At 68.3% G+C, this 896601-nt stretch carries 865 protein-coding genes, 15 tRNA genes, 9 pseudogenes and 1 riboswitch (2 of these 890 running past the window's edge); of the genes and pseudogenes, 515 read left to right on the top strand and 374 right to left on the bottom strand.

Features of this window, described 5'->3' with window-relative positions; genetic code table 11:
- Positions 1-401, top strand: partial view of an adenylosuccinate synthase gene (locus ACQPYM_RS39650; protein WP_433011715.1) — the 3' portion only. The gene continues 892 nt to the left of window position 1, outside the view; 401 of the gene's 1293 nt are visible here — the last part of the coding sequence; the start codon falls outside the window, past its left edge; its stop codon occupies positions 399-401.
- Positions 402-487: 86 nt separating this feature from the next.
- Here ACQPYM_RS39650 and ACQPYM_RS39645 read toward each other — a convergent pair whose 3' ends face one another.
- Complete coding sequence (locus tag ACQPYM_RS39645; protein ID WP_433011712.1) at positions 488-2497, bottom strand: serine/threonine-protein kinase; 2010 nt, start codon at positions 2495-2497, stop codon at positions 488-490.
- A gap of 136 nt (positions 2498-2633) precedes the next feature.
- Between ACQPYM_RS39645 and ACQPYM_RS39640 the strand changes: the two genes are divergently transcribed.
- Positions 2634-2954 carry a DUF1330 domain-containing protein gene (locus ACQPYM_RS39640; protein ID WP_433011709.1) on the top strand — a complete coding sequence of 107 codons (321 nt, stop codon included), beginning with the start codon at positions 2634-2636 and terminating at the stop codon, positions 2952-2954.
- A 57-nt stretch (positions 2955-3011) separates the two neighbouring features.
- Here the strand turns inward: ACQPYM_RS39640 and ACQPYM_RS39635 are convergent, their stop codons facing one another.
- On the bottom strand, positions 3012-5105 hold the full coding sequence (locus tag ACQPYM_RS39635) for a sialate O-acetylesterase (RefSeq protein WP_433011706.1): 2094 nt from the start codon (positions 5103-5105) through the stop codon (positions 3012-3014).
- A 212-nt stretch (positions 5106-5317) separates the two neighbouring features.
- Between ACQPYM_RS39635 and ACQPYM_RS39630 the strand changes: the two genes are divergently transcribed.
- Positions 5318-5908: a DJ-1/PfpI family protein gene (locus ACQPYM_RS39630; protein WP_433011703.1), complete on the top strand. Its 591-nt coding sequence runs from the start codon at positions 5318-5320 to the stop codon at positions 5906-5908.
- A gap of 4 nt (positions 5909-5912) precedes the next feature.
- On the opposite strand, the gene ACQPYM_RS39625 is transcribed toward ACQPYM_RS39630, so the two are convergent.
- Entirely contained in the window at positions 5913-6614 is a 702-nt protein-coding gene (locus ACQPYM_RS39625) for an SDR family oxidoreductase (RefSeq protein ID WP_433011700.1), read from the bottom strand.
- Between the two features lie 103 nt (positions 6615-6717).
- Here ACQPYM_RS39625 and ACQPYM_RS39620 point away from each other — a divergent pair, with 103 nt between their 5' ends.
- Together ACQPYM_RS39620 and ACQPYM_RS39615 are read left to right on the top strand one after the other, a co-directional pair.
- Complete coding sequence (locus tag ACQPYM_RS39620) at positions 6718-7308, top strand: TetR/AcrR family transcriptional regulator (RefSeq protein WP_433011697.1); 591 nt, start codon at positions 6718-6720, stop codon at positions 7306-7308.
- Between the two features lie 174 nt (positions 7309-7482).
- Positions 7483-8685 (top strand): alginate lyase family protein, encoded by a 1203-nt coding sequence (locus ACQPYM_RS39615; protein WP_433011694.1) that lies wholly within the window; start codon positions 7483-7485, stop codon positions 8683-8685.
- 66 nt (positions 8686-8751) lie between these two features.
- On the opposite strand, the gene ACQPYM_RS39610 is transcribed toward ACQPYM_RS39615, so the two are convergent.
- Entirely contained in the window at positions 8752-9588 is an 837-nt protein-coding gene (locus tag ACQPYM_RS39610; RefSeq protein WP_433011691.1) for a siderophore-interacting protein, read from the bottom strand.
- Positions 9589-9709: 121 nt separating this feature from the next.
- Here ACQPYM_RS39610 and ACQPYM_RS39605 point away from each other — a divergent pair, with 121 nt between their 5' ends.
- From ACQPYM_RS39605 to ACQPYM_RS39590, 4 genes are read left to right on the top strand one after another with little or no spacing between them, the layout of a single operon-like run.
- On the top strand, positions 9710-10792 hold the full coding sequence (locus ACQPYM_RS39605) for a FecCD family ABC transporter permease (protein WP_433011688.1): 1083 nt from the start codon (positions 9710-9712) through the stop codon (positions 10790-10792).
- Positions 10792-11844 carry a FecCD family ABC transporter permease gene (locus ACQPYM_RS39600; protein WP_433011685.1) on the top strand — a complete coding sequence of 351 codons (1053 nt, stop codon included), beginning with the start codon at positions 10792-10794 and terminating at the stop codon, positions 11842-11844. The genes ACQPYM_RS39605 and ACQPYM_RS39600 overlap by 1 nt, the downstream gene beginning before the upstream one ends.
- 26 nt (positions 11845-11870) lie before the next feature.
- Positions 11871-12758, top strand: coding sequence for an ABC transporter ATP-binding protein (locus ACQPYM_RS39595; RefSeq protein WP_433011682.1), 888 nt, complete (start codon positions 11871-11873; stop codon positions 12756-12758).
- Positions 12759-12800: 42 nt separating this feature from the next.
- A complete protein-coding gene (locus tag ACQPYM_RS39590) occupies positions 12801-13325 on the top strand; it encodes a putative immunity protein (protein WP_433011679.1) in 525 nt (174 codons plus the stop codon).
- Here the strand turns inward: ACQPYM_RS39590 and ACQPYM_RS39585 are convergent.
- The 3 genes from ACQPYM_RS39585 to ACQPYM_RS39575 form a co-directional block, all read right to left on the bottom strand.
- A complete protein-coding gene (locus ACQPYM_RS39585) occupies positions 13311-13934 on the bottom strand; it encodes a hypothetical protein (RefSeq protein ID WP_433011676.1) in 624 nt (207 codons plus the stop codon). The genes ACQPYM_RS39590 and ACQPYM_RS39585 overlap by 15 nt on opposite strands.
- Positions 13935-14047: 113 nt before the next feature.
- Entirely contained in the window at positions 14048-14419 is a 372-nt protein-coding gene (locus ACQPYM_RS39580) for an FKBP-type peptidyl-prolyl cis-trans isomerase (RefSeq protein WP_433011673.1), read from the bottom strand.
- Positions 14420-14577: 158 nt separating this feature from the next.
- Positions 14578-15441: an alpha/beta fold hydrolase gene (locus tag ACQPYM_RS39575; protein ID WP_433011670.1), complete on the bottom strand. Its 864-nt coding sequence runs from the start codon at positions 15439-15441 to the stop codon at positions 14578-14580.
- Between the two features lie 79 nt (positions 15442-15520).
- Here ACQPYM_RS39575 and ACQPYM_RS39570 point away from each other — a divergent pair, with 79 nt between their 5' ends.
- A complete protein-coding gene (locus ACQPYM_RS39570; protein ID WP_433011668.1) occupies positions 15521-16228 on the top strand; it encodes a hypothetical protein in 708 nt (235 codons plus the stop codon).
- Between the two features lie 203 nt (positions 16229-16431).
- Positions 16432-17721 carry a phosphoribosylamine--glycine ligase gene (purD, locus tag ACQPYM_RS39565; protein ID WP_433011665.1) on the top strand — a complete coding sequence of 430 codons (1290 nt, stop codon included), beginning with the start codon at positions 16432-16434 and terminating at the stop codon, positions 17719-17721.
- A gap of 92 nt (positions 17722-17813) precedes the next feature.
- On the opposite strand, the gene ACQPYM_RS39560 is transcribed toward purD, so the two are convergent.
- Positions 17814-18482, bottom strand: coding sequence for a TetR/AcrR family transcriptional regulator (locus ACQPYM_RS39560; protein WP_433011662.1), 669 nt, complete (start codon positions 18480-18482; stop codon positions 17814-17816).
- A 92-nt stretch (positions 18483-18574) separates the two neighbouring features.
- Between ACQPYM_RS39560 and ACQPYM_RS39555 the strand changes: the two genes are divergently transcribed.
- The 7 genes from ACQPYM_RS39555 (at position 18575) to ACQPYM_RS39525 (ending at position 23877) form a co-directional block, all read left to right on the top strand.
- Positions 18575-19555, top strand: coding sequence for an NAD(P)-dependent alcohol dehydrogenase (locus tag ACQPYM_RS39555; RefSeq protein ID WP_433011660.1), 981 nt, complete (start codon positions 18575-18577; stop codon positions 19553-19555).
- 70 nt (positions 19556-19625) lie between these two features.
- Positions 19626-20129: an RNA polymerase sigma factor gene (locus ACQPYM_RS39550; RefSeq protein ID WP_433011657.1), complete on the top strand. Its 504-nt coding sequence runs from the start codon at positions 19626-19628 to the stop codon at positions 20127-20129.
- Positions 20122-20700, top strand: coding sequence for a hypothetical protein (locus ACQPYM_RS39545; protein WP_433011654.1), 579 nt, complete (start codon positions 20122-20124; stop codon positions 20698-20700). Before ACQPYM_RS39550 ends, ACQPYM_RS39545 begins: the two co-directional genes overlap by 8 nt.
- A 12-nt stretch (positions 20701-20712) precedes the next feature.
- On the top strand, positions 20713-22158 hold the full coding sequence (purB, locus tag ACQPYM_RS39540; protein ID WP_433011652.1) for an adenylosuccinate lyase: 1446 nt from the start codon (positions 20713-20715) through the stop codon (positions 22156-22158).
- Between the two features lie 3 nt (positions 22159-22161).
- The gene (locus ACQPYM_RS39535) at positions 22162-22518 is read left to right on the top strand and encodes a hypothetical protein (RefSeq protein WP_433011649.1); all 357 of its coding nucleotides are present in this window, start codon (positions 22162-22164) and stop codon (positions 22516-22518) included.
- A gap of 1 nt (position 22519) precedes the next feature.
- Positions 22520-22918, top strand: coding sequence for a hypothetical protein (locus ACQPYM_RS39530; protein ID WP_433011647.1), 399 nt, complete (start codon positions 22520-22522; stop codon positions 22916-22918).
- Between the two features lie 701 nt (positions 22919-23619).
- Positions 23620-23877, top strand: coding sequence for a hypothetical protein (locus ACQPYM_RS39525; protein ID WP_433011644.1), 258 nt, complete (start codon positions 23620-23622; stop codon positions 23875-23877).
- A 3-nt stretch (positions 23878-23880) separates the two neighbouring features.
- Here ACQPYM_RS39525 and ACQPYM_RS39520 read toward each other — a convergent pair whose 3' ends face one another.
- Together ACQPYM_RS39520 and ACQPYM_RS39515 are read right to left on the bottom strand one after the other, a co-directional pair.
- The gene (locus ACQPYM_RS39520) at positions 23881-25278 is read right to left on the bottom strand and encodes an FAD-dependent oxidoreductase (RefSeq protein WP_433011641.1); all 1398 of its coding nucleotides are present in this window, start codon (positions 25276-25278) and stop codon (positions 23881-23883) included.
- A gap of 55 nt (positions 25279-25333) precedes the next feature.
- Complete coding sequence (locus ACQPYM_RS39515; protein ID WP_433011638.1) at positions 25334-25969, bottom strand: TetR/AcrR family transcriptional regulator; 636 nt, start codon at positions 25967-25969, stop codon at positions 25334-25336.
- A gap of 47 nt (positions 25970-26016) precedes the next feature.
- On the opposite strand from ACQPYM_RS39515, the gene ACQPYM_RS39510 reads away from it, so the two are divergent.
- Positions 26017-27117 carry an FAD-dependent monooxygenase gene (locus tag ACQPYM_RS39510; protein WP_433011635.1) on the top strand — a complete coding sequence of 367 codons (1101 nt, stop codon included), beginning with the start codon at positions 26017-26019 and terminating at the stop codon, positions 27115-27117.
- Positions 27114-27989, top strand: coding sequence for a phosphoribosylaminoimidazolesuccinocarboxamide synthase (locus ACQPYM_RS39505; protein ID WP_433011633.1), 876 nt, complete (start codon positions 27114-27116; stop codon positions 27987-27989). Before ACQPYM_RS39510 ends, ACQPYM_RS39505 begins: the two co-directional genes overlap by 4 nt.
- Before the next feature lie 117 nt (positions 27990-28106).
- Here ACQPYM_RS39505 and ACQPYM_RS39500 read toward each other — a convergent pair whose 3' ends face one another.
- The 4 genes from ACQPYM_RS39500 to ACQPYM_RS39485 all read right to left on the bottom strand — a co-directional run bounded on the left by ACQPYM_RS39500 (position 28107) and on the right by ACQPYM_RS39485 (position 31215).
- Positions 28107-28595: a hypothetical protein gene (locus tag ACQPYM_RS39500; RefSeq protein WP_433011630.1), complete on the bottom strand. Its 489-nt coding sequence runs from the start codon at positions 28593-28595 to the stop codon at positions 28107-28109.
- A 75-nt stretch (positions 28596-28670) separates the two neighbouring features.
- On the bottom strand, positions 28671-30014 hold the full coding sequence (locus ACQPYM_RS39495; RefSeq protein ID WP_433011628.1) for an FtsX-like permease family protein: 1344 nt from the start codon (positions 30012-30014) through the stop codon (positions 28671-28673).
- The gene (locus tag ACQPYM_RS39490; RefSeq protein WP_433011625.1) at positions 30011-30691 is read right to left on the bottom strand and encodes an ABC transporter ATP-binding protein; all 681 of its coding nucleotides are present in this window, start codon (positions 30689-30691) and stop codon (positions 30011-30013) included. Before ACQPYM_RS39490 ends, ACQPYM_RS39495 begins: the two co-directional genes overlap by 4 nt.
- Positions 30688-31215, bottom strand: coding sequence for a helix-turn-helix transcriptional regulator (locus ACQPYM_RS39485; RefSeq protein ID WP_433011622.1), 528 nt, complete (start codon positions 31213-31215; stop codon positions 30688-30690). The genes ACQPYM_RS39490 and ACQPYM_RS39485 overlap by 4 nt, the downstream gene beginning before the upstream one ends.
- A 114-nt stretch (positions 31216-31329) precedes the next feature.
- On the opposite strand from ACQPYM_RS39485, the gene purS reads away from it, so the two are divergent.
- The 6 genes from purS to ACQPYM_RS39455 are packed head-to-tail and all read left to right on the top strand — an operon-like array spanning position 31330 to position 37834.
- Entirely contained in the window at positions 31330-31581 is a 252-nt protein-coding gene (gene purS, locus ACQPYM_RS39480) for a phosphoribosylformylglycinamidine synthase subunit PurS (protein WP_360279653.1), read from the top strand.
- Positions 31578-32249, top strand: a complete 672-nt coding sequence (gene purQ / locus ACQPYM_RS39475; protein WP_433011618.1) for a phosphoribosylformylglycinamidine synthase subunit PurQ — start codon at positions 31578-31580, stop codon at positions 32247-32249. The genes purS and purQ overlap by 4 nt, the downstream gene beginning before the upstream one ends.
- A complete protein-coding gene (locus tag ACQPYM_RS39470; RefSeq protein ID WP_433011615.1) occupies positions 32249-34330 on the top strand; it encodes a hypothetical protein in 2082 nt (693 codons plus the stop codon). The genes purQ and ACQPYM_RS39470 overlap by 1 nt, the downstream gene beginning before the upstream one ends.
- Positions 34308-36569, top strand: a complete 2262-nt coding sequence (purL, locus tag ACQPYM_RS39465; protein ID WP_433011613.1) for a phosphoribosylformylglycinamidine synthase subunit PurL — start codon at positions 34308-34310, stop codon at positions 36567-36569. The genes ACQPYM_RS39470 and purL overlap by 23 nt, the downstream gene beginning before the upstream one ends.
- 1 nt (position 36570) lies before the next feature.
- A complete protein-coding gene (locus ACQPYM_RS39460; protein ID WP_433011610.1) occupies positions 36571-37278 on the top strand; it encodes a tyrosine-protein phosphatase in 708 nt (235 codons plus the stop codon).
- 58 nt (positions 37279-37336) lie between these two features.
- Entirely contained in the window at positions 37337-37834 is a 498-nt protein-coding gene (locus tag ACQPYM_RS39455) for a DUF1707 SHOCT-like domain-containing protein (protein WP_433011607.1), read from the top strand.
- Between the two features lie 22 nt (positions 37835-37856).
- On the opposite strand, the gene ACQPYM_RS39450 is transcribed toward ACQPYM_RS39455, so the two are convergent.
- Entirely contained in the window at positions 37857-38726 is an 870-nt protein-coding gene (locus ACQPYM_RS39450) for a hypothetical protein (RefSeq protein ID WP_433011604.1), read from the bottom strand.
- Entirely contained in the window at positions 38713-39330 is a 618-nt protein-coding gene (locus ACQPYM_RS39445; protein ID WP_433011601.1) for an RNA polymerase sigma factor, read from the bottom strand. Before ACQPYM_RS39445 ends, ACQPYM_RS39450 begins: the two co-directional genes overlap by 14 nt.
- Before the next feature lie 172 nt (positions 39331-39502).
- Here ACQPYM_RS39445 and ACQPYM_RS39440 point away from each other — a divergent pair, with 172 nt between their 5' ends.
- From ACQPYM_RS39440 to ACQPYM_RS39420, 5 genes are all read left to right on the top strand, one after another.
- On the top strand, positions 39503-40102 hold the full coding sequence (locus tag ACQPYM_RS39440) for a helix-turn-helix domain-containing protein (protein ID WP_433011598.1): 600 nt from the start codon (positions 39503-39505) through the stop codon (positions 40100-40102).
- A 138-nt stretch (positions 40103-40240) separates the two neighbouring features.
- Positions 40241-40573, top strand: a complete 333-nt coding sequence (locus ACQPYM_RS39435) for a YnfA family protein (protein ID WP_433011595.1) — start codon at positions 40241-40243, stop codon at positions 40571-40573.
- 118 nt (positions 40574-40691) lie between these two features.
- Entirely contained in the window at positions 40692-41390 is a 699-nt protein-coding gene (locus tag ACQPYM_RS39430; protein WP_433011592.1) for a hypothetical protein, read from the top strand.
- 9 nt (positions 41391-41399) lie between these two features.
- Positions 41400-41951 (top strand): GNAT family N-acetyltransferase, encoded by a 552-nt coding sequence (locus ACQPYM_RS39425; protein WP_433011589.1) that lies wholly within the window; start codon positions 41400-41402, stop codon positions 41949-41951.
- A complete protein-coding gene (locus ACQPYM_RS39420) occupies positions 41948-42586 on the top strand; it encodes a hypothetical protein (protein WP_433011587.1) in 639 nt (212 codons plus the stop codon). The genes ACQPYM_RS39425 and ACQPYM_RS39420 overlap by 4 nt, the downstream gene beginning before the upstream one ends.
- On the opposite strand, the gene ptsP is transcribed toward ACQPYM_RS39420, so the two are convergent.
- From ptsP to ACQPYM_RS39395, 5 genes and pseudogenes are all read right to left on the bottom strand, one after another.
- On the bottom strand, positions 42577-44508 hold the full coding sequence (gene ptsP, locus ACQPYM_RS39415; protein ID WP_433023480.1) for a phosphoenolpyruvate--protein phosphotransferase: 1932 nt from the start codon (positions 44506-44508) through the stop codon (positions 42577-42579). The two genes, ACQPYM_RS39420 and ptsP, sit on opposite strands and share 10 nt — an antisense overlap.
- A 96-nt stretch (positions 44509-44604) precedes the next feature.
- Positions 44605-45015, bottom strand: a pseudogene (gene dhaM / locus ACQPYM_RS39410) (dihydroxyacetone kinase phosphoryl donor subunit DhaM); the annotation flags it as partial.
- Between the two features lie 97 nt (positions 45016-45112).
- A complete protein-coding gene (gene dhaL, locus ACQPYM_RS39405) occupies positions 45113-45733 on the bottom strand; it encodes a dihydroxyacetone kinase subunit DhaL (RefSeq protein ID WP_433023478.1) in 621 nt (206 codons plus the stop codon).
- Between the two features lie 2 nt (positions 45734-45735).
- Positions 45736-46740, bottom strand: coding sequence for a dihydroxyacetone kinase subunit DhaK (dhaK, locus tag ACQPYM_RS39400; protein WP_433011584.1), 1005 nt, complete (start codon positions 46738-46740; stop codon positions 45736-45738).
- Positions 46741-46787: 47 nt separating this feature from the next.
- The gene (locus tag ACQPYM_RS39395; RefSeq protein WP_360279620.1) at positions 46788-47348 is read right to left on the bottom strand and encodes an RNA polymerase sigma factor; all 561 of its coding nucleotides are present in this window, start codon (positions 47346-47348) and stop codon (positions 46788-46790) included.
- 61 nt (positions 47349-47409) lie between these two features.
- On the opposite strand from ACQPYM_RS39395, the gene ACQPYM_RS39390 reads away from it, so the two are divergent.
- Positions 47410-49206: a serine/threonine-protein kinase gene (locus ACQPYM_RS39390; RefSeq protein ID WP_433011581.1), complete on the top strand. Its 1797-nt coding sequence runs from the start codon at positions 47410-47412 to the stop codon at positions 49204-49206.
- Between the two features lie 131 nt (positions 49207-49337).
- Here ACQPYM_RS39390 and ACQPYM_RS39385 read toward each other — a convergent pair whose 3' ends face one another.
- The 3 genes from ACQPYM_RS39385 to ACQPYM_RS39375 form a co-directional block, all read right to left on the bottom strand.
- A complete protein-coding gene (locus tag ACQPYM_RS39385; RefSeq protein WP_433011578.1) occupies positions 49338-50042 on the bottom strand; it encodes a hypothetical protein in 705 nt (234 codons plus the stop codon).
- 64 nt (positions 50043-50106) lie between these two features.
- Positions 50107-50820 carry a hypothetical protein gene (locus ACQPYM_RS39380; RefSeq protein WP_433011574.1) on the bottom strand — a complete coding sequence of 238 codons (714 nt, stop codon included), beginning with the start codon at positions 50818-50820 and terminating at the stop codon, positions 50107-50109.
- Entirely contained in the window at positions 50817-51428 is a 612-nt protein-coding gene (locus tag ACQPYM_RS39375) for a transcriptional regulator (RefSeq protein ID WP_433011571.1), read from the bottom strand. The genes ACQPYM_RS39380 and ACQPYM_RS39375 overlap by 4 nt, the downstream gene beginning before the upstream one ends.
- A gap of 195 nt (positions 51429-51623) precedes the next feature.
- Here ACQPYM_RS39375 and ACQPYM_RS39370 point away from each other — a divergent pair, with 195 nt between their 5' ends.
- Genes ACQPYM_RS39370 through ACQPYM_RS39350 form a run of 5 tightly spaced genes read left to right on the top strand, consistent with a single transcriptional unit; the run spans position 51624 to position 57120 of the window.
- Entirely contained in the window at positions 51624-52916 is a 1293-nt protein-coding gene (locus ACQPYM_RS39370; RefSeq protein WP_433011568.1) for an ABC transporter substrate-binding protein, read from the top strand.
- Entirely contained in the window at positions 52913-53854 is a 942-nt protein-coding gene (locus ACQPYM_RS39365; protein ID WP_433011565.1) for a carbohydrate ABC transporter permease, read from the top strand. Before ACQPYM_RS39370 ends, ACQPYM_RS39365 begins: the two co-directional genes overlap by 4 nt.
- Positions 53851-54678: a carbohydrate ABC transporter permease gene (locus ACQPYM_RS39360; protein WP_433011562.1), complete on the top strand. Its 828-nt coding sequence runs from the start codon at positions 53851-53853 to the stop codon at positions 54676-54678. The genes ACQPYM_RS39365 and ACQPYM_RS39360 overlap by 4 nt, the downstream gene beginning before the upstream one ends.
- A 4-nt stretch (positions 54679-54682) precedes the next feature.
- Positions 54683-56278 carry an alkaline phosphatase D family protein gene (locus ACQPYM_RS39355; protein WP_433011559.1) on the top strand — a complete coding sequence of 532 codons (1596 nt, stop codon included), beginning with the start codon at positions 54683-54685 and terminating at the stop codon, positions 56276-56278.
- Complete coding sequence (locus ACQPYM_RS39350) at positions 56275-57120, top strand: discoidin domain-containing protein (protein WP_433011556.1); 846 nt, start codon at positions 56275-56277, stop codon at positions 57118-57120. Before ACQPYM_RS39355 ends, ACQPYM_RS39350 begins: the two co-directional genes overlap by 4 nt.
- A 65-nt stretch (positions 57121-57185) precedes the next feature.
- On the opposite strand, the gene ACQPYM_RS39345 is transcribed toward ACQPYM_RS39350, so the two are convergent.
- Together ACQPYM_RS39345 and ACQPYM_RS39340 are read right to left on the bottom strand one after the other, a co-directional pair.
- Positions 57186-58061: a hypothetical protein gene (locus ACQPYM_RS39345; RefSeq protein ID WP_433011554.1), complete on the bottom strand. Its 876-nt coding sequence runs from the start codon at positions 58059-58061 to the stop codon at positions 57186-57188.
- 161 nt (positions 58062-58222) lie between these two features.
- Complete coding sequence (locus ACQPYM_RS39340) at positions 58223-59665, bottom strand: family 43 glycosylhydrolase (RefSeq protein ID WP_433011551.1); 1443 nt, start codon at positions 59663-59665, stop codon at positions 58223-58225.
- A gap of 109 nt (positions 59666-59774) precedes the next feature.
- Between ACQPYM_RS39340 and ACQPYM_RS39335 the strand changes: the two genes are divergently transcribed.
- Positions 59775-60032 carry a hypothetical protein gene (locus tag ACQPYM_RS39335; protein WP_360279580.1) on the top strand — a complete coding sequence of 86 codons (258 nt, stop codon included), beginning with the start codon at positions 59775-59777 and terminating at the stop codon, positions 60030-60032.
- Here ACQPYM_RS39335 and ACQPYM_RS39330 read toward each other — a convergent pair.
- Positions 59993-60703 carry a hypothetical protein gene (locus ACQPYM_RS39330; protein WP_433011548.1) on the bottom strand — a complete coding sequence of 237 codons (711 nt, stop codon included), beginning with the start codon at positions 60701-60703 and terminating at the stop codon, positions 59993-59995. The genes ACQPYM_RS39335 and ACQPYM_RS39330 overlap by 40 nt on opposite strands.
- 218 nt (positions 60704-60921) lie before the next feature.
- Between ACQPYM_RS39330 and ACQPYM_RS39325 the strand changes: the two genes are divergently transcribed.
- The 8 genes from ACQPYM_RS39325 (at position 60922) to ACQPYM_RS39290 (ending at position 68529) form a co-directional block, all read left to right on the top strand.
- A complete protein-coding gene (locus tag ACQPYM_RS39325; protein ID WP_433011546.1) occupies positions 60922-61155 on the top strand; it encodes a hypothetical protein in 234 nt (77 codons plus the stop codon).
- A gap of 116 nt (positions 61156-61271) precedes the next feature.
- On the top strand, positions 61272-62666 hold the full coding sequence (locus ACQPYM_RS39320) for an FGGY-family carbohydrate kinase (protein ID WP_433011543.1): 1395 nt from the start codon (positions 61272-61274) through the stop codon (positions 62664-62666).
- Positions 62663-63280 (top strand): histidine phosphatase family protein, encoded by a 618-nt coding sequence (locus ACQPYM_RS39315; protein WP_433011540.1) that lies wholly within the window; start codon positions 62663-62665, stop codon positions 63278-63280. Before ACQPYM_RS39320 ends, ACQPYM_RS39315 begins: the two co-directional genes overlap by 4 nt.
- The gene (locus ACQPYM_RS39310; protein WP_360279566.1) at positions 63277-64074 is read left to right on the top strand and encodes a DeoR/GlpR family DNA-binding transcription regulator; all 798 of its coding nucleotides are present in this window, start codon (positions 63277-63279) and stop codon (positions 64072-64074) included. The genes ACQPYM_RS39315 and ACQPYM_RS39310 overlap by 4 nt, the downstream gene beginning before the upstream one ends.
- Before the next feature lie 30 nt (positions 64075-64104).
- Positions 64105-65556: an FGGY family carbohydrate kinase gene (locus ACQPYM_RS39305; protein WP_433011537.1), complete on the top strand. Its 1452-nt coding sequence runs from the start codon at positions 64105-64107 to the stop codon at positions 65554-65556.
- Positions 65556-66593 (top strand): 2-hydroxyacid dehydrogenase, encoded by a 1038-nt coding sequence (locus ACQPYM_RS39300; RefSeq protein WP_433011534.1) that lies wholly within the window; start codon positions 65556-65558, stop codon positions 66591-66593. Before ACQPYM_RS39305 ends, ACQPYM_RS39300 begins: the two co-directional genes overlap by 1 nt.
- Positions 66590-67267: a glycerophosphodiester phosphodiesterase gene (locus tag ACQPYM_RS39295; RefSeq protein ID WP_433011531.1), complete on the top strand. Its 678-nt coding sequence runs from the start codon at positions 66590-66592 to the stop codon at positions 67265-67267. Before ACQPYM_RS39300 ends, ACQPYM_RS39295 begins: the two co-directional genes overlap by 4 nt.
- Before the next feature lie 65 nt (positions 67268-67332).
- Positions 67333-68529 carry a Gfo/Idh/MocA family protein gene (locus ACQPYM_RS39290; RefSeq protein WP_433011528.1) on the top strand — a complete coding sequence of 399 codons (1197 nt, stop codon included), beginning with the start codon at positions 67333-67335 and terminating at the stop codon, positions 68527-68529.
- Between the two features lie 418 nt (positions 68530-68947).
- Here ACQPYM_RS39290 and ACQPYM_RS39285 read toward each other — a convergent pair whose 3' ends face one another.
- Positions 68948-69628 carry a GntR family transcriptional regulator gene (locus ACQPYM_RS39285; RefSeq protein WP_433011525.1) on the bottom strand — a complete coding sequence of 227 codons (681 nt, stop codon included), beginning with the start codon at positions 69626-69628 and terminating at the stop codon, positions 68948-68950.
- Positions 69629-69709: 81 nt separating this feature from the next.
- Between ACQPYM_RS39285 and ACQPYM_RS39280 the strand changes: the two genes are divergently transcribed.
- The 7 genes from ACQPYM_RS39280 to ACQPYM_RS39250 are packed head-to-tail and all read left to right on the top strand — an operon-like array spanning position 69710 to position 80427.
- Positions 69710-72589 carry a UxaA family hydrolase gene (locus ACQPYM_RS39280; protein WP_433011523.1) on the top strand — a complete coding sequence of 960 codons (2880 nt, stop codon included), beginning with the start codon at positions 69710-69712 and terminating at the stop codon, positions 72587-72589.
- Positions 72590-72612: 23 nt separating this feature from the next.
- The gene (locus tag ACQPYM_RS39275; RefSeq protein ID WP_433011520.1) at positions 72613-73503 is read left to right on the top strand and encodes a fumarylacetoacetate hydrolase family protein; all 891 of its coding nucleotides are present in this window, start codon (positions 72613-72615) and stop codon (positions 73501-73503) included.
- Positions 73500-74954, top strand: a complete 1455-nt coding sequence (locus ACQPYM_RS39270) for an aldehyde dehydrogenase (NADP(+)) (RefSeq protein WP_433011517.1) — start codon at positions 73500-73502, stop codon at positions 74952-74954. The genes ACQPYM_RS39275 and ACQPYM_RS39270 overlap by 4 nt, the downstream gene beginning before the upstream one ends.
- 37 nt (positions 74955-74991) lie before the next feature.
- On the top strand, positions 74992-76866 hold the full coding sequence (locus ACQPYM_RS39265) for an IlvD/Edd family dehydratase (protein WP_433011514.1): 1875 nt from the start codon (positions 74992-74994) through the stop codon (positions 76864-76866).
- Positions 76866-78173 (top strand): DUF2088 domain-containing protein, encoded by a 1308-nt coding sequence (locus ACQPYM_RS39260; RefSeq protein WP_433011511.1) that lies wholly within the window; start codon positions 76866-76868, stop codon positions 78171-78173. Before ACQPYM_RS39265 ends, ACQPYM_RS39260 begins: the two co-directional genes overlap by 1 nt.
- Complete coding sequence (locus tag ACQPYM_RS39255) at positions 78170-79045, top strand: hypothetical protein (protein WP_433011508.1); 876 nt, start codon at positions 78170-78172, stop codon at positions 79043-79045. The genes ACQPYM_RS39260 and ACQPYM_RS39255 overlap by 4 nt, the downstream gene beginning before the upstream one ends.
- Positions 79042-80427: an FAD-binding oxidoreductase gene (locus tag ACQPYM_RS39250; protein ID WP_433011505.1), complete on the top strand. Its 1386-nt coding sequence runs from the start codon at positions 79042-79044 to the stop codon at positions 80425-80427. Before ACQPYM_RS39255 ends, ACQPYM_RS39250 begins: the two co-directional genes overlap by 4 nt.
- Before the next feature lie 161 nt (positions 80428-80588).
- On the opposite strand, the gene ACQPYM_RS39245 is transcribed toward ACQPYM_RS39250, so the two are convergent.
- From ACQPYM_RS39245 to ACQPYM_RS39230, 4 genes are all read right to left on the bottom strand, one after another.
- A complete protein-coding gene (locus tag ACQPYM_RS39245; protein WP_433011502.1) occupies positions 80589-80786 on the bottom strand; it encodes a hypothetical protein in 198 nt (65 codons plus the stop codon).
- Between the two features lie 36 nt (positions 80787-80822).
- Positions 80823-80905 (bottom strand) — tRNA-Tyr (locus ACQPYM_RS39240).
- Between the two features lie 12 nt (positions 80906-80917).
- A tRNA-Glu gene (locus ACQPYM_RS39235) sits at positions 80918-80993 on the bottom strand.
- A 12-nt stretch (positions 80994-81005) separates the two neighbouring features.
- Positions 81006-81078 (bottom strand) — tRNA-Glu (locus tag ACQPYM_RS39230).
- Positions 81079-81201: 123 nt separating this feature from the next.
- On the opposite strand from ACQPYM_RS39230, the gene ACQPYM_RS39225 reads away from it, so the two are divergent.
- A complete protein-coding gene (locus ACQPYM_RS39225; protein ID WP_433011499.1) occupies positions 81202-82008 on the top strand; it encodes an MBL fold metallo-hydrolase in 807 nt (268 codons plus the stop codon).
- 157 nt (positions 82009-82165) lie between these two features.
- Positions 82166-82714: a PH domain-containing protein gene (locus ACQPYM_RS39220; protein WP_433011496.1), complete on the top strand. Its 549-nt coding sequence runs from the start codon at positions 82166-82168 to the stop codon at positions 82712-82714.
- Positions 82715-82726: 12 nt separating this feature from the next.
- Here the strand turns inward: ACQPYM_RS39220 and ACQPYM_RS39215 are convergent.
- The 10 genes from ACQPYM_RS39215 to ACQPYM_RS39170 all read right to left on the bottom strand — a co-directional run bounded on the left by ACQPYM_RS39215 (position 82727) and on the right by ACQPYM_RS39170 (position 85758).
- Positions 82727-82816, bottom strand: a tRNA-Ser gene (locus tag ACQPYM_RS39215).
- A 118-nt stretch (positions 82817-82934) separates the two neighbouring features.
- Complete coding sequence (locus tag ACQPYM_RS39210; RefSeq protein ID WP_433011493.1) at positions 82935-84128, bottom strand: RtcB family protein; 1194 nt, start codon at positions 84126-84128, stop codon at positions 82935-82937.
- A gap of 27 nt (positions 84129-84155) precedes the next feature.
- Positions 84156-84248, bottom strand: a tRNA-Ser gene (locus tag ACQPYM_RS39205).
- A gap of 136 nt (positions 84249-84384) precedes the next feature.
- Positions 84385-84457: transfer RNA gene (locus tag ACQPYM_RS39200), tRNA-Gln, on the bottom strand.
- A 31-nt stretch (positions 84458-84488) separates the two neighbouring features.
- Positions 84489-84935, bottom strand: a complete 447-nt coding sequence (locus tag ACQPYM_RS39195) for an HNH endonuclease (protein WP_433011490.1) — start codon at positions 84933-84935, stop codon at positions 84489-84491.
- Positions 84936-84996: 61 nt separating this feature from the next.
- Positions 84997-85070: transfer RNA gene (locus ACQPYM_RS39190), tRNA-Leu, on the bottom strand.
- Between the two features lie 10 nt (positions 85071-85080).
- Positions 85081-85154 (bottom strand) — tRNA-Arg (locus ACQPYM_RS39185).
- 151 nt (positions 85155-85305) lie between these two features.
- Positions 85306-85381, bottom strand: a tRNA-Pro gene (locus ACQPYM_RS39180).
- Between the two features lie 91 nt (positions 85382-85472).
- Positions 85473-85541 (bottom strand) — tRNA-Trp (locus ACQPYM_RS39175).
- A gap of 73 nt (positions 85542-85614) precedes the next feature.
- Positions 85615-85758 carry a hypothetical protein gene (locus ACQPYM_RS39170; RefSeq protein WP_433011487.1) on the bottom strand — a complete coding sequence of 48 codons (144 nt, stop codon included), beginning with the start codon at positions 85756-85758 and terminating at the stop codon, positions 85615-85617.
- 178 nt (positions 85759-85936) lie between these two features.
- Here ACQPYM_RS39170 and ACQPYM_RS39165 point away from each other — a divergent pair, with 178 nt between their 5' ends.
- A complete protein-coding gene (locus ACQPYM_RS39165; RefSeq protein WP_433011484.1) occupies positions 85937-86332 on the top strand; it encodes an NUDIX hydrolase in 396 nt (131 codons plus the stop codon).
- A 114-nt stretch (positions 86333-86446) separates the two neighbouring features.
- Positions 86447-86522, top strand: a tRNA-Thr gene (locus ACQPYM_RS39160).
- 76 nt (positions 86523-86598) lie between these two features.
- Here ACQPYM_RS39160 and ACQPYM_RS39155 read toward each other — a convergent pair.
- From ACQPYM_RS39155 to ACQPYM_RS39140, 4 genes are all read right to left on the bottom strand, one after another.
- Positions 86599-86847 carry a helix-turn-helix domain-containing protein gene (locus ACQPYM_RS39155; RefSeq protein ID WP_433011481.1) on the bottom strand — a complete coding sequence of 83 codons (249 nt, stop codon included), beginning with the start codon at positions 86845-86847 and terminating at the stop codon, positions 86599-86601.
- Positions 86848-86862: 15 nt separating this feature from the next.
- A complete protein-coding gene (locus ACQPYM_RS39150; RefSeq protein ID WP_433011478.1) occupies positions 86863-87060 on the bottom strand; it encodes a hypothetical protein in 198 nt (65 codons plus the stop codon).
- Positions 87061-87222: 162 nt separating this feature from the next.
- Positions 87223-87399 (bottom strand): hypothetical protein, encoded by a 177-nt coding sequence (locus tag ACQPYM_RS39145; RefSeq protein ID WP_433011475.1) that lies wholly within the window; start codon positions 87397-87399, stop codon positions 87223-87225.
- 435 nt (positions 87400-87834) lie between these two features.
- Complete coding sequence (locus tag ACQPYM_RS39140; protein ID WP_433011472.1) at positions 87835-88314, bottom strand: SRPBCC domain-containing protein; 480 nt, start codon at positions 88312-88314, stop codon at positions 87835-87837.
- A 510-nt stretch (positions 88315-88824) separates the two neighbouring features.
- On the opposite strand from ACQPYM_RS39140, the gene ACQPYM_RS39135 reads away from it, so the two are divergent.
- Positions 88825-89439: a VOC family protein gene (locus ACQPYM_RS39135; protein ID WP_433011469.1), complete on the top strand. Its 615-nt coding sequence runs from the start codon at positions 88825-88827 to the stop codon at positions 89437-89439.
- Between the two features lie 61 nt (positions 89440-89500).
- On the opposite strand, the gene ACQPYM_RS39130 is transcribed toward ACQPYM_RS39135, so the two are convergent.
- A complete protein-coding gene (locus tag ACQPYM_RS39130) occupies positions 89501-90514 on the bottom strand; it encodes a DUF4037 domain-containing protein (RefSeq protein WP_433011466.1) in 1014 nt (337 codons plus the stop codon).
- 121 nt (positions 90515-90635) lie between these two features.
- Between ACQPYM_RS39130 and ACQPYM_RS39125 the strand changes: the two genes are divergently transcribed.
- A complete protein-coding gene (locus ACQPYM_RS39125) occupies positions 90636-91274 on the top strand; it encodes a hypothetical protein (protein WP_433011463.1) in 639 nt (212 codons plus the stop codon).
- A 199-nt stretch (positions 91275-91473) separates the two neighbouring features.
- Here the strand turns inward: ACQPYM_RS39125 and ACQPYM_RS39120 are convergent, their stop codons facing one another.
- The 4 genes from ACQPYM_RS39120 to ACQPYM_RS39105 form a co-directional block, all read right to left on the bottom strand.
- Positions 91474-91725, bottom strand: coding sequence for a hypothetical protein (locus tag ACQPYM_RS39120; RefSeq protein ID WP_433011460.1), 252 nt, complete (start codon positions 91723-91725; stop codon positions 91474-91476).
- Between the two features lie 151 nt (positions 91726-91876).
- The gene (locus tag ACQPYM_RS39115) at positions 91877-92509 is read right to left on the bottom strand and encodes a LysE family translocator (protein WP_433011457.1); all 633 of its coding nucleotides are present in this window, start codon (positions 92507-92509) and stop codon (positions 91877-91879) included.
- A 39-nt stretch (positions 92510-92548) separates the two neighbouring features.
- Positions 92549-93832, bottom strand: a complete 1284-nt coding sequence (gene eno, locus ACQPYM_RS39110; RefSeq protein ID WP_433011454.1) for a phosphopyruvate hydratase — start codon at positions 93830-93832, stop codon at positions 92549-92551.
- 55 nt (positions 93833-93887) lie between these two features.
- On the bottom strand, positions 93888-94118 hold the full coding sequence (locus ACQPYM_RS39105; protein ID WP_433011451.1) for a hypothetical protein: 231 nt from the start codon (positions 94116-94118) through the stop codon (positions 93888-93890).
- Positions 94119-94465: 347 nt separating this feature from the next.
- Between ACQPYM_RS39105 and ACQPYM_RS39100 the strand changes: the two genes are divergently transcribed.
- Positions 94466-94900 carry a VOC family protein gene (locus ACQPYM_RS39100; protein ID WP_433011448.1) on the top strand — a complete coding sequence of 145 codons (435 nt, stop codon included), beginning with the start codon at positions 94466-94468 and terminating at the stop codon, positions 94898-94900.
- 7 nt (positions 94901-94907) lie between these two features.
- Complete coding sequence (locus ACQPYM_RS39095; protein ID WP_433011445.1) at positions 94908-95195, top strand: CPCC family cysteine-rich protein; 288 nt, start codon at positions 94908-94910, stop codon at positions 95193-95195.
- A gap of 2 nt (positions 95196-95197) precedes the next feature.
- Here ACQPYM_RS39095 and ACQPYM_RS39090 read toward each other — a convergent pair whose 3' ends face one another.
- The 4 genes from ACQPYM_RS39090 to ACQPYM_RS39075 form a co-directional block, all read right to left on the bottom strand.
- Positions 95198-95659 carry an NUDIX hydrolase gene (locus ACQPYM_RS39090; protein WP_433011442.1) on the bottom strand — a complete coding sequence of 154 codons (462 nt, stop codon included), beginning with the start codon at positions 95657-95659 and terminating at the stop codon, positions 95198-95200.
- Between the two features lie 90 nt (positions 95660-95749).
- The gene (locus ACQPYM_RS39085) at positions 95750-98140 is read right to left on the bottom strand and encodes an ATP-binding cassette domain-containing protein (RefSeq protein ID WP_433011439.1); all 2391 of its coding nucleotides are present in this window, start codon (positions 98138-98140) and stop codon (positions 95750-95752) included.
- Positions 98141-98203: 63 nt separating this feature from the next.
- Positions 98204-98614, bottom strand: coding sequence for a VOC family protein (locus tag ACQPYM_RS39080; RefSeq protein WP_433011436.1), 411 nt, complete (start codon positions 98612-98614; stop codon positions 98204-98206).
- Positions 98615-98619: 5 nt separating this feature from the next.
- Positions 98620-99069, bottom strand: coding sequence for a helix-turn-helix transcriptional regulator (locus ACQPYM_RS39075; RefSeq protein WP_433011433.1), 450 nt, complete (start codon positions 99067-99069; stop codon positions 98620-98622).
- Between the two features lie 102 nt (positions 99070-99171).
- Between ACQPYM_RS39075 and ACQPYM_RS39070 the strand changes: the two genes are divergently transcribed.
- A complete protein-coding gene (locus tag ACQPYM_RS39070; protein ID WP_433011430.1) occupies positions 99172-100425 on the top strand; it encodes an MFS transporter in 1254 nt (417 codons plus the stop codon).
- A gap of 51 nt (positions 100426-100476) precedes the next feature.
- A complete protein-coding gene (locus ACQPYM_RS39065; protein ID WP_433011427.1) occupies positions 100477-102435 on the top strand; it encodes a heparinase II/III domain-containing protein in 1959 nt (652 codons plus the stop codon).
- An 8-nt stretch (positions 102436-102443) separates the two neighbouring features.
- Here ACQPYM_RS39065 and ACQPYM_RS39060 read toward each other — a convergent pair whose 3' ends face one another.
- On the bottom strand, positions 102444-102812 hold the full coding sequence (locus ACQPYM_RS39060) for a VOC family protein (protein ID WP_433011424.1): 369 nt from the start codon (positions 102810-102812) through the stop codon (positions 102444-102446).
- A gap of 129 nt (positions 102813-102941) precedes the next feature.
- Here ACQPYM_RS39060 and ACQPYM_RS39055 point away from each other — a divergent pair, with 129 nt between their 5' ends.
- Positions 102942-103352, top strand: a complete 411-nt coding sequence (locus tag ACQPYM_RS39055) for a VOC family protein (protein ID WP_433011421.1) — start codon at positions 102942-102944, stop codon at positions 103350-103352.
- A gap of 81 nt (positions 103353-103433) precedes the next feature.
- Here the strand turns inward: ACQPYM_RS39055 and ACQPYM_RS39050 are convergent, their stop codons facing one another.
- Positions 103434-104405 (bottom strand): 2-hydroxyacid dehydrogenase, encoded by a 972-nt coding sequence (locus tag ACQPYM_RS39050; RefSeq protein ID WP_433011418.1) that lies wholly within the window; start codon positions 104403-104405, stop codon positions 103434-103436.
- A 122-nt stretch (positions 104406-104527) separates the two neighbouring features.
- Here ACQPYM_RS39050 and ACQPYM_RS39045 point away from each other — a divergent pair, with 122 nt between their 5' ends.
- Both ACQPYM_RS39045 and uppS read left to right on the top strand, forming a co-directional pair.
- Positions 104528-104965, top strand: a complete 438-nt coding sequence (locus ACQPYM_RS39045; RefSeq protein WP_433011415.1) for a VOC family protein — start codon at positions 104528-104530, stop codon at positions 104963-104965.
- Between the two features lie 164 nt (positions 104966-105129).
- Complete coding sequence (uppS, locus tag ACQPYM_RS39040; RefSeq protein WP_433011412.1) at positions 105130-105906, top strand: polyprenyl diphosphate synthase; 777 nt, start codon at positions 105130-105132, stop codon at positions 105904-105906.
- 38 nt (positions 105907-105944) lie between these two features.
- Here the strand turns inward: uppS and ACQPYM_RS39035 are convergent, their stop codons facing one another.
- From ACQPYM_RS39035 to ACQPYM_RS39015, 5 genes are read right to left on the bottom strand one after another with little or no spacing between them, the layout of a single operon-like run.
- Positions 105945-106460, bottom strand: coding sequence for a hypothetical protein (locus ACQPYM_RS39035; protein WP_433011409.1), 516 nt, complete (start codon positions 106458-106460; stop codon positions 105945-105947).
- A 34-nt stretch (positions 106461-106494) separates the two neighbouring features.
- Positions 106495-107004 carry a hypothetical protein gene (locus tag ACQPYM_RS39030; protein ID WP_433011406.1) on the bottom strand — a complete coding sequence of 170 codons (510 nt, stop codon included), beginning with the start codon at positions 107002-107004 and terminating at the stop codon, positions 106495-106497.
- A 21-nt stretch (positions 107005-107025) separates the two neighbouring features.
- Positions 107026-107547: a hypothetical protein gene (locus tag ACQPYM_RS39025; protein ID WP_433011403.1), complete on the bottom strand. Its 522-nt coding sequence runs from the start codon at positions 107545-107547 to the stop codon at positions 107026-107028.
- Positions 107548-107573: 26 nt separating this feature from the next.
- The gene (locus tag ACQPYM_RS39020; RefSeq protein ID WP_433011400.1) at positions 107574-108125 is read right to left on the bottom strand and encodes a hypothetical protein; all 552 of its coding nucleotides are present in this window, start codon (positions 108123-108125) and stop codon (positions 107574-107576) included.
- A 39-nt stretch (positions 108126-108164) separates the two neighbouring features.
- Positions 108165-108653 carry an Lrp/AsnC family transcriptional regulator gene (locus ACQPYM_RS39015; protein WP_433011397.1) on the bottom strand — a complete coding sequence of 163 codons (489 nt, stop codon included), beginning with the start codon at positions 108651-108653 and terminating at the stop codon, positions 108165-108167.
- 198 nt (positions 108654-108851) lie between these two features.
- Here ACQPYM_RS39015 and ACQPYM_RS39010 point away from each other — a divergent pair, with 198 nt between their 5' ends.
- Genes ACQPYM_RS39010 through ACQPYM_RS39000 form a run of 3 tightly spaced genes read left to right on the top strand, consistent with a single transcriptional unit; the run spans position 108852 to position 112392 of the window.
- Positions 108852-109940 carry a thiamine pyrophosphate-dependent dehydrogenase E1 component subunit alpha gene (locus ACQPYM_RS39010; protein WP_433011394.1) on the top strand — a complete coding sequence of 363 codons (1089 nt, stop codon included), beginning with the start codon at positions 108852-108854 and terminating at the stop codon, positions 109938-109940.
- Between the two features lie 2 nt (positions 109941-109942).
- Positions 109943-110929 carry an alpha-ketoacid dehydrogenase subunit beta gene (locus tag ACQPYM_RS39005; RefSeq protein ID WP_360279419.1) on the top strand — a complete coding sequence of 329 codons (987 nt, stop codon included), beginning with the start codon at positions 109943-109945 and terminating at the stop codon, positions 110927-110929.
- Complete coding sequence (locus tag ACQPYM_RS39000; RefSeq protein ID WP_433011391.1) at positions 110926-112392, top strand: dihydrolipoamide acetyltransferase family protein; 1467 nt, start codon at positions 110926-110928, stop codon at positions 112390-112392. The genes ACQPYM_RS39005 and ACQPYM_RS39000 overlap by 4 nt, the downstream gene beginning before the upstream one ends.
- 49 nt (positions 112393-112441) lie before the next feature.
- Here ACQPYM_RS39000 and ACQPYM_RS38995 read toward each other — a convergent pair whose 3' ends face one another.
- On the bottom strand, positions 112442-113149 hold the full coding sequence (locus tag ACQPYM_RS38995) for a TetR/AcrR family transcriptional regulator (protein ID WP_433011388.1): 708 nt from the start codon (positions 113147-113149) through the stop codon (positions 112442-112444).
- Positions 113150-113551: 402 nt separating this feature from the next.
- On the opposite strand from ACQPYM_RS38995, the gene ACQPYM_RS38990 reads away from it, so the two are divergent.
- Positions 113552-114535 carry a hypothetical protein gene (locus ACQPYM_RS38990; protein WP_433011386.1) on the top strand — a complete coding sequence of 328 codons (984 nt, stop codon included), beginning with the start codon at positions 113552-113554 and terminating at the stop codon, positions 114533-114535.
- A complete protein-coding gene (locus tag ACQPYM_RS38985; protein WP_433011383.1) occupies positions 114519-115298 on the top strand; it encodes a sortase domain-containing protein in 780 nt (259 codons plus the stop codon). Before ACQPYM_RS38990 ends, ACQPYM_RS38985 begins: the two co-directional genes overlap by 17 nt.
- Positions 115299-115475: 177 nt before the next feature.
- On the opposite strand, the gene ACQPYM_RS38980 is transcribed toward ACQPYM_RS38985, so the two are convergent.
- Entirely contained in the window at positions 115476-116273 is a 798-nt protein-coding gene (locus ACQPYM_RS38980; RefSeq protein WP_433011380.1) for a S1 family peptidase, read from the bottom strand.
- Between the two features lie 549 nt (positions 116274-116822).
- Here ACQPYM_RS38980 and ACQPYM_RS38975 point away from each other — a divergent pair.
- Positions 116823-117749 (top strand): hypothetical protein, encoded by a 927-nt coding sequence (locus tag ACQPYM_RS38975; RefSeq protein ID WP_433011377.1) that lies wholly within the window; start codon positions 116823-116825, stop codon positions 117747-117749.
- On the opposite strand, the gene ACQPYM_RS38970 is transcribed toward ACQPYM_RS38975, so the two are convergent.
- Positions 117734-118924, bottom strand: a complete 1191-nt coding sequence (locus tag ACQPYM_RS38970; RefSeq protein ID WP_433011374.1) for an MFS transporter — start codon at positions 118922-118924, stop codon at positions 117734-117736. The two genes, ACQPYM_RS38975 and ACQPYM_RS38970, sit on opposite strands and share 16 nt — an antisense overlap.
- 133 nt (positions 118925-119057) lie before the next feature.
- On the opposite strand from ACQPYM_RS38970, the gene ACQPYM_RS38965 reads away from it, so the two are divergent.
- From ACQPYM_RS38965 to ACQPYM_RS38955, 3 genes are read left to right on the top strand one after another with little or no spacing between them, the layout of a single operon-like run.
- Positions 119058-119519 (top strand): MarR family winged helix-turn-helix transcriptional regulator, encoded by a 462-nt coding sequence (locus ACQPYM_RS38965; protein ID WP_433011371.1) that lies wholly within the window; start codon positions 119058-119060, stop codon positions 119517-119519.
- Between the two features lie 51 nt (positions 119520-119570).
- A complete protein-coding gene (locus tag ACQPYM_RS38960; RefSeq protein WP_433011368.1) occupies positions 119571-120080 on the top strand; it encodes an RNA polymerase sigma factor in 510 nt (169 codons plus the stop codon).
- A complete protein-coding gene (locus tag ACQPYM_RS38955) occupies positions 120077-121189 on the top strand; it encodes a hypothetical protein (RefSeq protein WP_433011365.1) in 1113 nt (370 codons plus the stop codon). Before ACQPYM_RS38960 ends, ACQPYM_RS38955 begins: the two co-directional genes overlap by 4 nt.
- A gap of 48 nt (positions 121190-121237) precedes the next feature.
- Here ACQPYM_RS38955 and ACQPYM_RS38950 read toward each other — a convergent pair whose 3' ends face one another.
- A complete protein-coding gene (locus tag ACQPYM_RS38950) occupies positions 121238-121399 on the bottom strand; it encodes a hypothetical protein (RefSeq protein ID WP_433011362.1) in 162 nt (53 codons plus the stop codon).
- A 6-nt stretch (positions 121400-121405) separates the two neighbouring features.
- A complete protein-coding gene (locus tag ACQPYM_RS38945) occupies positions 121406-122284 on the bottom strand; it encodes a LysR family transcriptional regulator (protein WP_433011359.1) in 879 nt (292 codons plus the stop codon).
- 71 nt (positions 122285-122355) lie between these two features.
- On the opposite strand from ACQPYM_RS38945, the gene ACQPYM_RS38940 reads away from it, so the two are divergent.
- The 6 genes from ACQPYM_RS38940 (at position 122356) to ACQPYM_RS38915 (ending at position 128979) form a co-directional block, all read left to right on the top strand.
- Positions 122356-123411, top strand: coding sequence for an SDR family oxidoreductase (locus ACQPYM_RS38940; RefSeq protein ID WP_433011356.1), 1056 nt, complete (start codon positions 122356-122358; stop codon positions 123409-123411).
- Positions 123412-123488: 77 nt separating this feature from the next.
- Positions 123489-124055, top strand: coding sequence for a helix-turn-helix domain-containing protein (locus tag ACQPYM_RS38935; RefSeq protein ID WP_433011353.1), 567 nt, complete (start codon positions 123489-123491; stop codon positions 124053-124055).
- A gap of 79 nt (positions 124056-124134) precedes the next feature.
- Positions 124135-125304, top strand: coding sequence for an NAD(P)/FAD-dependent oxidoreductase (locus tag ACQPYM_RS38930; RefSeq protein WP_433011351.1), 1170 nt, complete (start codon positions 124135-124137; stop codon positions 125302-125304).
- The gene (locus ACQPYM_RS38925) at positions 125301-127082 is read left to right on the top strand and encodes an FAD-dependent oxidoreductase (protein ID WP_433011348.1); all 1782 of its coding nucleotides are present in this window, start codon (positions 125301-125303) and stop codon (positions 127080-127082) included. The genes ACQPYM_RS38930 and ACQPYM_RS38925 overlap by 4 nt, the downstream gene beginning before the upstream one ends.
- A complete protein-coding gene (locus tag ACQPYM_RS38920) occupies positions 127079-127981 on the top strand; it encodes a dihydrodipicolinate synthase family protein (RefSeq protein WP_433011346.1) in 903 nt (300 codons plus the stop codon). The genes ACQPYM_RS38925 and ACQPYM_RS38920 overlap by 4 nt, the downstream gene beginning before the upstream one ends.
- Positions 127978-128979 carry a proline racemase family protein gene (locus ACQPYM_RS38915; RefSeq protein WP_433011343.1) on the top strand — a complete coding sequence of 334 codons (1002 nt, stop codon included), beginning with the start codon at positions 127978-127980 and terminating at the stop codon, positions 128977-128979. Before ACQPYM_RS38920 ends, ACQPYM_RS38915 begins: the two co-directional genes overlap by 4 nt.
- Before the next feature lie 337 nt (positions 128980-129316).
- Here ACQPYM_RS38915 and ACQPYM_RS38910 read toward each other — a convergent pair whose 3' ends face one another.
- From ACQPYM_RS38910 to ACQPYM_RS38895, 4 genes are read right to left on the bottom strand one after another with little or no spacing between them, the layout of a single operon-like run.
- On the bottom strand, positions 129317-130144 hold the full coding sequence (locus ACQPYM_RS38910; RefSeq protein ID WP_433011340.1) for a biotin-dependent carboxyltransferase family protein: 828 nt from the start codon (positions 130142-130144) through the stop codon (positions 129317-129319).
- A complete protein-coding gene (locus tag ACQPYM_RS38905) occupies positions 130141-130740 on the bottom strand; it encodes a 5-oxoprolinase subunit B family protein (RefSeq protein ID WP_433011337.1) in 600 nt (199 codons plus the stop codon). The genes ACQPYM_RS38910 and ACQPYM_RS38905 overlap by 4 nt, the downstream gene beginning before the upstream one ends.
- The gene (locus tag ACQPYM_RS38900) at positions 130740-131492 is read right to left on the bottom strand and encodes a LamB/YcsF family protein (protein ID WP_433011334.1); all 753 of its coding nucleotides are present in this window, start codon (positions 131490-131492) and stop codon (positions 130740-130742) included. The genes ACQPYM_RS38905 and ACQPYM_RS38900 overlap by 1 nt, the downstream gene beginning before the upstream one ends.
- Before the next feature lie 26 nt (positions 131493-131518).
- Positions 131519-132829 (bottom strand): NRAMP family divalent metal transporter, encoded by a 1311-nt coding sequence (locus tag ACQPYM_RS38895; protein ID WP_433011331.1) that lies wholly within the window; start codon positions 132827-132829, stop codon positions 131519-131521.
- Between the two features lie 168 nt (positions 132830-132997).
- On the opposite strand from ACQPYM_RS38895, the gene ACQPYM_RS38890 reads away from it, so the two are divergent.
- The 4 genes from ACQPYM_RS38890 (at position 132998) to ACQPYM_RS38875 (ending at position 136410) form a co-directional block, all read left to right on the top strand.
- Entirely contained in the window at positions 132998-133726 is a 729-nt protein-coding gene (locus tag ACQPYM_RS38890) for a GntR family transcriptional regulator (protein ID WP_433011328.1), read from the top strand.
- Positions 133727-133729: 3 nt separating this feature from the next.
- The gene (locus tag ACQPYM_RS38885) at positions 133730-134518 is read left to right on the top strand and encodes a putative hydro-lyase (protein ID WP_433011325.1); all 789 of its coding nucleotides are present in this window, start codon (positions 133730-133732) and stop codon (positions 134516-134518) included.
- Between the two features lie 10 nt (positions 134519-134528).
- Positions 134529-135953 (top strand): aminopeptidase P family protein, encoded by a 1425-nt coding sequence (locus tag ACQPYM_RS38880; RefSeq protein ID WP_433011322.1) that lies wholly within the window; start codon positions 134529-134531, stop codon positions 135951-135953.
- 220 nt (positions 135954-136173) lie between these two features.
- Positions 136174-136410, top strand: coding sequence for a hypothetical protein (locus tag ACQPYM_RS38875; RefSeq protein WP_433011320.1), 237 nt, complete (start codon positions 136174-136176; stop codon positions 136408-136410).
- Between the two features lie 5 nt (positions 136411-136415).
- Here the strand turns inward: ACQPYM_RS38875 and ACQPYM_RS38870 are convergent, their stop codons facing one another.
- A complete protein-coding gene (locus tag ACQPYM_RS38870) occupies positions 136416-137906 on the bottom strand; it encodes an alpha/beta hydrolase (RefSeq protein ID WP_433011317.1) in 1491 nt (496 codons plus the stop codon).
- A 97-nt stretch (positions 137907-138003) separates the two neighbouring features.
- Here ACQPYM_RS38870 and ACQPYM_RS38865 point away from each other — a divergent pair, with 97 nt between their 5' ends.
- Both ACQPYM_RS38865 and ACQPYM_RS38860 read left to right on the top strand, forming a co-directional pair.
- Positions 138004-138351 (top strand): DUF3817 domain-containing protein, encoded by a 348-nt coding sequence (locus ACQPYM_RS38865; RefSeq protein ID WP_433011314.1) that lies wholly within the window; start codon positions 138004-138006, stop codon positions 138349-138351.
- A 68-nt stretch (positions 138352-138419) separates the two neighbouring features.
- A riboswitch (glycine riboswitch) is annotated at positions 138420-138512 on the top strand.
- Positions 138513-138590: 78 nt separating this feature from the next.
- Positions 138591-139964, top strand: coding sequence for an L-serine ammonia-lyase (locus tag ACQPYM_RS38860; RefSeq protein WP_433011311.1), 1374 nt, complete (start codon positions 138591-138593; stop codon positions 139962-139964).
- Here ACQPYM_RS38860 and ACQPYM_RS38855 read toward each other — a convergent pair.
- Positions 139926-140618 (bottom strand): alpha/beta fold hydrolase, encoded by a 693-nt coding sequence (locus ACQPYM_RS38855; RefSeq protein ID WP_433011308.1) that lies wholly within the window; start codon positions 140616-140618, stop codon positions 139926-139928. The genes ACQPYM_RS38860 and ACQPYM_RS38855 overlap by 39 nt on opposite strands.
- 100 nt (positions 140619-140718) lie before the next feature.
- On the opposite strand from ACQPYM_RS38855, the gene ACQPYM_RS38850 reads away from it, so the two are divergent.
- Positions 140719-141306: a cell envelope integrity protein TolA gene (locus ACQPYM_RS38850; protein WP_433011305.1), complete on the top strand. Its 588-nt coding sequence runs from the start codon at positions 140719-140721 to the stop codon at positions 141304-141306.
- Positions 141307-141324: 18 nt separating this feature from the next.
- On the opposite strand, the gene ACQPYM_RS38845 is transcribed toward ACQPYM_RS38850, so the two are convergent.
- Both ACQPYM_RS38845 and lysX read right to left on the bottom strand, forming a co-directional pair.
- Positions 141325-142299 (bottom strand): hypothetical protein, encoded by a 975-nt coding sequence (locus tag ACQPYM_RS38845; RefSeq protein ID WP_433011301.1) that lies wholly within the window; start codon positions 142297-142299, stop codon positions 141325-141327.
- 302 nt (positions 142300-142601) lie between these two features.
- On the bottom strand, positions 142602-145955 hold the full coding sequence (gene lysX / locus ACQPYM_RS38840; RefSeq protein WP_433011298.1) for a bifunctional lysylphosphatidylglycerol synthetase/lysine--tRNA ligase LysX: 3354 nt from the start codon (positions 145953-145955) through the stop codon (positions 142602-142604).
- Positions 145956-146013: 58 nt separating this feature from the next.
- Here lysX and ACQPYM_RS38835 point away from each other — a divergent pair, with 58 nt between their 5' ends.
- From ACQPYM_RS38835 to ACQPYM_RS38820, 4 genes are all read left to right on the top strand, one after another.
- Entirely contained in the window at positions 146014-146700 is a 687-nt protein-coding gene (locus ACQPYM_RS38835) for a DUF998 domain-containing protein (RefSeq protein ID WP_433011295.1), read from the top strand.
- On the top strand, positions 146697-147440 hold the full coding sequence (locus ACQPYM_RS38830) for an alpha/beta fold hydrolase (RefSeq protein WP_433011292.1): 744 nt from the start codon (positions 146697-146699) through the stop codon (positions 147438-147440). Before ACQPYM_RS38835 ends, ACQPYM_RS38830 begins: the two co-directional genes overlap by 4 nt.
- A gap of 88 nt (positions 147441-147528) precedes the next feature.
- Positions 147529-147669 carry a hypothetical protein gene (locus ACQPYM_RS38825; RefSeq protein WP_433011289.1) on the top strand — a complete coding sequence of 47 codons (141 nt, stop codon included), beginning with the start codon at positions 147529-147531 and terminating at the stop codon, positions 147667-147669.
- A complete protein-coding gene (locus ACQPYM_RS38820; RefSeq protein WP_433011286.1) occupies positions 147666-147845 on the top strand; it encodes a hypothetical protein in 180 nt (59 codons plus the stop codon). Before ACQPYM_RS38825 ends, ACQPYM_RS38820 begins: the two co-directional genes overlap by 4 nt.
- A gap of 39 nt (positions 147846-147884) precedes the next feature.
- Here the strand turns inward: ACQPYM_RS38820 and ACQPYM_RS38815 are convergent, their stop codons facing one another.
- The 4 genes from ACQPYM_RS38815 to ACQPYM_RS38800 all read right to left on the bottom strand — a co-directional run bounded on the left by ACQPYM_RS38815 (position 147885) and on the right by ACQPYM_RS38800 (position 155472).
- Complete coding sequence (locus ACQPYM_RS38815) at positions 147885-149114, bottom strand: ROK family transcriptional regulator (protein WP_433011283.1); 1230 nt, start codon at positions 149112-149114, stop codon at positions 147885-147887.
- Positions 149115-149297: 183 nt separating this feature from the next.
- A complete protein-coding gene (locus ACQPYM_RS38810; RefSeq protein ID WP_433011280.1) occupies positions 149298-152219 on the bottom strand; it encodes a helix-turn-helix transcriptional regulator in 2922 nt (973 codons plus the stop codon).
- Positions 152220-152339: 120 nt separating this feature from the next.
- The gene (locus ACQPYM_RS38805) at positions 152340-152555 is read right to left on the bottom strand and encodes a hypothetical protein (protein WP_433011277.1); all 216 of its coding nucleotides are present in this window, start codon (positions 152553-152555) and stop codon (positions 152340-152342) included.
- Between the two features lie 34 nt (positions 152556-152589).
- Positions 152590-155472, bottom strand: a complete 2883-nt coding sequence (locus ACQPYM_RS38800) for a type 2 lanthipeptide synthetase LanM family protein (RefSeq protein WP_433011274.1) — start codon at positions 155470-155472, stop codon at positions 152590-152592.
- 385 nt (positions 155473-155857) lie between these two features.
- Between ACQPYM_RS38800 and ACQPYM_RS38795 the strand changes: the two genes are divergently transcribed.
- On the top strand, positions 155858-156931 hold the full coding sequence (locus ACQPYM_RS38795) for an MsnO8 family LLM class oxidoreductase (protein WP_433011271.1): 1074 nt from the start codon (positions 155858-155860) through the stop codon (positions 156929-156931).
- Positions 156932-156986: 55 nt separating this feature from the next.
- Complete coding sequence (locus ACQPYM_RS38790) at positions 156987-158447, top strand: NAD-dependent succinate-semialdehyde dehydrogenase (protein ID WP_433011268.1); 1461 nt, start codon at positions 156987-156989, stop codon at positions 158445-158447.
- Between the two features lie 6 nt (positions 158448-158453).
- On the opposite strand, the gene ACQPYM_RS38785 is transcribed toward ACQPYM_RS38790, so the two are convergent.
- From ACQPYM_RS38785 to ACQPYM_RS38760, 6 genes are all read right to left on the bottom strand, one after another.
- Positions 158454-159251 (bottom strand): hypothetical protein, encoded by a 798-nt coding sequence (locus ACQPYM_RS38785; RefSeq protein ID WP_433011265.1) that lies wholly within the window; start codon positions 159249-159251, stop codon positions 158454-158456.
- A 70-nt stretch (positions 159252-159321) separates the two neighbouring features.
- A complete protein-coding gene (locus ACQPYM_RS38780; RefSeq protein ID WP_433011262.1) occupies positions 159322-160548 on the bottom strand; it encodes a glutathionylspermidine synthase family protein in 1227 nt (408 codons plus the stop codon).
- Positions 160548-160976, bottom strand: a complete 429-nt coding sequence (locus ACQPYM_RS38775; RefSeq protein WP_433011259.1) for a hypothetical protein — start codon at positions 160974-160976, stop codon at positions 160548-160550. The genes ACQPYM_RS38780 and ACQPYM_RS38775 overlap by 1 nt, the downstream gene beginning before the upstream one ends.
- Positions 160973-162334 (bottom strand): APC family permease, encoded by a 1362-nt coding sequence (locus tag ACQPYM_RS38770; protein WP_433011256.1) that lies wholly within the window; start codon positions 162332-162334, stop codon positions 160973-160975. Before ACQPYM_RS38770 ends, ACQPYM_RS38775 begins: the two co-directional genes overlap by 4 nt.
- 52 nt (positions 162335-162386) lie before the next feature.
- A complete protein-coding gene (locus ACQPYM_RS38765) occupies positions 162387-163289 on the bottom strand; it encodes a polysaccharide deacetylase family protein (protein ID WP_433011253.1) in 903 nt (300 codons plus the stop codon).
- Between the two features lie 31 nt (positions 163290-163320).
- Positions 163321-163878: a GNAT family N-acetyltransferase gene (locus ACQPYM_RS38760; RefSeq protein ID WP_433011250.1), complete on the bottom strand. Its 558-nt coding sequence runs from the start codon at positions 163876-163878 to the stop codon at positions 163321-163323.
- 52 nt (positions 163879-163930) lie between these two features.
- Between ACQPYM_RS38760 and ACQPYM_RS38755 the strand changes: the two genes are divergently transcribed.
- Positions 163931-164635: a TetR/AcrR family transcriptional regulator gene (locus ACQPYM_RS38755; RefSeq protein ID WP_433011247.1), complete on the top strand. Its 705-nt coding sequence runs from the start codon at positions 163931-163933 to the stop codon at positions 164633-164635.
- Between the two features lie 146 nt (positions 164636-164781).
- Here the strand turns inward: ACQPYM_RS38755 and ACQPYM_RS38750 are convergent, their stop codons facing one another.
- The 4 genes from ACQPYM_RS38750 to ACQPYM_RS38735 form a co-directional block, all read right to left on the bottom strand.
- Complete coding sequence (locus tag ACQPYM_RS38750) at positions 164782-167205, bottom strand: glycoside hydrolase family 2 protein (RefSeq protein WP_433011244.1); 2424 nt, start codon at positions 167203-167205, stop codon at positions 164782-164784.
- Positions 167206-167683: 478 nt separating this feature from the next.
- Positions 167684-168292, bottom strand: coding sequence for an SGNH/GDSL hydrolase family protein (locus ACQPYM_RS38745; protein WP_433011241.1), 609 nt, complete (start codon positions 168290-168292; stop codon positions 167684-167686).
- Positions 168292-169389 (bottom strand): Gfo/Idh/MocA family protein, encoded by a 1098-nt coding sequence (locus tag ACQPYM_RS38740; protein ID WP_433011238.1) that lies wholly within the window; start codon positions 169387-169389, stop codon positions 168292-168294. Before ACQPYM_RS38740 ends, ACQPYM_RS38745 begins: the two co-directional genes overlap by 1 nt.
- 76 nt (positions 169390-169465) lie before the next feature.
- Entirely contained in the window at positions 169466-170212 is a 747-nt protein-coding gene (locus ACQPYM_RS38735; protein WP_433011235.1) for a sugar phosphate isomerase/epimerase family protein, read from the bottom strand.
- A gap of 351 nt (positions 170213-170563) precedes the next feature.
- Here ACQPYM_RS38735 and ACQPYM_RS38730 point away from each other — a divergent pair, with 351 nt between their 5' ends.
- On the top strand, positions 170564-171577 hold the full coding sequence (locus ACQPYM_RS38730) for a LacI family DNA-binding transcriptional regulator (protein ID WP_433011232.1): 1014 nt from the start codon (positions 170564-170566) through the stop codon (positions 171575-171577).
- Between the two features lie 116 nt (positions 171578-171693).
- Here the strand turns inward: ACQPYM_RS38730 and ACQPYM_RS38725 are convergent, their stop codons facing one another.
- The 3 genes from ACQPYM_RS38725 to ACQPYM_RS38715 all read right to left on the bottom strand — a co-directional run bounded on the left by ACQPYM_RS38725 (position 171694) and on the right by ACQPYM_RS38715 (position 175027).
- Positions 171694-173802 carry a molybdopterin-dependent oxidoreductase gene (locus ACQPYM_RS38725; protein WP_433011229.1) on the bottom strand — a complete coding sequence of 703 codons (2109 nt, stop codon included), beginning with the start codon at positions 173800-173802 and terminating at the stop codon, positions 171694-171696.
- Positions 173803-173834: 32 nt separating this feature from the next.
- Positions 173835-174353, bottom strand: coding sequence for an AAA family ATPase (locus ACQPYM_RS38720; RefSeq protein WP_360279261.1), 519 nt, complete (start codon positions 174351-174353; stop codon positions 173835-173837).
- Positions 174354-174427: 74 nt separating this feature from the next.
- Positions 174428-175027, bottom strand: coding sequence for a TetR/AcrR family transcriptional regulator (locus ACQPYM_RS38715; RefSeq protein ID WP_433011225.1), 600 nt, complete (start codon positions 175025-175027; stop codon positions 174428-174430).
- Between the two features lie 77 nt (positions 175028-175104).
- Here ACQPYM_RS38715 and ACQPYM_RS38710 point away from each other — a divergent pair, with 77 nt between their 5' ends.
- The 3 genes from ACQPYM_RS38710 to ACQPYM_RS38700 are packed head-to-tail and all read left to right on the top strand — an operon-like array spanning position 175105 to position 177012.
- Complete coding sequence (locus tag ACQPYM_RS38710; protein WP_433011222.1) at positions 175105-175668, top strand: 2TM domain-containing protein; 564 nt, start codon at positions 175105-175107, stop codon at positions 175666-175668.
- Between the two features lie 40 nt (positions 175669-175708).
- Positions 175709-176356 carry a Pr6Pr family membrane protein gene (locus ACQPYM_RS38705; protein WP_433011219.1) on the top strand — a complete coding sequence of 216 codons (648 nt, stop codon included), beginning with the start codon at positions 175709-175711 and terminating at the stop codon, positions 176354-176356.
- Positions 176356-177012 (top strand): class I SAM-dependent methyltransferase, encoded by a 657-nt coding sequence (locus ACQPYM_RS38700; protein ID WP_433011216.1) that lies wholly within the window; start codon positions 176356-176358, stop codon positions 177010-177012. Before ACQPYM_RS38705 ends, ACQPYM_RS38700 begins: the two co-directional genes overlap by 1 nt.
- Positions 177013-177081: 69 nt before the next feature.
- On the opposite strand, the gene ACQPYM_RS38695 is transcribed toward ACQPYM_RS38700, so the two are convergent.
- Positions 177082-177729, bottom strand: a complete 648-nt coding sequence (locus ACQPYM_RS38695) for a transglycosylase family protein (RefSeq protein ID WP_433011213.1) — start codon at positions 177727-177729, stop codon at positions 177082-177084.
- A 575-nt stretch (positions 177730-178304) separates the two neighbouring features.
- Here ACQPYM_RS38695 and ACQPYM_RS38690 point away from each other — a divergent pair.
- Positions 178305-178904 carry a response regulator transcription factor gene (locus ACQPYM_RS38690; protein WP_433011211.1) on the top strand — a complete coding sequence of 200 codons (600 nt, stop codon included), beginning with the start codon at positions 178305-178307 and terminating at the stop codon, positions 178902-178904.
- On the opposite strand, the gene ACQPYM_RS38685 is transcribed toward ACQPYM_RS38690, so the two are convergent.
- The 6 genes from ACQPYM_RS38685 to ACQPYM_RS38660 form a co-directional block, all read right to left on the bottom strand.
- A complete protein-coding gene (locus ACQPYM_RS38685) occupies positions 178883-180631 on the bottom strand; it encodes an ABC transporter ATP-binding protein (protein WP_433011208.1) in 1749 nt (582 codons plus the stop codon). The genes ACQPYM_RS38690 and ACQPYM_RS38685 overlap by 22 nt on opposite strands.
- Complete coding sequence (locus ACQPYM_RS38680; protein ID WP_433011205.1) at positions 180628-182316, bottom strand: ABC transporter ATP-binding protein; 1689 nt, start codon at positions 182314-182316, stop codon at positions 180628-180630. Before ACQPYM_RS38680 ends, ACQPYM_RS38685 begins: the two co-directional genes overlap by 4 nt.
- Before the next feature lie 31 nt (positions 182317-182347).
- Entirely contained in the window at positions 182348-184315 is a 1968-nt protein-coding gene (locus tag ACQPYM_RS38675) for a prolyl oligopeptidase family serine peptidase (protein ID WP_433011202.1), read from the bottom strand.
- Between the two features lie 133 nt (positions 184316-184448).
- On the bottom strand, positions 184449-184583 hold the full coding sequence (locus ACQPYM_RS38670) for a SapB/AmfS family lanthipeptide (protein ID WP_171673791.1): 135 nt from the start codon (positions 184581-184583) through the stop codon (positions 184449-184451).
- Between the two features lie 4 nt (positions 184584-184587).
- Positions 184588-187179, bottom strand: coding sequence for a class III lanthionine synthetase LanKC (gene lanKC / locus ACQPYM_RS38665; RefSeq protein WP_433011198.1), 2592 nt, complete (start codon positions 187177-187179; stop codon positions 184588-184590).
- A 324-nt stretch (positions 187180-187503) separates the two neighbouring features.
- Entirely contained in the window at positions 187504-188373 is an 870-nt protein-coding gene (locus tag ACQPYM_RS38660; protein WP_433011195.1) for a hypothetical protein, read from the bottom strand.
- Between the two features lie 648 nt (positions 188374-189021).
- On the opposite strand from ACQPYM_RS38660, the gene ACQPYM_RS38655 reads away from it, so the two are divergent.
- Together ACQPYM_RS38655 and ACQPYM_RS38650 are read left to right on the top strand one after the other, a co-directional pair.
- A complete protein-coding gene (locus ACQPYM_RS38655) occupies positions 189022-189654 on the top strand; it encodes a nucleotidyltransferase domain-containing protein (protein ID WP_433011192.1) in 633 nt (210 codons plus the stop codon).
- On the top strand, positions 189651-190073 hold the full coding sequence (locus ACQPYM_RS38650) for a hypothetical protein (protein WP_433011189.1): 423 nt from the start codon (positions 189651-189653) through the stop codon (positions 190071-190073). The genes ACQPYM_RS38655 and ACQPYM_RS38650 overlap by 4 nt, the downstream gene beginning before the upstream one ends.
- A gap of 342 nt (positions 190074-190415) precedes the next feature.
- On the opposite strand, the gene ACQPYM_RS38645 is transcribed toward ACQPYM_RS38650, so the two are convergent.
- The gene (locus tag ACQPYM_RS38645) at positions 190416-191888 is read right to left on the bottom strand and encodes a DHA2 family efflux MFS transporter permease subunit (protein ID WP_433011186.1); all 1473 of its coding nucleotides are present in this window, start codon (positions 191886-191888) and stop codon (positions 190416-190418) included.
- Between the two features lie 88 nt (positions 191889-191976).
- Here ACQPYM_RS38645 and ACQPYM_RS38640 point away from each other — a divergent pair, with 88 nt between their 5' ends.
- Positions 191977-192612 (top strand): TetR/AcrR family transcriptional regulator, encoded by a 636-nt coding sequence (locus tag ACQPYM_RS38640; RefSeq protein WP_433011183.1) that lies wholly within the window; start codon positions 191977-191979, stop codon positions 192610-192612.
- A gap of 86 nt (positions 192613-192698) precedes the next feature.
- Here the strand turns inward: ACQPYM_RS38640 and ACQPYM_RS38635 are convergent, their stop codons facing one another.
- From ACQPYM_RS38635 to ACQPYM_RS38620, 4 genes are read right to left on the bottom strand one after another with little or no spacing between them, the layout of a single operon-like run.
- On the bottom strand, positions 192699-193760 hold the full coding sequence (locus tag ACQPYM_RS38635) for an ABC transporter ATP-binding protein (protein WP_433011181.1): 1062 nt from the start codon (positions 193758-193760) through the stop codon (positions 192699-192701).
- Positions 193757-194566, bottom strand: a complete 810-nt coding sequence (gene modB, locus ACQPYM_RS38630; RefSeq protein WP_433011178.1) for a molybdate ABC transporter permease subunit — start codon at positions 194564-194566, stop codon at positions 193757-193759. Before modB ends, ACQPYM_RS38635 begins: the two co-directional genes overlap by 4 nt.
- The gene (modA, locus tag ACQPYM_RS38625; protein ID WP_433011175.1) at positions 194563-195312 is read right to left on the bottom strand and encodes a molybdate ABC transporter substrate-binding protein; all 750 of its coding nucleotides are present in this window, start codon (positions 195310-195312) and stop codon (positions 194563-194565) included. The genes modB and modA overlap by 4 nt, the downstream gene beginning before the upstream one ends.
- Positions 195312-195707 carry a TOBE domain-containing protein gene (locus ACQPYM_RS38620; RefSeq protein WP_433011172.1) on the bottom strand — a complete coding sequence of 132 codons (396 nt, stop codon included), beginning with the start codon at positions 195705-195707 and terminating at the stop codon, positions 195312-195314. The genes modA and ACQPYM_RS38620 overlap by 1 nt, the downstream gene beginning before the upstream one ends.
- Before the next feature lie 111 nt (positions 195708-195818).
- Between ACQPYM_RS38620 and ACQPYM_RS38615 the strand changes: the two genes are divergently transcribed.
- The 5 genes from ACQPYM_RS38615 to ACQPYM_RS38595 all read left to right on the top strand — a co-directional run bounded on the left by ACQPYM_RS38615 (position 195819) and on the right by ACQPYM_RS38595 (position 202463).
- Entirely contained in the window at positions 195819-197753 is a 1935-nt protein-coding gene (locus ACQPYM_RS38615; protein ID WP_433011170.1) for an acyl-CoA dehydrogenase family protein, read from the top strand.
- Positions 197746-198363 carry a hypothetical protein gene (locus tag ACQPYM_RS38610; protein WP_360279206.1) on the top strand — a complete coding sequence of 206 codons (618 nt, stop codon included), beginning with the start codon at positions 197746-197748 and terminating at the stop codon, positions 198361-198363. Before ACQPYM_RS38615 ends, ACQPYM_RS38610 begins: the two co-directional genes overlap by 8 nt.
- 113 nt (positions 198364-198476) lie before the next feature.
- The gene (locus ACQPYM_RS38605) at positions 198477-200618 is read left to right on the top strand and encodes an MMPL family transporter (RefSeq protein ID WP_433011166.1); all 2142 of its coding nucleotides are present in this window, start codon (positions 198477-198479) and stop codon (positions 200616-200618) included.
- A gap of 40 nt (positions 200619-200658) precedes the next feature.
- A complete protein-coding gene (locus tag ACQPYM_RS38600; RefSeq protein WP_433011163.1) occupies positions 200659-201804 on the top strand; it encodes a sensor histidine kinase in 1146 nt (381 codons plus the stop codon).
- Positions 201801-202463 carry a response regulator gene (locus tag ACQPYM_RS38595; protein WP_433011160.1) on the top strand — a complete coding sequence of 221 codons (663 nt, stop codon included), beginning with the start codon at positions 201801-201803 and terminating at the stop codon, positions 202461-202463. Before ACQPYM_RS38600 ends, ACQPYM_RS38595 begins: the two co-directional genes overlap by 4 nt.
- Before the next feature lie 468 nt (positions 202464-202931).
- Here the strand turns inward: ACQPYM_RS38595 and ACQPYM_RS38590 are convergent, their stop codons facing one another.
- The gene (locus tag ACQPYM_RS38590; protein ID WP_433011157.1) at positions 202932-205610 is read right to left on the bottom strand and encodes a bifunctional FO biosynthesis protein CofGH; all 2679 of its coding nucleotides are present in this window, start codon (positions 205608-205610) and stop codon (positions 202932-202934) included.
- 287 nt (positions 205611-205897) lie between these two features.
- Between ACQPYM_RS38590 and ACQPYM_RS38585 the strand changes: the two genes are divergently transcribed.
- Both ACQPYM_RS38585 and ACQPYM_RS38580 read left to right on the top strand, forming a co-directional pair.
- Complete coding sequence (locus tag ACQPYM_RS38585; RefSeq protein ID WP_433011154.1) at positions 205898-206437, top strand: TetR/AcrR family transcriptional regulator; 540 nt, start codon at positions 205898-205900, stop codon at positions 206435-206437.
- Between the two features lie 77 nt (positions 206438-206514).
- Positions 206515-208386, top strand: a complete 1872-nt coding sequence (locus ACQPYM_RS38580) for an FtsX-like permease family protein (protein WP_433011151.1) — start codon at positions 206515-206517, stop codon at positions 208384-208386.
- On the opposite strand, the gene ACQPYM_RS38575 is transcribed toward ACQPYM_RS38580, so the two are convergent.
- The 4 genes from ACQPYM_RS38575 to ACQPYM_RS38560 form a co-directional block, all read right to left on the bottom strand.
- On the bottom strand, positions 208361-208876 hold the full coding sequence (locus ACQPYM_RS38575) for a DUF2867 domain-containing protein (RefSeq protein ID WP_433011149.1): 516 nt from the start codon (positions 208874-208876) through the stop codon (positions 208361-208363). The genes ACQPYM_RS38580 and ACQPYM_RS38575 overlap by 26 nt on opposite strands.
- A gap of 13 nt (positions 208877-208889) precedes the next feature.
- Positions 208890-209441: a TetR/AcrR family transcriptional regulator gene (locus ACQPYM_RS38570; protein ID WP_433011146.1), complete on the bottom strand. Its 552-nt coding sequence runs from the start codon at positions 209439-209441 to the stop codon at positions 208890-208892.
- Positions 209442-209479: 38 nt separating this feature from the next.
- A complete protein-coding gene (locus ACQPYM_RS38565; protein ID WP_433011143.1) occupies positions 209480-211969 on the bottom strand; it encodes a GH116 family glycosyl-hydrolase in 2490 nt (829 codons plus the stop codon).
- A gap of 64 nt (positions 211970-212033) precedes the next feature.
- On the bottom strand, positions 212034-213293 hold the full coding sequence (locus tag ACQPYM_RS38560) for a glycosyltransferase (protein ID WP_433011140.1): 1260 nt from the start codon (positions 213291-213293) through the stop codon (positions 212034-212036).
- Positions 213294-213333: 40 nt separating this feature from the next.
- Here ACQPYM_RS38560 and ACQPYM_RS38555 point away from each other — a divergent pair, with 40 nt between their 5' ends.
- Both ACQPYM_RS38555 and ACQPYM_RS38550 read left to right on the top strand, forming a co-directional pair.
- Positions 213334-213813 carry a MarR family winged helix-turn-helix transcriptional regulator gene (locus ACQPYM_RS38555; protein WP_433011137.1) on the top strand — a complete coding sequence of 160 codons (480 nt, stop codon included), beginning with the start codon at positions 213334-213336 and terminating at the stop codon, positions 213811-213813.
- Between the two features lie 4 nt (positions 213814-213817).
- The gene (locus ACQPYM_RS38550; protein WP_433011134.1) at positions 213818-214267 is read left to right on the top strand and encodes a methyltransferase family protein; all 450 of its coding nucleotides are present in this window, start codon (positions 213818-213820) and stop codon (positions 214265-214267) included.
- On the opposite strand, the gene ACQPYM_RS38545 is transcribed toward ACQPYM_RS38550, so the two are convergent.
- A complete protein-coding gene (locus ACQPYM_RS38545; RefSeq protein ID WP_433011131.1) occupies positions 214251-214955 on the bottom strand; it encodes a transporter substrate-binding domain-containing protein in 705 nt (234 codons plus the stop codon). The two genes, ACQPYM_RS38550 and ACQPYM_RS38545, sit on opposite strands and share 17 nt — an antisense overlap.
- A gap of 23 nt (positions 214956-214978) precedes the next feature.
- Positions 214979-216610, bottom strand: coding sequence for a GMC oxidoreductase (locus ACQPYM_RS38540; protein ID WP_433011128.1), 1632 nt, complete (start codon positions 216608-216610; stop codon positions 214979-214981).
- 153 nt (positions 216611-216763) lie between these two features.
- Here ACQPYM_RS38540 and ACQPYM_RS38535 point away from each other — a divergent pair, with 153 nt between their 5' ends.
- From ACQPYM_RS38535 to ACQPYM_RS38525, 3 genes are read left to right on the top strand one after another with little or no spacing between them, the layout of a single operon-like run.
- Complete coding sequence (locus tag ACQPYM_RS38535; RefSeq protein WP_433011125.1) at positions 216764-217393, top strand: TetR family transcriptional regulator; 630 nt, start codon at positions 216764-216766, stop codon at positions 217391-217393.
- Complete coding sequence (locus ACQPYM_RS38530; protein ID WP_433011122.1) at positions 217393-218943, top strand: MDR family MFS transporter; 1551 nt, start codon at positions 217393-217395, stop codon at positions 218941-218943. Before ACQPYM_RS38535 ends, ACQPYM_RS38530 begins: the two co-directional genes overlap by 1 nt.
- The gene (locus tag ACQPYM_RS38525; RefSeq protein ID WP_433011119.1) at positions 218940-219236 is read left to right on the top strand and encodes a thiamine-binding protein; all 297 of its coding nucleotides are present in this window, start codon (positions 218940-218942) and stop codon (positions 219234-219236) included. The genes ACQPYM_RS38530 and ACQPYM_RS38525 overlap by 4 nt, the downstream gene beginning before the upstream one ends.
- Here ACQPYM_RS38525 and ACQPYM_RS38520 read toward each other — a convergent pair.
- Entirely contained in the window at positions 219233-219976 is a 744-nt protein-coding gene (locus ACQPYM_RS38520; protein ID WP_433011116.1) for an SDR family oxidoreductase, read from the bottom strand. The genes ACQPYM_RS38525 and ACQPYM_RS38520 overlap by 4 nt on opposite strands.
- A 99-nt stretch (positions 219977-220075) precedes the next feature.
- Between ACQPYM_RS38520 and ACQPYM_RS38515 the strand changes: the two genes are divergently transcribed.
- Positions 220076-220927 carry a helix-turn-helix transcriptional regulator gene (locus ACQPYM_RS38515; protein ID WP_433011113.1) on the top strand — a complete coding sequence of 284 codons (852 nt, stop codon included), beginning with the start codon at positions 220076-220078 and terminating at the stop codon, positions 220925-220927.
- 3 nt (positions 220928-220930) lie between these two features.
- On the opposite strand, the gene ACQPYM_RS38510 is transcribed toward ACQPYM_RS38515, so the two are convergent.
- Entirely contained in the window at positions 220931-221815 is an 885-nt protein-coding gene (locus tag ACQPYM_RS38510) for a bile acid:sodium symporter family protein (RefSeq protein ID WP_433011110.1), read from the bottom strand.
- 100 nt (positions 221816-221915) lie between these two features.
- Between ACQPYM_RS38510 and ACQPYM_RS38505 the strand changes: the two genes are divergently transcribed.
- The 3 genes from ACQPYM_RS38505 (at position 221916) to ACQPYM_RS38495 (ending at position 225726) form a co-directional block, all read left to right on the top strand.
- Positions 221916-222998, top strand: coding sequence for a WD40/YVTN/BNR-like repeat-containing protein (locus ACQPYM_RS38505; protein ID WP_433011107.1), 1083 nt, complete (start codon positions 221916-221918; stop codon positions 222996-222998).
- Positions 222999-223082: 84 nt separating this feature from the next.
- Complete coding sequence (locus ACQPYM_RS38500) at positions 223083-223916, top strand: endonuclease/exonuclease/phosphatase family protein (protein WP_433011104.1); 834 nt, start codon at positions 223083-223085, stop codon at positions 223914-223916.
- Positions 223917-224265: 349 nt separating this feature from the next.
- Positions 224266-225726, top strand: a complete 1461-nt coding sequence (locus tag ACQPYM_RS38495) for an NlpC/P60 family protein (protein WP_433011102.1) — start codon at positions 224266-224268, stop codon at positions 225724-225726.
- An 84-nt stretch (positions 225727-225810) separates the two neighbouring features.
- Here ACQPYM_RS38495 and ACQPYM_RS38490 read toward each other — a convergent pair whose 3' ends face one another.
- The 3 genes from ACQPYM_RS38490 to ACQPYM_RS38480 all read right to left on the bottom strand — a co-directional run bounded on the left by ACQPYM_RS38490 (position 225811) and on the right by ACQPYM_RS38480 (position 228313).
- Complete coding sequence (locus tag ACQPYM_RS38490) at positions 225811-226011, bottom strand: hypothetical protein (RefSeq protein ID WP_433011099.1); 201 nt, start codon at positions 226009-226011, stop codon at positions 225811-225813.
- A gap of 76 nt (positions 226012-226087) precedes the next feature.
- Entirely contained in the window at positions 226088-227710 is a 1623-nt protein-coding gene (locus ACQPYM_RS38485) for an alpha/beta hydrolase (RefSeq protein WP_433011096.1), read from the bottom strand.
- Positions 227711-227824: 114 nt separating this feature from the next.
- Positions 227825-228313, bottom strand: coding sequence for an inorganic diphosphatase (locus ACQPYM_RS38480; protein ID WP_360279115.1), 489 nt, complete (start codon positions 228311-228313; stop codon positions 227825-227827).
- Positions 228314-228363: 50 nt separating this feature from the next.
- Here ACQPYM_RS38480 and dacB point away from each other — a divergent pair, with 50 nt between their 5' ends.
- The 15 genes and pseudogenes from dacB (at position 228364) to ACQPYM_RS38405 (ending at position 243585) form a co-directional block, all read left to right on the top strand.
- The gene (gene dacB / locus ACQPYM_RS38475) at positions 228364-229722 is read left to right on the top strand and encodes a D-alanyl-D-alanine carboxypeptidase/D-alanyl-D-alanine endopeptidase (protein WP_433011092.1); all 1359 of its coding nucleotides are present in this window, start codon (positions 228364-228366) and stop codon (positions 229720-229722) included.
- A gap of 46 nt (positions 229723-229768) precedes the next feature.
- Positions 229769-230863, top strand: coding sequence for a zinc-dependent metalloprotease (locus tag ACQPYM_RS38470; RefSeq protein ID WP_433011089.1), 1095 nt, complete (start codon positions 229769-229771; stop codon positions 230861-230863).
- A complete protein-coding gene (gene tilS / locus ACQPYM_RS38465; RefSeq protein WP_433011086.1) occupies positions 230835-231875 on the top strand; it encodes a tRNA lysidine(34) synthetase TilS in 1041 nt (346 codons plus the stop codon). Before ACQPYM_RS38470 ends, tilS begins: the two co-directional genes overlap by 29 nt.
- A 4-nt stretch (positions 231876-231879) precedes the next feature.
- A complete protein-coding gene (gene hpt, locus ACQPYM_RS38460; protein ID WP_360279103.1) occupies positions 231880-232431 on the top strand; it encodes a hypoxanthine phosphoribosyltransferase in 552 nt (183 codons plus the stop codon).
- Positions 232432-232612: 181 nt separating this feature from the next.
- On the top strand, positions 232613-234643 hold the full coding sequence (ftsH, locus tag ACQPYM_RS38455) for an ATP-dependent zinc metalloprotease FtsH (protein ID WP_433011081.1): 2031 nt from the start codon (positions 232613-232615) through the stop codon (positions 234641-234643).
- Positions 234570-234836 (top strand): annotated as a pseudogene (locus ACQPYM_RS38450) (GTP cyclohydrolase I); the annotation flags it as partial. The gene ftsH and the pseudogene ACQPYM_RS38450, both read left to right, overlap by 74 nt.
- Before the next feature lie 1014 nt (positions 234837-235850).
- Positions 235851-236198: pseudogene (gene folE, locus ACQPYM_RS38445) on the top strand (GTP cyclohydrolase I); the annotation flags it as partial.
- A 161-nt stretch (positions 236199-236359) separates the two neighbouring features.
- The gene (locus ACQPYM_RS38440) at positions 236360-237493 is read left to right on the top strand and encodes a S1 family peptidase (RefSeq protein ID WP_433011078.1); all 1134 of its coding nucleotides are present in this window, start codon (positions 236360-236362) and stop codon (positions 237491-237493) included.
- A gap of 306 nt (positions 237494-237799) precedes the next feature.
- Positions 237800-238597 carry a dihydropteroate synthase gene (folP, locus tag ACQPYM_RS38435; protein WP_433023476.1) on the top strand — a complete coding sequence of 266 codons (798 nt, stop codon included), beginning with the start codon at positions 237800-237802 and terminating at the stop codon, positions 238595-238597.
- Entirely contained in the window at positions 238594-239058 is a 465-nt protein-coding gene (locus ACQPYM_RS38430) for a nuclear transport factor 2 family protein (protein ID WP_360279092.1), read from the top strand. Before folP ends, ACQPYM_RS38430 begins: the two co-directional genes overlap by 4 nt.
- Positions 239055-239459: a dihydroneopterin aldolase gene (folB, locus tag ACQPYM_RS38425; protein WP_433011075.1), complete on the top strand. Its 405-nt coding sequence runs from the start codon at positions 239055-239057 to the stop codon at positions 239457-239459. The genes ACQPYM_RS38430 and folB overlap by 4 nt, the downstream gene beginning before the upstream one ends.
- Positions 239456-240022: a 2-amino-4-hydroxy-6-hydroxymethyldihydropteridine diphosphokinase gene (gene folK / locus ACQPYM_RS38420; RefSeq protein WP_433011072.1), complete on the top strand. Its 567-nt coding sequence runs from the start codon at positions 239456-239458 to the stop codon at positions 240020-240022. Before folB ends, folK begins: the two co-directional genes overlap by 4 nt.
- Positions 240023-240024: 2 nt before the next feature.
- Positions 240025-240543 (top strand): DUF3180 domain-containing protein, encoded by a 519-nt coding sequence (locus ACQPYM_RS38415; protein WP_433011069.1) that lies wholly within the window; start codon positions 240025-240027, stop codon positions 240541-240543.
- Between the two features lie 56 nt (positions 240544-240599).
- Positions 240600-240995 (top strand): hypothetical protein, encoded by a 396-nt coding sequence (locus ACQPYM_RS38410; RefSeq protein WP_433011066.1) that lies wholly within the window; start codon positions 240600-240602, stop codon positions 240993-240995.
- A 49-nt stretch (positions 240996-241044) separates the two neighbouring features.
- Positions 241045-243585 (top strand): tetratricopeptide repeat protein, encoded by a 2541-nt coding sequence (locus ACQPYM_RS38405; RefSeq protein ID WP_433011063.1) that lies wholly within the window; start codon positions 241045-241047, stop codon positions 243583-243585.
- Between the two features lie 15 nt (positions 243586-243600).
- Here ACQPYM_RS38405 and ACQPYM_RS38400 read toward each other — a convergent pair whose 3' ends face one another.
- Positions 243601-244806: an NADH-quinone oxidoreductase subunit D gene (locus ACQPYM_RS38400; RefSeq protein ID WP_433011060.1), complete on the bottom strand. Its 1206-nt coding sequence runs from the start codon at positions 244804-244806 to the stop codon at positions 243601-243603.
- 26 nt (positions 244807-244832) lie between these two features.
- On the opposite strand from ACQPYM_RS38400, the gene ACQPYM_RS38395 reads away from it, so the two are divergent.
- Together ACQPYM_RS38395 and ACQPYM_RS38390 are read left to right on the top strand one after the other, a co-directional pair.
- Complete coding sequence (locus ACQPYM_RS38395; protein WP_433011057.1) at positions 244833-245321, top strand: PH domain-containing protein; 489 nt, start codon at positions 244833-244835, stop codon at positions 245319-245321.
- Positions 245318-246817: a PH domain-containing protein gene (locus tag ACQPYM_RS38390; protein ID WP_433011054.1), complete on the top strand. Its 1500-nt coding sequence runs from the start codon at positions 245318-245320 to the stop codon at positions 246815-246817. Before ACQPYM_RS38395 ends, ACQPYM_RS38390 begins: the two co-directional genes overlap by 4 nt.
- A gap of 146 nt (positions 246818-246963) precedes the next feature.
- On the opposite strand, the pseudogene ACQPYM_RS38385 reads toward ACQPYM_RS38390, so the two are convergent.
- Together ACQPYM_RS38385 and ACQPYM_RS38380 are read right to left on the bottom strand one after the other, a co-directional pair.
- Positions 246964-247260 (bottom strand): annotated as a pseudogene (locus tag ACQPYM_RS38385) (SAM-dependent methyltransferase); the annotation flags it as partial.
- Positions 247261-247586: 326 nt separating this feature from the next.
- Entirely contained in the window at positions 247587-248168 is a 582-nt protein-coding gene (locus tag ACQPYM_RS38380; RefSeq protein WP_433011051.1) for a 2'-5' RNA ligase family protein, read from the bottom strand.
- A 206-nt stretch (positions 248169-248374) separates the two neighbouring features.
- On the opposite strand from ACQPYM_RS38380, the gene ACQPYM_RS38375 reads away from it, so the two are divergent.
- From ACQPYM_RS38375 to ACQPYM_RS38355, 5 genes are all read left to right on the top strand, one after another.
- The gene (locus ACQPYM_RS38375; protein ID WP_433011049.1) at positions 248375-249232 is read left to right on the top strand and encodes a Rossmann-like and DUF2520 domain-containing protein; all 858 of its coding nucleotides are present in this window, start codon (positions 248375-248377) and stop codon (positions 249230-249232) included.
- Complete coding sequence (gene panC / locus ACQPYM_RS38370) at positions 249229-250056, top strand: pantoate--beta-alanine ligase (protein WP_360279063.1); 828 nt, start codon at positions 249229-249231, stop codon at positions 250054-250056. Before ACQPYM_RS38375 ends, panC begins: the two co-directional genes overlap by 4 nt.
- Positions 250057-250078: 22 nt before the next feature.
- Positions 250079-251737, top strand: coding sequence for an L-aspartate oxidase (locus ACQPYM_RS38365; protein WP_433011046.1), 1659 nt, complete (start codon positions 250079-250081; stop codon positions 251735-251737).
- A 2-nt stretch (positions 251738-251739) separates the two neighbouring features.
- Positions 251740-252585 carry a carboxylating nicotinate-nucleotide diphosphorylase gene (gene nadC / locus ACQPYM_RS38360; protein WP_433011043.1) on the top strand — a complete coding sequence of 282 codons (846 nt, stop codon included), beginning with the start codon at positions 251740-251742 and terminating at the stop codon, positions 252583-252585.
- A gap of 172 nt (positions 252586-252757) precedes the next feature.
- Positions 252758-253516, top strand: a complete 759-nt coding sequence (locus ACQPYM_RS38355; protein ID WP_433011040.1) for a type III pantothenate kinase — start codon at positions 252758-252760, stop codon at positions 253514-253516.
- A 3-nt stretch (positions 253517-253519) separates the two neighbouring features.
- Here ACQPYM_RS38355 and ACQPYM_RS38350 read toward each other — a convergent pair whose 3' ends face one another.
- Both ACQPYM_RS38350 and ACQPYM_RS38345 read right to left on the bottom strand, forming a co-directional pair.
- Positions 253520-254080, bottom strand: a complete 561-nt coding sequence (locus ACQPYM_RS38350; protein ID WP_433011037.1) for a carboxymuconolactone decarboxylase family protein — start codon at positions 254078-254080, stop codon at positions 253520-253522.
- Positions 254081-254143: 63 nt separating this feature from the next.
- Positions 254144-254572: a TIGR03668 family PPOX class F420-dependent oxidoreductase gene (locus tag ACQPYM_RS38345; protein WP_433011034.1), complete on the bottom strand. Its 429-nt coding sequence runs from the start codon at positions 254570-254572 to the stop codon at positions 254144-254146.
- An 85-nt stretch (positions 254573-254657) separates the two neighbouring features.
- On the opposite strand from ACQPYM_RS38345, the gene ACQPYM_RS38340 reads away from it, so the two are divergent.
- Entirely contained in the window at positions 254658-255962 is a 1305-nt protein-coding gene (locus ACQPYM_RS38340; protein WP_433011031.1) for a hypothetical protein, read from the top strand.
- Here the strand turns inward: ACQPYM_RS38340 and ACQPYM_RS38335 are convergent.
- Genes ACQPYM_RS38335 through ACQPYM_RS38325 form a run of 3 tightly spaced genes read right to left on the bottom strand, consistent with a single transcriptional unit; the run spans position 255948 to position 257987 of the window.
- The gene (locus ACQPYM_RS38335) at positions 255948-256652 is read right to left on the bottom strand and encodes a DedA family protein (RefSeq protein WP_433011028.1); all 705 of its coding nucleotides are present in this window, start codon (positions 256650-256652) and stop codon (positions 255948-255950) included. The genes ACQPYM_RS38340 and ACQPYM_RS38335 overlap by 15 nt on opposite strands.
- Positions 256653-256698: 46 nt before the next feature.
- Positions 256699-257553: an SPFH domain-containing protein gene (locus ACQPYM_RS38330; protein ID WP_433011025.1), complete on the bottom strand. Its 855-nt coding sequence runs from the start codon at positions 257551-257553 to the stop codon at positions 256699-256701.
- 2 nt (positions 257554-257555) lie between these two features.
- A complete protein-coding gene (locus ACQPYM_RS38325) occupies positions 257556-257987 on the bottom strand; it encodes an NfeD family protein (protein WP_433011022.1) in 432 nt (143 codons plus the stop codon).
- A gap of 146 nt (positions 257988-258133) precedes the next feature.
- Here ACQPYM_RS38325 and lysS point away from each other — a divergent pair, with 146 nt between their 5' ends.
- The 5 genes from lysS (at position 258134) to ACQPYM_RS38300 (ending at position 264991) form a co-directional block, all read left to right on the top strand.
- Entirely contained in the window at positions 258134-259654 is a 1521-nt protein-coding gene (gene lysS / locus ACQPYM_RS38320; RefSeq protein WP_433011019.1) for a lysine--tRNA ligase, read from the top strand.
- A 288-nt stretch (positions 259655-259942) separates the two neighbouring features.
- On the top strand, positions 259943-260272 hold the full coding sequence (locus ACQPYM_RS38315; RefSeq protein ID WP_360279026.1) for a histone-like nucleoid-structuring protein Lsr2: 330 nt from the start codon (positions 259943-259945) through the stop codon (positions 260270-260272).
- A 341-nt stretch (positions 260273-260613) separates the two neighbouring features.
- Complete coding sequence (locus tag ACQPYM_RS38310) at positions 260614-263160, top strand: ATP-dependent Clp protease ATP-binding subunit (RefSeq protein WP_433011015.1); 2547 nt, start codon at positions 260614-260616, stop codon at positions 263158-263160.
- Positions 263161-263360: 200 nt separating this feature from the next.
- Positions 263361-263882 carry a SigE family RNA polymerase sigma factor gene (locus ACQPYM_RS38305; RefSeq protein ID WP_433011012.1) on the top strand — a complete coding sequence of 174 codons (522 nt, stop codon included), beginning with the start codon at positions 263361-263363 and terminating at the stop codon, positions 263880-263882.
- Positions 263879-264991 carry a CU044_5270 family protein gene (locus ACQPYM_RS38300; RefSeq protein ID WP_433011009.1) on the top strand — a complete coding sequence of 371 codons (1113 nt, stop codon included), beginning with the start codon at positions 263879-263881 and terminating at the stop codon, positions 264989-264991. Before ACQPYM_RS38305 ends, ACQPYM_RS38300 begins: the two co-directional genes overlap by 4 nt.
- Here the strand turns inward: ACQPYM_RS38300 and ACQPYM_RS38295 are convergent.
- Positions 264984-266180, bottom strand: coding sequence for a hypothetical protein (locus tag ACQPYM_RS38295; protein WP_433011006.1), 1197 nt, complete (start codon positions 266178-266180; stop codon positions 264984-264986). The two genes, ACQPYM_RS38300 and ACQPYM_RS38295, sit on opposite strands and share 8 nt — an antisense overlap.
- A 321-nt stretch (positions 266181-266501) precedes the next feature.
- On the opposite strand from ACQPYM_RS38295, the gene ACQPYM_RS38290 reads away from it, so the two are divergent.
- Together ACQPYM_RS38290 and ACQPYM_RS38285 are read left to right on the top strand one after the other, a co-directional pair.
- Positions 266502-268550: a kinetoplast-associated-like protein gene (locus tag ACQPYM_RS38290; RefSeq protein WP_433011003.1), complete on the top strand. Its 2049-nt coding sequence runs from the start codon at positions 266502-266504 to the stop codon at positions 268548-268550.
- Positions 268551-268622: 72 nt separating this feature from the next.
- Complete coding sequence (locus ACQPYM_RS38285; protein WP_433011001.1) at positions 268623-269576, top strand: DivIVA domain-containing protein; 954 nt, start codon at positions 268623-268625, stop codon at positions 269574-269576.
- A gap of 60 nt (positions 269577-269636) precedes the next feature.
- Here the strand turns inward: ACQPYM_RS38285 and ACQPYM_RS38280 are convergent, their stop codons facing one another.
- A complete protein-coding gene (locus ACQPYM_RS38280) occupies positions 269637-270530 on the bottom strand; it encodes an A/G-specific adenine glycosylase (protein ID WP_433010997.1) in 894 nt (297 codons plus the stop codon).
- Between the two features lie 32 nt (positions 270531-270562).
- Between ACQPYM_RS38280 and ACQPYM_RS38275 the strand changes: the two genes are divergently transcribed.
- A complete protein-coding gene (locus tag ACQPYM_RS38275) occupies positions 270563-271216 on the top strand; it encodes a hypothetical protein (RefSeq protein ID WP_433010994.1) in 654 nt (217 codons plus the stop codon).
- 54 nt (positions 271217-271270) lie between these two features.
- Here the strand turns inward: ACQPYM_RS38275 and disA are convergent, their stop codons facing one another.
- The 9 genes from disA to ACQPYM_RS38230 all read right to left on the bottom strand — a co-directional run bounded on the left by disA (position 271271) and on the right by ACQPYM_RS38230 (position 282535).
- Positions 271271-272365 carry a DNA integrity scanning diadenylate cyclase DisA gene (disA, locus tag ACQPYM_RS38270; protein ID WP_433010991.1) on the bottom strand — a complete coding sequence of 365 codons (1095 nt, stop codon included), beginning with the start codon at positions 272363-272365 and terminating at the stop codon, positions 271271-271273.
- Positions 272366-273002: 637 nt separating this feature from the next.
- Complete coding sequence (locus ACQPYM_RS38265) at positions 273003-273941, bottom strand: beta-ketoacyl-ACP synthase III (RefSeq protein WP_433010988.1); 939 nt, start codon at positions 273939-273941, stop codon at positions 273003-273005.
- A 212-nt stretch (positions 273942-274153) separates the two neighbouring features.
- On the bottom strand, positions 274154-275566 hold the full coding sequence (gene radA, locus ACQPYM_RS38260) for a DNA repair protein RadA (protein ID WP_360278991.1): 1413 nt from the start codon (positions 275564-275566) through the stop codon (positions 274154-274156).
- A gap of 82 nt (positions 275567-275648) precedes the next feature.
- Positions 275649-276938: a hypothetical protein gene (locus tag ACQPYM_RS38255; RefSeq protein WP_433010984.1), complete on the bottom strand. Its 1290-nt coding sequence runs from the start codon at positions 276936-276938 to the stop codon at positions 275649-275651.
- Complete coding sequence (locus ACQPYM_RS38250; RefSeq protein ID WP_433010981.1) at positions 276935-278710, bottom strand: sugar ABC transporter permease; 1776 nt, start codon at positions 278708-278710, stop codon at positions 276935-276937. Before ACQPYM_RS38250 ends, ACQPYM_RS38255 begins: the two co-directional genes overlap by 4 nt.
- Positions 278710-279963: an ABC transporter substrate-binding protein gene (locus ACQPYM_RS38245; protein ID WP_433010978.1), complete on the bottom strand. Its 1254-nt coding sequence runs from the start codon at positions 279961-279963 to the stop codon at positions 278710-278712. The genes ACQPYM_RS38250 and ACQPYM_RS38245 overlap by 1 nt, the downstream gene beginning before the upstream one ends.
- Entirely contained in the window at positions 279953-280501 is a 549-nt protein-coding gene (locus ACQPYM_RS38240) for a hypothetical protein (protein ID WP_433010974.1), read from the bottom strand. The genes ACQPYM_RS38245 and ACQPYM_RS38240 overlap by 11 nt, the downstream gene beginning before the upstream one ends.
- Positions 280502-280594: 93 nt before the next feature.
- Positions 280595-281293 (bottom strand): class I SAM-dependent methyltransferase, encoded by a 699-nt coding sequence (locus tag ACQPYM_RS38235; RefSeq protein ID WP_433010970.1) that lies wholly within the window; start codon positions 281291-281293, stop codon positions 280595-280597.
- A 9-nt stretch (positions 281294-281302) separates the two neighbouring features.
- Positions 281303-282535, bottom strand: a complete 1233-nt coding sequence (locus ACQPYM_RS38230) for an MFS transporter (protein WP_433010968.1) — start codon at positions 282533-282535, stop codon at positions 281303-281305.
- 265 nt (positions 282536-282800) lie between these two features.
- Here ACQPYM_RS38230 and ACQPYM_RS38225 point away from each other — a divergent pair, with 265 nt between their 5' ends.
- Positions 282801-284225: a beta-N-acetylhexosaminidase gene (locus ACQPYM_RS38225; RefSeq protein WP_433010965.1), complete on the top strand. Its 1425-nt coding sequence runs from the start codon at positions 282801-282803 to the stop codon at positions 284223-284225.
- Between the two features lie 94 nt (positions 284226-284319).
- Positions 284320-285861 carry a WS/DGAT/MGAT family O-acyltransferase gene (locus tag ACQPYM_RS38220; RefSeq protein WP_433010962.1) on the top strand — a complete coding sequence of 514 codons (1542 nt, stop codon included), beginning with the start codon at positions 284320-284322 and terminating at the stop codon, positions 285859-285861.
- Here the strand turns inward: ACQPYM_RS38220 and ACQPYM_RS38215 are convergent.
- The 3 genes from ACQPYM_RS38215 to ACQPYM_RS38205 all read right to left on the bottom strand — a co-directional run bounded on the left by ACQPYM_RS38215 (position 285847) and on the right by ACQPYM_RS38205 (position 288029).
- A complete protein-coding gene (locus ACQPYM_RS38215; protein WP_433010959.1) occupies positions 285847-286557 on the bottom strand; it encodes a Type 1 glutamine amidotransferase-like domain-containing protein in 711 nt (236 codons plus the stop codon). The two genes, ACQPYM_RS38220 and ACQPYM_RS38215, sit on opposite strands and share 15 nt — an antisense overlap.
- Before the next feature lie 7 nt (positions 286558-286564).
- Positions 286565-287197: a VOC family protein gene (locus ACQPYM_RS38210; protein WP_433010956.1), complete on the bottom strand. Its 633-nt coding sequence runs from the start codon at positions 287195-287197 to the stop codon at positions 286565-286567.
- A gap of 79 nt (positions 287198-287276) precedes the next feature.
- A complete protein-coding gene (locus ACQPYM_RS38205) occupies positions 287277-288029 on the bottom strand; it encodes a hypothetical protein (protein ID WP_433010954.1) in 753 nt (250 codons plus the stop codon).
- Positions 288030-288095: 66 nt separating this feature from the next.
- Between ACQPYM_RS38205 and ACQPYM_RS38200 the strand changes: the two genes are divergently transcribed.
- Genes ACQPYM_RS38200 through ACQPYM_RS38175 form a run of 6 tightly spaced genes read left to right on the top strand, consistent with a single transcriptional unit; the run spans position 288096 to position 292682 of the window.
- Positions 288096-289028 (top strand): Ppx/GppA family phosphatase, encoded by a 933-nt coding sequence (locus ACQPYM_RS38200; protein ID WP_433010951.1) that lies wholly within the window; start codon positions 288096-288098, stop codon positions 289026-289028.
- A gap of 22 nt (positions 289029-289050) precedes the next feature.
- Entirely contained in the window at positions 289051-289914 is an 864-nt protein-coding gene (locus ACQPYM_RS38195; RefSeq protein WP_433010949.1) for a sugar phosphate isomerase/epimerase family protein, read from the top strand.
- Complete coding sequence (locus ACQPYM_RS38190; RefSeq protein ID WP_433010946.1) at positions 289911-290624, top strand: TetR/AcrR family transcriptional regulator; 714 nt, start codon at positions 289911-289913, stop codon at positions 290622-290624. Before ACQPYM_RS38195 ends, ACQPYM_RS38190 begins: the two co-directional genes overlap by 4 nt.
- Positions 290621-291172, top strand: a complete 552-nt coding sequence (locus ACQPYM_RS38185; RefSeq protein WP_433010943.1) for an HDIG domain-containing metalloprotein — start codon at positions 290621-290623, stop codon at positions 291170-291172. Before ACQPYM_RS38190 ends, ACQPYM_RS38185 begins: the two co-directional genes overlap by 4 nt.
- A gap of 47 nt (positions 291173-291219) precedes the next feature.
- Complete coding sequence (locus ACQPYM_RS38180; RefSeq protein ID WP_433010940.1) at positions 291220-291948, top strand: ABC transporter ATP-binding protein; 729 nt, start codon at positions 291220-291222, stop codon at positions 291946-291948.
- Entirely contained in the window at positions 291945-292682 is a 738-nt protein-coding gene (locus tag ACQPYM_RS38175) for an ABC transporter permease (RefSeq protein ID WP_433010937.1), read from the top strand. Before ACQPYM_RS38180 ends, ACQPYM_RS38175 begins: the two co-directional genes overlap by 4 nt.
- Before the next feature lie 3 nt (positions 292683-292685).
- Here the strand turns inward: ACQPYM_RS38175 and soxR are convergent, their stop codons facing one another.
- Complete coding sequence (soxR, locus tag ACQPYM_RS38170) at positions 292686-293150, bottom strand: redox-sensitive transcriptional activator SoxR (protein WP_433010934.1); 465 nt, start codon at positions 293148-293150, stop codon at positions 292686-292688.
- A 233-nt stretch (positions 293151-293383) separates the two neighbouring features.
- Between soxR and ACQPYM_RS38165 the strand changes: the two are divergent.
- Positions 293384-294553, top strand: a pseudogene (locus ACQPYM_RS38165) (MFS transporter); the annotation flags it as partial.
- 282 nt (positions 294554-294835) lie between these two features.
- On the opposite strand, the gene ACQPYM_RS38160 reads toward ACQPYM_RS38165, so the two are convergent.
- Entirely contained in the window at positions 294836-295171 is a 336-nt protein-coding gene (locus tag ACQPYM_RS38160; RefSeq protein WP_433023474.1) for a DUF695 domain-containing protein, read from the bottom strand.
- Positions 295172-296087: 916 nt separating this feature from the next.
- Here ACQPYM_RS38160 and ACQPYM_RS38155 point away from each other — a divergent pair.
- Positions 296088-297017: a proline dehydrogenase family protein gene (locus tag ACQPYM_RS38155; protein ID WP_433010931.1), complete on the top strand. Its 930-nt coding sequence runs from the start codon at positions 296088-296090 to the stop codon at positions 297015-297017.
- 280 nt (positions 297018-297297) lie between these two features.
- Here the strand turns inward: ACQPYM_RS38155 and ACQPYM_RS38150 are convergent, their stop codons facing one another.
- Positions 297298-297987 carry a TetR/AcrR family transcriptional regulator gene (locus ACQPYM_RS38150; protein WP_433010928.1) on the bottom strand — a complete coding sequence of 230 codons (690 nt, stop codon included), beginning with the start codon at positions 297985-297987 and terminating at the stop codon, positions 297298-297300.
- A gap of 65 nt (positions 297988-298052) precedes the next feature.
- Here ACQPYM_RS38150 and ACQPYM_RS38145 point away from each other — a divergent pair, with 65 nt between their 5' ends.
- Positions 298053-298487 carry an SRPBCC family protein gene (locus ACQPYM_RS38145; RefSeq protein ID WP_433010925.1) on the top strand — a complete coding sequence of 145 codons (435 nt, stop codon included), beginning with the start codon at positions 298053-298055 and terminating at the stop codon, positions 298485-298487.
- 168 nt (positions 298488-298655) lie between these two features.
- On the opposite strand, the gene ACQPYM_RS38140 is transcribed toward ACQPYM_RS38145, so the two are convergent.
- A complete protein-coding gene (locus ACQPYM_RS38140; protein WP_433010922.1) occupies positions 298656-299294 on the bottom strand; it encodes a maleylpyruvate isomerase family mycothiol-dependent enzyme in 639 nt (212 codons plus the stop codon).
- A gap of 118 nt (positions 299295-299412) precedes the next feature.
- Here ACQPYM_RS38140 and ACQPYM_RS38135 point away from each other — a divergent pair, with 118 nt between their 5' ends.
- Entirely contained in the window at positions 299413-300177 is a 765-nt protein-coding gene (locus tag ACQPYM_RS38135; RefSeq protein WP_433010919.1) for an inositol monophosphatase family protein, read from the top strand.
- Between the two features lie 92 nt (positions 300178-300269).
- Here ACQPYM_RS38135 and ACQPYM_RS38130 read toward each other — a convergent pair whose 3' ends face one another.
- Positions 300270-301034, bottom strand: coding sequence for an NAD(P)-binding domain-containing protein (locus ACQPYM_RS38130; protein ID WP_433010916.1), 765 nt, complete (start codon positions 301032-301034; stop codon positions 300270-300272).
- Positions 301031-302065 (bottom strand): threonine ammonia-lyase, encoded by a 1035-nt coding sequence (locus ACQPYM_RS38125; RefSeq protein WP_433010913.1) that lies wholly within the window; start codon positions 302063-302065, stop codon positions 301031-301033. The genes ACQPYM_RS38130 and ACQPYM_RS38125 overlap by 4 nt, the downstream gene beginning before the upstream one ends.
- Positions 302066-302229: 164 nt before the next feature.
- On the opposite strand from ACQPYM_RS38125, the gene ACQPYM_RS38120 reads away from it, so the two are divergent.
- The 4 genes from ACQPYM_RS38120 (at position 302230) to ACQPYM_RS38105 (ending at position 304426) form a co-directional block, all read left to right on the top strand.
- A complete protein-coding gene (locus ACQPYM_RS38120) occupies positions 302230-302697 on the top strand; it encodes an Lrp/AsnC family transcriptional regulator (protein WP_433010910.1) in 468 nt (155 codons plus the stop codon).
- A gap of 236 nt (positions 302698-302933) precedes the next feature.
- Positions 302934-303335 (top strand): RidA family protein, encoded by a 402-nt coding sequence (locus tag ACQPYM_RS38115; RefSeq protein WP_433010907.1) that lies wholly within the window; start codon positions 302934-302936, stop codon positions 303333-303335.
- Positions 303332-303859 (top strand): DUF488 domain-containing protein, encoded by a 528-nt coding sequence (locus ACQPYM_RS38110; RefSeq protein ID WP_433010904.1) that lies wholly within the window; start codon positions 303332-303334, stop codon positions 303857-303859. The genes ACQPYM_RS38115 and ACQPYM_RS38110 overlap by 4 nt, the downstream gene beginning before the upstream one ends.
- Positions 303860-303925: 66 nt before the next feature.
- Positions 303926-304426: a DinB family protein gene (locus ACQPYM_RS38105; RefSeq protein ID WP_433010901.1), complete on the top strand. Its 501-nt coding sequence runs from the start codon at positions 303926-303928 to the stop codon at positions 304424-304426.
- A gap of 5 nt (positions 304427-304431) precedes the next feature.
- Here the strand turns inward: ACQPYM_RS38105 and ACQPYM_RS38100 are convergent, their stop codons facing one another.
- Complete coding sequence (locus ACQPYM_RS38100; RefSeq protein ID WP_433010898.1) at positions 304432-305364, bottom strand: nucleotidyl transferase AbiEii/AbiGii toxin family protein; 933 nt, start codon at positions 305362-305364, stop codon at positions 304432-304434.
- Complete coding sequence (locus ACQPYM_RS38095; RefSeq protein WP_433010895.1) at positions 305361-306224, bottom strand: type IV toxin-antitoxin system AbiEi family antitoxin domain-containing protein; 864 nt, start codon at positions 306222-306224, stop codon at positions 305361-305363. The genes ACQPYM_RS38100 and ACQPYM_RS38095 overlap by 4 nt, the downstream gene beginning before the upstream one ends.
- Before the next feature lie 467 nt (positions 306225-306691).
- Between ACQPYM_RS38095 and ACQPYM_RS38090 the strand changes: the two genes are divergently transcribed.
- On the top strand, positions 306692-309091 hold the full coding sequence (locus tag ACQPYM_RS38090) for a tetratricopeptide repeat protein (RefSeq protein WP_433010892.1): 2400 nt from the start codon (positions 306692-306694) through the stop codon (positions 309089-309091).
- 72 nt (positions 309092-309163) lie between these two features.
- On the opposite strand, the gene ACQPYM_RS38085 is transcribed toward ACQPYM_RS38090, so the two are convergent.
- Entirely contained in the window at positions 309164-309640 is a 477-nt protein-coding gene (locus tag ACQPYM_RS38085; RefSeq protein WP_433010889.1) for a hypothetical protein, read from the bottom strand.
- Positions 309641-309747: 107 nt separating this feature from the next.
- Between ACQPYM_RS38085 and proC the strand changes: the two genes are divergently transcribed.
- Complete coding sequence (proC, locus tag ACQPYM_RS38080; protein WP_433010886.1) at positions 309748-310557, top strand: pyrroline-5-carboxylate reductase; 810 nt, start codon at positions 309748-309750, stop codon at positions 310555-310557.
- Positions 310558-310721: 164 nt separating this feature from the next.
- Positions 310722-311342: a hypothetical protein gene (locus ACQPYM_RS38075; RefSeq protein WP_433010883.1), complete on the top strand. Its 621-nt coding sequence runs from the start codon at positions 310722-310724 to the stop codon at positions 311340-311342.
- Between the two features lie 64 nt (positions 311343-311406).
- Here ACQPYM_RS38075 and ACQPYM_RS38070 read toward each other — a convergent pair whose 3' ends face one another.
- Positions 311407-311841 carry a TIGR03618 family F420-dependent PPOX class oxidoreductase gene (locus ACQPYM_RS38070; protein ID WP_433010880.1) on the bottom strand — a complete coding sequence of 145 codons (435 nt, stop codon included), beginning with the start codon at positions 311839-311841 and terminating at the stop codon, positions 311407-311409.
- Between the two features lie 238 nt (positions 311842-312079).
- Here ACQPYM_RS38070 and ACQPYM_RS38065 point away from each other — a divergent pair, with 238 nt between their 5' ends.
- On the top strand, positions 312080-312451 hold the full coding sequence (locus tag ACQPYM_RS38065) for a winged helix-turn-helix transcriptional regulator (protein WP_433010877.1): 372 nt from the start codon (positions 312080-312082) through the stop codon (positions 312449-312451).
- A 10-nt stretch (positions 312452-312461) separates the two neighbouring features.
- On the top strand, positions 312462-313364 hold the full coding sequence (locus ACQPYM_RS38060) for a TIGR03560 family F420-dependent LLM class oxidoreductase (RefSeq protein WP_433010874.1): 903 nt from the start codon (positions 312462-312464) through the stop codon (positions 313362-313364).
- On the opposite strand, the gene ACQPYM_RS38055 is transcribed toward ACQPYM_RS38060, so the two are convergent.
- Complete coding sequence (locus ACQPYM_RS38055) at positions 313361-314122, bottom strand: endonuclease/exonuclease/phosphatase family protein (protein WP_433010871.1); 762 nt, start codon at positions 314120-314122, stop codon at positions 313361-313363. The two genes, ACQPYM_RS38060 and ACQPYM_RS38055, sit on opposite strands and share 4 nt — an antisense overlap.
- Positions 314119-315087, bottom strand: a complete 969-nt coding sequence (gene trpS, locus ACQPYM_RS38050) for a tryptophan--tRNA ligase (protein ID WP_433010868.1) — start codon at positions 315085-315087, stop codon at positions 314119-314121. The genes ACQPYM_RS38055 and trpS overlap by 4 nt, the downstream gene beginning before the upstream one ends.
- A gap of 174 nt (positions 315088-315261) precedes the next feature.
- On the opposite strand from trpS, the gene ACQPYM_RS38045 reads away from it, so the two are divergent.
- Positions 315262-316437 (top strand): acetoin utilization protein AcuC, encoded by a 1176-nt coding sequence (locus ACQPYM_RS38045; RefSeq protein WP_433010865.1) that lies wholly within the window; start codon positions 315262-315264, stop codon positions 316435-316437.
- A gap of 156 nt (positions 316438-316593) precedes the next feature.
- Complete coding sequence (locus ACQPYM_RS38040; RefSeq protein WP_433010862.1) at positions 316594-316812, top strand: helix-turn-helix domain-containing protein; 219 nt, start codon at positions 316594-316596, stop codon at positions 316810-316812.
- A gap of 72 nt (positions 316813-316884) precedes the next feature.
- Here ACQPYM_RS38040 and ACQPYM_RS38035 read toward each other — a convergent pair whose 3' ends face one another.
- Positions 316885-317409: a MarR family winged helix-turn-helix transcriptional regulator gene (locus ACQPYM_RS38035; protein WP_433010859.1), complete on the bottom strand. Its 525-nt coding sequence runs from the start codon at positions 317407-317409 to the stop codon at positions 316885-316887.
- 63 nt (positions 317410-317472) lie between these two features.
- Here ACQPYM_RS38035 and ACQPYM_RS38030 point away from each other — a divergent pair, with 63 nt between their 5' ends.
- On the top strand, positions 317473-318720 hold the full coding sequence (locus ACQPYM_RS38030; RefSeq protein WP_433010856.1) for an amidohydrolase family protein: 1248 nt from the start codon (positions 317473-317475) through the stop codon (positions 318718-318720).
- A 100-nt stretch (positions 318721-318820) separates the two neighbouring features.
- Here ACQPYM_RS38030 and ACQPYM_RS38025 read toward each other — a convergent pair.
- Together ACQPYM_RS38025 and metG are read right to left on the bottom strand one after the other, a co-directional pair.
- A pseudogene (locus tag ACQPYM_RS38025) lies at positions 318821-319877 on the bottom strand (IS110 family transposase).
- A 252-nt stretch (positions 319878-320129) separates the two neighbouring features.
- Entirely contained in the window at positions 320130-321614 is a 1485-nt protein-coding gene (gene metG / locus ACQPYM_RS38020; RefSeq protein ID WP_433010853.1) for a methionine--tRNA ligase, read from the bottom strand.
- Between the two features lie 260 nt (positions 321615-321874).
- Between metG and dnaN the strand changes: the two genes are divergently transcribed.
- Positions 321875-323032, top strand: coding sequence for a DNA polymerase III subunit beta (gene dnaN, locus ACQPYM_RS38015; RefSeq protein ID WP_433010850.1), 1158 nt, complete (start codon positions 321875-321877; stop codon positions 323030-323032).
- A gap of 3 nt (positions 323033-323035) precedes the next feature.
- Here the strand turns inward: dnaN and crcB (ACQPYM_RS38010) are convergent, their stop codons facing one another.
- The 4 genes from crcB (ACQPYM_RS38010) to ACQPYM_RS37995 all read right to left on the bottom strand — a co-directional run bounded on the left by crcB (ACQPYM_RS38010) (position 323036) and on the right by ACQPYM_RS37995 (position 325182).
- The gene (gene crcB / locus ACQPYM_RS38010) at positions 323036-323410 is read right to left on the bottom strand and encodes a fluoride efflux transporter CrcB (RefSeq protein WP_433010848.1); all 375 of its coding nucleotides are present in this window, start codon (positions 323408-323410) and stop codon (positions 323036-323038) included.
- Positions 323407-323910 (bottom strand): fluoride efflux transporter CrcB, encoded by a 504-nt coding sequence (gene crcB / locus ACQPYM_RS38005; protein ID WP_433010845.1) that lies wholly within the window; start codon positions 323908-323910, stop codon positions 323407-323409. The genes crcB (ACQPYM_RS38010) and crcB (ACQPYM_RS38005) overlap by 4 nt, the downstream gene beginning before the upstream one ends.
- A gap of 113 nt (positions 323911-324023) precedes the next feature.
- Complete coding sequence (locus tag ACQPYM_RS38000) at positions 324024-324521, bottom strand: GNAT family N-acetyltransferase (protein WP_433010842.1); 498 nt, start codon at positions 324519-324521, stop codon at positions 324024-324026.
- A gap of 1 nt (position 324522) precedes the next feature.
- Positions 324523-325182, bottom strand: a complete 660-nt coding sequence (locus ACQPYM_RS37995) for a class I SAM-dependent methyltransferase (RefSeq protein WP_433010839.1) — start codon at positions 325180-325182, stop codon at positions 324523-324525.
- Between the two features lie 177 nt (positions 325183-325359).
- Here ACQPYM_RS37995 and ACQPYM_RS37990 point away from each other — a divergent pair, with 177 nt between their 5' ends.
- From ACQPYM_RS37990 to ACQPYM_RS37980, 3 genes are all read left to right on the top strand, one after another.
- Positions 325360-325461 carry a 30S ribosomal protein bS22 gene (locus tag ACQPYM_RS37990; RefSeq protein WP_008356322.1) on the top strand — a complete coding sequence of 34 codons (102 nt, stop codon included), beginning with the start codon at positions 325360-325362 and terminating at the stop codon, positions 325459-325461.
- Positions 325462-325540: 79 nt separating this feature from the next.
- Positions 325541-326533 carry an NAD-dependent epimerase/dehydratase family protein gene (locus tag ACQPYM_RS37985; RefSeq protein WP_433023472.1) on the top strand — a complete coding sequence of 331 codons (993 nt, stop codon included), beginning with the start codon at positions 325541-325543 and terminating at the stop codon, positions 326531-326533.
- Positions 326526-327944, top strand: a complete 1419-nt coding sequence (locus ACQPYM_RS37980; protein WP_433010836.1) for a 1-acyl-sn-glycerol-3-phosphate acyltransferase — start codon at positions 326526-326528, stop codon at positions 327942-327944. The genes ACQPYM_RS37985 and ACQPYM_RS37980 overlap by 8 nt, the downstream gene beginning before the upstream one ends.
- Positions 327945-328581: 637 nt before the next feature.
- On the opposite strand, the gene ACQPYM_RS37975 is transcribed toward ACQPYM_RS37980, so the two are convergent.
- The 3 genes from ACQPYM_RS37975 to ACQPYM_RS37965 form a co-directional block, all read right to left on the bottom strand.
- Positions 328582-329706 carry a DUF5667 domain-containing protein gene (locus tag ACQPYM_RS37975; protein WP_433010833.1) on the bottom strand — a complete coding sequence of 375 codons (1125 nt, stop codon included), beginning with the start codon at positions 329704-329706 and terminating at the stop codon, positions 328582-328584.
- Between the two features lie 208 nt (positions 329707-329914).
- Positions 329915-330457: a sigma-70 family RNA polymerase sigma factor gene (locus tag ACQPYM_RS37970; RefSeq protein WP_020388025.1), complete on the bottom strand. Its 543-nt coding sequence runs from the start codon at positions 330455-330457 to the stop codon at positions 329915-329917.
- Between the two features lie 43 nt (positions 330458-330500).
- Positions 330501-331385 carry an HAD family hydrolase gene (locus ACQPYM_RS37965; RefSeq protein ID WP_360278803.1) on the bottom strand — a complete coding sequence of 295 codons (885 nt, stop codon included), beginning with the start codon at positions 331383-331385 and terminating at the stop codon, positions 330501-330503.
- A 37-nt stretch (positions 331386-331422) separates the two neighbouring features.
- Between ACQPYM_RS37965 and ACQPYM_RS37960 the strand changes: the two genes are divergently transcribed.
- From ACQPYM_RS37960 to ACQPYM_RS37925, 8 genes are all read left to right on the top strand, one after another.
- Positions 331423-332871 (top strand): class I adenylate-forming enzyme family protein, encoded by a 1449-nt coding sequence (locus ACQPYM_RS37960; protein WP_433010829.1) that lies wholly within the window; start codon positions 331423-331425, stop codon positions 332869-332871.
- Positions 332868-333107, top strand: a complete 240-nt coding sequence (locus tag ACQPYM_RS37955; protein WP_433010826.1) for a glutaredoxin family protein — start codon at positions 332868-332870, stop codon at positions 333105-333107. The genes ACQPYM_RS37960 and ACQPYM_RS37955 overlap by 4 nt, the downstream gene beginning before the upstream one ends.
- Positions 333108-333222: 115 nt before the next feature.
- On the top strand, positions 333223-333981 hold the full coding sequence (locus ACQPYM_RS37950) for a redox-sensing transcriptional repressor Rex (RefSeq protein ID WP_433010824.1): 759 nt from the start codon (positions 333223-333225) through the stop codon (positions 333979-333981).
- Entirely contained in the window at positions 333978-335294 is a 1317-nt protein-coding gene (locus ACQPYM_RS37945; RefSeq protein WP_433010821.1) for a glutamyl-tRNA reductase, read from the top strand. Before ACQPYM_RS37950 ends, ACQPYM_RS37945 begins: the two co-directional genes overlap by 4 nt.
- Positions 335291-336172, top strand: a complete 882-nt coding sequence (hemC, locus tag ACQPYM_RS37940; protein ID WP_433010818.1) for a hydroxymethylbilane synthase — start codon at positions 335291-335293, stop codon at positions 336170-336172. The genes ACQPYM_RS37945 and hemC overlap by 4 nt, the downstream gene beginning before the upstream one ends.
- Positions 336169-337923 (top strand): uroporphyrinogen-III synthase, encoded by a 1755-nt coding sequence (locus ACQPYM_RS37935; RefSeq protein WP_433010815.1) that lies wholly within the window; start codon positions 336169-336171, stop codon positions 337921-337923. Before hemC ends, ACQPYM_RS37935 begins: the two co-directional genes overlap by 4 nt.
- Before the next feature lie 8 nt (positions 337924-337931).
- The gene (hemB, locus tag ACQPYM_RS37930) at positions 337932-338915 is read left to right on the top strand and encodes a porphobilinogen synthase (protein WP_433010812.1); all 984 of its coding nucleotides are present in this window, start codon (positions 337932-337934) and stop codon (positions 338913-338915) included.
- A 4-nt stretch (positions 338916-338919) separates the two neighbouring features.
- Positions 338920-339357, top strand: coding sequence for a hypothetical protein (locus ACQPYM_RS37925; RefSeq protein ID WP_433010809.1), 438 nt, complete (start codon positions 338920-338922; stop codon positions 339355-339357).
- Here ACQPYM_RS37925 and ACQPYM_RS37920 read toward each other — a convergent pair.
- Positions 339354-340298, bottom strand: a complete 945-nt coding sequence (locus ACQPYM_RS37920) for a lysostaphin resistance A-like protein (protein ID WP_433010806.1) — start codon at positions 340296-340298, stop codon at positions 339354-339356. The genes ACQPYM_RS37925 and ACQPYM_RS37920 overlap by 4 nt on opposite strands.
- 116 nt (positions 340299-340414) lie before the next feature.
- On the opposite strand from ACQPYM_RS37920, the gene ACQPYM_RS37915 reads away from it, so the two are divergent.
- Entirely contained in the window at positions 340415-342481 is a 2067-nt protein-coding gene (locus ACQPYM_RS37915; RefSeq protein WP_433010804.1) for a sensor histidine kinase, read from the top strand.
- Positions 342478-343134, top strand: a complete 657-nt coding sequence (locus tag ACQPYM_RS37910; RefSeq protein WP_433010801.1) for a response regulator — start codon at positions 342478-342480, stop codon at positions 343132-343134. The genes ACQPYM_RS37915 and ACQPYM_RS37910 overlap by 4 nt, the downstream gene beginning before the upstream one ends.
- Before the next feature lie 10 nt (positions 343135-343144).
- Here ACQPYM_RS37910 and ACQPYM_RS37905 read toward each other — a convergent pair whose 3' ends face one another.
- The 7 genes from ACQPYM_RS37905 to ACQPYM_RS37875 form a co-directional block, all read right to left on the bottom strand.
- Positions 343145-344404: an MFS transporter gene (locus ACQPYM_RS37905; RefSeq protein ID WP_433010798.1), complete on the bottom strand. Its 1260-nt coding sequence runs from the start codon at positions 344402-344404 to the stop codon at positions 343145-343147.
- A gap of 121 nt (positions 344405-344525) precedes the next feature.
- Positions 344526-345050 carry a dihydrofolate reductase family protein gene (locus ACQPYM_RS37900; RefSeq protein ID WP_433010795.1) on the bottom strand — a complete coding sequence of 175 codons (525 nt, stop codon included), beginning with the start codon at positions 345048-345050 and terminating at the stop codon, positions 344526-344528.
- Positions 345051-345099: 49 nt separating this feature from the next.
- Positions 345100-345930 carry a carbohydrate ABC transporter permease gene (locus ACQPYM_RS37895; RefSeq protein ID WP_433010792.1) on the bottom strand — a complete coding sequence of 277 codons (831 nt, stop codon included), beginning with the start codon at positions 345928-345930 and terminating at the stop codon, positions 345100-345102.
- Positions 345920-346858 (bottom strand): carbohydrate ABC transporter permease, encoded by a 939-nt coding sequence (locus tag ACQPYM_RS37890; protein ID WP_433010790.1) that lies wholly within the window; start codon positions 346856-346858, stop codon positions 345920-345922. The genes ACQPYM_RS37895 and ACQPYM_RS37890 overlap by 11 nt, the downstream gene beginning before the upstream one ends.
- Positions 346855-348108 (bottom strand): ABC transporter substrate-binding protein, encoded by a 1254-nt coding sequence (locus ACQPYM_RS37885; protein ID WP_433010787.1) that lies wholly within the window; start codon positions 348106-348108, stop codon positions 346855-346857. The genes ACQPYM_RS37890 and ACQPYM_RS37885 overlap by 4 nt, the downstream gene beginning before the upstream one ends.
- 30 nt (positions 348109-348138) lie before the next feature.
- Positions 348139-349734 carry an FAD-dependent oxidoreductase gene (locus ACQPYM_RS37880; protein ID WP_433010784.1) on the bottom strand — a complete coding sequence of 532 codons (1596 nt, stop codon included), beginning with the start codon at positions 349732-349734 and terminating at the stop codon, positions 348139-348141.
- A complete protein-coding gene (locus tag ACQPYM_RS37875; RefSeq protein ID WP_433010781.1) occupies positions 349735-350799 on the bottom strand; it encodes a LacI family DNA-binding transcriptional regulator in 1065 nt (354 codons plus the stop codon).
- Positions 350800-350980: 181 nt separating this feature from the next.
- Between ACQPYM_RS37875 and ACQPYM_RS37870 the strand changes: the two genes are divergently transcribed.
- Positions 350981-352858 carry a hypothetical protein gene (locus ACQPYM_RS37870; RefSeq protein ID WP_433010778.1) on the top strand — a complete coding sequence of 626 codons (1878 nt, stop codon included), beginning with the start codon at positions 350981-350983 and terminating at the stop codon, positions 352856-352858.
- Here ACQPYM_RS37870 and ACQPYM_RS37865 read toward each other — a convergent pair.
- A complete protein-coding gene (locus ACQPYM_RS37865) occupies positions 352855-354615 on the bottom strand; it encodes a hypothetical protein (protein WP_433010775.1) in 1761 nt (586 codons plus the stop codon). The two genes, ACQPYM_RS37870 and ACQPYM_RS37865, sit on opposite strands and share 4 nt — an antisense overlap.
- Positions 354616-354831: 216 nt before the next feature.
- Between ACQPYM_RS37865 and ACQPYM_RS37860 the strand changes: the two genes are divergently transcribed.
- The 5 genes from ACQPYM_RS37860 to ACQPYM_RS37840 all read left to right on the top strand — a co-directional run bounded on the left by ACQPYM_RS37860 (position 354832) and on the right by ACQPYM_RS37840 (position 360222).
- Positions 354832-355797: a carbohydrate ABC transporter permease gene (locus ACQPYM_RS37860; RefSeq protein ID WP_433010772.1), complete on the top strand. Its 966-nt coding sequence runs from the start codon at positions 354832-354834 to the stop codon at positions 355795-355797.
- Positions 355787-356671, top strand: a complete 885-nt coding sequence (locus ACQPYM_RS37855) for a carbohydrate ABC transporter permease (RefSeq protein WP_433010769.1) — start codon at positions 355787-355789, stop codon at positions 356669-356671. The genes ACQPYM_RS37860 and ACQPYM_RS37855 overlap by 11 nt, the downstream gene beginning before the upstream one ends.
- Positions 356672-356691: 20 nt before the next feature.
- The gene (locus ACQPYM_RS37850; protein ID WP_433010766.1) at positions 356692-358020 is read left to right on the top strand and encodes an ABC transporter substrate-binding protein; all 1329 of its coding nucleotides are present in this window, start codon (positions 356692-356694) and stop codon (positions 358018-358020) included.
- A gap of 90 nt (positions 358021-358110) precedes the next feature.
- Entirely contained in the window at positions 358111-359313 is a 1203-nt protein-coding gene (locus ACQPYM_RS37845) for a Gfo/Idh/MocA family protein (RefSeq protein ID WP_433010763.1), read from the top strand.
- Positions 359314-360222: a PmoA family protein gene (locus ACQPYM_RS37840; RefSeq protein ID WP_433010761.1), complete on the top strand. Its 909-nt coding sequence runs from the start codon at positions 359314-359316 to the stop codon at positions 360220-360222.
- 9 nt (positions 360223-360231) lie between these two features.
- Here the strand turns inward: ACQPYM_RS37840 and ACQPYM_RS37835 are convergent, their stop codons facing one another.
- The 3 genes from ACQPYM_RS37835 to ACQPYM_RS37825 form a co-directional block, all read right to left on the bottom strand.
- Entirely contained in the window at positions 360232-361110 is an 879-nt protein-coding gene (locus ACQPYM_RS37835; RefSeq protein ID WP_433010758.1) for a phosphotransferase enzyme family protein, read from the bottom strand.
- A 64-nt stretch (positions 361111-361174) separates the two neighbouring features.
- On the bottom strand, positions 361175-361426 hold the full coding sequence (locus ACQPYM_RS37830; protein ID WP_433010755.1) for a hypothetical protein: 252 nt from the start codon (positions 361424-361426) through the stop codon (positions 361175-361177).
- A gap of 99 nt (positions 361427-361525) precedes the next feature.
- Complete coding sequence (locus ACQPYM_RS37825) at positions 361526-361789, bottom strand: hypothetical protein (protein ID WP_433010752.1); 264 nt, start codon at positions 361787-361789, stop codon at positions 361526-361528.
- Positions 361790-362130: 341 nt separating this feature from the next.
- Between ACQPYM_RS37825 and ACQPYM_RS37820 the strand changes: the two genes are divergently transcribed.
- The gene (locus tag ACQPYM_RS37820; protein WP_433010750.1) at positions 362131-363798 is read left to right on the top strand and encodes a hypothetical protein; all 1668 of its coding nucleotides are present in this window, start codon (positions 362131-362133) and stop codon (positions 363796-363798) included.
- A 103-nt stretch (positions 363799-363901) separates the two neighbouring features.
- On the opposite strand, the gene ACQPYM_RS37815 is transcribed toward ACQPYM_RS37820, so the two are convergent.
- Together ACQPYM_RS37815 and ACQPYM_RS37810 are read right to left on the bottom strand one after the other, a co-directional pair.
- Positions 363902-365101: a cytochrome P450 gene (locus ACQPYM_RS37815; protein WP_433010747.1), complete on the bottom strand. Its 1200-nt coding sequence runs from the start codon at positions 365099-365101 to the stop codon at positions 363902-363904.
- 117 nt (positions 365102-365218) lie between these two features.
- Complete coding sequence (locus ACQPYM_RS37810) at positions 365219-365824, bottom strand: TetR/AcrR family transcriptional regulator (RefSeq protein ID WP_433010744.1); 606 nt, start codon at positions 365822-365824, stop codon at positions 365219-365221.
- 111 nt (positions 365825-365935) lie between these two features.
- Here ACQPYM_RS37810 and ACQPYM_RS37805 point away from each other — a divergent pair, with 111 nt between their 5' ends.
- Positions 365936-366718 carry an SDR family NAD(P)-dependent oxidoreductase gene (locus ACQPYM_RS37805; RefSeq protein WP_433010741.1) on the top strand — a complete coding sequence of 261 codons (783 nt, stop codon included), beginning with the start codon at positions 365936-365938 and terminating at the stop codon, positions 366716-366718.
- 2 nt (positions 366719-366720) lie between these two features.
- On the opposite strand, the gene ACQPYM_RS37800 is transcribed toward ACQPYM_RS37805, so the two are convergent.
- Positions 366721-367668: a GlxA family transcriptional regulator gene (locus tag ACQPYM_RS37800; RefSeq protein ID WP_433010738.1), complete on the bottom strand. Its 948-nt coding sequence runs from the start codon at positions 367666-367668 to the stop codon at positions 366721-366723.
- Between the two features lie 71 nt (positions 367669-367739).
- Between ACQPYM_RS37800 and ACQPYM_RS37795 the strand changes: the two genes are divergently transcribed.
- The gene (locus ACQPYM_RS37795) at positions 367740-368339 is read left to right on the top strand and encodes a DJ-1/PfpI family protein (RefSeq protein WP_433010735.1); all 600 of its coding nucleotides are present in this window, start codon (positions 367740-367742) and stop codon (positions 368337-368339) included.
- An 8-nt stretch (positions 368340-368347) separates the two neighbouring features.
- Here the strand turns inward: ACQPYM_RS37795 and ACQPYM_RS37790 are convergent, their stop codons facing one another.
- Positions 368348-369448 carry an aldose epimerase family protein gene (locus ACQPYM_RS37790; protein WP_433010732.1) on the bottom strand — a complete coding sequence of 367 codons (1101 nt, stop codon included), beginning with the start codon at positions 369446-369448 and terminating at the stop codon, positions 368348-368350.
- Positions 369449-370001: 553 nt separating this feature from the next.
- Between ACQPYM_RS37790 and ACQPYM_RS37785 the strand changes: the two genes are divergently transcribed.
- The 3 genes from ACQPYM_RS37785 to ACQPYM_RS37775 all read left to right on the top strand — a co-directional run bounded on the left by ACQPYM_RS37785 (position 370002) and on the right by ACQPYM_RS37775 (position 374260).
- Entirely contained in the window at positions 370002-370601 is a 600-nt protein-coding gene (locus ACQPYM_RS37785; RefSeq protein WP_433010729.1) for a cysteine hydrolase family protein, read from the top strand.
- A gap of 7 nt (positions 370602-370608) precedes the next feature.
- On the top strand, positions 370609-371526 hold the full coding sequence (locus ACQPYM_RS37780; protein WP_433010727.1) for a GlxA family transcriptional regulator: 918 nt from the start codon (positions 370609-370611) through the stop codon (positions 371524-371526).
- A gap of 592 nt (positions 371527-372118) precedes the next feature.
- Positions 372119-374260 (top strand): MMPL family transporter, encoded by a 2142-nt coding sequence (locus tag ACQPYM_RS37775; protein WP_433010725.1) that lies wholly within the window; start codon positions 372119-372121, stop codon positions 374258-374260.
- A gap of 48 nt (positions 374261-374308) precedes the next feature.
- Here the strand turns inward: ACQPYM_RS37775 and ACQPYM_RS37770 are convergent, their stop codons facing one another.
- The 5 genes from ACQPYM_RS37770 to ACQPYM_RS37750 all read right to left on the bottom strand — a co-directional run bounded on the left by ACQPYM_RS37770 (position 374309) and on the right by ACQPYM_RS37750 (position 386668).
- Positions 374309-377509 (bottom strand): glycoside hydrolase family 3 N-terminal domain-containing protein, encoded by a 3201-nt coding sequence (locus ACQPYM_RS37770; protein WP_433010722.1) that lies wholly within the window; start codon positions 377507-377509, stop codon positions 374309-374311.
- Positions 377510-377667: 158 nt separating this feature from the next.
- Positions 377668-378471, bottom strand: a complete 804-nt coding sequence (locus ACQPYM_RS37765) for a hypothetical protein (protein ID WP_433010719.1) — start codon at positions 378469-378471, stop codon at positions 377668-377670.
- A gap of 58 nt (positions 378472-378529) precedes the next feature.
- Positions 378530-379861: a PQQ-binding-like beta-propeller repeat protein gene (locus ACQPYM_RS37760; protein ID WP_433010716.1), complete on the bottom strand. Its 1332-nt coding sequence runs from the start codon at positions 379859-379861 to the stop codon at positions 378530-378532.
- Between the two features lie 320 nt (positions 379862-380181).
- Entirely contained in the window at positions 380182-383421 is a 3240-nt protein-coding gene (locus ACQPYM_RS37755) for an AfsR/SARP family transcriptional regulator (protein WP_433010713.1), read from the bottom strand.
- Entirely contained in the window at positions 383411-386668 is a 3258-nt protein-coding gene (locus tag ACQPYM_RS37750; RefSeq protein ID WP_433010710.1) for an AfsR/SARP family transcriptional regulator, read from the bottom strand. The genes ACQPYM_RS37755 and ACQPYM_RS37750 overlap by 11 nt, the downstream gene beginning before the upstream one ends.
- A gap of 171 nt (positions 386669-386839) precedes the next feature.
- Between ACQPYM_RS37750 and ACQPYM_RS37745 the strand changes: the two genes are divergently transcribed.
- Both ACQPYM_RS37745 and ACQPYM_RS37740 read left to right on the top strand, forming a co-directional pair.
- The gene (locus ACQPYM_RS37745) at positions 386840-388078 is read left to right on the top strand and encodes an MFS transporter (RefSeq protein ID WP_433010707.1); all 1239 of its coding nucleotides are present in this window, start codon (positions 386840-386842) and stop codon (positions 388076-388078) included.
- Positions 388023-398573, top strand: coding sequence for a MupA/Atu3671 family FMN-dependent luciferase-like monooxygenase (locus ACQPYM_RS37740; protein ID WP_433010704.1), 10551 nt, complete (start codon positions 388023-388025; stop codon positions 398571-398573). The genes ACQPYM_RS37745 and ACQPYM_RS37740 overlap by 56 nt, the downstream gene beginning before the upstream one ends.
- Here the strand turns inward: ACQPYM_RS37740 and ACQPYM_RS37735 are convergent.
- The gene (locus ACQPYM_RS37735) at positions 398540-399271 is read right to left on the bottom strand and encodes a hypothetical protein (RefSeq protein WP_433010701.1); all 732 of its coding nucleotides are present in this window, start codon (positions 399269-399271) and stop codon (positions 398540-398542) included. The genes ACQPYM_RS37740 and ACQPYM_RS37735 overlap by 34 nt on opposite strands.
- Before the next feature lie 108 nt (positions 399272-399379).
- Here ACQPYM_RS37735 and ACQPYM_RS37730 point away from each other — a divergent pair, with 108 nt between their 5' ends.
- Both ACQPYM_RS37730 and ACQPYM_RS37725 read left to right on the top strand, forming a co-directional pair.
- The gene (locus ACQPYM_RS37730) at positions 399380-400342 is read left to right on the top strand and encodes an LLM class F420-dependent oxidoreductase (RefSeq protein WP_433010698.1); all 963 of its coding nucleotides are present in this window, start codon (positions 399380-399382) and stop codon (positions 400340-400342) included.
- A gap of 239 nt (positions 400343-400581) precedes the next feature.
- A complete protein-coding gene (locus tag ACQPYM_RS37725) occupies positions 400582-404298 on the top strand; it encodes a S8 family serine peptidase (protein WP_433010695.1) in 3717 nt (1238 codons plus the stop codon).
- A 126-nt stretch (positions 404299-404424) separates the two neighbouring features.
- Here ACQPYM_RS37725 and ACQPYM_RS37720 read toward each other — a convergent pair whose 3' ends face one another.
- Positions 404425-405798 carry a lytic transglycosylase domain-containing protein gene (locus ACQPYM_RS37720; RefSeq protein ID WP_433010691.1) on the bottom strand — a complete coding sequence of 458 codons (1374 nt, stop codon included), beginning with the start codon at positions 405796-405798 and terminating at the stop codon, positions 404425-404427.
- A gap of 272 nt (positions 405799-406070) precedes the next feature.
- Here ACQPYM_RS37720 and hemL point away from each other — a divergent pair, with 272 nt between their 5' ends.
- The 12 genes from hemL (at position 406071) to ACQPYM_RS37660 (ending at position 418489) form a co-directional block, all read left to right on the top strand.
- A complete protein-coding gene (gene hemL, locus ACQPYM_RS37715) occupies positions 406071-407402 on the top strand; it encodes a glutamate-1-semialdehyde 2,1-aminomutase (protein WP_433010688.1) in 1332 nt (443 codons plus the stop codon).
- Between the two features lie 40 nt (positions 407403-407442).
- On the top strand, positions 407443-408066 hold the full coding sequence (locus ACQPYM_RS37710; protein ID WP_433023470.1) for a histidine phosphatase family protein: 624 nt from the start codon (positions 407443-407445) through the stop codon (positions 408064-408066).
- On the top strand, positions 408066-408680 hold the full coding sequence (locus tag ACQPYM_RS37705; RefSeq protein WP_433010685.1) for a TlpA family protein disulfide reductase: 615 nt from the start codon (positions 408066-408068) through the stop codon (positions 408678-408680). Before ACQPYM_RS37710 ends, ACQPYM_RS37705 begins: the two co-directional genes overlap by 1 nt.
- Before the next feature lie 17 nt (positions 408681-408697).
- Positions 408698-409441, top strand: a complete 744-nt coding sequence (locus tag ACQPYM_RS37700) for a cytochrome c biogenesis CcdA family protein (protein ID WP_433010682.1) — start codon at positions 408698-408700, stop codon at positions 409439-409441.
- A gap of 1 nt (position 409442) precedes the next feature.
- The gene (gene resB / locus ACQPYM_RS37695; protein WP_433010679.1) at positions 409443-411038 is read left to right on the top strand and encodes a cytochrome c biogenesis protein ResB; all 1596 of its coding nucleotides are present in this window, start codon (positions 409443-409445) and stop codon (positions 411036-411038) included.
- Positions 411039-411050: 12 nt separating this feature from the next.
- Positions 411051-412034: a c-type cytochrome biogenesis protein CcsB gene (gene ccsB, locus ACQPYM_RS37690; protein ID WP_433010676.1), complete on the top strand. Its 984-nt coding sequence runs from the start codon at positions 411051-411053 to the stop codon at positions 412032-412034.
- Positions 412035-412037: 3 nt separating this feature from the next.
- Positions 412038-412289 (top strand): DUF4229 domain-containing protein, encoded by a 252-nt coding sequence (locus tag ACQPYM_RS37685; RefSeq protein ID WP_433010674.1) that lies wholly within the window; start codon positions 412038-412040, stop codon positions 412287-412289.
- A gap of 35 nt (positions 412290-412324) precedes the next feature.
- Entirely contained in the window at positions 412325-413494 is a 1170-nt protein-coding gene (locus tag ACQPYM_RS37680) for a sensor histidine kinase (protein WP_433010671.1), read from the top strand.
- A 47-nt stretch (positions 413495-413541) separates the two neighbouring features.
- Positions 413542-414165 carry a response regulator gene (locus ACQPYM_RS37675; protein ID WP_433023468.1) on the top strand — a complete coding sequence of 208 codons (624 nt, stop codon included), beginning with the start codon at positions 413542-413544 and terminating at the stop codon, positions 414163-414165.
- An 80-nt stretch (positions 414166-414245) separates the two neighbouring features.
- Entirely contained in the window at positions 414246-414698 is a 453-nt protein-coding gene (locus tag ACQPYM_RS37670; RefSeq protein WP_433023466.1) for an LIC_13387 family protein, read from the top strand.
- A gap of 5 nt (positions 414699-414703) precedes the next feature.
- Positions 414704-415330, top strand: a complete 627-nt coding sequence (locus ACQPYM_RS37665; RefSeq protein ID WP_433010668.1) for a DUF2867 domain-containing protein — start codon at positions 414704-414706, stop codon at positions 415328-415330.
- A 36-nt stretch (positions 415331-415366) separates the two neighbouring features.
- Positions 415367-418489 (top strand): BTAD domain-containing putative transcriptional regulator, encoded by a 3123-nt coding sequence (locus ACQPYM_RS37660; protein WP_433010665.1) that lies wholly within the window; start codon positions 415367-415369, stop codon positions 418487-418489.
- A gap of 3 nt (positions 418490-418492) precedes the next feature.
- Here ACQPYM_RS37660 and ACQPYM_RS37655 read toward each other — a convergent pair whose 3' ends face one another.
- From ACQPYM_RS37655 to ACQPYM_RS37640, 4 genes are all read right to left on the bottom strand, one after another.
- The gene (locus ACQPYM_RS37655; RefSeq protein WP_433010662.1) at positions 418493-419326 is read right to left on the bottom strand and encodes a DUF4097 family beta strand repeat-containing protein; all 834 of its coding nucleotides are present in this window, start codon (positions 419324-419326) and stop codon (positions 418493-418495) included.
- A gap of 5 nt (positions 419327-419331) precedes the next feature.
- Positions 419332-420081, bottom strand: a complete 750-nt coding sequence (locus tag ACQPYM_RS37650; protein ID WP_433010659.1) for an ABC transporter permease — start codon at positions 420079-420081, stop codon at positions 419332-419334.
- Positions 420078-421019 (bottom strand): ATP-binding cassette domain-containing protein, encoded by a 942-nt coding sequence (locus tag ACQPYM_RS37645; RefSeq protein ID WP_433010656.1) that lies wholly within the window; start codon positions 421017-421019, stop codon positions 420078-420080. Before ACQPYM_RS37645 ends, ACQPYM_RS37650 begins: the two co-directional genes overlap by 4 nt.
- A gap of 87 nt (positions 421020-421106) precedes the next feature.
- On the bottom strand, positions 421107-422123 hold the full coding sequence (locus ACQPYM_RS37640) for an ArsR/SmtB family transcription factor (protein WP_433010653.1): 1017 nt from the start codon (positions 422121-422123) through the stop codon (positions 421107-421109).
- 220 nt (positions 422124-422343) lie between these two features.
- Between ACQPYM_RS37640 and ACQPYM_RS37635 the strand changes: the two genes are divergently transcribed.
- Together ACQPYM_RS37635 and ACQPYM_RS37630 are read left to right on the top strand one after the other, a co-directional pair.
- Positions 422344-422955 (top strand): TetR/AcrR family transcriptional regulator C-terminal ligand-binding domain-containing protein, encoded by a 612-nt coding sequence (locus tag ACQPYM_RS37635; protein WP_433010650.1) that lies wholly within the window; start codon positions 422344-422346, stop codon positions 422953-422955.
- A gap of 61 nt (positions 422956-423016) precedes the next feature.
- The gene (locus tag ACQPYM_RS37630) at positions 423017-424570 is read left to right on the top strand and encodes an MFS transporter (protein ID WP_433010647.1); all 1554 of its coding nucleotides are present in this window, start codon (positions 423017-423019) and stop codon (positions 424568-424570) included.
- A 50-nt stretch (positions 424571-424620) separates the two neighbouring features.
- Here the strand turns inward: ACQPYM_RS37630 and hemF are convergent, their stop codons facing one another.
- Genes hemF through ACQPYM_RS37610 form a run of 4 tightly spaced genes read right to left on the bottom strand, consistent with a single transcriptional unit; the run spans position 424621 to position 427681 of the window.
- Complete coding sequence (gene hemF, locus ACQPYM_RS37625) at positions 424621-425517, bottom strand: oxygen-dependent coproporphyrinogen oxidase (protein ID WP_433010644.1); 897 nt, start codon at positions 425515-425517, stop codon at positions 424621-424623.
- Positions 425518-425575: 58 nt separating this feature from the next.
- Positions 425576-426058, bottom strand: a complete 483-nt coding sequence (locus tag ACQPYM_RS37620; protein WP_433010641.1) for an N-acetyltransferase family protein — start codon at positions 426056-426058, stop codon at positions 425576-425578.
- A 12-nt stretch (positions 426059-426070) separates the two neighbouring features.
- Entirely contained in the window at positions 426071-426643 is a 573-nt protein-coding gene (locus tag ACQPYM_RS37615; RefSeq protein ID WP_433010638.1) for a hypothetical protein, read from the bottom strand.
- 21 nt (positions 426644-426664) lie between these two features.
- Positions 426665-427681 carry a M48 family metallopeptidase gene (locus tag ACQPYM_RS37610; RefSeq protein ID WP_433010635.1) on the bottom strand — a complete coding sequence of 339 codons (1017 nt, stop codon included), beginning with the start codon at positions 427679-427681 and terminating at the stop codon, positions 426665-426667.
- Positions 427682-427788: 107 nt separating this feature from the next.
- Here ACQPYM_RS37610 and ACQPYM_RS37605 point away from each other — a divergent pair, with 107 nt between their 5' ends.
- Positions 427789-428928: a PLP-dependent cysteine synthase family protein gene (locus tag ACQPYM_RS37605; protein WP_433010632.1), complete on the top strand. Its 1140-nt coding sequence runs from the start codon at positions 427789-427791 to the stop codon at positions 428926-428928.
- Here ACQPYM_RS37605 and ACQPYM_RS37600 read toward each other — a convergent pair.
- From ACQPYM_RS37600 to ACQPYM_RS37585, 4 genes are all read right to left on the bottom strand, one after another.
- Positions 428925-429569, bottom strand: a complete 645-nt coding sequence (locus ACQPYM_RS37600) for a DsbA family oxidoreductase (RefSeq protein ID WP_433010629.1) — start codon at positions 429567-429569, stop codon at positions 428925-428927. The genes ACQPYM_RS37605 and ACQPYM_RS37600 overlap by 4 nt on opposite strands.
- Positions 429566-430051, bottom strand: a complete 486-nt coding sequence (locus ACQPYM_RS37595) for a nucleoside deaminase (protein WP_433010626.1) — start codon at positions 430049-430051, stop codon at positions 429566-429568. The genes ACQPYM_RS37600 and ACQPYM_RS37595 overlap by 4 nt, the downstream gene beginning before the upstream one ends.
- Before the next feature lie 90 nt (positions 430052-430141).
- Entirely contained in the window at positions 430142-430543 is a 402-nt protein-coding gene (locus tag ACQPYM_RS37590) for a DMT family transporter (RefSeq protein ID WP_433010624.1), read from the bottom strand.
- A 42-nt stretch (positions 430544-430585) separates the two neighbouring features.
- Complete coding sequence (locus ACQPYM_RS37585) at positions 430586-430906, bottom strand: DMT family transporter (RefSeq protein WP_433010621.1); 321 nt, start codon at positions 430904-430906, stop codon at positions 430586-430588.
- A gap of 154 nt (positions 430907-431060) precedes the next feature.
- Here ACQPYM_RS37585 and ACQPYM_RS37580 point away from each other — a divergent pair, with 154 nt between their 5' ends.
- The 7 genes from ACQPYM_RS37580 to ACQPYM_RS37550 all read left to right on the top strand — a co-directional run bounded on the left by ACQPYM_RS37580 (position 431061) and on the right by ACQPYM_RS37550 (position 436558).
- Positions 431061-431510 carry a MarR family winged helix-turn-helix transcriptional regulator gene (locus ACQPYM_RS37580; protein ID WP_433010618.1) on the top strand — a complete coding sequence of 150 codons (450 nt, stop codon included), beginning with the start codon at positions 431061-431063 and terminating at the stop codon, positions 431508-431510.
- Positions 431511-431725: 215 nt separating this feature from the next.
- Positions 431726-433204 carry an AMP-binding protein gene (locus ACQPYM_RS37575; protein ID WP_433010615.1) on the top strand — a complete coding sequence of 493 codons (1479 nt, stop codon included), beginning with the start codon at positions 431726-431728 and terminating at the stop codon, positions 433202-433204.
- Positions 433201-433467 carry an acyl carrier protein gene (locus ACQPYM_RS37570; protein ID WP_433010612.1) on the top strand — a complete coding sequence of 89 codons (267 nt, stop codon included), beginning with the start codon at positions 433201-433203 and terminating at the stop codon, positions 433465-433467. The genes ACQPYM_RS37575 and ACQPYM_RS37570 overlap by 4 nt, the downstream gene beginning before the upstream one ends.
- Before the next feature lie 36 nt (positions 433468-433503).
- The gene (locus ACQPYM_RS37565) at positions 433504-433878 is read left to right on the top strand and encodes an ectoine synthase (RefSeq protein ID WP_433010610.1); all 375 of its coding nucleotides are present in this window, start codon (positions 433504-433506) and stop codon (positions 433876-433878) included.
- 70 nt (positions 433879-433948) lie between these two features.
- Positions 433949-435067, top strand: a complete 1119-nt coding sequence (locus ACQPYM_RS37560; RefSeq protein ID WP_433010608.1) for an acyl-CoA dehydrogenase family protein — start codon at positions 433949-433951, stop codon at positions 435065-435067.
- Between the two features lie 16 nt (positions 435068-435083).
- Positions 435084-435755: a transglutaminase-like domain-containing protein gene (locus tag ACQPYM_RS37555; RefSeq protein ID WP_433010606.1), complete on the top strand. Its 672-nt coding sequence runs from the start codon at positions 435084-435086 to the stop codon at positions 435753-435755.
- The gene (locus tag ACQPYM_RS37550) at positions 435752-436558 is read left to right on the top strand and encodes a maleate cis-trans isomerase family protein (protein WP_433010604.1); all 807 of its coding nucleotides are present in this window, start codon (positions 435752-435754) and stop codon (positions 436556-436558) included. Before ACQPYM_RS37555 ends, ACQPYM_RS37550 begins: the two co-directional genes overlap by 4 nt.
- Position 436559: 1 nt before the next feature.
- Here the strand turns inward: ACQPYM_RS37550 and ACQPYM_RS37545 are convergent, their stop codons facing one another.
- Positions 436560-437543 (bottom strand): IS701 family transposase, encoded by a 984-nt coding sequence (locus ACQPYM_RS37545; protein ID WP_433010602.1) that lies wholly within the window; start codon positions 437541-437543, stop codon positions 436560-436562.
- A 132-nt stretch (positions 437544-437675) separates the two neighbouring features.
- On the bottom strand, positions 437676-438548 hold the full coding sequence (locus ACQPYM_RS37540) for a 1,4-dihydroxy-2-naphthoate polyprenyltransferase (protein ID WP_433010598.1): 873 nt from the start codon (positions 438546-438548) through the stop codon (positions 437676-437678).
- Between the two features lie 89 nt (positions 438549-438637).
- On the opposite strand from ACQPYM_RS37540, the gene menE reads away from it, so the two are divergent.
- Genes menE through menD form a run of 3 tightly spaced genes read left to right on the top strand, consistent with a single transcriptional unit; the run spans position 438638 to position 442298 of the window.
- Positions 438638-439738, top strand: coding sequence for an o-succinylbenzoate--CoA ligase (menE, locus tag ACQPYM_RS37535; RefSeq protein WP_433010595.1), 1101 nt, complete (start codon positions 438638-438640; stop codon positions 439736-439738).
- A complete protein-coding gene (locus tag ACQPYM_RS37530) occupies positions 439735-440661 on the top strand; it encodes an o-succinylbenzoate synthase (RefSeq protein ID WP_433010593.1) in 927 nt (308 codons plus the stop codon). Before menE ends, ACQPYM_RS37530 begins: the two co-directional genes overlap by 4 nt.
- Entirely contained in the window at positions 440658-442298 is a 1641-nt protein-coding gene (menD, locus tag ACQPYM_RS37525; protein ID WP_433010591.1) for a 2-succinyl-5-enolpyruvyl-6-hydroxy-3-cyclohexene-1-carboxylic-acid synthase, read from the top strand. The genes ACQPYM_RS37530 and menD overlap by 4 nt, the downstream gene beginning before the upstream one ends.
- Here menD and mptB read toward each other — a convergent pair.
- The 4 genes from mptB to ACQPYM_RS37505 form a co-directional block, all read right to left on the bottom strand.
- Positions 442285-443703 (bottom strand): polyprenol phosphomannose-dependent alpha 1,6 mannosyltransferase MptB, encoded by a 1419-nt coding sequence (mptB, locus tag ACQPYM_RS37520; protein ID WP_433010589.1) that lies wholly within the window; start codon positions 443701-443703, stop codon positions 442285-442287. The two genes, menD and mptB, sit on opposite strands and share 14 nt — an antisense overlap.
- Positions 443704-443744: 41 nt before the next feature.
- Positions 443745-444506 carry an ABC transporter permease gene (locus ACQPYM_RS37515; RefSeq protein ID WP_433010587.1) on the bottom strand — a complete coding sequence of 254 codons (762 nt, stop codon included), beginning with the start codon at positions 444504-444506 and terminating at the stop codon, positions 443745-443747.
- Positions 444503-445489 carry an ATP-binding cassette domain-containing protein gene (locus tag ACQPYM_RS37510; RefSeq protein ID WP_433010585.1) on the bottom strand — a complete coding sequence of 329 codons (987 nt, stop codon included), beginning with the start codon at positions 445487-445489 and terminating at the stop codon, positions 444503-444505. Before ACQPYM_RS37510 ends, ACQPYM_RS37515 begins: the two co-directional genes overlap by 4 nt.
- A gap of 69 nt (positions 445490-445558) precedes the next feature.
- The gene (locus ACQPYM_RS37505) at positions 445559-446185 is read right to left on the bottom strand and encodes a PadR family transcriptional regulator (protein WP_433010583.1); all 627 of its coding nucleotides are present in this window, start codon (positions 446183-446185) and stop codon (positions 445559-445561) included.
- 47 nt (positions 446186-446232) lie between these two features.
- Here ACQPYM_RS37505 and ACQPYM_RS37500 point away from each other — a divergent pair, with 47 nt between their 5' ends.
- Both ACQPYM_RS37500 and ACQPYM_RS37495 read left to right on the top strand, forming a co-directional pair.
- The gene (locus ACQPYM_RS37500) at positions 446233-447063 is read left to right on the top strand and encodes a GNAT family N-acetyltransferase (protein WP_433010580.1); all 831 of its coding nucleotides are present in this window, start codon (positions 446233-446235) and stop codon (positions 447061-447063) included.
- Positions 447060-447923 carry a GNAT family N-acetyltransferase gene (locus ACQPYM_RS37495; RefSeq protein ID WP_433010578.1) on the top strand — a complete coding sequence of 288 codons (864 nt, stop codon included), beginning with the start codon at positions 447060-447062 and terminating at the stop codon, positions 447921-447923. Before ACQPYM_RS37500 ends, ACQPYM_RS37495 begins: the two co-directional genes overlap by 4 nt.
- On the opposite strand, the gene ACQPYM_RS37490 is transcribed toward ACQPYM_RS37495, so the two are convergent.
- The 6 genes from ACQPYM_RS37490 to ACQPYM_RS37465 form a co-directional block, all read right to left on the bottom strand.
- Positions 447888-448511 (bottom strand): response regulator transcription factor, encoded by a 624-nt coding sequence (locus ACQPYM_RS37490; protein ID WP_433010576.1) that lies wholly within the window; start codon positions 448509-448511, stop codon positions 447888-447890. The two genes, ACQPYM_RS37495 and ACQPYM_RS37490, sit on opposite strands and share 36 nt — an antisense overlap.
- Positions 448508-449686, bottom strand: coding sequence for a sensor histidine kinase (locus tag ACQPYM_RS37485; protein ID WP_433010574.1), 1179 nt, complete (start codon positions 449684-449686; stop codon positions 448508-448510). The genes ACQPYM_RS37490 and ACQPYM_RS37485 overlap by 4 nt, the downstream gene beginning before the upstream one ends.
- A gap of 22 nt (positions 449687-449708) precedes the next feature.
- Complete coding sequence (locus ACQPYM_RS37480; protein ID WP_433010571.1) at positions 449709-450476, bottom strand: ABC transporter permease; 768 nt, start codon at positions 450474-450476, stop codon at positions 449709-449711.
- On the bottom strand, positions 450473-451393 hold the full coding sequence (locus ACQPYM_RS37475; RefSeq protein ID WP_433010568.1) for an ABC transporter ATP-binding protein: 921 nt from the start codon (positions 451391-451393) through the stop codon (positions 450473-450475). The genes ACQPYM_RS37480 and ACQPYM_RS37475 overlap by 4 nt, the downstream gene beginning before the upstream one ends.
- Before the next feature lie 67 nt (positions 451394-451460).
- The gene (locus tag ACQPYM_RS37470; protein ID WP_433010565.1) at positions 451461-452081 is read right to left on the bottom strand and encodes an MBL fold metallo-hydrolase; all 621 of its coding nucleotides are present in this window, start codon (positions 452079-452081) and stop codon (positions 451461-451463) included.
- Between the two features lie 2 nt (positions 452082-452083).
- Entirely contained in the window at positions 452084-453367 is a 1284-nt protein-coding gene (locus tag ACQPYM_RS37465) for an isochorismate synthase (RefSeq protein ID WP_433010562.1), read from the bottom strand.
- 142 nt (positions 453368-453509) lie between these two features.
- On the opposite strand from ACQPYM_RS37465, the gene ACQPYM_RS37460 reads away from it, so the two are divergent.
- The 17 genes from ACQPYM_RS37460 to ACQPYM_RS37380 all read left to right on the top strand — a co-directional run bounded on the left by ACQPYM_RS37460 (position 453510) and on the right by ACQPYM_RS37380 (position 472384).
- Entirely contained in the window at positions 453510-454208 is a 699-nt protein-coding gene (locus ACQPYM_RS37460) for a demethylmenaquinone methyltransferase (protein ID WP_433010559.1), read from the top strand.
- Positions 454209-454357: 149 nt separating this feature from the next.
- Positions 454358-455671 (top strand): geranylgeranyl reductase family protein, encoded by a 1314-nt coding sequence (locus tag ACQPYM_RS37455; protein WP_433010557.1) that lies wholly within the window; start codon positions 454358-454360, stop codon positions 455669-455671.
- A 135-nt stretch (positions 455672-455806) separates the two neighbouring features.
- Positions 455807-456166, top strand: a complete 360-nt coding sequence (locus ACQPYM_RS37450) for an NADH-quinone oxidoreductase subunit A (protein ID WP_433010554.1) — start codon at positions 455807-455809, stop codon at positions 456164-456166.
- Between the two features lie 3 nt (positions 456167-456169).
- Positions 456170-456724, top strand: coding sequence for a NuoB/complex I 20 kDa subunit family protein (locus tag ACQPYM_RS37445; RefSeq protein WP_360278434.1), 555 nt, complete (start codon positions 456170-456172; stop codon positions 456722-456724).
- The gene (locus tag ACQPYM_RS37440; RefSeq protein WP_433010551.1) at positions 456721-457428 is read left to right on the top strand and encodes an NADH-quinone oxidoreductase subunit C; all 708 of its coding nucleotides are present in this window, start codon (positions 456721-456723) and stop codon (positions 457426-457428) included. Before ACQPYM_RS37445 ends, ACQPYM_RS37440 begins: the two co-directional genes overlap by 4 nt.
- Positions 457428-458765 carry an NADH-quinone oxidoreductase subunit D gene (locus ACQPYM_RS37435; protein ID WP_433010548.1) on the top strand — a complete coding sequence of 446 codons (1338 nt, stop codon included), beginning with the start codon at positions 457428-457430 and terminating at the stop codon, positions 458763-458765. The genes ACQPYM_RS37440 and ACQPYM_RS37435 overlap by 1 nt, the downstream gene beginning before the upstream one ends.
- The gene (nuoE, locus tag ACQPYM_RS37430; RefSeq protein ID WP_433010545.1) at positions 458766-459578 is read left to right on the top strand and encodes an NADH-quinone oxidoreductase subunit NuoE; all 813 of its coding nucleotides are present in this window, start codon (positions 458766-458768) and stop codon (positions 459576-459578) included.
- Between the two features lie 2 nt (positions 459579-459580).
- Entirely contained in the window at positions 459581-460882 is a 1302-nt protein-coding gene (nuoF, locus tag ACQPYM_RS37425) for an NADH-quinone oxidoreductase subunit NuoF (protein ID WP_433010542.1), read from the top strand.
- The gene (locus tag ACQPYM_RS37420; protein ID WP_433010539.1) at positions 460879-463308 is read left to right on the top strand and encodes an NADH-quinone oxidoreductase subunit G; all 2430 of its coding nucleotides are present in this window, start codon (positions 460879-460881) and stop codon (positions 463306-463308) included. The genes nuoF and ACQPYM_RS37420 overlap by 4 nt, the downstream gene beginning before the upstream one ends.
- On the top strand, positions 463305-464639 hold the full coding sequence (gene nuoH, locus ACQPYM_RS37415) for an NADH-quinone oxidoreductase subunit NuoH (RefSeq protein WP_433010536.1): 1335 nt from the start codon (positions 463305-463307) through the stop codon (positions 464637-464639). Before ACQPYM_RS37420 ends, nuoH begins: the two co-directional genes overlap by 4 nt.
- Complete coding sequence (gene nuoI / locus ACQPYM_RS37410; RefSeq protein WP_433010534.1) at positions 464608-465228, top strand: NADH-quinone oxidoreductase subunit NuoI; 621 nt, start codon at positions 464608-464610, stop codon at positions 465226-465228. The genes nuoH and nuoI overlap by 32 nt, the downstream gene beginning before the upstream one ends.
- Positions 465225-466070 (top strand): NADH-quinone oxidoreductase subunit J, encoded by an 846-nt coding sequence (locus ACQPYM_RS37405; protein WP_433010531.1) that lies wholly within the window; start codon positions 465225-465227, stop codon positions 466068-466070. Before nuoI ends, ACQPYM_RS37405 begins: the two co-directional genes overlap by 4 nt.
- Positions 466067-466366, top strand: coding sequence for an NADH-quinone oxidoreductase subunit NuoK (gene nuoK / locus ACQPYM_RS37400; protein ID WP_012923844.1), 300 nt, complete (start codon positions 466067-466069; stop codon positions 466364-466366). The genes ACQPYM_RS37405 and nuoK (ACQPYM_RS37400) overlap by 4 nt, the downstream gene beginning before the upstream one ends.
- A gap of 12 nt (positions 466367-466378) precedes the next feature.
- Positions 466379-468250, top strand: coding sequence for an NADH-quinone oxidoreductase subunit L (nuoL, locus tag ACQPYM_RS37395; protein WP_433010527.1), 1872 nt, complete (start codon positions 466379-466381; stop codon positions 468248-468250).
- Positions 468251-468306: 56 nt separating this feature from the next.
- A complete protein-coding gene (locus tag ACQPYM_RS37390) occupies positions 468307-469770 on the top strand; it encodes an NADH-quinone oxidoreductase subunit M (protein WP_433023464.1) in 1464 nt (487 codons plus the stop codon).
- Between the two features lie 11 nt (positions 469771-469781).
- A complete protein-coding gene (gene nuoN / locus ACQPYM_RS37385; protein ID WP_433023462.1) occupies positions 469782-471371 on the top strand; it encodes an NADH-quinone oxidoreductase subunit NuoN in 1590 nt (529 codons plus the stop codon).
- A complete protein-coding gene (locus tag ACQPYM_RS37380) occupies positions 471368-472384 on the top strand; it encodes a polyprenyl synthetase family protein (protein ID WP_433010524.1) in 1017 nt (338 codons plus the stop codon). Before nuoN ends, ACQPYM_RS37380 begins: the two co-directional genes overlap by 4 nt.
- On the opposite strand, the gene ACQPYM_RS37375 is transcribed toward ACQPYM_RS37380, so the two are convergent.
- The 3 genes from ACQPYM_RS37375 to ACQPYM_RS37365 all read right to left on the bottom strand — a co-directional run bounded on the left by ACQPYM_RS37375 (position 472381) and on the right by ACQPYM_RS37365 (position 474130).
- Entirely contained in the window at positions 472381-473013 is a 633-nt protein-coding gene (locus ACQPYM_RS37375) for an AAA family ATPase (protein WP_433010521.1), read from the bottom strand. The genes ACQPYM_RS37380 and ACQPYM_RS37375 overlap by 4 nt on opposite strands.
- Before the next feature lie 98 nt (positions 473014-473111).
- Positions 473112-473576 carry a cupin domain-containing protein gene (locus ACQPYM_RS37370; protein WP_433010518.1) on the bottom strand — a complete coding sequence of 155 codons (465 nt, stop codon included), beginning with the start codon at positions 473574-473576 and terminating at the stop codon, positions 473112-473114.
- A 71-nt stretch (positions 473577-473647) separates the two neighbouring features.
- Positions 473648-474130, bottom strand: a complete 483-nt coding sequence (locus ACQPYM_RS37365) for an RrF2 family transcriptional regulator (RefSeq protein ID WP_433010515.1) — start codon at positions 474128-474130, stop codon at positions 473648-473650.
- Positions 474131-474372: 242 nt separating this feature from the next.
- On the opposite strand from ACQPYM_RS37365, the gene ACQPYM_RS37360 reads away from it, so the two are divergent.
- Together ACQPYM_RS37360 and ACQPYM_RS37355 are read left to right on the top strand one after the other, a co-directional pair.
- Positions 474373-475350, top strand: coding sequence for a GNAT family N-acetyltransferase (locus ACQPYM_RS37360; protein ID WP_433010512.1), 978 nt, complete (start codon positions 474373-474375; stop codon positions 475348-475350).
- Positions 475351-475444: 94 nt separating this feature from the next.
- Positions 475445-476665, top strand: coding sequence for an MFS transporter (locus ACQPYM_RS37355; protein WP_433010510.1), 1221 nt, complete (start codon positions 475445-475447; stop codon positions 476663-476665).
- On the opposite strand, the gene ACQPYM_RS37350 is transcribed toward ACQPYM_RS37355, so the two are convergent.
- On the bottom strand, positions 476666-477580 hold the full coding sequence (locus ACQPYM_RS37350; protein ID WP_433010507.1) for an aminoglycoside phosphotransferase family protein: 915 nt from the start codon (positions 477578-477580) through the stop codon (positions 476666-476668). It lies immediately after the preceding gene.
- A gap of 193 nt (positions 477581-477773) precedes the next feature.
- Between ACQPYM_RS37350 and ACQPYM_RS37345 the strand changes: the two genes are divergently transcribed.
- Together ACQPYM_RS37345 and ACQPYM_RS37340 are read left to right on the top strand one after the other, a co-directional pair.
- The gene (locus ACQPYM_RS37345) at positions 477774-478799 is read left to right on the top strand and encodes a 1-aminocyclopropane-1-carboxylate deaminase (protein ID WP_433010504.1); all 1026 of its coding nucleotides are present in this window, start codon (positions 477774-477776) and stop codon (positions 478797-478799) included.
- A 44-nt stretch (positions 478800-478843) separates the two neighbouring features.
- Complete coding sequence (locus ACQPYM_RS37340; RefSeq protein WP_433010501.1) at positions 478844-479632, top strand: alpha/beta fold hydrolase; 789 nt, start codon at positions 478844-478846, stop codon at positions 479630-479632.
- 311 nt (positions 479633-479943) lie between these two features.
- Here the strand turns inward: ACQPYM_RS37340 and ACQPYM_RS37335 are convergent, their stop codons facing one another.
- Positions 479944-482007, bottom strand: coding sequence for a PhoX family protein (locus ACQPYM_RS37335; protein WP_433010498.1), 2064 nt, complete (start codon positions 482005-482007; stop codon positions 479944-479946).
- Positions 482008-482141: 134 nt separating this feature from the next.
- Positions 482142-483053 (bottom strand): EamA family transporter RarD, encoded by a 912-nt coding sequence (gene rarD, locus ACQPYM_RS37330; RefSeq protein WP_433010495.1) that lies wholly within the window; start codon positions 483051-483053, stop codon positions 482142-482144.
- A 134-nt stretch (positions 483054-483187) separates the two neighbouring features.
- Here rarD and ACQPYM_RS37325 point away from each other — a divergent pair, with 134 nt between their 5' ends.
- The gene (locus ACQPYM_RS37325; protein WP_433010492.1) at positions 483188-483913 is read left to right on the top strand and encodes a sugar phosphate isomerase/epimerase family protein; all 726 of its coding nucleotides are present in this window, start codon (positions 483188-483190) and stop codon (positions 483911-483913) included.
- 1 nt (position 483914) lies between these two features.
- Here ACQPYM_RS37325 and ACQPYM_RS37320 read toward each other — a convergent pair whose 3' ends face one another.
- From ACQPYM_RS37320 to ACQPYM_RS37305, 4 genes are all read right to left on the bottom strand, one after another.
- Positions 483915-485375 carry a hypothetical protein gene (locus ACQPYM_RS37320; protein ID WP_433010489.1) on the bottom strand — a complete coding sequence of 487 codons (1461 nt, stop codon included), beginning with the start codon at positions 485373-485375 and terminating at the stop codon, positions 483915-483917.
- On the bottom strand, positions 485372-485878 hold the full coding sequence (locus ACQPYM_RS37315) for a SigE family RNA polymerase sigma factor (protein WP_433010486.1): 507 nt from the start codon (positions 485876-485878) through the stop codon (positions 485372-485374). Before ACQPYM_RS37315 ends, ACQPYM_RS37320 begins: the two co-directional genes overlap by 4 nt.
- Positions 485879-485948: 70 nt before the next feature.
- Complete coding sequence (locus ACQPYM_RS37310) at positions 485949-488294, bottom strand: ABC transporter permease (RefSeq protein WP_433010483.1); 2346 nt, start codon at positions 488292-488294, stop codon at positions 485949-485951.
- On the bottom strand, positions 488291-488998 hold the full coding sequence (locus ACQPYM_RS37305) for an ABC transporter ATP-binding protein (RefSeq protein WP_433010480.1): 708 nt from the start codon (positions 488996-488998) through the stop codon (positions 488291-488293). The genes ACQPYM_RS37310 and ACQPYM_RS37305 overlap by 4 nt, the downstream gene beginning before the upstream one ends.
- A 138-nt stretch (positions 488999-489136) precedes the next feature.
- Here ACQPYM_RS37305 and ACQPYM_RS37300 point away from each other — a divergent pair, with 138 nt between their 5' ends.
- Together ACQPYM_RS37300 and ACQPYM_RS37295 are read left to right on the top strand one after the other, a co-directional pair.
- Positions 489137-489967, top strand: coding sequence for a sensor histidine kinase (locus ACQPYM_RS37300; protein ID WP_433010477.1), 831 nt, complete (start codon positions 489137-489139; stop codon positions 489965-489967).
- Positions 489964-490623 (top strand): response regulator, encoded by a 660-nt coding sequence (locus ACQPYM_RS37295; protein ID WP_433010474.1) that lies wholly within the window; start codon positions 489964-489966, stop codon positions 490621-490623. The genes ACQPYM_RS37300 and ACQPYM_RS37295 overlap by 4 nt, the downstream gene beginning before the upstream one ends.
- Positions 490624-490629: 6 nt before the next feature.
- Here ACQPYM_RS37295 and ACQPYM_RS37290 read toward each other — a convergent pair whose 3' ends face one another.
- Positions 490630-492030: a hypothetical protein gene (locus ACQPYM_RS37290; RefSeq protein WP_433010471.1), complete on the bottom strand. Its 1401-nt coding sequence runs from the start codon at positions 492028-492030 to the stop codon at positions 490630-490632.
- Positions 492027-492581, bottom strand: coding sequence for a SigE family RNA polymerase sigma factor (locus ACQPYM_RS37285; protein WP_433010468.1), 555 nt, complete (start codon positions 492579-492581; stop codon positions 492027-492029). The genes ACQPYM_RS37290 and ACQPYM_RS37285 overlap by 4 nt, the downstream gene beginning before the upstream one ends.
- Positions 492582-492800: 219 nt before the next feature.
- Between ACQPYM_RS37285 and ACQPYM_RS37280 the strand changes: the two genes are divergently transcribed.
- Complete coding sequence (locus tag ACQPYM_RS37280; RefSeq protein WP_433010465.1) at positions 492801-493538, top strand: D-Ala-D-Ala carboxypeptidase family metallohydrolase; 738 nt, start codon at positions 492801-492803, stop codon at positions 493536-493538.
- Here the strand turns inward: ACQPYM_RS37280 and ACQPYM_RS37275 are convergent, their stop codons facing one another.
- Both ACQPYM_RS37275 and ACQPYM_RS37270 read right to left on the bottom strand, forming a co-directional pair.
- Positions 493539-494195, bottom strand: a complete 657-nt coding sequence (locus tag ACQPYM_RS37275; RefSeq protein WP_433010462.1) for an HAD family hydrolase — start codon at positions 494193-494195, stop codon at positions 493539-493541.
- Complete coding sequence (locus ACQPYM_RS37270; RefSeq protein WP_433010459.1) at positions 494192-495343, bottom strand: alpha-hydroxy-acid oxidizing protein; 1152 nt, start codon at positions 495341-495343, stop codon at positions 494192-494194. The genes ACQPYM_RS37275 and ACQPYM_RS37270 overlap by 4 nt, the downstream gene beginning before the upstream one ends.
- Positions 495344-495453: 110 nt before the next feature.
- Here ACQPYM_RS37270 and ACQPYM_RS37265 point away from each other — a divergent pair, with 110 nt between their 5' ends.
- From ACQPYM_RS37265 to ACQPYM_RS37255, 3 genes are all read left to right on the top strand, one after another.
- Positions 495454-496665 carry an MFS transporter gene (locus ACQPYM_RS37265; protein ID WP_433010456.1) on the top strand — a complete coding sequence of 404 codons (1212 nt, stop codon included), beginning with the start codon at positions 495454-495456 and terminating at the stop codon, positions 496663-496665.
- 63 nt (positions 496666-496728) lie between these two features.
- A complete protein-coding gene (locus tag ACQPYM_RS37260; RefSeq protein WP_433010453.1) occupies positions 496729-497976 on the top strand; it encodes a DUF445 domain-containing protein in 1248 nt (415 codons plus the stop codon).
- A 108-nt stretch (positions 497977-498084) separates the two neighbouring features.
- Positions 498085-499416 carry a peptidase MA family metallohydrolase gene (locus tag ACQPYM_RS37255; protein ID WP_433010450.1) on the top strand — a complete coding sequence of 444 codons (1332 nt, stop codon included), beginning with the start codon at positions 498085-498087 and terminating at the stop codon, positions 499414-499416.
- 13 nt (positions 499417-499429) lie between these two features.
- Here ACQPYM_RS37255 and ACQPYM_RS37250 read toward each other — a convergent pair whose 3' ends face one another.
- Both ACQPYM_RS37250 and ACQPYM_RS37245 read right to left on the bottom strand, forming a co-directional pair.
- Positions 499430-500512, bottom strand: a complete 1083-nt coding sequence (locus ACQPYM_RS37250) for a 2-oxoacid:ferredoxin oxidoreductase subunit beta (RefSeq protein ID WP_433010447.1) — start codon at positions 500510-500512, stop codon at positions 499430-499432.
- The gene (locus ACQPYM_RS37245) at positions 500509-502488 is read right to left on the bottom strand and encodes a 2-oxoacid:acceptor oxidoreductase subunit alpha (RefSeq protein WP_433010444.1); all 1980 of its coding nucleotides are present in this window, start codon (positions 502486-502488) and stop codon (positions 500509-500511) included. Before ACQPYM_RS37245 ends, ACQPYM_RS37250 begins: the two co-directional genes overlap by 4 nt.
- 282 nt (positions 502489-502770) lie before the next feature.
- Here ACQPYM_RS37245 and ACQPYM_RS37240 point away from each other — a divergent pair, with 282 nt between their 5' ends.
- Entirely contained in the window at positions 502771-503586 is an 816-nt protein-coding gene (locus ACQPYM_RS37240; RefSeq protein ID WP_433010442.1) for a hypothetical protein, read from the top strand.
- A gap of 9 nt (positions 503587-503595) precedes the next feature.
- Positions 503596-503946, top strand: a complete 351-nt coding sequence (locus tag ACQPYM_RS37235) for an NADH-quinone oxidoreductase subunit A (RefSeq protein WP_433010439.1) — start codon at positions 503596-503598, stop codon at positions 503944-503946.
- Here ACQPYM_RS37235 and ACQPYM_RS37230 read toward each other — a convergent pair.
- The 10 genes from ACQPYM_RS37230 to ACQPYM_RS37185 all read right to left on the bottom strand — a co-directional run bounded on the left by ACQPYM_RS37230 (position 503916) and on the right by ACQPYM_RS37185 (position 515063).
- The gene (locus ACQPYM_RS37230) at positions 503916-504848 is read right to left on the bottom strand and encodes an ornithine cyclodeaminase family protein (RefSeq protein ID WP_433010436.1); all 933 of its coding nucleotides are present in this window, start codon (positions 504846-504848) and stop codon (positions 503916-503918) included. The genes ACQPYM_RS37235 and ACQPYM_RS37230 overlap by 31 nt on opposite strands.
- A gap of 667 nt (positions 504849-505515) precedes the next feature.
- A complete protein-coding gene (locus ACQPYM_RS37225) occupies positions 505516-506334 on the bottom strand; it encodes an NPP1 family protein (RefSeq protein WP_433010433.1) in 819 nt (272 codons plus the stop codon).
- 150 nt (positions 506335-506484) lie between these two features.
- Positions 506485-509400, bottom strand: coding sequence for a helix-turn-helix transcriptional regulator (locus ACQPYM_RS37220; protein WP_433010430.1), 2916 nt, complete (start codon positions 509398-509400; stop codon positions 506485-506487).
- 113 nt (positions 509401-509513) lie between these two features.
- The gene (locus tag ACQPYM_RS37215) at positions 509514-509675 is read right to left on the bottom strand and encodes a hypothetical protein (RefSeq protein ID WP_433010427.1); all 162 of its coding nucleotides are present in this window, start codon (positions 509673-509675) and stop codon (positions 509514-509516) included.
- A 13-nt stretch (positions 509676-509688) separates the two neighbouring features.
- Positions 509689-509820, bottom strand: a complete 132-nt coding sequence (locus tag ACQPYM_RS37210) for a hypothetical protein (protein WP_433010424.1) — start codon at positions 509818-509820, stop codon at positions 509689-509691.
- A 484-nt stretch (positions 509821-510304) separates the two neighbouring features.
- The gene (locus tag ACQPYM_RS37205; protein WP_433010421.1) at positions 510305-511216 is read right to left on the bottom strand and encodes a PfkB family carbohydrate kinase; all 912 of its coding nucleotides are present in this window, start codon (positions 511214-511216) and stop codon (positions 510305-510307) included.
- Complete coding sequence (locus ACQPYM_RS37200; protein ID WP_433010418.1) at positions 511213-512166, bottom strand: ADP-ribosylglycohydrolase family protein; 954 nt, start codon at positions 512164-512166, stop codon at positions 511213-511215. The genes ACQPYM_RS37205 and ACQPYM_RS37200 overlap by 4 nt, the downstream gene beginning before the upstream one ends.
- Before the next feature lie 178 nt (positions 512167-512344).
- Positions 512345-513064 (bottom strand): GntR family transcriptional regulator, encoded by a 720-nt coding sequence (locus ACQPYM_RS37195; RefSeq protein WP_433010416.1) that lies wholly within the window; start codon positions 513062-513064, stop codon positions 512345-512347.
- The gene (locus tag ACQPYM_RS37190) at positions 513061-513597 is read right to left on the bottom strand and encodes a cysteine hydrolase family protein (protein ID WP_433010413.1); all 537 of its coding nucleotides are present in this window, start codon (positions 513595-513597) and stop codon (positions 513061-513063) included. Before ACQPYM_RS37190 ends, ACQPYM_RS37195 begins: the two co-directional genes overlap by 4 nt.
- Positions 513597-515063 carry a purine-cytosine permease family protein gene (locus ACQPYM_RS37185; protein WP_433010410.1) on the bottom strand — a complete coding sequence of 489 codons (1467 nt, stop codon included), beginning with the start codon at positions 515061-515063 and terminating at the stop codon, positions 513597-513599. The genes ACQPYM_RS37190 and ACQPYM_RS37185 overlap by 1 nt, the downstream gene beginning before the upstream one ends.
- A gap of 143 nt (positions 515064-515206) precedes the next feature.
- Here ACQPYM_RS37185 and ACQPYM_RS37180 point away from each other — a divergent pair, with 143 nt between their 5' ends.
- The 4 genes from ACQPYM_RS37180 to ACQPYM_RS37165 all read left to right on the top strand — a co-directional run bounded on the left by ACQPYM_RS37180 (position 515207) and on the right by ACQPYM_RS37165 (position 517742).
- On the top strand, positions 515207-515968 hold the full coding sequence (locus ACQPYM_RS37180) for an SDR family NAD(P)-dependent oxidoreductase (protein WP_433010407.1): 762 nt from the start codon (positions 515207-515209) through the stop codon (positions 515966-515968).
- Positions 515969-516074: 106 nt separating this feature from the next.
- Positions 516075-516362 carry an alpha/beta fold hydrolase gene (locus ACQPYM_RS37175; protein WP_433010404.1) on the top strand — a complete coding sequence of 96 codons (288 nt, stop codon included), beginning with the start codon at positions 516075-516077 and terminating at the stop codon, positions 516360-516362.
- Between the two features lie 4 nt (positions 516363-516366).
- Positions 516367-516984 (top strand): NADH-quinone oxidoreductase subunit B, encoded by a 618-nt coding sequence (locus ACQPYM_RS37170; RefSeq protein ID WP_433010401.1) that lies wholly within the window; start codon positions 516367-516369, stop codon positions 516982-516984.
- On the top strand, positions 516981-517742 hold the full coding sequence (locus tag ACQPYM_RS37165) for an NADH-quinone oxidoreductase subunit C (protein WP_433010398.1): 762 nt from the start codon (positions 516981-516983) through the stop codon (positions 517740-517742). Before ACQPYM_RS37170 ends, ACQPYM_RS37165 begins: the two co-directional genes overlap by 4 nt.
- Positions 517743-517755: 13 nt before the next feature.
- Here ACQPYM_RS37165 and ACQPYM_RS37160 read toward each other — a convergent pair whose 3' ends face one another.
- From ACQPYM_RS37160 to ACQPYM_RS37150, 3 genes are read right to left on the bottom strand one after another with little or no spacing between them, the layout of a single operon-like run.
- Positions 517756-518181 (bottom strand): PIN domain nuclease, encoded by a 426-nt coding sequence (locus tag ACQPYM_RS37160; protein WP_433010395.1) that lies wholly within the window; start codon positions 518179-518181, stop codon positions 517756-517758.
- Entirely contained in the window at positions 518178-518399 is a 222-nt protein-coding gene (gene vapB / locus ACQPYM_RS37155; protein WP_433010392.1) for a type II toxin-antitoxin system VapB family antitoxin, read from the bottom strand. The genes ACQPYM_RS37160 and vapB overlap by 4 nt, the downstream gene beginning before the upstream one ends.
- Before the next feature lie 34 nt (positions 518400-518433).
- Entirely contained in the window at positions 518434-519636 is a 1203-nt protein-coding gene (locus ACQPYM_RS37150) for an NAD(P)H-binding protein (RefSeq protein ID WP_433010390.1), read from the bottom strand.
- Positions 519637-519724: 88 nt separating this feature from the next.
- On the opposite strand from ACQPYM_RS37150, the gene ACQPYM_RS37145 reads away from it, so the two are divergent.
- On the top strand, positions 519725-520675 hold the full coding sequence (locus ACQPYM_RS37145) for a complex I subunit 1/NuoH family protein (protein ID WP_433010387.1): 951 nt from the start codon (positions 519725-519727) through the stop codon (positions 520673-520675).
- 14 nt (positions 520676-520689) lie between these two features.
- On the opposite strand, the gene ACQPYM_RS37140 is transcribed toward ACQPYM_RS37145, so the two are convergent.
- Genes ACQPYM_RS37140 through ACQPYM_RS37125 form a run of 4 tightly spaced genes read right to left on the bottom strand, consistent with a single transcriptional unit; the run spans position 520690 to position 524175 of the window.
- Complete coding sequence (locus tag ACQPYM_RS37140) at positions 520690-521925, bottom strand: ABC transporter permease (RefSeq protein WP_433010384.1); 1236 nt, start codon at positions 521923-521925, stop codon at positions 520690-520692.
- A complete protein-coding gene (locus ACQPYM_RS37135) occupies positions 521925-522587 on the bottom strand; it encodes an ABC transporter ATP-binding protein (protein ID WP_433010381.1) in 663 nt (220 codons plus the stop codon). Before ACQPYM_RS37135 ends, ACQPYM_RS37140 begins: the two co-directional genes overlap by 1 nt.
- Complete coding sequence (locus ACQPYM_RS37130) at positions 522584-523642, bottom strand: efflux RND transporter periplasmic adaptor subunit (protein WP_433010379.1); 1059 nt, start codon at positions 523640-523642, stop codon at positions 522584-522586. Before ACQPYM_RS37130 ends, ACQPYM_RS37135 begins: the two co-directional genes overlap by 4 nt.
- Positions 523642-524175 (bottom strand): hypothetical protein, encoded by a 534-nt coding sequence (locus ACQPYM_RS37125; protein ID WP_433010376.1) that lies wholly within the window; start codon positions 524173-524175, stop codon positions 523642-523644. Before ACQPYM_RS37125 ends, ACQPYM_RS37130 begins: the two co-directional genes overlap by 1 nt.
- 140 nt (positions 524176-524315) lie before the next feature.
- Between ACQPYM_RS37125 and ACQPYM_RS37120 the strand changes: the two genes are divergently transcribed.
- From ACQPYM_RS37120 to ACQPYM_RS37070, 11 genes and pseudogenes are all read left to right on the top strand, one after another.
- Positions 524316-524972: a response regulator transcription factor gene (locus tag ACQPYM_RS37120; RefSeq protein ID WP_433010374.1), complete on the top strand. Its 657-nt coding sequence runs from the start codon at positions 524316-524318 to the stop codon at positions 524970-524972.
- On the top strand, positions 524969-526333 hold the full coding sequence (locus tag ACQPYM_RS37115; protein ID WP_433010371.1) for a sensor histidine kinase: 1365 nt from the start codon (positions 524969-524971) through the stop codon (positions 526331-526333). Before ACQPYM_RS37120 ends, ACQPYM_RS37115 begins: the two co-directional genes overlap by 4 nt.
- A gap of 30 nt (positions 526334-526363) precedes the next feature.
- Entirely contained in the window at positions 526364-526708 is a 345-nt protein-coding gene (locus ACQPYM_RS37110; protein WP_433010368.1) for a YciI family protein, read from the top strand.
- Positions 526705-527985, top strand: coding sequence for an RNA polymerase sigma factor (locus ACQPYM_RS37105; RefSeq protein ID WP_433010366.1), 1281 nt, complete (start codon positions 526705-526707; stop codon positions 527983-527985). Before ACQPYM_RS37110 ends, ACQPYM_RS37105 begins: the two co-directional genes overlap by 4 nt.
- A gap of 64 nt (positions 527986-528049) precedes the next feature.
- Complete coding sequence (locus ACQPYM_RS37100) at positions 528050-528811, top strand: methylenetetrahydrofolate reductase (protein WP_433010363.1); 762 nt, start codon at positions 528050-528052, stop codon at positions 528809-528811.
- A 208-nt stretch (positions 528812-529019) separates the two neighbouring features.
- Positions 529020-529235 (top strand): annotated as a pseudogene (locus tag ACQPYM_RS37095) (4Fe-4S binding protein); the annotation flags it as partial.
- 185 nt (positions 529236-529420) lie between these two features.
- Positions 529421-529924, top strand: coding sequence for an NADH-quinone oxidoreductase subunit J family protein (locus tag ACQPYM_RS37090; RefSeq protein WP_433010360.1), 504 nt, complete (start codon positions 529421-529423; stop codon positions 529922-529924).
- Positions 529924-530271 carry an NADH-quinone oxidoreductase subunit NuoK gene (nuoK, locus tag ACQPYM_RS37085; RefSeq protein ID WP_433010357.1) on the top strand — a complete coding sequence of 116 codons (348 nt, stop codon included), beginning with the start codon at positions 529924-529926 and terminating at the stop codon, positions 530269-530271. Before ACQPYM_RS37090 ends, nuoK (ACQPYM_RS37085) begins: the two co-directional genes overlap by 1 nt.
- Positions 530268-532034: an NADH-quinone oxidoreductase subunit 5 family protein gene (locus ACQPYM_RS37080; protein WP_433010354.1), complete on the top strand. Its 1767-nt coding sequence runs from the start codon at positions 530268-530270 to the stop codon at positions 532032-532034. Before nuoK (ACQPYM_RS37085) ends, ACQPYM_RS37080 begins: the two co-directional genes overlap by 4 nt.
- Positions 532031-533578 carry a complex I subunit 4 family protein gene (locus ACQPYM_RS37075; protein ID WP_433010351.1) on the top strand — a complete coding sequence of 516 codons (1548 nt, stop codon included), beginning with the start codon at positions 532031-532033 and terminating at the stop codon, positions 533576-533578. Before ACQPYM_RS37080 ends, ACQPYM_RS37075 begins: the two co-directional genes overlap by 4 nt.
- The gene (locus ACQPYM_RS37070) at positions 533575-535029 is read left to right on the top strand and encodes an NADH-quinone oxidoreductase subunit N (RefSeq protein ID WP_433010348.1); all 1455 of its coding nucleotides are present in this window, start codon (positions 533575-533577) and stop codon (positions 535027-535029) included. The genes ACQPYM_RS37075 and ACQPYM_RS37070 overlap by 4 nt, the downstream gene beginning before the upstream one ends.
- A 3-nt stretch (positions 535030-535032) precedes the next feature.
- On the opposite strand, the gene ACQPYM_RS37065 is transcribed toward ACQPYM_RS37070, so the two are convergent.
- The gene (locus ACQPYM_RS37065; protein WP_433010345.1) at positions 535033-536202 is read right to left on the bottom strand and encodes a hypothetical protein; all 1170 of its coding nucleotides are present in this window, start codon (positions 536200-536202) and stop codon (positions 535033-535035) included.
- Between the two features lie 106 nt (positions 536203-536308).
- Complete coding sequence (locus tag ACQPYM_RS37060; protein ID WP_433010342.1) at positions 536309-537700, bottom strand: MFS transporter; 1392 nt, start codon at positions 537698-537700, stop codon at positions 536309-536311.
- Positions 537701-537855: 155 nt separating this feature from the next.
- Here ACQPYM_RS37060 and ACQPYM_RS37055 point away from each other — a divergent pair, with 155 nt between their 5' ends.
- The 3 genes from ACQPYM_RS37055 (at position 537856) to ACQPYM_RS37045 (ending at position 540864) form a co-directional block, all read left to right on the top strand.
- Positions 537856-538842, top strand: coding sequence for an RNA polymerase subunit sigma-70 (locus ACQPYM_RS37055; RefSeq protein WP_433010339.1), 987 nt, complete (start codon positions 537856-537858; stop codon positions 538840-538842).
- Positions 538839-539438 (top strand): hypothetical protein, encoded by a 600-nt coding sequence (locus ACQPYM_RS37050; protein WP_433010336.1) that lies wholly within the window; start codon positions 538839-538841, stop codon positions 539436-539438. The genes ACQPYM_RS37055 and ACQPYM_RS37050 overlap by 4 nt, the downstream gene beginning before the upstream one ends.
- 874 nt (positions 539439-540312) lie before the next feature.
- Positions 540313-540864 carry a DUF4365 domain-containing protein gene (locus ACQPYM_RS37045; protein ID WP_433010334.1) on the top strand — a complete coding sequence of 184 codons (552 nt, stop codon included), beginning with the start codon at positions 540313-540315 and terminating at the stop codon, positions 540862-540864.
- Positions 540865-542157: 1293 nt separating this feature from the next.
- Here the strand turns inward: ACQPYM_RS37045 and ACQPYM_RS37040 are convergent.
- Both ACQPYM_RS37040 and ACQPYM_RS37035 read right to left on the bottom strand, forming a co-directional pair.
- A complete protein-coding gene (locus tag ACQPYM_RS37040) occupies positions 542158-543372 on the bottom strand; it encodes a helix-turn-helix domain-containing protein (protein WP_433010331.1) in 1215 nt (404 codons plus the stop codon).
- Positions 543365-543685 (bottom strand): putative quinol monooxygenase, encoded by a 321-nt coding sequence (locus ACQPYM_RS37035; RefSeq protein WP_433010329.1) that lies wholly within the window; start codon positions 543683-543685, stop codon positions 543365-543367. The genes ACQPYM_RS37040 and ACQPYM_RS37035 overlap by 8 nt, the downstream gene beginning before the upstream one ends.
- Positions 543686-543916: 231 nt before the next feature.
- On the opposite strand from ACQPYM_RS37035, the gene ACQPYM_RS37030 reads away from it, so the two are divergent.
- From ACQPYM_RS37030 to ACQPYM_RS36975, 12 genes are all read left to right on the top strand, one after another.
- Complete coding sequence (locus ACQPYM_RS37030; RefSeq protein WP_433010326.1) at positions 543917-544165, top strand: DUF6284 family protein; 249 nt, start codon at positions 543917-543919, stop codon at positions 544163-544165.
- Positions 544162-544524: a hypothetical protein gene (locus ACQPYM_RS37025; RefSeq protein WP_433010323.1), complete on the top strand. Its 363-nt coding sequence runs from the start codon at positions 544162-544164 to the stop codon at positions 544522-544524. Before ACQPYM_RS37030 ends, ACQPYM_RS37025 begins: the two co-directional genes overlap by 4 nt.
- Positions 544521-544775 carry a hypothetical protein gene (locus ACQPYM_RS37020; protein WP_433010320.1) on the top strand — a complete coding sequence of 85 codons (255 nt, stop codon included), beginning with the start codon at positions 544521-544523 and terminating at the stop codon, positions 544773-544775. Before ACQPYM_RS37025 ends, ACQPYM_RS37020 begins: the two co-directional genes overlap by 4 nt.
- Positions 544772-545743: a hypothetical protein gene (locus tag ACQPYM_RS37015; protein WP_433010317.1), complete on the top strand. Its 972-nt coding sequence runs from the start codon at positions 544772-544774 to the stop codon at positions 545741-545743. The genes ACQPYM_RS37020 and ACQPYM_RS37015 overlap by 4 nt, the downstream gene beginning before the upstream one ends.
- Before the next feature lie 19 nt (positions 545744-545762).
- Positions 545763-548018 (top strand): cell division protein FtsK, encoded by a 2256-nt coding sequence (locus ACQPYM_RS37010; RefSeq protein WP_433010315.1) that lies wholly within the window; start codon positions 545763-545765, stop codon positions 548016-548018.
- 247 nt (positions 548019-548265) lie between these two features.
- Positions 548266-548526, top strand: coding sequence for a hypothetical protein (locus tag ACQPYM_RS37005; RefSeq protein WP_433010312.1), 261 nt, complete (start codon positions 548266-548268; stop codon positions 548524-548526).
- A gap of 22 nt (positions 548527-548548) precedes the next feature.
- The gene (locus ACQPYM_RS37000) at positions 548549-548746 is read left to right on the top strand and encodes a hypothetical protein (protein WP_433010310.1); all 198 of its coding nucleotides are present in this window, start codon (positions 548549-548551) and stop codon (positions 548744-548746) included.
- Positions 548743-549165, top strand: coding sequence for an RRQRL motif-containing zinc-binding protein (locus ACQPYM_RS36995; protein ID WP_433010308.1), 423 nt, complete (start codon positions 548743-548745; stop codon positions 549163-549165). The genes ACQPYM_RS37000 and ACQPYM_RS36995 overlap by 4 nt, the downstream gene beginning before the upstream one ends.
- Before the next feature lie 30 nt (positions 549166-549195).
- On the top strand, positions 549196-550071 hold the full coding sequence (locus ACQPYM_RS36990) for a bifunctional DNA primase/polymerase (RefSeq protein WP_433010305.1): 876 nt from the start codon (positions 549196-549198) through the stop codon (positions 550069-550071).
- Positions 550068-551705, top strand: a complete 1638-nt coding sequence (locus ACQPYM_RS36985) for a YfjI family protein (protein WP_433010302.1) — start codon at positions 550068-550070, stop codon at positions 551703-551705. The genes ACQPYM_RS36990 and ACQPYM_RS36985 overlap by 4 nt, the downstream gene beginning before the upstream one ends.
- Positions 551706-551792: 87 nt before the next feature.
- Positions 551793-551993, top strand: a complete 201-nt coding sequence (locus tag ACQPYM_RS36980; RefSeq protein ID WP_433010300.1) for a helix-turn-helix transcriptional regulator — start codon at positions 551793-551795, stop codon at positions 551991-551993.
- Entirely contained in the window at positions 551990-553429 is a 1440-nt protein-coding gene (locus ACQPYM_RS36975; RefSeq protein ID WP_433010297.1) for a tyrosine-type recombinase/integrase, read from the top strand. The genes ACQPYM_RS36980 and ACQPYM_RS36975 overlap by 4 nt, the downstream gene beginning before the upstream one ends.
- A gap of 121 nt (positions 553430-553550) precedes the next feature.
- Here ACQPYM_RS36975 and ACQPYM_RS36970 read toward each other — a convergent pair.
- Positions 553551-553633, bottom strand: a tRNA-Tyr gene (locus ACQPYM_RS36970).
- Positions 553634-553732: 99 nt separating this feature from the next.
- On the opposite strand from ACQPYM_RS36970, the gene ACQPYM_RS36965 reads away from it, so the two are divergent.
- The gene (locus ACQPYM_RS36965) at positions 553733-554224 is read left to right on the top strand and encodes a YajQ family cyclic di-GMP-binding protein (RefSeq protein ID WP_433010294.1); all 492 of its coding nucleotides are present in this window, start codon (positions 553733-553735) and stop codon (positions 554222-554224) included.
- 51 nt (positions 554225-554275) lie between these two features.
- Positions 554276-555160 carry a phosphotransferase enzyme family protein gene (locus tag ACQPYM_RS36960; RefSeq protein WP_433010291.1) on the top strand — a complete coding sequence of 295 codons (885 nt, stop codon included), beginning with the start codon at positions 554276-554278 and terminating at the stop codon, positions 555158-555160.
- 62 nt (positions 555161-555222) lie between these two features.
- Here ACQPYM_RS36960 and ACQPYM_RS36955 read toward each other — a convergent pair whose 3' ends face one another.
- From ACQPYM_RS36955 to ACQPYM_RS36945, 3 genes are all read right to left on the bottom strand, one after another.
- On the bottom strand, positions 555223-555600 hold the full coding sequence (locus ACQPYM_RS36955) for a hypothetical protein (RefSeq protein WP_433010288.1): 378 nt from the start codon (positions 555598-555600) through the stop codon (positions 555223-555225).
- A gap of 113 nt (positions 555601-555713) precedes the next feature.
- The gene (locus ACQPYM_RS36950) at positions 555714-556448 is read right to left on the bottom strand and encodes a hypothetical protein (RefSeq protein WP_433010285.1); all 735 of its coding nucleotides are present in this window, start codon (positions 556446-556448) and stop codon (positions 555714-555716) included.
- 10 nt (positions 556449-556458) lie between these two features.
- Complete coding sequence (locus ACQPYM_RS36945) at positions 556459-557256, bottom strand: helix-turn-helix domain-containing protein (RefSeq protein WP_433010282.1); 798 nt, start codon at positions 557254-557256, stop codon at positions 556459-556461.
- Positions 557257-557360: 104 nt separating this feature from the next.
- On the opposite strand from ACQPYM_RS36945, the gene ACQPYM_RS36940 reads away from it, so the two are divergent.
- Entirely contained in the window at positions 557361-558224 is an 864-nt protein-coding gene (locus ACQPYM_RS36940; RefSeq protein WP_433010279.1) for a phytanoyl-CoA dioxygenase family protein, read from the top strand.
- Positions 558221-558544, top strand: coding sequence for a hypothetical protein (locus tag ACQPYM_RS36935; protein WP_433010276.1), 324 nt, complete (start codon positions 558221-558223; stop codon positions 558542-558544). The genes ACQPYM_RS36940 and ACQPYM_RS36935 overlap by 4 nt, the downstream gene beginning before the upstream one ends.
- Before the next feature lie 10 nt (positions 558545-558554).
- Here the strand turns inward: ACQPYM_RS36935 and ACQPYM_RS36930 are convergent, their stop codons facing one another.
- On the bottom strand, positions 558555-559574 hold the full coding sequence (locus ACQPYM_RS36930) for a lactonase family protein (RefSeq protein ID WP_433010274.1): 1020 nt from the start codon (positions 559572-559574) through the stop codon (positions 558555-558557).
- A 59-nt stretch (positions 559575-559633) separates the two neighbouring features.
- On the opposite strand from ACQPYM_RS36930, the gene ACQPYM_RS36925 reads away from it, so the two are divergent.
- Both ACQPYM_RS36925 and ACQPYM_RS36920 read left to right on the top strand, forming a co-directional pair.
- Positions 559634-560482: an arylamine N-acetyltransferase family protein gene (locus ACQPYM_RS36925; protein ID WP_433010271.1), complete on the top strand. Its 849-nt coding sequence runs from the start codon at positions 559634-559636 to the stop codon at positions 560480-560482.
- 117 nt (positions 560483-560599) lie between these two features.
- On the top strand, positions 560600-561592 hold the full coding sequence (locus ACQPYM_RS36920; protein WP_433010268.1) for an IS481 family transposase: 993 nt from the start codon (positions 560600-560602) through the stop codon (positions 561590-561592).
- On the opposite strand, the gene ACQPYM_RS36915 is transcribed toward ACQPYM_RS36920, so the two are convergent.
- A complete protein-coding gene (locus ACQPYM_RS36915) occupies positions 561589-562002 on the bottom strand; it encodes a MarR family winged helix-turn-helix transcriptional regulator (protein ID WP_433010264.1) in 414 nt (137 codons plus the stop codon). The two genes, ACQPYM_RS36920 and ACQPYM_RS36915, sit on opposite strands and share 4 nt — an antisense overlap.
- Positions 562003-562093: 91 nt before the next feature.
- Between ACQPYM_RS36915 and ACQPYM_RS36910 the strand changes: the two genes are divergently transcribed.
- Positions 562094-562978 carry an LLM class flavin-dependent oxidoreductase gene (locus ACQPYM_RS36910; protein ID WP_433010261.1) on the top strand — a complete coding sequence of 295 codons (885 nt, stop codon included), beginning with the start codon at positions 562094-562096 and terminating at the stop codon, positions 562976-562978.
- A 10-nt stretch (positions 562979-562988) separates the two neighbouring features.
- Here ACQPYM_RS36910 and ACQPYM_RS36905 read toward each other — a convergent pair whose 3' ends face one another.
- From ACQPYM_RS36905 to ACQPYM_RS36895, 3 genes are read right to left on the bottom strand one after another with little or no spacing between them, the layout of a single operon-like run.
- Complete coding sequence (locus tag ACQPYM_RS36905; protein WP_433010258.1) at positions 562989-563681, bottom strand: RraA family protein; 693 nt, start codon at positions 563679-563681, stop codon at positions 562989-562991.
- Positions 563682-563736: 55 nt separating this feature from the next.
- Positions 563737-564279 carry an AAA family ATPase gene (locus ACQPYM_RS36900; protein ID WP_433010255.1) on the bottom strand — a complete coding sequence of 181 codons (543 nt, stop codon included), beginning with the start codon at positions 564277-564279 and terminating at the stop codon, positions 563737-563739.
- 32 nt (positions 564280-564311) lie between these two features.
- Positions 564312-565118, bottom strand: coding sequence for an isocitrate lyase/PEP mutase family protein (locus ACQPYM_RS36895; RefSeq protein WP_433010252.1), 807 nt, complete (start codon positions 565116-565118; stop codon positions 564312-564314).
- A gap of 170 nt (positions 565119-565288) precedes the next feature.
- Between ACQPYM_RS36895 and ACQPYM_RS36890 the strand changes: the two genes are divergently transcribed.
- Positions 565289-566083 (top strand): class I SAM-dependent methyltransferase, encoded by a 795-nt coding sequence (locus tag ACQPYM_RS36890; RefSeq protein ID WP_433010250.1) that lies wholly within the window; start codon positions 565289-565291, stop codon positions 566081-566083.
- Between the two features lie 9 nt (positions 566084-566092).
- Here ACQPYM_RS36890 and ACQPYM_RS36885 read toward each other — a convergent pair whose 3' ends face one another.
- The 3 genes from ACQPYM_RS36885 to ACQPYM_RS36875 all read right to left on the bottom strand — a co-directional run bounded on the left by ACQPYM_RS36885 (position 566093) and on the right by ACQPYM_RS36875 (position 568262).
- Positions 566093-566473 carry a VOC family protein gene (locus ACQPYM_RS36885; protein ID WP_433010247.1) on the bottom strand — a complete coding sequence of 127 codons (381 nt, stop codon included), beginning with the start codon at positions 566471-566473 and terminating at the stop codon, positions 566093-566095.
- Between the two features lie 10 nt (positions 566474-566483).
- The gene (locus ACQPYM_RS36880) at positions 566484-567329 is read right to left on the bottom strand and encodes a TrmH family RNA methyltransferase (protein ID WP_433010244.1); all 846 of its coding nucleotides are present in this window, start codon (positions 567327-567329) and stop codon (positions 566484-566486) included.
- 63 nt (positions 567330-567392) lie between these two features.
- Positions 567393-568262 carry an alpha/beta fold hydrolase gene (locus tag ACQPYM_RS36875; protein WP_433010241.1) on the bottom strand — a complete coding sequence of 290 codons (870 nt, stop codon included), beginning with the start codon at positions 568260-568262 and terminating at the stop codon, positions 567393-567395.
- A 68-nt stretch (positions 568263-568330) separates the two neighbouring features.
- On the opposite strand from ACQPYM_RS36875, the gene ACQPYM_RS36870 reads away from it, so the two are divergent.
- Positions 568331-568813 carry a CGNR zinc finger domain-containing protein gene (locus ACQPYM_RS36870; protein ID WP_433010239.1) on the top strand — a complete coding sequence of 161 codons (483 nt, stop codon included), beginning with the start codon at positions 568331-568333 and terminating at the stop codon, positions 568811-568813.
- Positions 568814-568907: 94 nt separating this feature from the next.
- On the opposite strand, the gene ACQPYM_RS36865 is transcribed toward ACQPYM_RS36870, so the two are convergent.
- Both ACQPYM_RS36865 and ACQPYM_RS36860 read right to left on the bottom strand, forming a co-directional pair.
- Positions 568908-570098: a TerC family protein gene (locus ACQPYM_RS36865; RefSeq protein ID WP_433010236.1), complete on the bottom strand. Its 1191-nt coding sequence runs from the start codon at positions 570096-570098 to the stop codon at positions 568908-568910.
- A gap of 125 nt (positions 570099-570223) precedes the next feature.
- Positions 570224-570784 carry a helix-turn-helix domain-containing protein gene (locus tag ACQPYM_RS36860; RefSeq protein WP_433010233.1) on the bottom strand — a complete coding sequence of 187 codons (561 nt, stop codon included), beginning with the start codon at positions 570782-570784 and terminating at the stop codon, positions 570224-570226.
- A gap of 39 nt (positions 570785-570823) precedes the next feature.
- On the opposite strand from ACQPYM_RS36860, the gene ACQPYM_RS36855 reads away from it, so the two are divergent.
- Positions 570824-571348, top strand: a complete 525-nt coding sequence (locus ACQPYM_RS36855; RefSeq protein ID WP_433010230.1) for an N-acetyltransferase family protein — start codon at positions 570824-570826, stop codon at positions 571346-571348.
- Between the two features lie 213 nt (positions 571349-571561).
- Here ACQPYM_RS36855 and ACQPYM_RS36850 read toward each other — a convergent pair whose 3' ends face one another.
- Positions 571562-572221, bottom strand: coding sequence for a winged helix-turn-helix transcriptional regulator (locus ACQPYM_RS36850; protein ID WP_433010227.1), 660 nt, complete (start codon positions 572219-572221; stop codon positions 571562-571564).
- A 116-nt stretch (positions 572222-572337) separates the two neighbouring features.
- Between ACQPYM_RS36850 and ACQPYM_RS36845 the strand changes: the two genes are divergently transcribed.
- The 3 genes from ACQPYM_RS36845 to ACQPYM_RS36835 all read left to right on the top strand — a co-directional run bounded on the left by ACQPYM_RS36845 (position 572338) and on the right by ACQPYM_RS36835 (position 574348).
- Positions 572338-572778 carry a cupin domain-containing protein gene (locus tag ACQPYM_RS36845; RefSeq protein WP_433010224.1) on the top strand — a complete coding sequence of 147 codons (441 nt, stop codon included), beginning with the start codon at positions 572338-572340 and terminating at the stop codon, positions 572776-572778.
- Positions 572779-573144: 366 nt separating this feature from the next.
- A complete protein-coding gene (locus ACQPYM_RS36840; protein WP_433010221.1) occupies positions 573145-573723 on the top strand; it encodes a helix-turn-helix domain-containing protein in 579 nt (192 codons plus the stop codon).
- Positions 573724-573766: 43 nt separating this feature from the next.
- Positions 573767-574348, top strand: a complete 582-nt coding sequence (locus ACQPYM_RS36835; protein ID WP_433010218.1) for a dihydrofolate reductase family protein — start codon at positions 573767-573769, stop codon at positions 574346-574348.
- Positions 574349-574496: 148 nt separating this feature from the next.
- On the opposite strand, the gene ACQPYM_RS36830 is transcribed toward ACQPYM_RS36835, so the two are convergent.
- The gene (locus ACQPYM_RS36830) at positions 574497-575129 is read right to left on the bottom strand and encodes a M15 family metallopeptidase (protein WP_433010215.1); all 633 of its coding nucleotides are present in this window, start codon (positions 575127-575129) and stop codon (positions 574497-574499) included.
- A gap of 88 nt (positions 575130-575217) precedes the next feature.
- Here ACQPYM_RS36830 and ACQPYM_RS36825 point away from each other — a divergent pair, with 88 nt between their 5' ends.
- From ACQPYM_RS36825 to ACQPYM_RS36815, 3 genes are all read left to right on the top strand, one after another.
- The gene (locus ACQPYM_RS36825; RefSeq protein WP_433010212.1) at positions 575218-575880 is read left to right on the top strand and encodes a response regulator transcription factor; all 663 of its coding nucleotides are present in this window, start codon (positions 575218-575220) and stop codon (positions 575878-575880) included.
- Positions 575877-577085 carry a sensor histidine kinase gene (locus ACQPYM_RS36820; protein WP_433010209.1) on the top strand — a complete coding sequence of 403 codons (1209 nt, stop codon included), beginning with the start codon at positions 575877-575879 and terminating at the stop codon, positions 577083-577085. The genes ACQPYM_RS36825 and ACQPYM_RS36820 overlap by 4 nt, the downstream gene beginning before the upstream one ends.
- A gap of 148 nt (positions 577086-577233) precedes the next feature.
- The gene (locus ACQPYM_RS36815) at positions 577234-577725 is read left to right on the top strand and encodes an N-acetyltransferase family protein (RefSeq protein ID WP_433010207.1); all 492 of its coding nucleotides are present in this window, start codon (positions 577234-577236) and stop codon (positions 577723-577725) included.
- Between the two features lie 5 nt (positions 577726-577730).
- Here the strand turns inward: ACQPYM_RS36815 and ACQPYM_RS36810 are convergent, their stop codons facing one another.
- Both ACQPYM_RS36810 and ACQPYM_RS36805 read right to left on the bottom strand, forming a co-directional pair.
- The gene (locus tag ACQPYM_RS36810; protein ID WP_433010204.1) at positions 577731-578651 is read right to left on the bottom strand and encodes a M23 family metallopeptidase; all 921 of its coding nucleotides are present in this window, start codon (positions 578649-578651) and stop codon (positions 577731-577733) included.
- Between the two features lie 538 nt (positions 578652-579189).
- Positions 579190-579588, bottom strand: coding sequence for a hypothetical protein (locus tag ACQPYM_RS36805; RefSeq protein ID WP_433023523.1), 399 nt, complete (start codon positions 579586-579588; stop codon positions 579190-579192).
- Here ACQPYM_RS36805 and ACQPYM_RS36800 point away from each other — a divergent pair.
- The 6 genes and pseudogenes from ACQPYM_RS36800 to ACQPYM_RS36775 form a co-directional block, all read left to right on the top strand.
- Positions 579514-579852 (top strand): annotated as a pseudogene (locus ACQPYM_RS36800) (ATP-binding cassette domain-containing protein); the annotation flags it as partial. The gene ACQPYM_RS36805 and the pseudogene ACQPYM_RS36800 sit on opposite strands and share 75 nt — an antisense overlap.
- A gap of 19 nt (positions 579853-579871) precedes the next feature.
- Entirely contained in the window at positions 579872-580054 is a 183-nt protein-coding gene (locus ACQPYM_RS36795) for a DUF1684 domain-containing protein (protein ID WP_433010201.1), read from the top strand.
- A 122-nt stretch (positions 580055-580176) separates the two neighbouring features.
- A tRNA-Thr gene (locus tag ACQPYM_RS36790) sits at positions 580177-580249 on the top strand.
- A 50-nt stretch (positions 580250-580299) separates the two neighbouring features.
- Positions 580300-580373: transfer RNA gene (locus tag ACQPYM_RS36785), tRNA-Met, on the top strand.
- A 67-nt stretch (positions 580374-580440) separates the two neighbouring features.
- Positions 580441-580608: a 50S ribosomal protein L33 gene (gene rpmG / locus ACQPYM_RS36780; protein ID WP_020388160.1), complete on the top strand. Its 168-nt coding sequence runs from the start codon at positions 580441-580443 to the stop codon at positions 580606-580608.
- Between the two features lie 250 nt (positions 580609-580858).
- Positions 580859-581719, top strand: coding sequence for a phytanoyl-CoA dioxygenase family protein (locus ACQPYM_RS36775; protein ID WP_433010198.1), 861 nt, complete (start codon positions 580859-580861; stop codon positions 581717-581719).
- Between the two features lie 6 nt (positions 581720-581725).
- Here ACQPYM_RS36775 and ACQPYM_RS36770 read toward each other — a convergent pair whose 3' ends face one another.
- Positions 581726-582484: a hypothetical protein gene (locus ACQPYM_RS36770; RefSeq protein ID WP_433010197.1), complete on the bottom strand. Its 759-nt coding sequence runs from the start codon at positions 582482-582484 to the stop codon at positions 581726-581728.
- 77 nt (positions 582485-582561) lie between these two features.
- Here ACQPYM_RS36770 and ACQPYM_RS36765 point away from each other — a divergent pair, with 77 nt between their 5' ends.
- From ACQPYM_RS36765 to ACQPYM_RS36755, 3 genes are all read left to right on the top strand, one after another.
- Positions 582562-582984, top strand: a complete 423-nt coding sequence (locus tag ACQPYM_RS36765; RefSeq protein WP_433010194.1) for an FAS1-like dehydratase domain-containing protein — start codon at positions 582562-582564, stop codon at positions 582982-582984.
- A gap of 118 nt (positions 582985-583102) precedes the next feature.
- Positions 583103-583510 carry a MaoC/PaaZ C-terminal domain-containing protein gene (locus tag ACQPYM_RS36760; protein WP_433010191.1) on the top strand — a complete coding sequence of 136 codons (408 nt, stop codon included), beginning with the start codon at positions 583103-583105 and terminating at the stop codon, positions 583508-583510.
- A complete protein-coding gene (locus ACQPYM_RS36755; RefSeq protein ID WP_433010188.1) occupies positions 583507-584547 on the top strand; it encodes a UDP-N-acetylmuramate dehydrogenase in 1041 nt (346 codons plus the stop codon). The genes ACQPYM_RS36760 and ACQPYM_RS36755 overlap by 4 nt, the downstream gene beginning before the upstream one ends.
- Positions 584548-584572: 25 nt before the next feature.
- On the opposite strand, the gene ACQPYM_RS36750 is transcribed toward ACQPYM_RS36755, so the two are convergent.
- Positions 584573-585913 (bottom strand): hypothetical protein, encoded by a 1341-nt coding sequence (locus ACQPYM_RS36750; protein WP_433010185.1) that lies wholly within the window; start codon positions 585911-585913, stop codon positions 584573-584575.
- A 127-nt stretch (positions 585914-586040) separates the two neighbouring features.
- Between ACQPYM_RS36750 and ACQPYM_RS36745 the strand changes: the two genes are divergently transcribed.
- A complete protein-coding gene (locus ACQPYM_RS36745) occupies positions 586041-586541 on the top strand; it encodes a hypothetical protein (protein ID WP_433010182.1) in 501 nt (166 codons plus the stop codon).
- A gap of 41 nt (positions 586542-586582) precedes the next feature.
- On the opposite strand, the gene ACQPYM_RS36740 is transcribed toward ACQPYM_RS36745, so the two are convergent.
- The 3 genes from ACQPYM_RS36740 to ACQPYM_RS36730 form a co-directional block, all read right to left on the bottom strand.
- Positions 586583-587950: a TrpB-like pyridoxal phosphate-dependent enzyme gene (locus ACQPYM_RS36740; RefSeq protein ID WP_433010180.1), complete on the bottom strand. Its 1368-nt coding sequence runs from the start codon at positions 587948-587950 to the stop codon at positions 586583-586585.
- Positions 587951-588047: 97 nt separating this feature from the next.
- Positions 588048-589100: an adenosine deaminase gene (locus ACQPYM_RS36735; protein WP_433010177.1), complete on the bottom strand. Its 1053-nt coding sequence runs from the start codon at positions 589098-589100 to the stop codon at positions 588048-588050.
- A gap of 57 nt (positions 589101-589157) precedes the next feature.
- Positions 589158-590351 (bottom strand): pyridoxal phosphate-dependent aminotransferase, encoded by a 1194-nt coding sequence (locus tag ACQPYM_RS36730; RefSeq protein WP_433010174.1) that lies wholly within the window; start codon positions 590349-590351, stop codon positions 589158-589160.
- Positions 590352-590715: 364 nt separating this feature from the next.
- Between ACQPYM_RS36730 and ACQPYM_RS36725 the strand changes: the two genes are divergently transcribed.
- From ACQPYM_RS36725 to rplA, 5 genes are all read left to right on the top strand, one after another.
- Positions 590716-590788 (top strand) — tRNA-Trp (locus tag ACQPYM_RS36725).
- Between the two features lie 55 nt (positions 590789-590843).
- Positions 590844-591086: a preprotein translocase subunit SecE gene (gene secE / locus ACQPYM_RS36720; protein ID WP_020388149.1), complete on the top strand. Its 243-nt coding sequence runs from the start codon at positions 590844-590846 to the stop codon at positions 591084-591086.
- Positions 591087-591144: 58 nt separating this feature from the next.
- Entirely contained in the window at positions 591145-592257 is a 1113-nt protein-coding gene (gene nusG, locus ACQPYM_RS36715) for a transcription termination/antitermination protein NusG (RefSeq protein WP_433010171.1), read from the top strand.
- Between the two features lie 12 nt (positions 592258-592269).
- Positions 592270-592701 (top strand): 50S ribosomal protein L11, encoded by a 432-nt coding sequence (rplK, locus tag ACQPYM_RS36710; RefSeq protein ID WP_020388147.1) that lies wholly within the window; start codon positions 592270-592272, stop codon positions 592699-592701.
- A 111-nt stretch (positions 592702-592812) separates the two neighbouring features.
- Positions 592813-593535, top strand: coding sequence for a 50S ribosomal protein L1 (gene rplA / locus ACQPYM_RS36705; protein ID WP_433010168.1), 723 nt, complete (start codon positions 592813-592815; stop codon positions 593533-593535).
- A 405-nt stretch (positions 593536-593940) separates the two neighbouring features.
- On the opposite strand, the gene ACQPYM_RS36700 is transcribed toward rplA, so the two are convergent.
- On the bottom strand, positions 593941-594504 hold the full coding sequence (locus tag ACQPYM_RS36700; RefSeq protein WP_433010165.1) for an acyl-CoA thioester hydrolase/BAAT C-terminal domain-containing protein: 564 nt from the start codon (positions 594502-594504) through the stop codon (positions 593941-593943).
- Between the two features lie 437 nt (positions 594505-594941).
- Between ACQPYM_RS36700 and ACQPYM_RS36695 the strand changes: the two genes are divergently transcribed.
- On the top strand, positions 594942-595271 hold the full coding sequence (locus ACQPYM_RS36695) for a VOC family protein (protein ID WP_433010162.1): 330 nt from the start codon (positions 594942-594944) through the stop codon (positions 595269-595271).
- A gap of 167 nt (positions 595272-595438) precedes the next feature.
- Entirely contained in the window at positions 595439-598099 is a 2661-nt protein-coding gene (locus ACQPYM_RS36690; RefSeq protein ID WP_433010159.1) for an ATP-dependent RNA helicase, read from the top strand.
- Here the strand turns inward: ACQPYM_RS36690 and ACQPYM_RS36685 are convergent.
- On the bottom strand, positions 598083-599123 hold the full coding sequence (locus ACQPYM_RS36685) for an alpha-hydroxy acid oxidase (RefSeq protein ID WP_433010156.1): 1041 nt from the start codon (positions 599121-599123) through the stop codon (positions 598083-598085). The two genes, ACQPYM_RS36690 and ACQPYM_RS36685, sit on opposite strands and share 17 nt — an antisense overlap.
- A 223-nt stretch (positions 599124-599346) precedes the next feature.
- Between ACQPYM_RS36685 and ACQPYM_RS36680 the strand changes: the two genes are divergently transcribed.
- Positions 599347-600471: a hypothetical protein gene (locus ACQPYM_RS36680; protein ID WP_433010153.1), complete on the top strand. Its 1125-nt coding sequence runs from the start codon at positions 599347-599349 to the stop codon at positions 600469-600471.
- Here the strand turns inward: ACQPYM_RS36680 and ACQPYM_RS36675 are convergent.
- From ACQPYM_RS36675 to ACQPYM_RS36665, 3 genes are all read right to left on the bottom strand, one after another.
- Positions 600464-601093: a bifunctional 4-hydroxy-2-oxoglutarate aldolase/2-dehydro-3-deoxy-phosphogluconate aldolase gene (locus ACQPYM_RS36675; RefSeq protein ID WP_433010150.1), complete on the bottom strand. Its 630-nt coding sequence runs from the start codon at positions 601091-601093 to the stop codon at positions 600464-600466. The two genes, ACQPYM_RS36680 and ACQPYM_RS36675, sit on opposite strands and share 8 nt — an antisense overlap.
- Positions 601090-602706 carry an N-acyl-D-amino-acid deacylase family protein gene (locus ACQPYM_RS36670; protein ID WP_433010147.1) on the bottom strand — a complete coding sequence of 539 codons (1617 nt, stop codon included), beginning with the start codon at positions 602704-602706 and terminating at the stop codon, positions 601090-601092. Before ACQPYM_RS36670 ends, ACQPYM_RS36675 begins: the two co-directional genes overlap by 4 nt.
- Positions 602707-602767: 61 nt before the next feature.
- Positions 602768-604075 (bottom strand): amino acid deaminase, encoded by a 1308-nt coding sequence (locus ACQPYM_RS36665; RefSeq protein ID WP_433010145.1) that lies wholly within the window; start codon positions 604073-604075, stop codon positions 602768-602770.
- A 216-nt stretch (positions 604076-604291) separates the two neighbouring features.
- Between ACQPYM_RS36665 and ACQPYM_RS36660 the strand changes: the two genes are divergently transcribed.
- From ACQPYM_RS36660 to rplL, 6 genes are all read left to right on the top strand, one after another.
- Entirely contained in the window at positions 604292-605299 is a 1008-nt protein-coding gene (locus tag ACQPYM_RS36660) for a sugar kinase (RefSeq protein ID WP_433010142.1), read from the top strand.
- On the top strand, positions 605296-606033 hold the full coding sequence (locus tag ACQPYM_RS36655; protein WP_433010139.1) for an IclR family transcriptional regulator: 738 nt from the start codon (positions 605296-605298) through the stop codon (positions 606031-606033). Before ACQPYM_RS36660 ends, ACQPYM_RS36655 begins: the two co-directional genes overlap by 4 nt.
- Before the next feature lie 16 nt (positions 606034-606049).
- Positions 606050-606454: a RidA family protein gene (locus ACQPYM_RS36650; RefSeq protein WP_433010137.1), complete on the top strand. Its 405-nt coding sequence runs from the start codon at positions 606050-606052 to the stop codon at positions 606452-606454.
- A 51-nt stretch (positions 606455-606505) separates the two neighbouring features.
- On the top strand, positions 606506-607684 hold the full coding sequence (locus ACQPYM_RS36645) for an MFS transporter (RefSeq protein ID WP_433010135.1): 1179 nt from the start codon (positions 606506-606508) through the stop codon (positions 607682-607684).
- Positions 607685-607925: 241 nt separating this feature from the next.
- Entirely contained in the window at positions 607926-608546 is a 621-nt protein-coding gene (gene rplJ / locus ACQPYM_RS36640; protein WP_360278005.1) for a 50S ribosomal protein L10, read from the top strand.
- Between the two features lie 69 nt (positions 608547-608615).
- Positions 608616-609002, top strand: a complete 387-nt coding sequence (gene rplL, locus ACQPYM_RS36635) for a 50S ribosomal protein L7/L12 (RefSeq protein ID WP_433010133.1) — start codon at positions 608616-608618, stop codon at positions 609000-609002.
- A gap of 50 nt (positions 609003-609052) precedes the next feature.
- Here the strand turns inward: rplL and ACQPYM_RS36630 are convergent, their stop codons facing one another.
- Together ACQPYM_RS36630 and ACQPYM_RS36625 are read right to left on the bottom strand one after the other, a co-directional pair.
- Positions 609053-609625, bottom strand: coding sequence for a phosphatase PAP2 family protein (locus tag ACQPYM_RS36630; protein WP_433010131.1), 573 nt, complete (start codon positions 609623-609625; stop codon positions 609053-609055).
- A 34-nt stretch (positions 609626-609659) separates the two neighbouring features.
- Positions 609660-611123 (bottom strand): PhoX family protein, encoded by a 1464-nt coding sequence (locus ACQPYM_RS36625; RefSeq protein ID WP_433010129.1) that lies wholly within the window; start codon positions 611121-611123, stop codon positions 609660-609662.
- A gap of 438 nt (positions 611124-611561) precedes the next feature.
- Here ACQPYM_RS36625 and ACQPYM_RS36620 point away from each other — a divergent pair, with 438 nt between their 5' ends.
- The 15 genes from ACQPYM_RS36620 (at position 611562) to ACQPYM_RS36550 (ending at position 632339) form a co-directional block, all read left to right on the top strand.
- On the top strand, positions 611562-612509 hold the full coding sequence (locus ACQPYM_RS36620) for an ABC transporter ATP-binding protein (RefSeq protein WP_433010127.1): 948 nt from the start codon (positions 611562-611564) through the stop codon (positions 612507-612509).
- A 121-nt stretch (positions 612510-612630) separates the two neighbouring features.
- On the top strand, positions 612631-613398 hold the full coding sequence (locus ACQPYM_RS36615; protein WP_433010124.1) for an MlaE family ABC transporter permease: 768 nt from the start codon (positions 612631-612633) through the stop codon (positions 613396-613398).
- Between the two features lie 5 nt (positions 613399-613403).
- Positions 613404-614237 (top strand): MlaE family ABC transporter permease, encoded by an 834-nt coding sequence (locus ACQPYM_RS36610; protein WP_433010121.1) that lies wholly within the window; start codon positions 613404-613406, stop codon positions 614235-614237.
- A 4-nt stretch (positions 614238-614241) separates the two neighbouring features.
- Entirely contained in the window at positions 614242-615558 is a 1317-nt protein-coding gene (locus ACQPYM_RS36605) for an MCE family protein (RefSeq protein ID WP_433010118.1), read from the top strand.
- Positions 615555-616586 (top strand): MCE family protein, encoded by a 1032-nt coding sequence (locus ACQPYM_RS36600; protein WP_433010116.1) that lies wholly within the window; start codon positions 615555-615557, stop codon positions 616584-616586. Before ACQPYM_RS36605 ends, ACQPYM_RS36600 begins: the two co-directional genes overlap by 4 nt.
- Positions 616583-617599 (top strand): MCE family protein, encoded by a 1017-nt coding sequence (locus tag ACQPYM_RS36595; RefSeq protein ID WP_433010113.1) that lies wholly within the window; start codon positions 616583-616585, stop codon positions 617597-617599. Before ACQPYM_RS36600 ends, ACQPYM_RS36595 begins: the two co-directional genes overlap by 4 nt.
- Positions 617596-618783 (top strand): MCE family protein, encoded by a 1188-nt coding sequence (locus tag ACQPYM_RS36590; protein ID WP_433010110.1) that lies wholly within the window; start codon positions 617596-617598, stop codon positions 618781-618783. Before ACQPYM_RS36595 ends, ACQPYM_RS36590 begins: the two co-directional genes overlap by 4 nt.
- Positions 618780-620021, top strand: coding sequence for an MCE family protein (locus ACQPYM_RS36585; protein ID WP_433010107.1), 1242 nt, complete (start codon positions 618780-618782; stop codon positions 620019-620021). The genes ACQPYM_RS36590 and ACQPYM_RS36585 overlap by 4 nt, the downstream gene beginning before the upstream one ends.
- On the top strand, positions 620018-621310 hold the full coding sequence (locus ACQPYM_RS36580) for an MCE family protein (RefSeq protein WP_433010104.1): 1293 nt from the start codon (positions 620018-620020) through the stop codon (positions 621308-621310). Before ACQPYM_RS36585 ends, ACQPYM_RS36580 begins: the two co-directional genes overlap by 4 nt.
- A 23-nt stretch (positions 621311-621333) precedes the next feature.
- Entirely contained in the window at positions 621334-621804 is a 471-nt protein-coding gene (locus ACQPYM_RS36575; protein WP_433010101.1) for a hypothetical protein, read from the top strand.
- Between the two features lie 173 nt (positions 621805-621977).
- Positions 621978-622508 (top strand): hypothetical protein, encoded by a 531-nt coding sequence (locus ACQPYM_RS36570; protein WP_433010098.1) that lies wholly within the window; start codon positions 621978-621980, stop codon positions 622506-622508.
- 271 nt (positions 622509-622779) lie between these two features.
- Entirely contained in the window at positions 622780-626265 is a 3486-nt protein-coding gene (gene rpoB / locus ACQPYM_RS36565) for a DNA-directed RNA polymerase subunit beta (protein WP_433010095.1), read from the top strand.
- Between the two features lie 68 nt (positions 626266-626333).
- Entirely contained in the window at positions 626334-630194 is a 3861-nt protein-coding gene (locus ACQPYM_RS36560; RefSeq protein ID WP_433010093.1) for a DNA-directed RNA polymerase subunit beta', read from the top strand.
- Between the two features lie 77 nt (positions 630195-630271).
- Positions 630272-630679: a DUF1801 domain-containing protein gene (locus ACQPYM_RS36555; RefSeq protein ID WP_433010090.1), complete on the top strand. Its 408-nt coding sequence runs from the start codon at positions 630272-630274 to the stop codon at positions 630677-630679.
- A 193-nt stretch (positions 630680-630872) separates the two neighbouring features.
- Positions 630873-632339 (top strand): nuclear transport factor 2 family protein, encoded by a 1467-nt coding sequence (locus ACQPYM_RS36550; RefSeq protein ID WP_433010086.1) that lies wholly within the window; start codon positions 630873-630875, stop codon positions 632337-632339.
- Between the two features lie 261 nt (positions 632340-632600).
- Here ACQPYM_RS36550 and ACQPYM_RS36545 read toward each other — a convergent pair whose 3' ends face one another.
- Positions 632601-633956, bottom strand: a complete 1356-nt coding sequence (locus ACQPYM_RS36545; protein ID WP_433010083.1) for a DUF1501 domain-containing protein — start codon at positions 633954-633956, stop codon at positions 632601-632603.
- A 14-nt stretch (positions 633957-633970) separates the two neighbouring features.
- Complete coding sequence (locus ACQPYM_RS36540) at positions 633971-635716, bottom strand: DUF1800 domain-containing protein (RefSeq protein WP_433010080.1); 1746 nt, start codon at positions 635714-635716, stop codon at positions 633971-633973.
- 538 nt (positions 635717-636254) lie between these two features.
- On the opposite strand from ACQPYM_RS36540, the gene rpsL reads away from it, so the two are divergent.
- The 30 genes from rpsL to ACQPYM_RS36390 all read left to right on the top strand — a co-directional run bounded on the left by rpsL (position 636255) and on the right by ACQPYM_RS36390 (position 655028).
- On the top strand, positions 636255-636629 hold the full coding sequence (gene rpsL / locus ACQPYM_RS36535; protein ID WP_012923692.1) for a 30S ribosomal protein S12: 375 nt from the start codon (positions 636255-636257) through the stop codon (positions 636627-636629).
- A complete protein-coding gene (gene rpsG, locus ACQPYM_RS36530) occupies positions 636629-637099 on the top strand; it encodes a 30S ribosomal protein S7 (protein ID WP_012923691.1) in 471 nt (156 codons plus the stop codon). The genes rpsL and rpsG overlap by 1 nt, the downstream gene beginning before the upstream one ends.
- A 100-nt stretch (positions 637100-637199) precedes the next feature.
- Positions 637200-639281: an elongation factor G gene (gene fusA, locus ACQPYM_RS36525; protein WP_433023460.1), complete on the top strand. Its 2082-nt coding sequence runs from the start codon at positions 637200-637202 to the stop codon at positions 639279-639281.
- Between the two features lie 72 nt (positions 639282-639353).
- Positions 639354-640547 carry an elongation factor Tu gene (gene tuf, locus ACQPYM_RS36520; protein WP_433010077.1) on the top strand — a complete coding sequence of 398 codons (1194 nt, stop codon included), beginning with the start codon at positions 639354-639356 and terminating at the stop codon, positions 640545-640547.
- A 380-nt stretch (positions 640548-640927) separates the two neighbouring features.
- Entirely contained in the window at positions 640928-641236 is a 309-nt protein-coding gene (gene rpsJ / locus ACQPYM_RS36515; RefSeq protein ID WP_012923688.1) for a 30S ribosomal protein S10, read from the top strand.
- Between the two features lie 16 nt (positions 641237-641252).
- The gene (gene rplC / locus ACQPYM_RS36510; RefSeq protein WP_360277931.1) at positions 641253-641909 is read left to right on the top strand and encodes a 50S ribosomal protein L3; all 657 of its coding nucleotides are present in this window, start codon (positions 641253-641255) and stop codon (positions 641907-641909) included.
- Positions 641906-642601, top strand: a complete 696-nt coding sequence (rplD, locus tag ACQPYM_RS36505) for a 50S ribosomal protein L4 (protein ID WP_433010073.1) — start codon at positions 641906-641908, stop codon at positions 642599-642601. The genes rplC and rplD overlap by 4 nt, the downstream gene beginning before the upstream one ends.
- Positions 642598-642903, top strand: a complete 306-nt coding sequence (rplW, locus tag ACQPYM_RS36500; protein WP_112243217.1) for a 50S ribosomal protein L23 — start codon at positions 642598-642600, stop codon at positions 642901-642903. Before rplD ends, rplW begins: the two co-directional genes overlap by 4 nt.
- Positions 642903-643736: a 50S ribosomal protein L2 gene (gene rplB, locus ACQPYM_RS36495; RefSeq protein WP_433010070.1), complete on the top strand. Its 834-nt coding sequence runs from the start codon at positions 642903-642905 to the stop codon at positions 643734-643736. The genes rplW and rplB overlap by 1 nt, the downstream gene beginning before the upstream one ends.
- 15 nt (positions 643737-643751) lie before the next feature.
- Positions 643752-644033 carry a 30S ribosomal protein S19 gene (gene rpsS, locus ACQPYM_RS36490; protein ID WP_020388105.1) on the top strand — a complete coding sequence of 94 codons (282 nt, stop codon included), beginning with the start codon at positions 643752-643754 and terminating at the stop codon, positions 644031-644033.
- 51 nt (positions 644034-644084) lie between these two features.
- Positions 644085-644630, top strand: coding sequence for a 50S ribosomal protein L22 (gene rplV, locus ACQPYM_RS36485; protein WP_433010065.1), 546 nt, complete (start codon positions 644085-644087; stop codon positions 644628-644630).
- Positions 644630-645475, top strand: a complete 846-nt coding sequence (gene rpsC / locus ACQPYM_RS36480; RefSeq protein WP_433010062.1) for a 30S ribosomal protein S3 — start codon at positions 644630-644632, stop codon at positions 645473-645475. The genes rplV and rpsC overlap by 1 nt, the downstream gene beginning before the upstream one ends.
- A gap of 3 nt (positions 645476-645478) precedes the next feature.
- Positions 645479-645898: a 50S ribosomal protein L16 gene (rplP, locus tag ACQPYM_RS36475; protein ID WP_132190622.1), complete on the top strand. Its 420-nt coding sequence runs from the start codon at positions 645479-645481 to the stop codon at positions 645896-645898.
- Positions 645898-646197 carry a 50S ribosomal protein L29 gene (gene rpmC, locus ACQPYM_RS36470; RefSeq protein WP_433010059.1) on the top strand — a complete coding sequence of 100 codons (300 nt, stop codon included), beginning with the start codon at positions 645898-645900 and terminating at the stop codon, positions 646195-646197. Before rplP ends, rpmC begins: the two co-directional genes overlap by 1 nt.
- Positions 646194-646493, top strand: a complete 300-nt coding sequence (rpsQ, locus tag ACQPYM_RS36465; RefSeq protein ID WP_433010056.1) for a 30S ribosomal protein S17 — start codon at positions 646194-646196, stop codon at positions 646491-646493. Before rpmC ends, rpsQ begins: the two co-directional genes overlap by 4 nt.
- 91 nt (positions 646494-646584) lie before the next feature.
- Positions 646585-646953 (top strand): 50S ribosomal protein L14, encoded by a 369-nt coding sequence (rplN, locus tag ACQPYM_RS36460; RefSeq protein ID WP_077019238.1) that lies wholly within the window; start codon positions 646585-646587, stop codon positions 646951-646953.
- A gap of 1 nt (position 646954) precedes the next feature.
- Entirely contained in the window at positions 646955-647362 is a 408-nt protein-coding gene (gene rplX, locus ACQPYM_RS36455) for a 50S ribosomal protein L24 (RefSeq protein WP_343976436.1), read from the top strand.
- Positions 647362-647934: a 50S ribosomal protein L5 gene (gene rplE, locus ACQPYM_RS36450; RefSeq protein ID WP_360277907.1), complete on the top strand. Its 573-nt coding sequence runs from the start codon at positions 647362-647364 to the stop codon at positions 647932-647934. Before rplX ends, rplE begins: the two co-directional genes overlap by 1 nt.
- Before the next feature lies 1 nt (position 647935).
- Entirely contained in the window at positions 647936-648121 is a 186-nt protein-coding gene (locus ACQPYM_RS36445) for a type Z 30S ribosomal protein S14 (RefSeq protein WP_012923674.1), read from the top strand.
- 121 nt (positions 648122-648242) lie between these two features.
- Positions 648243-648650 carry a 30S ribosomal protein S8 gene (rpsH, locus tag ACQPYM_RS36440; RefSeq protein WP_020388096.1) on the top strand — a complete coding sequence of 136 codons (408 nt, stop codon included), beginning with the start codon at positions 648243-648245 and terminating at the stop codon, positions 648648-648650.
- A 27-nt stretch (positions 648651-648677) separates the two neighbouring features.
- Positions 648678-649220, top strand: a complete 543-nt coding sequence (gene rplF, locus ACQPYM_RS36435; protein WP_433010051.1) for a 50S ribosomal protein L6 — start codon at positions 648678-648680, stop codon at positions 649218-649220.
- A 2-nt stretch (positions 649221-649222) separates the two neighbouring features.
- Complete coding sequence (gene rplR / locus ACQPYM_RS36430; RefSeq protein ID WP_360277900.1) at positions 649223-649606, top strand: 50S ribosomal protein L18; 384 nt, start codon at positions 649223-649225, stop codon at positions 649604-649606.
- 33 nt (positions 649607-649639) lie between these two features.
- A complete protein-coding gene (gene rpsE / locus ACQPYM_RS36425) occupies positions 649640-650239 on the top strand; it encodes a 30S ribosomal protein S5 (RefSeq protein WP_360277897.1) in 600 nt (199 codons plus the stop codon).
- On the top strand, positions 650239-650421 hold the full coding sequence (gene rpmD, locus ACQPYM_RS36420) for a 50S ribosomal protein L30 (RefSeq protein ID WP_020388092.1): 183 nt from the start codon (positions 650239-650241) through the stop codon (positions 650419-650421). The genes rpsE and rpmD overlap by 1 nt, the downstream gene beginning before the upstream one ends.
- Before the next feature lies 1 nt (position 650422).
- Positions 650423-650863: a 50S ribosomal protein L15 gene (gene rplO, locus ACQPYM_RS36415; RefSeq protein ID WP_360277894.1), complete on the top strand. Its 441-nt coding sequence runs from the start codon at positions 650423-650425 to the stop codon at positions 650861-650863.
- A 134-nt stretch (positions 650864-650997) separates the two neighbouring features.
- The gene (secY, locus tag ACQPYM_RS36410) at positions 650998-652299 is read left to right on the top strand and encodes a preprotein translocase subunit SecY (RefSeq protein ID WP_433010047.1); all 1302 of its coding nucleotides are present in this window, start codon (positions 650998-651000) and stop codon (positions 652297-652299) included.
- Entirely contained in the window at positions 652299-652871 is a 573-nt protein-coding gene (locus tag ACQPYM_RS36405) for an adenylate kinase (RefSeq protein ID WP_360277888.1), read from the top strand. Before secY ends, ACQPYM_RS36405 begins: the two co-directional genes overlap by 1 nt.
- A 9-nt stretch (positions 652872-652880) precedes the next feature.
- A complete protein-coding gene (map, locus tag ACQPYM_RS36400) occupies positions 652881-653705 on the top strand; it encodes a type I methionyl aminopeptidase (RefSeq protein ID WP_433010043.1) in 825 nt (274 codons plus the stop codon).
- A gap of 58 nt (positions 653706-653763) precedes the next feature.
- The gene (locus ACQPYM_RS36395; protein ID WP_433010040.1) at positions 653764-654219 is read left to right on the top strand and encodes a DUF1707 SHOCT-like domain-containing protein; all 456 of its coding nucleotides are present in this window, start codon (positions 653764-653766) and stop codon (positions 654217-654219) included.
- Entirely contained in the window at positions 654216-655028 is an 813-nt protein-coding gene (locus tag ACQPYM_RS36390; RefSeq protein WP_433010037.1) for a hypothetical protein, read from the top strand. The genes ACQPYM_RS36395 and ACQPYM_RS36390 overlap by 4 nt, the downstream gene beginning before the upstream one ends.
- Here ACQPYM_RS36390 and ACQPYM_RS36385 read toward each other — a convergent pair.
- Positions 655025-655888, bottom strand: coding sequence for an NAD(P)-dependent oxidoreductase (locus tag ACQPYM_RS36385; protein WP_433010034.1), 864 nt, complete (start codon positions 655886-655888; stop codon positions 655025-655027). The two genes, ACQPYM_RS36390 and ACQPYM_RS36385, sit on opposite strands and share 4 nt — an antisense overlap.
- Before the next feature lie 82 nt (positions 655889-655970).
- On the opposite strand from ACQPYM_RS36385, the gene ACQPYM_RS36380 reads away from it, so the two are divergent.
- The 12 genes from ACQPYM_RS36380 (at position 655971) to ACQPYM_RS36325 (ending at position 663150) form a co-directional block, all read left to right on the top strand.
- Positions 655971-656309, top strand: a complete 339-nt coding sequence (locus ACQPYM_RS36380) for a winged helix-turn-helix transcriptional regulator (protein WP_433010031.1) — start codon at positions 655971-655973, stop codon at positions 656307-656309.
- Between the two features lie 145 nt (positions 656310-656454).
- On the top strand, positions 656455-656676 hold the full coding sequence (infA, locus tag ACQPYM_RS36375; RefSeq protein WP_012923661.1) for a translation initiation factor IF-1: 222 nt from the start codon (positions 656455-656457) through the stop codon (positions 656674-656676).
- A gap of 29 nt (positions 656677-656705) precedes the next feature.
- Positions 656706-656819: a 50S ribosomal protein L36 gene (gene rpmJ, locus ACQPYM_RS36370; RefSeq protein WP_008361054.1), complete on the top strand. Its 114-nt coding sequence runs from the start codon at positions 656706-656708 to the stop codon at positions 656817-656819.
- 186 nt (positions 656820-657005) lie between these two features.
- Complete coding sequence (gene rpsM / locus ACQPYM_RS36365) at positions 657006-657377, top strand: 30S ribosomal protein S13 (RefSeq protein ID WP_012923660.1); 372 nt, start codon at positions 657006-657008, stop codon at positions 657375-657377.
- A gap of 38 nt (positions 657378-657415) precedes the next feature.
- Entirely contained in the window at positions 657416-657823 is a 408-nt protein-coding gene (gene rpsK, locus ACQPYM_RS36360) for a 30S ribosomal protein S11 (RefSeq protein ID WP_270136203.1), read from the top strand.
- Positions 657824-657849: 26 nt separating this feature from the next.
- Complete coding sequence (gene rpsD, locus ACQPYM_RS36355) at positions 657850-658458, top strand: 30S ribosomal protein S4 (protein ID WP_020388082.1); 609 nt, start codon at positions 657850-657852, stop codon at positions 658456-658458.
- Between the two features lie 106 nt (positions 658459-658564).
- The gene (locus ACQPYM_RS36350; RefSeq protein WP_020388081.1) at positions 658565-659590 is read left to right on the top strand and encodes a DNA-directed RNA polymerase subunit alpha; all 1026 of its coding nucleotides are present in this window, start codon (positions 658565-658567) and stop codon (positions 659588-659590) included.
- A 60-nt stretch (positions 659591-659650) separates the two neighbouring features.
- Positions 659651-660355, top strand: a complete 705-nt coding sequence (gene rplQ / locus ACQPYM_RS36345) for a 50S ribosomal protein L17, sunset domain variant (protein WP_433010026.1) — start codon at positions 659651-659653, stop codon at positions 660353-660355.
- 83 nt (positions 660356-660438) lie between these two features.
- Positions 660439-661251: a tRNA pseudouridine(38-40) synthase TruA gene (gene truA / locus ACQPYM_RS36340; RefSeq protein ID WP_433010023.1), complete on the top strand. Its 813-nt coding sequence runs from the start codon at positions 660439-660441 to the stop codon at positions 661249-661251.
- On the top strand, positions 661244-661864 hold the full coding sequence (locus ACQPYM_RS36335) for a class I SAM-dependent methyltransferase (protein ID WP_433010020.1): 621 nt from the start codon (positions 661244-661246) through the stop codon (positions 661862-661864). Before truA ends, ACQPYM_RS36335 begins: the two co-directional genes overlap by 8 nt.
- Positions 661865-661868: 4 nt before the next feature.
- Complete coding sequence (locus ACQPYM_RS36330) at positions 661869-662402, top strand: SigE family RNA polymerase sigma factor (RefSeq protein WP_433010017.1); 534 nt, start codon at positions 661869-661871, stop codon at positions 662400-662402.
- Positions 662395-663150, top strand: coding sequence for a hypothetical protein (locus ACQPYM_RS36325; RefSeq protein ID WP_433010014.1), 756 nt, complete (start codon positions 662395-662397; stop codon positions 663148-663150). The genes ACQPYM_RS36330 and ACQPYM_RS36325 overlap by 8 nt, the downstream gene beginning before the upstream one ends.
- Here the strand turns inward: ACQPYM_RS36325 and ACQPYM_RS36320 are convergent, their stop codons facing one another.
- Positions 663151-664152, bottom strand: coding sequence for a hypothetical protein (locus tag ACQPYM_RS36320; RefSeq protein WP_433010011.1), 1002 nt, complete (start codon positions 664150-664152; stop codon positions 663151-663153).
- Entirely contained in the window at positions 664149-664565 is a 417-nt protein-coding gene (locus ACQPYM_RS36315) for a hypothetical protein (RefSeq protein ID WP_433010009.1), read from the bottom strand. The genes ACQPYM_RS36320 and ACQPYM_RS36315 overlap by 4 nt, the downstream gene beginning before the upstream one ends.
- 72 nt (positions 664566-664637) lie before the next feature.
- Between ACQPYM_RS36315 and ACQPYM_RS36310 the strand changes: the two genes are divergently transcribed.
- Positions 664638-666320, top strand: coding sequence for an ABC-F family ATP-binding cassette domain-containing protein (locus ACQPYM_RS36310; RefSeq protein ID WP_433010006.1), 1683 nt, complete (start codon positions 664638-664640; stop codon positions 666318-666320).
- On the opposite strand, the gene ACQPYM_RS36305 is transcribed toward ACQPYM_RS36310, so the two are convergent.
- Genes ACQPYM_RS36305 through ACQPYM_RS36290 form a run of 4 tightly spaced genes read right to left on the bottom strand, consistent with a single transcriptional unit; the run spans position 666266 to position 669075 of the window.
- On the bottom strand, positions 666266-666853 hold the full coding sequence (locus ACQPYM_RS36305; protein ID WP_433010003.1) for a GNAT family N-acetyltransferase: 588 nt from the start codon (positions 666851-666853) through the stop codon (positions 666266-666268). The two genes, ACQPYM_RS36310 and ACQPYM_RS36305, sit on opposite strands and share 55 nt — an antisense overlap.
- Positions 666854-666906: 53 nt before the next feature.
- Positions 666907-667467 (bottom strand): CGNR zinc finger domain-containing protein, encoded by a 561-nt coding sequence (locus tag ACQPYM_RS36300; protein ID WP_433010001.1) that lies wholly within the window; start codon positions 667465-667467, stop codon positions 666907-666909.
- Between the two features lie 34 nt (positions 667468-667501).
- Positions 667502-668524, bottom strand: coding sequence for a hypothetical protein (locus tag ACQPYM_RS36295; RefSeq protein ID WP_433009999.1), 1023 nt, complete (start codon positions 668522-668524; stop codon positions 667502-667504).
- Positions 668521-669075, bottom strand: coding sequence for a TetR/AcrR family transcriptional regulator (locus ACQPYM_RS36290; RefSeq protein ID WP_433009997.1), 555 nt, complete (start codon positions 669073-669075; stop codon positions 668521-668523). The genes ACQPYM_RS36295 and ACQPYM_RS36290 overlap by 4 nt, the downstream gene beginning before the upstream one ends.
- 131 nt (positions 669076-669206) lie before the next feature.
- Between ACQPYM_RS36290 and ACQPYM_RS36285 the strand changes: the two genes are divergently transcribed.
- Positions 669207-669662, top strand: a complete 456-nt coding sequence (locus ACQPYM_RS36285; RefSeq protein ID WP_433009994.1) for a nuclear transport factor 2 family protein — start codon at positions 669207-669209, stop codon at positions 669660-669662.
- Positions 669663-669728: 66 nt separating this feature from the next.
- Here ACQPYM_RS36285 and ACQPYM_RS36280 read toward each other — a convergent pair whose 3' ends face one another.
- Together ACQPYM_RS36280 and ACQPYM_RS36275 are read right to left on the bottom strand one after the other, a co-directional pair.
- Complete coding sequence (locus tag ACQPYM_RS36280; RefSeq protein ID WP_433009991.1) at positions 669729-670190, bottom strand: DoxX family membrane protein; 462 nt, start codon at positions 670188-670190, stop codon at positions 669729-669731.
- 230 nt (positions 670191-670420) lie between these two features.
- Positions 670421-671707, bottom strand: a complete 1287-nt coding sequence (locus ACQPYM_RS36275; RefSeq protein WP_433009988.1) for a citrate synthase — start codon at positions 671705-671707, stop codon at positions 670421-670423.
- A gap of 284 nt (positions 671708-671991) precedes the next feature.
- On the opposite strand from ACQPYM_RS36275, the gene rplM reads away from it, so the two are divergent.
- Genes rplM through glmM form a run of 3 tightly spaced genes read left to right on the top strand, consistent with a single transcriptional unit; the run spans position 671992 to position 674348 of the window.
- Positions 671992-672435, top strand: coding sequence for a 50S ribosomal protein L13 (rplM, locus tag ACQPYM_RS36270; protein ID WP_433009985.1), 444 nt, complete (start codon positions 671992-671994; stop codon positions 672433-672435).
- Between the two features lie 37 nt (positions 672436-672472).
- Positions 672473-672994 carry a 30S ribosomal protein S9 gene (gene rpsI / locus ACQPYM_RS36265; protein ID WP_433009982.1) on the top strand — a complete coding sequence of 174 codons (522 nt, stop codon included), beginning with the start codon at positions 672473-672475 and terminating at the stop codon, positions 672992-672994.
- 7 nt (positions 672995-673001) lie between these two features.
- Complete coding sequence (glmM, locus tag ACQPYM_RS36260; protein ID WP_433009979.1) at positions 673002-674348, top strand: phosphoglucosamine mutase; 1347 nt, start codon at positions 673002-673004, stop codon at positions 674346-674348.
- A 212-nt stretch (positions 674349-674560) separates the two neighbouring features.
- Here glmM and ACQPYM_RS36255 read toward each other — a convergent pair whose 3' ends face one another.
- The 3 genes from ACQPYM_RS36255 to ACQPYM_RS36245 form a co-directional block, all read right to left on the bottom strand.
- Positions 674561-674965, bottom strand: coding sequence for a VOC family protein (locus ACQPYM_RS36255; protein ID WP_433009976.1), 405 nt, complete (start codon positions 674963-674965; stop codon positions 674561-674563).
- A 14-nt stretch (positions 674966-674979) separates the two neighbouring features.
- Entirely contained in the window at positions 674980-675282 is a 303-nt protein-coding gene (locus ACQPYM_RS36250; protein ID WP_433009974.1) for a hypothetical protein, read from the bottom strand.
- Positions 675283-675347: 65 nt separating this feature from the next.
- Positions 675348-676364 (bottom strand): LacI family DNA-binding transcriptional regulator, encoded by a 1017-nt coding sequence (locus ACQPYM_RS36245; protein ID WP_433009971.1) that lies wholly within the window; start codon positions 676362-676364, stop codon positions 675348-675350.
- A 232-nt stretch (positions 676365-676596) separates the two neighbouring features.
- Between ACQPYM_RS36245 and ACQPYM_RS36240 the strand changes: the two genes are divergently transcribed.
- The 14 genes from ACQPYM_RS36240 to ACQPYM_RS36175 all read left to right on the top strand — a co-directional run bounded on the left by ACQPYM_RS36240 (position 676597) and on the right by ACQPYM_RS36175 (position 693519).
- On the top strand, positions 676597-677826 hold the full coding sequence (locus ACQPYM_RS36240; RefSeq protein ID WP_433009968.1) for a sugar ABC transporter substrate-binding protein: 1230 nt from the start codon (positions 676597-676599) through the stop codon (positions 677824-677826).
- A 5-nt stretch (positions 677827-677831) separates the two neighbouring features.
- Complete coding sequence (locus ACQPYM_RS36235; protein WP_433009965.1) at positions 677832-678791, top strand: carbohydrate ABC transporter permease; 960 nt, start codon at positions 677832-677834, stop codon at positions 678789-678791.
- A 132-nt stretch (positions 678792-678923) separates the two neighbouring features.
- A complete protein-coding gene (locus tag ACQPYM_RS36230; protein WP_433009962.1) occupies positions 678924-679739 on the top strand; it encodes a carbohydrate ABC transporter permease in 816 nt (271 codons plus the stop codon).
- 25 nt (positions 679740-679764) lie between these two features.
- Positions 679765-680550, top strand: a complete 786-nt coding sequence (locus ACQPYM_RS36225; protein ID WP_433009959.1) for a ThuA domain-containing protein — start codon at positions 679765-679767, stop codon at positions 680548-680550.
- The gene (locus ACQPYM_RS36220) at positions 680543-681646 is read left to right on the top strand and encodes a Gfo/Idh/MocA family protein (protein ID WP_433009956.1); all 1104 of its coding nucleotides are present in this window, start codon (positions 680543-680545) and stop codon (positions 681644-681646) included. The genes ACQPYM_RS36225 and ACQPYM_RS36220 overlap by 8 nt, the downstream gene beginning before the upstream one ends.
- A gap of 69 nt (positions 681647-681715) precedes the next feature.
- The gene (locus ACQPYM_RS36215; protein ID WP_433009953.1) at positions 681716-682093 is read left to right on the top strand and encodes a hypothetical protein; all 378 of its coding nucleotides are present in this window, start codon (positions 681716-681718) and stop codon (positions 682091-682093) included.
- Positions 682094-682228: 135 nt separating this feature from the next.
- Positions 682229-684031 carry a glycoside hydrolase family 3 protein gene (locus ACQPYM_RS36210; protein ID WP_433009950.1) on the top strand — a complete coding sequence of 601 codons (1803 nt, stop codon included), beginning with the start codon at positions 682229-682231 and terminating at the stop codon, positions 684029-684031.
- On the top strand, positions 684028-685821 hold the full coding sequence (locus ACQPYM_RS36205) for a glycoside hydrolase family 3 protein (RefSeq protein WP_433009947.1): 1794 nt from the start codon (positions 684028-684030) through the stop codon (positions 685819-685821). Before ACQPYM_RS36210 ends, ACQPYM_RS36205 begins: the two co-directional genes overlap by 4 nt.
- On the top strand, positions 685815-686696 hold the full coding sequence (locus ACQPYM_RS36200) for an endonuclease/exonuclease/phosphatase family protein (protein ID WP_433009944.1): 882 nt from the start codon (positions 685815-685817) through the stop codon (positions 686694-686696). Before ACQPYM_RS36205 ends, ACQPYM_RS36200 begins: the two co-directional genes overlap by 7 nt.
- Positions 686693-687997, top strand: coding sequence for an exo-beta-N-acetylmuramidase NamZ family protein (locus tag ACQPYM_RS36195; RefSeq protein ID WP_433009942.1), 1305 nt, complete (start codon positions 686693-686695; stop codon positions 687995-687997). The genes ACQPYM_RS36200 and ACQPYM_RS36195 overlap by 4 nt, the downstream gene beginning before the upstream one ends.
- Positions 687998-688032: 35 nt before the next feature.
- Complete coding sequence (locus ACQPYM_RS36190; RefSeq protein WP_433009939.1) at positions 688033-689724, top strand: serine hydrolase; 1692 nt, start codon at positions 688033-688035, stop codon at positions 689722-689724.
- Positions 689725-689759: 35 nt separating this feature from the next.
- Positions 689760-690662 (top strand): MurR/RpiR family transcriptional regulator, encoded by a 903-nt coding sequence (locus ACQPYM_RS36185; protein ID WP_026163658.1) that lies wholly within the window; start codon positions 689760-689762, stop codon positions 690660-690662.
- A 32-nt stretch (positions 690663-690694) separates the two neighbouring features.
- A complete protein-coding gene (murQ, locus tag ACQPYM_RS36180) occupies positions 690695-691588 on the top strand; it encodes an N-acetylmuramic acid 6-phosphate etherase (RefSeq protein ID WP_433009937.1) in 894 nt (297 codons plus the stop codon).
- Between the two features lie 530 nt (positions 691589-692118).
- On the top strand, positions 692119-693519 hold the full coding sequence (locus ACQPYM_RS36175) for a class I adenylate-forming enzyme family protein (protein ID WP_433009934.1): 1401 nt from the start codon (positions 692119-692121) through the stop codon (positions 693517-693519).
- On the opposite strand, the gene ACQPYM_RS36170 is transcribed toward ACQPYM_RS36175, so the two are convergent.
- Positions 693450-694079 (bottom strand): 4'-phosphopantetheinyl transferase family protein, encoded by a 630-nt coding sequence (locus ACQPYM_RS36170; RefSeq protein WP_433009932.1) that lies wholly within the window; start codon positions 694077-694079, stop codon positions 693450-693452. The two genes, ACQPYM_RS36175 and ACQPYM_RS36170, sit on opposite strands and share 70 nt — an antisense overlap.
- Positions 694080-694096: 17 nt before the next feature.
- Here ACQPYM_RS36170 and ACQPYM_RS36165 point away from each other — a divergent pair, with 17 nt between their 5' ends.
- The 14 genes from ACQPYM_RS36165 to ACQPYM_RS36100 are packed head-to-tail and all read left to right on the top strand — an operon-like array spanning position 694097 to position 707960.
- The gene (locus ACQPYM_RS36165) at positions 694097-694351 is read left to right on the top strand and encodes an acyl carrier protein (protein WP_433009929.1); all 255 of its coding nucleotides are present in this window, start codon (positions 694097-694099) and stop codon (positions 694349-694351) included.
- Entirely contained in the window at positions 694351-694584 is a 234-nt protein-coding gene (locus ACQPYM_RS36160; RefSeq protein WP_433009926.1) for an acyl carrier protein, read from the top strand. Before ACQPYM_RS36165 ends, ACQPYM_RS36160 begins: the two co-directional genes overlap by 1 nt.
- Positions 694577-695611, top strand: a complete 1035-nt coding sequence (locus ACQPYM_RS36155) for a beta-ketoacyl-[acyl-carrier-protein] synthase family protein (RefSeq protein WP_433009923.1) — start codon at positions 694577-694579, stop codon at positions 695609-695611. The genes ACQPYM_RS36160 and ACQPYM_RS36155 overlap by 8 nt, the downstream gene beginning before the upstream one ends.
- Positions 695608-696144 (top strand): beta-ketoacyl synthase chain length factor, encoded by a 537-nt coding sequence (locus ACQPYM_RS36150; protein ID WP_433009920.1) that lies wholly within the window; start codon positions 695608-695610, stop codon positions 696142-696144. The genes ACQPYM_RS36155 and ACQPYM_RS36150 overlap by 4 nt, the downstream gene beginning before the upstream one ends.
- Entirely contained in the window at positions 696141-697895 is a 1755-nt protein-coding gene (locus tag ACQPYM_RS36145) for a class I adenylate-forming enzyme family protein (protein ID WP_433009917.1), read from the top strand. Before ACQPYM_RS36150 ends, ACQPYM_RS36145 begins: the two co-directional genes overlap by 4 nt.
- On the top strand, positions 697892-699151 hold the full coding sequence (locus ACQPYM_RS36140) for a beta-ketoacyl-[acyl-carrier-protein] synthase family protein (RefSeq protein ID WP_433009914.1): 1260 nt from the start codon (positions 697892-697894) through the stop codon (positions 699149-699151). Before ACQPYM_RS36145 ends, ACQPYM_RS36140 begins: the two co-directional genes overlap by 4 nt.
- Positions 699151-700224: a 4-hydroxyphenylpyruvate dioxygenase gene (gene hppD / locus ACQPYM_RS36135; protein WP_433009911.1), complete on the top strand. Its 1074-nt coding sequence runs from the start codon at positions 699151-699153 to the stop codon at positions 700222-700224. Before ACQPYM_RS36140 ends, hppD begins: the two co-directional genes overlap by 1 nt.
- Positions 700224-701126, top strand: coding sequence for a phytanoyl-CoA dioxygenase family protein (locus tag ACQPYM_RS36130; RefSeq protein ID WP_433009908.1), 903 nt, complete (start codon positions 700224-700226; stop codon positions 701124-701126). The genes hppD and ACQPYM_RS36130 overlap by 1 nt, the downstream gene beginning before the upstream one ends.
- 15 nt (positions 701127-701141) lie before the next feature.
- A complete protein-coding gene (locus tag ACQPYM_RS36125; RefSeq protein ID WP_433009905.1) occupies positions 701142-701942 on the top strand; it encodes a DUF3050 domain-containing protein in 801 nt (266 codons plus the stop codon).
- 4 nt (positions 701943-701946) lie between these two features.
- Complete coding sequence (locus tag ACQPYM_RS36120) at positions 701947-702897, top strand: thiamine pyrophosphate-dependent dehydrogenase E1 component subunit alpha (RefSeq protein WP_433009902.1); 951 nt, start codon at positions 701947-701949, stop codon at positions 702895-702897.
- Positions 702897-703874, top strand: coding sequence for an alpha-ketoacid dehydrogenase subunit beta (locus ACQPYM_RS36115; RefSeq protein WP_433009899.1), 978 nt, complete (start codon positions 702897-702899; stop codon positions 703872-703874). The genes ACQPYM_RS36120 and ACQPYM_RS36115 overlap by 1 nt, the downstream gene beginning before the upstream one ends.
- Entirely contained in the window at positions 703871-705217 is a 1347-nt protein-coding gene (locus ACQPYM_RS36110) for a hypothetical protein (protein WP_433009896.1), read from the top strand. The genes ACQPYM_RS36115 and ACQPYM_RS36110 overlap by 4 nt, the downstream gene beginning before the upstream one ends.
- On the top strand, positions 705217-706590 hold the full coding sequence (locus tag ACQPYM_RS36105; protein WP_433009893.1) for a hypothetical protein: 1374 nt from the start codon (positions 705217-705219) through the stop codon (positions 706588-706590). Before ACQPYM_RS36110 ends, ACQPYM_RS36105 begins: the two co-directional genes overlap by 1 nt.
- Entirely contained in the window at positions 706587-707960 is a 1374-nt protein-coding gene (locus ACQPYM_RS36100) for a hypothetical protein (RefSeq protein WP_433009890.1), read from the top strand. Before ACQPYM_RS36105 ends, ACQPYM_RS36100 begins: the two co-directional genes overlap by 4 nt.
- A 2-nt stretch (positions 707961-707962) precedes the next feature.
- On the opposite strand, the gene ACQPYM_RS36095 is transcribed toward ACQPYM_RS36100, so the two are convergent.
- Together ACQPYM_RS36095 and ACQPYM_RS36090 are read right to left on the bottom strand one after the other, a co-directional pair.
- The gene (locus tag ACQPYM_RS36095) at positions 707963-708988 is read right to left on the bottom strand and encodes a methyltransferase (protein WP_433009888.1); all 1026 of its coding nucleotides are present in this window, start codon (positions 708986-708988) and stop codon (positions 707963-707965) included.
- Entirely contained in the window at positions 708985-710217 is a 1233-nt protein-coding gene (locus ACQPYM_RS36090; protein ID WP_433009885.1) for an MFS transporter, read from the bottom strand. The genes ACQPYM_RS36095 and ACQPYM_RS36090 overlap by 4 nt, the downstream gene beginning before the upstream one ends.
- Before the next feature lie 146 nt (positions 710218-710363).
- Between ACQPYM_RS36090 and ACQPYM_RS36085 the strand changes: the two genes are divergently transcribed.
- Positions 710364-711566: a cytochrome P450 gene (locus ACQPYM_RS36085; RefSeq protein WP_433009882.1), complete on the top strand. Its 1203-nt coding sequence runs from the start codon at positions 710364-710366 to the stop codon at positions 711564-711566.
- Positions 711567-711631: 65 nt separating this feature from the next.
- Here ACQPYM_RS36085 and ACQPYM_RS36080 read toward each other — a convergent pair whose 3' ends face one another.
- Positions 711632-712306: an SGNH/GDSL hydrolase family protein gene (locus ACQPYM_RS36080; RefSeq protein WP_433009879.1), complete on the bottom strand. Its 675-nt coding sequence runs from the start codon at positions 712304-712306 to the stop codon at positions 711632-711634.
- Positions 712296-713849, bottom strand: a complete 1554-nt coding sequence (locus ACQPYM_RS36075) for a class I adenylate-forming enzyme family protein (RefSeq protein ID WP_433009876.1) — start codon at positions 713847-713849, stop codon at positions 712296-712298. The genes ACQPYM_RS36080 and ACQPYM_RS36075 overlap by 11 nt, the downstream gene beginning before the upstream one ends.
- 194 nt (positions 713850-714043) lie before the next feature.
- Between ACQPYM_RS36075 and ACQPYM_RS36070 the strand changes: the two genes are divergently transcribed.
- The 6 genes from ACQPYM_RS36070 (at position 714044) to ACQPYM_RS36045 (ending at position 721005) form a co-directional block, all read left to right on the top strand.
- Positions 714044-715348, top strand: a complete 1305-nt coding sequence (locus ACQPYM_RS36070; protein WP_433009873.1) for an SGNH/GDSL hydrolase family protein — start codon at positions 714044-714046, stop codon at positions 715346-715348.
- A gap of 71 nt (positions 715349-715419) precedes the next feature.
- Complete coding sequence (locus ACQPYM_RS36065) at positions 715420-716346, top strand: alpha/beta hydrolase (RefSeq protein WP_433009870.1); 927 nt, start codon at positions 715420-715422, stop codon at positions 716344-716346.
- Entirely contained in the window at positions 716339-717397 is a 1059-nt protein-coding gene (locus ACQPYM_RS36060; protein WP_433009867.1) for an alpha-hydroxy acid oxidase, read from the top strand. Before ACQPYM_RS36065 ends, ACQPYM_RS36060 begins: the two co-directional genes overlap by 8 nt.
- Entirely contained in the window at positions 717397-718674 is a 1278-nt protein-coding gene (locus ACQPYM_RS36055; protein ID WP_433009864.1) for a PLP-dependent aminotransferase family protein, read from the top strand. Before ACQPYM_RS36060 ends, ACQPYM_RS36055 begins: the two co-directional genes overlap by 1 nt.
- A gap of 69 nt (positions 718675-718743) precedes the next feature.
- The gene (locus ACQPYM_RS36050; RefSeq protein ID WP_433009861.1) at positions 718744-719925 is read left to right on the top strand and encodes an MFS transporter; all 1182 of its coding nucleotides are present in this window, start codon (positions 718744-718746) and stop codon (positions 719923-719925) included.
- 135 nt (positions 719926-720060) lie between these two features.
- The gene (locus ACQPYM_RS36045; protein ID WP_433009858.1) at positions 720061-721005 is read left to right on the top strand and encodes a hypothetical protein; all 945 of its coding nucleotides are present in this window, start codon (positions 720061-720063) and stop codon (positions 721003-721005) included.
- Positions 721006-721961: 956 nt separating this feature from the next.
- Here the strand turns inward: ACQPYM_RS36045 and ACQPYM_RS36040 are convergent.
- The 3 genes from ACQPYM_RS36040 to coaA all read right to left on the bottom strand — a co-directional run bounded on the left by ACQPYM_RS36040 (position 721962) and on the right by coaA (position 726460).
- Positions 721962-723773, bottom strand: coding sequence for a DUF222 domain-containing protein (locus tag ACQPYM_RS36040; RefSeq protein ID WP_433009855.1), 1812 nt, complete (start codon positions 723771-723773; stop codon positions 721962-721964).
- 12 nt (positions 723774-723785) lie between these two features.
- Positions 723786-725021 carry an ISL3 family transposase gene (locus ACQPYM_RS36035; protein WP_433004723.1) on the bottom strand — a complete coding sequence of 412 codons (1236 nt, stop codon included), beginning with the start codon at positions 725019-725021 and terminating at the stop codon, positions 723786-723788.
- Between the two features lie 485 nt (positions 725022-725506).
- Positions 725507-726460: a type I pantothenate kinase gene (coaA, locus tag ACQPYM_RS36030; protein WP_433009852.1), complete on the bottom strand. Its 954-nt coding sequence runs from the start codon at positions 726458-726460 to the stop codon at positions 725507-725509.
- 93 nt (positions 726461-726553) lie between these two features.
- Between coaA and ACQPYM_RS36025 the strand changes: the two genes are divergently transcribed.
- Genes ACQPYM_RS36025 through ACQPYM_RS36015 form a run of 3 tightly spaced genes read left to right on the top strand, consistent with a single transcriptional unit; the run spans position 726554 to position 731365 of the window.
- On the top strand, positions 726554-726904 hold the full coding sequence (locus ACQPYM_RS36025; protein WP_433009849.1) for a holo-ACP synthase: 351 nt from the start codon (positions 726554-726556) through the stop codon (positions 726902-726904).
- A gap of 1 nt (position 726905) precedes the next feature.
- A complete protein-coding gene (locus tag ACQPYM_RS36020) occupies positions 726906-728330 on the top strand; it encodes an NAD(P)H-hydrate dehydratase (RefSeq protein WP_433009846.1) in 1425 nt (474 codons plus the stop codon).
- A gap of 41 nt (positions 728331-728371) precedes the next feature.
- Entirely contained in the window at positions 728372-731365 is a 2994-nt protein-coding gene (locus tag ACQPYM_RS36015) for a sugar-binding protein (RefSeq protein WP_433009843.1), read from the top strand.
- Here the strand turns inward: ACQPYM_RS36015 and ACQPYM_RS36010 are convergent.
- Complete coding sequence (locus ACQPYM_RS36010; protein ID WP_433009840.1) at positions 731352-732116, bottom strand: META domain-containing protein; 765 nt, start codon at positions 732114-732116, stop codon at positions 731352-731354. The two genes, ACQPYM_RS36015 and ACQPYM_RS36010, sit on opposite strands and share 14 nt — an antisense overlap.
- Before the next feature lie 44 nt (positions 732117-732160).
- Complete coding sequence (locus ACQPYM_RS36005) at positions 732161-733192, bottom strand: aminotransferase class V-fold PLP-dependent enzyme (RefSeq protein WP_433009837.1); 1032 nt, start codon at positions 733190-733192, stop codon at positions 732161-732163.
- 188 nt (positions 733193-733380) lie between these two features.
- On the opposite strand from ACQPYM_RS36005, the gene ACQPYM_RS36000 reads away from it, so the two are divergent.
- The 11 genes from ACQPYM_RS36000 to ACQPYM_RS35950 are packed head-to-tail and all read left to right on the top strand — an operon-like array spanning position 733381 to position 743972.
- Positions 733381-735831: a lamin tail domain-containing protein gene (locus ACQPYM_RS36000; protein ID WP_433009835.1), complete on the top strand. Its 2451-nt coding sequence runs from the start codon at positions 733381-733383 to the stop codon at positions 735829-735831.
- A gap of 2 nt (positions 735832-735833) precedes the next feature.
- Complete coding sequence (locus tag ACQPYM_RS35995; RefSeq protein ID WP_433009832.1) at positions 735834-736757, top strand: LysR family transcriptional regulator; 924 nt, start codon at positions 735834-735836, stop codon at positions 736755-736757.
- 10 nt (positions 736758-736767) lie between these two features.
- Positions 736768-737415, top strand: coding sequence for an HAD family hydrolase (locus ACQPYM_RS35990; protein ID WP_433009830.1), 648 nt, complete (start codon positions 736768-736770; stop codon positions 737413-737415).
- Positions 737416-737430: 15 nt separating this feature from the next.
- Positions 737431-738576, top strand: a complete 1146-nt coding sequence (gene alr, locus ACQPYM_RS35985; protein ID WP_433009827.1) for an alanine racemase — start codon at positions 737431-737433, stop codon at positions 738574-738576.
- Positions 738577-738581: 5 nt separating this feature from the next.
- A complete protein-coding gene (locus ACQPYM_RS35980) occupies positions 738582-739700 on the top strand; it encodes an alpha/beta fold hydrolase (protein ID WP_433009825.1) in 1119 nt (372 codons plus the stop codon).
- On the top strand, positions 739697-740623 hold the full coding sequence (gene tsaE / locus ACQPYM_RS35975) for a tRNA (adenosine(37)-N6)-threonylcarbamoyltransferase complex ATPase subunit type 1 TsaE (protein ID WP_433009822.1): 927 nt from the start codon (positions 739697-739699) through the stop codon (positions 740621-740623). Before ACQPYM_RS35980 ends, tsaE begins: the two co-directional genes overlap by 4 nt.
- A gap of 3 nt (positions 740624-740626) precedes the next feature.
- Complete coding sequence (gene tsaB, locus ACQPYM_RS35970) at positions 740627-741295, top strand: tRNA (adenosine(37)-N6)-threonylcarbamoyltransferase complex dimerization subunit type 1 TsaB (protein ID WP_433009819.1); 669 nt, start codon at positions 740627-740629, stop codon at positions 741293-741295.
- Positions 741292-741744, top strand: a complete 453-nt coding sequence (locus ACQPYM_RS35965) for a GNAT family N-acetyltransferase (RefSeq protein ID WP_433009817.1) — start codon at positions 741292-741294, stop codon at positions 741742-741744. Before tsaB ends, ACQPYM_RS35965 begins: the two co-directional genes overlap by 4 nt.
- Positions 741737-742789, top strand: coding sequence for a tRNA (adenosine(37)-N6)-threonylcarbamoyltransferase complex transferase subunit TsaD (gene tsaD / locus ACQPYM_RS35960; RefSeq protein WP_433009815.1), 1053 nt, complete (start codon positions 741737-741739; stop codon positions 742787-742789). Before ACQPYM_RS35965 ends, tsaD begins: the two co-directional genes overlap by 8 nt.
- Entirely contained in the window at positions 742789-743238 is a 450-nt protein-coding gene (locus ACQPYM_RS35955) for a GNAT family N-acetyltransferase (protein WP_433009813.1), read from the top strand. The genes tsaD and ACQPYM_RS35955 overlap by 1 nt, the downstream gene beginning before the upstream one ends.
- On the top strand, positions 743235-743972 hold the full coding sequence (locus ACQPYM_RS35950; RefSeq protein ID WP_433009810.1) for a dienelactone hydrolase family protein: 738 nt from the start codon (positions 743235-743237) through the stop codon (positions 743970-743972). Before ACQPYM_RS35955 ends, ACQPYM_RS35950 begins: the two co-directional genes overlap by 4 nt.
- 62 nt (positions 743973-744034) lie before the next feature.
- On the opposite strand, the gene ACQPYM_RS35945 is transcribed toward ACQPYM_RS35950, so the two are convergent.
- Together ACQPYM_RS35945 and ACQPYM_RS35940 are read right to left on the bottom strand one after the other, a co-directional pair.
- Positions 744035-745219, bottom strand: coding sequence for a THUMP-like domain-containing protein (locus ACQPYM_RS35945; RefSeq protein ID WP_433009807.1), 1185 nt, complete (start codon positions 745217-745219; stop codon positions 744035-744037).
- Positions 745220-745241: 22 nt separating this feature from the next.
- Positions 745242-745889: a peptidoglycan-binding domain-containing protein gene (locus ACQPYM_RS35940; RefSeq protein ID WP_433009805.1), complete on the bottom strand. Its 648-nt coding sequence runs from the start codon at positions 745887-745889 to the stop codon at positions 745242-745244.
- A gap of 314 nt (positions 745890-746203) precedes the next feature.
- Here ACQPYM_RS35940 and groES point away from each other — a divergent pair, with 314 nt between their 5' ends.
- From groES to ACQPYM_RS35905, 7 genes are all read left to right on the top strand, one after another.
- The gene (gene groES / locus ACQPYM_RS35935) at positions 746204-746500 is read left to right on the top strand and encodes a co-chaperone GroES (protein WP_328329211.1); all 297 of its coding nucleotides are present in this window, start codon (positions 746204-746206) and stop codon (positions 746498-746500) included.
- A 153-nt stretch (positions 746501-746653) separates the two neighbouring features.
- A complete protein-coding gene (gene groL, locus ACQPYM_RS35930; RefSeq protein WP_360277658.1) occupies positions 746654-748273 on the top strand; it encodes a chaperonin GroEL in 1620 nt (539 codons plus the stop codon).
- Positions 748274-748456: 183 nt separating this feature from the next.
- On the top strand, positions 748457-749077 hold the full coding sequence (gene shbA / locus ACQPYM_RS35925; protein WP_433009801.1) for an RNA polymerase sigma factor ShbA: 621 nt from the start codon (positions 748457-748459) through the stop codon (positions 749075-749077).
- Positions 749070-750623, top strand: coding sequence for a hypothetical protein (locus ACQPYM_RS35920; RefSeq protein ID WP_433009799.1), 1554 nt, complete (start codon positions 749070-749072; stop codon positions 750621-750623). The genes shbA and ACQPYM_RS35920 overlap by 8 nt, the downstream gene beginning before the upstream one ends.
- Before the next feature lie 137 nt (positions 750624-750760).
- Positions 750761-752272, top strand: coding sequence for an IMP dehydrogenase (gene guaB / locus ACQPYM_RS35915; RefSeq protein WP_433009796.1), 1512 nt, complete (start codon positions 750761-750763; stop codon positions 752270-752272).
- A gap of 180 nt (positions 752273-752452) precedes the next feature.
- The gene (locus ACQPYM_RS35910; RefSeq protein ID WP_433009794.1) at positions 752453-753559 is read left to right on the top strand and encodes a GuaB3 family IMP dehydrogenase-related protein; all 1107 of its coding nucleotides are present in this window, start codon (positions 752453-752455) and stop codon (positions 753557-753559) included.
- 18 nt (positions 753560-753577) lie between these two features.
- Entirely contained in the window at positions 753578-753976 is a 399-nt protein-coding gene (locus tag ACQPYM_RS35905) for a hypothetical protein (protein ID WP_433009791.1), read from the top strand.
- A 3-nt stretch (positions 753977-753979) separates the two neighbouring features.
- On the opposite strand, the gene ACQPYM_RS35900 is transcribed toward ACQPYM_RS35905, so the two are convergent.
- Positions 753980-755419 carry a hypothetical protein gene (locus ACQPYM_RS35900; protein WP_433009788.1) on the bottom strand — a complete coding sequence of 480 codons (1440 nt, stop codon included), beginning with the start codon at positions 755417-755419 and terminating at the stop codon, positions 753980-753982.
- A gap of 291 nt (positions 755420-755710) precedes the next feature.
- Here ACQPYM_RS35900 and ACQPYM_RS35895 point away from each other — a divergent pair, with 291 nt between their 5' ends.
- From ACQPYM_RS35895 to ACQPYM_RS35875, 5 genes are all read left to right on the top strand, one after another.
- Entirely contained in the window at positions 755711-757303 is a 1593-nt protein-coding gene (locus tag ACQPYM_RS35895; protein WP_433009786.1) for a succinic semialdehyde dehydrogenase, read from the top strand.
- Positions 757300-759012 (top strand): GMC oxidoreductase, encoded by a 1713-nt coding sequence (locus ACQPYM_RS35890; RefSeq protein ID WP_433009783.1) that lies wholly within the window; start codon positions 757300-757302, stop codon positions 759010-759012. The genes ACQPYM_RS35895 and ACQPYM_RS35890 overlap by 4 nt, the downstream gene beginning before the upstream one ends.
- A gap of 544 nt (positions 759013-759556) precedes the next feature.
- Positions 759557-760552 carry a biotin synthase BioB gene (gene bioB / locus ACQPYM_RS35885; protein WP_433009780.1) on the top strand — a complete coding sequence of 332 codons (996 nt, stop codon included), beginning with the start codon at positions 759557-759559 and terminating at the stop codon, positions 760550-760552.
- A gap of 4 nt (positions 760553-760556) precedes the next feature.
- Positions 760557-760769, top strand: a complete 213-nt coding sequence (locus tag ACQPYM_RS35880; RefSeq protein ID WP_433009778.1) for a hypothetical protein — start codon at positions 760557-760559, stop codon at positions 760767-760769.
- A 9-nt stretch (positions 760770-760778) separates the two neighbouring features.
- On the top strand, positions 760779-761906 hold the full coding sequence (locus ACQPYM_RS35875; protein WP_433009775.1) for a tRNA (adenosine(37)-N6)-dimethylallyltransferase: 1128 nt from the start codon (positions 760779-760781) through the stop codon (positions 761904-761906).
- A gap of 73 nt (positions 761907-761979) precedes the next feature.
- On the opposite strand, the gene ACQPYM_RS35870 is transcribed toward ACQPYM_RS35875, so the two are convergent.
- Together ACQPYM_RS35870 and ACQPYM_RS35865 are read right to left on the bottom strand one after the other, a co-directional pair.
- Positions 761980-762171 carry a hypothetical protein gene (locus ACQPYM_RS35870; protein ID WP_433009772.1) on the bottom strand — a complete coding sequence of 64 codons (192 nt, stop codon included), beginning with the start codon at positions 762169-762171 and terminating at the stop codon, positions 761980-761982.
- A 59-nt stretch (positions 762172-762230) separates the two neighbouring features.
- Positions 762231-762473, bottom strand: a complete 243-nt coding sequence (locus ACQPYM_RS35865; protein WP_433009769.1) for a hypothetical protein — start codon at positions 762471-762473, stop codon at positions 762231-762233.
- Between the two features lie 140 nt (positions 762474-762613).
- Here ACQPYM_RS35865 and ACQPYM_RS35860 point away from each other — a divergent pair, with 140 nt between their 5' ends.
- From ACQPYM_RS35860 to ACQPYM_RS35820, 9 genes are all read left to right on the top strand, one after another.
- Positions 762614-763021: a hypothetical protein gene (locus tag ACQPYM_RS35860; protein WP_433009767.1), complete on the top strand. Its 408-nt coding sequence runs from the start codon at positions 762614-762616 to the stop codon at positions 763019-763021.
- On the top strand, positions 763018-763944 hold the full coding sequence (locus ACQPYM_RS35855; protein ID WP_433009764.1) for a zeta toxin family protein: 927 nt from the start codon (positions 763018-763020) through the stop codon (positions 763942-763944). The genes ACQPYM_RS35860 and ACQPYM_RS35855 overlap by 4 nt, the downstream gene beginning before the upstream one ends.
- 103 nt (positions 763945-764047) lie before the next feature.
- The gene (gene bioA, locus ACQPYM_RS35850) at positions 764048-765394 is read left to right on the top strand and encodes an adenosylmethionine--8-amino-7-oxononanoate transaminase (protein WP_433009761.1); all 1347 of its coding nucleotides are present in this window, start codon (positions 764048-764050) and stop codon (positions 765392-765394) included.
- A complete protein-coding gene (locus ACQPYM_RS35845) occupies positions 765394-766515 on the top strand; it encodes an 8-amino-7-oxononanoate synthase (RefSeq protein ID WP_433009758.1) in 1122 nt (373 codons plus the stop codon). Before bioA ends, ACQPYM_RS35845 begins: the two co-directional genes overlap by 1 nt.
- Entirely contained in the window at positions 766512-767177 is a 666-nt protein-coding gene (bioD, locus tag ACQPYM_RS35840; RefSeq protein ID WP_433009756.1) for a dethiobiotin synthase, read from the top strand. Before ACQPYM_RS35845 ends, bioD begins: the two co-directional genes overlap by 4 nt.
- Positions 767174-768238, top strand: a complete 1065-nt coding sequence (locus ACQPYM_RS35835; RefSeq protein ID WP_433009753.1) for a hypothetical protein — start codon at positions 767174-767176, stop codon at positions 768236-768238. Before bioD ends, ACQPYM_RS35835 begins: the two co-directional genes overlap by 4 nt.
- Before the next feature lie 22 nt (positions 768239-768260).
- Positions 768261-769811: a glutamine-hydrolyzing GMP synthase gene (gene guaA / locus ACQPYM_RS35830; RefSeq protein ID WP_433009751.1), complete on the top strand. Its 1551-nt coding sequence runs from the start codon at positions 768261-768263 to the stop codon at positions 769809-769811.
- Positions 769812-769840: 29 nt separating this feature from the next.
- Positions 769841-770092: an amphi-Trp domain-containing protein gene (locus ACQPYM_RS35825; RefSeq protein ID WP_433009748.1), complete on the top strand. Its 252-nt coding sequence runs from the start codon at positions 769841-769843 to the stop codon at positions 770090-770092.
- A gap of 133 nt (positions 770093-770225) precedes the next feature.
- Positions 770226-770990: a hypothetical protein gene (locus tag ACQPYM_RS35820; protein ID WP_433009747.1), complete on the top strand. Its 765-nt coding sequence runs from the start codon at positions 770226-770228 to the stop codon at positions 770988-770990.
- Between the two features lie 391 nt (positions 770991-771381).
- On the opposite strand, the gene ACQPYM_RS35815 is transcribed toward ACQPYM_RS35820, so the two are convergent.
- The 3 genes from ACQPYM_RS35815 to ACQPYM_RS35805 are packed head-to-tail and all read right to left on the bottom strand — an operon-like array spanning position 771382 to position 776051.
- Positions 771382-771546, bottom strand: a complete 165-nt coding sequence (locus ACQPYM_RS35815) for a hypothetical protein (protein WP_433009745.1) — start codon at positions 771544-771546, stop codon at positions 771382-771384.
- 54 nt (positions 771547-771600) lie between these two features.
- Positions 771601-774285 (bottom strand): tetratricopeptide repeat protein, encoded by a 2685-nt coding sequence (locus ACQPYM_RS35810; RefSeq protein WP_433009742.1) that lies wholly within the window; start codon positions 774283-774285, stop codon positions 771601-771603.
- Complete coding sequence (locus ACQPYM_RS35805; protein ID WP_433009739.1) at positions 774282-776051, bottom strand: HSP90 family protein; 1770 nt, start codon at positions 776049-776051, stop codon at positions 774282-774284. The genes ACQPYM_RS35810 and ACQPYM_RS35805 overlap by 4 nt, the downstream gene beginning before the upstream one ends.
- Positions 776052-776115: 64 nt before the next feature.
- On the opposite strand from ACQPYM_RS35805, the gene ACQPYM_RS35800 reads away from it, so the two are divergent.
- Positions 776116-777078, top strand: coding sequence for an endonuclease/exonuclease/phosphatase family protein (locus ACQPYM_RS35800; RefSeq protein WP_433009736.1), 963 nt, complete (start codon positions 776116-776118; stop codon positions 777076-777078).
- 13 nt (positions 777079-777091) lie between these two features.
- The gene (locus ACQPYM_RS35795) at positions 777092-778747 is read left to right on the top strand and encodes a hypothetical protein (RefSeq protein ID WP_433009733.1); all 1656 of its coding nucleotides are present in this window, start codon (positions 777092-777094) and stop codon (positions 778745-778747) included.
- Here the strand turns inward: ACQPYM_RS35795 and ACQPYM_RS35790 are convergent.
- A complete protein-coding gene (locus tag ACQPYM_RS35790; protein ID WP_433009730.1) occupies positions 778731-779504 on the bottom strand; it encodes a TetR/AcrR family transcriptional regulator in 774 nt (257 codons plus the stop codon). The genes ACQPYM_RS35795 and ACQPYM_RS35790 overlap by 17 nt on opposite strands.
- A gap of 82 nt (positions 779505-779586) precedes the next feature.
- Between ACQPYM_RS35790 and ACQPYM_RS35785 the strand changes: the two genes are divergently transcribed.
- From ACQPYM_RS35785 to ACQPYM_RS35770, 4 genes are read left to right on the top strand one after another with little or no spacing between them, the layout of a single operon-like run.
- A complete protein-coding gene (locus ACQPYM_RS35785; protein WP_433009728.1) occupies positions 779587-780423 on the top strand; it encodes an NAD(P)H-binding protein in 837 nt (278 codons plus the stop codon).
- Between the two features lie 36 nt (positions 780424-780459).
- Complete coding sequence (locus ACQPYM_RS35780; protein WP_433009725.1) at positions 780460-781497, top strand: Rv2578c family radical SAM protein; 1038 nt, start codon at positions 780460-780462, stop codon at positions 781495-781497.
- Positions 781498-781534: 37 nt separating this feature from the next.
- Positions 781535-782152, top strand: coding sequence for a TetR/AcrR family transcriptional regulator (locus ACQPYM_RS35775; protein ID WP_433009722.1), 618 nt, complete (start codon positions 781535-781537; stop codon positions 782150-782152).
- Positions 782149-782853, top strand: coding sequence for a GAP family protein (locus ACQPYM_RS35770; RefSeq protein WP_433009720.1), 705 nt, complete (start codon positions 782149-782151; stop codon positions 782851-782853). The genes ACQPYM_RS35775 and ACQPYM_RS35770 overlap by 4 nt, the downstream gene beginning before the upstream one ends.
- Here ACQPYM_RS35770 and map (ACQPYM_RS35765) read toward each other — a convergent pair.
- On the bottom strand, positions 782850-783617 hold the full coding sequence (gene map, locus ACQPYM_RS35765) for a type I methionyl aminopeptidase (RefSeq protein WP_433009717.1): 768 nt from the start codon (positions 783615-783617) through the stop codon (positions 782850-782852). The two genes, ACQPYM_RS35770 and map (ACQPYM_RS35765), sit on opposite strands and share 4 nt — an antisense overlap.
- Before the next feature lie 135 nt (positions 783618-783752).
- Between map (ACQPYM_RS35765) and ACQPYM_RS35760 the strand changes: the two genes are divergently transcribed.
- Positions 783753-784313 carry an rRNA adenine N(6)-methyltransferase family protein gene (locus ACQPYM_RS35760; RefSeq protein WP_433009714.1) on the top strand — a complete coding sequence of 187 codons (561 nt, stop codon included), beginning with the start codon at positions 783753-783755 and terminating at the stop codon, positions 784311-784313.
- Between the two features lie 59 nt (positions 784314-784372).
- Here ACQPYM_RS35760 and ACQPYM_RS35755 read toward each other — a convergent pair whose 3' ends face one another.
- From ACQPYM_RS35755 to ACQPYM_RS35745, 3 genes are read right to left on the bottom strand one after another with little or no spacing between them, the layout of a single operon-like run.
- A complete protein-coding gene (locus ACQPYM_RS35755) occupies positions 784373-786112 on the bottom strand; it encodes an ABC transporter ATP-binding protein (RefSeq protein ID WP_433009711.1) in 1740 nt (579 codons plus the stop codon).
- A complete protein-coding gene (locus ACQPYM_RS35750) occupies positions 786109-787830 on the bottom strand; it encodes an ABC transporter ATP-binding protein (RefSeq protein WP_433009708.1) in 1722 nt (573 codons plus the stop codon). Before ACQPYM_RS35750 ends, ACQPYM_RS35755 begins: the two co-directional genes overlap by 4 nt.
- A gap of 54 nt (positions 787831-787884) precedes the next feature.
- Entirely contained in the window at positions 787885-789048 is a 1164-nt protein-coding gene (locus ACQPYM_RS35745) for a DUF418 domain-containing protein (protein ID WP_433009705.1), read from the bottom strand.
- A gap of 168 nt (positions 789049-789216) precedes the next feature.
- Here ACQPYM_RS35745 and ACQPYM_RS35740 point away from each other — a divergent pair, with 168 nt between their 5' ends.
- Positions 789217-790182, top strand: a complete 966-nt coding sequence (locus tag ACQPYM_RS35740; protein ID WP_433009702.1) for a glycerophosphodiester phosphodiesterase — start codon at positions 789217-789219, stop codon at positions 790180-790182.
- On the opposite strand, the gene ACQPYM_RS35735 is transcribed toward ACQPYM_RS35740, so the two are convergent.
- Positions 790179-791447, bottom strand: a complete 1269-nt coding sequence (locus ACQPYM_RS35735; RefSeq protein ID WP_433009699.1) for a M48 family metalloprotease — start codon at positions 791445-791447, stop codon at positions 790179-790181. The genes ACQPYM_RS35740 and ACQPYM_RS35735 overlap by 4 nt on opposite strands.
- 125 nt (positions 791448-791572) lie before the next feature.
- Positions 791573-791902 (bottom strand): PspC domain-containing protein, encoded by a 330-nt coding sequence (locus ACQPYM_RS35730; protein ID WP_433009696.1) that lies wholly within the window; start codon positions 791900-791902, stop codon positions 791573-791575.
- Positions 791903-792054: 152 nt separating this feature from the next.
- Between ACQPYM_RS35730 and ACQPYM_RS35725 the strand changes: the two genes are divergently transcribed.
- Positions 792055-792390: an MmcQ/YjbR family DNA-binding protein gene (locus ACQPYM_RS35725; RefSeq protein ID WP_433009694.1), complete on the top strand. Its 336-nt coding sequence runs from the start codon at positions 792055-792057 to the stop codon at positions 792388-792390.
- A gap of 2 nt (positions 792391-792392) precedes the next feature.
- Here the strand turns inward: ACQPYM_RS35725 and ACQPYM_RS35720 are convergent, their stop codons facing one another.
- Positions 792393-792962: a GNAT family N-acetyltransferase gene (locus tag ACQPYM_RS35720; protein ID WP_433009692.1), complete on the bottom strand. Its 570-nt coding sequence runs from the start codon at positions 792960-792962 to the stop codon at positions 792393-792395.
- Positions 792963-793198: 236 nt separating this feature from the next.
- Here ACQPYM_RS35720 and groL (ACQPYM_RS35715) point away from each other — a divergent pair, with 236 nt between their 5' ends.
- The gene (groL, locus tag ACQPYM_RS35715) at positions 793199-794827 is read left to right on the top strand and encodes a chaperonin GroEL (RefSeq protein WP_433009689.1); all 1629 of its coding nucleotides are present in this window, start codon (positions 793199-793201) and stop codon (positions 794825-794827) included.
- A gap of 74 nt (positions 794828-794901) precedes the next feature.
- Here groL (ACQPYM_RS35715) and ACQPYM_RS35710 read toward each other — a convergent pair whose 3' ends face one another.
- Both ACQPYM_RS35710 and ACQPYM_RS35705 read right to left on the bottom strand, forming a co-directional pair.
- Positions 794902-795903, bottom strand: coding sequence for a glycoside hydrolase family 6 protein (locus ACQPYM_RS35710; protein WP_433009686.1), 1002 nt, complete (start codon positions 795901-795903; stop codon positions 794902-794904).
- 105 nt (positions 795904-796008) lie between these two features.
- Positions 796009-796533 (bottom strand): DinB family protein, encoded by a 525-nt coding sequence (locus ACQPYM_RS35705; protein ID WP_433009683.1) that lies wholly within the window; start codon positions 796531-796533, stop codon positions 796009-796011.
- 199 nt (positions 796534-796732) lie between these two features.
- On the opposite strand from ACQPYM_RS35705, the gene ACQPYM_RS35700 reads away from it, so the two are divergent.
- Both ACQPYM_RS35700 and ACQPYM_RS35695 read left to right on the top strand, forming a co-directional pair.
- A complete protein-coding gene (locus ACQPYM_RS35700) occupies positions 796733-797656 on the top strand; it encodes a GNAT family N-acetyltransferase (protein ID WP_433009680.1) in 924 nt (307 codons plus the stop codon).
- A gap of 127 nt (positions 797657-797783) precedes the next feature.
- Positions 797784-798227, top strand: coding sequence for a hypothetical protein (locus tag ACQPYM_RS35695; RefSeq protein WP_433009678.1), 444 nt, complete (start codon positions 797784-797786; stop codon positions 798225-798227).
- Here ACQPYM_RS35695 and ACQPYM_RS35690 read toward each other — a convergent pair.
- The 13 genes from ACQPYM_RS35690 to ACQPYM_RS35630 form a co-directional block, all read right to left on the bottom strand.
- A complete protein-coding gene (locus ACQPYM_RS35690; protein ID WP_433009675.1) occupies positions 798199-799452 on the bottom strand; it encodes an epoxide hydrolase family protein in 1254 nt (417 codons plus the stop codon). The two genes, ACQPYM_RS35695 and ACQPYM_RS35690, sit on opposite strands and share 29 nt — an antisense overlap.
- Positions 799453-799533: 81 nt before the next feature.
- Positions 799534-800250, bottom strand: coding sequence for an FHA domain-containing protein (locus ACQPYM_RS35685; protein WP_433009672.1), 717 nt, complete (start codon positions 800248-800250; stop codon positions 799534-799536).
- The gene (locus tag ACQPYM_RS35680) at positions 800247-801524 is read right to left on the bottom strand and encodes a VWA domain-containing protein (RefSeq protein WP_433009669.1); all 1278 of its coding nucleotides are present in this window, start codon (positions 801522-801524) and stop codon (positions 800247-800249) included. The genes ACQPYM_RS35685 and ACQPYM_RS35680 overlap by 4 nt, the downstream gene beginning before the upstream one ends.
- Positions 801525-801550: 26 nt before the next feature.
- Positions 801551-802612, bottom strand: coding sequence for a protein phosphatase 2C domain-containing protein (locus tag ACQPYM_RS35675; RefSeq protein WP_433009666.1), 1062 nt, complete (start codon positions 802610-802612; stop codon positions 801551-801553).
- A complete protein-coding gene (locus tag ACQPYM_RS35670; RefSeq protein ID WP_433009663.1) occupies positions 802609-804987 on the bottom strand; it encodes a tetratricopeptide repeat protein in 2379 nt (792 codons plus the stop codon). The genes ACQPYM_RS35675 and ACQPYM_RS35670 overlap by 4 nt, the downstream gene beginning before the upstream one ends.
- Positions 804984-806108: a hypothetical protein gene (locus tag ACQPYM_RS35665; protein WP_433009660.1), complete on the bottom strand. Its 1125-nt coding sequence runs from the start codon at positions 806106-806108 to the stop codon at positions 804984-804986. The genes ACQPYM_RS35670 and ACQPYM_RS35665 overlap by 4 nt, the downstream gene beginning before the upstream one ends.
- Positions 806105-807109, bottom strand: a complete 1005-nt coding sequence (locus ACQPYM_RS35660; RefSeq protein ID WP_433009657.1) for a glutamate ABC transporter substrate-binding protein — start codon at positions 807107-807109, stop codon at positions 806105-806107. The genes ACQPYM_RS35665 and ACQPYM_RS35660 overlap by 4 nt, the downstream gene beginning before the upstream one ends.
- On the bottom strand, positions 807106-808431 hold the full coding sequence (locus tag ACQPYM_RS35655; protein ID WP_433009654.1) for a hypothetical protein: 1326 nt from the start codon (positions 808429-808431) through the stop codon (positions 807106-807108). Before ACQPYM_RS35655 ends, ACQPYM_RS35660 begins: the two co-directional genes overlap by 4 nt.
- A complete protein-coding gene (locus ACQPYM_RS35650; protein ID WP_433009651.1) occupies positions 808428-809930 on the bottom strand; it encodes an AAA family ATPase in 1503 nt (500 codons plus the stop codon). Before ACQPYM_RS35650 ends, ACQPYM_RS35655 begins: the two co-directional genes overlap by 4 nt.
- Positions 809927-810505, bottom strand: a complete 579-nt coding sequence (locus tag ACQPYM_RS35645) for a hypothetical protein (protein WP_433009649.1) — start codon at positions 810503-810505, stop codon at positions 809927-809929. The genes ACQPYM_RS35650 and ACQPYM_RS35645 overlap by 4 nt, the downstream gene beginning before the upstream one ends.
- A 93-nt stretch (positions 810506-810598) precedes the next feature.
- Entirely contained in the window at positions 810599-811876 is a 1278-nt protein-coding gene (locus ACQPYM_RS35640) for a toxic anion resistance protein (RefSeq protein WP_433009646.1), read from the bottom strand.
- Between the two features lie 145 nt (positions 811877-812021).
- On the bottom strand, positions 812022-812480 hold the full coding sequence (locus tag ACQPYM_RS35635) for a dihydrofolate reductase (RefSeq protein ID WP_433009643.1): 459 nt from the start codon (positions 812478-812480) through the stop codon (positions 812022-812024).
- The gene (locus tag ACQPYM_RS35630; protein WP_433009641.1) at positions 812477-813268 is read right to left on the bottom strand and encodes a thymidylate synthase; all 792 of its coding nucleotides are present in this window, start codon (positions 813266-813268) and stop codon (positions 812477-812479) included. The genes ACQPYM_RS35635 and ACQPYM_RS35630 overlap by 4 nt, the downstream gene beginning before the upstream one ends.
- A gap of 49 nt (positions 813269-813317) precedes the next feature.
- Here ACQPYM_RS35630 and ACQPYM_RS35625 point away from each other — a divergent pair, with 49 nt between their 5' ends.
- Complete coding sequence (locus ACQPYM_RS35625) at positions 813318-814004, top strand: peptidyl-tRNA hydrolase (RefSeq protein WP_433009638.1); 687 nt, start codon at positions 813318-813320, stop codon at positions 814002-814004.
- A 67-nt stretch (positions 814005-814071) separates the two neighbouring features.
- The gene (locus ACQPYM_RS35620; protein WP_433009635.1) at positions 814072-814395 is read left to right on the top strand and encodes a hypothetical protein; all 324 of its coding nucleotides are present in this window, start codon (positions 814072-814074) and stop codon (positions 814393-814395) included.
- Here the strand turns inward: ACQPYM_RS35620 and ACQPYM_RS35615 are convergent.
- The 4 genes from ACQPYM_RS35615 to ACQPYM_RS35600 are packed head-to-tail and all read right to left on the bottom strand — an operon-like array spanning position 814378 to position 816387.
- Entirely contained in the window at positions 814378-814974 is a 597-nt protein-coding gene (locus ACQPYM_RS35615; protein WP_433009632.1) for a dihydrofolate reductase family protein, read from the bottom strand. The two genes, ACQPYM_RS35620 and ACQPYM_RS35615, sit on opposite strands and share 18 nt — an antisense overlap.
- A complete protein-coding gene (locus ACQPYM_RS35610; protein ID WP_433009630.1) occupies positions 814971-815573 on the bottom strand; it encodes a dihydrofolate reductase family protein in 603 nt (200 codons plus the stop codon). Before ACQPYM_RS35610 ends, ACQPYM_RS35615 begins: the two co-directional genes overlap by 4 nt.
- Positions 815570-816052 carry an SRPBCC family protein gene (locus ACQPYM_RS35605; RefSeq protein ID WP_433009627.1) on the bottom strand — a complete coding sequence of 161 codons (483 nt, stop codon included), beginning with the start codon at positions 816050-816052 and terminating at the stop codon, positions 815570-815572. The genes ACQPYM_RS35610 and ACQPYM_RS35605 overlap by 4 nt, the downstream gene beginning before the upstream one ends.
- Positions 816049-816387, bottom strand: a complete 339-nt coding sequence (locus tag ACQPYM_RS35600) for an ArsR/SmtB family transcription factor (protein ID WP_433009624.1) — start codon at positions 816385-816387, stop codon at positions 816049-816051. Before ACQPYM_RS35600 ends, ACQPYM_RS35605 begins: the two co-directional genes overlap by 4 nt.
- Before the next feature lie 125 nt (positions 816388-816512).
- Between ACQPYM_RS35600 and ACQPYM_RS35595 the strand changes: the two genes are divergently transcribed.
- The 3 genes from ACQPYM_RS35595 to ACQPYM_RS35585 are packed head-to-tail and all read left to right on the top strand — an operon-like array spanning position 816513 to position 817851.
- A complete protein-coding gene (locus ACQPYM_RS35595) occupies positions 816513-816737 on the top strand; it encodes a hypothetical protein (RefSeq protein ID WP_433009621.1) in 225 nt (74 codons plus the stop codon).
- Positions 816737-817228, top strand: a complete 492-nt coding sequence (locus ACQPYM_RS35590; protein WP_433009618.1) for a Clp protease N-terminal domain-containing protein — start codon at positions 816737-816739, stop codon at positions 817226-817228. Before ACQPYM_RS35595 ends, ACQPYM_RS35590 begins: the two co-directional genes overlap by 1 nt.
- The gene (locus ACQPYM_RS35585) at positions 817228-817851 is read left to right on the top strand and encodes a DUF998 domain-containing protein (protein ID WP_433009615.1); all 624 of its coding nucleotides are present in this window, start codon (positions 817228-817230) and stop codon (positions 817849-817851) included. Before ACQPYM_RS35590 ends, ACQPYM_RS35585 begins: the two co-directional genes overlap by 1 nt.
- On the opposite strand, the gene ACQPYM_RS35580 is transcribed toward ACQPYM_RS35585, so the two are convergent.
- The 6 genes from ACQPYM_RS35580 to ACQPYM_RS35555 form a co-directional block, all read right to left on the bottom strand.
- On the bottom strand, positions 817848-819377 hold the full coding sequence (locus ACQPYM_RS35580; RefSeq protein ID WP_433009612.1) for a multicopper oxidase family protein: 1530 nt from the start codon (positions 819375-819377) through the stop codon (positions 817848-817850). The two genes, ACQPYM_RS35585 and ACQPYM_RS35580, sit on opposite strands and share 4 nt — an antisense overlap.
- Complete coding sequence (locus tag ACQPYM_RS35575) at positions 819374-819856, bottom strand: hypothetical protein (protein WP_433009610.1); 483 nt, start codon at positions 819854-819856, stop codon at positions 819374-819376. The genes ACQPYM_RS35580 and ACQPYM_RS35575 overlap by 4 nt, the downstream gene beginning before the upstream one ends.
- Positions 819853-820254, bottom strand: coding sequence for a hypothetical protein (locus tag ACQPYM_RS35570; protein ID WP_433009608.1), 402 nt, complete (start codon positions 820252-820254; stop codon positions 819853-819855). The genes ACQPYM_RS35575 and ACQPYM_RS35570 overlap by 4 nt, the downstream gene beginning before the upstream one ends.
- Before the next feature lie 60 nt (positions 820255-820314).
- On the bottom strand, positions 820315-820659 hold the full coding sequence (locus ACQPYM_RS35565; protein WP_360277441.1) for a hypothetical protein: 345 nt from the start codon (positions 820657-820659) through the stop codon (positions 820315-820317).
- Positions 820660-820745: 86 nt separating this feature from the next.
- Positions 820746-820970 carry a hypothetical protein gene (locus ACQPYM_RS35560; protein ID WP_433009606.1) on the bottom strand — a complete coding sequence of 75 codons (225 nt, stop codon included), beginning with the start codon at positions 820968-820970 and terminating at the stop codon, positions 820746-820748.
- Between the two features lie 77 nt (positions 820971-821047).
- Positions 821048-822085, bottom strand: coding sequence for a LacI family DNA-binding transcriptional regulator (locus tag ACQPYM_RS35555; RefSeq protein ID WP_433009604.1), 1038 nt, complete (start codon positions 822083-822085; stop codon positions 821048-821050).
- 135 nt (positions 822086-822220) lie between these two features.
- Here ACQPYM_RS35555 and ACQPYM_RS35550 point away from each other — a divergent pair, with 135 nt between their 5' ends.
- Genes ACQPYM_RS35550 through ACQPYM_RS35540 form a run of 3 tightly spaced genes read left to right on the top strand, consistent with a single transcriptional unit; the run spans position 822221 to position 824071 of the window.
- Positions 822221-822925 (top strand): copper homeostasis protein CutC, encoded by a 705-nt coding sequence (locus ACQPYM_RS35550; protein ID WP_433009602.1) that lies wholly within the window; start codon positions 822221-822223, stop codon positions 822923-822925.
- Positions 822922-823179 (top strand): DUF4031 domain-containing protein, encoded by a 258-nt coding sequence (locus ACQPYM_RS35545; protein ID WP_433009600.1) that lies wholly within the window; start codon positions 822922-822924, stop codon positions 823177-823179. The genes ACQPYM_RS35550 and ACQPYM_RS35545 overlap by 4 nt, the downstream gene beginning before the upstream one ends.
- 1 nt (position 823180) lies before the next feature.
- The gene (locus tag ACQPYM_RS35540; protein ID WP_433009599.1) at positions 823181-824071 is read left to right on the top strand and encodes a serine hydrolase domain-containing protein; all 891 of its coding nucleotides are present in this window, start codon (positions 823181-823183) and stop codon (positions 824069-824071) included.
- Positions 824072-824122: 51 nt separating this feature from the next.
- On the opposite strand, the gene tuf (ACQPYM_RS35535) is transcribed toward ACQPYM_RS35540, so the two are convergent.
- From tuf (ACQPYM_RS35535) to ACQPYM_RS35520, 4 genes are all read right to left on the bottom strand, one after another.
- The gene (tuf, locus tag ACQPYM_RS35535; RefSeq protein ID WP_433009597.1) at positions 824123-825310 is read right to left on the bottom strand and encodes an elongation factor Tu; all 1188 of its coding nucleotides are present in this window, start codon (positions 825308-825310) and stop codon (positions 824123-824125) included.
- Positions 825311-825604: 294 nt separating this feature from the next.
- Positions 825605-826267 (bottom strand): DNA alkylation repair protein, encoded by a 663-nt coding sequence (locus ACQPYM_RS35530; protein ID WP_433009595.1) that lies wholly within the window; start codon positions 826265-826267, stop codon positions 825605-825607.
- 10 nt (positions 826268-826277) lie between these two features.
- On the bottom strand, positions 826278-827231 hold the full coding sequence (gene bla / locus ACQPYM_RS35525; protein WP_433009593.1) for a class A beta-lactamase: 954 nt from the start codon (positions 827229-827231) through the stop codon (positions 826278-826280).
- 26 nt (positions 827232-827257) lie between these two features.
- Positions 827258-829639 (bottom strand): hypothetical protein, encoded by a 2382-nt coding sequence (locus ACQPYM_RS35520; RefSeq protein WP_433009591.1) that lies wholly within the window; start codon positions 829637-829639, stop codon positions 827258-827260.
- A gap of 125 nt (positions 829640-829764) precedes the next feature.
- Here ACQPYM_RS35520 and ACQPYM_RS35515 point away from each other — a divergent pair, with 125 nt between their 5' ends.
- On the top strand, positions 829765-830661 hold the full coding sequence (locus tag ACQPYM_RS35515; protein WP_433009589.1) for a Gfo/Idh/MocA family protein: 897 nt from the start codon (positions 829765-829767) through the stop codon (positions 830659-830661).
- On the opposite strand, the gene ACQPYM_RS35510 is transcribed toward ACQPYM_RS35515, so the two are convergent.
- From ACQPYM_RS35510 to ACQPYM_RS35485, 6 genes are all read right to left on the bottom strand, one after another.
- Positions 830645-832891 (bottom strand): PQQ-binding-like beta-propeller repeat protein, encoded by a 2247-nt coding sequence (locus ACQPYM_RS35510; RefSeq protein ID WP_433009587.1) that lies wholly within the window; start codon positions 832889-832891, stop codon positions 830645-830647. The genes ACQPYM_RS35515 and ACQPYM_RS35510 overlap by 17 nt on opposite strands.
- 100 nt (positions 832892-832991) lie before the next feature.
- On the bottom strand, positions 832992-834998 hold the full coding sequence (locus tag ACQPYM_RS35505; protein WP_433009585.1) for a HelD family protein: 2007 nt from the start codon (positions 834996-834998) through the stop codon (positions 832992-832994).
- A 47-nt stretch (positions 834999-835045) separates the two neighbouring features.
- Positions 835046-835768, bottom strand: coding sequence for a phosphatase PAP2 family protein (locus ACQPYM_RS35500; RefSeq protein ID WP_433009582.1), 723 nt, complete (start codon positions 835766-835768; stop codon positions 835046-835048).
- Positions 835769-835960: 192 nt separating this feature from the next.
- Positions 835961-836848 carry a carbohydrate ABC transporter permease gene (locus tag ACQPYM_RS35495; RefSeq protein ID WP_433009580.1) on the bottom strand — a complete coding sequence of 296 codons (888 nt, stop codon included), beginning with the start codon at positions 836846-836848 and terminating at the stop codon, positions 835961-835963.
- Complete coding sequence (locus ACQPYM_RS35490; protein WP_433009577.1) at positions 836845-837789, bottom strand: ABC transporter permease; 945 nt, start codon at positions 837787-837789, stop codon at positions 836845-836847. Before ACQPYM_RS35490 ends, ACQPYM_RS35495 begins: the two co-directional genes overlap by 4 nt.
- Positions 837790-839412 (bottom strand): extracellular solute-binding protein, encoded by a 1623-nt coding sequence (locus ACQPYM_RS35485; protein WP_433009573.1) that lies wholly within the window; start codon positions 839410-839412, stop codon positions 837790-837792. It lies immediately after the preceding gene.
- 59 nt (positions 839413-839471) lie between these two features.
- On the opposite strand from ACQPYM_RS35485, the gene ACQPYM_RS35480 reads away from it, so the two are divergent.
- From ACQPYM_RS35480 to ACQPYM_RS35470, 3 genes are read left to right on the top strand one after another with little or no spacing between them, the layout of a single operon-like run.
- Complete coding sequence (locus ACQPYM_RS35480; RefSeq protein WP_433009570.1) at positions 839472-840533, top strand: sialidase family protein; 1062 nt, start codon at positions 839472-839474, stop codon at positions 840531-840533.
- A 24-nt stretch (positions 840534-840557) separates the two neighbouring features.
- The gene (locus tag ACQPYM_RS35475; RefSeq protein WP_433009567.1) at positions 840558-841499 is read left to right on the top strand and encodes a dihydrodipicolinate synthase family protein; all 942 of its coding nucleotides are present in this window, start codon (positions 840558-840560) and stop codon (positions 841497-841499) included.
- 4 nt (positions 841500-841503) lie between these two features.
- The gene (locus ACQPYM_RS35470) at positions 841504-842178 is read left to right on the top strand and encodes a FadR/GntR family transcriptional regulator (protein ID WP_433009564.1); all 675 of its coding nucleotides are present in this window, start codon (positions 841504-841506) and stop codon (positions 842176-842178) included.
- Here ACQPYM_RS35470 and ACQPYM_RS35465 read toward each other — a convergent pair.
- Complete coding sequence (locus ACQPYM_RS35465) at positions 842175-843815, bottom strand: DNA repair helicase XPB (protein WP_433009561.1); 1641 nt, start codon at positions 843813-843815, stop codon at positions 842175-842177. The genes ACQPYM_RS35470 and ACQPYM_RS35465 overlap by 4 nt on opposite strands.
- Positions 843816-844001: 186 nt before the next feature.
- Between ACQPYM_RS35465 and ACQPYM_RS35460 the strand changes: the two genes are divergently transcribed.
- On the top strand, positions 844002-844193 hold the full coding sequence (locus ACQPYM_RS35460) for a hypothetical protein (RefSeq protein ID WP_433009558.1): 192 nt from the start codon (positions 844002-844004) through the stop codon (positions 844191-844193).
- Between the two features lie 13 nt (positions 844194-844206).
- Here the strand turns inward: ACQPYM_RS35460 and ACQPYM_RS35455 are convergent, their stop codons facing one another.
- Positions 844207-844965, bottom strand: a complete 759-nt coding sequence (locus ACQPYM_RS35455) for a carbonic anhydrase family protein (protein ID WP_433009555.1) — start codon at positions 844963-844965, stop codon at positions 844207-844209.
- 148 nt (positions 844966-845113) lie between these two features.
- On the opposite strand from ACQPYM_RS35455, the gene pepN reads away from it, so the two are divergent.
- Entirely contained in the window at positions 845114-847537 is a 2424-nt protein-coding gene (pepN, locus tag ACQPYM_RS35450; protein ID WP_433009552.1) for an aminopeptidase N, read from the top strand.
- Positions 847538-847575: 38 nt separating this feature from the next.
- Here pepN and ACQPYM_RS35445 read toward each other — a convergent pair whose 3' ends face one another.
- Positions 847576-849864 carry a helicase-associated domain-containing protein gene (locus tag ACQPYM_RS35445; RefSeq protein ID WP_433009549.1) on the bottom strand — a complete coding sequence of 763 codons (2289 nt, stop codon included), beginning with the start codon at positions 849862-849864 and terminating at the stop codon, positions 847576-847578.
- A 156-nt stretch (positions 849865-850020) separates the two neighbouring features.
- Here ACQPYM_RS35445 and ACQPYM_RS35440 point away from each other — a divergent pair, with 156 nt between their 5' ends.
- The gene (locus tag ACQPYM_RS35440) at positions 850021-850803 is read left to right on the top strand and encodes an alpha/beta fold hydrolase (protein ID WP_433009546.1); all 783 of its coding nucleotides are present in this window, start codon (positions 850021-850023) and stop codon (positions 850801-850803) included.
- Here ACQPYM_RS35440 and ACQPYM_RS35435 read toward each other — a convergent pair.
- Positions 850746-851369, bottom strand: coding sequence for a TetR/AcrR family transcriptional regulator (locus tag ACQPYM_RS35435; protein WP_433009543.1), 624 nt, complete (start codon positions 851367-851369; stop codon positions 850746-850748). The genes ACQPYM_RS35440 and ACQPYM_RS35435 overlap by 58 nt on opposite strands.
- A gap of 77 nt (positions 851370-851446) precedes the next feature.
- Here ACQPYM_RS35435 and ACQPYM_RS35430 point away from each other — a divergent pair, with 77 nt between their 5' ends.
- Positions 851447-852457, top strand: a complete 1011-nt coding sequence (locus ACQPYM_RS35430) for an aldo/keto reductase (RefSeq protein ID WP_433009540.1) — start codon at positions 851447-851449, stop codon at positions 852455-852457.
- Between the two features lie 88 nt (positions 852458-852545).
- On the opposite strand, the gene ACQPYM_RS35425 is transcribed toward ACQPYM_RS35430, so the two are convergent.
- The 4 genes from ACQPYM_RS35425 to ACQPYM_RS35410 all read right to left on the bottom strand — a co-directional run bounded on the left by ACQPYM_RS35425 (position 852546) and on the right by ACQPYM_RS35410 (position 855236).
- Positions 852546-852926, bottom strand: a complete 381-nt coding sequence (locus ACQPYM_RS35425) for a DUF427 domain-containing protein (RefSeq protein ID WP_433009538.1) — start codon at positions 852924-852926, stop codon at positions 852546-852548.
- 68 nt (positions 852927-852994) lie between these two features.
- Positions 852995-853786, bottom strand: coding sequence for a metallophosphoesterase (locus tag ACQPYM_RS35420; protein ID WP_433009535.1), 792 nt, complete (start codon positions 853784-853786; stop codon positions 852995-852997).
- A gap of 7 nt (positions 853787-853793) precedes the next feature.
- On the bottom strand, positions 853794-855029 hold the full coding sequence (locus tag ACQPYM_RS35415; RefSeq protein ID WP_433009532.1) for an Nramp family divalent metal transporter: 1236 nt from the start codon (positions 855027-855029) through the stop codon (positions 853794-853796).
- A gap of 63 nt (positions 855030-855092) precedes the next feature.
- Positions 855093-855236, bottom strand: a complete 144-nt coding sequence (locus tag ACQPYM_RS35410; RefSeq protein WP_433009530.1) for a hypothetical protein — start codon at positions 855234-855236, stop codon at positions 855093-855095.
- Between the two features lie 65 nt (positions 855237-855301).
- On the opposite strand from ACQPYM_RS35410, the gene ACQPYM_RS35405 reads away from it, so the two are divergent.
- Positions 855302-855466, top strand: coding sequence for a hypothetical protein (locus ACQPYM_RS35405; protein WP_433009527.1), 165 nt, complete (start codon positions 855302-855304; stop codon positions 855464-855466).
- Between the two features lie 322 nt (positions 855467-855788).
- Here the strand turns inward: ACQPYM_RS35405 and ACQPYM_RS35400 are convergent, their stop codons facing one another.
- Positions 855789-856409 carry an SIMPL domain-containing protein gene (locus ACQPYM_RS35400; protein ID WP_433009524.1) on the bottom strand — a complete coding sequence of 207 codons (621 nt, stop codon included), beginning with the start codon at positions 856407-856409 and terminating at the stop codon, positions 855789-855791.
- Between the two features lie 87 nt (positions 856410-856496).
- Between ACQPYM_RS35400 and ACQPYM_RS35395 the strand changes: the two genes are divergently transcribed.
- The 3 genes from ACQPYM_RS35395 to ACQPYM_RS35385 are packed head-to-tail and all read left to right on the top strand — an operon-like array spanning position 856497 to position 858865.
- On the top strand, positions 856497-856799 hold the full coding sequence (locus ACQPYM_RS35395; protein WP_433009521.1) for a hypothetical protein: 303 nt from the start codon (positions 856497-856499) through the stop codon (positions 856797-856799).
- A gap of 3 nt (positions 856800-856802) precedes the next feature.
- Entirely contained in the window at positions 856803-858203 is a 1401-nt protein-coding gene (locus ACQPYM_RS35390) for a sensor histidine kinase (RefSeq protein WP_433009518.1), read from the top strand.
- Positions 858200-858865, top strand: a complete 666-nt coding sequence (locus ACQPYM_RS35385) for a response regulator transcription factor (RefSeq protein WP_433009514.1) — start codon at positions 858200-858202, stop codon at positions 858863-858865. The genes ACQPYM_RS35390 and ACQPYM_RS35385 overlap by 4 nt, the downstream gene beginning before the upstream one ends.
- Before the next feature lie 11 nt (positions 858866-858876).
- Here ACQPYM_RS35385 and ACQPYM_RS35380 read toward each other — a convergent pair whose 3' ends face one another.
- Together ACQPYM_RS35380 and ACQPYM_RS35375 are read right to left on the bottom strand one after the other, a co-directional pair.
- A complete protein-coding gene (locus tag ACQPYM_RS35380; RefSeq protein WP_433009511.1) occupies positions 858877-859020 on the bottom strand; it encodes a hypothetical protein in 144 nt (47 codons plus the stop codon).
- 76 nt (positions 859021-859096) lie between these two features.
- Positions 859097-859726 (bottom strand): nucleotidyltransferase domain-containing protein, encoded by a 630-nt coding sequence (locus ACQPYM_RS35375; RefSeq protein ID WP_433009508.1) that lies wholly within the window; start codon positions 859724-859726, stop codon positions 859097-859099.
- A gap of 383 nt (positions 859727-860109) precedes the next feature.
- Between ACQPYM_RS35375 and ACQPYM_RS35370 the strand changes: the two genes are divergently transcribed.
- Complete coding sequence (locus ACQPYM_RS35370) at positions 860110-861732, top strand: AMP-binding protein (protein WP_433009505.1); 1623 nt, start codon at positions 860110-860112, stop codon at positions 861730-861732.
- Between the two features lie 163 nt (positions 861733-861895).
- Here ACQPYM_RS35370 and ACQPYM_RS35365 read toward each other — a convergent pair whose 3' ends face one another.
- Positions 861896-863101 carry an MFS transporter gene (locus tag ACQPYM_RS35365; RefSeq protein WP_433009502.1) on the bottom strand — a complete coding sequence of 402 codons (1206 nt, stop codon included), beginning with the start codon at positions 863099-863101 and terminating at the stop codon, positions 861896-861898.
- A 38-nt stretch (positions 863102-863139) separates the two neighbouring features.
- Here ACQPYM_RS35365 and ACQPYM_RS35360 point away from each other — a divergent pair, with 38 nt between their 5' ends.
- Entirely contained in the window at positions 863140-863577 is a 438-nt protein-coding gene (locus ACQPYM_RS35360) for a winged helix-turn-helix transcriptional regulator (protein ID WP_433009499.1), read from the top strand.
- Here the strand turns inward: ACQPYM_RS35360 and ACQPYM_RS35355 are convergent.
- Positions 863574-864527, bottom strand: a complete 954-nt coding sequence (locus tag ACQPYM_RS35355) for a R2-like ligand-binding oxidase (RefSeq protein ID WP_433009496.1) — start codon at positions 864525-864527, stop codon at positions 863574-863576. The two genes, ACQPYM_RS35360 and ACQPYM_RS35355, sit on opposite strands and share 4 nt — an antisense overlap.
- 2 nt (positions 864528-864529) lie before the next feature.
- The gene (locus ACQPYM_RS35350) at positions 864530-865111 is read right to left on the bottom strand and encodes a TetR/AcrR family transcriptional regulator (RefSeq protein ID WP_433009493.1); all 582 of its coding nucleotides are present in this window, start codon (positions 865109-865111) and stop codon (positions 864530-864532) included.
- 132 nt (positions 865112-865243) lie between these two features.
- Here ACQPYM_RS35350 and larE point away from each other — a divergent pair, with 132 nt between their 5' ends.
- Positions 865244-866725, top strand: coding sequence for an ATP-dependent sacrificial sulfur transferase LarE (larE, locus tag ACQPYM_RS35345; protein ID WP_433009490.1), 1482 nt, complete (start codon positions 865244-865246; stop codon positions 866723-866725).
- Between the two features lie 146 nt (positions 866726-866871).
- Positions 866872-867255 carry a cold-shock protein gene (locus ACQPYM_RS35340; protein WP_433009487.1) on the top strand — a complete coding sequence of 128 codons (384 nt, stop codon included), beginning with the start codon at positions 866872-866874 and terminating at the stop codon, positions 867253-867255.
- 81 nt (positions 867256-867336) lie between these two features.
- Here the strand turns inward: ACQPYM_RS35340 and ACQPYM_RS35335 are convergent, their stop codons facing one another.
- Complete coding sequence (locus tag ACQPYM_RS35335; RefSeq protein WP_433009485.1) at positions 867337-868068, bottom strand: TetR/AcrR family transcriptional regulator; 732 nt, start codon at positions 868066-868068, stop codon at positions 867337-867339.
- A 110-nt stretch (positions 868069-868178) separates the two neighbouring features.
- Here ACQPYM_RS35335 and ACQPYM_RS35330 point away from each other — a divergent pair, with 110 nt between their 5' ends.
- Positions 868179-869750 carry an MFS transporter gene (locus ACQPYM_RS35330; RefSeq protein WP_433009483.1) on the top strand — a complete coding sequence of 524 codons (1572 nt, stop codon included), beginning with the start codon at positions 868179-868181 and terminating at the stop codon, positions 869748-869750.
- A 384-nt stretch (positions 869751-870134) separates the two neighbouring features.
- Here the strand turns inward: ACQPYM_RS35330 and ACQPYM_RS35325 are convergent, their stop codons facing one another.
- Entirely contained in the window at positions 870135-871979 is a 1845-nt protein-coding gene (locus tag ACQPYM_RS35325; protein ID WP_433009480.1) for an MFS transporter, read from the bottom strand.
- Positions 871980-872277: 298 nt separating this feature from the next.
- On the opposite strand from ACQPYM_RS35325, the pseudogene ACQPYM_RS35320 reads away from it, so the two are divergent.
- Positions 872278-873033 (top strand): annotated as a pseudogene (locus ACQPYM_RS35320) (DUF3027 domain-containing protein); the annotation flags it as partial.
- A 316-nt stretch (positions 873034-873349) separates the two neighbouring features.
- Here the strand turns inward: ACQPYM_RS35320 and ACQPYM_RS35315 are convergent.
- Positions 873350-873667, bottom strand: a complete 318-nt coding sequence (locus ACQPYM_RS35315; protein WP_433009477.1) for a DUF2530 domain-containing protein — start codon at positions 873665-873667, stop codon at positions 873350-873352.
- Positions 873668-873754: 87 nt separating this feature from the next.
- Here ACQPYM_RS35315 and ACQPYM_RS35310 point away from each other — a divergent pair, with 87 nt between their 5' ends.
- Positions 873755-875227 (top strand): NCS2 family permease, encoded by a 1473-nt coding sequence (locus tag ACQPYM_RS35310; protein ID WP_433009474.1) that lies wholly within the window; start codon positions 873755-873757, stop codon positions 875225-875227.
- 78 nt (positions 875228-875305) lie between these two features.
- Positions 875306-877351, top strand: a complete 2046-nt coding sequence (locus ACQPYM_RS35305; protein ID WP_433009471.1) for an alpha/beta fold hydrolase — start codon at positions 875306-875308, stop codon at positions 877349-877351.
- Here ACQPYM_RS35305 and ACQPYM_RS35300 read toward each other — a convergent pair.
- A complete protein-coding gene (locus ACQPYM_RS35300) occupies positions 877313-878401 on the bottom strand; it encodes a hypothetical protein (RefSeq protein ID WP_433009468.1) in 1089 nt (362 codons plus the stop codon). The genes ACQPYM_RS35305 and ACQPYM_RS35300 overlap by 39 nt on opposite strands.
- Positions 878402-878495: 94 nt before the next feature.
- Here ACQPYM_RS35300 and ACQPYM_RS35295 point away from each other — a divergent pair, with 94 nt between their 5' ends.
- Positions 878496-878945, top strand: a complete 450-nt coding sequence (locus ACQPYM_RS35295; protein WP_433009465.1) for a MarR family winged helix-turn-helix transcriptional regulator — start codon at positions 878496-878498, stop codon at positions 878943-878945.
- Positions 878942-880255: an MFS transporter gene (locus ACQPYM_RS35290; protein WP_433009462.1), complete on the top strand. Its 1314-nt coding sequence runs from the start codon at positions 878942-878944 to the stop codon at positions 880253-880255. The genes ACQPYM_RS35295 and ACQPYM_RS35290 overlap by 4 nt, the downstream gene beginning before the upstream one ends.
- A 152-nt stretch (positions 880256-880407) precedes the next feature.
- Here ACQPYM_RS35290 and ACQPYM_RS35285 read toward each other — a convergent pair whose 3' ends face one another.
- A complete protein-coding gene (locus ACQPYM_RS35285) occupies positions 880408-880620 on the bottom strand; it encodes a hypothetical protein (protein ID WP_433009459.1) in 213 nt (70 codons plus the stop codon).
- A 14-nt stretch (positions 880621-880634) separates the two neighbouring features.
- Here ACQPYM_RS35285 and ACQPYM_RS35280 point away from each other — a divergent pair, with 14 nt between their 5' ends.
- On the top strand, positions 880635-882029 hold the full coding sequence (locus ACQPYM_RS35280) for a mycothione reductase (RefSeq protein ID WP_433009457.1): 1395 nt from the start codon (positions 880635-880637) through the stop codon (positions 882027-882029).
- Here ACQPYM_RS35280 and ACQPYM_RS35275 read toward each other — a convergent pair.
- The gene (locus tag ACQPYM_RS35275; RefSeq protein ID WP_433009454.1) at positions 882026-883501 is read right to left on the bottom strand and encodes an LLM class flavin-dependent oxidoreductase; all 1476 of its coding nucleotides are present in this window, start codon (positions 883499-883501) and stop codon (positions 882026-882028) included. The genes ACQPYM_RS35280 and ACQPYM_RS35275 overlap by 4 nt on opposite strands.
- 129 nt (positions 883502-883630) lie before the next feature.
- Here ACQPYM_RS35275 and ACQPYM_RS35270 point away from each other — a divergent pair, with 129 nt between their 5' ends.
- Together ACQPYM_RS35270 and thpR are read left to right on the top strand one after the other, a co-directional pair.
- A complete protein-coding gene (locus ACQPYM_RS35270) occupies positions 883631-884422 on the top strand; it encodes a polysaccharide deacetylase family protein (RefSeq protein ID WP_433009451.1) in 792 nt (263 codons plus the stop codon).
- 103 nt (positions 884423-884525) lie between these two features.
- Positions 884526-885107 carry an RNA 2',3'-cyclic phosphodiesterase gene (gene thpR, locus ACQPYM_RS35265; protein ID WP_433009448.1) on the top strand — a complete coding sequence of 194 codons (582 nt, stop codon included), beginning with the start codon at positions 884526-884528 and terminating at the stop codon, positions 885105-885107.
- 77 nt (positions 885108-885184) lie between these two features.
- On the opposite strand, the gene ACQPYM_RS35260 is transcribed toward thpR, so the two are convergent.
- Complete coding sequence (locus ACQPYM_RS35260; protein WP_433009446.1) at positions 885185-885544, bottom strand: hypothetical protein; 360 nt, start codon at positions 885542-885544, stop codon at positions 885185-885187.
- Positions 885545-885554: 10 nt separating this feature from the next.
- Between ACQPYM_RS35260 and ACQPYM_RS35255 the strand changes: the two genes are divergently transcribed.
- Positions 885555-886001 (top strand): hypothetical protein, encoded by a 447-nt coding sequence (locus tag ACQPYM_RS35255; RefSeq protein ID WP_433009444.1) that lies wholly within the window; start codon positions 885555-885557, stop codon positions 885999-886001.
- 44 nt (positions 886002-886045) lie between these two features.
- On the opposite strand, the gene ACQPYM_RS35250 is transcribed toward ACQPYM_RS35255, so the two are convergent.
- The 4 genes from ACQPYM_RS35250 to ACQPYM_RS35235 form a co-directional block, all read right to left on the bottom strand.
- Entirely contained in the window at positions 886046-886885 is an 840-nt protein-coding gene (locus ACQPYM_RS35250) for a carbohydrate ABC transporter permease (RefSeq protein ID WP_433009441.1), read from the bottom strand.
- Entirely contained in the window at positions 886878-887861 is a 984-nt protein-coding gene (locus ACQPYM_RS35245) for a carbohydrate ABC transporter permease (protein ID WP_433009438.1), read from the bottom strand. The genes ACQPYM_RS35250 and ACQPYM_RS35245 overlap by 8 nt, the downstream gene beginning before the upstream one ends.
- Positions 887862-887941: 80 nt before the next feature.
- On the bottom strand, positions 887942-889261 hold the full coding sequence (locus ACQPYM_RS35240) for an ABC transporter substrate-binding protein (protein ID WP_433009435.1): 1320 nt from the start codon (positions 889259-889261) through the stop codon (positions 887942-887944).
- A 150-nt stretch (positions 889262-889411) separates the two neighbouring features.
- Positions 889412-890488 (bottom strand): LacI family DNA-binding transcriptional regulator, encoded by a 1077-nt coding sequence (locus ACQPYM_RS35235; RefSeq protein WP_433009432.1) that lies wholly within the window; start codon positions 890486-890488, stop codon positions 889412-889414.
- 185 nt (positions 890489-890673) lie between these two features.
- On the opposite strand from ACQPYM_RS35235, the gene ACQPYM_RS35230 reads away from it, so the two are divergent.
- The 5 genes from ACQPYM_RS35230 to ACQPYM_RS35210 all read left to right on the top strand — a co-directional run.
- Entirely contained in the window at positions 890674-892413 is a 1740-nt protein-coding gene (locus tag ACQPYM_RS35230) for an acyltransferase (RefSeq protein ID WP_433009429.1), read from the top strand.
- A gap of 392 nt (positions 892414-892805) precedes the next feature.
- Entirely contained in the window at positions 892806-893921 is a 1116-nt protein-coding gene (locus ACQPYM_RS35225) for a hypothetical protein (protein WP_433009426.1), read from the top strand.
- A gap of 495 nt (positions 893922-894416) precedes the next feature.
- Complete coding sequence (locus ACQPYM_RS35220; protein ID WP_433009423.1) at positions 894417-894782, top strand: hypothetical protein; 366 nt, start codon at positions 894417-894419, stop codon at positions 894780-894782.
- 187 nt (positions 894783-894969) lie between these two features.
- Positions 894970-896523 carry a methyltransferase gene (locus ACQPYM_RS35215; protein WP_433009420.1) on the top strand — a complete coding sequence of 518 codons (1554 nt, stop codon included), beginning with the start codon at positions 894970-894972 and terminating at the stop codon, positions 896521-896523.
- On the top strand, positions 896520-896601 hold the 5' portion of the coding sequence (locus tag ACQPYM_RS35210) for a hypothetical protein (RefSeq protein ID WP_433009417.1). The gene runs 1025 nt beyond the window's last position; the window shows 82 of its 1107 coding nt (coding positions 1-82); its start codon is at positions 896520-896522; its stop codon lies off the right edge, out of view. The genes ACQPYM_RS35215 and ACQPYM_RS35210 overlap by 4 nt, the downstream gene beginning before the upstream one ends.

Below are 896601 nucleotides of genomic sequence, written 5' to 3'. Positions count from 1 at the left end.
AGTTCGGTACGACGACCGGTCGGCCGCGGCGCTGCGGCTGGTACGACGCGGTGATCGCCCGGTACGCCGCGCGGATCAACGGCGTCACCGACTTCGTGCTGACCAAGCTGGACACGCTCACCGGCCGGGAGAAGATCCCGGTCTGCGTCGCGTACGAGGTGAACGGCGTCCGGCACGACGAGATGCCGATGACGCAGACCGACTTCCACCATGCGTTGCCGGTCTACGAGGAGTTCGACGGCTGGAGCGACGACATCACCGGCTGCCGCACCTTCGAGGATCTGCCGAAGAACGCGCAGACCTATGTGAAGGCGGTCGAGGCGCTCAGCGGCGCGCCGATCTCCGCGGTCGGCGTCGGTCCGGAGCGCTCCCAGATGGTCATCCTGGACAACCGCTTCTGACCAGCCCCGAAGCCTGAGCTGCCGATCCACCGGCTGCTGACTCGCCGGCGGCTGCTTCGGTTGCCGCCGGCTCGGTTACTGCCGGTTCAGTTGCTGCCGATGATGGGCAGTTCGCTGATGATCGGCCAGTGCCGGATGTCCCCGAGGCCGGGGCGGTTCGGCAGTTCGGGCTTGCTGATCGGTTCGCGGGCCCAGTCGGCGCCGCCGCCGTTCGCCGCGCTGTAGAAGGCGAGGGCGGCGGCTGTCAGCAGGAGTGCCGCGACCAGCAGGCTCAGCCAGGACGGCCGGAAGATGTTGCGCAGGGTGATCTTGGTGCCGCGGCGCAAGGAAGTGCCGCCGGGACCCCACCAGGCGACGAAGAGGCCGACGGCACCGCCGACTCCGAAGCCGATCGCGGACAGCGGCGGCCAGTCGAGGCCGTTGGCGTTGGCGGCGCCGATGCTGACGAATCCGCCGACGACGAAGCCGACGATGACCGGCAGGATCAGGCAGAACAGCGTGATCAGGCTGGCGGCGATCAGGTGCATCGGGCTCGCAGCCACCGCTACCAGCCCATCGGACTTGCCGCGGCCGCCGCGGACCTGACGGCGGCGCATGATCGCCGTACTGCCGCGGTCGACCGTGCGGGCGAGGACGATCAGCAGTGCGGCGACGAGCATGCCCACGCCGGGCGTGTATGCCATCAGACCAGCCAGTGCGGCCAGCAGCCCGACCACAAGGAACGAACGCGCCGCCTGCTGGTCAGCCGAGGGCGCTGTGTTCGCCCGAGCCACCGGCTCATGACTCTGTCGCCGCGCCACCTCTTGCCCAGGCTGCTGCTGGTACTGCGGCTGCGGCTGGAACTGAGGTTGGTACTGCGGCTGGTACTGAGGCTCGGGCTGGTACTGCGGCTGCTGCATCGGCACCGGGTACTGCGGCTGATACCCGCCTTGCTGATACCCCTGATAGTTCAACGGCATAGCAGCCGGCGCAGCCGCACTAGGCACAGGACTGTAGGTCGCCGGATGCACTGCGACCGCCTTCTTCGCCTTCTGTTGGGCTGCTACGTCGCGGAGTTTGTCGCGGACCGGAGCGAAGGCGGACAGCGGTGGGATCACCGGCGGAACCAGCTGTGCGACCTCTGCAGGGTCATGCGCGTCAGCAGCGGCGGCTACTGGTTTGTCCTCCGGCATGACGCGGGTCATCACCGCGGTGGGTGGGTTGAGGAGAGCTGTTTGCGGGTGCTCCTCCTCGGGTGACGTCTGTGGGTTGGGGATGAGAGCGTCGCGGCCTTCCGCGTAGCGGTTGAGGCCGGCCATGATCTCTACCTGCGTCGGGCGGTCCCGCCGGTCAGGGGAGAGCGCTGCCGCGAGCAGCGGCTTCAACCGCGGGTCCAGGCCTTCCAGGTCCGCCTGCCCGGTGTGCACCCGATGAAGCACGACCTCGAACGGCCCCTTGCCGAACGGGCGTCGTCCAGTCGCCGCATACGCCACCGTCGCCGCCCAGCCCCACCAGTCGGCCGACTCGGAGACCATCTCGCCTTCGATGAGTTCCGGCGCGAGGTAGCCCGGCGTACCGATCACCAGGCCGGTCTGGGTGAGGCGGAGGTCGTCAGCTGCCTGGGCGATGCCGAAGTCGATCAGTACCGGCTTGCCGTTGAGCATCATCACGTTGCCGGGCTTCAGGTCGCGGTGCACCACACCCGCCTGGTGGATCGCCTGCAGCGACTCCGCCAGGCAGCCGGCCATCGGCAGCCAGCGCTGCGGCGTCAGCGGCCCGCGCTCGTCCACCTGCTCGTCCAGCGGCCGCCCCGGGACGAACCGGGTGACCAGGTACGGCCGGTCGCTGTGCAGGTCGTGGTCGAGGATGCCTGCCACACCAGGGTGGTTCACCTTCTGCAACGTCGTCGCCTCGCGCTGCAACCGGGCGCGGGCCGTCGGATCGTGGGCCACGTGCGGCCGCAGTACCTTGAGCGCTACCTCTTTGTGCTCGGGCCCTTCGGCCAGGTACACGACGCCCATGCCACCCTGCCCGAGCCGCCGGATCAACCGGTACGGCCCGACCCGCTCCTCCAGCACCTCGGTCGGTGCCGTAGGTCGTCCCCCTGTTGCTGACATGGCATCCACCGTACGTCGGGACCAGCCCACCCGCGGAGCCTCGACCCGAGTCCTTTCCCATGACCTCGGACGTAATCGTTCTTCCGCACGTTCCATCGCAAGCTTGGCTCATCCCAAGGAACGAGAGGCTCCCACCATGACGCACTACGCGATCGCCAACCTGCGCAACGTCCGCCTGAACGCCGGCATCGTCGAGTACCTCGAGCGGATCGACGCGACGCTGGCACCCTTCGACGGCCACTTCATCGTGCACGGCGGCGTACCGGAGTTCGTCGAGGGGGAGTGGGACGGCACCCTGATCGTGATCGAGTTCCCCAGTTACGAGCACGCCCGCGGCTGGTACGCCTCCCCGGAGTACCAGAAGATCCTGCCGTTGCGGACGGACAACTCCGACGGCGTCGCGATGCTGGTCGGCGGCGTCGGCCGGGACCACGTAGCGACCGACGTGCTCAAGTGAAGGTCAGTCGGGCGCGGCCGGTGCCTCGGGGCGGTGGGCGCCGGCCGCGCCTGGTACCTAGGTGGCCGGAGGACTGATCGGCACGGTGAAAGCCAGCAGACCCGTGCCGGTGGCATTGGTGATCCAGGGCCCTGCACCGAGGTGCCCGTGGTACGTCAGGGCGGTCGCACCCGTTGCAGGACCAGACAGAGTCAGCACGAGCCTGCCGCCTGCCTGGTAGGCCACAGACGACACCGTCACCGCCGCACCCTCCACCCGGAAGTCGGCAGCAGCCCCAGCATCAACAGTCAGCGCATCAGCCGACCGCAGCTGTACTACGAGCTGCGACCCACTAGCGCTCACACTGTCCGGGTTAGGCGGAGCCACACCGGCCGACGGCCCGCCGTACAGGTCTCGAGCCAGTACTGCGAACGCCTGGTCGCCCATGTCGCGATAGCCACCCAGGTAGCCGTAGTGGCAGCCGTCATGACCGGACAGCCCAGTGGTGGAGAGCAGCGTGACGCCTGCCGAGTCACCGAGCTGACGCTGGGCCTCCCGCAGACTCATGGCAGTCGTGTTGCCACAGGGCGCCGTACGGATCTGGAAGACGTAGTACCGGCTTCCACCCGGGATGTCGCGACCGAAGTCGGATCGCCAGTCCTGCAGCAACGAGGTGAAGCCGGCGATGTGTACGGGGGCGTTGTCGTTGTCGGACTCGCCTTGGTACCAGAGCACGCCCCGAACCTGGCTGATCACGCCGGCGGCCGTCAGGCGCTGCCGAAGCCGCCCGTAGTTGGTCTCGAGGTCGTCCGGGTTCGTGTCGTTGCGCTGGAAAAAGCTGATCGCCCGGCCGCCGTGCGCTCCGTTGAAGAGGGCCACCGGCACCTTGTGGGTCTCCACGATCCGCCGGCCCATCCGGATCGCCCACTGCCCGACAGAGCCGGACTGACTGGTGACGTCACCGGTGGCGTAGTGCCAGACCCGGTCGGCCCCGGAGATGGCGCCGTTGGGGTTCGGAGAGCCGAAGCTGCGCAAGTACGGCGACTCCTCCCCGCTAGCAGCACCGTTGTACTTCGCAGCCTCCGCGTTGGACTGCCCCTGGACGACATAGACGTCCCCGGAGACGACTCCGTCCCACGACGCCACTACTCGATCGAAACCGAGCCCTCTGGCCCGCAGCTCGAACGTGTACTCCTGCAGCCCGGCCTTGATCCGCGGGGTGAAGCGGAAGGACCGCGGTGACGACGTGTACGTGTCGGTCTTCCCGTTGCTGCTCACCCGCAACTGCACCCGGCGTACCCGGTTGTCGGTGATCCGCCCGGCCACCGGCACCGTGGAGCCGCCCGACGCGTCCCGGGGGAACAGTTGCCGGTCCTGGGGCGACTCGGTCAGCGCGATGACCGCAGTACGGACGTAGGCGGTGAATCGGCGTTGGGAGTAGCGGCTCGCGTTGTTGGCGAAGGTCCAGTCGGGCTGGCCGCTGAGGTTCGTACCGATCCCGAGTGACAGCGTGCTGGTCTCGGTCTCGGTGAACGTGTTGATCGCGAAGACCTGCTTGGCGGCCAGGGTCGACGGTCGGGCCGCGCCGATCTGGGCGACCTGGAACGAGCCGTACCCGAGCGGCGCGGTCGGACTGTCGTCGGCGTCGAACGTGATCGGCGAGGCGTTCGCGACCTGGCTCGATGCCCTCTCCTGGTACTGGTTCGGCCACATCTCGAGGTAGCCGGTCTGGCCGGGGCCAGTCGTCACGCCGGAGACGTTCGACCGCACCTCCAGATCGCCGACCCGTTGCCGGACGATCTCACCGGGCCGGGTCGGCAGGCCGATTCGCCTTGCGTCGTTAGTGAAGGGCTCCATCGCCGTCCACACCCACTGCGGCCCGTCGGGCCCATTCAGCTCCAGGCAGTAGCCGACCCGGTCGAAGTTCGGCCCGACCTCGGCGGTCCGGTCGAGGCTGTACGGCGGGGTCTCGTTCAGATAGTCGGCCTTGTCGGGCAGGTCGAGCTGAAGGACCGGCGTGAAGCCCGCGGACGCGGAGTCACAGCTGGTCGAGAGGGTCTGTCCGGAGGAGGTCGCGGTAGCCGGTTCCACTACTGCCTGCAGGGTCGCGGCGGTGGCGATCAACGTGGTGGCGATGGTGACGATCGAGCCGGCGTTGACACGTCGAGGCATGGCGGACCTCCGGAGGGCGGGATGTCTCAACCATGGGTAGCGGGTCGATCACCCTTCGTGCGACCTCTCTGCGCCCAGCGGTCAGAACCCTGCGCCCAGCGGTTGTTGCCTCACTCTAATCCCGGCCCGGCCGTCGGCTGGTGGCCGGAATCTAGCCAACAACGTCTATCGAGCCACTCCTGCGCCCGGCCGTGAGCGATGAGAGTGGTGCCATGCGAATCGAGATCCTGGTCTTCGACGGTGTGGACGAAATGGACGTGATGGGCCCGTTCGAGGTCTGGAGCCACGCGTCCCGGCGGCCGGAGTTCGAGCTGGCACTGGTCGGGCTCGACGGTCCGGTGGAGGTGACCGGCATGCACGGCCTGCAGTTCAAGGCACCCGAAGGCCTCGGTACGCCGGACGGCCTGTTCGTGCCCGGCGGCGGCTGGATGAACCGGGCCGAACGCGGCGCCTGGGCAGAGGCACGACGCGGTGTCCTGCCGGCCCGGATCGCCGAGGTCGCGCAGCACACTCAGTGGGTCGGGTCGGTCTGCACGGGCTCGATGTTGCTGGCCGAGGCCGGCCTGGTGAAGGGCCGGCCGGCCACCACGAACCGTGGCGCCTGGGACGAACTGGAGACCTTCGGTGCCGAGGTCAAGCACAACCGCGTCGTTGACGACGGCAACCTGGTGACGGCCGGCGGAATCACCGCCGGCATCGACCTCGCCCTGCACATCGTCGAGCGGGAACTCACCGCCGAGGTTGCCGACGGCATCGCGGCGGCGATGGAGTACGCCCGCGTGCGAGACGTCTACCGCCGCTGACCCTTCAGCTTTGGAGCTGCGGGTAGACGGCGCTCAGGTCGCCGGCCACCGCGGCCTTCGCCCACTTCGCCGTGTCATCAGCCAGTACTTCGTACGCGCCGGCCTCGATGCCGTCGAGCGCCGCCTTGGCGATGCTGGCCGGGTTCTCCTTGGCTGCCTCGACCGCGCGGACCATGTCGGTGTCGACGTAGCCCATGTGCAGGCCGGTCACGCCGATACCGCGGTCCAGCAGCTCGACCCGCAGCGCGTTGCTCTGCGACCAGAGCGCGGCCTTGGTGGCGGCGTACGCGCCGTGCCAGGAGACCCAGGTGAGGGCGGAGTGCGCGTTGAGGATGTGGCCGCCGCCGTTGCGCTCGATCACCGGGACGAACGCGCGGGTCAGGTTCAGCGGGCCGAAGAAGTTGATCTCGAAGACCTCCCGGATCGCCTCCAGCGGCACGTCCAGGTAGGTGTCCGGCGAGACGCTGCCGGCGTTGTTGATCAGCACGGTGACGTCGGGTGCCGCGGCGACGAGAGCCTCGATCGAGGCCGGGTCGGTGACCTCGAGCGGCAGCGTGACGACGCGGGGGTCGGTGCTCGGCTGCGGAGTACGGGCGGTGGCGTAGATCTTGCGGACGCCGCGGGTGAGCAGGTCGTCGACGATCGCCTTGCCGATACCGCGGTTGCCGCCGGTGACGAGGACGACGGCGCCTTCGAGGGTGGTCATTTCTGCTGACTCCTGGGTGAAGAGGTGGGGTGGAAACCGATCTGTTTCCACAGCTTAAACCGATCGGTTTCCAGAAGCAAGCCGAGCCGGTACGCTCGAACTCATGACCACCCAGGCGACACCCCGCGAGCGGCTGCTGGACGCGGCGGGCGAACTGTTCTACCGAGACGGCGTCAACATCGGCGTGGACGCCCTCTGCAAGGCGGCCGGCGTCTCGAAGAAGTCGATGTACCAGCTGTTCCGCTCCAAGGACGAGTTGATCGCCGAGAGCCTCGCCAGTGTGGGCCCGGGGTACCAGCAGGCGCTGGAGCCGGGGATCGACGACGGCTCTACCCCGCGCGAGCGGATCCTGGCGGTCTTCGTGAAGCTGGACCGGCTTTCCGGTGGTGGTGAGTTCTTCGGCTGCCCGTTCGTCAGCACCGCGTTCGAGCTGAAGAACCCCGAGCACCCGGGCAGCGTGGTCGCGCGGCACTTCAAGCAGCGGCTGACCGACTTCTTCCTGGGCGAGCTGATTGCGGCCGGAGTCGGCGACCCCGACCTGGTGGCCGTCCAGCTCACGATGGCCTTCGACGGCGCGAGCGCCCGGGCCGTCGTGCGGGCCCAACCGCTCAACGGTGTGGGCATCCGGATGGCTGAAGCTCTTCTTGACGCCGCCGGCGTGCGTGCGCCGGAGTTGGCCGCTCAAGCTCGCTAGCTCGGGTGCGTCTTCTGGGTGCGGGGATGGGACAAATCGGAGTTTTGTTCCAGCGTGAATTTAATGGTGTCGAGCTGTTGACGCCTTCACGCTGCGTCGTCAAACTTCCGAAAAGACTCTGCAGTAATCGGGGAGCTGCCGGGTCCACCGCCCCCGCACGCAAGGACTCCGCCCATGAGGAAGAAAGCAGTTCTACCCGCGCTCGCCGTCGCGTGTGCAGCCCTGCTGGCCGCACCGCTGACCAGTCCGGCAGTCGCCATGACGAAAGTTGAGGCCGCAGTGCAGGCGCCTTCGACGTTCACGCACCCTGGTGTCGGGGTGAGTCGCGCTCAGTTGGACTTCGTTCGCGCCAAGGTGCAGGCCGGTGCGCAGCCCTGGACGACCGCGTTCAACCAGGCCAAGAACAGCACCTACGGATCTTTGAGTCGTACGCCGAAACCCCGCGCGGTGGTCGAGTGCGGCTCGTACTCCAACCCCGACTACGGCTGCCGGGACGAGCGTGGCGATGCGATCGCGGCGTACACGGATGCGGTGCTCTGGTACATCACCCGCGACGATCGCTATGCGCAGAAGGCGATCCAGCTGATGGATGCCTGGTCCGCGACGATCCGCGACCACACCAACAGCAACGCGCCGCTGCAGACCGCTTGGGCCGGATCGTCATGGCCGAAAGCCGCCGAGATCATCAGGCATGTCTACGGCAACTGGCCGAACTCGGGCCGGTTCGGCACCATGCTGCGCAACGTCTACCTGCCCGAGATCATCAACGGCTCGAACTCCAACGGCAACTGGGAGTTGAGCATGACCGAGGCGATCCAGGGCATCGGCGTGTTCCTCGACGACCCGGCGGTCTACGACAAGGCGATCGCGCTGTACCGGGTCCGGGTGCCCGCCTTCGTCTACCTGGAGTCCGATGGTCCGCTGCCGAAGACCAAGCCGAGCCAGAACCTCAATACCCGCGAGAAGATCGTCGCCTACTGGCAAGGCCAGAGCACCTTCGTCAACGGCCTGACCCAGGAGACCTGCCGCGACTTCGTCCACACCGGCTACGGCATCTCGGCGATCAGCCACGTCCTCGAGACGTCCCGGATCCAGGGCGTCGACCTGTACCCCGAGTTCGGCGAGCGCCTCCGTCACGCCCTGGGCTTCCAGTCCCGCTGGGAACGCAACCTGGAGCCGGTCCCGTCCTGGCTCTGCAAGGGCACCCTCAAGCGCGGTCTGGGCCCGATCACCGAAGTCGGCTACAACGCCCTGCACACCCGCCAGGGCATCTCGATGACCAACACCCAAGCCCTCACCGAATCCCGCCGCCCAGCCGGTACCAACAACCTCTTCGTAGCCTGGGAAACCCTCACCCACGCAGAGAACCCGAGCTGACCAGCAGTACTCCGGAGAGCCTCGGCCGGCTCTTCGGAGTACGGGCCGGTTCTTCGGAGTACCGGCTCAGGCCTGGGGTTCGCCGCGTTTCCAGTAGCCCTGGAAGGAGATGGCGGGCTTGGGGAGGCAGACGGCGTTCACGAGGTGGCGGCGGACGTGCTTGATCATGCTGGACTCGCCGGCGACCCAGGCGTAGTCCACGTCGAAGGGCAGCTTCGCCGCTTTGAGGGCCTCGAGCAACGACTTCGGGCCGTCCGTGGGACCGCCGGTGTGCGGGATCCAGGTGATGTCCACCCGGCCCTCGCTCGGCAGCGCGCGGATGTCGCGGATGTCCGGTACCTCGACGAAAACAGTGGCCCGTACTGCGGCCGGCAGCTGCTCCAGGATCCCGGCGAGCGCGGGCAACGCGGTCTCGTCGGCGACCAGCACCCGGCTCACGCTCGTTGCCGGAGGCACGTAATCCACGCCGGACATCAGCAGGCCCTTGGTGCTCGTGGTGTCCACGGCGAACGGCAGGATGAGCCCGATCTCCGCGCCCAGCTGGACGTCGCTGACCCAGGCCGAGGCCGGTCCGTCGACGCCGTGCAGGACGAACTCGATGTCGAGCTCGGAGACCTCGGGCCGCAGCGCGCGAACGGTGTAGGTCCGCATGATGAACCGCTGCTCGACGGGCTCGGCGCACCAGGTGGCGTACCAGTCGTCGCCCGCGGGCAGGCGGAGCTCGCTGCCGTCGGGCGGGGAGAGCAGCACCTTGATGCGCTGGTCGGGGCCGGCCGTGACCACGTCGGCGATCCGCGGGGCCACAAAGGTCACCCGGCGCAGGTGCGGGCTGAGGTCGTCGACCGCCGCCACGGTGGCGTGCACCGCGGCGAAGTCGATCGGGCGCTCGAGCACTGTCGTCATGCCAGTGTCTCCGTCAGGGGAAAGTAGTGACAAAGCAGGGGTTCAGGTGCAGCCCGCCGCGCGAGCGGGTTATGGTGAAGCACCTAGAGGTTAGCCTTACCTAAGAGGATCCTAAAGTCCAATGCCACCGCCCTCCGTCACCGACACGGTTCCCGCCGGCCGTGCGGCACCTGGCTCCGCCCGCGACCAGCGGCGCCCGCGGACCCGGCGTACGACGTTGGTCGTGGGGCTGGTCGTCTGCGTCGCGCTGCTGGTGGGCGTGTCGTTGCTCAGTGTCGCGATCGGCTCGAAGCAGATCCCGCTGTCCACGGTGCTCGACGCGCTGCGCCACTACGACGAGGCGAACACCGACCACGTGATCGTCCGCTCCCTGCGGGTGCCCCGGACGGTGATCGGTCTGCTGGTCGGCGCGGCTCTCGGCCTGTCGGGCGCGTTGATGCAGGGCGTCACCCGCAACCCGCTCGCCGACCCGGGCATCCTCGGAGTCAACGGCGGTGCCGCGCTCTTCGTCGTCGCGGGCATCTACTGGTTCGGGCTGACCTCGCTGACGGCGTACGTCTGGCTGGCCTTCGCCGGTGCGGCCGCGGCCTCCGTGGCTGTCTACCTGCTCGGTTCGCTCGGCCGTGACGGCGCGACCCCGGTGAAACTCGCGCTGGCCGGCGCGGCGATGACGGCGATGCTCGGCTCGCTGACCACCGCGCTGCTGATCGGTGACGTGGACACCTTCGACTCGTTCCGGTTCTGGGCGGTCGGCTCGCTGGCCGGCCGTGGCTCGGACATCGCCACCCAGGTCGCACCGTTCATTGCCGTCGGCATCGTGCTCGCGCTGATCTCCGGCCGGGTCCTGAACGCGCTGTCGCTCGGCGACGACGTAGCCCGCTCCCTCGGTCAGCGGGTCGGCACAGCCCGGATCTTCACCGCGGTGACCGTCGTACTGCTCTGCGGCGCCGCCACCGCGGCCGCGGGACCGATCGGATTCATCGGCCTCACCATCCCGCACGTCGCCCGGCTGGTGACCGGTCCGGACTACCGCTGGATCCTGCCGTACTCGATGCTGCTGGCGCCGATCCTGCTGCTCGGCTCGGACGTGATCGGCCGGGTCGTGGCCCAGCCCGGTGAGCTCCAGGTCGGTATCGTCACCGCGGTGATCGGCGCGCCGTTCTTCATCGCGCTGGTACGCCGCCGGAAGCTGGCGGATCTGTGATGGCCGGTCTCGTCGCGGAGCACTCGCCCGCCCAGCTGATCGCCCGCGCCCGCACCGTCCGGCAAGCGCGCAACGTGGCGGTCGCCGCCGTCCTGGCCGTGATCGTGTTCGCCGTCTTCTGCGTCTCGCTGTCGCTCGGTGACTTCAAGATCCCGGTCCTCGACGTGGTGAAGACGCTGTTCGGCGGGGGCGACAAGGCGACCGAGTTCATCGTCAACCGGCTTCGGCTGCCCCGCGCCCTGACCGGCATCCTGGTCGGCGTCGCGCTCGGCATGTCCGGCGCGATCTTCCAGAGCGTCGCCCGCAACCCGCTCGCCAGCCCGGACATCATCGGCGTCACGTACGGCGCGAGCGCATTCGCCGTCCTCGCGATCATCACCCTCGGCCTGACCGGTACTGCGGTGTCCGCGATGGCCATCGCGGGTGCCCTGCTCACTGCTTTCACCATGTACTTGCTGGCCTGGCGTCGCGGCGTCTCCAGCTACCGGCTGATCCTGGTCGGCATCGGGATCGGTGCCATCGCGACCAGCCTCACGTCATACCTGCTGACCAAGGCGCGGGTCGAGGTGGCTCAACAGGCGCTGATCTGGCTGACCGGCAGTCTGAACGGGCGCGACTGGACACACGTCCGCTCGATGGCGGTGATGCTGGTGGTGCTCATCCCGGTGTCGGTGCTACTCGTGCACCGGTTGCGCGTGCTGCAGCTCGGCGACGAAACGGCGTACGGGCTGGGGTTGCGGGTGGAGAGCTCGCGGCTCGGGCTGATCGTGGTCGGCGTGCTGCTCGCCGCGGTCGCGACGGCGGCGGCCGGGCCGATCGGGTTCGTGGCATTCGTCGCGCCGCCGATCGCGCGACGGCTCACTCGTTCACCCGGGCCGGCGATGGTCGTGTCGGCCCTGATCGGCGCGCTCGTGGTGGCGCTGTCCGACCTGGTCGCGCAGCACGCGTTGGGTGACACGCAACTGCCGGTCGGTGTCGTCACCGGCGTGATCGGCGCGCCGTACCTGATGTTCCTCTTGGCCCGGACCAACCGGGTCGGAAGTGGTGGCTGACAGTGGAGTTGCAAAGGGAGGCGGAAGTGGACCACAGTCTGTCGGCCGAGAAGCTTGCCGTCGGCTACGACCAGCGCGAGATCATCCACGACCTGTCGGTGCGGATCCCGACCGGCCGGATCACGGTGATCGTGGGGGCGAACGCGTGCGGCAAGTCGACGCTGCTCAAGACACTGGCCCGGCTGCTCAAGCCGAGCCGCGGGACGGTGCTGCTGGACGGCAAGAGCATCCAGTCGATCCCGACCCGCGCGGTCGCGACCAAGCTCGGATTGTTGCCGCAGTCACCGACCGCGCCCGAGGGGATCACGGTCGCCGACCTGGTCGGCCGCGGCCGCTACCCGCGGCAGGGCTGGATCCGGCAATGGACCAAGGGCGACGACGAGGCGATCGCCGACGCGATGATCTCCACCGACGTGCTGGAGATCGCCGACCGGCCGATCGACGAGCTGTCCGGTGGCCAGCGGCAACGAGTCTGGATCGCGATGGCGCTCGCGCAGGAGACCGACATCCTGCTGCTCGACGAGCCGACCACGTTCCTGGATCTCACCCACCAGTTCGAAGTACTGGACCTGCTGGTCGACCTGAACAAGCGCGACCAGCGGACGATCGTGCTGGTGCTGCACGATCTCAACCAGGCCTGCCGGTTCGGCGACCACCTGATCGCGATGAAGGACGGCGCGATCGTTGCCGAGGGCAACCCTCGGCAGGTGATCACCGAGGAGGTCGTCCAGGACGTCTTCGGGCTGGCGGTCAAGGTCATCCCCGACCCGGTCGCCGGCACGCCGATGGTGGTCCCGATCGGCCGCCACACCACCCGCACCGACACGGTGACCCCGGCCGCGGAAAGCCCGGTCACCAAGGCGCTCGCCGCATCGGCCGCGGCGCAGGGCATTTGCCGCCCCACTGACCGCTGACCAAAGTCTCAACGAAGTGGTTCAACGATACGGTTGAACCTCGTGAGCGATGAACTGATCACCATGAACGACCGGCGTCAGCTCGGGCTGTGGGCCGCCGATTGTGTCGAGCGAGTGCTGCCTCTCTTCGAGTCAGCGGTTGCCGGGGACAGCCGTCCGCGCGAGGCGCTCGAGTCTGTCCGCAGCTTCGGCAACGGCGGTGAGCGGACGAAGCAGATCCGCACCGCCGCCTGGGCGGCCAACTCGGCTGCTCGTGAGACCAGTGACCCGGTGGCGGTGCTGGTTGCCCGCGCAGCCTTGTACGTGGCCGGAACGGCGTACATCCATTCCCTGGAGTCACCCCATCAGGTGAACCACGTGTTCGGTCCGGCCGTCGCCGCGGCCCAGGCCCGCGAGCTGGCGGCGGGTGGTGACACCCAGATCGGCGACGACGAGATCCGCTGGGCGATCTCGCACGCGCCGCCTGCTGTCCGGGGCATCGTTCAACGGTTGCCTGCGGGCAAGTTCGCCGCGTCCCGCCGCGGGGTGCTGAGCCGGCAACTCGACGAAGGGTTACGCGACGGTTGAGGCTTCTCGGCGTACCCGGTGGACGATCAGGCCGGCCAGGAGGGCGCCGAGGGTGCCGAGAGCCAGGTCGCCGAGGGTGTCGGTATAGGCGGTTTGGAGTTCGGCGGAGTGGCGGACGAAGGCGACGTACTCGCCGAGTTCCCAGATCACCGCGGCGGTCACGCCGAAGCCGAGGGCAACGAACGCGGTCAGGCCGCGGCTGAGCCCGCGGGGGAGGAACGCGGTCAGTGCGCCGGCGGTGAGGAAGCCCCACAGGACGAAGTGCATCGCGTCGTCCCACCAGGTGATGGTGTCGAACAGGTTGAGCCGGTTGCCGATCAGGTCGCCCAGCCACGGCAACGTCAGCAACAGGTCGGCATGCCACGGGAACGTCTTGTGCAGCTTGCTTTTCGCGCGTCCGTAGGCGAACCACCACAGCGGCAGGACCATCGCGCCGATCGGATAGACGACCAGCCGCGCGGTCGACGCCTTGCCCTTGATACCGCTCAGGTCCGGCCAGATGAATGCCGTCAGCAACAACACGAACAGCGCGACCTTCGCCAGCAGGGCGGCGTACTTCGTCCAGCCGGTCCGGCTCGCCACCGGGGTGGTCGTCACCATCGTCGTCATGCTCCCAAGTCAACCCGCTGGGGCGGCGGCGCGGATGCGTAGTACTACGGAAAAGCCCCCGGTCGCGTCATTGTGACGCAACCGGGGGCCGGTGCCCATTGGTTGGAGGGAGGTCAGCTGACGCTGAGCAGGTCGACGACGAAGATGAGCGTCTCGCCCGGCTTGATCGCGCCGCCGGCGCCCCGGTCGCCGTAGCCCAGGTGCGGCGGGATGACCAGCTTGCGCCGGCCGCCGACCTTCATGCCCTGGACGCCGGTGTCCCAGCCCTGGATGACCTGGCCGACGCCGAGCTGGAAGGCCAGCGGCGTGCCACGGTTGTAGGAGGCGTCGAACTCCTCGCCGGTGGAGTGCGCGACGCCCACGTAGTGGACGTTCACCCGCGAGCCGGCCTTGGCCTCGGCGCCGTCGCCCTCGGTGATGTCGGTGATCTCCAGATCCGCCGGCGGCGGGCCATCCGGAAAGTCGATCTCAGGCTTGTCAGTCATGTCTCCAGCTAACCAGATCGGCGGACGGCCGGCACTCACCAACCCCCGTTCGGGCCCTCCGGGCGCCAGGCCGCGAGCGTGCCGCCCGCGCCCTGGCGATGGTTTGTGAGTGGCGCACGTTCACTCGTTCGCGAGCACCTCACGGAGCGTCGCGACGATCAGCGGGCCAGCACGTCGCGCAGTTTCACCGCGAACTCGGCCGGCTTGCCGGGCATCCCGTACTCGTCGCCGAGGAACCCGCCGTGGTTGCTCGGGAACACCTCCGGCGTCAGCCCGAGCAGCTCGGCAATCGCCTTCCCACCCCGGGCGGCGAGCTGGTTGGCCGACTCCTCGCCGACGCCGACGACCACCTTGTCAGTCGACTTGGCCAGCGCATCGATGTCCGGCCGGTACGACGTACAGCCGCGCAGGTTCTGCCCGAGCAACGCGTCGTCGCGCGAACCGTCGTCCTCGGTCGGCAGCCCGAACATCGCCGGATCCGGCGCCGGCTGGTCGGTGTAGTCGGCCGGGATCTCGCCCTCGTAGCTGACGATCGCGATGAACTTGGCCATCCCCGCGCCCTGCCCGTCGCGCTGGTAGGTCTCGTAGATGTCCTCGCAGGCTTTGAGGGCAGCCTCGCTGTCGGGGACGAGCGCGGCCAGCGGCGGCTCATGCGCGACCAGCGTCTTGACCAGCTCGGGCCGCTGGGCGACGAGGGCCAGGGCGTTCACCGCACCGCCGCTGCTGGCGAACAGGTCAACCGGGCCGGCGTCGAGAGCCTCGATCAGGGCGGCCAGGTCGGCGGCGTGGTCGTCGGGCGTCAGCTCACCGGTGCCGTCAGTCCGATTGCTGCGCTCGACGCCGCGCGGGTCATAGGTCACCACGGTCCGGTCTTCGAAGTGCGACGCCAGCGTGGGGAAGCCGCTGGCACCCATCGGCGACCCGATCATCAGCAGCACCGGCTGATTGCTCAGCTCACCACGGACGTCGTAGGTCAGGACGGCACCAGGGACGTCCAGGGTGTGGGTGACAGGTTCCGGCATGGTGCGCTCCCTAGGATCAGCCTTTTTCTGGACCTTAAACCGGACCAGGGCCTACTGGACAGCACTACTCTCAGTGTTCATGCGGAAGAAAATCGCAGTACTGGTCGCCGCGGTTCTGCTCACCGTGGGTCAGCCCGCCGTGGCAGCGCCGACGGAGAACTACGGGCAGTACTCGCTGATGTTCGAAAAGTCAGCCGGCCAGTACTGGGCGGGTGGCGTGGCGGCGGGCCAATGGGCGTGGACCCCACTGAGCGACACCGAGTCGGACATCTCCTGGGGCGACCCGAAGACCTGGCCGCCGAAGTCGGCGGAGCGCTTCATCCGTGACGGCGACTGGATCCTCCTGGACGGCTACAACGACGGCGCCGGCCGCCCACTCACCCAGATCCAGCGAGTCACCTCAGAAAAGATCGGCAGCGCCACCTGCACCGGCATGCAACCCCTCCCGTCCGCGGGCGACCGCCAGCACTACGTGAAGTGGACCATCCCCACCACCGGCTACTGCCTGGAAGCCACCGGCACCCTCAAACCACCCACCGACACGACCACAGTCAACTTCCGCCACCTCCAGAAATGGACCCCACCCCACCCCTGCGCCAACCCGTACTTCACCAACCAAACCTGCATCACCCAGACCGAACAATGGTGGGACGACAACAAGCATCCGTACGCCCTCCAACTCTCCCGCACCGTCGAACTAGCCCGCGGCCTAGGCATGGCTTTCACCAACCACACAACGTTCCCCATCACCTGGAACGCCAACGCCCGCTACTACTGGCATTACTGAGCGACGCAGCTCGCCCCGGGGCGTCGGGCAGGCTGGAGCCCCAGCCCATCAATGGCTCCCGCTGCCCTCCAGTTCCCACGCTGAACCGATCACACCGAGCGCCGCATTGATGGCCTGGAACTCCGCGGGCGCCACGGGTGGGCTCCGGCGGAGCGGAAGTGCAGGGGCGCGTGGGGGACGACGGTGCACTAGGCTCGTGGCTCGTGAAGGTTTTAGTCATTGGTACCGGCGGTCGTGAGCACGCACTGGTCTGGGCGTTGAGCCGGGATCCTGAGGTCGAGCAGGTTGTCGCGGCGCCGGGGAATCCGGGGATCGCCGCGCTGCAGCCGGCGTACGACGGGCAAACGGTCGTTTGTCGGGACGTGGATGTCTCGGACCATGACGCGGTTGTCGCGCTGGCCACCGAGTTGGGTGCCGACCTGGTCGTGGTCGGGCCCGAGGCGCCGCTGGTCGCCGGGCTGGCCGATCCGCTGCGTGCGGCCGGGATCGCGGTCTTCGGGCCGTCGAAGGACGCGGCCCAGCTCGAGGGGTCGAAGGCCTTCGCCAAGGACGTGATGGCCGCCGCGAGCGTGCCGACCGGCCGGGCCTATGTCTGTACGACGCCGGAGGAAGCCGCCGAGGCGATCGACGCGTTCGGCCCTCCTTACGTGGTCAAGGACGACGGTCTCGCCGCAGGCAAAGGCGTGGTGGTCACCTCCGATCGTGTCGAGGCGCTCGAGCACGCGGCGGGCTGCGAGCAGGTGCTGATCGAGGAGTTCCTGGACGGCCCCGAGGTCTCGCTGTTCGCGATCACCGACGGCGTCACCGTGCTGCCGATGCAGCCGGCCCAGGACTTCAAACGCCTTGCGGACAACGACGAAGGCCCGAACACCGGCGGCATGGGCGCCTACACTCCGTTGCCCTGGGCCCCGGAAAATCTGGTCGAGGAGATCACCGAGAAGGTGCTCCAGCCGACCGTCGACGAGATGCGCCGGCGCGGCATCCCGTTCACCGGCCTCCTGTACGCCGGACTGGCGCTGACGTCCCGCGGCGTCCGGGTGATCGAGTTCAACTGCCGCTTCGGTGACCCCGAGACCCAGGCCCTGCTGCCGTTGCTGAAGACCCCACTCGGCGGTCTCCTGTACGCCGCCGCGACGGGCAAGCTCGCCGATGTGCAGCCGCTCAGCTGGAAGTCGGGCGCGTCCGTCGCCGTCGTGGTCGCCGCGAAGAAGTACCCGGCCAAGCCGCGCAGCGGTGACGTCATCACCGGGATCGACCAGGCCGAGGCCGGCGGAGTCCGCGTCTTCCACGCCGGTACGACGATCGAGGACGGCGAGGTCGTCACGGCCGGCGGCCGGGTGCTCGCGGTCAGTGCCACCGGCAAGGATCTCGACGAGGCCCGCCAGCGCGCCTATGCCGGCGTCGGGCAGATCCGCATCAAGGGCTCGCAGCACCGCACCGACATCGCCCTCAAGGCAGCCCGCGGCGAGATCGAGCTGCTGCCGGTCGGCTGACCGAAAGCCAGCCGGCCGACATTCGGCGGCCGACCTCCAGCCGATCAGCTACCTGAAGCAGCTAGCCCGGTCCGTTCGAGCCGGTCAGCGGATCAGCTGGTCGGCAGGGATCGGGCGAGTCCGTCCAGGATCAGGCCGAGGCCGAAGTCGAACTCGTTGCCGAAGTTGTACCCGGGCTGGAGGACGTGCTCGGTCGCCAGTTCGGTCAGGTGCGGGTACTGCCCCGACGTGAACTGCTCCATCATCCCCCCGGCCACCTCGGCCGCGCCGTCGGTGCCTTCGAACGGCAGCGACGTCTCCTGCAGCGCGAAGCCATAGACATACGCGTCGATCAGCGCATACGCGTGCGCGGTCATCGCCACCGAGAAGCCGGCCCCGCGCAGGGTCCCGATGTTCGCGTCGTGATGCCGCAACGTCGCCATCCCCGGGCTGGTCCGTGACTCCATCAACGCGATCGCCCACGGATGCCGCCGCAGCACCGCCCGCGCCGAGTGGGCGCGCTTGGTGATCTCCGCGCGCCACTCGCCGTCCGGTGACGGCAGGTCGATCTCGGCGAAGACCAGGTCGACGATGCCGTCGAGGATCTCGTTCTTGTTCGCGACGTAGTGGTAGACCGACATCGGCTTGACGTCCAGCTGGACCGCCAGCGACCGGATCGTCAGCCCGCCCAGGCCGCCGCCGTCAGCCACCGCGACGGCGGCCCGCAGTACGGCTTCGCGGCTGAGCTGGGTCCGGTCCGGAGCTTTCGCTGATCGTGGCATCGCTCGGACGATAGCAGTTTCGTACTAAGTACGGTACCGTTCGTACTTAGTACGGCGGGCCCCTCGCCCCGCCGGCCAGGGAGGGGATTGCGGTGGACGGCAAGATGCGTGCGGTCGTACGGGACAGCTACGGCTCGGCCGATGGGGTGCGGATGGCGGAGATCGAGCGGCCCACACCGGGTGAAGGCAAGGTCCTGATCCAGGTCGAGGCGGCAGGGCTCGATCGCGGCGTCTGGCACCTGATGACGGGCAAGCCCTACCTGCTCCGCCTGGTCTTCGGACTTCGGCGACCGCGCAACCCCGTGCTCGGCAGCGACCTCGCCGGCCGCGTCGTCGGCGTCGGACCCGGAGTGACCGGGTTCGTCGAAGGCGACGAGGTTTTCGGGATCGGCGAGGGCAGCTTCGCGGAGTACGCCGTCGCGCGGGCGGACAAGCTCGCCCTCAAACCGGCCGGCCTTGGCTTCACCGAGGCGGCCGTGCTGGGCATCTCCGGCCTCACGGCTCTGCAAGCGGTCCGCGACGCAGGCCGGATCCAGGCTGGTCAGAAGGTTCTGATCACCGGTGCATCAGGTGGCGTCGGCAGCTTCGCGGTGCAACTCGCCAAAGCGTTCGGCGCCGAAGTCACCGGCACCGCCAGTACTGCGAAACTCGCGCTGGTGCAGCGCCTCGGTGCCGACCATGTCATCGACTACACCCGGGACGATTTCGCGGACGGCACGCAGTACGACCTGATCATTGATCTCGCGGGCAATCCGTCGATCTCCCGCCTGCGTCGTGCCCTCACCAAGACCGGTACGGCGGTCATCGCGGGTGGCGAAGGCGGCGGCGCAATAGCAGGCGGGATCGATCGACAGCTTCGGGCGCAACTGCTGTCACCGTTCATCGGGCAGCGGCTGACCGGCCTGCTCTCGCAGGAGAAGGCCGCCGACCTGGAGGTCCTGAGGGAGCTGGTCGAAGCGGGCAAGGTGACGCCGAGCATCGATAGCGTCGTACCGCTGGAGAAGGTCCAGCAGGCACTGTGCGACCTGGAAGCCGGCCTGATCAGCGGCAAGCTCGCGGTCACCGTCTCCTGAGGCAGGCCTGTAGTTTCAGTGGTTCTCGCGGTGAGGGAACCGCAGGGACGAGTCGGGGGTGTAGGTCGGTATGAGGCTGACTGAAGCGGACGAGGCGGCGCTGCGCGAGTTCTACTCGGCACAGCAACCGCGGCTCGTCGGCGTGGTGGCGCTGCTGACCGGATCCCGGGCCGAGGCCGAGGACATCGTTCAGGAGGCCTTCGTCCGGCTGGTGCCGCGGTGGGCGAAAGTCTCCCGGTACGAGTCGCCCGAGGGCTGGCTGCGCCTGGTCGCGATCCGGCTGGCGGGCAACCGGCACCGCAACGCGACCCGCTTCGCCTCGCTCCTGCGCAGGGTGCCGGCGTCCGACGTCCGGGATCCGGCCGAGGGGCAGGAGGTCGACCTCGAGCGGGCGCTCGCGCAACTGCCGATGCCCGCCCGCCAAGCCGCCGTCCTGTACTACGTCTGCGACCTGCCCGTGCCCGAGATCGCGCGCACGCTCGGGATCGCCGAGGGCACCGTCAAGTCGCGGCTGTCCGGGGCCAGGACGGCACTGTCCCAGTCACCGACTCTCAGAGGCGCCGACCATGAATGACCTGAAAAACGACCTGCAGACCATCGCCGACCGGCACGCGAACCAGGCCGGCGGCGACTTCGACACCGTCCTCCGTACTGCGACCACCCGCGGCCGCCGTCGCGTCGCGGGCATCTCGGCCGTTGCGTGCGCAGTACTGGCTGTGGGAGCGATCGCCACGCTCTCGCCCTGGCAGAACGATGCCGAGGTGCCGGTCGCGACACCGACACCGACGCCGAAGCCGACCCTGGACCCGAAGTACCAGGGCACGATGACGATCACGCCTGCCACGGCCGCGCCCGGGAAGGAGATCGAACTCAGCTTCCCCGAGGAGTACTTGCGAGGTGTCGGTTTCACCATCGGCGACCCGGTCGGCGGAAGTGTGCAGTACTACCTGATCTCCGCGCGCAAAGGCGAGAAGCCGACCTGGTCGAGCGCGACCGATCCGAACGGTCCCCGCGCTGTCACCGACATCGGTGTCTACGGCCCTGCCCGGGTTGTCGTACCGGATACAGCCGCGGACGGCACCTATCTGCTCTGCACGGATAACGCCCGCCCCAAGGCTTGTGCCCTGCTGACCGTGGCTCGCTGAGGCTGGGAGAGAATGGGGTACGTGCCGACTCCCAGCAAGCCCCGGATCCCGAACGTTCTCGCCGCCCGCTACGCCAGCCCGTCGATGGCGCAGCTGTGGTCGCCGGAGTACAAGATCGTGCTCGAGCGGCAGCTCTGGCTTGCTGTCCTGGGGGCGCAGAAGGACTTCGGCGTCGACGTCCCGGACGGGGTGATCGAGGACTACCGCGCAGTGATCGACCAGGTCGACCTGGAGTCGATCGCGGCGCGGGAGCGGGTCACCCGGCACGACGTGAAGGCGCGGATCGAGGAGTTCAACGCGCTCGCCGGGCACGAGCACGTGCACAAGGGCATGACGAGCCGCGACCTGACCGAGAACGTCGAGCAGCTCCAGATCCGGGCCGGTCTGGAGCTGGTCCGCGATCGTGCGGTGGCGACCGTCGTCCAGCTCGGGCAGAAGGCGGCCGACCACGCCGCCCTGGTGATGACCGGCCGTTCGCACAACGTCGCGGCCCAGGCGACCACGCTCGGCAAGCGGTTCGCCTCGGCAGCCGACGAGCTGCTGGTCGCGATCGCCCGGCTGGAAGACCTGATCGAGCGGTACCCGCTGCGCGGCATCAAGGGCCCGGTCGGTACTTCGCAGGACATGCTCGACCTGTTCGGCGGCCAGGAGCGGCTACTGGCCGGGCTGGAGTCGGAGGTCGCGCAGCACCTGGGCTTCCGGCGGGTGCTGACCAGCGTCGGGCAGGTGTACCCCCGCTCGCTCGACTACGACGTCGTTTCGGCGCTGGTCCAGCTCGCGGCCGGGCCGTCCAGCCTGGCCACGACGATCCGCCTGATGGCCGGGCACGAGCTGGTTACCGAGGGCTTCAAGGAGGGCCAGGTCGGCTCGTCGGCGATGCCGCACAAGATGAACACCCGGTCCTGCGAGCGGGTCAACGGGCTCGCCGTCATCCTGCGCGGCTACGCGTCGATGACCGGCGAGCTGGCCGGCAACCAGTGGAACGAGGGCGACGTCTTCTGTTCCGTCGTACGCCGGGTTGCCCTGCCGGACGCGTTCTTCGCGCTGGACGGGTTGTTCGAGACGTTCCTGACCGTGCTGGACGAGTTCGGCGTGTACCCGGCGGTGGTGGCCCGCGAGCTGGAGCGGTACCTGCCGTTCCTGACCACCACCAAGGTGCTGATGGCCGCGGTCAAGAACGGGGTCGGCCGGGAGACCGCGCACGAGGTGATCAAGGAGCACGCGGTCGCGATGGCGCTCGACCTGCGCAAGGGCACGACGGAGAACGACCTGTTCCGCCGGCTCGGCACGGACGGCCGGCTCGGGCTGACCGAGGAGCAGATCGTCGGCATCGTCGGCGAGCCGCTGTCGTTCACCGGAGCGGCCGTCGCGCAGGTGAGCTCGGTGGTCGCGGAGATCGAGCAGCTGGCCAAGCGCTACCCCGAGGCCGCCGCCTACACGCCGGGTGACATTCTCTAGCTCGTGTTCGAACCGCTGACCTGGGCCCTGGTCGCCCTTTCGCTGGCTGCAACCGTCTTCGCGCTGGTCCTGGCAGGGCTGGACCGCCGGATCAACTGGTGGTTGCTCGGGCTGATCGGCGTGGTCGAGGTCGCGCTGGTGGCCCAGTTGGTGGTCGGCATCGTGCAGCTCGCCGGGACCGAGCGTGACGTCTCCGGGCCTTTCTTCATCGGCTACCTGATCGGGGCACTGCTGGTGTTGCCGATCGGTGCGCTGTGGGCACTCGCCGACAGCAGCCGGTGGGGTGCGGGCGCGCTGGCGATCGCGTGTGTCGTGATCCCGGTCGTCGAGCTGCGGCTGCACACTCTCTGGGTCGCCTGAGATGGCCGACGCGTCCGCCACCAAGCACGGGCCGGGGCGCATCCTGATCGCCGTCTACGGGGTCTTCGCGCTCGCGGCGACCGCGCGGGCCGCAGTACAGATCGCTACGCAGTTCTCGGTCGCGCCGATCGCCTATGTGTTGTCGGCCGTTGCCGCGGTCATCTACTGCGCGGCGACCTTCGCGTTGGCGAAGGCAACGATCTTCTCCCGGCGGGTGGCGACGGTGGCGATCGTCGTCGAACTCGTCGGCGTCCTCGCCATCGGCGCCTTCAGCTACACGGCGCCCGAGGACTTTCCCGACGCGACGGTCTGGTCCCACTTCGGCCAGGGCTATGGCTATGTCCCCTTGGTGCTGCCCGTTCTCGGCCTGCTCTGGCTGCGTCGTACCGCGAAGGACTGACTCCCAGGGAACTGCTGCGCGCGTCCCTGGACAATAGCGAGGCGGAGGTCCTTGCCGGGTGGTTCGGCGGCCGAAGCGGGAGGCGATCTCGCGGGGCTACAATCTGTTGCTCAGAGCAACTTTAGGGACCGGCTTCTCGGACGTGCAGTGCGTGGTGCGCGATGAGTTCGGCCGGCCTTCGATCGCCGATCCACGAACGGCTCTGGCGGCTCGGGTACTGCGCTTCGCGGGGGTCGGCGTGGGCAGCCGCTGGAGGCAGGCGGCCTGAGCCGCAGGGGTGGAGTGCTGGTGGGTGCGCTCGGCTGGCCGGCACGGCGCGAGGCTGTGGAAGTCCTTCGCCGTAACCGTTGGAGCCAGACCGCCTGAGCTGTAGGTGGGGGAGTGCTGGTGTGGTCCACCTGTCATCCCGGGGTGGGCTTAGAAGTCCTTCGTAGTAAACCGTTGGAGCCAGGCAGCCTGGGGTGGAGGGGTGGGGTGCTGGTGGTGAGAGATGGACTACACGGGGTTCGGGGTGGGGAGTTGGTGGGTATGGACTGGGCGTGGACTGGTCTGACGTCACCTGGTTCTTGACCGCGCTGGGCGCGGTTGTGGTGTTGCTGACGCATGTTCGGCTGGGTGGGGACAAGGCTGAGACGCGGCGGGCTAGTGGTGTGGCTAGCTTTTCGGGCTCGTTGGTGCGGGTTCATACGACTGTCGGTGTTGTGACGTTGGTCGCGTGGGTGGTTGCCCTTGTCACCGGTCGGCGGGAGGTCGCGTTGGGTGCGTTGACTGGCTGGTGGTTGCTGTCGGCCGTCGGATTGTTGCTGCTGGCCCGTTGGTTGCCGAGTGCGAGCAAACATGCCAAGGACAAGGCGACCGACGCGTGGGGCTCCGGTGCCGGGCTCTCCTTGCTCGGGCATGTTGGCATGGTCGTCGGCGTCGCCTACTTCACCTACGTCACCTTCACCGACCGCCTCTGATCCTTAGGAGGAAGGCAGCAACCTGCAGCGCAGCGCGCGCAGTACGGTCCGCGGCCGGGCCAGTGAGTTGGGATGCGCGAGCATCGTCGTCACCCGGTTGAACTGGTCGTTGAGCTGGGAGTCCACCGCCGCGCCCTGGAAGATCAGTCCGGAGAACCACTTCACCAGCCGATACCCGCGCGGGAACGGCCCGTTGACGTGTGGGAGTTCGAGGTCGGCGAAGGTCGAGACCTGCCAGGCCGCGTCGACGACCACCCGCACCTGCTCGAAGTACGCGCGAGCCGGCTCCTCGAGAGAAGCGCCGGAGCGCAGGTACGCCGACAGGCACGAGGCGTGCAGCGCGGCAGACGTCATGCCCTGGCCGTAGATCGGGTTGAACGACGCCACCGCGTCACCCGTCACGACCAGACCGGCCGGGAATCGTTCCAGTTCGTCGAAGTCGCGTCGCCGGCTGTCCGCCTGGTGGTACGTGAGGACGTCACCGATCAGCTCGGCCCGCTCGGCGACCTGCCCGAACACGGGCGGGAAGTCCTCCCGGCAACGCCGGCGGAAGTCTTCGATGTCGCGACTCGGCCGGTCGTCGCCGTAGCCGGCGACCAGCACCAGCCAGCGGTCGTCCTCGACGGCCAGGACGCCGCCCATCCGGGGTTTCTCCCCGCGGCCGGGCTGCTGCTGGACGACCGAGACCTGGACGTTGCTGACCTTCGGGTCGCGCCGGAACAGGGCGGTCGCGTAGTTGAGCTTGATCGGCATCCGGCGCAGCGGCGGCTGCGGCCAGCCGGCGGTCCCGAGCCAGTCGCTGAGCCGGCTCGACCGTCCCATCGCATCCACCACCAGCTCGGCCGGTTCGACCACGAGGTCGTCCGCATCGGCCGGCTGGTACCGGACCGCGCTGATCCGATCGCCGGTGAACTCGATCCCGTCGACCCGGCCGGGAACGAGCGTGAGGTTCGCGCGCTCCAGAGTCCGCCGCCGGACGTGGGACTCCAGGAAAGGCCGCGTGCTCACCAGCGAAGGGCCGAACAACTCCCGCGAGACCTTCGGCCGCAGTACGCCGTTCACGGCGTTGTCGATCTCCTCCGGCAGCGGATCCAGCGCTCCCGCGGCGATCGCCTCGGCCGTGAAACCAGGGAACCAGCGGTCGAGTTGCGCCTGCCCGCCCGGCAGCAGTGCGTGCACCTGAGTGCCCTGCGGTACGCCGGGCCGCGGCGAGGCCGATTCGCCGGTCGGGTCCCGCTCGACCACGAGCACCTCGTCGGCATGGTCGCTGAGCACCCGAGCGGCCAGCAGACCGGCCATGCTCGCGCCGAGCACGATGGCGCGCCCCATCAGGATCTTGGTGCCGGCCGGGCGCTCCGCAGTACAGATGCGGGCATAGCTTTGGGCAACTGACTCGGTCATCCGCGGCCCCCCAGGCTGCATCGACAGTGAGGCTCAACTCTAAGTGGCCAGCGACTCACTCGCTGTACTTCGCCTGTCGCAAACCGGTCAGCAACGCCGAAAGGCTCGTCCGTACTGCGTTTTCGAACGCGTCGTCCGACAGCGAGCTCCCCGCGCCGGCAACCCGGTCGTACATGAGGCCGTCCATCATCGCGGCGACCGGCCAAGCGGTTTTCTCCGGATCGGGAACGCCCAAAGCAGCAAGAACAGTTGCGAGGGTTTCGCGGAGCCTGCGGCCGCCCTCGATGATCGCGGTGTGAAGGTCGGGCCGGCGGCTCGCCTCCAGGGACAGTTCGTAGCGGGCGACCAGGTCGTCCGGGCGCTCGCGGACCAGTTGCAGCATCATGCCGACCAGGAACTCCTCCAGATCGAGGCCGGGCGGTGGTCCGGTGCCTGCGGAGCCGCGGGCGAGGTCTCGCTCGAGCATGCGGTTGACGCACGCGCTCAGCAGAGCGTCACGGGTCCGCAGGTAGTACGACGTGGAGCCCGGTGGCAGCCCAGCTTGTTCGTCGACCGCGCGATGGGTGAGCCCACGCAGGCCGCGAGTCGCCACCAGGTGGATGGCCGCGTCGGCGATGGCGGCCCGGCGGTCCTCGCCGAGCGGCGCCGCCGACCGCTGTGCCGCCGGTGCCGACCGGGCCTTTTTCGTCACAGCGCCTACTCTACCCACCGGGACTCTACAGGCGTAGAGTCCGAAGCATGAGAACGGCGATCGTGGTGGGGGCGGGGATCGGTGGGGTGACGGCGGCCGTCGCGCTGGAGCAGTGCGGCCGGCAGGTCACGGTGCTGGAGCGAGCACCGGAACTGGGCGAGATCGGTGCGGGCATCTCGGTCTGGCCGGGTGCCGTCGCCGTCCTGGAAGAACTCGGGATCAAGGGCGTCGAGCAAGTCGCGCGAGCCGGAGAGTCCGCCGGGATGCGGCGATGGGACGGCCGCTGGATCGTGGAGGCGGCCGACCTCGGTGTCGAGTTGCCGGTGATGATCCACCGCGCGCAGCTGCATGCGCTGATCACCGACCGTCTCGGTCCGTCGGCGACCATCCGCACCGGCACAACTGTCACCGGCCTCACGCAGGACGCCGACGGTGTCACCGTGCAGGCGGGCGATCAGGAGTACCGCGCGGACCTGGTGGTCGCCGCTGACGGACTCCGCAGTGTCATCCGCGGAGTGCTCTACCCGGAGTACGACGGACCGCGGTACTCCGGCTATACGGCGTACCGGGGGATCGCCGAGGCGGAGCTGACCGACGGCGGTGGCGAAACTTGGGGCCGAGGGCAACGATTCGGATTCGCGAAGCTGATCGACGGCCGCTACTACTGGTACGCGACCGCCAATCGCCCCGCGGACAGCCCTGAGGGCAATCCGGAGTACGACGTCCGGGAGCGGTTCGCCGGCTGGCACGAGCCGATCCCCGCACTGCTCGCGGCGACGTCCGGAGTACTGCAGAACGACATCTACGACCTGCGCACGCCGCTGGTCCCGTTCGTGCAAGGCCGCGTCGTCCTGCTCGGCGATGCCGCCCACGCGATGACGCCCAACATGGGTCGCGGTGCCTGCTCGGCGATCGAGGACGCCGGTGCGCTCGCCCGCGTACTACGGGAATCCCGCGACCTCGCCGCGTACGACGCCGAGCGCCGGCCCGCGACGACCAAGCTGGTCAAGCGGTCCAGAGCGATCGGCGTGATGGGCCAGCTGGACAACCCGGTCCTCTGCACAGCGCGTGACGGCCTGCTCGGGTTGGGTGGCAAAGCGGCCGGATTGCTCGCCCGGAGGCGCCGGGTGGAACAATCACGCGTGTGATCACACCTCCGCAGGCTGCCGAGATCCCTGGTGCGAAGCATCTCCACTCCGGCAAGGTCCGGGACCTGTACGAGCTGGAGTCGGGCGAGCTGCTGATGGTCGCCAGCGACCGGATGAGCGCGTTCGACTGGATTCTCGAGCCGCCGATCCCGGACAAGGGCAAGGTGCTGACCGCGATGAGCCTGTGGTGGTTCGAGCAGCTCGACGTACCGAACCACATCATCTCCACCGACGTACCGGCCGAGCTGGCCGGGCGCGCGGTCGTTTGCGAGCGGCTCGAGATGCTGCCGGTCGAGTGCGTCGCGCGCGGCTACCTGAGCGGCAGCGGCCTGGTGGACTACAACGCAACCGGCGAGGTCTGCGGCATCCCACTGCGCCCCGGACTGGTCGAGGGCTCCCGGCTGGACGAGCCGATCTTCACCCCCGCGACCAAAGCCGACCTCGGCGAGCACGACGAGAACGTCTCGTACGACGCTGTGGTGGCGACCGTCGGCGCGGAGACGGCCGAGGCGCTGCGGACCCTGACGCTGGACATCTACGCGCGGGCGCACGCGCTCGCCGAGCAGCACGGCATCATCCTGGCCGACACCAAGTTCGAGTTCGGCCGCCGCCCGGACGGCACGCTCGTGCTCGCCGACGAGGTGCTCACCCCCGACTCGAGCCGCTTCTGGCCGGCCGGCGAATGGTCGCCGGGCAAGCAGCAGCCGTCGTACGACAAGCAGATCGTGCGCGACTGGCTGCAGTTCGAGTCCGGCTGGGACCGCCACTCCGGCGACGCCCCGCCCGCGATGTCGGTCGAGGTGGTCGAGCGGACCCGCGCGGCGTACATCGACGCCTACGAAAGCCTCACCGGCCAGACCTTCACCAGCTGAACTCCGGCCCCGGACCGCCGCCACTCACAAACTTCGGCCGGCCGGTCCCGGCCAGGCGTGTGCGAGCGTGGCTCGGGCCGCGCGGAGCAGGTTAGTGAGTGGGGGCGGTCCGGGCTCTCAGAAGAGACTCACGCCCAGGGCGAGGGTGATGAAGCGGGCCAGGCGGCCGGCCAGGACGGACAGCGAGAAGGTGAGGATGCCCATCCGGCTCGCGCCCGCGATCAGGGCGACGCCGTACAGGGGTGGGATGCCGACCGAGGAGCTCAGCAGGGTGACCGGGATGCCCCAGCGGCGGTCGCTGAGGGCATCGAGCAGGCGCTTGCTGACGTCGCGGTTCCACTGGATAAAGCGGCCGCGCCTGGTGTCCAGGTTGACTGCCTTGGGCTCTTTGTCCTTCCTGGCGGCGTACCCGGGGCGGTAGCGGACCGCCAGGAACATGGCCACCTTGCCGATGGTCTGCCCGACCGACACCCCGATCGCCGCCACCACCGGGTCGAGCGCGCCGGACGCGCCGACGCCGAGCACATAGACCTCGGCGTTCAGCACCGGGATGACGGCGGACCCGATCCCGAATCCCACCGCCAGCACCAGCTCCCACGCCCACATGCTCTAGAGGCTATGCGGCGATCCCTGACAATTCAGGGAGGCCAGCACCACTTCCGGGGGAAGCCAGCCCTACCCCTAGGTGGACCGCAGGTTCTCCGCGGCCACCGCCTCGTGCACCTGCCGACGCAGCAGGTATGCCGCCGCGTTCGCGACCAGCCAGGTGATTCCAGCGCCGACTGCGACTGCGGCGATCAGCATCGGCAAGGTGCTTGACCGGTCGGCGGCGTAGAACTGTCGCGACGTGCGGTCGAAGGTGAAGAAGGCACCGACGACCAGTCCTCCGGTCACCGCCGGGGTGATGCAGGAGGTCAGCTGGTACCGGACGGAGGCGCGGAGCTCGGCCTCTCCGACGCCGAGGACGTTCAGGGCGGCCAGCTGACGCCGCTGGTCCAGCAGGTCGTCGGCTGTCCCGGCCAGCAGTGCCACGCCCGCGATCAGCGCGACGAACAGCGCGGCTCCCGCTGCGAAGGCGAGGCCGGTCAACTGGAACGTGCTGGGCTCGTTGTAGATGTCGGCTTGGAAGCCCTCGACCGCCATGCCGGCCACGAAGCCGAGGGCCACACCGCAGAAGACCAGCAAGCCGAGCATCCGGCCGAGCGGCTGGACCGTCCGAAGGAGTCGCCCGCCGGCCAGGACCTTCAGCGGATTCGCCGACCCGGCCAGCCGTCGGCCCTGCCACGCCAGCACGGCGGTGGGCAGCGCGAGGCAGATGATGAGCATGCTGATGGCCGGCAGCACGAAGAAGGCGAAGTACGAGGCGCCCTGGCTGTCGAGAAGGCTCCCCACCAGCCAGCTCCCCGCCGCGACCACCACGATCACCGTCGCACGAGCCGGCCTCGGCGGCTGCTTCACCTGGGAGTCCGACACGACACCGCGCCCGAGCAGCCCGCCGACAAGGGTCGCAGCAGCAGCCAGTACTACGGTCACGATCGGCCAGGTCGCCAGGTCCACCGCGTTGGGTGGCGGGAGCATACGTGCGGTCCGGGGAAGCAGCTGGATAGCCAGCACGAGCACGAGATACAGCGGGCCGGCCAGGATGCCACCAGCCAGACCGGCCACGCCTGCCTCGACTGCTCCGAGCCCGCGCACCTGACGGGGAGTAGCTCCGGCCAATCGGAAGGCGGCCAGTCGACGGTCGCGGGCCGCAGTACCGAGTCTCAGGGCTTGGTAGGCGAGCAGGCAGGAGGCGACGGCCAGCAGGAGGGCCGCTAGGGCGACACCGCTGCGAATCCCGTCCTCCCGGATGAAGTTGCTGTACTGCTGCGAGCGGAACTCGCCGTCGAAGCCGAGCCGCTTGATGCGCCATGCGGCCAGCAGGAACGCGCCGGCCAGCACAGTGGTCAGCACCAGCAACCGGAAGCGGCTGCGGTCGGTGGCTGAGCGGGGGCGGATCAGTTGGAGCTGAGTGGCGAGGTTCATGACAGGGCCACCTCGTGCTGGATGACCCCGTCGCGCAGGCGGACCTCGCGGTCGGCGTACGAGGCGATCAGGTTGTCGTGGGTGACGAGTACGAGCGCGCTGCCGCCGGTGCGCACCGAGCTGAGCAGTAGCTCCATCATCTGCTCGCCTGCGTGGCTGTCCAGGCTGCCGGTGGGTTCGTCGGCGAACACGATCGCCGGTCCCGTCACCAGAGCACGGGCCACGGCTGCGCGCTGGTTCTGTCCGCCCGACAGCTCGCCGGGCACCGCGTCGGCGTCTGCTGCGACACCGACTCGCTCCAGCCACTCCTGCGCCGCACGGCGAGCACTGGCCCGGTCGTGGCCTTCCAGCAGCAGCGGCAAGGCGACGTTGTCGAGCAGTGTGAGGTCAGGAACCAGCTGTCCGAACTGCAGTACTACGCCCGCCTGCGTCCGCCGCAGCCTGGTCCGGTCGGCCTCGGGCAGCTCCGCGAGGTTGCGGCCCATTAGCTTGATCGCGCCGGCCTGCGGCCGCAGGATCCCGGCCGCCACGTGCAGCAGGGTGGACTTGCCGCAGCCGCTGGGTCCGGTGATCGCGACGACCTCGCCAGGCTTGACGCTGAGCGAGACGCCCCGCAGTGCGGTGTCGCGACGGTAGGAGTACTCCACCCGGAGCAGTTCCAGGGCGAGGTCGGTCATCGACGGGTCTCCTTCAGTTCGTTCAGCCGGTCCAGTGCGCTGTCGAGCCAGCGCAGGTCGGCATCCAGGTGGATGGCCACGAAGTCCCGCGCCAGCCGGGCCGGGGTGTCGTCCTCCGGGCCGGGCGGCGTACTGCGAAGTTCGCGGATCCGGCGGAGGTGGCTGGCCCGCTGCCGGGCCAGGAACTCGGTCGCGTCCTCGCCGGTGTGCAGGGTTGCGATCACCTTGCGGACCATCTCGTCCACGGCTCCCACCGCGGGCTCGATCGGCTCGGCCAGCCAGCCGGCCAGGTGCTCGCGGCCCTTCGGGGTGAGCCCGTAGACGGTCCGCTCCGGCCCGCCCTCCGAGCCCCGCTCCACCACCTCGACGAGTCCGTCGCGTTCCAGCCTGGACAGCGTCGTGTACACCTGCCCGAACGCCAGCGGGCGACTGTCGGGGAACCACGCGTCGTGGCCGCGTTTCACGTCGTACCCGTGGGCCGGGCCGCGGTGCAGCAGGCCCAGAACGAGCTCAGCAGTTGCCATGACCAGGACTATACACACGATGTATGTACTGAGTGAATAGTCGAGCGATGCGAGGAGTCGGGGTGGTGGTCGGTAGGATTCAAGCGTCATCCCCGGTCCGAACCAGGAGTTTCAGTGGCTCGCGTTGTCGTCGACGTCATGCTCAAGCCCGAGATCCTCGACCCGCAGGGCAAGGCGGTGCACGGCGCGTTCGGCCGGCTCGGCTTCGACGGCGTGGCCGATGTGCGTCAGGGCAAGCGCTTCGAGATCACCCTGGACGGTGAGGCGACCGAGGAACGGGTCGCCGAGATCCGCAAGGCGGCCGACACGCTGCTGGCCAACCCGGTGATCGAGGACTACACCCTGCACGTCGAGGGCGACCAGTGAAGATCGGCGTCGTCACCTTCCCGGGCTCGCTCGACGACGTCGACGCCCGCCGGGCCGCCGCGGTCGCGGGCGCCGAGGCGGTCGCGCTTTGGCACGGCGACGCCGACCTGCACGGGGTCGACGCGGTCGTCCTGCCGGGCGGCTTCTCCTACGGCGACTACCTGCGCGCCGGTGCCATCTCCCGGTTCGCGCCGGTGATGGACACGATCATCAAGAAGGCCGGCCAGGGCCTGCCGGTGCTCGGGATCTGCAACGGCTTCCAGGTGCTCTGCGAGTCGCACCTGCTGCCGGGCGCGCTGATCAAGAACCACCACCGCAAGTTCATCTGCAAGGACCAGCCGCTGCGGATCGAGAACAACCGCACCGCGTGGACCAGCGACTACGACGCGAACCACGAGATCACCATCGTGCTGAAGAACCAGGACGGCTCGTACGTCGCCGACGAGGCGACCCTCGACCGGCTCGAGGGTGAGGGGCTGGTGGTCGCCCGCTACCTGGACGACAACCCGAACGGTTCCTACCGCGACATCGCCGGCATCACCAACGAGCGCGGCAACGTGGTCGGCCTGATGCCGCATCCGGAGCACTGCGTCGAGACCCTGACCGGCCCGAGCACGGACGGCCTCGGCTTCTTCACCTCGGTCCTGAAGGCCGTCGTCTCCTCCTGATGACGTCGAGAGGGGTGCGGCGGCTGCTGTTGTCAGCCGTCGCCCTCGTAGCAGCCAGCACCGTTTCAGCCGGTACTGCGGCGGCCGCGTTGCCGCAGGAGCCGCAGGGCCTGCTGGCGAAGGTTGTGGTGATCGGCGTGCCCGGGCTGAGCTGGTACGACGTGAAGTCGTCGCCCGAGCTGACCGCGCTGGTGAACGAGTCGCATGTCGGCTCTATCACCGTGAAGACCGCCGGACCGCACACCTGTCCGATCGACGGCTGGCTGACCATCAGCGCCGGTACTCGTGCCTGGGGCAGCGTCCCAGACGAGGAGTGTGGTGAGCTGCCCGGCGTAGTCGACGGAAAGGTGCAGGGCTGGCAGACGTACGTCGACCGCCAGGCCGCGCACCACACCGGCGCACCACTCGGCCGCCTGGGCGACAGCCACCGCCAAAAGCCACTCTGCGGCTTCGGCCCCGGCGCTGCGCTCGCAGTGGCCCGTCCCAACGGCACGGTCGTGAACTGGCAGCACCAGCTCGACTTGGCGAAGCTGGCGAGTCCTGCCTGCAGCGACGCGATCATCGACGCAGGCGCCCTACCGCTGCGTGAAGGTCGCGACGAGGCTCGCAAGAAGGTCGCCGACCTGGTCGCACAGGTCCGTGCCGCCGACGGCTGGGTCCTGCTCGTCGGTATCAGCCAACTGACTTCCAACGCCCACAAAGAGCTCCTGGTCGCGATGCAGCTCCCGCCGGACAACGGCCCGCGCTGGCTGACCAGCGACTCCACCCGCCGTCCTGGGCTCATCCAGCTGACCGACGTCACCGCGACCGTCCTCCGCGGCGAGGCCGAACCCCTGGACCCGGCCGGCGCGGAAAAGGCCGGCCCGCTCGGCGGCAATGAGATCCACTTCACCGGTGACCTGCACACGAACGCGGCCGCTGTGATCGAGGACCGGCTCGACACCGACGAGCGGTTCCTGCACCCGCGTGGCACGCTGATCGCCGTCGCGATGACCTTGCTGGTGGCGCAGTTGGCCGCCCTCGGCTGGTTCCTCAAGACCCGGAGCCGGCGGGCGCGGAGTACGAGTGAGTTCACCATGCTGGCCCAGGGCGGCTTCTTCATCGCCGTCTTCCTGTCCACTGCGACTGTCTGGTGGTGCTGGCCGTACCCAGGCTTCTCCCTGTACTGCGTGGTGCTGGCGATCAGCGCGGCCTTTGCCGGGCTGACCAGAGCGGTGCTGAAGCAATGGGCCGGGCTGGGCATCCTGCTGGCGGCGTACCTGATCCTGTTGGTCGACGGAGTGCTGGGGACGCCGCTGCAGTTCGGCAGCATGTTCACTGACGGTCCTGTGATCGGTGGGCGGTTCTACGGCTTCGGCAACTCCACCTTCGCCACACTGGCGGTTGCAGCGCTTGTCACGGCCGGCTGGGTCGCGCAGCGGCTGCTGGACCAGAGCCGGGTGAAGGCGGCGCTCGCAGTACTGGCTATCGGCGGGCTCGCGATCATCGTGGACGGCAAGCCCGGCTGGGGGACCGACTTCGGCGGCATCATCGCGCTGACGCCCGCAGTACTGCTGATGGCCTGGCTGACCTGGCGAGGCAGCATCTCGCTGAAGGCACTGGTCGGCATCGGGCTGGCAGGAGTGCTCGCGGTCACCGCTGTCGCCGTGCTGGACTACCTGCGGCCGCCAGACCAGCGCAGCCACTTCGGCACCTTCGTGCAGACGGTGCTCGACGGTGATGTGGCCGATGTGCTGATCCGGAAGCTGCAGATGTCGCTGGGCTTCTTCCAGACGCCGGCCGGCTGGTTCATGCTCGTCGGTGTCGTATTGGCGATGATCGCGACCGTCTGGCCGGACAAGGTGCCCTTCGAGGCCTACCGCCGCTTCTACGTCAGCCGGCCGATGGTCCGGCCGACGCTGCTCGCCCTGTCGATCTGCGGTCTGGTCGGCATGCTGCTGAACGACGCCGGGGTCGCCCTGCCCGCGATCATGACCGGCTTCGCCCTTCCCCTGCTGGTGGCCCACCTGCTGGCCGCTAACGTTCTTCCCGAGTCCCACCTAGTTCAGGAGTCATCAAGTGTCGACCGACACCGTCAGTAACGCGACCAGTACGCCGGACGTGGAGCAGCCGTGGGCGGAGCTCGGGCTGAAGCCGGACGAGTACCAGCGGATCCGGGACATCCTGAAGCGGCGGCCGACCAGCTGCGAGCTGGCGATGTACTCGGTGATGTGGAGCGAGCACTGCTCGTACAAGTCCTCCAAGGTGCACCTGAAGAAGTTCGGTGACATCCCGCAGGAGACCCCGGCCGGCAAGATGCTCGCCGGCATCGGCGAGAACGCCGGCGTGATCGACATCGGCGAGGGCTACGCGGTCACCTTCAAGGTCGAGTCGCACAACCACCCGTCGTACGTCGAGCCCTACCAGGGCGCGGCGACCGGAGTCGGCGGCATCGTCCGCGACATCCTGGCGATGGGTGCCCGCCCGGTCGCGGTGATGGACCCGCTGCGGTTCGGCCCACTGGACGCGCCCGACACCAAGCGCGTGCTGCCCGGCATCGTGTCCGGCGTCGGCGGCTACGGCAACAGCCTCGGGCTGCCGAACATCGGCGGCGAGGTCGTCTTCGACGCGACGTACCTGGGCAACCCGCTGGTCAACGCGCTCTGCATCGGCGTCATGCGGCACGAGGACCTGCACCTGGCGAACGCGACCGGCGTCGGCAACCAGATCATCCTGTACGGCGCGAAGACCGGTGGCGACGGCATCGGCGGCGTCTCCGTGCTCGCCAGCGAGACGTTCGCCGACGGTGGCCCGACCAAGCGGCCCGCGGTCCAGGTCGGTGACCCGTTCATGGAGAAGCTGCTGATCGAGTGCACGCTCGAGCTGTTCGCGGCCGGCGTCGTCGAGGGCATCCAGGACCTCGGTGGCGCGGGGCTGTCGTGCGCGACCTCCGAGCTGGCCAGCGCCGGTGACGGTGGCATGTACGTGTCGCTCGACAAAGTGCCGCTGCGGGACGCTTCGCTTGCTCCGGAAGAGATTCTGATGAGCGAGTCGCAGGAGCGGATGATGGCGGTCGTCACACCGGCCAACGTCGATCGCTTCCTGAAGATCTGCGAGAAGTGGGACGTGCAGGCCGACGTGATCGGTGAAGTCACCGACACCGGGCTGCTGCAGATCGACTGGCACGGCGAGCGCGTCGTCGACGTACCGCCGCGGACCGTCGCGCACGACGGACCGGTCTACGAGCGCCCGATCGCACGGCCGGCCTGGCAGGACGAGCTGCAGGCCGACGGCGCCGAGAGGTTGCCTCGGGCAACCACTGGCGAGGAGCTGCGGGACACGCTGCTCAAGCTGATCGCATCGCCCAACCTGTGTGACAAGTCGTGGGTGACGAACCAGTACGACCGGTACGTACTCGGCAACTCGGTGCTCTCGCAGCCCGAGGACAGCGGGATGATCCGGGTCGACGAGACCAGCGGCCTCGGTGTCGCGGTCTCCACCGACTGCAACGGCCGCTTCGCGAAGCTCGACCCGTACACCGGCGCCAAGCTCGCGCTGGCCGAGTCGTACCGCAACGTCGCCACCACCGGCGCCCGGCCGGCCGCGGTGACCGACTGCCTGAACTTCGGTTCGCCCGAGGACCCGGGCGTGATGTGGCAGTTCAGCGAGGCCATCCGCGGCCTGGTGGACGGCTGCATCGAGCTGGGTATTCCGGTCACCGGTGGCAACGTGTCGTTCTACAACCAGACCGGCGAGACGCCGATCCTGCCGACGCCCGTGGTCGGCGTACTGGGCGTGATCGACGACGTGACCCGGCGGACCCCGATCGGTTTCACCGCCGAGATGGAGGGTCACCAGCTCTACCTGCTCGGCGAGACCGAGGAGGAGCTGTCGGGTTCGGAGTGGGCCCACGTGATCCACGGTCACCTCGGCGGCCGTCCGCCCGCGGTCGACCTGGCGGTCGAGGCGCAGCTCGCGGACATCCTGATCAACGCCTCCCGCGACGGCCTGATCGACGCCGCCCACGATGTCAGCGACGGCGGTGTCGCCCAGGTCCTGGTCGAGTCCACGCTGCGCGGCGGCACCGGCGCCCGGGTCTGGGCACCGGACGGCCTCGACCCGTTCCTGTTCCTCTTCGCCGAGTCGGCCGGCCGCGCCGTGGTCGCCGTTCCGCGCACCGAAGAGGTCCGCTTCACCGACATGTGCACCGCCCGCCGCTTCCCGCACACCAAGATCGGCGTCGTCACCGGCGAGTCCCTCGACGTCCAGGACCAGTTCGAAATCCCCCTCACCGAACTCCACACCACCTGGACCGCCACCCTCCCCAACGCCCTCGGCTGAGATGAGTCGTGAGCTGGACTGGGACGGCGCGGTGAACGCGCGGGACCTGGGTGGGTTGCTGGCTGGATCGGGGACGATCCAGCCGGGGCGGGTCTATCGGTCGGCTCGGCCTGATCTGCTGACCGACGCCGGGTGGGAGCAGTTGGCCGAGGCTGGGGTCAGCACGGTCATCGATCTGCGGAACGACTACGAGCGGCTCGAAGTACGGGTGCTTGATGTTGTGCACCACCATCCCGTCGAGGATCAGCAGGATGCCGAGTTCATGGCTGAGTGGGGTGAGCGGCTCGACAGTCCGGCGTACTACGGGGAGGCTCTCCGTCGTTGGCCCGGGCTGATCACCTCGGTGTTCGCGCGGATCGCGGACGCGTCGCCGGGCGGCGTACTCGTGCACTGCAAGGCCGGCCGGGACCGGACCGGCATGATCATCGCGATGCTGCTGTCTCTGGTTGGCACGCCGGTGGCGGACATTTTGGATGACTACGAGTTGGCCGTCCGGAGCATGAACGCGTACTACGAGGAGCACCCTGATGCGGGCGAGCCGGCGCTCAGAGGGGCGGCGCTCAGCGGGGCGGCGCTCGAGGAGCACTGTGCGGATGCGTGTCTGGCGATGGTCGCGTTTCTCGGATCGACCGACGTGGCCGGGTATCTCACCAACAGCGGCCTCACCTTCGAGCAGTTGGACCGGTTGCGGGCTCGCCTGACGAACTGAGCCGGTTGGGTGTTGCCCTCGGGGCTGGCACACTCGGGACAGGGAGTGGGGTGTGAGGATGACCGATCGGTACAACGACCGGCCGAAAGCTGACCTGGCCAAGCTGGCGGGCTATGCCGCCGCCGCGAGCCAGGAGGCCCGGGTGGTCGCCGCGCGGCGCCGGATGCAGCCGGTCCGGCTCACCGACGAGGATCGCCGGCTGAGTATCGACGAGTTGTCCGAGCAGTTCGCGATCGGCCGCCTGGACGAGGACGAGCTGCATCGCCGGGTTGACATCGTCAACGAGGCCGTCACGCACGGACAGCTGCAGGCCGCTTTCGTCGGGCTTCCAGCGCCTGCCTTCTACGCTCCCAAACCGCGCCCGGCCGGCCGCTGGCGCTGGGCCGCGTTCGTCGGCGCGGTCTGGATGGCGCTGCCGTTCTTTCTGACCGGCTTGGTCTTCCTGGTCTTCGGCCGCGAGATCGCCGCCGCCATCTTCGCCCTGCCCGCGCTTGCCTGGGTCGCCGTGGCGTGGCGCTGGGCCAAGGCGCCGGCGCGCAAGTCCCGCCGGACCTGAGGCCCGGCGGGAGTCCTGCCGGCTACTTCTCCGGCTCGGCGCCGATCCACACCTGGACCTTGCCCGCGGAGTGCGGCCAGACCTCGTGGACGTACCAGTCACCCGGTGCCGGGTCGACGTCCCTGGCAGTGGTGACGCCGTTGACCTTCTCGGTCTTCGAGTTGAGGTAGTGGTCGATGGTGACACCGCGGGCGGCGATCAGCTTCTGCACCTCGGCCACCCGCTTGTTGCGATACTTCATCCCCGCCAGGACCTCGCCCGGAGCGTTGGCCTCCTTGGGCATGTACCGGAACAGCTCGCCGGGCTTGCCTTCCCGCCCGAACTCGATCTCGGCCTCGCCCTTGAACGACTTGCCCACCTCGACGCCGTACTGGCAACCCGGGTCGGTCGCGTTCAGGGTCGGCGGGCAGTTCTCACCGGGCTCCAGGAGGCTGAGCTTCGTGCCGTCGCTGCCGGCGTAGTACAGGAAGGAGGCGTAGTTGCCGACGGCCGAGGGTGCGACCGGCACCATCTTCACCTTGATGTTCAGCCCGAGCTTCTTGAACTGCTGGTTGTACGCCGCCGGGTCGGCGTTCTCGTCGACCACCCGGACGATCAGCGAGTCGCCCAGATCCGTGACGGACAGCGCCTGCGGCAGGTCCTGCCCTGGACGGTTCACCACCGATGCCGCGACCACGCCGGCGATCAGGAGGGTGCAGGCGGCGGCGAGCACCAGGCGCCGCGGGCGGGCCGGCGTACGGCGGGGTGCCAGTTGCGTGACTCGGGTGGTGTCGTCAGCTGTGTCCACAGCGGTGATGCCCGCGGACAGATCGGCCCAGGCGGACTCGCTGGCGTCGGTGCGGGGGGAGGGGTTGAGGCCGCGGGTCACCGCGTCGATGTCAGGCGTCTTCATGGGAAACCCCTCTCTCAGGGTTCAGAGGTATCAGGGATCGATTGGCCAGCGGAGCGGTCAGCAGCTTGGCGAACCGTTTCCGGGCCCGGTGCAACCTGATCCGTACTGCGTTGCGGGTGATGCCCAGGGTGATCGCGATCTGGGCGGTGTCGAGCTCTTCCCAGGCCACCAGCGACAGGAGTTCGCGGTCCTGCTCGGGCAAGCACCGGAAGGCGATCGCGGCGGGGGAGTTGTCGGTCAAGGTCTGGGGTGGGTCGTCGGTCTCGGCCAGCTCGTTGCGGAGCCGGTCGGCCAGCGCGTGCCGGCGACCCTCCCCGCGCTGGTGGTTGGCGAGCACTCGCCGTGCCACGCCGTACAGCCAGGGTCTGGTCTCGTCCCCGGCCGGTACGTCGTCGAGCCGGCGCCAGGCGACCAGGAACGTGTCGGCGAGCAGGTCGGCGGCGTCGTGCCGGTTCCCGGTCCGGCGGAGCAGGTAGCCGAGCACTGCCTCGCGGTTGGCCGCGAAGAGCTGCTCGAACCTCTCCCGCCGGCGGTCCCGCGGCCCGTCGCCCACGCCCGCCTCGCTCACTGGCCCCGGCCGGGCCCTCGTCGGTGTCTGCGTCATACCCAACACATGTCCGGCACCCCGCCCACCCATTTCACCCCGCCCACATTGCAGCAACCTGCAGTTCCGTCCATCGACTCGATGACCGTCCGAGCTGGAAAACTGACCCGGTACGCCGGTCTGGGGTGGACCGGCGGCAGAGCCTGGGGGACGCATGGCCGAGATGTCCGGGATGTCCGAGTTCGAGTACCGGCTGCTCAACGCGCTGTCGGAGACGACGTCGTACTCCGTGCCGGAGCTGGCCGAGAGCGCCGGACTGCGCGCCACGACAGTCCAGCGGCTGATCCAGACGATGGCCGGCGACGGACGCGTGACGGCGTACTGGCAGGCCGGGCGGACGGAGTACAGATTGAGCCCTAACGGGGTCGGTCAGCGGACGATGATGCGAGGGCTGGTGAAGGACGGTCCGGTCGGTCTCGGCGACTACACGAACGCGTTGTCGATGGCGAAGCACCAGGCCGGGATCGCCGCGACCCGCGAGCGGATGGCCGACATGCCGTTGACGGAACGCGAGCGGTCTTACTGCTCGGCCATGCTGACCTGGCAGCACGAGCAGAGCAGGTTCGACTGGAGCGAGCTGCTCAAGCGGCGCGCCCTGCTGAACGCGGCGGTCACGCACGGGCAACTCATCGAGGTCTTCGACGGTCTGCGATGCCACCCCTGTACGGCGAGCACCGGGCTGCCCCGTCCCCGGTTCCATGGAGCACGATCGGCATCATCCTGCGTCTCCTGTTCTGCCTCCCGTTCCTGCTGGCCGGGGTCGGGATCATGATCGGGGCATCGGAGGCGGGGGAGTTTCTCGGCGGTCTCGCGTTCGTCGCCGCCGCGGTCGCCGTGGCCTACCCGACCGTGCGCCGCGCCCTCGACCGGCGACGCAGGTGACGGTGGGGTGAGCGTTTAGCCTGCCGGTATGACCGTACTGCGTTCGATCGGGTTGTTCGGGGTGGCGGCGGTGGCTGAGATCGGCGGCGCCTGGCTTGTCTGGCAGGGCGTCCGCGAGCACCGCGGACTGCTCTGGATCCTCGGCGGAATCGTTGCCCTGGGCGCCTATGGCTTCGTCGCCACCCTCCAGCCCGACCCCAACTTCGGCCGCATCCTGGCCGCGTACGGCGGAATCTTCGTCGCCGGCTCCCTCGCCTGGGGAGTCCTCCTAGACGGCTTCCGCCCCGACCGCTGGGACCTGGCCGGCGCCCTGGTCTGCCTAGCCGGCGTAGGCCTGATCATGTACGCGCCACGCGGCTGAATTAGCCTGACACCGTGAAGCCCCAGCGCCGCCCGGCCAACGGCCGGTGACCACAGAGCAGTGGGCAGTCCTTCGGGTGCTGTCCGGCGGACCGTCGAGCCGTGACGAGGTGGCGTCGATGACGGGCATCCCGGAGCATTTGGTCGGCACGCTCCTGAGCGGCCTGATGCGGGACTCCCTTGTGGGCAAGGTGCCGCGGTCGAGCGGTAGGCCGCAGTACGGGCTGACGGACGCCGGCAGGTACCGGATGATGCGGTCCACCAACTGGCACCGGCTGGACCCGGAACTGGACCGGATGACGTGGATCAGGAGTCTCGTGGTGAACGAGCCCATGACCTACCCGCCACCGGCAGGGCGTACCAAGCGGCGCGCTGAGCGGCGTACCAAGCGGCGGACTCGTGAGGCCGGCTATCCCTGGCCCGCGGCGCCGTCTGTTCCGACTGCGGTTGCGCCCGGGGATGACGCTGAGCTGCGGCACGCCGTGCTGGCTGCATTGCTCGCAGGCAGGCTGACGCGCGACCGGGTGGCGGCAGAGGTGAGTGTTACCGAGCATGTGGCTGGGCGGGTGCTGGACCGGCTCATCTGGGACTCGCTGGTGGTCAGAAGGTCGCAGGACTCCGGCAGGCCGACGTACGGGCTGACTGCGGCCAGCCGTCAGAAGTTGCTCGGTGTCAGCTCCCGGCTCCAGAACATGGCGCAGCAGCCAGTGGAGGAGAGCGAAAGAGTGGTGGCCGCCCCGGCTGTAAAGCCTCGGTCGCGGTTTCTCAACCGGTTCTCGGCATGGGTGGCCAGGCGGGTCTTCCGGCGGCTGAATTAGCCTGAGGGCGTGGATCCCTTGCTGCGTCTCGCCGTACCCGCTGACGCGTCTGCCATCGCTGAGCTGATGCAGTCCTCCGTGCTCAGCCTCTTCCCGGCGTACTACGACCAGGCGCAGACCGCGAGCGCCGCGCGCCACATCGCCGTACTGGACCTCGCCCTGATCGAGGACGGCACGTACTACGTGCACGAGGTCGACGGCGAGGTCGTGGCCTGCGGTGGGTGGAGCCGGCGCAACAAGCTCTTCAACGCGTCGGTCGCGGGGGCCGACGAGCGGTTGCTCGACCCGGCTACCGAACCGGCCAGGATCCGCGCGATGTTCGTCCGCGGCGACTGGACCCGGCGCGGGCTCGGGCGGGCCATCCTGACCGCTTGCGTGGACGCCGCCCGCGCGGAAGGGTTCACCAGGCTGGCGCTGATGGCGACCCTGCCCGGCGTACCGCTGTACAAGTCCTTCGGCTTCGCCGAGGTCGAGACCGCCGAGCTGACGATGCCCGACGGCGTCGTCCTGGGCGCGGTCGCGATGGAACGCGCAGTCGATCAGAACGGAGACCAACGATGACCGCAGGCACCACCGTCCAGGCACCCGACGGGACCGAGGTCGTGCTCGGCGAGATCGGCACCCGGGTGCTGCTGGAGAACTCCCGCGTCCGCGTCTGGGAGGTCTCCCTCGCACCGGGCGAGGCGCAGGGCTGGCACCTCCACCACAACCCGTACGTCGTCCTGTGCCTGGCGACCTCGCCCTGCCACATGGACTGGCTGGACGGCAGCCCAGCCCGCCAGCTGAGCGAGACCATCGGCGGCTCGGTCTACCGCCCGGTCTCCCCGGTGCACATGCTCACCAACGACGGCGACTCGCCGTACCTGAACCGCCTGATCGAGCTCCTCGACCTGGGCGAGGAAGCCTCCGGCGAGCCCTACACCAACACCGCCATGGGCGAGGGCAGCTTCGCCAGCATCGGCGAGGTCCCGGCCAAGGTGATCATCGACGACCCAGACGTCCAGGTCATCCACCTCACCCCCGAACCAGGCGAAAGCTACACCTGGATCGCCGGCGAGCACCCCACCCTGATCGCAGACCTCGACCTGAACACCCCAGACGTCACGTACCTCGAGCCAGGCGAGTCCTACGACCTCCCAGCCAAGGACACCCAAACCAACGGCTTCAACCTCGTAGAACTCCGCTACTACGCCTGAATCTCTTGTAGCCACTGCCGGACGGCCGCGGCGCTCGGCATCGTGAGCGCCTTGCTTGCGGCCACCTGAGTCAGGTCTGTTCGGCGCAGCCGGGCTTTGACGGTGGGGACTTGAGGGCCCACCGCGCTCAGTTCGTGGACGCCGAGTCCGGCCAGTAGGACTGCGGCGTCCGGGTCGCTGGCCAGGTCGCCGCAGACTGCTACCTCGACGCCGGGTGGTACCTCGCGCACCACGCAGTCGATCAGCTGGAGCACTGCCGGGTCGAGCCCATCCGCCAAGCCTGCGACCGCGCTGTTCCCGCGGTCAGAGGCTGTCGTGTACTGCGTGAGGTCGTTGGTCCCGATACTCACGAAGTCCAGCCCGGCGGCGAGCGTGCTGATCCGCAACGCCGCGGCCGGCACCTCGACCATGATGCCCACCTTGAGTTCAGCGGGTCGCCCGATCGCCGCCAACTCTTCCAGCGCCCACGCGACTTCCTCGGCCGTCGTGACCATCGGGAACATCACGTGCACCGGCGTCTCCACCGCAACTCGGCAGATCGCCGTCAACTGATCCCGCAGCAACTCCGGCCGACGCCGGAACACCCTGATCCCACGCTCACCCAGGAACGGGTTCGCCTCCCGCTCCTGAGCCAGGAACGCTAGCGGCTTGTCACCCCCGATGTCCCAGGTCCGAATCGTGATCGGCTTCCCGCCCAACGCTGCCGCAATCGCACGGAACGCCTCCACCTGCTCCTCGACGGTCGGCGCCACCCGCCGCTCACCGAACAACACCTCCGTCCGCACCAGCCCGGACCCGTCAGCCCCGCGCGCATCCAGCGCATCCTGCACCGACCCGACATTCGCCAGTACTGCGATCGTCCGGCCGTCCACAGTCACCGCCGGCCGCTCGGCCTCCGCCAACGCCGCCTCGCGCTCACCAGCACGCTCCCGTACGACGGCCCGCAACCGCTCACCACCATCCGCCGGCTCGACGACGAACTCGTGTGCCCGCGCATCGAACCCCACCAACGCACCGGTCGGTACTTCAACGTCCCCGATCCCGGTGATCACCGGAATCCCGCGCGACCGCGCCACGATGACCCCGTGTCCCGTCGTGCCGGCGGCCCGGACCGCAATTCCGGCGATCCGCTCGGCATCAACCCCTGCGGCAGTCGCCGCATCAAGCTCCCGCACAACAAGCACTCCACCGACCGCGGGCCCAGACCCGCCCGCACCGCTGCCGCCTGCAGCAAGCTCCGGCCCAGCCGCTGCCGTCTCGTCTCGGCCAACCAGGGCGCGCAGTACGCGATCGCGCACGCTGCGGACGTCCTGAGCGCGCTCCCGCTGATAAGGATCGTCCAACGCCTCGAAGCTCGCCGCGACAGCATCCAGCGCCGCCTTCCAAGCCTCCGGCGCACTCTTGTCCGCGCCCTGGGTGATGGCCCGGAAGACCGCGTCGAGCACCAGGACGTCACCCAGCAAAGCCAGTTGGGCATCGAAGATCGAAGCCTCCGCGACACCGACCGTCCTGGCCGTCTCGTCCCGCAGCGCTGTCAACTGAGCTTCGGCGACCGCGCGCGCGTCATGCGCCCGCTGCCGCTCGGCGTCGACATCTCCGGCTTGGTAGTTGCTCAGGTCAACCTCTTGGTCAGCCAGAATCGCCGCCCCGACCGCCACGTCCAGCCCTGACCCGCTTTTGCCGACGACTGCCGTGGGAGGAGCCGACGCCGGTAAGTCGTCGAACCCGCGATCAGCGAGCGCGCCGAGAGCAGCCAACGCCTCGGCGGCCTCCGGGCCACTCGCGCCGACCCGCAATCGGTGCCCCTGCTGGGCATTGAGCGTCGCCACCATGCTCAGACTGCCCGCCTCGACCGGGCCTTTCCCGGTGGTCAGATTGGTCAGCGTCACCCTCGCGTCGAACCGCTGCGCCAACCCGACCACCTTCGCCGCCGGCCGTGCGTGCAATCCATGTTCGTTGCTGACAGCAACCTCAACGAAGTGGTCCGGAGCAACATCAAGCGGTGACTCGGCAACAACCGCGTCGCCGAGGTGATCCTGCTTCCCCGCCAACCCCCGCGAAGCCTCCGCCAGTACTGCGTCCAGCCCGGCCCCGGTGGACGCGGTGACCACGGCCGCGACGAGCCCTTCCACGAACGGCGCGCTGGACAACTTCACCCGCTCGGCCAGCTCCGGATCGACGAACTCCAGCGCCATTTCCGCGCTCAGCACCGCGCTACCCAGATCAAGCAGCACCAACACCCCATCAGGACTGTCCGCAACCCCGATGGCCTCCGCCACCGCAGCCGCGTCCGTCCCGAACGTCGTCTCGTCCAGCCCTGCCGCAACCGCGATCACCGGCCGGTCGCCCTCGGCAACCATCTCGGAAGCCAACCCAACCGCAGCCTCCGCCAACGCCCGACTGTGCGAAACAACCACAATCCCGATCACGTCGGCACCGCCGCGAGCTCGCGGCGAGCCAGCCGCAGCGTCCAGCCCGTCGCCGCGCTGAGCCTGCGGCTAGCGGGCCGCAGCGAGCAGCTTGTTGTCATGCCAGCGTGCGTGCGGCCGATTCCAGCAACAGCGTTGTGCTGGTTGCTCCTGGATCCAGATGGCCCGCGCTGCGCTCACCGAGATAGCTGGCCCGGCCCTTGCGTGCCACCAGCGGCGTTGTCGCATCCCGCCCCTTGGCCGCCGCCTCAGCCGCCGCCGTGAGAGCCGCACCGAGATCGGACCCGCCCGCCACAGCAGCGTCGTACGCGTCGAGAGCCGGTGCCCAAGCGTCGTACATGGTCTTGTCACCAAGCTCGGCCTTGCCGCGCGCGAGGATCCCGCCGACGCCCGCCTTCAACGCCTCGCCAACCGTCGCGGGCGTGATCTCAGCACCCGCCAGCGCCGTGCCGAAGCGCAGGAAGAACGTCCCGTACAGCGGCCCGCTCGCCCCGCCGACCTTGCTGACCAGCGTCATCCCGGCCTTTTTCAGCAGCTCGTCAACCGATTCGAAGGAGCTCTCATCGAGCACGGCCACGACAGCCGCGAACCCACGGTCCATGTTGCTGCCGTGGTCCGCATCCCCGATCGCCGAGTCGAGCTCGGTCAGGTACGCCGCGTTCTCATGAAACGTCCGAGCCGCATCCCGCAACCACTCGCCGAAGTTCTCCACTCCCATGCTCACGCGCCCCAGCGTAGGCCGGGGGTATTCACCGGGGCGTCCCAGAGACGTACCAGTTCGTCGTCCACCTTCAGCAGGGTGACCGAGCAGCCGGCCATCTCCAGCGAGGTGATGTAGTTGCCGACCAGCGAGCGAGCGACGGTGATGCCCGCGCGGTCGAGCAGTTGCTGCACCTCGTTGTACATCAGGTACAGCTCGAGCAGCGGCGTACCGCCCATTCCGTTGACGAAGGCAATCACCGAGTCGCCTTGCTGATAAGGCAGATCACCGAGAACCGGATCGACCAGCAATGCGGCGATCTCCTTGGCCGATGCCATTGGCAACCGCTTCCGGCCGGGCTCGCCGTGGATGCCGATGCCGACCTCCATCTCGTTCTCGGCCAGCTCGAAGGTCGGCTTGCCCGCGGCCGGTACCGTGCACGACGTCAGCGCCATCCCCATGCTGCGGCCGTTGTCGTTCACCCGCTTGGCCAGGTCGGCGACCTCCTGCAGCGGCCGGCCCTCCTCCGCGGCGGCGCCGACGATCTTCTCCAGCAGCACGGTGACGCCGACTCCTCGCCGGCCGGCCGTGTAGAGGCTGTCCTGGACCGCGACGTCGTCGTCGGTGACGACGGACAGTACTTCGGTGCCGGCGTCGGCGGCGGCCAGTTCGGCGGCCATCTCGAAGTTCATCACGTCGCCGGTGTAGTTCTTCACGATGTGCAGGACGCCCGCACCCGCGTCGACGGCCTTGGTCGCGGCCATCATCTGGTCCGGCACCGGCGAGGTGAACACCTCACCCGCGCAGGCGGCGTCGAGCATCCCCAGCCCGACGAACCCGCCGTGCAGCGGCTCGTGCCCGGACCCGCCGCCGGAGATCAGCCCGACCTTCCCGGCCCGGGGCGCGTCCTTGCGATAGACGATCCGATTCTCCAGATCCACCCGCAGGCGATCCGGATGCGCCGCCGCCATCCCGGCCAGCGCTTCACTCACAACATCGGCAGGGGCGTTGATGAGCTTCTTCATGCCCCCATCTGAGCACACCCCGAGCCCCCGCGGGAGCCCCCAAACTCTCAGTCCTTCGGGCGCAGCAGCGGCCGGACCACCTCGCGGGCGTCGTGGATGCGGGACTTGATGGTGCCCAGCGGTGCCCCGACCTCGGCGGCGATCTCCTCGTACGACAGCCCGTAGACGTCGCGCAGGACCAGCGGCGTCACCATCTGCGGCCGGTCGCGTTCCAGCGTCTCCAGGGCTTCCAGCAGGTCCAGCCGGGTGCCGGCGATGACGCTGGTGGTGCGCGGGTCGGGCTTGTCCATCTGCTCGGGGTTGTGCGCCGCCTGCGCGGTCCGCTTCAGCTTGCGGTACGTCGAGCGGGCCGAGTTCGCCGCGACCGAGTGCACCCAGGTGGAGAAGCTGCTCCGGCCGGAGTACGTGTGGATCTTGGTGGCGATGTTGAGCAGTGCTTCCTGGGCGGCGTCCTCGGCGTCGGCGGAGTACGGCAGCACGCTGCGGCAGATCCGCAGGACGCGGGGGTGGACCAGCCGGAGCAGGTCGTCCATCGCGTTCTTGTCACCACCGGCGGCACGCTCGGCCAGGACGGCCAGGTCGTCGGTCGGACTGCTGCTGTCGCTCATCTGCGCCTTCGTTGTATCGGTCCCCAGGGCGGAGGACTCCGCGTGCACCATAATGCCCTGTATGGGGGTCCCTATCAGACTAGGCCGGTACGTCGTGCGCCGCCGCCTGGGCTCAGGCGGTTTCGCGACGGTGTGGCTGGCGTACGACGAACAGCTCGACGCCGAGGTCGCGGTCAAGGTGCTGGCCGACAACTGGGCCCACGACGACTCGGTCCGGCGCCGCTTCCTCGAGGAGGGGCGGTTCCTGCGCCGGGTCGAGTCCGAGCACGTCGTCCAGGTCCACGACGTGGGCGAGCTGGAGGACGGCAGGCCGTTCCTGGTGCTCACGTACGCCGACCGCGGCACGCTCGCTGATCGGCTGAAGAAGGACCCGCTGTCGTTGGAGCCCGCCATCGGCGTGATCGTCCAGGTCGGGCGCGGCCTGCAGGCGCTGCACCGGCGCGGGCTGCTGCACCGGGACGTGAAGCCTGCCAACGTGCTGTTCCGCAGTACCGACGAGGACGGCGAGAGGGCCGTGCTGTCCGACCTGGGCCTGGGCAAGTCGCTCGACGAGGTGTCGAGAATCACCATGCCCGGCGGGACTCCGTCGTACGTGGCTCCTGAGCAGGCGTTGGGGGAGCGGCTCGACCAGCGCGCCGACCAGTACTCACTGGGTGCGGTCGCCTACGCAGCGTTGACCGGCCGGTCGCCGCATCAGGTGGACGGTCTGGGCGCCGCCGGGCGGGTCAAGGCAGCGCCGCCGCCCAGCTCGCTGGGCTTCGAGATCCCGGAGCGGGTCGATGCGGCGATCGTCCGCGCGCTCGACCCGGACCGCGAGAAGCGCTGGCCCGATATCGAGTCCTTCACCCGCGAGCTGGTCGGCGGCCTCGACGAAACCACCCAGAGCTTCCTGGTCGGCTCCGGTACTCCGGTCCCGCTCACCGCGCCACTGACGCTCGCAGCGGCCTCGACCGCCGCGAAGCCGCAGGCCGAGGAGACGGAAGTCGGCGAGAAGACCGCTCTGAGCGAGTCGAACGCCCCGACAGTCGTCAAGACCGGCACTACGACCGTGGACGCCGATGCCGGCGCCGGAGCGGGCGAGGGCCAGGGACAGGCACTGGCAGCGGGCCAGGCGGGTGCGGCTGGCCAGGGACCGGTGGCGGCATCGGGCGAGGCGCAGGCCGCGAGCGCGGCCCAGGCGGGCGAGGTGGGTGCGGCCCAGACGGCGGCTGGCCAGGGGCTGGCAGCGGGCCAGGGGCAGGTTGGGGCAGCGGGCACCGGCCAGGCTGGTGCGGCGAGCGCGGGACAGGTAGCGGGGAGCGCGGCGGCGGCCACGGGCGCAGTACCAGCTGCTCAGCCGAGGCGGCGGCGTGGGCGCTGGGTGCTGGCTGCTGTGCTTGCGTTGGTGCTGGGAGCAGGCGGCGGGTTCGGCGTGCAGCGGTACCTGCAGGCGACGCAGTTCATCAAGGTCACCGAGGGCAAGTTCTCCGTGAAACTGCCGCACGAGTGGGCCGCGGTGGTCGCCACCACCAACTGGCGTCCGCCCGGCGCGACGACGGAGCAGCCGGCGCTGCGGGTCAGCAAGGACAACCGCTGGGCCGAGCCCGGCAGCGACACCCCAGGCGTCTTCGTCGGTCTGCTCGGCCCCAACGCAACCCCGGCCAGAGCCATGCCCGACCCGAAGCTGTACGGCTGCACGGAGATCCTGCCGCCGACCGAGGGAACCCAGATTTCGAATAATTGCAGAAATGGCACTACGCTGCTGCAGCGAGTAGCCAGCACGGGGGCTGGTGAGTCGATGCTGATCCAGGTCCAGGTGCCTGGATCCGAGAGTGACAAGGCCCTTGAGGTGGCGAATACGGTCACCTTTTCCAGCTGAAGGATCCCCGTGAGAGTTGTCGCCGAACGGCTCCGTCCGTCCCCCGCTCTGGTCCAGTCGAGCCGTCGCCGGTTCTACCGCCTGCGCTCGGTCATCTTCCGCACCATCTGGCCCCGCTCGGCCTGACGGAATCAGTTGAGCGGCGAGTCGGAGCGGGTGGCCGACTTGGCGGCGTGGTCGAGGATGACCTCGAGTGCCGGCTGGTCCTGCGGAAGCCCGGTGACCGCGATCTCGAAGTGGCACAGGCCGGCCGGGTCGGCCACCCAGCGGACGATCACGTACCGGAGGGTCCGGTCCGGTACGTAGCTGTAGAGCAGCGTCGCGTCCTGCGTCTTCGGATCGACGGAGTGCGTCATGATGGTGAGCCTCTGGGTGGCCGGTAGGTCCTGCAGCAAGTCGATCCTGGCGGCCATCGACAGCGCCGGCGACCGCTGGACGGTGAAACCCGCTTCGATCCGGATCCAGCGCTTGCGGGCCGGCTCGTTGTAACGCATGTACTTCTCGGTGTCCGGGGGGACGCTGAGCTGCCAGTCGCCCGGAACGCGCACGCTGACCGCGGACTCCAGGGCATCCCGCACGGTGAAGCTGCGGATCTTGTACTCGATGTCCTTGGCCCGCAGCGGTTTGCTGTTGTCGGGCACGATCGGTTTGGGTGCGGCGGTGGGCGGCGTCGTCGGAGCAGCGGACGTTCCGGTCAGCGGTGTCGCCGCGGTCCCCGCCGAAGCCTGCTCGCCCGTCGTCAGCAGCCCCAGCCCGTAGCCCCCTGCTCCCCCCAGCAGGGTCACTCCGAGCAGGCCGGAGCCGAGCAGCGCGCGCCCGAGTCTCCTGCCGGCCACGCCCACCCCTCCTTCTGGTCCGCCCGCTACGTCTTGGACACCGTAAACCGTGTTCTGGTTCGGGTCAGTCCCGGAACTTCACCGATCTGGTCGCCTGGTCCAGTATCTCGTTCAAGGCCTTCACGTCCTGCGGAAGTCCGGCGATGCTCATCTCGACGGTCGCGGTGTCGTCGGGGCCGGTCGCCACCCACCGGACGATCACGTACCGGACGACCTCGTCGGGGATGTAGGTGTAGACCAGCGTCGAGACCGTCCGCAGGCTGCCGTCGTCACCCTCCACCCGGCTCTCGCTCTGCGACTTGATCTGGACGTCGTTCTGGAACGGCTGGCTCTCCGCGAGGCCCTTGACGATCTCGTCGCGGGACTGCACCACCGACTTGTCGGGCGGGAACCCCGACTCGATCCGGATCGCGCGTTCGCCCTGCGCCCCGACGAACTTGACCTCGGTGGGCGCCTTCGGGTTGTCGGTCAGCTTCCAGCTGGACGGCGTCCGGACCGACAGCCGGACCTGCTCGCCGGCCGTGCTCTCGACGCTGAAGTTGCGGGTCTTGAACTCCAGCTCACCGGGCAGCAGCGGCGGCACCTTGCTCGGCTTCGGCGTCTTGCGCGACAGCGTGATGGGTGGGGTGGACGGGGCGACCTTGACACCCGGCAGCGGACCGGCCGAGACGCCGTACGGAGTCGGACCGGGGTCGGCCAGCTCGCCGCCGTAGTACCCGGCGGCGGCGCCGGCGATGGCGAGCAGGGTGATGCCGATGACCAGGACCGGGGTCTTCACGCGTGCACCAGGTCCCAGAAGGCGAGTTCGAAGCGGACCACCCGGTCGAAGGCCAGCGTCATCGCCGGCGTCAGCGGCTCCCGGTCGACCAGGCCGGCCAGCCGGTCGACGTACGCCGCGAACTCCGGCGACGACCAGTTCGCGATGAAACCGGCGTACTGCGTCTCCGGGTCGGTCCGGTCGCGCACGGAGGCCCATGCGTCGTAGTACGCCTTCTCGACGCCGTAGAGCACGGTGATGCCAACAGGCCAGCCCTCGTCCACCGAGGTGAACAGGTACGACGAGTAGCCCAGGTTGAGCAGCGAGGGCTCGACGGTGAGGTCGACACCACGCTGCGTGGCTGCCAGCTCGAACAGCGCGAGCTCCGGCACCAACGCCGCCAGACCGCCCGCGAGCACCTTCCTCGCCTCGTCGTCGGGCGCCACCTCGGACAGCGCTTCGAGATAGCGCTGGAACGAGCGGACGAAGAAGTAGTCCTCGGCGATCCAGCGATCGAAGGTGGCCTTGGGCAACGAACCGGCGGAGGTCCGGGAGACGAACGGGTGGTCCAGGATCCGCTGCCAGGCGGCTGCCTGCGCGGTCAGCAGGGCACGGGTGGTCTCGGGCACGCGGCCATCTTCTCAGGCAACTGCCAGGCGGGCCCTACTGAATCCTTTCAAGCGGTCTCCGCCGAACCCTTGACAGGCCCTCGCAGGTCTTCGTAGCTTACGCCGAGTGGGGAATATAACACTTCTTCACGTTCTGTTCACATTCAGCGGTGATATTTCCCGCGGGGCTTCGGCGCCCCGGGCTCAGGAGGAACCGTGGCATCCGAGATCATCCGTACGCCGGTCAGCCGGCGGCGACTCCTGCAACTGCTGGGCGGCGCCGCGGCAGCGGGCGCCCTCGCGAGCTGTGGCGGTGGCGGCTCCGGCGGTAGCGGTGGTGGCGCTCTGAAGGTGATCGGCGCCGGCAGCCAGGAGGCCGGCCTGCGCAAGGCGCTGGAGGAGTACAAGAAGCAGAACGGCTCCTTCGAGTTCAACCTGTCCTTCTCGCCGGCTGACCAGTTGCAGACCTCACTGCGCGCCCAGCTCGCGGCGGGCAACGCACCCGACCTGCACGCCGTCTATCCCGGCAACGGCAGCGCGATGTCGATGGTCCAGCTCAGCAAGGCGAATCTGCTCGCGGACCTCAGCGAGCAGGCCTGGACCCAGAAGATCCCGACCGGCTTCAAGGGCGCGTACCAGCAGGACGGCAAGACCTTCATCTTCTCGCCGGGCACCAGCGTGCTCGGCGCGATCTACAACAAGAAGGCATTTGCCAAGGCCGGGGTGGAGATTCCCACCACCTGGAGCGAGCTGCTCACCGTGTGCGAAACCCTGAAGAAGAAGGGCATCGTCCCGCTCGCCCTCGGTGCCCAGACGCCGTGGGTCACCCAGCTGATCAACTACGCCCTCGTACCGGGCACGGTCTACGCCAAGCAGCCCGACTTCGACGACAAGATGGCCGCCGGTTCCGCCACCTTCGCCGAGTCCGGCTGGGCCGACGCGATGAACAAGTACCTCGAACTGCAGAAGCGCGGCTTCTTCAACGACAACCCGAACGGGACGACGTACGAGCAGGCGACCTCGATGGTCGGCACCGGCAAGGCCGCGATGGCCGTCCAGGTCTCCGCCGTCCTGCAGGCCTATCGCGCGGCCGCGCCGTCACCGGACGACCTCGGCATGTTCCCGCTGCCGGCCACCGACACCGTCGCCGACAACTGGATCCCCGGCGGCATCGTGGTCGGCCTCGCCGTCAGCGCGAAGAGCAAGAAGGCCGAGGAGGCCCGCAAGTTCCTCGAGTACTGCGGCCAGCCCGCGATGGTCAACGCCTGGGCCGAAGCCGTCGCCTGCGTGCCCCTGTACTCCGAGGGCGAACCGAAGGTCGACCCCGTGCTCAAACCGTTCCTGCCGTTCCTGTCCGGCGACAAGGCGGTCCCGTTCATGGACCAGCGCTGGCCGAACGCGGAGGTCCAGCCGACGCACTTCGCCGTAGTACAGGAGCTGCTGGGCGGGAAGACCACGGTCGACGGGGCGCTCAAGAAGATGGACGCGGCCTACCGGAAGAGCGCATGACGGCAGTCATCACGCCGCCGGCCGCCAAGCACCGGCCACCGGTGCAACGACGACCGGGCCGCCGGAGTGGCGTCGCGCCGCCCTGGCTGTTCGCGGCGCCCGCGCTGGTCGTCTACGCGCTGGTGATGCTCTACCCGAGCATCATCGGCGCGGGGTCGGCCTTCACGGACTGGTCGGGGGTGGGGGAGCAGCGCTCCTTCGTCGGCCTCGACAACTTCCAGCAGCTGATCCACGACGACCAGGCACTCGGTGCACTCCGCAACACGTTGCTGCTGACGCTGGCGATCGTGGTGGTCCAGAACGGCCTCGGGCTGTTGCTGGCGCTCGGGGTGCACACGACCATCAAGAGCCGGATGGCCCTCCGGGTGATCTTCTTCGCGCCGGTCGTGGTCAGCCCGGTGATGGTGTCGTTCCTCTGGAAGTACGTCTACAACCCGGCGCCGGACGCGGGCCTCAATGCGGCGCTCAACGCGATCGGGCTGGGCTCGCTCCGGCAGGACTGGCTCGGCAATCCGTCGCTGGCCATCTGGTCGGTCGCCTTCACCGTGATCTGGCAGTGCGCCGGGTACTCGATGGTGATCTTCCTGGCCGGACTGGAAGGCGTACCGAAGGAGTTGCACGAGTCGGCGATGGTCGACGGGGCGGGCACCGTCGCGCGGTTCCGGCACATCACCTGGCCGCTGCTGGCCCCGGCCGTCACGATCAACGTGATGCTCTCGACCGTCGGCGGCCTGACCCTGTTCACCCAGATCATCGCGATGACGAACGGCGGCCCGGGGTACGCGACCGACACCTTGTCGACGGTGCTCTACAAACAGGCCTTCGTGTTCGGGAAGTTCGGCTACAGCACCGCGGTCGCCCTGGTGCTGGCGATCTTCGTCGCGGCCGTCTCCTTCATCCAGATCGCCTACCTGCGATCCCGGGAGACGACAGCATGAGAACCGCCTACCGGCCCCGCACCTTCGTCCTCGAAGTCGTCATGATCGCGACCGCCGTCGCCTTCCTCTTCCCGGTCTACGCGCTGGTGACGCTGGCCTTCAAAGACCCGGGCCAGATCGCCAACAAGCCGCTGTCCCCACCCAACCCGCCCTCGACCGAGAGCTTCGGTACTGCGTGGCAGTCGGCCTCACTCGGATCGGCCTTGCTCAACAGCACGTTGATCACCGTCTCCAGCGTGCTGCTGCTGATCGTGCTCGGCTCGCTGGCGGCGTATTTCCTGGCCAGGCAGGCGGGGCGGCTGAGCTACAGCCTCTACATCCTGTTCCTGGTCGGCATCATCCTGCCGTTCCAGCTCGGCATGATTCCGCTGTACCAGCTGGTCAACGACCTCGGCCTGCTCGGCACGTACCAGGGCATGATCCTCTTCTACACCGGGATCCAGTTGCCGTTCACGGTGTTCCTCTACACCGGCTTCATCCGGTCGCTGCCCGGCGACTACACCAACGCGGCGCTGATCGACGGCGCCTCGCACCTGCAGGCCTTCGTGCACGTGATCTTCCCGCTGCTCCGGCCGATCACCGGCACCGTGCTGATCCTCAACGCGGTGCACATCTGGAACGACTTCTTCACCCCGCTGCTCTACCTGGGCGGCTCCGGCCGGGAGACGGTCCCGGTCCGGGTCTTTGCCTTCGTCAACGAGTACACCTCCGACTACGGCCTGGTCGCCGCGGGCCTGGTACTGGCCGCGTTGCCCATCCTGCTCGTCTTCCTGGTCCTCCAGCGCTACGTCATCCGCGGTTTCTCCAGTGGACTGAAGGGTTGATCACGTGACCGAAGATCTCCGCCCAGCGGTGAGGCTGGCCCGGCGCCGGTTCCTCACCCTCACCGGCGCCGCCACCGCGGTGGCGTTCGGGACCAACCTGCCGGGCACCGCGCTCGGCAGTGGGAACGCCGGTGGGCTCACCGGCAACCCGTTCACCCTCGGCGTCGCCTCCGGTGACCCGCTGCCGGATGCAGTGGTCATCTGGACCCGCCTTGCGCCACAGCCTTACGAACCGCTCGGCGGCGCGCCGTACAAGGAGGTTGGTGTCGACTGGCAGGTGGCCAGTGACGAGCACTTCCGGCGGGTGGTGCGGTCCGGACGAGCCACTGCGCGACCAGAGTTCGGCCACAGCGTGCACGTCGACGTACGGGGTCTGGAAGCTGGTCGCCACTACTGGTACCGCTTCAAGGTCGACCGCTACCTCAGCCCGACAGGCAGGACCCGTACTGCGCCCGCGCCCGGCCAGCGAGGCGTTCAGTTCACGGTGGGCGTGAGCTCGTGTCAGGCATGGACCGACGGCTACTACACGGCCCAACGGCATCTGGCCAACGAGGATGTCGACGCAGTGGTGTTCCTCGGCGACTACATCTACGAGTACGGCATCTCCGCCGCTGGTGGGCTCCGCAACGTGACCACACCGGTCCCCAGCCAGTTCCGTACAGAGGCGGACACGTTGGATCGCTACCGGCTCCAGTACGCGCTCTACAAGTCAGACCCCGATCTCCAGGCGGCCCACCAGAGTGCGCCCTGGATCACGACCTGGGACGACCACGAAGTACAGGACAACTACGCCGGCCCGATCTCCAAATCCAATGCTCCAGTAGAAGACTTCCTGGTACGCCGGGCCAACGCGTACCGCGCGTACTGGGAGAACCTGCCTCTGCGCGGACCGGCCCCGCAAGGGCCTAACTACCTGCTCTACCGGCGTTTCACCTTCGGGCGGGTGGCGCAGCTGAGCGTGCTCGACACCCGGCAGTACAGGTCGGACCAGGCGGCCGGTGACGGCTGGAAGGTCGACTCGGAGGCCCGTCGCGACCCGGCCCGAGTATTGGCCGGTCAGCAGCAGACACAGTGGTTCCTGCAAGGCCTCAACCGCTCCCGGACCACCTGGAACGTGCTGGCCAACCAGGTGATCATGAGCCGGATGGACCTCGACCCGACGCCGGCGGACCTCTACAACATGGACGCCTGGGACGGGTACGGCGCCGAGCAGAAGGTGATGCTCGACGGGCTCGCCGCCAACCGCCACCGCAACCCGGTGGTGCTGACCGGCGACGTGCACAGCTCGTACGCGATGGAGCTGAAGCGAGACTTCGCCGATCCCGACTCGCAGACCTATGGCGTGGAGATCGTGCCGACCTCGTTCAGCAGCGGCGGGAACGGCGTACCGGTGTCGGCCAACGGGCAGAAGTTCCTGGCCGGCAACCCGCACCTCAAGTTCGTCGACGAACGCCGCGGCTACTCCGTACTCCGGTTCGACAACTCGCAGCTGCGCGTCGATTGCCGGATGGTGCCCTACGTCGACAAACCCGGAGCGCCCGTCTCGACCGTCCGCTCGTTCGTGGTGGAAGCCGGCAACCCCGGTCTGGAGGAGCTATGAGAGCCCGCACCCTCGCCCTGATCGTCGCCGTGGTCGCCGGGATCGCCACCACCGGCCCGGCTGTCGCGGAACGTGCTGTGCAACGAGGTCTGACCCTGTCCGCCGATGTCGCCCAGGTCGCCGTCACCGCGGTGCCGTGCGCCAAACAAGGCTTTGAGCTCCGCTTCGGCAACACCGGCAAGACCGCCGTGTACGCCGACGCGTTCCTCGACGCGCCGGCACCACTGACGCTGTCGCGCCGCCTGGTGTCGAGCTACCTGCCACCCGGCTACACCCTCAAGGTCCCGATCGCCGTCAACGCTCCGCGCGGAACAGCGCCGGGCAGGTACTCGATCACCGTGAAGGCCGGAGACCAGACGCTGACCCTCCCGGTCGACGTCGGCGAAGCACCAGTCGACACGACTGGCAACCTCGCTCGCTACGTCCCAGTGAGCGCATCCACCGAACACCTACCCAACTACCCAGCCTGCGGCGCAGTCGACGGCGACCGCGACTCAGAACACTGGGGCAAGACCACCGGCTGGAACGACTCCACCAGAGGCCACTTCCCCGACTGGTTCCAAGTCACCTTCGACCAGCCCCAAACCGTAGGCCGAGTGGACCTCTACACCCTCAACTCCAAGCAGTACCCGTCCGCGAAGTACGGCCTGAAGGACTGGGACATCCAGGCCTTGGTCAACGGCACCTGGCAACCCATCACCCAAGTCCGCAACAACACAGCCCCTCTAGTCAGCTCCACCTTCCCTCCGGTGACTGCTTCGGCAATAAGAGTCCTGACCCTCGCCAGCAACGAGGGCCTGACCTACTCCCGAATCGTGGAGCTGGAGATGTACGGCAGCTGAGGATGCCGGACCGCCCCCACTCACAAAGGGTTGTTCCAGGGACGTCGGCACGCTCAGCGCAGCCGTCAGGCGGCCAGCCGGAGTGGCTTTGTGAGTGGGGGAAGTCCGGTCGCCTTCGCAACAACCTCCGCCACCCACTCCCTGTCGTACATGACGTCCTCCCAGCTGAACCGAAGCAGAGTCCAGCCGCGGATGCTGAGGTTCACGTGCCGGCGGCAGTCCTTGACGAGCGACTGCCGGGTGCCATGGAACTCGAACCCCTCAGCCTCGAGCGCAATCTTCAGCGCCGGATGACCGAGGTCGAGACGCGCTGAGAAGTCACGGTCGCGGACGGCATACTGCGGTTCGAATCCCTCGATGTCAGCCTCGATCAGAATCGCTCGCAAAGCCGACTCCAGCACGGACTCGGCCCGGCCGTCGGCCAACGCCACCACGTTCCGGATCCGTAGCCGGTGCGGCCCGCGCAACGCCGCAGCGGCGGCGAACAAGTCGTCGGCGTCGACGATCCGGTGGTGCAGGGCGGAGTCGGCGATGGCGAGAGCCTCCGCCAGGGGCAGGCTTCTGATGCAGTCGAGAACGGTACGGACAGGAGTGGTGACGTCGTCAAGGGAGGGCGCTGTCGACCAGTGGAGGACACACTTCTGTCCGGTAGCCACCTGGACCTGTCCGCGCGGCACCGTGACATGCGGCAGCGGTGGTGGAGTGATCAGCTGCATCCCCCAGTGCTGAGCGGCGCTGAGGTGGGAAACGACCCCGCGCTGGCTGCGAGCCGCAGTCAACGCATCCGGAGCCTCCGGGAGAGCGTAGACACCCTTCGCCACCCGACGGATCTGCCCGGTTTGCAGCGCGTTGCGGATGCTGCGGGCGGACACCACAACTCGCAGGTCCGCGAACCGCGCACTCCCGCCGCGCTGCGCCAGCACCTCCCCAACCTCCGCCACCCACCCAATGGTGCAGAAATCCGGCGCCGCCCGTCGGCGGTTGTCCACAGCCCCGGACCGCCCCCACTCACAAACCTCTGCTAACGGTCGGCTTCGCGGTCGTTCTGAGCGGCAGCGCGCAGCGGCGAGCGACCTTTGTGAGTGGGGGCGGTCCGGGCCGCCTAGTAGACCTCGATGCGGTCGAGGCTGATGACTGTGTTGGATGATGCCGGGTTCTTGGTGCCTGTGACGCGCACCTTGAGGGTGTGGGGGCCGGCGGGGAGGGTTGGGCTGATGTAGGTGAGTTGTTCGCCGACGCGGATCGAGCTGTAGTAGTCGACGTATTGTTCGGGGCCGCCGTCGATGGAGATGGCGGCTCTGCCGTTACCGGTGTCGAGGACGCTGAGGAGGGCGACTTTGGTGCCGGTGAAGCGGATGGTGGCGGAGGCGTTGGGTTGGTTGCTCCAGTGGTCGTTGCCCCAGAAGCACTGGTTGCCGCAGCCTGAGCCGGACGACCACGCACCGGCGTACTCGATCTGGTTCTGGCCCGTGCCGACGTCGGTGTCGTTGATGACCGCCGTGGTGGCGCCGGGGTCGCCGGAGGGCAGAGTTTGGGTGGCTCCGGCGGCCAGCGGGCTGCCGAGGTTCGGCGTACCGTCGGCGTTCCAGCCGATCTTCTGGACCCGGGAGGTGCGGAAGGCGTAGGTGTAGGCGCTGGTGTTCTTGCCGTGGTAGGCGATCCAGTCCTGCGTCCCGTCCGGGGACTGGAAGAAGGAGTGGTGCCCCGGGCCCCAGACGCCGTTCGTGTTGTTGCGGGAGAAGATCGGGCCGGGATGCTGGACCCAGTTCGAGGCGACCATCGGGTCGGCGCCGTTCGCGATGCTCTTCATCCACACCTGGTAGTCCGGCTTGCCGGTGTCGCAGGTGGAGTAGGTGAGGAACGTCCGCCCGTTGCGATACAGCGGCGTCGGCCCTTCCCGTACTTCGGTGCAACCCCCGCTGGCCGGGATCGCGACCCGGGAGCCGGTCGCCGTCCACGGGTTGCTCATCCGCACGATGTAGAGCTGCGCCGGTCCACCCTGACCGCGGCCGGGTCCGCTCCAGACGAAGTACTGCTGGCCGTTGTGCGTGATCGGCTCGCCGTCGATGGCGTACTGCCCGAAGTCGGCGATCTTCGCCTTGAAGCTGTACGGCCCGGTCGGGTCGTCCCCGGCCGACTCGAGGACGTACATCCTGTGGTTCGCGTCCACTCCGTCGGACGCGGTGTAGTAGATGTACCAGCGGTTGCCGACGTGCCGGAACGCCGGCGCCCACATCTGGGTGTTCCGGCTCGGATCGCTGTCGCGCCAGACCACCTTCTCCGGCGCGACCAGCAGCGTCGCCAGGCTCGGGGACGACCAGATGCCGATGTGGTCGCCGGTCGTGGTCGCCACGTGGTACCGGCCGCCGTAGTAGAACAGCGACGGGTCGGCGCCCGGGTTGACGGGGTTGCGGAAGGTCTGGGCAAGGACCGCGTTGGACACGGGCTTCTCCGGCGCCGGCGCGGAGGCGGTCGGCAGTCCAGTCATCAGCACGGCGGCGGCGAGAGCGGCCAGCGTGAGCACAGCGGGGCGGATGGATCTCATGAGTCTGTTTACAACGATGGAACCTCGTCCGTAAACAGTTCACACCAGAATCGAATAGTTGGTCATCTTCCACCGCGCGGTGCCGCCTTGAGGGGGAACCATCAGAGGTATGGGCAACGTCCTAGCCCGCATGAAGCTCAAGGTTCGCGTGGTGCACTACTACTGCCGCGGCGGCGTGGACTGCTGGTACGCCGATATCGACGACGCCGACGACCGCCAGCCCGACGACCCGTTCTGGTACGTCGACGGCTGCCGCACGCAGGCCGAGGCGCTGTCCGCCGCCTGCACCCAGTTGGCCGCGCTCGACCAGGCGATCGCGGCCGGCGCCTACCCGACCCGCTTGAGCGAGAGCGGCTTGGCCGCCTGAGTGGCGCCTCCCGTGAGGTTGCTCAGCCGGAACTTGTTGCTCAAGGCAAGCAATGTCTCGGTCAGCAAGCCGGCCCGTGGTGCGACCAGGTCGTGCTCGAGCAGCCGGGTGTCGCCGGTCAGCTCGTACTCGCGGGCGCTGTCGGCGACCAGATTCAGCAGCTCGGTGTTGCTGCGCAGCGTCAGCCGTTGCAACGCGATCCGGTACGCCGCGACGCCGTCCTGCCGGCGCTTGAGCCGCTCACCCAGCATCAGCTCGGACCAAGCATCCGCGAGCTGGACGGACAATCCGGTCAGCCAGGGCTGGACCGCGGCGGCGACCCGTTCGCGGTAGTCGTCGAGCCAGGGTGAGCTGACCCCGGTCCCCGGGCTGACAGTGAAGGTGGCCGGCGTCGTCCCGTCGGCGACGATCGCGCGCAGCAGCGCCACGTTGTCCCGGACGGTCGCGAACCGCGGCGACCCGTCGAACAGGTCCAACTCGTACTCGACCAGGATGCCGATCCGCCGGAGCGTCTGTACTGCGACCAGGAGCTCGCGCAGCCTGGCCGGATCGCCGGCGATCCCCGCCAGCTCCAGCCGGACGCGGATCAGCCCCTGCGCGCTCAATCTCCGGAAGTCCTCCGTCGCGACTTCGCGCGGCGTGCAGGACTTGCTCCAAAGATCAGAATCCATGGTTCCCCCCACGACGCCGATCGACTGCCTTCAACGTCCGTCAGTCCGGGGGAGATGTCAAGGGTCACGGCGGTAGCCACGGTGGTACCGGAGCCAATAATCTTTACCAAGATTTAGGCGTGACGTTCATATCAGCCGGTCGTTGATCTGTCAGACAACTTGTTGACCACTCTCGGATCTCCTGGAGACGTCACCGAATCTCTGGGGAAAGGCTGCCCGTGCACCGATTCAACCCACCGCCCAGCTGGCCCGAGCCGCCGACCGCCACCTGGCGGCCGCCGATCGGCTGGGAGCCCGACCCCGAGTGGCCGGATGCTCCAGCAGGCTGGGGTTTCTGGCTCAACCGGCACGGCCGCAAGGCCAGTGGACCGATCGGCGCGTACGGCGCGGTCGATGCCGGCCGGCTCGAACTCGCCACCGCGGACCGCTCGCTCCTCCTGATGCAGAACTGAACCCACCGGGCAGAACTGAACGCACTGCCGCAGAACTGAATCTGCGCTCTTACCGCGATCTGATGTTATGTTATCAGCGTAGCTAACATCAGCGTCGTCGCTAGGGGTGTGCGGTTGTGCCTGAGCCTGCTTGGATCGGAGTCGATCTCGGGACGCAGAGCGTCCGCTCCGTCCTGGTCAGCGCGAACGGTGACGTTCTGGCCCGTTCCTCCCGCCCCCTGATCAGCAGCCGCGACGGCGCCCACCATGAGCAGGACCCGCGCGAATGGCTGGAAGCGGTCGACGCCACCCTCGCCGAGGTCGCAACGCCCGCAGTACAAGGTGTCGCCATCTGCTCGACCTCCGGAACGGTCCTGCTCACCGATGACGCCGGTGCGCCGATCACCCCCGCGCTCATGTACGACGACGCGCGCGCCGCCGAGTATCTCGACCAGATCGTCCGGGCAGACCCCGAGCGGTGGTCGACCGCGATGCAGCCGACCTGGGCTCTGCCCAAGATTCTGTGGTTGATCGACCGGCATCCCGAGGCCGGCCGGATCGCGCACAGTGCCGACGTGGTGGCCGCTCACCTGATCGGCGGCCCGGCCGCCACCGATACCAGTCACGCGCTCAAAACCGGCTATGACCTGGAAGCCGACGGCTGGCCGGTCCAAGCCTTCGACCGCCTCGGTCTCCCGGCCGAACTTCTCCCCGAAGTCGTCCTCCCCGGCACCGAGCTCGGCCGCGTCTACACAGCAAAAGCCCAGGTCACCGGGGTCCCTGCCGGTACTCCGGTCTACGCGGGCATGACCGACGGCTGTGCAGCCCAGATCGCCGCCGGGGCACTCTCACCAGGAGCCTGGAACTCGGTCCTCGGCACGACTCTCGTCCTCAAGGGCGTCAGCAAAGACCTGCTCGACGACCCGACCGGAGCTGTCTACAGCCACCGCCATCCCGACGGCGGCTGGCTACCCGGTGGCGCCTCCAACACGGGCGCCGGCGCACTCACCGCGATGCTGCCCGGCGCCGACCTCGACGCGCTCGACCAGGCAGCCCGCGCGCTCGGCACGATCGACGCGGCCATCTACCCGATCACCGGACGAGGCGAGCGCTTCCCCTTCGTCGCGCCGAACGCGGAGCCCTTCGAACTCGGCAATCTCCCCGACGACCTGCACCGGTACTGCGGTGTCCTGCAAGGCGTCGCCTTCATCGAGCGACTCGCCTTCGAGCACCTGGAAAGCCTCGGCGCAGAGCCGGTCCGCTCGGTCTCGCTCACTGGTGGCGCGACTCGTAGCGGCTACTGGAACCAGCTCCGCGCCGACGTCCTCGGCGTACCGGTCGAGCTGCCCGCGGCCGCGGACCCGGCGTACGGGATGGCTGTGCTTGCGGCGTCCGCCGAGGCGTCGGTGACCGATACGGCGGCGCGGATGGTCCGGGTCGAGCGCGTCCTCGAACCGCGACCGCAGGAACGGCTGACCACCCTGTACGGCGAATTCGTGGCGGAACTGCACCGGCGGGGGTATCGCGGATGAAGACGATCATCGTGCTGGCCCGGCACGGGCGGACCGAGTGGCACCACGGCAACAGGTACACCGGGTCGACGGACCTGCCGATCGACGGGGTCGGCCACGTGCAGGCGCAGTACCTGAAGGAATGGGCCGTGGACTTCAGCCCCGATGCGCTGTGGTGTTCGCCGATGCTGCGAGCGCGGCAGACCATGATGCCAGCGGCTCAGGCGCTCGGGCTGACGCCGGTGGTCGACGATCGGCTGCGTGAGGTCGACTTCGGCTCGGCCGAAGGGCTCAGCCTCAGTGAACTGCCGCCGGCTGTGGCCAAGGCGTTCGAGCTCGACCCAGTCGGTTCGCACTTCCCGGGCGGCGAGCATCCGGCGCTGGCGGCGGACCGGGTCGAGGAAGCCTTCCACCAGATCGGTCGCGAGTATCCGGGCCGCAAGGTGCTCGTGGTCGCGCACAACACGCTGATCCGATTGCTCGTCTGCCGGGTGCTCGGCCTGGAACTCAAGGAGTACCGCAGACTGCTCCCGGCCCTCGGTCCCGCGGCGTTGGTGCGTTTGCGCTGGCAGGACGGCACAGTGGGACTCGAAGCGTTCAACACCCCCGCTGTGCGAATGGAGATCCCGGGATGAGTTCTGACACGGCCGACACCTCCGAGCTGAGCCGGCCCGCCCGGCGCCAGGCCGAGATCGCGGCGTACGTCGTCGAGCACGGCTCGGTCTCGGCGAACGATCTGGTCGAGGCCTTCGGGGTCAGCGTGATGACGGTGCATCGCGACCTGGACGAGCTGGAGCGGCAGGGCGTCGTCCGCAAGTACCGCGGTGGCGTGACGGCCCAGCCGACCAGTGTGTTCGAGAGCAACGTGGCCTACCGGCTGAACACCGCGCAGGCCGAGAAGGCCGCGCTGGCCCGGCACGCCCGCGCGATGATCGAGCCCGGGATGTCGGTGATGCTCGACGACTCGACCAGCGCGCTCGCCCTGGTCGACCTCTTCGAGGACATCACTCCGTTGACCGTGGCAACGAACTTCCTGCCTGCCATCACCCGGCTGACCCAACTGCGCGACGTCACGCTGCTGGCGCTGGGCGGGATCTACTCGTCGACGCACGATTCGTTCGGCGGCATGCCGTGCGCGCAGGCCGTCGAGGCGCTGCACACCGACCTGCTGTTCTGCAGCGTGTCCGCGGTGTCGGCGACGCACGCGTTCCACCAGGAGGAAGAGATCGTGCTGGTCAAGCAGGCCATGATGCGGTCCGCCCGCACCAAGGTGCTGCTGGTCGACCACGGCAAGCTGCAGCGGACCGCGTTGCATCGGTTGGCGCCGCTGACCGGTTTCGACGTGGTCGTGGTGGACGAGAAGACGCCGGCCGACCTGATCGCGGCGCTTCGCGACCACGGCAGCACTGTTGAGGTCGCGCCGCTTTAGCAAGCATCAGACTCAGTGAGGGAGTCCGGGATGGATGTGGGAGTGGACGTCGGCACCACCGTCACGAAGGCGGTGGCCTTCGACGAGGCCGGTCGCCAGGTGGCGGAAACCTCGCGACCGACCCGCCTGGTCCGTCCGGGTCCCGGCCGTTTCGAGCACGACACCGACGAGATTGTTGCCTCAGTCAACGAGGTGGTCGCTGAGCTGGCTTTGCCGCAGGCCGACCTGGTGGCTATCACGGCCCAGGGGGATGGTCTGTGGCTCGTGGATGTCGACGGTCGCCCGGTCCGGCCGGCGATCTCGTGGCTCGATGCTCGAAGCAACGAAATCCTCGAGCGCTGGACCGTGGACGGCGTTGCCGAGCAGGTGTTCCGGCGCTCCGGCAACCGGATGTTCCCGGGCGCCTCGGGGCCGCTGCTGGCCGCAGTACTGGCGGAAGAGCCTGGCGTACTGCGTCACGCGGCGACCGCGGCGTACTGCAAAGACGTGGTGATGCAGCGGCTCACCGGCGTACGGGCGACCGATGTCTCTGACGGGTCCGCGCCGTTCCTCGACCCGCGCACAAACACTTATGACGGCAAGGCCTTGGAGGCGTGTGGGCTGACCGATTGGCAGCACTTGCTGGCGCCGGTCGCCCCGGATGGTCCGGTTGGCGAGCTTCGCGACCCTTCGCTCGGGCTTCCGCTCGGGACTCGTGTGTCCGCGGGACCTTACGACCTCCCGGCCGCCGCATTGGGCGCGGGCGTGAGCGAGGTCGGCGATGCGCTTCTGACCGTCGGTACGACGTTGGCCTGTCAGGTGGTGACCCGGGAACTGCCGGTCGACGAGGAGCCGGCGGGGTTGTTCCTCGGTACCTGGACGCCTGGGGTGTGGCTTCGTGCGATGCCCGCCATGGTCGGCACGGCCGCTCTCGATCGAGTGCTCTCGCTGATCGGTGTGAGCGTCGCGCAGTTGCCGACGTTGCTGGCCGAAAGCCCGGCCGGTGCCAACGGGGTGACGGTGCTGCCTTATCTGTCGGAAGCCGGCGAGCGGGCGCCCTTTGTGGACACAGGAGCTCGGGGCACTTTTGACGGGATCTCGTTGGCGACGACCCAGGCGGATCTGGTGCGGGCGACCTGCGAAGGCATCGCGTACGCCGCCCGACACTGCCTCGAAGCGGCAGGCTGGACCGGCAAGGTGACTGTCTGCGGCGGTGGCGCCAACAGCCGCGAGTGGACGCAGATCCTCGCGGACGTGCTGAACAGCCCACTGCACACGACCGAGGCGTCCCAGGTGGCCGCTCGCGGGGCGGTGATCGGCGCGCGGCTCGCCGCCGGGCAGGCGGCCGGTCCGGAGTGGATCGCCGAGACCCGGCAGATCGATCCCGATCCGTCCCGCGCCGCCTTCTACGACGAGGGTTTCGCCCACTACCTGCGCCGCAGCGAAGCGGCCCGTCCCCGTTGGGCCGACCCGGCCCCGACCGCCCGACCTTCTGGAGCTTGATGAGAACCGTCCGCACCCTGCTCGCCGGTGACCACTTCGTCGGCAACGACCTGCTCGAGGCGGCGCTGACATCGGCGTTGCCGGACGTCGCCTTCGACTTCGAGCGGGTCACGCTGCCCTGGCCGCTGACACCGTTCGGCCGGGTCGCCGAGGTCGACGAAGCCAGCGACGCCGAGGACCAGTTGATCGCCGCACTGCCCGGGATCGAGTTGGCGATCACGCAGATGGGGCCGTTCACCGAGCGTGTACTGGACTCTGCACCGGACCTCCGCTTCCTGGTCTGCTGCCGCGGCGGTCCGGTCAACGTGAACGTGCCCGCGGCAACCAAACGCGGCGTCATCGTCTCCTCGACCCCGGGCCGCAACGCCGGTGCAGCAGCAGAGCACGCCGTCACCTTGATGTTGGGTGCCCTGCGCAAGCTTCCCCAACTGCAGAAGACCCTTGAGCAGGGCCAGTGGCGCAGTGATCTCTACGCGTACGACGACTGTGGGGCGGAACTCGACGGCGCAACAGTCGGCCTGGTCGGCTACGGCGCGATCGGCCGCCGAGTCGCCCGCGTGATGAGCGCCTTCGGCGCCCGCGTCCTAGTGGTGGACCCAGCGGTCGACCCGGCCTCCCCGCCGGACGGCACCGAGGTCGTCGAGCTGGACGAGTTGCTGCGCCAGTCAGACGTGGTCAGCCTCCATGCCCGCCTCACCGACCAGACCCGCAACATGATCGGCGCTCCCGAAATCGCGGCGATGCGACGAGGCGCAGTACTGGTCAACACTGCCCGAGGCGGCCTGCTCGATTACGACGCGGCAGTAGACGCGCTTGAATCAGGCCAGCTGGGCGCCGCCGCCTTTGACGTCTTCCCGGTCGAGCCGGTGCCAGCAGACTCACGGTTGCTGACGGCCCCCAACGTAGTCATGACCCCTCACCTGGCGGGCGCCACCAAACAAACCGCCCATCGAGCCGCCGCAATCGCCGCCGAAGCCGTCACCGCCTACCTGTCCGGCCAGGACCCTCTGGGACTGGTTACAGCGAGAGTGCGGTGATCATCACCGGCCATCGCGGGGCGCTCGGCTCCGAACCGGAGAACACCCTGCGGTCCTTCCACCGAGCCGTCGCCGACGGCTGCGACGAGATCGAGCTGGACCTCCGCGTCACCGCCGACGGCGAACTCGTCGTCCTCCACGACGCCACCGTCGACCGCACCACGAACGGCACCGGCGCAGTCGCCGACCTGCCTTTCTCCGTACTCCGTTCGCTGGACGCGGGTCATGGCGAAGTCGTCCCGACCTGGGCGGAAACCGTCGAGGCGATCTCAGTCGGCTTCCAAGCTGAGGTCAAAGCGGTCGAGGCCATTCCGCTGCTGGCCGAGTCGCTGAAGGACAGCGCGCTGGCGGACCGCACCCTGGTCACGTCCTCATCGCCAGACGTCCTGCTGGCCATCCGCGACCTTCTCCCTTCGGTGGAAACGGGCCTGATCATCGCCCGCACCCCTCCGGTCGCCGACATCCTCACCCGCACGAAGTCAGCCGCCGCCACCTGGGCCCTCTGCGGCATCACCGACCTGACCGCGGACGCGGTAGCCACCCTCCACACCCACAACCTCCGCGTCACCGCCTGGCCGGTCCCAGACCCCACCGCCTACGCCCACGCGGTGGCTTTGGGGGTGGACGGCATCACCACAGACCACCCCGACCACCTGCCCGTTTCCCGCCGCTGACCTCGCCTATCTCAGTGTTCAAAATTGTTCTTACATGGCCGGAGAATGTGTGATTGCCTGGACACATGAGCATCAGCATCGGCGTGGTCGGAGCCGGCCAGTTCGCCCCCTCGTTCCTGCGGTTGTGGTCCGCCCATCCCGACGTCACCGACGTCCGGCTGACCGACGTCCTGCCCGACCGGCTGGCCGAGATGGCCGCCAAGCAGGGTGTCTCGATCACCTACCAGTCGTTCGAGGAGATGCTCGCCTCCGACGTCGACGCGGTGGCGATCTTCACCCAGCGCTGGCTGCACGGCGAGATGGCGATCCAGGCCCTCGAAGCCGGCAAGCACGTCTACTCCACCGTCCCGATGGCGATCGAGGCCGACCAGATCGCCCGCATCATCGAGCTGGTCAAGGCCACCGGCCTGACCTACATGATGGGCGAGACCAGCTTCTACTACCCGTCCTCGGTCTACTGCCGCCAGCGCCTTGCCGCCGGTGACTTCGGCCGCGTCTTCTACAGCGAGGGCGACTACGTCCACGACATGGATCTCGGGTTCTACGCGGCGTACCAGTACAGCGGTGGCGAGGACTGGAAGAAGACCGCCTCGTTCCCACCCATGCTCTACCCGACGCATGCCGTCGGCAACGTCTTGTCGGTGACCGGCCAGCACGCCACCCACGTCTCCTGCATCGGGGTTCAGGACGACCGCGGCGACGGCGTCTTCGACAAGGAGATCAGTGCCTTCGACAACGACTTCAGCAACGCGACGGCGCTGTTCAAGCTCGCCGACGGCGGCATCATGCGGACCAACGAGATGCGCCGCGTCGGCTACCCGTCGCACCTGCGCGAGTCGCGGCTGCGCGTGTTCGGGACCGAGGGCAGCTTCGAGCAGCTCGCGACGACCACGGTCTGGCAGACCAAGGAAGGCGTCGAGGACGTCAGCCACCTGATGGAAACCAAGCCGAGCAGCTCACTGGACGACGACGATCTGGCGAACGTCGACCCGGCGCTGCGCGACGCGTTCCGCTCCGGCCTCTCGCCGGTTCACGACCGCGGGCGACTGCCGGCCGAGTTCGCAGGCCTGCACAACGGGCACGAGGGCTCGCACCATTTCCTGGCCGACGACTTCGTCCGTGCGGTGGCCGACAAGACCCTCCCGCCGATCAACGCCTGGGTCTCCGCCCGCTACACCCTGCCCGGCATCTACGCCCACCAGTCCGCCCTGCAAGGTGGCGTCCAGCTGGAAATCCCGGACCACGGCGACGCGCCCGCGTAGTACCGGCGGCCCTTCGTCTCCCGGCAACTGCCCTCTGAGGGGTTAACCCGGCGGAGTGTGGGTTGCCTGCTCAGCAGCAGGCTGGGCAACCTACCCCCTGAGGGGTCAGCCCCTCAGAGGATCACGGCGGACGGAACCGGGGAGGTCTTTGGCCTTGTGGGCGGCCAAAACTCGCCCCGGTCGCCGGTGAAAACCTCCCCGCTCACCGAAGGGGCCCTGGGATCACCTCGCTGACCCAGGTACCCGGAATCGCCGTCCTCGAGCTCGCCGACTCGCCCCCTTCCCGCAATTCTCGGCGGTCACCCCCCGAAGTTGTGGGTTGCCAACCCTGAACCCGGGGTCGCAACCCACCCGGTCGGGGGTTGACCGCCGAAATGCCGAGGACCGGAGCTGGGGAGTGCTCGGTGCGGCGGATTGGTCAGTGCTGTTCGTAGACCTTCCGCAGCCGCAGGGACATCGAGTTGTCCAGGTGTTTGGTCATGGCGGCCTCGGCTGCGGCAGGGTCGCCGGATGCGATCGCCTCGACGATCTGTCGGTGTTCGACCAGGACCTCGGGTCCCGTGTCCCGGTCGTAGTGGAGGCGGAAGATGTGCAGGTGGCAGTGGGTGCGCTGGAAGGCCAGCCGCACCTGCTCGCTGCCGGACAGGCCGGCGATCAGCGTGTGGAACCGGTTGTCGTGCGCCGTCAGCGACTTGTAGCCGGCGTAGTCCGCCGACGTCGGCTCCACCGCGGTCGCGAGTTCCGCGCGGAGGCGGTCGCGGCCGATGTCGTCGACGAGTTCGGCGGCCCGCCGCGCCGCCCAGGGCTCCAACAGCAGCCGGAACCGGTACAGGTCGTCGAACTCCTCGCGGCTCAGCAGCGGAGTCGCCCGGTAGCCCTTGAGCGGCTCCTTGTCCGCCAGCCCCTCCGACTCGAGCCGGGCCAGCGCCTCCCGGACCGGTGTGGACGAGACCTGGAAGTCGCGCGCCAGCCCGTCGATGGAGATCCGCGCGCCCGGCACGATCGCGTGGTCCATCAGCATCGTCTTGATCGCCTCGTACACGTCGTCGGCGAGCATCTGCCGGCGCAGCAGCCGCCGGTCCTGCGGCTCCACTGTCATCGGGCCCCCTTCTCCAGGGACTGGTCGTGCCCTTGACCCAGCCCGCGCAGTTCGGCAGGGTGGCATCGGTAATCATGCATCATGCACGATTCCACCCGAACCAGCCACCCGGAGGCGGAAATCACGATGCTGAGGTTCGACGAGGTCGGCGTCCTGCCCGAGCCCGGGGACAATGTCGCCATCTCCTCGCGCCGCCTGCCGGCCGGCACCGTGATCGACTTCGCCGGTACGCCGGTGACGCTGCCTCACACCGTGCTCGAAGGTCACCGCTTCGTCGCCAGCCCGATCGCGACGGGCGATCCGCTGCTGTCCTGGAACACTCCGTTCGCCCGCGCTCTGCGTGACCTCGAGATCGGCGACTACGTCTGTACGCCGACCAGCCTGGCCGCCGTGTCGGCCCGAGGTGTCGAGGGACTCCCGGCCGAGCCGAGCGCCGAGAACGAACCTCTGGACCCATACGAACTCGACGAGTCGGCGCTCAACTTCGGCCACCAGGTCACGTCGGTGGAGCAGCCTGGGACGTTTCTCGGCTACCCGCGTGAGCAAGGACCCGCGGGCACCCGCAACCACGTCGTACTGATGGCGACGAGTTCGCGCAGCTCCGGGTTCGTGACCGAACTCGCTCGGCGGTTTGACGATGCGGCGGGGTTCGACGGCGTCGTACCGGTCGCACACACCGAGGGCGGCGAGGACGGTACGCCGAACAACCTGCACTTCCTGCTGGCGACCTTGGCGGGGTTCGCTCTGAATCCGAACGTCGGCGCCGTCCTGATCGTCGACACCGAGGGTGAGCTGGTGTCCGGGCAGGCGATCAAGGACTTCATGGCCGAGCACGGCTATCCGCCGATCCGGGTGCCGCATGCGTACTTCACTCGTAGCGCGGGCTTCGAGACTGACCTCACTGCGGCGGGCCGGTTGGTGGAGCCGTGGTTGCCGGTGGTCGCTGCGCAGGAACGGCAGGAGGTGCCGCTCGCGGATCTCTGGATCGGGTTGCAGTGTGGGGGATCGGACGCGTTCTCTGGGGTCAGTGCGAATCCATTGGCGGGCGCGGTCGGGCGGGAGGTGATCCGGCATGGCGGGATCGCAGTACTGGCTGAGACGGATGAGCTGATCGGTGCTGAAGGCTACGTTCTGAAGAACGTGCGGGACTTGCCGACGGCGAAACGATTCCTGCGGACCGTGCAGTCGTTCAAGGAACGTGTTGGCTGGCATGGGCACACGGCCGAGGGCAATCCGTCCGGTGGCAATGTATATCGCGGTCTCTACAACATCGTGCTCAAGTCGGTCGGTGCGGCGCGGAAGCTGGATCGCGACGTACGGCTCGACCACGTCATCGACTACGCGGAGCGGATGCCCGGCCATGGGTTCGTCTTCATGGACAGCCCCGGCAACGACCTCGAGTCCGTCGCCGGCCAGGTCGCGAGCGGCTGCAACCTGATCTTCTTCACCACCGGGAACGGCTCGATCACCAACTTCCCGTTCGTACCGACAATCAAGTTCGTCACGACGACGACCCGGTACGAGCTCCTACAGGCCGAGATGGACGTAGACGCCGGCCGCTACCTAACCGGCACTCCCATGGACGACCTAACCGCCGAGACCCTGGACCTCACCGTCCGAGTAGCCTCCGGCGAACCCACCGCCGGCGAACGGGCGGGCCACAGCCAAGTCTCCATCTGGCGCAACTGGCGCCAAACCGCCCCCCGCCCAGGCATCTCCATAACCCCCAACGGCCGCCAAACCCGCAACCTCACAGACCTCCCCGAAGAAGACCGAGACGCCCCCCTCCCCGGCACCCCCCTCCCACTCGCCGGCTACGCCGGCTCCCAGGTGGGTGGGGGAGAAGGAGCCCTCGCCCCCGAAGCGGCTGGCTCCGCCGCCACCACCCGCGCAGCCGGGTCTCCCGTGCCCGCCTCCGGCGCAGCTGCAGCTGCCAGCGTGCCGGGAGGCGCGCTTCGTCTTCTGCGGGTTGATGACCGGCTGGTCCCCGAAGCTGTTGGGCTCATTTTGCCGACCAGCTTGTGTTCTGGGCAGATTGCTTTGCGGCTTGCTGCTCAGGGGGAACTGGAGCGATGGGCGGGCGAGGCGGTGACGCGGATGGTGGCGTTGCCTCATACCGAGGGGTGTGGGTCTAGTGGTGGGGCGTCTGAGGAGACGTTTGCTCGGACGATGCTTGGCTATTTGCTGCATCCGAATACCCGGATGGCGCTGCTGCTCGAGCACGGTTGCGAGAAAACGCATAACGACTACTTCCGCTCCCGGCTGGTTGAGGCCGGTGCGGACCCGTCGCGGTTCGGGTGGGCCAGCATCCAGGCAGATGGCGGCATCGACGCGGTCACCGGACGCGTCCGTGATTGGTTCAACAGCTTCGACCTTCCCGCCCCCGAAGAAGTCCCCGGCAGCCTCGGCTCGCTGACCATCGCGCTCGAAGCCCGCGGCCCGCTCAACCCTGCAACAGCCGAGGCGATGGCTCTCGTCGGCCGCGAGATCGTCGCCGCCGGTGGCTCAGCAGTCCTCTCCTCCCGCGGCGCCCTCCTCGCCGACGAGAACTTCCGGTACGCCGCCTTCGGCTCTCCCGCCGCGGTGGAGCCGACCATCGCCCACGGCCAGCGGTTCACCGCCAACGGCTGGCACGTCATGCGCATGCCCGGCACCGACTGGATGGAGACCGTCACCGGCTTCGGCGCCGGCGGCGTCCAGCAAGTACTCGCACACGTTGCCGGCGGCACCTTGTCGGCTCAGCGCTTCGTCCCGGTCGTCGAGTTCAGCACCGATCCCGAGACAGTCGCGCAGTACGGCGACGATCTCGATGCGGTTGCCTCAGGCAACGCACAGGAGCAGGCAACGGTCGCCCTGGAAACCATTGCGGCAGTGGCGAGCAGACAGCTGGTTCCGAAAGCAGTTGCGTCCGGCAACGTCGGCTTCCAGATTACCCGCGGTCTGCTCGGCACCTCGATGTGACGTCTCTCGAAAGGTGGAACCACATGCACTTGGTCCGGTACCTACTCCCGGGACAGCGACCCCAGGTCGGTGTCCGAACCGGTGACACGGTGGCACCGGTCAGCGAGGTCGCCACCATGGCGGAGCTCCTGCGCCTGAGCGCGGAGGAGTTACGCAAGGCGACCGCCCGACGCGGGGACGGCGTACCGGTGGCTGAGGTGACCCTGCTGCCGCCGCTCGACGGGCGTGGTGAGGTGTGGTGCGCCGGCGTCACGTACGAGCGGTCGCGTGGCGCGCGGATGGAGGAGAGCACCGAGCAGTCCGTCTACGACCGCGTGTACTCCGCGCCGCGTCCTGAGCTGTTCCCCAAGTCGCCCGCGTGGCGGCTCGTCACCGACGGCGAGCAGATCGGCATCCGCGAGGACTCCGGCCACGACGTACCGGAACCCGAGCTCGCCATCGTCGCGAACAGCCGCGGCGAGATCGTCGGCTTCACCATCTGCAACGACGTCAGCTCCCGCTCGATCGAGGGCGAGAACCCGCTCTACATCCCGCAGGCCAAGGTGTTCGCCGGCGGTTGCGCGCTGGCGACCGGGATCCGCCCCGCCTGGGAGGTCGCGGACCCCAAGAACCTCACCATCGACCTCACGATCCGGCGTGACGGTGCGGACGTGTTCACCGGTACGACGTCGACCAAGCAGCTGATCCGTGAGTTGCAGGACCTGATCGACGTGCTGTTCGCGGGCAACGACTTCCCCGACGGTGTCGTGCTCGCGACCGGCACCGGGATCGTGCCCGAACTGGACTTCGCGTTACGCGCCGGCGACGAGGTGGCGATCTCGATCAGCGAGGTCGGAACGCTGACGAATACGGTGGCAGTAGGCCGGGAACCTTTCGCCTTCCTGGCAGCACAGAACCTGGAGGAGATCCGATGACCCCCGATACCACTCCCGCCGAGCTCGAGCAGGCTCTCAGCGACGCGGCGGAGGCCGCCAAGCCGCTCGCCGCCTCCGAGCCCGCAGTACGGGCCGGGTGGATCCGTGCGGTGGCCGATGCGCTGGATGCCGCTGCCGACGAGCTGGTACCGATCGCGATGCGTGAGTCGTCGTTGCCCGAGGCCCGGTTGCGCGGAGAGGTTGCCCGCAGCAGCGGTCAGCTGCGGCTGTTCGCCGACGCGCTTGCCGAGGGGTCGCTGCTCGACATCATCATCGACACCGCGGACCCGCAGGCCAAGCCGGTACCGCGGCCGGATCTCCGTCGCGTGCTAGTCCCGCTCGGGCCGGTGCTGGTGTTTGCTGCCAGCAACTTCCCGTTCGCGTTCAGTGTCTGCGGCGGCGACACCGCGTCCGCGCTCGCGGCGGGCTGCCCGGTGGTCGTCAAGGCCCACCCGGGTCACCCGGAGCTGTCGGTGCGGACCGCTGAGGTGATGATCGAGGCGCTGCGAGCCGCTGGTGCGCCTGCTGGCACGCTCGGCCTGATCCAGGGCTACGACGTCGGCGTGACCGCGTTGAAGGACCCGCGGATCACTGCGGCCGGGTTCACCGGGTCGGTACCGGCCGGGAAGGCATTGCACGAGATCGCGGTGACGCGCCCGGAGCCGATCCCGTTCTACGGTGAGCTCGGCAGCCTCAACCCGGTCTTCGTCACCCAGGCGGCTGTCCATGCGCGGGGCGATGAGCTCGCGACCGGTTATGTCGGGTCGTTCACGCTCGGTGTCGGCCAGTTCTGCACCAAGCCGGGTCTGCTCTTCCTGCCGGCCGGACACGGGCTCGAGGAGAAGTTGGCGGAGGCAACCGGTCAGGTCGCCCAGGCGCCGATGCTGAACGACCGGATCGCGTCGGGCTTCTCGTCCGGCCTCGACCGGCTCCGCAAGGTCGACGGTCTGCGGGTGATCAGTGACGGCGGCGCGACGCTGCTCAGTACGACGGTCGCCGAGTTGCTGGAGCGTCGCGAGGAGATCCTGGAGGAGTGCTTCGGCCCGGTGTCGATCGTCGTCGAGTACTCGTCGATCGAGGAGCTGACGGCGGCGGTCGAGGCGTTCGAGGGCAACCTCACGGCCACGCTGCACGGCGAGGAGTCGGTGGACACCGAGCTTGCCCGCACGCTCCTCCCCAAGCTGACCGAGCGCGCCGGCCGGGTCCTGTGGAACGGCTGGCCGACCGGTGTCGCCGTCTCCTGGGCCCAGCACCACGGCGGCCCGTTCCCGTCGACGGTCGGCTCGATCCACACCAGCGTCGGCGTCACCGCGGCCCGCCGCTTCCAGCGCCCGGTCGCGTACCAAGACCTCCCGGACACCGTTCTCCCCGAGGTACTCCGCAACGCCAACCCAGCCGGCATCCCCCGCCGCATCAACGGAACCGTCACCACCACCGACGTCCCCCAATGACCACCCCGCCGGCCCACACCACCGCGGAGGCTCCTCGATGACCGACAAACCGAACGACCCCGACTTCCCCGCAGTAGCCGACCCCGACGACCCCACGCCGACCACCCCAGCAGTTTCGGGTGACGCTGGTGGTGAGCCGACGCCGGAGAAGACCGGCCGCCCGGCAGATTCTCCACCGAGTACCGCCGGCGGTAAAACAGGTCGGCGGAGTTTCGACCACTGGTTCGGGGAGAAGGATCGGAACGGGTTCATCCACCGGTCGTGGATGCGGGCTCAGGGGTTCTCCGACGAGGTGTTCGACGGCCGTCCCGTGATCGGGATCTGCAACACCTGGTCCGAGTTGACGCCGTGCAACGCGCACCTGCGCCGCCTGGCCGAGTCGGTCAAGCGGGGTGTCTGGCAGGCCGGCGGGTTCCCGTTGGAGTTCCCGGTGATGTCGCTCGGCGAGACGATGCTGCGCCCGACCGCAATGCTCTTCCGCAACCTGCTCAGCATGGACGTCGAGGAGTCCCTCCGTGGCAACCCGATCGACGGCACCATCCTGCTGACCGGCTGCGACAAGACCACTCCGGGATCGATCATGGGTGCGGCGAGTGTCGACCTCCCGACGCTCGTCGTCACCGGCGGCCCGATGCTGAACGGCAAGTTCCGCGGCTGCGACATCGGCTCCGGTACTGCGGTCTGGCGGTTCACCCAGGACGTCAACGCCGGCCGGATGACGCAGGAGGACTACGCCGCCGCCGAGTCGGGCATGTCCCGCAGCAACGGCCACTGCATGACGATGGGTACGGCGTCCACGATGGCCTGCATGGCCGAAGCGCTCGGCCTCCAGCTGACCGGCTCGGCCGCGATCCCCGCCGTCGACTCCCGTCGCTACGCCATCGCCCAGCAGGCCGGCCAGCGCATCGTCCAGATGGTCGAGGAAGACCTCAAGCCGAGCGACATCCTGACCCGCGACGCGTTCGCGAACGCAGTACGGGCGAACGCCGCGATCGGCGGCTCCACCAACGCCGTCATCCACCTGCTCGCGATCGCCGGCCGGGTTGGCGTCGACCTGACGCTGGACGACATGGATGAGTGGGCCCGCGGCGTACCGTGGCTGGTCGACCTGCAGCCGTCGGGCAAATACCTGATGGAGGATTTCTACTACGCCGGCGGCCTGCCCGCGGTGATGCGCGAGATCCTCCCGCTCCTGAAGGCCGACGCGATCACCGTGACCGGCAAGACGATCGGTGAGAACGTCGCCAACACCGAGCGAACTGTCGACACCGACGTGATCCGTGCCGTCGGCAACCCGCTCGGCAGCGGCGCCGGAACCGCAGTACTGAAAGGGAATCTCGCCCCAGACGGTGCCGTGGTCAAGCAATCCGCGGCGTCCGAGAGATTGTTGCAGCATCGCGGTAAGGCACTGGTCTTCAGCAGCATCGAGGAGTACGACCTGGCCGTCGACGACCCGGATCTCGAGGTCGACGCCGACACCGTGCTCGTCCTCCAGAACGCCGGCCCGCGCGGCTATCCGGGCATGCCCGAGGTCGGCAACATGACGATCCCGCGCAAGCTCGCCGAGCAAGGCGTCGAGGACATGGTTCGCATCTCGGACGCCCGCATGAGCGGTACGGCGTACGGGACCGTGGTCCTGCACGTCGCTCCCGAGGCGGCCGTCGGCGGACCACTCGCACTCGTCCGGACCGGCGACTGGATCGAGTTGGACGTCCCGGCGCGCACCTTGCACCTGGACGTCCCCGAGGAGGAGTTGGCCAAGCGCCGCGCGGACTGGCAGCCGCCACCCGCACCGACCGATCGCGGCTGGGCCCGCCTGTACGTCGACCACGTCACCCAGGCCAACCTCGGGTGCGACCTCGACTTCCTCGTCGGTCGCACCGGCTCGGCCGTAGCCCGCCAGAGCCACTGATGTCCTGGGGCCCGTTCGAGGCGATCCGCGGCCTGCGGCCGGCCGGCGTACTCCCGCAGCTCACGCCGGTCCGCCGCCTACTTCCCGACGTCCCCACCGAAGCCGACCCGTACTCCGCTGCGCAGGCCGCGCTGGCTCCGTTGGCGGGGTCGATCAGGCCGCGAGCCCGGATCGCGGTGACCGCGGGGAGCCGGGGTATCCACGACTTGGTGACGGTCGTCCGGGCCGCGGTCGACTGGTTGCGTGCGGCCGGCGCCGAGCCGTTCGTCGTACCGGCGATGGGCTCGCACGGCGGCGCGACCGCGGACGGGCAGCGCGAGATGCTGGCGGGTCTCGGGGTGACGCCCGAGACCGTCGGCTGCCCGATCGAGGCGACGATGGAAACGGTCGTCCTGGGCCGATTGGAGGACGGGACTCCGGTTCACCACGACGCGCTGGCGGCCGCGGCGGATGGCGTGTTGCTGATCAATCGGGTGAAGCCGCACACGGACTTCCACGGTCCGGTCGAGAGTGGGCTGGGCAAGATCCTGGCGATCGGCCTGGGCAACCATCAGGGCGCGGCCGCCCTGCATGCGGGCGGAATCCCGGCGCTCGGGTCCGCGATCGAGTCGGCGGCTCACCTGGTGGTTGCCACCGGCAAGATCCTCGGCGGACTCGCGATCATCGAGAACGCCTACGAGCAAACAGCATCGGTCGAGCTGGTGGTTGCCGACGGCATCGCCGGTCCGGCGGAGCACGCGCTCTTGCAACTGGCCGGAAGTCTGATGGCACGGTTGCCGTTCGACTCGCTCGACGTGCTCGTGGTGGACGAGATGGGCAAGGACAAGTCGGGCACCGGGATGGACACGAACGTGATCGGGCGGTGCTGGGTGCACGGCATCCCCGAGTTCGAGTCGCCGTCGATCGCGGCGATCAGCGTGCACCGGTTGTCGGCGGCGTCGCACGGCAACGCGTCTGGGCTCGGGCTTGCCGACGTGATCCCGGCCTCGATGCTTGACCAGATCGACCTGAAGACCAGCTATGTGAACGCGCTGACCTCGGGCGCCGGGGGAGCGCGGAGGTCGCGGCTGCCGATGGTGCTGGAGGACGACGCGGCCGCAGTACTGGCCGCGGTGACGATGAGTGGGCGACGGGACTGGAGTGAGCTGCGGCTGGCGCGGATCGCCGATACGTTGTCGCCGAACGAGCTGCTGGTGTCGCCCGCCCTGCTGGACGAGGTGGCCGAACGGTTCGACCTGGAGATCACCGGGACCGCGCGGGACCTGATCGACGCGACCGGATCGCTGACTGGCTGGGGAGAAGGATGAACCTGCGGGAAGCCCACGCACTGCTGGCCGATCGCGGCCTGGTCACACCGGCCCAGGACTTCACCTCGACGCGGCGGTTCGGCGACGGAGCGCAGTACAAGGTGGAGATCCCGAGTTGCGAGGGGCCCGCGGTGATGCGGACCGTGCTCGACGAGGCGACGGCTCGCGGGGTCACGATTCACCGGGTCTCGCAGGGCAGTGGCGTGATGATGCTGACCGACGACGAGATCGACGAGATGCTCACTCTCGGGGCCACTCATGACGTCGAGGTTTGTCTCTTCCTCGGTCCGCGCGGCGCTTGGGACACGGGTGGTCAGGCGAAGGTTTCGGCGGCTGTCGGTGGAGTTGCTCGCGGTAACGACATGGTTGCCGCGTCGCTGTGTGATGCGTACCGTGCGGTGGAGCTCGGCGTTCGCAGTCTGCTGGTCGGCGACCTCGGCGTACTGGAGTTGCTCGGGCTGTTGAAGAAGGAAGGCGAGCTGCCTGCTGATCTGGTGCTGAAGACGTCCGTCCTGATGCCGTTGCCCAATGCATCGACTGCCGCGCTCTATGAGCGGCTCGGCGCAACGAGTCTGAACGTGTCGACCGATCTCCCGATCAGCGTTCTGGCCGAGATCCGTTCGGTGACGAGTGTCCCGATCGACATGTACATCGAGGTACCGGATGATCAGGGCGGGCACGTGCGGTTCTACGACGTACCGGACGTGGTGCGGGTGGCGGCGCCGGTCTATCTGAAGATGGGGCTGCGGAACGCGCCGAACATCTATCCGGCCGGCGAACACCTGGCCGCGACGGCCGAGGCGCTCGGGCGTGAGCGGGTCCGCCGGGCCGAGCTGATCCTGCGCCTGCTGGCTGAGCAGGACGATTCATGAGTGCTTTGCTGATCGACCGGTTGCGTGCCTCGCTGGGGGAGAAGGCGGTTGTCACCGATCCCGACGTACTGGACAGCCATCGCAATGACCACGCGAGCTTCTGCGTGGCCGGAGTACCGCTCGTGCTGGTGCGTCCGTCGTCCACCGCCGAGGTGCAGGAGGTGGTGCGCGCGGCAGGGGAGTACGGCGTACCGGTGGTGACTCAGGGCGCGCGGACCGGGTTGTCCGGTGCCGCCAACGCGATCGATGGGTGTCTGCTGTTGTCGACCTCCCGGCTGAACCGGATCCTCGAGATCTCGGCGGAGGACCAGGTCGCGGTCGTCCAGCCGGGTGTGGTGAACTCCGACCTGTCGCGGGCCGTGCTGGAGCAAGGGTTGTTCTATCCGCCGGATCCGTCGTCGTGGGAGATGTCCACGATCGGCGGGAACATCGCCACCAATGCGGGCGGGTTGTGTTGCGTGAAGTACGGCGTGACGGCTGACTTCGTGCGCGGGCTCGAAGTGGTGCTCGCGTCCGGTCAGGTCGTGCGGACCGGGCGACGGTCGGTGAAGGGCGTCGCGGGGTACGACCTGACGCGGTTGATGGTCGGCTCGGAGGGCACGCTGGGCATCGTCACCGAGGCGACACTCGCGCTGCGACCTACTCCTGAGGCCGCCCTGACCGCGGCTGCGACGTTCCTTTCCATCGAAGCCGGGATCGCCGCTGCGGCCGCGGTAATGGCCTCCGGACTGCGGCCTTCGCTGCTGGAGTTTCTCGACGGTCCGACCGCTCGGGCGATCCAGAACTACCGCGACATGGGACTGCCCGCGGATGTTGGCTCGCTGCTGATCGCGCAGTCCGATCGCGGTCCGCGGGCTGCTGAGGACGTGGCTGAGATCGCCCGTATCTGCACGGAGTTCGGCGCTGCCGAGGTGGCCGTGGCCTCCGATGCGGAGGAGTCCCGGATGCTGCTGGAGGCCCGGCGTCTGGTGAACGCCGCGCTGGAGCCGCTGGGCGTGACGCTCGTGGACGACGTCGCAGTACCGCGCAGCAAGCTGGTCGCGTTGCTCGACGGGGTTGCCGAGATCGGCGCGAAGTACGACGTCCTGATCTGTTGCCCTGGGCATGTAGGTGACGGCAACATGCACCCGACAGTCGTCTTCGACCGCGACGACCCAGCCGCCGAAGCCCGCGCCCTGGAGGCCTTCGGCGCAGTGATGGAACTAGGCCTGGCCCTCGGCGGCACCATCACCGGCGAACACGGCATCGGAACGTTGAAAGCCCGCTGGCTCGAACGAGAACTCGGCCCCGTCAGCCTCGACCTCCACCGAAAGCTCAAACAAGTCTTCGACCCAACCAACCTCCTCAACCCGGGGAAGGTCCTCCTCCCCAATGCCGATTGAGCTCGGGCCCGGCCTGACTCTGCCCGGCCTGACTCTGTTGGGCTGACCGTCTCCCTGCCTGGAGTCGAACCAGGGACCCGGCCTTCGGAGGGCCGGGCGTGCATCCGTCACCAGAGAGCTTTCCGGGTACGCCCGCCGGCTCGGCGTACCCGGAAGGGTTCTTACTCCTCGACTGAGACGACCTGCACCCAGTCGGAGCAGTCGCCTTCACACCAGACGCGATCGCCCGCACGAGCGATCCGATCCCGCTGCACCTGCCCACAGGCAAGCCGCACCCGCCGCAGGGCATGCCCCTGCCGGACCGGAGCACCGGTCCTACCGCCAGGAACCTTCTTCCGCTTGTTTCTGAGATCGGCCATGGCCGGTCCTCCTCTCACTGGCTGACGTGGATGAAGTGCAGGAGACAGGATTCGAACCTGCTCAGCGCAAAGCAACGGGGTTACAACCCGCCCCACCTCTCCCACGATGGCGCTCCTGCTCGATGGTCTTGCAGCGCAGGCGGGACTCGAACCCGCAAACGACCCGCGGTGAAAGCGCGGCGACTCTTCCCATTCGTCCACTGCGCCTCTGGACTGCGTAACCCCGTACCGGATTCGAACCGGCGACCTCCCGGCTGAGAACCGGGCGTCCTACCCACTAGACCAACGGGGCTTGTTGGGTGCTGTGTGCGATCCGGCGCACCGTAGGCCTCCGGACACGTTCGGTGGTTGAGATCTCCCGGGGCTTGACTCGTTGCCCTAGGCAGGCACACCATCCGAAAGAAGGGGGAGAATCATGGAAATCCATCGGATCGGACGCGACGCAGTTGTTCTGAACGACCAGCTCGAGGTGCCGGGAATCGGCTTTCTGGCGGTCAACGCCTATGTCCTGAAGGCGACCGAGCCGGTGGTCGTCGACACCGGGTTGAGCCTCCCGGACCGGAACTTCGTGGAAACGCTCGGATCCGTCATCGATCCGGCCGACGTGCGCTGGATCTGGCTGACGCACCCGGACCGCGACCACACCGGCGGGCTCTTCGACCTGCTCGAGGCCGCTCCACAGGCGCGGGTGATCACGACGTACGTCGGCGCCGGCATCCTCTCGACCCAGCGACCGTTGCCGTTGGACCGGGTCTACCTGCTCAACCCCGGCCAGTCACTGGACGTCGGCGACCGCACACTCACCGGCTTCCGCCCGCCGCTGTACGACAGTCCCGCGACCGTCGGCTTCTACGACGACCGATCGAAGGTCTGCTTCAGCTCCGACTGCTTCGGCGCCCCGATGCCGACCAGCGAACTTGCCGGCGGCAACGAGGTCAGAGACGTACCGCGCGACGCACTCCGCGCCGGTCAGTTGCTCTGGGCAACCCTGGACAGCCCGTGGGTACACAACGTGGACCAGACGAAGTTCCTAGGCACCGCCGAACCCATCCGTGCCATGGACCCGGATGTCATCCTCAGCACCCACCTCCCACCGGCTGCCGGCCAACTCGCAGAGTTCCTGGACATGCTCGCCACGGCCCCCACCTCCGACCCATTCATCGGCCCCGACCAACGCGCCCTGGAAGAAATGCTAGCCAGCTTCGAACCCACCAGCGCGTAGGACGCCAGCACTAGCTGGCTTGCCTATGGCTACTAACCGGTAGAATCAGGTTAGGTGCAGCCTGTTCGCCGAGGATCGTTCCCGGTGGATCATTCGATCAGACAGGCGATGCTTGGGCTGTAGCTGCCGCAGGGATCTGGGTCTACGCTCGGCTGGTATGGGCGATGAGCTGAGAGCGGACATTCAGGCTGCCGTGTCCAAGATGAGCTCCAAGGTTGGCAGTAGGCGCGAAATCAAGAAACTCCCTGAGTACCTTTGGGAGGGTGAACGCGTAGACATGATCACCAGCGGCACCTACGGCGCTGGCACCGGTATCGTCGTCCTGACCGACCGGCGACTGTTCTTCCTCAAAGACGGCGTCATGTCCAAAACGTCGGAAGACTTTCCGCTGGGCAAGATCAGCTCCGTGCAGTGGTCCAGTGGGATGCTGCTCGGCAAGATCATTGTCTTTGCCTCGGGCAACAAGGCTGAGATTCTCAACGTCCAGAAGGCAGACGGCAAAGCGATCACGGACGCCGTACGCGCCAGACTCTCGCAGGATTCGCCGCCCGAGGCTGCTCCCGAGCACCCACCAACTTCACCAGCCAGCGACGCCCAGCCGGACGTCTACGAGCAACTAGCCAAGTTGGGCGACCTCAGGAACGCAGGCGTGCTCACAGACGAAGAGTTCGAGAAGAAGAAGGCAGAACTCCTCAGCCGGATCTGACTACGCTTTCAGCGGTGAGGGCGAGATTCGAACTCGCGGACCAGCCAGCGGCCGATCGACGGTGTAGCAAACCGCTGCCCCTGCCATCAGGCGGACCTCACCCCGGCCCGGCCGCCGTGCCCCCACGACGGCCAGGCTCTCCATTGCCCCCGGCGACTCCGGCGGCAGGTTTCCGGCGTACTGTCGCGTCCCCTGAGCGCGGCAGTACGCCGTACGTGCGTCAACCCTTGACGCAGATGACCTGCTTGAGGTGGGCGACTACCTCGACCAGGTCGGACTGGGCGGCGATGACCGAGTCGATGTCCTTGTACGCCGCCGGCAGTTCGTCCAGGACGCCGGCGTCCTTGCGGGACTCGACCCCGGCGGTCTGGGCGATCAGGTCGTCGACCGTGTAGCGGCGCTTCGCCTCGTTGCGGCTCATCCGCCGGCCTGCCCCGTGTGAGGCCGAGTAGAAGGACTGCTCCGAGCCGAGCCCGCGGACGACGTACGAGCCGGTCCCCATCGATCCCGGGATCAGCCCGAGGTCACCGGCGCCCGCCCGGATCGCGCCCTTGCGGGTGACCAGCAGGTCGAGGCCGTCGATGGTCTCCTCGGCCACGTAGTTGTGGTGGCACGAGATCGGCTTCTCGAAGGTGATCGGCTGGTCGAACGACTCCCGGACCGCCTGCATCACCAGGGCGAGCATGACCGCGCGGTTCCGCGAGGCGTACTCCTGCGCCCAGGTGAGGTCCTGGCGATACGCGTCCATTTCCGGCGTACCGGCCAGGAAGACCGCGAGGTCGCGATCCGGTAGGTCGGCGTTGTGCGGCAGCGCCTTGGCGATCCGCATGTGCCGCTCCGCCAGCTCCTTGCCGATGTTGCGCGAACCGGAGTGCAGCATCAGCCAGACCCGGTCCTCGTCATCGAGGCAGACCTCGATGAAGTGGTTGCCGCCACCCAGCGAACCCATCTGCTGGTGCGCCTTCTTCTCACGGTCCTGTACGCCGTCGTGCAGGCTGGTGAACGAACCCCAGAACCGGTCCCACCCACGATCCAGCCCGAGCTTCCGCACACTGACCGGATACTCGTGTGCCCGGAAACCGACCGGTACCGCGGCCTCGATCCGCGACCGGATCCCCGCCAGGTCGTCCGGCAGGTCCGAGGCCGTCAGCGACGTGAGCACGCCCTCCATGCCACACCCGATGTCGACGCCGACCGCGGCCGGCGACACCGCCTGGTACATGGCGATCACCGAACCGACGGTCGCGCCCTTGCCCAGGTGCACATCCGGCATCACCCGGACGCCGTACACCCACGGCAGCGCCGCGATGTTCCGCAGCTGCTGTAGCGCCGGCGCTCCCACCTCATGCTCCTGAGCCCACATCAGAGTGGAGCTCTTGGCCCCACTCAGCTCGACGGGGTACTGAACGTTCATCTCCCCACTCCTCCTGTCGTTTGTCGGCGGCAGAGGGAGGTCTCGAACCTCCACACCCCGTTGAGGGACAGACCGTTTTCGAGACGGCTGCCGATAGGCCGAAACTCGGCTTACTCTGCCTGGCTGTGCGTGGAGATCCCGGGTGTCGAACCCGGTGAAGCGACCTTGCAAGGGTCACTCGCGTGCCGACGCGATCCCCGAACTGCGGTGGGCGCCCGCAGTACCGGCGTACTGCGCTGTGAACGCAGTACCCCAGCTGCCAGGGCAGGACTCGAACCTGCGGGACCTCGGGTCAGAACCGAGGGTGGGATTCCGACACCCACCTGGCACCGCTCCGACGCGGCACCGGTGGGTACGACGTCAGAGTGCTAGCTCGGCACGCGAGGGGATCCACGGCTGCCACAGCAGTGGCATCCCGGCTTCCTCGGGCGTGCGGCAGCCCTTCTTCTCGTTGCAGGACGCGTGGGCGGCGACGGCGTTCAGCCACTCGCCGCGCCCGCCACGGGACCGGGGTACGACGTGGTCCATCGTGGTGGCGCCCGTTTGACCGCAGTACGCACAGCGGTACTTGTCACGCTTCAGTACGCCGACGCGCGTGTACTGAAGCCGCCCGGACGCGTAGCGCCACTTGGTCACGACGTACCGGACCAGGCGGAGTACGCGGGGGAAGGGGAAGGGACCGATGCTGGCGCCGTCATGTGCCTCCTCGACGACAGCGACCTCCCGGACGAGCATCCGGATGGCGTGCTGCACCGACACGACGTGTAGCTGCTCATATGAGGCGTTGAGCACGATGACACCGCTCATGCGTGGTACCTCCTCTCCTTCCAGTGTGCCCGACAGGTAGTTGCCGGGTCGGCTTTTCCGGTGCGGCTCCAGGGACTCGAACCCTGAACCTTCTGGTCCTAAGCCAGACGCCTCTCCCAATTGGGCTAGAGCCGCGGGTACTGCGTACGCCCGGCAGGATTCGAACCTGCACCCTCCTGCTTCGTAGACAGGCACTCTCTCCAGTTGAGCCACGGGCGTTCGCCGGCCCTGCGCCGGATCGACTGCGGATTTCCGGCGCAGGGCACGAACGTGGCCGGCAGCGGCTGGGGCCAGATCCTCACCTGACCCGCCTGCCGCCGACCTGGTTTTGGCGCTCGCTCGGCCGGTAGCAGAGCATCCTGCGTGCGCCTGGTCGAGCTGGGGAGATTCGAACTCCCGTTCCCCTCATCCCAAATGAGGTGGCCTGGCCGCTGGCCCACAGCTCGTTCCCCCGGCGCCCACTGTCCGGGCGCCGGGTATTGCAATGGCATATCCAGTTGTCAATTCTTCGAATTGCGGTCCGTGGACAGCAAAAAGCATCGGTGGAAGGAATCGAACCCTCGGAACACGGGTTTGGAATCCGGCTCGCAACCATTGCGCACCGACTCGGTGGTGAAAAACAAAAGAGCCGCCTGATCCGGGCTCTCCCGGCTCTGGCGGCTCCTTCTGATCTGGATGATCAGTCAGAGGGACCGCCGTACGCCGGGCCGAGGCTCGCCGCGAATTGCTGCAGATCGGCGTACAGGTGCACGGATCGCAGGCAAGCAGGCGCGGCGATGCGCTCTTCGCGCCACGCCATCCCGAACTCTTGCTTGCCGGTCACGGTGCTCTCCTAGTCTGTTGGTCCTTGCGGGCATTAGTTTCACCCGCCGACGTTCCCTAAGTCAATGCATTTCTCGAAACTTCTATTCCCCGGCATTTCCGCCGCCCGCGTACGCCGGTACGACGCGCGCCGCCGGCCCACCGGTTCCGCCCTTTCCGCCCGGTGCGAAGATGGCGGAATGATCGACAAGGTGGCCTGGATCGAACGAGCCGACGGCCGTGTGCTCAGCACGAGATCCAAGGGCAAGGACACGTACTACCTCCCCGGCGGCAAACGCGAACCCGGCGAGTCCGACGTCGAGACGCTGGTCCGTGAGATCTCCGAAGAACTGTCCGTCCAACTCGACCCGGCGACCGCAGTACACCTCGGCACCTTCGAGGCCCAGGCCCACGGCCACCCGCCCGGCGTCACCGTCCGTATGACCTGCTACACAGCCCAGTACTCCGGCACCCTCGCCCCCGCCAGCGAGATCGCGGAAATAGTCTGGCTCTCAGCCACCGACACAGCCCGCATCGCCCCCGTCGACCACCTCATCTTCACCCACCTCCAAGCCACCGGCCTCCTCCACCCCTGACCCGCCGCGGCGCTCGAAACCCGGCTCCGGCCTCCGATTCCAGAGCCCGATGCGGTATCCGATTCGGAATCAGCCCGCCCTCCCGCTACACTCTTGCATCGGCCCTCGGGCCACGCCGCCTTAGCTCAGTCGGCAGAGCGTCTCACTCGTAATGAGAAGGTCGTCGGTTCGATTCCGACAGGCGGCTCCACGCAGCGGCACCAAGAAACCCCAGGTCAGAGCACACATGACCCGGGGTTTCGTGATGTCGGCTTGTCTGTGGAGGGTCAACCACCCGAATGACGTAAGACCATGTGTTGCCACGCTTCATCACGCCGTCTTTGAGCTTGCCCATCAGGCGCCCGGTCCAGATCGGCGACGAACTCCATGAGATCGGTGGAACGGATCAGCCGCGAGCTGTCGATCTTGACCGACTTGAGCGTGCCGGACTGGATGAGCTGATAGACCTTCGCCCTGCTGACGCCAAGTGCTTCGGCGACCCCAGGAACGCGGTACAGAAGCTTGATGTCTTGCATGATGTTCCCTCGTGCTCAGGCCGCAGACGCGGCGATGTCAGTTGCCGAATTGGTGTTGCCGGGTGGTGAGGTGCCGTCGCGGGCGCGTTGTTTGGCGTGCTCGTACTCGGTGCGCCAGCGGATGCGTTTGGTGATGGCGTAGGCCATGACTTCCTTGTGCGTCGGTACGTCTTCGTCACCGGTCTTGCCCGTCCATTGGCGAGAGACGAGCACACGCCGGCCACCGACGCCGAGGTGCTGCCGGTCGTGTGCTTTGGAGTCGCAGGCACCGGCGACGGTGTTGCCGTCGGCATCTTTTCGGGGTGATCCCGTAGAGCAGCCAGTTGGCGCAGGTGTGCGAGCAGGGCAGGATCTTGACCTGGTCGTGCAGGCGGATCATGTGGTCGAGTTGGGCGGGGTGGAGCTGTTCGGGGTCGTCGCCGTAGGTTTCCGCGATGGTTTGCCGAGGTACTTGGTGAGGTAGCCGATCGCCTTGCCGACCTTGGAGCGCTTGCCGTTGTCGTCGTCGGCCACGATGCCCTTGTAGTCGAGCTGGGCACCGAACCGGACCACATGTGCGGGCTCGGCGGTTTCGTCGGACCCGCGCGACTAACCGAGCCGGTCAGGGTGGCGGTGAGTCCTTCCCCTGGCCCGTCACCCTGGCCGTTCCACCCCACCTGCCTTGGCGAGAAGGCAACCCCCGAAGAAAGGAGATCCGCCTAGCGATCCGAAGCCAACCCCAGCACGCAGCCGATCGGTGACCATCGCCGGTCGGGCTATGTCACGTCCGCCCGGCTCTGCGTAGTGTGATCCGCCAACAGATCCGCAACATCCTGGTCCGCGGCAATGAGATCCGCAACAGCCTAGAAGCCTGGCGACCACCTGAAGGACCCGGCGAACGCACGGATCTGCCGAGTTGAGGATGTTCCCTGGCGTCGCTGTGTGACAGCCTCCCTGCCCGATCGTAGGAGGCGAGTTACCTCGACGGCCTTGACCACAACTCGTGTGTCAGTGGCCGATCGCCTGCAGGTAGCGGTTGCGGTGCGCCCTGAAGCGGCCTGGGTTCGACGGCAGCGGCCGGCCGCCGAGCACGTAGGACAGATCCTCGAAAATGCAGTGCCACCCTGGCATCAGATTCTCCGGGCGGCAGGTGTCGTCGATCTCGTGGGTGAAGGTGAGCCGGCAACCCGGCGGGCGGTGCTCTAGCTCGAATCGTGCCGTGCTGGTTGGCGCGTCGAAGCTGGTCCAGGTGAATTCCAACAGTCTTGCGGGTTCGATGGCGGTCACCGTCCCTGTGATGCCGTGCTCGGAGTCGTGCAGGTCGACGGTTCCGCCCGCCTCGAGCTCGAGGGTGCCGGCGAAGAACCAGACCGCGCGTTCGGCTGGGTCGGCGAGTGCCGCCCACACCCGGTCGGCCGAGTGGTCGAGGTCGCGGGTGAAGGTCAGGGCGCGGCCGGTCGGTGTGTGGATCAGGATGCCGTCGTTCACGGTCTGTCTCCTTCGGGAGGGTAGGGGTGGGCGTCGAGGTACGACTGCAGGCCGTCCACGCGCTCGGTCCACAGCGGCCTGAATGGCGCCAACCAGTCGGCCACAGCACGCAGCGGTTCCGCCTCGACGCGGTACCACCGCTGCGGTCGTCAACACGCGCGGTGATAAGCCCGGCCTCGCGCAGCACCCGTAGGTGCTTGGACACCGTCGGCTGGCTGGCACCGCTGCCACCACCAGTTGGGTGACGGTCGCCTCACGGGTGCCGATCAGGCCCAGCAGCTGGCGGCGAGTGGGCTCGGCCATCGCAGTCAACGGGTCCACACTCGCGAATATACTCGCATAGGCATATGCCTTGCAAGGCATGTCACGGGGTCACGCATCGGCCCGGCTCGCTAACGACGCATCCGGTGTGAACCGTCTATCTATGCCTCAGAGAGCTGCCGATGACAGCGTGTGCGCCGGCGAGGATGCTGGGTTTGTCCTACTCGCGCTGCTGGCTGGGGAGTGCGCATGCTGATCGATCACCTCATCTATGCCCATCCTGACCTCGACACCGCGGTGGACGTGATCCGTCGCCGCTTCGGGGTCGAGGCCGGCGGGGGTGGTAGTCACCCGGGCCGGGGTACGCACAACAAGCTGCTGGGGTTGGGGTCGCGGACCTACTTGGAGGTCGTCGCCCCGGACCCCGGCCAGCCGGAGCCGGCGGCGCCGCGGTCGTACGGGGTCGAGGGCATCACCCAGGGTGGTCTGGTCGGATGGGCCGTTGCGGTCGAAGACATCGAGGCGGCACGCGCGTACGCGCGCTCGCACGGATTCGACCCCGGCCCTGTGATCGACGGGCACCGGAAGGACCCAGCGGGCAGGCTTCTGCGCTGGCGGCTGACCGCCAATGCTCAGGTCGCCGGCGTGATTCCGTTCCTGATCGACTGGGGAGACACCCGCCACCCAGCGGTCGACGCGCCATCCGGCCTCACTTTGCGCTCGCTGTGGGTGGAACATCCCCGCCCAAGCGAGATTCAGACCGCATTGGCTGCGCTGGGCGCCGACGTTGAGGTCCGCCAAGCGCCTCAACCCGCTCTCGTGGCTCAGGTGGACGGCCCCGCTGGCGTCGCGGAACTACGCTGACAAGCCAGTACGCGCGGGCACGCATGCGCGGCCCCAGGCGAGCGCAGTACCGGGTTGGCTGTTAGTCGAAGAGGCGTCGGAGGCGGGGGCGGGTGTTTCGGGGCCAGAGGAGGTCTCGGAAGCGGTCTATTGGGCCGAAGGGCCACCGGGTGGCAATCTGCTGGACGGTGGGGTCCTGGATTTGGGGTGTCAGGAGGCCGGGGAAGTCTGCCCAGGCGACCTTGAAGGGGCGGTCCCACATTCGTTCGATCTCGGTGGTGACCGGGTCAGTCAGGTGCAACGCGTTGTGCATCTTTGCTAGTTCTTCGTACGCGGTCAGCAGGGCGGCCTCGCGTGTTTGCCAACTGTCGGCCTTCACCACGTCCGAGAGGATCGGGGTGAGGGTCGGGCCGCACGCCAGGCGGGAGAACGCGGTGCCGAACCACTTCGGGTACGGCGCGTACTGCCGCTCCATCAGGAAGCACAGCTGCATCAGATCGGTGACGAGGCGCGAGCCGATCAGCGCCGAGCCGAGTTCGTCGCCGACGGAGCCGGCCCGGCCGGCCAGGTTCATCTCCGGATGGACCCGCCACCAGCCGGCCACCAGCAGGTAGAGCCAGACGTCGCGCGGGTAGTACGCGAACCGATCGCGAACGGTCTGGAGACCGAGATCGTCGTGGTGAACAGCACCCGCGGTGAGCGCCAGCAAGTTCTGTTCGGTGAACGTCAGCCAGTCGGGTACTTCGATCTCGCCCGCGATGTCGAATTCGAGGTGCTCACGGACGTAGGCGCGGATCGTGTGCACGCTGACGTCGGTCGGATGGCCGCGGTAGGTCGACGGGAGTTCGCGTCGCAGTACCTCGCTGACCTGCTCGTCGTCCTCCGCGAGGAAGAGCAGCACCCGCGCCTGCCAGTCGTGGTCGGTCGACATCTCGTCGTCGAATCCGAGGGCTTCGGACCCACGCCCGAGAAGCGCCGCGCTGTGCGGCAGGCCCGGGAACGCGGCGTCGAGGACGGGCCGGACCGCCTCGGCGTAGTACAGACGGCTCAGTTCCAGCCCGGGAATGAACGCTCCCACCAGCCCGACCTCCAGCATCTTCGGAGAGCGGACAGAGTGCCAAGGTCTTCGTCGCCGCGCAACCAGTCGCTCCACCCCGGCGACCCGCGTGGGGGCTAAATCGGTGGCTCGGGCTGGCTCCGGCTGTCAGGTTGGTCGGATGTTGCTGGTTCTGACTGGTTCGAGTTGCTCTGGGAAGACGACGTTGGCTCGCGCGTTGGGTGAGCGGGTGCCGGGTGTTACCGTCCACGACCACGACGAGGTCGGCGTACCGGAGGATGCGGACACCCAGTGGCGAAACCGTACGACGGAAGAATGGATCCGCCGAGCCCTGGAGTATCAGGACTGCGGGCTGGATGTTCTCCTGACCGGGCAGTCGCCGCTTGGTGAGATTCTGGCGTCGCCCTCGGCGCCTCGGCTCGATGGCATCGCGGTGTGTCTCGTGCACGTCGCCGATGAGGAGCGACGGCGGCGTCTCAATCGGCGTGACGATGGTCGGTGGTCAGCAGCACTCCTGGAGTCCTTCATCGGCTGGAGCACTTGGCACCGCGGGCACGCTGAAGACCCTCGGTACCGGCCCGAGGTGATCATCAACGGCAGCTGGCCGGCCATGGCCTGGGACCGCTGGTCGGAATGGACCAAGCAAGACCCCCGCTGGACCACCCACCTGCTCGACACCACGGAAAAACCCATCGCCCAGTCCGTCGACGCCCTGGAGCACTGGCTGACCACCCAGCGCACCGCCCACCACGCCGGCCAGCTCCCACTCGCCAAGGGCTGGGTCGACATCAAGTCCTGATCCGAATCCAGCTGGACGTTCCGGAGTCGGAGGGGCTGTGCCACGGGAAGGTCCGGTTTGTCATCCGGACTTCTTCGCCGCACAGGCGGAGTACGGGCAACTCGTGGTGAGTCACGTACCCGGACTGACACACCGTTGAGGAACAGTCCACGAGCGCCTGGCGCTCGTGGACTGTTGCAGCTCTGGTTCTACAGGCCACTCAGTACCAGGTCGCGTAGCCGTCCCAGCGGTAGGAGAGCTTGGGGTCGGGATAGCAGTTCTTGGCGTCGGCGACGATGTTGTTCATCAGCCGGTAGCAGTCGTCCTTGGTGGGAGCGTTGTCCACCACCTGAACGGTGGTGGCGGCCTGGGCAGGGGCGGTTGCGGCGATCGCGGCGCCAAGACCTAGGGCAATCGCGACGGCTGCGTGACCTGCGACGCGGGACAGCCTACGAGCGGATCGATTCACCATGGACCTCCGTGCTAGAAGTATTGGGAACCTCAGGTGCCGCGCGGTGTAGGCATCGTTCCTCTCGTCCGGCAGACCCGTCAATCACCATCGGTCTACGTCTAAGTCATGCCTTTGTGCCGAAGTCTTGCTATTGGTTGCTGATGGCAACCAGTCACCTGGTGGCGAGGGCGGTTCGTACGCCGAGGGCGATCAGGACGGCGCCGGAGATTCGGGACATCGCAGTACGGAGGGTTGGTGTTTGGAAAGCGCGCCGCGAGACGTGCACCGTGCCGGCCCAGATGAACAGCCAGCCGGCCGCCACCATCACGTGGATCGCGCACAGGAGCATGATCTGCGGCAGCAACGGGTGGTCGCGATCGAGGAACTGGGGCGCGATGGTCAGGTAGACCGCGGCGGCCTTCGGATTGAGGACGTTGCCCAGGTATCCCTGGACGATGTCGCTGCGACCGTTCCAGGGCAGGGAGCGAGGCTTTGGGGACGCGCTGCGGTCGGCGGCCGAGCGGGATGCCCAGATTGCCTGGACTCCGATCGCGATGAGGTACGCCGCGCCAAGCAGCTTCACGACCGTGAAGGCGGTCGACGACTTCATGACCAAGGCGGACAGGCCGGCGCCGGCGAGCAATGCGTGGGTCAGCAAGCCGAACGACGTACCGGCGATCACCCCGGCACCGGCACGAAGGCCGGTGCCGAGCACCCGCTCGGTCACGAGGGTGAGGCTGACTCCTGGCGTCAGGCAGATCGGCAGGACGGCGAGGCCGAATCCGAGGAGCGCCAGCCAGTTCATCACCGCACAGTACCAACGGCCGGGTCGCGAGCGACCGGGTCAGCTACGCAGTCCGAGCGCGGCCGCACCGGCGTACCGGGCTGAGCTTCCGAGCTCTTCCTCGATGCGGATCAGTTGGTTGTACTTCGCGGTGCGGTCCGAGCGGGACAGCGAGCCGGTCTTGATCTGACCGCAGCCCGTGGCGACGGCGAGGTCGGCGATGGTGGTGTCCTCGGTTTCGCCGGAGCGGTGCGACATGACGACGGTGTAGCCGGCTTGGTAGGCAGTGGTGATGGTGTCGAGGGTTTCGGTCAACGTGCCGATCTGGTTGACCTTGACCAGGATGGAGTTGGCGATGCCCTCGCTGATGCCGTCGCGAAGCAATGTCTGGTTGGTGCAGAAGACGTCGTCGCCGGTGAGCTGGATGCGGTGGCCGAGCTTGGTGGTCAGCGATCGCCACCCTTCCAGATCTGCTTCACCCATTGGGTCCTCGATCGAGGCGATCGGGTACCGGGCAACGAGTCCGGTGAGGTAGTCGACCTGCTCGGCGACGGTACGACGTACGCCCTCGCCCTTGTAGTCGTAGACGCCGTCGCGGTGGAACTCCGATGCGGCCGGATCCATCACCAGCGTGACATCGGTGCCCGGCTTGTACCCCGTCCGCTCGATCGCCTTGAGGACGAACTCGAGCGCCTCGTCCGCGGTCCGGAGCTGCGGGGCGAACCCGCCCTCGTCGCCCACGCCGGTGTTGTGGCCGGCGGCAATCAAATCGCGGCGCAGGGTGTGGAAGATCTCCGAGCCCATCCGGACCGCCTCGGCGAACGTCGCGGCGCTGATCGGCGCGATCATGAACTCCTGGAAGTCCAGCGGATTGTCGGCGTGCGCGCCACCGTTGATGATGTTCATCATCGGGACCGGCAGTGTTCGCGCATTTGCGCCACCCACATACCGATAAAGCGGCAACCGATGAGCGGCGGCCGCAGCCTTCGCCGTTGCCAGCGAGACACCCAGTACTGCGTTCGCGCCCAGCCGCGCCTTGTTCGGCGTACCGTCCAACCGGATCAACACTTCGTCGACCCCGGCCTGATCCTCGGCATCGAGCCCCTGGATCGCCGCGGCAATCTCGGTCGAAACGGCCGCGATGGCACCCTGAACCCCCTTGCCGTGGAACCGAGCCGGATCCCCATCCCGCAGCTCCACCGCCTCCCGAGCCCCCGTCGAAGCCCCCGACGGCACAGCAGCCCGCCCCAAGCTCCCATCGGCCAGCTCGACATCCACCTCAACCGTCGGATTCCCCCGACTGTCCACAATCTCCCGCCCGACCACCCTGCTGACCGCAGTCATCGCAGCACCCCTCGACGTAGTAAGTTCCTATTAGGAACTCTATCGCAGGCTGGTGTCAGCTCGCGGGGACGCTGCCGACCATCCAGAGGGAGGTGCCGTTGAGGCAATCGCGGCCGGTCCAGGTGTCCAGGAAGCGGTCCACGCCTCCGCCGCCCATGGTGAAGGAGGTTCCTGAGCGCGCCACGACCTTCTGGGTGCCGTCGAGGATCTCGAAGGACTTGGCGTCGCCGCGGACGGTGTAGCCCTTGGGCCACACGACGTTCACCTCGGACGGGCCCGCAGTCATCCGAACGCACCCGGTCGAATCGACGAACAAGGTGCCGCTGCGAGCGGCCTCCATGCCACTCCGGCTCTCTGTGTGCGACGTCATAAGCCGCAGCGGCGGGGCAGGGGACGCGGATGGGGACGACACCGCGGCGGGGGACGATGTACACGCGCCGGCAGCAATCAGAGCTACAGCTGTTCCGAGGATCGCGAGTGCCCGTCCGCTGCGCATGGCCGGAGTGTAGGTCCGCAGCTCGCCGACGGACAGAGGAACGGGCTCGACGAGGGGTCACGCCTTGGCGTCTCATCCCCGGAATGACGGCCGAAAGTGGGTGGAGGGGACGAAAGGTCCACCGTTAGGGTGGGGAAATGGCGTCGGTCAAGCAGTTTCAGGTCACGTTCGACTGTGCGAATCCGGAGCGGGTTGCTCGGTTCTGGTGTGAGGTGCTGGGGTACGTCGTACCTCCGCCGCCGCCCGGCTTCGCCAGCTGGGAAGAGTTCAACGAGTCCCTCCCCGCTGAGCGGCAGGACTCCGCCTTCGCGTGTGTTGACCCCGAGGGTGTTGGTCCGCGGCTGTTCTTCCAGCGCGTTCCCGAGGGCAAGGTCGTCAAGAACCGGGTGCACCTCGACGTACGGGTCGGCACCGGGCTCGTGGGTGAGGAGCGTCTCGCAGTACTCGAGGCCGAGTGCGCCCGGCTGGTCGCACTCGGCGCGGAACGCTACGAACTCCTCGTCGCCGACGGTTTCAACGAGTCCTGCCTCGTCATGAAAGATGTCGAAGGCAACGAATTCTGCCTCGACTGAGTAGTGGATGAGCTCCTTCGTCAACGTCTTCAAACCGGCCGGCGGCGGTCCGTACGGCTGTCCTTGCTGCGGCTACCTGACCCTGGGGGAGCGGGGCGGGTTCGAGATCTGCGATGTGTGCTTCTGGGAGGACGACGGCCAGGACGCCCACGATGCCGACGTTGTCCGCGGCGGCCCCAACGGTCCGCTCAGCCTGACCCAGGCCCGCCTCAACTTCGCGAAGTTCGGAGCTTGCTCGGAACGGCATGTCGCGCACGTCCGCCCGCCCACCGCCGAAGAACATCCATTGCGCTGACCTCACGCGCCGAGGTGTTCGGCCAATCGCGATCTGACGTCGGCGGGATAGAGCCCGAGCTCGGCGAACTCGCCTGGGGCAGCCCAGCGGAGTTCGAAGCTGTTGTTGGGGTTGTGGGCTTCTGCCTCGTCACCGGCCAGGTTCGGCGTACCGGCGACGTCGGTCATCAGGAAGTACGACGCGGGCCGGCCGTTGTGGGTGCTGGTCCACAGCAGGCGGTCGACACCAGCCGTGAGCGTGGTCTCCTCGGTCAACTCCCGTACTGCGGCCACTTCGGCGCTCTCGCCTTCCTCAACGTGCCCACCCGGCAGGACGGCGTAGTCGTGCCCAGGACACTCCGGACCAGCCAGGTCGCCACCTCTACACATGGCGCACTCGGCAGCGGCGTCAAGCCGCAGATACCGCTTGATCACCAGCGCCCGACCACCATCAACAACCACAGCCACAGCCCTCGGAATCGCCATACAAACCACGATCCCAGACCCCTCCGACAAACCCCCGAGAGCTGGCCCCTCGAGGCGCGGGACTCACGCATCCCGCGCCTCGAAGGGGTGCTACTTCGCGACGTACGCCGCGAGGTGTTTGCCGGTGAGGGTGGGTTGTTTGGCTACCAGGTCGGCGGGGGTGCCTTCGAAGACGATTTGGCCGCCGTCGTGGCCGGCGCCTGGGCCGAGGTCGATGATCCAGTCGGCGTGGGCCATCACGGCCTGGTGGTGTTCGATCACGATGACCGACTTGCCGGCGTCGACCAGGCGGTCGAGGAGGGCGAGGAGTTGTTCGACGTCGGCGAGGTGGAGGCCGGTGGTGGGTTCGTCGAGGACGTAGATGCCGCCCTTCTCACCCATGTGCGTTGCCAGCTTGAGGCGCTGCCGCTCGCCACCGGACAGCGTGGTGAGCGGCTGGCCGAGGCTCAGGTAGCCCAGCCCGACGTCGGCCAGGTGCGACAGGATCTTGTGCGCGGTCGGCGTCTTGGCGTCCCCGTCGGCGAAGAACTCCGTTGCCTCCGACACCGACATCGCCAGTACTTCGCTGATGTCGCGCCCGCCGAAGTGGTAGTCCAGCACCTCTTCCTTGAACCGCTTCCCCTCGCACACCTCGCACGGGGTCGCGACGCCCGCCATCATCGCCAGGTCGGTGAAGATGACGCCCGCGCCGTTGCAGTTCGGGCAAGCACCTTCCGAGTTCGCGCTGAACAAAGCCGGCTTCACCCCGTTGGCCTTCGCGAACGCCTTGCGGATCGGCTCGAGCAGACCCGTGTACGTCGCGGGGTTGCTGCGCCGCGATCCCCGGATCCCGGTCTGGTCGATCGACACGACGTCGGCCGAGGGCGGCAGCGAACCGTGGATCAACGAGCTCTTCCCCGAACCCGCAACACCCGTGATGACGGTCAGCACACCGAGCGGGATGTCCACGTCGACGTTCTGCAGGTTGTGCGTGGAAGCACCGCGGATCTCCAGCTGGCCGTTCGCGGAACGCAGCTCCGACTTCAGCGACGCCCGGTCGTCGAGGTGCCGGCCGGTGAGCGTGTCGCTGTCACGGAGGCCCTTGATGGTGCCCTCGTAGCAGATCGTGCCGCCCGCGGTGCCCGCGCCGGGACCGAGGTCGACGACGTGGTCGGCGATCGCGATCGCCTCCGGCTTGTGCTCGACCACCAGCACCGTGTTGCCCTTGTCGCGCAGCCGCAGCAGCAGTTCGTTCATCCGCTGGATGTCGTGCGGGTGCAGCCCGATGGTCGGCTCGTCGAAGACGTAGGTGACGTCGGTGAGCGAGGAGCCGAGGTGGCGGATCATCTTGACCCGCTGCGCCTCACCACCGGACAGCGTGCCGGCCGGCCGGTCGAGTGACAGGTAGCCCAGGCCGATCTCGACGAACGAGTCGAGCGTGTGCTCCAGCTTGTCCAGCAGCGGGGCGACGGACTTGTCGTCCACCCCGCGCACCCACTCGGCCAGGTCGCTGATCTGCATCTTGCAGGCGTCGGCGATGCTGATGCCGTCGATCTTCGACGACCGGGCTCCCTCGTTCAGCCGGGTCCCGTCGCACTCGGGGCAGGTGGCAAAGGTGATAGCCCGCTCCACGAAGGCCCGAATGTGCGGCTGCATCGCCTCGACATCCTTGGCCAGGAACGACTTCTGGATCTGCGGGATCAGGCCCTGGTAGGTCAGGTTGATGCCCTCGACCTTGATCTTGGTCGGCTCCTTGTAGAGCAGCGCCTGCAGTTCCTTCTTGGTGAACTTGCTGATCGGCTTGTCGCAGTTGAAGAACCCGCAGCCGCGCAGGATCCGGCCCTGCCAGCCGTCCATGCTGTAGCCGGGGATGGTGAGCGCGCCCTCGTTGATCGTCAAGCTCTCGTCGTACAGGGCGGTCAGGTCGAAGTCGGTGACCGATCCGCGTCCTTCACAGCGCGGGCACATACCGCCGGTGATGCTGAACTCGCGGCGCTCCTTGGTCTGCTGGCCGCCCTTCGACAAGGTGACCGCGCCGGCGCCGCTGATCGAGGCGACGTTGAAGGAGAACGCCTGGGCCGAGCCGATGTGCGGCTTGCCGAGCCGGCTGAACAGGATCCGCAGCATCGCGTTGGCGTCGGTCGCCGTCCCGACGGTCGAGCGTGGATCGGAGCCCATCCGCTCCTGGTCGACGATGATCGCCGTGGTCAGGCCTTCCAGTACGTCGACGTCGGGCCGCGCGAATGTCGGCATGAAGCCCTGGACGAAGGTGCTGTACGTCTCGTTGATCATCCGCTGCGACTCGGCCGCGATCGTGCCGAACACCAGCGAGCTCTTGCCCGACCCGGAGACGCCGGTGAACACCGTCAGCCGGCGTTTCGGGATCTCGATGCTGATGTCCTTCAGGTTGTTCACCCGCGCGCCCTGGACCCGGATCAGCTCGTGGCTGTCGGCAGCGTGGGATCCGGTCGACGGCGTACGGGTCGTGGTGCGCTTGCTCATCAATTCTCCATCTCATCGGGCGCGCGCCGTCCGGGCGTCACCTGGCAGGGGAAGGCGGACCGGTCAGCGCACTTCCTGGAGCCGGACCATGTTGCCGGCCGGATCGCGGAAGGCGCAGTCGCGGACGCCGTACGGCTGGTCGATCGGCTCCTGGACGATCTCGATGTCACGGGCTTGCAGCTTCGCGAAGGCGGCGTCGACGTCCGGTGTGGCCAGCAGGATGCCGCCGTACGTGCCCTTGGCCATCATCTCGGCGATCACCTTGCGCTCCTCCTCGGTGACGCCGGGATCGGCCGCCGGCGGGTGCAGCACGATGCTGGTGTCCGGCTGGCCGGGCGGTCCGACCGTGAGCCAGCGCATCCCGTCGTAGCCGACGTCGTTGCGCAGTTCGAAGCCGAGCGCGTCGCGGTAGAAGGCGAGCGCGGCGTCCGCGTCGTTGTGGGGCAGGAAGCTGGCGTTGATCGTGATGTCCATAGCGATCACGCTAACTGCGAGGCGGCGGCCGGTGCTTCTCGATTCCTGATCGGTCTGCTCACCTGTTTCGAGAAGTACGACGGCATCCCGGCCAGCGCGCCCGCCGCATCCACCCGGTAGACACTCGGCGGTACGCCGACCAGCTCGGTGAAGCGGGTGCTGAACGTGCCCAGTGAGGAGCAGCCGACCTCGAAACACACCTCGGTGACGCTCAGGTCGCCGCGGCGCAGCAGGGACATCGCCCGCTCGATCCGCCGCGTCATCAGATATGAGTATGGTGACTCTCCGTAAGCGATGCGGAACTGGCGGCTCAGGTGACCGCCGGACATGTTCACGCCCCGGGCGAGCGCCTCGACGTCGAGCGGCTGCGCGTACTCCCGGTCGATCCGGTCGCGGACCCGCCGCAGCAGCGCCAGGTCGCGCAGGTGCTGCTCGCTGTCCGTCCTGCTCCCCATGGGACCGATCGTGCCATATTCCGCGCGCTGACGGGACGTGTCGAGGACGGTGAGGCCCGCTCCGACGTACCAGGTGACCATCACCCACGGAAGGGGACTCTGATGCGCTCGACAGCCGATCGTCTGCTGCGGACCTACTTGACGCTCATGGTCGTCGCGACGGGCGCTTCGTCGATGATCTGGGGGATCAACACGTTGTTCCTGCTGGACGCCGGGCTGAGCGTGGCCCAGGCGTTCGCGGCCAACGCGTTCTTCACCGTGGGGCAGGTGCTCTTCGAGGTACCGACCGGGGTCATCGCCGACACGGTCGGCCGGCGGGCGTCGTACCTGCTGGGGGCGGCGACGCTGACGGTGTCGACGCTGCTCTATGTGCTGCTCTGGCAGATCGAGGCAGGGTTCCTGGCCTGGGCACTGGCCTCCGCGCTGCTCGGGCTCGGGTTCACCTTCTTCAGCGGTGCCACCGAGGCGTGGCTGGTCGACGGACTGGCAGCCAGCGGGTACGAAGGCTCGCTGGAGTCGGCGTTCGCCAACGGCCAGGTCGCGAGCGGTGTCGCGATGGTCGGCGGCACGGTTGCCGGCGGAGTACTGGCTCAACTGACCAACCTCGGGACGCCGTACCTGGTCCGGGCCGCGTTGCTCGTCCTGACCTTCGTGGTGGCGTGGCGGGCGATGCACGACATCGGGTTCGCGCCGAAGCCGCGAGTCTCGGTCCTCGGGGAGATGCGCTTTATTGTGCGGGCGTCGCTCGACCACGGGCTGCGCAATCCGCCGGTGCGCTGGTTGATGCTCTCGGCACCTATCACGATGGGCGTCAGCATCTACGGCTTCTATGCGGTGCAGCCGTACCTGCTCGAGCTCTACGGCACCACCGATTCGTACGCTATTGCAGGGATCTCCGCCTCGCTCGTCGCAGTCGCCCAGATCATCGGCGGACTGTCCGCAACGACCGTGAGCAAAGCGTTCCGGCACGGTACTTCGGTGCTGCTCCTCACCGCGATCGTCACAGCAGTCATGTTGGTGCTGATCGGCCTGGTGACGAACTTCTGGCTGGCCATGATCCTGCTGGCTGTCTGGGCCATCATGTTCTCGACCGCCGAACCGGTCCGGCAGGCGCTCCTCAACCGGCTCATCCCTTCGGCCCAGCGAGCGACGGTGCTCTCGTCGGACAACCTGCTTGCATCGGTTGGTGGCGCGGCCATCCAGCCGACGCTGGGTAAAGCAGCCGACGCATGGAGTTACGGAACGGCGTACCTGATCAGTGCGGGCATCCAACTCGTGGCCCTGCCCTTCGTACTCCGGGCCCGGCAAGCTCGCGTCGCGGCGGACGAAAAAGTGCCCAACGCAACTTTCTCCTGAGTTTCCTCATCGTGCTCCGTGTAGGGGGAGGAGCAAACGAGGGGGGAGATCGTGAACAGTCGGAGAGGTGTGGGCGCGGCGGTGGGATTCGCGCTCGCGATGGGTGGGCTGGTTGCCGGACCGGTGGCGGTTGCCGCGCCACCGGGTCCGGGGATCACGGTGCTGCCCGATCTGCCCGAGCCTGGGTTCGCGCAATTCGATCCGGGCAAGAGCAACGTAGTACCGGCGACGAAGGCTGCCGCGACCGATGTGCAAAGCGCTGCTCCGAGGACGTTGGCGGAAGGCGCGACGGCTGCCGGGACCTACTCGTGCCCCGGTTTCAGCACGGTGGACGACGCGACGACGGTGGCGATGCTTCAGAGCGATCTCTTCGCCTGGGGGCCGTACGCGGCGTACAAGGTCGGCAACGGCAGCGGAAACATCAACTGGCGGCTCAACCCGTACAACAATCCCAGCTGGTACATGTGGTTCCACTCGCTTCGTTGGCTAGGGCAAGGAATCATGGCGGCCGGGAAGGGCAACACGACCGCGATGGTCCGGGTCTCGGCGATCACCAAGGACTGGGTGGCCGACAACCCGTACTCGTGGAAGGCCAACATCGGTGCGGACGAGGCCACGAAGCACCGGGCGAACGTGCTGATCTGCCTCCGCCAGGCGGTCCTCTCGGGACTCGCCGTCACCCAGTTGCCGGCGCAGTACAGCTGGATCGACACCGCGCTCGTCAACCACGCGGCGTTCCTGACCGCGTACTGGAGCGGCGCCTGGAACCACGGCACGGACGAGAGCATCGCGCTCTTCGGTGTCGGGTGCACTCTGAATCGGTCCGCCTACAAGACCACCGCACAGAACCGGTTGGCCGCGGGGATCACCACGTCGATCGACGCGCAGGGTGCGACCAACGAGCAGTCGACCGCCTACGCCCAGTTCAACTACGCGCTCTGGGGACGCGCTGCCGCCGTACTGCAGCAGTGTGGAGCCGACCCCGGTACGACGATCACCTCGCGGCGGGCGCTGCTCGCCAAGTGGCTCAGCCTGGCCACGAACTCGCTCGGCAAACTGCACCAGCTCGGTGACTCCGAGGTCGTCGCGACCGCGCCGATCGCCGGCACGCCTCTCGAGTACGCCGGCTCGCGCGGTGTCAACGGAGTGGCCCCGCCGAGCCGCATCGGCGTCTACTCGGCGGGCTATGTCTTCGGCCGCACTGGGTGGGGCCAGACGCGGTCCTTCGCGCAGGAGTCGACGTACAGCATCCGGTACGGCCCAGCGCGAGCCGTGCACGGTCACAGCGACCACACGGGCACCACCTACACGTCTCGCGGCCGCGACATCCTGATCACCGGCGGTCACGCGGGCTACCAGAACGACGCCTGGCGGACATGGGCCAAGGGGCAGTTCGCCGCCAATGCGATGACGACTCCGTTGGCTGCCGAGACCTATCCGGTCACCAAGCTGGTCAGGTCGGGGGTCTACCCGACCTCGGAGTTCTACGAGTTCGCGGATGTGCCGGGAGCCGGGATCAGCCGCAAGCGCGCAGTACTGGTGCTGAAGGATCCTGATCTCCTCGTCACTCTGGACAGTGGGAGCTCCACGAAGGCGCACCAGTTCCAGACCCTGTGGCACCTGCCGTCGGATCAGAAGGCGACGGTGTACTCGCGTACTGCGGCGATCGGGATGAAGGCCGGCGACACGAGCCGGACGATCCTCTTCCAGATCCCGTTCCGCCAGGTGCTGCCGCGGGGCGCGATCCTGCTCAAGCAGGCGCAGACCAACCCGATCCAGGGCTGGCACTACCCGACCATCTTCCGCCGGAACTCTGCGCCCACGCTGTTGTTCGCGCGATCGGGCTACAGCGCGTCGATCCTGTCCGTGGTCGCACCCGTCCACGCCACCGGATCCGTGCACTACAAGGGCCGCTGGTCCGGGACGACGTACATCATCGACATGGTGGTCGGCGGCAAGAAGGTCTCCTTCGGTATCAGCGCCGGCGGCGCGGTGTACCGCGTCGCGTAACCGGTCGGTCAGACCTCGGCTGGGCTCATCTCCAGACAGAACTCGTTGCCTTCGGGATCCTGGAGCGTGACCCAGCCGCGGCCGTTCGGTTTGCGATGGTCCTCGTGCACGGTGGCGCCCAGCGCGAGCAGCCGCGGAAGTTCTTCGTCGCGGGTGCGCTCGGTCGGTTGCAGGTCGAAGTGGATGCGGTTCTTGACGGTCTTGCCTTCGGGCACCCCGATGAAGAGCAGACCGGGCAGGGGAGCCGGCGCCTCCACCAGTACTTCGTTGTCGCCGGGCTCGTCCTCGGCGGAGACGGGCCAGCCGGTGACCTTGCTCCAGAAGGTCGCCAGCTCGTACGGGTGGGCGCAGTCCAGCGTCACGTGCCTGAGGATCATGCCGGTCAATCTAGACCGGGTCGTTCCCGTGGCGCCGCCGAATTTTGCGGGGGTGGCGAGGTCTCGAAAGTGTCCGGGGGCGGGTCTAGGGTGCGAAGCATCAGGGGTAGTTGGGGAGAGGAGCAAGTGATGGGATCGAGACTCAACCCGTACATCGGCTTCGACGGGAACGCGCGGCAGGCCTTCGAGTTCTACCAGCAGGTGTTCGGCGGGGAGCTGGCTGTGAACACGTTCGGCGAGTTCGGCGCGCCGGACGCCGAGGACGGCGACAAGATCATGCACGCGATGCTCGAGACGCCGCAGGGCTACACGTTGATGGGTTCGGACACACCGAGCCAGGGCGAGTTCCAGCCCGGCACCAACATGTCGGTCAGCCTGAGCGGCGACGACGAATCCCTCCGCGAGGCCTACACCAAACTGTCCGAGTCCGGCACAGTCACGATGCCCCTGGAGAAACAAATGTGGGGCGACGAGTTCGGCATGGTCACCGACCAGTTCGGCGTCTCCTGGATGATCAACATCACCCAACCCGAAAGCTGACCCCCACCCGGTACTACGCCCGCCGGGCCCGCCCAGGTCCGGCGTCGGCCCCCGCGCTGCCCGCGGCGTACGGGCGTCCGTTCAGGCAGGAAGGTTGCGGACCAGGTCTGCGGACTCGTGGACCGGGGTGAGGGGTGTGCCGTGGGTGAAGTAGTGGGTGAGGTTGTCTACTACTAGTTGGCCCATGGCGTTGCGGGTGGGGATGGTGGCGGAGCCGACGTGGGGGAGCAGGACTGCGTTGTCCAGCTCGAGCAGGCCGGGGTGGACTTCGGGTTCGTTTTCGAAGACGTCCAGGCCGGCGCTCAGGATTGTTCGTGAGCGGAGGGCTTCGACCAGGGCCTCCTCGTCGACGACGGTGCCGCGGGCGACGTTGATGAGGATGCCGTCGGCGCCGAGCGCTTTGAGGACCTCGGCGTCGACCAGGTGCCGGGTTTCGTCGCCGCCGGGGATCACGATCATCAGGATGTCGACGGCGGCGGCCAGCTCGGGCAGCGTCGGGTAGTAGCGGTAGGCAACGTCTTTGCGGTGGCGGTTGTGGTAGGCAACCGAGATGCCGAACGCCTCCGCCCGCTTCGCGATCGCCTCGCCGATCCGGCCCAGGCCGAGGATGCCCATCGTGCGGCCGTTCAGTGTTGCCTTCGTCAACGGGTAGGCGCGCTCGGTCCACGCGCCGGCCCGCAGATGGCGCTCGGCTTGGGGGAGTTCGCGAGCCGTCATGAGCAGCAGCCCGAGAGCGGTGTCGGCGACCTCGTCGTCCAGTACGCCGGGAGTGTTCGTGACGATGACTCCCCGTTCGGCGGCCGCTTGCGCATCGATCTTGTCGTAGCCGACACCGAAGCTCGCCACCAGTCGCAACGAGGGCAACCGGTCGAGGAACGCGCCGTCGATCGTCGTACCGCCGGTCGCGACCGCAGCGATGTCCTGAGCCCGCTCGGCCAGTACTGCGTCCGGATCGTCCGACTCCCACAGCCGGATCACGTCGAAGTGTTCCGCGGTCCCGGCCAGGACGGTCTCGTTCATCGGTCCGGGCAGCAGAACGGTCGGACGTGACATCGCAACTCCCAAGGGTCGAGGGTCTCCCAACCCTATTCCGCCGACCGGCGGCGTAACCGGGCCGACCCAAGAGTTCGAGTAGAGGACGCGAGCTGGCCGCTACTCCCGGCAGAGTGCTGCGCATGACGGAGAACAGAGCTGCCAGTTTGCACGCGTACTTCGGATACCGGGACGCGGTCGCCGCGTTGCGGTGGCTGGAGGACGCATTCGGGTTCGAGACGACCATGCAGTACCCCGACGACAAGGGCGGCATCATGCACGCCGAGCTGCGGCGTGGGGATGCGGCGATCACCCTCTTCACCGACGAGGAGGGTTACGAGAAGCTGCCGCGCAAGGGTGACAGCGTCGGGCACGGGCTGTACCTCGCGCTCGGCTCGCAGGCCGAGGTGGACGAGGTGTACGCCAGCGCCACCAAGCACGGCGCCGAGACCGTGTGGACGCCGGACAACACCGAGTGGGGCAACTACCGCTGTCGAGTCGCCGACCCAGAAGGTTTCGAATGGACCTTCGGCACCCACATCCCCGGCCAACCCACCACCGACTGGACTGAAGAAGCCTGACCGCCGGCGCCGACTTGCTGAAGGACAACGTTCAGCTCAGGGAACCGAGTAGACGGCGGCCGGATCGCTGGTCTGCAACGGGGTTTGCTGAGGGGGCAGGCGGAGTTTCAGAGGATGGGCGGAGGGCTTTCTTGTTACGCCCTGAGACGAGTAGGTTACTCGGCATGCCCGCTCTCGGTCCGCTGTATGCGTTGTACGTCCGCCGCCTTCGGTCTCAGCTTGCCGGCCGGGAACTGCCCGAGCACATCGGGGTGGTGACGGACGGAAATCGGCGCTGGGCGCGCGGCCAAGGCCACAGCAATCCGAGCGTCGGCCACCGGCGCGGGGCCGAGCACGTCGAGAACCTGCTCGGCTGGTGCGAGACCGCCGGCGTACCGCACGTCACCGTCTTCTTGTGCTCGACGGAGAACCTCGCCAAGCGCGACGACGCCGAGGTCGCCTACCTGATGGAGGTCGTCGAGGAGATCGTCGCCGGCCGCCTCGCGCAACCCGGCGGACGCTGGCAGGTGCACATCGCCGGCCTGCTCGACCTGTTGCCGGACAGCACGGCGCACGCCCTGAAGAACGCGGTCGACGCGACCAAGGACTGCACCACCGGCAACCACATCACGCTGGCAATCGGGTACGGCGGCCGGCAGGAAGTCGTCGAGGCGGTCCGCTCGCTGATGGAGTCAGAGGCGGAAGCGGGCAACGATCTCAGAAGCCTGGCCGAGACGATCTCGGCCGACGACATCACCAAGCACCTCTACAACGTCGGCCAGCCGGACCCCGACCTGATCATCCGGACCAGCGGCGAGCAGCGGATGTCGAACTTCCTGCTCTGGCAGAGCGCGTACTCCGAGCTCTACTTCTGCGAGGCGTACTGGCCGGCCTTCCGCGAGGTCGACTTCCTCCGCGCCCTCCGCTCCTACGCCGACCGCCACCGCCGCCGCGGCGCCTGACCACCGGACAGTCCGAGCCCTGGCCCTGCAGCTGGAGGTCAGCCGCAAACGGGTTCGAAGAACTGCTCGATCGTCGAGACCTTCTCGCTCGTTCCGGGCGTGATCGTAGTACCGGCGGCCGCCGACTGGTGCCAGACCTGACCAGGCTTCAGCAACTCGAGGTCGGAGAGGGTGAACCGAACCGTTCCCCAAGACCTCCGATCCTCCTCGACCGCAAGGTACGCCGTGTACTCACCGACACCTTGCGGCATCTGGCCTGCCATCCTCCAGCTGCTGCTGCCGGTCAGCAGGGAGAACTGGGCCGTTCCTTTCACCGGGGGCGAGGCGATGTAGTCCACGGACGCGGGGTCGGCGGTGGTGGGCGGCTCGGGCGCCCGGTGGGTGACGCTGACTCTCAAGACGTCAGCGTCGCAGTCCCGCAGTACGAGGACAGGCTTGCCGGTGTCGTCCACCGTTATGCCCACCGTGGCCTTCGACCAGCGCGGCCCGCAGCCGGCCAGTGACATCACCAGACAACCGATGACGCCGACCCACGCGACCTTCCCCCGCCTCATCTCGCCAGAGTAGGTGGCGCGAGGTCCTTCCCCCTCAGTCGCAGGCGGGGGTGGAGAACTGTTCGGTTGTTGAGATTTTGTCGTCGGGGCCGGGCTCTACCGCGGTGCCGGCAGTGGCTGCTTGGTGTCTGATGAGGCCGGGCTTCAGGAGTTTGAGGTCGGAGAAGGTGAACTCGGTGCCTCTGGCGGCCCAGTTGTCGCCCCAGAGTTGTACGGAGTACTCGCCTGCTGCTTGCGGCAGTTCGCCTGACAGTTGCCAGCCGCTGCCGCCGGTCAGCAACGAGAACTGGACGACTCCCTCGGCCGGGTCGGAGGCGTTGTACTTGACGGACGGCGGCACGACAGTCCTGGGCAGGTTGGGCGGTCGGTGCGAGACCTTGATTCTCGTGATGTGGGCGTCGCAGTCCCGCAGTACGAGCACAGGCTTGCCGGCGTCATCCACCGTCACGCCCACCGAAGCAGGCGACCGCCGCGGCCCACAACCGGCCAGCGACACCACCAGACAACCCACGACGCCGACCGACGCGACCTTCCCCCACCTCATCTGTCAGAGGGTAGGGCGTGGTCAGGGGCAGTTGTCGGTGATGAACTCGTCGAGGGAGGTGATCCTGTACTGCGGGGTGGCGGGTGACGCGCCGTACGACGGGAGCTCGTCGCGGCGGAGCCAGTCGTGCCGGACCTGGCCGGGTTTGAGGGTTTTCAGGTCGGCGAGGGTGAACTCGGTTCCACGCCCCAGCCACTTTCGTCCGTCGCTCCAGGCTTCGACCACGAACTTGCCGGCCGGGTGCGGTTTCGGCACCGTCCCGTCCGGCCGCCACCCGTCCGTGCCGGTCAGCAACGGAATCTCGACGACCTCCTGGACCGGCTGCTCGTTCTCGTAGGAGATCTTCGCCGACGGCTTGGTCTTGTCGTAGAGCACCAGTTGAGTGATGTCGGCACGACAGTTCTGCAACACGATGACCGGATTCCCCGCTCGGTCGACAGACATCCCCACAGCAGCCTCGGAGGTCCGCGGCTCACACCCCGCCCCCACCACCGCCACCCAGGCAGCAGCCCCAACCAAAGCCGTCCACTGACGCCGCCCCATCTACCCAGCGTAGATCCGTAGTCCGCTTACCGACAGGCTTCTGGTGCGAAGTCGTCTCCGGGGCTGACCCAGTAGTAGTCGCTGCTGACGAAACGAGCGGTGGCATAGGTGACGCCCGGCGGCGCAGGAATGTGATGACGGACCTGACCCGGCTTCAGCGTCTTCAGGTCGGCGAGGCTGAAAATGACTCCGCCGCCACGGGATTCCGGATTGCTTCCGCTCGTGGAGACGTGGTAGTCACCGACCGCCTTGAAGGGCGTGGCGGGCTCGAGCGGTGCCCAGCCGTTGCCTCCGGCGTACAGCGGGATCCGGGTGATGCCCTTGGCCGGCTTCTTCCTGGTCAACGTGATTGTTCGAGGGTGATCAGTCCGGACCGGGCCGAGGGTTTTCGGCAGGCCGACAGTCACCTCGTCGATCTCCCCGTCGCAGTCCTGCAGCACGAGCACGGGGCTCCCGGTCTCGTCGACGGTGATGCCGACCTGCGCGTTGGCGTCGTACGGGCCACAGGCGGTCAGCATCGTGGTGGTGCAGGTGATGGTGGCGAGCAACAGCGCCAGACTTCGGATCCCCCCGGTCATCGCGTCAGGATAGGTGCGGCGAGGGGCTTGGGCGAGAGGTCAGAGGGTGCCGAGGTCTTCGAAGATGAGGGCTGTTCGGGTGGCGAGGACTTCGGGGATGGCTTGGAGCTTTTCCAGTACGACGCGGCGGAGGCCCTCGTTGTCGGCGGCGCGGACCAGGAGGATGGCGTCGAAGTCGCCGCCGACCAGGGCCATGTGCTTGACCTCGGGGATCGCCTGGAGTTGTTCGCGCAGGGCTCGCCAGGAGCTCTGGCGGAGACTCAGGGTGACGTACGCCGAGGTGGCCAGCCCGAGTTTCAGCGGGTCGACGGTGGCGGTGAAACCGGTGATCACGCCCGTCGTGGTGAGGCGCTCGACCCGGGCGTAGGCGTTCGCGCGGGAGATGTGCACCTGGTCGGCCAGGGCCCGGATGGAGAGCCGGCCGTCGCGGCTGAGCGCGGCCACGATCTGCCGGTCCAGCTCGTCGAGCGCCGGGGCGGCGGCCATCTGTCCAGGTTCGGCCGTGCCGACCGCTACGTCCTCGGACATTCTGCTCCTCAGGATGGTCGGATGTAACCGAACGTCCCAGGATTCTCCCAGCTATGGATCCGAATGGCTAGAAGTATGACGATGAGACATCCGTACGTCTTCTTGCGCAGGAGGGTTCATGAACGAGCGAAGCGAGTTCATCATCAAGCAGAGCCTGCCTCGTGCCTCATCGGCGCCCGGAGCGAAGCGAGGACGTCGATGAGGTTCGTCGAGGAGCAGTTGCTCCCCTCCGCTCAGCCAGTTCAGCTGGTCGACCAGAACGGCACGCGGCACGACAACCCGCAGTACGGGATGCCGTCGCCTGAAGCTCTGGTCGACGGTTACGCACAGTTGGTCGTGGGCCGCAGGATCAACGACCAGGCCAGTGCGCTCGTCCGGCAGGGCCGGCTCGCCGTCTACCCGTCGTCGCACGGCCAGGAGGCGTGCCAGGTTGCCGCCACGATGGTGCTCGGCGAGCAGGACTGGCTCTTCCCGACGTACCGGGACACCGTGTCGATCGTCAGCCGCGGCGTGGACCCGATCGAGACGCTGACGCTGCTGCGTGGCGACTGGCACTCCGGCTACGACCCGTACGACCGGAAGGTGGCCCCGCAGTCGACGCCACTGGCGACGCAGCTGATCCACGCCGTCGGGGTCGCGCACGCCGCGCGGCTCAAGGGCGAGGACACCGTCGTGATGGCGCTCTGCGGCGACGGCGCGACCAGCGAGGGTGACTTCCACGAGGCGCTGAACTTCGCGGCCGTGTTCAAGGCGCCGGTGGTGTTCTTCATCCAGAACAACGAGTACGCGATCTCCGTGCCGCTCGCCCGCCAGACCGTCGCGCCATCCCTTGCCCACAAGGGCATCGGGTACGGCGTACCGGGGGAGCGGGTCGATGGCAACGATCTGGCCGGCCTGCTCGCAGTACTGGGGTCCGCGGTCGGCAAGGCGCGCGCTGGTGAAGGGCCGCAGCTCGTCGAGGCGCACACGTATCGCGTCCAGGCGCACACCAACGCCGACGACGCGACGCGCTACCGCAACGACGCCGAGGTCGCTCCTTGGCTGGAACGCGATCCACTGAAGCGGCTGGACGCCTACCTGACAGGTGAGGGTCTGCTCGACGATGGTCGGCGAAGCGAGGCGGCTGCCGCGGCCGACAAGGTCGCGGAGGAGTTGCGGGTCGGGCTGATGCAGGAGCCGTCGACCGATCCGGCGGAGCTGTTCGCGCATCTGTACACGACGCCGACGCCGCAGTTGAAGGAGCAGGCCGCGTTCCTGCAGGACGAGTTGTCGCGAGAGGAGGCCTGACCATGGCGCACGAGAAACTCTCCATGGCCCAGGCGCTGAACCAGGCGCTGCGGGACGCGATGCGGGCCGACGACACGGTGCTGATGTTCGGCGAGGACGTCGGCGCGCTCGGCGGGGTGTTCCGGATCACCGACGGGCTGACCGCGGAGTTCGGCGAGGATCGTTGCTTCGACACCCCGTTGGCCGAGTCCGGCATCGTCGGGATGGCGGTCGGGCTGGCGATGAACGGGATGCGGCCGGTCGTCGAGATGCAGTTCGACGCGTTCGGCTACCCGGCCTTCGAGCAGGTGGTCAGCCACGTGGCGAAGATGCGGAACCGGACCCGCGGCAAGATCACGTTGCCGCTGGTGATCCGGATGCCGTACGCCGGCGGCATCGGCGGCGTCGAGCACCACTGTGACTCCTCCGAGTCGTACTACGCGCACACGCCGGGCCTGACGGTCGTTGCCCCGGCCACCGTTTCGGACGCCTACACCTTGTTGCGCAAGGCAATCGAGTTCCCGGACCCGGTGATCTTCATGGAGCCCAAGAAGCTGTACTGGGCCAAGGAAGAGGTCGACCTGAGCGTCGAAGGACCGGGGATCGGGACGGCCGTCGTACGGCGGGAAGGTGCGGACGCGACGCTGATCGCGTACGGGCCGTCGGTGCCGATCGCGATGGAGGCGGCCGAGGCGGCTGCCGCCGAGGGGCGTCAGTTGCAGGTGGTGGATCTGCGGTCGCTGGTGCCGTTCGACGACGAGACGGTGTGCGCGGCGGTTCGTAGTACCGGGCGGGCTGTCGTGGTAGCGGAAGCCAGTGGGTTTGCGAGTGTCTCGTCGGAGATTGTTGCCCGGGTCACCGAACGGTGCTTCCACTCGCTGGCGGCGCCGATCCGGCGGGTGACCGGGTTCGACATTCCGTACCCGCCGCCGAAGCTGGAGCGGCACCAACTGCCCGGTGTGGACCGGATCCTCGACGCCGTCGACAGTCTGCAGTGGGAGGACTCGTGAGCGGCACCCGGACGTTCCTGCTGCCGGATCTCGGTGAAGGGCTGACCGAGGCGGAGATCGTTCGCTGGCTGGTCGAGGTGGGTGACGTGGTCGCGGTCGACGCACCGGTCGCCGAGCTCGAGACGGCCAAGTCGATCGTCGAGGTCCCGTCGCCGTACGCCGGGGTGGTGGCCGAGCTGCACGGCTCCGAAGGCGCCACCATCGACGTCGGCAAGCCACTCATCACCATCGGCACCCTCGACCAAGCCGCCGAAACCTACCGCCAGGAAGAAAAAGCCGGCTCCGGCAACGTCCTCATCGGCTACGGCACCCCAGAATCCGCCGGATCCGGCCGCCGCCGACGCCCCCGCAGTACTACGCCGGCTAGCGCACGCCCGACTCCAGGGGCGCCGGCGCTGCAGCAGCTGCCCACGGTGGCTACTGCGAAGGACGTCGCGGGCGCCCAGCGCTCCACCGCGGCAGCTCCTCGTCCGGCTGCGCCGGCCGAGGGCACGCCTGTGCGCTCCTCCCAGCCAGCGCCATCGGCAGCCGCCGCTCATGCTGGTTCCTCGTCCGCGCCGAAGGCGCGCGCTGTGCCGTTGGTGGTTTCGCCGTTGGTTCGGCGGATGGCTAAGGATGCGGGGGTGGATCTGCGGGAGGTTGAGGGGTCTGGTGCGGGTGGGTTGATTGTCCGGCGTGACGTCGAGCAGGCTATTGCAGCTAGTTCGACGCCTTCGACGCCTTCGACGCCTTCGGTGGGTGAGCTGCTGGTGGATGTGCGGACCGGGTTGGGGGAGTTGCGGCGGGTTCCGGTGAGCGGGTTCCGGAAGGCTGTGGCGGCGACTTTGAGCCGGAGTCGGCGGGAGATTCCGGAGGCGACGACCTGGGTGGACGTGGATGCGACCGCCCTCCTCGACCTGCGGGAGTCGTTGCGGACGGCAACTGACCCCGGCCCTGGGCTCCTTGCTTTGATGGCGCGCTTTGTTGTTGCCGGGTTGAAGAAATACCCCGAGCTGAACGGGTTCGTCGACACCGAGCGCGAGGAGCTGGTGCAGTACGACGGCGTCAACCTCGGACTGGCGGCTCAGACCGAGCGCGGTCTCGTCGTACCGGCGATTGCCGACGCGCACCTGCTGACCGCGCGCGGGCTCGACGCGGAGATCCGCCGCCTGACCGCCTCAGCCCGGGACGGACGGCTGACCGCGCGCGAGTTGGCTTGTGGGTCGTTCACGTTGAACAACTACGGCAGTTTCGGCGTCGACGGCAGTGCGGCGATCATCAACCACCCGCAGGTCGCGATCCTCGGCGTCGGCCGGATCATCGACCGTCCGTGGGTCGTCGACGGTCAGCTGGCGGTCCGCAAACTGACCCAGCTGTCGCTCGTCTTCGACCACCGCGTCTGCGACGGCGGCACCGCGGCGGGCTTCCTCCGCTTCGTCGCCGACGCCTTCGAGTCGCCTGCCTCGATCCTCGCCGACGTCTGACCTTGCCGACCTCTGACCTGGCCGACCCTGACTTGGCCAGGTCAGAGGTTCAGGACAGCTGGCGAGGGCGGAGGCCGATGAGAATCGCGCGGAGGCCGGTCTGGAAGCGTGCTTCGGGACCGGCCAGGTCGTCGCGGCTGAGGTAGGCCGACAGCGTGGCGGCTCCGATTCCCAGTTGGTCGCCCGCCGCGGAAGCCCATTCGCGCTCGGCCAGCCCACTCCGGCGTACGGTCGCCATCCACGCCGCGTCGGTCACCGCCGCCCCGACGACGTAGTGGAAGACCGCCGACACCGCCGCGTCGAGATGCACGCCCTTGAAACCCGCCGCGTTGAGGATCGTCTGGATCCGCTCGGCATACGCCTGGTAGTGCGGCCCGAGCCCCGCATGACTCGCCATCAGCTGCGCCGCCCACGGATGCTCAGCCAGTACTGCGTACGCCGCGCGCGCCAGCACCGTCAGTTGGTCCCGCCAGTCGCCTTCGTCGGCCTGCACCAGCGCCTCGGCCAGCACGGTGTCGACCGCGAGCTCCAGCAGGTCGTTCTTGTTCGCCACCCGCCAGTAGAGCGCGGAAGTCGCCGCCGTCCCGAGCTCGGCGGCCATCCGCCGCATGGACAGTTTCTCCAGCCCATCGCGGTCGAGCAGCTTGATCGCGACCTCGACGATGTCGTCGCGGCTGAGCGGCGCACGCGTCTCACCCGGCTCGGTCCGCAACCAGACCGATCCGAGCACTGTCTTCTCATCCGCTTCGCGTGCCATTCGCGGAATCCTACTGATACGGCGTTCCAGCGCGAAATACGGCGTGTTAGTTGCCTCGGTCATCTGGTAGTCACCGCCAGATCAGTTGCTTGATTCCCCGTTTTCCGGCTACTCAGCGCTCTCGGAGGCATGGAAAGCGTTTCGTTATGTAAGGGGCCCGGCGTGCCGCGGCCCGATGGCTTGCATCTGCTATGGCCCGCCCACCAGAATGCCGAGGGCGTGTCCTTCGGGGATGGTCCGGTGCGAAATCGGCCGGGTCGGCTGGGCGCGCGACGACACACCGCCGGATTCCGGCCCGAACCTGGGGCGGGCCTTCCTGTCCGGTTCGGAGAATCACTCCGGTGGTCGATCATCGACAGCGCCCGTCCGGTTGGACCGGCAGGACAAATGGGGAACAGACTCGTGAATGAGCAAGTGAAGTCGGAGCGCCCCGGCGCGCTCAAGGCCTTGAGCGCACGCGGCGGAGCGCTGCTCGGCGGCGCCGGCGCGCTGGCGCTGGCCATCGGCGGCCTGACCGTGGCCTTCGCGCCCGGCGCCTCGGCCGACGGGATCGAGAAGCCCGGCAACCCGACCTGCGCCACGCTGGTGCCGGGCTCCACGCAGATCAAGTTCGACCCGCCGAACGCCGGCGCGATCACCAAGAACGGTGTCACGGTCACGATGACCGTCCGCACGCTGCTCGTCGACGACCCGGCGCACGAGGGTAACCAGACCGGCAGCACCGTCATCGACTTCGTCGCCGCCGGTGGCACTGTGCTCGGCGCGATCGTCAAGGGCGGTCCGGTCGCGAACTTCTACGACTACCGGCCGGACGGCGTCCTGCTCGGTTCTTCGCTGCACACGCCGGTGAACCCGAACAACAAGAACCTGAGGTTCTACGGCCTGAGCCACGTCAAGTTCTGCGTCGCCAAGGCGACCACGCCGACGCCGACGCCGACTCCCACGCCGACCCCCACGCCGACGGACACCCCGACGCCGACCCCGACCCCGACCCCGACCCCGACGCCGACTCCGACGGTGTCCGACACCCCGACGCCGACGCCGACGCCGACCCCGACTCCCACGCCGACGGTGTCCGACACGCCGACCCCGACGGACACGCCGACCCCGACGGACACGCCGACCGACACTCCGCCGCCGAGCGAGACGCCTTCGACGACGCCGACCGGTACGCCGACGACGGCGCCGACCGGTACGCCCAGCGCCCCGGTGGTCGTGCCTACCGAGGTCGACGCTGGTCTGTCCGGCCCGGCAGTGTCGAACACCTCCGCCGAGTCCGGTAGCAACCAGGGCATCTGGGGCGGACTCCTGCTGGCCTTCGGCGCGATCCTGCTCGCCGCAGGTGTGCTGAAGTCCCTGAAGCGTCGCGGTGTCCACGCCGCCTGACAACCCCGCTGAGCGCCGGCTCCAGGCTCGCTCCCGTTCACGCAAGTGGACGGCAGCGATCCTGGCGGTCGGCGCCGCGTTGGCCCTGTTCGGCGGATACTTGCAGTTCAGGGGTGATCCTTCGTCCGCCGAGCAGGGTCCGACCAAGACGGGTGGCCCGACTCAGCAGAGTCCGGGCGCCAGCAGTTCCCGGAGTACGGCCGCCCGGCCGACTCCCACGGTCAAGCCGTCGGCAACAGCCAGTAGCGCGCCGACGAAGACTTCCACCAAACCGGCGCCGTCGGCAACCACTACGACGACCACGACAACCCCGGCTACCCGGCCGAAGTCGGGTACGCCGGTCCGCGTTTCCGTCCCGAGTCTCGGTGTCTCCGCCCGGGTGCTCGGCATCCGCGCCCGTGGTGGCGCGTTGATTCCGCCGTCCAACCCGCGACTCGTCGGCTGGTGGTCCGACGGCGCTCGCCCCGGCGCGGCGAAGGGTTCGGCGATCATCACCGGCCACACCGTCCACAACGGTGGCGGCGCCTTCGACGATTTGGAGGAGCTGCGCGCCGGTGACGCGGTCTCCGTGACGACCGCCAAGGGCACGATTCGATACTCCGTCGTGGGCGTTGCGGTGTATCGCAAAGGCACGCTGGCCAAGCAGGCCGCGCGGTTGTTCGACCAAGGCGTGGCCGGCCGGCTGGTCCTGGTCACCTGCGAGGACTGGGACGGCACGAAGTACCTGAGCAACGCCGTCGTCATCGCCAAGCCAGTCTCCTGAACTTGCCCCCGGCAAGATCCGCCGGACCGCCCCCACTCACAAACCCCACCTGGCCGGTCATGGCCAGGCGTAGGCAGACCCGCCTTGCCCCGCGCCGGGCAGGTTTGTGAGTGGGGGCGGTCCGGGCAAGCCAATGGCCGGCCCGGGAGGGGGACCGGCCATCGGCGCTGAGTGCGGCTAGTTGTTGATCTGGGTGGTCAGGGCTGAGGCGTAGGACGCGACCTCGGCGTACACGCCCGGGTTGTTGGCGTCGGCGCAGCCGATGCCCCAGGAGACGACACCGAAGAGGCGGCCGTTGAGGACCAGCGGGCCACCGGAGTCACCCTGGCAGGAGTCCTTGCCACCGGCCTTGTAGCCGGCGCAGATCTCGCCGTTCGCGACGTAGCCGTAGCGGGAGTACACGTTGCCGCAGTACGCGTCGCCGAGGACCGGGACGGTGACCTTCTGCAGGCGGTTCGCCGGGCCGGTGCCCTCAGTCTCGCCGTACCCGTAGACGACCGGCTGAGCGCCGACGGCGTCGGCGGCGCGGCTGGTTTCCAGCGGGAGGGTCGGAACACCGGTGAACGGCGTGGCCAGGGTCAGGACGGCGACGTCGTGGCCGGCCGCCTGGCCGTACAGCGGGTCCTTCCAGATCTTGGAGATCTTCGAGGTCTTGCCGCCGGTGGTCGAGTTCAGGTTGTCGCGGCCCTGGATCGCGGTGTAGGTGCTCATCGGCTGGTTCATGCAGTGCGCGGCGGTGACGATCTTGTTCGCCTTGACCAGGGTGGCGCCGCAGTACTGGTCGACCGGGGACGACGAGCGGCTGTTGTTCAGGGCAATCATCCAGGGAACCTGGGCGGTGCCCGCGGTGGTGCCGCCGACGATGTTGGTGCCGGGCGGGGCCGTCCGGGCCTCGGCCGGCGCGAGCGCGCCGGCGGAAGCAACGGCGACAACAGCAGCGGCGAGTACCGCGCGGAACTTGAGCTTTCCGGTCATGCCTCACACTCCAGATTCATCTCGGGCCGCGGTTGGGCGGGGCGGCCGTCTGCGGAGAAGAGTTGTCCGGACACGGTGCGTAGCGCAAGCGATTGGTTGGGCACATCGGTGACGCTGCAGTCCTGTGTCACCGACTTAAGTCGACCACCCAGAGACCTCGGACCGACGAAACCCCCGCCCTGACGGCGAAAACTCAACTGCCATGACGGAAATCAACCGAGCCCAGTTCCTGACCCGAGCCGCCGCCCTAGCCCTCATGACAGCAGCCGGTACTACGTCCGCCGCCGCCGCTGGCGCGGCGGCGGCGGGGGCGGGAGGAGCAGGCGCCCCCGGAACTGCGGGCTCCGCCGCAGGCGCACCGGGCTCCGCCGCGGGCGCGGGGTCTACGCGGGGGCTCCCGGCAACAACGCCTTGACCGGGGGAGCCGGCGGCGCCGGCCGGGCAGCTTCGGGTGCTGGTTTGCAGGGCCTCGAGTTCAAGGGGGTGGCTTATGACGTGGGGACTGGTTTTATCGGGGATGACAGTCGGGTGCGGTGGGGGCGGGGGTTGATGCGGGGGGAGGTTCGGGCGATCAAGGAGCAGTTGGGGGCCAACTGGGTGAGTGTGTACGGGAGTGAAGTCGGGCGGTTGCGGGAGACGGCTGAGGAGGCGCTCAGGATCGGGTTGGCGGTTTCGCTGCAGCCGCGGGCGTTCGATCAGCCGCAGGAGGATGCGTTGGAGCAACTGCGGCAGACCGCGGTCGAGGCGGAGCGGTTGCGCGCGAAGTACCAGCCTGAAGTGATTCTGGTGATCGGCTGCGAGTTCATGTTGTTCACGCCGGGCATCGTGCCGGGGGCGAACTTCTTCGAGCGGGTCGAGTACCTGACCAAGGGCGAGTTCGACATGGCCGAGCTGCAGCGGAAGCTCAGGATCTACATCGCCAAGGCGGTCAAGGTTGCCCGCGGCAACTTCAAGGGCCGGATCACGTACGGCGCCGCGGCGGATCTGGAGCGGATCGACTGGTCGCTGTTCGACATCGTCGGCCTGGACTACTACTCCTACCACGCCGATCGCGCTGGGCACGCGAAGGAGCTGGCACCGTTCCGGCGGTGGAACAAGCCGATCATGATCCTGGAGTTCGGCTGCTGCACCTTCACCGGCGCACCGGAGCTGGGCGGGATGGGCTGGGAGATCGTCGACTACGAGAAGAATCCGCCGGAGATCAAGCCTGGCTACTTCCGCGACGAGCAGGAGCAGGCCGACCACCTCCGCCGCATGCTCGAGGTCTTCACCGAGGAGGGTTTCCTCGGCGCTTCGCCGTACACGTTCATCTCGCCCGACGCGCCACACCGCAAGCACCGCCGGTACGACGAGGACATCGCCGCCTTCAGCCTCTGCAAGGTGATCCGGCAGACCTCCTCGGACCCAGCCTCGAAGTACCGCTGGGAGCCGAAGAAGTCCTTCCACACAGTCAGCCGCTTCTACGCAACCTGCTGAAGTTGGATGGATTCGGGGGTGCTTTCCGTCCGTCGGCGGCGGTCTAGTAGGCCGGAGGTGATGGCTACGGCCAGGCCGGCTGTGGCGAGGGCGGCGCCGACCCAGTTGGGGGCGGTGTAGCCGAGGCCGTGGTTGATGGTGAGGCCGCCGAGGTAGGCGCCGACCGCGTTGCCGAGGTTGAAAGCGGCGATGTTCGCCGCGGACGCGAGCGCCGGTGCGCCGGCCGCCTTGTCCATCACGCGTTTCTGCAGCGGTGCCACGGTCGCGAAGCCGGCCGCGCCGAACAGTGCGATCGTCAGCGCCGACGACACCCGCCCGTGCGCGGTGAAGACGAAGGCCAGCAGTACGACGGCGAGCAACGCCAGGATCGCGTACAGGCTGGGCATCAGCGAGCGATCGGCTGCCTTGCCGCCGAGCAAGTTGCCGACCACCAGGCCGCCGCCGAACAGCACCAGCAACCAGGTGACAGCACCGGAGGAGAAGCCGGCCACCTCGGTCATCATCGGCGCGATGTAGGTGAAGGACGCGAACACTCCGGCGAACCCGAGCGCGGTCATCGCCAGCGCGAGCCAGACCTGCAGGTTGCGGAAGACCGCCAGTTCGCTGCGCAGCCCAGGCCCTTCGCTCACGCTCTGCCGGGGAACCAGGAACACGATGCCGAGCAATCCGATCACCCCGAGCACGGTCACCGCCCAGAAGGTGGATCGCCAGCCGAACTGCTGACCGAGCGCAGTACCACCTGGTACTCCGAAGACGTTGGCCACCGTCAGGCCGGTGAACATCAGCGCGATCGCGCTGGCCTGCTTGGCCTTCGGCACCAACGACGCGGCGACGACGGAGCCGACGCCGAAGAACGCTCCGTGCGACAGCGCCGCCACGATCCGCCCGGTCATCAGGACGCCGTACGTCGGCGCGAGCGCGGAGATCAGGTTGCCCACGATGAACACGCCCATCAGCGCGACGAGCACGGTCTTGCGGGAGATCTTGGACCCGATCGCGGTCAGCAGGGGAGCGCCGACCACGACGCCGAGGGCGTAGCCGGAGATGAGCAGACCGGCCGACGGGATGCTGACCCCGAAGTCGGTGGCGACCTCCGGCAACAGGCCCATGATGACGAACTCGGTGGTACCGATTCCGAACGCACCGATGGCCAGTGCCAACAACGCGGCAGGCATGACTGGGTTTCTCCTCGAATGTAGTCTTGTGACTGTTACCGGCGCCCGCGATAGTTGCAGACGCGGGCTATTGCATGAGCTTCATACTGCCTCATGCAAAAATATTCTTCAACCCAGGAGCTGAGGAGGAGCTGTGGGGCTACCGGATGACGCGGCCGAGGCGCGCGCCCAGGGCTGGCGGACGTTGGCCGCCCTGCACGCCCGGATCGAGGACGAGTTGGAGCGCGCGCTGCAGAAGCAGCACGGGCTGTCGGTCAGCGAGTACTCCGTGCTCGACGTACTGGCCCGCCAGGACGAGCACCACCTGCGGATGAACCAGCTCTCGAACGCAGTGGTCCTCAGCCAGTCGGCAACAACCCGCCTGGTCAACCGCCTGGAAGACCGCAAACTCCTGGAGCGCTACCTCTGCCCCACGGACCGCCGAGGCATCTACACCGAGGTCACCGAGGCCGGCCGCGCCCTGCTAGCCGAGGCCGAGCCCACGCACGACGAAGTACTGACTGCTGCCCTGCAGAAGGCCGCTGAGTACCCAGAGCTGGCTCCGCTCGTCGACGCCCTGGCCAAACTCGCACTGCCCGTCGCCGCGAAGGTCTGATACCGGGACTCAACCTTTGGCCTGCTCCGTCGTCATTCTGTTGTGAACCTGATGACAGGAGAACGTATGACGGCGGGCGCGGCACCGGGCGACCCGTCGTTCGAGGAGATCTTCCGGATCCAGGCCGGCCGCCTGGCCCGGCTGGCGCACCTGCTCGGGGCCGACGATCCGGAGGACGTCGTCCAGGAGGCGTTCTGCCGGTTCTTCGTCGTGTACCGCGACGGCCGGGTCGACAACCTGGTCGGCTACCTGAACCGGATGGTGGTCAACGAGGTCCGGACCCGGCAACGAAGGACCAAGCTCGCCGACCGGAAACGGCTGCACCTGGTCACCGCGCCACCCGCCAACGAGCAGATCGAGCGCAACGAGTCCATCCACGAGCTGGTCCGCGCGCTCCGCGACCTGCCGCCACGACAGCGGGAGGCGCTGGTACTGCGGTACTGGCTCGACCTGCCTCTCGCCGAGATCGCCGTCGCCATGGAAGTGCGGCTCGGCACCGTCAAGTCACTCGTCAGCCGTGGGGTCGCCCGGCTCGGACAGGAACTCGAGGAGCACCGATGAACGAGACGGAAACCCGCCTGACCGACGAGCTGAACCGTGAGGCCGCCGCCGTGGACGTCGATCTCGACCGCATGTGGTCAGTGGTCCAGGAGCGGACCAAGACGGCCGACAGCGAGGCCCCGGCCGCCCGGCGCCGGCGGCACCGGCTCACGCCGTACCTGGCCGCGGCCTCGGTCGCTGCCGTGATGGTGACCGTTGCCGTCGTCAACGATGGCGATCACCAACCGGCGCCCGCGGGTCAGAACCCGCCCGCTGCCACGAAGGACACCAGCACGGCTCCGGTCAGCCCGGACGAACCGGCCGGCCCGGTCGATCGACCGGTCGCCGATTGGGCCTGTCAGTACCGGACCACGATCCAGCCCGTACCGGGGGCCTTCTTCGATCCTCGCAAGGCACCGCAGGAAGCGATCGAGCGGGAGGTCCCTCGCTTTCACTTCACCCTCAGCGAAAAGACCGGCGTACTGGACTACGGCGACGCGTCCGGCCGGCGCATCTCCCGGACCGAGCTGACCAGGACCGGCGATCGATGGCGAGTCGGCGCCCGGACCGTTTGCTCCGGTGCCGGCGGGAGACCGTCCACGGATCCGGTTGCCCTTGGCAAGTACACGGGCAAGCCACTGCCGTTTGATCCCGGCACGGCCCAGGTCACGGACATCCCGGCAACCGGTACTCCGGTGCTGGTCGACGACCGGTCGTACTTCGACTGCACCGGAATGCTCCGGCAGACAACCCTCTACGCCTACCCCGCCAAGAACGGATACACCTTCGCCCGGATACCGGAGAACCCCTCCTACGACCTTTCGGTCTCCCCCGCGGACCAGCTCGGCGGCGACAGCGCGATGGTGGACTCGCGTGGGCCTGACGAGACGAACCCGTTCGGTGCCCACGCCCCCACTCTGGAGCTGATCGTCAGCTACCTGACCAAGGACCCGGATGTGACCGGGCTCAGCTCGGTCAGTGCCTCCGACGGCCGGAAGGGACCGGTGGCGAAGTTCGCCTTCCCGGGCGGCGGGACCCTCTACACGGTGGTGGCTCCGTCGAAGATCGACGGCGACACCTCGGTGACCGTCCACCGCAAGAGCGGCGACGAACCACCCCGGCGGTACTGATCCCGCGGCGATCGGTCAGGCAGCGCCAGACCGATCAGTGGCGACCGGTCAGTGGCGGGTCCGGAAGTTCGCCAGGACTTGCGGGCCCGCCGGGTCGATGACGGCGATCCGGCCGTCGAGCGTCCAGAGCGCGAGCAGCCCGTCGTGGTCGCGAAGGCACGGAGAGCCGGCCTGGTCGAGCTCGGGGTCGTCGGGCCGCCGGTTTTCCACAGGCTGTCAGGGCACCTTCGGCCAGACGTTGGTCAGTACTTCGATGAACGCGGTGGCGAGGGGGTCGGGGGTGCCGCGGGTGTAGGCGGTGAGCGGGCGAGTGGTGGGTGGATCGGTTCGTAGTACGTGGCCGTCGAAGGCGGGCGGGAGGATGTTGGCGGGGACCAGGGCTGGACCGAGTCCGGCGGCGGCCAGGGCCGGGGCGGCGGCCGTCTGCTCGATGTGGACCGCGGCTCGCGGCTCGAAGCCGGCCTTCGCACAGGCTTGGTTCAGCACGTCGGCCAGGCCGTGGCCCGGGGTGTAGTGCACCCAGCTGCGGTCGGCCAAGTCGCTGAGCCGGACGCTCGTACCTTTCGCTGCGGGATCGTCGGTGGCGACGACCACGACCAGCTCCTCCTCGCCCAGGACCTGGGTGGTGCCCGACCAGTTCACGGGCGCTGGGCCAACTGCTAGATCGGCCTGGCCTGCGCGCATGGCGTCGGCCAGCTCGTCGGTGTGCCGGTGCTCGAAGAGCCGGATGCCGACCTCAGGGTGACTCCGGCGCCACGCCTTCAGGGCGGTCGGGAGGATGCCGAGGCTGATCGAGTACAGCGTCGCGATCTGCAGCTCACCCACCTCCAGCCCGGCCGCCTGGCGCGCGGCGCAGTTGGCCCGTTCGGCGTCGGCGAGCGCGGCCCGAGCGTGCGGAAGCATCGCGCGGCCGGTCGGGGTCAGTCGTACCGCGCGCGGGAGGCGCTCCAGCAGTGGGCTGCCCGCGGATCGCTCGAGCGCGCGGATCTGGTGGGAGAGGGCCGGCTGGGTGACGTGCAGGAGCTCGGCCGCCTTGGTGAACGAGCCCAGGTCGACGACGGCGACCAGATACTCGAGCTGTCGCAGCGTCGTCATGAACGCAGCTTATGGGAAGAGTGAAAAGGATGTCTTGGACTTATCCACAGAACAACCCACAGGCTGTGGGTATGGAACAGACGAAGGTCGCGCTGGTTGTCGGCGCGCGCGGAGTGATCGGGACCAATCTGGTCGGGTACCTGGAGTCGCTGCCGGACTGGCGGGTGATCGGCCTGTCCCGGCGAGGCGGGGTGGACAGCGCCAAGGTGCGGCACGTCGGAGTCGATCTGCTCGACCCCGACGACACCCGCGCCAAGTTGACCGGGCTGACGGACGTGACGCACGTCTTCTACGTCGCCTACCAGGATCGCCCGACCTGGGCCGAGCTCGTCCCGCCCAACCTCGCCATGCTGGTGAACGTCGTCGACGCGATCGAGCCGGTTGCCCGCGGGCTGCGCCACGTCAGCCTGATGCAGGGCTACAAGGTGTACGGCGCGCATCTCGGGCCGTTCAAGACGCCCGCTCGCGAGGACGACCCGCCACACCTGCCGCCGGAGTTCAACGTCGACCAGCAGCGGTTCCTGGAGGACCGCGCGGCGGGCGCTTCGTGGGATTGGTCGGCGCTGCGGCCGTCCGTCGTCGGTGGAGTTGCCCTGGGCAACACGATGAATCTGGCGGTCGGAATCGCTGTCTACGCGTCGATCTCGAAGGCCGCGGGTGTCCCGCTGCGCTTCCCTGGCAAGCCGGGTGCTTACAACAGCCTGCTCGAAATGACCGATGCGGGATTGTTGGCGAAGGCAACCGTCTGGGCGGCGACCTCGCCGGCCGCGGCGAACCAGGCGTTCAACATCACGAACGGTGACCTGTTCCGCTGGAACGAGCTCTGGCCGAAGCTGGCCGCGTGGTTCGGGCTGGAGGTCGCGCCGCCGTTGCAGATGTCGCTGCAGACGGTGATGGCCGACAAGGAACCACTCTGGAAGCAGCTCCAGGCGACCCACGGCCTCACCGCCACGTCGTACGCCGAGGTCTCGTCGTGGCCGTTCGCCGATTTCGTGTTCGGCTGGGACTACGACTTCTTCGCGGACGGATCGAAGGCGCGGCGGGCCGGTTTCCACGAGTACGTCGACACGGAAACGATGTTCATCGGCATCTTCGAGACGCTGCGCCGCGAACGCGTCATCCCCTGATCGGTCCGCGGTGTGGCATGCTCCGGGCTGTGTCGGCTCAGGGATCAGGTCAGGGGTCAGGTCAGAGTGCGGGGCGCGTGCTGGCGTCCAACCTGCGATTGCGGCGGGACGAGCAGTCGATCTCGCTGTCCGAGCTGGCCCGGCGGTCGGGGATCGCCAAGGGCACGCTGTCGCAGCTGGAGTCGGGGGCGGGCAATCCGACGCTCGAGACGGTGTTCAGCTTGTCGAACGCTCTGGGCGTCCCGGTCTCGTCGCTGCTGAACGAACCGCCGGCTTCGGACCTGGTCCACGTGCGGTCGGCGGATGTCGAAGTACTGGCTGGTGACGCAGTGGATCTGCGGATGCTGCGGCGCCTCGAGCAGCCGGGGTCGTTGCTGGAGATCTACGACCAGCAGATCCGTCCGGGAGCGGTGCAGCACTCCGCCGGGCACCCGGGGACCGAGCATCACGTAGTACTGGCCGGGCGGTTGCGGGTCGGGGCGCAAGGGCAGCAGTTCGAGCTGAACGCCGGCGACTACCTGGCCTTCCGGGCGAACAGTGCGCACGAGTACGAGGCGCTCGGCGGGCTGGTCCGGTCGGTGCTGCTGCTGGAGTATCCGCCGGACGTCCAGCCTGCGCCGATCGACGGGCTCCACCTCAGCTGAGACCCGGCGTTGACCTGGGCGGTTGACGGACGTACGCTCGAATCGTTCATTTTACTGAACGGTCCAGTGAGAGGTCCGGATGGCTGAGGTCGACGTGGTGGTGGTGGTCGGGGCGGGGATCGTCGGTGCCGCGTGCGCCGAGGCCCTGTCGGCGGCCGGCGTCCGGGTGCTGGTGCTGGATCGCGGCGCCCCGGCGAGCGGGACCACGGCGGCCGGTGAGGGCAACATCCTCGTCTCCGACAAGGGGCCCGGGCCCGAGCTCGACCTGGCGATCGCGTCGCGCGCGGAGTGGCTCGCAGTACTGGATCGGCTGCCGGAGCGCGTCGCTGACGTGGAGTGGGAGCCGAAGGGCGGGCTGGTCGTTGCGACCGGCGAGCCTGGACCGCTGGAGGATTTCGCCGCGGCGCAACGAGGTGCTGGGGTCGATGCCCGGGTGATCAAGCCTGCGGATGCCTTTGAGTTGGAGCCATCGCTGACTCGCAACGTGACTGTTGCCGTGCACTACCCGGATGACGCCCAGCTCCAACCAGTGCTCGCGGCAACGGCTTTGCTAGCCGCAGTACGGGCCCGTGGTGGTTCGGTTCGCGGTGGTGTTACTGCTTTGTCCGTACTGCGAACCGCCGGCGGGCGGGTGGCGGGGGTGGAGACGGACGCTGGGGTTGTTGCTTGTGGGGCCGTGGTCAACGCGTGTGGGCCGTGGGCGGGGGCGTTCAGTTCGCTGGCGGGTGCGCCGATCCAGATCCTGCCGCGACGGGGGATGATCCTGGTCACCGCGCCGCTGCCGGAATGCGTTCGGCACAAGGTTTACGACGCGGATTACGTTGGTGCTGTGGGCAGTGGCGATGCGGAGCTGCAGACGTCGACGGTGGTGGAGTCGACGCGGGCCGGCACGGTCCTGATCGGGTCGAGCCGGGAGCGGATCGGGTTCGACGACGCGGTCCGGGTGAAGGTGCTGCGGGAGTTGGCGCGCAAGGCGGTTGGGCTGTTCCCGTTTCTGGGTGAGGTGCCGGTGATGCGGGCTTACGGCGGGTTCCGGCCGTATGCGCCGGATCATCTGCCGGTGATCGGGGCCGATCCGCGGGTGGAGGGACTGTGGCATGCGACTGGGCATGAAGGCGCTGGGATCGGGCTGGCTGCCTCGACCGGTCGGTTGATCACTGAGCTCTTTGTTGGACTTGAACCGCATGTTGATCCGACACCGTTTCGGGTCGATCGGCCTGCGCTGCTGGGTGCGGAGGGTGTGGCATGAGCCCGTACTTGCGGCCGGTTGAGGGGGATCCGGCTGAGCCGCGTCTTGGTGACGGCATCGCGATCACTGTTGACGGTGAGTCGGTGGAGGCGTTGCCGGGGCAGAGCGTTGCGGCGGCGCTGATGGCGAGTGGGCGGGATTCCTGGCGTACTACGCGCGGTGGTGCGCGTGCGCGGGGTGTGTTCTGCGGGATCGGATCTTGCTTCGACTGCCTGGTGGTGGTCAACGGGCTGCCGGACGTGCGGGCTTGTCAGCGGGTGGTTCGGGATGGTGATGAGGTCACTACGCAGGTTGGTGCTGAGCTGCCTCGCGGTGAGTTGTCTGGTGCTGAGCTGCCTGGAGGCGTTGGCGCGCGGGTGGCGGGCGCGGGCGGCGGCGTACGGGTCGTGCCTGTTGTGGTGGTGGGGGCTGGGCCTGCTGGGATGAGTGCGGCGGTGGCGGCGGCTGATGCCGGGAAGGCTGTGCTGCTGGTTGATGCTGCTGAGCGGGTTGGTGGGCAGTTCAATCGGCAGTTGCCTGAGGAGTTCCGGGCTGGCCGGCCGGAGAAGCTTCAGCACGACTGGAAGGCCTTTGCGCGACTCCGGGACCGGATTGCGACTGACCCTTCGATCACGCATCTGACTGGCACTAGCGTTTGGGCGCTTGAGCGGCCCGCGTCTTCGGATGGTGCGACGCGGACGCGGCTCTGGTTGCAGCAGGGCGCGGCCGATGCGGCGGGGCGGCAGGTGTCGGCGGTGGAGACTTCAGCGCTTGTGCTCGCGACCGGAGCGTATGACCGGGTGCTGCCTTTCCCTGGGTGGGATCTGCCGGGCGTTTACAGCGCGGGCGCCGCACAGGCGTTGGCGAAGGGTCAGCGGATCTCCGTCGGCAAGCGGGTTGTGGTCGCGGGTACCGGGCCGTTCCTGTTGCCGGTGGCGGAGTCGCTCGTCGGCGTCGGGGCTGAAGTGGTCGCGTTGCTCGAGGCGAGCCACCCGGCGACCGTGGCGAAGGGGTTGTTGTCTGATCCCTTGGCCGGCGCCGGGAAGTTCTCGGAGGCCGTCAGCTATGCGCGGTTGCTGGCACGCCGTCGGATCCCGCTCAAGCACGGCCGCACGGTGGTCGCCGCCCACGGAACCGACCGAGTTGAAGCTGTCACCATCGCCCGCCTCGACCGCGACTGGAAGCCGATCCCCGGTACGGAGGAGCGGATCGAGGTAGACGCCGTCTGCCTCGGCTTCGGCTTCACCGCCAACCTGGAACTAGCCGTCTCCGCCCGCTGCACCCTCACTGAGGGCCCGGACGGAGGCCCCGCAGTACAAGTAGACGACAACCAACAGACCACCACCCCCGGCATCTACGCCGCCGGCGAACTAACCGGCATAGGCGGAGCAGCCCTGGCCGCCGCCGAAGGCCACCTAGCCGGCACCGCCGCCGCCTCGTCGCCCGCACCCGTTTCAGTACGACGGGTTGTTGCTAAGGGCAAGCGGTTTGCCGGTGTGTTGGCGGCTGCTTATCCGGTGAAGGACGGGTGGGTGGGGTGGAGTGACGGGGGCACTGAGGTGTGTCGGTGTGAGGGGGTTTCCAAGGGGGAAGTGGAGGAGGCGGTTGGGGCCCGGGATGTGGGTGGGAGTCGGAGTTTGAAGTTGAGTTGCCGGGCTGGGTTGGGGATGTGTCAGGGGCGGGTTTGTGGCCGGACTGTGGCCGCGATCAGTGGAGTGCGTAGTGAGTACGGGCGGCCGGTTGCGCAGCCTGTGCGTTTGATGGATTTGGCCGCAGCGGAAATTCTGGAGGACTTGTGACTGAGAAGCTTGATGGTGTGATCGTGGCGACCGCGCTGCCGTATGCCGAGGATGCGGCTGCGCCGGCGGGGCTGCGGCCTGACTACGACCGGTACGCCGAGCACTGCCGCTGGCTGATCGAGAACGGTTGCCGCGGGGTCGGGCCGAACGGGTCGCTGGGCGAGTACTCCTCGCTTACCGATGACGAGCGGCGTCAGGTCGCGCGGACGGCGATCGAGGCTGTCGGCAACGATGGGATCGTGGTGGTCGGCGTGCACGGCGCCGGTGCGCACCAGGCGCGGTCCTGGGCGGAGAAGGCGGCGGAGGACGGAGCGCACGGAATACTGTGCCTGCCGCCGACCATGTACCGCGCCAACCGCGGCGAGGTGATCCACCACTTCACCGAGGTCGCCAAGGTCGGGCTGCCGGTGATGGTCTACAACAACCCGCACGACACCAAGGTCGACCTGACGCCCGATCTGCTCGCCGAGATCGCGGGGATCGACAACATCGTCGCGGTCAAGGAGTTCACCGGTGACGTCCGGCGCATCCTGGAGATCCGCGAGCTGGCACCGAACCTGACCGTCGTGGCCGGCGCCGACGACCTCACCCTGGAAGCGCTGCTGATGGGCGCGACCGGCTGGTTCGCCGGCTTCCCGAACGTCTTCCCGGCCGAGTCGGTCCGGCTCTACAACCTCGCCCTCGAAGGCAAGGTGCAGGAGGCACGCGCGTTGTACGAGCCGCTGGTCGCGTCGTTCCGGTGGGACTCGCGGGTCGAGTTCGTGCAGGCGATCAAGTACGGCATGGACTACGTCGGCCGGTACGGCGGCCCGTGCCGCCCGCCGCGCGGACCGCTCGTGCCCGAGCACCTGGCCCAGCTGGAGCAGGACATGAAGAAGGCAGTGGAGTCGTTGCGATGAGGTCGATCCGGACCCTGAGCGCGATCGACTCGCACACCGAGGGGATGCCGACCCGGGTGATCACCGGTGGGGTCGGCGTCATCCCCGGCGCGACGATGGCCGAGCGGCGGGAGTACTTCCTGGCCAACGACGACGACCTGCGGCTGTTCCTGATGAACGAGCCGCGCGGTCACTCGGCGATGAGCGGCGCGATCCTGCAGCCGCCGACCCGGCCGGACGCCGACTGGGGTGTGCTCTACATCGAGGTCTCCGGCTGTCTGCCGATGTGCGGGCACGGCACGATCGGGGTCGCCACCGTGCTGGTCGAGTCGGGCATGGTCACGGTGACCGAGCCGCTCACCCAGGTCCGGCTGGACACCCCGGCCGGCCTGGTCGTGGCAGATGTTGCCGTCAGCAACGGCCGGGCCGAGCACGTGACGATCCGCAACGTACCGGCGTACGCGCATGCGCTGGATGCGACGGTGAAGGTGGACGGGTTGGGCGAGGTCACCTACGACCTGGCGTACGGCGGCAACTTCTACGCGATCCTGCCGCTGGAACAGCTCGGGATCCCGTTCGACCGGTCGGAGAAGGACCGGATCCTGCGGGCGGGCCTCGACATCATGGATGCGATCAATGCCACCGACCGGCCGATCCACCCGCTGGATCCGTCGATCAACGAGTGCAAGCACGTCCAGTTCACGGCACCTGGCGAGGGTGGGGCGCACTCGCGCAATGCGATGGCGATCCATCCCGGCTGGTTCGATCGTTCGCCTTGTGGGACGGGGACCTGCGCGCGGATGGCGCAGTTGCACGCGCGCGGCGAACTCGGCCTCAACGAGGACTTCGTCAACGAGTCCTTCATCGGCACCCGCTTCACCGGCCGCCTCCTCGAGCAAACCACGGTCGGCGACCGCACGGCCGTAGTACCGACTGTCACCGGTCGCGCGTGGATCACCGGAATGGGCCAATACCTCCTCGACCCAAGCGACCCTTTCCCAACCGGCTTCGTGCTCTAGCGGAGACGGCGTCCCGAACGACAGATAGTGCACACCCGAGACGCCGTACACGAGCTCGCGGCACACGCTCAGGTGCACTGATCTCCAGCAACCACATCCTGTCGCTCGGCACACAAACCCAACTACAGAAGCCACTTCGCCAACTGCTGAGTCCGGGCAGGCAGCGGCCGGACTTGGCTGCGGTCGGATGGGCGGAGGCCCGGACCGGCGCCACTCACAAACGGGTTGTTTTCGTGCCTGGGCCGGTTCGCTCGCGGTGGAAGCGAGTGGGCTTGGTGGGGTTTGTGAGTGGGGGCGGTCCGGGGCGTTTGGTGCCTAGGGGTCACGAGCTTTGCTGTTAGTTCGCGAACCGCAGTGTTTGGCCGGGGCGGAGTTGGGCGCAAAGCGGTAGGTCTGCCGCGGTTACGTAGGCGATGACGGGGTAGCCGCCGGTGACGGGGTGGTCGGTGAGAAACAGCACGGGGAGGCCGGAAGGCGGGATCTGGAGGGCGCCGAGGGCCATGCCTTCGCTGGGGAGTTCGCCTTCGCGGAGGCGTTGCAGGGGTGCGCCTTCGAGGCGTACGCCGATTCGGTTGCTGTTGCTGCTGACGGTGTAGGTCTGGCCGAGCAGTGCGCCTCCAGGGAACCAGTCCTGCCGCGGCCCAGGAGTCACCCGTACTACGACCTCGCCCGCTGCCGGGTCGGCCACGGGAGCGAGGTCGACGCCTGGCATCGGCCCGTGCTCGCAGCCGACCGGCAACACATCATCGGCTTTCAACGGCGCTGGACCGAGCCCGGACAACAGATCGGTCGACCGCGAGCCGAGCACTGGCGGAACAGCAAAACCACCCCGTACTGCGACGTACGTCCGCAACCCGCTTCGCGGCGGACCGAGCCGCAGTACGCCGCCCGCTCGTACCGTGGACGGCGCGTTGAGCGGCACACCCGAACACGGCGCGCCGGTCACGGCAACCACCACGTCCGCCTCGGCCCGCAGAACCAACCCGCCGAACGTCACCTCGATGGCGGCCGCCCCAGACGCGTTCCCCACCAGCCGATTCGCCAACTCGTACGACCGCTGGTCACAAGCCCCAGACCGCGGCACCCCAAGCGCCGCCTGCCCAACCCGCCCCCGATCCTGAACAGTCGCCAACGGCCCCGTCTCCAGCACTGTCAGTTCCGTCATTGACTGCTCACGAAGCGGACGTGTCGGCCGGGTTGGAGGAGGGCTGCGGGGTCGCGGTTTTGATCGAAGATTTGGAGGGGTGTGTGGCCCAGGAGTTGCCAGCCGCCGGGGGATTCTCGGGGGTAGATGCCGCTGAACTCGCCGGCCAGGGCTACCGCGCCGGCGGGGACCTTGGTGCGGGGAGTCTTTCGGCGGGGGATGTCCCAGTGGCCTGCGCCGGTGAGGTAGCCGAAGCCGGGGGCGAAGCCGCAGAAGGCGACCGTCCAGTCCTCGCAGGTGTGGCGCTTGATCAGTTCGGAGACGCTGCAGCCGAGGAGTTCGGCGACGTCGCTCAGGTCCTCGCCGTCGTAGACGACCGGGATCTCGACCAGCTCGCCGCCCGCCTGCTGACGGTCGACCGGCTGTACTGCGCGCAACGCCCGGGTCAGCGCATCCAGGTCGGAGTCAGTCGTGACCAGGACGGTCCGTGCTGCCGGGACGATGTCGACGACACCGGCGGGTGGTGACGCGGACAGCGCGGCGTAGTACCCGAGGACCTCCTCGAGATCCTCGAGTTCCACCAGTACGGCGTGGTCGCCGGCGGGCAGGATGCGCATCAGCGGGCGAACGGGGTCAGTGTGACGCCCGCTCCCTCCAGTGCCTTGCGAACCTGTTGCGCGATCTCGACAGCACCTGGGGTGTCGCCGTGGACGCAGATCGAGTCCGGCGCCAGCTGTAGCGAGCCACCCGAGCTGTCCTGGATCGCCCCGCCGGTCGCCATCGCAGTACAGCGGGCCGCGATCTCCGCGCCGTCGTGCAGCACCGAGCCGGCCTCTCGCCTCGACACCAGGGTTCCCGAAGGCGTGTAGGCGCGGTCGGCGAAGGCTTCGTGCACGACGGTCAGCCCGGCTTCGGCGGCGAGCCGGAGCCAGGCCGAGCCTGGCAGACCGAGCACCGGCAAGCCGGCGTCGTAGTCGACGATCGCGCCGACCACGGCCGCCGCTTGCTCCTCGTGGGTGCCGATCGTGTTGTAGAGCGCGCCGTGCGGTTTCACGTACCGGACGCGGTCGCCCGCGATCCGGGCGAACGCGTCCAGCGCACCGAGCTGGTAGACGACCTCGTCGCGCAGTACGGCGGGTTCGACGTCGAGGAAGCGGCGGCCGAAACCGGGCTTGTCGTCGTACCCGACGTGCGCGCCGATCGCGACGCCGCGCTCGACCGCCTGGCTGGTGACCCGGCGCATGATCGAGGGGTCACCGGCGTGGAACCCGCAGGCGACGTTGGCGCTGGTGACGACATCGAGCAACGCGGTGTCGTCGCCCATCGTCCACGAGCCGAAGCCCTCACCGAGATCGGCGTTGAGATCCATCAGACCGCTCCTAACCGACTAACTGACTAACCGAAGAGCTCGAACACGGGCTTGACCGAACGGACGGCCAGGTAGATGGTCAGCAGCCACGCCGCCCCGCCGAGCAGCAGCAACCACTTGGGGTACTGGTACCCGCGCAGCAGGTCCTTGCGCTGCCATGCCACCCAGAGAAGCACACCGATCCCGACCGGCAGCAGCAGCCCGTTGAAGGCGCCGGCGAACACCAGCAGCTGCGTGGGAGCAGTGCCGATGGACAGGAAGATCACCGTACTGACGACGATGAAGGCGACCACCAGGATGGTCCGGGTCCGGTCCGACGTCTTGGTCCGCGACGTCACGAAGGTGACGGTCGTGTACGACGCACCGATCACGCTAGTGATCGCGGCCGCCCAGAGCACCACCCCGAAGGCGCGCAGGCCGAACTCGCCGGCCGCGTGCTGGAAGGCCGAGGCCGCCGGGTTCTTCGGGTCGAGCGCCTGACCACCCGCGACCACGCCGAGGACCGCCAGGAAGAGCACGATCCGCATCACGCCGGTGATCAGGATGCCGGTGACCGAGCCTCGGGTGATGTCGCGGATGTGCTGCGGTCCGGAGACGCCCGAGTCGAGCAGCCGGTGCGCACCGGCGTACACGATGTAGCCGCCGATGGTGCCGCCGATCAGGGTGGTGATGGCGAGGAACTCGACCTGCTCGGGCAGCACCACGTTCTTCAGCGCCGTACCGACCGGTGGGCCGGAGGTGATCGCGATATAGGTGGTGAGCAGGATCATCACGGCGCCGAGCACGAGCACCACCCGGTCCATCGCCAGGCCGGCCCGCTTGGACAAGAAGATGCCGATGGCAACCAGTGCGGAGAGTGCGCCGCCCAGCTTGGGATCCAGGCCGAGCATCGCGTCCAGGCCGAGGCCGGTGCCGGAGACGTTGCCGATGTTGAAGACCAGGCCGCCGACCAGCAGCAGGGCTGCCATCACGTAGCCGAGACCGGGGAAGACCAGGTTGCCGAGCTCCTGGGCGCGCCGGCCGGAGACGCCGATCACCCGCCAGACGTTCAGTTGCAACGCGATGTCGACCAGGATCGAGGCAGCGATCGCGAACGCGAAGGCGGCGCCGAGGCTGACCGTGAAGGTGGTCGTCTGGGTGATGAACCCGGGCCCGATGGCCGAGGTCGCCATCAGGAACATCGCCCCGAGCAGCGTCGACTTGGTGCTCGCCTTCATCGCGGTCTCGGGCGTCTTCCGGCCCGCCGCGGGCGGCAACTGCTTGCCCGCCGATCCGGTACTGCGGCTCGCGGGGCGGCGCGTCGGCTTGGTCGTCGGGCGGGTGGGTGGCTTCGACATGGCGGTGCTCCTGGGTCTTCAGAAAGCTTTCGGGTGGTCTCCTGCAGACGGTCGGTAGGTGTCTGAACGCCTTGAGTGACTTCGAGAGTAGAGATTGTTCAACAATCCTGCAAGACTCTTGTTCATCGAAATTTCCCACCGGAGGCGGGAGTGAGCGATGATGCGAAGATGTCCACCAGTCAGCGCAGCGACGACGAGGCCCGGCAGGCCTGGCTGCGAGGTGTTGCCGCGGATGTCGCCCGGCAGGACCGCAGCAGCTCGGCCGAGCGCGCGGCCGACATCCTCCGCCGCAGCATCACGGAGGGTGCACTGAGGCCCGGCGCGCAGCTGTCCGAGATCGAGCTCACCGAGGTCCTCGACGTCAGCCGGAACACGCTGCGTGAGGCCTTCCGGCTGCTCACCCACGAAGGGCTGCTGGTCTACAAGCTGCACCGCGGCGTGTTCGTGCCCGAGCTGACCGAGCGGGATGTAGTAGACCTCTACCGCCTTCGCCGGGTGCTCGAGGTCGACGTGGTCCGCGGCCTGGCCGACCGTGACCCCGAGCTGCCGGAGCAGCGGCTCGAACCGCTCCGGATCGACGTCGAGGACGCGGAGGCAGCCGCCCTCACCGGCCGCTGGGAAGCGGCCGGTACGGCGAACATGCAGTTCCATCGCCACCTGATCGGCCTCGCCGACAGCGAACGCCTGGACGACATCACCGGCCGGCTGCTCGCCGAGCTCCGCCTGCTCTTCCATGTCATAGCGACCCCGCAAGAGCTGTACGAGCCGTACATCGCCCGCAACCGCGGCATCTACGAACTGCTCCGGCAGCGCCAGTACGAGCGGGCCGCCGATCAGCTCCAGATTTACCTGATCGACTCCGAGCAAGGCCTCCTGAACGCCTTCAAAGCGAGGTAACCCATGCTGACCCCAGCCGACGCGCGAGCGCAGTACCGAGCTGGGATGGTCGCCCCCACCTCGGGCCACGCCCCTGGTTTCACCCAGGCGAACCTGGTCGTCCTGCCCCGCGACTGGGCCTACGACATGCTGCTGTTCGGCCAGCGCAACCCACAACCGGTGCCGCTGCTCGACGTGACCGACGCAGGCTCAACCAGTACTGCGCTGGCGCCGGGCGCCGATCTGCGGACCGACCTTCCGCAGTACCGGGTCTGGCGGGACGGGGAGCTGGTCGACGAGCCGGCCGACGTAGTGGATCTGTGGCGGGACGATCTGGTCAGTTTCCTGATCGGCTGCAGCTTCAGCTTCGAGCAGGCCTTGCTCGATGCCGGTGTCCCGGTCCGCAACATCGAGCAGAACCGGAACGTGTCGATGTACCGGACGAATCGCGAATGCCGTCCGGCGGGCCGGCTGAGCGGCCCGTTGGTGGTGTCGATGCGGCCGATCCCGGCGGCGCTGGTGGCGACCGCGGTACAGGTGACAGCCCGGATGCCGAGGGTTCACGGAGCGCCCGTGCACGTGGGGTCGCCGGAGACGCTCGGCATCGCGGACCCGGCGCGACCCGACTTCGGTGACCCGGTGGAGGCCGAGCCCGGCGATGTTCCGGTTTATTGGGCTTGCGGAGTAACACCCCAAGCTGCGTTGATGGATCCAGTGCCCGCAGGACACTCACGGCCCCCGTTCGCGATCACCCATGCCCCCGGGCGCATGTTCGTGACGGACGTGCCGGATGCCGTCTATCGCCAGCCCTGAGGGGGAGCAGATGTCTGAAGACCGGACCGAAGAGCAGCGGAAGTCCTACCGGCCGATCGATGCGGCCGGGTTCCGTGCGTCGATCGCCCGTGACTGGGGGCCGGTCGATCGGTCCGTGGTGCTGCCGGAAGGGCTGGCCGAGGCCGCCGCGGAGCACCGGGCCAAGCTGAGCGCCAGCCTGCCCGGCCGCCGGATCGCGGTCGCCGCCGGACGTGCGCCGGTCCGGTCGAACGACACCGACTACCGGTTCCGCGCGGACAGCGACTTCGTCTGGCTCACCGGTTGTCAGGCCGAGGGCTCGGTCCTGGTCATCTCGGGCGACGGCGACGCGACGCTCTACCTGCGCGAGACCGCCGGTCCCGGCGAAGCCGACTTCTTCGCGAACGCGCGGGACGGTGAGCTGTGGATCGGGCCGGTCCCCGGACTGAAGGACTGGTCCGAGGCGCTGCAGTTGCCGTGCCGCCCGATCGAGGAGCTGCCGGCCGCCGTGCGCGGCGCAGTACCGGCGATGATGACGACGTACGGCGTGGAGCCGTTGCTGGACGCGCTGGTAGGTGGCAGCCCGTCGAACACCCAGGAGCTGCGACAGGTCCTGTCCGAGCTCCGCCGGATCAAGGACGACTGGGAGCTCGACCAGTTGCGCGAAGCAGTCGCCGGCAGCGTGCTCGCCTTCGCCGACGTGGCGCGCGAGCTTCCCGAGGCCGTCCGCGGTGGCGGCGAGCGCTGGCTGGAGGGCACCTTCGACCGACGCGCCCGTACTGCGGGCAACGGGCCGGGGTACGCCTCAATCGTTGCTGCTGGCAACCATGGACCGGTGCTGCACTGGGTTCGCAACGACGGCGCCGTGCGAGAGGGCGACGTCATCCTGCTCGACGCCGGTGTGGAGACCCGCACGCTCTACACCGCCGACGTGACCAGGACCTTCCCGGTGACGGGCGAGTACACCCCGGCGCAGCGGCAGGTGCACGACCTGGTGCACAAGGCTCAGGTCGCCGCGCTCGCGGAGGTCCGCGCCGGCGCGCCGTACCGGGCCTTCCAGTACGAGGCGATGCGGGTCCTGATCGAGGGGCTGCGGGACTGGGGTGTGCTGGACGTGTCGCTGGACGAGGCGCTCGGGCCGGACGGGCAGCAGCACCGCCGGTACGTCGTCTGCGGGCTCGGCCACTACATCGGGCTCGACGTCCATGACTGCGACGCAGCGCGTCCGGAGCGGTATCTCGCTGGGGACTTGGAAGCTGGGATGGCGCTGGCTGTCGAGCCGGGCCTGTACTTCCACCCCCACGACGAGACGGTCCCGCCGGAGCTGCGCGGGATCGGCATCCGGATCGAGGACAACGTCGTGGTGCACTCCGACCGGCTGGAGATCCTCACCGAGGCGCTGCCGATCACCACCGACGGCCTCGAGGCCTGGACCCGCGCCCAGCTCCCGAGCTGAAGAGACTTCCAAACAACAACTTAGAGTAGTCAAGTAATCACTTAAAATAACCTGGTCACAAGCAGTAACATTCGTCCGCCCAGCACGATGTAACGAGCGGGGGAGGGTCAATCTCGGCCCGGTGCGCGGTAGTGGGGGGCCGCGGCTGCGCACCGGCCGAGCTGGCCCCGACTGGGAACCCGGGGGTCCCAGGGGAACAACAGCACGGGGGGATTTTCCGATGAACCTGCGAGTGCGGGTGGTGCGCTGCGCGTGCGCCGGGGGCCGCTACTGGTATGCCGACATCGACGATGCGGAAGATCCGCAGCCCGACGATCCCTACTGGTTCGTCGACGGCTGCCAGACCCAGGCCGAAGCCCTCGAGCTCGCCTGCGCGCGACTGCCCGAGCTCTCCGCCGAGGCCTACCGAGGCGGCTCCCTGAAACGCGTCCAGGAAGCCAACCTCGTCTCCGTCTGACCAGCTCAGCCAGTCGGCGGTACTGCGGCGCAAGTGGTGCCGCGGGCAGGAACCTTCAGCGCGACCAGATAGTTGTCGACGGTCTGCAGCGTGCAGGGGCTCGCGTCGTAGCTGCCGTGACCCCAGCCCTCGTAAGTGACCAGTACGCCGTGCCGGCCGAGCTGGCGGGCCACGCTCTGGGCCGAGCTGTAGCCGGTGGCGGGGTCGTGCAGGGAGTTCAGGAGCAGCGCCGGTGTCTTCAGGTGCACCCGCACGTCCTGCTGCGGGTTGGGCGCCTTCGGCAGGCCCAGACAGTTTGTCACGGCGATCAACGTCGGCGGGATCTTCACGTCCTCGGTGTTCCGGGCAATCCGGCGCAGGTGAGCGGCGTACTCGTCGTACGAGCGGACCGGCAGGCTGAAGTCACGGCAGAACGGGACCAGCGGGTTCTGGGCGAGCCCGGTCGGTACCGGCGGTTCAGCGGTCGGCGGCTCGCTCACTTCGAGCTGCTTCAGCATGTCGGCGAGCTCCGGCCACCTCGGGCCGTACAGCATCCGGAACGCGCCGAACGTCAGGGTGAACGGTGTTGCCTTCAGCTTCGGCTGGCGCGGATCCGGTAGCTCACCGCGACCGGCCCGGGCGACGAGATCGGCCCACAGCGCGTGGAGATCCCGCCCGTGCAGCGAGCAGGTGGTCGTCTCGTTGCACCACTTCACGAACTCGGTGAACGAGTCCTGAACCGTCGCGGCCTGCTTGTCGAGCCAGTCACCGGTCGTGGTGTCGCCGTGGTCGAAGACGCTCTCCAGGACGAGGGCGCGCAGGCGATGCGGGTAGCGCTCGGCGTACTGCTGACCCAGCAGCGTGCCGTACGAACTGCCGTGGAAGGTCAGCTTCGACTCACTCAGCGCCGCGCGGATCGCGTCGACGTCCCGCACGGTCTGCAGCGTGTCGACGTGGTCGTACAAGGGGCCGGTGTGAGTCCGGCAGTCCTTCGCGAGTTTGCGGTTGTAGCGGATCGTCTCCGCGAACTCCGCCCGGCTGGTGATCAGCGGCGAGGGCTGCTTCATCAGCAGTGGGGCCGAGCAGACGATCGGGTTGCTGCGCGCGATCCCGCGCGGGTCGATGCTGACGATGTCGAACCGGTTCTGAATGGTGTCGCTGAAGCGATCCATCCCGGTCCGGATCCGGTCGACGCCGGAGTCGCCGGGACCGCCCGGACCGAAGAAGAGGGTGCCGACGCGAGCGGCGGGGTCCTTCGCAGTACGGCGGGCGATGGCCAGGCCGAACGTGGGTCCGTTCGGCCGGTTCCAGTCCACCGGCAGCTGCAGAGTGGCGCACTTCGAGCCCGCCACGAGCAGCGGGTCCTCCTTGGGTTTCACCTCGCAGTCGGTCCATTGCAGGACATCGGGTGCTGTGGCGGTTGCGGTGACGGTTGCACTGGCGGTTGCTGGCAGGGCGACCACACCGGCGAACACCAAGCCTGTGATCACACCCCAGGTGGGGGTTCTGAGCTTCATCCCCCGATCCTCGGCAACCGCCTTCCGAAACACATCGGGGGTGACCCTTGACCGAACCCCCGGCCCGCTTGGGGGACTTGTTAGGGTCACAGGCCTGATGACTGAGACGACGACTGACCCGACGGGCGCGACGACGCAAGCTTCGGCCGGATCGAAGCACGCAACCGTTTTCCGCGCCGTGGCGATCGCCGAGGCGATCTCCTGGACCGGCCTGCTGATCGGGATGCTGTTCAAGTACGTGCTGTCCGACAACGAGATCGGCGTGAAGATCTTCGGCCCGATCCACGGCGGGATCTTCATCGCCTACGTGATCACCGTCGTCGCCGTCCGCGGCCGGCTGCGGTGGAGCATCCCGGTCACGCTGGCGGCGCTCGCCGCGAGCATCCCGCCGCTGTTCACCTGGTTCTTCGAGATCTGGGCCAAGCGCACCGGCCGGTTGTCTTAAAGCCCGCGCCGGATTGACGCGCGCCGCCGGCGCGCCGTACCGTCGCGGCGAGCAAGAAAACAGCCGCATGAACCCGTGCGGGAGAGACCCGGGCTCGACCCGGGCGCCGTAGGAGCAACTCTCCCCAAGAATCTCTCAGGCACCTTCACCGTGCGGGCGAGGCACCTCTGGAAGGCAGACCTGCCTGACAGAGCGGGGAGGCATACCAATCGGTCAATGGCGACCAGGAGGCCTCCAGCATGGCGATCAGCGTGTTCGACCTGTTCAGTATCGGGATCGGTCCGTCGAGCTCCCACACCGTGGGACCGATGCGGGCCGCCCGGACGTTCGCTCTCGGCCTGGCCGAGGACGGACTGCTCGACCGTACGGCGGCCGTCGAGTCGCAACTGTTCGGTTCGCTCGGGGCGACCGGCCACGGGCACGGCAGCAACAAGGCGGTCATCCTCGGTCTGGAGGGTGAAGACCCCGAGACCGTCGACACCCGCTCGGTCGAGAGCCGGGTCGCCGCGATCCGCGCGGCCGGCGTGCTGCGGCTCGCCGGGCAGCGGGAGATCCCGTTCGACGAGAACAGCCAGCTCGTCATGCACCGCCGCAAGGCGTTGCCCTACCACCCGAACGGGATGACTTTCCTGGCCCGCATGGCCGACGGCGCCGTACTGCGGGAGCGCACCTACTACTCCGTCGGCGGCGGCTTCGTCGTGGACGAGAACGCGGCGGCCGGCGACCGGATCGTCGCGGACCGGACGCCGCTCAAGTACCCGTTCCTGTCCGGCAACGAGCTGCTCGATCGATGCCGCGAGTCGGGGCTGCCGATCAGCGAGGTGATGCTCGCCAACGAGCTGGCCTGGCGGACCGAGGCCGAGATCCGCGAGGGCCTGCTGCACATCTGGCAGGTGATGCAGGATTGCGTCGAGGAGGGCTGCGAGACCGAGGGGACGCTGCCGGGTGGGCTGAAGGTCCCGCGGCGCGCGCACGCGTTGCACCAGAAGCTGAGCAGCGACAAGTGGTCGGTCGATCCGCTGAAGGTGATGGACTGGGTCAACCTGTTCGCGCTCGCGGTCAACGAACAGAACGCGTCGGGTGGCCGGATCGTCACCGCGCCGACGAACGGTGCCGCCGGCATCATTCCCGCGGTGCTGCTGTACTACCGGCGATTCGTGCCGGGGGCAACAGAAGACGGAGTGGTCCGGTTCCTGCTCGCGGCTGCCGCGATCGGCGTTCTGTACAAGGAGAACGCGTCCATCTCCGGCGCCGAGGTCGGCTGCCAGGGCGAGGTCGGCTCGGCCTGCTCGATGGCCGCCGCCGGCCTGTGCGAAGTCCTGGGTGGGACGCCGGAGCAGGTCGAGAACGCGGCCGAGATCGCGATGGAGCACAACCTCGGGCTGACCTGCGACCCGGTCGGCGGACTGGTTCAGATCCCCTGTATCGAGCGCAACGCGATGGCGTCGATGAAGGCGATCAACGCGGCCCGGATGGCGATGCACGGCGACGGCGTACACGTCGTCTCGCTGGACAAGGTGATCAAGACGATGCGCGAGACCGGCGCGGACATGAAGATCAAGTACAAGGAGACGTCACGAGGCGGCCTGGCCGTGAACGTGATCGAGTGCTGACGGATCCTGTACGTGCGCGCTGTGGCCGAGGCCGGGCAGCGTGACGACCTGATCGTGCAGCGCGGCCAGCTCGGCGTCGGTGTTCATCGGGTCGAGCTCGCCCCGCGCCAGTACGACGTCCGCCTGGCTGGCCGCGATCAGCTCGGCCATCTTCGGCGCACCGACGCCGAAGGTGGCCGGATCCATCGCGATTCGCCAGCGTCCGCCGACCTCCAGCAGCCCGCTGTCCACGGCCTCACTCGCGGGATCGACCAGCCCTTGCAGCCCTGAGACTTTGAGATACCGCGCAGCCGCTTCGTCCCTGGTGTCGAACCACGCGATCGGCTTCTGTGCCAGAGCAGCCGCCTTGGCGAGCTCGTCGGCCGACCACGAGACCTTCACCCCGAGGGCGATCACCCGATCCACCTGTACGCCGTACCGGCCGCTGGCCAGCTCGAGCGCGATCACTCCACCCAACGAGTGTCCGACGACAACCAGCTCCCGGCGTACCGGCAGAAACTCGGCAACCGCAGCCGCCATCGACTCGAACGTGTACCGCGACAACGCCCCGGCCCGCCCATGCCCCGGCAGGTCCGGCGCCACCCGAGGCTGAGCCCACCCGTCCCAGACCCGCCCGGTCCCGCCGAGCCCGTGCAGCAACACCAGAGATGACATGGCGGTCAGGGTGCCAGAAATCGGTGGTGCTGGCGAGAAAGATGCGCCAAAGGGGTGTTTCAAACAGGTCATTGAACGGTACGGTTCGGGTCTTGTGAGGATGTCCCGCCGTGTTGCTGTCGCCTTCGTCGTGCCGGTGGGGGTGTATGCCGTTTTGCTGGTGGTCGCCTTGATGGGTGGGCCGCGGGCGCCGGTGATTCCGCTGCCGGGTGGTGGTGCTGGGGTGGAGGCAGCCAAGCCGGTGACTGGGCCGCCTCCGCCTGGAGCGGCGGGCGAGACGTTGCCGGCGATTCCTCAGCAGGTGACGCCGACGCCCTCGTCGCCGCCGCAGTCCACCGGGCCGCTGGACGAGAACGGCCAGCCGGGACAGCCTCCGGCGACGAGTGGACCGGGCGACGGGCGTCCGTCGGAGGCCACTCCGCTACCTTCCGAGCCGCCGACGCCGGAACCGACGCCGGGAGTAGCCGAGCGCCGCAACCCTTCGATGCCTCCGGCAACTAAAACCCCGCCCGCGCCGCCGGCCACCGAACCGACCGATCCGGGTCAGCCGCCCAGCACACCTGGTACGCCGAACCCGCCGCCGCCGACCGTCACGCCCACCGCGACGCCGAGTGGGCCGCCGGACCAGCCCAAGCCGCCCACCCTGGCAGACACCCTCCTGGTGCTCCTCGGCAAACTCCGCCGCTGAGCACCCTTTGAGGGAAGGTCAGTACGGGTCGACGCTGCTCGAGCTGGCGTTGCCGAGGACCGAGGGCTTCAGCTGGACTTCCCAGCCCTGGTTCTTGGTGAAGCCCTGGTCGAAGCGCTTGAAGGAGCAGTCGGAGCTGAACTGGCGGCGTTTCGGGTTCCAGTCCTTGCCGCTCTTCACGTACAGGTGGTACGCGCCGCCGATCCGGTAGACGGTCGCGGTCTTCTTCGCCTGGACGTACAACATGATGTGCGGCTTGCTCGGCGGCTTTCCGGGGCTGACGATCGAGACCGCGACGTCGGTGGCCGAGCCGTTCTTCACCCGGAGCGCACCGTTTCCGCCGGCGCCGCTGCGGATGATGACGTCGCCGTTGGCGGGCCGGGTGTCGGTCGGCTCGGGGCCGAGGTCCGGCAGGGTCCGGCCGAAGATCAGGCCGAGGGTCCGCAGCTGGGCGACAGCGGTGGACATCGTGGTGGTGAGCTGGCGCTGCAGCGACTGGGAGACGTACGCGAGTCCGCCGCAGCCGACGTCGCTGGTGTCACCGGCCGACAGGGCGGTCGCGGCGGTCTTCAAGCGCAGCTGCAGCACCCGGTTGGCGGCTACTGCGCGGGCCGGTGGCTTGATCGATCCCAGCGCGAGCGACTCCGCGTTCAGCGTCTGGGTCAGGTTCTCCATCGCGGCGCTCAGGCTGCTCTCGGTCTTCACCGTCGCCAGCGCGTTGATGTCACCCGCCAGTCGCTGGTCGAGCCGGATCAACGCCGTCTGGTACTGCGCCTGCGTCAGCGGCCCGGCCGGTGCCGACGGGGTTGTGGTGGTCGGCGCCGAGGTGGGCACCGAAGCCGGTTCCGAAGTCGGTGCGCTGGTGGGTGCGGTCGTCGGCGTACTGGTCGCCGGGTCCTCACCTGTCAACGTTTGCTTGTCGTCCGAACCGCCGCAGCCGGCCAGCAGCGCCAGCACGGCGACACCGGTCGTGATGGACAGAGCTCTGCGCATGAAATGCCCCCTTAGTGTCCCCTGAGCGAGATAGCTTGACGCTGGAGGCGCCCATGCACGCACCTCGCGGCACTTGACGAGCATCCACGATGCTGCGCATCGAGGACACTCCTCAAGCACCGCGATGCACGCACCTGGACCCCTCCATCGTTCAAGCTCTCTCGCTCAGGGGACACTGCCTAGAAATTCCCCTGGACAGCAAACCCTATGCGGCAAAGGGCTTTCCAGCACCCCCAATGACCGCATCGTGTCAGACGGGAAGCCGCCCCTCCCGGTTCCGTCCTGCTGACAACAAGCCGGTGTCAGTTGCGCGGAGCCGGTCGTACGAAGGGAAACGCCAAGGTGGCGCGGATGTTCTGCCCGGTCAGCATCATCATCACCCGGTCGACACCGATGCCGAGCCCACCCGTCGGGGGCATCGCGTACTCCAGCGCGCTGAGGAAGTCCTCGTCCAGCGACATCGCCTCGGGGTCGCCGGCCGCCGCCTTGAGCGACTGCTCGGTGAGCCGTCGCCGTTGCTCGACGGGATCGACCAGCTCCGAGTACGCCGTACCGATCTCCGCGCCGAAGGCGACCAGGTCCCAGCGCTCGGCCAGTCGCGGGTCGGTCCGGTGGGTCCGGGTCAGCGGTGACGTCTCGAGCGGGAAGTCGGTGTAGAAGGTCGGCAGGGTGGTGGCCGGCTCGACCAGTTCGTCGTACAGCTCGAGCACCAGTTCGCCCGCCGACAGGCCGAACCCGGCGTGGACGCCGTGCTTGGCGCACAGTTCGCGCAACGTCTCGATCGGGGTCCCGGAGTCGATCGGTACGCCGGCCGCGCGGCCGACCGCGTCGTGCACGGTGATCACCGGCCAGTCGCCCGAGATGTCGATCTCACCGTCCGGGCGCTGCACCACCGGCTTGCCGAAGACCGCGGTGGCGGCCTCGATCAGCAGTTCGCGGGTGAGTTCGCGCATCACCGTGTAGTCGGCGTACGGCTGGTAGGCCTCGACCGAGGTGAACTCCGGATTGTGCGTCGCGTCCGCGCCCTCGTTGCGGAAGTTGCGGTTCAGCTCGAAGACCTTGCCCAGCCCGCCGACGCTGAGCCGCTTGAGGAACAGCTCGGGCGCGATCCGCAGGAACAGGTCGGTGTCATAGGCGTTGATGTGGGTGACGAAGGGCCGCGCGTTCGCGCCACCGTGCACCGCCTGCAGCATCGGCGTCTCGACCTCGATGAAGCCCCGGGACTCGAACCCGTTCCGCAACGCCCGCACCGCGGTACTGCGATGGTGCATCATCTGCAGCGAGTCGGGGTTCATCACCAGGTCGAGATGCCGCTGACGGACCCGTGCCTCCGGATCGGTGAAACCCTTCCGCTTGTCCGGCAACGGGTGCAGGCACTTGGCCGCCATCAGCCACTCGGTCCCCGCGATCGACAGTTCGCCGCGACGGCTGGTGACCACCTCGCCGGTGACGCTGACGTGGTCGCCGATGTCGACCAGGCGCCGCCAGTTCTGCACGGCTTCGGCGCCACAGGTCTCGGTGGACAGCATCACCTGCAGAACGGCCGGACCGTCTTGCAGATGCGCGAAGGAGAGCCCGCCGTGGTTGCGCATGCGCATCACCCGGCCGGCGATCGAGACCTCCTGGCCGGTGTGGTGATCGGGTGCGAGGTTCTGGTACAGCGCGCGGATCCGTTCCAGCGTCTCCGTGCGCGGCACCGTGACCGGGTACGGCTCGATGCCCTCGGCAACGAGTTCGGCGAGCTTGGTCCGCCGGATCTGTTCCTGCTCGGTGAGTTTGCGATCCGGCAGTACCGGCCGCAGCAGTTCCTGCTCCTGCTGCCGGACTGCCTCGGCGAACTGACCGCCGTCGGCCGCCATGATCGCGTGCCGCTCGGCCGTCTGCAGGCTGTCTACCCGAGTCCACGGGCGAGGCGCGGGGAGGAAGCCTTCCGCAGTACCGGCGGCCAGCAGCACTTGGGCCAGCGAGGCGCCGCGGGAGTAGCAGATCAGCCGGGGTGACCAACGTGGCAGGTACTTCTCGTTGGACTGGTAGAGACTCTCCAGCTGCCAGAACCTCGACGCGGTGGTCAGCAGCGCGTTGGTGAGCCGCAGTACCGGCCCGGCGCCGACGCGCTCGGCGTCGCTGAAGATCTCCCGGAACATGGCGAAGTTGAGCGAGATGTGGTGCAGGCCGAGGTCGCCACTGGCTTCCACGAGCCCGTTGACCATGAACTCCATCAGGCCGTTCACGGACTCCGGATCGCGCCGCATCAGGTCCAGCGAGACCCCGCGCACACCCCACGGAACGAACGAGAGCAGACCCCGTACGACGCCGTCGGAGTCGCGCGCGATGACCATCACGCAGCGCGCGTCGGCCGGGTCGCCGAGCCGGCCGAGCGCCATCGAGAAGCCCCGCTCGGTCTGCGCGCCACGCCACTTCTCGGCGAGCTGCACGTACTCCGCCAGTGCCTCGGGCGACAGGTCGCCGTGCCGGACCACCTCCGCGTGGTACCCGGCGCGCTGGACCCGCGTGACGGCCTGCCGGACCGGGCGCATGGTCCGGCCTTCGAGGGTGAAGTCGGCGACGTCGATGATCGCCTCGTCGCCCATCGCGAGCGCTCGCAGGCCCGCATCGACGTACGCGTGCGCGGCCTCCTCGCTGGCCGACAGGACGGCGGGGGACCAGCCGTAGGTGCGGGCCTCGGCCAGCCAGCGCTGGATCGCGCCGGGCCAGGCGGCCGGATCGCCGATCGGATCGCCACTGGCCAGGCTGACGCCGTTGACCACCCGGTAGGCGATCGCCGCCTCGTTGTCGGGGGCAAACATCACCGCCTTGTCGCGCCGGGTGGCGAAGTAGCCGAGCGAGTCGCGTTCGCCGTACTCGAGCAGCAGCCGGCGCAGCTGCAGTTCCTCGGGCTGGCTCAGGTAGCGGACCCGGCGGACCGAGCGCAGGAAGATCGCGAAGGCGATCACCAGGCAGGCCGCGGAGATCGCGCCGACGGTCAGGCCGACCCAGCCGTGGCCCTCGTGCCCGGCGCCCATCTTGCTGCGGCTCTGGCCGAGCGCGGCGATCACGGCCCAGCCGATCTTCTCCTTCTGACCCTCCAGGGTCTTCGGGAAGATCTGGGTCAGCGAGATGCTGACGGCGATCGAGATCATCAGCCCGCCGACCAGTGCGGCGACTGCCTGCCGGCGGGTACCGGGCGCCAGCCGGGCCGGGAAGGCGGCCCGAATCTTCCACAGCAGCACGATCAGCGCGCCGATCACGAGCACCTGGGCGATGGCGATCTCCAGGTCCTGCGGCCTGACCTCGCCGAACTCCGCGATCAGGTCCTGGTCGCGTGGATTGGCCAGCCGGACGCTGTTCAGTCCGACGGCGGCCACCGCGCTGAGCAACCAGAGCACCTCGAAGACCCAGAGCACCCACAGCAGCGCGGCCCGCTTGCCGCGCAGCAGCGCGCTGCCGACGACGGCGAGGTAGACGGCCGAGAAGAAGGTGTGACCGGCGGGGATGCCGAAGAAGTCGAAGGCCTGGTCGACCCGTTTCACGTACTCCGGTACGACCAGGTGCAACGGGATCGCCAGGAACGACCAGACCGACGCGAAGACGACGACCCGGCCGACCCAGACAGCCGCGCGCTGCTTCCACTTCGGGATGACTTGTTCCGACGACACCCAGCGATCATCCCATCCCCAGATCTCGACTTTGGTCTCGTATGTAACTCTGGCCCGCATGATGGCCGTCCCCGCCCGCTTTCCCTACCGGCTGATGCGGGGTGTCCTGATCGCCGCGGGAGTGCTCTACTGCAGCCTCCTGCTCGAGCTGGTGGCCGGCTATCCGCTCAACGTTCACGACTCGTTCCTGAGCGAGTTGGGGGCGCTCGATCAGCAGACGAGTCCTTATGCCCGGGCGCTGGATCTGGGCTCGGGTGTCCTGTTGTTGCTGGCGGCAATTCTCGGCCGGCCCGCCGCCCGGATGCACCGTGACATCGCCGGGCTGCTGATCAGCGCGGCCGTGTTCGGCGCCGGGACGCTGTTCGACGCGGTGTACCCGATGAGCTGCGCGCCGTCGGTGAGCCAGGCCTGCCGGGATGCCGAACACGGCGGTCAGACCGGCAGCGCGCTCATCCTGCACGAGATCACCTCCACGATCGCGGGGATCGGAAGTGTTGCCGTCGGCATCTTCGCGGTCCTGGTACTGCGACGCTCGGGCTGGGGCGGTCTGTGGGGCAAGGTCGTCGCGGCGCTGGCGGCCGGGGTAGCGGTGACCCAGACGTGGCTCGGAATCGAGACAGGGTTGGAAGTCCTGACCGGTGGCGACCTGCATCCGCCGGGCATCCTGCAACGGGTGTCGGTGGGGCTGGTCTGTTTAATGCTGGCGACATTGCTGCCCGGTCTGAGGCAGGCTTTCACCCGATGAGTACCAGTTGGGTGGTGTTGCCGGGTCTCGCTGAGGCGCCCGAGGAGTTCGCTGAGGTCGTTTCGTTGCTTCCAGGCAACGACCTGCACGTGGTCGACGCCTGGCGTACGCCGATCACGGCGCCGGTCGAGGAACTGCGCGCCGGGTTGGCGCTTCCGATCGGCTTGATCGGCAACTCGATCGGTGGACTCGCGGCACTGCGCTGGACGCTCACCCATCCCGGCGAGATCGACCGGCTCGTTCTGGTCGACTCCAGTCTTACGTCGGAGACGGGCTGGCGCTGGCTCTATCCGGGCACGCGGGGTGACCGGTGGGTTCGCTCGGTACTACGGACGCTGGGGCGCGTCGGCGTACCGCGGGTGCTGGGGACGCTGGTGTGGCGGACGTTCGTTGGGGTGGGCAGCATCCGGAAGAGCAGTCCGATGCCTAAGGCAACTGTCCGGGCGCGGTTCGCCGCCGACGACTCGTGGTTGTTGTTCTGGGACGAGCTGACCGGTAGCTGGGCGCTCGCGGCCGAGGTTGCCAAGCTGTTGGAGTCTCCGCCGGAGTTCCTACCGCCTGCCGTCGTTCTGGTGGCGACGGGAGGCAGCTCGCGCTTCACCGCCAAGAGTTGGCTCGCTGGTCAGCGTGCGCTGGCCGCCCAGCTGGGCGCGACGGTCGAGGTGCTTCCCGACTCGGCGCACCTGGTCCACCTGGACCGCCCCGACGCCATCGCGAAAGCCGTCGCCCACCTCGCTTGAAAGGCCTTGCCGGTTGGTGGCGGGGAGTTCTATGCTCGAAGTACTGAAACACTCGTGTCAGTAACTCAGAGTGGTCTAGGTGGGGCGTATGAACGAACTGGAGACGCTGGTCAGCCGCCGGCTGCGCTGGAGTTGGCGCGCCGACGATGCTCGGGAGCGGCTGCGAACGGCCTGCAGGCTGTGGCAGCGCGAGCTGGACCGCCTGCACCCGTGGGCGGTCCGGCGATGATCGTCATCACCTGTGTCCACTGCGGCAAGCGGCAGTTGCTGCCGTTGACGATGGTCAACGGCATGACCCGGACCGTCGACGACGACGGCCGGGTGGTCCATCACCTCACCTACACCTGCTGGTGCGGTCGGCCGGGGAGCAAGACGATCCGCGGCCCGGTCGAGGCAGGATTGTGAGTCAGGTAGGAGCCCTGCTCACCAGGCCTGTTGGTGAGGTCAGGCTGAGGTGGTGAGGGCGGGGGTCGGGAGCTTGCGCTGCCAGACCTCGTCGAGGGCCATCCGCATGGCGCCGGTGACGACTGCGTCCTCGGCCAGCGCTGACAGCTCCAGCTTCGGGTGGTTGAGGGTGAGCAGCCGGAGCTGGTCGGAGATGGCATCCAGCAGCACTGCGCCGGCCCGGGCGACACCACCGCCGATGACAACGGCAGTCGGGTCCAGCACCAGTACTGCGGGCGCCAGTGCGCGGGCGAAGTCGCGGGCGACCTGCTGCACCACGGCCTGGGCAACCGGGTCGCGCTCGGCGGCGGCCGCGAAGACGTCGGCGGTGTCGAGTTGGTCGCGGCCGAGCTCGGCAAGGCGGGAGTCGGGGTTGGCGAGCGCGGCCTGACGGCCGAGCTCGGCGATGGCCTCGGAGCCGACCGCACGCTCCAGGGGGCCGCGGCTGTCCTCGGGGTTGATCACGTCGTCCGGTGCGGTGGCGATGAAGCCGATCTCGCCGGCCGCGCCCGTACCGCGGTGGAGCCGGCCGTCGATCACGATGCCGGCACCCAGCCGCTCACCCCACTGGACGGCCAGCAGCGTGCCCGTCCCGCCGCGCGCCGCGGCGATGGCCAGCGCGGCCAGGTTCGCGTCGTTGTCCAGCATGACCGGGCAGTCGAGCAGGCTGCGGACGTGCTTGGTCAGGTCGACCGCGGACCAGCCCGGAACGCTCGGGACCAGCTGGACCCGGCCGGTGTGCTCGTCCACGATGCCGGGGCTGGCCGCGACGGCTGCCGCGATGTCCTCGGCCGGAACCTCCGCCTCGGCGAGCGCCTCGGTGATCACCTCACTGATGACCCCGAGCAACTCCTGGGCGGTCCAGCCGGGGCCGGACCGGCGTACCAGGGCGAGCTTGCGGCCGGCCAGGTCGGAGACGCCGACGGTGACGCGGTGCGGGCCGACGTCCAGCCCGAGGACCGGGGCCGCGCGCCCGCGCAGGGAGACCCGGATGGCCGGGCGGCCCAGCGAGCGGTCGGCGGAATCGGGTCCGTGCTGCTGCAGCCAGCCGGCGTCCAGCAACTCGTCGACCGCCTGGGCCACGGTCGGCCTGGCCAGTCCGGTGCGTTCGACCAGTTCGGCGACGCGCAACGGCGCCGGTGCCGAGCGGCGGACCGCGTCCAGCACCGCGGCGACGTTGATCCGTCGCAGCATCGTCGTACCGCCGCCGCCGACCGTTCCCTTGCTCATGTCCGACCCCTTGCCTGCCACTCGCCCATCCTATATATAAAGCGAGCGTTCATAAATGAACCCGGCCAGTTGCGTGCGTGCCGCCGGATCTCGGAGGGGCTGGCGGTCGCCCGGAAAATCCGTGAGTCGACAACTATCACTCACAGGCCGTCCTGCCGCCCAGCACACGCGCGGGATCCGGGATCAGTCCTGCAACACCGTCCGGGCGAAGCTGCTGAGCGCCTCCCGGTCCGGCTGCTGGGTCTTGGTCATCAGGCTGGCGACATGCTTCTCCACCGTCCGCGGCGAGATGTGCAACCGGGACGCGATCGACTTGTTCCCGATCCGGTCCACCAGCAACTGCACGACCTCGAACTCCCGCGTCGTGATCCCCAGTTGCCGCAAATGCGCCGGCACCTGGTCCGACCCGGTCCGCCGCTGCGAAACGGTCGCCCCCAGTTGCCGCAACATACTCCGGCAAGCACTGGCCACGGCCGGCACCTCAGCATTATGAAAATAATCCTCAGCCTGCCGCAACCAAGCCACCGGCTCCCCCCACCCATCAGCCGCAGCGGCCTCAGCCACCAGCCTGAGCCCGAGGTGGCGCGCCATCGGGTAGAGCTCGGAAGACTCCAAGAACTGCGCGACCAGGTCAGCCGCCTCCGCGGCCTTCCCGTCCTGGCCGAGCAATACCGCGTGCGCCAGCTGTACGAACTGCCGGTTCCATCGCATCTTGCTGCCGGCCGTCGCCGACACCGCCTCGAAATGCGGCCAGCTGTTCCTGCGGGCCAGTACGCCGAGCAACAGCCCCAGCCCGTTCTTCCCGGCCAGGTGGAATGCGGTGGGATTCTGGGCGTCGTAGGCGAGCGCCTGCGCCAGGTCGAACTCGGCAAGCTCACGGTTCTCTTCCAGCAGCGAGCAGAAGGTCCGGGCGAGTCCGTAGGACAGCGTCAGCTCGTGAGAAGCCCGCTCACCCCACGTGGCCAGCTCACCGAGCGTCGCCTCCATCTCGGCGCGCTTGCCCTGATGTGCGGCCAGCACCGCCATCGTCACCAGCTCGTACGGCGCGCCGCGGCTGAGCTTGAGCCGCTGCGTCACCTCCAGACACGCCTCGATCATCTCCCGCGCCCTGACGTACTCCGCCCGCAACACAGCCTGCAGCCCGAGCGCCGCGTCGATCTCGTAGGCGGCCGGGATCGCCCCGATCCGCAAGGCCTGGTCCCGCGCATGCTCGAGCTCGGTGACGTCGCCTTCGGCCAGGCACATGGTGCCGGCCTCCGACAGGTGAGAAGTCACCCGTTTGAGCGCAAGGTGGTTTTCGGTGGCCACCTGCCGGGCACGCCGAAAGTAGGCGATCGACCGGTCAAGGTCGTGCTCCCGGGAGAGCTGGCCGAGGAGCTGCCAGGCGTCGACGGCGACGCTGGGGAGATTGGCCCGCTCGGCTGCGGCCGCTGCTCGGGTGGCCAGCTTCGCCGCGGACCGCAACCGCCCTGGGCTGGTCGTCGCCATCTCCAGCCGCGCGGCCGTGGCATCCACCGGAGCCAGGTCCGCGTCAGCGGGCTGGTCGCCGAGCAGCGCTCGCGCGAGGGCCACATGGGTGGAGGCCGAGGACCAGCGCCCGGCCAGATACTCGACACCGGCGAGCTGCACATACAGGGCGGCCACAGAGGGGGGAGCAAGGTTCTGGTGGTCCAGGTGCTCGATCACCTCAGGCTTCGCGGCCGGGTGATCGAACTGCCCGTTCTCGCCTGCGGCCAGCAAAAGGGACCCGAGGACGTCGGCCCGGTAGGTGATGTCCGGGTCACCGGCGAGCAAGGTGTGGGCGCGGTCCAGCAGATGCACCGCGGAGGCCATCGAGCCCTCGTCGAACGACCGGCGGCCGGCCTGTGCGAACAGCCGGCCGGCGCGGGCGCGGTCACCACCGCTGTGGGCGAGTTCAGCCACCATCGGACACCACTCGCCGGGCAGGCCAGGGTGGAGCTCCTCGATCGCGTCGGCACACCGCATGGCCAGCGCCGACCGCTCGGCGGGAGTCAGCCCCGCCAGTAGAGCGTCCGCGGTCAACGGGTGCCGGAAGGCGTACCAGTCGGGCACCGGCTCGTCGGGCCCGACCAACTGGGCGGCGAGACCGGCCCGCAATGTTGCCAACAGCAACCGTTCGTCGACGCCGCTGGCGGCCCGGACCACGCTGAGCGGAAATCGATGCCCGATCACCGCCGCCAGCAGCAGGAGTTCGCGGGACTGCGAGCTGAGTTGCTGGGTCCGGCTGTTGATGCTGCGGACGACCGCTGCCGGGACCCCGGTGCGCAGGTCGTCCACGACCTGAACGGTGCCGTCGGTGCCGGCCAGCAACTGCCCGGTTCGGTCGGCTTCCTGCAGGAGTTCCTCAACGATGAAAGGGATTCCGGCACTGTCCGTCCAGAGTCGTTCGGCCAGTGGGTCGGGCACTCCGTCGGCACTGACCTCCAGGCATCCGGCCGCGAGCTCGCGAACTTCCTGCCGGTCGAGCGGCCGTAGTTCCACCAGTCGGGCGGTCCCCCGCTGGTCTGCCAGCCGGGCCAGGTCGAGCCCGGAACCCTGTTCCGGGCGCAGCGTGGCCACCAGGATGACCGGCTGGTCTTCGAGATTGTCGAGCAGGTACTCGATCACGGCGAGCGTCTCCGGGTCGGAGCCGTGCAGATCCTCCAGTACCAGCAGCACTCCCCGGTCCGCGGCGAGCAGCCCGAGGAGCCGCAGAATCGCCTCACCGAGCACCACCGCGGAGATGCCGGCCTCGTGCGAGTCGCCGTCGTTCCAGTCGGGAACCAGTCGGCCCAGCACCTGGCGGTAGGGGCCGAGGGCACCGGGGTCGGGCATCTCGCCGCGCCGGATCAGTGACAGGAACGCTTCGGTGAAAGGCCGGAAAGCGACCAGCGTACCCATCGTCCCCACCCGGCCGCGCAGAGTCATCATGCCATGACCGAGTGCCATGGCAGTGGCTACCACCCCCAGCCGGCTCTTCCCGATACCGGGCTCGCCGACCAGGAAAACCGCACCCCCATGCCCGTCACGAGCTTCGGTGAGTAGCCGGTCGAGGTGCTCGATCTCCCTGTCCCTGCCGACCACCCTGGGCGCACGGGTCTGCATGTTGGCAAACTCTAGCCATGCCGCGGCGCGACCGCAGTAGGGTCGGCCGGTCGCCGCCGACCCAGAGCAGGATCGAACGTTTGCTCTCAGTCCGGCCGGCGGCGTTGGCCTCGCCGTGGGTCAGTCGACGCTGATCGTAGGCGTGAAGGCTACTCCGTAAACGTCGGTGGTCTCGATCATCCCGATGGAGAGGACACTTGCAGCTCCGACCAGGGCGAAGGCCCTGGCCCCGATCCTGCTGCGGATGGGCATCTTGACGGGACCGAGTGGATCGGTGCCGACCTGTTCTTCCGGTTGCGGGTCGAGCTGGTCGTCGTGCGGCTTTTTGGTGGTCATGGTTTCTCCCCTGTCGATGGTGTTCGGCCGATGGTCAGCGCTGTGATGGGCGCTGGGCGTCGGTACTCGGTTCGAGCAGCAGGACGGATGGAACGCGGCTCCCGAAGCCCAGGCGGAGTAGTCCGTAGCCGATGCCTGCCAGGCCGGTCAGAAGGCCGGGCGAAGGCACCCCCCTGGGAGTACCGCACTGTGGTCCGTACTGCTGTACTGCGGCGAGCACCAGCCCGGCCCGGCGACGCCGGACCGCCTCAATGGCTGGATGATCGCGTTCGGTGAGCCACAGGAGTGGCTCGACCGCGCCGAGCTCGCCGTGACACAGACTCATGTCGGCGAGCACCGGACGTTCGATGGCGGACTTCAGATAGGCGTCGAGGTCCGCCGGTGCGCCCGCACTGAACCTGGCCAGCGCGGTACCTGCGTCGCCGGAGCACCAACCAGGGTTGGCGGTCTGGGCCGACCGGTCCAGATCGGCGGCAACCAGGGCCGCCTCGCGGTACTTGTCACCTGGTACGCCGAACTGGCCGAGGGCCCAGGCGATGCCCTGATAGCCACGGGCGAAGCCGGTCGCCGGTGCAGACCCGCTCCGGCGTACGCCGAGTTCGACCGCCGCGACCAGTTCCTCGGCGTAGCGCTCGGCCAGTTGTGCCGCGATCGGGTGATTGACCGCTTGCATGGCGGCGAGCCCGCCGGCGGCGCCTTCGGTATAGCTCGGAAACTGGTCGGCGTCCGGAGTGATTCGGGCAGTGATCTCGAGCGAGGTCGAGAGCCAGTCGTCGAGGTCCGGGTCGTGAAGGAGCGACGCGAGCCGGCTCAGGCCGTAGCTGATACCGCCCAGCCCGTAGAAGCCAGGACCCACGAGCTGCGCGGTTTCGGACGACATGGCCAAGGTCTGCAGGAGTTGCGGGAGGGGACGGATCGCGTCCTTGGCCAGTTCCCGGTACTTGTCGGCGCCGGTGAGGGCGCCGATCTGAGCGAGGAAGAGGGCGACGCCGGTGTAACCGGTCGGCAGGCCGGCACCCATCGGCATCACCGACCAGTGATGGTCGTCGAGTAGTTCGAGGCCAAGCCAGTTCGCGCGTCCGTCGTCGCCGTCGACGGTTCGGGCCATGATCTCGTCGGCGATGTCGGTGGCAGCGGCGAGCAGTTGTCCCGGGTCCGCCTCTACCGTCTCCAGCGTGCTGCGCGTCGTGCTGCTGGCGTGCACGACAGGTTCCGGGCGGGTGGCCAGTGTGGCCGAGACGATCCATTGCTGCCGGTGCTGGTCGATCTCGCTGAGGTGGACGATCTTGGCCTCGACGTTTGCCAGTCCTTCGGCAGCGAAGAACTGTGCCACCCGGGTGCCGTCAGAGGCCCACACATCGCGGCTGCCCGGACGCGTTGCAAACAAAGGGATGTCGCCCGCCCACAGATCCGATAGCTCGGCCGGGATCAGCCGGTGCAACTCCGGATCGGCATCCCAGAGCAGGTCGAGCAGTTCGCTCCGTCCGGAGGCGGCACGCATGGCGTCGGGATGTGTCGACTCGTCGAGCAGCAACGCGTAGGTCTGGGTCGCCCGCGGTACGTAACGGACCTCGTCATCCGCGCACGCGGCGAGCAGGCCGGTGGGGCCGATCAACTCAGCGCGGTTCCAGACAATCGCCTCATACGCGGTCTGGAATCCGGCCAGCAGAGCGAGTTCGTGGTCGCGTGGCTCCATCACCCGACCGTCGAGGATCGGGCGGTTCCGGCTGCCCAGCGTCTTGGCCGGCCGTCGTACCAGGTGCATGGTGTCGAGGCCGGCGTCGGCCCAGTCGACCTTGCTGATCGGGCCTACTTCGTCGGAGTCGCCACCCAGGCCGGAAATGTCCACGGTTCCGTGCTCGCCGGTGAACAACAAGGGCAGCAGTGCGGTGCGGTAGACCGAGCCCTGCATGGCCGCATGAGCAGGGTCCTGGCCGGGGAGGCCGCTGAGGACGTGATCTGGGTGGAAGAGCGTTTCGACATCCACCAGAACCGGCTGGTCGCCGTGGGCGATCAGGTTCTCGTGGTGCATGTCCGTGCCGTCCAGGACGTACAGCAGAGCCAGCAGGGCGCCTTGGCGGTGGTAGAAGTGGCGGACTTCGGCGAGGTTGAGGCAGGGCGTGTGGTCGATGTAGTCGAGCCAGCCGTAGCCGGGCCGGCGGAGTATTTCGACTGTGCGTAGGCCCAAACCTGTCTTGGTGTTCAGCCAGTGGATGATGTCGTTGAAGTGGGTGTGGAGGTCGAGGGGTCTTGGTTTGTAGATGAGTTGGCGGCCGTCGGTGAAGGTGAGGGTGGCTGTGGAGCGGCCGCCTCGGTGCGGGTCTCCGCCGGGGGCGATGCTCAGCAGAGGGCCGGGGTCGGTGCCTGCCAGCAGGGTCGCGACCAGTTGCTCGCGGTCCTCGGCGAGGCGGTCCAGCAGTTCGAGGTGCCCCCCGACGGCCTGCCGGCACGCCTCGCCCAGGACCCGGGCCAGCACTGGGTATGCGGCCAGGAATTCCGCCAGCTCGCTCCCTCCGACGAGCCGGTGGGTGAAGTCGAGAAATCGCTCCGCCGGTGTGTCACCGGCCAGCTCGCCCCGGCCGCGAGCCCGGGCGAGTTCGAGCACCAGCGTGCGGGACGCCAGCCGTACCAGGCGAAGACCCAGCCGTTGGATGAACTGCTCGGCCAGTATTCCGTCATGTCCCGCGGCACTCAGGTCCTGCCGCGCAGTGGCCAGCAACGGCTCCAGGCACCGGACCAGCGCCTGCTGCCAGTCGTCTGTCACCGGCGCGGAGACGACAGCTCCAGCCGTACTGCGCTCGACGTACTCCGCCCAGGCGGGCATCGGCGAGCCCTGCTCGTGCGGACCCATCCCGGCGGACCACCAGGCGTTCGGCTGGTGGCTTCGGGAGGTCCCGGCGGTTGCGGAGTTGAGCACGGGCCCAGGCTGACATCGCGACATGGGTGTTGCCATGGGTACGGAGCCCCCATATTCCTTCCAGAACCGGTGACCGGCGTGCGGGCGGTGGGTTCCTGGTGCTGTACCGCGGGGCGTCGACTGGGGAGTACAGCACCCCGCGGTCCAGCATCGCCCACGCCGGACGGCCTCTGGTGGAAGGCCGTACGGTGCGGGAATCCAGGTGCAGGGCGTTTGCCGAGCTTCCGGTGCCGTGAACGATGCCTGACTGGGAGAGCTGGCAGCAAGAGCCGCGGCTACCCAATTTCCGCTCTCTGCGGCTGCTCGCAAGCGTAGGTGCGGACCAAGCAGAACATGGGGGCTGAACCCCCATGCGCAATCCGGTGCCGGCTGCGACGGTGGGCAGGTGTACAGCACATCCGCTCCCGGACTCCCGGTCTCAGCGCACTCGGTGCTCGACGTGGTGCCACAGGTGCCGGGTCAGTCTGCCGCGGCCGCGCTCCGGGAGACGGTCGAGGTTGCTCAGGCTGCTGACGACCTCGGTTACCGGCGGTTCTGGATCGGCGAGCAACACGGTGTCCGCGGAGTTGGTGGGGCGAGCCCCGCGGTTGTGGCCGCAGTACTCGCCGCCAGGACCGACCGGATCCGGATGGGCTCGGGCAGTGTGCAGCTGACCAACCACAGGTCGCTGGTGGTCGCGGAACAGTTCGCGGCGCTGGCGGCGGCGTACCCGAGCCGGATCGACCTCGGGGTCGGCAGGGCGCCGGCTGTCCCGCCCAGTACTGCGGCCGCGCTCGGCGTGACCGACAAGGACAGCTTCCCCCAGCGACTGGATGAGCTCTGCCGCTTCCTGCGCGACGGGTTGCCCGGACGCGCGCCTGTTGGCGACGTTCGGCTCGCGCTGGCGGGGATGCCTCCACCTGTCTTCGTGATGACCGACAACCCGACTGGCGCGCAGGTGGCCGCAGTACGGGGACTCCCTGTCTTCCTGACTCACCACGCTGCGCCGACGTGCACGGTCGCGTCGGTGTCGGCGTACCGGGACAGTTTCAAGGCGACAGGGCCGACGGGGAAGCCGTACGTCGGTGTGACGGTGGGTGTAGTTGCCGCCAGCACCGAAGAGGAGGCAGTGGCCCGGCTGGCGGAGTACGTGCGGCTGAAGTCGCGTCTGAAGACCGCTGCCAACAGGGCGACGCCTGCCGAGCTCATGGAGCTGCTGGAGCCACCGCTCACGAGTCGCGAGCGCAACAAGGCAGAGCGGCTGGTGGACGAGCCCGGCTACGTCGTCGGCACCCGGGCCGGAGTAGCAGCCGGCCTGGCGTCGGTGGCGGCCAGCACTGGAGCGGACGAGGTCATGCTGGTGCCGCTGGCCTTCGACGGCCTGGTCCGGGCAGCAATCCTCCGCACGGTCGCGGCCGGCCTGACCCGAGCGATCCGCAGCGTCCCCCGCCACGCCCCCCACTTCGTCGCCACCGCCTAGACCCGTCGCACCACCGGCCTAAGGTGGTAGGGGTGTCTATCGAAAGGCGGAGCTGATGTCGCGGGAGCAGGAAGTCGTCAAGGGTTGTCCGACCGAGCTCTTCATCGCAGGCAAGTGGCGACCGGCGGAGGGCGGCAAGACCCTGGCTGTGGAAGACCCGGCCACCGGTACGACGCTGTGCGACGTGGCGGACGCGAGTCCCGCGGACGGGCTGGCGGCGCTGGACGCTGCAGTCGCGGCGCAGGCCGACTGGGCGGCGACCGTTCCCCGGGAACGCGGTGAGATCCTCCGGCGCACCTACGAGCTGATGACCGAGCGGGCCGACGAGCTGGCCCTGCTGATGACGCTGGAGATGGGCAAACCGGTCGCGGAGTCGAAGGGCGAGATCGCGTACGCCGCGGAGTTCTTCCGGTGGTTCGCCGAGGAGGCGGTCCGGATCGAGGGTGGCTACCAGGTGCCGCCCAACGGCAAGGGACGGGTGCTGGTGATGCGGCAGCCGGTCGGGCCGTGCCTGCTGATCACCCCGTGGAACTTCCCGGCCGCGATGGGCGCCCGCAAGATCGGCCCGGCCGTCGCCGCCGGCTGCACGATGGTGATCAAGCCGGCCGCGCAGACGCCGCTGTCGATGCTGAAGCTGGCCGAGCTGATGACGGATGCCGGACTGCCACCCGGCGTCCTGAACGTCGTCACCACCCACGACTCCGGTGGCGTGATGGAGCCGCTGATCCGCGACGGCCGCGCCCGCAAGCTGTCCTTCACCGGCTCGACCCCGGTCGGCGTGAAGCTGATCGAGCAGGCGGCCGAGAAGGTGCTGCGGACGAGTATGGAGCTGGGCGGCAACGCGCCGTTCCTGGTCTTCGACGACGCCGACCTGGACAAGGCGGTCGACGGCGCGATGCTGGCCAAGATGCGCAACGGCGGCGAGGCCTGTACCGCGGCCAACCGGATCTACGTGCACTCGTCGGTGATCGAGGAGTTCGCGGCGAAGCTGACCGAGCGGATGGCGGCGCTGAAAGTGGGTCGCGGTACCGAGGACGGTGTCGACCTCGGTCCGCTGATCGACGCCAAGCAGCGGGACAAGGTGAAGGACCTGGTCGACGACGCCGTGGCGCAGGGCGCCGAAGTACGGACCGGCGGGAAGGTTGCTGAAGGCAACGGATACTTCTATCCGCCGACCGTGCTGACCGGCGTACCGAAGTCGGCCCGGTTGCAGAAGGAGGAGATCTTCGGCCCGGTCGCGCCGCTGACCGCGTTCGACGACGAGGCCGAGGCCGTCGCGATGGCGAACGACACCGACTTCGGGCTGGTCGCCTACCTGTTCACGCGTGACATCAGCCGCGCGCTCCGGGTCACCGAGCAGCTCGAGACCGGCATGGTCGGCCTCAACCAGGGCATCGTCTCCAACCCGGCCGCGCCGTTCGGCGGCGTCAAACAGTCCGGCCTCGGTCGCGAGGGCGGCACGGTCGGCATCGACGAGTACCTGGAGGTCAAGTACGTCGCCGTGGCCGTCGACTGAGCCTGCTCAACCGGCCCGGACGGCGTCGACGATGAGGGTGTTGCGGGCCCGCTGACCGAGCGGGACGGAGGTGTGGACGCCGTCCCGCAGGTGAGTGGTGAGCCGTTGTGGTCCCGAGGCTAGGAACTCGGCCCAGGGCACGATGCGCAGGTTCGGGTGCCGCTGCCGGGCGGCCGCCAGTTGGAGGTTGATCCACTGGCTGTTGCGTTGATCCGCGAGCCGCGCGGCCGCGGTCTGCTTGCTGCGGGCGACCTGGACGTTCACCCAGAACACCGTCCGGTCCGGCCCGGCGATCCGCATCGCCCGGTCGACCTGCGCTGCGAAACGCGCGGGGTCGAAGATGTCATTAGAACCGAGACTGAGCAAGATCCGGCGGGGGAGACCGAAGCGGTCGGCCCAGTGCTGGAGCGCGTCGATCGCGGGCGCCGTCGGTTGGCCGGACCAGTTGTGCACCGCGAGACTGTCCCCGGTCCTGCGCGCCAGCAGTGCCGCCAGCGACTTGCCGTCCTGAACGGAGATGCTGTCCCCGAACATCACGATCCCGTCCTCGCGGCGGACCCGCCGGACCTGCTCGTCCGGCGAGATGCTCCTGCTCTGCTGCCGCCACGGACTCAGTTGACCTGAGCCGTAACCACCGCCGATCCCGCTGTCGGACGCCACGGAAACCGGCGCTTCAGCCGACCGGCCAGGCCCGCTTCGCTCACCTCGTCCGGCGGGCACCACCAGGACGGACAGCAGGACGGCACAGGTCACCATCAGAAGTCCGAGATCGACCGTCAGCCTGCCCAGCAGTTTGGTCCGCATCGTCGCCCACCTCTGTCGCCCGTCCCGTCAGGAGGTTTATGTCCGCAGACGGCGATCAGTTCCCAGTGGGCTACTCCTGGAGCCACTTCTGGATGGTCTCCGGGTCTGGGCGGGCCTCGGTGCCGATCGCGTGGGGGACGAAGCGGGCGTAGTAGTCGGTGACCGGGCCGTCGGACTCGCGGACCATCATGCCGGCCGCCACCCCGTCCACGATCCAGCTGCCGATCACCGCCCGGTTGCCCTCGTACGACGGCAGCGGGCTCCACTCCTGGTAGACCATCGTGTCCGTGTCGTACGGGCCGTCGTGGACGTCGTCCTCGGTGGAGGAGATGGTGTGGATGCGGATGTTGCTGCCCTCCCGCCCGTGCAGCGGCTTGGCCACCCACTCGAGCAGGTCACCCGGCGATCCGAAGTACGCCGGAAGCAGGTTCGGGTGGTCGGGGTAGAGCTCCCACAGCACCGGCAGGATCGCCTTGGTGGACAGCATCGTCTTCCAGATCGGCTCGATCCACTGCACTGGCTCGCGCTCCAGCCCGGACAGGATGTACCGGCCGAACTGGTCGTCGAGCATGTCCTCCCACGGGTAGAGCTTGAACGCGGTCCGGATCTTCCGCCCGCCCCAGTCCACGAACGCCCGCTGCTCCGACTCCCAGCCGAGGTCCTCGATCTCGTGCCCGTACGTCGCCAGCCCGGCCATCGCGGCCGTGTCGCGCAGGTAGGCCACCGTCATCGCCTCTTCGCCGGTGGTCTCGGCGGCCGAGTTGAAGAAGTGCGCCTCGTTGCCCGGGAACCGCCCGGCCGCGAGCTGCTCGCTCCACCACTTGACCAGCCGGTCGTGCACGGAGTTCCACTGGTCGGCGTCGGGGAAGACGTCCTCCAGCCAGTTCCACTGGATCACCGCCGACTCCACCAGCCCGGTCGGGGTGTCGCCGTTGATCTCCAGCATCTTCGGCTCGACCCCGTTCCAGACCAGGTCGAACCGCGCGTACACCGACGGGTCGTCGCGTTTCAGCGACTCGCGGACCAGCGGCAGCGTCCCGGAGGCCAGTCCCAGCTGCGAGTCGCTGAAGCGGTCACCGGACGCCATCACCGAGGCGGCATGCTTGCACATTTCGTACAGCTCCTCGGTGACGCGTTCGAGGTGCAGCACCTCGTCCATGGTCACCTCGTACCAGGCGCTCTCGTTCCAGTACGGCGTCTGGCTCCCGTCGGGCAGGTCCGTCATCGGGAAGACCAGCCCCTGCTCGATGACCTTGTCCTTCCAGCCTGGGCGGGGTTTGATCGAGTGCCGCCACATCAACCGCCAGAGCTCCCCTTGCCGGCCTTGCCGAAGCCGCCGCGCGCGATGGTGCCGATGTTGCCGCCCTTGGTGGACAGGCCGCCGCGCTGGATCGTCGCAGTACCGCCAGAGGCGTTGCGCAGGCCGGACGCGCGGTAGGTGCCGTCCGCGGCGTTGTAGCGGCCCCCGACCGGCGGGACGAACGCTCCGCCGCGAGTGGCCATGTAGAACCAGAAGAAGCCCGACCCGGACCCGTGGTACTCGCGCTCGTCCTTGCAGTTGTCGTCGTCGGTGCGCTCCTGGGTCTCCGGGTCGACACAGATCGCCGCGTAGTCCGCCTGGTCGTCGTCGCTGCTGCTGCACCCGGTCAGCGATGCGGCGACCAGTGCGGTCAGACCGAGCGTGATGCCCACACTGCGCATCCGCCGGCGTGCTGATTGAGTCATCTCCTGCCCTCCCCCTCGGCGGGCGGCTTCATCGAGAACATGATCAGCGCGCCCACCACCATCGTGACACCCACGACAACCAGGGGGCCTGTACCCACGTCCGAGACAGCCAGGACCAGTACTACGACGAAGGAGCTTGCCGCGAGCAGGGGGACGACCGCCCGCTGCAGCACTCGTCCCCTGATCTCCCCACTGAAGTACACCGGTACTGCGACCGCGGTGGCGAGGTAGTAGATCGACACCAGGATCGAGACGGCACCGACGGCGTCAGCCAGCACTGAGTCCGAGATGAGCACCAGCGTCACGTAGATGAGCAGACTGGCGCCGGCGAACACCCAGGTGGAGACGCTCGGGGTGTGGAAGCGAGTGGAGATCCGTGCGAACTGTCCCGGGAACGCATCCCGCCGGGCCATCGACAGCATCGTCCGGGCCGTCGGCAGGATGGTCGTCTGCGTCGAGGCCAGTGCGGACACCAGTACTGCGCCGACGAGGAGCTTGCCGCCCGCAGTACCGAGCAGGTCGTTGCTGAGGACGGCGAAGAAGTCGTCGTCCGCGATGGCGCCCAGCGGCTCGTTGCCGGCGTAGGCGATGGCGGACCACGCGACCACGGAGTACAGGACGACGAGGAAGCCGTTGGCGATGAGGGCCGCGATGGCCGGAGTACGCCGTGGGTTGCGGGTCTCCTCGTTGACGCTGAACGACGAGTCCCAGCCCCAGTAGAGGAACACTGCGATCAGTACGCCGGTCGCCCAGGCGCCCTGGCCAGTTGAGGAGAACACCGGGATGCTGAAGCTGCCGGCGTCCAGGAAGGCGCTGATCGCGAACCAGCCGAGTGCGACGACCTCCACCGTCAGCAGGATCGCCTGCGTCCAGGCGGCGATCCGGATGCCGCGGTAGGCGAGCAGTGCCATCCCGATGATGAAGATCGAGCCCAGAGCCGCCTGTGCCACGCGGGAGTCGGCGGCGCCGTCCAGGCCGAACAGCACGTAGGTGTAGACGGCAGCGACCTGGGCGAGGTTGCTCATGACGAGCACACAGGCCATCACCGTGGTCCAGCCGACCATGCGGCCGATCCCCAGCCCGAACGCCTTCTCCGTCCACGGGAACGTCGTACCGCAGTCCGGCTCGGCTCGGTTGAGCTCCCGGAAGCAGAGCGTGACCAGGATGACCGGCACCGCGCTGAGCGCGAGTACCAGGGGAGTGGCGGCGCCGACGTACACGACGAGCAACCCGACCGCCACAGCCAGCGAGTACGCCGGTGCGGAGGAGGAGATCCCGATCGCGGTGGACGTGCCCAGGCCCAGCGCGTCCCGCCGCAGGTTGCGCCCACGGGACCGCGAATCAGCTGTCGTTGTCATCGTCCCCCCAGGGTGCCACCTGGGCGGTTCGCTGTCCGGCAGGCGCCCGCCGTCAGCCGCTCATCAGTTCTGTCACCGTCACGAGCTCGAAGCCGCGGGAGCGCAGGCCGGTGACGATCGGGGTGATCGCCTCGTCGGTGTACGGCGCGTTGTCGCCACCGTGCATGTGGAGGACGACGATCGAGCCGCTCTGGACCTTCGAGAGCACCTGGTTGACGATGCGCTCCGGCGACTTGGCGAAGCCGTCTGCTCCCGGTACGTCGAGTCCGACGGCGGTGACACCGGCTGGGGCGAGCTCGTGCAGGGCGGTGCCGTCGTAGCAGCCGCCTGGGAAGCGGAACCACCTGGTGGCGTTGTCGTCGAGCTGGTCGAGCAGGGTGACTGCTTTGCGTACGTCGTCGAGCATGTCTTTCTTGGGGACGGATCCAAGGGTGTAGCAGCGTTTGGTGAAGGCCTTGTGGTCGTAAGAGTGGGTGGCTAGCTCGAACAGCGGGTCGGCGGCCAGCTCGCGGGTGCGCTCCGGGTACTGCTCCATCCACATGCCGGTGAGGAACAGGGTGGCCGGTACCCGCTGCTTGCGGAGCTCGGCGATCAGGGCGTCGTTGTAGTACGACTTGACCTTGCCGTGCTGGAGACGCTTCCGCATCGCCGCGGTGAGGTCCGCGTCGAAGGTCAACGCCACCCGCTTCTTGTCCCGCGGGCCGTGCTGGACGACCGGCATCAGGTTGGTCTGCTGCGACTCGCCCGGCCGTGGGGTCTTACTGGTGGGCGCCTTTGGGGTTGGCGTCGGTGTGGTTGCCTCCGGCACCGTCGGGCTCGGCGTACTGGCTGGTCCGCTCAGCGTCGGCGTACCGGCCGCTGTGCCTACCGGTGCCTCCGTGTCTCCGCAGCCGGCCAGTACTACGGACGCGGTCGCGGCGAGCGCGGCGATCCTGATCCCCCAGTGAGCAGTCACGGGCCCCGAGTATGCCCGGCGCGAAGGGTCGTCAGGCCCAGGCGCGCTGTTCCCACTCGTCGCGCACGATCGCCCAGACCTGGATGTCGTGGAGCTCGCCGCGGTACGGGAACGCCTGCCGCAGCGTGCCCTCGTGCGACATCCCCAGTCGCTTCGCCACCGCTGCACTGCGGGTGTTGGCCGGTACGCAGCGCCACTCGACCCGGTTCAGGCCGCGGGCGCCGATCGCCCAGTCGATCAGCAGTTGGGCCGCTCGGGTGATGAGGCCGCGCCCCTCGGCCTCGGCGGTCAGCCAGACGCCGAGCTCGCAGCTGCCCCACTGTGCCTCGAAGGTGCGAAACAGAAGCCCGCCGACGAGCCGGCCGTCCAGCCAGATGCCGTAGATCCGGCCGCCGTCCGCCGCCTGGCGATCGGCGTACCGCTGCAGGAAGTTTCGCGCGCTGTCCTCATCGACGACGATCCCGGCCCACGGGATGTAGGCCTCGATGTTGGCCCGGGCCCGGTCGACGTGCGCCAGGAACTCGGCCGCCTGCCAGGGTTCCAACGGCCTCAGCTCGGCGTTCTCGGTGAGCTTGGTCCCGAACAACATCGTTGCCTCCCCGCGCGGTACATAACAAGTGTTAGGTATCTACTATAGAACGATGCCGGCAAAGGTGGATCACGAGGCCCGACGACGAGATGTCTCCGCCGCGGTGTGGCGCGTCCTGGCCGCGGAGGGTTTCGGCGGCCTGACCATGCGCGCGGTCGCGACCGAACTGGGCGCGACCACCGGTCTGGTCACGCACTACTTCCCCTCCAAGCAAGCCCTGATCGTCCACGCCCTGGAACTCGCAGAAACCCGCACCCGAGAACTGACCCCATCGCTCGAAGGCCTCCAAGGACTAGCAGCCCTCGAACAAGCGCTAGCCGGCGTCCTACCCCTGACCCCAGAGACGACTGAAATCAACCGAGTCTGGGTCAGCTCCTGGGACGTGGCCCTAGCCGACCCGTCCCTACGCACCTTGGAAAAGGCCCGCTACCAACGCTGGCGAGCCCGCCTGAAACCCCTCGTAGAACAATCCCAACAAGAAGGCGACCTCCCCCCAGGCAACCCCGACGACCTGACCGCCTCCTTGGCCGCCTTCACCCACGGCCTAGTAGTACAAGCCCTCTTCGCCCCCCGAACCTTCCCCCACAAACGCCTACTCCGCCTCCTGCACGCCCACCTTGAGACACTTCGCGACGGTGCGCGGTTTGTTCATCCGACGAGTCCCGTGCGAGCGGCCCACCGAACGGCGACCCCACGGGTCCGCCTCCCGGAGACCGTCGACAGCCTGGAACTACTCGATCGGGACGACCGCTTCTGACGCGCCTTCGCCTGGACGGCGGCCGGGCCCATTGCTGGGGTACCGGCCGCCTGCGCACACCTATCTGCGCCCAGCAAACGCTTCCCCCGGCGTGTCGGGGCATCGATGCCGGGTTGTGCGCGCGCAGCCGTCCGCACCCTCGGCGGTTAGCCACCCAGATGACGAACCCCGGGGTTGGTCAGCAGATCGTTCGCTGAGCGGAGTACTGGCTTGGTGATTTGAGTTGGTGGGGTGGGGGTGCCCGTGACGTGGAAGGTGTGGGAGTTGCCGGCGGGGAGGGTGATCAGGCAGGTGTCTACTCGGGCGCTGGGGTCCAGGCGGTCTGGGAAGAGGGCTAGGTCCTTGGTGAGGGCGGTGGCTGTCACGGTTACGTCGTAGCCGGTGGTGGTTGGGGTGAGGTCGGCTGTGTAGGCGTCGGCCTCGAGGTGCAGTGAGGTGTCTTCTACGAAGTACCAGTACGCCGTATTGCCGTCGGTGCCGCGCACCTCGACGTACTCGGTTGTGGGGTCGGCTGGTGTTGCGACCGACTCGGGTAGCGAGTTGAGGACGGCGCCGCGAGCCGGGACTTCCAGGGCGAACGTCTCGCTTGCGAACACCTCGCCGCCCTTGGTTGTACTGCGTCGGGTCACTGTCAGTTCGGTGCTCCAGGCAACGTCAGTGTCGTTGTGGGCGGCAACCACTGGGCCGCCTTCGCGCGGCTGGACGGTCAGCAGGCGGTCGGCGTACACGCGTTGCAGCGCGTGCCACAAGGGCTTCCGGATGCCATGCCCGTCGACGGCGGCCCAGGAGACGACCGGCCAGTTGTCGTTGAGTTGCCAGACGATCGCGCCGGTGTTCAACGGGTACAGGCTGCGGAAGTGTTCGATGCCGTAGGCAATCGCCCGGGCCTGGTTGAGTTGGGTCGTCCAGTGCCAGTCGTCCATCGTCTTCCACTTGGGCAGGTGGTCGCCGAGGCCGCGCTCCAGCTTGAGATTGCCCTCGAAAGCCTTCTGGTGCACCAGCATCTGGTCGCCGTACGGGTCGAGCGGTTCGTCGTGCACGACCGAGGTCAGCGTCGACCAGGCGGGCGGGCCCTGGAAACCGAACTCGGAGACGAAACGCGGCTGGTACTTGCGGTAGGTCGAGTAGTCGACCTGGTTCCACACGTCCCAGATGTGCATGGTGCCGTTGCGTTCGTCGTTCGGGTGGATGTAGCGGTCGTACGAGAACGGGCTGCCGGCCGAGTACGGCGTACGGGGGTCGAGCTCGGCGACGATGCGGGGGAGCAGGTCGAGGTAGTAACCCTCACCCCAGGCCCGGCCGGCCAGCGGCTCGCGCCAGCCCCATTCGACGTACCCCCAGATGTTCTCGTTGTTGCCGTTCCAGAGCGCGAGGCTGGCGTGTGAGCTCAGCCGGGTGACGGCCTCGCGGGCCTCCGCCTCAACCTCGCTCCACAGCGGTTCGTCCTCGGAGTACGCCGCGCAGGCGAACAGGAAGTCCTGCCAGACGAGCACTCCCAGCTCGTCGCAGATGTCGTAGAAGTCGTCGCTCTCGTAGAGACCGCCGCCCCAGACGCGGAGCAGGTTCATGTTCGCGTCGACGGCGTCGCGGATGCTGCGCTCGTACGTCGCACGGTCGAGCCGCGTGACGAAGGCGTCGTCGGGGATCCAGTTGGCGCCGCGGACGTAGACCGGCTTGTCGTTGACGGACAGGACGAACGGGCCGCCGTACTTGTCGGGGGTAACGTCCATCGTGACGGTGCGGAAGCCGACCCGGCCCTGCCAGTCGTCGTTGTGGTCGCCGGCGGTCACGGAGATGCTGACGTCGTACAGGGCCTGGTCGCCGTATCCGCGCGGCCACCATCGCTCGACCGCGTCGATCGTCGAGGTGACGCCGACCTCTTCGGTGCCGGCGGCAACGGTCATCTGCGTGCTGGTCCCACCGACCTCGACGGTGATGGTGGCGTCTCCAGTGGCATCACCGGACCACGCGAGGGAGACCCGGCTGTCCAGTACGCCGCGGTCGCGGTCGAGCCCGGCGAGCGGCCGGACCGAGGCGATCCGTACGCCGGTCCAGGACTCGATCCGGATCGGCCGCCAGATCCCGGCCGTGGCGACATCCGGTCCCCAGTCCCAGCCGAAGTTGCTGGCCATCTTGCGGATCGCGTTGTACGGATGATGATTCGTGTGCGGCCAGAGCCCGGACTCGTCGCGCAGCCGGTTCGCCGTACCGACCGGAGAGGCGAACTCGACGACCAGTTCGTTGCGTCCAGCAACCAACAAACCGCTGACCAGGAACCGGTACGACCGGTGCTGGTTGCACGTCTCGCCGAGCTGGGTGCCGTTGAGGGTGACTCGCGCGGCCGTGTCGAGCCCGTCGGCAACAAGCTCCTGCACGGCGTGCTCGTCGGGCGCCCAGTCGAAGACCGTCCGGTAACTCCAACTCGTCTTGCCGATCCACGCCAGCTTGCTCTCGTTGTCCCCGTCGAACGGATCGGGAATCACCCCGGCCGCCAGCAGGTCCGTGTGCACCTCACCAGGAACAGTCGCCACCACCGGCGCAACCAGCAACGCACTGTTGCCATCCGGCACCGGCCCATCCACCGCCCGCAAACTCCAAACGACCCCGCCCTCGGTAGTCAACGACACGATCCTGAGCGACGAGGTCACAAGCAACTCTCCTTCAAACGATGTACTGGACCGGTTAAGTAAATCTATAAGAAACGGCCGGGCGTTTGCAGTAGCTGAATTGGGTGGCGCCGGCGATCCCGGTTCAAGCAAGGCGCCGGTCGGTCGGGCGGTGGGGACCGGTGGACTGCCGGCCGGCGCGCTCAACCCAACAGGCGCCGTCCTGCAGCCTCACTGACCCACCACCACGTGCTCGCCGACCACGCTCAAACTCAGAGGTACTGCGCTCGCGACCTGAGACCAAGGGCAGATGTCCCAACCCGCTCTGACTGCCCGCCCCCGCTGCGAACCAGACCACCCAGCGAGCCTGCGCTGCCTCGGCATCATCTTCGGCAGGTGCAGGTTTCTAGGGTGCGCACGTCCTAGGGCGCGAGCACCCGTTCTAGGACGCGAGCACCGTTTGGTGCCAGAGGTTGGCGAGGGCTTGGTGGCCTGCCTTGCTGGGGTGGACGCCGTCGTCGGCCAGGGTGACGGCGCCGACGGTGGCTGCTTGGTGGTTGAGCTCGACGTCGGCCGGCACCAGCAGCGCGCCGTACTCCGCTGCGAGGCGCCGGACCACCTCGATCTTCGGGTCCAGGTCCTCTCGCCAGTCGTGCTGCTCCTCCTTCACCGCAAGGAGAAACGGCTCGACCAGGACAAGCTGGGCCTGGATGCCGTCGAGCAACGCCCGGTACGACCGCTCGAAGGACTCGGTCGAGGTCGGGTCGTTCTTGTCGTAGCGGCGCCAGGTGTCGTTGATGCCGATCAGGACCGAGACGAGGTCCGGCTCGTGCGCGAGGACATCGGTCTGCCAGCGCGCTTGGAGATCCTTCGCGCGGTTTCCGGAGATGCCGACGTTGACGATCCGCGGCCGGTCCGGGCCGAGGGCGTCGTACAGGTTCTTCACGTAGCCGTCGCCGAGGCCGGCCGCATCGCTCCGGCGGCCGCAGTCGGTGACGGAGTCCCCGGCGAACACGATGGTTCGCCGGGGATCCAGGAGGGCTGAGCTCATCAGATCGTGGACGCGCTGACGTCCCAGTCGTCCGGCAGGACGGGCGGGACCTCGACGGTGCTGGAGACGTCGACGAAGTTGCCGGTGTCGATGGACTCGGTGATCGAGGCCATCACGTCGACGATGTGGAAGGCCAGCGCGCCGGTGGCCCGGTGCGGCCGGTCCTCGCGAATCGCCCGCGCCATCTCCAGTACGCCGGTACCGCGCTGGGCCGTCGCCTTCGTGCTGGCCACCGTTTCCCAGTCGTCGGAGTCGCGGCGACGGATCTTGATGTCGCCGTCGAACCCGTTCGGGTCCGGAAGGGCCAGCGTGGCCTCCGAGCCGGTGATCTCCACGAAACCGTGCCGCGGCAGCGGCGAGTCGAAGCTGAAGATGCTCTGCGACGACTGCCCCGACTCGAACCGCGCGATCGCGCTGACGTGGGTCGGCACGGTCACGTCGAAGTCCGTGCCCTGCAACGGGCCGGAGCCGATCGTGCGCTTGGCTCGCGACTTCGAGCCGATCCCGGCGACCGCCGCGACCGGGCCGAACAGCTGCACCAGCGAGGTCAGGTAGTACGGGCCGATGTCCCACAGCGGTCCGGCGCCCTCTTGGAACAGGAAGGCCGGGTTCGGGTGCCAGGACTCCGGGCCGGGCGACTGCATCAGGGTGAGCGCGGTGAGCGGCTCGCCGATGTCACCCTTCTCGATGATCCGCCGGGACTCCTGCAGACCCGGGCCGAGGATGGTGTCCGGCGCGCACCCCAGCCGCAGAGCCGCGTCCTGGGCGGTCGCGAGCAGCTTGAGACCGCTGTCCTGGTCGAGCGAGAACGGCTTCTCGCTCCACACATGCTTGCCTGCGGCAACGGCTGCCAGGGCGACCTCGACGTGCGCGATCGGGATGGTCAGGTTGACCACGATCTCGACGTCCGCGTTGCCGAGCACGGCCTCGGGTCCACCGTGGTTCTCGATCCCGTACTCCGCCGCCTTCGCGGCCGCCGCCTCCGGACGAAGGTCGCCGATGGCAACCACCTTGAGGTCGGGGAAACTCTGCATGCTCTTGATGTACGCGTCGGAGATGACTCCGGCGCCGATCACACCTACGCCAACAGCGCTCATGCTTGCACCTCGCTGGCGCTCGGTTCCAGCATGAGCGCAGAGGCGGCTGTGCTAGTCGTTCGCTCGCTACGCTCGCTCATGCAACGTCCTCCCCGGTGAGGTAGGCGAAGCTGCCCGCGACCGCGTCGAAGATGTCGCCCTCGAAGTCGTCGAGCTCGACCACCCGCAGGGTGCCGGGCGACGCGGCGAGGATGTCGTTGACGGCGATCGAGCCGGCGCCGACCGCGACCTGCGCCTTGTTGTTGAGCGTGCCGTCGCCGTCCTTGACGTGCAGCGCCTTCACCCGGTCACCGAGCCGGCCGAGCAGCGCCGGTACGTCGGCGCCGCCGACCGCGGCCCAGTAGGTGTCGACCTCGAGGATGACCTCGTCGGACAGGTTGTCGGCCAGGATCTCCAGGCCGTGCACACCGTCGATCACCGACTCCAGCTCGAAGTGGTGGTTGTGGTACCCGACCGTGATGCCGTGCTCGGCCGCCTCGGCCGCCGCCTTGTTCAGCGCCTCGGCGGTCGCCTTGATGTCGTCGGCGGACTGCCAGCGCGCCGGGTCGACGAACGGGTCGATCACGGTGCTGATGCCGAGCTTCTTGGCCACCTCGAAGATCGGGCCGCTGTCCTCTTTGAGCAGCCCGGCGTGGGTGGTGGGAGCCGACAGGCCGTACTTGGGCAGCGCCTCGGCCAGCTGGTCGGCCAGGCCGACCACGCCGAAGGGCTCGACCTTGCGGTACCCGATCTCGGCGATGCGGGCCAGCGTGGCGTCGAAGTCCTCCTCCAGCTTGTACCGGACCGTGTAGAGCTGTAGGGACAGATTGTCCACTGCGACCATTTTTTCTCTCCTCGTCTTCGGGGCACCCGCTGCCCAAGGAAGCCCCGGACTGGACTAGCCGAACCGGTTAAGTAACTCGCGGCAGCCTATCCCAGCCATCCGCCCCAGACCACCCCCTAATCACCACGTGAGCCGCCTCCAAAGCCTGAAGGCAAGCGCTTGCCCATGGCCCGTAGAAAGTGGCGCCAGGGGCAACTACTTTGCGTGTCCGGACCGCTGGCGGCGCGATGACTGGTTGCTGTGAGTGGTGGAGAGCGATTACCTAGAGACGCGGAGTACACAAGGGCCGCAGAATGAGGGGTAACCGGACCGCCCGTCACGGTTCGGACCGCCCGTTCGAAGGAGGCCATCGTGCCCCGTGTCACGATCAAGGAGATTGCCCGACGGGCCGGCGTCTCCAAAGGCGCGGTCTCGTACGCGCTGAACAACCAGCCGGGGGTCTCCGAGGCCACCCGGGCTCGCGTGCTCAAGGTTGCCGAGGAACTGGAGTGGGTGCCCAATCGGGCGGCGCGGCAACTGTCGGCCGCGCGCAGTGAGACCTTCGGTCTGGTCCTGGCCAGGACGGCCAAGACCCTGAGTGAGGAACCGTTTTACATGGGCTTCGTCGGTGGCGTCGAGTCCGTGCTGAGTGAGCGGTCGTACGCGCTCGCCCTGCAGGTCGTACCGGACCTGGAGGACGAGATGGCGACGTACCGGAAATGGGCAGCGGAGCGCCGGGTGGACGGCGTGCTGGTGGTCGACCTGCGGGTCGACGATCCGCGGATCCCGTTGCTGCGCAAGTTGGAGTTGCCCGCGGTACTGGTCGGGGATCCGGCGCTCGCGAACGGGCTGGCGTGCGTGTGGACCGACGGTACGACGGCGATGAACGCGGCGGTGGAGCATGTCGCGTCGCTCGGTCATCGGGCGATCGCCCGGGTGGCCGGGCCGCCTGAGCACGGTCATGTCTGGATCCGGGATCAGGCGTTCGCGGGGGCCAGTCGGCGGTTGGGGCTGGATGCGCGGGTGGTGCACACCGACTTCTCCGGTGAGGAAGGTGCCGTTGCTACCCGAGAACTGATGACAGCGGAGGGGAGGCCGACGGCGATCATCTATGACAACGACCTGATGGCCGTGGCCGGACTGTCGGTGGTGAACGGTCTGGGGCTGAAGTCACCCGACGATGTCACGCTGGTCGCCTGGGACGACTCGACGCTGTGCCGGTTGACCCACCCGACGCTGACGGCGATGAGCCACAACATCGTCACCTACGGCGCGGAGGTCGCGCACCGATTGTTCGACCTGCTGGAGGGCGCGCTCCCGGAGGCGCACCTCTGCTCCACCCCCGCCCTGGTAGTCCGAGGCAGCTCGGGTCCGCCACCCGCCTGACTCGTGATGGCCCGGACCGCCGCCACTCACAAACCTGCTCCGGACGGCCCACGGCGCGGTCGCCACGCCTGACCCGCATCGGCCAGGCGAGGTTTGTGAGTGGGGGCGGTCCGCGGCTAGCCGCGCGGGGCCGCGGTGACCTTGACCGGTACGCCGTTGAGGGCGGCGGTGCCGGCTATGGGATCGGTGAGGGTTGGGTCGGTGATGTCGTTGGCGCTGGCGCCTGCGACCTGGTTGGCGACCGAGAGGTGGGCGCCGGGGCGGCCGTGGCCGAAGCCGTGCGGGAGGCTGACCACGCCGGGCATCATGTCGTTGCTTGCGGCAACTTCTACCGAGACGCTGCCGGCCGCCGAGCTGATCTCGACCAGTTGCCCGTCCGCGAGCTCGCGCGACTTCAGGTCGTCCGGGTTCATCAGCAACTGGTGCCGTGGCTTGCCCTTCACCAGGCGGGCCGAGTTGTGCATCCAGGAGTTGTTGCTGCGCAGGTGCCGCCGCCCGATCAGCAACAGCCCGTCATCGGCGCCACGATCAGCGAGCAGTACCTCGGCGGCGCGCGGCAGATCGTCCAAGATGAGCGCCGGCGCGAGATCGATCCGCTTCGACTTCGTGTGCAGAGCGTCGGGCAACGCGGGCTGCAGCGGCCCAAGGTCCACTCCGCCGACCGACTTCCGCAGCTTGCGCACCGAGAGCCGATAGGGCCCGATCCGCAGCCCGAGATCGACAATGCGCCGCGGCGACAACCGCAGCCGCAACGACGCAATGGCCCGCCGGCGACTGCGCGGCGTACTGCGCAACAACGCCAGCCCGAGCCCTCGGAAGATCTCCCAATCGTGCCGGGCCTCCGAAGGCCGAGGCAGTACTGCGTCGTTCCACCGAGCGGTGTTCCGTACTGCGAGTTGGTGGAAAGCCAGGTCGTAGTGCTCGCGTTCCAGTGGAGGCGTCGGCGGCAGGATCACATCGGCATGCCGGGTCGTCTCGTTGATGTAGGGATCGACGCAGACCATGAAGTCCAGCGTTTCCAGCGCCTCGTCCAGCCGCCGGCCGTTCGGCGTGGACAGCACCGGGTTGCCGGCGATCGTCACCATCGCGCGGATCTGGCCTTCGCCCGGCGTCTCGATCTCCTCGGCCATCGCGGACGCCGGCAGCTCGCCGCCGAACTCGGGCAACGACCGCACCCGGCTCTTCCACACCCCGATGTGCCCCCGCCCGATCCCGCGCAACGTGTCGACCGCCGGCCGCGGGAACATCGAGCCACCCGGCCGGTCGAGATTGCCGGTGATGATGTTCAGCACCTGCACGGCCCACTGGCACAACGCGCCGAACTGCTGCGTCGACACCCCGAGTCGTCCATAACAAGCGGCCGTCTCAGCGCCCGCGAACTCCCGCGCGATCCGCCGGATCGTCTCCGCATCGATCCCCGTCACTCGAGCCGCGCGCTCCGGCGTCCACGACCGTGTCACCGAGACAACCTGGTCGAAACCGTCCACGTACGCCGCCGGCTTCGCGTGACCGTCGGCGATGATCTGCTGGATCAACGCAAGCAGGAACGCGGCATCGGTCCCCGGCCGCACGAAGTGGTGCTCGTCCGCGACCGCGGCCGTCTCGGTCCGCCGCGGATCGATCACCACCACCCGGCCACCACGCTTCTGCACTTCCTTCAACCGCCGACCGAAGCCGGGCGCGGTCATCATGCTGCCGTTGGAGGCGAGCGGGTTCGCGCCCAGCATCAGCAGGTACGACGTCCGGTCGATGTCGGCCACCGGAACCATCAGCTGGTGACCGTAGAGCAGATGCACCGCCAGCATGTGCGGCAGTTGGTCGACCGACGTCGCGCTGAATCGATTGCGCGTCTTCAGCAGTCGGACCACGGTCGGCATATGCGTCATCGCGCCGACGCTGTGCACGTTGGGATTGCCGAGGTAGACGCCGATCGAGTTCCGCCCGTGCGTCTTCTGCACCGCTTGCAGTTTCTCGGCGACGTAGGCATACGCCTCCTCCCAACCAAGCTCCTGCCAGCCGGTGGCAGTACGCCGTACTGGTTGGGTGAGGCGGTCCGGGTCTTCCTGGAGGTCGCGGAGGGCGACTGCTTTCGGGCAGATGTGTCCACGGGACAACGGATCCGCTTCGTCACCACGGATGTCGGTGACCCGTCCGCCCTCGACGGTCACCAGAACTCCGCAGATGGCCTCACACAGGTTGCACGCGGTACGCCGTACGGTCGCCATCCAGCCAAACTACTCCGGAGTAGTCAGCGCGACTACTCGAACCGTGCCTCGTCGAGGCGGCCGAGGATGGCATCGACGGTCTCGCCGGGGGACAGGTCGGAGTTGTCGAGCCACAGGCCGCGGCGTGGACTGAAGGCGTGCAGCTCGTAGTCGAGCTCGTCGACCGAGTGCGGATGGCCGTAGCCGAGCCGGTTGTGGATCACCTCCGGCCGGGGAGTGAGCACGACCAGGTACCGCGGGCGGGTCTGGATACCGTCGAGGAACTCGCGCAGCAGTTCGCCGATCACGACGTCTTCCAGGACGACGGTGAAGCCACCTTGGGCGTACCCGTCGGCAGCCTGACAGGCCAGCCGGTACCGCAGCTTGAGCTGTCTCTGCGCTTCCTCGCCGTCCTCGACCGTCGACGAGGCCTGGCCGCTGACGATCATCCGGCGGAACACGTCACCGCGCAGATGGACGCCGTACTGGAAGCGCTCGGCGAGCAGTTGGGAGACGGTGGATTTGCCGGCCGCCATGATCCCGCTGACGACGATCACCCCCTCGGTCTCCATGTAGGGGATGGTGTCACGCGGAACAGGCTTTTAGTCAGGCCTCGCGTGTTGTTCTTCGTTGCTGGACAAGAGGTTCAACGCTCTAGCTCTTGCAGATGCGCGTGCAGGATTTCGCGGACGCGGTCCGGAGTGCTCGCCGTTGGCAGCACTGTGGCATGGAGCGAGAGGCCGTCGATCAGGGCGTGCAGGCGGTCGGTCTCCAGATCGAGCTTCAGCTCGGGACGCAGCGCGCCGTTCTCGGCCAGGCTCCGCAGCAGCTTTTCGCACAGGTCGCGCAGTCCCTGGTTGACCGGGGTGAGCAGGTCGCGCAGGCCGCCGGCGCCCGACTCGGCCTGGGCCTGGGCGGTGAAGGACAGCCAGATGTCGAACTCGGCCTGCCGTTCGGTGTCGAGCGGGATCACCTCCTCCAGGTAGCGCAGGGCGATCTCGGTCGGCGTACCGGTCGGCTCGATCGCGGTGATCCGGTCCCGGACCCGGCGGGAGACCAGGTCCATCGCGAACGCGATCAGGCCCTGCTGGTCGGGGAAGTAGTAGCGAACGGCGCCGGCGGACCAGCCCGCCTCGGCGGCGACGGTCCGGACCGAGGCGGCCCGGATGCCGTCGCGGCGGACCACCCGCCACAGCGCCTGGGCGATCTCTTCGCGGCGGGTGTCGTGGTCGACGATCTTTGGCATGTGTCCTTTTTAGCACGAGCGTGTTAGAGTCTTCGTATTGACACGGTCGTATTGAATAAATGGAGAGGTGAATCCCCGTGCTGCTGGCTGTGATCGCCGGATGTGAGATCGGGTTCTGGGTCCTGCTCGCCGCGGGAATGCTGACCCGGTACGTACTGCGCGCGCCGCGCGCCGGCCTGGTGCTGCTCGCGATGGTTCCGCTGGTCGACGTCGTGATGCTGGTCGCCAGCGTGATCGACATCCGGTCCGGCGGCGAGCCGTCGTTCAAGCACTCGCTGGCCGCGATCTTCATCGGCGTCAGCGTCGGCTTCGGCCACCAGAGCCTGAAGTGGGCCGACGGCTGGGCGGCGTACCGGTTCGCCGGTGGGCCGCGGCCGCGGAAGCCGAAGAAGGGCACGCGGGAGAAGGCGCGCCGCGAGCGTCAGGGCTGGTACCGGCACCTGCTCGCGTACTGCGTGGGCGTCGGCGTGATGATCGCGCTGGGTCTGCTGTCCGGCCAGGGGTACGACGCCCTGCTCGGCCCGGCGGCAGGCTGGACCGTGGCCCTCGTGATCGACGGGATCGTCTCGTTCAGCTACAGCGGGGACGTCAAGGACGATGAGGATCACGACCACAAGCTCGAGGCAAGGCAAGCCGCCTGACATCCCAGCCAGACCCGCCTGTACGCCGTAGATTTCCGTCATGACATCGGCGGCAGGGCGGGTCTGGTTCGGCGTCACGGCAGCAGTGGTGGTGCTCGGCATCGTGGTGCAGTGCCTGGTGACGGGGACGTCCACCGGTGGCGAGGGCTTCTACAAGGAGAATCCCGAGCGGGTGCTCAACGTCTTCGCCTACTTCACGATCCAGTCCAACCTGTTGCTCGGCGCGACGTGTCTGCTGCTCGCGCTCGGCGCCGGCGCACGGGAAAGCACGTGGTTCAAGACGCTGCGGCTCAACGGCGTGCTATGCATCGCGGTGACCGGAATCGTCTACCACCTGGTGCTGGCCGGTACCGACGAGCTGTCCGGGTGGGCCGCGTTCGCAAATCTCATCATCCACACGGCCACCCCACTGCTCGGCGTACTGGGGTGGTTGCTGTTCGGGCCGCGACGGTGTACCAGTGGGCAGATCGTCGCCTGGTCGCTCGCGTTTCCGCTGCTGTGGCTGGCGTTCACGCTGATCCGCGGCGAGGGGACGGGCTTCTATCCCTACCCGTTCGTCGATGTCGGCGAGCTCGGCTACGGCAGGGCCTTGCTGAACTGTCTGCTCGTCGCGCTACTGTTCCTGGCTCTGGCAGCCGGGGCCACCCTTCTCGACCGCCGCATCGGTAGACAAACCGTCGAGAGGTAGTGCCCATCGTGTTGGTGACGTCTCGCTCGTACCCGGAGTACGAGGCGATGTTCGACCTGACCGAGCTCCCCGATTCCGTGCTCGACTGCTGCGCCGGCGGCTCGAGCTTCACCGCCGAGGCGGCCGCCCGGGGCGTCGACGCCGTCGCGGTCGACCAGGCCTACGAGCTGCCGACGCCCGAACTGCTCGACACGGTACGGCGAAGCCTGCCGGCCGGCGCGCAGATCGTCGACCAGCACGCGACCAGCTTCACCTGGAACTGGTACGGCGATCCGTCGCGGAAGGACGAGTTGCGGATCGAGGCCGCGGATCGCTTCCTGCAGGACGTTTCGACGGCACCCGAGCGGTACGTCGCGGGCAGTCTGCCGGAGTTGCCGTTCGAGGACGGGCGTTTCGACCTGGTGCTGTGCTCGCACCTGCTCTTCACCTGGGCCGACAAGTACGACCGTGACTGGCACCTGGCGGCGCTGGAGGAACTCGTCCGGGTCAGCCGGTCCGAAGTACGGATCTTCCCGCTCGTGGAGCAAGGGGCGGGCAAGCCGGTGCCGTACCTGCAGGAGTTGCTGGATGACCTGCGGCCGGTGCGATCCGAGATCCGCAAGGTGCCGTACGAGTTCCAGGTCGGCGCGAACGAGATGCTCGTCCTCAATCGCTGACGTTTTGAACTGCTGAAGGGTACGGCCGCGGGCGGTGGGGGGATTCCGCCCGCGGGCCGCAATGAGGGGTCAGCGCAGGTAGCGGCCGCACACCGGCCACGGCTGTGCGCCACGCTGGGAGTAGAGCTTCTTCGCCCGCATGAGCTGCTCGGCTGCCGACGCCTTGGACGGGCTGCCGGAGCCGCCGACGCTGCGCCAGGTCTGGTGGTCGAACTGGAACAGGCCGTGGTACTTGCCGTTCGAGCTGACGGCCCGCGGGTTGCCGCTGGACTCACAGTTGGCGACCTTGGCCCAGGCGCCGCTGAGGTTCGCCTTGCCGCTGGAGGGGCGGTCGTCGGAGCGGCTGCTGCGGTCCTTGCGGACCACCTTGCGCTCGGTCTTGCGAACCGTCTTCTTCTTGACCGTGCGGGCCTTCTGGTCGGCCCGCTTCTCGGTCCGGGGAACGGCGGCAGGAGTCACGCCGTCGAGCTTGAGGGTCTGACCGATCAGGATCAGGTCCGGGTTGTCCAGGCCGTTCAGCTTCGCCAGCTGGCGCCAGTCGGCGCCGTTGGCCTGGGCGATCTCGGAGAGGGTGTCACCCGCCTTGACCTTGTAGTCGGCGGCGAAAGCGCCACTGGCGCCCGCGGCCGTGATACCGGCACCGAGGCCGGCAATGGACAGGGTCCGGACTACCCGGCGGGTACTTCGCCGGGGACGGGCATGTCGAGCTTTGGACATCAGAGTTCTGCTCCTCATGAGCTGTGGGCATGGTGAATTTCTTCGGCCCGGATGATTCAGCCGCGTGCGCACTTGCCCCGAGAACCTCAAGCCCGCGCAAGTGCGGCCGGGGTGAGGTGAAGGTGGACGTCACCTGGGTGCGTCGGCTCGGATCGCCGGCCATCGGGTTCGGTGGCCGTACCGGGCTCCGCAGTCTGGGTGAGGTACCACTCCCTTCGGGGGTGCAGGGGACGAGCATCCGGGCAGGTCACGAGACAGCGTCCGAATGGTCACGCCTCGGTAACGACGTGACCGGCCCATCGTGCTCGACGGATCGCCGGAACGCAAGAGGCATGTGTGCATCTGCACGAGATTTCGCAGATTTCGAAGGTCCCGAAAGTCAACAACAGAACGGTTTCCAGGCCGGAACCGCGCGGTTTCCCGCCTGCCGTCCCACCCGCTGGACAAGCGCTTGCTTCAGGCACCGGACCGGATTCGTGCGTGCCATCGGCGCCGTTCGCTCGTTGAGCAGGCAACGGGCTGGTCACCGGGGGTGGCCGTCCGGGCTGAGGCAATCGACGTGATGGGGGCAAGCGGTGATCCGAGTGGTCCTCGGGCACCGCGGCGCTATGGTGCGAGGCGCACTGGCCGCGGTGCTGGCACGAGAGAACGACCTGGACGTGGTGGCCGAGGTGGATCGCTCGGACGACGTCCTGGCGGTGATCAACCGGCGGCCGGATGTCGTGCTGCTCGATCCTCAGCTGCCGGGCAAGGTCGGGATCGAGGACCTGTGCCGCCGACTGACCGGCCGTGGCGTGCTGGTGCTGATCGACCACGAGGCGATCGCGGCCACCAGCCTGGCCCTGGTCAAACAGGCGCCCCGGATCGGGCTGATCGCGACCGACTCGTCGACCGACCAGCTGGTCGAGGCGGTGCGCGACGTCGCCAAGGGCCTGCCGGTGGTCGACGTGCGGCTCGCGGTCGCGGCGCTCAAGGCGGGTGACAATCCGCTCACCGATCGCGAATGCGAAGTACTGCGGCAGGTGACCACCGGTGCGACCGCGCAGGAGATCGCCCGGACGCTCAGTCTGAGCGCCGGCACGGTGCGCAACTACCTGTCCCGGATCCTGTCCAAGACGGGTGCGCGCAGCCGGATCGAGGCGATCCGGAAGGCTCAGGACGCGGGCTGGATCTGATCCCGCCCGAGCTGCTGACCCCCGAGCTGCTGACCCCCGAGCTGCTGACCTCGGAGCTGCTGAGCGTCAGGCTGCCAGTGCCCGAGCAGTTCGCGGTACAGCGGTGACTTCCGCAGCAGCGTCGGGTGGTTGCCGATCGCGGCCTTGTTGCCGTCGAGCACGAGGATGCGACGGGCCCGCAGCGCGGAGCTGATCCGGTGCGCGATCACGATCAGCGTGCCGCCACGCGCGGCGAAGGCCTCCTCGGCCCGCCGCTCGGCCTCGGGATCGAGGAAGCAGGTCGCCTCGTCGAGGACGACCAGAGACGCGGGCGACAGGTAGGCCCGGGCCAGCGCGATCAACTGACGCTCACCGGCCGACAACTCCTGGGGTCGCACGCGCGCTCCGAAACCGCCGAGTCGCTCGACCAGGCGCGCCGCGCCGACCGCGTCGACGGCCTCCTGCACCTCGGAGATCGTGGCATCCGGCAGCAGGTAGGTGAGGTTCTCCATCAGCGGCCCGCTGAACACGTACGCCTCCTGCGGAATCAGCACTCGCGTCTCCGCCAGCCGCTCCACCGGTACTTCGCTGGGCGGTACGCCGCCGAGCAGCACCCGGCCACTCGTGGGCGCGAGCATCCCGCAGACGAGTCCGGCGAGAGTCGACTTGCCGATGCCACTGGGCCCGACCACAGCCAGGTGCTCGCCTTCGGCGATGGTGAGGTCCAGGTCTTCAAGCACGGGATCCGCGGACGGCCCGTAGGCGAACGTGAGGCCGCGCAGCCGCAACTGGTACCCGTTCACCTCAGTCACCGGACGCGGCGCAGGCACCGGCGCGGCTGAGTCGAGGATCCGGCCGAGGGTGATGACGTAGCGCAGGCCGCTGTCGCCGAGCGCACTCATCACCGTGTTCAGCGCGGGTTGCAGACCGATCAGCACGTAGGTCAGCCCGCCGAGCAGCGTTCCGGTACTGATGCCGCGCCCGACCAGCCACGGCCCGGCCGCCAGCAAGATCAGAAGTGGAGCCCAGCCACCCACGGCGAAGCACAACGTCCGCAGTGCCGCCACCTTGGCCAGTGACCGTTCCGCGGCGGCTTGCGCCTCGATCGGTCGCCCGACCAGCTTCTGGGCGAACTCCTCGGCACCGGTCGCCGCGACGTCACGGACACCACCGAAAACCATCCCGGCTGCGGTCGCTAACTCCTCGTCGGCCTGCAACGACGCCCGCACCCGATCGGCCGCCATCCCAAGCACCGCCAGCGACAACGCGAACCCCAGAAGGAACGGCGGTACGACGAACAGCGCCACCAGCGGAGCCAGCGACAGCAGCCCGACCACCACTCCGAGCAGCGTGACCACGAAGTTGCGGATCACCAGCACCAGCCCGGCAAAGGTGTCGCGGACGATCTCGACCTGACGGTTCAAGCGAGCCACCGCGGCGTCGTCACCGGTTCGCAGCGCGCCGCCCACGACGCGGCGTACGAGGTCGTCTCGCAAGGGCTCGACCAAGTGGCCGAGGCGGCCGTAGACCTGGTGGGAACCGGCAGCGCCGAGGCACGCGGCGGCGATCAGCCCGCCGAGCCATGCGATGCCTTGCCAGGCGCGGCCGGCCAGGAAGTTGTCGGTCGCGTGGGCGACGGCCACGCCGTAGACGGCGGTCGGCAGGATGTCGGGGATCGACCACAGCGCCAGCTTCAGCGTGGACCGCTTCCGCAGGGCCGTTGCGCCGTAGCGCAGTTCGCGTCTCATCCGAACACCTCGCGGTACGAAGCGTCCTGCCAAAGGTCCTGATGCGAACCCACGCCGCGCACCCGGCCGCCGTCCAGCCAGACGACGAGGTCGGCGCGGGCGGCGGTCGCGGTCCGGTGCGTGACGATCAACCTGGTACGCCGGTACCGGTCCTCGGTGAGCGTCTTGCTGATCTGCAGCTCGGTCGCGGTGTCGAGACTGGAGGTGGCGTCGTCGAGCACCAGCAGGCGACTCGCGGGCCAGGCCCGGGCCAGGCCGAGCCGTTGCCGCTCACCGCCGGACATAGGGGCCTTAGGCAACGGTGTGAAGTACCCGTCGGGCAGCCGGCGGACGAAGTCGTGGGCATGGGTCGCGCGTGCGGCGGCCAGTGTCCGGACCGGCCCGATCGCGTCGTGCGAGATCGCGTCGCCGACCGTCGTGCCGACCAGGGTCGGGCGTTCGAAGGCACAACCGACCGCGGTCCGCAGAGCGTGGTGATTGAGGGCGGGCAGCGGTACGCCGTCGAGCAGCACCTGGCCGATCGACGGATCGCGCAGCCGCGCGGCGAGCGAGGCCAGCACGGACTTGCCGGCGCCACTCGGACCGACCACGGCGATCGTGGCGCCGCCGGGAAGCTCGAGGTGAATGTTTTCGAGCAGTACTGCGTCGTCCGCGACGACCGTCACGCCGTCGAAGGTGAGCCGGCCCGGTCCGGGCGGGAGGGGCAGAAGGCCATGCGCGACCTTGTCGATGGCGAACACTTCCGCTGCTCGCTGGATGCCGGCCCGGGCTCGCGCGATCTCGCCGATCACGCCGGTGAGACTGCCGAGGCCGGCCCCCAGTACGGCGTACTGGCTGGCGGCGAACAGTTCGCCCGGCGTGATCCTGCCGTCGACGAGCTGGAGGCCTCCGACGGCCAGGACGGCCACCAGGACCAGCGGGCCGACGATCGCGGCCTGAGCGCCTGAGCGGGCCAGCACCTTCCAGGTTTCCAGGCCGTGCCGGTGCAGCTCGGGGAGGAAGCCGAGGATGCGGCGTTCTTCGCGGGTTGTGGTGCCGGCCGAGGCGATGGTGCGAAGACCGGTGACCGCTTCGGTCAGCAGTGCGGAGATCCGGCCCTGGGTCTGCTGGTAGGACAAGCTGATCTCGGCGGTCCGGCGGGCGAAGACGAACAGGACGCCGACGACCAGGATCACGCCGCCGAAGAAGGCTACGGCGAGCCAGGGGTCGATGAGGGCGAGCAGGACGAGGCTGCCGATTGGTGGGGCCGTGGCGGCGACGGTGGTGACTGCTGCGGGGCCTGCTTGTGCGGCGTCGGAGGCGTTTCCGGAGACGCGGCTGACGAGGTCGCCGCTGTCGAACTCCCGACTGCCCTCGGCGCCGCCTCGGACGACCTGGCTGACGAGCCCATGCCGCAGCCAGGCAGTTGTCCCGGCGACGCAAGCCGTGCCGGCGAAGGCATCGATCAGGCTGCAGAGCACGCCGACCCCGATCAGGACGGCCGCGATCGTGAACCACCGGCCGTAGCCGGAGCCGGCCACGATCGCGTCGACCGAATGCCCGAGGACGGAGGGCAGGGCGAGAGACACGGCGCTGCTGGCGAGAGCGGTCAACCCGATGACCGGCAACCATGCCCGGCCATGCCGGGCCACCGCACCGAAGGTGGTGGGTGCGGACCGGTAGGCCGGGCCGGGGGCGGTGGTCATCGGGTCAGCCCGGTGGGGTGCGCGGCGGTGGTCATCGGGTGAGGCCGGTGTGGTGGGCTAGGAAGGCGAGCATGTCGGCGGCCAGGCCGATGCCCTTGCTGGTGGAGCCGCCGGCGTGGCCGGTGTCCGGCTCGTAGCGCAGCAGGATGGGGCGCTCGCTGCTGGTCGCGTGTTGCAGCGCGGCGCACATCTTCCTTGCGTGCAAGGGATCTACGCGAGTGTCTCCACCGAAGACGGTGAACAGCACCGCCGGATAGTTCTCACCATCGCGCACGCGGTGGTACGGCGAGTACGACAGCAAGGTCGCCAGTTGCGCGGGGTCGGAGGCCGAGCCGAACTCCGGCACCCAACTCGGGCCGAGTCCGAACTGCTCGTAGCGAACCATGTCGAGCAGCGGCGCCGAGCACACCGCGGCCGTGAACAGCTCCGGTCGTTGGGTGATCGCCGCGCCGACCAGGAGACCACCGTTGGACTCACCGCACAGGGCGAGCTGCTCCGGTGTCGTCCAGCCTTCGGCGATCAGTGTTTCGGCGGCCGCGAAGTAGTCGTCGAAGACGTTCTGCTTCTGGTCGAGCATGCCGGCCTTGTGCCAGTCGTTGCCGCGCTCGCCGCCACCCCGCAAGGTGGCGGTGACGAAGACGCCACCGGCCGCGACCCAGGCGAGGGTGAAGGCGGAGTAGGTCGGGGTCAGCGACTGCCCGAAACCCCCGTAGCCGTAGAGGATCGTGGGTCGCGGTCCGGGGATGCCGGGCTTGGCGACGACGAGCATCTGCAACGCGGTGCCGTCTGCCGAGGTGTAGTCGACTTGCCGCGACTCGGCGTCCGCAGTACCGATCGCGCCGGGTGGTGACGCCCACAGCGTCGTACGGGCCGAGGTGGCGTCGTACTGGTAGACGGCGGTGGGCGTGACGCTGTCCGTGTAGGAGAACCAGACCTGGTTGTCGCCCTCCGGACGGGTGGCCAGCGAGCCGACCGAGCCGACGCCTGGTAGCGGGACCTCGCCGAGTTGGCGGCCGGTGCTCAGGTCGTGGATCGCGATCTCGCCGACCGCGTTCCTGGTCCGGCCGACCAGGACGACCTTGTCGAGGATCGCCAGACCACTCAGCGGCGCGTCGGGATCGGCCGGGACATAGTCGTGCCAGACCAGCGGCTTCTCGGGATCGCCGACGCAGATCTTGCCGGTCGGGGCGTCGCGGGTCGTCACGACGTACAGGCGGCCTTCGCGGCTGACCGTCATCACGGTGATCGCATCGATGCCACGTTGCACGATGGTCGGCCGGCCACCGCGCTGGAGATCCGCGAGCCAGAGATCGTTCGCCGCTCCACGCGCTGCCGAGATGGTCAGCCAGCGGCCGTCCACACTGAGATCCAGCCCGTACGCCGCTTCGTCGGTGAGCACCGGCTCGTCGGCGGGCCGGCCGAGTTCGCGGCGCATCACCCGCCGGCAGCGCACGTAGAAGAAGGATTTCCCGTCGGGGAGCCAGGCGACGGGGGAGTAGCGGCAGCCGTCGATCGGGCCGTCGACGAGTTGGCCGGTGGCGATGTCGAGAACGTGCAGGATGGACTGCTCGGTCCCGCCCTGCGAGATCTGGTACGCCAGCAGGGTCCCGTCGGGGGAGGGCTGCCAGCTGTCGAGCGTGGTCCGGCCGGTCGGGTCGAGCTGGTGCGGATCGAGCAGCACCGCGTCGTCGACGTACAGGATCGGGTGTTCTTGCCCGGCCGCGCGGCGGAGGACGAAACAGCGGTCGCCGCGCCAGACCGGAGTAGAGACCGAACCGACGCTGGACAGTGCTCGGACCCGGGTGCGGAACTGGTACCGGCCGGGGAGCGTGGTCGCGTGGTTCAGCCAGAGTTGGTCCTGGGTCGCCTGCCACTGCCGCGTCTGCGGGGTGGTGGGGTCTTCCAGCCAGCGGTACGGGTCGGGGATCTCGTGCCCGTGCAGCTGATCGACGAGCGGCAGCCGCTCGGCGTCGGGGTAGCTCAGGTCGAGGTGGTGCACGGATCCTCCCGTCGGGGGAAACAGGTTCGGCCCTGGGTGGGAATACTGCCCACCCAGGGCCCCCGGAACCTGACGGCCTCGGCGTCCACGATCCATCACTCACAGATCGGTGACTCGGTGCCACAGCGTCCGATCAGTGGCAGAGCAGAAGGCTCAGGTTGCTCGGACGCTGGGAACCACAGCCGAGCACGGTGAGCGTCGAGCCACCGTGGTGGTGTCCGCCGCCGTAGCCGGGGGTCTCCAGACCCTGAAGGTCGAGAAGTGCCATTTGTTTACACCTCCTCGGGAGGAAATAGAAGGGATGGGGACTCGGACCACTGGGGAGATCCGAGGAACGGGAGGGTGACCGGCTGCTCGTGCAGCGCGGCACCCAGGGCCAGCAGGACGCCGGCCGATCCGGTCGCCAGGTCCATCGAGAGACGGAGCAACTGGTTGCCGGGATACGCCAGGCCGCCTTCGAACGGCATCGCGTGCCAGCCCAGGCCGCGGACCAGGTCGTCGGTCTCGACACCCAGCGCCGGAGCGGCCAGGAGGAGACCGGCACGACCCATGAACAGGCCTGGCTGGACGTAGTAGGAGCAGCGGGCAACCCGCCGCAGGGCTTCGAGCTCCGCCGCCAGGTCGGACTCCGGCCGGCGCTGCAGGAAGCGCTGCAGGACGACGGCGATACCGATCGAGCCCTCTTCCAGATAAGGCAGCGTGCGCCAGCCCTGGTTGACCTGGAGCGTCCCGTCGGGAGTCCGGACGCAGCGCCGGAGGTCTTGCCTGATGGCGATCTCGGCGAGGTCCAGCAGCCCGGTGTCGCCGGTCAGCTCGTAGGCTTCGAGGAAGAGCAGCGCGGGCCCGGACGAGCCGTACATCAACCCGGCTCGCGGCTTCCCGTCGCCACTCAGCTCCGGTACGCCGGTGACGTCGCCCAGCCGGTCCGCGACCAGGTCGACCACGTGGATCGCCTTGGCCCGGAGTGTGGGTTCGCCGGTGAAGTGCAGCAGGTTGAGGCCGATCCCGGCCAGGCCGCTGTGCAGTCCGAGCTCGCGGGTCTCGAGCTGGTCGGCGAGAGTGCGCTCGACCAGATCGAGGGCGTCCTGCTCGTGACCGAGTTCGTTGAGGACATGCGCGATGCCGTGCAGTCCGTCGTACAGGCCGGGGCCGATCTCGCTGGTCAGCGCGTGCTTGCGCAGCCAGTCCTCGTACTCCGGGAAGCGGCCGGCGCCCGTCTTGGTGAGCGCGTAGAGGACTCCTGCCGCGCCGGTGGCGAGGTTGGTGCCGCCGCCGGGCTGGAACTGCGCGATGTCGCCAGGGAACAGACGGTCGTAGCGATCGGGAGTGGCACTGGCAACGATTGCCGTCGTCAGTGCTGCGCGGACCTCGGCCCACTCCGCCCGACCGGGCAGGACCAGGTCGGGTGCGCTGGTCACGTCCGGGCCGACGATCGTGCGAACCGCCGCGTCGAGGGTCTCGCGCGGGACCGGGAAGGTCTCGGCGATCATGTCGGCGAGCTGGAAAGCCTTGCCTGGCTGGAGATTCAGCAACATCGTCGTCTGTGGCGCGAACAGGCCGAGCGTGATGCAGGCGAGGGCGTAAAGGTCGACATCCGGACCCTGGCGATCGCCGGGAGCGGCGTACCCGGGGTGTGCGAGAGCCGACCTGGCCTGATCCTCGACCAGCGTTGCGACCTCGAAGTCGATGAGGACCATGCGGTCCCCGACCGGGGCGGTGGGGTGGGGGTCGGCAATGGCACTGCTGGCTAGCAGGACGTTGTCCGGGTGGAGGTCGCAGAAGACGACTCCGCGGTCGTGCAACTGGGCGACGGCTTTTTGGACGTCCGTGACGATGCCGGCGGCCCAGTCGGCGTACTCCGCCAGTTCGGCGTCGGTCGCGTCGGGATGGGTGAGCGGGTAGCGGCGGACCAGTTCGCGTTGCAGCGGGTTCGCGTCGACGAACTCCTGGACCAGGAAGTGGTGCTCGCCCAGCTCGAAGTAGTCGTGCACCTTCGGGACCACGTCGAGTCCTTCGAGGCGCCGCAGGATGTCGCGCTCGTGGCCGACCCGGGCGACCGCGTCGCGGCCGCTCATGTCCAGCCCGGCCAGCGGCCGGCCCTCCTTGAGGACGACCTTCGCGCCGGTCTCGTTGTGGTGGCCGAGGTAGACGCCGCCGCCGTTGGAGAACTGGATGACGCCGTCGATCGTGTACGCCAGCTCGTTGGTGGTGACCGCGTTGCGCGCGTCCAGGTGGGAGTGCAGGAACGGCGGCAGGCTCACCCACGGCGGCATGGCGAAGGTCGGGCCGCGATGGTCCGGGACCAGCCGGCCGCGGTCGTCCTCCAGGGCGAGCACGCGCTCGCCGCCCTCGTTCAGGCAGTAGCGGCTGACGAACGCGCCGTACCGGACGAACAGCGGGCCTTCGGCGTACCGGAGATCGCTCAGGATGTACGGGCCGCGGACACCTTGCAGGAGGTCGTCGAGGTCCTTGAGCACGAGCTCCAGCTGCGCTTCGTCGACCGGGTAGATCGTGACCAGCTTGCCGCTCGAACCGCGCGGGGCGGACTTCGAGTTGACCATCACCATCACGGGCTCGTTGCGCAGGAACTTGAACGCGATGCCGCGGGGAACGCAGTAGTCCCACACCGCGGCGAGCGTCCGCTCGGCGTCCTCGAGCCCGGAGGAGACGTGGATCTTCCAGCCCTGGGCCGGCAGCTCGAGACCGTCCGGCGCGTAGTGCATCCAGGTCTCGCCGGGCACGTGGCTCCAGCCGGCCGGGACCGGTCGCGCACAGAGGGCGAAGTCCGGATGCTCGGCACCCCGGTTGGTGGGGGACTCGTAGAATCGCCGGTCGGCGAGGCAGTACAGCTCGTAGCTTTCCATGGCGGTTCGTCCCCCTCTCTCATCGGTGTGCCCGGCACATCTTGGGCAATGGGAGGAGGGCTCGCGTAGTGCAGGACGTCACCACTAGACCGTGAAGAACTCATGGCCTACGGATGGGTAAGTAACCACTCTTTGTTACATCACGGTCACTTTGAGCGGTGAAATCGCTGTTACACCATGTCAATTAGTGGCGGTGGCGTAACAGGGCGTAACTTCACCGGATCTGCCTCGTGTGATGCCTTTGAGCCCCAAAGGGCGACCTTGAACACGTTATTTCCTGTCCGAGGTCGCCGGTGCGGGGCCGAACCCACAAGAGGTGGCGGATCACTTGGCCGAGCGGTGCTGCTGGCTGGCGAAGTACGCGACCTTGCGGGCCCGCATCACCTCGCCCAACGGCCGGTGCTCGACGAGTGCGTTCCAGGGATCGAACTTGGCCGCCTCGACCTCGTCGTCGAAGGCGCCGTCGGCGTGCTGGCGCGGGATGGTGAGCCGGCCGACGGTCAGGTACGGCGCGTCCCAGTTGACCGAGGCGTCCTCGATCGGGGTGTGCTGCTCGTCGGTGAAGAACTGGACCTGGAAGTCGAAGCTCAACGGGCCGTTCTCGAGGCGCTGGTAGATGTCGGCCGTCCAGTCCACCCGCTCGCTCTCGATCACCTCGTCCGAGGCGGCAGCCAGCTTCACGCGGACGGCGTACGGGCCGAAGGCGATCGGGGCGGCACTGAAGAAGTCCTGGGTGGCGAAGCCGGTGAACGGCTCTTTGAGCGCTGCCTGGACGGTCTTGAGCTGCGAGAGCATCCGCGGCTTCTTGAGCAGGCGAAGCAGAATCTTGCCGGGCGTACTGGCGCCGGTGGTGACGATGTCGGTGAAGTCGGCACTGGTCGCGGAACTGAACCGCTCATGATTGATCAACGCGAAATCCTGCGAAACCGCCTCACCGCCGAGCGCCGCCCGGCCGCTGACGCCCAACACCTTCAGCGAGAACCCACGGATGTCCGGAACGCGATCAGGCGCCCGGTTGAAACCACCGTTGGAGAGCCGAACCCACACGTCGTACGTCGCCGGGATCGCAAAGATCCCCTGCTTGGCATGATCCGGAAGCTCACCCGGAACGACGAGAGTGGCCCGAAGAGCCGCCACTTGCTTGCGATGCAACGCCCTCCCGATCCCGTACTTCTCGTCCTTCTCCGTTTGCATCTCAGCAAACGCAGCCGCCTGCCGCTCATGCCGCTCAGCTTCATCGGGACGAACCACCTCACGCCACCCAGTACTCGGCTCAGCCACGACAACTCCCATCAGCGGGGTCCAGCGGACCCCCCCAGTATCCGCCCGACCATTGGTTGCGCGAGGCAACCGCACAAGGGCGAGATGTCGGCCCAGGAGGTGAGCCAGGGCGAGGGGGGCACGCTTGCGGTTCCGAGACGCCTGCGTGGAAGTCGTCGAGCCGCCGTGGCAAGGCGATCCCGCACTGGCGGCCTGCGGACTCGGGGGATCTCAACATCGCGCCGTACCCGGGGCGCTACGAGGCCGCGAGGACCAAGGGTGTTGCTCCGAACGAGGATCCGGTGCCGCTCGACATCACCGGCATGTGGGACTTCCAGCAGCAGGTCGGCAGGATCGCTGAACTGGTGGAGCACGAGCCGGCGCTCGATGGCGGGCTCTCGATGGACGGCGATGCGCGGGCGGTGACCGTCCGTCTCGTGGGGCCGGTCGACGGCACGTCGCCCGTGGTGGAGTGGCTCAAGGCATCCGTCCTGGCCTCGGCCCAGCTAACGACCAGTTCACATCCGCATCTTATTGCGCCTATCCGTAGTAGATTGCTGATAGGGGTAGTAGAGTGCGGATATGGACATGTCCAGCCCGATGAGCACCGTCGTGCAGACGCTCGATGGTCCCGTGCTCGCCGTACTCGCCGGGACAACTGCGCCGCTGACCGGTCGCCGGATTCACCAGCTCGCCCGCACCGGGAGCGAGCGAGGGGTTTTGAACGTGCTGCACCGCCTGGCGGGGACCGGGCTGGTCGACGCGGCCCGGGTCGGAGCATCCATCCAGTTCACGCTGAACCGCGACCACGTGGCCGCCGCAGCGGTCCTGCAGCTCACCGAGCTGCGACCGCTGCTGTTCGACCGATTCCGAGAAACGATCAACGCGTGGGACGTGCAGCCGGACCATGCCAGCATCTTCGGGTCGACGGCCCGCGGCGACGGCGACCTCGATAGCGATATCGACCTGTTGCTCGTGCACGGATTCGACGACCCGCCGGCGGCGTGGACCGATCAGCTCGGAGACCTCGGCGACCAGACCCGCCGCTGGAGCGGCAACTACCTCCAGATCTACGACATCAGCCGTGCCGGGCTGCTCGCACATCTAGAGGCTGGCGAACCGATCGTCAACGACTGGAAGAGCGACGCCGTCAGGATCCACGGCCCAGAAATCCGAACCTTCATCCACCGACTAACCCACCAGGAGAGCGCGTGAGCCGCCCGACCGGCCGGACCGAGGACTGCAACCGGCCACAGGCCGCCATACGCCTCACCCACGCCCGCGCATTCCTTGAGGTCGCCGACCTCGTCGGCGACGTCGACGACGAACTGGCCAACGACAACGTCGCGGCCGCGCTCGCCGTACTCGCCGGCATTGCCGCGGCCGACGCGGCGTGTTGCCTGACCCTCGGTGAAAGATCTCGGGGCCAAGACCACCGCCAGGCGATCCAACTCGTCTCCCAAGTGGGCAGCGACGGCCAGCGGCTCGGCCGCGCACTAAAGCGTCTGCTCGACATCAAAGACGGCGCACACTACGGCGCGGTCTACGTCGGTGCGAAGGAAGCCAAGGAGGCGGTACGAAGCGCGCACACACTGCTCGACGAGGCCGAACGCCTCTTCCAGAGAAACAGCTGACGGGTACCTCCAGCAACCGGAACTGGTGCTGGAGTGATTTCGTGAGCGACCGCCGGAACACAACTCCGGCGGTCCGCTCCCTTGGGCATCACCAGGCTGGCACCGCTGGGGCCGCGCGGCGCACCCATCGGCCACAGCGATGTGGGTCGGAGCCGCTTGCGAGGTTCCCCCCGTAGGCTCGGGCGGGCACGACGCTCTAGCCAGCGAGGTGAGTACGGGTGGGCGCAAATCCCCGGCACGACCAGGCAACGCGGGTCCGAGACGCCAGCGCGTGCCCACCCCGGTGGTTCGGGTGGGCACGACGGTCTAGCCAGCGATGTGAGTACGGGTGGGTGTAAACACTCAGTGTTCGATGTTGCCTCGGGCGGTCTTCGGCATCAGGAAGCCGGCGGCGAAGGCGAGGGCGATCGCTCCGATCGTTGCCAGGAGTGCGGTCTGGGTGCCGTCGAGGGCGGCCAGGGAGCGGGTGGCCGGGGCGGCGTGGGAGACCTTGCCCATGAAGATCGTTCCGATGACCGCGATGCCCAGTGCGATCCCGACCTGCTCGAACGAGCCCAGCATTCCGCTCGCGGAGCCGACCTCGGTGTCCCGGACGCCGCTCAGGACGATGTCGAACAGCGGCACGAAGACCATGCCCATCCCGATTCCGCCGAGCAGGGTCGGCCCCGCGATGTCCCAGCTGCCGACGCTCACGCCGGCCAGAGCCAGTACGGCGTACGTCCCGGCCAGGCCGACCGCCATCAGGGCCAGACCGATGTGCAGCAGCCGGCGGCCGTACTTCTGCATCGTCATGCCGGAGATCGCCGAGCCGACCAGCGCGCCGAGGGCCCAGGGGGCCAGTGCCAGGCTGGCCCGGATCGGGCTGTAGCCGAGGCCGACCTGGAGGAACATGCCGAGGACGAAGGTGCCGGCCATCGCACCGAAGAAGACGACCGCGAAGAAGACGCCGGAGACGTACGAGCGGCTCTTCAGCAGGCGGGGCTCGATCAGCGGGGTGGCGCCGTTGCGGCTGCGGCGGGACTGGTGGAGGCCGAAGCCGATCAGGACGGGCAGTGACGCGACCAGCAGCAGCTTCGACCACACCGGCCAGCCGAGCTCGTGACCCTGCACCAGCGGGTAGACCAGGGCGAACAGGCCGGCGCTCGCGATCAGCAGGCCGGGGACGTCCAGCGAGACGCGGCGCTCGGCGGGCTTGGTGTTCGGGAGGTGCTTGGCGGCGACCAGGAAGGTGAACAGGCCGATCGGGAGGTTGATCAGGAAAATCGCGCGCCAGCCGGTGCCGAACAGGTCCGCGTCGAGGACGCTACCGCCGACGATCGGGCCGAGAACCGCGGCCAGTCCCATGATCGGGCCGAAGAACCCGAAGGCCTTGGCTCGCTCGTCGGGCTCGAACAGATCCCGGACCAGACCGAATCCCTGCGGCAGCATCACCGCGGCGAATGCTCCTTGCGCGACCCGGGAGGCGATCAGCATCTCCGGTGACACCGCCAGACCGCAGAACAGCGACGTCACGGTGAAACCGGCGACTCCGATCAGCAGCGCACGCTTGCGGCCGACCAGGTCGCCGAGCCGGCCACCGACCAGGAGCAGGACGGCCAGCGCCATCGTGTACCCGGCGGCCATCCACTGCAGGCTGGCGTAGGAGCCGCCGAGGTCGCCCCGGATGGCCGGTGCCGCGACGTTCATCACGGTCGAGTCGAGCAGGTCCATGACGGCCGCGGTCATCACGGCGGCGAAGGCGAGCCAGCGCTTGCGGAGGCGCGGCGGGGCGGCGGCGACGGTCTCGGTGCGGGGGAGTACTGCGACTGCGGTCATCTACGGCTCCAGGTTCGAACGGAACGAACTGTTCTGTTCCAAACTGTAACGGAACGGATCATTCCGTTCAAGTGCTAATCTGGGTGACATGACCAAAACTTTGAGTGGCCGCCAGGCACAGGCGGCCCGGAACGACGAAGTGATCCTGGCCGCCGCCCGGGCGGTCTTCATCGCCGATCCCGGTGCGCCGATCGCGGCGGTGGCCGAGCGGGCCGGGGTCGGGATCAGTGCCCTGTACCGCCGGTACGCGAGCAAGGAGGAGCTGCTCCGCAAGCTGTGTGCCGACGGCCTCGCCCGCTACATCGAGGAGTCGGAGAAGGCGCTGGCCGACGACCGGGACCCGTGGACCGCCTTCGAGGCGCTCTTGCATGCTCTTGTCGACGCCGACACCAACTCGCTCACTCAGCGGCTGGCGGGCACCTTCACGCCGACCCCCGAGCTGTTCGAGGCGGCCGGGCGGGCGGGCGAGCTGAATGTGGCCATCTACGAGCGGACCAAGGAGTACCTGCGCCCCGGCATCGTGGTGGAGGACTTCGCGATGATCCTGGAGCAGATCACCTCGATCAAGCTCGGTGACGAGGCGCGGACCAACCGGCTGCGCCATCGGTATCTGACGCTGGTCCTGGAGGCGATGCGCCGTACCGGTGAGCAACCGGGCGGCGAGCCGGAGCTCCCCGGCCCGCCGCCCGGCGCCGACGAGCTGACCGACCGCTGGCGCGTCTAGACCTCAGGCCGGGCTGGAACTCAGGCGGGTCTAGACCTCGACCGGGCTGGACCTCGACCGGGCTGGACCTCGGGCGGGTCTAGTCCTCAGGCCGGGTAGGTCTGGATTTCGGTGGCCTTCAGGGTGGTGTGAAGGTGCTGGCCTGGGGTCAGGCGAAGTTCGGCCACCGCGGCTGGGGTGATTTCGGCGAGGAGGGTTGCGGGGCCGGCCGGCGAGGCGGTCAGGCGGACCCGGACGGTGTGGGCGTGCTGCTCGATTCCCGCGACCACGGCCGGCCAGGTGTTGCGGGGGCTGCCGGCGGGCGGTTCGGCGTACAGGCTGACTGCTGATGGTGGGAAGGCGACGTGCACCGTTCCGGTGGCGGGGGAAGCGACTGTGATCGTGCCGCCGGTGGGGAGGGTGACCGTGGTGCCGTTGGCGGTGCCGCGGTAGAGGTTGAGGCCGACCAACTGGGCGACGTACTCCGTCCGAGGGCGGCGGGCGATCTCGGTGGGCGAGCCCTCCTGGACGATCTGGCCGTTCTCCACGATCACGAGGCGGTCGGCGAGGACCATCGCGTCGAGCGGGTCGTGGGTGACGAGGAGTGTGCGGCCGTCGTACCGCTGCAGGTGCTGGCCGAGCTCGGCGCGGACGTGCAGCGTGGTGCCGGCGTCCAGGGCGGCCAGTGGTTCGTCGAGCAGCAGCAGCTCGGGGGCGGTGGCGAGCGCACGGACGAGAGCGACGCGTTGGGCCTGGCCGCCGGAGAGTTTGCGCGGGCGGGTTTTCGCGTACTCCGACAAGCCGACCGTCTCGAGCCAGCGAGCCGCCTCGGTGCGTGCCGTGTGTTTGTCGGTACCGCGGGCACGCAGACCGAACGCGACGTTCTCCAGAGCACTCAGATGGTTGAAGAGCAGGTAGTCCTGGAACACGACCCCGATCGGGCGGCGATCGGCCGATCGGAAGACGCGTGGTGGGGCGTCCCAGAGGTCGTCGCCAAGCCGGATCTGGCCGTCATCAAGAGGGAGCAGGCCGGCGATCGCCCGCAGCGCGGTGGTCTTGCCCGCGCCGTTGGGACCGAGCAAGGCGACGACCTCACCTGGCTCGACGGTCAGCTCGAGGTCGAGGCGGAAGGTCTCGCGGGTCACCCGCAGGTCGGCGTACAGGGTCATCGCAGACCACTGATCCAGCGTTCGCGCAGGCAGGCGAGCACGATGACGGACACGGCCAGCAGGACGACACTCAGTACTACGGCGACGTCCGGGTCGGTCTCCAAGGCCAGGTAGACCGCCAGCGGCATGGTGGTCGTGCGTCCCGGCAGGTTGCCCGCGAAGGTGATCGTCGCGCCGAACTCACCGAGCGCACGAGCCCAGCACAGTACTGCGCCGGCCACGATCCCCGGCGCGATCGACGGGAGGGTGACGCGCCGGAACGTGAGCCAGCGCCCGGCCCCCAGCGTCGCGGCGGCTTCCTCGTACCGCGGGTCGGCGGCGCGCAGGGCACCCTCCACCGAGATCACCAGGAACGGCATCGCCACGAACGCCTCCGCGACGACTACCCCGGCCGTTGTAAACGGCAACGAAAACCCGAACCACAGATCGAGCCGCTCGCCGATGAGTCCCCGCCGCCCGAGCACCAGCAGCAGCGCTACTCCACCGACCACGGGCGGCAACACCAACGGCACGGTCACCAGCGCGCGGATCACACCTCGGCCGGGAAGCTCCGCCCGAGCGAGCAACCAGGCGAGCGGGATACCGAGCAACAGGCAGAGCACGGTCGCCGCGCTCGCGCACAGCAGCGACAACCTGAGCGCCTGCCCGACCTCAGCACTGAACAACCGCTCCGGCAAGGTTGCCCACGGCGCCTGAATCAACAACCCGGCCAACGGGATCAGCAAAAACCCGAGCCCTAGCAATGCGGCCAACAGCAAGACCACCGGCAGCCGCCCACCGATGCGCCGCCTTCTTACCGCAGTCATGGGGTTTCGAAGCCTGCGGTGGTGAGGACTTTCTGGGCCGCCGGGGAGAGGACGTAGGTGACGAAGGCGGCGGCGGTGGTGGGGTTCTTGCTGGTGGTGAGGGCTGCGATGGGGTAGTCGGTGACGGCCTGATCGGCTTCTGGGAAAGGGATTCCGTCGACTTTGGCCTTGGCCGCCAGGATGTCGGTTTTGTAGACGAGCGCGGCGTCGACCTCGCCGAGAGTGACTTTGGTGAGCGCGGCCTTCACGTCTTGTTCGAGGCTGTCGGGTTCCGGGGTGAGCTTGGCGGCTTCGAAGACCTTCTTGGCGGCGGCACCGCACGGGACCTGCTCGGCGCACAAGGCGAGTTTGCGGTTCTTGTCGGTGAAGTCCGCCAAGCCTTTGATACCGGCCGGATTTCCCTTCGGTACGGCGATTTCCAGCTTGTTCCGGGCGAAGGTCTTCGGGGTGCCCTTGTCCTTTACCTGGTCCAGGTTTTTCGGGGACGCAGAGGCGAAAACGTCGGCGGGCGCGCCCTGGTTGATCTGCTGCGCCAGGGCCGAACTACCGGCGAAGTTGAACACTACCTTCACGCCGGGATGCGCGGCCTCGAAGTCCTTGCCGAGCTGGGTGAAGGTCCCCGTCAGCGAGGCTGCCGCGAAGACGTTGACAGTCCCCGAGAGGCCCGCAGTACCGGAATCCGCAGACGCACTGCAGCTCACCAAAGCGAAGGCGGCCAGTGCGGCGGCGACGGTACGGCGGAACATCACGACTCCGGGATCTCGACGACGACGTGGGTGGACTTGATCGACGCGACGGCGATCACGCCCGGTTCGAGCCCGAGCTCATCGGCAGCCTCGCGACTCATCAGCGAGACGACCCGGAACGGCCCGGCCTGCAGCTCCACCTGAGCCATTACCCCGTCCTTGACCACCCGCGTGACGATCCCGCGCAGCCGGTTGCGCGCCGACGCGGCCGTCGTGGTGCCCGGCTCGGGTGACTCGGCCAACCGTTGCGCGAAGGCGGCCAGCTCGGCGCCCTCGACCGCCATCCGGCCGCCCTCCTGTACTGCGGGCAACCGCCCCTGCTCGACCCAGCGGCGCACGGTGTCATCGCTGACCCCGAGCAACGCGGCCGCCTCACTGATCCGCAAATTCGGCACGAACGGCAGTTTATCGCCGCAATTGCGTCCGCGACAGCTCACGGCTGCTTACCCGTCCCCAACGTGAGCGTCGTTACGGCCCATCCGCCAGGAGCGGCATAGGTTTGGTCCATGAGTACGACGGGGCTGCGTGAGTATCTGGACGGTCCGCACAAGGCGGCACGGGATCTGGTCCGGGACGGGCTGGCGACGAACGCCGGGCTGCTCGACGCCGGACAGGAACTGAGCCGGGCGGAGTACCGGGACAAGGTGCTCGAGGTGATGCAGCAGATCACCGCCCAGGGGCACACCGGTCGCGGCTTCCCGAAGGAGTTCGGCGGCCAGGGCGACCTGGGCGGGTTCATCGCCGGCTTCGAGACGCTGGCGTTCGGCGACCTGTCGCTGATGGTCAAGGCGGGTGTGCAGTTCGGCCTGTTCGCCGGCGCGATCCTGCACCTGGGCACCAGCCGGCACCACGACGAGTACCTGACCGACGCGATCGAGGGCCGGCTGCTCGGCTGCTTCGCGATGACCGAGACCGGTCACGGCTCCAACGTCCAGGCGCTCGGTACGACGGCGACGTACGACCCGGCGACCGAGGAGTTCGTCATCCACACGCCGACCGCGGCCGCGCGCAAGGACTACATCGGCAACGCGGCCCGGCACGGCCGGATGGCCGCCGTCTTCGCGCAACTCGTGGTCGGCGGCGAGACCCATGGCGTGCACTGCCTGCTCGTCCCGATCCGTACTGCGGACGGCGAGCCGATGCCCGGCGTGACGCTGTCCGACTGCGGCGCCAAGCTCGGCCTCAACGGTGTCGACAACGGCCGGATCGTCTTCGACAACGTCCGCGTACCCCGGACCGCGCTGCTCGACCGCTACGCCCAGGTCGATGCGGAAGGCAACTACAGCAGCGAGATCGAGAACCCGGACCGGCGCTTCTTCACGATGCTCGGCACCCTCGTCCAGGGCCGCGTGTCGGTCGGCGGCGCGGCGATCAACGCCAGCAAGGTGGCCCTGACGATCGCGATCCGGTACGCCGATCGCCGCCGCCAGTTCGGTGCCCCCGGCAGCGCGGACGAGGCGTTGCTGCTGGACTACCGGATGCACCAGCGGCGCCTGTTGCCGCTGCTGGCCCGGACCTACGCGCTGCACTTCGCCCAGGCCGAGCTGGTCGATGAATTCGTCCGGATCTTCGGTAGCGAAGAAGTGGCCGACGAAGAGCACGACCAGCGCGCGTTGGAGGCGCAGGCGGCCGGCACGAAGGCGCTGGGCACCTGGCACGCGACCGAGACCATCCAGATGTGCCGCGAGGCGTGCGGCGGCGCCGGGTATCTCGCGGAGAACCGGCTGTCGACCCTGAAGGCCGACACCGACGTGTTCACCACCTTCGAGGGTGACAACACGGTGTTGCTGCAGCTCGTCGCCAAGGGGTTGCTGACCAACTACCGGGAGTCGTTCGGCAAGCTCGACCCGCTCGGGACGGCCCGGTTCATCGCGGCGCAGGCGGTCGAGGTCGCGGTCGAGAAGACCGCGTTGCGGATCTTGATCGAGCGGCTGCGCGACGCCGTACCGAACCGCAACGACACCACCGATCCCGATGCCGGGTTGCGGGACGACGCGTACCACTCCGGTCTGCTCCGGTTCCGCGAGGAGCACATGCTGGCCGCGGTGGCGCGGCGTCTGAAGCGCGGGATCGACGACGGCGTCGAGCCGTTCGAGGTGTTCAACCGCTGCCAGGACCACGTCATCGCGGCGGGCCGGGCGCACGTCGAGCGGGTGGTGCTGGAGGCGTTCGCGGCCGCAGTACAGGCTGCGCCGGAAGGTAACGCGAGCCGGCGGCTGAAGGATCTCTACGATCTGCACGCGCTCGCCACGATCGAGGCGGAGCGGGCCTGGTACCTCGAGCACGGGCGGTTGTCGACCGGCCGGTCGAAGGCGATCATCGCGCTGGTGAACGAGCTCTGCGCCACCGTCCGGCCGTACGCCGGGGAGTTGGTGGACGCTTTCGGAGTACCGGGCGCGGCAGTCGATGTGCCCATGGTTGTACCGTCGCAGCATGAGTGAGCCGATTGAGCCCGCGTCGGCCGCCGAGGCCGCCCGCGAACTGGCGAAGGTGTTGCTGGAGCAAGCCGACGCCCTGGACCTGCACGACCTGCGGGCCACCACGGCGATCGAGAACGTCCGGGTCCAGGCCCGGGTGCTCGCCGACGCCGTGCACGAGCGCGGCTGGGGAGACATCTTCCTCGGGATCGACTCCTACGACCCCGACGAGCTGGACGACCTGCCGCTCGGACCGGACGACTTCGACGACCCCGACGACTACCGCGAGATGGTCGAGCGCGGTGAGCTGGACGACCTGGACGAGCCGCTGGTCCCGGAGAACGGGATCCGGCTCAGCTACCAGGCGCGGTACGACTTCGTCGTGACGGACCCGGAGGCGTTCGTCGCCTATGTCCGCAGCCGCGCGGACGAGGCGCAGAACGACGAGGTGATCGACGACATCGAGGACGCCCGGTCGGCCTTCGAGCTGCTCGGCTACCTGGACGGTCTCGGCTCCAAGGACTACGACACCGTCGGCCTCACCCCGGCCGGCGGCGAGGAGTCGCACAAGGTGGTCGAGTTCTCCCTCTGGGACCTCGACCCGACCCGCCGGGACGACACCTACCCGTACTGATCCCTCCGGGGGCGTGTCAACCACGGGAGTACTCCCGACTGTCCACCCCGGGCGGACGCTTCACCTCACCCTGCTGGACCACTGTTTGAGGTCCACCGACAGGGGAGGTTTTCATGTTCACGTTGCCGACTGGGCGGCGAGGTAAGTGGGGTGTGGTCGGGGTCTGGGTGCTGTTGCTGGTGGCGGTGTTTCCGTTGGCAGCGGGCCTCAGCGACGTGCAGAGCGACGACGTCACCGATCAGTTGCCCGGCGGTGCGGAGTCGACTCTCGTGCACCAGGTCGAAGACCGCATCCCAGGCTCCGAGGATGACGAGCTGATCGTCGTCTATCACCGGGACGGCGGTCTCGCCGACGGGGACAAGCAGGCGGTGGCGCGGCAGCACGCCACCCTGGCGCGGGAGTTCAAGATCGACATGCCGCCCGTCCCCTCCGAGGACGGCACGGCTCTGATGTACGCCGTCGGCCAGCCGGCGAGTGGGAACGACGCGGGCATCGCCAAGTTCGTCGAGCGGGTCCGAGCTGTCACCGCCGACCGGCCGAGTGGTCTGCGGGCCGAGGTGACCGGCCCGGCCGCGATCGATGCGGACATCGACGCGGTGTTCGAGGGAATCGACACGACGCTGATGCTCGTCACCGTCATCGTCGTCGCGATCCTGCTGATCATCACCTACCGCAGCCCGTTCCTCTGGCTGGTGCCGCTGCTGACCGTCGGGGCCGCGGCGTACCTGTCGATGGCGCTGGTCCGGGTCGTCGCCGGGGCGCTCGACCTGACGGTCAGCACCCAGAGTTCGTCGATCATGATCGTGATGGTGTTCGGCGCCGGGACGGACTACGCGTTGCTGATCGTCGCGCGGTACCGCGAGCAACTGCGTCACCACAGCGATGTCCACGCCGCCATGCGCGCCGCTCTGAGAGGGGTGGGACCGGCGATCCTCGCGTCCGGCTCGACGGTCGCTCTCGGCCTGGGGTGTCTGGTCGTGGCCGACATGAACGACATCTCGGGGATCGGGGTGATCGGCGCGCTGGGCATCCTGGCGACTCTGGTCACCATGCTGACGCTGTTCCCCGCAGTACTGACGGCACTTGGCCGCGGGGTTTTCTGGCCGCGTGTCCCAGCACTGACCAGTACTGCGCCCGCCGGCCGCGACTGGTGGCGGTGGGTCTTCGCCCGGCCGTTGCTTTCGGCTGGGGCTTCCGCGCTAGTACTCGGCCTGCTTGGACTCGGGGTGCTCGGCCTCTCGACGGACCTGCGGCAGGCCGACTCGTTCACCAACACCCCGGAGTCGGTGACGGGGTTCGTGACGCTCGATCGGGCCTACCCGGGCGAGGGTGGCCGGCCCTTCACCGTTGCGACTCCTACCGATCAGGTGGCACAGGTGCTCGCTGTGGCACGTGCGACGGACAAGGTGGTGTCAGCGGAAACCGAGCGGGAGGGAAACGGCTGGTCGCTGGTCGACGTCGTACCGGCGGCTCAGCCGGACAGCGATGACGAAGCGGCCGTGATCAAGCGACTGCGGGCCGATCTGCCGCCCGCGGCGCTGGTCGGTGGCGAAGGGGCGGAGCGGGTCGACGTCCAGGAGGCGAGCGCCGCCGACACCAAACTGGTGATTCCCCTCGTACTCGGCGTGGTGTTGCTGGTGCTGTTCCTGCTGCTCCGGTCCTTGGTCGCCTCGCTGCTCGTCGTGGCCGCGGTAGTGCTCTCGTATCTCGCGGCACTGGGACTTGGTTCTCTGGTGTTCGAGCACGTGCTGGGGTTCGGCGGCGTGGAGCCGACGCTGCCGGTGCTGGTGTTCGTGTTCCTGGTGGCGTTCGGCGTCGACTATGCGATCTTCCTGGTCGCCCGGATCGCCGAGGACCGCAAGGAACTCGGTACTACGGTCGCCACCCGGCGGGCGGTGCGGGCCACCGCGCCGGTGATCGCGTCGGCCGGATTGGTGCTGGCGGCAACCTTCGCGGTGCTGGCGTCGTTGCCGTTCGTGCCGATGGTGGAGATGGGTGTGGTGGTCGCCGTCGGGGTTCTGCTGCAGACTCTGCTGGTAGCGCCCGCGTTGCTGGCGCCGATGATGGTGGGCCTGCGCCGCTGGATCTGGTGGCCGAGCCGTCCCGCGGACGACCCGCGGCCGGCTGCCGGGACTGAGGGCAAGGACCGCAACGAAGGCAACGACGGCGGGGACGGGGAGGACGGGGAGGACGGGGAGGACGGCGGGGACGGGCCGGCGGACGAGTCGGTGCTGGTCGGCGACGGACGGAGCTGAGCATGGGGACAATGCAGGTCGGCGACGGACGGAGCTGAGGATGGGGACGGTGGTCTCGGTGGGAGCGAGCCGGTGGGGGATCGGCAGGGGCGACCTGCTGCTGACCGCGGCGCTGCTGGTCCTGCCGGTGGCCGCCGTCCTCGCCCTGCCGCGGCACTGGCTCGACGACAGGCCACTCGACGCTCTCGGGATCACCCTGCTCGTCCTGGCGACCGTTCCGGTTCTCGTCAGACGCCGCTACCCGATCCAGGCGCTGCTCTTCTGTCTAGCCGTCCAAATGGTCTACCACGCCTTGAACTTCACGCACGACATCATGCTGCCGGTCGCGGTGGTCCTCATCTACACGGTCTCCCTGACCACCTCCCGCGTCTCGACGCTGGCGATGGTCGGAATCAGCGTCGCCGGAGTCCTGGTGAGCGCGAGCGTCCCGCAGAACGAATCGATCGGCGCGGAGGTGATCAGCCCCCTCGGCTGGTTCGCGGTCGCCGCGGTGGGTGGCCAGGCGATGCGCCTGCACCGCGCCCTGCTCGCGGAGACGACCGAGCGCCGGGTCGCCGAGGAACGGCTGCGGATCGCCCGGGACCTGCACGACGTCCTGGCGCACCACATCGTCGTGATCAACTCCCATGCCGGCGTGGCCGCTCATCTGCTCGACGAGCGCACCGACGATCCGACCCTCGCGCCGATCTCGCAGTCGCTGCACACGGTGGCGGACGCGAGCAGCGGCGTACTGGCCGAGCTGAGAACCACCCTCGACGTACTGCGCGGCAACGAGGTCGACGGGGATCGGCACCCCACACCGGACCTCGACGGTTTGGCCCGGCTGGCAGCGGTCACCACAGCGGTCGGAGTACAGGTCGAGCTGTGTGTCCTCGGCACCACCCGGCCGCTGCCGGCCGCCGTCGAGATCACCCTTTACCGGATCGCACAGGAGGCCCTGACCAACGTGGTGAAGCACGCGCACGCCCAACGGGCTCGAGTAGAACTCGAGTACGACGCGGAGGAGGTCCGGCTCGAGGTGACCGATGACGGACACGGGCGGGCCGACAGCGGCACCGCGGCGGGCTACGGCATCGTGGGGATGAACGAGCGGGCGCAATCCGTCGGTGGTCAGCTGGTCGTCGGTGACGGCCCGTCCGGCGGGTTCCGGGTCGCGGTGTCCATACCTACTCCGGGAGCGCGATGATCAGGGTGGTGCTGGCCGACGACCAGGAGCTGGTCCGGAGCGCCTTCGCGATGCTCGTCCGTTCTGCACCGGACATGGAGGTCGTCGGTGAGGCGGGCGACGGCGACGAAGCGGTCGAGCTGGTCCGGTCGACCCGGGCCGACGTCGTCGTGATGGACATCCGGATGCCGGGGACGGACGGGATCACGGCGACCGGCGCGATCGCGGCCGACGAGGATCTGAGCGGTGTCCGGGTGCTGGTCCTGACCACGTTCGAGAGCGACGACAACGTGCTGGCGGCGTTGCGTGCGGGGGCGAGCGGATTCCTGGTCAAGGACACGAAACCCGCGCAGTTGCTGGCCGCCATCCGTACGGTGGCCGCCGGCGAAGCGCTGTTGTCGCCCGGCGCGACCCAGGCGCTGATCGCCAAGGTGCTGAGCCAACCGGAGCCGGTCGGGCCGGCGCCCGGCGCGCTGGCCGCGCTGACCAGGCGGGAACGCGAGGTGCTGACGCTGATCGGCCGCGGGCTGAGCAACGGCGAACTCGCCGATCAACTGGTGATCAGCCCGCTGACCGCGAAGACTTATGTGAGCCGGTTGCTGACCAAGCTGGACGCCCGCGACCGGGCGCAGCTGGTGATCGCGGCCTACGAATCCGGTCTGGTCCGGACCGCCGGCTAGCCGACTCGGTGGCCGACTGGTGGCCGAAGGCAACTGGTTGAGCGTTGGATTGTTGTTGCGGGAGGCAACTTGTCTACTGGCGAGTACGGAAAGCGACGCTTGGTATACACAGCGTCGCTTTGTCCTAGATCAATGCAAATGTTTGAGCCGCCTCATGGCGGCGCAGAGCCACGCCGTGACAACGTTCAGTTGTCAGCGACGGACGGGTCGCGGACACAGGCTCCAGGCGGTACCGCGGCACTCCCGTCCGCGACCGGACTGTTCCTCCCCTGCCGGTCACGGAATGAGTCAGCGGCTCCGCCCTCCTTCGGGCCGAACGCCCTCTCGGGGCAAAGCAGAACGCCGGCCGTGTCGCCGGGGTGCCGGTCGCCAGTGAGGTGGTGACCGACACCTGACACGGTCGGCGTCTCTTTATGCCCGAAGTACTGGTTGTGCAACTGGGGACCAGTACTTCGGGCTTCTGCTTGGTCAAGCGAGTTCGAGCGCCGTGTGCGAGGTTTGAGGGACATCGCCGTACGTCGTGGTGCGTTGCCGGGCCGGCCGGCCCGCGGCGGTGGCCATCTGGGTGAGCTCCTCGATCGACTTGCGGGAGCCGTGCTTGGAGCCGGCCATCCGGCTGATCGTCTCCTCCATCAGGGTGCCGCCGATGTCGTTGACGCCGCCGTTGAGGACCGCCACGCAGCCGTCGGTGCCGAGCTTCACCCAGGAGCACTGGATGTTGTCGATCCGGCCGTGCAACATGATCCGCGACATCGCGTGCACGGCGCGGTTCTCGTCGTACGTCGGGCCGGGGCGGGCCACGCCGGCCAGGTAGATCGGCGAGTTGGTGTGGATGAACGGCAGCAGCACGAACTCGGTGAAGCCGCCGGTCTGGTCCTGCACCGCCGCGATCGTGCGCAGGTGCTGGACCCAGTGGTGCGGCGCGTCGACGTGGCCGTACATCATCGTCGAGCTGGACGGCAGGCCGACCTTGTGCGCCGTCGTGATCACCTCGATCCAGCTTGCCGTCGGCAACTTTCCCTTGGTGAGGATCCAGCGGACGTCGTCGTCGAGGATCTCCGCGGCGGTGCCGGGGATGCTGCCCAGGCCGGCCTCCTTGACCGAGATCAGGAAGTCCTCGATCGACAGCCCGGTGCGGACCGAGCCGTTGACGATCTCCATCGGCGAGTAGGCGTGAACGTGCATCTCCGGGACCCGGTCGCGGACGGCCCGGACGAGGTCGGCGTACGCAGTACCGGGCAGGTCGGGGTGAATGCCGCCCTGCATGCAGACCTCGGTCGCGCCGATCACCCAGGCTTCCTCGGCCCGCTGGGCGACCTCGTCCATCGACAGCGAGTAGGCGTCGGCGTCGGTCCGCCGCTGAGCGAACGCGCAGAACCGGCAGCCGGTGTAACAGACGTTGGTGAAGTTGATGTTCCGGTTGACCACGTAGGTGACGTCGTCCCCGACGGTCGCCTTCCGCAAGTCATCCGCAATCCGCGCCAACTGATCCAGCGCCGGCCCGGTCACCGTCATCAACGTCAAAGCCTGAGCATCAGAAAGCCCCGCCGGATCCCGCTCAGCTGCAGCCAATGCAGCTTTCACCTCAGCAGCAATCCGCTCCGGCGCTCCCGCGCCCGCAGCTGCCGCGCCGCCGAGGGCGGCGCGGTTCGCATCAACTGCGGAGTGCGCTCCAATGCCCGCATTGCTGGTGATGGCGCTGCCGGCTGCGCCTCCGGCGCTCGCCGCGGCCTCCGCGGCCCTGCGGGCCGCGACGTCCTCGCGGAGGACGTCCCAGTCGCCGTACGCCGCGTCGAAGTCTGAGCGGGTTTCGGTGCGGCGGCCTTCGGTGTCGATGGCGGTGTGGAGGTCGGTGCGGCCGACGCTGTCCCAGCCGCCGTCGGGCTCCTGCCAGGGGAGGCCCTTCGGGAAGGCGTCTTCGTTGGCGAGGCCGGTTTCGGGGTCGACGAGGGCCTCGATGTGCGAGATCAGGCGTGGGTCGAGCCAGGGCTCACGCAGGTACTCCGGGTGTGCTGTCAGCCTTTCGCGCAAGGTGAATCCCGCGTCCGAGGTCACCTTGGCCAGGTCGTCGATCTGCGGCCACGGGCGCTCGGGGTTCACGTGGTCCGGGGTCAGCGGCGAGACGCCACCGAAGTCGTCCACACCGGCATCGAGCAGCAGCCGCGCCTCGGTCAGGTCGACCAGGTTCGGCGGGGCCTGGACGCGCATCCGCGGGCCGAGCACGATCCGGGTGGCGGCGATCGCGGCCAGCCACTCGTCCAGCGGTACGTCGGCGTCGTTGCGCATCGCGGTGTCCGGCTTCACCCGGAAGCCCTGGATGATGACTTCCTGGATTCCGCCGTACTGACGGGCGATCCGGCGCAGCGCGAAGATCGAGTCGGCCCGCTCCTCGAGGTTCTCCCCGATGCCGATCAGCAGCCCGGTGGTGAACGGCACGTTCGAACGGCCCGCGTCCTCCAGCACCCGCAACCGGATCGCCGGGTCCTTGTCGGGCGAACCGAAATGCGGCTGGCCCTTCTCCTCGAACAACCGCCGCGACGTCGTCTCCAGCATCATGCCCATGCTCGGCGCGACCGGCTTCAACCGCTGCAGGTCCTGCCAGGACATCACGCCGGGATTCAGATGCGGCAGCAGCCCGGTCTCTTCGAGCACGCGGATCGACATCGCCCGCACGTAGTCCAGCGTGCTGTCGTAGCCGGCCTCCTCGAGCCACGTCTTGGCCGCGTCCCAGCGATCCTCGGGAGCATCGCCGAGCGTGAAGAGAGCCTCCTTGCAGCCGAGTGCCGCACCCTGCCGGGCGATCTCCAGCACCTCGTCAGGGCTCAGGTACGGCGAGTGCACGCGGCCGGGCGTGGTCGCGAACGTGCAGTAGTGACAGCGATCCCGGCACAACCGGGTCAGCGGAATGAACACCTTCTTGGAGTAGGTGATGATCCCGCTCCGACCGGCGTCGGCCAGTCCCTGGTCGCGGACCCGGGCGGCGGTCGACATCAGCTGGTCGAGCGCGTCACCGGAGGCGGACAGCAGTACTTCGACCTCCGCCGGGTCGAGTGTCTTGCCGTCGTCGGCCCGCTTCAGCGCACGCCGCATGGCGGTGCTGATCGAGGCCTTCGGGGGAGTGGCGGAGGGCTGTTCAGGAGCAGTCACGCCTAGAAGCGTAGGCGGCCTCCGGACCGGATCCAGCCGATTCCGAGCACCAAAAACAATCAGTACGTCTGTCCTGATACTGTCTCACCTCGGGCCCGCCATTTGAGGGGTTGACCCCTGAAATGGTGGGTTGCCACCCCGGAACCCGGGGTGGCAACCCACACTCTCGGGTGTTGACCCCCGAGATGGCGGCAGGGCCGGACGGGCGAGCTGGCGACTGGGCGAGGTGAGCTCGGCGAGGCGGGCTGGCGAGGTGAGCTGGGCGAGGTGGGGAGTGGGGTGGGGTTGTGGCGGACGGGCGGCGGGTGCGGGGGCGGTTGCGGCGGGTGGAGCTGCTGACGGCGGCGTTGGCGGTGATCGAGCGGGACGGGGTGGCCGGGGTCAGTCATCGGGCCGTGGCGGCCGAAGCCGGGGTCTCGGTGGCGTCGACGACCTATCACTTCGCGAGCCTGGACGACCTGCTGGTGGCGGCGCTGACCTGGGCGGCCGAGGATCTCGCGGCCGAGCTGCACGAGCGGGTCAACGAGATGGGCGCCCGCCCGGCCGACGAGCTGGCGCGGCTGGTCGAGCACTGTCTGGTGTACCGCCGAGGTCGCACGCTGGCGGAGTACGAGCTGTGCCTGATGGCAGCGCGACGTCCGGCTCTGCGTCCGGCGGCCGCCGCCTGGCTCGAGCCGCTCACCCAGATCGCCCGGAACTTCACCACCGACCCGCAGAAGGCCAGCCTCCTGGTCGCCACCCTCGACGGCATCCTGCTCCAGTCCCTCATCGGAGCCCGTCCGTACAGCCACGACGACTTCACCGCCCTCCTCACCCATCTCCGGTGAATTGGTAGCGCCCGCGCTACCTCGGTGGGGCGTTGGGGGGAGGGTGCTCGGACGGCTCAGCCGGTTGGGTTGGAGGCATGCTGAGGTTGTCGGTGGGTGCGCTGCGGGATCGGTGGCAGTTGTTCGCGGGGGCTGTGGTGGCGGTGGCCCTCGGGGTCGGGCTGGTGCAGTCCGGGTTGCAGGTGATGGCTGCCGCGGATCGGGTGGTGTTGCCGGCAGGCCTTTCGGGGATCGAGCGGGCGCGCATCCGGGAGGGGTATGCGGGCGCCGCCACCTTGCTGGGTATGACGGTGATGCTTGCCGTCTTCCTGACCGTCTTCATCGTCAGTACGACGTTCGGCTTCACCGTGGTGCAGCGGCGACGCGAACTGGCGCTGCTCCGGCTGGTCGGTGCGCAACGCGGTAGCTTGCGGGTGATGCTGCTCGGCGAGGCGCTGCTGCTCGGCGTACTGGGGACCGCGGTCGGCGTACCGGTTGGTGTCCTCGGCACCTATGCGCAGTCGAAACTCCTTGTTTCGTTGGACTTGCTGCCACCGTGGTTCCATGCACCGTGGGATCCCGGTGCCCTGTACGCCGCCGCGATCGTCGGCGTCAGCACCGCGCTGACCGGCGTACTGGCTGCTGCCTGGCGGGCGTCCCGCATCACCGCGCTGGAGGCGTTGTCGGATCTGCCCGGCAATCAACCCGTGATGACCGGCTGGCGCTGGTTCTGGGGACTGTCGGCCGCGGCGTTCACCGCTTTGCTCGTCATCGCGGCCCAAGCGGCGGGAGACCTCGTCGCCGGTCTGATGATCGCGTTGCTGGTGATGGTCACCGGCTCGGTCGCGTTGAGCCAGCTCAGCCCGATCGCCGTACCGTGGGCCGGCCGCCTTCCCGCCCTCGTCCTGCGCGGCAACCTGGTCGCCGACCTCGCCCGCGCCAACGTCCTGCACGCAGTACGGCGGAGCGCTGCCACCGCGGCTCCGTTGATCGTGTTGGTCGGGCTCTTGGTCGGTCTATGGGGAACCTTCGGCACCCTCGCCAAAGCCGTCGGTGAGGAGCAGCGCCAACTCGTCACCGCCGACCTGGTGGCCGACGGTCTGGTCACTCCAGCCGCCGACCTGGCAGTCGTCTCGCCGCAGGCCGCCGTCCCGTTCACGGTACGTCGCAAAGGCCGCACCGTGTACGCCGAAGCGATCGGCATCGACCCCAAGGCGTGGCAGCAGACCCACAAACTGCGCCCACGCAAGGGATCCCTCGACCAGTTGACAGGAGCAACCATTGCGGTCGGTCCGGGCATGAGTGCCGAGGGCTACAAGCTCGGCTCGGTGCTGTCGGCAACTATCGACAAGCGGCCGGTCAAACTCAAGGTGGTCGCGATCCTGCCGGAGACGCTCGATGTCGGCGACAACTTCTTCGTCCCGCGCGCACTCACGCCTAGCGGGCGCACCGAGACGCTGGTGAAGGTTGCTGACGGCGTCGACCCGGCCATGGTCGCGCAGCGGCTGGGAGACGCACAGCCGATCGCCGACTGGGCGGAGGATCGCGGCAAGGCGCAGCAACGCGGCAACACGGGGATTTTCGCAGTGCTGATGGGCCTGGCCGGCGTGTACGCCGCGGTCGCCGTGGTGAACGCGATCGTGATGGCGTCGGCCGACCGGAGACGCGAGTTCGCGCTGGCCCGGATGGCCGGCCTGACCAGAGCCCAGGTGATCGCCGTGGCGCTCATCGAGTCGCTGACCGTCGTGCTGATCGGTGTACTACTCGGCTGTGTCGTGGCAGCCGCGGCCCTGGCCGGCGTCGCCACCGGTACTGCGAACACCTACGGTGTCGTCGTTCTCGCGATCCCCTGGCGACTGCTCGCCCTCATCCTCGGCGGCTCGCTCGTCGTCGTGGGATCGACAGCGGCGGCCACCGCCTGGGCCGCGACCAGACCTCGGCCGATCACGCTGCTGGGCGGCCGTGAGTAGTGCGGACGCCGGAGCGGCACATGAAGTAGACGATGACGTGGTGGAACGGCCGGATCAGTCCGAAGTACAGGCGTCCTACCGGGCGTAAGTAGCGCACCAGGGTGACGACCTTGAACTCGCGCACAGGTCCGGAGTCGTCGACGATGATCGCCAGGTAGGCGACCAAGTGGTTGTCGACGACTTTGAGCAGGAGGTAGTGCTCTTCCTCGCCGCGCTCCACCGTGAAGAACGAGAGCGGTTCGCCCGGGGTGAAGGTGACGTCCTCGGGGCGCAACCTCGTCCTGGCCGGCATCCCGGTCATGTCCAGCCGCAGCAACCGGGCGAAGGGCACCCGGATGGCGAACAGCGCCCGGCTCACGGCGGTTTCATTGCCCAGGGCACCGGCCACGAACTCGCGCAACGTGACCGGCCCGGACACGGTCTTCACATCGACGACATCGGACGTCGGCAGTAGGTCGGCCAGCTCAGGGAGATCTGTTCGGGTCGGCATCGATGGCTCCTGGTCAGGTGAGGAACGGTTCGCCGGTCGCCAGCGTTAGCGTGGTGGCGTAGAGCGCGCGCAGTTCGGCGCCCTTCATCGGCGGCACGACTTGCTCAGCGCCGATCAGGATCAGATAGAGCAGCCGGGCCAGCTGATCAGGTTCCTTCACCGAGCTGATGCCACGGCAGAGCTCTTGCAGATAAGCGGTCCTGGTCCGGTCGACGCGCTCCTGCGCCAGCCGCGCCTCGGGATCCTGCAAGGACCAAGCCCGTACTGCGATCTCGAGCTGGACGCTGTCGGAGTCGGCCAGAACCAGATCCAGCAGCTTGGTCAGTTTGGTAGCAGCGTCAGCCTCGGGCCGCCGCTCGACGGTGTCGATCAGCCGGGTGGTGAACTGGCTCTCGAAGTGCTCGAGCAGGGCGGTCCGGAAGCCGCCGGTGCCTTTGAAGTGGTGGTAGTACGAGCCCTTGCTCAGGCCCAGCTCGGTGGTCAGCCGCTCGATCGTCAGGGCGGGTGAGCCCTCCCCGGCCAGCACCTTCAGGCCGGCGTCGAGCCAGTCCTCCTTCGTCACCATGCTGTCGACCGTACCATACCGTTTGGTATGGCGCGTCGTTACAGTCGCAGGGTGGTGCCGCCGACCAGCAGCGAGCCGTCCAGCTCGATCGCCGGCCGATCGGGCAGGCGTAGCTCGGTGAGACGCACGCTGCCTTCGCGCACGGTCAGCACCACCGCGTCGGCCTCGAGCCGCAGGGTGCCGAAGGCATCTCCGGTCGACCAGAAGTGCTGAGCTGAGGAGCCCGCCTGGCGATGGCCGGCCTGCGCCTCGCCGTACTGCGGCGCGAAGCGCATCACGCCGTTGCGGCCGTCGTAGTCGAAGCCGGTGAGGGCGACGACCGCTCCCCAACTCGCCATCGCGCGGGCGTAGTGGTGACCACACTCCGCCTCGTCGAAGGGGTTGCGGCGCGCGCCGTCGTACCGGGCTCTGATGTTGGTGATGACCTGGAGGCCCTCGTCGACCAGGCCCTCGGAGATCAGGCCGACCGCGAGGATGTGCTCGAAGCCGGTCATCACCTCGGCGAAGTACGGGAAGGGCCGTTCGGGGCGATTGCCGCGGGGATAGCTGCACATCAGGACGGCGGACTCGTCACCCAGGACGTAGCTGCGCATGTGGTTGAAGTGGTCGTGGAAGTCGGTCCGGCCGTTGTGCTCGAGGATGCTGCGCAGCGTGGTCGTCACATGCGAAGGGTTGAGCAGCGGTCCGAGCTGGGCGAAGTAGCCGACGTGCTGGCCGACCAGTTGGTCGATCAGGCAGCCGTCGCCGAGCTGGAGCTCCGGCTTGGTCGGGTCGGCCGCGCCCATCCTCTCGCGCAGACCGGGCGCCACGTCGTCGGCGGACGCGGGCGGACGGATCTCGTGGCGGTAGTACTCGCCGTTGAACAGGTGCTCGTCCGTCCAGGCGCTGCCGTGCTCGAACATCCGCCGGCACTCTTTGGCCAGCTCCTCGTCACCGACGAAGCGGGCCATCTCCTCACCGGCACGCAGGGCCGCCAGGTACCACGACTGCATCTGCGGGTTGGGGCCGTAGTACTCGACATCCATCGTGTTGTGCTGGCAACCCTCCATCACGCCGTCGCGATCGGCGTCCCAGCCGCCGGGGATCCAGCAGAACTCCAGCGCCCGACGAGCCGCGGGCCACAGTGAGCGGAGGAACTCGTCGTCGCCGCTGAGTCGCCAGTCGCGGTGAAGCTTCACCAAGCAGCCGAGCTGCCCGTCGGCTGCGGCCACACGCCAATCTTGGGCGGCTGTCTCCAGCGGGAGGCCGACGCGGAAGCTCATCAGACCTTGCTCGTCGGTCGCGTGAGCGAACTCGACTTCCCGCAGCGACCGGGCCAGCGAACCGAACAGGTAGGGCGTGGCCTGCTCGTAGTTCCACACGTGGGTGCAACTGCCGAAACAGCTGCCGACGTGGTCGGAGCAGCCTTCCCAGCCGAAGAACCGGCCGTCCGGCGTACGGAACACGGTCTGGCTTCGGAGCGTGCTGAGGTTGAAGAGGGCTGCTTCCTTGACCGGCTCGGGGAGGTTGCTGCTCAGGAAATCGTTGACGAAGGCAAGTGATCGGGACTCCAGCTCGGACAGCTGCGGAGCGAACCTGACCAGGGCGTCCCAGGCGTCGGAGTACAGGCCGGTGTAGTGGTTGCCGACGACATCGTCCTTCTCCCAGGCGCGGCGATTCGGGAAGTGCCAGCCGAGCAGGAAGGTGATGGACTCGGTGGCGCCGGCCGGGATCGTCCGCCGATCGGCAATGGAGGCGACCGGCGTTTCCGACGTACTGGATCGCTCGTCCAGTCGGCCGTCGACGCTGAAGTCGTCCCAGAAGTCGAGCAGGCTGTCACCCCAGGAGCGATCCGCCCAGCCGGTACGACGCGTGACGTCGGTGCCGTCAGCAACGGCCAGGGCGATGGAGCCCCATTGCTCCGCTTGCGGGTCGACTCCGTTCGAGCGCAGCAGCACTCCCGCCAGGCTGTCGTTGTCGACCGGCGTGTTGTCGTTGCCAGCAGCCACATCTGTGGTGCCGTCGCGGCCGATGAAGTTCTGCCAGGCGCCGGCGACCGCGACGACGAGCGGCTCGTTGGTCCGGTTGGTGAGCTCGAAACGCAGGACCGCGACGGGCCACGAGCTTGCGGCGACATCGGTCGGTACGAACGGCGTGAACCCTTGCAACTGGACACCGACCGGCACCTCGGGATCGGTGAGGATCACTTGCCCGAACGGGTACGCCGCCTCGAACGCGGCCTGCCGGAAGCGGGGGAGGCCGTGGTTCTGGGCCGCGCTGCCGTGGGCTCCTTCGTACTCACTGAGGTCCAGCGGGCCTTCGGCGGCTCGAGTGGTGACGGCGCCGTCGGGCGTCTCGGTGCGGACAGCGAAGAACGCAGTACCGGGGTGGAATCCTTTGGACGGCCGGTTGACGATCTCCCAGTCACGGAGGTTGCCCCGGCCGCCGAGGCTGACCGTGCCGGTCCCGATGCCGCCCAGTGGAAGGGCGATCCGTCGCAACTTGTCGCCGGTGTAGGACCGCAGACCTGGCCAGTCAGCTCTCGTCATACCTCAGCAGACTAGATGCTGCCTGCTTCGGTGGAAATCGATATATAGCGGTGGAGTAGACCACTCAGGCGCGGCTGGTTGCTGCTGAGGCGATGGCCTGGGCGGCTTGCGCTGGGCCGTCGACGGCGGCGTAGAGCTTTTGGATTTGTACCGCTGCATCACGGTGGGTCGGGGTGTCGAGCATTTCCGCGGCGAGGGTGGCGAGGTTGGTGGCGGGGGTTGCGTGGCGGGCGGCGCCGAGGCGTTCGAGGAGGGCGATGTTGAGGTCTTGTTCGGGGTGCAGGGGGATGCCGAGGAGTGGGGTCCCGCTGGCCATGGCTGTTTGGGTACTGCCTTGGCCGGCGGTGGTGATGGCGAGGTCGACCTGGGGCATGACGAGGTGGCTGGGCAGGGTGCCTTCGATCATGATGCGGTCGATGGCGAGGTCGCCGAGGTCGTGGATGGTGCCGGCGACGAGGAGGCGAACGTCGAGGGTGGCGAGCGACGTGATCGCTGCGTGGACCTGGGCCGGCGCGGTCGACGTCATGGCCAGGTAGATGGTCGGGCCTGGGCGGTCGAGGAACTTCTGCACCCGATCCGGCAGTGGGAGGTCGAGGTGGGCGAAGAGTGGGCCGACTCCGGTGAGGCGCGAGCTCGGGCGGTAGCCGACTCGGCCTTCGGGGGTCCAAGCGGCCAGCTCGGCAGCTGAGACTCCCAGCACCTCGGGGATTTCCGGCACCAGCGAGAGGTCGCCGAGCAAGAGGGCTGACAGGCTGGGAACGCCTTCCACACCTAGCGATTCGGCGACCCGGTTGAAGCCTCCGCAGTACGACGTCGTGCGGTTGACGGTGCGATTGATCAGGAACCGGCTGAGCCATTGCGGGGCGCGCTTGAGACGTGGGTCGACCGGGTGGGTCGGGGCCGGGAGCAACCGCTTCTCGAAGACCGGCGGTACGAAGCTGCCTGCGTGTTCCGTGATCAGCCGGACTCCGGCCAGCCGTGAGGACAGCAGAGTGGTGATCGTGAAGCCCGTCACCGCGACCGTGATCCCGTGCGCTCTGAAGTACTCCGCTTCCGTCTGCGCATAGGACCGGATCTCGTCATCGTCGTACATGCTCTGCCGCGGGTCACCCAACCCGACGGCCGAACCGACGAAACGCGCTGCTCTGGCCGGGGACAGGCCAGGACCCAGTACGTCGTACTGGAGGCCGGCCAGGAGCCGTTCGTGCGGGCCGCCGTGGGTGGCGACGCGGACCGGGAGGCCGAGCTCGATCAGGGCGCGATGGAGCTCCAGCATCCGCGAGGTCTCGGACAGGTAGGCGCAGTGTGGCAGTAAGCAGATCACGATCTTGCCCCCTTCGGCGATAATAGGTAATATATTGCCTATGTCGTCGGAGAGCAAGACCGCAGAGCTGCTGGGGATCGGGCCGGACTCGGGGCTGGAGCCGTCGATCCGGGCGTTCCGGACCACGCTCACCCTGGCCCAGAAGCTGCGGCACGCGATGGACGAGCGACTGCGCGAGGACGGCCTGACCACGCAGCAGGCCGCGCTGATCACCGTCGTCGTCGCGGCCGGCAAACCGTCGCTGGCCGAAGCGGCCGCGGCGTTGGGTAGCACCCATCAGAACGTCGCGCAGATCGTCGCCGCGCTGGTCCGCAAGGATCTGCTCCGGGTCGAGCCGGATCCCGCCGACAAACGCCGGAAGTTGCTGGCAGCAACAAACCACAACGCTTCCTTCTGGCGCGAGCGCGACGAGGGCGATCACGCGGCCGTCGCCGACTGGTTCGGTGACCTCACTCCGGCCGAGCTCAACACCTTCTGTGAACTGTCCGACCGAGTGCTGGCCAGGCTCTCCAATGCTTAAGGCGGTGCTCGGTAGTACGGCTTTCTTCTTCGCCGCGCCCTGCGTGGTCGCGGGCGTGATCCCGTGGTGGATCAACGGCTGGTCCGACGTGAGGTTCTGGCCTGCCTGGCTGCTGATCCTCGGTGGAGTGGTGATCCTGCTGCGCGCGTTCGTCCGCTTCGTCCGCGAAGGCCGCGGCACCCCGGCGCCGATCGCGCCGACCGAACGACTGGTGATCGGCGGCGACTACCGGTTCGTCCGCAATCCCATGTATGTCGGGGTGGTGGCGGCCGTCCTCGGTCAGGCGCTGCTGTTCCTCGACGCCTGGCTCCTCGGCTACGCGGTCGTGGCCTGGGCGGTGATGGCGTCCTTCGTGCGGTGGTACGAAGAGCCCGTACTGCGGCGTCGCTACGGCTCGCAGTACGACGAGTACTGCAAGTCCGTGCCGGCCTGGATTCCTAGGGTGCGACGGTAGCGTCGGACTGGCCGGCGCGGTGCAGAGCGCCGGCCACGAAGCCGTTCGCCTTCAACTCGTCGACCGTGTCGCGCAGGAACTGGACGGTTTCTGGCTGCCGGTCCTTGGTCGTACCGACGGCCTGCTGGATCTGCATGAAGCGCTCGTCGATCAAGCGGACGTCGTTGTTTTCAGCAACAAATTTGGTGATCGGCTGGCGAATCCCGGCTGCTGCCTCGAGACCTTCGGCGCGGAAGATGTCCGTCCCTTCCGTGCCGCGCACGACCGTCGCGTTCCGCAGAGTGCGGGTCAGGAACAGGTCGTACGCCGAACCCTGCTTCACCCCGATCCGCACTCCCGGGCTGTCCACCTCGCCGACCGTGGTGAGGGGCGAGTCCGTCGGCACGGCGTACACGCCTTCGATGACGACGTACGGCGCGGTGAACGCGACCTCCGCCTCCCGCGCCGGGTCGATGGCCAGGAAGCAGAGGTCGGCCGCGCCGGACGTCATCGCCTCGAACGACTTCCGCGCCGCGTCGAAACACAAGAACTCCACCGGTACGCCGAGCCGCGCCGCGATCTCCCGGGCCAGGTCGACCGTGATCCCGGCCGGCTGCTCGGGCGTCCCCTGGGCCAGCACCGGATTGCCCAAGTTGATGGAGGCCCGCAGTACACCGGTCGGGGCCAGGTTCGCGGAGAGAGACGTCATGAGGCCCGAGGGTATAACCCCGGTCAGCTCCGAAGATCGGTGGCGATGACGCGGGCGATGTTGCGCTCGGCAAGGGCCGTGATGGTGACGAACGGGTTGACGCCGATCGAGCCGGGGATGAGGGAGCCGTCCGTCACGTAGAGATTGCGGTAGCCGCGCACCCGGCCGTAGTCGTCGGTCGCCTGGCCCAGCACGCAACCACCGAGCGGGTGATAACAGAAGTCGGCCGCGAACTCCCGGTTCCCACCGAACAGATCCCGCCGGTACGTCGTACCGGTGGCGCGGTTGATCCGGTCGAACAGGGCGCGGGCGGAGGCGATCGACGGGTTGCTCTGTGTCGAGGTCCACCGCAGGTCGGCCCGGTCGGTCCGGGCGTTGTAGCTGAACCGGCCGCGTTGAGGGCTGGCCGTGATCGCCAGGTACAGGCTCGCCCAGGTCTCCAGTCCGATCGGCAGTGGGGCGATCTCGGCGAAGGCGGGCTGGATCGGGTCGTTCCAGTTGTCGATGGCAAGCGTCGGGATGGTCGACTGGAGCAGGCCGGTCGGGTCCCACAGGTTGTTGGCGCGAGACGTCATCACGTTGCCGTTCGGTCCCCAGTTGGTGCCGATCGCACCGGAGAGGTTGGGGAGGGCATCGGTTTCGCGAGCCCTGAGCAACAATTCGGTGGTACCGATGCTGCCGGCGCCGAGGAAGAGGTACCGGCAACCTAGTTCGCTCCTCTGGAGAAGCTTGCCGGTGGCATCGATCTGTTCGAGCGTCAGAACGTAGCCGGAGCGGTCCTGGCGGATTGCGGTGACCCGGGTGAGGGTGCGGATCGTCACCTTACCGGTGCCGACCGCATCGGCCAGGTAGGTCTTGTCGAGGCTCTGCTTACCGTGGTTGTTGCCGTAGATCACCTCGCCGGCCAGTGCGGACCGGGGTACCTCCCGGCGCTCTTCGCGTTGCAGGTAACGGAAATCGTAGACGTTCGGGATCACAGTCGTCTTGAAGCCGGCCAGGTGTGCGTGCCGGCGGGACACCCGGGCGTAGCGGTACGCAGGTGTCCTCTCCAGGTAGCGCGGGTCGATCGTGTTGACGCCGAGCATCCGATTGGCCAGTGGGAAGTACCGCTTGTACATCTGGTCCGCGTCGACCCGCGGCAGCACCTGCTCGAAGTACGAGCGGCGCGGCGTCGGCGCCATCCCGCCGTTGACCAGCGACCCGCCGCCGACGCCGCGACCGACGTACACGCCCATGTTCGGATAGTCGATCCGGTCGAGCACACCGGCGTACGGCGTACCGATGTCGCGGTTGACGACGTCGAGCCACAGGAACGTGTCGAGTGGGGCCTTGGTGCGGCGGTTGAACCACATCGAGCGGGAGTCCGGGTTCAGGGTCGAGCAGAAGATCTTGCCGTCCTTGCCGGGCTTGTTCCAGAGCCGGCCCATCTCCAGCATGGTCGTTCTGATGCCGGCCTCGCCGAGCCGCAGCGCGGTGACGGCGGAGCCGTAGCCGCTACCGATCACGACGGCGGGGACGAAGTCACGCCGGCCGGCGGTGGTGGCGCGGGCGGTGCTGATCTGGGTGAGGCCGAGGGCGGCCGCGGAGGTGAACGCGGTCAGGCCGGCGAATCGGCGGCGGGACATAACGGACGGGTCAGTCTCGGAAAGGCGCATTGGCGCACCGTAGTAGGTCGAACGCAGGGAGTAGCAGTCTCTGTGGCCAGCGTCACATCGCCAGGCTCCGGCCCGGCGGTTTTGTGCAGGTGTGCAAAGTTGCAGGAATAATAAGTTGCACACACTGCAAGTTTGTCCGACCGTGGAGATGTGATGGAGATCGAGGACGACGCCGCGCCTCCGGGCCGCCGGGAGCGCAAGAAGCGGGAGACCCGGGCGGCGCTGACCGCCGCGGCGCTCCGGCTGGCGCTGGAGAAGGGACCGGACAACGTCACGGTCGAGGAGATCAGCGAGGCCGCCGATGTCTCGGTGCGCACCTTCTTCAACTACTTCTCGCACAAGGAACACGCCATCCTCGCCCGCAATCCCGAGCATCTCGCCAGTGCGCTGGAGCGGTTCCGGTCCGCGCCGGCCGAGCAGTCGCCACTCACCGTGATGTGGCTGATCGTCCACGACGTGCTGCGGGACCTGATCAGCGAAGGCGAGTTGTCGCGGCGCGGTGAGCTGATCATGGGCAGTCCGAACCTGCTCTACCACCTGATGCTGTCGAGCTTCGACGACGAACGGCAGTTGTCGGCGGCGCTGGCGGAGCGGATCGGCGATCCACTCCGGGCGATGCTGATCGTCAGCACGGCCGGCGCCGCCTGCCGGGTGGCGATGGAACTGCACAAGCAGGCTCCGGACCGCCCGGTCGGCGACGTCCTCGACCGCGCCTTCCAACTACTTGCCCAAGGCATCGATCCGGCATTCGCGCCGGATCCGGACGGACAGAAAGGCTTTTGATGACCACCACCGACGCGGTGGCCGAACCGGTTGCCCAACTCACCCCGCGACAGACCGTGCAGGCCATCTCCGGCCTGATGATGGGGATGTTCGTCGCCATCCTGGCCGGCACCGTCGTGTCGACCGCGCTGCCGCGAATCATCCATGACCTCGAAGCCAGCCAGTCGTCGTACACCTGGGTGGTCACTCTCGAGCTCCTCGCGATGACGGCCACCGTGCCGCTGTGGGGCAAGCTGGCCGACCTCTACAACAACAAGCTGCTCGTCCAGCTCTCGCTCGGGTTCTTCGTGATCGGTTCGATCGTCGCCGGCCTCGCCCCGAACATCGAGGTACTGCTGGGCAGCCGGGTCCTGCAGGGTCTGGGTGCCGGCGGCCTGACCGCGCTGGTCCAGATCGTGATGGCGGCGATCATCCCGCCGCGCGAACTCGGCCGCTACTCCGGCATCTTCGGCGCGATCTTCGCCTCGGCGACCGTCGGGGGACCGCTGCTCGGCGGTTTCCTGGTCGACTCGCCGCTGGGCTGGCGGGCCTGCTTCCTGGTCGGTGTGCCGTTCGTGCTCGCTGCGATCGTGCTGCTGCAGCGGACGCTGAAGCTGCCGACCGTGCGCCGCGAGGTGAAGATCGACTGGTGGGGCGCGTTCCTGATCACCGCCGGAGTGAGCACCTTGCTGGTCTGGTCGTCGTTCGCCGGGAACAAGTTCGACTGGGCGTCCGGCTGGAGTTTCCTGCTGGTCGGTGCCGCGCTGGTGGCGCTGGTCGCGGCCGTCCTGGTCGAGCGCCGGCACCCGGAGCCGATCATCCCGATGGACCTGTTCCGCAACCGCACGGTGACCCTGTCGATCGTCGCCAGCGCGCTGGTCGGGGTCGCGATGTTCGGTGGCTCGGTGTTCCTGGCGCAGTACTTCCAGATCGCGCAGGGCTACTCGCCGACCAAGGCCGGGCTGATGAGCCTGCCGCTGATCCTCGGCATGATGGTCGCCTCCACGATCGCGGGTGGGCTGATCACGAAGTACGGGAAGTGGAAGATCTACCTGGTGGTGGGCAGTGTGCTGCTGCCGGTCGGGCTGGCGCTGTTCGGCACGATCGACGCGCACACCAGCTCGCTGACGCTGTGGGGCTTCATGGTGGTGCTCGGCGTCGGCATCGGACTGGTGATGCAGAACCTGGTGCTCGCCGCACAGAACGACGTACCGGCGCGTGAGCTCGGTGCGGCCACCTCGGCGGTGAGTTTCTTCCGCAGCATGGGCGGCACCATCGGCGTCAGCGTCCTCGGCGCGATCCTGGCCAACAAGGTCACCGAGACACTGAACCCGGGCGGCGCTGCATCCGGCAGCAACACGGTGCCGAACATCGCCGAGCTCCCACCGGAGGCGCGAGTGGTGGTCGAGAACGCGTACGGCGCAGCAACGGCCGACCTGTTCATGATGTCCGTACCGTTCGCAGTACTGGCTCTGATCGCCGTCCTCTTCATCAAGGAGAAGCCCCTCCTCACCACCACCGGCGCCGAACGCCGAGCCCACGAGGAAGCAGCTGACAAACTGGACGCATGATCGTTGCATTCAGCATCAGCCCGGCCGCCGGGGACGAAACCGGAGGCGTGAGCGAAGCGGTCGCCGAAGCGGTCCGCATCGTCCGCGCCTCCGGCCTCCCGAACGAAACCAACGCGATGTTCACGAACATCGAAGGGGAGTGGGACGAGGTGATGGCCGTGGTCAAACAGGCGGTCGAAGCAGTAGCCGCCGTCTCGCCCCGCGTCGGCCTGGTCCTGAAGGCCGACATCCGCCCCGGGTACACCGGGCAACTGACTGCCAAGGTGGAGCGGATCGAGCAAGCCCTCTCTTAGTGGGAGTTGAGGGCCTTGAGGGTTTCCGCGTAGCGGTTCTCGCGCTCGGCGTTGCGGAGGAAGTTGACTCGCTCGACGGCGACTTCCTCGGCTTCGGGGTGGTCGCGGAGGATGGCCATCGTCTCGGTGAGGTAGTCGTCGAGGGGCATCGCGCGCTCGTCGTTCTCCTGGCCCATCAGGGCGGTCTGGACGGCCGGCGGGATGATCTCGATGACCTGGATCGGGGTGCCGGCGAGCTGGAGGCGCAGGCTTTGGGTGTAGCTGTGGACGGCGGCCTTGGTGGCGTTGTACGTCGGGGTGATCACGAGCGGTACGAAGGCCAGCCCGGACGAGACGGTCAGGATTGTCGGGTCCTGCTTCGTCGCCAGGTACGGCGTGAAGCGGGTCAGCGTCCGGATCGTGCCGAGCAGGTTGGTGGTGACGATCGCCTCCGCCGTGGCCAGGTGGGCCGGGTCGAGCAGGTTCTCCGGGTGCATGATGCCGGCCATCGTGACGATCGCGTTCAGCTCGGGGTACCGGCTCGTCACGTCCTCGAAGGCGGTGTCGATCGAGGCGGGATCGGCGACGTCGAGTTCCACGGTGCCGATGCCGGGGTAGTCGGTCGCGATCTGGTCCAGCAACTCCTTGCGCCGGCCGCCGATGATCACCGTGTTGCCGAGCTCACGCCAGCGCAACGCCAGCCCCAGCCCGAGACCCGAAGTACCGCCGGTGATGAAGATCGTGTTGCCTGTCGTTTTCATGGCTCCAGCGTCGGCCGGTCCGCGGCCGGCAACCAGGGCCGGTTCAGCCACTGCTCGACAAGCAGTGGTTAACGCCCGGTACTGCTGAACAATGGGCTCATGGACTACGGGGAACTGTCGCACTTCCTGCGCAAACGCCGCGAGGCCTTACAGCCCGAGGACATCGGCCTGCCCCGCGGCCGCCGACGCCGTACTCCGGGCCTGCGGCGCGAGGAGGTCGCTTCGCTCGCCGTGATGTCGACCGACTACTACAGCCGTCTCGAAGGCGGACGTGGTCCGCAGCCGTCGACCGAGATACTCGCGGCCATTGCGCGCGCACTGCGGCTGACGCTGGACGAGCGGGATCACCTCTATCTGCTGGCAGGGCATGGGATCCCGGCCCGGGCGTCCGGTGGTGACCACGTGAATCCGGGGTTGTTGCGGATCATGGATCGCCTCGTCGACACCCCCGCCCAGGTGTTCAACCGGCTCGGCGAGACCTTGGTGCAGACGTCGGCGGATGTGGCCTTCGAAGGCGAGCTGACGAACTTCGAAGGGCTGGAGCGCAGCAACATCTACCGGTGGTTCATGGTCGGCGGCGAGCGAGAGCGCTATGCCGACGAGGAGTTGCGTGCCAACCACAGCCGCGTCCTGGTGTCGGGGCTGCGATCCGTCTTCGCCACCGACGGGAGCAAGTCGCGGGCGGCGACGATCGTGCGGGCGCTGCTGGACGGCAGCGCGGAGTTCGGCCGTCTCTGGGACGCGCACGAGGTCGGGATCAGGCACGTCGGGACCAAGCGGTTCCTGCACCCGGCAGTGGGCGAGCTCGAGCTGCACTGCCAGCTCCTCGACGACCAGGAGCAGCAGCAGACGCTGCTGGTTTTCACCGCCGCGCCGGGCAGCGTGAGCGCCGAGCGCCTGGAGCTCCTCTCCGTCCTCGGCAGCCAGCGACTGCTAGGTGCGGAAAGCTGAACGCTAACTCGCCTCCGCGGCCGTTCGGGTTCGGGCTCGGCGGCTGAGGTAGAAGGCGAAGGCTGCGGTGGGGAAGAACATCACGATGCCGTAGACGGCGACCGGGATGGACATCTCGCTGTTGTTGAGGAGGGACGGGCTGAGAGCGATGGTGAGGGCCAGGGTGGCGTTGTGGATGCCGATCTCCATCGAGCAGGCGATGGACTGGCGCTCGCCCAACTTGGCCAGCTTCGGTACGGCGTACCCGAAGGCGAGGCTCAGGACGTTGAGCAGGAGCGCGACCGCGCCGACGGCGGCGATGTAGTCGAGCACGTTGTCGCGCTCGGTGTAGATCGCGGCGAAGATCACCAGGGCCAGGACGACGATCGAGCCGATCTTGACCGGCCGGGTCATCTGGGCGGCAAAGCCCGGTTTCTTGCTGCGAATGAGCATGCCCAGTGCGACCGGGACCAGCACGATCGCGAACACCTGCAGCATCTTCGCCGGTTGCAGCCCGATCTCGCCGTCGCCCATGAAGTGGGCGAGGGACAGGTTGACCACGATCGGCAGGGTGATCACGGCGAGCACCGAGTTGACCGCGGTCAGCGTGACGTTGAGCGCCACGTCGCCACCGGCCAGGTGGCTGAACAGGTTGGCGGTGGTGCCGCCGGGGGAGGCGGCCAGCAGCATCATCCCGACGGCCAGTGCGGGAGCCAGGTCGAAGAGCTTGACCAGGCCGAAGCAGATTGCCGGGAGCAACAGAACCTGCGTGCCCAGTGCAACCAGTACGGCGCGCGGCATCCGCAGTACCCGGGTGAAGTCGGCGACCGTGAGGGTCAGGCCGAGGCCGAGCATGATGATCGCCAGCGCGATCGGCAGCATGACCGACGTGAGCACGGAGTCGTTCACTGCGGCTCCTTCTTTGAGTACCCGGGGAATGACGGATGCTTAGAGTGACAGTGGCCGAAGGCCTCGGCAAGACCTAGCCGTCTGTATTACCTTGCCGGGCATGAACAAGACCCTGCGCATGGCCGCCCTCGCGGCTGGAGTTCTGCTGACCATCTCACAGCTCGTCCCGGCCCAGGCGGCCGGTCGCCACGGACCGAAGTACGAGTGGGACCTGAAGCCGACCGGCAGTGCATCGCAGTTCCGGGGGCTGGCCGCGGTCAGTGCGGACGTCGCGTGGGTGGCGGGTAGCCAGGGCCAGGTCCTGCGGACTGTCGACGGCGGTAAGAAGTGGGAGAACGTCAGCCCGCCCGGTCAGACGCTCCTGTTCCGTGACGTCGAGGCGTTCGACGCCGACACCGCGGTGGTGCTCGCGATCGGCACCGGCGACGCCTCCCGGATCTACCGGACCGCGGACGGCGGCAAGACCTGGGCGGAGTCGTTCCGCAACACCGACCCGGTGGCGTTCTACGACTGCCTGGACTTCAACAACAAGTTGCACGGCCTCGCGTTGAGTGACCCGGTGGACGGGAAGTTCCGGATCGCGGAAACCTCCGACGGCGGCAAGTCGTGGCGGATCCAGTCGACCAAGGGCATGCCCGCGGCGCTGCCGGGCGAGTTCGCCTTTGCGGCGAGCGGGACCTGTCTGGTGGCGGGACCGGGACGGATGGCTTGGTTCGCGACCGGCGGCGGCGACCGGCCGCGGGTGTTCAGGACCCTCGACGGTGGGCGGTCGTGGAAGGTGACCGACTCCCCGATGGCGAGCGGCGAGGCGGCCGGCATCTTCACTCTGGCCTTCCGCGGTCCGCTGCACGGCGTGGCGGTCGGCGGTGACTTCGCGACGACGGGCGGCGCGGTGAAGGCCGCGTCGTACACGTCTGATGGTGGTCGGAGCTGGAAGCTGGTGCCGGCCGACAAGGCGCCGAAGATGTACCGCAGCGGATCGGCGTACGTGCCCGGGACGCTGGCGACCTTCATTGCCGTCGGTCCGACGGGGAGCGACGTGAGCGTTGACGGTGGGCGGAGCTGGAAGCAGTTCGACGACGGCAATTACGACAGCGTCGAGTGCGCGGGGCACGGGTTCAAGGCGGCGTGCTGGGCCTCGGGCCCGAAGGGCGCGGTCGCCCGGCTGACCGTCAGTCACTGATCCTGCTGCGAAGCTGCCTGTAATTAAGGCCGGCGACACCCGTACGTCGTGCGGGGGTCGCCGGTTCACGGTCAGGATGGGGTCATGCGAAAACTTCCCACCAAATTGCTGGTCACCGTCCTGGGCTTGCTGATGGTGCTGCCTGCGGCGTCCGCCGCGGCGAGCGGCAGCGAGCAGCAGGAACGGCCCGCCCGTCCGTTGAAGGTGATGAGCTACAACATCCACCACGGTGCCGGGACCGACGGCGTCCTGGATCTCGAGCGGATCGCCCGGGTGATCGAGAACTCCGGCGCCGACCTGATCGGACTGCAGGAGGTCGACAGGCACTGGAGCGAGCGGAGCAACTGGGTCAACCAGCCGGCCTGGCTCGCGGCGCGACTGAAGATGCACTACGCCTACGCGGCCAACCTGGACCTGCCGCCGCTGAACCCAGGTGAGCCGCGTCGGCAGTACGGCACCGCCGTCTTGTCGAAGACTCCGATCAAGCACTTCGAGAACACGCTGCTGCCGAAGTACCCGACCGGGGAGCAGCGCGGGCTGGCGGTCGCGACGACCAAGATCCGCGGGATCGACCTGCGCTTCGCCAACACCCACCTGACCCACAACAACAACGCGGAACGGCTCGAGCAGGCCCAGAAGGTCGCCGAGCTGCTGGCAGGCTCGAAGGTGCCGACCTTCGTGGTGGGCGACCTGAATGCCCGGCCGACCGCGCCGGAGATCACCACGCTCACCAAGATCTGGCGCGACACCTGGGCCGAGGTCGGCGCCGGCCCGGGCTACACGAGCCCGACCGGCAACCCCGCGGCCCGGATCGACTACCTGCTGCACTCCAGCAAGATCGAGCCGGTGTCGGCCGAGGTCCTCACCACCATCGCCTCCGACCATCTTCCGGTCGTCGCCACCTACCTGCTGCGATAGCCCGTACTACGCACCGCCGGCCCGGCGCTCATCCCCCCGCGGGATGGGCGCCGGTTTTCGTTGCCCCCGGCAGCGACCCGGGCCGGCGGTTGCCGTCGGCCCCGGACGGCGGTTGCTCTGGGCCCGGATCGGTGGTTGCTCAGGGCCCGGAAATCGGCCGGGAAAATCGGGGCGTGGGAATTACAAGCTTGTAGTTTGTCAAGCCGACACGCAGGTGAAACAAAGGTATTAGTGTGAAAGGTGTTCCCATTGGGGCTGCAGGCAACTAGTGTCACGTATGAGGTCCAGTTGGACCAAAAGATCGCCGGCCCTGGGGAAGGGGCCGGCGAGCGGCGGAAGGAAACACCCGATGCGGACGCCCTCACGGGTCGCGTCCGGCAAGCGGGACACGGGCACTGGGAAGACCGGTAGAGCTCTGCTCTCCGGGGTGCTCGCGGTCTCACTGGCCGGCACCATGGCCCTGATCACCGTTCCGGCCCAGGCGGACCCCAAGCCGCCGGTCATTCCGTCCCAGTCCACCGTCGACGCCGCCCGGAAGGCAGCCGCCGCGAAGGCCGCCCAGGTGGCCGCCATCGAGCAGCAGTTGGCCGGTGCCGGCGCCCGGCTCGAGCAGCTCGGGTTGCAGGCCGCCAAGGCCGGCGAGCTCTACAACGGCGCGATGTACCGGTTGCAGCAGGCGCAGAGCGAGGCCAAGTCCGCCGCGGACCGGGCCGACCGGGCGGAGAAGAGGCTGGCGGCTCAGCGGCAGCAGATCGGTCGCTTCGCGGCCGCCACGTACCAGGGCGGTGGTGATCTCGCCCAGATCGGGCCGCTGTTCACTGCTGACGGGCCGCAGCAACTGCTCGACTCGGCCGGTGCCGCGCGCTCGGTGTCGCAGGCGATGCAGGGTTCCTACCTGCGGTACACCGCGAGCCAGGTCGTCACCAACGCGTTCAAGCTGCAGAAGGACCAGGCCGTCACCAAGGTGAAGGCCGCGACAGAAGAGGCGGCCAAGGCAAAGGCAGCCGCGGAAGCCGCCGAAGCCGAGCAGCGGTCGGCGGTGGCGGCGATCGCAGTACAGCGCAAGCAGCAGATCGCTCAGCTGGCCACGCTGCGCAACACCTCGGTGCAGGTGGCCGAGCAGCGGCAGCGCGGGCTCGAGGAGCTGGCCCGGCAGCGGGCCGCGGCGCTGGCCGCGAAGAAGGCCGAGGAGCTCCGCAAGCGGATCGCCGCGCGCGAAGCGGCCGAGCGTGCCGAGGCAGCTCGGGAGGCCCGGGCGGAGGCAGCCCGAGAGGCTGCTCGGGAGGCTCGAGCGGAGGCCGCCCGGAAGGCTCGCGAGGAGCGCGAGCACAAGAACAACAACAACGACAACAGCAGCAAGAAGCCGGTGAAGAAGCAGCCGCCGAAGAAGCAGCGGCCCGGCACCGGTGGGAAGCGGGACGATGGTGGCTCCGGGCGCAACTCGCGCGGCGCCCGAGCCGCCATCGATTTCGCGCTGGCCCAGATCGGCGATCCCTACGTCTGGGCCGCGGCCGGTCCGAACGCGTGGGACTGCTCCGGGCTGACGATGCAGGCGTGGCGACGGGCCGGGGTGCGGCTGCCGCACTACAGCGTCGCGCAGTACGAGCAGACCAAGCGGATCTCCGAGGACGAGCTGCGGCCGGGCGACCTGATCTTCTGGTCCGAGACCCCCGGCGACCCGGGCACGATCTTCCACGTCGCGATGTACCTCGGCGGTGGCCGGATGGTGCACGCGCCGCGGACCGGCCGCCCGGTCACCATCGACAGCGTCTACTACTGGGAGGACCCGGACTTCTTCGGCCGGCCGTGATTCAAAGCCGCCCAAGTGGGAACCGTGCCGCCCGGTGAGTGCAGTACAGACAATGCAGCGTGAGGCAGTCCAGTTCGTGAACGACTAGACCAGCCGGTGTCCGCCCGTCGGCGCGCAGGACGGTGTGTCGGTGTTAACGGTGACAGTGACGAAGGCGGGGCGCGGTAGGGCGATGGCCGCCGCCGCGATGACGTGGGTCCGAGCGGCCGGCAGGCGGCGTACCAGCGCTGCTGCGACGGCCGTGACAAGTGTCGAGCCGAGTGCGCCGCCGAACAGCGCGGTCACACTCGACTCGATCGCGGACCGTCCGGCCCCGATGTCGTACTCCTTGATCAGCTGGTAGCCGACGGCAACAACTGCTTCACCAGCGGACTGTGGTGCTGGGTTCCGTTGCGGCTCTGGTGGTCAGGGCCGGGTCGTTGGCTGCGCAGCGGGTGCCTCGGGCGGGCACAGTCAGGTTGAGGAAGTAGTTGTCGGCTGCCGCGCGGGTGCAGGCGGTCCGGTGGTAGACGACGTGACCGGTGCCTTCATAGGTGACCAGTACTGCGTTGCGCAGCTGGCGCCTGGCGTTGACGGCCCAGGAGTAGCCGGTGGCGACGTCGTGCAGGCCGTTCAGCATGAGGATGGTCGGCGTGCCCTTCACCTTCAGCGTGTGCTGCGGGTTGTTGACCTTGCCCGGCCAGCCGATGCACTGAGTCATCGACTGCAGCGCCAGCACGGAGGCACGCATCCGCGGGGCGACCTTCACGCTGGCCCGGTAGAGAGCATCCAGCTCGCTGAAGCCGTGGATCGGCAGGGACCAGTCCTGGCAGAAGTGCGGCCGCACGTCCTCCACCAACTCGGCAGCTGCCGCACTGCGCTTCGCAGCCGGTACTGCGGGCTGCCGCGCTGCGGTGAGCTCCGCGCGCACGGTGCGCACGGCGGCTGACGGCGTACCGGTGTGCAGGGAGCTGAGGTAGGCGCCGAGTTGGACCCAGCGCGGGCGGCTGGAGAAGAACTGGGTGAGGTCGAGCAGGTACCAGTTGCTGACCTTGCTGCCGTCGGCCGGGTCGACCAGGGTGCCGGCGTCCGCCTTCGCCAGCAGGTCGGTGTACACCTTGGAGACGTCCTGGCCGCGCAGTGCGCAGTTGGTGCTCTTGCCGCACCAGTCGACGAACTGCTGGAACGCGTCCTCGGCGAAGCGGCTCTCGCTGAGCAGGAAGCGCCAGGTGCCGAGGCTGTGGTCCATGTTGCCGTCGTTGACCATCGAGCGGATCCGGTGCGGGAAGAGCTCGGCGTACATCTGGCCCATCAGGGTCCCGTACGACGCGCCGTACCAGTTGAGCTGCTCGGCCCCGAGCGCGGCACGGACCGCGTCGACGTCGCGGGCGACCGAGACGGTGTCGACGTGGTCGTACAGCGGCCCGGTCTGCTGGCGGCAGTCGGCGGCCAGTTGGCGGTTGAACTTCACCAGTGCGTCGTACTGCGCCCTGGTCCGCGGCAGGATCGTCTCGCCGGGCTGGGCGAAGGCGTCGGCGGTGCAGACCACCGGGTGGCTGCGGGCGACGCCACGCGGGTCGAAGCCGATGATGTCGAAGTTGCGGAGGATCTCCGGGCTGAAGCGGGCGTCCGCAGCCAGCGCCATGCTGACCCCGGAGCCGCCGGGACCGCCGGGGTTGATGAACAGCGGGCCCTTGGAGGCGGCGGGGTCGTCGGCCGGGCGCTTGGCCACTGCCAGCTCGAACGTCGCTCCGCCGGGCTTGCTCCAGTCCACCGGCAGGGTGATCTTGCCGCAGGACATCGTCGGCACCTCAGCGCACAGAGTCCAGGTGATCGACCTGACCTGCGTAGCGGCCACCGTTTCAGTAGCGGCCGCCGTCTCAGTAGTGGAGGCGGCTGCGGGTGAGGTGAGGCCGGCGAGCAGCAGCAGACCGGCCCCGGCCGCGGTAAGCCTGCGCAGACCTGCCCGTGGGGTCGGCTGTCGTTCGGTGGTCCGGCTCGGCATGGCGGTCCTTCCGTCGGATGGGTCCTGACGGTGCGGAACCTACCGCGCACAGAGGGCGAGCGGCATGCCAATTGCAGCTAGTTGCAGTGGGGTCCACTGCAACCAGCCGGAGTTTTAGTGGCCCTCGATCTTCAGGCGCTCGAAGGAGGCGGTGATCTCGGCCTCGGCGTCCGCGCGGCCGACCCAGGTCGCGCCCTCGACGGACTTGCCCGGCTCGAGGTCCTTGTAGACCTCGAAGAAGTGCTGGATCTCCAGCCGGTCGAACTCCGGCACGTGATGAATGTCGCGCAGGTGCTCCTGCCGCGGGTCACCGGCGGGGACGCAGAGGACCTTGTCGTCCGGTCCCTTCTCGTCGGTCATCCGGAACATGCCGATCGCCCGGGCCCGGATCAGGCAGCCCGGGAAGGTCGGCTCCGGCAGCAGGACCAGAGCGTCCAGGGGGTCGCCGTCCTGACCCAGGGTGTCCTCGATGAACCCGTAGTCGGACGGGTACTGAGTGGACGTGAACAGGGTGCGGTCGAGCCGCAGCCTGTTCGTCTTGTGGTCCAGCTCGTACTTGTTACGGGTGCCCTTGGGAATCTCGATGAAGACGTCGAACTCCATACGGCAGATACTGTCACGGTTCGGACCGATGAAATGACAGGAGCAGCCAGGTGGCCCGTCCTCCCCGTGCGGTCTTCGTCACGCTGCTGACCGCCGGCGTACTGGCCGGACTGGTCAGCAGTGCGCAGGCAGCACCTACTTCTTCCCGGTCAGCCGCCGGTCCTACGGCAGCACCCGCAGTGCTGGAGCCGGCCAAGCCGGAGGGAGTCGCGCCGACCGCCGCCGGAGTACAGAAGGCCCTGGTCGCTGCTCTGAGCGACCCGTCGCTCGGCAAGCACTTCGGTGCCTACGTCTACGACGCCTCACGCGGGAAACCGGTGTTCTCGACCGGTACTGCGAAGGCCTTCGTGCCCGCGTCGACCATGAAGCTGCTGACCACCGTGTCGGTGCTGGAGACGCTCGGCCCCGAGCACAGGTTCGCCACGAAGGTGGTGCGGTCCGGCAACTCGATCATCCTGGTCGGCGGTGGCGACCCACTGCTCGTTGCCAAGCAATCGAGCGACCCGGCGGGCTTCCCGACCCGGGCCTCCCTGCAGGACCTGGCGGCCCGTACTGCGAAGGCGCTGCGAGCCGAGGGCGTGTCGAGCGTCACGCTCGGATACGACGCGACCCTGTTCACCGGACCGGCCGCGAACGCCAAGTGGGAGCCGAAGTACCTCACCGAGGGGATCGCTGCCCGGACCTCGGCGCTCTGGATCAACGGGGGCCGCATTGCTCCCGGCATGGCCAAGCGGGCGGACTCACCGGCGCAAGCGGCCGCGACTGCCTTTGCTGCTCAGCTGAAGGCTGTGGGGATCACTGCGACCGGGATCAAGCCGGTGGCTGCGGTGGCTGGCGCGACGGCCATCGCCCAGGTCCAGTCGCCGTCACTGGGCGACCTGGTCGAGTACGTGAACCTGCACAGCGACAACGACGGTGCGGAGGTGCTCCTGCGCCACGTGGGGCTGGCGACCAAGAACGGCGGCTCGTACGCCGGTGGCCTCGCCGGGATGCGCACGACCCTCACCAAGCTGGGGCTGGACGTCAGTAAGGCGCGATTCGAGGACGGCAGCGGACTGTCTCGCACCAACCTGGTGCCGCTCGACGTACTGGCCGGGGCTGTCCGGGTGGCGGCCGAACCCGACAGGCCCAAGCTGCGGCACCTGCTGACCGGGCTGCCCGTCGCAGGGTTCAACGGAAGCCTGGAGCAGCGCTTCGCCGGACCGGGGACCGCTACCGGGACCGGGATGGTCCGTGCCAAGACAGGCACCCTCACCAGTGTGCACTCGCTCTCCGGCTACGTGCGGACCAAGGCGGGGACGCTCCTGGTCTTCGCTGTGGCCACTGACAGCTCCCCGCCCGCCAAGGCGCTTGATGCCCGCGCAGCCCTGGACCGAGCCGCTGCAGGCCTCGCCGCATGCGGCTGCTGATGCTGTCGACCGGGCGCATGTTGGAACATGCCATTAGGGTCGATGTATGAGTACGGCGGAAGGTAACACTGCGGCTGACATGGTCGACTGGCAGCTGGCGACAGGTGTGGCTCGGAAGCTCCTGCGGCCTGGTCCGGCGGTCAGCCGGGCTGAGGCGAACCGGGTGGTTGCCGAGCTGAGGCAGTTCGCTGCTGACTCGGAGCACCACGTGCGGGAGTTCACGGGGCTGCAGGCGACGTCGGCCACTGCTCCAGTGGTGATCGTGGACCGGCCCGGCTGGGTGCAGGCGAACGCTGACGGCTTCCGGACCGTGCTGAAGCCACTGGCGGACAAGCTGCGCGAGAAGCAGGAGCGGACCGGCGGGCTGTCGTCCGCTGTCGGCTCCCGGGTCACGGCGATCGAGGCCGGCGCCCTGTTGGCCTTCCTCTCCTCCCGGGTGCTCGGGCAGTTCGACCCCTTCTACCCGTCGGTGCCCGACCCGACCCGACCTGACCTCACCGGGCGGCTGTTGCTGGTGGCGCCGAACGTCATGCACGTGGAGTCCGAGCTGGGCGTAGTACCGCGGGACTTCCGGTTGTGGGTCTGCCTGCACGAGGAGACCCACCGGGTGCAGTTCACCGCCGTACCGTGGCTGCGGGATCACCTGCGGTCGGAGATCGCGTTGTTCCTCGACCATGCGGAGCTGGACGCGTCGGCGTACGCCGCGATGTTCCGTGAGGCGGTGCAGCGGCTCGGGCGGTCGGTGAAGGGCGAGGCCGAGCTGAGCCTGGTCGACCTGATGCAGTCGCCGGAGCAGCGCGCGGTACTGGATCGGCTGACCGCGGTGATGTCGCTGCTGGAAGGGCACGCGGACTTCGTGATGGACGGCGTCGGGCCGAGTGTGATCCCGACGGTCGAGACGATCCGGTCCAAGTTCACGTCGCGCCGGACCAGCGGCAACCCGGTCGACCAGTTGCTGAAGCGGCTGCTCGGGTTGGACGCAAAGCTGAAGCAGTACCAGGACGGCGCGGCCTTCGTCCGCCGAGTGGTGGACCGCGTCGGCATGGAGGGCTTCAACCGCGTCTGGACCGGCCCGAACACGCTCCCGACCAAGCATGAGATCGCCAACCCCGATGCCTGGATCACCAGACTCCACGGCTGAAACAACAGCCTCTGTACTGCGGGGGCGGCTTCATCCCGCCGTTGCCAGGGTGCGGGAGGCAACGCGGGCTGCCCTTGATGACTTGCCGCGGGGGACCACTGTGCTGGTGGCCTGCTCCGGGGGCGCGGACAGTCTGGCGTTGGCAGCGGCTGTTGCGTTCGAGGCGCCGAAGCTGGGGCTGACGGCTGGCGCTGTGGTGGTGGATCACGGGCTTCAAGCAGGCTCCGAGAAGACTGCGGAGGCGGCGGCTGAGCAGTGCCGGGGGCTGGGGCTCGACCCGGTGCAGGTGCGGACAGTAGAGGTCGGGAGCGAGGGCGGCCCCGAGGGAGCCGCCAGGACAGCCCGGTACGACGCCCTGCGGGATGCGGCTGACCAGCTGGGTGCGGATGTCGTCCTGCTGGCCCACACCCGTGACGACCAGGCAGAGACCGTCCTGCTCGGGCTGGCCCGTGGCTCGGGCGCACGCTCGCTGGCAGGCATGGCTCCGACCGCAGGACTGCTCCGACGCCCGTTGCTGGACGTTCCCCGCAGTACGACGGTTTCTGCCTGCATCGCATCGGGTCTGCGCCCGTGGCACGACCCGCACAACGTCGACCCGAAGTACAGGCGGGTCCGGGTGCGGCACGAAGTACTGCCGGTGCTGGAAGAGGCACTGGGCCCGGGCGTGACCGAAGCCCTCGCCCGTACTGCGGGGCTGTTGCGCGCCGACGCGGACGCCCTCGACGTACTGGCTGCTGACCTGGCAGAGACCGCAGTACGGCATGCCGAGGGGGAGGTGGTCTGCGACGTGGGAGCCCTGGAGGAGGAGTCGGCTGCCCTCCGCACGCGGGTAGTGCGGCAGGCGGCTCTGGAAGCCGGTTGCCGGGCCAACGACCTCACCGCCGGACACGTCGCGGCCGTCGACGCCCTCGTCACCGACTGGCGCGGACAACGCTGGATCGACCTCCCTCAAGGAGTTCGAGCGTCCCGCCGAGGCGGATTCCTGTTCTTGCGTAGTGATGTGACAGGCTGAGCTCGTGGATGCGGCGGACATCGAGAAGGACCTGGCCCAGATTCACTTCACCGAGGAGCAGATCCAGGCGAAGCTGAGGGAGCTGGCCGGACGGATCGAGCAGGACTACGAGGGCAAGGACCTGCTGCTGGTCGGCGTCCTGCGCGGCGCCGTGATGGTGATGGCCGACCTGGCCCGCTCGTTCAGCCGGCACGTCGAGATGGACTGGATGGCGGTCTCCTCCTACGGCTCGGGCACGAAGTCTTCCGGTGTGGTCCGGATCCAGAAGGACCTGGACACCGACATCACCAACCGGCACGTGCTGATCGTCGAGGACATCATCGACACCGGGCTGACGCTGACCTGGCTGGTCAGCAACCTGCAGTCCCGCAAACCCGCCTCGGTCGAGATCTGCACCGCGTTCCGCAAGCCGGACGCGGCCAAGATGGCGGTCCCGGTGAAGTACGTCGGGCTGGAGCTGCCGGACGAGTTCGTGGTCGGCTACGGCCTGGACTACGCGGAGAAGTACCGCAATCTGCGCTGTGTGGCGACGCTCGCCCCGCACGTCTATTCCTGACGTCGCAGCGGCTGCCCGGGCCCCGACTTGGGGTCAGGCTGTAGACAGGGTCGTACCGTGGTTCGGTGACCCTCGTGGTGGGCAGGCTTGCCCGGCACGAGACACTTGGACTGGTATTACCGTCACAAGGCCGTTATCCCGGGCCTGCTGAGCTAGGAGGGACGGGGCGCCAGCCCTGATCATGGACGTGAAGCGCTTCTTCCGCGGACCTATTTTCTGGATCCTCATGGCCTTCGTGGGCGTGCTGGTGATCGGACAGCTCCTGACCGGCTCGACCGGGTACAAGACCGAGCCCACCGGCAAGGTGGTGCAGCTGATCGCGCAGGCCACCTCGTCGAACGAGAAGTCGATCAAGGCGGTCACGCTGATCGACCCCGACCAGGAGATCCGGGTCGAGAAGACCGACGGGACCAAGGTCCGGGCGCACTGGGTCGACGGCCAGGCCAACGCGCTGGGCGGTGACCTGCAGAAGCTGTTCCAGGACGGCAAGATCGAGAAGTACGACGTGGAGAACCCCAAGCCGAGCTTCATCGGCCAGGTCTTCTCGACGCTGATCCCGTTCCTGCTGATCGCCGTCGTCTTCATCTTCTTGATGAACTCGATGCAGGGCGGCGGCTCGCGGGTGATGAGTTTCGCCAAGTCGAAGGCCAAGCTGGTCACCAAGGACACCCCGAAGACCACCTTCGCGGACGTGGCCGGGGCCGACGAGGCGATCGAGGAACTCGGCGAGATCAAGGAGTTCCTGCAGGAGCCGGGCAAGTTCCAGGCGGTCGGGGCGAAGATCCCCAAGGGCGTCCTGCTCTACGGCCAGCCCGGTACCGGTAAGACGCTGCTGGCCCGCGCGGTCGCCGGTGAGGCCGGCGTGCCGTTCTACTCGATCTCCGGTTCGGACTTCGTCGAGATGTTCGTCGGTGTCGGTGCCTCCCGGGTCCGCGACCTGTTCGAGCAGGCCAAGACCAACGCGCCCGCGATCATCTTCATCGACGAGATCGACGCCGTCGGCCGGCACCGTGGCGCGGGGCTCGGCGGTGGCCACGACGAGCGCGAGCAGACGCTGAACCAGCTGCTGGTCGAGATGGACGGCTTCGACGTCCGCGGCGGCGTGATCCTGATCGCCGCGACCAACCGTCCCGACGTGCTCGACCCCGCCCTGCTGCGGCCGGGCCGCTTCGACCGGCAGATCCCGGTCGACGCGCCGGACCTGCCGGGCCGCGACAAGATCCTGAAGGTGCACGCCCGGGGCAAGCCGATGGCCGAGGACGTCGACCTGACCGCGGTGGCCCGCCGGACGCCGGGCTTCACCGGTGCCGACCTGGCCAACGTGCTGAACGAGGCGGCCCTGCTGACCGCCCGGCTGAACAAGAGCCAGATCGACAAGCACGCCCTCGACGAGGCGATCGACCGCGTGATCGCCGGCCCGCAGCGCCGGACCCGGCTGATGTCGGACAAGGAGAAGGTGCTGACCGCGTACCACGAGGGCGGGCACGCCCTGGTCGCCGCGGCCCTGCCGCACTCCGACCCGGTGCACAAGGTGACGATCCTGCCGCGTGGTCGCGCGCTGGGCTACACGATGGTGCTGCCGGACGAGGACAAGTACTCGACCACCCGCTCGGAGATGCTCGACAAGCTGGCCTACATGCTCGGTGGCCGGGCCGCCGAGGAGATGGTGTTCCACGACCCGACCACGGGTGCCAGCAACGACATCGAGAAGGCGACCGCACTGGCCCGCGCGATGGTCACGCAGTACGGGATGACCGAGCGGCTGGGTGCGATCAAGTTCGGCCAGGACTCCGGTGAGCCGTTCCTGGGCCGCGACCTGGGCAGCCAGCGCAACTACTCCGAGGAGATCGCCGCGGCGGTCGACGAGGAGGTCGGCAAGCTGATCCTGAACGCGCACCAGGAGGCCTTCGACATCCTGGCCGAGAACCGCGCGGTGCTGGACCACCTGGTCGAGGAACTGCTGGAGAAGGAGACCCTGGACAAGGGCGAGATCGCCCGCATCTTCACGCCGATCCAGAAGCGTGAGCTGCGGCCGGCCTGGACCGGGTCCTCGACCCGGGTGCCGTCCCAGCAGCCGCCGGTGAAGCCGTTGCCCAGCCGCGGTGAGCAGAACGGCTCGCTGTCCGACGTGATCCCCGGTGGGTCGGTCGGTCCGGACGAGGCCGCCAAGGGCCCGAACTACGGCGGCGGCCCCACCCCGCCCGCCGAGTGAGCACGGACCACCTGTGACCTCGCCGAAGTTCGATCACGCCCGGGCCGAAGCCGCGGTCCGGGAGCTGCTGATCGCGATCGGCGAGGACCCTGATCGTGAAGGTCTGAAGGACACCCCTGCCCGGGTCGCGCGCTCGTACGCCGAGATCGCGGCCGGGCTGGGGCAGACCGCCGAGGACGTCCTCACCACCACGTTCGAGCTCAGCCACGACGAGCTGATCCTGGTGAAGGACATCGAGGTCTGGTCGATGTGTGTTCCCAGTCGGCAGACGGTGAACGCGGTCGGTGGACGGAAGAAGGCTCTCGAGGTCCGTGTCGGCGATCGTTTGTGGACTCTGGTCAACGGCAAGGCTGAGCAGACCGAGGTCACCGGGATCCAGACGCACCAGACTCGTGACCTGGTAGAGGTGGTCACAGAGCGCGGCACCTTCCAGGTGACGCCAGACCATCCACTGGCAACACCTGAGGGCTGGTCCGAGGCACGGGACCTGCGCGGCCGGTACGTCGAATGGACCCCGGCGCGCAAGCTCTGCAGAACCAGGCCGGAGCTGACTTTCGGCTACGAGTTCGGTTATCTGATCGGTACCGTCTGCTCAGACGGAACGGTTGGCGGCAACCAAGTTTCGGTGGTCGTCAATGACCAGGAGTTTGCGAAGAAGTTCGCCCGGAGCGTCGAGGTCGCCACGGGGCTGATCCCGAGAGTCGAGCCAGTGAGTCGGCCCTCGGGGTTCACCGGCAAGGACACGCCGGGTTTCCGGGTGCGGGTGGTGTCGTCCTATCTCGCTGACCTGCTCCGGCAGTACGTCGGTGGGGACGCGAATCATCTGCGGCAGAGATTCCCTCGGGTGGTGCTCCGGGACCTGGCGACGTTCGAGGGTTTCGTCGATGGCTATGTCGACGGCGACGGCTGCCGGATCAAGCCGACGGCCCGGACCATCGTCTCCCACAACGCCCCGTTCCTTGAGGACCTCGCAGTCGTCATCGGAGCGCGCTTCACTCCCAAGACCGGCCGTGAGTCCGCCCTCTATGTCGCCGACAGCTGGTACCGGAAGCACGGCTTCGCTGCCGAAGACCATCGGACCGATCTGATCGAGTCGGAGTGGGTGAAGGTTCTTGACGTCCGCCCCGTAGCTGCGGTGGGTAAGAAGCCCTACACGGTGTACAGCTTCACATGTTCGCCCCATCCGACCTTCCTGATCAACGGGCACTTGTCGCACAACTGTGAGCATCATCTGGTCCCGTTCACCGGGGTGGCCCACGTCGGCTACATCCCGGGCACCGACGGCCGGATCACCGGGCTGTCGAAGCTGGCCCGGTTGGTCGACGTCTACGCCAAGCGCCCGCAGGTGCAGGAGCGGCTCACCACCCAGGTCGCCGAGTCCCTGGTCGAGTTGCTGAAACCGCGCGGCGTGATCGTGGTGATCGAGTGCGAGCACCTGTGCATGACGATGCGCGGCGTCCGGAAACCGGGCGCGAAGACGATCACTTCGGCCGTTCGCGGCCAGCTCCGCAACCCGGTCACCCGGGCCGAGGCGATGAGCCTGATCGTCGGCTGACCTGCGGGTCTTCCACTCTTTCCCGGTCCGCCGTAGCCCCGGCGGGCCCGCGCTCGTTGAACTTCCGAAGCTGTTGCCCATGGACATTCCGTGTCCGAACGCCTACGGTCCGTAGTGGCGTTCTGCCTCGAATGCAGGGCGCCGGCGTGAGGAGGAAAAGCATGTCAGGGCGTTTTCGGGTCGGCGCCGCACTCACCGGGGTCGTCGTTCTGACGGCTGCCGGACTGATCGCGGCGAACGGCGCCCAGGCGGACGGCGAGGTCGCAACCGCCAAGCTGCCCGCGGCCGACCAGCAGCTGCTGCAAGTCCAGGGCCAGGCACAAGCGCTCGAGGACAAGCTCGGCTCCCGGGCCGTCGGCAGCTATCTCGACGACGCCGGATCCCTCGTGGTCTCGGTGTCCGACCAAGCGACGGCCGACGTCGTCCGGGAAGCCGGCGCGATCCCCAGGCTGGTCCGCTACACCCTCGAGCAGTTGCTCGCGGTCAAGTCGCAGCTCGACGACATCGCCACCAGTTCGAGCGCCGGCCGGGTCAGATCCTGGTACGTCGACCCGATCAGCGGCACCGTCGTCGTCACCGCGCCGAGCGGCACCAAGGACCCGTTCACCCAGCGGTTCCTGCGCAAGGCGCTGGCCAACGGCGACAAGGTGACGCTGCGCCGGTCGCGGGGCACCGTCACCACCACCGACGAGGCCTTCGGGCTGCTCGGCGGCTACCAGGTCGACAAGAACACCGGCTACACCTGCTCACTGGGCTTCAACGCCCAGACCAGCGACGGCGGCCGGATCTTCCTCACCGCCGGGCACTGTACGGCGGGCAAGCCGTCCTTCTCCCGCAACGGCTACATCATCGGCAACACCCGCAGCTCCAGCTTCCCCGGCAACGACTTCGGCACGGTCAGCGTGATCGAGGGCTGGGACCAGCAGGGCCGGGTCGAGCGCTGGGGTGCCTCCGACGTGATGATCCGCGGCGCGGCCGACGCGATGGTCGGGGCGGAGCTGTGCAAGTCCGGCAAGACCACCGGCTGGACCTGCGGCAAGATCGTGGCCCGCAACGTGACCGTGAACTACGGCAACAACAGAGTCGTGCGCGGTCTCTTCCAGCACACCGCCTGTGTCGAGTCCGGTGACTCCGGCGGAGCCAACATGACCGGGGACTACGCGCAGGGAATCACCAGCGGCGCGGCCCTGATCAGTGGCCAGTGCCTGGACAAGCACGGACAGGCGAACGAGTCGTACTCGCAACCGATCGGTGAGGCGCTGTCCGCTAGCGGCGCCTCGCTGGTACTGGGTTAGGGGGTGTCGCCCGCTCTCCTGCGTGCTGCGGGGCACTCGGCACGGCACCTCGCCGCACTGGAGCAAAAGCCACGATGGAAGAGCATCGAGGCTTCCACTCCAGCACGCCGAGCTACCGCACCGAGCACCTGCTCGCGACTGCAGGAGAGCGGGCGACACCCCCAGCGGCTCCGGGCGGGAGCCCGGAGCCGATGGGGGCCCGGTACCTAGGTGGGGCAGTTCAGGCGCGGCCACTACGGTGGTCGGGTGCGAACTGCCCCACCGAATCATGTCGAAGGCCTGCCCGGACCGGATCGCTGTCTGGTGATGGGGGTCGTCAACGTGACCCCGGACTCCTTCTCCGACGGCGGTGAGTGGTTCGAGCCGTCGGCCGCGATCAAGCACGGCCGCGAGTTGCTGGCCGAAGGCGCCGACCTGCTCGACGTCGGCGGTGAGTCGACCCGGCCGGGCGCGGCCCGGCCGGCGCCAGCCGAGGAGATCCGCCGGGTCCTGCCGGTGATCGAGACGCTGGCCGCCGAGGGCGCGCTGATCTCGATCGACACGATGCGCGCCGATGTGGCCGCTCTCGCGCTGGACGCCGGTGCGGTGATGGTCAACGACGTGTCCGGCGGCCTGGCCGACCCGGAGATGCTCGGGCTGGTGGCCGACCGCGGTACGCCGTACGTGTGTATGCACTGGCGGGGGCATTCCGCGGACATGCAGCAGCGGGCGCAGTACGAGGATGTGGTGGCCGAGGTGATCGCCGAACTGGCCGCGCGGCTGGAGGCGATCAGCGCCGCGGGGGTGGACCTGAATCGCGTCGTGCTCGACCCGGGGCTGGGGTTCGCGAAGAACGCCGACCACAACTGGGAGGTGCTGCGCCGGCTGCGGGAGTTCGCGGTACTGGGAAGGCCGTTGCTGATCGGTGCCTCGCGGAAGGCGTTCCTGGGTAGGCTGCTCGCCGACGAGGAGTCCGGCGAGCCGAGACCGGCCGTACGACGAGACGACGCCAGCGCTGCCGTTTCCGCCCTCGCCGCCGCGACCGGCGCCTGGTGTGTCCGGGCCCATGCGGTGGCACCGAGTGCGGACGCGGTACGGGTTGCGCGCCGGTGGGGAGCGGTATGACCGAAGAGCCGGGCGGAACGCGACGGGGGACGGGCGCGTCGGCCGAGACCGTGGTGCTGAACGCGAACACGGCGTTCTACAACGCGTTCGAGGCGGGCGACCTGGACCTGATGGCGGCGGTCTGGCTGCCGGAACCCGATCCGGTCTGCATCCATCCGGGCAACGCGGCGATCTACGGGTACGCCGAGATGATGCGGGCGTGGGCGATGATCTTCGCCAACACGCCGTACATCCAGTTCTTCCTGACCGACGTGCAGGTAAGAGTCGATGAAGACGTGGCCTACGTCACGTGTACGGAGAATGTCCTGTCGTCGGGTGAGGGCGCCCCGGAGGAGGGATTCGCCGGGGGCAAGGCGCTGGCCACCAACGTCTTCCGCAAGACGACTTCCGGCTGGCGGTTGTGGATCCACCACGCCTCCCCGGTACTGTCGTCTGGGGGTCGACCGGAGGAGGCAGAGTGAGCGGTCCCGGACTGTCCCCTGAGCTACGGCCTCCGGACGTGATCGAGATCCGTGGCATCCGGGGATTCGGGCGGCACGGCGTGTTCGAGCACGAGCGGACCGACGGGCAGGAGTTCGTCGTGGACGTGCGGCTCGAGCTGGACACCCGTCCGGCGGCGGCCTCCGACCAGCTGGCCGACACCGTGAACTACGGGCTGGTGGCCGAGCAGGTGCACGCGGCCATCGAGAGCGACCCGGTGGACCTGATTGAGACACTGGCACAACGGATCGCGGACCTGTGCCTCGCCGACCGGCGGGTGACCGGAGCCGCGGTGACCATCCACAAACCCTCGGCGCCGATCACGGTGCCTTTCGACGACGTTGTCCTGACCGTGCAGCGCAGAGCCGGAGAATCCTCGTGACCGAGACCCCAAGTCCCCACGTCATCGACGCGGACACCCTCAGTGGTGGCCTCAAGCCGATCCGGCAGGTGATTCTGTCGCTCGGCAGTAATCTCGGCGACCGCGAAGCCAACCTGCAAGGTGGCGTCGACGCGTTGCGGGACACCCCCGATGTGGTCGTCGTGGACGTCTCGCCGATCTACGAGACCGAGCCGGTCGGCGGCCCGGACGAGTCCGGGCCGTACCTGAACATCGTGCTGCTCGCCGACACCACCCTGTCGGTCGACACGTTGCTGGACCGCGCGCACGCGGTCGAGCAGGCGTTCGGCCGGGAGCGCAGCGTGCCGGGGGCGCCGCGGACGCTCGACGTCGACCTGATCACCTACGGCAAGAAGACGATCGAGTCCGAGGAGCTGACGGTGCCGCACCCGCGGGCGCACGAGCGCGCCTTCGTGCTGGCGCCCTGGCTGGACATCGAGCCCGACGCGGTCCTGCCCGGGGTCGGCCCGGTCGCGGAGCTGCTCGCCAAGGTCGGTACCGAGGGCGTGAAGCGGCTCGACGAGCTCACCATCGAGCTGCAGTAGTGGTGTCAGGCGGGACCGGTCCGGGCCGGGCACCAGGGGCCGGCAAGGAGCCGCCGCGCCCCGGGTCGGTCCGGCCGACCTCACGACGGCTGCTGGCCGCGATCGTCGTCCTCGGGGCGGCGATCGGCTGGACCATGGTCAAGGCGATCGAGTCCGGCGGCGGCGTCGCGCCGATGGTCTCCTGGCTCACCCTGGTCGCCTGGGGCTTCCTGGCCGCGCTGCTGTTCGCCGCGGCCCGCAACACCCACCAGCGGGTGCAGATCCGGCGCGAGCGGATCGAGCCGTCCCGCGCGGTGTTCCTGCTGCTGATCGGAAAGGCCAGCGCGTTCGTCGGCGCGTTGTGCACCGGCGTTTACGCAGGGTTCGCGTTATCCTTCCTGGGCGCGGTCGGTTCCACCGGACCGCGGAACCGTGTGATCAACGCCGGTGCTGCGGCGCTGATCTCTGTGCTGGTCGTCACGGCCGGATTGCTGCTCGAACGGGCGTGTCGTATCCCCGATGACCCCGAAGAGACCCCCTAACATGTCGGTCCATGGGGTCAAGGGGTAGCCGCCGTCGAACCAGGGCCACTGTTCTCGTGGTCGCCAACGTGCTGCTCGTCCTGATCTGCCTGGCCGTGAGTGTCTCGCTGTTCTCCCAGAACCAGTGGATCCTGCGCGCCGCCGCGGTGGCCGCGGTCGCCGTCGCGATCGGCTCCTCGGCCCTGACCCGTCACCAGCTCCTGATCGAGCGCCTGAAGCACAGTGACGAACGCGCCCAGGTGGCCCAGGAGTACTCCCGCATCACCAGCGCCCGGGTGGTCGAGAACGCCGAGTTCGTCGACCTGATGCAGCGCCGCCTGGACAAGATCGACCAGCGCCTGGACAAGATCGACGAGGAAGTGGCCACCGTCGTCGCCGCCGGTGACAAGCACTCCCAGGCCGACGCCCCCACCGTCGTGGACCTCAAACTCCGGGGCCTGGCCGCTTCCTGACCCCGTACTCCGGCCACGCTGGTCCTTACTCGGCGTGGTTGGGAGGCAGATGATGTCGTACGGCGCGGCGTTACCCGATCCAGGACGGGCCGAAGACCTCGACGGGCTGGTCGAACAGCTCCGGGCCCTGAAGGTGTGGGCCGGCGATCCGTCGTACGAGACCATCGCCCTGGGCGTGAACGACCAGTGGCGGGCGGTCGGTGAGCAGACCCGGCGGACGACGGTCGCGGACTGTTTCCGGTCCGGCCGGCGGCGGATCAACAGCGAACTCGTCCTGGCCATCGTCCGGGTGCTGCATCCCGACGAGGGCTATGTCAGCCAGTGGCGCCAGGCTCTGCGGGTCGTCACCGGCGAGATCCAGGCGGCGGCGCAGGTCAGGGTCCAGGCTGCTCTGCCGGAGCGGCTTGCTGACTTCAGTGGTCGTAAAGCCGAGTTGGACCAGCTGGTCACGGCGTTGGCCGTCGGGGGAACGACTGCTGTCGTGGTCGGGATGCCTGGGATCGGCAAGACCCAGCTCGCGGTCCAGAGCGGGCACGTGCTGGCTGGGGACGAGCCGTTCGAGCAGGTCCTGTTCGTGAACCTGCGGGGGTTCCATCCGGACAGGTCCCAGCCGCCGGCCGATCCCGCGGCTGTTCTCGACGGGTTCTTGCGGCTGTTGGGCGTGCCTGGGAGCCGGGTGCCGCACAGCATCGAGGCCAGGGTCGCTCTGTATCGCGAGCGGCTCGCAGGTGTCCGCGCCTTGGTGGTGCTGGACAACGCCGCTTCGGAAGAGCAGGTCCTGCCCTTGCTGCCGGAGTCCACCACAGCGGTCACCCTGGTCACCAGCCGCAGGAGCCTGGACGCTGTGGAATCCACGGTCCGTATCACCGTCGACGGGTTCACCGCCGCAGAGGCCACCGGCTTCCTGCTGCAGGCCGCACCGGCTGTGCCGGCCGGCGCGGACCCGGAGGCTCCAGGACGCATCGCGCTGCGCTGCGGGTACCTGCCGCTGGCACTGGGTCTGGTCGCCGGTTACATCCGCACCAAGCCGGGCTGGACCCTTACCGACCACGCGGACCGGCTCGACGAACGCCGTCGGGACCGGCGGCTGGAGGACGATGTCGAGTCGGCCCTGGACCTGTCGTACCGGGACCTTCCCGACGAGTATCGTCGGCTCCTGCGACTCACTGCCCAGCATCCCGGCCAGGACTTCGACCAGTACGGCGTCGCCGCGCTCTGCGATCTCGAATTGCCTCAGGCCCAGGAGCAGTTGCGCCGGTTGCACCGAGATCATCTGCTCCAGCTGAGCGGCCACGGCCAGTACACCTTCCACGACCTGGTGCGCTCTTATGCGAGCCTGCGCGCGCTGGACGAGGATGCGCCGCCGGTCCGCCGAGCGGCGCTCACCCGCCTCTTCGACTACTACCTCGCAACCTGTGCGGTAGCGATGGACACCCTCTACCCCTCGCAGGTGTACCGCCGGCCAGAGGTCCCGCCATCCCGTACGCCGGTACCGGAGCTGATCGAGTCCGGCACGGCAAGGGAGTGGTTGGACACCGAGCGGCCGAACTTGATCGCCGTGGTCGGCCACGCCGCGGCCAACGACTGGCCGGCCCACGCGATCACGCTGTCCAGAGTCGTACTGCGGTATCTCGACGGCACCCACGCCGGTGACGCGATGACCGTCCACAGTCATGCGCTCCGTGCTGCCGAGTCGGCCGGTGATGAGACGGGCCAGGCCCACGCCCTCAACTCCCTTGCCATCACCGAGATGACCTTGGGGATCTACGAGCCTGCCGTCGAACACCTGAAACGGGCCTGCGTCCTGTTCGAGCGAGTCGGCGAGCACGCCGGCCGGGCCCGGGCGCTGACCAACCTGGGCAGCGTCGAGGAACGGCTCGGTCGGTACGAGTCGGCTGCTGACCACTTGAACCAGGCTCTGCAGCTGTATCGCGGCGACATCTCCGACCTCATCGGCGAAGCGGGTGTACGGATCAGCCTCGGCGACATCGCGCAGCGACTGGGCCATCTGGATGCCGCGGCCGAGCACCTCGCGCAGGGGCTCGCCCTGTACCAGCAGGCAGGCGATCCGGTGGGGCAGGCGCACGCCTTGAACAGCCTGGCTCCCGTCGAGCAGAAGCTGGGTCAGACCGAGTCGGCAGTCGAGCATCTGGAGCTCGCCCTGGTGCTGTGCCGGCAGGCCGGTCACCGGGGAGGCGAAGCGGGCACCCTCGACAACCTGGCCGTGCTCTTCACCAGTCTCGGCCGGGCAACGGAAGCCGTGACGCACCACGAGGAGGCACTCCTCATCTGCCGTGAGGTAGGCGACCGCGGCGGCGAGACCTGGGCCCTGAACGGCCTGGGCGAGGCGGTACTGCTCGCCGGCCGACCAGCCGAAGCCATCACCCACCACACCGCCGCCAACGCACTGGCCACCGAGCTAGGCGTCCCTGACCAGCAAGCCCGAGCCCACGCCGGCCTAGGTCACGCCCACACCGCGCTGAACGACCCGGCCGCAGCCCAACACCACTACCAGATGGCCTACACCCTCTACACGACCCTCAACCGCCCGGAAGCCAACGACCTCCGAAGTCACCTGACCGTCGGCTGACCGGCGGCGTACGGGCTATTTGTCGATGTCGCCGACGACGAAGAACATGCTGCCGAGGATGGCGATCATGTCGGCGACGATGGTGTTGGGGAGCATCTCGGGCAGGACCGAGATGTTGTTGAAGCTGGCGGAGCGGAGTTTCAGGCGCCAGGGAGTTTTGTCGCCGCGGGAGACGAGGTAGTAGCCGTTGATGCCCAGCGGGTTCTCGGTCCAGGTGTAGGTCTGGCCCTCGGGGACCTTGAGGATCTTGGGGAGGCGGACGTTGACCGGGCCGGCCGGGAGTGTGCGCAGGTGGCTCAGGCAGGCGTCGACCAGGTCGAGGGAGACCTTCACCTGCTCCAGCAGGACGGAGAAGCGGGCGAAGCAGTCGCCGTCGGTGCGGGTGACGACGCGCAGTACGCCGTCGCGGGCCAGTTGCTCGTAGGCCAGGTACGGCTCGTCCCGGCGCAGGTCGGCGTCGACGCCGGAGGCTCGGGCGATCGGGCCGGAGACGCCGTACGCCGCGATCAGTTCCGGCGAGAGCTTGCCGACCCCGACGGTCCGGGCCCGGAAGATCTCGTTGCCCAGGACAAGGTTCTCGATATCCGGCAGCCGTCGCCGGACCGCGGTCGAGGCGGCACCGGCCCGGTCCAGCCAGCCGTACGGGAGGTCTTCCTTCAGGCCGCCGACCCGGTTGAACATGTAGTGCATCCGGCCGCCGGACAGCTCCTCCATCACCGCCTGGATCGTCTCGCGCTCGCGGAACGCATAGAAGACCGGCGTGATCGCGCCGAGCTCGAGCGGGTAGGAGCCGAGGAACATCAAATGGTTCAGGATCCGGTTCAGCTCGGTCAGCAGGGTGCGCAGCCAGACCGCCCGGACCGGCACCTCCAGGCCCATCATCCGCTCGACGGCGAGCACCACGCCGAGCTCGTTGGAGAACGCGGACAGCCAGTCGTGCCGGTTGGCCAGCACGATGATCTGCCGGTAGTCGCGCACCTCGAACAGCTTCTCCGCGCCCCGGTGCATGTAGCCGACGATCGGCTCGCAACCGACGATCCGCTCACCGTCGAGGGTCAGCCGCAGCCGCAGTACGCCGTGTGTCGCGGGGTGCTGTGGACCGATGTTGAGCACCATGTCGGTGGTGGGCAGCTCGGACCCCGCGACCGTCCCACCCCGCTCGAACGCCGGGTCGAACCCAGCCGCGCCCGCCCCGATACCCACCACTCGTTCCACACTCATAACCCCTATCGTGACAGGCTGGTGTCGTGGACGACCTCTTTGCTCCTGCCGATGTCAGCTGGACGCCGGTTTCGCCGAAGCTGGCGACCGTGCGCAGGCTGAACGCCGCCATCACGTTCGGCCTGCTGGCGATCGCCGGGCTGCTGCTGCTGGGGCTGCTGCTGAACTGGCTGTACGGCGTCCTGTTCCTGCTGCTCGCCGGGCTCGGCTTCGCCTGGTCGTGGGTCCTGATCGGGCGCAACCAGCAGTCCTGGAAGTACGCCGAGCGCGAGGACGAGCTGCTCGTCAGCCACGGCATCATGTTCCGCCAGCTGGTGGTGGTGCCGTACGGGCGGATGCAGTTCGTGGATGTGGCCGCCGGGCCGCTGGAGCGGTCGTTCGGGCTGGCGACGGTCGAGCTGCACACGGCGACGCCGGCCACCGATGCGAAGATCCCCGGCCTGCACCCCGACGAGGCGGCCAGGCTCCGGGACCGCCTGTCGGCTCTCGGCCAGGCGCAGGCGTGGGGCCTGTGACCGAGCCATCAGCGCCCTTCGAGGCGTCCCCACCCCAGCCCCACCCGCAACCACAGCCGCCGTCCCAACCGGGGCAACCACAGCCGCCGTCGTACCAACCGCCGCCGCCGATCCAGGAGCCGGTGACCGGGGCCCGGCTGCACCCGCTGACGCCGTTCGTGAAGGGCTGGGGGTACTTCGTCGTCGCGGCGTTCGCGATGGCCAACAACGAGGGGCTGCGGAGCAACCTCAAGATCGCCGGGATCGGCCTGCTCGGCGTACTGCTCGGCGGGATCCTGCTCGGCGCGCTGTCCTGGTGGTTCACCAAGTGGCAGCTGACCGAGGACGCGATCCGGGTCGACAGCGGCTTCCTGTTCCGCCGGACCAGGATCATCCGGTTCGACCGGATCCAGGCGATCGACGTGGCCCAGCCGTTCGTGGCCCGGCTGTTCGGCATGGCCGAGCTGCGGATGGACGTCGCCGGTGGCGGCAAGAGCGACGGCAGGCTGAGCTACTTCACGTACGACGAAGCGCAGAGACTGCGGGCCACCCTGCTCTTCAGGGCCAAGGGCGAGCATGCCCTCCAGCACCAGCCGTCGTCGGAGGTGGAGCCCGAGCCGCTGCTGGTCGTCCCGACCACCCGGTTGCTCGGTGCAACGTTGTTGTCCTCGACAGTGCTCGGTAGTGCGGCAGGCCTGATCTGGCTGATCGTCGCCACCACAGTGCTGGAGTTCCACGTCGGTCTGTTCGCGGGTCTGCCGCTGCTGCTCGGTGTTGTGCAGCCCATCTGGAAGCAGGTCGTTGGCAACCACGGCTTCACCCTGTCGGAGACGCACGAAGGGCTGCGGACCAAGCGCGGGCTGTTCGACGTGCAGCGGCAGACGGTGCCGCCGGGTCGTGTGCAGGGCCTGCTGATCACCGAGCCGTTGATCTGGCGGCTGCTGGGCTGGTCCCGGGTGGACCTGGACATCGCGGGCGTGGCCGGTTCCAAGGCCGATGGTGAGGACGAGAACGAGGGAGCCCAACTGCTTCCGGTCGGTGAGCGCCAGGAGGTGGCGGGAGTGCTCGCGAGAGTGCTGCCCGGCTTCGATCTGTCCGCCATCGAGATGCACCAGGCACCAGAGCGAGTGAAGTGGCTGCGGCCGGTCGGTTGGCGCTACCTGGCCTACGGCGTCGACAGCCAGGTGCTGGTGACCACCCGCGGCTGGGTGAGCCGCCGTACGTCGATCGTGCTCCACCACAAGACCCAGTCGGTCCGCCTGCAGCAGGGACCGATCCAGCGCCGCCTAGGCGTGGCCAACGTCCACGTAGACACCCCGCAGGGTCCGACCGACGCCATCGCCCTCCACCGCGACCAGGTAGAGGCCGCAGCGCTGGTAGAGGCTCAAGCCGACAGAGCACGCGAGGCACGCCGTACTGCGGACTCGGTGCCGGCCCAGACCCACCCGAACCCTCCGAGCCCCGACGGGTTCAGCAGCTCGGCCGCCTCTCCTGCAGACGACAGCTCGGCCAAGTAGCGCAGCGGCTCCGCTCTAGCCAGCTCCTGGCTAGGGCGCTCGGCCGAGATACCCAGTGCCCGCAGCGCGTCCCGCTGCGTCGTGAGCTGACCAGAGACGGCAGCAGCCAGTGAATCCAGCGCCACGTGCGCGGTGACGTCGCAGGAGCCGTCCAACGCCACCTCACACTCCCTGCCACCCCTGAACCCGGTCAGAGTCCCGTACGGCGGCCTGCCGGCTCGCAGGTGCCCGTAGTCGATCGCAACCGCCAGACCGGCCGACAGGCGAGCGACGACGTCCGCCCACGCCTGGTCGCGGGCCAGCCCGATCTCCGCCCGATCGCCCGGCTCCGCCAGCGGCCACCAACTCTCGAGCCAAGCAAGGTCGTTGCCCTCGACAACTTCGCCGAGGGTCTGGTCGGCCAGCACGTACCGGGGGTGACCGAGCGGGTCGAGCTCGACCACGTCGCAGGGGATGTTGTCGAGCCACTCGTTGGCGATCACCAGCCCGTTGAGTTCGACCGGCAACTCGTCGTCCAGCTCGATGTCGGTGACGTCCAGCCCGAGCGGGCGCAGTACGCGGCCCAGCTCTCCTTCACCGGCAGCGATGTCGGTGACGTGGGTGAACCCGAGTGTCTGTGCCAGGCGCGCCACGGCGGTGGCGAACAGCGGCGAGGCGTGCACCGAAGTACGGAAGTGCGCCGCCGGTCGTTCGCGGCGGTAGAAGCCGGACGGTCCATAGAGGGCCGCCTCCCAGGCCAGCCGCAATGTCACACCCTCCACGGAGTCCGCTATCTGAGTTCGGGGTCGCCGCCGATGGCGACGGCGCCGGTGAGTTGCCAGACGCCGTCGTCGCCCTCGCGCCAGATCGTCAGGTCGTCGAGACGGATGCTGGGGATCTCCTCGGCCGCCAGCGCTGCCTGGGCCTCGGCGACCAGGGCGGGGCTGCCCTGGGCCGAGGATGCGATGGTCAGGTGCGGCTGCGGGTCAGGGACCTCGCCGTCGTACGGCGGGCACTCGGGGAAGGCGGCGAGCACGGTCGCGACCAGGTCGCGGACCCGGTCGAAGGGCTCGGGACGCAGCCAGGTGGTGCCGTCCGGGAACTGGCCGGCCGTGGAGAAGGTCAGCTCGAACGGCTCGAGGTCCGCGACGGCGTCCTCCAGCCGCTGCACGTCCTCCGGCTTGGGGTCCCGCAGCCACGGCACCAGCACGGTCACGTGCGGCGGGACCAGCTCGCTGAGCGCGGCGGTCGGCCAGGCCGACGAGTAGGAGACGGAGCGCCATCGATCGGTGAACTCCGTCAACTCCGGCACCGCGATCAAGATCGCCGTCCGCCCGGTCGGGGCCGCCCACGGATCACCATGTCCACTCACCGGCCCATAGTCCCACCGATGAGACAACACTCAACCAAAAACACCCGCAATCTCTCCGGGCAGTCGGTGCAGGGGTCGGGGGTGCTCGCTCTCACACTGGTGGGGGTGGTTGGGGGTGGGGTGGGCGCGTGGTTCGGCACTACGCTGGGGTGGACCGCGTCAATCGTCTGGTACCCCGCCCGGGGACTGGAACGTAGAGAGTGGACATGGAACGTATCGGCATCATCGGCTCCGGCCGGGCCGGGAGCGCCTTGGGAGCAGCCTTGGCGTCTGCCGGGCATCCCGTCACCGGCGTCACCGCGCGCTCGCAGGCGTCGCTCGACCGCGCCGCGAGACTGCTCCCGGACGCCCCGATCCTGTCGCCTGCCGAGGTGACAGCCCGCGCCGACGTGGTGCTGGTCGCAGTACCGGACAGTGCGATCGGTGAGGTCGCCGGCAGCCTCCCACTGACAGCGGAGCAGTACGTCGTCCACCTCTCCGGTGCCCACGGCTTGTCCGTACTACGGCCGACGGCCGCGACCCCAGTGGCCCTGCACCCTCCGATGACGTTCACCGGCGACAGGCCGGACCTCAGCGGCATCACCTTCACCGCAACGGCTCCTGATCACGCCAGGCCGTTGGTGGAGCGGCTGGTGAAGGCACTCGGGGCTGACGTGCAATGGGTCGCGGAGGACCGCCGTGCGCAGTACCACGCAGGTCTGGTGCATGGCGCCAACCACTTGACCACCCTGCTCGCGCAGGCGTTCGCAGTACTGCGAGATGCCGGTGTCAGCGACTCGGCAGCGACACTGCGGCCGTTGCTGACCGCAACTCTCGACAACACGCTGCGGTCCGGTCATGATGCGCTCACCGGACCGATAGCGCGCGGCGACGTCGACACGGTGGCAGCCCATCTGGCCGTACTGCGAGGGCGCACCGCGAGCACGTACGCCGAGCTGGCCCGGGCGACGGTGGACCTGGCGGCGGCGGACGGCCGGCTGGAGCGCAGTACGGCCGAGCGGTTCTACGAAGTACTGGCAGCAGAGGTGCTTGAGCAGGATCGAGCAGGGGAGGCACCACGGTGAGACTCACCCAGACGAAGGCCGAGCTGCGGGCGGCCGCGGCGATCCGGCCACGGGCGGTCGTGATGACGATGGGGGCCCTGCACGAGGGCCATGCGGCGTTGCTCGCCGAGGCGCGCGAGCGGGTCGGGCCGGAAGGCAGCGTGGTGCTGACGATCTTCGTGAATCCCTTGCAGTTCGGGCCGACCGAGGACTTCGACCGCTACCCGCGCACGCTGGCCAGCGACCTCGCGATCGCCAAGAACGAGGGCGTCGACCTGGTCTTCAACCCGTCCCGCGACGAGCTCTACCCGAACGAGCCGTCGATCACCGTGCATCCCGGTCCGCTGGCCGACGAGCTGGAGGGCATGGTCCGGCCCGGGCACTTCGCCGGGGTGCTCACGGTGGTGACGAAGATGCTGCACCTGACCGCGCCGGATCTGGCACTGTTCGGCGAGAAGGACTACCAGCAGCTGACGCTGATCCGCGAGATGGTCTGCGACCTCGACATGGACGTGGACATCGTGCCGGTCCAGACCGTGCGCGAGCCGGATGGCCTCGCGCTGTCCTCACGCAATCGCTACCTGGACGAGACGGAGCGTGACGAAGCACTGGTTCTCTACCGCGCGCTGACGGCCGGTGCGAAGGCGGGGATGAACGGACCGGACGCCGTACTGGCTGCCGCACATGCCGAGCTGGAGGCCGTCCCGTCGGTGCAGATCGACTACCTGGCTCTCCGCGCGCCAGACCTGGGGCCAGTCATCGGCCCGGGCGAGGCACGGATGCTGATCGCGGCCCGCGTGGGTAGCACTCGTCTCATTGACAACATTTCCATCACGCTCAGATGAATACGGTTGATACCGTCGCGGAATGACTGCTCCAGCTGTACCGCAGCGGTTGGCTGCGCCTGAGCCTGGTTGGACCGAGACGGTCGACGTGGTGGTGGTCGGCTCGGGGATCGCTGGGCTGACGGCTGCCCTGAGGGCTCGTGAGCTCGGTTCGGTGCTGGTGGTGACGAAGGATGTGCTCGCCTCCGGGTCGACCCAGTGGGCCCAGGGCGGGATCGCCGCGGCGCTCAGCCCGGAGGACTCCCCGGAGGACCACCTGCACGACACCCTGGTCGCGGGAGCCGGGCTGTCGGACCCGGAGGCCGTCCGGGTGCTGGTGACGGAAGGGCCGGACGCAGTACGGGAGCTGATCGAGCTCGGAGCCGTCTTCGACACTGGCGCCGGGGGAGACCTGTCGCTGACCCGCGAGGGCGGCCACCACCGCAACCGGATCGCGCACGCGGGCGGCGACGCGACCGGCGCGGAGATCGAGCGGGCCCTGGTCGCCGCGGTGAAGCGGGCGCCGGACATCAGGATCATCGAGCACGCGCTGGTGCTCGACCTCCTGCTCGCCGATGACGGCGCGGTCGCCGGCGTCACGCTGCACGTGATGGGCGAAGGGCAACTGGACGGTGTCGGCGCGATCCGCAGCCGCGCCGTCATCCTCGCCTCCGGCGGACTCGGCCAGCTGTACGCCGCCACGACCAACCCGAGCGTCTCGACCGGTGACGGGATGGCGCTCGCGTTGCGGGCCGGCGCGAAGGTGCGCGATCTCGAGTTCGTCCAGTTCCACCCGACCGTGCTCTGGCTCGGCAAGGGCGCCAAAGGCCAGCAGCCGTTGGTGTCCGAAGCTGTTCGCGGCGAGGGCGCGTTCCTGGTCGACCACGAGGGCAAACGGTTCCTGCAGGGTCAGCACGAGCTGGCCGACCTGGCGCCGCGCGACGTGGTGGCGAAGGCGATCATGCGCCAAATGCTTGCCTCAGGCAAGGATCACATGTTGCTGGACGCCCGGGGTTTCGGCGACGAGAAGTGGCGGGTGCGTTTCCCGACGATTCTGGCGTCCTGCCGTTCGCACGGTATCGATCCGGTGCACGAGCTGATCCCGGTCGCCCCGGCCTGTCACTACTCGTCGGGTGGCGTCTGGACCGACCTGCACGGCCAGACGTCGGTGCCCGGTCTGTACGCGTGTGGTGAGGTCGCCTGCACCGGAGTGCACGGTGCGAACCGGCTCGCCTCCAACTCGCTTCTGGAGGGGCTGGTCTTTGCCCGCCGCATCGCGGCTTCGCTGGCCGAGCGGTTGCCGGACCTCCGTGAGCCGGCGGTCGACCAGCGCGTACCAGGGCTGGTTGCCGAGGACGTAGTACCGGAGTTGCAGCGGGTGATGACTGTGGGTGCTGGTGTGATCCGCAGCGAGCGTGGACTGTCGGAGGCGGGTGACAGACTCGCCAAGCTGATCGAGCAACCGGCCGAGCAGCCCGGCACCCCCGACTGGGAGGCGACGAACCTGGCGACGGTTGCCTCCGCGTTGATCGCGGCGGCGGCCACGCGCGAGGAGAGCCGCGGGTCGCACTGGCGGGAGGACCACCCGGATCGCGACGACCAGCACTGGTCAGGCAGTCTGGACCTGACACTGCCGGCCGAGGATGATTCGGCACGGCCCGCCGCGACGTTCGTGGCTCAAGCACCACCTGAGGGGAACTAGCAATGGATGACACGCTCGACAGGCAGTGGGTCGAGGACCTCGTCCGGGCCACCATCGAGGAGGACCTGGCCGGTGGCGTCGACGTCACCACCACGGCCACGGTCGACGCGGAGCACGTCTCGGTCGCGGAGTTCGTGGCCCGGGCCGACGGGGTCGTCGCGGGCCTGGAGATCGCCGAACTGGTGATTCGGCTGATCACGGGCAAGGACGAGGTCGAGATCGAGCACTCCGTCACCGACGGGGCCACCGTCACGGCGGGCGCAGTACTGATGACTGTGCGCGGCAAGACCCGGCAGTTGCTGACTGCGGAGCGCACTGCGCTCAACCTGCTCTGTCACCTGTCCGGCGTGGCGACGCTGACCAGCCGCTGGGTCGCGGCCGTCGACGGCACCGGCGCGGTCATCCGGGACACCCGCAAGACCATGCCGTTGCTGAGGTCGCTGGAGAAGTACGCCGTCCGCTGCGGTGGCGGCCAGAACCACCGGATGGCGTTGTCCGACGCCGCCCTGATCAAGGACAACCACGTGATCGCCGCCGGCGGCGTCGCGGAGGCGTTCCGGCTGGTCCGCAAGGCCTATCCGGACCTGTCGGTCGAGGTCGAGGTGGACTCGGTCGAGGACGCGCTGATCGCGGTCGACTCCGGCGCCGAGCTGATCCTGCTCGACAACATGCCGGTCCCGCAGCTGCGGGAGGCGGTCGAGAAGGTGGCCGGCCGGGCCCGGCTCGAGGCGTCCGGTGGACTCAGCCTCGATGTCGCCCGCGAGGTCGCCGAGACCGGTGTGAACTACCTCGCGGTCGGCGCGCTGACCCACTCTGCGCCCGTCCTCGACATCGCGATGGATCTCTAGTGGTGGGTGTGGGGGATAGCTCGGCACCGGCGACGCCCAGCCGGGCACCTCGCTGCGTTGGAGGAAAGGGCACGATGGAAAAACATCGCACCCTTCCCTCCGCCTTGCGATGCACCCACCTGGACGCCGCCGGCACTCGAGCTATCCCCCACACCCACCACAAGGCGGCCTGATGCTGCTCGCCGTCGCCGTCGAGAACACCAGGACGCTGGTCGGCCTGATCTTCGAGGGCACGGTCAAGCGGCACTGGTCGGTGGGGACGGATCCACGCCGTACTGCGGACGAATGGGCCGTCCTGCTCGAGGGACTGCTGGCGGGGGAGTCCGAGGTGTCGGGGATCGCGGTGTGTTCCGCGGTACCGCATGTCCTGCACGAGCTGCGCGATGTGGTCGCGCGGTACTACCAGGACGTGCCGAGCGTCGTCGTCGAGCCGGGCGTGAAAACCGGCTTGCCGGTCCTGGTCGACAACCCCCGCGAGGTGGGCACCGACCGGATCGCCAACGCGCTCGCGGCGGTCAACCGGTACGGCGCACCCTGCATCGTCGCCGACTTCGGTACTGCGACCACGGTGGACGTCGTGAACGCGAACGGAGCCTTCATCGGTGGCGCGATCGCGCCCGGCATCGAGACCGCCGTCGACGCGCTCGGCGTGGAGGCGGCCCAGCTGCGGCGGGTGGAGCTGGTCCGGCCGCGGGCTGTCGTCGCCAAGAACACTGTCGAGGCGCTGCAGTCCGGCGCGATCTTCGGCTTCGCCGCCCTGGTCGACGGACTGATCACCCGCATCGTCGCCGAGCAGGGCTTCGACCACGTCACCGTGGTCGCGACGGGCGCGCTGGCACCCCTGGTGGTCGGCGAGTCGAGCCAGATCCAGCACCACGAGCCGTTCCTGACCCTGCACGGCCTTCACCAGGCATTCGCCCGCAACCACTGACCCTCAGGTGTCGATCGGGCGGCCGACCGTCAGCGCCTCCTTCAGCTGGGGCGACAGGTTGTTGTAGATCGCGTCGGGCAGGGTGCCGGTGGCGTCCAGGGTTTTGGAGAAGAACGCGCGGGCGGCGGCTGCGAGGGTGACGTCGAGGATCTCTTCGTCGGACAGGCCGACTGCGCGCAGGTGATCGACATCCGCGGCGGTGACGGTGTCGGCCGCGAGCGCGACCTTGCGGGCGAACGTCATCACCGCCTCGTCGACGGGGTCACCGGCCGGCTTGTCCACCAACGCTGCCACCTCGGCGTCGGTGAAGAAGTTCTCCGCCAGCACGCCGCCGTGGGCGAGGCTGCAGTAGCTCGACTTGAGCGCGGTCGCCGCGGCCACCGTCGCCAGTTCGTACCGGCGCAGGTCCATGTTCGCCTTGATCGCGCCGTTCAGCTGCTTCCAGGCCTCGAACACTGCGGGCCGGGCGCTGAAGGTGATGGCGAAGTTCGGCACGTAGCCGGCCTCCGAGCGGTTCTCGGCCAGGTACTCGCCGGCCGGTGCCGGCGTACTGATGAATGCCATCGTGTCCCCCGTGGTGAGATGCTCCTCTTCGCAGCGTCTCACCGATCGGCCGAACGGTCGAGATCAGCTGAACGACCAGCCGGTCCAGCGCTCGATGCCGACCGTGATCACCGGGCCGCGCGGCGGATCGAGCGCGTACTGCGGATACTTTGCCGCGAGCAACGAGATTGCCGCCGGGTTCTGCGCGTTCACCCGGGCCGTGCCGTCGACCCGGACCCACCACAGCTGCCGCCAGTCGGCGTCGTACCGGTCGCAGAGGACCGCGACGTGCGGGTTGGCCGCGAGATTGCGCAGCCGCTGCAGGTCGGTGGTTGCCTTCGGCTTCTGGTCGACCGCGATCACCAGTTCGGCACCGGTCAGTTCGTCACCGGTGAGGGCGAACACGATTGGGACAAGATGGGGGCGGAGTTCGTCGCCCGGAGTGATACTGGCCAGGTAGGCGTGATCGGCCGCGGCGAGGCGTTTGCGGCAGGCGTCCTCGGTGAGTCGCACGCTGGTGACCCTACTGCCCAGCCGGGCCGGACCCGCTGGGTATCGTCTACGCCGGTTGTCCTTTCAAGAGTTCGGGTGAGGCGGGATGGTGAGGTTGCGCAACGTCTTGTCGGCGGCTCTGGCGACCGGCTTGGGCGCGGGTGTGTTGACGGCGTGTACGTCCGAACCGACGCCGACCAACGTGACGGTCGCCTGGGCCGACAACACGCGGCAGGAGGTCCGGGTCAGCTGGAAGGACTCCGACGCCCCGAACCGGATCACCATCGAAGGCGTGCTGAGCACCAGTCCGACGTACGTGCAGTTCGTGCCCGCGAGCGTGCCCAACACCTGGAAGATCCCGGCGTCGGCCTTCCCGCCGGACGGCACGTACAAGGTTTCGGTCGGGGTCGGTACGTCGACCGAGGGAATGTCCAGCAAGCTCGCGAGTTCGCCGGTGTTCGACACCGAGGGACCCGTGCGGCCCAATGGCGCGACGGCGACCCCGGTGGGCAGGCGGGACGTGCTGGTGCGCTGGACCGTGCCGCCGCAGCCGCAGGACTTCAGCCCCAACGACCCGCTGGACGTGCGCGGCGCCAGCCAGGTCTACGTGCCGGTGGTCGGCCGCCCCGGGCAGCCGCTGCGCGCGGTCGGGAAGGGTACGACGTCGACGCGGCAGGTGATCAAGAGCCTGAAGCCGCCGTACCTGTTCCAGCTGCGCGCCGAGAACGAGTGGTCCTCGGCGATCGGTGGTCAGCTCTCGGCCCGGACCAGCTCGACCGGTGCGACGGTTCCCGCCCTGGCGCAGTACGGGACGGCGGTCCGGCTCCGGGGCCGGACGATCCTGCAGGAGGTCGTCTGCGCCGACGAGGGTAGTTGCGTCCAGCAACGGACGACGTCGGCCGGGTTGCCGCTGGTGGTGCTGACCCAGATGACGCCGGGCGCGCGCTGGACTCCGGCCGCGCGCGGCAAGACCACGGCGGGCGGGCACTACGACATCCCGATCGCCGCCGGTGCGAGCCGTCCGTACAAGGTGATGATGCCCAACTTCAGCCAGGTCGGCACGGCCGCGGTGTGGTCGTCCAGCAGGCCGAAGCTGATGCAGTCCGTCGTGCGACCGGTGTCGACGGGTTTCGTCGGCGGTGCGATGAAGAAGCGCGGCGAGAACATCACCGCGGTCCTGGTGGTCCAGCCGGGCATGAACACCACCGTCTACCTGCAGGCGTGGAACCGGCAGGCCAGGAAGTGGGTCGGGGTCAAGGCGCTCCCGATGCGCAAGGGCCAGGCCGCGTTCGCGTTCAAGCTGGCCAGGCCGGGCATCTACGTCTACCGGTTCGTGATCCCCAACGCGACGATGCTGGGCCGGCCGCTGCTCGGCCGGGTCACCAAGAACCTCTCGCTAAGCGTCCGCTGACTCCACCGCGGCGGTGCCCAGACCGGCCGGTACCGCACCGGCCGGTACTACGTCCGCCGGCGCGGCCTGCTCCGGATTGCGCCGCTTACGGACCTTGTAGACCACGTACGCCGTGACCAGGCCGGCCGCGACCGCGACCAGTGCCCAGATCGACAACGCGCCGAAGATCTTGTCCGCGTTGTCGCCGATCTGGTACGCGACGAGGCCGATCGTGGTCGCCCAGGTGATGCCGCCGGTCGCGTTGGCGATCAGGAAGCGCGGATAGTTCATCCGCAGCATGCCCGCCATCGGGCCGGCGAAGATCCGCAGCAACGCGACGAACCGGCCGAAGAAGACCGTCCAGACGCCGTACTTGTGGAAGTACTTCTCCGCCTTCTCGATCCGCTCCGGCGAGAAGTGGTGGAACCGCCGGCCGAGCCGCTCGAACAGCCCCCGGCCGGCCTTGCGGCCGATGTAGTAGCCGACCGAGTCGCCGATGATCGCGCCGGCGGCGGCCGCGCCGATCACGAACCCCACGTTCAGTTGCCCCTGCGAGGCCAGCAGCGCCGCGGCGATCAGCGTCGTCTCCCCGGGCAGCGGCACGCCCATCGACTCGATCCCGATCACCAGACCGACCAAGAGGTACGCGGCGATCGCCGCGCCGCCGGTCGGGATCGTGATCGCCAGCGCGTGCATCGTCAGTTCCCCCATGCCTCCATCCTGGCACCGGGGGACAACCGATTACCTGACGCGCGAGCTATTCCGGGGGAATCTCAGGGTTTGCCCCGTTGAACGCCTTCGTCACGTTCTGCAACGCCGAGGTGACCTCGGACGGGATCACCCAGAACGTGTTGCCCGGGCCCTTGGCCAGCTCGGGCAGCATCTGCAGGTACTGGTAGGCCAGCAGTTTCGGGTCCGGATCGTTGCGGTGGATCGCCTCGAAGACGGTGTCGATCGCCTTGGCCTGGCCCTCGGCCCGCAGGATCGCGGCCTGCCGGTCACCCTCCGCGGTCAGGATCCGCGCCTGCCGCTGACCCTCGGCGGCCAGGATCGCGGCCCGCTTCTCCCGGTCCGCGCGCATCTGCTTCTCCATCGACTCCTTGATCGACGGCGGCGGATCGATCGCCTTCAGCTCGACCCGGTTGACCCGGATGCCCCACTTGCCGGAGGCCTCGTCGAGGACGCCGCGCAGCTGGGAGTTGATGTGTTCGCGCGAGGTCAGCGTCTTCTCCAGGTCCATACTGCCGATCACGTTGCGCAGGGTGGTGACGGTCAGCTGCTCGATCGCCTGGATGTAGTTGAAGATCTCGTACGCCGCCGCGCGCGGATCGGTGACCTGGAAGTAGAGCACCGTGTCGATGTCGACCACCAGGTTGTCCTCGGTGATCACCGACCGTGGCTCGAACGAGACCACCTGTTCGCGCAGGTCGATCAACGGCCGGGGCCGGTCGATGAACGGGATGACGATGTTGAGGCCCGGCTCGAGGGTGCGCAGGTAGCGGCCGAGCCGTTCCACGTTGCTGGCTCTGGCCTGTGGCACGATCCGCACCGTCCGCAGTACGAGAACGACGGCCAGTACGGCGACGATCAGCCCGACGATCAGCTCGGCCATGGCTACTCCCGGGGATACACGAGGGCCGTCGCGCCCTCGATCGCGAAGACGTCGACAGTGGTCCCGGCCGGGATCAGCAGGTCGGGATCGTAGGACCGCGCGGTCCACTCCTCGCCGCCGATCCGGACGCGCCCGGGCTCCCGCCCGACCACACTCAGGACGACGGCCTCACGCCCCACCAGCGCGGCCACTCCGCTCCGCAGCTGTGGGTACGCCGTCAGGTGCCGCCGGGCCACCGGCCTGACCAGGACGATCAGCGCCGCCGCGGTCACCGCGAAGGCCAGCAGTTGCAGCCCCACGCCCAGCCCGAGCGCCGCGGCCCCGCCGGCCGCCGTGGCCGCGAGAGCGAGCAGCAGCAGGTCGAGAGTGGCCGTCATCAACTCGGCGATCCCGAGTACGGCCGCGATACTCAACCACAGAAGCCAGGACTGCATGCGATCACCTGCACCGGCGGAACTACCTCTTGCATCGAAGGTACCCCCGCAACCGCGTCCGTGGACCTAACAGTTCGGCTTTCTTCCAGGCTGGGGTGTGGACAAAGGATTCGTTGGTCCGGGCGGGGAGTCACTAGCCTTTGGGTATGACTGACTCACGTGAGAACCCGGCGACCCCCGACAGCGGGCAGGACGACCTGCCCGAGCAGATCCGGGTGCGCCGGGACAAGCGTGACCGGCTGCTGGCCGAGGGGGTGCAGCCCTACCCGATCTCGGTGCCGCGGACGCACCTGCTGAAGGACCTGCGGGCGAAGTACGACGGGCAGGAGCTGGAGCCGGACACCAAGACCGGTGAGCAGGTCGCGGTGGCCGGCCGGGTGATCTTCCTGCGCAACACCGGCAAGCTCTGCTTCGTCCGGCTCCGGGAGGGCGACGGGACCGAGCTGCAGGTGATGCTGTCGCTGGCGGACGTCGGCGAGGAGGAGCTGGCCCGGTTCAAGGCGCTGGTGGACATCGGCGACCTGCTGTCCGTCCAGGGCGAGGTGGTGACCAGCCGCCGCGGCGAGCTGTCCGTGCAGGCGACCAGCTGGCAGATGGCGGCCAAGACGCTCCGCCCGCTGCCGAACGAGCACAAGCCCCTCAACGAGGAGGCCCGCGTCCGGCTCCGGTACGTCGACCTGATCGTGCGCGCCGAGGCTCGCGAGATGGTCCGCAGCAAGGCGGCCGTGCTGAAGTCGCTGCGCGCGACCTTCGACGGGCACGGTTTCATCGAGGTGGAGACCCCGGTCCTGCAGCTGACCAACGGTGGCGCCGCGGCCCGGCCGTTCAGCACCCACCTGAACGCCTTCGACCAGGAGATGAAGCTGCGGATCGCGCTCGAGCTCGATCTCAAGCGGGCGATGATCGGCGGCGTCGACCGGGTGTTCGAGATCGGCCGGACCTTCCGCAACGAGGGACTGGACTCGACCCATGCGGCGGAATTCTCGATGATCGAGGCGTACCAGGCCTACGGCGATTACGACACGATGGCCGAACTCACCCAGGAGCTGATCCGGAACGCCGGTGCGGCGATCGGGCGGACGACGGTCACCGCGCGCGACGGTTCGGCGATCGACTTCACCCAGCCGTTCCGGCACGCGACGCTTTTCGGGCTGCTGTCCGAAGCGGTCGGGGAGAGTGTCGACCAGACCACTGATCTGGCCGCCCTGCTGAAGTTGGCCGAACAGCACGAGATCGAGCTGCAGCCGGGCCGGAATGCCGGCGAGATCGCCGTCGACTTGTTCGAGAAGCTGTGCGAGCACACGCTCATCCAGCCCACCTTTGTGCGTGACTATCCGGAGTCGGCGCGGCCGTTGGCCAAGCCGCACCGGGAAATTCCGGGACTGGTCGAGGCCTGGGACCTGTTCGTCAACGGGGTCGAGCTCGGGGTCGCCTACTCGGAGCTGAACGATCCGGTGATCCAGCGGGATCGCCTGGTGGCACAGTCGTTGCTGGCCGCGGCCGGCGATCCCGAGGCGATGGAACTGGACGAGGACTTCCTGCGCGCGATGGAGTTCGGCATGCCGCCGGCCGGTGGGATGGGGATGGGTCTGGACCGGCTGGTCATGCTGTTCACCGGGGCCGGGATCCGGGAGACGATTTTGTTCCCGCTGCTGCGTCCGGAGTAGCCGCCCGGAGTATCTTGAATGGCGGATCCGGGAGCCGTTGCATAGCACAACCAACGGTCAAATCCATTCCCGGGTCCGAAAGTTATGCGATCCGGTCGGTGAGCGCGTTGAATACCCATCGTCACGACGGGCTCGCGGCATCGGTGCGGACCGGAGTTTTTAGTCACATCTTTACGGGCCATTCCGCCTGTTGAATGACACGGTACCGGTTTGTGCTGTACAAATCAGTAACAAGTTATTCGGCAGGGGGATTGTGCCCGGTGGCGGGCGCGGAAAGGACTGTCATCGATGGCGCAAAGGGTTCAGGTGGTTCTCGAGGACGATCTCGACGGCGGTAAGGCCGACGAGACCGTGACCTTCGGGCTGGACGGTTCGACGTACGAGATCGATCTGTCCAAGAAGAATGCCGCCAAGCTGCGTGACGCCCTGGCCGCGTACGTCGGCGCGGGGCGCCGGGTCTCCGGGCGCCGCGGCGGTGCCGGCCGGACGCGTGGACGGGGCCGGTCGGCGACCGACTCCGCGGACATCCGCGCGTGGGCCAAGGAGAACGGCTACGAGGTGAGCGAGCGCGGCCGGATCTCGGCCGAGGTGCGCGCGGCGTACAACGACGCCAAGTAATTTCCTGGGTCAAGCGTCGGTCCCGGTGCCTCCTGAGGTGCCGGGACCGTCCGCATTCCGGCCGTTTCACACTGTGGACAGGTTCGGTTGGGCCGGCTGACGAGTCGGTGCCTGACCGGGCAGTAAAAGGGACGAATTCGCTGGTGGCGAACACCGGGCGCGCCGGGAACACCGGGCGTTCCAGCGGGGTTGTTCCCTTGTGATCCCCAGTTGGCGGCCGTACCGGAGGTCGTCGCTTGTTCGCTGAGAGCGAGGTCGTCGGTGCCGGGGACTAGCATGCAGGTACGGGGGTCGGCCTACACGGCACGTCCGACTCCTCTGAGGCAAGGAGCGCTTTGGCGATGTTTGAACGATTTACGGACCGCGCCCGTCGGGTAGTCGTCCTGGCCCAAGAAGAAGCCAGGATGCTCAGCCACAACTACATCGGGACCGAGCACATCCTGCTCGGCCTGATCCACGAGGGTGAGGGTGTCGCCGCCAAGGCTCTCGAGAGCCTGGGTATCTCGCTGGAGGCTGTCCGTTCTCAGGTCGAGGAAATCATCGGCCAGGGACAGCAGGCTCCGAGTGGGCACATCCCGTTCACCCCTCGCGCCAAGAAGGTACTGGAGCTCTCCCTGCGTGAGGCCCTGCAACTGGGTCACAACTACATCGGCACCGAGCACATCCTGCTCGGTCTCATCCGCGAGGGTGAGGGTGTCGCCGCGCAGGTCCTGGTCAAGCTCGGAGCGGACCTGAACAAGGTCCGGCAGCAGGTCATCCAGCTGCTGTCCGGGTACCAGGGCAAGGAGACGGCGACAGCCGGTGCCGGGGCCACCGAAGGTGCTCCCAGCAGCTCCCTGGTGCTCGACCAGTTCGGCCGGAACCTCACCCAGGCCGCCCGCGAGTCCAAGCTCGACCCGGTGATCGGGCGCGAGAAGGAGATCGAGCGGGTCATGCAGGTGCTGTCCCGGCGGACCAAGAACAACCCGGTCCTGATCGGTGAGCCGGGCGTCGGCAAGACCGCGATCGTCGAGGGCCTGGCCCAGGCGATCGTGCGTGGCGACGTGCCCGAGACCCTGAAGGACAAGCAGATCTACACGCTCGACCTCGGCGCGCTGGTGGCCGGGTCGCGCTACCGCGGTGACTTCGAGGAGCGCCTGAAGAAGGTGCTCAAGGAGATCCGCACCCGCGGCGACATCGTGCTGTTCATCGACGAGATCCACACCCTGGTGGGTGCGGGTGCCGCCGAGGGCGCGATCGACGCGGCCAGCATCCTGAAGCCGATGTTGGCTCGGGGCGAGCTGCAGACCATCGGTGCCACCACCCTCGACGAGTACCGCAAGTACGTCGAGAAGGACGCCGCGCTGGAGCGCCGGTTCCAGCCGATCCAGGTGGCCGAGCCCTCGATCGCGCACACGATCGAGATCCTCAAGGGTCTGCGGGACCGCTACGAGGCGCACCACCGGGTCACCATCACCGACCCGGCCCTGGTCGCCTCGGCGCAGATGGCCGACCGCTACATCTCCGACCGGTTCCTGCCGGACAAGGCGATCGACCTGATCGACGAGGCCGGTTCCCGGTTGCGGATCCGCCGGATGACGGCTCCGCCGGACCTGCGCGAGTTCGACGAGAAGATCGCGAACGTGCGCCGGGAGAAGGAGTCGGCGATCGACGCCCAGGACTTCGAGCGGGCGGCTTCTCTGCGCGACGACGAGAAGAAGCTGATCAACGCGAAGGCCGAGCGGGAGAAGCAGTGGAAGGCCGGCGACATGGACGTCGTCGCCGAGGTCGACGAGGAACTGATCGCCGAGGTGCTCAGCACCGCGACCGGTATCCCCGTCTTCCAGCTGACCGAGGAGGAGTCCTCGCGGCTGCTCAAGATGGAGGAGGAGCTGGCCAAGCGCTACATCGGTCAGGTCGACGCCGTGAAGGCGCTGTCCCGGTCGATCCGGCGGACCCGTGCGGGTCTGAAGGACCCGCGCCGGCCGAGCGGCTCGTTCATCTTCGCCGGCCCGTCCGGGGTCGGTAAGACCGAGCTGTCCAAGGCGCTGACCGAGTTCCTGTTCGGTGACGAGAAGTCGCTGATCAGCCTCGACATGTCGGAGTACTCCGAGAAGCACACGGCCTCGCGGCTGTTCGGTTCGCCTCCCGGGTACGTCGGCTACGAAGAGGGCGGCCAGCTGACCGAGAAGGTCCGCCGCAAGCCGTTCAGCGTGGTGCTGTTCGACGAGGTCGAGAAGGCCCACCCGGACATCTTCAACTCGCTGCTGCAGATCCTGGACGAAGGCCGTCTGACCGACGCCCAGGGCCGCGTGGTCGACTTCAAGAACACCGTCATCATCATGACCACGAACCTCGGTACCCGCGACATCGCCAAGTCGGTCAGCACCGGCTTCCAGCGGGTCAACGACGTGTCGGGTTCGTACGAGAAGATGAAGGCGAAGGTGACGGACGAGCTCAAGCAGCACTTCCGTCCCGAGTTCCTGAACCGCGTCGACGAGATCGTGGTCTTCCACCAGCACGGCAAGGAGGAGATCGTCAAGATCGTCGACCTGATGGTCGCGCAGGTGGAAGAGCGGCTGAAGGACAAGGACATGGGCATCGAGCTCACCCCGGCGGCGAAGGCACTGGTCGCCGAGCGTGGCTTCGACCCGATCCTGGGTGCCCGCCCGCTGCGTCGCGCGCTGCAGCGTGACGTGGAGGACGTGCTGGCCGAGAAGATCCTGTTCGGGGAACTGCGTCCCGGCCAGATCGTGCTGGTCGACGTCGCCCCCGAGGGTGCCGTCACCGAGGACGGGGTGCCGGAGTTCTTCACCTTCACCGGCGCCCAGAAGACGCCGAGCCCGGACCCTGACCTGGAGCTGACCGAGATCGCCGGCGGCGGTCCTTCGGCCATCCAGGACAGCTGAGCCAGGACAGCTGAGCAGGTAGCAGGCAGTAGGTAGCACGGCCGAGAGCCCCGCGGACATCCGCGGGGCTCTTTGTCGTTGCCGGGCCCGTGACGCGACCGGGCGCGGCGACGCAGGGGGATCGCGGTGATGCAACCGGGGCTTCGCGCCACCCAGTACTAAACGGTGAGGAAGCGCCCGACCCAACCACCGGAGGATGCGTGGCCATCGACCGCGACGAGGAATTCACCAGGTACGTCCATGCCCATCGAGGGCGGATGATGCGCCTGGCTCGGCTGCTGACCGGCGGCGACGCGCACTGGGCCGAGGACCTGGTCCAGACCGCCCTGACCAAGCTCTACCTGAAGTGGGCCGCGATCCGGCCCGAGGTCGGTGCCGCCCGGTACGCCGACAAGATCCTGGTGAACTCGTTTCTCGACGAGAAGCGCCGGTTCTGGCGGCAGCGGGAGACCTTGACCGACGACCCGGCCGAGCCCGGCAGGCCGACCGAGCCGGGCTCCGGGAGCGAGGACCGGCTGGACGTCCTGGCCGCCCTGGAGCAACTGCCGAAACGGCAGCGGGCCGCGGTAGTCCTGCGGTTCTTCAGCGACCTGGACGTGGCCGCCGTCGCGGAACTGATGACGTGCAGTCAAGGGACTGTGAAGAGTCAGACCGCTCGGGGGCTGGACAAGTTGCGCGACCTCATGGCCGATCCCCTGGACACCCTGGAGCATGTGCGATGACTGATCTGAAGGACCTTTTCGAGCAGGCGGCCGGTGACGAACCGGCCGTCACGAACGCCGAGGTCGCCGCCGACCTCTCCCGGGCCAAGCGGGCGGTACGCCGTCGCCGGTTGACCGGGATCGGCCTGACCACTGGTGCCGCGGCCGTCACCATCGCGGCCCTCGCAGTACCGCTGGTGTTGTCCGGTGGGTCTGGTTCCAGTGTGGCTGCGCCGCCGGACTCGGTGACGAGTTCCGCTGTGCCGGAGCGCGCACTGTCGGCCAGTGAAGTGCTGCTCGTCGCTGCTGCTCAGGAGGAGAAGGCCGAAGCGACTTCCGGCAAGTACTTCCGGGTCCGCACGGTCTACACCGCCGAGTGGACGGTCGGGGCAGACGGCAAGGTGACGTGCTGCGCGTCGACGCCGGCCGGTCCCGGTGGCTACAAGCTCCACGAGCTGAAGGTGATGGAGAAATGGACCGGCCTCAAGGGCGGCACCGCCTGGCAGGGGACACGCTCGCTGGGCGCGAAGCCCGCCACGGCTGCCGACGTGGCCGCTTGGAAGCGGGCAGGATCCCCGACCAGCTGGAACGCCGGGCCCAGTGACACCGTCGACCAGCGCGACCTGATCATCTCCAGCAAGCCGGGCAAGGGCACCCTGCTGGAGCAGAAGGACATGGCCGACCGGTACTTCGAACTGGGCGAGAACGGCACCTTGCAGGATGTCCTGCAGTTGCCGACGACTCCCGAGGGGCTGCGGGCTTGGCTGCTCAAGCAGAAGGCTGTGCGGGCTCCTGACGCCACCGACGTGTCGGCGATCGCCCAGATCGCCTCCGGTCTGCTCAGCGACACCCCGGCCCCGCCCAAGGTCCGGGCAGCGGCGTTCCGGCTGCTCGCGAGCTTGGAGGGCGCGACGGTCAAGCAGGGCGTCAGCGATGTGGTCGGCCGGAAGGGGACCGCTGTCGCGTTCTCGTTCCCGGCGTACAAGCTCGAGCTTCAGTTGATCATCGACCCGAAGACCGGGAAGCTGCTGAGCAGCCGGCACACCGGTGGCAAGAACGGCGCCAGCACTGTCCTCGTCTCGGGCTGGACGAACAACGCGCCGCAGGTCCCGCCGGCGACCCTCAAGTGAACTGAGGCTCCCGGCAAACCGTGCACTGGCCGCGGCGGCGGTAGTAGTACGCCGCCGTGGCCAGTCCGACGGATGCACCCCACACGGGGAACGGGAACACCAGCAGATGCCCGAGGTTGGTGAGCATGGAGGCGTCTGCCGACCAGATGAGCTGGACGAGAGAAGGGCTGCCGACCAGCAACAGGGTGGCGGCCACAGCACCCGGGATGACGACTGCCTTGACCGGGACCGGCCTGCCCGCGGCGTACGGGATCCAGCGGGGCCAGGTCTCACCCCAGGGGCGGATCAGGCCCAGTGTCGCGATTGAGGCTCCGATGGCGATCAAGCCGAGTCCCAGGCCGAAGAGCTTGATGCCGGGCTCCGCCTCGAGCTCAGCGGCTGTGATGCCGACTGGGTTCGGCAGCAACCAGGTCATCCGCAGCACGCCGTACGGGAGAGGGCAGAGGACGGCCACGACGGTTGCCCAGAAGCCCCAGCGGCCAGCAACCTCAGGACGGGTCCAGCGGCCCCCAGGACGCCCGCACCGGCTGCAGCGGCCCTGTGCGCTCCGGAGCCCGCGTACGCCGAGCACAGCCCAGCCTGCGCCCAGCAGGAAGGCTGCGAGGACGAACAACGGCCGGGTGCCGACCTTCTCCGGTCCTTCGGCGATCGCGGCCGCGAGGTTCTTGATCGCACCCCAGTCGAACAACCCCGTACTGAGCTCCAGTGCGGCAACCACCACCACGATCGCCAGCAGCGCCATCCGGGTGGCCGGCTGCCGCCATGCACCGACCGCCAGGAACCCCACCGCCACCGGCAGTCCGACCAGCACCAGTAGGTACCCGGTGGTCATCACGACCATCACACTGGGCGCCAGCAGACCGAACACCACCACCTGCAGCCCGGTGAACCACAACAACGGCCGGTACGCCGCCGGACTCCACTCCGTCCGAGCATGCCCAACAGCAGCCGGCACCCCGAGCAGTCCCAGTACTGCGATCAGTCCTGCGCCCCACTGCTCCGGCAAGAACGCCAGCATCGACAACCGATCGCCGTCGGGCGGCACCTTCCCGAACGGATAGCCACCGGCGCCCAGCACCCAAGCCAGGCCCCAGGCTCCGAACACCAGCGAGCCGATCGCTACCGCCACCGCGAGTACTGGCGTTGTGCGAGCAGTCGCCTCGCCCACCAGCCGCTGATCTGTCCGCATGACCATCAACCTCCGCACCCAGGCGTCTGTCGCCCACACTTCAACCCTGCGGCGAGCAGGGCGGGATGCGCCTCACGCTGACGGCTGAACAGCTTCCCCCGCGGGGGTGACTGCAGCAGGATGGCCATCGGGGAGTCGACCGAGAGACACGCGAGTGTTACACCTTGCCATCGCGTTCGTCGTAAAGTCCTTCGGTGGTCCAGCTCACGGTCCGGAGAACAACAGTGGCCGTCAGTTGCACTCGCTCGTTGTAGTTACGTGACCACCGCTTTGGGACCCGGACTGTCGGAGAGGGGGCCGGAGATGGAATCATCTCGTCGCATGGACGCACCGCGTCTGCCGCTGACCCAGGAACCGGTCCTCGACGCCGGTTCCTTTGGCGTGCGGCAAGCGGGTGGTGTGCTGGAGCGCGCGCAGCGGATCGCGGACACCTTGCGCGAGCAGGCGGAGTACGAGAACGACACCGCGCTGGCCGAGGCTGAGCGGATCCGCGCCGAGGCCGCACGGCTGCGAGCCGAGGCTGAGCAGGAGTCGCGGAAGCTCCGCGCGGAGGCCGAGGAAGAAGCCCGCAACCTGCGCGCCGACGCGAGCTCGGCTGCCCAGCGGCTGCTCAACGATGCCGAACGTGCCGCCGAGCAGTTGCGGAACGAGTCGACCGCGGAGGCCGAGCGGGTTCGGTCGGAGGCGATCGCCGAAGCGGAGCGCGTGCGCTCTGAGGCTGAAGCCGAAGCGGAGCGGCTCGAGCGCGAATCGACGGCTGCTGCGGACAGGCTGCGTAGCGACTCCATGGCGGCTGCCGAGAAGCTGCGCGAGGAGTCGACGGCGGCAGCGGAGCAGGTTTGCAGTGCGGCTGCGGCCGAGGCGGAGCGGCTGAAGGTCGAATCGGAGAGCGCGGCCGAGCAGCTGCGCAGTACGGTCGATGCAGAGGTGGCCAAGCGGCGCAGTGAGGTCGAGGCGACGGCGCAGAAACTGCAGTCCGACTCACAAGCAGCGGCCGACAAGCTGCGGGAGGAATCCCAGGCGGCGGCCGATCGCCGGCTCGCCGAGGCCGAGGCGGAGGCCGCCCGGCTGAAGGAAGAAGCCGACGAGATTCTCGAAGAGGCCCAGCTGGCCCGCGAGGCCGCGGCCCTGGCAGTCGACCGCGCGAGCCGCGAGGCCCAGCAGCTGGTCGCCGATGCCGGCGAGCAGGCGGCACTCGTCTCGCAGGCAGCGGTCCGCAACGAGGCCGAGCTGATCGCGCGGGCCGAGTCCGAGGCGATCGAGCTGCGCACCGCGGTCGAGCGGGAGGTCGACGCCGCGCGGGAGAAGTCGCGGGCCCAGATCGCCGCCGCGCACGCCGAGATCGAGCGGCTGCGCGGGGAGAACCGGGCCGAGCTGGAGCGCCGGACCGCCGAGCTGGAGGAGACCGAGCGGGCCAAGCTGGCCGCGATCTCGCTGGAGATCGACAAACTTCGCTCCGTCGCGCTCGAGGAGATCGCCGCGCAGAAGGCCGAGGCCGAGCAGAGCAACGAGCGGTTGATGGCCGACGCCCGCGCCCAGGCCAAGCTGGTCGTCGACAGCATCGAGGCAGACCGCCGGACCGCGGCCGCCGAGGCGCAGCGGATCGTCGAGGAAGCGAACAAGGCGGCCGAGACCGCGCTGGCCGAGGCCGAGAAGCAGACCGCCTGGAGCAAGAAGACGGTCGACGAACTGGTCGCCGCGGCCGAGCAGGAAGCGCGCGGGATCCGCGACCGGGCCGCGATGGACGTCGCCGAAATGGCCCGCCGCAAGCGCGCGCACCTGCGCCGCGTGGTCAGCCGTTCGACCAGCCGGCTGCGCGAGACCCAGACCGCGATCGCCAAGGAGAACGCCGAGCTGACGGCGCTGGCCGAGAAGACGCTGGCCTCGGCCAACGCACAGGCCGAGGCGACGCTGAGCTCCGTCACCCAGCAGGCCGAGAAGGTGACCGCGCAGGCCCAGGCCAAGGCCGACCGGTTGAAGGCCGCCGCCGAGGTCGAGGCCAAGGAGATCGTCGCCCGCGCCACCCGCCGCGAGGCCGAGGCCCAGGCCAGCACCCAGGTACTGCGCGAGCGCGCGGCCAGCGATCTCGCCGACGCCCAGCGCCAGGCCCACGAACTCATCCGCAAGTCCCGCGCCGAGGCCCAGGGCCTCGAGGCACAAGCCCGCGAGCACGCCGACGAACTGCGTGCGCAGGCCCGGAAACTTCTCGCCGACGCCGAGGCGAGGGTCGCCGCGCTGAACCAGCGCCGCGACGAGATCACCAAGGAGCTCACCCAGCTTTCGGGTGTGATCGAGGCACTCGCTGTACCCGGGTTCCGCGCAGGTGGTGGAATGTCCGGTAGCGAGGGTTCCACGGGGGAATCAGGATGAGGACGTGACAGTCAGATCCTTGTCAGTGACAATGTGTGATCCACCCACCCACCGAAGTGAGCATCAGAAGACATGAGCAGTGAATCCCCAACCCCGTTCCGCACCGTTCTGCGTGGCTACGAGCCTGCCCAGGTGGACCAGCACGTTCGAGAGCTGACCACCTCGCTGACCGCGCTGCAGCAGCAGTCGGAGCAGCTGCAGCGCCACGTTCAGGAGCTGCAGGCCCGGACGGACGCGGCCGAGTCGGCCGTGATCACCGCCCAGGAGGACAACAAGGACCGCACGCCCACCTTCACCGAGTTCGGTGAGCGGGTCGCGAAGATCCTGTCGCTGGCCGACGACGAGGCCCGTGATCTGGTCACCCGCGCCCGGACCGACGCCGAGGCGATCGTCGCCGACGCCGAGGCACACGCCAAGAAGGTCCGCAAGGAGGCCGAGCAGTACTCCCTGGACTGGAAGAGCGAGGTCGACGCCGAAGCCGCCCGCATCCTCGAGGAAGCGCGCACCCAGGCCGACGACATGCGCGACGAGGCCGAGCGCGACGCGACCGCGCGCCGCAGCGAGGCCCAGGCCCTCTACGAGCAGGAGCGGGCCAAGTCCGCCCAGGCCGCGGCCGCCTTCGAGACCACCCTGGCCGAGCGCCGGGGCAAGGTCGAGCAGGAGTTCGCAGCCCGGACGGCCCTGGCCGAGCAGCAGCTGGCGGCGGTCACCGACCGTGCGGCCCAGGTGCAGCGCGAAGCCGACCGGTCCCGGTCCGAGGCGGAGCGCCTGGCCCAGCAGCAGCTGGCCGACGCGAACCGTCAGGCCCAGGAGATCGTCGCGGCCGCGAAGGACAAGTCCGAGCGGATCCGCGCCGAGTCCGAGCGCGAGCTCGCCGCGGCGACCCAGCGTCGCGACAGCATCAACGCGCAGCTGACCAACGTCCGGCAGATGCTGGCCACGTTGTCCGGCAGCCCGGCGATGCCGCTGGACCTGCTCGCCGACGACGCCGACGAGCCGGCGACGAACAGCAGCAAGAAGAACTGATCACCACCCGCTGAGGCCGGCCCGGTTCTGGGCCGGCCATCAGCATGTTTTCGTCGCGGATCAGGCCGGCAGGCGGTAGCGACCGTCGGCCACCGGGTCCACCAGGCCGTCGGCGACCAAACCGTCGAGGGCCCGTTCACGCTGCGCTGGTTCCGGCCAGCACGCGTCCAGTTCGGTCTTGCTGACCGGGCCGTGCGCGGCACGTAGTACTGCGAGTAGGCGGCCTCTGGCCTGACGGTCAGTGCCTTCGTAGGTCTGGCCTTTGCGGGGCGGCCCGTCGTACGGCGGACTGCCGGCGAGGACCCAACTGCAGCGGCTGCGGATCGGACAGTCGGCGCAGCGTGGGGTGCGCGCAGTACAGACGAGTGCGCCCAACTCCATCGTCGCCACGGCCCAGCGGGATGCCGTGGAGTCGTCTGAGGGCAGTGCTGAGGCTGCAAGGCGCAGGTCGGCGGCAGTGGGCGAGATGCTCGGTTGGGCTGCGCCAGTGAGTGCCCGGGCGAAGACCCGTCGCACGTTGGTGTCCACCACCGCATGACGCTGCCCGTACGCGAACGAGGCGATCGCTGCCGCCGTGTACGTCCCGACACCCGGCAGTGCGAGCAGTGCCGCGTGGTCCTCCGGTACTACGCCGCCGTGGTGCTCCACTATCGCCTTAGCCGCCGCATGGAGCCGCAGCGCTCGGCGGGGGTACCCGAGCCGGTCCCAAGCCCGCACAGCCTCACCTGGAGCCTCCGCCGCCAGGTCAGCCGGCTCCGGCCACCGCTTCATCCAGGTTGCGTACGCCGGGAGCACGCGGGCTACTGGTGTCTGCTGCAGCATGAACTCACTGACCATCACGGCCCAGGCGCCCGCGTCCGGCTCGCGCCACGGCAGTGAGCGGGCGTTGGCGGCGTACCAGTCGAGGATGGGCTCGTGCAGGGCTGATGCGAGCGGGAGCGGCGAGTCTGACATGTCGAGCACAATCCTGACATTAAGGTGCGAGCATGAGCAGCCTGCTCCGACCAGTCGGGCATCTGCCCGCCAGTGTGTACTGGTTCCGGCGGGCGCTCCTGCTCGTCGTCCTGGTGGCACTGGTGTTCGTGCTGGTCCGGGTGCTCGGCGGTGGCGGCAGCGATCCCAAGAACTCCGCGGCGGCTGGGCCCGACCCGTCGACCACGCCGACTGGCGTACCTACTCCGACGGCCGGCGGCAAGACGACGGAGGCTGGTAAGAAGACCTCGGAGTCGCCCAAGACCAAGGAAACCCCGAAGGACGTCAAGTGCACCGGCAGCGACGTCGTCGTCGAGGTGCTGCCGGCCACCCGGACGCTGACCACGGGCACTTCGCTGAACCTGGTGGTGCAGCTGAGCGCACTCCGCGACGAGTGCCGGGCCGAGGTTGACCCGAGTGAGCTGACGCTGACCATCACCTCGGGCGAGGACCAGATCTGGACCACGGAGCACTGCGAGAAGGTGATTCCGCGCGCCACCCTGATCCTTGCCAAGGGCAAGCAATCCCCGTCGATCATCGCCTGGGACGGCCGCCGCTCCCGCCCCGGCTGCCTGCCCGGCCAGCTGAAGGCGAAGCCCGGAACCTATGTGGTCAAGGCGACCTACGACGGCCGCGACTCAACCCCGCAAGCCTTCACGATCGTCTAGCCCTCGACGCGCACGCCGCTCGATCCGGGCTGGCCGGAGCCGCACGGCCCGGGGTCAGACGTAGCGTTCGAGGATGCTCGACTCGGCCAGGCGGGACAGGCCTTCGCGGACGGTTCGGGCCCGGTTCTCGCCGACGCCGTCGACGGTCTGCAGGTCGTCGATACTCGCCGCGAGCAGCTTCTGCAGGTGGCCGAAGTGCTCGATCAGCCGGTCGATGACAGCACCGGGAAGCCTCGGCACCTTGGCCAGCAGCCGGTACCCGCGCGGGGTGACGGCCGCGTCCAGCTGCTCGGCGCCACCGAGCTGCAGCGCGCGGGCGACCTGGCCGATGTCCAGCAGATCGGTCGGGCTGACTGCGTCGAGCTCGAGCAGAACGTCGTCCGCGGTCTTCGGGCGGCGCCCGGCAGCCGGCGGCAGGTAGTCCCGGACGACGAGCTCGCGTTCGCCCGCCACTCCCGCGACCAGTTCGTTGAGCTGCAGGGTGAGCAGCCGGCCGTCGGTGCCGAGCTCGACGACGTACCCGTCGATCTCGGTCGCGATCCGGCGGACCATCTCCAGCCGCTGGGCGACGGCGGCGACGTCGCGAACCGTCACCAGGTCCTCGATCTCCAGCGCGGACAACGTGCCGGACACCTCGTCGAGGCGCAGCTTGTAGCGTTCCAGGGTGGCCAGCGCCTGGTTCGCCCGGGACAGGATGGCGCCGGAGTCCTCGAGCACGTAGCGCTGGTCGTCGACGTACAGCGCGATGATGTGCATCGACTGCGAGACGGAGATGACCGGGAAGCCGGTCTGCCGGGCGACCCGGTCGGCGGTGCGGTGCCGGGTGCCGGTCTCCTCGGTGTGGATGGACGGGTCCGGCATCAGGTGCACGGCCGCGCGCAGCATCTTGCTGATGTCGCGGTCGAGGATGATCGCGCCGTCCATCTTGCTCAGCTCGCGCAGGCCGGTGGCGGTGAACTCGACGTCGATCTCGAACCCGCCGGTGGAGATCGAGTCGACCGTCTTGTCCTGGCCGAGCACCAGCAGGGCACCGGTCCGGCCCCGCAGGATCCGTTCCAGGCCTTCACGCAGTTCGGTCCCGGGTGCCACCGCCGCGAGGGTCGCGCGCATCCGGGCATCGGTGCTGTTCTTGTCGGAAGTCGAGGCCACGATCACTGAGTCTATGCGTCGCGCAGGCGGGTTGTGACCGACCCACGGCCATCAAGGCACCACCGGCCACCGGCGATCCGGTCGCGTTTGCAAACGCCCGTGCATCAGATCGTGCAACCTGACCGTGCAACCCCAGACTGAGCGTGACTTCCCCGGATCCGACCCCGCAATTCGCACCCCCGGCCGCCCCCCGCCCCACCCCATGACTAATCCGGTAACACCGAATCACCCACCCCCGCCCCCGCGTGTCGCCCTACCCACCCCGGCTTTCCCCTTCCGCTCCGACCGCTTCCGCTTCCCCTTCCGCTCCGACCGCTTCCGCTTCCGCTTCCGCGCTAGCCACCCCGCTGCCGCCGCTCGCGTTGGAACCGGCTGGGCATTTCGGCGGTCAACCCCTGAGGTGGTGGGTTGCCTGCTCTGGTTCTGGGGTGGCAGCGGGGTGGGGCCGCTTGGGTTGCGGTTGGCTGGGCATTTCGGGGGTCAACCCCCGAGGTGGTGGGTTGCCTGCTCTGGTTATGGGGTGGCAACCCACCAGGTGAGGGGTTGACCCCTCAGATGGCAGCGATGCGAGCCCGCTCGCGGGGTGGCCGGGCGGGCGGCGGGGGCGTAGGGCCAGAACCAAGGCCAGGGCCAGGAACTAGGGGCAGCGGATGATTTGGCCGGCGTAGGAGAGGCCGCCGCCGAAGCCGAAGAGGAGGACTGGGGCGCCGGCCGGGATCTCGCGACGCTCGACCAGCTTGGACAACGCGATCGGGATGCTGGCCGCCGAGGTGTTGCCCGACTCGATCACGTCGCGCGCGACCACCGCGTTGACCGCGCCGAGGCGCTTGGCCAGCGGCTCGATGATCCGCAGGTTGGCCTGGTGCAGGACGACGCCGCCGAGCTCCTCGGGTGTGACGCCGCCCTTCTCGCAGACCTGCCGCGCGATCACCGGCAGCTGCGTGGTGGTCCAGCGGAAGACGCTCTGACCCTCCTGGGCGAACTTCCCGTCGCGGCCCTCGATCCGGACCGCGTCCGACATCTCCGGCACCGAACCCCACACGACCGGGCCGATTTCCGGCTCGTCGGTGGCGACCAGGACGGCCGCGCCGGCGCCGTCGCCGATCAGTACGCAGGTGGTCCGGTCGGTCCAGTCGGTGAAGTCGCTGAGCTTCTCGACGCCGATCACCAGCGCCTTCGATGCCGCACCGGCGCGGATCGCGTGGTCGGCCGTCGCGAGCGCGTGGCTGAAGCCCGAGCACGCGGTGTTCACGTCGAGCGCGGCCGGGGTGCGCAGACCGAGCCGGGCCGCCACCCGAGCAGCGATGCTGGGGGAGCGGTCGATCGCCGTACAGGTCGCGACGACGACCATGTCGATCTCGGCGGTGTCGAGCCCGGAGTTCGCGATCGCCTTCTCGGCGGCCCGCCAGGCCATCTCGTCGACCTGCTCGTCGGGCGCCGCGATCCGGCGCTCCTTGATCCCGACCCGGCTCTGGATCCACTCGTCGTTGGTCTCGACCATCGTGGACAGCTCGGCGTTGGTGAGCACCCGCTCCGGCTGGTAATGGCCGAGGGCGACAACTTTGGAACCGGTCATCTGAGGTGCTCCTGCGGTCGGGGACCGGCCTGAGGTCGAAGGCCGGGGTGGGGCGCCTCCAGAATACGTTCCGTCGTACTCGCCGGTAGACAGCCGTCTCACGCCCCGGTCCGGGACGTCGGCGGCCATCTCCGGAGCGCCTCCGGAGTGCGTGCCGCCGTACGCTACTTCGCCAGCGTAGACATTGTCTACTGAATGCCTCGCAGAGTGGGTCAGCCGAGGCCGGCGGCCACCAGGGCGGCTCGGATGTCGCCGGCGGCGAAGGTGCGGAGGCCGTACTTCGCCTGTAGGTCCAGGGGTTTGGAGTCCTTGGAACGGTTCGGGACGTCGGCCGGGATGATCGCCTTGGTGAAGCCGAGCCGGGCCGCCTCGGCCAGGCGCTTCTCCAGGCCGCCGACGCGCCGGACCTCGCCGGCCAGGCCGACCTCGCCGATCGCGATCAGGCCGGGATGGATCGGCTTGTCCATCACAGAGGACGCGACCGAGATGGCGACCGCCAGGTCGGCGACCGGTTCGGTGATCTTCACACCGCCCACGGTCGCGACGTACACCTCCTGGTCGGTCAGCTTCAGCCCCGCGCGGTTGCCCAGTACGGCGAGCACCATGGCGACCCGCGACGACTCGAGCCCGGACGTCGTACGCCGTGGCTGTGGTGCCGCCGACGGCCCGACCAGGGCCTGCACTTCGGCCAGCAGGGGCCGGCGTCCCTCCATCATCACCGTCACGCAGGTGCCCGCGACCGGCTCGGCATGCTCGGAGACGAACAGCCCGGTCGGGTCGCTCACCTCGACGATCCCGGTGTCGACCATGTCGAAGCAGCCGACCTCGTCGGAGGGGCCGAAGCGGTTCTTGGTGGCGCGCACCATCCGGAAGCCGGAGTGCCGGTCGCCGTCGAACGCCAGCACCACGTCGACCAGGTGCTCGAGCATCCGGGGACCGGCGATCGCGCCGTCCTTGGTCACATGGCCGACGAGCACGACGGCGATGTTGCGTTCCTTGGCCAGCCGGACCAGCGCGCCGGTCACCTCGCGGACCTGGGTGACGCCGCCCGGCGCACCGTCCACCTCGGGATGCGCCATCGTCTGCACCGAGTCGATCACGAGGAACGTCGGGTCGACGGCATCGACCTGCCCGACGACGGCACCGAGATCGGTCTCGGCGGCGAGGAACAGCTCGTCCACCAACGCGTCGGTGCGACCCGCACGGAGGCGGACCTGAGCTGCCGACTCCTCACCCGAGACGTAGAGGGTGCGCTGCCCGCGCCGGGCCGACTGCGCCGCGACCTCCAGCAGCAGCGTCGACTTGCCGACGCCGGGCTCACCAGCGAGCAGGATGACCGCACCCGGTACGACGCCGCCGCCCAGTACGCGATCGAGCTCACCGATGCCGGTCGGCCGCGACTCGGCCTCGACCGCGGACACCTTCGATATCGGCATCGCGGGCGACGACACGGGACCAGCGGTGATCCGGGCAGCCTTGGGCGCGCCCACCTCGGCAACCGTGCCCCACGCCTGGCACTCACCGCAGCGCCCGATCCAGCGCGCGGTCGTCCACCCACACTCACTACAGGCGAACGGCGACTTCCCCGCCGCTTTGCTCCTCGCCGACCCCGCTGCCTTCACCATGCCGCCAACCTATTTCACCCCACCGACAAACCCCGTTTCCCATCCACAGGCCACGTAGCCAATCGCGTGCACCCTCTTCGAGTCAGCGGCGGAGGCGGGTTAGTAGGCGGCGGAGCCAGCTGGTGCCGGGGTGACCAGGGGAGTCGTCGGGGACCGGTGGGGCTTCGGAGGAATCGCGGGCTGCCTTCAAGTATCGGGCGAGAACAGGGTGGCGGGAGTCGCCGCCGCGGAGGCCAGCGCTCTGTTCGAGGTAGGCGCGGGCGTTGTCGAGGCGCCCTGCGACGACCTCCGCCGAGCCGAGGTGTTGTAGGCAGCGGGCCCGCCCCTCAACCTCGTCGACCTCCGCGTACAAGTGCTCCGCCTGTTGCCACCAGCGCTTGGCCTCCCGCGGGCTGCGCTGCATCCACGCGGCCACTCCCGTCAGCTCAAGCGCATGCGCGTGAGCACTCGCATCGCCCGCGACCGACGCGCGGGCAGCGGCCGGCCGTAGCTGGTCCAGCGCGCCCTCCGGGTCCTGCTGGTAGAGGAGCACGATCGCAAGGTTGATCTGAATCGCCACGTCAGCAGCCAAGTCCGGACCCGGCCTGCTAAGCCGTGCATCGTCCAGCCGATCCCGTGCGTTCAGCACAGCCTCGTCGCGATCGTTGCCCGCCGGCGCCTGCTCTGCCCTCGCTAGGTGTAGCAACGCCCGCTCCACCTGCCGACGCGTGGTGAGCGCCGCCGCAGTACGGCCATGCGTCGCCACGTTGTCCGAGATCCCCAGCCGAGTACTGGCCGCCTCCAGATCACCCATCAGCCGGTACGCCGTGGCCGCCCGCGCCGCGGCGAGTTCTGTCAGCTCGCGCCGTCCGCAGCCGTCGCCCACCGCCGCAAGGAACTCACTGAGTTCCAGCAAGGCCCGGGCGTCCTGCCGTCTCAGGTACCAGGCCTCCAAGGCGTCACAGATCCTGGCGATGTCGTCCGCGTTGTCCTCCCGCGCCTTCTCTGTCGACAGCAACTCCCGCAGCCGCGGCTCCTGCTGCTGGAACCACTCCGCGGCCGCCAGCCCACCCGCGTCCGAGCCCAGCGACACCAGCCACTGCTCGGCTTCCTCAGCGGCGACATGCAGCTCAGTCAGCTCCCGCGGCGTGCCCGCCCGCCAGCGGCGGTAGCGACGCAGTCCGACCGGCGCGTTGTAGATCGCCCAGATCAGGGTGAACAGGATGGTGAGGCTGATCCCCACCACACTGATCCAGCCACCATGGTCGAGACTCTGCGACAGCTTCTCGCCCGCAAGACCCAGCAGCAGACCAGATGCCAGCGCACTGATGCCGAAGACGTCACCACGCCGCCCTTCCTGCTTGACGGGCTTCTCCGGCTCGACCGGCGTCACGGCTTGCTCCCGACGGTCAACCCACGCACCACAGTCGGCCAGAACGACAGCAGCAACACGGCAGGCACTACCGACGCCACGACGGCGGCTGCGGCGACGGTCCCACTGGACGACGAGAACTGCCGCGCTTCACCCCACAGCACCAGCGACAGCGGCGTAGTACCGGGTCCGCTGATCAGGAAGCCGACGATGAAGTCGTTCCATACCAGCGCGAACTCCAGCACAGCAACAGCAACCAGCGCAGGCCGGTAGGTCCGCTGCACAGTAGCCAGTACTGCGCTCTGCCGCGCCGGCCCCTGCAGCGCCTCGGCTACCAGGACAGGTGGTGCCGAAGCAAACGCAGACCGCAGCAGCAGTACTGCGAACGGCAACCCAGCAGCCGCGTGCACCAAGGCCAACGCGACCCGCGACCCGGTCAACCCCGCCGCGTCGATCGCGTCTCGCAGCGGCGCGGCGTACATCTGCACCGGCGTCACTGCCAGCACCACAAAGGATGAGGTCACCACGCGGCCCAGCCACTGCGGCAACCCACCCCACGCCACCAGGTACGCCGTAGGCACCGCGATGACCAGCAACACTGCGGTGGCAATCGTGGAGATGAGCATGGTCGACAGCAATGCCCGCAACAAGCCTGCATTAGCTGCAGCGGCAAACGACTCGAACCCCAACCCCTCAAGCGACCACCACCCACGCAGCCCGGCCTCACGGGGCGAGTGCAGCGCAGTCGCCAGCAGCACAACGGCCGGGAGGATCCAGAACAGGCTCACTGCGAACCCGACAGTCCAGCCGATCCGCCGTGACCGCCGACTAGGCCGTGACCGTCCCAGTGCAGGGGCAGTACGAACCACACTCACCGGCAGCGCCCACCGTCGACGCCGCAACCCGCGCACCCCGATGATTGCGACAGCCGCCACGATCGCGAACAGCACAACGCCCAGAGCCGCAGTACGGCCTGCTGGTTCGCCTGTGCCGGCAGCACGCCACCAGTTGAGTCCGAGCACGTCCGCGTCGCGTTGCATCGGCCCTGGGACCACGATCAGCACCAGGTCGAAGACCCGGACCGCCGCAATCACCAGAGTCAGCGTGACCACACCGGTGATCGGCCTGAGGAGCGGCAACTCCAGGGCCAGCAGTCGGCGCCAACCGGTGACCCCTTCGGCCGCGACTGTCCGGCTCACGTCGTCGGGGATGGCGTCGAGACCGGCGCGGAACAGCGATACGACGTACCCGAGCCAGGTCCAGCCGAAGGCGGACACCAGTACCAGCCAGAACAGCCCAGGACCGAGCCAGACCGGACTGGAGCCGAACAGCTTGGTCCAGACCGCGGTCAGCGTGCCGCGTTCCGGGGTGGCGTCGAAGATGAGCCGGAACGTCACCCCGGACACCAGCACGGACACAGCGAACGGAATCACCAACGCAGGTTGGAGAAACGTCGACAGGCCGGGCAGCCGGTAGCTGACCAGCGCCAGCAGGAAGCCGACCAAGACCAGTCCGAGCGCCACCGCGATCCACGCCAGACTGTTGCCAACGGCATGCAGTGCGGCCGGGTCGCCCATCACTGCGAAATTGCCGAACCCGAAGGAGCCGTCCGGGCGTCTGAAGGCGGCCACTACCGTCACGGCGATCGGGATGAGCAGCAAGGAACTCAGCAGGAGGGCCGGAAGACCCAGTAGATAAGGCCCTGCCGGTCGCCGGGGTTTGCCCGGCACAGGGCGCCCACTGATCTCCCGTCCGACGATCTCGAGCGAGAGGCCGTTGCTCTGCAGCCCCATCAGCTCTCCACCTTCTTCAGCTCGGCCAGCGCGACGTCGACGGCCTCCGGTACGACGTCGTTGCCGCGGTTGCCGATCCGCACCAGGAAGTCGGTCAGTACGTGCCACAGCCCGTTCATGGCACCCAGTGGTCCGAGCCGGTCGGACAGGTCGAACTGCAAGGAGTTCCCTGGCGCGATCAGTTGCCGGGCGAGCCGAGTGAGCTCAGGGGAGTAGCCAGTGGTTCGCCCGTCGGCCAGGAAGCCACCTGCTGCGATCCACGGATCCACGGCAGCAGGCGCTGCCAGCCGGCGAACGAGGTCGCGGGCATCGTCACTCGCCGGCTTCGGCAGCACCATCACGTCGCCACCGACCACGACCGGAGCCGTGGCGCCCGGACTGATCGGCGGGAAGGTGAACATGCCGATGTCAGCAGGGTCGGCCGCGAACGAGCGCACTACCGGCTCCGCGAAGTCGGACGCGAGCACCATGGCGGCCCGGCGGTGCCCGAAGACCTCCACGATCGCATCGGGGAACTGCTGCACCAGCGACCGCTCCACTCCACCTGCCAACGCCCCTGGAGTCGACCACATCGTGCCGAGCAGTCGCAGCGCCGCACTGAACTGCGGCAACTCTGACGGCCGTGGGCGAGCCGCACTGGCCAACGCCTGGTACGCCGACGGCGAGGACCCCAGCAACACGTTCTCCAGGAAGTCGGTCAGCACCCAGCCGTCTCCAGCCGCCAACGCCAGCGGCCGGACACCAGCCAGCGACAGCGTTCGGTTCACCTCGAGCCACTCGCTCCACTGCGTAGGCGGCCGCAGCCCAGCCTTCTCGAGCACCGACGGCCGGTACCAGACCGCGGACTTGTGAGCAGTCTTGAACGGCAGCCCGTACGTCGTACCGTCGATGACCAGCAGTTCGTCCCAGAGCCGGGCGCGGCCCCGCGCGGCCAGGTCGTCCGGCATCGATTCCAGATCCTTCTTGTGCTGGGGGACGAGACCTGGCTGCGGCAGCATCACCAGGTCGGGCCGGTGGGCGGAACGCGGTCCGAACGCGGTGGAGATGTCATCGCCGAGCGGAACCACCTCGACCGGGTAGTCCAGCTCCCCGAGGCCATCGAGCACGGAGTTGAAGGCACGCAACTCCTGGCTGCTCCAGCTCACTGCGATGCGCACACTGCGGCGGAGACCGAGTACGTCGCGAGTACCGGAGCAGCCGGCCGCCAGGAGTGCGGCGGAGGCTCCGAGGAAGGCTCTGCGGCTAGTCGGCATGCTGGAACCCCGTAGTACGGGCTGGGTCGGTAGTGATCAGCAGCAGAGCAGGGAACCACAGCTCGGGGTTGTCGAACTGCAGCAGCGATCCCCAAGTGGGCAAGCCCGCAGCGTCCTCCAAGACTATGGCAGCGGGGTGCGCGCGGAGTGCCCGGGCTACTCCGGCCAGGCGGCGACGGCCTGGTGTGATCTCGTGCGGGTAGCGGTCCAGTACGTCTTCCAGTCCGCAGCGGCTGGCGGTGACTCGACACTCCTCGGCCGCAGCCCGGCGGGTCACGCGGTGAGTGACCGTATGGCCGTGCACCACGTTGCCGAGCACAGTGAGGTGGGGGAGCAGGCCGCCTTCGGCAGGGACGAGCCGCACGGCGCCACTGGCCTTGATGATCGCGTCTGCGGGTGGTTCGTCGAGTCCACTGATCACATCAGCCAGCAGCCGCGCAGTACTCGCTTCGGGGACCACCAGGGCTCGCTGCTCGCCACGGATGACCTCTAGGCGCCGGGGTATCCCAGGCAGCCCTTCGAGCAGCAGTCCGTCCATCCCGCCTTGGCGCCTCCCACATAGGTGCGAATGCTTACCTTAGGGGCACCTGAGGTTCTCCGCAGCCCTGCGCGCGTCCTCAAGCACTCTGCGTCAGTACGTTCTGCTCCACAAATTGATCGCATAGTCGACGTCGACGCCGGTGTGCGAGGCGATGATCCGCTCGGCGTCGGCCGGCTTGAACTCGATCCGGATCACCGCCTCCAGGTCCGCCCGCCGCTCGAACCGCCAGCCCATGTCCAGTGCGGTCCGCTGCCAGCCGCGGCTCAGCCAGAAGCGTTCCACCTCGGCCGGTTTGATCATCGGATAGCACTCGCTGAACCAGCGCCCGAAGGTCGACCGGCTGCCGTCGTTGTCGATCACGAACGCGGTCCCGCCCCGGCGCATCACCCGGTCCAGCTCGGCCAGACCCGGCTCGCAGCCCGGTCCGAAGAAGTACGCCCAGCGCGCGTGCATCACATCGATCGACGCGTCCGCGACCGGCAACTTCTGCGCCGTCCCCTGCCGCACCTCGACGTTGGAGAGCAACCTGGTACGCCGCTGCGCAGCGCCCACCAGCTCGCCATGCGGCTCCACCCCGATCACCTGACGCGCAGTCGCCGCGAACCTGGGCAAGTGATAGCCGGTGCCACACCCCAGATCGAGAACCGTCGCACCGTCCCAGTCCCGGATCGCCCGCATCGCCGGCTCGATCACCCCGTCCGGATCAACCGCCCGGTTCTCCACCTCGTAAACACCGGGGTGATGCCAGATGTTCGGGCTCGGAATCCCGCCCTCCGCGATGTTCACCACCCCGCAACCCTAACCACCCGCGGCCGGCGTACCGGAGTACTGGTTTCTCGCGGTTGCCAGGGCCAGTACTGCGACCGGGACGAGCAGCATGCCGCACAGTACTGCGAGCCAGTGGAAGCCGAGCTGGGCAAGGACCGGTCCGGCGGCGGTGCCGGCGATGGAGGCCAGCACGCCCATGGTGAGGTCGGACAGGCCTTGGGCGGAGGTGCGGATGTCTTCCGGGACCGAGCGGGACAGCAGCGCCGAACCGGCGACCAGGCAGGCCGACCAGCCGAGGCCGAGGAGTACCAGCGCGGTCGCTGTCAGGCTGTGCGCGTCGTCCGGAGCCAGGGCCGCCACCGTCATCGCCGCGGTCAGAATGGTCAGGCCGATGCCGATGGTCTGGATGCGGCCGATCCGGTCGGCGAGGAAGCCCATCACCGGAGACAGGGCGTACATGCCGGCGACATGGCCGCTGATGACGAACCCGACGATGGTGAGCGAGGCGCCGTGGTGGCGCAGGTGGACCGGCGTCATGGACATCACGCCGACCATCACAGCGTGCGCGGTGGCGATCGCCAGCAGTCCGAGCCGGGCGTTCGGGATCGCCATCACCCGGCGGAAGGTGGTTTTCAGCGGCTGACGCTCGAGGGTGGTGGGCCGGACCGTCACCTGTTGCAGGCGGCGCAGACCGAACCAGACGGTCGCCAGGGCGAGTGTGAAGGCGGCGACGGAGAAGATGTAGGGACCGGCCAGCGCGAGCATGCCGAGCGACGATCCGAGTGAGCCACCGATGCCGGTGAGGTTGGGGCCGACGACGACTCCGATGGTGGTTCCCCAGACGACCATCGACAAGGAGCTGGCGACGCGGTCGGGAGCGGCGGCGTCAGTCGCGGCGTACCGGGACTGCAGGTTGGCCGCCGAGCCGCTGCCGAACAAGCAGCCGGCCACCAGGAGCAGCAGGAGTGAGTCGATCTGCGCGGCGACGATGCTGAGCAACGCACCCGCGACGGCGATCAGGTAGCCGGCGGTCAACGAGATCCGCCGTCCCCGCGAGCGGGCCAGCTTGGCCAGCGGCACCGCGAGAACCGCCGCGCCCAGCGTTGTGGAGGTCGCGACCAGTCCTGCCAGCGACGTCGACCCCGAGATGTTCTCGGCGAGCAACGCGGCCACCGCGAACCCGCTCGCGACCGCGACCCCGCCCAGCACGTTGCTGATCACCAGCACCCACAAGGTCCCCCGCTGCAACGAAGCAGCAGTCACGGGTACGACGTCTTGCGGAACGCTCGGTTCGGGCGGGGCTGAGTCGGCGGGCACAGGCCTACCTTCTCACCCGGAACGCTGCTGCGGCAGCCAGTTTCTCCACCCCTCGTGTTGCTCGATAGTGCTCATCATTGGCTGTTTTATGCAGTTCAGAGCGTGGACTTACGCTGGGCGTGAAGGCCTGAGCGCGGGTAGGGTCACCGCAAGCGGCTTTTCGCTGGAAGCTTTCTTTTATCAGTTCCCATGCCCTCATTTTGGAGTCCGGATGTCCGAACAGATCGCGATCGTCCCCGCCCCCCGAGAGCTCGTCACCGGCGAGGGCCACTGGGTCGCCGCCGACCCGGCCACCGAGGCCGTTCGTACCGTCGTGGAGAACCTCGGCGAGACGGAGTACCGGATCGACGTGACGCCCGACGGCGCCCGGCTGTCGGCCGGCTCGGAGGAGTCGCTGCGGTACGCCGACCAGACCTATCGCCAGCTGCTCGACGCGGCGACCGAGACCGATGGCGGCCTCGCCGTGCCGGCCGTGCACATCGCCGACGCGCCGCGGTTCGGCTGGCGCGGGCTGATGCTGGACGTCGCCCGGCACTTCATGCCCAAGGAGTTCGTGCTGCGGGTGATCGACGCGATCGCGCTGCACCGGCTGAACGTGCTGCACCTGCACCTCACTGACGACCAGGGCTGGCGGGTCCAGATCGACGCCTTCCCCAAGCTGACCGAGGTCGGCGCCTGGCGGCCCGAGACCATGGTCGGCAAGATGTCGCACGGCCAGACCGAGTTCACGTACGACGGGCAACGGCACGGCGGGTTCTACACCAAGGACGACCTGCGCGAGATCGTCGCCTACGCGGCCGAGCGCGGCATCACCGTCGTACCGGAGATCGACCTGCCCGGGCACATGCAGGCGGCGATCGCGGCGTACCCGGAGCTGGGCAACAACCCCGACAGCCAGCTCGGCGTCCGGCAGATCTGGGGGATCAGCGACGACGTCCTGAACGTCAACGACGAGACGGTCGAGTTCGTCCGGACCGTACTGCGCGAGGTGCTCGAGATCTTCCCGAGTCCGTACATCCACCTAGGTGGCGACGAGTGCCCGGACGTCCAGTGGCGTACGTCGGAAGCGGCGCAGGCGCGGCAGGCCGAGCTGGGGCTCACCGATGCCGGGCAGCTCCAGGGCTGGTTCACCGAGCAGGTCTCGGCGGTGCTGACCGAGGACGGCCGGCGACTCGTCGGCTGGGACGAGATGGTCGAGACCGACTGCCCGAAGGACGCGGTCATCATGGCGTGGCGGAGCGCCCAGCGCGGCGAGGTCGCGGTGAAGGCCGGGCACGAGACCGTGATGGCGCCGTGCGAATCGGTGTACTTCGACTACTACCAGGGTGACCCGGCCACCGAGCCGCTCGCGATCGGCGGCAACATCCCGCTGCGCACGGTCTACGACTTCGAGGTGATCCCGCCCGGCCTGTCCGCCGAGGAGGAGGCCCGGATCGTCGGCACCCAGTGCCAGATCTGGACCGAGTACATGGAGGACCCGGAGCGGGTCGGCTACATGCTCTTCCCGCGCCTGTCCGCCTTCGCTGAACGCGCCTGGGGTTCGCCGAAGACGTCGTACGACGAGTTCCTCGGCCGACTGCGTCCGCACCTGGCTCGGATCGAGGCGCTCGGCCTGAACTACCGCCCGCTCGACTGACCCCTGACCTTGCAGATACTGCGCGGGTAACTAAAGTCGCCTCAGGCTGTCAGCACGGACAACAGCCTGAGGCGCTTTCGTTCGGGGAGGGCAGATGACCGCGGTGGGGCCGCTGGACGCGATGTTCCTGCTCGGCGAGACGCGCGAGCAGCCGATGCACGTCGGCGGCCTGATGCTCTTCGAGTTGCCGGACGGTGCCCGGGACCAGGTGTTTCCGGATGGGACGCGGGACTACGTGTCGCGGCTTTACCAGGAGATCACCCAGGGCCAGACGATCAACCCGGTCTTCAGCCGGCGGGTGCGGAACAAGCCGCAGGACCTGGGGTACTGGTCGTGGGAGCAGGACCGGGAGATCGACCTGCAGTACCACGTCAGGTTGTCCGGTCTGGCCCGTCCCGCGCGGTACCGGGAGTTGTTCGAGCTGACCAGCAGGTTGCACGGCACGCTGCTCGACCGGCGCCGGCCGTTGTGGGAGATGCAGTTGATCGAAGGCGTGCAGGGGCGCCGGTTCGCGATCTACACCAAGATCCACCACTCGATGGTCGACGGCGTCACCGCACTGCGCTGGATGCAGCAGATGCTCACCACGGACCCGGAGCGGACCGGGATGCCCGCCCCCTACGCCCTCCCGCTGCACCAGCCCGGGATGTCGGCGCCCTACGCCCTCCCGATGGACCAGCCCGGAGGGCTTGACGACCGGTCTCGCAGTAACCGGTCGGAGCCGGCGGCGGGGACTGCGCAGGCCGGGGTTGCCGGTGGCGGAGTGCCGACGATGGCTGAGCTCTTCGCGGCGGTGGGACGGCTTCCGGGTGAGGCTGGCCGCGCAGTTGGTGGGGTGGGGCGGGTGCTGGCGGATCTGGCCGGGTTGTCATCAGTAGGGCTGCGCGGTGCGATGCTGAGGCTGGGGAACGAGCACTCGTCGGTCGCGTTCCAGGCGCCGCAGACGATCTTCAACCAGCCGATCACCGGGGCCCGCCGGTTCGCGGCGCAGTCCTGGCCGATGGAACGGCTGGAGAAGGTGCGGGCGGCAACGGGCGCGACGTTGAACGACGTGATGCTGGCGATGTGTTCGGGTGCCTTGCGCAACTACTTGCTGGAGCTGAACGCCCTTCCGGACAAGGCATTGACGGCGATGGTGCCGGTCTCGCTCCGCAGTACCGGCAAGGCCGCTCCGGGTGGCGCGAACTCCTTGGCCACGCTGATGGCCGACCTGGCCACCGACGAACCCGACCCCGCCCGCCGAATCACCCGCATCATGGACTCCACCGCCTACGGCAAGGGATTCCTGTCCCAGTTGAGTCCCCTGCAGAACCTGATGGTGGGAGCACTCGGCGTCGGCGCGGCAGGCCCAGCCGCAGTCATCCCCGGCCTGGCAGGCCGCACCCCACCCCCATACAACCTGGTCATCTCCAACATCCCCGGCCCACCCGAGAGCCCCCTCTACTGGAACCGCTCCCGCCTACTAGGCCTCTACCCCGCATCAATCGTCCTCAACGGCCAGGCCCTCAACATCAGCGTCACCAGCTACGCCCACCAACTCCACTTCGGCTTAGTAGGCTGCCGCCGCACCGTCCCCCACCTACAACGCCTCCTAACCCACCTGGAAACGTCTCTGGCAGAGCTAGAGCTTCTCTAGATACCGAGGCACGATCTCCACCTCGCCGCTCGCCTCGACGTACCAGGCCCGCGCATCAGGCAGCACCGACACGGCCTCATGGAAGGCGCCGTCGACGTAGTGCAGACCCACGCCGTCCTCGGTCGCATAGCCTGGCGGAAGCGCGCCCGAGGCAACGAGTTTCCGGTACGTCGTACGCCGTGGCTGGTCGACCAGGTCGTCGTGGACGCCGTTGCTCCACGGGAGCCAGCCGAGTCCGTTACTGAAGGCATCGAGGGAGCCGCTGAACGAGTCGGTCGGTCCACCGATGTGCCAGCACAGGCTGCCGGCGCTCTGGCCGGCCATCACCACGCCGTTCTGCCAGCACTCGTGCAGGATCTCGGGCAGCCCGTGCGCTCGCCAGACCGCCATCAGGTTCACCACGCTGCCGCCGCCGACCCACACCACGTCCTGCTCCAGCAGGAACGAGCGCACATCGGCGACGTTCGGCCGGGTGAACAGCGTGAGGACAGTCGGATCGACAGCCGGGTCGTTACCGAAGGCATCTTCGAACCAGCGCACCACCGCCGGGTTGTCGCCCTCGGCGGTGGGGATGAAGCAGAGCTTCGCGGGGCCGCTGACGCCCGCCAGCGCTACGGCGTACGAGATCAGGTCGCGGGTGCGCGAGCGGTCGCCCGTCAGGATGCCGGAGACCGCGAGGATCTGGGTGCGGCTCAACGCCGGGTCAGAGGCGGACGATGCCGTCGGGGGTTTGGAAGATGGCGGCTACCAGGCCGGGTTGGCCGTTGGGGCCTACCCAGGCGACGTCGAGGTCGTCGAGGAGGTGGTCGGCCGGGTGGCCGATCCAGTCGGTGACTCGGGTGGGGTCGCCGGCGATCTCGAGACCGGTCAGTTTGACGCCCTTGCCGCCGACCGACGGGTGCTGGGTCAGGTCGTCCCAGTGGATGAAGAACGGCAGTTGCGGGTCGGACATCAGGCCCTTGACGCCGATCTGGCGCCAGGTGATGTTGACCCCGTCCGGGCGGTGCCGGTTGCCGGGGACCGCCTCGCGCCCGAGCCGCTGCTCCATCCGCGGCATGTCGCGGACGGCAACGACCCAGCCGAGCCAGCCGCCGCCGAGTTCCTTGCGGGCGCGGACGGCCTGGCCGAACGGCGCCTTGTCGGAGGCGGGGTGGTCGAGCACGTCGACGACCTCGATGTAGCGGTCGTTCTCCAGCGGCAGGACATGGTTCACCGTGCCGAAGCGCGGGTGCACCCCGCCGTCGACGAACTCGGCGCCGAGCACGGCCGACAACCGCTCGACCGTCGCTTGGTACCCGTCGGGCCCCGCCGCATATGAAAGATGATCCAAGCGCATGTCAGTCATTGTGTCCGCTATCGGGCCACGGCGCGGATCCGGGGTGTCGAAGGAAGGCAAACCTAACCAGAAGGAGAGGTCAGGAGAACAGCGGTTTCGACGCCGGGTGCGGGAGCAGCTGACGACCCGCTTCGAGGTGCTGCCGGCAGTACTCCGCCAGTACGTCGTACGCCTTCAGCCCCATCAGCGTCTGCAGCTCGACCTTGCTCGACTCGAAGACCGCCTCGACCGCGATGTGCGCCTCGGTGTTGCCGGTGCAGTACCAGTCCAGGTCGTGCCCACCCGGCCCCCAGCCGCGCCGGTCGTACTCCCCGATCCCGACCTCCGTGTACGACGTACCGTCCGGCCGCTCGACCTCGCGGAAGGTCCGCCGGATCGGCAGCTGCCAGCAGACGTCGGGCTTGGTCTCGACGAAGTGGACGCCCTTCTTCAGCGCCAGACCGTGCAGCGCGCAGCCGCCACCACCGGGGAAGTCCGGCCGGTTCAGGAAGATGCAGGCACCTTCCCAGACGCGGGTCTTGCGGTCGCCGTCGTCGTCGGTCTCGACCCAGCCGTTCTTCTTGCCCTCCTTGCGGTACTGCCAGTCCTCGTTGCTCAACTGCTTGACGTAACCCTTGACCCGGGCCTCGTCCTCCTCGTCGGAGAAGTGCGCGCCGAGCGTGCAGCAGCCGTCGTTCGGACGGCCCTTGTAGATGCCGTTGCAGCCGCCACCGAAGATGCACGTCCAGTTGGAGGTCAGCCACGTCAGGTCACACCGGTAGACCTGGTCGGCATCGTCGGGGTCGACGAACTCGACATAGGCGCGGGGGAAGTCAAGAGATACCTCAGGCACGTGCAAAGAGTACGTCTTTCCCGCCGCCCGCTCAGCCAGAGACCAGGAGTCCAGTAGCGTGAGGGTATGCGGCTCGGCGTACTCGACGTGGGATCCAACACCGTCCACCTCCTCGTGGTGGACGCACATCGCGGTGCCGCGCCGTTGCCGGCGTACTCGCACAAGACCGAGCTGAGGCTGGCCGAACATCTGGACAAGGACGGCAAGATCGCCCAGTCCGGCGCCGACGAGCTGGTCTCCTTCGTGAAGGAGGCCTCCGAGCTGGCCGAGGACAAGGGCTGCGAGTCCGTCCTCGCCTTCGCCACCTCCGCCCTGCGCGAGGCACCGAACGGTGAGAAGGTGCTGGACCGGGTCCGCGAGCAGACCGAGGTCAACCTGCAGGTGCTGACCGGGGAGGACGAGGCGCGGCTGACGTTCCTGGCAGTCCGGCGCTGGTTCGGCTGGTCGGCCGGACGCCTGGCGGTCTTCGACATAGGGGGTGGGTCGCTGGAGATCGCGGCCGGCTCCGACGAAGAGCCGACGGTGGCGGTGTCCGTGCCGCTGGGGGCCGGCCGGCTGACCCGCGAGTCGCTGACCGCGGATCCGCCGGACAAGGACGAGGTCCGGAAGCTGCGCAAGCGGATCCGGGTCGAGATGGCGGCCGTCGCCGGCGACGTACTGCGGGCCGGCAAGCCGCAGCGGGCCGTGGCGACCAGCAAGACGTTCCGGTCGCTGGCCAGGATCTGCGGGGCGGCTCCGTCCGATGACGGCCCTTATGTACCGCGTTCGCTCAGCCGCGACGACCTGGCCGAGTGGATGCCCAAGCTGGTCGCGATGACGGCCGCCGAGCGCGCCGAGTTGCCGGGTGTCTCCGCGAGCCGCTCGACCCAGCTGGTCGCCGGTGCACTCGTTGCCGACGCCGTGATGGACCTTTTCGACCTGACCTCGCTCGAGGTCTGTCCGTGGGCTTTGCGCGAAGGCGTGATTCTGTCCCGTCTGGACCAGTTGCAGCCCCGATGAACAAGCGCGAAGGCACGACGAAATGACCCGCGAGACCGCCAAGATCGGCCTGTCCAACGCTTCGGTCTACCCGGAGTCGACCGCCAGCTGCTTCGAGCTGGCCGCCCGGCTCGGGTACGACGGCGTCGAGGTGATGGTCGGCATCGATCCGCTGAGCACCCAGATCGACGCGATCCAGCGGCTGGTCGACTACCACCAGTTGCCGGTGCTCGCGATCCACGCGCCCTGCCTGCTGATCACTCAGCGGGTCTGGGGCACCGACCCGTGGGGCAAGCTCGAGCGCAGTGCCGAGGCGGCGTCCGCGCTGGGTGCCGACGTGGTGGTCGTCCACCCGCCGTTCCGGTGGCAGCGCGACTACGCGCGCGGGTTCGTCGAGGGCATCGCGCGGCTGGAGGCGGAGACCGGGATCATCTTCGCGGTCGAGAACATGTACCCGTGGCGCGCGCCGGGCAAGGGGTTGCAGGCGTATGCGCCGAGCTGGGACCCGACCGAGCAGTCGTACGCCCACACCACGCTGGACCTGTCGCACTCCTCGACCGCCGAGCAGGACTGCGTCGAGCTCGCCGCGACGATGGGCAAGACGCTGAAGCACGTGCATCTGACCGACGGCACCGGCTCGGCCAAGGACGAGCACCTGGTACCGGGTCGTGGCACCCAGCGCGCCGGCGATCTGCTGCAGGGGCTGGCGAACCAGGACTTCGCCGGGCACATCATCATCGAGATCAACACCCGCCGCGCGACCAGCCGGTCCGAGCGCGAGGTCGACCTGATCGAGTCGCTCGAGTTCACCCGCAAGCACTTCGCCCGCACCGCCGACGCCGTCACGTACCGGCGCCAAGCCTTCGCCGTGACCAGCGACGGCGAGGTGTCGGAGCTGACCACGTGAGCCCCAGTACGCCGGCCGCCGCGGGCAACGTGCCGACACCAGATCCCGGCTCCCGGCGTACGCCGAAACCCGCCACCGGCAAGGCGCGCACGACCCGCACTCCCCGCAGTACGGCGAAGTCCGCTGCGGGCTCGCGGAGTCCTGGGCGCCGGCCTGGTGGGCCGGACACTCGTGGAGAGATCGTCCGGGCGGCCCGGGAATCCTTTGCCAGCAAGGGATTCGCGGCGACGTCGATGCGCGCGGTCGCCCGCGAGGCCGGGGTGGACGCGGCGCTCGTGCACCACTACTTCGCCGGCAAGGACGAGCTGTTCATCGAAGCGATCGGGCTGCCGATCGATCCACGGCAGGTGGCCGCGCGGGTGCAGGAAGGTCCGCGCGACGAGCTCGGCCGGAGGATCGTCACCACCTTCCTGTCCGTCTGGGAGTCACCGGAGGGGCAGCAGCGGATGAAGGCGCTGCTGCGCAGCATGGCCGGCCACGACGAGGTCGCCCGAATGATGCGGGAGGGCATCACCCGGCTGATCATCAAGCCGGTCTCGAAGACCCTCGACGTACCGGATGCCGAGTTCCGCGTGACGCTGGTCGCGAGCCAGCTGATGGGATTGGCGATGGCGCGGTACGTGGTGGAGGTCGAGCCGATGGCCTCTGCCAGCGTCCCCGACCTGATCGACCGGATAGCCCCGACCCTGCAGCACTACCTGACGGCGTGAAGCTGCCCACCGACAGCGAGATCCGCGACCTGCACGCGCAGTACGCGCCGACCCGCGAGGCCTTCGAACTCGTCCACACCCACTGCCAGATCGTCTGCGACTTGGCCGAGCAGCTGATCGCGCGCAACAACCTTGCGGTGGATGTCGACCTGGTCCGCGCGGGCAGTCTCCTGCACGACATCGGGGTCTATCAGCTCGACGGCTCCGGATACCTCCGGCACGGCGTACTCGGGCATGAGCTGTTGCAGGAGTTGGGTTTCCCGGAGGAGCTCTGCCGGTTCTGCTCGCATCACACCGGGGTGGGGCTGAGCCGCGAGGACGTCGTACGGCAGAACCTTCCGATCCCGCCTGGCGACTATCTGGCCGAGACGGCTGAGGAGGAGTTGGTGATGTACGCCGACAAGTTCCACAGCAAGACCACGCCGCCGAAGTTCGTCACCGCCGCGGAGTACCAGACCTCCGTACTGCGCTTCGGCGCGGACAAGGCCAGTCGCTTCGCCGGGCTGGTCGACCAGTACGGCGAGCCCGAGCTGCCTCTCCTCAGCTGACTCTCCGACCAGTTGCCAGCAGTCGAGCTTGGCGCTAAATTCATCACATGATGAAAAACGAGGTAGCGGTGTCCTGCCGGGATGTCGTGGTGGTGCGCGGGGACCGTGAGGTCCTGCACGGCATCAGCTTCGATCTCCGGGCCGGATCGGTGATCGGGCTGCTCGGCCCGTCCGGCTGCGGCAAGACCACGCTGATCCGGGCCATCGCCGGGTTGCAGGCCAAGGTCACCGGCGATGTCCAGGTGCTCGGCCTGCCGGCCGGCGCCGCCAAGCTGCGCGGGCGGATCGGCTATGTCACCCAGGAGCCGAGTGTGTACGGCGACCTGTCCGTCACGGAGAACCTGCGCTTCTTCGCCGCGGTCCTTGATGCTCCGGCCGGCGATGTCGATCGGGTCATCGATGCCGTGGATCTCCGCAGTCACGCGGACGAACGCGTCGACCGGCTCTCCGGCGGTCAGCGGTCCCGGGCCTCGCTCGCAGCCGCGCTCCTCGGCAGCCCTGAGCTGCTCGTGCTCGACGAGCCGACGGTCGGTCTTGATCCCGTCCTGCGACGCGACCTCTGGGACCTGTTCCACCGGCTGGCCGCCGACGGCGCGACCCTGCTGGTCTCGAGTCACGTGATGGACGAGGCGAGCCGCTGCGACCGGCTACTGCTGATGCGCGACGGCGACCTGCTCGCCGACGAAACCCCGCAGGCGCTGCTCGACTCGGTCGGCACCGCCGACATCGAGCACGCCTTCCTCACCCTGATCGACCGGAAGGCCGGTGCCCGATGACGCTCCGAGTGACGTTCGCGATGACGGCGCGGGTGATCGCCCAGTTGCGCCGCGACCACCGGACGGTGGCGATGCTGATCGTGATGCCGGCCTTGCTGGTCAGCCTGATGTGGTGGATGTTCGAGGACGCACCGGCCACCTTCGACCGGGTCGGCGGGCCGCTGCTCGCCGTCTTCCCGGCGATCATCATGTTCATCGTCACCTCGGTCGCGACGCTGCGGGAGCGGTCCACCGGGACGCTGGCCCGGCTGTTCACGATGCCGATGGGCAAGCTCGACTTCCTGCTCGGCTATGCGCTCGCCTTCGCGTTGATCGCCGTCGTCCAGGCTGTCGTGGTGGTGTCGATCGCCCTCTACGCGCTCGACCTCGACATTCGCGGTGACGCCTGGCAACTCGGCGTGGTCGCGGTCCTCGACGGCATCCTCGGTACTGCGCTCGGTCTGTTCGCCAGCGCGTTCGCCGCGACGGAGTTCCAGGCGGTCCAGCTGATGCCGGCCGTGATGATTCCGCAGTTGCTGCTCTGCGGCCTGCTGCTGCCACGCGACCAGCTTCCCGGCGTACTGCAGGCTGTCAGCGACGTACTACCTCTCTCGTACGCCGTGGACGCCGTCGCTGGTGTTGCTAGAGGCAACGGGTTCGGTGAGGGCGCCGGGACGGATGCGCTCATCGTGACCGCGTTCATCCTTGCCGCCCTCACCCTCGGTGCGGCAACCCTCCGGCGCCGTACGGCGTAACTGTCAGCGGCGTGGTGGTTGCTGCAGGCGGACCGGGCCCGGGCCTTGGTCCTGCAGGGTGTCGTCGGGGTTGAGCAGGGCGCAGGCTTTCATCGACAGGCAGCCGCAGCCGATACAGCCGGTGAGCTCGTGTTCCAGGTCTTCGAGGACCCGGCGGCGTTCCTGGAGCTGGCGCTTCCAGGTGCGCGACATCCGCTGCCAGTCCTCGTGGGTGGGCGAGTGGTCCTGCGGGAGGCAGGCGAACATGGCTGCCAACTCCGCCAGCGGTACGCCGAGCCGCTTGGCGACGATGATCAGCGAGATGCGGCGCAACATGTGGCGGGCGTAGAGACGCTGGTTGCAGCCGTCGCGGGACGAGAAGATCAGCCCCTTGCGCTCGTAGAAGTGCAACGCGGACGCGGAGACGCCGGTACGCCGGATCACCTCGCCGATCGCGAGGGGAACGTTGGGATCCACCGAGCTGTCCATCGTGACCAGGACGCTACGAGTTCAACCACGGTTGAGGTCAACCGGGGATTTGAGCGGGGTCCTTGCTGCCGGTGTTGACGGCCGGGCTGGTCGTGTCGGCCGTCGTACGGTTGAGGTCAATCGACGAGGTGGCGGTTGCTCGAGAGGACCGACTTGCGCTCAACCATGGTTGAGCCGCTGAGCTGATCCGACACGGGGCACTAGCTCCCCGGACCCGCGAAAGTGAGCCCGTCATGACCTCGTCACCTCCGTACGCCGAGCCGGCGACCAGAGCCGCCACTCCCACCCTGCCCGTCGTACTGGCGGCCGTGGTGCTCGTCGCGATGTCGATCTCCGGCACCGCGGTGGCCCTGCCGAGTATCGGGAAGGACTTCGACACCTCCGGATCACCGCTGAACTGGGTGGTCGCGGGCTACAACCTGGCCTTCGCCGCCATGACGCTGGTGGCCGGGGCGACCGCCGACCGGGTCGGCCGGCGCCGGGTGTTCGTCGGCACCGCGGGAATCTTCGCGGCCGGCTTCCTGGCGACCGCGCTCAGTCCGTCGATCGCGATCACCGACATTGCGCGGATCGTCTCGGGTGTGGGCGCGGCGGGGATGATGGCGGCAGGCGGTGCGCTGCTCGCCACGACGTACGACGGGCCGGCCCGCAACCGCGCGTTCGCCCTGATGGGCACCATGGCCGGTGTCGGCATCGCGATCGGCCCGACGTTGTGCGGCCTGCTGATCTCGGCGACCGGCTGGCGCGGCAGCTTCGCCGTCTTCGCGATCATCGGCCTGCTCGTCGCGATTGGCGGGACCCGGTTGCGCGAGTCTCGCTCACCCGGTGGTTCGACCGACTGGCTGGGCAGCATCCTGTTCGTCGCCGCCTTGTCCATCCTGATGTACGGCGTCCTGGAAGCGCCCGCCCGCGGATGGACATCTCCCCGCATCCTGGTGTCCTTGCTGGTCGGCCTGCTCGCCCTGGTGGTGTTCGCGATCGTGCAGCGCCGTACCGAGGCCCCGGTGCTCGCTCCCGCGCTGGTGATGAACCGTCAGTTCATGGCGTGGAGCCTGGCCACGGTGACGACTTCGATCGGGTTTCTCGGAGTACTGGTGTTCCTGCCGACCTACCTCCAGACCGCGACGGGGTTGAGCCCGGCTGTCGCGGGGCTGACCATGTTGTTGCTAACGGCGCCTGTTCTGGTCATGCCGATGATCACGGTATCCCTGGTGAACAAGGGGATCTCGGCTCGCTTGCTGATCCTGCTCGCGCTGGCCTTCGTTGTCGTCGGCAACTTGTCGCTGATGGCGCTGCGTCCTGGCAACACGGTGGCGGTGATCGTCGTACCGCTGCTCCTGATCGGTATCGGTATGGGCGCTTCCTTCGGACTCACTGACGGCCAGGCGATGAGCCTCGTCCCGCCGGACACCGTCGGCGCGGCGGCCGGGTTTCTGAACACCCTGCGCGGAGCCGCCGAGGCGCTCGTCATCGCCGGCTTCAGTGCTTCCCTCCTCGGCTTCCTCACGTCCAAGCTCGAGGGCGACACCAGCCGAGCCGCGGCGGTCAGCTCCGGCCGCATCAGCGATCAGGCACAGGCCGAGCTGGCTGCCTTGACCTCGTCCTGGCAGCTGACGCAGCTGTGCATCAGCATTCTCTGCTTGACCTTGAGCCTTGTCGTCGCTGGGTTGATCCTGAGGCGGAGGTCAGCTGAGGTGGCGGACGCCTTCCCAGCCGGCGTCGGTGGACACGTTGACTGTCACCCGACCGTCCGGCCAGCCGGCGATCGCGGCCTCGACCTGGGCCGCGGCGGGCGTAGTGCCGTCGACGTAGTAATGCAGGATCCGGTGACCCGCGGCGGTCTCGTGAGCGAGCAGCCGCCCGGAGTCACCGAGCCGATTGGTCAGGTGATCCTCGAAGTCCCGCAGGTGGCTGAGCGTCTCGTCCAGCGGCAGGCCGTCTTCGCGAGCCGCCTTGTACGGGACCGAGACAGCGACATGCGTGTCCAGGTGTGGGAGCTGTACCGACCGCAGCGGCACCATCGCCGTCGCGACCAGCCGATGCCCGTCGGCCGTCGTACCCTCCATCAACCGCCAGCTCGGCCCACCGTCCTCGGCAACATGATCAGCGGCAAAGGCCGCCACCGCCGGCAGCAACTGAGTGATCGGTACTGCGTCCGCAGGGCGCTCCACCGCGGTCTCGATCGCGCCGACCCAGGTCTCGACGAGCTCCTCGCCCAGCACCAGGTCGAGCAGCAGGAAGGTCACCCGCTTCTGCAGATGCTCCGGAAGGTCGCCGAACGTCGGATGGTGAACCCCGACGTGCAGGGCGGCTTCCCGGGTGTCAGCCTCGATCGTGACGACCGCCGCGTCGATCTGCACCGGCGGCATCCCCTCGAACCGGATCGTGACGTCCGGCGCCGGGCGACGCATGTCGGCGTACTCCCAGGTCTGGTCCGACGGCGGTGCCGCCCGCAGCCAGCGCCGGGCAAAGGCGCGAGTACTGGGGTCGCCGGCGGCGGTCACCACCAGGACGTGCGAGGCGTGCAGACCAGGGCCGAGCTCCCAGTCGAGGTTGCCGTGGATCCGCGAGACGTAGTGGGACAGCACGTCGGCGGTCGAGTTCGGGTCCTGCTTCGCGATAGCGGTCGCCACCGCGTCCGCGCCTTTCGCGGTCCACCAGGCCCAGAACTCAGCGATCGGGTCACCGGTCGCGGCCTTGCGGCGCTTGAACAAAGGCATATCCGCATCCTCCCTCGGATTGCGGGCCAACCGGAATCGGGTCGGTTGTATACCAGGACCAGTTGACCCACTGGTGTGGTCCTGGCCACACTCGCGGTGCAGAGTGGGCGTGACCATTAGGGGCCGAAAGGTTCAGGCGCGTAGCCTGCTGACACCCCTGAATCATCGCGCGGCACAACGGGGCCGGGTGGGACGGGAAACGAGGAGGAACGCAAAAGTGCTTCGGCGAGTCCTGCTGGGCGTGTCCCGCAGCCCCCAGATCAAGAAGGCCGTCACCGCGCTGCCGGTGTCCAGCGGCATCGTGGCCCGGTTCGTGGCCGGCGAGACCGCTCCGGAGGCCGTCCTGGCCACCGAGAAGCTGGTCAGCAACGGCCTGAACGTCACCCTCGACCACCTGGGCGAGGACGTCACCGACGTCGCCGCCGCCACCGCGACGGCCGACGCCTACCTCGACCTGTTGAAGAAGCTCGCCGCCGCCGGCCTCACCGCCCACGCGGAGGTCTCGGTCAAGCTGTCCGCGGTCGGCCAGGCACTGCCCGGCGACGGCGAGAAGATCGCCCTGGAGAACGCGCGCTCCATCTGCCACGCGGCCCGCAACGCCGGTACGACGGTCACCCTCGACATGGAGGACCACACCACCACCGACTCCACCCTGAGCATCCTGCGCGAACTGCGCCAGGACTTCCCCGAGACGGGAGCCGTCCTGCAGGCCTACCTCCGGCGTACCGAAGCAGACTGCGTCGACCTGGCGTACGCCGGCTCGCGGGTCCGCCTGTGCAAAGGCGCCTACAAGGAGCCCGAGTCGGTCGCCTTCCAGGACAAGCGCACCGTCGACAAGGCGTACGTCCGCGCGATGAAGGTCCTGATGAACGGCGCCGGCTACCCGATGATCGCCTCCCACGACCCCCGCCTGATCGCCATCGCCGGCTCCCTCGCCGACCGCGCCGGCCGCGCTGCTGGCAGCTACGAGTACCAAATGCTCTACGGCATCCGCCCCGAAGAACAGCTCCGCCTGGCGCGCAACGGGCAGACGGTCCGCGTCTACATCCCCTACGGCGAAGACTGGTACGGCTACCTCGTCCGCCGCCTCGCCGAACGCCCCGCCAACCTCCAGTTCTTCGCCCGCTCGCTCATCAGCAAGAAGTAGACCCCACGCGGCCTCCGACGCCCACCTCCTGCGTCGCGTGCTCCTTCGACCGCTCCCACCCACCCGGTGGCTATGCGCTCCTGCGTCGCGCGGTTCGACCACGGTGCGGCGCACCCTGCCGCGTGAGCAGCTGCGGTCGCGTGGTCTCGCTGCGCAGACGCAAGAGGCCGATGACCGGCGGGGGTGGGCGCTGGGTCGCACATCGCCTCTGGAGTGCGACCGGTCCGGAATCGCGGATGCCATCGAGTTCGTAGGTGCCGCCCATTGTCAGTCCCGCTGGTCACGAAATGTGAGTCTCGTACGACAGTGACCGAAGAGCGTCGCGACCGGTATCCGACGCCCCAGCGAGCTGTTCGCGCAACGTCGAGTAGAGCCAGGCCTTGTACTCCTCCGTGGTCCACTGAGCGTCTCGGGTCAGCGCGAGGAAGGTCTCGTGACTGAAGAGGGCGAAGACCAGATCCGTTGCACGGTCGGCCGTGAGACCCTCGCGCAGGTAACCGAGCGAGTCGAGTCGAGCGACCAATCGGCCCATCCCAGCCCGGCGACCGGCCGCCATGGCCTGGGCGTAAGTGTCGACCTCAGGGTCGCTGATCGCGGCGGCGTGCAACGACTTCCACAGCGGCGCTGCCCGGACGTAGATGTCCACCCCGTGCTCGACCGCCACCGCGAGCGCCCGGTCGCCGCTCTCGGAGCCAAGTGCTTCGCTCATCCACGGCCGTTCATCCACCGGAGGAGCGTCCGTCCGGCCCGCCCCCGCGTGCTCGACGACCTCGCGGAGGAGCAGCCCTTTGGTGCGGAACGTGTAGTAGACAGTCTGCACCGCCACGCCCGCGCGGGCCGCGATTCCCTCCATGGTGGTCGCGGCGTATCCATGCTCAACGAACAGTTCGTGCGCGCTCGTCACGATGCGAAGACGCGTGGCCGCCGCACGGTCGCGACGGCTTGTGCCGATCCCCTTGACATTCTCCATTGTCCAACCCACGATAAGGGGATCCACCACTAGTGGCAACACTAGTGACTGCTCTAGGAGTAGCCGTGGTCACCTTCCACAACCAGATCGACATCAAGGCCTCACCCGAAGCTGTCTTCGACGAGCTCAGTGACCTGCGACACGAGCAGCGCTGGAGCGACAAGCTCAAGTCCGTCGAGCTGCTGACGCCCGAGCCGATCGACGTCGGCTCCCGGCTACGCGCCAAGTGGTCTGGCGCACCCGAAAACGAGGTTGTCTACCGCGAATTCGACCGTCCCCGTCGGTGGGTCACCGAGTCTGGCTCGTGGATGCTCGTAGTCGAAGTGCTGCTTGAGGTCGAGGCGACCTCGAGCGGCTCGCGACTTCTTTCCACGTGGACGCTGAAGCCGCGCGGACCGGTGCGCTTGCTGACACCGATCCTCAAGAAGGCCTTCAACAAGGATGTCGCCGAGAACATGCGCTCGGCCAAGGCGCACGTGGAGCAGCTTGCACGGCACTGACGACTGACACCCTGGCGCTGTCGAGCCGGCCACCGACCTCGAACTGAACACCATCGGGAAGCTCGACGGACGCGATGCTCAGCGCAATCGCCGAGTGTCGTCGATCAGCCGCTCGCCGTGGATCTTCCACACCGTTGCTTCGTCGCCCCCAGCGGTCACACCTCGACATTACTCAACTGACATCTGGCTTGAGCGTGCGCGGAGGTGAACGACCCCAGGGCCGTCCAGGTCGGGCCAATACGCGGTGCGGCCCGTCATTGCCATGATGAGGGCGATTGTGGGGCCGGTGATCAAGGCGCCGGTGCCGGTGGTGAAAGGGCCGTCGGTGGCGACCAGACGGAGGCCTCGGATTCGGGTCTTTGCGGGGACGACGAGGTCGGAGGTGGCGTAGTACTGGGCCACGCGTGTGACTGTGTCGATGGGGTAGTCGTGGTGGATGTTGAGCGGGTGGCGGATGTCTTCGCTGTGGACGATTGTTTCGCCTAGCATCGCGATCACCGGGAGCGGTGGTTTTGTGGTGCTCGGGATGACCTGGCGGAAGCGCTCTAGGGTTTCGGTGGGTGAGGTGCCGAGGTGGTCGGCCAGGCGGTACGCGACCTGTTTGTCGAAGTCGAAGCGGCAGCGGATCACGCCGGCCATCCAGCGGACGGGATTCAGGCCGGCGCCTGCGGTGAGGTGAGCCAGGGTCTCGCGGACGGTGAAATCGGTGCAGAGCGACTGGGTCTTCCACTGATCGTCAGTAAGCCCGGTCAGGTCGTCGGCCAAGGCGGAGCGCTCCGCTCGGACCAGGTTCCAGAGGTCGTTCATCGCAGGGGTCCTCCTGTCGGATCGGTTTCCGGTAGGACCGGTGCGCTGCCGCGGAATCATCGCTCGGGAGTGGAAATTCTTTCCGGAGCTGGTGACCGCTGACGTAACGTCGGTGGGCGTGGACCATGGCGATGACTTGCAGCTTGCGTTGGACACCGCTGATCTGGCGGCGAAACTTGCCCTCGGGTACTTCGAGGCCGGGGTTGCGGTCGCGCTGAAGGCTGACGGCTCCCAGGTGACCGACGCGGACCGGGCGGTCGAGCGGTTGATTCGCGAGACGTTGTCCGTGGCGCGGCCGGACGATGCGCTGCTCGGGGAGGAACTCGGCCGGCTCGGCGCGTCCGAACGAGCCTGGATCATCGACCCGATCGACGGTACTGCGTTCTTCAGCCGGCGCGACCCGAACTGGCGGGTGCACATCGCGCTGGAAGTTGCCGGGAGCATCGAAATCGCGGTCGTCGCCGCTCCCGCGCTGGGACGTTGCTGGTGGGCGACCCGAGGAGGCGGCGCCTTCGAGTCGTCCTGGCCGCGGGTGGATGACGATGCAAAGAGGCTTGAAGTCAGCAGCACTTCGGTGATGGCTGATGCTCGGCTCAACGCACTCGACGACGCATCCAGAGCCCGCTTCCCAGCGAGCGCGGCTCGCGGACCGGCCAGCCCGCTCCCACTCGTCGAACTCGTCCGCGGCGAGATCGACGGGTTCCTGGTCGAGCGCTACTTCCTCTGGGACCACGCACCCTGGATCCTCCTCGTCGAGGAAGCCGGCGGCCGTTTCACCGACCGAACCGGCGGACGCGCAGGCGACAAAGGCGGCGGTCTCTACTCCAACGCCGCCTTGCACGAGGAACTGCTGACCGCACTCCACTACCCAGCACACCCCTGACAGCCGGGCATCGAACACGCCCGGCCTTCGAGGGCCATCCGAGCCGAGACCCATCCGAGCTGAGACCCATCCGAGCCGACGCCGTCCGAGTTCTAGCCGAGGTCGGTGAGGAGGCCGTCGAGTGCCTGGGTCAGTGCCGCGGAGTTGTCAGAGGTGAACCAGGTCGTGCGAATGCGCTCGTTGCTTCCCCCCGGCGTTTCGTGGTCGGACGCGAGCTGTTGCAAGGTGCGGGTGTCGTCGCCCAGTGCGCGACCAACCTCCCGAAAAACGCTGCGCACGTAGCGATCCGCGTCGTCGGAGGCGATCCCATGGCCGGCCGCCCACGCCGTGACAGTGGCGAGGCACTGGAAGTGGATGGTCAGCGTCCCGGTCACCGCGGAGAAGACATTGAAGGCCTTCTCGTCCGCGGCCGGGAGGGCTCCGCCCAGCAGCTCGAAGAGGGAATCCACCTCCGGATGGGACGGGCACGTCACCGTGACGGAGCGCCGTTCGCGGATGGCGGGCAGCGGGATCGCCCGGACGATGAGGGCATCGGTGGTCAGCGAGCTGCGCAGGTCTTCGATGCTGACGCCGGCCATCACGTTGACCACGATCTTGTCGTCGGGCACGGTCAGGCCGCCGAGCGCCTCGTGCCGGTCCTGACGGCGTACGGCGATGATCACGATCTCGGCCTGGTCGACCACCGCTTGGTTGTCAGGACACACGCGCACCTGCTTGTACTGCGTGGAAAGCTCCGCCGCCGTACGGGCTCCGCGGGGCGAGAGGAACACCTCAGTTTCCCCATCGCCCTGGTAGTACAGGCCGCCCACGATGGCCCGCCCGATCTCACCCACCCCGATGATGCCGATGCGCTTCACAGCCTCGCTTCTCCTTCTGTCGCCATGGCTGAGTGGGCGCGGCCAGAGGGGTCGTCGATTGCCGGACCTGTTCCGGGCGCGGCCAGGCGGGTTGCCAGTTGGTGGAGCTGTTCCGGTCGTGGGTTGGCGCCGGTCAGTACGGTCGCCAGGCGGTCGACCGGTACTGCGCCTTCGGCGATCGCCGCCAGCCCTGCCGCACCGGCCGGTTCGAGGAAGATTCCGAGTGTGCGGGCGGCGAGCGCCATTGCCCTGGCGATGGCGTCGTCCGGCACCAGGACGATTTCGTCCACCAGCGTGCGGGCCCGGCGTACGGAAGCCTCGAGCGGAGTGCGTACTGCGATGCCGTCGGCGAAGGTGCGGACCTGTTCAATGGAAACGGCGCGGCCGGCGCGCAGGCTTTCCCGCATCGAGGGGGCACCTGCGGCGTTCACGCCCACGATCCGGGTCCGCGGCGCGTGCTCCTTCAGCCAGCACCCGACCCCGTTGATCAGCGCCCCGTCCCCGACCGGCAGCACCACGGCGTCGTAGTTCGGCCCGCCGCGGGTCAGTTCGGCGGCGATGGTGCCGGCGCCTTCGGCGATTGCAGGCTGCAGACCGTCTTGCAGGTAGACGCGATCGGGGTGCCGCGCGACGTGCGCGGCCGCCGCCTCCCGGGCCGCCGAGCCGTCAGCTCCCGCGACGATGACCCGGGCGCCGAACGTCTCGATCCGCTCCCGCTTGGCGGGATTGATCGTCTGCGGCACGAACACCTCGACCCGCATCCCGCGAGTCCGTCCCGCGTAGGCGACCGCCTGGCCGAAGTTGCCCGAGCTGGCGCAGACCACCGCAGTACCGGCGGCCAGTGTGCTCAACATCAGATCGGCACCCCGGCCCTTGAAACTGCGGACCGGATTGGCCGTCTCGACCTTCACCGTCACCGCCCGGCCACCCAAGGCCCGGCACAGCTGTTCGTCGAGGTACTGCGGGGTGTTGAGGAACACCGGATCGATGACCTGCAAGGCCCGCTCGATCCGCGCCGGATCCAGATCCACGTGCGTCGCCTTTCTCAGCGGCTGCCTGAACGCGGCCAACGCTAAGCGAACACGTGATCGAAGCGATTGAGAATTATTGCCCCACGACGCAATAATTTTGCGTGCCCGGATCGCCATCGCCATCGCCATCGCCGTCGCCTCGCCTGGACGAAATCGACGCCCTGTTGCTGGACCTGCTCCAGTACGACGCCGGCCGGACCCTGCACGACCTCGGTGAACAGGTCGGGCTTTCGCCGAGCGCCGTCCAGCGCCGGATCGCCCGCTATCGCAAGGACGGCCTCATCACGCGACAGGTCGCGGTACTCGATCCGCACCGCTTCGGTCCCACCGTGCTGGCCACGGTCCTGGTGACGCTGGATCAGGAATCGTTCGAGCACCACAAGGCCTTCGCCGATCGGATGCGCTCGCATCCGCAGGTCCAGCAGTGCTACCAGGTCGCGGGACCATGGGACTACGTCGTCGTCCTGGCTGCCCGGAACATGCGCGACTGCAGTGAGCTCGGAAACCTTCTTTTCAAGGCGGACAGCAACATCAGACGGTACGAAACACTGCTCGTCTTCGACACCATCAAGACCGGCCTGGCCCTTCCGTTCCCCGCGCCGCTGTCCGGCGATCAGGACGGCGGTTCGTAGTACGCGGGCTCAGGAGGAACGGGTTCGCAGTACGTGGCGAGTGTCTCGGCAGGCAGGCGGGCGACCGCGTTGGCGGTGCAACAGGACCAGCGAAACCGACCGGTCTGCGCGCCTGCGGAAACTCTCCCGAGAAACACGACAGAAGATGTCGTGATTCGTTGGCAGGCTGGTGATCACGACGTCGAAGCCGGCTACCGGAGCCGCTGGGCGTCCTCGATGACACCAATGGAGCTGATGTGGCAGTCGAACGAACGACGGTCAACCCGTGGGCATGGTCCGGCGAACTGGGCTACCACCAGGGCGAGGTCGTCTCCGGGCAGACCCGGACCCTCTATTGCGCCGGCCAGACCGCGATGAACGCTGACGGCAAACCCGAGCACGCCGGTGACATGGCCGCACAGGTCGCACTGAGCCTCGACAACCTGGAGGCCGTCCTCGGCGAGGCGGGCATGTCCCTTGCGAACCTCGTCCGGCTCAACGTCTACACCACCGACGTCGACCTGCTCTTCCAGCACTACGGCGTACTGGCGTCGCGGCTGGGCGCAGCCGGAGTCGCCCCGCCCACCACGATGCTCGGGGTGAGCCGGCTGGCGATCCCGGTCCTGATGGTCGAACTCGAGGCCACCGCCATCGCATGACGCAACGAAGCCGCCGCCCGGGTGGGTACCAGGTTCCCGTGCTCAGAATGGTCACGATCGGCGTCTACGGCTTCACCGCCGAAACCTTCCTGGAGAAACTCACCGGCGGCGGCGTTGGTTTGCTCCTCGACCTCCGCCAGCGCCGCGGCGTACGGGGCGCTGAGTATTCCTGGGCGAATTCGGCCCGCCTCCAGCAGTCGCTCGCCGACGCGGGCATCGGCTACCGGCACCTGAAGGACCTGGCACCGACAACCGAACTACGCCACCTCCAGTACCGCGAAGACGACCGCAACGGCGTAGGCAAACGCAACCGCACCAAACTGGCCCCCGAATACGCCAACCGCTACACCCAAGAAGTCCTCAACCCCTACGACCTCGACACCCTCGTGTCAGACCTCCCGGCCAACACCACAGTCGCCCTCTTCTGCGTAGAACGCGACCCAGAAGCCTGCCACCGCTCCCTGGTAGCCAACCGCCTCCACACCGAACACGACATCCCGCTCAAACACCTCCGCCCGCAGTAGCTTGTGGGCCTGGCCGTGGCGCACGCTTCGCGGCGACTGACCCTCGGCATGGTGTGAAGTCTGTGGATGGAGATCGACTGGAACGCCGAGGTCGTCGAGCAGCTGCACTCGCACTGGCAGGACCGCCTCCGCCCCCGCCTCGACGGCCTGACGGATGACGAGCTGTTTTGGCTGCCAGTCTCCTCCGCTCAGCCGGCCGAGAACCGCGAACCCGTGACCACGATCGCGTGGCGCCTCACACACCTCATCGAGGGCCTGGGCCCACCGACAATCCCGCACTTCAAACCCACAACCGCCGCCCCGCCATTCGTCGACTTCGGAAGCTCGGCCCGCGAGGCGCTGCATCAGCTCGACGAGGCTTACGAGGCATGGATCGCAGACGTACGCCACCTCGGCCCCACAGGCCTCGCCCAACCACAAGGCCTCCTGTCGCCATCCCCATTCGCCGACTTTCCCCTTGCAAGGAAGGTCATGTACGTCCACGTAGAGGTAATCCACCACGGCGCCGAAGTCTGTCTACTCCGCGACCTGTACGCAGCGAGATCAAGCAACGGAGCATCGCTCTAGTCGGGTCAGGTTTGCATCCACTGCAGGCGACCGGGGTTCCAGCTTCCGGCCAGCACTGTTTCGTCGAGCAACGGTTCGATGCATAGGGCAACAGTTTCCAGCGCGGCCTCGAGAACGTGCAGACTACTCGGAAGGGCAGTCTCGGCCGCGATCTTCGGGTAGTTCGCATGCCATCCGTCGTTCGGGACGGTGAGGCGGCGGGGGAGATCAAGACCGCGTCGACTGGCCTCGCCGCTCAGCGCTGCGGCGGTTCTGCCAGCGTCGAGATCCTGGGTGGTCACGACGAGGGCGAGATCGACCAGGTCGCGGTACCGCGTCGACGAGCGGTCACTTTCTCGACCGTATCTCCCGTACATCGCGCACAGCTTGTCCGCGACCTGCTCGGCCAGCGGGTAGAGGGCAAACGCGGGCAACGGCTCCGTTCCGGGCAGGTCGACAATCGGTCGTGGTTGAACCAGTTCGACTGGTTCTGCTTTGCGCTGGTTGAGCGACAGATCGATCGGGAACCGTCCGGCGTACTCGGCCGTGCCGAGGTAGGGGATGACCTTTACCTGGGCGATGACGTGGTCCACGTCCTGACCGGTGCCATAGCTCGGATCCGCGATCTCGAAACGGAAGAAGTCGCCGGTCGGTACGTACTCCGCCAGTGCGCGCAGGTCGGCAACGGCCTCGTCGAGCAGGACGTTGGGCTGCGGATTCACCAGGTCGAGGTCGTTGCTGTGCCGCGCTCCGGGAATCCTCACGATCAGGCCGGCGCCACCCTTCAACACCCAGCGGGTGTCCGGTTCGGCGAACACGCGGGCGAGGAATCGCTGCAGGACGAACTGTCGGCGGAGGTCTTGGAGGGCCAGTCGAGGATTGGCCCGGGCCTCTGCTTTGAGTCGCGTCTCGACCCCTGCCCTGAAGGCGGTGGCATTGCGGTAGGGCTCGTCCCTCATTGCGCCGTTCTCCTGAGAGCAGCCAGGGCATCCTGGACCTGGTTGAGTTTTTGCCGCAGTTGTTGAGTGGAGATGGTTTCGATCGTTCGGCGAAGCTCGGGATCAGTACTGAGTTCGCTGATCGTCCGTAGGAGTGCCGGATCTGGAAGGGGGGATCGCCCCATCGCTGTGGCTGGCCCCGTGTCCCGCATGAGCTCAGCGGCCTGAACAGTCGTCTGCGGCAGCGGGGCTTCGTCCAGGAATCGCCGGAGTAGGGCCAGGCCATCGCCTGTCTGTACTCCGTACCGATGCGCGTACGGACGCAGTGCCTCGCTCAGCTTTGCCAGGTCCACCGAGGCCGTGGAGATGGCATCGCGGACGACACCGGCGAGATGCCCGCCATCGGTTCCGTCGGCGGCCAGATCGACGATCGTGGTCATTACCGTCGTCACCGGTAGACCGCCGACCAGCGTCCACGAGTCACGGTCGATACCTTCACTCCGCCGGCGGATCCTTACGTCGGGTCGCCTCGACTGCTTCCGCCCCTCGACAGTGAACTGGTATCGATCCGCTTCCAGGTCGCCGAGTTCATGGAGACGCGCAGCCGAGCGGTGGGAAACCACGGCGTCGATGGGATCGGTGGAGATCCGTTCGGCGGCGGTGCGCTGGGGTTCAAGGGTGAGCCACGCGACTCGGAGGTCCTCGCGGGGATCGTATGCGGTGCCCGCCAGCTTGTAGACCCCATGAGCTAGCCGCTCCAGTGAGCCGTCCTTCGCCCAGCGCGCCATCATCTTCGGCGACACGCCAACCTCGGCTGCCTGCGCGGTGGTGACCAGCCCCCACTGCTCGCTGGCCAGAGCTGCAACATCGAGAAGTAGCACTGCAAATTCCCCTCTGCGTACTTCAATACTACCCATAGGCGGCGAACTTTGCAGTATCAGGCCTGAATATAGTCAACGGCCTGTGAATCTTGGAGGGTTGTCAGCTCCCTGACAGTTGGTCGCAGCGCGACTCGTCCCGGCCGGCGCGGTCGGCGCGTGGTCGGTTGGGTAGAGACTCCGCGAACGAGACCCCGAGCTCGCGCGAGACGAGTCGGCGGCCGCGCGAGGATTCACGCCACCGAGTGCAGGCTGCCAGCTGGCGCGCCACTACCGTGGTCGATTCGCGCGACGTAGGAGCGCCAACTGGGGGTGGGTGGGAGCTGGCGAACGAGGAGGCGACGGAGGAGCCGGAGCGGAGGCTGCGTGGGGCGTAGTACCCGGCTAGAAGTGAGCAGTTTTCGGGGATTGCTCGGGTAGGACCTGGGGCGGACCTAAAGTAGACCACTTCTGGATCTGGGGAGGGTTGGGTGGAGGCTGGGGCTCCGTCGCCGGGTGGGGTGCGTACGCTCGGTGAGCTGGGGGCGCGGTTGCGGGAGCTACAGGTCTGGTCGGGGCTGTCGTATCGGGAGGTCCATCGGCGGGTGGTTCGGTCTCGGCAGGAGCGGGGGATCGCCGAGTTGCCGGCGTTCAATACGACGTACCGGTGTCTGTCGCCCGGGCGGACTCGGTTGGATGTGGAGCTGGTGGTCGACATCGCCCGGGCGGTGCTCGGGAACGAGTCGCGGGCGGCTGAGTGGCGGCAGGCTCATCAGGTGGTGTCGGGGTTGGCGGCCGATGCTTCGGTGGTGCATGTTGCCGACCGGGTGGAGTCCGACGAGTTCTCCTTCATCGGCCGATCGTCGACGGTCGCGGCTGCGCTGGCCGCGTTGGAGACGCACCATCTCGTGCTGATCGACGGGATGCCAGGAGTGGGCAAGACCAGCCTGGCAGGTCGGGTCGCGAGCCAGGTGCCTGATGTCGAGCTGCAGTTCTCAGTCAATCTGCGCGGCTACGACCCCGCCCGTCCGCCCGCCGATCCCGGGGCCGTGCTCGATGGATTCCTGCGACGGCTCGGTGTTCCGGGCAGCCGGATCCACGGGCTCGATCTGTCGGCCCGCTCAGGATTGTTCAACGAACTCGTCGCTGCGCGCAGGATCGTAGTACTGCTCGACAATGCGGCCTCCGACGATCAAGTGCAGCCGCTCCTCGCGGACAGCGCCCTCACCCTCGTCACCAGCCGACGGCGGTTTACTGCATCTCCAAACGCCTACCGGATCAACCTCGAAGTGTTCGAACCATCCGAGTCGGCAGTGCTGATCAGAAGGGCGGCAGGCGCCGCGGTCGACCACGAGCCCGAAGCGGCGGTACAGATCGCCGAGCTGGTCGGACACCTCCCGCTGGCGCTCGCGGCACTGGCCGGTCGGATCAAAGCGCAACCCGAGTGGACGCTCGGCGACCATCTCGAGCGGCTGCAGGAGCACACGGCTCGGCTGAGGCTCGACGACGGCGTCGCGGCCTCGCTTTCCCTGTCCTACCAGGCATTGCCGATCGAGTCCCGCCGCTTGCTGAGGCTGCTCGCCTTGCATCCCGGCCGGGATTTCGACGTGTACGCCGCTGCCGCGCTGGCCCGCACGGACCGGGAGTCGGCGCAGGAGCAACTGGCCAACCTGGTGCAGATGAATCTCCTGGAGGAGCACGGATCCGGCCGGTACGAACTCCACGATCTGGTACGTCTCCTGGCCTCGGACCAATCGCGAGACGAGGACCCTGCCTCGGTACGCCGTGCCGCCCTCGACGGCCTCTTCGACTACTACCGCAAGACACTCGCGACGGCGGCGACCGCGTACGCGCCGCACGACCAGGCCCGGATCGAGTTGACCCAGCAAATCGGCCAGTCGGAACGCCAGTTCGCCGACCGCGACGACGGGCGCGGCTGGCTCGACCTCGAGCGGCCCAACCTGATCGCCACCGCCCTGTACGCCGCGGACCACGGCCGGCCGGAGTACGCGACCGCGTTGTCGGCGATGCTGATGTACTACCTCGGTACGGCGAGCCTCTTCACCGGAGCCGAAGTGCTGCACCTGACCGCGATCCGCTGCGCCCGGTCCAACTACGAACGCGGCCGCTCCTACAACAACCTCGGCGCACTGTACTGGCGACTCGGCCGGTACGCAGATGGTCGCGCGGCGTACCAGCATGCGTTGGACTACGCCCGGCTGGCGGGCAACCGGGTCGGCGAAGCGAGCGGGTTGTCGAATGTTGCGCTAGGCCACTATCGGCTCGGCGACTACGATGCCGCGATCGCCTGTCAGCGTGAGGCTCTTCTGTTGTTCGATGCCGAGGGCAACCTCAATGGGATGACGGCGGCGCTCGCCGGACAGGGCTGGCCCGAACTGCGAAGAGGGCGACCTGAAGTAGCCTTGAAGCTGTTCGAGGAAGGTCTCGCGATCAGCCGGAAGCTTGGCCAGGAAACGTTCGAGGAGGCGTTTGCCCTCAACAACGTTGCCGCCGCGCACGAGGCGCTCGGCCGGTTGGACGAGGCGTGGCAGGGCTACGAGCAATCGCTGCAGCTGGCGCGCCGGCTGTCCTTCGTCAACGGCGAGAGCGACAGCATGAACTGCCTCGGTCGACTGCACCTGGCTGCCGGCCGCGTCAACGAGGCAATCGAGTACCACCAGCAGGCACTCGATCTGGCCGTCCGTCTCGGCAGCAGGCCGTTCACCATCGAGGTCCGCAACGACTACGGCCATGCCCTGTCCGCGGCCGGCCGGGTCGCGGAGGCCATGGTGCAGCACCGGATCGCGCTGGAGGATGCCGAGCGCATCGAAGACAGGTACGAACAGGACCGCGCATCCGCGGCCCTGTCCGCATCCCACGAACTCACCTAGCGCCTAACCGGGCGAGCCGTGCGCCCGCGGCTGCGCCGACAGCCCTTCGTACCACCCGGCGCTTGGTGCCGGTCACGGGGAGCCGAAGATGCAGCGGTTACCGGTGGAGGTGCTGTACCAGGGGGACCAGGCGCTGAACCGGCCGAGGCTGGTGCCCTTCTTCTCATAGAGGAAGAAGCGCACGCACTCGCTCTCCTTGTGGTCGAACCCGCATTCCTTCCAACCGTCGGCGGCAGCGGGCGCCGCGCACTCGCGGGTCTTGCCGTAGTTGGTTTCGAGGTGCACGATCGCGGTCCAGCCGTTCGGGTCCAGGTCGCGTACCCACTGGTCGTCGCCGTCCCACTGGTAGCAGGTGGCGGCCCAGGTGGTGGCGATACCGACACAGTTGGTCGGCCCGGCGGCCAGGGCGGTGGTGGCCGACGGCGTACCGGCCAGCTTCGGGGCCGGCGCGGGAGCCGGGGCAGCCGCGGCGACGGTGGCGCCGCCGAGAGAGATCATCGCTGTGCCGGCGAGGGCAGCGAAGATGCGGGTGAGGGCGGGACGGGGCATGAAGAATCCTCTCGAAGGGGGCGGTTGCCGGATCAGCGTGCATCCCACGAAGTGGCCGGTCCTGGAATTCGAACGAAGTCGAACAGCGGCAGCGCTAACCTGACGGCATGAGTACGAACGGGCAGGTGGCCATCCTCGGCGCGGGTGTGATGGGCGAGACGTTGTTGTCCGGGCTGCTGCGGGCCGGGCGGCAACCGGGTGAGTTGCTGATCACCGAACGCCGCGAGGAGCGCGCGACCGAGCTGCGCGAGCGGTACGGCGTGGACGTGCTGACCAACGTCGAGGCCGCGGCGAAGGCGGAGACGCTGGTGCTCGTGGTCAAGCCGCAGGACATGCCCGAACTGCTCGCCGAGATCGCCCCGGCGGTCCGCGCGGAACAGACGGTCGTCTCGCTGGCGGCCGGGATCACCACCAGCTTCATCGAGTCGCGGCTGCCCGAGGGCGTCGCCGTCGTCCGGGTGATGCCGAACACGCCGGCCCTCGTCGACGAGGGGATGGCGGCGATCTCCCGCGGAGCGCACTGCGACGAGAGTCACCTGGTGCTCGCCGAAGGGCTGCTGGCCGCGACCGGCCGGGTCATCCGGGTGCCGGAGAAGCAGCAGGACGCGGTCACCGCGATCTCGGGTTCCGGTCCGGCGTACATCTTCTTCGTGGTGGAGTCGATGATCGAGGCGGGCGTGCACATGGGCCTGCCCCGCTCGACCGCGACCGAGCTGGTCGTCCAGACGGTGGTCGGCTCGGCCAAACTGCTCCGCGAAACCGGCGAACACCCGACCGTACTGCGCGAACGCGTCACCTCCCCAGGCGGTACGACGGCCGCCGCGATCCGCGAACTCGAAGACCACAAGGTCCGAGCCGCCTTCCTCTCCGCCATAGAAGCAGCCCGCAACCGCTCCCGAGCCCTTGCCGCCGAGTAACCCCGCACCCTCGAGCCCCTCGAGTCACAGGCTGCTCGCACACCTCGGGGTTGACCCGCTACACGGTGTCGTTATCCTGGGGCGCCGCAGTCTTTCGGCCTTGTTCAAGGGATAAGTCGATGTCGGGTCAGCTGGTTGGGGCTGATGGGTCTAACGTCTCGCCCATGGGAATTCGTTCGGGTGGCACCGACGACGCTGCCGCGCGCTCTGACAGCCCAGCGGAAGACCCTTCGTCGGCCGACGCTGCGCAGGCCGACGGTTCGGGGGGCGGCGAGGTGCTGCCCTGGCGGGTGCCGTTGGATCCGGCGCCGTGGTGGGCCTGGGCACTGTTTGTTGTCCCGTTCTTCGCTGTGCCGGCGCTGAACTCGTGGTTGTGGATGGGCGCTCGGGACTTTCTCGCGGTCGGCCTGTTCACCGCGATCGGGGCCTCGGTCGTCCGGGTCGCCGGTGGGGTCGTGCTGTACCGCGTCGAGATCACCGAGACCGCGCTGAAGGCGCGCACCAGCCTGCTCGTGCGCAGCCTCGCCTGGCAGGACGTCGACGAGATCGAGATCGTCGACGACGACGCGGTCGTGCTGACCAGCGGCAAGGACGAGAACGAGATCAACGGGATCGCGCACGGCCAGGCCGCGCACGCGGCCGCCGTGATGCAGGCCGCGCGCGAAGCCGCCGACACCCGCCCGGTACGCCGGTCCCGCCCGCGCCCCGGCATCGGTGTCGTCTTCGTGCTGTCCTATCTCGTCCTGGCCGTCGGCGCCTTCCTCCTGCGCTGGCAACTCGTCTAACCCCGCCCGCTGCGCGGGCAACTCGTCTGAGCCCGCGCCGCCTCCCGGTGCGCTGGCGCAGCGTCTAACCCCGCAGAGCCCACGGGCCTTCGCCGGTGATCTTCTCCGGGGTGATCCTCGCGATCACGGCGGTTTCGGAGTACCGGTTCTCGAACGGGTAGTCCTTGCCGAGGTACCGCTGTGACTCCTTGTCCATCAGCGCCGTCCACTCCACCCCGATGTCCGGCCCGATCACCTCGGCGCGCCCACGGATGACCAGGTACTGCGAAAGGCCGCGCCGGCTCGGCTGGTCGTCCTCGATGACGAGCGTGACCCGGGGATCGCGCCGCAGGTTGCCCGCTTTGCGCTGGTAGCCCTCCATCCCGATCAGCACCTGGTCGCCGTCGCGCTCGGCCCAGACCAGCGACGCCTGCGGTGAACCGTCGGCGTCCACGGTGACGAGCACGATGTGGTTGTCGGTGTCGAAGAGCCGGTGAGTGCTCTGCGGCAAGGGGATCACGGTGGTTCCTTTCCTCGCGGTTTCGTCCGACGGTAGACAGCGCAACGGGAACCCCTGGGTACCCTAAGTGTCCCGTAAGCGATGTGGCTTGAACGATAGCGGCGCCCAGGCACGCACCTCGCGGCACTTGCCCAGCGCCCACGATGCTCCGCATCGAGGCCACTGCTCAAGCACCACGATGCACGCACCTGGACCCCGCTATCGTTCAAGCCACATCGCTTACGGGACACTGGGCGCCGTGGACGGGATCGGTGGCGGTGACGTTTTCCTGGCGGACTGCCCGGCGCGGCTGGCGGTCGAGGTGATCGCCGACAAGTGGTCCGTGGTGGTGCTCTACGGGCTCAGCGAAGGGCCGCGGCGGCACGGTGAGCTGGTCACGTTGATCGGTGGGATCTCCAAGAAGGTCCTCACCCAGACGTTGCGCCGCCTGCAGCTCAACGGCCTGGTGACCCGCAAGGACTACGGCGGCGTACCGCCCAGAGTCGACTACGAGCTGACCGAGCTCGGCGGCAGCCTGATGGAGCCGATCCGGATGCTGACCTCCTGGGCCGCCGCCAACGGCGAGGCCGTGCTCGCGGCCCAGGAGAGCGCCGTACCGGAGAGTGCCTAAGCTCGGGGCCATGGACTTTTCCCTGTGGCCGAGTGCCGGCCGGACCTGGCAAGAAGTACTCGAAGGCGCGGAGTACGCCGAGAAGACCGGCTGGTACGGCGTCTGGGTGGCCGACCACTTCATGGTGAACGGCGACGACCTGTCGCTGCCGATGAACGAATGTCTCGCCCTGCTAGGCGGTCTCGCCGTGCGCACCGAGCGAGTGCGGATCGGATCCATGGTCCTCGGCAACACCTACCGCCACCCCGCGGTGGTGGCGAACCAGGCGGCAACGCTCGACCAGATGAGCGGCGGCCGGTTCGTGCTCGGGATCGGCGCCGGCTGGCAGGTCAACGAGCACCAGGCCTACGGCATCGAGCTGCCGCCGGTGAAGGAGCTGCTGGCCAGGTTCGAGGAGGCCTGCCAGGTGTTCACCGGGTTGCTGACCCAGGAACGGACCACCTTCGACGGCAAGTACTACCAGCTCAGCAACGCGCCGCTGGAGCCCAAGCCGGCCAAGCTGCCGATCCTGATCGGCGCCTCCGGCGAAAAAGTTGCCTTGGGCATCGTTGCGAAGTACGCGGACGAGTGGAACCACTGGGGGCTGCCAGAAGTTGCCGAGCACAAGGGCAACGTCTTCCGCGAGCACTGCGAGCGGATCGGCCGCGACCCGTCGACCGTGCGCCGCTCGACCCAGGCGATGATCGAGATCCTCGTCCCGGGTGACACCGAGGCCGAGGAGCGACGCGACCGGCGGTTGGCTGCCGGTCAGCCGACGATCATGGGCTCGGCGGAGTACGTGCTCGACACGGTCGCCCGCTACCCGGCGGCCGGGATCGACGAGTTCCTGGTCCCGGACGGCTTCCTGGGCAGCGGTTCGCGCCGCGTCGACGCGTTGGAGCGCCTGCGCGAAGAGGTCTTCAACAAGCTCTAAACGCCGAGCCGCAACGTGGCAACCACCGGCCAGTGGTCGCTCGGAAGGCGACCGCCCGGCCGGTGGTGCGACACCTCGGCGTCCACGACCTGCCAGCCCTTCCCGACCAGGATGTGGTCGATGCGTTCCTGGTCGGTCGCGCCGGTGAAGTCGTGAAAGGTGCCACCCGCCCCCGCCGGTACTGCGTCCCGCCACCCCGCATCGAGCAACGCCGTCAACGGTGCCGAACCCGGCTCGACGTTCAGGTCGCCCACCAGAACCCAGTGCCGATCGGGCTCACCGGCCGTCCAGCGGTCGAGCAACCTGGACGACTCCACCCGAGCGACCTCGCCCAGGTGGTCGTAGTGCGTGTTCGCGATCCCGACCAGCGCTCCGCCCTCATGGCTCAGCCGAACCAGCGTGGCGATCCGAGTCAAAGACGCGTCCCACCCGACCGACCCAGGCGTCGCCGGATCATCGGACAGCCAGCGCGTCTCGTGCGACTCCACCCGCCATTTGCCCCGCCGGATCATCACCACCGAGTGCTCACCGCCCGCCACGCCGTCGTCCCGCCCCGCGCCGACGATCTCGTACTGCGGAAACGTCTCGCGCAAGTACTCCAACTGGTCGGGCAGCACCTCCTGCAACCCGACCACGTCGGCCGCCAGCCCCTCGATCGCGCCCGCGGCCGCCTCGCGACGCAGTACCCACGAGTCGTCGCCGTCGGGCGCCGAGGAGTTGCGAATGTTGAACGTCGCCACACGCAAAAGCAAGCTCACACCGATGACCCTGCCAGACCCATCGCGCGGGTCGCCGCCCGGAGTCGCGGCGCGCTGGCCTCGATCGCCCGATCGCGACCTTCGGCCAGCACAGCGTCGAGTCCGGCCGGGTCGGACGCCAGCCGCGCGTACTCCTTCTGCAGCGGCTCGATCACGGCCAGAACCGCATCCGCGACATCGGTCTTCAAGGCCCCGTACGTCGAGTACGCCTTCGCCAGTTCGACCGGATCGCCGTCGGTGCAGGCAGCCAGGATCTCCAGCAGATTGGTGACGCCGGGTTTCGCGGCCTCGTCGTGGCGCACCTCGCCGTCGGAGTCGGTCACCGCGCGCATGATCTGCCGGCGGATCACGTCCGGCGGGTCCAGCAACCGGATCGTGCCGACCGCGTTGTCCTCGTCGGACTTGCTCATCTTCGCCGTCGGGTTCTGCAGGTCCTTGATCCGCATCGCCAGCGCGGCCTTCTGCAGTTGCGGTACGACGAAGGTCTCGCCGTACTCCCGGTTGAACCGGATCGCGATGTCGCGGGCCAGCTCGACGTGCTGGTCCTGGTCCCCGCCGACCGGGACGCGATCCGTGCCGTAGAGCAGGATGTCGGCCGCCATCAGGCACGGATAGGTGAACAGCGAGGCCCGGGTCATCGGTCTGCCCCGGCCCTTCTCCTTGTACTGGATCATCCGCGACAGCTCCCCGACGTACGAGGTGCACTCGAGCAGGTACGCGAGCTGCGCGTGCGCGGGGACGTCGGACTGGACGAACACCGTGCCCGGTGGCAGACCGGCCGCGAGCATCAGCGTGGCCATCTCGCGGGTCAGCGCGGCCAGCCGCTTGGGGTCGTGCTTGGTCGTCATCGCGTGCTGGTTGGCGACGAAGTAGAAGCCGTCCGGGTCGGTGAACCGGCGCAGTGCGCCGAGGTGGTTGCCGAGGGTCAGCCGGCCGGACGGGGTGATGCCGGAGAGCGAGGTCATGTCGGTCCTTGTCGATCGGGCCTCACCGACCGACGGGCAAACAAAAAGGCCGCCTCGGCGAGGCGGCCTTTTGGATGCGTGTGAACGCCGGGGTCCGCCTAAGCGGCCCACCACTGCTGCAGCGTCAGATGACGATCAGTGTTCACGTTTCCAGAATAGCCTATGGTCGGGGGCATGAGCGGTGAGGCGATGTTGGTCTTCGACGAGGGCCTGACGGCGTACGACTTCGGTCACGGGCACCCGATGAGTCCGGTCCGGGTGGACCTGACCATCCGGCTGGCGCGCGCGTTCGGCGTACTGGATCAGCTGAAGGTGGTGCCCGCGCCGGTGGCAGACGACGCGCTCCTGCGGACCGTGCACACCGCTGAGTACATCGAGGCGGTGAAGCGGGCCGGTGAGGATCCTGATCAGCCCGATACGGAGCACGGGCTCGGCACCGACGACACGTACTGCTTCCCGCGGATGCACGAGGCGTCGGCGCATGTGGTGGGTGCGTCGGTCGAGGCGGCCCGGGCGGTCTGGGAGGGCGACGTGCTGCACGCCGCCAACATCTCCGGTGGGCTGCACCACGCGATGCCGGCGATGGCCAGCGGCTTCTGTGTCTACAACGACCCGGCCGTGGCGATCCGGTGGCTGCTCGACCACGGCGCCGAGCGAGTCGCGTACGTCGACGTGGACGTGCACCACGGCGACGGCGTACAGGCGGTGTTCTACAACGACCCACGGGTCCTGACGGTGAGCGTGCACGAGTCGCCGACCACCCTGTTTCCGGGGACCGGGTCGGCGGGGGAGACCGGTGGACCGGGAGCGGAAGGTACTGCGGTCAATATCCCGCTGCCGCCCGGGACCGGGGATGCGGGCTGGCTGCGCGCGTTCCACGCGATCGTGCCGGACGTGCTCAAGGCGTTCCGGCCGTCGGTGCTCGTCACGCAACACGGCTGCGATTCCCATGTGGATGACCCGCTGGCCCACCTGACCAAGACGGTCGACGGGCAGCGTGCGGCGTACCTGGCCCTGCACGATCTCGCGCACGAGCTCTGTGACGGCAAATGGGTCGCGACCGGCGGCGGTGGATACGCGATCATCGACGTCGTACCGCGGGCCTGGACGCACCTGCTCGCGATCGTCGCCGGCCAGCCGATCGACCCGGAGGCGGCGGTGCCCGAGTCCTGGCGTCAGGACGTGCACATCCTCTACGGGCGGCTCGCTCCGTCGCGGATGACCGACGGCCGCGCTCCGGAGTACGCCGACTGGTCGTCCGGGTACAACCCCGAGACCTGGCTCGACCGCTCGATCAAGGCCACCCGGGACATCAGTTTCCCGCTGCTGGGCATCGACCCGACGTACTGACCGTACTGATTCCGGACCAGTTTCAGGCTGACCATCCAGTCACACCAGACACCCTCTTTCCCATTCGCACCAACAGCCACTAGGCTCGGTTCATGCACGGGCGGAGGTGCCGGAGGGGAAGCCGGCGCACGACTCGTGCTGGAAGTGCGGTGCGTTATGGCATCAAAGAAGTCCGGTGGTGGTGAGTCGCCGCTCGCCGAGGTGAAGTTCCTGACCGTGGCGGAGGTCGCCACGGCCATGCGCGTGTCCAAGATGACGGTGTACCGCCTGGTGCACTCCGGAGAGCTGCCCGCGGTGCGGGTGGGTCGGTCGTTCCGGGTCTCCGAGGACGCCGTGCACGACTACCTCAAAGGCGCGTTCTACCAGGCCGGGTAACCACGAGAAGCGAGGGCGGCCGGAAACCCCGCGAGGGACCGGCCGCTTCGCCTTGCCTTTGCCCTCCTGGCACTAGCTTCTGATCTCGGTACGCCGGGCGCGCGCGGCCGGCCGGTTCTCGGCGAACAGCGGCCGCAACGCCTCTGCCGCAGCGTGCACCGCTTCCGCCGGCACGCCGGCCCACATCTCGTCGTGCGCCGCCGAGCTCGCCTGGACGGCCTGTTCCGCCGCCTCGACGCCGTTCGCGGTCAGCCGGATCTGCGTCCCCCGGCCGTCCTCCGGATCAGGCTCACGCACCACCAGTTCGCGATTGACCAGCTGGTTGACCACGTTGCTGGTGCCTCCTGACGACAGCATCAGGCTGCGACTCAGCTCCGTCGGCTTCATCCGGTACGGCGCTCCGGAACGCCGCAGCGTGACCAGGACGTCGAACTCGGCGGTGGTCAGCCCGAGCTCGCGCAGGACCCGGCGGGTCACCTCGTTCAGGTCGCCGGCCAGCAGCATCACCCGCTTGGTGAGCTCCGACGTCGGGTAGAGCACGCCGGGCAGCTCCTGCCGCCAGGACTCGATCAGCTGGTCGACCCGATCCGCACTCATGGTTGACAGTCTAGGTCCCTTTGGTGATAGCTTTTTAAAAAGCTTTCTAGTGAGGAGACTTTCGTGAACCGTCTGCTGTTGCGCGGTGGGCTCGTGATCGACACCGAGCCGAGTGTTGTCGTCCACCGAGATACCGACGTACTGATCGAGGACGGCCGGATCGCTGCCGTCGGGCCCGGGCTGGCCGTCACCGATGCCGAGGTGATCGACGCGAGTGACCGGATCGTGCTGCCCGGGTTCGTGGACACCCATCGGCACCTGTGGGAGACGGCGTTGCGGGGGATCGCAGTCGACGTGGACCTGGGCTGGTACCTGGAGCACGTGCTCGGCGGGTACGGCTCGCGGCACCGGCCGGAAGATGTTGCTGCAAGCAACCTTGTCGGCGCGCTGGAGTGCCTGGATGCGGGGATCACGACCGTGCAGGACTACTCGCATGTGCAGTACAGCATCGAGCACACCGATGCGGCCCTCGATGCGCTGACGTCGAGTGGGATCCGGGCGGTCTTCGGGTACGGTCCGCCGCCCCTGCTCGGCACGCCGGTCGATCCGGCCGGGATGCGGCACGTGCTGGACCGGACGTCCGGGCTGGTCACGGCCGCTGTCGCCGCGATCGGGCCGTCCTTCGCGCCGATCGAGGTGGTCCGGGCCGACTGGGCACTGGCGGCGGAGTTCGACCTGCCGGTCGTCGTCCACATCAGTAGCGGGCCGGTGGCGACCCTGCCACTGCAACTCCTGCGCGACGAGGGTTTGCTGGGCCCGAACCTGCTTTTCGTGCACGGGAACAACCTGCCCGACTCCGAGCTGAAGCTGATCGCGGACAGCGGCGCGGCCGTCGCCGTCACGCCGGCGGTCGAAGCGCGGATGGAGATGGGTGCCCCGATGGCCGGCCGGTTGAAGGCCGCGGGGGTGACCACCGGTCTCGGTATCGACGTGGTCACCACCGCGTCGGGCGACATGTTCAGCGCGATGCGCGAACTGCTTGCCCTAGGCCACAAGGCGCTGACGGCGGCCGAAGTGCTCAGGATCGCCACCCTGGAAGGCGCGCGGGCCCTCGGGATGGCGGATCAGATCGGATCACTGCGCCAGGGCAAACAGGCTGACATCATCCTGGTCCGCGCGACCGACCTCAACCTGATCGGCGGCGGCCACGACCCGATCGGCACCATCGTCACCGCAGCCCACCCCGGCAACGTCGACACCGTCCTGGTGGCCGGCAACCCGGTCAAGCGCGACGGCCGCCTCCTCCATGGCGATCTCCAGACCACCCTCACCGCCCTGCGCAACACCGCGGACCACCTACATGCGGCCTAGGCCCGGACCGCCGCCACTCACAAACCCGCTCCACACAGTCCGAGCAGCTCCCGTCCACGCCTGAGCAGCACTGGCCAGATGAGGATGCTCCTATGGATCGTCAAGTGGTGGTTAGGACGTAGTAGAGCTCGCGGGCGATGTGTCGTTTGAGGCAGCGGATGATGTCTTTTTTGGAGGCCTTCGGTGGTTCTGCGGTTCATGTAGGCGCGGGTTCTGGGGTCCCAGCGGAGTCTGCAGATGACGATGCGGTGGAGGGCTGCGTTGGCTTGGCGGTCGCCTCCGCGGTTGAGGCGGTGTCGGTGGGTTCGGCCGGACGAGGCGGGGATGGGTGCGGCGCCGCAGAGCATCGCGAAGGCTGCTTCGGAGCGGATGCGGTCGGGGTTTTGGCCGGCGGTGACCAGGAGTTGGCCGGCGGTGTCGGCGCCGACACCGTTGAGTTCGAGCAGGCGGGGGTTGATCTGCTCGACGAGTGGCTGGATGAGGGTGTCGAGGTCGGTGATCTCGTCGGTGAGGTGGTTGTGTCGTCGGGCCAGGCTGCGCAGTGCGATTTTGGCGGCTTGGGCGGGCTGGTCGGCGTGGCTGTGGTCGGGGCGCAGCGCGGTGCAGGTGGTGATCAGCTGCGTCACCGTCAGGGCTCGGAGTTGGTCGCGGAGCGGGTCGGGTGCGGTGATGATGAGTGTTTTCATTCTGCGGATGCAGTCGGCGCGCTGGCTGATCGCGCTGCGGCGGGCCACGCGCAGGTTGCGGAGTGCCTCGACTGGGCCGGTGCGGGTTTTCGGTGTCGCGGTCCGGGTGCCGGACAGGGCCGCGCGGGCAGCTGCTTCGGCGTCGACCGGGTCGGATTTGCCGGCCGCGCGCCGGGTCTTTCGGTCGGGCCGATCGACCTCGACGATGTCGACGTTGTGGCTGGTCAGGTAGTTGGCCAGACCGTGGCCGTAGGCGCCGGTGCCCTCGATCCCGACTTTCGCTACGGAGCCGAAGGTCCGCAGCCAGGCCAGCAGGTCGCGGTAACCCGGTGCGGTGGCGGGAAACGTACGGTGATCCAGGAGCCGCCCGACAGGGTCGATCACGGCCGCGGTGTGAGTGTCGCGATGGGTATCGACACCACCGGTCACAGCAGACTGGAACTCGATGTTTTCACGTGCGATGGTGGACATCAGCCGTCCTCTCACTAGGGCTAGGGCGGCACGCACCAGCCGAGGCAAGCGGACAAAACAGTGATGGGTGCCTGCTGGCACAGGCTCCTATGAAGTCACGATCCCCTGGTCCGGTGAGTGCTGTGGCTCCGCAGCAGACCGACCGACAGATCCTGTTGAAGACCCGTAGTCAGTTTGAGAGCGAGTCAGGACGGTCCCTGCGGAGCCACACCCACATCATCACTGTTTGTGAGTGTTGGCGGTCCGGCTGCACTAGGTGAGTCTCGGGAACAGTGGAGTGGCGGGCGGGAGCGTGCCGTCGATCGGGGTGCATTGCGCGCTGATGCGGGCGGCGGCGCTGGGGAGGAAGGGTTCCAGCTCGGCGGCGAGCTGGAGGCAAGCGTGATGCAGGTTGCCCAGAACCGTTGGGAGCAAGGGATCCTGCGATCTGGCGAGCTGCCAAGGTGTGGTGGTCTCGATGTAGCGGTTGGCGGACTCGACGATTTCCCAGAGCGCTTGGGCCGCCTGGCGGAAGTCGTAGTTTGCCAGCGCATCGTCGATGCGGGCGGGCGCGTGGTTGACGGCGTACTGGAGTTCTGCGGCTTGTGAGTCGGGCTCGATTGCGGTGGGGACGCGGCCGTCGCAGTACCGGTGGATGAGTGAGATGACGCGGTTGACCAGGTTGCCGAGGCCGCCGGCGAGATCGGCGTTGCTGCGGGCGATCAGGCGCTCGCGGGTGAAGTCGGCGTCGCCGATCCGCGGGACGTCACGCAGCAGCCACCAGCGGACGGCGTCGGTTCCGACTTCGGCCGCGAGCTCGGCCGGATCGATCGTCGTACCGGCGGACTTGCTGATCTTGCGGCCGTCGACGGTGAGGTAGTCGTGGACCAGGATCTCGGTCGGCAACGCCAGTCCGGCAGAGAGCAGCGTCGCCGGCCAGTAGACCGCGTGGAAGCGGACAACGCCCTTGCCCAGCAGGTGAATCCGGCGATCGGACTCCTGCCACCAATGCGCGAGATCAGGACTGTCGGTGCCGTACCCGAGACTGGAGACATAGTTGCCTAGGGCATCCCACCAGACATAGACGACCTGGTCCGGATCACCAGGCACCGGGATGCCCCACCCACGTGCCCGCAGCTGCGACCGCGAGATCGAGAAGTCGTGCAGCCCACTCTCGATCAGCCCCAGTACTTCGTTGCGCCGGCTGGCCGGTTCGATCCGGATCCGGCCGCTGGTGATCAGCTCACGGAGCGGTTCGGCGTACCGGGAGAGGCGGAAGAACCAGTTCTCCTCCGCGACCAGTTGCGGTTCGGTGCCGTGGTCGGGGCAGCGGCCGTCGGCGAGGTCCTCCGGTTGGTAGAACTGCTCGCAACCTACGCAGTACAAGCCTTCGTAGTGCTTGAGATACAGGTCGCCCGCGGCGGCGCAGCGTTGCCAGAGTTGCTCGATGCCGGTGCGGTGCCGCGGGTCGCTGCTGGTCCGGATGAAGTCGTCGAAGGACAGATCGAGCGGCTCTTTGAGCTCTTCGAACGCCTTCGCATTGCGATCGACCAGTTCTTGTACCGAGATGCCCTCCGCCTCCGCCGCGAGGACGTTCTTGAGGGAGTTCTCGTCCGTGCCGGTGAGGAAGCGGACCTCGTCGCCGCGCTGCCGGCGATGTCTGGCGAGGACGTCGGCCTGGACGAGTTCGAGGGCGAAGCCCAGGTGTGGGCGGGCGTTGACGAACGGGATGGTGGTGGTCACGAAGGTGCGGGCCATGGGTCTCTCCTGTGCTGAAAGGGAGAGCCGGGACACCGCCCGGTGAACACGAACGAGGCCCCGACTCGGGGCCTCGGATCGAAGATGCGTCCGTCGCTGTACCCCGGCTAGCGGGGCATCATCTGCTGCGACGAGAAGTTGTCCATACCTTCAGGCTACCTGAAGCTTTCGGCCCGCTGGTACCTGTTTTGCGACGCGCGAAAACTGTCGGTGCCGGGTGGTTGAGTGGAGCCCAGTGAGGAAGCTGGGAGGCGGTCGGCATGAAGGTACGGGTGGAGCGGGATCTGCTGGTGGAGTCGGTGGCGTGGGTGGGTCGGAGTCTGCCCAGCCGGCCGAGTGTGCCGATTCTGGCGGGGTTGCTGATGGAGGCGACGGAGGGGCAGTTGACGCTGTCCGGCTTCGACTACGAGACGTCGCACCGGGTCACGCTGCCGGCCCAGGTGGCCGATCCGGGGAGTTGCCTGGTCTCCGGCCGGCTGGTCGCGGACATCGTGAAGAGCCTGCCGCACCAGGCGATCGACTTCCACGTCGACGGTGCCAAGGTCATGCTGGTGTGCGGCACGGCGCGATTCACGCTGCAGACGCTTCCGGTGGGGGAGTATCCGGCACTGCCCGAGCAGCCGCCGGCCAGCGGGGTGATCCGCAGTGAGGTGTTCGCTCAAGCGGTCTCACAGGTGGCCGCTTCGGCGAGCCGGGACGACACGATGCCGGTGTTCACCGGGGTGCAGGTGGAGATCGAGGGGTCGACCATCACGCTGCTCGCCACCGACCGGTACCGGCTTGCCGTGCGCGAGCTGGAGTGGGAGCCGGACGATCCGGAGCTGACCGCTACGACGCTGATCCCGGCCCGGGCGCTGTCCGAGACCGCCAAGGCGATGTCCGGCTCGACCCTCACGCTGTCGCTCGATCAGAACGCGGCCGGGGGCGACGGACTGGCCGGGTTCGCGGGTGAGGTGTCCGGGGGCGAGAGGTGGACGACGACCCGGTTGCTGGACGGCAGCTTCCCCAAGGTGCGCAACCTGATGCCGGATGCTGCGGCGATCCAGACTCGGGTGCGGGTCCCTACAGCCATGCTCGTCGAGGCGGTCAAACGCGTTGCGTTGGTCGCCGAGCGGAACGCACCGATCCGGATCACGTTCACCGCGGAGGGAGCGACTCTCGATGCGGGCAGTGGTGAAGAGGCGCACGCGTCCGAGGAGATCGAGATCCAGCTCACGGGTGAGCCCGTGACGGTCGGCTTCAACCCGACGTACCTGCTGGACGGTCTGCACGCGATCGGTACGCCGGTGGCGCAGCTTGCCTTCACCCAGCCGACCAAGCCGGCCGAGCTGACGGGCACCACTGAGCTGGTCGCCTCCGATGGCGAGCCGCTGACCGACTTCCGTTACATCTTGATGCCGGTGCGGCTGCACGGGTGAGGGTCAGGACCAGATGGCTTGGCTGACGGCTACCCCCAGCGTCGCGGCGCCGACGGCGGCCAGGACGCTGGCGGTGACGTTGGCCAGGGCGGCGAGCTTGGCGTTCTGTTCGTACAGGCGCAGGGCCTCGTAGGAGAACGTGGAGTAGGTGGTGAGAGCGCCGCAGAAGCCGGTGCCGACGAGGAGTTGGACCCAGTGCGGCGCGTCGCCGGCCAGGGTGGCGCCGGTGACAAACCCGAGGATCACGGACCCGACCACATTGACGGCAAACGTGCCCCACGGGAACGAGCTGTCGTGCCGCGCCTGAACGGCCCGATCGGTCAGGTAACGCAACGGAGCCCCAACAACGGCCCCAGCAACCACCAACAGAAACCTCATTGGCTGCTCCTGCTGGTGGTTCTGCTGTTGCGGACGAGGGCTCGGGTTGCGTGGGTGCCTGCGAGGACGGCGGCGATGGCGCCGATGACTGTGATCAGCAGGTTGATGAGCGCGGTGAGCGGTTGTCCGTCCGCGATCAGTTGCTGGATGTCGACGGCGTACGTCGAGAAGGTGGTGAAGCCGCCCAGGATTCCGGTGCCGACGAACGGCCGGATCAGGCGATGCGCAACCCACACCTCGGAGACCAACACCATCAGCACGCCGATCAGGGCGCACCCGGTCACGTTGATCACGACCGTGGCCCAAGGCAACGATCCGGGCGGCGCCGGCCAGCTCAGGCCGATCAGATACCGCGCAGATGCACCGATCGCCCCACCGATCGCGATGACAGCAAGCACAGCTCCCTCACCGTGCCATACCGGCGCGGTGGCGACGGGGTGGCGCAGATCGACATCGGAGTCGACCGGCTCCCGCGGCGACGGATCGCTGTGCACAACCACCTCCAGAGCTTCTGCCTCGCACGATATGCCCGCCGTACCGGCTTCCGCGTGACCGACCAGGCTCCGGAGATCGCCGAGAGGTTTTACGCCGAGAGGTTTTACGCCGAGAGGTTTTACGCCGAGAGGTTTTGCAGAGTGAGGACCCAGTCGTTGCAGCGCATCCAGTGTCCCTTCGGGTACTCGAAGTCCCTCGTCTCGACGAAGGTGAACCCCGCCTTGCGGCACAGCGCATTGGAGGCAGCATTGGCTTCGCCGGGATAGGCATGCAGCGTGCGATGCGTTCCCACGGCCGCGGCCGCCTTCGCGACCTCGGCGAGCGCCGCCGCCGCGATCCCCTTGCCTTGATGCTCCGGCAGCACCGCCCAGCCGGTCTCCCAGACCGTTTCGCCAGGCTCCTCATGCTCCCAGTAGCCGATCGACCCGGCCGTATCGCCGTCGTCCGTGACGATCACGTACATCCGGCCGACGAACTCGTTGGCGGCGTACCGGTTCTGTCTCACCACCAGTTGCTCCGCCGTCTCGGGGCCGCCGAGGTACGCGGTCATCTCGGGTGTGTTGCAGCGCTCCAGCAGCCAGAAGTCGTCGGCCGACCAAGGCCTGAGGTGGACCATGTCAGTTCCTCCGGGCTTTGAGCGCGAGGGTGTGGGGGACGGGCGTGCCGTCGGGTTCCTCGACGTGTTCCAGCGTCAGCTCCGGGCGGAGAAACGCGTTGAGCAGCTCGGACAGCGTGAGGTGACGCATACCGACCCGCCTGCGTATGCCGTCATCGGCCCAGTACGGCGCCTCCTCGTGCCAGCCGGGAGTCCGGTACGACGGATGGACCAGCCGGGTGCCGTCCTCGTTCCACTCGACATGGGGACCGTTGAAAGCGGGGTGCACGCCGTAGCAGACCAGCAGCCCGCCAGGACGCAGTACGCGAACAGCCTCGCCCAAGGCGCCGGGGAAGTCGTCGAGGTCGGTGGAGATCCACATCGCGATCACCGTGTCGAAGGAGGCATCGGCGAACGGCAGGACGGCGGCGTCCGCCTCGATCAGCGGGCCGTCGGTCCTGGTCCGGGCCAGCCGGAGCTGGTCGGACGAGCGATCGACGCCGACCACCGTGCGGCCGCTGTCCCGGATGGTGTCGAAGTTGCGCCCCGTCCCGCAGCCGAGGTCGAGACACGGGCCCGAACCGGGGCCGAGCAGCTCCGGCAGACCGGGTTGATGGCGAGGCGCGCCGACCACGAAGCGGGCGTCGTACCAATCGGCCAGTCCGTTGTAACGAGCGGTCATCGAGGCCTCCCCAGTCGCCGGAAAACCAGCCTAGCCATGGCCTCCGACAGTGCCCGGGCGCCGCGGGTTTGCGCTCGATCCGCGCTGGGACCGCGCCCGGTACCGCCTCACTTAGGTCAGGGAGGTGACCAACAGGTAGGCTTTGCCGACGCTCTCTTTAAGTTTGGAAGGTCCACTGTGGGTTCCGTTATCAAGAAGCGCCGTAAGCGTATGGCGAAGAAGAAGCACCGCAAGCTGCTGAAGAAGACGCGGGTGCAGCGCCGCAAGCTCGGCAAGTAGCAGTTCCCGCCGTCCTGTTCTGCAGGGCGGCGTCGACGGAGTTGCTGTCTGGCTGGGGGTACTCGTGGCACAGGTAGTGATGGTTACCGGCGTCTCCCGGGACGCCGGTGCTCGTTGTGCCCGCCGCCTGGCAGCCGATCCCGGAATAGACACCGTGATCGGCATCGATGTGGTGCCACCAAGGGCCGAACTCGGCCGGGTCCGGTTCGTCCGGGCGGACATTCGCAACCCCGTCATCGCGAAGGTGATCGCCGGTGAGGACGTCGACACGGTCGTCCACACGGGCGTCGTGGCGACCCCTGGCAGCGCCGGGGGACGGTCGTCGATGAAGGAAATCAACGTCATCGGCACCATGCAACTGCTCGCCGCGTGCCAGAAGGCGCCTGGCGTCCGCAAGCTGGTGGTCAAGTCGTCGACCACCGTGTACGGCGCGGGGCCGCGCGACCCGGCGATGTTCACCGAGGAGATGGCCCCGAGAGCGATCCACCAGACCGGGTTGAGCAAGGACGCGGTCGAGGTCGAGGGCTACGTCCGCGGCTTCGCCCGGCGGCGCCCCGACGTCTGCGTCACCACGCTGCGGATGGCCAACTGGATCGGCCCGCGCACCGACTCCCCGATCACCCGGTACTTCGCCATGCCGGTGGTGCCGACCGTGCTCGGCTTCGACGCCCGGCTGCAGTTCCTGCACGAGAGCGACGGCGTGGAGGCGATCCACCACGCGACCATGACCGACCTGCCCGGCACCTTCAACCTGGCCGGCGACGGCGTGCTCCTGCTCTCCCAAGCGATCCGCCGACTCGGCAAGCCCGCTCTCCGGCTGCCGTCCTTCACTGCTTCCAGTACGGCGGCAGTGGTTCGCCGGGCCCGACTGGCTGACTTCTCGCCGGACCAGATCACCTTCCTGACCTATGGGCGCGTGGTGGACACCATCCGGATGCGGACCGAGTTCGGTTTCGAGCCGGAGTACACCAGCGCCGCCGCCTTCGACGACTTCCGCGCCACGATCGGCACCGGAGTCGTCACGCAGGCCTCGCGTCTGCTCACCGCCGGACTGGGAGCCTTGCGTGGCTGACGCCGACATCATCCCGATCGGCTCCGGCGGCCGCCCGGGCCGAGGCAGCGGCCGCCGCACCACCCCCTCAGCCGCAGCCCGCGCCCTGGCCGGCCCCAACACCCCTAAAAACCGCCCGTCCCGTACCGCCGCGCAGGCTCCCGGCGGACAGCCCAGCACCGACTCCGACCGCTCCGCCACCACCTCTGCCCCCGGCCGCTCCGGCGCTGGTGCGGATGGCGCGAAGCGGGCTGGCGGTGGTCGTCGGCGTAAGGCGAAGCAGGGCGCGCAGTCCGCTGGGTCCGGCGATCGCATCGAGGAAACGACGCAGAGGACTTCCGGGCCGGTCGACGGTGGAGGGGACGGGGCGGCTGGGTCGGGGGAGCCGGGCGCGCGCGAGTTCACCGGGCCGGTCGGCGTACCGGCTGGTGGTGAGTGGAGCGGCGTGCCGGGTGCCGGCGGGGTGAGCGGCGTACCGGATGGCGGCGGGCTGAGCGGCGTACCGGGTTCTGATGGGGCTGCTCGGGTTGAGGTTGGGGAGGACGGGGCGGGGCGGGATTTTGCTGCGTTCGAGAAGGTTGTGCGGGAGACGCTTGGGGCTGACGGGGAGCGGAAGGTTGCCGAACTGCTGGCGTTTCTGCGGCGGCGGCTGACGGGGGACTATGAGGTCGACGAGTTCGGGTACGACGCGGATCTCACCGACCAGGTGTTCCTGTCGGCGCTGCGCCCGCTCGCGGAGAAGTGGTTCCGGGTCGAGGTGCGCGGGATCGAGAACATCCCCGACACCGGCAGCGCGCTGATCGTCGCGAACCACTCCGGCACGATGCCGATCGACGGGCTGATCACCCAACTGGTCGTCGCCGACCACACGAACCGGCCGCTGCGTACGCTCGCGGCCGACCTGGTGTTCAAGACGCCGTTCGTCGGCGAGATGGCCCGCAAGGGTGGCGCGACGCTGGCGAGCAACGACGACGCCGAGCGGCTGCTCCGCCAGGGGAACCTGGTCGGTGTCTGGCCGGAGGGGTTCAAGGGGCTGGGCAAGCCGTTCAGCGAGCGGTACAAGCTGCAGCGGTTCGGCCGGGGCGGATTCGTCAGCGCGGCCATGCGGACCGGCGTACCGATCGTGCCGTGCTCGATCGTCGGCGCCGAGGAGATCTACCCCCTGGTCGGCAACCTGGCGTCACTGGCCCGGCTGGTAGGCGTCCCGTACATCCCGGTCACCCCGTTCTTCCCCTGGCTGGGCCCGCTCGGCATGATCCCGCTCCCGTCCAAGTGGCTGATCGAGTTCGGCGAACCCATCCGCACCGACGACTTCCCCGAAGGCGCCGCCGACGACCCCATGCTGGTCTTCAACGTCACCGACCAGGTCCGCGAAACCATCCAGCAAACCCTCTACACCCTCCTCATGCAACGCCGCAGCGTCTTCTTCTGACCCGCACCGCCCGGCCTGCGCGGGTGCCGAGCGTGCCGACCGACAGGATGTGTCGGCGCTAGCGAGCGCCCACGACGCCTCCCCAGGCGGACTCCAGGAGAAGACAACCGCACACCTCCTGTCCCTCGGCACAGCCCGGCCACTCAGCACCCCGCCCACCCCTCAGCCCCACCGCAAACCGATCGCCTCGCCCACCCGGCCGGCGACCTTGTGCACCGGCTGAGCACCGCCGGCAATTCCCAACGCTCAAGCGATGCACCAAGTGACCCTGGGAAGCGGCCGCGGAGGGCGGGCGCGGCTCCGCGAGCGGCGAGCGGCGAGGGGGAGCGGGGAGCGGGGAGCGGTGTAGGTCGAGGAGCGCCGGTGCCCGCGACCCGCCGGGTGCCGTCGACCCCGCCGGGTGCCGTCGACCCCGCCGGGTGCCGTCGACCCCGCCCAGGCCGTCGACTCCAGGGTGCGAGGCGTCCGCCGTACTGCGGTGGCGGGCTGGTCCTGCCCGGACGGGCGACTTTGTGCGTGACGTGAGTGCGGGAAAGCGCTGGCCAGGAATCACGTCGTGCACAAAGTCGGAGGGGCGTGGAAAGCGAAGAGCCCGGCTCCCTGGGGGAGGCGGGCTCTTCGGGGTGTTGGGGAAGGGTTACTTCCAGGGTGGGAGGAGGGTTTGGATTACGCCTGGGAGGTTGAGGGTGGGGAGGGGGAGGCTGACGGTCGGGAAGGGCCAGGGCCAGCTCGGGGTGCCGGGGGTTGGCAGGGACGGGACTACTGGGCCCGGTCCTGACGGCGTTGTGGTCGGCTTGCTCGAGGGGATGGGTGGCGTCTTCAGGTCGGTCGGCGTGGTGGTCGGCTTCTCGACGATCGTGGGGTCGATCGACTTCGGCGGCACCGTGGGTTCGGTGGTCGCCGTCGCGCCCGGGTCGGCCGGCTTGCCCGAGGGCGCCTTGGTCGGCTTCGAGGTGGGCTCCGTCGCCGCCTTGATCGGCGTGGTCGGCTCCGTCCCCGGGTTGATCGCCGGCGGTGGGCCCGCGTTCTTGGCCGGTTTCGGCTTCTCGCACTTCGGGCAGGCCGCGCTCGCGCGCTGCGCCATGTCCTCGAGCGAGGCCAGCGCCTCGACAGCGGGTTTGAGCGACTCCGGCGGCAGCTTGGGTGCGAGCTCACCGATGGCCTGGCGGGCGCTGGTGATGAACGCGGTGACTGCCGTGATCGCAGCCGGGTCACCGGTCTGCTGGTACGACGCGACGAGCCGGGTGATCCCCTGGCGCGACTGCGCGGTGAAATCGGCCAGCGTGCCGTTGATGGTGGCCACGTCGCCACCATTGGCCACCAGTTTGCGGATCTCGGACAACCGGGTGTTGGCGTGCTCGAGATCGCGCCGGCCCCGGGAGTCGTCCCCGACGCTGACGTTGGTCGAGACGTTCTCGATGCTGCGCTTCATCCCGTACAGCGCGTCACCGGGCATCGCCTGCTGAGCGGCGGCGGCAGAACCGATGCCACCTCCGAGCAGAACCAGCGCGGCGGTACTGGCCACCAGCCGGATACGCCGGCCGTGACGATGGCGGATATCTGTCACGGACGCGTCGTCGTCCTCGCGCGGAGGCGGATCGTCCGAGAAGTCCGGAACGCTGGGTACCACGGTCGGAGTCGTGGTCGCGGCGCGTGCCGCGGCCTGCTCGAGGAGGCGGTGCCTCAGCTCGGCATTGAACTCCGGTCGCGGTGTCACTGCGCCGGCGGTCCTCAGCCGTCCGACCAGTTCCACAGCTTCCATCAGCTCAGGGTCATCGCTCAGTCGCGAAGAGTGACGGGGCCCGTGATCGACGGCGTGCGCGAAGGTCTCCGCGCGCGCTCGAGCCCTGTGTAGGTCACTCATGAGTTCTCGTTCTCCTCAATGGCCAATCGGGGTCACCGAAAGGTCCTCACCAGGCAAACGAGGAATATCCCTGACGGGTTACGAAAGACATTCGTTGTCATCCTCCTCACCTCAAGTCCTTGGGGATAACCTTCGCCAAGTGCCGGACAGCCCTCAGTTGCAGTTGCTTGACGGCGCCCTCGGATTTCTCCAGCGCCTTGGCCGTCTCGGCGATCGACAGACCGGCGAAGAACCGCATCGTCAGGCAGTCGCGCTGCTCCTCGGGCAGCGCCGCCACGGCGTCCCGCAGTACTTCGGCGGTGGCGGCGGCCAGTACGTCGACCTCCGGGCCCTCGGTCTGCCGGTCGTGCGTCTCGATCTCGTCGGTGACCACCTCGAGCCGGACCCGGCCCGACTTGTAGTGGTCGGTGATCAGGTTCCGGGCGATCGTCACCAGCCAGGCGCCGAAGTCCCGGCCCTGCCAGCGGAACGAGTCCAGCGCGCGCAGCGCCCGGACGAACGTCTCGCTGGTGAGGTCTTCGGCGAGTGCCGATGACGACACTCGCGCGTAGATGTAGCGATACACGGTCAGCGAGTACTCGTCGTACAGCTCGCCGAACGCACCGACGTCCCCTGCCTGGGCGCGATCGACGAGCTCTGCGCGTCTCATCCCGTCCGGGCTTGGCTCCGGCGTCGTCAAGTTCTCTCCCCGTTCAACTGACACGTCTACGTCTGACACTGCCGCGAATGGCCACAGCGGCTGAGACAGCACCGAGCGTTACGCCTGAAGCACCCGCTGTCAACAGCGCGCGGCGTGCCGCCTTCCTTCCGGTCCGGTAATCACGCACCGGCCAGCCGGCCACTTCGGCGTGCCGGCGAAGCTTCGCGTCGGGGTTGATCGCGCAGGGGTGGCCCACCAACTCGAGCATCGGCAGATCGTTGACCGAGTCCGAGTAGGCCGCACAATCGGCCAGGTGAAGCCCCTCGTGCGCCGCCAGCGCGCGGACCGCCTCCGCCTTCGCCGGGCCGTGAAGAATATCGCCCACCAGGGCGCCTGTATAGATCCCGTCCCGCGATTCTGCAATCGTTCCCAGCGCACCGGTCAGGCCGAGCCGTCGGGCCAGCAGCCGGGCCACCTCGACCGGCGCGGCGGTCACCAGCCAGACCCGCTCGCCGGCGTCCAGGTGCGACTGGGCGAACGCCTTCGTGCCCGGCCAGACCTTGTCGGCGATCAGTTCGTCGAAGATCTCCTCGACCAGGATCTGTACTTCGGACACCCGGTGCCCGGCGATGAACGCGAGCGCCGAGGAACGTGCGTTGGCGACCGACTCGGGCGTCTCGCCCTGCAGCCGGAAGCGCAGCTGGTCGATCGCCTTGCGGGTGATCTCGGCACTGGTGAAGAACTTGCGCCGGTACAGACCTCTGGCCAGGTGGTACACCGAAGCGCCGCGCAACATCGTGTTGTCCACGTCGAAGAACGCGGCGGCATGGGTCACCGGCGGTGTCTGCAGCGCCGCCTCGAGCTCGGCCGCGGCTGCACTGGCCTCACCGGCCAGCACCGACCGGGCGCGCAGATCACGCGTCGTGGGTCGAGTCACAGGAAGGACCCTAGCTCGCTCGTGACAGACTCGCCTGGTGAACTTCAACTTCGCGGATGTTCTTCGTGACACAGCGCAACGTCACGGCGAACGTCCGGCGCTGGTCGACGGGGACCGGCGGCTGACCTGGAGCCAGCTCGACGCGGCCGTGGACGCGGCTGCCCGCGGGTACTCGGCGGCAGGTCTGGTGCCGGGGTACCGGGTGGTCCTGCTGCTGGCGAACAGCATCGAGTTCGTCACCTCCTACCTGGGATGTCTTCGCGCCGGACTGGTCGCCGTGCCGCTGAACACCGGCCTGACCAAGCGCGAGATCAGTACCGTGATCGCGCACTCCGGAGCCCGTCTCGCGGTCGCCGACGGGGACCTCGCGGACAAGGTCGAGGGGATCAGAGTGGTCCGGGCCGGCGAGCTCGCCGGTGACGCTCCGCTTACGCCGCAGACCGACCCGGAAGCCCTCGCCGTCCTGCTCTACACGTCCGGGACGAGCGGTGAGCCGCGGGCCGCGATGCTCACCCACCGGGCACTCGGCGCGAACGTGCGCAACCTGGTCGACCTCGGCGAGGACCGGATGGGCCCCGACGACGTCGTCCTGGGCGTGCTGCCGATGTTCCACGCCTTCGGCCTGAACGCGGTCCTAGGCTGGGCCGTCGCGACCGGGGCCCTGCTCGTCATCGAGCGCCGCTTCGACTCGACCGGCACCATCGACCTGGTACGCCGGTACGGCGTGACGCGACTCCCGCTCGCCCCACCGGCCCTCAACGCGTTCATCGCCCGCCCCGATCTCCAGGACGCGCTGCAGACCGTCAAGGTCGTGCTGACCGGCGCCTCGACCCTGGATCGTGGGCTCGCGGACCGGTTCGAGCAGGCCAGCGGCCTGTTCGTGCATCAGGGCTACGGGTTGACCGAGGCCTCGCCCGGCGTCACCACGACCCTTGGCGAGCAGGACCCGAAGCCTGGTTCTGTCGGCCGCCCGCTGCCCGGCGTCGAGGTGCGGATCGCCGACGAGCGGGGCGAGGACGTCGAGGGCGACGACCCCGGCGAGATCCTGGTCCGCGGCGCCAACCTGTTCTCGGGCTACTGGCCGGACGGTGTCGACGGCCCGGACGACGAAGGCTGGTACCGCACCGGCGATGTCGGGTTCCTGGACTCCGATGGTGACCTGTTCCTGGTCGACCGGCTCCGCGAACTGATCATCGTGTCCGGCTTCAACGTGTTCCCGAGCGAGGTCGAGGAGGTCCTGGTACAGGCTCCGGGTGTGCGCGAGGCGGCCGTGATCGGCGTACCGTCCGAGGACACCGGTGAGGCGGTCAAGGCGTTCGTCGTACCGGCGACCGGGGCCGCGCCGGATCCGGCGGAGATCCGCGAGTACGCCGAGACGCGGCTGGCGCGGTTCAAGTGCCCGGTCGAGATCGAGGTGGTCGACCACCTGCCCCACTCGGTCACCGGCAAGGTCGCCAAGGGCCGGCTGCGCGAGGCGGACCGATGAGCGATCGGGTGACTCTCTACGGCAAGCCGGGCTGTCATCTGTGCGACGACGCCCGGGTGATCGTGGCGTCCGTTTGCGCCGAGCTGGGCGTCGGCTGGACCGAGATCGACATCACCACGGACGAGCAGCTCTTCAAGGAGTACGGCGAACAGATCCCGGTCACGTTCGTGGATGGCCGCCAGCACGACTTCTGGCGAGTGGACCCGGTCAGGCTGAAGAAGGCCTTGACAACTTAGTGCCATCCGTCACGACCGGCGTTCCCGATTTTGTTCTCACGTTCACAAGCTCCTAGAGTGGGGTAGTCGCCAGCCGTGAGGCGGTGACCCGCGAACCACCCTTTCCAGGAGAATTGTGACGCCTGCCCGCAGCCGTCGCCCCGGCGCGCCGACGAGAACCGACCGCGGCATTCCCGAGGCCACTGTCGCGCGCTTGCCGGTGTACCTGCGGGCCCTGACCGCCCTGTCGGACAGTGGCATCGCCACCGCGTCGAGCGAGGATCTGGCGACCGCGGCCGGCGTCAACTCGGCCAAGCTCCGCAAGGACCTGTCCTACCTCGGCTCCTACGGCACCCGCGGTGTCGGGTACGACGTGGAGTACCTGCGCTACCAGATCGCCCGCGAGATCGGCGTCACCCAGGACTGGGCCGTGGTCATCGTCGGGATCGGAAACCTGGGGCACGCGCTGGCCAACTACTCCGGTTTCGGCACCCGCGGCTTCCGGATCGTCGCCCTGCTCGACGCCGACCCGAAGCTGGTCGGCGAGCGGATCGGCGACATGGTCGTGCGCGACTTCGCCGAGCTGGAGGAGATCGTCGCCGCCGACCGGGTCTCGATCGGCGTGATCACCACGCCGGCCGGTCCGGCCCAGGAGGTCTGCGACCGGCTTGTATCAGCAGGTGTCACCAGCATCCTCAACTTCGCGCCGGTAGTGCTGTCCGTGCCGGCCGGTGTGGACATCCGCAAGGTGGACCTCTCGATCGAGTTGCAGATCCTGGCGTACCACGAACAACGAAAGTCCGGAGAGGCGGCGCTCCCCGACGTGCCCGAACTGCCAGCGATGAACGGCGTGGTCACTGATCTGCCCAGCGTGGGTGGGGGTGTCGGCGCGTGAGCTACTTGGTCGTTGGTATCTCGCACCGGTCCGCTGACATTTCTGTACTTGAGCGAGTTGCGCTCGATCCGGATGCCGCGACCAAACTGGCGCTGGCCGTGCAGCACACTCCCGCGGTCTCCGAGTCGGCCGTGCTGGCCACCTGCAACCGCACCGAGGTCTATGCGAACGTCGACCGCTTCCACGCCGGGATGGACGAGGTCACCGCGATCCTCGCCGACGTCACCGGCGTACCGCTGCTCGACCTGGCCGAGCACCTCTACGTGCACTTCGAGGAGGGCGCGGTCGCGCACCTGTTCCAGGTCGCCGTCGGGCTCGACTCGATGATCGTCGGCGAGAGCCAGATCGTCGGCCAGGTGAAGGAGTCGCTGCGCGTCGGCCAGGACCTGGAAACCATCGGTACCGGCCTGAACGCCCTGTTCCAGCACGCGTTGCGGGTCGGTAAGCGGGCCCGCGCCGAGACCGGGATCGACTCGGCCGGCCGCTCGGTCGTGTCCGCCGGGCTGGAAGCCGTCGGCGGGTTCGAAGGCCGCCGCGCGCTGGTCGTCGGAGCCGGCTCGATGGCATCCCTGGCCGCGCAGACCCTGCTGAACGGTGGCGCGGCGAGCGTGACGATCGCCAACCGCAACTACGAGCGGGCCGTCCTGCTGACGGACCGGGTCGGCGGTACCGCGATCAAGCTCGCCGACGTCCCGTCCGCGTTGCACGAGGCCGACCTGGTCGTCTCGTGCACCGGTGCGCGAGGCGTCGTCCTGACCGAGGACATGATCCGGAGCGCCGCGGACGGGCGCGAGTTCGGCGTACTGGATGTCGCTCTGCCCAGGGATGTCGATCCGGCCGCGGCCCGGATTCCCGGCGTCAAGCTGGTCACCCTGGCCGACCTGGCCGGTACTGCGGGTGGCAGCGAGCACGACATCGACGAGGTACGGCGAATCGTCGGCGAGGAGACGGGTGCTTTCGAGGCAACCCGGCGCGCCGCGTCAGTCACGCCGACCGTCGTCGCGTTGCGGGCGATGGCCAGCGGCCTGGTCGACGCCGAACTGGCACGGCTGGAGCGCAGACTGCCCGGACTCGACGAGGCCCAGCGGGCCGAGGTCGCCCGGACCGTCCGGCGCGTGGTCGACAAGGTGCTGCACACGCCGACCGTGCGGGTGAAGGAACTGGCCGCCGATCCGGGCGGACCGACGTACGCCGACGCGCTGCGCGAGCTGTTCGCGCTGGACCCGGCGACCGTCGACGCTGTCACCGCGCCGATGGCGCCTCAGGACACCACCGCCACAGCGGCGCAGACCAATGGAGGTGACCCCGCGTGATCCGGCTCGGTACCCGCAGGTCAGCGCTCGCGACAGCCCAGGCGACCCACGTCGCGGACCGGTTGCGCGCCCTCGGCCACGAGGTCGAACTCGTTCCGATCGTCACCACCGGTGACACCAACCGGGCGCCGCTGGAGCAGATCGGCGGCACCGGCGTGTTCGTCAGCGCGCTCCGCGACGCCTTGCTGGCGGGCGAGATCGACATCGCGGTGCACTCGCTGAAGGACCTGCCGACCACACCGGAGGCCGGGCTGACCCTCGGCGCGATCCCGCAGCGCGAGGACCCGCGCGACGTCCTGGTCGCCCGGGACGGGCTGAGCCTCGGCGAACTGCAGACCGGAGCGCTGGTCGGGACCGGTTCGCCGCGCCGGGTGGCGCAGCTGGAAGCCCTCGGACTGGGCCTGGAAATGACCGGGATCCGGGGCAATGTCGACACGCGTATCGCGATGGTCGCCGATCGCAAATTGGACGCGGTGGTGCTCGCAAGGGCAGGGTTGGCCCGGTTGGGCCGGCTTTCGGAGGTCACCGAGACGCTGGATCCGATCCAGGTGCTGCCGGCACCGGGACAAGGTGCCCTGGGCATCGAGTGCCGCGACGGCGACACCGTGGTACTGCAGGCTCTCGCCCCGCTGGAGGATCCCGCGGTACGCGCCGCGGTGACGGCCGAGAGGCAGATGTTGGCCACGCTCGAGGCGGGGTGCACGGCTCCGGTCGGCGCACTGGCCGAAGTGGTCGAAGGTGAGGACGGTCCGGAGCTGTGGCTCCGGGGAGCGCTGGGCCAGGAAGGCGGCGTACGGCGGCTGTCGGCGAACGGGCCGGTGGACGACCCACGGGCGCTGGGCCGGGCCCTCGCGAACGAGTTGCTGGAGCAGACATGACACCGGCACGGGGAACGACGCAGGCGAGTACGGATACGAGTACGAGTACGAAGACGAGCAGGACAAGGGCAAAGGCGACAGCAGACGTGAGCAGCGCGAAGACAGCGGCCACCAAGGCACCCCAGAAGGTGCCGGCGAAGATCGCAGCCAGCACCACGACCGTCAAGCAGACCAGACCGCTCGGGCACGTCACCTTCGTCGGCGTCGGCCCGGGCGACCCGTCGCTGCTGACGATCGCCGGCCGCGACGTGCTGGCGAACGCCGACGCGGTGGTGGTCGAGGGTCCGGAGCACGATGCCTTCCTCGGGTACTGCAAGCCGGGTGTCGAGGTCATCGACGGCTCCGGCGCCGAGGGCAGCCGGGCGCTGCGGGTCGCCGCCCGCGCGCGGCTGGTGGTGAAGACCGCCAAGGCCTCGGCGAACGTGGTCCGCCTGCTCACCGGCGACCCGTTCACGTTCTCCAGTGGAGCCGAGGAGGCCGCCGCCTGCCGCAAGGCCGGGATCAGCTTCAACGTGGTTCCCGGTGTCAGCGAGGTCAGCGCCGTCCCGGCGTACGCGGGCATCCCGCTGACCATGAAGAGCGACCGTGAGGTCACGGTGCTCGACCTGGCCGAGGCCAAGCTCGACTTCAGCCGGGTGCACCCCAAGCAGACCCTGGTGCTGCTGAACGCCGTGGACCTGCTCAAGGAGACGACCGCCGCGCTGATCGAGGCCGGCTTCGACGCCGGTACGCCGGTCGCCGCGACCGTCGGCGGGACGACGACCTCGCAGGCCAGTGTGGTCGGCACGCTGGGCACGATCGTGGCCGACCTGCGCGCGGCCAAGCTGGTCGGCGAGGCGGTGATCGTGATCGGCTCGGTGGTCGAGCAGCGCGAGTCGCTGTCCTGGTTCGAGACCAAGCCGCTGTTCGGCTGGCGGATCCTGGTGCCGCGCACCAAGGACCAGGCCGGCCCGCTGATGGACCGGCTGCGCCGCTACGGCGCGATGCCGGAAGAGGTGCCGACGATCTCCGTCGAGCCGCCGCGCAACCCGCAGCAGATGGACAAGGCCATCCGTGGCCTGGTCGAGGGCCGCTACGAGTGGGTCGCCTTCACCTCGGTGAACGCGGTCAAGGCGGTCCGGGAGAAGTTCGACGAGTACGGGCTGGACGCACGGGCGTTCTCCGGGCTGAAGATCGCCGCGGTCGGCGAGAAGACCGCCGAGGCGATCGGTGCCTGGGGCATCCGGCCGGACCTGCTGCCCTCGGGTGAGCAGTCCGCCGCCGGCCTGGTCGAGGACTGGCCGCCGTTCGACGAGGTGCTCGACCCGATCAACCGGGTCTTCCTGCCGCGGGCGGACATCGCCACCGAGACGCTGGTGGCCGGCCTGACCGAGCTGGGCTGGGAGGTCGACGACGTCACGGCGTACCGGACCGTGCGGGCCGCCCCGCCGCCCGCGCCGACCCGCGAGGCGATCAAGTCGGGCAAGTTCGACGCGGTCGTGTTCACCTCGTCCTCGACCGTGCGCAACCTGGTCGGCATCGCCGGCAAGCCGCACGCGTCGACGGTGATCGCGGTGATCGGCCCGGCGACGCTCAAGACCGCCGAGGAGCACGGCCTGCGGGTCGACGCGATGGCCGAGGCCCCGTCGGCCGAGGAGCTGGCCGACGCACTTGCTCGCTTCGGTGCGGAGCGGCGTGACACCATGGTGGAGGCCGGTGAACCGGTCACCCGTCCGTCCGAGCGCCGCTCGGGTTCTCGCAGGAAGAGCTAGGTTTTCCGATGGCTGGTTTCCCGGGTGTGAGGCCGCGGCGGCTCCGGTCGTCCGCGGCGATGCGCAGGCTGGTCGCCGAGACCACGCTCGAGCCTCGTCAGCTGATCCTGCCGATGTTCGTCCGGGAAGGCGCGCGCGAGCCGATCGCGATCAGCTCGATGCCGGGCGTCTACCAGCACACCCGGGACACGGCCCGCAAGGCTGTTGCCGAGGCCGCTCAACTGGGGCTGGGCGGCGTGATGCTGTTCGGCGTACCGGAGACGAAGGACCCTGAGGGGTCGGGTGCGCTCGACCCGGACGGCATTCTCAACGTGGCGATCCGGGACGCGGTGTCCGAGGTGGGTGACGACCTGCTGGTGATGTCGGACCTGTGCCTGGACGAGTTCACCTCGCACGGGCACTGCGGCGTACTGGATGCGGCCGGCCGGGTCGACAACGACGCGACGCTGGCCATCTACGCGGAGATGGGCATTGCCCAGGCCTCCGCGGGCGCTCACGTGGTCGGTCCTTCGGGGATGATGGACGGCCAGGTCGGAGCCGTTCGCCAAGCTTTGGATGGCGCGGGTTTTCAGGACACGGTCATTCTCGCGTACGCCGTGAAGTACGCGTCGGCCTTCTTCGGTCCCTTCCGCGAAGCCGTCGGCTCGTCGCTGACCGGTGACCGCAAGACCTACCAGCAGGACCCGTCGAACGCGCACGAGGCGATTCGCGAGGTCGACCTGGACATCGCCGAAGGCGCCGACATCGTGATGGTGAAGCCGGCCCTGGCCTATCTCGACATCATCCGCCAGGTCCGCGACCACGTGAACGTACCGGTCGCGGCGTACAACATCTCCGGCGAGTACGCGATGGTCGAAGCGGCGGCCGCCAACGGCTGGATCGACCGGGACCGCGCGATCCTGGAGACGCTGACCTCGATCCGCCGGGCCGGCGCGGACACGATCCTCAGCTACTGGGCCGCCGAGGCGGTCCGCCTGCTCGACCACCGCTGACCCCTTGCCGGCGCAACGCGTCAGCCGGGAAACCCTCGGCGCCTGGATCCTCAAGTGCAACCCGGCAGTCACCAACCTGCCGGAGTTGATCGAGCACGGCGTGGGTAGCTGGTGCGTCCAGAAGACCTACCGCACAACGCTTTTCGAGCCCGGCCAACCTTGTCTCCTCTGGGTCAGCGGCTCCGCCCGAGCGAAACCGACCCCCGGCCTCTGGGCCACCGGCCACCTCACCGGCCCCGCCGACTGGCGCCCGGGGGAGCCGACGAAGTACGTCGTACCGCTGACCCTCGACTTCCTCCCCGAGCCGCTCCCGCGCACCCTCCTGACTGCACATCCAGCCCTGGCTGACCTCGAAGTCATCCGCCAACCTCAGATGAGCAACCCGAGCTTCGCCACCCAGCCGCAGTACGCCGCCCTGCAAGAACTCCTGACGACCGGCTAGCCGAGCGGTTGCCAGCGGGTGGTCAACTTGCGGCGTTTGGCCAGGTAGAGGGTGACGGCTGTGAAGAGGATGACGAGGGCGGTGTCGATCAGGAACATCGGCCAGGGCATGTCGGCGGCTGTTTCGTCGGAGGCCAGGCCGCCGGTGTAAGCGGCTGATGCGCCGAAGCCGAGGACGTTGGTGGTGATGTGGAGTCCGAGGGCTGCCTCGAGACCGCCGGTGCGGATGGTCAGCCAGCCGGTACAGAGACCGAAGATGAGCAGACTGGCGAATCCCCACGGCGTGCCGTAGCCGTGAGCTGTCGCGAACAGCAGTGCTTGCGGGACCAGTACCAGGGCTGGTGAGCAAAAGAAGCAACCTGTTGCCTGTAGCAACCAGCCGCGGTAGACGTACTCCTCGGCGGCGGCCTGGAACGGGACCAGGCAGACAATCATGGCGAGTCCGGTGAGGAACGTTCCCCAGCCGACCCAGTCGGAGCCGTCCAACGGGTCGAACACGAAGGACAGGGCCAGCAGCACCCCGATGGGTACGGCAGCGAGGGCGAGACAGGTCCGCAACCACGACAGGCGGAGGCGCCCGACGACCGAGGACAGCGTGCCCCAGCGGCGTTTCTGCACCAAGTGCACGGTCAGCGCGAGCGCCGGGAGCGGTGCCGCACTGAGGAGGAGCATGAAGGCGGTGTCGGGGATATCGCCGAACAGTGGCCAGTCGTCGGCATCCCTGGGAGTGTCGAGGAACGCGCCGATGATGTCCGCCGCTCCGTAGATCGGCACCATGGCGGCAACTGTCAGTCCGAGCAGGACGATGGTCCCGACGAAGGGGCGCCACCAGTCGTGCCGGCCGGTGACCCGCGCCAGTCGCTCGTACGAGACCGGTTCCGGCGCGTGCGCGGCCGCGACGGGGTCAGCGATCGGCCCCACTTCTGTCTGCTCGAATGTCATGCCCAGAGCATGGTCGCCGACGGTCGCCAAGGCGTCAGTCGTAAGCACGATCACCGCCTCTATCGCTGGGTAGAGGTGCTCAGGCGGTGGGTAGAGGCGCTTATGCTTCGGCTCTGATGGAACACCTTCGCAACTGGCTGCTGCCTGCCGTCCTGGGGATCGGGTGGGTGGCGTTGACGCCCGCCATGGCGGGCGCGCTCGAGCTGCAGCTGAGCCGGCCGGAACTCGTCCTCGCCGGCGTCGCGACGGTCGTGGCCGCGGTCGCACTGGGGTTCCGTCGCCGGACGCCACTCGCGACGCTCGGCGTGGTGACCGTCGTGGCGGTCTTCGGCCAGGTTGCCGGTGCGCCAGACGGATCGAGCCTGCTGCCGGCCGAACTCATCGCCCTGTACTCCGTTGCGGTGCGCTGCCGCCCTGCCGTCACCTGGCGGGCCGCTGCCGCGCTTGTCGCCGTGCTGGGTCTGACCGCCCTGGGTCTCTACGGCCTCGGACCGGAATTCGCTGTGGAAGTCGTGTTCACCGTGGTTCTGAGCCTCCTTGTCGTTGGCGGCGGGCAGAACCGCAGGCGCCGGCTGGCCGTCCGCGAGCGGGCGGCCCAGGAGTTGCGCGACGCCGAGGAGCGCAGACGTAGCGCGGCGGCCGTCGAGCGTCGCCGGCTCGCGCGCGAGCTGCATGACGTCAGCGCCCACCACCTCACGTCGATCGTGGTCAGCGGCGGCGCCGCGGAACGGCTGAGCGACCGCCGGCCCGAACTCGCCGAAGAAGCGCTGGCGTACGCCGCGCGCACGGGCCGGGAGACGCTGGTGTCCCTGCGACGTCTGGTGGCGGTCCTGGGGACGGGCCACCGCGATCAGGACGAGCCACTCGGCGCCCGGATCGCGGAGCTGGCCGAGGCCTTCACCCGGTTGGGACAGCAGGTCCGGGTCGACGTCAGGTCCGAGGTGTACGGGCCGGTCGCGGAAGCCGTTTTCGGCATCGTCCGGGAGTCACTCACCAACACGCTGCGGTACGCGCCGGGCGCCGCGGTACGGGTGCTCGTGACGCGTGAAGGTGACCGCATCCACCTGATGGTGGAGAGCGGCCGGCCCACCGGCATCCCGTCGGCCGGCCAGGGCAGCGGGCGCGGAATCGCCGGCATGAAAGACCGCGCCGAGACCCTCGGCGGCACCCTCACCGCAGGCCCGGCCCCAGACGGCGGCTGGCGAGTCGAGGCAACCCTGCCATCGACGCCCCTTGTGTCTCACGCAAACCTGTACTCCGAGGCGCCACCGCCGTCGTCGGCGCATCATCGGCCAGGTGGGCGGTGGCGCGATCACTGGTTGGCCGAGCTCAGCATGGTGCTGGCGGTCGCGGTCGCGGCGGTCGCCGGCATGGCTGCGGCGATCTCCGAAGAAGTGCCGGAAGCAGACTCGGCGGCCGTCGGTCTTGCGTTGCTGCTGGCGTTGATGCCTGCCCTGATGTTGCTCGGGCGCCGGAATCGTCCGTGGACGGTACTGATCGGAGCCACCCTCGCGGCCTGGCTCTGGCCGGTCGCGATCGGTCTCGACCAGCTGCCCCACGAGCTGGCGCCCGCGGTGGCGGTGTGTCTCGGCGGACCGATGGCAGCGGTCTATGCGGTCGCGGCGTACGGGCAGGGGACGTACCCGACGTGGGCGTCGGTCCCTGTGGCCGCGGGTGGGTTCGGGGTGGCGGCGGGTGCGTTGGTGTTCCTCACACCGCAGGAGGCTGACCTGTCCGGGCCGGATTTCGCCATCTTCATTATGGTCCTCGTCAGCGTTGTTCTGGCCGGTCCGCTGACGGCTTGCTGGGCGCTCGGAGATCTCGCGCGCCGGCGAAGAAACCGGCGGCTGGATCACGACGGCCGGGCGCTCGCCGAGCTGGTGCGGGAGGCCGAGGCCGAAGTACACGGTGAGCGGCAGCGCATCGCCACCGGGCTGAGCGGCAGCGTCCTGACCCGCACGAGCCGGATGATCGCCCTTGCGGAGGCCGGACAGCTCGAAAGCGTCACCACCGAGGCGAGATCCGCGCTGACCGCGATGCGCGAACTCCTGGAAACTCTCGACGACCCCGCCACCGCAGCTCCCCTCGCTCCCCATCCCACCACCCCGCAACAGACGGCCCCGGAACCCGCTGACCCTCACCCGACCACCCCTCATTCCGTCCAGAAGGAGTTGTTTCGATGAGTGTTCGGGTGTTGGTTGTGGATGATCAGGCGGTGGTTCGGGCCGGATTCGCGGCGATTGTGGATGCCGAGCCGGATCTGGTGGTTGTCGGGCAGGCGGGAGACGGGGCGGAGGCCGTCTCGTTGGCTGCTGCGGTGGAGCCTGACGTCGTACTGATGGACATCCGGATGCCTGGCCTGGATGGGCTTTCGGCTACTCGGCTGCTGACCGGGCTGGGTGAACGGCCTCGGGTTCTGGTGCTCACCACCTTTGACCACAACGAGTATGTCTACGAGGCGTTGCGGTCTGGGGCGTCCGGGTTCTTGCTCAAGGATGCCCGGCCTGAAGATCTGCTGACCGCGATCCGGGTGGTCGCGGCCGGCGACGGCATGCTCGCGCCTGCGGTGACCCGGCGGTTGATCCAGGCCTTTGCGAAGGGAGCGCCCGCGGTTGGGACGAGCGAAGTACTGGAGAAGCTGACGCCTCGCGAGTTGGAGGTCCTGACGCTGATCGCGGCGGGGCTGACCAATGCGGAGATCGGCGGCAAGCTCGGCGTGGCGGTCGGGACGGTGAAGACCCACGTCAACGCGTTGCTCACCAAGATCGGCGCGCGGGACCGCGTTCAGGCGACGATCATCGCCTACGACCACGGTCTGGTTCGCCCACGCGGCTAGCCCGCCGCGGTTAGCCCGCTCCGGCGTCGGCCTTCGTGTCGTCGGCCTTTGCGTCGTACCGGCGGAACGGTCTGTTGGCGGTCAGGAGCATGATGCCCAGGACGCAGGCTGCGCCACCCGCGATGATGCTGGTGACCGGGCCGAAGAGGCCGGCCACCGCGCCGGCCCGGACGTTGCCGAGGTTGGGGCCGCCCAGGCCGATGATGAAGTCGAGGGAGTTGAGCCGGCCGCGGAGTTCGTCCGGTGTTTTGGTCTGCAGGATCGTCGCGCGGAAGACAGTGGTGACGATGTCGGCCGCGCCGGCGATCGCGAGGAAGACGACGGCCAGCCAGATCGAGCGGGTCAGACCGACCGCGCCGATACCCGCGCCCCAGATCGCCACCGAGATGAGCATCGCGCGGCCCTGGTGGCGGAGGCGTCCGAGCGGGCCGGACAGGACGGCGGCGATCAGGCCGCCGACGCCGATCGCGGCGAACAGGTAGCCGACCGTCCGCGGGCCGCCGCCGAAGTGGGTCGCGGCGAGCGCGGGGAAGAGCGCGGTCGGCATCGCCAGCACGGTGGCGTTGAGGTCGATCAGGAAGATCATCCCGATCAGCTTGTGGTTCGCGGCGTACTTGAGCCCTTCCACCACCGACCGCAGCCCGACGCCCGACCCACCGCCCTCAGGCGGCATCGGCGGCAGCCGCCGTACGCTCACCAGCACCGCGACGAAGGTCAACGCGTCCAGCCCGTACGCCGCTTCCAGGCCGGCCGTCGCGATCAGTACTCCGGCCAGCACCGGCGCGGCGATGATCGCGACCTGGAAGGACAACTGGGACAGCGCGGCCGCGGCGGGAAGCCGTTCCAGCGGCAGCACCCGGGGGATGAAGGTACGCCGGGCAGGCGTATCGATCGCCGACAGCGCGGAAGCAATTGCCGTGAGCAAGTAAAGGAGCCAGACCTGACGCCAGTCCAGCAACGCCTGCAGCGCGAACACCAGCGAGACGGCCATCAGCCCGCTGCCGGTCAGCAGCACGAGTCGCCGCCGGTCGACCGCGTCGGCGATCGACCCGCCGAACAACCCGAGCACCAGCGTGGGCAGCAGCGAAGCCAGACTGATCGCGCCGACGGCAACCGACGAGCCGGTCAGGTCGTAGGTCTGGATCGCGACCGCGACCATCGTCATCATGCTGCCGATCGACGACAGCGACTGCCCGGCCCACAACCACCGAAACTCCACCGACTCCCGCAACGGCGTCACATCGGCGAACAAACTCCCCGGCCCAGGCACAAGGATCGATTCTGCTCCCGACCCCGCCCCCAGGCAAACGCATTTGCTCGGAGCCTGGTACGGCGAGGGCGGCCACCAACGCGGCGCTCGGCGTCCTGCCGGCTCCCGCTCAGGTGATGTTCTAGCGTTTGACGGTGTAGTCCGACTGGATCAGGCCGGCACCGAGGGTGCGGGTGGCGTTGTGGGTGAGGGCGATGTCGGCGTCGAGTTCGCCGAACAGCGGGATGCCCCGGCCGAGGAGGACGGGGACCACGGTGATGGTCAGCTCGTTCAGCAGGCCGGCTCGCAGGAACGTCTGGATCACCCGGCCGCCGTCGGCGTAGACCCGTTTGGCGCCGCGCTCCTCCAGCGTCTGGACCAGCCCGTCGAGGGTGCGGTGCACGATGATCCGCTCGTCGGCATCCGGGTCCAGCGTGGTGCTCAGCACCTCGACCTGCTTGCCCTCGTAAGGCCAGAAGCCGAAGGTGAGCACCTTCTCGTAGGTGCTGCGGCCCAGCACGACGGTGTCGACCGCCGTCATGAACTCGTCGTACCCGGTGTCGCCCGCCTGCTCGCCCCGCTCGGTCAGCCAGTCGATCGACCCGTCCGGCCGCGCGATGAACCCGTCCAGACTGGTCGCAATGAAAACCGCCCCATGAAAACTCACCCTCCCTTTGTACAGCCCGTCACCGACAGACCCCAGCAAGGGATCGCCATCAGCCTTTGAGGCCGGTTTGGGCGAGGCCTTCGACGAAGTGGCGTTGGGCCAGGACGAAGACGATGAGGACCGGGAGCGCGCTCATCGTGGCGGCCGCGAGCTGGACGTTCCACATCGCGCCGCCGTAGGCGTCGACGTACTGGGTGAGGGCCTGGGGGATGGTGAACTTGTCCTTGCTGGACAGGAAGACGATCGGTTCCAGGTACAGGTTCCAGCTGTGCAGGAAGGTGAAGATCGCGACCGCGCCGAGAGCCGGCCGGGACAGCGGCAGGGCGATCTGCCAGAACAGCCGGAGCCGGCCGAGACCGTCGACGCGGCCGGCCTCCTCCAGCTCGCGGGGCAGCGTGATGAAGAACTGCCGCATGATGAACGTCGCCAGCACACTGGGCGCGCCGAGCATCGGGATCAGGATCAGCGGCCAGTGCGTGTTCACCAGGCCGAGCGAGTCGAACATCCGGTACAGCGGGATGATCGTCACCTCGTTCGGCACCAGCAGCCCGGCGAGCACGATCACGAACACGACGCCCGCGCCGCGGAACTTGATCCGGGCGAAGCCGTAACCGGCCAGCGACGAGATCACCAGGGTCCCGAGCGTGACGATCACGGCGATGTAGCAACTGTTCAGGTACTGCCGGCCGAACGGCTGCAACTCGAAGACCTGCCGGTACGCCTCCAGCGTCGCCGAGCGCGGCAGGAGTGACGGCGGGAACGCGAAGATGTCGTTCACCGGCTTCAGCGAAGCGGTCGCCATCCACCAGGTCGGGAAGACGAACGGGATGCAGCAGACCAGCAGTACGCCGTACAGGAGAAGTTTCGTCTTACGACTCATAGAAGGTCCACCTCCGCCGCATCCGCCACTGCAGGACCGTCAGCGCGAGCACGATGACGAAGAGCAGCAACGAGATGGTGGCGCCGTAGCCGAAGTGATGGAACTGGAACGCCTGCTGGTACAGGTAGTAGACGAGCACGGTCGTCGACGTACCGGGACCGCCCTGCGTCAGTACTGCGATCTGCGCGAACACCTGCAGTGAACCGACCACCGTCAGGATCGAGGTGAGCAGGATCGTCGGGCTGATCAACGGCACCGTCACCCGCCGGAACCGGGCCCACGCGGACGCCCCGTCGATCCGGGCCGCCTCGTAGAGCTCGGCCGGAACGCCTTGCAGGGCAGCGAGAAACAGCACCATGTTCAGCCCGACGCCCTTGAACAGCTGCACGACGATCACCGAGATCATCGCCGTCGTGTCGCCCCGCAGCCAGTTGGGACCGTCGATGCCGACCAGGTTGAGGAAGCCGTTGATCCCGCCGTTGTCCTGCAGCAGGAAGCCCCACACGATCGTCCAGGCGACCAGTGTCACCACGACCGGCGAGAAGAACAGGGTCCGGAAGACGACGGTCCCACGCAGCTTCTGGTTCAGCAGGACGGCCAGGAACAGCGCCAGGCTGAGATTCAGCACCACCAGCCCGACCGAGAACATCCCGGTCGCCCGCAACGCCGGTCCAAGCCGCGGATCGTCGGCCAGGGCCTGGTAGTTGCTGCCGCCAACGAAGTCGAAGGTGCCGGCCAGCACGTTCCACTCGTGCAGGCTGTACCAGACCACCAGCCCGAGCGGAACGATGACGAAGGCAACGATCCCGGCCAGCTGCGGCGCGACGAACAGCCAGCCGGCCAGCTCGTCCCGCCGCCGCATCGTCCAGTACGGCGGAGCTTTGGCGGCCGGCTGTGTGACGACCTGCTTCTCCAACAAGGTGGTCATTTGCTCAGCAGGGGATTGATCTTCGAGCAGACACCCGACAGGACAGCCTTCACGTCAGCGTCCGGCTTCCACAACGGATCGAGTGCGGCGCGAACGGACTGCTGCAGTTCGGCGTACCCGGTGTGGCTGGTCTTGATGTCACCGCGTTCGATCCCGTTGATCACGACGCTCTGCAGCTGCGCGGGCTTGAGCAGCGGGTTCGCCTTGGCCAGGATCTCGCTGGTGAGCTGCGACTTGCGCGGCGGCGGGAAGAACTGGGCGAGCTTGGCGGTGTTCTCCTGGTTGGTGAAGTAGGCCAGGAACTTCTTCGCCTCGTCGGCATGCTTGCCGCGTTTCAGTACGCCGATCCCGGCCTGCCCGACGACGGAGTACTCACCGGCCGGCCCTTTCGGCAGCGGGACCAGATCCCACTTGAACTTCGCCTTCTCCAGCAGCGCGGCGCGGCTGATCTGGGTGAGCACCATCGACGCGTCCCCGGCGAAGAAGTCGGTCGTCCGGCCCGGACCCGGCATCGCCTGGTCGGTGAACACCATCTTGTGGATGAACGTCATCGCGTCGATCATCGGCTGCTGGTCGAACCCGCAGCTCTTGCCGTCCTCGCTCCACGGCCGCGCGCCCCAGCCGGCCCAGATCGAGTTCAGCGTGTCCCAGCCCTTGAAGTCGAAGTCGCCGACGACGATCCCGCCCTTGCCGGTCTTCGCCTGTACTGCGGCCCCGGTCGCGACTGCCTGCTCCCAGGTCCAGGTGCCGGCCGCGATCTGTGCCGCGGGAGTCGGTCGTCCGGCCGCCGTCACCAGGTCGGTGTTGACGAAGACTCCCAGCGGCGAGGTGGAGAACGGATAGGCGAACAGCTTGCCGTCCTGCTCCCAGGTAGCGGTTGCGCTCGGCAACAGATCCGGATCCTTGTCGATCGGCTCCAGCGCACCCGACGAGACGAAGTCCGGCGCCGTACTCTCCAGGATCCAGGCCAGATCCGGCGCGTTACCGCCACCGATCTGGGTGGTCAGTGCGGTCGTGTAGCTGTCGAACGGGATCGGCTCGAAGGTGATCTTGCCGATCTCCGGATGGTCCTTCTTGTACGCGGCAGCGATCTGGTCGAACAGCGCGGTGTGCTTGGCGTTCGCGCTCCAGATCGTCATCCGCAGGTCGATCGGGCCGGAGGAGCCCGCGTCGTCGGAACCGCCGCCGCAGCCGGCCGCGGCCAGTAGTGCGGCAGCCGAGACGGCCGCGGTGAGGAATCGGAGTTTCATGGTGGTCAGTCCTCCATCAGTAGCCAGTGCTCAGTAACCTTCGATGGCTGGCCAGCTCAGTTCGACGCCCTGGGCGACCAGTACTGCCTGGAAGTCGCTGAGCAGAGCAGGGGAGTTGCGGACCGCGCGCGGGCTGACGCCACGGTCCAGGCAGAAGGCGGCGAGCAGTCCCGCGGCCTCGCCGATGTTCCACTCGACCGGGTGCAGCCGGTAGCAGCCGTTGGTGATGTGCGTCGTGCCGAGGTTCTTACTGGCGGGCAGCAGGTTCTCGACCCGTTGCGGGATCAGTGCCCCGAGCGGGATCCGGAACGGGCTGCTCGCTACGTCGATGTAGTTGTCGCCGCCGGTCGACGGGTGCAGGTCGATCCGGTACATGCCGATGCCCACGCTGTCGCCGTACTCCGCAGCGCCCTTCGACCCGCGTACTGCGACCGACAGGTCCTGCTCGACCACCGTGTACTCCGCTGCGATGCGCCGCGACTCACGGATGTAGGGAGCCTGCGCGAGACCGTCGGCTGAACCCAGCAGGTCGCCGCGAAGCCGCAGCCCCGGGAAGCCGGTGCCGCCGTCCGGTCTGGGCGCCTCGGTCTGGAGCCAGTAGAAGACCGCTTGGGACAATTCCTTCGCGCCCTCCAGATGCTTGGCAGCATCCGGTACGTCGAACACCGGTCCTTCGAGGTAGTCGATCATCGGCCAGTTCACCAGGCAGATGTCGGACTCGTAGGCGCCCGGCCGGAAGTGCCGCCGGGCAGCGATCCGCCGGAACGTCCACAAGTTGGTGTCCCCGCCGGTACGCCGCTGGTCGGCGACCACCGCCAGCGGATCGTCGTCCGGGTTGGGGGTGAAGGTCCGGGGCGAGGTCGCGAGGGTCCGCGGATCCGGGGCGTTCCACGACAGCATCCGGTCGCCCCAGAACGCCGGCTGGTAGTCCCGCCAGAACTCGTAGTTGGCCGGCTTGTCCCCGACCTGGTTGCCGTCGACGTGGTCAACCGCGAAGCAGAAGGACACCGCCTGCATGTTGAGCGGCTGCGCCTCATCCGGTGCGCTGGGTTCGCCGGTAGCGGCCTGCGACTCGAAGCCGGTCACGTACTCCGTACCTGTGAGCGGCAGCAGCTCCCCGGTCTCAGTAGCGTCCAGCACGTACGGCGCGGTGAGCGTGAGCTGCTCTGCGGTGTCTCGGTGCTGTACTACGACGGATGTCACGCGGTCGCCGTCGGTCGAGGCGTCAACTGGCTTGTAGGGCTGGAGCACCTGCAGGCGGCGGCTGGCGCGGTACGGGGCGAGCATGGACTCCAGCACGGCCACGGCCACTCGTGGTTCGTGGCAGAGCTTCGAGACGTAGCCGGCGCCGGGGTTGAGCTCCGCTGCTGCCCGGGACTCCGCGGTGAGGGGGTAGTAGCGGCGGTAGTAGTCGCGGATGCCTTCGCGGAGAGCGCGGTAGGAGGCGGTGATGCCGAACTGCTCCACCCAGGTGTGCTCGTCCGGTGGTACGGCCTGGCTGGTCAGCTGGCCACCGAGCCAGTCGTACTCCTCGGTCATCACCACCGACCGGCCGGCGCGCAGGGCGGACAAGGCCGCGGCGACTCCGCCGAGGCCGCCACCGATGATCAGGACGTCCGTGTGCATCTAGGAACCTCTCGGTTTGCTGAGTGTGCTTCCGTCGACGAGCTCACAGGGCAGCAGTTGCTGGGCCTCGGCCTCTTCGCCGGACAGGATCGCGTCGAGCAACCCGACCGCCCGCCGCCCCATCTCCTGCCGCGGAATGTGAAACCCCGAGTAGTCGGTATCCCCAGCCACCGGCCGACTCGCATCACCCAACGCGACCACCGACAAGTCCGCTGGGATGTCCAGCCCGCGCTGCCGAGCCGCGTCCGCCAGTGCGGCAGCGTCAGCCAGATCCTCAACAAACACCGCGGTGACGCCACGCTCCAGCAGCTCCCCAAGGAGCTCACCAACCGCCCGCTCCGCGGGCGGGGTGGTGGGGGTGGCGCCACGCTCTGCTGGGGAGAGGTGAAGGCCGTGAGGGGCTACCTGGCGGAAGCCCGCCAGGCGGTCTGCTGATGACTCTGCTCCTTCGCCTGGGCCTACGAAGGCGAGGTGGGTGTGGCCGAGTTGAAGGGCTTGGGCGGTGACTGTGGCGGTTGCGGTGGTGTAGTCGGCGCCGACGTACGGGATGGTGACTGGGGTGCCGTCGGGGAGTGCGGGGTTGTCGCGGCGGCCGACGCAGACGAAGGGGTAGTTCTCGGTGACCAGGCGGCTGAGTTCGTCGGTGGGGATCCGGCGGCCCAGCAGCAGCGACCCGTCGGCGATCCGGAGCCGGTTGTTCTCGTGGAAGACGAGCCGCTGCCCGTCGGTGACCGGTGCGCTGGTGAACAGCAGCAGGTCGCAGCCGAGTTCCTCCGCGCTCTGCTCGATCCCGCTCAGGAACGGGTGGTAGAAATCGGCGCTCGCACTCGGGAACACCGGCTCGTAGGTGAACACCCCGAGAATCTGGTTGCGCTGCTGCAACAGCCGGCGCGCCAGCGGGTCGGCGACGTACCCGGTCTCCCGGATCACCTTCAGCACCCGGTCGCGCGTCTCGGCCGGGATCCGCGCCGACGCGGCGGTCCGGTTGTTCAGAACCAGGGAGACAGTCGTCTGACTCACCCGGGCCAGCCGGGCGATGTCCCGCTGGGTCAGCCGCTCTGTCATCCGCCACCTTCCTTGAGTAATACGTATTGCCGGTCACCTGCTCCGGAACGGTAGACCGGCTGTTTCCGGACCGTCAAGAGCAGATCGCCTTGGTAATACGAATTAGCAGCGACATCCCCTTGACGCCACCGCGGAACCGAAACAAAACTCCTCGACCAGACCCCACTCCAGGAGGCCGTCCATGCCACTGACCCGACGAACGCTGCTGGCCGGTACCGCGGCCGCCGCCCTCACCCCCGCCCTCACCGCCCCACCCGCGCAAGCCGCTCCAACCGCCCGAGCCGCGGGAACCCTCCCGCTGCTCCAGCCCCTCCCACCGGGCGCACCCGACCGCCGCCTGTTCGCCCCACTCGAACAACGCTTCGCCCCCTACCTCACAACGCTCGCGCCGCTGACGAACGACATCGTCGACACCGACGGACCGACGTACGGGTTCATGGCCGGCGGTTGGTGGCGGACTCCCGCGCAGCCCTTCAATGCCCGCATCCAGGAACACGTCTTCACCCTCAGCTGGTACTACGCCAACCGCCGCCACTGGAACCCGTACTCCGGGGACCCAGCCCTGCTGGCCCGCCTCGACGCCGCCCTCCAGCACTACCTGCGACTCCAGAACCCCGACGGTTCCTGGCCGGAGTACGCACCCGGCGAACGCGGCAAGGCATCCAGCGGATTCGGCCTCGGCTACCTCGCCAAAACCCTCGCGAACCTTCGCCAGGCCAAAGCTCTTCCCACCCGTCGCGCGGAGCTGGAAGTTGCCTTGCGCAAGGGAGTCGCCTGGTACCTCGACCCGGCCAACACCGTCGTCTGGGACGATCCCTTCCAGTACACGAACCAGGCCGTCGCCGGTGTCGCCGGCTCCGCACTCGCCCTTACTTTGCTGCCAGATCGCGCGATGTGGCAACGACTGGAAGAACGCATCCGGTACTGCGCCCGCTGGTCGCAGAGCCCAGTCGGTTTCTTCTACGACCCGCGCGGGATGGACATCAACTACAACTTCGAGGTGATGCTCCCCGAGATGGCCGAGCTGCACCTGCTGACGAGGCATCCCGCGCTCGTCACGATGACCCGCAGATTCACCGACTGGTTCGGCTACAACCTGCTCCGCGAACCGGACAACTCCGGCTGGCTCACGTACTACGCGGTCTCCGACCGAACCGCCACGGCGTACTACGACGAGGTCGTCCCCGACCCGGATCGCACCAACCTCGGTTCACTCTTCGTTCCCGCGGTACCCGAGCTCGCGGCATTCTTCACCTCCCGCGAGGACAGAGCCACCACCCGAGCCGCCTGGGCCGCCGACCCAGCACCCGTGCCAGTGCTGGCCAAGCAGAACACCTCACCCCGCATCATCGCCCACGCCCCGTACGGCGAACGCCTCCCGAGCCGCGCCGCCAAGACAGCCGCGATCGAGCGCGTGCCCTACCTCAGGCGCGACAACTTCACCGAGCTCCGCCGCGACGAGGTCGAGAACCAGGACTACCTCTATATCCGTCGTCCCGGCTTCTATCTCGGCGCCTTCTTCGGCAAGCGCCCAGGCTCTGTCGTCAAAGCAGGCACCGGCTTCCTCTGGCACCCGTCGGCGGGCACGATCATCCACTCCCAGCAAACGACCACAGGCTGCTGGGGCACAGTCCGGGCCGGCAAACCAGACTCGGACGGCGACCTGACCGCGGAGTACAGGTCGAAGGATCTGGTCCATTACCGCACCACGGACTCCTCGGTCGTCACCGACCTGATCACGGGCACCTCGCACGTCACTCGCCGAGTCGCAGCCACCTCAGCAGCAACCGAACAGATCCCACTCGTCCTCCAACCCGGCGACGAGGTCATCTTCTCCAACGGCACGGCCGTCCCCTACAACGAAAGCCGCACAGTCACCGCGGACGGCCTGACCATCCGCCGCGGCCGCACAACAATCACCATCACCTGGACCGGCCCCCGCACGGCGTCCCTCACCACCTCATCGCGCACCTATCTCAGCGACCAGCGCCGCCGAGTCCACGTCCTCCGAGTCCCCCACAACGGCACCCTCGAGACCACCGTCCGTCTGAACACCTAAGAGGCTGCGCGGAGGCTGAGAGTGAGGCGGGCGGGGGAGCGGCCGGTGATGTAGACGCGTTGACCGTCGGGGGTCAGGCTGCCGTTCAGGTGGGTGTAGCGCTCGCCTGGGTCCATGGTCACGCGGGCCGGTCCGTTGCCGGGGCCGAACTCGATCCGGTCGGTGCCGACCGTGTAGCTGCCGGTCCCCTCGACCAGCTGGTAGTTGCCAGCGGCATCGAGTTGCTGGACTCCTCTGAGCGTGCCGCCGTTCCGGAAGCACAGCTCGATCGCGAACGGTACCTCGGAGTCGGCCAGCTCGATGGCGAGATCGAACCCGTTACTCACCTCGGTCACGGTGACCGAGGTGGTCAGGGTCCGGTACTGCTTCGGCCGGTGCGGGAAGTCCATCATGGCGTAGAAGCGGCCTTCGTCGGTCAACGCGTAGAGGCCGTCGCTTCGCCGGTACCGCTTCGGCAGCGGCAGGTGGTACGGGACCTTCACCTCGTCGCCGAGCCGGAAGCTGCGGGGGCCGGTGCGGCGCAGGCCGTCGCTGCGGAAGTGCCCGGTGCTGAAGAACTGCGGTGACAACCGGACGGAGTCGAGGATCGCGGCCCCGCTGCGGAACCGGAAGAAGGTGGGGTTCGTCGACAACCCGGACGCGATGACCGGGATGTCGTGGAAGTCGGTGCCACCGAAGATCGTCGCGGTCCGGGCGCCGCGGCGGAGGCGGGCCAGTGCGTGCGCGGGGAACTCCTGGACGAAGTCGGTCGGCACCGGTGCCGCGGCCGGGAGTTTCGCGGCGAGGCCGGGACGCTCGAGGACCTCGGCGAGGAAGTCGCCGAGTTCACCGGTGCCGCGGCGCTCGATGTCCTTGGCGATGGTGGCGAACCGGCCGTCGCGGTCGTGCAGGGCGAGCTCGCGGAACTGGGTCAGGTACCACCAGAGCTCGCGGATCCGGGTCTGGTCCTGCCGGCGGGAGGCGACCGCGTCCACTTCGCCGTTCGGCTCCAGCAGGTACAGGGTGGCAGCGAGGTTTCTGCTGATGAAGGGCAACAGTTCGGGCTTGCGGCGCAACCACGCGATCGTCAGCAGCGAAGGGTTCGTCACCTCCGAGGCGTACGTGGAGCTGCGTTCGCTGTAGATACCGTCGGGGGTCGCGTCGATGCCCTCGTCGAGCCAGTCGTCGATGCGGGCGGCGTACCGGCGGTCGGGGTAGAGGTGGTTGATCCGGGCGAGTGCGGCCGAGATCTCCCACCGGTGGTTCGGCGTGTGGACGCCGCCGGTGGCCAGCGCGGGGCCGGCCTTGCGGATGATGCGTTCGAGGCCGACGCGGACCGGTTCGGTCGCGGTGGTGTCATCGGCCTGCAGCAGTTCCTGGATCATGCAGAGGTCCTGCAGCGCGAAGGCGCTGTCCGGCGGCGAGTGCAGGTTGCCGATGTCGTAGGTGCCGTCATCGTGCTGCAGCGTCGCGAGCCGGTCGACCAGGAATGCCAGCGGGGCGAGCAGGCTGCTGTCGTGGTGGCGGGCGGACCGCTCCCAGACATAGCCGGAAACCAGCCGGCGTGCTTTCCGGGCGGTCCCGCGTGGGCTGTCCGTAGTACTGCGATAGCTGTCCAGGACGAGCGGGATCTGCGCCTCGTTGAATTTCGTCAGCAGGTTGAGGAATTCCGCGTCAACGCCGGCATCAGCGTCGGCGGCAGCCACCGCCGACCCGGCCGGAAGGCTACCGGCGGCCAGGGTTCCGAGGGATCCGGCCAGGAACGTCCGACGCTGCATAAGGGCCTCCACAGGCAGGGAAAGCGGTTGCCAAATGCCCAGTACTGTTCCTCCGGCGCCCGACTTTGTCAAGACTTGGCAAGTGACCGGATCTGGCCTCGGTAATTACTGGAAAAGTCTTGTCTGGAACCGGTTCCCCGGCTATGTTGACCGACCTGGGCAAACGCTTTCCGCGACCAGGTTCCCAGCCTCGAGACTTTCCGGAGGAAAGAAGGAATGAGCGCGCTGAGTGAACTTGGCACGCTCAGGCGGAAAAAACCGTCTGAGCAAGAGCCTGACCGGCCGCCGGGCCGGCCGGTGAAGGCAGGCAAGAAGAAAGACAATCTGGCTGCGTATCTGTTCCTGACGCCCTGGCTGATCGGGCTGTTCGTGATCACCGTCGGGCCGATGATCGCCTCGCTGTACCTGGCGTTCACCGACTACAACCTGATCCAGCCGCCGGAGTGGATCGGCCTGGAGAACTTCTCCCGGATGCTGTCCGACGAGCGGCTGCACAACTCGCTGCGCGTCACCTTCACCTACGTCCTGGTCTCGGTTCCCCTGCAGCTCGCGCTGGCTCTGCTGCTGGCCGTCGTCCTGGACCGCGGTGTCCGCGGGATGGCCTTCTACCGGTCGATCTTCTACCTGCCGTCGCTGCTCGGCTCCAGCGTCGCCATCGCGATCCTGTGGAAGCAGGTGTTCGGCACCGAGGGACTGCTCAACCAGTTGCTCGCGCAGGTCGGTATCGAGGGCAAGGGCTGGATCTCCGACCCGAGCACCGCGCTCGGCACCCTGGTCGCGCTGAACGTCTGGACCTTCGGTGCCCCGATGGTGATCTTCCTGGCCGGCCTGCGGCAGATCCCCGCCATGTACTACGAAGCCGCCTCCGTCGACGGGGCCGGCGCGTGGCGCCGGTTCCGCACCATCACGATGCCGCTGCTCACCCCGATCATCTTCTTCAACCTGGTGCTGCAGATCATCCACGCGTTCCAGTCGTTCACGCAGGCCTTCGTGGTCTCCGGTGGCACCGGTGGTCCGTCCGACTCCACGATGTTCTACACGCTCTACCTGTACGACCGTGGCTTCGGCAACTTCGACATGGGCTATGCCTCGGCGATGGCGTGGTTCCTGCTCGTCATCATCGCCGTCCTCACCGCGGCGAACTTCGTCGCCTCGAAGTACTGGGTGTTCTATGACGACTGAAACGATCGGCCGTACCGTTCCCGCCGCCCGCAGCACGGGATTCGGCTGGAAGCGGATCAAGCCCTTCCTGGTCCATGTTGCGCTGGCCGCGGCCGCGCTGGTGATGCTCTATCCGGTGATCTGGATGATCGTCAGCTCACTGCGGCCCGGCGACGAGATCTTCCGCGAACCCGGGATCCTGATCCGCGACCTGCAGATCAGCAACTACCGGGTCGGCTGGAACGCGTTGACCGAGCCGTTCACCCGGTACCTGCTGAACTCCGCGGCGGTGGTGCTGGGGGCGATCCTGGGCAACCTGGTGTCCTGCTCGATGGCGGCGTACGCGTTCGCCCGGCTGGACTTCGTCGGCAAGAAGTTCTGGTTCGCGATCATGCTGGTCACGATCATGCTGCCGATCCACGTGGTGATCGTGCCGCAGTACATCTTGTTCTCGCAGGCGGGCTGGATCAACACGTTCCTCCCGCTGGTGGTGCCCAAGCTGCTGGCCACCGACGCGTTCTTCATCTTCTTGATGGTCCAGTTCATCCGGGGCATCCCGCGCGAGCTGGACGAGGCGGCCCGGATCGACGGCTGCAGCAAGACCGGCATCTTCCTGCGGGTGATCCTGCCGCTGATGGTGCCGGCCCTGGCCACCACCACGATCTTCACGTTCATCTGGACCTGGAACGACTTCTTCAGCCAGCTGATCTACCTGACCGATCCGAAGATGTACACCGTGCCGGTCGCGCTGCGGTCGTTCGTCGACGCCACCGCCAGCACCAGCTGGGGCTCGATGTTCGCGATGTCCGTCGTCTCGCTGGTCCCGGTCTTCCTCGCCTTCCTGCTCGGCCAGCGCTTCCTGGTCAAGGGCATCGCCACCACCGGCATCAAGTAACCCCGCGAAAGGTACAAGTCATGAGGCCGTTCACCCGAACGAGGTCAAGTAGGGGGCCACGCCGGCTGCGCGCCGTCGCTGCCGTCGCGATCGCCACCAGTCTGTTAGCCGCCAGTGCCTGTGGCGGCGACTCCGGTGGCGGCGCCAACGCGGACGGCGAGGTCACCCTCCGGTTCAACTGGTGGGGATCCGACACCCGGCACAAGATCACCCAGGAGGTGATCGACGCCTTCCAGAAGGAAAACCCGAAGATCAAGATCAAGGGCGAGTACGGCGAATGGTCGGGCTACTGGGACAAGCTCGCCACCACGGTCGCCGCCAACGACGCGCCGGACGTCATCCAGATGGACGAGAAGTACCTGCGCGAGTACGCCAAGCGCGGGGCGCTGCTGGACCTGAAGAAGGCCGAAGGCCTGGACACGGGCAAGTTCGAGCCGGACACCTTGGGCGCTGGTGAGTTCGACGGTGGGCTGTACGGACTGAGCGCGGGCATCAACGCGTTCACGATCGTGGCGAACCCGGCGGTCTTCAAGGCGGCTGGAGTGCCGTTGCCCGACGACAAGACCTGGACCTGGGACCAGTACACCCAGATCGCCGCGCAGATCAGCACCAAGCTGAACGGCAAGGGCTGGGGCACCGGCGCGTACGGGACCAACGACGCGAGCCTGAACGTGTGGGCCCGCCAGCGCGGTGAGTCGCTGTTCACCAAGGACGGCAAGGTCGGCGTCACCCCGGGGGTGGTGACCGACTTCTACACCAACCTGCTGAAGATGCGCGACGCCAAGGCCACGCCGTCGGCGGAGTTCACCTCGCAGGACATGAACGCGCCGCTCGACCAGGGCGGGATGGCGACCGGCAAGCTGGCCATGAGCTACGCCTGGAGCAACCAGCTGAACGCCCTGAGCAAGGCTTCCGGACAGGAACTGAAGCTGCTCCGGCTGCCCAGCGTCAGCGGCAAGGCGACCGAGAACGGCTCGTACTACAAGGGCTCGATGTTCTGGTCGATCTCGTCGCGGTCGAAGCACCCCAAGGAGGCCGCGAAGTTCGTCAGCTACCTGGCGAACAGCACCGCCGCCGGTGACGTGTTGCTGGCCGAGCGCGGCGTACCGCCGAACACCGAGATCCGCGCCGCCGTCGCGCCGAAGCTGAAGCCCGCCGACGCCGCGTCGCTGGCCTTCATCCAGGGCATCGCCAAGGAGCTCGGCGAGCCGTCCCCGCCGCCGCCGGTCGGTGGTGGGCAGGTGGAGAAGATCATCCAGCGGTACACGACCGAGGTGATGTTCGGTCGGCAGAAACCTGACCAAGCGGCCAAGGCGTTCATCGACGAGGTCAACGGAGAACTGAAATAGCCTTTGCCGAGGGCAGTGGCAGAACGTGAAGTTCGGTGCGACCCGTCGACGGATTCCGTCGGCGGGTTGCTGAACGACAGGAGAGATTCGGTGCCGGAAGTACGGTCGGACGAGACAGGCGGTTCGGAGCAGGCGACGGTGAACGCGCTCCCGAGGGTCGCGGTGGTGGGCATCCACGGGCACGGCGCAACGCACGTCACCCACGCCGCCCAGCTCGCAGCCGCCGGCCACTGCCACTTCACCGCCGTAGCCGACCCCCGGCCGCCGACGTCGAAACAGCTGGCCATCAATCCCGCTCCAGCCGTGTACTCCGATCTGGCGGAGCTGCTGGCGGCTGAGCAGGTCGATGTAGTGGTCATCTGTACGCCGATCCACACGCATGTCCCGTTGGCCGAGCTGGCTCTGCGCGCGGGTGCGGACGTGTTGCTGGAGAAGCCGCCGACGCCTTCGCTGGAAGAGTTCGAGCGGTTGTCGGCGATCGTTGCCGAGACCGGGCGCATTTGCCAGATCGGGTTCCAGGCGCACGGCTCGGGAGCGGTCCGAGCGCTTGCGTCGATGGTTGCCGAGGGCACCTTGGGTGAGGTCCGAGGAATCGGTGCCTCGGGCACCTGGGTGCGGACACAGGCTTACTGGCAACGCGCGAAGTGGGCCGGCCGCCGGACTCTCGACGGCGTCGCGGTGGTGGACGGGGCGGTGACGAACCCCTTCGCTCACTCGGTGGCCGCCGCTCTACTGGTGGACGGATCCGGTCGTGCCGACCAGGTGGAGTCGGTCGAGACCGAACTCTTCCACGCCAACCCGATCGAGGCCGACGACACCTCGACCGTGCGCATCCGCACCACCCGCGGCACCACCATCCTCGCCGCCTTCACCCTGTGCGCCGTGGAAACCACGCCACCTCTGGTGACGGTCTACGGCTCGAAGGGCCGCGCCGTACTGCGCTACAACCTCGACGAACTCGAGATCACGACCGCCGACGGCACCACCACAACGCAGTACGGGCGGGATGAATTGCTGGCCAACCTTCTCGACCACCGGCGTGACGGGGTGCCGTTGCTCGCACCGTTGGAGGGGACCGGCGGTTTCACCCGCGTGCTCGACGCGGTCCGTGCCGCGCCGCGGCCCGCTGAGATCCCGGCCGAGCTGGTCAGCTGGGAAGGGACCGGCGACGACCGCCATCCCGTCGTACGGGACGTGGAGAAGTGGATCGAGCAGGCGTCGGAGCGGCAGGCGCTGTTCAGTGAGCTCGGCGCGCCCTGGACCACCCAACCAACAGATTCGGAGCTTCGATAGATGACGCAGCAGCTCGGTTGCAACCACGCCGTCGGCCGGTCCGTCCAGGTCACGGCCGACGACCGCGAACTGTTCACCTACGTGTACCGCCCGACGGACCCGCAGCTGGAGTCGCCGCGGCCGTACCTGCACCCGATCCGGACGCTGGGCGGTGATCTGGTCTCCGTGTTCCGTCCGCACGACCATGTCTGGCACAAGGGCATGACCTGGTCGCTGCCGCACTTCGGGCACGAGAACTTCTGGGGCGGCCCGACCTTCTCGCTCGAGAACGGTTACCAGCAGCTCGACAACAACGGCTCGATGGACCACGACCGGATCGACGCGCTGGACGTGTCCGACGACCAGGTCCGGTTCTCGCACCACCTGTCCTGGCACACGCAGGCCGGCGCGCACGTCGTCGACGAGCAGCGCACACTGACCACCCGGCTGGCCGACGACGGCTGGGTGCTGGTCTACGAGACGGCGATGACGAACGTCTCCGGCGAGACGATCCAGATCGGCAGCCCGACCACGGCGGGCCGCCCGAACGCGGGCTACGGCGGCTTGTTCTGGCGCGGCCCACGCTCCTTCACCGGCGGCACCGTGCTCGCACCGCAAGGCGCCGGCGGCGACGAGCTCCGCGGCCGGCGCGCGCCCTGGATGGGCTTCTCCGGCAAGCACGACACCGTCGACCGCGCATCGACACTGATCATCGTGGACGCCGCCGAGAACCCGAACCATCCGCCCGAGTGGTTCGTCCGCTCCGAAGACTTCGCCGCGGTCTGCCCAGCCCCGTTCTTCTCCGAGGAACTCCCCTTCGCCCCAGCCGAAACCCTCACCTTCCGCTACGCCACCCTGGTAGCCGACGAAGCCTCCGACCACACCCGCTCAACAAACCTCGCCGACCAGGCGCTGAAGGCACTGACCTAGGCCTTCGCTTCAGAGCAGCCGCTCGGCGGCCTCCTGAAGCGCCGCCAGCTCCGCCGCCGCCCAGCCCTCACCGATCGACTCGGTGCCGCGGGTCAACGGCTTGTCGACCAAGTGGAAGTGAAGGTTGGCAAGCCGCCCCGCGACGGTGAGGTAAGGGATGGCGGCGAGGTCGGCATCGGAGACCGGCCGGCGGCTCTGGTAGCCGGCGAGAAAGGCCGGCCAGTACGGCGTCGCCGCGACGCCGGTGAAGTCGGCGGCGCGGTACCCGTCGCCCGACAGGTCGAAGTCGTACAGGGCGAGCCCGTCCGCGGTGACGAACACGTTGTCGAGGCTGACATCCCCGTGACAGATGCCCCGGGCAAGCACACCGGAGTACTGCGCAAGGTGATTCCGCACTGCGCCCGCCAGCTCCCGCAGCAGGTTTCCCTCCGCAGCCGGCTGACGACGTGGGGCGCGCGGCAGGAAGTCGTCAGTGGCATCGTGAAACGCGGCGATCAGCACTCCGAACGAGTGGTACAGCTCGTCGTCGAAGGGCGGCTGCGGTTTGGTCCCGGCGAGGTACGTCGACAATGTGTACGGCCGGTCCCCTTCGGCTGCCTCGAGCACCCCGACTTCGGAGCCATCGGCAAGCACCACCACCTCCGGCACCTGCAGCCCTGCCCGAACCAACTGCCTCAAAAGCCTTGTCTCCCAGCGGATCTCCTGCACGGTCCAGTGGTTGGCGCGATAGAGCTTGAGCACGTAGCGCGCGTCGGGCGCGGTCACCTCGTAGACATCGTTGACCAGCGAGCGCAGCAACGTGCAGTCGGTGAACGGAAGGCCGTAGACCTCGGCGAGTCGGCCGCGGAGGGCCTCTGGGTCTGGCAGCGAGCGCAGGGTCGGGAACACTCTCAGAGGCTAGAGCGGACTGGGGAGCGCCGTGTCCTCGACGGTCCCCAGTCCGCGGTTCGGGTTAGCGGACCCAGAGGGTGTATTCGCCGCTGGGGCCGGCCAGGGTGCACTTCCACTCGTTGAAGCCTTCGCGGACGTACTGCTGGCCGGCGTCCTGGCAGCGGGGCTTGTTCGGGTAGGTGTGGATCACCTGCCAGCCGGGGACGGCTGAGACGGCGGCGGTGCCCGCGGTCTGGGCCGATGCTGCGGGGGCTAGTGCCAGCAGGCCGAGGGTGGCCAGGCCGGTCGTCGCGAATGCTGCGGTGATGCGCATGAGCTGCTCCTTGTGTAGTGCCGGCGGGCTGAGGGGGCGCCGCCCCCGGCGTCCCCTCAGCCCGGATCAGGGGTGTGGGTCAGCGAATCCGGGGTGGGGTCAGCGAAGCCAGAGCCAGTACTCGCCGGTGGGGCCGGCCTGAGTGCACTTCCATTCGTTGAAGCCTTCGCGCACGTACTGCCGTCCGGCGTCGGCGCAGCGGCGGTAGTTCGGGTACTTCGCGATGGCCTGCCAGTCCGCCACGGCTGACGCGACCGAGGTGCTGGTGCTGGTGGCCGGCGCGGCCTGTGCCGCGGCCGGAGCGAGAGCGAGCAGGGTGAGGGTGGCCAGACCGGTGGTAACGATTCCTGCGGTTACACGCATGGGCGGCTCCTTGTCAGGGAATCGGCGTCTCGAGGACGCCGCTTGCCCGAAAGCTAGCGACGCCGTCCCGCCGCTGACCGGGTTTTCGAACGAAATCGATCAGCCCGGCCCGCAGTACTGCGCGATCTTCTCCCGTACTCCGAGCCTGCCCGGTTTCGCATTATCAGGTGTGAAGGCGATCCTTGAGGGGGAGGTAGGGGGAGCGGTAGGAAATCGTTTCCGGTATCGCCTCCCCTGAAGGGCCCGGGAACCGGTAGCCTCATCCAGCCACCTGGGGAGGCATCGCACCAACCACCACCGACGAACTGCCGGAGAGCCCAAACCGGTCAGGAGACCACGTCTTGCAGGAGAACACCACCAGCACCAGTACTGGCGAGCTCGCCAACGTACCCCTCACGGGTGCTGACAAAGTCGCCTACGCCTTCTACGCCACCGCTGCCACCGCAGCCCTCGTCGGTCAGGTCTGGGCCGGCGTCACCCACATCCCCTGGCCGGATGAGGGGTTCTCGACGGCCCTCAAGATCGCCCTCGTCGCGCCCGCGGTGGCCGTGATCGAGCTCGGTGGTGTCGCCACCGCAGCCCTGGCCGACCTGCGCCGGCGCAAGGGTGAGCAGGCCTACGCCTACCGGGCCATGTCGCTGTTCGCGGCCATCGTCGCGGTCGTCTTCAACGTCATCGGTCACTGGCGGCCGGAGGAGCGCTTCCTGGCCTTCGGCTTCGGTGGCCTGTCCGCATTCGCCTACGTCCTCTGGCTGATCCACAGCTCGGCCCGCCGCCGCGACGCGCTGCGCAATGCCGGCCAGATGGCCACCACCGGACCCGTGTACGGCGTGGTGCAGTGGGCGCGCGAGCCCAAGGTCACCTGGCTGGCCCGGTCGATCGCCCTCGAGCACGGCCTCGGTCTGTACGAGAGCATCCGGGCGGCCCGCGTGCAGTTGCGCAACAACGCGCGCCGCGACGCGATCGCCGGAACCGTTGCCGAGTACATCCGTTCCGAGCACCAGGACGAGCGGCTGGCGAAGATCGCCGAGACGACGTACGACGCGGACCGGCTGGCCGGGATGCTCGAGGACCGGATCAACTACGAGGTGATCACCAACAAGCTGACGCTGGCGATCTCCCCGCCGCCCGAGCCGGAGCCGGCCAAGGAGGAGCACGCCGATCTGCGCGCCGCGGTCTGGGTGGTCGAGGGTACGACGCCGCCGCCGGTGCAACACATCCCTGTGCAACAGCTGCCTGCCCAGCAGGGCCGGCCGTCGGGTGGCGTGCCGCTGCGCGACGACGAGCAGTGGGGTGAGGCGATGACCGGTGAGTTGATGGCGGTCGACTACCTGCCCTACGACCGCAGTACGGACGAGGCGCACGACGCCGAGGTTGTCGAGGAGGCCGCTGCTGCTGAGGCTGCAGCCCAGGCCGCCGCGGCTCAGCAGCCGGTGGTGGCCAAGCCGCGTCCGGAGTCGCCGTTCGTCCAGCACGCGGCCGACGAGAAGCCGCCGGCCGTCGACCAGCACGTGGTCAAGCCGAAGCCCTCGACGTCGAAGTCGGCCACCTCCAAGCCTGCCAGCACGACCAGCACTGGCTCGGGCGCTGCGAAGAAGAAGACGGTTGTTCGCAACGCGGTGCCTCAGTCCGTCGCGCCGGTACCTGTGGTTGAGGAGCCCGTCGTCGCTGCACCGAAACCGGAGCCTGTCGTGACCGAGTCGGTCAAGGCACCCAAGGTCGAGGAGCCGACGGTCGTCGCTCGCGAGGTCACGGCGCGCGCCGCGTCGGCCGCCTCCCGGCCGGCGCCGCGGCCGAAGGCGTCGAACGGCAGTGGGAGCGATCTGGACAAGAAGCGGATGCGCGCCTGGGCGCTGCTGTCCGACTGGCCCGAGGACCGTCCGCGCACCGCGGCGACCCTCGCGTCCGCGATCGCGTCGTCCGAGTCGGACGCCGAGCGGCTGCTGGCGGAGTACGACAAGGAGCACGGCACCGGCAACCTCACCCTGGTCGCCAACGCGCAGAACTGAGAGCCCAGCCAGCTTCTGGTGGGTTTGCCCCCGAAACGGCGACCTTGAACAGGAAATAACGTGTTCAAGGTCGCCACATGGTGTTCGAGCCCACCAGATGTGGTCAGCCCAGGTTGACCGGGAGTTCGGCCAGGCCGCTGACCAGGACGCGGCGCCACTTGAGTTCCTCAGCGGGCTTGGCGAGGCTCATCTTCGGGAAGCGCCGCAGCAACGCCAGCAGCGACTCCTGCAGCTCGATGCGGGCGAGCTGCGCGCCGAGACAGAAGTGTGGTCCGAAGCCGAAGGACAGTTGCTTGTTGTCCTGGCGATCGAGCTGCAACTCGTCCGGGTTCTCGAACTGGCGCGGATCACGGTTCGCGGAGTTCAGCGCGGCCATCACCCCTTCACCAGCCTTGATCTGTACGCCGTGCAACTCGACGTCCTCGAGCGCCACTCGCAACTGACCCACCTCGCTGAAGCGGTTGAAGCGCAGCAGCTCCTCGACCGCCGAGGGGACCAGCTCGTGGTTGTCGACCAGGCGCGCCCAGTTCTCCGGCCAGCGCAGCAGCGTGGCGACACAGCTGGAGATCTGGTTCGCCGAGGTCTCGTGGCCGGCGACCAGCAGGTTCACGCCGAACGAGATCAGCTCCTCGTGACTGAGCCGGTCGCCTTCCTCCCGAGCCCGGACCAGTTCGTCCAGCAGGTCCTCGGCCGGTTTGGCGCTGTCGGCGAGCTTGCGGGTGACGAGCGCGTCGATGTACGCCGTCAGGTCGGTCATCGCCTGCTCGACACGATCCTTCTCCGCCATCCGCATGCTGTAGCCGAGCTCGGTCCATTCGCGGAACTGCTCGCGATCGGCGTACGGAACACCGAGCAGCTGGCAGATCACCTGGATCGGCAACGGCAGTGCGACGAGCTCGCGGATGTCCGCGCCGTCACCGGCCTTGGCGACGTCGTCGGCGAGCTGGGCCGACAGGTCCGCGACCCACGGCCGGGTCCGCTCGATCCGTCGGTGGGCGAACGTCGACGAGACCAGTTTGCGCAGGCGGGTGTGCTCGGGCGGATCGGTCGTGGTGAGGCTGTTCGGCATCGGCTTGGCCAGCGCGACGCGCGGCGCGCCCTGCTTCACCACCGCGGCCCGCGAGAACCGTGGATCGGCGAGCACCAGCCGCACGTCGTCGTACCGGGTCACCAGCCAGACCTCGGCCCCGGCCAGCGTCCGCACCCGCGCGACCGGCCGCTGCTCCCGCAACTCGGCGAACGTCGGCGAGGGATCGAACTGGAAGGCGTCGTCGAACGGGATGTCCAGCACCGGCTCCGTCATGTCCCGACCCTATGCGGGTTAGGTAACCCTTCGCTCCCCGTCCCAGCGGGTCGTTGCGATCCGGCCGAGCGGCCGTCGCTGCCGGGCTTTGCGCTTCCGGGTTCCGAGCTGCCGGGCTCAGAGTTGGGCGGCTGGGCTGCCGACGCCGCGGAGCAAGGTGTCGATCAGTTGGGTGGCGATGGTGTCGGTGGGAATCGGGTCGGCACCGGGCTCGGTCAGCCAGCCGGCACTGGCGTCCTGGCAGACCTCGTGGATGAGGGCGTAGTACACCCGGCGGGCCCAGACCGGGTCGACGTCGGCGCGCAGTACGCCGGTCTCCTGCAGGCGGCGGAAGAGCCGATCGCAGGAGGCGACCACGCGGGCCTGGATCTCGTCGACTTCATTGCCCTTGGCAAGCGTGGTGCTCACCGAGAAGCCCCAGGAGATCTTCACCCGGAGCACGTTCGCGGTCGCCTGGTAGAGCGCGACCAGGGGTGGCGTGGTCTCGGGCCGGGCCTCGTCGACGGCGGCCTCGAGCTGCCGGCTGGCCCAGATCGCGAGTGAGGTGATCAGCGCCTCGCGAGTGGTGAAACGCCGGTGCACGGTGGTCCGGGCGACCCCGGCCGCCGCGGCGATCTCCTCCATCGTGGCCGCCGGATTGCGGGCGAGGGTCCGCTCGGCCGCCTCGAGGATCGTCTGCACGGTGCGCTCGGCGTCCGCGCGGAGAGGACGAGTGCTGACCATGCGCCAAAGACTACTCCACAGTTGCTCATTTCTAGCTACTTGCGACATTCGTGTTGCAAGTAGTACGGTTTCGAGGTCATAACAGATGCAACTAGTGAGAGGCTTCCGCTCATGGATCTCCAGTTGAAGGACAAGACCGCGCTCGTCACCGGAGCCAGCCGTGGGATCGGCCTGGCCGTGGTCGAGCGGCTCGTCGAGGAAGGTGTGCGGGTCGTCGCCGCGGCCCGGACCAGTACTCCGGCGCTGACGGAGACGGGGGCGTTCGTAGTACCGGTGGACCTGACCGACCCGGATGGACCGGAGCGGCTGGTCGCGGCTGCCGTGCGGGAACTCGGGGAGCTCGACCTGCTGGTGAACAACGTCGGTGGTGGGGACGGTGAGGCGACGGCCGGGTTCCTCGGCGTCGACGACGAGACGTGGCAGCAGACCTTCGGGGTGAACTTCTTCGCGACCGTGAAGGCCACCCGGGCGGCGTTGCCGAGCCTGCTTCGGCAGCGCGGCGCGATCGTCAACGTCTCGTCGAACGGCGCGCGGATTCCTTCCAGCGGGCCGGTGGCCTACACGACCGCGAAGGCCGCGCTGACCGCCCTCGGCAAGGCGCTGGCTGAGGAGTTCGGACCGCAGGGCGTGCGCGTCAACACGGTCTCACCAGGGCCGGTGCGCACGGCGCTTTGGGAGCACCCGGAGGCCTATGGCGGTCAGCTCGCGCGCAAGCTCGGCGTACCGCAGGAGCAGTTGCTGGCGGCGTTGCCCGGGCAGGTCGGGATGCTGACAGGCCGCCTGATCGAGGCCGGCGAGGTCGCCGACCTGATCGTGCAACTCTGTTCACCGCGCGCGGGCAGCATCATGGGCGCCGACTACCTGATCGACGGCGGAATCCTCAAGAGCGCCTAGCTCTAGCTCTGCTGGGCAAAGGCTCTTCGGTACGCCGTGGGTGTGGTGGCGAGCGCTTTGCTGAAGTGCTGGCGGAGGAGGAGTGGGCTGCCGAAGCCGCTCGCCGTCGCGACCTGGTCGATGGTGAGGTCGGTGGTCTCCAGGAGTTCCTGGGCGCGGTGGACCCGCAGGCGGATCAGCCATTGGAGCGGCGTGCTACCTGCCTGCGCGCGGAACTGCCTGCTCAGGGTGCGCGTGCTCATCGAGGCGTGCGCGGCGATCGAGGCGAGCGTCAGCGGTTCGGTCAGGTGGTCCTGCATCCACCGCATCACGGGCTCCAGCGAACCGTCGCCCGCGATGGCCGGCGCGGTCAGGAACTGCGCTTGGCCGCCGTCGCGATGAGGCGCCATCACCAGCCGGCGCGCAACGTTGGCGGCGACGGCTGATCCGTAGTCCTGCCGGACTAGATGCAGACAGAGATCGAGGCCGGCGGTGACTCCGGCGGACGTCAGCAAGTCGCCGTCGTCGAGGTACAGCACGTCGGTGGCGACCTCGACCAGCGGATAGCGGCGCGTCAACTCCTCCGCGTGCGCCCAGTGCGTCGCGGCCGGCCGCCCGTCGAGCAACCCGGCCGCCGCCAACGTGAAAGCCCCGGTGCACACCGAAGCGATCCGCACACCCCGCCGATGCGCCTCCCGAACCAGCTCGACCACCTCACCCGACGCCTCGTACGACGCCGGCACGATCAGCGTGTCGGCCTCCAACGCGTCGTCGAACCCGTACGGCGCTTGCGCACGGAAGATCTCCAGCCGATGCGCGCGCACCGTAGTACCGGCTGAACTACCGCACACCCGTACGTCGTACAGGGGCTCGCCACTCACCGGGTCATGGGCGGCGGCGAAAACCTGACAAGCCCCCGCCAACTCCAGTCCGACGGCTCCTTCGATGGCGAGCACGGCAACGATGCGCATGGCTTGAATCTAACCAGCACCGTCTTTTGCGCCACTCTGATTATTCCGTCGACGGAGGCAGGCTCGTTCTCATGCGGATCGATGTGTTGATGTTCGACGGTGTTGCCGAGGTCGATGCCTTGGCGACCTATGCGGTGTTCGCGAACGCCCGGAGCCGAGGGCTGGAGGTGGAACCGCGGCTGGTGACGGCGGATGGGGCTCGTGAGGTGACGGGTTGCTACGGGACGAAGTTCGCGGACCTGGAGCCGTGGGATCCGTCGTCGGCGCGGGTGCTTGCGGTGTCCGGCGGGTGGATCCTGGAGGAGATCGAACGCGGCGTCATCCCACGCCAACTGGCCGAGGCGAAGGAAGCCGGCGGCGCTGACCTGATCCTCGCCGGCATCGACTCCGGGTCTTTGCTCCTGGGAGCGGCAGGGTTGATCAACGGCCGCCCGGCTACCACCCACCGAGCCGACTATCACCGGCTCGCCGAATGGGCCGAGGTCATCGACGCCCGAATCGTCGACGACGGCGACCTCGTCACCTGCGGAAGCGGCTGGCTGGCCGGTATCGATCTGGCCTACTGGCTGCTCGAACGCGAACTGGACGCCGCCGCCACCGAAGTCGTCGCGCTGGAGCAATGGACCGGCCGGGACCGCCAAGGCACTGTCTGGAGGCGGACGTTGCCGTAGGCAACCAATTACTGGGTGCTGAACGTGTAGGTGGTGGTGGAGGTGAAGGTCTCGCCGGGGTGCAGGGTGGTGCTGGGGAAAGCCGGCTGGTTGGGGGAGTCGGGGAAGTGCTGGGTCTCGAAGGCGAAGGCGTCGCCTTGGCGGTAGGTCTTGGCGCCGATGCCGGCGAAGGTGCCGTCGAGGAAGTTGCCGCTGTAGAACTGGGCGCCGGGCTCGGTGGTGTGGACGGTGAGCTGGCGGCCGTTCTCCGGCTCCCAGAAGCGGGCGGCGAACCGCAGGCCGTCAGCGCCGGCCTCGCCGGCCTCGCCGACCTCGCCGGCCTCGCCCAGGACGAAGTTGTGGTCGTAGCCGCTGCCCAACAGCAGTTGAGGATGGGCGTCCCGGATCCGCGCGCCGATCGGCGTCGGCGTGGTGAAGTCGAACGGCGTACCGGCGACTGGTGCGAGTTCACCGGTCGGGATCAGCCCGGCATCGACCGGCGTGTACTGCGCGGCGTTCAGCTCCAGCACGTGACCTTCGACCGACCCCGAGCCCTCGCCGGCCAGATTGAAGTAGGTGTGGTTCGTCAGGTTGACCACGGTCGGCTTGCCGGTCACGGTCGCGTGGTAGTCGATCCGCAGGGTGTCCTGCAGGTCCAGCGTGTAGGTGACCGTGCTGGTCAGCTCACCCGGGAAGCCCATCTCGCCGTCCGGGCTCACATAACTGAAGGCGACGCCCACTGCCGACGAAGTCTCGACGGGCTCAGCTGTCCAAACCACCTTGTCGAAGCCGGCAGGTCCACCGTGCAGAGCGTTGTCGCCGTCGTTCACGGGAACCTGGTAGCTCTGCCCGTCCAGCGTGAACTGCCCCTTGGCGATCCGGTTGCCGAACCGGCCGATGGTGGCACCGAAGTACGGGCTGAGCGCCGTGTAGTCCGGCAGGTTGTCGAACCCGAGGCTGATGTTCGCGACCTGGCCGTCCCGGTCCGGCGTCTCGATCCGCTGGATGGTGGCACCCCAAGTCAACATCGAGATGGTGACCCGACCGTTGGTGAACGTGTAAACCTCCACCGGCACGCCGTCAGGAGTAGTACCGAACGCATCCCCGCGAATCTCCAACTGTGAACCCATAACGGCGACCCTATCCGGCCCCCCGCCGGCGTTCGCACGAGCAACCGCCAACTGGAATCCGTCCTCACGGGCCGGAGTATTTGCGCCCACCCGTACTCGTGTGTTCCGGGCTGGCGCGTTGTGCCCGCCCGAACCTCTGGGGGGTGCAAGCCGCATGAGCCGTCGGCTCGTGTCGCGTGGCGTGGGCTCGCACCCCACGTCGCCCGCCACATCGATGCCGCCGACCCGATCCCCAGGCGATGAGTGTCCCGGCCGACAGGACATAGTCACGGACACCGCGCATCCTCACGCTCAACGCCAGCTCACTGAACAAGCAAATCGGCACTACGTCCTGTCCGTCGGGACGCAAGCCGGCGCGAAAGGCTGCCGGCGCCCGGCCAGACAACTGGGGTCCGGTGCCGGTGTGCGCTCGTCGCTCAGAGGTTCGGGTGGGCACAACGCGCCGGCCAGCGACGCGAGTACGGATGGGGAGATGTGCCTGTGACCGGATCGGTCCGGTGTGGGCCTGGATGAGGACTTACCCGGGAGCTGCTGGAACGCCGACGATGGGCTCATGACTCAGACTGCTCTGCTTGTGATCGACGTTCAGGAATCGTTTCGCACCCGGGAGAACTGGAGTGCCGTGAACCACCCCGACATCGCCGACCGGGTTAACCGCCTTGTCCACGCTGCCCGCGCCAGCGGCGACCTGGTCGTCTGGGTGCTGCACTCGGAGCCCGGTACCGGCGGCGCCTTCGACCCCGCTAACGGACATGTCCGCTTCATCGACGGACTCGAGCCCACCGACGGCGAACCGGTGCTGACGAAGACGGCGCACAACGCTTTCACCACCACCAATCTGCAGCAGTTGCTTACCCAGCAGGGCGTCCGCGAACTCGTGATCAGCGGGATCCGGACCGAGCAGTGCTGCGAGACGACCGCTCGCGTCGCGTCCGATCTCGGGTACGACGTCGTGTTCGTCACCGAGGCCACCGCGACGACTCCGCTGCCGCACTGGACGATGCCTGCCGACGCGACGCTGGCCGAAGTACTGGCCGATCCGCGGACATTGTCGCCGGAGACGATCACGGAGCGCACGGAGTACGCGCTGGCCGGCCGGTTCGCCACCATCCGGACACTGGACGAGGTGGCGCCCGCAGTCATGGCATCCTGACCGGATCATGCCGACCCGAGTCGTCTTCTTCCTGCTGCCGAAACTGCACCTGCTGGACCTCGCCGGTCCGGCCCAGGTGTTCTCGACCGCGAACGACCTCGGATACGGCTACGAGTTGACGTACGTCGCGGAGAGCCCGGACATCCTGACCGCGCAGGGCGTGCCGGTCCGGGCGCGGCTGGAGTGGCCGGAGCTCGGGCCGGCTGACCTCATCGTCGTACCGGGCTGGCGGTCGCCGCGACTGGCGCCGACTCCGCAGATGACGGCGGCGACCAAGCAGCGGCTGCGGGCTCATCATGCGGGCGGTGGTTCGGTCGCCAGTGTGTGTTCGGGTGCTGATGCGCTCGGCGCCGCCGGCCTGCTGAACGGCCGGCGCTACACCACGCACCACGACCTCACCGATGAACTCGCGGCGCGCTATCCGAAGGCGAACATCGTCCGCGACGTCCTGTACGTCGTCGACGACCGCGTGATCACCTCCGCCGGAATCGCCAGCGGGATCGACCTGGCACTGCACCTGGTCGCCACGGCACGGGGCGCCGAGGCGGCCGCTCGGGTGGCGCGCCAGATGGTTGTCTATGCGCGCCGCAACGGCGACGACCTGCAAGACAGCGTGATGCTCCGCCACCGCGGCCACCTCAGCGACCTCGCGCACCGAGTCCAAGACGTCATCGACAGCCGGTACGCCGAACCGCTGCGGCTGGCTGAGCTCGCTGCGAACGTGGGCGTCAGCGAACGGACGCTGACCCGCATCTTCACCCAGGCAACAGGTCTGACACCCCTGCGATACCAGCAACTGCTCCGGCTGGAGCGAGCCGAACACCTGATCGGCCACGGCGCGACCGTCGAAGCAGCAGCCCGCGCCGTCGGCTTCGAAGACGCCCGCATGCTCCGCCGCCTCCGAGCCCGCTCCCTCGCCAGCTAACCCCCACCACCACCACCTCGCCGCGCTGGGCGCCACGTCGGCGATGCCTGGATGCTAACGGGCGCCGGCCGTCCATTGCGGCGACTCCTGCCGGTGGTTGGGTTGCCGCGGTTGCGCGCCCTGGCGCTTACCTCAGCAGGCCGTCCGACCGGGGAGAAAAATGTACCCGGATCGGGCCACGCCCCTCCCCGGTCGCCGACAAAACCCTCCCCAAACCCCACCGGGCAAACGCCCACGCAGCTCAACCCCACGAGGCGAACGCCCACGCAGGCCCAACCCCACGGGGCGAACGCCCACGCAGGCGCAACCCCGCCGAAGTACGGGGACACGCCGAGGTAAGCGTTCACCGGGTGGGGTTGTGTGTGCCTGGATGACCGGGCGTCACTGCAACAGACCCGGCACCAGTCGCCTGGGGGCAGCACCTTGGGTCGTGACACGACTTCGTGTGTGCTTGACGAATCGGGGCCGGCGAAAGGTAGACCTAGCACCCCTGTCGTCCGGGGGCTGACACTCCTGAGATCTCCTGCTGCTGGCGTCAGGCTCGAAGTCGACCGGGCAGGGCGCCCGTGCGGGGACGGCGAGAGGTAACAGGATGAACAGGGGATCGGTGACGGTGCGCGTGGCGCGCTGGAGTGCAACCCATCCAGGGCGGGCGATCGGCCTCTGGCTGATGCTCGTCATTGTCGCGGTCGGGTTGATGATCGCGGTTCCGAAACAACAGACCAAGGCGGAGGACACCTGGATCGGCCAGTCCGGGACCGCCTCCGAGTTGATCCGTGAGGCCGGGCTCGAGAACAAGCCGTCCGAGACGGTGCTGCTGACCGATCCGGACGGCCCGCTGGACAAGGCCGCCGCCACCGCGGCGTTCACCCAGTTGCAGCAGAAGATGACCGCGATCGACGCCGTCGCCGAGGTCGGTCAGCCGATCTGGGCCGCCAACGGCAAAGCCGCGCTGCTGCCGGTGTCATTGAAGGGCAACGCCGACGACGCCGCCGACCACGTCGAAAAGTTGCAGGCGGCAACCAAAGAAGTGCAGGAGGCCAACCCGTCGCTGACCATCGAGCAGGCTGGTACTGCCTCGATGAACGCGGGCATCTGGAAGCAGGTCGGCTCCGACCTGGCCAGGGCCGAGAAGATCAGCCTGCCGTTGACGTTCGCGCTGATGCTGCTCGCGTTCGGTGCGCTGATCGCGGCCGGGATCCCGGTCCTGCTGGCGTTCTCCGCGGTCGGTGCGGCACTCGGCTTCTACGCGCCGCTGTCGTACCTGTTCCCCGACGGCGGATCGGTCGCGAACGTCGTACTGCTGATCGGGATGGCGGTCGGCGTCGACTACTCGCTGTTCTATCTGAAGCGTGAGCGCGAGGAACGGCGGCGTGGGCACGGCACGGTGGACGCCGTCGAGATCGCCGCGGCCACTTCGGGACACTCGGTGGTTGTCTCCGGCCTTGCGGTGATCGTGTCGATGGCGGGGCTGTACATCGCGAAGGACCCGGTCTTCTCGTCGATGGCGACAGCGACGATCGTGGTGGTCGCGGTGGCGGTCCTCGGTTCGCTCACCGTCCTGCCGGCCCTGCTGGCCAAGCTGGGTCACCGCGTCGACCGTCCGCGCGTCCCGCTGCTGTGGCGCTTGAACCGGCGGATCGGCCCGGGTGGCATCAGCCGCCGCATCCTGGCCCCCGTACTGCGCTTTCCGAAGGTCGCGCTGGTCGGCTCGGCCGTCGTGGTGGTGGCGCTCGTCGTACCGGCGCTGGGGATGAAGACGGAGCCGGGCGGGTTGAGCACGTTGCCGCAGAGCATTCCCGAGGTGCGCACGATGAACGCGCTGCAGCAGAACTTCCCGTCCCAGGGCATGGCGTACGACGTGGTCGCGAAGGGCGACGGCGCGGTCGCCGGGCTCACCAAACTGCAGCAGGCCGCGGTGGACAGCAAGGAGTTCGTGGTGACGCCGGGCAGCGAGATCCGGGAAGCTGGCGGGACCGCAGTACTGACTGTGGTGTCGGTGCGGCCGGATACGAGTGAGGATGCGCGGGCGGCGCTGGAGCGGTTGCGGAACGACCTGGTTCCGCAGGCGTTGAACGGGACGACGTGGGCGGTCGGTGGCGAGACGGCGCAGTCGGTCGACTACGGGCAGCACCAGCGGGACCAGTTGCCTTACGTCATCGCCTTCGTGCTCATCCTGACGCTGCTGATGATGGCCTTCACCTTCCGCAGCCTGGCGATCGCACTCGTCACGACGGTGCTGAACCTGGCCTCCGTCGGAGCCTGCTTCGGCGTACTGGCGCTGGTCTTCCAGCACACCTGGGCCGAAGGGCTGCTGGACTTCACCTCACCGGGCTTCGTGGTGTCGTGGATCCCGGTCTTCCTGTTCGTCATCCTGGTCGGGTTGTCGATGGACTACCACGTGTTCGTCCTCAGCCGGATCCGTGAAGGCGTCGAGGCGGGACTGTCGGCGCAGGAGGCGGTCCGCAAGGGTGTGGTCGAGTCGGCCGGTGTGGTGACCAGCGCGGCCGCCGTGATGGTGTCGGTGTTCGCGGTCTTCGCCTCGCTCGGGATGATCGAGATGAAGCAGATGGGGGTCGGCCTGGCGGTTGCCGTCCTGATCGACGCCACCCTGGTCCGCATCGTGATCCTGCCGTCGATCATGGTCCTGCTGGGACGCAAGGCGTGGTGGCCGAACAAGCTGTCCGCCCAGCAGCCTGCTGCTACCGGTGAGCGCGAGCTCGTCACGGTCTGACCAACCAGAGGGCCGGCGAGATCCATCTCGCCGGCCCTCTCAGCATTGCTACTTGAGTTTGTACGCCGCGGTCAGCTTGGCGATCGCGGCGCTGAGCTCACCGCTGAGAGCCAGGTGCTCCGCATCGGCGGTGAGCTTCGACGTCGCCTCGTCGAGGTTCTGGCCGATCTGGTCCTGGGCAATCCAGCGCGCCGCGGCGACAACTGCGTCGCCGTCGCCGAAGGAGTCGACCTTCGAACGCTGCAGATACTTACCAGCCTGACCCAACGCTGTCAGCGCAGATGTTGCCTGCGGCCCCGACCAGTCCTTCACGCGCAAGGCCAGGTCCAGATAGATGACCGAGGCAAGCACGTTCGGATCGAGCAAGCCCTTCCGCAGCAGGGCATTCTTTGCATCGAGCAACTGCTGGCGAGCCGCCGCCTGACTGGTCAGACCCCAGCCGAACGGGTACTGCGGGTCGTACGCCGCGTCGCCGACGTTGATCGGCTGCTGCTCGACCGACTTCGCCCAGGTCACCGGGAGTCGACCGGTGAAGGGCTTCTTGCCGAACAGGACGTCCGCGACGCCGGCGCCTTCGGTGCCGGGCAGCCAGGACGCGACCAGTGCGTTGATCTTGCCGAGCTGGTCGGCGATCACCTGCGGACGCCCGGAGACGACCAGGACGACACACTTCATCACCGCGCACACCTTGTCCACCGCAGCCTTGTCGGCGGCGTTCAGGCCGAGCGTGTGACCGTTGTTGCCGACGTCACCGATGCCTTCGGCGTACGGCTTCTCGCCGACCACGACGACACCCACATCGTGTCCCTCCACCGGAGCCGAAGCGTCCTGGCTGAACGTCGCCGTCGGTGCGACCTGCTTGATCCCGTCGAGGATCGTCGTACCGGTGGTGGTGTTGCCGGAGGCGCCTTGCCAGGTGATGCTCCAGCCACCCATCTGGTTGCCCAGGTCGTTGGCGTTGCTGCCGGCAACGTAGATCTTCGCGGTCGGGGCCAAGGGCAACAGGTTGCCGTCGTTCTTCAGCAGCACCTGCGACTTGGCCGCGGCTTCCCGGCCGACCGCGCGGTGGGCGGCCGAACCGACACTGGTCAGCTTGCTCGGATCGGCGTACGGGCGCTCGAAGAGGCCGAGCTTGAACTTCTCGGTCAGGATCCGGCTGACCGCGTCGTCCACCCGGGCCTGCGGGACGCGGCCCGCGGTGACCTCGTCGGTCAGCCCCTGGGTGAAGCCCTGGTAGTTGGTCGGCACCATGATCATGTCGAGCCCGGCGTTGATCGAGGTCCGGATGTCGCTCGGGTAGTCGCCGGGCAGCTGGTCGATCGCCTGCCAGTCGCTGATCACGAAACCCTTGAAGCCCATCCGGTTCTTGAGCACACCGTTGATCAACTCGGCGTGGCCGTGCATCTTCAGCGGACCCTGGTCGTCACCGATGATGTCGACACTCGAGTACGACGGCATCACGGTGCCGACGCCGAGGTCGACCGTCGTCTTGAACGGCGCGAGGTGAATGTCCTCGAGCTGCTGCCGAGTGACCTCGGTGACGCCCTGGTCGATCTTGTAGCTGCCGGTCGTCGAGGACCCGTACGTCGTACCGCCGTCGCCGACGTAGTGCTTGGCGCTGGCGAGCACGTGGTTGCTCTGGGCGAGCTGGCTGCCGTCGGCCTTGCCCTGCATGCCGGTGACGACACTGGCCATCAACTTCACCAGCGCGGGATCCTCGGAGAAGCCCTCGTACGCGCGGCCCCAACGGTCGTCGCGCACCACGCAGACACACGGTGCGAAGTCCCACGGGACGCCGGTCGCGCGAACCTCGGTCGCAGTCACCTCGCCGGTCCGCCTCGAGAGGTCGGGGTCATGCGTCGCGCCCATGCCGATGTTGTGCGGCAGGATCGTCGCGCCGATCACGTTGTTGTGCCCGTGCACCGCGTCGACGCCGTAGATCAGCGGCACCTGCAACCGGGTCGCCTGTGCGTTCAGTTGGAAGCTGTCGATCATCGCGGCCCAGCCGGCCGGGGTGTTCGGCGTCGGCACCGAACCGCCACCGGACAGCAGCGATCCGAGCGCGTACGTCGCGATGTCGCTCTTCGACCGCAACGCGTTCCGCTCGGCCTGGGTCATCTGGCCGACCTTCTCGGCCAGCGTCATCCGGGCGAGCAGGTCCTTCACCCGGAGCTTCACCGGGAGCTTGCTGTTCAGGTACGGCAGGTCGTGGGCGTTGATGACCACCTGCGGCGTGACGGTCGGTGCCTTCGCGCCGGTCACCGTGAGTTCCAGCGGAACGGTCTCGGCGACCTCGGCGGTCTTGTCCTTCTTGGTGGCGACCTGGACGACCTGGGACGCGCCGGACGCAGTACCGGCTGGGAAGGTGAAGGTGCCCGAGACCGGTTGGTAGTCGCTCGCACCGGCCGTTCCGGTACCTGTGCGGTACTCGACGGTGACGGGCTCCTCCAACGGGACGCCGCCGGTGGTCGCGAGGGTGAGCTTCACCTGGGCGGTGCTGCCTTCTTTGACCGGGTAAACCCCAGCGTCGGTGACGACACTCGCCTTCAGGGCCGGGTCGGCCTTGCCGAAGACCTCGACCTGGTCGATGGCGAACTCACCAGGTGCCCCGCCCGGCATGGTGAACGCGTAGCCCCACATCTGGGTCAGGTTGAGGATCTGGTCGATCCCGCCGACCGGCTGGTAGTCGCCGCGGTAGACCAGGTCGCTGAACGGGATCTCGACCAGGTGCCAGCCCTGCCAGTCGTCGGTGAAACTCGTGTTCCACAGCTCGGAGGCCTCGGCGTTCGCGCCGCCGTCCTTGATCTCGAAGAAGATCCGCTTACCGGAGCCGGGCGGCAACGGCGCGGTGTTCTGCCCGTACCACCAGAACCGGATGCCCTTGTGGGTCGACCAGTTGCCCGGGTTCTGGTCGAACGTGACGTCGTGACTGAAACCGCCCCAGCCGCTGATGTTGTAGCTGCCGTGCAGCACCTTTTCGCCGGCCGGTGCGTCGGCGCGCGCCTGGAACTCCATCGTGGGCGGATCGTCGGCGTCGCTGCCCCAGCCGAAGATGCCGGGGTTGGGCGGCGAGGCGAACGCCTCGGCTCCCTCGAACGCGGCCAGCACGATCGGCGCCGGCTCGTCGGCGGCCGCCTGCGCGACCGCCCCGAGCGGTAGCAGTCCGGTCACCAGGGCGGCCACCGTGATGAGGGTCGTACGCCGGCTGGGCGGGCGGAATCTGGGCGGGCGGAATCCAGGCCTGGGCATGGGCGACTCCTCGAGTTCGGGCGCGAGCCGCACGCTCGCATCGGCCCGACTCTCAGCCCTCCCGAGCGCCCGGTCAAGACCCTGCCGGTTCCGGAACTAGAGCGCTCTCACACCGCCGCCCACCGTGAGCCCCCGAGAGGGCTCACGGCCGGCGTGACTCAGTAGGCCTGGGTGCCGAGGCCCTTGCGGAGGGACGCCGTACAGAACGCCGCGAAGTTGGTCGCGTTGGTGATTGAGCCGCTGGTCCGCCCGATCCGGCGCAGTACGGCGGTGGAATCGCCCTGGGTCTCCGGTCCCCAGCTGCCGTCGACCCCGGTGCCGAGGCCCCAGACGTAGCGGCAGGCGCCCTGGACGATGTAGATCTGCGAGGAGGACCCCGTGTTGAACGTCGCGCCGCCCCCGCCGTACACCTGGTTGTCGACGTGCATGTGGTTGTGGTGCTGGCTGTTGTCCTTGTAGGTGAGGACGTGCCGGAACCAGCGCATGTAGCCGGCCGCCGTGGCCCAGTACCTGCGCTGGTACGTCGCCGCGTTGCTGTAGTTCTTCCAGACGTCGTACCGCATGCTGATCGTGCTGTCGGCGCCGGTGCTGCTGTTGCGGTAGAAGATCCGGCCGATGTCGAAGGCGCGGCCCTCACCGTGCATCCCTGGCTTGTCGGTGTAGGCGCCGTAGGAATAGATCCGCCAGGGCGCGCCCCACGAGACCGGCGCGTTGGAGTCCATGTACGTCCTCCACGCGGCCAGCTGGTTGTAGAAGGTCGAGTTGAAGGTGAAGCTGCTCGCTCGGCCGGTCGGTTCGTAGTACAGGGCGCAGCCGGTCACGCCGAGGTAGTTCCGGGTGACCATCGCCATCGGCTCGATCTCGGGCAGTTCGGCGGCCAGCGCGCGACCGGGCAGGATCAGGCCGGCGGCACCGGCCGACCCGGCGATCAGCAACTTGCGACGGGACAGGTTCGCGGTCATCACAACTCCTTGTTCGATGGGCGGAACAACTCGTGGACGGAACAGCGTGCGGGTGTGCTCATCCCCGCTGGGCGAGGACGATCGTGGCTGCGTAACCGGCATCTCTGGAGCCGGCCTGGGTCCGGAAGAAGGCGAGGTGACCGTCGTGCCAGTCGACGCCGCCGGGCTCCGGATGCTGGGTGAGCCCGCTGCCGCCGGGCCGGGTCAGTGCCTTGTTTGCTTCCGGCAACGTCGCGGTCGCGGTCATCGCGCCGGTCGCCCGATCCACCCGCACGAGGGCGCCGGGATCATCCTTGGTCGGCAGCAGGTAGACGAGTGGTTGCCCTTGCGGATCCAGTCCGACCGGCTCGGTGACCTTGTGCTCGGAATCCCACTCCGACCGCCACAGCTGCTTGCCGGAGCCGACGTGGTACGCCGCGATGCCGTTGCGCTGGGGGAGGACCAGGGTGCCCCCGGAGACGACATGCCGCGAACAGTCGTGCAGCCCGGCGCCACCGGCCAGCTCGCAGGGATCCAGCCCGGAGCGGCTGGTGAGATTGACGACGACCTGATGCTTGCCGGTCCGTGGGTCGACCCGCCAGATCTCCTTCTGGGCAGCGACGCCGATGACGCGGATGAGCAGGGGATCCACCGAGAGCACACCCATCAGGAAGGTCGTCCGCTTGCCGTGGACGGGCAGCTTGTACTGCCACAAGGTCTTGCCGGCGGCATCGAATCCCAGCAGCTGCCGGCCCCGGTCGCCCGACCGCGAGCAGTTGCGATACGCCAGCCCGGTGGTCCCGATCGCGTCGAAATGGCTGGTGAAGCAGCCGGCCTTCGGATCCGGATGATGGATCACCGCACCGCTGGCCAGGTTGAGGATGTGGCCACCTCTGGAGGTGGGGACATAGAGGCGGTCACCGAGAATCGCCGGATGGTGGTCGTACTGCGGGAAGTCCAGCGGACCCGGCTTGAGCCGCGGATCTCCGGACGGAGCAAGTGCCTTAGACCACACCACCTTGCCGTTGGCGAGATCGACCACGCTCACCCGCCGGCACCCGTCCCGCCGAGTCCCCTGCAGGACTGCGACGTACCCCTTGCCGGACAGCTGCCTCGACGCATTGCAGTAGCGGTTGTCCGGCATCGCCAGCTTGTACGCCGTCCTGCCGGTGGCGAGGTCGTAGGCGACCAACTCGTCCGGCATGGCGCGAACCAGGTACTTCTCGGTCCACCACCGGGCACCCAGCTGGTCGTTGCCTTCCTTCGGCCGGTAGTTCGGCGCGAACCGCTCCTGCAGCACGTACTGGAGCTCGCGGTCGATGTCGAGTCGCGAATCACCGAACAGCCCGAGTTCGTTCCGGAAGTAGTAGACCCCGCCGCCGGCGGCGCCGATCAGTGCGACAACGAGCACCAGCACCACCGCAACGAGCCCGCCCTTTTTCGGCTTCCGATGACCGGGGCCGGGCGGCTGCGGCCAGTACGGCGTGGGCGGTGGGCCGTATCCGCCGGGAGGCCCGTACTGCGGCGGGCCGTGAGCACCAGGCGGCGGCCCATACGCGCCGGGCGGCGGCCCGTACTGACCTGGTGGTGGTCCGTAGGGGCCGGGGGGAGGGGGCGGTTGGCTGGAGGACACAGACGGAAGTGAACCGCCGTCCGGTGACGCCCGGTAGAGGTGTCGGGCGATCAGAAAGCGACCGGAAAGCAGGCAGAAAGCGGCTTCTCAGATGCTGGTTACATGCCCAGCAACTGCCGTACCTCCACCGCCTCAGGCGAGCCGTAGGCCTCGAACATGTTCAGCGCTTCGCGGAGCTGCTCGGGACTGGAGCCGGCCTCACCCAGCAGCCGCAGCGCCCGCGCGAGCCCGAGGAAGTGCCCGGTGCGCTGCTGGATCGACAAGGCTTCCTCGCCACACTCGATCGCCTTCTCCGCCTGGCCCAGGGCCAGCTCGACCCGCCCTAGCGTGACGACCGCCTCAGCGCGCTGGACCGGCCCCCACCGCCAGCTCCTGGCCAGCTCGACCGCCATGCCGGCATGGGCTTCCGCCCCCTCCAGATTGCCCGCGGCCAGCTCGGCCTCGGCCAGCCCACGAACCGCCGGAATCCTTTGCGGCAGGACGTGTCCCCGATCGGCGAACTCGACGGCCCGCTCGAAATCGTCGCGGGCCCGCTCGATCTCTCCGCGGGCGAGACAGCTGAGACCGAGGTGGTAGTGAGCATCGCTGCGGATCCACGGCTGACCTATGTCCTGGGCACGATGGACGGCCTCCGACGCCTGATCGAATGCTTCGCGCCGGCGTCCGGTCTCGCGATACCAAGTGGCGCGGTAGATGCCGAACTTGTGCGCATTGAGCTGGTCGCCGTAGCCGGCAACCGCATCCTCGGCTCGTGCGATCAGCTCGTCGATGCCGTCCAAGTGGCCGAGCATCGTGCGCAGCCCGATCAGTTCGGGCAGCGCGAGTGCAATGGCCCGGTGGCCGTCAGGGCCGGCCAGGCGGAGGATCTGCTCGCACCGCTGGGCAGCGCCGTCGAGGTCGCCGCGCAGGGTTGCGATCAGCCCGAGGTTGCCCAAGGCAGTCCTGCTGGTCGCCTCGTCGTTGTCGGGGAGGTCGAGGATGCGGGCGAGGTACTGTTCGGCCTCCTCGAGATCACCTCGGCCCTGGCGCACGATCGCGGCGACGTTGAGGCAGTAGGCGAGCAGGGGACGGTGATTCACCAGCTCGGCGTGCCGTAACGCTTCCTCCAGGAGCTCGTGCTCCACGGGAAGATCGAACCGGTGTCGCATCGCGGCGCGCTCGGCGAGCAGGTTCGCGAGTGCGTGCTGGTCACCCGCGACTCTGGCGGCTGCTGTCCCGCTCTCCGTCATCGTGTGGAGGTCGACGATGTATCCCTGGTCCGCCATCCGGTTCAGCAGCCCGGCCGTGAGGTGCCACGTCCACGGCGCGTGCTTCGGTCTGCTCGCGGCCGCTTTGACAGCGGCCGCGAGGTTGGGAAACTCGGCCCGCATCCAGGCCAGCGCCTCCTGAGGGTCGTCGAACGTGATCTCCGGGATGGCGTCGGGCAGGGGCGGAGCCGGCGGATGGCGCCGGGTCGAGGCAAACAGCCAGATGGCCGCCAGCTTCCCTTGGTGGTACCAGGCGTAGAGGCGCTCCAGCGCGTCCTCGCGGGTCTCCGTTGAGTCTTCGGCTTGGGCTCGGCGGAAGGTGTCGTCGCGGAGTAGGTCGTGGAAGCGGTAGCGGCCGAGGGCGTGTTCCTGGAGGAGGTGTGCGCTGGTGAGTTTGCGCACCGCCTTGCGGGCCGCGAAGGGCGTCGTACCGCTCATGGCCGCGACAGCGTCGACGGTGAAGTCGAGGCCGGGTACCAACCCGAGCCGGCGGAAGAGTTGGCGGGTGTCGGGATCCAGGCGTTGGTAGGACAGGTCGAAGGCGGCACTGACGGCTGAGTGCTCGTCGTCCTGCAGGGTGAGAGCGGTCGAGCCGCGTTCGTCGAGTTCGGTGAGGTAGTCGGCGATCGTGCGGTGTGGTTCGTCGGCCAGTTGGGCGGCGGCGATCCGCAACGCCAGCGGGAGGCCGGCGCAGGCTTCGACCAGGGAGTGCGCTGCGGTGGGCTCGGCGGCGAGGCGGTCGCTGCCGAGCAGGCGCGTGAGCAGGTCGCGGGCCGCCTCGGCCGGGAGTTCGGCGACGCCGATGCGATGGGCGCCTTCGCGAGCGATCAGGCCGGCGAGCTTGTTGCGGCTGGTGACAATGGTCAGGCAACCAGGTGTTGCCGGAAGCAACGGTCTGATCTGGTCGGCGGAGGCGGCGTTGTCGAGCAGCACCAGGAGCTTGCGTCCGTGCAGGACCGACCGGTACTCCGCGGTCGCGTCGGCCACGGACTCCCAAGCCTGCTTGGTGTCCACGCCGAGCCCGCGCAGCAGCTGGCCGAGCGCAGCCAGCGGATCGAGCGCTGGACCGGACGAGTGCCCACAGAGGTCGATGTAGAGCTGACCATCGCCGAACCGGTCCGCGACTTGATGCGCATACTGCAAAGCCAAACCGGTCTTGCCGATCCCGGCCATCCCGGTCAGCATCAGCAGCCCATCACCACCGTCGAGCTCCTCCAGCTCGTCCTCCCGCCCGAAGAACGCCCCGGGCGGCGGCGGCAACTGCCCCGGCCGCACAGAAACCACCCGCGCCCCCGAGCCCTGCGTTTCAGCGGAGCCCTGCGTTGCCGATGGGGAGGCTGCCGCCACCAGGTCGAGCTTCGGATCCTCACTCTGAATCGCCTCGCCCAGCTCGCGAAGCTCTCGCCCTGGTTCGGCCCGGAGCTCGCGGGCCAGTCGTTGGCGCGCCGCCCGGTAGGCGACCTCCGCCCGCGTCCGCCGCCCGGATCGATAAAGCGCCAGCATCTGCTGACCAATCAGTCGTTCCCGCAGGGGATACTCCGCGACGAGTTCGCTCAACTCAGGCACGATCTCGCGGGCCTGGCCACGAGCCAGTTCGGCTTCGAACAGTTCCTCGTACGCCGTCAGCCGCGTCTCCGCCAACCGTTGAGCCGCCGGCGCGACCACCTCGGTCTCGTCGACATCGGCGTACGGCGCACCCCGCCACAACTCCAGCGCCTCACGAAAGAGCCCGACAGCCGCATCGAGATCACCCGACTCCGCCGTACGGCGGCCCTCGTCGTGCAATCGGCCGAAGATCTCGGCATCAATCTCGTCGGGCTGGACGCACAGTTGGTAGCCGCCCGAGACGCTGATCAGTCGATCGGGGCTGTCGAGGACCTGGCGCAGCCGGTGCACGTGGACCTGCATGCTGTTGCCCGGCCGCTGCGGTGCCGAGGCACCCCACAGTGCCTCAGCCAGTAGGTCCGTCGGCACCGGACGATACGAGCGCACCAGCAACACGGCCAGCAGTTTGCGCCGCAGCTCCGAGATCGGCCCGACCACCTGCCCGTCACGGACTACTCGTACCGGTCCCAGCACCTCAAAGCGCATCCAGAACCTCCCGTACCAGTGCAGCCTCAGGCGACCCATAGGCCTCGAACATCCGCAGCGACTCCCGGACGTGCTCGCGGTCCGAGCCGGCCTCGCCCAGCAACCGATGCGCCCGCGCCCGCCCGAGGAAGTGGCCGGTTTTCCGGTAGGTCGTCATGGCTTCCTCACCACGCGCGACGGCGTCCGCAGCCCGACCGAGGGCGAGCTCGACCCTCCCGAGCGTGACGATCGCCCCGGCTCGCTGAATCGAGTTCCGGTCGGAGGTCCTGGCCAGCTCGACCGCCTTGATCGCCTGGGACTCCGCGACCAGGAGCCGTCCGGCCGCGAGTTCCGTCTCGGCCAGCCCGCGCAGGGCGGGCGTGTGGCACATCGACGGGTCCGGTGGGCTCTGCGGGTCGGCCGCCCATTTCGCGGCCGACAGAAAGGTCGCGCGAGCGGTCTCGAGATCTCCTTGCGCGAGCTGACACAGGCCCAGCTGGTACTGCGCGTCGCTGTGTGCGCGCGCCTGGTCCAGTTGTTGCGCCGAGCGGCCCGCAGCCAACGCCTGCTCGACGGCCTCGGCGAGACGCCCGGTGTCGCGGTACCAGATCGCGCGGTACAGGCAGAGCACATGCGACTTGGTCCAGTAGGCGACGCGCGTCAGCGCATCCTCCGCCCGCGCGATCAGCTCGTCGACGCCGTCCAGGCGACCGAGCATGGTGCGCGCCCGGACCAGCTCGGGCAGGGCCAGCGCAGCCATCCGGTGGTCGTTTCCGCCGCTCAGCGCGAGCAGTTGCTCGGAGATCCGCTCGTAGCTGAGGAGTTCGCCGCGCTGGTACGCGATCATGCCGAGGTTGCTCAGTGCACGGCCCTGTCCGGCCACGTCGCCGTCCGTCCGGGCCAGCTCGAAGGATCGGGTCAGGTGCTGCTCGGCGACCTCGAGATCCCCGAGAGCCATCGAGTCAGCCGCGGCGATGTTGATGCAGTAGGCGAGCAGCGGCCGGTGGCCGAGCGCTTCGGCGAGGCTGAGCGCCTCGACCAGGTGACCACCATCGAGCCGCTGGCCGTCCCGCTGCTTGGTCGCCGCGGATTCCGCCAGCATGTTCGCGAGTGCGAGGTGGTCGCCGGCTGCTCTGGCCGCGCCGATCCCGTTGTCCGCCATCGCGGTGACATCGGTCAGATAGCCCCGCTCGGCCATCGGCAGCATGACGCCGATCGCCAGCCGCCAGCTCCAATGGGCATGCTCAGGCCGACCCGCGGCGGCCTTGGCCGCGGCGCCGATGTTCGGGAACTCGGCCCTCAGCCAGGTCATCGCCGCACGCAGATCGTCGAACGTCAGCTCAGGAATGCCGGCCGGGATCGGTGGCGTGGGCGGGTGGCGGCGGATCGATGCGCGCAACGTGACGGCGGCCGCCTTGCCCTGGTAGTACCAGGCGAAGAGGCGGTCGAGCACGTCGCGGCGCGCTTGCGCGGAGTCCTCGGCTTCGGCCCGGCGCCGGGCGTCGTCACGCAGCAGGTCGTGGAAGCGGTAGCGGCCGCGTGAGTGCTCGTCGAGCAGATGCGCCGTGGTCAGCCTGCGCAGCGCGTCCCGAGCCACGGCGGGCGTCGTACCGCTCAGGGCCGCGACGGCGTCGACGGTGAAGTCGAGGCCGGGGACGAGGCCGAGGCGGCGGAAGAGTTGGCGGGTTGCGGGGTCGAGGCGTTGGTAGGAGAGGTCGAAGGCCGCGCTGACGGCGGAGTGTTCGTCGTCGTGCAGGGCGAGGGCGGTCGAGCCGTGTTCTTCGAGTTCGGTCAGGTAGTCGGCGAGGGTTCGGTGGGGTTCGTCGGCCAGTTGGGCGGCGGCGATCCGCAGGGCCAGCGGAAGGCCGGCGCAGGCTTCGATCAGAGCGGTTGCCTGGTCGGGCTCGGCGGCGAGCCGGTCACCGCCGACGAGGCGGGTGAGCAGGTCGCGGGCGGTCTCCGAGGGGAGTTCGCCGACGCCGATCCGGTGGGCGCCTTCGCGGGCGATCAGGCCGGAGAGTTTGTTCCTGCTGGTGACGACCGTGAGGCAGCCTGACGTTGCCGGTAGCAACGGTCTGACCTGTTCGGCGGAGGCGGCGTTGTCCAGCAGGACCAGGAGTTTGCGTCCGTTCAGCACGGACCGGTACTCCGCGGTGGCGTCGGCGACGGATTCCCAGGCCCGGTTGGTGTCGGCGCCCAGGCCGCGGAGCAGCTGTCCGAGCGCCGTCAACGGATCGAGGGCCGGGCCGGACGCGTGGCCGCACAGGTCGATGTAGAGCTGGCCGTCGCCGTACCGGTCCGCCACTTGGTGGGCGTACTGCAACGCCAGGCCGGTCTTGCCGATCCCGGCCATCCCGGTCAACAGCACGAGGCCATCGGTCGCCCCGCCGAGTTCGTCGAGCTCGTCTTCCCGCCCGAAGAACGCCCCGGGCGGCGGCGGCAACTGCCCCGGCCGCACTGCCACCACGTGCTGCTCCTCCGAGCCTTCAGTGCCGGAGACGTGCTCTTCTGTCGTTGCTGTCACCAGGTCGAGCTTTGGATCCTCGCGCTGAATGGCTTCGCCGAGTTCCCGAAGCTCTCGTCCTGGTTCGGCGCGGAGTTCGCGGGCCAGTCGTTGGCGTGCTGCTCGGTAGGCGACCTCCGCCCGCGTCCGCCGCCCGGATCGGTACAACGCCAGCATCTGCTGACCGATGAGTCGTTCCCGCAGCGGGTACTCCGCGGCCAGTTCGCTCAGCTCGGGCACGATCTCACGGGCCCGGCCGCGAGCCAGTTCCGTTTCGAACAGTTCCTCGTACGCGACCAGCCGGGATTCGGCCAGCCGTTGAGCGGCCGGCGCGACCACTTCGGGTTCGTCGACATCGGCGTACGGCGCCCCCCGCCACAACTCGAGGGCCTCACGAAACAGGGCAGCAGCTCCGTCGAGGTCACCCGACTCCGCCGTACGGCGACCTTCGTCGTGCAATCGGCCGAAGATCTCGGCATCAACCTCGTCGGGCTGAACGCACAGTTGGTAGCCGCCCGACACGCTGATCAGTCGATCAGGACTGTCGAGGACCTGGCGCAGCCGGTGCACGTGGACCTGCATGCTGTTGCCCGGCCGCTGCGGTGCCGAGGCACCCCACAGTGCCTCAGCCAGCACTTCCGCCGGCACCGGACGACCCGAGCGCACCAGCAACACGGCCAGCAGTCTGCGCCGCAACTCCGAGATCGGCCCGACCACCTGCCCGTCCCGAACCACTCGCACGGATCCCAGTACCTCGAAGCGCATCCCCACCTCCCGTGACCCCATCATCGACCACGAGTGGTCCACCCTCCGAGCGTCGCGTCCACTCGATGGACCGGTTAGCAAACGCTTGGATCAAAACCATCGCCTTCCCTCCTCTTGGTTCTTGAAGCTGCCGGATCACGTCCGCCGGGACCGAAGAGGAGGGGTTCGTCGATGCAGGGACCCCGGGAACCGCGCGGGTTCTGGTTGGTGGTCAGCGGCTATGCCGTGTCGTCGTACGGCAACTATCTGAACCTGATCGCGCTGGGCCTGTTCAGCTACCACCTGACCGGGAGTGCCTGGGCCACCGGCGTGGTGATGGCGATTCGCCTGGGCGCCGGGTTCGTCACCGGCCTGATGGTCGGCACGGTGCTGGACAAGGTCAACCGTCGGCCCTTGCTGATCGGAATGGACCTGTTGCAGGCGGCGGCCATGGTCGCGCTGGTCGTGATTCCGAGTCTGGCCGTGCTGCTCCTCGTCGCGGTGGTCCTGGGAGTTGGCAACACCACGCTCGTGGTCGCGTTGCGCAGCGGCGTACCGGAGCTGGTCGGGACGGACGAGCGGGCCAAGGCCAATGGCCGGTTGGTGACGGCCCGGTCGTTGGCCACCGTGCTCGGGTTCGGGTCGGCCGGGTTGATCATCGACCTGAGTGGCTACGGCACGGCTTTCCTGGTCAACGGCGGTTCGTTCCTCGTCTCCGCAGTTGCGCTGACCTTCGTCACCTGGCCTGACCCACGACCGACCGCCGAACACGCGGCCGGCGATGGCGGCGCTCGGCGCGCCGTCTGGCGAATGTTGCCGCCACTGATCGCCGGCATGGTCGTAGTGCGCGGACTGGACGCACTCGCGTCGGCCGGCCACAACGTCGCACTCCCGATCTTCGCCAGTACTACGGCACCGGCCAACCCGGCGAGTCTGATGGCTCAGTTCATGACGTCCTGGGCGGTCGGCAGCCTGTGTGCCCACCAAGTCGTCAGCAGGCTGGTGATCGGCCGGCTCAAGGCGACGCTCGATCATCGCGTCTTCGCGGCCGCGACCTGCGTGATGTCGATCTGCTTCGTCCTTGCTTTTACCGGCCTGCCCACGGGCTGGCTGATCGCGGTCTGCCTGGTCGCGGGACTGGCCGACGGCGTCACCGAGATCGGCTACGTGTCCACCCTCCAGACCCTGCCCGGTCAGGAGCGGACGCGGATCTTCGGGCTGTCGGCCAGCGTGGAGAACTTCGCCTTCGGGGGCGGCATGGTCGTCGCCGCCGGGTTGCTGGCGACCTGGCCGGCGCTCCCCGTGGTCGCTGGGTTCCACGGCATCGCGCTGATCGGCGTACTGGTCTTTCTGTTGCTCTCAGTGAGGAGAACACATGATGGTGAACGCGTCGATCAGCCACGGCCCACGGCTGGTACCGGCCCTGGATGATCCGGCGGATGCGGTCAAGGCACTGGTCCGGGCGGCGGCCGACTTTCCCGGGGCCGGCGTCCGTACGCCGGGAGGCCTGCTCGCCTATCCGGAGCTGCTCGACCAGGCGCGGCGGACGCTGACCGGGTTGCGTGCCGCGGGTCTGTCCAGTGGGGATTCGGTGATCGTGCTGGGCCTTTCGCTGGACGAGTTCTTCCCGGCGTTCTGGGGTTGTCTGCTGGGCGGCATCCGGCCGGCCGTCATCAGCGAGCCGGTGTCGTTGGGATCGCCGGTGCTCGATCGCGTGCGCCACACCTGGCAGTTGCTGGACAGCCCGCTGATCCTCACCGATCGGGCAAACGCCGCCGTACTGGCGAGCGCGTCCTTCTCGGTTGAGTTGGCCGAGGAGTTGAGGCTGCTGTCGCCTGCTGAGCAGCTTCACGAGCCTGCACCTGAAGAGATCGCGCTCCTGATGTTGTCTTCGGGGAGCACCGGCGCTCCGAAGGCGGCGGCTCTCACTCAGCGCGCCCTGATGGAGTTCGCCGCCGGATCGCGACGCTTGCTCGACCTGCGGCCAGAGGAGTCGATGCTCAACTGGCTGCCCGTCGACCACAGTGGTGCGCTCTTGCTTTATCACGTTCTGCCGGCGTTCGTCGGTGCGACCAACGTGCACCTGCCGACTGCCGACGTACTCGCGGATCCCTTGCTCTGGTTGAAGAAAGCAGCGCAGTACGGCGTCGCGCACGCCTGGTCGCCGACGTTCGGACTGCAGCTCGCGGCCGACGAGTTGGCCGCGCGACCGGAACTCTCAATGGATCTCAGCAGCATCAGGTCGCTGGTCAGTGGCGGCGAGCAGATCGTCTTGCCGGTGGTCGAACGGTTCCTCGCGGCGACCGCGAGTGCCGGACTCGGCCGCGAGACTTTTCGGCCGTGCTGGGGGATGGCCGAGACTGCCACCGCGATCACGATTGGCCAGTTGACCTCCGAGGGCGGCGTGGCCCGGGTGCTCAAGTCGTCGCTGGCGGCTGACCTGGTGCTTGCCGGCCCCGACGTGCCCGACGAGGACTGTACGACGTTTGTCGCGGTCGGCCCGCCGGCTCCTGGAGCGTCGGTTCGCGTGACGGACGAGCAAGGCGAGGTGCTGCCGGAGTTGCGGATCGGCCGTCTCGAGGTCAGGTCGGCGCGGATCACGGCCGGCTACGTGAACAACGAAGAGGCGACACAGGCTGCGTTGCACGGCGAGTGGTTCCGGACCGGTGACCTGGCTTTCGTCGCGGCCGGGCAGGTGGTGATCACCGGCCGGGAGAGCGATCGCGTCGTACTGAACGGGAACACCCTGTTCTGCCACGAGATCGAGGAGGTCGCGGGCGGGGTCGAAGGGTTGAGCCTGCGCGGAGTCGGCGCCTGCGGAGTGCCGAATGCGCGCACCGGCACCGAAGATCTGGTGGTCTTCTTCGAAGACGAGGGCGCGCCGGATGATGTGGCATCGGCGATCCGGGCGGCGCTGTTCCGGCGGCTGCGGTTGACGGCGGCGGAGGTCGTGCGGGTGCCTGCCGGTGAGTTCCCCAGGACGGCAAGCGGCAAGGTACGCCGTACCGAACTCCGCGAGCGCTACCAGGCCGGCCGGTACGACGAACCGCCTGCGGTGGCGCCCTCACCTGGTGAGGTGATGGGGGAGGTGCGTCGGTTGGTGCAAGAGCTCGTCGACGGGCCGGCGCGGGACGACGTACCGCTCTACGAACTCGGACTGACCTCGATCAAGGTCGCCCGGTTGCGGGCCGGGCTGGCCGAGCGGTTCGGCATCGACGTACCGGCGACGGTGCCGTTCGAGCATCCGACGGTGCGGGCTTTGAGTTCTTGGATCACTGCTACTTCGGACTCTGTTGCTGTCGATGCTGTGGTGAACGAGGTGGCGGTCGATCGACGGGTGGCGATCATCGGGCTGGCGGCGCGGTTCCCCGGGGCACGGACGGTCGACGAGTACTGGACCAATCTGCTGGCGAGTGTGGACAGCGTGTCCCACTTTGCGGGCGGTGGTCCGGACCACGTCCTGGCCGGTGGGGTGGTCGAGGATGCGGATGCCTTCGACACGGAGTTCTTCGGCTTGTCGCCGAAGGAGGCAGGGCTGACCGATCCGGCGCATCGGCAGTTCCTCGAGGTGGCGCATCAGGTGCTGGAGAACGGTGGCTATGCGGCCAACTCGTCGAACCTCAGGATCGGTGTCTACGCCGGCACAGGGATGAACCTTTACGGGCATCAGGATCGCCTCGGGGATGCTGCCGTCGCCGGGGCGCAGCGAACCGTCGCCGACGTACCGACCGCGATGCAGGCGACGATTGGTGACACCGCGGACTTCCTGGCCAGTCGGGTGGCGTATCGGCTCGGGCTGACCGGGCCGGCGATCGGCGTACAGACGGCGTGTTCGACTTCGCTCGTCGCGGTACACCTTGCTGTGCAGGCATTGCTCGACTCCGACGCTGACCTCGCGATCGCTGGTGCTGCTGCGGTCCGGCTGCCGCAGGATGCTGGGTATCAGTACGTCGAGGGCTCGATCTTGTCGCCGACCGGGCGTTGCCGTCCGTTCGACGCCGGCGCTGACGGAACGGTCGGCGGCAACGGGGTCGCAGCCGTCTTGCTGAAGCGGCTCGATCGGGCCATTGCCGACGGCGACACCGTGCATGCAGTAATCCTCGGCAGCGCGGTCAACAACGACGGCGTCGGCAAGGTCGGCTTCACGGCGCCGAGCGTCACCGGCCAGACCGACGTGATCCGCCGCGCCTTGCAGCGAGCGGGCGTTGGCCCAGAGACCATCTCATACGTCGAAGCCCACGGCACCGGTACTGCGCTCGGCGACCCGGTCGAGTTCGAAGCCCTGTCCCGCGTCTTCCGCGAAGCCGGCCCCCGTACTGCGAAGTGCGCGCTCGGGTCGGTCAAGGCGAACGTGGGACACCTGGACTCCTGCGCGGGCATGGCCGGGCTGATCAAGACCGTGCTGATGCTCCAGCATGGTCAGTTGGTCCCGACGATCAACCTGAACCAGCCCAATCCTGAGCTGCGGATCGAGGACAGCCCGTTCGAACTCACCACGGTGGCGCGGGCCTGGCCGTCGGACGAGTCGCCGCGGCGGGCCGGTGTCAGCTCCTTCGGGGTTGGCGGGACCAATGCGCATGTGGTGCTGGAGCAGCCGCCGGTTCGCGCGCGACGTGGGCGGCGTACCGGGGCTGTAGTACTGCCGGTTTCGGCGAAGTCGGAGGCTGCGTTGGTGGAGTTGACGGCTTCGTTGCGGGCTCATTTGCTGGCGCATCCGGAACTGGAGGCGGCTGATGTGGCGACGACGATGGCGGTGGGGCGGCCGCAGTATCCGCATCGGTGGGCGGTGACGGGATCCGATACCGGGGAGTTGGCGTCTGCGTTGGCCTCGACGCCGCGGGCCGTTGCTGGAGGTCCGCTCGCGTTTGCCTACACCGGTCAGGGGAGTGCTTATCCGGGGATGTCCGACTGGTTGTATCGCACGTTTGACGCGGCCAAGGCGGTCTTCGACGAGGTCGAGCGAGCGGTGGGGGAGCCGGTCGTCTCGGGCCGGGCTGAGGTGACGCAGGTCGGGCTGTTCGCGCATCAGGTTGCCTGGACCGAGGTTTGGCGGTCGCTCGGTGTTGTGCCTGACTTCGTTCTCGGGCACAGCGTGGGGGAGTTCGCGGCGATGTACGCGGCCGGCGCGTTGTCCGTGGCGGATGGCGCGTTGCTCACCGCTCGTCGCGGTGAGCTGATGACCGCGCTGGAGCCCGGCGAGATGGTGGCCGTGAGCGCCGAACTGGCTGTAGCGCAACGGATCGCAACGTCCTGCGGCGTAGAAGTAGCAGCAGTCAACGGCCCAGACCGGCAGGTGCTGTCGGGCTCGGTCGACGCGATGGCACGAGCGATCGCAGCCCTTGACCGCGAAGACATCGCCTGGCGCCGGCTACCAGTAGACCGAGCCTTCCACTCCTGGCTCGTAAGCCCAGCACTAGAACCACTAGCCGAATACGCCGAAAAGCTAACCTTCGGCGCACCGCAGAAACCCCTGTTCAGCGCTGTCGACGGCTCTGCTCTGTCCCGCATCGACGGCCGCTACCTCCAGGACCATGCCCGCCGCCCCGTCCGCTTCGACCTAGCCATCTCAGCCGCCGCAGAACGCGGTGCCAGCCGCTTCCTGGAGATCGGCCCAGACGCAATCCTGACCCCCCTAGGCCGCCGAACCCAACCCGGCACCACCTGGACCCCCACCCAACGCCAAAACTCAAAAACCCAGTTCGCCGAATCCCTCGCAACCCTCTACCAATCCGGCACCCCCCTCAACTGGCCCCTCCTAACAACCGGCCACCGAATCCCCCTCCCCGGCCACCCCCTAACAAGAACCCCCATCAACCCGTACCCCCAAACACCCCCACAACCCACCCCCATTCCAACCCCAACCCCAGCCCTCGCCCCAACCCCAGCCGTCGCCCCAACCCCAGCCTCAACTTCAGCCCTCGCTCCAGCCTCAACCTCAGCCCTCGCCCCAACCCCAGCCGTCGTCCCAGCCCTCACCCTCCTCGACCAAGTCCGCGCCCTGCTAGCCCCTTCCCTCGGAATGCCCCCCGAAGACATAGACCCCGACACCCCGTTCCTAACCCTCGGCGCCGACTCCCTCTCCCTGATGAGACTCGTCACCGACCTAAAAGACACCTACGGCCTAACCATCGGAGTCCGAAGCCTCTTCACCGACACCAACACCCCCACCAAACTGACCACCCTCCTCCAACAACAGACACCAGAGCCCGCACCCCCCACACCACAACAGCAGACACCCGAGCAACCGCTGCAACCGCAGCCCGCGCAACCAGCTCGGCCCGCACCGGCTGCAGTGCAACGCCAGGCACCTCAGCCCACGCAGTCAGCTCAACCCCCACAGACTGCGCAGCAACCCGACACATCTCGCAGTGGGCAGCCTTTGGCAGGACTTCAGGCGACGATCGATCGGCAACTGCAGCTGGCCGAGCGCATGGTCGACCGCGTGTCGGACCTGATGTCCGAACAACTCGCCCTTCTCAAAGGCACACCACCGGAAGCACCCAGCATCGAGCCCGCAGCGAGCGTGGAGCCCGCAGTGACTGTCGAGCCTGTAGTGAACGCCGTGGTGCCAGTTAGCAGTCCGCCTGCGGCGCGGGTGGAGGTGCCGGCGGTTGCTAATACCAAGCCGCGAGGTGCGTGTGACTTCAGTTTGTACTTCTTCGGGGATTATCCGGACTCGGCTCAGCGGGATAAGTATGGGTTGATTTTGCGGGCTACCGAGTTTGCGGATCGGCGGGGGTTTCATGCGGTTTGGCTGCCTGAGCGGCATTTTCATTCGTTTGGGGCGTTGTTTCCTAATCCGTCGGTGCTTGCGGCGGCGTTGGCTACCCGGACTGAGCGGATCAGGTTGCATGCCGGTTCGGTGGTGCTTCCGTTGCACAATCCGATTCGGGTGGCTGAGGAGTGGTCGGTGGTGGACAACCTGTCCGGTGGGCGGGCGGGGATGTGTATTGCCAGCGGGTGGCATGCGCGCGACTTTGTGCTTGCTCCCGGCAACTATGGCAAGCATCGGGAGGAGCTCTACGACCGGCTCGACACCGTGCGCAGGTTGTGGGCGGGTGAGGAGATCTCCGCGACGGCCGGTGATGGCCAACCGGCCGAGGTGCGACTGCATCCTCAACCGATCCAGGAGCACCCGCCGTACTTCGCCGCGGTGGTCGGCAACCCGGAGTCCTACAAACTTGCCGCGCGCAACGACATCGGCGTGGTCACCAACCTGATGGCGCAGTCCGTCGAGGATCTCGCCACCAACATCGCGCTCTATCGCACGACCCGAGCCGAGCACGGTCTCGACCCCGACGCGGGCCGCGTCGTCGTGCTCCTGCACACCTACGTCGGCGGCGACCTGGAGTCGATCCGCGCGGAGGCGTACCAGCCGTTCTGCGACTACCTCCGCTCGTCCCTGTCCCTCTTCGGCCAGGTCACCAACAGCCTCGGCTTCCAGATCGACCTCGAGAAGACCGCGCCCGACGACGTCGACTTCCTGCTCGGCCAGGCCTATCAGCGGTACTGCGAATCGCGCGCCCTCATCGGTACGCCGGAATCGTCCACACCCATCATCGACTCGATCCTCGCAGCCGGCGCCGACGAGCTCGCCTGCTTCGTGGACTTCGGCCTGACTCCCGATCAGGTGATGCAAAGCCTCACGGTCGTCGACACCCTCCGCACGCAGTACACAACCCGGCCAACCCAGAACCAGGGACGACCGCTGACCGCAGCCGAGCGACGGATCTGGTTCCTGGAGCAAATGAACCCCGGCGGCAACACCTACCACGAGCCGAAGGCGATCGAGCTGCGCGGCAAGCTGGACACCGTCGCCCTCCAAGGTGCGCTGCAGAAGGTCATCGACCGCCACCCGGCACTGCGCACCACCTTCCGCGAGGTCGACGGCGAGCCGCGCGCTTTCGTCAGCGACCGCCTGCGGTTCGACCTACCAATAGAGCCGGGCAACGACCTCCAGACAGTCCTGTACGACGTACGCCTGGGCGATCTGGATCTCTGCAACGGACTGTTGCTGAGGGCAAAGTTGGTCCGGCTGTCCGACGAGCATCACGTCCTGCTGCTCGTCGCGCATCACATCATCTTCGACGCCTCCTCGACGCCAGTCCTGGCCAAAGACCTCGCCGCCTACTACCGAGCCTGGCCCAACGATCCAGACCTTCCAGCCACCTCCGACGGTCTCGAAACCGCGGAGACCCCGACGGCCGACGACGTGAACTTCTGGGTCAGGCAACTCACAGACGCCGAGGAGCTGCAGCTTCCGACCGACCGTCCGCGTCCCCAGAACCGCAGCGGCGCAGGCAAGTCACTGACCCGCGACCTCGACCCCCAGTTGACCGAGCGAATCACCACCTTCGCCGGCCAGACAGGTGTCACCATTTTCAGCACCCTGCTCGCCGGCCTAGCAGTAGTTCTGGGCAGGTTCAGCGGGCAACGCGACTTCATCCTCGGTACCGGCGTCTCGGGGCGAGGCAAGTCGGCCCGCGACGCCATCGGCATGTTCATCGACACCCTGCCCCTACGAGTCGCCATCCCAGAGGACGCGGACTTCGCCGGCTTGGCGCGGGAGCTCGGTCTGTCGCTGATGGATGCCGTCGACCATCGGCAGGTGCCGTTCGACGAGATCGTTGCCGCGGTCAACCCACCTCGAGTTGCCGGACGCAACCCACTGTTCGGGGTTGCGGTCGAGTTCGAGAGCGGCACGGACCAGATCTCCTTCGCGCCGCCGTCGGTGGAAGCCGCCCTGCTGGACCTACCCAGCGAACGAGCACCGCTCGACCTCGTGCTCTACCTGACCGCGCACCCCAACGGCCTGAACTGCGTCGTCGAGTACGACACCGACCTCTTCGACGAGCCGACCATCACCCGCCTGCTGGACTACCTGGAGCTGACCCTCGACCTGGCCACGGCAGCCCCGACGGAACAGCTCGCCAACCTGGCGCCCCTGACTCAGCGCGACACCGATCGACTGGCCGAACTAGAAGGTGCCCCAGGCAACCAATCACTCCACTGCCTCCACCAACTGTTCGAGCAGCAGGCCGACCGAACTCCCACCGCGATCGCCATCAGAGGCGCGTACGGCGAACTCACCTACGTCGAACTCGATCACCGAGCCAACCAGTTCGCCGCCGAACTGATCACCCGAGGCATCCAACCCAACGAGCTAGTCGCGATCTGCCTCCCGCGAGGCACCGACCAGATCGCCGCCGTGCTCGGCGTACTCAAGAGCGGCGCCGGCTACCTCCCCCTGGATCCCGCCCTCCCGGCAGAGCGCCTGCGCTTCATCCTCGAAGACTCCGGCGCGGTCCAACTCATCACCACCGACGACCTGCCCGACCTCGGTGCCCAGCCACAAATCCGCAGCGAGCAACTCAAAAACCACACCGAACGACCGCGAGTAGCCGCCACCCCCGACGACCTTGCCTACTGCATCTACACCTCAGGCTCGACCGGTACGCCGAAAGGCGTGCTCGTCCCGCACCGAGGCACCGCCAACTACGTGCGCCAGTACGTCGCCACCCACCCGGCAACGGACGGCTTGTCCTGGGCATCCCCGATGTTCGACGGCAGCATCCACGAGATCTTCACCTCCCTGGCCGCCGGACAGGCGCTGGTCCTGATCGAAGACGCGGCCCGCCACGACTTCGTAGTACTGGCTGAAACCATCCGCCGGTACGACGTACAGCGGATCGCGCTGCCGTTCAGTGCTGTTCATGCGTTGCTGGCGACTCGGCCGTCCCTGCCGTCGCTGCGAGAGATCTACGCCGCGGGGGAGCCGACCATCCCCGGAGCGGTCGAGCACGACTTCCTCGCCGCGCATCCGGATTGCTTGCTCTACAACGGTTATGGACCGACCGAGGCTTCCATCGGCGTCGCCGAGCACCGAGTCAAGGCAGGTGAAACCATGCCGCCCATCGGCCGGCCGATCCCGGGCGTCCGGATTCGGCTGCTCGACCCGGATCGCCGGCCGGTGCCGCTCGGCGCGATCGGCGAGATCTGCGTCGAGGGCACCTGCGTGACCAACGGCTACCTGAACCGGCCTGCGGAAACAGCAGCCGCCTTCTTCGCACCCGGTTGGTACGCCACCGGCGATCTCGGTCGCTGGCGCCCAGACGGCACCCTGGAGTTCCGCCAACGCCGTGACGACCAGATCCAGATCCGTGGTGTCCGGATCGAGCCAGGCGAGATCAGGGCCGCCATCCTCGACCATCCCGAGGCGTCCGATGCCGCCGTGATCGCGGTCGACGGCGAGCTGGTCGGCTACGTGGCCGGCCAGGTGGACTTCACCGAGCTGACCGAGCGGCTGAGCGCGCGACTTCCGCAGTACTTCGTCCCCCGGCGTTGGGTCCGGATGGATCGGTTGCCGCTGACAACCAATGGCAAACTCGACCGAGCGGCCTTGCCGACGCCCGGCGGTCCGCAACGCCACGGCGGCCAACCAGCCAGTACAACAGAGCGACTTCTGCACGAAGTGTGGAGCGAGGTGCTCCGAAGGACCGACCTCGGCGTCGATGATTCGTTCTTCGAACTAGGTGGTCATTCCCTGCTGGCTGTCCGGCTGCTCAACCGCATCCAGGCGGCGACCGGCGAGGAGTTCACCCTCACCGAGTTCTTCCGTACCCCGACCATCCGCGCCCTGGCCGCGAGGATCGACGGCCCGGTCAAGGTCGAGATCGAGGACACCGCCCCGACGACCTTCCTGCAACAACGCGGACTGAGCATCAACAAGACCCGGACCGATGCGTCCATCTACAACGGCGTCGCACGCGTCGACTTGTCCGGCGAGCTCGATCCGCTCATGCTGCGGACCGCCCTGCAGACGCTCGTGCAGCGCCATTCCGCCTTACGGACCAGAGTTTTCGACGACCGCCAGGAGGTGCTGGAATCCGTCCCGGTCGATCTCCCGGTCACGGAGTTGCCGGATGACGAGGCGAAGATCCATGAGTGGTGCGTTGCCGCTGCCCACCCAGCCCTGGACCCCACCGAAGCGCCACTGTGGCGCGTCCGTCTCGGCCGGGTGTCGCCACAGCGCTGGGTGCTCGCGGTCGCCGTCCAGCACCTCATCTACGACGGCTGGTCCGCCCGGCTGTTCTGGCAGGAACTCTCCGCCCTGTACTCCGGTGCCGAGCTCCCCGCCCCCTCCGGTCAGTACAGCGACTATGCCCGATGGGAGCGAGCCAATCTCACTGGCGAGACGAGGACCAGGCTGGAGGAGTTCTGGCGCACCACACTCGCTGGTGCATCACTCCGGCCCAACCTGCCGACCGACCACCCGCGACCAGAGGTCTTGTCCGGCCAAGGCTCCACCCATCACGTCGACCTGCCCCGAGATCTCCAAGAGCGGATCAGATCCACAGCAGCCGCAGCCGGGACCACGCCGTACGTCGTGATCGCGGCCGGCTTCGCTCGGTGGCTCGGTGACCTCTGCGGTCACGATGAGGTCGTGCTGCCCGTCTCCAGCGCACGCCGGAGCCGCCCGGAACACGACGGCATCATCGGCTATCTCGGTGAAGCTGTCCTGGTTCGAGTCAAACTCGACGCGGCCGACCTCCTGGCGGAGACAGCAAAGGCGCTGTACTCCGCCCTGGACCACGAGACGCTGCCCTTGCTCGAGGTCATCCGGGTTGCCCTGCCGGATCGAGCGACCCTGCCCTGCCCAGCGGCGATGCCGGTGCTCTTCACGGTCATCAACGGCCCGCACGCGACGCTGTCTCTGCCGACTGGCGAGTTCCCTGTCCGCGGCGTCGCAGTACCGGGGCAGGCTCGGACGGAACTCTATGTCGTCTTCACCCTGACCGAGGAGAACTTCACTCTCGACATCGAGTACTCCACCGACCTCTTCACGCCCACCACGATCGCCGGCTGGGCCGCGGCGTTGACCGAGCAGTTGGGCTACGAACCGAGGGGGACGGACGCGAGCAGCTGAGGTCGCATGAACGGCCGGGGACCATCCGGGGCGTGCCGGAAGCGCACCAGTTCGGCCGCCCGGATGGTTGCCTCATCCAAGGAAACCGAACGGTGTTCCCGCACCCAGTCGATCAGCACCTCCGGCGCGGGGATGTCGGTGGTGAAGTGCAAAAGGTTCAGGTACCAGATGTCGCGCCGGCCGTAGTCGAGTTCATGCCAGGCGTCGTCGCCCAACTCGTCCTTGAGTCGATCCATGAAGAGGTCGGCCTGATCGTCGAGCGGAATCGCCGAGGCCATCACGGTGCCAGGTGTGAGCGTCAGGCCGGTGACCTCGATCCGGGCCGGCCCGACCGTGCTCGCGGCTCGTTCCATCGCCGCCCGGTACCGCTTGATCGCCGGCTCGTCGGGATCGACGTCCGGCCGGTAGAACTCGAGTGCCCGCACCGTGAGATGCGCCGAACCAACCTGCCCGGTCTGCCAGTGCCCACCCGCGATCGCCGCTGCCTCCGCCGTCAACGCATCAAGCCGCAGGCTCAACGAGCCGTCGACCGGCGGCCGTAGTACGACCGAAACCGGCCATCGCCCACCTACCTCAGGCGGCACATCCCGCTGATGCTCGCCGGCACGAACCAACGGGACAGCCTCGGCAAAAAGCTGATCGAACTTGGTCGAACTGATGATTCCTCCCTGGGTCGGCTTGTACGACGCCCACGGCACCGCACTGGTTCAGAGAAGCTGATTCAGAAGACGGAGTGCGGTGATTCAGCAGTTATTCAGTAGCTGAGGTGCTGGACCGGTTCAGGGGCGGGCCGGTTGGATGAGCACATGACTACACGGTTTGGATTGTTCGTTCCGCAGGGGTGGAAGATGGACCTGGCGGGGATCAGTGACCCCGTCGACCAGTGGGAGGCCATGACCGCCGTCGCGCGCAAGGCCGACGAGGGGTCCTGGGACTCGATCTGGCTGTTCGACCACTTCCACACGGTGCCGGAGCCGAGCACCGAGAGCACCTTCGAGTGCTGGACGGCCACCGCCGCGCTGGCCCGGGACACCCAGCGGGTGAACATCGGCCAGATGGTCGGCTGCAACGGGTACCGCAACCCGGCGCTGTACGCCAAGATCGCCTCCACCGTCGACGTCGCCAGCCACGGCCGCCTGTACGCCGGACTGGGCGCGGGCTGGTACGAGCACGAGTGGAAGGCCTACGGCTACGAGTGGCCGGAGCTCAAGGACCGGATGGGTGCGTTCCGCGAGGCCACCGAGATCATCTACAAGATGTGGACCGAGGACGAGCCGGTCTTCAACGGCAAGTACTACTCGATCGACAAGCCGATCAACGAGCCGAAGGGCGTGCGCTTGCCACACCCGAGCCTGTGGATCGGTGGTGGCGGCCCGAACGTCACGCTGAAACTCGTCGCCCAGTACGCCGACGCGGCCAACATCGGCGGTGGCAACCCGGACGTGATCCGGGAGAAGGCGGCCATCCTCAAGGGGCACTGCGAGAAGCTCGGCCGGGACTACGATCAGATCATCAAGTCGACCGGGATCAACGCCTTCCCGATCGACAAGGGTGCGGACCCGCAGAAGGCGACCGCCCAGGCGCTCGGGCCGATGAACTGGGAGAAGTTCAGCAACGACAACCTGATCGGGACCGAGGACGAGATCGCGAACAAGGTGGAGGCCGCCCTCGAGGCCGGTGCCGACTACGTGATCTTCTACGTGCCTGGCGTCGCCTACGACCTGGACCTGGTCGACCGCATCGAGCAGGTCGCCAAGCGCTTCGCCTGACCCCTGAGCCCGGACCTCTCAGGGGTCAACCCCTCCAAGGGTGGGTTGCCTAGCCGGAAACTCGTGGGGCAACCCTGCCTCTCAGGGGTTAACCCCTGAGAGGCAGGACGGGGGACGGGGCTGGCCGGTACCGGTCATGGCGGGTGTACGCCAGGCCGATCAATGGACCGTGGCCGGAGGCAACTGTAAGGCTCGCGGGGATGGCCCCGCGAGGGTCGGGGCATCGGGAGGTGCCCCCTGTGACTTCGTCACGCCTTGCAGCCATCTTGTCCTCCGCCGTGACGGCCGGCGCCTTACTGGCGTCGACCGTCACCCCGGCCGGCGCGGTGGTCCCGACCGCGCGGGCGGCGGGCCCCTCCGCTGGTGGTGCCGGTGCAGGATCCGGTACCGGCGCCACCAGCCCCGCCGCGCGCCCGACGCCCGGCGCGAGCACGCACCGGATCACCCTGGTGACCGGCGATGTCGCCGAGTTGACCATCACGCAGGGCGGGCAGCGGTCCGCGCGACTGATGGACGGCGGCAACTACTACCTCGGCGACTTCGACAACGAGCTGACCCTGGTCCCGGTCGCGGCGTACCCGTTGCTGACCGAAGGACGGTTGGACAGCCGTCTCTTCAACCTGACCAAGCTGGTTGCCCAGGGCTACGACGACGCGGCCACCGCGAACCTGCCGCTGCTGCTGACCTCACCCACCACCACGCTGAGGGCACCCGAAGCGCCGGTGGCCGCGACCAAGCGGCTCACGCTGGCGAGCGTCGGCACCACCGCCGTGACGGTCCGCAAGGACCAGGCCAAGAACTTCTGGACCGGCATCAAGGACAACAAGCTGCGCGGCGGCAGCGGCGGTGTCGGAAAGATCTGGCTCGACGGCCGTACCCGCGCCACCCTCGACCGCTCGACGAAACAGATCGGTACCCCCACCGCCTGGCAGTCCGGGTACGACGGCAAGGGCGTCAAGGTCGCCGTACTCGACACCGGGTACGACGCCCAGCACCCTGATCTGCGCAAGCAGGTCATCGGCTCGCAGAGCTTCATCCCCGACCAGCCGGTCCACGACCGCCACGGTCACGGCACCCACACCGCATCGGTCGTCGCAGGCCTCGGTACTGCGTCCGCCGGCAAGCGCAAGGGCGTAGCACCCGGCGCGCAGCTGCTGATCGGCAAGGTGCTCGACGACAACGGCACGGGCCTGGACTCCGAGGCGATCGCCGGGATGGAGTGGGCCGTCCAGCAGGGCGCCAAGGTGATCAACCTGAGCCTCGGCGGTCTGCCCTCCGACGGCACCGACCCGATGAGCGAGGCCGTCGACCGTCTGTCCGCCTCCAGCGACGCGCTCTTCGTCATCGCCGCCGGCAACGCGGGAGCCGAGGAAACCGTTGGTTCTCCCGGTGCCGCCGCGGCCGCGCTGACGGTCGGTGCGGTGGATCGCGACGACAAACTCGCCTCCTTCTCCAGCCGCGGTCCGCGGCTCGGTGACGGAGCGATGAAGCCCGAGGTGACCGCTCCGGGCGTGGAGATCGCCGCCGCGCGGGCAGCCGGTTCCGACGGCGGCCACCACCTCGACCAGTACTACACCGCCATGAGCGGTACGTCGATGGCGACTCCGCACGTCGCGGGTGCCGCCGCGATCCTGGCGCAACGGCACCCCGAGTGGACCGGTGAACAGCTCAAGGCAGCACTGGCGACCACCGCCGTACCGAGCAAGGGCGCGACGCCCGTGCAGCAGGGGCTCGGGCGGATCGACATCCCGAAGGCGCTCGATCCCAAGGTTCTGCCTGACCAGGCCAATCTCTTCTTCGGCGATCTGTCCTGGTCGGGGACCGCGCCGGCTCCGGTGTCCCGGAAGATTGCCTATAGCAACAACTCGGCCAAGCCCGTGACGCTGGACCTCAGCGTGGCCGCGACCTCCCCGGGCGGCGTGCGCGCGGCGGTCGGGGTCAGCCCGGCCAGGCTGACGATCGCGCCGGGAGGGACCGCATCGGCGACCGTGACGGTCGACCTGGCGAAGACCCAGGCCGCGAAGTACTCCGGTGAACTGGTCGCGCGCGGCGGCGGTTCGTCGTACCGGACCGGGCTCGGGTTCGCGGCGGGCGGGCGGCTGCACCAGGTGACGGTGAAGGCGCTCGGCCGCGACGGCAAGCCGGTCGTGCCGGTCAGCGCGAGCGGTGTGCAGTTGTGGAACTACCACACCGGCGACGTGACCGCGATCGCCTTCGACCACACCGGCGCCCAAACGCTCGAGGTGCCGACCGGCCGGTACAGCGTGATGTCCTTCGTGATGGGCGGTGACGAGGCCGGCTGGACGAACTCGATCATCCTGCTGGGCGATCCCGATGTCCGGATCACCGGTGACCGGACCTTCGTCTTCGACGCCCGCAAGGCGAACAAGGTCACCGTCCGGACGCCGCAACGAGCGGATGCCCAGAGTGTCGGCATCGCCTGGCGGCGCAAGACCGGTGAGCGGGATGCCGTCTCCGGCTGGGGTTTCGGCAAAGATGTTGCCAACGGCATCTACGTGCAGAACTTCGGCAAGGTGGCCGACGGCCTCTTCCAGGTGGTGCAGCGCTGGGATCTCGCCCAGCCGAAGCTGACCGTCGACGTCACCGGTCCTGGCGGATTCAGGTTGCCGACGCCCGACGACGGAGCCTACGAGAACCAGTACGTCGGCAACGAGAAGCTGCCGCTCTTCAATGGCGGTGACGGCAGCCCGGCCGAGCTGGCCGGTGCCAAGGGCAAGGTCGCACTGATTCGCTGGCGCGACTACGACCAGACGAATGCTCAGGTCCAGGCGGCCAAGGACGCGGGTGCCAAGGCCGTCTTCCTCTACAACGAGCAGCCCGGCTTCTGGGGTGACGGCGCCGAGGTCGGCCTGCCGGTCTATCTGCTTCGCCAGCCGGAAGGTCAGAAGCTGATCAGTCTGCTCAAGCAGCGCGAAGTTGTTCTCCAACTGAGCGGCCTGCTCGACAGCACCTACCGCTATGACCTCGCGGTGGGTCCGCAAGTGGTCAATGGCCCGCTCACCTACGACTTCGCCAAGATGCGGCCGGCCGCGGTGACGACGAAGTACGGGAGTAACGACGCCTGGTTCCTGCACGTGGATCAGCGGGCGGCTCACTTCCCTGGGTTGGCGACCGCGCTGACCGCCAAGCGCCTGGTGACCGGCCCCGTCACCAGGACGGACTACCTGGCCAGTGAGGTCCCGGGCGTGACCTGGGACGAGAAGACCGCGGCGGGGGAGTGGAACGAGTCCGGTTTCGAGTACAGCCTCCCGCGGAGCTACCGGCCGAACGAGAAGGTCACCCGTGAGTGGTGGTCGCCGCTTGCTCGCCCGGCGGTCCCGGACGGGACGGGCAGCGAGGCGGACGGGCTCCCCGCGGCCCGGTTCGAGAACGCGTTGCGGGTGGCGATTCCGCAGTACGTGAACGGGGACCGCAGCATCTACGGCTGGGTCGACAGCCGGGGTGACAGTACGTCGCTCACGCTCAGCAGCAACGGCAAGGTGCTCGGCAGCAAGGACTGGTCGGTGGCACAGTTCCCGGTCCCGGCAAGGACGGCCTGGTACGACCTGACGCTGGTGGTGCGGCGAGCCGAGGACAGTTGGGCCAAGACGTCCACAGCGACCCACACCAGTTGGCATTTCCTGTCAGCCCCGACGAAGTCGCGTGCCGTGCTGCCATTGGTGCAGGTCGACTACCGGCGTACCGGTAACACTCTCGAGCTGAAGGCCGGCTACCAACCCGGCGTACGGGGTCTCGGCATCTTCCGCACCACGGCGGAGGTCTCGTACGACGCGGGCAAGACCTGGCGCCGGCTGACCGTCGTACCGCGCGGGCTTGATCGCGGCACGGTGCAGCTCCCGGCGACCAAGGGAGAACTGACGCTCCGGGTGACGTCGCGCGACCTGATCGGCAACAGCGTTCGGCAGACGATCGAGAAGGCCTGGGTGACAAAGTGAAAGATTCTCAAGTAAGCGCTTGACCAGAAAAGGGCGACGCCACGGAAGCCGGGGGGAGTAGCTCCGTGGCGTCGCCGGGGGCGCGCCCAGGGAGGGGTGGGGGCAGGCGCGCCGGTTCAGGGTGGCTCAGTTCCCGAGAACGCCTCCTCCGAGAACGCCGAGCAGGCCGAGTACGGAGAGCAGATTGCGGATCACCTGGTCGACGGCCTTGGTGCCGCCGGTCTGGTACGCGGTCACGCACTTCTGCAGCTGGTCCTGGGTCGGGCGGGTGATGGTCACCTTCGCCATCTCGGACTGGCAGTAGGTGGTCGCTGTGGTCAGCTCGGTCAGAGTCGTGCCGACCGAGCCGACGATCAGGCCGACCGACGTCTGCAGCTTCGCCACCAGCGGCGGCGCCGGCGGCTTGGACGTCGGGGGCTTGCTGGTCGGCGGGGTGCTCGGCTCGCTCGTCGGCGGCTTCGTCGTCCCGGGCTTGCTCGGGGCGGTCGTCGTCGGCGGACGCTTGGTCGGGGTGGGCGTCGGCTTGCCGTCACCCTCCTGGACCATGGTCGGCTGCGAGGTCGGCTTCGTCCCGGCCGGGTACGTCGGCAGGTCGACGGCCTGCGGCAGGTTGTCGTCGGCCGGCGCGTCGACCTCCGGGTCGCCGACCCGGTCACTGGCCCGGTCGACACCCTGGTCGTCGCTCTCGGTGCCGTTGCCGACCGCGATCCAGCTGCCCCCCGCGTAGGCCTTGGCGATGCTGATCACCAGGTCGGCGTATTGCTGGGAGTGGTTGTAGCGCAGGACGGCCGCGTTCAGGTCGGAGGCCTTGGACAGGTTGCCGCTGCCGGAGCACAGGTAGACGGCGGTCGACATCGCCGCGTCGTCGATGTCCTGCGGGTTCTTCAGGCCGTCGCCGTCACCGTCGACGCCCATCAGCTGCCAGGTCTGCGGGATGAACTGCATCGGCCCGACGGCCCGGTCGTAGGCGGCGTCGCCGTCCAGCTTGCCGCCGTCGCTGTCGGTGATCCGCGCCGTGCTCGTCCCGTCCAGCCGGGGCCCGAGAATGCCGGGCGTGACCACACCGTTCGTCATCAGCGAGTTGCCACCGAAGCGTCCGTGGTTCGACTCGACCCGGCCGATCGCGGCCACCAGGGTCCACGGCAGCTGGCAGCCGGGGTCAGCCTGGGCCATCACCTGCTGGGCCCGCGAGTAGGCCTTCAGTGCGGCGTTGGGGATGCCGTTGCGGGACAGGCCCGAGACCACCTGGGTCGGCTGCTCACCGGGATCGACACCGTTGCCGACGACACCGGGCACGGCGATGTTGGCCGGGTCGCCGATCGGCGTCTTCGGCACGACGACCGGCGTGTTCCTGGCCGATCCCTGCTCCAGTCCTGCCGTCGCGATGGCAGGGTCATCGGTCGCACTGACGGTGAACGCGCTCGCGAACAGCGCCAGCGGAATCAGCGGCGCCACCTGACGCCAGCCGCCTCCGCCCAGGGCACGCTTGCCCATCGCCATCGATGATCCCCTCCGTGACTCATCGACTTGCCCCGCCTCACGCCGCGGACAAATCTGCTGATCCTGTCTCCGGCCACCGTTCGTCTGTTTGGTCTAACGCCCGTCCCGCGCGTGGGTTACGTGGCAGACGCAGACAGTGCACGACCGGTCACTCGGGTACCCATACTGGCGCGTAACAACGCACAAGTGAAGCCCCCGGGCGCGACCGGCCTGCCGGAACCGTCCGGAGCGCGCGGTCCCCGCCCATCCGGCGTACCGGCCGGTCGGGGAGAATGGCGGCCGTGCCCGACCACACCAAGCTTTCCGCCGACCTGTTCGACCGAGCCTCCGCCGTCACACCGGGCGGGGTGAACTCTCCCGTCCGCGCCTTCCGTGCCGTCGGCGGCGTACCGCGTTTCATGGCCTCCGGTGACGGATGTCACATCACCGATGTCGACGGCAACACCTACGTCGACCTGGTCTGCTCCTGGGGCCCGATGCTGCTCGGCCACGCCCATCCCGAGGTGACGGCGGCCGTCCAGGCGGCGGTCAGCCGCGGGACGTCGTACGGGACGCCGACCGAGAACGAGGTGCTGCTGGCCGAGGAGATCGTCGGGCGGACCCCGGTCGACAAGGTCCGGCTGGTCTCGTCGGGCACCGAGGCGACGATGTCGGCGCTGCGGCTGGCCCGCGGGTTCACCGGGCGGGACAAGATCGTCAAGTTCGCCGGCTGCTACCACGGTCACGTCGACGCGCTGCTGGCCCAGGCGGGCTCCGGTGTCATCACCCTCGGCATCCCCGGTACGCCGGGAGTCACCGAGGCGACCACGGCCGACACGATCGTGCTGCCCTACAACGACCAGGCAGCCGTCGCCGAGGCCTTCGCGCAGTACGGCGACCAGATCGCCGCGGTGATCACCGAGGCCTCGCCGGGCAACATGGGCGTCGTCCCGCCGGTCGACAACTTCAACGACTTCCTTGCCAGGACCTGCCGGGACAACGGTGCGCTGTTCATCTCCGACGAGGTGATGACCGGCTTCCGGATCACCAGGTCCGGTTTCCACGGGATGGGCATCGACACTCTGGCACCGGACCTGATGACGTTCGGCAAGGTGATGGGCGGTGGCTTCCCGGCGGCGGCCTTCGGCGGCCGGGCCGACGTGATGGCGCATCTCGCGCCGGAGGGCTCGGTCTACCAGGCCGGCACCCTGTCGGGGAACCCGGTCGCCACCGCGGCTGGGCTGGCCACGCTGCGGCTGGCGACCGACGAGGTCTACGCCAAGCTCGACCAGACCGCTGAGACCATCACGCGGATTGTCATCTCGGCGCTGAGCCGGCACGGTGTGCCCCACCGCACACAGAACGCCGGGAACCTCTTCAGCTTCTTCTTCGTGGAGTCTTCGGACGAGGTGACGCGACCGATCAGGGACTTCGCCGGGGCGGGAGCCCAGGTGCTGCCCAGGTATGCCGCGTTCTTCCATGCCATGCTGGACAACGGCGTCTACCTGCCGCCGAGCGCCTTCGAGGCCTGGTTCGTGAGCGCCGCCATCGACGACGACGCCCTGGCCACCATCGAGAAGGCAGCCGTGGTGGCCGCGCGCGCCGCTGCCGCAGTACAGAACTGAAGGAGAAGGCTCGGTGACCGAAACGACGGTCGTGCACCTGATGCGTCACGGCGAGGTGCACAACCCGACCGGCGTGCTCTACGGCCGGATCCCCGACTTCCATCTGTCCGAGCTCGGCCGCAAGATGGCCGACCGGGTCGCCGAGCACGTGGCCGGCCGGGACATCGTGCACCTGGTCAGCTCGCCGTTGGAGCGGGCCCAGGAGACGATGGAGCCGATCGCCAAGACGTTCGGGCTGACGCCGGACATCGACGAGCGGGTGATCGAGGCGGCGAACCTGTTCGAGGGCAAGAAGTTCGGTGTCGGCGACGGCGCGCTGCGCAACCCGAGTGCCTGGTGGCTGCTGCGCAACCCGATGAAGCCGTCCTGGGGCGAGCCGTACCAGCAACTGGTCCGCCGGATGCGCGACGCGATCGAGACCGCCCGGCAGAAGGCCGCTGGGCACGAGGCGCTGATCGTCTCCCACCAGCTGCCGATCTGGATCGTCCGATCGGCGATCGAGGGCCGTCGGCTGATGCACGACCCGCGCAAGCGGCAGTGCAGCCTGGCCAGTCTGACCTCGTTCACCTTCCACGGCGACTCGATCGTCTCGGTCGGCTATGCCGAACCGGCCAAGGACCTGCTCCCGGTCAAGGACCCCAAGAAGTTCGTGGGCGGCGCCTGATGCGTTCCCCCCGTACTACGCACCCGCTGCCGCCACGCCGCCGTCGCGGCCAGGTGCTCGCCATCGCCGCGGTGCTGCTCGCCGCAACAGCCTGTACTTCGGGCCAGGAAGCGAAGGACAGCCGGCAGGGCCAGACGGGCTTTGTCAGCGGTACCGGCCGGGTGTCGAGTTTCGCGCCGGCCGACCGGGTGAAGGCGCCCGATTTCAAGGGCACGACGCTCGACGGCAAGCAGTGGAATTTCTCAGACCAGGCCGGCAAGGTCGTCGTCCTGAACGTCTGGGGATCGTGGTGTCCGCCCTGCCGCAAGGAGGCACCGGACTTCGCGGCCGCGGCGAAGGAGCTCGGCCCGAACGTCCAGTTCATCGGACTGAACACCCGGGACCTCGATCCGGCGCCGGCGAAGAAGTTCGTCGAGGCGTTCGAGATCCCCTACCCGAGCATCTACGACCCGGCCGGCAAGCAGTTGCTGCTGTTCCGAGGCCAGAAGATCTCGGCCGTCTCGATTCCGGCGACGCTGGTGATCGACAAGCAGGGCAAGGTGGCATCGCGCGTCATTGGCGAGGTCACCAAGCAGACGCTGCTCGGCATGGTGAATGATGCTGCCGCGGGTTGACCTAGGAATCCGGCACTGTGGGTGAGTGGTTCGCCCAGTCGATGACGGGCTCGATGCTGGTGGCACTGCCGATCGCGGTGCTGGCCGGTGCGATCTCGTTCTTCTCACCCTGCGTGGTTCCGTTGCTACCCGGCTATCTGTCCTATGTGACCGGGCTGTCCGCGGCCGAGCTCGGGTCTGAGCGACGCGGCCGGATGCTGGCCGGCACGAGTTTGTTCGTGGCCGGGTTCTCCGCCGTCTTCATCCTGACCGGTGTGGTGTTCGGTGCCGTTGGCAACGCTCTGCTCGACCACCAGGCCGTGATCACCAAGGTGCTCGGCGGTGTGACCGTCGTACTGGGCCTGATCTTCCTGGGTGGCTTCGGTTTTCTGCAGCGCGATGTCCGGGTGCACCGGGTGCCGGCCGTCGGGATCGCGGCGGCGCCGTTGCTCGGCGTACTGTTCGGGTTCGGCTGGACGCCGTGTATCGGGCCGACGCTCGGTACGGTGATGAACCTGGCGGCGACCGAGGGCAGTACCGGACGAGGTGCGACCCTGGCGCTGGTGTTCAGCCTCGGGCTGGGCATTCCGTTCATCGTCGCGGCGCTGGCCTTCCGCCGGATGCTCGGTGCGGTCGCCTGGGTTCGCAAGCACCAGGTGCTGGTGATCCGGATCGGCGGCGTGCTGATGATCGCCGTGGGGCTACTGCTGCTGACAGGGGTGTGGGACTCGATGACCGCGGATCTCAGGCAATGGGTCGCGAACTTCGGATCGGCGGTGTGACGTGACGGACGTCAAGGACCGGGTCGAGACGCCGACCCCGCCGGACCTGCCGAAGCTCGGCCTCGTCGGCTGGCTGCGCTGGACCTGGCGGCAGCTGACCTCGATGAAGACCGCCCTCGTGCTGCTCTTCCTGCTCGCGCTCGGCGCGGTGCCCGGATCGCTGATCCCGCAGACCGCGATCGACCCGGTCAAGGTGGCGGACTTCTTCGAGCAGCACCCCAAGCTCGGGCCGTTCTACGACAAGCTCGGCCTCTTCGACGTCTACAAGTCGGCCTGGTTCTCGGCCATCTACCTGCTGCTGTTCATCTCGCTGATCGGTTGCGTGGTGCCCCGGCTGCAGGTCTACCTGAAGGCGTTGCGGGCCCGCCCGCCGAAGCCGCCACGCAACCTCAACCGCCTGCCCGGGTACCAGTCGTTCGAGCCCACCGCCTCCGACGGCGACGTGCTGGAGCTGGCCGCGACCGAGCTGCGCCGGCGCCGCTTCCGGGTCGAGCTGTACGACGGCGCGGTCGCCGCCGAGCGCGGGTACCTGCGCGAAGCGGGCAACCTGCTCTTCCACTTCTCCCTGATCCTGGCCCTGGTCGGCGCGGCCTGGGGTGCGCTGTTCGGCTACCGCGGCACCGTACTGGTTGTCGTGGGCAACGAGTTCTCGAACTCGGTGGCGCAGTACGACGATTTCAGCCCGGGCCGGGTGTTCACCCCGGACGACCTGCCGCCGTTCTCGCTGAAGGTGAACAGCTTCTCGGTGAAGTTCGAGACCACCGGCCCGCAGCGGGGTGCGGCGCGTGAGTTCAACGCGCCGATCACGTACCAGGAGACGCCGGACTCACCGGAGAGGTCCTACGACCTGCGGGTCAACCACCCGCTCAAGGTCGAGGGCACCAGCGTGCACCTGCTCGGCCACGGCTACGCGCCGAAGGTGACGGTCCGCGACGGCAAGGGCGACATCGCCTTCTCCGGACCGGCGCCGTTCCTGCCGCAGGACGGCAACTTCTCCTCGTTCGGCGTGATCAAGGCCCCGGACGCGCGACCCGAGCAGCTCGGTTTCGAAGGCTTCTTCCTGCCGACCGCGGTGATCGACCAGCGCGGCCCGGTCTCGGTCTTCCCCGATGCGGTCAACCCGGTGCTGGCGATGACGGCGTACTACGGCCGGCCGGCGCAGGAGACCGGCAAGCCGCAGTCGGTGTACCAGCTGGACAAGACCAAGCTGACCCAGTTCGGTGACGGCAAGGGCGACAAGCTGCGGTTCCAGCTCGCGCCCGGCCAGACCAAGGTGCTGCCGGACGGGCGCGGCTCGATCACCTTCGACTCGTACCAGCGCTGGGTGAAGCTGCAGGTCAGCCACACCCCGGGGCTCGACCTCGCGCTGGTCGGGATCTCGCTGGCCATTCTCGGGCTGATGGGTTCGCTGTTCATCCACCCGCGCCGTACCTGGGTGCGGGTCCGCACTCAGGACGGGCGTACCGTGGTCGAGGTCGCCGGCCTGGACCGGGGACCCGAGCGAGGCCTCGGGGACGAGATCCAGGCCATCGCCGACGCGCTGAACCCAGCTTCGAAACCAGCCTCGAAACCCAGCAGAGCAGCCAGTGAAACCTGAGCAGGAGCAGCCATGAGCCCGGAGACGTTCGCACAGATCTCCAACCTGGTCATCCCGACGGCGACCGTGATCTACGCGATCGCGATGATGTCGCACGCGATGGAGTGGGCGATGGGCCGCGCCGTCGTCGTCGCCGAGAAGCCTGCCGAAGTACTGGTCGGTGCTGGTGGCGGCGAAGTACAGGCTGCCGGCCACGGCGATGCTGATGATGCCGACACCCGGACGCGGTCCGCGCGGGTCGAGGCGGCCAGCCGGATCGGGGTCATGCTGACCTGGCTCGCGTTCCTGCTGCACCTCACCGGTGTGGTGACCCGTGGCTTCGCGGCCGGGCGGGTGCCGTGGGGCAACATGTACGAGTTCTCCATCACTGCCTCGCTGGCGGTGGCGGCGGTCTACCTGGTCTTCGTGCACCGCTACAAGCTGCAGTGGCTGGGCCTCGGCGTCACGCTGGTCGTAGCAGCCGTGCTCGGCCTGGCGACACTGGCGCTCTACACCCCGGCCGGCCCGCTGGTGCCGGCCCTGCACTCCTACTGGCTCGTGATCCACGTGTCGGCCGCGGCGATCTCCGGTGGCGCGTTCACGATCGGCGGGCTGGTCTCGATCCTGTACCTGGTCAAGGCGCGCGCCGAGCGGCGAGTGCTGGCCGGCGGGACGATGTCGGCATCGCTGAAGCGGATGCCGAGCGCCGAGGCGATGGACGGTACGGCGTACAAGGTGCTCGCGTTCGCCTTCCCGCTGTGGACCTTCGGCGTCCTGGTGGCCGGCCCGATCTGGGCCGAGTATGCCTGGGGCCGGTACTGGGGCTGGGACCCCAAGGAGGTCTGGTCGCTGGTCACGTGGGTCGTCTACGCGGCGTACCTGCACGCCCGGGCGACGGCCGGCTGGCGTGGCCGCCGGGCCGCGACGATCGCGATCGTGGGCTGGTTCGTCTTCATCTTCAACTTCGTCGGGGTGAACCTGCTGGTCTCCGGCCTGCACTCGTACGCCGGGGTCTGACCGATGAAGGAATTCGCCATCTACACCGGCCTGCGGCTGGCCCTGTTCGTGGTCAGCTTCGGCATCCTCTGGGTCGCCTTCCACAACTGGCTGACGATCTGGCCACTGGCCCTGCTCGCCCTGGTCATCACCTCGATCCTGTCCCTGTTCGTCCTCCGCTCCGCCCGCGAACGCCTGGCCGGCAAGATCGAGTCCCGCGCCGACCGCATGGCCGCCCGCATCGAAGCGTCCCGCAAGGCCGAGGACGACGACTGACCTAGAAGTAGAACGAACGCTGGTAGGTTCCGAGCGTGTCGACTTCTGGGGCTGGGCCTCGGTGGCTTGGTAGCGCTGGGCAGTTGGTGCTGGCGGTGCTGATGGCTGCGGTGCTGTTGCCGGCAGGGCTGAAATCAGCTCACGTCGGCGGGGTGCCTGCCGGGTGGGTCGTTGTGATCGCGGCCGCGCTCTTCGCGGTGCACGTGTGTGTGGCAACGGCTCGGCGGTGGCCGAGCTGGTCGTTCGGCGTCGGCTCGGGGGCCTGCGCGGTGCTGCTGGTCGCGCCCGAGGTCGACGGTGTCACCGACTTTGTCGAGTCGAGTGAGTACAGTCCGATCTTGTTGCCCAGTACTTTGTGTTTCTTTGTTCTGTTGTACGCCGTCAGTGCGCACAGCCGGGCGCCGTGGCCGAATCTTGGGCTCGCCGTTGGTCTGGTCGGCAGCTGCCTGACCTTGGCGCGGCTGTGGGGGTTCACCGGCACCCCGATCGACAGCTGGGCCTGGTGGTTGCTGATTGGCGCGACCGCGTTCGGCGGAACGCTCGCTGCCTGGTCGCTGGGGCGCTACCGAGTCACCCGAGCCGCCTGGACCGCCCAGCTGGCCGACCGGGCCGCCGCCGACGAACGCCGTCGGATCGCCCGCGAGATGCACGATGTGGTGGCGCATTCGCTCGCGGTGATGGTCAGTCAGGCCGAGGGCGGGCGGCTGGTCGTCCCGGGGAAGCCCGAGCGCGCGGCCGAGATTCTCACCACCATCGCCGATACCGGCCGAGAAGCGCTGACCGAGATGCGGGGGCTGCTCGGCGTACTGCGGGACGACGACCTGCCGACCGAACCCCAGCCCGGGCTGGCCGATCTACCCGCGCTGGTCGAGCGGGTGCGTGCGGCAGGTGTCGAGGTCGAGTTCTCGACGGACGACGACCTCCAGGTGCCGCCCGCAGTCGCGCTCACCATCTATCGCGTCGTGCAGGAGGCGCTCACCAACGTGACCCGGCACGCGGGACGACGACCGACCGCCCGGGTGACGGTTGAGCAGACAGCGGACGGCATCGACGTACTGATCACGAACACCGGAACCGTGCCCGCGACCGCAGGCTCCGGACGCGGGCTGGCAGGCATGCGAGAGCGGGTCGACACGGTCGGTGGAACACTCGAGTCCGGCCCGGCTGACGGTGGCTGGCGGGTCAGTGTCAGGGTGCCATCGTGAGCGAACCTGACCAGATCCGAGTGGCAGTGGTCGACGACCAGGAACTGATGCGCTCGGCGTTGCGCATGACGGTCGAAAGCCAGGACGATCTCGCCTGGGTCGGGGAGGCGGCCGACGGACTCGACGCGCTGGCGCTGGTGCGGTCGCACCGGGTCGACGTGGTGCTGATGGACCTGCGGATGCCCAGGCTCGACGGTATCCAGGCGACCGCGACGATCACCGCCGAGCAGCCGGACTGCCGGGTGATCGCCTTGACCACGTTCGACCTGGACGACTACGCGTTCCGGGCCCTCCGGGCCGGCGCCAGCGGCTTCCTGCTCAAGGACGCGCGCGGTGAGGAGATCATCGGCGCCATCCGCACGGTGCACGCCGGCCACGGCGTGATAGCGCCGCCCACCACCCGTCGTCTCATCCAGCATCTGGCATCCGCACCCCACCCCGATGCGGCCCGCGCCGCCGAGGTCCGGGCCGCCTTGACGCCGCGCGAGTTCGGCACCCTGCTGGAGATCGCCACCGGCGACACCAATCGCGAGATCGCCGAGCGGTTGCACCTGTCCGAAGCGACCGTCAAAACCCACGTCGGGCACGTGCTCGCCAAACTCGGATTGCGCGACCGCGTCCAGGCCGTCGTACTGGCCTACGAGACCGGCCTGGTCGGACCACGCCGCTGACCGCCCTTCATCCTGAGGGATGAGCAGGTCGCGACCGCGGGCTGAGGTGCGAACGCGCCTGGCCCACGATCGTGGAGGGCATGCAAAGTTTCCGCGTCGGCGCCTGGTGCTGGATCGTCACCGGTACCGGCCACACCCTCGGCGACATTTACACGCGCATCTTCCCGTCGACCGCCGACGACTCCATCGATGCCGCCATGCGGGCGCACCCGTTCGAGCTGTTCGGCCTGCACCGCAGGTACTACGAGCTGACGATGGGATTCAGCCTGTCGATGGGCCTGTGCATGGTGTTCGTGGGAGTGCTGCTGCTCCACATTCACAAGCTCACCCCACGCGAAGGCCTGCGTTCTGCCGCCACCCTCGGCCTGGCGATGTCGGCCGCCGCGCTCGCCCTCAGCGCATGGCTCGAGCCGCCGCCGCCCATCGTGTTCTTCAGCGTGGCGTGTGTGGCCTTCGGGCTGGCAGCACGCAAGTCAGGACGGCTCACTCCTGAGCATGAAGTGCGCGCGCCGGCGAAGGTCGGGGAAAGGTGATCACGATGAGTCAGGGCAGAGGGCTTCCCATCACTGAGCACACCGGGCGGCCGTGGCGGATCCATGAGATTGCGGCCGACTTCCAGGTGCTCGATGTCTGGGCGTTTCGCGCGCCCGGCTCCGGGCCTGAGGACTTTCCGGTGATGATGGCCGCGATCCAGGCGGCCGAGGAACACGAGCCGCTGGTGGTCCGGTTCCTGTTCGCCGTGCGCTGGAAACTCGGCGCCCTGCTGGGCTGGGACGATCCCCAGGAGGGCCTGGCGGCGGGAGGGCGCGTCACCCCGCTCTGCGAGCGACTGCCCGATGATCTGCGGCAACCCATCTCGGGCACCTCCATGCCGGGTATGCCGTTCACCTATCTGTACACCCTGCCCGACGAGCGGGCGATGGAGCTGGCGAACAAAACCGTGCACGGCGTAGCTCACCACAGCTGGGTGGCGACCGAGAACGGCGACTACGAACTGCGGATGGCGGTGCTGGTCAAGACCAACGGCAGCTTCGGGCGTGCCTACATGGCCGCGATCGCCCCGTTCCGCCATCTGATCGTCTACCCGGCCATGACCCGGCAGTGGGAACGCGCGTGGCGCGATCGCCATGAACTGCTCAGTCAGTCCGGCACCGAGCAGACCTGAGACGAGACCTGGTGTCCCGCATGTGAGAATCAGCCGGTGCAGATCAGGCTGCTTGGAGCGTTCGAGGTTCGTACCGGCGACGGTGTCCTGGCCGACGTACCGGGGGCGCGGTTGCGGGGCTTGCTGGTCGCGTTGGCGCTCGAGCCGGGACGCGTTGTGTCGAAGGCGTCACTGGTCGACTGGATTTGGGGCGAGCATCCGCCGGCTGAGGCGGCGAATGCCTTGCAGCGCTTGGCTTCCCGGCTGCGGAAGGTATTGCCCGCCGGTGTGGTCGAGGGATCGCCGGGCGGCTACCGGTTGATGGTCGAGCCCGACGCGGTTGATGCTCTGCGGTTCGAGCGGCTCGTTGGGCAGGCTCGTGACCAGGACGATTCGCTGCGAGTGCCTTTGTTGCGTGAGGCACTTGGTTTGTGGCGCGGTGCGGCCTTGCAAGACGTCGGTCTGGAGGGCAGCGAGGCGTTCGACGCGGTGGTGACCCGGCTCGAGCGGCTCCGGCTGGAGGCGTTGGAAGATCGGTTCGAGGCGGAGGTCAGCGTCGGCAACGGCGCGGAGGTCGTCCCCGAGCTGACCGACCTGGTGGCTGCCTACCCGGTACGGGAACGGCTGGCCGGCGCATTGATGCGGGCCCTCGTCGCGGCCGGGCGCAAAACGGAGGCGCTGCTCGCGTACGAAAAGACCAGGCAAGCTCTGGCCGATGCTCTCGGCGTCGACCCCTCGCCGGAACTGTCGGCGCTGCACGTCGCGCTGTTGCGGGACGAGGTCGGGCAGCAGCGGGAGGACAACCGCAAGACGAACGTCCGCGCCGAGCTCACCAGCTTCGTGGGCAGAGATGCCGATGTGGCCTTGGTCCGTGAGCTCGTCGCGGAGCACCGGCTGACCACGCTGATCGGACCGGGTGGTTCGGGCAAGACCCGGCTGGCGACGGAAACCGCGCGCACGATGTCCCAGCCGGACGGGGTCTGGCTGGTCGAGCTCGCCGCCATCAGCACGGATGGCGATATCGCGCAGACGACGCTCAGCGCGCTCGGGCTCCGGGACGCGCTGCTCGGCGCGGCACCGGACGCGGACCCGGTGGACGGGCTCATCGCCGCGATCCGCGACCGCGAGGCGTTGCTGATCCTGGACAACTGCGAGCACGTGATCGAGGCCGCGGCGAAGTTCGCCGATCGGGTGCTGGGGGAGTGCCGCCGGCTACGGATCCTGGCGACGAGCCGGGAACCGTTCGGTATCACCGGTGAGGCGCTGTGGCTGGTCGAGCCGCTGGCCCTGCCGACCGATGCCGACCCGGAGGACTCGCCGGCCGTCCGCCTGCTGCGCGACCGGGCGGGTGCGGTGCGCAAGGACCTCGGCAGCGACGCGCAGACCCTGGCGACGATGGCACGCATCTGCCGGGCGCTGGACGGGATGCCCCTGGCGATCGAACTGGCCGCCGCGAGGCTGCGCACGATGTCCGTCGATCAGCTCGCCAACCGGCTCGACGACCGGTTCCGGCTGCTGACCAGCGGCAGCCGGACCGCCCTGCCGCGCCACAAGACACTGCGCGCGGTGGTCGACTGGAGCTGGGAGTTGCTCTCCGACGCCGAGCGGCTGGTACTACGCCGGCTGGCGGTCTTTTCGGGTGGGGCTAGCCTGGAGGCGGCCGAGCGGGTCTGCATCGGCGACGGGGTCGAGCAGTACGAAGTACTGGAGTTGCTCACGTCGCTGGCCGAGAAGTCGTTGCTGGTCAGTGGGCGCGACGGCGACCCGCGGTACCGGATGCTCACCACGATCAGGGAGTACGCCGGGGAGCGGCTGGCCGAAGCGGGCGAGGCGGACCTGGCCCGGCAGGCGCATCTCGACTACTTCATCGGACTCGCCGAGACCGCGGAGCCTCACCTGCGCCGGGCCGAGCAACTGGAGTGGCTGGCGACGCTCGAAGCCGATCACGACAACCTGAGTGCGGCCTTGCGAGGCGCGATCGCGGCAGGTGATGCGCAGGCGTCGATGCACCTCGCGGCGGCGACCGGTTGGTACTGGTGGCTCGGTGGGCGCCGGGCCGAGGGCCTCGAGTTGCTGCTCGCAGCCGCCAACCTGCCCGGTGAGGCGACCGATGACGTCCGGGCGATGACGTACGCGCTGGTGGTGCTCTATGTGACCTCCGGCCGCGGTGACGAACACCTGGGCGCGGAGTGGATCCACAAGGCGCATGAGTTCAGCGAGCGGAGCGGCAGCGACAACCCCCTGCTGGCGTTCTCGACCCCGCTGGAACGGCTGCTGCAGGCGCCGGAGGAAGCGGCGACGGTGTTCGACTCGTTGCTGGACAGCGCCGATCCCTGGGTGCGCGCGATGGCTCGGTGGCAGGGCGCCAAGATGCGGGGCCTCGTCGGTCAGGCCGGCGAAGAGATCGAAACCCGGCTGGAGCAGGCCCTCGCGGAGTTCCGGACGCTCGGCGAGCGGTTCGGGATCTCACTGGCCCTGTCCGAGCTGGCGCGTCAGGTCGCCCTCCGGGGTGACTTCGCCGGTGCTTGCGCGTACTACGAACAGGCCCTGGTGGTGCTCGACGAGATCGGAGCGGTGGAGGACGTCATCGAAGTACGGGCTCATCAGGCTCAGCTGTACTGGCTCGGCGGTGATCGTGAGGCGAGTGCCGCGGCCATTGCGGAGGCCGAGCGGGATGCCGAAGGCGTGACTTGGCCGTACGCCTTGGCGAATCTGGCTCTGGCGAAGGCGGAACTCGCGCGCCGCGACGGTGACTCGGAGGAGGCTCGGCGGCAGCTCGATCTGGTGACCACTCACCTGGGCGACGCCGCGGAGCAGGAGAACATACAGGCCTGGATCGAGGACCTGCTCGGCTACCTGGCCGAGGATCCGGGGGAGTCGCGGGCCCATCGCGTGGCTGCCTGGCGGGCGGCGTCCGCGACCGGAGCGCCGATGCTGATCGCCCAGGCCCTCGTCGGGATCGCCGAGCTGGCGTTGCGCCGGGACCAGTACGAGCAGGCGGGACGGTTGCTAGCGGCAAGTATCAGTCTGCGCGGGCTGCCGGACCGCTCGCACCCGGAGCTGGTCAGGATCGAGCAGGACGTACGACGTCACCTCGGCGAAGCACGCTTCGCCGAGGTGACGGAGGAAGGGACGCGGGCGAGCTGGACCGAACTGGCGGAGGAGACCCTCGCATCCTGAGCGTCAGCTCGCCGCGCTCGCCCTGACCGCGCTGACCGCGCTGGCCGTGCTGGCTGCGCTGCCGGCGCGTTGGACGAGGATGTCGCCGTGCCGGGTCCGGGCGTGGACCGACACCCGGCGATCCGACGGGCCCGGCTCCGTGCCCATGGTGACGAAGTTGTGCACGGCGCCGCGGTCGCTGGCGACGTCGACCGAGGCGGCGGTGCCCTCGCTGATGCCGACCTCGATGTTTCCGTTGCCGTTGACAAGCTTCGCCTGGCCCTGCGTCATCAGGCCGATCCGGATGGCGCCACTCGCCGTCGTGGCGGTGACGTGACCGTCGGTCCGGTCGATGTCGACCTGCGCGCTGCTACTGCTGAGCTCGACCTCGCCGGCGGCGTGGCCGATCCGGATCTGCCCGCTCGAACCGTCGATGGTGGCCCGGCCGGCGATGTGGCCGACCGTGATGTCACCGGCCGACATGTTCACCTGGAGGGCGTCGACGCGATCCAGTTGGACCTTGCCCGAGGCCAGATGCAGCTCGCAGTCGCCGTACGAGCCGTCCGCCTGGACCGTCGAGTGGGCGAGGTAGGTGACCAGGCTGGAGCCGGCCGGCAGGCCGATCGTGATGACGACCGAACCGTTCTTGTCCCCGGAGGCGGTGGTCTTGACCGACAACCGCCCGCCGGCGAACTCGACCTTGGTCTTGGCCGCCACCTTGAGATCCGACTTGCTCGCCTTGTCGATCGGCTCGACCTGGACGACGGTGTCGGTCCGGTCGGTCGCGATTACCTGGACTCGGGCACCAGCGACCTGCACGGTGGCGGCGATTGGGGTGGGAGTGGTGAAAGTACGCATCGAGATCACGCTCGCTTCTTGAAGGTGGAACGGGCCCAGAGGTAGCCGACCAGGGCGATACCGGCGCACCAGGCGACGGCGGCGATCGCATCACCGGACGACGGCGCGCCGTTGAGCAGGCCGCGCAGGGTTTCGATGATCGGGGTGAAGGGCTGGTACTCCGCGAACTGACGGACGCCCGGACCCATCTGCTCCGCCGGCACGATCGCGCTGCTGAAGAACGGCAGCATCACCAGCGGTACGGCGGCCAGACCGGCCGTCTCCGGAGACTTCGACACCAGCCCCAGGGCAACGGTGAGCCAGCCGGTCGCGAACCCGAGCAGGACGACGAGGCCGAACACGCCGAGCCAGTCGAGCAGGCTCGCCTCCGGGCTGAAGCCCAGTGCGAAGGCCACTCCGATGAGGGCCGCGATGGCCACCAGGTTGGTGAGCACGCTGGCCACCACGTGTCCGGTCAGTACCGCACCGCGGGACACGTCCATCACCTTGAACCGGTTGATGATGCCCTTGGTCATGTCGGAGTTCACCGCCACGGCCGTTGCCCCCAGCCCGTAACAGACGGCCAGCAGCATCAGGCCCGGTGTCGCGTAGTCGATGTAGTCGACCCCGACGTTGAACGCGTCGCCGAAGACGTAGACGAACATCAGCATGATCACGACCGGCATCAGGACCGCGCTGAACACTGTGGTGGGGTTGCGGGCGATGTGCCGGAAGTTGCGCCGCAACATGATGGCCGAGTGGGACTGGGTGCTCATTTCGCTGCCTCCGTGCTGGTGCGGCCGGTCAGGGCCAGGAAGACGTCGTCGAGGTCGGGCGTGTGCACCGAGAACTCCTCCACGTCGATGGACTTGTCGTCGAGCTCGTTCAGCAGAGCCCGGACCGATTTGGCGCCGCCGTCGCCGGGGACCCGCAGTACCAGGTCCTCGTCGTTGCGGGTGGCGTCGGGAAGGGCCAGCGCCGCTGCCTCGAAGGCGGTGACGTCGGCGAAACGGAGCCGGACGTGGCTGCCGGGAAGCTGCCGCTTGAGCTCCTCAGGGGTGCCCTGGGCAACCAACCGGCCGTGGTCCAGGACGGCGATCCGGTCGGCGAGCTGGTCGGCTTCCTCGAGGTACTGGGTGGTGAGGAAGATGGTGACGCCGTCGGCCACCAGGCCGCGGACGATCTCCCACATCGTGCGCCGGCTGCGCGGGTCGAGGCCCGTCGTCGGCTCGTCCAGGAAGATGATCTTCGGGCTGCCGACCAGGGTCATCGCCAGGTCCAGCTTGCGGCGCATCCCACCGGAGTACGTCGAAGCCTGCTTCTGCGCCGACTCGGTGAGGTCGAACCGCTCCAGCAGGTCGGCGATGATCCGCTTGCTGTCGCTCGAGCTGAGGCCTTTGAGGTCGGCCATCAGCTGCAGGTTCTCCTGGCCGGTCAGCAGTTCGTCGACGGCCGCGAACTGGCCGGTGACGCCGATGGCCGCACGGACCGCCTTGGTCCCGGTCGTCACGTCGTGGCCGGCGACGGTGGCCGTTCCGCTGTCGGCCGTCATCAGGGTGGTCAGCACGTTCACGGTCGTCGTCTTGCCGGCCCCGTTCGGGCCGAGCAGGGAGAAGACCGTTCCTTGGCCGACCTCCAGGTCGATGCCGTCGAGGACCACCTTGTCCCCGAAGGCCTTCCGCAGCCCTGAGGCTGTGATCGCTGTTGTTGTCATGTGAAGACCATCGCGGCGTGCGCCGCCATGCTCCTGACACGCGCCTGACACCAGATCTGACATGCCGGGCCGCCCGGCGGACCGGTGTCAGTCGGTCGGCTGGGACCCGGTCTGTTGGGACTGGGTCTGCTGGGATTCGGTCAGCAGCAGGTTGCCCAGCTTGGTTCGCCAGTAGAGGACTTCCCGGCCGGAGCGGCGACGCTGGATGGCGCCGGCCTCGCGCAGGATCTTGAGGTGGTCGCCGATGGTGCCCAGGGACAGGCCGGTGATGGCCACCAGCTGGGTGGTGCTCATCGGGGAATCCAGGCGGGTGAGCACATCGGCCCGGCCGCGCCCCAGGAGGTTGGCCAGCGCGTTGGACGCCGGGACGAGGTCTTCGGCGAAGACACCGGTGACCGGGTAGACGAGGCCGAAGCGGTTCTCCTCGTCCCACATCGACCAGCCCCGGCCGGTGCAGTGGGTCGGGATGAAGTAGAGGGCCTTCGCCGCGCGCAGATCGCGAGGTGGGTAGCCGAAGGTGTTGATCTGCAGCTCGCCGCCGCCCAGCCAGCGCATGCCAGGACGCATGTCGTCGATGACCGCGGACCAGCCGCCGGTCGCGAGTCGCGCAGTACGGGCGACCACGTCGGCCCGGAGTACGCGCCGGCGGCGGTCCCATTCCGGCTGGACGGTTTCCGTCCACACCCAGCTGACCAGCTCCGCGGCGGCATCCGCGAGGACCCTGTCGTCCGGCCCGGAGGCGGTCAGGATCGAGGGCAGGCGGCCGGGACGTACCTCGTACAGCTGCTCGCGGATCTGGTCGTCTGTGTACGCGCCGAAGATCTCCAGCTCGGCCTCGAACGGCAACCCGAGTCGCCGCGGCGCGCGGGTGAGGAACTGGACGGTCCAACTGGGCGCGAAGGAGTGCTCGACGAGAGCCCGTACTACGGGCCTGCCGGCCAGCATCTCCCGGAAGGCGGGTCGATGCGTAGTACGCCACTCCTGCTGCCAGGGCTGGGGCGTCGCGTCCGTGAGCAACTTCAGCGCGGCCACGGTCTCGGCCATCTCGGACAGCCCGAAGGAGCTCTTCGCGAGCAGGTCCGCGTCGATCCGCCAGATCCCCACGTTTCGCCTCCCGCCGAAAACTCTACGAGCCGGTGGGGCCGCGGCGCCGGCGACCGAGTGATACCAGCAGCTCACTGGTACGCAGAGTGACGTAGGACACTGCCGAGTTTTCCGGAAATTCGTTTGTGCATTCCTTCACATGAGTCGTACGGTGGTGGATGAAACGAAACCGTTTCGTTCTATCAGCGATCGATCGACTACCCAGGGTGATGTGCAGACCATGACAGATGTCGCCGATGCAGCGCCGCGGCAGCGGCCTCGGGTCGAGGGCGGGCGCGAGGAGGAGATTCTCGACGCGACCGTCGAGGTGCTCGCCGAGCTCGGCTACGACCGGCTGACGATGGACGCGGTGGCGACGGCCGCCAAGGCCAGCAAGGCGACGCTGTACCGCCGGTGGTCGACCAAGGCGGAGCTCGTGGTCGACGCGATCACCCGCGCCAAGGGGTGCCCGGTGCCGGAGGAGGTCGACATGGGCAGCCTGCGTGGCGACCTGATCGCCATGTCGTGCGGCGAGGGCGGCTTCACCTCCGACAAGCTGATGTCGGTGATGGCCGGTCTGCTGACCGCGCTGCACCGCGACGAAGACCTCAAGAAGGCTTTCGACGAGCACTTCCTGGCGCCCCGGATCGGGGTGACGACCAGGATCTACGAGCGCGCTGTCGAGCGCGGTGAGATCGCCGCCGACGTCGACGTCCAGCTGCTGTCCGTCACCCTGCCCGCCATCATCGTCCACCATGCCTTCGTCCTGGGCATCCCGCCCACCGACGAACTGATCCTGCGAGTGATCGACAACGTCATCCTGCCTGCGGCGCGGGGGTCGCAGGCGAGCTGAGCCGGTGAGGGGCCGGCCGGCGACCAACAAGCCAGTAACACCCAAGAGGGGAAATTCCAGCATGTCTGAAGACGTCATCCAGGCAGGCCCACCAGAGGGCCGGCCGGTGGACTCGGTGGCCGAACCGGCCGCCCACGGTCACCGCAATCTCGGCATCGCGCTCGCGCTGATCAGCATGGCGCAGCTGATGGTGGTGCTCGACGGCACCATCGTCAACATCGCCCTGCCGCACATCCAGAGCGACCTCGGCTTCACCAACGCCTCGCTGCCGTGGGTGGTCAACGCCTACGCGCTGGCCTTCGGTGGTCTGCTGCTGCTCGGCGGCCGGATCGGGGACATCCTCGGCCGCCGCAAGGTGTTCATGTTCGGTGTCGTGCTGTTCGGCGTCGCCTCCTTCATCGGCGGTATCGCGCAGAACGAGACCGTGCTGCTGGCCAGCCGGATCCTGCAGGGAGTCGCGGCCGCCGCGGCCTCGCCGAATGCGCTCGCCCTGATCACCACCACCTTCCCGGCCGGCAAGGAGCGCAACCGCGCGATGGCCGTGTACGCCGCGATGTCGGGTGCGGGTGCCGCCGTCGGCCTGATCCTCGGTGGTCTGCTGACCGAGGCGTCCTGGCGCTGGACCTTCTTCATCAACACCCCGATCGGCCTGATCGTGGCCGTGCTGGCGATCCGCTACCTGGGTGAGTCGGCCCGCCAGACCGGCAAGTTCGACCTGCCGGGTGCCATCACCGGGACGGTCGGTCTGACCGCGCTGGTCTACGGTCTGACCCACGCCGCCGAGAGTGGCTGGGGCGACAGCGTCACCGTGTCCTTCATCTCGGGTGGCGTGGTCCTGATCGGGCTGTTCCTGTTCATCGAGGCCCGTTCGCGGCACGCGCTGATGCCGTTCCGGATCCTCGCGAACCGGACCCGCGGGATCAGCTTCTTCGTGATGCTGATCGTCGGCGCGGCGCTGTTCTCGATGTTCTACTTCCTCGGCATCTTCATCCAGAACGTGCTCGGCTACAGCGCGCTGGAGACCGGTTTCGCCTTCCTGCCGTTCAGCTTCGGCATCGTGATCGCGGCCCAGATCGCCTCGGTCCTGATCGCCCGGATGGACCCGCGCTGGATCTCCGGTGCCGGTGCCGCGATCGCCGCGGCCGGCATGTTCGGCTTCACCACGCTGGAGGTCGACTCCGGCTACTTCTCCGGGCTGCTGCCGTACATCCTGCTGCTGTCCTTCGGCATGGGCCTGATCTTCGTACCGCTCACGCTGACCGCGGTCAGCGGAGTCGCCAACGAGGACTCGGGGGTCGGGTCGGCGGTGCTGAACACGGTCCAGCAGATCGGTGGTGCGATCGGCCTGGCCCTGCTCGGCACGGTCTCCACCAACGCGATCAAGGACAAGTTCGCCGAGCTCGGTCCGGGCCTGCAGCAGGCAGCGCAGGCGGCGCCGGAGCAGGCCAAGCAGCTCGAGGGCCAGGCCACGGCGATCGCGACCACCCACGGGTTCACCATCGCGTTCATGGTGTCGGCGATCATGTTCGTCGGTGCCGCGGTGATCACCCTGGTCGGACTGTCGGTCAAGCACAAGGACCTGGCCGGCGGCGACCAGCCGGTCCACATGGGCTGACCACCTGAAGACTCGAAGGGCCGCTTTCCGGAGGGGGAGGCGGCCCTTCGTCATGTCTGGATGCTGAGCCAGTCCCTGGGTTGCAGCAGGGCGAGGGTGGCTTCCTCCGGTGAACCAGGCTCGGGGGTGAAGTCGTAGGACCAGGCGGCCATCGGTGGCAGCGAGATCAGGATCGCCTCGATGTTTCCCTTGGTCTGCAGGCCGAAGCGGGTGCCCCGGTCGTAGGTCAGGTTGAACTCGACGTACCGGCCGCGCCGGTGCAGCTGCCAGGCGCGCTCGCGGTCGCCGTACGGGAGGTGCCGTCGGCGGTCCAGGATCGGCCGGTACGCCGGCAGCACGGTCTTGATGCCATCGGCAACCAATTGGCGACAGGCGGTGAAGTCGTCGGTCAGCCGGTCGAAGAAGATGCCGCCCAAGCCGCGCATCTCCTGCCGGTGGGGGATCCGGAAGTACTCGTCACAGCTCGCCTTCCAGCTCTTGTAGTCGGCGAGCGGGTGGTTGGCGCACCAGTCGTGCAGGCTGCGGTGGAAGTGCCGGCCATCCTCGGTGAAGCCGTACATCGGGGTGAGGTCGAGCCCGCCGCCGAACCACCAGTCGTCGCCGGCTTCGAAGTACCGGAAGTTGGCGTGGAAGGACGGGGCATACGGGTTCAGCGGGTGCATGACGAGGGAGATGCCGGTCGCCCGGAACGGCTGGCCGGCCAACTGCGGACGGGTCGCCGTGATCGCTTCGGGCACCTGCTTGCCGCTGACGTCCGACACATTCACCGCAGCTCTCTCGAAGACCGCCCCGCCTTCAAGAATGCCGACAACCCCGTGCCCAAGCCCCTCCCGCCGCCACGGCCGACGCTCGAACAGCCCGCCACCGTCGTACCCCTCAAAGACCGTCAGCAACCGCTCCTGCTCGGCAAACAGCAACACCGCAAACCCGTCGACCTCACCCGGCATGCGACCGTGTCTACCTGATGCCTTGGGCCTCAGCCAGAGCTTTCGACAATCCTCGAAACTACAGCGCCTTGCGCATCACGATCTCACGATGAATGCCGTCGGGCATCAGATCGCCGGGGATGTCGGTGGCAGCGAAACCGCTGCGTAGGTAGAGATCGTGGGCCTTGTCATTGCCATCAGCAACAGACAGTTGCACCGTGTGAGCTTCAACCTCGCGCGCCCACTGCTCCACCCGCGCCATCAGCAAGTCGCCGACCCGGCGACCGCGCCCCGCGGGAGCGACCCACATCGAGATCAGCTCCACGACGCCGTCCTCATCGGTGGGCACCCCGCTCGCCATGCCCACCGGCGTACCGTCCAGAACGGCGACGAAGTTGCTGGAGCCGGCCAGCTCCAACCGCGCCCGCCACCGGTCTTCCTCAGCGTCGGCCCAGTCGGCCAACCGCGAGCCGAACGCGTACGGCGCCTCCGCGAGCGCCGCCAACCGGAGCTCCCGCCAGGTCTTCCAGTCGTCGGACGTCAGTTCGCGGATTTCGATCACCCGGCCAGTTTCTCAGCTCCACTCGCCGATCCCGGCCCAGGTCCGGTCGATCCATACCGATGTCACCTCCGGCCTGTCGCTCAGTTCGGCGGCTCGCTGGAAGACGCGGAGCATCAACCCGAAGCCACCGGAGGCGTTCAGTTCGTGGCCGAGTGAGCGGATCTCGACCGAATCCCGCACCCAGAGCTCCGGGGCGACCCCGTCTCTGAGCTGCCGCTCGAGCTGGAACCGGTCGAGCAGGACCCGCTGTTGCTCCTTGGTGAGGGCCGGAAACTGCACCTCCGCGGTCCTGACCAGGTGGGCAAGCTTGCGGGCGATCTCCTCGTACGGCGCCATCAGTTGGGTGGTGTCGGTGACGCGTACTCCGTCGACCAGCACGCTGTCGGTATTGCGGTAGCTCGGGTACTCCGGGGCGAATGGCTCAGGCGGCCGAAGGCGCCGGGCGAGGAACCCACATCCGGCCAGTCCGAGCACGACAGCCCACCACCAGCCCCAGGCACCGGTCCCCACCCAGACGATGAGGCCGGCGATGGACACCATCACGAGCACGGTCCGGCCGAGAAACCTGAGCAGGGTGGAAAACATGTCTGGTGTGGGGACCCACTGTCAGCGGGGTGGGAACTTGGAGGAGACCCAGTCGCGGACGCCGCCGAGGCCGTCGCCCATGTCTCGGATGAGTTTGGCCAGCGGGTCCTGGGAGCGGGCGAAGGCTTCGGAGTACGACTTGGCGGCGTTCTTCGCCTCCTGCGTCATCGAGGCGTCGCCGTCGTCCTGGCGCTTCGGGTAGTTGCCCGAGACGATCTGGGTGTACTCGCCCTCGTCGACCCAGCGGCGCAGTTCGTGGGCGCGGATGACGGCCAGCGGGTGGGTCTGCGCCTCGAGCAGCAGCAACTTCAGCACGCTGTCGCGCAGGTCGCCGGCACTCTCGTACTCCGTGCCCTGGGCAAGGAACGCGGTCGTGTCCAGCTGGTCCAGCTGCCCACCACTGGCGAGCTTCATCTGCACGCGCAGCGCGGTCGCCGGGTCCTGTACTGCGAGCAGGCCGGCCCGGTCGCTCGACAGCTCGGCCTTGCGCGACCACTCGTGCAGGGCGGCGATGATCGCGCGGAGGCCGAGCGCGCCGATCGGCACCCAGTTGACCGCACCGGTGAGGCGCATCAGCCAGAGCAGCAGCGACTGGTACAGCGCGTGCCCGCTCTGCGCGTGACCGAGTTCGTGGCCGAGGATGAACCGGGTCTCCTCGTCGTCGAGCCCCTGGACCAGCGCGCTGTTCAGCACGATGAACGGCTTGTCCATGCCGATCGTGACCGCGTTCCAGACCGGGCTGTTGGTGATGTACAGCTCGGGCAGCTGACGGACGTCGAGCGTCGTCGCCGCCTCGGTGTAGAGCCGGTGGATCTTCGGGAACTGCCGCTCGTCGACCCGGATCGCCGAGCCGAGGAACTCGAGCCGGAAGGCGCGCTCGTTGATCAGCCCGGACATCTTCCGCAGGATGAAGTCGAAGCCCTTGAGCTGCCGCAGCGCGACCAGCGCCCCGCGGTCGGCCGGGTGCTCCCAGGCCCGCGAGCTGATGTCGGTCAGAGTCGCCCGCGGCCGGGTCGGCCGCTCTTCGTTCTCGGTCATCGTTCCCCCACGGGTCGGCGTATATCACCCCAACCTAGCCGGTCCTGGGGTCCGGTTGCGGAGAGTAGGAATACCCGAACACAAGGTCTCTGTCCTAGCCTGTGGCCATGAGTGAGGCCAGCGGGGTGAAGGGACGGCCGGTGCCGTCGCGGGAAGTCGATCGGCGCGACGACAAGGCGCGGGCGTGGGTGTCGGAGGCGATCCGGTTGGTCGAGGCCGACGCGAACCGCAGCGCGGACACGCATCTGCACGTGTTCCCGATGCCGCCCGCGACCGGAGTCGATCTGTACCTGAAGGACGAGTCGGTGCACCCGACCGGCTCGCTCAAGCACCGGCTGGCCAGGTCGCTGTTCCTCTACGCGCTCTGCAACGGCTGGATCTGCGAAGGCACCACGGTGATCGAGGCGTCCAGCGGCTCCACCGCGGTCAGCGAGGCGTACTTCGCCCGGCTGCTCGGGCTGCCGTTCGTCGCGGTGATGCCGGCCTCGACCAGCCCGGAGAAGATCGCCCTGATCGAGTTCTACGGCGGCCGCTGCCACTTCGTCGAGCGGTCCGGCCAGATCTACGGCGAGGCCAAGCGGCTCGCCGAGGAGACCGGCGGCCACTACATGGACCAGTTCACCTACGCCGAGCGCGCCACCGACTGGCGGGGCAACAACAACATCGCCGAGTCGATCTTCAGCCAGCTGAGCCTGGAGCAGCACCCGGTGCCGACCTGGATCGTGGTCGGCGCCGGCACCGGCGGGACGTCGGCGACGATCGGCCGGTACGTCCGCTACCGGCGGCACGACACCTCGGTCGCCGTGGTCGACCCGGAGAACTCGGCCTTCTTCCCGGCCTTCGAGTCCGGTGACGGCGACTTCGCCACCGGCCGGCCGTCCCGGATCGAGGGGATCGGCCGGCCCCGGGTGGAGCCGTCGTTCGTGCTCGGCGTGGTCGACCGGATGATCGCCGTACCGGATGCCGCCTCGATCGCGGCGATGCGGTTCTGTTCGAAGGTGACCGGCAAGCTGGTCGGCGGCTCGACCGGGACGAACCTGTGGGGTTCGCTGCGGCTGGCGGCCGAGATGCGGCGTACCGGCGTGGAGGGCAGCATCGTGACGCTGCTGTGCGACAGCGGCGACCGCTACAGCGACACGTACTACGACGACGACTGGCTGAAGCGCAACGGGATCGACCTGGCGCCGTACACCGAGACCCTGGAGGGCTTCGCCCAGTCAGGCCGCTGGCGCGAGCCGGTCCGCTAGCAGCCGCCATCCACACTGCAGGCGCCACCGAAAGCCACTAGTTGCTGAGCCTGGGTGTCGAGGACTGCCTTGCGTAGCTGGACGGGGCTCGGCACGCCCTCGATCCGGGTGTCGCCGACCAGGATGGTCGGTACGGACCGAACCTGGTAGGCCTGCGCCTCCCGGAGGGCCTCCTGGTGCTTGTCGCGGTACGTGCGGTTGTCCAGGGCCGCGCGGAAGCCAGCGCGATCCAGGCCGATCTCCGCGGCCAGGGCCTGCAGGATGTCGGGCTCTCCGAGGTCCAGGTCCTCCTGGAAGAATGCCCGGAACATGCGGTGGGTGTACTCGTTTCCCAGGCCGTGCTCGGCGGCGAACTGGTAGCCCTCGAAGGCGAGGTGGGTGTACGGCTGCGGGGAGACGGTCGGCAGGGTGATGTCGACCCCCAGGCGGCGGGCCATCGGGTAGACGGCCCGGGCCCAGATGGCGGGCAGGTACTCGTCCTCGGGGCGGAGGGTGGGTGCCGGAAAGGCCCGCAGCTCGAACGGCTTCCACTCGATCTCGACGTCCAGGTCCTTCGTCGCCTCTTCGAGCGGGCCCTCGGCGAGCATGCAGAAGGGGCAGACGTAATCGGAGAAGACGGTGATCTTGACGGTGCCGGTCATCGCTTCGCGCCCTTCCTGCCGGTGGAGAACTCCTCGAACGGCACTTCGTGTCCGTCGATCGGGAGGTGGGTCACCGTGATCGGCCAGCTGGTGGGGTCGCTGGCGAAGATGGAGTAGGAGCTGCCGTAGTCGAAGCCGTAGATGCCGGCGGTCTCGCGATCGGCGGCGTACACGATGTGGTCGACGTGGAAGTAGAGCGCGGCCAGGTAGCAGAGGGCGCAGGGCTCGCCGGAGGCGATCAACGTCGCTCCCGCGACGCTCAGCCGGCCGTACTTCTTCGCGGCGGCGCGCAGCGCGACGACTTCGGCGTGCGCGGTCGGGTCGTCGTCCTCGAGCACCCGGTTGAAGCCAGTGCCCAGAACCTGGCCGTCGCGGACGACCACGCCGGAGAAGGGGATGCCGCCGTCCGCGACGTGATCCCGGCTGATCCGGACGGCTTCTTCCAGGTGAGGAGTCAGGTGGTCGAGGAGGTCAGTTGGCATGACGGGTCCTTGGGGAGGTAGGGACGGTTCTGGCAGCACAACCGGAGCGGCCGGCAACGGACCTGGTGCCGCTCCGGGGCGGCAAGATCTTCAGACGCCGGCGCTCTCGGCTTCCTGCGGCTGCTCGACGGGCTGCTTTGCGCCGTCCATGCGGTCGGCGAGCTTGAGCCAGACGACGCCGGCGATGATGAGGCAGAGCCACAGGGACTGGACGAAGGTGAGGCGCTCGTTGAAGAAGACGGGGCCCAGTACCGCCGCTCCGGCAGCCCCGATCCCTGCCCAGACCGCATAGCCGATGCTGACCTCGATGGTGCGCAGCGCGACGCTCAGTGCCCACAGGGTCAGCAGGAAGAACACGACGGCGACCAGCGACCAGGTCAACCGGGTGAAGCCGTGGCTACCGCCGACCGAGAGCGCGTAGCCGATTTCGAACACGCCGGCCAGCAGCAGCATGAGCCAGGAGCGAGCGGCGGAGGGAGTCGTCGAGGACATCAGGATTTCCTTTCGTGGTGAGTGGGCGTTGACAGGCCGGTACTACGCGGCGCCGCTGAGCTGGAGGCCGACGACTCCGGCGATGATCGCCGCGATGCCCAGCCCCTTGCGCCAGCTGAGGCGCTGGCCGAACAGCAACACGCCGAGCACCGTGATGCCGACGCCGGAGACCGAGGTCCAGATGGCGTAGCCGACTCCGACGTTGAAGGTCAGCAGCGCCCGGCTGAGGAAGTACGTGCCGAAGGCGCCGCTGACCAGCGTCACGATCGTCCACTTGCGGTTGGTGAAACCTTCCGCCTTGCCCGCCGCGATCGCGACGACGATCTCGAAGACGACGGCGACGCCGAGGTAGAGCCAGTGCATCAGGTGTCCTTTCCTGGGGGCCGAAACAGCTCACGAAGATGCATGTACATGCAAGCATCAGAAGTCACTGTACGTCAATGCAGCGGTCCAGGAGGCCATGAGGAGGTTGCGCGAGCATGTACTGTGATCAAGTATCAGCCGAAGGAGGCCGACCATGACGACTTCGCACCTTGCGCCCCCGCGCACCTCCGACCGCAGCGCGTGGGATCGCGTCCTGATGCTGCATGCGCGGGTGGAACGCGAGTTGTCCCTGGCCCTGCATGGCCGGCACGGGATCGGCCTGTCGGAGTACCGCTCCCTCGAGCACCTGGCCCATTCCGAGACCAATGAGCTGCGGATGCAGGAGCTCGCCGACAAGGTCGGTCTGGGGCAGTCGTCGATCACCAGGCTGGTTGCGCGCTTGGAAAAGGCCGGTTTCGCCTACAAGGACCTGTGTCCGTCCGACAAGCGCGGCGTCTATGCGGTCATCACGGACCAGGGGCGCGAGCGCTACCAGCTGGCGCGCGCGACCTACGCGGAGGTCCTCTCCTCCGCACTGAACGTCTTCGCCGCCGACCCTGAGCTCGGACCCACGGTCCAGGCTCTCCGGACCCCGCAAGGCTGACTTCCGGCGGCCTCGCCGAGCCGCCGCACAAACCCCGCTGCGCCCGTCGGTGCAGCGGGATTTTTTCGTTGCACAGTCAAGCATGATGATCTTGCTCACAGCTACTTCGCCAAGTAGATGCTTGACCAAGCATCTACTTCTCGGGATACCTTCAGGACCGCCGCCACGGGTCGGAACAGCGACCGATTGGTGTGCACGCCCGGATTCTCCCGACCGTGAGGAAACCGCCCGTGCCCTCGCCCCGCCTGGCCGATGCCGTCGCCGTTCACGGCCACCTACGACCTCACGAAACCGCCCTGATCCACGATGACCGCGCCGTCACGTACGGCGAACTGAGCGACCTCACCCAGAACTTTCGGCACCACCTGCTCGAGTTGCGGCTGCCGGCTGGAAGTACGGTCTGCGTCCCGGCGCACAAGACCCCGGAGACCATCGCGCTGCTGCTGGCTGTGTTCCACGAGGGTCTCGTCGCGCTGTCTCCCACACCGGACCTGGGTCCAGCCGCCTTGGAACGCCTGTCGCAGCAGGCCCGCGCCACTCAGGTTCTCACCGCGTCCGATGCCCTGAGGGCGGAACCAGTGTCCGCCGACGAGCAGGAGGCGGCCGGGTTCGCGGCAGCGGATCCCGGACGCTCGTGCCTCCTCCTCACCACGTCCGGCTCCACCGGCACCCCGAAGATCGTGCCGATCGCGGCCGCCGGCTTCGAAGCCTTCGCGAGTTGGGCCACGGACGAGTTCGCCCTCAGCTCCGGTGATGTCGCGCTGTCCTACGCGCCGCTCAACTTCGACCTTGCCCTGCTGGACATCTGGACCTTCCTGCGGTTGGGGGCGCAGGTCGTCCTGGTGGATCAGGGCAGAGCCACGGACGGACCGTACGTCCAGGGGCTGGTCACGAAGCACGCCGTCACCTTCGTCCAGGGCGTGCCGATGCTGTACCGGCTGCTGGTCGACGACGGCTCGGCCAACCCGGCGGTCCGTCAGGTGATCTTCACCGGGGACAGCGTGCCGGACTCGCTGCTGGCGCTGGTGAGTGCGGCCTTCCCGCGGGCCCGGTTCCACAATGTGTTCGGCTGCACGGAGACCAACGACTCGTTCATCCACGAGGTGGATCCCGCCACCCAGACCGGCAAGATGCCGATCGGCCGGCCCATCGCCGGAACCGACGCACTCATCAGCGACCCGGACGGCGCGATTGTGCGGTCCGCCGGGGCCGGGGAACTGCTGGTGGCCACCCCGTTCCAGACCGACGGCTACCTCGATGCCGCGCTGAACGCCGAAGCGTTCACGGTGATCGACGGCCGCACCTTCTACCGCACCGGCGATCTCGTCACCCGCGACGAGTCCGGCTTGTACAGCCTGCAGGGCCGCGCGGACTGGCAGGTGAAGGTCCGCGGTGTGCGCACCAACCTGCAGGAAGTGGAGCGGGTGATTGCCGCCCATCCGGACGTGGTCGAGGCAGTCGTCGTCCCGCTGCCCGACGAACAGGCCGGAGTCCGGCTGCACGCCCACGTCAGCCGGCGTCCTAGCAGCGCCCTGACGGGTCTTCGGCTGCGGACGCACGCCGGCCAGAACCTGCCGCGGCACGCCATTCCCACCTCCGTGCACATCACCGACACCCCGCTGCCCCGTACCTCCACCGGCAAGCCCGACCGAAACCTGATCAAGAGCAACCGCCTGAAGGAGATCCATCCGTGAACAGCACAGACGTCGCCGCCGAGATCCGGACCTATGTCGTCGAGCAGTTCCTGGCCGGCGAGGACAGCTCCGACCTGACCGGTGACTACGGCCTGATCGAGTCCGGCGTCATCGACAGCCTCGGGCTGATCCGGCTCATCTCGCACCTCACCGAAACCTACGCAGTCTCCTTCGACGACCTCGAACTCGGCCCGGACAACTTCCGCAGCCTGGACGCGATCGTCGACCTGATCACCGACCACTCCACGGCCGGCGCGGCCTGAGCAAACTCCCGACCGAGTAGCAAGGAGCAGGAAGACATGATCGTGCGCAGCATCGAGACCCTCGCCCCCGTCGAGTGGGGCAACGGCCTCAGCTACCGCGTTCTCACCCAGGCCGACGGCATGGGCTTTGCCATCTGCGACACCCTCGTCCGGCGCGGCACGACCAGCGCGCTGCAGTATCGCGACCACCTCGAGGCCTGCTTCTGTGTGGGCGGCTCGGGCGAGGTGGTGGAGACGGACGGTACCCGGCACAAGATCGTGCCAGGGACCATCTACGCGCTCAACGAGCACGACGCGCACTACCTGATCGCGTCCGACGACGAGGACCTGCACCTGATCTCCGTGTTCAACCCACCGATCAACGGTGACGAGAAGCACACGCTGTCCGCCGACGGCTTCTCGCAGTACTGACGCAGCGCGGTGGGGCCGCTGCCCGCGGCCCCACCGCTTCCCCGCCCGCCGAGACAGCTGAGGACATCTTGTGAACGACGATCTTTTCCACCTCGCCACCCCGTGGGCGGATCAGTTCAACGCCGGCCTGCGGGAGTCGGATGCCGCCGGTGTCTTCCCGCACGACAAATGGAAGGCCATCCAGGACTCCGGCATCCTGCGGACGCCCTTCGACCCCGAGTTCGGTGGCAACGGCCGCAGCCTGACCGAGACGATGCGTGTCCTGGAAGGCCTCGGGTACACCTCGCGGGACGCAGGGCTGTCCTTCTCCACCTCCACCCAGATCGTGTCCGTCGGTGTCCCGATGCAGCGGTTCGCATCACCGGAGCTTAAGGACCGCTACCTGCCCGGCATCATGGCCGGTGACCTGGTCACCGCGCACGCGATCACCGAGGACACCGGCGGGTCCGATGCGATGAACCTGTCGACCATGGCCCGGCGCGACGGTGACCACTACGAGGTCGACGGCAGCAAGATGTTCATCACCAATGCGCCCATCGCTGATCTGTTCCTCCTGTACGTGCGGACCGGCAAGCCTGGCCCGTTCGGCCTGACCACGCTGCTGGTCGAGGCCGGCACACCCGGCCTGACAGTCGGCCCCGTGATGGACAAGATCGGGCTGCGGACCAGCCCGATCGGCACTCTCTCCTTCGAGGAGCTGCGGATTCCCGTCACCCATCGGATCGGTGCCGAGGGCGCGGGATTCCTCGTGCTGGACTACGTGATGAAGCGGGAGGTGCTGTTCGGCTTCTCCCTCACTCTCGGCGAGATGACCCGTCGGCTGGAGGAGACGGTCGCGTTCGCCAGGTCCCGCACGCAGTTCGGGCAGCCGATCGGCAAGTACCAGGCCATCTCGCACAAGCTCGCCGACATGGCGATGCGGGTGGAGACCGCCCGCAAGTGGCTGACCGACACGGGAGCCAAGGTCGAGGCCGGGCAGGACGCCGCCTTCGATCTCGCCGCCACCAAGACGATCGTCTCCGAAGCGAACGTGCGGACCGCGCTGGACGCCGTCCAGATCCACGGTGGCCGCGGGGTGCTGACCGAGTTCGGGATGGAGCGCGAACTGCGCAACTCCATCGCCGGGACGATCTACTCCGGCAGCTCCGAGATCCAGCGCAACCGCATCGCCACTCTCATCGGCCTCTGACCAGGACAGGACTGCCATGACCATCGACCTGACCGACCTCACCCGCCCGACCGAGTTCCTCGACTACGAGACCGAGGAGGTCCAGGCTTTCATCGACCACGCCGTCAAGGACCGCTCGGCAGACCGGACCACCACCGCGATCGAGCTGTACTACGCCGTCCGCGACGACATCTTCTACGAGGTCTACGGCGCGGACCTGTCCGCCGAAGGGCTGAAGGCATCGAGCACGGTACGGGCCAAGTCCGGGTTCTGCCTGCACAAGGCCGCCCTCTACGCAGCGGTGGTCCGTGCTCTCGGCATCCCTTCCCGCCTCGTGTACGGCGACGTGCGCAACCACCTTGCGTCGCCGCGGCTCATCGAGCACATCGGCGCGGACGTGTTCTTCCACGGCCTCACCCAGCTCTACCTGAATGGCCGGTGGGTCAAGGCCACGCCGGTGTTCAACAAGATGCTCTGCAAGCTGTACCGCATGCAGGCCCTCGAGTTCGACGGCACGGCCGACAGCCTGTACCACCCGCACAGCGAGGGAGGATCGATGGAGTTCCTGGTCGACCACGGAGCCTTCGACGATGTCCCGTACGACTACGTCATCGCCACCATGCGGGCCAAGCACCCCAAGTTCCTCGACGACTCCGGCTCGGGAACCGTCAGCGGTGGCTCCCTCGCGAAGGAGGCGGCAGGCCGATGACCACCACAGCACCCGTCGACGGCTGGGATGCCGGTACCCGGATCGGCGTCGTCGTACCGCATGCCGATGTCGGTCCGGAGGCCGAGCTGCAGGCGATGGCTCCGGCGTCGGTGTCCATTCACGGATCGCGGATCCACTTCGCCGCCATGCGGGCCGGCGGCGAGATGGACGAGAAGATTCCGCACGACCCGGTCAGGGCGTTCGTCGAGCCCCCGTTCCTGGACCAGGCGGTGGAACTGGTGGCCGCGAGTCCGCTGCACGCCCTCGCGCTCGGCTTCACCTCGTCCAGTTATGTGTTGAAGGCCAAGGGGGAAGCGGAGCTCTACGAACGACTCGCGCCGGTCACCCGCGGTCTGCCGATCACGGGCACGACCAAGGCGGCCCGCGCTGCCTTCCACGCGCTGGGTGCGGAGAAGATCGCCATCGTGAACCCGCCGTGGTTCGACGACGTGCTCTCGACGCAGGGCGCGGACTACTTCGGCGAGTTCGGTTTCGACGTCGTGCATCACGGCCCGTGTGGGCTGCCGTCGAACCAGAAGGCGATCACGCCCGCCAACCTGTCCGCCTGGATCCGCGGTACGGTCGCCGCCCACCGGCCCGACGCAGTACTGGTCGCAGGCAACGGCATCCGTGCGGTGGGGACCATCAAGTCCCTCGAGGAAGAGCTGGGCTTCCACGTGGTCACCGCGAACCAGGTGATTTTGTGGCACGCCCTGCACCTGGCCGACGCCGCAGACGTTGCTGAGGGCATCAGCGACTACGGGCAGCTATTCCGCACCACTCCCAAGGACGGCCAAGCCTGAGTCAGGCGGCATAGCGGTCCACTTGTGGCGCCTGGTACGTCGCGACCTGTTGATAGGCGTAGGCCGCGGAGGCCAGCGTCATGTGGTGGTGCCAGCCCGGGTACGAACGACCCTCGAAGTCTCGCAGACCGAACTCTTGTTCCATCCGGGCGATAGCGGTAGCCGAACCGGTCGACCCGTCGATCAGTGCGAGGAGTTCGCCGAACGGCCGGTTCGTCAGATTCGTGAGCCACCGGCCATCGTGCCAGGGCCGGCCCGCCCGGCGCTGGTCGAACAGGCGGTAGGTGCGCTTCAGATCGGGCTGCAGTGGCAGGTTGTCCGGTACGGCGAGGACGAAGTCATGACCACGCTCGACGAGCCCATGGATCAGCGCGCGGGTGTCCAGATATCCGATCAGGTCGGCCACCACGGGCAAGGAACCCGCTGGCATTGTCGGTGTGGCTCCAGGCGGGGTCAGGCTGTCGAGCAGGTCCAGGACGCTCCCGGCCGGAGGTACCGCGGGACCCGGAATGCGAGCGCGCCGGCGCCGGGTGGCATCGGACCATTCCGCGGGCAGCAGCATGGTCCAGGCGACCGGCAGCTCCCCGGTGGCCGACGAGAGAAAGGCGCCGATCCCGATCTGGCAGTTGACGGTCCGTCCGGCCCGGGGAAGGAAGCGGCGATGCACTCCACAGGACTGCTCGCCGCGCTTGGGGATCACCGCCGCGGCGACGACCCAGGACCGGGGCCGGGTTTGCTGCTCGACCCAGCGCATGAGGCCGGCCTGGACGGGCTCCCAGTCCCAGGGACTGACATTGACGAACTGATGAAGGGCCTCGGCTGCGGTACCGGATTCGGTGACCGCGGCTGCCATCCGCCGGACGGTCTTCTTGCCCGGAGTGGTGAGCAGTCCCCGCACATAGACCTCGGCCCACCGCCGCTGGTCGGCTCTGGGTAATCGCCGGAACAACTCGTCGGTGAAACAACTGAGTGAGGTTGTGGTCATAGCTCGTAGACCATCAGGGAACTCGGAATGGCCTCAGTGTTTTTCAACTGCAAGAGGTAAATGCGCAGTTACTATCTGGATATTCAGCCAAGCGTTTGCTGGACAATTAGACCGGAGCTGAATGGCTTGCCATTAGCGCCCGAGGAACAGGCCGGCCGTGAGTCCGGCGGCGTAGACCAGCTCGGTGAGGCCGGTTCCCTTGAGTACTGGGATGAGTGCAGGGCCGACTGCGTCGCTGACGACGACCTTGATCGACTTGGCGGCCAGCGGCAGCGCGATGAGGGCCAGCAGGGCCCAGGGGGTCGCCAGGGCTGACAGGGCCGCCAGGATGAAGGCCAGCGCGACCAGCCCGGCGTACAGGCGGCGGGAGCGGGCAGCACCCAGTACTACGGCCAGCGTCCGCTTGCCGGTCACCGAGTCGGTGGGGATGTCGCGGAGGTTGTTGGCGACCAGGAGAGCGCAGGCGATGCTCCCGATGGCCACTGCACCGGCTACTGCCGTCCAGTGCAGCTTCTCGGCTTGGACGTACGTAGTACCGAGTACTGCGACCAGGCCGAAGAACACGAAGACGCTGACCTCACCGAGCGCTCGGTAGCCGTAAGGCTTCTTGCCGCCCGTGTAGAACCAGGCTCCGAGGATCGAGGCGGCTCCTGGGACGAGCATCCACCAAGTCGTCGTTGCGGTGAGCACCAGGCCGAGTGCTGCGCCGAGGCCGAAGCAGATGAACGCCACGGTCTTCACTTGCCGCGGGCTGGCCACCTTGGAGCCCACCAGGCGCAGTGGGCCGACCCGGTTCTCGTCCGTGCCGCGGATGCCGTCGCTGTAGTCATTGGCGTAGTTGACGCCGATCTGGAGCGCCAGAGCGACGCCCAGCGCCAGCAGGGCCTTCCACCAGACGAAGCCGTCGACGTAGGCGGCTGCACCCGTGCCGACGAGCACAGGGGCGATCGCGGCGGGCAGGGTGCGAGGGCGGGCGCCTTCGATCCACTGGGCAGGGGTGGCCATGGCAACCGATTCTGTCAGCCGCTGGGCAAGGGCTTGCAGGCGGCACAGGCTGCGGGCTCCGCCGGGCCGCGCCGTACGCTCGGAGTGACATGTCTACGTTGCGGCTAGTCCCTGGCACCCCGGATGCCGTGCTGTCTGCACTGAGCGCCCTACTCAAAGGCACCGGTACTGCGTTCGCTCCGTTGCCGGGTGATCCCGCCTCGGCGGAGCGGGTGCGGCAGGCGGTGGTCCCGGACGAGCCGCTCGAGTCGGAGGACTGTGGGGTCGTACTGACCACGTCCGGCTCGTCGGGCGAGCCCAAGGGCGTGATGCTCTCCACCAGCGCGCTGGTCGCGTCCGCCACTGCCACCCACGAGCGGCTGGGTGGACCGGGCCAGTGGTTGCTACCAATGCAGCCGTACTTCGTCGGCGGCCTGCAGGTCCTCACCCGCTCGGTACTGGCTGGTCAGGCGCCGGTCGTCGCGGGGGATCACCCGACCTTCACTGCCGCGGCGAAAGCGATGACAGGGGAGAGGCGCTACACGGCGATGGTGCCGACGCAGCTCGCTCGCTATCTGGAGACGGAGCTGGAGGCGCTGCTGAGCTTCGACGCGATCATCATCGGCGGCGCCGCGATGCCCGCCGAGCTGAAGGCGAAGGCAGCCGCTGCGGGCGTCACAGCAATCCCCTCCTATGGCATGACGGAGACCGGCAGTGGGTGCGTCTACGCCGGCGAGCCACTGAAAGGCACCTCGCTGCGGCTGGAAGACCACAGAATCTGCATCAAAGGACCGACGCTGTTCAGTGGCTACCGGTTGCGGCCGGAGCTGACCGCTGAAGTACTGCGGGATGGGTGGTTCCGGACTCAGGATCGGGGGGAGGTCGTCGACGGCAAGTTGCGGGTGACCGGGCGGGTTGACGACGTGGTGATCTCTGGTGGGGTCAACGTGACGCTGACCGCTGTGCAGGCGCGGGTCCTGGAACACCCGGAGGTCAAGGACGCCGTGGTGCTCGGGGTTCCTGATGCCGAATGGGGTTCGCGAGTGGTCGTGTTCGTGGTGGGTGACGTGGCGCTGAACGAACTCAGGGACTTCGTCGGTGAGGTCCTGCCGCGGACCTGGGCGCCGCGGGAGCTCGTGCGGCTGGACAGCCTGCCGATGCTTGCTTCGGGCAAGGTTGATCGGCAGTTGCTGCTGGACGGTGTGCGGTGATCACCTTTGCGCTCGGGTTGAAGAACAAGTTCCGCGGGATCACGGCGCGCGAGGGGATATTGTTCGAAGGGCCGGCAGGGTGGGCGGAGTGGTCGCCGTTCCTGGACTATGACGACGCGACTTGCGTGTCGTGGCTGCGGGCTGCTCGGGAGGCGGCCTTCGACGGCTGGCCGCAACCGGTACGGGACGTCGTACCGGTGAACTGCACAGTGCCGGCGGTGGGGCCGGAGAAGGCTGCCGCGATTGTGCGGACGTCGGGGTGCGCAACGGCCAAGGTGAAGGTGGCTGAGCCGGGGCAGACCCTGAAGGATGACTTGGAGCGGGTTGAGGCGGTCAGGGATGCGATCGGTCGTGGGCAGGTGCGCATCGATGCCAACGGTGGCTGGTCTGTCGAGGAAGCCCTGCGGGCGTTGAAGGAACTGCGCCGCTTCGACTTGGAGTATGTCGAGCAGCCCTGCGCCGCAGTGGAAGACCTGGCGTCGGTACGGCGCCGTACCGACGTGCTGGTCGCTGCCGATGAGTCGATCCGGCGGGCCGAGGATCCCTTGCTGGTGCGGAAGCTTGAGGCGGCCGACATTGCAGTGCTGAAGGTGCAGCCGATCGGTGGTGTGCGGGCCTGTCTGGACATCGCTGAGCAGATCGGCCTGCCGGTCGTCGTCTCCTCTGCGCTGGAGACCTCGATCGGCATCGCTGCCGGTGTAGCTCTCGCGGCGGCGCTGCCGGAGCTCCCGTACGCGTGCGGCCTGGCCACTGTCTCCATGTTCACAGCGGAGGTCGTCGACGAGCCGCTGCTGCCCGTCGATGGGTTCTTGCCGGTGAAGCGCCTGGTACCGGCGCAAGACTTGCCAACTGCCGACCGAGCGACCACTGCCAAGTGGGAAGCGCGGTTCGCGAGGGTAGATGCATTGAGAGGAAGCAGATGAACCCGTCCACGGCGTTCGCGACAGTGGTGGTCGACGAGCTGATCAGGTCCGGCGTCCGCGAGGCGGTGCTGGCTCCCGGCTCGCGCAGCACCCCGCTGGCCTTGGCTCTCGCCGCTGCCGACCGAGACGGGCGCCTGCGCCTCCACGTGCGGATCGACGAGCGTACGGCGGGTTTCCTGGCTCTCGGACTCATCCGTGGCACGGGGCTGCCGGTGCCGGTGGTAACAACGTCCGGTACTGCGGTCGCCAACCTCTACCCGGCTGTCCTGGAGGCATCCCACAGCGGCCTGCCGCTGATCGTGCTGAGCGCCGACCGCCCGCCGGAGCTGCGGGGGACCGGTGCCAACCAGACCACCGACCAGCTGAAGGTGTTCGGCGACGCCGTCCACCTCTTCCACGAGCTCGGGACGCCGACCAAGCAGCTGGGCCAGGTCGCGTACTGGCGCTCACAGATCGCCCGCGCCGTGTCTACAGCAGTGGGCGCCCGCACAGCCGACCCCGGCCCGGTGCAACTCAACTGCCCGCTGGTAGAACCCCTGGTGCCCACAGACGACGGTGACTGGCCAGAACCGCTCGACGGGCGCAGCACCGGCCCATGGACCAGCGTGCACGCCACCGCCGCCCAGCCCTCGGCAGTCGCGCCCGGACCCAAGACCGTGGTGGTGGCGGGCGACGGCGCCTCGCAGGCGGCGCGGCTCGCGGCCGAGGCAGGCAACTGGCCGCTGTTCGCCGAACCGTCCAGCCGAGCCAGAACCGGCCCCGCCGTCATCTCGGCCTACCGATTGTTGCTAGCAGCAACCTCTCTCAACGATGAGATCGAGCGGGTGCTGGTGTTCGGGCACCCGACCCTCTCGCGGCCGGTCACCAAGCTCCTCGCGCGCCCCGAGGTCGAGGTCATCGTCGTGTCGCCGACCGGTCTGTGGCCCGACGCCGGACGCCGGGCCGCGGCCGTCGTCACCGGTCTCGAAGTGATCGGCACGGACACCACCGACTGGCTGGACCGCTGGCTGCAAGCCGACCAGCAGGCCCGCCCGGCGATCGACAAGGTCCTGGCAGGCAGCCTCAGCGGCCCAGCCGTCGCAGCCCTGATGGGCGAGGTGATCGGCGCCGACGGCATGCTCGTCGTCGCCTCCTCCAACCCAGTGCGCGACCTCGACCTGGCGCCCGTCGTACCGATCCGGACAGTGGCCAACCGCGGCCTCGCAGGCATCGACGGCACCCTCTCCACCGCCGTCGGCGCCGCCCTCGCCAACGCCGGCCCAACCTACGCGCTGGTCGGTGACCTCGCCTTCCTGCACGACGCCAACGGCTTGGTGATCGGCCCAGCCGAACCGCGCCCCGACCTGCGCATAGTGGTCGTCAACGACAACGGCGGCGGCATCTTCAGCACCCTCGAACAAGGCGGCACCGACCACGCCACCCACTTCGAGCGCGTCTTCGGCACCCCGCACAACGTCGACCTCTCCGCACTCGCCGCCGCCACCAGCACCCCCTACAAGCTGGTCGAGACAACAGACGCACTAAGAGACGCCCTAGCCCAAACAGTCGCCGGCATCGACATCATCGAAGTACGGGTCGACCGGTCCACGCACCGCGACCTGCAGGCCGAGCTGCGGGCTGCCGTCAGCCAGTTGTAGCCACGACGGCCGGCTGGAGGGTGCGGAGGCGGCCTAGGAGGCAGCCGAGCACCACGAGGACCAGCGAGGTCGTGACGAGGATGGGGATGACTGCGCCGCGCAGGGACGAGTTGAGTGGGGCGGCGATGGTGAGGATGGTGCTGACCCCGATCAGCGCAGTGGTGAGCTTGCGGCCGGGCCGGGCGACTGCCAGGAACGGCAAGCACCAGACGAAGTACCAGTCATGAGCAGTGGGGCCTAGGAGAACGACTGCCAGCAAGGCGATTCCCACTGCTCGCGCGGCGTTGTGGATGTGTGACCGCAGGCCCAGCAGCGCGATCAACCCAACGGCTGCGATCATCCCGAGCAATCGCACGATCTGCAGAGCCTGCTGGGCAGCTGAGTCCTCACCGAGCCAGGACAGTACTCCGGACGCGCCCAGCCCGATCAGGTTGGCGATGGACAGCGGTGACCGTACGAGCCCCGGTACGTCGAGTGCGCTCAGCCAGCCCGACCCGACGCCGGTCAACTCACCGATAGTCACCAAGGTCAGGACCGACACACCACCGGCGATAGCCAGGCTGGCCAGCCGCAACCGTGCACGACCAGCCAGGGGACTCATCACTGCGGCTATCGCGATGACCACCAGCCCGCCGGGCAACTTCACTGCAGCCGCAGTGCCAGCCAGGACAGCAGCCGTGCCCCAATGACCTGTCAGCGCCAGAGCAAACGCAGAGCAAGCCAGTCCCAGCATCAGTACGTCGTTGTGCGCCGCCCCCAGGCCATGGGTGATCAGCACTGGGTTGGCAACGACCAGCCAGGTGGCGACAGTCGGGTCCACACGGCAGGCGGTGGCGAGCCGCGGTACGGCCCAGGCGATCAGCACGAACCCGAGCACTGCCAGCAAGCGGTGCGCCAGCATCAGGACGTACGGGTCGAGGGTCAGCCGCGCTGCGAGCCCGCCGTACGCGAGCGGCAACGGCCCGTACGGCGCCGGGGTCGCCATCCACATCGGGTCGACCGCCTCGATGACCGGGCCCGACAGGACGCCGGGGCCGACGCTGTAGGGGTCGTAGCCGTTGGCGACCAGCGCCCCTTGAGCGGCGTAGCTCCAGGCGTCCCTGCTGAACAGTGGTGGGATCAGGAGCAATGGCGCGCTCCAGCACACGACCATCGGCAACAACCGGACCCGTACGCCCGCGAGGACCTCTCGGCCGACCGAGAGCCAGGCCCACACGAGTAGGCCGAGTCCGGCGACCATGAACGTCAGGCCGGTCATCCGGCCGGCCAAGGTGGCCCGTAGGTCACTGGCGATCGGCAGCGACGCCACCCATGAGGACTCCGGCACTACCGAGGTCACCAGGGAGGCAACGGCCACGATGCCTGACCCGACCAGCCCACGAAAAAACGCCGACGGCACCCGCATGCCGCCGACGCTAGTTCGGCAAAGCGGCCCACCGATGAACGCTAGGCAGATTCCTTCCGGAAGGTACGGGCGCCAACTGCCAGACCGATGACGGTGAGAAGGATGACCCAGAAGAGACCCCACAGGGACGAACTGCTGGCGATGTCGCCGCGGAAGAGCGAGCGGACGCCCGTCACCACGTGCTTCAGCGGGCTGATGTCGGACAGCCGCTGCAGCCAGGTCGGGCCGATCTGCATCGGCAGCAGGATGCCGGACAGCAGCAGGAGCGGCATCGCGATGCCGTTCAGCAGCGGTGCCAGGGCGTCCTCGCTCTTGGTGATGAGCGCGACGGAGTACGAGAGCGAGGCGAAGGTTGCACCGAGGAGGGCGACGATTACCAGGGACAGCAAGACGCCACCCCACGGTGCGCGCAAGCCCAGTGGCAGGGCAGCAAGCAGCAACAGCACTGTCTGCGCGACGAGCACCACGACGTCGCGTAGTACGCGGCCTGCCATCAGCGCGATCCGGGAGGCCGGGGTGACCCGGTCGGCCTCGATCACGCCGGCCCGGTACTCCGCGATCAGGCCGAAGCCGACGAACATCGCGCCGAACATGCCGAGCTGGACGATCAGGCCGGGAATGAACACCTGGTAGGCGTTGGTGGTCGCGCCCTCGCTGATCGTCGAGGTGATCGGCTTCAGCAGCGGGCCGAACAGGAACAGGTACATCAACGGCTGGCTGAGCATCAGGATGGACCACATCGGATTGCGCAGCGACAGCCGCATCGCACGGTTGAAGACGATCCAGGTTTCGCGCAGAATCATGCGGCGACCTCCTTGACCTCGGTAGCGGGGGAGTCCTCGTCGCGCAGGGAGCGGCCGGTCATGGTCAGGAAGACGTCGTCCAGCGTCGGGCGGTGCACCTCGACGCCGTTCAACTCGATGCCCTGGGCATCGATCGAGCGGAGCAGGGAGGGCAGCACCGAACCGCCCTTGGGGATCCGGAAGGCGACCACGTCACCGTCGATCTCGATCGCGACCGCGCCGGGCAGTTCGGCCACGATCTTGGTCACTCCGGTGGCCTGCGTCTCGTCGACCAGGCTGAGCCGGACGGCGTCGCCGGAGACCTGCTGCTTGAGCTCGTCAGGCTTGCCGGCGGCAACGATCTTGCCGTGGTCGATGACCAGGATCCGGTCGCAGAGCGCGTCCGCCTCGTCCAGGTAGTGGGTGGTCAGGAAGATCGTCGCGCCGCGCTCGCGCAGTCCGCGGATGTGCTCCCACAGGTTCGCCCGTGCCTGCGGGTCGAGGCCGGTGGTCGGCTCGTCCAGGAAGATCAGCTTGGGGTCGTGGATCAGCCCCATCACGATGTCGAGCCGGCGCCGCTGGCCGCCCGACAGGGTCTTGCACTGGCGCCGCCACAGGCCGGGCAGGTCGAGCTGCTCGAACAGCGCCTGGCCGTCGGCGGCGGCCTTCTTCTTGTCCACGCCGTACAGCCGGGCGTGGTCGACCACCTCGTCGCCCGCGATCGCCTCGGGCAGGGTCGAGCCGCTCTGCGGGACGTACCCGATCCGCCGGCGGACGCCGACCGGGTCCTTCGCCAGGTCGCAACCGGCCACGGTCGCGGTGCCGCTGGTCGGCGTGATCAGGGTGGCGAGCATCCGCATGGTGGTGGTCTTGCCGGCCCCGTTCGGGCCGAGGAAGCCGACGATCTCCCAGTCGGCGACATCCAGGTCTACCCCCTGCACGGCCTGCACCGGCCCGCGCTTGGTCTTGAAGGTGCGGACGAGTCCGCGAGCTTCGATCATCATGCCGACCAGTCTCAACCAGTCAACCTTGAATAGTCAACATTGACTAAATCGGCGAAATCCGGTCTGACTTCAGTCCGGTGGCTCCGGGATGACGCCCCAGTGCGTGGTCGTGCCCGGTGGTGGCCGGAAGGACGGCGGCTCGCCCGCGAACGCGTACTCGCCGTCGGCGATCCGCTGCCGGAACTCCTTGGTCCACTCCAGCTCGCCCCGGTCGCGCGCCATCGAGACCCGGAACATCTCGATCACGTGGTCCGGTGTGGCGGGGTCCTCCAGGATCTGGCGTTCCTTGAACGGCTCGAGCTTGGCGAGCTGCTCCAGCTGGACGATCCGGGACTCCAGGGCGGCCACCACCTCGTCGCGGCGCAGCGACCACATGAAGCTGAGGGCGGCCTGCATCAGGCCCGGCTGGAAGCTGTCGACGTTCCACAGCGCGGCCCGCAGCAGCGTGATGTACTCCATCTCCCCGTCCGCCGTCAGCTTGTACGACGTCCGGCCGGGCTTGTCGCCAACCTCTTCCTCCAGCTCCACCAGGTAGCCGTGCTTGGCCAGTGTGCGCAGGCCGGTGTAGATCGAGCCGGGGTTGATGTTCGCCCACTGGTCCACCTTCCAGGTCATCAGCTCGCGCCGCAGCTGATAGCCGTAGGCGGGCTGGAAGATCCGGACGACCCCGAGCAGGAGCAACCGTGTGGTGGACATGAAATTGAGTGTAAATTCAAGCCACCCCGGCCGTAGTGTTGCCGTGCATGAGCGTACGGGTGACGAACGACCCAGCCGAGTTCCAGGCGACCACCTTCGCTTTCCTGGAGCGCGACCCGGTGCTGCACACCATCGTGATGACCAACGTCGCGGAACGTGCCTCCGGCAGCTACCCCGCCGAGGCAGAGCCCTCGTACTACGTCTCGGTGCACGCCGACTCCGGTGAGGTGGTCGGCGCCACGATGCGCACCCCCGGCCGTCCGATCCATCTCGGAGCCCTGCGCGAGGACCTCGCGGTCGAAGCGGCCGACGCGTACGCCGAACTGCTCCCCGATGCTCCTGGGGTCGCCGGTGATCGCGCGGCGGCACTGCCCTTCGCCAGACGCTGGGGCGAGCTGCGCGGCACCACCTGGACAGAGACTCGTGGTGTCCGGCTGCACAAACTGATCGAGCTGCACCAGCTCGAGGCCGAAGGCGAGCCGCGGCGGATGACGGAGTCCGACGTCCAGCGCGCCGCCGAGTGGAACACCGACGGTTTCGCCGGCGAGTCGCCGACGCCGGACCTGGTCTGGGCCAGGCGTCAGTTCGAGTCGGGCGCGATGTGGTTCTGGCAGGTCGACGGAGTGCCGGTGAGCATGGCGTCGTACCACCTGCCGTTGTTCGGGGTCTGCCGGGTCGGCCCGGTCTACACGCCACCCGAACACCGCCGCAACGGCTACGCCGGCGCGCTGACCGCGCACGTCACCGCGCAGATCCTTGCTCAGGGCAACCAGGCTTGCCTCTACACCGACCTGGCCAACCCCACCTCCAACCAGCTCTACGCCCGGATCGGCTACACCCCCGTCGCCGACGCCATCGACCTCACCTTCAGCTCATGAGAATTCGGGCCACCAGCAACCCCGCCGAGTTCAAGGCAACAGTTTTCCCTTTCCTGCAAGCCGATCCGATCCTCCACACGTCCCTGCTCAGCAACGTCGAGGACCGGGTCAACGGCCTGATGCACGACCCAGCGCCGCCGGTCTTCCTGTCCGTCCATGACATCAGCGACGCAGTCATCGGGGCAGCCTTCTGCGGCGCATCCCGAGGCATCCAGCTCGGCGCTCTCCCCGACTCCTTGGTCCCGGAGATCGTCGACGTCTGCGCCGAGCTGGCACCGAACCCCGACGAGATCGCCGGTACTGCGAGCGCCGCGCGTCAGCTGGCGGAGTTGCTTGCCGCGCGCAACGGCAAGACTCCCCGGCAGACACAGGGAATTCGGCTGCACAAGCTCGACCAGTTCGTAGCGCTCAAGGCCGACGGTGCTCCCCGGCGAGCTGTTGCGGCGGACGTCGAGGTCATCGCGGCTCTGATGCCCGGCTACCGAGCCGACGTCGGGCATGGACTGCCGGCCGCCGAGGAAGAGGGCTGGGTGCGCGCCAGGATCGAGGCGGGCAGGCTGTGGGTCTGGGAGAACGAAGGCCGGGTGGTGAGTCTGGTCGGGCATCAGGCGACGCTCTTCCGTGCGACCAGGGTCGGTCCGGTCTACACCCCGCCGCGCGACCGCGGTCGCGGCTATGCGGGCGCACTCACCGCCCACGTCACCCGGCAGCTGCTGGATGCCGGTTCCCAGGTGTGCCTGCACACCGACCTCGCCAACCCCACGGCCAACAAGATCTACGCCGCCATCGGCTACCGGCCGCTGGTCGACTTGGTGGTCTACCGACTAGATCCAGCCGTGGGTGCGGGCGAGTTGGACTGATTCGTGGCGGTTGGTGGTGCCGAGCTTGCCGGCTGCGGACGAGAGGTAGTTGCGGACGGTGCCGGGGGAAAGGGATGCGCGCTGGGCGATCTGTTCGATCGGGGCGCCGTCGGCGGCGTGTTCCAGGACCTCGGCTTCGCGGGGAGTCAGTGGGTTGTCACCGGCGCTGATGGCCTCCGCGGCGAGTTCCGGATCGACGTACCGGCCGCCGGCGTGGATCGTGCGGATGACGTCGGCGAAGACGTGCGCCGACACCGTCTTCGGGAGGAACCCGCGAGCGCCGGCCGCCAGTGCCTGCTTCAGATAGCCCGGGCGGCCGTGGCCGGTGACGATCACGCAGGTGCACTCCGGCAGTTCTTTGCGCAGCGCCTCGACCACACCGATCCCACCCATCGCCGACGGCGCAGCGAGACCGGGCATCTGAAGATCCAGTACTGCGACGTCCGGCCGGTGCAACCGCGCCATCGCCACTGCCTCGTCGGCGGACGCCGCCTGGCCGACCACCTCCAGGTCGTCCTCCAGCGACAGCAGGGCGGCGAGCGCGGTCCTGATCAGGTTCTCGTCGTCGGCGAGCAGCAGCCGGATCACGCGACCACCGGCAGCCGCGCGACTAGGACGAACCGCCCCGGCGGACTCTCGACCGTCAGCGTCCCGCCGAGCTCACTGAGTCGCTCGCGCAGTCCGGTGATCCCCATGCCGTCGCCGTTGGAGGTGCTGGAACTCACGCCGTCATTCTCCATCCGGAGCCCGGTCCCGGCAGGGCTGTGATCCAGCTCGATCTTGCAGGTGGTCGCGTTGCTGTGCCGGATGACGTTCGTGGTGCCCTCCCGGACGACCCAGCCCAGCGCCGCTTGCGTGGCGGGCGGCAGGGTCGAGGCGTCACCGATCACCCGGCAGTTGACGCCAGCGGACCGGAGTACCGACTGGGCGCCGGCCAGCTCGGTGGTGAGGTCCGTGGCGCGGTAGCCACCGACCACGGCTCGCATCTCGCGGAGTGAGTCGTGGGCGATCCGGCGTACGTCCAGCATCTGCTCGGCGGCTTTGGGGTCACCACGGTTGGCGAGGGCAGCGGCCAGCTCACTCTGTACTGCGACCAGCGACAGGTTGCGGCCGAGCGTGTCGTGCAGGTCGCGCCCGAACCGCAACCGCTCCTCGGCGATCGCCAGTTGCGCGGCGACCGCTCGCGACTCGTCGATCTCCCAACCGAGCCGGAGCGTCCAGACCGTGGCGCGGCAGGTGAAGACGAGCGTGACGGCTGGGTAGATGTAGGCGACCAATGCGCCTGCGTTGAAGGCCAGTAGGCCTGTCACGACGCCTCCGGCGGCGATGACCGCCAACAGGGTCGTGCCCCGCAACATCGGGGTCATGGCGAAGGTCAGGCCGGCGCCCATCAGCAAGACCACCGCAGTACGGAGATCCAGGTCCGCGCCGGACTGCGAGAACCTCGGGAAGGCCAGTGCCGCCGCGCCGACTGCCGCGACGGCCAAGGCGGTCGCGATGCTTACCAGCCGGCGACTGACCCGCGGCCCGCCCAAATACCGGCGGATACTCGCGCGGAGCAGGAACAGGTTGGCCGTGGTGTGCGCGGCAGCGACGAGCCAGAAGAGCGCAACACCTGCGGGCCGCAGCTCCCGCTCGGCGAAGGTGATCAGTACTGCGACGAAGAACCCAGCACAGCACAGTCCGTACAGCGGCCAGCGCAGGCTGATGTCGAAGCGCTCGGCTCTGCTGCGCTGCAGCCACCACCGCGGGACGGGCACCATGGTGGTCAGCCTGTCACGTCAGTCATCGGCGCGGTTCCCACCGGAACCAGCGGCGCGTCGCCAGACCGCCCACGATCACCCAAGCCAACAGGACAAGCACAGGCCGTACTGCGGGCCCGAACGACCCGGCGAGGTCCACGGTGCTCCCGTCGGCAGTTGTGCCCGATAGCCCGAGTCGCAGGAGTTCCACTACCGGTGTGAGCGGCAGCAGCCTGGCCAGTTGCTCCAGAGGCTCCGAGAGATCGGTGAGCGGAAAGTAGAGGCCGCTGAAGGTCAGGGGGATGACCAGCAACGGCGTTGTCGTCAGCTGAGCCATCTCCACGCTGCTGGTCACTGCGGTTGTTGCAGTCGCCAGGAGGACGAACACGAGTGAACCGAGCACCAGGGCGAGGACGACGAGCAGAGGGTTCACCGGCAGCGGGAGGCCGAACAGTACGGCGCTGGTGACCGCAGCCAGGACCGCTTGCCCCCAGGCGATCGCCACCGCGGGTGTCGCAGTACCGGCCAGGATGTGCAGGTCTGTCGCCTCGCCTGTGCGCAGCCGCTTGAGCACAAGCTCCTCGCGACGGGCGACCAGCGCGGTGACGAGGTGGTAGTAGACGAAGAGGTTCAGAGCCACCGCACTCACGGTGACGACGATCGCCACCCCAGGGTCGGCCGCAATAGCCGACATCAACTCCGCCGACGACCGCAGCCCCAGCACAACCCCAATCGGCAACCCAACAGCAATCAGCAAGGCCAAAGGATTCCGTCGAAGCAACAGCGCTTCCGACCAAGCCAGCGAACTCATACCAAAACTCCTTGGTCGGATTCGGCGATGGCTAGGAAGGCTTCTTCTAGTGAGGCTGGGCGGGCGGTTAGTTCTTCCAGGCTTAGGTCGTTGCGGGCTGCCCAGGTGAGTAGTGCTGTGAGGGTGGGCTGGAGGGTCTCGGTGTCGAGGGCCACGTGGGTTCCGTTGATTGTGGCAACTACTTCGGGGAGGGGTGGGAGGGTTGCGTCGGCGGGTAGATGGAAGGTGATGCGAGCTGGGCGGATGGCGGCTATTTCGGTTGGTGTGCCTAGGGCGACTATGCGGCCGTGGTGCAGGATCGCCAGGCGGTCGGCCAGTTCGGCGGCTTCTGCGAGGTAGTGGGTGGTGAGCAGGATCGTCGTACCGGAGTCCAGCAGGTGCGACATCAACTGCCAGGTATGTTGCCGGTGCTCCGGGTCGAGTCCCGCGGTTGGTTCGTCGAGGAACAAGAGGTCAGGGTGGCCGGCGATTGCCAGACCGAGGCTGAGCCGTTGGCGCTCCCCGCCGGACAGTTGGCGGACCCGGACTCTTGCAGTGCGGGTCAGCTCGACGAGCTCCAGGATCTCCTCCGCCGGGCGTGGATTGCTCAGCGTGCCGGTCCACATCCTGACGGTCTCGGCGACGGTCAGGTCGGCAGCGAAACCCCTGTCCTGCAACATGATTCCGGTCCGCGGCCGGACGACTCGCCGTTCGCGGTACGGGTCGTGGCCGAACACCCGGACCGTGCCGGAGGTCGGCCGGGCAAGTCCCTCGAGCACCTCGAGCGTCGAGGTCTTGCCTGCGCCGTTGGTGCCGAGCAGCGCGAAGAGCTCACCCCGCCGGACCGAGAAGTCGATACCCCGGACGGCGTCGTACCCCGGTCTGCCGCCGTACCGGCGGGTGAGCCGGTCGACCTGGATGATCGCTGATTCGTCCATACGAACCAGCTTGGTGGCCGGGCGGCGTACCGAGGCGTGCAGCTGTCACCGGTAGTGGTGACAAATGTCAGTTGACCTCGACCGAGTCGCCCGGGGTGACGAGCAGGAACGGCCGGTCGCCCTGGCCGTCGAGGAAGCGCTTCATCTGGCCGTGGCCGACCGGGCTCAGCGGCGCCTCGTGGATGCCGAGGGTCTGCTCGGCCTCGACGGCGCGCGCATACTCGACCGCCGGCGGCAGCGAGAACCACGGACCGCCGATCGGCACCAGGTTGGTGTGCACCTTCCGGTCCGGCCGGGTGAAGGAGTCGCCCGGATGGTAGACCGCATCCTCGATCAGGTAGCCGACGTTCTGACATGGAACACCCAGCTCCGGAAGGATCACCGCATGATCCTTGCCGTAGGCACGGACCGCGAAACCGGCTGCCTCGAAAACGTCGCCATCGGCAACTACCTGGACCCGCTCGGCGAGCTCACCGGCCTGCGCGGCGACCCCGGCGTTGGTCCAGATCGGGACGTTCACGGTCTTCAGCCGGTCGACGTCGAAGTGGTCCGGGTGCTCGTGCGTGACCAGGATCGCGTCGATGCCCTCGAAGGCCGCGTCCTCGGCGAAGTTGCCCGGATCGACCAGCAGGACCTTGCCGTCCTTCTCCAGCTTGACGCAGGCATGCGAGTACTTCGTGAGCTTCACAGTCAGTCTCCCAACGCGTCTCTCATCGGAACCAGCTTGGCGTTCGTCTCGGCCAGTTCGGCTTCCGGGTCGGAACCCGCGACGATGCCGGCGCCGGCGAACAGCCGCATCCGGGTCGGGTCCTCGGGATCGGCCTGGCCACAGCGCAGCGCGATGCACCACTCGCCATCGCCGGCCGCGTCCATCCAGCCGACCGGCCCGCTGAACCGGCCGCGGGGCATGCCCTCGATCTCGCCGATCACGTCCCGGGCGACGTCGGTCGGCGTACCGCAGACCGCCGCGGACGGGTGCAGCGCGGCGGCGAGACCAAGGGCGGAGGCGCCGTTGGCCGCGACGCCGGCGACATCGGAGGCGAGGTGCATCACGTTCGGCAGGTGCAGCACGAACGGGGTCTCGGGCACGTTCATCGACTTGCAGTGCGGCTTCAGTGCGTCGGCCACCGAGCGGACCGCGAACTCGTGCTCCTCGAGATCCTTGCTCGACCGCGCCAGCGAGGCGGCCAGCGCGAGGTCGTGCGCGTCGTCCCCGGTACGACGGATCGTGCCGGCCAGCACACGCGAGGTGATCAGACCCTTCTCGCGGCGTACCAGCAGTTCCGGGGTGGCGCCGATCAGTCCGTCGACCGAGAAGGTCCAGCAGTTCGGGTACGCCGCCGCCAGCCGGCGCAGCGGCCAGCGCAGGTCGATCGGGTTGGGTGAGATCGCGATCAGGTCGCGCGCGAGCACCACCTTCTCCAGCTCGCCACTGGTGATCCGCTTGACCGCGTCGGCGACGATGCCCGCCCACTCGGTACCGGACCGCGCACCGTCGGCGAAGGCGACCGCACCGACCGGGTCCGGCTCGTACGTCGTCAGCTCAGGCGGCCCGGCCAGCGAGCTCGCACCGGAGATCGTGGTCACCCAGGTGATGCCACCGCGCCGGCCGACGATCACCTCCGGTACCACCAGTTCACTGGCGTCGGCGTCGGTGAACCCGAACGACCCGAAGCAGACCAGTCCAGAGCCTGGTACGCCGATCTCGTCGCGCACCACGGCGCTCGCGGTGAGTTCCTTCCACCAGCGCTGCGCCTCGGCAAACCGGTTGCTACCGGCAACATCCAGCCGGGCGGCGACACCCCAGCCGACGTGCCCGTCGCCCCGGCGTACCCAGGCCAGCCCGCCGGTCGGCGGCAGGTGGTCCATCAGGGCGGCGGCGACGCCCTCGACCCGCTGGCTGCGAACCACCAGCTGCGGCGCCGGCACGGCGCCGGGCGCCAGGCCGGGTCGGACCGGGTCAGACAAGCTCACGGCAACACTCCTCGCTCGCTTCCCGGCCCCGGGTCTCGATGGCCGGCCGGCTCATTGGAGATTCGCTCACGAGATGCAAGCGTAGGCCGCCCGAATGTCCAGCGAATTTCGGAGCCCACCGCAGCCGTGATCAACTAGACAGGTGACCAGGGCGGACTTGAGCAAACAACCCGAGCAAGTGGCCGCGATGTTCGACAACGTGGCTGAGGGCTACGACCGGACCAACGCGGTCGCCACGATGGGGCTGGAGAAGGCCTACTGGCGACCGCAGACACTGGCGGCGATCGCGCCGCGACGGGGGATGAAAATCCTCGACCTGGCCGCCGGAACCGGCGCGTCCAGTGTGAAACTGCGCGAGGCCGGGGCCGAGGTGGTGTCGTGCGACTTCTCGGTCGGCATGCTCCGGGTCGGCAAGCGCCGGTACCCCGAGCTGGACCTGGTGGCCGGTGACGCGCTGCGGCTGCCGTTCGCCGACGAGACGTTCGACGTGGTCACCATCTCCTGGGCGCTGCGCAACGTGGTCGACGTCACCGTCGCGCTGACCGAGATGCTCCGGGTGACCAAACCGGGCGGCCGGCTGGTGGTGCTGGAGAACTCGCACCCGACCTGGAAGCCGTTCCGGATCGCCTACCTCGAGTACATGATGCGGGCCGTCCCGGTGGTCGCGAAGGCGGTCTCGACGAACCCCGACGCCTACGAGTACCTGGCCGAATCGGTCCGCGCGTGGCCGGCCCAGATCCCGCTGGCGAACACGATCGAGGCGGCCGGCTGGACCCAGGTCCAATGGCGCAACCTGACCGGCGGTCTGGTAGCGATCCACCGCGGCGTGAAGCCACGTTAATTACGCAAGGAAAAGTGCGCATAAATCGGTTGCAGGCAAGGGGTTCCGGGCCGGTTTCGTGTCCAAGTCAGGCAGTCCTAGACTGTCGGGTGACCAGGCCTCGTGAATCCCTTCACGAGTGACGCAGCCAACCTCCAGGCCGGGATGAGATGAGCCAGAGCGAGCCGTTCAGGCAGCAGGCCGAGACCGCTGATGTGATCGTTGTCGGTGCCGGACCCGCAGGCTCGGCGGCCGCCTACCATCTGGCGAACGCCGGTCTCGACGTACTGCTGCTGGAGAAGACCGCCTTTCCGCGCGAGAAGGTGTGTGGCGACGGCCTCACCCCGCGCGGTACCAAGCAGCTGATCAACATGGGCATCGACATCTCGCCCGAGGCCGGCTGGATCAAGAACTACGGTCTGCGGATCCAGGGGGCCGGGCACCAGTTGCAGCTCGACTGGCCCGACCTGGCCAGCCACCCGAACTACGGGCTGACCCGCAACCGGATGGACTTCGACGACATGCTGGCCCGCCAGGCCGTCAAGGCCGGCGCCCAGCTGCGCGAGCGGACCAACGTGACCGCGCCGATCCTGGACGACAAGGGCTTCATCGTCGGTGTCACCGCCAAGCCGGTCGACGACAACGGCCGCCGGGCCGGCGACGACCTCGAGTTCCGCGCGCCGCTGGTGATGGCCGCCGACGGCAACTCGTCGCGGCTGAGCGTCTCGATGGGCCTGCACAAGCGCGACGACCGCCCGATGGGCGTCGCCGTGCGCACCTACTTCACCAGCCCGCGCCACGACGACGACTACCTCGAGTCGTGGCTGGAACTGTGGACCGACGACCCGAAGAACCCGGGTCAGCGCAGCCTGCTGCCGGGCTACGGCTGGATCTTCGGGATGGGCGACGGCACCGTCAACGTCGGCCTCGGCATCCTGAACACCTCCGACGCCTTCGGCAAGGTCGACTACGCCGACCTGCTCAAGCAGTGGCTGAAGAACACGCCGGAGGAGTGGCAGTTCCGCGACGAGTTCCAGACCATCCCGATCCGCGGGGCGGCGCTGCCGATGGGCTTCAACCGGCAGCCGCACTACACCCGCGGCCTGATGCTGCTCGGCGACGCGGGCGGGATGGTGAACCCGTTCAACGGCGAGGGCATCCCGTACGCGATGGAGTCCGGCTCGTTCGCCGCCGAGGTGGCCGCCCAGGCGCTCCGCCGGCAGCCGAACCAGCGGGAGCGCGCGCTGTCGGCGTACCCGAAGGCGTTGAAGCAGGAGTACGGCGGGTACTACACGCTCGGCCGCGTCTTCGTGAAGCTGATCGGCAACCCGGAGGTGATGCGGCTGTGCACGAAGTACGGCCTGCCGCGCACCACCTTGATGAAGTTCACCCTGAAACTGCTGGCCAACCTCACCGACCCGCGCGACGGCGACGTGATGGACAAGATCATCAACGGTCTCACCAAGGTCGCTCCGGCCGCCTGATCGGTGGGGCGAGTGAGCTGAGACACAGCGGGACTGGTAACACAGTGCTGCACCGCAACAGGCAGTACCAGCAACACCAGCCAGGCGACCGACCCACGCAGTACCGGAAGCAAGTAAGGAGGGAGCAGCGCCAAGATGCACCCTTACGTACCGATCCTCATCCTCGGTGTGCTCGCGACGATCTTCGTGGCGGGCACCTTGGTGACGAGCGCGATCGTCGGCCCGCGGCGCTACAACCGGGCCAAGCTCGACTCGTACGAGTGCGGCATCGAGCCGACGCCGCAGCCGGTCGGTGGTGGGCGTTTCCCGGTGAAGTACTACATCACCGCGATGCTCTTCATCATCTTCGACATCGAGATCATCTTCCTCTACCCCTGGGCCGTCGCCTTCGACCAGATGGCGCTGTTCGGGCTGATCGAGATGGTCATCTTCATCGTTACCGTCTTCGTCGCGTACGCCTACGTGTGGCGCCGCGGCGGACTGGAGTGGGACTGACCTATGGGTGCTGAGGAACAACTTCCGGCCGGCGTCTTGCTGACGACCGTCGAGGGCCTGTTCGGCTACATGCGCAAGGCGTCGTTGTGGCCGGCAACCTTCGGGCTGGCCTGCTGCGCGATCGAGATGATGACGACCGGTGCCCCGCGCTACGACGCGGCCCGGTTCGGCATGGAGGTCTTCCGCGCCTCGCCGCGGCAGGCCGACCTGATGATCGTGGCCGGCCGGGTGAGCCAGAAGATGGCCCCGGTCCTGCGCCAGATCTACGACCAGATGCCGAACCCGAAGTGGGTGCTGGCGATGGGTGTCTGCGCCTCGTCGGGCGGCATGTTCAACAACTACGCGATCGTGCAGGGCGTCGACCACGTCGTACCGGTGGACATGTACCTGCCCGGCTGCCCGCCGCGGCCGGAGATGCTGCTGGACGCGTTCCTCAAGCTGCACGAGGACATCCAGCAGGGCAAGCTCGGCGCGCACAAGCGGGAACTGCAGGCCGAGCAGGAGGCCGCGGCGCTGACCGCGTCCCCGACTCTCGAGATGAAGGGGCTGCTCCGGTGAGCGATCACCAGCCTGAAAACCTCCCCGCGACCGCGCCCGGTGGCGACGCTCAGACGCCGGCGGCCGAGGTCGTCGACCAGCGCGAGGGCATGTTCGGCGTCCGCGGCACCGGTGACACCTCCGGCTTCGGCGGCCTGCGCCGCCAGGTCGCGCTGCCGGGCGGGTCGGCCAAGCCGTACGGCGGCTGGTTCGACGCCGCCACCGAGAAGCTGGAGAGCCTGGTCGGCGACGGCGCGCTCGAGAAGGTCGTCGTCGCGTACGGCGAGCTGACCCTGCACGTCGCCCGCGAGCGGCTGGTCGAGGTCGCCCAGCACATCCGCGACGACGCCGACCTGCGGTTCGAGTTCTGCTCCGGTGTGTCGGGCGTGCACTACCCGAACGAGACCGGCCGCGAACTGCACGCCGTCTACCACCTGCTCTCGATCACCCACAACCGGCGGATCCGGCTGGAGGTGTCCTGCCCGGACACCGACCCGCACATCCCGTCGATCGTGTCGGTGTACCCGGCCAACGACTGGCACGAGCGCGAGACCTGGGACTTCTTCGGCATCATCTTCGACGGACACCCGGCGCTGACCCGGATCCAGATGCCGGACGACTGGCCCGGCCACCCGCAACGCAAGGACTACCCGCTCGGCGGCATCGACGTCGAGTACAAGGGCGCCGTCATCCCGCCGCCCGACACGCGGAGGTCTTACAACTGATGACCACGACAGACCCGTACGCGACCACTCGCGACACCACCGAAGGCAAGGTCTTCACCGTCACCGGTCAGGACTGGGACTCGGTCGTGTCCGGCCTGGGCGACGAGCCCGAAGAGCGCATCGTCGTCAACATGGGCCCGCAGCACCCGTCCACCCACGGCGTGCTCCGGCTGATCCTCGAGATCGAGGGCGAGACGGTGACCGAGGCCCGCTGCGGCATCGGCTACCTGCACACCGGGATCGAGAAGAACATGGAGTTCCGCTCCTGGACGCAGGGCGTCACGTTCTGCACCCGGATGGACTACCTGTCGCCGTTCTACAACGAGACGGCGTACTGCCTCGCGATCGAGCGGCTGCTCGGCATCGAGGACCAGATCCCGGAGAAGGCCAACGTGATGCGGGTGCTCCTGATGGAGCTCAACCGGATCAGCAGCCACCTGGTCTGCATCGCCACCGGTGGGATGGAGATCGGCGCGCTCACCGTGATGACGATCGGCTTCCGCGAGCGGGAGATGACGCTGGACCTGTTCGAGCTGATCACCGGCCTGCGGATGAACCACGCGTTCATCCGGCCGGGCGGCGTCGCCCAGGACCTGCCGCCGGGCGCGCTGGACAAGATCCGGGACTACATCACCTGGATGAACAAGCACCTGCCCGAGTACGCCGAACTGTGCAACGCGAACCCGATCTTCAAGGCCCGCCTGCAGGACGTCGGCTACCTGGACCTGACCGGCTGCATGGCGCTGGGCATCTCCGGCCCGCCGCTGCGCGCCACCGGCTACGGCCTGGACCTGCGCAAGACCCAGCCGTACTGCGGGTACGAGACCTACGACTTCGACGTACCGACCTGGGACACCGCTGACTCGTACGGCCGGTTCCGGATCCGGTTGCAGGAGATGCACGAGTCGCTGAAGATCGTCGAGCAGTGCGCCGACCGCCTGGCCAAGATGGAGGGCGAGCCGGTGATGGTGGCGGACAAGAAGATCGGCTGGCCGAGCCAGCTGGCCGTCGGCAATGACGGGATGGGCAACTCCCTCGACCACATCAAGCACATCATGGGTGAGTCGATGGAGGCACTGATCCATCACTTCAAGCTGGTCACCGAGGGCTTCCGGGTACCGGCCGGCCAGGCCTACGTGGCGATCGAGTCGCCGCGCGGCGAACTGGGCTGCCACCTGGTCTCCGACGGCGGCACCAAGCCGTACCGGGCGCACTTCCGCGACCCGTCGTTCGCAAACCTGCAGGCGATGCCGATCCTGTGCGAGGGCTCACAGGTCGCCGACGTGATCGTCGCCGTCGCCAGCCTTGACCCGGTGATGGGTGGAGTGGACCGATAGATGGCTGACACAACCGTTCCCTACAGCACAGGCGACTCGCTGATCGGTGAGACCACGATCGCCGAGATGCGCGAGCTGGCCGCCCGGTACCCGGTCGGCCGCTCGGCCCTGCTGCCGATGCTGCACCTGGTGCAGTCGGTCGAGGGCCGGATCACCCCTGAGGGCATCGAGGCCTGCGCGCAGGTGCTCGGCCTGACCGGCGCCGAGGTGTCGGCGGTGGCGACCTTCTACACGATGTACAAGCGCCGCCCGGTCGGCGACTACCACGTCGGGGTCTGCACCAACACGCTGTGCGCGATCATGGGCGGCGACCTGATCTTCGAGCGGCTCAAGCAGCACCTGGATGTCGGCAACGACGAGACCACCGAGGACGGCAAGATCACCCTCGAGCACCTCGAGTGCAACGCCGCCTGCGACTACGCGCCGGTGATGATGGTCAACTGGGAGTTCTTCGACGACATGACGCCGGAGTCGGCGACCCAGCTGGTCGACGACCTGCGCGACGGCACCGAGGTGAAGTCGCCGCGAGGCGCCACGATCTGCACCTGGAAGGAAGCCGAGCGCGTGCTGGCCGGCTTCCCGGACGGCCGCGCCGACGAGGGCCCGACCGGTGGCAAGGCGACGCTGGCCGGTCTGCGGCTGGCTCGCGAGCGCAACTGGACCGCGCCGGAAGGCACCCACTCGCGGAGCAGCAACGGCGCCGCCGCGGAGCAGACCGTTTCCGCCGAGGCCGCTGCCGGACCGCGTCCGGAAGACCAGCCCGGCAAGGAATCCCAGACCGTGCACACCGACGACAGCCGCAAGGAGGACTGACCGTGCTCACTCCCGTGCTGTCCGACAACTGGGATCAGATCCGCTCCTGGCAGCTGGCCTCGTACCAGCGCTCCGGCGGGTACGACGCGCTGCGCACCGCGCTGCGGATGCAGCCGGCCGACGTGGTCACCGCGGTCAAGGACTCCGGCCTGCGCGGCCGGGGTGGCGCGGGCTTCCCGACCGGGATGAAGTGGTCCTTCATCCCGCAGGACAACCCGAAGCCGAAGTACCTGGTGGTGAACGCCGACGAGTCCGAGCCGGGCACCTGCAAGGACATCCCGCTGATGCTCGCCTCGCCGCACACCCTGGTCGAGGGCGTCATCATCTCGGCGTACGCGATCAACGCGAACACCGCGTTCATCTACGTCCGCGGTGAGGTGCTGCACGTCATCCGCCGGCTCCAGCAGGCAGTTGCCGAGGCCAGGGAAGCCGGCCTGATCGGCACCAACATCCTCGGTTCCGGTTACGACATCGACGTCATCGTGCACGCCGGCGCCGGTGCCTACATCTGTGGTGAAGAGACGGCACTGCTCGACTCGCTGGAAGGTCGTCGCGGTCAACCCCGGCTGCGTCCTCCGTTCCCCGCGGTGGCCGGCCTGTACGGCTGCCCCACTGTCATCAACAACGTCGAGTCGATCGCGTCTGTTCCCTCGATCATCAACAACGGCGCCGACTGGTTCGGCTCGATGGGGACCGAGAAGTCCAAGGGCCCGACGATCTACTCGCTGTCCGGCCACGTCACCCGGCCCGGTCAGTACGAAGCGCCGATGGGGATCACGCTGCGGCAGCTGCTCGAGCTGGCCGGCGGGATCCGCGAGGGTCACGAGCTGAAGTTCTGGACGCCGGGCGGGTCCTCGACGCCGCTGCTGACCGCCGAGCACCTCGACGTACCGCTGGACTACGAAGGCGTTGCGGGGGCCGGATCGCTGCTCGGGACCAAGGCGCTGCAGATCTTCGACGAGACGACCTGCCCGGTCCGGGCCACGCTGCGCTGGACCGAGTTCTACAAGCACGAGTCCTGCGGCAAGTGCACCCCGTGCCGTGAGGGCACCTGGTGGCTGGTGCAGATCCTGGAGCGGCTGGAGGCCGGTCAGGGCGACGAGTCGGACCTCGAGACGCTGCTGGACCTGAGCGACAACATCACCGGCCGGTCGTTCTGCGCGCTGGCCGACGGTGCCACCGCGCCGATCACCAGCTCGATCCAGCACTTCAAGGACGACTACCTCGCGCACTTCACGAACGGCGGCTGCCCGTTCGACCCGATGTTGTCCACCGTCTTCGCCACCGCTGGAGCAAATGCATGACGATCCAAGCGAACCCGCCGGCCGGCTCCGAGGTGGAGAAGGTCGACCTGGTGACGGTCACCATCGACGACGTCGAGGTGAAGGTCCCGAAGAACAGCCTGGCGATCCGGGCCGCCGAGCAGATCGGCGTCCAGATCCCGCGGTTCTGCGACCACCCACTGCTCGACCCGGTCGCCGCCTGCCGTCAGTGCCTCGTCGAGGTCGTTGACGCGGGCAACGGCCGGGGGATGCCGAAGCCGCAGACCTCGTGCTCGCTGACCGTTGCCGACGGCATGGTCATCCGGACCCAGATCTCCTCGCCGGTGGCCGACAAGGCCCAGCAGGGACAGATGGAGTTCCTGCTGATCAACCACCCGCTGGACTGCCCGGTCTGCGACAAGGGTGGCGAGTGCCCGCTGCAGAACCAGGCGATGACGAACGGCCGGGGCGAGAGCCGCTTCCACGAGGTGAAGCGGACCTACCCCAAGCCGATCAACATCTCCGACCAGGTGCTGCTGGACCGCGAGCGCTGTGTGCTCTGCGCCCGCTGCACCCGGTTCTCGATGCAGATCGCCGGTGACCCGTTCATCGAGCTGCTCGAGCGGGGCGCGTTGCAGCAGGTCGGCATCTACGAGAAGGAGCCGTTCGAGAGCTACTTCTCCGGCAACACGATCCAGATCTGCCCGGTCGGCGCGCTGACCAGCGCGGCGTACCGGTTCCGGTCCCGGCCGTTCGACCTCGTCTCGGTGCCGTCGGTGGCCGAGCACGACGCGTCCGGTGCGGCGATCCGGGTCGACTACCGGCGCGGCAAGGTGATGCGCCGGCTGGCCGGTGACGACCCCGAGGTCAACGAGGAGTGGATCTCCGACCGTGACCGGTTCGCGTTCAACTACGCGAACACCGGTGACCGGCTGACCCACCCGCTGATCCGCGAGGACGGCGAGCTGCGGGCGGCTTCCTGGCCGGAGGCGCTGGACTTCGCGGCGAAGAAGCTGTCCGCCGCGCGGGGCAACGCCGCCGTACTGACCGGTGGCCGGCTCACGCTGGAGGACGCGTACGCGTATTCGAAGTTCGCGCGGGTCGCCCTCGGCACGAACGACATCGACTTCCGGGCCCGGCCGCACTCGCCGGAGGAGGCCGACTTCCTGGCCGCCGCGGTGGCCGGTACTGGTCTCGGCACGACGTTCGGCGACCTGGAGAAGGCCGGTTCGGTCCTGCTGGTGGGCTTCGAGCCCGAAGAGGAGTCGCCGTCGGTCTTCCTGCGGCTGCGCAAGGGCGTCCGTTCCAACGGCACCAAGGTGTTCACCGTCGCGCCGTTCGCGTCGCGCGGAGTGGAGAAGCTGTCGGGCGTCGTCGTCCACAGCAGCCCGGGCACCGAGGCCGCAGTACTGAACGATCTTCGTGGTGCGGGTGAGGCCGGCGCTGCTGCGCTGGACGCGCTCGGTGCCGACTCGATCATCGTCGTCGGTGAGCGGCTCGCTTCCGTCCAGGGCGCGTACTCCGCCGCGCTGCGGCTTGCGCTGGACACCGGTGCACAGCTGGTCTGGATCCCGCGTCGCGCGGGTGACCGCGGTGCGCTCGAGGCCGGTTGTCTGCCCGGTCTGCTGCCGGGCGGTCGCCTGGTGACGGACCCGGCCGCGCGGGTCGACCTGCAGGCCGCTTGGGGCGTCGAGAACCTGCCCAGCACAGTCGGCAAGGACGCGAGCGAGATCCTCGCCGCGGCCGGAACGCTGCAGGCACTGGTTGTCGCGGGTGTCGAGATCGACGACCTGCCGGACCCGACGGCCGCACTGGCCGCACTGGAAGCCGCGCCGTTCGTGGTCAGCTTCGAGGTTCGCAACTCGCAGGTGACCGAGCACGCCGACGTCGTCTTCCCGGTCGTTCCGCCGGCGGAGAAGAGCGGCACCTTCGTGAACTGGGAAGGTCGGGAGCGGCCGTTCCCGGTCGTGCTCAAGGTGCCGACCGCGATGCCCGACGTCCGGGCACTGGCCGCGCTGGCACAGCAGATGGACTCCTCGCTCGGCTTCAGCACTCCGGCCGGGGCGAAGAAGGAGTTCGACGAGCTCGGCCGCTGGGACGGCGACCGGGCCGGCGAACCGACGTACCAGCCTGGTCCTGCGCTTGGCGCGTTCGACTCGACCCGGCTGGCGACCTGGCGGATGCTGATCGACGACAGCCGGGGCAACGACGGTGAGCCGCACCTGGTCGCGACCGCCCGCCGGCCGGTGGCGCGGATCTCGCAGACCACGGCCCACCGGGTCGGCGTGAACGACGGTGACGAGCTGGTGGTCAGCACCGACGCCGGTTCGATCCGGCTGCCGGTGGTCGTCACCGCGATGTCCGACAACGTCGTGTGGCTGCCGACCAACTCGGCCGACTCGCACGTCAGACGCTCGCTGCACGCAGATCACGGCTCGATCGTGACGATCGCCGGAGGGAACGCATGATCTCGCTCGCTGTGCCGATGGCACCGCCGCCGGACGCCGGGGTCGGCAACGACCCCTGGTGGGTGGTCGGCCTCAAGGTGCTGCTGGTCTTCGTCTTCCTGGTCGTGCTGACCCTGTTCAACATCTGGCTGGAACGCCGCGTGGTGGCCCGGATGCAGCACCGGATCGGCCCGAACGTGCACGGCCCGTTCGGTCTGCTCCAGTCGCTGGCCGACGGTATGAAGCTGATGTTCAAGGAAGACCTGATGCCGAAGGGCGTGGACAAGTTCGTCTACGTCGCGGCGCCGGTGATCGTGTCGATCCCGGCCTTCCTGACCTTCGCGGTGATCCCGTTCGGGCCGACGGTGAAGATCCCGTTCACCGACACCTACACCCGGCTGCAGATCACCGACCTGCCGGTCTCGGTGCTGTACGTGATGGCGATCGCGTCGATCGGCATCTACGGCATCGTGCTCGGCGGCTGGTCCTCGAACTCGACGTACTCGCTGCTCGGCGGTCTGCGCTCGAGCGCGCAGATGATCTCCTACGAGGTCGCGATGGGCCTGGCCCTGGTGACCGTGTTCCTGTTCGCCGGCTCGATGTCCACCTCGGAGATCGTCGCCGCGCAGGGCTCGCACCAGACGCTCAGCCTGTTCGGCGCCGACATCCCGATCCCGGGCTGGTACGCCGTCCTCCTGTTCCCGTCGTTCGTCATCTACGTGATCTCGATGATCGGCGAGACCAACCGGGCGCCGTTCGACCTGCCGGAGGCCGAGGGCGAGCTGGTGGCCGGCTTCCTGACCGAGTACTCGTCGATGAAGTACGCGATGTTCTTCCTGGCCGAGTACATCAACATGGCGACGGTGTCCGCGCTGGCCACCACCTTGTTCCTGGGCGGCTGGCGGGCGCCCTGGCCGATCTCGGTCTGGGACGGCGCGAACGAGGGCTACTGGCCGGTGCTGTGGTTCGTCACGAAGATGATGGGCTTCATCTTCTTCTACATCTGGCTGCGCGGAACGCTGCCGCGACTGCGCTACGACCAGTTCATGAAGCTGGGCTGGAAGATCCTGATCCCGGTCTCGCTGGGCTGGATCCTGCTGGTCGCCACCGTGCGTGCGATCGGCCGCGAGGTCGACGTCCAGCGCAACTACCTGCTGATCGCGGCCGGGGTGATCGCGCTGATCGCGGTGATCACGATGTTCCTGCCGCAGAAGAAGACCGACTCCGACGAGCCGGTGGCCGACGAGGACTTCGACGCGTTCGCCGGGGGCTTCCCGGTGCCGCCACCCCTGGTCGATACCACCAGCCGAAGCGAAACCGATGTTCGCAGCAAGGAAGGAAGCCGTGGCTAGCGTCAAAGAGTCCCTCTGGGATCCGGTCGCCGGGTTCGGGGTCACCTTCCGGACGATGTTCCGCAAGGTGTTCACCGAGCAGTACCCGTTCGACAAGAAGCCGACCGCGCCGCGGTTCCACGGCCGGCACCAGCTGAACCGCTGGCCCGACGGCCTGGAGAAGTGCATCGGCTGCGAGCTGTGCGCCTGGGCCTGCCCGGCGGACGCGATCTACGTCGAAGGTGCCGACAACAACGACGGCGCGGACGACGGCTCCGCCCGGTTCTCGCCGGGTGAGCGCTACGGCCGCGTCTACCAGATCAACTACCTGCGGTGCATCCTGTGCGGACTCTGCATCGAGGCGTGCCCGACCCGGGCGCTGACGATGACGAACGAGTACGAGCTGGCCGACCGCAGCCGCGAGTCCCTCATCTACGAGAAGAAGGACCTGCTGGCACCGCTGCTGCCGGGCATGCAGGAGCCGCCGCACGAGATGCAGCTCGGCAAGTCCCAGACCGACTACTACCTGGGGCTGACCGGCGCGGCCGTCGTACCGGAGAGCGCTTCGGTCCACCCGGAGAGCTCGCTCAAGGGTGGTGCTGACCAGTGATCGGTCTCGTCACCGGCGGCCAGGTCGCGTTCTGGATGCTGGCCCCGGTCATGGTGCTGGCCGCGATCGCGATGATCCTGGTCCGCAAGGCCGTGCACTCGGCACTGCTGCTCGCCACCGTGATGATCTGCCTCGCGATCCAGTACGCCGCGCAGGACGCGCCGTTCCTGTTCGCGGTCCAGATCATCGTCTACACCGGCGCGATCCTGATGCTGTTCCTGTTCGTCCTGATGCTGGTCGGCGTCGATGCGTCCGACTCGCTGGTGGAGACGATCCGCGGTCAGCGGGCGCTGGCCGGGCTCGCCTTCCTCGGAATCGCCGTCCTGCTGGTCTTTGCCGTCGGCAACGCGAAGTACGGCGACCCGATCGGGCTCGGCCAGGCGCAGCCGGACGGGAACCCGAAGGGGATCGCGCAGCTGCTGTTCGGCAAGTACGTGTTCGCCTTCGAGGTCACCTCGGCGCTGCTGATCACCGCCGCGATGGGCGCGATGATGCTGGCCCACCGCGAGCGGCTGACCAAGAAGCTGACCCAGCGCGACCACGCCGAGGAGCGGATCCGCAAGTACGCCGAAGGTGGCGTGCACCCCGGTCCGCTGCCGACCCCCGGTGTGCTGGCCCGGCACAACGCCGTCGACACGCCGGCGCTGCTGCCCGACGGCTCGATCGCACCGACCTCGGTTTCGCGGGTGCTGCAGGCACGTGGCACGGTGTTCCCCGAGACCGAGGAGCGCGCCGACGTCGACCTGGTCCGCGAGATCAGTGACGGCGACGCGGGCGACGAGGTCCCGCCGGAGCCCACCGGCACGGACCTGACCGGATTCGCCGAAGGAGACCAGAAGTGACGACGGAGCCTTACATCGTCCTTTCGGCGATCTTGTTCAGTATCGGCGCGCTCGGCGTGCTGGTACGGCGCAACGCGATCGTCGTCTTCATGTGTGTGGAACTGATGCTGAACGCGACCAACCTCGCGTTCGTCAGCTTCGCCCGCCAGCACGGCAACCTCGACGGCCAGATCGCCGCCTTCTTCGTGATGGTGGTGGCCGCGGCCGAGGTCGTGATCGGCCTGGCGATCATCATGGCCATCTTCCGCACCCGTCGTTCGGCCTCGGTCGACGACGCCAACCTGCTCAAGTACTGAGGTCGATCACCGATGAGTCATGAGCTGACGTGGCTGCTGGTCGCGATCCCGGCGGTCTCCGCGGCGATCCTGCTGCTTGGTGGCAAGGCCACCAACGCGTGGGGTCACCTGCTGGGGACCGCGGCGTCGCTGGCCTCGTTCGTCTGCGGGGTCCTGCTCTTCTTCCAGATGCAGGGGCTGCACGACGAAGAGCGGTCCGAGACGATCAAGCTGTTCGAGTGGTTCTCGGTCGGCAGCGTGCACGTGGACGTGACGTTGCTGGTCGACCAGCTGTCCATCCTGTTCGTGCTGCTGATCACGGGTGTCGGGTCGCTGATCCACATCTACTCGATCGGCTACATGGCCCACGACCCCCGGCGCCGGCGCTTCTTCGGGTACCTGAACCTGTTCATCGCCTCGATGCTGCTGCTGGTGCTGGCCGCCGACTACCTGCTGGTCTTCGTCGGCTGGGAAGGCGTCGGCCTGGCGTCGTACCTGCTGATCGGGTTCTGGCAGCACAAGCACTCGGCCGCGACCGCCGCGAAGAAGGCGTTCGTGGTGAACCGGGTCGGTGACATCGGCCTGTCGCTCGCGGTGATGAGCATGTGGGCGCTGTTCGGCTCGTCGGCCTTCACCACGGTGAACGCCGGTGCCGAGGGGATGTCGAGCACCTGGGCGACGCTGGTCGGCCTGATGCTGCTGCTGGCGGCCTGCGGTAAGTCCGCGCAGGTGCCGCTGCAGTCCTGGCTGCTGGACGCGATGGAGGGCCCGACCCCGGTCTCGGCCCTGATCCACGCGGCCACCATGGTCACCGCCGGCGTCTACCTGGTGGTCCGGTCGAGCGCGATCTTCGAGCACACCGAGGTGGCCTCCACCGCGGTCGTCATCGTCGGTACCGTGACCGCGCTGGCCGGTGCGATCATCGGTTGCGCCAAGGACGACATCAAGAAGGTGCTGGCCGGCTCCACGATGAGCCAGATCGGGTACATGATGCTGGCCGCCGGTCTCGGCCCGGCCGGCTACGCGTTCGCGATCTTCCACCTGCTCACCCACGGCTTCTTCAAGGCCAACATGTTCCTCGGCGCCGGCTCGGTGATGCACGGCATGAACGACGACGTGAACATGCGCCACTACGGCGCGCTGCGGACGTCGATGAAGATCACCTTCGCCACCTTCGCCTTCGGCTACCTGGCCATCCTCGGCGTACCACCGTTCTCCGGGTTCTTCAGCAAGGACAAGATCATCGAGGCGGCGTTCTCGGAGAACCTCGTGGTCGGGCTCTGCGCGCTGCTGGTCGCCGGGATCACCGCGTTCTACATGACCCGGCTGATGCTGATGACGTTCTTCGGCAAGAAGCGCTGGGCCGAGGACGTGCACCCGCACGAGTCCCCGGCCGTGATGACCGTGCCGTTGATCATCCTGGCCGCGCTGTCACTGGCCGGTGGCGCGCTCTACTTCGCCGGCGACTGGATCGGCCACTGGCTCGACCCGGTGGTCGGGCACGAGGAGCACCACCCGCCGATCGCGGTGTGGGCGCTGATCGCGATCACCCTGACAGTGGTTGCCATCGGCATCGTCATCGCGGTGCTCCGGTACCGCCGCGACATCCCGCGCGAGGCGCCCGTCCGGGTCTCGCCGGCCACCACCTTCGCCCGCCGTGACCTGTACGGCGACGCGCTGAACGAGGCGGTCCTGATGCGCCCGGGCCAGTACCTCACCCGGACGCTGGTCTGGCTGGACAACCGTGGAGTTGACGGTCTGGTCAACGGCCTGGCCGCGCTCTTCGGCGGGCTGTCCGGCCGGATGCGCCGGTACCAGACGGGCTTCGTCCGTTCCTACGCACTCAGCATGGTCTTCGGCGCCGCATTCGTGGTCGTCGCCCTCCTCGCGGTGAGGTTGTCGTGAAAATCGGTTGGCTGACACTGCTCCTGCTCCTGCCGTTCGCAGGCGCCCTGGTGACGATGGCGGTGCCGAAAGCCAAGGCACTGCTGTCCAAGCAGGTGGCACTGGCGTTCTCCCTCGTCACGCTCGCACTGACGGTCGTGATCGCGGTCGGCTACCACCAGAACGGTGCTGCCGACTACGAGGAGAACTACACCTGGATCAAGGCCTTCGGTGCGCACTACGCGCTCGGCCTGGACGGCGTCGGCATCGTCTTGGTGGTGCTCACCGCACTGCTGACACCGATCGTGCTGATCGCCTCCTGGAACGACGCGAAGACCGGTCGCTGGAGCGAGAAGTCCTTCTTCGCCTGGATCCTGGCGCTGGAGGCGCTGTCGCTCGGCGTCTTCGCCGCCACCGACGTGTTCCTCTTCTACGTGCTGTTCGAGGCCACGCTGATCCCGATGTACTTCCTGATCGGCGGGTTCGGTGGCGCGCAGCGGTCGTACGCGGCGGTGAAGTTCCTGCTCTACTCGCTGCTCGGCGGTCTGCTGATGCTGGCCTCCGTGGTCGGCCTGTACGTCATCTCGGCCAAGAGCGGCGAGCCGTCGTACCTGCTGGCCGACCTGGTCAAGCTCGACCTGAGCCAGAACACCGAACGCTGGCTGTTCCTCGGCTTCTTCTTCGCCTTCGCGGTGAAGGCGCCGATGGTGCCGTTCCACACCTGGCTGCCGGACGCCGCCGCCGAGGCGACCCCCGGTACGTCGGTGCTGCTGGTCGGCATCCTGGACAAGATCGGCACCTTCGGGATGATCCGGTTCTGCCTGGGCCTGTTCCCGAACGCGTCCGAGTGGGCCACCCCGGTGGTCCTGGTGCTCGCCCTGATCAGCGTCCTGTACGGCGCGCTGGTGGCGATCGGCCAGACCGACATCAAGCGGCTGATCGCCTACACCTCGATCTCGCACTTCGGCTTCATCGTGATGGGCATCTTCGCGCTCACCTCGCAGGGCCTGACCGGATCGACGCTGTACATGTTCAACCACGGACTCTCCACCGCGGCCCTGTTCCTGGTCGCCGGGTACCTGATCTCGCGCCGCGGTTCGGCCCGGATCGCGGACTACGGCGGGGTGGAGAAGGTGGCTCCGGTACTGGCCGGCACGTTCCTGTTCGCCGGTCTGTCCAGCCTGGCGCTGCCGGGGCTGTCGCCGTTCATCTCCGAGTTCATGGTGCTGGCCGGGACGTTCAGCCGGCACAAGGTGATCGCGGTGATCGCGGTCCTCGGCATCGTGCTGGCCGCGCTCTACATCCTGATCATGTACCAACGCCTGATGACAGGGCCGGTCCGCGACGGGGTCGAGAAGCTCAAGGACCTGAACTTCCGTGAGGTGTTCGCGATCGCACCGCTGGTCGTGCTGATCATCGGCCTGGGCATCTACCCCAAGCCGGTGGTCGACATCATCAAGCCGGCCGTTGAGTCGACGATGCAGCGTGTGGGCGTCACCGACCCGGCTCCGCAGGTTCCCGTGACGGAGGGACAGAAGTGAGTGCAGTGCTGATGGCGCAGGTGCTGCCGCTGGCAGACTTCGTCGCCCCGAAGATCGAGTACAACGAGCTCGCACCACTGCTCGTCGTCTTCGGCGCGGCCTGTGTCGGCGTCCTCGTCGAGGCGTTCCTGCCGCGCGCGCTGCGGCACATGGTCCAGCTGGGCATCGTGCTGGTCGCGCTGCTCGGTGCCGGTGTGTGGACCGTGCAACTGATGACGGAGAAGAAGGAACTGATCGCGGCCCAGGGCGCCATCTCGGTGGACGGCCCGGCGCTGTTCACCTGGATCACGCTGCTGGCGCTGACGCTGATCAGCGTGCTGCTGTTCGCCGAGCGCTCGGTCGACGGCGGGCTGTCCGCGTTCGCCGGCCAGGCTGCCGCAGTACCGGGCAGTCAGGCCGAGCGGGACGGCACCGCGGCCAAGGTCGAGCACACCGAGGTCTTCCCGCTGACGATGTTCGCGGTCGGCGGCATGATGCTGTTCGCCTCGGCCAACGACCTGCTGATCCTGTTCGTCGCGCTCGAGGTCTTCTCACTGCCGCTGTACCTGCTCTGTGGGCTGGCGCGCCGTCGCCGGCTGATCTCGCAGGAAGCCGCGATGAAGTACTTCCTGCTCGGCGCCTTCGCCTCGGCCTTCCTGCTCTACGGCATCGCGCTGCTCTACGGGTACGCCGGGACGATGTCGCTCGGCGGCATCTCCGACGCGCTGGCCACCAAGACCGGTGGCGACGCGATCCTGCTCGCCGGTACCGGCCTGATCGCGGTCGGCCTGCTGTTCAAGGTCGGCGCGGTCCCGTTCCACTCGTGGACGCCGGACGTGTACCAGGGTGCGCCGACGCCGGTCACCGGGTTCATGGCGGCCTGCACCAAGATCGCCGCGTTCATCGGGCTGATGCGCGTCTTCTACGTCGCGCTCGGCGGCAGCCGCTGGGACTGGGCGCCGATGATGTGGGTGGTCGCCATCCTGACCATGGTGGTCGGCTCGATCGTCGCCATCACCCAGACCGACGTGAAGCGGATGCTCGCCTACTCGTCGATCGCGCACGCCGGCTTCCTGCTGACCGCGTTCGTCGGTCTCGCGCAGGCCGGCAGCGGGGTTCGCAGCGGCAGCATCACCTCGACGCAGGCGGTGCTGTTCTACCTGGTCTCCTACGGGTTCGCGACCATCGGTGCCTTCGCGCTCGTCACGCTGGTCCGCGACGCGGGCGGCGAGGCGACACACCTGTCCCGCTGGGCCGGACTGGGCAAGAAGTCGCCGCTGCTGGCCGGCATCTTCGCCTTCTTCCTGCTGGCCTTCGCGGGCATCCCCCTGACGTCGGGCTTCACCGGCAAGTGGGCGGTGTTCACCGCGGCCTGGACCGGTGGCGCGTGGCCGCTGGTCGTGGTGGCGGTGCTGTGCAGCCTGGTCGCCGCGTTCTTCTACGTCCGCGTGATCGTGCTGATGTTCTTCTCCGACCTGCCGGCTGACGCGCCGGACGTGGCCCTGCCGGGTTGGCAGACCACGACCGCCGTCGCCCTGGGTCTGGCCGCCACGGTCGTGCTCGGTCTGGTTCCCGGACCGGTGCTCGACCTGGCTGCCCGCGCGGGTGAGTTCATCCGGTGACTCCCTCACCGCTGCCGGCCGAGAGCCTGGGATTCGCGTTCGCCGACGAGGCGCTCGAGTCCCGGGTTCGTGCTGGGCTGGAAAGGGTCGAACAGGCGCTGCGGGACTCCGCGCAGTCCGAGGCCCCGTTCGTCACCGAGGCGGCCCAGCACGTGATGGTTGCCGGCGGCAAGCGCTTCCGGCCGTTGCTGACCCTGCTCGCCGCTGAGCTCGGCCCGGACGCGGGAGCGCCCGAGGTGGTCGATTCGGCCGTGGTGGTCGAGCTGACCCACCTGGCCACGCTGTACCACGACGACGTGATGGACGAGGCCGCGTTGCGTCGCGGCGCGGACAGTGCGAACGCCCGCTGGGACAACTCGGTCGCCATCCTGACCGGCGACTGGCTGTTCGCCCGCGCGTCCGACCTGGTCGCGTCACTCGGCCCGGAAGCGGTCCGGATCCAGTCGCGCACCTTCGGCCGGCTGGTCGAGGGACAGATCCGGGAGACCCTCGGCGTGACCGAGGGCGATGACCCGCTCGCGCACTACCTGTCGGTGGTCGCGGACAAGACCGGCTCGCTGATCGCCACCTCGGCGCTGTTCGGTGCCCGGTTCGCCGGTGCGTCGGCCGAAGTACAGGAGACGGTCCGGGCCTTCGGTGAGGAGATCGGCCAGGCGTTCCAGCTGGCCGACGACATCCTCGACGTGATGTCCGAGGAGTCGGGCAAGACGCCCGGGACGGATCTGCGCGAAGGGGTCCCGACCCTGCCCGTGCTGATCTTCCGCGCTCAGGCCGATCCGTCACAGGAGGCGGACGCGCGGCTGCTCGAGCTGCTCGACTCCGACCTGAGCGATGACGCCCGGCTGGCCGAGGCCCTCGGCTTGCTGCGCGCCCACCCGTCGCTGCAACAGGCCGAGGACGACGTCCGCCGCCGCGCCAACGACGCCCGCAAACTCCTCGAGGACCTCCCGCAGGGGCCCGGCCGCTCGGCCCTCGAATCCCTTTGTGACCTGGTGGTCACGCGCTCCGTCTAGTTCTTCTGAGTTCTTCTGGCTCTCGGGCCGAAGGTGATCTTGGCCAACTGGTTCGCTTGGTCGCGGGTCAGGATCACCGCCGAGGCGGCACCGGGAACCACTCGGCCCGGGGTGGTTTTCGCCAGATCTCGTAGTACTGGCCACCTGCGGCTGTGGGTGGCCATGCTGCCTTCCCGGACGACCCGGGCTCGTGCTTGCTGACCGAGCCGGGCGACGTCCGCCGGTACGTCGAGCATGATCAGGTGGACCGGCCGTTGTGCGAGTCGGGCTGCTCGGCCGATCAGTTGCCTGACCAGGGGTTTGGTCGCGCAGTCGTGGATCACCAGCGGGCCGGGGGTGCGGATCTCGCGGAGTACGAGCGCGTAGTAGGCCAGGTGGAGTGCTGGGCGCCAGACAGCGTACGGGACGGCACGCAGTACTGGCTTCCAGCGGTCGCGGAGGTGTGCTGAGTCGAGGATCCGTACGTCGTCGTCGCTAGGCTCGGTGAAGAGCCGCCGGAGCAAGGTGCTCTTGCCGGCGCCGGGGATGCCGGCGAGGACGACGATCGAGTCGGCCGGATAGTGCAGTTTGGTGGTGCCCGGGTCATCGCGGTCAGCGCGGACACTCGGTGAGATCAGCAACGCGGTCACGGGGAGCCTCCTTCGGCGTTCTCCCCATGATGACCGGCGCCGCTGAGAGCGCGATGAGAATCGGCTGAGGACTCTGCCCTACCTGGTCCTGCTGGGGCCTACTGGCTTTGGCGGCTGGTCCAGGTGGGGCTGTTGACGTAGTGGTTGTCGTAGAGGTCGCTGGTGGTGGCGAGCACGGACGGGTCGGTGTCGCCGCGGTACACGCCTTCCAGCAAGCGGTAGTAGTCGAACCGCGGCTTGGCGTGGGTGAGGACGAAGAGTACTTCGGCGTCCGTCGTACCGGCTGCTTCGAAGGCGTGGGCGGTGTTCGGCGGTACGACGAGGAAGTCGCCCTGGTCGAGCGTGATCAGGTCGTCGCCGGTGAGGACGCGGAGGCTGCCGTTGAGGATGTAGAAGAGTTCGGAGGCTTCACGGTGCAGGTGCGGGGGAGCGCCTTCCTTGCCAGGCTTGAAGATCGAGCGGTGGCTGGTGAGGTGCCCGTCGGTCGCCGTGGTGTCGGCGAGCAACGTAACCCCACTGGCCTCGAGCACCTCGGCACCGGCCCTGCGGATGAGGACGGTCATGGTCTATCTCCTTTAGTTGTGGATAGCAAATATCCAGAATCTTGTGTTTGCTGTTGTTTTGCAGGGGATTTTCAGGACTTCAGGTTGGCGAACCAGCGCCGGGTGTTCTCGGCGGTCTGCGGGTAGGTGGCCTCGACCTCGGCCGCCAGATCGGCGATGGTCTGACCGGCGAGCTCGCGTCGATAGGTGAGCTCGGCCTTCCGCATCGCCTGCGAGACCAGGCAGATCCTCCGGTAGTCAGCCTTGGGATCGGCGCCCGGCCCGGCCTTGAGAATCTCGGTGCACCGGAAGGCCTCCTCGGCCCCGTCGATCGCGACCACCACATCGAGCAGGCTGATCTTGTCAGCCGGCTTAGCCAACTGAAACCCACCCTTGGGCCCGGAGGTCGACGAGAGAATCCCCGCCCGAGTCAGCGCCTGAAGCTGCTTGTTGAGGTACGCGGTCGGCAAGTCGTAAAACGCGGCCAGCCGCTTGGCAGTCACAGCCTCCCCAGGAACAAAACACAAATTCACACAACTGTGCACCGCCCACTCCACCCCCTCGTTCATCTTCATAACCTAGATACTAGATATCCAGAATACCTCTGTCAACCAGTACGGCATACGCCCCCGCCCCGGGTTGCGCTCGTCGCCTGCCGGAGGTCGACCGAGGAGAGTTTTCGCCCGGATCGGTAGCAAGATCCTCCTCGGTTCCGGCCAGAATCCTCCCCCAACCCCGTGGATCCGCGGTTGCGCGGTCGGGTTCCGGCGGTGGATTCCGGAAGTGGGGCGTCCGGGTTGGGGATTAGCATCGGGGGATGGAGCAGGAGTTCAGTGGTGAGGTGTTTGAGTGGCGGGGGCCGGCGCCGTACTACTTTGTTGCTGTGCCGGAGCGGGAGAGTGACGCGCTGCGGGTGGCGGCTTCGGTTGCCAGTTACGGGTGGGGGATGTTGCCGGTCCGCGCCCGGATCGGGGACACCGAGTGGAAGACGTCGCTGTGGCCGAAGGATGGCGGCTATCTGGTCCCGCTGAAGGACGCCGTGCGCAAGCCCGAACAACTGGATGTCGGTGACGTCGTAGACGTCTTGCTCATGGTCGAAGGGCTGCCCAGCCATGAGCAGCAGCAGCCGCCGCCCGCCGCCCGCGCCAAATCAGCCGCGTCTCCGGCCGAGCGCGCGTCCGCTCCCCGTCCAAAAGTCTCACGCGAGCCGATCGCCACAGAGCAACTCAAGATCGTTCCGGCCAACGAGGCGAGCTGGGAAGACCTGCAAGCGGTCTTCGGTACGACGGGTGACACCTCACGCTGCTGGTGTCAGCGGTTCCGGATGCTGCCCAAGGAGTCCTGGGCCTCCGAAGGACCGGAAGAACTCGCCGCCCGGCTTCGTGATCAGACCGCTTGTGGAGATCGGTCAGCAGACAAGACAACCGGCTTGATCGCGTACTACGACGGCGAGCCCGTCGGGTGGTGTGCAGTTGCGCCACGGGCCGACCATCCGAGGCTGCTGCGCAACAACCGAGTCCCCTGGGAGGGTCGCAACGAAGACAAGACCGACCTCACCGTCTGGGCCGTGACCTGCTTCGTCACCCGTGCCGGCTACCGCCGCCGAGGGGTCAGCCACGCTCTCGCCCGCGCCACCGTCGACTTCGCACGCGAACGCGGCGCCCGCGCACTGGAGGGCTACCCGGACTTCGTAGACGGCGGCTCGGTCGGCACCCTCGCCACCTTCGCCGCCGCCGGCTTCACCGAGGTGAGCCACCCAGGCCTACGCCGCGCAGTACTCCGCATCGACTTCTGATCCCTCGGTCGCTCCCGGCATGAAACACTGGATCAGCTTCTAGAACACTGTTTTTCACGCGCACCGGGCCCCGGGTCAGGGAGAAGATGCACGAGTGCGCATCCTCCCGCCGGGCGCTGGTCATGACGCTGCCGTCTTGTTGCAGACCCGCGGGATCCGGGCGTTCGGCGACGGAGTCGTCAGCGTGGTGCTCGCCGGGTACCTCGCAACGCTTGGTCTCTCCGAGGCCCGCATCGGTGTCGTCATCGCCGCGACGCTGCTCGGCTCGGCGGCGCTGACGCTCGGCGTCGGGCTTCGCGGACATCAAGTCGGCCGGCGCCGTCTGCTGCAACTCGTGTCCGTGGCCATGATCCTGACCGGCCTCGGCTTCGCCGCGGCGAACGGCTTCTGGGTGCTGCTCGTCGTCGCCTTCCTCGGCACGCTCAACCCCTCGAGCGGCGACGTCAGCGTGTTTCTCCCGACCGAGCAAGCCTTGCTGCCGGGGACCGCGCCCGACACCGAGCGGACAGCCCTGTTCGCCCGCTACACACTGATCGGCTCGCTCGTCGCCGCGTTCGGCGCCCTGTGTGCCGGTGTGCCCGAATGGATCGCCGCCCACGTCAACGCCAGCGAGGAGACCGCGCTGCGCTGGACGTTCATCGGGTACGCCGCTCTGGGCGTGGCGATCCTCTTGCGCTACCGCTCGCTGTCTCCGGCGATCGAGCCGAAGATCGAGACACCCGCCGTCGCGCTGGGCCCGTCCCGCGGCATCGTGTACCGGCTTGCCGCTCTCTTCGCCCTGGACTCGTTCGGCGGAGGCTTCGTCATCACCGCCCTCGTGGTGCTGTGGCTGCAACGCCGTTTCGAGTTGTCGATCGCCGTCAGCGGCGCGGTGTTCTTCTGGGCCGGCCTGCTCTCGGCGTTCTCGTCACTCGTCGCCGTCCACATCGCCCGCCGCATCGGGCTCGTGCGGACGATGGTGTTCACTCACCTTCCAGCGAACGGCTTCCTGATCCTGGCCGCGTTCATGCCCAACGCGCCACTCGCGATCGCCGCGCTGCTGGCCCGCGCCGCGCTGTCGCAAATGGACGTCCCCGTGCGTACGTCGTACGTGATGGCCGTGGTCTCACCGGCCGAGCGGCCGGCCGCGGCGAGTGTCACGAGCGTGCCGCGCAGCCTGGCGTCCGTGCTGCCGCCCATCGCGGCCGGCTGGATGCTGGGTCAATCGACGTTCGGGTGGCCGCTGGTGATCGCCGGCGTACTGAAAATCTGTTACGACCTTCTGCTGCTACGCCAGTTCCGCGACGTCCGTCCTCCGGAGGAGAAGCTGGGCTGATCAGTCCGCGTGGGCGGCGAGGATCTCTTCCAGGACGAGCGATGCGTCCGCGGGCAGGTCCTCGCCGTCGCTGACGGATCCGGCGCAGACGACCAGTGCTTTCCAGAGCGCCCAACCTTGGCCGCGCAGCCAGGTCGCGTCGTCCACCTGCAGTCGATCGCGGAACGCGGCCCGGCTCTCGCCGGTGAGCATCGTCCAGGCGATCGCCAGGTCGCAGGCCGGGTCGCCAACTCCGCAGGTGCCGAAGTCGATGACGGCCGCAAGCTCTCCGTCCCTCAGGAGAAGGTTGCCTGAGGCAATGTCTCCGTGGAACCAGACCGGCCGGCCGTCCCACGGCGTACGCAAGGCCCGTTCCCAGATCTCCTCGGCGACCTCGGCCCGGATCGTTCCTTCCAACGTCTTCAGGCTTTTCCGCGCCCACCCGTCGTAGGTGGACAGCGGTCCACCCCGGTACCAGTTGTGCAGCCCCGGCTCCGGTCCGCCCGCCGGGTCGACCCCCTGCAGCGCCGCGAGGAACTCCGCAACGTCGACGGCGAACTTCGTCAGCTCCCGTACGCCACCACGATCGGCCGGCTCGCCGTCAAGCCACCGATAGACCGACCAGTCATGCGGAAAGCCTTCATCGCCCACACCCCGCGCCAGCGGAACAGGAATCTCGTAGGGCAACTCCGGTCCGAACACAGGCAGCCACCGATGCTCCTTCTCCACGGCCAGCGCGTACTCCGCGGCAGTAGGCAGCCGGACCAGCATCTCGTCCCCGAGCCGAAAGGTGCAGTTGTCCCAACCCTGCGCGTCAACAGCCCGCACCTCGAGCCCGGCCCAGTCCGGAAACTGCGCGTCCACCAACCGCCGCGCCACCGCGGTCCCCACCGTCCGCCGATCCGGCAACGGCAACACCTCAGCCAGTTCACTCATCAGACGCCGAACGTACGGGTGTCCTCACTCACCCCGCAATCCGTTTTCCCAGCCCGACCGCCCCGACCGAAGTTGACAGATCGAATCCCGCAGAGTGCAATATATTGCATGCCGGTTCGCGACGCCGCCGCCGGGCTGGCCGCCTGGGAGAACTGGCTGACCTCGAACCCCTGCTGACCGACGAGAGTGACTCATGAGCCTGAGCGACTTCCCCCGCTATCCGCTGACGTTCGGGCCGAGCCCGATCCATCCGCTGAAGCGGCTGTCCGAGCACCTCGGCGGCGCCGCGATCTGGGCCAAGCGGGAGGACTGCAACTCCGGGCTCGCGTTCGGCGGCAACAAGACCCGCAAGCTCGAGTACCTGGTCCCTGACGCGCTCGCCCAGGGCGCCACCCACCTGGTCACGATCGGCGGCGTGCAGTCCAACCACACCCGCCAGGTGGCCGCCGTCGCCGCGTCGCTCGGGCTGGGCGCGAAGCTGGTCCAGGAGAGCTGGGTCGACTGGCCCGACGCCGTCAACGACCGGGTCGGCAACATCCTGCTGTCGCGGATCATGGGCGCGGACGTCGAACTGGTCGACGCCGGTTTCGGCATCGCCTTCACAGACCTACAGAGCAAGGAGAGCTGGGAGAACGCGCTGGAAGAGATCCGCGCGGCCGGCGGTACGCCGTACGCGATCCCGGCGGGCGCCTCCGACCACCCGCTCGGCGGCCTCGGCTTCGCGAACTGGGCGGACGAAGTACGCCGGCAGGAAGAACAACTCGGGGTCTTCTTCGACACCGTCGTGGTCTGCTCGGTGACCGGCTCCACCCACGCGGGCATGATCGCCGGGTTCGCCGGCCAGGACCGCCCGCGCCGGGTGCTCGGCATCGACGCCTCCGCGAAGATCGACGAGACCCGCGCGCAGGTGGAGAAGATCGCCCGCGCCACCGCCGCCACCATCGGCCTCGGCCGCGAACTCCGCGACGACGAGATCACCGTCCTGGAAGGCTGGGCCGGCGAGTACTACGGCATTCCGGTGCAGTCCACGCTCGACGCGATCCGCCTCACCGGCCGCCTCGAGGGCGTCATCCTCGACCCGGTCTACGAGGGCAAGTCGATGGCCGCGCTGATCGACCTGGTTCGTTCGAACGACATCCCCCGTACGTCGAACGTCCTCTACGCCCACCTCGGCGGCCAACTCGCCCTCAACGCCTACAGCGCGCTTTTCAAGTCCTGAATTTGACCTGAGCATGCGTCGTCGGTGGGCTATTGTCCGCAGCTATGTTCGCAGTACGAGGGAAGACAGCCCATCTGGCGTGGTACCGGACCGATGAGGCGGCGGCTGACGTTGCCTTTCTGCATGGGTCTTCGGACTCGTCGCAGTGCCTGGAGCCGCTGCTCCGGGCGATGCCCGGGGTTCGGGCGCTCGCGTTCGATGCGCGGGCGCATGGTGAATCCGGGCTCCCAATGGAAGACCAGAGCTACGAGGCACTCCGCGACGACGCCGCCGTCGTACTGTCGGACCAGCCCGGCGATGGCGGGTTCGTCGTGGTCGGCCACTCGCTGGGCGCAATGACAGCCGCCTACCTGGCCGCGTCGCGGCCGGACCTGGTCCGCGCGGTCGTGCTGGAGGACCCGCCACCCGGGGAGCCCCAGCCCGGCCAAGAGCCCACCTCGGAGAGAATGCCGACCTGGCTCGAAGAACTCCTAGCCCTCGACGTCCCATCACGGATCGCCCGAGGCCGCGCCGACAACCCAGCCTGGCCAGAAGACGAACTCGAACCCTGGGCCATCTCAAAGGACCAACTCAACCCGGCTATCTTCGACCTGCCGTTCCAACCCCCAACCCCACTGACCGACCAACTGGCCGCCATCACGTGCCCCGTCCTCCTCATCCACGGCGACACCGACCGCGGCTCCCTGATCTCCCCTGCCTACGCAAAACGCTGCGCCGAAGCGGCCGCCGGCGATTTCCAAGCGATACACATCCCCAACACCGGCCACTCAGTACACCGCGACAACCGCGACCAGTTCGTCGCAGAACTAACCAAGTTCCTCAACTCGGTGTAGTGGAGCCAGGGAGGTAGTCGCCAGCCGCCTCCGAGATGCCCGGACCGCCGCCACTCACAAACCCCGCTCGGCCAGTGTCGGCCAAGCGGGGATCGATGTGTTGCGGGCTCCGACGGGCAGCTTTGTGAGTGCTGGCGGTCCGGCTCGCTGCGCCCATGCGGCGGCCCGTCTCTCAAACGGGCCGGCCTGGGCGTCAGTGCTGTCACGGCAGCGGGACGAGCGAGGTAGCTGGGGGGGTGGGGAGCTCGGCGACGGAGGAGCCGTGCGTGGGCGTTTGCCGTACGCGAGAAAGCTCCCCACCCAGAAGCAGGTCAGCTGCCTACGCGGCCGCCGTCTTTGCGCCAGACGCAGGAGATGGCGGGACGGGGGAAGGGGTGGGTGTGGGGCCAGGTGGAGGTTGGCTTCTCGAAGGTGGCGTCGTCGGTTTCGCCGGGGTGCTGGACGGCGACGAAGACCGTTTCGTCGTCTTCGGAGATGAGCGGCCCGCAGGCTTCGGCGGCGAACGGGACCGAGAGGAACTGCTTGACCTGGCCGCGCGCCGGACCCGCCACCGGGACGGTGAAGATGCCGTCGTTGGAGCCCAGGACGTTGCCGTCGGTGGAGATCCACAGGTTGCCGGAGCCGTCGAACGCGACGTTGTCGGGGCAGGAGATCGGGCTGACCTTGGTCTTGTCGTAGCCGCCGAAGTACGTCTCCTGTGCGGCCGGGTCGCCGCAGACCAGGAAGAGGGTCCAGAAGAAGCCGGTCTTGGCCGCGTCGTCACCCTCCTCGGTGAGCTCGAGGACGTAGCCGTTGCGGTTGCCGGACTTCTCCACCAGCGGTCCGTCGAGCGTGTCGCGGACATGCGACTTGGCCAGCGGGTTCGCCTCGTCGACCGGGAAGCTGCCGCCGCGGTTGGAGTTGTTGGTCAGCGCGGCGTAGACGCGGCCGTTGACCGGGTTGCGCTCGATGTCCTCGGGCCGGTCCATCCGGGTCGGGCTGACCTTGTCGGCGGCGAGGCGGGTGTTGATCAGCACGTCGGCGACGCTCATCCCGTCGACGTACGACTTGGTGTCGGAGGTCAGCGGGATCCACTGGCCGACCCCGTCGTACAGGCCGTCGGCCGCGCCGTCGCCGGTGAACTTGGCGACGTACAGAGTGCCGTGGTCGAGCAGGCTGAAGTTGTTCTTGCGGTTCTTCTCGTCGTACTTGCCGGTCGAGACGAACTTGTAGATGTACTCGCCACGCTCGTCGTCACCGGTGTACGCCGCGATCCGGCCGTCCGCGGTCAGCGTGACGGTGGCCCCTTCGTGCTTGAGCCGGCCGAGCATGCTGCGCTTCTTCGGCGTCGAGCGCGGGTCGTACGGGTCGACCTCGACGATCCAGCCGTGCCGGTACGCCTCGGTCGGGGTCTTGGTGAGGTCGAAGCGGGCGTCGACGACACTCCACTCCCGGGAGGACTTCGTCTTGGTGATCGGTACGCCGTACCGCTTGAAGGAGGCGTGGTGCGCGGGGTCGACGGTGTCGGAGACGTCGAAGTACCCCTGGAAGTTCTCCTCGCCGGACAGGATCGTGCCCCACGGGGTGACGCCGCCGGCGCAGTTGCCGAAGGTGCCGTAGGCAACCTTCCCGACGCGGCTGTCCTGCGCCACCGGGCCGGTCATCTCGAACTTGGTGGTGGCGGTGATGCGCCGGTTGTAGCGGCTGCCCTCGCGGTCGCGGCGCCACTTGCCGACGTGCCCGTCGCGCTTGATCTGGACCACCGACATACCGTGCGCGGCCAGCGCGATCTCGGCCTGCGTCTTCGCGTCGTACTTGCCGGTCGGGAACATCAGGTACTCGTCGGTGTACTCGTGGTTGCAGACCAGCAACGCCGTCCGGTCGTTCTTCAACGGCAGGATCATCGTGTAGTCGTTGTTGTAGCCGAACTGCTTGGCCTGGCCGGCCGCCGTCTGCTTGTTCACATCGAACTTCGGCGCACCGGCCACGACCGGGTCACCCCACGCGATGATGACGGACTGGTCGTACCCCTTCGGGATGACGATGTCGTCCTCGCGGTTCGGCGGTACGACGCTGTGGGTCAGCGCCCGGTCGGCACCGAAACCCGGGAAGGAACCGTTGCCCTGGTCAACGTTGCCTGAGGCAAGCAGTTCGGCGGCGGCCGGGCTGGAGGCCAGCGCGCCGACACCGGCGGCCGCGACACCGGCGGCGCCCAGCTTCAGCATCCGGCGGCGCGAGAACGCGGACTGCAGGACGGTCTGGATGTGCTCGTTACCGGAGGTGTTCGGCTCGGCGTGGTCGCACTGGTTGGCGCACTTCATTTCGCAGGTGCGAAAGGTGCGGGATCCGTGACGGGTGCCGATCTGGCTGATCAGCGGCAGCAACTTGGGGCTCACTCGCAGTACTCCTGCTTCTCACATGAAATGCAGCGGACGCCGTGAGGCTAGGGACCCGAAGCGGGGTGCGGGTGAAGGTCAGGTGAACGGTGAACGGCTTAGGTTGCCCTCAGTAACCAAGAGCGGTTGAACGGCTACACCGTGGCGGCGACCGGCTCGACCCGCAGGGCGCGCCGGCGCCGGGCGGCCATGCTGTCCCAGGTGAAGATCATCAGCGCGAACCAGACCAGTGCGAAACCGGCCCAGCGCAGCGAGGACATGTGCTCGTGGAAGACCAGGATGCCGATCACGAACTGCATGATCGGCGCGACGTAGTTCAGCAGGCCGAGCGTCGTCATCGAGACCCGCGTCGCCGCCGCGCCGAAGAGCAGCAGGGGTACCGCGGTGAGCGGTCCGGTCAGCAGGACCAGGGTGAGGTACCCCGGGCCTTGGTGGATCACGGTCGAGTCGCCTTGCAGGGCGAGCACCACCAGTGCGGCGACCGCGACCGGCGCGATGGTTGCCGTCTCGACGGCCATCCCCTCGATCGCGCCGGCGCCGGCGTGCTTCTTCGCCAGCCCGTAGAACCCGAACGAGAAGGTGAGCACGATCGCGACCCATGGCGGCCGGCCGTTCTCGATGGTCAGCGCGGCGACGGCCACGAAGGCGATCCCGAGCGCGATCCACTGGGCGACCCGGAGCCGCTCCTTGAGGAAGACCACCCCGAGCAGCACGGTGAACAGCGGAGTGATGAAGTAGCCGAGCGAGGTCTCGACCACCCGGCCGTTGTTGACCCCCCAGATGTAGCCACCCCAGTTGACCGAGATCAGCACCGACGCGGCGATCAGCGACCACCTGCGCCGCGGCTCGGCCAGCAAGGCCCGGACCTGCCCGAAGCGGCGTCGTGCCAGCACCAGTCCGACGATCGTGAGCATCGCCCAGAGGATCCGGTGAGCCAGCAGTTCGAGCGCGCCGGAGGAGTCCAGCAGCTTCCAGTAGAGCGGGAAGAGGCCCCACAGCAGGTACGCCGTCAGACCGAAACCGAATCCCCTCCGCAGCTCTGGCACGGGTGCGAGTCTAGATCAAGAGTCAGTGGTGTCCACGTGGTTTGCCCATGACGTGAGACGCGCTTGGCGGATGGGGTTGGATAGAGGGTGGACAGAGGAGGTACGGCGTGGGCGTGAGGACCGGACTGGTCTCGGTGACATTTCGGCAGCTGGCGGTCGACGAGGTGGTCAAGGTGGCCAAGGACGCAGGACTGGCGGCGATCGAGTGGGGTGGTGACATCCACGTTCCGCTCGGCGATCTGCCCGCCGCCCGCAAGGCCCGCGAACTGTGCGAGGCGAACGGGCTGGCCATCGCCGCCTACGGCTCCTACCTCCGCGCCGGCAGCGTCGACCGCGAGGAGATCAGGACCGCCGTCAACACCGCCGCCGAACTCGGCGCACCGAGGATCCGGGTCTGGGCCGGCACAGTCGGTACTGCGGAAGCCGGGGTCGGCGACCGGATGGCGGTGACCCGAGGCCTGGCCGAGCTGGCCGATGTCGCGGCCGGGGCGGGCATCGAGATCGCGATGGAGTTCCACCGCGGCACCCTCACCGACGAGGTCGACTCGACGATCACCCTGCTCCTGGATGTCGGCGCCCCGAACCTCACGACGTACTGGCAACCGCCGGTCGACCTGAACGACGCCGAGTGCCTGCAGCAACTCGAGTCGCTGATGCCGTGGCTGAGCACCGTGCACGTCTTCTCCTGGTGGCCCTCGAACAACCGCCTCCCGCTATCAGGCCGCGAGTCCCTCTGGCGCCCAGTCCTGGACCGCCTGTCCGCCGAACCCCGCGAGATCAACGCCCTCCTCGAGTTCGTAGCCGACGACTCCATCGACCAGTTCTCCACCGACGCCGCCAAACTCCACAGCTGGGTCTGACTCACCCGGGCAGATAGAGAGCGAGATAGAGCAACCCTCTGGTCTGCCGGCCGCTGACCACCTTGAGGGTGATCTTGCCCCCGGCGCCGGCAGGTTGCCCGTACGACAGGGTCCAGCGGGTAAGACTGTCGGCGGGGATACCTCCCCGATCCAGCCGGAAGCTGACCTCTTGGGTCAGCCCGAGGATCTTCGCCTCGCCCGGCTCGCTGCCGAGGTTCGCGGCGCCGTACCCGATCAGGAAGGGCTTGCCGGCGGGGGCATCGGTCGAGAGCTCCGTGGCGGTCTTCGCAGGCACCGTCTTCACCTGCGCGAGCTTGTAGGTGTAGCCCCCGTACCGCGCGAGCTCGTCGATGCCGACGCTTCCGGCGCTGGTCTCGACGAGTCGCTCCGGTGGCAGGGCATAGGCACCGACTCCAATGCGGGCGCCGGGGATGGTCGCAGGTCGCCCCTTGGCGTACACCAGGTCGATCGTCACCTCATGGGTTTGGCCTGGCGTGGCATTGATGGGGTCCGGGCCGCCGTCGTTCTTGTAAAAGTCCGTCAGCCTGTTAATGCAGGTCGCGGGGTGCTTAGGTCGTCCGTCGATGCGGATCGACAACATAGGTCGCCGATAGGGGTCCGTCCTGTCTCCTGTGCAGAACAGTCGCAAGCCGGTTCTTGCGCTGGCGGCGGTGAAGCGCAGCTTCACGCTCCGCTGCCCCAGGTCGCCGATGGTCGCGTTGAGCAGCGTGTCGCCGCCCACGTGCGCAGGGAACCGGATGCCCTCCTTGACGTAGTCGTCGGGGTCCGGGGCTGAGGGCCGGACCGGAAGCCCGCGCACTTCGGCCGGGGCGGGAGTCGCGGAGGGCACAGGTGATCGGTAGATGCCGAGGGCTAGCTGCGCCGTGGACCTGACTGCACGGCCGTTCTGATCGGCCACGGAAACCCGGACCCGGGCCGTCTTTCCGGGCGGTACCTCGGTCCAGAAGACGTGGTTCGGTGGCACCGAACCAGCGTGGCGTGGCGAGCTGCCTGAATCATCGCAGTCCTCGGTCGCGAGCAGACGACCGTCGACGGTGACGTGGACGGTCAGCGGCTTGGTCGCTGTGGTCCGGCAGTACGGGCGGAAGGTGACGCTGGTGCTGGTGGGTGTCCAGGTGAATTCGAGCGGGCCGGCGCCTGGCTTGCCGATTTCAGCTTTCTCGAGGCGGTCGGGGCCGACTGTGCCGGGAATGGTGATGCCGTCGCGGGTGTAGTCCGGGGGCGGCTTGGCCGGGTCGGGAGTCGACGTGTTGACGGCGCCGGGAAGGACCGCGAGGGCGACGGCTACCACTGCTGCTGCCACGGTGGTGACGGCTGCGGCGGTTCGGCGGCGTTTGAGGGTCTTGGCTCGGCGGCGGACGGTGGGCAGCGGGACCGGGGTGGCCGGGTCGATCTCGGTTGCCTGGTCGCGGAGCTGGGCGCGGAGGTCGTCGAGGTTCATGCGCGCCGCTCCTTCGCGCTGTGGTCGAGGAGGCTTGGGTCGATGCGGAGCTTGGTGAGGGCTCGGCTGGTTTGGCTTTTGACGGTGCCGGTGGAGCAGTTGAGGAGGCGGGCGGTTTCGGCTTCGGTGAGGTCTTCGTAGAAGCGGAGCACGATGACGGCTCGCATCCGTTTGGGGAGGCGGCGGAGGGCTTCGGCCAGGTCGGTGCCGGCCTCGACGCGTGAGTGGCCGCCGTGGTCCACCACCTCGGGGAGTTCGTCGGTCGGGTACTCCGCGTTCCAGCGCCGCCGCCACCAGGAGGTGTAGGTGTTGACCAGGGTGCGCCGGACGTAGGGCATCGGGTTGTCGCCCTCGATCTTGTTCCACACCAGCCAGCACTTGGCGAGGCTGGTCTGCACCAGGTCCTCGGCCGACGACCGGTTCTGGGTGAGCAGGTACGCAGTACGCAGCAAGGCCGCGTACTGCGTACTGGCGAACCGCTCGAAGTCCGTTGGCCCGCTCATACCGGCCTTGGTCGTGTGCACACTCGGCATGAGTGGGTGGACGGCCCGAATGGTTGCATCCGGGCAGCCGTCATTCGTTGCGGAGGACCGCGGCGATGGTGGCGCGGGCGGCTGTGCGGGCCGGGACGTAGGCCCCGGCGGCGGCGATCAGCATGCCGGCGAGGACGAACAACGCGAGCAGGGCTGCCGGGTAGACCTGGAGCATGAAGTCCGGGATCTCTGTCTGGGCGCCGTTGGCCATCGCCGGCACCACCAGGCGATGCGCGAGGATCCCGAGCGGGATACCCAGCAGGCCGCCGAGCGCGCCCAGGGCGGTCATCGACGTCACCACCATCACGATCACCTGCGCGGGAGTCATCCCGATCGATTTCAGCATGCCGAGATCGCGGCGGCGTTCGCGGGTGTTGAGGATGACCGTGTTGAAGACGCCGAGCGCGGCGACCGTGGCCAGCATCAGTGTGAGCAGGGCGACGGTGGCCACGACAACCGCGACGAACGTGCCGGCCTCCTGACCTTCGGTCTCCAGCAGACCCGGGTCCTTCGCCTGGATCGCCTTGACCACACCATCCAGGTCCGTGCCTGGCTTCACGTTGATCTCGTACGTGTTCGCCCGGAGGTCCGGTGCGATCAGGCCGAGGGTGGCCCAGTTGGACAGCACCTCGTCAGCTGAGTTGTACATCGCCTTCCCGACGATCTGCGCCCGGACGCTCTTGCCCCGTGCCTGCAGCGTGATCGTGTCACCGACCGCCAGCCCACGCTGCCGCAGGAAGCGTTCCGACACCACGACCTGGCCCGGGCCGTCGAACCAGCGACCAGCCAGCAAGCGGTACCCGGTCTGCTCGAAGTCCCCGCGATAGAAGGACACCCGGAGATCCGCTTGGCTCCCCGCCAGCCGCATCTGCAGCTCCGAAGACGCGGCGACCGACGACACCCCGGGAACGGCTCGGATCACGGCCTCGTCCTCCGCATCACTCAGCTTCGCGCCCGGGGGCGCACCGGCACCGCCCGGTCCAGCACCGCCCGGTTCCCCCCCGATCGGGCCCCCGCCGCTCGGGCCGGCGAATATGGCCAGGTCGACCGCCCCGACGCGACTCGACGCGGTCTGGTACGTCGTCAACGACTTCCCCAACCCGACCGCCAAGGTCACACTCGTCACCCCGAGCACCACAGCCGCCAACGTCAGCGCGGTACGCCCCGGACGAGCGAACGGCAGCCCCAGCCCCAGACTCAGCGGCCGCGGCAACCGACTGCCACTGAGCCACCGCTGAACCCGCAACCCGCGCCCTGCCTTCGGCGCGCTGCCCGCACTGATCGCCTGAGCAGCCGACAGACTCCGCGCCCGCATCGCCGGCGCCAACGCGGACAACGCCACCAGAGCCGGTACGCCGAACAGCGCCGCGAGGTCCACCCAGATCGGTACGCCGACCCCGCCCGCGCCGTAGTTCTCGAAAGCCCTGGTCAGCAAGGATGTTGCGAGAATGTTGCCCAGGACAACACCACCGGCACAGCCGACCACGGCCGGGATCGACACCATCCCCAAGTAGACCGTCAGCACCTGCGTGGGCGTGAACCCCAGCGCCTTCAGCACCCCGATGTGCTTGAACCCGGCCACGACGGCACCACTCACCACGTTCGCCACGATCAGGACCGCGACCGCGAGGCCGAGCCAGCCGAAGACCATCAGGAACGGTACGAACGTGTTCGGCTCGCCGGCGATCTTCGCCCGCAGCGCCAGATAGGACTGGGTCCCGATCAGCGCACCGGGCGGGAGGCCGGCAGTCACCGCCTTCTGGCCGGCAGCCACGTCCTCGTTGGTGGCAGCCTGGGCGAATCGGTAGAGCATCTGCGTCGACGTCGGGCGCAGCGTGCTCATCTGCTCCGGCGTGACCCACGCCTCGGCCGACTGGCTCACGCTGTACGCGAACCCGACGATGGTGAACGTCCGGCCCGCCGCGGAGACGGTGTCGTTCAGCTTCGCCGTACCGCGGCCCTGGGAGTCGGTCGGGTTGCGGTTGAGCACGATCTCGTCTGCCTTGGCGGGCCACCGCCCCTGCCACACGTTGAGCCGGTCGACCGCGCCGCCCGGGTCCGCACGGCCCACCGTCACCAGCGAGTCCATCACACTGGACGCGCCGAGCTCGAGCGTCACCTGCGCGAACGGGCCGGCAACAGCCGCCGCATTCCGCGCCGCCTCCGCCAATTGGCTGTCGCTGACCTTGCTGCGGTCGTACGATGCGGTCAGCTGGGCACCACTCTGTTTGGTGTACGCGCGGTCGAACGGACCACTCGATGCCGCCAGCAGACCCAGTGCGACCACGATCATCGTCGTGGACAGCAGGACCACGACGCCGATGACCAAGGTCTGCACCCGGCGTCGTCGTACCGCTGCCCGCGCGACCGGCCAGACGGCGCTCACGCCGTACGCTCCAGGCTGCGTTCGCCCGCGATCCGGCCGTCGACGAAGTCGATGACCCGGCTGGCGCAGCGGGTCGCGAGTTGCTGGTCGTGCGTGACCAGCAACAGCGTCTGGCCGATCTGGTTGAGGTCGAGCAGGAGATCCATCACCTGTTCGCCGGCTCGGGTGTCCAGGGCCCCGGTCGGCTCGTCGGCGAGCAGAACGGCCGGCCGGTTCATCAGCGCGCGGGCGACGGCGACCCGCTGCCGTTCACCGCCGCTCAGCTGCGACGGGTAGACGTTGCGCCGCCCGGCGATGCCGAGCTCCTCGAAGAGTTCGAGGGCCCGCTTGCGGGCGTGGCCGGCCGCCGTACCGGTCAGCTGTGCCGCGAGTGCGACGTTGTCGAGCGCGGACAGGTCGTCCAGCAGGTTGAAGAACTGGAAGATCATCCCGATCCGCCGGCGCCGGAACAGCGCCAGTCCCTTCTCGTCCAGCCTGCCGAGGTCGTCGCCGTGCACCACGACGGACCCTGACGTCGGCCGGTCCAGCCCGGCCACCATGCTGAGCAGGGTCGACTTGCCGCTGCCGGACGGGCCCATCACCGCGACCGCCTCACCGGCGTGGATCTCCAGTGAGACCGCGTCGAGGGCGACCGATTCGCCGTACTCCTTGCGTACGGCGGTGAGCTGGACGACCGCCGTTCCGTTGCCTGCGTCTGCTGTCATGCTGCTCACGCTAGGGCCGGCCGGCCGTCGCCGGCGTCAGTCTGCCGGCGTAACGTCCGCGCCTTGTCATCCTGTGGATGTACGGCCTGCCCCCGTCGGTTGATGCGCAGTCGCGAACGGCTTTGGGACAGTGGTCCCGTGATCATCCTTTGGCTGCTCGCCGCGGCGCTTGCCGTGCTGGCCGGGTTTCTCGCGTTCGCGCTGGTCCGAGCGCGGCGTGCGCACACTCGCGCGCTGGAGGAGCGCGGATGGTTGCTGGAGCGCGAACGCGAGGCAGCCGCCCAGAACGCGGTGGACGCCGAGCGAGCCCGGATAGCGCACGATCTCCATGACATCGTCACGCACAACGTCAGCGTGATGGTCATCCAGGCCGGTGCGGCACGACAGGTGCTGGCCACCGAACCCGAGCAGGCCGAGGCCGCCCTGCTCGCCGTGGAGGCCGCAGGTCGCGACACGATGTCCGAGCTCCGGCATCTGCTCGGTCTGCTCGCGCCAAAGGCCGATGGCGCCGACGAGGACGTGGACTCCCTGACCACAGACGCCCTGGCGCCCCAGCCGAGCCTGACTCGCCTCAGCGCGCTGATCGACCGCATCGCCTTCGCGGGTCTCCCGGTCGAGGTGCGGATCTCCGGAGAGCCCCGGCCACTTCCGACCGGTGTGGACGTGACGGCGTACCGGGTGATCCAGGAGGCATTGACCAATGCGCTCAAGCACGGCGACGGCGTGAAGGCCGAGGTGACCGTCCGCTACTCCGACCACGCGGTCCGGGTGGAGATCCTCAACACCGGGCCCAGCGTCTTGCGGGGCGGCAGCCGCCCGGGCGGGCATAGACCGGCCCCCGAAGGCCAGGGGCGCGGGCTCCTTGGCCTGAAGCAACGCGCCGCTGTGTACGGCGGGGAGCTCGACGCGCGCCGCCGTCTCGGCGGCGGCTTCCGGGTTCGGGTCAAGCTTCCGCTGGAGCGCCCGTGACGACGCGAGTGGTGATCGCCGACGACCAGGCGCTGGTGCGCACCGGCTTCCGGATGATCCTCACCGCAGGCGGTATCGAGGTGGCCGGCGAGGCCGCGGACGGTGCCGAGGCAGTAGAGGCCGTACGCCGCCTGCGCCCGGACGTCGTCCTGATGGACATCCGGATGCCCACCATGGACGGCCTGGAAGCCACCCGTCGCATCCTCGCCACCTCGACCGGTTGCCGCGTCCTGATCCTCACCACCTTCGACCTGGACCGCTACGTGTACGCCGCGCTCGCGGCAGGCGCCAGCGGGTTCCTGCTGAAGGACGTGACGCCCGAACACCTGGTCGCGGCCGTCAGCCTGGTCACGACCGGCGACGCACTCCTGGCACCGTCCATCACCCGGCGCCTGGTCGAACGCTTCGCCATCCCGGCTGCGTCCCAACCCGCCGTCCACCGCGACCTGACCACCCTCACTCCCCGCGAGCTGGAGGTCCTCACCCTGATGGGTCACGGCCTGTCCAACGCCGAGATCGCCACCGACCTCACCCTGAGCGAAGCAACAGTCAAGACCCACGCCGCCCGGATCTTCGCCAAGCTGACCCTCCGAGACCGCGCGCAAGCAGTAGTCCTCGCCTACGAAACCGGCCTGATCACCCCGGGTGACCGCTGAGGGCGATCAGTCGGCGGGCAGGTAGAGCGCGATGACCAGGTGGCCGCTGGTGTACTTGCCTGTGGAGAGCTGGATCTTTGCCTTGCCGGCCGGCCTTGCCGCTTCGCCGACCAGGCCGATGCCGCCGCCCACGCTGGGGGTACCGTGGGTCAGGCCGCTGGTCTCCACCCTCGGTTGGTCGCCGGTCAGGCCGGCGGTACCGTAGGCGACCAGGAACGGCTTGTCCGCGGGCGTGGCGAGCTCGAGGTCCTTCGTGGTCTTGACGTCGGCCTGCTTGACCTCGGCGAGCCGGTAGTTGCGACCGCCGTACTCCCTGACCACGTCCAGCGTCGTGTCGTCGATGGTCCGCTGCTCGCCCTTGGCATAGATCCCGAGGCCGACCCAGTCGATCGGCCTGCTGACCGGCCGGCCGTTCTTGTCCTCCAGTTGCACGCTCACCCGCACTCGCTGTCCATCCTTCGGCTGCGTTACCGGAGCCCAGTCCGATCCGGCCCCGGCATCGGTGCTGTCAGCGGCGCAGCTCGTCTTGCCGACCTGGACCCCGTTGAACTTGACGCTCAGCTGGTACTCCGGATCGGTGCCGGGGCTGGTCGCCGTACAGAAATCGTGCAGGGTGACGGGCCGATCCGTCGCGGTGAAGTCGAACTCGAGGGACGAGGTGCCCCGATCGGCGATCTTCGCGCCGAGCAAGGTGTCACCCCCGACCCTGGCGCGGTACCGGATGCCGTCCTTGACGTAGTCGGCCGGGGAGGTCGGCGGTGCCTGGACGGGCGGGCCTTCGGGTGGCGCGGCGGCCGTCCGATAGATGCCCAGGGCAATCTGCGCGTCGGCGCGGGTGACCGCCTGGCCCTGCTCGTCGGTGAGCTGGACGCTGACCCGGGCCGGCTTCCCGGCCGGAGCCGCGAGCCACAGCACGCTGTTCGCCCGGACCCCGATTCCAGGAGTCGGTTGGTCGTCAGCCGGGTCGCTGAAGCACGGCGCGGTACCGACGACGTAACCGTTGACCTTCACGGTCAGGAAATGACCGCTGCTCATACTGGCCGCACAGACGGTCGCGAATCTGGTGTCGCTGCCCTCCGGGACCCAGTTGAAGTTGAGGGTGTTGTGGCCCAGATCGCCGATCCAGCCCTTCTCCAGGCGGTCCGCACCCTCGAAGGCCGGCAGGATGATGTCGCCCTTCTGGTGATCGCGCGGTACGTCGTCGGCCGGTTGAGGCTTCGTGGTCGGGATGATGCCGGAGGCAACGGCCGCGATGATCGCGAGACAGCCGACGGCGCCCCCGGCTGTCGCCGTACGGCGGCGCTTCGTGCGGGCGATCTTGTCGCGTACGCCGGGCAGCAGGTCGGCGGTGTCGTCGGTGGAGTTGGCGCGGGCGGCCAACTCTTCGCGCAGGTCCGTGAGTTTCATCGGGTGGTCTCCCGGTCGGCAGAGGAGTCGGCGGGGGAGCCGGCGGGCGGGTCGGCTGGGGAGCCGGCAGGCGAGTCGGTGGTGAGCAGGGCTGGGTCGAGGCGCAGCTTGGCGAAGGCCTTGCTGGTCTGGCTTTTCACCGTGCCGGGGCTGCACCCCAGCACCCGGGCGGTCTCCGCCTCGGACAGGTCCTCGTAGAAGCGCAGTACGACGACAGCGCGTTGCCGGCGGGGGAGTCGTTGCAGGGCTCGCCAGACATCGGTGCGCTCCTCGGCACTGGCCGGTATCGCGGTCTCCGGCAGCTCCTCGGTCGGTTGCTCGCCGTTCCAGCGGCGGCGCCACCAGGAGGCGTAGGTGTTGACCATCACCTTGCGGACGTACGGCTCGGGGTCGCCGCCCTCGATCCGGGACCAGGCGAACCAGGCTTTGGCCAGCGCCGTCTGGACCAGGTCTTCCGCGAGGGCGTGGTCCTGGGTCAGCAGGTAGGCGGTCCGCAGCAGCCGGCGGGACCGCGCGAGCACGAACGCGTCGAACCCCTCAGCAGCCGTCACCGCGAGCCCCGTTCCCCGTGCACGCAGTGTGAGCGTGCTGTCGTCGATGGTCACATCATGGTGGACCGGCGAGGGCCGGCGTTCGGTTGCCGTTCGTCGAAAAGTTTCTGATGAGGCCTGGTCAAGTGGTGGATAGTGACGGGACAGTAGCCGGAGACAGGCGCGTTCGCCCCAAATGCGTTCGGAGGTACTTCGGTGAGAACCCATTTCAGTAGCCGTGTGATCAGAATTCTGTCCGTTCTCGGGTTGTTCGCGGCCATGCTGGCCGTCAGCGTCACGACTCAGGTGGTGACGGCGACCAAGGCCCATGCCGACGGTTGCTACACCTGGAACCGCACGCTCAGTGAGGGAGCCAGCGGTGAGGACGTCCGCCAACTGCAGATCCGGGTGGCCGGTTACCCGGGGTACGGCAAACACCTCGCCACGGACAGTTCCTACGGTCCGGCGACCAAGGCGGCAGTCGGGGAGTTCCAGAAGGCCTATGGTCTGGTCGCTGACGGCATCGCCGGGCAAGCGACGTTCAACAAGATCTATGAGCTGCAGGACGACGACTGCACCCCGATCCACTTCACCTATGCCGAGCTCGATGACGGGTGTGGTGGCAGCGGCTGGGACGGCGGGCCGCTGTCGGCGGCTGCGACCAAGGCCAACGCCCTGCAGACCATGTGGCAGCTCGAGGCCTTGCGGCACGCGCTGGGCGACAGGCCGATCACTGTCACCAGCGGCTTCCGCAGCATCCCGTGCAACAGGTCTGTCGGTGGCGCGAGCAACAGCCAGCACCTGTACGGCCGGTCCGCCGACCTGGTCGGCACTCCCACTTTGTGCGCCCTGGCCAAGCAGGCCCGCTACCACGGCTTCGGCGGCATCCTCGGCCCCGGCTTCTCGGGTCACAACGACCACACCCACCTCGACATCAGGACCAGCAACTACTGGGCAGCACCCAGCTGCGGAATCTGATCAGCAGGCTCGGACCAACTGAGCGAGGCTGATGCCGGCCGCGCGGTCGAGGTGCTCCGCAGTGAGCCCGGCCGCGCGGGCGGCAGTAACGTCCAGGTCCAGGTTGTCGCCGATCATCAGGGTCTCGACCGGATCCACACCGAGCGCCTGGCAGGTGAGGTGGTACGCCTCGACCGCCGGCTTGCTGAACCCGAGGGCTTCCGACGTGGAGACCACATCGACCAACTCGGCCAGCCCGATCGCGGCCAGCTTGGCGTTCTGCTGCACGGTGTTCCCGTTCGTCAGTACGCCGATCCGCCACCCGTTGCCGCGAGCAACTTCCAGGGCCGGGCGGGCATCGGGAAACGCCGCCCAGCTGGCCCGGTACTCGTCGAGGTAGCCGGCGAACACCTGGTCGAGTTCCTCGTCCGTCGCGGGTAGCGGCCGCCCGAGCAGAGGTAGGAACTCGTGCAGTCGCGCGCGGCGCTGGCCCTGGTGGGTGAGCTGTCCGGTCAGCCACCTGTCGTAGTGCCGCCCCTCGATCTCGAACCAGGTCGCCACCAGTTCGTCGTCGACCTCGGCTCCGGTCAGAGCCGGTACCCACGCCCGGAGCCCAGCGACGGCCGAGGACCTGTGGTCGAAGAGTGTGTCGTCGAGGTCGAAGATGACCGCCTTCACGCCGGTACTACCGACGTGCGGTTGAGCTCGCGATGGTTCGCGTACCCCGACAGAGCCAGCGTGAGGTCGAGCTCGGCCAGCAGGCAGCGCAGTACGTGGTCGACTCCGGCCTGGCCGGCCAGTGCGAGGCCGTACAGGAACGGACGGCCGAGCAGGACGGCCTTGGCGCCGAGGGCGAGTGCCTTGGCGGCATCCGCGCCTGTCCTGATGCCCGAGTCGAAGAGCACCGTCACCTGCTCACCGACCGCGTCCGCGATCGCCGGCAGTGCGTCCAGCGAGGCGATCGCGCCGTCGACCTGGCGACCGCCGTGGTTCGACACCACCAGCCCGTCGACACCGTGCTCGGCGGCGAGCTTGGCGTCGTCGACGGAGGTGATGCCCTTGAGCACGATCGGGCCGGCCCAGTTGTCGCGCAGGAAGGACAGTTCGTCCCAGCCCAGTCCGACGTTCGGGAACATCTGCGCCCAGTGCATCACCGCCGCGGTCGGGTCCTCGGCGATCGGCTTGGCGAGCTTGGCCTGGAACGCGGGATCGCTGAAGTAGTTGGCCAGGCCCTCGCCCTTGAGGAACGGCAGGAAACCGCGATCGAGATCGGCCGGGCGCCAGCCGATCGTGCCGGTGTCCAGGGTGACCACCAGCACGGAGTACCCGCTGTCCTTGGCGCGCTGGAGGAAGCTGAGGCAGACGTCCTTGTCGGTCGGCCAGTACAGCTGGTACCACTTGCTGTCCGCCTCGATCTGCTCGAACGAGTGACTGGCCTGGGTCGAGTGCGTGTAGGTGAGGCCGAGCGCACTGGCGGCTCGCGCGGTCGCCAGCTCGCCTTCGGGATGCGCCAGCGTCTGGACGCCGACCGGGGCGATCAGCACCGGCGCCGACATCTTGGTGCCGAGAACCGTGCAGGACAGGTCGCGCTCGGTGCTTCCGCGCAGCATCCGGGGAACGAGCCGCCACCGGTCGAACGCGGTCAGGTTGGCGCGCGCGGTCGAACCGCTGCCGGCACTCGGCACGATGTAGCCCATCGCCTCCGCCGACAGGCTTCCCGCCGCCTGCGACTCCAGCCGGGACAGGTCGGTGGTGATTTCCGGCCGGGTGTCGGAGAACATCCCCTGGACGTAGATGCTCAGCTGGTGGTCGCCAAAGTTCGCCATGCTGGATGCTTTCACGCCCGCCCACCGCCGCTCAACGCCCGGAGTGCTCGTACTCCGCGGCCGCGGCCGGCCGGACGGGCCGGCGGCTGCCGATGCGACAATCAGGTGTGATGACTTCGGTGACTCCTGACAGCCCGGCGACCCGGCGGCATGTCGGGCTGGCTCTGCTCGCGCTGGCGACCGGCGGGTTCGCGATCGGGACCACCGAGTTCGTCACGATGGGGCTGCTGCCGCAGATCGCCGACGGGGTGGACATCTCGATCCCGACGGCCGGCCACGTCATCGCGGCGTACGCGATCGGTGTTGTCGTCGGTGCGCCGGTGATCGCGGCGCTGGGAGCGCGGACCGGGCGGAAGCGGCTGCTGCTGGGGCTGATGGGTTTGTTTGTCCTCGGCAACGTTCTGTCGGCGGTTGCCACCAGCTACGAAGTGTTGATGGCGGCCCGTTTCATCACCGGTCTGCCGCACGGCGCCTTCTTCGGGATCGGCGCGGTCGTCGGCGCCTCGATGGTGCCGGTCGGCAAGCGGGCCTGGGCGGTCTCGATGATCATGGTCGGGTTGCCGGTGGCAAACATCGTCGGCGTACCGGTGACCACGCTGCTCGGCCAGGAGTTCGGCTGGCAGTTGCCCTTCGTCGCGGTCGGCGTCCTCGGGTTGCTGACCCTGGTCGCGGTCTGGTTCTGGGTCGGGCCGCAACCGGTCGGCAACGACGTCAACATCCGCAGCGAACTGAGCGCCCTGGCCAAGCCGCAGGTCTGGATGGCGCTGCTGGTCGGCATGGTGGGCTTCGGAGGGATGTTCGCGACGTACTCCTACATCACCCCGACGATGACGGAGCTGGCCGGCTTCAGCGAGGCGGCGGTGACGATCGTGCTGGCGGCGTACGGGATCGGCATGACCGGCGGGACCCTGGTCGGCGGCCGGCTCGCCGATCGCGCCCTGATGCCCAGCCTGTACGGCGGACTGGTGGCCGTGACCGTCGTGCTGACCACCTTCGGCTGGCTGGCGCACAGCAAGGCGGGTGCGCTGGTTGCCGTGTTCGCGCTGGGGTTCAGCGCGAGCATCCTCATCCCGGCGCTGCAGACCCGGCTGATGGACGTGGCCCACGAAGGGCAGTCGCTCGCCGCGTCGCTGAACCACTCGACACTCAACGTGGCGAACGCGCTGGGTGCGTGGCTCGGCAGCGTCGTACTCGCGGCCGGGTACGGGTACGAGTGGCCGAGCCGGGTCGGTGCAGCCCTGGCGGTGGCCGGTCTCGTCCTCGCTCTGGTTTCGGGGCGGATGGACCGCCGTACGGCAGATGCTCAGCTGACGCGCTCGTAGGTTCAGGGGCGTGTCCGGTGGTTGCCGGAGCCGCATCCTTCCGTGGGTTGGTTGGATAGGGGTATGGCGACGTTGACGTTGAGTGGCCCGGACCTGGTTCGCCGGCGCGGGTTGCGGCAGATGCGGGCGGTGGCGCTGTCCCTGCTGGTCCTGGCGGCGGTGGTCTACGTGCTGACGCTGCACCACGGCGGTGCGTGGGGGTACGTGAACGCGGCCTCCGAGGCCGCGATGGTCGGTGCGCTGGCGGACTGGTTCGCGGTGACCGCGCTGTTCCGGCACCCGCTCGGGCTGCCGATCCCGCACACCGCGATCGTGCCGACCCGCAAGGACGCGCTGGCCGAGAGCCTGGAGCAGTTCGTCACCGAGAACTTCCTGTCCGAGGAAGTCGTGGCCGGGAAGATGCGCAGCGCCGAGGTGAGCCGCCGGGCCGGGGAATGGCTTGCCGCCGGCAACCATGCCGAGCGGATCGTCGAGGAGGGGGTCCGGACCGTCGGCGCCGCACTGCCGAAGCTCGGGGACGACGACGTCACCGCGTTCGTCCGCGGATCGCTGCTGCCCCGCTTCGCCAAGGAGCCGCTCAGCCCGATCGCCGGGCACTTCCTCGCCTCGGTGGTCGACGACGGCGCGCACCACGCCTTGTTCGACCTGCTGATGGTCGAGGCGTACGACTGGCTGGCTGAGAACCGCGAGATGCTGACCGAGGTGGTCGGTCCGCGGGCGCCGAGATGGTCACCCCGCTGGGTCGACGCGATCGTCATCGACCGGATCCACCGCGAGGCGCTGACCTGGCTGGCCGCAGTACGGGACGATCCGCGGCACCCGGCCCGCAAGGCGATCGACCGGCTGCTGGTCCAGCTGGCCGACGACCTGCAGAACGACCCGGAGATGATGGAACGCTTCGAGGCGTTCAAACGCCGGATGCTCAGCCACCCCGACATGGGCACCAGCCTGACCGCGGTCTGGGACGCCGTCCGGACCGCCCTGATCGACGCGATCGGCGACCCCGAAGGCCCCCTGCGGCTCCGCGCCACCCAAACCATCCAGGACTTCGGCAAACGCCTGCAGACTGACGAAACCCTGATCGCCAAGGTCGACACCCGCGCCGCCGAAGCGGTCGGCTACGTCGTCCGCACCTACGGCACCGAGATCGTCTCCGTCATCTCCGACACCATCGAACGCTGGGACGGCCGCGAGGCCGCCGCCCGCATCGAACTCCACGTCGGCCGAGACCTCCAATTCATCCGCATCAACGGCACCGTCGTAGGCGCCCTGGTAGGCCTCGTCATTCACACCGTCAGTCACGTGCTCTAGGCATCCCGTCAAAGTTGTTCGTACGGCGCTCTGCCGGCGGCCGGGCGGTATCCTTTGCCGGCTGGGCCTGGGTGGGTTTGGCTGGGGGGAATAGGCGAGGTTTCTGCGATGGATGACGAGCAGGTGGCTGGGGCGCCGGTCAGGCGTGGTGTGGGGCGGGCGGTTTGGGTGGCCGGGGGAGCTGCTCTGGCGGTGGCTGTGGCTGCTGTGGCGTGGTCGGTGGTGGGGCGGGAGGATCCGGGGCCGGCGCCGGGTGGTGGTGGTGTGTCGGTGACGCCGACTGCGACGGGGTCTGTGCCGGATGCCGAGACGCAGATGCTGGCCGAGATCGACGCGGTACTGAAGGCTCGGGCGGCGGCTGTGGTGGCTGGGCGGCTGCCGCAGTACCTGGCCACTGTGGACGCGAAGAACGCCAAGCTGGTGCAGCGGGACAAGCAGGTGTTCGGTAATCTGCGGAAGCTCGGGTTGAAGCAGTTCAGCTATGCCCGGGAGACGGAGTTCGTTCCCGAGAAGCGTGGCGCCGGGTGGGCCATCCGGCTCATGATGGTGCTGCAGATCGAGGGGATCGACGCGGCGCCGCGGGCCACCCCGGTCGGCTACACGTTCGCCCAGCGAGGCGGTCGCTGGCTGCTGGTGGCCGACGACGAGCTGGCCGGCGAATCCGATCGCGGGACCTACCGCGAGCCCTGGGATCTCGGCCCGATCGAGGTCGCCCGGGGTGGCGGCGTGCTGGTCGTAGTACCGGCCGGGGAAGGTGCCAACGCGCGGCGGCTGGTGCAGGAGTCGAGGGAGGCCCTGCCTGCGGTACGGCTCGCGACCCGGCGGGCTCAGGTGGGGATCCTGGTCGTCGCGATGGGCGACCGCCGATCGATGGATGCCGAATGGTCGACCGGCGGTCATCCGGCCGGTGCCGTCTCGGTCCGGAACTACTCACCCACCGACGAAGCGATGACGAGCTTCAAGGTCACCGGCAGCCGGATCGTGATCAACCCGACCGAACGCACCAAGGCGGACCGGTTCCTGCTCGCCCACGAGTTCACCCACGCGGTCTTGTCCACCCTGGGCAGCAGCGCGCCGACCTGGTTGGTCGAGGGCTTCGCGATGTACGTCGAGAACCGGCTCGCCGAGCAGAGCGGCAACGCGGACCGGGTCGCCGACTGGCGCGACGAACTGCTGAGCAAGTCCGTCAAACCGCTGGTCGTGCTGCCCATCGACGGCGTCTTCCACGGCGACTACGACGAGGAGAGCTACGGAGTCAGCTGGCTCATCGTCGAGTACCTGGTCACGAAGTACGGCCTGGAAAAGGTCAACGCCCTGTACGCCGACCTCGCCAAGGGCTCCGACGACCCCGCCGCCCGCGAACAGACCCTCCGCAAGCACCTCAAACTCTCGGAGACGGCCCTGGTAGCCGCACTGAAGAAGTACACAGGGCCGTCCTGAGCGCTAGCCGTACCTAGTCGACTGTCCAGGTGTCGGTGCCGGTGATGAGGGACTGGAGGTTGCTGTTGCCGGCGGCGGTTTCGTGGGCGGTGGCTACCTGCTGGCGGACCAGGTCGTCGTACGCCGGGCGGTCCACCGAGCGGAAGATGCCGATCGGGGCCTGGTGGAGGACGCCGGCGTCGGTGAGGCGGGACAGGGCGAACGCGTACGCCGGGTCGTCGGTGTGCGCGTCGTGGACGACCAGGTCGGACTCGCCGCCGGGGAGGTCCGCCACCTCGCGGACCGCCAGCGAGGCGAAGCCGTCGCGGACCACGCCGAGGTGGCCGTCGGTGCCGAAACGGATCGGTTCCCCGTGCTTCAGCGGGATGATCGCGTCGTCCCGGGTCTCCGGGTTCTTGAACGCGTCGAAGGCGTTGTCGTTGAAGATCGGGCAGTTCTGGTAGATCTCCACGAACGCCGTACCGCGGTGCTCGCCCGCGGCCCGCAGTACCGAGGTGAGGTGCTTGCGGTCGGAGTCGACCGTGCGGGCGACGAAGGTGGCCTCCGCGCCGAGGGCCAGCGAGACCGGGTTGAACGGGTTGTCCACCGAGCCCATCGGCGTCGACTTGGTGACCTTGCCGGGCTCGGAGGTCGGCGAGTACTGGCCCTTGGTGAGGCCGTAGATCCGGTTGTTGAACAGCAGGATCTTCAGGTTCACGTTCCGGCGCAGGGTGTGGATCAGGTGGTTGCCACCGATCGACAGCGCGTCGCCGTCACCGGTCACCACCCAGACGCTCAGGTCCGGACGGGCCACCGCGAGCCCGGTCGCGATCGCCGGGGCGCGGCCGTGGATCGAGTGCATGCCGTACGTCGACAGGTAGTACGGGAAGCGGGACGAGCACCCGATGCCCGACACCATCGCGACGTTCTCGCGTTTGATCCCGAGCTCGGGCAGGAAGCCCTGGAAAGCAGCCAGTACTGCGTAGTCGCCACACCCCGGGCACCACCGGACCTCCTGGTCCGACACGTACTCCTTGCGGCTCTGTGGCTCGGTCGCGGCCGGTACGCCGCGCAGCCCGCCCGGCAGGCTCGGCAGACCAAGATCGACGGTGCTCATCGTGCTCCCTCCGGGTGGTGGATGCCGTTCGGCTGGATGTTCAGGGCCTCGCCGTGGGTGAGGTTGGCGGCGGCCTCGCCGAGGTGGCGCGCGTCGTCGTCGATCCCTTCGGTCTCCTCGACCAGGTTGCCGATCACCTCGGCCAGCTCGGCGGCGCCCAGCGGCATGCCGCGCACCTGCGCGTAGGAGACGACGTCGACCAGGTACTTCGCCCGCAGCAGCATCGCGAGCTGCCCGAGGTTCATCTCCGGGACCAGCACCTTGTCGTACTTCGCGAGCACCTCGCCGAGGTTCGGCGGGAACGGGTTCAGGTGCCGCAGATGCGCCTGAGCCACCTTGCCGCCGACCTTGCGGACCCGGCGGCAACCGGCCCCGATCGGCCCGTAGGTGCTGCCCCAGCCGAGGACCAGGACCTTCGCCGTACCGTCCGGGTCGTCCACTTCCAGCGGGGGGACGGTGATGCCGTCCACCTTCGCCTGGCGGGTCCGGATCATCAGGTCGTGGTTGGCCGGGTCGTAGGAGATGTTGCCGGTCTTGTCCTCCTTCTCGAGCCCGCCGATGCGGTGGTCGAGACCCGCCGTACCGGGGATCGCCCAGGCTCGCGCCAGCGTCTCCGGGTCACGCAGGTAGGGGAGGTAGACCGGCTCGCCCTTGTCGTTGGTCGCGTTCGGCCCGACGGTGAAGTTCGGGTCGATCGTCGCCAGGTCCTCGATCTGCGGGATCTGCCAGGGCTCCGAGCCGTTGGCCAGGTAGCCGTCGGACAGCACGATCACCGGCGTGCGGTAGGTGACCGCGATCCGGGTCGCCTCGACCGCGATCGAGAAGCAGTCGGCGGGCGACTGCGCGGCGATCACCGGCAGCGGCGCCTCGCCGTTGCGGCCGAACATCACCTGCAACAGGTCGGCCTGCTCGGTCTTGGTCGGCATGCCGGTCGACGGACCCGCGCGCTGGATGTCGCAGACCACCAGTGGCAGCTCGAGCATCACGGCGAGACCGATCGTCTCGGACTTCAGGCTGATGCCCGGACCGGACGACGTGGTCACGCCGAGCGCGCCGCCGAACGACGCGCCCAGGGCGGCGCCGACACCGGCGATCTCGTCCTCGGCCTGGATCGTCGTCACGTCGAACCGCTTCAGCTTGGACAGCTCGTGCAGTACGTCGGAGGCCGGCGTGATCGGGTAGGCACCGAGCACCAGCGGCAACCCCGCGCGCTGCGCGCCCGCCACCAGGCCGTACGCCAGCGCCAGGTTGCCGGAGATGTTGCGGTAGGTGCCGGTCGCCATCCGGGCCGGCTTCACCTCGTACCGGACCGAGAACTCCTCGGCGGTCTCGCCGAAGTTGTAGCCCGCCCGGAAGGCCGCGATGTTCGCGTCGCGGATGTCCGGTTTGCCGGCGAACTTGGACTGCAGGAACTCGATCGTCGACTCGACCGGGCGCTGGAACAGCCAGGAGACCAGCCCGAGGGCGTACATGTTCTTCGCCCTGGACGCGTCCTTGCGGGACAGCCCGAACTCCTTGACCGACTCCACCGTCATGCCGGTCAGGTTCAGGCCGACCACGTGGTACGCCTCGAGCTCGCCGGTCTCCAGCGGGTTCGCGTCGTACCCGATCCGCTTCAGGTTGCGCGCGGTGAAGTCGGCGGTGTCGATGATCAGGGTCGCGCCGCGCGGTACGTCGCTCAGGTTCGCCTTCAGCGCGGCCGGGTTCATCGCGATCAGCACGTCGGGCGCATCACCCGGCGTCAGGATGTCGTGGTCGGCGAAGTGCAACTGGAACGACGAAACGCCCGGCAGAGTACCGGCAGGTGCCCGGATCTCGGCTGGGAAGTTGGGCAACGTCGACAGGTCATTGCCGAACGATGCCGTCTCCGCGGTGAATCGGTCCCCGGTGAGCTGCATCCCATCGCCGGAGTCGCCGGCGAAACGGATCACCACGCGGTCGAGCTGCTTGACCTCGATGGTCACTTTTCTGTTCATCTCCAAGTCGAAGCTTGGGTCGATCGGTCCTCTCGTGAAGGACAGGTCGATCCCCCCAGTCAGGGCGATACCTCAATGTTAGTTCGCCCTTAGTACGGAACCATGCAGAAGACCGGATGGTCCACAGCCTGGGATCAGCTGACCAGATCTGACGGCGTTGGTAAACCTGTCAGTGTGACGTAACGCAGTCGTTCGCTTGCCATCCGCAGTCGGGTCCGGCAGGGTGTCTTCATCAAGCTGTGATCTACCCCGGGGCCCACCCGGGCTCGAGGGAGTTTCACCATGGGCGTGCGCCCGATCATCGGCCTGCTGGTTGCTGCCGTCCTGCCCCTCAGTGGTTGTGCTGCCACGGTGGCGCCCGCCCAGAGCGCCCTGTCGGTTCCGGACGCCAAGGTCGCGCCCGCCGTCGTCTCGACCGCGCCGGTCCGGACGATCAAGATCACCAGCATCAAGACCACCAACACGACCAAGGGGGTGCTGACCGTGGTCGGCCAGATCACCCCGGCGCCGGCTCCCAGGACGCGGGTCTCGCTGCAGCGCTGGTCGTCGAAGCTGCGCAAGTGGGAGGAGATCGGCCACGGGGTGACCTCGGGGTCGAGCATCACCATCCCGCCGACGCTTCCCGGGTCCGTGAAGACGTACCGGCTCGCGATCAACTCGCAGGCGCCGTACGCCGGGGCCGTGTCGCCGATGATCAGCTTCTCGCACTACGTGTTCCGCGGGCTCTTCAAGAAGCCGCTGCTCGCCGCGGGCGGCAAGGGGCACCCGCAGTTCACCGTCATACCGCCGTCCGAAGGTCCGCGCCGGGCGGAGGCCGAGCTGCTGGCCGACCGGCGCGGCTATGTCTGGGGCGACATCGACACCACCGGCTGCCGCGGAGTGCGGACGTGGCTCGGCAACATCACCGACGGCACGGTCCGGGTGTCGCTGCTGAACGGCGCCAAGGTGGTCGGCTCGGTGGACATGAAGCAGGAGACCGAGACCTGGCTGACCCGCGACGTCCGCGGCATCAACCGGCTGCGCTTCCAGGTTGCCGACCTGAAGTCCGGCTACGGCCCGATCGTCGCCGTCGACGCACTCGCACTCTGCACCAATTAGGCTGTCGCCATGACCTATGGCGTGATCGGCGCGATCGTCGGACTCGGTCTGGTCGGGCTGCTCGGGGCCTTCGCGCTGAACAAGGCGCTGACCGTCACCTACCCGACCGCGGACAAGCTCAAGACGTACGAGTCCGGTGTCGACCCGGTCGGTGAGGGCTGGGCACAGGTCCACATCCGGTACTACCTGTTCGCCTACCTCTACGTCATCTTCGCCGTCGACGCCGTCTACCTGTTCCCGTGGGCCACCGTCTTCGCGGCGGTCGGCGTTGCCAGCCTGATCGAGATGTTCATCTTCCTCGGCTTCGTCGCGGTCGGCCTGCTCTACGCCTACCGCAAGGGCGTCCTCAGCTGGACCTGATCACCCGGCGACTGCGCGAGCGCGTTGGCGATGGCCCAGTCCTGGCAGCCGACGCCGACGGACTTGAAGACCGTGCGACCGGTCGGGGTGGGCGCCGGACCCGTGAGGGCACTGCCCAGCTCGAGCAGTTCCCGTACTACGCCCGCGCCGACCGCGTCGATGATCTCGCCGGACTCCTCCAAGGCGGCCTCGCGCTGGTCGACCATGACCGTCGAGGCGGTGGCGAGCAGGTCGCGGGGGAGCTCCCGCATCGTCGGGCGGAAGGCGCCGATCGCGTTGACGTGGACCCGGGCCGGGAGGCATGCCGCGTCGAAGAGCGGAGTGGATGAGGAGGTCGCGCAGCAGACGATGTCCGCCGTGGCGATCGCGTCGTCGCTGGAGGTGCTTGGCGTGAAGGTGACGTCGGGGAACTCGCCCGACAGCGTCGTGGCCAACGCGCCGGCCCGGTCGGGGTTCCGGCCCGTGACGGTGACGTGGGCAATACGCCGTACGGCGAGAACCGCGCGGACCTGGTCGGCGGCTTGGGCGCCGGTGCCGAGCAGGGCGAGGCGGGTCGCGTCCGGCGCGGCGAGCAGATCGGTCGCGACACCGACGACCGCGCCGGTCCGCAGCGTGGTGATCGAGGTGCCGTCGGCGACGAACTGTCCACCCCCACCGGTCCAGATCACGGTCGCCCGGATCGCCGGCAGCCGGTCGAGCGCGATCCCGATCTTCTTCACCACCGCGGTCCTGGACGGCGAGTGGTAGGCCGACATCACCAGCACCGCCCCGTCCCCGAAGATCTGCCGCGGCGGCAGCACGAAGTTCCCCGCCGCCAGCTCCAGGAACGCCTCCCGGACGGCCGCGATCGCGATCGGCATCGGGACCGTACGCCGGACGTCTTCCGCGCTCAGCACCTTCATAGGAGGCCGAGGTTATAGCGTCCCGGGCCGGCTCGACAGCCCAGGGTTACGTCACGGAGTGTGATCGGTGGCGAGGGAAACGGTTGTTTGCCTGGTCACCCTTTGTCATTGCGGTGGGCAACTTTTGTGGTGCGGAAGCGCACTCTGTCACGGATTGCAACGAGACTGTCGCCAAGTCAGAACATTGGGGTTACAGTGATCACTGGGGGATACGAGGTAATCACGGGGCGGTGAGGGCATGTCTTGGCAACTCTGGGTATTGATTGCGGCGGCAGCGACCGGTTTCACGGCGCTGCTGGCGGTGAAGCTCAGCCGGGCGCAGGAGGTCTTCGAGCGCCTCGTGGAGCCCGCCCCGCAATCACCGGCTGGCCTGCACGCGATCCGCCCGGACGAGCCGCTCCAGCTACACCGCCGACGAGAGCCCAGACCGGCAATGTTCCCGCAGCCGCCCACCAGCAGCGCACCCGCGGCCACCACTGATCGTGCTCATCGTGCGGCCCGCCGGACTCAGCACCGGTCGCGCGACCACGCCACCAGCACCGCTTGCGTCGCCGACTCTGGTCCCTGGCGGCGTTCGCGGTGAAGAGTGGGCGCCCGCTACGTAGCATTCCCCAGGCCATCACCCCCCGGCCTCCGGATCGTGCGCAGCGGGTGCCCGCCTCAGCGTTCAGGCCCAGGGATTGAACGGGACGGCGGCCGGCTTCGCGGCGTTCAGCAGGTTGCGGAAGCGGTCGTCCTTGTCGGTGATCTTGATCGTCGCGGAGCCGAAGTCGGCGTTCATCAGGGTGTCGCGCAGGCCGGTGCCCGGCCAGCCGTTCCAGTCGACCAGCGGGGGATAGCGCCAGTTGTGGTAGTGGTTCTCCGGCGGCTCGTCGTTGCTGTTGGCGAGCCGGAAGAAGTGCGTGCTCGCGCCGTCCTTGTGGTAGACGACCTTGGGATGCGTACCGTCGAAACGCACCTGTGAGCGGGGGTAGGTGACCCGGCCGCTGTGCTGCGTCGTGGTCACGTACTCGACCTGGTTGGTCGCCTGGTTGACCCACGAGATGACGTGCTCGAAGTCGTGGCGGTGGCCGCCGAGTCCGCTGCCGGCCACGGCCTGGTCCTTCTCGAAGTAGCTGGCGTACACGATCGCGCACCAGCCGTTGTTGCACTTCGAGCGGGCGTAGGTCTGCGAGTTGTCCAGGTCCGACTGGTCGTGGCAGCTTCCGTTGACGGCGCCGGTGGTGTTCAGCCCGCCGTTGAGCGCGCCGTTCGGACCGATGGCTGGGACGGCGTAACAGCCGTCGGTGTCGTAGTCGTAGGCCGGTGAGAAGGACTGCTCCAGACCGCCGGCGTTCTGCGGCAGATGCGGCGGCGGGGCGGCGTACGCGGCCGCGGCGGAGGTGATCATCAGCGCGGCGGTGCCAAGAACCACGCCGAGAACCCGGCGCCGGCGCCGCGGCCGGGATTCACGTTTGGTGGAGGGCTGGGGCGGCAGTTTGTTCATGCTTCGCTCGTTTCGGGGCGGTCGCACCCCTGCGACAGCGACACGCGTCCGCAGGGGCGGGGGCGGATGCGAACGCTGTCGAGGATGACATCCCGAGGGCACGTCAGTACATACTTGACGTGACCAAGAATCGACGCTCGGTGAACTTTGCTAGCCGAGCAACCCGTCCCGCCGAGCCACAGCCGCCGCCTCGGTCCGGCTGCGCACACCCAGCTTGGCCAGGATGTTGGAGACGTGCACGCTCACCGTCTTCTCCGAGATGTAGAGCTCCCGAGCCAACTGACGGTTGGTCCGCCCTTCCGCGAGCAGAGCCAGTACTTCGCTCTCGCGCGCGGTCAGCGCAGCCGGCCCGACCCCGGCGTCTGCTCCGCCGAGCGCATCGAGCAACGGCTTGGCGCCCAGCTCACGAGCCGTCTCGCTGGCGAGCGCGACCTGCTCGTTGGCATCGGCAACCTTGCCCGCCGCTCGCAACGCGGCCGAGAAATGCAGTCGCGACCAGGCCTGCTGATGGACGTCGCCGTACCCAAAGGCATCGACTGTCCGGTGCCAGGTTGCGACATGCTCCGCCGGGGTCGGCGGGTCGATATCGGCCAGCCAGCGCAGGCGCTCCCACTCAGCCTCGAGCCGGGCCAGCCACGCGATCCCCTCGACACCCAGCACTCGGCCGGGTGGCAACCCCTTCTCGGCCGTCGTCTGTCCGTCCGACACCAGCTCGGCCCCCCGCGCAACCAGCTCGGCGGCGGACGTCGGCTCCTGCACGACCCGGTGGCACAGCAACTGGAGCCCGATCGCCGAGAAGCGGATGCGTGCCATGAACCACTCGGTCTGGAACACCTCGGCACAGAGGGTCGAAACGTCGGAGAGCAACTTCTCTGCCTCGGCCAACTGGTTCAGCCGGCAGTAGGCGTCGACGGCAGCCTGCATGCCGATGATCGGCAGCATCACGTCGAGCGTCCACCACTTGCGCAGCCGCTGCAGCTCCTCGGCGACCGACGTGTCACCGCGGGCACCTCGAACGGACAGCCCGATTCCACCCAGCGCCGCCGCGGCGGCCGCCGGTGTCATCGAGTCGACGCGCGCCGTCTCCGCCGCGTCGTCCCACTCACCGAGCACGAACTGGGTCAGCGCAAGCATCCGCCGCGCGTCGAACCCGTACACCGCCCACTGACGCCCCAGCTCGCCGGCCCGCTCAGTGGTCAGCTGGAAGGCCGGCTTGGCAGCGGCCAGATCGCCCATCTCGTAATAAATCGAGCCCAGCAAGAACCGGCTGCGTACCTCGGCCGCCGGGTCACTCGTCAGCTGGGCCCGCACCGCGGCTTCTTCCAGTTGCTTGGTCGCGGCCACCGGATCGCCGGCCCGGCGGCGCAACTGAGCCAGCGTGATGCCGGCGTCGCTAGCGGCCGACTCCTGGCCCACCTCACGGGCGATCTGCAGGGCCTCGTTGGCCCAGCGCTCGGCTTCCATCGGTCGCCCGAGCGCGTCCGAAACCCGCGCGTACATCGAGGCGACCTGCGCCTTGAACACGCTGGCCGGCTCGTCCGAGGTCAGCCGCATCGCCTGCGAGATGGCCTCGTGCGCCTCCTGGTCGTGGTCGATCGCCAGCGCGATGTCGGCCAGCGGCGTCAGCAGCTGAGCACGCTGCAGCCGCGGCGCATCGGGCGGCAGCTCGGCCAGCGCCTTGCGCAGGAGCTTGAGGGCGCGCAGTTGCTGCGCCGACAAAGCAGCGGCCGAGGCGGTCTCGACGATCAGCCAGGTCTTGTCGATACTCGCGTCGCTCGCGGCGTTCGGATAGAGCTCCAGCGCCATCTCGTAGTGCTTCAGCGCCTCCTGCGGCGCCGCCACCGAGATGGCCTCCTGCCCGGCCCGGACCCGCGCCTCGAAGGCAGTGGCCAGGTCGTGGGACCTGGTCGCGTGCCCAGCCAGCTCCGCCGCAGTACCGGCGACTGTCTGGTCCTTCAGAGCTTTCGCGTACGCCGCATGCTGCCGCACGCGCTCGCCCGGCAGCAGGTCGTCGTACACAGCCTCTGCCAGCAGCGCGTGGCGGAAGTAGTAGCTCGCATTGCCCGGGTGCTCGATGATGTGCGCGTCGATCAGCTCTCGCAGCGCCGCGTCCAGCTCACGGTCGGGCAGGCCGGCCACAGCCGTCAGCAGCGTGTGGGGAACTCGTCGCCCGGCTACTGCGATCACCCGGGCAACCTGGCGGGCGTCGTCCGACAGTGGGTCGAGCCGGACGAGCAGCAGGTCGGCAAGGTCCGGCGGTACTGCGTCGGCGTCGCCCATCGACGCGGCAGCGGCCAGCTCCTCGGTGAAGAACGCGTTGCCGCCCGCACGCTCCAGGATCCGGAGCTGCTCGATCTCCGGCAGTGGCGTAGTGAGCAGAGCGGATAGCAGGGTGCGGGAGTCGGTGTCGTCGAGTGGCAGCAGGTTGACCCGGCGTACGCGCGGGTTGCGGGACCACTCGGCGATCGGCCGGCGCAGCGGGTGGCGCCGGTGCAGGTCGTCGCTGCGGTAGGACACGACGAGCGCCAACCGCTGGGACGTGAGCCGGGTGAGCAGGAAGCCAATCAGGTCGCGGCTGGAGTCGTCGGCCCAGTGGGCGTCCTCGATGATCACCACGAGCGGCTCACTGGTCGACAACGCGGTGAAAGCACCCAGTACTGCGTCGAACAGCGCGGCACGGTCCAGCTGCCCCTCCTGCGGGACGGGCTGGGCGCCGATCAGGCGGTGGGTCGGCAGCAGCCGGCCGATCGCCGGGAAGTTGGTCAGGACGCTCTCGACCAGTTCGGGGCGCTCACCGGCCAGCCGGCCGAAGATCTCGGTGAACGGCAGGTACGGCAGGCCGGCCTCGCCGAAGTCGGTGCAGTGCCCGACCAGCACGCCGAAACCACGCTCGTGCGCACCGGTGGCCACCTCGTCGAGCATCCGGGTCTTGCCGACGCCGGCATCACCGGACAGCAGAATCGCGCCGGCGCGGCGGGTTTTCGCCTCGTCCACGGCGCTGAGCAGGGCGGCCAGCTCGGTCGAGCGGCCGACGAGAGGTGTCGAGGTCCAGGGCACGTCGTCCATCTTCGCCCCTGGCGCCGACACAAATCGACGGCATCCCGTCCGTTGTGTCCCTACTGACAATGAAACGCCGTCCCCGACCGGGACTATCTGGTCGGGGACGGCGGCCACGGCGGTCATGCGGCCGTGTGGGGGCGCAGTGCGCGGCGAGCGCGCCGCGGCTCCGGCTTGGCGGCCTCCGCGCGCTCCCGGCGGGCGGCGGCCCGGCTGAAGTCACGCTTGATCCGCTCCTGGCGGTAGGCGGTCTCCGCCTGGGCCGACTGGGTGCTGATGAACATGGTGTCCCTCCCTTCAGACGCTCTTGGTGAACAGGTGGACGATGCTGCGGCGGGTCCCCGACGTGCGGGTGGCCCGGCGGTAGTCACGGGTAAGGCGCTCCCTGCGGTAGCTGACCTCTGCCTTGACCGACTCGTTCGTGAACATCTGGTGCCTCCTGGCTGGTGTTGCCTCGACTCCTTGTCGATGCCCTTAATCTGCTCGTCTGAGGAGGACCGGCACATCGGAACTAGTCCCTATCCAGCGCCCCAGGCCGGTCCTAGGGAGCCTCTACGACGGCCTAGGACCGCTCTGGGAACAGCAGAGCGGCCGAGACCCGGGAGGGGATCTCGGCCGCACTGGTAGCAGGGTTCGGTGGTGGTCGGGCGCTCACATCGCAGCCCTGGCCATGACGGCCGGCCTGCGGGATGTAGCGGTCACTGGCCTCGCGGGCCTGCGCCGGAACCACAGCAGACGCAGGCTGTTGGCGGTCTCGTAGTCCCGCCTGATGCGCTCCTGGCGGTAGGAGATCTCCGCTTGGAGCGACTGAGCTGAGTACTGGTACACGGTGTCCTCCGGGAGCCTCGGTCGATGCCTCGACTGTGCTCGCCTGAGGAGAAGGGCCACATCAGCACTAATCCCTATGCCATGCCTAGAGACCCCTTAGATAGGCCTCGAGTTCGTCCCTAGTAGGTGCGGTGGCCGGTCCGCGCCGGGTGACCGCAAGGGCAGCGGCCGCGTTCGCCCGGCGTGCGGCCTCCACCGGTTCCTTGCCCTCGGCAATACCGGCCAGGAACGCCCCGCTGTGCGCATCGCCAGCCCCATTGAGATCCACAGCCGGTACTGCGAACCCGTCCACCTGCGTGACGCCCTGACCCCGTACTGCGACCAGGCAACCACCCGCCCCGGTGCGGACGAGCACACCGGCCCGGCCGGCTCTCCGCCGTACTGCGTGAGCCGCCTCGGCCGGGTCAGACAGGCCGGTCAATGAGGTGGCTTCGGCCGCGTTGGAACTCCACCAGTCGGCTCTGGCGAGCACGGCCTGCAAGGCATGGTCGGGGATCTCGGCAACGAGTGGGCCAGGGTCGAAGAACACCTGGACGTGGTCCGCCAGCTTGGCGAGCCAGGGGAGCAGGGCGGCGCGGTTGGAGTCGTGCAACAGGCTGTACCCGGACAGGTACACGAGGTCGTCGTCCGCGGGTTCCGGGAGCTCGTCGCCGGTGAGAGTGGCCTCGGCACCGGGGCAGGTGACGAAGGTGCGTTCGCCGGTGGAGTCGACGAGGGTGACGACGAAGCCGGTGTCGACGTCTTCTCTTGCCGGGTGCAACCAGTTGATGCCCGCGGTTTGCATCGCGTTGCGAGCCTGGGTGCCGAAAGGGCCGGTGCCATGCGCACCGGCGTACAGGGTGGGGAGGCCCAGACGGACGGCGGCGGCCATCACGTTGAAGCCGCCGCCGGGGGTGGCCGTAGTACTGGAGGCGATGACGTCACCGCCGCGGACCGGGAGATCGCCGACGGTGAGGACGAGGTCGATCACGACGTTGCCGAGGTGGAGGAGTCTCACGCGGCGCGGACCTTGAGGAGCTGGTCGGCGAGGTCGTCGAGCTCGAGGTTGTTGACCTCGGCAACCTTGACGCGCGCCTCAGCTGGGAAGCCGTCAATGCCGTGGCACGCGCCCGCGATGGCACCGGCGATCGCGGCGATGGTGTCGGTGTCACCGCCGAGTGAGGCGGCCAGGCGGACGGCGAGCCAGGGGTCGTCGGGGTACGCGGCGAGGACGGCGAACGCGGCCGGTACGGACTCCTGGCTGGCGAGGCTGGTGCCGACGAGGTCGTAGAGAAGTACAGACACGGCGCCCGGCCGAGGAGGGGTAGTGCCAGGCGCCGTGTCGATCAGGGAGGTGGCCCAGGTGATGCGGGTCGGGATGTCCGCACCAGCCACCCAGTGGCCGCTCGTCGAGGTTTTGGTTGCGGCCGCGACCGCGTGCTCCGTCGCCTCGGCGATGGTCGCGCCGTCGATGCCCGCGCTGACCGCTGCCGCGACGGCCGCCGCGGCGGCCAGTGCGAGACCGGTGTTGTGGGTCGCGGCACTGGCGGCGACCACGCGATCGACGAGCAGGTCGAGGTCGATGGACGGGGTGGCGATGCCGACCGGGGTGATCCGCATCGCGGCGCCGTTGGTGGTGCCGTAGCGTCCGGTCTCTTCGATGTCCTTGCCCTGCAGCAGTTCGTCGATAGCACGCCGGGTGGACGGTCCGAGCAGGTCGAGCGAACCGCGCTCCCGCATGCCGTCTTCCCACTCCAGCAGTTGCCAGGCGAGCTCCCGGCCGTCGACCTCGCCGCCCGACGTCACCACCAGCCGCGCAAGCAGGAGCGCCTGCTCCGTGTCGTCGGTGACAGCCCCCGCCGGCATCCCCGCCGCCAACGGCTGATCGTCCGGCGCCGGATGAAACCCGTCGACCACTTCGCCGTACCGCTCGACAATGAGTGCTCTCGGCAACGACTGGGTCGGCATACCAAGCGCATCTCCGATAGCGAGCCCATAAAGCGCGCCTGCGGCGCGCATCCCCGGGGTACTCATGGCGTCCGCCGGCTGATGGGCGTTTGAGGGGTCAACTCCTCAAGTGGTGGGTTGCCACCCCGGAAACTGAGGTGGCAACCCACCACCTCGGGGGTTGACCCCTGAAACGGCGTCATCGGGTCGGACCGGAGTAGGTGAGGTTGAGTTCGAAGTGGGTGGGGTCGAGGAGGCTGTCGACCTGTTCGGCGAAGCGGTTGTCGGCGGTGTAGCTGACCCGGCGGGTGTGCAGGAACCAGGTGCCTTCGGGGCGGTCGAGGAGGATGGCTTCTTCGGGGTCGAGCGGGCGGCCGCGGAGGCGTTGTTCGCCGTGGTCCAGGTGCAGCCCGGCGCGGCTGAGGGTCGCGGTGATGGAGTCGTCGTACAGCCCGCGCTCCGGCAGGTCGCGCAGGGCTTCCAGTGCCGGGATGCAGCTGCGTTCGATCGAGATCGCCTCGCCGCCCACGATCACCCGCAGCCGCTGGATCACGATCACGTCGGGCGAGTCCAGGCCGAGCCGCTCGGCCAGTTCATGGTCCTGATCGTGGGCCAGTCGCAGGGTCGTCAACCGCGTCTCGACACCCTGCTGCGCCAGCGCGTGCGACCAGCCGAGCCGGTCGTCCAGCGGCCGGCCGTCGAACAGGACGAACGACCCCTTGCCGGTCCGGGTGGTGATCAGCCCGTCCTCGTTCAGTACGGCGAGCGCCGAGCGGACCGTGTTCCGGCTGACCGCGAACCGTTTCGCCAGCTCGACCTCGCCGGGCAGCTGGCTGCCGTGCCCGACCCGGCCGGAGCGGATCTCGCGAGCGAGGATCGAGGCGATCCGCTCGTGCTTGAGATTCACTCCACGAATCACTGGCTCTGCTTCCGTAGCTCGTCCACCGTGACGACCTCGACCATCGGCGCGTACAACCGCAGGATGTCGAGCGTCTTCTGATGGCTGGCCTCGTCAACCCCAGCACACGCATCGGCCACGACCTGAACCTGTACTCCGGCGTCGACCGCCGCCAGCGCCGTCGTCAGCACGCAGCAGTCGGTGGTGACACCGGCGAGCACCAGCGATCCGCCCGGCGCGACCGCCTCGGCCAGCTCGGGCCCCCACTTGCCGAAGGTGGTCTTGTCGAGAGTCGGCGCGCCGTGGAACTCGTCGACCAGTTGGTAGGCGTACGAGTCCGGCGGCTGCAACGCGAACGGCCACTGTTCGTAGTACGGGACCCAGGAGCCGGTCGGCTGCTCCGGAGCGACGAAGCGGGTGAAGATCACTGTTGGGAAGAGCTCGATGAGTTCCTGGGTCGGCTTGATGACGCGCTGGAAGTCGGGCGTGGCCCAGCCGCTCTCGGGGTCGGCGAAGATGCGCTGCAGGTCGATCAGGGCCAGGACTCGTGCCATCAGGCGGTCACCTCCTGGGCCTGGACCCGCGAGCGTCCGGCGAAGTACTGGACCAGGAACGACACGACCAGCGCGAACAGGACGCCGAGGTTCGCGAACGCCCAGGCGCCTTCCTTGCCGCCGAGGCCGAGCGGTTCGAGCAGGTAGCCCTGCCAGGTCAGCCAGCCGGCCAGGCTGTTGGTGACCAGGCCCCAGCCGATCGCGGTGGCGATCACCATGGTTGCTATCGGCAACCACTGGATGTCGCCGTACCGGCCGCGCCGGTCGAACAGGTCGGCCTCGGCGTAGTCACGCCGGCGGGTGGCGAGGTCGGCGAGCATGATGCCGCACCAGGCCGCCACCGGGACGCCGAGGGTGATCAGGAAGCCCTGGAACTGGGACAGGAAGTTGTCGCTGGAGAAGAACACCACGTAGACGGTGCCGACGATCATCACGAGTCCGTCGACGAACGCGGCGACGTACCGCGGGGCGGGCAGGCCGAGCGACAGCAGGGCGAGGCCGGACGAGTAGATGTCCAGGACCGCGCCACCGACCAGCCCGAGTACGGCCACGATCACGAACGGCACCAGGAACCAGGTCGGGAGCGCTTCGGCGAGGGCGCCGATCGGGTCGGACGCGATCGCCGTACTGAGGTCTTGGGAGGAGCCGGCCAGCAGCAGGCCGAAGACCAGCAGGACGACCGGCGCGATCGTGGAGCCGAAGGTCGTCCAGCCGACCACGCCGCGGCTGGACGCGGACCGGGGCAGGTAGCGGGAGTAGTCGGCGGCCGCGTTCACCCAGCCGAGGCCGAAGCCGGTCATCAGGAAGACGAGTGCGCCTACCACCTGCTGGCTCGATCCGCTCGGGAGGGAACTGACCGTGCTCCAGTGGACCTGGTCGGCGACAAGGGCGATGTAGACGACGGTCAGGACGCCGGTGACGATCGTGATGATCGTCTGGGCCCGCATGATCAGGTCGAAGCCGAGCACGCCGCAGAGGACGATCAGGGCGCCGACGACGACCAGCGCGACCAGCTTGGTGAGGTCGCCGCCGCCCCAGCCGAGCCGTTCGAAGACGGTCGCCGTGGCCAGCGTCGCGAGGATGGTCAGCACGGTCTCCCAGCCGACCGTCAGCAGCCAGCTCACCAGCGACGGAAGTTTGTTGCCGCGGACACCGAACGCGGCCCGGCTCAGCACCAGCGTCGGCGCCGAACCGCGTTTGCCGGCCAGCGCGACCAGCCCGCAGAGCAGGAACGAGAAGGTGACGCCGAGGACGCCGGCGATCACCGCCTGCCAGAACGAGATCCCGAAGCCGAGTGCGAAGGCGCCGTAGCTGAGCCCGAGCACCGAGACGTTCGCCCCGAACCACGGCCAGAACAGCTGGCGCGGGGTGCCCTTGCGATCCGCGTCGTCGATCACGTTCAGGCCGTTGGCCTCGACCGCGAACGCTCGCACTTCCGGAGCATCCACCCGCAACTGATCGGCCATCGAGTCACTCCTGCCCGAAAAATGGACCTGTTCAGTCCTGTCCAGTTCACGGTAGGTCGGCGGCGGGGTGCGGTCAAGGAACGAGGTTGACCTAGACCTTTCTCTAGGACCTAGCGTCGGAGACCCGAGTGGAGGAGACGGCTGTGCGGAGATTCGAGGACAAGGTCGCTTTCGTGACCGGAGCGGCCCACGGCATCGGGCGCGCGACCGTACTGCGGCTCGCGGCTGAGGGTGCCGCCGTCGGTGCCGGCGACATCGATGCGGAGGGCGCCGCCTCGGTCCTCGCTGAGGTCACGCAGGCCGGCGGGTCGGCGGTGGCGCTCGACTGCGACATCACCTCGACCGCCTCGGTCGAAGCGGCGGTTGCGGCGACCGTGCAGCGGTTCGGGCGGCTCGACGTGCTGGCCAATGTCGCCGGGCACAATCTTGCGCTCGAGGGGACCGAGCCCGCTGAGGCGCAGTGGGGCCGGCAGTACGACTTCACCTTCACCGGAGCGACTCGCTGTATCCAGGCCTCGCTGCCGCACCTCATCGAGTCCCGTGGGTCCGCCGTCCTGGTCGGCTCGATCAGTGCGGAGATCGCCCTCGGTACTGCTCCGTACGCCGCTGCGAAGGCCGCGCTGGCCAACCTCGTGCGCAACCTGGCCTCCGACCACGGACCCAAGGGTGTCCGGTTCAACGTGGTGGCGCCGGCGACGGTGGCGACGGACCGGTTCATCGGCAAGGAGGCTCTGCTGGAGGAGCTGAAGGCGATCTACCCACTCGGCCGAGTCGGGCAGGCCGAGGATGTGGCCGCAGCGATCGCTTTCCTCGCATCCGACGACGCTGCGTGGATCACTGGCATCACACTTCCCGTGGAAGGCGGCCTGACGTCCGCAACAGGTCACTTGCTCAACCTGCTGTGATGGGGTCATGCCTCGGACCTGCGGGGGTTCGGGGAGTCGGACAAGCATGCGGTCGACCCGGGTGCGCAGTACGGGGTTGCTGGGCAGGGGGCGGAGCGTCCTGGGGTTGACTGAGGAGCTTGGGCTGGAGCGGCCGGTGCTGGCTGGGTACGACGTCGGTAGCGCGCGGTGGCGAACTTCCGCGGCCGAGACTGCGCCGGCGTCGTACGAGCGGATCGGCGTACCGACGGTGGTGCTGTGGCCCGAGTTTGATCCGCTGTTTCCGCGGGCGTGGTCGGACCGGCTTGACGACTTCTTCAGTGATGTCAGGCTGCGGTTCGTCGACGGAGTGGGGCACTACGCGCCACTCGAATGCCCGGAGATCTTCGCCGAGGAGATTGTCGGACTAGGCTGACCACATGCCAGACAGCGGAGTTCATCTGCCGATGCCGACGGTGCGGCCGGCCGTCGGGGGGCTGGCGAAGCTTGCGCCCGAGCCGGTGCGGTATTTGCTGAACTGGGGACGCAAGTACTCGCTCTGGGTCTTCAACTTCGGTCTCGCCTGTTGCGCGATCGAGTTCATCGCGGCGTCGATGGGCCGGCACGACTTCATCCGGCTCGGCGTGATCCCGTTCGCGCCGGGGCCGCGGCAGGCCGACCTGATGGTCGTTTCGGGCACGGTGACCGACAAGATGGCGCCCGCGATCAAGCGGCTCTACGACCAGATGCCGGAGCCGAAGTACGTGATCTCGTTCGGTTCCTGCTCCAACTCGGGCGGGCCGTACTGGGACTCGTACTGCGTCACCAAGGGGGTCGACCAGATCATCCCGGTCGACGTCTACGTGCCCGGCTGCCCGCCGCGGCCGGAGGCGCTGCTGCAGGGCATCCTCAAGTTGCAGGAGAAGATCGCGGGGGAGAACGTCGCCGACCGGTACGAGCCGTCGCCACTGGCACTGACCCGCTCGCTGATCACCCCGCCGGACGCTGCGTCGCCGGCCGGTGCTGCTGATTCTGCTGCCGAGAAGAAGGCGCGATGAGCGACGACGTGCTGGGGGCGCTCACCGAGGCGGGCATCACGGCGACCAAGGTGGACAGCTTCGGCCCGCCGACGATCGACGTACCGGCCGAGTCGTGGGTGACGACGCACGAGGTACTCCGGGACGAGGTCGGGCTGACCTTCTTCGACTTCCTCACCGCCAGCGACGAACTCGCCGACGGGTTCCGGGTGGTCACCCACCTGGCCGACTTCTGGGGCGGCGCGCATGTCGACCACGTGATCGTGCGCACCCTGATCCCGCGCGAGAAGCCCTTGCTGCCAACACTTTCCGCTCTGTACGCCGGCGCGAACTGGCACGAGCGGGAGACCTTCGAGATGTTCGGCATCACCTTCGAAGACCACCCCAACCTCGTACCACTCCTCCTCCCGGACGGCTTCGAGGGCAACCCGCTCCGCAAGGAATTCGTCCTGGCCTCCCGAGTAGCCAAACCCTGGCCCGGCGCCAAAGAACCAGGCGAATCCGACCACGCCCCAGCGAAGAAGGCAGGGGCCCCCAGCCGCCGCCGCACCCTCCCACCAGGCGTCCCCGACCCCGACTCCTGGGGCCCCCGCCCACCCGGTTCCCCAGCCCCAGACCCCCTTGCCCCCGCCCTAACCGCCGCCACCCCCGCCCGCCCCCGCCGCACCCCCGGCGAACGCCGCACCACAAAACAAGCCGAACCCAAACCAGCACCGGATCCCGCCGAGCCGGGCGAGTCCTCGCCCTCCGCGACACCTCCCGACGACGCTTCGTCCTGACCGCGGATCGAACTCAGGCTGTGTCCAGCCGCTCCAGGGGTTGACCGGTGATGGTGGCTATCAGGTCGAAGTCTTTGTCGAGGTGCAGGACGACCAGGCCTGCCAGCTCGGCGGTTGCGGCGACCAGCAGGTCGGGCACCGACGGCGCACGGTGCTGACCGCCGGCCGCGAGCAACGCCTGCACGGCCAGCGATCTCCGTTCGATCGCCGGCGTGCTGCGCTCGACCGGCATCGACGAGATCGGCGGATGCTGCAGGGCCAGCCGGTGCTCCTCGGCGGTTCTCGCCGAGAAGCCGACCTCCAGCAACGTCACCGTGGCGATGTGCACCAGACCCCGGTCGATCCGATTGGCCCACTCGTCGGCGGCGGAACTGTCACCCAGCCGAACCAGCGCCGACTTGTCGACCAGCCAGCGCCGAGTCTCGCCGGTCGGCGTCACGACCAGGCCTGGTCCATGACGTCCGGATCACCGAGGTCCGGGACGGTTTGCGAGAACCGGCGAAGGTCCGCCGCCGTCACCGCGTGATGAGTGCGGCACGCGACCTGGGTGAGCTGCCGGCGAAGGTACTCGTTCCGCGACAGCCCGAGATCGCGGGCCCGGTGATCGATCGCCGACAGCACCTCGTCAGGAACGTCGCGAATCAACACATCACTCATGTGCGCCTCCTAGACCGGCTGATATCAAACGATATCAGGCACCCGGCGGAGGGGTGAGATAGAAGACTTCTTCTCGGGTGATGCGGCCGGTGGTGACGGTGTAGAGGGAGAGTTTGGTGGACGCGTCGCGGTCGCCGGTGGTGCGGTCGCGGGCGTCGAAGGTGAAGCGGACGGCGAAGTGGTCGTCGAGGAGGAGGGGGCCGAGGAGGTCTACACCGAGGATCTCGACGTCGGCGGTGAGTTGCTGGGCGTTGGCCATGATGTCGGCGAGGCCCTGGTGGTCGCCGGTTCCCTCGAGTGGGGCGACTCGGACCATGTCGGGTGCGATCAGGGAGGTCGCCCGGGAGAGGTCGCCGGTGCGGAACGCCTCGACGTACCGGTTCGCCACCTCAGCGGTCGGTAGGACGCGGAACTCGTCGGCATGCTCCTCCGCCCACTCGCGGAACGTCAGCGCCGGTCGGCCCAGCAGCGACTCGACTGTGTCGGTCACCGGCTCGGGAGTGTCGACCAGCGACGCCCAGTAGGCCAGCGCCCCGTCGGCGAAACTTGGGTCGACGCCTTGCTCGACCATGGCCTGCCGCACGGCCTCCGCACTCTGCTCCTCCACCCGCGCCGACTTGCCGACCGCCTCACCCAGTACGGCGACCTGCTCCGCCTGCGTCAGCACCTCCGGGCCGGTCAGCCGGTAGGTCTGGCCGATGTGCTTGTCGTCCAGCAACGCCAGTACTGCGACCGCCGCGATGTCCCGCTCGTGGATCAGCGACCGGCCGGCTCCAGGCGACGGCATCCGTACGACGTCGCCCGTGCGGATCTCGTCGGCCCACTCCTGCGTGTTCACCATGAACCCGCCCGGCCGCAGGAACGTCCAGTCGGCATCGCTGAGCATCGTCTCGATCTCGCCCCACACCCCGCTCGCGGCAGGGTCCTCATCGGCGACGTTCAACGACGACAGGTAGACCACGCGCGGCACCTGCTTGGTCAACGCGGCCACGACGTCGCCCGCGCCCTCAGCGGAGTACGACGGCCACAGCAGGAACGCCGCATCAACCTCACTGGCCGCCCGCTCGACAGCAGCCGGGTCGTAGATATCACCTTGCACCACCTCCACTTCGTTAGGCAGCCCAGCAAGCAGAGGGGTCCGGACCAGCGCCCGCACACTCACTCCCGCGTCCAGCAGGCCCTGTACTACGTGGCGCCCGACGCGCCCGGTCGCTCCGGTGACGAGGATGGTGGTCATCTTCAACAACTCCTTCAATCGGTGGTTGTCCACATCCTTCGACCTCAACATTGGTTCAGGTCAAGCCGGACTCGGTAGGGTGGCGGTCATGCTCGAGTTCGTGGTGCGGGTCGTCGGGGTGCTGGTCGCGTTCCTCGTCGCGCCCTTGCTGGTCGGTCAGGCCGAGCACAAGGTGATGGCGCACATGCAGTCGCGGCTCGGGCCGATGTACGCCGGCGCGTTCCACGGCTGGGCGCAACTCGTCGCCGACGGCGTGAAGTTCCTGCAGAAGGAGAGCGTCACCCCGGCCGCCGCGGACAAGCGCGTCTTCGAGTGGGCCCCGATCGTCGCGATCCTGCCGTACATGGCGGCGATGGCCGCGATCCCGCTCGCCCCCGGCATCGTCGGCGCCGACCTGGATGCGGGACTCTTCTACGTCCTCGCCGTCATGAGCATCGGCGTACTGGGCTCGCTGATGGCCGGCTGGGCGAGCGGCAACAAGTACAGCCTGCTCGGTGGTCTGCGGGTCGCGGCCCAGTTGATGAGCTACGAGCTGCCGTTCGTCCTGTCCGCGGCCAGCGTCGCGGTCGCGGCCGGCACGTTGAGCCTGACCGGCATCGTCGGCGTCTGGAACCCGTGGTGGTTGCTGTGGCAGCTGCCTGGCATGGTGGTGTTCTTCATCGCCGGGCTGGCCGAGTTGCAGCGTCCGCCGTTCGACATGCCGGTGGCCGACTCCGAGGTGATCTTCGGGCCCTACACGGAGTACACCGGTCTGCGGTTCGCGATGTTCCTGCTCGCGGAGTACGCCGGGATCGTCGTGCTGGCCGGCCTCACCACGGTCCTGTACCTCGGTGGCTGGAGCGGGCCGGGTCCGGACAGCATCGGCTGGATCTGGACGATCCTGAAGGTGGCGGCCGTCTCGGTGCTGGTCATCTGGATCCGGGTGGCGTTCCCGCGGCTGCGCGCCGACCAGTTGCAGAAGCTCGCCTGGCAGGGCCTCGTGCCGGTGGCGCTGCTCCAGCTCGCGCTCACCGGCATCGGGGTCGTCATCTTCTACTAGTACTACGGCTGGTATTACGGCGTGGCCAGCGCCTCGGTCGGTGACAGCTTCGACGCGCGGATCGCCGGATAGAGCCCCGCGAGCCCGCCGATCACGAACGTCGCCGCCACCCCACCGGTCAGCGCCCACAACGGGATGACCGTCATCCAGCCCTGGTACGACGAATAGCCCGCGGTGACCGCGCTGCCCAGCATCGCCCCACCGATACCGCCCAGAGCCGACAACAGCAACGACTCGGTCAGGAACTGCGTCCGCACCTGACCCCTGGTCGCGCCGAGCGACCTGCGCAACCCGATCTCGGCCCGGCGCTCCAGCACCGAGATCACCATGATGTTGGCAACGCCCACTCCGCCGACCAGCAACGCGACCGCACCCAGGCCGAGCAGCAACCCCGTGAACGCGTCGCCTGCTGCCTGCTTCGCCGCGAGTGCATCGGACGGACGCGAGACGTCGACCTCGTTCGGCGCCTCGGGATTGGCGGTGGCACCCAGTACGTCGCGAACCGCCGCAACCTGCGTGTCGGGGGAGCGCGTGTAGATCCTCGTGGCATGCCCGTCGAAGCCCAGCGTCGAACTCGCCGCCGGCCAGCCGATCAGCGCGGCACTGTCCAGTTCGGGGGCCAGCGCGGCGGGCTCGAGGATGCCCACGACGGTGAACCACTCGTCGCCGATCAGCACCTTGGTATCGGTTCCCGACCTGCTGATGCCGAGCCGTTCGGCCGCCGCCGAGCCCAGCACGGTCGCCGGGTACGACCCGGTCGCCGCGTCGAGCCAGCGACCGCTGCGGACCGTTGCCCCGATCGTGGCCAGCAGGTCGGTACGAGCGGCGAACGCGGCGATGCCGTTGGTCTGGATCGCCGGGATCCGGTCGCTGCGATAGACCGACGCGCCGTCCACCCGCCCGATCGCGGACAGTGCCTCGACCGGCCCGATCCGCCGGACCATCGCCTCCGCGGTCAACGGCAACTCCGCCTGCTCACCGGTCAACCGGGTGCCCGGGGCAACGGTCAGCAGGTTGGTGCCCAAGGCATCGAGTGTCCCGTTGAGCTCGGCCCGCGACGACGCCGAGATGCCCACCACGGACACCATCGCCGCGATGCCGATCGCGATGCCCAACGCCGAGAGGAACGCCCGCAAGGGCCGGGTCCGCAGCCCGACAGCTCCGACCCGGACCACATCTCCGAAGCCCATCCGGGCCGGCCGCAACTCCGGCGCTCGGCCGGCTGCATGCGCTGAGACCTGAGTTGTCATCAGTGCACCTCCGTGGTGATCCGGCCGTCGCGCATCAGCACCTGTCGCGGAAGGGAGGCGGCGATGTCGCGGTCGTGCGTGATGACGACGACCGTCGTCCCGGCGCCGTTCAGGTCGCGGAGCAACTGCATGACCCCTGCCCCGGACGCCGAGTCGAGCGCACCGGTCGGCTCATCGGCCAGCAGTACGGCGGGCTCCCCGGCGACCGCTCGGGCGACCGCGACCCGCTGGCGTTCACCACCGGACAGTTCGTGCGGCTCATGGTCCAGACGGTGAGCCAGGCCGACCCTTTCAAGCGCTGCTGCCGCGCGTTTGCGCCGCTGGGAACGCGACAGCCCGGAGTACAGGAGTCCGTCCGCGACGTTGTCGACGGCCCGTACGCCGGAGGCGAGGTGGAACTGCTGGAAGACGAAGCCGATCCGGCCGGCCCGCAACGCGGACAGGCCCGCGTCGGAGAGCCGCGCCACGTCGTACCGGTCGATCCGGACCCGGCCGGTGGTCGGGCGGTCGAGGGTGCCGAGGATGTTCAGCATGGTCGACTTGCCGGAGCCGGACGGGCCGACGATCGCGACGAGTTCGCCTGGCTCGATCCGCAGCGACACCCCGGCCAGCGCGGCGACCCCACCGGAGTACACCTTCGTCACGTCGGTCAGCTCGATCACTTGGGCACCCCCACGGCCAGGCCTTCGGTGATGCCCTTGCCGCTGATCTCGACCCGGCCGGCCGCGAACAAGCCGGTCTTCACCGGCAGGTACCGCGTCGTACCGTCACCGCCGGCCACCTCGACGCCGAAGCCACCCTCCTGCAGGGCGAGCAGCGCGGCGACCGGAACGGTCAGCACGTTCTTCCGCTCCGCGGCCGTGAAGGTCACGTCGACCGAAGCGAGCGAGTACGCCGCCACCGCCTTCTGGTTGCTCAAGGCAATGATCACCTCGACCTTGGTCTCCGGCTCCTGATCCTGGCCGGCGGCCGGCACGATCAGGGTCGAAACCTCGGAGATCTTGCCCGCGACCGTCTTGTCGTCCGGCAGCGTGACGGCCACCGCCGCGCCCTTCTTGGCCAGCCGCTGGTCCGACGCCTCCAGCTCGACCGTCACGGCCTTCGTCGTGCCGGTGTAGCTGAACAACTTCTGGCCGGGGGTGACCTGATCGGAGGTCTGCGCCTGCAGGTTGTCCACCCGGACCGCTGCGGAGGCGAACACGACCTGCCCGAGCTCGACCACGCCGGTCTCCTCCAGGCCGCGGTCCTCCTGCCACTCCTCAACCGCCTCGGCAGTAGCTGACGTGTACTCGTCGTCGACCGTGAAGCCGTCATAGCCCAGGGCCTTGAGGTTCTGCTCGAGCTGCAGCACGTCCTGCCCTTCACTGTCCTCCGCAAGCCGCCGGTACGCCGGTAGCGCGCCGTACAGCAAGGTGGTCGGCAGGTTGTTCACCTGGTAGAGGGTCTGGCCGCGACTGAGCTGCTGCCCGCTCTCGGGGAGCCAGGTGAGGGTCCCGGCCCCTCTGCTGGCTGCTGTGGTGCTGGTGCCGTAGGCGAGCTCGCCGTCGGCAGATTCGGTGTCCTGGAGCGTCTGGCGAGTCACCTTGGCGGTGTTGACCAGTGCAGCCGGTGCCTCGCTCGCTGCCTGGCTGCTGTCGCCTCTGGTCAGCAGTGTGGCGGTGAGCCCACCTCCGGCGGCCAGTACGGCGACCGCCGTCAGCAGGGCTCTACGGGCCATCACTTACCTGCCAAGATGCTCTGGCAGGCCTGCTGGGCCTTCGCCATGTCCGGGTCCTCCCCGACCGACTTGTCGATCATGATGCCGCGCTGGCCGGGCTTCGGGTCCGGGAACTTCTCCACTCCGTTCTCCCGCATACAGGCGGCGTACTTGCGGCCGTTCTCCTCCTGCTGCGGGTTGGTCCCCTCGCCCTGCGGGCTGAACTCCTTGCAGGCCTCCATGGCCTTGTCCATCTGCTCCCTGGTCACACCGCTGCTCGGGTCGAGCTTGATCATCGGGCCCTTGCCCGGCTCGGGATCGGGCACGTTGACGCCGTTCTCCCGCAGGCACTGGGCGAACTTCATCGACTTCTCGTCCCGGCTGAGACCGGAGGTGTCACCACCGGTGCCCCCGGTGCTGGTGCTGGCTGAAGGCTGGTCGCCGCCGGATGCGACCTGGTTGTCGGTCGCGTTGTCGCCGGAACCGCAACCGGTGAGGGCCAGAGTCAGCGTCAGGGCCAGAGCGGCCACCGCGCCGAGGGAATGCTTGCGCATCACGTTCTTCTCCTTGGGATGGGATTGGTGGCTCAAGACAAGTCGGTGGCCCGTTTCCCCACCGTTTCCTGCCGGAGATAACGCCGGGGAAACGCGGCGTCGGCGATCATGGAGGCACCGACGGGGAAAGGAAGCGGTTGATGCGGGTGTTGGTGGCCGAGGACGAACCGTTGCTCGCGGCAGCGATCGCGGAGTGGTTGCGGGACGAGACCCACGCCGTCGACGTGGCCGAGAACGGTGCGGCCGCGCTGGAGCGACTCGCGGTCAACCAGTACGACGTACTGGTGCTGGACCGCGATCTGCCCGTCGTCCACGGTGACGACGTGTGTCGTCAGTTGGTCGACTCGGCGTCGGCGACGCGCGTCCTGATGCTGACGGCTGCCGCGTCGATCACCGATCGGGTGGACGGGTTGGGGCTGGGTGCCGACGACTACCTGACCAAGCCGTTCGCGTTTCCCGAGCTGGCGGCACGGGTGCTGGCCCTGGGCCGCCGCAGCCGCCCGGCCGATCCACCCGTACTCCGGCGGAGCGGGCTGACGCTGGACCCGTCGCGCCACGAGGTGTTCCGCGACGGTCGCTATGTGCCGCTGGCGAAGAAGGAGTTCGCAGTACTGGCTGAGTTGTTGCGGGCCGATGGGGCCACCGTGTCGGCCGAGCAGTTGCTGGAGAAGGCGTGGGACGAACACGTCGACCCCTTCACCGGCGCGGTCCGGCTCACCATCCTCAAGCTGCGCCGCAAACTCGGCGAGCCCGCGATCGTCGAAACCGTCACCGGAGTCGGGTACCGAATCCCATGAAGCTGACCCTGCGCGCCCGTCTCACCCTGATCTACGGCGGCCTGTTCCTGCTGGCCGGCGTACTGCTGCTGGGTGTCACCTACGCCCTCTTCAGCCAGCAACTCTCCGGCCGCAAGGTCGTCATCCAGGGCAACTTCCACACCACGTCGTCGCCCACGCCCGCCGGAACTGGCGCACCCGCAACCTCGGGAGCCGCCGCCACCTCGGGCCGCACCGCCGCCCCGACACCCACCACCGCCCCGACATCCGGCCCGGGCGGCACCCCAAGCGCCCCCGGCACCACCGCGCCGCCATCGTCGATTCCCATGCCGTCTCAGGGGCAGTTCCCGCAACGGGGGTTATACCTGATGAACAAGGATGGTTTGGTGCTGGCAGGCTCGGACGCCGAGCAGGCGATGCGGCAGCAGAGCGCAGAGGTGAAGGCAGCCGCCACCAAGACGTTGCTGAGCCAAGGCTCGATCGCGCTGGTGTTGGTCGGAGGATTGGCGGCAGGGTTCGGCTGGCTGGTGGCCGGGCGGGTGCTGGCGCCTCTGCACCGGGTCACCGACACAGCGAAGCGGATCGCGGCTGCGCCCGCCGCGGGGCGCGGGCTGCACGAGCGGATCGCGCTGAACGGCCCGGACGACGAGGTGAAGAAGCTGGCCGACGCCTTCGACACGATGGTCGAGCGGCTCGACCACTCCTTCGACGGGCAGCGCCGGTTCGTGGCGAACGCCTCGCACGAACTGCGCACCCCGCTCACCCTCGGCCGCGCCCTGGTCGAGGTCGCCATGCACCGCAAGACCGCCTCCGACGACGTCAAGCAACTCGGCGAGACCCTGCTGGAGATCAACACCCGCCACGAACACCTCATCGCGGGTCTGCTCCTGCTCGCAGACTCGGAGAAACAACTCACGGCCACCTATCCGGTGAATCTGGCCGACGTGATCACCCACGTCACCGCCCAGCTCACGGCCGAGGCGAACACCGCGGGCGTCACCCTCACCGCAGCTCCCGGCGACGCGCCGACCAGCGGTGATGCGCTGCTGCTCGAGCGGCTCGTCCACAACCTGGTGGAGAACGGGATCCGCCACAACGTTTCGGAAGGCGGCTGGGTGCGCGTCACGAGTCGTACGACGGGCGACCAGGTCGAGGTCGAGGTGACCAACAGCGGGCCGCACGTTCCGCCGTACGAGGTGGAGGGGTTGTTCAAGCCGTTCCACCGGCTCGCCGACAACCGGCTGGTCGGGGCGAAGGGGGCGGGTCTGGGGCTGTCGATCGTGCAGTCGGTGGCGGAGGCGCACGGCGGGTCGATCAGCGCCAAACCCCGCGACGAGGGCGGGCTGGCGATTACGGTGTGGCTGCCTGTCGATCCGGGCTGAGCCCGTTCGTATAGGGGTAAAGGAGGCACCATGAAGCAGTACTTGCTCAGCATCTACCAGCCCGACGGACCGGCGCCCGGGCCTGAGATCCTCGACCCGATCATGAAGAACCTCGCGGACTTGAACGACGAGCTCCGCGCGGCCGGAGCCTGGGTCTTCAGCGCCGGCCTGCACCCGCCGGAGTCGGCGACCGTACTGCGGGCCGACGGCGACGAACTGCTGATGACGGACGGCCCGTTCACCGAGGGCAAGGAACACCTCGGCGGGTTCACCGTCATCCAGGCCGGCGACCTCGACGAGGCACTCGGCTGGGCCCGCAAGCTTGCCCGCATCCTGCAACCACTGTCCATCGAGGTCAGACCTTTCGCCGAATGACCGAGCAGCCCGGAACCACGCCAGCTGTCGGCGACGCGCCAGCCGGCGACTCCTCCGCGGGGGCCGGCCGGGTTTCGGCTGCCGAGGTGGCGGCTGTGTTCCGGGCTGAGCACGGGCGGGCGGTCGCAGTACTGGCTCGGGTGTTCGGTGATCTCGACATCGCCGAGGACGCCGTCCAGGAGGCGTTCACGGCCGCGGTCGAAAAGTGGCCGGCCGCCGGTCTTCCGCCCAGCCCGGCCGGCTGGATCATCACCACCGCGCGCAACCGCGCGATCGATCGGCTGCGGCGTGAGTCCTCTCGGGAGGACAAGCATGCGCAGGCGGCGTTGCTGCAGGCGCAGGACGAGCCAGTGGAGGAGGGGGTTGTGCGCGACGAACGGCTTCGGCTGATCTTCACCTGTTGTCACCCTGCGCTCGCGCTCAACGTCCGCGTCGCGCTCACACTTCGGTTGCTCGGCGGGCTCACCACGACCGAGATCGCCCGCGCCTTCCTGGTGCCCGAGCCGACGATGGCGCAGCGGATTGTCCGGGCGAAGGCGAAGATCCGCAGCGCGGGGATCCCGTACCGGGTTCCGTACGAGGCTGATCTCCCCGAGCGGGTTCGCGGCGTACTGGCCGTGGTCTACCTGATCTTCAACGAGGGGTACGCCGCGTCGTCGGGGGATGAGCTGATCCGCACCGAGCTCTGCCAGGAGGCGATCCGCCTCGGTCGGCTGCTGGTCGAGCTGATGCCGGACGAGCCCGAGGCGGTCGGCCTGCTCGCGCTGATGCTCCTGCAGGAGTCCCGCCGCCCCGCCCGGGTTGCCGCGGACGGTTCGCTCGTCCTGCTGGCCGATCAGGACCGCACCCTCTGGGATCGCGAGCTCATCGCCGAAGGCCAAGACCTCGTACGCCGCTGCCTCCGCCGCGACCAGCCCGGTCCGTACCAACTCCAGGCCGCGATGAACGCCGTCCACAGCGACGCGCCTACCGCCGAAGACACCGAGTGGCGCCAGATCGTCCAGCTCTACGACCACCTACTGGCGCTCGAACCAAGCCCGGTCGTAGCCCTCAACCGCGCAGTAGCCATCGCCGAGGTCGACGGCCCAGCCGCAGCCCTCGCTCTCGTCGACGATCTCGACCTCGGCAACTACTACCTCTTCCACGCCATCCGAGCCGAACTCCTCAAACGCCTGAACCGCCGACCCGAAGCCGCCGCAGCCTACAAATCAGCCCTCGCCCTCACCGAAAACACCCCAGAACGCCACTTCCTCCAACAAAACCTCAACGCTCTCTGACCGCCCAGATCAGTGGTTGATATTTGCCCATCGGTTGACGGTGGGGTGGATACAGTCCGGTGCTATGGGTGACGGGTTTGAGTTGGTGTGTGAGGTGGAGCCGCCGACGCGGCCGGATCTGAAGAAGGTTCGGCATCAGATCGGGGTGATGAGCCCGATCGCGGACGCGTTTCTGATTCCGGACAACCACATCGGGCGGGCGACTGTTTCGAGTGTTGCCGTGGCCAATGAGGTGCAGGCGATGGGGGCGCGGGGGATCGCTTGTCTCAACTCGCGGGATCGCAACCTGCTCGGATTCCGGCGCGACCTGCTGACGGCAGCGGCGTACGGGGTGGAGCAGTTCCTGTTCGTTCACGGTGACAACCCGACGGCGGGTGGGCGGACCAGTCAGCTGACCGTGCGGACGATGATCGAGGAGGCCCGCGAGACCAGCTTCCCCGGGATCGCGCCGTTCCAGGTCGGCGCGGCGACGCGGCTGCGCGCAGTACCGGGGTGGAAGGCCGAGGCCGACTTCCTCTACGTGCAGGTCAGCTACGACCTCGACGAGCTGCTCCGGTGGCGGGACAGCGTTGCGCTCGACATTCCCGTGTACGCCGGGGTGATGGTGCTCGCGAGTGCGAAGATGGCCGCCGATCTGGCCAAACTGCCGCAGCTGACCATCCCCGACGCGCTGGTGGCAGCGGTCGAGCGGGACCGCGACGCGGGGGTCGACGCGGCCTGCGAGCAGATCCTGAAGATCCGGGACAGCGGGGCGTTCCAAGGCGTGCATTTGATCCCGGTGGCCCGCTATCGGCAGGTCGCGGCGCGCCTGGAACGCGAACTCTGACACCTCCTGGCACCGTGACGCCGCGAAACCGACTAATGTCAGCGTGCAGGACCGACTGACCGGAGGAGGGGGCGTGGCTGTACCAGGGAAGGGTCTGATCGATGGCCTGAAGGTCACCGCCAAGACGCTGGGCCGCCGTGCCGTCACCGAGCAGTACCCCGACGTCCAGCCGGAGCTGGCGCCCCGGACCCGCGGCGTGATCGCGCTGATGGAGGAGAACTGCACCTCCTGCATGCTCTGCGCGCGGGAGTGCCCGAGCTGGTGCATCTACATCGACTCGCACACCGAGACCGCGCCGTCGGTCGGTGAGCAGGCGCGGGAACGCAGCCGGAACGTGCTGGACCGGTTCGCGATCGACTTCAGCCTGTGCATGTACTGCGGGATCTGCATCGAGGCCTGCCCGTTCGACGCGCTGTTCTGGTCGCCGGAGTTCGAGTACGCCGAGACCGACCTGCGCAACCTGACCCACGAGAAGGACCGGCTGCGGGACTGGATGTGGACAGTCCCCGCGCCCCAGCCGATCGACCCCGGCCCCTCGGTCATCGAGCCGGCCCCAGAGCCGGCGCCGCAACCGCAGTCGGCGCCGAAGCCGGCGGCGGAGGACGAGGCGTGACCACTGCGCTCTTCTCCATCGCGGGGGCGGTGGCGCTGCTGGCGGCGGTCGTGGTCGTCACGTCCCGGCGGATCGTGCACGCCGCGCTCTGGCTGGTCGTCGCGCTCGGCGCCATCGCCGGCTGCTTCGGCGCCCTGCACGCCGAGTTCGTCGCCCTGGTCCAGATCCTCGTGTACGTCGGCGCGATCGTCGTCCTCGTCCTGTTCGCCCTGATGCTGACCAAGGCCCCGACCAACCCGCTGCCCGCGCTGACCACCCGCCGCAGCCCCTTCGCCGCCGTGGTCTCCCTCGTCTTCGCTCTGATCCTCGGCATCGGCATAGTGCTTGCCTTCGGCAACGAGAAGATCAAGCCCGTCCCGGACGGCTCGGCCGAAGCCGTCGGTACGGCGGTGTTCCGCACCTGGGTCCTGCCCTTCGAGGTCCTGTCGGTGTTGTTGCTCGCAGCCCTGATCGGCGCGATCGTCCTGTCCCAGCGCACCGGGAAGAAGGCCGACGACTGATGCCGCTGATCGTCCCGCTGCTGCTGGCCGTCGCGCTGTTCTGCATCGGCGTGTACGGCGTACTGGCGCGCCGCAACGCGATCACGATGCTGATGTCCTTCGAGCTGATGCTCAACGCGGTCACCCTGAACCTGGTCGCCTTCGATGCCTGGCACGTCGACGGACTCGCCACCGGGCAGACCCTCGCGGTCTTCGTCATCACCATCGCCGCGGCCGAGATCGGCCTCGGCCTGGCGATCGTGCTGCTGCTGTTCCGCGGTCACGGCCACGTCGACGCCGACGCCGCCCGGGACCTCCTCGAACAAGACGCTGACCAGCCCGCCGTAGAGAAAGGCGCCGAGCGGTGATCGCCACCGCATGGCGCGTGATCGGCGTCGGCTTCTCCCTGCTCGTCGTCCTGGCCGCCGGCCTGCTGTACGGCGTGGACCCCCAGCAGACCACCTTCGGCGGCACCTTCGTCGGCAACGAGGTCTTCCTCAGCTACGGCGTCCGCACCGACGACCTGACCGTCTTCATGCTGGCGATCGTCGGCGTCGTCTCCGCCTGCGTGCAGCTCTACTCGATCGGCTACCTGCACGAACGTGTCGCGTCGTACACGGCCCTGGTCACCCTCTTCACGGCGTCGATGGTCACCGTGGTCGTCTCCGACAGCCTGTTCCTGCTGCTGATCGGCTGGGAACTGATGGGCGCCTGCTCGTACCTGCTGATCGGCCACTACTGGGAGCGCCGCGACGCCCGCTCCGGCGCGATGAAGGCGTTCCTGATGACCCGGCTCGGCGATGTCGGCTTCCTGTTCGGCATCTTCGTCCTCGGTCTCGGTTACGGCACCTTCACGATCTCGGAGCTGGGCACCCGACCGATCTCGCCCGGTCTGCTCACCACCGGAACGCTGCTGATCCTGGTCGGCATCGTCGGCAAGTCCGCGCAGGTGCCGTTGCAGACCTGGCTCCCGGACGCGATGCCCGGCCCGAGCCCGGTCAGCGCGCTGATCCACGCCGCCACGATGGTTGCCGCCGGCGTCTTCCTGATCGCCCGCCTGTACGACGTCTTCGCTGCCGCCGAGGCGACGTTGACCGTGCTGGCCGTGATCGCCTGCGTGACGATGCTCTTCGCCGCGTTCTGCGCGATGGCCGCGGTCGAGGTGAAGCGCGTCCTGGCCTGGTCGACCGTGAGCCAGCTGGCGATCATGTTCGCCGCGCTCTCGCTCGGCACCCACGACGGCCGCGACGCCGCGCTCTTCCACCTGCTCACCCACGCCGCGTTCAAGGGCCTCCTCTTCCTCTGCGCAGGTGTCCTCCTGCATCAGGTCGGCAGCGCCGCCTTCGTCGTACTGCGCCGCTACACGCGCAGAGGCGCGCTCCGCAAACGCATGCCGGTCACCTTCGTCACGATGACGGTCGGCCTGGCCGCGCTCGCCGGAGTACCGGGTTTCGCCGGCTTCTTCTCCAAGGACTCCGTCGTCGAGGCCGCCTGGCATCACGCCCGCGACGGCTCGGCGATCGGCTGGGTCGTGCTCGTCTCCGTCGGCCTGACGGCTGCCCTCACTGCCTTCTACTGCGTCCGACTCTGGTTGTGGGTCTTCTTCCGTACTCCGGCGCTGGCCGGCGCGCTCGGCGCGTTCGAGGACGACGACCCGATGGCGGACCTCGAGGAGCCGGACACCAGCAAGCTCCGGGACGGCTCCTGGCTGATGCTCGCACCGCTGATCATCCTGGCGCTCGGCGCTGTCGGGCTCGGGTACGCCGACGGTGCTCACCTGAGTTGGCCGATCGCGTTGGCGACGACCGTGCTCGCGGTGCTCGGCGCGCTCCCGGCGTACTCGCTGTGGCAACGGGGTGCTGATCCGCGACCGGTCTTCCTGGAACGAGAGTTCGGCGTGGATCGGGCGTACCAGGGACTGGCCGTAGTACCGGTGCAGTGGCTGGCCAAGTTGGCGGTCGGTGGCGATCGGGATGTGGTCGGGGCTTATGTGCGGGCGACCGGGCGGGCCGGCGTACTGGCATCGGCTGGGTTCCGGAAGTTGCAGACCGGCAATGTGCAGACTTATTTGACGGCCGCGGTGGTCGGAGCGGTCGCGCTCGCGATCGTGGCGGGGGTGATCGGCTCATGAGCACCTTGCTGATCGCGCTGCTCGCAGTACCGGCGCTGGCCGCGGCGATCCTTTGGGCGTTGCCCGCGAACACCGGCGATCGGGTGGCTGCGATTGTCGGGTCCGTCGTCTCCGGCATCGTCCTGATCGGCTCGGCCGTGCTCTGGTGGGACATGCTGCGGCCTCGCGGCAATCCGGTGCTCGGCCTGGCCGTGACAGCTGACTTGCCGCGGACGCTGCCAGGCAAGATCAACGCGTACGCCGAGACCGACGTCTCGTGGATTCCCCAGTTGGACGTGCGGTTCCATCTCGGCGTCGACACCATCTCGATGCCGCTGATCGTGCTGACCGCGCTGCTCGTCTTCCTCTGCTGCCTGTACTCCCTGCGCATCACCCCGCGCGCCGGCCGCACCCGCTCCCTGATCGCGTTGCTGCTGGTCATCGAGACCGGTGTCATCGGCACCTTCTCGGCGCTCGACCTGGTGCTGTTCTTCCTGTTCTTCGAGGTCGTGCTGATCCCGATGTGGCTGGTCATCGACATCTGGGGTGACGAGCACGACCGGGAGGGGCGGCGTCGCGCGGCGACCACGTTCGTGCTGATGACCGTGTTCGGGTCGGCGCTGATGCTGCTCGGCTTCCTGCTGGTGCATCGGCTGGCGGGCACCTTCGACCTCGAAGTACTGGGTCAGAATCCGATCGCCGGTGGGCACGGGATCGCGCTGATCGCGGCCGTGCTGATCGCGCTCGGGCTCGCGGTGAAGATGCCCCTGTGGCCGCTGCACATCTGGTTGCCCGACGCCCACGCCAAGGCGCCGACGGTCGGCTCGGTACTGCTCGCCGGGGTGCTGCTGAAGCTCGGCAGCTACGGCATGATCCGGATTCTGCTGCCGGTGCTGCCCGACGCGACCGCCACCATCGCGCCGTACCTGGCCGGCTTCTCGACCGTCGCCATCGTCGCGGGGTCGCTCGCCTGTCTGGCGCAGACGGACGTCAAGCGGCTGATCGCGTACTCGAGCGTCGGCCACATGGGCTTCATCGGGCTCGGCATCGCCACGATGTCGCCCGAGGGGCTGGCGGGCGCGATGTACGCGAACATTGCCCACGGCATCATCACCGGCCTGCTGTTCTTCCTGGCCGGGGCGATCAAGGACCGGCACGACACCAGCGACCTGCGCGCGATCGGCCGGGCCCTGTACGCGCGGTTGCCGCGGATCAGTGGGCTCCTCACCTTCGCCTGTCTCGCGTCGCTCGGGCTGCCGGGACTGGCCGGGTTCTGGGGCGAGATGCTGATCCTGCTCGGCGCCTATCACCCCGCAGACTCGTTGCCCCGCACAACCTTCCTGGTGCTGATGGTGATCGCCGGCCTGGGCGCGGTACTGACCGCGGCGTACTTCCTCAAGCTCATCCGGCAGCTCTGCCAGGGTGACCCGGCCGAGCATCCGGCCACTGCCTTCGCGGTGGACGTGAGCCGGATCGAGCTCATCACCTGGTCACCGCTGGTCGTGCTCACCGTCTTCCTGGGCGTCTGGCCACCGTTCCTGCTCGACTACTGGACGTTCCTATGACGATCACCTGGACCGACTGGCAGGCGACCGCCGTACCGCTGGTACTGGCGCTCGGCGCTGTCGCCGTACTGCTGATCGACGGCTTCTGGACCACCGGCACGAAGCAGGTCAAGCACACCGTGATCACGCTGATCACCGGTGGCGTGATCCTGTTCGGGCTCGCCTTCGTGGTGGTGCAGCGGGACGGGTTCAAGCCGGCGTTTTGCCGGTTCGCGGTCGAGGGTCCGGCGGAGTGCAGCCTGGTGCTCGAACCATTGACGATCGGGCTGTGGGCCGTGCTGCTCATCGGCGGGCTCGGGGTCGTCGGGCTTTCGGCGTACCGGCTGCTGTCCGCGGACATCCCGGTGGGGGAGTACCACTTCCTGCTGCTCAGCGCCTTGGTCGGAGCGACCGTGCTGGCCGGGGCGCGCGACCTGGCGACGGTGGTCATCGCCCTGGAAGTGGTCTCGCTGCCGAGCTTCGCGATGGTCGCGCTGCGGCGTGACCGGCGTGGCTCCGAGGCGGCCCTGAAAGCCTTCCTGGTGTCGGTGCTGTCGACATCCGTGATGCTCTTCGGCATCTCCTACCTGTACGGCGTGACAGGCTCGCTCTACCTGCAGACGATCGCGACCCGGCTGCCGGTCATCGACCCGGACCTGCGGCGGGTGGCCTTTGCCGCCGGGCTCTTCGTGATCGTCGGCTTCGCCTTCAAGATCGCGGCGGTCCCGTTCCACGGCTGGCTGCCGGACACGTACTCCGGTGCGCCGGTCGAGGTGACCGCCTTCCTGGCCGTCGTCTCCAAGTCGGCGGGTGTGGCCGGGCTGCTGGTCCTGGTGACCTTCGGCATCGCCCCGTCGGGGTCGGACCTGCAGATCGTCGTCGCGGTACTTGCAGCGGTGACGATGACAGTGGGGAACCTGGCCGCGCTGCGGCAACGCGAGGCCGTGCGACTGCTCGCCTGGTCGTCGATCGGCCAGGTCGGGTTCCTGCTGGCTCCCCTGGCAGTGGGGGACGCGCAGGCGGTCGTGGGCTACCTGGCGGCGTACGTGGTGGTGACGCTCGGCGCCTTCGGCGCGGTCGCGGTGGTCCAGCGTCACCGGCCGGGCGGGCTGTATCTGGAGGACTACCGCGGCATGGTCCGCTCGGAGCCCGGCCTTGGCGTGGCGCTCGTCTTCTTCCTGGTCGTGCTGGCCGGGCTGCCACCGGGGCTGGCCGGCCTGTTCACCAAGTTCGCCGCCTTCCAGGCCGTCATCGACGCCCACTACGGCTGGCTCGCCGTCGTGATGGCGGTGAACGTGATGATCGGCCTGGCGGTTTACCTGCGCTGGATCGCCGAACTCTTCCGGCTGCCCGCCGACGACCCGTTCTCAACCGATATCGAGTCCCCGGCGGTTGGCGTCATCTCCTTGTGCGCCGGTGCCGCGGTAGTCCTCTCGATCCTCCCCAGCACCCTCTTCGCGCTGGTTAACTGAGTCCTACTGCTTTCCCAGGATCGTCACCGACGAGATGGCGTCCGTGGGCGCTGCTGCGGCCTTCGGGGCTAGGGACAGGCGCAGGAGCGTGTCGTAGTCGACGAGCTCGAGCGGCGTCTTGCTCTCCGGGATCGTGGTGAGATCCTGGTTGCCGGTCACCAGCACCTTGCGCGGCTCACTGATCTCGACGCCGTACTTCGTCTTCGCGAACTCACGGTTCTCCGCGCTCCCGAAGTACTCCCCGTACTGCGCCAGGCGCGCGGCCCCGTCCTGCGTGGCGATCGACCGGCGGCGCTTCTTGCCGTCCTTCGCGGTCTCCAGCAACGGCAACGCCAGCTCGCCCAGGATGTGGGTGCCGTCGGACCGCTCCAGGATGAAGTCGGGCGAGCTGTCCTGGCCGTCGAGGACCGGCTCGCGGATCAGCTGGGTCGCGTCGAAGGCGGCCAGCAGGACCTCCTCGTGCTGCTGCAGGAAGTCGCCGACGGTCGTCTTGCCCAGTGCGTGCTGGTAGGTGCTCGCGAACGGAGCTGCCTTGAGCAACTTCTCGACCCCACCCCGCGGAACCGCGGCCGTCCCGACCGGGTCCAGGTGCGGTGCCGCGTTGACGAGCCCCTGCAGGAAGTCGCGGTACTTGTCGGCCGGCTCAGAACGGTGGATCGCGATCGCGAGGAAGGCCCAGTGCACCCGGACCGACGTACCGAGGCTGGAGGTGAGCAGCACCCGCTGGAGCGCCGTGTAGTTGCCCGGCGCGAACTTGAGCAACTGCCCGTCACCGATGTCCGCAGTACCGACCAGCTCGGACAAGGTCAGCCGCTGAGCCGTCGGGAACCCCGCGGCCAGCACGCCGTTCCCGTACTCCGTGGCGATCGTGGTGTCCTGGTAAAGGCTCTCGTTCGGCAGCCGCACCACAGGCTTGCCGGCACCCGTCGCCCCGAAGTACTCGTCGATCCCCGCGGCCTTCTGCCGCCGCACCTCGAGCGACCGGTACTCCCGCGTCACCCCGACCAGCTCCAGGATGTTCCAGTCCGGCGTCTCGGTCAGCACCAGCTGCCGCGGATACAGCAACGGCCCAACCAGCTCCCGCGAGTGACTGACCGGCAAATGCCCACTAACGCCCTTGAGGTGCTCCCCCCAGAACTGACTGTTCACCTTGACGAACTCGGTGGGTTTCATCGCCCGCAGTCTCCTCGCTCATAAGCCAACCCCGACTCAACGACCAACCTCCGCTATCCCACCACTATTCCCCGTAATACGGCACTCCAGGTCGTCTGACGCACGACTACTGTGCGCGCTGCCGGCGGCGTACAAGCCCGAGGACGGCCGCGACGGTCAGGCACAGCAGGGCGAAGACGAGGCAGGCCAGGAAGGCCGCTCGGACGCCCGCCATCAGACCGGCTCCGTCGTTCGCGACGGACACGGAACTGCACAGCGCGATGCCAAGTGCCGCGCCGACCTGGAACACCGAGTTGTTGATCCCCGAGGCCAGGCCTGCTTCGGCCGGTGCGGCGCTGGACAGTGCGGCGATGGCGGAGGCGACGACCGTGACGCCGATGCCCGCACCGAACACGACCATGGCCGGGAAGAAGTCGACCCAGTAGCTGCCGCCGGCCGATACCCGCGACAGCAAGAAAGCTCCCGAGGCGAGAGCCGTCGCGCCACCGATCGCGACCTTCGGGTAGCCGAACCTGGTGGTCAGCGGTCCGGCGAGGTTGGAACCGACGACCGAAGCGAAGGCGTAGACCGCAGTACTGAGCCCGAACCGGACAGCCGAGTAGCCGAGCACCTGCTGGGCGTACACGGACATCATGAGGGCCCCGCCATAGATCGTCATCGAGACGAGCAGGGTCATCAGGTTGCCGCCCACCAAGGCCGTCGAGCGGAAGATCCGCAGCGGCACAAGCGGAGCTTTGGTCTTGCGTTCGATGAGGACGAACGTCGCGAGCAGGGCAACAGCGGCACCGAGCAGGAGTGGCGTTTGAGCGGATCCCCAGCCGGCCTCCGGAGCTTCGACCACGCCGTAGACGAGCAGCCCGAGGGCGATCGTGATCGTGACAGCGCCGAGCGGGTCGTAGGAGCGCCGGCCGGGGGACACCGGGGTCTCGCGCAGCAGCCGGGGGCCGACGACGAGGACGATGAGCGCGAGGGGCAGATTGATGAGGAAGATCCAGGGCCAGCCCAGGCCTTCCGTGATGGGACCGCCGATCAGCAGGGCGGCGGTGGCGCCGAAGGCCCCGACGCCGGTCCAGATACCCACGGCCCGGTTCCGTTCGGGGCCGACGGCGAAGGTGGACATCAGGACGGCCATCGCGGTGGGGGCCATGATGGCCGCCGCGGCGCCCTGTACTGCCCGGGCCCCGACCAGGACGCCGCTTGACCAAGCGAGCCCGCAGGCGAGCGAAGCCACGAGGAACAGGGCAGTGCCGACCAGGAACATGCGACGGCCGCCGAGGAGGTCGGCGGTCCGGCCGCCGAACAGGAGCAGGCCGCCGAAGGTGAGCAGGTAGGCGCTCATGACCCACTGCGAGGACCGCAGGCCGAGGCCCAGGTCGGCCTCGATCGAGGGCAGGGCGAGAAGGACGATCTGGGAGTCGACGATGATCATGAAGTACGCGGTGCACAGCAGCGCCAGCGCCTTCCACCGCCGGGGATCGGGCTGGGCCGTCGTGGACACAGGGTCTTTCGTTGTCTCTAGCACGTAGCTTTGACCAGGGCGCGGGTGCGGATTCGTCGCGGCGGGTGAGGGCCGGGGCCGCGACGAATTTCCAGGGTGCGGCTGGTCTACCTCTCGGGTGCCGGCGACCGTCGGCCGACGAGGAAGGTGATCGCGTGGCAGAGGTAGTCGAAGCGGGTGGGTCGGCTGAACGAGTGTGGGAGCGGCTGGGCGAGGCAGAGTTCGCCGCGCTGACTTCGCCGTACCGGGCGGAGCTCCTGGCCCACTGCCAGCGGTTGCTCGGCAGCCGGCACGACGCCGAGGACCAGGTGCAGGAGACCTTTCTGCGCGCCTGGCGGGCGCGTGCGGATTTCGAGGGCAGGTCCTCGGTTCGAACCTGGCTGTACCGCATCGCGACGAATGTCTGCCTGACCGCGCTCGAACGGCGCGGCCGGATCCCGCTGCCGACCGGCTTCCCTGACAGCGACGCCGCCAAGGAGACCGTGCCGGAGTGGTCCGCCGCAGGAGGTCCAGCCGAAGCTGACCCGGCCGCGATCCTGGGCGCGCGGGAAGACAGCAAGCGAGCCCTGCTGGTGGCGTGGCGCCATCTCACCGCGCGCCAGCGTGCCGTGCTGGTGCTGGCCGACGTGCTCGGTTGGCAGGCGATCGAGATCGCCGATCTGCTCGGGATGTCGGCCAGCGCCGTCTACAGCATGTTGCGGCGGGCCCGTGAACAACTGGCCGACGCCCGGGCGGGCGAGCAGTCGGAACCGGGGCCGGACACCGCCGAGCGCCAGTTGCTCGAGCAGTACGCGCACGCCATCGAGGCCGGCGACGTCAGCGTCCTGGTGACGCTGCTGGCCGACGACGCCGTCTGCGACCGCCCGCTGCCCACCAGCCGGGTGGTCGGACGGGACGAGATCGCCCGCTTCGTCGCCCAGTGCCCCGGCTTCGGCAGGTGCCGGATGGTTCCGATCACCGTGGACGGCAGGCCGGGTTTTGCCGTCTACCAGCTCCAAGAGGATGGTGGGCATCGCGCGACGAATATCGACGTACTGACCGTCTCGCCGAGCGGTGTTCGCCATCTCGAGGTGATGGAGGACCGGACGATGTTCGCAAGCCTCGGCCTTCCGCTGGTCCTCGACGAGGCTGGTGACGAGTGAGCGTCGAGTGGGATGACCTGCCGCTGGCTGCCGCCGAGGCAACGCTCTCGGTGCTATCGGATCAGGTCCACCGCGACTGGCAGGTGGGAGCAGGCGACACCGACTGGACCTGCCGCGAGATGCTCGACCACATCGTCCACGGTGTCACCGGCTACGCCGGCCTGCTGATCGTGCGGCCGGTAGATCGGTACATCGGGCTTCGCGCCGGTATCCACCCAGAGGCCGACGTACCGGCGGCCTTCGAGGCAGTCCAGATCGCCGCATCGATGCTCGCGACAATGGTCAGAGTGACCGGCCCGGGAGCGCGGGCGTTCCACTCGTGGGGCACTTCGGACCGCACCGGCTTCGCCGCGATGGGCGCTACCGAACTGCTGGTCCACGGCCACGACATCACCCGGTCACTAGGCCTTCACTGGACCCCACCCGACGACCTCGCCGCCCAAACCCTGGCCCGCCTGTTCCCCGACGCCCCGACCGGCCACCCGCCCGGCACCACCCTCCTCTGGTGCACCGGCCGCCACGCCCTCCCCGGCCTCCCCCGAGTAACCCACTGGCAATGGAACGGCGCCCTCCAACCAACCCCAGCGACTCTCTAACCCCACAACGAAACAGCCCCTGACCTGGAGTCCAGGTCAGGGGCTGTTTTTGCTCCTGTGGCGGGTGCAGGGTTCGAACCTGCGTAGGCATAAGCCGACAGATTTACAGCCCATCCGCGGCAAGTGCTCTGACCTGCGGAAACGTGGCTACGAGTCGGTGCTCTGGGACGTACTTGGGACCCGGACGCCGTCAGCGGTCTCGCCGCCTAGGTCATTGCCGCCGCGCGGTGCCGTCTTATCGCTCGTGCGAGGTGCCCCATTGGAGACCTTCCGAAGGATCTCTCGTCTGGCCCAAGACCTGAATCCACTTCTCCGTGAGTGAGTATCGGCGCCTGGTTCGGCGCAACCTGCCGCCTCCTTCGCGCGTCCATGCACGTCCTGCGGGATCCCGAAAGAGGATGTCAACCGTCGGCGGCTCGAAGGCATCGCGAATCCCCGGAATCCACCTCCACAAGGTGGTCACTGTGGTTGTGCCTGGCTGCAAGACGGTGGTTTCGGCGGCTGCCAGCGTCGCTCCCTGGGCCCAAGCAGTTGCCAACACGTCGTAGGCCGGCGCAGTGCCCGCGTTGTGCATGACTACTTGGATAGCCTCCTCCTCCCGCAAGACGAGCCAGGTGCTGACGCCCTCCGCGAAGCGCCGTCGCGAGTCCCGCAGTTGCATCCCTATAGCGGTCGCGGCGAGTAAGGTCGCCGCTCCGGTACCTACGGCGGTAATCCAATCGAGCAGATCAGGCTGCACATCGACGGGTATGGGCTCATGCATCGGATCATCCTTGCACGCGCACTCCGCCTCGATGGCTGTTGGTTTCGCAAGAACGGTTACGGAACGGCACCACCCCTTCCGCCTGCCCGTTCACTCCAGGACGATGACGGGGTGGGGGAAGACAACGACAACGATGCGAACACCCTTCAGGGTGAGTTCGGTGAAACCTGGCTGCGCGCTGTCGCAGCGGGATCCAACCTCGCCCATGGCCCCGGAGATACGAGAGACCTCATCAAGTGGGACGTCGGGCTAACCAAAAACGGCGAGGTCAACGGTACCTACTGCCCTACCGTCTGGGCTCAGGTCAAGACGACCCAAAGCCTGCGCAGACTGCCTGATGGGACGTTTGCGTACGATCTCGATATCAAGACCTACGACCTGCTGCGACGGACGAATCATGCAACTCGGCGTGTCCTTGTTGTTATCGAAGTCCGCGACTCGGCCGACAGGATTCGCCTCGAAGAGCACGGCACGTTGCTCGTCGGTGAAGCACGCTGGACGTCGCTAGAAGGCAAGTCGCCAACCACCAACACCGGTCGGCAGGTTGTGTACCTCCCCGCAGAGAACACGGTTGATCCACCGGGCCTGCACAGGATGCTGGAGACCTACGGAGTCAATCGCACCACACCGGTACCGGATGTAGATCCTTGGGAGGAGCGATGACTGAACGGGCCGCCGGTGCCCGGGGAACCAGTCGCGCTCTGCCGACGCTTTCCGACCTGCGTCAGTACCTAGTCAACACCGGGTGGGTCCTGGCTAGGGCAAATCGTGGTGCCGCTATGTGGATCACTCCGCCCGGATGGCGTAGATCCGGAATCCGTGTTGTCGTGCCAGAAAGCGATGACTTAGACGGCCTGGAGGCCGTCATCACAGACGCACTCCGAGCGATTGCGTATGTCGAGTATCGACTCTTAGATGAAGTGGTCGACGACATTACCTATGGCGGCTCGGATACCGTCGCCGTGAGATTGACGCCGGATGCGCCAAATGGAGAGGCCCCGCTTAGACTCGCCACAGCGGCAGTTGACTCGATACGTCGGCTCATTATCGGGTCTGCCGCTTCTATCGAACTGCCCCAATTAGTCCTGCCAGTCAGACGCCCTCAGCGCGCTGAGTGGTACGGAAATTATTCCCGTCTTGGAACTCAGTCCGGGAGTTTCATTTTGACGATGGCGATTCCCTTGGCGGAAGCGTCCGATCCAGGTCCACGACAGGAGCCCCTTGTCGATGTACCGCCGCAGCCTTTCGGTCGTCGCATTACCACTAGAATCCACAATGCCCTACTAGGTGCTCAAAACCTTGCCGAGACGGTAATAGCTGGCGGTAGCGGCTACCAAGTCTTCAGCGCCAGCACTCAGCGGCCGTTGATCAACGCTACTGAGCTCGAGGCGCTCGGACAACTCGGCGGGCCTGATCGCGATAGTTATAGCTTAAGGATTTCACAGTCCCCGCTCGGTGGCCCTGGGCTCCGCCATCTATCACCTATTCGAGTGACACCTCGTCAGCAGGAAGTATTCATCAGCGCGGCTGAATACCTGCGCACGACCCAATCTCGCACGGGAGTCACCGCCCAAGGGTTGGTTGTCAGGCTTGCCCGGACTGGCGCGATCGGTCGCCCTGGTGCGATTGTGATTGAGGGTGCCATAGATGACAGCGGAAAAACACGTCGCTGTCGAATAGAGTTGACTCCGCAGGACTATCGCGAGGCGGTAAGAGCGCACCAAAGAGGACTAAGAGTCTCAGTGCAGGGCGACCTACAGGCCCGTGGTAACCGACTGACGCTTAGGCAAGTCACGTCCTTCTCAATTCTTGGCGGTTTTAGCGATGATTGAGAATCGTGCCTCCGGTCCTCGCGACCGGCAGGGTCGCAGCGCCGGGAGCTAGCGGAATCGTGACCGCTCGGTGGCGGCCCGCCCCTCTGGGGTGGGCCGCTGCCGTTCGCGTGGGGAACTCCCTCTACGCAACCGTTGCCCGCTGAGCAAGGTCCTGTAGATCGGCGGGTGTGCGTCGGCTTATCTGGATGAGGTCACGGATCGCCTGGCGAGCCAGGGGATGTGACCGGATCTGCTCCGGCGCGAGTTCCTCTGCTTCAAGGAGGGCGGAGACGGCTTCGCCCACTTGTCGCCGTTGGGTGTAGGCGCGGGCCTTGTCGAGTAGCAGGCGACTCCGACGTTCTGCCGAGAGTGCGCTGCTGTCGATCTGGTCGGCCAGGTCCAAGGCCATTCCAGCGTCGCCGAGGTCAACCGACGCGGTGACGGCGTGAATCTCGACGTTGGCCGGACCGAACTCTGTTCCGAAATCGTTCCTGCCGGGCCCGACTTCTGCAGCAACAGCCCGAGCCTGGTCAAGCCACCTATGCGTGGAGCTCCTGTCTCCCTCCCGTGAGCTGATCACTGCACGGACGAGGTGCAAGGCCCCGTAGAGCGACTTGCCCTCGATGCTCAACGACCCGTCATCGAGTCGCGGCTGGAGTGCTCGGATCGCCTCGGATGCCGCGTACTCGGCTTGCTCTGGCCGGTGCACGCGCAGGAACGTGTGAGCCAGCCGGAACGTGCCGGCCACCACTTCCAGAGGTTGGCCGGATCGACCCGCGGCAGCGATGGCACGGTCGGACGCAACCCAGGCCGCATCCGGTTCGTCCTGCCGTTCGAGCACGGCCGCTGTGACTTGGTAGACCTGGGCTAAGACCTCGTGTTCGGCGTCGGTCGCTGTGCTCCGTCGAACGCGGCGTTCGAGCATCGGAATGAGTGTGACCAGCTCGTCGCCGATCTCACTGAAGGCCGACGCATGAGCTAGTTCCCACAGTCGGGCAACGTGCTGCCGCAGTTCCTCAACCGGCCGTTCGTCGGTCGGTGTCGAGTCGTCAAGCAGGGTTGCGATCCCGGGGTAGCCAGTCAGCGCCAGGCGGATGCCGTCAAGGGCGCCACTTGGCTCGGTCGGCCTGTCCTCGGCAGGCTCGGCTGCGTCGGAGCGTAGGTCCAGTACTGACACGTCGAGTGCCTTCGCCAGCGTTTGGAGCGTTGATAGCCGCTCCACTGGCAAGACCCCGCGCTCGACCTGGGATACCCAGGACTCGGACCTGCCGAGCTCGGCCCCAAGGTCCTTCTGCGAGAGGTTTCGCTCCTTCCGGAGTGCGGCAACGCGCGCTCCGAAGATCTTCTGGTCAGTCACTCTGCGCATAGCCCTTCCCATCGACGGCTGTCAGCCAATCGACCTCAACGTGATCGACCAGCGCTTCCCTGCCCGCAAGGAATTTGCGGGTGTGCGGCTGCCGCTCGTGCTCATCGAAGGCCTCGCGGTCGCGGTACAGCTCGTAGAAGATGCGCAGGTCCGGCTCGCCCTCGACCACGTGGTTCACGTAGATCAGCGTGCCCGGCTCTGACTCCCTAATTCCGGCCAGCGTCTCGGCCACGAGCGCGTCGAACTCCGCTGCAGCTCCTGCCTTCAGCGTGAAGCGGACCGAAAGTCCGAACTGCCCAGTCATGTGTGCTCCCGTCTCAAACCCACTGTTGGTAGCAGCACTCTACCGGTCACAGGGTATCTGCGATACGTGCTTGACACGCAGAAATTCTGCGGGTTAGGTTCATCGCATCAGTAACGCTGCGTCGTCGGCCAAGCCGGTTTCTGAGAGCCCGCGACGCAAACGACGCCCCGGTGGAGGCACCCACCGAGGCGTCTGGGTCGCACTAGTCCACTTCTGAAGGAGCACGAACCCATGAGCATCATCCACCTTTCCGCCGTCCCGAGCGAGGAGCCGACTCCCGCTGACCTGGCGGCGATTGAGCGTGAGTGGCCGCTGATCGCGGCCGAGCTGGAGCTGTTGGACACCGAGATCTCGTACATCAACGCGGGTCCGGCCGCTTCGGCGCTGGACCGACGTCGGGTTCGCCGGGCGCAGCGCCGCGTGCTGGAGATCGGCCGCGAGCTGGCCGACCGCGACCGGGAGACGGAGGACGCGGCATGAGCGCCACTGATCTGGTCGCCGCTGCTGACGCCGCGACTGAGGCGATCCGGTCTCTGAACCATCAGACGCTGTCTCGGACCCTGCCTGCTCCGCTGGCTTATGAGGTGCTGGGCAGCTTGCAGCATGCCGGGTTCGGGCTGGAGCAGTTGACGCGCCAGCTCGGCGCGGGGCTGGTCCGGTCCCTGACCACACATGAGGTGTTCGACGACCGGGGCGACCCGGCCGCCAGCGTGACCGAGGCCGTAGACGCGCTGCTTTTGGCTGGGCAGCACGCGCGCCGGGTCGGTGAGTGCCTGTCGGCTGCCCAGGCCGCGGTCTCTGGCCAGGGCCACACCGGTCTGAAGGAGGTCCAGCGATGAAGCGCACTCATGTGGTGAGCCTGGAAGCTGTCTGGGCCGACCGGCTCGGCATCGACTCCACCGAGGGCGTGGGTGACGAGCTGGCCGCGCGGTTCGAGCACCTGTCGCAGTACGTGCTCTGTGGAGGGATGCCCCCGCGCGGCAAGGCCGGTTCGGCTGAGGCTGCCACCGCGTACGGCGACCTGTGGGTTCTGGCCGGGTTCCTGGCCGACGCCCGCCATGTCATCAACGGTCAGGAGACGGCCCGATGAGCGCGCTCGTGCAGGCCCCGACCGCAATGCCGGCAAAGTCCGAGAACTCGGCTGTGGACCGGTTGCGGACTCAGGCGGCCGAGGCGTCGCAGGTCCGGGCGCTGTCCACCCACCCTGATGTTGTGGCGCTGCGGGTCGAGTCGATCCGCACGCAGGTTGACCGGTGCATGTGGGTTGGCATCGTGCTGGGGTTGGCCTTCACGATGGTCAACGTTCAGGCGTTCGCGGCCCAAGGCGCGGCGCTGTGGTCGCTGCCCTGGTTCGCTGCCTGGCTTCTCGACCCAATGGTGTCGCTCGTGCTCATCGCGGTACTGCGGGCAGAGCAGATCACCGCCCGGTACCAGGTCGCCGACCACACCAAGTGGATCGGGCGAACGAAGCGGTTCGCATTCGCAGCCACGTACGCAATGAACACCTGGTCTTCGTTCCTGCACGGCGATGTAGCGGGGATCGTGCTGCACTCGGTGCCGCCACTGCTGGTCTTCTGTGCTGCCGAAACCGCACCGGTACTGCGGGACCGGCTGACCGAAGCCGTCTTGCGAGCCGAGAAGACTGCCGCGCTGGCCGACCCGGCGGGGGCATCCCTCCCGCTCGACACCACACCGGCCGCGACCGAGCCGCCCGCCGACACCACCGGCCCCCAGACGGCACCTGACGCCACAGAGACGGCTTCCGCGACCAAAGCACCCCGCAAGCCAAGCCAACCCCGCAAGAAGGCGTCTAAGCCCGCTAAGCCTGCTGGTCGCAAGCTGCTGGCCGACTACGTAGCCGACGCCCGCAAGGCAGTCGAGCCGGGCACGACACCGGACGAGATCACGCCGGCATGGGCTCGCCACGCGACCGGTTGCTCTGCGGGCCTGTCGGCCAAGGTCGCCGCTGCGGTCCGCGCCGAGCTCACCACCCATACGACCGAGACCACGACTGACGACGCGGCTGTGACGGGCGAACCTGCCCGGATCGCGGCCTGACGGATACGGAGCGCTGGCAATGGACAACGTGCACAAGCTTCACAACGACAACCACAACGACGACCGCCCGCAGGATGTTGCTCAGGGCATCGTCCGTGAGCCTGCCGAGCGGATCGACCCGAACGCCGACCCTGAGGTGATGGACGGTGAGGTGATCGAGGGGAAGGTGCTGTCCGAGGAGGAGTCGGCTGCCCTCGATGCGCGGTTGGAGACGCGCGGCGCGCTGGTGCTGCGGCGTGCGGTGATCGGTACGCAGGTCGCCAAGCGTGCGGTGGTCAAGGTGTCCACCCATGACAAGACCAAGACCGCGAGCAAGGTCGTCCTGCGGGAGTCATTCACCGTCGTGCAGGGCGTGGAGTCGTGGGGCAAGCGGCTGTGGGATGCCTCGACCATGGGCACCTACCGGCGTCAGATCAAGGCGGCCGAAGCGGTCGGCGACCGCGGAGAGCTGAAGGAGTGGACCGACCGCAAGGAGATGGCCACCGAGCGCCGCCACCGCAGGCTGATGGACCTGCCGAAGCTCGCGTGGGGCGTGCTGAAGGTCGCGGTTGCGGCGATCGTCGGTGTCCCTTTGCTGGTGCTCGTGATCGCGATTCTCACCAAGGCGACCGGGAACGGGTCGTTCACCGGCGTATGGCTCGGGTTCTTCGGAGTGGTCGGGTTCATGATCGCTGCGGTCGCGTTCATCTGGGGACTGTTCAGCATCGCGCTGCCGTTCCTGCTGGTGCTGGCCGCCTGGCGCGAAGGCAAACGCCGCGCTGAGCCACCGGCGTGGCTGGTCACGACCGCTGATGCCGAGTGGGATGCGGCGATCGATGAGACCACGATCGCGAAGGCGCTGGAGGCGCTGCGGATCCCGGCGATCACTCAGTACCTGAAAGCCGGGCTCAAGTTGCAGTTCATCACCCCGGCCCGCGTCGACGGGCGCGGCACTCACGCCGTGGTCCGGTTGCCTGCTGGTGTGACGGCGGAGAAGATCGCCCGTCGCCGTGGCGACCTGGCTACCGGTCTGCACCGGGCGGCTAAGGAGGTGTGGCCGACCACCGGCAGCGAGGCCGGAATCCTGGATCTGTGGATCGCGGATAAGGGCGCGCTGGCTGAGGGCGCGGGCCCGTATCCATTGCTGGCTGATGGTCTGGTGGACGTGTTCAAGGGTGTTCCGGTCGGCAAGACGCTGCGGGGTGACGCGATGCTCGCGCCGATCATGGAACGCAACACGATGACCGGTGGCATGCCCGGTCAGGGCAAGTCGGCCTCGGCGCGGGCGATCATGGCCGGTTGCGCGCTGGACCCGAGCGCTGAGCTGCGGATCTGGGTGCCGGACACGAACTTTGACTTCGAGGTGTTCAAGCCCCGGTGCGCCTCCTACGTGATGGGCGCGGACGACGAGTCCATGAAAGCCATCCTCGACCAGCTCGTGAACGTTCATGAAGAGGTTCAGCGGCGCGGTCAACTGCTGATCGACTTCGAGGTCCCTGCCGTCACTCGTGAACTCGCCTCCGCGGGTGTCGGGCTGCACCCGCTGATCTGCCTGCTCGAAGAGGCACACGTGGCGATGAAGGACGACACCTACGGCAAGGAGATCTCCAAGCTCGCAGTGGAGATCGTGAAGCTCGGCCGCAAACGCGGTATCCACATGATCATCTCCACCCAGGCACCCACGCGGGACTCGATGCCGCGTGACATCACCCGCAACTGCTCCAACGGCATCGCGTTCGCGGTCGGCGACCACCACGCCAACGACGCCCTACTAGGCCAAGGTGCTTATGCAGCCGGGCACCGGGCAACCGAGCTGATCCCCGGCACCGACCGCGGAACCGCCGTGGTCAAGGGGTTCTCCGGCGAGCGTTCCGAGATCTTGCAGTGGTACTACCTCGACGTGTCCAAGGGCAACGACCAGGTCACCCCGATCATCAAGCGGTCGCTGGAGGCGATCGCCAAGCTCGGCAAGCCCGCGCCCGACTCGGCACCAGTCGAGATCGTGACCCGTGACCTGCTCGCCGACCTGGACGAAGTCCTGGGAGACGACCCGGTCCCGGTCGCCGATGTGCCCGCCCTGCTCAAGCGGCTCGCCCCGACCTGGACGCCGTACCAGTCCCTGACCGGCGTCGCGCTGCGCAAGACTCTGGCCGCCGATCACGGCATCAAGGTCCCCTCGACCGGGAACCGCTACCCCATCGATCCCACTACTGTCCGTGAGGCAATCGTTCGGCGTCAGCAAGACGGCGAGGGCGGGCAAGACGATGCCGGCACCGCGGACCCGCTCGCGAGTTAGCCCACCCACCGGGGTCGGAGACCGCCCGAAACGGGCTCTGATCAGCGGACCTCCGGCCCCGGTTAACTCGCCTCGCTCGCTAACTTTCCGCAGGTCACAGTCACATTAGCCCCCTGCGGGCCGGTGAGTTACAGACCTAACCCGATCACCGGCAGCTAACTGACCCCGGCCCGACCCGACCCGACGACACCGGCAGGTGCTCGCCGTGGCCCGTCACGCTCACACTCGACTACAGAAAGTGACCGACATGATCGAGTCCGTCCCGCCGCTACTCGCACTCGCCACCGCTGGATCGGTCCTGCTGCTGGCCGCGTTCGGTCTGGTCCTGGCCGTGATCTACCTGGCCGGTTGCCGGATCTGGCCGTATGCCAACTGCCCGCGCTGCGACGGCTCGGGCAAGTCCGGCTCACCGACCCGCAAGTCATTTCGCAACTGCCCCCGCTGCAAAGGCACCGGCCGCCGTACCCGGCTCGGTCGCCGCCTGCTCGACCGACACAGCAACCGCTGACCCACAAAGGAGAACCGTCACCATGGCCACCCGACGCAAGCCCGTTGCCAAGAGCAAGCAAGCTGACCAGGACAAGCCGCTAACGCCGCGCGAGGAATACCGCGCGGCGCTGGACGAGCTGAACAACTACTCCCACAACAACGAGACCTCCGAAGCGATCGAGGCGCGCGAGCGGTTCGACCGCGCCGACCGCCGCCGTAGCCGATGGAGCTGGCGGTGACCGGGCGGTTGATGGACAAGGCGAGCCTGCACCCGGCACGCGCGCGCTGGGTCACCTTGTGGAACGGCAAACAGGCGCTCGGCTGGGACCACCACGGCACGCCGGTGTTCCGGTTCAAGTGGGCTCCCGGCGGGCTCGCCACGAGGCGTCAGCTCCGCGCGATGCGCATGTGTCCGGGCGGGCAGGAACCGTACGCCCTGCTGGTGTGGCGCAACGGGCAGCGCTGGGCCTGGCTGTACCGGCTCGACCTCGCCAAGCCGTCGCGGGTCGCGTCACCGGCTCAGCTCAACGCGCTCGACAAGGCCATGCAGGCACGCCGCACCTGCGGACAGTGCGGCACCGTCGCCGACTACTGCATCCCCACCTCAGATGGCCGCTGCGTGGACTGCATGACGCCCAGCTACGCGACCGCTGCCTGAACCGGATTTCCTCGAGGAAAGGACTTCGCTGTGACTGACCTGCTGACCGCCGCCCTGGCCGCTGCCGTGGCTGGCTGGCCGGTGTTCATGCTCGGTCGCTCCAAGCGTCCCGTAGCCAACTGCGATCCCTGCAAGGCTGCGACCGAGCACGACCCGGCGAGGTGTGGACACCTGACCTGCCACGGTTTCTACGCCGCCAGCACCGACCCGGCCCGCGTCGCCGCCATCGTGGCCGTTGTCCCGCGCGGACAGCTCGCCGTGCGCACTGGTGCCGCCTCAGGTCTCGTTGGGGTGGACGTGGACCCGGCCCACGGCGGCGACCACAGTCTGTCTGACCTGATGACCGAGCGGCTGGTGCCGCGCACCCTGCACGTTCACACCGGCTCCGGTGGCTTGCACCTGTACTACCGCCACCCCGGCCGCCCATTGCCGTCGCGGCCGATGCCGAACCGGCCCGGTATCGATATCAAGGCCGACGGCGGGTACCTCGTGCTCCCGCCGTCCATCCACCACCGCACCGGCCGCCCCTACCAGTGGGGCACGCCGTGCGAGCTGGGGGAGATGCCCCCCGCCCTCGTCACCGCGTGCCTTCCCGCTATGCCGGCACTCTCGCCCGCCCCGAAAACCACCCCGGCCACCACGACGCCGGGAGGGGGCATCTCCCACCCGGACAAGCTCTTCAACGCCCACCTGGACGCCGTGCGCCGCGCACCACAAGGCAAACGCCGCACCACCCTCTACGGCGCCGCTAGGGGCGTTGCGCGGATGGTCGCGGCCGGAGCCATCGACCCCACCGCAGCCATCACCGCACTCACCTACGCCGGACACCAAGCAGCCCAAAGCGACCGAGAGATCCGAGCCGCCATCACCGGCGGCTTCCGTGACGAAGGGATCGCCGCAGCATGAGCGCCGAACGCCTCCCCGACTGGCTCCCACCGCTCGAAGAGCCACCCGAAGACCCCTGGGAACCCGTCGAACCGACACCGATCAGACCTCAGCGCACACCCATGCATCACGAGCCCATGGCCCCGCCCGCGACCGTCGCGGCCGGACCGGTGTGGGACGGCGAGCCGGTGCCGCTGAAGACCGATCGGTTGTTGCGACCGTTCCCGGTTGATGTGTTCCCCGGCTGGCTGGCCGACCACGTCAGCGCCGTTGCCGAGGCGACACAGACACCGGTCGATCTGGCGGGGTCGGTGGCGCTGGCCTGCCTGTCCACCGCGGCCGGTGGCAAGGTGCTCGTGCAGGTCGATCGGTCCTGGCTCGAACAGGTCAACCTATACACGGTCACAGCGCTGCCGCCCGGCTCGCGCAAGTCGCCGGTGTTCCGGGCCATGACCGGCCCACTGTCGGATGCCGAAGAGGCACTGCGGGACGTCACCGCAGCCGAGCGCATCGAAGCCGAGATGGCTGCCCGGATCGCTGCCGCCCGCGCCGAAGACCTTGCCAAGAAGGCCGAACGCGCCACCGCCAACCCACAAGAGGCACTAGCCGACGCGACCGCAGCGGCCAGGGAAGCCGCCGAGATCGTTGTGCCGGAGCTGCCCCGGCTGATGACCGACGACGTCACCCCCGAGTCGTGTGTCTCGCTGATGGCCACCCACGGCGGGCGGATTGCGGTCTTGTCTGCCGAGGGTGATGTGTTCGCCACCCTTACCGGCACGCGCTACTCCGCAGCACCCAACCTGGGGGTGTTTCTCAAGGGCCACGCGGGCGACAAGATCCAGGTAGACCGCAAGGGCCGCGAGTCCGAATCGATCGACCGGCCCGCGTTGACGCTGGGAGTCACCACCCAGCCGGGAACACTTCAAGGGTTGGCCGCACAGCCCGGATTCCGTGACCGTGGCGTGCTCGCCCGCATCCTCTACAGCCTGCCCGTCAACACCGTTGGCAGCCGCAACAACCAAGCCGACTCCGTACCCGAACCCGTCGAGACCACCTATCGCGATGCACTGCGGACCCTCGTCCTGCTCCTGGCCGACCACGACACCCCGCACCACCTCGACCTCACCCCCGACGCCCGTCAAGTCCTACTCGACTTCCAAGACTGGATCGAGCCCCGGCTGCACCCGCAGACCGGGCAGCTCGCACCGATCACAGACTGGGCTTCCAAGCTCGCCGGTGCCGTCGTCCGGCTCGCCGCCCTGCTCCACCTGGCCCACACCTTCACTACCGGCTACGCCACCCCCATCACCGCCGACACCATGCACGCCGCCGAACGCATCGGCCGCTACTACCTCGACCACGCCCTCGCCGTCTACGACCTCATGGGCCGGTCCCATCCCGACCTGGACGATGCCCGCGAGGTCCTGGCCTGGATCGCCAAGCACTGCCACAAGACCGGCCGCCGCACCTTCAGCCGCCGCGATGCCCTCAACGGCCTGAACGGACGAACCCGCTTCGCGACCGTCGCCGACCTCGAACCCGCGCTCACCGTCCTCATCGACCACGGACACATTCGGCTAGCCGAATCCAAGTCCACCGGTGGCCGCCCCTCCATCGCCTACGACGTCCACCCCGCCACCCTCCACACCCCGTAGCAAAAGGTGCAAAAGGTGCAAAACCCCACTTCTGCACCTTTTGCACCTTTTGCACCGGTCTCCACCAAACCCGAAGGAGTCCACCGCGTGAGCACGGCAACCTCGATCCACCGGGCACACCTGACCATCGCTGACCTGTGCGCAGAGCTGGGTGTAGCTCGCTCGACCTTCTACGACTGGCGGGCGTCCAAGAAGGCGCCCCGCTGCATCAAGCTCCCCAACGGAGAGCTGCGGATCCGCCGAATCGACCTTGAGAACTGGCTCGACTCTTTGCAGGAGGCAGCGTGACGAACGGCCCGAAAATGGACCTCTCGTACGACGTGCGGTTCCACAAGATGGAGGTCTACAAGGGAAAGACCAAGACCACCTATCGCCCCCGCTGGGTGGTCGCCGGAGAACGGTTCGGAGAGAGCTTCACCACCAAGAAGCTCGCCGAATCGTTCGAAGCCTCACTCATCACGGCAGCGCGTGAAGGTGTGCCGTTCGATAAGAAGAGCGGCCTGCCCGCGCCGATGGCCAGGAAGCTATACAGCCGCAAATGGTTCCAGCACGCGTGCCAGTACGTGGACGTCAAATGGCCTCACGTCTCCCCAGGCCACAGACGAGGCATCTCCGAGACGCTCACGCAAGCAACCCTCGCCCTGCTGACCGACCAGAGGAATCGGCCCTCCGATGCGCAGATCCGCAAGGCTCTCCACAGTTGGGCATTCAGCAAGTCGGCACGCGATGGAATGCCGATCGACCGGGCCGAGCCGCCCGCACCGATCGCGGACACCATTGCTTGGCTGATGGCCGGCACGGTGGAACTGTCGGAATTCGAAGAGGCTGAGGTTACGCGTCGGGTGCTCGACACGCTCGCCATTCGTCAGGACGGTAAGGCCGCAGCGCCGAGCACTATCACCCGTCGCCGAGCGACCCTACACGGTGCCATGCGGTACGCAGTCGAGCTGAAACTGCTTCCGCGACACCCGTTCGAAACCGTTAGCTGGAAGGCGCCACAGAACGACGAGAAGGTAGATCCCCGCGTCCTGGCGAACCCCGAGCAAGTCCGGTCTTTGCTGGCTGCTGTCGGCGAGATCTATCCGTCGCTAGAGGCTTACTACGGCTGCATGTACTACGCGGCAATGCGTCCGGCAGAGGTTCGCCACCTTGCCGAGTCGCATCTCTTGAGCCTGCCCGAAGAAGGCTGGGGCGAAATGCTGCTGGACGGCTCGACCCAGCAGACCGGACAGACATGGAGCGACACCGGCGACGTACGCGAGGAAAGGCCACTGAAGCACCGGGCGGAGAACAGCACGCGCCGTGTGCCGCTCTGCCCCGAGCTGGTTGCTCTCCTCAGAAGGCATCTACGGGAACACGGATCCGGTCCAGGGGGCCGACTGTTCGTAACTCGCGTCGGTCGCTTCGGCCGGATCCCTCCGAAGGCGTACTGCAACCCAGTGCACCCCAACACGCTCTCGCGCACCTGGGCCAAGGCTCGCAAAAGGGCGCTGACAGAACCGCAGTACTTGTCACCGCTGGCCCGCCGACCGTACGACCTCCGGCACGCGGCTGTGAGCCTCCAACTCAACGCTGGAGTTCCCGCGACCTTGGTAGCGCAGTGGGCCGGGCACAGCGTCAAGGTTCTGCTGGACGTCTACGCCGGATGCATCGACGGACAGGAAGAGGCTGCCCGGCACCGGATCGAAGCAGCGCTCACCATGCTGCCTCCGGCAGCCGCCTGAGAGTTTGGGACGCATTCGGGACGGACAGCCGTAGATCGCCGGTGACAGTCGGACACAGCCGGACGCAACGAAACAGCCCCTGACCTGCGTTTCTGCAGGTCAGGGGCTGTTTTAGCTCCTGTGGCGGGTGCAGGGTTCGAACCTGCGTAGGCATAAGCCGACAGATTTACAGTCTGCTCCCTTTGGCCGCTCGGGCAACCCGCCAGGGTGGCTGCCGGTTCGTGAACCGGCGTGAGAGACGATACAACAGACAGTGCCCCTGACAGCAAATCGGAAAGACAGCAACTCAGAAAGGACGTGCCCATGGCATCGGAGTCCTCGTTCGACATCGTGAACAAGGTCGACCAGCAGGAGGTGGACAACGCCGTCAACCAGGCGGCGAAGGAGATCAGCCAGCGGTTCGACTTCAAGAACGTGGACGCGGGGATCAAGCTGTCCGGCGAGACGATCGACATGCAGGCCAACACCGAGGAGCGGGTGAACGCCGTCCTCGACGTCCTGAAGGACAAGCTGGTCAAGCGGCAGATCTCGCTCAAGGGCCTGGAGGCCGAGGAGCCCAAGCTGTCCGGCAAGATCTACAAGATCACCGCCAACATCAGCGCCGGGATCACCCAGGAGAACGCGAAGAAGCTGTCCAAGCTGATCCGCGACGAGGGCCCCAAGGGCGTCAAGGCGCAGATCCAGGGCGACGAGCTGCGGGTGTCCAGCAAGAGCCGCGACGACCTGCAGGCCGTCCAGTCCCTGATCAAGGGCCAGGACCTCGACTTCGCGGTCCAGTTCGTCAACTACCGCTGACCCTTCGTGCCGGATTTGCGCGGGTGGATCAGGACTGACTTCGGTCTGGACGTGACCGAACTCACCCAGGTCCACCACGGCGCCGACGCCGCCGCGGAGGTCTGGAACGCGGATGACCGGTACGCCGTGAAGTGGAGTGGTGGCGGCACGACGGCGGGAGTCGAGACGACGGCGTTCCTGGCCGCTGCAGGCGTCCGGGGTGTGCCTGCGCCGGTCCAGACGATCAGTAGCGGACTCTGGAGCGAACACCAAGGCAAGCGCCTCTCGCTGGCGCCCTGGATCGCCGGAGCTCGCGCTGCCGAGACAGGGCTCAGCACAGAGCAGTGGGCCTCGTACGGCGCTCTGCTGGCGGAGGTCCACTCGCAGGAGCCGCCCCAGCACCTGCAGGACCTCCTGCCACCCATCAACCCGGTCAGCCACCGCATGCCGGCCCTGACGCGGGAGCTGAACCACAGGCTCACCACGCAGGCACCAGCTGACGACCTGGAGGCCGAGCTGGCCGAGACCTGGCAGAGCCACCGGGAGACGATCGCAACCCTCCTAGAGCGGTCCGCGATCGCTCCGACCCCAGGCAAGCGAGTCATCTGCCACGCGGACCCTCACCTGGGCAACGTGCTCGTAGCACCCGATCAGCTCTACCTGATCGACTGGGACGACGCGGTACTGGCTCCAGTCGAGCAGGACCTCCTGTTCATGCTCGGTGGCATGGGCGCCCTCGGCCCAACCACCCAGGCCGACCAGGACGCCTTCTTCACCGGCTACGGCCCAGCGAAACTCGACCCCGACCGGCTCACCTACTACCGCTGCGCCAGAGCCCTGGAAGACGTAGCCCTCTGGGCCCACCAAGCCCTGACCGGGCCAGACCGCAAAGACTGCCTGGAAATCCTCCAAGGCGTCCTGAGCCCGGACGGCCTCGCAGTGCGAGCTCTGGCCTGAACGCAACAGGCGGTCGCGAGGAGCGCGGCCGGGGCAGGGGCCGGGCTCCTCGAGGTTGCTGATCAGCAGAGTGCGTAGGCACCCGGGATCGCCGCGTCGAGCGCGTCGAAGTCGAGATACGAAATCGACGGCGTACCGGCGTCCGGGCCCTTCTTCAACGTGCCACCGGCCATCGTGCCGTGGCTGTTGATCAGCGTCGATGTGGTCGCGCCGGCCGCGGTGGCCAGATGCTGGATTCCGGCCGGACACAGGTCCGGCAGGAACTGGGCGGCAAGCTCACCGAACGGCACCCAGTTCGCCGAACCGGCCATGCCCTGGGCCGCGCGAGCGTTCAGATTGGTCTTGAAGCAGAAGTGCGCGCTGGCCGGTGCCGTTGCGATTCCCACGATCGCGACCGTGCCGACTCCCGTCATCAGCGCACGGCGAAGCAAGCTGTTCATGGTGTTTCCCCTCCCCACGCGGGCACTTCTTGTCCGCGCCATCTTTGGACTGTGACACGGGTCACGCGGGGGAGACAAGATCAATCGAGTGCCTTCACGACCACCCAGAGCAGTCAGCGGTGGCGCATCCAGATGTTGGGTTCGACGTACAGGCCCGTGTCGGCGGTGCGGTCTACCGCGAGGGTGGTCAGGCCGTCGGGGATGACGTAGGTGCCGGTGGCGGGTAGCGCCAAGCCGATCCATTTCTCCCAGTCGGCGACTGTGCCGGTCATCGTCTGGGAGGCGGGGGCGGGCGCGAGGATGGTGGCGCCCAGACGGACGTGGGTGCGGACCCAGGGGTCCAGCGGAAGGCCGTCGGCGCGCGTCCAGGTCATGAACTCGGAGATGTCGATCAGCGGGTACGACGACTTGAGGGTCGGCCGGACGGGCGCGATCACCCGCGGCAGGCCGGCTTCGACCGCACGATCCCGTACTGCGGTGATCACCCGGCCAGCGTGCCCTTTGCCCTGCTCGTCATTGCGTACGGCGGCCGCCATCAACACGAACGTGTTCGGCACCACCCCGGCCTCGTGCGACTCCACAGACCGAGCCAGCGAGTCCGTGAACCCACCGGGCAGATCTCCCACCGACCCATCCCAAGCGATCGGCACTCCCCAACACCCCCCGATCAGCCGGCGCGAGCCGTCGACGAGGTAGAACTCCCAGTCGCGGAAGTACGCCACCCGCCGTTCCCGGTAAGGCTTCACGCCCTCGTCGTGGAAGATGAACTCCGGCCAGTCCTCCACGAATCGCCGGCCCGCTTCCTCGTCCAGCTCAGGTGCGTCGGCCACCGGGATCAGCTCGTACATGCCCTGAAGGCTAAGCGCCTCGCCCGCCACCAACCACTGCATTTCCAGCTCGTACTGCGCGGGGCGCGCCGCCCAGTTCGCGGTGGCAGGTCTTGTTGAAGGCCTGGAGGTCGGGGATGCCCACAGAGGCAGCGATGGCTGGGATGGAGAGGGTGGAGGAGACCAGGAGGTGCCGGGCGCGAGCCATGCGGCGCTGGCGGATGTAGGCGACCACTGTCATCCCGGTCTCGGCACGGAAGAGTCTGGTGAGGTGGTTGTGGGATACCCCGGCTACTGCGGCCAGCGACGGGACTGTCAGCGACCTGGCCAAGTTGCCTTCTATGTAGCTGATGGCGGTCGACACTGCCGAGTGGCCGGCCGCTGCGCCGCCTTCGGTGAGCGGCGCCGGCAGCTGGGCGACCCGCCAGAGCGCGGCCCACACCTCAGCCACTACTCGAGCAGAGCCGCTGGGGGAGGCCCCGATGGCCGAGCGGAGCATGTCGGAGAGGACGGGCGCCGCAGTACCGGCGTCTTGCACCACTGGCACGTACGACGGTTCGCCTACCTCCCGCGGCCGGAAGTGCACGAAGAGGTGCTCCGACCGGCCCCGGTAGTCGAACTGCACCTGTACGTCGGCCGGCGTCAGGCTGACCCAGCCGGGCGCGACCGCGTACGTCGTACCGGCCATCGTCAGGTCGGCCGAGTAGCCGTACAGGTGGAGTTGCCACAGGTCCGGCAGCCGGAACACATCCCGCAAGCTGCGGACGCCGTGCACCCCGACGCCCACGTTCACCAGCTCCGGAGGAGCCGCCAGATGCAACGGAAACATGGTGAGAAATTACCACCACTGGTGAACTCAACCCACGCATTCCGGCAACACCTCTCCCTAGCCTGGAGGAGTAGAGACCACTAGTCGCCCCGAAAGGGAGAGACATGCCGCATCCGCATCGCAAGAACCTTCTCACCTCCGTCCAGATGGCCAGTTTCGTCGCCACCGGCGCGTTCCGGATGGACGCGGTCGTCCCGGACGAGATGAACCAGCAGGCGATCGACGTCCTCAAGGCCGGCATTCCCGGCGTCCCGTACGGCACCCCGCTGTCGGAGGCGTTCGTGGACAGCAAGTTCGTCCAGCGGCTGGTGCAGCTGCCGGAGGTCGCCGGCGCGATCCACAGCCTGGTCGGCCCGGAGCCGACCGTCGACCACCACGCGGTCCACATCCGCAAGGCGAACGAGGGTGAGGCGCAGAACCTGCACGGCGACGCGATCATCGACGTCCGCGAGGACGCCTTCGACGTCCAGCTCATGTACTACCCGCAGGAGGTGACGCTCGAGATGGGCGGCACGCTCAGCGTCCCCGGCAGTCACCTGCGCAGGACCAACGAGTCGGACACCGGCCGGTACCAGAACCTGCTCGGCCAGACCCGCCTCACCTGCCCGGCCGGCACGGTCGTCTTCCTGCACCACGGCATCTGGCACGGCGGCCGCAAGAACGACAGCGACATCGACCGCTACATGTTCAAGATCCGCTTCAACCCGACCGTCCGCCAGGTCCGGCTGTGGAACACCGACGACCTGTACGACGACCAGGTGGCCGCCGAGCTCGGCCAGAGCTTCCCCTGGTACGAGAACGCCACCGGCCGGCTGGAGATCTACAACCGGGTCAAGTTGTGGCAGGCCCTCACCGGCGACGACACCTACGACCCGGACTACTGGGTCACCCGGGTGTCGAACCGCCCGCGCCGCATAGTCGCGCAGCGCAGCCTCAACCCGCACGCAGCAAAGAAGGAGATGGCATGAGCATCACCCCTGACCAGCAAGCCCTCGGTCTCCAGGCCATCGACGGGCCGGCGGTCCGTCAGCAGGTGCTGGTGCTCTACCTGGCCTCCTCCGCGCTGGACTCGCGCACGGTCGGTTGGTCGACGTACGACGGGACCGGTGCGACGACACCCACCACGGGTGACTCCGACGTCCCGCCGTACGCCAGTGGACTCGACGCGCTCAAGGACGGCTGGCGGCTGTTCCAGGCGGCGCAGCTGCTCCCGCCGCAGCCGGGTCACGAGTACGACGTGTCGTTCCTGAAGCACGAGTTCTTCTTCGAGAAGCTCGTCGCCGGCTGAGAGCTCTGCGCTAGAGCGGCAGGACACAGACCGGTTTTGGCCAGTTCAGCGGCGTCCCCGTTGCGGTGAGGGCGCCGCTGCTCTGGTCGATGGTGAACACCGCGATCGTGTCCGAACGCTCGTTCGCGGCGTACAGGTGGTTTCCATCTTGGCTGAAGGCGAGGTGCCGCGGCCAGGTCCCACCGGATCCGATCGTCTGGATCAGCTTCGCCTCGAGTCCGTCCGCGCCGGTCCCGAACACCGCGATCGTGTCGTCACCGCGGTTGGAGCCGTAGACGAACCGGCCGTCCGCCGACACCAGCACCTCGGCCGGGAAGTTGTCGCCTTCGACACCTTCAGGTCGCGTCGACAGCGTCTGTACTACGGCCAGCTCGCCCTCGGCGAAGCTGCACACGATGAGCGTCGAGTCGAGCTCGTTGATCAGGTACGCCGCCGCGCCGCCCGGGTGGAAGACGAGATGCCGCGGCCCGGCCCCGGGGTGGACCTGGAGCCGGCTCACCTCTTCCAGCCGGCCAGCCGTGCTCAGCGTCGAGACGTGGACCGAGTCCGCGCCGAGATCGATGTCGAAGGCAAACGATCCCGACGGGTCGAAGGTGACCTGGTGGGCGTGCGGGCCCTCCTGGCGTTCCTGGTTCGGCCCGGTGCCGTCGCGCTCCAGGATCTGGGTCGGGTCGCCGAGCGATCCGTTCGCCTTGATCGGGTGGATCGCGATCGAGCCGGACCCGTAGTTGGCCGACAGCACGAACCTGCCGGACGGGTCGACCGCCAGGTGGCAGGGGTGTTCGCCACCGGTCGGCTGGTGATTGAGGAACTCCAGAGTGCCGCCCTCGCCGACCGCGAAGGCGCTGACCCGGCCGGCGTCCAGCTCGTTGGTCGCGTACAGGAACCGGCGGTCGGCCGAGAACGCCAGGAACGACGGATTGGCACTCTCGGCAGCTACGCGCAAACCAGCCGCGGTACCGAACCCGATGCCGTCGCCGCCACCTTCCTGAGTGGTGTAACTACCGACAAAGATCTGCTCCGAAGTCATGCCCACACCCTGCCAGGTAACCGCTCGGGGAGCACCCTCCGGCCTCGTAGGCTCAGCTCATGGACACCACCGCCTTCCTCCGCCACATCGGCGTCGCCGAGCATCCACACCCGAGTCTTGAAGGACTCTGTGCGGTGCACGAAGCCTTCGTCGGCGCGGTGCCGTACGAGAGCGTGCAGTTCCAGTTCGGCGGCGGGGGACCGTTGAATCCTGAGACGGTTGCGGCCCGCATCATGGCTAGCGAGGCCGGCGGGTACTGCTTCCAGCTCAACGGCGTCCTTGCTCACCTGCTGACCGAGCTGGGTTATCAGGTGACGAAGCATCGCGGCGGGGTGCAGACCAAGACCCAGCCGGCCCAGGTGGACTCCAGGCATCTGGTGCTGACCGTTCGCCTCGGCTCCGAGGACTGGATTGCGGATGCGGGTCTGGGCGATGGCCTGGTTCGGCCGCTGCGGGCGGAGGTCGGCGCGAAGGCTGACCAGGTGCCCTTCGAGCTGACCTTGCGGAGGTCGGATGTCGTCGACGGCTGGCGGCTGGACTACGACCCGCGGAGCAGTCTGCTGGGGATGGACTTCGAGGATGCTCCGGCCACTCTCGCGGACTTCGAGGAGCAGCACCGGTTCCTGTCGCTCGCGCCTGACTCGCCGTTCGTCCGGGTGGCCTCGGCCTTCCTGCGTCGGGTCGACAACCTCGCGGTCATCCGGTCGGTCGGCTTCACCCAGACGTACGCGGACCGGGTGGACGATCGGATCATCGAGAGCCAGAGGGAGTACTTCGACGTACTGGCTGACGTCTTCCTGTTGCCGCTCCCGCAGTTGTCGGGCGCTGATCGAGACGCGTTGTGGCGACGTGTCTGGACGCAGTACGAGGACTTCCTGGCCGCTCAGGAGGCCGCCGCGACGACCTAGATGTGATGTCCAGGGAGGTTGGCCCGCCTTGTGGCGGTGAGTCGGTGTGACAGGTGAAGGCCTCCGGTTGTGAAGTGGAGCTGTCTAAGGAACCGCTTCACCAAACCGGAGGCCTTCGTGTCCCACGTTAACGCGACTCTGACCCCACGCACCCGGCTACGGCTGGCGCGTCTGATCGTCGATCAGGGCTGGACCTACGCCGCGGCGGCGAAAATGTTCATGGTTGCCGCCAAGACGGCGCGCAAGTGGGCCGAGCGGTACCGGGCCGAAGGGGCCGCTGGGATGGCTGACCGCAGCTCCCGCCCACACCACAGCCCCGCCAAGACACCGCCGCATCTGGTACGCCGGATCGTGCGACTGCGCTGGCGCCACCGGCTCGGCCCGGTCCAGATCGCCGGCCGGCTCGGCGTCGCGGCCTCGACCGTGCACGCCGTACTGGTCCGCTGCCGGGTCAACCGCCTGTCCCGCGTCGACCGGGTCACCGGCGAACCGCTGCGCCGCTACGAACACGACCACCCCGGCTCGCTGATACACGTCGATGTCACCAAGTTCGCCAACATCCCCGACGGCGGAGGCCACCGCTTCGTCGGCCGCCAGCAGGGCTACCAAAATCAGCTCGCCACACCCGGCCTGCCCAAGGGCAAGGACTACAAACCCCGCACCGGCAAAGCCTTCCTGCACACCGTCATCGACGACCACTCCCGCGTCGCCTACGCCGAGATCCACACCGACGAGAAAGCCGACACCGCCGCCGGAGTACTCCAGCGGGCCGTCGCCTGGTACGCCGACCACGGCGTCACCGTCGAACGCGTCCTGTCCGACAACGGGTCCTGCTACCGCTCATTCGCCTGGCGCGACACCTGCGCAGCACTCGGCATCACCCCGAAACGGACCCGGCCCTACCGGCCACAAACCAACGGCAAGATCGAACGCTTCCACCGCACCCTGGCCGACGGCTGGGCCTACGCCCGGTTCTACACCTCAACCGACCAACGCAACACAGCCCTGCCCGGCTGGCTCCACTTCTACAATCATCACCGGGCCCACTCCGCAATCGGCGGCAGGCCACCAGTCAGCCGACTGACCAACGTCCCTGGACATCACACCTAGAGCGTTATCTGGGTGATTGCTTTGAGCAAGGTTTTGCGGGCTGCGGGGGAGACCATTGACGTCAGCGCTTCGACGCGGTCGGTGAAGGCGGTGTGGGCCTGGTCGGCGAGGGTGTGGCCCTCGGGAGTCAGCGCGATCTGACAGGCGCGGCGGTCGGTCGGGTGGGCATTGCGCGCGACCAGGGAGCGGCGTTCCAGACGGTCGACCATGCTGGTCAGGCTGGAGCGCTCGATGCTGAGGATGCGGCTCAGATCCGTCATGCCCTGCGGGCCGCAGAGTAGGACGCAGAGCAGGTGGGCCTGCTGGGGAGTGAGGCCCAGCGGGCGGCTCGTCTCGGCGTACAGGTCCTGGAGGACGTGCATCAGTGTCACCAGGGAGCCGACCAGCTCGGTATCCGTGTTCGTTGCCACGCCCCCACTGTAGTCCGGTCTTCGGACTGTTCGTGGTTCTAACAATTAGGAGGGCTAGTATTTAGGCCTGCGAACTACTTTGGAGGACAAGATGACTGTGCGCTTCGGCTACGGCTCGCCAGCGGACGTCCGGGCGGCGGGGGAGATCGTCCGGCTCGCCGAGCAGGCCGACCGGGACGGGCTCGACCTCTTCTCGCTGTCGGACCACCCGTATCTCCCCGACCTGCTCGACCCCTACGCGACGCTTTCCTTCGTGCTCGGCCGCACGACCCGCATCTCCGCGCTGGCCAACGTCACGAATCTCCCGCTGAGACCAGCGCCGATGCTCGCCCGTACTGCGTCCTCGCTGACCGCAATCTCCGACGGCAGGTTCGTGCTCGGCCTGGGCGCGGGCGGCGCGTGGGACAAGATCACGACGATGGGAGTAGAGCCCGTTCGCCCGGCCGAAGCCGTCAAGGCGTTCGAGCAGGCGATGATCCTGATCCGCCAACTCTCCGGCGGCGGCCCGGCCATCACCGACCCGTACTACGGCGTGACCTCGCTCGCGCCCTCCCGATTCCCGGCGCCACCGATCTGGACGGGTTCCAACGGCCCCAAGTCGTTGGCCGCAACGGGTCGCCAGGCCGACGGCTGGATCCCTGGGCACGCCGCCGACTGGCTCAGCGAGCGGTACCGGTGGTCCCGGCCGATCATCGACGAGGCGGCCTTGTCCGTCGGCCGCAAACCGTCCGAGGTCGCCACCATCTTCAACTTCCCGGGGCGGATCACGACCCAGCCGCTCGCCCAGACCCGCGACGGCAACGGCAGCTGGATCGGCGGCTCACCCGCTCAATGGGTGGAGGAGCTGACCGGCGCCGTACTCGAGCACGGCGCCGCCGGCTTCATTCTCTTCCCGACCGGCCCCGACCCCTTCGAAACCACGTTGAGCCGCTGGTCCCAGGAAGTCGTCCCCGCCGTCCGCGCCGCGATCGCCTGAGCGACTGGGACTACTCCTCGATGGCGCCGCCGACGCCGCGCAGGTGTTCGCGGAAGGTCAGCGACGGACGCTGCTTGCGCGCCGCGAGATAGGCGTCGAAGCGGACCTGCTCGCGCAACGACGTACCGGAGCGGATCAGGTCGGCCTGCTGGCGTTCGGTCGCCTGGATCGCCTCCGCGAGGTCGAACAGTTCGTCGACACGGTCCGCCGGGACGAAGATGATGCCGTCCTCGTCGCCCAGTACGACGTCATCGCTCGTGACCGTCCACTCGGCGACTTTGGCGAGTTGCAGCGCATCGTCCGGCAGCGGATCGAGGCGCAGCGGGCCGGTGGGCATCGCGCCGAGGCTGTAAACCGGCAGGCCGATCGCCCGGATGTCGACGGTGTCGCGATGCAGTCCCCAGACGACCAGGCCGGAGATGCCGGCCGCTTGTGCTTCCAGCACGACCAGGTCGCCGACGCAGGCCTCGTCGCGCCGGGCGCCGTTGTCGACGACAAGCACATCACCGGGCTCGGCCGACCCGAACGCTTCCAGGAAGACATCGACACTGCCGACATGCTGCGCCGGCAACACCCGCCCAGCGAGGCGACCTGGTGTGACGGGTTGCAGCGACACCGTCCGTACTTCGATACCGGCGCGCAGGCAGGCGTCGGCGACATGAGGAGTGGTCAGATTCTCGAACCGCTTCAGCAGAGGACCCATTCCCTGACCTTAGTCAGAGAATCGATACCCCACCAGAAGTATTCAGTACTCCGGCCTAGCGCTCGAGAAACCGGACGAGTTCGGGCAGACCTGGGCGATAGCCGTCGGAGGTGTCGACCGTGATGGTCGGGACGGGGAGTGAGATCGGGTTGAAGCTGTCATGGCTGCGGCGCCAGGTGTCGGCGGAGCGGTGCCCGTCCTCGTGCGCCTTGCGGAGAGTGTTCTCGGCGGCGCGCGTCGCGATGCGGTCGTGCGCGATCTCGGCCGGCACCGCGCAGTGGATGATCCGCAGTTCGGCCAGCCCCAGGAACGGCGTCAGCCCCGGACGCCAGACATGATCCTGGAAGGCGGCCTCGGCCACCACCGACGACCCGCGCCCGATCAGCAGCCCGATCACGTCGAAGAACGTCGTCAGGGTCCGCATCGTCAGCGGATCACCCGGCCCCGGTACGAAGCCCGGGTTCGCGTGCACCATTCCTTCTTTGATCTCGTCCCGGCAGACAGCAGGACACCCCACCGCGCCGGCCACCCGATGAGCCAACGTCGTCTTGCCACTCCCGGGAGGCCCACTCACCACCACCAGCATCGGCTTCGCCACCCGCGCACCCTAGCGCGCTGTCGTCCCGCGGTTCACCGCAATAGTTTGTTGTTTGCGGCGAAGTCCGCGGCTGCGGACAGTGCGTTGTAGGTGCCGGCGGTAAGGAGTTCTGAGGCGGCTGCGGCAGCCAGTCCGTAGGCGCCCGCGCTGATGGCCGGCCCGATGCTGATCCGGGCGACACCCAGCGCGGCCAGTTCCGCGATGGTCGGAGCGCCGGCGCCGGTCATCACGTTCAGCGGAAGAGGTGACCCGGCAACCAGTTCGCGGATGGTGTCGGCGTCGACCACACCTGGTACGAAGAGCACGTCCGCCCCCGCGTCGGCGTACAGGCGGGCTCTTTCGAGGGTGCCGGTGCCGTCGCCGAAGAGGTGGGTGTCGGTCCGGGCGTTGATCACCAGGTCGATGCCTGCGGCAACTGCTGCCTCGCGGGCGGCGGCGATGCGCTCGGCCAGAAACGCCGGCTCGGTCAGCACGTGGTCGACGCTGTCTTCGAGATTGATGCCGACGACACCGATCGCGAGAACTTCGGTCACGGTCGCGCCGACCTCGGCCGGCGTCGCGCCGTACCCGGACTCCAGGTCCGCGGTGATCGGTACGGAGACCACGTTCGCGATCCGCCGCAGTACTGCGAGCGCCGTGTCGCGGGTGAGCCCGCCGGCGTCCGCGACCCCCTCGGCCCAGGAGACGCCGGCACTCGTCGTCGCGACAGCCTTGGCGCCGGCCGCCTCGATGGCGCGTGCCGATCCGGGATCCCACGCGTTCGGCAGGACCAGCGGCCCGTCGTCATGCAGCGCCCGGAAAGCCCGAGCCTGTGCCTGCCGGTCAACCTCTGCGCGCACTTCTTCCTCCTGGTTACTGCGTTGTGTGGAGTCCAAGGTTCGCCTGGGGTCCGCCCTCGGGTCTGGCCATTTTCGGACATCTTCGTGGCATCCAATTAGTGAGACGATATGTCTCACAAAGCAAGATTTGACGCTAGGGTGAGCGTGACGGCGAGGACGAAGGAGTCCCCATGAACAACGTGTACACCCACGGCCACCATGAATCCGTACTGCGCTCGCACAGCTGGCGTACCGCCGAGAACTCGGCCGGCTACCTGTTGGCGCATCTCCGGCCGGGTCTGTCGCTGCTGGACATCGGCGCGGGCCCCGGCACCATCACGGCGGACCTCGCCCGGCTGGTCCAACCCGGTCGGACGACGGCCCTCGAGGCCAGTGAGAAGGCGCTCGACGTCACCCGCGCGACCTTCGCCAAGCTGGACATCGAGGTCGACTTCGTCGTCAGCGACGTGCACCGGCTCGACCTGCCGGACGACTCCTACGACGTGGTTCACGCTCACCAGGTCCTGCAGCACGTCGCCGACCCAGTGCAAGCGCTCCGCGAGATGCGGCGCGTCTGCAAACCGGGCGGCATCGTCGCGGCCAGAGACTCGGACTACAGCGCCTTCGCCTGGTTCCCGCAACTGCCCGAGCTGGACGAATGGATGGCGCTGTACCAACGCATGGCCCGCGCGAACAGCGGTGAGCCGGACGCCGGCCGGCGCCTACTCTCCTGGGCGCTGGAGGCTGGATTCGAGAAGGTCGAGGCGACGGCGAGCAACTGGACGTTCACCAGCGAAGCGGACCGCGCTTGGTGGGGCGGCATGTGGGCCGACCGCGTCCTGCAGTCCGCGCTGGCCGCTCAGGCGCTGGCGTCCGGCGTACCGCAGGAAGACCTTGACCGCATCTCGGCCGCCTGGCTCGCGTGGGCTGCGGACCCGGCCGGTTTCATCTCCCTGCTCCATGGCGAGATCATCGCCGTTGCCTGAAGCAACTGGTCAGCCGGCCAGAACGACCAGGTAGTTGTCCGGGTCGCGGAGCCAGATCTCCTCGTGGCCGGCGTTCGGGTTGTGGTGAAGGTCGGTCTGGATGGTCGCGCCGGCCGCCTTGACCTGCGCCACGGCGGCCGCGAGCTGATCGACCTCGAACCACACGGCCACACCGTTGCCCAGCGGCAACGAGGGGTCGCCGATCGTCCCATGATGATGACCAAGCTCCAGCTTGTGCAACTGAAGGACCATGGTGCCGTCCACCATGATCTGCTCGTACTCCGGTCCGCCGTGGCCGCTCGTCGCGCCCAGCACAGCGCAGTACCAGGCGCTGCTCTTCTCGACGTCGGTCACGGCGATCATGGTCTGGGTTCGGATGGTTGCGCTCATGGTGGGGACGCTATGCGTTGGTGGCGCCGCCGGTCTTGAAGGAATGGGAACGCTGGCGGGAGACCTCGTAGAGGACGGCCGTCGCGGCGTTCGCGGCGTTCAGCGAACTGGCGGACCCGCTCATCGGGATGCGGAGCAGGTGGTCGGCGAGTTCCTTCCAGGCCGTGCTGAGCCCGGAGGTCTCGTTGCCGATCAGGAGCAGGGTCGGCCGGGTCAGGTCGAAGTCGAAGATGTCGGCCTCGCCCTTCTCGTCGGTGCCGACCACCACAATCGGCGTACCGAGGGCGCGTTGCTGCTCGACCCAGGCCATCACCTCGCGCTGCGACGGCACCCGCACGGCCGGCAGTGCGAACAGTGAACCCGTGCTGGCCCGGACCGCCTTCGGGTCGTAGACGTCGGCGGCATGCCCGGTGACGATCAGGCCGTCGGCGCCGAACGCGTCGGCCGAGCGGATGATCGAGCCGATGTTGCCCGGGGCGGTCGGACGGTCGAAGACGACGCCGAGGAAGTCCGGTCCCACGGTGATCCGGGTGAGGTCGTCGGCGGGCATCTCCACGACGGCGATCAGCTCGGGTGGGGTCTCGTCCTTCTCGCCGAGCTCGGCCAGCAGTTCCGGCGCCATGCTCACCCGCTCGGCGCCTCGCTGAGACTGCAACAGGTCGGCGGCCCAGCGCGACAACGGCCGCTCCGAGTCGTGGATGAGGACCCGGATGGTCCAGCCGTGCTCGACCGCCAAGGTGATCGGCCGGACGCCCTGGACGAGGAACTCGCCGGCCCGGAGTCGCTTGTTCCGGTTGCCCAGCAGCGCGTGCCACACCTGGAACCGCGCATTCCGGCTACTGATCCGCTGCGCCACAGCCCACTCCTCGTCCGCCCATAGGCCACCACCCTATGAGCGGTTTCCTCACTGTACTGACGGCTACCCCACTTTGCGGTCCAGGAAGTCCCGGATCAGGTCGGCGATCTCGGCGGCGTTCGACTCGAGCGCAAAGTGACCGGCGTCGAGGAGGTGGATCTCGGCCTCCGGGAGGTCGCGTTGGAAGGCCTTCGCGCCGGCGGCCGGGAAGATCTCGTCGTTCGCGCCCCAGGCGGCGAGCAGCGGCACCTGGCTGGTCCGGAAGTACTCCTGGAACTTCGGGTAGAGCCTGAAGTTGTCGGGATACGTGCGGACCAGGTCGAGCTGCACCTGCTCGGCGCCGGGCCGCGCGAGCAGCGACAGGTCGTGCTGCCACGCGTCCGGGCTGAGCAGGCTCTGATCCGGCACGCCGTGCTGGTACTGCCACTTCACCATCGCCGGGCTCTGCATCTCGGCGGCCGCATCGGCGGTCTCCGGCGTCGGGTCGGCGGCGTACGCGAGAACTTCCGCCCACATCTTTTCGACCAGCCCGTCCTCGTAGGCGTTCCCGTTCTGGGTGATGATCGCCGTGATCCGCTCCGGGTGCTCCACCGCCATCCGCCAGGCGATCGGCGCGCCGTAGTCCTGCACATAGAGCGCGTACTGCGTCAGGCCGAGCTTCTCGGTGAAGGCGGTCGTCAGGGCGGCCAGCGCGGCGAAGCTGTACTCGAACTCGTCGGCCTGCGGCATCGCCGAATAGCCGAAGCCGAGGTGGTCGGGCGCGATCACGTGGTACCGGTCCGCCAGCAGCGGGATCAGGTTGCGGAACATGTGCGAGCTGGTCGGAAACCCGTGCAGGAGCAGCAGAACCGGCGCATCGGCCGGACCGGCCTCGCGGTAGAAGAGCTGGTGGCCGCCGACCTCGACGGTGCGGTGATGAACGGTCATCATCATCTAACCCCTTTGGAAGTTTTATCTGGTTACAAACGTGAGCTAACACTACGGTGATGTAACCTGTCAACATGGCCAATGGGGTTATATCTGACGAGGCGGTGCTGCTCGAGCTGCTCAACTCGGCGCGGATTGTCGACGGCGTACCGATTGACGAGCTCCGCGGTGCGGGCGCCTCCGACTGGCTGCGAGCGCACGGCATCCCCGGTACTCCGAAGGCCGTGCGCGAGCTTCGCGACGCCATCGCCGGCGTAGTACGGGGTCAGCAGCCGCCGGCAGTTCTCCAGCGGTTCGTCGACGGGATGCGCCAGGTGCCGGTGGTGGGGGAGTCCGGGGTGGAGTGGAAGGTGGAACGTGGCCGGTTCGCGTCCCGGGCTGTGCTTGCCTGGTCCGGGTTGCAGGGTCGGTTGCGGCCGTGTGAGAACGACGCCGAGTGCAGGTTGTTCCTCATCGACCGGAGCAAGGCGAATGCGCGGCGCTGGTGCTCGATGTCAACGTGTGGCAACCGGTTGAAGGCTCGGCGGCATCAGGATCGGGTGCGCAGTACGGGCTGACGGTGGGCTTCGCAGTACCGGCTGAGGACGGGGCTTCGCGGTACGGGCGGTGGGCTTCGTAGTACGGGTTGTCGGTGGGCTTCGTGGTACGGGGTCAGGGGTTTGTGGTGGCGGAGTTGCGGCTTTCGGTGACGCGGGCGCAGAGTTCCATCAGTTCGGGCTCGTTCTTGACGATCTGCCGCGCCTTCGGGCCCAGCGCGATGATGTGATCGCGGGATTCTTCCAGCCGACCGAAGAGACGCTCTCGCTCAGCAGCGTCGTTGGTGTACTCCGCGTCCAGGTAGGCGAGCGCGTCGCGGCGGATGTTGGCCATCGCGGTCTGCGTGCGGCCGCGGGTGCTGAACAGGGACGCCAGGATCGTGACCAGCAGGACGACCACGATGACCACCAGGGACAGGCCGGTGCTGATCTCCGCGACCTCGACGTGGTGGCCGGCGTTGATGAACGGCAGGTTGTTCTCGTGCAGGGCGTGCAGGATCAGCTTCGCGCCGATGAAGGCGAGGATCGCGGCCAGCCCGAAGGACAGATAGATCAGCCGGTCCAGCAGGCCGTCGAGCAGGAAGTAGAGCTGACGCAGGCCGAGCAGGCTGAACGCGGTGGCGGTGAACACGATGAACACGTTCTGGGTCAGCCCGAAGATGGCCGGGATCGAGTCCAGCGCGAACATCAGGTCGGTGCCGCCGATCGCCACCATCACCAGCAGCATCGGCGTCATCATCCGGCGGCCGTCCTGGCGGGTGATCAGCCGGTCGCCGTCGTACGACTCGCTGGTGGGGAGGAGACGGCGGGCGAGCCGGACGATCACGTTCTGGGCCGAGTGCGACTCCTCCGTCTGCGGTTTGACCATGTTGCCCGCGGTCATCAGCAGGACGAGACCGAACAGGTAGAACACCCAGGAGAAGGTGTTCAGCAGCGCCGAGCCGAGGAAGATGAAGCCGGTCCGGGCGATCAGTGAGATGACGATGCCGGCCAGCAGTACCTTCTGCTGGTTCTCCCGGGGCACCCGGAAGCTCGTCATGATGATCAGGAAGACGAACAGGTTGTCGACCGACAACGCCTTCTCGGTGATGTAGCCCGCGAAGTACTCCGAGCCGGTGCCGGCGCCGCCGACCAGGAGCAGGCCGACTCCGAAGAGCAGCGCGATACCGACGTACACGCTGGACCAGAGCGCGGCCTCGCGCAGGGTCGGGACGTGGGCGCTGCGGACGTGGAAGAAGTAGTCGAAGGCGAGCAGGGCGAGGATTCCCAGCACCGTCAGGGTCCAGGCCAAGGGGGAAACGGTCATCGTCGCGTTCCGATCACGAGGGGCCGGACTCAGCCAACCACGGTCGGCGGCGTGCTGTCGCCGAACGACTCGGATTTGGGACGGTCGCGCCTCGCCGTCGCGGGTTGCCGGATCGGCGTACCGGGTCAGCGGTCTTTGACCAGGGCAACCAGGTAGCGGCAGGGGGACTTTGTCGGGTTGATGAACGTGCAGGGGGCGGGGGTGCCGAGCTGGAGGCAGTCGCCGGTGGAGAGATGGTGCAGTACGTCGCCCTCGCGGAAGTGCAGGTCGCCCTCGAGGATCCAGATCTGCTGGTATTTGAAGGTGTAGGCGTCGGCTGGGTAGGACACCTCGGCGCCGGGTGGGAGCTCGACCTCGACGAGTTCGAGCGGGCCTTCGGTGGCGGGGGAGACGGCTCGGCGGCGGTAGCCGGTTGCCGGGTCGGTCCAGGTCGGCTGGTCGACGGCGCGACGGAGGAGTTCCCCGGAACCGCCTTCGGCGCGGGCAACGAGCTCGGACAGCGTCAGCCCGAGCGCGCCGGAGAGGCGGCCGAGCAGGACGGCGGTCGGCTGGGCCTCGCCGCGTTCGATCTTGCCGATCATCGCTCGCGAGACACCGGAGCGGTCGGCCAGCGCGTTCACCGAGAGATCGCGGCTCATCCTGGCGGACTGCAGCGTCGCGGCGAGCGAGGCAGACAAGGGATCCATGATTGCCACTATAGCGGCAGATGCGGCTACTATTGTGGCATGGGGAAGATCCGAGACGCCACCGAACTGGATGCCGAGGCCTGCGCGGCGATCTACACGCCGTACGTGCACGACACCGCCATCACCTTCGAACTCGACCCACCGACGGCGCGAGAGATGGCTGAGCGGATCGCTCGGGCGGTTCGTACGCATGCTTGGTTGGTGCTCGAGGATGACGAAGGTCGGGTGGTCGGGTACGCGTACGGCGGACCGATGAAGCCGCGGGCGGCGTACCGGTGGTCTTGTGAGGTTTCCATCTATCTGGAGATTGGGAGGCGGCGTGCTGGTGGGGGGAGGGCGTTGTACGAGGCTCTCTTTGAGCGGCTGGCGGCGCGCGGCTATCGCACGGCGATCGCCGGTATGACGCTTCCGAACCCGGCGAGTGAGGGGCTGCATGCGGCGCTAGGCTTCGAGCCGATCGGCACTTACCGAAAGATCGGCTGGAAACACGACAGTTGGCACGACGTCGCCTGGTCCCAACTCACCCTCGCCACCGGCGAAGACCCACCCGCCGAACCGACGTAGAACAGCCCCCACGCCGGCTCCGACGGCCGCTCCTCCGCTGGGTTGTTCCCCACGCCGGCTCCGACGGCCGCTCCTGCGTCGCGTCCTTTGTCGCTGGCTCCCACCCACCCCGGGGCGCGGGCTCCTTCGTCGCCCGCTTGGTGAAGGCGAACCGGGTCGGCCGCGTTTGTCGGGTGGGCGTGGGGCGGCTCTGCGGCTCGGTTGGGGCGGCGGTTACGGGACGAAGTCGGCGAAGGGGCTGGTGCGGAACCAGGTTCGGAACTGGCGGGTGAGGGCCGGCGGGCCGATCAGTTCGACGCGGCCGGAGCGGAGTGCGGCCGGGTAGCCGAGGCGCTTCAGGTGGAGGTCGACCAGCGTCGCGGAGTCCGTGCGGCACACCAGGTCCTCGGCGTAGCCGCTCGGCCGGGTGCAGAGTTCGGATCGCGGCCGCCGCAGGATCATCCAGTGGTTGTCGGTCGGCCGATCGCGCAGCTCGAACCGGATGACAGTCGTACCGGCCGGAATCCGGTGCGGATCGACCAGCTTCATCGTTGCCCAGAGCACATAGGCCGGGTCGAGGTGGTGCGGCTCGATCTCCAGCCAGTGCGCCCCCCACTGACCCATCGCGTCGAGCACTGCCCGCAGTGACTGACCCATCTCGGTCAGCTCGTACGTCACCGCGCGCCCATTGACCGTACGACGCAGCACGCCGTGCCGCTCCAGGACGTCCAGACGCTGGGTCAGCAGTGCGGTGGAGATGCCGGGCGCGCCCTGACGGATCTCGTTGAACGTTCGGCAGCCGTTCAGCAGGTTGCGCACGATGATCGGCGTCCAGCGCTCGGCCAGCAGCTCAGAGCTCCTGGCGATCGGGCAGAACTGGCCGTAGTCGCGCACGTCTTCAGAGTCCGCCCGGCGACGGGGGATGGCAACTTCAGAATCTGATATTGCCGGACTGGTCTGTGAGGGCCACCGTGAAGGCACGAGCGATCTCAGCGAAGGTGGCGGAGGCAATGACCGGACAAGCGCATGTGGTGACGCCCGGAGAGGGCCGAACGGTGGACCTCGGAGTGGCGCGAATGCGGGTGCTGGCGGACAGCGCCGTCGCCGGGGCATTCTCGTTGACGGAGTTCGCGGGGACGGTCGAGGGTGCCTGGACGGTGCCGCATCTGCACCACGGTTTCGAGGAGTCGTTCTTCGTGCTGGACGGCGAGTTCACCTTCACAGTCGGCGGCGAGCCGGTGGTTGCCGGGCCGGGGACCTACATCCTGGTGCCCCGAGACACTGCGCACACGATCAGCGCGGGAGCCGGTGGCGGCCGCTTCCTGACCCTGATGGTGCCCGGCGGACTCGAGAAGATGTTCCTCGAGCTCGGCGAACTCCCGGCCAACGCGATCACGGACCCGGCCGCCCGCAAGGCGGTGTCGGCGCGGTACGACTCAGTCCCGGTCTAGCCGCGAGTGCGTTGTTCGCAGCGGAGTTCCTATCGCTGCGGCGGTGGATCAGCGGTGTGGTCGGAAGCAGCCTTCGAGGGGTCGCGTGGGGTGGGGCGGGGCCGGGATACTCGGGGGATGGAATATGTCGCCAGGGCGCCGGGGCCCCGGCTGGCGTCCATTGTTGATGACCTCTACTACCTGGCCGGCTCGCCTCCGTACCCTCGGTTCACGCTTCCGCCGATGCCGTCCGCTCTGGTGATCATCAATCTTGGGGAGCCCTTTCGGGTTGGGCATCCGGGTGGGGTTGAGGACTTTGCGGATGGGGTTGTTTGGGCTACGCCGAATACCTGGACGACGTTTGAGTACCCCCGGTACACGCGATCGGTGGGGGTGCATCTCAAGCCGTGGGGGTTGGCGCCGTTGACGGGGGTGCCGGCCGGGATGTTGGGGTTGCCGGTTTCGGTGGAGGCGGTGTGGGGTGCGGTGGCCAAGGAGTTGGCCGATCAACTGGACAGCGCGGCGTCTCCCGGAGCCATGCTGGACATCTTCGAAGGTGCGTTGGTGAATCAGCTGAGGCCGGTGGCTGGGCTTGGGTTGGTTCGGGACACGAGCGGGCTGATTGACCGGAGTGCGGGCAGTCTGTCCATCGGGAGGCTGACGGAGGCGGCTGGTGTCAGCACTACCCATCTAGCCTCGAGGTTCAAGGAACTGGTGGGGATCACGCCGAAGCGGCTGGCTCGGACGTATCGGTTTGCCGAGGTGGTGCGGTCGATCGATCCGGCCGGCGAGGTCGACTGGGCGGAGGTGGCTCATCGGGCCGGGTTTCACGATCAGTCTCATTTCAATCATGACTTGCGGCAATTCACCGGGCTCACGCCGACGGCGTACCTGGAGCTGCGTCGCCGGTTCGCCGCCGAGCATCCCGCCAGTGCTCTCGACGTCGGGCCGCTGCCGACGCTTTGATTTTCTACAAGCCAGGCGCGCGGTGGCAGGTCACCATGGGGTCATGACCAAAGTGATCATGCACACAATCGTGTCGGTGGACGGATTCATCGCGACGGACGACGACCAGGTGGGACCGCTGTTCGACTGGTTCCAGACCGGCGACGTACCGCTCTACGAGAACGAGTCGATCGCCGTCACCCAGCCGACCTACGAGTACTACCGGCCGATGCTGGACGCGATCGGCACGCTGATCGTCGGCCGGCACGTCTTCGACATGACCGATGGCTGGGGAGCCAAGCCGCCCGCGGGGGAACACTGCGTGGTCGTCTCCCACCGCCCGGCGCCCGAAGGCTGGGACCCGGAAGCGCCGTTCCACTTCGTCGACAACGTGACTGACGCCGTGCAGTTGGCCAAGGAACTCGCCGGGGACGACCGGGTCGTCTCGATCGCGGCCGGTGACGTCGGCGGGCAGATCTTCGAGGCGGGGCTGGTCGACGAAGTTGCGCTCGACGTCGTGCCGGTGGTGTTCGGCAGCGGTAAGCGGTACTTCGGTTCACTCTCGAAGCAGGTCATGCTCGAGAACCCCGACGAGGTCGTCCAGGGCGACCGCGTCCTCCACCTCCGCTTCCGCGTCCGGAAGTAGACCTCGCAGGAGCCCACACGCGTCAGGGCCAGCTCAACAACCCACGGGCATCACCAAGCCCATCCGAGCACCCGAGCAACCCGGCCACCCCCTCCGCTTTCACTCAAGCGGACGACGTGGGGGACAACTCCAACTCTGGCGAGCTCTGCTACCCGCTGTTCGTGCTGGTCTTCATTGGTGGGCATTTGGCGCCGGGGGTGGTGGCGAGTTCGAAGTGCCAGATTTCGTTGGCGAGGGTTTGGCACAGGCCGAAGCGGTTGCCTTTGCGGTTCAGCCAGTCGTCGGCGTCCGTCGGGCCGATGTCGACCGCGTTGCCCGTGACGTGGTGGGACTTGTCCGGGTCCGCGACGTACTCGGCCGCCTTCTCGCGACTCCCGTACTTCGCGATCGCCTTCCGCAGCAGCTCTTCCTGGTACTCGCGACTCCGCCACCCGGTCGTCAGATGCAGCTTGATCCCATCCCGCTCCGCCGCCCGGGCGGCATCCTGAATCGCCTTCAGCAGCTTGGGATTCAGCTTGGCCACCCCGGGCAACGAAGTGTCGTGGGGTGACGCGTTGTCCGGCAGTACGCCGTCCTCCGGGCCCGCCTTGCCGCGGTGCTTGCCGTTCGAAGTCGAGCCCGCCGAAGGTGAGTCGCCTGCCGAGGAGACCGGTTGGTCCTCGTCCAGCGAGCTGCACGCGGCCAGGCCGAAACTGATGACCGCGGCAACGATCGCGAGGGCGATCAGCGCCGTCAGCCGTTGTTCTTTCTTGCGAGCGGCAACAAGTTCGTCGGGAAGCATGGGGTCCAGCCAACAGCGCGCGACGTTGCGAGAGCGTCAGCGTTTTCCGATACGTTTTTGATAGGTCCGGCCTGCTTCAATGGGACTCATGCGGGTTCTGGTCGTGGAGGACGAGGTCTATCTCGCCGAGGCGATCCGGGCCGGGCTGCGGCTGGAGGCGATCGCCGCCGACCTCGCGTACGACGGCGCCGGCGCGCTCGACTCGCTCGCCCTGACCGAGTACGACGTGGTCGTGCTGGACCGGGACATTCCGCCACCCAACGGTGACGAGGTGTGCCGCCAGATCGTCGCGCGCGGACTGCCCTGCCGGGTGCTGATGCTCACCGCCGCAGGCGAGCTGGACGACAAGGTCAGGGGGTTCGAGGTGGGCGCCGACGACTACTTGACCAAGCCGTTCGAGTTGCGGGAGCTCGTCGTCCGGCTCCGGGCGCTGGCGCGGCGTCCCACCGTTTCGACGCCGACGGTGATCGAGTACGCCGGGGTGAGGCTCGACCCGTTCCGGCGGGAGGTGTACCGATCCGGGCACTACGTGAAGCTGAGTCGCAAGCAGTTCTCCGTCCTGGAGGTGCTGATGACGGCCAAGGGTGGCGTGATCAGTGCCGAGACGTTGCTGGAGCGAGCCTGGGACGAGAACACCGACCCGTTCAGCAACGCCGTCCGGATCACGATCTCCACCTTGCGCAAGGCGCTCGGTGATCCGTGGGTGATCCACACCGTTCCCGGCGTGGGCTACCGGATCGGCGAGTCATGAGCACGACACCCGCAGTACCGGCCGGCGCCGGCAAGCCGGCTGGGTCGAGCGCGTCGGCCGGGGCTGGCGAACCGGCTGGGTCGAGCGCGTCGGCCGGGTCCGGCTCGTCGAGCGGCGGTGCTCCGCTGGTGAGTTGGCGGCCGCGGTTGACCGTGCGGCTTCGGCTGACGCTCAGCTATGCGTTGCTGCTGGTCGTCGCGGGCGGGGTGGTCGCGGTCATCATCTACGCGGTCATGCGGTTCGTGCCGAACTATCCGCTCACCGCGGCCAACCCGCGAGACGTCGGGCCGGTGGCCACCCGAGGCGAGATTCTCGACCTGGTGGTGAAGCTGTCGGCGTACGCGATGGCGTTGCTGGCGGTGATCGGGATGGCGGGTGGCTGGATCATCGCGGGCCGGATGCTGCGGCCGTTGCAGGAGATCACCGCCGCGGCTCGGCTGGCCGCGAGTGGGTCGCTGGACCACCGGATCGGGCTGGGCGGCCGGCCCGACGAGTTCACCGAACTGTCCGACACCTTCGACGAGATGCTCGAGCGGCTGGAGCGGTCGTTCACGCAGTACCGGCGGTTCGCGGCGAACGCTTCGCACGAGCTGCGCACCCCGCACACGGTGATGAAGACGATGCTCGAGGTGGCGATCGCCGATCCCGAGCACCAGGACGTGCGGGAGCTGGCGAGCAGGTTGCACGAGACCAACCAGCGCGGGATCGACATCGTGGAGGCACTGCTGGCGCTCGCGTCGCTCGGCAACCGCAAGGTCGAGCTGGAGCCGGTCGAGCTGGCGGAGGTCGCGCGCCGGGCGGTCGAGGAGCTGCGGCCGGAGGCGGAGGCGGCGGGTGTGACGCTCACCGTGGACCTCCAGCGGACAGTTGTCGAGGGCAATGAAACCCTGTTGCGCCAGCTGATCGTCAATCTCGGCCAGAACGCGATCCGCCACAACCTCCCGAGCGGCGGTACGGCGAAGCTGACCGTGCGGTCCGGCGGGCGGCTGACCGTCGAGAACACCGGTGAGGTGCTCGAGCCGTCGATGGTCGCCACCCTGACCGAACCGTTCGCCCGCGGCGGCCGGCTCGCCCAACGCCCCGGTCGCCAAGGCGGGCACGGTCTCGGGCTGGCACTGGTAGCCGCCATCGTCACCGCCCACAACGGAACCCTCACCTTGACTCCCAGAACCCAAGGCGGCCTGACAGCCGCGCTCACCTTCTAGTCGGCCGAACGACTACGGGTCGGCTGCAGGCGCAGGCGGCGACCAGGGCTGCCGCCGGAGCCGACGTGGGGAACAACCCATCGCAGGAGCCCACGCACTTGCCGCCCCCCGGGACTCGGGTGCACCCGCGGCGGGTGAGGATGGGGGTATGGGTGAGGTTACTGTGCGGCGGGCTGTTGAGGCGGATGAGTCGGCGTTGCTGGCGATCGAGTTGACGGCGTGGGACGCCTCGTCGGGGTTTCCGTCGATGACGGCTCCCGATCGGACCACGTTCTTCAGCGAACGCAGCGGGCCGGATGCGCATCTGGTCGCCGAGGTGGACGGTGTAGTCGTCGGCTACGTGCGGTTGCAGGACAAGTACCCGTTCCCCGAGGGGGCCGGCGTCTTGTCGGTCAACGGCCTCGCGGTCGCCAACTCAGCGCGCGGGCGCGGGATCGGCTCGATCCTGCTGACCGCGGTCAGCGACGAGGCGAAACGCCGCGGCGCCCGCAAGATCACCTTGTTCGTCCACGGCACGAACACCGTCGCAAGGCGGCTTTACGAGCGCCACGGGTACGTCGTCGAGGGAACTCTTCCGCGCGAGTTCGTGATCGACGGCCAGTACGTCGACACCCACGTCCTGGCCAGACATCTGGACTGACGCGATTACGGATTGACACCGTGCTCGCTGAGCCAGGGCCTCGGGTTGACCGGGCCGTCGCCACCGGGCAGTACTTCGAAGTGCAGGTGCGGGCCGGTCGTGTTGCCGGTGACCCCGATCGAACCGACCTGGCTGCCGGCCTGGACCGAGTCGCCGACCGAGACGGTGAACTCGGACATGTGGCTGTACGACGTGACGGTGCCGTCGGTGTGCCGGACCTTCACCTGACGACCGTACGCGCCCTGGTAGTCGGCCTGGATCACTTCGCCGGCCATCACGGAGCGGATCGGCGTACCGAGCGGGGCGGCGAAGTCGAGGCCGGTGTGGTTCCGGGCCCAGCGTCCGCCGGCCTGGCCGAAGGTCGCGGTGATGCGGTAGCCAGTCGTGGGCAGGACGGCCTTGGGCGCAGCCTTCGCCGCTGCCGCAGCCTTGGCGATCGCCTCGGCCTTGGCTGCTGCCTTCGCCTTGGCGATCGCCTCGGCCTTGGCGGCGGCCGCTGCCTTGCGAGCCGCGAGCTGCTTGGCCGCAGCCAGGGCTGCGGCGCGGCGCTGGGTCAGGTGTGCGTTGGCGGCCAGCTTCGCGGCGCGGGCCTTCGCCACGGCGGCTGCCGCAGCCTGGGCCTTGCGGGTCGACTCCAGCGACAGCTCGAAGCGCGACATGTCCCGGGAGGCGAGCTCACGGCGCTCGATCCGCGCTGCGGTGATCGAGTCGAGCTGCTGGGAGCTGGTGGTGGCGGTGCCGGCCGTGGCCGGACCTGCGGTGGGGGACAGGGCGACGGCGCTGGTACCGGCGGCGGCAGCGAGAGCGGCGGTCAAACCGACCAGCTGGACGCCACGGACGGAAGAGCGACGGGTCAGGCGGTGCTTCGCCACCCGACGGGCGCCGGCCGGAGTACGACGAGGTGCCGTACGTCCTGCTTCCGACACGTCATGGTGAGGGGACACGAGAGCCTTCCAGAGTCGAGTAGCCGCCAAGGTCGTCCCCAGCGGCCCACCGACCATAACGAGGAGGTCACGAAAGGCTCAAACGCGCACTGCGACCGAATCACGAAAATCGGCTACCGCGTGTGACGGTCGGATGCCGCCGTGTCGCGCATCAGGCGTGGCCGACGGCAACAGATAGTTGAATCCGGCCGTGACGCGGATCACTCGCGTCATGCCCGGCGAAGGCCCTCATTACCCGCTATGTGCGTCCAGAATACGAGAGCTTTGTCGACCGACTTACTAAACTTTCGAACTCCTCGCATACTGCCTGTGTCGACCCTGACTGCTCTCTCTGAGCGCTCGACTCTCTGAGGTACTGGCAGTACCCACCTCGCACTGAAGTACTCGGCTCTGCGCCGAAGTACTCAGTCCATGACGGCCCGTGACGGGGACCGTCCGCAGCGCCGTGCCCGTGGATCCGCGGGCACGGCGCGCCGTCCCTGCCTGCCCCGCCGCCCGGGAGCTCTCTGTGTCGACCACCTCACTGACCTCGGCAACCGCCGCCGCCGACCCACCGCAGCACCCTGCGCCACCGGATGCCGATCTCCCCGTGATCGGCCGCCGGCACCCCCGGCGCTGGGCCGGGGTGGCCGTCGTCCTTGTATGGAACGGTTCTCGGCTTCGCGCTCGGCATCGTGATCGCCGCGCTGGGGTTGCCCAGCACCCGTTCCCGCAAGTAGTTGCCTCGGGCTACATCTGGGCGTTCCGCTCGATCGCTGATCGTCCAGCTGCTGTTCTGGTTCAACCTGGTGGTCGAGGCGGCGTCTCGGCGCAGCGCCGCAAGCGTCGCGATGTCGAGCCGATCGCGCGGGAACTGCTGGCACGGGTCGGGGTCGGCGACAAGGTCGACGTCTACCCGCGCCAGCTGTCCGGCGGGCAACAGCAACGAGTAGCCATCGCGAGGGCGCGGGCCCTGCGACCAAAGATGCTGTTGTTCGACGAACCCACCAGCGCGCTCGACCCGGAGCTTGTCGGCGATGTGCTGGAAACCATCAAGGAACTCGCCCGAAACGGTTCCACCATGGTCGTCGTGACCCACAAGATCGGCTTCGCCCGGGAGATCGCCGACACGGTGGTGTTCATGGACGGCGGCGTGATCGTCGAGGCCGGCCCCGCTGTCGTTCCACGACGAGACGAATGGTGACGAGGCGGCTGCCTGGCGCGTGGTGATCACCGGGCGCGTGCAGAGCGACCGAACTGTCGTCGTCGACTTCAACCGGGCCATCAACCTCCCCTTCGCCTTCACTCCCTTCGGCACGTGCCCCGCCCCGATCATCGGCAACCACCTGCCCCTACCGGTGACAGCAGGCGAGAAGCGTCCGGGGCCGGTCGGGAATCGGTCGTAAAACTGGTCGGAAGCACTCTGGAGAACCGGTATGCTTCTCTGGTCGGACGAGGGGTCCAGCAGGGCTCTTCCTCCCCGATTTCACATCGGGGCAGGAGACCGTGTAATCTCTCTCCTCGGCCCGCCCCTTTAGCTCAGTCGGCAGAGCGTCTCCATGGTAAGGAGAAGGTCTACGGTTCGATTCCGTAAAGGGGCTCTGAGAAACGCTGCGCCACCCGGTCCGCCGGGTGGGGCGACGGACTCTCTGGCGGGGTAGCTCAGGTGGTTAGAGCACACGGCTCATAATCGTGGTGTCGCGGGTTCGACTCCCGCCCCCGCTACCCACCATCGCGGTATCTCGAGAGCACGATCACCCAAGTTGCGTGCTCCTGAAAAGAAGAGGCAGTAATGGCCAAGGCAAGCGACGTCCGCCCGAAGATCACGCTGGCGTGCACGGTGTGCAAAGAGCGCAACTACATCACCAAGAAGAACCGGCGCAACGACCCGGACCGTCTTGAGCTGAAGAAGTACTGCGCGCGTTGCAACGACCACACGGACCACCGCGAGACCCGCTGACCTCAGCAGTCTTCCAAGAGGCCCGCTTCGCTCCGGCGAAGCGGGCCTCTTGCTGTGCCCTGACTTCCCCGGACCGCCGCCACTCACAAAGCCCGGGCGGCCGGACTCCGCTGAGTCCAGCCAAGCGCAGCCCCGGCCGGACACGTGAGGTTTGTGAGTGGCAGCGGTCCGGAGTCGTGGCGCGCTACCCATTGCATCGTTGTAGAGGCGGTGGTCACACTGGGATCCGCGACGATCTGGGAGGCAGTGGATGGGCAAGACGGGTGAGGCGGGGACGGTGGTCGAGCCGCTGACCGAGGAGAAGGTCCGGGCGGCGAAGGAGCAGATCTACGGCGACGGCATCGTCGGGTTCAAGGGCGCGTTCAGCCGGGAATGGGTCCAGAGGCTTGGCGAGGATGTCGACGTCGCGTTCCGGGAGGCGAGGGCGCGTCCCGGCGGAGCGGTGGGGCGCGGGCCGCAGCGGTACTACGTGGAGATCCATCCCGAGCAACTCCGCGGCTTCGCCGACCTGGCCGGGCATCCGTGGATCACCGCGGTCGCCGAGGCGGTGCTCGGTCCGGAGTACGAGATCGTCGAGGTCGGGTTCGATGTGCCATTGCCGGGTGCGGAGTACCAGCCATGGCATCGCGACTTCCCGATGCCGGAGGAGACCCGGGCGGAGCGCCGCCTGACCTCGCTCGCGATCAACATCACGACGGTCGACACCACCGACGAGATGGGGCCGTTCGAGATCGCGCCGGGGACACAGTGGGATGACAATGACGAGTTCGAGCACGGGATGTTCCCGCCGAAGGAGCACTACGACCGGTACCGGGAACGGGCCGTCCGCAAGTATCCGCAGATGGGCGACATCTCGATTCGCTCGGCGCTGACGATCCATCGCGGTACCAAGAACCGCTCGCAGCTGTCCCGGCCGGTGCTGGTCTTCGGGCTGGACGCTCCCGGGGCAGGCAACGCCGAACGGCACGACCTGGCCGTCACCAAGGACTACTGGGAGACGCTGCCGCAGTCGATCCGCGACCACCTGCACTGCCCGATCGTGGACGAGCTGGTCCCGATCAACCAGAAGCACACGATCGAGGGTCTCGTGATGGGCGACGCCGAGAGCTGACGGCCCTCAGACAGTGAGGATCGGCCGGCCGCCCTCGTAGGCACGCAGCCGGTCCTCCCGCGGTGTCAGGCAGCAGGAGCCGCAGAGAGCGCCGCAGCCTTTAGTGCTCGTGTAGTAGAGGCAGCAGGTGTTGCGGAGGTAGACGAGCTTGCCGGCGGCTTCGGTGACCTCGCCCAGGCGGTCCAGCCCGCCGGGAGCTCCGGTGACGAAGGTCTGCCAGCGTTCGAGGAGGTACGACGGGGCTACCGTCTCCTCCTCGCGAGTGGCCGCGCAGAACGCCATCGCGCAACCTGCGGCGACTCCGCCGTGCAGCTGGCGCAGGCCTGCCCGGGTGCGGCGGTGGAGCTCTGCCGAGAGGGGGAGCAGGTGCTGCGTCAGCACCACGTCGTGCAGGGTCTGCAGGCCGCCGGGGAGGAAGCGGGCGGAGCGGATCGCGACCGAGGCGAGTCCGTGGCCGTCGTGGGGCTTCACCCAGAGGTTGGCCGGGCGGATGTCGAGGACGCGGCCTTCGAGGGCCCAGAGGAGTAGTGCGGTGGCCGGCGCGCGGCCCGCGTAGAACGACATCAGGCTCAGCGCGTTCGCGTGGGCCGAGACGTGGTCGCTCGCCTCGTGGTCGCGTTTGAGCAGCTCGGTCAGCTCGGGACCGTCCGGTTCGAGCAGCCGGTCGACCCGCAGCCAGTCGTCCCCGGTGGGCTCCCCGATCTCCAGCCCGTACCTCGGGGCGAAACGACCCAAGGCGGCCACCCCCGCACGTCCTGCCGTCACACGTCCAACCTTTCCATCTCTCGGGAAGGAGTGGGTGGCGGCACTCAGTCGAAAGTCTGCCAGTAGTGTTACGGGATATGACGATCGACGCCACGATGGTCGGCCGGAGCTATGCGGCCGCCGAGTCCTATCAGGTCGGCCGGGAGAAGATCCGGGAGTTCGCCGACGCGATCGGCGACCCCAACCCGGCGTACCGGGGGGACGACGCCGTCGCGCCGCCGACCTTCGCCTTCATGGTCGCCAACTCGGCGCTGATCGAACTGCTCGGCGACGCCGAACTCGGGCTGCGGCTGGACCGGATCGTGCACGGCGCGCAGAAGTTCAGCTACACCCGCCCGATCAAGGCCGGCGACGAGATCGCCGCGACCGCCACCATCACCACCGTGCGCAAGGCCGGTGACGTCGAGGTGATCATGTACGAAACCGCCCTGACCACCGTCGACGGCGACCCGATCGCCACCTCCACCTCGACGATCTCCCACAACCGGGCGGAAGGATGAGAGCTGTGCTTTTGGCCTCGCCTCCGGCTCGGCGGGTCATGGGGCTGAACTCCCGGCCTTCCCTCGTCGCTCCGGTCGCTTCGCTCCCTCCACTCCTCAGTCCAGGCCGGGAGGCCCCATGACCGTCGTCGAACCCGGTATGGAATTGCCGCCGTTGACCGTCACCCTGCGGCGTGAGGACCTGGTCCGGTACGCCGGGGCGAGTGGGGACTTCAACCCGATCCACTGGAGCGACCGGATGGCGGCTGCTCTCGGGCTGCCCGGTGTGATCGCGCACGGCATGCTCACGATGGCCAGCGCGGCCCGTGTCGTCACCGACTGGCTGGACGACCCGGCCGACCTGGTCGAGTACGGCGTCCGCTTCACCAAACCCGTCGTCGTACCGGATGACGACAAGGGTGCCACCGTCACCTTCTCGGCGAAGGTCGACAAGGTCACCGACGGGCTGGCCGAGATCGACATCACCGCGCTGGCCGGCGAGGAAAAGGTGCTCGGCCGCGCCCGGGCGGTCGTGCGCGTCTCGTGAGTACTCCCGTTGTGTCCGAGGACGTCCGGCTGGCGAACTTCACCACGCTGAGGATCGGCGGCCCGGCCGAGCGTCTGGTCGAGGTCACCACCGAGCAGGACCTGATCGACGCGATCCGAGAGGCCGACGCCGCTGCTCAGCCGGTTCTGCTGCTGTCCGGCGGCAGCAACATGGTGATCGGCGACGAGGGTTTCCGCGGCACCGTGATCAAGGTCGCCACCCGCGGGATCCGGCCCGACGCGGACGCGTGCTCCGGCGCGATGGTCCACGTCCAGGCCGGCGAGGACTGGGACGTGGTCGTCCGGCACGCGATCGCTGAGGAGTGGAGCGGTCTCGAGTCGATGTCCGGCATCCCCGGGCTGGCAGGCTCGACGCCGGTCCAGAACGTCGGCGCCTACGGGCACGAGGTGGCCGAGACGATCGCCTCGGTGCGGGTCTGGGACCGGGTCGACAACGCAGTACGGACGATCTTCGCCGCCGACTGTGGCTTCTCCTACCGCAGCTCACGCTTCAAGGAAGACCCCAGCCGGTACGCCGTCCTGGAGGTCGCCTTCCAGTTGCCACTCGGTGACCTGTCGGCCCCGATCGGGTACGCCGAACTGGCCCGGGTGCTCGATGTCGAGCCGGGCTCGCGCGCTCCGATGACCGAGGTGCGCGAGGCCGTGCTCGGGTTGCGCCGGAGCAAGGGCATGGTGCTGGACGAGGCCGACCACGACACCTGGAGTGCCGGGTCGTTCTTCACCAACCCACTGCTCGACACCGCGGCCGAAGTACCGGCTGGTGCGCCGCAGTGGCCGCAGCCGGACGGGCGGGTGAAGACCAGCGCGGCCTGGCTGATCGAGCACGCGGGAGTCGCCAAGGGGTTCGCGATCGGCGACGCCGCGGTCTCCAGCAAGCACACGCTCGCCCTCACCAACCGCGGCAACGCCACCTCGAAGGAGCTGCTGGCGCTGGCGACCCACGTCCGCAACCAGGTCCACCACGCCTTCGGCATCACCCTGGTCAACGAGCCCGTCCTGGTGAACTGCAGCCTCTGAGGTCCGCAGCCTCAGACGTCTGGGCCTAGGCGTTGACCTTGCTGGTCGCCTGTTCCAGGGGGTCGCGGACGGTGGCCGGGAAGCGGACGAACTCGCGGATCGCCTGATGCAGCACCTGCGCCTTGGGGTCCTCGGCGTACTGCGTCGTCCGGGTCAGCGCGGCCACCTCGCTGACCCGGTGGATCAACGGACGCATCCGGTACTCCGTTTTGGTGGCGAGCACCGGCGTCAGGCACTCCCTTGCGCCGTCGAGCTCACCCAGCAGGAGATGCGCCTTCACCTGCTGCAACCGGACCATCCGCTCCGAACCCGGGTTGCGCACCGCATGCGGCGCCTGCTCGAACAGGCTGACACTGCGATCGGCGTGCTCCAGCGTCAGCCGTGGCTCCCCGAGTGCCAGGTGGGTGTCCGACCAGAGGCCGGCGGCGCGTTCCGGCGTACAGAGGAAGACGCCACCGACTTCGGGGACGGCGCTGTCGGGTGTGGTGCGCTTGGCCTGGTCGAGCGCTTCCCGTGCCTCGTCGGTCCGGCCTGCCCGGGCCAGATCGAGGGCCGCGGCGGAGGCCAGGAACAGTGCTGAGCTGCCGGCGGCGTACTGGAGGCCGTCCTGGGCGAACTCGGCGGCGTGCTCCACATCGTCCTGCCAAAAGGCCACGGTGTGCTGAGTGGCCCGGACCCAGGCACGGAGCTCGTTGTAGCCGGAGGCGTCGGCACAGGCCCAGGCCGTCCGGGTATGGCTCTCGGCGACGTCCGGGCGGCCCAGGTCCACCGCCATCCAGCCGAGCATGGTGAGGGCCCAGCCGGCGGCGGCGTACAGGTCTCGGGTCTGTTGGGGAGGCTGGCGGCCGGACAGCAGCCGGAAGGCTCGGTCCCGGATGGCCACGCTGCGCTGGAACAACGGCTTGGTCGGCACCTTCAGGTAGTTCTGGGCGATCCGCTGGATGTCGGCGTGCAACTGCTCCACGGTGAGGCCGCCGACGTTCGACTCCTCGGCCAGCGCGAGCAGCGAGATCGACTCGTCGCCGGAGTCGATCAGCTCGTCCTCCATCCCGGCCATCGAGCAGCTGGTCCCTTCTGGGCACAGCGGCCCCGGCCCGCCGGCCTGGGTGAAGCCCAGTTCGCTGTCGGTGGCAACGTTCAGCACCTGGCGGAGTCCCGCCCGGTACGCCGCACCCGGCCAGCGCACCGCGCCACGTTCGAGCTTGGCGATGTAGTGCCCGTCCAGCTCGTACCTCGTGTCGGTGGTCGCCCAGAGCCAGGCGCAGACCGCCTCGGCAAGTTCCGCGCGGGACATGTGGGCGCCCGGCGTACTGGGCGACGGAGTCCGTTCGCGGGCGGCTCGCAACAACTCGTTCGGCTCTGACATGGCCGTAACTGTAGGTGTCCGGACACGCTCCGCGATGCCCTTCAGGGCCGCTGTGGACCAGCTGCCCCAAGTTGCCCCGAGATGCCCCGATTCCCTGCCCCGCTTGGCGTCCTGGCTAGGGTGAGGCATGCCCGAACCCGTCACCACGCTGCCCGCCGAGTTGTCGTTGTTCGGCCGTGCGGAGGAGGCGTTCGCGTTGCTGGAGACCTTCCTCGAGGTCGCCCGGCCGCGGATCGGCTCGGCGGTGCTCGATCCGGTTCTGCTCGCGCTGCCGGACGAGATGACCGACGATCGCGCGGTGGTGCAGGAGCTGATAGGTGCCATCGACAACGAGCCGCCGCCGAAGCGACGGTTGCTGACGACCACCGAACGCGGGTACGACCTCGACGACGAGCAGGCCCGGTGGGACTTCACCAGGCTCGCCTATTGCTCGCCGCTGGCAACAGTGTGGAGCGCAGGGCGCAGTACGACGTACTTCGAGGCAGTTCGCGCCAGTGCGACGTACTGGTTGCCGGAGAGCCTCAAGGCGCAGTACTTCGATGCCATCACCGCCAAGGGCTGGGCGATCCCCGCGGACTGGCTGTCAGCCGTCGCGAAGACCCCCAAGCCCTGGTGGCGACGCTTCTGAGGGCCGGTGCTTCTGAGGGGCAGCGCTTCTGAGGGGAGGCGCTAGACGGCGGGTAGCCGCTCGAGGGCCTTGGCGACGGAGGCCTGCAGGTCGGCGTCGTCCCAGGCCTTGTCGGTCATCGCGCCGGACAGATAGGCGTCGTACGCCGCCAGGTCGAGGTGACCGTGTCCGCACAGTGCCGTCAGGATCACCTTCTCCTCGCCGGACTCCTTGCAGCGTTGGGCTTCGTCGATCGCGGCGGCCAGCGCGTGGGTGGGTTCCGGCGCGGGCACGATGCCCTCGGAGCGGGCGAACAGCACCCCGGCCGCGAAACACTCCGACTGCCCCTTGGCGATCGCCTCGATCTCGCCGGTCTCGTACAGGTGGCTGATCAGCGGGCTCATCCCGTGGTACCGCAGGCCGCCGGCGTGGATCGGGTCCGGGACGAAGTCGTGGCCGAGGGTGTGCATCTTCATCAGCGGCGTCATCCCGATCGTGTCGCCGAAGTCGTAGGCGTAGGTGCCCTGGGTCAGCGTCGGGCAGGCCTGCGGCTCCACCGCGCGGACGACGGGGGCCATCCGCCCCGCCCACTTCTCCCGCAGGAAGGGGAAGGCGAGGCCGCCGAAGTTCGAGCCGCCGCCGGTGCAGCCGACCAGCACGTCCGGGGTCTTACCGACCATCGCGAGCTGGATCAGCGCTTCCTCGCCGATGATCGTCTGGTGCAGCAGCACGTGGTTGAGCACGCTGCCGAGCGCGTAGTGCACGTCCGGGTCCTGAACCGCCATCTCGACCGCTTCACTGATCGCGATGCCGAGCGATCCGGTGGAGTCGGGGTTCTCGGCCAGGATCTGCCGGCCGGCCGCGGTGAGGTCCGACGGGCTCGGGTGCACGGTCGCGCCGAAGACCTCCATCATCGTCCGCCGGTACGGCTTCTGGTCGTACGACGCCCGCACCTGCCAGACCTCACACTCCAGCCCGTACTGCGCGCACGCGAACGCGAGCGCCGTGCCCCACTGACCGGCACCCGTCTCGGTGGTGAGCTTCCGGACGCCGGACTTCGCGTTGTAGTACGCCTGCGGTACGGCGGTGTTCGGCTTGTGCGAGCCGGCGGGGGAGACGCCCTCGTACTTGTAGTAGATCCGGGCCGGCGTATCGAGCGCCTTCTCCAGCCGGTGCGCCCGGTAGAGCGGACTCGGCCGCCACAGCCGGTACACGTCGAGCACCTCGCCGGGGATGTCGATGTACTGCTCCTGCGAGACCTCCTGCAGGATCAGGTCCATCGGAAACAGCGGAGCCAGATCATCCGGCCCCACCGGCTGCCCTGTACCCGGATGCAGCACCGGCGGCGGTGGCGTCGGCAGATCGTGCAGCACGTTGTACCAGCGGGTAGGCAACTCGTCCTCAGGCAACAGGATCTTCGTCGGCGTCATGACGCAAAGTTAGGCCCGCGCCCAGCCTGCCGCAATGCCCTCCAGGTGCACCTGGCAAGCACTTCTTGTGCACTCGCCGGGCTGCGGTCGTCGAGGGTTAGGCCGATACCGGGGTCGAGGCGACGGATGTCTCGGTTACGCCTAACCACTGGTCGATCTCGGTGAGCAGCGCTTTCTGAACGTCGGGTGGTGCTGTTGAGGCGAGGACGGAGCCTCGGGCCAGGCCGGCGAGTTCTTCGTCGGTGAAGGCGTGGACGCTGCGGGCTGTCTCGTACTGTTCTGCGAGGCGGGAACCGAACAGCAGCGGGTCGTCGGCGCCCAGGGCGATCTTCGCGCCTGCTTCGTACAGCTGGCGCAACGGCACGTCCTCAGGTCGGCGGTAGACGCCCAGCGAGACGTTGGACGCCGGGCAGACCTCCAGTGCGACTCCGGCGTCGACTATGCGCTTCAGCAGGTCCGGATCCTCGACCGAACGCACTCCGTGACCGATCCGCCCGGCGCCGAGCTCGTCGAGACAGGTCCGCACAGTCGCCGGACCACACAGCTCACCACCATGCGGTACTGCGAGCAGCCCTGCCTGCCGCGCGATCCGGAAAGCAGCGGCGAACTCGGACGTAGTACCGCGGCGCTCGTCGTTGGACAGGCCGAACCCGACCACCCCGCGCCCGACGTACTGCGCTGCCAGCCGGGCCAGCGTCCTCGCGTCGAGCGGGTGTCTGGTGCGGTTGGCCGCGATCACCACCTGGACGGCGATCCCGGTGCTCGCGGCGGCGTCACGCGCTGCGTCGAGGACCAGGTCGGTGAACTCGGTGATGCCGCGGAAGCGGCTGGCATAGCCGGACGGATCGACCTGGATCTCGAGCCAGCGGGAGCCGTCCGCGCGATCGTCCTCGGCGGCCTCGCGGACCAGGCGGCGGACGTCCTCCTCGGTGCGCAGTACGGACCGGGCGACGTCGTACAGGCGCTGGAAGCGGAACCAGCCGCGCTCGTCGGCGGCGGACAGGTCAGGCGGCCACTCGGTGCGCAGCGCGTCCGGGAGCCGGACCCCGTGCTTGTCGGCCAGCTCGACCAGGGTGAGGTGCCGCATCGACCCGGAGAAGTGCAGGTGCAGGTGGGTCTTGGGCAGCAGCCGCAGGTCCCGATCCGTCATTACAGAAGGTTACCGACAGACCGCCCAGGGAAGAAACCGGGCGGTCTGCCGGGAAGCTCAGCTCAGCAGCTTGGCGATCCGGGAGACGCCCTCGGTCAGGTCGGCGTCGCCCAGGGCGTAGGACAGCCGCAGGTAGCCGGGAGCGCCGAACGCCTCGCCCGGTACAACCGCGACCTCGGCCTCGTCGAGGATGATCGCAGCCAGCTCGGCCGAGGTGTTCGCCACCTTGCCGTTGATCTCCTTGCCGAACACACCCTTCACCGACGGGTACGCGTAGAACGCCCCGGTCGGCTCCGGACACTCGACGCCCGGGATGTCGTTCAGCATCTGGACCATCGTCTTGCGGCGCCGGTCGAAGGCCACCTTCATCTCGTCCACCGCGCTCAGGTCACCGGTCAGAGCGGCGATCGCGGCGCGCTGGGCGACGTTGCAGACGTTGGAGGTCTGGTGCGACTGCAGGTTCGTCGCGGCCTTGATGACGTCCTTCGGGCCGATCATCCAGCCGACCCGCCAGCCGGTCATCGCGTACGTCTTGGCCACCCCGTTCAGGACGACGGTCTGGTCCGCCAGCTCCGGTACGACGACCGGCAGCGAGGTCGACTTGGTGTCGCCGTAGGTGAGGTGCTCGTAGATCTCGTCGGTGATCACCCAGATGCCGTGCTCCAGCGCCCAGCGGCCGATCGCCTCGACCGCCTCCGGGGTGTCCACCGCGCCGGTCGGGTTGGACGGCGAGCAGAACAGCAGCGCCTTGGTCTTCTCGGTCCGGGCCGCCTCGAGCTGCTCGACGGTGACCAGGTAGTTCTGGCTCTCGTCGGCCAGCACCTCGACCGGCACGCCGCCGGCCAGCTGGATCGCCTCCGGGTAGGTGGTCCAGTACGGCGCGGGCAGCAGCACCTCGTCGCCCGGGTCGAGCAGCGTCGCGAACGTGTTGTAGACCGCGTGCTTGCCGCCGTTGGTGACGAGCACCTGGCTCGCCTCGATCTCGTACCCCGAGTCCCGCTTCGTCTTCGCGACGATGGCCTGCTTCAGCTCCGGCAGACCACCCGCCGGGCTGTAGCGGTGGTTCTTCGGATCGCGGGCCGCCTCGACGGCGGCCTCGACGATGTAGTCGGGGGTCGGGAAGTCCGGCTCACCGGCGCCGAAGCCGATCACCGGGCGCCCGGCCGCCTTCAGGGCCTTCGCCTTCGCGTCGACAGCGAGGGTGGCCGATTCACTGATTGCACCGATACGTGCGGAGATGCGGGAGACCATGGCTCCCATCCTGGCACTGGTCACCCGGCGCTGACATCTCGGTATCGCCTGGTGACCGGAACGCCGCCCGAAACGGCCGCCGAACGCCTGACCCGCGACCGTGGCCCGACCGTGGCCGGGTGGCGGCCGGAACTGTGGACCGGCCCCCCGCGTTGGCAGCTGCGTGGAGACGGTAAGGTTCTGCCCGCAGTACGACGTCCGGCCGAAGGCCCACGGGAGTTCGGCGCCGTGGCGGGGACCGGGAGCACCCTGGGGCTCAGTTCGACCAGGTGGCCCTGACCCCGTACACTCTTCTAGTCCGGGCGTAGATGGCCCTGACTCGGCATGCCCGAGATCAGGTCCAGCGGCGTCTGGAACTTTGCAGAGGGCACTAGCTCAACTGGCAGAGCATCGGTCTCCAAAACCGAAGGTTGGGGGTTCAAGTCCCTCGTGCCCTGCAAATCCTGACCGGTACCAAGCCGGCCAGGCCGCCGCTAGCGAAAGAGGTAGGTCGTGACGGAGACGCGCACCCCGGCACCGTCCGGCGCCGGCAAGCCTGCGGAGAGCAAGTCGGGCAACCGGCTGCTGCGCTTCTACCGCCAGGTGGTTGCCGAGCTCCGCAAGGTGGTCTGGCCGACCCGCAAGCAGCTGTCCACCTACTTCGTGGTCGTGCTGACCTTCGTGGTGTTCGTCATCGCGATCGTGTCGGTGCTCGACCTCGCCTTCGGCTGGGCGATGTTCAAGATCTTCGGCTGACGCTCCAGCCGATCGAACCACCTGCCGGAGCCCACCGGTTCCACCACCCGATGCACAGATGACGGAGTACAACGTGTCCGACCAGCGCGACGACGAGGTCCTCGACTCCGGGGGCGAGTTCGACGTATCCGCTGACTCCGACGACGACCTCGATCTCGACTTGGGTTTCGACGACTCCGACGACGATGACGATGACGACGACCTGTTCGCGGACCTCGAGGTCGAGGTCGACGCCGACGAGGACGACGTACCGGTGGCGGCCGACAGTGAGTACGTCGCCGACGACGACGCCGAGGAAGGCGCCGCGGACACCGACGACTCCGACGACGAGCCGGTGGTGGTGGTAGCCGCCGCCGACTCCGACGACGACACGGACGACGACGAGGTGGCTGCCACCGACGACGTCGAGGACGCGACCGACGAGCCGGCCGACGAGGCCGTTGCCGCCGTCAGCGCCGACTCCGACGAGAACGACTCCGACGAGAACGACTCCGACGAGAACGACTCCGACGACGAAGCCGAGGACGAAGAGGTCGAGCCGGCTGAGCCGGGCGACCCGCTGGAGGAGCTGCGCGCCACGCTGCGCTCCCAGATCGGCGACTGGTACGTGGTGCACACCTACTCAGGGATGGAGAACCGGGTCAAGGGCAACCTGGAGAACCGGATCAACTCCCTGAACATGGAGGACTACATCTTCGAGATCGTCGTGCCGACCGAAGAGGTCGCCGAGATCAAGAACGGGCAGCGCCGGATGGTGAAGCGCACCGTGCTTCCCGGCTACGTGCTGGTCCGGATGGACCTGACGGACGAGTCCTGGTCGACCGTGCGGCACACGCCGTCGGTGACCGGCTTCGTCGGGAACAGCCAGAAGCCCGTCCCGCTCAGCCTCGAAGAGGTCGAGAAGATGCTCGCCCCGGCCGTCGTGGCGGCGGCCGAGGCAGCGGCAGCCGAGACCGGCGCCGCCCCCACCAAGACCGCGGCCAAGAAGAAGGTCGAGGTCGCCGACTTCGGTGTGGGCGACTCGGTCATGGTCGTCGACGGGCCGTTCGCGACCCTGCACGCCACCATCACGGAGATCAATGCCGACGCCCAGCGGATCAAGGCGCTGGTGGAGATCTTCGGCCGGGAGACCCCGGTGGAACTCAGCTTCAGCCAGATCCAGAAAGTCTAAGGACCCGAGACAATGCCTCCCAAGAAGAAGATCGCTGCCCTCGTGAAGGTGCAGCTCCAGGCCGGCGCCGCGACGCCGGCCCCGCCGGTCGGTACCGCGCTCGGTCCGCACGGCGTCAACATCATGGAGTTCTGCAAGGCGTACAACGCCCAGACGGAGTCCATGCGCGGAAACGTCGTGCCGGTCGAGATCACCATCTACGAAGACCGCTCCTTCACGTTCATCACCAAGACGCCGCCGGCGCCGGAGATGATCAAGAAGGCCGCGGGCCTGCAGAAGGGTTCGGCCGTCCCGCAGAAGGACAAGGTCGGCAAGATCACCAAGGACCAGGTCCGCGAGATCGCCACCACCAAGATGCCGGACCTGAACGCCCGCGACATCGACGCCGCGATGAAGATCATCGAGGGCACCGCCCGTTCCATGGGCGTCACGATCGAGAAGTAGTACCTCTTTCCGGTTCACCTCGGTGAACCTGCAGGAGTGGAAGGGCGAGAAGTTCGCCCGTCATCACCACACCGGACGATGACCAAGCGTCCGTACACAGGAGAAAAAGAAATGGCACAGCGCAGCAAGAGCTACCGCGCGATCGCGGAGAAGATCGACTTCGACCACCTGTACTCCCCGCTCGAGGCGATCCGTTTCGCCAAGCAGGGTGCGACCGGCAAGAAGTTCAACTCGACCATCGACGTCGCGATGCGGCTCGGAGTCGACCCCCGCAAGGCCGACCAGATGGTCCGCGGCACCGTGAACCTTCCGCACGGCACCGGCAAGACGGCACGGGTCCTCGTCTTCGCCACCGGTGAGAAGGCCGAGGCCGCACTGGCCGCCGGCGCCGACTACGTCGGTGACGACGACATGATCAAGAAGGTCACCGACGGCTGGCTCGACTTCGACGCCGTCGTCGCCACCCCGGACATGATGGGCAAGGTCGGCCGGCTCGGTCGCGTCCTCGGCCCGCGTGGCCTGATGCCGAACCCGAAGACCGGAACGGTCACCCCGGACGTGACGAAGGCTGTCACCGACATCAAGGGCGGCAAGATCGAGTTCCGCGTCGACCGGCACGCGAACCTGCACTTCATCATCGGCAAGGTCTCCTTCGACGAGGCCCAGCTGGTGGAGAACTACAGCGCCGCACTGGAGGAGATTCTCCGGCTGAAGCCCTCCAGCTCCAAGGGCCGCTACATCAAGAAGACCGTCTTCTCGACGACGATGGGCCCCGGCGTTCAGGTCGACCCGAACGCCACCCGCAACCTCCTCGAGGAAAACGCCGAGGCCTGATCCTCAGCAGCTCCTCTCTGAACGGCCCCGGTCTTTTGACCGGGGCTGTTTTGCGTCGTACTGCGAACAGCACCCACGCCTCCCTGCGCTGCTCGCTCCTTCGTCGCTCGCTGCTCCGGGTGCTCCCGCCCACCCTTCTGTGAGTGCGCGCGGGCTCCTGCGTCGCCAGCTTGGTGAGGGCGGGGCGGGCGGGTGATTCGCTCGTGGTGGGTGCGCGGGGCTCCTGCCTCGTCCTGCTTGGTGAAGGCGAGGTGTGGCAGCTGATCTGCGTGGGCTGGCCGCGCGTGTTCACCCCGCGGGCCGTGTGCTCGGTCCTTCGGCGGTTGCTGCTTCGGTCGCTGGTGGAAGAGTTGTGAACCGACACCCGACGGCAGTGCGCTCCTGGCCCGACCGGAAAGGCTGAGGTCAGTGCAGGTTCAGGGCTTTGCGTATCGCTGGCCAGGCTAGTGCGCCGAGGCGTTTCGGTGCGTTGGGGTCGCCTCCTACGAGGTAGGGGCGGGCCGAGTTCGCTGGGAGCTCTCCCGGGAGGGTGATCGGGTGGCCGGCTGTTGGGTCCTCGACTATGGCTGTGTCCAGGCCGTGCGCCGTTCGAGTTTCTGCGATGGCGCGTGCGTGGGACACGCTCGGCCACACCTGATCGTCACCACCTGCGACGAGAACCAGGTCACCGAGGAAGCGTTCGGCGGGGATCCGGGCGGCCTGGACGGTCGCGGCGTCTGCGATCTCCCGGCTGCGCGCGTAGTACGGAGCAAACGCCGGTATCGGGCGGTCGGGCACCCAGGTGCGGTCGAGTGGAATGAAGGGCAGCGGTTCGCCGTGCCAGGTCCACTTGCTTCGGCGAAGGTCGGCATCGTTTTGGTGATGGCCTTCCCAGACCACATCCGTCGGGGCCAGGGCGACGACAGCAGTGATTCTTGGATCCCGTACCGCCGTGAGGAGTGCTGCTTCGGCGCCGTAGGACAAGCCCATCACTGCGAGGCGATCGCATTCGGGCGCGAATAGATCGAGTGCTTGGGTGAAGGTTTCGAGGGCCACTTCGCATGGCGCAGCGGGTTGCCCGACGCCTCCGAACCATCGCAGCGCCAAGGCTGTGGCGCCCGCGGACGCCAGGACGTCTGCCCGGCCCACATCGAGTCGGCCGCTGGACCCGGCCAAGACCAGTACGCCGGTACCTGCACCGTCCCGAGGGCGAGACCAGTGAAGGTCAGCGTCAGCGATCACAGCGCACCAGCCATGACCGAGACATTAACAATCCAAGGCCAGGCTGGGCTTAACTCCCGAGGGCTCAGCAATTTTGGAGAAGGAGGGGTGGGGTTCGAGTGGGTACGGTGGGCGGGCCGCCCGGTCGGGTTCGAGGTCAGGGAGGAATTGTTGTGATTACTCATGTTGCTGCCGCGGTGATGTATGTGGCGGATCAGGAAGCGTCGCGGGCGTTTTACGTCGGCAAGCTGGGGTTTTCGGTGGTTCGGGACGAGGAGATGTGGCCGGGGGCCCGGTGGTTGGAGATTGCTCCGCCGGAGGGGCAGACGTCGATTGTGTTGTCTGCGGCGGAGGCTTTCGGTAAGAAGCCGGGGGAGGGGGCGTATCTCACCTTCGCCTGTGACGACATCGCGGCGACTGTGGAGCAGTTGCGCGCTGCCGGGGCCGAGGTCACCGATCCGGTGGAGGAGCCGTGGGGTACTTACATCAAAGTGTTGGATCCTGACGGCAACGAGGTCCAGATTCATCGGAAGTGACCCTCATCCGAGGAGGCGGTGTGCCGAAGGGCAGGAGGTAGTGGTCTCCTGGGTAGTGCGCTCAGGCGTGGGCTGACCGGCGCGTACGGTGTTACGGCAGTGCACTACCTGTCGTTCGGCACACTTCCAGGAATCCGTCGGTGCATCGATCGGTTAGCGTCAGGTTCGTGTTGCTTCCCGAACTGTCGGTGCCCGGTGCGAATCTGCCTGTTCGGGAAGCTTTGCCCGCTACTGTCGAGGCGGTCCGGTCGGGCGGTACGGCGATCCTCGTTGCGCCGCCTGGATCGGGTAAGACCTCGCTTCTGCCGCTCGCTCTGGCCGACGCACTCGACGGGACGGTCATCGTTGCTGAGCCTCGGCGGATGGCGACTCGCGCCGCGGCCAGCCGGCTAGCGACCCTGGTCGGTGAGCCGCTCGGTCGGCGGATCGGCTACGCGATGCGTGGCGAGCGTAGTGGTGGGAAGAACCTCCGGGTTGAGGTGGTGACGACAGGCCTGCTCGTACGACGTCTGCAGCAGAATCCCGAGCTCCCCGGCATCGCCGCGGTCGTGATCGATGAATGTCATGAGCGTCATCTGGATGCCGATCTTCTCCTCGCTTTCTGCGTCGACGTCCGTGCGAACCTGCGCGACGACCTGGCCATCGTCGCGACGTCAGCAACACCGGACACCGAGAAGCTGAGCCGGGCCCTCGCCGCTGACAGCCCGGCGCCTGTCATCACCGCGTCGGCCGTGAGGTTCGACGTCGCGATCGAGTGGGCGCCGCCGCCGGTACCGGTGCCGTTGCTTCCCGGTGGCCGGGTCGATCCGCGGCTGCTGGATCACGTTGCCGCGGTGGTCCGGCGGGCACTGGCCGAGAACGACGGTGACATCCTCGTCTTCGTCCCGGGCGAGGCCGAGATCAACGGGGTGACTCGTCGGTTGGCTGGGGAGAATGTGCTGCCGTTGTTCGGGCGGCAGTCGCGGGCGGAGCAGGATCGGGCGTTGGCGCCTGGTGCTGAGCGGCGCATTGTGGTGACCACCTCCGTCGCGGAGAGCTCGCTGACTGTGCCCGGGGTGAGGGTTGTGGTCGACTCCGGGCTGGCTCGCGAGCCGCGGACCGATCAGTCCCGCGGTCTTGGTGCGTTGGTCAGTTGCCGGGTCTCGAAGTCGTCGGCCGATCAGCGGGCCGGTCGGGCGGGACGGGAGGCGCCTGGTCGGGTCTATCGGTGCTGGTCTGCTACTGATCACGCGCATCTCGACGATCACCCGGCGCCGGAGATCGCTACCGCCGACCTTGCTTCTTTCGCGCTCGATCTTGCTGCCTGGGGTGCGCCTGGTGGTGATGGTCTTGCCTTGCTGGAGGCGCCGCCGATGGTGGCGATGACTGCGGCGACCGAGCTCCTCCGCCGGCTCGACGCGATCGACGACGGCGGCCGGATCACCGCGCGAGGGCGGCGGATGGCGGCGGTCGGTGCGCATCCGCGGCTGGCTCGCGCGCTGCTGGACGGGACGCCGTGGGTCGGTGCCGAGCGAACCCGCGAGATCGTCGCGATGCTCTCGGACGACTCCACCCGCGACGGCGACGACCTCCCGGCGCGCTGGCGGGCCCTCCGCCGAGGCGACGACCGCGCAGCCACCAGCCGCTGGCGAGAGGAAACGAAACGCCTCGCCCGAGGGGCTGAGCAGCAGCCGGAGAACTCCGCGCCCACCCCGGGCGACGGAGTACCAGCGACCCGGAGTGGCCGGGCGCCGGGCGACGGAGTGCCAGCCAGCCGGAGTGGGCCCACCCCGGGCGGCGTAGTACCGGCCACCCGGGGTGGGCAGGCGGCGGGTGGCGGAGCACCAGGCAGGGCTGCCGACAGAGCAGTTCCTGATGATTTGGCGGTTGGGATTGTGGTGGGGTTGGCTTATCCGGATCGGATTGCGCGGGCTCGTGGTGTCGACTCGGCGACGTACCAGATGTCCGGTGGTACCGGGGCGGCGCTGGATCCACACTCCCCGTTGCGGAACCTGCAGTGGCTGGCGATCGCGGTTGCCGATCGGGCGCCGGGTCGCGCCGATGCCCGGATTCGGTCCGCCGCGCCCATCGACGAGGCGACAGCGAGGGCAGTCGCTGGTGAGCTCGTTTCGTCCACCGATCAGATCCGGTGGGAAGACGGGCGGATCGTGACTCGCCGGGTCGAGGCGTTCGGTGCGATCGTGCTGAACGACGTACCGCTGGCCAAGCCCGATCCGCTGCTTGTGCAGGCCGCCGTACGCGATGGGCTGCGTCGCGAAGGCCTCGCCGTACTGCGCTGGTCAGACGCCGCCCTCGCCCTGCGGACCCGGCTCGCGTTCTGCCATGCGCACCTCGGCGCACCCTGGCCGGCAGTGGACGATGCCGCCTTGCTCACAAATCTTGACGACTGGCTCGGGGCGGAGCTAACAACGATCCGTGGCGCTCGCGATCTCACCCGCATCGACGTGGTGTCCGCCCTGCGGCGGCTGCTGCCGTGGCCCGCTGCCACCCGGTTCGACGAGCTTGCACCGGAGCTGCTCCCGGTGCCGTCCGGCTCCCGAATACGACTCCTGTACGACGGGGCCGAGCCGCCGGTGCTGGCCGTGAAGTTGCAGGAGGTGTTCGGCTGGACCACGACCCCGATGGTCGCCGACGGCCGCGTACCGGTGGTGCTGCAACTGCTGTCGCCCGCGAGGCGCCCGGTCGCGATCACCAGCGACCTGGCGTCGTTCTGGGTGCAGGGCTATCCGCAGGTCCGCGCCGAGCTGCGGGCCCGCTACCCACGCCACCCCTGGCCGGAAGACCCCCTGACCGCCGCCCCGACCAAACGAGTCAAACCCCGCCAGTAATCAGGAGATCAGGGGTCAGGTCCGCCACCCGACGGGTGCCGATCAGGCGGAGCGCGTGGTCGAGTTCGTCGCCCAGGTCGGTGAGGAGGCGGGTCACGCCGGGGGAGCCTTCGACGGTGAGGGCCCACAAGGCCGGGCGGCCGACGAAGACCGCTCGGGCGCCGAGGGCGAGCGCGGCCAGTACGTGTTCGCCGCGACGGATTCCGCCGTCGACGTAGATCTCGGTCGTGGTGCCGGCGAGGGCAGCGGCTACCTCGGGGACGGCTCGGGCGGTTGGGATCGACCCGTCGAGCTGGCGGCCGCCGTGGTTGGAGACGATCACGCCGGCGGCGCCCGCATCGGAGCAACGCTTGGCGTCGTCGCCGCGTAGTACGCCCTTCACCAGAACCGGCAGGCCGGTGCGCTCGGCCAGCCAGCCGATCACGTCCGGGGTGAGGTCGTCGGCCTTGCCCAGCTCGTCCTCACCGTACTCACCCTCCTCGAGGTTGGCGAGGATCTGCCCGGGTGGCACCACCTCCCAGACCGACGGCCCGTCATCCTCCTTGCGACCCACGACCGGCGTGTCAGCAGTCAGTACTACGGCCCGCGCGCCGGCCGCGACCGCCGCGTCCAGCATCCGCAGGGTGATGTCGCGGTTCTTCACCACGTAGATCTGCAACCACCAGGGCGTACCGACCGCGCCGATCGCGGCGAACGTAGTACCGGCGTTGCTGGAGACTCCGACCACTGAGTTCGCTGCTCCGACACCAGCGGCCATCGCCACCTCACCGTCGGGGTCGGCCTGCCGTTGCATGGTTGTCGGCGCGACCAGCACCGGGAGGTCGACCGGCGTACCGAGGACAGTTGTTGTGAGGTCGACCGTCGAAACATCGGTCAGCACGTGCGGGCGGAAGCGGTAGGCGTTCCACGCGGCCGTGGCCTCCGCGACGCTGATCCCGCCGGACGAGCCCTGGCGGAAGTACCGGTGCACGGCCTCCGGCAACTTGTCGGCAGCGGCCGCTTCCAACCCGTCGATCCATCGCATGTCCGCGATCCTTCCATCCCGCGCATCCTGGGGAAAAGCGCGGGCAGCCGGCCGGATCGCGCGGTATCGTGGACGACGTGAAGCATTCTGGGCAGCGATTTCCGCGCCCCGGCCGGCACAGTGGTGCCGACGGGGTGAGCTGCTGCTGCGCTCTCTCCTGAGGTGACCGTGGCCGGTCGGGGTGTCTGTTCCCCGGACCCGCTGCTCACAGGAGAGATAACCCATGGCTGTACTCACCGCTGAAGAACTGCATGCCGCCCTGGCCCTTCGCGATCTCACTGATCCCGCGCAAGGCCCTCACGCGATCCAGCTGATCGTCGACCAGGTCCGTACTGCGCTCGGCAACGCCTGGCCGTACACGGAGATCTGGACCCGTCGAGATCACCCGGTCGTTTCGCTGGCCGACAACTACGACAATCTCGGGTACGCCGCCGGCGCGGTCACCCGCGAAGAGCGCTACACCCGCTACGCGTCAGCGGGCGAGGTACTGCGCAGCCACACCTCCGCGATGATCCCGCCCGCGTTGCGTGAACTCGCCGGCTCCGACGCATCAGACGTCCTGATGGTCTGCGCCGGTATCTGCTACCGCCGCGACTCCGTCGACTGGCAACACACCGGTACGCCGCATCAGCTGGACCTGTGGCGCATCAGTCGCAATGTCACCTTGGGCGAACGCGATTTCGAGGACATGATCGACCGGCTGGTCGCCGCGGTCCTCCCGGGCCAGACGTATCGGACCGTGCCCGCCGTCCACCCGTACACGATCCACGGCCGCCAGATCGACGTCCTGCTCGACGACCAGTGGATCGAGATCGGCGAAGGTGGAGTCGCCGCCCCCGCCGTACTGCGCAAAGCCGGGCTGGACGAGAGCTGGACCGGACTCGCGATGGGCCCCGGCCTCGACCGCCTTCTCATGCTCCGCAAGGGAATCCGCGACATTCGGTTGCTCCGGTCAACCGATCCGCGAGTGGCCGGGCAGATGCTGGACCTGTCGCCGTACAAGCCGGTCTCGCCGATGCCCGCAGTACGACGGGACCTGTCGATCGTGGTCGGCCCCGACGCCGACTTGTCCGACGAGGTTCTAGGCGACCGAGTCCGCCAAGCCCTCGGCGCTGACGCGGACGCCGCGGAATCAGTCGAGCTACTCAGCGAAACCCCGTACGACGCCCTGCCCGACGCGGCCCGTACCCGCCTACAACTCCAACCAGGCCAGCGAAACGCCCTGATCAAACTCATCCTGAGACCCCTCGACCACACCCTGACGGACGCAGAGGCAAACCACCTCCGCAACCAGATCTACAAAGCCCTCCACGAAGGCCCCGTCCTGGAACTGATCGGCGTTAACTGAGGGCGGCGCGGAAGGCCTTGGCGTTGGTGGTGATCTTGGACCAGTTAGCGGTGGTGATGTCGGTGGGGGAGACGACGTCTGTGCCGGCGCTGACTGCCAAGGCGCCGGCTTCGAGGAACTGGCGGGCGTTGGTGGCGTTGACTCCGCCGGAGGGGACGAGGGGGACTCCTGGGAAGGGGCCGTTGAGGTCTTTGAGGTATTTCGGGCCTAGGTGGTGGGCTGGGAAGATCTTGACGGCGTCGGCGCCTAGGGCCAGGGCTGTCATTACTTCTGACGGGGTGAAGGAGCCTAGGATTACGGGGATTCCGGCGTCGTGGGCCGCCGCTACGATTGCGGCGGCTTCGGGGCCTTGGCCGGGGGTTACCAGGAACGCGGCGCCAGCGTCGACCGCGGAGCGTGCCTGGGCAGCTGTCTGGACGGTGCCTGCGCCGACGACGGCGCCCGTGTCGCCGGTGGCGGCGCGTTCTAGGTGCCGGGGGAGGTCCGGGGTGGTGAACGTCAGCTCGATGACATGGATGCCGCCGGCAACGAGTGCGGTGCACAGGTCGCGGGCGTCGTCGAGCGCGGGGGCCCGGACTACGCTCAGCACCCGGTCGGTGCGGAGCAGCTCCAGCGTGGTCATTTGCGTTCCTTCCTGAAACTGCGGCGGAGGGCGCGGCCGGGCAGCGCGTCGGTGCGGTGCCCGTTCTCGATGACGGGAACGCCGCCGACCAGCACCCAGGGGATGCCTTCGGCCTGCTGGCGCGGGTTGTCGAAGGTGGCGGTGTCCCGTACTCCGGCGGGGTCGAAGAGCACCAGGTCCGCGTGGTACCCCTCGCGCACCAGCCCGCGATCGGCCAGCCTCAGCCGTCGCGCCGGCCGGCCGGTCAGGTGATGGATGCAGTCGGCGAGCTCGAGCACCCCGAGTTCGCGGACGTAGTACCCGAGGTATCGCGGGAACGTCCCCCACGCTCGCGGATGCGGCTTGCCGCCGACCAGGATCGCGTCCGAACCGCCCGTGTGAGTCGGGTGGCGCATGATCGCCCGCACGTTCTCCTCGTGCCCGACGTGCTGCAGGATCGTGGTCGCGAGGTTGTCCCGGATCAGCAGGTCGAAGAACACCTCGGCCGGTGTCCGGCCGCTGTCGGCGGCGAGCTCGGCGACGGTGTGGCCGACCGCGCCGCTGAGCGCCTCGTTCTTCACTCCGCCGATCTCGATGGTGTTCCAGTCCGTGACGCAGCCGTGGCACCCGTCGGTGCCGACCTGCTCCAGCTCGAAGGTGATCCGCTCGCGAACGGCCGGATCGGTCAACCGGGCCAGCAGCGCGTCCGCGCCGTCTTCTGTGCTCCAGCTCGGCAGTATCGCCGACAGAGTAGTTGCCCCAGGCAAGTAGGGGTAGGTGTCGGTGGTGATGTCGACGCCGTCCGCGAGCGCCTTGTCGATCATCGCCAGCAGGTCGACGCCGCGGCCTTTGTTCGGTTCGAAGTTCATCGTCGCGTGGGTCAGGTGCAGCGCGCAGCCGGACTGCCGCGCCACCTCGATCATCTCGCCGTACGCCGCCAAAGCGCCCTTCCCGTACGAGCGGTGATGCGGACTGTAGTACCCGTTGTACTGCGCGACGACCTTGCAGAGCTCGACCAGTTCGGCGGTGTCGGCGAACATGCCGGGCGGGTAGGAGAGCCCGCTGCTCATCCCGACCGCACCCTGCCCGAGCCCTTCGCCGAGCAGCCGTTTCATCTCCGCAAGCTCGGCGGCGGTCGCCGGGCGGTTCTCGGTACCGACCACCATCATCCGGAGCGTGCCCTGCGGGACCAGGTACGCCGCGTTGCAGGCGACCCCTCGGTCCAGCCGGTCGAGATAGCCGGCGACCGTCGACCAGGAGAAGTCGAAGTCGTCGGGCTCCCCGTTCCAGCCCGCAATCTGGCGACGCAACGCGTTCCGGGTCGCCTTGTCGATCGGCGCGAACGACAGCCCGTCCTGGCCGAGCACCTCCAGCGTGACGCCCTGGCTGACCTTGGCCGTGTGATCCGGGTTCGCCAGGATCTGCAGATCCGAGTGCGCGTGCATGTCGATGAAGCCGGGTGCTACCACCAGCCCGGTGGCGTCGATCTTCCGGTCGGCGCGCAACACGTCGCTCCCGGGCAAGTAGTTGCCGACGGCTACGATTCGGCCGCGGTCGACGACGACGTCGGCCTGGACGCCCGGCGACCCGGTGCCGTCGATGACGGTGCCACCGCTGATCAGCAGCTCGGTCATCGCCGGCCCACCCGCGCGGCGGCCGTCATCAAGGCCATCACCAAGGCCGTCACCAACGCCATCAGAAGAACGTGCGAATCAGGTCGACGACGACCGGGTCAGCGGCCTCCGGGTCGTCGATCACCGGGATGAGCCCCCACTTGTCGAACGCAGTACAGGGATGGGACAGTCCGACCCGCAGTTCGTCGCCGACCATCAATGGGGCTTCGCCGTCGGGGGAGAAGCGCAGGAAGCCGTGCTGGTCGTTCATTTTCGTCACGGTCATCCCCTCGACCTTGCGCACGCCTTCGCCGGTGGAGCGCGGCCGGAGTAGCTGCGGCTCGGGCAGGCTTTCGTCGTACGGCAGGTCTCGCTTGCCCGCGTCGAAGATCGCCAGACCCGCTTCAGGTTGCGAAGTGATCCGGACCCAGCCGTGGATGGCCGACACCAGCCGGTCGCCGTCAGTCCGAGGTGTTGAGCCCAGGGGCGAGTGCTGCCGGTAGTAGCCGTCGTCATGCGCAATGTAGGCGCCGGACCGCAGTACGACCCGGGCGCCCTCGCTGGCGAGTGGAGCCAGTACCTGCGCCACCTGCTCGAAGTACGCGCTACCGCCCGCACTGACCACCGGTACTACGTCAGCCTCGTACTGCAAGCCTCTGTGCACAGCAGCAAGCTCACGGACGTAGGAGCGGACATGCTCCAGCCCGGCCTCGTCAGCGCCGTGTGCGATCGCCCCTTCGTAACCAGCAACGCCAGCAAGCCGCAGTGTCGGTGCAGCGTCGATCGCGGCACCTACAGCCAGCGCAGTCTCCGTGTCACGAGCGCCGGTCCGCCCGTCGGCTCCACCGACCTCCACCAGTACGTCGAGCCGTCGCGCGCCGGCGTCGACGTACGCCGACCGCGCAGCCTCCAGCAACTCGACTGTGCGGACAGAGTCGGCCCAGACCAGCACCTCGAAGGACGGGTCGGCTGCGAGTTCGTCCGCGATCCACCGCAGCTGCAGCGGGGAGATCACCGCGTTGGCGATCATCACGCGGCTGACCCCGTACTCCCGGGCGACTCCCAGCTGGAAGGCGTTGGCCAGAGTGATCGCCCAGGCGCCTGCGTCCAGCTGCTGCGCCCAGAGGGCAGGAGCCATGGTGGTCTTGCCGTGGGGCGCCAGCTCGACGCCGTGGGCCGCGCACCAGCGGGCGAGTGTTGCAACGTTGTGCTGCAGGCCTGGTGCGGACAGGGTGAGCAGGGGAGTCGGCAGGTCGGACAGTCGCGGCTTGTCGGCCAGTACGTCGGCGACGGTCCGGCCCCAGAACGCCGGCGGCAACGCCTTGTCCTGCCAGCCCACTGGCTGGTCAGCGAGAGCTGCGACGGCGGCGGCATCGTACGAAGCTGACATGACATCCCTGGGTCGATTGCGTAATGTGCAACGCGCGTTGCGCATCCTGACGTATCGGTTGTAGCATCGCGCCGGAACTCCCGTCAACGACAGCCGTACCCAGCCCAACTCCCCGGCCAGCCCGACCGGCCGACCCAGGCCGACCCGCCGGCTCGTCATGACGGCCCGACCCGCCCAGCCCGCACTACCAGCCAGCCTGCCTGAGAGGACCTATCGATGACCGACCCGGTACCTCGGGCGCTCTGCCTCGGCGAGGCGATGATCATGCTCGCCGCCGCAACCGGTGCTCCGCTGGAGGACGTCGAGACGTTCCGCCGTTCGGTCGGCGGTGCCGAGTGCAACGTGGCCGGCGGGTTGGCTGCGCTCGGAGTCTCGACAGGCTGGCTCTCGCGTCTGGGCACGGACGGGTTCGGCAGGCACGTGCTCCAGGATCTGCAGAGCCGTGGGGTCGACGTGGGTGGAGTCGAGGACGACCCGACCCGGCCGACCGGGCTCTACGTGAAGCACAGCTTCAACGGGCGGACGCAGATGCACTACTACCGCTCTGGGTCGGCCGCTGCCGCTATGGACCCCGCCTTCCTGGACAGGCCCGCAGTACGGGACCGGTTGGCCGGTGCGGAGCTCGTGCACACCACGGGGATCACTGCAGCCATCTCCGGGACTGCTGCTGAGATGTTGGAGCGGCTGGCGACCCTGCGGGACACGTTGGGCTTCACCTTGAGCGTCGACCTCAACTGGCGACCTGCTCTCTGGCGTGATGCCGACCCGGCCCCACTGTGGCGACTGCTGCGCGCGGCTGACGTCGTACTGATCGGTGCGGATGAGGCCGTGGTGTTCGCTGGCACCAGTGACCCTGATGAGCTGCGGGAACTGCTTGGGCCGCGCTCGACGATCGTGCTGAAGTCGGATGCTCACGTAGCGCTCGCGCTGGAGCCGGACAGACGTAGTACTGAGGTGCCGGCGCTCACTGTCGACGTAGTAGAGCCTGTTGGCGCTGGAGACGCCTTTGCTGCCGGATACTTGGCCGGGACGTTGCAGGGCTTGCCGATGGAGCAGCGGCTGCGGCTGGGACATCTGAGTGCTGCGGCTGTGCTGGCTGTCCCGGAAGACCATGCGCCGCCTCCTGGCGCCGCGACGCGGCAGGCGTTGCTTACCTGCTCCGAAGCGGAATGGGCTGTCGCACACGTCGGCCCTGCTGGCGTCCGGTTAGGAGGTGTGGTGTGAGTCAGAGCCTGGCGCGAGCCCTGCAGATCCTGGTCAGTCTGGGGGAGGGTGACCGCTCGCTCGACCAGCTGGCGACCGAGCTCGACGTCCACAAGACCACAGTGCTGCGCCTGCTGCGGACCATGGAGGCCGAACGCTTCGTGCGACGCGACGAGGCGCACCGCTACATGTTGGGCTCCCGCCTGTTCTCGCTGGCGGACGCATCGCGCGAGCAGCACGTAGTACGGGCTGTTGCTGCTCCGCATCTGCGACAGCTCAACCAGCGGACCGGTCAGACGGTGCACCTCGCGGCGTACGAGAATGGGCAGGTCATCTACATCGACAAGCTCGACAGTGTGCAGTCGGTGCGGATGTACAGCCAGATCGGCGTACCGGCCGCGTTGCACTGCACGGCTGTCGGCAAAGTACTGCTGGCGGCTCAGCCGAAGCGGCAGCGGGAAGGCCTGCTGAACACCATCGACTACCACCGGTTCACGCCCAACACGATCACCGGACCGGACGACCTGCGCGACGAGCTCGACCTGGTCCGGTCGCAGGGCTGGGCCCACGACCGGGCCGAGCACGAGTCGTTCATCAACTGCATCGGGGCGCCGATCGTCGAGCGCTCCGGTCGCGTGGTGGGCGCCGTCTCGATCTCGGTGCCGGACGTGCTGCTCAACTACGAGCAGGTGCTGGAACTGCTGCCCGACCTGCTCGCCACCACCGCCGCCATCGGCGCCGACCACAACAACTGATCGAGAGGAACCACGGATGTCCGACAAGACCGCCGTCTCCACCCCCGAGGCCCCCGCGCCGCTGCCCATCTTCTCCCAGGGCGTCCGCAAAGGCAACGTCCTGCAGGTGTCCGGCCAGGGCTCGGTCGACCCGGACAGTGGCGCGTTCGTCTTCGAGGGCGACGTGAAGGCACAGACCACCCGGGTGCTGCAGAACATCGAGGCGATCCTGAAAGCCGGCGGTGGCAGCCTCGACGACGTGGTGATGTTCCGCGTCTACCTGACCGTCCGCGACAACTTCACCGCGATGAACGAGGCCTACGCCGAGTTCGTCACCACCCGCACCCCGAGCGGCGTCCTCCCCGCCCGCACCACCGTCTTCACCGGCCTCCCCCTGGAACAAATGCTGGTAGAAATCGACGCCCTCGCCGTCCTGTCCTGATCTCTGGGACCGGCGTCCCATGAAGTAGTTGAGAATGGGATTATGGGCTGGATGACCGAGTCCTTCAGTTGGTGGCGGATCGGGCCCTCGGTTTATCTGCCGGCGTTGTTGTACGGGATCGGCCAGGGGGCGATTGCTCCTGTGGTGGCGTTGTCGGCGCGGGATCTCGGGGCGTCGATCGCGGTGGCGAGTTTGGTGGTTGCCGCTGCTGGGGTCGGGCAGGTGATCGGGGATATCCCGGCTGGGACGTTGACCGCTCGGATCGGCGAGCGGCGGGCGATGTTGCTGGCCACCGGGCTGGTGTCGGTTGCGCTGGCCGCGTGTCTGCTGGTGCCGAATGTGTGGGGTCTCGCCCTGGCCATCGCGGCGACCGGGCTGGCCGCCTCGGTCTGGGGGCTGGCGCGGCAGGCGTATCTCAGCGAAGCCGTCCCGCTGCGGATGCGGGCGCGCGCTCTCTCCACGCTCGGCGGGATCCAGCGGATCGGTTCGTTCATCGGCCCGTTCCTCGGCGCGTTCGCGATGAAGTTCCTCGGCACGGACGGCGCGTACTGGATCCACCTCGGAGCCGCCGCACTCGTCTGCGTGCTCCTGCTGAGCCTGCCCGACATCGAGTCCGTACGCCGCAATCGCGCGACCAACCCAGTCGTCCTGCAGTCCACCCGCGCCGTCCTCCGCGAGCACTTCCCCGTACTGCGAACGCTCGGCGTCGGCGCCCTTCTGGTCGGAGCGGTCCGGGCTTCGCGGCAAGTGGTGATCCCGCTCTGGGCCGAGCATCTCGGGCTCGACGCCCAGACCACGAGTCTGATCTTCGGCCTCTCGGGTGCCGTCGACATGTTGCTCTTCTATCCGGCCGGTTCGGTGATGGACCGGTTCGGGCGCAAGTGGGTCGCCGTGCCGTCGATGCTGGTGCTCGGACTGGCGCATCTGCTGCTGCCGCTGACGCACTCGGCCTTCACGCTGACCGCGGTCGCCCTGGTGATGGGAGTCGGCAACGGACTGGGCGCCGGCATCCTCATGACGCTCGGCGCCGACGCGGCACCCCCGGGTGGCCGGGCACAGTTCCTGGGTGCCTTCCGATTGTTCGCCGACACCGGCAGCGGGGCCGGCCCGTTCCTGATCGCCGGGGTGACAGCCTTGGCCGGCCTCGCCCCCGCAGTACTGGTCATGGGCCTCACCGGTTGGGCCGCCGCGGTGGCCATGAGCAGGTGGATTCCAGCCCGGCCGCGGTAACCGATTTGGTGCCCGCGTCACCGGCGGTTACTCTTGAGGCTGCCGAAGACCGCTGGTCGTTGCTCCCGGAGCAACTGAAGGTCCCACAAGTTCGTGGGCGGCCCGCGCAGGTGACAAGTAAGTGAGACTGGTTTGTTCACGCCCTTGCGCCTGCGCAGGGGCGTTTTCGATTGTGTGGGGTCCTGGCCGGTGCGGCTACTAAGCCCAACCCTGTGTGAACAAGCAGGGCGGAAGGAGACCCATGGCGAGGCCGGACAAGGCAGCCGCCGTCGCAGAGCTCACTGAGAACTTCAAGAGCTCCAACGGCGCCGTGCTGACCGAGTACCGCGGACTCACCGTGGCGCAGTTGCGGCAGTTGCGCACTACGCTCGGTGACGACGTGAACTACGCCGTGGTGAAGAACACGCTGACCCAGATCGCGGCCAAGGACGCGGGTGTGGAGTCGTTCGACTCCCTGCTCGAGGGTCCGTCGGCCATCGCCTTCATCAAGGGCGACCCGGTGGTGGCGGCCAAGGGCCTGCGTGACTTCGCCAAGGCGAATCCCCTTCTCGTCATCAAGGGTGGTGTGCTGGATGGCAAGGCACTCAACTCTGACGAGATCAACAAGCTCGCTGACCTCGAGTCGCGTGAGGTTCTCCTCTCGAAGCTCGCAGGTGCGATGAAGGCGGCCCCGCAGCAAGCGGTGTCGCTGTTCGCTGCTCCGCTGTCGCAGGCCGCGCGCCTGTTCGCGGCGCTGCAGGACAAGCTGCCGGCCGGCGACGCCCCCGTGGCGGACGAGGCTCCGGCTGCGGAGGACGTGCAGGACACGACCGACGCACCTGCCGAGGCGAGCACCGAGGAGACCGCGTCAGCTGACAGCTGACCCGTTCGCTTCACGCAACACCCCATTCAGTGATCACCTAGCAACACTTTTGAAGGAAGGACCGCCAAAATGGCGAAGCTCAGCACCGAAGAGCTGCTCGGTCAGTTCAAGGACCTCACCCTGCTCGAGCTCTCTGAGTTCGTGAAGGCCTTCGAGGAGGAGTTCGGCGTGACCGCCGCTGCTCCGGTGGCCGTCGCCGCCGCCGCGGGCGCCCCGGGCGCCCCGGCCGAAGAGGCTGTCGAGCAGGACGAGTTCGACGTCGTCCTGGAGTCGGCCGGCGACAAGAAGATCCAGGTCATCAAGGAGGTGCGTGGCCTCACGAGCCTCGGCCTGAAGGAGGCCAAGGACCTCGTCGAGAGCGCGCCGAAGGCCATCCTCGAGAAGGTCGACAAGGCTGCCGCGGAGAAGGCCAAGGAGGCCCTCGAGGGCGCCGGCGCCACCGTCACCCTCAAGTGACCTGTGCGGCCTAGCCGCACACCTCGCAGTATCCGCGGAAGGGCGGCCCGTTATCGGGCCGCCCTTCTGTGCGTTCTCATCCAGGCGAGCAAGCTGATCCACCCCGCGGCCCAGAGCCAACCGGCGAGGAGGTCAGATGGGTAGTGGCGGCCCAGTACTAGCTGGGAAAGCCCAACAAGCCCAACCGCAGTGAGTAATAGACCGACGACCCACGCACGACTGCTGTGCAGGATCAGGAGCAGAGCGCCTGCCAAGGCAGCTGTGTTGGCGGCGTGGCCGCTTGGGAAGCTGTACTCCGAGACTGTGTCCGGCAGCGGCCAGAGGTCGGGGCGCGAGCGGCCGACCAGCTCCTTCAGCAGCGGGTTGACCGCCGAGACGACAGCCACCCCCGCGCCGAACAGCATCGCATCAGCAGGCCGGCGCCGGACGAGCAGTACGACGAGCACGCCGACCGCGACAACCCCGAGCGGCAGCAGCTCGGTGGCGTTGCTCAACCCAAGCATCACCTGATCGATCGACTGCCCGGCGTCGTGCACCCGGATCAGCAGGCGCCGCTCGCCCGGTACCGAACCTGCGGCGACAACCCAAGCACCGAGACCTACAGCGGCGCCCCCCGACGCCACCGCAAGGCCAGGCAGCAACCCGCGCACTGGCGCGTCAGACGCCGATCCGTTGCCATGGGCCCCAGATCGCGAAGGACATGCCGCGGCTCGCCTGGATGTTGACGAACAAGGTGTGCCCGTCCGGGCTGAATGTCGACCCGGCGAACTCGTCGCCCGACCGATCCACCCCGGTACTGCTGGTCAGCCGGTTCAGCGCGATGTCCCAGAGCTGGCCACCCCGAGACAGGCCGCGCAGGTAGTTGTCCTGCGTGCTGTCCTCGCAGAGCACCAGGGTTCCGCGCGGGCTGGTCGTCACGTTGTCCGGGAAGTCCAGCGTCGAGCGGTTCGGCGATTGATAGATCAGCTGCAACTTCTCGGCGCGGGTGTGATACCCCCAGATCTGGCCGAAACCGTTGCCATAACCGTTCACCGAGTCCGGTCCGGTCTCCGCCGGCCCGCCACCTTGGGTCGAGGTGAAGTACACGACGTTCTTGTCGTAGACCGTGCCTTCGAGCCGGGAGAAGTACGCCGCGCCCTGCGAACGACCCTGGTTGCCGACGTACACCAGCGCCTGGTCGTTCGTCGTCGGGGCCGTTTGCCCTGGTGTGTAAGGGAAAGTCGGCGCCGGATCGTCGATGTCCACCCATTCGACGTCGTACGTCGCACGCCGCGGCTGGTCCGCGGCCAGGTCCAGGTTCGGGCGACCGCGGACAGCGAGCATCTGCAGCCGGCCCTTGTTGTCCAGCTTGCCGGAACGCATCGGGTTCGTTGCCGGACGGTAGCGATAGAACCCGGAGGGGAACGCGAAGTTGTCCTCGGTCAGATAGAGGATCCCGTCGTGAGGGTCGAACGCGACCGCCTCGTGCGCGAAGCGGCCGGCCCGGGTGATCGGCTGCCGGTTCGACTGGCCGCCCGCCGGTACCTCGAAGATGAAGCCGTGCGGCTTGGTCAGCGCGATGTTCGGCGTACCGGTGAAGTCGGGTCCGACGTCGGGGCCGTTCACCGTTTCCTCGCAGGTGATCCAGCTGCCCCACGGCATGATTCCGCCGCTGCAGTTCATCATCGTGCCGTTCAGGCTGGTGTACGCGTCGCGCACCTCGCCGAAGGGCGTCACCTCGACGGTCGTCGTCCCGCCCTGGGCATTGGCGTCGTACGGCGTACCGGGGCCGAACGGTGCGCCCGGGCTGTTCAGCTCGTGGTTGCGGACCAGCAGCACATTGCCGCCGGACCGCCGGAACGCGCCCATCCCGTCGTGCCGGCCGGGCAGGTTGGTGCCGTCCCGCAGGACGATCGGGAACTCCGTGTCGTGGAACGACCGGTAGGAGAAGCCCTCCGGCAGATGCAGCCGGACCTTGCCGTCCCGCGCGTCCGGGATCGGCCGCAGCGCCCGGAAGGGTGCGTTGCCCTTGGGCTCGGCCAGGGCGTCCCGGGCCACGAAGCCCTGGAACGGTCCACCGGCGAGGACGCCGCCGGCGACCGCCATGCTGCCCCGGAGGAAGGTGCGTCGTTCGATGCTCATTTGGTTGCCCCTCTCAAGCGAACGGCTGCAGATCGACGCTAGTGTCCTGAGTCGGAAGTTCCTGCGCAGCTCCGGCGCCCAGGCACGCACCTCGCGGCGTTGGAGAAACGTCCACGATGCTGCGCATCGAGGACGATTCTCCGCCTTGCGATGCACGCACCTGGACCCCGGAGCTGCTGCAGCAACTTCCGACTCAGGACACTAGCCTTCTGCTCGGCCGGCCGACAGACCTGGAGTTCTTCACCGCCTGGCGGCGGAGAACCGTAGTACGGAGCGTGATCCGGGCGTGACCACAGCGTGACGAATCGGTCATCCAACACTTGACACACAGGGGTTACGTAAAACCGTACTCGTGCGTAACCTAAGCAACCGCGCCCTCGTTGAACCGGCGAAAGCACGTCGGTCGGGGCTTGTCTGAGGAACCCGTGAGGAGGACCGGTGGGCGTAGAGGTCCGTGTCGAGGGACTGACGAAGTCCTTCGGGAGCCAGCTGATCTGGGGCGACGTGTCCCTGACGCTGCCCGCTGGTGAGATCTGCGTCATGCTCGGCCCTTCCGGTACCGGGAAGTCCGTATTCCTGAAGACGCTGATCGGTCTGCTCAAGCCGGACCGCGGTCACGTGCACATCGAGGGCGTCGACATCGCCACCTGCTCCGAGCGTCAGCTCTACGAGGTCCGCAAGCTGTTCGGCGTGCTGTTCCAGGACGGTGCGATGTTCGGCTCGATGAACCTGTACGACAACGTCGCCTTCCCGTTGCGCGAGCACACCAAGAAGTCCGAATCCGAGATCCGCTCCATCGTGATGGAGAAGATGGAGATGGTCGGTCTGGTCGGCGCGGAGAAGAAGCTGCCCGGCGAGATCTCCGGCGGCATGCGCAAGCGGGCCGGCCTGGCCCGCGCGCTGGTGCTGGAGCCCGAGATCCTGCTCTTCGACGAGCCCGACTCGGGTCTGGACCCGGTCCGCACGGCGTTCCTCAACCAGCTGATCATCGACCTGAACGAGATGACCCAGGCGACCTGCCTGATCGTCACCCACGACATCAACACCGCGCGGACGGTGCCGGACAACATCGGCCTGCTGTACCACCGGCACCTGGCGATGTTCGGTCCGCGCGAGATGCTGCTCTCCAGCGAGGAGCCGGTGGTCCGCCAGTTCCTGAACGCGCAGCGGATCGGCCCGATCGGCATGTCGGAAGAGAAGGACGCCGACGAGCTCGCCGCCGAGGCGGACCAGCAGCTGCCGCCGCTGCCCCCGATCCCGATCCAGCAATTGCCCAGCAGCGGCGTACTGCGCCCGACGCAGCGCCCGCCAGGGGAGTGGTGTGAACAAAACGGCGTGACCCCACCACCCGGTTCGTTCGCCGGCGCCACCGTGGGGGTGACGTGAGTTCATCCGTGCTTTTTGCCTCGCCTCCGGCTCGGCGGGTCACGGGGCTTAACTCCCGCCCTTCCCTCGTCGCTCCGGTCGCTTCGCTCCCTCCGCTCCTCAGTCCAGGGCGGGAGGCCCCGTGACCGTCACCGCCCCGCTGAAGCATGCCGGCTCGCTGTTCGCCTTTGCGCTCGATACGGCACGGGCCTCGGTACGCCGGCCGTTCCAGCTGCGCGAGTTTCTCCAGCAGGCCTGGTTCGTGGCCAGCGTGACGATCATCCCGACCGCGCTGGTCGCGATCCCGTTCGGTGCGGTGATCGCGTTGCAGGTCGGTGGGCTGATCAAGCAGTTCGGCGCGCAGGCCTTCACCGGGTCTGCCGCCGTACTGGCCGTGGTCCGCGAGGCGTCGCCGATCGCCACCGCGCTGCTGATCGCGGGAGCCGGTGGGTCGGCGATCTGTGCCGACCTGGGCGCGCGCAAGATCCGTGAAGAGCTCGACGCGATGATGGTGCTCGGCATCGACCCGATCCAGCGCCTCGTCGTACCGCGGGTGCTGGCCACCATGCTGGTCGCGTTCTTCTTGAACGGATTCGTCAGCGTGGTCGGCGTGATGGGTGGCTACGTCTTCAACGTGGTCCTGCAGGACGGAACGCCCGGTAGTTATATAGCCTCCTTCACCGCGCTCGCCCATCTGCCTGACCTGTGGCAGGGCCAGGCGAAGGCGCTGGTGTTCGGCTTCATCGCCGCGGTGGTCGCGTCGTACAAGGGCATGAACGCGGGCGGCGGTCCGAAGGGCGTCGGCGACGCGGTGAACCAGTCCGTCGTGATCACCTTCATGCTGCTGTTCGTCGCGAACTTCGCGATGACGGCGATCTACTTCCAGCTCGTACCGCCGAAGGGGGCCTGACCGTCATGGCCCAGTCCGCCCTCGACGTCCTGGTGAAGAAGCCGCTGAACTCGCTCGACCGGCTCGGTGAGCAACTCGCCTTCTATCTCAAGGCGCTGGCCTGGTCGGGCAAGTCGGTCACCCGGTACCGGCGCGAGATCCTCCGGCTGCTCGCCGAGGTGACGCTGGGCACCGGCGCGCTCGCGGTGATCGGCGGGACCGTCGGCGTGATCACCTTCCTGGCGTTCTTCACCGGCACCGAGGTCGGCCTGCAGGGCTACTCGGCACTGAACCAGATCGGCACCTCGGCCTTCGCCGGCTTCGTCAGCGCCTACATCAACACCCGCGAGATCGGCCCGCTGATCGCCGGTATCGCACTGGCCGCGACCGTCGGCTGCGGTTTCACCGCCCAGCTCGGCGCGATGCGGATCAGCGAGGAGATCGACGCCCTCGAGGTGATGGCGATCCCGTCGCTGCCCTACCTGGTCACCACCCGGATCATCGCCGGCCTGATCGCGGTCGTTCCCCTGTACGTCGTCGGTCTGCTGTCCTCGTACTTCGCCACCCGGCTGACCGTGACGACGTTCTACGGCCAGAGCACCGGCACGTACGACCACTATTTCCATCTGTTCTTACCGCCCGGCGACGTGCTCTGGTCCTTCGGCAAGGTGCTCGTCTTCTCGGTGCTGGTGATCCTGGTGCACTGCTACCACGGCTACCACGCGACCGGCGGGCCCGCCGGCGTCGGCGTAGCCGTCGGCCGCGCAGTACGGACGTCCATCGTCGTGATCAACGTCGTAGACCTCCTGCTCTCGATGGCGATCTGGGGTACTACGACCACCGTCCGGCTGGCTGGGTGATGACATGACCAGACGACTGCTCGGTACGGCGTTCATCGGGATGCTCTGCTTCCTGCTTTGGCTTACCTACGCCTTCTACGCGAAGGTCTTCACCGACACCGTCGACGTGAAACTGCAGACCAGCCACATCGGCCTGCAGTTGAATCGGCATGCGGATGTGAAGTTGCGCGGCATCATCGTCGGTGAGGTGCGGGAGGTGTCCACCGACGGGGACTTCGCGACTGTGCATCTGGCGCTCAAGCCGGACCTGGTCAAGGAGATCTCGAGCCAGGTCAGCGCGCGGATCCTGCCCAAGACGCTGTTCGGCGAGAAGTACGTCGCGCTGGTCCCGCCGGCCGGCGGCGCGGGCCGCGCGATCCGGGCCGGTGACGTGATCTCGCGGGACAAGACCGCGGTCGGCATTGAGATCGAGAAGGTGCTGAACGACGCGCTGCCGCTGCTGCAGGCGGTCGACCCGGCCGATCTCAACGCGACGCTGAACACGCTGGCGACCGCGCTGGAGGGGCGCGGCGAGGAGATCGCCGGCACCCTCACCCAGCTCGACAGCTACCTGAAGAAGCTGAACCCCAACGTGCCGAACCTGATCGCCGCGCTGACCCGGCTGACCCAGGTCTCGCAGCTGTACGGCGAGGTCACGCCCGATCTGGTCCGCGCGCTGCGCAACCTGACCATCACCGGCAACACCGTGGTGGAGAAGGAGAAGCAGTTGCAGACGTTCTTCGCCGACGTCCAGACGTTCTCGGCCACCGGGAACACCTTCCTGAAGGAGAACGAGGACCGGGTGATCCGGCTCGGCGAGGTGAGCCGGCCGGTGCTCGACCTGCTGGAGAAGTACTCACCGCAGCTCCCGTGCTTCCTCAAGGTGATGACGGACACGGCGCCGATCCTCAACGACACGTTCCGCGACGGCGCGCTGCACATCAATCTCGAGCTGATCACCAACCAGCCCACGCCGTACCAGCCGAACGAGCTGCCGAAGTACCGGGATCGCCGCGGCCCGACCTGCGTGGGCAAGAACTACAGCCACCCGGGCGAGAAGCCCGGCCCGTACACGCAAGCCAACCCGGCGCCGTACATCACCGGCGACGACGGCGTGATCGGCGACCACAACAAGCTGACCCGCTTCCCGGTCAACCTGCAGCTGAACCGGGCGATGCCCGGCTTCGCGGCGGACACGGGTGGCGCCGGTACGCCGGCCGAGCAGAAGGTGATCGACTCCTTCGCCGGACCCGCGATGGGCGTACCGGCCGGCGAAGTACCGGATCTGACCACGTTGATGATCGGCCCCCTGGTCCGCGGAGGGCAGGTGAACCTCAAATGAAACTGCTGGACAAGAAGACCTCGTTCGACACCGTGCGGCTGGCGATCTTCGTCGTGGTCACCACGATCGCGACCGCGCTGCTGGCCGTCACCATCGGCAACATCAGCTTCAACGCGACCACGAAGTACCGGGCCGTGTTCACCGACGTGGTCGGGCTGAACAAGGGTGACGACATCCGGATCGCGGGCGTCAAGGTTGGTCAGGTCGACAAAATCGCCCTGTACCAGGACAAGCTTGCGATGGTCAGCTTCAGCGTCGACTCCGACCAGGTGATCGACACCAGTACCCGCGCGACGATGCGGTACCGGAACCTGGTCGGCAACCGCTATATCGCGCTCACCGACGGCGTCGGCGGCGGCACCCGGATGAAGGCGAACGGGATCATCGACCAGAGCCGGACCGCGCCCGCGCTGGACCTGTCGGTGCTGTTCAACGGGTTCAAGCCGCTCTTCACCGCGCTGACCCCCAAGGACGTGAACCAGTTCGCGTTCGAGGTGATCAAGGTGCTGCAGGGCGAGGGCGGCACGATCGAGAGTCTGCTGGCCAGGACGGCGTCCCTGACCACCACGCTGGCCGACTCCGACCAGGTGATCGGCGACCTGATCATCAACCTGACCTCGACCCTGCAGATCGTCTCGCAGCGGCAGCAGAACTTCTCCCAGCTGCTGGTCAACCTGCAGCAGTTCATCACCGGGCTGAGCCAGGACATCAACCCGATCCTCAACTCGATCGGCTCGATCAACTCGCTGAACACCAAGACGGCCGGCCTGCTGCAGCAGACCCGGGTCCCATTGAAGGCGGACCTGGACCGGCTGCGTCAGGTGTCCACCACGCTCGACGACACCCAGGCGATCTGGGTCAAGACGCTGCAGAACATGCCCGGCAAGCTCGAGACGATGACCCGGACCGCGTCGTACGGGTCGTGGTTCAACTTCTACCTGTGCGGCTTCGACGGCAACGTCACGCTGCCGCTGGGCACCAGGATCCCGATCAGCCACGACGTCAACTCGGCGAGGTGTGCCAAGTGAAGCCGTTCCGCGAACAGAACCAGGTCACCATCGGGGTGGTCGGGCTGACCGTGCTCGGCCTGATCATGCTGGCCTCGTTCAAGGTGCAGGACCTGCCGCTGATCGGGGGCGGGACCAAGTACTCCGCGCAGTTCTCCGAGGCCGGCGGGCTGAAGCCGAAGGACGAGATCCGGGTGGCCGGCGTCCGGGTCGGGCAGGTCCGCAAGGTCGAGCTGGCCGGCACCCACGTCCGGGTCGAGTTCGTCGTCGACCGTGGGGTGAAGCTCGGCGACAAGACCGGCGCCGAGATGAAGATCAAGACGCTGCTCGGGCAGAAGTACCTGAAACTCGACCCGGCGGGAGAGGGCGAGCTCAAGGAGGGCTCGGAGATCCCGCTGAGCCGGACGATCTCGGCGTACGACGTCGTCGACGCGTTCACCGATCTGGCCAACACCACCGAGCGGATCGACACCGCCCAGCTGGCCAAGGCGCTGGACACGTTGTCGACGACCTTCAAGAACACCCCGGAGGAGGTGCGGGCGTCGCTCACCGGGCTGTCCCGGTTGTCGCGCACCGTCGCCAAGCGGGACGAGGAGCTGAAGAAGCTGCTCCAGCACTCCGACGTGGTCACCAAGATCCTTGCCGACCGCAACCAGCAGCTGATCAAGCTGATGAAGGACGGCAACACGGTCTTCCAGGCCGTCCAGGCGCGCCGGGCGCTGATCCACCAGCTGCTCGTCTCGACCCAGAAGCTGTCCGCGCAGATCACCGCGCTGGTCCGGGAGAACCGCAAGGACCTGGCGCCGACGCTGACCAAGGTGAACGCCGTCCTGGCCACGCTGCTGAAGAACCAGAACTCGCTGGATGCCAGCATCCGCGGGCTCGCGCCGTACGCGCGGGTCTTCACCAACACGCTCGGTACGGGGCCGTGGTTCGACACGTACGTGCAGAACCTGGTGCCCGTCCCGGAGATCCCGCTGCCGCAGGTGCCGCTGGGGTTGCCGCCGGTGCTCACGGGAGGTGGCAGCCGATGAAGCTCGCCTCGTTGTCCCGGCTCATCGCCTTCGGCGTCGTCGTCGTGGTGCTCGCGGTCAGTGTCATCTCGTTGTGGCCGCAGCCCGAGCGGGTGTCGGCGACGGCGTTCTTCCCGCGGACTGTCAGCATCTATCCGGGCTCCGACGTCCGGATCCTCGGCATCAAGGTCGGCGAGATCGAGAGCGTGACGCCGGCCGGGCGCGCAGTACGGGTGAAGTTCTGGTGGGAGGCCAAGCACAAGGTGCCGGCCAATGCGAAGGCCGTGATCGCGTCTCCGTCGATCGTTGCCGACCGCTACGTTCAGCTGACTCCGGCGTACTCCAAGGGCGCGGTGATGGCCGACGGCGCGCTGATCCCGCTGGAGCGGACCGCCGTACCGCTCGAGCTCGACCAGATCTACCAGAGCCTCAACGACGTGTCCGTCGCGCTCGGTCCCAAGGGCGCCAACGACCAGGGCGCGCTGTCGCGGCTCCTCGACGTATCGGCGGCCAACCTCAACGGCCAGGGCGCCAAGCTGAACCAGACCATCACCGATGTGTCGACGCTGACCCAGACGCTGGCGGGCAACTCCAAGAGCCTGTTCAGCACCGTGCGGCAGTTGCAGACCTTCGTGTCCGCGCTGGCCGCCAACGACACCCTGGTGAAGCAGTTCAACGCCAACTTCGCGGCCACCTCGACCACGCTGGCCGGTGAACGCCAGGACCTGGCGGCCGCGCTGTCCACGCTGGCGACGGCACTCGGCGAGGTCGCCGCGTTCGTCAAAGACAACCGCGCGTTGCTCAAGACCACGATCTCCGGTGCCACCGACATCTCCCAGATCCTGGTCAAGGAGAAGGCCGCGCTGGCCGAGATCATCGACACCGCGCCGCTCGGCCTGGGCAACCTGGCCCGCGTCTACAACCCGCAGTACGGCACGCTCGACCAGCGGGTCAACCTGGCCCAGCTGGACGACCCGGCGACCTTCATCTGCTCGCTGCTGCTGCAGGCCAACCAGCCGCTGTCGACCTGCTCCGCACTCAAGCCGGTCTTCGACGCGTTGCCGAAGCTCCCGCTGCTGACCAGCATCACCGGCTCCGGAGGCCCAGCCGGTACGCCGTGGGCGCCTGCCCCCGAGCCCAAGCTGCCGAGGCCCGACCCGGTCGACGAGACGCTCGGCGGCCTGGTTCCCGGAGAGTCCCGATGAGGCGGCTCCGCAGTACCGCGCTCGTGGCCGGTGTCGTCGCGATGGCGACCCTGCTGAGCGGGTGCGACTTCAGCGTCTACTCCCTGCCGTTGCCGGGTGGCGCCAAGATCAAGGGGCCGTCGTACACGGTGACGGTGGAGTTCGCCGACGTACTGGACCTGGTGCCGAAGTCGTCGGTGAAGGTGGACGACGTCACGGTGGGCACGGTCGAGAAGGTCTGGCTGGACGGGTACGTCGCCAAGGTCCGGGTCAAGCTGCCGAAGAGTCTGGAGCTGCCGGACAACGCGCGGGCCACGATCCGGCAGACCAGCCTGCTGGGCGAGAAGTTCGTCTCGCTGGCGCAGCCGTCGGGCAGCGAGAAGCCGCACGGCCGGCTCGACAACGGCGAACTGATCCCGCTGTCGCGGACGACCAGCAACGTCGAGGTCGAGCAGGTCCTGTCCGCGCTGTCGCTGCTGCTGAACGGCGGTGGCGTCGCCCAGCTGCAGATCATCACGCAGGAGCTGAACAAGGCGCTGACCGGCAACGAGCCGGCCATCCGCAGCGTGCTGACCCAGCTGAACACGTTCGTCGGCACGCTCGACCAGAACAAGCAGAAGATCGTCACCGCGATCGCCGCCGTCGACCAGCTGGCGAAGAAGCTGAACGCGCAGAAGGCGACCCTAGCGACCGCGATCGACTCGCTGCCGAAGTCGATCGCCACCCTGGATCGGCAGCGGGCCGCGCTGGTCAAGACGCTGCAGGCGCTGGCCAGCCTGGGCAACACCGCGACCAGGGTGATCACCGCGTCGCAGAAGGACCTGGTGGCGAACCTGCAGTCGCTCTACCCGATCCTGACCAAGCTGGCCGAGGCCGGTGAGAACCTGCCCAAGTCGCTCGAGCTGTTGCTCACCTACCCGTTCCCGGACGCGGCGGCCAAGGCGGTGAAGGGTGACTTCACCAACCTCGAGATCACCCTGGACGTGAACACCCGGATGGCGTTGCAGGGCATTCTCAACCTGAACCTGCCGAGCAGCGGCATCACGCTGCCGACCCTCCCGATCAACGTCCCGCTGACCAACCCGCCGAAGTTCCCGACCAGCTCGTCCAGTGGTGGCCTGCCGCCGCTGCCGGTACCGACCGGGACGGCGACCACCTGCGTCACGCTGCTCGGCCTGCCGGTCTGTACGCCGAAGCTGAACCGGTCCGCGTTCGATCCCGAACTCGCGAAGGTCCTGATGCCGGGGGTGGCCAAGTGATCACCAGAACGGTCCGGATCCAGCTGATGGTCTTCCTGCTGATCACGCTGGTCGGCGTCTCCTACGTGGGCGGCAAGTACGCGCAGGTCGACGAGTTGCTGTTCGACAACGACTTCACGGTCAGCGCCAGCTTCGCCGAGTCCGGCGGCATCTTCTCCGGCGCCGAGGTGACGTACCGCGGCCAGCCGGTCGGGCGGGTCGGCGAGCTCCGGCTGCTGTCCGACGGCGTCGAGGTCGACCTGGACATCGAGAAGAAGACCAAGATCCCGAACGACCTGCTCGCCGTGGTCGCGAACCGGTCCGCGATCGGCGAGCAGTACGTCGACCTGCAGCCGCGACGCGACAGCGGCCCGTACCTGCAGGACCGCTCGAAGATCTCCCGGCAGGACACGGTGCTGCCGATCGACACCACCGAGCTGCTGCTGAACCTGGACCAGCTGGTGAACTCGGTCGACAAGAAGAGCCTGCAGACGACGGTCAAGGAGCTCGGCGCCGCACTGCGCGGCAGGGGCACCGACCTGCAGAAGATCATCGACAGCTCCGGCTCGCTGATCAGCGACGCGGACGCGAACATCCTGCAGACGATCAAGCTGATCAACGACGGCAACACCGTGCTGGCCACCCAGGTCGGCAGCGGCGACGCGATCAAGACCTGGGCGAAGAACCTGGCACTGCTGTCCGACACGCTGGTCAGCTCGGACGCGGATCTGCGCTCGGTGATCGACAACGGCAGCGGTGCCAGCACCCAGCTGACCGCGCTGATCACGGAGAACAAGGCCGACCTCGCGGTGCTGCTGGGTAACCTGCTGACGGTGAGCGAGCTGACCGCAGTACGGCTGGACGCAGTGGAGCAGTTGATGGTGGTCTACCCGGCCGTGTCGATGGGCGGGTACGTCGTACCGGCCAAGGACCCGGGGACCGGGCACTACGACGCGCATTTCGGGTTGGTGCTCGGCTTCAGCCCGCCGGCCTGCCGGGCCGGTTACAACGGGACCGACAAGCGCGTTCCGCAGGACACCACCGGCAAGCCGGCCAACACCAAAGCAGGCTGTACGGCGCCGCCGGGATCGGGAGTCAACGTGCGTGGTGCGCAGAACAAGCCGACCCCGTCGTCACGGGCGGACGCGAACCGGATCGGGTACGGCATCGGGTACGACCCGGCGACCGGCATCGCCGGCGGCAAGGGCGGGATGCCGGAAATGGTGCTCGGCTCGACCGGGGGCCAGGAGGCGTTGCTCGGCAAGGACTCGTGGAAGGCCCTGCTCCTCGGACCGGTGAGTGGCAAGTGACCGCCGCCGTACGGAGAGGCCCGGTGATCTTGGCGTGGGCGCTGAGTGTGCTCGTCCTGGTGGCGCTGGTCGGCGCGACGCTGTCCGTGGTCGCGTTGCGTGGTCAGGACACCCGGAAGAGTGATCGGGAGAGTGCGATGAAGGCGGCGCGGCAATTGGCGCTGGACTTCACGACGTACAACTACGAGAGCTGGGACGCCGACGCGCAGCGGGTGCTGGACGACTCCACCGGGCAGTTCAAGGAGGAGTTCAAGTCGGCCTCGGACTCGGTCAAGACCGAGGTGACGGCGAACAAGGCGACCTCCAAGGGCGACGTGAAGGAGGCCGCGGTGGTGTCGAACGACAAGGACTCGGCCCAGGTGCTGGTGATCGTGAACGCGGTCGTCACCAACACCGCCGCCAAGGACGGGGTCGAGCGCCGGTACCGGATCAAGCTGGACATGGTCCGGGAGAAGAACCGCTGGCTCACCGCCGACTTCCAGGTGGTCGGCTGATGCCCCGCCGAATCGCCGGCCAGCGCCGCCGCCCGGAAACCCCGGCCGAAGTCAACCCCCAGAACGAGCCAGACAAACCAGTGACTCAGGCCACACCGGACGCTCCGGAGATGGCTTCCGAGCCCTCTGAAGACCAGCCAGTTGTCACACAGAGTGATGATTCTCAGGGTGAAGTGACTGCGGCGCCGTCCGCTGAGTCGGCCACTGTGGTTGATGGGCGCTCGAAGGTCGGCGTGGTGTTGTCGGCGGCGTTGGGGGTGTTGCTGGTGCTGATTCTGGGGTTGACCGGGATTCTCGGCCTGCAGGCCTGGAAGGGTAAGGAGGCCGAGGAGGCCCGCGATCAGGCGGCCGCGGCGGGGCGGAAGGCGGCCGAGACGGCGCTCAGTTATGACTACCGCACGCTCGACAAGAGCTTCGCGGACGCCCGGGCGACGATGACCGCGGACTTCGCCGGCAAGTTCGACGCCACCGCCAAGGTGGCCGGTGAGCTGGCCACCAAGACCAAGGCGACCGTGCGCGCCGAGGTCCGGGAGGTCGGCGTACGGGACGGCGACGCGGACCGGGTCACGCTGATCATCTTCGTCAACCAGACCACCACCAGCACGATCACGCAGGGTAAGCCGCGGGTCGACCTGAACCGGACGAGATTCACGATGGTCCGAAACGGTGGTCAATGGCTGGTCCAGGAGATCGCCGGACTGTAGTCTCTTTGTGACTCCGGAGAGGTCGTGCCGGGTGGCTCGCGGGCTGGTTACCCGCTGGAGAACCCGGGTCGATTCTTGACGGGGAGGGTGGTCCGAAGGCATAGTGTCGGACCCCATTGGACAGGCTTGCCCTGATCGGGTAGCCTATTGCTTTGCGCTGCCTTTAACCGCACCCTTGTTCATCCTCAGAACTTGACGAGGGTCGTTTGGCATGCGCTCCCAGCACCGAAGTGCCAGCACCGAATTTTGCGAGCCCGTGGAAGGACGCCCCTTGGTCGCCTCGCGCAACCCCCAGTCCGACAGCATTACCGACGTTTCCGGCGCACCACGCCGCATCTCCTTCGCAAAGATCTCCGAGCCTCTCGAGGTTCCGGATCTTCTTGCGTTGCAGGTGGACAGTTTCGACTGGCTGGTCGGAAACGAAACCTGGCAGGCCAGGGTGGCCGCGGCCGAGGAAGAGGGACGGACCGATCTGTCCTCCCCGTCCGGCCTGGAGGAGATCTTCGAGGAGATCTCCCCGATCGAGGACTTCAGCGGCACCATGTCGCTGTCGTTCCGCGACCACCGGTTCGAGCCCCCGAAGAACACGGTCGACGAGTGCAAGGAGCGTGACGTCACCTACTCGGCGCCGCTGTTCGTCACCGCCGAGTTCATGAACAACGAGACCGGCGAGATCAAGAGCCAGACCGTCTTCATGGGTGACTTCCCGTTGATGACGCGCAAGGGCACGTTCGTGATCAACGGCACCGAGCGTGTCGTCGTGTCCCAGCTGGTTCGCTCGCCCGGTGTGTACTTCGAGCGCACGCCGGACAAGACGTCGGACAAGGACATCTTCACCGCCAAGATCATCCCGTCGCGCGGTGCGTGGCTGGAGTTCGAGGTCGACAAGCGCGACATGGTGGGCGTGCGGCTGGACCGCAAGCGCAAGCAGAACGTCACCGTGCTGCTCAAGGCGCTCGGCTGGACCGACGCGCAGATCCTCGAGGAGTTCGGCGAGTACGAGTCGATCCGCCTCACCCTGGAGAAGGACCACACCTCCGGGCAGGACGACGCGCTGCTGGACATCTACCGCAAGCTGCGCCCCGGCGAACCGCCGACGCGTGAGGCTGCCCAGGCGCTGCTGGACAACTACTACTTCAACGGCAAGCGCTACGACCTGGCCAAGGTCGGCCGGTACAAGATCAACAAGAAGCTCGGCCGGGACGAGACGCACGACACCGCCGTCCTGACGATCAACGACATCGTCGCGACGATCAAGTACCTGGTGGCGCTGCACGAGGGCAAGACCGAGCTGACCGCGCCGCAGGGCGAGATCGTCGTCGAAGAGGACGACATCGACCACTTCGGCAACCGCCGTCTGCGCACGGTCGGCGAGCTGATCCAGAACCAGCTCCGCACCGGCCTGGCCCGGATGGAGCGGGTGGTCCGCGAGCGGATGACGACCCAGGACGTCGAGGCGATCACGCCGCAGACCCTGATCAACATCCGCCCGGTGGTCGCGGCGCTGAAGGAGTTCTTCGGAACCTCCCAGCTGTCGCAGTTCATGGACCAGACCAACCCGATCGCCGGTCTGACCCACAAGCGCCGCCTGTCGGCGCTTGGCCCGGGTGGTCTGTCCCGGGAGCGGGCCGGCTTCGAGGTCCGCGACGTGCACCCGTCCCACTACGGCCGGATGTGCCCGATCGAGACCCCGGAAGGCCCGAACATCGGCCTGATCGGCTCGCTCGCGACGTACGGCCGGGTGAACCCGTTCGGGTTCGTCGAGACGCCGTACCGCAAGGTCGTCGACGGCCGGGTCACCGACCAGGTCGACTACCTGACCGCGGACGAGGAGGACCGGTTCGTCATCGCCCAGGCCAACGCGGCCCTGACCGACGACGACGTGTTCGCCGAGGACCGGGTGCTGGTCCGCCGGCGCCACGGTGAGGTCGAGCTCGTGCTGGTCGACGACGTCGACTACATGGACGTCTCGCCGCGCCAGATGGTGTCGGTCGCCACCGCGATGATCCCGTTCCTCGAGCACGACGACGCCAACCGCGCCCTGATGGGCTCCAACATGCAGCGCCAGGCCGTTCCGCTGATCACCGCGGACGCCCCCCTGGTCGGTACCGGCATGGAGTTCCGCGGAGCGGTCGACGCCGGTGACGTGCTGGTGTCGGAGAAGGCGGGTGTGATCAAGGAGGTCTCGGCCGACCTGATCGAGGTCGCCGCCGACGACGGCACGTACCAGACCTACCGGCTGCAGAAGTTCCGTCGCTCGAACCAGGGCACCTGCATCAACCAGCGTCCGCTGGTCGACGCCGGGCAGCGGGTCGAGGCCGGCTCGCCGCTGGCCGACGGTCCGTGCACGGACGAGGGGGAGATGGCCCTCGGCCGGAACCTGCTCGTCGCGTTCATGCCGTGGGAGGGTCACAACTACGAGGACGCGATCATCCTCAGCCAGCGCGTCGTGCAGCAGGACCTGCTGACCTCGATCCACATCGAGGAGCACGAGGTCGACGCTCGCGACACCAAGCTGGGCCCGGAGGAGATCACCCGCGACATCCCCAACGTCTCCGACGAGATGCTGGCGGACCTGGACGAGCGGGGCATCATCCGGATCGGCGCCGAGGTCACCACCGGTGACATCCTGGTCGGCAAGGTCACGCCCAAGGGTGAGACCGAGCTGACCCCGGAGGAGCGGCTGCTGCGCGCGATCTTCGGTGAGAAGGCACGCGAGGTGCGCGACACCTCGCTGAAGGTGCCGCACGGTGAGAACGGAACCGTCATCGGGGTCCGCGTCTTCGACCGCGACAACGGCGACGAGCTGCCGCCGGGCGTGAACCAGCTGGTCCGCGTGTACGTCGCGCAGAAGCGCAAGATCTCCGTCGGTGACAAGCTCGCCGGACGCCACGGCAACAAGGGCGTCATCTCGAAGATCCTGCCGGTCGAGGACATGCCGTTCATGGAGGACGGCACCCAGGTCGACATCATCCTGAACCCGCTGGGCGTGCCCGGCCGGATGAACGTCGGTCAGGTGCTCGAGACCCACCTCGGCTGGGTTGCCAGCCGCGGCTGGAAGGTCGACCCGGACAACACCGAAGAGTGGGCCCAGCGACTGATCAAGATCGGCGCCGGCGAAGCCGAGCCGTTCACGAACGTCGCCACCCCGGTCTTCGACGGCGCGCGGGAGGAAGAGGTCACCGGCCTGCTCGGCTCCACGCTGCCGAACCGGGACGGCGACCGGATGGTCGACAGCACCGGCAAGGCCAACCTGTTCGACGGCCGCTCGGGTGAGCCTTTCCCGCAGCCGGTCGGCGTCGGCTACATGTACATGCTGAAGCTGCACCACCTGGTGGACGACAAGATCCACGCCCGCTCGACCGGTCCGTACTCGATGATCACCCAGCAGCCGCTGGGTGGTAAGGCGCAGTTCGGTGGTCAGCGGTTCGGCGAGATGGAGGTGTGGGCCCTCGAGGCCTACGGTGCCGCCTTCGCGCTGCAGGAGCTGCTCACGATCAAGTCCGACGACGTGGTCGGCCGCGTCAAGGTGTACGAAGCGATCGTCAAGGGCGAGAACATCCCGGAGCCGGGTATCCCGGAGTCCTTCAAGGTTCTGGTCAAGGAAATGCAGTCCCTGTGTCTGAACGTCGAAGTGCTCTCGTCCGACGGAAGCCGGGTCGAGATGCGGGACAGCGAAGAAGACGTCTTCCGCGCAGCGGAAGAACTGGGAATCGACCTGTCCCGGCGTGAGCCGAACAGTGTCGAAGAGGTCTGAGCGGGTTGCCGCTTGAGATCAACAACCAACTCACTCAGACCATTTTTACAATCGGGAGATAACACATCGTGCTCGACGTGAACTTCTTCGACGAGCTTCGGATCGGCCTGGCGACCGCGGATGAAATCCGCCAGTGGTCGCACGGCGAGGTCAAGAAGCCCGAGACGATCAACTACCGGACGCTCAAGCCTGAGCGTGACGGTCTGTTCTGCGAGAAGATCTTCGGTCCCACCCGGGACTGGGAGTGCTACTGCGGTAAGTACAAGCGCGTTCGCTTCAAGGGCATCATCTGCGAGCGGTGTGGCGTCGAGGTCACCCGCTCCAAGGTGCGCCGCGAGCGGATGGGCCACATCGAGCTGGCCGCGCCGGTCACCCACATCTGGTACTTCAAGGGTGTCCCGTCGCGACTCGGCTATCTGCTCGACCTCGCCCCGAAGGACCTCGAGAAGGTCATCTACTTCGCGGCGTACATGATCACCGACGTCGACGACGAGGCGCGGCACCGCGACCTGTCGTCGTTGGAGGGCCGGACCGATGTCGAGCGCAAGCAGCTCGAGAGCCGGCGCGACAACGACATCGAGGCGCGGCTGAAGAAGCTCGAGGAGGACCTCGCCCAGCTCGAGGCCGAGGGCGCGAAGGCCGACGTTCGCCGCAAGGTGAAGGAAGGCGCCGAGCGTGAGGTCAAGCAGCTGCGCGACCGTGCGCAGCGCGAGATCGACCGCCTCGACGAGGTCTGGAGCAGGTTCAAGAACCTCAAGGTCCAGGACCTGGAGGGCGACGAGATCCTGTACCGCGCCATGAAGGAGCGGTTCGGCAAGTACTTCGAGGGCGCGATGGGTGCCGCCGCGATCCAGCGGCGCCTGGAGACCTTCGACCTCAAGGCCGAGGCAGCCAGCCTGCGCGAGACGATCAAGACCGGTAAGGGCCAGCGCAAGACCCGCGCCCTGAAGCGGCTCAAGGTCGTCACCGCGTTCCTGGCCACCAACAACAGCCCGATGGGCATGGTGCTCGACTGCGTCCCGGTGATCCCGCCGGACCTGCGGCCGATGGTCCAGCTCGACGGTGGCCGGTTCGCCACCTCCGACCTGAACGACCTGTACCGCCGGGTGATCAACCGCAACAACCGGCTCAAGCGCCTGCTCGACCTGGGTGCGCCGGAGATCATCGTCAACAACGAGAAGCGGATGCTGCAGGAGGCCGTCGACGCACTGTTCGACAACGGCCGTCGTGGCCGTCCGGTCACCGGCCCGGGCAACCGGCCGCTGAAGTCGCTGTCCGACATGCTCAAGGGCAAGCAGGGCCGGTTCCGTCAGAACCTGCTCGGCAAGCGCGTCGACTACTCGGGCCGTTCCGTGATCGTCGTCGGTCCGCAGCTGAAGCTGCACCAGTGCGGTCTGCCGAAGGCGATGGCGCTGGAGCTGTTCAAGCCGTTCGTGATGAAGCGGCTGGTCGACCTCAACCACGCGCAGAACATCAAGTCCGCCAAGCGGATGGTCGAGCGTCAGCGCGCCCAGGTCTGGGACGTGCTGGAAGAGGTCATCACCGAGCACCCGGTCCTGCTGAACCGGGCGCCTACCCTGCACCGGTTGGGGATCCAGGCGTTCGAGCCCCAGCTGATCGAGGGCAAGGCGATCCAGATCCACCCGCTCGTCTGTTCCGCGTTCAACGCGGACTTCGACGGTGACCAGATGGCGGTGCACCTGCCGCTGTCGGCCGAGGCGCAGGCCGAGGCCCGGATCCTGATGCTGTCGACGAACAACATCCTGAAGCCCGCTGACGGCCGTCCGGTCACGATGCCGACCCAGGACATGATCATCGGCATCTACTTCCTGACCATGCTGAAGGAAGGCGTGGCCGGCGAGGGACGCGCGTTCAGCTCGCTGGCCGAGGCGCTGATGGCCTTCGACCGCGGTGAGCTGTCGCTGCAGGCGAAGATCACGCTGCGGCTGAACGAGGCCGGTGCTCCGGACGGCTCGACCGAGCGTCCGAACGGCGGGTTCTCGCTGGAGACGACGCTGGGTCGCGCCCTGTTCAACGAGGCGCTGCCGAGCGACTACACCTTCGTGGACACCGAGGTCGGCAAGAAGCAGCTGGGCTCGATCGTCAACGATCTGGCCGAGCGCTACTCCAAGGTCCAGGTGGCGAACTGCCTGGACGCGCTGAAGGACCTCGGTTTCCGCTGGGCCACCCGTTCGGGTGTCACGGTGTCGATCGACGACTTCAGCACGCCGCCGAGCAAGCCCGAGATCATGGCCCGCTACGAGTCGCAGGCCGAGAAGGTCCAGAAGCAGTTCGAGCGGGGTCTGATCACCTCGTCCGAGCGGCGGCAGGAACTGATCGAGATCTGGACCGGCGCGAACGCCGAGGTCGGTAAGGCCATGGAGGAGAACTTCGCCAAGGCCAACCCGATCTGGATGATGGTCCACTCGGGTGCCCGAGGCAACATGATGCAGATCCGGCAGATCGCCGGTATGCGTGGCCTGGTGGCCAACCCGAAGGGCGAGATCATCGCCCGGCCGATCAAGTCCAACTTCCGCGAGGGCCTGTCGGTGGTCGAGTACTTCATCGCCACCCACGGTGCTCGTAAGGGTCTTGCCGACACCGCGCTGCGGACCGCCGACTCGGGGTACCTGACCCGTCGTCTGGTGGACGTTTCGCAGGACGTCATCATCCGCGAGGAGGACTGCGGTACCGAGCGCGGCCTGCCGAAGCTGATCGGCGAGAAGGGCCCGGACGGCAAGGTCGTACACGCCGAGAACGTGGAGACCAGCGCCTACGCACGGACGCTGGCCACCGACGTGACCGGCGCGGACGGCACCGTCGTACTGACGGCCGGCAGCGACCTGGGCGACGTGTCCATCGCCGCGCTGGTTGCCGCTGGGGTCGAGGTCGTCAAGGTCCGCTCCGTGCTGACCTGTGACGCCAAGACCGGTACCTGTGCCAAGTGCTACGGCCGTTCGCTGGCGACCGGCAAGCCGGTCGACATCGGTGAGGCCGTCGGCATCATCGCGGCGCAGTCCATCGGTGAGCCGGGTACGCAGCTGACGATGCGGACCTTCCACACCGGTGGTGTCGCGGGTGATGACATCACCCACGGTCTGCCGCGTGTCGTCGAGCTGTTCGAGGCGCGTCAGCCCAAGGGCAAGGCGCCGATCGCCGAGGCGGCCGGCCGGATCGCGATCGAGGACACCGACAAGACCCGGAAGCTGGTGCTCACCCCGGACGACGGTTCCGAGGAGGTCGCCTACCCGGTGTCGAAGCGTGGCCGGTTGCTGATCGAGGACGGTCAGCACGTCGAGGTCGGTCAGCAGCTGACGCAGGGTACTCCGGACCCGCAGGAGGTTCTGCGGATCCTGGGCATCCGGAAGGCGCAGGAGCACTTGGTGGACGAGGTCCAGGAGGTGTACCGGTCGCAGGGTGTGGCCATTCACGACAAGCACATCGAGATCATCGTCCGGCAGATGCTGCGCCGGGTCACGGTGATCGAGTCCGGCGAGGCGAACCTGCTGCCGGGTGAGCTGGCGGACCGGCTGATGTTCGAGGCCGAGAACCGTCGCGTCGTGGCCGAGGGCGGTACGCCGGCCTCCGGTCGTCCGGTGCTGATGGGGATCACCAAGGCGTCGCTCGCGACCGAGTCGTGGCTGTCGGCCGCCTCCTTCCAGGAGACGACCCGGGTCCTGACCGAGGCCGCGATCCACGGCAAGTCCGACTCGCTGGTCGGTCTGAAGGAGAACGTCATCATCGGCAAGCTGATCCCGGCCGGTACCGGTATGGACCGTTACCGCAACATCCGGGTGGAGCCCACCGAGGAGGCGAAGGCCGCGATGTACTCGATGGTCGGCTACGAGTCGTACGACTACGACTTCGGCCCGTCCGCCGGGCAGTCGGTCCCGCTGGACGACTTCGACCTGGGCTCGTACCAGAACTGAAGTCCCGCACTACCCGCCGAGGGCGGCATCCCCACCAGGGGGTGCCGCCCTCGCGGCTTTGAGGGCACGATGACCAGATGGCAGCGAACAAGACCACCCGGACCGATGCCTCCGTCGAGGACTTCCTCGCCACGATCCCCGAACCGCGGCAGTCCGACGCGCGCGAGCTGACCACGCTGCTGACCGAACTGGCCGGCTGCCGGCCCGCGCTCTGGGGTGACTCGATCGTCGGATTCGGCGAGCGCCACCTGGTCTACCCGAGCGGCCGGGAGCTCGACTGGTTCGAGATCGGCTTCTCACCCCGCAAGACCTCGCTGACGCTCTATCTGACCGAGGGCTTCGACCGGTACGCCGAACTGCTGGCGCGGCTGGGCCCGCATAAGCACACCGTCTCGTGCCTGCACCTCAAGCGGCTGGCCGACGCCGATCGCGACGTACTCACCGAGCTTCTGGCCGGCTCGATCGCGGCCGCCCGGGCGAGCTGATCGGGGCCGCTTGTTCGGGTCCTTCGAAGCCCTTGTTGCTGTTGGCAACCAGGGGTGAGGGGCCCGGATCGACGTAGTTGCAGGGGTTACCGGTGTTGCTGGTGTGACGATCGGACCGGTGTGTTCGGGCGGCTGCGGAGTGTTGCGAGGGGTCGGCGCGGAAGTGTCGGCGGGATGCGCGAAGATGACGCGTATGACGGACCTCCCGGCCTACCTGCAACCGTTCGTGCTGGACGTCGAGCAGGGTGCGGAGCGCCGTGTGGACCGGGTCGGCCAGCTCGACTTCCACCGGCCCGCGGGCACGGCCCGGACCGGCGCGATCCTGCTGGTCCACGGAGGCCCGATGCCTGCCGATCTCGAGGTGCTGCCACGGGATTGGCCCGTCTATCAGGGGTACGCCGCGGCCATCGCTGAACGCGGTCAGGTGGCCGTCACCGTCGACCACAGCCTGATCCGCGGACTCGACCAGCTGACCACCGCCGCGGACGACGTGGAGGCCGCTGTCGGGCTGCTGCGCGCGGATCCGCAGGTCGATCCGGGCCGCGTGGTGCTGTGGTTCTTCTCCGGTGCCGGACTGCTGGCGGGGGAGTGGCTGGACAGCCGCCCCGACTGGCTCCGCGCCGTCGTCCTGACCTACCCCCTACTCGCCACTCCGCCCGGTGTCGATCAACTCATTTCCGCCGCCGAAGTGATCGGTAAACACGATCGGGGCGGTGGGGTGGGGAAAGAATCAAACAGCGTCCTGCCGGTGCTGCTCACCAGGGTCGGCCGCGAGCGCGAAGAGCTCGCCCGACCGGTGGCGGAGTTCGTCTCCGCCGGTGGCGCCGCGCTGGACATCATCGACGTACCGAAAGGGCAACACGGCTTCGACATGCTCGACCACAGCGAAGAGTCCCGCGCCGCGGTGACCAAGGCCCTCGACTGGGCCATCGCCCACCTGGGCGAAGACCCCACCGGCCAGCTCCCCATCCCCAGCACCACCATCCCAGCCCCCACCCACCAACCCACCAAAGTAGGCCTAGTCCCAGCCCCCACTCCCCGCGCAACCACCGCGACAAAACCAGCCGCCGCCCGAGGCACCACACGAACCTCCACAGCCGCAGACGCCCCGGCAGCTGCCCCCGCCGCAAGCAGCGCAGCCGCAACCCGTCCAGCGGACACTGCGGCCAGCGCGGGAGTCGCCACCCGCGAAGCGGGCGCTCCGGCAGGTGCTGCAGCCAGTGGAGCTGCTTCGTCCACCGGGGCTGGCCGTGCAACTGCAGTGGATGTAGCCGAGAAGCCTGCTGAGCCCGCCAGCCAGCTGGACTCGGCTGCTGTGGCTGGGGTCAGCTTGCCGGTGGAGACTGTTGCTTCTCGGGTTGTGGGGCGGGAGCATGCGGCGTACGACGCGCATGATCTGGAGGCGTTTCTGGCGATGTACTCGCCGACCGCGCAGCTCCAGCTTCCCGACGGCACGGTGATGCGGGGGAGACGGTCACTGCGCGAGTACTACCGGCCGCAGTTCGAGGCGGGGCAGTGCAAGAGCGAGCTGATCCAGCGGATGCTGGTCGGCGACTGGGTGGTCGAGCAGTCGATCCTGCACGGCGACGCACCGACGCCGACGATCACGCTCTACCAGGTCCAGGACAACCTCATCACCGAAGTCCGCTTCCTCGCCTGACCACGTCGACACAGTTCGAAAGCACCGCGGCCGAGCCCAACGGCCGCGGTGCCCGAACCGCCCGGCTACCTGATGCCGATCGTCCGCTTGAAGAGCTGGATCTCCTTGTTCTGGAAATAGACCAGGGAGTTCCCGCCGCCGTTGTGGGTGAGCAGGGCGCGGTAGTTGCCGTCAGAGCCGTAGCAGCAGGAGTTGCCACGGTGGAACCAGGCCTTCCCGTTGCCCGACGCGTCGTACTCGACGAGCCGATCTTGAAGCCGGTTAGGTCATGACGCCGAGTGGCGTCGGCTTCCAGCCCGGGAAGACCTTCGCCGCCTGCGCTGCGCTGAGCCCGAGCCGGCCCATCACGACCTCCGACAGCAGGTCGCGGTAGTCGTTGGTGCCCGGCACATCACCCTGATCCAGTACGCCGGGCGCCAACCCCTCCCAGCGACCGTGCACACCACCCTTGACCCCTCCACCGAGCACCAGCGCGACCCCACCGTGCCCATGGTCGGTACCGCTGTTGGCGTTCTGCCCGACCCGTCGGCCGAACTCGCTCATGGTGACCACCGTGGTCTTGTCCAGGTCAGGCCCCAGCTCAGCCGCGAAGGCGGCCAGTGCGCCCGCCACCGTCTTCAGCGAGTTGGTCATGTCGCCGCCATCGACCGTGCCGAGGTCCGTGTGCATGTCCCAGCCACCCAGGTCGACAGTGGCCACCCGTACTCCGGCCTTCGCCTTGATCAGCTGCGCAAGCGTCGCCAGGGCCGCACCGAAGTCCCCATCCGGATAGCCCCGCTCCTTGGCCGGCTTCTGCTGCTGCTTGGCGTAGCTCTGCGCCGAAGCCGCCGCCTGCAAGGCATCCAGCCCCTGCGCACCCAGCGGGTGGTCGATCCCGGTGTAGAGCGTCTCCAGAGCCGCCAACGTCTGTGGCGCGACCCCGTCGATGCCCTTGACGGTGAAGTCCTTCAGCGAGGTCAACATGACGGGGTCGGAGTTCCCCAGCAACGCCCGGCTCATCCGAGCGCCGATCCCCAGCCCACGGAACGTAGTACCGGGTCCTAGTTCCTCCAGGACTCTGTCGAGCCAGCCGGACTGCACTGACGACCGCGCCGCACCACCGCGTTCCAGGCAGTCCTGCGCTTGGAAGTGGCTACGCGTCAGGTCTGGCGTAGACACAGCCGGTACTGCGGCCAGCCGCCCCGCAGTCATGAGTGGCAGCAGCGGAGCCATCGCCGGATGCATCCCGAAGCCCCGCTGGACATTGAGCAGAGAAGCAGCCCGTACTGCGATCCCCGGCCGTGCCTTGAGCAGCTCAGGATCATCGGCCGGTACCAGTACCGACAACCCGTCCATGCCACCCCGCAGGAACACCACGACCAAGGTGCCGCCGGGATCGGCGTTGGGAGCCGCCCACGAGATCCGCGTGGTCACCAGTTGCGTCGCGGCAACCCCGACAGCAAGCCCACCGGCCAGCACGCGACGTCGGGTGAAGCCCTTGCTCCACTGCTCTTGTCTGTCAGTCGCATCGGACGTCACTGCCGCCGCCTGCGCTCGCAGTACGGCGTCTGTCGGTGTCGGGCCGAGCCGTCGCCAGTCCGGGCAGTCCGGGTGCAGTGAGGCGAGTGTGTCTTCCATCAGTCGGTGCTCCTTCAACGGACCAGGAACTGCGGGGAGTCGAGGACCAGTGCGACCACATGCCCCGCCTGCCACTCCATCCGCCCCTGGTCGACCCGGGAGGTGGGCTTGGCTTGAACAAAGGTCGACAGGGCAGTGCGCTGCCGGGTATCCGGGCGTTGGCCGATCAGCCGTTCTCCCAGCCGGTCGAACCACTCCCGGTAGGTGTCGCCCTTGCGAGGGCGCAGCACGGCCGGCAGCTTCTCCTGCTTCAGCCCCTCCCACCAGCCGTGCGCCAGCGCGCGGTGCATGGTCCAGCGCTCCAGCAGCTGTCCCGCGGATGCCCAGGCCGGTGCGACGTCCGGGTAGCCGTTGGGGGAGGGCCATGCCAGTGGCGCATGGCCCAGGTTGGTGAGCTGCCAGTAGACGGCCTCCAGCCCTTTGGCCGTGGTCGGCCCGAACGGCAGGTCGAGGGCGCGGGCACTGCTCACCACATCTTCCAGCGGCCGTTTCGTCTTGCTACCAAGGGAGTTCCAGAACTCACTGCTGCGGAACAGCGCAGTCAGCATCGGCAGGATCGCAGTGTTGTTGCGCAGATAGATCTGCGCCAGCCGGCTGACCAGCTCGGCCGGAGGAGAGTCGTCGACGAACCGTACGACGAGCTTGCGCGCGATGGTCCGCGCAGTCGCCGGGTGCTTGGCCAAGTAGTCGAGATAGCGATCGCCGGTGGCCAGCCCGCCCTTGGCCGAGCTGTTGGCTGCAGTCCAGTCCAGAACCTTCACCCGGCCGGTGCGGTGCTTGTCGGCGACGTACTCGAAGGCACCATCCTTGGTGGCGCCCCGGCCGCTCAGTACATAAGCACTCGCCCGCACGTCCTTCTCGGTATAGCCGGAGGAGACGCCAACGGTGTGCAGGTCCAGCAGCTCACGCCCGAGGTTCTCGTTGACGCTGTCGCGGGTCGAGGCGTCGTTGTCGAGATAGCGCAGCATCGCCGGGTGCCGCATCGCGGCCTTCAACATGTCGCTGTACCGGCCGAAGGCGTGCCGCCGGATCACCGACACCGCGTACTGCGGCGCGACGTCCCAGCCCCGGTCCGACGGCGTCGCGACGTGCAGGTGGTTGGCGAAGACGTCCACCACCACCTCGAAGAGCTGCCGGCTACCGAACATCTGGCGGCCCAGGGTCGCGATCCCGGTGTGGAACATCGCTTCCCAGGAGTACTCCTCGATCGACCGCCGGATGGTGGCGGGATCGGCACCGGCCAGGGTGAGGGCACGCCAGGCCTGGTCACCAGCCAGGTCCTTGGCGGTCGGCGACAGTTGCGCCGCCAGCCACTTGTCGATCCCCAGCCGATCCAGCTCGCGTACGTCGGCAGGGCGCGGGCCGAAGGTCGCCCGGTTCAACAGATGCCGGCGGGCCTGCGCATCGGTGAGTGGCGCGGCCTTGCTGGTCAGCACGCTAGGGGAGGTGCGACCGGCTTTGGCGGCGGCCGCGTAGCCGGCGTACTCCTGTGGCTTGCCGGTCACTTTGGGCTTCTTCGAGCCCTTGCCGGCGACGAAGCTGGAGTCGCGGTCCTCGTCGACGGTCGCGAGACTCGGCTGCTGGGCGACGCGGGCGCGGCCGGCCGTAGTACGGGCTGCGGCCCCGGATCCGGAACTGTTCGGTGACTCGGCGGCGAGGACGCGATTCCGGAGGGTGTCCGGACGGCTCAGGATCTCCGCTGCCAGCCCGCCGGCGGCCAGGGTGCCGGCGACGGCACCGATGGCCGCCCGGCGAGCCACCGGCGACAGGGTCCTTGGGGCGGAAGGACCCGGCGGCGGCTGGGTGTCCGCGGTGAGGCGGGGACGGTTCGGGGGGACGGGACCGTGTTCCACGAGGGGTTTCTCCAGGCGCGGGCGGTGGCTAGAACAGATCCCCGTTATCAGGTCGTTACACCCGACGGGCGTGACTATGCCGCAAAGTCCGCCGTCGCGGTCCGGTCCGGCCGGACTTTTACCGCGATCAGACGTTTCGCCTGGTTATGGCCGCGTCAAGAGTGCGGCCGGGAGTCGGGTAGACTGGCAGTGCGGCTGCGCCTCTGCAGCGTTCGGTGCTCTGTTTTGACCGTGCCTGAGGCAGCCGCTAGTCTTAACGATCGTGCCCGGGTCATCCTGGGCCGTCATGCGTGCCCCTCGTATTCCGGGACAGCGCGCGTGGCACGGGACTTGCTCCGACAGTCAGAAAGTTTATGACTCCGGCGTGCCTGTGCCCACGCGACACACCCGACCGCGGGGGTCAGGCGCGCAGCAACCGACCGGACGACAGAAAGAGACCTACGCGGTGCCCACCATTCAGCAGCTGGTCCGCAAGGGCCGCCAGGACAAGGTGTCGAAGAACAAGACGCCGGCCCTGAAGGGTTCCCCTCAGCGTCGTGGTGTTTGCACGCGCGTTTACACGACGACTCCGAAGAAGCCGAACTCCGCGCTCCGCAAGGTTGCCCGTGTCCGCCTCACCAGCGGCATCGAGGTCACCGCCTACATCCCGGGCGTCGGCCACAACCTGCAGGAGCACTCGATCGTGCTCGTGCGTGGCGGTCGTGTGAAGGACCTCCCGGGTGTCCGGTACAAGATCATCCGCGGTTCGCTCGACACCCAGGGTGTGAAGAACCGGAAGCAGGCTCGCAGCCGGTACGGCGCGAAGAAGGAGAAGAGCTAATGCCGCGCAAGGGTCCCGCCCCGAAGCGGCCGGTCATCATCGACCCGGTCTACAGTTCGCCGCTCGTCACCCAGTTGATCTCCAAGATCCTGGTCGACGGCAAGAAGCAGATCGCGCAGAGCATCGTCTACACCGCCCTCGAGGGCACCCGGACGAAGACGGGCACCGACCCGGTCATCACGCTCAAGCGCGCCCTGGACAACGTGAAGCCCAGCATCGAGGTGAAGAGCCGCCGCGTCGGTGGAGCCACCTACCAGGTGCCGATCGAGGTCAAGCCCGGTCGCTCGACCACGCTCGCCCTGCGCTGGCTCACGTCGTACTCCCGGGCCCGTCGCGAGAAGACGATGGCCGAGCGCCTGATGAACGAGATCCTGGACGCGTCCAACGGTCTCGGTGCGTCGGTGAAGCGCCGCGAGGACACGCACAAGATGGCCGAAGCCAACAAGGCTTTCGCCCACTACCGCTGGTGAGCCGGGGCCCGCTCCGGGCCCCCGCGTTCACTCTTTGAAGCTAGACAGAAGCGAGAGGTAGACCACCGAGGTGGCCGTACAAATCACCACCGATCTGGGCATGGTGCGCAACATCGGCATCATGGCCCACATCGACGCCGGCAAGACGACGACGACCGAGCGGATTCTCTTCTACACCGGTATCACCTACAAGATCGGTGAGGTCCACGACGGCGCCGCCACGATGGACTGGATGGAGCAGGAGCAGGAGCGCGGCATCACCATCACGTCCGCCGCGACGACCTGTACCTGGAAAGACCACACCATCAACATCATCGACACCCCCGGGCACGTCGACTTCACCGTCGAGGTGGAGCGCTCGCTGCGCGTCCTCGACGGCGCCGTCGCGGTGTTCGACGGTGTCGCCGGTGTCGAGCCGCAGTCCGAGACCGTGTGGCGCCAGGCGGACCGGTACGGCGTACCGCGGATCTGCTTCGTCAACAAGCTGGACCGGACCGGCGCGGAGTTCATGCGCTGCGTCGACATGATCGTCGACCGGCTGGCCGCGGTGCCGCTGGTGCTGCAGCTGCCGATCGGCGCGGAGTCCGACTTCATCGGTGTCGTCGACCTGATCGGGATGCGCGCGCTGACCTGGCGTGGCGAGACCACGATGGGTGAGGACTACACCGTCGAGGAGATCCCGGCCACCCACACCGAGATCGCCGCCGAGTGGCGCGACAAGCTGATCGAGACGCTGGCCGAGGCCGACGACGAGATCATGGAGATGTACCTGGAAGGCCAGGAGCCGACCCAGGAGCAGATCATGGCCGGCATCCGCCGGGCGACGATCGCCTCCAAGCTGACCCCCGTGCTGACCGGTACCGCGTTCAAGAACAAGGGCGTCCAGCCCCTGCTCGACGCGATCAACGCCTTCCTGCCGAGCCCGCTCGACGTCCCCGACATCGAGGGTCACGACATCAAGGACGGCACCGAGGTCGTACTGCGCAAGCCGGCCGACAGCGAGCCCTTCTCGGCGCTGGCCTTCAAGATCGCGGCCGACCCGCACCTGGGCAAGCTGACCTTCATCCGGGTCTACTCGGGCAAGCTCGAGACCGGCACCCAGGTGCTGAACCCGACCAAGGGCCGCAAGGAGCGGATCGGCAAGATCTACCGCATGCACGCGAACAAGCGTGAGGAGATCGCGTCGGTCGGCGCCGGCCACATCGTCGCCGTGATGGGTCTGAAGGACACCACCACCGGCGAGACGCTGTGCGACCCGGCCAAGCCGGTCCTGCTGGAGTCGATGACGTTCCCGGCTCCGGTCATCTCGGTCGCCATCGAGCCCAAGTCGAAGGCCGACCAGGAGAAGCTGGGCGTCGCGATCCAGCGGCTGGCCGACGAGGACCCGACCTTCCAGGTCCGGACCGACGAGGACACCGGCCAGACGATCATCGCCGGCATGGGTGAGCTGCACCTCGAGGTGCTGGTCGACCGGATGAAGCGCGAGTTCCGCGTCGAGGCCAACGTCGGCAAGCCGCAGGTCGCCTACCGCGAGACCATCAAGAAGAAGGTCGAGAAGGTCGACTACACGCACAAGAAGCAGACCGGTGGTTCGGGTCAGTTCGCGCGTGTGATCATCACCATCGAGCCGACTTCGGTCGAGGCCGGTGGCGAGGGCGGTTACGAGTTCGTCAACGCCGTCACCGGTGGCCGCATCCCCCGCGAGTACATCCCGTCGGTGGACGAGGGTGCTCAGGAAGCGATGGAGTTCGGCGTCCTGGCCGGCTACCCGATGGTGGACGTCAAGGTCACCTTGACCGACGGCGCCTACCACGACGTCGACTCCTCCGAGCTCGCCTTCAAGATCGCCGGGTCGATGGCCTTCAAGGACGCCGCCCGCCGGGCGACTCCGGTCATCCTCGAGCCGATGTTCGCGGTCGAGGTCATCACGCCCGAGGACTACATGGGTGAAGTGATCGGCGACCTCAACTCACGCCGCGGCCAGATCCAGTCGATGGACGAGGGCCCCGGTGGCAGCCGGGCTATCAAAGCCTCGGTGCCGTTGTCCGAGATGTTCGGGTATGTCGGGGACCTGCGGTCGAAGACCCAGGGCCGCGCGTCGTACTCGATGCAGTTCGATTCCTACGCCGAGGTTCCGAAGAACGTGGCGGAAGAGATCATCAAGAAGGCCCGCGGCGAGTAATCTCGCTCCGGACCAACCAACCCACAGCGCGTCGGCGTACGGCGTAAGTCAACATTTTCCAGGAGGGCCCCAGTGGCTAAGGCGAAGTTCGAGCGGACTAAGCCGCACGTCAACATCGGCACCATCGGTCACATCGACCACGGTAAGACGACTCTTACCGCGGCGATCACCAAGGTGCTGCACGACAAGTACCCGACCCTCAACGAGGCGTCGGCCTTCGATCAGATCGACAAGGCGCCGGAAGAGCGTCAGCGCGGTATCACCATCTCCATCGCGCACGTCGAGTACCAGACCGAGGCCCGGCACTACGCACACGTCGACTGCCCGGGTCACGCGGACTACATCAAGAACATGATCACCGGTGCGGCCCAGATGGACGGCGCGATCCTGGTCGTCGCCGCCACCGACGGCCCGATGCCCCAGACGCGTGAGCACGTGCTGCTCGCCCGTCAGGTCGGCGTGCCGGCGATGGTCGTCGCCCTGAACAAGTGCGACATGGTCGACGACGAGGAGATCCTGGAGCTCGTCGAGCTCGAGGTCCGCGAGCTGCTCTCGGAGCAGGAGTTCGACGGTGACAACGCCCCGGTCGTGAAGGTCGCGGCGCACCCGGCTCTGCAGGGTGACGCCAAGTGGGGCGAGTCGATCATCGAGCTGATGGACGCGGTCGACTCCTACATCCCGCAGCCGGAGCGCGAGATCGACAAGCCGTTCCTGATGCCGGTGGAGGACGTCTTCACCATCACGGGTCGCGGCACGGTCATCACCGGCCGGATCGAGCGCGGTGTCGTCAAGGTCAACGAGACGGTCGACCTGATCGGCATCCGCCCGGAGAAGCAGACCACCACGGTCACCGGTATCGAGATGTTCCGCAAGCTGCTCGACGAGGGCCAGGCCGGTGAGAACGTCGGTCTGCTGCTTCGTGGCACCAAGCGCGAGGACGTCGAGCGCGGCATGGTCGTCATCAAGCCGGGCACCACGACCCCGCACACCAACTTCGACGCGTCGGTCTACATCCTGTCGAAGGAGGAGGGCGGCCGTCACACGCCGTTCTTCCAGAACTACCGGCCCCAGTTCTACTTCCGCACCACGGACGTCACCGGCGTCGTCACGCTGCCCGAGGGCACCGAGATGGTCATGCCGGGCGACAACACCGACATGTCGGTCGAGCTGATCCAGCCGATCGCCATGGAAGAGGGCCTGAAGTTCGCGATCCGTGAAGGTGGCCGCACCGTCGGCGCCGGCCGGGTCACCAAGATCCTCAAGTGATTTCACGAGGTCCGCGAGGGCTCGCACGCTGAGCCTCCGCGGACCTCTGCTTTGCACGCGGGATCCGGGGCAAGTCGGGGTCGGTGACTCCGGAACGGTTCCGGTTCCCAGCGTGCGGAGCCACCCGATTGGCGTTTCGGCGTCAATCTCTGGCACAATATTCAGGTTGCTCAGGCGAGGCCGCCGGGGCGCGCCCCAGACATGTTTCTGGCAGGTGCGCCGGACCGGAGACCATGCCGAGGTTCCGGTCCGAGACCGAGCCCCGATCACCATCCCAGGGTCGAAAGTGTGTGGCGACGCGCGTGCCGCGTCCGCGACACACCCGACCGCGGGGGTCGGAGCGACAAAGACGAAGACGAAGAGAAGGACGTAGCGAAGCGATGGCGGGACAAAAGATCCGCATCCGGCTGAAGGCCTACGACCACGAGGTCATCGACAGTTCGGCGCGCAAGATCGTCGACACGGTGACGCGTACTGGTGCGAAGGTTGCTGGCCCGGTGCCGTTGCCGACGGAAAAGAACGTGTTCTGCGTCATCCGCTCGCCGCACAAGTACAAGGACAGCCGCGAGCACTTCGAGATGCGCACCCACAAGCGGCTCATCGACATCATCGACCCCACGCCGAAGACCGTCGACTCGCTGATGCGGCTCGACCTGCCGGCCGGTGTCGACATCGAGATCAAGCTCTGAGGGAAACGCGAAACCAATGAGCAATCAGAAGAACACGCGCGGTCTGCTGGGCACCAAGCTCGGTATGACCCAGACCTGGGACGAGAACAACCGAGTCGTCCCCGTCACCGTGATCCAGGCCGGTCCCTGTGTGGTGACCGAGGTGCGTACCTCGGCCAGCCACGGGTACGACGGCGTCCAGATCGCCTTCGGTGACATCGACCCCCGCAAGGTGAACTCGCCGATGCGCGGCCACTTCGAGAAGGCCGGCGTGACTCCTCGCCGGCACCTGCTCGAGCTGCGGACCGCTGACGCCAGCGAGTACACGCTCGGCCAGGAGATCAAGGCCGAGGCGTTCGCCGCGGGCGAGATCGTCGATGTCTCCGCCACCAGCAAGGGCAAGGGTTTCGCCGGTGTGATGAAGCGCCACGGCTTCCACGGCCTGCGCGCGACCCACGGTGTGCACAAGAAGCACCGCTCGCCGGGTTCGATCGGCGGCTGCGCCACCCCGGGCCGGGTCTTCAAGGGCCTGCGGATGGCGGGCCGGATGGGCAACGAGAAGGTCACCACGCAGAACGTGACCGTCCACGCCATCGACGCCGAGCGCGGCCTGGTCCTGCTCAAGGGTGCCGTTCCCGGCCCCAAGGGCGGCCTGGTGCTGATCCGCAACGCCGCGAAGGGAGCCACCAAATGAGCACCGTCGACGTCGTCGCCGTGAAGGGTGACAAGGTCGAGAAGTTGGGCTCCGTGGAGCTCCCCGCTGAGCTGTTCGACGTCCAGGTCAACATCCCGTTGATCCACCAGGTCGTCGTGGCCCAGCTGGCCGCCGCCCGTCAGGGCACGCACAAGGTCAAGCGCCGGGGCGAGGTGTCCGGTGGTGGCGCCAAGCCGTACCGCCAGAAGGGCACCGGCCGCGCCCGTCAGGGCTCGACCCGCGCACCGCAGTTCACCGGTGGTGGCGTGGTGCACGGCCCGACCCCGCGCGACTACAGCCAGCGGACCCCGAAGAAGATGATCGCCGCCGCCCTGCGCGGTGCGCTCTCCGACCGGGCCCGTGACGGCCGCGTGCACGTGGTCGAGCAGTTCGTCGAAGGCGACCAGCCGTCCACCAAGGCCGCACTGAAGGTCCTCAGCGAGGTCACCGAGTACCTGAAGGTGCTCATCGTGGTCGAGCGCGACGACGACGTCTCGCTGCTCAGCCTGCGCAACGTGCCGACCGTGCACCTGATCGCGGCCGACCAGCTGAACGCGTACGACGTGCTGTGCAACGACGCGGTGATCTTCACCAAGGCGTCCCTGGACGCCTTCGTCGCCGGTACGCCGAAGGGCAAGTCCGTCAAGGCCGTCGCGACGTCGACCGAAGCCGAGCAGGAGGTAGAAGCATGAGCCACGGAGTCAACAAGGACCCGCGGGACGTGCTGCTGCGGCCGGTCGTGAGCGAGAAGAGCTACGGCCTGCTGGACGAGCAGAAGTACACGTTCGAGGTCGCCCCGGACGCCAACAAGACCGAGATCAAGCTCGCGGTCCAGAAGGTGTTCAAGGTCCGCGTGACCAGCGTCAACACGATCAACCGCAAGGGCAAGCGCCGCCGTACCCGTACGGGCTGGGGCAAGCGTCCTGACACCAAGCGAGCGATCGTCAGCCTTGCCGGCGACGACCGCATCGACATCTTCGGAGGCCAGTCGTAATGGGTATCCGCAAATACAAGCCGACAACGCCGGGCCGTCGTGGCTCCAGCGTGGCCGACTTCGTCGAGCTCACCCGTTCGACCCCCGAGAAGTCGCTGCTGCGTCCGCTGCCCAAGAAGGGCGGCCGGAACAGCTCCGGCAAGATCACCACCCGGCACCACGGTGGCGGTCACAAGCGGGCGTACCGCCTGATCGACTTCAAGCGGTACGACAAGGACGGGGTGCCGGCCAAGGTCGCGCACATCGAGTACGACCCGAACCGCACCGCGCGGATCGCACTGCTGCACTACGTCGACGGCGAGAAGCGCTACATCCTCGCCCCGGCCAAGCTGGAGCAGGGCACGATCATCGAGAACGGCCCGGCGGCGGACATCAAGGTCGGCAACAACCTTCCGCTCCGCAACATCCCGGTCGGTTCGACGATCCACGCCGTCGAGCTTCGTCCCGGTGGTGGCGCCAAGATGGCCCGCTCCGCCGGTGCCAGCGTTCAGCTGGTCGCCAAGGAGGGCCGGATGGCCACCCTGCGGATGCCGTCCGGCGAGGTCCGGATGGTCGACGTGCGCTGCCGCGCCACCCTCGGTGAGGTCGGCAACGGCGAGCAGTCGAACATCAACTGGGGCAAGGCCGGCCGGATGCGCTGGAAGGGCAAGCGCCCGACCGTCCGCGGTGTCGCGATGAACCCGGTGGACCACCCGCACGGTGGTGGTGAGGGTAAGACCTCCGGTGGACGCCACCCGGTGTCCCCGTGGGGCAAGCCTGAGGGCCGCACCCGCGGTACCAAGGAAAGCGACCGCATGATCGTCCGGCGCCGCAAGGCCGGCAAGAAGCGCTGATAGGAGCCGGACAGAATGCCACGCAGCCTGAAGAAGGGCCCGTTCGTCGACCACCACCTGCTCAAGAAGGTGGAGGTGCAGAACGAAAAGGGCACCAAGAACGTGATCAAGACCTGGTCGCGCCGATCGATGATCATTCCCGACATGATCGGCCACACGCTCGCGGTGCACGACGGGCGCAAGCACGTCCCGGTGTTCGTGACGGACGCGATGGTCGGGCACAAGCTCGGCGAATTCGCCCCGACCCGGACGTTCAAGGGTCACGAGAAGGACGACCGCAAGGCACGGCGTCGCTGACCCCCGGGTCAGTGATTACGCGCAAGCAACCTACGGAGAGATTCGAACATCATGAGCGTTCAAGAGCGTAGGGCCGTCAGTGCCCGTCGCGAGAGCCTGTTGGGCGACGAGCCCGGGGCCTTCGCGGTCGCGCGCTTCGTCCGCGTGACGCCTATGAAGGCGCGCCGCGTGGTCGACCTGGTGCGCGGCATGGGCATCGACGATGCACTCGCCACTCTGAAGTTCGCCCCGCAGGCCGCTGCCGCGACCGTGTACAAGGTCGTCGACAGCGCCGCGGCGAACGCCGAGGGCACCGAGCACCTGAGCCGGGCCGACCTGGTCGTGGTGAAGGCCTTCGTGGACGAGGGACCGACGCTGAAGCGTCACCGCCCGCGTGCACAGGGCCGGGCCACCCGGATCGACAAGCGGACCAGCCACATCACCGTCGTGGTCGGCCCGAAGGTCGAGGTCGCGCCGCCGGCCAAGAAGGCCGATGCCAAGAAGGCAGAAGCCAAGCAGGACGACGCCAAGTCGGGCACGGCCAAGAAGGCCACTGCCAAGAAGGCGCCGGCCAAGAAGGCGACCGCCACCAAGGCTGAGAAGAAGGAGACCCGATAGTGGGCCAGAAGGTTAACCCGCACGGGTTCCGACTCGGCATCAGCACCGACCACAAGAGCCGTTGGTACGCCGACAAGCTCTACAAGGACTACGTGGGCGAGGATGTCAAGATCCGTCGCCTGCTGAGCAAGGGCATGGAGCGTGCCGGCATCTCCCGCGTGGAGATCGAGCGCACCCGTGACCGGGTTCGGGTCGACATCCACACCGCGCGTCCGGGCATCGTGATCGGTCGCCGCGGCGCCGAGGCGGACCGGATCCGGGGCAGCCTGGAGGAGCTCACCGGCAAGCAGGTGCAGCTGAACATCCTCGAGGTCAAGAACGCCGAGATCGACGCTCAGCTCGTCGCCCAGGGTGTGGCGGAGCAGCTGTCCGGCCGCGTGGCGTTCCGCCGCGCGATGCGCAAGGCGATGCAGACCACCATGCGTGGCGGCGCCCTGGGCATCCGGATCCAGTGCTCCGGCCGTCTGGGTGGCGCCGAGATGTCGCGGTCGGAGTTCTACCGCGAAGGACGGGTGCCGCTGCACACGCTGCGCGCGGACATCGACTACGGCTTCTACGAGGCCCGCACGACCTTCGGCCGGATCGGCGTGAAGGTCTGGATCTACAAGGGCGACGTCGCCGGCTCCCGGGCCGAGCGCGAGGCGCAGGCAGCTGCCCGCGCCGCCACCCAGCAGCGTGGCCGTCCGGCCCGCCGTGACGGTGGCGACCGTGGCGATCGCGGTGGCCGTGGCGGCGACCGTGGTGGCCGTGGTGGCGATCGTGGTGCCGCCCGCAACGACGCTCCGAAGGCCGACGCTGCTCCGGCAGCCGAGAAGCCGGCCGAGACGACCGGAACGGAGAGCTGAACCGTGCTCATCCCCCGCAAGGTCAAGCACCGCAAGCAGCACCACCCGAAGCGCTCCGGCGCTGCCAAGGGTGGTACGACGCTGGCGTTCGGTGACTTCGGCATCCAGGCGCTGGAGAGCCACTACGTCACCAACCGGCAGATCGAGTCCGCTCGTATCGCGATGACCCGGCACATCAAGCGTGGCGGAAAGGTCTGGATCAACATCTACCCGGACCGCCCGCTGACCAAGAAGCCGGCCGAGACCCGGATGGGTTCCGGTAAGGGTTCGCCCGAGTGGTGGATCGCGAACGTCAAGTCCGGACGCGTGATGTTCGAACTGTCCGGTGTCCCCGAGGACGTCGCCCGCGAGGCGATGCGCCGCGCGATTCACAAGTTGCCGATGAAGTGCCGCTTCATCACCCGAGAGGCAGGTGAGAACTGATGGCTACCCTGACCGCCGCCGAGCTGCGGAACCTGGGAAAGGACGAGCTTCTGGAGAAGCTCGGTAACGCCAAGGAGGAGCTGTTCAACCTCCGGTTCCAGGCTGCCACGGGTCAGCTGGAGTCCCACGGCCGGCTGCGCGCCGTCCGCAAGGACATCGCCCGCATCTACACGGTGCTGACCGAGCGCGCGCTCGGCATCACCGAAGAGGTTGAATCAGCACCCGTGGCCGAGGCTGACGCCGAGGTCGAGGCTGACGAGACCGCGGACGACAGTGAAAAGGCCGGGAGCAAGGCATGACCGAGAACGCAGCTAAGGACGAGACCGTGAGCACGACCCAGCAGACGCGCAGCGCCCGCAAGACCCGTGAGGGCCTGGTGCTGAGCGACAAGATGGACAAGACCGTCACCGTCGAGGTCGAGGACCGGGTCAAGCACAAGCTGTACGGCAAGGTCATCCGTCGCACCAGCAAGCTCAAGGCGCACGACGAGCAGAACGCCGCCGGGATCGGCGACCGGGTCCTCCTGATGGAGACCCGGCCGCTGTCGGCGACCAAGCGCTGGCGCGTCGTGGAGATCCTCGAAAAGGCGAAGTGACCAACGACGCCACGCAGTACCCAATCGAAATCATTCGTTCCGCAAGGCTCACCGTGTGTGAGAACCAGCGAGACAACCAGGAGATCAACAGATGATCCAGCAGGAGTCGCGACTGAAGGTCGCCGACAACACGGGTGCCAAGGAGATCTTGTGCATCCGAGTTCTCGGTGGCTCCGGTCGGCGCTACGCCGGTGTCGGTGACACGATCGTCGCCACCGTCAAGGACGCGATCCCGGGTGGCGGCGTCAAGAAGGGCGACGTCGTCAAGGCTGTCATCGTGCGCACCGTGAAGGAGCGCCGGCGTCCGGACGGCTCCTACATCCGGTTCGACGAGAACGCCGCCGTGATCCTCAAGGCCGACGGTGAGCCGCGTGGTACCCGTATCTTCGGGCCGGTCGGCCGGGAGCTGCGCGAGAAGCGCTTCATGAAGATCATCTCGCTCGCTCCGGAGGTGCTCTGAGATGTCAGGCAAGCCCCAGCAGAAGGTGCAGCGTTCGCTGCACGTCAAGAAGGGTGATCTCGTTCGCGTGATCGCCGGCAAGTCCAAGGGCCTCGAGGGCAAGATCATCTCGGTCCTGCCCGAGGCCGAGAAGGTCATCGTCGAAGGCGTGAACCGGGTCAAGAAGCACACCAAGGTGCAGCAGGCCCAGCGCGGCGGCACCACGGGTGGCATCGTCACCCAGGAAGCCCCGATCCACGTCTCCAACGTGATGCTTCTGGTCGAGGTCGAGAAGGACGGCAAGAAGCAGAAGGTGACCACCCGCGTCGGTTACAACCGCGTCGAGGTGCAGAAGCGGCGCCCCGACGGTTCGACGTACACCGGTTTCCGGAGCGTCCGGATCGCGCGGCGTACCGGCGAGGAGATCTGATGACGACGGCAACCCCCGAGGCGAAGACGTTGCCCCGGTTGAAGACCAAGTACCGCGAAGAGATCGTCGGCAAGCTGAACGAGGAGTTCCAGTTCGCCAACGTCATGCAGGTGCCCGGGCTCACCAAGATCGTGGTGAACATGGGTGTCGGCGAGGCGGCCCGCGACTCGAAGCTGATCGACGGTGCCATCAAGGACCTGGCCGCGATCACCGGCCAGAAGCCGCAGGTGACCAAGGCCCGCAAGTCGATCGCGCAGTTCAAGCTGCGTGAAGGCATGCCGATCGGCGCGCACGTCACGCTGCGCGGTGACCGGATGTGGGAGTTCCTGGACCGGCTGCTGTCGCTCGCGCTGCCCCGGATCCGTGACTTCCGCGGCCTGTCGCCCAAGCAGTTCGACGGCAACGGGAACTACACCTTCGGTCTGACCGAGCAGGTGATGTTCCACGAGATCAACCAGGACCGGATCGATCGGGTTCGCGGGATGGACATCACCGTGGTGACCACCGCCAAGAACGACGACGAGGGGCGCGCGCTGCTGCGGCAGCTCGGCTTCCCGTTCAAGGAGAACTGACGTGGCGAAGACAGCACTCAAGGTCAAGCAGGCCCGCAAGCCGAAGTTCGCGGTGCGTGGCTACACGCGCTGCCAGCGTTGCGGCCGGCCCAAGGCCGTCTTCCGCAAGTTCGGCCTGTGCCGGATCTGCCTGCGCGAGATGGCGCACCGGGGCGAGCTGCCCGGTGTGACGAAGTCCAGCTGGTGACGCAGTACCAAGTCCAGCTGGTGACCATCCGTACCACGGGCACCGTTTTTTTCTCTACTCAAAATCTAGTCACCGTAGGTCGCCATGAGGCGAAACCACGGCGGGAAAGAGGCCCCAGGCCATGACGATGACCGACCCGATCGCAGACATGCTCACTCGTCTGCGCAACGCCAACCAGGCGTATCACGAGTCGACCCAGATGCCGTACAGCAAGATCAAGCAGGGCATCGCCGACATCCTCCAGCAGGAGGGCTACATCTCCTCCTACAAGGTGGAGGAGCCCAAAGAGGGCACCGTCGGCAAGACGCTCGTTGTTGATCTGAAGTTCGGCCCGAGCCGGGAGCGTTCGATCGCCGGCGTTCGCCGGATCAGCAAGCCCGGCCTGCGGGTGTACGCGAAGTCGACCAATCTGCCCAAGGTGCTCGGTGGCCTCGGCGTCGCGATCATCTCGACGTCGCAGGGACTCCTGACCGACCGGCAGGCCAAGAACAAGGGCGTTGGCGGGGAAGTCCTCGCCTACGTCTGGTGACGAAGAACCGGAAGGAGGACCACTCTCATGTCTCGCATCGGTAAGCTCCCGATCACGGTCCCGGCCGGCGTCGACGTCACGATCGACGGCCAGACGGTCACCGTGAAGGGCCCCAAGGGCCAGCTCACGCACAGCGTTGCAGAGCCCATCGTGGTCAATCGCGACGAGGACGGCACGATCGCCGTCACCCGTCCGGACGACCAGCGCAAGAGCAAGGAACTGCACGGCCTGTCCCGCACTCTGATCGCCAACCTGGTGACCGGCGTGACGGAAGGCTACGAGAAGAAGCTCGAGATCGTCGGCGTCGGGTACCGCGTCCTGGCCAAGGGACCGACCCAGCTGGAGTTCTCGCTCGGCTACAGCCACACGATCACGGTGGACGCCCCTGAGGGCATCACCTTCGTGGTCGAGGCGCCGACCAAGTTCTCGGTGCAGGGAATCGACAAGCAGTCGGTCGGCGAGGTCGCCGCCAACATCCGCAAGCTGCGCAAGCCCGAGCCCTACAAGGGCAAGGGTGTGCGGTACGCGGGCGAGCAGGTGCGCCGCAAGGTCGGAAAGGCTGGTAAGTAACCATGGCGATCGGATTGCGTCACAACAAGCATTCCGCCAAGAAGACCTCTTCCCGGCTGCGTCGCCAGATCCGCGTCCGCAAGAAGGTCAACGGCACGGCCGACCGGCCGCGCCTGGTGGTCAGCAAGTCCTCGAAGCACCTGTTCGCTCAGGTCATCGACGACGTCGCCGGCGTCACCTTGGTGTCCGCCTCCACGATGGAGGCCGACCTGCGTGGTGCGGAGGCGAACAAGACGGACAAGGCCAAGACCGTGGGCGGCCTGATCGCCGACCGCGCGAAGGCAGCCGGCATCGACTCGGTCGTGTTCGACCGGGCCGGGAACAAGTACCACGGCCGCATCGCGGCCCTGGCCGACGCCGCCCGTGAGGGCGGCCTCGGCTTCTGACATGGCGACGCAAAAGGAAGAAGGTAGTTCGAAATGAGCGGAGGCCAGCAGCGTCGCGGAGGCGGCGCCGGTGGTGAGCGCCGTAACCGCGACGGTGGTCGTGGTGCGGCAGCTGACAAGACCGCCTACATCGAGCGCGTGGTAGCCATCAACCGTGTCGCCAAGGTCGTGAAGGGTGGTCGTCGCTTCAGCTTCACCGCCCTCGTGGTCGTCGGCGACGGTGATGGCACCGTCGGTGTGGGATACGGAAAGGCCAAGGAGGTGCCCGCGGCGATCGCCAAGGGTGTCGAGGAGGCCAAGAAGTCGTTCTTCAAGGTGCCGAGGATCCAGGGCACCATTCCGCACCCGGTCCAGGGCGAGAAGGCCGCAGGCGTTGTCATGCTGCGTCCGGCCGCTCCCGGTACCGGTGTGATCGCGGGTGGTTCGGCGCGCGCGGTACTGGAGTGCGCCGGGATCCACGACATCCTGAGCAAGTCGCTGGGCTCGTCCAACGCCATCAACGTGGTTCACGCCACCGTCGAGGCGCTGCGCAGCCTGGAGACCCCGGAGGCCGTGGCGGCTCGCCGTGGTCTGCCGGTCGAGCACGTCGCTCCGGCGGCACTGCTGAAGGCGCGGGCGGAGGCGGCATCCTGATGGCACGCTTGAAGGTGACCCAGACCCGTTCCGGCATCGGTGGCAAGCAGAACCAGCGCGACACGCTGCGCACCCTGGGCGTCAAGCGGATCGGCGACACCGCCGTCCACGAAGACAAGCCCGAGGTTCGCGGTATGGTCCGCGCTGTTCGCCACCTCATCACCGTCGAAGAGGTTGACTGACATGGCGCTCAAGGTTCATCACCTGCGTCCGGCGCCCGGCGCCAAGACCGCCAAGACCCGCGTGGGTCGTGGTGAGGGCTCCAAGGGCAAGACGGCCGGCCGCGGTACCAAGGGCAGCAAGGCCCGCAACAACATCCCCGAGAACTTCGAGGGTGGCCAGATGCCGCTGCACATGCGGCTGCCGAAGCTGAAGGGCTTCAAGAGCAGGAACCGAGTGGAGTTCCAGGTCGTTAACCTGGACAAGCTCGGACAGCTGTTCCCCGAAGGGGGCGAGGTCGGCGTTGCCGACCTGGTCGCCAAGGGTGCGGTCCGTGACAGTCTTCCGGTGAAGGTACTGGGAGACGGCGAACTCACGGTTGCTCTGCAAGTTTCGGTGCACAAGTTCTCGAAGTCCGCCAAGGAGAAGATCGCGGCGGCCGGAGGAACCACCACCGAGGTGTGAGTAACCAGGGCTCGTGCGAGCCAGCGCTTGTATATTGAGCGCTGGATGTCGGACGAGCCCTGGTTCGTCTCTTGCCCAGCTGCTTTGCTAGGCCCTGCCCTGCCCGGGGCAAGGGAAACTTGTGGGAGGACAGGGTGTTAGGCGCCTTTGCCAACGCGTTCAAGACTCCGGACCTGCGCCGGAAGATCTTGTTCGTGCTCTTCATTATCGTGATCTTCCGGATCGGTTCTGTTGTTCCGGCGCCTGGCGTCAACGTCAACTCGCTGGACGTCTGCCTGCGCCAGTCCCAAACGGGCGCGAACGCGAACCTCTACAACCTGATCAACCTGTTCTCCGGTGGGGCACTGCTGCAGCTCGCGATCTTCGCGCTGGGCATCATGCCGTACATCACCGCCAGCATCATTCTGCAGCTGCTCACCGTGGTCATCCCGCGGCTGGAGTCGCTGAAGAAGGAGGGCCAGGCGGGCCAGACCAAGATCACCCAGTACACCCGGTTCCTGACCGTCGGACTGGCGATCCTGCAGGCGACCGCGTTCGTCGCGCTCGCCCGGACGCCCGGCCGGCTGTTCCAGGGCTGTAACGAGCCCCTGCTGCACAACGACGGCTGGTTCCCGGTCGTCGTGATGGTGATGACCATGACCGCCGGTACCGGTGTGGTCATGTGGCTGGGTGAGCTGATCACCGATCGCGGTGTCGGCAACGGCATGTCGATCCTGATCTTCACCCAGATCGTCGCCACCTTCCCGTCGCAGCTGTGGAGCATCCGCAAGTCCCAGGGCGTCGGCAAGTTCATCGTCGTGCTCGTCATCGGCCTGGTGATCATGGCCGCGGTCATCTTCATCGAGCAGGCGCAGCGCCGGATCCCGGTGCAGTACGCCAAGCGGATGGTCGGCCGGAAGATGTTCGGCGGTACGTCGACCTACATCCCGCTGAAGGTGAACCAGGCCGGTGTGATCCCGGTCATCTTCGCCTCCAGCCTGATGTACCTTCCGGTGCTGGTCAGCCAGTTCAAACAGGAAGAGAAATGGGCCCAGTGGATCCAGGGCAACCTGGTCAAGGGTGACCACCCGATCTACATGGTGACGTATGTCGCCCTGATCATCTTCTTCACGTACTTCTACGTCTCGATTACCTTCAATCCGAAGGAAGTTGCAGACAACATGAAGAAGTACGGCGGCTTCATCCCCGGGATCCGGGCGGGCCGGCCGACCGAGGAGTACCTCTCCTACGTTCTGTCCCGCATCACGTTGCCCGGCGCGATCTACCTGGCGATCATCTCGATGATCCCGCTGGTCGCACTCGTCCTGCTGAACGCCAGCCAGAACTTCCCGTTCGGCGGTACGTCGATCCTGATCATGGTCGGTGTCGGCCTGGACACGGTGAAGCAGATCGAGTCGCAGCTGCAGCAACGTAATTACGAAGGGTTCCTGCGCTGATGAGAATGTTGCTGATGGGTCCGCCCGGAGCGGGTAAGGGTACGCAGGCAAAGGTGCTTGCGGACCGGCTCGGCATCCCGGCCGTATCCACCGGCGACATCTTCCGCGCCAACGTCGCGGACGAGACCGAGCTCGGTCTCGAGGCGAAGCGGTACATGGACGCGGGCAACTACGTCCCCGACGAGGTCACCAACGCAATGGTGCGCGACCGGTTGTCGGAGGCGGACGCGGGTGAGGGGTTCCTGCTCGACGGGTACCCCCGCACGCTGCCCCAGGTCGGCACGCTGGACGACATCCTGGCCGAGCACGGCCACGAGCTGGACGCGGTGGTCGCGCTGGTCGCGGACACCGACGTCCTGGTCGACCGGATGTTGCGCCGGGCCAAGGTCGACGGGCGGTCCGACGACTCCGAAGAGGTCATCCGGCATCGCCAGGAGGTCTACGCGGCCGAGACCAAGCCGCTGCTGCGCGTGTACGCCCAGCGCGGCCTGCTGGTCGAGGTCGACGGCGTCGGCGAGATCGCCGAGGTCAGCGAGCGCGTGCTCGCGGCCCTGAAAACGCTGGAAGGTTAAGAGCAGTCTGTGATCTTCAAAGACCGCGGGATCGAGATCAAGACCCGCGAACAGATCATCGCCATGCGTGCGGCCGGCCTGGTGGTCGGCCGCACGCTGGAACTGCTCCGCGGTGAGGTCAAGGCCGGGGTCAGCACCGGCGACCTGGACGCGATCGCCGAGGACGCCATCCGGTCGGCCGGCGCGCAGCCCTCGTTCAAGGGCTACCACGGCTTCACCGGCTCCATCTGCGCGTCGGTGAACGACGAGATCGTGCACGGCATCCCGGGCGGCCGGGTGCTGGCCGAGGGCGACCTGATCTCGATCGACTGCGGTGCGATCGTCGACGGCTGGCACGGCGACGCCGCGATCACGGTGCCGGTCGGCCAGACCGCACCGGAACTGCTCGAGCTGGCCCGGATCTGCGAGGAGTCGATGTGGCGTGGGTTCGCCGCCGCCCGGCTCGGTGGCCGGCTGACCGACATCTCGCACGCGGTGGAGAGCCACGTGCGGGCCAACTCGGCGTACGGGATCGTCGAGGACTTCGTCGGGCACGGGATCGGGTCGGCGATGCACCAGCCGCCGAACGTGCCGAACTTCGGCAAGGCCGGCAAGGGTCCCAAGCTGGTCGAGGGGCTGGCGCTGGCCGTCGAGCCGATGCTCACGCTCGGCAAGCAGGACAACCACACGCTCGAGGACGACTGGACGGTCGTCACCGACGACGGCCTGGCCGCGGCTCACACCGAGCACACCTTCACCCTGACCCCACAGGGCCCGTGGGTACTGACCGCCCTCGACGGCGGCGAAGCCAAGCTCAAGGAGCTCGGCGTCACTTTCGGTCCCCTCGCCGACTGACCCCCGAGTCCGTCCATCGGGGGACGCCGGTAACCGGCGACTGAGGCACACTGGAGACATGCCCAGTCAGTACCAGCCACACCAGCGTTTCACCGAGGCCGACCGCGACAAGATCGCCGGGCGGTTGCGGGACGCTTTCGCCGACGGCCGGCTGGACCAGCCCGAGTTCACCTCGCGGCTCGACCAGCTGTACGCCGTCCAGACGTACGGCGAGCTGGAACCCCTGGTGCGTGACCTGCCGCCGGTCAGGACGTACCAGACCCCGGCAGTGGTGCAGAACACGACGCCCGCGCCGCCTCCCGGTGAGTTCCCCGAGCGGCAGCGGAGCAAGCAGGCCGAGGGCCACGGGCTGCGCAACCTGGGCGGTGGCTTCACCGGTGTGGTCCTGATCAACGTGGTCATCTGGTTCGTGATCGGCCTCGGCAACGGCGGCCACTGGCCGCACTTCTGGCCGGTCTGGCTGCTGATCCCGTGGGCGTGCATCGTCCTGGGCCAGCTCGGAAAGCGGCGTTGACCGCCGCCCCGGTCAGTCGCCGCACCCGGCGTACCCGGCTCCGGCCGGACTGGGTGTGGCAACTGCGGCAGGGCTCGGCACTCGTTTTCGTGCTGTGGTTCGCCGTTGCGGTCCCGTTGGTGATCGTGGGTCTGCTGGTCGAGCCCCGCTGGGTCGGCTGGCTGGTACTGGTCTGGTTCCTGGCCCTGGTGCTCTTCACCCTGGCGATGCGGCTGGCCGACGTCCGGCTGCGGCGGGCGTGGGTGGACATGGCCGAGCAGCTCGGCTGGGAGGTCGATGCAGGTGGGCCAGCGGTCCTGGAGCGCTGGCCGTTCCCGCCGTTCACCACCGATCCCGCGGCTGAGGTCTTCGACGTCATCGCGGGCCGGCACCGCGGCCGTGAGCTGCTGACCGGCCGGTTCCGGCACAAGGTCGGCAGTCGCCAACTGGGCTTCGACTTTCTCGACCTGGCCGTCGACCGGCCGTTGCCGCCGCTCCAGGTCCTGCCGGCCTCTCTCGCCCCGGTCGCGGCGGCGAGCCTGCTGCCGATCAGCCTTCGGGTCGAGGGCCTGTCCAGCCCTTACCTCCTCTTCAACGGCCGCGAGGATCTGGCCGGCGAAGTACTGCATCCGCGTGCTGTCGAGGCTCTCGCACAGGTGCCACCCTTCGGCTTCAGCTGCGAGGGCCGCCGCTTCGTCCTCATCCTGCCCGCCTACCGCGACACCGATACCGCCCTGGCACAGCTGGACGCGGCCTGCGACCTGCTCGACCTGATGCCAGAACACGTTTGGCAAGCAGGCGAGCAATGGCTGGCCACCAGACCCCTTTAGTCCTTGGCGAGTAGCCCCACGATTCCGGCCACGTCCTCGTCGCCGTGGCCCTCGGCGACGGCCCGCTTGAGCAAGGTCCGCATCGGCAGCAGCACCATCGGGTCGACGCCCTGCGCTTCGGAGGCGTCGACGAGGTTGCCGAAGGCCGCGGCCTGCATCGCGAGGTTGGAGCCGGCCTCATCTGCGCCGTACTCGAGGTCCTTCGCCATGCCGCTGACCGCGCCGAGCATGGCGGTGAGCCAGGGGATCAGCAGGTCGGCGGTGAACGCGGTGGGTGAGACCTTCTCGCTGGAGACCATGGCGAGAGCGTGCGCGGCGCCGCCGAACATGCCGTACATCGCGCTGAGCAACGCGATGTCCTGCAGCGCCGCCAGCCCGGCGTCACTGCCGACATAGGTCGGCTTGGCCAGTACTGCGAGGTCGTCCCGGTACTGCTCGAAAGCCTCGGGCGACCCGCTGTAGAGGATGAACGCGGCCGGTCCGCCGATCATCACCGGCACGGCCATGATGCCGCCGTCCAGGTACTGCGCGCCCTGCTGCGCGGCCCAGTCGGCGGTACGCCGGGCCTGCTCGGGTGTTCCGTTGGTGAGGTTGACCAGCGTCCGCCGGGCCAGCTCGGGAGCGACGGGCTCGAGGGTACTGCGAACCGACGCGTCGTCGAGCAGACAGGCGACGATCAGCGGGCCGGCGGCGATCGCGTCGCCCACGCTCTTCGCGCGGACGGCGCCCAGGTCGTCGAGTTCGGGGGAGCGGCCGGGGGTGCGGTTCCAGACGGTGGTCGGGTGGCCGGCGGCCAGGAAGGTCCGGGCGAGGGCGGTCCCCATCGCGCCGAGACCGAGAACGGTGACAGGAGTCTTCATGTGGTCCAGACTTGCCGCTGAGCTATAAAGTCGACAAGTACCTACTAATTAGTCAGGTACGCACCGAAAGGTAAGGATGAAGATGGCTGCCGTCCGGCCGTACACCTGTGGACTCGACGCCGCCGCCGACGTGATCGGCGGGAAGTGGAAGCCGCGGATCCTCTGGGCCCTGCACCACGGGCCGCGGCGGTTCGGCGAGCTGCGCAAGGAGGTCACCGGGGTGACCGAGAAGATGCTGATCCAGCAGCTGCGCGAGCTGGAGAGCCGCGACATCGTGCACCGCGAGGTGTTCCACCAGGTTCCACCGAAGGTCGAGTACTCTCTGACTGAGCTCGGTGAATCGCTCAACATCGCGTTGATGCCCCTCGATCAGTGGGGCGCCGACCACATGACCGAGATCGAGGCCTCCCGGCCCTGCTAGGCCGGTCGCAGGCCCCGATTGGGTTTTTCGTGGGTGTGTGGCGTAAACTCTTCCCTTGGCCCTTCGTGGCCTCTTCTCGTGCTGCCCAGGGCGGCACGGGGGCGAAGTACCACCATTCAGTTGTCGTCTACAGAAGTGCGAGGACATGCCCAAAAAAGAGGGAGTAATCGAACTCGAGGGCACCATCGTCGAGGCCCTGCCGAACGCGATGTTCCGTGTTGAGCTGTCCAACGGGCACAAGGTGCTCGCGCACATCAGCGGCAAGATGAGGCAGCACTACATCCGGATCCTCCCCGAGGACCGGGTCGTCGTGGAGCTGTCGCCGTACGACCTCACCCGGGGTCGCATCGTCTACCGGTACAAGTAACCAAGCCACCTGTCGAAGAAAGAAGCTCGATGAAGGTCAATCCGAGCGTCAAGAAGATCTGCGACAAGTGCAAGGTGATCCGCCGTCACGGCCGGGTCATGGTGATCTGCGAGAACCCGCGGCACAAGCAGCGGCAAGGCTGATTCAGCCCCACTCGAGCAGGACACGGCACTTTCGCACCACAGCGCGCACGCTCGTCCAGCACAGCAACAGGCTGGATGCTGCCCCCGGAACAGAGGCCGGGGCCTTGCCGGTGATCAACAATTCACCGAGGCGGGCAAGGACGCGGCGCGCCACCACACCTCTGCCGACGAAAGGAACACCGCCACATGGCACGCCTCGTAGGAGTTGACCTTCCGCGCGACAAGCGCATCGAGGTCGCTCTCACCTACATCTTCGGTGTAGGTCGTACTCGCGCCCTGAAGACGCTCGAAGCCACCGGCATCTCCGGTGACAAGCGCGTCCACGAACTGGGCGACGAAGAGCTGGTCAAGCTCCGGGACTGGATCGAAGGCAACTACAAGATCGAAGGTGACCTCCGTCGCGAGGTGACCGCGGACATCCGCCGCAAGATCGAGATCGGGTCGTACCAGGGTCGCCGGCACCGCAGCGGCCTGCCGGTGCGTGGTCAGCGCACGCGGACCAACGCCCGTAGCCGTAAGGGTCGTCGCAAGGCGATCGCCGGCAAGAAGAAGAAGTGACCCGGATGACCGTCGACCACCCCAGGAGTAGCTGACCTATGCCTCCCAAGAGCCGCACCGCGGCCGGCGCCAAGAAGGTGCGCCGCAAGGAGAAGAAGAACGTGGCCGTCGGCCACGCGCACATCAAGAGCACGTTCAACAACACGATCGTGACGATCACCGATCCGACCGGCGCGGTCATCTCGTGGGCCTCCGCCGGCACCGTCGGCTTCAAGGGCTCGCGCAAGTCGACCCCGTTCGCCGCGCAGATGGCTGCCGAGGCAGCCGGCCGGCGCGCGATGGAGCACGGCATGAAGAAGATCGACGTCTTCGTCAAGGGCCCCGGCTCCGGCCGGGAGACCGCGATCCGTTCGCTGGGTGCGGTCGGCCTCGAGGTCGGCACCATCCAGGACGTCACCCCGACCGCCCACAACGGATGCCGCCCGCCCAAGCGGCGCCGGGTCTGATCCCAGAGAGAGGCAGGTAGCTAACAATGGCCCGTTACACCGGACCCATGACCAAGAAGTCGCGCCGTCTCGGGGTCGACCTCGTCGGTGGCGACAAGGCGTTCGAGCGTCGTCCGTACCCGCCGGGTATGCACGGCCGCGGCCGTCCCAAGGAGAGCGAGTACCTGCTCCAGCTTCGTGAGAAGCAGAAGGCTCGGTACGCCTACGGCGTGCTGGAGAAGCAGTTCAGCCTGTACTACAAGGAGGCCTCGCGGCGTCCTGGTAAGACCGGTGACAACCTGCTGATCATCCTCGAGTCCCGCCTGGACAACGTCGTGTACCGCGCCGGACTGGCCCGGACCCGTCGTCAGGCGCGTCAGCTCGTCGTGCACGGTCACTTCACCGTGAACGGCATCAAGGTGAACATCCCGTCGTACCGCGTTTCGGCGCACGACGTGATCGACGTCCGGCCGAAGTCGGTCGAGATGACGCCGTTCATCATCGCCAGGGAGACCCACTCCGAGCGAGTGGTTCCGGCCTGGCTCGAGGCGCTGCCCGAGCGGCTGCGGATCCTCGTGCACCAGCTGCCCACCCGGGCACAGATCGACACCCAGGTCGCCGAGCACCTGATCGTCGAGCTCTACTCGAAGAACTGATCCCGTCGCCGCCGGCGGCCTCACGGCTGCCGGCGGCGCGGGTCGTTTCTTCACTCTCTGCGACCTCAAATAGTGGTCGTCGCGGATCTAGAAGGAAGAACACACAGTGCTTATTGCGCAGCGTCCCACCCTGGCCGAAGAGGTCGTCGACGAGCACCGCTCGCGGTTCGTGATCGAGCCGCTGGAGCCGGGCTTCGGTTACACCCTCGGCAACTCCATCCGCCGTACCCTGCTGTCGTCCATCCCGGGCGCGGCGGTGACCAGCATCAAGGTCGACGGGGTACTGCACGAGTTCTCCACCGTCGCCGGGGTGAAGGAAGACGCCACCCAGCTGATCCTGAACCTCAAGGACCTGGTGGTTTCCTCCGAGCACGACGAGCCCGTCACCATGTACCTGCGCAAGCAGGGCCCCGGTGACGTGACCGCCGCCGACATCGCGCCGCCGGCCGGTGTCGAGGTGCACAACCCGGACCTGAAGATCGCCACCCTGAACGAGAAGGGCCGGCTCGAGATGGAGCTGGTCGTCGAGCGGGGCCGTGGTTACGTCTCCGCGGTGCAGAACAAGTCCGCGGACGCCGAGATCGGCCGGATGCCGGTCGACTCGATCTACTCCCCGGTCCTCAAGGTCACCTACAAGGTCGAGGCGACCCGGGTCGAGCAGCGCACCGACTTCGACCGGCTGGTCGTCGACGTCGAGACCAAGCCGTCGATGCTGCCCCGCGACGCCGTCGCGTCGGCCGGTAAGACCCTGGTCGAGCTGTTCGGCCTGGCCCGTGAGCTGAACGTCGAGGCCGAGGGCATCGACATCGGCCCGTCGCCGGTCGACGAGCAGATGGCGGCCGACCTGGCCCTGCCGGTCGAGGACCTGCAGCTGACCGTCCGGTCCTACAACTGCCTCAAGCGTGAGGGCATCCACACCGTGGGTGAGCTGATCTCGCGCAGCGAGCAGGACCTGCTGGACATCCGCAACTTCGGCTCCAAGTCGATCGACGAGGTCAAGCTGAAGCTGGCCGAGATGGGCCTGTCGCTGAAGGACTCGCCCCCCGGCTTCGACCTGCGCGCCGCCGCTGAGGCGTACGGCGACGACGCCGAGGACGAGGACGAGAGCTTCGCCGAGACCGAGCAGTACTGAGCTAGCACGGCCCATCCAAGGCCCGCACCCCGGGCCTGAGATTTCCTGGAGTAAAGAGAGATGCCTACCCCTACTAAGGGATCCCGCCTCGGCGGCAGCGCGGCGCACCAGAAGCTGATCCTCAGCAACCTGGCCACCTCGCTGTTCGAGCACGGCTCGATCACGACCACCCACGCCAAGGCCAAGCGCCTGCAGCCGCTGGCCGAGTCGATGATCACCAAGGCCAAGCGCGGTGACCTCACCTCGCGCCGTCAGGTGATGAAGCGGATCCGCGACAAGTCCGTCGTGCACGTGCTGTTCACCGAGATCGGTGAGCGGTACGCCGACCGTCCGGGTGGTTACACCCGGATCATCAAGCTCGGCCCCCGCAAGGGCGACAACGCCCCGATGGTGAAGATCGAGCTCGTCGAGGCGCTGGCGGACTCGCCGAAGGCCAAGGCGGCGGCGAAGAAGGCCGCCCCGGCCAAGAAGGCGACCGCGAAGAAGGCCGCTGCCAAGGACGAGGCCAAGGCTGACGAGGCCCCGGCCGAAGAGGCCAAGGTCCAGGACGTCGTCGCGGGCAAGTACGAGGGCTCCGCGGCCCCGCTGGCCGGCGGCGCCGCTCCTGAGGGCTACGACATCAAGGGCAACGAGAACTCGATGAAGTACCACACCACCGAGTCGCCCTGGTACGAGCAGACCGAGGCCGAGGTCTGGTTCAAGACCGAGGAGGCCGCGGCGGCGGCCGGCTTCGCCAAGGCCGGCGAGTCCGAGGACGACAAGTAACACCTGCTTCACACCGGTGGCGCCCCTTCGCTTTCGAGCGGAGGGGCGCTGCTGCGTTGGATTGCCCTGCGTTAGATTGGCCTGTGCGCTGGCGGATCGATCTCAGGTATGACGGCACCGAATTCCACGGCTGGGCCCGTCAGGAGGGCCTCAGGACCGTGCAGGGGGTGCTCGAGCAGTCCCTAGCCACCGTCCTGCGGCAACCCGAGTTGCCGACGGTGACCTGCGCCGGCCGGACCGACACCGGAGTCCACGCCAGAGGCCAGGTGGTGCACGTCTGGCTGCCGGAGGGTGTGGTCGCCCGCAACCTGGTGCACCGGCTCAACGGCGTACTGCCGGACGATGTCTGGGTGAGCGGGGCCGCTGAGGCTGCGGAGGGGTTCGATGCCCGGTTCTCGGCCTTGTGGCGCCGCTACGTCTACCGGATCTGCGACCACCCCGCTGCCAGCGACCCGCTGACCAGGAACCACGTACTGCGGGTCCTGCAGCCGCTCGACGTGGACCGGATGAACGAGGCCTCGGCGCGGCTGCTCGGTGAGCACGACTTCGCCGCCTTCTGCAAACGCCGGGTCGGTGCGAGCACTGTCCGTGCCCTGCAGGAGTTCAGCTGGCGACGGACCGCTCCAGGTCTGGTGGAGGCCACAGTGATCGCTGATGCCTTCTGCCACTCGATGGTGCGGGCGCTGGTGGGCTCCGTAGTACCGGTGGGGGATGGGCGGCGCGACGTGGACTGGCCGGCCACTGTGCTGGCGGCACGGGTGCGGGACTCGGCAGTGACCGTACTGCCCGCTCATGGGCTCACCCTGGAAGAAGTGCGATACCCGGCAGACGAAGAACTGGCCGCGCGGGCCGTAGAGGCTCGCGCCGTCAGGGGAGAGGTGCACACGCGTGGCTGACCACTACTTCTCGGCAGAGCCGACGTCAGCCGACGTACGGCGTACTGTCGAGGCCCAGATCTGGGGGAAGGACTACACCTTCACCACGGCGACCGGTGTCTTCTCCCGGGACCGCCTGGATCGCGGTACGTCGATCCTGCTGCGGGAGGCCCCAGCTCCGACCAGTGGCGGCACCTACCTGGACCTGGGCACCGGCTACGGGCCGATCGCGTGTGCCCTGGCAGTGGAGGACCCCAAAGCGCAGGTCTGGGCGGTCGACGTGAACACCAGGGCGCTGGAGCTCACGGCGGAGAACGCCAAGGCGGCCGGGGTCGCCAAGCGGGTCCACCCCGCGCTGGTGGACGACGTACCGGCGGACGTGCGGTTCGACCAGATCTGGTCGAACCCGGCGATCCACATCGGTAAACCGGAGCTGCACAAGATGCTGCTGCACTGGCTGGCTCGGCTTGCCCCTGGCGGCGTGGGATGGTTCGTCGTCGGCAAGAACCTCGGTGCGGACTCGCTGCAGCGCTGGCTGACCGATCAGGGCTACCCCTGTGACCGGATCGGCAGCGCGAAGGGCTTCAGGGTCCTGCGGGTGACTGCAACGAACGAGGACCCAGCGCCGTCCTGAGGGTATGGAGGCAGCCTTGGCAACAGGCGAGGTGCAGTCCGGCGCGATCGACTTCGAAGTCTGGGTGACCGAGAAGGCGGACGCGCTGCTGCGGTTCGCCTATGTGCTGACAGGCGACCACCAACTGGCGGAGGACGCCGTCCAGGACGCGCTGACGACCGCCTGCGCGCGCTGGGCGCGGGTCAGCCGGGCCGACGACCCTGAGGCCTACGTGAAACGGATGGTGGTCAACGCACACATCTCCTGGTGGCGGCGCTTCCGTCGCCGGGAGGCGCCGGTAGAGGACCCGACGAGGACCACAGCCGCCGCTCCCGACGGCACTGCCAACAGGGCCGACGCGGAAGCCGTCTGGGCACTCTGCGCGACGCTGCCGGACAAGCAGCGCGCTGCCGTCGTACTGCGCTTCTACGAAGAACTCTCGTACGCCGAGATCGCAACACTGCTGCACTGTGCGGAGGCCACGGCCAGATCGCATGTGCATCGGGCACTGGCCGTTCTGAAGGACACGCTGAGCAAGGAAGGAGCCGAGGATGCCTGAGCCGGATGAGCAAGAGCTCGGCCCGCAGCTCGCGGACGCCTTCCAGAGCAAGGCCCACAGCATCCAGGGCCGCCGGCCCGCCAGCTTCGCCAGTGAAGCGCGCAGGCGGGTCCAGCAGCGGCGGCACCGGCTGACCATGGCCGCCGCGGCAGTGGTGGTAGTAGCGGCCATCGGCGGCGTGTGGGGCGCCATCGGCGGTCCATCGCCCATGCCGACGAGTTCCAGCGACAGCGCCGGCAGTGCGGAGGGCCACGGCAACAAGAGCGCGCCCGAAGCGCCCACAGCCATCGACGGATGTCCGCCCCAGCACCCGATCCTCAACGCCCCCGGCCACGAGGCCGTGCCGCCGGGGACCGGTCTTGACCTGGACACTCCGGTCTTCGGGCTGCAGGCCTGCCGGTACTCGCTGGTGCCCGGCAACCAGCTACTGCTCGGCACGGCCACCTTCACTGCGACCACCGCCCGCCAGGTTGTCGACGCGATCAAGGGGCTGCCGGAGCGCAACCCGGCACTCCCGGCGTTCAAGTGCACCGCCGAGCTGGCCAGGCCGAAGGAGGCGATCGTGCTGCGCTTCGATACCGCGACCGGCGTCCGCGAGGTCTGGGTCGGGTACGACGGCTGCGCGTCGGCCGGGTTCTTCACCGGCACCCGGACGTACGGGCTCTACGCCGCACCGCTCAAGCTCATCCTCAAGGACGGCGTCCGGCCCACCAGTGGCGTGTATCTCGACCACCTCAAGGGCTGGTAGCTACTCCCGCGCCTGACTCTGGTCCCGTCGCTGCGGCAACTGCCGCACGTTGTCCGGTACGGCGTTGTCGCGGCCGGCGCGGTACGACTCCCCGGGCAGTCCACTGCCCAGGAACTTCCGTAGGTGCTCTACGTCTGCTGCCGGCTGAGCCTGCGCGAGGGCTGCGTCCCGGTACTTGTTCTCGAGGTCGGCCACCGTCGTACTCAAGGCCGTGACTGCCAGCTGAGCGGCCTGGTGACCTCCGATGGACTTGCTGACGTCGGAGTGCACCTCGCTGCTCTGCAGGGTTCCGACCGTGGCCAGATGGGGTCGCATCGCGTTGATCAACTGGGTCCGGACAGCGTCGCGATCCTGAGCGGGCAGCACGTCGGCCATCCGCTGGTCGATCGCCAGATCGGCGATGGCGGCCAGGCGCTGCGTGCGATCGGCGCCGTCCAGCGTCTCGAGCACCTGGCTCTGGGACAGGCCGGTGACGTTCGCCGTACCGCGGACCAACTCGTCGACCGTCGCCGTGTACGCCGGGTACGAGTTGATCGACTCGGTGGTGAGCAGCCCGGGCTGGTACTGGTCCATGCCGATGTCCTGGATCACCGCGTCAACCTGCTCGTGCGCCCAGTTCTCGGTCAGTCCCTCTTCCAGCGCCAAGGCGTCGGGGGCGTATACCGGCGTCGCGCCGGGAGCACTTTCGTCCCCGAGCGCGTGGGTCAGGTGCTTGGCCTCGTGGACCACGGTGAGCACCGCGTCCCGGGCCTCGATCAACTCGTCCTCGGTGAGCGGCCGGCCGGCCCCGTACGCCTTGCCTGCCGCGGCGAGCACCTTGGCGGTGTTAACGGTCATCCCACCGCCGTCCAGGGCGCTTCCCGCGGCGTTCGGCCGGGTGTCCTCGTACAGGTCGCCGTTCCAGCGGGACGGCCGGCCGGTCAGTCTCTCCACCGACCGGACGACACTGCTCACCCAGGCGTACTCCGGGCTGTCGCGCGGGATCAGCCGTCCGGCGCTCATCCGTTCCGCAAGTTGTCGATCAGCCGCACCAGCGGGCTGGTGAGCCGGCGGATCGCGCCGGCCTCGCGGACCGGGGCCTGGTCGGCGAGTTCGCCGATCCGCTCGACGGTCTGCTCCAGTTGCGGGATCCGGGCGTCAGCCGGTCCGTCGCCGTCGATCGCCCGGGCGAACAGGATCTGGGCCTGCCGGAACTGCTCGCTGGTCGCCGTCGCCGGGCCGGCCAGCAGGCGGGGCAGGGAGCCGGCCCGGAACCGGGCGCGTTCGCGGCCGCGAACGTCTTGGACCTGCTCGGCCATCGCCAGCAGTCGCGCGGTCTCGGCCTCGATCACCTCGGGTGCGGCGCCCTTGAGGTCGGCCAGCAAGCGCCGCAACTCGGCTTCGACGGTCTCGGGACGGACCGGGTTGTCGTTCATCAGGCTCCCTGTTCGGTCAGGGAGAACGATAACCGGTCGCGGTCGCGTCGGCCGGGCGGTCAGACTGGGGGCATGGGTCATGTGGAGGTCGCGGGGATCGGGTTCGAACTACCGGACGGGCGGGTGCTGCTGGACGACATCACCTTCCGGGTCGGCGACGGCGCCAAGGTCGCGCTGGTCGGCGCCAACGGATCCGGCAAGACCACGCTGACCAGGATCATCGCCGGCGACTTGAAGGCGCACAGCGGCAGTGTCGCGCGGTCCGGCGGGCTGGGCGTGATGCGGCAGTTCGTCGGTTCGGTCCGCGACGAGACGACCGTCCGCGACCTGCTGCTCGGGGTCGCGCCGGACCGGATCCGGGAGGCCGCAGCCAAGCTCGACCAGGCCGAGGTGGCGATGATGGAGGCCGACGACGAGAAGACCCAGCTGCGCTACGCCCAGGCGGTGTCCGACTGGGGCGAGGTCGGCGGCTACGACGCCGAGGTGCTCTGGGACGTCTGCACGATGGCCGCGCTGGGCATCCCGTTCGACAACTGCCGCTGGCGCGAGGTGAAGACGCTGTCCGGCGGGGAGCAGAAGCGCCTGGTGCTGGAGGCCCTGCTGCGCGGGCCGGACGAGGTGCTGCTGCTGGACGAGCCGGACAACTATCTCGACGTACCGGCCAAGCGCTGGCTCGAGGAGCAGCTGAACGCGACCCCGAAGACGGTGCTCTACATCAGCCACGACCGTGAGCTGCTGGCCAACACCGCGACCCGGATCGTCACCGTCGAGCTAGGGGCCGCAGGCAACACCGTGTGGACGCACGGCGGCGGCTTCCGGTCGTACCACGAGGCGCGCAAGCAACGGTTCGAACGGCTGGAGGAGCTGCGCCGCCGCTGGGACGAGGAACACGCCAAGCTCAAGGCCCTGGTACTGCGGTACAAGATCAAGGCGGCCTACAACGACGGGCTGGCGTCGGCGTACAAGGCGGCCCAGACCCGGTTGCGCAAGTTCGAGGAAGCCGGGCCGCCCGAGGCGATCCCGCGCGAGCAGAAGGTCAGCATGCGGCTGACCGGCGGCCGGACCGGCAAGCGCGCGGTCGTCTGCACCGGCCTCGAGCTGACCGGCCTGATGAGCCCCTTCGACCTGGAGGTCTGGTACGGCGAACGCGTGGCCGTCCTGGGCTCGAACGGTTCGGGCAAGTCGCACTTCCTGCGGCTGCTCGCGAACGGCGGCTCCGATCCCGATGTCGAGCACCGGCCGGTCGGCGAGATGGTGATCCCGTCGGTCGCGCACACAGGTAACGCCAAACTCGGCGCGCGCGTCCGGCCCGGCTGGTTCGCGCAGACCCACGAGCACCCCGAGCTGGCCGGCCGGACGCTGCTGGAGATCCTGCACCGCGGCGACGACCACCGTGACGGGATGGGCCGCGAGCTGGCCTCCCGCAAGCTCGACCGGTACGAGTTGGCGCATGCCGCCGAGCAGACCTTCGACTCACTGTCGGGAGGTCAGCAGGCCCGGTTCCAGATCCTCCTGCTGGAGCTGTCCGGCGCCACCCTGCTGCTACTCGACGAACCGACCGACAACCTCGACGTCGAGTCTGCCGAAGCACTGGAGGAGGGCCTGGACTCCTTCGACGGAACGGTTCTGGCGGTCACCCACGACCGCTGGTTCTCCCGCGGTTTCGACCGCTACCTGGTGTTCGGCAGCGACGGCAACGTCTACGAGTCGCCGGAACCGGTCTGGGACGAAGGCCGGGTCGAACGCGCCCGCTGAGGGCGGTCGATGCGGTAGACGTAGTGCAGCGGGTCGTCGATGGGGTTGTCGGGCTCCATCGGGCCCTCTGCCACGCGGTGGAAGCCGGCCCGTTCGAGGGCCCGCCAGGACGGGCGGTTCCCGGCCACGACGGCGACGATGATCGCGTCGGTGTCGCGGTAGTTGGTCCAGGTTTCCGCCACCAGAGCAGCGATCATCGCCGTACCGACGCCTCGGTTGGTGTCGGCGGACTCACCGATCAGGTAGTCGATCGTTGCCGCTTCGGCCGGTACCTCGGTGAGGGCCTGGAACTCGGTCAGGTACTCCGGATAGTCGGCGAGCTTGCTGCGCTGGACCAGGCCGATGGGCTTGCCGTCCTGGAGGACCAGCAGGTCTTCTGACGGTTCGCCGCCGTCCGCCGCGGTGCCGAAGTCGCGTTCGAGCGCCTCCGGCGTGGTCTCGTGATTCCACCAGCGGGCGACGTGCGGGTTCGCCAGCCAGTCGGCCAGCAGCGGGAAGTCCGCTCTGGTCAGGCGCCGGAAGGTGTAGGCCATGGGTTCCTCCTGCTGCGAGGTGCTGACGGTAAAAGCATAAATTTACCGTCAAGCTATTTCGTTGCCAGCCGCTGCTGGTAGCGGGCCTGGCGAGCTCGCTGGCTGCAGGAGGAATGGCAGAAGCGGCGTCGGCCATGGTGCCGGACGAACAGCATCCGGCAGTCCTCACCGGCACAGCGGGCCAGCACCGAACCATCGGTCGCGAGCCCGATCGTCTCCGTGGCCAACTCGGCCAGCAGCCGAGTCGTGCCGGTGCTCGACGAGTCGGCGGCTCTCCGGGGAACCCCGCCCGCCGGCCACTCCATCCGCACCGAGGAGTGCGCCTGAGCTGCGCAATCATTGACGGACGCGACCGATTCATAGCCAGGGTGCTTGCCATCGGCAAGTGCCGCCAGCACCTGGTGAACGTGGTCGCGGAAGTCCCGCACCCGCCCGAGATCCCGCGCTGGTACGCCGGCCGGCCGCCGCCGGCCGTGCAACCGGGCGTACTCGGCGAACCACCCGTTCATCAGCTCGGCCGTGCGCAGGAAGTCGACGATCACGCCGTCATCGTCGTACCGGGTGTTGGCGAACTCGACCGCGAGTGGCTCGGTTCCCAGGAGCGGGTAGTCCATGGGACTGACGATACCGCCTGGAATTTACCGTCAGTCAGAGATTGCTGCACCACGTCTCGCGGTAGGCGGTCCAGTTGGCTTCGGTTGCGGCGAAGTCGACGTAGAGGGCCAGGCCGAAGTTCTTGCGGTCGGACTTGCCGAGGCCTAGCTGGGCGCCGCGGACGGCGGCCTCCACGGTCTCGGCCGAGCCCCGGTGGGAGATGTTGTCCTCCCAGTAGAACGGCACGCCCATCAGCAGGTCCACGTGGTCAGGCGTCGCCTCCAGCGCCATCTCGGTCTGCTGCGCCACATAGCCGCCGTACAGGGACTCCAGCGGTGTCCAGGTGTCGTACGACATCACCGCGATCTGCTCGACCCGGCTCGCCACCTCGGTGAAGTACGACTTCGTCCACCACTTGCTCATCCCGGTGACGGCGAGCAGTACGCCGTTCATGCCGGGCGCCGGGTTGAGTTGCGGGGCGGCGACGGACAGCGGCGCCTTCCGCGCGGACGTCATCGTGTGGACCTGATCCAGCAACCGCAGGAAGCCCGGCGAGCCGGACTGCAGTGGTTCCAGGTCGAAGTGGATCCCGTCGAAGCCCTGGTCGAGCACGGCGCTGGAGGTGGTGGTCACCCGATCGCGCACGGCCGCGTCCTCCAGGTCCATGCCCGGGTTCTTCTCAGGCTGCACGACATCACCGAGCCAGGCCTGCACCCGGATCGTCGGCATCGCCTGGTGCACGGCCTCGGTGAACCACCGGGCCTTCGGCGAAACCTTTGCCAAGGGCAACGATCCGTCGTGTTCCAGCGGTCCGGTGTGCACATAGAGGTCGCGGATCCCGGTGCCCTCCAGCCGCTTGGCCAGTGCCGTGATGTCCGCCGCCGACTTCCGTCCGTCCACCCAGGCGTGCCCGAGCCAGATCGCGTCCTGACCACGCGTCGTCGCGGTGGCCGCCGGATCACCCGAGTAGGCGATGCGCCAGGTCAGCGCCAGTACGCCGTACGGGACCGTGACGAGGAGAACCAAGACCAGTGGGATGAAGACGAGTGCGCGGCGGCGGCGCGACCACCTCTTCATCGGCGACGCAGGCCGTCGAAGAGCAGGTTCAGCATCCGGGAGCGGACCTCCGCGGTCAGGCCGGCCGCGGTCGCGCCGCGGGAGGCGCCGATCAGCAGCGCGTAGACCTCGGGGAACTCGGCGTCGCCGCGCACCTGGCCGCTCTTCTTGGCCCGCTCGAGCAACTGGCCGAAGGCCTCGCGCATGCTCGCACCGGCCTGCTTGGCGTCGTCGCCGACCACCGCACCGGCCGCGATCAGAGCGTCCCCGACGGCCAGCTTGGAGGCCGCTTCGGCGACCACCTGCTCGAAGAAGGCGAAGAACGCGGCGCCGGCGTCGTCCTCTCCGGCCAGCTCGATCGCCCGGTCGCGGAGGCGTTCGAGCCGCAGCGTGAGAACGGCTTCGAGCAGGTCGACCTTGGTCGGGAAGTGCCGGAACACGGTCGCGATGCCCACCTCGGCGAGCTTGGCGACCTCGTCGGTCGAGGCGTTGGGCGACCGGCCGAAAACCTCCTCGGCGGCGGTCAGGATCCGGACCCGGTTGTCCCGGGCGTCCGCACGCAACGGCCTCATCGCACTCCTCGCAGTGGTGGCACCCGACAGCCTAAGAGACGTTCGGGAGGCCGAAAGAGTTGTCAACGGAGTGGCCACTCCGTATATTCGGAGTCATCACTCCGCTTAATCTGCCGTGAGGACAACCCCCGATGACTCCTGAAGAGGTCTTCCTGCGCCTGGTGCACGGTGTCGCCGACCGCGATCTCGAGGCGCTCCCGGCCCTGTACGCCGAGCAGACCGACGTCCGCCACCCGATGTCGCCGTACGGCGCTCACCCGCTGCTCAGCCGCGACGCGCTGCGCGAGCACTTCACCGGGACCGGGCCGCGAGTGGCGGAGGTGGTCCAGTTCCAGCCGGACGCGATCCGGGTCCACCGGACCCAGGACCCGGAGGTGATCGTGGCCGAGTTCGACTACGCCGGCTCGGTGATCGCGACGGGGGAGGAGTTCCGGGTGCCGTGCGTTTTCGTCCTGCGGGTCCGCGACGGGCTGATCGTCGAGTCGCGCGACTACATCGACCACGTGGCGATGGCCCGCGCCCGCGGCCGGCTCGACCAACTCATCGCAGTACTGCGGGAACCGGCGCCGGAGCGGGACGCGTCGTAGTACCCAGAAGCGCACGAACGGCCCCGGTCCCCTGGCAGCGCAGCCGGACCGGGGCCGTTTCCAAGCTCAGGCAACGCGCTCGCGCAGCGGCGTCGCGGACAAGACCTTGGCGGCGATCACCAGGCCGGCGGCGGCCAGCACGATGTCCTTGAACACGTACTGCGCTTCCAGCGTCGGCGTCCCCGGGAACAGATCGCCGAAGAACAGCACCAGCGGCGACATGATCCCCACCAGCGAGAAACCCAGCACCAGCAACCCGGTGCGGAGCAGCTTGCCGGTGATCAGCGTGATCCCGATGAAGCACTCCAGCGCGGCCGTCAGCAGGAGCGCTCCCTGCCCACTGATCACGCCGAGCGTGAGGGTGTCGATGGTCCGGATGACGAGCGCCTCGGCCGGGCTGGCGCCGGGGAAGAACTTCAGTGCCCCGAAGGCCAGGAAGACCAGGCCGAGACTGATCCGCAGGATGTCGATGCTCTGCCGGCCGAGCCAGCCGGACAAGTTGTTGCTCTTGGCAATTAACGCGTTCATGGCGAGGTCTCCCGATTCGCAAGCTGATCTGACTGCTTCAGCCTCGCGAAAACACCCCCTCCACCGCGTCGGGCCGACAGCGGCACTTGCGGTACCGCAGCCGCGGTAGGAGGCGTACTCCGAACCGGCCCGCTCGGCGTAGACCTAGGGGTTGCCCTGATGCTGTGGGGAGTAGCAGAACGGCCCCTCGACCGTGCTGGTCGAAGGGCCGTTCGGGTGGAGCGGGTGGGTCAGCGGTCGCCCATCGGGACGTACTGGACGCCACGGGCGCCGGTGTAGATCTGCTTCGGACGGGCGATCTTCTGGTCGGTGTCGCCGAGCGACTCCAGCCACTGGGCCAGCCAGCCCGACGTCCGCGGGATGGCGAACAGCACGGTGAACATCTCCGGCGGGAACTGCAGGGCCTCGTAGATCAGGCCGGAGTAGAAGTCCACGTTCGGGTAGAGCTTGCGGGAGACGAAGTACTCGTCCTCCAGCGCGATCTTCTCCAGCTCGACGGCGATCTTCAGCAGCGGGTTGATCCCCGTCACCTCGAAGACGTCGTCGGCGGCCTTCTTGATGATCTTGGCGCGCGGGTCGTAGTTCTTGTAGACCCGGTGGCCGAAGCCCATCAGCCGCTCTTCGCCGTTCTTCACGCCCTCGATGAACGACGGCACGTTGTCGACCGAGCCGATCCGGCGCAGCATCTTCAGCACCGCCTCGTTGGCGCCGCCGTGCAGCGGGCCGTAGAGGGCGGCGATGCCGCCGGTGACCGCGGAGTACGGGTCGACCTGGGTGGAGCCGATCGCCCGGACCGCGTTGGTGGAGGCGTTCTGCTCGTGGTCGGCGTGCAGGATGAACAGGATCTCCAGCGCGCGCACCAGCCGGTCGTCGGCGGCGTACTTGGGCTCGCTCATCTTGAACAGCATCGACAAGAAGTTGGCCGCGTAGCTCAGCTCGTTGTCGGGGTAGACGTACGGCTTGCCCTGGGCGTGCCGGAAGGAGAACGCGCCCAGCGTCGGCATCTTGGCGATCAGCCGGCGGATCTGCAGCGCCCGCGACTGCTCGTCGAAGATGTCGCGCGACTCGGGGTAGAAGGTGGACAGCGCGCCCACCGAGGCGAGCAGCATGCCCATCGGGTGCGCGTCGTACCGGAAGCCCTGCATGAAGGTCTTCAGGTTCTCGTGCACGAACGTGTGATACGTCACGTCGTGCACCCAGGCTTCGTACTCCACCTTGTTCGGCAGCGCGCCGTTCACCAGCAGGTACGCGACCTCGAGGTAGTTCGACTGCTCGGCGAGCTGCTCGATCGGGTAGCCGCGGTACTCCAGGATGCCCTTGTCGCCGTCGATGAAGGTCACCGAGGAGCGGGTCGAGGCGGTGTTGACGAAGCCGGGGTCGTAGGTGGCCAGGCCACCGTCTCCGTCGGTTGCACTGATCTGCTTGAGATCAGCGGCACGGATGGTGCCATCGGTGATGGCAAGGTCGTAGTCCTTGCCGGTCCGGTTGTCCCGGACGGTGAGCGACTGTTCGGTCACAATGCCCTCTTCGGAAGCTGGCGTCATCGCCGGAGTGAGTGAGGGTATCGTCGCCGGCGGAACGCGGATCGGACTGCAATCTTCACCGCTAAACTAGTGCGGTCCCGGGCTGCTTCCAAGCCGGGGTCCCCTCCCGTCGCGGGCTCGCTTTGACCCCGAGGCGTCCACGCCGGTATTCTGGGCTGCTGTTGTGCGTTCCTGGTCCTCGCCGGTGTGATTGCGGGCCGCTCGCCGACGTACCAGTTCTAGATTTGTCAACCTCTGAGAAACGAAGGTCAACGACCGTGCGCACGTACAGCCCGAAACCTGCTGACGTCACCCGTGAGTGGCATGTGATCGACGCCACCGACGTCGTGCTCGGTCGGCTCGCCGTCCAGATCGCCACCCTGCTGCGTGGCAAGCACAAGCCGACGTTCGCGCCGCATGTCGACGGCGGTGACTTCGTCGTCGTCATCAACGCCTCGAAGATCGCGCTGTCCGGCAACAAGCGGACCGACAAGCTGGCCTACCGCCACTCGGGCTTCCCGGGCGGCCTGACCTCCACCCCGGTCGGCGAGATCCTGGACAAGGACCCGCGCAAGGCCGTCGAGAAGGCTGTCTGGGGCATGCTCCCGAAGAACCGTCTCAGCCGGAAGCTGCTCGGCAAGCTGAAGGTGTACGCCGGTCCGGAGCACCCGCACACGGCCCAGCAGCCGAAGCCGTTCGAGATCACCCAGATCGCTCAGTAGTAGCGATCGACGAGCCAGGTAAACGAGGATTCCCAGCGTGAGCGACATCACCACCGAGACCGACGACCTCGACATCGAGGTGCCCATCGACACCGAGGGCCCGGTTGCCTACACCTCCGAGACGAACCCGAGCCCGGAGCAGCGCGCCGAGTCCGGTCGCGTCGCGGTGATCAACCCGGCCGGTGCCACCGGTCGCCGCAAGGAGGCCGTGGCGCGCGTCCGGCTCATCCCGGGGACGGGCAACATCACCGTCAACGGCAAGCCGATCGACGTCTACTTCCCGAACAAGGTTCACCAGCAGCACGTGAACGAGCCGTTCGTGGTGGCGGGCCTCGAGGGCTCCTACGACGTCATCGCCCGGATCAACGGCGGCGGCATCACCGGCCAGGCCGGTGCGCTGCAGCTCGGGATCGCCCGTTGCCTGAACGCCGCCGACGAGGAGGCGAACCGTCCGGGTCTGAAGAAGGCCGGTCTGCTCAGCCGCGACGCGCGGATCAAGGAGCGCAAGAAGGCCGGTCTCAAGAAGGCCCGTAAGGCTCCGCAGTACAGCAAGCGCTGATCACCTGATGTCGCGTTTGTTCGGCACGGACGGAGTCCGTGGCCTGGCGAACGTGGATCTCACCGCGGAGCTGGCGCTCGACCTCTCGGTCGCGGCAGCTCACGTACTCGGCGAGGCCGGTGCCTTCGAAGGGCACCGGCCACGCGCCGTTGTGGGGCGGGATCCTCGGGCCAGTGGTGAATTTCTCGAAGCAGCCGTGGTGGCCGGTCTGGCCAGCGCCGGCGTCGATGTCGTCCGGCTCGGCGTGCTGCCGACCCCGGCCGTCGCCTACCTGACCGGCTCGACCGGTTCCGATCTCGGCGTGATGCTGTCCGCCAGCCACAACCCGATGCCCGACAACGGCATCAAGTTCCTGGCCCGTGGCGGGATCAAGCTCGACGACGTGATCGAGGACGCGATCGAGGTCCGGACCGGTGAGGAGTGGCAGCGCCCGACCGGTGCCGCCGTCGGTCGCGTGCTCGACGACGGGCACGGGTTCGAGACCTATGTCTCGCACCTGGTCCGGTCCGCCCCCAACCGGTTCGACGGTGTGAAGGTGGTCATCGACTGCGCCAACGGCGCGGCCTCGCTGACCGCACCGGAAGCCCTGCGCCGGCTGGGTGCCGAGGTCATCACGTACGCCGCGGCGCCCGACGGCCTCAACATCAACCTCGACTGCGGTTCGACCCACATGGAGGGTCTGCGCCGCGAGGTGATCGGGCACGGCGCCGACCTGGGCATCGCCCTCGACGGTGACGCCGACCGCTGCCTGGCCGTGGACGCGGCCGGCGAGCTCGTCGACGGCGACCAGATCCTGGCCGTGCTCGCCCTGGCGATGCGCGACTCGGGCCGGCTGTCCAACGACACCGTGGTGGCGACCGTGATGAGCAACCTGGGCTTCGTCCAGGCGATGGTCCGGGAGCGGATCGCGGTCGAGCAGACCAAGGTCGGCGACCGCTACGTGCTGGAAGCCATGAAGGCCGGCGGCCACAAGCTCGGCGGCGAACAGTCCGGCCACGTGGTCCTGTCCGACCACGCGACCACCGGCGACGGCACGCTCACCGCCGTCATGCTGCTCGCCCGGATGGCCCAGACCGGCAAGCCACTGGCCGACCTGGCCTCGGTGATGACCCGCCTGCCGCAGGTCCTCGTCAACGTCCCCAACGTCGACAAGACCCGGGCCGGCACCGACCCCGACGTACAGGCCGCGGTTGCGGCCGCCACCGCCCGTTTGGGTGACAGCGGTCGCGTCCTGCTGCGTCCTTCGGGCACGGAGCCGTTGGTCCGCGTCATGGTCGAAGCCGAGTCGTCCGACACCGCCCACGAGGTCGCCCACACCCTCGCCGGCATCGTGGAGACGTCGCTCAAGCTCTGACCCGCACCACCCCCGCACCACCCGAACCCCGCCGACGCTCGCGTCGGCGGGGTTTCGCTTTTGCGCGGGCGGACCCCCACGCCATCAACCGCCCCGCCCAGCTCCCGCCAGGCCGCCGCCAGCCGCTGCACCAAGCGTCGCCTCGGCGGAGATCCTCGCCATTGATGGCCTGGAGCTCCGCTGAACGGTGCTCCCGACTCTGAAACGCCGTTTCAGCTCGGCACAGCAGTGACCTGCCAGAGGTGCTGGTCGGGGTCGGCGAAGCTGGCGGTGTAACCCCAGGGCTGCTGGGCGGGTGGGATGACGATCTCGGCGCCGGCCTCGCGAGCCCGGTCGACGTGCTGGTCGACCTCGGCGTCGGTGGCCGCGCTCAGGGCAAGGATGCATTCGGTGACGCCGGGATCCGCGACCTTGCGCCCGCCGATCACCCAGCCGAAGCCGCCGGTCGGGATCAGCATCAGCCGCATCCCGTCGTTGACGACGAACTGCAGCGGCTCCGGCAGACCGTCCTCGGCCAGTTCGCCGATCGGTTCGAACCCGAGCCCGGCGCCGTAGAACTCGAACGACCGCTGCCGGTCGGCGATCGGCAGACAGACGATGACAGGTGAACTGCTCATGGTGCAGAGCCTCCTCAGGCTGTGGTGAAACGGGAACTGGGCGCGCCGGAGACGCGACCGGGCGGCAGCTTGCGGCCGCAGAGTACGAGCAACAGGTCCTGCGCGCTGCCGGACAACTCCTGCTGCCCCGAACCTAGGGACCAGTCGAGGTCATCGGCCCGCAGTACGACGTCCTGCAGGTCGGCACCGAAGTACTTGACGTTCTTGGACTTCATCCCGTCCAGCACGAGCTGCAGGCGGTCCAGGGGAACGCGGCGGTCGAGACCCAGGGCAACCGTGATGTCGAGCCCGTGGATGACTTCTCGGACGTCCGTCATCACAACCCCTTCCTCGAAAGGCACTCTCTGCCCTACCGACGAACGGGTTGCTCCCGAACGGACAGCTACTCCGGCGGTGGCGCGGTGGTTTCGCCGACGTGGAGCCGGGCGGGAATCAGGTGCGGCGGGGGAAGGGGGGCGGCGCCCTCGAGCTGGCGGATCAGCGCCTGCGTGCCGAGCTGACCGAGCTCGGGGCCCGGGGTTCGCATGAAGGTGAGTTCCGGGTTCGAGAGCGCCCCGGTATCAGGGGCCATCAGCAACGACAGCACCGAGATCTCGTCCGGGACGCGACGGCCGAGCCGGTTCAGGCCGGACATCACGCCGAGTGCGGAGTACTCGTTCAGTACGACGACGGCCGTCGTCTCCGGGTGGTCGCGCAGCAGCCTGGTCGCGGCGCCCTGGCCGGCGCGGGTCGAGTCGGCGCAGGCCAGTACGACGGTCTCGATGCCGTAGTCCGCCGCGACCCTGCGATAGGCGGCCTCCGATCGCACGTACGGCCCGTAGGTACGGAATCTCGGGTCGTCCAGATCGCCCGAGATCAGCACCAGGCGGCGATGCCCGAGGCCGTACAGGTAGCCGATCGCGTCCTCGACGGTGGTGTCGAAGTCGATGTCGACGTGGGACAGGCTCTCCAGTGTGGTGGTCCGGCCGATCAGCGCGAACGGCGTCCCGGTCCTTTGCAGCACCTCGATCCGCGGATCGTCCAGCTGGACCTCCATCAGCACGACTCCGTCGACCAGCGACTGCCCGACCAGTTCGGTGAGCTCGCCCCCGTCATTCCCGACCGGCCACAGCACCAGGTGGTAGTCCTGCTTGCGGGCCGCGTCGGCCGCGCTGGTGAAGAACTCCGCCGCCGAGAACCCGAACCGGTGGTCCAGGGCCGGATACGCCATCGCGATGATCCGGGTACGCCGGCTGGCCAGCGCGCGGGCGACCACGTTGCGGCGGAACCCGAGCTCGGTCATCGCCTGCTCGATCCGCTGCCGGGTCGCCGGCGTCACCGGTTTGGTGTCGTTGAGCACGAAGGAGACGGTGGCGATGGACACGCCCGCACGCTTCGCCACGTCCCGCATGGTCACCATCGGTCGCCCTCCACCTCACTTCCGTTGTCCGGTCCACACCCTGCCAGCTGGACGGCGCCGAGCCCTTGACAGCCGTGTGACGTAGGGAACATAGTCCCTGACTACGCGGCTAGTTAACCGCTTTGCCGCCAGGTCCACAACAGCTCGGAGAAGTTTCCCGCGATCCGTGGTTAAGCGCTTGACCAGCGTGGCCATCGGTTCTCTCACCGGCCCACCGAAGGAGTGCAATGTCATGATCACGCAGCGGATCACCGCGGCTCTGGCGGGTGCGACGGCCCTGTCGCTCGTCATCGCCGGCTGCGGCGACAGCGGCGACAACGCGTCGTCCTCGTCCACCGGCAGCGTCAGCAGCCTGACGATCCTGGACTACTACAACAACGACCCCGACAAGGCGCTGGTGCAGAAGGGGCTCGACTCCTGCGCCACCCAGCTGGGCATCACCATCCAGCGCGAGACGGTGCCTGGTGACACCTTGATCGCGAAGGTCCTGCAACAGGCTTCGTCGAAGACGCTGCCCGACGTACTGATGCTGGACAACCCCGACGTCCAGCAGATCGCCGCCACCGGTGCGCTGGCGCCGTTGAACGACCTGGGGCTGACCGGGGACGGCGTCATCCAGGGCATGAACGACGCGACGTCGTACCAGGGCAAGCTCTACGGGCTGGCGCCGGTGACCAACACGATCGCGCTGTTCTACAACACGCAGATGCTGCAGGAGGCCGGGGTCCAGCCGCCGAAGACCTGGGACGAGCTGAAGGCCGCGGCCAAGAAGCTCACCAAGCCCGGCCGGTACGGAATCGCCTTCAACGCCAATGCGACGTACGAAGGCTCGTGGCAGTTCCTGCCGGCGATGTGGACCAACGGCGGCGACGAGACGGATCTGAAGAGCCCGCAGGTCGCGGAAGCGCTGCAGTTGTGGGTGGATCTGGTGCAGTCGGGTTCGGCCTCGAAGAGCGTGATCAACTGGACCCAGGGTGACGCGAAGGACCAGTTCGTGGCCGGCAAGGCCGCGATGATGGTGAACGGCCCGTGGCAGATCCCGGCGCTGGCGAAGGCCCCGAACGTCAAGTGGGACGTGGTCACCTTCCCGCTGAACAAGCCGGACCAGACGCCGGTCGCCCCGCTCGGTGGTGAGGCCTGGACGGTCCCGCTGAACAAGGACCAGGCCAAGCAGCAGAAGGCCGCCGACTTCGTGAAGTGCCTGAACTCGGACGAGAACGAGCTGGCCTGGGCGAAGGCCCGGTTCACCATCCCGACCAAGACCGCACTGCTCGACCAGTACGTCAAGGAAGTGCCGTCGATGAAGGCCTTCACCGAGCAGGTCAAGACCGCCCGCGCGCGGACCGGCAAGCTCGGCGAGAAGTGGCCCGAGGCCGCCAAGGTGATCTACCAGGCGATCGCGCTGGCACTGACCGGGAAAGCCTCCGCGCAGGACGCCTTCAAGCAGGCTTCCGGCGGCTGATCGCGATGGCCCAGGCGACGTTGACTCGCAAGGACGCCGCGGCGTCCGGCCCCGAGCCTGTCCGCAGGTCTCGGGGGCGGCGCCACCGCGGTGAGGATCTGACCAAGATCCTGTTCGTGGCGCCGGCCGCGCTGGCGATGCTGGCGCTGTTCGGGTACCCGGTGGTGAAGAACCTGATGATGAGTCTGCAGGACTACGGCCTGCGGACCTTCTTCACCGGGCAGGCGCCCTGGGTGGGACTGCGCAACTACTCGGCCGTGGTCCAGGACCAGTTGTTCTCGCAGGCGATGGTGAACACGGCGTTGTTCACCATCGGCTCGATCGCGTTCCAGTTCACCGTCGGACTCGGGCTGGCGCTGTTCTTCCGCCGCCGGTTCCCGCTCGGTGGTCTGCTCCGGTCGCTGCTCCTGCTGCCGTGGCTGCTGCCGCTGATCGTGTCGAGCGCGACCTGGCGCTCGATCCTCGAGCAGGACAGCGGGATCCTGAACCGCAGCCTGACCTGGCTCGGCGTCATCGACGATCCGGTGCCGTGGCTCAACTCGCCGTCGGTCGCGCTGATCGCGGTGATCGGGGTGAACATCTGGATCGGCATCCCGTTCAACGTCACCCTGCTGTACTCCGGACTGAGCGAGATCCCGGACGAGCTGTACGAGGCCGGGCAACTCGATGGCGCCACCGGCTGGCAGGCCTTCCGCTACATCACCTGGCCGAACCTGCGCGCCGTGGCCAGCGTGCTGCTGGTGCTCGGCGTGGTTTACACGATCAAGGTGCTGGACATCATCCTCGGCCTGACCGGCGGCGGCCCGGCCAACGCGACCCAGACGCTGGCCACCCAGTCGTACGAGCGGTCGTTCATCGACTTCAAGTTCGGTGAGGGCGCGGCGCTGAGCAACATCCTGATCGCGATCTCACTGGCCTTCGCGGTCCTCTACCTGCGCGCCACCCGACGCGCCATCGACGAATAGGAGGGGTACGACGATGTCTGTGCTTTTGGCCTCGCCTCCGGCTCGGCGGGTCATGGGGCTTAACTCCCGCCCTTCCCTCGTCACTCCGGTCGCTTCGCTCCCTCCATTCCTCAGTCCAGGGCGGGAGGCCCCATGACCGACTCGACTGTTCGTCGCGGGATCTACACCGTGATCGGCGTACTGATCCTGTGCGTGATGCTGTTTCCGGTCTACTGGATGGTCAACGCTTCGCTGCAGCCGTCCGGGAACACCTTGACCGCCGGCCTGTTGCCGCTGGATCCGAGCTTCGCCGGCTATCGGCGGGCGCTCAGCGAGCAGGGCGAGAACCTGCTCACCAGCGTGATCATCGCGGGCGGCACGGTGGTCCTCTGCCTGGCGGTCTCCGCGCCCTGTGCGTACGCGTTGTCGCAGTTCCGCTCCCGCTGGGTGGGGATCGGGCTGCTGGCGATCCTGGTCTCGCAGATGATCCCGGGCATCGTGATCGCCAACGCGCTCTACACGGCGTACGAGCGGCTCGGCCTGCTGAACTCGATTCCGGGGCTGATCGTGGCCAACTGCAGCAGCGGGATCCCGTTCGCGATCCTGATCCTGCGGTCGTTCATGTTGTCGCTGCCGCCATCCCTGGTGGAGGCCGCGCGGGTGGACGGCGCCGGACTGTTCCGGGCCTTCGTCGCGATCGTGCTGCCGATCAGCAAGAACTCCCTCATCACCGCCGGGCTGTTCACCTTCCTCTTCGCCTGGAGTGACTTCCTCTTCGCTCTCACGCTCACCACCAAGGGTGACGTGCGGCCCGTCACGCTGGGGATCTACCAGTACCTCGGCACCCAGGTGCAGAACTGGAACGCGGTGATGGCCACCGCGGTCCTCTCGGCGATCCCGGCCATCGTGCTGCTGGTCGCCGCCCAGAAGTACATCGCCGCCGGCGCCATCGGTGGCGCCGTCAAATGACCCTCGACAACCAAGGACGAAACTGATGACGATTCGGGTACTCGTATGGGGCGAGAACCGGCACGAGCAGGTCGAGCCGCACGTCGCCGAGATCTACCCCGACGGCATGCACACGACGATTGCCGAGGGCATCGCCGAGAACCTCGGCGACACGGTCGAGGTCGGTACGACGACCCTCGACGAACCCGAGCACGGCCTGACCGAAGAGGTGCTGGCCACCACCGACGTACTGGTCTGGTGGGGGCATGCCGCGCACGGTGAGGTCGAGGACAAGGTGGTCGACCGGGTGTATCAGCACGTGCTGTCGGGCATGGGCCTGCTGGTCCTGCACTCGGGCCACTGGTCGAAGATCTTCGGCAAGCTGATGGGCACCACCTGCACCTTGCGCTGGCGCAGCGAGCAGGATCGCGAGCTGGTCTGGACGGTGAACCCGACGCACCCGATCGCGCGGGGCATCCCGCACCCGATCGTCATCGAGCAGCAGGAGATGTACGGCGAGTTCTTCGACATCCCGGTGCCGGACGAGCTGGTCTTCGTCTCCACCTTCAGTGGCGGCGAGGTGTTCCGGTCCGGCTGCACGTTCCGTCGCGGCCACGGCAAGATCTTCTTCTTCTCGCCCGGTGACCAGGACTACCCGGTGTACCACCACAAGGATGTCCGCAAGGTGATCGCCAACGGGGTGGAGTGGGCCAAGACCGACCTGCCGGAGCGAGCGCTGCCGACGTTGCTGCGGTACGAGACCGGTGACTTCTTCAACGGCCACGGTTACGCCGGCCCCATCGAGTCCGATGAAGAGCGTGCCGATGCCTGAACCCCTGCGGCTCGTCCAGGTCGGTGCCGGAGGGATGGGCCGGGCCTGGCTTCGCACCATCAAGGAGAACCCGGACGTCGTCCTGGTCGGGCTGGTCGACCTCGATGTCCCACTGTCGCGTGCGGTAGCCGACGAGCACGGGTACGCCGAAGTACCGGTGGCCGCGTCGCTCGACGAGCTGGCAGAGCAGGTCGGCGCCGAGGCGGTGATCGACGTGACGGTTCCGCTTGCGCATCCCGTGGTCAGCGTCGATGCGTTGCTGCGTGGGTTGCCGGTGTTGTGCGAGAAGCCGTTGGCCGAGACGGTTCGCGAATGCCTGACGATGGTCGCGGCCGCGGAGGCCGGCGGTCAGTTGCTGATGGTCTCGCAGTCCCGCCGGTACTTCCGGACGGGCGAAGCCTTCGGGCGGCAGTTGGCTGAGCTGGGTGCGGTCGGTTCGTTGTCGTGCGAGTTCTTCAAGGCGCCGCGGTTCGGCGGCTTCCGGGAGCGGATGGCCGAGCCGCTGCTGGTCGACATGGCGATCCACCAGTTCGACCTGGCCCGCAAGCTGATCGGTACGGAGCCGCTGTCGGTGTACTGCGACTCCTACAACCCGGACTGGAGCTGGTTCGACGGGAACGCGGCCGCGGACGCCGTCTTCACCTTCGACGGCGGAGCCCGCTTCGTCTTCACCGGAAGCTGGTGCGCCCCCGGCCTGGAAACCTCCTGGAACGGCCGCTGGCGAGCGAGCTCCGCCAGCGGCACCGCCATCTGGGACGGCGACTCCGCCCCCACCGCGGAACTCACTACCGGCGAACCAGTACCGGCCCACGTCGGCAACGAACCAGAAGAAATCGCCGGCTCCCTGGCCGAATTCGTCCACGCCTTACGAACCGACAGCAAACCCCAGACAGAGGTCCACACCAACGTCCTCAGCGTCGCCATGGTCGAAGCCGCCGTCCGCTCCTCGGCCTCCGGCACCCCCGTCCGCATCGCCGACGTCCTCACCACCGCCCACACCGAAGCCCTCGAATCCACCCCACCCGGCCCGATCCACGACGTCCTCACCTCCTGGCCCTCAATCCACCAGGTAGTAGGCCTCCCCGAAAAAGACTGACACCGTTCACCTGCCAGGCACTTCCGCAGCCTGGCAGGTGGGGAGAATGGCTGCGGGGAGGTGACCTGAATGATCGACTGGCGGCAGCTATCGCCTGTCGCGGTGTTCAGTTTGCTGGCCACCGCGGGTGGTGTCGTCCTGCTCGCCTATCCCTCCGACTTCGCCGCCGACCGCGCCAACCAGGTCCTCGTCGCCGGCATGATGTCCATCCCCGCCTCGCTCCTCATCGGCATCGGACTCCTCGCGCTCGGCGTCTCACCGCGGCGACTCCGCTGGCTGGTCCCCACCGCAGTAGTGGCCACGGCCGCGTCCCTGGTCGTCGCACTTCAGTTGGCGGGAACGCTCTGGATCAACCTGCTGATTGTTGCCGCCGAACTCATCGTCCTCGCCGCCCTGGGCATTCTGTTCGCCCTCCTCGACCGCCGACGGCGTAGTACAAGCGATTGAACGGGGTGGTTGGTTGTGGGTGGGGGAACCGGAGTGTTGGATGAGGTTTGGGTTTGCCCTTGACCCGGACTCGGTCCGTGGGTAACTTTCGGCTGCGGGGGCACGGTTGTAATTCAATTACCTGAGGGGTCGGTCATGTCCGCCTTGCGCCGTTTTGCCGTTGCCAGCCTCGGTCTCGCGACCATCGCCTCGCTGGCGCCGGCTGCTGCTGTCAGTGCTCCACCGCCCGAGACTCCGCCCGCGTTCGCCTCCGAGAAGCAGGCCGCGATGGCGCTGCACCGGATGACGCTGGAAGAGAAGATCGGGCAGATGTTCGTGCTGTTCGGGTACGGGCCGGACGCGCACAAGCCGGACGCCCGCAACACCACCCTGTACGGCGTCGCGACGCCCGCCGAGGTGATCGCGAAGTACAAGCCCGGTGGCTGGATCTACTTCAATGCGCGCGGCAACGTGGAGAACCCGACCCAGCTCGCGACGTACTCCAACCAGCTCCAGCAGGCCGCCCTGAGCACCGGCCGGCGGATCCCGCTGACGATCGCCACCGACCAGGAGCAGGGTGTGGTGGTCCGGATCGGCCCGCCCGCCACCCAGTTCGGCGGCAACATGGCCCACGGCGCCGCCCGCGACACTGCGGACGCCCGGACCGCGGCCGGTATCACCGGGCGTGAGCTGAAGGCGATGGGCATCCGCCAGGACTACGCCCCGGTCGCCGACGTGAACGTCAACGCGCTCAACCCGGTGATCGGCGTCCGTTCGTTCTCCAGCGACCCGCAGCTGGTCGCGGACCTGACGGTCGCGCAGGTCAAGGGGTACCAGCGCGACGCCGGCATCATGGCGACCGCGAAGCACTTCCCGGGCCACGGTGACACCCGCGACGACAGCCACACCTCGCTGCCGACGATCAACCACACCCTGGAAGAGTGGAACACGATCGACGCGCCGCCGTTCAAGGCCGCGATCAAGGCCGGGATCGACTCGATCATGACCGCGCACATCGTGGTCCCGTCGCTCGACCCGTCCGGTGACCCGGCCACGCTGAGCAAGCCGATCCTGACCGGCGTCCTGCGCAACCAGCTCGGCTTCAAGGGCCTGATCATCACCGACGCGCTCGAGATGGCCGCGGTCCGCACCAAGTACGGCGACGCCGAGGTGGCGGTCCGTGCGATCGAGGCCGGCGCCGACCAACTGCTGCTGCCGCCCGCCCCGGACGTCCAGTTCAAGGCGGTCCTCGACGCGGTGAAGTCGGGCCGGATCAGTGAGCGCCAGGTCAACGAGAGCGTGATGCGCATCCTGCTGCTGAAGCTCAAGAACGGCGTCCTCTTCCACCCGTACGTCGACCCCGCCAAGGTCGCCACCACGGTCGGTACGCCGGCCCACCTGGCCACCGCGCAGACGATCGTCGACAAGTCGATCACCCTGGTCAAGAACGACAACCAGACCCTTCCGCTCGCCGCCACGCCGCGGAAGGTGCTCGTCACCGGCTGGGGCGTCAACACGACCGCCTCGCTGGGCGCCAGTCTCAGCAAGCGCGGCGCCACCACGACGGTCGCGCAGACCGGTGCGGCGCCGACGGACGCGGCGATCGCCGACGCCGTCGCCAAGGCACAGCTCAACGACGTCACGGTGGTGCTGACCCAGAAGGCCTGGGACACCAAGGTCACCGACAAGCTGGCCAAGCAGCAGAAGCTCGTCAAGGACCTGCTCGCCACCGGCAAGACCGTGATCGTGGTCGCCGTCCGCGACCCGTACGACATCGCGTACTTCGACCAGGCGCCGACGTATCTGGCCACCTACGGCTACCAGGGCGTCTCGATGGAGTCGCTGGCCAAGGTCCTGTACGGCGAGATCGCGCCGGCCGGCAAGCTCCCGGTCGACATCCCGGTCGCCGGTGATCCCGCCACTCCGCTCTACAAGTTCGGCCACGGGCTCTCCTGGTGAGCCGGCCAACTCGTCGTACCGTCCTGGGTCTCGCCGCAGCGGCTGTTGCCGGTGCGGCGGGGCTCCGGCCGGAGCTCGCGGCGGCCTCGAACCCGGGCCGCGCGCACGGGTGGGCCACCGCGACGATGGCGCGGATGACGCTGGAGGAGAAGGTCGGCCAGCTGTTCGTCACCTACGCGTACGGCGCCACGGCGACCACCGCGGACCCGCGCAACGTCACCGCGTACGGCGTGGCGACGCCGGCCGAGGTGGTCGCGAAGTACAAGCTCGGTGGGGTCATCTACTTCGCCTGGACCGGCTCGGTGGCCAACCCGCCGCAGATCGCGGCGTTGTCCAACGGGCTGCAGCAGACCTCGCTCGGCGTTGGCCAGAAGGTCTCGGTGCCGCTCCTGATCAGCACCGACCAGGAGCACGGCGTCGTCTTCCGGGTCGGTCCGCCGGCCACCCAGTTCGCCGGTGCGATGGCGCTCGGCGCCGGTCGTAGTACGGCCGACGCCCGGGAAGCCGCCGCGATCGCGGGCGCGGAGCTGCGCGCTGTCGGGGTGAACCAGGACTACGCGCCGGTTGCCGACGTGAACGTCAACGCGCTCAACCCGGTGATCGGGGTGCGGTCGTTCTCGTCCGATCCGGAGCTCGTCGCCCGCCTGACGGCCGCCCAGGTCGACGGGTACCAGCGGGACGGCGGCATCGCGGCGACCGCGAAGCACTTCCCGGGGCACGGCGACACCGCGACCGACAGCCACACCGGCCTGCCGACCATCGACCACACCCGCGAGGAGTGGGAGCGGATCGACGCTCCGCCGTTCCGGGCCGCGATCGCCGCCGGGATCGACTCGATCATGACCGCGCACATCGTGGTCCCGTCGCTGGACCCGTCCGGTGACCCGGCGACGCTGAGCAAACCGATCATGACCGGCATCCTCCGCGAGGAACTCGGGTACGACGGTGTTGTGGTGACGGACTCGCTCGGGATGGCCGGCGTCCGGCAGAAGTACGGCGACGCCGAAGTACCCGTGCTCGCGCTCGAGGCGGGCGTCGACCAGCTGCTCATGCCGCCTCGGATGGACATCGCTTACAACGCTGTACTGGACGCCGTCCGGTCCGGCCGGATCAGCGAGAAGCGGCTCGACCAGAGCGTCTATCGGGTACTACGCCGCAAGCACCTCAACGGCCTGGTGGACCAGCCGATGGTCGACGTCGCGGCTGTGCCGTCAGTAGTCGGTACACCGAAGCACTATGCCGCGGCGCAACGCATCTCGGACCGCTCGACCACGGTAGTGAAGAACGCTCTGCTCCCGTTGAGCAATGCGGCTCGCACGATCCTGGTCACGGGGTACGGCGTTGCCACCACCCAGACGCTGGCGAACCGGCTGGCCGCGCGGGGCGCGACGACGACGGTCCGGCAGACCGGAGCAACCCCGACCGATGCCGCCATCACCGGCGCAGTAGCGGCAGCCCAGACGCACGACCTCACCATCGTCTTGACCATGAAGGCCTGGGACACCCTCGTCACCGACAAGCAGGCCAAGCAGCAGAAGCTGGTGAAGCAACTGCTCGCGACCGGCAAGCCGGTGATCGTGGTCGCCGTCCGCGACCCGTACGACATCGCGTACTTCCCAGCGGCGCCGACGTACCTGGCGACGTATTCGTACGCCGACGTCTCGATGGAGTCGCTCGCCAAGGTCCTGTACGGCGAAATCGCACCGGCCGGCAAGTTGCCGGTCGACATCCCGGTCGCGGGTGACCCGTCGGTCACCCTCTATCCGTTCGGGCACGGTCTGACATGGTGAAACGACTTGCACTCCTGATCGCCGCGCTGACCGTGTTCGCCGGCGTCACCCCGGCAATTGCCGATGGCAACAGTCCGCCGGTGCCGCTGCGAGTGGCGACGTACAACATCCATGCCGGCGCCGGGCACGACAACGTGTTCAACCTGGAGCGGACGGTCGCCACGCTGCGGGCCTTGGACGCCGACGTGATCGGCCTGCAAGAGGTCGACGTGCACTGGAGCGCGCGTTCGCAGTGGCGCGACCTCGTGACGGAGCTGGCCGCCCGACTGGGAATGCGGGCCGGTTTCGCTCCGATCTACGACTTCGACCCACTCCAGCCGGGGCAGCCACGTCGGCAGTACGGGCTGGCGGTGTTGTCGAAGGCCCCGATCCTGAGTGTCGAGAACCACGACCTGACCCGCTTGTCGACGCAGGATCCCGGGGCCGGCCCGACGCCGATGCCGGGATTCCTGGAGGCGGTCATCCAGGCTCGCGGCGCCCGGCTGCACTTCTACGTCACGCATCTCGACTATCGCGCCGACCCGTCGCTGCGCCGGATCGAGGTCGACGAGACTCTCGACCTGCTGGCCCAGGATCCGGCCGGAGCCAACCAGGTGCTGGCCGGCGACCTGAACGCCGAACCGCAGTCCCCCGAACTGTCCCGGCTCTGGACGGCGGTGACGGATGCCTGGACCGCCGCGCCCGTCACCATCGGGCAACCGCTGACCTATCCGGCGGCGACGCCGGTCAAGCGCATCGACTACATCACCGTCTCGGACGGCATCGGCGTACTGCGCGCCGAGGTGCCGGCCGACCCTGCCCTCGTTGCGGCGAGCGACCACCGGCCTGTTGTGGCCGACCTGGCGCTCACCCGCGGATCGGAGATCCACTCATGACCGTTGGACGTCGTATTTTCCTGGCCGGCGCGGGTGCCGTCGGTGCCGCCCCACTGATCGGTGGGACCGCCGCCCACGCCGTGGACGACCCGGCGAAGAAGAAGCGGAAGGTGAAGACCGGCGCCCAGGTGCTGGCCGACTCCGGCTGGGCCGCGCTGGCCGGCCAGAAGGTCGGCGTGTTCAGCAACCCGACCGGCGTCCTGGCCGACGGGAGCCACATCGTCGATGCCATGCACGCCGCCGGCAAAAGCAAGGTGGAGCTGGTGGCCGCCTTCGGACCGGAGCACGGCTTCCGTGGCGCCGCGCAGGCCGGCGGTTCGCAGGGCGACCACCGCGACCCACGGACCGACATCATGGTCTACGACGCCTACGGCGCGAACGCCGCCAAGCTGCAGAGCATCTACACCAAGGCCGGCGTGGAGACGGTGGTCTTCGACATCCAGGACGTCGGCGTCCGGTTCTACACCTACATCTGGTCGATGTACGAGGCGATGGTGGCGGCCGCGAAGATGGGCCTCCGGTTCGTGGTGCTGGACCGGCCGAACCCGATCGGTGGGGCCGTCCGGGGCCCGTTGCTCAAACCTGGCTACACCTCGGGCGTGGGCAAGGAAGAAATCATCCTGCAGCACGGTATGACGGTCGGCGAGCTGGCCCGGCTGTTCAACGCCGAGTACCTGGCGCTCGACACCGGTGGTCCGGTGGTGCGGGATCTCGAGGTGATCGAGCTCGAGGGCTGGCGGCGGGACCAGCTCTACACCGACACCGGCCTGACCTGGGTGATGCCGAGTCCGAACATGCCGACACCGGACACCGCCCTGCTCTACCCGGGCACCTGTCTGTTCGAGGCCACCAACATGTCCGAGGGCCGTGGCACCACCCGGCCGTTCGAGCTGATCGGCGCGCCGTACGTCGACTACCAGTGGGCCGACGCGCTGCGAACCAAGGACATCCCGGGGATCGAGTTCCGGGAGGCGTACTTCACGCCTTTCATCAGCAAGAACGCGAACACGCCGTGCGGCGGTGTCCAGGTGCACATCAGTGATCCGGACCGGGTCGACCCGATCCTCGCCGCCACCCACATGATGGTGGAGGCCAAGCGGCTGTATCCGACGAAGTTCTCCTGGCGGACCGAGAACCCGCCCGGCCGGTGGATCGACCTGCTGACCGGCTCGGACCGCTTCCGGACCATGTTCACCGCGGGCGCGACCGCCGAGGAGATCGTCGCGGCCTGGCGGCCGGAGACCCGGGCCTGGACCGCGCGCCGCGCGAAGTACCTGCTGTACAAGGGAGATCACCGGTGAGAAGACTGCTCGTTTTCACGGTAGCCTCTACCCTCGTGCTCACTCTGGCCACCCCTGCGGTTGCTTCCAGCAACAAATCCGGACGGTTCGACCGCCCGTACGACGGCTACGCGCCGAAGTCGACGTTGCTGCGCGACTCGAGCCCGGTGAAGGCCGGTCTCGATCCCGCGCCGATCGAGACCGCGCTGACCCAGGTCGACGGCTGGACCCGGCCGAACGGCACCGTGAAACCCCTGTACGCCGGTGCCGTCACGCTGCTTGGCCACAACGGCAAGGTGCTCACCCGCGAGGCGACCGGCATGGCGGTCAAGTACGCCGACGGCGCCGGCACCGAGTTGCCGGCCGACCAGCAGATCCCGATGCGGACCGACACCATCTTCGACATGGCCTCGGTCTCGAAGCTGTTCACCTCGGTCGTGGTGATGCAGCAGGTCGAGAAGGGCAAGGTCGACCTGGACGCGCCGATCGCGACGTACGTGCCGGAGTTCGCTGCCAACGGCAAGGAGGCCGTCACCGTCCGGCAGGCGCTCACGCACACCACCGGGCTGCCGTCCTGGCTGCCGCTGTGGAGCGCTCAGCCTGACCCGGCCTCCCGGATGCAGATGGCGCTGACGGCCAAGCTGCGTCCCAACACCCTGCCGGGCGCCACCTACCTCTACAGCGACCTGAACCTGATCGCGCTCGGCGAGGTCGCCGCGCGCGTCTCGGGCAAGTCGCTGGACAAGCTGGTCGCCGACGGGATCACCAAACCGCTGCAGATGCGCGACACCGGCTACAACCCGGACGAGAAGAAGAAGCCGCGGATCGCCGCCACGGAGTACCAGGCGTCCCCGCCGCGCGGGATGGTCTGGGGCTCGGTGCACGACGAGAACGCCTGGTCCCTCGGCGGCGTCGCCGGGCACGCCGGGATCTTCTCCACGGCCGACGACATGGCCGTGCTGGCACAGGCGTTCCTCAACGGCGGCAGCTACCGCGGCGCGCGGATCCTGAAGACGGACTCCGTCACCGCGATGATCACCAACTTCAACCAGGCGTTCCCGGGCAACGACCACGGGCTCGGGTTCGAGCTGAACCAGCGCTGGTACATGGGTGGTCTGTCCGGTCCCCGCACCGCCGGCCACACCGGCTACACGGGCACCTCGCTGGTGATCGACTTCGACTCGCGCTCGTTCGCGATCCTGCTGACCAACCGGGTCCACCCGAGTCGCAGCTGGGGCAGCAACAACCCCGCCCGCAGGGCCGTAGTACAGGGTCTGGCGTTGTCCCTGGGGGTTGGGCCGCGGCATGGCAAGGATGCCTGGTTCTCCGGCACCACGGACGCCAGTACGACGACGCTCGCGGTGAAGGTCGCCGTACCGGCCAGTGGGGCGAAGATGTCGTTCGACCTGTTCGTGGACACCGAGGACTCCGACCTGCTGTACCTGGAGACGTCGGCGGACGGGACCACCTGGACCAAGGTGCCGTTCACCGTGCGGGACCGCGGGACCGTGATCGATGCCGATGGCACCATCAGCGGCTCCGGCGACCGGCACTGGCACCAGGTGACCGCAGACCTGGCTCCGGGTGACCAGACGGTGCGCTGGCGTTACACCTCCGACGCGCTGTACCAGGGCCGTGGTGTCTACGTGGATGGTGTGAAGATCTCATCTCCGGACGGGATGCTGTTCGACGGAGAGCGAATGCCCGAGTCATTTACGGCATCTGGTTGGAGACTTTCGCGTCGGTGACCCCGCTCGGTGCTTGATCGCCGTACGGTGGCGTCATGACTTCAGTTACCTCTCCAGAACCCACGGGGCCGCTGCTGGTCCGGGTCCGCGCGGTGATGCCCGCGCTGGCCCCGGCCGAGCAGCGGGTGGCGAACGCGGTCCTCGCGGATCCGGGCGGAGTGGCGGCGATGACGATCTCCGAACTGGCCGAGGTGGCATCCACCTCGGAGACCACGGTCATCCGGTTCTGCAAGCAGATCGGCGTCCCCGGCTATCCGCAGCTCCGCCTGCAACTGGCGGCCCAGTCGGCCACGGAGAACATCCGGCCGGAGGTCGGCGGTGACATCGAGCCGGGGGACTCCCTGGCCGATGTCGTCGGCAAGGTCGCCTTCGCCGACGAGCGGGCGGTCCGCGAGACCGCTCAGCAGCTCGATGTCGAGGCGCTGAGCAAGGTCGTCGCCGCGGTCGCCAAGGCGCCGCGGGTCGACCTCTACGGCACCGCCGCGAGCTCCTTCGTGGCGCTCGACCTGCAGCAGAAGCTGCACCGGATCCGCCGGGTCGCGTTCGCCTGGTCGGACGTGCACGTCGCGCTGACCAGCGCCGCGCTGCTGGGTGAGGGCGATGTCGCGATCGGCATCTCCCACACCGGCACGACGGTGGAGGTCGTCGAGGCGCTCGAGGAGGCCGCCAAGCACGGCGCCACCACGGTCGCCATCACGAACTTTCCCCGGTCGCCGCTGGCCCGGACCGCAGATCTTGTGCTGACCACGGCCGCTCGCGAGACGACCTATCGCTCCGGTGCGATGTCGAGCCGGATCGCCCAGCTGATGGTGATCGACTGCCTGTTCATCGGTGTCGCGCAGTCGGTGATGCCGGACGCCCGGAAGGCGCTGGAGGAGACCGCGATCGCGGTCCGTGGGCACCGTCTGAAGAGTTCTGTCAATGATCAACAGAATTGAAAATTCTTCAGTAGGAAACTAACATCGTCACTGTGATCACACCCACGGAGCAGCGCAACCCCAGGACGCTCGCGATCGATGCCGTGGGCACCACCGAGATACTCCGGATGGTCAATGCGGAAGACGCGCGGGTCGCCGGGGCGGTGAGTGCGGTGATCCCTGAGTTGGCACGCGCGGTCGACGCCGCCGTCGAGGCCGTCCGCAACGGCGGGCGGGTGCACTACTTCGGCGCCGGCACCTCCGGGCGCCTGGCGGTGCTCGACGCCGCCGAACTGCTGCCGACCTTCCATGCCCCCGACGACCTGGTCGTCGCACACCACGCGGGCGGCATGGAAGCGCTGCTGCGCGCGGTCGAGAACGTGGAGGACTCCGAGGAGGGCGGCGCCGCCGACGCGGCCTCTGTAACCGCCCGGGACATCGTGATCGGCCTCGCGGCCTCGGGCAGTACGCCGTACGTCGCGGGCGCTCTGCGGGCCGCTCGCGCGGTCGGGGCGACCACTGCGCTGGTCACCTCCAACCCGTCGGCCCCGCTGGCCCCGCTGGCCGACATCGTGATCGCCGCGGACACCGGGCCGGAGGTCATCGCCGGCTCCACCCGGCTGAAGGCCGGCACCGCCCAGAAGATGATCCTGAACAGCTTCTCGACCACCCTGATGATCAAGCTCGGCCGGACCTGGTCGAACCTGATGGTCGACATGGTCGCGACGAACCAGAAACTCCGCGGCCGGATGCTCCGCATCCTCGGCGAGGCCACCGGCGCCGACGCCGACGCCTGCGCGACAGCACTCGCCGACGCCGACGGCGAACTCAAGCCGGCCCTCGTCCATCTCCTGACCGGCTCCCCGATCCCCGAGGCCCGCCGCGCCCTCTCCCAGGCAGGCGGCCGCGTAGCCGTAGCCCTAGGCCTCCTCAGCGCCACTGCCTGACCCTGCCTGAGACTGCCTGCCACCGGCCGTCGGCCGGTCCGACGGGCTGCTGGGTGTTGCTCACGCTGGGCGACCGATTCGATGCGCTCGGCAACGAATTTGCAGGTTGTTGCAGTGCTGTGCGGTATCGGGTGGTGGCTGGGTCTGGGACGCTGGCGAACAGGGTGGGAATTCCGGAAAAAATTCTTCGGGGTGGTTCTGGGATGAACTACTAAACGCTGGATTGAAATTCGTGCGGGGAACCCTTCGCGGTTGTTCTTTTGAACGTGACAGCTAACCGGTTACGGTGTTCCGGCCGGTTTCGGAATGGGTTGGACGTTTGATTTCTGGGCGGCGCGAAACGGAGAAGCATCGCTGATCCGGCGGGGAAAGAAAAGCGATCCGGGACACGTCGCGAACGGTGATGGGGTCATCACTTTCGGTCCGTAGCGAGATTCTGTGATCGTGTCGTATCGTCACGTCATCGCCAGGCCTTGGTGGGGGACTGGTGCTCTGAATCCTTTGTGTTCAAGGCGAACTTCGGAGCTCGGATGACCATGGACGGTACTGTCGTGGTGCCCGGAACCACTATGGGTGCCCAATGGGTCGATGACGTGTTGCTGGCCGGCCCGGCCGGTGACGTCTGTTTCAGACTCCCTACTCCTATTGATCGCGGAATGCTGCGCCGGCTGGTCCGGGAACGGCAGTCCGAATTGGCCGGCTCGGGTTTGCGCCCGGGCGGTGCCGCCGCATTGCGATTGCCGCCGTCAATGGCGTTCGTGACGCATTTGCTGGCGGTCTGGCGGCTCGGTGGGCAGGCGATCCTGCTGGATCACCGGCTGACCGACTACGAGGTCCGCCGGGCGATCGAGCGGCTGGTCCCACAGGTCGTGGTGTCACCGGACGGACCCGTCGTCTCAGGGCTGCGCACGTTCGTCGAGGTCGACACCGACGTGGCCAGCTACTCGGGTCATCCCGCGAGTACGTCGCATGCCGTCGTCCAGCTCAGTTCGGGCTCGACCGGGCCGTCGAAGGTGATCGGCCGGACCGCGGAGGACCTGGTCGAGGAGGTCCTGCGGTACACCCAGATCGAGGGCGTGCCGGTGCGGGGCGAGCGAGTGATCCTGCTGCCGTCGATGGTGCACGTGCTCGGGCTGGTCGGCGGGCTGATGTACGGCCTGCACGCCGGTGTCGAGCTGGTCCCGCCCGCGCGGCTGACCGGTGACGCCATCGTCCAGGCGATCGCGAGCGGCAAGAGCCCGGCGACCGTGCTCGGCGTGCCGTTCCACATCGGCCTGCTCGCCTCGGTCCAGGACCCGCCGTCGCTGCCGCAGTTCAAGCGGATGACGACCGGTGGCGAACTGGTGCCGGCGGCGACCTCGTCCGCCTTCGAGGACAAGTACGGCGTACCGCTCGGCAACATGTACGGGATGACCGAGGTCGGGGTGATCGGGACCGACCTGTTCGGCGCGCATCGCCCGGCGATCCGCCCGGCACCGGGGATCGAGGTGAGAGCTGTCGATGGAGAGCTGCGGATCCGGCGGCCGGAGTCGCCGTACCTGGGGTTGTCGGACCCGAGTCGCTGGGCCGACGGCTGGTTGCGGACCAAGGACGCCGGCGTGGTCGATCCGGAGACCGGGCTGGTGTCGATCAAGGGCCGGCTGGACTCGCAGGTGTCGGTCGGTGGCCTGAAGGTCGACCTGACCGAGGTCGAGTACACGCTGACCACGTTGCGCGGTGTCGAGGCCGCGGTGGTGGTCCACGACGGCTCGATCACCGCCTACCTCCAGCTGAACGAGCGCCGCGACGTCGCCCGGATCGAGGCCGACCTGGCCCAGCTGCTCGCGTCGTACAAGCGGCCGCGCAGTGTGCGGGTGCTGGATCAGTTGCCCCGGACAACCACCGGGAAACTCGTCCGGGACACCGCGGTACTCCGCAAGGCCGCGCCGTGATGCTCACAGACCTCGACGGACCGGACGCCCGTCGGAACGACAACCGCCAGCACCGTGTCGGATCGCACCGGGAGATGGACCAGGGTGAGCTGCGGCTCGGCCGGGACGGGTCCGCCGGCGGGCAACGGCAGCTGCCGGCGCAGGCCCGCGTTGCGCAGGCCGGTACCGAGGGCCTTGCCCACCGCTTCCTTTCCAGTCCAGAGGTGCAGGAAAGCCTCGAGTTCTTCGGGCTGGTCTGCCATCCAGGCGAGCTCGGCGGGAGTGAACCAGCGGTGGGCCAGGCCGGTGATGTCGCGGGGGTAGCGGTCCTCGAGGTCTACGCCGACTGGGCCCGCCAGGCCGGCGACGACGGCGACGAACCGCCGGCTGTGACTGATGCTCACCCCGAGCGGGTCGACGTGCGGAGCGCCGGCGGCGTCGTGGCGCAGGACCGGGGGCCGGTCGAGCAGGGTGCCGGCCAGGTCGAGGAGCAGAGCGTGGGCGGCCGGCCGGTGGTCGCGTTCGACGGGTTTCAGCCAGACGTGCACGGGCTCCAGCTCGGGGTCCGGGCGTCGACTCACAGAAAGAAGGTAACCCGATGAGGGAAGAGGTTCGCGAGTTCGTCCTCGCGCAGCTGCAGGACATGAACTACGACGTCGAGGGCATCGACGACGACACCACGCTCGGCCCGGCCGGGGTCGACCTCGAGTCGCTCGCGCTCGCCGACCTGTCGGTCCGGGTCGAGGACAAGTTCGGCGTGCGGTTCTCCGACGACGAGTCCGAGGAGCTGGCCCTGATGACCGTCGGCGAGTTCACCACCGCGGTGGCCGGCCGGGTTGCGCAGCAGGTCTGATGAGCTCACTCCTTCCGCCCGGGAGAGCCGAGATCGTCGACTGGCTGGCCGCGCTGGGCGACCGCCGGCCCGGTGAGGTCCGGGAACGGATCGACTCGATGGAACTCGCCTGGCTGGTCCACCAGGTCGAGCAGCGCTACGGGCGCGAGCTCGACGACGACCAGCTGGACCGGATCAAGACCATCGACGACGCCGTCCTCGTCTTCGCGGAAGCGGTGCGGAGCCATGTCTGACCGACCGCGGGTCTCCATCACCGGACGGTCCGTCCTGAGCGCGCTCGGCCGTGGAGCCGAGGCGCAACTGGCGGCTGCCCTGCCCGGCGCGGCGGCCTTCACCGAGATCCAGCGGTTCGACACCAGCAACCGCCGGGTCAACCGGGCCGCGACGGCCACCGAGGTGCACTCGCTGGAAGAAGAGTTGCTCGATGCGGTGACGGAAGCCTGTGCCGAGGCCGGCCTGACGGCCGCTCAACGAGCCACAACCCCTTTGTTCCTTGCGGTTCACGGCCGCGCGGGCGTCCGCAGCCTCGCTTCCAGAGCCGCCCGCATCTACACCAGCGCCTGCGTCTCCGCCAGTACTGCGGTCGCTGACGCGGCCGCGCTGATCCGCCACGGGTACGCCGAGCGCATCGTCGTCGCGGCCGGCTATCTGGTCGAGGCGGACCAGTTCGCGTTGTTCGACGCAGGCCGTGCGTTGTCGCCGGACGGCGTGGTCAGGCCGTTCAGTCTTGACCGTAAAGGACTGCTGCTCGGCGATGGCGTGGCCGCCGTTGTGCTGCAGCGTGGTGAAGGCCTGGCCGAGATCGCCGGCTGGGGGAGGGCCGGAGACGGCTATCACCCGTGCCAGCCCGCTCCTGACGGACACGGCCTAGCCGCAGCCATCGAGGCCGCGTTGCGAAAGGCCGACCTTCCGCCGGAGGTCGTCGGCTACATCAACGCCAACGCGACCGGCACAGGTTTCAGCGACGCCTCCGAGGCGGCCGCGATCAGGACGGTGTTCCACAGCGAAGTACCGGTGAGCTCGACGAAGGCCGTTCATGGTCATGCGCTCGAGGCGTCCGGCCTGCTGGAGCTCATCGTGACCGTCCAGGCTTTGCGCGAGGGCAAGCTCCCGGTCAACGCGGGCTTCACGACGCGTGACCCCGGGTGCGACCTCGATCTGATTCTGCATGCGCCCCGCCCCGCGACAGCGCAGTACGGGTTGTCCTTGAATGCGGCCTTCGGTGGCGCGAACACGGCCTTGCTGGTGCGTGCTGGATGAACCGCCTGGCTGGAATTCCCGCACCCCGCACGATCGCTGTCGGTCACTGGCCGGAGCCGGGTGACGACGTGGCGGCAGGTCCGCCGTCACTCCCCGGTTTCGTGGCGTCATCGTTCAGCCCACTGGCCGCCGTCGCGGCCGATCGTTGCCTCAAGCCCCCGTACTCCGAAGGCGCTGTCTCCGAAGACGCTGTCGGCGAACGGACCGCGATCGTGCTGGTCACCGGCAGCGGAGACCGGGTCAGTGCCGATCACGTCCGGCTGGCGGTTGCCGATGGCAAGCGAGTCGGGCCGCTCTACTTCTTCCAGTCGGTGCCGAACAGTGTGGCCGGCTACATCGCGGCCCGGTGGGGTCTGCGCGGACCGGTGGTGTGCCTCAGCCCCACGACTGAGGCGCACGTCGCCGGACTCGACCAGGCGGCGCTGCTGATCGCGGACGGAGACGCGGACCAGGTCCTCGTCGTACTCGTGGAACAGGCGGCCGACGGCGACCTCGCCGAGGCCATGTTGGTGAGTGGGGGAGATCCGTTGTGAAGAGTCTGAGAGCGCGACTGGCCGCCGATCCGGCCATCGGGGCCGGCAACGTGCTGGCCACCGTGATCGCGCACGGTGCCGACCTGACCGGGCCGGGACTGACGTTCGACACGGCCGTCGACGAGTTCCCGGCCGAGCATCCGCTCACCCTCGGCGAACTCGACGAGCGGGTCCAGGCGCGGACCGCGTGGTTGCGCGATCGGGGGATCGGGCAGCGCGACGTGGTGGCGATCTGGGCGACCGAGGCCGCCGACATCGTGCTGAGCTTCCTGGCGCTGACCCGGGTCGGCGCGATTCCCGCGCTGCTGAACGGGAAGATGGCGCCGGCCATCGCGGAGGAGTACATCCGCCGGTTGCGGGTGACCGGCGTGCTGGTCGACGCCGCGCACCAGGACTTGTTGCGTGAGGCACCGATCCTGGGTGAGCCCAAGGAACTGGGCACGGGCGATCCGGCGAAGGCGCCGGCGCAGTACCGGCATCACCAGGACGACCCGGTCGTGATCACCCATACGTCCGGGACGACGGGGGTGCCGAAGGCGGTGCTGCACACGCATCGGACTCTGTACGCCGCGCTGAAGCATCTGCTCACGATGCCGCAGTCGCAGGGGACGGACAGGATCCTCAACGCGCTGCCGATCCCGCACACGGCGACGATCTTGATGGTCAACCAGGTGCTCGGCAACCGCGCGGAGATGCTGTTGCTGTCGAGCCAGGACGCGTCGACCGTGCTGCGTCACATCCAGAGCTGGAAGCCGCACGGAGTTTACGGGTTTGCCGTCACCTGGGCAGGGCTGGCGCGCGAGGATCTCAGCGCGCACGATCTCGACTCGGTCCGGATGTGGTTCAACACCGGCGACTGCGCGCACGAGCCGCACATCCGGAAGTTGGTTGCCGTGGGCACCCGCGAGACGGTCGGCCGGGAAGGTCGTACGACGGTCCGCGGCTCGCACTTCATCGACGGGCTCGGCTCGAGCGAGATGGGGCACAACGGCTTCCACATCACGCACACGATCGACAGCGACCAGTACGGTCGGTGCATCGGCAAGCCGTACCAGTTCGCGTCAGCCGCCGTACTCGACGCAGCCGGCGAGGAACTCCCGCCGGGCAAACCAGGCCTACTCGGCTTCCGCTCGCCCAGCGTCTCACCGGGCTACTGGAACGACTCGGTCAACACCTACAGGTTCCGCCTCAACGGCTGGTTCCTGACGGGCGACCTGGTCTACCGCGACGAGACCGGCCACTACTACCACCTCGACCGAGTCCCGGACGCAGTAGCCGGCTTCGAAGGCCCCCAGCTCTACACATCCCTCTCAGAGGAACGCATCCTCGCCGCCCTTCCCGAAGTACAGGACTGCACAGTCATCATCACCCAGGAAAACGGCCGCTTCGCCACCGACATCCTGCTCGAGCTACCCCCGGATGCCGCCCCGATCGAGAACCGCGATGAGCGGATCCTGCAAGCGGTAGGCGAGGAGGTCGCCACCACGCTGCGCCGGATCCGAGTCGTCGGCGAAGACGAGGTCCCAGTAACCGTAACCGGCAAGGTCCGCAAAGTAGCGCTGCGCGCAGAGCGCGAGTCCGGCGCAGAGCGCCCGGTCGGCACGCCGCCCAGCGCCGGGCAGGCCGGCGGCACGCCGGCTGCACCGGCAACACAGTCTGAGGTGCTGCGAGGTGCTTCGCCTTCAGCTGTTGAAGCCGGCGGCGCTGTACCGGCGGGGGCGGTTGCTAGTGAAGCCGGGGGTGGGCGATGACTGACGTGACCATCACCGGGATGGGGTTGATGACGCCTGTGGGGCGGGGTGTCGATCAGGTGTTTGACGCGTTGCTGAACGGGCGGTCGGGGATCAGGCGGCCGCGGGCGGATCATCCGGTGGTCGACTCGGTGGAGCTGGCGGGGTTTCTACCTGAGTTTGATGCCGGGAAGCTTGCAAGCGGGCCCGACGGCAAGGTGATGGATCGGACGGTGATTCTTGCTCAGCTGACCGCAGAGGAGGCGTTGGCCGACGCCGGGCTGGTGGTTGGGGAGAACGTCGAGCCCGAGCGGATCGGGGTGATCATCGGCGGGGTCGGCGGGATGGCCACGCTGGAGAAGCAGGTGCTGGCTCGGGCTGAGCGTGGGCGCGCGGCGGTCAGTCCGTATCTGCTGACCGGGATCCTGCCCAACATGCCGGCCGCCCGCGTCGCGATCCGGTTCGGCATCCGCGGCTACACCTCGTCAGTCGGTACTGCGTGCGCCTCCGGCGCGCAAGCGATCGCGGACGGCGTACGACTCATCCGCACCGGCGAACTCGATGTGGTGATCTGCGGCGCCAGCGAAGCACCACTCTTCCCGACCTTCGCGGAAACCTTCGCCAACGCCCGGGCGCTGGCCCGCGGCTGGGACGACCCGACCGAAGCGAGCCGCCCGTTCGACCTGCGCAGGAACGGTTTCGTCCTCTCCGAGGGCGCCGGGCTGCTCGTCCTGGAGAGCACCGAACACGCCGACCGGCGAGGCGCGAAGGGGTACGCCGACGTCGCGGGGTACGGCGTGAACTCGGACGCGCACCACCCGACCGCGCCGCGCCCGGACGGTACCGGTGCCGCCGCCTGCATGAGTCAGGCGTTTGCCAGCGGCAACGTTTCCCCCGACCGGGTCGGTTACGTCAACGCGCACGGCACGAGCACCAAGCTCGGCGACGTCGCGGAGTCTGTTGCGATCGCCCTTGTGTTCAAGGGATCCAGCCCAGCCGTGAGCTCCACCAAGGCGCTCACCGGACACATGCTCGGTACGTCGGGTGTGGTCGAGGCCGCCGCCACCGCGATGGCGCTCAACACCGGCCTGCTGCCACCGACGTACAACCTGGACGATCCCGACCCGGCCTGTCCGCTGGATCACGTCCGCAAGGAGCCGCGCGAGGCGCGCCCGGAGTACGCGCTGTCGAACTCGTTCGGGTTCGGCGGCCAGAACGTCAGCCTGCTGTTCGGTCCTCCGAGCACGCAGATCAAGAGTGAGGGGAAGGTCTGGTGATGGAGATCTACGGAATCGACCACGTCGAGATGTACGTGGGCGACGCCAAGCAGGCGGCGTTCTACCTGGCGCACGCCTTCGGCCTGCAGGTTCACGGCCAGGGGGGACCGGAAACCGGGCTGGCCGACCAGCGTTCGCTGCTGCTGCGGGAGAGCGCCGTACAGATCGTGCTGACCTCGGGACTGGCCGCCGACCATCCCGCTGCCGCGTACGTCCAGCGGCACGGTGACGGTGTCGCGGTGGTCGGTCTGGAGGTGGACAACGCCTCGGTGGCCTACACCGAGCTGCTCGCCCGGGGCGCCGAGTCGGTGACCGAGCCGGTGACTTACACCGACGAACTGGAGACCACCGTGGTGATCGCGGAGGTGGCCGGCTTCGGCGACGTGATCCACCGGCTGGTCGAGCGGCACGGCCCGCGGCGGGAGTTCCTGCCCGGTGCCATCCAGATCACCGAGCCGTCGAAGGGCCCGGACGAGAAGCTGTTCAGCGAGATCGATCACCTGGCGATCTGCGTGCCGTCGGGCCAGCTGAAGCCGACCGTCGAGTTCTACGAAAACGTGTTCGGCTTCCTGCCGATCTTCGACGAGTACATCGAGGTGGCCGGCCAGGGAATGGAGTCGACGGTCGTCCAGAGCCCGTCAAAGCATGTCACCTTCACCCTGATCGAGCCCGACCCGAACCGCAGGCCGGGCCAGATCAACGACTTCCTCACCTGGCACGCGGGCGCCGGAGTACAGCACATCGCCTTGCGGACCAGCGACATCGTCGAGGCGGTCAGCACGCTGCGCGACCGTGGGGTGAACTTCCTCGCGTCGCCGTCGGCGTACTACAAGGCGCTGCCGGACCGGGTCGGTGAGGTGGAGACGCCGATCGAGGCGCTGGAGGAGCTCGGCATCCTGGTCGACAAGGACCACTGGGGTCAGCTGCTGCAGATCTTCACCGAGTCGATGCACGTCCGCCGGACTCTCTTCCTGGAGATCATCGAGCGGCGCGGCGCGATGACGTTCGGCAGCGGCAACATCAAGGCCCTGTACGAGGCCAAGGAGCGCGAGCTCGCGGGGGTCGAGGCCTGATGCTGGAGTTCACGCTGTCCGAGGAAGAGATCGGCCTGCTCCCGTCGGACGAGGACGTCGCGTTCTACGCCGAGCACGGCTGGTACCTGTCCAAGAAGCTGCTCACCGACGACGAGACCGACGAGCTGGTCAACGCCAGTGAGCGGTACTACGCGGGCGAGCGCGACCGGACCCTGCCGGTCAGGCCGCCCAAGCTCGCCTACTGGGACCCGTCGAAGGGCGACGTCCAGCGGCACAACGACTACGTGCACTACGAGCACGACGGCCTGGCCAAGATCCTGCGCAAGCCTTTGATCGGCGCGGTCGCGGCGAGGCTGGCGCAGGTCGACGAGATCCGGATCTTCCAGTCCACCCTGATCTACAAGCCACCGATCGAGGGCGAGCCCTCGAACATCGTGCCCTGGCACTTCGACAAGCACTACTGGTCGTCCTCGTCGTCGGACCGGATGCTGACCGCGTTCATCCCGTTCCACGACTGCCCGCCCGAGATGGGCACGATCACGATGGTCGACGGCAGTCACCGCTGGAAGGAGATCGGCGCCGACGACACCGTGGTCCGGCACTTCGCCGACCGGGACCGGTCGCAGCTCGACCAGATGCTGGTCGACAACGCGCGGTTCAACGGGGCCGACGTGGTCCGGCTGCCGATCACGATCCCGCGCGGCCACATGAACTTCCACCACTGCCGGACCTACCACGGCAGCGGCGCCAACGTCAGCGACCGGCCCCGCCGGGCGATCTCGCTGCACCTGCAGGACGGCGGCAACTCCTACCGGGAGTTCCCGCTCTCCGACGGCACCCTCGCGGCGTACAACCACGACGCGGTGGTCCGCCGGACCCCGGACGGCAAGCCGGACTACGCCGATCCGGACTTCTGCCCCACCCTCTGGGCCGACCGCTAAACCAAGGAGACGGACATGTCACGCTACGACTGGGGTCAGACCCACCCGGGGATCGAGCAGCTGGAGAAGGCGGTCACCGACGCCCGCGACAAGGTCGTCCAGCATCCGCTCTACGCCAACCTGGACACGCACGAGTCGCTGGTCACCTTCATGGAGCACCACGTCTTCGCGGTCTGGGACTTCATGTCCCTGCTGAAGTCCCTGCAGCGCGAACTCACCTGTGTCACGGTGCCGTGGATCCCGACCGCGCACCGCAGCAGCCGCCGGCTGATCAACGACATCGTGATGGTCGAGGAGAGCGACGAACTGGGCGGTGACGACGGCAAGCCTGCCTTCATCAGCCATTTCGAGCTCTACGTCAACGGCATGCAGGAGGCCGGTGCCGACACGAGCGCGATCGACAAGCTGGTCGAGCTGCTCCGCGGTGGCGCCCCGGTGGTCGAGTCGCTCGCGGCGGCCGGCGTACCGCAGGCGTCGATCGACTTCGCCGCGACGACCTGGGACATCATCGAGAACGCGCCGGTGCACTGCCAGGCGGCCGCTTTCGCGTTCGGCCGGGAGGATCTGATCCCGGACATGTTCACCCAGGTGGTCGCGGTGAACGAGCGCTCCAACAAGCTCAACACCTTCGTCGACTACCTGGAGCGCCACATCGAGGTGGACGGCGAGTTCCACACCCCGATGGCGATGCAGATGGTCGCCGACCTGTGCGGTGACGACCAGGCCAAGTGGGACGCCTGCGCGGACACCATCAACACCGCGCTGGCCGCCCGCGCCCGGCTGTGGGACGCGATCCTCGCCAAGGTGAAGGGCTGAACCGATGACCACCGTCGACCTCTACCGGACCGTGCGGCTGATCCGCCGCTTCGAGGAGCGTGCGATCGAGTTCGTCCGGTCCGGTGAGATCGTCGGCGGCATTCACCCGTACGTCGGTCAGGAGGCGATCGCCGCCGGAGTGTGCGCCGCGTTGCGGGTGGACGACCTGATCACCAGCACGCATCGCGGACACGGTCACGTGCTGGCCAAGGGGGTGAACCCGGCCCGGATGTTCGCCGAGCTGATGGGCCGGGAGTCGGGGCTGAACAAGGGCCGGGGCGGTTCGATGCACGCGGCCGACTTCGGCCTGGGCATCCTGGGTGCGAACGCCATCGTCGGCGCGGCCGGCTCGATCGCGACCGGCGCCGCCTGGGCGCACCGCCGGCTGGGGCGTTCGACCGTCGCCGCCACCTTCTTCGGTGACGGCGCGGTCAACGAAGGGATGTTGCTGGAGGCCTTCAACCTGGCCGCGCTCTGGAACGTTCCGGTGCTGTTCGTCTGTGAGAACAACGGCTATGCCACCACGATGCCGGTGGCGTCGGCGGTGGCGGGCAGCATCACCGGCCGGGCCAAGGCGTTCGGCATCCCGGCCTTCACGATCGACGGGCAGGATCCCGAGAAGGTGCTGGCGGCAACGACTGCCGCGGTCGAGCGGGCCCGGGCAGGTAAGGGGCCGACCTTCCTGGAGTGCACGACGTACCGGTTCGACGCGCACCACACGTTCGAGCACCGGGCCCGGCTGAACTATCGATCGGCCGAAGAACTGGCCGTTGGGTGTTCGCGGGATCCGGTGGAGATCCAGGGCGCGCGGCTGTCCGCCGAGGACCGGGCGGCCGTCGATGCCGAGATCGAAGCACTGCTCGACGCGGCGGCCGGAAGTGCGCTGGGTGGCGCCCATCCCGATCCCGCCGCTGCTCTCGAGTATCTCTACGCGTCGCCGGAGGTGTTCAGCTGATGCCCAAGTTGTCCTATTTGAAGGCGATGAACCGTGCTCTCGGTGACGAGATGGAGGCCGACGAACGGGTGTTCCTGCTCGGCGAGGACATCCGGGTCGCGGCCTCCAACCTGACCGCGGGCCTGTTCGGGCGCTTCGGGCCGGAGCGGGTGCTCGACACCCCACTGTCCGAGCAGGCGTTCACCAACTTCGCGACCGGCGCGGCACTGGCCGGGCTGCGGCCGGTGATCGAGTTCCAGATCCCGTCGCTGCTCTTCCTCGTCTTCGAGCAGATCGCGAACCAGGCGCACAAGCTGTCGCTGATGTCCGGCGGTCAGTGCAGCGTGCCGGTCACGTACGTCGTACCGGGGTCGGGGTCGCGGACCGGGTGGGCCGGGCAGCACTCCGACCATCCGTACAGCCTGTTCGCGCATGTCGGCGTGAAGACGGTGGTACCGGCCACGCCCGCGGACGCCTACGGATTGTTGCTGTCGGCAATCCGGGACGACGACCCGGTGGTCGTCTTCGCGCCGGCCGGCGCGCTCGGCTTCCGGGAAGATGTCGACTTCTCGACCTTGGCGCCGGTACCGCTCGGTGTCGGCCGGATCGCGCGGGCCGGGTCCGATGTCACGGTGGTTGCGTTGGGCCACCTTCTGCAGGATGCCCTGGCGGTCGCCGACGAACTGGCCGGGGAGGCATCGATCGAGGTGTTCGACCCGCGGACCGTCTATCCGTTCGACGTCGAGGGCCTGGCCGCGTCGGTGGCCAGAACGGGACGCCTGGTGGTGATCGACGACTCGAACCGGACCAGCGGTTTCGGCGCCGAAGTACTGGCGCTGGCCGCTGAGCGGTTCGAGTTGGTCGCGCCACCGCGACGAGTCACCCGGCCCGATGGAGCCGTTCTGCCGTTCGCGCTGGCACTCGATCGAGCGGTCCAGCCCGGACGCGATGACCTGGTCGCGGCTGTCCGCGGCGTACTCGAGGGGGAGAAGAAGTGACCACCCGACCATCCGCCGCGGAGCTCTGGCCGGTCCTGCCGGAAGACGTCCGCGAGCGCTTCCTTGCCTACGGCCACAAATACTGGCAGCAGGTGTACGACGACGTCGCGCTGCAGAACCAGGACTGGATCCCGCTGCGTTCCCCGGTCGCGACCCACGCTGGGTTCGCCGAGATGAACCACATCACGCAGCGGGTCTCGCAACTCGTGCTGGACGCGTGCCGCCGCCGGGCGCGGACGGCCGGCGAGCTGCGCGCAGTACTGGGTGTTCCGGACGGACGGGTCCAGTTCCTTGACGACGACGAGCCACTGACCGGCCACCTGCTCAACGCGATCCGCTCGGACCTGCTGCTGGAGCGTGGGGTGCCGCGGATGGTGGAGTGCAACGTCGAGAGCGCGCTGGGCGGAGTACTGGATGCCGATGGCGTGATCAAGCGGTGGATGGAGGTCTACCGCGAGGAGCCGATGTTCACCGCGATGGATGCGGCCCGGGCGCCGTCGGCGGTCGACGGTCGCTTCGACGCGATCCGGGCCGATGTCGGTCCCGGCAAGGTCACCGCGATGATCTACGCCGCCCAGGGTGGTTACCCCGGCGCGCACGACACGGCGTACATGATCAACCGGCTGCGGCCCTTCGCCGACAGGGGGCGGGAGTTTGGGGTCGATCTGCTCGTCTACCCGCTCGAGTGGCTCGAGCAGGACGCGGACGGGCGGCTGAAAGCGGGGGACCGGACCCTCGACGCGGTCTGGCGGATGTTCGTGCCGACGTACGTCGGCGACAGCCCCGGGATGCAGGCGCTGCATGCGGCACACGCCGCCAGGACGTTCCGGATGTACCTGCCGACCGCGGTCTGGCTGTTGAGCAACAAGACGATCTTCGCCTGGCTGTGGGACGACATCGACCAACTGCCCGCGGAGGACGCCGAGATCGTCCACGCGCACATCCCGCGCACCTGGCTCTACGAACCCGCGCTGCGGCAACGGCTGATCGACGAGCGGGAGCGGCTGGTCTTCAAGCCGACCGACGACTACGGCGGCCACGGTGTCTTCATCGGGCCGCTCACCTCGCCGGAGGACTGGATCGCGGCGATCGACGGGGCGCAGGGGCCGCACATCTTCCAGGAGTTGATCGAAGCGGATCCGCTGACGATGCAGTTCCTCAAGCCGGCCACTGGCGAGGTGGTCGAGGCAGACGTCTCGTACTGCGTCTCGACCTACCTGTTCGACCGGATCCCCGCCGGTGCCTTCACTCGTTTCTCACCGCCCGGCGCGGGCGGGGTGGTGAACCTGACCCAAGGGGCGCTGACCGGCGGCCTGCTACTCGTGAACCTGGGGGAGTACTGATGAGCTTCGACTGGCAGGGGACGTCCTTCGACTACTGGCACGAGCTGCCGCAGGCGGCCAAGGACAAGGTGCTCGCGGCCGGCGAAGAGGACTGGCAGAAGGTCTTCAGCGGAGTACTGACCTTCAACAAGTCCTGGCGCCCGCTGCGGCCGGTGATGATCCACCAGACCACGTACGACGCACTCGGTGCGGTGATGGACCGGCTGCTGCAACTGCTCCTGGAGACCGGGATGCGCCGGGCGGCGACGGCCGGTGAGCTGCGCAAACTGCTCGGTACGCCGGACGGGCTGATCGAGTACCTCGACGATGACGAGGTGCTCGGCGAGCACCTGATCCAGTCCGGCCGGCCGGACATCCTGATCAGCGGCGGCGTACCGAAGTTCGTCGAGTTCAACATCGGCAGCGAAGCCGGTTGCGTCTGGGACACCGAACGGGTCTCGACGCGCTTCCTGTCGATGTTCACCGAGCACGGTCTGGAGACGCTCGACGGGACAAACGGACCGGTACGCGTCGCCGCGCCGCCCTCGCCGGTCGACGGCCGGTACCGCGCGATCATCGACACCCTCGGCCTCCAGCCCGGCGACCGGCTGACGACCGTACTGCGGACCGAAGGCGACTACCCCGGCAGTGACAACCTGCCCGCGATCGTCCGCTCGCTCGACCCGTACATCGAGCGTGGCAAGGCGTTCGGGATCGACGGGGACGTCGCCCCACTCGTCTGGCTCGAGCCCGGCGAGGACGGCGAACTGCTCAACCAGGGCCGGCCCGTGGAAGCAGTGTTCCGGCTCTTCGTCTGCACGGACATGCCGCAGATTCCCGGTCAGGCAGCGCTGAAGGCTGCGGTCGAGTCCGGGCGGTCCAAACTCTTCACCTCGTCGGCGGGCTGGCTGCTGGCGAACAAGCTAGTGCTCGCTTGGCTCTGGGACGACCTGGACCTGCTGTCTGAGGAGGACCAGGAGCTCGTCCGCCGCCATGTGCCCAGGAGCCGGATCATCACGGCGTCGATGCTCAACGAAGCTCTTGCCGAGCAGGCTTTGCTGGTGCTGAAGCCGGCCGACGATTACGGCGGTGCCGGCGTACTGGTCGGGCATGAGACCGAACCCGGCGCGTGGCGGGAAGGGCTCGAGGAGGCGATTCTCCGGGGCGGCTGGCTGTTGCAGGACTACGTCCGGCCGGACCGGCTGACGATGGACTTCACCCACATCGTGACCGGCGAGCGGTTGCAGGTCGAGGTGCCGTACTCGGTGGGGCCGTACACGTTCGGCCGGAAGGCGTACGGCTGCTTCCTGCGGGTCGGCTGCCACGAGCAGGGCGAGGTACTCAACCTGAAGCGCGCCATCCACGTCACCGGGCCGCTCCTGGTCACGACATGACCGATTGGCAGGCCGATTGGCAGGCACAGCGCGGATTCGATGCCTGGGGCAACTTGTCTGCCGAGGTGCGGGCGGCGGTCCTGACGGCGGGCGACGCGGGCTGGCGAGAGGTCTTCGACGAGATCGCCACCTACAACGAGACCTGGCGTCCGCTCCGGCCGGTCCTGATGGACAAACGCTGGCTGGACGACCTGTACGCGTTGAGCGACCGGATGCTGCAACTGCTGCTCGACTGCTGCCGGCGCCGGGCCGGTACTGCGGGTGAACTGCGCAAGCTGCTCGGCATTCCGGACGGTCGGGTCGAGTTCCTGGACGACGCCGAGCCTCTCGGCGACCACCTGGTGATGTCTGGGCGACCGGACATCCTGCTGACCGACGGCGTACCGAAGTTCGTCGAGTTCAACGTGGGCAGCGATGTGGGCAGCGTCTGGGACTCCGAGAAGGTCTCCGCGCGCTTCCTCGAACTCTTCCGTACTTCGGGAGTCGCCAAGTTGTTGCCGGTCGAGGCGCCTCCGTCGGCCGTCGACGGCCGGTACGCCGCGATTCGGGCGGCACTCGGGCTTGCCGAAGGTGCCCGGCTGACGATGGTGTTCCGGACCGACGGCGAGTACCCGGAGTCGCACGACCCTGAGGTGCTGGTCAAACTCCTGCAAGGGTTCGTGGAGCGCGGCCGGGCCTGCGGCTACGACATGGACGTCCAGCCGGTCGACTGGCTGTCGCTGAACGAGAACAACGAGCTGATGGGACGGGATCGCCGGGTCGAGGCGATCCTGCGGTTGTTCGTCTGCTCCGAGATGCCACCGACTGTGGGTCTGCAAGCGATCAAGGACGCCGTACAGGCCGGTACTGCGACGCTGTTCACCTCGGCGGCTTCGTGGCTGATAAGCAACAAGCTCGTGTTCGCCTGGCTCTGGGAGGACGCCTCGTCGCTGCCCTCGGCGGACGCGGAGTTGGTACGGAACCACTTGCCGCGCACGCGTTTGCTCACGCCGGAGCTGGTCTCGTCGGTGCTTGCTGAGCGGGAGTTGCTCGTGCTCAAGCCGGCGGACGAGTTTGGTGGCTCGGGTGTTGTGGTCGGGCGCGAGGCGACTGCTAAGGAGTGGCGGGAGCTGGTCGAGCGGGGTGCTTCGGAGGGACTGCATTTGGTGCAGGACTACTCCCGGCCGGACCGGATGGTGATGGACTTCGTGCATCTCGACAGCGGTGCGCACGACACGGCCGAGGTGCCGTTCTCGATCGGGCCGTACACCTTCGGGCGGCGCGGGTCGGGGTGTTACGTGCGGATCGGCAGTCAGGGTGAGGGGGAGGTTCTCAACCTCAAGCGCAACGTCCACGTCACCGGCTCGCTGCTGCTCGGTGGCGGCGCGTGATGCTAGTCGGCCGCTATGTACTCCAGCGCGCGTGGTCCGGCCGTGGGGGTGTGGATTGCTGCCCGGCGCAGGCCCGCGGCCGCTGCTGCGGCGTCGTACTCGGCGAGGGTGCGTTCGCGGCCGTGGCCGAGGACGAGCATCAGCAGGTCCATCGCGGCGAACACGGCCGGGACGGTGTTGGACGCCTCCAGGACGAAGACGGAACCGCTGGGGAGCAGGGCGTTCCGGCACTTGGTGAGCGCCTCGACGGCTTGGTCGTCCTCGAAGGAGTGCAGGAGATAGCGCAGTACGAACGCGTCGGCCGGCGGGAGCTCCAACTCGAAGAGGTTGCCGCCGAGCACCTCGCAGGTCACTCCTGCGGCGGCGAACTCGCGCCGGGCGGTCTCAACGCTCGCCGGCAACTCGACAAGCGTGCCACGGAGCTTCGGGAAAGCGGTCAGCAGCGCGATCAGCTGAGCACCCGTACCACCGCCGATATCAACAACATGCCCGAACCGCGACCAGTCGATCGCCTCCGCGAGCGCCGGCCCTTCGCTCCTGGCCCGCTCACCCATCAGTTCGTCGTACGACGCCGCCGCCCCCGCCGACAAACTCAACTTGTTGCCCGCAGCAACAGGTCCACCGGCCCGCACAGTCCCCAGCAACCCGAAGAACGCCCGATCCATATGCCCGCCGAACCCCTCCAGATCCAGCCACTTCCGCATGGACCCGGGCGCCCCGTCGAGCAACCACCGTCCACCGCCTCCCAAGGCGAAGCGAGCCTCCGCCTTGCCCCGCCCACCGGTGGGCCGGCCGGCTGGCGCCTCCTCGCCTTCCCCTTGATCTTCGTCGACCTCGAAGAGGTCGCGAGCGACGAGGTAGCGCATGAGCCGTTCGAGGGCATTCGGGTCTGCGCCAGCCTTCTCGGCGAGGACTCGCGCAGTGAGCGGGCCGTCTGCGAGCAGGTCTGCTACGCGGAGGGTGGCTGCTACTCGGATGGCCATCGGGAGGATCAGGTCGCTGGCGGCGGCGAGTTCGGCGGGGGTCATCGGGGGTCTCCTGTGGGTTGGGCGGGCTCGGCTACCGGCTGGCGGTGGTGGCGGATGAGCGGGATCAGGGTCAGCGCGAGCAGGACCGCTCCGCCGACCAGGATGGTGGGCCGCAAGCCCACGTTCGAAGCCGCGACACCGGCCAGCGCGCTGCCGATCGGGATGCCGGAGACCGCGACCGCGGCGACCACCCCGAACACCCGCGTCTGCAGCTCGGCCGGGATCCGCTCGTACAGCACCGCCCCGACGATCGGATTCACACTCGCCATCCCGAACCCCGCGAAGAATGTCACCGCGAGCACCACCCACAGACTGTCGCTGATCCCGATCACAAGAATTCTCGGTGCCCCGCCGATCACCGCCCCGATGAAAAAGGAAAGCATCTGCGGAAGTTTTGTCGCGAAGATCGTGAACACCACGTTCCCGGCCAGTGAACCGGCCGCGAAACACCCGAGGATGATGCCCAGTTTGGTCGGCGACCCGAACACGTCCTGCACCCACAAAGGCAACAGCACCGTGCTGGTCGCATGCTGGAACAAATTGAGCAGGAACAGCGTCGAGATCATCCCGAGCAGCAGCTTGTCCGCGCGTAAAAAGCTGAACCCACCGCGCAGCGCTTTCAGGTACGGCTCGCGCACCGGCGCAGCATCCTGCGGCTCCGGCGCCGGCCGCACCAGCGTCCCCACCAGCACCGCCGCAACGGCGAACGTCGCGGCGTCCAGCCAGATCGTCTGCCGCGCTCCGAGGGTCGCCACCAGGATGCCCGCGAGCGGTGCGCCGATCAGCCCCGCAGTACGGTTCAGCGCCTCATATGCGCTGGTCACGCGGATCATCGCGATGCCCGACTCCGCCGTCACCGGCCGCAGCAGGACGTGCTTGACCCGGTCGCCGACGCCGCGCATCCCGCCGGCGACGGCGATCAGCACGACCAGTTGCCAGAACCCGAAGTCGGGCGTCGCGGCCACGATCGCCATCGCCGCCGCCGAGCTCAGGTCACAGCAGATCGACGTCCGGCGCATCCCGAACCGGTCCGCGATCGGCGCCGCCAGCACACTCGTCATCAGGTACGGAATCATTTCCGCTGCGGCGACCAGTCCCATTTTCGCCGGACTGCCCGTGGTAATGAGCACCAGCCACGGAATGGCGACCACCGAGAACCGGCTGCCGAAGGCCGAGAAGACATCGGCGGTGAGTAATGCGTAAAGCCCTACTCGCCGTTGCTGAATCATATCCGCCCCTCTGCTCGCCGCGCCCGCCCCCGGCAGCCACAGTACGTCAAGTTTCAGCCCGGGGTAAGCGTTCCGCAAGGTCCGTCGGGACCACGGAAAGAAAGCAGAGAACACGCTTCCGGCATGCCAAAAACCTGGGGGAGAAATTGACTGCGAACGACATTGTCAGAGCACTCGCCGCCGGCGGGACCGCCGACCCGTACCCGCTGTACGCCGACCTGCACCGGCTCGGCGAGGCCGTCGCGCTGACCGCGCCCGACCTGCCGTACGCCGCGACCGTCCACAGCTACCGGGCCGTCGACCAGTTGATGCGGGACACCTCCTTCGAGGTGTACGACGCGTTCTGGCTGGCCTCGACGACGCCGGACTGGCAGCGGCATCCGGTGCTGGTGATGCTGATGAACTCGATGATGTTCAGCAACGGTGACCAGCACCTCCGGATGCGCGCGCTGTTCCGCAAGGTGTTCACCCCGCGGCGGGTGCGCAGGATGGAACCCGAGATCGTCCGGATCACCGCCGAGCTGCTGGACCGGCTCGCCGAGCTGGGCGCCGACGGTGCCGAGGTCGACTACATGGCCGAGTTCGCCTATCTGCTGCCGGCCAGGGTGGTCGGCCGGCTGCTCGGGCTGCCGGACGAGGACATCAGCTGGTTCCGCTCGCAGGTCGACCTGATCAACGACTGGCTCGACTTCCGCCGGAAGGGTCCCGACGTACTGGCGGCCGCGGACGAGGCGGCGGCCGGGATCACGGAGTACTACCTGGACCTGATCGCTCTGCGCCGCAAGGAGCCGCAGGCGGATCTGATCAGCGATCTGGTCCGGGCAGTCGACCGCGGGCAGCACAAGGTGACCGATCTGGAGCTGGTCGGCAACCTGCTGGTGCTCTTCAACGCGAGCTTCAGCACCACGATCCACCTCTTCGGTAACGCGCTGCCGCTCCTGCTCGAGCGCCCCGCGACCCAGATGCCGGCCTTCGTGGAGGAGGTACTGCGGTACGAGACGCCCGCGCACGTGTTCATCCGGGTGGCGAGTACCGACACGGAGTTCCTCGGAGTACCGCTGAAGCGGGGGCAGTTGGTCGCAGTACTGACCGGAGCGGCGAACCGGGATCCGCGACGGTTCCCCGACCCGGACCGGTTCGACCCGTCGCGACCGGACAACCAGCCGATCAGCTTCGGAGCCGGGACCCACTACTGCCTCGGCGCCGCCCTGGCCCGAGCCGAGGCTCGCCTGGCGCTACCGATGGTTCTGAAGCGCTTCCCGCAACTGGCCCTCGGCGGCGACCCGATCCATACCGACCAGCTAATTCTGCACGGCTACAAGTCCCTACCGATCGTGCTCGGGAGGTAACCCCAGAGCGACAATTCGTCGAACCCACTCAGCCTGAATTCAGTGGCATTCAGGAAAACCACTGTTTACGCTTCCGCACGCCCAAATTCAGTGAATTCAGCGGCGAGCCGGCGGATGGTTTCGGCGGCGGCTATTGCGTCGCTCCGGGCGGTGCCGTGGCGGCCGTCAGGGGAATAGAGCTCGGGGTCCCTGGAGAGCGGGTGGTCGGTCAGGTGGACGTGGATCGTGTCCAGGCGTTCGGCGAGTGCGCGGGTGCGTTCCGACAGGGTGGTCATGCGGGCCCGGAGGCCCGGACGGAGCCAGTCGGCGACGGCGGGGGAGTAGGAGACGTTGAACATGCCGAGCGTGATCACGTCGGCTCCGGCTGCCTGCAGCGCGGTGATCATCGCGGTCAGTTCCTCGTCGACTCGATCCGGGTTGTAGCGGGCGCTGAAGGCGTCGTTGCCGCCGCCGACGACCAGCGCGAGGTCCGGCTCGAAGGCGAGCGCCGGGGCCAGTTGCGAGGCCCGGATCTCATGCGCACGGAGTCCGCTCACGCCCAGGTTCAGGTAGTGCGGGACCTGCAGCTCATGCGCCAACCGATCGGCCCACTGCAGCTCGGAGTACCCGGGCACAGGCGAGCACAGCCCCTCCGCCACGCTGTCGCCCAGTACTACGAACCGCCGCCATGGATGCCCCGCCAGCAGCTTCGCGGCCTCACCCTCGGCCAGGCAGTACTCGTCCGTCGCCTCAGTGAGCACGTCGCGCTCGCAGGGTCACCTTGTCGACCTTGTGGGCGGACGTCAGCGGCAGCTCGTCGAGGAAGTCGATCCCGCGCGGCGTCCACATCTCGTTGAACTCGTCCCGGACCAGCCGCTGCAGCTCGCCCGCCGTCACCACGGCACCGTCGTACCGGACCACGTAGGCGTGCGGCACCTCACCGAAAGCCTCGTCCGGTACACCGATCACGGCCGCTGCGCGGACCCCTGGATGCGACTGCAGCAGGTCCTCGATCGGGCGGCAGTAGACGTTCCAGTTGCTGGAGCCCGTGACGATCGTGTCCTGCACGCGATCCACGACGTACAGGTAGCCGTCGGCGTCGAGGTAACCCAGGTCGCCCGTGCGCACCCAGCCGTCGACGATGGCCTGCTCGGTCAGGTCCGGGCGACCCCAGTACCCCGCGAAACGGAGCTTGCTGGTCGCGTAGATCTCCCCGGTGGTGCCGGCCGGGACCGGGTTGCCGCCGGCGTCGCGGATCTCCACCCGGACGTCCCCGTACGGCGTACCGGACGACCGGAGTCGCTCGGGATGATCCGGGTCCTCGGTGAGTCCCGGCTGGGCTGTGACCACGATGACCTCGCTCAAGCCGTACACGATCCGCAGTACCGGCCCGAAGCGCGCAATGGCCTGTCGCAGCCGCGTAGGAGCCGCTGGACCGGCGCCGACGTTGAGCATGAACAGGCTGCCCACGTCGGTCGTCGGCAGGTCGGGATGGTCGAGCAGTTGGTAGAGCAGCGGCGGTGACACGTACGTCGAGTTGATCCGCTCGCGCTCGATCGTCGCCAGCGCGCGGCCCGGGTCCCAGTCGTCCTCGAGGAAGAGCACGCCGCCCATGAACAGGTTGAAGAAGCTGGTGATCTGGCCGCTCGCGAACGCCATCGGCGAGTGCGACAGGTGCCGCAGTACGGGCAGCCCGGCGGCCAGGTAGTCGGCGGCCAGCGTCAGGATCTGCTCGTAGAAGGCCTGCCGGTGGTGCACCAGCTTCGGCTCCCCGGTGGTCCCGCTCGTCTGCAGACAGGTAGCGGGCTCCAGAGCCCCGTACTCCGGCTGGAACGCTGCGCCCGACGGTCTCAACAGGTCCGGCCCCAACCCGCCTTCACCGAGGCAGTGCACCGGTACTCCGAGGCTCACGGCAAGGCGCTCGCCGACCACGGCCTTGGTCCGCGCGTCGTAGACGAACACGTCGGCCTCGGACAGTCGCGCGAACGCCTCGATCTCCCGGCGGCCCGCGATCGGCGCGATCCACATCGTCCGGGCGCCGACCAGATGCAACGCGAGTTGCAGCGCCGGCAACTCGATCGTGTTGCCCGCGAGCACGAGGACGCCGGTGCCCGGCCCGACGCCGCGATGCTGCAGCGTCGCGGCCAGATCGAGCACTTGCGTCCGCAGCTCGACGTACGTGAGCCGCCGGCCGCCGGCCACGATCGCCTCGGCCTCGCCGTACCGCGCGAACAGCCCGAGTGCGGTGACGACATAGGAAGCGGACCGCTCCAGGTCCTGGTCCAGCACGACATCGACCGACATGGCGCCCCACCCTTTCGGTATCCGCCGAGACTGTACTGCGGGAAATTCCCGGCGGCCAGCTTTCGGGCGAATTCAAGCGAGTAATTCAAAGAGCCCGTTGACGTGTCAGGAATCCGGAACTAGGTTGCCGTCACCGCCACTCGCGCAGGGTATTTCCGCACCCGTCGCGCGCCAACCCATTGGGGGGTTGTTCCATGCGTATTCCCAGCACTGTCAGATCGGCCGCACTCGCGGCCGCCGTCACGCTGGCCGGTTCGTCGCTGGCCTACACCGGTTTGGCACAGACCGGATCAGAGGCCCAGACCGCCGAACAGGGCGGCCGCTCCGAGTGGGTCGGGAGCTGGTCGGCCGGCATCGTCCGCCCGGAGGCGACCGGCTTCACGTCCACCGGCCTCAACAACCAGAGCGCCCGCTACGTGGTCCGGCCGTCCGTGGGGGGCGACAAGGTCCGGATCCGGTTCACGAACATCTACGGCGACCGGCCGGTGCAGATCGGCGCGGCGACCGTCGCGAAGGCCGACACCGCGACGCCGGTGCAGTCCGACATCGACCCGGCCAGCAAGCGAACGCTGACCTTCAACGGTTCGCCGACCGCGGTGATGAACAAGGGCGCCGAGCTGCTCAGTGACCCGGTGAACCTGAAAGTCGCCGACCTGAGCACGCTGGTGGTCAGCGTCTTCTACCCGACCGCGACCGGCCCGACCAGCTGGCACGCACAGTCGCTGCAGCAGAACTTCTTCGGTCCCGGTGACCTGACCAACTCCACCGCGGGGTCCGACTACATCACCACCCGGGCCTGCTGCTGGACGTTCCTGTCCGGGGTCGACGTGAAGACCGAGAAGTCAGACGGCGCGATCGTCGTTCTGGGCGACTCGATCGCCGACGGACTGGCCAGTACGCCGAACGCCAACAACCGCTGGCCGGACCAGCTCGCCGAGCGATTGGTCGCCGCCCACCCCCGCAAGGTGCCCGGCGTGCTGAACGTCGGCCTGGCCGGGAACCGGCTGCTGAACGACAGCTCCGGCCCGATCCTCGGCAACCCCAGCGGCATCGAGCAGCTCGGACTGAACGCCCTGGCCCGGCTGAACGAGGACGTCTACGCCCAGACCGATGCCCGCGTGGTCATCACCCACCTGGGCGTGAACGACATCTGGATGAACGGCGCCAGCTCGGAGCAGATCATCGCCTCGCTCCGGCAGATCAACAGCCAGTTGCGTGAGAAGGGCATCCGCAGTCTGGGCGCCACCATCACGCCGTACGGTGGGTTCACCACGCCGGGCGGCTGGACGGCGGAGAAGGAGGCGACCCGGCTCGCGGTGAACACCTGGCTGCGGACTCAGCACGAGTTCGACGGACTGGTCGACTTCGACCAGGCGGTCCGGGACCCTGCCGCACCGGAGAAGCTCCTGCCGGCGTACGACGGTGGCGACCACATCCACCTGAGCGACGCCGGTTACCAGGCGATGGCCGACGCGGTTCCGCTGCATCTGGTTCGCTGAGAGTCTTCGAGCCTGCCGCCGGCCTGGTTTGGCCGGCGGCAGGCCTGACATCACTGTGAGAGGTAACACCCATGCCACTGGATCCCCAGGTCGAAGAGTTGCGCGCGAAGCGTGCGGCGGAGAACGCGCCGCAGCTCTACACGCAGACGCTGGAAGAGGCTCGCGCCGCCGATCTCGCTGCCATCCAGGCAGGTGGTGGCGAGGTGGAGCCGGTGCACTTCGTCGAGGATCTGGTGACGGACTCGGGTGTGCCGCTGCGTCGGTATCGGCCGGAAGGTGAAGGGCCGCTGCCCACGCTGGTCTACTTCTTCGGCGGCGGCTGGACACTCGGCAGCATCGAAACGGCCGACGGCGTCTGTCGCCGGCTGGCGAACCTGGTGCCCTGCCAGGTGATCACCGTCGGGTACCGGCTCGCCCCGGAGAACCCCTTCCCGGCCGCAGTCAACGACTGTCACCGGGCGACCCAGTGGATCGCCGGTCATGCAGTGGAACTGGGTGTTGACGTCGCCCGCCTAGCCGTGGGTGGAGACAGTGCCGGGGGCAACCTTGCGGCCGCAACCACCTTGCTGGCAAGGGATTCCGGCCCGGCCATTGCTGCTCAGTTGCTCGTCTATCCCAACACGCTGTACGGCTCGGACACCGCCTCGATGCGGGCCGGAGACGACCCGTTCCTCTTCAACCGCACCTCGGTCAACTGGTACTGGGAGCACTACCTGGCCGACGAGTCCGACGGCACGAACCCGCTTGCCTCCCCACTGCTCGCCTCCTCGCACGCGGGGCTGCCGCCGGCTCTCGTCATCACCGCGGAGTTCGATCCGCTGCGCGACGAGGGCGAGTTCTACGCCGAGAAGCTGTACGCCGCGGGCGTCCCCACCGAGATGGTTCGCTACAACGGGATGATCCACGGCTTCTACACGATGTCCGGCGTCCTGGACACGGCTCGCCAGGCACTCGCCGACTCAGCCGACTGGCTCCGCAGGACCCTCGACGATGCCTGAGACGCTCCCGGAGTACGAGGAACTGGCGGCGCGGGTGCTCCCCGCTGCCGTCCGGGACTTCGTTGCCGGGGGCAGCGGTAGTGAGACGACTCTCCGCTCGAACCGGACTGCTCTCGACTCGGTGACGTTGGTGCCTCGGGTGCTCAGCGGTGTCGAGGTCGCCGACACGTCGGCCTGGCTGATGGGTGGCGTGGCCGCGATGCCCGTGGTGGTTGCGCCGATGGCTTATCAGCGGCTGTTGCATCCCGAGGGTGAGTTGCTGCTGGCAACGGCGGCGGCCGAGGCTCAGATCCCTTACGTGATCAGCACCTTGAGCAGCTACCCGCTGGAGAAGATCGCCGGCGCGGCGCCCTCCTGGTTCCAGCTGTACTGGTTGCGGGATCGCGCGATGATCGAGTCGTTGGTGGATCGTGCCGAGGCTGCCGGTTGTGGTGCGTTGATGCTGACCGTGGATGTTCCGGTGATGGGCCGCCGGCTGCGCGACGTACGGAACTCCTTCGCGCTGCCTGCCGATGTGGTCGCGGCCAATCTGGTCGAGGCGCAGAGTGAGGCGCACGTCGGCGTACCGGGGCTGTCTGCTGTTGCTGCCCATACCGCGTCCGCCTTCGAGCCCGCGGTGTCGTGGCGGGATCTTGAGTGGTTGAAGCAACGGACCGGGCTTCCCTTGCTGGTGAAGGGGATTCTCGACCCGCGGGACGCTCTGCGGGCGGTGGAGATAGGGGCCGATGGCATCGTTGTGTCGAATCACGGTGGTCGGCAACTGGATGGAGCTGTTGCCTCGATCAACGCTCTGCCCGGGGTGGTGGATGCCGTCGGCAAGGAGTGTTCGGTGTTGCTGGACAGTGGGATCCGGAGCGGTACCGACGTACTGCGCGCGCTTGCGCTCGGCGCTTCCGCAGTACTGGTCGGGCGACCGTTGCTGTGGGCACTCGCTGTCGATGCCTGTGGGCCTGCGCTCGAACTGCTGCGTCGCGAGTTGGCCGATGCCATGCTGCTCGCGGGTTGCGCGGACCTCGCCGCTGCGGCCGGGCTCGCCACCGGGAGGGCCTGATGGCCGACCTTGAGGTGGCCGACCTGCACGGATCGCTCACCGACCGGGCGCTGAATTCGATGAACTTCCTCAACGAGATCGCCAACCACTATCCCGACGCGATCTCACTGGCGGCGGGCCGGCCGTCCGAGGAGTTCTACGCGCTCGAGGACCTGCACTCCTACCTCGACACGTTCAGCGGGTACCTGCGCGACGAGCTCGGGTACGACGAGGCGGGCGTGCGCCGGGCGATCTTCCAGTACGGCCGGACCAAGGGCATCATCCACCCGCTGATCGCGCGCAACCTGGCCGCCGACGAAGGCATCACGGCCGACCCCGAGGCGATCGTCGTGACGGTCGGCTGCCAGGAAGCGATGGTCCTCGTCCTCCGCGCGCTGCGGGCCGGCCCGGCCGACGTGTTGCTCGCGATCTCACCGGCGTACGTCGGAATCACCGGCGCGGCGCGACTGGTCGACCTTCCCGTCCTCCCGGTTGCCGGGGGCAACGAAGGTGTCGACGATCTTGTTGCCGTTGCCAAGCGAGCACGGGCCGAGGGGTTGCGACCGCGGGCGTGCTACGTGATGCCCGACTTCGCCAACCCGTCCGGGCTCAGTCTTGACCTGGATAGCCGGCGGCGGCTGTTGGAGATCGCCGCACAGGAGGACTTGTTGCTCCTGGAGGACAACCCGTACGGGCTGTTCCCGGCGGCCGGCGTCGAGCGGGTGCCGACGCTGAAGGCGCTGGACACCGAGCGCCGGGTGATCTACCTCGGATCCTTCGCCAAGACCGCGCTGCCGGGTGCGCGCGTCGGCTACGTGGTCGCGGACCAGACCGTCGCGTCACCGGACGGCAGTGTCGGTCTGCTCGCCGATGAGTTGTCGAAGATCAAGAGCATGCTCACGGTCAACACCTCGGCCGTCGCCCAAGCGGTGATCGGCGGCAAGCTGCTCCAGAACGACTACAGTCTGGTCGCGGCCAACCACCGGGAGCGCGAGGTCTACGCCGCCAACCTGCGAGCGATCACGGACGGCCTGGCATCCCGCTTCCCCGCCGGTGAGGTGAGCTGGACCGTCCCGTCCGGTGGCTTCTTCGTCGTGGTCACCGTCCCGTTCGCCGTGGACGACGCCCTGCTCGAGAAGTCTGCCCACGAGTACGGCGTCCTGTGGACCCCGATGAGCCACTTCTACGATGGAGGGGCACCGACCAACTCGCTCCGGCTGTCCTGCAGTTCGGTGACGGCTGCCCAACTGGACGCTGGCCTGAACCGCCTCGCCGCTCTCATCCACGACCACCTCTAGAAATTGGTCCCCTTGTTGGCGACGGAATCGGCTCTGTAGGCAAGACCGGTCCGCTCCTACGGTGAAGTCATGACCGATCTCGCCTGTGAGCTCCCTTCCCCGCTGGCCGCCCCGGCCGAACGCCTTGTCACGCCGCGCTTCGCCCGGCTGCTGGTGATGGTGTTCGGGTCAGGGCTGAGCATGTACCTGCTGACCTCGGTGGTCCCGCTGTACCTCGCGGCCAACGGGTCAGGAGGCGTCGGGGCGGGCCTCTCCACCGGCGCGATGATGCTGTCGGCCGTGGCGATGGAGCTGGTGCTCCCGCGGATGCTCCGGCGATTCGGGTACTTCGGGACACTCGGCCTGGGACTCGTACTGCTCGGGGCGCCGTCCCTCGTGCTGCTGTTCACCTCGTCGCTGCCGCTCGTGCTCGGCGTCTGCGTGGTCCGCGGCGCCGGCCTGGCGATCATGGTCGTCGGCGCGGTCGCACTGGTCGCCGAACTCACCCCGGCCCACCGTCGCGGCGAAGGCCTGGGCGTGTACGGCGTCGCGGTCGGCCTCCCGGCCGTCATCGGACTCCCACTGGGCGTCTACCTGACCAACGTGATCGGGTACGACGCGTTGTTCGTACTCGCGGCCGTCGCCTCGCTGGCCGGGTTGGCAATGCTGCCGGGGATGCCGCGCCGTAGTACCGGCGGGGAAGAACACCACGTGAAGGTGCTCGGCGGGTTGCGGGGGAGTGGTTTGCTCATGCCTACCTTCGTGTTCGCCGCCGTGACCGTTGCCGCGGGCATCAGCGTGACGTTCCTGCCGTTGGGATCGGACAACCACCTCGCCGTAGCCGTCGCCTTGTTGATTCAGGCAATCACCGCTCCTGGCGCCCGGTGGCTGGCCGGCCGTCTCGGTGACCGGGTAGGACCGACGAAGCTGCTGGCGCCCGCGATCCTGCTGGCCGCGCTCGGCGCCGCGTCCCTCGTCTTCATCGGCAGTGCGGCGGCGATCATCGTCGGTGCCGCCTTCTTCGGCATCGGGTTCGGCGCCGCGCAGAACGTGACGCTGGCGATCATGTACGACCGCTCACCCAAGTCCCGCTACGGCCAGGTCAGCGCACTGTGGAACCTCGCGTACGACGCGGGCTGGGGCATCGGCGCGATCCTCTTCGGTTTCGTTGTAGCCGGCACCGGCTACCCCCTCGCCTTCGCCCTCACCGCCACGATCGTTGCCCTAGCCATCGTTCCGGCCCTGAAAACCTCACTGCGGGTGACCAGCTGACGACGGTCCGCACTGTCGGCCTTTGGACTGTTCAGGCGTGGTCAAAAGGTTTTCGCGGGTGACTCCTTCCCAGGTTAGGGTCACCCCGTCTCGATCGAGACATATCGACTTTTTGCCCTGGAGGGGGACTCCTACATGAAACTGCAGCGCTTCGCGCTCGCACTGGCCGGCGCCGGCCTACTCGCCGCCACCGCCGTCTCCGGCACCGCCGTCGCCGCCGACCCGAACCCGTCCGTCAAGGCCAAGCTGACGCAGAAGAAGGCGGCAGCGGTTTCCGCCGATGAGCCCTGCTCAAGCTGGCTCGGCTGGGTGCAGCCGACGGGACGGGTACAGGGCGGAGACGTCCTCCCGGCCAAGCCGCCGAAATACGAGCCGTGGATGGACTACAAGTTCGTCGGCACCCGGTCGTCTGCCACCTGGTACCTGAACTTGAACAACGCGGGCACGCGCTTCTACTACTACGGCCTGTTGCTGCAGGGCGGAAACCTCTACCGGCACGTCTCCTACGTCAACGGGACCGCCGACGGCATCGCGCCGACCGCGACCAAGGTCGGGAGCGGCTGGACCAGCTTCAACTCCATCGCGACCTCGAACTACAGCATGGCGCAGCCCCGGCACGCCTACCTGTACGGCCTGAACGCGAACGGCAGCCTCTACCGCTACGCGCAGATCGGCACCAGCTTCAAGTCGCTCGGCGCGCTCCCCGGCTTCAGGTCCTTCAAGGCGATGACCGTCATCAGCGAGACGGCCACGTACGACACCCTGCTGATGACGACCAAGGCCGGCGCCATCTACACCGTCCGCATCCCGGTCGCCGCCAACGCCAAGCCGGTCCTCAAGCTCGTCCGCAGCACCGGTTTCGCGGCGTACGAGGCCCTGACCGCCCACGGCTGTGGCACCCGCGGCGGCTCGCTGGTCGTCGGCATCGACCACGACACCGACTCGGGCTACCAGTACGCCTTCAGCAAGTTCAACGGCGCGGCCACCGCGATGACCGCCTACGGCAAGGCCCCGGCAGTCTTCGACGGCACCACCACCATGCCTTTCACCACGTACTACGACCAGCTGGTCGGCGAGTAACGCCCACCAAGCACCAACCCAACCGGGGACGCCGCTCTTGCGGCGTCCCCGGTTGCTTTTGCACGAACTCCCACCACATTCCTGCGGCGCGCGGCCGCGTGGGGTTATCCGTCGATGGACGGGACCGACCCGCTAGCCCCCTAGCCCCCTAGCTGACCGGTAGCGTGCTGCAGCGCGCCAGCGGCACCAGAACCGGCCATCGAGCTGACCACCGGTCCGTGGATTGTCAGGCGTTGGGGCTATCCCAGCGCGGTCTCGTCGGCCCACTCTCGCGTGCTGGGTCGCGTGCTGCGCCGTGCGCCTGCCTGTACGCCTCGCGTGCGCGTCGGCCGCTCCCAGCCGCCCGGTACTGGGCGCTCCTGTGTCGCCCCGAATGCGACCCGCTGGTGGCTAGCCCGGCGGGGTGAGTGGCATGCGGTGGGGTGCTCCCCCGGCTTTGCCTGCTCGCTGGTACGTCGCGGGCCGCGTTGGCTGCCTCCACCCGCCCGGCTCTTGGTGCTCTTGTAGGCCGCGACGTGTGACTGAGGTGTTGGCCGGCCCGGCTGGGGGGAGGCGATGGCGTTGTGTGCGCGCCTGTGCCTGCCGTTCCTGCATGCCGCGGTGGCGGGCGGGACAGCACTGACTGCTCGGCCGCACCGTGCGGTTGCTCGACGGCACGATCCGCGGCATATGTGTCGGAACTAGTGATCGCTGCCCCATCGCTGTCCGTCGCTGCCCACAGCGGTGTTACGCCGGCTCTGTCCGACATGGCTCGTGCCGTGACGTTGGACGGAGTACAGGCAGGTCCGGATCCTGCACACCCCGGGTGGCTCGCCCCGCGCGCTACCGCCCCCGCGCGCTGCCGCGGCGGTTGCTGGCCACGCCACTGTCACTGCAGCTGCCACTGCCGCTGCCGCTGCCGTTGCCGGTGGCATCGGGCCTCGGCTGGTCAGTGTTGGCGAGGTTGCTGGTCGGTTTTACTGGCGGTCGGCTGGGCGGGTGCCGTGGTGGTCGACGATGAATTTGAAGCCGTTGCGGGTGGTCCATTCGAGGGTGTGGTCGTTGAGGCGGTGGACCTGCCAGCCGCCGTGGGTTTTGGCCCGGTGGCTGAAGCGCCGGAGCGGGATGAGGTTGTCGGTGTTGGTTTGGCCGGGTGGGCCGTTGGGTGTGAAGGGTTGGATGTGGTCGAGGTCGGGGGTGCGGCTGGTGTCGGCGGTGCCGTAGACGAACTGTTCTGCGGGGTATTTGAGTTTGAGGTGTTCGCGGATTCGCTGGGGGATTTCGTAGGCGTCGACGCTGAGTTTGTCGTTGAGGTCGATGACGGGGCGGACGGTGATGTGGTTGTGGCCGGTGAGTTCTTCCAGCCGGGTGATCAGCAGGGGTCCGTGTCCCTCGATGCGGGCGATGCCTTCGCCGGTGCGGAGGGTTTCGTCGGTGAGGTGGACGTAGAGCATCGTGCCACCGCGCTGCCTGCGGCTGGGCTTGTGACTGGTGGGCTGCTGGGTGGCGGCCAGTTTGGCGATCAGCCGCCGAAGCTCCTCCGGCTCGAGCCTGGACGTGCCTTCGTCGCCCGCCTCGGGCTGGCTGGACTCCGGCACTGGCTTCTGGTCCGGCTCGGGCTCGTCGGCGCCGGGCGCCTCGTCCCAGGGCCTTCGCACAGGCTGAGATCCCGGCCGCGGCTCCTGTGGCGCACGGTCACCGAACTCGGCGGGTGTCGCCGGCTCGGCGCTCGCGGGTGCAGCGATCTCGGTAGCGGGCTGCAGTTCAAGAGCAGGCGCGGCTGCAGACGCGGCAGGCTCGCGTGCGGGAGGGAGTGCGGGCGTGGGCGCAAGAGCGGCAGGCGCGGGAGCGGCAAGCTCGCGTGCGGGAGCGGGCGTGGGTGCAGGCACGGCAGGTTCGCGTTCGGGAGCGAGTGCAGGCGCGGATGCAAGAGCGGCAGGCTCGGGTGCGGGTGCGGGTGCGGGTGCGGGTGCGGTTGCGGGTGCGGGCTCGAGCGGGTGAGCGGGGTTGGGTGGGGTGAGGTGGTGGGCTACTTGGAGGAGGTCGGTGGTTAGGGCGGGGTCGGCGATGAGGCCGATGGCGCGGGCTCGGCGGTCGTTGAGGGGTGAGGTGTCGCCGAGGGCGGCGAGGGCGTCGGCGAGCTGGTCGAGGGTGGCCTGGAAGCGGATGATGTCGCCGGTGGCGGCTTTGACGAACAGCGTGGTGGTGCCGAGTCCGTCGGTGCGGCCGGTCCAGACGCCTCGTTCGCGGGCTCGTTGTTCTGCTTGCGCGCGGGCGGCGATCGGGTCTGCTTCCCAGATGGCGGCTTTGACGATGTTGTGCAGGCGCAGTGGGCTGAGGGTGTTGACGATGGCGGCGACTCGCCGGTCGACGATTCCGGCGGCCTGTTCGGACAGTTCCCGGCAGGCTTGGGCGACGTTGCAGGCCTTCCAGGGGGTGGCGTGGCCGGACTCGACCTGGGCCCAGAGTCTGGGCAGGCGGTGGCGCAGCGCCAGGGCCTGGCCGATGTAGCGGGCGGCCGCGTGGGTGGAGCGGCCGGTGACCGCACCGAATTCGGCGACCGCGAACTCGGCGACCGCGGGGCAGCCGGCGCCGCCGTACACGCGGGTTTGTTCGCCGCCTGGGACGAGTTCGTGGTCGGACACGGTGGCAGGTGCGGGGTGGAGGTCGGCGAAGTGCTGGCCGAGGCGTAGCAGCTGGACGTCGAGGCGGTCACGCAGCACGGTCAGTTCGTCGGCCGCGGACAGCGTCTCCCGGGCCGTGTACTCACTGACATCGGATGCGAACATGTGTGGCTCTCCTCACCTTTGTGTGGGTAAGGAAAGCTGGATTCCGCTGCAGCACAGGTAGATCATCGTGGCCAGTGATTGTGCTTTCGGATGTCCGTAACCGCGGCGCTGGATGACCCGGATTTTGGTGTTGACGCCTTCGCTGCGGGAGTTCGACAAGCCGAGTTCGACTGCAGCGATGATGCCGTCGGCGTGCCGGATGATTTTGTGGGCCAGGGTTCTGAACGCAGCACTGCCGCTGCCGGTGGCTCGTTGGACCCAGCTGTGGAGGTAGCTCGAGGCCTGGCTGGGATCGATGATCTGGAACAGGTCGCGGAGTTCTTCTTTGAGCAGGTAGACCTTGTGGAGTTCGGTGCGCTCAGCCCGGATGACCTTGAGAATCTTGAGGTGTTCGGTCCGGAGCTTCTCCCGTCCGGCTCGCAACGCGAACCGTGCTTTGCGCCAGGCAGCGTTGCTCCGGGCCTGTTTCATCTCGGCTCTCAAGGTGGGGATCGCGCTGTTACGGAAAGCTGAATCGAGCGCTTCATTGGCCCACTTGATGACGTGGAACGGATCAATACAGATCACCGCCTGCGGCGCCATCGCCCGGGTCACCGAAATGTAGGTTCCGCTGGCATCCATGGTGACCGCTCGCAGCTTCTTACGGCGCAGGAACCCCAGCTCCCGGTAGAACGCCGCAATCGTCTCCACGCCGTGCCCTTTGCCGACCCACACCACGCGCCCGGAGTCGTGGTCGACGACCACGGTCAGGTAGCGATGTCCCCGTAGATAAGAGATCTCGTCGACGCCGATCCGGACCAGATTGTTCAGCCGGCTGTCGTCGAGACGCTCGACCACGACCCGGCCCACGATCCGGTCGACTGCTTCCCACGAGCAGCGCATCAGCTGCGCCAGGCTGGTCTTGTCCATCCGGGCCGCCAACCACGCCACGGTGTCCTCGAAAGCCCGTGAATGCCTCGCCCCTGGCCGCGCCCACGGCACATCCTCGGTCCGGACCCGCTCACAATCAGGACACCAGATCCGCGCGACCTCAGCCTCCAGCCAGACCTTCAAACCACAGGCATCGACATGACGCCACCGGCGAACCGACCGGTCATAACGCCCCGGAACCCGGCAACCACAAGGGCACCGATGCACCTTGGCCAGGCGGCGCACAGTCACAACCGCCTCACCGCCGGCAAACACGACACCGGCCACCGAGGTGTCATCCAGCCCCAGAACCCTGTTAAATACTGTCGTGACGCGCACGTGCGTCGCCCTTTCGTTCGGTTGTCTCAGCAACTCCCGAACCTAAAGGGCGAACACGTGCGCGTCGCTCATTTCACGCCCCAACACACCGCGAAACCCCACCACACAACAAGAAACCCTCCTCAGTCACCGGCGAACCCACAGAAGCCCGAGGAGAGCCACATGTGTTCGATACTAACACTCAGTGACGGCCGGTGCAAATCGCGAGATGCACCGAATTCCTTGTTTATAAGGCGATGAGAGCCTGACGCCGGTCAGCGACCGGGGATTGTGATCACCGGAGCGTCACCACTTGGTCGGCGGTGAGGTTGTCCCGGCCCGGCCCGGCCTCGTTGCCCGCTCCGCCGGCCACCGGAAGGTCAACGGAGGCTGCCAGTTACGGCTTGGCCACTCCTGGGTTGCTCCTGCGACGGAGGCTGGCGTGGGCTGCTCAACGGGCTTCGGCTCGCCCGGCTCGGGAAGGCGGCGTGGGGATCGCGGGCAGGTCAGAGTTTGCGGAGGCGGACCCAGCGGACTGCGTGGTCGGCGCCTTTGCGGAGGACGAGGGTGGCTCGGGAGCGGGTGGGGAGGATGTTCTCGCGGAGGTTGGGGCCGTTGATGCCGTCCCACAGGGACTCGGCTTTGGCGATGGCTTCTTCGCGACTGAGTTCGCCGTAGCGGACGAAGTAGGACTCGGGGTTGCGGAAGGCCGTTTCCCACAGCTTCAAAAACCGGTGGACGTACCAGGAACGGATGTCGTCGGCCGCCGCGTCGACGTAGACCGAGAAGTCGAAGAAGTCGCTCACCGCCAGGCCGCTCTTGCCGTCCGCGTGGCGAGGGGCCGGCTGGAGGACGTTGAGGCCTTCTAGCAGCAGGATGTCGGGTTGTTCGACCGTGGTGCGGACATCCGGCATCCGGTCGTAGTGCAGGTGGGAGTAGACCGGCGCCTCGACGTTGTCCATGCCGGACTTCACCTCGACCACGAAGCGCAGGAGCGACTTGCGGTCGTAGGACTCCGGGAAGCCCTTGCGCAGCATCAGGCCGCGGCGTTCGAGCTCGGCGTTGGGCCACAGGAAGCCGTCGGTGGTGACGAGGGCGACGCGGGGGTGCTCGGGCCAGCGGGCCAGGAGTTCGCGGAGCAGCCGGGCAGTAGTGGACTTGCCGACGGCAACCGATCCGCCGATGCCGATCACGAACGGGGTGCGGGCCGCGGCCGGTTTGCCGAGGAACGCCTCGGTGTCGGAGTGCAGCGCCCGGGCGTGCCGTACGTAGAGGGACAGGATCCGGGACAGCGGCAGGTACACCTCGCGGACCTCGTCGATGTCGATCTCGTCCCCGAGACCACGTAGCCGCTCGATCTCCTCGGCCGTCAGCGGTGACTCGGTCGTCTCGGCCAGTTGGGCCCAGGCGGCGCGGTCCAGCTCGGTGTACGGGGTCACCTCCCGCGACGGCTGCAGCATGGGGCCCATTCTTCCCACACCTGGCGGGGATACGCTGACCGGCATGTGCGGCAACGAGACTGTGGGTGTGGCAGTTGTCACACCACGGACCCCATGATCGTCGGCGTGGGCATCGATGTGGTCGATGTCGAGCGGTTCATGAAGACGCTCGAGCGGACGCCGGGACTGCGCGCCCGGGTCTTCACCGAGGCCGAGGCGAAGAAGCCGCCGGCCTCGCTGGCGGCCCGCTTCGCCGCCAAGGAGGCGCTGGCCAAGGCGCTCGGCGCGCCGGCCGGGATGCACTGGCGCGACGCTGAGGTGTGGACCGACGACAGCGGCCGGCCGTGGCTGGAGATCACCGGGACGGTCGCCGAGCAGGCCGCGCGGCTCGGGGTACAGAGTCTGCATCTGTCCTTGAGCCATGACGCCGGCATCGCGTCGGCGGTCGTCATCCTGGAGGGTTGAGATGCGCCGCGCCCACACCGTCGAGCAGGTCCGGGCCGCCGAGGCCGAGCTGATGGCCAAGCTCCCGGACGGAATGCTGCTGCAGCGTGCCGCGACCGGGCTTGCTGTTGCCATCAGCAACTTCATCGGATTTACGTACGGCGCCCGCGTGGTGCTGCTGGCCGGTTCGGGTGACAACGGCGGAGATGCCCTGTACGCCGGCGAAAAGCTGGCCCGCCGCGGCGCTCAGGTGGTGGCCGTCCTGCTCTCGGACAAGTACCACCGGGAAGGCCTCGCCGCATTGCTGACAGCCGGCGGCCGGGTGGGCACCACGGACGACATCGCCACAGCCGATGTAGTTGTCGATGGCATCGTCGGCATCGGGGGGCGACCGGGGCTGAAGCCGGAGGCGCGAGACGCCGTACGCCGTGCCGAGGAACACCACGTGCCGATCGTCGCCGTCGACATGCCCTCGGGGGTCGACGTGGACACCGGCGAAACTCCCGCGGAGCACGTCAAGGCAGCACTGACCGTCACCTTCGGCACCCACAAGATCTGTCACCTGATCGACCCGGCCGCCGCGGCGTGCGGGCCGGTCCATCTCGTCGACATCGGCCTTGACCTCCCGCCCGCGCCGATCAAGTCGCTCCAGTCGGTCGACATCCGCAAGCTCTACCCGGTACCGACCGGCGAGTCCGACAAGTACTCCCGTGGCGTCCTCGGCCTGATGGCAGGGTCGGCGCAATATCCGGGCGCCGCGGTCATCGCGACCTCGGGCGCGCTGGCGGGTCCGATCGGGATGCTCCGGTACGTCGGTCCGGACGCCGTCGCCGAAGCCGTCCGGGCCGAGCATCCCGAGATCGTGGCCGGCGAGGGCCGGGTTCAGGCCTGGGCGATCGGCTCGGGTCTCGGCGACGAACTCGACGTTCCCAAGGTGCGCGACTTGCTCGACGGTGATGAGCCCGTGCTCCTCGATGCCGACGGGCTGAAGGCGCTCGACGACACTGGCGATCACCCAAGCGTGCTGATCACCCCGCATGCCGGGGAGCTTGCCCGGATGCTGGGCGTCGAGCGTTCGCAGGTGGAGTCCGAACGCCTGAAACACGCCCGCGAGGCGGCGGAACGCTTCGACGTGACAGTCCTCCTCAAGGGCTCGACCACCGTTATCGCAGCGCCCGACGGTCAGGTCCGCGTCAACAACAACGCCGGCGCGTGGCTCGCCACAGCGGGCGCGGGCGACGTACTGGCTGGGCTGTGTGGTTCTCTGCTGGCCGCAGGGCTGACTCCGATCGACGCGGCGGCCGCAGGGGCGTACCTGCATGCAGCTGCGGCCAACCTGGCGGCCGACGGCGGTCCGATCACCGCCATGCAGGTCGCGGCCAAGGTGCCGGCGGCGACCCGGCAGTTGCTCGGAAAAGGCTTGCTTGAAGGGGAAACAAGCGGGTAGGACAGAGGTGCCAGTGCCTCCACCGCCCGAGGAGTCCGCACATGAAGCGCCTACTCGTCCTGTTCCTGGCCATCCTGCTCAGCGTCGCAGGCCTTCCCTCGACAGCAACGGCCGCAACACCAGCGGCAGCCGCCAGTACGCCGTACGTCGCGGACCGCGCGACCAAGATCGACGTGATGGGGGAGTGGGCCCACCCGGACGACGACACGAGCATCATCGGGCCGTGCGGCGTCTGGCATCAGAAGTACGGGATCAAGTGCGGAATCATCATGGTCACCCGCGGCGAAGGCGGCGGGAACTCGGCCGGTAACGAGCTCGGGCCGGAGCTCGGACTGCGCCGGGAGAATGAGGACCGGGTTGCGCACTACCGCTCCGGCACGATCGACATCTTCAACCTGGACCGGGTCGACTTCTTCTACAACCAGAGCGCGCCGCTGACTCAGTACTTCTGGGACGAGGAGGAGACGCTGCGCCGCGTCACCCGGGTGATCCGGACGACGCAGCCGGAGATCTACATCGGCTTCACCCCGACGCTCAACGCCGGGCACGGCAACCATCAGCAGGCCGGGCGGCTGATCTGGGAAGGCGTGCTCGCGGCCGCCGACCCGACCAAGTTCCCCGAGCAGTTGCAGGGCAAGAACGCCTTGAGCACCTGGCAGGTGAAGAAGGTGTTCTCGGGTGGCAGTACTGCGGGCACCGGCGGGACGACCACCTCACCCAACTGCACCACCGGGTTCGTCCCCAGTGGACTCGACACGGTCGCGGGCGTCTGGACCGGCTACGACTCGCCGTACAAGTGGCCGGCCGGCAACCTGCAGGGCAAGCCGGCCGGGTCGGCGAAGATCTGGCAGCAGGTCGCGGACGAAGGACGCGCGGCGTACCCGACGCAGAGTCGCGTGATGTACAAGGGCGACTCGGCTCCTGCCTGCCCGCGGTTCGCGATGACGCAGTCGTTCGTACCGTTCCAGCCGAACACCAGCCCTCAAGCCGGCCTGGACGACGCGATCCTGTTCGGCGCGACCAAACCGGATCCGGGCGGGCTGCCGAAGGGGACGCTGGAGTACCTCACCTTCTCGCGGTTCTTCAACGTTGCGGGTGAGCCCTTCCAAGCGACGCTACACCTCAAAGGCAAACTGAACCCCGGCAAGGTCGAACTCACGGTGCCACCCGGCTGGACGACCGACGGGCCCAAGCTGGTCGGCAAGGTCGACGGCAGCAAAGAGGTGACCTTCACCGTCACGCCCAGCCCGACCGCGACGGTCAACCAGAACTTCAAGATCTCCGCACTCTTCACCAGTGGCACCAAGACCGGCTACACCGACAACGTCGTCCGGATCGTGCCGCCAATTGAAGGCCGCTTCCAGCGCTGGGGGAACTGGCAGGAGTACGACGAATGGCTGGCCGGCACGGCACCGCAGGCCGCCCGCCTCGGCCGCTCGGCGGCGGTCCAGTCGATGCCGGTCGGCAGCACGATCGCGCTGCCGGTCGTCGTGCACAACTGGTCCAGCCGGCCGCAGAGCGGGACGGTCGGTCTCACCTTGCCGGCCAACTTCACGGCCGACGCGACCACGAAGCCGTACGACGCTTTGCAGCCGGGCGCGGAGACCACGGTGACGTTCCAGCTCACCAACACCGACACCACCTTGCCTGCGACGCAGAACGTCCAGATCCCTATCGTCACTGGATCCAGCAGCGAGACGCTGACGCTGTCGCTCGTCCCCTCCACCGCGATCGCCAAGGCATCGGCCACGCCGGTCGTCGACGGCTCAGCAACGCCCGGCGAGTACGACGGTCCGACACTCGACCTCGGCCGCATCTGGCAGGGCGCGAGCGGTTGTACCGGTGTCGACGACTGCGGCGTCTCGTCGACGGGCGAGGGCAGTACTGCGAAGGTCACCTGGTCGGACGACGCGCTGTACTTCTTCGTCCACGTCCGCGACGACTACCAGTCCTATGCCGTCACGCCCGAGGAGTGCGTCGGGCACTGGCAGGCCGACTCGGTGGAGATCCTGCTCGACCCGCGCGGTACTGCCTCGCAGGTGCTCAAGGACACCGCGAACACCTTCAAGCTCGGCATCTTCCCGTTCACCAACGACCCGGCCAACCGCAACGGCAACGGCGTGAACGGGCCCTGCTGGGAACGCGATGCCGACAACCACCAGGGCTACTCGACCGGACCGCTCAGCATCGGCAACGCCCCCGGAGTGCAAGTCGCGTCGACTGCGCAGTGGGTCGGCAGCAACGAGACCACGACACCACACGCGTACGCCGGTGGCGGGTATGACCTCGAGGTGAAGATCCCGCTCGCAGCGCTCCCCGCTGCGGTTGACCCGGCCAAGCTGGGGCTGAACATCACGCCGTACGACAACGACGACACCTCAGCAGCCGGTACGACGACGCTGCGGCACATCGACATGAGTACGCGCCTCGGCTGGTCGGCACTCGGCTCGGTCCAGTCCGACCCGTACCGCTGGGGTCAGGCGTCCCTCACCGGCTACACCCCGCCCGCTGATCGCCCGACCACCCCGGCACCGCCGAACGTGTCCAACCCCAACCTCAACGGAGCACTGTCGCCCCAGACGATCGCGCAGTCGGCACGCAACGGCGTACCGATCTCCGGTCGCGTCCCAACGTCAGAACTCAAGGTCCTGTACGCCGGGTTGGGCCGCACGTCGGTAGAGCTCTACACGTACGCCGGTACTCCGGGCACGGCTCGCCTGTTCCTCTGGAGCGGCCTGATCGGGGCGATCCCGGTCTACACGACCAGCTGCTCGCCTGCAGCCGATCCTCCGCCCAGCTACGGGCTCACGCCGTGTGCTGTCACCGACGGCGGCTATCCGCCCTGGTCGCCGGACATGAGCGGCCATGTGGTGAAGCAGGCGAGTCAGCAGCTCACCACCGGGGTGAAACGCATCTCTATCCCGCTGACCCCGGCGCAGCGCGCCAGGCTGGCCGAGGACGGTCGGTTGCTGATCTCCTTCGAGACACCGCAGGACCAGGTGCAGGCGTTCGACGTACGGCTCAGCGGGCGGTGAGGTCGATGCCGTTGCCGTCGGGAGCGCGAAGCTTCAGGCGGTCGGCCTCGATGGTGTAGGTCAGCTCACCCTTCAAGGCGGCCAGAACGGTCTGCTCGAGCTTGCCCTCTTCGCCGACACAGGCCTTGCGGGTCGAGCTGAGCTCACCGAAGGTCAGCTTGTTGCCGGACCTCGCGACCTTGCCCTCGAAGCCGTTGCAGCCCGTCGAGCCGGTGATCCGCTCGCCGTTGATCGTGAAGTACGCCTTCTCGGAGCCCTCCGTGTGCGAGGCGGTCTCGCCGGAGATCACGGTCTCCAGCGACCACTTGGTCCCGTCCAGCGGCTTGTCCGGCTGTGCGGTCTCGCGGTCCTGCAGGACGATCTCGGTGGGGCCCTGGCTGACGGTGAGCTTGTCGCCCGCGAGCTTCCACGAGGGCTTGTCCTGCAGCAGATTGGCCAGCCAGTCGTCCTGCGCGTGCCGGGCCGGGTCACAACCCATGCCGGTCGTCTCGAGGTCCTTGACGGTCAGTTTGCCGTCACCTCGCGACACCTTGCCGATCATGGAGTTACAGCCGGCGCTCGCGCTCAGCCGGCTGCCGTCGAGGAACTGCAGCTGGATCCGGGTCTGCGGTGCCAGCTGCTTGGGCTTGCCGTTCTCCGTCACGCTCACGGACAGGAACGACTTCCCGTCCAGCGAACCACTGGCCGCGGACTCGTTCCCGCACGCGCTCAACAGCATCAGCCCGGCCGCGGCGACAACCACCATTCGCATTCTCACAACCTACGGACGCCGCGGTGCACCCAGGCGTTGCACAGCTAGCGAAGATGTCCACCCAGTACTTCGGCCGCGCGTGCCACGTCGTCCGCGGTGGTGGTGAGGTGGAACGCCATCCGGAGCCGGCCCGCGCGGAAGGAAGCGACGATGCCGGCCTCTGTCATCAACTCGGGCACCTTCTCGTCAGCCTCGGCGGACACGATCGCGGAGTTGGAGGGGGCAAGGCCGGTCGCATCCCGGAAGGCGGCCGCGAGCTTCAGATTGTGCGTATGGATGGCGTTGACCCCGACAGCCCGGAGGAGTTCGAGTGCCGGAGCAGCAGCCACCCAGCAGTGCCAGGCGGGCGAGAGGTCGAAGCGGCGGGCGTCCTCGGCCAGTCGCAGGGGTGACCCGTAGATGCTCGTCCAGGGCGACGGACCGGCGTACCAGTTGGCGTTGAGTGGGGTGAGGGCGTCGAGGTACTCGGGCCGCACGGTGAAGAAGGCGGTACCGCGCGGGGTGAGCAGCCACTTGTAGCCGCCCGCGATGGTGAACGCGTACTGCGAGGCGTCGATCGGCAGCCACCCGGCCGACTGCGTGGTGTCGAGCAGCACCCGTACGCCGGTAGCGCGCAGCGCGTCGAGGTCGGCGATCCGGCCGTCCGACGACTGCACCGAGGAGACCGCGACCAAAGCGGTGTCCGGGCGAACTTCGTCGGCGAGGCGTTCCAACGGCACTTCGCGGACGCGGTGGCCGAGCGCGCAAAACGGAAAAGTCAGACTGGTGAATTCACCCTCCGCAATCAACACGTCGCTATTAGTAGGTAACCAGTTGGCGACCATTCCCGCGAATACCGAAACCTGACTGCCGACCGCGATCAGGCCGGGATCGACGCCGACCAGTTCCCCGTACGCCGCTCGCGCGCGGGCCAGCGGTTCGTCGTACTCCGCCGGGTTGGCCGTCCCTGAGCGCCAGCCGATCAGCGCGCTCTGCAAGGCGTCCCAGCTCGCTCGCGGTGGCAGGCCGAAGGTGGCGGTGTTCAGGTAGATGCCGGCCGGGGCGAACTCGCGCTGGGCCTGTTCGATGCTCGTCATGGTTCAACCCTCGGCCGGACCGGGCCCAAGTGGTAGGCCGTCCTGCTGAGGTCAGCTCAAACGAACGCTTTGAGCAGGTGAACATCGCGGGGGAGAAAAGCAAATACTCACCAACGCTGGTTTCGCGCTGCTCTTCATAGCACCATGCTCCTGCGTGAACCCCTTTCCGAGCTAGGAGCGAATTTCCTGTGGCAATCTCCAGAGCGCGCCGGCGCATCGTGGCGGCGGCGATCCCGCTGGCCGTGATCGCGGCGATGGCCGGGCATCCCGGTACCGCGAACGCCCTCTCGACCGACGTCGTCATCTCCGCCGTGTACGGCGGCGGCGGCAACTCCGGCGCGATCTTCAAGAACGACTACATCGAGCTCGCGAACCTGAGCGACAGCCCGGTCGACGTCTCGTCGTGGTCGGTCCAGTACACGTCGGCCGCGGGCACGACCTTCCAGCTCACCAACCTGACCGGCAGCATCCCGGCGCGGGGCAAGTACCTGGTCCAGCAGGCCGCGGGAGCGGCCGGGACGACCGCCCTGCCCACGCCTGACGCGATCGGCACGATTCCGATGTCGGGCAGCTCCGGCGTCGTCGCGCTGGTGACGAGGCAGACCGCGCTCTCGGGCTGCGGGACCAGTTGCGCCACCGCACCGGACGTCAAAGACCTGGTCGGCTACGGCGCGACCGCGAACGTCGAGGGGACCGCGGCCCCCGGGCTGAGCAACACGACGGCCAACGCGCGGACCGGCGCGATGACCGACACCGACAACAACGCGGCCGACTTCGCCTCCGGCGTACCGAAGGCGACGAACTCCGCCGGGACCACTGTCACCGCCGGAGACGACCCCGGCACCCCGGACGACCCGACCCCCGGCCCGCACCGCATCCACGACATCCAGGGCGGCAGCCGGGTCTCCCCACTGGTGGGCACCAACGTCACGAACGTCCCGGGCATCGTCACGGCGGTCCGGGTCACGGGCAGCTCACGCGGCTACTGGTTCCAGGACCCGGCCGCTGACGCCGACCCGTTGACCAGCGAGGGCCTGTTCGTCTACACCGGTCGCACCACGCCCGCTGTCGCCGTCGGCGACTCGGTCGTCGCCTCCGGCCGCGTCACCGAGTTTCGGCCGAACGCGGGGGCGCAGACGCTCACCGAGATCGGCGGCACGGTCAAGACCATCAAGGTCAGCGGCGGCAACGCGCTGCCGGCCGCGGTACCGGTGTCCTTCCCGGATGCCTACACGAAGACCGGCAACCTCGAGACCCAGCCGCTGGAGCCGTCGAGCTACGTGCTGGACTGGCTCGAGGTGCACGAGGGCATGCGGATCACCCTGGCTCAGGACACGCGCCTGATCAGCCCGGTCGACACCGAGTACGACGAGCTCTGGGTGACGCTCAAGCCGGGTCAGAACCCGACGCCGCGCGGTGGCACCGTCTACAAGTCCTACGACGACCCGAACAGCGGCCGGCTGATGGTGCTGTCGCTGACCGGCGCGCCTGCCGCGAACGTCGGCTCCACTCTTGCCGCCGGCACCACGGGTCCGCTCGACTATCAGTCGTTCGGTGGCTATGTGCTGCAGGCGACGCAGCTCGGCGCGATCACCGAAGGCGGCCTGAAGAGGCAGAAGGTGCTGCCGCCCAAGAAGGCCGGCGACCTGACCATCGCGACCTACAACGTGGAGAACCTGGCCGCCACCAACCCTGCGTCCAAGTTCGCCCGGCTGGCGCAGGCCGTCGTGTCCAACCTCGGATCGCCCGACATCCTCGCGTTGGAGGAGATCCAGGACAACAACGGTCCGACCAACGACGCCGTCGTCGCGGCCGACCAGACCGTGGCGAAGTTCGTGGCCGCGATCCGGGCGGCCGGCGGACCGGCGTACCAGTGGCGCTCGATCGACCCGGCCGACGACGTCGACGGCGGCCAGCCCGGCGGAAACATCCGGGTGGGGTTCCTGTTCAACCCCGCCCGTACCACGTTCGTCGACCGGCCGGGCGGTGACGCGAACACGGCCGTCTCGGTGGTCCGCGCTCGGCCGACCAGCAACCAGGTCGCGCTGTCGGTCTCTCCTGGCCGGATCGACCCGCTCAGCAGCGCGTGGGAAGACAGCCGCAAGCCGCTGGTCGGCGAGTTCCGCTTCGACGGTGACAAGCAGCTGTTCGTGATCGCCAACCACTTCAACTCCAAGGGTGGCGACCAGCCGCTGACGGCGGCCGTCCAGCCGCCGGTGCGCGGTACCGAGGTCCAGCGGCTGCAGCAGTCCGCCGAGGTGCACGAGTTCGTCAAGGATCTCAGCGAGAAGAGCAGAGGCCGGGCTCGCGTCGTCGTCCTGGGCGATCTGAACGACTACCAGTTCAGCCCGGCCATCAAGACACTGACCGGCGACGGCACGGTGCTGAAGACGCTGATGGACACGCTGCCCGTCGCCGAGCGGTACAGCTACGTCTTCGACGGCAACTCGCAGGTGCTCGACCACATCGCGATCAGCCCGTCGATCAAGGGCTACTCGTACGGCGTCGTGCACATCAACGCCGAGTTCTCCGACCAGGCCAGCGATCACGATCCGCAGATCATGCGCATCCTGACCGGCTGCGACATCGACCCGCTGCCGAAGCGCTGCCGGCCGGGCAGCCCGGTGGTAGACGAGTAGGAATGACCACTGACCTCGACCCCAGACGACTGCTGATCTTCCGTGAAGTAGCCCGTCTGGGGTCGTTGTCGGCGGCGGCGACCGCGCTGGGCTGGACGCAACCCGCCGTCGGGCAGCACATGCAGCGGCTGGAACGCGACGTCGGCATCCCGCTGATGCTCCGCTCCGTCCGCGGCATCACCCTGACCGAAGCCGGTACTGCGCTGCTGGCGCACGCCGACGCGCTCGCCGCCCGGCTGACAGCCGCCGAGAAGGAGTTGCGGGCCTTCGCCTCGATGGAGTTGGGCACGCTGTCGCTCGCCGCGTTCCCGTCGGCGGCTGCTGTCTTGGTGCCGCCTGCGCTGGCGAACCTGGAGTCACGCGCGCCCGCGCTCGAAGTACGACTGACAGAAGCAGAACCACCCGAAGCTCGAGCCCTGGTGACGGCGGGAGATGCCGACCTCGCGGTCGTCTTCGAGCATGAGGCTGTGCCTGAAGGTGATCTCGTCTGGGTGCCGTTGCTCGATGATCCGCTGCGGGCTGTGGTGCCGTCCGGTCATCGTCTGGCGGGTCGGACTCGGCCGATTGCGCTGGGGGATCTCGCTGACGAGCGGTGGGTTGCGGGGTGTCCACGGTGTGAGGAGAACCTGCTGGTGACGACGCGGGCCGCTGGGTTTGTGCCGGATGTGCGGCATCGGACCGATGACTATGTGGTTGCTCAGCGGCTGGTGGCCGAAGGGCTTGCTGTCACCTTGCTGCCGGGGCTTGCGCTACATGCGGCGCCAGGGACAGGCGTGGCTGTGTTGCCTGTGCGGACTTCGCCTGAGCGTCAGGTCGGCGTACTGGTTCGGGCTGAGTTGATGCAGAGTGCGGCGGTCGTGGCCGCGATCGAGGCGCTGCGGGTGGTGGCCGAGCGGACCGCCAAGCGACTGGTCTCGTTGTCGTAGGGTCGAGGACGTGACTGGACCCGGACTGGTGATCTTCGACAACGACGGTGTGCTGGTGGATTCCGAGCGGCTGGCGAACGGGATCCTGGCCGAGCTGTTGACCGAGGCGGGTCTGCCGTACACGTTCGAGGAGACGGTCCGCGACTTCATGGGCGGCAGCATGGTCTCGATGCGGCAGAAGGCCGAGGCCAAGCTCGGCTCACCGTTGCCGCTGGACCTCGAGGACCGATACCACGAGCGGTTGTTCGCCGCGTTCGCCGAGCTGCAGCCGGTGCCCGGCGTCCGGGAGGTGCTGGATCGGCTGGATGCCGACGGCATCACCTATTGCCTTGCCTCGTCCGGGACGCACCGGCGGATCCACACCGCGCTGACCACGGTCGGTTTCTGGGACCGGTTCGAGGGCCGGATCTTCAGCGCGGAGGACGTGGCGCACGGCAAGCCGGCTCCCGACCTTTTCCTGCACGCGGCGACCACGATGGGCGTCAAACCGGCCGACTGCGTGGTGGTCGAGGACAGCCCGCTCGGCGTCGCCGCCGCCAACGCGGCCGGCATGCGGGTGTTCGGCTACGCCGCGATGACCGACCCCGCCAAACTCACCGAGGCGACCGCCGTTTTCCACAACATGACCGCCCTCCCGGAGCTCATCTCAGCGGCCTGAGAGACTAGTAGGGCTATGTCAGAGCCTGTAGATCCCTCGAAGGTTCGTGCCGAAGCGGTCGTGGACCTCGGCGCGATCCGCCACAACGTGGCCGCGCTGCGTGCGCGTGCGGCTACCGCCCAGCTGATGACGGTGGTCAAGGCCGACGCGTACGGGCACGGGATGATCCCGGTCGCCCGGGCCGCGCGGGAGGCCGGCGCGGACTGGATCGGCGCGGCCGTGCTCGACGAGGCCCTCGCGCTGCGGGAGGCCGGCGACACCGGGCCGATCTTCTGCTGGCTGACCACGCCCGGCGAGCCGCTCGAGCAGGCCATTGCCGCCGGCATCGACCTGTCCGCGTCCGCGCCCTGGGAGATCGACGAGATCGCCGCCGGTGTGGACGACCGGCCGGCCCGGGTGCACCTGAAGATCGACACCGGCATGAGCCGCGGGGGCGCAGTACCGGAGGACTGGCCTGACCTGATCCGGGCCGCGCTGGCGGAGGTCAGGACCGGGCGGATCGAGATCGCCGGGGTCTGGTCGCACCTCGCGTCGTCGGACGAACCGAAGAGCCCGGTGAACGAGTATCAGGTCGCGACGTTCACCTCGGCTGTCGACGTGGTGGAGTCGTTCGGGATCGACCCGGGGCTGCGGCACCTGGCGAACTCGGGTGGCACGCTCGCGTTGCCGGAGACGCATTTCGATCTGGTCCGGCCCGGCATCGCGACGTACGGGCTGTCTCCGTTCGGGCACGAGGTGCCGGGGGAGGAGTTCGGGCTGCGGCCGGCGATGACGTTGCACGCGCGGTTCGCGATGGTGAAGCGGGTGCCGGCCGGCGTCGGCGTCTCGTACGGGCTGACCTGGACGGCGCCCAAACCCTCGACGCTCGGACTGGTCCCGCTCGGGTACGGCGACGGGCTGCCGCGGCACGCCTCGAACGGTGCGCCGGTCCAGGTCGCCGGCGAGCGTCGTACCATCGTCGGCCGGATCTGCATGGATCAGTGCGTGGTCAATCTCGAGGACGACCAGGCCGCCGCCGGCGACGAGGTCGTGCTGTTCGGGCCGGGCGTCGACGGTGAGCCGACCGCGGACGACTGGGCGGATGCGGCAGGAACCATCAGCTACGAGATCGTCACCCGGCTGGGCGCCCGCGTGCCCCGCCGGTACGTCGGCGGGAGGTGACCGGCATGGCAAAAGTAGGCCGCACTGCCGGCCTGATCGGCGCCGCGGTCGGAGTGCTCGCCGCGGGTGCTGCCGCCGGCGTGGCCGTCGAGCGGCAGCTGATCGGCCGCCGATCGGGTCAGCGCGCGCAGCTCGAGGCCGAGCCCTTCGGATCGCTGCGCGGTACGCCGCACGTCTTCACCGCCGACGACGGGGTCGAGCTGTACGTCGAGGTCGACGAGCTGAAGCGCTCGCGTCGGCCTGAGCCGGAGAAGAAGCGTGGACTCCGGCGCAAGGTGGTGAACCCGCCCGAGGATCTCACTGTGATCTTCTTGCACGGCTACGGGCTGAACATGGACTGCTGGCACTTCGAGCGGCGCGACCTGGCCGGGATCGGCACGATGGTCTTCTACGACCAGCGCTCGCATGGGCGATCGGGTCGGTCGCCGAAGGAGAACGTCAGCATCGAGCAGCTCGGCCGCGACCTGTACGGGATCCTGGAGAAGTTCGCGCCGACCGGTCCGGTGATCCTGGTCGGGCACTCGATGGGCGGTATGTCGATCATGGCGCTGGCCGAGTTGCACCCGGAACTGTTCGGCGACCGGGTGATCGGCGTCGGGTTGTGCTCGACCAGCGCGGGCGGGCTGGACCAGGTGCCGATCGCGCTGCCGGGCCGGATCGGGATGATGGTCCGGACGCTGGCCACCCCGACGGTGTCCGCGCTGGCCCGGATCCCCGATGTGGTCGAGCGCAGCCGCAAGGCGGGCACGGACATCAGCTACCTGCTGACCCGGAAGTACTCGTTCGGCTCCGAGGTGCCGCCGGCCTACACCGAGTTCGTCAACGAGATGATCGCCGCGACGCCGATCTCGGTGATCGCGGAGTTCTACCCGATCTTCGCGCTGCACGACAAGTACGGCGCGCTGGAGCCGTTGCAGAAGGTCGAGTGTGTGGTGATCGCCGGCGACAAGGACCACCTGACGCCGTTCGAGCACTCCGAGGAGATCGTCCGGCACGTGCCGGGAGCCGAGCTGGTCGAGGTACCGAACTGCGGTCATCTCGGCCTGATCGAGCATCATCGTGAGTTCACCGCGGCCCTGCTCGGAATGATCGAGCGGGCCGAACTAGCCCTGGGACAGACATGACCGACCTGCACGTGGTGGACGCGACCGCGGAGCACGTGGACGAGATCGTCGCGGTGATCCACCACGCCTTCGCCGCCCGCCGCACCCTCGACCCGCCGTCCACCGCGCTGTCCGAGAACGCCTCCACCGTAGGCGCCGCCGTCGCGCAGTACGGCGGACTGCTGGTGCGCATCGACGGCGAACCGGCCGGGGCGGTCCTGTACGACGTATCGGGCGACGTACTCGGGTTGCGCCGGGTGTCGGTGGATCCGCGCTTCCAAGGGCGTGGGGTGGCGTCGGCGATGGTTGGTTGTGCTGAAGACGCGGCCCGGGCGCGTGGGTTGCGGCGGATCCGGTTGGTCGCTCGGGTGGAGCTGCCTGACACGGTCGAGTTCTGGCGTCGGCGTGGGTATTCGGTGGTCGCTCGTGAAGGGCAGAACCTGATCTATGCGAAGGCGATGCCGATCTCGCTGACTGTTCCGACCGCCGAGGACATGCGTGCGGCCGCGGAAGAGTTGGCGGGGCAGTTGCGGGCGGGCGACGTACTGGTCCTGTCGGGTGATCTCGGGGCCGGCAAGACGACGTTCACCCAAGGGCTTGGCGCGGGGCTGAAGGTGCGCGGCGACATCACCTCGCCCACCTTCGTCATCTCCCGCGTGCATCCGTCGCTGTCGGGCGGCCCGGCGTTGGTCCACGTCGACGCCTACCGCCTCGGCGGTTTCGCGGAACTCGACGACCTCGACCTCGACGCCAGCCTCGAAGAAGCAGTAACCGTCGTCGAATGGGGCCAAGGCCTGGCCGAGTCCCTAGCCCCCGACCGCCTGGACATAGTCGTCACCCGAGGCGACAACGACACCGACGAAACCCGCTCCCTGAGAATCACCCCAGCAGGACCTCGCTGGGCCGAGGCCGGAGTCCATCTCTCTGTCCTGGAGAAGGGCTGAATCATGCTGCTTGCGTTTGATACGTCCAGTGCTGCTGTGACGGTTGCTTTGGCTGATCCGGTCAGTGGGGCGACTATCGCGTCGTCCTCGACGGTAGATGCCTTGCGGCATGGGGAGTTGCTGGCGCCTGCTATTGCGGAGGCGTTGGAGACTGCTGGGTGCCGGCCGGGGGATCTCACGAAGATTGCTGTGGGGGTTGGGCCGGGTCCGTTCACCGGGTTGCGCGTCGGGTTGGTGACCGCGCGGACGATGGCCGACGTGCTCGGGATCGAGGTGGCCGGGGTTTGCAGTCTCGACATCCTCGCGCGGCAGTCGTCGCTGAGCCTGCCGGTCGCCGTCGCGACCGACGCGCGTCGCAAGGAGATCTACTGGGCCCTGTACGACGGCCCCGCGGCTGACGGCAGTCGTCGACGCCTGGAAGGACCAGCCGTGGATCGCCCGGCCGACGTCGCGCATGTCCTCGCCGGCTTGCCAGTGATCGGCCGTGGCGCGGTCCTGTACGCCGAGGCGCTCGCACTCGAGTCGAGCGACGTGATCGAGTACCCGTCGGCCGAAGTACTGGCTCTCGGGGTGGCGACCGGGACGTTGCCGGTGGTCGCGCCGGACCCGCTGTACCTGCGGCGCCCCGACGTCACGATGTCCGGCGGACCCAAGAGCGTGCTCCCGAAGTGAGACCTGCGATCCGCCCGGCCGTCGCGAAAGACCTCGATGCTCTCGTGGCGCTGGACCGCGTCTGCTTCGGCTCGTCGGCGTGGAGTTCGGAGTCCTGGCGCGAGGAGTTCGCCCGGCTGGAGACGGACCGCGTCGTGCTGGTGGCCGACGAAGGGCGTGCGGTCGGGTACGTCGTACTGCTGGTCCCGTCGGTTGAGGACGACCCGGTGGAGTTGCTGCGGATCGCGGTCGACCCGGCGGAGCGGCGTACCGGGATCGGCGGGCAGTTGATGACGGCCGCGTTGCAGCGCTGCGCCGGCCGGACCGTCCTGCTGGAAGTTGCTGCAGGCAACAAATCGGCGGAGGCGTTGTACCGTGGCTTCGGCTTCGGGGAGATCAGCCGGCGGCGCGGGTACTACGCCGGTGGCGAGGACGCGGTCGTGATGCGATGGCAGGAGGACCATGAGTGACAACGAGCCCCTGATCCTGGGGATCGAGACGTCGTGCGACGAGACCGGGGTCGGCATCGTCCGCGGGCAGACCCTGCTCGCCGACGCGATCGCCTCCAGTGTCGAGGAGCACGCCAGGTTCGGCGGCGTCGTCCCCGAGGTGGCCAGTCGCGCGCACCTCGAGGCGATGGTGCCGACGATCCGGCGCGCTTGCGAGACCGCGGGGATCAAACCCTCCGACGTCGACGCGATCGCCGTCACCAGCGGCCCCGGCCTGGCCGGCGCGCTACTGGTCGGCGTCGCCGCGGCCAAGGGACTCGCGCTCTCCCTCGAGAAGCCGCTGTACGGCGTGAACCACCTCGCCGCGCACGTCGCCGTGGACACTCTCGAACACGGTGACATTCCCAGGGGCGCGATCGCGATGCTGGTCTCTGGCGGCCACTCGTCGCTGCTCGCGGTCGAGGACATCACGGTCGGCGTCGAGCCGATGGGCGCGACCATCGACGACGCGGCCGGCGAGGCCTTCGACAAGGTGGCGCGGGTGCTCGGCCTGCCGTTCCCCGGAGGTCCATATATCGACAAGGCGGCACGGGACGGCGGGGACGCGCTGTACGTGAAGTTCCCGCGCGGGCTGACCAGCCAGCGGGATCTGGAGCGGCATCGCTTCGACTTCTCCTTCTCCGGTTTGAAGACAGCCGTCGCCCGGTGGGTCGAGGCGAAGCGGCGAGATGGCGAGGACGTGCCGGTGAACCACGTCGCCGCTGCCTTCCAGGAGGCGGTCTGCGATGTGCTGGTCCGGAAGGCGATCGACGCCTGCAAGGACCGCGGGTACGAGCATCTGCTGATCGGCGGCGGGGTCGCGGCGAACTCCCGGCTGCGCGCGATGGCCGAGGAGCGTTGCTCGGCGGCGGGGATCGCAGTACGGGTTCCGCGGCCGGGGTTGTGCACGGACAACGGCGCGATGGTGGCGGCGCTGGGTTCGGAGCTGGTCCGGGCCGGGAAGACGCCGTCGCCGTTGGGGCTGCCGGCCGACTCGTCCATGCCGATCACGACGGTGCTGAACTGATGAGGTGGGAGCACCCGGGCGGTTTCGTGGCGGACGACGATGCGGCGCGGATCGATCTCGACGTGGTGCACGGGTTCATCAGTACGTCGTACTGGGCGGCCGGCATCCCCCGTGACGTGATGGCGAAGGCGATCGCGAACAGCCTGAACATTGGGGTGTACGCCGCTGCCGGTGCCCAGGTCGCCTATGCGCGGGCGGCGACGGACCGGGCCACCTTCGCCTGGATCGCCGACGTGTTCGTGCTGGAGTCGCACCGCGGACATGGGCTCGGCAGGTTTGTGGTGTCGACGTTGCTGGAGCATCCGGACCTGCAAGGTTTGCGGCGGACGTTGCTGGCGACGGCTGATGCGCACGGGCTCTACCGGTCGTACGGGTTCGAGGATCTGGCGGACCCGAGCAGGTTCCTGGTCGTCCAGCAGACCCCAGCGGTCCTGTACGGCGCATCGTGAGTTTCCCCCGGATCGATCTGCTGAAGTCGCCCCCGGACGCGACGCAGCTGGTGCTGCTCGCGCATGGCGGCAAGGAGAACTCCGTGGTCGAGACGGGTTCGTGGCGGGCGCCGATCCTGCGGATGTGGCCGTTCGCGGCGGCGGCGATCAAGGCCGCGCCCGGGTCCGCCGTCGGGCTCATGCGCTACCGGTACCAGGGGTGGAACGGCGCCGAGGCGCATCCTGCCGCCGACCTTCGAGCCGTGCTCGACCGGTTGCCCGAGCGGATCACACGCGTGCTGCTGATCGGACACTCGATGGGCGGCCGCGCTGTTGTTGCTGCTGGCAACCATTCTCGGGTGGCCGGGGTGCTTGCGCTCGCGCCGTGGCTTCCGCGGGGTGAGCCGTTGGTGGCGGTCCGCGGTCCGGTCGTCCTGGCCCATGGCGCGGACGACCGGATCACGAACCCGGCGGAGACGGCGGCCTATGCCCAGCGGCTGCGTGCCTCGGGGGTGCCGGTCGCTCTGTTCTCCCTCGAAGGCGAGACACATGAGCTACTCCGCCGAAGCGCCGACTGGAACGCCTTGGTCCGCGACTTCGTCACCGGCACCACCCCCAACCTGACCACCGACACCGACAGCATCGTCGAGCTACCGCGCTCAAGCCCCTCAGACAGCCCGAGGCGCGGCGTGCTGGACATCGCACAGGCGCGGCTGCGCCTGCGAGTTCTTAGTGGCGGGCTCCTGACCGGGTAGCGGCAACAGACGCAGCACCTCGTCCGTCGGCGAGCCGGCCAGGAGCCCGCTCGTGGGATCGATCATATGTTCGAATCCAGTGCGAGCGCAAGTCGGCGACAGGAGTACGCGACCGCGTCCCGGCCGATCCGGGTGACGATCAGCGTGGCACTGGCGGAACCCTTGGGCGACAGCTTCTTGCGCAGGACGGCGGGGTCGAAATCCACCCCGCGCTTCTTGATCTCCAGCGTCCCGATGTCCTGCGCGCGAACCCAGGACCGCAGCGCCTTCTCCTTGTAGGGCAGCTCTTCGACCACCTCGTACGCCGAAGCCAGCGGCGTGGCCACTGGGGTATCGCCGCTCACATAAGCGATCCGCGGATCGAGAAGCCAACCGTCGACGGCCTCGGCCACTGCTGTCACCAGCCCGGCTCTGACGACGGCTCCGTCGGGTTCGTAGATGTACCGGCCGACCGGGGCGCTCTCCACCTCGGGTGCTGACGTCACTGTCGCGCCGCTCGGCAGGAGGGTCGCGCGGCGCGTAGTACCGGCGTAGAGCTTGCCTGACCACAGTGCTGCTTCTTTGACCTCGCCGGCGTCGCTGACCCACTCCGCCTCGACGCCCTCCGGCACAGCCTCGTGGGGGATGCCAGGGGCGACTTTCACGCAGGCAGTGCCTGACAGCAGAGCGGTGATGAAGGACCAGGGCGGCGAGTAGGCGTTGTGGTCGAACACCCGCTTCCCATCCGCCCGCCGAGCCGGATCAGCAAAGACCACCTCGTACTGCGAGACGTCCTGCTCCTCCGCGTCTCCTACCAGCACCTCTCCCGGCAGCTCTAGTGCGGCAAGGTTGGCCCGAGCTGCTGCAGCCGTCGCGGGATCGCGCTCGACACCAGTGACTCGCAACCCGGCCCGAGCCGCGCTGATCAGGTCGCCACCGATCCCGCAGCCCAGGTCGATCACTGTGGCTTCCGGGAGTGTGCGGGCGATGCGCGCGGCCCGGTGTGCCCCGACTGCTGTCCTCGTGGCCTGCTCCAGGCCGTCTGGCGTGAAGTACATCCGCGCTGCGTCTGCTGCTCCGAACTTGGCGGCTGCCCTGTGGCGCAGCGACGCCTGCGTGACCGCGGCGGTCACCACAGCAGCGTCGTACCGGCGTCTGAGCTTCTCGACCAGGCGTAGCTCGCCTCCAGGCGTGTAGCTGGCGCAGGCCTCGGCCAGAACTGCGGCTCCGGCCGGCGCCAGTAGCAGCGAGATCGAGTCAGGTGTCACCCGGCACAGTCTGCCCCGCCGCTCAGAGCGGGCTGGAGCAGGCCTTGCTCCAGGTGTTGGTCCTGGTGGAGAACAGGCGCCAGTTCATCGCTGAGCGGGTCTTGGGGCCGTAGATGCCGTCAACGGCCAGCCCGTGGCGCTTCTGGACCGCCCGGATCACCCCGCGGGTGTTGCTGCCGTAGACGCCGTCCACTGTGAGCTTGTAGCCGTAGCAGTAGTTCAGATTGCGCTGCAGGGTCCGGATGGCGGTGTCCGGGTCGCCTCTGCGGGAGGTGGTCCGGTACGGGTCGTCGCCGTACATGAGGTTGCAGGTGGTGCTTGTGCTGTTCCAGACCGCAGGCAGGGGGATGCCCCAGCCGGTTCTGCCGACAGGTACCAGCCGGGCGTACAGGCATTGCGGGGTTGCAGCGGCTGCCTGAGCTTCCGCAGCGGTTCGCATTGCCGTGGTGTCCTGAGCCGGCCGGACCAGTAGTGGAGCTGCTGGGGGCGCTCCGCCGCCTGGCGCCGGCGCGGCTTGGGTGGGGCCGGCGGGGGAGGAGTTGTGGAGACCGTTGGCCGCGAGGCCTGCGACGACGAACGGGCTGACCGCGAGCGTTGCCAGTACGACGCCCTTGCGGGAGGTCAGCTTGGGGAGGGCCGGCTTCGGCAGGGACGGGAGACGGAGGGCCATGGTTCTCTCCTCGAGCAGTCGATCCCGGGGCGGATCGGGAACCTACAGACACGACGGTCCCATGCGAAGGTGCGGTTCGCCCAGACCTCGGTGGCGGAAAGCGGCCGGGCGATCACACCGGGTGCGGCGCTGCGCCGAGAGCGAGAATCTGGCACTCGAGTTGACCGAGTGCTAATCGCGGCCTAGATTCGGTATTGGCACTCTCCACCCGAGGGTGCCAGCGGCCCGGCCTCTGATCCCCGCGACGGCAGAGGCGAACGGCCGCCGCAGCACCCTTGAGAACACACAAAGAACTCGACCGTGGAGGTCAGCAAGTGTCGGTCACGATCAAGCCGCTCGAGGACCGTATCCTCGTTGCGCCGCTCGAAGCCGAGCAGACCACGAAGTCCGGCCTGGTGATCCCGGACACCGCCAAGGAGAAGCCGCAGGAGGGCGAGATCCTCGCCGTCGGCCCCGGCCGCATCGACGACAACGGCAACCGCGTCCCGCTGGACGTCAGCGTCGGCGACAAGGTCATCTACTCCAAGTACGGCGGCACCGAGGTCAAGTACGACGGCCAGGACTACCTGATCCTGGGCGCCCGCGACATCCTCGCAGTCGTCACCAAGTGACGTCGGAGCGTGCTCCCCGGCTCCGGGCCTAGAGTGCGCTCTTCGTTCGCTGTTCCTGACTGACACCGCTCCGGTGCCGCACGCCGGCGCCGGGGCGGAGTCGGTCCGGGACCGCGAACACCATTGTTGAAACTCAGAGAGGGACTTGTTTTTATGCCGAAGATCCTCGAGTTCGACGAGAACGCGCGGCGCGCGCTGGAGCGCGGCGTCGACAAGCTCGCGAACACGGTGAAGGTGACGCTGGGGCCGAAGGGCCGCTACGTCGTGCTGGACAAGAAGTGGGGCGCGCCGACCATCACCAACGACGGTGTCACCGTCGCCCGTGAGGTCGAGCTGGACGACCCGTTCGAGAACCTCGGTGCGCAGCTGTGCAAGGAGGTTGCCACCAAGACCAACGACATCGCCGGTGACGGTACGACCACCGCGACCGTGCTGGCGCAGGCACTGGTGCACGAGGGCCTGCGGGCCGTCGCCGCCGGGGTCAACCCGATGGGCCTGAAGAAGGGCATCGAGGCGGCCGTCGAGGCCGTGTCGGCCAAGCTGGTCGAGACCGCCCGCCCGGTCGACGACAAGGGCGACATGGCCCACGTCGCCACCATCTCCGCCCGTGACGCCGAGATCGGTTCGCTGATCGCCGAGGCGTTCGACAAGGTCGGCAAGGACGGCGTCATCACCGTCGAGGAGTCGAACACCTTCGGCACCGAGCTGGACTTCACCGAGGGCATGCAGTTCGACAAGGGCTACATCTCGCCCTACTTCATCACCGACGCCGAGGCCGGCGAAGCGGTGCTGGACGACCCGTACATCCTGATCAACCAGGGCAAGATCTCCGCTGTCGCGGACCTGCTGCCGCTGCTGGAGAAGGTCGTGCAGTCCGGCAAGACGCTGCTGATCATCGCCGAGGACGTCGAGGGCGAGGCGCTGTCGACGCTGGTCGTGAACAAGATCCGCGGCAACTTCACCTCCGTCGCCGTCAAGGCGCCGGGCTTCGGTGACCGCCGCAAGGCGATGCTGGAGGACCTGGCGGCCCTCACCGGCGCCCAGGTGATCGCTCCCGAGGTCGGCCTCAAGCTGGACCAGGTCGGTCTCGAGGTGCTCGGCACCGCCCGCCGGATCGTCGTCACCAAGGACAACACCACCGTTGTCGAGGGGGCCGGCAAGACCGACGAGATCGAGGCCCGGGTCAACCAGATCAAGGCCGAGATCGAGCGCACCGACTCCGACTGGGACCGCGAGAAGCTGCAGGAGCGGCTGGCCAAGCTGGCCGGTGGCGTCTGCGTGATCAAGGTCGGCGCGGCCACCGAGGTCGAGCTGAAGGAGAAGAAGCACCGGATCGAGGACGCGGTGTCCGCGACCCGTGCGGCGATCGAAGAGGGCATCGTCGCCGGTGGCGGCTCGGCTCTCGTCCACGCCGCCGCGGTGCTCGACAACGGCCTGGACCTGGAGGGCGACGAGCTCGCCGGTGTCCGGATCGTCCGCAAGGCGATCGTCGAGCCGTTGCGCTGGATCGCCGAGAACGGTGGCTACGAGGGTTACGTCGTGACCGCCAAGGTCGCGGAGCTCGAGGTCGGCAGCGGCTTCAACGCCGCCACCGGTGAGTACGGCGACCTGCTCGCCCAGGGTGTCCTGGACCCGGTCAAGGTGACGCGTTCCGCGCTCGCCAACGCCGGCTCCATCGCCGCTCTGCTCCTCACCACGGAGACGCTGATCGTCGACAAGCCCGAAGAAGAAGAGCCCGCCGCAGCCGGTCACGGCCACGGCCACGGCCACTGATTCTTCGTACTACGCACCACCGAACTGCCCGGCAGACGCGTCTGCCGGGCAGTTCCGCGTCGTGGGGCCGGGGGTGATCACTGGTTGTAGTGGAAAAAGGTCGGGGATCACCTATTGCCACTATGCAAAGGGGTTTGGCCGCCGTATTCTCTTGCAGGCTGACTGTGAACGAGGGGGGCAGGGGTGACTGAGGTCCAGGTGCCGCACACCCATGATCGCGTGGAGCTGCGTGATCTCGCCGCTCTGGCCGGCGCAGGTGACCGGAACGCTCTGAACGATCTGCTCACCCGGGTCCGGGCGGTGGCCCACCGGTACGTGCGGTCGAGGCTGTGGACCTACCCCGGCGGCGCCGACATGGTCGATGACGTCGCTCAGGAAGTCTGCGTGGCGGTGTTCGGGGCGCTGGGCCGGTACCGGGACGAGGGCCGGCCGTTCGAGGCTTTCGTGTACGGGATCGCGGCGCGCAAGGTCGCCGACGCCCAGCGGGCGTTCGCGGTGGCCGACGTGTCGACGCCGGATCTTCCGGACGGTGCGGACGAGTCGCCGACGCCGGAGGAGCACGCGGTCAGACACTCAGAGGTCCAGCACATCGTGGGGTTGCTGGACAGGTTGCCGGAGAAACTGCGGGAGATCCTGCGGCTCCGGGTGGTAGCGGGGTTGTCAGCCGAGGAGACCGGCCGGGCACTGGGGATGACACCGGGGGCGGTGAGGGTCGCACAGCATCGGGCGTTGAACACGCTCAGGGGGTTTGTGGGGCATGAAGCACAGTCGGAACGACGGGCAGGGGAGGAGCGACATGGCTGACCGTTTTGATCTCGACGCGATAGAAGCCGACGACGCGCTGCTCGATCTGCTCGCAGCCGGTGGGGAGTCCGCCTGGGAGGCGGGCGAGCACGACCCGGCCCTGAAACTGCTGGCCGGTCTGCGGCTCGCGGTGGAGGTCGAGGACGAGCTCCCGGTGGAGACGATCGACGATCCGGAGAGCTTCCTGGCACGCTGTGCCGCGCTGACTCCGGTGATGGACCCGTTCGCTCGCAAGATGGCCGCGCGGAGCCTGGCGCTCGGCGTCGCCGCGGTGGCCGCGCTGTCGGTGTCCGGGGTGGCCGCGGCCGTCACGGGTGACCCGCTGTCGCCGTACGAGAAGGTGATCGAGAAGGTCGTCGACGGCCTCCGGTCCGAGACGAGCGTTCCGAAGGAACAGCTCGACGGCATGCCGGTGTTCGACAAGACGAAGATCGTCAAGGTCGCCAAGGACTTCGAGCAGAAGGCCAAGGACAAGGAGAAGGCCAAGTACGAGGAGCAGGGGCTGGCCGACGAGCCGGCCCAGGCCATCGTCGCGCCGAAGCCGCCGCTGGCCCGGCCGATCCCGCAGACCGAGCAGCAGTTGCAGATCGAGACGCCGATCTCGAACCTGCCCGCGGTGGAGACGCAGCCCGAGCCCGAGCAACCCGCCGAGAAGCCGGCCGAGCCGATCGCGCCCGAGCAGCCGGAGCCGACGGACCCGCTGACCACACCGGCCGAGCCCGAGCCCGAGCCGACCGACGACCCGACCACACCGGTCGACCCGCAGCCGACGGACCCGCCGACCAGTACTCCGACGGATCCGCCGACCACGACGCCGACCGACCCGGCCACCACGCCGACCGATCCCGCCACGACCCCGACGACGCCGGGCGGGACCAACGGTTCGACCGGCGACAACGGCTCGACCGACAACGGCAACGGTCAGACGGGCAACGGCCAAACGGGGAACAACGGCTCGACGGGCGACAACGGCTCGACCGACAACCCCACCACCGAGCCGAGCGTTCCGGTCACCCCGCCGACGACGGTGCCCAGCACCGGCGGCGACACCAACACCGGCGGCGACACCAACACGGGTGACACCGGTACGGGTGACACCGGCACAGGCGACACGGGCACAGGTGACACCGGTACGGGCGACAACGGCACGGGTGACACGAACACCGGTGGCGACCAGACCGCACCCGGTGGCGACACCTCTGGTGACGCTGACAAGCCGGCCACGCCGGACAACCCGGTCGAGCCGGTCACGGAGATCGTCGCGACCCTGCTGCCGTCGCTCCCGGTCGCGAGCAGCACGACGGTCGAGGCCCCGCCGCGCCGCCTGCCGCAGTACGTCGGGAAGAGCGTCAGGTCGGTCGGCAAGCACTCCAACGGCAAGCCCGAGCTGGGCTGGGCGAAGGCGCGCTACGCCAAGGGCAAGCACTCCAGCGGCCGGTACGCCGAGGGGCAGCACGCCGCGATCGCGCGGGCCCACGGTTCGATGGCGCCGGTCACGATCCGGCAGATCCTCGGTGTGCTCAACACGCCGATGAGCGACCGCTGAACCACGCAGAGCGACCGCTGAGCACACTGCTCAGCGGTTCCTGACCAGCCTCCCGGACGGGACCGATTCGGGAGGCGGGGGGCCGGCGGCATAGGATGGGGTCCCGTTCTCGCCGTGCAAAGGTGCCTGCCTTCCTCATGGACATCACACCCTCCGGAGTTCCCGACAAGTTCGCCGTCCTCGGCCTGACCTTCGACGACGTCCTGCTGCAGCCCAACGAGTCCGACGTGATCCCGTCGGAGGCCGACACGAAGTCCCGGGTCAGCCGCAACATCGAGGTCAACATCCCGCTGCTGTCCAGCGCGATGGACACCGTCACCGAGGCCCGGATGGCGATCGCGATGGCGCGCCAGGGTGGCCTCGGCGTCCTGCACCGCAACCTGTCGATCGAGGACCAGGCCCAGCAGGTCGACCTGGTCAAGCGGTCCGAGTCGGGCATGATCGCCCAGCCGATCACGATCGGCCCGGACGCGAGTATCGGCGAGGCCGACGCGCTCTGCGCGCAGTACCGGATCTCCGGGGTGCCGGTGGTGGACCAGGCCGGTGTGCTGGTCGGCATCGTGACGAACCGCGACATGCGGTTCGAGACCAGCCAGGACCGCCCGGTGCACGAGGTGATGACCAAGCAGCCGCTGATCACCGGCAAGCAGGGCATCTCCGCGGACGACGCGATGGCGCTGCTCAGCAAGCACAAGGTGGAGAAGCTCCCGCTGGTCGATGCCGACGGCAAGCTGACCGGCCTGATCACGCTGAAGGACTTCGTCAAGCGCGACCAGTTCCCGCTGTCCACCAAGGACGAGACCGGCCGGCTGCGGGTCGGCGGCGCGATCGGCTTCTTCGGTGAGGCGTACAAGCGGGCGATGACGCTGGTCGAGGCCGGTGTCGACCTGCTGGTGGTCGACACCGCGCACGGTCACTCGCAGGCCCAGCTGGAGATCATCCGCAAGCTCAAGGCCGACCCGGCCACCCGTGGCGTCGACGTCGTCGGCGGCAACGTGGGCACCCGGGCCGGTGCGCAGGCCCTGGTCGACGCGGGCGCCGACGGCGTCAAGGTCGGCGTGGGTCCCGGCTCGATCTGTACGACGCGGGTCGTGTCCGGCGTCGGCGTACCGCAGGTCACCGCGATCTACGAGGCGTCCCTGGCGTGCAAGCCGGCCGGCATCCCGGTGATCGGCGACGGCGGCCTGCAGTACTCCGGTGACATCGCCAAGGCGCTCGTGGCCGGTGCTGACACCGTCATGCTCGGCTCCCTGCTGGCCGGTTGCGAGGAGTCGCCCGGCGATCTGGTCTTCATCAACGGCAAGCAGTTCAAGGCGTACCGCGGGATGGGCTCGCTCGGCGCGATGCAGTCCGGCGGCCTGCGCAAGTCGTACTCCAAGGACCGCTACTTCCAGAGCGATGTCGGCAGCGACGAGAAGCTGATCGCCGAGGGCGTCGAGGGTCAGGTCCCGTACCGTGGCCCGCTGTCCGCCGTTGCGCACCAGCTGATCGGCGGCCTGCGCCAGTCGATGTGGTACTGCGGTTCGCGCACCGTGCCCGAGCTGCAGGACAAGGGCCGCTTCGTCCGGATCACCTCGGCCGGCCTGCAGGAGTCGCACCCGCACGACATCCAGATGACCGTGGAAGCGCCGAACTACTCGGGTCGCTGACCAGCGTGTTCTACAGGGTGGTCATCGCCACGCGCCGGCTCGGGTTCGTCATCGGTTTCCCTCCCTCAGGTTGGACATCAGCCAACCGGAGAGCGCTTTCTAGGTCCTTTCTGTTCGCTTGCCGGGCCGCTGGTTGGGCCGCCGGACGGGGGTCGGTGCCCGGCTCGGTAGGCTGACCCCATGACCGAGATCGAGATCGGCCGCGCCAAGCGGGGCCGGCAGGCGTACGCGTTCGACGACATCGCGATCGTGCCGTCGCGCCGGACCCGGGACCCCGAGGAGGTCTCGGTGGCCTGGCAGATCGACGCCTACCGGTTCGAGTTGCCGATCCTGGCCGCGCCGATGGACTCGGTGATGTCACCGGCCAGCGCGATCGCGATCGGCAGGGCCGGCGGTCTCGGCGTCCTCAACCTCGAAGGCCTCTGGACCCGGTACGACGACCCGTCCTCGTTGCTGGAAGAGATCACCAGCATCAGCAAGGAGCAGGCCACCACCCGGCTGCAGGAGATCTACTCGGCGCCGATCAAGCCCGAGCTGATTTCCCAGCGGGTGCAGGAGATCCGGGACTCCGGCGTCACCGTGGCCGGCGCACTGTCGCCGCAGCGGACCAAGCAGTTCGCCAAGCACGTCGTGGACGCGGGTGTCGACCTGTTCGTCATCCGCGGTACGACGGTGTCGGCCGAGCACGTGTCGGGTCAGGCCGAGCCGCTCAACCTCAAGCAGTTCATCTACGACCTCGACGTCCCGGTCATCGTCGGTGGGTGCGCGACGCATCAGGCCGCGCTGCACCTGATGCGGACGGGAGCGGCCGGAGTACTGGTCGGGTTTGGTGGCGGTGCCGCGCACACGACCCGCAAAGTACTCGGGGTGGCCGTGCCGATGGCCAGCGCGGTGGCGGACGTCGCCGCGGCCCGGCGGGACTACATGGACGAGTCCGGTGGCCGCTACGTGCACGTCATCGCCGACGGTTCGGTCGGCCGGTCCGGTGACCTGGCCAAGGCGATCGCCTGTGGCGCCGACGCGGTGATGGTCGGCTCGCCGCTGGCCCGCGCGAGCGATGCTCCGGGCGGCGGCTTCCACTGGGGTGCCGAGGCCTGGCACGCGGACCTGCCCCGCGGTGAGCGGGTCGAGGTCGGCGTCAGCGGCACGATGGAGCAGATCATGTTCGGCCCGTCCTTCGTCCCGGACGGCACGATGAATCTGGTCGGCGCTCTCAAGCGCGCGATGGCCACCACCGGTTACACCGAACTCAAGGAGTTCCAGCGCGTCGAGGTCGTCGTCGGCTGAGTCTGCGAGGATTGGCGCATGGGATGGTTCAAGCGTCGTACCGAAGCTGACAATGTCGCGCTCGCCGGGGCGCGGGAGCAGCTCACCTCTGACGACGTGGACCAGATCCGTTTTCTGCTGACCACCAAGAAGACCGTTTTCGCGGTCAAGTACGTGATGGACCGGACCGGGATCGAGCTCAAGCACGCACGCGACCTGGTCGAGGACATCCGGCTCGGCCGCTACGTCCCACCGGTCGGTGACACCCCCGTACTACGGCGCCCGGGCACCAACCTGGCCGAGCGCACCCGCGCGCTGAAGGCAGCCGGCGAGCTGCACCAGGCCACCGCGCTGGTGGTCAGCGAGACCGGCATGACCGAAGTCGAAGCCGGCCTCTTCGTCGGCGCCCTCCGAGCCGACAACCGCCAAGACTCCTGAGGGCTACAGCTGGGCGGCCGCCTCGTGGGCGTGCTGGGAGGCGGTGAAGTCACCCTTCGCGGCGAGCAGGTCGCCGTGGTGCCGCAGGCAAGCACCGGCCAGGCTCTTCATCTCCTCATCCGTCATCGTGAACGGGATCAGGGCGGTCGCCACCTCGGCACTCCAGCCGGCCAGGTCGAGCGCCATCTCGGTCTGCCCGCTCGCGTGGTAGGCGCCGGAGATGTCGAGCAGCACCCGGGCCCAGACCGGCGCGTAGGTGCTCGTCTCGTACCGCATCCGGTGCGACTCGCGCTCGGACGAGATCGCGAACAAGTAGTGCGCCTCGAGCCCCAGCGTCAGCGCGGTCTCGGCGTCGTGCGCGAGCATCGGGCGGACCAGCTCAGCCAGCTCGGTGGCCCGTACGGCGGCCGACTCCGGGTCGGTCCGGCCGGACACCGTCGCCAGTGTCATCCCCGGCGCCGGCTCGCTCAGTGCGACCAGCCGGTAGTACTGCTCGTACGGCCCGAGCTTGATCTCGGCCGACTCCAGTGCGGTGGTCAGCGACGGTGGGATGCCACGGTCGAGCTCTTCGGTGACGAGCGCCGCGGTCGCGGGATCGGTCGCGTACGCCGTCCGCAGGCAGTTCTCGCCTTCCAGGACCCGGCCGGCGATGCTGAGGTGCTTGCCCTTGCGGGTCAATGCGGACACCAGCGTGCGCAGGTCGGTCGCCGATTCGGAGTCGGCCAGGGTGTCGGCGGTGTTCAGCCCGATCTCGTCGGCCTCGAGCGCGAGGTCCAGCCGGCCGTCGGCGGCGTGGATGTCGGCCGAGACGGCGGCCGCGGAGCAGAGATAGCGCGCGTAGGACAAGGACTGCGAGCTCGCATTGATCTGGTCGGCCAGTTGCAGGAACAACTGGATGGCCGCGTCGGCGGACGCGACGGCCAGCGCGGGATCGCCGTACCGGCGGAGGATGAGCGCGTTCATCGCGAGCACCCGGGCGAAGTCGGGCTGGTGCAGGATGCCGTCGTCGCCACCGACCAGCTGGCCGTACGCGATCACCGCGCCGTCCATCTCGAGGACCGCGGTCGCGCCGTACCCGCGATGCGCCTGCGTCATCGCGCGCCGGGCCCGCACGTCGGCCAGGAACGAAGTGCAGTCCAGGACCTCGGCGTCGCTCAGCTCGGTGTAGCCGAGTTGGGCCTCGTGCAGCGCGGCAAGCGCTTCCTCGTGACGGCCGGAGGCGTTCAGGGAGCCGGCCAGCTCGTACTGCGTCGCCGCCATCAGGTGCTTGGCCTCGTAGTGGTCCGGGCGATCCCCGGCGCGCTCCCTGGCCAGTTCGATGACGCGTTGCTGGTACGGCCCGGCCTCGTCGGCGCGGCCTTCCTCGATCAGCACCTGGGCTGTCTGCAGTGCCTCGCCGAGCTCGTCCTCAGGGGGAGTCCACAACCCCCCGCTGTCCACCATCTTTACGTTCCACCCCTTCACAGGTTCAGTCGTTCACCCTAGCGCCAACACCCTCCATGTTGTGCCCTTTCGTCACCACGACATCCAGGGACTGGCTGGCAGTTCCCTGCGTGCTGCGCGGCACTCGGCACGGCACCTCGCCGCACTGGAGCAAAGGCCACGATGCGCCGCATCGCTGCCTTCGCTCCAGCACGCCGAGCTACCGCACCGAGCACCTGCTCGCGACTGCAGGGAACTGCCAGCCAGTCCCTCGTACTGACACAACCTGTTACCCACAGGTAGCCTGGACAGATGAGCGAGCAGACTTCGATCCCTGCCGACCCCGAGCTCGACCCGACCGCGTCGTACGCGACCGACCAGTCGGTCATTCGCCGGCTGGCGGGTCTGCTGCGCGCCACGGCGGGCAGCCGCACCTCCTACGCGCCGGCGACCGGGCAACCGGTTGCTGAGCTGCCACTGTCCAGTCCGGACGATGTGGTCGCCGCCGTCCGCACCGCGCGCAGGACGCAGCGGAGCTGGCGCGACACCTCGATGGCCGACCGCGCTGCCATCCTGCTGCGCTACCACGACCTGGTCCTGGACCACCGCCACGAACTCGTCGACCTGGTGATCGTCGAGTCCGGCAAGGCCCGCAAGCAGGCCTTCGAAGAGGTCGCGCACGTCGCGCTCACCGCCCGGTACTACGGCCGCAAGGGCGCCGAGCTGCTCGCCCCACAGCGCAAACTGGGCATGTTCCCGATCCTCACCCGCGCCGAGCAGCGGTTCGTGCCGAAGGGTGTCGTCGGCATCATCTCGCCCTGGAACTACCCGCTCAGCATGGCGGTGTCCGACGGCCTGCCCGCGATCATGGCGGGCAACACGGTCGTCCACAAACCCGACAGCCAGACCCCGTTGAGCGCACTGCGCGCGGTCGAGCTGCTGTACGAGGCGGGCCTGCCGCGCGACGCCTGGCAGCTGGTGAACGGCGACGGCCCGACCGTCGGCGGCGCGATCATCCAGAACACCGACTACATCTGCTTCACCGGCTCGACCAAGACCGGCAAGCTGGTCGCCAAGCAGGCCGGCGAGCGCCTGATCGGCTGCAGCCTGGAGCTCGGCGGCAAGAACCCGATGCTCGTACTCCGCGACGCCGACGTGCACCGCGCTGCCGAGGGCGCCGTCCGGGCGTGCTTCAACAGCGCCGGCCAGCTGTGTGTCTCGATGGAGCGGCTCTACATCGCCGACCAGATCTACGACGCGTTCATCACCGCGTTCCTCGACCGGGTGAAGCGCCTCAAGCTGTCGGCCGGCACCGGCTGGGACGTCGACATGGGCTCGCTGATCTCCAAGGCCCAGCTGGAAACGGTCAGCCGGCACGTCGAGAACGCCCGCGAGCGCGGGGCCGTAGTACTGGCCGGTGGTAAGGCCCGGCCGGACATCGGGCCGCTCTTCTACGAGCCGACCGTGCTGTCCGGGGTGACGCCCGAGATGGAGTGCTTCGACAACGAGACGTTCGGGCCGGTCGTGTCGGTCTACCGGTTCTCCGACGAGTCCGAGGCCATCCAGCGCGCCAACGAGGGCGAGTACGGGCTGAACGCGAGCGTGTGGACCAAGGACGGCCGGCGCGGTCGCGCGATCGCGGCGCAGCTGGTGGCCGGCACGGTCAACGTCAACGAGGGCTACGCCGCGACCTTCGGCTCGATCGACACCCCGATGGGCGGCATGCGCTCGTCCGGGCTCGGTCGCCGCCAGGGCGTCGAAGGCATCCGCCGGTACGTCGACCCGCAGGCGATCGCGACCCAGCGGCTGCTCCCGATCGCGGCCTCGCACGGCCTGAAGGACGAGGCGTACGCCGAACTGATGACAGGCGCGCTGCGTGTGCTCAAGAAGCTGGGACGCGCATGACGTTTGATCACGACGTCATCGTCATCGGCTCCGGGTTCGGGGGCAGTGTCAGTGCGCTGCGTCTGGTGGAGAAGGGATACGACGTCGGGGTCCTGGAGGCCGGGGCGCGGTTCGAGGACCAGGGGTTCGCGAAGAACTCCTGGGACAAGAGCCGGTTCCTGTTCGCGCCGAGACTGGGCTGGTACGGGGTCCAGCGGATCAGCGCGCTGCGCGACGTCATCATCTTGTCCGGCGCCGGAGTCGGCGGCGGCAGCCTCGTCTACGCGAACACCCTGTACGAACCGCTGCCCGCGTTCTACACCGACAAGCAGTGGGCCCACATCACCGACTGGAAGAGCGAGCTCGCCCCGTACTACGACCAGGCGAAGCGGATGCTCGGCGTCACCACCTACCCCGGGTTCACCCCGGCCGACAAGGTGATGAAGCAGGTCGCCGACGACATGGGGGTGGGGGACACCTTCCACCCGACGCCGGTCGGAGTGTTCTTCGGCGAGCCCGGCGTCGAGGTGGACGACCCGTTCTTCGGCGGCGCCGGACCCCGGCGTACCGGGTGTATCGACTGTGGCGAGTGCATGACCGGCTGCCGGCACAACGCGAAGAACACGTTGACCAAGAACTACCTGTACCTGGCCGAGAAGGCCGGCGCCGAGGTGTACCCGATGACCACGGTGACGTCGGTCGAGCGGCTGCCCGGTGGCGGGTACGCGATCGAGACCCGGCGGACCTCGAACCGGAAGGTGACCCGCAGGTTCACCGCCGGTCAGGTGATCTTCGCCGCCTCGGCGCTCGGTACGGCGAAACTCCTGCACCGGCTGCGCGACGAGGGCAAGCTGCCGCACCTGTCGGACCGGCTCGGCGTGCTGACCCGGACCAACTCCGAATCGTTGCTGGGGGCAATCGCCAGGGACCGGACCGTCGACTACAGCAAGGGCGTGGCGATCACCTCGTCGTTCCATCCGGACGAGATCACCCACATCGAGCCGGTCCGGTACGGCCGGGGCAGCAACGCGATGTCGCTGCTGCAGACCGTGCTGACCGACGGCGGCGGCACCAAACCGCGCTGGCGGACCTGGCTGCGCGAGATGGGGGTGCAGCGGAAGAACCTGCGCCGGCTCTACGACCTGAAGCACTGGTCGGAGCGGACCGTGATCGCGCTGGTGATGCAGACCGAGGACAACTCGATCACCACCTACGGCAAGCGGGACCGGTTCGGCCGCTGGCGGCTCACCTCGAAACAGGGCCACGGCGCCCCGAACCCGTCCTGGATCCCGGTCGCCAACGACGTGGTCCGGCGGATGGCCAAGATCATGGGCGGGACGCCGGGTGGCACCATCGGCGAGCCGTTCAACGTGCCGATGACCGCGCACTTCATCGGCGGCTGCGCGATCGGCGACTCACCCGCGACCGGCGTGGTCGATCCGTACCACCGGGTCTACGGGTACGACGGGCTGCACATCGTGGACGGCTCGACGATCTCGGCCAACCTGGGTGTCAATCCCTCGCTGACGATCACCGCGCAGGCCGAGCGCGCATTGTCGTTCTGGCCGAACAAAGGCGAGGAGGACGCGCGGCCGCCGCTCGGATCGGAGTACCGGAAGGTGGCGGCGGTCACTCCGGTGAAGCCGGTGGTGCCGGCGGATGCGCCCGGTGCGCTGCGGTTGCCGATTGTCGGGATCACGCAGCCGAAACAGCCTGTGACAAAACTGTGACGCTATGACAATAAAGTCCCGTGACCTTTGGGGGTCGAGGGACTGAATGGTCTTCGTGGGAAAGTGAAAACTCCTCAGACTTTGCGTCTGAGGAGTTTCGGTGAGTGCCAGAAAAGGGAGCAGGCCCCTCGAGAACGTTTCCGCCCAAATCGTTTCCCGAGGGGCCTACTCAAGCCGGGGTGAGGCGCCCGGCGCTTTGGGATCGGATCGCCAGCCAGAGCTGGCGACCCGAGTTCGTGTTCCTCACTCTACTACCGATTCGGGCTATTTCGACCCCTTCGCGGTGACCGTAATCACTCTGCGTGCTGATCGTAATATGCGACCTTTCAGTCGCTGCCCGTCATCGAGAAGCTGTGTTCTTGCGATCACCGCCTCTGCACACATCAACGAGGCCACCAGAGAGGGGTTACGAAGTTCCAGAAAAGTTTTTGAGGAACTTTGGCTGAGCCAGTTGCGGCCGAGGTGTTCCACGTGACGCCCCTCGCAGAGACAAGTGCCCGCACTGGCTTACTGTGGGCCGACCGTTCGATGAGGCAGGAGAACCATGAACGACATCCTCGATGTGGCGCGTGAGCAGGTTCTGGAGCGAGGGATCGGCCTCGACCAGGAGCAGCTGGTCGAGGTACTGCGATCGCCCGACGACGTGCTGGACCAGTTGCTCGCGCTGGCGCACGAGGTGCGGGTGAAGTGGTGCGGCGAGGAGGTCGAGGTCGAGGGCATCATCTCGCTGAAGACCGGCGGCTGCCCCGAGGACTGTCACTTCTGCTCCCAGTCCGGCCAGTTCACCTCGCCGGTGCGCGCGGTCTGGCTGAACATCCCCGAGCTGGTCGAGGCCGCCAAGGAGACCGCGCAGACCGGCGCGACCGAGTTCTGCATCGTCGCCGCCGTCCGCGGCCCGGACGCCCGGCTGATGGCGCAGGTGAAGGCCGGCATCGAGGCGATCCGGGCCGAGGTCGACATCAACATCGCCTGCTCGCTCGGCATGCTCACCCAGGAGCAGGTGGACGAGCTCAAGGCGATGGGAGTGCACCGCTACAACCACAACCTGGAGTCGGCCCGCTCGTACTTCGGCGATGTGGTCACCACGCACTCCTTCGAGGAGCGCTGGGAGACCTGCCTGATGGTCCGCGAGTCCGGCATGGAGCTGTGCTGCGGCGGCCTGGTCGGGATGGGGGAGTCGCTGGAGCAGCGCGCCGAGCTGGCCGCGCAACTGGCCGAGCTCGAGCCGCACGAAGTACCGCTGAACTTCCTCAACCCGCGGCCGGGCACGCCGTTCGGCGACATGGAGATCATGGCCGGCAAGGATGCGCTGCGCACGATCGCCGCGTTCCGGCTGGCGATGCCCCGGACCGTACTGCGGTACGCGGGTGGCCGTGAGCTGACCCTGGGCGACCTCGGCACCCGCGAGGGCCTGCTCGGTGGCATCAACGCGGTGATCGTCGGCAACTACCTGACCACGCTGGGCCGCCCGGCGACCGCGGACCTCGACCTGCTGGCCGAGCTCAAGATGCCGGTCAAAGAGCTCCAGAAGACGCTCTGACGTGATGGCCACAGTCCTATACTGCGGCCACTGCGGCCGCGACACCACCGAAGGCAGGCACGACACCTGCCGGCAAGCGCTCACCCTGGAACCGCCCCGGTACTGCGACCAGTGCCGGCGGCGGATGATCGTCCAGGTTCACCCGATGGGATGGACGGCGCGCTGCTCCGCGCACGGTGAGCTGAACTCGGCCGGAGGACCCGAGTTCGCGCTGTAGGGTTGAAACATGCCCGACGCCGTGCCTCGCCTGCTGGTCGCTGTCTACGGACCGACCTCGGCAGGAAAGACCAAAGTGTCGGTCGACCTCTGTTTGCAGCTCCGGGACGAGCTCGGCCTGGAGCCGATGGTGGTCTCGGCCGACTCGCGCCAGGTCTACCGGTACATGGACATCGGGACCAGCAAGACGACGCCGGAGGAGATGCGCGGCGTCCCGCACACGATGCTCGACGTCACCGAGCCGGTGCGGAAGCTGGAGCTGGAGACGTTCGTCGCCGAGGCCCGCAAGCACATGGACGAGTGCTGGGCTTCCGGCGGCGTACCGGTGATCGTCGGCGGTACGAGCGTGTACGTCCGCTCGCTGTTGGAGGGCTGGGAGGTCGACGCGGTCGCCGAAGCGCGGAACGCGATCCGGCGGGACTTCCCGCGCAGCATGGCCGAGGACGCGTACGCCGTCCTGACCCGGCTGGACAAGTCGGCGGCCGGCCGGATCCACGAGAACAACTACGACGCGATCGTGAACGCCCTGGCGCATGCCATGGGCAACGATCCTGAGCGGACCGACACGTCGGTGGCCGCGCGGCAGGTGGTGCTCGGCGTCGACAGGCCCGCCGCGGAGATCGATCGCCGGGTGGCGGGGACGTACGACGCGCAGGTCCAGCGTGGGCTCCGAGATGAGGTGCTGGGGCTCGACGAGCGGTACGACGTACTGGCGCAGTACCGCAGTCTTGGTCAGAAGTCGCCGAACCAGGTCGTCCACACGCATGGCTACACCGAGTGGTTCGATGTGGCGCTGGAACGCGGGAAAGCGGTGGAGAACCTCGGTGCGGCCGAGCTGGACGAGGTCCGCGACCGGGTGATCGAACGCATCCGCACCCACACCCGCCGCCAACGCTCGGCACTCCCGAAACTCACCGGCGTCACGATGGTCCGCAACTCCCACGACGCCTTGGCCGCGGTGAAAACCGCGCTGGCAGCGCCTGCTCCCAAACAATCCGGTGGCAAGCCAGCTCGCTCCGGCCGCTCCGGCGGTAGCGGTGCGGGGAGCAGTGGCGGTGGCGGTCGAGCGCGCCAGGGCAAACCGCGTCAGGACAGGTCGCCCCAGGGGAAGCCCCGAGAGGGGCCAAAGCCGCGCTGAGCAGGGCCGTGGGAACGGTCGAACGGAAACGCCGGGGTCAGTCGACCCCGGCGGTTTCAGTAGAAGGTCAGGCTCATTTGCCCTTGCCTTTGCCCTCATTCTTCTTGGCAGCGATGATGTTGCGGCCGGCGCGCGTGTTCGGGTTGGGGTTGCGCTCCTGATCGGCCTTGTTGCGGGACTGACCGGTCTCGTGCTTGCCCTTGGTGTTCTTGCTGGTGCCGGTCTTGTGCTCTTTGCCGTCTTTGCCGTTCTTGCCAAACGCCATCTTCGCTACTCCTTTGTTCGAGCCACCCACCGTGGCTCGTGTGACTGGGGCTTCCGGCGTCAGCCGCGTCCGTTGCCCTTGTCCTTGCGCTTGTTCGGGTTCGGCTTGCGGCGAGCGTCGCCCTTTTCGCCACCCTGGTCGCGACCGCGCCGCTCGTCGCCCCGCTGGTGCTTTTCCTTGCTCGACGGACGCTTGTTCTTGTCGTGACCGCCGGCCGGTTCGTCCTTGCCCTTGCCGTCGTCCTTCTTACCCCAGCCCATGAGGTTCCTTTCGCCGAGAGCCGCCGCTGCGGCTCGGGTCATCGCATCCGTTCAAGCAGACGTGCTGTTCAGGCGGCTGGTTCCCTGCCTGTGTGGAACAGCGAAAACGTAATCACGGTGAGGGGTCATCCACCGCCCGTACTGCGAGGGGCGGCGACCCAGCCGGCGGCTAGAGTTCGGGCGTGGTCAACGACACTGCCATCAACGTTCTGGCCGGGCTCGGCACGGCCAGCTGGTCGCCGCCGCAGGCGGTGTCGTACGAGGTGGCGCGGGAGGCGGTCCGGCAGGCCGTCGGGTACTACGCACACCTGATCGCGCAGCAGGAGTGCGCGGCCGAGCCCGACACCGCCGCGATCGACGGCTGGCGTGCCGAGCAGGTCGCCTGGTCCGGACGTCTGAACGAGCTGACCCCGCTGGACACCCGCGAGGTCAAGCGGATCCGCGCCGCCGCCGACGACCTGCTGAGCGTCGACGACGATGACGAAGACGACGACGAGGACGAAGACGAAGACGACGACGAGGACGAAGAGCTGGACGGGGGAGACGGCGAGCAGGCGGAGGAGGTCGACGGGTGGGGTGGACCGGCGTGACCGAGTCGGGTGACGAAGGCCGGTACGTGCTCGACCAGGCCGAGAGCGACCGGATCTTCCGGGACCGGATCGTCCCGGACCTGCTCGACGGCAGCCCGCAGCAGCGGCCTGTCGTGATCTTCGTCTGTGGCCAGCCCGGCGACGGCAAAGCGACCGTCACCGCGCTCGCCCAAGCGGTCCTGCGCCGCCGCGGCCGGCCGGTGGTCCTCAGCGCTCCGGCCTTCGAGGCCTACCACCCGCGCCTGTACGAGCCGATCACCGATGTGCCCACCACGGGCGACCGCTACGTCCAGTACGACGGCCGCCGCTGGCTGGCCGCGGCCGAGGCGCTGACGATCCAGCGCCGGTACGACGTGATCGCCGAGACCGAGCTCGTCGATCCCGGTGCCTTCGCCGAGTCGGCCCGCCGGTTCAAGGCTGCCGGGTACCAGGTCGAGGTGGCCGTCCTCGCGGTGCACGAGGCGCACAGCCGGCTCGGCATTCTCGAACGGCACATGCAGGCGCTGGAGGAGTTCGGCTTCGGCCGGTTTGTTGCGCAGAGCGCCCATGACGCCGGCTACCAGGGCGTCCTGCACGCCGCCGAACTGATCGATGCCGGGAGTTTCGCCGACCGGGTCGCCGTCCTGTGCACGAACGGCCGGCTGCTCTACGGCAACCAGCGCGACAGCAGGGGCCAGTGGCAACAACCCCCACGAACGGCCGAGGTGATCAGCCGGGAACGGGAGCGGCCGTGGACGGTGCCGGAGTCGCGGTACTTCCTGGAGACCGTCTCGCAGCTCGGCCGGATCGGGCTGGCCGCACCGGTTCAGTGGGTCCGTGACGAGTCCGTCGACGAGGCCAGAACCATCACCGCCCTGGCCCGGCGCCGGCTGCACCCCGACGCGGTGACGTTGCACATCGCGACGGCCGGCACGTTGAGCTGATCGCTCGCCGAGATGATGCCGCCCACATCCTGACCGGCCCCGCCGCCGGGTCTCCGGATCACCAATTACTGTGGTGAATCCGCGAAGACGAAGGCAGGGCACTGTGTCACAACCGGTGAACGCGTGGCGACAGACGGATGCGGAGTACGGGCGTGAGCTTCTCGCCCGGGACGCCGCATCGCTGTGGCATCCGTACTCGTCGATGAGCGAGCCCGCTCCGATGCGGCTGGTGCGCGGAGCGTCCGGCGTACGGCTGCGGCTGGAGGACGGTGCCGGTGGCACGGTCGAGGCGATCGACGCGATGTCGTCGTGGTGGTGCATGATCCACGGCTACCGGAACCCGGTGCTCGATGCCGCGCTGAAGGCACAGGTCGACGACTTCAGCCACGTGATGTTCGGCGGGCTCACGCACGAGCCCGCGATCCGGCTGGCCGAGCGGCTGGTGGAGATCACGCCGGATCCGCTCCAGCACGTGTTCTTCTGCGACTCGGGGTCGGTCTCCATCGAGGTCGCGATCAAGCTCGCGCTCCAGTACCAAGTTGCCCGTGGCAACAATGGGCGGACCCGGATGCTGACCATCCGGGGCGGGTACCACGGCGACACGTTCGCGCCGATGAGCGTGTGTGATCCGGTCAACGGGATGCACTCGCTGTTCACCGGTGCACTGAAGGAACAGGTCTTCGGGCCTCAGCCGCCCGCCGGGTTCGATCGGGGCGACGACGATCCGGAGTACCTGGCGTGGGCAGCGACGATGCGGCAGGTCGCAGCGCAGTACCGGGATGAGGTCGCGGCGATCATCGTCGAGCCGATCCTGCAGGGCGCGGGCGGGATGTATCCCTATAGCCCGGCCTGCCTCAAGCTGCTGCGCGAGCTGGCCGACGAGCACGGCTTCCTGCTGATCCTGGACGAGATCGCCACTGGATTCGGCCGCACGGGCAAGCTCTTCGCCTCCGAGCATGCGGGCATCGACCCCGACATCCTCTGCGTCGGCAAGGCCCTCACCGGCGGCTACCTGTCGCTGGCCGCCACCCTCTGTTCTACGGACGTCGCGCACACCGTCTCGGACGGACCGGGCGGGGCGCTCATGCACGGGCCGACGTTCATGGCGAACCCACTCGCGTGCGCGGTCGCGCTGGCGAGCATCGACCTCCTCCTCGCGCAGGACTGGGCCGCGCGGGTCAGTTCGATCTCTTCAGTTCTGTCGGCCGGTCTGGCGCCGGCGGCTGACTTGCCCGGGGTGAAGGACGTGCGCGTGCTCGGCGCGGTCGGCGTCGTCCAGCTCGGTGGTCCGGTGGACATGGTTCGGGTGACAGACGCCGTACTGCGCCGAGGCGTGTGGGTCCGGCCGTTCCGCGACCTCGTCTACACGATGCCGCCGTACCTGTGCACCGACGAAGAGGTCGCCATGATCGCCACCGCCATCACCGAAGCGCTTGCCGAGGGCAACTGATGTTGGAGGATTGGCTGAAGCCCAAGGCGGCGGCGCTGGAGTCGCGGGGTCTGACTCGACGGCTGCGGGCGCGGGCATCGGACGAAGTACTGATCGACCTCGCGGGCAACGACTATCTCGGGCTGGCTCGCGATCCCCGGGTGGTCGAGGCGACGGTGGCCGCGGTGCGGACGTGGGGGACTGGTGCCACTGCATCCCGGCTCGTCACCGGCACGACGGCTTTGCATGCGGAGCTGGAGTCGGCGCTGGCGGCGTACACAGGTAATGAAACCGGGCTCGTGTTCTCCTCCGGCTACCTGGCCAACCTCGGCGTCATCACCGCGCTCGGCGGTCCGGGCACCCTCCTCGTGGCCGACGAGCACGTGCACGCGTCGATCGTCGATGCTTGCCGGCTGGCGCGCTCGCGGGTGGAGATCGTTCCGCACAACGACGTCGAGGCGATCGAGAAGGTGCTTGCCGAGCGCAACGAACCGCACGCGCTGGTGCTGGTCGAGTCCGTCTACAGCGTCCTCGGCGACGCCGCCCCGCTGACCGCTCTGTCCGAGGTCGCCCTGAAGAACAACGCGGTGCTGATCGTCGACGAGGCGCATGGCTTAGGTGTGATCGGCAACGGTCGCGGCTCGGTCGCGGCTGCGGCCCTCGCTGGCGCCGACCACGTGGTCACCACCATGACGTTGTCCAAGGCAATGGCCAGCCAGGGCGGCGTGGTCCTCGGCCCTGCCGTACTGCGCGATCACCTGATCAACCGCTCGCGCTCTTTCATCTTCGACACCGCCCTCACCCCGGCCTCCTGCGCCGCCGCGCTCGCCGCGCTCCACGTCTTGATCGAAGAGCCGACCCGCCCGGACACGATCCACAGGGCGGCGGCTCGACTGGCTTCAGCCTGCGCAGTCTCACCCTCCTCGGGCGCCGTCGTCTCAGTCCCCATGCCCGGTCCTCGCGAGGCCGTCCAGGCAGCTGCGCTGTGCATGACCGATGGCGTACGGGTCGGTGTCTTCCGTCCACCATCAGTACCCGACGGCATCTCGCGTCTGCGTCTCACGGCCCACGCCGGGCTCACGTCCGAAGACCTCGACCGGGCCTGTGAGGTCGTCACCACCGCGATCCGGGAGGTTTCATGAGCGAGGTTCTGTTCGTCACCGGCACCGATACCGGCGTGGGGAAGACCGTGGTCACCGCTGCGCTGGCGGCCCGAGCGGTTGGACGCGTGGCGGTGGTGAAGCCGGCGCAGACCGGGGTGACCGCGGACGAGCCGGGGGATCTGCAAGAGGTTCAGCGACTGACTGGGCCCGCTGACCTGCATGAAGGCGTGCGGTTGCTGGACCCATTGGCGCCGACGACGGCTGGGCGGCGGCAAGGGGTTGTGTTGCCGTCGGTCGACGACCATGCGCGGACCATCGACAAGCTGGCGGCCGAGCGGGAGCTGGTGCTGGTCGAGGGCGCGGGTGGGTTGCTGGTCGGGCTGGATGACGACGGCAACGATCTGGCCGACCTCGCCGCCCGGCTGGAGACGCCGTTCGCGTTCGTGGTGGTCGCTCGCGCCGGGCTGGGGACGCTGAACCACGCCGGGCTGACAGTGGAGGCGTTGCGTTCCCGAGGGTTGCCGATCGCCGGGCTGGTGATCGGGTCTTGGCCGGCTGAGCCCGATCTCGCCGAGCAGTGCAATCTGGACGACCTGCCGACGACGACCGGCGTACCGGTGATCGGGCGGATTCCGGAAGGCGCCGGCGCGTTGGACCGGGAGGCGTTCGTGGCTGCGGCTCCTGGGTGGTTCGACCGGTGACCGGTTGCCCGGCTCGGTACGACGAAGAGCTGGGGATGTGGGTTGTCGACGAGCCGGGTGAGGTTCGTGAGGTGTTGCTCGATCCGGAGACGTTCCGGCCGGACAACGCGGTGGTGGCTCACAGTCCGCTGAGTGTGAAGGCTTTGCGGGTGCTGTCCGGGGTCGGCTTCGCGCTGCCGCCGACGCTGGCGAACAACGCGGGACCGTCGCATCGGCCGATCCGTGCCGCTGTGGCTCGCTTCTTCAGTCCGGCCCGGGTCGCGGCCGTTGAGCCGCTCACCCGGCGGCTGGTGGCTGAGCGGGTTGCCGTGGCTCTGGCCGATTTGCGCTCAGGGCCCGTGGATCTGGTCAAGGCGATCGCGGCCGAGCCGCCGGCGTTGGTGGTGCTGGACATGCTCGGGCTGCGCGACGTCGACGTACCGGCGCTGAAGGCGTGGAGCCGGGACTCGCTCGAGTTGTTCTGGGGCTGGCCGGACGAGGATCGGCAGTTGGAGCTCGCGCACAGTGCGGCGGAGTTCAACGGATGGTTGCGGAAGCGGGTCGTGGCGGCTCGGCGGCTGCCAGGGGAGGACCTGTTCGGGGTGTTGGTGCGGCTCGGGCTGAGCGACGAAGAGGTGTGCGCGGTGGCGTACTTCCTGCTGATCGCCGGGCAGGAGACGACGACCCAGCTGATCTCGACCGCTTTCCACCGGATGGTCGGCCGGGTTGATGACGCCGCTGCCGTGGTGGAGGAAGTGCTGCGCGAGGCATCCTCCGTGCCGACCTGGCGACGGGTCACTAGTGGCGCTACCACGGTCGGTGACGTGGAGCTGCCTGCGGGTACGCCGATCCTGCTCGGGCTGACCGGTCATGGCGGGCCGGCGGATCTGGCCTTCGGGCTGGGCATTCACCGGTGCCTCGGCGCGGGGCTTGCCCGGCTGGAGGCACGAGTCGCCTTGGAATGCGCCGCGCCGCTGCTGGCCGTAGTACGGGCTGCCGAGGCTGAGCCGCCGATGATCGAGTTGTTGTCGTTCCGGGCGCCGGCGCGGGTGCTGGTGACGGCGCGATTAGAACCCCGCTGACCTGCACCGATACCCTTTGCAGGTGACTGAGCATGAGCTGGTTCTGGTCGTCGACTTCGGGGCGCAGTACGCGCAGCTGATCGCGCGCCGGGTGCGCGAGGCCAAGGTGTACTCCGAGATCGTGCCGTCGTCGATGCCGGTCGAGGAGATGCTCGCCCGGAGTCCGAAGGCGATCATCCTGTCCGGTGGGCCGCAGTCGGTGTACGCCGAGGGCGCGCCGCGGGTGGATTCCGGGCTGTTCGAGGCCGGGGTGCCGGCGTTCGGGATCTGCTACGGGTTCCAGGCGATGGCCCAGACGCTCGGCGGCGACGTCCGGCGGACCGGGCTGCGCGAGTTCGGCCGGACGCCGGTCACGGTGAGCGAGCCGGGCACGCTGCTGGCAGGGATCCCGGAGGACCTCAACGTCTGGATGTCCCACGGCGACGCGGTGCACGCGCCGCCGGCCGGGTTCGCAGTACTGGCTGCTTCGTCCGGTGCGCCGGTCGCGGCTTTCGAGGACCTGGACCGTCAGCTCGCCGGTGTGCAGTGGCACCCGGAGGTGCTGCACTCGCAGGCCGGCCAGGCCGTGCTCGAGCACTTCCTCTACGACATCGCCGGTTGTGTCGGTGACTGGACGACCACCAACGTGGTCGACGAGCAGGTCGAGCTGATCCGCCAGCAGGTCGGCGACAAGCAGGTGCTGTGCGCGCTGTCCGGCGGGGTCGACTCCGCGGTCGCGGCCGCCCTGGTGAGCCGGGCGATCGGTGACCAGCTTACCTGTGTGTACGTCGATCACGGGTTGCAGCGGTCCGGCGAGTCCGACCAGATCGAGAAGGACTTCGTCGCCGTCACCGGGACGCGGCTCGAGGTGGTCGACGCGGAGGACCAGTTCCTCGGCGCGCTGGCCGGCGTGACGGACCCGGAGCAGAAGCGCAAGATCGTCGGGCGCGAGTTCATCCGCACCTTCGAGGCGACCGCGCGCAAGCTGGACGCCGAGCGGCACATCGAGTTCCTGGTCCAGGGCACCCTCTACCCGGACGTGGTCGAGTCCGGCGGCGGCACCGGTACGGCGAACATCAAGTCCCACCACAACGTCGGCGGCCTGCCGGACGACCTGCAGTTCTCGCTGATCGAGCCGCTGCGGACGCTGTTCAAGGACGAGGTCCGCGAGCTCGGGATCGCGCTGGGCCTGCCCGAGTCGCTGGTCTACCGGCACCCGTTCCCGGGCCCGGGGCTGTCGATCCGGATCATCGGCGAGGTCACCAAGGACCGGCTCGAGATCCTCCGCGCGGCCGACCTGATCGCCCGGACCGAACTGACCGCCGCCGGCCTGGACCGCGACATCTGGCAGTTCCCGGTGGTCCTGCTCGCCGACGTCCGCTCGGTCGGCGTCCAGGGCGACGGCCGCACCTACGGCCACCCGGTGGTGCTCCGCCCGGTCACCAGCGAGGACGCGATGACGGCCGACTGGGCCCGGCTGCCGTACGACGTACTGGAGAAGATCTCCACCCGGATCACCAACGAGGTGGACGAGATCAACCGGGTCACCGTCGACATCACCAGCAAGCCGCCGGGCACCATCGAATGGGAGTAGTCGGCCCTTTGAGGTGTGAGGATTAGGGCATGGCTGAAAGAGATGTTGAGCGTGAGTACTCCGTAGCGGACTTCGCCGCCAAGCTGCGCCGGTTGGCGGATGCGCTGGAGGCCGGCAAGCCGTTCCGGATCCAGATCGCCGGCGAGCGGTTCACCGTCCCGAAGAACGCGCAGGTGAGTGTCGAGCACGAGCGTGGCGACGACGAGGAAGAGGTCGAGTTCCAGTTGAAGTGGTCGCTCGCCGACGCTGACGAAGACCCCGAAGACGACACCGAGGTCTGACCCCTGCCCCATCGACCACCACGCGACCGCCCGGGAAACGTTCTCCCCGGGCGGTCGCCGCTTTCCTGAGAGTTCCTGCAGAATTCCTCCGGGCAGCTTGTTCTTGGCGGCGTCTAGACCGCAATATGCCCGGGTGGGGGTGTCCATGGGTGGGGTGGGGATCAGTCGCCGGCAGTTCCTCAGTGCTGCCGCGTCGGTGGTCGCGACGGGCGCGGCGATGGTCGGTACGTCGGTGTCCGTGTCGGCTGACACGTACGGGTCGGGCGAACTCGGGCCGTGGCGTGACCTGACCCGGTCGATCTCAACCGACGACCAGATCCGGCGGGTGCTGGCCCGCGACGGGGTGTTCCTGTTCGGCGACAGCATCGGCGTACAGGACGGCGACGCACTGGCCCTGCGGCTGAATGAGCTGACTGGCTTGCCGCTGGCCGTGGACAACTGGTCGGGACGGCCGACCGAGGCCGCCGTCGACGCGCTGCAGACGTGGGCGACGACGTACGGGCTGCCGAGCCGGATCCTGATGGCAGTCGGCACCAACGACATCTTCAAACCACCCGCCTTCGGCCCGCAGGTAAAGCGAGCGATGGAGATCGCGGGCCCGACCCGGACGGTCTACTGGGTCAACACCCGCGTCTCCCGCACAAAGGAGCCCGAGCCCGTCCAGCGAGCCGACCTCCGCAACAGCCTGTGGATCAACCGCCAACTGGACGACGCCACCCGCCGCTACCCGAACCTCCAAGTCGTCCGCTGGGCGGAGTTCCTAGCTGAGGTGAAATACCCCCACCGCTACCTACGAGACGGCCTCCACACCTCCGTCCCCCTAGGCCAACACTGGCGCAACACCCTAATAACCCAAGCCATCCGCAACCACCCACCAACCAAACGCGCCGGCTCGTGACGCTGCGCGTCACCTCGCAAGAACCGAGCGGAAACCAGCCTCGTGACGCTGCGCGCCGTCGGACCGTCCGCGTCGGCTGCTTCCGCGAGCGGGCCGGACCGCTCCCACTCACAAACCTGCTCTCAAGCGCCCCAGGCGCGCCCGCTCACGCTGGCGGAGACTGGTCAAGATCGACCGAGGTGAGGTTTGTGAGTGGGAGCCGTCCGGGCCCACCCGGAACGGCACCTCGCGGTCCGGGCCGGCACGGCGAGCTCGGCGGCTGCGGCTAGGAGGACGGGGCCGCTGACCTGCCTGTCTGTCTGCCGCAGCTGACCGCGTCCGGTGCGAGTGGTCGCGTGCACCAAGCCCAAGGCGGCGTACTCCGGGCTGGTCCCCGGTGCCGCACGCCCTCTCACCGGCGACGCAGCCAGGCGGTTGCGCCGCCGATCGCCGCACCGCAGTCACGGACCGGGCGGCCGTTCAACGCCGTGATCGCGGCGTACGGGCTGACCCGGTGCCGGTCGAAATTCCGGTGGCTCTTCACGGCTTTCTGTCGCGACGTGAGGCGCCGCGTCACGAGCCGGCAGGCTCTTGTTGCGGGGTGACGCTAAGCGTCACGAGCAGGATGGAGTTACTCGGGTTGGTGGTTTGTTAGTTGGGCTTCGAGGGTGGTGGCTTCGGTGGGGTTGTTGAGGGTGTGTAGGCGGTCTACCAGGAGGTAGCCGGCTCGGTACCAGAGGTCTTCTCCTGGTGGGGTGGACTCGAAGATTTCTCGCAGGAGTGCGTCGTCTGTGGTGCCGTGTTCGGCTATCAACAGGCGGGCGTTGGTTCGTTGGGCTTCGAAGCCGCCTCGTTCGTAGTAGTCGGCTGCCTGGCGGGCCTCGGCTACCGCTGCTGCGGTCTCGCCTTTCTGCAGTTCTAGGAGTGCGAGGTCCCAGTGGAGGCCGGCCTGTTGGAAGAGGACCGACTGGTCTGCTGAGGGGAGTGATTCGAGGACCGGGCGGGCGCGCTCCAGTAGTTCGGTGACTAGGTCGAAGTTGCCGGTGTAGCGGGCTGATTGGCCTGCCAGGCGGATTGCCTGGACGTACTCGACCGGCCGCTCCGCGGACTCGAAGTACTCCGCCGCCGCCAGCAGCGCGTCGACTGCTTCCTCGTCGCGGTCCATCCGTTCGAGCAGCATGCCTTCGTCCTGCCGCAGCATGCCGAGCCACTGGGGATGCGCGTCGGCCGGCGCCTCGGTGAGTTGCAAACGGATCTTTGCCAGCGCCGCGTCAAGCTCACCGAGCGACCGATAAGCATCAATCAGTACGCCGCGCGCCTCCGCCAGCACCCCCGCCAACTCCGGGTCGCCCTCCAGCGCCGGCGATGCCTCCTCAGCTGTCTCGGCTGCCTCCAGCGGACGCCCGCTCATCAGGTACGCGCGCGCCAGATCGACCTGGCAGAAGGCGAGATGCAGTTCCGCACCCAGTACGCCGATCGCGACGGCGATCGCCTCCTCAAGGTCCTCCACCGCCTCGCCGGGCCGCTCCAGCATCATCCGGATCCGGCCGCGTTGCCGATAAGCCACCGATCGCGGCAGGTCCTCGCTCACGGTCAGCCCTGCCGTCGCTGCCACCTCGGCCTCGCCGAGCCGGTCGAGCTGGGTCAGCAGGTTGCTCTGCAGGATCGCCGAGTTCGCCAGCTGGTCGGCATCGGTCTCCGGCAACTCACGAGCGGCCGCCAACTCGACCACGGCCTCCTCGAAACGACCAGCCTGCGCGTACATGGTCGCCAGCGAGTCCTGCCAGCCGGCCCGGCGACGCGGTTCGTCGTTGGCGATCAGCCAGCGCAGCGGACCCTCCCCGGTGGCCAGTGCCTCGTCGATCTGCCCCAGGTAGCCGAGCAGTCGCGAGATGCGGGCCCGGTCGCGCAGTAGTCGCCCCTCCTCGCCCAGCTCGGCGTACAGGGTGAGTGCCTCGCGCCAGGCTTCCAGCGCCACTTCAGGTTCGCCGTACGACGCCAGGCCCTTCCCGTCGAGCAGTCGCGCGCGATCCAGCGGCGTACGGTCGCTCTCGGGCACCTCCCGCTCGAACGCCGCCCAGGCCGCCAGCGCCTCGTCTCGCTGGTAGTTCAGCCAAGCCTCCTCGGCCCGGTCGAGCCACCCCCGCCCACTCGGCTCAACTGCATCAACAGCAGCCGGTACTGCGACCTGAGCCTCGGCGGACCTAGCCTGCTGGCGGACATGAGCCCGCCGCGCCGTCTCCGAGAGCGGCAGGTAGTCAACCCAAGGCTCAGCGTCCAGCACCACCTGGACAAGCTCACTCTGATGCTTCGTCCCATTGCGCTTGTCGAACCGCGCCGCCAACTCAAGGGCCCGCCCAGCCAACTCTTCAGCCAACTGCCCAGCCGGTACGTCGTCACCCTTCGGCTGCCGGATCATCAGCCCTTCGCCACTGATCCGACGCAAGGCCAGCGATGCGGCCGCCGCGAAGTTCATCTCCGCCAGCGTGCTGGGGGGATCCGCCAGCTCACCCAGATGCCGCTCGACCAGCTCGACGGCCCGCGTCTCGTTGCCGGTGCGCGCACAGAAGACGACGTGGTCGGCGTACGCGTCCAACTCGCCCGGCCGATCACGCAAGGCCCGGTAGGCCCGCCGATGCGCGTCGACCGCCTCCGAATACATGCCCTCGGCAACATAAGCCGGCAGCAACTCGGTCAGCATCTGCTGCGGCTGCTCCGCGCACGTCAGCGTCCCGTCGAGCACCCCGACCGCCAGCGCAACCGCGTCACTCGGCCGACCCGTGCGGATCAAGTGCCGCACCTTTGACGTCGGGTCGCAACCCACACAGTCGGACAAGGAATCCCGCGGCGCGGTCGACCACAGCCGGTACTGCTCGGCGGCCGCCTCAGCGTCCCCGACGTGGTCGGCGACAACCCAGCGGTACTGGTGCACCGCGTGCATGCTGTGCCCGCCGGCAAGCCACCGTCGCTCCATCTCGTCCAGTACGCCGTACGTCTGCGCAAGCGGCACCTCAGGGAACTTGCTCAGCGTGCTGGGCGCGTACTTGAACGTCCACAGGAAGCTGTGGGTGTGATCGCTGTACCGCTCCGGATCCGCGTCCCACTCCGCCACGCACCGCGCGAACGGCACCAGCGACTTCCGCGCCTCGCCACCCATCACGTACGCCGTCACCAGGCTGAGCCGCGAGTAGAACGCCAGCTCCTGCTCCTCGGCCGCGTCCGCCCGCCGGACGACATCCTCCAGCAGCGCCGACCGCGCTTTCCCGTACGGCGTACTCTCCGCGCGCCGCAGCCGCTCGATCAGTTCGTCACTCATCGCGGGTCCTCCTGAGCAGGGACGGCCTGGTCGAGCAGGCCGAGGAAGGAACGGTTCACCAGGGCGGAGTCCGCCGGGCCGATCGGGTGGTAGCCGAGCATCAGCGCGTGCCCGTACAGCCCTTCGACGGCCAGCCGGGCCAGTTCAGGATCGGCCAGCGAGACCATCCGGCGTACCAGCGGACTGCGGTGGTTGAGCACGAGTTGCGGGCGGCTGTCGTCCTGGGTGTCGAGCGCGCCGAGGACCTCCGACCACAACGCGTCGGCCTTGCTCTTCGTACTGCGCAACTCGGCGGCGAACTGTGCCGACCGGTCGACCAAGTAGATCGCGGGCAGGCGGGCCGGGTCGAAAGCGCGGACGACCACCTCACACCCGACGCTGTCGAGCGCCTCCTGGGCAAGGCGAACGAACGGGCGGAGCGCAAGCTCGGTGGCCGGGTCGAGACTGTCGAAACTGGTGCTCAGCTCGGTCGGGTCGAACCTGCTCGTGGCCAGCCCCGGGACGACCTCGGGCAGTCGTTCGATCAGCTCGCTGTCGTAGGTGTAACCGCCGTTCACCACCGTGAGCTGCTGGGCCGCGGCGACCGCCGCGAGCTGCCGGAACTCTTCGATCGTGGCGACGTAGCGAATCTCGCCGTGTCGTTCGTGCAGGTCGGCAGCGGTCATCCGGCCGTGGTTGGTCTCGAACCTCAGCCAGCGGTAGACCAGCCGGAGCATCTCGTCGTCGTGCAGCGCGAGTGCCTTGACGCCGAGCTGATGGATGCCGAGGAAGCGGTCCAGCTTGTGCGGGTCGGTGCTGCCGAGCCGGACCAGCCAGCCGCGCAGTTGCGACCCGAGCGCTTCCCGGGTGGCCTCGAGGTTGCCGTCGTCGAAGAGGGCTTCGCGGCTCGCGGTGGGCCGAAGTTCCGACGTGTCGATCACGGCCCGGACGAAGAACGCCCAGTCCGGCAGCAGCCCTTCGACGCCTTCGGCAAGCAGCATGCGCTTCAGGTAGACGCGATGGGTGGCGCGCTCGGTCGGGTTGGCGGGAAACGGCAGGACGAAGGCGACGCCGGTCAGCCCGGCGGCCGGGATGTTGAGCGGGATCACGTCGAAGGGAGTGAACCCGAGTTTGTCCTGCGCGTAGCCGACCAGCTCGGCGCGTTGCGTCGTACCGGTGGCTTCCCAGGGGGCGTGGCCGTCGGTGACCTGTTCGCCGTTGACCCTGATCTCCAACGGGAGCAGGGCGCCGAAGAGCCGGATGAGCTCGACGACGGTCGCCTGCTTGTACCACTGCTCGGCGCCCCGCCTGGCGATGAGCGTGACGGTGGTACCGATCTCGTCGCGTTCGGGCGCCTCGGCGAGTGAGTACCGGCCGTCCGCCGTACCGATCCAGAGGGTGGTGGGGCCGCCGGCCGGCCGCGTCACCACCTCGATCTCCTCGGCCACCATGAACGCCGACAGCAACCCGATCCCGAACTGCCCGAGGAACTCGGTCCGGGCGAAGCCGATCTCGTCGCGTTTGGAGCTGCGCCCGATCGTCGCCAGCAGCTCGGTCACCTGGCCGGGATCCAGCCCGATCCCCGAGTCGCTGATGCTGATCCGGCCCTCGTCGACTCGTACGTCGATCCGCCCCGGCGCGTCGGCCTCCACGGCCCGGCGCGCGGTGATCGCGTCCACGGCGTTCTGCAGCAGCTCGCGCAGGTACACCCGCGGACTGCTGTACAGATGATTGCTCAGCAGGTCGACAACGCCATGTAGATCGACCTGGAACTTCTCGGTCCCCATCCCCACCTCCAGCGGCCCCGGACACGCTACCTTGGGAAAGGAGTATTGAGCCTGGGGAGGGCCGATGGTGCTCACGGTGGGGACGTTCAATCTCAACAACCTGTTCGACCGGTGGAACTTCGCCGGGGCGGTCGAGGCACTGGCGAACGGGACGAGTTCGGTGCCGGCGACGTACACGTTCGACGACGAGCATCGGCGGCGGCTGCAGCTCGACGGTCGCGGCAAGCTGCTGGTGTCCAAGCCGGTCGCCGACACCAACCGGATCGCGGAGCGGTTGCTGGCGGCCGATGTCGACGTCTGGGTGGTGCAGGAGGTCGAGAACATGGACGTCCTGCGCGAGTTCAACCGCGACCACCTGAACGGCGCCTACCCGCACGTGATGGTGATCGACGGCAACGACTCGACCCGGTTCATCGACATCGGGATCCTGTCCCGGCGGCCGGTCGGCGGGGTGACGAGTTTCCAGCGGGTGTTCCATCCCGACGTGCCGACCCGGCCGATCTTCTCCCGCGACCTGGTCGAGGTGGAGATCCTGGACACCCGGGGACGCCGGATCCTGACCGTCTACGGGACGCATCTGAAGTCGAAGTTCGTGGACTTCACGGTGGCCGATCCGGTCGCGGCGGCGGCGGAGTCCCAGCTGCTGCGGCAGCGGCAGGCCGAGACGATCACCCGGATCATCGCGGCCCGGACCACGAGCCGGCAGCGCTACCTGCTCTGCGGTGACATGAACGACACTCCGGACTCGACGGCCCTGGTCGCCTTCGAGCAGGCCGGTCTGGTCAACGCGCTGGAGTCGCCGACCGAGGTCGGGACGGTCAAGACCACCGTGGCGCTGCCGCCGAGCGCGGCCTGGACGTCGACCTTCAAGGCGTCCGGGCAGCCTCGCACCTTCGACCTGATCGACCAGATCTGGCTTTCGCCGGCGCTGAAACCCCGGCTCACCGGTGCGTTCATCGGCCGCCGCCGCAAGCTCGCCCGCGACGGCACCGACCACGATCCCGCCTGGATCGGTCTGGAGCTGTGACTACAGTTCGAGGATGGAAGCAGATCTCGCCGGGCTGATCGCGCAGGTGGACAGCCTGGTCTTCGGGGTGGACCCGGCCAAGGCACTGGAGCCGTTCGGGCGCGCGGTCGCGGCGTACGACGCGAACCCCGACCCCGACGAGCTCGACGGTCTGCTGACCACCTTCGGCTACGTCGTCCTGCAGTTCGACGAGTACTACGGACTGCCGCTAGACCGCACGCTGGAGATCCTCGACGACCTGGAGCGGCGGCACCGCGAGGCCGGCAACAGTTTGCGGATCGTGCACTTCAGCCGCTGGCTGATCGCCCGGCACCTCGGCGATCGGGAGACGGCGGAGGCGCAGTACGAGGCCTGTCTGGCCGCGCCGCGGGACGAGTTCGCCTGGTGCGAGGGCTGTGAGCAGGTCTACCAGGTCAGGCACCTGATCGAGACCGGCCGGCCCGAGCAGGCGGTCGCGGTGGCCGAGGCGGCATTCGCCGACCCGGTTGATGGTTGCCATCAGCAACCACAGGCGCTGCTCACCGCGGCGTTGCCGGGGTATGTCGCGGTCGGCGATCTCGAGGCCGCGGCCGACGCGCACCGGACGGCGTACCGGATGGTTCGCAACGACCCTGACGAGTTGTTCGCGCATGCGCAGCACATCCGTTTCTGTGTGCTGACCGGGAATCAGGAGCGCGCGGAGGAGTTGGTCGGGCGGCATGCGGAGGGGTTGGAGGCGGACGTTTCGCAGTACGACGCGCTGGCGTTCTGTGTGGCGGCCGGGCGGACCTTGGGCGAGGGGGAGTTCACGGAGCGGGCCTGGCGATTGGCGGCCTCGTTTGATCGGCGGAACGGGACTACTCACCAAGGTGAGCTGGTCAGGGCGCAGCTGAGCGAGCGCCAGTGGGTGGCCGAGCTGGAGTTGTTCGGCGATGATGGTTGCGCTGAGCAACTTGCCGCGGTGCGGGCGCGACCGGACGACCCGGTCGCGCGCTGGGAGCTGGCGAGGGCGCGGATCGAGCTGGCGCACCGGATGCATCTCGAGGAGCGCAATCTGGAGGCGGCCGAGATCGGCGAGCAGGTGCTCACTGCGCTGACCGATCCGGGGATCGCCGAACTGGCTGACCCGAAAAGCCTTCAGGTACTGCGGAACGTGTTGTTCGCGGCGTACCTGGAACTCAACGAGCCGGAAGCCGCCTTGCCGCAGGCCGAGCTGGTCCTGGCGAACGTCCCGCCCGATGCCGGCCCGGACTGGCTTGGCATGGTGCTGCGCAAGAAGGGCGAGCTGCTCGAACAACTCGATCGCGATGGCGAGGCAAGGGACACGCTGGTCGCCGCTGCGGCGCAGTACGGGCTGGCAGGGCAGGCTCACGAGCAGGTCGGAGCACTGCGGCTTGCGGCGCAATCGGCTCGCTACATCGGCGAGCTGGACGAGGCGGAGAGTCTGCTCGACCAGGCGCGCGCAGTGGTCGACCAGCTGGATGCGGAAGACCTCCAGAGCGCGACGAGCGACGCAGTGGTGCAGTGGGAGCTCGCAATGGTGCGGGACATGCAGGGAAGGCTCTCTGAGGCCATCGAGCTGGCCCTGGTGTCGGCGGCCCTCTATGAGTCGGTGGGACAGCTCGAGAGCGCCTCCCACGCCCGCGACTACATCGAGAACCGGCAGTCGCGGCTCAGGCCTGGCTTCTGAGCGCCTCGATGCCGTCGAGCAGTCGGTCCAGGCCGAACCGGTAGACCTCTTGGGTGCCGTCCTCGTAGCCCTTGGCGTTCCAGATCGCTGTCATCGTCGGATGGCGCTCGACATCGAAGTACGTCTCCCAAAGATCCCAGCGCTCATGCCACCAGGCGTCATGGCTCTGCCCGGTTGACCGCTCCAGCTGCTCACTGTCGGCTTCCAGGCCGGCCGCCGAGTCGATGTACGTCGTGATCGCCAGAGCTGCTGTGTTGGTCTGCCGCGGAGAGAGTCCCAGTACTGCGCACGCCGAAAGCAGGTACTCGCGAGCGGCGAGCATGCCCGGTCCGACGGGCGGGCGGATCGTGGAGATGCTCGCGAGCCAGGGGTGCCGACGGAACATGGCCCGCGTCTGGTCGGAGTACAGGTGGATCTGGTCGCGCCAGCTGGTTGGTCGCGGCTCACCCGGGCCGGGCAGGGCGCGCTCGGCGAGGACCTGGTCGACCATCAGGTCGAGCAGCTCCTCCTTGGAGGGGACGTAGGTGTAGAGCGTCATGGTGCCGACGCCGAGCGCCTTGGCGACGCCGCTCATCGAGGCGGCGGCGAGGCCTTGTTCGTCGGCGAGGGTGATGCCCGCGTCGACGACCTTGTTGAGGTCGAGGGTCGGACGGCGGCCGAGGGTGGGTTTGGAGTCCGTGGTCGTGGGCCGGTGGTTTCGCCAGAGCAACGCCAAGGTCCGGTCGGCCGCACCGCCGCCACTGTGCCGCACCGCCATGACCCCTCCATTGCCTGTCGTTTCGCCTGTCGACGAACTTTCTCATAGGCGCATCGAGGCTATTCTCGTATACCCTACGAGAATGACGATTCTGGTGACGGGTGCGACGGGCAGTGTGGGGCGACTGTTGGTGGACGAGTTGGTGGCGGCAGGCGCGCCGGTGCGGGCGCTGACGAACAATCCGGCGAAGGCGAAGTTGCCGGCGGAGGTGGACGTGGCTCAGGGGTACCTCGGCCGGCCGTCGACGCTGCCGGCTGCGTTGAAGGGGATCGACACGGTCTATCTGGCGCCGCTGCCTGCGCTGGTGGACGGGTTCGTGGCCTGTGCTCTGGAAGCCGGCGTGCGGCGAGTGGTTGTGCTGTCGGGCGAGCCTGCGGAGTATGAGGCGCAGCAGGATCCGGCTTCGTGGCACTACTACAAGCTGGAGCGGGCGATCGAGGAGGCCGGGTTCGAGTGGACTCACTTGCGGCCGGGGCAGTTCATGAACAACACGCTGGACTGGGCGGAGATGATCAAGACCGACGGGGTGGTGCGGGCGCCGTACCCGGAGGCTGTGCAGACGCCGATCGACCTGGGTGACATCGCGGCGGTGGCTCGGGTCGTGCTGCTGGACGAGAGCTACACGGGTCGCAGGCTGACGATGAGCGGGCCGGAGGCGATCACTCAGCCGGAGGAGGTCGAGTTGATCGCGGCGGCGATCGGGCGGCCGGTGCGGTTCGAGGCGCTGTCGCGGGAGGAGGCGCTGGAGGCCTGGGCGCCGGTGATGGGGAAGGAGACGGCGGAGTGGCTGCTGGACGGGTTCCGGATGATGTCGGAGTACCGGATGACGCCTGAGCCGACGGTGCTGGAGGTGACCGGCCGGCCGGCGTTGCCGTACCGGGAATGGGCTGTGCGGAACGCGGCCGCTTTCCGGGGGTGAGTTGAAAGCCCAGCGAACATGTGTTCGACTATCATCATGCGATGGGCTGGACAGCAGGTCGAGGCGGAGGCGCCGGGGGCGTTGCCGGGGCTGGGGTCGATCGCCGGGCTGGTGCGGAGCGTGACGACGCCGGAGTTCCAGGGCGTCACGTTCCACGAGGTGCTGGCGCGCTCCGCGCTGAACTCGGTGCCGGGCTCCGCGTTGCCGTTCAACTGGACGATCAACCCGTACCGCGGCTGCACCCACGCCTGCCGGTACTGCTTCGCCCGGCCGACCCACCGGTACCTGGAGCTGGACGCCGGACTGGACTTCGACCGGCAGATCGTGGTGAAGACGAACGTGGCGGACGTACTGCGCCGCGAACTGGCCCGGCCGTCCTGGCGTGGTGAGCAAGTTGCGCTGGGCACCAATACCGATCCGTACCAGCGGGCGGAGGGGCGCTATCGGTTGATGCCCGGCATCATCGAGACGCTCGCCGCCTCGGGGACGCCGTTGTCGATCCTGACCAAAGGGACGCTGGTGCGCCGCGATCTCGGCGTACTGGCTGCTGCTGCCGAGGAGGTGTCGGTCGGGATCGGGGTGTCGCTGGCGCTGGCCGACGAGGAGCTTCGCCGGCAGGTGGAGCCGGGGGTGCCTTCGGTGCGGGCGCGGCTGGAGTTGATCCGGGCTGTGCGCGAGGCGGGTCTGCCGTGTGGGGTGATGGTTGCACCCGTGCTGCCGTGGCTGACGGACTCTTCGGAGCAACTCGACCATCTCTTCGGCGAGCTGGCGGCGGCGGGCGCTACCGGCGTCACCCCGCTGGTGCTGCACCTGCGGCCGGGGGTGAAGGAGTGGTTCATGGGCTGGCTGGCTCGGGAGCGGCCTGAGCTGGTCAAGCGCTACGAGGATCTCTATGCGCGAGGCGCCAATGCTTCGCCCAGCTATCGCAGCGCGTTTGATCACAAGGTCCGCCCGCTTCTCGACAAGCATGGCTTCGGGCGCGGGTCTCGCCACCGGAGCTCCGCTCGGCCGCGCGCTCGGACTGCTCGGGCCGCTACGGCTGCTCCGGCTGTGGAGCAGCAGACCTTGTTCTGAGTTGGCGGTTTTGCATTAAGGGCTTAATGTAAAAACCGTGCCGAAGCGAGTTGACCAGGGCCGGCGACGCCGTGAAGTCGCCGAAGCGTTGCTGCGGGTCGTCGACGCCGAAGGGCTGGACGCGGCGAGCCTGCCGCGGATCGCCCGTGAGCTTGGTGCGACGACCGGGCTGATCCAGCAGTACTTCCGGAGCAAGAGCGAGCTGCTCCAATTCGCCGTCGACCATCTCTCGGTGGTGCAAAGAGCGCGCGCTGCCGAAGCGTTAGAGGCGACGCCGGGCGATCAGGTGCGCGATCGTCTGGTCGCCGCGATGAGCGTGGTCGGCGGAGTGGGGGACGAGTCCGGCGCGGAAGGACGGATCTGGCTCGCGTTCCTGGCCCGCGCTGCGGTCGATCCCGCCCTGCGCCAGATCCACGTGGACGGCGCGAACGAGATCCGCGAGCACTGCCGGTTGGCCTTCGAGTACGCGCGCAGTCTCGGGCAGGTCCCGCCATCGCTCGATGCCGAGGCTGAGGCGAGAGGGCTCGCCGCCTTCGCCGACGGACTCGCAGCACAGCGGGCGTTGGAGCCTGAGCTGATCACGCCGGCCGAGGTGCGAGACCACCTGGATCGCTATCTGCAAAGGATCTTTCTGACCGAGGGGAGTTCGCCATGAGTGCGGTGCTGCTGGCGAGCCTGGCCGGCTTGGCGTTGCTGGACAGCACCAGCATCGGGACGCTGTTCATCCCGGTCTGGTTGCTGCTGACGCCGATGCGGCTGCGGGTCGGGCGGATCGTGGTGTACCTGCTGACCATCGCGTCGTTCTACTTCTTGATCGGCCTTGCGGTTGTCGCTGGGGTGGCGTCGTTCGGAGATGAGCTCGGTGAGCTGGTCGACAGCCGGGTCGGTCTGTGGATCCAGCTGGTGCTGGGCGTTGGGATGTTCGTCCTGAGCTTTCGGTTCGATCCCAAGCGTCGCAAGGACAAGGGTGGGGGAGCGGTCGTGCGGTGGCGGGAGCGAGCGATGTCCGGGTCCTCGTCGGCGCTGGTGCTGGCCGGTCTCGCTGTGCTGGCGGGGCTTGCGGAGCTCGTGATGATGCTGCCGTACCTCGGCGCGATCGCGATGATGACCGCTGCCGAGCTGTCCTTCGTCACCACCGCTCTGCTGCTCGCCGGCTACTGCTTGCTGATGATCACGCCGGCGGCGGTGCTGCTCGGGGCGCGGATTGTTGCTGAGGGCAAGATCATGCCGGTGCTCGAGCGGCTGAACCGGTGGGTCAGCAGCAAGGGCGCCGGAGCTACCGGGTGGCTGCTGGCCATTGCCGGCTTCCTCGTCGCCCGCGATGCTGCCGCACGGCTGTGGTTCCTGGGCGGCTAGCGCTGAGTGAGGATTTCTGGGCCTTCGGGGGTGATGGCGACGGTGTGTTCGGCGTGGGCACCTCGGGTGCGGTCGGCCGAGCGCAGGGTCCAGCCGTCGTCGTCGATGACGTAGACGCTACCGGGGCCGTGCCAGAACCAGGGTTCGATGGCGATCACGTGGCCGGGACGGAGCTTCAGGCCGCGGCCCGGGTGGCCGCCGTTGGGGACGTGGGGTTCCTCGTGCATGCGGCGGCCGATGCCGTGACCGCCGAAGTCGAGGTTGGTGCCGAGACCCGCGCGCCGGCCGACCTCGCCGATCGCCGCGCCGACGTCGCCCAGACGGGCACCGGGTACGGCGGCCGCGATGCCGGCCGCGAGCGCACGCTCGGTCGTCTCGATCAGTTCCAGGTCTTCGGGTCGCGGCGTGCCGACCACGAAGCTGGTGGCCGAGTCGGCGCACCAGCCGTCGAGTGAGGCGCCGCAGTCGACGTTCAGCAGGTCGCCGTCGGACAGCCGCAGGTCTGTGGGCAGGCCGTGGAGCACCGCGTCGTTGACCGAGGTACAGATGACTCCGCTGAACGGGCTGGTCGCGAACCCGGGCTGGTAGCCCTCGAACAGGGAGACCGCGCCCTCGGACCGGAGTACCTCGCGGGCCACCTCGTCCAGGTCCCGCAGCGAGACGCCGACCGCGGCGTGTTTCTTCACGGCGGTCAATGCGGCGGCGACCACCTGCCCGGCGGCGCGCATCTGCTCGATCTCGGCAGCGGTCTTCAGGTCCACCATCTACTGCTTCCCCAACATCACCTGACAGTTATACCGGGTGACGGGCCCGGCGCCGGCCCGAAAATGCTTTGATGGCCGGGCGATCCGCGCTCTAGGGTCGTCACATGTCTACCAACTTCTTCGTGATGGTCCGCCGTGCCCGCCTCCGGGCAGGCGAGGGATGCCTGGGGATGGCATCCGCTCGATAGTCGTTGGGCCCAACGCGTCGTGGACGCCGCCGGGGTCGAACCCGGTGACCTCGTTCTCGACGTCGGTGCCGGCCTCGGTGCGCTGACCGCGCCGCTGGTCCGGGCCGGAGCCCAGGTGGTCGCCGTCGAACTCCACCCTGGCCGGGCCGACCGGTTGCGCCGGCGGTTCGCGGACGCACCGGTGACGGTGGTCCGGGCCGATGCGGGAGATCTGCGGTTACCGTCCCGGCCGTTCCGGGTGGTTTCCAGCCCGCCGTACGGGATCTCCACCCTGTTGCTCAAGAGATTGCTCGCGCCCGGCTCCCGCCTGGTGTCGGCCGATCTCGTCCTGCAGCGTCAGGTGGTGAACCGCTGGGCGCAACACCGCGCACCGGCGGCCGCCAGATGGAGCCGGTACTACGACCTGTCGATCGGGATTCGCCTTCCCCGTAAGGCTTTCTCACCCCCACCCCATGTCGATTCCGCCGTCCTGGTACTGCGCAAGCGCACCCACCAGGCCCGACCGTAGAAACGCGCGAAGCCCCCGTTGCCCAGAGGTGAGCAACGGGGGCTTCGGCGTACTGGCGTCTAGCCGTGCCAGGAGTTCCAGAGGGCGGCGTAGGAGCCTCGGCGGGCGACCAGTTCGTCGTGGCTGCCGAGCTCGGTGATGCGGCCGTCCTCCACCACCGCGACCCGATCGGCGTCGTGGGCGGTGTAGAGCCGGTGGGCGATCGCGATCACCGTCCTGCCTTCCAGCACCGCGGCCAGCGAGCGCTCCATGTGCCGGGCCGCTCGCGGGTCGATCAACGAGGTCGCCTCGTCGAGCACCAGCGTGTGCGGATCGGCCAGCACCAACCGCGCCAGCGCCAACTGCTGCGCCTGCGCCGGCGTCAACGCGAGCTGGCCGGAGCCGACCCGGGTGTCAAGGCCGTCGGGCAACACCTCGGCCCACTCGCGCGCGTCGACCGCCGCCAACGCATCGAGTAGCTCCGCGTCGGAAGCATCCGGACGCGCCATCGCCAGGTTGTCCCGCAGGGTCCCGACGAAGACGTGATGCTCCTGGGTGACCAGCGCGACCTGCTGGCGAAGCTCGTCCAGCGGCAGCTCCGTCATCCCGACCCCGCCGACCGTCACCGAGCCGGTACGTGGCGGATGGATGCCAGCGATCAAGCGCCCGAGGGTCGACTTGCCGGCGCCGGACGGTCCGACCATCGCGATCCGCTCACCAGGCTGGACGGTCAGGTCGACACCGTGCAGCACGTCGCGACCGTCGACGTACGAGAACCGCACGTCGCCGGCCTCGACCAGTTCGCCGGACGGCTCGCGTCCCGACGGCTTCCGGTCATCCGGTACGCCGTTGATGCCGAGCAACCGCGCGAGCGATGCCGCACCGACCTGCAGCTCGTCCATCCAGGAGATCAGCCGGTCCACCGGGTCGATCAACTGGTTGACGTACAGCACGCCGGCCGTCACCGCGCCGAGCGAGACCTGCCCGTTGATGTGCAGCCAGCCACCGAACAGCAGGGTGCCCGCGATCGGCACGATGTAGCCGATCTCGACGATCGGGAAGAACACCGTCCGCAGGCGCAACGTGTAGCGCTCGGCCCGGTACGACCCGCGGATGTCGTCGTCGGTCCGGCGGACGCGCTCGTCGTACCGCTGCAACGCCTCCACCGTCCGGGCGCCCTCGACCGTCTCGGCGAGCGAGCTGGTCAGTTGCGCGTACGCCGCGTTCTCGCGCAGGTACCCGTCCTTCGCGCGGCGCAGGTACCACCGGGTGCTCAGCACGAGCAGCGGCACCATCGCGAGCAGCGGGACGAGCACCCAGACGCCGACCAGCAGCGTCGCGCCGACCGTGAACAGAACGGTGACAAAGGCAACGATCGTCTCCGGTACGGCGAACCGCACCGTCCTCGACAGCGCGTCGACGTCACGCGAGGTGCGCGACAGCAGGTCACCCGTGCCGGCCCGCTCGACCGTGCCGATCGGCAGCGCCAGCGCGTCGTCCACGAACTCCTCGCGCAACTCGGCCAGCACCTGCTCGCCGAGCGCGAAGGAGCGGAACCGGGCCCAGCGGGTGAGCAGCGACTGCACGACGATGAAGACGGCGATCACCACGATCACCTGGTTGATCTTGCTCGCCGTGGTGCCGCGCTGGACGTCCTCGACGAGCGTGCCGATCAGCCGCGGCGCCGCCAGCCCGGACACCGCCGCGAGCGCGTGCAACCCCATCGTGATGATCAGCTCGCGCGGATGCCGCCGGGCCAGCCGCCGAGCATGCCGGCGGACCTCGGCGGAGTCCGCGACCGGCAACAGCCTGCTGCTCATGCGGACACCTCCTCGTCTTCGGTCTGCCGGGTGACGGTCCTGCGGTACTGCGGATCGTTCTCGAGCAACTCGCGGTGCTTGCCAACAGCAACCACTCGGCCGGCGGTGACGAAGATGACCTCGTCGACGCGGTCCAGCAGCAGCGGGCTCGAGGTGAACACCACCGTGCTGCGGCCGCTGCGGTGCTCGCGCAACCGGTCCGCGATCCGGGCCTCGGTGTGCGCGTCGACCGCGGAGGTCGGCTCCACCAGGACCAGCACCGACGGGTCGGCCAGCAGCGCGCGAACCAGGGTCAGCCGCTGCCGCTGCCCGCCGGAGAAGGATCGGCCCTTCTCCTCGACGACCGAGTCGAGCCCGTCCGTCAACGCGACCAGCACGTCCTCGGCGGACGCAGTACGGAACGCCGCCATTAGTTCTTCGTCCGTACGCCGGTGGTCCGGGTCGAGCTCGTGCCGCAGTGTGCCGGTGAAGAGTTGCGAGCCCGTGTCGCTGACCAGGATCCGGGACCGTACGTCGGCCCGGCTCGCGCTGGCGAGCGTGACTCCGCCGTACCTGACCTCGCTGGTTTCGTCGTACCGGCCGAGGAGGTCGGCCAGACCGGCGGCGCGATCGGGCTCTGCAGAGACGATCGCGGTCAGCAAGCCGTTGCGGGCGCGAATCCCCGAGACCGGGTCGACCAGATCGCCGGCCGACGGGAGCCGCACCGGCTGTGCCGGATCGACGATGTCAGGGGTCAGCGAGAGCACGCGGTTGACCCGTCCGGCCGCGACGAGACCGCGCATCAGCTTGTCGGCCGCCTCGGTCGCCGTCCGCAGCGGCATCACCAGGAAGGTGGCGTAGCCGTAGAAGGCGACCAGGCTGCCCGCGCTGAGGTCACCGCGGAGCGCGAAGTGCGCGCCCAGACCGACGACGATCACGATGAAGATGCCGGGCAGCAGCACCTGTGCCGCATCGAGCACCGACTGGATCCGGGCCACCTTCACGCCGGCGGCGCGGACCTCCTGCGACTCACGCCGGTACCTGCGGGAGAATGAGTCCTCGCCGCCGATGCCGCGCAGCACCCGCAGGCCAGCGACGATGTCGGAGCCGAGCGAGTTCAGCTCGCTGACCGCTTCGCGTTGCGCGGACTGCCTGGTGTGCAACGGGCGCAGCATCGGGCCGAGGCAGAACAGCATGATCGGTACGCCGATCAGCACCACCAGGCCGAGCAGCGGAGACGACGAGAGCAGGATCGCCGCGACCACGAAGAACGCCACGATCGCACCGGCGAACCGGGCGGACACCTCGAGCACATTGCCGATGTAGGCCAGGTCGCCCGCGCCGACGCTGACCACCTCACCGGTGGCCAGATGCTTGGGCAGCGTCGCGCCGAGGTCGGCCGACTTGCGGGTGACCACCTGGACCGTGCGGTAGGCACCGCTCAGCCAGTTCACCACCGCGAACCGGTGCCGCATGATGCCGGCCAGCGCCTGCAGCACGCCGACGCCGAACAGCACGGCGGTCCACAGCAGCAGCCGCTCGGCGTCACCCGCCGCGATGCCCTCGTCGATCGCCTTGCCCAGCACGGCGGGGACGAACGCCTGCGAGCCCATCCAGAGAATGCCGAACGTCATCCCGCCCGCGAGCGTGGCCTTCTGCCCGCGCGCCACCCACCACAGATAGCGGGCAGGCGAACGGTGGTCGGGTACGCCGGGATCGGCCAACGGAAGCTGTCTCATAACCCTTCGAGGCTATGTGGCCGCACCGACAAAAGCATTCGAATTAAAGGGGTCTCAGCGTTGGTAGGTGAGTCTTCGCAACAGCACCTCGAACGGTCCGCGGACGCCGGCTCGCCGCATCCACTCGGCCAGTGCAACGGTTGCGGCCCAGGTGGCGACCGCCACGGGCACCGACTGCCACAGGCTCATGCTGTGGCCGAGATCCAGCAGGAACGGGAAGAACAGGACGGCCCAGACGACCGACTGGCTCAGGTAGCAGGTCAGCGAGCGCTGCCCGGTCGCCTGCAGAGCGGTGATCACCACGTTGTCCTTGTTGACCCGGAGCGCCCACAACGCGATCAGCGCGGCGTACGCCGGTCCGCCAGCCATGCCGGTGAGGGCGTGCAGCGTAGCGGCCGGTATGACCTCCTGGGCCGAGCTGGGCAGCAGCCCCGAGGTGTAGAGCGCCAGCGGGACTCCACCCAGCACGGAGAGGGGCAGGCCGATGGCGACGATCCGCCGCAGCAGTACGCGGTGTTGCTCGGGCTCTTCGAGGAGACGGCGCTTGGCGGCCCAGATCCCGAGCAGCAGACAGGTCGTTGCGGTGATGGCCAGGACCGGCGCCGAGACGACGATGGCGCTGAGCCGGAGGCCGACACCGAGGAGTGGATTGTCTTCAAAGCTCCACGGATAGACCCTTTTGACCGTCTCCGGGTTCATCGGCGACGCGAAGAAGCCGTAGACGACCGCACCGACCACTGACCACACTCCGGCCGTGATCAACAGACGGCGATCGCTGTGCCGGAGCGCGGACACCAGAATCACGGCCAGCAAGCCGTACGCCGCCAGGACGTCGCCGTAGTACAGCAGCGCCGCGTGCACGACCCCGAACACCATCATCCACCGGCCCCGGCGGCGCAGCAGCGAGCGGACGCCGGGCCACAGGATGCCGTTGCGCTCCTGGCGCCGGGCGATCTGCACCATGCCGTAGCCGAACAGGGCCGCGAACATCGTGTACGACCGGCCGTCGACCAGGACCGTCTCGGCGAACGCGACGAGCTGGTCGACCGGCGCGGAGGCGACGGGGATGGCCCGGATGACCGTGCCGCCTTCCGGGTGCAGGAAGCCGTGGGTGTTGGCCAGGGCGATGAACAGCAGCATCAGGCCCCGGGCAAGGTCGGGCCCGAGCGCCCGGGACGTCAGGGCGACAGGGCCGGTGGACTGCGTCGTGTTGCTCACCTCACCGAGCCTAGAGAAGATTTCGCCTCGGCCCCATCCGTCCGCGGAACCACGCCCTGTCCACCGATCAGGGGACAGCACCGGTCAGGGGACAGTTGGCGGACTAGCTTCACTTTGCGTTGGGCAACGAGTTCCCCGGCCGCCACCTGCGCCGCCTGTGCTGGAACCATGCTGGTGATCGCGCATCGGGGAGCGAGTGGCTACCGACCGGAACACACGCCGCAGGCCTATCGGCTCGCCGCGGCCCTGGGAGCCGACTACCTGGAACCCGACCTCGTCGCAACGCTGGACGGCGTCCTGGTGGTCCGGCACGAGAACGAACTGTCCGGTACGACGGACGTCGCCGAGCACGCGGTGTTCGCGGACCGGCGAATCACCAAGATCGTCGACGGGACGGCCGTCACCGGCTGGTTCGTCGAGGACTTCAGCTACCAGGAGCTGCGCACCCTGCGCGCCCGGGAACGGATGCCCGCGCTGCGCGCCGGCAACACGGCGTACGACGGGCGCGAGGGGATCATGACCTTCGACGAGGTGGTCGCGCTGGCGCGGCAGGAGTCGGCCCGGCTCGGCCGGCCGATCGGGGTGATCCCGGAGATCAAGCACCCGGCGTACTTCCGCCGCCTCGGGCTGCCGCTGGAGGAGCTGCTCGCCGAGCGGCTGATCGGGCTCGGGCTGCACAAGGGTGAGGCGATGATCCAGTCGTTCGAGCCGACCAGCCTGCGCCGGTTGTCGGTGATGACGGACGTCCCGCTGGTCCAGCTGGTCGACTCGGCGAGCGCCCCGAACGACTTCCTCCGGCACGGTGACAGCCGGACGTTCGCCGACCTGGTCGAGCCGGCCGGCCTGCGCGAGATCTCGACGTACGCGCAGGTGCTGGCGCCGCACAAGGACCTGGTCATCCCGCGCACCGCGGACGGCAGCCTCGGCGAACCGACCCGGCTGGTCGACCAGGCCCACCGCGCCGGCCTCTCGGTCCAGCTGTGGACGTTCCGGGCCGAACGCCGCTTCCTCCCCACCGGCCTCGACCTGGCCGCCGAACTGGCCCGCTTCGCCGCCACCGGCGTCGACGGCGTCTTCTCCGACCACCCCGACATCGCCGTCGCCGCCATGGCGAAAACCACCCTCAAGGTCTAACGCAGCTCGGAACGCAACTCCTTCAGCACAGCCTGCCCGGGTACGGCGAGTTCGCGGTCGATGGCTCGGCTTTGGTCGTTTGCCAGTACTACGAGGGCGCTCTGGGCGGGCCTGGCGCGGATCAGTTTCACCCGGAGGTTCGTCGGCGGATGGCTCGCGTCGATCCGGCTGTCCCGGAGGCCGCTGAGCCGGAGCCGCCGCTCGACCTCCCGCGTGGGGATTTCGTTCACCGTCCGGGCGGCCGCCTCCAACGGGTCGACCTCCGAACCGAAGCGCACGGCTTGCTGCAGGGCCCGGTAGGAGGAGTCCATGAGGACCAGCCGTTCCAGCGCCCGGGCGCCGGCTTCCGAGCCGGCGATCTCGGCCGACCGCCGGTCGGCCAGGTACTCAGCGCGTTGCCTGCTCCGCAGGTCGATCATGGTCAGCACCCACTGGACGCCTCTGACCGCGCCCCCGACAGTCGCGTTGACGAACCTGGTGATGAGGCTGGTGGCCGTGCCGGAATCGGTCAGGTAGGCGACCTCTTCCCGGTAGCGGTCGTACGGTTGCTCACTGAACGTCTCGTCGAGTTCGTCCAGGATCGCTGCCGCCGAGTTGACCACCCAGCCGTGACGGGCATCGCTGTTCTTGCCGTGTCCGAGTTCGTGCGCCAGCACGGCGACCCGTTCCTGCGGCCGGAGGCCCATCCACGCTGCGAGGCCGATCCCGATCACCGGCGTGAAGCGCCAGCCGACTCTCGCGTAGTAGACGTTCGGCTCGGCGTCGAGGGCGACAGCGCCGACGGGCGTCGTACCGACGGCGGCAGCGATCTTGTCGAGCAGGTCGAAGAGCAGCGGAGCTTGCTCGCGATGGATCAGTTGGGTGTCGGGATCCAGCTGGTTGGCCCGAGGGCGGAGCAGCAAGGCGACACCGAACGGGATGATCGACAGCGGGGCACTGAGCCAGAGAGGCCGGTAGAAGGCCAGCAGCGCGATTCCGCCGAGCAGGCCGGCCAGGGGGAGTAGCAGGATCACTGTGGACAGCAGGTAGGCCGCGACTCGGGCGGCATCCCAGCCCGGGCGGTGGATCTTTCCCTGCTCCAGTTCGCGGTACAGGGTGTCTGCCAGGCGGTGCTCGAGCCTGAGTCGCCAGGCGGGCGCCTTGTCGGTGGGGCCGGTCGGGTCCACGTTCCAGTCGCACCTGTCGCACCAGGTGACGTACAAGGGGTCCGCGGGGAGCTGATGGGCGCACTGTGGGCAACGGGTCGCGCCCTGGTCGGTCTGCACTTCAGGAGTGTGACAGGACCAGGGCGCCGGCGGGAGTGTCAGGTGCGCGGTCGGCACGGCAGCAAGGGTGGGGGCGCCGGTGGCCTATCTGTGGCGCTCTCAGCTTGCTGCCGTGCGTCCGGCCGTCACGCCGCCGGCGGCTTGTCGTCGTAGATGCGGGCGGCGATGTCGGATTCGGGGGTGGGCTGCTGCTGCGCGTGGGGGTTCTGGTGGGCTGACTGCCAGACGGCCTTGCCGTCGGCTTCCGGCATCACGATCCAGGCCACGACGTACCCGATGAGCGCGGTACCGCCGGTGATCAGGGTGAGCCCCACGATGGCCAGCCGGACCAGGGTGGCGTCGATGTTGAAGTACTCCGCCAGGCCGCCGGACACACCGGAGAGCATCCGCTGGTTACGCGAGCGGCGAAGCGACTTGCCGGACAGGTTCGAGAACGGTGCGTTGGAGTTCGTCATGTCACCTACTCTGCCCGCCGGCCCCCTCCCACCACATCGGGATCGGTACCGACCCGACCCTGGTCCCACCCCTGACCCCGCTCAGCCACCCACGCAGGCGCCCCTGACGACTTTCGTCGGTTTCTGTCGGTGGGCGGTCGTACCGTCGGGGGATGAATGCTGAGGCGGTGACGAAGTTGCTGCTCGACCTGCCGGGGGTGGAGGAGCACGTGGGGTGGGCCGGGCAGCCGGCGTTCAAGGTGCGGAAGAAGGGTTTCGTCTACCTGTCGGCCGACGAGACCTCGGTGATGCTGAAGGCGCTGCGGGAGGAACAGGAGGCCCTGGTTGCGGAGAACCCAGAGGTCTACTCGCCGTCCTGGGCCTCCGGCCGCTTCGCCTGGCTGGAGGTCGACCTCGCCGCGGCCGACGAGGAGGAGCTAGCGGAACTACTGACCGAAGCCTGGCGCCTGAGCGCCCCCAAGACCTTGATCGCCCAGCACGAAGGGTGATCTCAGTGAAGCGACTTGGAAACGAGCACCCAGCGCGGTGACGTGCGGCTGAGTTCTTTGAAGTCGGCGTCGAGGTAGACCGACAGGGGGCCGCGGTAGAGGTCGGCGGCGGAGAGCTTGCCCGCTTGGGCTGTGTCTACCGCGCAGGCCTCCAGTACTGCGGCGCCCTGCGACCGGGCGAAGTCGATGGCGCCGGTCAGCAACTCGCCGGCCATGCCCTGACGCCGGTGCCCGACCGGTACGACGAAGCAGGTGACGGCCCAGGCATCGGGGTCGCCGCCGCGCCAGTTGGGTGAGGCCTCCACCCGGGGATAGGCCGAGCGGGGAGCGACGGCGCACCAGCCGACCGGCGTACCGGAGTCGGTGTCGGTGGCGATGACGCCTGGTGGGAGGTCGGAGGCGACCTGGGAGTGGAGGGCGTCGCGGTGGGAGGCCGGTGAGGCGTCGGACCACTGCTTGCCGCGAAGGCGGAAGTACTGGCAGAAGCAGCGGGACGGGTCTCCCCGCTCGCCCATCACGGTCAGCACATCGGGCCAGCGGTCCGGGGTGGCCGGGGTCACATCCAAAGGCACCGCACCACGGTACTGCGGGCAATGGCCGGCTTGCACTCGCTTGGGTCGAGTGCTAATACTTGGTTAGCACTCAATGGGCGAGAGTGATAACTGCTCGCGCCCTGGAGCGTGACCATAGACGGCCTCGATGAGGTGCCGGAGGTGGGGCGGGACGTGACCGCCGTACCGAAAGCATCGTCCGTCGCGGGCATCCGGCCGGCTGAACCAAAAACTCGACGCGGGAGGACTCGCGGAGAATGCCCAAGCTGATTGCTTTCAATGAAGAGGCGCGCCGCGGCCTCGAGCGGGGTATGAACACCCTCGCCGACGCCGTAAAGGTGACGCTTGGCCCGAAGGGCCGCAACGTCGTGCTGGAGAAGAAGTGGGGCGCCCCCACGATCACCAACGACGGTGTTTCGATCGCCAAGGAGATCGAGCTCGAGGACCCGTACGAGAAGATCGGGGCCGAGCTCGTCAAGGAAGTTGCCAAGAAGACGGATGACGTCGCCGGCGACGGCACCACCACGGCGACCGTGCTGGCCCAGGCGCTCGTGCGCGAGGGTCTGCGCAACGTCGCCGCCGGCGCCAACCCGATGGGCCTGAAGAAGGGCATCGAGAAGGCTGTCGAGGCTGTCAGCGAGCAGCTGCTGGCCCAGGCGAAGGACGTCGAGACCCGGGAGCAGATCGCTTCCACCGCCTCGATCTCCGCCGCCGACACCCAGGTCGGCCAGATCATCGCCGAGGCGATGGACAAGGTCGGCAAGGAAGGTGTCATCACCGTCGAGGAGAGCAACACCTTCGGTCTCGAGCTCGAGCTCACCGAGGGCATGCGCTTCGACAAGGGCTACATCTCGCCGTACTTCGTGACCGACACCGAGCGGATGGAAGCGGTCCTCGAAGACCCGTACATCCTCGTGGTGAACAGCAAGATCTCGAGCATCAAGGACCTGGTCCCGGTGCTGGAGAAGGTCATGCAGACCGGCAAGCCGCTGGCGATCATCGCCGAGGACCTCGAGGGTGAGGCGCTGGCCACCCTGGTCGTCAACAAGATCAAGGGCACCTTCAAGTGCGTCGCCGTCAAGGCGCCGGGCTTCGGTGACCGCCGCAAGGCCATGCTGGTCGACATCGCCGTGCTGACCGGCGGTGAGGTCATCTCCGAGGAGGTCGGCCTCAAGCTCGACACCGTGGACCTGGAGCTGCTCGGCCAGGCCCGCAAGGTCGTCGTCACCAAGGACGAGACGACCATCGTCGAGGGTTCCGGCGACGCCGACCAGATCTCCGGCCGGGTGAACCAGATCCGCGCCGAGATCGAGAAGTCGGACTCCGACTACGACCGCGAGAAGCTGCAGGAGCGGCTGGCCAAGCTGGCCGGTGGCGTTGCGGTGATCAAGGTCGGCGCGGCCACCGAGGTCGAGCTGAAGGAGCGCAAGCACCGCATCGAGGACGCCGTTCGCAACGCGAAGGCGGCCGTCGAAGAGGGCATCGTCGCCGGTGGCGGCGTGGCGCTGCTGCAGGCGTCGGTGGTGGCGTTCGAGAAGCTGGAGCTCGAGGGTGACGAGGCCACCGGTGCCGCCATCGTGCGGTCCGCGGTCGAGGCGCCGTTGAAGCAGATCGCCGTGAACGCCGGCCTCGAGGGTGGCGTCGTGGTGGAGAAGGTTCGCAACCTCGAGCCGGGCTGGGGCCTCAACGCCGCCACCGGTGAGTACGTGGACCTGATCGCCACCGGCATCATCGACCCGGCGAAGGTCACCCGCTCGGCGCTGCAGAACGCGGCGTCCATCGCGGCGCTGTTCCTCACCACCGAGGCAGTCATCGCCGACAAGCCCGAGAAGGCCGGTGCCGCCGCAGGCGGCGGCGCGCCCGACATGGGCGGCATGGACTTCTGATCTCCTAGAAGTTCTCAGCAAGACAAAGAAAAGCTGGTCCCGGGCGGGTTGCCCGGGACCAGCTTCTTTGTGTGTCAGCTACCGGTGATCAGGCGCTTGGCCAGGACCGGGGAGAAGGTGCCGGCGGGGATGCCGGCGCCGATGCCACAGTTGCCGTCGGAGTCGCCAGGCACCTTGAGCCACAGGAGCATGTCGACGGTGCCGGACACGTGGTTGCCGTTGCGGGACGTGTCGCCCAGCTTCCGGCCGGCCGGGTTGCACCACTCGCCGTTCGAGCCGCTGCCGTTGCGGCTGGTGTCGATCACGAACTGGGCTGGGAGGCCGAGTGCTCCCCGGATCGCGTTGCCCTTCGTCACCGACTGCGCGGTGGTGTAGTAGTTCGAGGTGTTCAGGGCGAAACCGCGGATCTTGCCGACCTCGATCAGCTTGAGCCGCCGGGCCATCTCGCCCGCCTCGATCCAGGTCGCGTTGCCGCCGTCCATGTAGGCCCAGGTGTTCGGGTTCTTGCCGGCGAACTGGTTGACGGCGTACTTGAGCAGGTCGAGCCGGGTCTGCTTCTCGGCCGCGGGGACGCAGTCGAGCTGGGCCAGCGCGTCCGGTTCGATGATCACCACGGCCGGGCGAGTGCCGATCCCGTCGGCGAACCGGCTGATCCACGTCCGGTAGGCCTCGGGGGAGCCGGCGCCGCCGCCGGAGTGACTGCCGCAGTCGCGGCCGGGGATGTTGTAGGCGATCAGGATCGGCAACTTGCCGGCGTTGTCGGCCGCCGTCGTGAACGACCGGGTCGCCGTGGCGATGTCGCCACTCCAGTTGCCGAACCAGCGACCGCCGGCCTTCTCGGCGATCTGGGTCCGGATCAGGGTGGCGTCGGCGTGGCCGGAGTTCTGCCGGACCCAGGTGGCGGGGTTGGAGTTCGGGTCGACGTAGAAACCGCTGGTCATCGACGTGGGGTCACCGGCCACCCGGGCGGGCTCCTGGCTGGGCATGGCCAGGGCGGGTTGGTTGCCGATAGCAACCACGGAGACCGTGAGGGGCACGGTGAGCAGGCTGAAGAGAGCCTTTCGCAGGCTGGACATCGAAGGGTGGTCCTTCCGTGAGGGGCGGAAACAACTACTCAACGTGTCGACGACGTTACGCAGGAGATTAACCGGTTAGTCCCTGATTTGGAAGGTCGTTGACGACTATTGGGTACCGGCCGCGCGCAGCAGCCGCAGCTGGCCGATCTCCGCGGCGTTCTTCATCAGCTCCACGTTCACCCAGGCGAACTGGTCGGCGGTCGAGCGCCCCGCCTCCGGCGGCCACGGGAAGACCGCCGGCCTGGCGAGGTGCTCGTCGTCGATGTCCTCCAGCAGATGTGACCACTGGTCCCGCAGGGCCCGCATCCAGCCGAGCGTCTTGGCCAGATCGCCCGGCCACAGCACCGCAGTACGGTCTGGCGGTACTGCGCCGCGCACGTGGGCCGCCGTGGTCGACCACCACCAGCCGATGTGCCAGGTGAGCCACCCGATCGTCGGCACCGGGATCGGGTCGAGCGCCAGGTCGGACCAGTCGGCCCGCCAGTTGCCCACCCCGTCCGGCCGCACCGTCCAACTGACCTTGGCCGGCTCCCACAGCAGATCCTCCGGGGTGAGCCGCTCCAGGTGGTACTCGAACAGCGCCCAGGTGAGCTCGAACTGATTACGCACCACCGAAACCGAATCCGTCACCGACGGATCATCTCAGCCCCCACCGACACCCGAAGTAATCGGTGGACTGTGACCCAGGGCTGTCCTAGGGTCGTCGGCAGCGAGAAGGATCTCGAGGGGAAGGAGTGACCGATGGAGACTCAGATTTGTCTTTCGGCGCGCCTGGTCCGCTCGTACAGCTCGCACTGAGCGGAGTGGTGCGCCTCCTGCTGGAGGATTCGTGAAGATCCGTACCACCGTCGAGGGCGACCTCGACACCATCCACACCCTCATCGCCGAGCAGTCGCTCAACACCGTCACCCGGGAACGCTGGGACGAGTACCTGGTCAGCGGCGCCTATCGCCACGACTGGACCTGGGTCGCGGAGGACGACGGCAAGATCATCGCCCTGGCCATCTGGTGGGGCATGGAACAGTTCGACCACCCGTTCAGCATCGACGGCCTGTACGCCGTACCGGGGGTCGATCGCGTCGCTGTCTGGACCAGCCTGATCCGGCACACCCTGTCCACCGTCCCGGCGGAGGCGGAGCAGCCGGAGTACCACATCTTCCTGCCGAACGGCTGGCGTGATCGGCCTGATGTCGTCGCCGAACTCGAACCGCGACTCGAAGCTGCCGCGGCCGCCGGGCTGTCCAATCTCACGGAGCGGTTGCGTTATGAATGGACACCGGCTGACGGGTTGCCGCCGCGGTCGACCCGGTTGCGTTTCGAACCGGCCGACGACGACGCCTTCCTGGACGTGTTCCGCCGGGTGATCGAGGGCAGCCTCGACGCCTCGACCAAGCGGGCCGTCGCCCGGGTCGGTGTGGAGGGCTCTGCCAAGGAAGACCTGGAGGTCTACCAGTCGATGCCGGGAGAGCGATCCTGGTGGCGGCTGGCCTACAATGCTGACGACGAGCTGATCGGCTTCGCGCTGCCGTCGGCGAACAACGGCGGGCCGGTGGTCGGGTACCTCGGCGTACTGGCCGAGCATCGCGGGAACGGCTACAGCGACGACCTGCTCGCCGAGATCACCCACATCCTGGTCGAAACCGGCGCCGACCGCATCCGCGCCGACACCGACCTGACCAACAAGCCGATGGCAGCAGCCTTCGAACGCCTCGGCTACCGCAACCACGCAGTACGAATGGTCGCCAGCCACTAACCGGCGATCTCGGCCGCCGGCGTTTGTCCTGCGTCTGAGGGGCAGACGCGGGCGGGTGGGGCCCTATGCTTCGCTGACATGTCAGATATCTCCGGCTGTTGGGGCGGAGTCACGGGGAGTCGGGGCGATGCGTGATATCGCACTGATCCTGCATGTGGCGGCCGGGCTGGTCGGTCTTGTGTTCGGGCCGTTGGCCGTCATCGTCACGCTGCGATCTCGCCAGCTCAACTGGGCCGGCGAGATCTTCCACTGGGCCGTGGTGGCGGTCTGCCTGACCGCGATGGTGATGGTGCCCTACGACTGGGACCGGCTGTGGATGTTCTGGCCGATCGCGATCGTTTCGTACCTGTTCGTGTACTTCGGTCAGCGCGCCGCGGAGTCACCCGGTGGCTTCTCGTACCGGGGTGTACTCCGCGGCTACGGTGGCGGCTGGATCGCTTTGTGGACAGCGATCCTGGTCGTCAGCTTCACCGAGCACCCATGGATGTGGGCGATCCCGGCCGTGGTCGGCACGGCCGTGATCGAGGCGCTCTGCTTGCGGCCTAACGCAGTGGGCGGAAGAAGGTCCTGAGGTCCTCGGTGAGCAGCTCGGGCACCTCCATCGCGGCGAAGTGGCCGCCCTGCTCGTACTCCGTCCAGTGCTCGATCTTGCCCTCGGGATCGGTCAGGCTCTTGATCGCCGTCTCGTTCCCGAACACGGCCACACCAGTCGGCGGCCCAGCCACCGCACCCCACTCCTGAGCCGCACCCTCACCGGAGCCCCAGCCACCGCCATCGCCTTCGCCTCCGCTGGAACCCCAGCCGCCGCCATCGCCCGACTGCATTGCGAGCAGTGCCTTCCACGCGGCCATTCCCTCGTAGACCGCGTGCGCCGACGACGCCCCCGAACCCGTGAACCAGTAAAGGCTGACATTGGTCAGCAACTGGTCGCGATCGACCGCATCCTCCGGCAGCTTGTGCGCCGGGTCGGTCCACTCCGCGAACTTCTCCACGATCCACGCCAACTGTCCGACCGGCGAGTCGTTCAGCGAGTACGCCAGCGTCTGCGGCCGCGTCATCTGCTGCACCAGATAACCGAACCCTTCGTCCTGCAAGGCGTTGAACCGCTCCGCCCGCGCCCGGTCCGAGTCGTTCAGCCCGTCCAGCGGGATCGGATCCCCGAACGGCGCCGACCCACTCACCCCGGCCAGGTGGATACCGATCACATGAGCCGCATCCACCATCGGCAGAATTCCCGCAACACCCGATCCCGCGTCGGTGCCGTGCGCGGCGTACCGGTCGTACCCGAGCCTGCTCATCAGCTCGGCCCACATCTGCGCGACCCCGAAGAGGTTGAACCCACCTTCACCGATCGGGTTCGAGAACCCGTACCCCGGCAGCGACGGTACGACGACGTGAAACGCGTCGGCCGGGTCACCACCGTGCGCGCGCGGATCGGTGAGCGGGCCGATCACCTTCTGGAACTCCACCGGCGAACCAGGCCAGCCGTGCGTCAGGATCAGCGGCGTCGCACCGGGCTCGGGCGAACGCTGGTGGAAGAAGTGGATCCGCTGCCCGTTGATCTCGGTGACGAACTGCGGAATCTCGTTGAGCGCCGCCTCCTGGGCCCGCCAGTCGAATCCGTTCGCCCAGTACTCAGCCAGCTCCTTCAGATAACCCACCGGTACGCCGCGACTCCAGTCGTCCACCCGCGGCACAGCCGGCCACCGAGTCTCCGCCAACCGGGTCCGCAGGTCATCGACCTCGCTCTGCGCGATCTCGATCCGGAAGGGCTGAATCTCACTCTGGTTCGTCATACCGCCAACGCTAAATTCGGTAGCGGCCGACTTCTGGCCGCTACCGAACCTTTCGACGAAAACAGCAAATGAAGGAGCCGATCAGGCTTGGCCGGCCTGTTCCTCAGGCGTGGACTTGCGGACTACCAGGCGGGTCCAGGCGCCGACGTAGACGCGGTCGTCGGTGTTGAGTTCGCGGCGCTGGCCCGGGGTGATCGGGTCTTCGGGCAGAGGGCCGGAGGACGGGCCGACGAAGGTGCCGTTGGAGGACTGGAGGTCCTCGACCCACCAGCGCTGGCCGTCCGTGGTGAGCTGGGCTTGACGGCGGCTCACGCCGGTGTCGTCGCCGCAGTCGATCTCCGGGGTGATGCCACGGCTCTTGGAGGGGCGCCCGACCAGCACGCTCTTCGCGGTGACCGGGATGACCACCGGCAGGCCGGGGGACGGGCACGGGTCGTCGCTCTGCTGCACCTCGTACCAGTCCGGGTCGACCCAGCGCTCAACCACCCAGTCGGCGACTTCCTGCGGCGCCGGCGGCACCGGGGGCGGCGTACCGAGGTCCAGGGACGAGGCCGGGCGGGGCATCGTGCCGGTGGTGAAGTCGTAGCCGCAGCTCTCGCAGAACAGCGCGTCAGGCGCGGCCGGCTCCGAACAGTTCGGGCAAGCCTGTACTGCGGGGGCGGGGGCCGGAGCCGCCACAGCAGGGGATGGCACCGCAGCGGCCGCGGGTGTCGCGGCTGCCGCGATCGGCAGGCCGCAGACGTCGCAGTAGTCGGTGGAGACGGACGGGTGCCCGCTCGGACACGTCGCTGAGGTCATTTCTTCACCCGGGTGGTCTTGGTGGAGGCGGTGTCGAGTGCCATCTCGTCGGCCTTCTCGACACTGCGCTTGAGCCGCACGGTGCCGGTGTCCTGGTCGTCGATGTCGACCACCTTACGGAGCCGGGTGGTGGCTTCCTCGTTCCCGGTCTGCGCGGCGAGTTGCACCGCACGGCCGAGCTTGGTGGTCGCCGTCGCCGTGTCACCGGCGGCCTTGGCGGCCAGGCCTTCCTGGATCGCGTCGGCCAGCTCGGTCTGGCCGGTGTAGTGCGCGACCTCCGGGCTGATCCGGGTGGTGAGCGCCTCGTCCTCCGACCACAGCGCGCGGACCAGGCCCTGGGCGACGACGTCGTTGCCGATCACCAGCTGCACCCGGGCCGCCAGCTGCTCCTGGCCGATGCCCTTGGCCGCCAGCCGGATCGCCACGTGGTAGTCGCGGGACTCGTCACCCCACGACCCGGTCGGGTAGGCGCCGGTCAGCGGGTTCACCTCGGTACGCCGGGACGTCAGGTCCTCCACGGTCGGAGCCACCTGCCGGACGAACAGCACCTGCGCGCCCTGCGGAGCCCAGACCCGCATGTCGGCCTGGGCGACGCCCTTGCTCATCGCGTTCTGGATGATCCTGGCGAACTCGGCGGCGAGCTGATCCGGCGCCGGGATGATGTCGACGGTGCCGAGCAGCGCCTTCGCGATCCGGCGGACCTCGTCGACCTGCCAGGCGACGCCGACTCCGCGGCAGTCGGCCTGGAACTGGCCGGTGACCGCCTGGATCGTCTGGGTCAGCGCCTCGGGCGTCTCGTGCTGGTTCTCGCCGTCGGTGAGCAGCAGCGCGTGCTTCTGGGTCAGCGACGGCACGGTCTGGAAGACCCGCGAGGCGAGCCGCAGCCAGGTGCCCATCGCCGTACCGCCGTCGGCGTAGAAGCGGGAGACCGCGTCCTTGGCCGCCTGCCGGGTGAACTGGTCCATCCGCACCATCACCGGCTCGGGTGACGGCGGGAACGCCAGCTGCGCCCGGTCGTTGCCCGAGATGACCGCGAACCAGACCCCGTCGAGGATCTGGTCGAGCGCGGTCTGGGCCGCGAACGCCGCGGCCCGGACGCCGTCGGCGCCCATCGAGCCGGAGGTGTCGACGATGATGATCTCGCCCGCGTCGCCGCTGCCGGACTGGCCGGCCGACCCCGCGCCGCTGCAGGACACCGTGACGATCGCGTGCACGTCGGTGCCGCCGTCGGGCAGGAACTCGTTCTGGTACACGGTGGCGGAGAACTCGGCCATCTCAGGCGTCCTTTCGGTGGAGCTTCTTAGATACGAGCGAGTGCGACGGTGATGTTGTCCTGGCCGCCCTGGGCGTTGGCCCAGTCGACCAGGGCGGAGGCGGTCGCCAGCGGATCGCCACCGTGGGCAGCAGCGGTCTCACGGGTCAACTCAGCCAGCGGTGCGGCCTCGGAGCAGTAGTTCCACAGTCCGTCCGAGCAGGCCATCAACCAGCCCGGGCCGGCCACCTTCAGGGACGTCGTACGGGGTGTGTGGTCCGGAGCGTCCTTGCCGAGCCAGCGGGTGATCGCGTGGCCCTGCGGCCCCGACTCGGCCTCATGCCGCGGTACGCCGGTCGCGATCAGCTCGGCAGCCCAGGAGTCGTCCACAGTCAGAGCAACGGCCTCAGCGTTGTCCGGGAACCAGTACGCGCGGCTGTCACCCACGACACCCGCCACCAGGAGGTCGCCCTCGAGCACAGTCGCCACAAACGTGCAGGAAGCCGGATTAGGGCTGTCCGGCGAAGTGTTCGCCAGTACTGCGTCGCTGGCGGCGTCCGCTGCAGCCTTGAGCCGCGCCACCACCGCACTGATCCGGGAGGACTCGGTCCCCATGCCCTGCGCGTTCCCGACCTCCAGTACGTCGAGTGCGGCGCGGGCAGCGGCCAGGCTGGCCACGTCGGAGTCGAGCGACGAGCTGACCCCGTCGCAGACCACCAGCAGCGCCCGGCTGCCCGGCTCTGGGTCGGCAGCGATCGCCATGGCGTCCTCGTTGCGGCTGTGCCGGATGCCTCGGTCGCAAACGCCGGCCACCCAAGGGGCAGGCTGCTCGCTGAAGTGGTCACGCGGCTTGGCGGCCTTGGTGCCACAGGTCTCGCAGTACCCGTCGGCACTGATCGTGCCGCCGCAGGAGCGGCAGGGACCAGGTGGAGCCTCGGCGCCGCGAGCACCGGACGGGTTCAGCTCGACCGTCGGCTCGGTGTCCGTGTCGATCGCGGGCGTGGTCGGTGTGGCAGGGGTGAGCTCGGCCCCGCACGCCTCGCAGAAGCGGTCGGTGTCGGAGATCGGCCCACCACACTGGGGGCAGACCGTCTTGGTCGTACTCGTCATCGCAGCGTCCATCCTCGAACATCGTTGGCCAGGTCGACCAGGGCGATCCGTTCCTGCCGGTTCCGCGCGTGCCCGGCGAGCTCACGGTAGGCGGCTTCGAGCCCGTCCCGCAGTTCAGGCTCGACCGCTTCCCGTCCGGCGATCTTCAGACCGGGCTGCGGGCCCTTGCCGAGGACCTCGTCCAGAGCGGTCCGGAAGATGTTCGCGGTCAGGTTCGCCCGGTCGACCGGGTCGATCGTCACACTCTCGATGTTGCTCATCGCCTCGGCCAGCGCGGGCAGCCCACGCCCCGATCCTGCCAGTAGACCGGCTCGCATCCGGCGAGCCCGGACGAAGGACCCGCTGGTCGGCGGTACCAGGTCGAGCGCGGCGACGGCTCCATCGAGGTCACCACGCGTCGAGCGGATCGCGGCCAGCCCGAAGGCCGAGGGGGCGATGTAGTTGGCGTCAGTACGAGCACAGGTCAGGTACAGACCCTCCGCCACGTCGTACTCGCCGCTGAGCTCGCAGGAGACGGCCAGGGCGAGCTTGGGCGCCAACTCGCCCGGTACCTGCCCGTAGACGGCGTTGAAGGCCGACTGGGCCGTCCGAGCGTCGTTGCGAGCCAGGGCAACCAGCCCGGACATCCACACGGCCCGCCACTCCCACGGGTCGGCCGCCAGCAGGTCGGCGACAGCGGTGTCGACCATGTCGAAGCGGGACGGCCCGATCTCCAGTGCGCTCTGGGCGATCTCCAGGAGGATCTGAGCGGACGACTCGGGCGCGTCGACCAGGAGCTCCAGGCGCTGCTCCGGGTTCGGCACGCTCACGGTCTTCAGCCAGCCGGCCATCTTGTCGCTGTCGTCCTTGGCGAGCGACGGCAGCCGCCGCCACGCCTCTGCCTTCTCTCCCAGGCCGGCCGCGAGGTCACCCGGGCTGCCGAAGAGCAGCGACGAGGTGGAGTGCCGTGCAGCCTTGTCGCCCGACTTGTTGGCCACCACCTCCCGCAGTACTCCGAGGAGCTGGACGCGGAACTCGTCAGCGGTCTGGAAGCGGTCGGCCGGGTCGGGCGCGCAGGCCTTCACCAGGAGCCGGTAGACCGAGTCGTACTGCTGGAACAGCGGCACCTCGGACACCGGCGGCAGCGAGTGGACGTACCGCGACTGGTAGCCGCGGAACTCGAAGGCGAGCACACACAACGTCCGGCCGAGCGTGTAGATGTCCGACGCCACCGACGGGCCGACCTCGGCCACCTCCGGTGCCTGGAAGCCGACCGTGCCGTAGATGGCCGAGTCGGCGTCGTCGATCCGCCGCACGCCACCCAGGTCGATCAGCTTGACCGCGTCGCCGACCTGGATGATGTTGTCCGGCTTGAAGTCGCAGTAGACCAGGCCGAGATCGTGCAGGTAGGAGAAGGCCGGCATGATCTCGAGCAGGTAGGCGATCGCCTGGTCGACCGGCAGCGCGTCGTACTGGTTGTTGTTGGCCTGCATGCGTTGCTTGAGCAGCGTCTTCAGCGAGGTGCCGCCGACGTACTCCATCACGATGTAGCCGGCGCCTTCGTGGGTGACGAAGTTGTAGATCTCCACGATCAGCGGGTGCTCGACGCGGGCCAGGAACTGCTGCTCGGCGATCGCGGCCGCGACGGCGTCCGGGTCCTCGGAGTTCAGCAGGCCCTTCAGCACCACCCAGCGGTTGGACACGTTCTGGTCCTGGGCCATGTAGATCCAGCCGAACCCACCGTGCGCCAGGCAGCCGCGCACCAGGTACTGGCCGCCGACCAGATCGCCGTCCTGCAGCTTCGGCGAGAAGGAGAACGGGCTGCGGCACTTGGGACAGTAGCCCTCGGTCCGGCCCGGCTGGTCGCCCCGCGCCCGGCCGACCGCGTTGCCGCAGGTGGGACAGTTGCGGCGTTCCTCCGGGACCATCGGGTTCTTCAGGATCGCCTTGCTGGCGTCGATCGCGGGGATCGGGGGCACATGGGTCAGCCCGGCACCCAGCCTGGCCCCGCGCAGGCGGGTGGACGAAGTACCGAGGCGGCGGGTCAGCTTGGAGCCGGCCGCTGTCGCCCTGGCCGAGCCCAGTGGGGTCGAGGCCAGGCGGTTGGAGGCCCGGGAGACGGTTGACGCAGTACTGATCGGGTCAGGTGCCGACGCGGCCGCTGATCCGCCAGGAGTGCCGCAGACATCGCAGTAGCCGTCCACCACCGTCCCTGAGCAACCAGGCTGGTTGCAGGCGCCAGCGGCCGTCGGGGGCCCGGAGATGCCGGGCCGTCCCGTGACAGCCGAGACACCGGGAGCTGCAGCGGCACTGGCGGCAGGGGAGCCGCAGACGTCGCAGTAGCCGTCCAGGATCGTGCCGGTGCAGCCCGGCTGTGTACAGGCGTTGGTCGTCATGTCGTCACTCCCAGATACGTCTGGTACGCCGCCACCAGCGCGCCGAGCCGAACCAGGTCCACTGGTTCCGCGTCGAGCACCGCACGGCCACGTCGATAGAGCTCTGCCAGGTCTTCGGTGGTTCCACTGTTCCGGGGGACGCTGCCGGCTTTCACCTGGTACGCGTCCAGCCGCCCGGCCAACTCGTCTCTACGCTCCAGCGCCGAGCCGTACGCCGTCTGCGCCTGACCCAACGCCCGCCGTACCGCGTCCAGCCGCTTCAGGTACTTCGCCAACTCAGCCGGCGTGTTCGGCACCGGCCCCAACGCCGTGACATCCGGTACTGCGAGCCGCGGCGCCGGCGTGACAGCCGCGACGCAACGGTCGGCCAGTGACCGGACGGCCTGCCCCTGCGCTTCGAGCTCGGTCCGTACCGCGCGGGCCCTGGCGACGTCCGCGGCCCGTTCGCGCCGGGTCGCCGCACCGACGATCAGGTCGCGTTCGTTGTGCGCGGCATCGATCTCCAGCGGGCCGATCAGCCCGCCGATATCGGCACCGCGCTTGGCCCGCTCGGTCAGGTCGGTGACCCGGCGGTCCAGGTCGTGGTGGGCCGCGATCGCCGCGTTCCGGGTCGCCGCGGGTTCGATCGCGACCAGGTCCTTGATCCGTTCCACCTGGGCGCGAAGCTGCCGCAAACGCGCCGCCAGCTCGGCGTCACCGGGCGCGAGCGCGAGCTTGGCCCGCAGCGTCGAGGCCAGCGCGTCCGACAAAGTACATGCCTCAGGCAACGAAACGGCGAGCGAACCGGCCGCGCCACCGGTGTCCAGGCCGCCCCAGATCAGGGTCGAGATCCGCTCGGTCTCGGTCGGCCCGACCCGGCCGGAGTCCCAGGTCACCAGGATCAGCTCGTACCGGTCCGAGACCGCCTTCCAGACCGCCATCGACAACACCACGTCGGCGCTCAGGGCGTCGGCGTCGGCGGACTGCAGGGCAGCCTGGTCGAGCTCGTCCAGCTCGGCGTGGCGCCGGTCCCGCCAGGTGCCCAGGGCATCGAGGTACGACAGCAGATCCTTCGCAGGGATGCTGCTGCCGATCCTGCCCGGCGGGGACGGCGCGGTGGCCGTCGGCGTACCAACTGTCACTGGTCGCCTCGGCCGTAGAGCGGCTTGGGCGGAAGCCCCGGACCGAGGGCAGGGCCGAGCCACTTGTCGTACGACTGCTGCCAGGCCGACTTCGCCCCCGGAGCGGGTGCGGTCTTCATCTTCTCCAGGACGCCGTTGACGAACATGACGAAGTCGACCTGCGCGCTGTTGATCCCGAGTCCGTACGGCTCCTCGCTGATCTTCTCCGCCTTGGTCACCCGGGCATACGGGTCCTGAGCGGCATCGCCGGCCAGCACGGTGTCGTCACCGGAGATGCCGACCACCTTGCCCTGCTGGAAGAGCGCCAGGCAGCCGGTGTCGGTATCCGCGGTGACCGGGATGATCTTGGGGTTCGCCTCCATCATGTTGTCGAGGCTGGTCGAGCCGGCCGGCGCGCAGACCTTCTGGCCGCTCAGCTCGGCCAGGCTCTCGACCTTCATGTCGCGCTGGACGAGCAGCTTCTGGCCCGAGCGGTAGTACTCGGCGGAGAACGCGATCTCCTGCCAGCGGGCGCAGTTGATGGTCATGTTGCGCGCGACGATGTCGACCTCGCTCCTTTTCAGGGCAGGGATCCGCTGCGGGCTCGAGATCACCCGCAGCTCGACCTTGTGCGGCCGGCCCGGCGCCGGGGTGCCGAAGATGGCGTCGGCGACGGCGTTGATCATGTCGATGTCGAAGCCCTCGATCGTTCCGGTGATCGGGTTGCGCGAGCCGAGGTTGAGGCTGTCCGCGGACACCCCGGCGATCAGTCGTCCGCGGGCCTGAATGCGGGCCATCGTCGAATTGGCGGGCATCGCGAGCGGCTCCGGCAGCGGACCGGCCGGCGCATACGACTGCAGGGCGGTGGCGTTGGAGCACGTCTGGGCTGGCGGAGGGGCCGCCTTGGTGGGCCGCGGCGTCTCCTTCACCGGCAACGGCGTCGCGTCGTACGAGCTGGAGCCGCAGGCGGTCGCGGCGAACAGCAGCGCGAGCGAACCGGCGATCACACGGAGCTTGGTCATCGGTACTCCTCCAGTCGCTGGGAGAATCCCCAGGCGGCGAGCAGGGCGGCGACGATCCCGATCGGCAGCCCCAGCCAGCCGATCGGCGGCAGGTCGTTGCGGGCCTGGCTCAGCTCGGCGCGAGCGGTCTCGCTGAACCTGCTGAGGTCCCTCGACGACCGGTCGTCGAAGGCCTTGAAGGCCGCGTTGGACGAGATGTTGTTCTCCCCGATCGCCTTCTCCACCGCGGCGTCCCAGTTGCCCCTGTCATCCTCGTTGCGGATCTCGACGTGGACCGCGCGATAGCGGTTCCACAACGGCGCCAGCCCGACGCCCCGCTCGACCCGGCCCAGCTGGCTGCCGGTGTTGTCGGCCGCCTTCTTCCAGGCATCCTCGAACGCCGCGCCGGAGCCGCGGGCGATCAGGGTCAGGCTCTCGTTGGACTTCGCGTCGTACGCGCTGATCCGGGCCTGCGACAGGGCGAGGGTGTCGGCGAACGCCTCGTTCCGGGTTTCCTTGGCATCGCTCGACGAGCCGGCCAGCGAGGCGCCGCCGACGACCATGGTGAACAGCACGAGGGCCGCGGCGGCCGCGATCGGGAGGTTGAGGTAGCGGTGACTGCGCTTGGCCAGCCAGACCAGGCAACCGACGAGCACGGCCAGCGCGAGCAGACCGGCCACGATCAGCCAGAGGTTGCCGTCGTTGATGCCGTCGAACTCGGTGTTCACCCGGGACTGGTTGGCCTTGACCAGCTCCTTCAGGACCGGGAGCGAGTCGCCCTGCAGGGTCGCGCTGGCGTCCTTCAGGTACTGCGAACCGATCGGCAGGCCCTGCCGGTTGTTCGCCCGGGCCTGCTCGATCAGCCCTTGGTAGGTGAGCAGGGTGGCGTTGAGCTCGCCGAGCGCCTTCTGGTCCGCGGGCTGCGCGGTGGCGGCCTCGGAGATCAGCCGGGCGGCGGTCGCCATCGAGTCGACGAAGTGCTGACGCTGCGCGGGTGGCTCCAGGCCGCCGACCAGGAAGGCGTTGGTGGCGTCGGCGTTCGCGCTGACCAGGTTGGTGTGGATCGCCTGGATCCGGACCAGCTGGGCGGTGTTCGCCTCGGCCCGCTGCAGGGCACCGTCGGACTGGTTGTAGCCCTGGGCCGCGGCGAGGCCGAAGACCACGCTGACGATCGCGGCGACGATGAGCAACGCGCGCATCCGGCCCGGCGTCCCCTCGAACCAGGTCGCGATCCGGCCCTTGACCAGCTGGGCAACGGGCGGCGGTGCCGGCTGACCCGGCGCCGCGGCCTGCGGAGCCGCCGGCGACCTGGTCGCGGGGGGCGCACTGGCAGTCTGTGTCACGCCGTCTCTCCTTGCTCGTCCTTCGGTACCACGGGCCCGGGCTGCTCCGGTACTACGGCTCCGGGGCGCTCGGGCTGCTCCGGTACTGCGGGTTCGGGGTGCTCCGGTGGGGCCGGCTGTTCCAGTGCGACCGGTGGGGCCGGCTGGTCCGGTGTTTCCGGGTGGAGGTCTTCGTCGGTGAGGTCCTCGGCGACGATCTGACGCAGCTGCTCGGTGGTCGGTGCCGTCACGTCGCGCAGCCGCCAGGCGTGCCGGCCGATCGCGGCCTCCAGCATGTTCCGCGAGAACCGGCCGTTGCCGAACGAGCGGTCCCGCCGGGTCGAGGCGAGGATCACCTTGAACTGGTCCAGCGCTTCCGGCGTCAGCTCGTAGTCGGCGCCCGCGGCCAGCCCGGTCAGGATGTCGGTCAGCTCTTCGTCGGTGTAGTCCTCGAACTCGATCGTGGTCCGGAACCGGCTGGCCAGGCCGGGGTTCGCCGCGATGAAGTCCGCCATCGGTTCGGGGTAGCCGGCCACGATGACGACCAGGTCGTCGCGCCGGTCCTCCATCTCCTTGACCAGCGTGTCGACGGCTTCCCGCCCGTACTGGTCGGCCCCCAGCTCACCGGCGGTCAGGCTGTACGCCTCGTCGATGAACAGCACGCCACCAGCCGCGGAGGCGACCACCTCGGCAGTCTTCGTTGCCGTCTGCCCCAGGTAGCCCGCGACCAGCTCGGAGCGATCGACCTCGACCAGTTGCCCCTTCGAGAGCAACCCGAGCGCCTTGTAGATCCCGCTGACCAGCCGGGCGACGGTCGTCTTGCCGGTCCCCGGGTTGCCGGTGAACACCAGATGCCGAGTAATCGTAGGACTCTTGAGCCCCGCCTCGCTCCGGAGCTTCTCCACCCGCAACACCGCAACCTGCCGATGCACCTCCCGCTTGACCCGCTCAAGCCCGGTCAGCGCATCCAGCTCAGCCAGCAACTCCTCAACGGACCGCTCCGGCACGGCAGGCTCGGTCTCAACAGCCGCCTGCGCAGCAACCGCAGGCACTCCTGCAGCCGCGGCCCCGCCCACAACTGGAGCTCCCGCACCCGGAACTCCAGCCTGCTGCTGCCGGGCACCTGCTGCCTGCAACTGCGCGGCTGCTGCGACCGATGCGTTGCCGATGACTCGCATGGTGGGTTCGCCGAGGGTGCAGGCGGCTGAGGCGACCTCGGCCAGCGCTTCGGCGTACGGGATCTTCTCGGGGGAGCCCTGCGCGACCAGGTCCGTCAGTACTGCGGTGGGCGCTCCCCGCCACCTGCGACCCCGTACTGCGGCGTCGAAGAAGTCCTGTGTGCCGAAGCCGGGCGTGACAGCGGCCCAGTCGACGGGAGCGCCTGGTGCTGACTCGGCCAGTGCGGCCGCGAGTGAGAGGGCCTCTGCTCGGGCGACGTCCTCCGAGACTCCGGCACGAGCTGCGACTGCCAGCAGCGCCGACAGCGCGTCCTGCAACGAAGTACTCTTCACGCCGCTCATGCGCCCCCTCGCCCGGTTGGTGGTTGCAGTGGTCCGGAGCCGGTGTCCGGTGGTGGTGTCGACTCCGTCGTACCGAGGGCTAGACCGCCACCGGTCGACCCGGTGCCGAACTTCTCCTGCAGGAACCGGCCGTGCGCGATCAGTGCCGCCGCATCCGCCCGGTTCACCGCGTCGAACACCTTGTCCATCGTGGATCCCAGCAGGTCCAGCTGGTCGATCAAGATCATCAGCGACGTCTTGCCGCGATCCACCGGCCGGCTGTCGGCCCATTGCCGCGGCAGCCGCAGGTAGCCGCCGATTGCTTCCGGCAGGTAGTCGGTCGCGGTCGCCATCACGGAGTACGCCTGGGCGCTGCCGCCGAGGTTGCCGAGTCGCGGGATGGTCTCGCGCACGATCCGCACCACCCGGTTGACCCGGGACGCCACCACGGCCGGTACCGCGCCGTCCGCGACGAGTTGCTCGACCCGGACCAGCGACTTCTCCAGATCGTCGGTCGTCGGCGCGCGGGGGACCGGTACCGGCTCGGGCTCCGCCTTGCGGCCGGTCAGCCGCGCGAAGAAGTCACCCAATGCCATCCGGTTGTGCCCCCGCTTCTAGATCTCCCCAGCGCCGGAGCGGAGTACTCCGGCGCACGTACTGCAGCCTGGTGTCGGCTGGACCTGCCTGGTTCAGCGCCCGAGGTCGAGCGTGCCCTGGACCACTCGCTGGTCCTGCCGGGCGACCCGGTCCAGGTAGCTGCGGGACTTGGTCACCTCGTTCTCCAGCGTGCCGATGGTGGCCGCCATGTTGTCCAGCGCCTCCACCTTGAAGGTGTCGATCGCGTCCATCGTGGCGTAGATGTTGGCGAAGGCCGCCTGCAGCTGCGGCAGCCCGATGGTCGCCGACGCCGCCTGCTGCTGGATCGCCACCGAGTTGTCCCGCAGCATCTGCGAGGTGCGCTCGATCATCCCGCTGGTGGTGGTGTTCAGCGCGGTGATCTGGTCGAGCACGAGCTTCTGGTTGCCCAGCGCCTGCGCCACGATGACCGCGGTCCGCAGTGCGGAGACCGTCGTGGTGGAGGCCCGGTCGACACCCTTGATCAGCTCGATGTTGTTCTTGATCACGATGTCGATGGCCAGGTAGTTCTGGATCGACACGGCCAGCTGGACGAGCAGGTCCTGGTGCTTCTGCCGGACGTAGAACAACACGTCCTCGCGCAGTGCCTTGGCCAAGGCCTGGTCGGTCGTCTCCAGCTCGGCGATCGTCGCCGACAGCCGGGCGTCGAGCCGCTCGGCGACGTACACGTACTGGTTCAGCCGGCCCATCGCGTCCCAGAGCTGCTGCTTCTCCAGGTTCAGCGCGGCGTTGTCCTTGGCGAGCTCGTCCTGACCGTTGCGCAGCGAGTGCAGGATGCCTTCGAGGTGGCTCTGCGCGCTCTGGTACTTGCGGAAGTAGTCCTCGATCTTGTCCCCGAACGGGATCATCCCGAGCAGCTTCTTCGGCCCGGTCGCTTCCTTCGGGTCCAGGTCCTCGACCGTACGGCGAAGTTCGAGCAGCGTCTTGCCCACCGTCGAGCCTTCCGACAGCCCGCCTTGGTTGAGGGCCTTGACCGGCGACTGCAGCAGCCGGTTCGAGCTCTCCGCGGCGTGCCGGATGTCGACGTCACCCATGCTGCGGACGTCGCCGGCCTTCTGGGCGAACTCCGGCGAGCGCGGCGCGGCCGTCATCAGCGAGCTGAGGAACGTGTCGACCTTCGAGTCCAGGCCGGGCAGCGCGGCCGGGTCGACCGCCGGGGCCAGGCTCGGCGCCGCGGTCGCCGCTACGGGCTGTGGCGGAGCGGGTGCGGTCAGTACCAGGCCAGGCGCGGTCGCGGTGGGCGGCTGCAGCGGCGACTGCACCGGCGCGGCCTGTGCTGCCGCCTGTCCGGTCTGCCCCGCCGTGCCCTGGGTGTTGTCAGCTTCGGTCATCGTCGTTCCCCTCCGGTGGCCTGCCGCGAGCCTCCGCGCCCGCATCCCCTGTCACACACTCCGTGACGCGCACACAATCTACGCGGTTCCCGGTCCCCAAAGGCACCCCTGCGCCGATCCGTGACCAGGACGTTCCGGAAAGCGGCTAGCGGAGGTAGGTGACGAACGAGAAGCCGGGGTGGTCGGTGCGGGCGGTTTCTCGCCAGGTGGTGCGGTCGACGGTGGGGAAGGTGACGTCGCCGGCGGGGGTCTGGTCGACCTCGGTGAGTTCGAGGCGGTCGGCGTACGGGAGGGCCTGGCGGTAGATCTCGCCGCCACCGGCCACGTAGATGTCGTTGCCGTCGGCAAGTTTCAGGGCGAGGTCGAGATCGTGGGCCACCTCGACGCCGTCGACGGCCCAGTCGAGCTGCCGGGTGACGACGACCGTACGGCGGCCAGGTAGTGGCCGGCCGATCGAGTCGTAGGTCTTGCGGCCCATCACCAGGGTGTGGCCGAGCGTGAGGGCCTTGAAGTGCTGCAGATCCTCGCGAATCCGCCAGGGCAGGTCGTTGTCCCGCCCGATCACCCCGTTGCGGCCGATAGCCGCGATCAGGATGACGCTCATACCGCGATCGGCGCCTTGATCCCCGGATGCGGGTCGTAGCCGTCCAGTACGACGTCCGCGATCTCGTAGGAGTCGATCGAGTCCCGCTTCGTCAGCCGCAGCGTCGGCAACGGCCGAGGCTCGCGGGTGAGCTGGAGCTTCGCCTGGTCGAGGTGGTTGAGGTAGAGGTGCGCGTCGCCGAGCGTGTGCACGAAGTCACCGACCTCGAGCCCGGTCTGCTGCGCGACCATGTGGGTGAGCAGCGCGTACGACGCGATGTTGAACGGTACGCCGAGGAAGATGTCGGCCGAGCGCTGGTAGAGCTGGCAGGACAGCTTGCCGTTGGCAACGTAGAACTGGAACATCGTGTGACACGGCGGCAGTGCCATCGTGTCGACCTCCGCGACGTTCCACGCGTTGACGATGTGCCGGCGGGAGTCCGGGGTGTGCTTGATGGACTCGATCACCGCGGCGATCTGGTCGATGTGCCGGCCGTCGGGGGCCGGCCAGGATCGCCACTGGTGGCCGTAGACCGGGCCCAGCTCGCCGTCGGCGTCGGCCCACTCGTCCCAGATGGAGATGTTGTTCTCCTGCAGCCACTTCACGTTGGTCGAGCCGCTCAGGAACCAGATCAGCTCACCGACCACGGAGCGCAGGTGCAGCTTCTTGGTGGTCACCGCGGGGAAACCGGCGGTGAGGTCGTAACGCGCCTGGTGGCCGAAAACGCTGAGGGTTCCGGTGCCGGTGCGGTCGCCCTTCTCGACGCCGTGGGTGAGGACGTGGTCGAGAAGCTCCAGATACTGCCGCATGCCGCCAAACTAACAGGCCTCGATCCGGCCTGGCTGGCAGACTCGGTGGGTGAGTTCTGACGAGTTCGTGCTGACCTTGGTGCTGCAGGTGGAGAAGGCGGAGCGGCCTGCGCAGACCGATGCGCTGGAGACGGGGGCGCGGGCGGTGCTGGCGATCCTGGCGGATGAGCGGTCGGTCGGCGAGGGGGAGTGGGCCGAGGCGATGCGCGCCTGGCAGGACGCCCGGATCCGGAAGGTGGTACGCCGGGCCCGGGGTGCCGAGTGGCGACGGGCTGCCGCGCTGCCGGGGATCACGGTGACGGGTGGGACAGCCGTCGTACGGGTGTTCCCGCCGGTGCCGCTCGACGAAGTACCGAAGGACCTGGCCAAGCTGCAGGTGACGGGCACCGACCTGGAGGATCCCGAGGAGCTCCCCGTGCTGGCCGCCGGGGTGCCGGTGTTGTGGGTGAATCCCGGGTTGACGATGTCGACCGGCAAGACGATGGCCCAGGTCGGCCACGGTGCTCACCTGGCCTGGCTCGCACTGTCCGACGCCGCCCGCAAGTCCTGGCAGGAAGACAACTTCACCCTGGCCGTCCGCACCGCCACTCCCACCCGCTGGCAAGCCCTGCTGACGACCACCCTCCCCGTAGTACAAGACGCCGGCTTCACCGAGGTAGAACCAGGCAGCCGCACAGTGGTAGCCGAAGTACCACACCTGCTGGGTCAGGAAGAGCACCGGCCAGGCCCTGTCTAACTGTTGGTGGACGGGTGCCGCCGCTTCCTACCGTTTGAAGCCAGTCACTTCGTCGAAGGAGAAGTCCATGGTCAATCGGATCAGACGGATCGTGCTGGCCGGCGCGGCGGCCACGCTGGTGATGAGCGGTCTGACGGCCCAGGTCGCCGCTGCGGACCCGCCTTGCTACTCGGGCGAGGTCTGCGTGTATCGCGACGGCGCTCTGCTGGACAAGTTCCCGCCGGTGCGCCCCGGCCAGTGCAGGACGCTCGGCAAGTACTACGACCGGATCTGGAACCGCTCCGGCAACGTCCAGCGCACCTGGTACACCGGCGGCTGTACCGGCGGCAACCAGCTCGTGTACCACGGTGAGAACAAGTACATCTTCTCCGTCTCAGTCGGAGGCTTCTGACCTGCGGTAGTGCAGGTGGGTGACCCGGTCGCCTTCGATGACTCTGGGGTTGTCGAAGAGTTGGTGGCGGCCGGTGTAGTCGCCGAAGAAGCTTTTGCCGGTGCCGAAGATGACGGGGACGAGGTCGAGGGAGAGTTCGTCGACCAGGCCGAGTTCGAGTGCTTGGCCGGTCAGGTTGCCGCCGGTGAGGGAGACGTTGCGGTCGCCGGCCATGGTCTTGGCCTGGTGGATCGCCTCCTCGAGGTTGTCGACGAAGGTGAACGGGGCGTCGGGGAACGGCCAGTCGGTCGGGGCCTGGTGGGTGACCACGATGACGTGGTCACCCACCGCCGGTACGCCGTTCCAGCCGTTGGTGATGTCGAACAGGCGCCGGCCGATGACGGTGACGGCGATGTCCGGCCAGACCGAGGCGATGTAGTCCGCGCTCGCCTGGGTGACGTGGAACGCGCGGTCCGGATCGGCGCCGTAGACCTCGACCGGTCCGTTGCCGTACCAGTCGAACAGCGGCCCGACGGCGTCGGACTCGTCCGCAATGAAACCGTCGAGGGAGAGAGTCGCCCCTGCGATGACCTTGCTCATTTCGCCACCCGGTACGTGAGATGTTGTGCCGCCTGCGTCGAGACGGCTTCGGTCAGTTCGAGATCGACCCGCGGTGAGTCGCCGGCCGGGAAGAGCCGGGTGCCCGACCCCAGTACGACGGGTGCGACGTGCAGCCGGACGATGTCGACGAGCCCCGCCGCCAGGAACGCGTGGCAGATCTCGCCGCCACCCATCACCACGATTTCTTTGCCGTTGGCAACTTCTCGAGCTTGCCGGACCGCACTGTCCAGCCCGTCGGTGACGAAGCGGAAGCGGTCGCCGAGCCGGGTCTTCGCGGGCGCTTCATGGGTGACCACGAAGATCGGTGGCGCCTGCTCACCCTCGGCCTGCGCGCCGTATCCCATCTCCTCGTTCCAGCCGTGCGGTCCGTCGATGATGTCGAAGAGCTTGCGGCCCTGGATCACCGCGCCGGTCGCGGCGTACGACGCGTCCAGCACGGCCCGGTCGGCCGCGTCGCCGTCGAAGGCCCAGGTGTGCAGCACCTCGCCGCCGCGGCCGAGACCGTGTTCCAGATCGACACCCGGCCCGGTGACGTAGCCGTCCAGCGACATCGAGATGTCGACCACGACCGCGCTCATGACGGCTGCTTCGCGAGGACGTCGGCGAGCCGGTCCATCGAGTCGTTGATGCCGTACTCCATCCCGTTCTGCAGCGCCGCGTCACGCGCCTCGACGGACGGGAACACCGACTGGGTGCGCAGCCGGACACCGGTCTCGGTCGGCTCGTACGTCGCGTTCTCCAGGCAGACCTGGCCGGGCGCGCCCTCCCACTCGAAGGTCTGGATCACCAGGCGGGCCGGCTCGACGGTGTGGAAGACGCCGCGGAACGCGTACTCCGTGCCGTCCTGCGCCTTGTGGATGTACCGGTACTGGCCGCCGGGTCGGGCGTCGTACTCCTCGAGGACCATCTCCAGGTCGCGCGGGCCGAGCCACTGGGTGACCAGCTCGGGATCGGTCTGGACCCGGAAGAGCTGTTCCGGGGTGGCGTCGAACTCGCGCGTCACCGAGACGAACGGGGTGCCCTCGGGGGCGGTGATGGTGGTCGGGTGGGTGCTCATCGGTCCTGCTCCTTCACGGTTTGGAGAACGGCGTCGATGCGGCGGAACTGGCGCTCGGAGGCCAGCCGGTAGTCGTCGATCCAGCTGGTCAGCGCTTCGAGCGCGGCCGGGTTGAGCCGGCACGGCCGGCGCTGGCCGTCGCGGCTGCGGGTGATCAGGCCGGCGGCCTCGAGCACCTGGAGGTGCCGGGAGATCGCCTGCTTGGTGATCGCGAACGGCTCGGCGAGCTCGTTCACGGTCGCCTCGCTCCGCGACAGCCGGGCGATCAGGGCCCGGCGGACCGGGTCACCGAGGGCGGTGAAGCCCCGGTCCAGCGTCTCTTCGTCAACCGACATCTTTATCAACCGTTCCGTTGATCAACTGATGTGTTGACTATAAGGAGATGGTCGAGCCGTGGTCAAGAGGAAAGTTTTAGCAACCTGGGTTGACAACCCCGGGTTGTCAACCTAAGTTGCTAGACGTGGAGAAGCTGGTGGAGGTGGACGATCCCGGGGCCGGGCTGGCAGCGGTCGTCGCATTGCGGCGGCTGGCGGACCGGATCGAGGACAGCCAGGTGGAGCAGGCGATGCGGGCCGGCTGGAGCTGGTCCGAGGTCGCCGAGGTGCTGGGTGTGACCCGGCAGGCCGTGCACAAGAAACACGCCAAGCGGCTGATCGCCGCGGGTGTCACGTTGAGGAGGCGTTGATGGCGACGAAGGTGAACGATGTCCGGGCCGTGCTGGTCCACAGTGCCCGGGCCGAAGCGGTCGAGGACGGCTCGGCCGCGATCGAGGCGGAGCACGTGCTGCTCGCCCTGACCGAGCTGACCGGTACGACGACTGCCCGGCTGCTGGCCGAGGCCGGGCTGACGCGAGAGACCGTCCGTGCCGCGCTCGATCGCGAGTGGGAGGAGAGTCTGTCGGTGGCCGGCGTGACGGTCGCCGTCGCTGAGTTGCCCAAGGCAACACCGGACCGCAGCAGGAACCCCAAGATCGGGGAAACCACCAAGCTGCTGCTCAAACGAGCCACCGACTGCGCCTCCGCAACCGGAGGCGGCCGCATCGGCGCCGCCCACCTGCTCGCCGGCGCCCTCAACACCACCCACGGCCGAATCCCCCGAGCCCTCCACCTAGCCGGCGTCGACCGCGAAGCCCTCCTGACCCAAGCAACCGCCGCCGCAGCCCGCCAGGACCACTGATGACGGCCACCGAGCCCCAGACCACTGTGCGAAACCGCCTGCTGTACTGCGGATTGCTGGCCGGCCCGCTCTTCGCCCTCACCTTCCTGATCGCGGGAGCAACCAGAGGCGACGGGTACGACCCACTACGTCACCCGGTCAGCTCGCTCCAGCTCGGCGACCACGGCTGGATCCAAACCGCGAACTTCCTCGTCGCCGGCGCACTGACCACAGCCTTCGCCATCGGACTCTGGCGCGAGACCCGGCTGGGCGCAGTACTGGTTGGTGTGTGGGGTGTCGGACTGGTGGGTGCAGGCATCTTCACTACTGACCCGGTCAGCGGCTACCCAGTGGGCACACCGGCCGCTCTCGACTACACGACGTCGGGCGCGTTGCACGACGCCTTCTCCCTGCCTGCGTTCCTGGCCCTGGCTGTCGTGCAGGTGGTGCTTGCCCGCGGCCAAGGCCGAGGCTGGGCGATCTACTCGCTGCTGAGCGCGTTGGTTTTCCTCGCCGCCTTCGTGCTGGCCAGTGCCGGCTTCTCGCAGACAGAGCCGCTGGTTGACCTGGCCGGCCTGTACCAGCGCATTGCTGTCATCGTCGGTTTCGCCTGGTTGACCGCACTCGCCTGGCGGAAGATCTAGACGGTTTCGAAGGCGGCCATCATGGCCATGTCTTCGTGTTCCAGGTTGTGGCAGTGGATGAGGTACTTGCCCTTGTGGGCGGTGAACTTAACCAGGACGTCGACCACCTCGGCCGGGCGGACGTCGACGGTGTCCTTCCAGCCGGCGTCGTACGGGCCGGGCTTGGTGCCGCCTCTGCGCAGTACCTGGAAGGGGGCGAGGTGGACGTGCACGGGGTGGTGGACGTCGGTGACGAAGGACCACACCTCGTACTGGTCGAGTTTGACCGAGGCCTGCATGTCGTTGGGGTCGAAGGGGCGGCCGTTGATCGTCCAGCCGCGGTGACCGTGGGCTTCGCCTCGCCGGAACCGCCACTGCCGGTGGACCAGCCCGGACGGCTCGGGGACAGCGGCGTACGCCGAAAGCTTGGCGGGCACGTTGCTGTCGTCAGCGGCTTTGCGGGCAACCTTGAAGCGCATGACCTGCTCGGCACGCCCGCTGTCGAGCTTGTTGAGCAAGGTGACCTCACTACCCGGCTCGTACTGGGAGAAGTCGACCACCACGTCGAACCGCTCGGCAGGAGCAACTACCAGCGTCTTGTGCTCGACCGGAGCGCCGAGCAACCCGCCGTCGCTACCGATCTGCACCAGCTTGGCCGGGCCCTTGTCGAGGGCCAGCTCGAAGCGGCGTGCGTTCGCCGCGTTGAGAATGCGGAACCGGTAGCGCGCCGCATCCACCTCGAGCACCGGCCAGGGAGCGCCGTTGACCAGGATGACGTCGCCGATCACACCTTCCATGTACTTCGCCTCAACGCCAGGACCCTCCTTGGCTGCCGGGTAGAGGAACGACCCATCGGCCGCGAACGCCCGATCCGCCAGCACCAGTGGGATCTCGCGCTCGCCACCCGGTAGCGGCAGCGCGTCTTCCTCGGCATCACGGATCAGGTGCAGGCCGAACAGCCCGCGGTACACCTGTGGAGCGGTGTAGTCCATCCGGTGGTCGTGGTACCAGAGCGTGGCGGCTCGCTGGGTGTTCGGATAGGTGTAGGTCCTCTTGCCTGTCTTCACGTCGCCACCGGTCATGCCACTGTGTCCGGCGTGCCCGTGGTGTCCACCGTCAGGCATCAGCAGGTCCAGCGGCCAGCCGTCGCTCGCTGCTGGAGTGTGGCCGCCGTGGAGATGCACCACGGTCGGTACGTCGAGCTGATTGACCTGCTCGACCACAGTGGTCCGGCCGCTCCGTGTGTCGAAGGTCGGGCCCGGCAGTAGTCCGTCGTACCCGAGCACTTCGGTCTTCAGTCCCGGCAGGATCTCCAGGGATGCCTTCTGCTGCACCACCCGGTAGTAGTCGACGCCTGCTCGTGTGTGGAGAGGCTTCTTCACCGGCGGGATCGGCAAGGGGACCTTGAAGGCCTCGGGCAGTGGCGCTTCGCTGGTCAGGAGTTCGGCGGTCTGGCCGGGCGAGGGGTCGAGGCCGCAGTCGGCCAGCGTGACAGCCAGGCCGGCGGCACCGGCTGCTCCGAGGAATCCACGGCGTGACAGCTTCATTGCTTGATCTCCTTGCGGCCCTGCCGAGCGGCGGAACGGAATGACCAAATCGCCATCCAGACCGCGGTGACGACGATGGCGGTGCCGAGTGGCACGTGGACGGCGAAGTTCTGCGAGTGGCCGACGACCTGCTGGGTCAGCTCGGCGATGACGAGACCGACCGTGACGAGGGCGGGCCACCAGCGGCCGCCGCCCGGGAAGCCGTACAGGATGGCGGCGGGCAGCTGGAGCATGGCGATCAGGAACAGCGACGAGCCGATCGGGCTGTGCCAGTCCATCGCGTCGACCTCGCCGGACAGGAAGTAGCCGGCCAGGATCGGCTGCGCCGTAACGAGAATCGCGTGCGGGACCAGGAAGATCCGCAACAGCCAGAGCGTCGCCCGCGGCCGGCGCGGCCGGCGCTGCCTGGCCTGCTTCAGCTCAGGCGTCGGCCCGGGCTCCGGTTCAGGCTTCGGTCCTGCGGTAGGTGCCGACGTCATGCGAGCACCTCGCTCGGGACAGCTTCCGCCGTACGCCGTACCCGCGCCGTCTTGCGGAAGGTCCAGGCGGCGAAGGCGCAGGCGATCGCCACGGTCGCGACGCCGAGTGGGACATGCAGGGCGAGTTCGCGGCTGTAGCCCATCCCGATCTGGAAGCCCTCCGCGGCGAGCAGCAGCAACGAGACCAGCGGGGCCGAGCCGCGGCCGCCGGAACGCCAGTAGAGGACCGCGATCAGTAGTTGGGCCAGCGCGACGAAGGCGACGCCCAGGCCGATCGGCTCGTGCAGCCGCATCGCGGCGCCCGATCCGTTCAGGTAAGCACCAGCGAGCAGCGGTTGCAGGCAGACCGCAACCGCGTGCACGGCGGCAACCAGCCGAAGGGCAGCAAGGAACTTCATGGCGCCACAGTAGTAGCTTGTCTACATGTAGCGCGACCAGGTATTTCCCTGATCGATCCCTCAGGTGAGATGCCCCAAGGGTGAAACGGAGATACCGGCCCGCTCGCAGACCCAGTGTGGATCAGGGCCGAGCTCGGGCTCGATCCGCAGCTCGTGGTCGTGCAGGTCGTCGCAGGCGGTGCAGCGCGGCCAGCGGACGCCGGAATCGGACAGCCGGTCCTGCACGTCCTGCGCGACCAGTCCGGCGATGTGCTCGGCGCCGTCGGGCCACTGGTCCAGCCACCACTGCCGTCCGGCGACGGCGTCCTCCAGCAAGGACACCATCACGGCGTCGTCGAATCCCCGCGCGGCCAGGTCGTGGAGCACCTGAGCACGGGCCGTCAGCAACACGCCTGGTTCGTTCATCGCCCTTCAGAGTGCCAGACAGAACCGACAAAACCCCAAGTCATCGGACTTGGGGTTCTGTCGCCTCGGGAGAGGTTCTGGGTGGATCAACCAGCAAGCGGCTCGCAGCGCGGGGCCGGGTCGATCCGATCGGCGAGCTTGAGCTCGCGCTCGGCCACCTTCCGCAGTACGGCGGAGAGCTGGGCGCGGACGGCGACGCTGCGCCGCGGGGCCGGCTCGAAGTACTCCTCCTGCGGAGCATTCGGCAGAGCGGACTGGGCGAGGGACCGCGCGTTTTCCACTGCGGTGTTGCCGGCGATGAAGTAAGTCATGGTCGTGCTCCCTTCCGGAGGGCGCGTTGATCAGAACCAGCGGCCGGACGGCCGTCGGTGGTGTGGGTGGTACGGATTCAGTTGCGGGGTGCCGGACCGCTGCTGGCGCGGACCTTCAGCTCGGTCGGCATCGTGATCTGGCGTTCGGTGAAGGCCGGGTCGAGCAGCATCCGCCCGACGGTGCGGCCCTTGTCCTTGATCGGCTGGCTGACCGTGGTCAGCCCGACCGTCCCGGCGGCGGGGATGTCGTCGAAACCGGCCAGGGTCAGGTCCCGGCCGGGGACCAGGCCGCGGGTCTTCATCGCCTCCATCGCGCCGAGGGCCAGGACGTCGCTCAGCCCGACGATCGCGGTCGGCCGGTCCTGGGAGTCCAGCACCCACTCGGCCGCGGCCAGCCCTGAGCTAAAGGCGTTGTGGCCACCCGAGACGAGCCTGATCCGGGCATCCGGCATCGCCTTCTGCAGGCCGCGGACCCGCAGCTCGCAGTCGGTGTAGCCGACCTCGTCGAGGCTGAGCTCGACCGGCCGGCTGCCGGCCGCCTGAGCGTTGTCGAGCAGGACGACGAGATCGCGATGGCCGAGCCTGGCCAGGTGCCGGCCGAGCTCGGCGGCCGCCGCGGTCTCGTCGATCGCGACCCAGGACAGGTCCGGGTGGTCGCCGCGGTCGGTCGAGACCATCGGGATCCCGCGGTTCTTCAGCACGTCCAGCGCCGGGTGGCCGGCGGCGACGCAGAAGATCGCGGCGGCGTCGATCGCGGCCTGCTGGACCGCGTTCGTCCCGCCCTGGATGTCGGTCGGGCTGAGCGGCACCAGCAGCAGACTGGTGGCGAACTCCTCGGCCACCTCGGCCAGGCCGGCCAGGAAGCCGACCGCGTACGGATCGGAGAACGCGTAGGCGAGCTTGTCGGTGAACAGCACCCCGACCGCACCCACCTTGCCGCTGCGCAGCGCCCGGGCGGAGGCGTCGGGCCCGGCGTACCCGAGCTCCTGGGCCTTGGCCAGGATCCGCTCGCGCAGCGCGGCGGACAGCTGGTCGGGCTTGTTGTAGGCGTTCGAGACCGTCGACGGCGACACCCCGGCGGCCTGCGCCACGGTCTTCAGGGTGACTCTCGACATCCCGGCACCTCGTCTCTGGTCAGTCTTCTGTATCGATCTTCTAAATCGTTCTAGAAAAACGATACAGAAGACTTCCGGGGAGTGCAACACCAATTTCCGGAGCGGCTTGGCGGACCGATCAAGGATGATGGCGGCATGGGTTCGTTGCTGGAGGTCATCGCGCTACATCCGGCGGACGCCGAAGCGGCTCAGGAGGGCGGCGCGGACCGGCTGGAGCTGTGCGCCGCGATGGAGGCCGACGGCCTGTGCCCGTCGGTCTCCACGGTCAGCGCGATCCGCCGGGTCACCGATCTGCCGTTGCGGGTGATGCTGCGGCTGTCGGACTCGTTCGGCACCGACGGCGCCGAGCTGAACCGGCTGACCGCGATGGCGCAGTCCTACCTGTCGGCGGGGGCCGACGGGTTCGTGTTCGGGTTCCTCACGCCGGACAACGAGGTGGACGTCGACTCGGTCGCCGCGCTGGCGAGCACCTTCGCCGGTACGCCGTGGACGTTCCACCGGGCCGTCGACCATGTCCTGGAGCAACGCAAGGCGTGGCGTGCGTTGCGCGGGCTGCCGGGGTTGGATTGTGTACTCACCGCGGGCTCGGCGCTCGGTGTCGGGCACGGGCTGGACGATCTGCTCAGCCTGGCGAAGGACGATCCGCAGGTCGCCCAGGTGATGATGGCCGGCGGCTCGCTCCAGCCGGAACACGTGCCCTGGCTGTACGGCGCGGGCGTCCGGCGGTTCCACGTCGGGTCGTCGGTGCGGCAGGACGGTTCCTGGACCAAGGCCTACGTGAACTCGCGTTTCGTCCGGGCCTGGCGCAACCTGCTGGACGCGCAGGACGAGAAGGCATGATCCTCATCGACCCGCCGGCCTGGCCGGCGTGGGACCGCGTCTGGTCCCATCTGGCCAGTGATGTCTCGTACGACGAACTGCACGAGTTCGCCCGCCAGGCCGGCATCCCGGCACGAGGCTTCGACCGCGACCACTACGACGTACCGTCCGACCAGTACGACGCGCTGGTGGCGGCGGGCGCAGTACCGGTGTCCAGCCGGGTGCTGGTTCGGCGGTTGATCGAGGCTGGGTTGCGGCGTCGCAAGGAGCATTGAGGTGGATTTGAAGGGCTTTGCCGGGCTGGATGCGGTGGTCGGCGTGTCGCAGCGCGGGCGGCGCGAGGTGGCGTCTAGTGGCGTAGCCGTTGACACGGTCTTCCGGATCGCTTCGTTGACCAAGACGGTGACCGCTGCGGCGACCGTCAAGGCTCTGCGGGACAAAGGGTTCGGGGTGGACATGCCGGTGGCCGAGGTTCTGCCGGAACTTGCGACCGAGTTGACCGTCGGGCAGGTGTTGTCGCAGTCCACGGGACTCAAGCAGACGGTGGATGCCGGGGCGGCCGCGGCGCTGGGCGAGGGCGACGACGTGTTTCTCGCTGCTGCGCGGCTGGTGGTGGAGGGTGGGCAGGAGTATCCGCCGGGGGAGCGGTGGGCCTACTACAACGGGAACTACTTCCTAGCGGGCGCCCTGCTGGCAAGGTTGACCGGGGGCACCTTCGAGGACGGCATCGATGAGCTGATCTCGGCCTGCGGCCTCACAGCCACCGGTTTCCTCGCCCCTGCGGGGCGGGCAGCAGGCGAGGCGGTCTATCCGCGGGCTCGGCGGCCTAGTGGTGGGTTGTGGTCGACTGTTCCCGACCTGTTGAGCTTCTGTGAGTTTCTCCTGCGGGACAAGGGGTTGCTGGCCGAGATTGCGCGGCCTCGGGTGGAGTTGCCGCTGGCCTATGGGCTGGGATGGGGGGTTGGGCCGGCTGGGATGCTTTATCTGAATGGGCGTCTGAGCGGCTATCGAGCGGCCATGTTGTTGTCGCCGCGCGAGGAGTGGGCCGCTGTCATGCTGGTGGCCGATACCGATGCGTTGCCGGCGATCGCGCAGTACCTGGACGAGTTGCAGCGCCCGCTCACCGGCGTACCGATGGCCCGGCTGATCGAAGACTTCGCCGCGTAGCTGCTTCGCAGAGAAAGGTGCCCCAGGCAACTACCCTGGGGCACCTTCTCTTCAGTCGAGCAGTTCGGTCACCGTGCCGGCGGCGACGGTGTGGCCGCCTTCACGGACGGCGAAGCCGAGGCCGACAGTCATCGCGACCGGCTTCTCCAGCTCCACGCCGAGCTCGATCGTGTCACCCGGCATCACCAGGGCGATCTCACCCAGGTCGATCCCGCCGGACACGTCCGTCGTACGGAAATAGAACTGCGGCCGGTAGTCCGCGGCGAACGGCGTGTGCCGGCCACCCTCGGCGGTCGACAACGCGTGCAGCTGCGCCCGGAACTTCCGGTGCGGCTGCACACTGCCCGGCAGCGCCACCACCTGGCCACGACGGACCTCGTCGCGCTTGATGCCCCGCAGCAGCACGGCCGCGTTGTCACCCGCCTGCGCGGACTCCAGCGACTTGCCGAACGTCTCCAGCCCGATCGCCGTACTGGTGACGGTCGGGCCGAGACCCACCACCTCCACGGCGTCGCCGAGCCGGAGCGAGCCCTGCTCGACCGCGCCGGTGACGACGGTGCCGCGGCCGCTGATGGTGAGCACGTTCTCGATCGGCATCAGGAACGGCTCGCCCAGCTCACGGTCCGGGACCGGCACATAGTCGTCGATCGCGTCGAGCAGGTCGCCGACGGCCTTCATCCACTCGGGGTCGCCCTCGAGCGCACGCAGACCGGACACGCGCACGACCGGCACCTCGTCACCCGGGAAGCCGTACTCCGACAGGAGTTCGCGGACCTCCAGCTCGACCAGATCGAGCAGTTCGGGGTCGTCGACGGCGTCGGCCTTGTTCAGCGCGACGACCAGGTACGGCACCCCGACGCGTCGCGCGAGCAGCACGTGCTCACGGGTCTGCGGCATGGCGCCGTCCTGCGCCGACACGACCAGGATCGCGGCGTCCACCTGGGCGGCGCCGGTGATCATGTTCTTCACGTAGTCGGCGTGCCCGGGCATGTCGACGTGCGCGTAGTGCCGGTTGGCGGTCTCGTACTCGACGTGCGAGATGTTGATCGTGATCCCGCGCTGGACCTCCTCGGGCGCCCGGTCGATCCCGTCGAACGCCACGAACGAGTTGGTCCCCGGGTAGCGCTCGGCGAGCACCTTGGTGATCGCGGCGGTCAGCGTGGTCTTGCCATGGTCGACGTGCCCCATGGTGCCGATGTTGAGGTGCGGCTTGGTCCGCACGAACTGGCTCTTGGCCATGATTTTTCCCTTGCTGGTCAGAAGATTCGAAGAGCCAGGACCCCGGGGCCCGCCGTCCGTACCAGCTGGTGTTTCAGCGGTCGGAGGGGGCCGGTTGCGAGCCACCCTCCTCCGCGGGTCCTGCGGTCAGCAGGAGGAGGGTCGGCTTCGAGCACCGGTGAACAGAGCTGAATCATCCGCAGTCCACGCGGCAGCGCCTGACAGGCCGGTGCCTGACAGGTACGCAACAGAATCCACGCGGAACATGAGCATCACGGTAGGTGTCAACGCTGCCAGGGGCAACGGAAATTCCCGCTAGCTGAGCTTCTCCTTGGCGTAGCGCAAGGTGGGGCGTTGCATGGCATCCGCGTGCTGGTCGAGGAAGCTTCTGAGGGCGGCCTCGTCCATGACGCCGGAGTATTTGAGAGCGATGCCGACCGGCTTCGATACCACTGGGTCCTTGTCGTCGAGGAGGAGTTCGGCGATCGCGAAGAGGTCGGCCAGGTCGGCGGCGGTGCCGAAGCGGGCGAAGTACAAGGGTGCGGTGATCGCCGTACGCCGGCGCAGCGGGTCGGTGGTTCGCGCGAGCTCGAAGAGCGGGTCTCGGCTGCGGTTCAACAGGTAGCGACCGACCACGTGCGGTGCCGCGCGATCGACCATGTCCCAGCTGTCGATGGCGTCATGGCGGCGCAGATACAGCTCGTACGCCGCCTGCCGCTCGTCATCCGTCGTCTTCTTGCCCCGCGCCTTGAAGTCGAGCACACAAAACCCGGCCAGCCGCCCTTCGTACGACGACTCGTCCAGCAACCGCTCGACCTCCCCGAACCCCATCCCGGTGAACGCCTTGGCGATATCGAACGTCACCCGCATCGGCACCCCAAGCACGTCCCCGGCGCCGTGATAGTGCTTGTGCACCACCTCACCCGGCTTGGCCTGTTCCCGCAGAGCCGCCATCAGTGCGCTAGCTGTCAGCTCCATCTCGCCTTCTTCACCCCAGGGCTGCGACCGCCGCCGCAGCGGCGGAAGCGATCAGCTGGTCGTTTCGTTCCGCATTCTTCACGCCCTTGCTCGACATCACAGCCAGCATGATCGGTGCACGGTTCGGGGGCCAGAGGATGGCTACATCGTTGCGGCCGCCGTAGCCCGCGGTTCCGGTCTTGTCGCCGACCTTCCAGCTCGTCGGTACGCCGGCCCGGATCGTCGTGGCGCCGGTGGTGTTGTTCTGCAACCAGCCGACCAGCGGCGACCGTGGAGCCGGCCGCAACACGTTGCCTAAAGCAAGCTTTTGCAGACTGGTCGCCAGGGCTCGCGGCGTGGTGGTGTCCCGCGGGTCTCCCGGGGCGCCTTCGCTCAGGCTCGGCTCGTTGCGATCCGAGCGAGTGGTGGTGTCGCCCAGCTTCCGCAGTGCCGCCTGGAAGCCGCTGGGTCCGCCGAGTTCGGTCAGCAGGAGGTTGGCCGCGGCGTTGTCGCTGTAGCGGATCGCCGCGTCGCAGAGCTGCCGCAGCGTCATGCCGGCCCGGACGTTCTTCTTGGTGATCGGTGAGTTGGCGAGCAGGTCCGACTCGGAGTACCGGATCAGTTTGTCCAGGTCTTTGCTCTGGGCCAGCAGGACGCCGGCCGCCAGCGCCTTGAAGGTGGAGGCGAAGGCGAAGCGCTCGTCGGCGCGATAGGCGATCGTGCGGTTGGTGCCGGTGTCCAGCGCGTACACGCCGAGCCGGGCGCCGTACTGCTTCTCCAACTTGCCGAACGCAGCCACAGGTGTCGCCGGTGGCACAGGTGTCGCCGGTGGCGCAGGTGTCGCCGATGCGACAGGAGCCGGAGTTGATGTGCTGCTGAAGGTGACTATCGGACCAGGCTCCCCATCAGCCTCGGGTTCCGCCAGACAGGCGGAGGTGGTCAGCAGGACAGCAGCGGTCAGGGCGGCAAGGAAGGCTCGTCGCATGGGTTGAGCCTAGCCAGCGGCTCGGCTCAGTTCAGGGCGAAGAGGCGGGTGCCGTCGCTGAAGATGGGGCGGCCGCTGGCTACTGCGACGGCCGGCCTGTTGCAGGTGACCTTCTTGGTCTCGGCTGCCGAGGCTGTCGTGGGGCCGGCAACCAGTGGGCGCGGCTGGACGCCCGTGGCACCGATCATGACGGGGGAGCAGCTTCCGTCGGCCTGGGGCATCAGGGTGACCACCCGGCCGTCCGGGAGCAGGCCGAAACCGTCTCGGGGGAACTCGGCGTGCTGGAGCTTCGGCGGGATGGGTACGAGGTGGTGCCACTGCGGTGTGCCGTCAGCCGGGCTGAGCGCGGACACGTCGTACGTCTGGGTTTCGCCGGCCTCGCTACTGCCCCTGCAGGTCACCAGGACGATCGAGGAATGCGTAGCGGCCAGCTGCGCGTCACACGACGACCGCCCGAGCCGCGGCCGCGGCGTACCGGGCACCGGGGTGGACCAGAGGACGCGGCCTTCATTGACGTCCAGTGACCACTGGTGCAGTGTTCCACCGGCCGCGCCGGTCCAGACGAGCCCGGAGACCTCACGGGTGTCCGGTACTGCGACCAGCTCGCCGATCCACTTGGACGGGTCGAGCTCGGCCTCCATCTCGAAGCGGATGCCCAGGTTGGCCTCCCAACGCTGCTTGCCGTCCGTGAGGTCCAGCCCGCGGACGACCGCGCCGTTCCCACCGCAGGCGTCGACCACGACGGCCTGGTCGGCCAGCAGCACGCCCTGCGTCACGGTGCACTTCAGCTGCGTCTGCCAGTGGGTGGGGCTGCTGACGCCGTGCGCCACGACCTTCTCGCCCTCTGCCACGAGCAGCCGATTCGCATCGACGGCGATTGCGGTGCCGTCGGTGTGAACCTCCGTGAGCACCTTGCCGGTCTCCGCATCCAGTACTGCGTACGTCGGCAGGTCGATCCCTCGAGGGGCCCGCCCGCCGTCGTACGGGAGGTGGGCCGCGATGGTGCGGCCGTCGCTGGAGACCAGGAGCCCCTCGGAGCCACTGGACGCGGCGTCGTCGACGTCTGCTCGGGCGTACCGCCACCGGATCTGGCCGGTCGTCGCGTCGGACATCACCACGCCATCGGTCCGGAGCTCGGCCACGCCACCCACGGTCCCGGCGATTGCGCCCGTTGCAGGCACCTCCCGGCTCCAGGCGACGCCACCATCGAGCTGCACCGGCTGTACGCCGGGCGGCACGGTTGTCGTGGTGCTCACGGTGTTCGCTGTCTCGAGCCGGGCCTGTACGAACGGCTCGCCGGCCGACACCACGACCCAGGCGAGCAGCGACGCGCACACCACCGTCACGCCCAGGCTCAGCCCTCGTGGAGGCGACAACGCGTACGGCGGAGCCAACCGGAGCCGCCGCGCCAAGGCCAGTAAGGCACCGGCGATCAGCAGGGCGACAGAGGCGAGCATGAGGTACGGCCAGCGCTCACTCATGGCCGCACCGGGTTGAGCCGACGGCCACTGCCACCAGCAGATCCCGATGGCGACCACCCCGACAGCGGCGAACACCATCGCAGGGATCGTCACCAGCCGGGGTTGCCCCCGCCGGAACCAGGCGCACGTGAGGCCGGCGGCAACCGCAGTACCGGCTATTGGTGCCCAGACCGGGAAGCCGTTGACGTCTCCGGGGGCTGCAGGCCAGCGTGCGGCCGCACCGAGGCCGCGGCCGAGTAGGACCGAGGCTGCGATGACGACACCGAGTGCTGCGCCCAGGTAGATCATCGGGATCAGCCCGGCGATCGGGCGAGCCGCCTTCGGGCCCCACTGCTGCAGTTCGCGCTGGATGTTCTCGCGGGCCGCCGCTTCCCAGTGCTCGCGGCCGTAGCCGGTCGCGTACAGGGAGGTCTCGGTGAGGCCTCGCAGGAAGGTCATCCGGCCGCGGGCGAAATCGCGGTCCGCGATGTGCTCGTACTCCGCCCGGATGCCGGCCGCGTACTCGTCGTACCGGGCGGCGGACAGGCTGAGGACGCGCAGGTCGGCGTCGCACAGCACGGCGCCGTTCGCGTCGTCGGGGGCGCAGTCGTGCTTGGCGGTCAGCCGGATCAGCCGGCCGATCTCGGCCACCCGGGCCGCCTCCACGCCGTACGCCGACAGCTCGAGCTCGGCGAGCTGGGCCGAGACCTCTTCGTTCTCACCCGGTTCGGCCTGCGGGTCGTAGATCGCGTCGTGGAACCAGGCGGCCAGCCGGACCGCGTCGGCGTCGTCGGCCTGGCCGGCCAGCTCGTCGATGGTCTCGAGCATCTCGGTCAGGTGCCGCTGGTCGTGATAGTGCCGATGTTGCTCTGCGTAACGAGCGAGCAGGTCGTCGCCCAGCGGCTGCGCGTGCGGCAGCAGGCGATTCCACTGGTCGCGCAGGTCCATGGCCGTGAGTCTCGCACCCGGTACGGGCCCGTACCGACCGATCCGGGGCTCCCGGTTAGGGTCGTGGCCAAAGCGATATCGGCTCGTCACCTGTTCGGGGCCGGTGGGGTGGGGAAGGAATAAGGATGGAGGACACCATGCGCTTTGGTTTGGTCGGAACTGGGCCATGGGCCAAATTGACCCACGGACCCGGCTTGAAGACCGCCGAAGGCGTCGAATTGGTGGGTGTCTGGGGTCGTGACGAGAGCAAAGCTCAGGCCTTGGCTACAGACTTAGAGGTCGCTGCCTACAGTGACTACGCAGCGTTACTCTCGGACGTGGATGCCCTGGCTTTTGCCGTGCCTCCGCGGGTGCAGGCGTCGATGGCGTTGGAGGCCGCGGCGGTCGGGAAGCATCTGCTGCTGGACAAGCCGGTCGCCGACTCGCTCGACGACGCCCGGGCACTGGCCGACGAGGTGAATGGCGAGGGAATCGCCTCAGTGGTCTTTTTCACCGGCAGGTTCCAGCCGGAGACCCGCGCCTTTTTCGACCAGATCCAGACGACGGGCGGCTGGAAGGGCGGCTGGACCCGGATGCTCGCGTCGCTCGACGAGCCCGGTAACCCGTTCAGCGAGTCTCCGTGGCGGCGGGAGCAGCGGGGTGCGCTGTGGGACATCGGCCCGCATGCGCTGTCCAACCTGAGTGCCCTGCTCGGCCCGATCACCGACATCCGCGCGGTCGGCGGGGCGGGTGATCTCGTGCACCTCGTCCTCACCCACGAGTCCGGTGCGACGAGCACGGCGAGCCTGTCGTTGTCCGCGCCGCCCGAGGGCATCAACTTCGAGACAGGCGTCTGGGGAGAGACCGGTACTGCGCTGCTGCCGGCCGGTGACACCCCTGCCGCCGACGCGTTCGCCCTGGCCGCGACCGAGCTGGTAGCGGCAGCCGAGTCGGGTGACACCCACCCGGTCGACATAGCCTTCGGCACCCGAGTCGTAGAACTCCTCGCCACCGCCGAGGCCCAGCTCAGTGCAGGGCGATGACGCCGGCGGTGCCTGAGGTGAGGATGAGGTTGCCGATGGCGACCGGGTCGCGGCCGCAGGAGATGCCGGTCGGGAGGCGGACCCGGCGGTAGCCGGTGCGGTCGATCACGTTGGCCCAGCAGGCTCGGGAGGTGCCGGACAGCGACACGACCCGCCCGTCGGCAGTGACGGCGACTCGAGTGCGGGGGTTCACCGGACCCGTCGTCTGCCAGGCAGTCTGCCCGGTCACCGCGTCGATCGCCGTGACCACCGTCTTCGGGGCCTGCGCCGTCTCACGTCCCGGGCAGTCCACGACGACCAGGTACCGCCCGGCCGGCTTCAGCAGCGTCCGGCACGACCAGCCCGCCGGTACCGGCCAGCGCCACTTCGTCTCACCTGTCCGCGGCTCGATCCCCACCAGCGCGACCGGTACGTCGGAGTCGCCACCGGGCTCGGCCACCACGACCACACCGCCGACCACCACCGGCCGCCGGTACATGTCGGTCGGTGCCTTGCTCCAGAGCTTCTTGCCACTCTCCAGGTCCAGCCCGGCGATCTCGTCAGGCTCCTGTCCGCAGCTGTGTCCCAGGAAGGCGACCACCGTGTCCGAGGTGGCCACGGCTCCGATGTCGGTACAGCGGCCCGGCTCGAAGGTCCACCGGTTGCTGCCGTCCGTGTCGACCCCGTGCAATCTGTCGGAGCCCCGGGACTTCCGTTCGCCCGTCAGCAGCGGGTCGGCCTGCTGGATGCTGTGGTCACGCGTGCTGCCCGGCCAGGCGGCCTTCCGCTTGCCGGTGTTCGCGTCCAGCAACAGGTAGCCCACGTCGGCGAACTCGGCCAGCACGTACTCGCCGTTGCCGGTGGCGACGATCTCCGGCTTCTCGTCCGAGTCGGACCGGCTGTACCGCCAGCGCAACTCGCCGGTGGCCGCGTCGACCATCTCCACCACACCGCTGCTCCGCGGTACGGCGATTCCGTACTTCGTCCCGATGGCCTCCTCGGCGCCCGCGCTGGCCAACGCCCGGCTGACCCACGTGACGCCGCCGTCGACCACCGATTGAGGTGCCGCCCCGGCGGGCTTGCGTGGCCCTTCGGATCGTTCGTTGGAGCTCAACACGTAACCCCTGGCCAGCGGCTGCACCACCAGGAGAAGCAGTAGCGCGATCACGCCCGGTACTGCGAGCCACGCCAGTTGCTGGCCGAGATTCCGGGACGGGAGGAATCTCGCGGTCTTCGTGCGCAGCAGGGACGCCACCAGAGCCGCAGTACCAGCTAGCAGGAGTAGTAGGAGTGAGGAGATGACCAGTGGGACCCGCAGGCCGATACCGACGGCCGGGTTCGTCGCTGGCACCTGGGCCCACGCAACCAGGAGTCCTGTGACTGCGACGGCCACTGCTGCACCAGCAGTCAACCTGCCGCGAAGACTGGCGCTACGAGCGGAGCGGAAGAGCAGTGGAGCGCAGACGAGCGAGATAACGGCCAGGGCAACCGGAGGCCAGCCGGACTCGGGCTCCACCGTCGGCACCTGCCAGGGAGCGCCCGCTGCCGCTATCGACGCGACTGATGCCGCCACTGCCGCGAAGGTGGCCGTCGCCGCCAGCGCGGCCTGCTGCCACCCCCGCCAAGGCGCAGGCAGCTCACTGTCGAGCCCGGCAAGCTCCGCTTCCAGGTTGGCGCGAGCCATCGTGCCCATCCGTTGCCGCGCCAGTTGAGTCCGGTAGAGGTGCCCGTCCAACAGCTGCTGCACCTCGTCGTACCGGCGGCTGATGGCAGCAGTGCGGTCACCGGCGTCCCGTCGTACTTCGGCTGCGTGCGCGGCATAGCGAGCCGGAGCGATCGCCAGCACGCCGTTGACCGCGTCGAGCAGGACGTCCCCGTTCGCGTCCCGGCGCGGCGGCGCGTAGGCATCGGTCGGCGGTGTCGCCAGCTCCCCGGTGAGCCGAACCAGCCGAGCCACCTCGGCGATCCGGATCGGATCTACCCCGTACGCCGGCAGCGTCTGCTCCGCCAGCCGCGCCGACGACTCAGCATCCTCAGCGGCCCCACCCCCCGGCTGGTGCACCGCCCGATGAAACCAGGCCGCAAGCCGAACCGAGGTCGGATCGGTACTGAGCTGGATCAGCGACTCGAGCGTGTCCAGCACCGTCTCGAGGTACTGATCGCGGTACGCGCGCCGGGTGCGTTCGACGTACCGGGCCACGAGGTCGTCCGCCAGCGGAGCCGAGCCGGGAAGCAGCTCGCTCCATCTCATCCGCAGGACCACCACCGCCACAGTCTGCCAGCCCCAGCACAACGATGACCGCTCGATCCGCACACCTCTGCCTTGCGGTTGCGGATCAGCGCCCAGTCGATCAGGCGGTCAGTACCTCGGGGAGGTCCTGGCTGTGCAGGATCGCGAGGGAGGTGACAGCGCGGGTCAGGCAGACGTAGAGGCGGCGGAGGCCGGTGCGTTCGTCGGGTTCGCCGGAGACGATGCCGGCCGGCTCGACCAGGACGACGTGGTCGAACTCGAGACCCTTCGCCAGCCCGGCCGGGACTACGTCCACGTGCGCGTCGACGTCATCCTCGTCACCCAGTACTGCGAAGCTCAAACCCCTGTCCTGCAAGGCTTTCCGGGCTGCCGGGACCAGTGCGTCGGGGACGATCATGCCGATCGAGCCCGGCCGGTCCATGACGTCGGCGACTGTGGCCGCGGCGGCGTCCAGGGCGTCCGGTACCCGCGTGATAGCCAGCTCACCGCGAGCCCGCCGTACCGCAGTCGGTGGGGTCAGGTGCGGAGCGATCTGCGGCAGGAGGCGGGCGGCGTACTCGATCACCTGGCCGGGGACGCGGAAGCCGGCCGTCAGCTCCTCGGTGTGTGCCCCGGACTTGCCCAGGTGACGCAGCGCCTCGTCCCAGGACGGCGTTGCCCACGGTGTCGTGCCCTGGGCGATGTCGCCGAGGACCGTCATCGAGCCGGTCGAGCACCTGCGGCCGACCGCCCGGAGCTGCATGGCCGACAGGTCCTGCGCCTCATCCAGTACGACGTGTCCGAGGCTGGGAGTCCGGTCGACCAGGTCCGCGATCTCGTCGATCAGGGTGGCATCGGCAACGGACCACTTGGCCGCGCCCGCGGACCGCGGTGCCTTCTCCCACAGCAACATGCTCTGCTCGTCAGCAGTCAGGATCCCGTCAGCATGCTCGGCGAGCAGTTCGGCATCGGTGAACAGCTGGAACAGCAGCTTGACCGGATCGATCGCCGGCCACAGCGCCTCGGCGTACTGCTTCACCGGACGGCTCCGGGCCACCGAGTCCTGCACGCGGTCGTCGGGTGAGTCCCCGGCCGCCTCCATCCGCAGCAGGACCGCGTGCGCGAGCCGCTGGGGCAGCATCGCGCGTCCGGCGCCGTACCTGATCCCGCGGGTGCGCAGTTCGTTGACGAGCTCCTCAGCCTGGTACGCCGGTACGCGCCATCGGTGAGATCCCCGAGGAACCACCAAAGCTTCCTTAGGGAGCTGCACCTGGGACCACACCGCGCGATGCAGGACTTCGGCCATCCGCGCGTCACCCTTGAGCACATCGACGGCGGCCGGCCCCGGCCCGGCGACCTTCACCCGGGCGACCATCTCCTCGACCGTGGTCTGCTTCGCCTCGATCTCGCCCAGCGCCGGGAGTACGTCGCCGATGTAGCGCAGGAAGCTCGCGTTCGGCCCGACCACCAGCACGCCCGCCCGGCTGAGCTGGTCGCGGTACGCGTAGAGCAGGTACGCCGCCCGGTGCAGGCCGACCGCAGTCTTCCCGGTCCCCGGCGCGCCCTGGACACAGATGGTTTCCTCGACCCCGGCCCGGACGATCACGTCCTGCTCGGGCTGGATGGTGGCCACGATGTCACGCATCGGGCCCGACCGCGGACGCTCGATTTCGGCGTCCAGGATGTTGCTGTGCTGCTCGGGAGCGGCCGAGGTCAGGTCCTCGTCCTCGTACGCCGTCATCTCGCCGTGCGTGAACCCGAACCGGCGGCGGGTCCCGACGCCCATCGGCTCGGTCTTGCTGGCCCGGTAGAACGGCACCGAGATCTCGGCCCGCCAGTCAACCACCAGCGGCTCGCCGGCGTCGTCGTTCACGTGCCGGCGACCGATGTGGAAGGTCTCCTCGGCCGGCTCGAGATAGTCCAGCCGGCCGAAGAACAGCGGGACGTCGGGGTCGTCCTCGAGCTCCTTCATCCGCCGCCAGATCGCGGCTTTCAGGAACTCGGTGTTGACCGGGTCCGCGCTGGCGATCTCCAGCGAGCCGGTCTTCTCCCGCATCACGGCCAGCGCCGCGCGCGAGGTCCGGAGGTAGTCCTGTTCGGCTTGCAGGGTCGGGTCGTCCGGGGGCATGACAGGTCCTCCGCAAAGCGGTCGACGGTCGGGGAAGCCCCGCCACGTTACTTGAGCGCCGCCTCCCGGGCGACTGATTTAACCGGTAGAGGACGGTCGTGGCGCGGCGCCGGCCGTAGGCCGGGACGCAGCAGGAGCGGCAGGCTGACGGCCAGCAGGATCAGTACGACGATGCCGTCGAGCCAGTAGTGGTTCGCCGTCACCACCACCACGCCGAAGGTGATGATCGGGTGCAGCAGCCACAGCCAGCGCCACCTGGTCCGGGTGATCAGGATCATCGACAGCGCGATCAGGGCGGCCCAGCCGACGTGCAGACTCGGCATCGCGGCGAACTGGTTCACCACCCCGCCGGAGGCGTCCGGCCCGTAGACCGACTGGCCGAACCGCAGCCCGGTGTCGACGAAGCCCGGCATCATCCGGGGCGGTGCGAGCGGGAAGATGATGTGGCCGATCAGGGCCAGCCCGGTCAGCGCCGCGATCGTCCAGCGCACATGTGGGTAGGCCTTCGGGCGCCAGATGCTGAGCCAGAGCAGGACCGCTCCGGTGAGCGGCGCGTGCACGGAGGCGTAGTACAGGTTCGCTGACTCGACCAGTTGCGGGGTCTGGAGCGCCGCCTGCTGGACGGCTGCCTCGCTCGGCAGGTGCAGCCAATTCTGCCAGGAGAGCACCTCGCGAGCATGGTCGTACGCGGAGCTGGTGTGGTTGGCGGCGAACTGGCGGCCGGCGCTGTAGACCCCGAACAGAGTCGCCAGCAGAATGACCTCCCGCACCACCCTCCACACCACCGGCGCCGGCCCCTGCGTTGGAGCCTTTCCCCGTTCCCCGACCTCTTCCACCCGCTCCAGTGCCTGTATCCCCATACCCCTCGACGGTACCGGCCGAGGCGTGGGGAATGGCCCAGGCCGAACCCTGATGTTGCCCTGGGCAAGCCCGGAGCCACGCTTTGTGACAAGGTCGTCACATCAGCCCTTGACCGCCCCGGTCAGCACGCCCTTGGCGAAGTGGCGCTGCAGGAACGGGTAGACGAGCAGGATCGGCACGATCGAGACGACCAGGATCGCCATCTGGATCGACGCCTGGGGTGGCAGTTGCTCGGTGCCGAGCTCCGCGGTGCCCAGCTGGGTGTCGTTGATGACGTACGTTCGCAGTACCAGTTGCAGCGGCCAGAGCTTGCTGTCGTTGAGGTACAGCAGGGCGGAGAAGAAGGCGTTCCAGTAGCTGACCGCGTAGAACAGGCCGATCACCGACAGCACGGCCTTCGACAGCGGCAGCACGATCTGGGTGAACGTCTTCAGCTCGCCGGCCCCGTCGATCCGCGCGCTCTCGGTGATCTCGTGCGGCAGGGCGGAGAAGAACGCGCGCAGCACGATCACGTTGAACGCGCTCACCATCGTCGGCACGATCAGCGCCCAGATACTGTCCAGCAGCCCGGCACCCTTCACCACCAGGTACGTCGGGATGATGCCGGGCGAGAACAGCATGCTGAACAGCACCACCAGCAGGATCGGCCGCCCGGCCGTGAACCCGGGACGAGCCAGCGAGTAGGCCAGCAAGCACGACACGGTGAGGCTGAGCAGCGTGCCGATCACCGTCACGAAGAGACTCACGAACAACGCCTGGGTCACCACCCCACCCGCGAACAGCGAGCGGTACGCCCCGAAGTCGACCGAGTTCGGCAGCAGGACCAGCCCGCCGGACTCGTTGATCTGCTTGTTCGGCGCGACGCTGGTAGAGATCACCGCGACGAACGGGATGATCACCACAGCGCAGAACACCAGCAGCACCACGCCCTTGAGGCCTCGCATCGGCCAGGACGGCATCGGTACGCCGTTCACGATCCGCCGGCTCATCTGCTGTACACCCCTTGCTCCCCGAAGATGTGCGCGACCTTGTTGGCCGCCAGGACCAGCACGACCCCGACGATGCCCTTCACCAGCCCGACCGCCGCGGCCACGCCCCACGCCCCACCGATCACGCCGTTGTTGTAGACGTAGGTGTCCAGTACTTCGCTGACGTCGCGACCCACCGCGGCCTGCTGCAGGATGATCTGCTCGAAGCCGACGGTCAGCGAGTCGCCGAGCCGCAGGATGAACAGCAGGATGATGATCCCGCGCAGTCCCGGCATGGTGACGTGCCAGAGCTGACGCATCCGGCTGGCGCCGTCCGCACTGGCCGCCTCGTAGAGCTGCGAGTCGATCTGGGAGAGCGCGGCGAGGAACAGGATCGTCGCCCAGCCGGTGTCCTTCCAGATGATCTGCGAGGTCAGCAGCACGTGGAAGAGTTCGGAGTTGCCGATGATGTCCAGGGTGGCGAGGTCGTGCGAGCGCAGGTAGTTGTTCAGCAGTCCGCTGCCGCCGAGCATCTGCTGGAACAGCGCGACCACGATCACCCAGGACATGAAGTGCGGCAGGTACAGGATGCTCTGCGCGATCCGTTTGATCCGCTCGGAGAACAACGAGTTCAGCAGCAGCGCGAGCAGGATCGGCGCAGGGAAGACGAACACCGACTGCAGGCTGGTCAGGATCAGGGTGTTCTTCAGCGCCTGCAGGAAGGCCGGGTCGCCGGTGAAGATGACCGAGAAGTTCGCCCAGCCGGCCCAGTCGCTGCCACTGATGCCCAGGAACGGCTGGTAGTCCTTGAAGGCGATCACGTTGCCCAGCAGCGGAACGTAGTGGAAGGCAACGATCAGCGCCGTCCCGGGCAGCGCGAACAACAGCAGCACCCGGTCGCGGAGCAACCGCTGACCGAGTGACAGCTGCTGGGAAGGTTTCGCCCTGGTTGCCTTGAGCATCTAGCGCCCTGCCGCGTCGGTGAAGGCCTTCTCGAGCTCGGTCCGCATCGCGTCACCGCCGGAGGACTTCCAGTCCTTCACCGCAGAGGCCCAGTCCGCCACCGGCTTCTTGCCCTGCACGATCTGGTTCTCCAGATCCGTCATCGTCTTCGCCAGCTGCGTCTGCTTCTTCGACTGCGTGTCGGAGTACAGCCCGTACGACGCGTCGAAGGTGAGCCGCGGCGCGACCTTCTGCTGGATCGCGTGCTGCTTGCGCGGGACGTCGGGCTTGCCGGACCAGTAGAGCGCCAGGTCGGAGTCGCTGATGTACTGCAGGCCGATGCCGGTCTCCACCACGCCGGTCTTCGTCGGCACCGGGTCGGTGCCGACGAGCGAGTAGTGGCGACCCGCCACGCCGTACTTGCGGAACAGGTACTCCTCGGTGCCGAACGGCGCGGCCATCCAGTTGGCCAGCTTGAGCAGCGTCTCGACCGAGTGCTTGCTGTCCTTGCTGAATGCAGTGATGTTGTTCAGCGCCGAGCCCATCCAGGGCGCGCCCTGACCGCCGGTGAACCCGGGCACGTCGAGCATGCCGACGGCGAACGACTCGTTGGTGGTGTTGTCGGCGTAGTACTGGTTCCAGGCGACGAAGCTGTCGTAGTCGAAGGCGGCGGTGCCACCGCTGAACCACTGCTTGCGGGCGGTCGCCTTGTCGTTGAACGCGTCCGGGTTGATCACGCCGGCCGCGACCATCTTGCGGGCCGCCTCGAGCGCCTCGGCCTGGGCCTCGTGCTCGTACATCGAGGTGAACTTGCCGCCCTCTTCCTTCCAGACGTTCGGCACCATCAGCATCTGCCGGATGGTCGACAGCGGCACCCGGGTCCAGGCCCACTTGTTCTGCTTCGTCGCGGTCATCTCCTTGGCCAGGTCGAAGAACTCCTGGAAGTTCTTCGGCGCCGGATCCTCGATTCCCTTGGCCGCCAGGAGATCCGCCCGGTACAGCGGCAGCGAGGTCCGGGACATCCCACGCGGCACCGGTACGCCGTAGATGCCGCCGTTGAAGACACAGCCCTTCCAGTACTGCGTGGGGATGTTCGCCAGGAACGGGTACTTCTTCACCGCGTCACCGGACAGGTGCTCGGTCAGGTCCGTGCACTTCGCCTTCACCAGGCCGGGGATCTGCACGGTGTCGACCGGGATGTTCAGGACGTCGGGCAGGTCGCCGCCCGCCACCCGGGTGGCGAACTTGTCCTTGTACTCGTCGTTGGACGCCATGCTGATCTGCAGTTCGGAGCCGAGCCGCTCGTTCAGCGCCTGCCAGAACTGGTTCTTGTCCGCGGCCGGCGGGATCGCGCCGGGGATGTTGGTCATGAACGAGATCGGCTGACCGTCACCGGGTTTCTCGGCGATCGCCTTCAGCGGGTTCGCGGGGTACTTGAGGAAGCCGTCCAGGACCAGGTCGGTGCCGGGCAGGTCGGGCTTCACGCCTGTGAACCGGGTGTAGGTGGGCAGTTTCACCGCGAGGTTGGCGGCCGCCTGGTTCTTCTTGTCGGCCGCGCAGCCGCTGATCAGCGGCGTACCGGTGACCGCCACCGCCGCCGCGGCCAGGCCGCCACCGAGGAACGTTCGTCTGCTGAGCTGCATGAGGCCTCACTTCAGGGGAGCGATTGTGACTGCGGCCTCACAGTGACATAGTACGTCCTATGTCTTCAAGAGTCGGCGAGGCCCAAATCGTCTTCGACCCGGTCGGCAGCCGCTATCACACCTTCCGAATTCCGGCCGTTATCGCCGCAAGAGAAGGGCTGCTGGCGTTCTGTGAGGCGCGGCTGGACTCTGCGGCGGATGCTGGTGAAATCGAGGTCGTCCTACGTCGGTCGCTGGATGGTGGCTTGAGCTGGCTTCCGCTGCAGGTCGTTTCGTCGGCCTCGGGCAGGACCTGTGGCAATCCGGTGCCGCTGGTCGACCCGGCGAGCGGCGACTTGGTGCTGGTGACCTGCCAGAACGGTGCCGACGCGATCGAGACCTCTCTTGCCCACGGTGTCGATGCCGAGAACGGCCGGCGGGTGTACGTGCAGCGCAGTACCGACTCCGGGGCCTCCTGGACCGAGCCGATCGAGATCACCGCGCAGGTCAAGGCAGCCGACTGGGGCTGGTACGCCACCGGGCCGTGCCACGGCATCACGCTCACGCAAGGCGCTTATGCCGGGAGGCTGGTCGTGCCAGCGAATCATTCCGTCGTACCGACCGGAGTCAACGGTGGGCATTGCATCTTCAGCGATGACGGTGGGTTGACCTGGTCGTGCGGGTTCGTCGATCGCAACGACGGCGACGAGATCAACGCGAACGAGACGACCGTGGCCGAGCTCGCCGACGGCCGACTCTACTTCAACGCGCGCAACCACCGCGGGACCGGGCCCGCTCGCGTGCACGCGTGGTCTTCGGATGGCGGGCGCACGCTCGATTCGCCGTACGAGGGGATCGCCGGGGTCACCGCGCCGGGCATCCAGGGCAGCGTGGTGCGGGTCGGCGATCGGTTGCTGATGAGTACGCCGGTGGACCCGACCGTCCGGCGCGAGCTGACCGTGTTCGTCAGCGACGACTCGGGTGTGAGCTGGCGCCCGGGAACCGTCGTCCATCCCGGGATGTCCGGGTACTCCGATCTGGTGGTGCTGCCCGGCGGCCGGGTCGGGGTGTTCTACGAGGCCGGCGAGACGTCGTCCTTCGCCACCTTGCGCTTTGCCACCTTCGATCCGTCCAAGCTCTGACCGCTCTGAACCAGGGAGATCTTTGTGCCTACTTCCGCCCAGAAGCTCAGCGGTGTCGTGCCGCCGCTCGTCACCCCTTTGACCCCCGAGTACGACGTCGACACCGCCTCGCTGGTCCGCCTGCTCGAGCACCAGCTGACGGGCGGGGTGCGCGGTGTCTTCGTGCTCGGTACGTCAGGCGAGGGGACGTTCCTGACCGACGAGCAGCGGCAGACCGTGCTGGAGACCGTCGTCTCGGAGGTCGCGGGTCAGGTGCCGGTGCTGGCGGGGGCGATCGACGCGTCCACCGCGCGGGTGGGGGCTCATGTGTCCGCCGCGTTGAAGGCCGGGGTGGACGCGATTGTTGCCACCGCACCCTTTTACGCAGCGACGCATCCGGCCGAGATCGAACGGCACTTCACCCGGTTGGCCTCGGTGGCGGGGGAGATGCCCTTGTACGCCTACGACATCCCGCCCCGGATCGGCGGCACTAAGTTGCCTGCGGCAATGATGATCGAGCTCGGGCGGCAAGGGGTGCTGGCCGGGGTGAAGGACTCGAGTGGTCAGGAGACGAGTCTGCGACGGCTGGTGCTGGATCGCGCCGACGCCGGGCTGGACGACTTCGCGATCATGACCGGCTCGGAGGTGACGGTCGACTCGGCATTGAGCTTCGGCGTCGACGGCGTCGTACCGGGCCTGGGGAATGTGGATCCGGCCGGGTATGTGCGGATCTTCGACGCTGTCGCGGCGGGGGACCTTGTGGCGGCCCGGGCCGAGCAGGATCGCCTGTTCCGGCTGTTCGACATCGTCGACATCGCCGACCGGAGCCGGATGGGGGCCAGCTCGGCGGCGCTCGGGGCGTTCAAGGCCGCGCTGTTCCTGCTCGGGGTGATCGCGTGCCCGCTGACGGCGTACCCGTCGATCCCGCTGGACGACGACGAGATCTCCGGCATCGGCGACCTGCTGGACCGTGCCGGGTTACGGTGACTCCGTGAACCAGTCCTTCATCCGCGACCGGATGAAGTCGTTCATCCTCGAACGCGGCCTCAAGGCGGGCGACCCACTCCCCAACGAGCAGGACCTGATGGTCCAGCTCGGCGTCGGCCGGCACCCCCTGCGCGAGGCGATGAAGGCGTTGCAAGCAGTCGGCATCATCGAGATCCGCCACGGCCACGGCACCTACGTCGGCCAGGTGACCCTGCAGTCGCTGGAGGACGGGCTTGCCTTCCGGATGTCGCAGTCGATGGCCGGGGACCTGAGCGACGTACGGAACGTGCTGGAGGTGCGGCAGGCGCTCGAGGTAGGCCTGGCCGAAGACGTAGTAGCCCACTTCGCCACCCCCGGCTCCTGCGACCGCCTCGACGAGATCGTCGCCCGGATGGAGTCGAAGGCGGCGCAAGGCGAGTACTTCCCCGACGAGGACTGGGCCTTCCACCAGGCTCTCTACGAGCCGCTCGGCAACGCGTTGGTGATCGACCTCCTGAGCGTCTTCTGGCGAACCTTCGCCCAGGTGGACGCCCGCCTACCAGGCGCGCGTTACACCCCAGCGGATGCAGCCGCCTGGCACCGAGACCTACTGACAGCCCTCAAAACCGGCATCCCGGACACCTACGCCCACTCCATGAAAGACCACTTCGTCGGCATCCGCACCAGATTCGACGCTTAGGCGAACAGATTTTCGGCGTCGACGATGGTGTACGCGTAGCCTTGTTCGGCTAGGAAGCGTTGGCGGTGGGCGGCGAATTCTGCGTCTACGGTGTCTCGGGCGACGATGGAGTAGAAGCGGGCGGTGCGGCCGTCGCCCTTGGGGCGTAGTACGCGGCCTAGGCGTTGGGCTTCTTCCTGGCGGGAGCCGAAGGTGCCGGAGACCTGGACGGCGACCGATGCCTCCGGTAGGTCGATGGAGAAGTTGGCGACCTTGCTGACCACCAGGCGATCGATCTCGCCCGTCCGGAAAGCCTGGAACAGCCGCTGCCGCTCCTTCACCGTGGTCTCGCCCTTGATCACCGGGCACTCGAGCCGCTCACCCAGCTCGTCGAGCTGGTCGATGTACTGGCCGATCACCAGCATCGGCTCGCCCTTGTGGTGCTCGGCGATCCGGTGGACCAGCCGCGACTTGGCCGGGGTCGACGCCGCCAGCCGGTACCGGTCCTCCGGCTCGGCGGTCGCGTAGACGAACCGCTCGGTCTGCTCCAGATCGACCCGTACTTCGACGCAGTCCGCCGGCGCGATCCAGCCCTGCGCCTCGATGTCCTTCCAGGGCGCGTCGTACCGCTTGGGTCCGATCAGCGAGAACACGTCGCCCTCGCGCCCGTCCTCGCGGACCAGCGTCGCCGTCAGCCCGATCCGTCGCCGGGTCTGCAGGTCGGCCGTCATCCGGAAGATCGGGGCCGGCAGCAGGTGCACCTCGTCGTACACGATCAGGCCCCAGTCGCGGGCGTCCAGCAGCTCAAGGTGCGTGTAGACGCCCTTCCGCCGGGTCGTCATCACCTGGTACGTCGCGATGGTGACCGGCCGGACCTCCTTGCGCGCGCCGGAGTACTCGCCGATCTCATCCTCGGTCAGGGTGGTCCGCTTGAGCAGCTCGTCCTTCCACTGCCGCGCGGACACCGTGTTCGTCACCAAGATGAGAGTGGTCGCCGACGCCTGCGCCATCGCGGCCGCGCCGACGATCGTCTTGCCGGCGCCACAGGGCAGTACTACGACCCCCGAGCCGCCGTGCCAGAACGCGTCGGTCGCCTGCTGCTGGTACGGCCGCAGGTCCCAGCCGTCCTTGACCAGGTCGATCTGGTGCGCCTCGCCGTCGACGTACCCGGCGAGGTCCTCGGCCGGCCAGCCGATCTTCAGCAGGGTCTGCTTCAGGTGTCCGCGCTCGGACGGGTGCACGAGGACGGTGTCGTCGTCGATCCGGGCGCCGATCATCGGCTTGATCTTGGCGGAGCGCAGTACCTCCTCCAGGACCGGCCGGTCGGTCGTGACCAGTACCAGCCCGTGCTGCGGGTGCTTCTCCAGCCGGAGCCGGCCGTAGCGGTCCAGGGTCTCCGCGATGTCGACCAGGAGCGAGTGAGGGACCGGGTACCGGCTGTAGCGCAGCAGTACGTCGATCACCTGTTCGGCGTCGTGCCCGGCGGCCCGGGCGTTCCACAGGCCCAGCGGCGTCAGCCGGTAGGTGTGGACGTGTTCAGGTGCCCGCTCCAGCTCGGCGAACGGCGCGATCGCCTTCCGGCAGTCGCTGGAGTCCGGATGAGCGGTCTCCAGCAACAAGGTTTTGTCGGACTGGACAATCAGCGGTCCGTCAGTCACTACAGCGTCTCCCGTCACCAGCGACGGGCGGAACACTCCGCCCGACCCTCCATTGTGCCTCGTGCCGCCAAATCTCACGGTCGGGTGCCGATCCCCGACCGAACGTTTGAACCGGACCGAAGCTGGCAAGGTATGAGGTCGGGTACAGAGATGTGGCCCACGGAACACCAGTGAAAGCAGCGTGACGTGCCCTCGATCGACACCGCGACGATGACGGAGACCCGCCCGGCGGAGGCTGCCGCCCCCGCCGTACCGGCCATTTACCGCACCACGGCCCACCTTCGGGCGCACTGGCTGAACCACCGCCTCGTGGCGGACCTCACCCTCGCGATCACCCTGCTCGGCCTGGCGGCGGCGGCGCTCATCGCGGCTCGCTGACGCCTCGGCAGGATCAGTGGTGCTGGGGGCGGTAGCTGACCATGCGCCCGTTCAGCGGCTGGATCGCGCGGCTGTCGCCCTCGGGGAAGCGGCTCTGAAAGTGCGCCAGCGAGACCGGCAGGATCCCGCGGTGGTGCTTGAGGACGAACCAGCTGACCGGCTCTGTGTACGGGTCGGTGGTCAGCGAACCCTGGTACCGGAAGGTGGACAGATCGCGCGGCAACGCCGCGGCCAGGTTGGCCTTCGTGATGTGCACGTCCTCGTCGCACTCCTCCGGCACCGTCGCCAGCACCTGGTCCTGCAAGGTCCCGCCGGAGCCGCCGGTGGTGATGAACAGGCCGATGACGAGCTTCTCGCCGTTCGGCCCGAGGTGCACGAAGTGCTGCTCCAGCGGGAACTGCCGCCCGTTCAGCCGGTGCTCCGAGCGGGTGTGGAAGTGGAAGTTGGCCAGGTCGTACCGGACCCCGTCGACCGTCACCCACGCCGCGCCGCGCGGAATCTCGGCCAGCACGGTCTCCTCGGCGGTCCGCGTCTCACACCCGCCGGTCTGCCCGCCGTCCTTGCTCTCGTACCGCACCGACAGATCGAGCGCGGACGGATAGTGCACGTGCAGCGCCGGCAGCGCGGGGTTGCTCACCGCCTGGAAGGTCCGGATGTCGATCGGACTCTGGTGTGCGACCTGAGCCGATGCACTCGGCAACAACCCGGGCGCCGCCACGACAGCGGCGGCGGCGGGCACTCCCAGCAGGACAGCACGACGTGAAATTGACACAGCAAGGCTCCACATTCAGGCGGAAGTAGGACTGATCGGAAGGGTGCCTCATACACCCGTTTGAGAAGGTACGCCCGTCCCGGGCACCCCTCGCGACCGGGTCCGAAACCATGTGCCCGGCGGGCGACCGGCATGGCATTCTGCGGGGATGGGTGCTCGGAGTTTGACGCAGACGGAGGCCGAGCAGCGCGCTCGGCTGGTGGAGATCCAGCGGTACGACGTCGCCGTTGACCTGACCGATCTACCGGAAGGCTCCCGGGTCGTCTGTACGGCGACCATTGCGTTCAGTTGCCGTGAGCCCGGAGCGGCAACGTTCGCGGACTGTGTCGCGCAGGTGGAGAGTGCCACGCTCAACGGGGTCGAGTTGCCGCCCGCTGTTGAGGGGCGGATCCCGTTGCCGGACCTTGCCGAGGACAACGTTTTGACCGTGGTCACCGTGCGGGAGGACAGCACGACTGGGGAGGGCATGCACAAGGCCGTCGATCCCGCGGATGGTGAGGTCTATCTGTGGACGGACTTCCCGCCCGACTACACCCGCTATGTCTGGGCCTGCTTCGATCAGCCCGATCTCAAGGCGCCGCACGCCTTCACGGTGACCGCGCCCGCGCCCTGGATCGTCCTGACCAACAGCGGCGACCCCGAGATCGAGCGCGTTGGGAGCAGCATGCGCCGCTGGACGTTCCCGCCGACGCCGCCGCTGTCGACGTACAACCTGGTGATCAACGCCGGCCCGTACTACGAACTGCGGCGCGACGGTGCCGGTCATGATCTCGGCCTGTTCGCCCGCCGGTCGCTCGCGCCGATCCTGGACCGCGACGCGGACGAGCTGTTCCGGTTGACCACCCAGGGCTTCGAGTTCTTCACCGAGAAGTTCGGGATGCCGTTCCCGCAGCGCAAGTACGACCAGGTGTTCACCCCGGAGTTCGCCGGCGCGATGGAGAACTACGGCTGCGTCACCTGGATGGACTGGTTCCTGCGCCGCAGTACGCCGACCAAGGCCGAGTGGGACCTGTTCGCGCGGTACCTGCTGCACGAACTGGCCCACATGTGGTTCGGCAACATCGTCACGATGTGCTGGTGGGACGACCTGTGGCTCAACGAGGCCTTCGCCGAGTTCGCCAGCAACTGGGCGGCAGTCAGCGCCACCTCGTACTCCGATGCGTGGGCCGCGCACCTTGCCGGGGAGAAGCTCAAGGCCTACCTCGTCGACCAAGGTCCGACCACGCATCCGATCCGCCAGCCGGTGCGGGATGTCGCCGAGGGGGCCGCGACCTTCGACGCGATCACCTACCCCAAAGGCGCTTCCGTCCTGCAGCAGTTGATGACTTACGTCGGCGAGGCGGAGTTCTCCGCGGGTCTGACGAAGTACTTCGCCAAGCATGCTTGGGGAAACGCGACACTGGAGGATCTGATCGCGGCGATCGCCGAGGAGACCGATCGCGATCTGGATCGGTGGCGAGCGGGCTGGCTGGACACCGCCGGCACTGACCGCCTCACCCTTGAAGCCGACGACGGGTTCACGCTAGTTGCTCAAGGCCCCAATGGTGAGCCCCGGCCGCAAGTGCTTGCCGTCGGCGCCTATCAGCGCAACGGCCAACAGTTGGAGCGGACCGCGCGCGTGCTGGTGGAGGTCGCCGGCAAGCGAACGCCGCTGGAGTTGCCCCCGGCCGACCTCTATCTGCTGAATGACGACGATCTGACGTTCGCCTCCACGCGGCCGGACGCCAAGACCCGGGACGCCTTCTTCGGTAACGCGGCGGACCTCCCGACGCCGATCTCGCGCGCCGTCGCGGTCGCCACGGCGTGGGACATGCTGATCACCGGCGAGGCGACTGCCGACGAGGTCGTGCGCTGTCTGACCGGAGTGGTGGCGGCCGAGACGTCCGAGTCGCTGATCGAGCCGCATCTCAACCGGGCGGTCGATGCGGCGCTGCTGTGGAGTTCTGAGCCGGAGTTGGCGGCGACGGTCGCCGCGACGTGTCGCAGGCTGCTTGGTGATGCGCGGCTGCGGAAGGTGGCGCTGCGTGGGTTCGCCCGGACTGCGGCTGATCTGGATGACGTTGCTTGGCTGCAGACCGAGGCAGGCGAGGATGTCGACCTGCAGTGGCGGGCGCTGGTGCGCAAGGCCCAGCTCGGTGGCGATACCGCCGCGGAGGCTGATGCATTGCTCGCCAGAGACCCGGACCCGGAGGCCTGGATCAGCAGGCTGACGGTCCGCGCGGCGACGCCCGATGCCGCCCAGAAGCAGGCCGTTTGGCAGCGCGTGGCGGTCGACCGTGCGGTGCCACTCGGCACGGTGCATCAGGTGATGGCGGCGTTCTGGAGTCCGGGTCAGGACGAGTTGCTGCGGCCGTTCGCGGCGGCGTACCTCGAGCTCGTGCCGAATATCGCCGAGGGCGGAATGATGCCGGCGATGACGTATTCGAAGCTGCTCTTCCCGCTGTTCGGGGTCGACGAAGCCGTTGTGGAGAAGGCGAAAGCGTTGGTCGAGGACGCCGAGCCGGTCGTCCGCGCGGGCGTGCTGGAGCGCGCGGACCTAGTTCACCGCATGCTCCGCGCCCGCCGCGGCTGACGGCTCAGCGCCTGACGCCGGCGCCCGATTTCCGGCTGCTACTTCTCGACCGGCCGCGCGGTCGCGATGCGGTGCAGGGCGTACGTGCGCGGCTGGTCGGCGTCCTCGTCGTACGCCGTCAGCCAGCCGTCGGCGACCCGGACCGGCTCGACGATCCGTTCGGCCGGTGTGCCGTTGTGGTCGACGTACGAGATCCACGTCCGGGTGTGTGCCTCGGCCGCCTCGCTGAGCACGCTGATCGTCTCGGCCGGCGCGATCGTGTCGCCCGAGGTGTGCTCGGCCGGCCGTTCGGCGGCGACCCGGTCGCCAGAGCGGACCTTCTCGATGACCGCCTTGATCTGGTCCTCGGTGAGGTCGGTCGCGTGGTCCGCGAAGTCCCGGCTGGTCCGCCGGCGGGGTGGCTCGCCCCTGCGGTTCCCAGCCGTGGTCACGTGGACGACGCCGTCGAAGGTCTCGCCCAATGGAGCCAGCCCCGCGTCGCGCAACCGGCTCAGCACCAAGTCGGGCGGGGACGGCGAGACGACCACGGTCGGCGCCAGCCGGCGGAACCGGATACCGGGCAGGTTGGCGCTCAGCAGCCCAGTCAGCACGTTCTCGTCGTCACACCGCAGGTACGTCGACGCCGCGCCGATCCGCAGTACGCCGTGCCGCCGCGCCACGTCGTCGATCAAGTACGTGAGCGGCTGCGGGACGGGCGTCCGGGAGTGCTCGGCCAGCCACTTGTGCAGCTGGTCGCTGGTCCGCCCGAGATCGAAGGCCCGGCGTACGGAGCCCTCGCTGAAGCGGTAGACCCCGCCGCCACCATGCGACTCCATGTCGGCCATAGCCGCCAACTCATCCTGTACTGCGCGCACGAGCGGCCCGGGCGCGACCGCAGTAAGGTCAGCCTGCAGCAGCACCTCTGAGACCGGCTCTGGCACCAGCGGCTGGATGGCGGTGGCCAGCTCCTCAGTAGTCGGCTCCTCCTTCAGCAGTACAGCAGCATGCGTGGCAAGCGCGCCGAGCCCGGTCAGCCCGAGTAGAGCGGCCTCCGTGATGGTCCACTCGACCAGGTCGTCCCGGAACTGCCCGCCTCGCCGCGGCCGGTGCCACGCAACCCACGTGACTACGGACTCGATCGCGGGCGCAGTACCTTCCGGTGCCTCGGACAGAGCCTGCAGCGTGAGCAGCCGGATCTCGGGAGCCAGCAGCCGCTCCAGGTCGGGCGCCAGCGCATTCACCAGCCGGTCGCGCGCAGCCGCGGTCGCGCCGCCGCTGTCCCGCCGGCCGATCAGCCCGATGGCCCGCAACCCGGTGAACCAGGCGTTGACCAGCGCGGCCCAGCGGTGAGCCGTGTCGAGCTCCAGCCAGTCGTCGTACGCACCTGTGGGCAGCCACAGCTCGCTGGTGCCGACCTCGACGGCCGCTACCAGCCCCGCGGCGTACGCGATCTCCAGGACGGCTCCGGTGGTCTGCTCCTCGGCACCGATCTTGGTGGCGAGGGTGCGGAGCTCACGGACGCCGATGCCGCCAGTACGCAGTACAGGGGGCGGGTCTGTGCCCAGCTGCTCGAGGGTGCGGTCGACCTGGCGTACGAGATCCAGTGCAGCACCTGCTGCGGCACGGTTGGCTATGGCACTCGACACCGGCTTGCCGTCGAGCGGAGGCGGAGTCGGCCTGGTAGAAGCCAGCACACGTCCACCACGCAGGTGCAGGCCGATCTGCCGTGGCAGCACGACAGTGGTCGGGTCCTTCGGTACTACGAGGCCGCGCGCGAGCAGCTGCTCGATCGGGGAGCGGGCAGACGCGATCGTCACCGGGCGCTCGGCCTTCTCGACCGTGCCGGTGGGCGGCCCCCAGGTGAGCTTGTCGAGCACCTCACGGGCTTCCGGACCGGCGTCCTCGATCAGCTGGTCCAGGTCACCGAAGTGCCGGGTGGTCAGCGGCCCGAGCCCGGCAGGTGTCGGGCCGAGCAACTCGTGCACGGCCCGGATCGGGCGCAGGTCGTCCTCGTTGCCCCAGACGAGGGCAAGGGACAGCAGCTCGGTGACACGCGGCCGCACGACCTCGACGGCCTGGTCGACGCCCTTGGCCAGGGCCGCGAGGTCCACTGGCTCGGTCAGCGCGGACAGGGCTTCCAGCAGGTCGACACTGAACTCGTCGAGCCGGTTGATCGCGCGTGCCGCGGACGCGTTGGTGGTGGCGCGGGCAGCAAGCTGGCCGGTGTCCGCTGGGATCGGTGTCGCCAGGTCGGGCCGGTGCCGGAGCAACTGCCCGAGGGCAAGGTCGTCCCAGCCGCGCAGTGCCTCGGCGAGGGTACGGGGGCGGGTCCGCTCGGTATTGCTCATCCCTCCAACGGTACGGCCCCCAGTCCAATCCAGCCGACCCCCGCCCGAACTCTTGTCACGCTATTGCGGTTCCGGCCGCCGCAAACCGCGGTATGTCGAGGCACACCCGGCTGCTCCGACGTCGCAGACGACCAGACCCAGCAAGAGGAGACAGGCATGCTCACAACAACCTCAGCCGACGGTACGACGATCGCCTACGACCAGGTGGGCTCCGGTGCCGCCCTGATCCTCGTCGGTGGCGCACTCTGCGACCGCAACTCGACCGCGCCACTGGCCGAGGCACTCGCCCCCGCCTACACCGTCATCTCCTACGACCGCCGTGGCAGGGGTGACAGTGGCGACACCAGCCAGTACTCCGTTGCCCGCGAGATCGAGGACATTGGAGCAGTCATAGCCGCGGCTAGCGGCACAGCGGCTGTCTACGGCCACTCGTCCGGCGCTGCCCTGGTGGCGGCAGCGGCCGCCGCAGGACTGCCGATCAGCAAGGTAGTCCTGCACGAGCCGCCGTACGGGGGCGATGACGAGGAGTCACGGCAGCAGGCGGACGAGAGTGGTGCGGTGGTCCTGCGGCTGCTGGCCGAGAATCGCCGGACCGAGGCGGTCGAGACGTTTCTCACGATGGCCGGTATGCCCGCGGAAGCCGCCGGCGAGCTGGCGCGCATGCCTGGCATGGCGGAAGTGGCGCCATCGTTGGCGTACGACTTCGCTGTGATGGATCACGGCACAGCAGGTGGGGGAGTGCCCTTCGAGCTGCTCTCCGGGATCACCCAGCCGGCGCTTGTGGTTGCCGGTTCGGCAAGTCCGCCGTTCATGGTCGAGGCGGCGCGCGCTGTGGTGAAGGCGCTACCGGACGGACGGCTCGCCGAGCTGGACGGCCAGGATCACGTCGTACCTGCGGAGGTGCTGGCTCCTGTGCTGAGGGAGTTTCTCGGGGACTGAAGGCCGGTGAAGAGTTCCGCGACGACTCGTTGGCCGTACCCCGGGGAGAGGGGTTCGTGGCTGACCAGGAGGCGGTAGTAGAGCGCGCCGTACAGGGCGTCGATGGCGATCGGGATGTCCAGGTCGGCGCGCAGTTCGCCGCGCTCGACGCCGCGGCGTAGTACCTCGCTCGCCCCGGCGCGGCGGGACGTGATCAGCCACTCCTGGAGTGCGCCGGCCAGTGCCTCGTCGTGCTGGCTGGCGGCCAGCAGGCCGACGAACGGTTTGGCGAACGAGGGATCGGTGAACAACTCGGCGACCCGGGAGACCTGCAGCCGGAGATCCTCGGCGGCCGAGCCCGTGTCCGGGAAGGCCAGTCTCGGGTCGGACTCGACCAGGACCGCGTCCATCACGACGGCCGCCTTGCCGGGCCAGGACCGGTAGATGGTCGTCTTCGCCACCCCGGCCCGCTCGGCGATGCCTTCGATCGTGACCGCCTGATAGCCCTTTTCGGTGACCAGGTCGAGGGCGGCCGACAGCACAGCTCGTCGAGCGGTCTCGGACTTCGGCCTGCCGGCTGGGCTCATGCCGGGAGCTTAGCGGAAATTCATCGATACGAAACGTAGCGTTGCGAAATTGGCGAGGACTGGCTACGGTCGTTGTCATGACCACACTTCCGCACCGGCAGCTCGGCACGTCCGGCCTCACCGTCTCCGCCCTCGGCCTCGGCTGCATGGGCATGAGCCACGCCTACGGACCGATCGACGCCGACGAGGCCGAGAAGACTCTCCGGCAGGCAGTCGACAGCGGGGTCACCTTCTTCGACACCGCCGACATCTACGGCTTCGGCCACAACGAGGAGTTCGTCGGCCGGGTCCTGGCCGACGTCCGCGACCAGCTGACGATCGCGACCAAGTTCGGCATCGTCCGCACCGCGGGCCAGGCCTGGGACGGGCCGAATCCGGCGGACGGCCGGCCGGAGTACGTCCGGTCCGCGATCGACGCCTCGCTCCAGCGGCTCGGCATGGACCACGTAGACCTGTACTACCAGCACCGGGCGGACCCGTCGGTGCCGATCGAGGAGACCGTCGGCGCGATGGCCGAGCTGGTCCAGGCGGGCAAGGTGCGCCACCTCGGGCTGTCCGAGGCAGCGCCGGAGACGATCCGCCGGGCCGCCGCCGTGCACCCGATCGCCGCGGTCCAGACCGAGTGGTCCTTGTTCGCCCGGGACATCGAGGACGGCGTCGTCGACACCTGCCGCGAGCTCGGGATCGGCCTGGTGCCGTACAGCCCGCTGGCCCGGGGCATGCTCAGCGGCGCGGTGAACAGTCTCGACGACCTCGCCGAGGACGACTTCCGCCGCGGCCTGCCGTGGTGGCGGCCGGAAAACCTGGCCACCAACCAGGCGCTGCTCGACGTGGTCGGTGACCTGGCCGCGAAGAAGTCCTGTACGCCGGGCCAGGTGGCGCTCGCCTGGGTGCTCGTGAAGGGCCCGGACGTGGTGCCGATCCCGGGCACCAAGCGGTCGAAGTACCTGCTGGAGAACCTGGCGGCGCTCGAGGTGGAGCTGACGCCGGCCGAGATCGCGGAGCTGGACGCGCTCCGGCCGGCCGGAGTACGGGCCGCCCTCGACCGCGCGGACGGCAACCGCATCACCGTCGCCGCCCGCGGCTGAGCCCGGCTGACCGGCCCGAACCGGGGCGGGCCGGTCAGCCGGTGCTGTCAGCCAGTGCGCTGAGTCGGAGCAGCTGAGTCGGGGGCGATCAGTCGGTGACGATCTCGATCGAGTCGACCCGGTCGGGGTAGAAGGCGAGGTGGTCGCGGATGTCGGCCACCGCGTCGTACGGGTTCTCGTAGGTCCAGACGGAGTTCACCGTCTTCTCGCCACCGGCCGGGATGCTGAAGTAGGACGCGTCACCCTTGTAAGGACAGTAGGTCTCGTGCTCGGTGCGCTCGAGCTGGGTCAGGTCGACGTCCTTGCGCGGGATGTACTGCACGGCCGGGTAGCTGGCCTCCTGCAGGGACAATGCGTCGCGGGTGTCCGCGATGACCTGGCCGGCGACCTTGACGATCACCCGGTCGGGGTTCTTGCCCACCGTGATCGGATGGTCGGGACCAGGTTTCTTCTTCGGCTTGTCAGACATGTCTCAGCTCCAAAGGGCGTACGGCGTCTACAACCTTCGACAACCGCGCCCCGGCGCCACGCATTCCGTCAGATCGGGAGCAGTTTGACGACCAGGCAGGGGCCGCCGTCGAAGGCGCCGCCGTCGATGCCGAGGGCCAGCCCGTCGGCGTACAGGAGCGGACCGGTCAGGTACGCCGGGTCGATGCCGAGCTGGTCGGCCACGATGCTGTGGCCGTGCACGATCCGGCGGCCGCCGAGCCGGTCGAGCAGCTCGGCCGCGACGATCGGGCCGGTCTCGCCCCGGAAGGCGTACCGCGAGGTGGTCCGGCGCCAGATCTCCCACCAGACGACGATGTCGTCGCTGTGCAGCTCGGCCCGGACCGTCGCGTTGATCTCGTCGATCGAGTCGCCCCAGGACAGGTACTCCTCGGTGTCGGAGTGCATCAGCAGGTGATCGGCGTCCAGCCCGAGCATCGGCTGGTCCAGCAGCCAGGCGACGTCGTCGTCGGTGAGCAGCTCCTGGTCGCGGTCCTGACCGCCGTTCAGGGCCCAGCTGCGCTCGAAGCTGCGCGAGGTGATCCCGTCGTGCGGGACGAAGGTGTCGCCGAACTTGCGCATCCCCAGCGCCAGGATCTCGTGGTTGCCGAGCAGCACCCGGACCTCACCCCGGCCGGCCTCGGCCTGCGCGACCAGCCGCCGGACCATCGCCAGCGCGCCGACCCCGTCCGGCCCGCGGTCGAAGAAGTCGCCCAGGAACCACAGCCGGGCGTCCTCGCCGGACCAGTTGCCGTCGGCGTCTATCAGCCCGGCTTCGTGCAGTGCGGCGGCGAGTTTCTCCGGGTGACCGTGGACGTCACTGACCGCATAGGTCGCTGTCACGCGCGGTTCACCCGCGCAGCGTCAGCACGATCAGTACGACGTTGAGGGCCGTAACGGCGGTGGCGACCAGACATGCGGTGAGAGTAGTCGGCCATCGGTTGACAAGCTCGCCCATGACGCGCCGGGATGCCGTCAACCGGACCAACGGCCACAGCGCGCACGGGATGCCGAAGCTCAGAACGACCTGGGAAACCACCAGCGCGCGGCTCGGGTCGATTCCGATCGCCAGGATCAGCAAGGCCGGCAGCAACGTCACTAGCCGGCGGACCGCGAGTGGCACATGACGCTTCCAGAACCCTTCGAGGATCACCGACCCGGCATAGGTACCGACCGAGGAGGACGCGAAACCGCTGGCCAGCAGCGCGAGCGCGAACAGCAGCGCGGCCGTCCCACCCAGCCGGTCACCGATCGCCCCGTGCGCGGCATCCAGCGAATCCGCTCCCGAGCCCTTCAGCGCGGCCGCCGCGAGCACCACCATCGCGAGGTTCACCGCCCCGGCCAGCGCCATCGCGACCGCGACGTCCACCCGGGTGGCACGCAGTACCCGCTGCTTGCCCTTCGCGGAGCGGATCGTCTTCCAGTGGCGGTCGGTGACGAGTGCGCCGTGCAGCCAGATCGCGTGCGGCATCACCGTCGCGCCCAGCATGCCGGCCGCGAGCACGAGGGACTCGGTGCCCTGCAGCCGCGGGACGAGACCGTTGATGACACCTGATCCGGACGGCTGCGACTGGATCGTCGAGAACACGAAACCGACCAGAACGACGGCCAGAAGTCCGATGATGGCCGCCTCGAACGGCCGTTGCCCCCGCTTGGACTGGTAGATCAGCAAGGCGAACGAGACCGCTCCGGTGATCACACCGCCGACCAGCAGCGGGATCCCGAACAGCAGGTTCAGCGCGATCGCGCCACCCACGACCTCGGCCAGGTCGGTCGCGATCGCGACCAGCTCGGCCTGGGCCCACAACCCGCTCGAGGTCGACCGGCGGAAGTGCTTCCGGCACAACTGCGGCAGCGTCAGCCCGGTCGCGATACTCGCCTTGGCGGCCAGATACTGCACCAGGACGGCCATCAGGTTCGCGCCGACCACGACCCAGCAGAGCAGATACCCGTACGTCGCGCCGGCCGCGATGTTGGTCGCGAAGTTGCCCGGATCGACGTAGGCGACGGCCGCCACGAAGGCGGGACCGAGCAGCAACAGTCCCGAACGATTCAGCTGTCGCCGCAGCGGCGCCGGTGCATACATGGGAGAAGTCTGTACCCCGCGGCCGACCGTGCAAGCCTCAGCCGGAAACTGAGACCGATCTCATCAGGTGCCGGTCTTGGCCGTGCCGAGCACCTTGTTCGCCTTGGCCGCCGCCGCGCCGAGCGCTTCCTCGATGCCGTCGGCACTGTCGAAACTCATCCCGAGGGCGACGTCGTTCAGCCCGGTGAAGAGGAAATTCGCCTCCACGCCGTCCAGCGCGCCGCCCTCGGCGGTGAACCGGGCGCCGACCGGGTTGCTGCCGACCTTCGGCGATGGCGATCTCGCTGATCGCCATCGTCGAGCTGCCGACACCGGGGATGGTCAGCTTGGCCTGCTTGCAGGACCTGACCGCGGTCCGGGTCCGGGCGAGCAGCGCGGTGACGGCGGCGGGCGAGCCCATCGCGTCCAGCGTCTCGTCGAAGAACGGGCCGTTCTGACCGCCGGTGAAGCTGCGCTCGGCGAACGCCTTCGCCCCCGGCGCCGGCCGGGCGTTGAACAGCGTGACGAGGTCCTTGCACTTGGCATCCTTCGAGGACAGCTTGGAGTCGTCCTCGCCGGGGCTGTTGTCGATCGAGAGCCCGGCCGGGAGATCGGCCAGGGCCAGCAGGGCCTTGGTCAGTTCCGCTTTGGTGCGCGGCTTGGCGGCCGGAGGAGCAGTCGTCGCCGGTGGCGTGGACGGGGCGGGTGTGGACGGGGCGGCGCACCAGTGCCTCACCTTATCCGGGAAATCGAGCCGCTTTTGTTGCAACTTGCTGCAGTTCAGGCCCAGTTCCAACGGACGTCGAGAGAGACCTGAATGGTGTTCTCGCCCGGAGTGACCGACAGCTCCGACCGATAGGCGTCGGACGCCTTGCCCGCGGCCAGGCTCATGGCGAACGGCGCATGGCTGTAGCTCTCGGCGACGGCCGCGATCGCGCCCAGGGACTGCCCCGACAGCGTGGCCAGTTGCGCCGCCTTCTCCCGGGCCTGGGCGAAGGCGAGCTCGCGGGCCTGCTCCATCAGCGGTTTCTTGTCCTCGATGTCGAACTGGAGGTGGTCCAGTCCCAAGTTGTTGCCCGCGGCATCCACTGCCGCGTTCAACAACCGGCCGAAACCGGTCAGGTCGCGGGTCGTCACGGTGAGCGAGTGCGACGCGCGATAGCTGGCGACGGCCATCGAGTCGGCGTACTGCGGATAGACGTTGACCGAGCTGGTCTGCAGGTCGTCCGCGGTGACGCCCTGCTCGCTCAGCGCGGCATGCACGGCATCGGTCCGCTCCGCCACCTGCGCGACCGCCGCCGCCACGTCGGCGGCATCGTGTCCGACACTCAATGTCAGGCGCAGCAGATCCGCCGCGCCGGTTGCCTGCCCGGTCCCAGTCACTGTGATCCCAGAGTCCATACCAGCAGTCTGCCAGGCCGCGCCGAGATGAGAACTCTGTAATGTTCGGCTCATGCGGTTCTCCGGGAGGGATCGCAGACTTTGAGAATGCGATCTCCACGCGTGGTCTACGGGGTTGTCGCCGCGATTCTCGCGGTGGCGGGGTTCGTGCTGCCGCGATACCTGGCCGACCGGTCCGCTCCCGAGCTCGGCGAAACAGTCGTCGTCCCCGCCGGAGCATCCGGCAACGCACCCACACCGCCCACCCCGTCGACACCGGCCATCGGTACGACGGAACCGGGGGCCGTCCGGGTCACGCCTGCCCCGGTCCGGACCGCGGGTGACGACGACGACTCCGACGACGGCATCGAGGATCCCGGCGATGCGAACGACCCGGACGACGATGACTGACCGGTGGCCCGGTTGAGGCGGCCGGTGATCAGTGCCCGGCTGCGGATCATCTCGTGGATGCTCAGCGTCCTCGCGCTGGCTCTCGTCACCGTCGTCTTCGTGACCTGGCAGGTGCTCGCCGCCCGCGCCGACTCCAGCGCCGACGACGAGCTCAGCCACGAGGCCGCCAAGTTCCGCAGCTACGCCGCCTCCCCGGCAGCGGCCGCTTTCACCACCCCGGAACGCCTGCTGGAGCACTGGCTGCAGCTCAATCTGCCCAACGATTCCGAGACGTTCTTCAGCACGGTCGACGGTCGCCCTTTTCGCCGGGGCCACGGCAAGCCGCCGGTGCGCCTCGACCTCGACCCCGCGTTCGTCCAACGGGTCGCCGGCGTCACCGAACCGGAGTACGGGTGGACGTCGACCAGCGCGGGCAGAGTCCGGTACGGCGTCCTGCCGGTGCGGATCGGCTCCCAACCCGTGCGGGGGCAGTTGGTGATCCTCGAATTCCGGGATGTGCTCGCCAAGCCGTCGCAGGAAGCGGCTCGCGCGCTCGCCGTCGTCGGCGCGGTCACGCTCGCGCTGGCAGCCGGTGCGTGCTGGCTGGTCACGGGACGTGTGCTGGCGCCGATCCGGCAGTTGCGGAGTACGGCCGAGCAGATCGGCGGATCCGATTTGCGGCGGCGGATCGAGGTGGTCGGCACCGATGACGTCGCGCAGTTGGCGCGGACCTTCAACACGATGCTGGACCGGTTGGAAGTCGCGTTCGTGGCGCAGCGGGAGTTCGCCGACAACGCCGGGCATGAGCTGCGGACGCCGATCACGGTGATTCGCGGGCATCTGGAACTGATGGGTGATGATCCGGCCGATCGGGCCGAGACGAAGACGCTGGTGCTGGACGAGCTGGCCCGGATGAACCGGCTGGTCGACGATCTGCTGGTGCTGGCGAGGAGCGATCGGCCCGACTTCCTTGCGCCGTCGGAGGTCAACCTGACCGAGCTGGTCGTGGAGGTGGTCGCGAAGGCGCGCCCGCTGGCCGACCGGGTTTGGCGCGTCGACGAGACAGCCGACGCGGTGATCGTTGCCGACGGCCAGCGATTGACCCAGGCGCTGATGCAGCTGGTGGCGAACGCCGTACGGCACACGGAGGACGGTGACCGGATCGCGGTCGGGTCTCGGGTGGAGGCCGGGCGGGTGCTGCTCTGGGTCGCCGATTCGGGAGCCGGCGTCAAGGCCGCGGACGCCGAGCGGATCTTCGAGCGGTTCGCCCGGGGAGACGACCAGCCGAGGACCGATGGCGCGGGGCTGGGGTTGTCGATCGTCCGCTCGATCGCTCGCGCGCACGGCGGCGACGTACGGCTGGCTTCTCAGCACGGGCCGGGTGCGCGATTCGAACTGATTCTTCCGGAGGGTGTGCTGCGATGAACCGGATTCTGATCGCCGAGGACGAGGAACGGATCGCGTCGTTCGTCCAGCGCGGGCTGCGCGGCCACGGGTTCGTGACGACTGTGGTCGGCGACGGCGAATCGGCGTACACGGAAGGTGTGAGCGGCAGCCATGACCTGCTGGTGCTCGACATCGGCCTGCCGCGAGTGGACGGCTTCACCGTACTGCGCCGGCTCCGCGAGGCGAGAGTCACGATGCCGGTGGTGATCCTGACCGCGCGGGACAGCGTCCGCGACACGGTGGCCGGCCTGGAGAGCGGCGCCGACGACTACCTCGCCAAACCCTTCGCCTTCGAGGAACTGCTGGCCCGGATCAGGTTGCGGCTGCGCGGCGACGGCACCGGTACTGCGGACGCGAACGTCTTGCGGGTGGGCGAGCTGAGTCTCGATCTCCGCACGCGCCGGGCGCTCGTGGGGGATCGCGCGGTTGACCTGACGGCTCGGGAGTTCCTGCTGGCGGAAGTGTTCTGCCGGCACCCGGATCAGGTGCTGTCCCGCGAGCAGCTGCTCTCGCAGGTCTGGGGTTTCGACTTCGACCCGGGCTCGAACGTGGTGGACGTCTACATCCGTTACCTGCGGCGCAAACTCGGCCAGGAGCGGATCGAGACGATTCGCGGCATGGGCTACCGGTTGCGGCCTTAGAACCGAGGGTTTCAACTCCTGGAAACGCGCTGCGCAACCTCCGAGAGGCGGGCCGCCCAGTCCACGCTCTTGCCGGCGTCCGTCGCGCAGATCGACTCGGCCTGGTACTGCGACTTCGACTTGAGCCTGAGCAGCCGCGAGAACGTGCTGCTCACCTCGCGCCCGGCAGGATCCGCCACCTTCAACTCGGAGACAGCCTCTACGTGGTTGTCAGCTTTATGAGTGTTGTCATCAAGCGATCTTTCGGGTGAGGGTTTGGTGGGGTGGGGCGCCGGCGAGGGGGATGGCGTCGCGGCGGAGTTCGGTGATGAGGCGTTCGCGCCGGCGGATGAGCCTTTGCAGGTCGGCGGTGCTGTACTCGACGATGTTGCACGGATTGCCGGACCAGCGGGTGGCGTGGCCGGCCAGGGTTTCGAGCTGAGCCAGCCAGCGTGGGTCGGAGTCGGAAACGTCGTCCGGGCGCACTACCAGGATGTCGACATCGCTGGCGGGTCCGCCTTCGCCGCGCGAGGTCGAGCCGAACAACCAGACGGACGCCGCAGGCACTTCCCAGGTTTCGGCCTCGGACCGCAATCGGCCGAGGAAAAGGTCCCGGAGGTTCGCCAGTTCCCCGATCGCAGGAGCGGCGACATGGTCCCGGTTGAAGGTGTAGAGCTTCGCCCGGCCGGCCGGCTCGGCGACCACCAGACCGTTGCGGACCAGATCGTCGAGAACCTTCTGAACTCCACTGGTGCTGGCAGGCGGACGAACCAGCCCGGCCACGGCACGCCCGGTCAGCGCTCGCTCGGTCCTCGCCAGCACGCCGAGCACCCGCCCGTGAAGACCCGGGAACGCTGCGGATATCGGCTCAGAGAACTGCATCCAGTCACCTCCTCTATGCCCACTATAGCGGTCATATGCCCACTCCACCGGCCATATGACCGCCAAGGCGAGGGAACTACTCCTGTCGGTCGGCACACCAAGCCGCGTCACAAGCTGTGGCGCAAGGTGGGTTCTCAAGGTTGGTGGAGGCGAGCGCCCGCGTTGCCAGCTGGCGAGACGCTCGGCTTCACCACGGCGGTGCCTACTCTCGTCTCGCGCGACGCAGGAGCGCCCAGGGGTGGGTGGGAGCTAGTGCCGTGTGAGCGACGCAGGAGCGAACGAGGCGCCAGCGTGGGGAACTACAGCTGCTTGGAAGTCGAAGCGTCAACCGCTCATCTTCGTGTCGTCTTGTTCGGGCTCGGGGTGGGGGTGACGATGGCTGGATGGAGATGGGGTCTTATGCGTCTGGGGTGTCCGACGTCGGGTTGTTGGGGGAGACGATCGGGGAGAACCTGCGGCGGGCGGTTGCGGCGTACGGGGAGCGGGAGGCGTTGGTTGAGGTTGCCAGTGGGCGGCGGTGGACTTATGGGGAGTTCGGGGCTGCTGTCGATGAGTTTGCGCGGGGGTTGATGGCGCGGGGAATCGAGAAGGGGGATCGGGTCGGGATCTGGGCGCCGAACTGTGCGGAGTGGACGATCACGCAGTACGCGACCGCCGCGATCGGGGCGATCCTGGTGAACCTCAACCCGGCGTACCGGACGCATGAGTTGGCGTTCGCGCTCAATCAGTCCGGGGTGCGGTTGCTGATTTCGGCGACCGAGTTCAAGACCAGTAACTACCGGCGGATGGTCGGTGAGGTGGGGGCGGACTGCGCGGCGCTGGAGGACGTCGTCTACATCGGTACGCCGGACTGGGGCGCCGTCGTCGAGGCGGCCGCTCTGGTCAGCCAGGAGCAGCTGGACGAGCGCGCGGCGCAGCTCAGTTTCGACGATCCGATCAACATCCAGTACACGTCGGGGACCACCGGCTTCCCCAAGGGCGCGACGCTCTCGCACCACAACATTCTCAACAACGGCTACTTCGTCACCGAGACGATCGCCTTCACCCCGGACGACCGGCTCTGCATCCCGGTGCCGTTCTACCACTGCTTCGGCATGGTGATGGCCAATCTCGGCTGTACGACGCACGGCGCCTGCATGGTGATTCCCGGCCCCGCGTTCGACCCGGCCGCGACGCTGCGGGCCGTCCAGGACGAGCGCTGCACCGGCCTGTACGGCGTACCGACCATGTTCATCGCCGAGCTCGGACTGCCCGACTTCGCCTCCTACGACCTGACCTCGTTGCGGACCGGCGTGATGGCCGGCTCGCCCTGTCCGGTCGAGGTGATGAAGCGGTGTGTCGCCGACATGCACATGGCCGAGGTCGCGATCTGTTACGGGATGACCGAGACGTCACCGGTCTCGACGCAGACCCGCCGCGACGACGACCTGGAGCGCCGTACGTCAACCGTCGGCCGCGTGATGCCGCATGTCGAGGTGAAGGTGGTCGACCCGACGACCGGTCTGGTGGTACGACGCGGCGAACCGGGTGAGCTCTGCACTCGCGGGTACTCCGTCATGCTCGGCTACTGGGACGAACCCGAGAAGACCGCCGAGGCCATCGACAGTGCACGCTGGATGCACACCGGGGACCTTGCGGTGATGCGCGACGACGGTTACGTGAACATCGTCGGCCGGATCAAGGACATGGTGATCCGCGGTGGCGAGAACGTGTACCCGCGGGAGATCGAGGAGTTCCTCTACACCCATCCGGACATCGCCGACGTCCAGGTGATCGGCGTACCGGACGACCGGTACGGCGAGGAGCTGTGTGCCTGGATCAAGCTCAAGGACGGGGCTGCGCCGCTCGATGCGGCGGCCGTCAGGGAGTTCGCGACCGGCAAGTTGGCGCACTATAAGATCCCGCGGTACGTGCTGGTGGTGGACGACTTCCCGATGACGGTGACCGGCAAGATCCGCAAGGTCGAGATGCGGGAGAAGTCAGTCGGCCTGCTCGGGCTCGGTTAGCGTCGCGGCGAAGGCCTTCAGGTGTGGGGTTTCCTCGCCGCGACGCCAGATCAGGCCGAGGGCGGAGTCCGGTACGCCGTGATCGGCACGTGCACGATGTCGGCGCGCTGGTTGTACTCCGCCGTCGGGCGGCACAGCAGCATGCCGCCACGGTTGGAGGCGATCATGGACAGGCCCTCTTCGACGCCGTTGGTGTCACTGGCACTACCTGGCTCGCAGGCCTGCTGGCTGCCGCCGCTTTGGGATCTGCGTGAAGCGCGGTGGCCAACGCGCCCAGACTGAAGGTTGCGCCTAGCAAGCAAACGGCGGTCCACCCTGAGCGGGAGTAGAGCGCGGTCGACAGGATCGCGCCCAACCCACTCCCGAGCGAGTAGAACACCATGTATCCGCCAATCAACCGGCTGCCCGCCTCAGGACGCAGCTCGTAGATACGACTCTGGTTGCTGACATGCACAGCCTGTACTGCGAGGTCGAGCACGATCGCGCCGATCGCCAACGCCCACAGGGAACGTGGGGTCCAGACGATCAACAGCCAACTCATTGCCAGCAGCACCGAAGCGCTGACGGTTACCAGTTGCCCACGGCCCTGATCGTTGAGCCGTCCGGCGGGGCCGGCAGCGAGTGCGCCCGCGGCCGCGATCAGTCCGAACGCCCCGATCTCTGTGTGGCTCAACGACTGTTCGGTGAGTGGAAGGACCACTGAACTCCACAACGTGCTGAACGCGGCAAACACGAAGAACGCGAGCAGGGCGCGCTGCCGGAACACGGGTTCGTCGGTCCACAGAGTCACGGTCGAGCGGAGCAGGCCGTAGTACGACAGGTTGGCCTTTGGTTGGGGGTTTGCCTTGAAGAGGGTCAAGGCGATCAGCAGGCTGAGGGCGCAGGAGATCAGGTAGACCGAGCGCCAGCCGGCCAGGTCGGTGAGCAGGCCGGAGATGGTCCGGGCGAGCAGGATGCCGATCACGATGCCGCTGGTGACCGTGCCGACCGCGCGACCTCGCTCGGCCGGCGCGCTGAGTGAGGCGGCGAAGGCGACGAGGGACTGGGTGACGACGGCGAGCAGTCCCACCGCGGCCAGTCCGACCAGCAGCATCGCGGTGTTGCGGGCCACGCCGACCAGCGCGAGGGCGGCGGCGAGGAGGACGAACTGCGCCCGGATCAGGCGGCGCCGATCGATCAGATCGCCCAATGGGACCAGGAAGAACAGGCCGAGCCCGTAGCCGATCTGAGTGACGGTCACGAAGGCGCCGACCGTCCCGGGGGAGATGTCCAGGTCGGCGCCCATGGTGACCAGCAAGGGCTGTGCGAAGTACACGTTCGCCACCGCCACGCCTGCGGCTACGGCCAGGAACATCCGTTGTGGTTGCATCTTAAAACCGTAGCGGGCAGTGGTAGCATGTTGCAACCATGGTGAAACGAACAAGCTTCGAGACCGCCGACTGCCCGGTGGCGCGCTCGGTCGACGAGGTCGGCGACTGGTGGTCGCTGCTGATCGTGCGGGACGCCTTCGACGGCAGCCGCCGCTTCGGCGAGTTTCAGCGCAGCCTCGGCGTCGCGAAGAACATCCTCAGCGCCCGCCTCCGCGCCCTCACCGACAACGGCATCCTGGAAGCCGTCCCGGCCGGCGCGCACCACGAGTACGCCCTGACCCCGAAGGGTGAAGCCCTCTTCCCGGTCATCGTCGCCCTCCGCCAGTGGGGCGAGGCTTTCACCTTCGCCCCCGGCGAACCCCACTCAGAACTACTCGACCGCCGCGACGGCAAACCCCTACGCCCGCTGGAGATCCAGGCCGCCGACGGCCGCCCCTTGACCCCAGCCGAAACCGAGGTCCACAAGCTGAGCTAGCGAACGGCTGCCAGGGCTGCTGAGTCCTCGTCTCCGAAGACGTCCTCCAGTTTCTCTGGCGAGTAGTCGAGGTCGATACCGGCGACATCTGCGCCGACTGCCGACTCGATGGCGCCGAGGCGGCGGGTTGCTCGGTCGCCGGCGTACGTCATCAGGGCGGTCGGGTCGATCTCCGGTGGGATTTCCGGCATGTTCTCCAGCGCCCATTGGATCTGGGTCAGGGCGTGCGGGAGCAGTTCTTCCATTGTGTCCGTGACGACTTTCCAGTTGGACTCGTCGGCGGCGATGTGGCGGCGGCAGGTAAAGGTGCCCCAGGCCATGTGGCGGCGTTCGTCGTCACCGATCCGGCGGACGAGTTCCTGCATGCCGGGCAGGACGCCGCGCGCGGTACAGAGCAAGTTCCAGGCGTGATAGCCAGTCAAGGCCAAAGTGCCTTCCACGACGTGGTTGTAGGTGACCGACGCCTTCACCTGGTTCGCCGGCGACGGGTCGCTCGCCAGGGACTTCAGCGCAACCGGCAAAGCCTCGTAGAAGATCGCCCGGTAGCCAGGGTTGTTCTCGATGTACCGGTGCAGGTCGTCCGTCACCCCCACGGCGTCCAGCCACATCCGGAACACCGCGGTGTGCTTGGCCTCCTCGAAGCAGAACTGGGTCAGATACAGCTCGTCGCCGAGTCGACCCTCCGCCGCCATCGCGGCCAGGAACGGCTGGATGTCCTCGGTGACCGCCTCCTCGCCCGCGATGAACTGCGCGCACAACATCAGCGCCGCCTCGCGCTCGTTCTCGGTGAACGTCTGCCAGTCCAGGGCGTCCTGGCTGAAGTCGATGTCGCGCGGGTTCCAGAACTTGCGGTTGCCTTTGTCGAACAGCCGCAGCGGCAGCGAGTCCCAGTTCAGCCCGCCTTCCCGCAACGAGCTGAAACCCTGCCGATGCAGTGGATTGGCCGTCATCACTACCTCCTGGAGGCGAGAAAGGGACCGAGCACCCGGGCGACCTGTTCGGCGACGACGGCCGGAGCCGCACCGGGGTTCACGATGTGGCTCAGCACGACCCGCAGCGCGACGTCGACGCAGACCGTCGCGTCCTCGGCCGGCACCTCCGGCCAGTGCTCACGCACGTGGGCATCCAGCCGCTGATGGCTGAGCTCCAGTACCTGCTGGCCGCGGGTGGTCAGCAACTGGCTGGCCTGGTCAGACCCCGGCTGGCCGAGCGCGGCCTTGATCAGCGGGTTGTCCGCCGCGAGATTCAGGGCGCGCTCGACCGCGGCGCGGAGACCGTCGATCGGATCGGGGTGCGCGGCTAGGGCCTCGTTCACGTCGACCAGGAACCGCTCGGTCTCTCGCGCCGCGACCGCCTCGAGCACGCCCCACTTGTCGCCGAACTCGTTGTAGACGGTCTGCCGGGATACCCCGGTACGCCGCCCGACGTCGGCCATCCGCAACCCGTCGTACCCGCCGGCCACGACCGCGTCGTACGCCGCGTCCAGCAACTCCTCCCGCAACCGTCGCTTGGTCCGCTCACCGAAGGAGTCCATGCAGCTCAGGGTTTACATTTCTTCCTTAGATGTCAAGATCCAAGACATACCACGACGAAACGTCAAGCGGACGAGTGCACTGTTTCGGGATGCGAGACCGGCCGCCGGAGCGGACGACGTAGGGTTGGGGACGTGTCAACCGCCGAGATGCAGTCGTCCCAGTCCGCTCAGCCGGCGTCCGCCGACGTACCGGAGCTGGTCGTCGGGTTCGACCTGGACATGACGCTGATCGACTCGCGGCCGGGCATCAAGGCCGTCTGGGACCTGCTGGTCGCCGAGACCGGGGTCGCGATCGACACCGACCTGGTGGTGAGCAGGCTCGGCCCGCCGCTGACCTGGGAGATGGCCAACTGGTTCCCGGCCGAGCAGGTCGAGGCGATGGTCTCGCGGTACCGCGAGCACTACCCGGACCACGCGATCACCGGGAGTCTGCCGCTGCCTGGCGTCGAGGAGTCGCTGGCCGCAGTACGGGCTCTCCGGGGGCGCACTGTGGTGGTGTCGGCGAAGTACCAGCCCAGTGTCGAGCTGCACCTGCAGCACCTTGGCCTGGACGTCGACGAGCCTGTGGGCGACCTGCACGGCGCTGAGAAGGGCACTGCGCTGCGGGAGCACCAGGCGACCATCTACGTGGGCGACCACACGGCTGACATCGACGGTGCGCGGGCTGCTGGAGCGGTAGCGGTGTCTGTGGCCACTGGGCCGTTCACTGCCGATGAGCTGCGTGCTTACGGAGCAGACGTCGTACTGAACGACCTGACCGAGTTCCCGGCCTGGCTGGACGAGTATGTGCTCGAGCAGCGGCTGGAAGCGCTCATGAAGCGCCTGTCCAGCTACGAGAGCATGGTGGTCGCCTTCAGCGGTGGCGCCGACTCAGCCTTCCTGCTGGCCGCGGCAGCGCGCGCTATCGGCCCGGCGAACGTAGTAGCGGCCACTGCGATCAGCCCCAGCCTGCCGGTCGCGGAGCTGGAGCCGGCCGCGCACTTCGCCGACAGCATCGGCGTACGGCATGTCACGCCGCACACGCACGAGATGGACCGCGAGGGGTACCAGGCCAACGCCGGTGACCGGTGCTACTTCTGCAAGGCGGAGCTGGTCGAGACGCTGCAGCCGATCGCGGACGAGTTCGGCATCGAGGCGATCGCGACCGGGACCAACGCCGACGACGCGATCGCCGGGTTCCGGCCGGGGATCAAGGCGGCCTTCGAGCGGGGCGCGATCACCCCGCTGCGGGACGCCCGGCTGACCAAGGCGCAGATCCGTGAGGCGTCCCGCAGCTGGGGGCTCGAGACCTCCGACAAGCCGGCCGCCGCCTGCCTGTCGAGCCGGATCGCGTACGGCATCCGGATCACGCCGCACCTGCTGGCCCGGGTCGACCGCGCCGAGCAGGCGGTCCGCAACCACCTCGCGCCGTACGGCGTCCAGAACGTGCGGGTCCGCGACCTGGGCGAGACGGCGAGTATCGAGATCGACTTCGCGCTGCTGGGCACGGTCAACCACGCCGAGCTGATCGAGCTGGTGCGGGCCGAGGGCTTCATCGCCGCCGCCGTCGACGCCCGCGGCTTCCGCTCCGGCTCGATGAACGAGCGGCTGGCGAACCCCGACCGCTACCGCTGAATCACCGGGGGTGCGGAATCGTTTCCTCATCAGGTAGTTTCCCGGAGGCGCGGGCCTCCTGGTTCACGTACGCTGGGTAGTCGGCCGGGCAGCCTGTCCGGTCCGACCTCCGTCCTGTTCCGACGATTGACACCGAAGAGGTTCCCGTGCCTGTTGGCAAGGTCAAGTGGTATGACTCCGAGAAGGGGTTCGGCTTCCTCAGCAAAGAGGAGGGCGGGGACGTTTACGTGCGCGCCGAGGCGTTGCCGGCCGGAGTGACCAGCCTCAAGCCGGGCCAGAAGGTCGAGTTCGGGGTGGTCGAGGGGCGCAAGGGTGAGCAGGCGCTGCAGGTCCGGCTGATCGACCCGCCGCCGTCGGTGGCCAAGGCGATGCGGCCGAAGCCGGAGGAGATGGCGCTCGTCATCGAGGACCTGATCAAGCTGCTCGACAACATCGGCGAGGGCTACCGCCGCGGCCGCCACCCCGACGCCAAGGCCGCCCGCGGCGCCGCCACCGTCCTCCGCGGCGTCGCCGACAAACTCGACGTCTGAGCCGTACTACGCACTGGCGCGCAGGCTGAGCCCGTACTGCGTCCTGACGCTGCCGGCCGAGCCGGTGGCGTCCGGCCGGTTCTACGTCCGGCGGGCGATCAGGGTCTCGATGCCGTCCAGCACGGTGTCGAGGCCGAAGATGAACTCGCCGGCGTCGTAGTCCACATCGAAGTCCTCCGCGGGCCTCGACCGCAGGTTCCCGGCGATGGTCGGATACCGGTCGGGGTCCGCGAGCATGCTCAGGCGCTGCACGTAGAGCTGGTTGGCCTCGGGCGACTCCTGCACGTCCGGCTTCATGCCGCCGGTCAGTGCACCGGCGCCCCGGACGTAGATGTTCACCAGCAGCATCGCGGACAAGGCGTCCCCCGGGCTCAGCGAGGTGTCCTCGAAGGCCCGCAGGCCGTGCTCCATCCATTCCAGCTGCAGCGGTGACAGCGGTGGTTCGAGCACCGGCACCTGAAGCACCCAGGGATGCCGCCGGATCGCGTCCCGGAACGCGACGGCCCAGGCGGTGATCCGCTCCCGCCAGCCTGCCTCGGGATCCACGGGCGCGGGTGGCCCGAACGCCTGCTCGAGCATCACGACGTACAGGTCGTCCTTGGAGTCGACGTACCGGTAGAGCGACATCGTGGTGAAGCCGAGCTCGGCGGCGACCTTGCTCATCGAGACCGCGCCGAGGCCGGCCGTGTCGGCCAGCTTGATCGCGGCGGCGCCGATGTCGCTGATGTGGAACGTCGGCTTCGGCCCCGGGCGGGCCGGCCCCTCCAGGCCCCAGAGCTGCTGGAGCACGCGGGGGAGTTCCTCTGCGGTCATCGACGATCCCTCTCCGATCGGTATCTGTTTACATCATAGACAGATGCTGTGTATGGTCTGCGTATGGTGCACACAGTGTGCGTCGTACACAGATCTCTCGGAGGAGTGCGATGAGCACAGCGGAGCTGACCGGCGCCAAGGCCGGCCGGAAGGAATGGATCGCTCTCGGCGTGCTCGCGCTGCCGCTGCTGCTGGTCTCGATGGACGTCTCGGTCCTGTACTTCGCGGTCCCGTACATCGCCGCCGACCTCGGCGTCTCGGCGACCCAGCAGCTGTGGATCTTCGACATCTACGGGTTCGTCCTGGCCGGCCTGCTGATCACCATGGGCTCGCTCGGCGACCGGATCGGCCGGCGCCGGCTGCTGATCTTCGGCGCGATCGCGTTCGGCCTCGCGTCGGTCGCCGCGGCGTACGCGCAGACGCCCGAGCAACTGATCGCCGCTCGGGCGGTGCTCGGCATCGGTGGCGCGACGTTGATGCCGTCGACGCTGGCGCTGATCCGGAACCTGTTCCACGACCCGGTGCAGCGGCAGAAGGCGATCGCGTTCTGGAGCGCGGTGATGCTCGGCGGCATCTCGCTCGGCCCGGTGCTCAGCGGCGTACTGCTCGAGCACTTCTGGTGGGGCTCGGTGTTCCTGATCAACACTCCCGCGATGCTCCTGCTGCTGGTGTTGGCGCCGCTATTGCTGCCGGAGTTCAAGACTGCAACGACCGGCCGGTTCGACCTGTTCAGTTCGGTCCTGTCGCTGGCGGCGGTGCTGCCGGTGATCTGGGGGATCAAGGAGATGGCCGCGCATGGCGTCGAGACGCTGCCGATCGTCAGCATCGTGGCTGGGCTGGTTGTCGGCTACGCGTTCCTGCGGCGGCAGCGGACTGCTGAGCACCCGATGATCGAGCTGGCGATGTTCCGCAACCGCGCCTTCAGCGGAGCGCTCGTCGCCAACACGATCGGCATGCTGGCGCTGGTGGGCAACGCGGTGTTCATGACGCAGTACCTGCAGTTGGTGCTCGGTATGGGTCCGCTCGAGGCGGCGCTGTGGTCACTGGCCCCGTCGCTGGTCATCGGCGCTGCGGCTCCGCTGGGCGCTGCGATGGCCCGGAAGATCGATCGGGCTTTTGTGCTGGGCCTCGGCTTCGTGATCGCGGCCGGCGGCTTCGGCGTACTGACCCAGATGCACGTGGATAGCAGCCTCGCAGTACTGCTCGTCGGCGCCGGTCTGCTGGCGGCAGGCCTGGTGATGGTGATGTCCCTGGTCACGGAGGCAGTAGTCGGCGCAGTAGCCCCGGAACGAGCCGGCTCAGCCTCCGCCCTGATGGAAACCTGCAGCGAGTTCGGCGGCGCCCTGGGTATCGCAGTACTAGGCAGCATCGGCACCGCCGCCTACCGAGCGGACCTGACCCTCCCGCCCAACATCCCAGCAGTAGCCGCCACCACAGCCCACGAGGGACTCTCCGGCGCCGCCGCAGCAGCCGCCCAACTCCCCGCAGACCTAGCCGCAACCGTCCTAACCGCAGCCCGCCACTCCTTCAGCCACAGCATGAACCTCACGTCAGTAGTTGGCGCCCTACTCCTACTAACCACCGCCATCACAGTCACCCTCACCCTAAGAGGCACCACCCCACAGCCCCACACCACCAGCCCCGCGGACTCACCCGAACTCGACACCACCTCCACGCGCTAGCACTGCCAGCACCATCACAGCCGCAGTTGACCTACACCGGGCGGGCACGCGGACACCTATCCGCGATCACGAACGATCGGGGGAGGATCTTCACCCCGAAACGGGGGGACGATCCTCCCCAGATCCGCACAAAACGCTCCCCGAACGCCGCCCTGCTCGCCCACAGCCGGATCCACCACGCCCGCGCCGACGGCCGAGGTCGGCGCCGGTCGCGTGTGGACACCACCGTGAGCCCGCTGATCCGGCAGCGAGGTCGGCGAAGGTGACGAGCCTGCGGGCGCCGGCGGACAGGCGCGTGGGGCCGCCGCATCTGCCGCGCACGGCGGAGGTGGTGACGGAGGCGTGCGGACGCCCGTTCGGCTCCCGAGCAGTTGTTGCGGGAAGTCAGCGGGGCGGGCGGCGGCGGAAGGGGTTGCGGCGTGGGGGTGGGGGAGGTGGTGGGGTTTTGTTCTCGAGGGTTTTCTCGGCGGCCCAGGGAGCCTCGTCGACTGTTGTTTCGTCGTCGTCATCTTCGGGCTGGCCGCTCCACCAGCGGCCGACCGTCGGGGGAGTGGTGGGGGCAGCCGGGCCCGGGGTGGCGGTGGGGCCGGGAGTGGTGCCCTGGGGGCTCTGGGTGTTCGGGGGTTTCGGGGTGGAGTCGAGGTGGATCTCGATGGTGGGTTCGTCGACTCGGGTGGTGGGGGTGGGGCGGGTGCGGGCGGCTCGGCGTTCGGCTATTGATTCTGGGGCGGTGCTCAGGATCGTGCGGGTGGTGCCGGGCTCGCGGGTTCTCGGGTGGGTGCTCGGCTCCGGGGTGCCCGCGCGGGAGGACTGGTGGTCGGACGGGACGGCCGTACTGCGTGGTCCCGATCCGTCCGCTCCCGTCGAGCGTGGTCCCAACGGCGGTTGGGGCGCGGGCTTCTGGCGGATGACCAGGATGATCGCGAGGACAAGCACGCCGGCCAGGAAGCCGAAGCCGAGGCGGGGGATCAGGGGGAGGACGATGCCGCAGGCGCCGCCGATCACCCAGGACAGTTGCAGCACCGTCTCCGAGCGCGCGAACACCGATGTCCGCACGGTCTCCGGTACGTCGCGCTGGATCATCGCGTCCAGCGACAACTTGCCCAGCGAACTGCACAGGCCCGCGACCAGGCCGAGCGCGATCAGCAGCGGGAACCCGTAGAACACCGCCACCGCGATCGCGATCACCGCGTCCGCGAGCAGCACGACCAGCACCACCGCCTCGGGTTTTCGGGCCTTGAGCAACGACCCGACCAGGGTGCCGAGGCTGTTCCCGATCCCGGCCGCCGCGATCACCGCGCCGGCGGCGAGCGCGCCGTCGATCCCGTTGAGTGGTTTGTCGCGGAGCAGGAAGGCGAGGTACATGGTCAGGAAGCCGGACACGAAGCGCAGTCCGAGGTTGCACCGGATGCCTCGTGCCACCGCGGCAGTGATGGCCCGGCGCCGGGCGTCGCGCCCCGCAGTACCGGTCATCTCTTCGCCGGCTGGTGAGTCGACGCGGCTCGGCAGGCGGATCGCGAGGATCAGGCCGATCGTGTAGACCACCGCGGCCCAGCGCAGCGACCACTCCGGCCCGATGGCCGCGAACGCGCCCGCGATACCGGCGCCGACGGTCGCGCCGGCCACCCCGGCGAGCGAGATCCGCGAGTTGGCCGTGACGAGGCTGATGTCCTTCGGCAACAGCCGCGGTACTGCGGAAGCGCGCGTGACGCCGTACGCCTTGGACGCGACCAGGCACCCGAGAGCGGCCGGATAAAGCCAGGTGGAACTGTCGTGGATCGACGCCGCGAGACTCCAGACCAGGAACCCGCGCAGCCCGAGCGTCCCGCCGATCGCCCAGCGCCGCCCGTGCCGGAATCGGTCCAGTGCCGGTCCGATCAGCGGCGCCATCAACGCGAACGGCGCCATCGTCAGCAGCAGGAACAACGCGACCCGGTCGCGCGCCTCCGAGCTCGGTACGGCGAAGAACACCGTGCCCGCGAGCGAGACTGCGAAGGCGGTGTCACCGGCCGCGTTCACGAATCCGAGCTCGATCAGCCGCGACAACCCGGACTCGCGCGCGCCCTGCGCACCCGTCAGCCCCCGGATCCGCCGCCCGGTCGCCTTGCCCATCCGCCCGGTGACGCCGGCAGTCTTCCGCGACACGTTGGCAAACCCAGCGGCCCCGACCTTCGACGCGTGCCCGACCTTCTTCCCCGCCGCCCCCACCTTCTTGCTGGCACTTCCCAACCGCTCCCCAGTACTCCGCTGCCCAGCGCCGCCTGACCCGCTGCCGGAGCCGGCGCCGCCGGAGCTGCCGCCTGACCCGCGGCCAGCTGGCCCGGTACTGCGCTGCGGGCCGGTCCGGCGTTGTTCCGCGGGCCCGGTGCCGCCGGTGTGCTGTGCGCCTGGACGACCGTCTGCGGCACCCTGGCGTGGGGGGTTGTCGGGGTCCGGGCGTTCCATGTCACCATCCTGCCTTGTGCGGGGGACAGACCGGAGGTTCCACGCGGTTCGGATCGTGGCGGCAGGCGTGCGAGAATGACCGATTGTGACTCCCGTCAAGACTCCGGAACCGGTCCGCGCCAAGCCCGACGCCGTCTGCGTCGCGGCGGTCGAACCTGCCCGCGAGGCGGCGATCGCCGAGGCCGGCGCTGCCCAGATCGGGGATCACCTCGGTCACCTCATCGAGGGTGAGCGGCTCGTCACGCACTACTTCGCCTCCACCCACCCCGGTTACCGCGGCTGGCGCTGGGCGGTCACGCTGACCCGTGCGTCCCGCGCCAAGACGATCACGATCAACGAGGTCGTCATGCTGCCGGGCGACGACGCGATCGTCGCGCCCGAGTGGGTGCCGTGGTCCGAGCGCGTCCAGCCGGGCGACCTGCGCCCCGGCGACCTGTTCCCGACCCTCCCGGACGACCCGCGCCTCGAGCCCGGCTACACCGAGACCGGCGCGCCCGACGAAGTACTGGCCGTCGTCGACGAGCTCGGCCTCGGCCGCGAGCGGGTGCTGTCGCCGATCGGTCGCGAGGAGGCGGCCGACCGTTGGTACGCCGGTGACTTCGGCCCGTCGTCGGCGATCGCGCAGGCCGTTCCGTACAAGTGCTTCGCCTGCGGGTACTGGATCCGCCTGAACGACAGCCTCGGCCAGGCGTTCGGCGCATGCACCAACGAGATGGCGCCGGGCGACGGCCGGATCGTGTCCTACGACTACGGCTGCGGCGCCCACTCGGACGCCGTGATCGAGGCGCCCGACCAGCCGTCGACCGTGCACGCCTTCGACACCACCGGGTACGACGAGCTGGCGATGGAAACCGTCCAGGCGCTGAACCCCGCCGTCGACGAGGACGCGGAGGAGGCGGACGCAGTACAGGCCGAGGTCGAAGCCGCCGCCGAGCCCCCGTCGGACGACGACGTCGAAGCGACCACCGCGGAAGAAGCCGACGCAGAGGTGCAGGCGACCACCGCCGAGGCAACTCACGCGGAGGTCAAGGTGACCAGCGCCGAGGACGACACCGAGGACGACGCGGAGATCCCGATGCCGACCGCCGAGGAAATCGCCGCGGAAGCCACCGCGAACTACTAGCGGTTCGCCGGCGCAGAGCTGAACCGGGGTTTCAGTCCTCGATCTCGGAACGGTGGCCGGCCTGGATGGCGGCCCAGCGGTGGCGGCAGTAGAGCAGGCCGATCCAGCCCAGCCCGAAGCCGGCCACGGTGACCCACAACCACCACTCGTCACCGCTCTTCTTCAGCTCGTCGCGGAAGATCAGCACCACCAGGAACGCCAGCGCCCAGGCGACGATGCCGAAGATCACCGTCGGGATGCCGGACAGGTCCAGCGGCTTGACCTCGGCGTGCACCAGCTCCCCGCGAGCCAGCTGACTGGTCGGGTCGTTGCGCTTCTTCGAAGCCGGCACCTGCTCGGGATCTGCCACGAGCCCACCTTAGCCGCCCGTGATCCGCGCGCGGCAGCTGTCCCGATTCACTCGCCACGGGCCGATGCCACCTGGCACCATGCCGTCATGAGCTCGCCACCAGCCGCCACCGCCCGCTCCGGGTCCGGCTTCCTAGACTCCTTCTTCAAGATCAGCCAGCGCGGTTCGACCCTCGGCCGCGAGGTGCGCGGCGGACTCGTCACGTTCTTCACGATGGCCTACATCGTCGTGCTGAACCCGCTCATCATCGGCACCGTCAAGGACGGCACCGGCCAGTACGTCGGGGGCGGCACCGACCCGGGACTCGCGATCGCCAAGATCGCGGTGGCGACCGCGCTGGTGGCCGGCGTCATCACCATCCTGATGGGCCTGGTCGCGAACTTCCCGCTGGCATTGGCCACCGGGCTCGGCCTGAACGCGTTCCTGGCCTTCAGCGTGGCCAGCAAGATGACCTGGGCCGACGCGATGGGCCTGGTGGTGATCGAGGGCATCATCATCTTGATCCTGGTCCTGACCGGGTTCCGGAAAGCGGTCTTCGAGGCGGTGCCGCGGCAGCTGAAGGTCGCGATCAGCGTCGGTATCGGCCTGTTCATCGCGTTCATCGGCGTGGTCGACGCGGGCTTCGTCCGCCGGCCCGCGTCGGCCGGTGGACCGCCGGTCGAACTCGGTGTCGGCGGCAACCTTCGCGGCTGGCCGGTACTGATCTTCGTGATCGGGCTGGTGCTGATCATCACGCTGTACGCGCGCAAGGTGAAGGGCGCGATCCTGATCGGCATCGTGACCGCGACGGTGCTCGCGATCGTGGTCGAGTCGATCGCGAACATCGGCGCCCGGACCGCCGAGAACCCGGGCGGCTGGGGCCTGAGCGTGCCGAAGCTGCCGGACCAGTGGTTCACCACCCCGAACCTGGACACGCTCGGCGAGTTCAACCTGTTCGGCTCGTTCGAGAAGGTCGGCGTGGTGTCCGCGCTGCTGCTGATCTTCACGCTGATGCTGGCCGACTTCTTCGACACGATGGGCACGATGACCGCGATCGGCGCCGAGGCCGGGCTGCTCGATGCCGAGGGCAACCCGCCGAACGCGCAGCGCATCCTGATCGTCGACAGCGTCGCGGCCGCCGCCGGTGGTGCGGCGTCGGTGTCGAGCAACACGTCGTACATCGAATCGGCCTCGGGTGTCGGTGAAGGCGCGCGGACCGGGCTGGCCAGTGTGGTCACCGGGATCTGCTTCCTGCTCTCGATGGTGCTCGCGCCGCTGGTCACGCTGGTGCCGTACGAGGCGGCCACGCCGGCCCTGGTGCTGGTCGGCTTCCTGATGATGGCGCAGGTCAAGGGCATCGACTTCGACGATCTCGAGGTGGCGATCCCGGCCTTCCTGACGATCATCCTGATGCCGTTCACCTACTCGATCACGGCCGGTATCGGTGCCGGGTTCGTCTCCTTCGTGGTGCTCAAGGTGGTCCGCGGCAAGGCCCGCCAGATCCACCCGCTGATGTGGATCGTGTCCGCGCTGTTCGTCGTGTACTTCGCGATCGGCCCACTCGGCGACTGGCTCACCTGATCCCGTCCCGGCCCCGCCGGGTGGTAAACTGACAGACGTCTGGGTGACCCCTCTTCGGGGCCGCCCAGCGTCTTGTTTATGGACACCAACGCATTCCCCGCCCAATTCGCGCGCACCCGCCGCTTCACCCTCGGCCTCCCGAGCGCCTTCACCCTGTCACCCGACGGCCGCCGCGTACTCTTCCTCCGCACCCAAGGCCCAGAAGACCCCACCAGCTGCCTCTGGCTCCTCGACGGCCGAGAAGAACACCTCCTGGCCAGCGGCGTAGTCGCCTACTCCACCGACGCCGCCTTCACCACCGTGGCCTTCGCAGTGAACGGCGATCTCTGGACCCTCGAGCTGAAGACCAGTGCGCAACCCCAGCGCTTGGTTACTGCCGGACCGGTGGTTGATCCACGTCTTGACCCCACAGGCTGTCGGGTCGCCTACGTGACGGAGCGCTCGCTCCAGGTGATTGATGTTGCTGATGGCAACGATCAGGTGGTTGCCTCCGACGACGATCCGGAGGTGAGCTGGGGGTTGGCGGAGCATGTTGCTTCTGAGTCGATGCATCGGACTCGTGGCTACTGGTGGTCTCCCGACGGCACCCGCCTGCTGGCGGCCCGGGTCGACCAGACTCCGGTCCAGCGGTGGTGGATCGCCGACGCGGCGAACCCCGCCAGCCCGCCTCGCGAGTTCGCCTACCCCGCCGCCGGTACCGCCAACGCGCTCGTCTCACTCCACGCCTTCGACCTGACCGGCCGATCCGTCGAGCTGCAGTGGGACAGTACGGCGTACGAGTATCTGACCGCGGTCAGCTGGGACTCCCACGGCCCGCTGGTCACCGTGCAGTCCCGCGACCAGCGCACCCTCCAGGTGCTCGCCGCAGACCCCGCAACCGGCCAGACTCACCTCCTGCACGAGCAACGCGACGACGCCTGGGTAGAACTCATCCCTGGTACTCCGGCCCGCACAGCCTCCGGCAAGCTCGTCCACCCAGAAGACACCCCCGACACCCGCCACCTAACAGTCGACGGCCAACGAGTCACCCCAGCAGGCCTCCAGTTGCGCGCAGTCCTCGACGTAGCAGGCGAGTCAGTCCTCTTCCTAGCCAGCGACGACCCAACCACCTGCCATCTCTGGCTGTACGACGAGGAAGGCCTGCACCAACTGAGCGACGGCCACGGCTCGTACGACGGCGTCCGTGCCGGCAGCACCCTCCTCCTGACCGCCAACACCGAGACCGGCCGCACCTACGCAGTACGCCGCCCCGGCCAACCCGACCAGCCGATCGCCTCGCTCTCCGCCAAGCCGGTAGTCACCCCACAGATCACCTGGCTGCATGCAGGCGACCTGCAACTCCGCACCGCCCTACTGCTCCCCTCCTGGCACCAGCCAGGCTCAACCAAGCTCCCAGTACTGATGGCCCCGTACGGCGGCCCCGCGCTGGCCCTGGTGATGCGTGTCAGCGGCCACTGGTTCGACACCGCCCAGTGGTACGCCGAAGCCGGGTTCGCCGTCGTCATCGCCGACGGACGCGGTACGCCGGGCCGCGGACCCGCCTGGGAGAAGACAGTGCACCGCGACACCCTGTCAGCGCCGATAGAGGACCAGGTCACCGCACTACACGCAGCAGCTGAGTACTGCGCTGACCTGGACCTCACCCGAGTCGGCATCATGGGCTGGAGCTACGGCGGCACACTCGCCACAGCCGCAGTACTGCGAAGGCCGGATGTCTTCCACGCGGCCGTCTCCGGAGCAGGACCCAGCGACCAGCGCCTGTACGACACACACTGGCGCGAGCGGTTCCTAGGCCACCCGGACGAGCACCCTGAGGACTACGACCGCTCGTCACCCATCACAGACGCCGCCAAGCTCCAGCGACCGCTCCTGCTGATCCACGGCCTGGCGGACGACAACGTGGTCGCCGCCCACACCCTGCGCCTCTCTAGCGCCCTGCTGGCCGCCGGGCGCCCGCACCAGGTGCTGCCGCTGTCAGGGGCGACCCACCTGCCCACCGACGAAGCCGCAGTCGAGGGCCTCATGCGGCACCGGCTGGACTTCCTGAAGACCGCGCTAGCGCCAAAGAACTTCAGACGCAGGGCGCTAGCTCTCGGTCGGGACCTGCCGGGCGCGGAGCTCTAGGTACTCGGTGCGGGCGGTGAAGAGCTCGCGGAGCTCGTCGGTGATGTTGTCGAGCCACTCCGCGCGGTACGTCGCGTCCGTCATCAGCGAGATCGAGTAGTACAGGCCGGTGAAGGTCGCGATGCCGGCCGCGACCTTCACCAGCGCGGCGCTGATCAGCAACTTGTAGCCGAACAGCGCGAACTCGTGGGACCAGCCGCCGGTGTCGATTCCCCAGTTCTCGTAGATGTGCCGGCTGATCGCCAGCATGCCGAAGCCGACGAAGAACAGACCGACGCCGGCGCTGACCACGACTCCCTGCAGCCACTGGCGGATCACCAGGCTGACGCTGAGGTTCAGCCGCTGGATCCGGCGCAACGGCGGCCCGGATCCGGCGTCCCGCTCGATCGCGTCCAGCTCCTTCGGCAGCCGCAGTACAAGGAACAGATCGCTGAGCAGGGAGAAGGCGATCGCCAGGACGACGATGAAGGCGATCGGCATCCCCGCGAACACCTGCCACATCTCGGTGTTCACGAACAGCACCAGCGAGAACACCAGCAGTAGCGGCAGCGCGCGGACCAGGCTGGCCACCGAGTTGGCCAGCTCGGTCCCGAGCCGGCGGACGCCCCAGACCGTCGTACCGATCAGGCCGTAGCCGACCACCAGGTAGACCATCCCGACCAGCAGCAGGTTGCCGATGGCAACGCCGAAGAACTGCCGGAGCTGGACCTCGGTGGCCAGCGGCAACAACGCGGGCAGCAGCACGAAGACGGCCAGTTCCGGTACGCCGAAGCGGGTCGGGAAGGAGAAGAACCGGCGGCCGCGGAGACCGTTCAGCAGCCCGAAGCCCGCGATCAGGACGGCCAGCCCGCCGAGCGCGGCGAGCAGGTTCTGCCACCAGGTCCAGGTCAGCCGGGTGGCCCCGATCATCTCCGCGATGAAGACCAGCACGAGCACCGGCGTCGCCCGGCTGAAGATGTCGTGAGTGGGGGAGAAGTCCTCGATGAACAGCGGCAGCCCCGCCCGCCGGAACCGCTGCTCGTACCGGTTCAGCTCCGCTGATGTCGCCATGCGCGGAACCTTAGCGTCCGGCGGGGCACGTTCCGTCGGGTGGAACGTGGACAACTCATTTTAGTTAGCAAAGGTAATGAGTTATGCTAACGATATGCCCGAAGTCGTAGCCCAGCAGGTGAAGAGTGACGTCGGGCTGGCCAGTGCCCTGCGGTCGTCCACGTTGCGGTTGTCCCGGCAGATCCGCCGGCAGCGCGTCGAAGGTCACGACCTCACCGCCAACCAGCTCGGCGTGCTCGGTGCGCTCGGCAAACACGACGCGATGACGATCGGGGAGCTGGCCGCCCACGAGCAGGTCAAGCCGCCGTCGATGACGCGGATCGTGTCGAACATGGAGGAGGCGGGCCTGGTCGCCCGCCGCCCACACGAGACCGACAAGCGCCAGATCGTGGTCGAGCTGACCCAGACCGCGCACGACCTGCTGCACGCCAACCGGCGCCGGCGCGACGAGTGGCTCCAGATGAAGCTGAAGAAACTGACCCCTGAGGAGCGCGACATCCTGCGCAAGGCAGCCCCTGTTCTCGAACGCCTGGCGGCTACATGAGTCCGACCTTCCGCGCGTTCAAGGTCCGCAACTACCGTCTCTACGCCACCGGCGCGATCATCTCCAACGTCGGCACCTGGATGCAGCGAGTCGCCCAGGACTGGCTGGTCCTCGAACTGACCCACTCCGGTACCGCACTGGGCATCGTCACCGGTCTCCAGTTCCTCCCCGCCCTGCTCGTTTCGCCGTACGCCGGTCTGATCGCCGACCGCTTCCCGAAGCGCCGGGTCCTGACCATCACCCAGATCGCGATGGGCGTCGTCGCGCTGGTCCTGGGCACGATGACGGTGACCGGTGTGGTGGAGGCGTGGCACGTCTTCGCACTGGCCTTCCTGTTCGGGATCGGGACCGCGTTCGACGCGCCGACCCGGCAGGCGTTCGTGGTCGAGATGGTCGGCAAGGACGAGCTGTCCAACGCCGTCGGCCTGAACTCGGCCTCCTTCAACGCCGCCCGGCTGATCGGTCCCGGCCTGGCCGGCCTGCTGATCCACTGGATCGGGACCGGGCCGGTGATCATCATCAACGGCCTCAGCTACGCGGCGGTGATCCTGTCGCTGCACCTGATGCGATCCAGTGAGCTGCACACGCCCAAGGTCGCGGCTCGGGAGAAGGGCATGATCCGCGACGGGATGCGCTACCTGTGGCGCCGGCCCGATCTGATGATGGTGCTCGTCACGGTGTTCTTCGCCGGTACCTTCGGGCTGAACTTCCAGATGACGTCGGCGCTGATGGCGGTCAGCGAGTTCCACAAGGGCGCGGGGGAGTACGGCATCCTCGGGTCGATTCTGGCGATCGGCTCGCTCGCCGGCGCGCTGCTTTCGGCCCGCCGGGTCCGCACGCGGGGCCGACTGGTGATAGGCGCGGCGCTCGCCTTCGGGGCGATGGTGATCGTCAGCGGGTTGATGCCGACGTACCTGTCCTTCGCTCTGGTGCTTCCGCTGGTCGGGTTCGCCGCGCTCACCATGCTGACCGCGGCGAACGCGACCATGCAGCTGGGCATCGAGCCGACCATGCGCGGCCGGGTGATGGCGCTCTACATGACCGTCCTGATGGGCGGTACGCCGATCGGCTCGCCGTTCATCGGCTGGATCGGGCAAGAGTTCGGCGCGCGCTGGTCGCTGATCGTCGGCGGCAGCCTCACGTTGCTCGGCACCACAGCATCGGTCCTGTACTTCTCCCGCCGCCGCGGCCTCGCGATCCGCCCCCACCTCCTGCCGCGCCCCCGGCTGGAGATCCTCTCCCCAACAACCGACCTCTTAGGCGAAAAGTCCACCCTCACCGAGCCACCGAGCAAACCTCGAGTCGCCTAGCTTGAGTCGGCCCGGACCGCCCCCACTCACAAACCGGCCCTCCGCAACCCAAACCACGCCTGGCCACGCCTGGCCTCGCCTGGCCAGGACCGGTCGAGCGCAGTTTGTGAGTGGCGGCGGTCCGGGTCAACCGGCCACCAGCTCCGGTGCTGCTAGATCCGGTGCTGGAGGTTGGCGGCGAAGAGCAGGCCGGGGGCCTGGTGGTTGGCGCCCAGCAGCAGGGCTTCCGGGTCTTTCGGGGGCTTGGGGCGGTCGGCGGGGGTTGCTGCGGTGGTGATCCGCACGTAGCCGAGGTCCATACCCCGTATCGGCGCCCACTCGACCGCCCGGATGATGGCCCGGTCTGGGTTCAGCTTGCCGGTCACGCGCACAATGGGGTGTGACTCATTACGACTTGGTGGTTGTCGGGACCGGCTCGGGCAACACGATCGTGACCAAGCAGTTCGCGGACCGGAAGGTGGCGATCGTCGAGCGCGGCACCTTCGGCGGGACCTGCCTGAACGTGGGATGCATCCCGACCAAGATGTTCGTGCACACCGCCGACCTGGCCGCCGTCCCGTCGCACAGCTCCCGGCTGGGGGTGGACACGCAGCTCGTCGGGGTGCGCTGGCAGGACATCCGGGACCGGATCTTCGGCCGGATCGACCCGATCTCGGCCAGCGGATCGGAGTACCGGCTGAACCATCCGAACAACGTGAACGTGACCCTGTACCACGGCACCGGGCGGTTCACCGGCGAGCGGGAGCTGACCGTCACCGCTGTCGAGGACGGGCAGACCGAGGTGTTGACCGCCGACCAGTTCGTGCTGGCGGCCGGGAGCCGGCCGATCGTGCCGTTCATCCCCGGGCTCGAGGAGACCGGGTTCCACACCTCCGAGACGATCATGCGGATGGAGCGGCTGCCGGGCCGGCTGGGCATCATCGGCGGCGGGTTCGTCGCGGCCGAGCTTGCGCACGTGTTCTCGTCGCTCGGCGTCGAGGTGACGATGATCGCGCGCTCCGACCTGCTGCTGCGGCAGGAGGACCGCGAGATCGCCAAGCGGTACACCGAGCTTGCGCAGGAGCGGTACACGGTCAAGTTCCTGCACGAGACGGTCGGCGTGCAGCGGCGCGACGACGGGATCGTGCTGGAGATGCTGTGCCCGGACGGCGCCGACGAGCTGGTGGTCGACGAGTTGCTGGTCGCGGTGGGGCGGACGCCGAACTCCGACGTATTGAACGTCGAGGCCGCGGGCGTGGAGGTGGAGTCCGACGGCCGGGTGGTCGTCGACGAGTTCCAGCAGACGGCGGCCGAGGGGATCTATGCGCTCGGCGACATCTGTTCGCCGTACCAGCTCAAGCACGTCGCCAACCACGAGGCGCGGGTGGTCCAGCACAACCTGCTGCACCCGGATGACCGGATCAAGTCAGACCACCGCTACGTGCCGCACGCCGTCTTCGGGGCACCCCAGGTCGCGTCGGTCGGGTTGACGGAGGAAGAGGCGATCGAACAGAACATCCCGTACGTCGTGGGCCGCCAGGCATACGCCGACATCGCCTACGGCTGGGCCATGGAAGACACCACCGGCTTCGCCAAAATCCTCGCCGACCCCACCACCGGCCTCCTCCTCGGCTGCCACGTCATCGGCCCCCAAGCCGCCACCGTCATTCAACCCGTAATCCAAGCCATGAGCTTCGGCCTGGACGCCCACACCATGGCCCGAGGCCAATACTGGATCCACCCCGCCATGCCCGAGCTGATCGAGAACGCCCTCCTGAACCTCAAGCTGGGTTAATGAAACGCGGCTATTACTTCTGCTGCTGTTTCGAGTGGGGTTAGGTCGTCGTTGAGGTTTGGCAGGGTGAGTATGGCTTCGGTGGTGCCGGCTTCTGCTAGGGCTCGGAGGCGGCCTATGTGGTCGGGGATGGTGGCGGCGTTGACGGTGGTGGCGTATTTGGCTGGGTTTTGGTTGCGGGGGCGGAGTTGGTCGACCAGTTCGTTGACGTGGTGGTGGTCCTTGCCGATGAGGGTGGTGGACAGGTGTGTCAGGCGGGGTGTTTCGCGGTCGGGTGGGGTGTGTGCGGTCAGGTAGTCGGAGAGTTCGCGGACCTTGCCGACATCGCCGAAGACGTTCGCGGCGTCGGCGTACCGGGCGGCGAGGCGTAGGGTGCGCTTGCCGCTGCCGCCCAGCAGGATGGGCAACGGATCCTGGAGGGGCCTTGGGTAGCAGGCGGTTTCCGGTACGTCGAGGACCTTGCCGCGCCAGGGTTTGTTGCCTGGTCCCCACATCACGGGCAGCAACTGCAACGCGTCCTCCAGCAGCACGTACCGATCACTGACCGACGGGAACTCCCACCCGTACGCCTTGTGCTCCTGCTCGAACCACGCCAGCCCCAACCCGCAGACGGCACGACCACCACTCAGTACGTCGAGAGTCGCGGCGATCTTGCCGAGGTGCGCCACATTGCGATACGTGATGCCCGTCACCAGCGTCCCGAGCTTCACCCGCTCGGTACAGGCCGCGAGATAGCCCAGCGTCGTCCAACTCTCCAGGAAGTCTTCCCAAGCCCGGCCGACCTGCGGAATCTGCCGGAAATGGTCCATCACATAGATCGCGTCGAACCCAGCCGCCTCCGCCGCGCGCCCGACCTCCTTCACCCACGCACCCGTCGTGGCCCGCCCGCCCTTGTGCGTATAGCTGCTCAACTGCAGCCCGAACCGCAACCCGGCCGGCTCCTCTTCCTGCCGCCGAGCCGCCTCCCCAGCTCCGACAAACGCCTCCGGTACTACGCGCATCGCACCAGGCGCGAGTACGGCGTCGAACCCTTCGTCCGGGAGCACCTTCTTGACCGCCGCCCACGTCTTGAGCTGACTCGTGAGCGCGTCGGCCGGTATCGCCTTGATGCGCTCGCGATTGCGCCGACGACACTCAGCCGCCGGAGTATCGAAGGCCACTACCACACACGGAATCCCGGCCTCCCGCGCGAGCCCCAACCACCGGAGCCGTCGCTCCCGATCCAATCCCAAGGTGTCGATCACCGTCGTCAGCCGCCGCCCGATCCGCTGCCGGACCACCTCTTCCAGCAACGCGAACGCGTCCGCGCTGGCCGCGAGATCGTCGTCACCCGCCCCCACCAACGCGCGCAGGCGATCACTCGACACCACCAAGTCAGCCGCGAACCTTTCGGCTGCCCAGGTCGACTTGCCTGCCGCACCGGGCCCGACCAGCACGACCACACACGGCGATGGGAGGTTCCGCTCGTCCATGTCTCAGTGTGAGCCCGCGCAAGCCGGATCGGGAGACTTTCCAACTGGATCGGGAGTTTCGGCGTCTCATCTTGTGAAGCCCCCGGTGGAGGGGCACCACGGGGAACATCTTGAGTAACAAGGAGTGTCATGTCCGGCAAGCTGGGCGCCTTCATCAACACCGGCATCGGGATCTCGGCGGCCTTCGTCGTCGCTGGTGTGGTCGCTTTCGGGCTGGCCCAGGCGGACCACGCCTCCGCCACCGCGCCGAACAGCGTGGCAACCCCGGCGCCGACAGCAACCCAGGCACCCACAACGACCCAGGCAACGACCCCGGCAATAACCACCCCGCCGAGCACCAGCGCAACCGCCAAGCCGGCCGGCAACCCGACCGCGGTGACCGCTGGGCAGAAGGTGGTGTTCCTCACCTTCGACGACGGCCCCGACCCGGTCTGGACGCCGCAGATCCTGCAGGTACTGGCGAAGTACGACGCCCACGCAACCTTCTTCCAGCTGGGCAGCATGCAAAAAGCGCATCCCGCGCTCCGCGACCAGGTCCTTGCCGCAGGCAACTCAATCGGCAACCACTCGATCTCGCACGCGCAGCTGACCAAGCTCTCGGCCGCCAAGCGCCACCACGAGATCTTCGACGGCCCGCGGTCCAAGTGCTTCCGGCCGCCGTACGGCGCGGCGAACGACCGCGTCCGCGCCGACATCAATGCCGCCGGGATGACCCCGGTCCTGTGGGACATCGACACCCTCGACTGGCAGCGCCCCGGCCAGAAAGCGATCGTGAACAGCATCCTCAGCCAGGCCCGCAACGGCAGCGTGATCCTGATGCACGATGCCGGCGGCAACCGTAGCCAGACCGTCGCCGCTCTCGACCAGGCGCTGGCCACCTTGACGGCCCAGGGCTACACGTTCCCCGCGATGGCCTGCTGATTCCCGGGCCTGGCCTGCTGATTTCCACGATGGACTGCTGATTCCCGGCCATGGCCCGCTGAGCGATTCCAATTCGATGGACAACGACCTCTAACCTCGAAGGATGCGACTTTTTGTGGCGGTGGTGCCGCCGGTGGAGATCGTCGAGCATCTGGCGGAGTTCGTGGAGCCTCGCCGGGAGTATCCCGATGAGGACGTCCGCTGGGCGGCTGACGAGAACTGGCACATCACCTTGGCGTTCCTGGGCGACGTACCGGAGTACAAGACGGATGATCTGGCCGACGGGCTGGAGCGGGTGGCCGGGCGGCAGAAACCGTTCGACCTGTGGTTGGGTGGTGCCGGTGCCTTCCCGGGCGTCGCGGACGCGCGGGTGCTGTGGACCGGCGTACGGGACGAGTCCGACGCGCTGCCGCACCTGGCGATGACCGCGCGGTCGGCGGCGAACAAGGCGGGCGTGACCGTGGACGGGCGCAAGTTCACCCCGCACGTCACGCTCGCGCGGCTGCGCCGGCCGATGGACGTGGTCCGCTGGGTCCGGATCTTCGACACCTACCAGGGGCCGACCTGGACGGCGGACAGCATCCAGTTGATCTCGTCGCGGCTGGGCGAAGGGCCGAGCCATGGTGCGGCTTACGACACAGTGGGCGAATGGGGATTCTCAGGCGGCGAGAGGCTGTTCAGTTAGATCACCGTTCAGTTAGAGCACCGTCTAAGTGACCACTTGACCGGCCCGGCGCGCCCTAGAATCGCGGCCGTGGCCAGCTACCCGCAGTACCAGCAATACCCGCCGCCACCTCCACCGCCGCCACCGCCGAAGGGCAGCAACAAGGCTGTCCTGGTCGTGTTCAGCGTGGTCGTCGTCCTGGTCGTGCTGGGATCGGGGATATTTGTCGTCAGCCGCTTCACCGGCGGCTCGGACGACAGCGCGGGCAGCTCGAGCACGCAGCCCTCGAGCCGGGTCACGGACGATAATTCCCAGCAGCCCACCGGAGCGCCCACCACCGGCGGCAGCCCCACCACTGGGAGCAAGCCGAGCACCGGTGCCCCGAGCTCGAAGCCGAGCCCGCCGGCCGCCAGCCCGTCGGTGCCGGCGGACTGCCGCGGCTGCTTCCCCGGTCTCACGGTGAACGGGATGGTCAAGCAACTCGGCAAGCGGGGCTTCGTCTGCAAGGAGGACCGGATCACCGGGTTGCAGTGCAAGAAGGGCAGCCTGGAGGTCGGCCTCGAACGCGACTACCGGCACAAGAACTACATCGGCAACATCGACGTGACCGGACGAGCTACTGCCAAAGGGGACTACCCGCGTGGCGGCCGGGATGCCTACACGAGGCTGAACGCCGGTCTGCCGGGGGTGCTGCCGCTGTTCATCGCCGACGCGGCTGTCCGGCAGCAGATCGTCACCTTCACCGCCAAGAACTCAGGTCACGCGGACCAGGGGGCCAGCACCGCGAGGGACGCCAAAATAGGTGGCTACCGGCTCTCCTGCCACGGTGTGGGCGGAGTCGTCATCCGTGGAAACGGCAGAACCGCCGCCAGTTACTCCACCTCGGTGCACATCTACGGCCCGTCGGCGTACTGAACGGAGGCTGCCTGGGCAGGCAGCCTCCGTTCCGCTGTGGTTGGTTACTTGACGGCTCCCGCGGTGACGCCGGCGACGAAGTGCCGCTGGGCGAGCAGGAAGCCGATCACGACCGGGATGCTGACCACCAGGGCGGCAGCCATGATCTGGTTCCAGTAGATGTTGGTTTGCGTGGAGTACTGGCGTAGTCCCACCGACAACGTCCGGTTGGCCTCGGTCGTCATCACCGACGCGAAGAGCACCTCACCCCACGCCGTCATGAACGAGTAGATCGCCACTGCGATCACGCCCGGCCGGGCTGCCGGCAGGACGACTCGGGCCAGCGCACCCATCGGTCCGCACCCGTCGACGAGTGCCGCCTCGTCCAGCTCGCGCGGGATGCTGTCGAAGTACCCGGCGAGCATCCAGATCGAGAACGGCAGGCTGAAGGTGAGGTAGGTGATGATCAGGCCGAGCCGCGTGCCGACCAGTTGCAACCCGGTGGAGTTGTTGATGTTCACGAAGATCAGGAACAACGGCAGCAGGAACAGCACGCCGGGGAACATCTGCGTCGACAGCACCGTCGTGGTGAAGACACTGCGGCCGCGGAACCGGAACCGGGAGACCGCGAACGCCGCCAGGATCGCGATCGCGACCGAGCACACCGTCGCCACCACCGACACGATCGTGCTGTTGACGAAGTACCGGGCCAGCGGCACCGTCTTCCACATGTCGATGAACGGGTCGAGGGTGATGGTGGACGGCCACCAGGTGAACGCGCCCTGGACGTCGCTCAGTGGTTTCAGCGACGAGGTCGCCATCACGTAGAGCGGGACCAGCACGAACAGGCCGAGGACCGTCAGCACGACGGCCCGGTAGATCTTGAATCCCTTGGTGTCACGCACGACGAGACCTCCGGCCGGTGACGATCAGATAGGCGCCGGTGACGATCATCAGGAAGATCAGCAGCAGCACGGACATCGCCGCGCCGGAGCCGAAGTTCCAGGTCAGGAACGACGCGTTGTAGATGTGGAAGGTGATCAGGTCACCCGCGGGCGGCTGCGAGTTTCCGAACAGGACGTACGGCGTGTTGAAGTCGCTGAACGTCCACAGGAACAGCACCAGCACGAGCACCAGGTTGACCGGCCGCAGCGACGGCAGGGTGATGTGGCGCCACTGCCGGACCAGCCCGGCGCCGTCGACCGAGGCGGCCTCGTAGATGTCGTTCGGAATGCTCTGCAGGCCGGCCATCAGGGTCAGGAAGGCGAACGTCCACAGCTTCCAGACCGCGACCGTGATCAGCGAGACCAGCGCGTTGCTGCCGATCAGCCAGAACGGCCGGTCCGAGGTGAGGCCGAGGTTGTCGACCAGCACGTGGTTCACCGCACCGGTGTCGCGCTGGAGCATGAAGTTCCAGGTCAGGATGCCGGCGTACGCGGGCAGTGCGTAAGGCACCAGGAACAGCGTCCGTACTGCGCTGCGCCCACGGAACTGTGGTTGCAGGGCGACCGCGGCGGCCATCCCGAGACACCAGGAAAGCGCCACCGTGAGGAGCGAGAACGCCACCGTCACGCCGAAGGACTTGAGCAGGCCCTCGCCGACCGCGTTGTCGAAGTCGACGGCGACCCGGTAGTTGTTGAAGCCGGCCCAGGGGGCGGCGGACCAGTTCGCGATGAAGAACTTGGTCAGTTTCACGAAGCTCATCCAGATGCCGACCAGCATCGGGATGAGGTGGATCAGCAGCTCCAGCAGGACCGCCGGAGCGAGCAGCAGGTACGGGAGCTTGCGGCTCAGGCCCGGGCGGCGGTCCAGCCGCCGCTTCTTCCGCGCCGGCGGTCCGGCCGCCGGACCCACGGGGGCCTGTTGTGTGGCGACGGACATCCGGTCGCCTCCTGTCTTGGATCGGGGTCGACGGCCACGAGGATGGCCCGGACGGTGTCGCCCGGGCCACCGATCACGGCTCAGCTACCGGCCGCGACTTGATCCTCGGCGGTCTTGAGCACCGACTTCACCTCGTCGGCGGTGACCGTCCCGCCGGTCGCGATCTTGGCGAACAGGCCGTTCATCGCCTTGCCGACGGTGCTCTCGTACTGGTCCTCGGCCGGTACCAGCGGCAGCGGCTTGGACTTGGTGTTGTAGATGTCCTGGAAGATCGCAGCCTCGGCCGCGTCGGTGGTGAAGACCGGCTTGGCGTCCTTCAGCACGGGCAGCGAGGCGAACGGCTTGCCCAGCGTGTTCTGGGTCTCCGGGTCCGTCATGTACTTGACGAACTTCAGCGCCGCGTCCTTGTTCTTCGTGTTCTTGAAGATCGACAGGTTGATCCCGGCCACGTGGCTGGCGACCGGCTCGGCCGCGTCCTTCGGGGCGGGGAACGGCACGACGCCGTACTCGCCGATCTTCATGCCGTTGGCAACGATCGAGGAGGCGGCGTTGTTCTGGTTGATCACCATCGCCACCTTCTTGGTGGCGAAGTCGTTCACCGCCTTGGTGCCGTTGTCGTACTGCGCGTTGGACGGGTTGGCCACCTTGTCCTTCTGCATCAGGTCGAGGTAGCGCAGTACGCCCTGCACCTGGCCGTCACCGGTGAAGGTCGGCTTGCCGTCCTTGTCGAACCACTCCGCGCCGTTCTGAGCGGCGTTGATGAAGGCGAAGTGCACGTTCTCGGTGTAGCTGCCGGCCGCCAGCGCCATGCCCCACTGCTTCTTCGCGGGGTTGGTCAGCTTCTGCGCGGCGGTGACCATCTCTTCCCAGGTCTTCGGCGGCTGCAGACCGGCCGCGGCGAACATCGCCTTGTTGTAGTACAGGCCGTAGGCCAGCCCGTAGACCGGTACCGAGGTCGGGTCGGTGCCTTCCTTGCCGCCGGTCGCCAGAGCCGTCGGCACGAACTTGTCCTTGCCCCCGATCGCGGTCATCGCGTCGCCGTCGAACGGCAGGAACGCCTCGGTGGCCTGCAGCGACGCGGCCCAGGTGTTGCCGATGTTGACCACGTCCGGCGACTGGCCCGAGGTGATCGCGGTCTGGATCCGGGTCTGCAGGTCGTTCCAGCCGATCACCTCGAGGTTGACCTTGATCCCGGTGTCCTTGGTGAACTTCTCCAGCACCGGGGTCAGGACCTGCTTGTCGTTGTCCAGGCTGGTGCCCTGGTTGCTGGCCCAGTAGGTCAGCGTCTGGTCTCCACCACTGCCGCCGGAAGAGTCGCCCGAGTCGCTGCCACCACAAGCGGCCAGGCTGATTCCCAGGGCGGTCACCGCTGCTGCGGCTACAAACGAACGCAGTCTCACGTCGGACTCCCTCGTCCCATCGAGCCTCCGGCAGGGAAGCGGAGGCGGGTCCGCCCATAGTGGCCGAACCGGTTAAGCTTGGGAACCCGAACCGGTTCAGTTGCACCAGCTTCGTTACGTCACCGTGACCCTACTCCGGGTGTGCTGCGGTCAGCCGGTACGGCGGGGTGCCGCGGCGGAGGAGCCGCGGGCGCGCAGTACTCCGGCCGGGGTGTCCCAGTGCAGCCCGGACTCGCCGGCCGCGATCCGGAACAGCAGGTCCGCCGCCATCCGGCCACGCTCCATCGTCTGCTGATCGACCGCCGTGATCCCCGGCAGTGCCAGCTCACACAACGGCGAGTCGTCCCAGGCGAGAATCGACAACTCCTCCGGTACTCCGGTGCCGAGCTCCACCGCGACCCGCAAAGCGGCGACAGCCATCAGGTCGTTGCCCAGGACAAGAGCTGTCGGCCGGTTCTTCTTCGCCAGCAGCTTGCGCGTCATCGCGGCACCGTCTTCGTACCGGTAGCTGCCTTCGAAGTGGGTCACCCGGATGCCGCGCCGCTTGGCCTGCTCCTGCAGCAACTGCACACGTAGTTGCTCGTGAACGAAGGTGAACGGCCCGCTGACGTGGACGATGTCGGTGTGCCCGAGCTTCGCGAGGTGGTCGAGCAGCAACGTGACGGTGTGCTCCGGCGACGTGATCAGCCGCCCGACGCCGTCGTCCGGCGCATTGGAGCTGACCACCACGCACGGCACCCCGAGCTCCTTGAGCAATGGGATTCGCGGGTCGTCGTTGTGCTCGTCGAACAGGATGAACCCGTCCACCCGCCCTTGCCGGCTCCAGCGACGCAGTACGTCGAGATCCTGGCCCTGCTCGCCGGTCAGCCGCAGCAGCAGGGAGGAGTCGACCTCGTTGAGGTACTGCTCGATGCCGACCAGCGTGCGCATGTAGAACGCCTCGGTCGAGATCAGCGCGGGGTCGCGGGCGATCACGATGCCGATCGTGCGGGTCCGGCTCGCGGACAGCGCGACGGCGGCGGAGTTCGGGTGGAAGCCGAGTTCCGCGGCAAGACTGAGCACGCGCTGCCGGGTCTCCTCGCTGACCCCGGACCGACCGTTCAGCGCGTAGGAGACCGACGCCTTGGAGATGTCCAGCCGCCGAGCCAGATCGCTGATCGTGACCCGACGCCGCCCGCCACCACTGATGGCGTCGTCACCGGCGACCTCGTCACTCCCTCCCTGCATGGCCCGAACGTTAGCAGCGAGATTCGGCTCTGGCGGGTACTGCGGCGGCTGCTGCTGGCTCGCCGACGGGCTGCGGTCCGCCGCCTGGCGCCCCAGCGCCGGGTCGAAGCGGCGTCTGCGTGGGCACCTGCCGACGACACCCCTGCGCAACGCTCTGTCCGCGGTGTCTTGGATAGCGTTATCCCATGACCTCGCCCGATTCGCGTCCCGCCGTCAGCCGCCTCGACTTCCTGCCGTGGGAGTACGCCGGGGGCGCGTCGGCGGCCGAGCGTGAACGCCAAGCCGAGCGCCAACGTGAACTGACCGGCGAAACCGACCTCGCGGCGGATGCCTTCATCGCCGACACCGCTGCGGTGTTCTGCAACGTCCTGCGGATGGGGGAGCGGTCGTACATCGGAGCGCACGCCTACGTCACCGGCGAGGTGAGCATCGGCGCGGACTCGACGATCAACCCCTTCACGGTGGTGCGCGGCAAAGTCACCCTCGGCGACGGCGTCCGCATCGGCGCCCACGCCTCGCTCCTCGCCTTCAACCACGGCACCGCCCCCGACCAGCCGATCTTCCGCCAGGCCCACACCTCACGCGGCATCACCGTCGGTGACGACGTCTGGATAGGTTCCAACGCCCTCATCCTCGACGGCGTCACCATCGGCCCCCACAGCATCGTCGGCGCTGGCGCAGTAGTCACCAAAAACGTAGCCCCCTGGTCAGTAGTAGCCGGCAACCCAGCCAAACCCCTCCGAGACCGCCGCCACCCCTCGACCCCCAAGCCACCGGTCTCAGAGCCGGCCAACCCTGCGCCATCCCTCACCTCAGCGGCCGCAGTGCCGGCCCACCCTGCGCCTTCCCTCACCTCCGCTGTGGATCTGCCGCGGTTGGCGGCGGAGCTTGCTGGGCGGGCTCGAGAGCAGGTGGATGAGCTGGTGGGGAGATGTTGGGACGGCGAGCGGTTCGTCGACCAGCCCGGAGGTGAAGCTGCGATCCGTCCGTGGTGTGATGCGATCGAGTTGACCGACCTACTGGTGAGGCGCGCTCCGGCAGGGCATTCGGTGGATGATCTGGTACGCCGATTGCGGGCTCGCCAGGACCCGGCGACCGGGCTGGTGCCATCGAGCGATCTCGCCGACGCCGGCCTCGAGAAACCCTCCAGTGAGAGCGAACTGTCCGTCCTGGAAGGCGGAGCGAGCTACCACGTCCTGTGCGCCGGCTACGCCCTCCAACTTCTCGGTAGTTGCTTCGAGCATCCAATTCGCGTCGACGTGGCAACGGATCAACTGGACAACTTGCCATGGGCAAGAAACGCCTGGGGCGCGGGCGCGGCGATCGATGCCCTCGGCACCGCAATCGCCCGGAATCTCAACAACCACGGCGATTCCGCCCAACTCTTCACCCTCATGGGCTGGCTGACCGCCCGAGCCGACCCGGAGACCGGCATGTGGGGCACCCCGCATCCCGACGACGGCTGGCTGCAAGTCGTCAACGGGTTCTACCGCCTGACGCGCGGCACCTACGCGCAGTACGGGCTGCCTTTGCCGTATCCGGAGGCCGCCATCCGCACCGTTCTGACCCACTCCCAGGACCAGCGTGTTTTCAGCGGCGACGGCTTCAACGCCTGCAACGTGCTCGATGTGATCCACCCGCTCTGGCTGGCCGGCAAGCAGACCGAGTTCCGCCGAGCCGAGGGCCGCCGATGGGCCGAGCGGATGCTTACTGCAATCCTCGGCCGCTGGGTGGACGGTGCCGGTTTCGCGTTCGCCCCCGACGGTGACGGCGACCGGGCGCTGCCCGGGTTGCAGGGCACCGAGATGTGGCTGGCGATCATCTGGCTGCTGACCGACTACCTGGGCTTGTCCGACGTACTCGGCTACCGCCCGCGCGGAGTACACCGCCCAGAACCCCTCATCGCAGTACCGAAGCTGGGCTGACCACTCACCGCAGTACCAACGACCCCGCCCACTGCGCACTCGACCCCACGAGTAGCTGGGTCGGGGCCGGCACCTGCTTGCTCCACCGGTCCGGGGCGGATTTTGTCCCAGATCGGTAGCAGGATCCTCCTCGGTTCCGGCGAAAAAGCTCCCCGAATCGGTTCAGGGGTGAGGCGCGCCTGTCGCCTCGCCCCTGGCCGACCGGTTTCAGTACTCCGGGAGCGGGATCCGGCGGTCAGTCCGCTCCGGCGGGCCTTCGAGGTGACACTGCTGGTCGGGAACGGGTGGCTGGTCGATTAACCTGGGCCGGTGGACCCCCGGACCCGACGGCTCGTCACCTCTGTCGTACTAGCGGCGCTGGTCGCAATCGTGGTGATCGCGGCCCTGGTGCGATGACCGGCCCGGACCAGCGGTCGCCGTACTTGTTGCGAGCGGGCCTGGTCCGCAACGTCCGGACCGGGGAGCACCTGACCACCTTCGTGGTGTCGGGCGTCGCAACCGTCCTGATCACCCGGCTGATCCTGGGGCTGAGCGGCTACCCCCAGATCGGCGGGAAGGGCCTGCACATCGCCCACGTCCTGCCGGGCGGCCTCCTGATGCTGCTGGCGATCTACCTGCTGCTGTCGTACGTCGGCCCGGTGGTGCGCCCGGCGGCCGCGCTGGTGGGCGGTGTCGGCTTCGGGCTGTTCATCGACGAGGTGGGCAAGTTCGTCACCTCCGACAACAACTACTTCTACCAACCGACCGCGGCGATCGTGTACGTCGTCTTCGTGCTGATCGTGCTCGGCTCCCGCTTCGTCAACAACCGGCGGCCCATCGACGAGCGCGAGCAGCTGGCCAACGTGGTCGACCACGCCGTCGAGGGCGTGGCCGGCGGCCTCTCCCGCCGCCGCCGAGCCCAGGACGCGCGGCAACTCCGGGCAGTAGGCCCGAACGTCCCCGGCCGCCTGGAAACGCGAGCACTCCTGGCTGCGTGCCCACCGGACGAGGTAGAACTAGCGGCCCCAGTCGACGCCGCCTGGCGAGCCCTACAACGCGGCTTCGACCGCCTGGCCACACATCCACTAGCGCCGCGCGTTGCGGTCGCAGTACTAGGAGTGCAGGCCCTGAGCGCCCCCGCCATAGCCGCCGCCATCCGCTTCGACGACGACCGACTACTAACAGACCTCCCAGTCCTAGGAGTAGCCGGCGGAAGCCTCCTCTCAGCCACCTTCACTGTCCGCGGCTGGCTCCGCCTACGAGCCCACGACCGAGCCCGAGCAGTACGCCTCTTCGAACTAGCAGTACTGGTAAGCCTCCTGGTAACCCAGGTCTTCCAATTCGCCGGCACCCAATTCGCCGCAGTAGGCGGAATGACCCTAGACCTAATCCTCCTAGGCCTCCTAGGCGCAGAATCCGCCCGCCTACAACAAACCACACCCCAACCCCCACCACCCCCCAACCTCTTACCGCTACCCCCGAACCCCTCCAGCCCCCCATTCCCGACAGACCCAGCCAACCCCACCTGACCCCCACCCCACCGCCCTCGCCCCGTCCCGCCACCGGCTCTCCGGTCCCGCCGGACCTCGCGTCCCGCCACGGCTCACCCGTCCCGCCGGACCCCGCCTCCCGCCCCGCCCGCCTCGCACCGGCGCCGGCTCACCCGGGCTCGTCCCGCCTCCATCCCCGTCCTCCCCGCCCGTCCCGCCCCGACCCCGGCTCACGCACGCCGCCCGTCCCGCGCCCCGACCCCGGCTCACCCCGGCTCGTCCCAGCGCCGCCCTGGCCCGTCCCGCCGCTCGGCCAACCCGGCCCGCCTGCCCGGCCCAACCCTGCTGCCCTCCAGCCTTGCCGCCTTCCCATGTCTCGCCTCGCCCGGACAGGCTCGCGGCCGGTTGTCCACAGGGCTGAACTTTCTCCTCGGGGGCGGCCCGGATCGCGGCATCTTCTCTGGTGAGAAGAAAAGCAGGGCACGGACGCGGCTGCAGTGGCCGGGCGGCCCGTCGAGGAGAAGGAGATTGACCATGGTTCGGGTGATGCTCGAGGACGCGGACTACTGCGACGTCCCGTCCGACCTGATGACGTTCGACGACGGCGTCATCGTGTTCTGGCGCGACGGCGAGGAGGTGGGCCGGCACCGGCAGATGCGCATCCGCGCGCTGGAACTGCCGGCCGCCCGCTCGTTCGGCCGCCGGATCGAGGAAGCGCGCAAGACCTATCCGAACGCCTTCCGGCTCTGGACCAAGGAGCAGGAGGACCAACTGACCGAGATGTTCCACAACGGCGCGTCCAAGGACGAACTGGTAGCCGCCCTCGGCCGTCAGCCAGGGGGAATCGAAACCCGACTCAGAGCCCTCAATCTGCTCAGCGAGGAGGAGAAACTCACCTGAGTCGGGGGTGCTGCGCCCTGCTCTCTTACGCCGGGCCGCGCGCGCCGATCGGCTGAGAGCGACCGGCACCCGAATCCGCGGCGGTGCGCCCTCGCTGGGTGCGCATGCCGACCGAGTGACTGCATGCGGAACGGAGCCGGACGAGACCGTTTTGTGATCTCATGGCGGGGTCGGCGACAATGGCGCGATGCAGGCTGACCAGCAAGCGGACGAGCGGGCGCGCAACGCGGACTCCAACGCGCGCAGCGACGCGGGCTCCGGCACGCGTGGCGGCGCGAACTCCGACGTGCGCAGCAATGCGGCCAACGCGGGCTCTGGCGCGCGCAGCGACGCGCGTGACGAGAGCCTTGACGCTGACTCCGGTGTGCGTGGCGATGCGGCCAGCGCGGGCTCCGATGCGGATTCCGACGTGGGCAGCGACGCGGATGATGCGGGCTCCGACGCGCGCAGCGACGCGGGTGATGGGGGTCTTGACGCTGACTCCCATGTGCGTGGCGATGTGGGCGGTGTGGGTGCTGGCGCGAGGGCCGAGGCGGGTGAGGAGTCTGTTGCGCGGGACGTGGTGCGGGCTGCTTTGTTGGAGTCGGGTGGGCTGGTTCGGGCCATCGGGTCCGGGCGGCGGCGGGGTGCGGAGGCGCCGGAGTACCAGCGGGTCGAGTTGCGGTATGTCGACCTGAAGGGGGTTCGGCATCTGCAGGTCACCGAGTACGACGAGCGGCAGGCGCATACCCGCAATGCGGGTCCTGCCGCGGTCGACGCGGTGGTGGACGAGTTGCTCGCGGCGCCGTACGGGAACTGGCATGTGGAGACGACTGCTGAGACGCTGCGGCTGCGGTACACCAAGAAGGGCAAGTCGCTGCTGCATCGGCAGGCGGAGCAGCATGAGCAGGAGACCTCGCACGACCGGACCAAGCAGCGGATGCTCGATCCGGCCGCGCCGTTCCTGATCGAGTTGGGCATCAGTGACCATCGCGGCCGGGTGAAGCCGTCGCGGCAGTCGAAGTACAAGCAGATCGACGAGTTCTGCAAGTTGCTGCTGCCGGCGGTGGAGGACGCGCTGGCAGCCGGCCGGATCGAATCCGGGCGGCCGCTACAAGTGGTCGACCTCGGCTGCGGGAACGCCTATCTCACGCTCGCGGCGTACCACCTGCTGACCGCGACCGGGTACGACGTGCGGATGACCGGCATCGACCGTACTCCGGCGGCGCGCGAGCGGAACACCCAACGCGTCACCGCGCTCGGGTGGCAGGACCACCTCCGGTTCGTCGACGCGACCATCGCGGAGGCGGAGCTCGACACCCGGCCGGACGTCGTCCTAGCGCTGCACGCCTGCGACACGGCGACCGACGACGCGCTGGCGCGGGCGGTCGGCTGGGAGGCTCCGCTGATCCTGGCGGCGCCGTGCTGTCACCATGACATCCAGAAGCAGCTCAAGAACGTCGAACCACCGGCGCCTTACGCGCTGCTGACCAGATATGGCATCGTTCGGGAACGGTTCGCCGACGTCCTGACCGATTCCCTGCGGGCGGCGGTACTACGACAGGTCGGTTACCGGGTAGAGGTGGTGCAGTTCGTGGACAGTGAACACACGCCGCGCAACCTGCTGCTCCGGGCTGCCCGGACCGGGGCGACGGCCGGCCCTGAGGTGCGGGCGGAGTACGAGGCGTTGACCGGGGAGTGGCACGTCGAGCCGCGGCTCGCGACGCTGGTCCTTGCCCCCAACCGCGAGGCGGTGCTTTGAGCTTGCTGCGCAACGCCCTGACCCTGGCCGCCGTGACCCTGCTGAGCCTGGGCGGAGCCACGATCCCGGCCGGTCCGG

This window comes from Kribbella sp. CA-294648 (assembly GCF_050943845.1).
Taxonomy (GTDB): domain Bacteria; phylum Actinomycetota; class Actinomycetes; order Propionibacteriales; family Kribbellaceae; genus Kribbella.
The sequence above is the reverse complement of the archived record's forward strand: the minus strand, read 5'-3'. Positions and strand labels throughout refer to the sequence as shown.

What these genes read in the sequence shown, in the direction of transcription:
- ACQPYM_RS36645 (WP_433010135.1), top strand. Translation starts at nt 606,506, where the DNA reads ATGACCGAGTCCTTCAGTTGGTGGCGGATCGGGCCCTCGGTTTATCTG.
- ACQPYM_RS36225 (WP_433009959.1), top strand. Translation starts at nt 679,765, where the DNA reads ATGACGATTCGGGTACTCGTATGGGGCGAGAACCGGCACGAGCAGGTC.
- ACQPYM_RS37635 (WP_433010650.1), top strand. Translation starts at nt 422,344, where the DNA reads ATGACAGATGTCGCCGATGCAGCGCCGCGGCAGCGGCCTCGGGTCGAG.
- ACQPYM_RS36305 (WP_433010003.1), bottom strand. Translation starts at nt 666,853, where the DNA reads ATGGCCTACACCTTCCGGCGCCTGACCAGAGCGGACTTCCCGCTGCTG.
- ACQPYM_RS38970 (WP_433011374.1), bottom strand. Translation starts at nt 118,924, where the DNA reads ATGCCTGCCGCGTTGTTGGCACTGGCCATCGGTGCGTTCGGAATCGGT.
- ACQPYM_RS37805 (WP_433010741.1), top strand. Translation starts at nt 365,936, where the DNA reads ATGGATCTCCAGTTGAAGGACAAGACCGCGCTCGTCACCGGAGCCAGC.
- ACQPYM_RS35740 (WP_433009702.1), top strand. Translation starts at nt 789,217, where the DNA reads ATGCTGGTGATCGCGCATCGGGGAGCGAGTGGCTACCGACCGGAACAC.
- ACQPYM_RS39550 (WP_433011657.1), top strand. Translation starts at nt 19,626, where the DNA reads ATGAGGCTGACTGAAGCGGACGAGGCGGCGCTGCGCGAGTTCTACTCG.
- ACQPYM_RS37600 (WP_433010629.1), bottom strand. Translation starts at nt 429,569, where the DNA reads ATGACCGGCACCGTCAAGATCACCGTCTTCTCCGATTACGTCTGCCCC.
- ACQPYM_RS38875 (WP_433011320.1), top strand. Translation starts at nt 136,174, where the DNA reads ATGAACCTGCGAGTGCGGGTGGTGCGCTGCGCGTGCGCCGGGGGCCGC.
- hemL (WP_433010688.1), top strand. Translation starts at nt 406,071, where the DNA reads ATGGCGGCCGTGCCCGACCACACCAAGCTTTCCGCCGACCTGTTCGAC.
- ACQPYM_RS35415 (WP_433009532.1), bottom strand. Translation starts at nt 855,029, where the DNA reads ATGTATGCACCGGCGCCGCTGCGGCGACAGCTGAATCGTTCGGGACTG.
- ACQPYM_RS37265 (WP_433010456.1), top strand. Translation starts at nt 495,454, where the DNA reads ATGACTTCGGTGACTCCTGACAGCCCGGCGACCCGGCGGCATGTCGGG.
- ACQPYM_RS38325 (WP_433011022.1), bottom strand. Translation starts at nt 257,987, where the DNA reads ATGCAGTCCTGGCTTCTGTGGTTGAGTATCGCGGCCGTACTCGGGATC.
- ACQPYM_RS39015 (WP_433011397.1), bottom strand. Translation starts at nt 108,653, where the DNA reads ATGTCCGAGGACGTAGCGGTCGGCACGGCCGAACCTGGACAGATGGCC.
- ACQPYM_RS38855 (WP_433011308.1), bottom strand. Translation starts at nt 140,618, where the DNA reads ATGTCATCTCTGGTGTTGCTGCACGGGCTCGGCGGGACCGGGCGGGTC.
- ACQPYM_RS38810 (WP_433011280.1), bottom strand. Translation starts at nt 152,219, where the DNA reads ATGCAGACCCGTGCGCCCAGGGTGGTCGGCAGGGACAGGGAGATCGAG.
- ACQPYM_RS37910 (WP_433010801.1), top strand. Translation starts at nt 342,478, where the DNA reads ATGAGTGTTCGGGTGTTGGTTGTGGATGATCAGGCGGTGGTTCGGGCC.
- ACQPYM_RS35300 (WP_433009468.1), bottom strand. Translation starts at nt 878,401, where the DNA reads ATGGCGACATCAGCGGAGCTGAACCGGTACGAGCAGCGGTTCCGGCGG.
- ACQPYM_RS39010 (WP_433011394.1), top strand. Translation starts at nt 108,852, where the DNA reads ATGAGGTTCGTCGAGGAGCAGTTGCTCCCCTCCGCTCAGCCAGTTCAG.
- ACQPYM_RS36005 (WP_433009837.1), bottom strand. Translation starts at nt 733,192, where the DNA reads ATGACGAGCATCGAACAGGCCCAGCGCGAGTTCGCCCCGGCCGGCATC.
- ACQPYM_RS35785 (WP_433009728.1), top strand. Translation starts at nt 779,587, where the DNA reads ATGACGATTCTGGTGACGGGTGCGACGGGCAGTGTGGGGCGACTGTTG.
- alr (WP_433009827.1), top strand. Translation starts at nt 737,431, where the DNA reads ATGTCAGAGCCTGTAGATCCCTCGAAGGTTCGTGCCGAAGCGGTCGTG.
- ACQPYM_RS38600 (WP_433011163.1), top strand. Translation starts at nt 200,659, where the DNA reads ATGGGGACGGTGGTCTCGGTGGGAGCGAGCCGGTGGGGGATCGGCAGG.
- ACQPYM_RS38295 (WP_433011006.1), bottom strand. Translation starts at nt 266,180, where the DNA reads ATGCGGACAGATCAGCGGCTGGTGGGCGAGGCGACTGCTCGCACAACG.
- ACQPYM_RS37770 (WP_433010722.1), bottom strand. Translation starts at nt 377,509, where the DNA reads ATGCCCAGGCCTGGATTCCGCCCGCCCAGATTCCGCCCGCCCAGCCGG.
- uppS (WP_433011412.1), top strand. Translation starts at nt 105,130, where the DNA reads ATGCCCGCTCTCGGTCCGCTGTATGCGTTGTACGTCCGCCGCCTTCGG.
- ACQPYM_RS38140 (WP_433010922.1), bottom strand. Translation starts at nt 299,294, where the DNA reads ATGAACGACCTCTGGAACCTGGTCCGAGCGGAGCGCTCCGCCTTGGCC.
- ACQPYM_RS39285 (WP_433011525.1), bottom strand. Translation starts at nt 69,628, where the DNA reads ATGACAGTGGAGCCGCAGGACCGGCGGCTGCTGCGCCGGCAGATGCTC.
- ACQPYM_RS36590 (WP_433010110.1), top strand. Translation starts at nt 617,596, where the DNA reads ATGAAGCTCGCCTCGTTGTCCCGGCTCATCGCCTTCGGCGTCGTCGTC.
- ACQPYM_RS39060 (WP_433011424.1), bottom strand. Translation starts at nt 102,812, where the DNA reads ATGATCCTCAGGCACGTGACGCTGGACTGCGCCCACCCGTACGAGCTG.
- ACQPYM_RS37165 (WP_433010398.1), top strand. Translation starts at nt 516,981, where the DNA reads ATGAGCGACGACGTGCTGGGGGCGCTCACCGAGGCGGGCATCACGGCG.
- ACQPYM_RS35980 (WP_433009825.1), top strand. Translation starts at nt 738,582, where the DNA reads ATGGCAAAAGTAGGCCGCACTGCCGGCCTGATCGGCGCCGCGGTCGGA.
- ACQPYM_RS38720 (WP_360279261.1), bottom strand. Translation starts at nt 174,353, where the DNA reads ATGGAGACCGAGGGGGTGATCGTCGTCAGCGGGATCATGGCGGCCGGC.
- ACQPYM_RS37210 (WP_433010424.1), bottom strand. Translation starts at nt 509,820, where the DNA reads ATGTTCACGAACGAGTCGGTCAAGGCAGAGGTCAGCTACCGCAGGGAG.
- mptB (WP_433010589.1), bottom strand. Translation starts at nt 443,703, where the DNA reads ATGCGGGTGCCGTCGGCGTTTTTTCGTGGGCTGGTCGGGTCAGGCATC.
- ACQPYM_RS38210 (WP_433010956.1), bottom strand. Translation starts at nt 287,197, where the DNA reads ATGCGCTTGGATCATCTTTCATATGCGGCGGGGCCCGACGGGTACCAA.
- ACQPYM_RS38900 (WP_433011334.1), bottom strand. Translation starts at nt 131,492, where the DNA reads ATGGATCTCAACGCCGATCTCGGTGAGGGCTTCGGCTCGTGGACGATG.
- ACQPYM_RS39260 (WP_433011511.1), top strand. Translation starts at nt 76,866, where the DNA reads ATGTCCTGGGGCCCGTTCGAGGCGATCCGCGGCCTGCGGCCGGCCGGC.
- ACQPYM_RS38775 (WP_433011259.1), bottom strand. Translation starts at nt 160,976, where the DNA reads ATGACTCAATCAGCACGCCGGCGGATGCGCAGTGTGGGCATCACGCTC.
- ACQPYM_RS37350 (WP_433010507.1), bottom strand. Translation starts at nt 477,580, where the DNA reads ATGAGTGAACTGGCTGAGGTGTTGCCGTTGCCGGATCGGCGGACGGTG.
- ACQPYM_RS38680 (WP_433011205.1), bottom strand. Translation starts at nt 182,316, where the DNA reads ATGACCACCGCCCCCGGCCCGGCCTACCGGTCCGCACCCACCACCTTC.
- ACQPYM_RS35795 (WP_433009733.1), top strand. Translation starts at nt 777,092, where the DNA reads ATGGAAGCAGATCTCGCCGGGCTGATCGCGCAGGTGGACAGCCTGGTC.
- ACQPYM_RS36075 (WP_433009876.1), bottom strand. Translation starts at nt 713,849, where the DNA reads ATGTCGGTCGATGTCGTGCTGGACCAGGACCTGGAGCGGTCCGCTTCC.
- ACQPYM_RS38195 (WP_433010949.1), top strand. Translation starts at nt 289,051, where the DNA reads ATGACCCGCGAGACCGCCAAGATCGGCCTGTCCAACGCTTCGGTCTAC.
- ACQPYM_RS38505 (WP_433011107.1), top strand. Translation starts at nt 221,916, where the DNA reads ATGAACAAGACCCTGCGCATGGCCGCCCTCGCGGCTGGAGTTCTGCTG.
- ACQPYM_RS35445 (WP_433009549.1), bottom strand. Translation starts at nt 849,864, where the DNA reads ATGAGCAATACCGAGCGGACCCGCCCCCGTACCCTCGCCGAGGCACTG.
- ACQPYM_RS36935 (WP_433010276.1), top strand. Translation starts at nt 558,221, where the DNA reads ATGAGCATCACCCCTGACCAGCAAGCCCTCGGTCTCCAGGCCATCGAC.
- ACQPYM_RS39605 (WP_433011688.1), top strand. Translation starts at nt 9,710, where the DNA reads ATGCCACCGCCCTCCGTCACCGACACGGTTCCCGCCGGCCGTGCGGCA.
- tuf (WP_433009597.1), bottom strand. Translation starts at nt 825,310, where the DNA reads ATGGCCAAGAGCCAGTTCGTGCGGACCAAGCCGCACCTCAACATCGGC.
- ACQPYM_RS38860 (WP_433011311.1), top strand. Translation starts at nt 138,591, where the DNA reads ATGGCGATCAGCGTGTTCGACCTGTTCAGTATCGGGATCGGTCCGTCG.
- rplC (WP_360277931.1), top strand. Translation starts at nt 641,253, where the DNA reads ATGAGCAATCAGAAGAACACGCGCGGTCTGCTGGGCACCAAGCTCGGT.
- ACQPYM_RS39280 (WP_433011523.1), top strand. Translation starts at nt 69,710, where the DNA reads ATGCACGATTCCACCCGAACCAGCCACCCGGAGGCGGAAATCACGATG.
- ACQPYM_RS37480 (WP_433010571.1), bottom strand. Translation starts at nt 450,476, where the DNA reads ATGAGTTCGCTGGCTTGGTCGGAAGCGCTGTTGCTTCGACGGAATCCT.
- ACQPYM_RS37745 (WP_433010707.1), top strand. Translation starts at nt 386,840, where the DNA reads ATGCAGGGACCCCGGGAACCGCGCGGGTTCTGGTTGGTGGTCAGCGGC.
- ACQPYM_RS37185 (WP_433010410.1), bottom strand. Translation starts at nt 515,063, where the DNA reads ATGGCCGATCAGTTGCGGGTGGATGCTCCGGAAGTGCGAGCGTTCGCG.
- ACQPYM_RS36610 (WP_433010121.1), top strand. Translation starts at nt 613,404, where the DNA reads ATGGCCCAGTCCGCCCTCGACGTCCTGGTGAAGAAGCCGCTGAACTCG.
- ACQPYM_RS36605 (WP_433010118.1), top strand. Translation starts at nt 614,242, where the DNA reads ATGACCAGACGACTGCTCGGTACGGCGTTCATCGGGATGCTCTGCTTC.
- ACQPYM_RS35605 (WP_433009627.1), bottom strand. Translation starts at nt 816,052, where the DNA reads ATGAGCACCCACCCGACCACCATCACCGCCCCCGAGGGCACCCCGTTC.
- ACQPYM_RS37720 (WP_433010691.1), bottom strand. Translation starts at nt 405,798, where the DNA reads ATGGCGATGGGCAAGCGTGCCCTGGGCGGAGGCGGCTGGCGTCAGGTG.
- ACQPYM_RS36585 (WP_433010107.1), top strand. Translation starts at nt 618,780, where the DNA reads ATGAGGCGGCTCCGCAGTACCGCGCTCGTGGCCGGTGTCGTCGCGATG.
- map (WP_433009717.1), bottom strand. Translation starts at nt 783,617, where the DNA reads ATGGTGGACCTGAAGACCGCTGCCGAGATCGAGCAGATGCGCGCCGCC.
- ACQPYM_RS39090 (WP_433011442.1), bottom strand. Translation starts at nt 95,659, where the DNA reads ATGGCGATTCCGAGGGCTGTGGCTGTGGTTGTTGATGGTGGTCGGGCG.
- ACQPYM_RS38615 (WP_433011170.1), top strand. Translation starts at nt 195,819, where the DNA reads ATGAGTACGACGGGGCTGCGTGAGTATCTGGACGGTCCGCACAAGGCG.
- ACQPYM_RS37515 (WP_433010587.1), bottom strand. Translation starts at nt 444,506, where the DNA reads ATGATTCTGCGCGAAACCTGGATCGTCTTCAACCGTGCGATGCGGCTG.
- ACQPYM_RS35370 (WP_433009505.1), top strand. Translation starts at nt 860,110, where the DNA reads ATGGAGATGGGGTCTTATGCGTCTGGGGTGTCCGACGTCGGGTTGTTG.
- ACQPYM_RS35305 (WP_433009471.1), top strand. Translation starts at nt 875,306, where the DNA reads ATGGACACCAACGCATTCCCCGCCCAATTCGCGCGCACCCGCCGCTTC.
- ACQPYM_RS36965 (WP_433010294.1), top strand. Translation starts at nt 553,733, where the DNA reads ATGGCATCGGAGTCCTCGTTCGACATCGTGAACAAGGTCGACCAGCAG.
- ACQPYM_RS38575 (WP_433011149.1), bottom strand. Translation starts at nt 208,876, where the DNA reads ATGCCGACCCGAACAGATCTCCCTGAGCTGGCCGACCTACTGCCGACG.
- ACQPYM_RS38105 (WP_433010901.1), top strand. Translation starts at nt 303,926, where the DNA reads ATGGAGATCGACTGGAACGCCGAGGTCGTCGAGCAGCTGCACTCGCAC.
- ACQPYM_RS37505 (WP_433010583.1), bottom strand. Translation starts at nt 446,185, where the DNA reads ATGTCCACCACACGGTTGCTCCTGCTCGGGGTCGTCCGGATCTTCCAG.
- ACQPYM_RS39435 (WP_433011595.1), top strand. Translation starts at nt 40,241, where the DNA reads ATGACCGTACTGCGTTCGATCGGGTTGTTCGGGGTGGCGGCGGTGGCT.
- ACQPYM_RS39210 (WP_433011493.1), bottom strand. Translation starts at nt 84,128, where the DNA reads ATGAACGTTCAGTACCCCGTCGAGCTGAGTGGGGCCAAGAGCTCCACT.
- ACQPYM_RS35905 (WP_433009791.1), top strand. Translation starts at nt 753,578, where the DNA reads ATGGGATGGTTCAAGCGTCGTACCGAAGCTGACAATGTCGCGCTCGCC.
- ACQPYM_RS36750 (WP_433010185.1), bottom strand. Translation starts at nt 585,913, where the DNA reads ATGTCAGAGCCGAACGAGTTGTTGCGAGCCGCCCGCGAACGGACTCCG.
- ACQPYM_RS37755 (WP_433010713.1), bottom strand. Translation starts at nt 383,421, where the DNA reads ATGCGCTTTGAGGTGCTGGGACCGGTACGAGTAGTCCGTGACGGGCAG.
- ACQPYM_RS36200 (WP_433009944.1), top strand. Translation starts at nt 685,815, where the DNA reads ATGGTGAAACGACTTGCACTCCTGATCGCCGCGCTGACCGTGTTCGCC.
- ACQPYM_RS37225 (WP_433010433.1), bottom strand. Translation starts at nt 506,334, where the DNA reads ATGAACAAACTGCCGCCCCAGCCCTCCACCAAACGTGAATCCCGGCCG.
- rpmC (WP_433010059.1), top strand. Translation starts at nt 645,898, where the DNA reads ATGGCTACCCTGACCGCCGCCGAGCTGCGGAACCTGGGAAAGGACGAG.
- ACQPYM_RS36010 (WP_433009840.1), bottom strand. Translation starts at nt 732,116, where the DNA reads ATGCGAATGGTGGTTGTCGCCGCGGCCGGGCTGATGCTGTTGAGCGCG.
- ACQPYM_RS39080 (WP_433011436.1), bottom strand. Translation starts at nt 98,614, where the DNA reads ATGGACATCACGATCAACGCCAGCTTCCTGCCCCACAACGACGCGGAC.
- ACQPYM_RS35585 (WP_433009615.1), top strand. Translation starts at nt 817,228, where the DNA reads ATGACGGCCACCGAGCCCCAGACCACTGTGCGAAACCGCCTGCTGTAC.
- ACQPYM_RS39270 (WP_433011517.1), top strand. Translation starts at nt 73,500, where the DNA reads ATGACCCCCGATACCACTCCCGCCGAGCTCGAGCAGGCTCTCAGCGAC.
- ACQPYM_RS36290 (WP_433009997.1), bottom strand. Translation starts at nt 669,075, where the DNA reads ATGAGGCCGTTGCGTGCGGACGCCCGGGACAACCGGGTCCGGATCCTG.
- trpS (WP_433010868.1), bottom strand. Translation starts at nt 315,087, where the DNA reads ATGACCTCGCTCTCCGGCATCACCCCGTCCGGCCGGCTGACCCTCGGC.
- ACQPYM_RS38880 (WP_433011322.1), top strand. Translation starts at nt 134,529, where the DNA reads ATGTCTGAAGACCGGACCGAAGAGCAGCGGAAGTCCTACCGGCCGATC.
- ACQPYM_RS35875 (WP_433009775.1), top strand. Translation starts at nt 760,779, where the DNA reads ATGCCCGACGCCGTGCCTCGCCTGCTGGTCGCTGTCTACGGACCGACC.
- ACQPYM_RS36765 (WP_433010194.1), top strand. Translation starts at nt 582,562, where the DNA reads ATGACGATCGACGCCACGATGGTCGGCCGGAGCTATGCGGCCGCCGAG.
- rpsH (WP_020388096.1), top strand. Translation starts at nt 648,243, where the DNA reads ATGACGATGACCGACCCGATCGCAGACATGCTCACTCGTCTGCGCAAC.
- ACQPYM_RS36220 (WP_433009956.1), top strand. Translation starts at nt 680,543, where the DNA reads ATGCCTGAACCCCTGCGGCTCGTCCAGGTCGGTGCCGGAGGGATGGGC.
- rplE (WP_360277907.1), top strand. Translation starts at nt 647,362, where the DNA reads ATGACGACGGCAACCCCCGAGGCGAAGACGTTGCCCCGGTTGAAGACC.
- modB (WP_433011178.1), bottom strand. Translation starts at nt 194,566, where the DNA reads ATGACTGCGGTAAGAAGGCGGCGCATCGGTGGGCGGCTGCCGGTGGTC.
- ACQPYM_RS37785 (WP_433010729.1), top strand. Translation starts at nt 370,002, where the DNA reads ATGACTCAGACTGCTCTGCTTGTGATCGACGTTCAGGAATCGTTTCGC.
- ACQPYM_RS35955 (WP_433009813.1), top strand. Translation starts at nt 742,789, where the DNA reads ATGAGGTGGGAGCACCCGGGCGGTTTCGTGGCGGACGACGATGCGGCG.
- ACQPYM_RS36165 (WP_433009929.1), top strand. Translation starts at nt 694,097, where the DNA reads ATGAGGGAAGAGGTTCGCGAGTTCGTCCTCGCGCAGCTGCAGGACATG.
- ACQPYM_RS37250 (WP_433010447.1), bottom strand. Translation starts at nt 500,512, where the DNA reads ATGAGCACCGTCGATCTTGGTCTGCCGAGCCTGCCGGGCGGGCTGCGC.
- ACQPYM_RS38365 (WP_433011046.1), top strand. Translation starts at nt 250,079, where the DNA reads ATGACTGCTCCAGCTGTACCGCAGCGGTTGGCTGCGCCTGAGCCTGGT.
- ACQPYM_RS36095 (WP_433009888.1), bottom strand. Translation starts at nt 708,988, where the DNA reads ATGACCCCCGCCGAACTCGCCGCCGCCAGCGACCTGATCCTCCCGATG.
- ACQPYM_RS35515 (WP_433009589.1), top strand. Translation starts at nt 829,765, where the DNA reads ATGGAGGACACCATGCGCTTTGGTTTGGTCGGAACTGGGCCATGGGCC.
- ACQPYM_RS39125 (WP_433011463.1), top strand. Translation starts at nt 90,636, where the DNA reads ATGTTGCTGGTTCTGACTGGTTCGAGTTGCTCTGGGAAGACGACGTTG.
- ACQPYM_RS35490 (WP_433009577.1), bottom strand. Translation starts at nt 837,789, where the DNA reads ATGCTCAAGGCAACCAGGGCGAAACCTTCCCAGCAGCTGTCACTCGGT.
- ACQPYM_RS37860 (WP_433010772.1), top strand. Translation starts at nt 354,832, where the DNA reads ATGAGCGCGCTGAGTGAACTTGGCACGCTCAGGCGGAAAAAACCGTCT.
- ACQPYM_RS37450 (WP_433010554.1), top strand. Translation starts at nt 455,807, where the DNA reads ATGCACCCTTACGTACCGATCCTCATCCTCGGTGTGCTCGCGACGATC.
- ACQPYM_RS35800 (WP_433009736.1), top strand. Translation starts at nt 776,116, where the DNA reads ATGGTGCTCACGGTGGGGACGTTCAATCTCAACAACCTGTTCGACCGG.
- nuoK (WP_433010357.1), top strand. Translation starts at nt 529,924, where the DNA reads ATGCCGCTGATCGTCCCGCTGCTGCTGGCCGTCGCGCTGTTCTGCATC.
- ACQPYM_RS38940 (WP_433011356.1), top strand. Translation starts at nt 122,356, where the DNA reads ATGGAACAGACGAAGGTCGCGCTGGTTGTCGGCGCGCGCGGAGTGATC.
- ACQPYM_RS35810 (WP_433009742.1), bottom strand. Translation starts at nt 774,285, where the DNA reads ATGAGTGACGAACTGATCGAGCGGCTGCGGCGCGCGGAGAGTACGCCG.
- ACQPYM_RS37495 (WP_433010578.1), top strand. Translation starts at nt 447,060, where the DNA reads ATGAGAATTCGGGCCACCAGCAACCCCGCCGAGTTCAAGGCAACAGTT.
- ACQPYM_RS38655 (WP_433011192.1), top strand. Translation starts at nt 189,022, where the DNA reads ATGGACATGTCCAGCCCGATGAGCACCGTCGTGCAGACGCTCGATGGT.
- ACQPYM_RS37390 (WP_433023464.1), top strand. Translation starts at nt 468,307, where the DNA reads ATGGCGGTGCCGAAAGCCAAGGCACTGCTGTCCAAGCAGGTGGCACTG.
- ACQPYM_RS36855 (WP_433010230.1), top strand. Translation starts at nt 570,824, where the DNA reads ATGGGGAAGATCCGAGACGCCACCGAACTGGATGCCGAGGCCTGCGCG.
- ACQPYM_RS37810 (WP_433010744.1), bottom strand. Translation starts at nt 365,824, where the DNA reads ATGGTCAGCACTCGTCCTCTCCGCGCGGACGCCGAGCGCACCGTGCAG.
- dhaK (WP_433011584.1), bottom strand. Translation starts at nt 46,740, where the DNA reads ATGAAGAAGCTCATCAACGCCCCTGCCGATGTTGTGAGTGAAGCGCTG.
- pepN (WP_433009552.1), top strand. Translation starts at nt 845,114, where the DNA reads ATGGGTGCTCGGAGTTTGACGCAGACGGAGGCCGAGCAGCGCGCTCGG.
- ACQPYM_RS36295 (WP_433009999.1), bottom strand. Translation starts at nt 668,524, where the DNA reads ATGAAGAGGTGGTCGCGCCGCCGCCGCGCACTCGTCTTCATCCCACTG.
- ACQPYM_RS35730 (WP_433009696.1), bottom strand. Translation starts at nt 791,902, where the DNA reads ATGACGAACTCCAACGCACCGTTCTCGAACCTGTCCGGCAAGTCGCTT.
- ACQPYM_RS38910 (WP_433011340.1), bottom strand. Translation starts at nt 130,144, where the DNA reads ATGACGGAACTGACAGTGCTGGAGACGGGGCCGTTGGCGACTGTTCAG.
- ACQPYM_RS36240 (WP_433009968.1), top strand. Translation starts at nt 676,597, where the DNA reads ATGATCACGCAGCGGATCACCGCGGCTCTGGCGGGTGCGACGGCCCTG.
- rplK (WP_020388147.1), top strand. Translation starts at nt 592,270, where the DNA reads ATGCCTCCCAAGAAGAAGATCGCTGCCCTCGTGAAGGTGCAGCTCCAG.
- ACQPYM_RS36155 (WP_433009923.1), top strand. Translation starts at nt 694,577, where the DNA reads ATGTCTGACCGACCGCGGGTCTCCATCACCGGACGGTCCGTCCTGAGC.
- thpR (WP_433009448.1), top strand. Translation starts at nt 884,526, where the DNA reads ATGCGACTTTTTGTGGCGGTGGTGCCGCCGGTGGAGATCGTCGAGCAT.
- ACQPYM_RS37740 (WP_433010704.1), top strand. Translation starts at nt 388,023, where the DNA reads ATGATGGTGAACGCGTCGATCAGCCACGGCCCACGGCTGGTACCGGCC.
- ACQPYM_RS38830 (WP_433011292.1), top strand. Translation starts at nt 146,697, where the DNA reads ATGAGTACCAGTTGGGTGGTGTTGCCGGGTCTCGCTGAGGCGCCCGAG.
- ACQPYM_RS36860 (WP_433010233.1), bottom strand. Translation starts at nt 570,784, where the DNA reads ATGGATCCCTTGTCTGCCTCGCTCGCCGCGACGCTGCAGTCCGCCAGG.
- nuoH (WP_433010536.1), top strand. Translation starts at nt 463,305, where the DNA reads ATGATCTCGCTCGCTGTGCCGATGGCACCGCCGCCGGACGCCGGGGTC.
- ACQPYM_RS35330 (WP_433009483.1), top strand. Translation starts at nt 868,179, where the DNA reads ATGAGCACAGCGGAGCTGACCGGCGCCAAGGCCGGCCGGAAGGAATGG.
- ACQPYM_RS38250 (WP_433010981.1), bottom strand. Translation starts at nt 278,710, where the DNA reads ATGGGGCTGCAGAGCAACGGCCTCTCGCTCGAGATCGTCGGACGGGAG.
- ACQPYM_RS37975 (WP_433010833.1), bottom strand. Translation starts at nt 329,706, where the DNA reads ATGGAAGCTGTGGAACTGGTCGGACGGCTGAGGACCGCCGGCGCAGTG.
- ACQPYM_RS39255 (WP_433011508.1), top strand. Translation starts at nt 78,170, where the DNA reads ATGAACCTGCGGGAAGCCCACGCACTGCTGGCCGATCGCGGCCTGGTC.
- ACQPYM_RS35430 (WP_433009540.1), top strand. Translation starts at nt 851,447, where the DNA reads ATGACCACACTTCCGCACCGGCAGCTCGGCACGTCCGGCCTCACCGTC.
- ACQPYM_RS37030 (WP_433010326.1), top strand. Translation starts at nt 543,917, where the DNA reads ATGAGCATCATCCACCTTTCCGCCGTCCCGAGCGAGGAGCCGACTCCC.
- ACQPYM_RS37005 (WP_433010312.1), top strand. Translation starts at nt 548,266, where the DNA reads ATGATCGAGTCCGTCCCGCCGCTACTCGCACTCGCCACCGCTGGATCG.
- ACQPYM_RS37880 (WP_433010784.1), bottom strand. Translation starts at nt 349,734, where the DNA reads ATGCACACGGACGTCCTGATCATCGGTGGCGGCCTCGGCGGAGTCGCC.
- ACQPYM_RS37825 (WP_433010752.1), bottom strand. Translation starts at nt 361,789, where the DNA reads ATGCGTGTAACCGCAGGAATCGTTACCACCGGTCTGGCCACCCTCACC.
- ACQPYM_RS36405 (WP_360277888.1), top strand. Translation starts at nt 652,299, where the DNA reads ATGAGAATGTTGCTGATGGGTCCGCCCGGAGCGGGTAAGGGTACGCAG.
- ACQPYM_RS38925 (WP_433011348.1), top strand. Translation starts at nt 125,301, where the DNA reads ATGAGCCCGTACTTGCGGCCGGTTGAGGGGGATCCGGCTGAGCCGCGT.
- ACQPYM_RS38515 (WP_433011113.1), top strand. Translation starts at nt 220,076, where the DNA reads ATGGACTACGGGGAACTGTCGCACTTCCTGCGCAAACGCCGCGAGGCC.
- ACQPYM_RS38785 (WP_433011265.1), bottom strand. Translation starts at nt 159,251, where the DNA reads ATGCGGACCAAACTGCTGGGCAGGCTGACGGTCGATCTCGGACTTCTG.
- ACQPYM_RS35400 (WP_433009524.1), bottom strand. Translation starts at nt 856,409, where the DNA reads ATGGACTCTGGGATCACAGTGACTGGGACCGGGCAGGCAACCGGCGCG.
- ACQPYM_RS39130 (WP_433011466.1), bottom strand. Translation starts at nt 90,514, where the DNA reads ATGCTGGAGGTCGGGCTGGTGGGAGCGTTCATTCCCGGGCTGGAACTG.
- ACQPYM_RS35275 (WP_433009454.1), bottom strand. Translation starts at nt 883,501, where the DNA reads ATGGACGAGCGGAACCTCCCATCGCCGTGTGTGGTCGTGCTGGTCGGG.
- ACQPYM_RS38535 (WP_433011125.1), top strand. Translation starts at nt 216,764, where the DNA reads ATGGAGATCGAGGACGACGCCGCGCCTCCGGGCCGCCGGGAGCGCAAG.
- dnaN (WP_433010850.1), top strand. Translation starts at nt 321,875, where the DNA reads ATGAAGGTACGGGTGGAGCGGGATCTGCTGGTGGAGTCGGTGGCGTGG.
- ACQPYM_RS37170 (WP_433010401.1), top strand. Translation starts at nt 516,367, where the DNA reads ATGCCAGACAGCGGAGTTCATCTGCCGATGCCGACGGTGCGGCCGGCC.
- ACQPYM_RS36300 (WP_433010001.1), bottom strand. Translation starts at nt 667,467, where the DNA reads ATGGACTACCCGCTCCTGGGAACCGAGCCACTCGCGGTCGAGTTCGCC.
- ACQPYM_RS39050 (WP_433011418.1), bottom strand. Translation starts at nt 104,405, where the DNA reads ATGTCACGTCCGACCGTTCTGCTGCCCGGACCGATGAACGAGACCGTC.
- ACQPYM_RS35245 (WP_433009438.1), bottom strand. Translation starts at nt 887,861, where the DNA reads ATGTCCGTCGCCACACAACAGGCCCCCGTGGGTCCGGCGGCCGGACCG.
- ACQPYM_RS35635 (WP_433009643.1), bottom strand. Translation starts at nt 812,480, where the DNA reads ATGAGCGTCATCCTGATCGCGGCTATCGGCCGCAACGGGGTGATCGGG.
- ACQPYM_RS35405 (WP_433009527.1), top strand. Translation starts at nt 855,302, where the DNA reads ATGGCGATCTCGCTGATCGCCATCGTCGAGCTGCCGACACCGGGGATG.
- ftsH (WP_433011081.1), top strand. Translation starts at nt 232,613, where the DNA reads ATGGACGTGAAGCGCTTCTTCCGCGGACCTATTTTCTGGATCCTCATG.
- ACQPYM_RS39120 (WP_433011460.1), bottom strand. Translation starts at nt 91,725, where the DNA reads ATGGTGAATCGATCCGCTCGTAGGCTGTCCCGCGTCGCAGGTCACGCA.
- ACQPYM_RS38110 (WP_433010904.1), top strand. Translation starts at nt 303,332, where the DNA reads ATGACGCAACGAAGCCGCCGCCCGGGTGGGTACCAGGTTCCCGTGCTC.
- ACQPYM_RS37125 (WP_433010376.1), bottom strand. Translation starts at nt 524,175, where the DNA reads ATGCGCAAGCATTCCCTCGGCGCGGTGGCCGCTCTGGCCCTGACGCTG.
- ACQPYM_RS38330 (WP_433011025.1), bottom strand. Translation starts at nt 257,553, where the DNA reads ATGGCCGAGCTGATCGTCGGGCTGATCGTCGCCGTACTGGCCGTCGTT.
- ACQPYM_RS36760 (WP_433010191.1), top strand. Translation starts at nt 583,103, where the DNA reads ATGACCGTCGTCGAACCCGGTATGGAATTGCCGCCGTTGACCGTCACC.
- ACQPYM_RS37500 (WP_433010580.1), top strand. Translation starts at nt 446,233, where the DNA reads ATGAGCGTACGGGTGACGAACGACCCAGCCGAGTTCCAGGCGACCACC.
- ACQPYM_RS39600 (WP_433011685.1), top strand. Translation starts at nt 10,792, where the DNA reads ATGGCCGGTCTCGTCGCGGAGCACTCGCCCGCCCAGCTGATCGCCCGC.
- ACQPYM_RS35670 (WP_433009663.1), bottom strand. Translation starts at nt 804,987, where the DNA reads ATGACGACCAACGCCTGTACACAGCCGGGCTGCACCGGCACGATCCTG.
- radA (WP_360278991.1), bottom strand. Translation starts at nt 275,566, where the DNA reads ATGGTGAAGGCAGCGGGGTCGGCGAGGAGCAAAGCGGCGGGGAAGTCG.
- rplW (WP_112243217.1), top strand. Translation starts at nt 642,598, where the DNA reads ATGAGCCACGGAGTCAACAAGGACCCGCGGGACGTGCTGCTGCGGCCG.
- ACQPYM_RS39510 (WP_433011635.1), top strand. Translation starts at nt 26,017, where the DNA reads ATGAGAACGGCGATCGTGGTGGGGGCGGGGATCGGTGGGGTGACGGCG.
- ACQPYM_RS37305 (WP_433010480.1), bottom strand. Translation starts at nt 488,998, where the DNA reads ATGACAGCAGACGCAGGCAACGGAACGGCGGTCGTCCAGCTCACCGCC.
- fusA (WP_433023460.1), top strand. Translation starts at nt 637,200, where the DNA reads ATGGTGCGCAACATCGGCATCATGGCCCACATCGACGCCGGCAAGACG.
- ACQPYM_RS38915 (WP_433011343.1), top strand. Translation starts at nt 127,978, where the DNA reads ATGAGGTCGATCCGGACCCTGAGCGCGATCGACTCGCACACCGAGGGG.
- ACQPYM_RS38565 (WP_433011143.1), bottom strand. Translation starts at nt 211,969, where the DNA reads ATGACGAGAGCTGACTGGCCAGGTCTGCGGTCCTACACCGGCGACAAG.
- rplL (WP_433010133.1), top strand. Translation starts at nt 608,616, where the DNA reads ATGGCGAAGCTCAGCACCGAAGAGCTGCTCGGTCAGTTCAAGGACCTC.
- ACQPYM_RS38905 (WP_433011337.1), bottom strand. Translation starts at nt 130,740, where the DNA reads ATGCGCATCCTGCCCGCCGGCGACCACGCCGTACTGGTGGAACTCGAG.
- ACQPYM_RS36930 (WP_433010274.1), bottom strand. Translation starts at nt 559,574, where the DNA reads ATGACTTCGGAGCAGATCTTTGTCGGTAGTTACACCACTCAGGAAGGT.
- ACQPYM_RS37875 (WP_433010781.1), bottom strand. Translation starts at nt 350,799, where the DNA reads ATGACAGAGCGGCTGACCCAGCGGGACATCGCCCGGCTGGCCCGGGTG.
- ACQPYM_RS36625 (WP_433010129.1), bottom strand. Translation starts at nt 611,123, where the DNA reads ATGAGCATCGAACGACGCACCTTCCTCCGGGGCAGCATGGCGGTCGCC.
- ACQPYM_RS35600 (WP_433009624.1), bottom strand. Translation starts at nt 816,387, where the DNA reads ATGTCGGTTGACGAAGAGACGCTGGACCGGGGCTTCACCGCCCTCGGT.
- ACQPYM_RS37245 (WP_433010444.1), bottom strand. Translation starts at nt 502,488, where the DNA reads ATGAACAGAAAAGTGACCATCGAGGTCAAGCAGCTCGACCGCGTGGTG.
- rplV (WP_433010065.1), top strand. Translation starts at nt 644,085, where the DNA reads ATGAGCGTTCAAGAGCGTAGGGCCGTCAGTGCCCGTCGCGAGAGCCTG.
- rpsG (WP_012923691.1), top strand. Translation starts at nt 636,629, where the DNA reads ATGCCGCGCAAGGGTCCCGCCCCGAAGCGGCCGGTCATCATCGACCCG.
- ACQPYM_RS36320 (WP_433010011.1), bottom strand. Translation starts at nt 664,152, where the DNA reads ATGAGCGCCGGACGGCTGATCCCGCGCGACAGCCCGGAGTACGCCTGG.
- ACQPYM_RS37630 (WP_433010647.1), top strand. Translation starts at nt 423,017, where the DNA reads ATGTCTGAAGACGTCATCCAGGCAGGCCCACCAGAGGGCCGGCCGGTG.
- ACQPYM_RS37895 (WP_433010792.1), bottom strand. Translation starts at nt 345,930, where the DNA reads ATGAGTCGTAAGACGAAACTTCTCCTGTACGGCGTACTGCTGGTCTGC.
- ACQPYM_RS35425 (WP_433009538.1), bottom strand. Translation starts at nt 852,926, where the DNA reads ATGTCTGACAAGCCGAAGAAGAAACCTGGTCCCGACCATCCGATCACG.
- ACQPYM_RS39470 (WP_433011615.1), top strand. Translation starts at nt 32,249, where the DNA reads ATGACGTCGAGAGGGGTGCGGCGGCTGCTGTTGTCAGCCGTCGCCCTC.
- ACQPYM_RS35555 (WP_433009604.1), bottom strand. Translation starts at nt 822,085, where the DNA reads ATGTCGAGAGTCACCCTGAAGACCGTGGCGCAGGCCGCCGGGGTGTCG.
- ACQPYM_RS36890 (WP_433010250.1), top strand. Translation starts at nt 565,289, where the DNA reads ATGAACAACGTGTACACCCACGGCCACCATGAATCCGTACTGCGCTCG.
- ACQPYM_RS35485 (WP_433009573.1), bottom strand. Translation starts at nt 839,412, where the DNA reads ATGCAGCTCAGCAGACGAACGTTCCTCGGTGGCGGCCTGGCCGCGGCG.
- ACQPYM_RS36130 (WP_433009908.1), top strand. Translation starts at nt 700,224, where the DNA reads ATGCTGGAGTTCACGCTGTCCGAGGAAGAGATCGGCCTGCTCCCGTCG.
- hemB (WP_433010812.1), top strand. Translation starts at nt 337,932, where the DNA reads ATGGCTGGTTTCCCGGGTGTGAGGCCGCGGCGGCTCCGGTCGTCCGCG.
- ACQPYM_RS38640 (WP_433011183.1), top strand. Translation starts at nt 191,977, where the DNA reads ATGACCAAAACTTTGAGTGGCCGCCAGGCACAGGCGGCCCGGAACGAC.
- ACQPYM_RS37320 (WP_433010489.1), bottom strand. Translation starts at nt 485,375, where the DNA reads ATGAACCTCGACGACCTCCGCGCCCAGCTCCGCGACCAGGCAACCGAG.
- ACQPYM_RS36950 (WP_433010285.1), bottom strand. Translation starts at nt 556,448, where the DNA reads ATGTACGAGCTGATCCCGGTGGCCGACGCACCTGAGCTGGACGAGGAA.
- ACQPYM_RS36195 (WP_433009942.1), top strand. Translation starts at nt 686,693, where the DNA reads ATGACCGTTGGACGTCGTATTTTCCTGGCCGGCGCGGGTGCCGTCGGT.
- ACQPYM_RS37485 (WP_433010574.1), bottom strand. Translation starts at nt 449,686, where the DNA reads ATGGTGCCCGTCCCGCGGTGGTGGCTGCAGCGCAGCAGAGCCGAGCGC.
- ACQPYM_RS39615 (WP_433011694.1), top strand. Translation starts at nt 7,483, where the DNA reads ATGAGGAAGAAAGCAGTTCTACCCGCGCTCGCCGTCGCGTGTGCAGCC.
- ACQPYM_RS39135 (WP_433011469.1), top strand. Translation starts at nt 88,825, where the DNA reads ATGCTGATCGATCACCTCATCTATGCCCATCCTGACCTCGACACCGCG.
- crcB (WP_433010848.1), bottom strand. Translation starts at nt 323,410, where the DNA reads ATGAGGTTTCTGTTGGTGGTTGCTGGGGCCGTTGTTGGGGCTCCGTTG.
- ACQPYM_RS39490 (WP_433011625.1), bottom strand. Translation starts at nt 30,691, where the DNA reads ATGACCGACCTCGCCCTGGAACTGCTCCGGGTGGAGTACTCCTACCGT.
- ACQPYM_RS38570 (WP_433011146.1), bottom strand. Translation starts at nt 209,441, where the DNA reads ATGGTGACGAAGGAGGACTGGCTCGACGCCGGCCTGAAGGTGCTGGCC.
- ACQPYM_RS35355 (WP_433009496.1), bottom strand. Translation starts at nt 864,527, where the DNA reads ATGACGGCCAATCCACTGCATCGGCAGGGTTTCAGCTCGTTGCGGGAA.
- ACQPYM_RS36650 (WP_433010137.1), top strand. Translation starts at nt 606,050, where the DNA reads ATGTCCGACAAGACCGCCGTCTCCACCCCCGAGGCCCCCGCGCCGCTG.
- ACQPYM_RS39360 (WP_433011562.1), top strand. Translation starts at nt 53,851, where the DNA reads ATGAGAACCGCCTACCGGCCCCGCACCTTCGTCCTCGAAGTCGTCATG.
- ACQPYM_RS38060 (WP_433010874.1), top strand. Translation starts at nt 312,462, where the DNA reads ATGGACTTTTCCCTGTGGCCGAGTGCCGGCCGGACCTGGCAAGAAGTA.
- ACQPYM_RS38240 (WP_433010974.1), bottom strand. Translation starts at nt 280,501, where the DNA reads ATGGACGGACTGCTGCTCGAAGGGCTGCCTGGGATACCCCGGCGCCTA.
- ACQPYM_RS37145 (WP_433010387.1), top strand. Translation starts at nt 519,725, where the DNA reads ATGCTCGAGTTCGTGGTGCGGGTCGTCGGGGTGCTGGTCGCGTTCCTC.
- ACQPYM_RS39030 (WP_433011406.1), bottom strand. Translation starts at nt 107,004, where the DNA reads ATGAGGTGGGGGAAGGTCGCGTCGGTCGGCGTCGTGGGTTGTCTGGTG.
- ACQPYM_RS37890 (WP_433010790.1), bottom strand. Translation starts at nt 346,858, where the DNA reads ATGACCACCTTGTTGGAGAAGCAGGTCGTCACACAGCCGGCCGCCAAA.
- ACQPYM_RS38660 (WP_433011195.1), bottom strand. Translation starts at nt 188,373, where the DNA reads ATGCAAACGGAGAAGGACGAGAAGTACGGGATCGGGAGGGCGTTGCAT.
- ACQPYM_RS39620 (WP_433011697.1), top strand. Translation starts at nt 6,718, where the DNA reads ATGACCACCCAGGCGACACCCCGCGAGCGGCTGCTGGACGCGGCGGGC.
- rplQ (WP_433010026.1), top strand. Translation starts at nt 659,651, where the DNA reads ATGCCTACCCCTACTAAGGGATCCCGCCTCGGCGGCAGCGCGGCGCAC.
- menE (WP_433010595.1), top strand. Translation starts at nt 438,638, where the DNA reads ATGTCTACGTTGCGGCTAGTCCCTGGCACCCCGGATGCCGTGCTGTCT.
- ACQPYM_RS39045 (WP_433011415.1), top strand. Translation starts at nt 104,528, where the DNA reads ATGACGGAGAACAGAGCTGCCAGTTTGCACGCGTACTTCGGATACCGG.
- ACQPYM_RS39570 (WP_433011668.1), top strand. Translation starts at nt 15,521, where the DNA reads ATGCGGAAGAAAATCGCAGTACTGGTCGCCGCGGTTCTGCTCACCGTG.
- rpsE (WP_360277897.1), top strand. Translation starts at nt 649,640, where the DNA reads ATGAGCGGAGGCCAGCAGCGTCGCGGAGGCGGCGCCGGTGGTGAGCGC.
- ACQPYM_RS38605 (WP_433011166.1), top strand. Translation starts at nt 198,477, where the DNA reads ATGTTCACGTTGCCGACTGGGCGGCGAGGTAAGTGGGGTGTGGTCGGG.
- ACQPYM_RS35880 (WP_433009778.1), top strand. Translation starts at nt 760,557, where the DNA reads ATGGCCACAGTCCTATACTGCGGCCACTGCGGCCGCGACACCACCGAA.
- ACQPYM_RS39455 (WP_433011607.1), top strand. Translation starts at nt 37,337, where the DNA reads ATGACCGATCGGTACAACGACCGGCCGAAAGCTGACCTGGCCAAGCTG.
- nadC (WP_433011043.1), top strand. Translation starts at nt 251,740, where the DNA reads ATGGATGACACGCTCGACAGGCAGTGGGTCGAGGACCTCGTCCGGGCC.
- ACQPYM_RS36555 (WP_433010090.1), top strand. Translation starts at nt 630,272, where the DNA reads ATGGCAGCGAACAAGACCACCCGGACCGATGCCTCCGTCGAGGACTTC.
- ACQPYM_RS36020 (WP_433009846.1), top strand. Translation starts at nt 726,906, where the DNA reads ATGCGCCGCGCCCACACCGTCGAGCAGGTCCGGGCCGCCGAGGCCGAG.
- ACQPYM_RS39100 (WP_433011448.1), top strand. Translation starts at nt 94,466, where the DNA reads ATGGCGTCGGTCAAGCAGTTTCAGGTCACGTTCGACTGTGCGAATCCG.
- ACQPYM_RS39485 (WP_433011622.1), bottom strand. Translation starts at nt 31,215, where the DNA reads ATGGCAACTGCTGAGCTCGTTCTGGGCCTGCTGCACCGCGGCCCGGCC.
- ACQPYM_RS37970 (WP_020388025.1), bottom strand. Translation starts at nt 330,457, where the DNA reads ATGAGACGCGCAGAGCTCGTCGATCGCGCCCAGGCAGGGGACGTCGGT.
- ACQPYM_RS38275 (WP_433010994.1), top strand. Translation starts at nt 270,563, where the DNA reads ATGAGCAGCCTGCTCCGACCAGTCGGGCATCTGCCCGCCAGTGTGTAC.
- ACQPYM_RS38375 (WP_433011049.1), top strand. Translation starts at nt 248,375, where the DNA reads ATGGAACGTATCGGCATCATCGGCTCCGGCCGGGCCGGGAGCGCCTTG.
- tsaE (WP_433009822.1), top strand. Translation starts at nt 739,697, where the DNA reads ATGACCGACCTGCACGTGGTGGACGCGACCGCGGAGCACGTGGACGAG.
- ACQPYM_RS38780 (WP_433011262.1), bottom strand. Translation starts at nt 160,548, where the DNA reads ATGTGGCGGCACTCGATCAAACCCCGCCCAGGCTGGAAGGACAAGGTC.
- ACQPYM_RS37255 (WP_433010450.1), top strand. Translation starts at nt 498,085, where the DNA reads ATGGATGACGAGCAGGTGGCTGGGGCGCCGGTCAGGCGTGGTGTGGGG.
- ACQPYM_RS36040 (WP_433009855.1), bottom strand. Translation starts at nt 723,773, where the DNA reads ATGTTCGCATCCGATGTCAGTGAGTACACGGCCCGGGAGACGCTGTCC.
- ACQPYM_RS38820 (WP_433011286.1), top strand. Translation starts at nt 147,666, where the DNA reads ATGATCGTCATCACCTGTGTCCACTGCGGCAAGCGGCAGTTGCTGCCG.
- ACQPYM_RS35845 (WP_433009758.1), top strand. Translation starts at nt 765,394, where the DNA reads ATGTTGGAGGATTGGCTGAAGCCCAAGGCGGCGGCGCTGGAGTCGCGG.
- ACQPYM_RS37920 (WP_433010806.1), bottom strand. Translation starts at nt 340,298, where the DNA reads ATGACATTCGAGCAGACAGAAGTGGGGCCGATCGCTGACCCCGTCGCG.
- ACQPYM_RS37595 (WP_433010626.1), bottom strand. Translation starts at nt 430,051, where the DNA reads ATGCCAACTGACCTCCTCGACCACCTGACTCCTCACCTGGAAGAAGCC.
- ACQPYM_RS38045 (WP_433010865.1), top strand. Translation starts at nt 315,262, where the DNA reads ATGAGCGGTGAGGCGATGTTGGTCTTCGACGAGGGCCTGACGGCGTAC.
- ACQPYM_RS39225 (WP_433011499.1), top strand. Translation starts at nt 81,202, where the DNA reads ATGGAAATCCATCGGATCGGACGCGACGCAGTTGTTCTGAACGACCAG.
- ACQPYM_RS36120 (WP_433009902.1), top strand. Translation starts at nt 701,947, where the DNA reads ATGACCACCGTCGACCTCTACCGGACCGTGCGGCTGATCCGCCGCTTC.
- ACQPYM_RS38480 (WP_360279115.1), bottom strand. Translation starts at nt 228,313, where the DNA reads ATGGAGTTCGACGTCTTCATCGAGATTCCCAAGGGCACCCGTAACAAG.
- ACQPYM_RS36835 (WP_433010218.1), top strand. Translation starts at nt 573,767, where the DNA reads ATGACCAAAGTGATCATGCACACAATCGTGTCGGTGGACGGATTCATC.
- tsaB (WP_433009819.1), top strand. Translation starts at nt 740,627, where the DNA reads ATGCTGCTTGCGTTTGATACGTCCAGTGCTGCTGTGACGGTTGCTTTG.
- tilS (WP_433011086.1), top strand. Translation starts at nt 230,835, where the DNA reads ATGCCTGGATCACCAGACTCCACGGCTGAAACAACAGCCTCTGTACTG.
- rplR (WP_360277900.1), top strand. Translation starts at nt 649,223, where the DNA reads ATGGCGATCGGATTGCGTCACAACAAGCATTCCGCCAAGAAGACCTCT.
- ACQPYM_RS36380 (WP_433010031.1), top strand. Translation starts at nt 655,971, where the DNA reads ATGGCTGCCGTCCGGCCGTACACCTGTGGACTCGACGCCGCCGCCGAC.
- ACQPYM_RS36675 (WP_433010150.1), bottom strand. Translation starts at nt 601,093, where the DNA reads ATGACCACGCTGGAGCTGCTCCGCACCGACCGGGTGCTGAGCGTAGTC.
- ACQPYM_RS35335 (WP_433009485.1), bottom strand. Translation starts at nt 868,068, where the DNA reads ATGACCGCAGAGGAACTCCCCCGCGTGCTCCAGCAGCTCTGGGGCCTG.
- ACQPYM_RS36955 (WP_433010288.1), bottom strand. Translation starts at nt 555,600, where the DNA reads ATGAACAGCTTGCTTCGCCGTGCGCTGATGACGGGAGTCGGCACGGTC.
- ACQPYM_RS37775 (WP_433010725.1), top strand. Translation starts at nt 372,119, where the DNA reads ATGAACAGGGGATCGGTGACGGTGCGCGTGGCGCGCTGGAGTGCAACC.
- ACQPYM_RS37070 (WP_433010348.1), top strand. Translation starts at nt 533,575, where the DNA reads ATGACGATCACCTGGACCGACTGGCAGGCGACCGCCGTACCGCTGGTA.
- ACQPYM_RS35545 (WP_433009600.1), top strand. Translation starts at nt 822,922, where the DNA reads ATGATCCTCATCGACCCGCCGGCCTGGCCGGCGTGGGACCGCGTCTGG.
- ACQPYM_RS39495 (WP_433011628.1), bottom strand. Translation starts at nt 30,014, where the DNA reads ATGAACCTCGCCACTCAGCTCCAACTGATCCGCCCCCGCTCAGCCACC.
- ACQPYM_RS39085 (WP_433011439.1), bottom strand. Translation starts at nt 98,140, where the DNA reads ATGAGCAAGCGCACCACGACCCGTACGCCGTCGACCGGATCCCACGCT.
- ACQPYM_RS35870 (WP_433009772.1), bottom strand. Translation starts at nt 762,171, where the DNA reads ATGGCGTTTGGCAAGAACGGCAAAGACGGCAAAGAGCACAAGACCGGC.
- ACQPYM_RS39450 (WP_433011604.1), bottom strand. Translation starts at nt 38,726, where the DNA reads ATGAAGACGCCTGACATCGACGCGGTGACCCGCGGCCTCAACCCCTCC.
- ACQPYM_RS39445 (WP_433011601.1), bottom strand. Translation starts at nt 39,330, where the DNA reads ATGACGCAGACACCGACGAGGGCCCGGCCGGGGCCAGTGAGCGAGGCG.
- ACQPYM_RS35695 (WP_433009678.1), top strand. Translation starts at nt 797,784, where the DNA reads ATGCGTGATATCGCACTGATCCTGCATGTGGCGGCCGGGCTGGTCGGT.
- ACQPYM_RS38850 (WP_433011305.1), top strand. Translation starts at nt 140,719, where the DNA reads ATGTCCCGCCGTGTTGCTGTCGCCTTCGTCGTGCCGGTGGGGGTGTAT.
- ACQPYM_RS38335 (WP_433011028.1), bottom strand. Translation starts at nt 256,652, where the DNA reads ATGGGGGAACTGACGATGCACGCGCTGGCGATCACGATCCCGACCGGC.
- ACQPYM_RS39290 (WP_433011528.1), top strand. Translation starts at nt 67,333, where the DNA reads ATGAGCATCAGCATCGGCGTGGTCGGAGCCGGCCAGTTCGCCCCCTCG.
- vapB (WP_433010392.1), bottom strand. Translation starts at nt 518,399, where the DNA reads ATGAGTGATGTGTTGATTCGCGACGTTCCTGACGAGGTGCTGTCGGCG.
- ACQPYM_RS35790 (WP_433009730.1), bottom strand. Translation starts at nt 779,504, where the DNA reads ATGGCGGTGCGGCACAGTGGCGGCGGTGCGGCCGACCGGACCTTGGCG.
- ACQPYM_RS36105 (WP_433009893.1), top strand. Translation starts at nt 705,217, where the DNA reads ATGAGCTTCGACTGGCAGGGGACGTCCTTCGACTACTGGCACGAGCTG.
- ACQPYM_RS37590 (WP_433010624.1), bottom strand. Translation starts at nt 430,543, where the DNA reads ATGTCCTCGACGACTCCCTCCGCCGCTCGCTCCTGGCTCATGCTGCTG.
- ACQPYM_RS37235 (WP_433010439.1), top strand. Translation starts at nt 503,596, where the DNA reads ATGACCTATGGCGTGATCGGCGCGATCGTCGGACTCGGTCTGGTCGGG.
- ACQPYM_RS37955 (WP_433010826.1), top strand. Translation starts at nt 332,868, where the DNA reads ATGAGCGATCGGGTGACTCTCTACGGCAAGCCGGGCTGTCATCTGTGC.
- ACQPYM_RS38315 (WP_360279026.1), top strand. Translation starts at nt 259,943, where the DNA reads ATGGCGCAAAGGGTTCAGGTGGTTCTCGAGGACGATCTCGACGGCGGT.
- ACQPYM_RS35725 (WP_433009694.1), top strand. Translation starts at nt 792,055, where the DNA reads ATGAATGCTGAGGCGGTGACGAAGTTGCTGCTCGACCTGCCGGGGGTG.
- ACQPYM_RS39460 (WP_433011610.1), top strand. Translation starts at nt 36,571, where the DNA reads ATGAGTCGTGAGCTGGACTGGGACGGCGCGGTGAACGCGCGGGACCTG.
- ACQPYM_RS37100 (WP_433010363.1), top strand. Translation starts at nt 528,050, where the DNA reads ATGGGTGACGGGTTTGAGTTGGTGTGTGAGGTGGAGCCGCCGACGCGG.
- ACQPYM_RS39220 (WP_433011496.1), top strand. Translation starts at nt 82,166, where the DNA reads ATGGGCGATGAGCTGAGAGCGGACATTCAGGCTGCCGTGTCCAAGATG.
- ACQPYM_RS39645 (WP_433011712.1), bottom strand. Translation starts at nt 2,497, where the DNA reads ATGTCAGCAACAGGGGGACGACCTACGGCACCGACCGAGGTGCTGGAG.
- ACQPYM_RS36875 (WP_433010241.1), bottom strand. Translation starts at nt 568,262, where the DNA reads ATGATGATGACCGTTCATCACCGCACCGTCGAGGTCGGCGGCCACCAG.
- ACQPYM_RS37000 (WP_433010310.1), top strand. Translation starts at nt 548,549, where the DNA reads ATGGCCACCCGACGCAAGCCCGTTGCCAAGAGCAAGCAAGCTGACCAG.
- ACQPYM_RS38355 (WP_433011040.1), top strand. Translation starts at nt 252,758, where the DNA reads ATGCTGCTCGCCGTCGCCGTCGAGAACACCAGGACGCTGGTCGGCCTG.
- ACQPYM_RS37885 (WP_433010787.1), bottom strand. Translation starts at nt 348,108, where the DNA reads ATGAAACTCCGATTCCTCACCGCGGCCGTCTCGGCTGCCGCACTACTG.
- ACQPYM_RS35645 (WP_433009649.1), bottom strand. Translation starts at nt 810,505, where the DNA reads ATGGCATTGGGTGACTTCTTCGCGCGGCTGACCGGCCGCAAGGCGGAG.
- ACQPYM_RS37985 (WP_433023472.1), top strand. Translation starts at nt 325,541, where the DNA reads ATGGTTACCGGCGTCTCCCGGGACGCCGGTGCTCGTTGTGCCCGCCGC.
- ACQPYM_RS39350 (WP_433011556.1), top strand. Translation starts at nt 56,275, where the DNA reads ATGAGAGCCCGCACCCTCGCCCTGATCGTCGCCGTGGTCGCCGGGATC.
- ACQPYM_RS35375 (WP_433009508.1), bottom strand. Translation starts at nt 859,726, where the DNA reads ATGCAGTTCTCTGAGCCGATATCCGCAGCGTTCCCGGGTCTTCACGGG.
- ACQPYM_RS38580 (WP_433011151.1), top strand. Translation starts at nt 206,515, where the DNA reads ATGCTGAGGTTGTCGGTGGGTGCGCTGCGGGATCGGTGGCAGTTGTTC.
- ACQPYM_RS35480 (WP_433009570.1), top strand. Translation starts at nt 839,472, where the DNA reads ATGTCTTCAAGAGTCGGCGAGGCCCAAATCGTCTTCGACCCGGTCGGC.
- ACQPYM_RS36315 (WP_433010009.1), bottom strand. Translation starts at nt 664,565, where the DNA reads ATGAACGACAACCCGGTCCGTCCCGAGACCGTCGAAGCCGAGTTGCGG.
- ACQPYM_RS35865 (WP_433009769.1), bottom strand. Translation starts at nt 762,473, where the DNA reads ATGACCCGAGCCGCAGCGGCGGCTCTCGGCGAAAGGAACCTCATGGGC.
- ACQPYM_RS37260 (WP_433010453.1), top strand. Translation starts at nt 496,729, where the DNA reads ATGGCGACGTTGACGTTGAGTGGCCCGGACCTGGTTCGCCGGCGCGGG.
- ACQPYM_RS37545 (WP_433010602.1), bottom strand. Translation starts at nt 437,543, where the DNA reads ATGACCACAACCTCACTCAGTTGTTTCACCGACGAGTTGTTCCGGCGA.
- ACQPYM_RS38960 (WP_433011368.1), top strand. Translation starts at nt 119,571, where the DNA reads ATGACAGGAGAACGTATGACGGCGGGCGCGGCACCGGGCGACCCGTCG.
- ACQPYM_RS36310 (WP_433010006.1), top strand. Translation starts at nt 664,638, where the DNA reads ATGGGTCATGTGGAGGTCGCGGGGATCGGGTTCGAACTACCGGACGGG.
- ACQPYM_RS36905 (WP_433010258.1), bottom strand. Translation starts at nt 563,681, where the DNA reads ATGGGTCCTCTGCTGAAGCGGTTCGAGAATCTGACCACTCCTCATGTC.
- ACQPYM_RS36280 (WP_433009991.1), bottom strand. Translation starts at nt 670,190, where the DNA reads ATGAACGCGTTAATTGCCAAGAGCAACAACTTGTCCGGCTGGCTCGGC.
- ACQPYM_RS35505 (WP_433009585.1), bottom strand. Translation starts at nt 834,998, where the DNA reads ATGCCCCCGGACGACCCGACCCTGCAAGCCGAACAGGACTACCTCCGG.
- soxR (WP_433010934.1), bottom strand. Translation starts at nt 293,150, where the DNA reads ATGGACAGCTCGGTGGATCCCAACGTTCCCCTCGCGATCGGCGAGGTG.
- ACQPYM_RS36685 (WP_433010156.1), bottom strand. Translation starts at nt 599,123, where the DNA reads ATGCGATGGATCGACGGGTTGGAAGCGGCCGCTGCCGACAAGTTGCCG.
- ACQPYM_RS37585 (WP_433010621.1), bottom strand. Translation starts at nt 430,906, where the DNA reads ATGCACTGGCTCTACCTCGGCGTCGCCGTCGTCTTCGAGATCGTCGTC.
- ACQPYM_RS37645 (WP_433010656.1), bottom strand. Translation starts at nt 421,019, where the DNA reads ATGACAACAACAGCGATCACAGCCTCAGGGCTGCGGAAGGCCTTCGGG.
- ACQPYM_RS37315 (WP_433010486.1), bottom strand. Translation starts at nt 485,878, where the DNA reads ATGAGCGGGCCAACGGACTTCGAGCGGTTCGCCAGTACGCAGTACGCG.
- ACQPYM_RS38890 (WP_433011328.1), top strand. Translation starts at nt 132,998, where the DNA reads ATGTCCACCAGTCAGCGCAGCGACGACGAGGCCCGGCAGGCCTGGCTG.
- hppD (WP_433009911.1), top strand. Translation starts at nt 699,151, where the DNA reads ATGGAGATCTACGGAATCGACCACGTCGAGATGTACGTGGGCGACGCC.
- ACQPYM_RS39330 (WP_433011548.1), bottom strand. Translation starts at nt 60,703, where the DNA reads ATGGATTCTGATCTTTGGAGCAAGTCCTGCACGCCGCGCGAAGTCGCG.
- ACQPYM_RS38285 (WP_433011001.1), top strand. Translation starts at nt 268,623, where the DNA reads ATGAGCAGTGAATCCCCAACCCCGTTCCGCACCGTTCTGCGTGGCTAC.
- ACQPYM_RS35780 (WP_433009725.1), top strand. Translation starts at nt 780,460, where the DNA reads ATGCGATGGGCTGGACAGCAGGTCGAGGCGGAGGCGCCGGGGGCGTTG.
- ACQPYM_RS37655 (WP_433010662.1), bottom strand. Translation starts at nt 419,326, where the DNA reads ATGCGTACTTTCACCACTCCCACCCCAATCGCCGCCACCGTGCAGGTC.
- ACQPYM_RS39625 (WP_433011700.1), bottom strand. Translation starts at nt 6,614, where the DNA reads ATGACCACCCTCGAAGGCGCCGTCGTCCTCGTCACCGGCGGCAACCGC.
- ACQPYM_RS35215 (WP_433009420.1), top strand. Translation starts at nt 894,970, where the DNA reads ATGCAGGCTGACCAGCAAGCGGACGAGCGGGCGCGCAACGCGGACTCC.
- ACQPYM_RS36250 (WP_433009974.1), bottom strand. Translation starts at nt 675,282, where the DNA reads ATGACGGACGTCCGAGAAGTCATCCACGGGCTCGACATCACGGTTGCC.
- ACQPYM_RS37580 (WP_433010618.1), top strand. Translation starts at nt 431,061, where the DNA reads ATGACGACTTCGCACCTTGCGCCCCCGCGCACCTCCGACCGCAGCGCG.
- rpmD (WP_020388092.1), top strand. Translation starts at nt 650,239, where the DNA reads ATGGCACGCTTGAAGGTGACCCAGACCCGTTCCGGCATCGGTGGCAAG.
- ACQPYM_RS35495 (WP_433009580.1), bottom strand. Translation starts at nt 836,848, where the DNA reads ATGAGCCGGCGGATCGTGAACGGCGTACCGATGCCGTCCTGGCCGATG.
- ACQPYM_RS37105 (WP_433010366.1), top strand. Translation starts at nt 526,705, where the DNA reads ATGACCGAGCAGCCCGGAACCACGCCAGCTGTCGGCGACGCGCCAGCC.
- ACQPYM_RS37850 (WP_433010766.1), top strand. Translation starts at nt 356,692, where the DNA reads ATGAGGCCGTTCACCCGAACGAGGTCAAGTAGGGGGCCACGCCGGCTG.
- ACQPYM_RS39020 (WP_433011400.1), bottom strand. Translation starts at nt 108,125, where the DNA reads ATGACCGGGGGGATCCGAAGTCTGGCGCTGTTGCTCGCCACCATCACC.
- ACQPYM_RS38150 (WP_433010928.1), bottom strand. Translation starts at nt 297,987, where the DNA reads ATGGAGAATGTCAAGGGGATCGGCACAAGCCGTCGCGACCGTGCGGCG.
- ACQPYM_RS39575 (WP_433011670.1), bottom strand. Translation starts at nt 15,441, where the DNA reads ATGCCGGAACCTGTCACCCACACCCTGGACGTCCCTGGTGCCGTCCTG.
- ACQPYM_RS39310 (WP_360279566.1), top strand. Translation starts at nt 63,277, where the DNA reads ATGAGTTCTGACACGGCCGACACCTCCGAGCTGAGCCGGCCCGCCCGG.
- ACQPYM_RS35385 (WP_433009514.1), top strand. Translation starts at nt 858,200, where the DNA reads ATGAACCGGATTCTGATCGCCGAGGACGAGGAACGGATCGCGTCGTTC.
- nuoE (WP_433010545.1), top strand. Translation starts at nt 458,766, where the DNA reads ATGGCTGACACAACCGTTCCCTACAGCACAGGCGACTCGCTGATCGGT.
- ACQPYM_RS35910 (WP_433009794.1), top strand. Translation starts at nt 752,453, where the DNA reads ATGACCGAGATCGAGATCGGCCGCGCCAAGCGGGGCCGGCAGGCGTAC.
- ACQPYM_RS38485 (WP_433011096.1), bottom strand. Translation starts at nt 227,710, where the DNA reads ATGCCGAGCCGGACCACCGAACGACAGCCGACCCCACGGGCAGGTCTG.
- ACQPYM_RS36045 (WP_433009858.1), top strand. Translation starts at nt 720,061, where the DNA reads ATGAAACTGCAGCGCTTCGCGCTCGCACTGGCCGGCGCCGGCCTACTC.
- ACQPYM_RS39245 (WP_433011502.1), bottom strand. Translation starts at nt 80,786, where the DNA reads ATGGCCGATCTCAGAAACAAGCGGAAGAAGGTTCCTGGCGGTAGGACC.
- ACQPYM_RS35565 (WP_360277441.1), bottom strand. Translation starts at nt 820,659, where the DNA reads ATGAACGAACCAGGCGTGTTGCTGACGGCCCGTGCTCAGGTGCTCCAC.
- ACQPYM_RS35615 (WP_433009632.1), bottom strand. Translation starts at nt 814,974, where the DNA reads ATGAGCAAGGTCATCGCAGGGGCGACTCTCTCCCTCGACGGTTTCATT.
- ACQPYM_RS36700 (WP_433010165.1), bottom strand. Translation starts at nt 594,504, where the DNA reads ATGGGCTTGTCCTACGGCGCCGAAGCAGCACTCCTCACGGCGGTACGG.
- groL (WP_433009689.1), top strand. Translation starts at nt 793,199, where the DNA reads ATGCCCAAGCTGATTGCTTTCAATGAAGAGGCGCGCCGCGGCCTCGAG.
- ACQPYM_RS37200 (WP_433010418.1), bottom strand. Translation starts at nt 512,166, where the DNA reads ATGCCGACCCAGTCGTTGCCGAGAGCACTCATTGTCGAGCGGTACGGC.
- ACQPYM_RS37830 (WP_433010755.1), bottom strand. Translation starts at nt 361,426, where the DNA reads ATGCGCATCACCGCAGCATTCGCGACGACCGGCCTGGCCACCCTCGGC.
- bla (WP_433009593.1), bottom strand. Translation starts at nt 827,231, where the DNA reads ATGCGACGAGCCTTCCTTGCCGCCCTGACCGCTGCTGTCCTGCTGACC.
- ACQPYM_RS35685 (WP_433009672.1), bottom strand. Translation starts at nt 800,250, where the DNA reads ATGACCTCAGCGACGTGTCCGAGCGGGCACCCGTCCGTCTCCACCGAC.
- ACQPYM_RS37140 (WP_433010384.1), bottom strand. Translation starts at nt 521,925, where the DNA reads ATGACAACTCAGGTCTCAGCGCATGCAGCCGGCCGAGCGCCGGAGTTG.
- ACQPYM_RS35350 (WP_433009493.1), bottom strand. Translation starts at nt 865,111, where the DNA reads ATGGACTCCTTCGGTGAGCGGACCAAGCGACGGTTGCGGGAGGAGTTG.
- ACQPYM_RS37035 (WP_433010329.1), bottom strand. Translation starts at nt 543,685, where the DNA reads ATGACTGGGCAGTTCGGACTTTCGGTCCGCTTCACGCTGAAGGCAGGA.
- ACQPYM_RS36065 (WP_433009870.1), top strand. Translation starts at nt 715,420, where the DNA reads ATGCCACTGGATCCCCAGGTCGAAGAGTTGCGCGCGAAGCGTGCGGCG.
- ACQPYM_RS39155 (WP_433011481.1), bottom strand. Translation starts at nt 86,847, where the DNA reads ATGCAAGACATCAAGCTTCTGTACCGCGTTCCTGGGGTCGCCGAAGCA.
- ACQPYM_RS39315 (WP_433011540.1), top strand. Translation starts at nt 62,663, where the DNA reads ATGAAGACGATCATCGTGCTGGCCCGGCACGGGCGGACCGAGTGGCAC.
- eno (WP_433011454.1), bottom strand. Translation starts at nt 93,832, where the DNA reads ATGACTGCGGTCAGCAGGGTGGTCGGGCGGGAGATTGTGGACAGTCGG.
- ACQPYM_RS39630 (WP_433011703.1), top strand. Translation starts at nt 5,318, where the DNA reads ATGCGAATCGAGATCCTGGTCTTCGACGGTGTGGACGAAATGGACGTG.
- rpmJ (WP_008361054.1), top strand. Translation starts at nt 656,706, where the DNA reads ATGAAGGTCAATCCGAGCGTCAAGAAGATCTGCGACAAGTGCAAGGTG.
- ACQPYM_RS38495 (WP_433011102.1), top strand. Translation starts at nt 224,266, where the DNA reads ATGCGGACGCCCTCACGGGTCGCGTCCGGCAAGCGGGACACGGGCACT.
- ACQPYM_RS35310 (WP_433009474.1), top strand. Translation starts at nt 873,755, where the DNA reads ATGAGCTCGCCACCAGCCGCCACCGCCCGCTCCGGGTCCGGCTTCCTA.
- ACQPYM_RS38075 (WP_433010883.1), top strand. Translation starts at nt 310,722, where the DNA reads ATGGGAATTCGTTCGGGTGGCACCGACGACGCTGCCGCGCGCTCTGAC.
- ACQPYM_RS39560 (WP_433011662.1), bottom strand. Translation starts at nt 18,482, where the DNA reads ATGCCACGATCAGCGAAAGCTCCGGACCGGACCCAGCTCAGCCGCGAA.
- ACQPYM_RS37710 (WP_433023470.1), top strand. Translation starts at nt 407,443, where the DNA reads ATGCGTCACGGCGAGGTGCACAACCCGACCGGCGTGCTCTACGGCCGG.
- rplX (WP_343976436.1), top strand. Translation starts at nt 646,955, where the DNA reads ATGTCAGGCAAGCCCCAGCAGAAGGTGCAGCGTTCGCTGCACGTCAAG.
- ACQPYM_RS37130 (WP_433010379.1), bottom strand. Translation starts at nt 523,642, where the DNA reads ATGGCCCGTAGAGCCCTGCTGACGGCGGTCGCCGTACTGGCCGCCGGA.
- ACQPYM_RS39055 (WP_433011421.1), top strand. Translation starts at nt 102,942, where the DNA reads ATGGGATCGAGACTCAACCCGTACATCGGCTTCGACGGGAACGCGCGG.
- ACQPYM_RS38725 (WP_433011229.1), bottom strand. Translation starts at nt 173,802, where the DNA reads ATGGCGACCGTACGGCGTACCGCGTGCAACCTGTGTGAGGCCATCTGC.
- ACQPYM_RS35225 (WP_433009426.1), top strand. Translation starts at nt 892,806, where the DNA reads ATGACCGGCCCGGACCAGCGGTCGCCGTACTTGTTGCGAGCGGGCCTG.
- ACQPYM_RS39105 (WP_433011451.1), bottom strand. Translation starts at nt 94,118, where the DNA reads ATGACTGCGGGCCCGTCCGAGGTGAACGTCGTGTGGCCCAAGGGCTAC.
- ACQPYM_RS36545 (WP_433010083.1), bottom strand. Translation starts at nt 633,956, where the DNA reads ATGGAAGACACACTCGCCTCACTGCACCCGGACTGCCCGGACTGGCGA.
- ACQPYM_RS36825 (WP_433010212.1), top strand. Translation starts at nt 575,218, where the DNA reads ATGCGGGTTCTGGTCGTGGAGGACGAGGTCTATCTCGCCGAGGCGATC.
- ACQPYM_RS39250 (WP_433011505.1), top strand. Translation starts at nt 79,042, where the DNA reads ATGAGTGCTTTGCTGATCGACCGGTTGCGTGCCTCGCTGGGGGAGAAG.
- ACQPYM_RS35270 (WP_433009451.1), top strand. Translation starts at nt 883,631, where the DNA reads ATGTCCGGCAAGCTGGGCGCCTTCATCAACACCGGCATCGGGATCTCG.
- hemF (WP_433010644.1), bottom strand. Translation starts at nt 425,517, where the DNA reads ATGCCGGGTGAGGTCGACGGGTTTGCGGTGTTGCTGTTTGCCGAGCAG.
- coaA (WP_433009852.1), bottom strand. Translation starts at nt 726,460, where the DNA reads ATGCTGCAGCCGTCGCGGGAGGTGACCCCGTACACCGAGCTGGACCGC.
- ACQPYM_RS35530 (WP_433009595.1), bottom strand. Translation starts at nt 826,267, where the DNA reads ATGGAGCTGACAGCTAGCGCACTGATGGCGGCTCTGCGGGAACAGGCC.
- ACQPYM_RS38870 (WP_433011317.1), bottom strand. Translation starts at nt 137,906, where the DNA reads ATGAAGCTCAGAACCCCCACCTGGGGTGTGATCACAGGCTTGGTGTTC.
- ACQPYM_RS35640 (WP_433009646.1), bottom strand. Translation starts at nt 811,876, where the DNA reads ATGACCGAAGCTGACAACACCCAGGGCACGGCGGGGCAGACCGGACAG.
- ACQPYM_RS36235 (WP_433009965.1), top strand. Translation starts at nt 677,832, where the DNA reads ATGGCCCAGGCGACGTTGACTCGCAAGGACGCCGCGGCGTCCGGCCCC.
- ACQPYM_RS38220 (WP_433010962.1), top strand. Translation starts at nt 284,320, where the DNA reads ATGACCGCGGTGGGGCCGCTGGACGCGATGTTCCTGCTCGGCGAGACG.
- ACQPYM_RS37995 (WP_433010839.1), bottom strand. Translation starts at nt 325,182, where the DNA reads ATGACCGCTCGTTACAACGGACTGGCCGATTGGTACGACGCCCGCTTC.
- ACQPYM_RS35650 (WP_433009651.1), bottom strand. Translation starts at nt 809,930, where the DNA reads ATGAGCGGCGTGAAGAGTACTTCGTTGCAGGACGCGCTGTCGGCGCTG.
- ACQPYM_RS36945 (WP_433010282.1), bottom strand. Translation starts at nt 557,256, where the DNA reads ATGTTTCCGTTGCATCTGGCGGCTCCTCCGGAGCTGGTGAACGTGGGC.
- rplB (WP_433010070.1), top strand. Translation starts at nt 642,903, where the DNA reads ATGGGTATCCGCAAATACAAGCCGACAACGCCGGGCCGTCGTGGCTCC.
- bioB (WP_433009780.1), top strand. Translation starts at nt 759,557, where the DNA reads ATGAACGACATCCTCGATGTGGCGCGTGAGCAGGTTCTGGAGCGAGGG.
- ACQPYM_RS36330 (WP_433010017.1), top strand. Translation starts at nt 661,869, where the DNA reads ATGGAGGCAGCCTTGGCAACAGGCGAGGTGCAGTCCGGCGCGATCGAC.
- ACQPYM_RS35890 (WP_433009783.1), top strand. Translation starts at nt 757,300, where the DNA reads ATGACGTTTGATCACGACGTCATCGTCATCGGCTCCGGGTTCGGGGGC.
- ACQPYM_RS37365 (WP_433010515.1), bottom strand. Translation starts at nt 474,130, where the DNA reads ATGAAGATGAACGAGGGGGTGGAGTGGGCGGTGCACAGTTGTGTGAAT.
- ACQPYM_RS38500 (WP_433011104.1), top strand. Translation starts at nt 223,083, where the DNA reads ATGCGAAAACTTCCCACCAAATTGCTGGTCACCGTCCTGGGCTTGCTG.
- ACQPYM_RS35750 (WP_433009708.1), bottom strand. Translation starts at nt 787,830, where the DNA reads ATGAGACAGCTTCCGTTGGCCGATCCCGGCGTACCCGACCACCGTTCG.
- ACQPYM_RS37025 (WP_433010323.1), top strand. Translation starts at nt 544,162, where the DNA reads ATGAGCGCCACTGATCTGGTCGCCGCTGCTGACGCCGCGACTGAGGCG.
- ACQPYM_RS38530 (WP_433011122.1), top strand. Translation starts at nt 217,393, where the DNA reads ATGACCACCACCGACGCGGTGGCCGAACCGGTTGCCCAACTCACCCCG.
- ACQPYM_RS36870 (WP_433010239.1), top strand. Translation starts at nt 568,331, where the DNA reads ATGGCCAATGGGGTTATATCTGACGAGGCGGTGCTGCTCGAGCTGCTC.
- ACQPYM_RS38885 (WP_433011325.1), top strand. Translation starts at nt 133,730, where the DNA reads ATGCTGACCCCAGCCGACGCGCGAGCGCAGTACCGAGCTGGGATGGTC.
- ACQPYM_RS39585 (WP_433011676.1), bottom strand. Translation starts at nt 13,934, where the DNA reads ATGACGACGATGGTGACGACCACCCCGGTGGCGAGCCGGACCGGCTGG.
- ACQPYM_RS35660 (WP_433009657.1), bottom strand. Translation starts at nt 807,109, where the DNA reads ATGACCAAGCTCCGTGTGATCGCCGGTTCGCTCGCGCTGCTGTTCGCC.
- ACQPYM_RS36015 (WP_433009843.1), top strand. Translation starts at nt 728,372, where the DNA reads ATGAAGCGCCTACTCGTCCTGTTCCTGGCCATCCTGCTCAGCGTCGCA.
- ACQPYM_RS39265 (WP_433011514.1), top strand. Translation starts at nt 74,992, where the DNA reads ATGACCGACAAACCGAACGACCCCGACTTCCCCGCAGTAGCCGACCCC.
- ACQPYM_RS38555 (WP_433011137.1), top strand. Translation starts at nt 213,334, where the DNA reads ATGTCGTCGGAGAGCAAGACCGCAGAGCTGCTGGGGATCGGGCCGGAC.
- ACQPYM_RS37935 (WP_433010815.1), top strand. Translation starts at nt 336,169, where the DNA reads ATGACACCGGCACGGGGAACGACGCAGGCGAGTACGGATACGAGTACG.
- ACQPYM_RS39530 (WP_433011647.1), top strand. Translation starts at nt 22,520, where the DNA reads ATGGCCGACGCGTCCGCCACCAAGCACGGGCCGGGGCGCATCCTGATC.
- rpsJ (WP_012923688.1), top strand. Translation starts at nt 640,928, where the DNA reads ATGGCGGGACAAAAGATCCGCATCCGGCTGAAGGCCTACGACCACGAG.
- ACQPYM_RS37665 (WP_433010668.1), top strand. Translation starts at nt 414,704, where the DNA reads ATGAGTCAGGGCAGAGGGCTTCCCATCACTGAGCACACCGGGCGGCCG.
- ACQPYM_RS37020 (WP_433010320.1), top strand. Translation starts at nt 544,521, where the DNA reads ATGAAGCGCACTCATGTGGTGAGCCTGGAAGCTGTCTGGGCCGACCGG.
- ACQPYM_RS36050 (WP_433009861.1), top strand. Translation starts at nt 718,744, where the DNA reads ATGACCGATCTCGCCTGTGAGCTCCCTTCCCCGCTGGCCGCCCCGGCC.
- ACQPYM_RS38595 (WP_433011160.1), top strand. Translation starts at nt 201,801, where the DNA reads ATGATCAGGGTGGTGCTGGCCGACGACCAGGAGCTGGTCCGGAGCGCC.
- ACQPYM_RS37540 (WP_433010598.1), bottom strand. Translation starts at nt 438,548, where the DNA reads ATGGCCACCCCTGCCCAGTGGATCGAAGGCGCCCGCCCTCGCACCCTG.
- ACQPYM_RS38400 (WP_433011060.1), bottom strand. Translation starts at nt 244,806, where the DNA reads ATGAGTGTGGAACGAGTGGTGGGTATCGGGGCGGGCGCGGCTGGGTTC.
- ACQPYM_RS37605 (WP_433010632.1), top strand. Translation starts at nt 427,789, where the DNA reads ATGAGTGAGGCCAGCGGGGTGAAGGGACGGCCGGTGCCGTCGCGGGAA.
- ACQPYM_RS35900 (WP_433009788.1), bottom strand. Translation starts at nt 755,419, where the DNA reads ATGGTGGACAGCGGGGGGTTGTGGACTCCCCCTGAGGACGAGCTCGGC.
- ACQPYM_RS39640 (WP_433011709.1), top strand. Translation starts at nt 2,634, where the DNA reads ATGACGCACTACGCGATCGCCAACCTGCGCAACGTCCGCCTGAACGCC.
- ACQPYM_RS38180 (WP_433010940.1), top strand. Translation starts at nt 291,220, where the DNA reads ATGATGAAAAACGAGGTAGCGGTGTCCTGCCGGGATGTCGTGGTGGTG.
- ACQPYM_RS35940 (WP_433009805.1), bottom strand. Translation starts at nt 745,889, where the DNA reads ATGGCCCTCCGTCTCCCGTCCCTGCCGAAGCCGGCCCTCCCCAAGCTG.
- ACQPYM_RS37115 (WP_433010371.1), top strand. Translation starts at nt 524,969, where the DNA reads ATGAAGCTGACCCTGCGCGCCCGTCTCACCCTGATCTACGGCGGCCTG.
- ACQPYM_RS39420 (WP_433011587.1), top strand. Translation starts at nt 41,948, where the DNA reads ATGACCGCAGGCACCACCGTCCAGGCACCCGACGGGACCGAGGTCGTG.
- purB (WP_433011652.1), top strand. Translation starts at nt 20,713, where the DNA reads ATGGGGTACGTGCCGACTCCCAGCAAGCCCCGGATCCCGAACGTTCTC.
- ACQPYM_RS38225 (WP_433010965.1), top strand. Translation starts at nt 282,801, where the DNA reads ATGTCCGAACAGATCGCGATCGTCCCCGCCCCCCGAGAGCTCGTCACC.
- ACQPYM_RS36910 (WP_433010261.1), top strand. Translation starts at nt 562,094, where the DNA reads ATGACTGTGCGCTTCGGCTACGGCTCGCCAGCGGACGTCCGGGCGGCG.
- ACQPYM_RS39305 (WP_433011537.1), top strand. Translation starts at nt 64,105, where the DNA reads ATGGATGTGGGAGTGGACGTCGGCACCACCGTCACGAAGGCGGTGGCC.
- ACQPYM_RS38430 (WP_360279092.1), top strand. Translation starts at nt 238,594, where the DNA reads ATGACCGAAGAGCCGGGCGGAACGCGACGGGGGACGGGCGCGTCGGCC.
- ACQPYM_RS39440 (WP_433011598.1), top strand. Translation starts at nt 39,503, where the DNA reads ATGTCCGAGTTCGAGTACCGGCTGCTCAACGCGCTGTCGGAGACGACG.
- ACQPYM_RS35295 (WP_433009465.1), top strand. Translation starts at nt 878,496, where the DNA reads ATGCCCGAAGTCGTAGCCCAGCAGGTGAAGAGTGACGTCGGGCTGGCC.
- ACQPYM_RS37360 (WP_433010512.1), top strand. Translation starts at nt 474,373, where the DNA reads ATGGAGCAGGAGTTCAGTGGTGAGGTGTTTGAGTGGCGGGGGCCGGCG.
- ACQPYM_RS37670 (WP_433023466.1), top strand. Translation starts at nt 414,246, where the DNA reads ATGCAAAGTTTCCGCGTCGGCGCCTGGTGCTGGATCGTCACCGGTACC.
- ACQPYM_RS38525 (WP_433011119.1), top strand. Translation starts at nt 218,940, where the DNA reads ATGATCGTTGCATTCAGCATCAGCCCGGCCGCCGGGGACGAAACCGGA.
- ACQPYM_RS37705 (WP_433010685.1), top strand. Translation starts at nt 408,066, where the DNA reads ATGCGTTCCCCCCGTACTACGCACCCGCTGCCGCCACGCCGCCGTCGC.
- ACQPYM_RS36325 (WP_433010014.1), top strand. Translation starts at nt 662,395, where the DNA reads ATGCCTGAGCCGGATGAGCAAGAGCTCGGCCCGCAGCTCGCGGACGCC.
- ACQPYM_RS36550 (WP_433010086.1), top strand. Translation starts at nt 630,873, where the DNA reads ATGACGGACCTCCCGGCCTACCTGCAACCGTTCGTGCTGGACGTCGAG.
- ACQPYM_RS38520 (WP_433011116.1), bottom strand. Translation starts at nt 219,976, where the DNA reads ATGAAAACGACAGGCAACACGATCTTCATCACCGGCGGTACTTCGGGT.
- lysS (WP_433011019.1), top strand. Translation starts at nt 258,134, where the DNA reads ATGACTGACTCACGTGAGAACCCGGCGACCCCCGACAGCGGGCAGGAC.
- ACQPYM_RS36670 (WP_433010147.1), bottom strand. Translation starts at nt 602,706, where the DNA reads ATGACCGAGCTGCTGATCAGCGGTGGCACCGTCATCGACGGCACCGGG.
- ACQPYM_RS37750 (WP_433010710.1), bottom strand. Translation starts at nt 386,668, where the DNA reads ATGCGCTTCGAGGTACTGGGATCCGTGCGAGTGGTTCGGGACGGGCAG.
- ACQPYM_RS38200 (WP_433010951.1), top strand. Translation starts at nt 288,096, where the DNA reads ATGCGGCTCGGCGTACTCGACGTGGGATCCAACACCGTCCACCTCCTC.
- ACQPYM_RS36660 (WP_433010142.1), top strand. Translation starts at nt 604,292, where the DNA reads ATGACCGACCCGGTACCTCGGGCGCTCTGCCTCGGCGAGGCGATGATC.
- ACQPYM_RS38245 (WP_433010978.1), bottom strand. Translation starts at nt 279,963, where the DNA reads ATGCCGACTAGCCGCAGAGCCTTCCTCGGAGCCTCCGCCGCACTCCTG.
- ACQPYM_RS38670 (WP_171673791.1), bottom strand. Translation starts at nt 184,583, where the DNA reads ATGGCACTTCTCGACCTTCAGGGTCTGGAGACCCCCGGCTACGGCGGC.
- ACQPYM_RS38635 (WP_433011181.1), bottom strand. Translation starts at nt 193,760, where the DNA reads ATGACCCTGTACGCCGACCTGCGGGTGACCCGCGAGACCTTCCGCCTC.
- ACQPYM_RS38895 (WP_433011331.1), bottom strand. Translation starts at nt 132,829, where the DNA reads ATGTCGAAGCCACCCACCCGCCCGACGACCAAGCCGACGCGCCGCCCC.
- ACQPYM_RS37370 (WP_433010518.1), bottom strand. Translation starts at nt 473,576, where the DNA reads ATGACCGTCCTCATCCGCAGGGCCGGTGCCGAGGTGCTCGAGGCCAGT.
- ACQPYM_RS37565 (WP_433010610.1), top strand. Translation starts at nt 433,504, where the DNA reads ATGATCGTGCGCAGCATCGAGACCCTCGCCCCCGTCGAGTGGGGCAAC.
- ACQPYM_RS37150 (WP_433010390.1), bottom strand. Translation starts at nt 519,636, where the DNA reads ATGACCACCATCCTCGTCACCGGAGCGACCGGGCGCGTCGGGCGCCAC.
- ACQPYM_RS38740 (WP_433011238.1), bottom strand. Translation starts at nt 169,389, where the DNA reads ATGAGCGCTGTTGGCGTAGGTGTGATCGGCGCCGGAGTCATCTCCGAC.
- ACQPYM_RS38610 (WP_360279206.1), top strand. Translation starts at nt 197,746, where the DNA reads ATGAGTGAGCCGATTGAGCCCGCGTCGGCCGCCGAGGCCGCCCGCGAA.
- ACQPYM_RS35590 (WP_433009618.1), top strand. Translation starts at nt 816,737, where the DNA reads ATGGCGACGAAGGTGAACGATGTCCGGGCCGTGCTGGTCCACAGTGCC.
- ACQPYM_RS38310 (WP_433011015.1), top strand. Translation starts at nt 260,614, where the DNA reads ATGTTTGAACGATTTACGGACCGCGCCCGTCGGGTAGTCGTCCTGGCC.
- ACQPYM_RS38265 (WP_433010988.1), bottom strand. Translation starts at nt 273,941, where the DNA reads ATGACCGGTTCCAAAGTTGTCGCCCTCGGCCATTACCAGCCGGAGCGG.
- ACQPYM_RS36985 (WP_433010302.1), top strand. Translation starts at nt 550,068, where the DNA reads ATGAGCGCCGAACGCCTCCCCGACTGGCTCCCACCGCTCGAAGAGCCA.
- groL (WP_360277658.1), top strand. Translation starts at nt 746,654, where the DNA reads ATGCCGAAGATCCTCGAGTTCGACGAGAACGCGCGGCGCGCGCTGGAG.
- ACQPYM_RS38685 (WP_433011208.1), bottom strand. Translation starts at nt 180,631, where the DNA reads ATGAGACGCGAACTGCGCTACGGCGCAACGGCCCTGCGGAAGCGGTCC.
- ACQPYM_RS36885 (WP_433010247.1), bottom strand. Translation starts at nt 566,473, where the DNA reads ATGAGCGCAACCATCCGAACCCAGACCATGATCGCCGTGACCGACGTC.
- ACQPYM_RS38745 (WP_433011241.1), bottom strand. Translation starts at nt 168,292, where the DNA reads ATGAGCTCAGCCCTCCTGGATCCCCGGCGAACCATCGTGTTCGCCGGG.
- ACQPYM_RS38645 (WP_433011186.1), bottom strand. Translation starts at nt 191,888, where the DNA reads ATGACCGCAGTCGCAGTACTCCCCCGCACCGAGACCGTCGCCGCCGCC.
- ACQPYM_RS35435 (WP_433009543.1), bottom strand. Translation starts at nt 851,369, where the DNA reads ATGAGCCCAGCCGGCAGGCCGAAGTCCGAGACCGCTCGACGAGCTGTG.
- ACQPYM_RS39025 (WP_433011403.1), bottom strand. Translation starts at nt 107,547, where the DNA reads ATGGGGCGGCGTCAGTGGACGGCTTTGGTTGGGGCTGCTGCCTGGGTG.
- rplO (WP_360277894.1), top strand. Translation starts at nt 650,423, where the DNA reads ATGGCGCTCAAGGTTCATCACCTGCGTCCGGCGCCCGGCGCCAAGACC.
- ACQPYM_RS38290 (WP_433011003.1), top strand. Translation starts at nt 266,502, where the DNA reads ATGGACGCACCGCGTCTGCCGCTGACCCAGGAACCGGTCCTCGACGCC.
- rpsD (WP_020388082.1), top strand. Translation starts at nt 657,850, where the DNA reads ATGGCCCGTTACACCGGACCCATGACCAAGAAGTCGCGCCGTCTCGGG.
- ACQPYM_RS39500 (WP_433011630.1), bottom strand. Translation starts at nt 28,595, where the DNA reads ATGTGGGCGTGGGAGCTGGTGCTGGCGGTGGGATTCGGGATCGGGTCC.
- tsaD (WP_433009815.1), top strand. Translation starts at nt 741,737, where the DNA reads ATGAGTGACAACGAGCCCCTGATCCTGGGGATCGAGACGTCGTGCGAC.
- ACQPYM_RS37010 (WP_433010315.1), top strand. Translation starts at nt 545,763, where the DNA reads ATGGACAACGTGCACAAGCTTCACAACGACAACCACAACGACGACCGC.
- ACQPYM_RS35690 (WP_433009675.1), bottom strand. Translation starts at nt 799,452, where the DNA reads ATGACGAACCAGAGTGAGATTCAGCCCTTCCGGATCGAGATCGCGCAG.
- ACQPYM_RS37455 (WP_433010557.1), top strand. Translation starts at nt 454,358, where the DNA reads ATGAGCCAGAGCGAGCCGTTCAGGCAGCAGGCCGAGACCGCTGATGTG.
- ACQPYM_RS35895 (WP_433009786.1), top strand. Translation starts at nt 755,711, where the DNA reads ATGAGCGAGCAGACTTCGATCCCTGCCGACCCCGAGCTCGACCCGACC.
- ACQPYM_RS37870 (WP_433010778.1), top strand. Translation starts at nt 350,981, where the DNA reads ATGCCACTGACCCGACGAACGCTGCTGGCCGGTACCGCGGCCGCCGCC.
- ACQPYM_RS39340 (WP_433011551.1), bottom strand. Translation starts at nt 59,665, where the DNA reads ATGAGATCCATCCGCCCCGCTGTGCTCACGCTGGCCGCTCTCGCCGCC.
- ACQPYM_RS38175 (WP_433010937.1), top strand. Translation starts at nt 291,945, where the DNA reads ATGACGCTCCGAGTGACGTTCGCGATGACGGCGCGGGTGATCGCCCAG.
- rplN (WP_077019238.1), top strand. Translation starts at nt 646,585, where the DNA reads ATGATCCAGCAGGAGTCGCGACTGAAGGTCGCCGACAACACGGGTGCC.
- ACQPYM_RS36730 (WP_433010174.1), bottom strand. Translation starts at nt 590,351, where the DNA reads ATGGTCTCCCGCATCTCCGCACGTATCGGTGCAATCAGTGAATCGGCC.
- dhaL (WP_433023478.1), bottom strand. Translation starts at nt 45,733, where the DNA reads ATGGGAGTGGAGAACTTCGGCGAGTGGTTGCGGGATGCGGCTCGGACG.
- ACQPYM_RS37650 (WP_433010659.1), bottom strand. Translation starts at nt 420,081, where the DNA reads ATGAGCACCCAGTCCCACTCGGCCATCATGTTGCGGCGCAACTTCCGG.
- ACQPYM_RS37215 (WP_433010427.1), bottom strand. Translation starts at nt 509,675, where the DNA reads ATGTTCATCAGCACCCAGTCGGCCCAGGCGGAGACCGCCTACCGCCAG.
- ACQPYM_RS37615 (WP_433010638.1), bottom strand. Translation starts at nt 426,643, where the DNA reads ATGTTTTCCACCCTGCTCAGGTTTCTCGGCCGGACCGTGCTCGTGATG.
- ACQPYM_RS39580 (WP_433011673.1), bottom strand. Translation starts at nt 14,419, where the DNA reads ATGACTGACAAGCCTGAGATCGACTTTCCGGATGGCCCGCCGCCGGCG.
- ACQPYM_RS38945 (WP_433011359.1), bottom strand. Translation starts at nt 122,284, where the DNA reads ATGACGACGCTGCGACAGCTCGAGTATCTGGTCGCCGTCGTCGACCTG.
- ACQPYM_RS36150 (WP_433009920.1), top strand. Translation starts at nt 695,608, where the DNA reads ATGAACCGCCTGGCTGGAATTCCCGCACCCCGCACGATCGCTGTCGGT.
- ACQPYM_RS37685 (WP_433010674.1), top strand. Translation starts at nt 412,038, where the DNA reads ATGAAGGAATTCGCCATCTACACCGGCCTGCGGCTGGCCCTGTTCGTG.
- ACQPYM_RS38405 (WP_433011063.1), top strand. Translation starts at nt 241,045, where the DNA reads ATGATGTCGTACGGCGCGGCGTTACCCGATCCAGGACGGGCCGAAGAC.
- ACQPYM_RS35360 (WP_433009499.1), top strand. Translation starts at nt 863,140, where the DNA reads ATGGTGAAACGAACAAGCTTCGAGACCGCCGACTGCCCGGTGGCGCGC.
- ACQPYM_RS38300 (WP_433011009.1), top strand. Translation starts at nt 263,879, where the DNA reads ATGACTGATCTGAAGGACCTTTTCGAGCAGGCGGCCGGTGACGAACCG.
- ACQPYM_RS36830 (WP_433010215.1), bottom strand. Translation starts at nt 575,129, where the DNA reads ATGCTTCCCGACGAACTTGTTGCCGCTCGCAAGAAAGAACAACGGCTG.
- ACQPYM_RS36385 (WP_433010034.1), bottom strand. Translation starts at nt 655,888, where the DNA reads ATGAAGACTCCTGTCACCGTTCTCGGTCTCGGCGCGATGGGGACCGCC.
- ACQPYM_RS37445 (WP_360278434.1), top strand. Translation starts at nt 456,170, where the DNA reads ATGGGTGCTGAGGAACAACTTCCGGCCGGCGTCTTGCTGACGACCGTC.
- ACQPYM_RS38035 (WP_433010859.1), bottom strand. Translation starts at nt 317,409, where the DNA reads ATGAGTGCGGATCGGGTCGACCAGCTGATCGAGTCCTGGCGGCAGGAG.
- ACQPYM_RS36160 (WP_433009926.1), top strand. Translation starts at nt 694,351, where the DNA reads ATGAGCTCACTCCTTCCGCCCGGGAGAGCCGAGATCGTCGACTGGCTG.
- ACQPYM_RS39075 (WP_433011433.1), bottom strand. Translation starts at nt 99,069, where the DNA reads ATGGGGAGCAGGACGGACAGCGAGCAGCACCTGCGCGACCTGGCGCTG.
- ACQPYM_RS38735 (WP_433011235.1), bottom strand. Translation starts at nt 170,212, where the DNA reads ATGGTCGCAGTGGACAATCTGTCCCTACAGCTCTACACGGTCCGGTAC.
- ACQPYM_RS38790 (WP_433011268.1), top strand. Translation starts at nt 156,987, where the DNA reads ATGTCGCGGGAGCAGGAAGTCGTCAAGGGTTGTCCGACCGAGCTCTTC.
- glmM (WP_433009979.1), top strand. Translation starts at nt 673,002, where the DNA reads ATGTCGCGTTTGTTCGGCACGGACGGAGTCCGTGGCCTGGCGAACGTG.
- ACQPYM_RS39005 (WP_360279419.1), top strand. Translation starts at nt 109,943, where the DNA reads ATGGCGCACGAGAAACTCTCCATGGCCCAGGCGCTGAACCAGGCGCTG.
- menD (WP_433010591.1), top strand. Translation starts at nt 440,658, where the DNA reads ATGAACCCGTCCACGGCGTTCGCGACAGTGGTGGTCGACGAGCTGATC.
- ACQPYM_RS36210 (WP_433009950.1), top strand. Translation starts at nt 682,229, where the DNA reads ATGTCCGCCTTGCGCCGTTTTGCCGTTGCCAGCCTCGGTCTCGCGACC.
- ACQPYM_RS35610 (WP_433009630.1), bottom strand. Translation starts at nt 815,573, where the DNA reads ATGAGCGCGGTCGTGGTCGACATCTCGATGTCGCTGGACGGCTACGTC.
- ACQPYM_RS36185 (WP_026163658.1), top strand. Translation starts at nt 689,760, where the DNA reads ATGACTTCAGTTACCTCTCCAGAACCCACGGGGCCGCTGCTGGTCCGG.
- ACQPYM_RS38340 (WP_433011031.1), top strand. Translation starts at nt 254,658, where the DNA reads ATGGTGAGGTTGCGCAACGTCTTGTCGGCGGCTCTGGCGACCGGCTTG.
- ACQPYM_RS38825 (WP_433011289.1), top strand. Translation starts at nt 147,529, where the DNA reads ATGAACGAACTGGAGACGCTGGTCAGCCGCCGGCTGCGCTGGAGTTGG.
- ACQPYM_RS37110 (WP_433010368.1), top strand. Translation starts at nt 526,364, where the DNA reads ATGAAGCAGTACTTGCTCAGCATCTACCAGCCCGACGGACCGGCGCCC.
- ACQPYM_RS35575 (WP_433009610.1), bottom strand. Translation starts at nt 819,856, where the DNA reads ATGACGTCGGCACCTACCGCAGGACCGAAGCCTGAACCGGAGCCCGGG.
- guaB (WP_433009796.1), top strand. Translation starts at nt 750,761, where the DNA reads ATGGACATCACACCCTCCGGAGTTCCCGACAAGTTCGCCGTCCTCGGC.
- ACQPYM_RS39165 (WP_433011484.1), top strand. Translation starts at nt 85,937, where the DNA reads ATGATCGACAAGGTGGCCTGGATCGAACGAGCCGACGGCCGTGTGCTC.
- ACQPYM_RS36395 (WP_433010040.1), top strand. Translation starts at nt 653,764, where the DNA reads ATGCCCAGTCAGTACCAGCCACACCAGCGTTTCACCGAGGCCGACCGC.
- ACQPYM_RS35290 (WP_433009462.1), top strand. Translation starts at nt 878,942, where the DNA reads ATGAGTCCGACCTTCCGCGCGTTCAAGGTCCGCAACTACCGTCTCTAC.
- ACQPYM_RS36230 (WP_433009962.1), top strand. Translation starts at nt 678,924, where the DNA reads ATGACCGACTCGACTGTTCGTCGCGGGATCTACACCGTGATCGGCGTA.
- ccsB (WP_433010676.1), top strand. Translation starts at nt 411,051, where the DNA reads ATGAGCCCGGAGACGTTCGCACAGATCTCCAACCTGGTCATCCCGACG.
- ACQPYM_RS35675 (WP_433009666.1), bottom strand. Translation starts at nt 802,612, where the DNA reads ATGACGAGTACGACCAAGACGGTCTGCCCCCAGTGTGGTGGGCCGATC.
- ACQPYM_RS38350 (WP_433011037.1), bottom strand. Translation starts at nt 254,080, where the DNA reads ATGGCATTCATCAGTACGCCGGCACCGGCCGGCGAGTACCTGGCCGAG.
- ACQPYM_RS35570 (WP_433009608.1), bottom strand. Translation starts at nt 820,254, where the DNA reads ATGAAGTTCCTTGCTGCCCTTCGGCTGGTTGCCGCCGTGCACGCGGTT.
- rpsS (WP_020388105.1), top strand. Translation starts at nt 643,752, where the DNA reads ATGCCACGCAGCCTGAAGAAGGGCCCGTTCGTCGACCACCACCTGCTC.
- ACQPYM_RS38440 (WP_433011078.1), top strand. Translation starts at nt 236,360, where the DNA reads ATGTCAGGGCGTTTTCGGGTCGGCGCCGCACTCACCGGGGTCGTCGTT.
- ACQPYM_RS38755 (WP_433011247.1), top strand. Translation starts at nt 163,931, where the DNA reads ATGCCGGCAAAGGTGGATCACGAGGCCCGACGACGAGATGTCTCCGCC.
- ACQPYM_RS36815 (WP_433010207.1), top strand. Translation starts at nt 577,234, where the DNA reads ATGGGTGAGGTTACTGTGCGGCGGGCTGTTGAGGCGGATGAGTCGGCG.
- ACQPYM_RS36175 (WP_433009934.1), top strand. Translation starts at nt 692,119, where the DNA reads ATGACCATGGACGGTACTGTCGTGGTGCCCGGAACCACTATGGGTGCC.
- ACQPYM_RS35805 (WP_433009739.1), bottom strand. Translation starts at nt 776,051, where the DNA reads ATGGGGACCGAGAAGTTCCAGGTCGATCTACATGGCGTTGTCGACCTG.
- ACQPYM_RS36775 (WP_433010198.1), top strand. Translation starts at nt 580,859, where the DNA reads ATGGGCAAGACGGGTGAGGCGGGGACGGTGGTCGAGCCGCTGACCGAG.
- ACQPYM_RS36925 (WP_433010271.1), top strand. Translation starts at nt 559,634, where the DNA reads ATGGACACCACCGCCTTCCTCCGCCACATCGGCGTCGCCGAGCATCCA.
- ACQPYM_RS36215 (WP_433009953.1), top strand. Translation starts at nt 681,716, where the DNA reads ATGATCGACTGGCGGCAGCTATCGCCTGTCGCGGTGTTCAGTTTGCTG.
- infA (WP_012923661.1), top strand. Translation starts at nt 656,455, where the DNA reads ATGCCCAAAAAAGAGGGAGTAATCGAACTCGAGGGCACCATCGTCGAG.
- modA (WP_433011175.1), bottom strand. Translation starts at nt 195,312, where the DNA reads ATGTTCCGCCGTACCGTCGCCGCCGCACTGGCCGCCTTCGCTTTGGTG.
- ACQPYM_RS36865 (WP_433010236.1), bottom strand. Translation starts at nt 570,098, where the DNA reads ATGACCGTTTCCCCCTTGGCCTGGACCCTGACGGTGCTGGGAATCCTC.
- ACQPYM_RS35440 (WP_433009546.1), top strand. Translation starts at nt 850,021, where the DNA reads ATGCTCACAACAACCTCAGCCGACGGTACGACGATCGCCTACGACCAG.
- nuoL (WP_433010527.1), top strand. Translation starts at nt 466,379, where the DNA reads ATGAGTCATGAGCTGACGTGGCTGCTGGTCGCGATCCCGGCGGTCTCC.
- ACQPYM_RS35580 (WP_433009612.1), bottom strand. Translation starts at nt 819,377, where the DNA reads ATGAAGCTGTCACGCCGTGGATTCCTCGGAGCAGCCGGTGCCGCCGGC.
- ACQPYM_RS38545 (WP_433011131.1), bottom strand. Translation starts at nt 214,955, where the DNA reads ATGACGTCTCTCTCCGCGAACCTGGCCCCGACCGGTGTACTGCGGGCC.
- ACQPYM_RS35395 (WP_433009521.1), top strand. Translation starts at nt 856,497, where the DNA reads ATGCGATCTCCACGCGTGGTCTACGGGGTTGTCGCCGCGATTCTCGCG.
- ACQPYM_RS39300 (WP_433011534.1), top strand. Translation starts at nt 65,556, where the DNA reads ATGAGAACCGTCCGCACCCTGCTCGCCGGTGACCACTTCGTCGGCAAC.
- ACQPYM_RS37240 (WP_433010442.1), top strand. Translation starts at nt 502,771, where the DNA reads ATGGGCGTGCGCCCGATCATCGGCCTGCTGGTTGCTGCCGTCCTGCCC.
- rplD (WP_433010073.1), top strand. Translation starts at nt 641,906, where the DNA reads ATGAGCACCGTCGACGTCGTCGCCGTGAAGGGTGACAAGGTCGAGAAG.
- ACQPYM_RS36090 (WP_433009885.1), bottom strand. Translation starts at nt 710,217, where the DNA reads ATGATTCAGCAACGGCGAGTAGGGCTTTACGCATTACTCACCGCCGAT.
- ACQPYM_RS39275 (WP_433011520.1), top strand. Translation starts at nt 72,613, where the DNA reads ATGCACTTGGTCCGGTACCTACTCCCGGGACAGCGACCCCAGGTCGGT.
- ACQPYM_RS37675 (WP_433023468.1), top strand. Translation starts at nt 413,542, where the DNA reads ATGCGCTCGGCGTTGCGCATGACGGTCGAAAGCCAGGACGATCTCGCC.
- ACQPYM_RS38835 (WP_433011295.1), top strand. Translation starts at nt 146,014, where the DNA reads ATGATGGCCGTCCCCGCCCGCTTTCCCTACCGGCTGATGCGGGGTGTC.
- ACQPYM_RS35630 (WP_433009641.1), bottom strand. Translation starts at nt 813,268, where the DNA reads ATGCGGCAGTATCTGGAGCTTCTCGACCACGTCCTCACCCACGGCGTC.
- ACQPYM_RS35520 (WP_433009591.1), bottom strand. Translation starts at nt 829,639, where the DNA reads ATGGACCTGCGCGACCAGTGGAATCGCCTGCTGCCGCACGCGCAGCCG.
- ACQPYM_RS39115 (WP_433011457.1), bottom strand. Translation starts at nt 92,509, where the DNA reads ATGAACTGGCTGGCGCTCCTCGGATTCGGCCTCGCCGTCCTGCCGATC.
- ACQPYM_RS35220 (WP_433009423.1), top strand. Translation starts at nt 894,417, where the DNA reads ATGGTTCGGGTGATGCTCGAGGACGCGGACTACTGCGACGTCCCGTCC.
- ACQPYM_RS38705 (WP_433011219.1), top strand. Translation starts at nt 175,709, where the DNA reads ATGACATCGGCGGCAGGGCGGGTCTGGTTCGGCGTCACGGCAGCAGTG.
- ACQPYM_RS37765 (WP_433010719.1), bottom strand. Translation starts at nt 378,471, where the DNA reads ATGACCGCGAACCTGTCCCGTCGCAAGTTGCTGATCGCCGGGTCGGCC.
- ACQPYM_RS35920 (WP_433009799.1), top strand. Translation starts at nt 749,070, where the DNA reads ATGGCTGACCGTTTTGATCTCGACGCGATAGAAGCCGACGACGCGCTG.
- ACQPYM_RS36140 (WP_433009914.1), top strand. Translation starts at nt 697,892, where the DNA reads ATGACTGACGTGACCATCACCGGGATGGGGTTGATGACGCCTGTGGGG.
- ACQPYM_RS39395 (WP_360279620.1), bottom strand. Translation starts at nt 47,348, where the DNA reads ATGAGCGACAGCAGCAGTCCGACCGACGACCTGGCCGTCCTGGCCGAG.
- ACQPYM_RS39520 (WP_433011641.1), bottom strand. Translation starts at nt 25,278, where the DNA reads ATGACCGAGTCAGTTGCCCAAAGCTATGCCCGCATCTGTACTGCGGAG.
- ACQPYM_RS38975 (WP_433011377.1), top strand. Translation starts at nt 116,823, where the DNA reads ATGCGGGGGGAGGTTCGGGCGATCAAGGAGCAGTTGGGGGCCAACTGG.
- lanKC (WP_433011198.1), bottom strand. Translation starts at nt 187,179, where the DNA reads ATGGAAAGCTACGAGCTGTACTGCCTCGCCGACCGGCGATTCTACGAG.
- ACQPYM_RS35510 (WP_433009587.1), bottom strand. Translation starts at nt 832,891, where the DNA reads ATGAGATGGAGCGAGCTGCTTCCCGGCTCGGCTCCGCTGGCGGACGAC.
- ACQPYM_RS38280 (WP_433010997.1), bottom strand. Translation starts at nt 270,530, where the DNA reads ATGTCAGACTCGCCGCTCCCGCTCGCATCAGCCCTGCACGAGCCCATC.
- ACQPYM_RS35755 (WP_433009711.1), bottom strand. Translation starts at nt 786,112, where the DNA reads ATGAGCAGCAGGCTGTTGCCGGTCGCGGACTCCGCCGAGGTCCGCCGG.
- metG (WP_433010853.1), bottom strand. Translation starts at nt 321,614, where the DNA reads ATGGCCCGCACCTTCGTGACCACCACCATCCCGTTCGTCAACGCCCGC.
- ACQPYM_RS37550 (WP_433010604.1), top strand. Translation starts at nt 435,752, where the DNA reads ATGACCACCACAGCACCCGTCGACGGCTGGGATGCCGGTACCCGGATC.
- ACQPYM_RS39545 (WP_433011654.1), top strand. Translation starts at nt 20,122, where the DNA reads ATGAATGACCTGAAAAACGACCTGCAGACCATCGCCGACCGGCACGCG.
- ACQPYM_RS38000 (WP_433010842.1), bottom strand. Translation starts at nt 324,521, where the DNA reads ATGGTCCACCTCAGGCCTTGGTCGGCCGACGACTTCTGGCTGCTGGAG.
- ACQPYM_RS35255 (WP_433009444.1), top strand. Translation starts at nt 885,555, where the DNA reads ATGGTCAAGCAACTCGGCAAGCGGGGCTTCGTCTGCAAGGAGGACCGG.
- ACQPYM_RS36115 (WP_433009899.1), top strand. Translation starts at nt 702,897, where the DNA reads ATGCCCAAGTTGTCCTATTTGAAGGCGATGAACCGTGCTCTCGGTGAC.
- ACQPYM_RS36940 (WP_433010279.1), top strand. Translation starts at nt 557,361, where the DNA reads ATGCCGCATCCGCATCGCAAGAACCTTCTCACCTCCGTCCAGATGGCC.
- ACQPYM_RS37220 (WP_433010430.1), bottom strand. Translation starts at nt 509,400, where the DNA reads ATGGACGACGTGCCCTGGACCTCGACACCTCTCGTCGGCCGCTCGACC.
- nuoI (WP_433010534.1), top strand. Translation starts at nt 464,608, where the DNA reads ATGTTCGCAGCAAGGAAGGAAGCCGTGGCTAGCGTCAAAGAGTCCCTC.
- ACQPYM_RS38995 (WP_433011388.1), bottom strand. Translation starts at nt 113,149, where the DNA reads ATGGCACGCGAAGCGGATGAGAAGACAGTGCTCGGATCGGTCTGGTTG.
- nusG (WP_433010171.1), top strand. Translation starts at nt 591,145, where the DNA reads ATGACGGAGTACAACGTGTCCGACCAGCGCGACGACGAGGTCCTCGAC.
- ACQPYM_RS37475 (WP_433010568.1), bottom strand. Translation starts at nt 451,393, where the DNA reads ATGGACGAATCAGCGATCATCCAGGTCGACCGGCTCACCCGCCGGTAC.
- ACQPYM_RS36055 (WP_433009864.1), top strand. Translation starts at nt 717,397, where the DNA reads ATGGCCGACCTTGAGGTGGCCGACCTGCACGGATCGCTCACCGACCGG.
- ACQPYM_RS38930 (WP_433011351.1), top strand. Translation starts at nt 124,135, where the DNA reads ATGGCTGAGGTCGACGTGGTGGTGGTGGTCGGGGCGGGGATCGTCGGT.
- ACQPYM_RS37270 (WP_433010459.1), bottom strand. Translation starts at nt 495,343, where the DNA reads ATGGCGAACTTTGGCGACCACCAGCTGAGCATCTACGTCCAGGGGATG.
- ACQPYM_RS36125 (WP_433009905.1), top strand. Translation starts at nt 701,142, where the DNA reads ATGTCACGCTACGACTGGGGTCAGACCCACCCGGGGATCGAGCAGCTG.
- ACQPYM_RS35680 (WP_433009669.1), bottom strand. Translation starts at nt 801,524, where the DNA reads ATGGCCGAGTTCTCCGCCACCGTGTACCAGAACGAGTTCCTGCCCGAC.
- rpsM (WP_012923660.1), top strand. Translation starts at nt 657,006, where the DNA reads ATGGCACGCCTCGTAGGAGTTGACCTTCCGCGCGACAAGCGCATCGAG.
- ACQPYM_RS37015 (WP_433010317.1), top strand. Translation starts at nt 544,772, where the DNA reads ATGAGCGCGCTCGTGCAGGCCCCGACCGCAATGCCGGCAAAGTCCGAG.
- ACQPYM_RS35560 (WP_433009606.1), bottom strand. Translation starts at nt 820,970, where the DNA reads ATGACTTACTTCATCGCCGGCAACACCGCAGTGGAAAACGCGCGGTCC.
- ACQPYM_RS39095 (WP_433011445.1), top strand. Translation starts at nt 94,908, where the DNA reads ATGAGCTCCTTCGTCAACGTCTTCAAACCGGCCGGCGGCGGTCCGTAC.
- ACQPYM_RS35365 (WP_433009502.1), bottom strand. Translation starts at nt 863,101, where the DNA reads ATGCAACCACAACGGATGTTCCTGGCCGTAGCCGCAGGCGTGGCGGTG.
- ACQPYM_RS39365 (WP_433011565.1), top strand. Translation starts at nt 52,913, where the DNA reads ATGACGGCAGTCATCACGCCGCCGGCCGCCAAGCACCGGCCACCGGTG.
- ACQPYM_RS38980 (WP_433011380.1), bottom strand. Translation starts at nt 116,273, where the DNA reads ATGACCGGAAAGCTCAAGTTCCGCGCGGTACTCGCCGCTGCTGTTGTC.
- rpsK (WP_270136203.1), top strand. Translation starts at nt 657,416, where the DNA reads ATGCCTCCCAAGAGCCGCACCGCGGCCGGCGCCAAGAAGGTGCGCCGC.
- ACQPYM_RS36740 (WP_433010180.1), bottom strand. Translation starts at nt 587,950, where the DNA reads ATGACGCCGACGAAGATCCTGTTGCCTGAGGACGAGTTGCCTACCCGC.
- ACQPYM_RS37815 (WP_433010747.1), bottom strand. Translation starts at nt 365,101, where the DNA reads ATGACGGAGCCGGTGCTGGACATCCCGTTCGACGACGCCTTCCAGTTC.
- rplA (WP_433010168.1), top strand. Translation starts at nt 592,813, where the DNA reads ATGGCACAGCGCAGCAAGAGCTACCGCGCGATCGCGGAGAAGATCGAC.
- folP (WP_433023476.1), top strand. Translation starts at nt 237,800, where the DNA reads ATGGGGGTCGTCAACGTGACCCCGGACTCCTTCTCCGACGGCGGTGAG.
- ACQPYM_RS38695 (WP_433011213.1), bottom strand. Translation starts at nt 177,729, where the DNA reads ATGTCCAAAGCTCGACATGCCCGTCCCCGGCGAAGTACCCGCCGGGTA.
- ACQPYM_RS36070 (WP_433009873.1), top strand. Translation starts at nt 714,044, where the DNA reads ATGCGTATTCCCAGCACTGTCAGATCGGCCGCACTCGCGGCCGCCGTC.
- ACQPYM_RS38815 (WP_433011283.1), bottom strand. Translation starts at nt 149,114, where the DNA reads ATGAGCAAGGGAACGGTCGGCGGCGGCGGTACGACGATGCTGCGACGG.
- ACQPYM_RS37855 (WP_433010769.1), top strand. Translation starts at nt 355,787, where the DNA reads ATGACGACTGAAACGATCGGCCGTACCGTTCCCGCCGCCCGCAGCACG.
- ACQPYM_RS35770 (WP_433009720.1), top strand. Translation starts at nt 782,149, where the DNA reads ATGAGTGCGGTGCTGCTGGCGAGCCTGGCCGGCTTGGCGTTGCTGGAC.
- ACQPYM_RS39610 (WP_433011691.1), bottom strand. Translation starts at nt 9,588, where the DNA reads ATGACGACAGTGCTCGAGCGCCCGATCGACTTCGCCGCGGTGCACGCC.
- ACQPYM_RS36255 (WP_433009976.1), bottom strand. Translation starts at nt 674,965, where the DNA reads ATGAGCAGTTCACCTGTCATCGTCTGTCTGCCGATCGCCGACCGGCAG.
- rplF (WP_433010051.1), top strand. Translation starts at nt 648,678, where the DNA reads ATGTCTCGCATCGGTAAGCTCCCGATCACGGTCCCGGCCGGCGTCGAC.
- ACQPYM_RS37840 (WP_433010761.1), top strand. Translation starts at nt 359,314, where the DNA reads ATGACGCAGCAGCTCGGTTGCAACCACGCCGTCGGCCGGTCCGTCCAG.
- ACQPYM_RS37345 (WP_433010504.1), top strand. Translation starts at nt 477,774, where the DNA reads ATGAGCCTGAGCGACTTCCCCCGCTATCCGCTGACGTTCGGGCCGAGC.
- ACQPYM_RS36600 (WP_433010116.1), top strand. Translation starts at nt 615,555, where the DNA reads ATGAAACTGCTGGACAAGAAGACCTCGTTCGACACCGTGCGGCTGGCG.
- ACQPYM_RS38865 (WP_433011314.1), top strand. Translation starts at nt 138,004, where the DNA reads ATGACTGAGACGACGACTGACCCGACGGGCGCGACGACGCAAGCTTCG.
- ACQPYM_RS37075 (WP_433010351.1), top strand. Translation starts at nt 532,031, where the DNA reads ATGAGCACCTTGCTGATCGCGCTGCTCGCAGTACCGGCGCTGGCCGCG.
- ACQPYM_RS35710 (WP_433009686.1), bottom strand. Translation starts at nt 795,903, where the DNA reads ATGTCCAGCCTGCGAAAGGCTCTCTTCAGCCTGCTCACCGTGCCCCTC.
- ACQPYM_RS37065 (WP_433010345.1), bottom strand. Translation starts at nt 536,202, where the DNA reads ATGAAACCCACCGAGTTCGTCAAGGTGAACAGTCAGTTCTGGGGGGAG.
- ACQPYM_RS37780 (WP_433010727.1), top strand. Translation starts at nt 370,609, where the DNA reads ATGCCGACCCGAGTCGTCTTCTTCCTGCTGCCGAAACTGCACCTGCTG.
- ACQPYM_RS36735 (WP_433010177.1), bottom strand. Translation starts at nt 589,100, where the DNA reads ATGACGGATCGGGACCTGCGGCTGCTGCCCAAGACCCACCTGCACCTG.
- ACQPYM_RS38955 (WP_433011365.1), top strand. Translation starts at nt 120,077, where the DNA reads ATGAACGAGACGGAAACCCGCCTGACCGACGAGCTGAACCGTGAGGCC.
- ACQPYM_RS35825 (WP_433009748.1), top strand. Translation starts at nt 769,841, where the DNA reads ATGGCTGAAAGAGATGTTGAGCGTGAGTACTCCGTAGCGGACTTCGCC.
- ACQPYM_RS37340 (WP_433010501.1), top strand. Translation starts at nt 478,844, where the DNA reads ATGTTCGCAGTACGAGGGAAGACAGCCCATCTGGCGTGGTACCGGACC.
- rpsQ (WP_433010056.1), top strand. Translation starts at nt 646,194, where the DNA reads ATGACCGAGAACGCAGCTAAGGACGAGACCGTGAGCACGACCCAGCAG.
- ACQPYM_RS36845 (WP_433010224.1), top strand. Translation starts at nt 572,338, where the DNA reads ATGACCGGACAAGCGCATGTGGTGACGCCCGGAGAGGGCCGAACGGTG.
- ACQPYM_RS37795 (WP_433010735.1), top strand. Translation starts at nt 367,740, where the DNA reads ATGCGGATCGATGTGTTGATGTTCGACGGTGTTGCCGAGGTCGATGCC.
- ACQPYM_RS37790 (WP_433010732.1), bottom strand. Translation starts at nt 369,448, where the DNA reads ATGGGTTCACAGTTGGAGATTCGCGGGGATGCGTTCGGTACTACTCCT.
- ACQPYM_RS37800 (WP_433010738.1), bottom strand. Translation starts at nt 367,668, where the DNA reads ATGCGCATCGTTGCCGTGCTCGCCATCGAAGGAGCCGTCGGACTGGAG.
- ACQPYM_RS35550 (WP_433009602.1), top strand. Translation starts at nt 822,221, where the DNA reads ATGGGTTCGTTGCTGGAGGTCATCGCGCTACATCCGGCGGACGCCGAA.
- ACQPYM_RS38805 (WP_433011277.1), bottom strand. Translation starts at nt 152,555, where the DNA reads ATGACCACCAAAAAGCCGCACGACGACCAGCTCGACCCGCAACCGGAA.
- ACQPYM_RS37610 (WP_433010635.1), bottom strand. Translation starts at nt 427,681, where the DNA reads ATGACCGAGAACGAAGAGCGGCCGACCCGGCCGCGGGCGACTCTGACC.
- ACQPYM_RS37420 (WP_433010539.1), top strand. Translation starts at nt 460,879, where the DNA reads ATGACGATCCAAGCGAACCCGCCGGCCGGCTCCGAGGTGGAGAAGGTC.
- ACQPYM_RS36820 (WP_433010209.1), top strand. Translation starts at nt 575,877, where the DNA reads ATGAGCACGACACCCGCAGTACCGGCCGGCGCCGGCAAGCCGGCTGGG.
- ACQPYM_RS38760 (WP_433011250.1), bottom strand. Translation starts at nt 163,878, where the DNA reads ATGTTGTTCGGGACCAAGCTCACCGAGAACGCCGAGCTGAGGCCGTTG.
- ACQPYM_RS37190 (WP_433010413.1), bottom strand. Translation starts at nt 513,597, where the DNA reads ATGGCACGAGTCCTGGCCCTGATCGACCTGCAGCGCATCTTCGCCGAC.
- ACQPYM_RS38100 (WP_433010898.1), bottom strand. Translation starts at nt 305,364, where the DNA reads ATGAGGGACGAGCCCTACCGCAATGCCACCGCCTTCAGGGCAGGGGTC.
- ACQPYM_RS39035 (WP_433011409.1), bottom strand. Translation starts at nt 106,460, where the DNA reads ATGAGGCGGGGGAAGGTCGCGTGGGTCGGCGTCATCGGTTGTCTGGTG.
- ACQPYM_RS36285 (WP_433009994.1), top strand. Translation starts at nt 669,207, where the DNA reads ATGACTCCTGAAGAGGTCTTCCTGCGCCTGGTGCACGGTGTCGCCGAC.
- ACQPYM_RS37915 (WP_433010804.1), top strand. Translation starts at nt 340,415, where the DNA reads ATGGAACACCTTCGCAACTGGCTGCTGCCTGCCGTCCTGGGGATCGGG.
- ACQPYM_RS37730 (WP_433010698.1), top strand. Translation starts at nt 399,380, where the DNA reads ATGACTACACGGTTTGGATTGTTCGTTCCGCAGGGGTGGAAGATGGAC.
- ACQPYM_RS36680 (WP_433010153.1), top strand. Translation starts at nt 599,347, where the DNA reads ATGGCTGTACTCACCGCTGAAGAACTGCATGCCGCCCTGGCCCTTCGC.
- ACQPYM_RS38040 (WP_433010862.1), top strand. Translation starts at nt 316,594, where the DNA reads ATGGCATCAAAGAAGTCCGGTGGTGGTGAGTCGCCGCTCGCCGAGGTG.
- ACQPYM_RS37510 (WP_433010585.1), bottom strand. Translation starts at nt 445,489, where the DNA reads ATGATGATCGAAGCTCGCGGACTCGTCCGCACCTTCAAGACCAAGCGC.
- ACQPYM_RS38085 (WP_433010889.1), bottom strand. Translation starts at nt 309,640, where the DNA reads ATGCCCCGTCCCGCCCTCACCCGCATCTTCGCTGCCCTCGCCGGCACA.
- ACQPYM_RS35235 (WP_433009432.1), bottom strand. Translation starts at nt 890,488, where the DNA reads ATGCAGGGAGGGAGTGACGAGGTCGCCGGTGACGACGCCATCAGTGGT.
- ACQPYM_RS35230 (WP_433009429.1), top strand. Translation starts at nt 890,674, where the DNA reads ATGACCTCGCCCGATTCGCGTCCCGCCGTCAGCCGCCTCGACTTCCTG.
- nuoN (WP_433023462.1), top strand. Translation starts at nt 469,782, where the DNA reads ATGGCGCAGGTGCTGCCGCTGGCAGACTTCGTCGCCCCGAAGATCGAG.
- bioD (WP_433009756.1), top strand. Translation starts at nt 766,512, where the DNA reads ATGAGCGAGGTTCTGTTCGTCACCGGCACCGATACCGGCGTGGGGAAG.
- ACQPYM_RS38540 (WP_433011128.1), bottom strand. Translation starts at nt 216,610, where the DNA reads ATGCGCCTTTCCGAGACTGACCCGTCCGTTATGTCCCGCCGCCGATTC.
- ACQPYM_RS36025 (WP_433009849.1), top strand. Translation starts at nt 726,554, where the DNA reads ATGATCGTCGGCGTGGGCATCGATGTGGTCGATGTCGAGCGGTTCATG.
- ACQPYM_RS39430 (WP_433011592.1), top strand. Translation starts at nt 40,692, where the DNA reads ATGACGGGCATCCCGGAGCATTTGGTCGGCACGCTCCTGAGCGGCCTG.
- ACQPYM_RS37865 (WP_433010775.1), bottom strand. Translation starts at nt 354,615, where the DNA reads ATGCAGCGTCGGACGTTCCTGGCCGGATCCCTCGGAACCCTGGCCGCC.
- ACQPYM_RS37555 (WP_433010606.1), top strand. Translation starts at nt 435,084, where the DNA reads ATGACCATCGACCTGACCGACCTCACCCGCCCGACCGAGTTCCTCGAC.
- ACQPYM_RS39195 (WP_433011490.1), bottom strand. Translation starts at nt 84,935, where the DNA reads ATGAGCGGTGTCATCGTGCTCAACGCCTCATATGAGCAGCTACACGTC.
- ACQPYM_RS37120 (WP_433010374.1), top strand. Translation starts at nt 524,316, where the DNA reads ATGCGGGTGTTGGTGGCCGAGGACGAACCGTTGCTCGCGGCAGCGATC.
- ACQPYM_RS38770 (WP_433011256.1), bottom strand. Translation starts at nt 162,334, where the DNA reads ATGACAACGACAGCTGATTCGCGGTCCCGTGGGCGCAACCTGCGGCGG.
- ACQPYM_RS38845 (WP_433011301.1), bottom strand. Translation starts at nt 142,299, where the DNA reads ATGCGCAGAGCTCTGTCCATCACGACCGGTGTCGCCGTGCTGGCGCTG.
- ACQPYM_RS35620 (WP_433009635.1), top strand. Translation starts at nt 814,072, where the DNA reads ATGGTCAATCGGATCAGACGGATCGTGCTGGCCGGCGCGGCGGCCACG.
- ACQPYM_RS38470 (WP_433011089.1), top strand. Translation starts at nt 229,769, where the DNA reads ATGAGTACGGCGGAAGGTAACACTGCGGCTGACATGGTCGACTGGCAG.
- rpmG (WP_020388160.1), top strand. Translation starts at nt 580,441, where the DNA reads ATGGCCAAGGCAAGCGACGTCCGCCCGAAGATCACGCTGGCGTGCACG.
- ACQPYM_RS35995 (WP_433009832.1), top strand. Translation starts at nt 735,834, where the DNA reads ATGACCACTGACCTCGACCCCAGACGACTGCTGATCTTCCGTGAAGTA.
- ACQPYM_RS39390 (WP_433011581.1), top strand. Translation starts at nt 47,410, where the DNA reads ATGGGGGTCCCTATCAGACTAGGCCGGTACGTCGTGCGCCGCCGCCTG.
- ACQPYM_RS36100 (WP_433009890.1), top strand. Translation starts at nt 706,587, where the DNA reads ATGACCGATTGGCAGGCCGATTGGCAGGCACAGCGCGGATTCGATGCC.
- ACQPYM_RS36245 (WP_433009971.1), bottom strand. Translation starts at nt 676,364, where the DNA reads ATGGTGACCATGCGGGACGTGGCGAAGCGTGCGGGCGTGTCCATCGCC.
- ACQPYM_RS38715 (WP_433011225.1), bottom strand. Translation starts at nt 175,027, where the DNA reads ATGCCAAAGATCGTCGACCACGACACCCGCCGCGAAGAGATCGCCCAG.
- ACQPYM_RS38160 (WP_433023474.1), bottom strand. Translation starts at nt 295,171, where the DNA reads ATGGTGCCGCTGCGGTCGGTACAGCTCCCACACCTGGACACGCATGTC.
- ACQPYM_RS36060 (WP_433009867.1), top strand. Translation starts at nt 716,339, where the DNA reads ATGCCTGAGACGCTCCCGGAGTACGAGGAACTGGCGGCGCGGGTGCTC.
- proC (WP_433010886.1), top strand. Translation starts at nt 309,748, where the DNA reads ATGAGTACGAACGGGCAGGTGGCCATCCTCGGCGCGGGTGTGATGGGC.
- ACQPYM_RS37230 (WP_433010436.1), bottom strand. Translation starts at nt 504,848, where the DNA reads ATGAAGGTGCTGAGCGCGGAAGACGTCCGGCGTACGGTCCCGATGCCG.
- ACQPYM_RS37290 (WP_433010471.1), bottom strand. Translation starts at nt 492,030, where the DNA reads ATGAAACTCACGGACCTGCGCGAAGAGTTGGCCGCCCGCGCCAACTCC.
- ACQPYM_RS39070 (WP_433011430.1), top strand. Translation starts at nt 99,172, where the DNA reads ATGCGCTCGACAGCCGATCGTCTGCTGCGGACCTACTTGACGCTCATG.
- ACQPYM_RS39335 (WP_360279580.1), top strand. Translation starts at nt 59,775, where the DNA reads ATGGGCAACGTCCTAGCCCGCATGAAGCTCAAGGTTCGCGTGGTGCAC.
- ACQPYM_RS39635 (WP_433011706.1), bottom strand. Translation starts at nt 5,105, where the DNA reads ATGCCTCGACGTGTCAACGCCGGCTCGATCGTCACCATCGCCACCACG.
- rplJ (WP_360278005.1), top strand. Translation starts at nt 607,926, where the DNA reads ATGGCGAGGCCGGACAAGGCAGCCGCCGTCGCAGAGCTCACTGAGAAC.
- ACQPYM_RS37435 (WP_433010548.1), top strand. Translation starts at nt 457,428, where the DNA reads ATGACCACGACAGACCCGTACGCGACCACTCGCGACACCACCGAAGGC.
- ACQPYM_RS36665 (WP_433010145.1), bottom strand. Translation starts at nt 604,075, where the DNA reads ATGTCAGCTTCGTACGATGCCGCCGCCGTCGCAGCTCTCGCTGACCAG.
- ACQPYM_RS36745 (WP_433010182.1), top strand. Translation starts at nt 586,041, where the DNA reads ATGCCCGAACCCGTCACCACGCTGCCCGCCGAGTTGTCGTTGTTCGGC.